At 70.1% G+C, this 678,168-nt stretch carries 672 protein-coding genes, 11 tRNA genes and 6 pseudogenes; 422 read left to right on the plus strand and 267 right to left on the minus strand.

Features of this window, described 5'->3' with window-relative positions; translation table 11 throughout:
- Positions 1-203, plus strand: a 203-nt coding sequence (locus tag AB0K15_RS00735; protein ID WP_364043743.1) for a hypothetical protein, incomplete at its 5' end; no start/stop codon positions are given.
- 309 nt (positions 204-512) lie between these two features.
- Here the strand turns inward: AB0K15_RS00735 and AB0K15_RS00740 are convergent.
- Positions 513-1,667 (minus strand): cytochrome P450, encoded by a 1,155-nt coding sequence (locus AB0K15_RS00740; protein ID WP_364043746.1) that lies wholly within the window; start codon positions 1,665-1,667, stop codon positions 513-515.
- A 178-nt stretch (positions 1,668-1,845) separates the two neighbouring features.
- On the opposite strand from AB0K15_RS00740, the gene AB0K15_RS00745 reads away from it, so the two are divergent.
- From AB0K15_RS00745 to AB0K15_RS00760, 4 genes are all read left to right on the plus strand, one after another.
- The gene (locus AB0K15_RS00745) at positions 1,846-2,721 is read left to right on the plus strand and encodes a DUF5926 family protein (RefSeq protein WP_360598695.1); all 876 of its coding nucleotides are present in this window, start codon (positions 1,846-1,848) and stop codon (positions 2,719-2,721) included.
- Positions 2,722-2,843: 122 nt separating this feature from the next.
- Positions 2,844-3,197 carry a DUF952 domain-containing protein gene (locus AB0K15_RS00750; RefSeq protein WP_364043749.1) on the plus strand — a complete coding sequence of 118 codons (354 nt, stop codon included), beginning with the start codon at positions 2,844-2,846 and terminating at the stop codon, positions 3,195-3,197.
- Positions 3,198-3,317: 120 nt separating this feature from the next.
- Entirely contained in the window at positions 3,318-3,887 is a 570-nt protein-coding gene (locus tag AB0K15_RS00755) for a SigE family RNA polymerase sigma factor (RefSeq protein WP_364043752.1), read from the plus strand.
- Positions 3,884-4,711 carry a hypothetical protein gene (locus tag AB0K15_RS00760; RefSeq protein WP_364043755.1) on the plus strand — a complete coding sequence of 276 codons (828 nt, stop codon included), beginning with the start codon at positions 3,884-3,886 and terminating at the stop codon, positions 4,709-4,711. Before AB0K15_RS00755 ends, AB0K15_RS00760 begins: the two co-directional genes overlap by 4 nt.
- Positions 4,712-4,878: 167 nt before the next feature.
- On the opposite strand, the gene AB0K15_RS00765 is transcribed toward AB0K15_RS00760, so the two are convergent.
- From AB0K15_RS00765 to AB0K15_RS00785, 5 genes are all read right to left on the minus strand, one after another.
- A complete protein-coding gene (locus AB0K15_RS00765; RefSeq protein ID WP_364043757.1) occupies positions 4,879-5,220 on the minus strand; it encodes a hypothetical protein in 342 nt (113 codons plus the stop codon).
- 165 nt (positions 5,221-5,385) lie between these two features.
- Entirely contained in the window at positions 5,386-5,787 is a 402-nt protein-coding gene (locus AB0K15_RS00770) for a hypothetical protein (protein ID WP_364043760.1), read from the minus strand.
- A gap of 739 nt (positions 5,788-6,526) precedes the next feature.
- Complete coding sequence (locus AB0K15_RS00775; RefSeq protein ID WP_364043763.1) at positions 6,527-7,078, minus strand: ferritin; 552 nt, start codon at positions 7,076-7,078, stop codon at positions 6,527-6,529.
- Positions 7,079-7,229: 151 nt separating this feature from the next.
- Positions 7,230-8,414 carry an arginine deiminase gene (locus tag AB0K15_RS00780; protein WP_364045319.1) on the minus strand — a complete coding sequence of 395 codons (1,185 nt, stop codon included), beginning with the start codon at positions 8,412-8,414 and terminating at the stop codon, positions 7,230-7,232.
- 51 nt (positions 8,415-8,465) lie between these two features.
- On the minus strand, positions 8,466-9,290 hold the full coding sequence (locus AB0K15_RS00785; RefSeq protein ID WP_364043766.1) for a CPBP family intramembrane glutamic endopeptidase: 825 nt from the start codon (positions 9,288-9,290) through the stop codon (positions 8,466-8,468).
- A gap of 22 nt (positions 9,291-9,312) precedes the next feature.
- On the opposite strand from AB0K15_RS00785, the gene AB0K15_RS00790 reads away from it, so the two are divergent.
- Positions 9,313-9,780, plus strand: a complete 468-nt coding sequence (locus tag AB0K15_RS00790; protein ID WP_364043769.1) for a PPOX class F420-dependent oxidoreductase — start codon at positions 9,313-9,315, stop codon at positions 9,778-9,780.
- 241 nt (positions 9,781-10,021) lie between these two features.
- On the opposite strand, the gene AB0K15_RS00795 is transcribed toward AB0K15_RS00790, so the two are convergent.
- On the minus strand, positions 10,022-10,822 hold the full coding sequence (locus AB0K15_RS00795) for a DUF2470 domain-containing protein (RefSeq protein WP_364043772.1): 801 nt from the start codon (positions 10,820-10,822) through the stop codon (positions 10,022-10,024).
- A 169-nt stretch (positions 10,823-10,991) separates the two neighbouring features.
- On the opposite strand from AB0K15_RS00795, the gene AB0K15_RS00800 reads away from it, so the two are divergent.
- The gene (locus tag AB0K15_RS00800) at positions 10,992-11,987 is read left to right on the plus strand and encodes a hypothetical protein (protein WP_364043775.1); all 996 of its coding nucleotides are present in this window, start codon (positions 10,992-10,994) and stop codon (positions 11,985-11,987) included.
- On the plus strand, positions 11,984-12,985 hold the full coding sequence (locus AB0K15_RS00805) for a hypothetical protein (RefSeq protein WP_364043778.1): 1,002 nt from the start codon (positions 11,984-11,986) through the stop codon (positions 12,983-12,985). Before AB0K15_RS00800 ends, AB0K15_RS00805 begins: the two co-directional genes overlap by 4 nt.
- Here AB0K15_RS00805 and AB0K15_RS00810 read toward each other — a convergent pair.
- Entirely contained in the window at positions 12,946-14,118 is a 1,173-nt protein-coding gene (locus tag AB0K15_RS00810) for a homogentisate 1,2-dioxygenase (protein ID WP_364043781.1), read from the minus strand. The genes AB0K15_RS00805 and AB0K15_RS00810 overlap by 40 nt on opposite strands.
- An 85-nt stretch (positions 14,119-14,203) precedes the next feature.
- Here AB0K15_RS00810 and AB0K15_RS00815 point away from each other — a divergent pair, with 85 nt between their 5' ends.
- From AB0K15_RS00815 to AB0K15_RS00825, 3 genes are all read left to right on the plus strand, one after another.
- Positions 14,204-15,058, plus strand: a complete 855-nt coding sequence (locus AB0K15_RS00815; RefSeq protein ID WP_364045321.1) for a hypothetical protein — start codon at positions 14,204-14,206, stop codon at positions 15,056-15,058.
- The gene (locus AB0K15_RS00820) at positions 15,055-15,693 is read left to right on the plus strand and encodes a helix-turn-helix domain-containing protein (RefSeq protein WP_360598706.1); all 639 of its coding nucleotides are present in this window, start codon (positions 15,055-15,057) and stop codon (positions 15,691-15,693) included. The genes AB0K15_RS00815 and AB0K15_RS00820 overlap by 4 nt, the downstream gene beginning before the upstream one ends.
- Positions 15,694-15,784: 91 nt before the next feature.
- A complete protein-coding gene (locus tag AB0K15_RS00825) occupies positions 15,785-16,165 on the plus strand; it encodes a DUF6188 family protein (protein ID WP_364043785.1) in 381 nt (126 codons plus the stop codon).
- On the opposite strand, the gene AB0K15_RS00830 is transcribed toward AB0K15_RS00825, so the two are convergent.
- Together AB0K15_RS00830 and AB0K15_RS00835 are read right to left on the minus strand one after the other, a co-directional pair.
- Positions 16,162-16,821, minus strand: coding sequence for a DUF998 domain-containing protein (locus AB0K15_RS00830; RefSeq protein WP_364043788.1), 660 nt, complete (start codon positions 16,819-16,821; stop codon positions 16,162-16,164). The genes AB0K15_RS00825 and AB0K15_RS00830 overlap by 4 nt on opposite strands.
- Positions 16,822-16,940: 119 nt before the next feature.
- Positions 16,941-17,549, minus strand: a complete 609-nt coding sequence (locus AB0K15_RS00835; protein WP_364043791.1) for a TMEM165/GDT1 family protein — start codon at positions 17,547-17,549, stop codon at positions 16,941-16,943.
- Between the two features lie 173 nt (positions 17,550-17,722).
- On the opposite strand from AB0K15_RS00835, the gene cutA reads away from it, so the two are divergent.
- The 5 genes from cutA to AB0K15_RS00860 all read left to right on the plus strand — a co-directional run bounded on the left by cutA (position 17,723) and on the right by AB0K15_RS00860 (position 25,337).
- Positions 17,723-18,043, plus strand: a complete 321-nt coding sequence (cutA, locus tag AB0K15_RS00840; protein WP_364043794.1) for a divalent-cation tolerance protein CutA — start codon at positions 17,723-17,725, stop codon at positions 18,041-18,043.
- A gap of 138 nt (positions 18,044-18,181) precedes the next feature.
- The gene (locus AB0K15_RS00845; protein WP_364043797.1) at positions 18,182-19,678 is read left to right on the plus strand and encodes a cytochrome ubiquinol oxidase subunit I; all 1,497 of its coding nucleotides are present in this window, start codon (positions 18,182-18,184) and stop codon (positions 19,676-19,678) included.
- Between the two features lie 117 nt (positions 19,679-19,795).
- Complete coding sequence (cydB, locus tag AB0K15_RS00850; RefSeq protein ID WP_364043800.1) at positions 19,796-20,806, plus strand: cytochrome d ubiquinol oxidase subunit II; 1,011 nt, start codon at positions 19,796-19,798, stop codon at positions 20,804-20,806.
- A gap of 44 nt (positions 20,807-20,850) precedes the next feature.
- Positions 20,851-24,141 (plus strand): thiol reductant ABC exporter subunit CydD, encoded by a 3,291-nt coding sequence (gene cydD / locus AB0K15_RS00855; RefSeq protein WP_364045323.1) that lies wholly within the window; start codon positions 20,851-20,853, stop codon positions 24,139-24,141.
- Between the two features lie 53 nt (positions 24,142-24,194).
- Positions 24,195-25,337, plus strand: a complete 1,143-nt coding sequence (locus AB0K15_RS00860; protein WP_364045325.1) for a GAF domain-containing protein — start codon at positions 24,195-24,197, stop codon at positions 25,335-25,337.
- Positions 25,338-25,761: 424 nt separating this feature from the next.
- Here the strand turns inward: AB0K15_RS00860 and AB0K15_RS00865 are convergent, their stop codons facing one another.
- Complete coding sequence (locus tag AB0K15_RS00865; protein WP_285971182.1) at positions 25,762-26,388, minus strand: response regulator transcription factor; 627 nt, start codon at positions 26,386-26,388, stop codon at positions 25,762-25,764.
- Positions 26,389-26,582: 194 nt separating this feature from the next.
- Between AB0K15_RS00865 and AB0K15_RS00870 the strand changes: the two genes are divergently transcribed.
- Positions 26,583-26,807: a hypothetical protein gene (locus AB0K15_RS00870; protein WP_364043804.1), complete on the plus strand. Its 225-nt coding sequence runs from the start codon at positions 26,583-26,585 to the stop codon at positions 26,805-26,807.
- A complete protein-coding gene (locus AB0K15_RS00875) occupies positions 26,807-26,944 on the plus strand; it encodes a hypothetical protein (RefSeq protein WP_364043807.1) in 138 nt (45 codons plus the stop codon). Before AB0K15_RS00870 ends, AB0K15_RS00875 begins: the two co-directional genes overlap by 1 nt.
- Here the strand turns inward: AB0K15_RS00875 and AB0K15_RS00880 are convergent, their stop codons facing one another.
- Positions 26,945-27,265 carry a nucleotide pyrophosphohydrolase gene (locus AB0K15_RS00880; RefSeq protein ID WP_364043810.1) on the minus strand — a complete coding sequence of 107 codons (321 nt, stop codon included), beginning with the start codon at positions 27,263-27,265 and terminating at the stop codon, positions 26,945-26,947.
- 123 nt (positions 27,266-27,388) lie between these two features.
- Here AB0K15_RS00880 and AB0K15_RS00885 point away from each other — a divergent pair, with 123 nt between their 5' ends.
- From AB0K15_RS00885 to AB0K15_RS00895, 3 genes are all read left to right on the plus strand, one after another.
- On the plus strand, positions 27,389-28,300 hold the full coding sequence (locus tag AB0K15_RS00885; RefSeq protein ID WP_364043813.1) for a nitrate- and nitrite sensing domain-containing protein: 912 nt from the start codon (positions 27,389-27,391) through the stop codon (positions 28,298-28,300).
- Positions 28,301-28,760: 460 nt separating this feature from the next.
- On the plus strand, positions 28,761-30,101 hold the full coding sequence (locus tag AB0K15_RS00890) for a hypothetical protein (RefSeq protein ID WP_364043816.1): 1,341 nt from the start codon (positions 28,761-28,763) through the stop codon (positions 30,099-30,101).
- Positions 30,102-30,251: 150 nt separating this feature from the next.
- A complete protein-coding gene (locus AB0K15_RS00895; protein ID WP_364043819.1) occupies positions 30,252-31,820 on the plus strand; it encodes a hypothetical protein in 1,569 nt (522 codons plus the stop codon).
- 268 nt (positions 31,821-32,088) lie between these two features.
- Here AB0K15_RS00895 and AB0K15_RS00900 read toward each other — a convergent pair whose 3' ends face one another.
- From AB0K15_RS00900 to AB0K15_RS00910, 3 genes are all read right to left on the minus strand, one after another.
- Positions 32,089-32,271 carry a hypothetical protein gene (locus AB0K15_RS00900; RefSeq protein ID WP_364043822.1) on the minus strand — a complete coding sequence of 61 codons (183 nt, stop codon included), beginning with the start codon at positions 32,269-32,271 and terminating at the stop codon, positions 32,089-32,091.
- Between the two features lie 206 nt (positions 32,272-32,477).
- A complete protein-coding gene (gene coaA / locus AB0K15_RS00905; protein ID WP_364043825.1) occupies positions 32,478-33,410 on the minus strand; it encodes a type I pantothenate kinase in 933 nt (310 codons plus the stop codon).
- 138 nt (positions 33,411-33,548) lie between these two features.
- The gene (locus AB0K15_RS00910; RefSeq protein ID WP_364043828.1) at positions 33,549-34,181 is read right to left on the minus strand and encodes a macro domain-containing protein; all 633 of its coding nucleotides are present in this window, start codon (positions 34,179-34,181) and stop codon (positions 33,549-33,551) included.
- A gap of 98 nt (positions 34,182-34,279) precedes the next feature.
- Between AB0K15_RS00910 and pheA the strand changes: the two genes are divergently transcribed.
- Complete coding sequence (gene pheA, locus AB0K15_RS00915) at positions 34,280-35,185, plus strand: prephenate dehydratase (protein ID WP_364043831.1); 906 nt, start codon at positions 34,280-34,282, stop codon at positions 35,183-35,185.
- Positions 35,182-35,796, plus strand: coding sequence for a histidine phosphatase family protein (locus AB0K15_RS00920; protein ID WP_364043834.1), 615 nt, complete (start codon positions 35,182-35,184; stop codon positions 35,794-35,796). Before pheA ends, AB0K15_RS00920 begins: the two co-directional genes overlap by 4 nt.
- 51 nt (positions 35,797-35,847) lie before the next feature.
- Here the strand turns inward: AB0K15_RS00920 and tenA are convergent, their stop codons facing one another.
- Positions 35,848-36,858, minus strand: a complete 1,011-nt coding sequence (gene tenA, locus AB0K15_RS00925; RefSeq protein ID WP_364043837.1) for a thiaminase II — start codon at positions 36,856-36,858, stop codon at positions 35,848-35,850.
- Between tenA and AB0K15_RS00930 the strand changes: the two genes are divergently transcribed.
- Positions 36,851-37,282, plus strand: coding sequence for a DUF4232 domain-containing protein (locus AB0K15_RS00930; protein WP_364043840.1), 432 nt, complete (start codon positions 36,851-36,853; stop codon positions 37,280-37,282). The genes tenA and AB0K15_RS00930 overlap by 8 nt on opposite strands.
- Before the next feature lie 4 nt (positions 37,283-37,286).
- Here the strand turns inward: AB0K15_RS00930 and AB0K15_RS00935 are convergent, their stop codons facing one another.
- The 3 genes from AB0K15_RS00935 to AB0K15_RS00945 all read right to left on the minus strand — a co-directional run bounded on the left by AB0K15_RS00935 (position 37,287) and on the right by AB0K15_RS00945 (position 39,272).
- Complete coding sequence (locus AB0K15_RS00935; RefSeq protein ID WP_364043843.1) at positions 37,287-37,781, minus strand: hypothetical protein; 495 nt, start codon at positions 37,779-37,781, stop codon at positions 37,287-37,289.
- 134 nt (positions 37,782-37,915) lie between these two features.
- A complete protein-coding gene (locus tag AB0K15_RS00940; protein WP_364043846.1) occupies positions 37,916-38,266 on the minus strand; it encodes a metallopeptidase family protein in 351 nt (116 codons plus the stop codon).
- 1 nt (position 38,267) lies between these two features.
- The gene (locus AB0K15_RS00945; protein ID WP_364043849.1) at positions 38,268-39,272 is read right to left on the minus strand and encodes a septum formation family protein; all 1,005 of its coding nucleotides are present in this window, start codon (positions 39,270-39,272) and stop codon (positions 38,268-38,270) included.
- A gap of 167 nt (positions 39,273-39,439) precedes the next feature.
- Between AB0K15_RS00945 and AB0K15_RS00950 the strand changes: the two genes are divergently transcribed.
- The 4 genes from AB0K15_RS00950 to AB0K15_RS00965 are packed head-to-tail and all read left to right on the plus strand — an operon-like array spanning position 39,440 to position 42,619.
- Complete coding sequence (locus tag AB0K15_RS00950) at positions 39,440-40,000, plus strand: hypothetical protein (protein WP_364045327.1); 561 nt, start codon at positions 39,440-39,442, stop codon at positions 39,998-40,000.
- Complete coding sequence (locus AB0K15_RS00955; protein ID WP_364043852.1) at positions 40,001-41,167, plus strand: glutathionylspermidine synthase family protein; 1,167 nt, start codon at positions 40,001-40,003, stop codon at positions 41,165-41,167.
- A 55-nt stretch (positions 41,168-41,222) separates the two neighbouring features.
- Positions 41,223-41,675, plus strand: a complete 453-nt coding sequence (locus AB0K15_RS00960) for a DUF350 domain-containing protein (RefSeq protein ID WP_364043855.1) — start codon at positions 41,223-41,225, stop codon at positions 41,673-41,675.
- A 38-nt stretch (positions 41,676-41,713) separates the two neighbouring features.
- On the plus strand, positions 41,714-42,619 hold the full coding sequence (locus AB0K15_RS00965; protein WP_364043858.1) for a haloalkane dehalogenase: 906 nt from the start codon (positions 41,714-41,716) through the stop codon (positions 42,617-42,619).
- A gap of 122 nt (positions 42,620-42,741) precedes the next feature.
- On the opposite strand, the gene AB0K15_RS00970 is transcribed toward AB0K15_RS00965, so the two are convergent.
- Positions 42,742-44,034, minus strand: coding sequence for an aspartate aminotransferase family protein (locus AB0K15_RS00970; protein ID WP_364043861.1), 1,293 nt, complete (start codon positions 44,032-44,034; stop codon positions 42,742-42,744).
- A gap of 166 nt (positions 44,035-44,200) precedes the next feature.
- On the opposite strand from AB0K15_RS00970, the gene serS reads away from it, so the two are divergent.
- Positions 44,201-45,469 (plus strand): serine--tRNA ligase, encoded by a 1,269-nt coding sequence (serS, locus tag AB0K15_RS00975; protein WP_364043864.1) that lies wholly within the window; start codon positions 44,201-44,203, stop codon positions 45,467-45,469.
- Positions 45,470-45,584: 115 nt separating this feature from the next.
- On the plus strand, positions 45,585-46,592 hold the full coding sequence (locus AB0K15_RS00980; protein ID WP_364043867.1) for a DUF3558 family protein: 1,008 nt from the start codon (positions 45,585-45,587) through the stop codon (positions 46,590-46,592).
- 32 nt (positions 46,593-46,624) lie between these two features.
- Here AB0K15_RS00980 and AB0K15_RS00985 read toward each other — a convergent pair whose 3' ends face one another.
- The 4 genes from AB0K15_RS00985 to AB0K15_RS01000 all read right to left on the minus strand — a co-directional run bounded on the left by AB0K15_RS00985 (position 46,625) and on the right by AB0K15_RS01000 (position 54,542).
- Positions 46,625-48,367 carry a hypothetical protein gene (locus AB0K15_RS00985; RefSeq protein WP_364043870.1) on the minus strand — a complete coding sequence of 581 codons (1,743 nt, stop codon included), beginning with the start codon at positions 48,365-48,367 and terminating at the stop codon, positions 46,625-46,627.
- A 110-nt stretch (positions 48,368-48,477) separates the two neighbouring features.
- Positions 48,478-49,662: an L-2-hydroxyglutarate oxidase gene (lhgO, locus tag AB0K15_RS00990; RefSeq protein ID WP_364043873.1), complete on the minus strand. Its 1,185-nt coding sequence runs from the start codon at positions 49,660-49,662 to the stop codon at positions 48,478-48,480.
- Between the two features lie 137 nt (positions 49,663-49,799).
- Positions 49,800-51,326 (minus strand): MFS transporter, encoded by a 1,527-nt coding sequence (locus AB0K15_RS00995; RefSeq protein WP_364043876.1) that lies wholly within the window; start codon positions 51,324-51,326, stop codon positions 49,800-49,802.
- Between the two features lie 102 nt (positions 51,327-51,428).
- Complete coding sequence (locus AB0K15_RS01000; RefSeq protein WP_364043879.1) at positions 51,429-54,542, minus strand: BTAD domain-containing putative transcriptional regulator; 3,114 nt, start codon at positions 54,540-54,542, stop codon at positions 51,429-51,431.
- 132 nt (positions 54,543-54,674) lie between these two features.
- Here AB0K15_RS01000 and AB0K15_RS01005 point away from each other — a divergent pair, with 132 nt between their 5' ends.
- The 7 genes from AB0K15_RS01005 to AB0K15_RS01035 are packed head-to-tail and all read left to right on the plus strand — an operon-like array spanning position 54,675 to position 60,621.
- A complete protein-coding gene (locus AB0K15_RS01005) occupies positions 54,675-55,820 on the plus strand; it encodes a DegT/DnrJ/EryC1/StrS family aminotransferase (RefSeq protein ID WP_364043882.1) in 1,146 nt (381 codons plus the stop codon).
- A 54-nt stretch (positions 55,821-55,874) separates the two neighbouring features.
- Positions 55,875-56,804: an NAD-dependent epimerase/dehydratase family protein gene (locus tag AB0K15_RS01010; protein ID WP_364043885.1), complete on the plus strand. Its 930-nt coding sequence runs from the start codon at positions 55,875-55,877 to the stop codon at positions 56,802-56,804.
- Positions 56,805-56,836: 32 nt separating this feature from the next.
- Positions 56,837-58,033, plus strand: a complete 1,197-nt coding sequence (locus AB0K15_RS01015; RefSeq protein ID WP_364043889.1) for a glycosyltransferase family 4 protein — start codon at positions 56,837-56,839, stop codon at positions 58,031-58,033.
- Positions 58,020-58,634 carry an acyltransferase gene (locus AB0K15_RS01020; RefSeq protein ID WP_364043892.1) on the plus strand — a complete coding sequence of 205 codons (615 nt, stop codon included), beginning with the start codon at positions 58,020-58,022 and terminating at the stop codon, positions 58,632-58,634. Before AB0K15_RS01015 ends, AB0K15_RS01020 begins: the two co-directional genes overlap by 14 nt.
- 33 nt (positions 58,635-58,667) lie before the next feature.
- Entirely contained in the window at positions 58,668-59,282 is a 615-nt protein-coding gene (locus AB0K15_RS01025) for a Uma2 family endonuclease (protein WP_364043895.1), read from the plus strand.
- Positions 59,283-59,341: 59 nt separating this feature from the next.
- Positions 59,342-59,851: a SigE family RNA polymerase sigma factor gene (locus AB0K15_RS01030; protein ID WP_220245596.1), complete on the plus strand. Its 510-nt coding sequence runs from the start codon at positions 59,342-59,344 to the stop codon at positions 59,849-59,851.
- On the plus strand, positions 59,848-60,621 hold the full coding sequence (locus AB0K15_RS01035) for a hypothetical protein (RefSeq protein ID WP_364043898.1): 774 nt from the start codon (positions 59,848-59,850) through the stop codon (positions 60,619-60,621). The genes AB0K15_RS01030 and AB0K15_RS01035 overlap by 4 nt, the downstream gene beginning before the upstream one ends.
- On the opposite strand, the gene AB0K15_RS01040 is transcribed toward AB0K15_RS01035, so the two are convergent.
- Positions 60,622-61,578, minus strand: coding sequence for a Gfo/Idh/MocA family oxidoreductase (locus tag AB0K15_RS01040; RefSeq protein WP_364043901.1), 957 nt, complete (start codon positions 61,576-61,578; stop codon positions 60,622-60,624). It abuts the gene before it with no gap.
- Positions 61,575-62,681 (minus strand): DegT/DnrJ/EryC1/StrS family aminotransferase, encoded by a 1,107-nt coding sequence (locus tag AB0K15_RS01045; protein ID WP_364043904.1) that lies wholly within the window; start codon positions 62,679-62,681, stop codon positions 61,575-61,577. The genes AB0K15_RS01040 and AB0K15_RS01045 overlap by 4 nt, the downstream gene beginning before the upstream one ends.
- A 200-nt stretch (positions 62,682-62,881) precedes the next feature.
- On the opposite strand from AB0K15_RS01045, the gene AB0K15_RS01050 reads away from it, so the two are divergent.
- From AB0K15_RS01050 to AB0K15_RS01080, 7 genes are read left to right on the plus strand one after another with little or no spacing between them, the layout of a single operon-like run.
- Entirely contained in the window at positions 62,882-63,613 is a 732-nt protein-coding gene (locus AB0K15_RS01050; RefSeq protein ID WP_364043907.1) for a UDP-N-acetylglucosamine acyltransferase, read from the plus strand.
- A gap of 13 nt (positions 63,614-63,626) precedes the next feature.
- Positions 63,627-63,896 (plus strand): acyl carrier protein, encoded by a 270-nt coding sequence (locus AB0K15_RS01055; protein ID WP_364043910.1) that lies wholly within the window; start codon positions 63,627-63,629, stop codon positions 63,894-63,896.
- Positions 63,889-64,620, plus strand: coding sequence for a glucose 1-dehydrogenase (locus AB0K15_RS01060; RefSeq protein WP_364043913.1), 732 nt, complete (start codon positions 63,889-63,891; stop codon positions 64,618-64,620). Before AB0K15_RS01055 ends, AB0K15_RS01060 begins: the two co-directional genes overlap by 8 nt.
- Positions 64,617-66,026 (plus strand): AMP-binding protein, encoded by a 1,410-nt coding sequence (locus tag AB0K15_RS01065; protein WP_364043916.1) that lies wholly within the window; start codon positions 64,617-64,619, stop codon positions 66,024-66,026. Before AB0K15_RS01060 ends, AB0K15_RS01065 begins: the two co-directional genes overlap by 4 nt.
- Positions 66,023-67,075, plus strand: a complete 1,053-nt coding sequence (locus AB0K15_RS01070) for an acyl-protein synthetase (protein WP_364043919.1) — start codon at positions 66,023-66,025, stop codon at positions 67,073-67,075. Before AB0K15_RS01065 ends, AB0K15_RS01070 begins: the two co-directional genes overlap by 4 nt.
- Positions 67,072-68,316, plus strand: a complete 1,245-nt coding sequence (locus AB0K15_RS01075) for an acyl-CoA reductase (RefSeq protein ID WP_364043922.1) — start codon at positions 67,072-67,074, stop codon at positions 68,314-68,316. Before AB0K15_RS01070 ends, AB0K15_RS01075 begins: the two co-directional genes overlap by 4 nt.
- A gap of 40 nt (positions 68,317-68,356) precedes the next feature.
- On the plus strand, positions 68,357-69,349 hold the full coding sequence (locus AB0K15_RS01080; protein WP_364043925.1) for a lysylphosphatidylglycerol synthase transmembrane domain-containing protein: 993 nt from the start codon (positions 68,357-68,359) through the stop codon (positions 69,347-69,349).
- A gap of 22 nt (positions 69,350-69,371) precedes the next feature.
- Here the strand turns inward: AB0K15_RS01080 and AB0K15_RS01085 are convergent, their stop codons facing one another.
- Entirely contained in the window at positions 69,372-71,303 is a 1,932-nt protein-coding gene (locus AB0K15_RS01085) for a DUF6541 family protein (protein WP_364043928.1), read from the minus strand.
- Positions 71,304-71,595: 292 nt separating this feature from the next.
- Here AB0K15_RS01085 and AB0K15_RS01090 point away from each other — a divergent pair, with 292 nt between their 5' ends.
- The 3 genes from AB0K15_RS01090 to AB0K15_RS01100 all read left to right on the plus strand — a co-directional run bounded on the left by AB0K15_RS01090 (position 71,596) and on the right by AB0K15_RS01100 (position 75,307).
- Positions 71,596-73,134, plus strand: a complete 1,539-nt coding sequence (locus tag AB0K15_RS01090) for a hypothetical protein (RefSeq protein WP_364045329.1) — start codon at positions 71,596-71,598, stop codon at positions 73,132-73,134.
- Entirely contained in the window at positions 73,131-74,501 is a 1,371-nt protein-coding gene (locus AB0K15_RS01095) for a hypothetical protein (RefSeq protein WP_364043931.1), read from the plus strand. The genes AB0K15_RS01090 and AB0K15_RS01095 overlap by 4 nt, the downstream gene beginning before the upstream one ends.
- A 65-nt stretch (positions 74,502-74,566) precedes the next feature.
- Positions 74,567-75,307, plus strand: coding sequence for a lysophospholipid acyltransferase family protein (locus tag AB0K15_RS01100; protein ID WP_364043934.1), 741 nt, complete (start codon positions 74,567-74,569; stop codon positions 75,305-75,307).
- A gap of 843 nt (positions 75,308-76,150) precedes the next feature.
- On the opposite strand, the gene AB0K15_RS01105 is transcribed toward AB0K15_RS01100, so the two are convergent.
- Positions 76,151-76,936, minus strand: a complete 786-nt coding sequence (locus AB0K15_RS01105; RefSeq protein ID WP_364045331.1) for an HAD family hydrolase — start codon at positions 76,934-76,936, stop codon at positions 76,151-76,153.
- Between the two features lie 93 nt (positions 76,937-77,029).
- On the opposite strand from AB0K15_RS01105, the gene AB0K15_RS01110 reads away from it, so the two are divergent.
- Positions 77,030-77,917, plus strand: a complete 888-nt coding sequence (locus tag AB0K15_RS01110) for an LLM class flavin-dependent oxidoreductase (protein ID WP_364043937.1) — start codon at positions 77,030-77,032, stop codon at positions 77,915-77,917.
- Positions 77,918-78,117: 200 nt separating this feature from the next.
- Here AB0K15_RS01110 and AB0K15_RS01115 read toward each other — a convergent pair whose 3' ends face one another.
- A complete protein-coding gene (locus AB0K15_RS01115) occupies positions 78,118-80,130 on the minus strand; it encodes a DUF6541 family protein (protein ID WP_364043940.1) in 2,013 nt (670 codons plus the stop codon).
- 88 nt (positions 80,131-80,218) lie between these two features.
- On the opposite strand from AB0K15_RS01115, the gene glf reads away from it, so the two are divergent.
- From glf to AB0K15_RS01140, 5 genes are all read left to right on the plus strand, one after another.
- Complete coding sequence (gene glf / locus AB0K15_RS01120) at positions 80,219-81,442, plus strand: UDP-galactopyranose mutase (protein WP_364043943.1); 1,224 nt, start codon at positions 80,219-80,221, stop codon at positions 81,440-81,442.
- A complete protein-coding gene (locus tag AB0K15_RS01125) occupies positions 81,435-81,995 on the plus strand; it encodes a phosphatase PAP2 family protein (protein ID WP_364043946.1) in 561 nt (186 codons plus the stop codon). The genes glf and AB0K15_RS01125 overlap by 8 nt, the downstream gene beginning before the upstream one ends.
- Positions 81,992-83,041, plus strand: a complete 1,050-nt coding sequence (locus AB0K15_RS01130; RefSeq protein ID WP_364043949.1) for a decaprenyl-phosphate phosphoribosyltransferase — start codon at positions 81,992-81,994, stop codon at positions 83,039-83,041. The genes AB0K15_RS01125 and AB0K15_RS01130 overlap by 4 nt, the downstream gene beginning before the upstream one ends.
- 129 nt (positions 83,042-83,170) lie before the next feature.
- Entirely contained in the window at positions 83,171-83,743 is a 573-nt protein-coding gene (locus tag AB0K15_RS01135; RefSeq protein WP_364043952.1) for a hypothetical protein, read from the plus strand.
- 86 nt (positions 83,744-83,829) lie between these two features.
- Complete coding sequence (locus AB0K15_RS01140; RefSeq protein ID WP_364043955.1) at positions 83,830-85,215, plus strand: hypothetical protein; 1,386 nt, start codon at positions 83,830-83,832, stop codon at positions 85,213-85,215.
- Positions 85,216-85,238: 23 nt separating this feature from the next.
- On the opposite strand, the gene AB0K15_RS01145 is transcribed toward AB0K15_RS01140, so the two are convergent.
- The 7 genes from AB0K15_RS01145 to AB0K15_RS01175 form a co-directional block, all read right to left on the minus strand.
- Positions 85,239-85,874 carry a VC0807 family protein gene (locus AB0K15_RS01145; protein ID WP_364043958.1) on the minus strand — a complete coding sequence of 212 codons (636 nt, stop codon included), beginning with the start codon at positions 85,872-85,874 and terminating at the stop codon, positions 85,239-85,241.
- A gap of 164 nt (positions 85,875-86,038) precedes the next feature.
- On the minus strand, positions 86,039-86,653 hold the full coding sequence (locus AB0K15_RS01150) for a hypothetical protein (protein ID WP_364043961.1): 615 nt from the start codon (positions 86,651-86,653) through the stop codon (positions 86,039-86,041).
- Positions 86,653-87,363: a hypothetical protein gene (locus AB0K15_RS01155; RefSeq protein WP_364043964.1), complete on the minus strand. Its 711-nt coding sequence runs from the start codon at positions 87,361-87,363 to the stop codon at positions 86,653-86,655. Before AB0K15_RS01155 ends, AB0K15_RS01150 begins: the two co-directional genes overlap by 1 nt.
- The gene (locus AB0K15_RS01160) at positions 87,360-88,850 is read right to left on the minus strand and encodes a WXG100 family type VII secretion target (RefSeq protein WP_364043967.1); all 1,491 of its coding nucleotides are present in this window, start codon (positions 88,848-88,850) and stop codon (positions 87,360-87,362) included. Before AB0K15_RS01160 ends, AB0K15_RS01155 begins: the two co-directional genes overlap by 4 nt.
- Positions 88,851-88,852: 2 nt before the next feature.
- A complete protein-coding gene (locus tag AB0K15_RS01165) occupies positions 88,853-89,347 on the minus strand; it encodes a YbaB/EbfC family nucleoid-associated protein (protein ID WP_364043970.1) in 495 nt (164 codons plus the stop codon).
- 73 nt (positions 89,348-89,420) lie between these two features.
- Positions 89,421-90,176: a decaprenylphospho-beta-D-erythro-pentofuranosid-2-ulose 2-reductase gene (locus AB0K15_RS01170; RefSeq protein WP_364043973.1), complete on the minus strand. Its 756-nt coding sequence runs from the start codon at positions 90,174-90,176 to the stop codon at positions 89,421-89,423.
- Positions 90,173-91,546, minus strand: a complete 1,374-nt coding sequence (locus AB0K15_RS01175) for an FAD-binding oxidoreductase (protein ID WP_364043976.1) — start codon at positions 91,544-91,546, stop codon at positions 90,173-90,175. The genes AB0K15_RS01170 and AB0K15_RS01175 overlap by 4 nt, the downstream gene beginning before the upstream one ends.
- Positions 91,547-91,701: 155 nt before the next feature.
- On the opposite strand from AB0K15_RS01175, the gene AB0K15_RS01180 reads away from it, so the two are divergent.
- The 3 genes from AB0K15_RS01180 to AB0K15_RS01190 all read left to right on the plus strand — a co-directional run bounded on the left by AB0K15_RS01180 (position 91,702) and on the right by AB0K15_RS01190 (position 95,205).
- Positions 91,702-92,169: a GtrA family protein gene (locus AB0K15_RS01180; protein WP_364043979.1), complete on the plus strand. Its 468-nt coding sequence runs from the start codon at positions 91,702-91,704 to the stop codon at positions 92,167-92,169.
- A 5-nt stretch (positions 92,170-92,174) separates the two neighbouring features.
- Positions 92,175-94,085, plus strand: a complete 1,911-nt coding sequence (locus AB0K15_RS01185) for a glycosyltransferase (protein ID WP_364043982.1) — start codon at positions 92,175-92,177, stop codon at positions 94,083-94,085.
- A gap of 106 nt (positions 94,086-94,191) precedes the next feature.
- Positions 94,192-95,205 (plus strand): acyl-CoA dehydrogenase family protein, encoded by a 1,014-nt coding sequence (locus AB0K15_RS01190; RefSeq protein ID WP_364043985.1) that lies wholly within the window; start codon positions 94,192-94,194, stop codon positions 95,203-95,205.
- Here AB0K15_RS01190 and AB0K15_RS01195 read toward each other — a convergent pair.
- The 6 genes from AB0K15_RS01195 to AB0K15_RS01220 all read right to left on the minus strand — a co-directional run bounded on the left by AB0K15_RS01195 (position 95,202) and on the right by AB0K15_RS01220 (position 100,093).
- Positions 95,202-96,398 (minus strand): cytochrome P450, encoded by a 1,197-nt coding sequence (locus AB0K15_RS01195; protein ID WP_364043988.1) that lies wholly within the window; start codon positions 96,396-96,398, stop codon positions 95,202-95,204. The two genes, AB0K15_RS01190 and AB0K15_RS01195, sit on opposite strands and share 4 nt — an antisense overlap.
- A 26-nt stretch (positions 96,399-96,424) precedes the next feature.
- Positions 96,425-97,240, minus strand: a complete 816-nt coding sequence (locus AB0K15_RS01200) for an ABC transporter permease (protein WP_364043991.1) — start codon at positions 97,238-97,240, stop codon at positions 96,425-96,427.
- A complete protein-coding gene (locus tag AB0K15_RS01205; RefSeq protein ID WP_364043994.1) occupies positions 97,237-98,211 on the minus strand; it encodes an ATP-binding cassette domain-containing protein in 975 nt (324 codons plus the stop codon). The genes AB0K15_RS01200 and AB0K15_RS01205 overlap by 4 nt, the downstream gene beginning before the upstream one ends.
- 27 nt (positions 98,212-98,238) lie before the next feature.
- A complete protein-coding gene (locus tag AB0K15_RS01210; RefSeq protein ID WP_364043996.1) occupies positions 98,239-99,081 on the minus strand; it encodes a DUF4097 family beta strand repeat-containing protein in 843 nt (280 codons plus the stop codon).
- A 75-nt stretch (positions 99,082-99,156) separates the two neighbouring features.
- Complete coding sequence (locus AB0K15_RS01215) at positions 99,157-99,684, minus strand: ribbon-helix-helix protein, CopG family (RefSeq protein ID WP_364043999.1); 528 nt, start codon at positions 99,682-99,684, stop codon at positions 99,157-99,159.
- A 166-nt stretch (positions 99,685-99,850) separates the two neighbouring features.
- Complete coding sequence (locus AB0K15_RS01220) at positions 99,851-100,093, minus strand: hypothetical protein (RefSeq protein WP_364044002.1); 243 nt, start codon at positions 100,091-100,093, stop codon at positions 99,851-99,853.
- 135 nt (positions 100,094-100,228) lie between these two features.
- Between AB0K15_RS01220 and AB0K15_RS01225 the strand changes: the two genes are divergently transcribed.
- Genes AB0K15_RS01225 through AB0K15_RS01235 form a run of 3 tightly spaced genes read left to right on the plus strand, consistent with a single transcriptional unit; the run spans position 100,229 to position 102,521 of the window.
- The gene (locus AB0K15_RS01225; protein ID WP_364044005.1) at positions 100,229-100,960 is read left to right on the plus strand and encodes an ESX secretion-associated protein EspG; all 732 of its coding nucleotides are present in this window, start codon (positions 100,229-100,231) and stop codon (positions 100,958-100,960) included.
- 32 nt (positions 100,961-100,992) lie between these two features.
- Entirely contained in the window at positions 100,993-101,421 is a 429-nt protein-coding gene (locus tag AB0K15_RS01230; protein WP_364044008.1) for a hypothetical protein, read from the plus strand.
- A complete protein-coding gene (locus tag AB0K15_RS01235) occupies positions 101,418-102,521 on the plus strand; it encodes a hypothetical protein (RefSeq protein WP_364044011.1) in 1,104 nt (367 codons plus the stop codon). The genes AB0K15_RS01230 and AB0K15_RS01235 overlap by 4 nt, the downstream gene beginning before the upstream one ends.
- A 54-nt stretch (positions 102,522-102,575) precedes the next feature.
- Here AB0K15_RS01235 and AB0K15_RS01240 read toward each other — a convergent pair whose 3' ends face one another.
- The 3 genes from AB0K15_RS01240 to AB0K15_RS01250 are packed head-to-tail and all read right to left on the minus strand — an operon-like array spanning position 102,576 to position 105,268.
- Positions 102,576-103,484, minus strand: coding sequence for a glycosyltransferase family 2 protein (locus tag AB0K15_RS01240; RefSeq protein WP_285974378.1), 909 nt, complete (start codon positions 103,482-103,484; stop codon positions 102,576-102,578).
- The gene (locus AB0K15_RS01245; protein ID WP_364044014.1) at positions 103,484-104,299 is read right to left on the minus strand and encodes an ABC transporter ATP-binding protein; all 816 of its coding nucleotides are present in this window, start codon (positions 104,297-104,299) and stop codon (positions 103,484-103,486) included. Before AB0K15_RS01245 ends, AB0K15_RS01240 begins: the two co-directional genes overlap by 1 nt.
- A 3-nt stretch (positions 104,300-104,302) precedes the next feature.
- Positions 104,303-105,268: an ABC transporter permease gene (locus tag AB0K15_RS01250; protein ID WP_364044017.1), complete on the minus strand. Its 966-nt coding sequence runs from the start codon at positions 105,266-105,268 to the stop codon at positions 104,303-104,305.
- 144 nt (positions 105,269-105,412) lie between these two features.
- Between AB0K15_RS01250 and AB0K15_RS01255 the strand changes: the two genes are divergently transcribed.
- The 5 genes from AB0K15_RS01255 to AB0K15_RS01275 are packed head-to-tail and all read left to right on the plus strand — an operon-like array spanning position 105,413 to position 108,565.
- Positions 105,413-106,042, plus strand: coding sequence for a hypothetical protein (locus tag AB0K15_RS01255; protein ID WP_364045332.1), 630 nt, complete (start codon positions 105,413-105,415; stop codon positions 106,040-106,042).
- A 34-nt stretch (positions 106,043-106,076) separates the two neighbouring features.
- Complete coding sequence (locus AB0K15_RS01260; RefSeq protein WP_364044020.1) at positions 106,077-106,523, plus strand: hypothetical protein; 447 nt, start codon at positions 106,077-106,079, stop codon at positions 106,521-106,523.
- Complete coding sequence (locus tag AB0K15_RS01265; RefSeq protein WP_364044023.1) at positions 106,520-106,981, plus strand: GNAT family N-acetyltransferase; 462 nt, start codon at positions 106,520-106,522, stop codon at positions 106,979-106,981. The genes AB0K15_RS01260 and AB0K15_RS01265 overlap by 4 nt, the downstream gene beginning before the upstream one ends.
- Positions 106,982-107,013: 32 nt before the next feature.
- Complete coding sequence (pseI, locus tag AB0K15_RS01270; RefSeq protein WP_364044026.1) at positions 107,014-108,063, plus strand: pseudaminic acid synthase; 1,050 nt, start codon at positions 107,014-107,016, stop codon at positions 108,061-108,063.
- 10 nt (positions 108,064-108,073) lie between these two features.
- Positions 108,074-108,565, plus strand: a complete 492-nt coding sequence (locus AB0K15_RS01275; protein ID WP_364044029.1) for a DUF4345 domain-containing protein — start codon at positions 108,074-108,076, stop codon at positions 108,563-108,565.
- Here the strand turns inward: AB0K15_RS01275 and AB0K15_RS01280 are convergent.
- Positions 108,469-109,605 (minus strand): aminotransferase class V-fold PLP-dependent enzyme, encoded by a 1,137-nt coding sequence (locus tag AB0K15_RS01280; RefSeq protein ID WP_364044032.1) that lies wholly within the window; start codon positions 109,603-109,605, stop codon positions 108,469-108,471. The genes AB0K15_RS01275 and AB0K15_RS01280 overlap by 97 nt on opposite strands.
- Positions 109,598-110,581 carry a UDP-N-acetylglucosamine 4,6-dehydratase (inverting) gene (pseB, locus tag AB0K15_RS01285; RefSeq protein WP_364044034.1) on the minus strand — a complete coding sequence of 328 codons (984 nt, stop codon included), beginning with the start codon at positions 110,579-110,581 and terminating at the stop codon, positions 109,598-109,600. Before pseB ends, AB0K15_RS01280 begins: the two co-directional genes overlap by 8 nt.
- A 62-nt stretch (positions 110,582-110,643) precedes the next feature.
- Between pseB and AB0K15_RS01290 the strand changes: the two genes are divergently transcribed.
- The 3 genes from AB0K15_RS01290 to AB0K15_RS01300 all read left to right on the plus strand — a co-directional run bounded on the left by AB0K15_RS01290 (position 110,644) and on the right by AB0K15_RS01300 (position 113,597).
- On the plus strand, positions 110,644-111,381 hold the full coding sequence (locus tag AB0K15_RS01290) for a glycosyltransferase family protein (protein ID WP_364044037.1): 738 nt from the start codon (positions 110,644-110,646) through the stop codon (positions 111,379-111,381).
- Positions 111,378-112,349, plus strand: a complete 972-nt coding sequence (locus AB0K15_RS01295; RefSeq protein WP_364044040.1) for a spore coat protein — start codon at positions 111,378-111,380, stop codon at positions 112,347-112,349. The genes AB0K15_RS01290 and AB0K15_RS01295 overlap by 4 nt, the downstream gene beginning before the upstream one ends.
- Before the next feature lie 105 nt (positions 112,350-112,454).
- On the plus strand, positions 112,455-113,597 hold the full coding sequence (locus AB0K15_RS01300; protein ID WP_364044043.1) for an epoxide hydrolase family protein: 1,143 nt from the start codon (positions 112,455-112,457) through the stop codon (positions 113,595-113,597).
- 643 nt (positions 113,598-114,240) lie between these two features.
- Here the strand turns inward: AB0K15_RS01300 and AB0K15_RS01305 are convergent.
- A complete protein-coding gene (locus tag AB0K15_RS01305) occupies positions 114,241-114,819 on the minus strand; it encodes a bacterial proteasome activator family protein (protein ID WP_364044046.1) in 579 nt (192 codons plus the stop codon).
- A 90-nt stretch (positions 114,820-114,909) separates the two neighbouring features.
- On the opposite strand from AB0K15_RS01305, the gene AB0K15_RS01310 reads away from it, so the two are divergent.
- Complete coding sequence (locus tag AB0K15_RS01310) at positions 114,910-116,109, plus strand: cysteine desulfurase-like protein (RefSeq protein WP_364044049.1); 1,200 nt, start codon at positions 114,910-114,912, stop codon at positions 116,107-116,109.
- Positions 116,110-116,136: 27 nt separating this feature from the next.
- On the opposite strand, the gene AB0K15_RS01315 is transcribed toward AB0K15_RS01310, so the two are convergent.
- Positions 116,137-117,114 (minus strand): NAD(P)H-quinone oxidoreductase, encoded by a 978-nt coding sequence (locus AB0K15_RS01315; RefSeq protein WP_364044052.1) that lies wholly within the window; start codon positions 117,112-117,114, stop codon positions 116,137-116,139.
- A gap of 83 nt (positions 117,115-117,197) precedes the next feature.
- On the opposite strand from AB0K15_RS01315, the gene AB0K15_RS01320 reads away from it, so the two are divergent.
- The gene (locus AB0K15_RS01320; protein WP_364044055.1) at positions 117,198-118,694 is read left to right on the plus strand and encodes a M28 family metallopeptidase; all 1,497 of its coding nucleotides are present in this window, start codon (positions 117,198-117,200) and stop codon (positions 118,692-118,694) included.
- Between the two features lie 164 nt (positions 118,695-118,858).
- On the opposite strand, the gene AB0K15_RS01325 is transcribed toward AB0K15_RS01320, so the two are convergent.
- Positions 118,859-119,791 (minus strand): neutral zinc metallopeptidase, encoded by a 933-nt coding sequence (locus tag AB0K15_RS01325; RefSeq protein WP_285971089.1) that lies wholly within the window; start codon positions 119,789-119,791, stop codon positions 118,859-118,861.
- 778 nt (positions 119,792-120,569) lie between these two features.
- Here AB0K15_RS01325 and AB0K15_RS01330 point away from each other — a divergent pair.
- Together AB0K15_RS01330 and AB0K15_RS01335 are read left to right on the plus strand one after the other, a co-directional pair.
- Positions 120,570-121,100, plus strand: a complete 531-nt coding sequence (locus AB0K15_RS01330; protein ID WP_364044058.1) for a MarR family transcriptional regulator — start codon at positions 120,570-120,572, stop codon at positions 121,098-121,100.
- A tRNA-Ser gene (locus AB0K15_RS01335) sits at positions 121,064-121,148 on the plus strand. The genes AB0K15_RS01330 and AB0K15_RS01335 overlap by 37 nt, the downstream gene beginning before the upstream one ends.
- 363 nt (positions 121,149-121,511) lie before the next feature.
- On the opposite strand, the gene AB0K15_RS01340 is transcribed toward AB0K15_RS01335, so the two are convergent.
- On the minus strand, positions 121,512-121,793 hold the full coding sequence (locus AB0K15_RS01340) for a DUF2277 domain-containing protein (RefSeq protein WP_220245653.1): 282 nt from the start codon (positions 121,791-121,793) through the stop codon (positions 121,512-121,514).
- Between the two features lie 68 nt (positions 121,794-121,861).
- Here AB0K15_RS01340 and AB0K15_RS01345 point away from each other — a divergent pair, with 68 nt between their 5' ends.
- Positions 121,862-122,827, plus strand: coding sequence for an Ldh family oxidoreductase (locus AB0K15_RS01345; RefSeq protein WP_364044061.1), 966 nt, complete (start codon positions 121,862-121,864; stop codon positions 122,825-122,827).
- On the opposite strand, the gene AB0K15_RS01350 is transcribed toward AB0K15_RS01345, so the two are convergent.
- The gene (locus AB0K15_RS01350; protein ID WP_285971084.1) at positions 122,824-123,051 is read right to left on the minus strand and encodes an RNA-binding S4 domain-containing protein; all 228 of its coding nucleotides are present in this window, start codon (positions 123,049-123,051) and stop codon (positions 122,824-122,826) included. The genes AB0K15_RS01345 and AB0K15_RS01350 overlap by 4 nt on opposite strands.
- 25 nt (positions 123,052-123,076) lie before the next feature.
- A complete protein-coding gene (locus AB0K15_RS01355; RefSeq protein WP_364044064.1) occupies positions 123,077-123,829 on the minus strand; it encodes a serine protease in 753 nt (250 codons plus the stop codon).
- A 68-nt stretch (positions 123,830-123,897) separates the two neighbouring features.
- Here AB0K15_RS01355 and AB0K15_RS01360 point away from each other — a divergent pair, with 68 nt between their 5' ends.
- On the plus strand, positions 123,898-124,731 hold the full coding sequence (locus tag AB0K15_RS01360; protein ID WP_364044067.1) for an SDR family NAD(P)-dependent oxidoreductase: 834 nt from the start codon (positions 123,898-123,900) through the stop codon (positions 124,729-124,731).
- Positions 124,732-124,869: 138 nt separating this feature from the next.
- Positions 124,870-125,550, plus strand: coding sequence for a hypothetical protein (locus AB0K15_RS01365; protein ID WP_364044070.1), 681 nt, complete (start codon positions 124,870-124,872; stop codon positions 125,548-125,550).
- Positions 125,551-125,648: 98 nt separating this feature from the next.
- Here AB0K15_RS01365 and AB0K15_RS01370 read toward each other — a convergent pair whose 3' ends face one another.
- The 3 genes and pseudogenes from AB0K15_RS01370 to AB0K15_RS01380 all read right to left on the minus strand — a co-directional run.
- A complete protein-coding gene (locus AB0K15_RS01370) occupies positions 125,649-126,305 on the minus strand; it encodes a response regulator (protein ID WP_364045334.1) in 657 nt (218 codons plus the stop codon).
- Positions 126,302-126,778 (minus strand): ATP-binding protein, encoded by a 477-nt coding sequence (locus AB0K15_RS01375; RefSeq protein WP_364045336.1) that lies wholly within the window; start codon positions 126,776-126,778, stop codon positions 126,302-126,304. The genes AB0K15_RS01370 and AB0K15_RS01375 overlap by 4 nt, the downstream gene beginning before the upstream one ends.
- Before the next feature lie 82 nt (positions 126,779-126,860).
- Positions 126,861-127,922 (minus strand): annotated as a pseudogene (locus AB0K15_RS01380) (sensor histidine kinase); the annotation flags it as partial.
- A 142-nt stretch (positions 127,923-128,064) separates the two neighbouring features.
- On the opposite strand from AB0K15_RS01380, the gene AB0K15_RS01385 reads away from it, so the two are divergent.
- The 4 genes from AB0K15_RS01385 (at position 128,065) to AB0K15_RS01400 (ending at position 131,763) form a co-directional block, all read left to right on the plus strand.
- Positions 128,065-128,871 carry an ABC transporter ATP-binding protein gene (locus AB0K15_RS01385; RefSeq protein WP_364044073.1) on the plus strand — a complete coding sequence of 269 codons (807 nt, stop codon included), beginning with the start codon at positions 128,065-128,067 and terminating at the stop codon, positions 128,869-128,871.
- Positions 128,861-129,742, plus strand: coding sequence for an ABC transporter permease (locus AB0K15_RS01390; protein WP_364044076.1), 882 nt, complete (start codon positions 128,861-128,863; stop codon positions 129,740-129,742). Before AB0K15_RS01385 ends, AB0K15_RS01390 begins: the two co-directional genes overlap by 11 nt.
- Complete coding sequence (locus tag AB0K15_RS01395) at positions 129,742-130,794, plus strand: ABC transporter substrate-binding protein (RefSeq protein WP_364044079.1); 1,053 nt, start codon at positions 129,742-129,744, stop codon at positions 130,792-130,794. Before AB0K15_RS01390 ends, AB0K15_RS01395 begins: the two co-directional genes overlap by 1 nt.
- A 246-nt stretch (positions 130,795-131,040) precedes the next feature.
- Positions 131,041-131,763, plus strand: a complete 723-nt coding sequence (locus AB0K15_RS01400; protein ID WP_364044082.1) for a G1 family glutamic endopeptidase — start codon at positions 131,041-131,043, stop codon at positions 131,761-131,763.
- A 39-nt stretch (positions 131,764-131,802) separates the two neighbouring features.
- Here the strand turns inward: AB0K15_RS01400 and AB0K15_RS01405 are convergent, their stop codons facing one another.
- The 4 genes from AB0K15_RS01405 to AB0K15_RS01420 are packed head-to-tail and all read right to left on the minus strand — an operon-like array spanning position 131,803 to position 136,280.
- The gene (locus AB0K15_RS01405; RefSeq protein ID WP_364044085.1) at positions 131,803-132,120 is read right to left on the minus strand and encodes an antibiotic biosynthesis monooxygenase; all 318 of its coding nucleotides are present in this window, start codon (positions 132,118-132,120) and stop codon (positions 131,803-131,805) included.
- Between the two features lie 40 nt (positions 132,121-132,160).
- Positions 132,161-132,820, minus strand: a complete 660-nt coding sequence (locus AB0K15_RS01410; protein WP_364045338.1) for a hypothetical protein — start codon at positions 132,818-132,820, stop codon at positions 132,161-132,163.
- Positions 132,821-132,877: 57 nt separating this feature from the next.
- Complete coding sequence (locus tag AB0K15_RS01415; RefSeq protein ID WP_364045340.1) at positions 132,878-133,396, minus strand: O-acetyl-ADP-ribose deacetylase; 519 nt, start codon at positions 133,394-133,396, stop codon at positions 132,878-132,880.
- 4 nt (positions 133,397-133,400) lie between these two features.
- On the minus strand, positions 133,401-136,280 hold the full coding sequence (locus AB0K15_RS01420; RefSeq protein WP_364044088.1) for an AAA family ATPase: 2,880 nt from the start codon (positions 136,278-136,280) through the stop codon (positions 133,401-133,403).
- Positions 136,281-136,726: 446 nt separating this feature from the next.
- Here AB0K15_RS01420 and AB0K15_RS01425 point away from each other — a divergent pair, with 446 nt between their 5' ends.
- On the plus strand, positions 136,727-137,830 hold the full coding sequence (locus AB0K15_RS01425; RefSeq protein ID WP_364044091.1) for a S1 family peptidase: 1,104 nt from the start codon (positions 136,727-136,729) through the stop codon (positions 137,828-137,830).
- A gap of 86 nt (positions 137,831-137,916) precedes the next feature.
- On the opposite strand, the gene AB0K15_RS01430 is transcribed toward AB0K15_RS01425, so the two are convergent.
- Together AB0K15_RS01430 and AB0K15_RS01435 are read right to left on the minus strand one after the other, a co-directional pair.
- A complete protein-coding gene (locus tag AB0K15_RS01430; protein ID WP_364044094.1) occupies positions 137,917-138,321 on the minus strand; it encodes an SsgA family sporulation/cell division regulator in 405 nt (134 codons plus the stop codon).
- Between the two features lie 265 nt (positions 138,322-138,586).
- On the minus strand, positions 138,587-139,057 hold the full coding sequence (locus tag AB0K15_RS01435) for an Lrp/AsnC family transcriptional regulator (RefSeq protein ID WP_364044097.1): 471 nt from the start codon (positions 139,055-139,057) through the stop codon (positions 138,587-138,589).
- A gap of 254 nt (positions 139,058-139,311) precedes the next feature.
- Here AB0K15_RS01435 and AB0K15_RS01440 point away from each other — a divergent pair, with 254 nt between their 5' ends.
- Positions 139,312-140,271 (plus strand): beta-ketoacyl-ACP synthase III, encoded by a 960-nt coding sequence (locus tag AB0K15_RS01440; RefSeq protein WP_364044100.1) that lies wholly within the window; start codon positions 139,312-139,314, stop codon positions 140,269-140,271.
- Here the strand turns inward: AB0K15_RS01440 and AB0K15_RS01445 are convergent.
- Positions 140,268-141,746 carry an adenylate/guanylate cyclase domain-containing protein gene (locus tag AB0K15_RS01445; protein WP_364044103.1) on the minus strand — a complete coding sequence of 493 codons (1,479 nt, stop codon included), beginning with the start codon at positions 141,744-141,746 and terminating at the stop codon, positions 140,268-140,270. The two genes, AB0K15_RS01440 and AB0K15_RS01445, sit on opposite strands and share 4 nt — an antisense overlap.
- A gap of 88 nt (positions 141,747-141,834) precedes the next feature.
- On the opposite strand from AB0K15_RS01445, the gene AB0K15_RS01450 reads away from it, so the two are divergent.
- The 3 genes from AB0K15_RS01450 to AB0K15_RS01460 all read left to right on the plus strand — a co-directional run bounded on the left by AB0K15_RS01450 (position 141,835) and on the right by AB0K15_RS01460 (position 143,856).
- Positions 141,835-142,323, plus strand: coding sequence for an FBP domain-containing protein (locus AB0K15_RS01450; protein ID WP_364044106.1), 489 nt, complete (start codon positions 141,835-141,837; stop codon positions 142,321-142,323).
- Positions 142,324-142,427: 104 nt separating this feature from the next.
- Positions 142,428-143,393, plus strand: a complete 966-nt coding sequence (locus tag AB0K15_RS01455) for an IS481 family transposase (protein WP_364044109.1) — start codon at positions 142,428-142,430, stop codon at positions 143,391-143,393.
- Positions 143,394-143,409: 16 nt separating this feature from the next.
- On the plus strand, positions 143,410-143,856 hold the full coding sequence (locus AB0K15_RS01460) for an AAA family ATPase (protein ID WP_364044112.1): 447 nt from the start codon (positions 143,410-143,412) through the stop codon (positions 143,854-143,856).
- 234 nt (positions 143,857-144,090) lie between these two features.
- Here the strand turns inward: AB0K15_RS01460 and AB0K15_RS01465 are convergent, their stop codons facing one another.
- A complete protein-coding gene (locus AB0K15_RS01465; protein ID WP_364044115.1) occupies positions 144,091-144,789 on the minus strand; it encodes an FCD domain-containing protein in 699 nt (232 codons plus the stop codon).
- Between the two features lie 26 nt (positions 144,790-144,815).
- On the opposite strand from AB0K15_RS01465, the gene AB0K15_RS01470 reads away from it, so the two are divergent.
- Positions 144,816-145,196 (plus strand): VOC family protein, encoded by a 381-nt coding sequence (locus tag AB0K15_RS01470; RefSeq protein ID WP_364044119.1) that lies wholly within the window; start codon positions 144,816-144,818, stop codon positions 145,194-145,196.
- Between the two features lie 81 nt (positions 145,197-145,277).
- Here AB0K15_RS01470 and AB0K15_RS01475 read toward each other — a convergent pair whose 3' ends face one another.
- Entirely contained in the window at positions 145,278-146,156 is an 879-nt protein-coding gene (locus tag AB0K15_RS01475; protein WP_364044122.1) for an SDR family NAD(P)-dependent oxidoreductase, read from the minus strand.
- A gap of 98 nt (positions 146,157-146,254) precedes the next feature.
- On the opposite strand from AB0K15_RS01475, the gene AB0K15_RS01480 reads away from it, so the two are divergent.
- Positions 146,255-146,899, plus strand: coding sequence for a TetR family transcriptional regulator (locus tag AB0K15_RS01480; protein ID WP_364044125.1), 645 nt, complete (start codon positions 146,255-146,257; stop codon positions 146,897-146,899).
- Here AB0K15_RS01480 and AB0K15_RS01485 read toward each other — a convergent pair.
- The 4 genes from AB0K15_RS01485 to AB0K15_RS01500 are packed head-to-tail and all read right to left on the minus strand — an operon-like array spanning position 146,896 to position 150,165.
- Positions 146,896-147,660: an ESX secretion-associated protein EspG gene (locus tag AB0K15_RS01485; RefSeq protein ID WP_364044128.1), complete on the minus strand. Its 765-nt coding sequence runs from the start codon at positions 147,658-147,660 to the stop codon at positions 146,896-146,898. The genes AB0K15_RS01480 and AB0K15_RS01485 overlap by 4 nt on opposite strands.
- An 8-nt stretch (positions 147,661-147,668) precedes the next feature.
- Complete coding sequence (locus AB0K15_RS01490; RefSeq protein ID WP_364044130.1) at positions 147,669-149,051, minus strand: hypothetical protein; 1,383 nt, start codon at positions 149,049-149,051, stop codon at positions 147,669-147,671.
- Positions 149,051-149,665 carry a DUF3558 domain-containing protein gene (locus tag AB0K15_RS01495; protein ID WP_364044133.1) on the minus strand — a complete coding sequence of 205 codons (615 nt, stop codon included), beginning with the start codon at positions 149,663-149,665 and terminating at the stop codon, positions 149,051-149,053. The genes AB0K15_RS01490 and AB0K15_RS01495 overlap by 1 nt, the downstream gene beginning before the upstream one ends.
- Complete coding sequence (locus AB0K15_RS01500) at positions 149,662-150,165, minus strand: hypothetical protein (protein WP_364044136.1); 504 nt, start codon at positions 150,163-150,165, stop codon at positions 149,662-149,664. The genes AB0K15_RS01495 and AB0K15_RS01500 overlap by 4 nt, the downstream gene beginning before the upstream one ends.
- Positions 150,166-150,993: 828 nt before the next feature.
- Here AB0K15_RS01500 and AB0K15_RS01505 point away from each other — a divergent pair.
- Complete coding sequence (locus tag AB0K15_RS01505; RefSeq protein ID WP_364044139.1) at positions 150,994-151,755, plus strand: sulfite exporter TauE/SafE family protein; 762 nt, start codon at positions 150,994-150,996, stop codon at positions 151,753-151,755.
- 64 nt (positions 151,756-151,819) lie between these two features.
- Here the strand turns inward: AB0K15_RS01505 and hisC are convergent, their stop codons facing one another.
- Entirely contained in the window at positions 151,820-152,875 is a 1,056-nt protein-coding gene (gene hisC, locus AB0K15_RS01510) for a histidinol-phosphate transaminase (protein ID WP_364044142.1), read from the minus strand.
- 104 nt (positions 152,876-152,979) lie between these two features.
- On the opposite strand from hisC, the gene AB0K15_RS01515 reads away from it, so the two are divergent.
- From AB0K15_RS01515 to AB0K15_RS01535, 5 genes are all read left to right on the plus strand, one after another.
- Entirely contained in the window at positions 152,980-153,612 is a 633-nt protein-coding gene (locus AB0K15_RS01515; protein ID WP_364044145.1) for a dienelactone hydrolase family protein, read from the plus strand.
- A 51-nt stretch (positions 153,613-153,663) separates the two neighbouring features.
- The gene (locus AB0K15_RS01520) at positions 153,664-155,655 is read left to right on the plus strand and encodes an acetoacetate--CoA ligase (RefSeq protein ID WP_364044148.1); all 1,992 of its coding nucleotides are present in this window, start codon (positions 153,664-153,666) and stop codon (positions 155,653-155,655) included.
- A gap of 42 nt (positions 155,656-155,697) precedes the next feature.
- Complete coding sequence (locus tag AB0K15_RS01525; protein ID WP_364044151.1) at positions 155,698-157,407, plus strand: phosphatidylglycerol lysyltransferase domain-containing protein; 1,710 nt, start codon at positions 155,698-155,700, stop codon at positions 157,405-157,407.
- 76 nt (positions 157,408-157,483) lie between these two features.
- Positions 157,484-157,573, plus strand: a tRNA-Ser gene (locus AB0K15_RS01530).
- A 42-nt stretch (positions 157,574-157,615) separates the two neighbouring features.
- Positions 157,616-157,689: transfer RNA gene (locus AB0K15_RS01535), tRNA-Arg, on the plus strand.
- Between the two features lie 205 nt (positions 157,690-157,894).
- On the opposite strand, the gene AB0K15_RS01540 is transcribed toward AB0K15_RS01535, so the two are convergent.
- From AB0K15_RS01540 to hxlA (AB0K15_RS01550), 3 genes are all read right to left on the minus strand, one after another.
- Positions 157,895-158,515, minus strand: a complete 621-nt coding sequence (locus AB0K15_RS01540) for a GPR1/FUN34/YaaH family transporter (RefSeq protein ID WP_364044154.1) — start codon at positions 158,513-158,515, stop codon at positions 157,895-157,897.
- A gap of 530 nt (positions 158,516-159,045) precedes the next feature.
- Positions 159,046-159,339, minus strand: a complete 294-nt coding sequence (locus tag AB0K15_RS01545) for a hypothetical protein (protein WP_364044157.1) — start codon at positions 159,337-159,339, stop codon at positions 159,046-159,048.
- 40 nt (positions 159,340-159,379) lie between these two features.
- Positions 159,380-160,090, minus strand: coding sequence for a 3-hexulose-6-phosphate synthase (hxlA, locus tag AB0K15_RS01550; protein WP_364044160.1), 711 nt, complete (start codon positions 160,088-160,090; stop codon positions 159,380-159,382).
- 469 nt (positions 160,091-160,559) lie between these two features.
- Between hxlA (AB0K15_RS01550) and pqqB the strand changes: the two genes are divergently transcribed.
- From pqqB to AB0K15_RS01595, 9 genes are all read left to right on the plus strand, one after another.
- Positions 160,560-161,462, plus strand: coding sequence for a pyrroloquinoline quinone biosynthesis protein PqqB (gene pqqB / locus AB0K15_RS01555; RefSeq protein ID WP_364044163.1), 903 nt, complete (start codon positions 160,560-160,562; stop codon positions 161,460-161,462).
- Entirely contained in the window at positions 161,459-162,154 is a 696-nt protein-coding gene (gene pqqC, locus AB0K15_RS01560; RefSeq protein ID WP_364044166.1) for a pyrroloquinoline-quinone synthase PqqC, read from the plus strand. Before pqqB ends, pqqC begins: the two co-directional genes overlap by 4 nt.
- Positions 162,154-162,429 carry a pyrroloquinoline quinone biosynthesis peptide chaperone PqqD gene (pqqD, locus tag AB0K15_RS01565; protein ID WP_220245689.1) on the plus strand — a complete coding sequence of 92 codons (276 nt, stop codon included), beginning with the start codon at positions 162,154-162,156 and terminating at the stop codon, positions 162,427-162,429. The genes pqqC and pqqD overlap by 1 nt, the downstream gene beginning before the upstream one ends.
- The gene (pqqE, locus tag AB0K15_RS01570) at positions 162,426-163,550 is read left to right on the plus strand and encodes a pyrroloquinoline quinone biosynthesis protein PqqE (protein WP_364044169.1); all 1,125 of its coding nucleotides are present in this window, start codon (positions 162,426-162,428) and stop codon (positions 163,548-163,550) included. The genes pqqD and pqqE overlap by 4 nt, the downstream gene beginning before the upstream one ends.
- 3 nt (positions 163,551-163,553) lie before the next feature.
- Positions 163,554-166,043 carry an aminopeptidase N gene (pepN, locus tag AB0K15_RS01575; RefSeq protein ID WP_364044172.1) on the plus strand — a complete coding sequence of 830 codons (2,490 nt, stop codon included), beginning with the start codon at positions 163,554-163,556 and terminating at the stop codon, positions 166,041-166,043.
- 546 nt (positions 166,044-166,589) lie between these two features.
- Entirely contained in the window at positions 166,590-167,579 is a 990-nt protein-coding gene (locus AB0K15_RS01580) for a LysR substrate-binding domain-containing protein (RefSeq protein WP_364044174.1), read from the plus strand.
- A 43-nt stretch (positions 167,580-167,622) separates the two neighbouring features.
- Positions 167,623-168,600, plus strand: a complete 978-nt coding sequence (locus AB0K15_RS01585; protein WP_364044176.1) for a class I fructose-bisphosphate aldolase — start codon at positions 167,623-167,625, stop codon at positions 168,598-168,600.
- A gap of 154 nt (positions 168,601-168,754) precedes the next feature.
- Positions 168,755-169,702, plus strand: a complete 948-nt coding sequence (locus AB0K15_RS01590) for a fructose-bisphosphatase class II family protein (RefSeq protein ID WP_364044178.1) — start codon at positions 168,755-168,757, stop codon at positions 169,700-169,702.
- Positions 169,699-170,745, plus strand: a complete 1,047-nt coding sequence (locus AB0K15_RS01595; protein WP_364044181.1) for an HAD-IIA family hydrolase — start codon at positions 169,699-169,701, stop codon at positions 170,743-170,745. The genes AB0K15_RS01590 and AB0K15_RS01595 overlap by 4 nt, the downstream gene beginning before the upstream one ends.
- Before the next feature lie 63 nt (positions 170,746-170,808).
- Here AB0K15_RS01595 and AB0K15_RS01600 read toward each other — a convergent pair whose 3' ends face one another.
- On the minus strand, positions 170,809-171,279 hold the full coding sequence (locus tag AB0K15_RS01600) for a ribose-5-phosphate isomerase (protein WP_364044184.1): 471 nt from the start codon (positions 171,277-171,279) through the stop codon (positions 170,809-170,811).
- Positions 171,280-171,620: 341 nt separating this feature from the next.
- Between AB0K15_RS01600 and AB0K15_RS01605 the strand changes: the two genes are divergently transcribed.
- From AB0K15_RS01605 to katG, 3 genes are all read left to right on the plus strand, one after another.
- Positions 171,621-171,797 (plus strand): hypothetical protein, encoded by a 177-nt coding sequence (locus tag AB0K15_RS01605; RefSeq protein WP_360608428.1) that lies wholly within the window; start codon positions 171,621-171,623, stop codon positions 171,795-171,797.
- A gap of 222 nt (positions 171,798-172,019) precedes the next feature.
- The gene (locus AB0K15_RS01610) at positions 172,020-172,574 is read left to right on the plus strand and encodes a manganese efflux pump (RefSeq protein ID WP_364044187.1); all 555 of its coding nucleotides are present in this window, start codon (positions 172,020-172,022) and stop codon (positions 172,572-172,574) included.
- A gap of 24 nt (positions 172,575-172,598) precedes the next feature.
- Positions 172,599-174,836, plus strand: coding sequence for a catalase/peroxidase HPI (katG, locus tag AB0K15_RS01615; protein WP_364044190.1), 2,238 nt, complete (start codon positions 172,599-172,601; stop codon positions 174,834-174,836).
- Between the two features lie 9 nt (positions 174,837-174,845).
- Here the strand turns inward: katG and AB0K15_RS01620 are convergent, their stop codons facing one another.
- The 4 genes from AB0K15_RS01620 to AB0K15_RS01635 all read right to left on the minus strand — a co-directional run bounded on the left by AB0K15_RS01620 (position 174,846) and on the right by AB0K15_RS01635 (position 179,087).
- A complete protein-coding gene (locus tag AB0K15_RS01620) occupies positions 174,846-175,052 on the minus strand; it encodes a recombination activating protein 1 (protein ID WP_364044193.1) in 207 nt (68 codons plus the stop codon).
- A 152-nt stretch (positions 175,053-175,204) separates the two neighbouring features.
- A complete protein-coding gene (locus AB0K15_RS01625) occupies positions 175,205-176,884 on the minus strand; it encodes a PQQ-dependent dehydrogenase, methanol/ethanol family (RefSeq protein ID WP_364044195.1) in 1,680 nt (559 codons plus the stop codon).
- A 16-nt stretch (positions 176,885-176,900) separates the two neighbouring features.
- Positions 176,901-177,356 carry an MSMEG_3727 family PQQ-associated protein gene (locus tag AB0K15_RS01630; protein ID WP_364044198.1) on the minus strand — a complete coding sequence of 152 codons (456 nt, stop codon included), beginning with the start codon at positions 177,354-177,356 and terminating at the stop codon, positions 176,901-176,903.
- 336 nt (positions 177,357-177,692) lie between these two features.
- Complete coding sequence (locus tag AB0K15_RS01635) at positions 177,693-179,087, minus strand: LytTR family transcriptional regulator DNA-binding domain-containing protein (protein ID WP_364044201.1); 1,395 nt, start codon at positions 179,085-179,087, stop codon at positions 177,693-177,695.
- Between the two features lie 669 nt (positions 179,088-179,756).
- Between AB0K15_RS01635 and AB0K15_RS01640 the strand changes: the two genes are divergently transcribed.
- Complete coding sequence (locus AB0K15_RS01640) at positions 179,757-181,196, plus strand: LytTR family transcriptional regulator DNA-binding domain-containing protein (protein WP_364044204.1); 1,440 nt, start codon at positions 179,757-179,759, stop codon at positions 181,194-181,196.
- A gap of 25 nt (positions 181,197-181,221) precedes the next feature.
- Here AB0K15_RS01640 and rpe read toward each other — a convergent pair whose 3' ends face one another.
- Positions 181,222-181,917: a ribulose-phosphate 3-epimerase gene (gene rpe, locus AB0K15_RS01645; RefSeq protein ID WP_364044207.1), complete on the minus strand. Its 696-nt coding sequence runs from the start codon at positions 181,915-181,917 to the stop codon at positions 181,222-181,224.
- A 180-nt stretch (positions 181,918-182,097) separates the two neighbouring features.
- Between rpe and hxlA (AB0K15_RS01650) the strand changes: the two genes are divergently transcribed.
- The 5 genes from hxlA (AB0K15_RS01650) (at position 182,098) to AB0K15_RS01670 (ending at position 188,047) form a co-directional block, all read left to right on the plus strand.
- Complete coding sequence (gene hxlA / locus AB0K15_RS01650) at positions 182,098-182,727, plus strand: 3-hexulose-6-phosphate synthase (RefSeq protein ID WP_364044210.1); 630 nt, start codon at positions 182,098-182,100, stop codon at positions 182,725-182,727.
- A 119-nt stretch (positions 182,728-182,846) separates the two neighbouring features.
- Positions 182,847-184,976 (plus strand): transketolase, encoded by a 2,130-nt coding sequence (gene tkt / locus AB0K15_RS01655; RefSeq protein WP_364044213.1) that lies wholly within the window; start codon positions 182,847-182,849, stop codon positions 184,974-184,976.
- 37 nt (positions 184,977-185,013) lie between these two features.
- Positions 185,014-185,601: a 6-phospho-3-hexuloisomerase gene (gene hxlB, locus AB0K15_RS01660; protein ID WP_364044216.1), complete on the plus strand. Its 588-nt coding sequence runs from the start codon at positions 185,014-185,016 to the stop codon at positions 185,599-185,601.
- 61 nt (positions 185,602-185,662) lie between these two features.
- A complete protein-coding gene (gene glpX, locus AB0K15_RS01665) occupies positions 185,663-186,631 on the plus strand; it encodes a class II fructose-bisphosphatase (protein WP_364044219.1) in 969 nt (322 codons plus the stop codon).
- 33 nt (positions 186,632-186,664) lie between these two features.
- Positions 186,665-188,047, plus strand: a complete 1,383-nt coding sequence (locus AB0K15_RS01670) for an ATP-dependent 6-phosphofructokinase (protein ID WP_364044222.1) — start codon at positions 186,665-186,667, stop codon at positions 188,045-188,047.
- 55 nt (positions 188,048-188,102) lie between these two features.
- Here AB0K15_RS01670 and AB0K15_RS01675 read toward each other — a convergent pair whose 3' ends face one another.
- The 6 genes from AB0K15_RS01675 to AB0K15_RS01700 form a co-directional block, all read right to left on the minus strand.
- Positions 188,103-188,813, minus strand: a complete 711-nt coding sequence (locus tag AB0K15_RS01675) for a flavin reductase family protein (RefSeq protein ID WP_364044225.1) — start codon at positions 188,811-188,813, stop codon at positions 188,103-188,105.
- Entirely contained in the window at positions 188,814-189,656 is an 843-nt protein-coding gene (locus AB0K15_RS01680; RefSeq protein ID WP_364044228.1) for an MBL fold metallo-hydrolase, read from the minus strand.
- A gap of 325 nt (positions 189,657-189,981) precedes the next feature.
- On the minus strand, positions 189,982-190,560 hold the full coding sequence (locus tag AB0K15_RS01685; protein ID WP_364044231.1) for a hypothetical protein: 579 nt from the start codon (positions 190,558-190,560) through the stop codon (positions 189,982-189,984).
- Between the two features lie 65 nt (positions 190,561-190,625).
- Positions 190,626-191,162 carry a sigma-70 family RNA polymerase sigma factor gene (locus tag AB0K15_RS01690; protein WP_364044234.1) on the minus strand — a complete coding sequence of 179 codons (537 nt, stop codon included), beginning with the start codon at positions 191,160-191,162 and terminating at the stop codon, positions 190,626-190,628.
- Between the two features lie 74 nt (positions 191,163-191,236).
- On the minus strand, positions 191,237-191,644 hold the full coding sequence (tsaA, locus tag AB0K15_RS01695; RefSeq protein ID WP_364044237.1) for a tRNA (N6-threonylcarbamoyladenosine(37)-N6)-methyltransferase TrmO: 408 nt from the start codon (positions 191,642-191,644) through the stop codon (positions 191,237-191,239).
- A 149-nt stretch (positions 191,645-191,793) separates the two neighbouring features.
- On the minus strand, positions 191,794-192,804 hold the full coding sequence (locus AB0K15_RS01700; RefSeq protein ID WP_364044240.1) for a carbon-nitrogen hydrolase family protein: 1,011 nt from the start codon (positions 192,802-192,804) through the stop codon (positions 191,794-191,796).
- Between the two features lie 154 nt (positions 192,805-192,958).
- Between AB0K15_RS01700 and AB0K15_RS01705 the strand changes: the two genes are divergently transcribed.
- The gene (locus tag AB0K15_RS01705) at positions 192,959-193,888 is read left to right on the plus strand and encodes a helix-turn-helix domain-containing protein (protein WP_364044243.1); all 930 of its coding nucleotides are present in this window, start codon (positions 192,959-192,961) and stop codon (positions 193,886-193,888) included.
- A gap of 4 nt (positions 193,889-193,892) precedes the next feature.
- Positions 193,893-196,145, plus strand: coding sequence for a carbamoyltransferase HypF (gene hypF, locus AB0K15_RS01710; protein WP_364044246.1), 2,253 nt, complete (start codon positions 193,893-193,895; stop codon positions 196,143-196,145).
- On the opposite strand, the gene hypB is transcribed toward hypF, so the two are convergent.
- The 16 genes from hypB to AB0K15_RS01790 form a co-directional block, all read right to left on the minus strand.
- Positions 196,075-196,737: a hydrogenase nickel incorporation protein HypB gene (hypB, locus tag AB0K15_RS01715; protein WP_364044249.1), complete on the minus strand. Its 663-nt coding sequence runs from the start codon at positions 196,735-196,737 to the stop codon at positions 196,075-196,077. The genes hypF and hypB overlap by 71 nt on opposite strands.
- A gap of 67 nt (positions 196,738-196,804) precedes the next feature.
- Positions 196,805-197,134: a hydrogenase maturation nickel metallochaperone HypA gene (locus tag AB0K15_RS01720; protein ID WP_364044252.1), complete on the minus strand. Its 330-nt coding sequence runs from the start codon at positions 197,132-197,134 to the stop codon at positions 196,805-196,807.
- Positions 197,134-198,210, minus strand: coding sequence for a hydrogenase expression/formation protein HypE (gene hypE / locus AB0K15_RS01725; RefSeq protein WP_364044254.1), 1,077 nt, complete (start codon positions 198,208-198,210; stop codon positions 197,134-197,136). Before hypE ends, AB0K15_RS01720 begins: the two co-directional genes overlap by 1 nt.
- Entirely contained in the window at positions 198,207-199,334 is a 1,128-nt protein-coding gene (hypD, locus tag AB0K15_RS01730) for a hydrogenase formation protein HypD (protein WP_364044257.1), read from the minus strand. Before hypD ends, hypE begins: the two co-directional genes overlap by 4 nt.
- 8 nt (positions 199,335-199,342) lie before the next feature.
- Positions 199,343-199,615, minus strand: a complete 273-nt coding sequence (gene hypC, locus AB0K15_RS01735) for a HypC/HybG/HupF family hydrogenase formation chaperone (RefSeq protein WP_354872855.1) — start codon at positions 199,613-199,615, stop codon at positions 199,343-199,345.
- 112 nt (positions 199,616-199,727) lie between these two features.
- On the minus strand, positions 199,728-200,228 hold the full coding sequence (locus tag AB0K15_RS01740) for a hydrogenase maturation protease (RefSeq protein ID WP_364044260.1): 501 nt from the start codon (positions 200,226-200,228) through the stop codon (positions 199,728-199,730).
- Positions 200,225-201,547 (minus strand): hypothetical protein, encoded by a 1,323-nt coding sequence (locus tag AB0K15_RS01745; protein WP_364044263.1) that lies wholly within the window; start codon positions 201,545-201,547, stop codon positions 200,225-200,227. The genes AB0K15_RS01740 and AB0K15_RS01745 overlap by 4 nt, the downstream gene beginning before the upstream one ends.
- Positions 201,544-202,182, minus strand: coding sequence for a DUF6084 family protein (locus AB0K15_RS01750; protein ID WP_364044266.1), 639 nt, complete (start codon positions 202,180-202,182; stop codon positions 201,544-201,546). Before AB0K15_RS01750 ends, AB0K15_RS01745 begins: the two co-directional genes overlap by 4 nt.
- Positions 202,175-202,792: a DUF5947 family protein gene (locus tag AB0K15_RS01755; protein ID WP_364044269.1), complete on the minus strand. Its 618-nt coding sequence runs from the start codon at positions 202,790-202,792 to the stop codon at positions 202,175-202,177. Before AB0K15_RS01755 ends, AB0K15_RS01750 begins: the two co-directional genes overlap by 8 nt.
- Positions 202,789-203,355 carry a NifU family protein gene (locus AB0K15_RS01760; protein WP_364044272.1) on the minus strand — a complete coding sequence of 189 codons (567 nt, stop codon included), beginning with the start codon at positions 203,353-203,355 and terminating at the stop codon, positions 202,789-202,791. Before AB0K15_RS01760 ends, AB0K15_RS01755 begins: the two co-directional genes overlap by 4 nt.
- Positions 203,356-203,358: 3 nt before the next feature.
- Positions 203,359-205,155 (minus strand): nickel-dependent hydrogenase large subunit, encoded by a 1,797-nt coding sequence (locus AB0K15_RS01765; protein ID WP_364044274.1) that lies wholly within the window; start codon positions 205,153-205,155, stop codon positions 203,359-203,361.
- 13 nt (positions 205,156-205,168) lie between these two features.
- On the minus strand, positions 205,169-206,218 hold the full coding sequence (locus AB0K15_RS01770) for a hydrogenase expression protein HypE (protein WP_364044277.1): 1,050 nt from the start codon (positions 206,216-206,218) through the stop codon (positions 205,169-205,171).
- Positions 206,215-206,898: an SIS domain-containing protein gene (locus AB0K15_RS01775; RefSeq protein WP_364044280.1), complete on the minus strand. Its 684-nt coding sequence runs from the start codon at positions 206,896-206,898 to the stop codon at positions 206,215-206,217. Before AB0K15_RS01775 ends, AB0K15_RS01770 begins: the two co-directional genes overlap by 4 nt.
- A gap of 19 nt (positions 206,899-206,917) precedes the next feature.
- A complete protein-coding gene (locus tag AB0K15_RS01780; RefSeq protein WP_364045342.1) occupies positions 206,918-207,106 on the minus strand; it encodes a HypC/HybG/HupF family hydrogenase formation chaperone in 189 nt (62 codons plus the stop codon).
- Positions 207,107-207,153: 47 nt separating this feature from the next.
- Positions 207,154-207,768: an SIS domain-containing protein gene (locus AB0K15_RS01785; protein ID WP_364044283.1), complete on the minus strand. Its 615-nt coding sequence runs from the start codon at positions 207,766-207,768 to the stop codon at positions 207,154-207,156.
- 427 nt (positions 207,769-208,195) lie between these two features.
- On the minus strand, positions 208,196-209,248 hold the full coding sequence (locus tag AB0K15_RS01790) for a tetratricopeptide repeat protein (RefSeq protein ID WP_364044286.1): 1,053 nt from the start codon (positions 209,246-209,248) through the stop codon (positions 208,196-208,198).
- 171 nt (positions 209,249-209,419) lie between these two features.
- Between AB0K15_RS01790 and AB0K15_RS01795 the strand changes: the two genes are divergently transcribed.
- The 3 genes from AB0K15_RS01795 (at position 209,420) to AB0K15_RS01805 (ending at position 211,637) form a co-directional block, all read left to right on the plus strand.
- Positions 209,420-210,070: an HNH endonuclease family protein gene (locus AB0K15_RS01795; RefSeq protein ID WP_364044289.1), complete on the plus strand. Its 651-nt coding sequence runs from the start codon at positions 209,420-209,422 to the stop codon at positions 210,068-210,070.
- Positions 210,071-210,114: 44 nt separating this feature from the next.
- Positions 210,115-210,777 (plus strand): alpha/beta hydrolase, encoded by a 663-nt coding sequence (locus AB0K15_RS01800; protein WP_364044292.1) that lies wholly within the window; start codon positions 210,115-210,117, stop codon positions 210,775-210,777.
- A 113-nt stretch (positions 210,778-210,890) separates the two neighbouring features.
- Positions 210,891-211,637 carry a 3D domain-containing protein gene (locus AB0K15_RS01805; RefSeq protein ID WP_364044295.1) on the plus strand — a complete coding sequence of 249 codons (747 nt, stop codon included), beginning with the start codon at positions 210,891-210,893 and terminating at the stop codon, positions 211,635-211,637.
- Positions 211,638-211,721: 84 nt separating this feature from the next.
- On the opposite strand, the gene AB0K15_RS01810 is transcribed toward AB0K15_RS01805, so the two are convergent.
- The 5 genes from AB0K15_RS01810 to AB0K15_RS01830 all read right to left on the minus strand — a co-directional run bounded on the left by AB0K15_RS01810 (position 211,722) and on the right by AB0K15_RS01830 (position 215,050).
- Positions 211,722-212,357 carry a nitroreductase family protein gene (locus tag AB0K15_RS01810; RefSeq protein ID WP_364044298.1) on the minus strand — a complete coding sequence of 212 codons (636 nt, stop codon included), beginning with the start codon at positions 212,355-212,357 and terminating at the stop codon, positions 211,722-211,724.
- Positions 212,354-213,334 carry an aldo/keto reductase gene (locus AB0K15_RS01815; RefSeq protein ID WP_364044301.1) on the minus strand — a complete coding sequence of 327 codons (981 nt, stop codon included), beginning with the start codon at positions 213,332-213,334 and terminating at the stop codon, positions 212,354-212,356. Before AB0K15_RS01815 ends, AB0K15_RS01810 begins: the two co-directional genes overlap by 4 nt.
- Before the next feature lie 39 nt (positions 213,335-213,373).
- Positions 213,374-213,796 carry an ATP-binding protein gene (locus AB0K15_RS01820; protein WP_364044304.1) on the minus strand — a complete coding sequence of 141 codons (423 nt, stop codon included), beginning with the start codon at positions 213,794-213,796 and terminating at the stop codon, positions 213,374-213,376.
- Between the two features lie 67 nt (positions 213,797-213,863).
- Positions 213,864-214,637, minus strand: coding sequence for a SigB/SigF/SigG family RNA polymerase sigma factor (locus AB0K15_RS01825; protein ID WP_364044307.1), 774 nt, complete (start codon positions 214,635-214,637; stop codon positions 213,864-213,866).
- Entirely contained in the window at positions 214,634-215,050 is a 417-nt protein-coding gene (locus AB0K15_RS01830) for an anti-sigma factor (protein WP_364044310.1), read from the minus strand. Before AB0K15_RS01830 ends, AB0K15_RS01825 begins: the two co-directional genes overlap by 4 nt.
- Positions 215,051-215,201: 151 nt before the next feature.
- Between AB0K15_RS01830 and AB0K15_RS01835 the strand changes: the two genes are divergently transcribed.
- The 3 genes from AB0K15_RS01835 (at position 215,202) to AB0K15_RS01845 (ending at position 216,964) form a co-directional block, all read left to right on the plus strand.
- Positions 215,202-215,510: a WhiB family transcriptional regulator gene (locus AB0K15_RS01835; protein WP_326567734.1), complete on the plus strand. Its 309-nt coding sequence runs from the start codon at positions 215,202-215,204 to the stop codon at positions 215,508-215,510.
- Between the two features lie 255 nt (positions 215,511-215,765).
- Positions 215,766-216,119: an STAS domain-containing protein gene (locus AB0K15_RS01840; protein WP_220245742.1), complete on the plus strand. Its 354-nt coding sequence runs from the start codon at positions 215,766-215,768 to the stop codon at positions 216,117-216,119.
- A 59-nt stretch (positions 216,120-216,178) separates the two neighbouring features.
- Positions 216,179-216,964, plus strand: coding sequence for a metal-dependent hydrolase (locus AB0K15_RS01845; RefSeq protein ID WP_364044314.1), 786 nt, complete (start codon positions 216,179-216,181; stop codon positions 216,962-216,964).
- On the opposite strand, the gene AB0K15_RS01850 is transcribed toward AB0K15_RS01845, so the two are convergent.
- Positions 216,930-217,724, minus strand: coding sequence for a nuclear transport factor 2 family protein (locus AB0K15_RS01850; protein ID WP_364044316.1), 795 nt, complete (start codon positions 217,722-217,724; stop codon positions 216,930-216,932). The two genes, AB0K15_RS01845 and AB0K15_RS01850, sit on opposite strands and share 35 nt — an antisense overlap.
- 104 nt (positions 217,725-217,828) lie before the next feature.
- On the opposite strand from AB0K15_RS01850, the gene AB0K15_RS01855 reads away from it, so the two are divergent.
- Complete coding sequence (locus AB0K15_RS01855; RefSeq protein ID WP_364044319.1) at positions 217,829-218,389, plus strand: TetR/AcrR family transcriptional regulator; 561 nt, start codon at positions 217,829-217,831, stop codon at positions 218,387-218,389.
- Here AB0K15_RS01855 and AB0K15_RS01860 read toward each other — a convergent pair.
- Complete coding sequence (locus tag AB0K15_RS01860; protein WP_364044322.1) at positions 218,370-219,614, minus strand: MFS transporter; 1,245 nt, start codon at positions 219,612-219,614, stop codon at positions 218,370-218,372. The genes AB0K15_RS01855 and AB0K15_RS01860 overlap by 20 nt on opposite strands.
- Positions 219,615-219,757: 143 nt before the next feature.
- On the opposite strand from AB0K15_RS01860, the gene AB0K15_RS01865 reads away from it, so the two are divergent.
- Complete coding sequence (locus AB0K15_RS01865; RefSeq protein ID WP_364044325.1) at positions 219,758-220,135, plus strand: hypothetical protein; 378 nt, start codon at positions 219,758-219,760, stop codon at positions 220,133-220,135.
- Positions 220,136-220,171: 36 nt separating this feature from the next.
- Positions 220,172-220,612: a hypothetical protein gene (locus AB0K15_RS01870; protein ID WP_364044328.1), complete on the plus strand. Its 441-nt coding sequence runs from the start codon at positions 220,172-220,174 to the stop codon at positions 220,610-220,612.
- On the opposite strand, the gene AB0K15_RS01875 is transcribed toward AB0K15_RS01870, so the two are convergent.
- Positions 220,609-222,237, minus strand: coding sequence for an ABC transporter permease (locus tag AB0K15_RS01875; protein ID WP_364044331.1), 1,629 nt, complete (start codon positions 222,235-222,237; stop codon positions 220,609-220,611). The genes AB0K15_RS01870 and AB0K15_RS01875 overlap by 4 nt on opposite strands.
- On the minus strand, positions 222,234-223,127 hold the full coding sequence (locus AB0K15_RS01880; protein WP_364044334.1) for an ABC transporter ATP-binding protein: 894 nt from the start codon (positions 223,125-223,127) through the stop codon (positions 222,234-222,236). The genes AB0K15_RS01875 and AB0K15_RS01880 overlap by 4 nt, the downstream gene beginning before the upstream one ends.
- 93 nt (positions 223,128-223,220) lie before the next feature.
- Here AB0K15_RS01880 and AB0K15_RS01885 point away from each other — a divergent pair, with 93 nt between their 5' ends.
- The gene (locus AB0K15_RS01885) at positions 223,221-223,709 is read left to right on the plus strand and encodes a MarR family transcriptional regulator (RefSeq protein ID WP_354872906.1); all 489 of its coding nucleotides are present in this window, start codon (positions 223,221-223,223) and stop codon (positions 223,707-223,709) included.
- Between the two features lie 4 nt (positions 223,710-223,713).
- Here AB0K15_RS01885 and AB0K15_RS01890 read toward each other — a convergent pair whose 3' ends face one another.
- Entirely contained in the window at positions 223,714-224,286 is a 573-nt protein-coding gene (locus AB0K15_RS01890) for a helix-turn-helix domain-containing protein (RefSeq protein WP_364044337.1), read from the minus strand.
- 93 nt (positions 224,287-224,379) lie between these two features.
- Here AB0K15_RS01890 and AB0K15_RS01895 point away from each other — a divergent pair, with 93 nt between their 5' ends.
- The 6 genes from AB0K15_RS01895 to AB0K15_RS01920 all read left to right on the plus strand — a co-directional run bounded on the left by AB0K15_RS01895 (position 224,380) and on the right by AB0K15_RS01920 (position 230,791).
- The gene (locus AB0K15_RS01895) at positions 224,380-225,003 is read left to right on the plus strand and encodes an NAD(P)H-binding protein (RefSeq protein WP_364044339.1); all 624 of its coding nucleotides are present in this window, start codon (positions 224,380-224,382) and stop codon (positions 225,001-225,003) included.
- Positions 225,004-225,090: 87 nt separating this feature from the next.
- Positions 225,091-225,858 (plus strand): SGNH/GDSL hydrolase family protein, encoded by a 768-nt coding sequence (locus AB0K15_RS01900; protein ID WP_364044342.1) that lies wholly within the window; start codon positions 225,091-225,093, stop codon positions 225,856-225,858.
- Positions 225,859-225,959: 101 nt separating this feature from the next.
- Positions 225,960-226,100, plus strand: coding sequence for a hypothetical protein (locus AB0K15_RS01905; RefSeq protein ID WP_364044345.1), 141 nt, complete (start codon positions 225,960-225,962; stop codon positions 226,098-226,100).
- Between the two features lie 960 nt (positions 226,101-227,060).
- Entirely contained in the window at positions 227,061-227,666 is a 606-nt protein-coding gene (locus tag AB0K15_RS01910) for a sigma-70 family RNA polymerase sigma factor (RefSeq protein WP_364044348.1), read from the plus strand.
- The gene (locus tag AB0K15_RS01915) at positions 227,663-228,145 is read left to right on the plus strand and encodes a carboxypeptidase regulatory-like domain-containing protein (RefSeq protein WP_364044351.1); all 483 of its coding nucleotides are present in this window, start codon (positions 227,663-227,665) and stop codon (positions 228,143-228,145) included. Before AB0K15_RS01910 ends, AB0K15_RS01915 begins: the two co-directional genes overlap by 4 nt.
- A gap of 159 nt (positions 228,146-228,304) precedes the next feature.
- On the plus strand, positions 228,305-230,791 hold the full coding sequence (locus AB0K15_RS01920; protein WP_364045344.1) for a CHAT domain-containing protein: 2,487 nt from the start codon (positions 228,305-228,307) through the stop codon (positions 230,789-230,791).
- Between the two features lie 4 nt (positions 230,792-230,795).
- Here AB0K15_RS01920 and AB0K15_RS01925 read toward each other — a convergent pair whose 3' ends face one another.
- Both AB0K15_RS01925 and AB0K15_RS01930 read right to left on the minus strand, forming a co-directional pair.
- Positions 230,796-231,554, minus strand: a complete 759-nt coding sequence (locus AB0K15_RS01925; protein ID WP_364044354.1) for a polysaccharide deacetylase family protein — start codon at positions 231,552-231,554, stop codon at positions 230,796-230,798.
- 69 nt (positions 231,555-231,623) lie between these two features.
- Positions 231,624-232,076, minus strand: a complete 453-nt coding sequence (locus tag AB0K15_RS01930; protein WP_364044357.1) for an SRPBCC family protein — start codon at positions 232,074-232,076, stop codon at positions 231,624-231,626.
- Between the two features lie 73 nt (positions 232,077-232,149).
- Between AB0K15_RS01930 and AB0K15_RS01935 the strand changes: the two genes are divergently transcribed.
- Positions 232,150-234,111 (plus strand): FUSC family protein, encoded by a 1,962-nt coding sequence (locus AB0K15_RS01935; RefSeq protein ID WP_364044360.1) that lies wholly within the window; start codon positions 232,150-232,152, stop codon positions 234,109-234,111.
- 7 nt (positions 234,112-234,118) lie between these two features.
- Here AB0K15_RS01935 and AB0K15_RS01940 read toward each other — a convergent pair whose 3' ends face one another.
- The 4 genes from AB0K15_RS01940 to AB0K15_RS01955 form a co-directional block, all read right to left on the minus strand.
- On the minus strand, positions 234,119-234,343 hold the full coding sequence (locus AB0K15_RS01940) for an antitoxin (RefSeq protein WP_364044363.1): 225 nt from the start codon (positions 234,341-234,343) through the stop codon (positions 234,119-234,121).
- An 81-nt stretch (positions 234,344-234,424) separates the two neighbouring features.
- Positions 234,425-235,402 carry a prephenate dehydrogenase gene (locus AB0K15_RS01945; protein ID WP_364044366.1) on the minus strand — a complete coding sequence of 326 codons (978 nt, stop codon included), beginning with the start codon at positions 235,400-235,402 and terminating at the stop codon, positions 234,425-234,427.
- A gap of 22 nt (positions 235,403-235,424) precedes the next feature.
- Positions 235,425-237,422, minus strand: coding sequence for an NADPH-dependent 2,4-dienoyl-CoA reductase (locus tag AB0K15_RS01950; protein WP_364044369.1), 1,998 nt, complete (start codon positions 237,420-237,422; stop codon positions 235,425-235,427).
- On the minus strand, positions 237,419-237,982 hold the full coding sequence (locus tag AB0K15_RS01955) for a PadR family transcriptional regulator (protein WP_364044372.1): 564 nt from the start codon (positions 237,980-237,982) through the stop codon (positions 237,419-237,421). Before AB0K15_RS01955 ends, AB0K15_RS01950 begins: the two co-directional genes overlap by 4 nt.
- Before the next feature lie 105 nt (positions 237,983-238,087).
- On the opposite strand from AB0K15_RS01955, the gene AB0K15_RS01960 reads away from it, so the two are divergent.
- Positions 238,088-239,026 (plus strand): patatin family protein, encoded by a 939-nt coding sequence (locus AB0K15_RS01960; protein WP_364044375.1) that lies wholly within the window; start codon positions 238,088-238,090, stop codon positions 239,024-239,026.
- A gap of 21 nt (positions 239,027-239,047) precedes the next feature.
- Here the strand turns inward: AB0K15_RS01960 and AB0K15_RS01965 are convergent, their stop codons facing one another.
- From AB0K15_RS01965 to AB0K15_RS01980, 4 genes are all read right to left on the minus strand, one after another.
- Complete coding sequence (locus AB0K15_RS01965) at positions 239,048-240,091, minus strand: methyltransferase (protein ID WP_364044378.1); 1,044 nt, start codon at positions 240,089-240,091, stop codon at positions 239,048-239,050.
- A 71-nt stretch (positions 240,092-240,162) separates the two neighbouring features.
- Complete coding sequence (locus tag AB0K15_RS01970; RefSeq protein WP_364044381.1) at positions 240,163-240,633, minus strand: hypothetical protein; 471 nt, start codon at positions 240,631-240,633, stop codon at positions 240,163-240,165.
- A 119-nt stretch (positions 240,634-240,752) separates the two neighbouring features.
- Positions 240,753-241,601 (minus strand): SAM-dependent methyltransferase, encoded by an 849-nt coding sequence (locus tag AB0K15_RS01975; RefSeq protein ID WP_364044383.1) that lies wholly within the window; start codon positions 241,599-241,601, stop codon positions 240,753-240,755.
- Positions 241,602-241,657: 56 nt separating this feature from the next.
- Positions 241,658-242,131: a MarR family transcriptional regulator gene (locus tag AB0K15_RS01980; protein WP_364044386.1), complete on the minus strand. Its 474-nt coding sequence runs from the start codon at positions 242,129-242,131 to the stop codon at positions 241,658-241,660.
- A gap of 164 nt (positions 242,132-242,295) precedes the next feature.
- Here AB0K15_RS01980 and AB0K15_RS01985 point away from each other — a divergent pair, with 164 nt between their 5' ends.
- Both AB0K15_RS01985 and AB0K15_RS01990 read left to right on the plus strand, forming a co-directional pair.
- Positions 242,296-243,261 (plus strand): alpha/beta hydrolase, encoded by a 966-nt coding sequence (locus AB0K15_RS01985; RefSeq protein WP_364045346.1) that lies wholly within the window; start codon positions 242,296-242,298, stop codon positions 243,259-243,261.
- Between the two features lie 152 nt (positions 243,262-243,413).
- Positions 243,414-244,625 carry an alpha/beta hydrolase-fold protein gene (locus tag AB0K15_RS01990; RefSeq protein ID WP_364044389.1) on the plus strand — a complete coding sequence of 404 codons (1,212 nt, stop codon included), beginning with the start codon at positions 243,414-243,416 and terminating at the stop codon, positions 244,623-244,625.
- Positions 244,626-244,861: 236 nt separating this feature from the next.
- Here the strand turns inward: AB0K15_RS01990 and AB0K15_RS01995 are convergent, their stop codons facing one another.
- On the minus strand, positions 244,862-245,788 hold the full coding sequence (locus AB0K15_RS01995) for a hypothetical protein (protein WP_364044392.1): 927 nt from the start codon (positions 245,786-245,788) through the stop codon (positions 244,862-244,864).
- Positions 245,789-245,973: 185 nt separating this feature from the next.
- Here AB0K15_RS01995 and AB0K15_RS02000 point away from each other — a divergent pair, with 185 nt between their 5' ends.
- The gene (locus tag AB0K15_RS02000; protein ID WP_364044395.1) at positions 245,974-246,561 is read left to right on the plus strand and encodes a DUF4383 domain-containing protein; all 588 of its coding nucleotides are present in this window, start codon (positions 245,974-245,976) and stop codon (positions 246,559-246,561) included.
- A gap of 136 nt (positions 246,562-246,697) precedes the next feature.
- Here AB0K15_RS02000 and AB0K15_RS02005 read toward each other — a convergent pair whose 3' ends face one another.
- The 5 genes from AB0K15_RS02005 to AB0K15_RS02025 all read right to left on the minus strand — a co-directional run bounded on the left by AB0K15_RS02005 (position 246,698) and on the right by AB0K15_RS02025 (position 253,154).
- On the minus strand, positions 246,698-247,660 hold the full coding sequence (locus tag AB0K15_RS02005) for an SCO0930 family lipoprotein (RefSeq protein ID WP_364044398.1): 963 nt from the start codon (positions 247,658-247,660) through the stop codon (positions 246,698-246,700).
- A gap of 127 nt (positions 247,661-247,787) precedes the next feature.
- Entirely contained in the window at positions 247,788-249,143 is a 1,356-nt protein-coding gene (gene pcaB / locus AB0K15_RS02010; RefSeq protein WP_364044401.1) for a 3-carboxy-cis,cis-muconate cycloisomerase, read from the minus strand.
- A 63-nt stretch (positions 249,144-249,206) separates the two neighbouring features.
- On the minus strand, positions 249,207-249,743 hold the full coding sequence (locus AB0K15_RS02015) for a DinB family protein (RefSeq protein WP_364044404.1): 537 nt from the start codon (positions 249,741-249,743) through the stop codon (positions 249,207-249,209).
- A 626-nt stretch (positions 249,744-250,369) separates the two neighbouring features.
- The gene (locus AB0K15_RS02020; RefSeq protein WP_364044407.1) at positions 250,370-251,929 is read right to left on the minus strand and encodes an AMP-binding protein; all 1,560 of its coding nucleotides are present in this window, start codon (positions 251,927-251,929) and stop codon (positions 250,370-250,372) included.
- 25 nt (positions 251,930-251,954) lie between these two features.
- The gene (locus tag AB0K15_RS02025) at positions 251,955-253,154 is read right to left on the minus strand and encodes an acyl-CoA dehydrogenase family protein (protein WP_364044410.1); all 1,200 of its coding nucleotides are present in this window, start codon (positions 253,152-253,154) and stop codon (positions 251,955-251,957) included.
- A 104-nt stretch (positions 253,155-253,258) separates the two neighbouring features.
- On the opposite strand from AB0K15_RS02025, the gene AB0K15_RS02030 reads away from it, so the two are divergent.
- The 4 genes from AB0K15_RS02030 to AB0K15_RS02045 all read left to right on the plus strand — a co-directional run bounded on the left by AB0K15_RS02030 (position 253,259) and on the right by AB0K15_RS02045 (position 256,647).
- Complete coding sequence (locus AB0K15_RS02030) at positions 253,259-254,296, plus strand: acyl-CoA dehydrogenase family protein (RefSeq protein ID WP_364044413.1); 1,038 nt, start codon at positions 253,259-253,261, stop codon at positions 254,294-254,296.
- A gap of 63 nt (positions 254,297-254,359) precedes the next feature.
- Positions 254,360-255,076 carry a hypothetical protein gene (locus AB0K15_RS02035; RefSeq protein WP_364044416.1) on the plus strand — a complete coding sequence of 239 codons (717 nt, stop codon included), beginning with the start codon at positions 254,360-254,362 and terminating at the stop codon, positions 255,074-255,076.
- Between the two features lie 95 nt (positions 255,077-255,171).
- Positions 255,172-255,927 (plus strand): alpha/beta fold hydrolase, encoded by a 756-nt coding sequence (locus tag AB0K15_RS02040; RefSeq protein WP_364044418.1) that lies wholly within the window; start codon positions 255,172-255,174, stop codon positions 255,925-255,927.
- A gap of 54 nt (positions 255,928-255,981) precedes the next feature.
- Positions 255,982-256,647, plus strand: coding sequence for a maleylpyruvate isomerase N-terminal domain-containing protein (locus tag AB0K15_RS02045; protein ID WP_364045348.1), 666 nt, complete (start codon positions 255,982-255,984; stop codon positions 256,645-256,647).
- On the opposite strand, the gene AB0K15_RS02050 is transcribed toward AB0K15_RS02045, so the two are convergent.
- From AB0K15_RS02050 to AB0K15_RS02075, 6 genes are read right to left on the minus strand one after another with little or no spacing between them, the layout of a single operon-like run.
- On the minus strand, positions 256,626-258,089 hold the full coding sequence (locus tag AB0K15_RS02050; protein WP_364044421.1) for a UbiD family decarboxylase: 1,464 nt from the start codon (positions 258,087-258,089) through the stop codon (positions 256,626-256,628). The two genes, AB0K15_RS02045 and AB0K15_RS02050, sit on opposite strands and share 22 nt — an antisense overlap.
- Positions 258,086-258,871, minus strand: a complete 786-nt coding sequence (locus AB0K15_RS02055) for an alpha/beta fold hydrolase (RefSeq protein WP_364044424.1) — start codon at positions 258,869-258,871, stop codon at positions 258,086-258,088. The genes AB0K15_RS02050 and AB0K15_RS02055 overlap by 4 nt, the downstream gene beginning before the upstream one ends.
- A complete protein-coding gene (locus AB0K15_RS02060; RefSeq protein WP_364044427.1) occupies positions 258,868-259,347 on the minus strand; it encodes a (2Fe-2S)-binding protein in 480 nt (159 codons plus the stop codon). The genes AB0K15_RS02055 and AB0K15_RS02060 overlap by 4 nt, the downstream gene beginning before the upstream one ends.
- Entirely contained in the window at positions 259,344-261,662 is a 2,319-nt protein-coding gene (locus tag AB0K15_RS02065) for a xanthine dehydrogenase family protein molybdopterin-binding subunit (protein WP_364044430.1), read from the minus strand. The genes AB0K15_RS02060 and AB0K15_RS02065 overlap by 4 nt, the downstream gene beginning before the upstream one ends.
- The gene (locus tag AB0K15_RS02070; RefSeq protein WP_364044433.1) at positions 261,619-262,503 is read right to left on the minus strand and encodes an FAD binding domain-containing protein; all 885 of its coding nucleotides are present in this window, start codon (positions 262,501-262,503) and stop codon (positions 261,619-261,621) included. The genes AB0K15_RS02065 and AB0K15_RS02070 overlap by 44 nt, the downstream gene beginning before the upstream one ends.
- Positions 262,500-263,102 (minus strand): SRPBCC domain-containing protein, encoded by a 603-nt coding sequence (locus AB0K15_RS02075; RefSeq protein ID WP_364044436.1) that lies wholly within the window; start codon positions 263,100-263,102, stop codon positions 262,500-262,502. Before AB0K15_RS02075 ends, AB0K15_RS02070 begins: the two co-directional genes overlap by 4 nt.
- 218 nt (positions 263,103-263,320) lie before the next feature.
- On the opposite strand from AB0K15_RS02075, the gene AB0K15_RS02080 reads away from it, so the two are divergent.
- The 3 genes from AB0K15_RS02080 to AB0K15_RS02090 all read left to right on the plus strand — a co-directional run bounded on the left by AB0K15_RS02080 (position 263,321) and on the right by AB0K15_RS02090 (position 266,948).
- Entirely contained in the window at positions 263,321-264,091 is a 771-nt protein-coding gene (locus AB0K15_RS02080; RefSeq protein ID WP_364044439.1) for an IclR family transcriptional regulator, read from the plus strand.
- Positions 264,092-264,261: 170 nt separating this feature from the next.
- Complete coding sequence (locus AB0K15_RS02085) at positions 264,262-265,596, plus strand: MFS transporter (protein WP_364044442.1); 1,335 nt, start codon at positions 264,262-264,264, stop codon at positions 265,594-265,596.
- A 41-nt stretch (positions 265,597-265,637) separates the two neighbouring features.
- Entirely contained in the window at positions 265,638-266,948 is a 1,311-nt protein-coding gene (locus tag AB0K15_RS02090; RefSeq protein WP_364044445.1) for an MFS transporter, read from the plus strand.
- A gap of 105 nt (positions 266,949-267,053) precedes the next feature.
- Here the strand turns inward: AB0K15_RS02090 and AB0K15_RS02095 are convergent, their stop codons facing one another.
- Complete coding sequence (locus AB0K15_RS02095) at positions 267,054-267,914, minus strand: methyltransferase domain-containing protein (RefSeq protein WP_364044448.1); 861 nt, start codon at positions 267,912-267,914, stop codon at positions 267,054-267,056.
- 302 nt (positions 267,915-268,216) lie between these two features.
- Between AB0K15_RS02095 and AB0K15_RS02100 the strand changes: the two genes are divergently transcribed.
- A complete protein-coding gene (locus AB0K15_RS02100) occupies positions 268,217-269,350 on the plus strand; it encodes a tryptophan dimethylallyltransferase family protein (protein WP_364044451.1) in 1,134 nt (377 codons plus the stop codon).
- A 45-nt stretch (positions 269,351-269,395) separates the two neighbouring features.
- Entirely contained in the window at positions 269,396-270,769 is a 1,374-nt protein-coding gene (locus AB0K15_RS02105; RefSeq protein WP_364044454.1) for a tryptophanase, read from the plus strand.
- Between the two features lie 70 nt (positions 270,770-270,839).
- On the opposite strand, the gene AB0K15_RS02110 is transcribed toward AB0K15_RS02105, so the two are convergent.
- The 8 genes from AB0K15_RS02110 to lanKC form a co-directional block, all read right to left on the minus strand.
- Entirely contained in the window at positions 270,840-271,430 is a 591-nt protein-coding gene (locus AB0K15_RS02110; RefSeq protein WP_364044457.1) for an ATP/GTP-binding protein, read from the minus strand.
- On the minus strand, positions 271,411-271,779 hold the full coding sequence (locus AB0K15_RS02115) for a DUF742 domain-containing protein (RefSeq protein WP_285970953.1): 369 nt from the start codon (positions 271,777-271,779) through the stop codon (positions 271,411-271,413). Before AB0K15_RS02115 ends, AB0K15_RS02110 begins: the two co-directional genes overlap by 20 nt.
- Positions 271,780-271,813: 34 nt before the next feature.
- Positions 271,814-272,239 (minus strand): roadblock/LC7 domain-containing protein, encoded by a 426-nt coding sequence (locus tag AB0K15_RS02120; protein ID WP_285970952.1) that lies wholly within the window; start codon positions 272,237-272,239, stop codon positions 271,814-271,816.
- A gap of 51 nt (positions 272,240-272,290) precedes the next feature.
- Positions 272,291-274,717: a nitrate- and nitrite sensing domain-containing protein gene (locus AB0K15_RS02125; protein ID WP_364044461.1), complete on the minus strand. Its 2,427-nt coding sequence runs from the start codon at positions 274,715-274,717 to the stop codon at positions 272,291-272,293.
- Between the two features lie 383 nt (positions 274,718-275,100).
- Positions 275,101-276,816, minus strand: coding sequence for an ABC transporter ATP-binding protein (locus AB0K15_RS02130; protein ID WP_364044464.1), 1,716 nt, complete (start codon positions 276,814-276,816; stop codon positions 275,101-275,103).
- Between the two features lie 282 nt (positions 276,817-277,098).
- Positions 277,099-278,727: an ABC transporter ATP-binding protein gene (locus tag AB0K15_RS02135; RefSeq protein ID WP_364045349.1), complete on the minus strand. Its 1,629-nt coding sequence runs from the start codon at positions 278,725-278,727 to the stop codon at positions 277,099-277,101.
- Between the two features lie 985 nt (positions 278,728-279,712).
- Positions 279,713-279,865 (minus strand): SapB/AmfS family lanthipeptide, encoded by a 153-nt coding sequence (locus AB0K15_RS02140; RefSeq protein WP_364044467.1) that lies wholly within the window; start codon positions 279,863-279,865, stop codon positions 279,713-279,715.
- A 32-nt stretch (positions 279,866-279,897) separates the two neighbouring features.
- Positions 279,898-282,444 (minus strand): class III lanthionine synthetase LanKC, encoded by a 2,547-nt coding sequence (lanKC, locus tag AB0K15_RS02145; protein WP_364044470.1) that lies wholly within the window; start codon positions 282,442-282,444, stop codon positions 279,898-279,900.
- A gap of 433 nt (positions 282,445-282,877) precedes the next feature.
- Here lanKC and AB0K15_RS02150 point away from each other — a divergent pair, with 433 nt between their 5' ends.
- The 4 genes and pseudogenes from AB0K15_RS02150 (at position 282,878) to AB0K15_RS02165 (ending at position 285,369) form a co-directional block, all read left to right on the plus strand.
- Positions 282,878-283,243: a hypothetical protein gene (locus AB0K15_RS02150; RefSeq protein ID WP_285970947.1), complete on the plus strand. Its 366-nt coding sequence runs from the start codon at positions 282,878-282,880 to the stop codon at positions 283,241-283,243.
- A 22-nt stretch (positions 283,244-283,265) separates the two neighbouring features.
- Positions 283,266-283,637, plus strand: coding sequence for a hypothetical protein (locus AB0K15_RS02155; protein WP_360602422.1), 372 nt, complete (start codon positions 283,266-283,268; stop codon positions 283,635-283,637).
- Between the two features lie 173 nt (positions 283,638-283,810).
- Positions 283,811-284,515: pseudogene (locus tag AB0K15_RS02160) on the plus strand (trypsin-like serine protease).
- A 473-nt stretch (positions 284,516-284,988) separates the two neighbouring features.
- Positions 284,989-285,369: a DUF427 domain-containing protein gene (locus AB0K15_RS02165; RefSeq protein ID WP_364044473.1), complete on the plus strand. Its 381-nt coding sequence runs from the start codon at positions 284,989-284,991 to the stop codon at positions 285,367-285,369.
- 56 nt (positions 285,370-285,425) lie between these two features.
- On the opposite strand, the gene AB0K15_RS02170 is transcribed toward AB0K15_RS02165, so the two are convergent.
- The gene (locus tag AB0K15_RS02170; RefSeq protein WP_364044476.1) at positions 285,426-288,767 is read right to left on the minus strand and encodes a phosphodiester glycosidase family protein; all 3,342 of its coding nucleotides are present in this window, start codon (positions 288,765-288,767) and stop codon (positions 285,426-285,428) included.
- A 321-nt stretch (positions 288,768-289,088) separates the two neighbouring features.
- On the opposite strand from AB0K15_RS02170, the gene AB0K15_RS02175 reads away from it, so the two are divergent.
- On the plus strand, positions 289,089-289,829 hold the full coding sequence (locus AB0K15_RS02175; RefSeq protein ID WP_364044479.1) for an SDR family oxidoreductase: 741 nt from the start codon (positions 289,089-289,091) through the stop codon (positions 289,827-289,829).
- A gap of 44 nt (positions 289,830-289,873) precedes the next feature.
- Positions 289,874-290,764, plus strand: a complete 891-nt coding sequence (locus tag AB0K15_RS02180; protein ID WP_364044482.1) for an SDR family oxidoreductase — start codon at positions 289,874-289,876, stop codon at positions 290,762-290,764.
- 61 nt (positions 290,765-290,825) lie between these two features.
- Here the strand turns inward: AB0K15_RS02180 and AB0K15_RS02185 are convergent, their stop codons facing one another.
- Positions 290,826-291,479, minus strand: coding sequence for a hypothetical protein (locus tag AB0K15_RS02185; protein WP_364044485.1), 654 nt, complete (start codon positions 291,477-291,479; stop codon positions 290,826-290,828).
- Between the two features lie 181 nt (positions 291,480-291,660).
- On the opposite strand from AB0K15_RS02185, the gene AB0K15_RS02190 reads away from it, so the two are divergent.
- From AB0K15_RS02190 to AB0K15_RS02230, 9 genes are all read left to right on the plus strand, one after another.
- Positions 291,661-292,872, plus strand: a complete 1,212-nt coding sequence (locus AB0K15_RS02190; protein WP_364044488.1) for a HupE/UreJ family protein — start codon at positions 291,661-291,663, stop codon at positions 292,870-292,872.
- A gap of 121 nt (positions 292,873-292,993) precedes the next feature.
- On the plus strand, positions 292,994-294,598 hold the full coding sequence (locus tag AB0K15_RS02195) for a metallophosphoesterase family protein (protein ID WP_364044491.1): 1,605 nt from the start codon (positions 292,994-292,996) through the stop codon (positions 294,596-294,598).
- An 88-nt stretch (positions 294,599-294,686) separates the two neighbouring features.
- Positions 294,687-295,739 (plus strand): DUF916 domain-containing protein, encoded by a 1,053-nt coding sequence (locus tag AB0K15_RS02200; RefSeq protein ID WP_364044494.1) that lies wholly within the window; start codon positions 294,687-294,689, stop codon positions 295,737-295,739.
- A gap of 167 nt (positions 295,740-295,906) precedes the next feature.
- On the plus strand, positions 295,907-296,449 hold the full coding sequence (locus AB0K15_RS02205) for an XRE family transcriptional regulator (protein ID WP_364044497.1): 543 nt from the start codon (positions 295,907-295,909) through the stop codon (positions 296,447-296,449).
- A complete protein-coding gene (locus AB0K15_RS02210) occupies positions 296,446-297,165 on the plus strand; it encodes a glutamine amidotransferase (protein ID WP_364044500.1) in 720 nt (239 codons plus the stop codon). The genes AB0K15_RS02205 and AB0K15_RS02210 overlap by 4 nt, the downstream gene beginning before the upstream one ends.
- Positions 297,166-297,283: 118 nt before the next feature.
- Positions 297,284-297,988 carry a GAF and ANTAR domain-containing protein gene (locus AB0K15_RS02215; protein ID WP_364044502.1) on the plus strand — a complete coding sequence of 235 codons (705 nt, stop codon included), beginning with the start codon at positions 297,284-297,286 and terminating at the stop codon, positions 297,986-297,988.
- Positions 297,989-298,140: 152 nt separating this feature from the next.
- Positions 298,141-298,743, plus strand: a complete 603-nt coding sequence (locus AB0K15_RS02220) for a helix-turn-helix domain-containing protein (protein WP_364044505.1) — start codon at positions 298,141-298,143, stop codon at positions 298,741-298,743.
- 100 nt (positions 298,744-298,843) lie between these two features.
- Positions 298,844-299,287 carry a nitroreductase family deazaflavin-dependent oxidoreductase gene (locus tag AB0K15_RS02225; RefSeq protein ID WP_364044508.1) on the plus strand — a complete coding sequence of 148 codons (444 nt, stop codon included), beginning with the start codon at positions 298,844-298,846 and terminating at the stop codon, positions 299,285-299,287.
- Positions 299,288-299,786: 499 nt separating this feature from the next.
- Positions 299,787-299,999 (plus strand): SAM-dependent methyltransferase, encoded by a 213-nt coding sequence (locus AB0K15_RS02230; RefSeq protein WP_364044511.1) that lies wholly within the window; start codon positions 299,787-299,789, stop codon positions 299,997-299,999.
- 689 nt (positions 300,000-300,688) lie between these two features.
- Here the strand turns inward: AB0K15_RS02230 and AB0K15_RS02235 are convergent.
- Both AB0K15_RS02235 and AB0K15_RS02240 read right to left on the minus strand, forming a co-directional pair.
- Positions 300,689-301,945 (minus strand): DUF3500 domain-containing protein, encoded by a 1,257-nt coding sequence (locus tag AB0K15_RS02235; RefSeq protein WP_364044514.1) that lies wholly within the window; start codon positions 301,943-301,945, stop codon positions 300,689-300,691.
- Between the two features lie 180 nt (positions 301,946-302,125).
- The gene (locus AB0K15_RS02240) at positions 302,126-302,770 is read right to left on the minus strand and encodes an NAD(P)H-binding protein (protein ID WP_364044517.1); all 645 of its coding nucleotides are present in this window, start codon (positions 302,768-302,770) and stop codon (positions 302,126-302,128) included.
- Positions 302,771-302,882: 112 nt separating this feature from the next.
- Here AB0K15_RS02240 and AB0K15_RS02245 point away from each other — a divergent pair, with 112 nt between their 5' ends.
- Together AB0K15_RS02245 and AB0K15_RS02250 are read left to right on the plus strand one after the other, a co-directional pair.
- Positions 302,883-303,275 (plus strand): helix-turn-helix domain-containing protein, encoded by a 393-nt coding sequence (locus AB0K15_RS02245; RefSeq protein WP_364045351.1) that lies wholly within the window; start codon positions 302,883-302,885, stop codon positions 303,273-303,275.
- Between the two features lie 30 nt (positions 303,276-303,305).
- Entirely contained in the window at positions 303,306-303,434 is a 129-nt protein-coding gene (locus tag AB0K15_RS02250; RefSeq protein WP_364044520.1) for a hypothetical protein, read from the plus strand.
- Between the two features lie 268 nt (positions 303,435-303,702).
- On the opposite strand, the gene AB0K15_RS02255 is transcribed toward AB0K15_RS02250, so the two are convergent.
- The 3 genes from AB0K15_RS02255 to AB0K15_RS02265 form a co-directional block, all read right to left on the minus strand.
- Positions 303,703-304,020: a hypothetical protein gene (locus tag AB0K15_RS02255; protein ID WP_364044523.1), complete on the minus strand. Its 318-nt coding sequence runs from the start codon at positions 304,018-304,020 to the stop codon at positions 303,703-303,705.
- A gap of 73 nt (positions 304,021-304,093) precedes the next feature.
- Positions 304,094-304,636: a TIGR03086 family metal-binding protein gene (locus AB0K15_RS02260; RefSeq protein ID WP_364044526.1), complete on the minus strand. Its 543-nt coding sequence runs from the start codon at positions 304,634-304,636 to the stop codon at positions 304,094-304,096.
- Positions 304,637-304,960: 324 nt separating this feature from the next.
- On the minus strand, positions 304,961-305,332 hold the full coding sequence (locus AB0K15_RS02265; protein ID WP_364044529.1) for a hypothetical protein: 372 nt from the start codon (positions 305,330-305,332) through the stop codon (positions 304,961-304,963).
- Positions 305,333-305,799: 467 nt separating this feature from the next.
- Here AB0K15_RS02265 and AB0K15_RS02270 point away from each other — a divergent pair, with 467 nt between their 5' ends.
- Complete coding sequence (locus tag AB0K15_RS02270) at positions 305,800-305,982, plus strand: hypothetical protein (RefSeq protein WP_364044532.1); 183 nt, start codon at positions 305,800-305,802, stop codon at positions 305,980-305,982.
- On the plus strand, positions 305,976-306,191 hold the full coding sequence (locus tag AB0K15_RS02275) for a hypothetical protein (RefSeq protein ID WP_364044535.1): 216 nt from the start codon (positions 305,976-305,978) through the stop codon (positions 306,189-306,191). The genes AB0K15_RS02270 and AB0K15_RS02275 overlap by 7 nt, the downstream gene beginning before the upstream one ends.
- A gap of 163 nt (positions 306,192-306,354) precedes the next feature.
- On the opposite strand, the gene AB0K15_RS02280 is transcribed toward AB0K15_RS02275, so the two are convergent.
- The 4 genes from AB0K15_RS02280 to AB0K15_RS02295 form a co-directional block, all read right to left on the minus strand.
- Positions 306,355-306,430, minus strand: a tRNA-Lys gene (locus AB0K15_RS02280).
- 101 nt (positions 306,431-306,531) lie between these two features.
- A complete protein-coding gene (locus AB0K15_RS02285) occupies positions 306,532-307,119 on the minus strand; it encodes a dihydrofolate reductase family protein (protein ID WP_364044538.1) in 588 nt (195 codons plus the stop codon).
- Positions 307,116-307,919: a metalloregulator ArsR/SmtB family transcription factor gene (locus AB0K15_RS02290; RefSeq protein WP_364044541.1), complete on the minus strand. Its 804-nt coding sequence runs from the start codon at positions 307,917-307,919 to the stop codon at positions 307,116-307,118. Before AB0K15_RS02290 ends, AB0K15_RS02285 begins: the two co-directional genes overlap by 4 nt.
- A 115-nt stretch (positions 307,920-308,034) precedes the next feature.
- On the minus strand, positions 308,035-308,406 hold the full coding sequence (locus AB0K15_RS02295) for a DUF5997 family protein (RefSeq protein WP_364044544.1): 372 nt from the start codon (positions 308,404-308,406) through the stop codon (positions 308,035-308,037).
- 37 nt (positions 308,407-308,443) lie between these two features.
- Here AB0K15_RS02295 and AB0K15_RS02300 point away from each other — a divergent pair, with 37 nt between their 5' ends.
- The 7 genes from AB0K15_RS02300 to AB0K15_RS02330 all read left to right on the plus strand — a co-directional run bounded on the left by AB0K15_RS02300 (position 308,444) and on the right by AB0K15_RS02330 (position 315,120).
- Positions 308,444-309,157 (plus strand): LysR family substrate-binding domain-containing protein, encoded by a 714-nt coding sequence (locus AB0K15_RS02300; RefSeq protein ID WP_364044547.1) that lies wholly within the window; start codon positions 308,444-308,446, stop codon positions 309,155-309,157.
- A gap of 149 nt (positions 309,158-309,306) precedes the next feature.
- Entirely contained in the window at positions 309,307-310,485 is a 1,179-nt protein-coding gene (locus AB0K15_RS02305; protein WP_364044550.1) for a glycosyltransferase 87 family protein, read from the plus strand.
- Between the two features lie 528 nt (positions 310,486-311,013).
- Complete coding sequence (locus tag AB0K15_RS02310) at positions 311,014-312,453, plus strand: ATP-binding protein (protein WP_364044553.1); 1,440 nt, start codon at positions 311,014-311,016, stop codon at positions 312,451-312,453.
- Between the two features lie 67 nt (positions 312,454-312,520).
- On the plus strand, positions 312,521-312,934 hold the full coding sequence (locus tag AB0K15_RS02315; RefSeq protein WP_364044556.1) for a roadblock/LC7 domain-containing protein: 414 nt from the start codon (positions 312,521-312,523) through the stop codon (positions 312,932-312,934).
- Positions 312,931-313,290: a DUF742 domain-containing protein gene (locus tag AB0K15_RS02320; RefSeq protein ID WP_285970923.1), complete on the plus strand. Its 360-nt coding sequence runs from the start codon at positions 312,931-312,933 to the stop codon at positions 313,288-313,290. The genes AB0K15_RS02315 and AB0K15_RS02320 overlap by 4 nt, the downstream gene beginning before the upstream one ends.
- Before the next feature lie 52 nt (positions 313,291-313,342).
- Positions 313,343-313,873 (plus strand): ATP/GTP-binding protein, encoded by a 531-nt coding sequence (locus tag AB0K15_RS02325; protein ID WP_364045353.1) that lies wholly within the window; start codon positions 313,343-313,345, stop codon positions 313,871-313,873.
- Positions 313,870-315,120 carry a cytochrome P450 gene (locus AB0K15_RS02330; protein ID WP_364044560.1) on the plus strand — a complete coding sequence of 417 codons (1,251 nt, stop codon included), beginning with the start codon at positions 313,870-313,872 and terminating at the stop codon, positions 315,118-315,120. Before AB0K15_RS02325 ends, AB0K15_RS02330 begins: the two co-directional genes overlap by 4 nt.
- Here AB0K15_RS02330 and AB0K15_RS02335 read toward each other — a convergent pair whose 3' ends face one another.
- The 4 genes from AB0K15_RS02335 to AB0K15_RS02350 all read right to left on the minus strand — a co-directional run bounded on the left by AB0K15_RS02335 (position 315,121) and on the right by AB0K15_RS02350 (position 318,951).
- Positions 315,121-316,335 (minus strand): cytochrome P450, encoded by a 1,215-nt coding sequence (locus tag AB0K15_RS02335; protein ID WP_364044563.1) that lies wholly within the window; start codon positions 316,333-316,335, stop codon positions 315,121-315,123.
- Positions 316,336-316,552: 217 nt separating this feature from the next.
- Positions 316,553-317,176: an isochorismatase family cysteine hydrolase gene (locus AB0K15_RS02340; protein WP_364044566.1), complete on the minus strand. Its 624-nt coding sequence runs from the start codon at positions 317,174-317,176 to the stop codon at positions 316,553-316,555.
- Positions 317,177-317,263: 87 nt separating this feature from the next.
- Complete coding sequence (locus AB0K15_RS02345; protein WP_364044569.1) at positions 317,264-317,677, minus strand: thioesterase family protein; 414 nt, start codon at positions 317,675-317,677, stop codon at positions 317,264-317,266.
- Positions 317,671-318,951, minus strand: a complete 1,281-nt coding sequence (locus tag AB0K15_RS02350; protein WP_364045355.1) for a hydroxyacid-oxoacid transhydrogenase — start codon at positions 318,949-318,951, stop codon at positions 317,671-317,673. Before AB0K15_RS02350 ends, AB0K15_RS02345 begins: the two co-directional genes overlap by 7 nt.
- Before the next feature lie 117 nt (positions 318,952-319,068).
- Between AB0K15_RS02350 and AB0K15_RS02355 the strand changes: the two genes are divergently transcribed.
- From AB0K15_RS02355 to AB0K15_RS02370, 4 genes are all read left to right on the plus strand, one after another.
- Positions 319,069-320,730, plus strand: a complete 1,662-nt coding sequence (locus AB0K15_RS02355; RefSeq protein ID WP_364045357.1) for a thiamine pyrophosphate-dependent enzyme — start codon at positions 319,069-319,071, stop codon at positions 320,728-320,730.
- Positions 320,731-321,019: 289 nt separating this feature from the next.
- Complete coding sequence (locus AB0K15_RS02360; RefSeq protein ID WP_220247900.1) at positions 321,020-321,250, plus strand: hypothetical protein; 231 nt, start codon at positions 321,020-321,022, stop codon at positions 321,248-321,250.
- 226 nt (positions 321,251-321,476) lie between these two features.
- Complete coding sequence (locus AB0K15_RS02365; protein ID WP_086855961.1) at positions 321,477-321,680, plus strand: cold-shock protein; 204 nt, start codon at positions 321,477-321,479, stop codon at positions 321,678-321,680.
- Between the two features lie 222 nt (positions 321,681-321,902).
- The gene (locus tag AB0K15_RS02370; protein WP_364044573.1) at positions 321,903-322,124 is read left to right on the plus strand and encodes a heavy-metal-associated domain-containing protein; all 222 of its coding nucleotides are present in this window, start codon (positions 321,903-321,905) and stop codon (positions 322,122-322,124) included.
- 5 nt (positions 322,125-322,129) lie between these two features.
- Here AB0K15_RS02370 and AB0K15_RS02375 read toward each other — a convergent pair whose 3' ends face one another.
- The gene (locus AB0K15_RS02375; protein ID WP_364044576.1) at positions 322,130-322,366 is read right to left on the minus strand and encodes a hypothetical protein; all 237 of its coding nucleotides are present in this window, start codon (positions 322,364-322,366) and stop codon (positions 322,130-322,132) included.
- On the minus strand, positions 322,270-322,980 hold the full coding sequence (locus AB0K15_RS02380; RefSeq protein WP_364044578.1) for an LLM class flavin-dependent oxidoreductase: 711 nt from the start codon (positions 322,978-322,980) through the stop codon (positions 322,270-322,272). Before AB0K15_RS02380 ends, AB0K15_RS02375 begins: the two co-directional genes overlap by 97 nt.
- Positions 322,981-323,236: 256 nt before the next feature.
- Between AB0K15_RS02380 and AB0K15_RS02385 the strand changes: the two genes are divergently transcribed.
- The 10 genes from AB0K15_RS02385 to AB0K15_RS02430 all read left to right on the plus strand — a co-directional run bounded on the left by AB0K15_RS02385 (position 323,237) and on the right by AB0K15_RS02430 (position 337,025).
- On the plus strand, positions 323,237-324,274 hold the full coding sequence (locus tag AB0K15_RS02385; protein ID WP_364044583.1) for an NAD(+)/NADH kinase: 1,038 nt from the start codon (positions 323,237-323,239) through the stop codon (positions 324,272-324,274).
- Positions 324,271-325,227 carry a thiamine pyrophosphate-dependent dehydrogenase E1 component subunit alpha gene (locus AB0K15_RS02390; RefSeq protein ID WP_364044586.1) on the plus strand — a complete coding sequence of 319 codons (957 nt, stop codon included), beginning with the start codon at positions 324,271-324,273 and terminating at the stop codon, positions 325,225-325,227. Before AB0K15_RS02385 ends, AB0K15_RS02390 begins: the two co-directional genes overlap by 4 nt.
- 13 nt (positions 325,228-325,240) lie before the next feature.
- Complete coding sequence (locus AB0K15_RS02395; protein WP_364044589.1) at positions 325,241-326,254, plus strand: alpha-ketoacid dehydrogenase subunit beta; 1,014 nt, start codon at positions 325,241-325,243, stop codon at positions 326,252-326,254.
- Complete coding sequence (locus AB0K15_RS02400) at positions 326,254-327,396, plus strand: acetoin dehydrogenase dihydrolipoyllysine-residue acetyltransferase subunit (protein ID WP_364044592.1); 1,143 nt, start codon at positions 326,254-326,256, stop codon at positions 327,394-327,396. Before AB0K15_RS02395 ends, AB0K15_RS02400 begins: the two co-directional genes overlap by 1 nt.
- Positions 327,397-327,717: 321 nt before the next feature.
- Complete coding sequence (locus AB0K15_RS02405) at positions 327,718-328,971, plus strand: GAF domain-containing protein (protein WP_364044595.1); 1,254 nt, start codon at positions 327,718-327,720, stop codon at positions 328,969-328,971.
- 108 nt (positions 328,972-329,079) lie between these two features.
- A complete protein-coding gene (locus AB0K15_RS02410) occupies positions 329,080-329,943 on the plus strand; it encodes a helix-turn-helix transcriptional regulator (RefSeq protein ID WP_364044598.1) in 864 nt (287 codons plus the stop codon).
- Positions 329,940-330,197, plus strand: coding sequence for a DUF397 domain-containing protein (locus AB0K15_RS02415; protein WP_364044601.1), 258 nt, complete (start codon positions 329,940-329,942; stop codon positions 330,195-330,197). The genes AB0K15_RS02410 and AB0K15_RS02415 overlap by 4 nt, the downstream gene beginning before the upstream one ends.
- Positions 330,198-330,292: 95 nt before the next feature.
- Positions 330,293-331,705, plus strand: coding sequence for a hypothetical protein (locus tag AB0K15_RS02420; RefSeq protein ID WP_364044604.1), 1,413 nt, complete (start codon positions 330,293-330,295; stop codon positions 331,703-331,705).
- Positions 331,706-331,784: 79 nt separating this feature from the next.
- Positions 331,785-332,753, plus strand: a complete 969-nt coding sequence (locus AB0K15_RS02425; RefSeq protein ID WP_364044607.1) for a glutamate ABC transporter substrate-binding protein — start codon at positions 331,785-331,787, stop codon at positions 332,751-332,753.
- Positions 332,754-334,712: 1,959 nt separating this feature from the next.
- On the plus strand, positions 334,713-337,025 hold the full coding sequence (locus AB0K15_RS02430; RefSeq protein WP_364045359.1) for a tetratricopeptide repeat protein: 2,313 nt from the start codon (positions 334,713-334,715) through the stop codon (positions 337,023-337,025).
- Between the two features lie 66 nt (positions 337,026-337,091).
- Here the strand turns inward: AB0K15_RS02430 and AB0K15_RS02435 are convergent, their stop codons facing one another.
- A complete protein-coding gene (locus AB0K15_RS02435) occupies positions 337,092-337,754 on the minus strand; it encodes a DUF4097 family beta strand repeat-containing protein (RefSeq protein ID WP_364044610.1) in 663 nt (220 codons plus the stop codon).
- A 216-nt stretch (positions 337,755-337,970) separates the two neighbouring features.
- On the opposite strand from AB0K15_RS02435, the gene AB0K15_RS02440 reads away from it, so the two are divergent.
- Complete coding sequence (locus tag AB0K15_RS02440) at positions 337,971-338,693, plus strand: helix-turn-helix domain-containing protein (RefSeq protein ID WP_364044613.1); 723 nt, start codon at positions 337,971-337,973, stop codon at positions 338,691-338,693.
- On the opposite strand, the gene AB0K15_RS02445 is transcribed toward AB0K15_RS02440, so the two are convergent.
- Positions 338,683-339,276 (minus strand): PaaI family thioesterase, encoded by a 594-nt coding sequence (locus AB0K15_RS02445; RefSeq protein ID WP_364044616.1) that lies wholly within the window; start codon positions 339,274-339,276, stop codon positions 338,683-338,685. The genes AB0K15_RS02440 and AB0K15_RS02445 overlap by 11 nt on opposite strands.
- 202 nt (positions 339,277-339,478) lie before the next feature.
- On the opposite strand from AB0K15_RS02445, the gene AB0K15_RS02450 reads away from it, so the two are divergent.
- The gene (locus tag AB0K15_RS02450; protein WP_364044619.1) at positions 339,479-340,837 is read left to right on the plus strand and encodes an MFS transporter; all 1,359 of its coding nucleotides are present in this window, start codon (positions 339,479-339,481) and stop codon (positions 340,835-340,837) included.
- A 1,102-nt stretch (positions 340,838-341,939) separates the two neighbouring features.
- Here the strand turns inward: AB0K15_RS02450 and AB0K15_RS02455 are convergent.
- The 4 genes from AB0K15_RS02455 to AB0K15_RS02470 form a co-directional block, all read right to left on the minus strand.
- Positions 341,940-342,485 carry a hypothetical protein gene (locus tag AB0K15_RS02455; RefSeq protein WP_364044622.1) on the minus strand — a complete coding sequence of 182 codons (546 nt, stop codon included), beginning with the start codon at positions 342,483-342,485 and terminating at the stop codon, positions 341,940-341,942.
- A 101-nt stretch (positions 342,486-342,586) separates the two neighbouring features.
- Positions 342,587-343,132 (minus strand): SigE family RNA polymerase sigma factor, encoded by a 546-nt coding sequence (locus AB0K15_RS02460; RefSeq protein WP_364044625.1) that lies wholly within the window; start codon positions 343,130-343,132, stop codon positions 342,587-342,589.
- 8 nt (positions 343,133-343,140) lie between these two features.
- Positions 343,141-343,422: a hypothetical protein gene (locus AB0K15_RS02465; RefSeq protein WP_364044628.1), complete on the minus strand. Its 282-nt coding sequence runs from the start codon at positions 343,420-343,422 to the stop codon at positions 343,141-343,143.
- Between the two features lie 713 nt (positions 343,423-344,135).
- On the minus strand, positions 344,136-345,350 hold the full coding sequence (locus tag AB0K15_RS02470) for an Ig-like domain-containing protein (RefSeq protein ID WP_364044631.1): 1,215 nt from the start codon (positions 345,348-345,350) through the stop codon (positions 344,136-344,138).
- 459 nt (positions 345,351-345,809) lie between these two features.
- Here AB0K15_RS02470 and AB0K15_RS02475 point away from each other — a divergent pair, with 459 nt between their 5' ends.
- A complete protein-coding gene (locus AB0K15_RS02475) occupies positions 345,810-346,013 on the plus strand; it encodes a cold-shock protein (protein WP_020669570.1) in 204 nt (67 codons plus the stop codon).
- A gap of 198 nt (positions 346,014-346,211) precedes the next feature.
- On the opposite strand, the gene AB0K15_RS02480 is transcribed toward AB0K15_RS02475, so the two are convergent.
- A complete protein-coding gene (locus AB0K15_RS02480; RefSeq protein ID WP_364044635.1) occupies positions 346,212-346,631 on the minus strand; it encodes a hypothetical protein in 420 nt (139 codons plus the stop codon).
- 485 nt (positions 346,632-347,116) lie between these two features.
- On the opposite strand from AB0K15_RS02480, the gene AB0K15_RS02485 reads away from it, so the two are divergent.
- From AB0K15_RS02485 to AB0K15_RS02500, 4 genes are all read left to right on the plus strand, one after another.
- On the plus strand, positions 347,117-347,371 hold the full coding sequence (locus AB0K15_RS02485) for a hypothetical protein (RefSeq protein ID WP_360602346.1): 255 nt from the start codon (positions 347,117-347,119) through the stop codon (positions 347,369-347,371).
- Positions 347,372-347,716: 345 nt separating this feature from the next.
- Positions 347,717-347,789: transfer RNA gene (locus AB0K15_RS02490), tRNA-Glu, on the plus strand.
- 23 nt (positions 347,790-347,812) lie between these two features.
- Positions 347,813-347,886 (plus strand) — tRNA-Asp (locus AB0K15_RS02495).
- Positions 347,887-347,917: 31 nt separating this feature from the next.
- Positions 347,918-347,991, plus strand: a tRNA-Phe gene (locus AB0K15_RS02500).
- A 209-nt stretch (positions 347,992-348,200) separates the two neighbouring features.
- Here AB0K15_RS02500 and AB0K15_RS02505 read toward each other — a convergent pair.
- Entirely contained in the window at positions 348,201-348,719 is a 519-nt protein-coding gene (locus tag AB0K15_RS02505) for a hypothetical protein (RefSeq protein ID WP_364044639.1), read from the minus strand.
- Between the two features lie 353 nt (positions 348,720-349,072).
- On the opposite strand from AB0K15_RS02505, the gene AB0K15_RS02510 reads away from it, so the two are divergent.
- The 4 genes from AB0K15_RS02510 (at position 349,073) to AB0K15_RS02525 (ending at position 351,423) form a co-directional block, all read left to right on the plus strand.
- Complete coding sequence (locus AB0K15_RS02510) at positions 349,073-349,594, plus strand: class I SAM-dependent methyltransferase (protein ID WP_364044642.1); 522 nt, start codon at positions 349,073-349,075, stop codon at positions 349,592-349,594.
- 23 nt (positions 349,595-349,617) lie between these two features.
- Positions 349,618-350,163 (plus strand): hypothetical protein, encoded by a 546-nt coding sequence (locus AB0K15_RS02515; protein WP_364044645.1) that lies wholly within the window; start codon positions 349,618-349,620, stop codon positions 350,161-350,163.
- Between the two features lie 89 nt (positions 350,164-350,252).
- A complete protein-coding gene (locus AB0K15_RS02520; RefSeq protein ID WP_364044648.1) occupies positions 350,253-350,597 on the plus strand; it encodes a YciI family protein in 345 nt (114 codons plus the stop codon).
- 34 nt (positions 350,598-350,631) lie between these two features.
- Positions 350,632-351,423 carry an arylamine N-acetyltransferase gene (locus tag AB0K15_RS02525; RefSeq protein WP_364044651.1) on the plus strand — a complete coding sequence of 264 codons (792 nt, stop codon included), beginning with the start codon at positions 350,632-350,634 and terminating at the stop codon, positions 351,421-351,423.
- Here AB0K15_RS02525 and AB0K15_RS02530 read toward each other — a convergent pair.
- Positions 351,417-353,744, minus strand: coding sequence for an EAL domain-containing protein (locus AB0K15_RS02530; RefSeq protein ID WP_364044654.1), 2,328 nt, complete (start codon positions 353,742-353,744; stop codon positions 351,417-351,419). The two genes, AB0K15_RS02525 and AB0K15_RS02530, sit on opposite strands and share 7 nt — an antisense overlap.
- Positions 353,745-353,835: 91 nt before the next feature.
- Positions 353,836-354,624: a rhomboid-like protein gene (locus tag AB0K15_RS02535; protein WP_364044657.1), complete on the minus strand. Its 789-nt coding sequence runs from the start codon at positions 354,622-354,624 to the stop codon at positions 353,836-353,838.
- 136 nt (positions 354,625-354,760) lie between these two features.
- On the opposite strand from AB0K15_RS02535, the gene AB0K15_RS02540 reads away from it, so the two are divergent.
- Positions 354,761-355,363, plus strand: coding sequence for a hypothetical protein (locus AB0K15_RS02540; protein WP_364044660.1), 603 nt, complete (start codon positions 354,761-354,763; stop codon positions 355,361-355,363).
- A gap of 92 nt (positions 355,364-355,455) precedes the next feature.
- On the opposite strand, the gene AB0K15_RS02545 is transcribed toward AB0K15_RS02540, so the two are convergent.
- On the minus strand, positions 355,456-355,773 hold the full coding sequence (locus AB0K15_RS02545) for an NIPSNAP family protein (RefSeq protein WP_364044663.1): 318 nt from the start codon (positions 355,771-355,773) through the stop codon (positions 355,456-355,458).
- The gene (locus AB0K15_RS02550; protein ID WP_364044666.1) at positions 355,770-356,888 is read right to left on the minus strand and encodes a 5-methyltetrahydropteroyltriglutamate--homocysteine S-methyltransferase; all 1,119 of its coding nucleotides are present in this window, start codon (positions 356,886-356,888) and stop codon (positions 355,770-355,772) included. Before AB0K15_RS02550 ends, AB0K15_RS02545 begins: the two co-directional genes overlap by 4 nt.
- 83 nt (positions 356,889-356,971) lie before the next feature.
- On the opposite strand from AB0K15_RS02550, the gene AB0K15_RS02555 reads away from it, so the two are divergent.
- The 9 genes from AB0K15_RS02555 to AB0K15_RS02595 all read left to right on the plus strand — a co-directional run bounded on the left by AB0K15_RS02555 (position 356,972) and on the right by AB0K15_RS02595 (position 366,374).
- Positions 356,972-358,312: a nucleobase:cation symporter-2 family protein gene (locus tag AB0K15_RS02555; RefSeq protein ID WP_364044669.1), complete on the plus strand. Its 1,341-nt coding sequence runs from the start codon at positions 356,972-356,974 to the stop codon at positions 358,310-358,312.
- 19 nt (positions 358,313-358,331) lie between these two features.
- The gene (locus AB0K15_RS02560) at positions 358,332-359,123 is read left to right on the plus strand and encodes an IclR family transcriptional regulator (protein WP_364044671.1); all 792 of its coding nucleotides are present in this window, start codon (positions 358,332-358,334) and stop codon (positions 359,121-359,123) included.
- A gap of 85 nt (positions 359,124-359,208) precedes the next feature.
- Positions 359,209-360,375 carry a cytochrome P450 gene (locus AB0K15_RS02565; protein WP_364044674.1) on the plus strand — a complete coding sequence of 389 codons (1,167 nt, stop codon included), beginning with the start codon at positions 359,209-359,211 and terminating at the stop codon, positions 360,373-360,375.
- Positions 360,376-360,380: 5 nt separating this feature from the next.
- Positions 360,381-360,704 (plus strand): 2Fe-2S iron-sulfur cluster-binding protein, encoded by a 324-nt coding sequence (locus AB0K15_RS02570; protein ID WP_364044677.1) that lies wholly within the window; start codon positions 360,381-360,383, stop codon positions 360,702-360,704.
- Positions 360,701-361,936 (plus strand): FAD-dependent oxidoreductase, encoded by a 1,236-nt coding sequence (locus tag AB0K15_RS02575; protein ID WP_364044679.1) that lies wholly within the window; start codon positions 360,701-360,703, stop codon positions 361,934-361,936. The genes AB0K15_RS02570 and AB0K15_RS02575 overlap by 4 nt, the downstream gene beginning before the upstream one ends.
- A gap of 26 nt (positions 361,937-361,962) precedes the next feature.
- On the plus strand, positions 361,963-363,138 hold the full coding sequence (locus tag AB0K15_RS02580) for a 4-hydroxybenzoate 3-monooxygenase (protein ID WP_364044682.1): 1,176 nt from the start codon (positions 361,963-361,965) through the stop codon (positions 363,136-363,138).
- Between the two features lie 769 nt (positions 363,139-363,907).
- Entirely contained in the window at positions 363,908-364,723 is an 816-nt protein-coding gene (locus tag AB0K15_RS02585) for a MerR family transcriptional regulator (protein ID WP_364044685.1), read from the plus strand.
- Positions 364,724-365,056: 333 nt separating this feature from the next.
- Positions 365,057-365,788, plus strand: a complete 732-nt coding sequence (locus tag AB0K15_RS02590) for a Clp protease N-terminal domain-containing protein (RefSeq protein ID WP_364044688.1) — start codon at positions 365,057-365,059, stop codon at positions 365,786-365,788.
- A gap of 73 nt (positions 365,789-365,861) precedes the next feature.
- Positions 365,862-366,374 (plus strand): hypothetical protein, encoded by a 513-nt coding sequence (locus AB0K15_RS02595; protein WP_364044691.1) that lies wholly within the window; start codon positions 365,862-365,864, stop codon positions 366,372-366,374.
- A gap of 45 nt (positions 366,375-366,419) precedes the next feature.
- Here AB0K15_RS02595 and gndA read toward each other — a convergent pair whose 3' ends face one another.
- Both gndA and AB0K15_RS02605 read right to left on the minus strand, forming a co-directional pair.
- The gene (gndA, locus tag AB0K15_RS02600; protein WP_364044694.1) at positions 366,420-367,856 is read right to left on the minus strand and encodes an NADP-dependent phosphogluconate dehydrogenase; all 1,437 of its coding nucleotides are present in this window, start codon (positions 367,854-367,856) and stop codon (positions 366,420-366,422) included.
- Between the two features lie 183 nt (positions 367,857-368,039).
- Positions 368,040-368,957 (minus strand): MBL fold metallo-hydrolase, encoded by a 918-nt coding sequence (locus tag AB0K15_RS02605; RefSeq protein WP_364044697.1) that lies wholly within the window; start codon positions 368,955-368,957, stop codon positions 368,040-368,042.
- 274 nt (positions 368,958-369,231) lie between these two features.
- Here AB0K15_RS02605 and AB0K15_RS02610 point away from each other — a divergent pair, with 274 nt between their 5' ends.
- On the plus strand, positions 369,232-370,089 hold the full coding sequence (locus AB0K15_RS02610) for a helix-turn-helix transcriptional regulator (protein WP_364044700.1): 858 nt from the start codon (positions 369,232-369,234) through the stop codon (positions 370,087-370,089).
- Here AB0K15_RS02610 and AB0K15_RS02615 read toward each other — a convergent pair.
- Positions 370,046-371,200 carry a glycosyltransferase gene (locus AB0K15_RS02615; RefSeq protein WP_364044703.1) on the minus strand — a complete coding sequence of 385 codons (1,155 nt, stop codon included), beginning with the start codon at positions 371,198-371,200 and terminating at the stop codon, positions 370,046-370,048. The genes AB0K15_RS02610 and AB0K15_RS02615 overlap by 44 nt on opposite strands.
- Before the next feature lie 169 nt (positions 371,201-371,369).
- Between AB0K15_RS02615 and AB0K15_RS02620 the strand changes: the two genes are divergently transcribed.
- On the plus strand, positions 371,370-372,218 hold the full coding sequence (locus AB0K15_RS02620; RefSeq protein WP_364044706.1) for an SAM-dependent methyltransferase: 849 nt from the start codon (positions 371,370-371,372) through the stop codon (positions 372,216-372,218).
- Between the two features lie 62 nt (positions 372,219-372,280).
- Here AB0K15_RS02620 and AB0K15_RS02625 read toward each other — a convergent pair whose 3' ends face one another.
- Entirely contained in the window at positions 372,281-372,535 is a 255-nt protein-coding gene (locus tag AB0K15_RS02625; protein ID WP_364044709.1) for a hypothetical protein, read from the minus strand.
- A gap of 4 nt (positions 372,536-372,539) precedes the next feature.
- The gene (locus tag AB0K15_RS02630) at positions 372,540-372,806 is read right to left on the minus strand and encodes a hypothetical protein (protein WP_364044712.1); all 267 of its coding nucleotides are present in this window, start codon (positions 372,804-372,806) and stop codon (positions 372,540-372,542) included.
- Positions 372,807-373,058: 252 nt separating this feature from the next.
- Here AB0K15_RS02630 and AB0K15_RS02635 point away from each other — a divergent pair, with 252 nt between their 5' ends.
- Positions 373,059-373,319: a DUF397 domain-containing protein gene (locus AB0K15_RS02635; protein ID WP_364044715.1), complete on the plus strand. Its 261-nt coding sequence runs from the start codon at positions 373,059-373,061 to the stop codon at positions 373,317-373,319.
- Between the two features lie 172 nt (positions 373,320-373,491).
- On the opposite strand, the gene AB0K15_RS02640 is transcribed toward AB0K15_RS02635, so the two are convergent.
- The 4 genes from AB0K15_RS02640 to AB0K15_RS02655 are packed head-to-tail and all read right to left on the minus strand — an operon-like array spanning position 373,492 to position 376,989.
- Positions 373,492-374,040, minus strand: a complete 549-nt coding sequence (locus AB0K15_RS02640; protein ID WP_364044718.1) for a hypothetical protein — start codon at positions 374,038-374,040, stop codon at positions 373,492-373,494.
- Positions 374,033-375,163 carry a hypothetical protein gene (locus AB0K15_RS02645; protein ID WP_364044721.1) on the minus strand — a complete coding sequence of 377 codons (1,131 nt, stop codon included), beginning with the start codon at positions 375,161-375,163 and terminating at the stop codon, positions 374,033-374,035. The genes AB0K15_RS02640 and AB0K15_RS02645 overlap by 8 nt, the downstream gene beginning before the upstream one ends.
- A gap of 12 nt (positions 375,164-375,175) precedes the next feature.
- The gene (locus tag AB0K15_RS02650; RefSeq protein ID WP_364044724.1) at positions 375,176-375,577 is read right to left on the minus strand and encodes a FixH family protein; all 402 of its coding nucleotides are present in this window, start codon (positions 375,575-375,577) and stop codon (positions 375,176-375,178) included.
- Positions 375,574-376,989 carry a hypothetical protein gene (locus AB0K15_RS02655; RefSeq protein WP_364044727.1) on the minus strand — a complete coding sequence of 472 codons (1,416 nt, stop codon included), beginning with the start codon at positions 376,987-376,989 and terminating at the stop codon, positions 375,574-375,576. The genes AB0K15_RS02650 and AB0K15_RS02655 overlap by 4 nt, the downstream gene beginning before the upstream one ends.
- 171 nt (positions 376,990-377,160) lie before the next feature.
- Here AB0K15_RS02655 and AB0K15_RS02660 point away from each other — a divergent pair, with 171 nt between their 5' ends.
- Both AB0K15_RS02660 and AB0K15_RS02665 read left to right on the plus strand, forming a co-directional pair.
- A complete protein-coding gene (locus AB0K15_RS02660; protein ID WP_364044730.1) occupies positions 377,161-378,180 on the plus strand; it encodes an aldo/keto reductase in 1,020 nt (339 codons plus the stop codon).
- Positions 378,181-378,193: 13 nt separating this feature from the next.
- The gene (locus AB0K15_RS02665) at positions 378,194-379,051 is read left to right on the plus strand and encodes an LLM class flavin-dependent oxidoreductase (RefSeq protein ID WP_364044733.1); all 858 of its coding nucleotides are present in this window, start codon (positions 378,194-378,196) and stop codon (positions 379,049-379,051) included.
- Between the two features lie 279 nt (positions 379,052-379,330).
- Here AB0K15_RS02665 and AB0K15_RS02670 read toward each other — a convergent pair whose 3' ends face one another.
- Entirely contained in the window at positions 379,331-380,185 is an 855-nt protein-coding gene (locus AB0K15_RS02670; protein WP_364044736.1) for an alpha/beta hydrolase, read from the minus strand.
- A 55-nt stretch (positions 380,186-380,240) separates the two neighbouring features.
- Between AB0K15_RS02670 and AB0K15_RS02675 the strand changes: the two genes are divergently transcribed.
- Positions 380,241-380,780 carry a CGNR zinc finger domain-containing protein gene (locus tag AB0K15_RS02675; RefSeq protein ID WP_364044739.1) on the plus strand — a complete coding sequence of 180 codons (540 nt, stop codon included), beginning with the start codon at positions 380,241-380,243 and terminating at the stop codon, positions 380,778-380,780.
- Position 380,781: 1 nt separating this feature from the next.
- Here the strand turns inward: AB0K15_RS02675 and AB0K15_RS02680 are convergent, their stop codons facing one another.
- From AB0K15_RS02680 to AB0K15_RS02690, 3 genes are read right to left on the minus strand one after another with little or no spacing between them, the layout of a single operon-like run.
- A complete protein-coding gene (locus AB0K15_RS02680) occupies positions 380,782-381,627 on the minus strand; it encodes an oxygenase MpaB family protein (RefSeq protein WP_364044742.1) in 846 nt (281 codons plus the stop codon).
- Position 381,628: 1 nt separating this feature from the next.
- Entirely contained in the window at positions 381,629-382,201 is a 573-nt protein-coding gene (locus AB0K15_RS02685; protein ID WP_364044745.1) for a TetR family transcriptional regulator, read from the minus strand.
- The gene (locus AB0K15_RS02690; RefSeq protein WP_364044748.1) at positions 382,168-383,556 is read right to left on the minus strand and encodes an amidase; all 1,389 of its coding nucleotides are present in this window, start codon (positions 383,554-383,556) and stop codon (positions 382,168-382,170) included. Before AB0K15_RS02690 ends, AB0K15_RS02685 begins: the two co-directional genes overlap by 34 nt.
- Positions 383,557-383,691: 135 nt before the next feature.
- Between AB0K15_RS02690 and AB0K15_RS02695 the strand changes: the two genes are divergently transcribed.
- Entirely contained in the window at positions 383,692-384,720 is a 1,029-nt protein-coding gene (locus AB0K15_RS02695; protein WP_364044751.1) for a D-cysteine desulfhydrase family protein, read from the plus strand.
- A 1-nt stretch (position 384,721) separates the two neighbouring features.
- Here AB0K15_RS02695 and AB0K15_RS02700 read toward each other — a convergent pair whose 3' ends face one another.
- Complete coding sequence (locus AB0K15_RS02700) at positions 384,722-385,399, minus strand: DUF998 domain-containing protein (RefSeq protein WP_364044754.1); 678 nt, start codon at positions 385,397-385,399, stop codon at positions 384,722-384,724.
- 60 nt (positions 385,400-385,459) lie between these two features.
- Positions 385,460-386,233, minus strand: coding sequence for a hypothetical protein (locus AB0K15_RS02705; RefSeq protein ID WP_364044757.1), 774 nt, complete (start codon positions 386,231-386,233; stop codon positions 385,460-385,462).
- An 86-nt stretch (positions 386,234-386,319) separates the two neighbouring features.
- Here AB0K15_RS02705 and AB0K15_RS02710 point away from each other — a divergent pair, with 86 nt between their 5' ends.
- Positions 386,320-386,529 carry a sigma factor-like helix-turn-helix DNA-binding protein gene (locus AB0K15_RS02710; protein ID WP_004559389.1) on the plus strand — a complete coding sequence of 70 codons (210 nt, stop codon included), beginning with the start codon at positions 386,320-386,322 and terminating at the stop codon, positions 386,527-386,529.
- Positions 386,529-387,071, plus strand: coding sequence for a Clp protease N-terminal domain-containing protein (locus AB0K15_RS02715; RefSeq protein ID WP_364044761.1), 543 nt, complete (start codon positions 386,529-386,531; stop codon positions 387,069-387,071). Before AB0K15_RS02710 ends, AB0K15_RS02715 begins: the two co-directional genes overlap by 1 nt.
- Here the strand turns inward: AB0K15_RS02715 and AB0K15_RS02720 are convergent.
- Positions 387,068-387,709 (minus strand): hypothetical protein, encoded by a 642-nt coding sequence (locus tag AB0K15_RS02720; protein WP_364044764.1) that lies wholly within the window; start codon positions 387,707-387,709, stop codon positions 387,068-387,070. The two genes, AB0K15_RS02715 and AB0K15_RS02720, sit on opposite strands and share 4 nt — an antisense overlap.
- A 61-nt stretch (positions 387,710-387,770) precedes the next feature.
- Here AB0K15_RS02720 and AB0K15_RS02725 point away from each other — a divergent pair, with 61 nt between their 5' ends.
- Positions 387,771-389,225 (plus strand): PLP-dependent aminotransferase family protein, encoded by a 1,455-nt coding sequence (locus AB0K15_RS02725; RefSeq protein WP_364044767.1) that lies wholly within the window; start codon positions 387,771-387,773, stop codon positions 389,223-389,225.
- A gap of 15 nt (positions 389,226-389,240) precedes the next feature.
- Here the strand turns inward: AB0K15_RS02725 and AB0K15_RS02730 are convergent.
- A pseudogene (locus tag AB0K15_RS02730) lies at positions 389,241-389,986 on the minus strand (SDR family oxidoreductase).
- Positions 389,987-390,083: 97 nt separating this feature from the next.
- Between AB0K15_RS02730 and AB0K15_RS02735 the strand changes: the two are divergent.
- On the plus strand, positions 390,084-390,695 hold the full coding sequence (locus AB0K15_RS02735; protein WP_364044770.1) for a TetR/AcrR family transcriptional regulator: 612 nt from the start codon (positions 390,084-390,086) through the stop codon (positions 390,693-390,695).
- Between the two features lie 485 nt (positions 390,696-391,180).
- Here AB0K15_RS02735 and AB0K15_RS02740 read toward each other — a convergent pair whose 3' ends face one another.
- On the minus strand, positions 391,181-392,539 hold the full coding sequence (locus AB0K15_RS02740; protein WP_364044773.1) for a hypothetical protein: 1,359 nt from the start codon (positions 392,537-392,539) through the stop codon (positions 391,181-391,183).
- A gap of 453 nt (positions 392,540-392,992) precedes the next feature.
- Complete coding sequence (locus AB0K15_RS02745) at positions 392,993-394,159, minus strand: pyridoxal phosphate-dependent aminotransferase (RefSeq protein WP_364044776.1); 1,167 nt, start codon at positions 394,157-394,159, stop codon at positions 392,993-392,995.
- Between the two features lie 29 nt (positions 394,160-394,188).
- Here AB0K15_RS02745 and AB0K15_RS02750 point away from each other — a divergent pair, with 29 nt between their 5' ends.
- On the plus strand, positions 394,189-395,487 hold the full coding sequence (locus AB0K15_RS02750; protein ID WP_364044779.1) for a DUF445 family protein: 1,299 nt from the start codon (positions 394,189-394,191) through the stop codon (positions 395,485-395,487).
- 252 nt (positions 395,488-395,739) lie between these two features.
- On the opposite strand, the gene AB0K15_RS02755 is transcribed toward AB0K15_RS02750, so the two are convergent.
- Positions 395,740-396,207: a CGNR zinc finger domain-containing protein gene (locus tag AB0K15_RS02755; RefSeq protein WP_364044782.1), complete on the minus strand. Its 468-nt coding sequence runs from the start codon at positions 396,205-396,207 to the stop codon at positions 395,740-395,742.
- An 86-nt stretch (positions 396,208-396,293) separates the two neighbouring features.
- On the opposite strand from AB0K15_RS02755, the gene AB0K15_RS02760 reads away from it, so the two are divergent.
- The 3 genes from AB0K15_RS02760 (at position 396,294) to AB0K15_RS02770 (ending at position 397,845) form a co-directional block, all read left to right on the plus strand.
- A complete protein-coding gene (locus AB0K15_RS02760) occupies positions 396,294-396,662 on the plus strand; it encodes a VOC family protein (protein ID WP_364044785.1) in 369 nt (122 codons plus the stop codon).
- 15 nt (positions 396,663-396,677) lie between these two features.
- The gene (locus tag AB0K15_RS02765) at positions 396,678-397,079 is read left to right on the plus strand and encodes a zf-TFIIB domain-containing protein (RefSeq protein WP_364045361.1); all 402 of its coding nucleotides are present in this window, start codon (positions 396,678-396,680) and stop codon (positions 397,077-397,079) included.
- A 163-nt stretch (positions 397,080-397,242) separates the two neighbouring features.
- Complete coding sequence (locus AB0K15_RS02770) at positions 397,243-397,845, plus strand: AAA family ATPase (RefSeq protein WP_364044788.1); 603 nt, start codon at positions 397,243-397,245, stop codon at positions 397,843-397,845.
- A 485-nt stretch (positions 397,846-398,330) separates the two neighbouring features.
- Here the strand turns inward: AB0K15_RS02770 and AB0K15_RS02775 are convergent, their stop codons facing one another.
- Positions 398,331-399,506 (minus strand): methyltransferase domain-containing protein, encoded by a 1,176-nt coding sequence (locus AB0K15_RS02775; RefSeq protein ID WP_364044791.1) that lies wholly within the window; start codon positions 399,504-399,506, stop codon positions 398,331-398,333.
- Positions 399,507-399,646: 140 nt separating this feature from the next.
- Here AB0K15_RS02775 and AB0K15_RS02780 point away from each other — a divergent pair, with 140 nt between their 5' ends.
- From AB0K15_RS02780 to AB0K15_RS02805, 6 genes are all read left to right on the plus strand, one after another.
- On the plus strand, positions 399,647-400,057 hold the full coding sequence (locus AB0K15_RS02780; protein WP_364045362.1) for a helix-turn-helix transcriptional regulator: 411 nt from the start codon (positions 399,647-399,649) through the stop codon (positions 400,055-400,057).
- A complete protein-coding gene (locus tag AB0K15_RS02785; protein ID WP_364044794.1) occupies positions 400,054-400,719 on the plus strand; it encodes a hypothetical protein in 666 nt (221 codons plus the stop codon). The genes AB0K15_RS02780 and AB0K15_RS02785 overlap by 4 nt, the downstream gene beginning before the upstream one ends.
- Positions 400,720-400,990: 271 nt before the next feature.
- Complete coding sequence (locus tag AB0K15_RS02790; protein ID WP_364044797.1) at positions 400,991-401,284, plus strand: DUF2516 family protein; 294 nt, start codon at positions 400,991-400,993, stop codon at positions 401,282-401,284.
- Positions 401,285-401,303: 19 nt separating this feature from the next.
- Positions 401,304-401,849 (plus strand): YbaK/EbsC family protein, encoded by a 546-nt coding sequence (locus tag AB0K15_RS02795; RefSeq protein ID WP_285970838.1) that lies wholly within the window; start codon positions 401,304-401,306, stop codon positions 401,847-401,849.
- Positions 401,850-401,854: 5 nt separating this feature from the next.
- A complete protein-coding gene (locus tag AB0K15_RS02800; RefSeq protein ID WP_364045364.1) occupies positions 401,855-402,853 on the plus strand; it encodes an ornithine cyclodeaminase family protein in 999 nt (332 codons plus the stop codon).
- The gene (locus tag AB0K15_RS02805) at positions 402,853-404,298 is read left to right on the plus strand and encodes an aromatic amino acid lyase (protein WP_364045366.1); all 1,446 of its coding nucleotides are present in this window, start codon (positions 402,853-402,855) and stop codon (positions 404,296-404,298) included. The genes AB0K15_RS02800 and AB0K15_RS02805 overlap by 1 nt, the downstream gene beginning before the upstream one ends.
- On the opposite strand, the gene AB0K15_RS02810 is transcribed toward AB0K15_RS02805, so the two are convergent.
- Together AB0K15_RS02810 and AB0K15_RS02815 are read right to left on the minus strand one after the other, a co-directional pair.
- Positions 404,295-405,005, minus strand: a complete 711-nt coding sequence (locus AB0K15_RS02810) for an ABC transporter permease (RefSeq protein WP_364044800.1) — start codon at positions 405,003-405,005, stop codon at positions 404,295-404,297. The two genes, AB0K15_RS02805 and AB0K15_RS02810, sit on opposite strands and share 4 nt — an antisense overlap.
- The gene (locus AB0K15_RS02815) at positions 405,002-405,700 is read right to left on the minus strand and encodes an ABC transporter permease (protein WP_364044803.1); all 699 of its coding nucleotides are present in this window, start codon (positions 405,698-405,700) and stop codon (positions 405,002-405,004) included. Before AB0K15_RS02815 ends, AB0K15_RS02810 begins: the two co-directional genes overlap by 4 nt.
- Positions 405,701-405,836: 136 nt before the next feature.
- Between AB0K15_RS02815 and AB0K15_RS02820 the strand changes: the two genes are divergently transcribed.
- The 3 genes from AB0K15_RS02820 to AB0K15_RS02830 all read left to right on the plus strand — a co-directional run bounded on the left by AB0K15_RS02820 (position 405,837) and on the right by AB0K15_RS02830 (position 408,481).
- Positions 405,837-406,763 (plus strand): ABC transporter substrate-binding protein, encoded by a 927-nt coding sequence (locus AB0K15_RS02820; RefSeq protein ID WP_364044806.1) that lies wholly within the window; start codon positions 405,837-405,839, stop codon positions 406,761-406,763.
- 153 nt (positions 406,764-406,916) lie between these two features.
- Entirely contained in the window at positions 406,917-407,351 is a 435-nt protein-coding gene (locus AB0K15_RS02825) for an SRPBCC family protein (protein ID WP_364044809.1), read from the plus strand.
- A 116-nt stretch (positions 407,352-407,467) separates the two neighbouring features.
- On the plus strand, positions 407,468-408,481 hold the full coding sequence (locus tag AB0K15_RS02830; RefSeq protein WP_364044812.1) for an NADP-dependent oxidoreductase: 1,014 nt from the start codon (positions 407,468-407,470) through the stop codon (positions 408,479-408,481).
- Here AB0K15_RS02830 and AB0K15_RS02835 read toward each other — a convergent pair.
- Together AB0K15_RS02835 and AB0K15_RS02840 are read right to left on the minus strand one after the other, a co-directional pair.
- The gene (locus AB0K15_RS02835; RefSeq protein ID WP_364044814.1) at positions 408,474-409,118 is read right to left on the minus strand and encodes a haloacid dehalogenase type II; all 645 of its coding nucleotides are present in this window, start codon (positions 409,116-409,118) and stop codon (positions 408,474-408,476) included. The two genes, AB0K15_RS02830 and AB0K15_RS02835, sit on opposite strands and share 8 nt — an antisense overlap.
- A gap of 11 nt (positions 409,119-409,129) precedes the next feature.
- Positions 409,130-409,732, minus strand: coding sequence for a TetR/AcrR family transcriptional regulator (locus AB0K15_RS02840; RefSeq protein WP_364044817.1), 603 nt, complete (start codon positions 409,730-409,732; stop codon positions 409,130-409,132).
- Positions 409,733-409,837: 105 nt separating this feature from the next.
- Here AB0K15_RS02840 and AB0K15_RS02845 point away from each other — a divergent pair, with 105 nt between their 5' ends.
- Positions 409,838-410,887 (plus strand): NAD(P)-dependent alcohol dehydrogenase, encoded by a 1,050-nt coding sequence (locus tag AB0K15_RS02845; protein WP_364044820.1) that lies wholly within the window; start codon positions 409,838-409,840, stop codon positions 410,885-410,887.
- Positions 410,888-410,908: 21 nt separating this feature from the next.
- Here AB0K15_RS02845 and purU read toward each other — a convergent pair whose 3' ends face one another.
- The 6 genes and pseudogenes from purU to AB0K15_RS02875 form a co-directional block, all read right to left on the minus strand.
- Positions 410,909-411,781 (minus strand): formyltetrahydrofolate deformylase, encoded by an 873-nt coding sequence (gene purU, locus AB0K15_RS02850; RefSeq protein WP_364044823.1) that lies wholly within the window; start codon positions 411,779-411,781, stop codon positions 410,909-410,911.
- A gap of 15 nt (positions 411,782-411,796) precedes the next feature.
- The gene (locus AB0K15_RS02855) at positions 411,797-412,174 is read right to left on the minus strand and encodes a mycothiol maleylpyruvate isomerase (RefSeq protein WP_364045368.1); all 378 of its coding nucleotides are present in this window, start codon (positions 412,172-412,174) and stop codon (positions 411,797-411,799) included.
- Positions 412,169-412,387: pseudogene (locus tag AB0K15_RS02860) on the minus strand (maleylpyruvate isomerase N-terminal domain-containing protein); the annotation flags it as partial. The pseudogene AB0K15_RS02860 and the gene AB0K15_RS02855, both read right to left, overlap by 6 nt.
- Complete coding sequence (locus AB0K15_RS02865) at positions 412,299-413,087, minus strand: VTT domain-containing protein (RefSeq protein ID WP_364044826.1); 789 nt, start codon at positions 413,085-413,087, stop codon at positions 412,299-412,301. The pseudogene AB0K15_RS02860 and the gene AB0K15_RS02865, both read right to left, overlap by 89 nt.
- A gap of 136 nt (positions 413,088-413,223) precedes the next feature.
- A complete protein-coding gene (locus tag AB0K15_RS02870; protein WP_364044829.1) occupies positions 413,224-414,024 on the minus strand; it encodes a class I SAM-dependent methyltransferase in 801 nt (266 codons plus the stop codon).
- The gene (locus tag AB0K15_RS02875; protein WP_364044831.1) at positions 414,003-414,503 is read right to left on the minus strand and encodes a DUF2505 domain-containing protein; all 501 of its coding nucleotides are present in this window, start codon (positions 414,501-414,503) and stop codon (positions 414,003-414,005) included. The genes AB0K15_RS02870 and AB0K15_RS02875 overlap by 22 nt, the downstream gene beginning before the upstream one ends.
- A gap of 25 nt (positions 414,504-414,528) precedes the next feature.
- On the opposite strand from AB0K15_RS02875, the gene AB0K15_RS02880 reads away from it, so the two are divergent.
- The 7 genes from AB0K15_RS02880 (at position 414,529) to AB0K15_RS02910 (ending at position 421,837) form a co-directional block, all read left to right on the plus strand.
- On the plus strand, positions 414,529-415,590 hold the full coding sequence (locus AB0K15_RS02880) for a UDP-N-acetylmuramate dehydrogenase (RefSeq protein WP_364044834.1): 1,062 nt from the start codon (positions 414,529-414,531) through the stop codon (positions 415,588-415,590).
- A gap of 206 nt (positions 415,591-415,796) precedes the next feature.
- Positions 415,797-416,969: an Ig-like domain-containing protein gene (locus tag AB0K15_RS02885; RefSeq protein WP_364044837.1), complete on the plus strand. Its 1,173-nt coding sequence runs from the start codon at positions 415,797-415,799 to the stop codon at positions 416,967-416,969.
- 21 nt (positions 416,970-416,990) lie between these two features.
- On the plus strand, positions 416,991-417,812 hold the full coding sequence (locus AB0K15_RS02890; protein WP_364044840.1) for an alpha/beta hydrolase: 822 nt from the start codon (positions 416,991-416,993) through the stop codon (positions 417,810-417,812).
- 22 nt (positions 417,813-417,834) lie between these two features.
- The gene (mshA, locus tag AB0K15_RS02895; protein ID WP_364044843.1) at positions 417,835-419,142 is read left to right on the plus strand and encodes a D-inositol-3-phosphate glycosyltransferase; all 1,308 of its coding nucleotides are present in this window, start codon (positions 417,835-417,837) and stop codon (positions 419,140-419,142) included.
- Positions 419,139-419,651 carry a YbjN domain-containing protein gene (locus AB0K15_RS02900; RefSeq protein ID WP_220245921.1) on the plus strand — a complete coding sequence of 171 codons (513 nt, stop codon included), beginning with the start codon at positions 419,139-419,141 and terminating at the stop codon, positions 419,649-419,651. The genes mshA and AB0K15_RS02900 overlap by 4 nt, the downstream gene beginning before the upstream one ends.
- Positions 419,652-419,716: 65 nt before the next feature.
- Entirely contained in the window at positions 419,717-420,655 is a 939-nt protein-coding gene (locus tag AB0K15_RS02905) for a DUF4349 domain-containing protein (protein ID WP_364044846.1), read from the plus strand.
- 432 nt (positions 420,656-421,087) lie between these two features.
- Positions 421,088-421,837, plus strand: coding sequence for a phosphoglyceromutase (locus AB0K15_RS02910; protein ID WP_364044849.1), 750 nt, complete (start codon positions 421,088-421,090; stop codon positions 421,835-421,837).
- A 410-nt stretch (positions 421,838-422,247) separates the two neighbouring features.
- Here AB0K15_RS02910 and AB0K15_RS02915 read toward each other — a convergent pair whose 3' ends face one another.
- Both AB0K15_RS02915 and AB0K15_RS02920 read right to left on the minus strand, forming a co-directional pair.
- Positions 422,248-423,180, minus strand: a complete 933-nt coding sequence (locus AB0K15_RS02915; RefSeq protein WP_364044852.1) for a hypothetical protein — start codon at positions 423,178-423,180, stop codon at positions 422,248-422,250.
- Entirely contained in the window at positions 423,177-423,824 is a 648-nt protein-coding gene (locus tag AB0K15_RS02920; protein WP_364044855.1) for a DNA-binding response regulator, read from the minus strand. Before AB0K15_RS02920 ends, AB0K15_RS02915 begins: the two co-directional genes overlap by 4 nt.
- Before the next feature lie 86 nt (positions 423,825-423,910).
- Here AB0K15_RS02920 and AB0K15_RS02925 point away from each other — a divergent pair, with 86 nt between their 5' ends.
- The 12 genes from AB0K15_RS02925 to AB0K15_RS02980 all read left to right on the plus strand — a co-directional run bounded on the left by AB0K15_RS02925 (position 423,911) and on the right by AB0K15_RS02980 (position 436,010).
- Positions 423,911-424,795 (plus strand): aldo/keto reductase, encoded by an 885-nt coding sequence (locus AB0K15_RS02925; RefSeq protein ID WP_364044858.1) that lies wholly within the window; start codon positions 423,911-423,913, stop codon positions 424,793-424,795.
- Between the two features lie 137 nt (positions 424,796-424,932).
- Positions 424,933-426,192, plus strand: coding sequence for an ATP-binding protein (locus AB0K15_RS02930; RefSeq protein ID WP_364044861.1), 1,260 nt, complete (start codon positions 424,933-424,935; stop codon positions 426,190-426,192).
- Entirely contained in the window at positions 426,189-426,878 is a 690-nt protein-coding gene (locus tag AB0K15_RS02935; protein WP_204091841.1) for a response regulator transcription factor, read from the plus strand. Before AB0K15_RS02930 ends, AB0K15_RS02935 begins: the two co-directional genes overlap by 4 nt.
- 196 nt (positions 426,879-427,074) lie before the next feature.
- Positions 427,075-428,058, plus strand: coding sequence for a Ppx/GppA phosphatase family protein (locus tag AB0K15_RS02940; RefSeq protein WP_364044865.1), 984 nt, complete (start codon positions 427,075-427,077; stop codon positions 428,056-428,058).
- 151 nt (positions 428,059-428,209) lie between these two features.
- A complete protein-coding gene (locus tag AB0K15_RS02945; RefSeq protein WP_364044869.1) occupies positions 428,210-429,964 on the plus strand; it encodes a hypothetical protein in 1,755 nt (584 codons plus the stop codon).
- A 375-nt stretch (positions 429,965-430,339) separates the two neighbouring features.
- On the plus strand, positions 430,340-431,155 hold the full coding sequence (locus AB0K15_RS02950; RefSeq protein WP_364044872.1) for a sugar phosphate isomerase/epimerase: 816 nt from the start codon (positions 430,340-430,342) through the stop codon (positions 431,153-431,155).
- A gap of 145 nt (positions 431,156-431,300) precedes the next feature.
- Positions 431,301-432,131 (plus strand): thioesterase family protein, encoded by an 831-nt coding sequence (locus tag AB0K15_RS02955; RefSeq protein ID WP_364044875.1) that lies wholly within the window; start codon positions 431,301-431,303, stop codon positions 432,129-432,131.
- Between the two features lie 24 nt (positions 432,132-432,155).
- A complete protein-coding gene (proC, locus tag AB0K15_RS02960) occupies positions 432,156-432,968 on the plus strand; it encodes a pyrroline-5-carboxylate reductase (protein WP_364044878.1) in 813 nt (270 codons plus the stop codon).
- 186 nt (positions 432,969-433,154) lie between these two features.
- On the plus strand, positions 433,155-433,370 hold the full coding sequence (locus AB0K15_RS02965; protein WP_037353555.1) for a helix-turn-helix domain-containing protein: 216 nt from the start codon (positions 433,155-433,157) through the stop codon (positions 433,368-433,370).
- Between the two features lie 196 nt (positions 433,371-433,566).
- On the plus strand, positions 433,567-433,668 hold the full coding sequence (locus AB0K15_RS02970) for an AURKAIP1/COX24 domain-containing protein (protein ID WP_007030867.1): 102 nt from the start codon (positions 433,567-433,569) through the stop codon (positions 433,666-433,668).
- A gap of 273 nt (positions 433,669-433,941) precedes the next feature.
- Positions 433,942-434,988 carry an NAD-dependent epimerase/dehydratase family protein gene (locus AB0K15_RS02975; protein ID WP_364044881.1) on the plus strand — a complete coding sequence of 349 codons (1,047 nt, stop codon included), beginning with the start codon at positions 433,942-433,944 and terminating at the stop codon, positions 434,986-434,988.
- Positions 434,985-436,010 (plus strand): lysophospholipid acyltransferase family protein, encoded by a 1,026-nt coding sequence (locus AB0K15_RS02980; protein WP_364044884.1) that lies wholly within the window; start codon positions 434,985-434,987, stop codon positions 436,008-436,010. Before AB0K15_RS02975 ends, AB0K15_RS02980 begins: the two co-directional genes overlap by 4 nt.
- Before the next feature lie 236 nt (positions 436,011-436,246).
- Here the strand turns inward: AB0K15_RS02980 and AB0K15_RS02985 are convergent, their stop codons facing one another.
- From AB0K15_RS02985 to AB0K15_RS02995, 3 genes are all read right to left on the minus strand, one after another.
- A complete protein-coding gene (locus AB0K15_RS02985) occupies positions 436,247-437,155 on the minus strand; it encodes an HAD-IB family hydrolase (protein WP_360597850.1) in 909 nt (302 codons plus the stop codon).
- Between the two features lie 122 nt (positions 437,156-437,277).
- Positions 437,278-438,360: a DUF5667 domain-containing protein gene (locus tag AB0K15_RS02990; protein WP_364044887.1), complete on the minus strand. Its 1,083-nt coding sequence runs from the start codon at positions 438,358-438,360 to the stop codon at positions 437,278-437,280.
- Positions 438,361-438,473: 113 nt separating this feature from the next.
- Complete coding sequence (locus AB0K15_RS02995) at positions 438,474-439,178, minus strand: sigma-70 family RNA polymerase sigma factor (protein ID WP_364044890.1); 705 nt, start codon at positions 439,176-439,178, stop codon at positions 438,474-438,476.
- Between the two features lie 287 nt (positions 439,179-439,465).
- Between AB0K15_RS02995 and AB0K15_RS03000 the strand changes: the two genes are divergently transcribed.
- The 3 genes from AB0K15_RS03000 (at position 439,466) to AB0K15_RS03010 (ending at position 442,891) form a co-directional block, all read left to right on the plus strand.
- The gene (locus tag AB0K15_RS03000; protein WP_364044893.1) at positions 439,466-440,989 is read left to right on the plus strand and encodes an AMP-binding protein; all 1,524 of its coding nucleotides are present in this window, start codon (positions 439,466-439,468) and stop codon (positions 440,987-440,989) included.
- Positions 440,990-441,006: 17 nt separating this feature from the next.
- On the plus strand, positions 441,007-441,246 hold the full coding sequence (locus AB0K15_RS03005) for a glutaredoxin family protein (RefSeq protein ID WP_364044896.1): 240 nt from the start codon (positions 441,007-441,009) through the stop codon (positions 441,244-441,246).
- A gap of 82 nt (positions 441,247-441,328) precedes the next feature.
- Positions 441,329-442,891 (plus strand): molybdopterin-dependent oxidoreductase, encoded by a 1,563-nt coding sequence (locus AB0K15_RS03010; RefSeq protein ID WP_364044899.1) that lies wholly within the window; start codon positions 441,329-441,331, stop codon positions 442,889-442,891.
- Positions 442,892-443,038: 147 nt separating this feature from the next.
- Here AB0K15_RS03010 and AB0K15_RS03015 read toward each other — a convergent pair whose 3' ends face one another.
- Entirely contained in the window at positions 443,039-443,206 is a 168-nt protein-coding gene (locus AB0K15_RS03015) for a hypothetical protein (RefSeq protein WP_364044902.1), read from the minus strand.
- Positions 443,207-443,560: 354 nt separating this feature from the next.
- The gene (locus AB0K15_RS03020; RefSeq protein ID WP_364044905.1) at positions 443,561-443,821 is read right to left on the minus strand and encodes a hypothetical protein; all 261 of its coding nucleotides are present in this window, start codon (positions 443,819-443,821) and stop codon (positions 443,561-443,563) included.
- A gap of 768 nt (positions 443,822-444,589) precedes the next feature.
- Here AB0K15_RS03020 and AB0K15_RS03025 point away from each other — a divergent pair.
- The 12 genes from AB0K15_RS03025 (at position 444,590) to AB0K15_RS03080 (ending at position 456,251) form a co-directional block, all read left to right on the plus strand.
- Positions 444,590-445,495: a redox-sensing transcriptional repressor Rex gene (locus tag AB0K15_RS03025; RefSeq protein ID WP_364044908.1), complete on the plus strand. Its 906-nt coding sequence runs from the start codon at positions 444,590-444,592 to the stop codon at positions 445,493-445,495.
- Entirely contained in the window at positions 445,492-446,808 is a 1,317-nt protein-coding gene (locus tag AB0K15_RS03030) for a glutamyl-tRNA reductase (RefSeq protein ID WP_364044911.1), read from the plus strand. The genes AB0K15_RS03025 and AB0K15_RS03030 overlap by 4 nt, the downstream gene beginning before the upstream one ends.
- A gap of 3 nt (positions 446,809-446,811) precedes the next feature.
- Complete coding sequence (gene hemC / locus AB0K15_RS03035) at positions 446,812-447,762, plus strand: hydroxymethylbilane synthase (RefSeq protein WP_364044914.1); 951 nt, start codon at positions 446,812-446,814, stop codon at positions 447,760-447,762.
- Between the two features lie 86 nt (positions 447,763-447,848).
- A complete protein-coding gene (locus tag AB0K15_RS03040) occupies positions 447,849-449,381 on the plus strand; it encodes a bifunctional uroporphyrinogen-III C-methyltransferase/uroporphyrinogen-III synthase (RefSeq protein ID WP_360597757.1) in 1,533 nt (510 codons plus the stop codon).
- 458 nt (positions 449,382-449,839) lie between these two features.
- A complete protein-coding gene (hemB, locus tag AB0K15_RS03045; RefSeq protein WP_364044919.1) occupies positions 449,840-450,811 on the plus strand; it encodes a porphobilinogen synthase in 972 nt (323 codons plus the stop codon).
- 25 nt (positions 450,812-450,836) lie between these two features.
- Entirely contained in the window at positions 450,837-451,499 is a 663-nt protein-coding gene (locus AB0K15_RS03050) for a hypothetical protein (protein WP_364044922.1), read from the plus strand.
- Positions 451,499-451,942, plus strand: a complete 444-nt coding sequence (locus tag AB0K15_RS03055; protein WP_364044925.1) for a hypothetical protein — start codon at positions 451,499-451,501, stop codon at positions 451,940-451,942. Before AB0K15_RS03050 ends, AB0K15_RS03055 begins: the two co-directional genes overlap by 1 nt.
- A gap of 32 nt (positions 451,943-451,974) precedes the next feature.
- On the plus strand, positions 451,975-452,310 hold the full coding sequence (locus AB0K15_RS03060) for a hypothetical protein (RefSeq protein ID WP_364044928.1): 336 nt from the start codon (positions 451,975-451,977) through the stop codon (positions 452,308-452,310).
- A gap of 85 nt (positions 452,311-452,395) precedes the next feature.
- Positions 452,396-453,676 (plus strand): HlyD family efflux transporter periplasmic adaptor subunit, encoded by a 1,281-nt coding sequence (locus tag AB0K15_RS03065; RefSeq protein WP_364044931.1) that lies wholly within the window; start codon positions 452,396-452,398, stop codon positions 453,674-453,676.
- The gene (locus tag AB0K15_RS03070; protein WP_364044934.1) at positions 453,673-454,377 is read left to right on the plus strand and encodes an ABC transporter ATP-binding protein; all 705 of its coding nucleotides are present in this window, start codon (positions 453,673-453,675) and stop codon (positions 454,375-454,377) included. The genes AB0K15_RS03065 and AB0K15_RS03070 overlap by 4 nt, the downstream gene beginning before the upstream one ends.
- Positions 454,374-455,576, plus strand: a complete 1,203-nt coding sequence (locus AB0K15_RS03075) for an ABC transporter permease (protein ID WP_364044937.1) — start codon at positions 454,374-454,376, stop codon at positions 455,574-455,576. The genes AB0K15_RS03070 and AB0K15_RS03075 overlap by 4 nt, the downstream gene beginning before the upstream one ends.
- A gap of 12 nt (positions 455,577-455,588) precedes the next feature.
- Positions 455,589-456,251: a DUF5666 domain-containing protein gene (locus AB0K15_RS03080; protein WP_364044940.1), complete on the plus strand. Its 663-nt coding sequence runs from the start codon at positions 455,589-455,591 to the stop codon at positions 456,249-456,251.
- Positions 456,252-456,261: 10 nt separating this feature from the next.
- Here the strand turns inward: AB0K15_RS03080 and AB0K15_RS03085 are convergent, their stop codons facing one another.
- The gene (locus tag AB0K15_RS03085) at positions 456,262-456,876 is read right to left on the minus strand and encodes a TetR/AcrR family transcriptional regulator (RefSeq protein WP_364044943.1); all 615 of its coding nucleotides are present in this window, start codon (positions 456,874-456,876) and stop codon (positions 456,262-456,264) included.
- 74 nt (positions 456,877-456,950) lie between these two features.
- On the opposite strand from AB0K15_RS03085, the gene AB0K15_RS03090 reads away from it, so the two are divergent.
- The 5 genes from AB0K15_RS03090 to AB0K15_RS03110 all read left to right on the plus strand — a co-directional run bounded on the left by AB0K15_RS03090 (position 456,951) and on the right by AB0K15_RS03110 (position 459,879).
- Complete coding sequence (locus AB0K15_RS03090; RefSeq protein WP_364044946.1) at positions 456,951-457,979, plus strand: hypothetical protein; 1,029 nt, start codon at positions 456,951-456,953, stop codon at positions 457,977-457,979.
- Between the two features lie 299 nt (positions 457,980-458,278).
- Positions 458,279-458,785: an FkbM family methyltransferase gene (locus AB0K15_RS03095; RefSeq protein ID WP_364044949.1), complete on the plus strand. Its 507-nt coding sequence runs from the start codon at positions 458,279-458,281 to the stop codon at positions 458,783-458,785.
- Positions 458,785-458,937 carry a hypothetical protein gene (locus tag AB0K15_RS03100; RefSeq protein WP_364044952.1) on the plus strand — a complete coding sequence of 51 codons (153 nt, stop codon included), beginning with the start codon at positions 458,785-458,787 and terminating at the stop codon, positions 458,935-458,937. The genes AB0K15_RS03095 and AB0K15_RS03100 overlap by 1 nt, the downstream gene beginning before the upstream one ends.
- 103 nt (positions 458,938-459,040) lie before the next feature.
- Positions 459,041-459,496, plus strand: a complete 456-nt coding sequence (locus tag AB0K15_RS03105) for an ABC-2 family transporter protein (protein WP_364044955.1) — start codon at positions 459,041-459,043, stop codon at positions 459,494-459,496.
- Entirely contained in the window at positions 459,472-459,879 is a 408-nt protein-coding gene (locus AB0K15_RS03110) for an ABC-2 family transporter protein (protein ID WP_364044959.1), read from the plus strand. Before AB0K15_RS03105 ends, AB0K15_RS03110 begins: the two co-directional genes overlap by 25 nt.
- A 33-nt stretch (positions 459,880-459,912) precedes the next feature.
- Here AB0K15_RS03110 and AB0K15_RS03115 read toward each other — a convergent pair whose 3' ends face one another.
- Positions 459,913-460,344, minus strand: coding sequence for a TspO/MBR family protein (locus AB0K15_RS03115; RefSeq protein ID WP_364045370.1), 432 nt, complete (start codon positions 460,342-460,344; stop codon positions 459,913-459,915).
- A gap of 286 nt (positions 460,345-460,630) precedes the next feature.
- Here AB0K15_RS03115 and hemL point away from each other — a divergent pair, with 286 nt between their 5' ends.
- From hemL to AB0K15_RS03150, 7 genes are all read left to right on the plus strand, one after another.
- Positions 460,631-461,935 (plus strand): glutamate-1-semialdehyde 2,1-aminomutase, encoded by a 1,305-nt coding sequence (gene hemL / locus AB0K15_RS03120; protein WP_364044962.1) that lies wholly within the window; start codon positions 460,631-460,633, stop codon positions 461,933-461,935.
- Positions 461,932-462,558 carry a histidine phosphatase family protein gene (locus AB0K15_RS03125; RefSeq protein ID WP_220245956.1) on the plus strand — a complete coding sequence of 209 codons (627 nt, stop codon included), beginning with the start codon at positions 461,932-461,934 and terminating at the stop codon, positions 462,556-462,558. Before hemL ends, AB0K15_RS03125 begins: the two co-directional genes overlap by 4 nt.
- Complete coding sequence (locus tag AB0K15_RS03130) at positions 462,555-463,133, plus strand: TlpA disulfide reductase family protein (RefSeq protein ID WP_364044966.1); 579 nt, start codon at positions 462,555-462,557, stop codon at positions 463,131-463,133. The genes AB0K15_RS03125 and AB0K15_RS03130 overlap by 4 nt, the downstream gene beginning before the upstream one ends.
- Before the next feature lie 149 nt (positions 463,134-463,282).
- The gene (locus tag AB0K15_RS03135) at positions 463,283-464,056 is read left to right on the plus strand and encodes a cytochrome c biogenesis CcdA family protein (protein ID WP_364044969.1); all 774 of its coding nucleotides are present in this window, start codon (positions 463,283-463,285) and stop codon (positions 464,054-464,056) included.
- The gene (locus AB0K15_RS03140; RefSeq protein ID WP_364044972.1) at positions 464,053-465,669 is read left to right on the plus strand and encodes a cytochrome c biogenesis protein ResB; all 1,617 of its coding nucleotides are present in this window, start codon (positions 464,053-464,055) and stop codon (positions 465,667-465,669) included. The genes AB0K15_RS03135 and AB0K15_RS03140 overlap by 4 nt, the downstream gene beginning before the upstream one ends.
- A gap of 3 nt (positions 465,670-465,672) precedes the next feature.
- Positions 465,673-466,650: a c-type cytochrome biogenesis protein CcsB gene (gene ccsB / locus AB0K15_RS03145; RefSeq protein ID WP_364044975.1), complete on the plus strand. Its 978-nt coding sequence runs from the start codon at positions 465,673-465,675 to the stop codon at positions 466,648-466,650.
- Positions 466,651-466,850: 200 nt separating this feature from the next.
- Positions 466,851-468,110, plus strand: a complete 1,260-nt coding sequence (locus tag AB0K15_RS03150; RefSeq protein WP_364045372.1) for a MinD/ParA family protein — start codon at positions 466,851-466,853, stop codon at positions 468,108-468,110.
- A 72-nt stretch (positions 468,111-468,182) separates the two neighbouring features.
- On the opposite strand, the gene AB0K15_RS03155 is transcribed toward AB0K15_RS03150, so the two are convergent.
- Positions 468,183-468,368 carry a hypothetical protein gene (locus tag AB0K15_RS03155; protein ID WP_364044978.1) on the minus strand — a complete coding sequence of 62 codons (186 nt, stop codon included), beginning with the start codon at positions 468,366-468,368 and terminating at the stop codon, positions 468,183-468,185.
- 153 nt (positions 468,369-468,521) lie between these two features.
- Positions 468,522-468,734, minus strand: coding sequence for a BldC family transcriptional regulator (locus AB0K15_RS03160; protein WP_072474890.1), 213 nt, complete (start codon positions 468,732-468,734; stop codon positions 468,522-468,524).
- Positions 468,735-469,110: 376 nt separating this feature from the next.
- Between AB0K15_RS03160 and AB0K15_RS03165 the strand changes: the two genes are divergently transcribed.
- The 3 genes from AB0K15_RS03165 to AB0K15_RS03175 are packed head-to-tail and all read left to right on the plus strand — an operon-like array spanning position 469,111 to position 470,980.
- Positions 469,111-469,584, plus strand: coding sequence for an Lrp/AsnC family transcriptional regulator (locus AB0K15_RS03165; protein WP_364044981.1), 474 nt, complete (start codon positions 469,111-469,113; stop codon positions 469,582-469,584).
- Between the two features lie 11 nt (positions 469,585-469,595).
- Complete coding sequence (locus tag AB0K15_RS03170) at positions 469,596-469,907, plus strand: DUF4229 domain-containing protein (protein ID WP_364044984.1); 312 nt, start codon at positions 469,596-469,598, stop codon at positions 469,905-469,907.
- Positions 469,904-470,980: a PLP-dependent cysteine synthase family protein gene (locus AB0K15_RS03175; protein WP_364044987.1), complete on the plus strand. Its 1,077-nt coding sequence runs from the start codon at positions 469,904-469,906 to the stop codon at positions 470,978-470,980. Before AB0K15_RS03170 ends, AB0K15_RS03175 begins: the two co-directional genes overlap by 4 nt.
- A 6-nt stretch (positions 470,981-470,986) precedes the next feature.
- Here the strand turns inward: AB0K15_RS03175 and AB0K15_RS03180 are convergent, their stop codons facing one another.
- Genes AB0K15_RS03180 through AB0K15_RS03195 form a run of 4 tightly spaced genes read right to left on the minus strand, consistent with a single transcriptional unit; the run spans position 470,987 to position 474,166 of the window.
- Positions 470,987-471,856 (minus strand): 1,4-dihydroxy-2-naphthoate polyprenyltransferase, encoded by an 870-nt coding sequence (locus AB0K15_RS03180; RefSeq protein WP_364044990.1) that lies wholly within the window; start codon positions 471,854-471,856, stop codon positions 470,987-470,989.
- 26 nt (positions 471,857-471,882) lie between these two features.
- Complete coding sequence (locus tag AB0K15_RS03185; protein ID WP_364044993.1) at positions 471,883-472,023, minus strand: hypothetical protein; 141 nt, start codon at positions 472,021-472,023, stop codon at positions 471,883-471,885.
- A 51-nt stretch (positions 472,024-472,074) separates the two neighbouring features.
- Positions 472,075-473,226 (minus strand): o-succinylbenzoate--CoA ligase, encoded by a 1,152-nt coding sequence (gene menE, locus AB0K15_RS03190; RefSeq protein WP_364044996.1) that lies wholly within the window; start codon positions 473,224-473,226, stop codon positions 472,075-472,077.
- Between the two features lie 16 nt (positions 473,227-473,242).
- The gene (locus tag AB0K15_RS03195; protein ID WP_364044999.1) at positions 473,243-474,166 is read right to left on the minus strand and encodes a 1,4-dihydroxy-2-naphthoyl-CoA synthase; all 924 of its coding nucleotides are present in this window, start codon (positions 474,164-474,166) and stop codon (positions 473,243-473,245) included.
- A gap of 96 nt (positions 474,167-474,262) precedes the next feature.
- On the opposite strand from AB0K15_RS03195, the gene menD reads away from it, so the two are divergent.
- Positions 474,263-475,939, plus strand: coding sequence for a 2-succinyl-5-enolpyruvyl-6-hydroxy-3-cyclohexene-1-carboxylic-acid synthase (menD, locus tag AB0K15_RS03200; protein WP_364045002.1), 1,677 nt, complete (start codon positions 474,263-474,265; stop codon positions 475,937-475,939).
- Positions 475,940-475,945: 6 nt separating this feature from the next.
- Here the strand turns inward: menD and AB0K15_RS03205 are convergent, their stop codons facing one another.
- Positions 475,946-476,674, minus strand: a complete 729-nt coding sequence (locus tag AB0K15_RS03205) for a phosphotransferase (protein WP_364045005.1) — start codon at positions 476,672-476,674, stop codon at positions 475,946-475,948.
- A 136-nt stretch (positions 476,675-476,810) separates the two neighbouring features.
- Here AB0K15_RS03205 and AB0K15_RS03210 point away from each other — a divergent pair, with 136 nt between their 5' ends.
- Complete coding sequence (locus AB0K15_RS03210; protein ID WP_364045008.1) at positions 476,811-478,322, plus strand: M1 family metallopeptidase; 1,512 nt, start codon at positions 476,811-476,813, stop codon at positions 478,320-478,322.
- Between the two features lie 119 nt (positions 478,323-478,441).
- Entirely contained in the window at positions 478,442-478,915 is a 474-nt protein-coding gene (locus AB0K15_RS03215; protein WP_285970760.1) for a DUF3592 domain-containing protein, read from the plus strand.
- 60 nt (positions 478,916-478,975) lie between these two features.
- Here the strand turns inward: AB0K15_RS03215 and AB0K15_RS03220 are convergent, their stop codons facing one another.
- Entirely contained in the window at positions 478,976-479,818 is an 843-nt protein-coding gene (locus AB0K15_RS03220) for an inositol monophosphatase (RefSeq protein ID WP_364045011.1), read from the minus strand.
- Positions 479,819-480,042: 224 nt separating this feature from the next.
- On the opposite strand from AB0K15_RS03220, the gene AB0K15_RS03225 reads away from it, so the two are divergent.
- From AB0K15_RS03225 to AB0K15_RS03320, 20 genes are all read left to right on the plus strand, one after another.
- Entirely contained in the window at positions 480,043-481,113 is a 1,071-nt protein-coding gene (locus tag AB0K15_RS03225) for a glycosyltransferase family 1 protein (RefSeq protein WP_364045014.1), read from the plus strand.
- 3 nt (positions 481,114-481,116) lie between these two features.
- A complete protein-coding gene (locus AB0K15_RS03230; RefSeq protein ID WP_364045016.1) occupies positions 481,117-482,220 on the plus strand; it encodes a glycosyltransferase in 1,104 nt (367 codons plus the stop codon).
- A gap of 888 nt (positions 482,221-483,108) precedes the next feature.
- Positions 483,109-483,807 (plus strand): demethylmenaquinone methyltransferase, encoded by a 699-nt coding sequence (locus AB0K15_RS03235; protein ID WP_364045019.1) that lies wholly within the window; start codon positions 483,109-483,111, stop codon positions 483,805-483,807.
- 1 nt (position 483,808) lies between these two features.
- Positions 483,809-485,101, plus strand: a complete 1,293-nt coding sequence (locus AB0K15_RS03240) for a geranylgeranyl reductase family protein (protein ID WP_364045022.1) — start codon at positions 483,809-483,811, stop codon at positions 485,099-485,101.
- 493 nt (positions 485,102-485,594) lie between these two features.
- Positions 485,595-486,011: an NADH-quinone oxidoreductase subunit A gene (locus AB0K15_RS03245; protein WP_360597848.1), complete on the plus strand. Its 417-nt coding sequence runs from the start codon at positions 485,595-485,597 to the stop codon at positions 486,009-486,011.
- A gap of 4 nt (positions 486,012-486,015) precedes the next feature.
- Positions 486,016-486,564 (plus strand): NADH-quinone oxidoreductase subunit B, encoded by a 549-nt coding sequence (locus AB0K15_RS03250; RefSeq protein WP_204091789.1) that lies wholly within the window; start codon positions 486,016-486,018, stop codon positions 486,562-486,564.
- 5 nt (positions 486,565-486,569) lie between these two features.
- Positions 486,570-487,337, plus strand: a complete 768-nt coding sequence (locus AB0K15_RS03255; protein WP_364045025.1) for an NADH-quinone oxidoreductase subunit C — start codon at positions 486,570-486,572, stop codon at positions 487,335-487,337.
- 85 nt (positions 487,338-487,422) lie between these two features.
- Positions 487,423-488,760, plus strand: a complete 1,338-nt coding sequence (locus AB0K15_RS03260; RefSeq protein ID WP_364045374.1) for an NADH-quinone oxidoreductase subunit D — start codon at positions 487,423-487,425, stop codon at positions 488,758-488,760.
- Complete coding sequence (gene nuoE, locus AB0K15_RS03265) at positions 488,757-489,620, plus strand: NADH-quinone oxidoreductase subunit NuoE (protein WP_364045028.1); 864 nt, start codon at positions 488,757-488,759, stop codon at positions 489,618-489,620. Before AB0K15_RS03260 ends, nuoE begins: the two co-directional genes overlap by 4 nt.
- Positions 489,621-490,910, plus strand: a complete 1,290-nt coding sequence (nuoF, locus tag AB0K15_RS03270) for an NADH-quinone oxidoreductase subunit NuoF (protein WP_364045031.1) — start codon at positions 489,621-489,623, stop codon at positions 490,908-490,910.
- Positions 490,907-493,396, plus strand: a complete 2,490-nt coding sequence (locus AB0K15_RS03275; RefSeq protein WP_364045034.1) for an NADH-quinone oxidoreductase subunit G — start codon at positions 490,907-490,909, stop codon at positions 493,394-493,396. The genes nuoF and AB0K15_RS03275 overlap by 4 nt, the downstream gene beginning before the upstream one ends.
- 11 nt (positions 493,397-493,407) lie before the next feature.
- Positions 493,408-494,736: an NADH-quinone oxidoreductase subunit NuoH gene (nuoH, locus tag AB0K15_RS03280; protein ID WP_364045376.1), complete on the plus strand. Its 1,329-nt coding sequence runs from the start codon at positions 493,408-493,410 to the stop codon at positions 494,734-494,736.
- Positions 494,723-495,265 (plus strand): NADH-quinone oxidoreductase subunit NuoI, encoded by a 543-nt coding sequence (gene nuoI, locus AB0K15_RS03285; protein WP_364045037.1) that lies wholly within the window; start codon positions 494,723-494,725, stop codon positions 495,263-495,265. Before nuoH ends, nuoI begins: the two co-directional genes overlap by 14 nt.
- Positions 495,262-496,137, plus strand: coding sequence for an NADH-quinone oxidoreductase subunit J (locus AB0K15_RS03290; RefSeq protein WP_364045040.1), 876 nt, complete (start codon positions 495,262-495,264; stop codon positions 496,135-496,137). The genes nuoI and AB0K15_RS03290 overlap by 4 nt, the downstream gene beginning before the upstream one ends.
- Entirely contained in the window at positions 496,134-496,433 is a 300-nt protein-coding gene (gene nuoK, locus AB0K15_RS03295; RefSeq protein WP_360597685.1) for an NADH-quinone oxidoreductase subunit NuoK, read from the plus strand. The genes AB0K15_RS03290 and nuoK overlap by 4 nt, the downstream gene beginning before the upstream one ends.
- Positions 496,434-496,443: 10 nt before the next feature.
- Positions 496,444-498,351 carry an NADH-quinone oxidoreductase subunit L gene (nuoL, locus tag AB0K15_RS03300; protein WP_364045043.1) on the plus strand — a complete coding sequence of 636 codons (1,908 nt, stop codon included), beginning with the start codon at positions 496,444-496,446 and terminating at the stop codon, positions 498,349-498,351.
- Position 498,352: 1 nt separating this feature from the next.
- Complete coding sequence (locus tag AB0K15_RS03305; RefSeq protein WP_364045046.1) at positions 498,353-499,903, plus strand: NADH-quinone oxidoreductase subunit M; 1,551 nt, start codon at positions 498,353-498,355, stop codon at positions 499,901-499,903.
- 18 nt (positions 499,904-499,921) lie between these two features.
- Complete coding sequence (gene nuoN, locus AB0K15_RS03310) at positions 499,922-501,496, plus strand: NADH-quinone oxidoreductase subunit NuoN (protein ID WP_364045377.1); 1,575 nt, start codon at positions 499,922-499,924, stop codon at positions 501,494-501,496.
- Positions 501,497-501,571: 75 nt separating this feature from the next.
- The gene (locus tag AB0K15_RS03315) at positions 501,572-502,651 is read left to right on the plus strand and encodes an AAA family ATPase (protein WP_364045049.1); all 1,080 of its coding nucleotides are present in this window, start codon (positions 501,572-501,574) and stop codon (positions 502,649-502,651) included.
- Positions 502,648-503,358, plus strand: coding sequence for an HNH endonuclease (locus AB0K15_RS03320; protein ID WP_364045052.1), 711 nt, complete (start codon positions 502,648-502,650; stop codon positions 503,356-503,358). Before AB0K15_RS03315 ends, AB0K15_RS03320 begins: the two co-directional genes overlap by 4 nt.
- A gap of 22 nt (positions 503,359-503,380) precedes the next feature.
- On the opposite strand, the gene AB0K15_RS03325 is transcribed toward AB0K15_RS03320, so the two are convergent.
- Positions 503,381-503,989: a hypothetical protein gene (locus AB0K15_RS03325; protein WP_364045055.1), complete on the minus strand. Its 609-nt coding sequence runs from the start codon at positions 503,987-503,989 to the stop codon at positions 503,381-503,383.
- Between the two features lie 441 nt (positions 503,990-504,430).
- On the opposite strand from AB0K15_RS03325, the gene AB0K15_RS03330 reads away from it, so the two are divergent.
- Entirely contained in the window at positions 504,431-505,480 is a 1,050-nt protein-coding gene (locus tag AB0K15_RS03330) for a polyprenyl synthetase family protein (RefSeq protein WP_364045379.1), read from the plus strand.
- 14 nt (positions 505,481-505,494) lie between these two features.
- Positions 505,495-506,778, plus strand: coding sequence for a hypothetical protein (locus AB0K15_RS03335; RefSeq protein WP_364045058.1), 1,284 nt, complete (start codon positions 505,495-505,497; stop codon positions 506,776-506,778).
- Between the two features lie 238 nt (positions 506,779-507,016).
- On the opposite strand, the gene AB0K15_RS03340 is transcribed toward AB0K15_RS03335, so the two are convergent.
- From AB0K15_RS03340 to AB0K15_RS03350, 3 genes are all read right to left on the minus strand, one after another.
- Complete coding sequence (locus AB0K15_RS03340; RefSeq protein ID WP_364045060.1) at positions 507,017-508,081, minus strand: 2-oxoacid:ferredoxin oxidoreductase subunit beta; 1,065 nt, start codon at positions 508,079-508,081, stop codon at positions 507,017-507,019.
- Positions 508,078-510,027 carry a 2-oxoacid:acceptor oxidoreductase subunit alpha gene (locus tag AB0K15_RS03345; RefSeq protein ID WP_364045063.1) on the minus strand — a complete coding sequence of 650 codons (1,950 nt, stop codon included), beginning with the start codon at positions 510,025-510,027 and terminating at the stop codon, positions 508,078-508,080. The genes AB0K15_RS03340 and AB0K15_RS03345 overlap by 4 nt, the downstream gene beginning before the upstream one ends.
- Positions 510,028-510,419: 392 nt before the next feature.
- Positions 510,420-510,866 (minus strand): Lrp/AsnC family transcriptional regulator, encoded by a 447-nt coding sequence (locus AB0K15_RS03350; RefSeq protein WP_220245995.1) that lies wholly within the window; start codon positions 510,864-510,866, stop codon positions 510,420-510,422.
- 74 nt (positions 510,867-510,940) lie between these two features.
- Between AB0K15_RS03350 and ddaH the strand changes: the two genes are divergently transcribed.
- The 14 genes from ddaH (at position 510,941) to AB0K15_RS03420 (ending at position 530,195) form a co-directional block, all read left to right on the plus strand.
- Positions 510,941-511,783, plus strand: coding sequence for a dimethylargininase (gene ddaH, locus AB0K15_RS03355; RefSeq protein ID WP_364045066.1), 843 nt, complete (start codon positions 510,941-510,943; stop codon positions 511,781-511,783).
- A gap of 88 nt (positions 511,784-511,871) precedes the next feature.
- Complete coding sequence (locus AB0K15_RS03360) at positions 511,872-512,522, plus strand: polysaccharide deacetylase family protein (RefSeq protein WP_364045069.1); 651 nt, start codon at positions 511,872-511,874, stop codon at positions 512,520-512,522.
- A gap of 276 nt (positions 512,523-512,798) precedes the next feature.
- Entirely contained in the window at positions 512,799-513,509 is a 711-nt protein-coding gene (locus tag AB0K15_RS03365) for a glycoside hydrolase family 75 protein (RefSeq protein WP_364045071.1), read from the plus strand.
- Positions 513,510-513,755: 246 nt separating this feature from the next.
- Positions 513,756-515,072 (plus strand): nucleotide sugar dehydrogenase, encoded by a 1,317-nt coding sequence (locus tag AB0K15_RS03370; protein ID WP_364045073.1) that lies wholly within the window; start codon positions 513,756-513,758, stop codon positions 515,070-515,072.
- Entirely contained in the window at positions 515,062-516,249 is a 1,188-nt protein-coding gene (locus tag AB0K15_RS03375; RefSeq protein ID WP_364045075.1) for a glycosyltransferase family 4 protein, read from the plus strand. Before AB0K15_RS03370 ends, AB0K15_RS03375 begins: the two co-directional genes overlap by 11 nt.
- A gap of 143 nt (positions 516,250-516,392) precedes the next feature.
- Positions 516,393-517,742 (plus strand): exopolysaccharide biosynthesis protein, encoded by a 1,350-nt coding sequence (locus AB0K15_RS03380; protein ID WP_364045077.1) that lies wholly within the window; start codon positions 516,393-516,395, stop codon positions 517,740-517,742.
- On the plus strand, positions 517,739-519,448 hold the full coding sequence (locus AB0K15_RS03385) for a Wzz/FepE/Etk N-terminal domain-containing protein (protein ID WP_364045079.1): 1,710 nt from the start codon (positions 517,739-517,741) through the stop codon (positions 519,446-519,448). The genes AB0K15_RS03380 and AB0K15_RS03385 overlap by 4 nt, the downstream gene beginning before the upstream one ends.
- 14 nt (positions 519,449-519,462) lie before the next feature.
- Positions 519,463-521,376, plus strand: coding sequence for an asparagine synthase (glutamine-hydrolyzing) (gene asnB / locus AB0K15_RS03390; RefSeq protein ID WP_364045081.1), 1,914 nt, complete (start codon positions 519,463-519,465; stop codon positions 521,374-521,376).
- A 7-nt stretch (positions 521,377-521,383) separates the two neighbouring features.
- Complete coding sequence (locus tag AB0K15_RS03395; protein WP_364045083.1) at positions 521,384-523,564, plus strand: bi-domain-containing oxidoreductase; 2,181 nt, start codon at positions 521,384-521,386, stop codon at positions 523,562-523,564.
- Complete coding sequence (locus AB0K15_RS03400; RefSeq protein WP_364045085.1) at positions 523,564-525,459, plus strand: alginate lyase family protein; 1,896 nt, start codon at positions 523,564-523,566, stop codon at positions 525,457-525,459. The genes AB0K15_RS03395 and AB0K15_RS03400 overlap by 1 nt, the downstream gene beginning before the upstream one ends.
- A gap of 20 nt (positions 525,460-525,479) precedes the next feature.
- Positions 525,480-527,003: a right-handed parallel beta-helix repeat-containing protein gene (locus AB0K15_RS03405; protein WP_364045087.1), complete on the plus strand. Its 1,524-nt coding sequence runs from the start codon at positions 525,480-525,482 to the stop codon at positions 527,001-527,003.
- 3 nt (positions 527,004-527,006) lie between these two features.
- Positions 527,007-528,251 (plus strand): O-antigen ligase family protein, encoded by a 1,245-nt coding sequence (locus AB0K15_RS03410; protein WP_364045089.1) that lies wholly within the window; start codon positions 527,007-527,009, stop codon positions 528,249-528,251.
- Entirely contained in the window at positions 528,248-529,435 is a 1,188-nt protein-coding gene (locus AB0K15_RS03415; RefSeq protein WP_364045091.1) for a glycosyltransferase, read from the plus strand. Before AB0K15_RS03410 ends, AB0K15_RS03415 begins: the two co-directional genes overlap by 4 nt.
- 118 nt (positions 529,436-529,553) lie before the next feature.
- On the plus strand, positions 529,554-530,195 hold the full coding sequence (locus AB0K15_RS03420) for a phosphatase PAP2 family protein (RefSeq protein WP_364045093.1): 642 nt from the start codon (positions 529,554-529,556) through the stop codon (positions 530,193-530,195).
- 7 nt (positions 530,196-530,202) lie between these two features.
- On the opposite strand, the gene AB0K15_RS03425 is transcribed toward AB0K15_RS03420, so the two are convergent.
- Both AB0K15_RS03425 and AB0K15_RS03430 read right to left on the minus strand, forming a co-directional pair.
- The gene (locus AB0K15_RS03425; protein WP_364045095.1) at positions 530,203-531,654 is read right to left on the minus strand and encodes a right-handed parallel beta-helix repeat-containing protein; all 1,452 of its coding nucleotides are present in this window, start codon (positions 531,652-531,654) and stop codon (positions 530,203-530,205) included.
- A 140-nt stretch (positions 531,655-531,794) separates the two neighbouring features.
- Positions 531,795-537,161: an RHS repeat-associated core domain-containing protein gene (locus tag AB0K15_RS03430; RefSeq protein ID WP_364045097.1), complete on the minus strand. Its 5,367-nt coding sequence runs from the start codon at positions 537,159-537,161 to the stop codon at positions 531,795-531,797.
- Positions 537,162-537,280: 119 nt separating this feature from the next.
- Here AB0K15_RS03430 and AB0K15_RS03435 point away from each other — a divergent pair, with 119 nt between their 5' ends.
- Positions 537,281-537,982 (plus strand): class I SAM-dependent methyltransferase, encoded by a 702-nt coding sequence (locus AB0K15_RS03435; RefSeq protein WP_364045099.1) that lies wholly within the window; start codon positions 537,281-537,283, stop codon positions 537,980-537,982.
- A 1-nt stretch (position 537,983) separates the two neighbouring features.
- On the opposite strand, the gene AB0K15_RS03440 is transcribed toward AB0K15_RS03435, so the two are convergent.
- The 13 genes and pseudogenes from AB0K15_RS03440 to AB0K15_RS03500 all read right to left on the minus strand — a co-directional run bounded on the left by AB0K15_RS03440 (position 537,984) and on the right by AB0K15_RS03500 (position 551,360).
- Complete coding sequence (locus AB0K15_RS03440; RefSeq protein WP_364045101.1) at positions 537,984-539,294, minus strand: glutamate-1-semialdehyde 2,1-aminomutase; 1,311 nt, start codon at positions 539,292-539,294, stop codon at positions 537,984-537,986.
- Between the two features lie 12 nt (positions 539,295-539,306).
- A complete protein-coding gene (rfbC, locus tag AB0K15_RS03445; protein ID WP_364045103.1) occupies positions 539,307-539,849 on the minus strand; it encodes a dTDP-4-dehydrorhamnose 3,5-epimerase in 543 nt (180 codons plus the stop codon).
- Complete coding sequence (locus AB0K15_RS03450; RefSeq protein ID WP_364045105.1) at positions 539,846-541,030, minus strand: polysaccharide pyruvyl transferase family protein; 1,185 nt, start codon at positions 541,028-541,030, stop codon at positions 539,846-539,848. Before AB0K15_RS03450 ends, rfbC begins: the two co-directional genes overlap by 4 nt.
- Complete coding sequence (locus tag AB0K15_RS03455; protein WP_364045107.1) at positions 541,027-541,980, minus strand: glycosyltransferase family A protein; 954 nt, start codon at positions 541,978-541,980, stop codon at positions 541,027-541,029. The genes AB0K15_RS03450 and AB0K15_RS03455 overlap by 4 nt, the downstream gene beginning before the upstream one ends.
- Entirely contained in the window at positions 541,977-543,323 is a 1,347-nt protein-coding gene (locus AB0K15_RS03460; protein ID WP_364045381.1) for a hypothetical protein, read from the minus strand. Before AB0K15_RS03460 ends, AB0K15_RS03455 begins: the two co-directional genes overlap by 4 nt.
- A gap of 42 nt (positions 543,324-543,365) precedes the next feature.
- Entirely contained in the window at positions 543,366-544,631 is a 1,266-nt protein-coding gene (locus AB0K15_RS03465) for a DUF4910 domain-containing protein (RefSeq protein ID WP_364045109.1), read from the minus strand.
- Positions 544,631-545,653: an SDR family oxidoreductase gene (locus AB0K15_RS03470; protein ID WP_364045111.1), complete on the minus strand. Its 1,023-nt coding sequence runs from the start codon at positions 545,651-545,653 to the stop codon at positions 544,631-544,633. Before AB0K15_RS03470 ends, AB0K15_RS03465 begins: the two co-directional genes overlap by 1 nt.
- Before the next feature lie 5 nt (positions 545,654-545,658).
- A complete protein-coding gene (locus tag AB0K15_RS03475; RefSeq protein ID WP_364045113.1) occupies positions 545,659-546,306 on the minus strand; it encodes a PIG-L family deacetylase in 648 nt (215 codons plus the stop codon).
- Positions 546,303-547,091 carry a glucose-1-phosphate cytidylyltransferase gene (locus tag AB0K15_RS03480; protein WP_364045115.1) on the minus strand — a complete coding sequence of 263 codons (789 nt, stop codon included), beginning with the start codon at positions 547,089-547,091 and terminating at the stop codon, positions 546,303-546,305. The genes AB0K15_RS03475 and AB0K15_RS03480 overlap by 4 nt, the downstream gene beginning before the upstream one ends.
- Positions 547,088-548,323 (minus strand): class I SAM-dependent methyltransferase, encoded by a 1,236-nt coding sequence (locus AB0K15_RS03485; RefSeq protein ID WP_364045117.1) that lies wholly within the window; start codon positions 548,321-548,323, stop codon positions 547,088-547,090. Before AB0K15_RS03485 ends, AB0K15_RS03480 begins: the two co-directional genes overlap by 4 nt.
- A gap of 276 nt (positions 548,324-548,599) precedes the next feature.
- Positions 548,600-549,460 (minus strand): annotated as a pseudogene (locus tag AB0K15_RS03490) (LLM class F420-dependent oxidoreductase).
- Between the two features lie 7 nt (positions 549,461-549,467).
- On the minus strand, positions 549,468-550,343 hold the full coding sequence (locus tag AB0K15_RS03495; protein ID WP_364045119.1) for an LLM class F420-dependent oxidoreductase: 876 nt from the start codon (positions 550,341-550,343) through the stop codon (positions 549,468-549,470).
- A gap of 39 nt (positions 550,344-550,382) precedes the next feature.
- Positions 550,383-551,360, minus strand: a complete 978-nt coding sequence (locus AB0K15_RS03500) for a hypothetical protein (protein ID WP_364045121.1) — start codon at positions 551,358-551,360, stop codon at positions 550,383-550,385.
- Positions 551,361-551,605: 245 nt separating this feature from the next.
- Between AB0K15_RS03500 and htpX the strand changes: the two genes are divergently transcribed.
- Positions 551,606-552,454, plus strand: a complete 849-nt coding sequence (gene htpX, locus AB0K15_RS03505) for a zinc metalloprotease HtpX (protein ID WP_364045123.1) — start codon at positions 551,606-551,608, stop codon at positions 552,452-552,454.
- 6 nt (positions 552,455-552,460) lie between these two features.
- Here the strand turns inward: htpX and rfbA are convergent, their stop codons facing one another.
- Entirely contained in the window at positions 552,461-553,342 is an 882-nt protein-coding gene (gene rfbA, locus AB0K15_RS03510; RefSeq protein WP_364045125.1) for a glucose-1-phosphate thymidylyltransferase RfbA, read from the minus strand.
- A gap of 42 nt (positions 553,343-553,384) precedes the next feature.
- Entirely contained in the window at positions 553,385-554,533 is a 1,149-nt protein-coding gene (locus AB0K15_RS03515; protein WP_364045127.1) for a sialidase family protein, read from the minus strand.
- Between the two features lie 219 nt (positions 554,534-554,752).
- On the opposite strand from AB0K15_RS03515, the gene AB0K15_RS03520 reads away from it, so the two are divergent.
- The gene (locus AB0K15_RS03520) at positions 554,753-555,439 is read left to right on the plus strand and encodes a hypothetical protein (RefSeq protein ID WP_364045129.1); all 687 of its coding nucleotides are present in this window, start codon (positions 554,753-554,755) and stop codon (positions 555,437-555,439) included.
- Here the strand turns inward: AB0K15_RS03520 and AB0K15_RS03525 are convergent.
- Positions 555,426-556,438 (minus strand): annotated as a pseudogene (locus AB0K15_RS03525) (methyltransferase). The gene AB0K15_RS03520 and the pseudogene AB0K15_RS03525 sit on opposite strands and share 14 nt — an antisense overlap.
- 287 nt (positions 556,439-556,725) lie before the next feature.
- On the opposite strand from AB0K15_RS03525, the gene AB0K15_RS03530 reads away from it, so the two are divergent.
- The gene (locus AB0K15_RS03530) at positions 556,726-557,523 is read left to right on the plus strand and encodes a helix-turn-helix transcriptional regulator (RefSeq protein WP_364045131.1); all 798 of its coding nucleotides are present in this window, start codon (positions 556,726-556,728) and stop codon (positions 557,521-557,523) included.
- Here AB0K15_RS03530 and AB0K15_RS03535 read toward each other — a convergent pair.
- On the minus strand, positions 557,514-558,005 hold the full coding sequence (locus tag AB0K15_RS03535) for a YajQ family cyclic di-GMP-binding protein (protein ID WP_364045133.1): 492 nt from the start codon (positions 558,003-558,005) through the stop codon (positions 557,514-557,516). The genes AB0K15_RS03530 and AB0K15_RS03535 overlap by 10 nt on opposite strands.
- A gap of 127 nt (positions 558,006-558,132) precedes the next feature.
- Here AB0K15_RS03535 and AB0K15_RS03540 point away from each other — a divergent pair.
- Positions 558,133-558,214 (plus strand) — tRNA-Tyr (locus AB0K15_RS03540).
- A 37-nt stretch (positions 558,215-558,251) separates the two neighbouring features.
- On the opposite strand, the gene AB0K15_RS03545 is transcribed toward AB0K15_RS03540, so the two are convergent.
- Positions 558,252-558,677 carry a TIGR03667 family PPOX class F420-dependent oxidoreductase gene (locus tag AB0K15_RS03545; protein ID WP_364045135.1) on the minus strand — a complete coding sequence of 142 codons (426 nt, stop codon included), beginning with the start codon at positions 558,675-558,677 and terminating at the stop codon, positions 558,252-558,254.
- Between the two features lie 115 nt (positions 558,678-558,792).
- Between AB0K15_RS03545 and AB0K15_RS03550 the strand changes: the two genes are divergently transcribed.
- The 4 genes from AB0K15_RS03550 (at position 558,793) to AB0K15_RS03565 (ending at position 560,710) form a co-directional block, all read left to right on the plus strand.
- Positions 558,793-559,173: a hypothetical protein gene (locus AB0K15_RS03550; RefSeq protein ID WP_364045137.1), complete on the plus strand. Its 381-nt coding sequence runs from the start codon at positions 558,793-558,795 to the stop codon at positions 559,171-559,173.
- Positions 559,174-559,201: 28 nt separating this feature from the next.
- Entirely contained in the window at positions 559,202-559,873 is a 672-nt protein-coding gene (locus AB0K15_RS03555; RefSeq protein WP_364045139.1) for a hypothetical protein, read from the plus strand.
- Positions 559,874-560,062: 189 nt separating this feature from the next.
- Positions 560,063-560,353 (plus strand): hypothetical protein, encoded by a 291-nt coding sequence (locus AB0K15_RS03560; RefSeq protein ID WP_364045141.1) that lies wholly within the window; start codon positions 560,063-560,065, stop codon positions 560,351-560,353.
- A 72-nt stretch (positions 560,354-560,425) separates the two neighbouring features.
- The gene (locus AB0K15_RS03565; protein WP_364045143.1) at positions 560,426-560,710 is read left to right on the plus strand and encodes an MSMEG_0570 family nitrogen starvation response protein; all 285 of its coding nucleotides are present in this window, start codon (positions 560,426-560,428) and stop codon (positions 560,708-560,710) included.
- Between the two features lie 45 nt (positions 560,711-560,755).
- Here AB0K15_RS03565 and lon read toward each other — a convergent pair whose 3' ends face one another.
- The 3 genes from lon to AB0K15_RS03580 all read right to left on the minus strand — a co-directional run bounded on the left by lon (position 560,756) and on the right by AB0K15_RS03580 (position 565,376).
- A complete protein-coding gene (gene lon / locus AB0K15_RS03570; protein WP_364045145.1) occupies positions 560,756-563,158 on the minus strand; it encodes an endopeptidase La in 2,403 nt (800 codons plus the stop codon).
- A 294-nt stretch (positions 563,159-563,452) separates the two neighbouring features.
- Positions 563,453-564,301, minus strand: a complete 849-nt coding sequence (locus AB0K15_RS03575; RefSeq protein WP_364045147.1) for an SAM-dependent methyltransferase — start codon at positions 564,299-564,301, stop codon at positions 563,453-563,455.
- A gap of 136 nt (positions 564,302-564,437) precedes the next feature.
- Positions 564,438-565,376 carry a GNAT family N-acetyltransferase gene (locus tag AB0K15_RS03580; protein ID WP_364045149.1) on the minus strand — a complete coding sequence of 313 codons (939 nt, stop codon included), beginning with the start codon at positions 565,374-565,376 and terminating at the stop codon, positions 564,438-564,440.
- Positions 565,377-565,628: 252 nt separating this feature from the next.
- Between AB0K15_RS03580 and AB0K15_RS03585 the strand changes: the two genes are divergently transcribed.
- The 6 genes from AB0K15_RS03585 to AB0K15_RS03610 all read left to right on the plus strand — a co-directional run bounded on the left by AB0K15_RS03585 (position 565,629) and on the right by AB0K15_RS03610 (position 569,843).
- On the plus strand, positions 565,629-568,262 hold the full coding sequence (locus AB0K15_RS03585; protein ID WP_285970697.1) for an EAL domain-containing protein: 2,634 nt from the start codon (positions 565,629-565,631) through the stop codon (positions 568,260-568,262).
- 78 nt (positions 568,263-568,340) lie between these two features.
- A tRNA-Thr gene (locus AB0K15_RS03590) sits at positions 568,341-568,413 on the plus strand.
- A 153-nt stretch (positions 568,414-568,566) separates the two neighbouring features.
- Positions 568,567-568,639 (plus strand) — tRNA-Met (locus AB0K15_RS03595).
- A gap of 49 nt (positions 568,640-568,688) precedes the next feature.
- The gene (rpmG, locus tag AB0K15_RS03600; RefSeq protein ID WP_020668467.1) at positions 568,689-568,853 is read left to right on the plus strand and encodes a 50S ribosomal protein L33; all 165 of its coding nucleotides are present in this window, start codon (positions 568,689-568,691) and stop codon (positions 568,851-568,853) included.
- A 145-nt stretch (positions 568,854-568,998) separates the two neighbouring features.
- Positions 568,999-569,448 (plus strand): MaoC family dehydratase N-terminal domain-containing protein, encoded by a 450-nt coding sequence (locus AB0K15_RS03605; RefSeq protein WP_285970696.1) that lies wholly within the window; start codon positions 568,999-569,001, stop codon positions 569,446-569,448.
- The gene (locus AB0K15_RS03610) at positions 569,445-569,843 is read left to right on the plus strand and encodes a MaoC family dehydratase (protein ID WP_364045152.1); all 399 of its coding nucleotides are present in this window, start codon (positions 569,445-569,447) and stop codon (positions 569,841-569,843) included. Before AB0K15_RS03605 ends, AB0K15_RS03610 begins: the two co-directional genes overlap by 4 nt.
- Positions 569,844-569,846: 3 nt before the next feature.
- Here AB0K15_RS03610 and AB0K15_RS03615 read toward each other — a convergent pair whose 3' ends face one another.
- Entirely contained in the window at positions 569,847-570,749 is a 903-nt protein-coding gene (locus AB0K15_RS03615; protein ID WP_364045154.1) for an SGNH/GDSL hydrolase family protein, read from the minus strand.
- 57 nt (positions 570,750-570,806) lie between these two features.
- The gene (locus AB0K15_RS03620) at positions 570,807-571,712 is read right to left on the minus strand and encodes a TIGR03619 family F420-dependent LLM class oxidoreductase (RefSeq protein WP_364045156.1); all 906 of its coding nucleotides are present in this window, start codon (positions 571,710-571,712) and stop codon (positions 570,807-570,809) included.
- A gap of 459 nt (positions 571,713-572,171) precedes the next feature.
- Between AB0K15_RS03620 and AB0K15_RS03625 the strand changes: the two genes are divergently transcribed.
- From AB0K15_RS03625 to AB0K15_RS03650, 6 genes are all read left to right on the plus strand, one after another.
- Positions 572,172-572,244 (plus strand) — tRNA-Trp (locus tag AB0K15_RS03625).
- A 32-nt stretch (positions 572,245-572,276) separates the two neighbouring features.
- Complete coding sequence (gene secE / locus AB0K15_RS03630) at positions 572,277-572,711, plus strand: preprotein translocase subunit SecE (RefSeq protein WP_360597598.1); 435 nt, start codon at positions 572,277-572,279, stop codon at positions 572,709-572,711.
- A 79-nt stretch (positions 572,712-572,790) separates the two neighbouring features.
- A complete protein-coding gene (gene nusG / locus AB0K15_RS03635; protein WP_364045158.1) occupies positions 572,791-573,669 on the plus strand; it encodes a transcription termination/antitermination protein NusG in 879 nt (292 codons plus the stop codon).
- Between the two features lie 80 nt (positions 573,670-573,749).
- On the plus strand, positions 573,750-574,184 hold the full coding sequence (rplK, locus tag AB0K15_RS03640; protein ID WP_204091731.1) for a 50S ribosomal protein L11: 435 nt from the start codon (positions 573,750-573,752) through the stop codon (positions 574,182-574,184).
- Between the two features lie 207 nt (positions 574,185-574,391).
- Positions 574,392-575,111, plus strand: coding sequence for a 50S ribosomal protein L1 (rplA, locus tag AB0K15_RS03645; RefSeq protein WP_220246051.1), 720 nt, complete (start codon positions 574,392-574,394; stop codon positions 575,109-575,111).
- 69 nt (positions 575,112-575,180) lie between these two features.
- Positions 575,181-575,993 (plus strand): alpha/beta hydrolase, encoded by an 813-nt coding sequence (locus tag AB0K15_RS03650; RefSeq protein WP_364045161.1) that lies wholly within the window; start codon positions 575,181-575,183, stop codon positions 575,991-575,993.
- Here AB0K15_RS03650 and AB0K15_RS03655 read toward each other — a convergent pair.
- Positions 575,945-577,132: a CoA transferase gene (locus AB0K15_RS03655; protein WP_364045163.1), complete on the minus strand. Its 1,188-nt coding sequence runs from the start codon at positions 577,130-577,132 to the stop codon at positions 575,945-575,947. The genes AB0K15_RS03650 and AB0K15_RS03655 overlap by 49 nt on opposite strands.
- An 82-nt stretch (positions 577,133-577,214) precedes the next feature.
- Here AB0K15_RS03655 and AB0K15_RS03660 point away from each other — a divergent pair, with 82 nt between their 5' ends.
- Complete coding sequence (locus AB0K15_RS03660) at positions 577,215-577,964, plus strand: helix-turn-helix domain-containing protein (RefSeq protein WP_364045165.1); 750 nt, start codon at positions 577,215-577,217, stop codon at positions 577,962-577,964.
- Here AB0K15_RS03660 and AB0K15_RS03665 read toward each other — a convergent pair.
- Positions 577,891-578,727: a hypothetical protein gene (locus tag AB0K15_RS03665; RefSeq protein ID WP_364045167.1), complete on the minus strand. Its 837-nt coding sequence runs from the start codon at positions 578,725-578,727 to the stop codon at positions 577,891-577,893. The genes AB0K15_RS03660 and AB0K15_RS03665 overlap by 74 nt on opposite strands.
- A gap of 623 nt (positions 578,728-579,350) precedes the next feature.
- Between AB0K15_RS03665 and rplJ the strand changes: the two genes are divergently transcribed.
- The 14 genes from rplJ to AB0K15_RS03735 all read left to right on the plus strand — a co-directional run bounded on the left by rplJ (position 579,351) and on the right by AB0K15_RS03735 (position 592,372).
- The gene (gene rplJ, locus AB0K15_RS03670; RefSeq protein WP_364045169.1) at positions 579,351-579,905 is read left to right on the plus strand and encodes a 50S ribosomal protein L10; all 555 of its coding nucleotides are present in this window, start codon (positions 579,351-579,353) and stop codon (positions 579,903-579,905) included.
- A 48-nt stretch (positions 579,906-579,953) separates the two neighbouring features.
- Positions 579,954-580,340: a 50S ribosomal protein L7/L12 gene (gene rplL / locus AB0K15_RS03675; RefSeq protein WP_364045171.1), complete on the plus strand. Its 387-nt coding sequence runs from the start codon at positions 579,954-579,956 to the stop codon at positions 580,338-580,340.
- A gap of 263 nt (positions 580,341-580,603) precedes the next feature.
- The gene (locus AB0K15_RS03680) at positions 580,604-580,738 is read left to right on the plus strand and encodes a hypothetical protein (protein WP_285970684.1); all 135 of its coding nucleotides are present in this window, start codon (positions 580,604-580,606) and stop codon (positions 580,736-580,738) included.
- Positions 580,738-581,943 carry an ATP-binding cassette domain-containing protein gene (locus AB0K15_RS03685; RefSeq protein WP_364045173.1) on the plus strand — a complete coding sequence of 402 codons (1,206 nt, stop codon included), beginning with the start codon at positions 580,738-580,740 and terminating at the stop codon, positions 581,941-581,943. Before AB0K15_RS03680 ends, AB0K15_RS03685 begins: the two co-directional genes overlap by 1 nt.
- A 41-nt stretch (positions 581,944-581,984) precedes the next feature.
- The gene (locus AB0K15_RS03690) at positions 581,985-582,737 is read left to right on the plus strand and encodes an ABC transporter permease (RefSeq protein ID WP_326838172.1); all 753 of its coding nucleotides are present in this window, start codon (positions 581,985-581,987) and stop codon (positions 582,735-582,737) included.
- Position 582,738: 1 nt separating this feature from the next.
- Complete coding sequence (locus AB0K15_RS03695; RefSeq protein ID WP_360597583.1) at positions 582,739-583,575, plus strand: ABC transporter permease; 837 nt, start codon at positions 582,739-582,741, stop codon at positions 583,573-583,575.
- Complete coding sequence (locus AB0K15_RS03700; RefSeq protein ID WP_364045176.1) at positions 583,572-584,903, plus strand: MCE family protein; 1,332 nt, start codon at positions 583,572-583,574, stop codon at positions 584,901-584,903. The genes AB0K15_RS03695 and AB0K15_RS03700 overlap by 4 nt, the downstream gene beginning before the upstream one ends.
- Entirely contained in the window at positions 584,900-585,931 is a 1,032-nt protein-coding gene (locus AB0K15_RS03705; RefSeq protein ID WP_364045178.1) for an MCE family protein, read from the plus strand. Before AB0K15_RS03700 ends, AB0K15_RS03705 begins: the two co-directional genes overlap by 4 nt.
- A complete protein-coding gene (locus AB0K15_RS03710; RefSeq protein ID WP_364045180.1) occupies positions 585,928-586,914 on the plus strand; it encodes an MCE family protein in 987 nt (328 codons plus the stop codon). The genes AB0K15_RS03705 and AB0K15_RS03710 overlap by 4 nt, the downstream gene beginning before the upstream one ends.
- The gene (locus tag AB0K15_RS03715) at positions 586,911-588,089 is read left to right on the plus strand and encodes an MCE family protein (protein WP_364045182.1); all 1,179 of its coding nucleotides are present in this window, start codon (positions 586,911-586,913) and stop codon (positions 588,087-588,089) included. The genes AB0K15_RS03710 and AB0K15_RS03715 overlap by 4 nt, the downstream gene beginning before the upstream one ends.
- A gap of 4 nt (positions 588,090-588,093) precedes the next feature.
- Positions 588,094-589,308, plus strand: a complete 1,215-nt coding sequence (locus tag AB0K15_RS03720; protein ID WP_364045184.1) for an MCE family protein — start codon at positions 588,094-588,096, stop codon at positions 589,306-589,308.
- Complete coding sequence (locus tag AB0K15_RS03725) at positions 589,308-590,573, plus strand: MlaD family protein (protein WP_364045186.1); 1,266 nt, start codon at positions 589,308-589,310, stop codon at positions 590,571-590,573. Before AB0K15_RS03720 ends, AB0K15_RS03725 begins: the two co-directional genes overlap by 1 nt.
- A 51-nt stretch (positions 590,574-590,624) precedes the next feature.
- Complete coding sequence (locus AB0K15_RS03730; protein WP_364045188.1) at positions 590,625-591,251, plus strand: hypothetical protein; 627 nt, start codon at positions 590,625-590,627, stop codon at positions 591,249-591,251.
- Between the two features lie 26 nt (positions 591,252-591,277).
- Positions 591,278-592,372: a hypothetical protein gene (locus tag AB0K15_RS03735; protein ID WP_364045190.1), complete on the plus strand. Its 1,095-nt coding sequence runs from the start codon at positions 591,278-591,280 to the stop codon at positions 592,370-592,372.
- 67 nt (positions 592,373-592,439) lie between these two features.
- Here AB0K15_RS03735 and AB0K15_RS03740 read toward each other — a convergent pair whose 3' ends face one another.
- Entirely contained in the window at positions 592,440-593,057 is a 618-nt protein-coding gene (locus tag AB0K15_RS03740) for a chorismate mutase (RefSeq protein WP_364045192.1), read from the minus strand.
- 1,332 nt (positions 593,058-594,389) lie between these two features.
- Here AB0K15_RS03740 and AB0K15_RS03745 point away from each other — a divergent pair.
- From AB0K15_RS03745 to AB0K15_RS03755, 3 genes are all read left to right on the plus strand, one after another.
- The gene (locus tag AB0K15_RS03745) at positions 594,390-597,893 is read left to right on the plus strand and encodes a DNA-directed RNA polymerase subunit beta (RefSeq protein WP_360597567.1); all 3,504 of its coding nucleotides are present in this window, start codon (positions 594,390-594,392) and stop codon (positions 597,891-597,893) included.
- Positions 597,894-597,979: 86 nt separating this feature from the next.
- Complete coding sequence (locus AB0K15_RS03750) at positions 597,980-601,891, plus strand: DNA-directed RNA polymerase subunit beta' (RefSeq protein WP_364045195.1); 3,912 nt, start codon at positions 597,980-597,982, stop codon at positions 601,889-601,891.
- 156 nt (positions 601,892-602,047) lie between these two features.
- Positions 602,048-602,686 (plus strand): zinc ribbon domain-containing protein, encoded by a 639-nt coding sequence (locus tag AB0K15_RS03755; RefSeq protein WP_364045197.1) that lies wholly within the window; start codon positions 602,048-602,050, stop codon positions 602,684-602,686.
- On the opposite strand, the gene AB0K15_RS03760 is transcribed toward AB0K15_RS03755, so the two are convergent.
- The 5 genes from AB0K15_RS03760 to AB0K15_RS03780 form a co-directional block, all read right to left on the minus strand.
- A complete protein-coding gene (locus tag AB0K15_RS03760; protein WP_364045199.1) occupies positions 602,687-604,174 on the minus strand; it encodes a hypothetical protein in 1,488 nt (495 codons plus the stop codon).
- Positions 604,175-605,332 (minus strand): hypothetical protein, encoded by a 1,158-nt coding sequence (locus AB0K15_RS03765; RefSeq protein WP_364045201.1) that lies wholly within the window; start codon positions 605,330-605,332, stop codon positions 604,175-604,177.
- Positions 605,333-605,348: 16 nt separating this feature from the next.
- Positions 605,349-605,672, minus strand: a complete 324-nt coding sequence (locus AB0K15_RS03770; protein WP_364045203.1) for a hypothetical protein — start codon at positions 605,670-605,672, stop codon at positions 605,349-605,351.
- The gene (locus tag AB0K15_RS03775; protein WP_364045205.1) at positions 605,669-606,238 is read right to left on the minus strand and encodes a YbaB/EbfC family nucleoid-associated protein; all 570 of its coding nucleotides are present in this window, start codon (positions 606,236-606,238) and stop codon (positions 605,669-605,671) included. Before AB0K15_RS03775 ends, AB0K15_RS03770 begins: the two co-directional genes overlap by 4 nt.
- 181 nt (positions 606,239-606,419) lie before the next feature.
- A complete protein-coding gene (locus tag AB0K15_RS03780) occupies positions 606,420-606,908 on the minus strand; it encodes a GNAT family N-acetyltransferase (RefSeq protein WP_364045207.1) in 489 nt (162 codons plus the stop codon).
- 141 nt (positions 606,909-607,049) lie between these two features.
- Here AB0K15_RS03780 and AB0K15_RS03785 point away from each other — a divergent pair, with 141 nt between their 5' ends.
- From AB0K15_RS03785 to AB0K15_RS03980, 40 genes are all read left to right on the plus strand, one after another.
- Positions 607,050-607,208 (plus strand): hypothetical protein, encoded by a 159-nt coding sequence (locus AB0K15_RS03785; protein ID WP_364045209.1) that lies wholly within the window; start codon positions 607,050-607,052, stop codon positions 607,206-607,208.
- A gap of 369 nt (positions 607,209-607,577) precedes the next feature.
- Positions 607,578-607,952 (plus strand): 30S ribosomal protein S12, encoded by a 375-nt coding sequence (rpsL, locus tag AB0K15_RS03790; RefSeq protein WP_003102113.1) that lies wholly within the window; start codon positions 607,578-607,580, stop codon positions 607,950-607,952.
- Positions 607,952-608,422, plus strand: a complete 471-nt coding sequence (gene rpsG / locus AB0K15_RS03795; RefSeq protein WP_007031033.1) for a 30S ribosomal protein S7 — start codon at positions 607,952-607,954, stop codon at positions 608,420-608,422. The genes rpsL and rpsG overlap by 1 nt, the downstream gene beginning before the upstream one ends.
- A 63-nt stretch (positions 608,423-608,485) precedes the next feature.
- Positions 608,486-610,585 carry an elongation factor G gene (fusA, locus tag AB0K15_RS03800; protein ID WP_364045212.1) on the plus strand — a complete coding sequence of 700 codons (2,100 nt, stop codon included), beginning with the start codon at positions 608,486-608,488 and terminating at the stop codon, positions 610,583-610,585.
- Positions 610,586-610,711: 126 nt separating this feature from the next.
- Positions 610,712-611,905 carry an elongation factor Tu gene (gene tuf / locus AB0K15_RS03805; RefSeq protein WP_360597555.1) on the plus strand — a complete coding sequence of 398 codons (1,194 nt, stop codon included), beginning with the start codon at positions 610,712-610,714 and terminating at the stop codon, positions 611,903-611,905.
- A gap of 432 nt (positions 611,906-612,337) precedes the next feature.
- Positions 612,338-612,643: a 30S ribosomal protein S10 gene (rpsJ, locus tag AB0K15_RS03810; RefSeq protein WP_003102098.1), complete on the plus strand. Its 306-nt coding sequence runs from the start codon at positions 612,338-612,340 to the stop codon at positions 612,641-612,643.
- A 31-nt stretch (positions 612,644-612,674) separates the two neighbouring features.
- Positions 612,675-613,331, plus strand: a complete 657-nt coding sequence (rplC, locus tag AB0K15_RS03815) for a 50S ribosomal protein L3 (protein WP_285970665.1) — start codon at positions 612,675-612,677, stop codon at positions 613,329-613,331.
- Positions 613,328-614,017, plus strand: a complete 690-nt coding sequence (gene rplD / locus AB0K15_RS03820; protein ID WP_364045215.1) for a 50S ribosomal protein L4 — start codon at positions 613,328-613,330, stop codon at positions 614,015-614,017. The genes rplC and rplD overlap by 4 nt, the downstream gene beginning before the upstream one ends.
- Positions 614,014-614,325 carry a 50S ribosomal protein L23 gene (gene rplW, locus AB0K15_RS03825; protein WP_220246080.1) on the plus strand — a complete coding sequence of 104 codons (312 nt, stop codon included), beginning with the start codon at positions 614,014-614,016 and terminating at the stop codon, positions 614,323-614,325. Before rplD ends, rplW begins: the two co-directional genes overlap by 4 nt.
- 15 nt (positions 614,326-614,340) lie before the next feature.
- On the plus strand, positions 614,341-615,177 hold the full coding sequence (gene rplB / locus AB0K15_RS03830; RefSeq protein ID WP_354878480.1) for a 50S ribosomal protein L2: 837 nt from the start codon (positions 614,341-614,343) through the stop codon (positions 615,175-615,177).
- Positions 615,178-615,195: 18 nt separating this feature from the next.
- Positions 615,196-615,477 carry a 30S ribosomal protein S19 gene (rpsS, locus tag AB0K15_RS03835; protein WP_153035997.1) on the plus strand — a complete coding sequence of 94 codons (282 nt, stop codon included), beginning with the start codon at positions 615,196-615,198 and terminating at the stop codon, positions 615,475-615,477.
- Positions 615,478-615,508: 31 nt separating this feature from the next.
- Complete coding sequence (gene rplV / locus AB0K15_RS03840; protein ID WP_220246082.1) at positions 615,509-615,928, plus strand: 50S ribosomal protein L22; 420 nt, start codon at positions 615,509-615,511, stop codon at positions 615,926-615,928.
- On the plus strand, positions 615,928-616,782 hold the full coding sequence (rpsC, locus tag AB0K15_RS03845) for a 30S ribosomal protein S3 (protein ID WP_326568102.1): 855 nt from the start codon (positions 615,928-615,930) through the stop codon (positions 616,780-616,782). Before rplV ends, rpsC begins: the two co-directional genes overlap by 1 nt.
- Before the next feature lie 3 nt (positions 616,783-616,785).
- Positions 616,786-617,205, plus strand: coding sequence for a 50S ribosomal protein L16 (gene rplP / locus AB0K15_RS03850; RefSeq protein ID WP_091618501.1), 420 nt, complete (start codon positions 616,786-616,788; stop codon positions 617,203-617,205).
- The gene (rpmC, locus tag AB0K15_RS03855; RefSeq protein ID WP_220246084.1) at positions 617,205-617,450 is read left to right on the plus strand and encodes a 50S ribosomal protein L29; all 246 of its coding nucleotides are present in this window, start codon (positions 617,205-617,207) and stop codon (positions 617,448-617,450) included. The genes rplP and rpmC overlap by 1 nt, the downstream gene beginning before the upstream one ends.
- On the plus strand, positions 617,447-617,731 hold the full coding sequence (rpsQ, locus tag AB0K15_RS03860) for a 30S ribosomal protein S17 (protein ID WP_360597546.1): 285 nt from the start codon (positions 617,447-617,449) through the stop codon (positions 617,729-617,731). Before rpmC ends, rpsQ begins: the two co-directional genes overlap by 4 nt.
- An 84-nt stretch (positions 617,732-617,815) precedes the next feature.
- On the plus strand, positions 617,816-618,184 hold the full coding sequence (rplN, locus tag AB0K15_RS03865) for a 50S ribosomal protein L14 (protein ID WP_004558867.1): 369 nt from the start codon (positions 617,816-617,818) through the stop codon (positions 618,182-618,184).
- Between the two features lie 3 nt (positions 618,185-618,187).
- Positions 618,188-618,502 carry a 50S ribosomal protein L24 gene (gene rplX, locus AB0K15_RS03870; protein WP_204091700.1) on the plus strand — a complete coding sequence of 105 codons (315 nt, stop codon included), beginning with the start codon at positions 618,188-618,190 and terminating at the stop codon, positions 618,500-618,502.
- A 1-nt stretch (position 618,503) separates the two neighbouring features.
- Positions 618,504-619,067 carry a 50S ribosomal protein L5 gene (rplE, locus tag AB0K15_RS03875; RefSeq protein WP_364045220.1) on the plus strand — a complete coding sequence of 188 codons (564 nt, stop codon included), beginning with the start codon at positions 618,504-618,506 and terminating at the stop codon, positions 619,065-619,067.
- Between the two features lie 4 nt (positions 619,068-619,071).
- Positions 619,072-619,257 (plus strand): type Z 30S ribosomal protein S14, encoded by a 186-nt coding sequence (locus AB0K15_RS03880; protein ID WP_326568105.1) that lies wholly within the window; start codon positions 619,072-619,074, stop codon positions 619,255-619,257.
- A 111-nt stretch (positions 619,258-619,368) separates the two neighbouring features.
- Positions 619,369-619,767 carry a 30S ribosomal protein S8 gene (gene rpsH, locus AB0K15_RS03885; RefSeq protein ID WP_220246088.1) on the plus strand — a complete coding sequence of 133 codons (399 nt, stop codon included), beginning with the start codon at positions 619,369-619,371 and terminating at the stop codon, positions 619,765-619,767.
- 16 nt (positions 619,768-619,783) lie between these two features.
- Positions 619,784-620,323 carry a 50S ribosomal protein L6 gene (gene rplF, locus AB0K15_RS03890; RefSeq protein WP_364045223.1) on the plus strand — a complete coding sequence of 180 codons (540 nt, stop codon included), beginning with the start codon at positions 619,784-619,786 and terminating at the stop codon, positions 620,321-620,323.
- Positions 620,320-620,727: a 50S ribosomal protein L18 gene (gene rplR / locus AB0K15_RS03895; RefSeq protein WP_364045225.1), complete on the plus strand. Its 408-nt coding sequence runs from the start codon at positions 620,320-620,322 to the stop codon at positions 620,725-620,727. The genes rplF and rplR overlap by 4 nt, the downstream gene beginning before the upstream one ends.
- 31 nt (positions 620,728-620,758) lie before the next feature.
- Positions 620,759-621,403 carry a 30S ribosomal protein S5 gene (gene rpsE / locus AB0K15_RS03900; RefSeq protein WP_004558874.1) on the plus strand — a complete coding sequence of 215 codons (645 nt, stop codon included), beginning with the start codon at positions 620,759-620,761 and terminating at the stop codon, positions 621,401-621,403.
- A 1-nt stretch (position 621,404) separates the two neighbouring features.
- Positions 621,405-621,590 (plus strand): 50S ribosomal protein L30, encoded by a 186-nt coding sequence (gene rpmD, locus AB0K15_RS03905; RefSeq protein WP_020643215.1) that lies wholly within the window; start codon positions 621,405-621,407, stop codon positions 621,588-621,590.
- On the plus strand, positions 621,587-622,033 hold the full coding sequence (gene rplO, locus AB0K15_RS03910) for a 50S ribosomal protein L15 (protein ID WP_360597541.1): 447 nt from the start codon (positions 621,587-621,589) through the stop codon (positions 622,031-622,033). Before rpmD ends, rplO begins: the two co-directional genes overlap by 4 nt.
- Before the next feature lie 540 nt (positions 622,034-622,573).
- Entirely contained in the window at positions 622,574-623,881 is a 1,308-nt protein-coding gene (gene secY / locus AB0K15_RS03915; protein WP_360597836.1) for a preprotein translocase subunit SecY, read from the plus strand.
- Positions 623,878-624,432: an adenylate kinase gene (locus AB0K15_RS03920; RefSeq protein WP_285970657.1), complete on the plus strand. Its 555-nt coding sequence runs from the start codon at positions 623,878-623,880 to the stop codon at positions 624,430-624,432. The genes secY and AB0K15_RS03920 overlap by 4 nt, the downstream gene beginning before the upstream one ends.
- 44 nt (positions 624,433-624,476) lie before the next feature.
- On the plus strand, positions 624,477-625,253 hold the full coding sequence (map, locus tag AB0K15_RS03925; RefSeq protein ID WP_364045228.1) for a type I methionyl aminopeptidase: 777 nt from the start codon (positions 624,477-624,479) through the stop codon (positions 625,251-625,253).
- Between the two features lie 319 nt (positions 625,254-625,572).
- On the plus strand, positions 625,573-625,794 hold the full coding sequence (infA, locus tag AB0K15_RS03930; RefSeq protein WP_004558881.1) for a translation initiation factor IF-1: 222 nt from the start codon (positions 625,573-625,575) through the stop codon (positions 625,792-625,794).
- Between the two features lie 38 nt (positions 625,795-625,832).
- Entirely contained in the window at positions 625,833-625,946 is a 114-nt protein-coding gene (gene rpmJ, locus AB0K15_RS03935) for a 50S ribosomal protein L36 (protein WP_004558882.1), read from the plus strand.
- 204 nt (positions 625,947-626,150) lie between these two features.
- Positions 626,151-626,531, plus strand: coding sequence for a 30S ribosomal protein S13 (gene rpsM, locus AB0K15_RS03940; protein WP_204091690.1), 381 nt, complete (start codon positions 626,151-626,153; stop codon positions 626,529-626,531).
- Positions 626,528-626,713 (plus strand): hypothetical protein, encoded by a 186-nt coding sequence (locus tag AB0K15_RS03945; RefSeq protein ID WP_285970654.1) that lies wholly within the window; start codon positions 626,528-626,530, stop codon positions 626,711-626,713. The genes rpsM and AB0K15_RS03945 overlap by 4 nt, the downstream gene beginning before the upstream one ends.
- A gap of 18 nt (positions 626,714-626,731) precedes the next feature.
- Positions 626,732-627,139, plus strand: a complete 408-nt coding sequence (rpsK, locus tag AB0K15_RS03950; RefSeq protein WP_004558885.1) for a 30S ribosomal protein S11 — start codon at positions 626,732-626,734, stop codon at positions 627,137-627,139.
- A 23-nt stretch (positions 627,140-627,162) separates the two neighbouring features.
- A complete protein-coding gene (rpsD, locus tag AB0K15_RS03955; protein WP_326568113.1) occupies positions 627,163-627,768 on the plus strand; it encodes a 30S ribosomal protein S4 in 606 nt (201 codons plus the stop codon).
- A 107-nt stretch (positions 627,769-627,875) separates the two neighbouring features.
- The gene (locus tag AB0K15_RS03960) at positions 627,876-628,949 is read left to right on the plus strand and encodes a DNA-directed RNA polymerase subunit alpha (protein ID WP_285970652.1); all 1,074 of its coding nucleotides are present in this window, start codon (positions 627,876-627,878) and stop codon (positions 628,947-628,949) included.
- A gap of 43 nt (positions 628,950-628,992) precedes the next feature.
- Complete coding sequence (rplQ, locus tag AB0K15_RS03965; protein ID WP_364045231.1) at positions 628,993-629,562, plus strand: 50S ribosomal protein L17; 570 nt, start codon at positions 628,993-628,995, stop codon at positions 629,560-629,562.
- Positions 629,563-629,635: 73 nt separating this feature from the next.
- Complete coding sequence (gene truA, locus AB0K15_RS03970; RefSeq protein ID WP_364045233.1) at positions 629,636-630,472, plus strand: tRNA pseudouridine(38-40) synthase TruA; 837 nt, start codon at positions 629,636-629,638, stop codon at positions 630,470-630,472.
- Between the two features lie 11 nt (positions 630,473-630,483).
- Entirely contained in the window at positions 630,484-631,122 is a 639-nt protein-coding gene (locus tag AB0K15_RS03975) for a class I SAM-dependent methyltransferase (protein ID WP_364045235.1), read from the plus strand.
- A 131-nt stretch (positions 631,123-631,253) separates the two neighbouring features.
- Entirely contained in the window at positions 631,254-631,928 is a 675-nt protein-coding gene (locus AB0K15_RS03980) for an alpha/beta fold hydrolase (protein WP_364045236.1), read from the plus strand.
- A gap of 58 nt (positions 631,929-631,986) precedes the next feature.
- On the opposite strand, the gene AB0K15_RS03985 is transcribed toward AB0K15_RS03980, so the two are convergent.
- Positions 631,987-632,706 carry a hypothetical protein gene (locus tag AB0K15_RS03985; protein WP_220246102.1) on the minus strand — a complete coding sequence of 240 codons (720 nt, stop codon included), beginning with the start codon at positions 632,704-632,706 and terminating at the stop codon, positions 631,987-631,989.
- The gene (eccE, locus tag AB0K15_RS03990) at positions 632,703-633,887 is read right to left on the minus strand and encodes a type VII secretion protein EccE (protein WP_364045383.1); all 1,185 of its coding nucleotides are present in this window, start codon (positions 633,885-633,887) and stop codon (positions 632,703-632,705) included. Before eccE ends, AB0K15_RS03985 begins: the two co-directional genes overlap by 4 nt.
- A 591-nt stretch (positions 633,888-634,478) precedes the next feature.
- Between eccE and eccB the strand changes: the two genes are divergently transcribed.
- From eccB to AB0K15_RS04005, 3 genes are read left to right on the plus strand one after another with little or no spacing between them, the layout of a single operon-like run.
- A complete protein-coding gene (gene eccB, locus AB0K15_RS03995; protein WP_364045238.1) occupies positions 634,479-636,125 on the plus strand; it encodes a type VII secretion protein EccB in 1,647 nt (548 codons plus the stop codon).
- A gap of 53 nt (positions 636,126-636,178) precedes the next feature.
- A complete protein-coding gene (locus tag AB0K15_RS04000; protein WP_364045240.1) occupies positions 636,179-636,508 on the plus strand; it encodes a hypothetical protein in 330 nt (109 codons plus the stop codon).
- Complete coding sequence (locus tag AB0K15_RS04005) at positions 636,505-637,614, plus strand: WXG100 family type VII secretion target (RefSeq protein ID WP_364045242.1); 1,110 nt, start codon at positions 636,505-636,507, stop codon at positions 637,612-637,614. The genes AB0K15_RS04000 and AB0K15_RS04005 overlap by 4 nt, the downstream gene beginning before the upstream one ends.
- Positions 637,615-637,681: 67 nt before the next feature.
- Here AB0K15_RS04005 and AB0K15_RS04010 read toward each other — a convergent pair whose 3' ends face one another.
- Both AB0K15_RS04010 and eccD read right to left on the minus strand, forming a co-directional pair.
- Positions 637,682-639,331 (minus strand): S8 family serine peptidase, encoded by a 1,650-nt coding sequence (locus tag AB0K15_RS04010; RefSeq protein ID WP_364045244.1) that lies wholly within the window; start codon positions 639,329-639,331, stop codon positions 637,682-637,684.
- Positions 639,332-639,339: 8 nt separating this feature from the next.
- Positions 639,340-640,707: a type VII secretion integral membrane protein EccD gene (gene eccD / locus AB0K15_RS04015; RefSeq protein ID WP_364045246.1), complete on the minus strand. Its 1,368-nt coding sequence runs from the start codon at positions 640,705-640,707 to the stop codon at positions 639,340-639,342.
- A gap of 404 nt (positions 640,708-641,111) precedes the next feature.
- On the opposite strand from eccD, the gene eccCa reads away from it, so the two are divergent.
- From eccCa to AB0K15_RS04040, 5 genes are all read left to right on the plus strand, one after another.
- Positions 641,112-645,122, plus strand: coding sequence for a type VII secretion protein EccCa (gene eccCa, locus AB0K15_RS04020; protein ID WP_364045248.1), 4,011 nt, complete (start codon positions 641,112-641,114; stop codon positions 645,120-645,122).
- Positions 645,123-645,180: 58 nt separating this feature from the next.
- On the plus strand, positions 645,181-647,238 hold the full coding sequence (locus AB0K15_RS04025) for a type VII secretion-associated protein (protein WP_364045250.1): 2,058 nt from the start codon (positions 645,181-645,183) through the stop codon (positions 647,236-647,238).
- 10 nt (positions 647,239-647,248) lie between these two features.
- The gene (locus AB0K15_RS04030) at positions 647,249-647,614 is read left to right on the plus strand and encodes a hypothetical protein (RefSeq protein ID WP_364045252.1); all 366 of its coding nucleotides are present in this window, start codon (positions 647,249-647,251) and stop codon (positions 647,612-647,614) included.
- Between the two features lie 245 nt (positions 647,615-647,859).
- Complete coding sequence (locus AB0K15_RS04035) at positions 647,860-648,183, plus strand: WXG100 family type VII secretion target (protein ID WP_364045254.1); 324 nt, start codon at positions 647,860-647,862, stop codon at positions 648,181-648,183.
- A gap of 58 nt (positions 648,184-648,241) precedes the next feature.
- On the plus strand, positions 648,242-648,526 hold the full coding sequence (locus AB0K15_RS04040) for a WXG100 family type VII secretion target (protein WP_364045256.1): 285 nt from the start codon (positions 648,242-648,244) through the stop codon (positions 648,524-648,526).
- Between the two features lie 123 nt (positions 648,527-648,649).
- Here AB0K15_RS04040 and AB0K15_RS04045 read toward each other — a convergent pair whose 3' ends face one another.
- Complete coding sequence (locus AB0K15_RS04045; protein ID WP_364045258.1) at positions 648,650-649,504, minus strand: DUF4333 domain-containing protein; 855 nt, start codon at positions 649,502-649,504, stop codon at positions 648,650-648,652.
- A 22-nt stretch (positions 649,505-649,526) separates the two neighbouring features.
- Positions 649,527-650,417: a hypothetical protein gene (locus AB0K15_RS04050; protein WP_364045260.1), complete on the minus strand. Its 891-nt coding sequence runs from the start codon at positions 650,415-650,417 to the stop codon at positions 649,527-649,529.
- A gap of 277 nt (positions 650,418-650,694) precedes the next feature.
- Between AB0K15_RS04050 and rplM the strand changes: the two genes are divergently transcribed.
- From rplM to AB0K15_RS04095, 9 genes are all read left to right on the plus strand, one after another.
- The gene (gene rplM / locus AB0K15_RS04055) at positions 650,695-651,147 is read left to right on the plus strand and encodes a 50S ribosomal protein L13 (RefSeq protein ID WP_220246114.1); all 453 of its coding nucleotides are present in this window, start codon (positions 650,695-650,697) and stop codon (positions 651,145-651,147) included.
- 14 nt (positions 651,148-651,161) lie between these two features.
- Entirely contained in the window at positions 651,162-651,653 is a 492-nt protein-coding gene (gene rpsI, locus AB0K15_RS04060) for a 30S ribosomal protein S9 (RefSeq protein WP_360597513.1), read from the plus strand.
- A gap of 258 nt (positions 651,654-651,911) precedes the next feature.
- Positions 651,912-653,249 (plus strand): phosphoglucosamine mutase, encoded by a 1,338-nt coding sequence (gene glmM, locus AB0K15_RS04065; protein WP_364045263.1) that lies wholly within the window; start codon positions 651,912-651,914, stop codon positions 653,247-653,249.
- Between the two features lie 85 nt (positions 653,250-653,334).
- Positions 653,335-653,772 (plus strand): hypothetical protein, encoded by a 438-nt coding sequence (locus tag AB0K15_RS04070; RefSeq protein ID WP_364045265.1) that lies wholly within the window; start codon positions 653,335-653,337, stop codon positions 653,770-653,772.
- Positions 653,773-653,803: 31 nt separating this feature from the next.
- Complete coding sequence (locus AB0K15_RS04075; RefSeq protein WP_364045267.1) at positions 653,804-654,121, plus strand: hypothetical protein; 318 nt, start codon at positions 653,804-653,806, stop codon at positions 654,119-654,121.
- A 2-nt stretch (positions 654,122-654,123) separates the two neighbouring features.
- Positions 654,124-656,439: a hypothetical protein gene (locus AB0K15_RS04080; RefSeq protein ID WP_364045269.1), complete on the plus strand. Its 2,316-nt coding sequence runs from the start codon at positions 654,124-654,126 to the stop codon at positions 656,437-656,439.
- Positions 656,440-656,590: 151 nt separating this feature from the next.
- Positions 656,591-656,854 carry a hypothetical protein gene (locus AB0K15_RS04085; RefSeq protein WP_364045271.1) on the plus strand — a complete coding sequence of 88 codons (264 nt, stop codon included), beginning with the start codon at positions 656,591-656,593 and terminating at the stop codon, positions 656,852-656,854.
- Positions 656,851-658,296 (plus strand): hypothetical protein, encoded by a 1,446-nt coding sequence (locus tag AB0K15_RS04090; RefSeq protein ID WP_364045273.1) that lies wholly within the window; start codon positions 656,851-656,853, stop codon positions 658,294-658,296. The genes AB0K15_RS04085 and AB0K15_RS04090 overlap by 4 nt, the downstream gene beginning before the upstream one ends.
- Before the next feature lie 387 nt (positions 658,297-658,683).
- Positions 658,684-659,064, plus strand: coding sequence for a hypothetical protein (locus AB0K15_RS04095; RefSeq protein ID WP_364045275.1), 381 nt, complete (start codon positions 658,684-658,686; stop codon positions 659,062-659,064).
- A gap of 362 nt (positions 659,065-659,426) precedes the next feature.
- Here the strand turns inward: AB0K15_RS04095 and AB0K15_RS04100 are convergent, their stop codons facing one another.
- Both AB0K15_RS04100 and AB0K15_RS04105 read right to left on the minus strand, forming a co-directional pair.
- Complete coding sequence (locus AB0K15_RS04100; protein WP_364045277.1) at positions 659,427-660,257, minus strand: alpha/beta hydrolase; 831 nt, start codon at positions 660,255-660,257, stop codon at positions 659,427-659,429.
- 56 nt (positions 660,258-660,313) lie between these two features.
- Positions 660,314-660,898 (minus strand): dihydrofolate reductase family protein, encoded by a 585-nt coding sequence (locus AB0K15_RS04105; RefSeq protein ID WP_364045279.1) that lies wholly within the window; start codon positions 660,896-660,898, stop codon positions 660,314-660,316.
- A gap of 218 nt (positions 660,899-661,116) precedes the next feature.
- On the opposite strand from AB0K15_RS04105, the gene glmS reads away from it, so the two are divergent.
- The 8 genes from glmS (at position 661,117) to tsaE (ending at position 670,711) form a co-directional block, all read left to right on the plus strand.
- The gene (gene glmS, locus AB0K15_RS04110; RefSeq protein WP_364045281.1) at positions 661,117-662,979 is read left to right on the plus strand and encodes a glutamine--fructose-6-phosphate transaminase (isomerizing); all 1,863 of its coding nucleotides are present in this window, start codon (positions 661,117-661,119) and stop codon (positions 662,977-662,979) included.
- Between the two features lie 15 nt (positions 662,980-662,994).
- Positions 662,995-664,467: an NAD(P)H-hydrate dehydratase gene (locus AB0K15_RS04115; protein WP_364045283.1), complete on the plus strand. Its 1,473-nt coding sequence runs from the start codon at positions 662,995-662,997 to the stop codon at positions 664,465-664,467.
- Between the two features lie 85 nt (positions 664,468-664,552).
- Positions 664,553-665,356, plus strand: a complete 804-nt coding sequence (locus AB0K15_RS04120) for a DeoR/GlpR family DNA-binding transcription regulator (RefSeq protein ID WP_364045285.1) — start codon at positions 664,553-664,555, stop codon at positions 665,354-665,356.
- Positions 665,346-666,809 carry a xylulokinase gene (gene xylB, locus AB0K15_RS04125; RefSeq protein ID WP_364045287.1) on the plus strand — a complete coding sequence of 488 codons (1,464 nt, stop codon included), beginning with the start codon at positions 665,346-665,348 and terminating at the stop codon, positions 666,807-666,809. Before AB0K15_RS04120 ends, xylB begins: the two co-directional genes overlap by 11 nt.
- Before the next feature lie 3 nt (positions 666,810-666,812).
- On the plus strand, positions 666,813-667,916 hold the full coding sequence (ugpC, locus tag AB0K15_RS04130; protein ID WP_364045290.1) for a sn-glycerol-3-phosphate ABC transporter ATP-binding protein UgpC: 1,104 nt from the start codon (positions 666,813-666,815) through the stop codon (positions 667,914-667,916).
- A gap of 130 nt (positions 667,917-668,046) precedes the next feature.
- Positions 668,047-669,165: an alanine racemase gene (alr, locus tag AB0K15_RS04135; RefSeq protein WP_364045292.1), complete on the plus strand. Its 1,119-nt coding sequence runs from the start codon at positions 668,047-668,049 to the stop codon at positions 669,163-669,165.
- Complete coding sequence (locus AB0K15_RS04140; protein ID WP_364045294.1) at positions 669,162-670,253, plus strand: alpha/beta hydrolase; 1,092 nt, start codon at positions 669,162-669,164, stop codon at positions 670,251-670,253. Before alr ends, AB0K15_RS04140 begins: the two co-directional genes overlap by 4 nt.
- On the plus strand, positions 670,238-670,711 hold the full coding sequence (gene tsaE / locus AB0K15_RS04145) for a tRNA (adenosine(37)-N6)-threonylcarbamoyltransferase complex ATPase subunit type 1 TsaE (RefSeq protein ID WP_364045296.1): 474 nt from the start codon (positions 670,238-670,240) through the stop codon (positions 670,709-670,711). The genes AB0K15_RS04140 and tsaE overlap by 16 nt, the downstream gene beginning before the upstream one ends.
- Positions 670,712-671,210: 499 nt before the next feature.
- Here the strand turns inward: tsaE and AB0K15_RS04150 are convergent, their stop codons facing one another.
- Positions 671,211-672,527 carry a carboxyl transferase domain-containing protein gene (locus tag AB0K15_RS04150; protein WP_364045298.1) on the minus strand — a complete coding sequence of 439 codons (1,317 nt, stop codon included), beginning with the start codon at positions 672,525-672,527 and terminating at the stop codon, positions 671,211-671,213.
- Positions 672,524-673,945, minus strand: a complete 1,422-nt coding sequence (locus AB0K15_RS04155; RefSeq protein WP_364045385.1) for an acyl-CoA synthetase — start codon at positions 673,943-673,945, stop codon at positions 672,524-672,526. The genes AB0K15_RS04150 and AB0K15_RS04155 overlap by 4 nt, the downstream gene beginning before the upstream one ends.
- A gap of 156 nt (positions 673,946-674,101) precedes the next feature.
- On the opposite strand from AB0K15_RS04155, the gene tsaB reads away from it, so the two are divergent.
- The 3 genes from tsaB to tsaD are packed head-to-tail and all read left to right on the plus strand — an operon-like array spanning position 674,102 to position 676,292.
- On the plus strand, positions 674,102-674,767 hold the full coding sequence (tsaB, locus tag AB0K15_RS04160; RefSeq protein WP_364045300.1) for a tRNA (adenosine(37)-N6)-threonylcarbamoyltransferase complex dimerization subunit type 1 TsaB: 666 nt from the start codon (positions 674,102-674,104) through the stop codon (positions 674,765-674,767).
- Complete coding sequence (gene rimI / locus AB0K15_RS04165) at positions 674,764-675,246, plus strand: ribosomal protein S18-alanine N-acetyltransferase (protein WP_285970619.1); 483 nt, start codon at positions 674,764-674,766, stop codon at positions 675,244-675,246. The genes tsaB and rimI overlap by 4 nt, the downstream gene beginning before the upstream one ends.
- Entirely contained in the window at positions 675,246-676,292 is a 1,047-nt protein-coding gene (gene tsaD / locus AB0K15_RS04170) for a tRNA (adenosine(37)-N6)-threonylcarbamoyltransferase complex transferase subunit TsaD (protein WP_364045303.1), read from the plus strand. Before rimI ends, tsaD begins: the two co-directional genes overlap by 1 nt.
- On the opposite strand, the gene wecB is transcribed toward tsaD, so the two are convergent.
- Entirely contained in the window at positions 676,289-677,434 is a 1,146-nt protein-coding gene (gene wecB / locus AB0K15_RS04175) for a UDP-N-acetylglucosamine 2-epimerase (non-hydrolyzing) (protein ID WP_364045387.1), read from the minus strand. The two genes, tsaD and wecB, sit on opposite strands and share 4 nt — an antisense overlap.
- Positions 677,435-678,168: the final 734 nt, after the last annotated feature.

Below are 678,168 nucleotides of genomic sequence, written 5' to 3' on the forward strand. Positions count from 1 at the left end.
GACCCAGGCCGGCCGATCACGTCCGCCAACCTGACCTGATCCAGCCCAGCCGGCCGATCCGGCTGCGCAACCAGACGAGCTTCGATCCGACCAGCCTCTGTAAGCGGCCCCGAATCGACTCGCCGGAGTTCGATGACCCGGCCGATCAGCCCAGCCGGCGGGTCAGCCCGACCCAGGCCGGCCGATCACGTCCGCCAACCTGACCTGATCCAGCCCAGCCGGCCGATCCGGCTGCGCAACCAGACGAGCTTCGATCCGACCAGCCTGCGTAAGCGGCCCCGAATCGACTCGCCGGAGTTCGATGACCCGGCCGATCAGCCCAGCCGACCGGTCAGCCCGACCCAGGCCGGCCGGCCGAGTCCACCAACCCGGCCCGGCTGCTGAGCCTGCCGATCCGGCTGAGCGACCAGAACCAGCCTCGACCTCGCCAGCCTGCTCAGCCGGCCCTCAACCGACTCGCCCGCATCCACTGGCCCGCTCGACCCGCATCGACCCGACCCCCAGGAACCCGATCACACCGTCACCGGCAACGTCCGCAACCCCCGGATCACGAACTCCGGCCGCCGCTCCGGCTCGGCCGCCAGTCGCAGCCCCGGCAGCCGCGTGGAGAGCGCCGACAGCGCGGCCGCGATTTCCACGCGCGCGAGCGGCGCCCCCACGCAGTAGTGGATCCCCATCCCGAAGCCGAGATGCGCGTTGGGCGAGCGGCCGATGTCGAGCACGTCCGGCGAATCGAACACCCGAGGATCCCGCGCCGCCGCCCCCAGCAGTGCGCCGATCTTCGTGCCGCGCGCGACCCGGTACCCGGCGATCTCCACGTCCTCGGTCGCCGTGCGCTCGAACAGCTGCAGCGGCGCGTCGAACCGGATCAGTTCTTCCACAGCCGAGTCGAGCAAACTTGGGTCCGACCCAAGTCGTTCCCACTCGGACCGATAGGTCAGCAACGCGAGCACCCCGTTGCCGATCACGTTCACCGTGGCCTCGTGCCCCGCCATCAGCAGCAGCACGGCCGTGGCCACGACCTCGTCCGGCGTGAGCTCGCTGGCCACCAGGTCGGCCACGATCCCGCCCGGCGTCCCACTTACCACCGAGCGCAGGTACGAGACGAAGTCGGCCGCGGCCTGCTCGGCGGCGTCGCGGCCGGCTTCCGGCAGGCCGAACTCGTACATCTTCACGATCGCGTTGCTCCACGCCACCAGCCGCGGCCCGTCTTCCACGGGAATGCCGAGCAGCTCCGCGATCACGGCCACCGGCAGCGGCTGCGCGAGGTGTTCCAGCAGGTCGGCGCTACCGTCGGCCTCGATCTTGCCCGCCAGTGTGTCCACCATCGACGAAGCCAGCCGTGCGACCATCGGCCGCAGCCGCTGCACGTGGCCGCGCCCGAACTCGCCCGCGATCACGCGCCGCAGCCGCGTGTGGGCCGGCGGTTCGTTCTCCAGCAACGAGTTGCGGTGCAGCAGGTTGAACGACGCGAACCGCTCGAGCGGCTGCGCGTCCGTCCAGATCCGGCCCAGCCCGCGGTGGCGCAGCACGGCGGCCGATGCGGCGTGCGAGACCGTGATCGCCAGGTCGAGCCCGTCGTGGTGGTGCACCTCGCCCTCGGCGCGCAACGCGGCGAACGCGGGGTACGGGTCGGCGAGGAAGGCGGGATCGGAAGCGTCGAACACGAGCCGACTCTACTGTGCCGATCGTTACCAATCCGACCACAGTCACGGCCGAATGGCTTCGTAGCAACGGATACGTGCCGCGCGGGGGTCGGCCTGCTTTTGGCCGGATTGGTAACCCGGGCGCCCCTCGCGGCCCCCGCTTCGATAGCGTCTGGCGTCGAGCTTTGAGGAGGCTGAAGTGGGCAAAGGCGCACGGAAGAAGGGTCCCAAGCCGGACCGCAAACCGAAGGTGCGCGACGTTTTCGTCGGGCAGCCCTTCGAAGGTCTGGCCGCGGAGCCGGAGCTGATCGCGTTGCGCGAGTTCGTGCCGTCGGCCACGGCGAAGCTCACGCTCGCCGAAGGCGGCGACGTCACCCTCGGCACCGTGCTGCCCATGGCGGCCGCGGCGTTCGTCCGCTCCGACGGGCAGCGCTACCTCGGGCTGCAGGTGCAGACGCGGTCGTCGGACATCAGCCGCGACCTCGGCCGGTCGCTGCGCTGGGTGCTCGACGCGAAGCCGGGCGACGTCCTGTCCGTGCCGGACACGACCACGCCGACCGACCCGGACGAGCACAACCGCCTGCAAGACCTGCTCGCGCCCGCCGCCGAGCTGGAGCTCACGCTCCACAGCGACTTCGGCTGGTGGCTGCCCGAGGACGCGGACGCGAGCGGCGACGTCGCGGTGTCCCTCGAGCGCGCCAACGCCGCCATCATGCCCACCGAGCGCCTCGGCGCCGGTGCGTACTGGGTGCTCGCCGGCGAGAAGGCGCACCTGCGCTGGGTCCGTCCCGAGCCGGAGAACCTGCTGCTGCAAGCGCTTGCGCGCCTGTCCGCGGCCGGCACGCTGGGCCTCGGCGAGGGCACGCGGTACGCGGGTTCGTTCCGTGCCCACGGCCTGCTCGTCCCGGTGTGGGACCTCGACCCCGAGGCGCACGCGCGGGAATGGGCCGAACCCAAGGACCAGCTCGGTGCCCGTCTCGAGGAGGCGCTGAAGTCGCTCGACGCCGAGCCGCTCAACGCCACCGAGCGCCGCGCCCGCGACGGCCTCATCGGCCGCCAGCTCACGATTCGCTGAGTGGACAACGCTGTGGAAGTTCGACGTCGAACTTCCACAGCGTTTCTCCCGGCCGAAGTCACACCCCGCTGAGCGGGTAAACCCGTACCTCGACGTGCCTTCGCGGTGGCACGATCGTTGAGGTGATCCTGCACATCAGTACCCGCGACGAGTGGGCCGCCGTGCCCGAGGCCGGCGAATACACCGCGCCTTCGCTCGCCGACATCGGGTTCATCCACTGCTCCGACCCCGGCACGGTCAGCCTGCCGGCGAACGCGCTCTACCGCGGTCGCACCGACCTCGTGCTGCTCGAGATCGACCCGACGCGGGTCGACGCGCGCGTGGTCTGGGAGGACGGCGCCCCGCCGCACCCCGACGGCATCCTCTTCCCGCACATCTACGGGCCGATCCCGCGAAACGCTGTGGTCGCGGTCCACGATTTCCCATCAGGCGCGGACGGTTCGTTGAGGCTGCCCGAGTCGCTCTCCGTGCGCTGAATCGCGGGAAATTCACGGAAAGTAGTCGCGAGAGCTGGACAACCTGCGGGGGCTGCCATGCGTGTGGGGGATGACGGGGGCGCGGTGCGCGGCGATCTCATCGGGGGAGGGGGCGATTTGGTGACGGCAGCGGCACCGGTCATCTCGGGGGGCGAACCGGCGTGGATCGCGGGCGCGCGCGTGGCGGCCGAGCCCAGGGTGTTCGCCGAGTTCGGTGACTTCGTTGCGGCCAGCCTGCCCGGCCTGCTGCGCTACGGCCACGCGCTCACCGGCAACCCGCACGACGCTGCGGACCTGGTGCAGACCGTGCTCGAGAAAATCGGCTCGCGCTGGTCCTACGTCCAGCAGAAGACGGGCGACCCGCTCGCGTACGTGCGGCGCTCGATGGCCAACGCGCACGTCAGCCGGTGGAGACGCACGCGCCGGGAGAACCTCGTCGCGGACCTGCCGGACACGAGCCCGTGCGCGCCGGACGACCCGTTCGAGCACGAGCCGCTGTGGCAGGCGCTGCGAAATCTGCCGCCGAGGCAACGCGCGGTGGTGGTGCTGCGTTACTACGAAGGACTGTCCGAGGCGGAGATCGCGGAAGCGCTCGGTGTCAGCCAGGGGACGGTGAAGAGCCAGGCCAGCAAGGCCCTCGCTTCGTTGCGGACGAAGCTGAAGCACGGAGAAGGGAGCGAAGCGGGTTGAACGTCTCCGAGGACGAGCTCGAACAACGGCTGCGCGCGCTCTTTTCCGACGACCGGCTCGGCGTCGCGGCTCCGGCCGACGCGGCTCCGGCGATCATGGCCGGTGCGCGGCGTCGTCGGCAGCGGCGGAAGGTGCTGATGTCGGCGTCCGGGGCGCTGTGCGCGCTCGCGTTGGTGTCGGGTGGGCTGGTGGTGTTCAAGTTCCAGGCGACGACCGGCACGGCCGACCTGACGGCTTCGCGGCTGACGGTGCCGAACGTGTCGGCCCCGCCACCGGTCGCGCCGGTCACTTCGGCCGCGCCGCCGGCTGCTGAAGATCCGCCCGTGGCTCCGCCGCTCGCGCCGTCCCACGTCTCGTCCGCCCCGCCGAAGCGGCATTCTGCTCCGCCGGCGACGCGGGGTGACGAGCCGACGAAGGTCACGAACGGACCGTTGCTGACGGCGGACGGTCTCGGGGCCTTGAAGCTCGGGATGACCGAGGAGCAGCTGACCGACTCGGGCCTGACGCTGACGCCGGTCAAGGAATCAGCCGGCTGCACCTACTACGACGTCGCCGGCGAGGGCGTCCCCGCCGCGACGGCCGTGGTTTCGCCCGACGCCGGCGTGGTGGTCGTGAAACCGGACGGCGCCGCCCACACCCCCGAGGGCGTCGGCGAGGGCTCGGCGAAGGAAGACGTGACCGCCGCGTACCCGGGAACATCCCAGGCCTCCGACGAGTTGGTAGCACCGACCGGCGACGAGGGCGCCTACCACTTCACCCTCGCCGACGACGGCTCCGTCTCGAGCCTCGACGTCCGCTCCGTCAACCAGACCTGCGCCGGCTGAGCCCGGCGCCGACCGAGGAACCCGGGCTATCCACAGGGGGAGAGCCCGGGTTCCTCTCTGTCCGGGCCCTTGTGGATGAGTGGGTGACTAGGTGGGCTCGACCTAACGAACTGCCAGCCGATGGCTGCCCTTGTGGTACTGGCAGGGTCCCGTATTCGGTGCGGAGTCTACGACTCGGAACGCAATCCCAGAGCACTGTGCTCCACGACGCCCGCGGGAAGATCACGCTTTCCTGAAGCCCGGCCAGTCAGCTCCCGCAGGCCAGCCCAGAGGTCGGCGGCAGGCTCGCCAAGGACGATCGCGCTGATGACCAGTTCCAGCATCAGACGGTCGCGCTCGTCGCCCATGCTCCGATAGCGCTCCCTGTCGCCTTCTACGACAGCGGAGGCGATCCTTCTCCCGCCTTCAGACACTCGGGCAAAGGACGCCTCATAGATACCGTGTCCGGTCCAGCTCCGGTGCATGAAAAGCACGTCGCCTTCGCAGAACACGTTCCACTTCTCGTCCATGTCCCGGGCTCGATATCCGCGCCGGATCCGTTCCCAGTCCTCGTCCGTCCAGACCCGGTCCGGCAGCTGAGGCACCGGCCTGGGTGTATTGATTGGTTGGAGACGCCGGAACGAGTCTCGGGTGAGCGGGGTATCGGCAGTCATGACCGTGATCCTACGGATGCCCTACGCCAAAGACGGCCGCTGATCTGCCAGAACAGGCAACTCCGTGCTTGACCCCGGGAGCGATACCAAGCGGTGCGAGCCCTTCATCGCCTTGCCGAAGCGGACGTGGCAGACGCCGAGCGAACCAAACTCGGATACGTGCGGATTCCGGCCGAAGTCGGCCAGGTCGAGCATTCGCGTCTCGGTGCGCCGCAGGCCGAAGGCGTAGGCGGTTTGGAACATCACGGCGTTGCGGATCGCCGGCAACCAGCCCGTGCGGCCGCGCCTTCGAAAGCGAACGACTCCCGTCGTTCCGCGGCGTCGAGGAACGCCTGCAACTCGTCCACGGACAGCGCACTTGCACGGATCACCCTCTGCCTGCTGGACGTGCACGGCGGTGTTCCACTCGTGCACGACCTGCACCGGGTGTGCCGAACCGTCGCTCGCACTCGGCGGCCCAGCCGTAGTTCGGGTCGGTCACGAAGTCGCAGAACGGCCGGACTGCGGTCTGGTAGTTCCGCAGCGCCGACTTCCGCAAGTACGTCACCGAGTGAGGATCGGCGAGCCACTCGTCGTCGACCATCTGAGCGCTCCACTGCCACGGGATGGCGTTGGGAACGGGGCGAAGGCGCTCACCACATTCGCCCGCCCTTGGACGGTCACGAGCCCGAGGTCTCGCGGGGCTGGTTGCTTCGCCCAGCCGTCGAGCATCGACTCGCACAGCCGGCGGTCCGGCATCAAGAGCGCGGTGCCATCGACCACGTGAAGCCGCGCCGAACCCGGCGCAACTCGCGTCGTGCGTAGTGGGATCGCGGGGTGTGCTCGACCCAGCCACTCCTGGGCGCCCCCGATGGGGTTGGCTCGACCGGCCGATTCGTGGTCGGCCCTGTGGATGACCGGGTGGGTCCGACCTAGCGAGACGACAGCCGATCGGCGCCCTTGTGGGCAGCTGGGTAGGTCGAGCCTCGTGAGTTCGAGAACGGCTGCCGACGTTGTGGATACCCGGGTAGGTCCGACCTAACGACTCTCAGGCACGCTCCCGCGTGGCCAGGAGCCCACCAACGACGGAGCCCGGGTTGTCCACAAGGGGACAACCCGGGCTCCGCGATGGCTGGCCTGACGGTGACAGCGCCCGCTGGCTGGGCCGGTTGAGCCGGCAGCCTTACAGGGCGCCGCCCGCGACGGGGGGCATGGCGGCGTCAGCGGAGGCCGTGCCGACGGACTCGCGGTGGAGGAACTTCTCGATCTCGTACACGTCGTCACCCGCGCGGCGCGCGACGGTGACCAGCGTGGACATCTGGGAGATCTCCTCGACCTGCTCCTTGAGGAACCACTGCGTGAACTGCTCGCTGATGTAGTCCTCTTCGGCGCGCGCGGCCTTGGCCAGCGCGGAGATGTCGGCGGCGACCTCCTTCTCCTGCTCCAGCGCCAGCTCGAGGAGCTGCAGCGGGGCGGAGAACTCGTTGCGGACGTCCTTCACGCCCGGCACCTCCACGTGGTGGTCGCGGTCGAGCATGTACTGCACGAGCGCCATCGCGTGGTTCCGCTCTTCCACCGACTGCTTGTAGAAGTGCTTCGCGAGCTGCGGCAGGTCCTCGTTGTCGAACCAGACCGCCAGCGCGATGTACTGCTGGGAGGCGTGGAACTCGTTGTGGATCTGCGCCTGCAGCAGTTCGTAGAACTTCGAGCGCGGTTCTTTCTTCGTGAGGGCCATGCCAATGACGGTACGACAAATCCCGATTAATTTCCACTTTGAGCTGGTGATCTCCACCCTATTAGGGTTACCATTCCTAAAGAAATCTTCCCTTATTTTGGTTAGCCTCCCCTTAACGAATTCCACTCATTTAGGGAAGGCTAACTTCGCTTTATATCGTGTCCCGTACGATCGGGCACGACATGCAGCGCGGGCCGCCGCGACCTGAACCCAGCTCGGATCCGGCGATGGCCAGGACCTCGATCCCCGCGTCGGCCAGGCGCTCGTTGGTCTCGAAGTTGCGCTCGTACCCGACGACGACTCCGGGGGCCAGCGCGAGGGTGTTGTTGCCGTCGTCCCATTGCTCGCGTTCGGCGGTCACCGGGTCGAGGCCCGTGTCGATCACGCGCAGGCGGTCGATGCCCATCGCTTCGGCGGCGGCGCTGAGGAACGGCGCCGGACCCGCGACTTTCAACCCGCCGTCGCCGGTGGGACGCACGGTGAACGCGGTGAGCGAATCGCGCGCGAGCGGGTACATCACGACGGCGTCGGCCGCGACCATCGTGCACACCGTGTCCAGGTGCATCGTCGCGCGGGTCTGCTCGATCGGCACGGCGAGCACGGTGTGCGCGAGGCCGTCGGCGAACACCGAACGCGCGAGCGACTCCGCGCCCGCCGGCGTGGTGCGCTCGCCGACGCCGATGGCCAGCACGCCCGGGGCCAGCAGCATCACGTCGCCGCCCTCGATGGGCGCGGAGTGGGCGCCGTACGCGCGCGCCGCGTGGCGGAAGCGCGGGTGGTAGGCGTAGACGAGGTCGAGCACAGCCGTTTCGCGCCGCCGCGCGGGCATGGTCAGCGACGAGATCGCCACGCGGTCGCCGATCCACGCCGACGAGTCGCGCGTGAACAGCAGGTTCGGCAGCGGGTCGACGGCGAACTCGTGCGGGTCGCGCATCATCCGCACCAGCGACGAGCCCTCCGCCGACGGCAGCTCCTCGAACGTCATGCCCGCCATGAGGACCTCGGCGAGCGTGCCCGCGTCGACGCCGCTCAGGTGCGAACGCAGCGAATCGGCGAGGTCGGCGCCGAGGCGCAGTTCATCCACAGCCGCGTGGACGCCCGCGGTGTGCGCGCGTTGGTCCTCCAGCGCCGTGCGCAGGGTGTCCGCCAGTAGGAGCACTTCGACGCCGCGCCCGCGGAGCACTTCCGCGAACGCGTCGTGCTCTTGCTGGGCCCGGTCCACCCACGGGATGGAGTCGAAGAGGAGCTGGTCGTTGTTGCGGGGCGTCAGCCTTTTGAGCTCGTTTCCCGGCCGGTGCAGGAGAACTGCACGAAGGGGTCCGACTTCGCTGTCCACCCTGGGCGGTGCCGTCACGTCGTTCACGAGGTCGAGCCTAATGAGCGCGCGTCAGGGGAGCCAGGAAAGATGGCCTTTCAGGAGCGAATAACCGACGAAAGACACCACGTCGAAAAGGGTGTGCGCGGCGACCAGCGGCCACAGCCGGTTGGTGCGCTGCCAGACGCGGCCGAACACCAGGCCCATGATGAAGTTGCCGACGAACCCGCCGAACCCCTGGTACAGGTGGTATGAGCCGCGCAGCACCGCGGCACCCACGAGCGAATTGTTCTCGCGCACGCCGAGTTGACGCAGCCGCGTGAGCAGGTAGCCGATCACGAGCACTTCTTCGGCGAACGCGTTGCCGAACGCCGAGAGCGTGAGCGCGATCGGGCGCCACCAGGTGTCGCCCAATGTGGACGGTTGCACCGCGAGGCTGAAGCCGAGGTGGTAGGAGAGGAAGTACAGGCCCAGCCCGGGAATCCCGATCACGGCGGCGAGGCCGAGGGTGATCAGTGCGTCGGACCCGGGGGAGCGGCGGTCGAGACCGATGTCGCGGATCTTGAGGCCGGCGCGCCACAGCAGGTACAGGCCGAGCACGCCCCAGCCGACGAGCTGCAGGGCGTTGAGCAGCTGCTGCAGCAGGTCGAGCAGGCTGGCCGCGGCCTGCGGGACGTTGAGCTGCACCTGTTGCTGCGCCAGCGGGACCGGGCGCAGCAGGGAGTCCACAAGGGACAGCAGGCTGCGTGCGCCGGAGAGGCCGAGTGTGATGCCGAAGACGAGCACCAGCTCGAACTTGACGGCCCGGCGCTCCTTCTCGTCCACGATCGGGGCGGGCGAATCGGGCGGAAGGGGCAGCAGCCAGGACCTGATGCCCGATCGCTCTGTCGTGCTCATGAGCGCACGCTACCTTCGAGGTATGCCTCGGACTATCGCCACCAACACGAAGGTCGACCGCGACGCGCTGGTCGAGTTCCTCAAGCCCCGCCACCACGCGATCCTGGTCACCACCCGCGCCGACGGGCGGCCGCAGCTCTCCCCTAACACGTGCGGCGTCGACGCGGAGGGCCGGATCGTGATCGCGACCTACCCGAAGCGGGCGAAGGTCGCGAACCTGCGCCGTTCGGCTGCCGTTTCGGTCTGTGTCCTGTCGGACGAGTGGAACGGCCCCTGGGTCCAGGTCGACGGCACCGCCGAGGTCATCGACCTGCCCGACTCCGTCGAGCCGCTCGTCGACTACTTCCGCAGCATCTCCGGCGAACACCCCGACTGGGACGAGTACCGCGAAGCCATGCGCAAGCAGGGCAAGAGCCTCATCCGCATCACCATCGACCGCTGGGGCCCCATCGCCACCGGCGGCTTCCCGCCGGAACTGGCGGACGACTGAGGCTCGCGCTTGCCGCGGCCAGGCCGGCTCCGCTGAGGTGGGGCCGGCCTTTGTCGTGGGTGGCCGGTTTCTGCTCGCTGGGTCGGACCCAACGAGCGATGGGTTGTCCCCGGGGACAACCCATCCCCATGGGGACAGGTGCCGGGCTGTCCCCATGGGGATGAACGCGAGCTGTCCACAGGTGGATAACTCGACAGGTCCTCGTGGGGATGGCCGACGAACCATCCCCACGAGGTGAGCGTCAGTCGGAGCGGTGCTGTTGGCGGAGAAACGGGCAGCCGACCAGCCGGCGGAGCTCGGCGGCCAGCTTGGGCGGGCTGTCGATCGACTGGGAGAACGCCAGGCGCACGTCGTGGTCGCCGGTGTCGGATTCGACGCGCAGGCGCAGGCCGTAGCGGTCGAGGCCGAGCGGCCGGATGCGGCCGTCCTGCAGGCCCGGCGGCAGGTGCTGCGCGAGCTGCTCCACGACGTCGGAGTGGTCGCTCTCCAGGTGCCGCAGCCAGTCGGCCTCGTAGCTGTGGAACGGGTCGGGCGGCGCCGCGCTGAACATGTGCGGCCGCAGCGAGTGCGTGCCCTCCGCGTCGGCCAGGACGAGGGACGCGGGGGTGAGGCGCAGGAGCGTCAGGCCGTGGCCGACGTCCAGGAGCCGCTCGTCCGGCCGCTGCTCGGCGATGGACACGGCGCGGGCGCGCGCGGAAACCGCCGAGAGCGGCCGGAGCCACCCGGTTATCCACAGCAGGCCGCGGATGGGTTCCCGCAGCTCCACCGGGGCGTGGTCGGCGAGCTCGACCATGACGGCGAGCTCGCCGCGCTGAGTCTGCCGCGACGTCCGCACCATCGGGTGCTCGTCGGGCAGAAGGATGCTGACGCTGCCGCTGTGGTGCACGTGGTGCAGCACGGGCACCACGCGCTCGGCCTCGCAATCGGCGCGCTCGACGGTCGGCATGATCGTCGCCGGTCCGTTGCGCGTCGCAATCGTCTTGGCCCGCTCGGCGGGGTTCGGCGCGGGCGGACGTCGGACGGATGTCGGGGCCTCGGTCACAGGTCACCTCCTACTTAGGTGAGCCTAACCTGAGTCCGGGCGAGAAGGGAAGACCCGATCCGTAACACGCCTCGCACGAGTGGCGAATAGTCGGTGATCCGTACCGCCACCTGGGGAGAATATGTCCGACGAAACGGATACCGTCCGTGTCTGGGAACCCGATCCGAAGATGCCCGCCGCACAGTTGAGGGTCCGCAAGATCCACAAGGCGCAGGGGACAGCCCTGCTCGGCGTCCTGTTGATCGGCGGCGGTATCGCCCTTTTCTTCGCACACGTCGGCCCCGCCGCGCCACTGCTCCTGATCTACCTGGGTCTCGCCATCGTGGTGCAGTGGGGGCGAGGTGCCGTTGCCGCACTCGGCTGGGCCCTGAAATGGCGCTGGCACACCGATCTCGCCCTCGAGCAGGTCGCCATCCCGGCGGACGGCCTCGTCGCTCGGCGCAAAACGGTCGCCGTGCGGCTCCCCGATGGCCGGTGGCTGCGCGCGAGCCCCGGCGCCGGTGTGCAGGCGCAGCTCGCCGGGCAGCGAAGCCTGTGGCTCGCGCGCAGCGGCGACCAGGCGCTGGCCATCGTGGCGGGCCACCCTTCGGCGTGGCTGGCGCGCATCCACGACGAGCCCCCGTCCGGCGCGCGCGAGCTCCGCGTGCTCTCGCGTGAACAGGTCCCGCCCTGCCAAGATCCCGTCCTCAATGCGGACCGCGATGCCCGCGTCCGCGGTGCCTGGCTGGTCGTCGTGGTGTCACTCGGCGCCTGTGCCTTCGCCGTCTGGGCCGTCCTTGAGATCCTCGCGAACCGCAGCGACGGCGGGACCGCCGCTTTTGTCCAGACGCTGGTCCTCGCCCCGATCGCGGGCGGGGCGATCATCGCCTTCCTCCACGCACTCGGCAGCGGTATCGACGCGCTCGGGCTCGCGAAGGCCCACCGAGCCGACACCTGGACCGAGCTCGCGGTGACCCGGAGCGAGGCGCAGCTGCCCGACGGCCGCACCGTCCGCATCAGACTGTCGAAACGGCCCGCGTCCCTCGCGCTCAACGTCACCGCGGCCCGAACGCTGTGGACGTTCGGCCCGGCCAAACCCGGCAACGTCCGCGTCGGGGTGCCCGGCTGCCCCGTCTCGGGCCGAGCGCGGTTGAAAATCGTCGAAGCTCGAGCAGGAGCGCAGTGAACAGCTGGCTTCCCGACCCCGCCGTCCCGGCCGCGCAGCTGCCGTTCTTCGGCTCGGTGGCGGGCACTGCCCGCCGCAGGTTCCTCAAACGTCTGGTGGCCCGCCTTGCGATCGCGGCCGGCCTGGTGGCGCTGATCGCCGCCGACGGACGCGTTGACGTCGCGGACCTCGTGCTGCTCGTGTACTACGTCGGCACGGTCCTTGCGCTCGGCGGCCGTACGCTGCGCTACAAACGGCTGTTCGACCGCATGTTCGCGACACCGTTCGAAACCGTCGACGCCACCGAGAAAACCACAGCCGGACGACGGTTCGCGATCAGGCTTGCCGACGGAGGCTGGGCGCACTTCAAGCTGGGCCGGTACGCGACCGACCTGCTTTCGCGGTGCCGGTATCTCCACGTGCTCCGGATCGGCGACCACGCGGTCGTACTCGTGCCCGGCGTCGGATGGCGCCCGGGCCGGGTCCGCGACCTGCCCCTGTCCACGGCACTCCCGCTCGCGGTCCCCGCGACGCAACCCGACCCCCGGCCGATGCGGACGCTGAGGCGGCGCAGGGCACGCTTCACCGCCGCCTGGTACGTCGGCCTCGGCGCCCTGTTCGTCTGGGCACGCCTGAGCCTGCCGCGCGGCGACCAGTCGGCGTGGGGCACGGTCGCGGGGTTCCTGGTCGCCGTCGCCGCGCTGTTCGCGGTCAGGGCGTTGCGGCGCGCGGTGCGTCGCGCGCCGGTCATCGGCGAATGGACCCAGCTCGTCGTCACGTCCGAGCCCGTCATCACCCGTACCCGCCGCAGCTTCAGCCTCGACGGCCACGCGCTTCACCCCGACGGCACCACAGCCGTCTTCCGCATCCCCAGCACGAGCCTTCTCGCCGCCCTCGACATCGCCGCCACGAGGAAGCTGTGGGTGGCCGGTCGGCGCGCCGGTCTACCCGGCCACGTCTGGACCGGCCTCGTCCGGTTTCACGCCCCCGGCCCCCTCCCAGACCACGACCACGCGTAACCCTCGTCCTCGGAAGCCGAAGCCGCCTCCCCGAGCTCCAGCGGCGCGAAGGTATCCACCATCACCGCCGTCTCGTCGAAGAACTCCGCGCCGATGGAGGCCTCCGCGGCGCCCGGTTGCGGGCCGTGGGTGAAGCCGGACGGGTGCAAGGACAGGGAGCCGATGGCGATGCCCGAGCCGCGGCGGGCCTCGTAGTTGCCGCGGACGTAGAACATGAGCTCGTCGGAGTCGACGTTCGCGTGGTTGTACGGCACGGGGATCGAGTCCTCGTGGTAGTCGACCTTGCGGGGGCAGAAGGAGCACACCACGAAGTTCGGTCCCTCGAACGTCTGGTGCACGGGCGGCGGCTGGTGCACGCGGCCGGTGATGGGCTCGAAGTCGTCGATGTTGAACGCCCACGGGTACAGGCAGCCGTCCCAGCCGACGACGTCGAAGGGGTGCGTCGCGTAGGTGTAGCGGGTCAGGCCCGCGCGGTGGCGCACGAGGACGTCGACGTCGGAACCGTCCACCAGCAGCGGCGCGACCGGTCCCCGGACGTCACGCTCGCAGTACGGCGAGTGCTCCAGGAACTGCCCCTTCGCCGACAGGTAGCGCTTCGGCGGGCCGATGTGCCCGCGCGCCTCCAGTACGTACAGGCGCACCTCGCCGTGCGGCACCACGCGGTAGGTGCACGACGTCGGGATCACCACGTAGTCGCCGTCCGAGGCCTCCAGCGCTCCGTAGATCGTCTCGAAGACAGCCGATCCGCCCTGGACGTAGAACAGCTCGTCGCCCGCCGCGTTGCGGTACAGGGGCGACGGGGCGGTGGCGACGACGAAGCCGATGGTCACGTCGGCGTTGCCGAACAGGCGCCGCCGGTCGGTCACGGCGTCGGCGGACGCGCCGAACTTCAGCTCCGGCGTCTTGAAGTGCCGCGGCTTCAACGGGTGGTTGGGCACGAGGGAGCCGCGGTCCTCGGGCACGGCCACCGCGTCGACGATCGCCGTCGGCAGGCCGCGGTGGTACAGCAGCGCCGAGTCGGCGGAGAAGCCCTCGACGCCCATCAGCTCCTCGGCGTAGAGGCCGCCGTCGGGCTTGCGGAAGGCCGTGTGCCGCTTGTGGGGGACCTCGCCTACTCGCCGGTAGAAGGGCATGGCTGACTCCTCCGGAGGTGTCCGCAGAACGAACGATTTTGTCCTGTTGTCGTACGCTACTAGCGTGTCATTCGTGTCAAGCGCTGTGGAACTCACGCCCCCCGGCCCCCGTGGAATTCCTCCCCTGTTCGCGCGGCTCGTCGACGACTCGGCGCTCTTTCCGCCCTCGGACGCGGCCATGCCCGAAGCGCTGCGAGCGCACTACGAGTCGCGGGCGGGTGAACACGCCGGTGTACTGGGCGTTTTTCTCTGCCAGGCCTCTCGGCTGCCGGAGCTGATCACCGAGTTGATCAAGATCAAGCCGAAGGAGCCGCTGCCCCTGTCACTGATCATCGACACCGGGCTCGGCGGCGTGCCCAAGGCCATCTCGATCGTCGAGTCGCGCAGCGAGCTGCTGTCGCTGCGGATGGTCGAGATGCCGGCTCCGTCGGACGTCGACGAGGTGTGGCTGGAGCGCGTCTCGGAGTTCGTGCCCGAGGACGTGATCCGCGTGGTCGAGCCGCGCCGCGGTGTCGGCTGGCTCGACGGCGTGCGCAAGGTGATCGAGCACGGCAGCTGGCCGAAGATCCGCTGCGGCGGCCCCGCGGGGGAGAACTTCCCCAGCGTCGACGAGGTGGCCGACTTCCTGTCGGTGGTCAGCGGCGCGCCCGGCGCGTCGTTCAAGGCCACCAACAGCCTGCACCGCGCCGTCCGCCACACCGATCCGGAGACGGGCTTCACGCACCACGGCTTCCTGAACCTGATCGTCGCGTCGGCCCGCTGTCTCTCGGGCGGCGACGTGCGCGAGGCGCTGGAGTCCACCGACGGCAAGGCACTGGCCGACGAGGCCCGCGCGCTGTCGGAGCCGGCCGCGAAGGCCGTGCGGGAGCTCTTCGCGTCCTACGCGGCGGCGTCGTTCGCCGAGCCGGTGGCCGACCTGGGTGAGCTCGAGCTGCTGTGAGCAGGGAGGGGTCGCTGACCCTCGACCGCGGCCTGGCACTGCTGCAGGCAGTGGCCGACGCGGGCGAGGAGGCGGCGACCATCTCCGAGTTGGCCGTGACGATCGGCGCGAGCCGCGCGGCCGTCTACCGCCTGCTGGTGCCGCTGTCCGAGCGCGGCCTGATCTGGCGGGACGGCACGAAGGTGCGCCTCGGCGTCGGCCTGCTGCGGCTGGCCGGGCAGGTGCTGCCGCAGCTGCGGGAAGCGGCGCGGCCGGTGCTGCGCGAGCTGGCGGAGAAGGTCGGGGCCACGGCGCACCTCACCGTGGCCCAGGGCGATCAGGCGCAGGCCGTGGCGGTGGTGGAGCCGTCGTGGACGAGCTACCACGTCGCGTACCGCGTGGGCAGCCGTCATCCGCTCAGCGCGGGCGCGGCGGGCCGGGCGATGTCGCTGCGGCCCGGCGGCGACGGCTGGGTCGCGTCCACGGGCGAGCTGGAGGCCGGCGCGTCCGGCGTGGCCGCGCCGGTGCGCGGCGTGCCGGGGCTGCGGGCGAGCGTCGGGGTGGTGTCTCTGGAGCCGTTGGACGCGGCCGCGGTGGGGCCGCAGGTCGTCGCGGCGGCCGGAAAGCTCACCGAGGTGCTCCGAACCGACGCGTAGTGCGGCGTGGCGTGCTGGAATAGGGTCTCGTGGAGCAGTCTCGTGGAGCAAAGGGGACGGCTTGCCGAGGAGCCGTCGCGGAGGTGTCCAGGTGAACGTTCCGAGTGAGCTCGTCGGTTGCGAGGTCCGCCGGACGTCGTTCGACTACCAGGTGCGCCTCGCGCTGGTCGACCAGCCGGATCCGGCCGACGAGCCGCGGGTGGACGCCGAGCTGGTGCTCGAGACGTCGTTCGTGCTGCGTGACGTCGAGGGCGTGAGCCACGAACTGGAGCCCGGCAGCGGTGCGGCCCTGGCGCCGGTGCTCGCGCTGTTCGGCCAGCGCGTGACCGAGGTGGCGGTGCCCGAGGAGGGCACGCTGACGGTGGTCTTCGACGGCGGAGCCGAGCTGCGCGTGGGGCCGGACCGGCAGTACGAGTCGTGGTGGCTCACCGGCCACGGCGTCGAGCCGATCCTGGTGGGCCCGGCCGCCTAGCGGCGCGCGGCCGCCAGCAGCGGTCGCACCATCGTGAGCAGCAGCGCCAGGTCCACGCAGAACAGCAGCCGCTCGAACAACCCCAGCGTCACCTCCTGCTGTGCGGGACCGGTGATCAGCTCGAAGACGAACCCGCCGAGCACGATCAGCACGCCGGCGAGGCTCGCGACGGCCAGGCCGCGGATCGTGCTGCGTCCCGGTTCCCACGGGCACTTCGGCGTGCCGCGGCGCGTGAGCAGCCACGCGGCGGCCGGCAGGGCGAGGAACGCGGTGAGCGCGGCGGCGTTGTGGAGCTGGCCGTCGAAGGTGCGGGCCTGGCCGTCGGGGTCGACGGGGACGGTCGCGCAGATCGTGAGGCCCGCGCACCACACGCCCAGCAGCGTGACGACGGCGGGCGAGCGCCGGGCCTTCACGAGCCCGGCCAGCAGCGCGACGGAACCGAGCGCCAGCGCCAGGCACATCGCGCTGAACAGCGGCGCGGCCGAGCGGCTGCCGAGGTGGCCGTAGACGTACTCCGACAGCGTCTGCCACACCGGGCTGACCTGCGCCGACAGTCGCAGGTGCAGGTCAGCCGCGATGGCCACCGCGAGCCCCATGCCGGCCAGCGCGAGCCGGCCGTGCACGGGGGACACGGCGCCAGGCGCGGCCTTCGACATGGGGGCACTCCTCGGTGGTCATGGCGAAGGGCAAGGCTCCCCGCGTCATCGCGGATTCACCTTGCCCTCATCCACTGGTTCCGGAGAGGCTACCTCGTGTTCCTGTGAAGTCGCTGTGGTCAGCCGGCTTGGAAAGCGAGCTGGACCAGGGCGAACGCGGCGAATCCGGCGAACACGAACCCCGCGACGCGCTGGATGAGCTTCGGCCGGATGCGGCTGCGGATCTTCGCGCCGATGAACACCGCGAGCCCGGCCACGGAGACCAGCGCGACGAACGCGCCGAGCCCGACCGCGAACGGGTTGCCGAGTCGCGCGACGAGTCCCGCCGTCGCGAGTTGCGAAGCGTCGCCCCACTCGGCGGCGAAGAGCACGCCGAACGAGGTCAGCGCGGAGCGCAGGAAGGACTTCGGTGCCGCACCGAGGCGTGCGGCGTCGTCGGCCGCTTCGTCGGCTTCGTTGAATCCTTCGCGCAGGAGCATGAAGGCGCCGATACCGAACATCGCGGCCACGAGCAGGGAAACCACGGTTTCCGGAAGAAGGGTGAGCACGTGGCCGAACGCCGCGGCTATAACACACTGGATAGCGAATGCCGCACACACCCCGGCGAATACCGGCCACGCGCGGAAACGCGTGGTCAGAACCAGCGTCGCGACCAGGGTCTTGTCCGGCAGTTCCACTGCCAGGACCAGGCCGAACGCGCTGATGAGAGCGATGAGTGCGGGAGACATGAGCTGGTGGACACCCCTTTCACTTCAACGATAAAGGAGGTGTTCAGAAGGCTGCAAGTTGATGGGGTTTGCGAATTGCCCCGTGAGGTTTGTTGAATAGGTTTCGCCGGGGTTCCTGAATATAGATTTCGGCGTGCCGAATTCTGTTTTGCGGATGCGGTACGGTGCGAGTCATGCCTGCTGACCACGTGGTCGTGACCACCACTGTCGACAAAGAAGCGACCGCTCGGAACATCGCCACGAGTGCCGTCGAGGCGCGGCTCGCCGCCTGCGCCCAGATTGTGGGGCCGATCACCAGCGTGTACCGCTGGGAGGGCAAGGTGCGCACCGACTCCGAGTGGCGCGTCGAGTGCAAGACGGCGGCCGACCGCGCGGGTGCGCTCGAGGAGTTCCTGAACGTGCGCCACACCTACGCCCTGCCGGAGATCGTGGTGACCCCGCTCGTCGGCGGGAGCCCGCGGTATCTGTCGTGGGTGGTGGAGCAGACCCGGTAGATCCCTTTCGGGTACACAGTGGACGGATGTGCCCGGGACACCTGACGTGGGTGTTTCCCGGGTTCAGGACGTTGGTCCCTCGTTTTTCGGGACGTGTTGAACTGGTTGGTGGCGCGCGGGCGGAGTTAGCTCGGGTACGTGGATGTCCTTGAGCTCGCGCGGTGGCAGTTCGGCATCACCACCGTGTACCACTTCCTGATGGTCCCGCTGACCATCGGACTTTCGGTGCTCGTCGCGGGGATGCAGACCGCCTGGGTGCGCACGGGCAACGAGCGCTACTTCAAGATGACCAAGTTCTGGGGGAAGCTCCTGCTGGTCAACTTCGCCATGGGCGTGGTGACCGGGATCGTGCAGGAGTTCCAGTTCGGGATGACCTGGAGCGCCTACTCCCGCTTCGTCGGCGACGTGTTCGGCGCGCCGCTGGCGATGGAGGGGCTCGTCGCGTTCTTCGTGGAGTCGACCTTCCTCGGCCTGTGGATCTTCGGCTGGGACCGGCTGCCGAAACGCGTGCACCTGGCGTGTGCGTGGGCGTTCTCCCTGGCGACGATGGCCTCGGCCTACTTCATCCTGGCCGCGAACTCCTGGATGCAGCACCCGGTGGGGGTGGAGTTCGTCGACGGCAAGCCGACGATGAACTCGATCTTCGCGGTGCTGACCAACAACACGGCGCTGGCGGCGATCCCGCACACGCTGGCCGGGGCGTTCTCGGTGGCGGCGGCGTTCCTCGTCGGGGTGGCGGGCTGGCACCTGTGGCGGCGTCGGTCGGCTTCGGACTCGGACGCCGGGGTGCACCGGGACGTCTGGCGCGCGTCGCTGCGGCTCGGTGCCTGGGTCGGGATCGCCGCGTTCGCGGTGCTGGCCATCACGGGTGACACGCAGGGCAAGCTGATGTTCCAGCAGCAGCCGATGAAGATGGCTTCGGCGGAAGCGTTGTGCCACACGGAGAAGCCGGCGAGCTTCTCGATCCTGGCGATCGGCGACGTCGCGGGGGCCAACTGCGAGGACGTGAAGACGTTCACCGTGCCGGCGCTGCTGTCGTTCCTCGCGCACAACGACTTTTCCACCGAGGTGCCGGGTGTGGAAAACCTGATCGGCCAGTACCAGGCGAAGTACGGCACCAACTACCCGAACGACCCCGACCTGGGGCCGCTGGCGGGCAAGCCGATCGACTACGTGCCCAACCTGCCGGTGACCTACTGGGGATTCCGGGCCATGATCGGCTTCGGCGCGATCGGGGCGGGGATCGGCCTGCTGGCGCTGTGGCTCACGCGCCGCGGCCGGATCCCGGGTGGGCGCTGGTTCCCGTTGCTGCTGGTCGCGGGCATCGCGACCCCGTTCATCGGCAACAGCGCCGGCTGGATCTTCACGGAGATGGGGCGTCAGCCGTTCGTGGTCGCGCCGAACCCGACGGGCGTCGAGGGCATGTGGATGTTCACGGCGCAGGCGGTGTCGCAGCTGTCGGTCGGTGAGGTGTGGACTTCGCTGATCTCGCTCACGGTGCTCTACCTGGGGTTGGGCGTGGTGGAGCTGTTCCTGATGCGCAAGTACGTCCGCGGTGGGGTCGAAGGGGTTCTGCCGCCGCCTGCTCACGGTGGGGAGGCGGGTTCGGATGACACGTTGTCGTTCGCTTACTGAGCCTTCGTTGGGGCGAACCCAGCGTGGCGGGTCGATCACCCACGAGAGTTACCCACAACTGATCTGTGGACAACTCGATGGGTTGTGGATAACTCAGGGCGATCTTGGGGATGAGTCATGACAACGCTGCAGCTGGTGTGGTTCGGGATCATCGCGCTGTTCTGGCTCGGGTACCTGTTCCTCGAGGGCTTCGACTTCGGCGTCGGGATGCTGCTGCCCGTGCTCGGGCGCGACAACACCGAGCGGCGGGTCATGGTCAACACCATCGGGCCGGTGTGGGACGGCAACGAGGTGTGGCTGATCGTCGCCGCCGGCGCCACGTTCGCGGCGTTCCCGGACTGGTATGCGACGCTGTTTTCGGGCGCCTACCTGCCGTTGCTGCTCGTGCTGCTGGCGTTGATCGGGCGCGGGGTCGCGTTCGAGTACCGCGGCAAGGTCGACTCCGAGCGCTGGCGGCGCACGTGGGACCGCGTGATCATGATCGGCTCGTGGATCCCGCCGCTGGGCGTCGGCCTGCTGCTTGCGACGACCGTGCTCGGCCTGCCGCTCGACGCGGCCGGCAACCGCGTCGGCACGCCGTTCGAGGCGATGCGGTGGGACACGTTGCTGGGCGCGCTCGCCGTGGTCGGGTTCTCGCTGGTGCACGGGGCGGCGTTCCTGGCGCTGAAGACTTCGGGTGAGTTGCGGGAGCGGGCGCGGACGCTGGCGTTGCGGCTGTTGCCGGTGGCGTTGCTGCCGCTGGTCGCGTTCCTGATCGTGGTGCAGGTGCGCGCGGGGCAGGTGTGGACGTTGGTCGCGCTTGTGGTCAGCGTGGTTGCCGCAATCGTCGCGTGGCTGCGGCTGCGCGCGGACCGCGACGGGCAGGCGTTCGCCGCGCTCGGCGTGGTGATCGCGGCCGCCGTGGTGACGATGTTCGGGGCGCTGTACCCGAACGTGCTGCCGTCGACGGGGGATCCGGCCAACTCGCTGACGATCGCGCAGGCCGCCGCGAGCCCGTACGCGCTGAAGGTGATCACGTGGGTCGCCGCGTTCGGTGCGCCGGCCGTGCTGGTCTACCAAGGTTGGACCTACTGGGTTTTCCGCAAGCGCATCGGTGTCCAGCACATTCCGGCGGTGCACGCACCGTGATCACGCTTCCCGGCCGTGCCACCCTTTCCGCCCCGAGGTCCACAGTGGACCAGGTGCGGCCGGGCAAGGGGCCGCTCGGCGCGCTCTCGGCTCTCGGGCCGGCCGCGCGCCGGGCGTTGCTCCTCGTGGCGGCGCTCTCGTTCGTCAACGCGGTTTTCCTGGTGGTGCAAGCGTTTCTCTTGGCCGACGTGCTCGCGTCCATCGTCTCCACGGGGATCGGGGGCCGCACCGCCCAGCTGGTCGCTCTGTTCGCGCTGGTCGCGGGCCGGGCGTTCACCGGCTGGGCGGTGCGGGTGGTCTCCGCGCGTGCCGCGGCGACGGCGCAACAGGACCTGCGCGCCCGCGTCGTCTCCCACAGCTTGCGGCTCGGCCCGGAGTGGCTGGCCCGCCGTGGCGACGGCTCGTTGACCGAGCTGGTCACCCGCGGGTTGGACGCTCTCGACGCCTACTTCCGCGAGTACCTGCCGGCCCTGGTGACGGCCGCGGTGGTCCCCCTCGCGGCGGGCGCGGCGATCCTGTGGATGGATTGGCCGTCGGCGGTGATCGTGCTGGTGACGGTGCCTTTGCTGCCGGTCTTCGCCATCCTGGTCGGCAAGTTCACGGCCGATCGCGTGGCCGGCGCGACCGACGCTGTGCACCGGATGTCGGGGCTGCTGCTGGAACTGGTGCGGGCTCTGCCGGTGCTGACGGCGTTCCGTCGCGCGGACGCGCAGTCGGCGACCGTGGCCCGCGTCTCGGATCGTCACCGCCGCGCGACGTTGAAGACTTTGCGGGTGGCGTTCTCGTCGGCTTTCGTGCTCGAACTGGTCGCCACGTTGTCCGTGGCGCTGGTCGCCGTGGTGATCGGCGTGCGGCTGGTGTCGGGCTCGTTGCCCCTGGCCATCGGGCTCGGCGTGCTGATCCTGGTCCCCGAGTGCTACCAGCCGTTGCGTGCCGTGGGCGCGGCCTTCCACGCCAGCGAAGACGGCGTCGAGGCGGTCCGCCGCGTCACCGACGTCCTCGCCGAGCCGGCCCCGCACTTCGGCACGCGCGTGCCGCCCCGTGGACAACTCACTGTGTCCAACCTAAGCATCGCCCGCCGCGGCGGCTTCGCCCCTGACGGCTCCTCGTTCTCCGTGCGCCGAGGCCGAACGACCTGGCTCCGGGCTCCCAGCGGTGGCGGCAAATCCACCACCCTCGCCGCCCTCCTCGGCTACCTCCCCACCTACGACGGCACCATCACCCTCGATGACGTCCCCCTGTCCTCGGTGGACATCGACCGGTGGCGCGCGGATGTCGCTTGGGTGCCGCAGTCGCCGGTGTTCAGCGGCGGAACCGTCCGGGAGGAGGTGGCGGGCTCGGCCGGCGTCGGCGAGGGGGTCGTCGGCGACGCTGATGGGGTCGAGGAGGTGCTGGCGGAGCTGGGGCTGTCGGGGTTGGGCGACCGGCCCGTCGAGCAGCTGTCGTTGGGGCAGCGGCAGCGGGTGGCCGTGGCGCGGGCGTTGCTGAAGGTGCGGGCGGGCGCGTGGCTGCTGTTGCTCGACGAGCCGACGGCCCACCTCGACGAGGTCAACGCCCGGCGCGTGATGGGCGCCGTCGAGCGGGCCGTGGCGGGTGGGGCGGCGGCGGTCATCGCGGCGCACGAGCGGTCGGCGGCGGTGGCGGTGGCGGATGAGAAGCCGTTGTCCGGCGACACTTCCGTCACGGCGGTGGGGTCCGGTCGGCCGTTGCCGTGGCGGTTCTTGCTCGACCGTCGGCTGTTTTCCGGAGCCGTGCTGGGTGCGGTTGCGCTGCTGGCGGGCGTCGCGCTGACGGCTACTTCGGGGTGGTTGATCGCGAAGGCGTCGTTGCAGCCGCCGATCTTGACGCTGACCGTCGCGGTCGTCGGCGTGCGCGCGTTCGGGCTCGGGCGTGCGGCTCTGCGCTACGCCGAACGTCTCGTCACGCACGACGCCGCGTTCCGCATCGCCGGGCGGCTGCGCGTTCGGCTGTGGGACTCGCTCGTCCGCCTCGGCCCGGCGCGCGCTCTGGCGGCCGGCGAGGGACAGCGCCGCCTGGTCACCGACATCGACACGATCCGTGACCTGCTGCCCCGCGTGGTCTCGCCGCCGGTCGTCGTCGGGCTTGTCGCCGTGGGCGCCATTGCGGTGCAGGCGATCGTCCTTCCGTCGGCCGGCCTGCTCCTCGCCGCTGCTGTGGTGGTCAGCCTCGTCGCACCTCGGCTCGCCCTCCTGGCCGAGCGCCACGCGACGGCTGCCCTCGCCGCCGGTCGCCGCGACGTCGCCGCGCGGGTCCTCGTGCTCTTCAGTTCCGCGGCCGAGCTCATCGCTTACGGCACCGCGACCGCACGTCGTCGTTCACTGCTCGCGACCGATGCCCGGTTGACCGCCGCCGCCCGCCGCCAAGCCTTCGGTGCCGGCGCGGCCGACGCTCTCATCGTCCTGGCCACCGGAGCCGCCGCCGTGGGCAGCACGCTTCTCGCCGCGCCGGCCGTCGCGTCCGGCCAGCTGGCGGGTGTCATGGCTCCACTGCTGGCGCTGGTGCCCTTGGCCCTCGCGGAAGTCCTGTCCCTGCTGCCGCCGGCCGCTACTCACTGGGACCCGCTGCGGGCTGCCCGCCTGCGCCTGGGCGACCTCGACACAGCTGCCGGATCGGAGCCGGCGCGGCTTGGCGACGGGTCCGAGCCGGCGGCCGAGCGCGACGCGGTCGAGCCGGGGCCGAGCGCCGTGCGGCTGCGTGGCGCCGACCTCGGCTGGCCCGGCGGCGAAACCGTGCTCACCGACGTCACGCTCGACATCGAGCCCGGAACCTACGTCGCCGTCGTGGGGCCGAGCGGGGCCGGGAAGTCGACGTTGGTGGCGGCGTTGCTGGGGTTCCTGGAGCCGCGCGCGGGGGAGGTCGCGGTGCCCGGGCGGGTGTCGTGGGCGCCGCAGGAGGCGATGCTGGTGTCGACGAGCGTGGCGGAGAACCTACGGCTCGCGGATCCCCGGGCGACCGACGAGGACGTCCGGCGGGTGCTCGACCTCGCGCAGCTGCCGGAGCTCGACGCGGCGACCGTTCTCGACAGCGCCGGCACCGGGCTTTCCGGTGGCCAGGCTCAGCGGGTCGCGCTGGCCCGGGCGTTGCTGGCGGCACCGAAAGCCGACCTCGTGCTGCTCGACGAGCCCACCGCGCACCTCGACGAACGGACCGCTCGCGCCCTCCGCACCACGCTGCGTGCCGAGTTGGCCGGCCGCACCGTCGTGCACGTCACCCACAACCTCGACGAGCAGCTCGATGCCGACGTCGTGCTGGAGGTCCGCGGCGGCCAGGTGCTCGAGAAGCAAGCGGTCCCCGCCGCGAGGGGTGATTGGTGACGGTCACGATTCCGGGTCCGGGCCGCAAGCACGCGCTAGGGTCGGTGTTGCTCATGGACCCGACACTTGCCGCGCGGGCGTTGTCCGCTGCCACCGAGATCACCAGCACCGCGTTGTCCGGGGACGACCCGGAGGCCGTGCTGGACACCGTCGTGATCCGCGCCGCCGAGCTGGCCGATGCCGACCTCGGCCTGGCCATGGTCAGCGCCGACGACGGGCACGTCGTGGTCGAGGCCGCCGTCGATTCCGGCGGCGCCGGCCGCGCGCTGCAGGGCCTGACCCTGCCCGCCGACTCCGCCGCCGGCCGCGTCGCGCGCGGAGGCGAGCCCGTGGTGAGCGACAACTTCGTCGTCGACCCGCGCACCGCACCCTTCGTACCCGACGAGCTGCGCGACTTCGGCCCCTTCGCCGCCGCACCATTCGGCTCCGGCGGCCGGGTCCTGGGCGCGCTCACGGTCTACCGCCTGCAGGGGCGCGAGCCGTTCTCCGCGGGGACCGTCGAGATGCTCGTGGCGTTCGCCGCACAGGCGGGCGTGGTGCTCGCACTCGCCGAGGGCGCCAACGCACGCCACCGCGTGACGCTCTACCAAGAGCGCGAACGCATCGCCCGCGAACTGCACGACGTGATCGTGCAACGCCTCTACGGCGCCGGCATGCAACTCGACCGCGTGCGCCGCAACATGCGCAAGCGCTTCGCCCAGGCCGACGGCGCGCGCCTGTCCGACGCCATCGACCAGCTCGACCAGACCATCGAGGAAATCCGCGGCACCGTGCGAGCCCTGCGCTCACCCGAGCCGCGTCACGACACCGGCACACCGACCGACCTCGCCGAGTCCGCCCGCGGCGAAGTCCGCATCGCCGGCGAACTCCTCGGCTATCCGCCGACCCTCGAGCTCTCCGGCGAGTTCGCCGACATTCCCGCCGAACGCGCCGACCACATCCGCGCGGCACTGCGCGAAGCACTGTCCAATGTGGTCCGCCATTCCGGCGCGAGCGAGACGCGCGTGTCTTTGACCCGCGACCGCGACGGCGTGAAACTCCGCGTGCGCGACAACGGATCCGGTGTGCCCCAAGGCGTCGCCACCCGGGGCCTGCGTCACCTCGCCGAACGCGCCGACACTGCCGGCGGGAAGTTCTTCATCAACTCCTCACCGAGCCTCGGCACACTCGTCGCCTTCGATCTCCCTCTGGACTAGTCGCACGTGCGCGACCGTCACCCACAGCGCGTTGATCCGGCTTCAGCCTTCACGCGTCATGTGAGCCGCTCCTTCCTCTCCGACGGGCACGTACGGCTTCCCGTTCGACATCGACCAACACCCCAGCACCGCGAGTCGCAGCTCGCTTTCACCGGGTGCTGAGTCTACCGGGAAATCGAACACCCATTCGACTCACGATGGGGTGAATCCGAAAGGTCCTTGCCGAATCCCTCGTGGCCGACCGTGATCTCATGCGCGCGAGAAACCTCCGAACGGCCTAGCTCGGTTTCCGAGCGGCGGTACCCGGCGATCACGGGAAAATCGACGTCACCGGATTTGTCGGTGGTCGCAGTCAAGGCTCAAGATCCGCGACGGGCGGGAAAACCGGGTCGTCGGGCTGGTTCGGCCGAGCAGTTTCCGGGCCTCACTTGCCGCGACGGGCGATCCAGGCGGCGGCTTGGGTGCGGCGTTGCATGCCGAGCTTGGCGAGGACCGAGGTGACGTAGTTCTTGACCGTTTTTTCGGCCAGGAAGAGGCGTTCGGCGATTTCGCGGTTGGACATGCCCTGCCCGATGAGCTCCAGGACGTCGCGCTCGCGGTCGGTCAGGGCGGCGAGGTCGTCGGTGGGCGGGTGGCGGAGTTTGTCGAGCACGCGGGCCGTCGAGACGGGGTCGAGCAGGGAGTGGCCGGCGGCGACCTCGCGGACGGCGTTGACCACGTCCTGGCCGCGCACCTGCTTGAGCAGGTAACCCGACGCGCCCGCCATGATCGCGCCGACCATGGCTTCCTCGTCGTCGAACGCGGTGAGCATGAGGCAGGCCGGCGGGTTGGGCTTGGAGCGCAGCTCGCGGCACAGGGTGATGCCGTCGCCGTCGCCGAGGCGGACGTCGACCACGGCGACGTCGGGCTCCACGTGCATCGCGACGGCCAGCGCCTCCTCGACGCCTCCGGCCTCGGCGACCACCTCGATGTCCGCCTCGTCGCCCAGCAGGTCGCGCAGGCCGCGACGGACCAGCTCGTGGTCGTCGACGAGCAGCACCTGGATCGGCATACCCCGAGGTTACGGCGTCACGTGGCCTGTCGCCGGTGCTGGTGCCGCAGGACACGTCGGCGGTTCGGCGGCGATTCACCGGATGCACCCGATCAGGTTGCCGTGGGAAATCGTTCAGAATTGATCCGTAACGGTTCCGGCGGCACGGCGATATCCACCACACGTTTCGCCGGACTCTTCGGAAGGTTTGGCTTTTGACTTTCTTTTGCCGTGTTGCCGGTACGTTCTCCCTGGTCGCGGGGATCATGGTGATCTGGGCTGCCGCGGCGCAGGCAGAACCGGGGAATCCGGTTGGCGCAATTCCGGAAACGTCGATATCCCCATCCGGTGGCTATCCGATTCCGGTCGCCGCGGGCGCGTTGATCGGGGCCGCGGCGTCCGGCGGCATGGTCCTCTCCCTGCGCCGCCGGCCGGCCTGATGCGGATCGTCGTGGTCGCGGCCTTGGCGGTGGCCGTCGCGGCTCTGCTGCTGGTCGCATTCCTGCGCCCGCCCGAGACCGTGCCGACCCAGCAGGTGGTGACGACGAGCAGGCCGTCGACGAGCCGCGCCGGCTGATCAGCGCTGTACGGGCGGGAAGCGGGTCTCGTTGCGGTCGACCTTCGCGTTGCCCACTTCGAGGAGGTCGATGTCCAGGGCGTCGGCCAGTTGGATCAGGTAGAGGAGGACGTCGGCGATTTCGTCGCGGACGTTGGTGGTCAGGGTGGGGTCGGAGCGGTAGTCGCGGGCCTCTTCGGGGGTGAGCCATTGGAAGAGGGAGATGAGTTCGCCGACTTCGCCGGAGAGGGCCATGACGAGGTTCTTCGGGTGGTGGAACGGTTCCCAGTCGCGGGCGGAGGCGAAGTCGCGCAGGCGCTGGGTGAGCGCGTCGAGAGTCACGGGGGATTGCGTACCACGACGGTCACGGTGGGCTCACGGCCGTATGGCGGACTTTCGTTGACCCTGCCTCCGCCGTTTCCCTAGCGTGGTCGGCCGGGTCGGGGAAAAGCGGAAGGAAAGGCCGTGGAGTACCTGCGCAGGCGCGTGGTCCTGATCGCGTTCGTGCCCGGTGCGGCGCTGGTGCTGGTGGCGTTGGTGATCGGGATTTTCCTGGTGCAGCAGGCGAATCACGTGCGCGGCCTGGCGGACGAGACAGCGCGGGCGTCGAACGACGTGACGCGCACCGTGGTGGGGCTGCAGGAGCGGCGGGGCAACGCGCTGCTCGCGGGCGACCGGCTGGCTGAGTACACCGGTTACACGCAGCGTATCGACGACGCGATAGCCGGCCTGCGGGAGCTCACCCGGGCGGCGCCCGATCCGGAGACGGCCTACCAGCAGAACACGGCCGTGGATCTGCTGGCGGCGACAGAAGGGTTGTACCGAGCGGATTCCCTGGCGCTGGCGGGCCTCGACGGGACCACGCGGCGGCTGTTCACGGAGGCAGTGGGCGGCTACCGGACGGCGCTCGCGAGCGCCGCCGGCAGGCTCACGCAGAGTGGCCGGGAGCGGTACGAAGCGCTCGTTCGCGGGGAGGACTGGAGCACGCTGACGCCGGTCGAGAACGCTTTCGCCGACGCGGCGCCGCTGCCGGTCGCGATGCCGGTGTGGCGCGCAGCGACGGCGGTTGCGGGGCGGGGTTTGGGGGAGCTCTTCGCGCAGCAGAACAACTTCGCGGTGCAGCTGACGATCGACCACGCTCACCGCACGCTCGGGGGCGCCCTCGCCGGTGGTGCGGCGATCGTGGTGTTCGCCGGCGTGGTGATGGCGGTGGCGGCACGGCTGGCAGATCGGCTTACGGACCCACGGCGGCTCGTTCTGGGGCGGAGCACGGTGGCGCCTCAATCCCCGGACTCCGAGCGAAGGGGGGAGCGGCGGCAACGCCCAGCGCCTCGGCACCGAGCCGCCGCAGCCCGCAGTGGCCCGGTGTCCCGCTGAGCCCCAGGCCAGGCGCGGTCCCGGGCCGACGCGTGGCATCCGTCCGTGTTGCCAGGGCAAGTGCCGATGCCACGGCAATGGCAAGAGGATGGGCAAGGGACGGCGCCGAAGCGAACCGTAGGTGGCGCGGGCCTGCGCCGTGGCGCCCGGCTACGACTTGGCCGATTCGACGCGCGGCGACGCGAACCAGCTCTCGGCGGGAACGGGGCGGGTCGTGATCGGGTCGAACCGACCGGTGGCAGGGCGGCGGGACGGGCCGCGTGGCGTCGAACAGATTCGCGGGTGGCGCAAGCCCAGGCCGGGAAACCGCCGGCCAAGGCGCCACCCCACCCCCCAACGCAGGCCCGCCAGCGTCCCCACCCGGCGAGAACCACAGGTCACCCGCGGTGCGCGGTTGGGCCGAAAAGAGCACGCAGTTGGCCCACACGCGCGGCAAAGGGCATGCGGCAGACTGGTGCGCGTGAGTGCTCCCCCGGATCTGCGGCCCTACCTGCGTACGTTGGACGCGGAAACGCTGGTGGACCTGCTGTACGCCCAGGCGCGGCGTGACCCTGAGTTACGGCATTCGCTGGAACTGCGGTGCGCCACTCAATCGGGTGAGGTGGCGGAGGCGCATCGGCTGTTGGACACGGCCGTGCAGGACGGCAATGTCGAGTACACGGCCAAGGTGGGTGCCGTGCTGGACACCCTGGAGCGGTTGCTCGACGCGGGTAGCCCGGCGGATCTGGCGCCGCTCGCGCGGCGGACCGTGGACGACATCGGTGAGGTGCTGGAGCAGTCCGGGGATCCGTCCGGTGACCTCGGGGACAAGCTGGACTTCGCCGTCGAGCTGTACGCGCGGGCGTGTGCCGCGCGGCCGCCGGACCCCGAGAAGTTGGCCGAGTGGCTGCTGGACGTGGAGTTCGACGGGCCCGGCAGGCCGACGATCGCGCTGGCGGATTTCGCGGAGGCGTTGGGGGACCAGGGACTTGAGCGGATCAAGTCTGCTGTGGACGAAATACTGACAGCCGGGCCGACGGGGTACCGCCGGGACGTCGCGGAGCGCCTGCTCGAGGAGCTCGCCGAGGTGCGCGGGGATGTCGACGCGCTCGTCGCGATCCTGTCCGCCAAGCCGCCGCGCGTGGATGTGAGCCTGAAGATCGTGCGGGTGCTGCGGGCGGCCGGGCGGCACAGCGAGGCCATCGCGCACGCGGCCCGCGCGCTCACGCCGCACAAAACGCACCAGAACCTCCCCGAACCGGAAGACGAGACGGTCGCCTTGCGGCGCAAGGAGTTCGACGAGGCGCCGGGCAACGTCACGTACACGGCGTTGCGCGAGGCGGCCGTCGAAGCGGGCGTCTGGTCGGTGCAGCGCGTCGCGGCCCTCGCGCGGCTGAGGGAGCGCGCGGCCGACAGCGAAGAAGGCGCCGAAGAGCTCGCCCGGGCGTTGCTCGCCGAGGATCGGCCCGACGAGGCGTGGCGCGCGTGCGTGCGCTTCGGTGGGTCGCTCGCGTTGCGCGTGGAGCTGGCGGCGTCGCGCGAGGTCGCGCACCCGGCCGAGACGATCCCCGTCTACCGCAGCCAGGTCGAGCAGCTCATCGAGCAGAAGGACCCGCAGGCCTACCGCGAAGCGGCGAAGCACCTGAAGAAGCTGCGCACGCTGCACAAACGCGCCGGCACGGCGGAGGAGTTCACGGGGTACCTGGCCGACCTGGTGAGCGTTCACCGGCGCAAGACGCGGCTGATCGCGGAAGTGCGCGCGGCGCGGATCGCGTTGCCGAAACCGCGTAACCTTCCGGCGTCTGACTCGTTGACCAGCTGAAACACCCCGCACGTAGCTCTTTTCCGCGACGTCGCGGTGGTCCCTCTCCGCAGCCGGCTCCCTGGCCGGTCGCGGATACCGCGCCCGGGGCCACCGCGGCCGCGCGTCCCGCGGATCCGCGCCCGCACCAGCGATGCAACGATGGTCCGCATGAGTCCGGTGAGCCGCGCCCGCAAGAAGACCCCCCAGCCCGCCACGCCCAGCGTGAACGGCCTGTTCAAGGACGTCCTCCGGGACTTCTCCGCCGTCGCCGTGGAGCCTGGTGCGTTCGACGTCGAGCTTCTCGCCTCCGAGGTGCTCGGGCAGTGGTGGGATCTCACGATCGAGGGCGAGCCCGAGGGCGGCGAGGAGCTCGGCCTGGAGCTCATCGCGTTCGCGCAGCGCAAGATCACGCCGGGCGCCGCGGCGCTGCTGGCCGCGTTGAAGGTGCTGGCCGAGACCGAGGAGGAGCGCTCGGCGGCGGCCGAGGCGCTCGCCGTGGTCCTCTCGCGTGGCATCCCCGAGCCCGAGTGGGCCGGTGAGGTCGGCCGCGTGACGGTCGGTGAGATCTGGCGGACCGGCGACGTCTACGGCGACGAGTCCTCGCTGCTGTGCACGTTCTCCCGCGGCGACGCGACGCTCGGCCTGCTGGCGCTGCTCGACTTCACCGAGCTCGGCCGCGTGCGCGACCTCGTGGTGATCGACGAGCCGCACGAGGTCCTCGCGCAGATGCGCGCACAGATCGCCGACGACGGTGAGCTCGTCGTGCTCGAGAAGGTCGAGCCGGCCGACGCGCACCGCTTGCTGCTCGACGGCATCGCCGCCACCGACGGCATGGACGAGCCCGACGTCGGCGAGGACTACACGCGCTTTCACGCCGTGGCGATGGCGTGGCTGCGGGCGCTGCCGGAGCCGTCGGCTGCTCGCGGCGTGGAGGAGTGGCCGGACGCTCGGCGCGACGGGGTCGTGGAGGAGTTCCTCGCGCAGGTGTCGTTCGCGGACGTCGAGGCGGCGAGGTCGGTGGCGCGGCTGCTGGTGGACCACGGCAACCGGACCGAGCCGGCGGATCCGCTGCGGGTCGGGCCGGAGAAGCTGGCGCGGTTCCTGGAGTCGTTGCTGGGTGGGGACTACGAGGTGGAGGACGAGGATCTCGTGCCGCCGGTCGTGCTGGCGTGGGCTTCTTGGGCTGCTGCGCGGAATGGGTTGTCGGAGGTTGCTTCGGCTGCTCTCGTCGAAGACGTGAAGGAGTACTTGGCGGAGTATCTGTCCGATGAAGATGATTCCGAAGAGGATGAGGTTTCGGATTATCTGGACGGGACGGAGTCCGCTGAAGAGGTTTTGGGGGTTGTGGAGCGGCGACGGTTCGCTGTTCCGGAGTTGTCCACGGTGATCGGCGACGAGGAGCTGACGGATTTGGATCCGTCGGATCCGGAGCAGCGGCGGATGCTGGTTATCGGTGGGCATCCGGAGTATCACGAATCGTTGGCGAATGACGAGTTCGATGGTGCTGATGGGTTGAGGCTGGCGTTGGAGACGTCGGTGGTGGATCAGCTTTGGGAAGACTCGCCGGAAGAGGTTTGGGCGGCGGCTCAGAAGCTGATCGAGAAGGGGCTGACCAGGGAAGAGGTTCTGGGGGAGCTGGTGGCTGTGCTGGAGGGGCAGCTGGAAGAGGCTGAGGATGAGGATCGGCTGGATTATGATTTGGACGGGTATCGGGAGGCGTTGACTGCGGTTGAGTGATCGCAGGCGGCTCGATCCGCTGGCGCGGATCATTGCGCTGGGAATAGCGCAGGGCACCCCGTTCTTTTAGCGTCACTACGGTCTGGACTATTTGTCAAGGCGGGAAAGAGTGCCTTGACAAATAGTCCAGACCGCGTGGAAGGCGGGGATCGAGGTGCAGGGCCGGGTCTGGGTGCACTGGTGAGCGTGTGGATCTGGTGCGGTTGTTGTGTGGGGGAAAGACTAAAGGATAAAAAAAGCCCCGGCCGTTTGGCTGGGGCTTTGTCGTTTATGCCGTTGGGGTTTGGCTGGAGACGGCGGGGACGGGGACGGCGGCGGCTGCGGTGGCGGCCTTGCGGCGGCGTTCGCGCATGGCTTCGTCCAGGTCGACCAGGAAGGTGCTGGCGGCCATGGCGACGAAGAGGGCCAGTCCGAGTACTGCGCCGACCCACGTGAGGACGATTGAGAACACCGGGGGCCTCCTTCCCAGGTCAGGATGCGAATTTCCCTTCTGTTCAGGGTCGCTTTCACGAGGCTCGCCCGGTATCGGCCAACTGGTTATGAAGCCGCCCCCCGAACTGGCCGATCGGCCGAGGTCGGGGGGCGGAGGGTGAGGACGTGGGGTTGGTGAGGGCTATGTGGGTGACGCAGCGGTGACGAAGCGGTCGAACAGAGCCGTCAGAGCTTGCGCAGGCGCACGCGGTTGATGGAGTGGTCGGCGTCCTTGCGCAGCACGAGGGTGGCGCGCGGGCGCGTCGGTTTGATGTTCTCCATGAGGTTCGGCTCGTTGATCGTGGTCCAGAGGTGGCGTGCTTCCTCGCGGGCCTCGTCGTCGTCCAGGCCGGCGAAGTGGTGGAAGTGCGAAGCCGGGTCGGAGAACGCGGTGTGGCGGAGCTTGAGGAAGCGCTCGACGTACCAGCGTTCGATGTCGTCGGTGTGCGCGTCGACGTAGATGGAGAAGTCGAACAGGTCCGACACGGTCAGGCGGGGGCCGGGCTGCAGGACGTTCAGGCCCTCGATGATGAGGATGTCCGGGCGCTCCACGACCTGTTCCTGGCCGGGCAGGATGTCGTACGCGAGGTGGGAGTACACGGGCGCCGACACGCGCTCGGCGCCGGACTTCACCTCGGTGACGAAGCGCAGCAGAGCGCGCCGGTCGTAGCTCTCGGGGAAGCCCTTGCGGTGCATGATGCCGCGGCGGGTCAGCTCGTCGCGGGAGTACAGGAACCCGTCGGTGGTCACGAGGTCCACGCGCGGATGGTCGGGCCAGCGGGCGAGCAGCGTGCGCAGGATGCGCGCCGTGGTCGACTTGCCGACCGCGACGCTGCCGGCGACGCCGATCACGTACGGCACCTTCGTGCTGACGCAGTCTTCGCCGAGGAACGTGGTGGTGGCCTCGTACAGCTGTTGCCGCGCCTTGACCTGGAGGTTGATCAGCCTCGACAGCGGCAGGTAGACGTCGGCCACCTCGGCCAGGTCGATCTGCTCGCCGAGACCCCGCAGCCGAACGAGCTCATCGGCGGTGAGGGGAAGCGGGGTCGAGCTGCGCAGCTCCCGCCACTGTTCGCGGTGAAGCTCGACGTAGGGACTGAGTTCACGGACCCGTGGCATCGCACACTCCTCGGCCGTCGCCTGCGCTGGCTCCGTACTGGGCGCCACCTTTCGAGTAACGCTCCATCAACGGTAGGGCCTACCGCGCGTGAACGCGCTGTGATGTGCTGCACGCGGTCCGAACCGTTGCCTACGCGGTCACCGAGGGTTACGGCGGCGGCCGAAGACTTCCTCCCACGCGGCGGCCACCTGGCGCGCGCACGTGGCCGGGTCGACCCCGCCGACGCCGGTGCCCAGGCCGGGCATCGCGATGGTGTCCACGACCTCGCGCACGGGCCCTTCTTCGAGCATCCCGTGCTGCCACTGCAGGAACACCGCGCGCGCCGCGAGGTACGGGTGCACGGTGTCCGCGGGCAGCCGTTCGCCGGCCTCGCGCATGGTCGGCGCGCTGATCAGCCACGCCGGCTCGGCCTCGCCCGTGGGCACGATCACGGCCTCGCCGATGGGCAGCTCTCCGCCGTACGAAGCCAAGACCGCGCTGCGCACGCTCTGTTCGACACCCGGGAACGCCCGCGCGTAGACGGCGTCGATCCCGCCGCGCATCCAGCCGTAGGAGTTCGCGGGGCTCACCACGGCCTGGGCGACGACGTCCAGCACCGAACCGCGGTGCACCCGGACCGCGGCGGCCTCGGTTTCGAGGCGGCCGAGGGCGTGGGTCCACGCGGCGGCGAGCGGTTCATCGACGGCGCACAACACGAGTTCCGGCGTCCGGGACGAAACCGGCGGGCCGATGTCCTCGCGCCCGGTGTGTGTGCCCGATTCGGCGGTCACGGTTCAAGCATGGCAAAAAAAGCCACCCGGCGTAACCGGTTGGCGTACCGGATGTCCGAGTGAAAACCGACACGTGTGTGGAAAGTAGCCTGGCGGTCGTGTTGCGGATCGCGTATTTCGGCCCTCAGGGCACGTTCACCGAACAGGCCGCCCGTGCGCTCGCGCCGGGCGAGGACCTGACTCCCTACGAGACCGTCCGGCTGGCGCTCGCGGCCGTCCGCGAAGGCGCTGCCGACGCGGCGTGCGTACCGATCGAGAACTCCGTCGAGGGCGTCGTGCCGACGACGCTCGACGGCCTCAGCGACGGAGCCCCCTTGGTCGCTGTCGCGGAGACCATCCTGCCCATCCACTTCAGCGTGCTGACGCGCCCTGGCGGCGGCGAGATCCGCACGGTCGCGAGCCACCCGCACGCGCTCGCGCAGGTGCGTGAGTGGCTCGAGGCGAACCTGCCCGGCGCGACCGTGGTGGCGTCCTCGTCCACGGCGTCGGCCGCCGTCGGCGTGGTCGAGGGCACCTACGACGCCGCCGTGTCCGCGCCGGTGGCCATCGAGCACTACGCGCTGGAGGAGCTGGCCACGGGCGTCGCCGACGTCCACGACGCCCAGACGCGCTTCCTGCTGGTCCGCCGCCCCGGTGAGCTGCCCGCGCCGACGGGCGCCGACCGCACGTCGATCGTCGCGGCGGCCGTGAACCGCACCGGCACGCTGGCCCAGCTGCTCGCCGAGCTCGCGAGCCGCGGCATCAACCTCACGCGCCTCGACGCCCGCCCGACCCGCAACAACTTCGGCGAGTACCGCTTCTTCATCGACTTCGAGGGGCACGTCGCCGAGCCGCGGATCGTCTCCGCGATGGCCGCGCTGCGCCGCCGCTGCCACCTGCGGTTCCTCGGCTCGCACCCGCGGGCCGACGAGGTGGCCGCCACCATCGAGCCCGGTGCGGGCAACCAGGATTTCGTCGATGCCCAGGCCTGGGTCGACGCCGTGTTGAAGGGAGAAGGTGCGTGAGGCTGTTCCTCGTCCGCCACGGCCAGACCGACGGCAACGTGAGGGGTGCGCTCGACACGGCGCTGCCCGGCCCACCGCTCACCGAGCTGGGGCAGGAGCAGGCGAAGGCGCTCGCGGGCCGGCTCGCCGCGGAGCCGATCGTGGCCGTGTACGCGTCGCAGGCCACGCGCGCGCAGCAGACGGCCGCGCCGCTGGCCGAGGTGCTCGGCCTCGAGGTGCAGGTGATCGAGGGCGTGAAGGAGGTCGACGCGGGCGACCTCGAAGGCGCCACCGACGCCGAGTCGATCCGGACCTACCTCGAGACGGCCAAGCGCTGGACCGAAGGCGACCTCGACGCCGCCATCCCCGGCGGCGAGTCGGGTGCCCAGGTGCGGGCCCGCATGGTCGGCGCCGCTGACGACCTGCGGGCGAAGCACGAACAGACCGACCCGGACGGCATCGTCGTGCTGGTCAGCCACGGCGGCGCGATCCGGCTCGGCGCGGAGTTCCTGGCGTCGAACGTGCCCGGCGACCTGGCGAGCAGCGCGCTCATCCCGAACACCGGGATCGTCGAACTCCTCGCAGAACCCGACGGCTGGCGCTGCCTCACCTGGGTCGATACGCCCCTCTAGCAACCACGAGGCGAGATCGGCTTGAGGCGATCTCGCGCGCCTAGGCGGAGCCTAGGCAGAAAACACAGGCCAGCCTTCCTGCCGGTAGGCGCTGTCCCAGAACATCCACTCGTACTCACACGCCCGGGTGAAAGCTGCGAGCATTTTTTCGCGCGTGGCCTCACCCGCGGCGTCGGCGGCGCGGTCGAGTGCGTCGCGGCCCTTGCGGACAGTCGCTTCGAACTCGTCGCCCGCGTACGTGTCGATCCAGGGCCGGTACGGATTGTCGGTTTCGGGCGACTGTCGCGCGAGGATTCCGGCGCCCACGCTCTGGTACACCCAGAAGCACGGCAACAGCGCCGCGAGGAGCTCGCCGTAGCTGCCCGTGTGGGCCGTGGCCAGCAGGAACGACGAGTACGCGACGCACGTCGGCGAGGTTTCGATGTCGGCCAGATCGGTCTCCGAGAGCCGGAACCACTTGAAGTAGCTCTCGTGCATCTCGCGCTCGATCACGATGGCGTCGCGCGCCGCTCCGGCCAGGAACGCGACGTCGTCGACCTCCGGCGCCTTGGCCGCGGCGGCGGCCAGCGCCCGGCCGAAGCCGACGAGGTAACGCGCGTCCTGGACCAGGTAGAACTGGAATCGCTCGCGCGACAAAGTGCCGGTCGCGAGCTCTTCGTTGAACGGGTGGACCGACATGGCGTGTTGTAGTTTCACCGTGTGTTGCCATGCCTGGTGAGAAAAGCCCGTCATGATCGCCTTCCGTCTGGTGAAGAGTTCACGATGGCGGCGCAACCCGGTGCGGAGGTCGCACGTCCACTGAACAGTGGTTACCCAGCACGGGGAGGCAAGTGAAATGGTAAGCACGAAAAAACCACGGATTCCCTTGGTCTTTCTTGCTGCACTGGGCGCGTCCGGCGCTCTGCTGCTGTCGGCGTGCGGTAGCGGAACTACGCCGACCGCGAGCAACACGCCCAGTTCCGACGCGTCGGCCAGCACGTCCGACACGTCGCCGGCACCCACGGCCAGCTCGTCCGAGTCCTCTTCGGGCAGCACGCCGGCGTCCGGCCAGCCGGTGGACAACGGCCTGTGCAAGGCCGGCGACGTCACGCTCTCCCTCGGCGAGGGCGACGCGGGCGCCGGCTCGGTCTACCGGCCGATCCTGATCAAGAACTCCAGCAGCAAGCCCTGCACGATCCAGGGCTTCCCCGGCGTCTCCTACGTGGCGGGCGACGACGGGCACCAGGTCGGCCCGGCCGCCTTCCGCGAGGGCACCAAGGGCGACGCGATCAAGCTGCAGCCGGGCCAGTCGGCCGCCGCGGACGTGCAGTTCGCGCAGGCCGCGAACTTCGACCCGGCGGTGTGCAAGCCGACTTCGGTGAAGGGCCTGCGCGTGTACCTGCCGCAGGAGACGGCGTCGAAATTCCTGCCGGACCCGGGGACCGGGTGCGCCGGGGGCAAGCTGCCAGGCTTTCAGCTCGCGGTGAAGACGGTGCGGCGGGCCTGAGTTCCTACCCCCTGGCGCAGAGTTGCTGGACGCGGATGATGTCGTCCTGTCCGGACCGGCTGTCGAAGCGGCCGGACAGGACCATCCCGTTGACGCCGGCGAGGCTTTGCGCCAACGGCTGGTACTGACCGTCGAAGGCGGCTGCGGCCTGGGCCAGTTCGTAGGCCGCGGTGATGCGGTGGGCGGCGTCGTCGGCCAGCCGCGTGAAGGCGGCGGGGTCGTAGCCGCTGGTCGTGTCGGGCAGGTGGCCGGCGCGGTTGAACGCGTCGCAGGCGGCCGCCGCATCGACGTTCGCGCCGCCGCGCTGGCCGGAGAGGCCCCACAGCAGGCCCGTCACGCAGATCCCGATGGCGAAGCCCACCGCGGCGGCCAGGACCAGGGGTCTTCGCGACTTTTCGGCCGGCTCCGGGTTGTCGGGGGTGTCGGCTTGGTCGGCGCTGTCGGTTTGGGGAGCCTGCCGGTCGTCATCCGGCAGAGGTGGGGTGTCGAGCGCAGTCATTCACGTCCTCCCGACCGCCGGGTGATGTGCCATTTCAGCACCAAAACCCGCGCCGGGCACTGCTCTCGATGGAGTAGTTCGGGTGTTGAAGCTGATTCGTCATCTGGCGCGGCCGCGCTGTGACGGCGCGGAGCTCAGCCCCAGCCCAGCTCGTGGAGGCGATCGTCGTCGAGGCCGAAGTGGTGGCCGAGTTCGTGCATGACGGTGATGAGGACCTGTTCGACGACCTCGGCCTCCGAGGAGCACATCCACAGGATCGGGCGGCGGTAGATCGAGATGCGGTCGGGCAGGACGCCGCCGTAGTCGGTGGTACGGCGGGTGAGGGCGACGCCGTGGTAGAGGCCCAGGATGGTGGGGGACTCGTCGTTGAACTCTTCGACGAGGACGACGACGTTGTCCATCGCGTCGGCGAACTTGGGTGGGACCTGGTCCAAAGCCTCGGACACGAGCTCCTCGAAGCGAGCGCGGGTCATCTCCACCGGCATGTCAGCGGGACCCGGTGGTGCTGGGCGGGGAGCTGCTCTGGCCGCCGCCGTTGTCCGAGGGCGGGCCGCCGGCGTCGGGCTGGCCGGCGTTGTCCTTGACGCTGCCGGTGACCGCGACGAAGCCGCTGCCGTCGCTGAGGGTGGCGGCGACCTTGCAGTTGACCTTGGTGGAGCCGGCGTCCCAGCTTTCCTGCTCACGCAGGTCCCAGCCGAGGATGAGCTTCTTGGCGCTGAGGTCGGCCTTGCCGGTGTAGTCGTCGGCGGCCTTGTGGCACTCGGTGTCGAGCCACTTGTCCTGCTTGTCCTGGGCCGGGTAGCCGTCCTTGAACTGCGTGGCCAGGTCGAGCGTCGCGATGATCTCGTACGAGTGGGGGCGGCTGCAGTCGATCGGGTCGCCGACGCCCTTGCCGACCAGTGCCAGGCAGGTGCCGGGCGCCCACACGGCCGACTGGTCCTGCGTCTTCGCCGGGCCGGTGGTGGGCTGCAGGCCACCACCGGGGCCGGCCCACTGGAGGCCGCAGCGGAGCTGGCGGTCGCCGTCGGCCCACTCGTCGGGGCTGGGGCGCAGCAGGTTGGTGGTGAGCTTGCCGTACGGGTCGAGCGGGTGCCCGAGGTACGGCGTGACGTCGGCGTTGCACTTCGTCTGCGCGATCTGCTGCCACTGGTCGAGGTTGGGGAACGGCGCCTCGGCGTTGTACTGCGCGCCGACGTCGGCCAGGCCCGTCACCTCGAACAGGTGCGACTGGGTGCAGGGGACCTTGCGCACGTCGGACGCGTCCGGCGCGCTCCAGGTCAGGCAGCTGCCCGGGGGCGACTGGAACGCTTCCTGCGCCGCGGCCGACAGCTTGCCCTCGCCGCCACCGGCCCCACCCGCGAACGAGTCCGTCCACGAGAACGCGACGGACAGCCCCAGTGCGATCACGGCACCCAGGAACACCCCGGCCATCACCACGCGGGTGGTCAGGGTCTGCAGTGGCGAGTGGAACCGCTCGGCGTCGGAAGACATCGATACCCATGATGCCCGCGCCGCGCGAGCCGTGCGCGTCCCGGGTCGTTAGTGTGGGAAGAGACTTCGCGGTGCCGGGGGATTACGGAGCGCAGATGACGCAGGACGACAGCAACGGGGCCCAGCCACCCCAAGAGCCGCCAACGGAGCCGACTCCGCGCGGATCGATGCGGTTCCAGGACGAGAGCACGACGCCGAAGGAGCCCTCGCTCGCCGAGCAGCGGGCCCGCCGGCAGGCGATCGCCGACCAGGAACGCCAGGAGGCCGAAGCCGCCGAGGCCGCGCGCAAGGCCGACCAGAAGGCCGCTACCAAGCGCAAGATCCTCATCGGCAGCGGTGTCACCGTCGGCCTGGCCGGCCTGGTCGCGACGTTCTACACGGTCGCCAAGCCGACCAACGAGACCGCCGTGTGCACGGACGCCAGCGGCGTGATCCAGAACGACGAGTTCTGCGACGAGAGCTACGCCACTTCGCACGGCGGATACCAGAGCGGCGGCTTCTGGATCATCCCGCTCGTGGGCGGCGGCTTCAACAGCTACCGCTACAACTACGGCGGCACCGGCACCATCGGCCAGCGCGTTGCCGGCGGCACCTTCACCGCGCCGTCGGGGAACACGAACGTCTCGACGAAGTCGGGCAAAACGGTGCAACGCGGTGGTTTCGGCATCAGTGGCAAGACGGGCACGTCCGGCGGCACGGGCGGCACCGGCAAGAGCGGGGGCTCGTAGGTGTATCGGGACAGGTCCGAGCCGAGGCGCGACTGGCAGCGGATCGTCGAGGAGCAGGGCCTCGTCTACGGCACCCCGGCGCGCGACGGCGCCGGCAAGGCGCGCCCGTACTGGGACGAGTCGGTGCACTACGTCTTCGACATGGACGAGGTCCTGTCGCTCGAAGCCGACGTCGAGCTGCTGCACTCGATGTGCCTGGAGGCCGTGGACAACGTCGTGACCACCGAGGGCTATCGGCGCTTCGGCATCCCGGAGTGGGTCTGGCCGCACATCGCCGAGTCGTGGAAGCGGCAGGACCCGCACGTCTACGGGCGCTTCGACCTGCGCTACGACGGCAAGTCGCCGGCCAAGCTGCTGGAGTACAACGCGGACACGCCCACCACGCTGCTCGAGGCGTCGGTGCTGCAGTGGCACTGGAAGACGACCGTCTTCGAGAACGACGACCAGTGGAACTCCATCCACGAGAAGCTTGTCGAGCGCTGGCGCGAGATCGGCGACAAGCTGCCGTCCAACGAGCTGCACTTCACCTGGTCCTCGGCCGATCCTTCCGGTGAGGACCACGTGACCACCGCGTACCTGCAGGAGACGGCCGCCGAGGCCGGGCTCGACACCGTGGGGCTCTCGATCGAGGAGATCGGCTGGGACCCGGTGCTCAAGCGGTTCGTGGACCTCGAAGAAGCGCAGATGTCCACGGTCGTGAAGCTCTACCCGTGGGAGTGGGTGGTCGACGAGGAGTTCGGCCGCTTCGCCGTGGAGACGATGCCGCGCACCCTGTGGGTCGAGCCGCTGTGGAAGATGCTGCTCTCGAACAAGGCACTGCTGGCCGTGCTGTGGGAGAACTACCCCGGGCACCCGAACCTGCTGCCCGCGTTCACCGACGACCCTGGCCTGCTCACGGAGTACGTGCGCAAGCCGAAACTGGGCCGCGAGGGCGCGAACGTGCAGATCGTGGCCACCGGTTACGAGACGCAGACCGACGGCGTCTACGGCGCCGAAGGCTACGTCTACCAGGCCTTCGACCCGCTGCCCGAGTTCGACGGCTACCGGCCGGCGCTCGGCGCGTGGATTGTCGGCGACTCGTCCGCGGGGCTGGGCATCCGCGAGACGAGCGGGCTGGTCACCGACGACGGTGCCGCGTTCGTCCCGCACCGCATCCCCGAGTCGTGATACAACCTCCCCGCCTGATCTGCACGGTTCGCTCTGATCGCTCTGGGAGACCCCTGTGACCACGACCCTTGCGCTGTCCGACACGTTCGGCTCCGACCTCCTGCGAGGGATCGGCGCGATCCTGTTGTACGGCGTCGTCGGCCTGCTGCTGATGTTCGCCGGCTTCTGGGCGATCGACTGGACGACCCCGGGCAAGCTCTCGCAGCTGGTGCACCGCGGGCTGCCCAACGCGGTGATCGTGACCGCGTCCGGGCTGCTGTCGATGGCGTTCATCGTGGTCGTCGCGATCTTCAACTCGGCGAGCGACCTCACCGAAGGCCTGATCACGTCGCTGGTCTACGGCCTGCTCGGCATCATCGTGCAGGTGATCGCCGTGCGGTTGCTCGAGTGGGCCACCCGCATCGACGTCGGCTCCACGATCGAGAGCGAGAAGTTCGCGCCGGCGAGCATCGTCGTCGCCGCGGCGCACCTCGCGCTGGGCCTCGTCGTGGCGGTCGGTATTTCCTGAGTGCTGCTTTGCGGTCCGGTTCCCACTAGCGTGGAACCGTGCGACTGCTCAGGACGCCGGAAGACCGGTTCGCTGACCTGCCCGAGTTCCCCTACGAGCCGCAGTACACGGAGCTCGCCGACCCCGACGGCGGCCTGATCAGAGTCGGGTACGTCGAGGCCGGCCCGGCCGACGGCCCACCCGTGCTGCTCCTGCACGGCGAGCCCAGCTGGTCGTACCTGTACCGCAAGATGCTGCCGGTTCTCGCTGCCGCGGGCCTGCGTGCGATCGCGCCCGACCTCGTCGGGTTCGGGCGGTCGGACAAGCCGGGCGACATCGTGGACCACACGTATGCGCGCCACGTGGCGTGGATGCGGGGGTTCGCCTTCGACGCGTTGGACTTGCGCGACGTGACCTTGGTCGGCCAGGACTGGGGCGGGCTGATCGGGCTGCGGCTGGTGGCGGAGAACCCTTCGCGGTTCGCCGGGGTCGTCGCGGCGAACACCGGGCTGCCGACGGGTGATCAGGACATGCCTGAGGTGTGGCATCAGTTCCGTTCGGCGGTGGAGAACGCGCAGGTGCTGGACATCGGGCGATTCATCCAGTCGGGGTGCCGTTCTGTGTTGTCCGATTCGGTGCGCGCGGCTTATGACGCGCCGTTCCCGAACGAGATGTACAAGGCCGGGCCGCGGGCCATGCCCGGCCTGGTGCCGTACCGGCCGGACAACCCGGCTTCGGACGCCAACCGGGCGGCGTGGAAGACGTTGTCCTCGCTGGACTTGCCGTTCCTCGTCGCCTTCTCCGACGGCGACCCGATCACGGGCGCGATGGGACCGATCCTGCAGCGCACCATGCCGGGTGCGGCCGGCCGCACACACCCGGTGATCGCGGGTGCGGGGCACTTCCTGCAGGAAGACGCGGGTGAGGAACTGGCGGAACAGGTCGCGCGCTTCGTCCGCGGCTGAGCCGGGCGCTGAGAGCAGTCCCCGTTTTCCACGCTACCGGCGAGGGACGACGGGTTCCGCTGCCGAGGGTGGGAAAGCGGGCAGGTTGTCCACAGCCTGCCCGCTTGTCCACAGCCCGTGGGTCAGGAAAGTGCGGCGTGCGTGGCCGCCAGCGCGTCCACCAGGATGTCCAGGCCTTCCTGTGCCTCGGCTTCCGTCAGGGTCATCGGCGGGCCCAGGCGGAGGACGTTGTTGTGCAGCCCGCCCTTGCCGATGAGGAGGCCGCGGGCGCGGGTTTCCTCCAGCATCTGCTTGGCGGCCGCCGGGTGTGGCGTCGTGGTGCCCGGCTGGACGAGTTCGATGCCGACCATCAGGCCCTTGCCACGGACCTCGCCGATCAGCGGGTTCGAAACGGCCCGCAGGCCGGACAGCAGCTGGGAACCCCGGGCCGCGCAGTTGGCCTGCAGGTCGTGGTCCTTGATGTAGTCCAGCACTGCCGTCGCGCCGGCCATGGCGACGGGGTTGCCGCCGAACGTCGAGATGGACTGGGCGTTGATGGCGTCCACCACGTCGCCGCGGCCGACGACGCCGCCGATGGCCAGGCCGTTGCCCAAGCCCTTCGCGAAGGTCATCAGGTCGGGCACGACGTCGTGGGACTGGATGCCCCAGAAGTGCGAGCCCGTGCGACCCCAGCCGGTCTGGACCTCGTCGGAGACGAACAGGATCCCGTAGGAATCCAGCACCTCCTTCATGGCCTTGAACAGGCCGTCCGGCGGCAGCGAGAAGCCGCCGACGCCCTGGATCGGCTCGGCGACCAGGCAGGCGACATCGCCGGAGGTGGCGGTTTCGAGGATGTCGACGAGGTCGGCCACGCAGGCGTCGATGTAGGCCGCGTCCGACAGGTCGCGGAACGGGCTGCGGTAGCGGTAGCCGCCGTGCACGTAGTTGACCTTCACCGGCGAAAGCGACGAAGCGGACCACCCGCGGTTGCCCGTGATGGCGATCGTGCCGAAGGAACGGCCGTGGTAGGAGTTGCGCATCGCGAGGACCTGGTTGCTGCCGCGGTACTGCGTGGCGAGCATCAGGGCGGTGTCGTTGGCCTCGCTGCCGGAGTTGGTGAAAAAGACCTTCGCGTCCGGGATGCCGGACAGCGCGGCGATCCGCTCGGCGAGCTCCACCTGCGAACGGATCAGGTACAGCGTGGACGTGTGCAGCACGCCGGTGTCGAGCTGCTTGCGCACGGCGTCGCTGATCTCGGCGACGTCGTAGCCCATGGAGTTGGTGAGCACGCCGGCGAAGAAGTCGAGGTAGGTGCGGCCGGTGGAGTCGGTGACGCGCCGGTCCTGCGCGTGGACGATCTCGATCGGCTCGTCGTAGAACAGCGCCATCCAGGACGGCAACACCGCTCGGTGCCGGGCGAGCAGCTCGTCGGTCATGTCGTTCTCCATCCGTCTCGGCCTCTTCGGAGTATGGGCAGCGCCGGAAACGGGCGACAACGATCAGACTGCACCGTCCTCGGACGAGGGCCGCACAGTTTGTCCGTGGACGGCGAAGGGCAAACCGCGTCGAGGGACCTGCTGGCCTGCGACTACCCTTTCTCCCGTGATTGACCCCAGGACTCTGCGCGAAGACCCGGAAGCCGTGCGCGCGTCGCAGCGTGCCCGTGGTGAGGACGAAGGAGTGGTCGACAAGCTGCTCGGCTTCGACTCCCGCCGCCGCTCCGCGATCGCCAACGCCGACAAGCTGCGGGCCGAGCAGAAGTCCGTGAGCAAGCTCGTCCCGAAGGCCGCCCCCGAGGAGAAGGCCGAGCTGCTCGCGCGCGCCAAGGACCTGTCCGCGCAGGTCAAGGCCGCCGAGGTCGAGCAGACGGAGGCGTCGGAGGAGTTCGACCAGCTCTTCCGCACCGTGCCGAACCTGGTGCACCCCGACGCGCCCGTCGGCGGGGAAGACGACTTCACCGTGCTCAAGACCGTCGGCGAACCCACGAAGTTCGACTTCGAGCCGCGCGACCACCTGGACCTCATGGAGGGCCTCGGCGCCGTCGACATGGAGCGCGGCGCGAAGGTGTCGGGCTCGCGGTTCTACTTCCTCAGCGGCGTCGGCGCGCAGCTGCAGCTCGGGCTGCTCAACATGGCCATCGCGCAGGCGCTGGAGAACGGCTTCACGCCGATGATCACGCCCTCGCTCGTGCGCCCGGAGATCATGGCCGGCACCGGTTTCCTCGGCGCCCACGCGTCGGAGGTCTACCGCCTGCGCGACGACGACCTGTACCTGGTGGGCACCTCGGAGGTCCCGCTGGCGGGCTTCCACGCCGACGAGATCCTCGAGCTCGGCGACGGCGCGCGCCGCTACGCCGGGTGGTCGTCGTGCTACCGCCGCGAGGCCGGCTCGTACGGCAAGGACACCCGCGGCATCATCCGCGTGCACCAGTTCGACAAGGTCGAGATGTTCGTCTACACGACGCCCGCCGAGGCCGAGGCCGAGCACCAGCGCCTGCTCGGCTGGGAAGAACAGATGCTCGCCAAGATCGAGGTGCCCTACCGCGTCATCGACACGGCCACGGGCGACCTCGGCACGTCCGCCCACCGCAAGTTCGACTGCGAGGCCTGGGTGCCCACGCAGGAGACCTATCGCGAGCTGACGTCCACGTCCAACTGCACCACGTTCCAGGCCCGCCGCCTGTCCGTGCGCTACCGCGACGACAACGGCAAGCCCCAGATCGCGGCCACCCTCAACGGGACGCTGGCCACCACGCGCTGGATCGTCGCGATCATGGAGAACCACCAGCAGGCCGACGGCTCGGTGCGCGTGCCCGAAGCCCTGCGTCCCTTCGTCGGCGGGCGCGAGGTGCTGGAGCCGAAGAAGCGCTGATCGGCGTGTTGTGCACGGCCGGGGCCCTGCGGGGTCCCGGCCGTCGTCGTTTCCGCGGACACCCGGTGCGAGCCCGGTGCGCCCGCTAGGGTTCGGGCGCGAGGAGGAAACGCCGATGGGGTTCAGGGGTGTCCGGGCGGCCGCGGCCGTGGCCGGCGTGGCCGTGGTGGTGGCCGGGTGCACGGTGCGGGTCGGGGGCGTCGCGGAGCCGGTGCCCGGGCAGGGGCCCGTGCAGCAGGTCGTGGACGCGTGTTCGCTGGTCGACCAGCAGCAGGCCGACGCGCTCGGGTATCGCGCGCCCGGCAAGGGGCAGGCGGCGAGCGAGAAGCTGCGCACGCCCGCGATGTGCCTGTGGAACAGCAAGGACGACAGCGCGGCGCTGACCATCCTCACCGTCGGCTGGTCGGTGGACCAGCCCCTGGACGACTACCTGCAGGGCGCCGTGGTGAAGGCTCCGCCCTTCGAGTCAGGCGGGTTCCAGTGGACGCGCTACGGCTCCTTCATCCCCGGCAGCTGCGACCTCTACACCACGCTCGGCCCCAAGTCCTACGCGTTCGTGAGCGTGTCCGAACCGGACGAGACCAAGGCGTGCGACGCGGCGAAGCAGGCGGTCCCGCAGGTCGCCGCGCACCTGCCGGGCGGGCAGCCCGCGCCGCGGATCACGCCGACGGCCCCGAGCAGTGCGGCGCCCCCGAGCGGGCCGCTCGTGGGGCTGGACCCGTGCTCGCTGCTGAAGCCCGAGCAGGCCGCGTCGCTGCACGTGGCGCCGCAGGGCGAGAAGCAGACCTCCAGCGTCGTGCCCAACGCGGTGTTCTGCCTGTGGGACGACACCGACGGCGACCGCGGCCAGAAGGCCTTCGAGGTCTGGCTCGGCCCCGACCTGCCGATGACGCAGTGGCCCGGCATGGACGTGCCGCCGATCTCGACCATCGACGCCAACGGTCACCACTGGTCGATCTTCGGCAACTTCAACGACTCCGGCGGCGTCAACTGCGGCGCCGGCCTGGCCGTCACGCCGACCTCGTCGATCCAGATCGTCTCCGGTTACCTCGACGACCCCTCGAAGTCCTGCGACGCCGTCAAGGCGGGAGTTCCCCTGGTGTCGGGGAACCTCCCCGCCTGACGGGTCTCGGCAGTCGTGAATGGACTGTCGCGTCAGGACACGCCGGCGGGACGGCGCGGCCCGGCCGGGGCGGTGCGCGCCACCGGAATGTCGCGCGACGCGGGGATGTTGCGCGACGCGGGGATGTTGCGCGACGCGGGGATGTTGCGCGACGCGGGGCGGACCGGGCGCTGGGGCGACAGCGCGCGGCGCGTCGGCTCCGAGACGTTGGTGTCGGCGGGCGCCACCTCGATGTTCACCGCCACCTCGTCGCCGCCGATCTCGCGGGTGATCCAGGCGCCCGACTCGACCATCACGCCCAGCGTCTTCACGTCGAGCGAGTTGATGCGCGCGCGGTACCAAGCGTCGTCGGCCAGCGCGCCCATGCGGCCCTCCAGCCGGGACTTCACGGCCAGCAGCCGCTTGTACAGCGTGTCGGCCAGGACCTGGCGGTCTTCCTTGCTGGTGAGGCCGGCGCGGATGCGGTCCTCGATGCCGCGCGGCAGGCCGTTCTCGTCGGGGATCAGCATCGTCGTCCAGGCACGCGACTTCTCGCGGTACTGCAGCTGCTGCATCAGGCCCTCGTGCGGCGCGAAGTCGGCGGCGCGGAACGCCCGCCCGGCCCAGCGGGACGCGAGGTTCGCGGCGAGCGACTGCACACTCTTCACGCCGGTGTTGAGGCCGCGGCCCGGCCAGAAGTGCAGTGAGTTGGCGGCGTCGCCGAGCAGGAACGCGTACGTGGACGGCGCGATCTGCGCGGTGAACTTCGGGTTCTGCTGCATGCCCAGCTTGAACGACGTGATGCCCACGATGTCGGCCATCGTCGCACCGAAGAACTTGACGCCGTCGGCGATGCGCGGCCACAGGAACGACAGCTTGTCCACCGACGGCTTGAACACCGAGCGGTGGCGGTCGCACACGAACTTGTCGCCGTCCGGGCGCATGGTGCAGCCGAACTTGCCGATGCACGGCACGGGGCCGTTTTCGCCGTACGCCAGTACTTCCGAGGCCTCCTCGGCGGTGAGGCGCATGTTGATGAAGCCGCCGCCGAGGGAGTTGAACAGGAATCGGTTCTGGCACACGGTGAGCGGCACGGTGTGCTCGTCGGGCACCTTCCCCTTGATGCGGATGCCGAGCACGGTCTCGTCGAGCGGCTGCCCGCCCACGGAGTAGAGGTCGCGGCTCGACGGGCCGAACGCCTCCTTGAGGTCCTCCCGCGTCTTCGAGCGGGCGCCGTCGCAGACGGCGAGCACGTCGAGGCCGTCCCAGGACTTAGGCTGCGCGTACGGCTCGGGGATGAGCTCGATGCCGTAGAAGTCCTGCGCCATCTCCAGCAGGCAGTCTTCGATCCAGCGGACCTTGATGTTGCGCGGGCGGCCGCGGTGCGTGGGAGAGTCGGGGCCGAGCGGCCACATCTCCGAGTAGTTGCCGGCGGTGAACAGGCGGCGCCGCACGAGCATCGGCAGCTGGCCCCACACGTTGCTCTGCAGCGTGACGACCTGCTCGCGGCGGTTGTTGCCCTCCGCCGTGCCCTGCCAGGCGATCCGGCCGTCGCGCCGCATCCAGCGGCGGTCGAACACGCGGATCTTGACCTTGTCGCCCAGCATCGAGCGCAACGTGCACGCGAAGATCAGCCCGACCGGGCCACCGCCGGCCACGTCGACCCGCAACGGCCGGGCCGCACCGGGGCGGGCAACCGCCTGAACCACGCGGCCCAGGTCCGCCGGGCCCTGGCCGCTGTTCGGCTTCAGGAACGTCGTGGCCGGCTCGCCGAAGTGCGAGGCGTTGTGGGTCATGGCTTCCGGGACCTCCAGCGTGATCTTCCGCGTGCGGCCAACACACGGAACGAGAGGGCCGGACGGTTCACGGAAATCTCAAAAACTTTCCGCGCCCGCGTTTGCGCTGGTTACGCGGCTACCTGGTCGGCGATGTGCTTCGCGATCTCCAGTGCGCTCGTCGCCGCGGGGCTCGGGGCGTTGAGCACGTGGACCTGGTCGCGAGCGGTCTCGATGAGGAAGTCGTCCACGAGCGAGCCGTCCGGGCGCAGCGCCTGGGCGCGCACGCCGGAGCCGTGGCGGACGATGTCGTCCTCCGTCACCGCGGGCACCAGCCGGGCGAGGCTCGCGGCGAAGCGCTTCTTCGAGAACGAGCGCAGCACCTCTTCCAGCCCGGTCGGGTACGCGTACTTGCGCGCCAGTCGCCACGCGCCCGGGAAGCGGGCGACGTCGGCGAGGTCCTTCACCGACACGTCGGCCCAGCGGTAGCCCTCGCGGCGCAGCGCGAGCACGGCGTTGGGGCCGGCGTGCACGCTGCCGTCGAGCATCCGGGTGAGGTGCACGCCCAGGAACGGCAGCGTCGGGTCGGGCACGGGGTAGATGAGGCCGCGCACGAGGTGGCGGCGCTCGGGCTTGAGCTCGTAGTACTCGCCGCGGAAGGGCACGATGCGCGCGCTCGGGGTGACGCCGGCGAGCTCGGCCACGCGGTCGGACTGCAGTCCGGCGCAGTTCACGAGCGCGTCGGCGTGGATGACCTCCGAGCCGGTGGCGACCTCCACACCACCGTGGGCGCCGGGGCGGATGCCGAGGACCTCGGTGTCGAGCCGCAGGTCCGCGTCGGCCTCGTCGAGCAGGCGCACGAGCGCGGCGCAGACGGCCGGGAAGTCGATGATGCCCGTGGACTCCACGCGCAGCGCGCCGACGCACGCCACCTCGGGCTCGTACTCACGCGCCTCGGCGGGGCTGACCTTCTTGGCCGGCACGCCGTTGGCCTCGGCGCGCTCGGCGAGGGTATTCAGGGCCGGCAGCTCCGAGTCGCTCGTGGCCACCACGAGCTTCCCGCACACCTCCACGGGCACACCGTACTGCCGCGCGAAGTCCACAATGGACCGGTTGCCGGCCACGGACATCCGCGCCTTGAACGAGCCCGGCTTGTAGTAGAGGCCGGCGTGGACCACGTTGGAGTTGTGCCCCGTCTGGTGCGCCGCCCAGCGGCTCTCCTTCTCGAGCACCGTGACGTCCTGCCCCCGCTGGGAAAGCTCCCAGGCCACGGCCAGGCCGACGATTCCGCCACCTATCACCACCACGTTGCGCACGGACGGAAAGGCTACGCGACCTGGGCGTCGGTTGCGTAGACCCAAGTGGTCTGAAGTGCGGTTTTTCACGGATCAGGTGACCCGTTGACGAAGTCCGGTCCGAAGTGGACCTCCGCCCACCTCGGACCGGGGCCTGGTCACTCCGCGGGATCTTCGAGCACCTTCGGCACTCCCCGCAGTGCGAACCACGCCACGCCCGCTACCAGCACCATCAGGCCCGCGGCGCCCAGCATCGTCACCTGCAGGCCGCCGATGAACGCGTGCTGCGCGGTGTGCAGGAGCTGCGCTCCGGGACCGGCCGGGAGCTGCGCGGACACCTGCGCGGCGCCGGCCAGCGTCTCGCGCGCCGGCTCCGGGATGTCCGCGGGCAGGCCCTGGCGGTAGAGCGAGCCGAGCACGCTGCCGAGCACCGCGATGCCCAGCGCGCCGCCGAGCTCCGTGGCCGTCTCGGAGATGGCCGACGCGGCGCCGGCGCGGTGCCGGGGGACCACACCGAGCACGGTGTCCGTCGCGACGGTGAGGATCAGCGCGAGACCGATGCCGAAGACCACCATCGTCACCACGAGGTACGCATACGCCGTGCCCACGTCCGTCCGGCTGTAGAGCCCGAACCCGATCGCCGAGGACAGGCAGCCGAGCGTGACCGTGCCGGCGCGGCCGAGCGCCTTGATCAGCACGGCGCCGAGCGTGCCGCCGATCAGGGCGCCGCCCATGCCCGGCAGGCCCGCCAGCCCCGATTTCAGGGGCGACCACCCGTTGACGAGCTGGAAGTACTGCGTGGAGATCACGCTCACGGCCAGCTGCGCGAACATGGCGAGCACGGTGGTCACGACCGTCGCGGTGAACGCGCGGTTGCGGAACAGCCGCAGGTCCATCAGCGGCTCGGCCAGCCGCGGCTGGCGCAGCACGAACGCGAGCAGGCTGCCCACGCCGAGGATCGCCGCTCCGTAGACGTCCCAGTGGTTCAGGCCCTCGTACGCGATCTCTTTGATGGTGTAAACCACGCCGAGAATGCCCACGAGCGACAGCGCGACACTGAGGCCGTCCAGCCGCCCTGGCGTGGGGTTGCGCGATTCCGGCAGCACGAAGATGCCGACCGCGATCAGCGCGACGACCACGGGCACGTTGATCAGGAACACCGAACCCCACCAGAAGTGGGTCAGCAGTGCGCCGCCGATGAGCGGGCCGAGGCCGAACCCGAGGATCGTCAGCCCGCTCGACACGCCGATCGCCGCCGTGCGCTCCTTGCCGGTGAAGGTGTTGCGCAGGATCGACAGCGTCGACGGCATGAGCGTCGCCGCGCTCGCCCCGAGCAGGATCCGCAGCACGATGAGCAGCTCCGCACTCGGCGCGTACGCCGTGGCCACCGAGACCAGTCCGAACACCGCCGCCCCGGCGAGCAACAGCTTCTTCCGCCCGATGCGGTCGCCGGTGTTGCCCGCGGTGATGAGCAGCCCGGCCAGCGCGAACCCGTACCCGTCGGCGATCCAGAGCGCCTGCGTGGTCGTCGGCTGCAGCGACTCGGACAACGCCGGGATGGCCAGGTGGAGCACCGTCAGGTCGACGGCCGTGAGGATCTGCACCAGCACGCAGACGCCGATGATGGCGGCTTTGCGCGCCGGCGTCAGTGTTCCGGGCGGGGTGGACGCTGCGGTGATGGTCATTTGGGCCTCCGTGGTTCGCTCCTGGCCCGCACGCTGCCGGGCCCCGCTGACGACCCGCGCACGAACGACGCACCACGGCTGACAGTGCGGGTCAGCGACGGTCTACGGAGCGATCCCCGCCGCCGTCAGGGCCTTCTGCACCGTCAGCTCCCGCCCACTGGCGTAGTACCCGTCGTAGCCCGGGCCCAGCAGGGCGCGGGCGCGGTCGGCCACTTCGGCGACGTCCGGCTGGCCCGCGACCTCCGTGCCGCGCGCGGCGACGGCGGCGCCGAGCAGCATGGCGGCTTCCTCGGCGTGGTCCTCCAGCAGTGCGGCGCCCGCGACGCACTCCAGGGCCGAGGCCAGCACGGTTCTGTCCTGCCACTGGTGCGCCGCCGCCACGGCTTCGCGCATGAGCGCGCGGGCTTCCGAAGCGTGGCCGGCGGCGACGGAAACCCAGCCCAGCGCGATCGTCGCCGCCCCGCGGACCGCGGCGACCGAGAAGGATCCGCTGGTGCACTCCGCCAACGCGCGTTCGGCCAGTGAACGCGCCCCCGCCAGGTCCCCGTCCCGGCGCGCCAACGCCGCCAGTCCGACGTAACCGGAAGCGCGCGTCTCCGGCATCCCCGAGCGACGGGCCAGCGCGATCACCTTCGAATAGTCCTCGCGCGCGCCCGCGACGTCGCCGCGGAGGGCGCGGCTGTCGGCGCGGCGGCAGAGCAGGTCGGCGTAGTCGTCGGCCGCACCGAGTTGCTGCATGAGGTCCATGGACTCGGTCATCGCGGCCATGGCCTCGTCCCTGCGGCCGCGCCACGTGAGCAGCTGCGACAGGTGGTCGAGCGACATCGACAGGCCCCAGCGCTCGCCGAGGGCGCGATAGCGGGACTCGCCTTCGCGCAGCTTCTTCTCGGCCTCGTCGAGGTCGCCGGTGAGCATCGCGCGCAGGCCCGTGCCCATGGGGACGAGCGCGCTGCTCCACGGGTCGCTGCCGGCCATGATGGTGCTGCGGGTGAAGAGCGTCGCCTCGTCGGCGGGCGGGCCGATCACCACGCCCAGCAGCAGGCTCAGTGTCGGATGCCTTGGCGCCCAAGATATGTCTTGCGCGTAATGCTCCACTGTGGACTGGTACGGCAGCGTCGCGTCGTGGCCCGGGGCGCCGGACATCGCATTGAGCACGCACATCAGGAACTGCTCCTCGTACCCCTCGGGAGCAACCGGGCCGCAGCGTTTCACGACTTCCAGCGACAGCATCGCGCCCTCGTAGCGCCGGCCGCGCATCCACCAGTACGTGGCCAGCGCGGCCGTCAGCCGCAACGCCGTGGGCAGGTCCGCGTCCGTCGACCAGCGCAGCGCGGCGACGAGGTTGTCGTACTCGGCGTCGAGCCGGTCGAGCCACCGAAGCTGGTCGGCGGTGCGCAGCAACGGGTCAGCTTCCTCGGCCAGCTGAAGGAAGGCCGAAGCGTGCGCGGCCTCGAACCGCGCCGTTTCGCCCGCGCCCGCGAGCTTCTCGGCGCAGAACGCGCGGATCGTCTCCAGCATGCGGTAGCGGTCGCCCGTGGTCTCGACCAGCGACTTGTCCGCCAGACCCGGCAACAGGTCGACGGTGTCCGGCACCTCGCACACCTGCTCGGCGAGACCCAGCGTCGCCCCGCCGGAGAACACCGTGAGCCGCCGCGCGAGCCGGCGTTCGTCGTCGTCCAGCAGCTCCCAGCTCCACTCCACGACACCGCGCAGCGACCGGTGCCGCGTCTCCGCCGTGCGGCTGCCGCGCGCGAGCAGGTGGAACCGGTTGTCCAGCCGGGCGGCGATCTCGCCGACGGGCAGCGTGCGCACGCGCGCCGCCGCCAGCTCCAGCGCGAGCGGCAGGCCGTCGAGCGCGGCGCAGATGTGCTGGACGTCGCCGATCGTGTCGTCGTCCACGCGGAACGCCGGGTCGCTCGCGGCCGCGCGGTCGGCGAACAACCGCACGGCCGGGAACCCCAGTGCCTCGGCCGCGGGCGTGCCCGGCGGCGGCACCGCGAGCCGCGGCACGGGCGCGAGCTGCTCACCAGTGATGCCCAGCGGCTCCCGGCTCGTCGCGAGCACGCGCAGGCCGGGACACGCGGGCAGCAGGCGCGCGAGCAGCCGCGCGGCCGCGTCGACCACGTGCTCGCAGTTGTCCAGCACCAGCAACGTCGATTGGTCGCGCAACGCCGACACCAGCCGTTCGACCGGGTCCTGCACGCCCGAACCCCGCAGCGGCGAAGCGCCTTCGCGCAGCCCCAACGCGCTGAGCACGGCCTGCCCGACGTCGTCGGCGACGTGCGGCGCCAGCTCCACGAACGCCGCCGGCGCGGCATGAGCCGACGCGACCTCCACGGCCAGCCGCGTCTTGCCCGTGCCGCCGGGACCCAGCAACGTCACCAGCCGCGCGTGCCGCAGCAGCTCACCGACCTGCCGCAGCTCGCCGTCTCGGCCGACGAAGCTGGTCAGCTGCGCGGGCAACGGCGCAGACGCGGTGGCCGGTTCACTCCGCAGTGCCGCCAGGTGCGCCTCGGCCAGCTCGGGCCCGGGGTCGGCGCCCAGCTCGTCGGCCAGCGTGCGCCGCGCGTCCTCGAAGGCGGCCAGCGCCTCGGCCGAGCGGCCCGCCGCGTGCAGCGCGCGCACGAGCTGGGTGCGCGACCGTTCGCGCAGGGGCGCGGCGACGACGGCCGCCCGCAGCTCGTCGAGCACCTCCGCCGCGCGACCGAGCGTGATCTCGGCGTCGACGCGATCTCCGGCCACGTCGGCACGCAGTTCTTCGAGACGGGTCGCCTGCGTCGCCGCGAAGGGCGCTTCGGTCACGTCGGCGAACGCCGGTCCGCGCCACAACGCCAGCGCTTCACCGAGCAGGTCGCTCGCGCGCGTGGCGTCGGCCGCCGCGAGCTCGCGCCGCCCGTCGCCGGCCAGACGCTCGAAGCGGTGCACGTCGACCTCGTCGGGCTCCACCACGAGCCGGTAACCGGCGCCCGTGAACTCCACCGGCGCCACGGTTTTCAACGCGCTGCGCAGCCGCGACACCTGTGACTGCAGCGCGTTGGCCGCACCGTCCGGCGGCTCCTCGCCGTACAGGCCGTCGATCAGCCGCTCCGCCGGCACGAACCGGCCCGCCTCCAGCGCGAGCTGCGCCAGCAGCGCCCGCACCCGGGGACCCCCGACGGCAACGGGCTCACCCGCCGCGTCCCACGCCGTGACCGCCCCCAGAACCCCGATCCGCATGCGGCAAGACTAGGCGCTCCGCGCGCCCGTTACCGGCAGCTTTCGTCCCCACGCCCGGCTCGGCGGAGTGCCTATCTACACTTCGGAGCGAGCTTGCGCAACGTCTCGTGGCGTGAGGAACAAGGAGTGGGGATGTCTGGACAACCGGCCGACCGACCGGTGCTGCTCGGGAAGCCGACGGTCGGCGAGGAGGAGCTGGCGGCGGTCGCCGAGGTGTTCCGCTCGGGCTGGCTCGCCGGCGCCGGTCCCGCGTGCCGCCGCTTCGAGGAGCGGTTCGCGCAGGCCACGGGCACCACGCACGCCCTGACCACCAGCAGCTGCGGCGCCGCGCTGTTCCTCGGCCTCAAGGTGCTGGGTGTGCAGCCGGGCGACGAGGTCATCGTCGGCGACTACACGTTCCCCGCCACCGGCCACGCCGTGCTGCAGGCCGGCGCGAAACCCGTGTTCGCCGACATCCGGCCCGACACCTTCAGCGCCGACCCGGCCGCCATCGAAGCCCTGGTCACGCCGCGCACGGTCGGCATCCTCGCCGTGGACGTGGCCGGTCTGCCCGGTGACTTCGACGAGTACCGAGCCATCGCCGACCAGCACGGCCTGTGGCTGTTCGAGGACGCCGCCTGCTCGGCCGGCGCCACCTACAAGACGCGCCCGGCCGGCAGCCTCGCCGACCTCGCCGCGTTCTCCTTCCACGGCCGCAAGGGCATCACCGCGGGCGAGGGCGGCGCGCTCGTCTCGAACCGCGAAGACCTCATCTCCCACGCGCGCAAGATGCACACCTACGGCATCGAGCCGGCCATCAGCCGCGAGGGCTCGGGCACGCTGCCGATCCCCGAGTTCCACGAGCTGGGCTGGAACTTCCGCCTGTCGGACATCCAGGCCGCCATCATGGGCGTGCAGCTCGACCGGCTGCCCGACCTGCTCGCCGCCCGTCGCGCGGTCGCCAAGCGCTACCACGAGGCGTTCGCGGATGTCGATGCGCTGACCGCGCCGGCCGAGCTGCCCGACCGCGAGCACCCGTGGCAGGCCTACCTGCTCACCGTCGCACCCGAGGTCAGCCGTGACGCGCTGGCGCTGCGCATCCGCGAGCAGGGCGTGCAGTGCAACTTCGGGACGTACGCTTCTCACCTGCAGCCGGTGTACGGCGAGCAGCAGGCACTGCCCGTCTCGGCTGACGCGTTCCGCCGGCAGCTGGCGATCCCGATGCACGCGGAGCTGACCGAAGCCGAGGTGGACCGCGTGGTGACGACCGTGCGCGAAGCCGTCAACGCCGTCAGCTGAAGTCCGAAGACCGTGACCGCCGAAGACACCGCCGACCGAGGAGAGACCGCGACCATGTCCGAGAAGAAGGTGTTCTTCACCGGCGGCGGTGGGTTCATCGCCGCGCACGTCATCCCGCTGCTGCTGGACGGCGGGTACACCGTCCGCGTCTTCGACAACATGACCCGCGGCGACCGGGCTCGCGTGAACGACTTCGTGGCCACCGGCAAGGTCGAACTGGTCGAGAAGGACGTGCGCTACGGCGGCGCCGTGCGCGAGGCCATCCGCGGCTGCTCGCACGTGATCCACTTCGCCACGGTCTCCATCAACAAGTCGATCGCCGACCCGCACGAGTCGATCGACATCAACATGACCGGCAACCACAACGTGTTCGCCGCGGCCGCCGACGAGGGTGTCGAGCGCCTGGTGTTCGCGTCCACCGCTTCGGTCTACGGCGAGCCGAAGCGCCTGCCGATGCACGAGGACGACGAGCTGCGCCCGCTCACGCCGTACTGCATCTCCAAGCGCGCCGGCGAGGACCTGCTGGGCTTTTACGAGCGCACCAAGGGCCTGTCCTGGAACGCGCTGCGCTTCTTCAACGTGTACGGCCCGGGCCAGAAGATCGAGGCCTACTACACGTCGGTGATCAACCACTTCATCCAGCGCCTGCGCGCCGGCCAGCCGCCGATCATCGACGGCCGCGGCGACCAGTCGATGGACTTCGTGCACGTGTCGGACCTGGCCCGCTCGGTCGTGGCCGCGCTGGAGTCGGAGCAGTCGAACAAGCCGATCAACATCGGTACCGGGGTGGACACGTCGATCGCCACGCTCGCGAAGATCCTCATCGAAGCCGTCGGCGTCGACGTGCAGCCGCAGTTCAACGAGCGCGACGTGCTGGTGTCGCGCCGGGCCGCGGACATCACGCGGGCGCGCGAGATGCTCGGCTGGGAGCCGACCATCTCCGTCGAAGAGGGCATGCGGGCACTGGTCAGGGACGCCGGGTGAATGCCACCGCGGGCCCAGCCCAAGGACGTGCGATGCGCATCGCGGTGGTGAACAACTTCTTCCCGCCCCGTGTGGGCGGCAGCGCCCACATGTCGGCGTCGCTCGCGGGTGAGTACGCGGCGGCCGGCCACGAGGTCCTGGCGATCACGGCGGCCTACGGCGACGCGCCGGCCGACGAGCAGCGCGACGGCTACCGCATCGTGCGGCTGCCCGCGGCGAAGATGCCGCAGCTCGGCCTGTCGATCGACTTCGACATGAGCTTCGCGTCGCTCAAGCCGGGCAACTGGCGGCGGCTGTGGCGGCTGCTGGACGAGTTCAAGCCCGACGCGGTGCACCTGCACGGCCAGTTCTTCGACCTGTCGTGGCTGGCCGGCTTCTACGCGCGGCGCCACAAGCTTCCCGTGCTGCTGACCATCCACACGCTCCTGATCAGCGAGAACAGGCTGTACTCGCGCGTGTTCCGGATACTCGACGCGGTGCTGGTCAAGCCGGTGCTGAAGTACATCCGCCCGCGCTACGTCATCCTCGACAAGCTCGGCGTGGACTACTGCGTCGAGCGCTACGGCACGAGCGACGCGAACTCCGAGTACTTCCCGATCGCCGTGGACACCGGACACTTCGAGAAGCCGGTGACCAAGGACGTGCGCGCGGAGCTCGAGCTGGGCGACGCACCGCTGATCGTGTCGCTCGGCCACGTGATCCCGCTGCGCAACCGGCTGCCGCTGATCGAATCGCTGCCCGCGATCCTCGAGCGGCACCCGGGCGTGCGCGTGGTGATCGTCGGGCGCGTCTACCACGACGCGTTCCTCAAGCGCGCCGAAGAGCTCGGCGTGGCCGAAGCCCTGGTCGTGACGGGCGCGGTGCCGAAGGAGGACGTGCCGGCGTACTTCGCGGCCGCCGACATCGTGACCCACGACCTCAACGGCGGCTGCGGCACCGCCTCGCTCGAGGCGATGCTGTCCGGCACGGCCACCATCGCGTCGGTCACGGAGGACAACTACCCGGGCATCGAGCTGCGCAACGGCGAGAACATCCTGCTGGTGCGCCCCGACGACGCCGCGGCGGTGCAGGAGACCGTGCTGTCGCTGCTCGACGACCCGGAGCTGCGCGAGCGGGTCGCGCAGCGGGAAAGCGCCATGGTCCGGGCCAATTTCGGCCTCGACGTGGTGGCCGAGGAACACCTGCGCGTGTTCACGAAAATGGTGGCGGACGACGATGTTCTTCGATGACGACCGCAGCAACCGCCTGCGGCCGATGATCCTTAACGACCTCGTTGCGCAGTACCTGAACGACGCCGAGCGGGCGGCGTTCTACGGACTGCCTTCGACGTGCCGCGTGCGCGAGCGCGTGAAGATCATCAGTCCCGAGAACCTCACCATGGGCGAGCACTGCTGGATCGGCGAAGGCGCGGCCCTCGACGCGAGCGGCGGGCTGGAGATCGGCGAGCACACCAGCATCGGCCTCAACACGCTCATCTTCACGCACTCGAGCTGGCTCGCGAACATGACGCTGCAGAACCACTCCGGCAGCGACCTCATCGAGCGCAAACCCGTGAAGATCGGCAAGGGCTGCTTCATCGGCGGCCTGGTCGTCATCATGGCCGGCGTGACGATCGGCGACTTCGCCACCGTGCAGCCCAACTCGGTGGTGGCCAAGGACGTTCCGCCGCGCACCCTGGTCGCCGGCAACCCCGCACGCGTCTTCCAGCGCTACGACGAGGAGTACATCCAGTCCGAAGTGGAACGGGTGCGCGCGGAGAACGCCCGCCGCCGCGGCCTATCGGACGACGCCTCCGGCTGGGGCTCCCCGGCGGGCGACTTCAGCGGGTAGCCTTGAGGTGACCGGTGAACGCGGACGGTAGTCTTGATCACTGTTCCGGTCACTGAAAGTGAAGGAGCTTCCACGAGCACCCTCGAGTGGCCTCACCACCTCCTGACCCTCGACGACTGGGCGGAACTTCCGGAGACCTCGGAGTTCCACGTCGAAGTCGTCGAAGGGGTTCTCGCTGTATCGCCGCGCCCGTTCTTTTTCCACCGACGTTCGATTGCGCGGATCACGTACGTGCTCGACGAGCAGCTCGCTCCAGGCTTCAGCGCGGGTAACGAAGTGGAACTGCTGCTCAACGAGGTTCCGCCCACCGTGCGCGTGCCGGACGTGCCGGTCACTTCAGCTTCCGTGGCCGACCAAAACCCGGCGCGAGTGCGTGCCGAAGATGCCCTCTTGGTCGTCGAGATCCTGTCCGAGGGCACCAAGCGCACCGACCAGGTCACCAAGCACTTCGAGTACGCCGACGCCGGCATCGAGCACTACTGGATCATCGATCTCGACGCACCCGTCAGCATGATCACCTATCGTCTTGTCGACGGCGACTACGAGAACTTCGGCGAGCACTCCGGCAAAGTCGAGCTCGACGTCGCGGGTATGCCCGTCGTGCTGGACCTGGACGCGCTCATCGCGGGTCGCGTGCAAAAGCCCTAGCGGCGGCAACCTGACGTGCACCCAGCCGTCCCGTAGACGTGGAGATCGGGGGTACGCGGGTGGCGCGCAGTGACGACGAGTTCGTCGAGTTCGTGCAGGCCTCGTCCAACCGGCTCACGCACGCGGCGTACCTGCTGACCGGCGACCGTCACCAGGCCGAGGACGCTGCCCAGACCGCCTTCACCCGCACCTACGCCGCCTGGTCGCGCGTGCGCCGCAAGGACGCCTACGCGTACGCCCGGACGGTCCTGGTCAACCACGTGATCGACGGCTGGCGCCGCCCGTTGCGTGAGTACGCGTCCGAGGAAGTGCCCGAGCGGCCGACGAGCCAGGACGTCGCGCAGGCCGTGACGCAGCGCGAGTGGCTGACGTCCGCGCTGGCGCGGCTGACGGGCCGCGAGCGGGCCGTGGTGGTGCTCAGGCACTTCTTCGACCTGCCGGAACAGGCGGTCGCCGATGAACTGGGCGTGTCGGTGGGTACCGTCAAGAGCACGAACTCGCGGGCGCTCGCGAAGCTGCGGGTGGACGCCGGGCCGGAAGATGTGCTGATCGGAGGGAGCGGGCGGTGACTGACCTCGACAAGCTGCGCTCCGCGTTGCGCGAACAGCCCGACCAGCCGTTCGCCGCGCCCGACCTGGACCGCATCATCAGCGACGGCCGGCGCATCCGGCGCCGCCGGAGGATCGCGACGGGCGCGGGAGCGGCCGCCGCGGTGGCCGCCGTCGTCGGGATCGTGTTCGGCGCCGTCGCCCTGCGTACGCCGGCCGAGCCGACGCAGGTGCCCGTCGCCGCGCCGCCGGCCCCTGTGACCAGCGGTCCGCTCGCGTCGGACGGCGTCCTGCCGACCACCTCGCCACCGCCGATGTCGGCGATCGACCAGCCGCCGACGTCGGCGACCCAACCCTACGGCGACGTCATCCACACCGGCATCAAGACCGCCGGCGGCGAGGTCGTCCTCTACGCGACCAAGATCGACGACAACGCGGCCCTGCCCGACGTCCACTTCGGCATCATGGCCGCGATCCAGACCAAGAGCGGTTACCTGTCGCTCTACGCGAGCAACGAGATCCGCGGAGCCGACCGCTCGTTCGGCTTCCACGCCACCGCGGGCGGCATCGAGGCCGCCGGCACCTGGGTCCCCGTGTACGGCTACTTCTCCGGCCCGGCCGCGAAGATCGTCAGCACCGTGCACGGCAAGCCCGTGCAGGCGCAGACGGCGTTGTGGAGCGTCGACCACCGCGTGGTCGTGTTCTGGTTCGACCAGCGCGAAGTGCCCGACCCCGCCGTACTGACCCCGCTGGTCGCGTACGGCAAGGACGGCACCCGCCTCACCAAGTGATCAGGCCGCGGCCTGCGTGAGCACCTGCGCCACCACGTGGTGCGACGGCAGGATGAGGTCGCGCTCCACGTCGGCGTCGATCTTGCCTTCGAGCAGGTCGAGGAACCGGTCCAGCTGCGTCGCCAGCGGCTCGCGCGCGGTGACCAGCTCCGGGATCTCGATCACGGTCTGCTGCCGGTAGCCGAGGCCGTCCGGCGTCACGGAATCGTGCGAAACGTGGCGGTAGATCGTCACGTCGCGGCGCAGCAGGTCGATCTCGATCAGCCGGTCCAGTTCGGACACGACCAGCGACCGCACCTTCTTCTGCCCCAGTCGCGAAGCCGACACCGTGGCCAGGCCGGTCGGGAACGACAGCACCGTCTCGATGGTGTCCTCCGCGCCTTCCACCGACGACGGGTGGAAGTACCCGGCACCCGAGGTGACGCGGGACGGCGTGGCGCCGCCGAAGAACTGGATCGCCAGGTCGACGTCGTGCACCAGCAGGTCCCACGCGACGCCGGTCTTGATGCGCGGCGCGTACGGGCCGTGGCGGCGCGCCATGAAGTGCACCGGCTCGTTGACGAGCGCCCGCGCCGTCATCACGGCCGGGTTGTAGCGCTCGAGCAGGCCGCACATCAGCGGCACGTCCTTCTGCTCCGAGAGCGTCACGATCTCCTGCGACAGCTCGAAGCTGTTGCACACGGGCTTTTCGACGAGCATCGGCTTGCCCTGGCCGAGGATCTCCTGCGCGAGGTCGTAGTGCACCTCGGTGGCCGACGCGAGCACCACGGCGTCCACATCGGACAGTGAGCCGAGCTCGGGCGTCCACTGCGTCTCGTAGCGCTCGGCGACGACGCGGCCGGCTTCCTCGCGCGGGTCGATCACGCGGACGAGGTCCGCGCGCTCGTTGGCCGCCAGCACACGGGCGTGCAGCGAACCCATGTTGCCCGTGCCGATCAGGGCGATGCGGTGGGTCATGCGCCGAGCACCTCGCGAACCGTTTCGATGATCTTGTCGAGCTGTTCGTCGGTCAGGTGCGGGTGCACCGGCAGCGAAAGCGCCTGCGCCGCGACGGCCGAGGCCACCGGGAAGTCGGTCACGTCGGCGCCCGGGATCAGCGGGTGGCCGCGGTAGCAGTCGTAGTCGAACACGATCTTGGGGTAGTAGATCCCGTTGCCGATGCCGCGCTCGGTGAGCGCGGCGGCCAGCTCGTCGCGCGAGAGCATCGCGTGCGGGCCCACAAGCACCGTGTACTGGTGCCACACGTGCTCACGGCCGGGCAGTACCTGCGGGATGTCGAGGCCCGGCGTGCCCGCCAGCCCTTCGGAGAGGCGCTTCGCGTTGGCCTGGCGGGCCGCGGTGAGCTGGTCGAGCTTCTCCAGCTGCGGGATGCCGACGGCCGCGTGCAGGTCCGTCATCCGGTAGTTGTGACCGGCCATCTCGTACTGGTAGCGGGCGCGCATGCCCTGGTTGCGCAGCACGCGCAGCTTGTCGGCCAGCACGTCGTCGTCGGTGGTGATCACGCCGCCTTCGGCGGTGGTCACGTTCTTCGTCGCGTACAGCGAGAAGCAGCCGATGCCGTACGAGCCGGCGGCGCGGCCCTCGAACGACGCGCCGACCGCCTGGGCCGAGTCCTCGATGATCCGCAGCTCGCGCTCGGCGGCGAGCGGGGCGAGCTTGCCCATGTCCGCCGTCTGGCCGTACAGGTGCACCGGCATCAGGACCTTGGTGCGGTCGGTGATGGCCGCGCCGACGGCGTCCGGGTCGATCGCGAAGTCGTCGCGCCGGATGTCGGCGAACCGCACGGTGGCGCCGGCCTCGAGGATGGCGTTCAGGGTCGCGACGAACGTGAACGGCGAGGTGATCACCTCGCCACCCGGTGCCAGGTCCAGCGCCTGCAGTGAGGCGACCAACGCGGTGGTGCCGTTGTTCACGGCGATGGCGTGCTTCGTGCCCGCGACGTGCGCGAAGGCGTCCTCGAAGCGCTTGACCATCGGCCCCTGTGCGATGGCGCCGGATCGCAGCACCTCGACGACGAGGTCTTCCGCGTCACGGACGTCGACCACGGTAATGGGGATCATCGGCAGTCTCTCTCGGCAGGCGATTTCGATGCGTCCGGTACAGTGCAGTGCGCTCAGGCCGCGAGGCCGGAGAGCCGCCGGTTCTGCGCCCGGCCGCCCTGCGTGAACGCGGGCCACACGTTACCGGGCGCCGCCGCCTGCCCCAGACCCCAGGCCGCTCGGACCCGACAGCGGCTTACGAAACGGAACGGATCACCAGCGTGGCCAACCGGATCCACCCCACCGCAGTCATCGGCGAAGGCGTCGAGCTCGGCGACGACAACGTCATCGGACCGTACACGGTGATCGTCGGCCCGACCAGGATCGGCGACGACAACTGGATCGGCCCGCACGTGACCATCGGCACGCCGGGCGAGGACCGCGGCCGGCAACACCCCGCCGGCTGGGACACCGCGCCGACCGGCGACGCGGACGCCGACGGCCACGGCGTGGTGATCGGCAGCCGCAACCGCATCCGCGAGTACGCGACCGTCCACCAGGGCACCTGGCGCACCACCACGCTCGGCAGCGACGGTTACTACCTGCGCGGCTCCCACATCGCTCACGACTGCCTGGTCGGCTCCGGCGTCACCGTCGCGTCCAACGTGATCACCGGCGGGCACTGCCACATCTGGGACGGCGCCAACCTGGGCATGGGCGCGATCCTGCACCAGAAGGTCGTGGTCGGCCCCGGGGCGATGGTCGGCATGGCCTCCGCCGTACGGCGCGAGGTGGGCGCGTTCACGATCGCCGTGGGCAACCCGGCGCGCGTCACCGGCGTGAACGTCGTGGGCCTGTCCCGCCGCGGCCTGGACGAGGCCACGATCGAGGCCCTGGGTCCGTGGCTCAAGGGCAAGGTGGGTCTCCCGGAGGATGGGCTGGTCGACCGCCTGCCCGGCGACCTCTCTACCTTGGTCAAGGCGTGGGACGCCCGCCCGCGCGACGAGCATTGAGTGCAATGGAGAAATGACTGTGTCTGACGCTCAGGCCGCGAGGCCGGTCGCCCCCAAGCTGCGCGAGGTCTTCGTAGAGGCGCTCGACCTCGACGGCGACGTGGACGTCGAGAACCTGAAGTACCGCGACATCGAGGCGTGGGACTCGGTCGGCCACATGGCGCTGGTCGCGGCGATCGAGGACGAGTTCGACGTCGAGTTCGACACCGACCAGGTCATCGACATGTCGAGCTTCAAGGTTGCCGTGGACATGGTGACCGAGCTGAAGTCGAAGAATGACTGATCTCACCGGACGCGTCGCGCTGGTGACCGGCGGTACGCGCGGGATCGGCCTGGCCACCGCGCGCGCCCTGGTCGAGGCCGGCGCCACGGTGGTACTGACCGGCCGCGACGAGGCCCGCGCGAAGGAAGCCGCGGAAGCCTCGGGTGCCGCGGCCGGCCTCGCGCTCGACGTCACCGACGCCAAGGCCGTGTCGACGGTCGTCCGCGGGGTCGCGAAGGAGCACGGCAGGCTCGATGTCGTGGTCGCCAACGCCGGGATCATGGAGGACGCGCTCCTCGGCATGATCCGCGAGGACCTGGTCGACACCACGCTGGCCACCAACGTCGCCGGCACGCTGCACACCGTGCAGGCCGCGGCGCGGGCGATGATGCGCAAGAAGACCGGCGCGATCGTGGTGCTCGCCTCGGTGGTGGGCCAGTACGGAAGCGCAGGTCAGACGGTGTACGCGGCGTCGAAGGCGGCGGTGGCCAACATCGCGCGCTCGGCCGCGAAGGAGCTCGGCCGTTCGGGCATCCGCGTGAACGCGGTGGCACCCGGCGTGATCGAGACAGACCTCACCTCGGGCCTGTCCGAGGACGCGAAGGCGGACAACGTCGCGAAGACGCCGCTGGGCCGGCTCGGGACCGCCGAGGACGTGGCGAAGGCGATCCGGTTCCTGGTGAGCGACGACGCCGCGTTCATCACCGGACAGGTGCTGGGGATCGACGGAGGCTTGGTGCTGTGACGCTGTGGGGTGCGGGTGCCCGGCTGGTCGACGCGGCCGGGGGCCGCACGCTGGCGGGCGACGAGCTGGACGCGGAGGTCGCGCGCGTCGCGGCCGCGCTCGGCGAGCTGCCGGAGGGCGTGCTGTTCGCGCGGATGTCGGTCGACCTGGCGAGTGTGCTGCGGTACCTCGGCGCCGTCGAGGCTCACCGCGCGGTGGCGCTGATCGACCCGGCGCTCGACGCCGACGTGCTCGCGGGCCTGATCACGCGGTTCCGGCCCGCCGCCGTGCTGGCCGCGCCGGACGCCCCCGCGCCCGAGGGCTACACGGCGTCCGGAGAGAACTGGGTGCGCGAGTCGGCCGACGGCGTGAAGCCGCACCCCGACCTCGCCGTGCTGCTGCCGACCAGCGGCTCGACCGGCAACCCCAAGCTCGTTCGCCTGTCGCGCAACGGTTTGCTCGCCAACGCCGAGGCGATCGCCGAAGTGCTGAAGGTCGACGCCGACGAGATCGCCCCCACCTGCCTGCCGTTGCACTACAGCTACGGCCTTTCGGTGCTGAATTCGCACCTCGTGCGCGGCGCGACCGTGGTGATCGAAGCGTCCGGCGTGCTCGGCCGCGGATTCTGGGACGCGGTGACCGAGTACGGCATCACGTCGCTGTCCGGCGTGCCGTACCACTACGAAATGTTGCGGCGCCTCAAGTTCGACCCCGCGAAGTACCCGACGTTGCGCACGCTCACGCAGGCCGGGGGCAAGCTGCGCGACGAGCTCGTGGTCGAGTTCAACGACAAGATGCGCGCGGTCGGCGGCCGGATGTACGTGATGTACGGCCAGACCGAGGCCTCGCCACGCATGACCACCGTCCCCGCCGAGCGTCTCGCCGACAAGATCGGCTCCGCCGGCCCCGCGCTGCCCGGCGGCGCGTTCTCCGTCCGCCGCGACGACGGGGTCGAGACCACGCACCCCAAGATCGTCGGTGAGGTCGTCTACCGTGGACCCAACGTGATGATGGGCTACGCCGACGACGAGGTCGGCTTGGCCGCGGGCGACGAGTGCGGCGGGCTGCTCGCCACCGGTGACCTCGGGTACCTCGACGAAGAGGGGTACCTGTTCATCACCGGGCGGCTCAAGCGCATCGGCAAGGTGTTCGGCAACCGCGTGAGCCTCGACGACCTGGAGCAGGCCGTGCGCCAGGCCGCGGTGGGCATCGACGTGGTGGCCGCCGTGCCGGCGGGCGACAAGGTCGTGCTGTTCGCCGAGCTGCCCGAGGGCGACGGCGCCAAGGCGATCTGCAAGGACGCGTCGCGCGCGTTGTCGGAGCGGCTGCACCTTCACACCAGCGGGTTCGACGTGCGGCCGATCGACACGGTGCCGCTGCTGGCCAGCGGAAAGATCGACTACCGGTCGTTGGAAGGACGGGTATGAGTGTGTTCACGCGCTCGCAGGCCGAGCGGGAGGCGCAGCTGCTTCCCGAGCTCGCGGAGCTGACCGCGCACCACCGCGCGAGCTCCGAGGGCTACGACCGGATCCTGACGTCGCTCGGAATCGCGCCGAACGCGCCGTTCACCACGATCGCGGACCTGCCGTGGCTGCCGGTGCGCATGTTCAAGACCCACGACCTCAAGTCCATTCCCGACGCCGAGGTGTTCAAGACGCTCACGTCTTCGGGCACGACCGGCGCCGGCGCGTCGCGCATCTACCTGGACAAGGACGCGGCGGGTGCGCAGACCAAGCAGCTCGGCGCGACGCTGCAGGAAGTCCTCGGCGGCGAGCGGCTGCCGATGCTGATGGTCGACACCATCGGCATCATCAAGAACCGCCGCTCGTTCTCCGCGCGTGGCGCCGGCGTGCTGGGCATGGCCAACTTCGGGCGCAAGCACACCTACGTGCTCGACGAGAACGACAAGCCCGACGTCGAGGCCGTGAAGAAGTTCCTCGCCGAGTACGGGGACAAGCCGTTCCTGATCTTCGGGTTCACGTTCATGGTGTGGCTCTACCTGTACGAGGTGGCGCGCGACCACGGGCTCGATCTCTCCAACGGCATCCTCATCCACTCCGGTGGCTGGAAGAAGCTGATCGACCGCGCCGTGGACAACACCGAGTTCCGCCGTCGGTTCAAAGAGGACACCGGCCTCACGCGGATCCACAACTACTACGGGATGATCGAGCAGATCGGCACCGTGTTCCTCGAAGGACCGTCGGGGAATTCGCTGTACTGCCCGGATTTCGCCGACGTCGTGATCCGCGACCCGGAGACGTGGCAGGAGCAGCCGGTGGGCAAGCCGGGCGTGATCGAGGTCGTCTCGACGCTGCCGCGGTCGTATCCGGGGCACGTGCTGCTGACCGAGGATCTCGGGGTCTGCAACGGCATCGACGACGGTGACTGGCCCGGCAAGCACTTCTCCGTGCTGGGGCGGCTGCCGAAGGCCGAGGCGCGCGGGTGTTCGGACACGTTCTCGGGAGCTGCCGCATGACTTCGCTGGAGCAGCGGTTCCCGATCGCGGAGCCGGTCGAGGTCGGTGCGCTGCTGGACGAGGTGCGTGCCGAGCCGCCGGGTGGCCGCCTGACCGTCGGCGACCCGCGGGTGGTCGAGTTCGTCACGAAGTTCGCGCGCAAGCTGCTGGCGCCCGCGCTGGCCCGCCGGTTCCCGGAGCTGGCCTCGCTGGGTTTCTTCCTGCGCAAGGGAGAGCTGGCGAAAGCACTGTCCACTTTGGAAACCGCGGGCGACTCGCTGCGGTTCCCGCGCGGGCTGGTGTTCCACGTGCCGCCCGCCAACGTCGACACGATCTTCGTGTACTCGTGGGCCCTTTCGGCGCTCGCGGGCAACACCAACGTGGTGCGTGTGTCGTCGCGGTCGGCCGGTGCGGCCGAGGCCGTGCTGGAAGCCCTGAACGCGGCACTCGACGACGTCTCCCCGGAGTCGGCCGCGATCATCCGCGCGACCCAGCGCATGGTCACCTACGACCGCAGCGACGAGGTCAGCGGCGCGTTGTCGCTGGCCGCCGACCTGCGCGTGATCTGGGGTGGTGACGGTTCCGTCGCCGCGCTGCGCAAGTACCCGCTGGCGCCGCACGCGCGTGACCTGACGTTCCCGGACCGCTCGTCGTTCGCCGTCGCGTCGGTGCGCGGCTGGCAGGAGGCCACGCCGGAGCAGCGGCGGGGCGCGGCCGAGGGCTTCTACAACGACTCGTACTGGTTCGACCAGGCCGCGTGCTCGTCGCCGCGGGCGGTGTTCTGGGTCGGCGACGCGGCCGGCGCGAAGGTCGCGGGCGAGGAGTTCCGGGCGCTGCTGGCGTCGGTGCTCGAGGCCAAGCAGCACGTGACCGAGCCGGCGATGGCCGTGCAGAAGCGCGTGTCGGCCTACGGCGCGGCCGTCGACGGGCTCGTGTCGGCGATCTCGTTCGACGGCAATTCGCTCGCGACGCTGGAGCTCACCGACGCCACCGTGATGCCGCGCGAGTGGCTCGGCGCGGGCACTTTCGCCAACGCGCATCTCGCCTCGTTGGGTGAACTCGTGCCGCTGGTTCTGCGCAAGGACCAGACCGTGGCCCAGTTCGGATTTTCCCGCGACGAGCTGGTGGAGTTCGTGACGGAGCTGGCCGGGCGCGGGGTCGATCGGGTGGTGCCGTTCGGTTCTGCCTTGACGTTCGCGGGCGTCTGGGACGGTTACGATCTGCTTGCCGAGTTCAGCCGTCTGGTCACGGTGCAGGCCTGACCAGCGGTGATTCTGTGCCGTGTGGTGAGGAGACTGGTCAGTGACGACCGTTCGAACGCCTGAGGAGGATTCTCCGGCTCCTTCGAGGCCGGAGAAGGCGGCGAGGTCGACCAAGGCCAAGATCCTCGACGCCGTGCGGTGGCTCGCGATCGTGCTCGTGGTGGCCTTCGCGGCCAAGGCGCTCACCGACAACTGGACCGAGTTCTGGCACACGCTGTCCGATGTGGCCTGGCAGTCGTCGGTGCTCAGCCTCGTCGCGCTGGTCCTCGCGATCATGGTGTCGACCTGGGGCTGGCAGGTCCTGGTGGACGACCTCGGCAAACCCATCGGCTACATCCGCGGCGCGCAGATCTGCCTCGTCGGCTCGCTCGGCAAGTACGTGCCGGGTTCCGTGTGGGCGTACCTGCTGCAGATGGAGCTCGGGCGCAAAGCCGGACTCGCCCGCGCCCGCATTTTCACCGGCTCGCTGATCCAGCTGGGCGTCGGCGTCGTGTCCGCGCTGGTCGTGTCCCTGCTGGCCGCGCCGGCGGTGTTCAGCAACAGCCCGCGTGCGATGTGGCTGTTCGTGCTGATCCCGGTCGGTTTGGCGCTGCTTCACCCGCGCGTGCTGACGTGGGGCACCTCGCTGGTGCTTCGCCTGCTCCGCCGCCCGCCCCTCGAACAGCCCCTGACCTGGCGCGTGGTCGTCAAGACCTTCGGCGCGTCGACCCTCGCGTGGGTCCTGCAGGGCGTCCACCTGTGGCTCCTGGCCAACTCCGTCGGCGCGCCGGGCTTCAACGGTTTCGTGCTCTGCGTCGGCGCCATGGCCGTCGCGATGACCGTCGGCACCTTCGCCTTCATCCTGCCCAGCGGCATCGGCGTCCGCGAGGTGGCCCAGATCGCCGTCCTCACGGCCAGCGGCCTCACGGTCGGCCAGGCCACCGCCTTCGCCGTGGCCTCGCGAGTCATGTTCACCGTCGCGGACCTCCTCACGGCGGGCTTCGCCGCGGGCGCCGCGTGGGCCACGAACCGCCACCCGGTCGCGGCTGCCTGACACGTCTGAAAAACCCGCCGGTTCAGCCCTTCAACCGGTAAATCACCGCGTCCGAGTTCCGGTACACCTGCTCCAAGAACGGCAATCCGGCCAGACCCACCAGCCCCGGCGACACGTACGGCGGGTTCGGCGGCGCCATCGGCCGGCCCAGGATCACCCAGTGGATGTTCAGCCGCTTCACCTCCGCACGCACGACCGGGTCCGTCGCGTAGTTCTTGAAGTGCCAGGCCAGGTACAGGGCGTCGGTCGGGGGGTCGGTGCCGTCGTCGTGGGCGGCGACGGTGCGGACGCCCGTGAGGGCATACGTCCAGACCGTGCCGTCGAAGCGGTCGTTCATCGCCCACTGGCCGGGGGCCGCGAGGCGGCCGAGCTGGACCATCGCGGCTTCCTCGTCGGGCGTGATGGTCTGGTCGTGCGGGTTGGCGGAGCGGTAGCCAGGGGCGAGGCGGTCGCCGTTGGTGGTCGCGTACAGGCCTTTCGTCACGCCCACGAAGCCCAGCAGCACCAGCACCGCCAGGATCACCGACGGCACGCGCGGCGGCAGGTGTTCGCCGAGCCACTGCTGCAGCGACGCCACACCGTGGCCGGCGATGAACGACAGCGGCACGATCGCCATCGAGATGAACCGGTACGGGTCGTCCCACCACGGCCGCGAAAACGCCATCACCAGCGGCGAGTTCGACGACGAGACCGCGGCGTACGCGAGACCGGTGATCAGCGCCGTGACGCCGATCCACCGCAGGTCGCCGAGCCGCCGGAAGAAGATGAAGCCCAGCAGCAACGCGGCGGAAAGCCACAGCTGCGGGTGCGGTTCCCAGTGCTGGAAGCCCAGCAACGCGCCGATCGCGTTGGTCGCGCGGCCCTCGCTCGGCCAGCCCAGGTACGGCAGGCTGCCGTTGGCCAGCCCGAGCGCGCCGAACAGCTGCAGCCAGGCCACCAGCACCGAGACCACCGCGATCGGCAGCAGCGCGAGCAGGTCGTGGCCGAAGCGGTGCCAGCGCCGGCCCGGGGAGAACCAGCGTTGCAGCAGCAACGGCCCGGCGAACAGGATCGCGCCGAACAGCGTCGACGAGTGGATGCACAGCAGCCCCACCGCGGCCGCGACCAGCAGGAACCCGGTGTCGGGCGCCACGCGCTCCAGGTAGCGCCGCAGCACCACGGCCGCCAGCGGCGTCAAAGCCAGCCCCAGCAGGAACGGGTACAGCGGCCCGCGGCTCATCGACTCGTAGGTGCTCATCACCGGCGCCGCGGACGCGAGCGCCACCGCGCCGGCCAGCACCGCGCGCCCGCGGAACTCGCGCACCAGCACGACCAGCGACAGCGCCAGCAGGCCGGGCAGCACCACGGTGTTCACGTCGAGCGTCAGCGGGATCGAGGTCGAGCCGGTCAGCGAGTACTGGATCGCGGCGAGCAGGTGGTACGCGTTGGGGTAGAAGGGCGGGTGGGCGTCGCCGTACCAGTTGAGCGTGCCCATGCCGAACAGGCTGCCGTCGCCCGTGGTGGCGATGTAGCGCACGCCGTTGGCCGCGTACGGCGCGTCGCCGCCCTGCGCGATCGCGCCGAGGTGGCCCATGCCGCGCACGGCGGCGTAGAACCCGAGCCCGGTCGCCAGCAGCAGGCACACGAGCACGCCCCACTGCCCGCGCGCGGACCACACCCGCGGTTCCGCCGCCGGCGGCCACCGCCGCACCGTCAGCCGGCTCAGTCCGAACGCGACGGCCACGAAAACCACAGTGGTCACGCAGAACGTCAGCGTGGTGAACGGCAGCCCCATCGCCGCCGTCCACGGACCCGCGAGGCCGCCGATCGCGTAGCTCAACAGCGGAGTGAGCCCTGCGAGCACCCAGCCGCGCAGGCCCGCCGCGAGGCCGGTCAGCACGCCGGGCAGGCCGAGCACGAGCAGCAGGACGGCGAGACTCGCCACATCGGACAGCAGCGTGGGTTCGCTCGGCAACAGACTTCCTCGGCTGTGACGGATCCGCTCGGTACCCCCGGGTGGCGGAGCGGAATCGGAGCCACAGATTAGCGGGCTCGATATACACCCGAACGGCTTATGTCCGGGAAGCGTAGTGAAGCGATTGACTGGACACTGTGAAGTGAGGGCCGGAACCGTTCGAGAACGCTGCGTATTTCGGCCAATCGCTCACCCGAAAGCGAGGTTTCGTCGCGGGGATTCACCGTTACCGCAGGTGACAACGGGGTGGCGGCCGGTGGGGACCGGCCGGGGGCTGGAGGCAGGGGGTCGCGTGGTCTACGCGGTCGTGGGGGGCTGGCTGGTGCTGGGCGCGCTCGTCGTCCTGACCTGGAGCCGGATCGCCACCGACGCCGGGTGGCGGGCGTTCGTGGTGGTGCTCGTGCTCGCGTTTTCGCTGGTGCACCAGCTGTTGTTCGCCACCGTGACCGAAGACGCGCTCGTCACCTTCCGTTATGCGCAGAACATCGCCGACGGCAACGGGCCCGTGTTCAATCCTGGTGACCGGAACGAGGGTTACGCGAATTTTCTGTGGCTCGTGGTGATCGCGTTGCCGCGCGCGGCATTCGGCGCGGATATCTCGACTTCGGCCGTTGTGCTGGGTGTTGTCGCGGCGTTGGGGTGCGTTCTCCTCGCGTACTTCCTCACCAATCGCATCGTGCGTCTCGCACTTCCGGAAGGCGCGGAGCCCCAGCCCGCGATCGGGGTCGCGGCCGCCGTGCTGACGGCCGGCGCGAGCGGCCTCGCCGTGTACGGGCCGTCGGGCACCGAGCTGCCGATGTTCGTGCTGCTGGTGCTGGCCGTGGCCTACGCGCTGGTCGCGCGCCGGTCCGTGGTGGCGGGTGTGCTCGTCGCGGGGGCGGTGATGACGCGGCCGGAAGGACTGGTGCTCGCCGTCGTCGCGGGGGTGTGGCTCGCGCTCGCCGCCGCGCGCGGCCGCCACAACTGGTGGACGCCGGCCGGGTACGTGCTGGGCGCGCTGGTGTTCCTCGTGCCCTGGACGGCTTGGCGCGTCACGTACTACCACCACTTCCTGCCCGATTCCGCCGTGCGCGTGCTCGGCCCCGACTGGCGCTACCTCGCTGATTTTTCCTTGGCGCACCTGGGTTTCCTGATGCTCGCCGTCGCCGCCGTGGTGGGGTTGCTCGCCCTGCGCACTCCCGAACGCGCGGCCGAATCGCGCTCGGCGCTGTGGCTGCTGTTCGCGTTGGCCTTGTGCTTCACGGGTTTCGTGGTCGCGCTCGACGGTGACACCGGCCCGTCGTGGCGGCTGCTCGTGCCCGTGCCGCCGCTGCTGGCCGTGGCTGCGGTGGGCGCGTACGGCGTGCTGACGGCCGCGAACCCGTCGCCGAAGCCGCGCACGGTGTCGCGGCTGGTGCCGGTCGTCGCGGCCGTGCTGACGGGGTTCGCGGTGCTCGTTTCGGTGGTGAGCCCGGACGTGCTCAAGAGCGTGCGCGCGTGGCACACGGACAGCGCGCAGCTCGCGGAGGTCGGCGACTGGCTGGCGTCGTACCTGCCGCCGGGTTCCGTGGTGAGCGCCGCCGCCCCGGGCGCCATCGCCAGCCGCGCGGGCTCTCGGCTGCTGGTGGGCACCAACCTGATGCGCGCGACGGTGGCCGTGCCCGAGGAATCCGGTTACGCCAAGAGTCAGCACTGCGCCGATGACACCCGGGCCTGGTACCGCGTCGCGACGTTCCGCCGGATCGGCACGCCGTTCTGGATTTCCGTGTACCCGCGCGCCGACGAGGCCGGCCTGCTCATCGACTACCTCGATCGAGCACCGGACTTCCAGTACGTATCGTGCCCGGGATGACGGTGGTGCGCCGGTCCGCGGCCCTCGGGCTCGGGGTCTTCGGCGTGTCCCTGGCCGCGTTGCTGGTGCGCTTCCTCGTGCCGCGCCCCGTGTCCATGTCCGACAACGGCGACGGCTTCCGCGTCCTGTGCGGCGCCGGAATCAAGTGGATCAGCAAGCCGGAGAAGGACGTCCACCTGGTGTACGACGCCACTCCCGGCGGCTGCGACCCGACGTACCAGCTGAGCCAGAGCTGGCTCGCCCGGCTGGCGGTGGCGTTCGGCGCGCACCCGGAGCTGAGCCTGGTCGTGCTCGGGGTGATTTCCTCGGTTGTCGCCGCGGCGGCGGTGGCTCTGGTGGTGGTCGGGCTGCCGTACCGGCTGCGGGTGCGGGTGCTCGTCGCCGTCGGTTTGCTGCTGGTGGTGGCGGATTCGGCGTTCTTCGGTTATTTCTCGTCGACTTTGGGCGAGGGGACGGCGTTTCTCGGTCTGCTGCTGGCCGTCGGGGGCTTGCTGCTGATGGGACGGCGGTGGCTGTGGGCCGGTGCCGTGGTGACCGTCGTCGGCGGGTTGCTGGCGGTGAACGCCAAGGTGCAGACGTTGATGGTCCTGCCGTTGCTGATCATCGCGGTGCTGCTGGTGACGCGTTCCCGATGGCTGCCGGGGATTCTCGTGGTTTTCGCGCTGGCCGGCGGGACTTGGTGGGCTCAGGCGGCGGTTACCCCGGCCGTCGCGCCTGACGGCACCGCGTCCGCGCGTCCCGGCGATGACTCGCGCGAGATCAACATGGTGAACACGGTGTTCCTGAACATCATCGACGGCCACCACGACACCGCCGCGGATCTGGCGTCTCTCGGCCTGCCACCGTCGTTCGGGCAGTACGCGGCCAACGGCTGGTGGCACCCGCATCCGGTGACGTCGGATCCGCAGTACGCGCAGTACCGGGACCGCTTGAGCCGGCGCAACGTCGTGAAGTGGTTCGCCACCCACCCGGACCGCACCCTGGGCGTGCTGAACCGCGCGGCCGGCGACCTGCTCACGGCGCGGCCCCCGTACCTGGCCTCCTTCGACGCCTCGGCCGGTTTGCCACCGGCGGCGCAGGAGTACCGGGTGCCGCTGTGGTCGGGCCTGGCGGGGCTGCTGGCGCCCCTGGGGTTGTTCGCCCTCGTGCCCGTGTGGCTCCTCGTCGGCTGGCGCGCGTGGCGCCACCGGCGGGCCGCGCTGGGTGTGGCCCTCGCGCTCCTCCTGACGACTGCGGTGGGTCAGTTCGTCGTGGCCGCTCTGGGCGATGGGATCGAGAACGTGAAGCACCAGGTCGTCGCCTTGTTCTGCACACTGGTGGCGGTGGTGCTCGGCTGGTGCCCTGCCGAGGCGAAAGTTCCCGAATGACGGGTTTCGTGCCGACGATCACTTTGAGTAGCCGCCAAAAACCTACGGTCCCGTAGCCTCGCGGTATGGCTGACTTCGTGTACCCGCCCGTGCTGGTCGCCGCGCGGACGATGTTCCGGGTGCTGGACAACCGCATCCGCATCGAGGGCGCGGAACACGTGCCGGCGCGCGGCGGGGCGGTGATCGCGTGCACGCACGTCAGCTACCTGGACTTCATCTACTGCGGCCTGGGTGCGCGGCCGGCCAAGCGGCTGGTGCGGTTCATGGCCAAGCACGAGATCTTCGCGAACCGCGTGGCGGGACCGTTGATGCGGGGAATGCACCACATTCCCGTCGACCGCTCGGCCGGCCAGGCTTCCTACGACGAGGCCGTCGCCCGGCTGCGCGCGGGCGAGGTGGTGGGCGTGTTCCCGGAGGCGACGATCAGCCGTTCCTTCACGGTGAAGGACTTGAAGACGGGCGCCGTCCGGATGGCCGCGGAGGCCGGGGTGCCCATCGTGCCGATGGCGCTGTGGGGCACCCAGCGCCTGTGGACCAAGGGCCACCCGAGAAACCTGACGCGGCGCCACGTGCCCATCTCGATCCTGCTCGGCGCCCCGATGCGCCCTGCCACCGGCGACGACTGCGAGGCGGGGACCGCCGAACTCCGCTCCCGCCTGTCGCAACTCCTCGACCGCGCCCAGACGGACTACCCGGAATCCCCGACGCCCCCCGAACGCTGGTGGCTCCCCGCCCACCTCGGCGGCACTGCACCCACCCCGGAGGCCGCCGCAGCCCTGGACGCCCGCCCCGCCATTCGGGAGTGACTTGCCAGTCCGGTTGGCAAGTCGCCATCGCGATTGGCAAACCGTCGCCTTCAACGGCAACTTGCCACCTGGTCGGCAATCCGGACGCCTGGCATGTTGCCGCTAGAGCTGGAGGTTTGCCCAACGAACGGCAACCTTCCCTCTGTCTGGCACGCCTCACCAACCCGCTGCAACCTATTCGCGAAATGGCAAGCCACCGCCCTATTGGCATGGCCGGCAACCGCGCTCACGATCGGCAAGCTCGCCGCCTGACGGCAAGTCGCCATGGCGGTTGGTAAGCAGGTGGGCGTATTGGCAGGGCTGCAGCCGCTGGCCGCGGATGGTGACTTTGCCTTTTTGCCTGGCCGGTCGCCATGGTGATCGGCAAGCTCGCGGTCGGATGGCGAGTCGGCAGGGCGGTTGGCAAGTAGGTGGGCGTATTGGCAGGGCTGCAGCCGCTGGTCGCGGATGGCGGCCTTGCCTTTTCGCCTGGCCAGTCGCCATGGTGATCGGCAAGCTCGCGGCCTGGCGGCGAGTCGGCAGGGCGGTTGGCAAGCAGGTGGACTTATTGGCAGGGCCGCAGCCGCTGGTCGCGGACGCCGACCTTGCCATTTGGACTGGCAAGTCGCCATCGCGATCGGCAAGCGCTAGCGGCGCGAGGCAAGTCGCCGCTGAGGTGGCGAGCCAGGTCCCCAGTGGCAAGCCCCGTGCCGTGGCAAGTGCGCCGGTGAGCGGCAAGCCGTCCAGGGCGGTTGGCAAGTCAGATCATCAAGTGGCAAGCCCCGGTACGAAGTGGCAGGCCGCCGCACTGAATGGCAAGTCCCGAAGTCGCCGGCACGATGCCGACCCGACTGGCAAGGCCGTCTAAAACCACCGCTCCAGCACCTGCGCCACCCCATCCTCCGCGGCCGGCCCGGTCACCTCGTCCGCCACTTCCTGTACCGCGCGGTGACCGTTCGCCATCGCGACCCCGTGCCCGGCCCACTGCAGCATCTCCACGTCGTTCGGCATGTCACCGAAGGCGATCACCCGCTCGGCCGGCACCGAAAGCCGGTCAGCCACATCCGCCAAGCCCGTCGCCTTCGTGACCCCGTGCGCCGACAGCTCGATCAGCCCGCCGGACGACGAGTAGGTGATGTCCACCGCCCCGTCCAGCACGGCCCGCGCCGCTGCCGCCATCTCCTCCGATCCCAGGCCCCGGTGGCTGATCAGCAGCTTGATCGCCGAGTGCCCCAGCACCTCGGCGCGCGGGGCCGTGCGGCCCTCGCCGTCGCCCCACGGGTTGCGGTACTCGGGCTCGATCACGAAGCTCCGCGCATCGGTGCTGATCCGCTCCGCGGCCAGCCGGCACCCGGGCAGCGCCTTGTCCAGCGCCGAAGCGAGATCGTGCAGCAACGGCGGTTCCAAGGAACCGTGCACGGCCACCACGTCCGACGAAGCGATGTCCAGCAGCACCGCGCCGTTCGCGCACACCGCGTACCCCGTCAGCTCCAGCGGTCCCGCGATCGGCGGGATCCACCGCGGCGGCCGGCCGGTGCACAGGACGAACGGGACGCCGTCGGCGCGCACCCGCCGCACGACCTCGATGGTGCGGTCGGAAACGACCTCGGTGGGGCCGAGCAGGGTGCCGTCGACGTCGGACGCGATCAAGCGGGGTTTCTCCACGCGCCCATTGTCCCCGAACCGGGCACGGGCACCGCCCGTTCGAGCGAATGTCGGTGGTTGCCGATACCGTCCACCCTCGTGCGAGCAGGCATCGTGATCCTTCCGGAAGATCGTTGGTGGGCGGCCGAGCCCAAGTGGCGGGCCGCCGAGGAGTACGGCTTCGACCACGCGTGGACCTACGACCACCTGGGCTGGAGATCCCTGGTCGACGGCCCGTGGTTCTCCGCCGTGCCCACCCTCACGGCCGCCGCCATGGTCACGTCCACCATCCGGCTGGGCACGTTCGTCGCCTCGCCCGTGGCGCGCCACCCGGTGCCGTTCGCGCGCGAGCTGATCACCCTCGACGACGTGTCCGACGGCCGCTTCGTGCTGGGCGTCGGCGCGGGCGTGGACGCGAAGAACTACGACGTGCAGGTGCTCGGCGCGCCCGACTACACGCCGAAGCAGCGCGCGGACCGCTTCACGGAGTTCGTCGAATCGCTCGACGGCCTGCTGATGACCGACCGCTTCGACTTCGAAGGCGAGTACTACCAGGCCCACGGCGCCCGCAACCTCCCCGGCACAGTGCAGCGCCCGCGGCTGCCGTTCGTCGTCGCGGCCAACGGGCCGCGCACGATGACGCTGGCCGCCCGCTTCGGCGCCGGCTGGGCCACCACCGGCCGCGGCGGCGCGACCACCGACGAGTGGTGGCAGGGCATCGCCGAGCTCAGCCGCGTGTTCGACGAGCGCCTCGACGCCGCCGGCCGCGAGCGCGACTCCGTGCACCGCTACCTGAGCCTCGACGCGGCGCCCGTCTTCTCACTGAGCAGCGTCAACGCGTTCCGCGAAGCCGTCGACCGCTCGCGCGAGCTGGGCTTCACCGACGTCATCGCGCACTGGCCGCGTTCGAGCGGCCCGTACGAGGGCCACGAATCCGTGCTGGAGCAGGTCGTGGAGAACGTGCTGCCCACGCTCAAGGACAACTAGGCCGTTCAGGTGACTTCACCCCCGCCGGGAAACCGATTTCCCGACCCGGGCGTCAAGCAGGTGAGAAGAGGGGGAGACGGCCCTTCACCGGGCCGCTCTTCTCACCAGTGAGCACCCCGGGGGTGCTGGGGAACAGGAGGTCCTCGTGGCCGCGGCCGGGGCAGCCGCGGTCACGAGGCTCCGAAAACCTCCACAAAAAATCACTTCACGATCGTGTAGATCACCGCACCGGGATTCCGGTAGTCCACGCGCAGGAAATCGCGCCCGTCCAGCCCCTGCAGCCCGGGTGCGATCGGCGTGTCCTTCCGGATCGTGCCGCTGCCCACCAGCACGTGGTGCACGTCCAGCCGCCGCACGGCGTCGCGCACGCGCGGGTCCGTGTCGTAGTCGCGGAAGTGCTGGGCCAGGTACACGGCGTCGGGCGACACGCGGCCGCCGCCGTCGTAGTGACCGGCCACCGGGTGCACGCCGGCGATCGCGTACATCCACGCGGTGCCGTCCATGCGGTCGTTGAGCACCTTCTCCTGCGCGGGAATCCCCATCGTGCCGAGGTGTTCCATGGCGGTGATCTCGTCGGCGCTCACCGGCGGGGTCACCTCGCCCTCGGGCCCGTTGTAGTACAGGTACGAGACGGCCGTCGCGTTCGCGTTGCGGTAGAACCCGCCGGTCAGCACGGCCATCGCGGCCACCACGACCACGGCCGTCACCAGGCCGAGCCGCGCCAGCACCTGCGGCCGCGAACGCACCCACGTGCCGCTGCGGGCCAGGCGCGCGATCCACCGCTGCAGCTCCGCCATGCCGTGGCCCGCGAGCAGGCACAGCGGGATCGCGGCCAGCGCCATCAGGCGGTACCGGTCGTTCCACCACGGCCGCGACAGCGACACCACCCACGGCAGGTAGCCGTAGCAGGTGACCAGCACGAAGAACCCCGAAAGCCCGATCGCCGAGAGCAGCACCCAGCGCATCCGCCGCAGCGTGAAGAACATGAGCGTGCCCAGCGCGAGCAGCACCGTCAGCCAGATCTGGGGCCGGCTGAGCACCTGCTGGAACGTCACGAGCAGCTTCAGCGCCAGCGGGATCGGCAGGTTCGAGTTCCACGAGTAGTACGGGTACGCGCCCGAGGTGAACCCGATCGCGCCCAGGATCTGCGGCGCCGCCAGCACCCCGCTGACCACCAGCACCGGCAGCATCCGCAGCACGTCGCCCAGGATCACGCGCCACGCCGGCGTCTCGGGAGCCACGCCGTCCACCCGTTTGCGCCGCAGCGACCGGTACCAGCGCTGCACCACCAGCGGCAACGCGAACAGCACCGCGCCGAACAGCGCGCTCGAGTGCGCCGCCAGCAGCCCGTCGGCCACCAGCGCCACGATCAGGCCGGTGTCCACACCCGGGCGCACCAGGAACCGCTGCAGCGCCACCACGGCCAGCGGCGTGAGCACGATGCCCAGCGCGTACGGCAGCAACCCGCTCGACACGGACTCGTACGCACCCGTCGTGGCGGCCGCCGCGACCAGCGCCGTGCAGCCCGCGTACACCGCGCGCCCGCCGAGCTGGCGGATCAACGCCACCATCGACAGCGCGAACAGGCCCGCGACCGGCATGGTGATGGCGTTGAGCGTGACCGGGACGCTCGTGCCCGAGATCTGGTAGACCAGCGCGCCGACCAGGTGGTACGCGTTCGGGTAGAACGAGCCGTCGGGGTACCAGTTGATGGTGCCCATGCCGGTGAGCGAGCCGTCGCCGGTGTCGGCGATGTAGCGGATGCCGTTCGCGTGGAAGACGGTGTCCCAGCGCTGGAAGACGGCCGTCGTGCCGCCGCGCGCCGAGAGCACCACGGCGATCGACAGGCCCACGGCCACGACCACGCACCCGGCCACGGCCCAGTGCGCCCGTTTGCTCCACTCGATCGGCGGCTCCTCGGCGCCCGGCCTGAGCCGGCCGCGGGCCAGCAGCAACCGCCGTACGCCGTACGTGAGAGCGGCCAGGCCCACGGTGCACAGGGCGGCGGAAGCGACGTTGTACGGGAGCCCGGCATCGGCCAGCCACGGGCCGGCCAGACCCGTCACGGCGTAGCTGAGCAGCGGCGCGAGGCCGACCAGCGCCCAGCCGCGCACTCCGGCGGCCCAACCCACCAGGCCGCCGGGTATCGCCAGCACGGCCAGGTAGGTGACGACCGCTACCAAGTAGCTCCCCAAGGTGTCCGGTGCAGGCATGCTTCTCACGTGTGTCGGTGCGGTACGGCCGGCGGTATGCCGAGGTCGGTTCGGGCCACGGTGTCAGGACTGCGTACCCTGGGCGCCCGTGAGCGAGCACACGAACCCCGCCAAGATTACTGAACACGAGTTCGCCGGCTACGACCTCGTCGTCGTCGGGTCCGGTTTCTTCGGGCTGACCGTCGCCGAGCGGGCCGCGGCCGAGCTCGGCAAGAAGGTTCTGGTGCTCGAGCGCCGGAGCCACCTCGGTGGCAACGCCTACTCCGAGGCCGACCCCGAGACCGGCATCGAGGTGCACAAGTACGGTGCGCACCTGTTCCACACCTCGAACAAGCGCGTGTGGGAGTACGTCAACCGCTTCACCGAGTTCACCGGCTACCAGCACCGGGTGTTCGCCAAGGTCAAGGACCAGGTCTACTCGTTCCCGATGAACCTGGGCCTGATCAACCAGTTCTTCGGCAAGTCCCACAGCCCGGACGAGGCCCGTGAGCTCATCGCCAAGCAGGCGTCCGAGTTCCAGACCGACGCCGCCGAGAACCTCGAGGAAAAGGCCATCTCGCTGGTCGGCCGTCCGCTGTACGAGGCCTTCATCCGCGGGTACACCGCGAAGCAGTGGGAGAACGACCCCAAGAACCTGGGCGCGAACATCATCACGCGCCTCCCGGTCCGCTACACGTTCGACAACCGGTACTTCAACGACACCTACGAGGGCCTGCCCGTCGACGGGTACACCGCGTGGCTCGAGAAGATGGCCGAGCACGAGAACATCGAGATCCGCCTGAACGTGGACTACTTCGACGTGCGTGACCAGATCCCGGCGGGCACCCCGACCGTGTACACCGGGCCGCTGGACCGCTACTTCGACTACTCGGCGGGCCGGTTCACCTGGCGCACCGTCGACTTCGAGTCCGAGGTCGCGCCCACCGGTGACTTCCAGGGCGCGCCGGTCGTCAACTACAACGACCAGGAAGTGCCCTACACCCGCATCATCGAGTTCCGCCACTTCCACCCGGAGCGGGACTACCCGAAGGACAAGACGGTCATCTTCCGCGAGTTCTCGCGCTTCGCGACGGAAGACGACGAGCCGTACTACCCGATCAACACGCCGGAGAACCGCGAGAAGCTCGAGGCCTACCGCGAGCTGGCCAAGGCCGAGGCGCGCGAGAAGAACGTGCTGTTCGGCGGCCGGCTGGGCACGTACAAGTACCTCGACATGCACATGGCCATCGGTTCGGCGCTGTCGATGTTCGACAACAAGATCGCGCCGCACCTCACCGACGGTGCGCCGCTCGACGGGTCGATCGATGCTTGAGCAGGTCGCGGCGCCGGTTGACGCCGGCGCTCCCGGCGCTCCGCCCGCGGGCCCGGCCACCGGCGAAGTCGCCGTGTTGTCCCAGGCCCAGCGCTTCCTGAAGAAGCCGGGCACGGTGCAGGTCGCGCGCGGGATGTCGCTGTTCGGCGAGCACAGCGCGGGCTGGTTCGCGCTCGGCCTGATCGGCGCCGCGGTGGACAAGCCCCGCCGCAAGGACTGGCTCGTCGCGTCCGCCGGCGTCGTCGGCGCGCACGCCGCCTCGATCGCGGTGAAACGCGTGGTCAGGCGGCGTCGTCCGGACCACCCGAGCGTCGAGGTTCTCGTCGGTACGCCGAGCAAGCTGAGCTTCCCGTCTTCGCACGCGACGTCCACGACGGCGGCGGCAGTGCTCTACTCGGGACTCACCGGGCGTAACCTGGTCCCCGCCCTCGTACCGCCGATGCTGGCCTCACGGCTGCTGCTCGGCGTCCACTATCCGACCGACGTACTGGCCGGTGCGGCCCTGGGAGGCCTCGTCGGTGGTCTGATCCGACGGAAGCTGAAGAGACGATGAGCGAAACGACCGACGAGCGTGCCGAGAACGCGACCGACCCGGCCGAATCCGCGAAGACGGACGAAGCCGTGAAGGTCGAGTCGGAGGAGGCTGCCGCAGACGCGGCCGCGTCCTCCGCTGCCGTTTCGGAGCCGGCGACCCCGGCCACCGCTTCGGCCGGCACGAACCCCGTGGCGCTGCTGCTGGGCGTGATCAAGACTGCGCGCCCGAAGCAGTGGGTGAAGAACGTGCTGGTGTTCGCCGCACCGTTCTTCGCGTTCTCGAAGGCGACCAACCGCACCGAGCTGGTCCTCGACGCGCTGATCGCGTTCGTGGCCTTCTCGCTGACGGCCTCGTCGGTCTACCTCATCAACGACGCCGTCGACGTCGAAGCCGACCGCGCCCACCCGACGAAGCGCAACCGGCCCATCGCGGCCGGCATCGTGCCGGTGCCGGTGGCCTACGCCGCCGCGGCCGTGTTCTTCCTGGCCGGTCTCGCGGTGTCGTTCACCGCGAGCTGGGAGCTGGCCGTGGTGCTCGGCGTGTACGAAGCCGTGCAGCTCGGGTACTGCTTCGGGCTCAAGCACCAGCCGGTGGTGGACCTCGCGATCGTCGGCTCGGGCTTCCTGATGCGCTCCATCGCCGGTGGTGTCGCCGGCGGGATCGCCATGTCGCAGTGGTTCCTGCTGGTCACGGCGTTCGGCTCGCTGTTCATGGTCGCGGGCAAGCGCTACGCCGAGATCATGCTGTTCGAACGCACGGGCGCGAAGATCCGCTCGTCGCTGAAGAAGTACTCGGCGAGTTACCTGCGGTTCGTGTGGGCGACGTCGGCGGCCATCCTGATCATGTCGTACTGCCTGTGGGCCTTCGAGATCCGGCAGGCGGAGCACGATTCGCTGTGGGCGGTCGTGTCGATGGTGCCGTTCGTGATCGCTGTGCTGCGGTATGCGGTGGACGTCGACGGCGGCAACGCCGGGGCGCCGGATGAGATCGCGTTGCGTGACCGGGTGCTGCAGGTGCTCGGGCTGGCTTGGGTCGTGACGTTGTTCTTGTCGTTCTACCTGTGAGCCGTTTTACCTGTGAACAGCGCTGGATTTTAGACAGCTGAGTATCAGGCTGCGCACAGAATTACCGGTCATCCTCGGAGGTGGGGGCGGGTAGACCGCCCGTTCCCACTTCAGCCGGAGGAGCCGAAGATGAGTGACCAGGTCCCGCCGGAGCAGTCCGGTGACGGCGGTACGCCGCAGGATGCGCCGGTGGAGAGCTCGCAGGCGGCGGGCGCTGCCGGTGGTTCCGGGGAAGATGCGCGGGTGACCGCGGAGAACCAGCAGCAGGCGGTGGGCGCCGGCGGGCAACCGGCGCCTGGGCCGCAACAGGTCCCGCCGGGACGGCAGCAGCCCGGGGCTCCACAGCCCGGAATGCCACAGCCCGGAATGCCGCAGCAGCCCTACGGTCAGCAGCCTCCGCCTGGTGCGTGGGGTGCACCGCAGCCGGCTCGCCGGCCCGGCGGGTTCCGCCGGTTCGTGGGCAACCGGGTGACCCAGCTGGTCGGCGTCGGTGTCCTGGGGTTGCTCGTCGGCGGCGGCATCGTCGGCGGTGTCATGGCTGCGACTCAGCACGACGGGCGGCCGGGGATGTCGCACTTCCGCGACGGTGGCGGCGGTGGGTACCGCGAGTTCCGTGGTGGGCCCGGGTTCGGGCAGGGTGGGCCTGGTGGCCCCGGTGGAACGGGTACCAGCAACGGAACTGGCACTGGTTACGGCATCTGATCGCGCGAACCCGTCCACGGCCGAAGGGCCGAAGCCCCGGGAGTAGGTCACAGGAAGATCACGGCGGTTGTGTACGGTGTCGCGTGATGCGAAGCGACACCGTTGTCCGGCCGGCCATCGACAGGTGGCTGCCGTTCGGTGTCGCGGCCGTGTCAGCCGCCGTGTTTCTCCTGGCCAGCCGGCATCTGGTCGACGACGCGTACGTCACGCTGTCCTACGCCCGCAACCTCGCCCTGCACGGCCACTGGGGCCTCGTCGAGCAGGGCACGGCCAATACGGCCACCTCACCGCTGCACGTGGCCACCGTGGCTGCCGTGACGGTCGTCGTGCGCGATGCGGTGATCGGGGCCGGCGTGGTCTTCGTGGCCGCGCAGGTGCTGCTCGTGACAGGACTCGGACGGCTCGCCGAAAAAACCGGTCTCCCTCGCCAGTTCGTGCTGCTCGCCTTCGCCGCGTTGCTGCTCAACCCGCTCCTCGTGTCGGCGGTCGGGCTGGAGGTGGTGCCCGCGGCGGCCGGTGCGGTGTGGGTGCTGGTGTTCGCCGTGGAACGCCGGCCGGCGGCGCTCGGGTTCGCAGTGGGGACGCTCGTGCTCGTGCGGGTTGATCTGCTCGTGGTCGCGCTGGTGGTGTTCGTGGCGCGGCCGAGGTTCTGGGAGGGCATCTGGCGGACGACGTTCGCGGCGCTTGTCGTTGCGGTGCCGTGGTTCGCGTTCAGCTGGTTCGTGCTCGGGTCGGCGGTGCCGGACACCGTCGTCTTTCAGCAGCCGACGGTGCCGTGGCTCGACTTTCCCGCCGCCACGCTGATTTCCTTTCTGCCGGTGCCGCTCGCGGTGCTCGTGGCGTTGGTTCGGCGGGACGAAACCCTTCGGCCGTTCGCCGTACTCGCGGGGGCCGGGATCGTGCACGCGGTGGTCGTCGCGTCGCCCAACCCGTGGTCGTACGCGCCCGCGATCGTTGGTGCGACGCTGTTTCTCGCGGCGTGGATCTGCGCGACACCGCACCGCGTCCTGGTGACGGCGGCGGCCGGGCTGGCGCTCGCCGCCGCGATCGGTGTGTATGTGGCGCCCGGTCTGCCACGACGGTTCGCGCCGATCACGGGCAATCTCGCGGCGACCGACGAGTACCGCGAGATCGGCCCGCAGCTGGCCACGCTGGCGAAGGGGCGTGCCGTGGAGAGTCCCGGCGAAGCGGGCGCGCTCGCGTACACGTGCGATTGTCACCTGGTCGGCGAGTTCTCCGACCGCGGCGCCGTCGATCCGGCCATCACCGAGGCGAAGCTCGGCAGCAACGAGCTCGGCCGCGCCCTGATCGAAGCCAACTTCCACCACTTCGACCACGGCGTCGCGCCCACGCCCCCGGACCTCGTGCTCGAAACGACGGCGCACGCGCCTCCCCCGACGGCGCTGGCGGCGTGGACCATCGACTCGCCTCGCGCGGGCACGCAGCACCTCTACCTGGCGCCGGCCCACTAGCCGCCGCAACACCCGCCGGCGCCTCAGCGCACGGGCGCGGGGCGCCGGATCACCGTGCTCATCGAGCCCTCGCGCACGAGCAGCACCTGCGTCACGACCTGCAGCAACACGAAGAACACGATCGACACCACCGTGTCCAGCCCGGGCACGTCGTCGACGGGCAGCGTGTACGCCATGGCGACGCTCACGCCGCTGTGCAGCAGCCCGCCGACGCCCCAGACCACGGTGAGTACCCGCCACAGGCGCCGGAACGACGGCCGCCGCTCCCACGCGTCGTCGAGCTGCTCGCCCTTGCCCGGCAACAGCGCGCGGGCGGCCTCGTAGGTGACCGGCCGGCGGCCGACGACGAGGCTCGCCAGCAGCCAGACGCCGGCGAGCGAGCTGAACCACGCGTTGCGCACCAGCAGCAGCCGCGCGTCGCCGGTGAGCAGCGTCGTCACGACGCTCACGGCGACGATCACCAGCACGTACAAGCCCATCCCGTCCACGCGCCGCCGCGTGACGGCCGTGTACAGCACGCGCAAGGCCGGCGGCAGGCCGCTCAGCAGCAGCGCCCACACGGGCACCACGCCGAACGCCCGCAGCAGGTAGTAGCCCGCGACGGGTGCGCCGACGTCGATGAGCAGGGCCAACGCGGACGAACGGAAGTCTTTACCCATACGTCCGAGTCTTCGGCGGAACGCGAGCCGGGACCATCGTCGGTCCGGCCACCCGGCATCCACCGATCGGTTGATGCCCGCTACTAGTCCGGCCAAAAGTAGGCCGACGCGCACGCAGCACGTAACCGTTGCCACGAAGCCATTCGGCCGTGACCGTGGTCGGATCAGTAGCGATCGGCACAGGAGCGGCGCGAATGGGCCCTTCGCACCTTCATCGGCGCCAGCAGGTCACGTTGGGTCAACGTGGAGCCATCGGCGAAGGTGAACCGGATCCCCGGCTCGGGTGGGAAGCTGCGACCGGGGGCCACGGCGTCGATCCGCGCCACGACGTCGGCCGGGAACTCCTCGGCCGTCACGAAGAAGTCCTTCGTGTCCGGCTCGGCCACGAACTTCGTCGGGTACACGAGCGCGAGCCGCCGATCGGTCCAGGTCAGGCGCGCGGCGCCGGCGGAGAACGCCAGGTGGTCGGCGATCCGGCCGGCCACGGCCGTGGGGGCCGGGGCTTCCACGCGGTAGGCCAGCGACGGGTCGTCGGTCCAGTCCTCGTCGGGCAGGCCGGCGGGCGTCGGCCAGCGGCCCGGCGCCGTCGTGACCTTCACCGGCTCGCGCGCCGGCGCGTACGGCAGGTGCAGTGCGCCGCCGATCCACGCGACGACGTGCCCGTGGGCCGGCGGGCAGCCCAGCAGCAGCCGTTCCTTCTTGCGCAGCCACACTTTCGCGTAGTCGCGCTCGATGATCTCGTCGACCTCGCCCGCCTGCTTCAGCTCCTGCGCGCGCATCACGCGGCTCCGTTCGTGCGCGCCAGCAGCCAGTCGAACGCTTCGGGCTCGGCCACGCCGAACCGCAGGTCGAGCCCGGAACCGTCCACAAGCGACATCCGCAGGCCCGGTTTGCGGTCGCGAGAAGCCACCGCGAACCCGGCGATCTGCTCGCGCGGCAGCGAAGCCGCCACCTCGAACTCCCGCAACGCCACCGGCTCACCCTCGCGGTTGGCTCCGTACGTCTTGCGCCGGTCCGTGACGATCTCCGCCACGTCCTTGCCGAACTTCGCCATGCCCCGCCCGAAGCCCATCGCCTTGCCCAGCAACGACTTCTCCGGTTCTTCGGCCGGTTCCGGCGCGACCACGACCCGCAACAACACCAGCCGCGCCGACGTCAGGGCCCACAACGACGCCCGCGACCCGCGCACGAGCCCCTCGGCCGCCATCCCCGTGTGGTCCCCGAACACCACGACCGCCGGCTCCGGGGCCACGGAACCACCGCTGCCACTGTCCTCACTGGACAGTGCCGCGTCCACGGCCCCACCCGCGAAGTCGGCCAGCCCGGAACCGACCTTGCGCAGCACACTCTTCGCGGGCTGCCCGGATTCGTCCAGGCCACGGACGGCGTACCCGGTCACACCGCCGTACGCGGCCCACAGCAACCGCTCGTCAGCACGCAGGTGCGGCCGCGCCTGCGTGGCGGCACCCAGGGGATCGGCGAGATTCATTCTTCGAGTGAGAACCCTCGGTCGGTCGCCTCGCGGCGCTCGTCTTCACCTTCGGTCTGAGACTGGTGGTAACCGTACTTCACGCCCTGCTCGATGCCCTGCTCGGCGATGTTGCCCGCGCTGCCCCGCCACGCGGCCTTGCCGACGCTCGACGTCCCGCTCATCCCCGCCAGCCGCAGCCCGGTCTCGGTCAGGTTGGTCGTGAGCGCGTTCGCGCCGTTCTCGCCGACCCCCAGCGCGTTGGCGAAGCGGTTGCCCGTACGCGAAGCCCCGGTGGCCGCGTCGGCCTTCGTGAGGATCTTCGCGAGCGGGTTCTTGTCGATCATGTCCGCCACGCGCTTCTCGAGGAAGTTGCCGTTGCGCAGGCCTTCCACGCGCTCCACGACCTTCTTCAACGGCCCCGTGCGCAGCTTCTGCAGGATCTTCTCGAGCTCCTCGATGAGCGGCTTCAGCTTGCCCAGCAGCTGCTTGACCTTCATCCCGAGCCGCCCGCCGGTCACCGCGACCTCGCCCGTGGTCGCCGCCCCCGCGGCGCCCACCGACGCACCCGCCGTGATCCACGACGCCGCCAGCGCCGCGAGCCACTCGATGATCAGGCCCATCACCAGCTCTTGCAGGATGTCGATCACGATCTCCACGAACGCGTCGAACAGGTCCGCCGCCAGCTCCAGGATCTGCTGCAGCCCACGCACCTCGTCCGCGAACGCCGCGGCGCCCTCGGAGAACTCGCCCATCTGCTTGCGGAACGCGTCGCCGCCCGAGCCTTCCCACGGCTCCTTCGTGAGGTCCGCGCGCTTCTGCTCGTGCTCGCCGACGCCGTCGAGCCACTGCGCCACCTGCGCCCAGCCCTGGGCGGTGCTGCGCATCTGTTCCGGATCGCCGATCGCCGGTTCCAGCACGAACTCCACGAGCGGGCTGATCACGATGCCGATGAGGAACCCGAGCCCGTTGTCCAGCAGCGACTGCCCGGGGCTCGTCACCAGCTGGATCTGCTCCATGCGTGTGTGCACGGCCGCGATCGCCACGTCGGGCGGGCTGCTCGCCTGCGAGACCTCGGTCGACGTGGAGAGCCACGAGCTGCCGTAGCCGCCGTTCTGCTCCAGGTAGCTCTTGCGGCCGGCGTCGCCCGCGTGGTTCACGTCCGACAGCGAGCCGGCGCCGCTGCCGCCGTCGGCGAGCTCCTTGCCGAGCCCGGTCACGGCGTCGGTGGTCGCGTCCTCGTGGCCCTGGTACGCCCGCGCGGCCAGCGTGGTCTTGTCGGCGATGGCCTCCAGGAACGTTTTCGCCTGGTCGGCGAGGTCCTGGCACTCCTGCAGCGAGTCGAAGTATTTGTACGCCATCAGCTCGCCGAGCGGGCCGAAGCAGTCGTCGCTCACGCGCGCCTGCTGCAGCAGCTGGGCGAGGCTGCCGAAGTGCCCGGCCGCTTCCTTCGAGCCGCTCGCGTGCGCGGTCAACGCCGCCGGCTCGATCTTGAACCCACTGGTCACGATCACTCCCGCCGAAGAATGGGACCCCCGAAGTCGTCGTCTTCGACGCCTCGCGGGTTCGTCCGGTTCCGAGTGTTCTGCGGTGGTTGGGGCATTTGCGGCGACTGCCCGGGCGCGGCCAGGGAACTGGCGGGCGGCGGCGCACTCGGCCCGAGCGGCTCGACGTGCGCGTTGAACGCCTCGCGGAACTGCTCGGCCCGCTCACCCAGCACCGGCTCGACGGTCTGGCTCAGCGCGGCCGCGGCCTGCTGCGTCGCCGAGCGGATGGCGCCGAGGATCTCCTGCTGCAACGCGGTGTGCGAGCGGCGCATGGCCTGCGGGCTCAGCTGCAGCCCCAGTACGGCACCCGACGGGGCGACGGTGACCGTCACCGAGCCGTCGGCGTTGCGGGCGTGCCCGCGCAGGTTCGCGATCTGGTCCTTGAGCTCGGCGGCCCGGGCCGCCTGCTCCTGGAACCGCTGGAGCACGGCATCGAGCCGCGCTGCCTGGTCCGGCATGGTGGAACCCCCAGAAAGGTGAAAGACCTTCGTCCACCATATGCGACGAAGGTTCCGCCTCGGGAGTTCCCGGTCAGATCGGCAGTTTCCGGAAAATCGGACGCGGCACGTGTCGCAGCACGGACATCACGAGCCGGAACTGCGCCGGCGCCCAGACCAGTTCCTTGCCGGTGCGCGCCGCGGTCACGGCGATGTCGGCCACCTGCTCTGCCGTCTGCGCCAGGGGAGCGTCCTTCAGCCCGGCGGTCATCTTCGTCTTCACGTGACCCGGGCGGACCACGGTGACCCGCACGCCGTGGTCGGCGAGCGCCTCGCCGAGGCCCAGGTAGAAGCCGTCGAAGCCGGCCTTGGTCGAGCCGTACACGAAGTTCGAGCGCCGCACGCGCTCACCGGCCACCGACGACAGCGCGATGATCGTGCCGTGGCCCTGCGTCTTGAGCTTCTCCGACAGCGCCACGCCCACCGACACGGCGGCCGCGTAGTTCACCGTCGCCAGCTCCACGGCCTTGGCGTGGTCCTGCCAGACCTCCTCGGGGTCGCCGAGCAGACCGAACGCGACCACGGCCACGTCGATGTCGCCCCCGGCGAACGCGCGGTCGAGCACCGCGGGGTGCGAGGCCGTGTCCTTCGCGTCGAAGTCCACAGTGGACACCTCGGCGCCGCGGTCCTTCAGGCGCTGCGCCGCGGCGTCGAGCCGGGGCGACGGACGCGCGGCCAGCACGACCCGCAGCGGCTTCTCCGCGAGGTACTTCTCGGCGATGGCCAGCGCGATGTCGGACGTGCCGCCGAGCAGCAGCAGGGACTGGGGGTTGCCAACGGCGTCGATCACAGTGCGAGCCTCCGGCTCATGTCAGAGGCGAAAACGCCTTCGGGGTCAACGGCGGCGCGGACCTTGCGCCACTCTTCGAGCCGCGGGTACATCTTCGCGAACGTCTCCGCCGTGGTCCGCGAGTCCTTCGCGGTGTACAGGCGGCCGCCCGCGGCGAGCACCTCGTCGTCGAGCTCGAGGCAGAACCGGCTCAGGCCGGGCTTGATCGGGAAGTCCACGCTCAGCATCCAGCCGGGCGAGGGCCACGACATCGGCGCCGGGTTGGCGTCGCCCATGCGCTTGAACACGTTGAGGAACGAGTAGTGCCCCGACGTCGCGATTCGCCGGCAGATGGCCTTGAGCTGGTCTTCGGCGCCGAACGGCACCGAGAACTGGTACTGCAGGAAGCCCTTGGAACCGTACGCGCGGTTCCACTCCGAGATCATGTCCAGCGGGTGGTAGAACTGCGTGAGGTTCTGGACCTTGCCGCGCACGCCCTTCTTGGGCACGGTCTTCTGCCACAGCTCGTTGATCAGGCCGAAGGTGAGCTTGTTGCCCAGGCCGTTGGGGAACACGTCGGGCAGCGTCGCGAGCTTCGGCGCGTCGAACTTCAGCGGTTCGCTGCGCAGCTTCGCGGGCAGCTGGTCCAGCGTGGCGAGCGAGCCGCGCGAGAACGTGGCCCGGCCGAGCCGTGAGTCCGACGAGATCAGGTCCGGGACCGACATCGAGTAGTCGTAGTTGAGGTCCGAACCGTCGGTGAACAGCGCGAGCGTCTCGTCGAGGTTCGAGGTGCGGTCGGCGTCGACGTAGAAATATGCCGACTCCGTCTTTTTCATCCGCACGGTGGCCCGCGTGATGATGCCGGTGAGGCCGATGCCGGCCACCGTCGCCCAGAACAGCTCGGCCTCGTCGCCTTCGGGCGTGAGGGTGCGGACCTTGCCGTCGGCCGTGAGCAGGTCCATCGACACCACGTGGTTGCCGAAGCTGCCGGCCGAGTGGTGGTTCTTGCCGTGGATGTCGTTGGCGATCGCGCCGCCGATCGTCACCTGGCGCGTGCCCGGCAGCACCGGCACCCACAGGCCGTGGGGGAGCGCCTCACGCATGAGCTTGTCGAGGCTCACGCCGGCGTCGAGGTCGACCAGGCCGGAGTCGGGGTCGATCGAGTGGATGCGGTCGAGCGCGGTCATGTCGACCACCAGGCCACCGGCGTTCTGCGCCGGGTCGCCGTACGAGCGGCCGAGGCCGCGCGCGATGACCCCGCGAGGGCCGGCCGAAGCAACGGCCCGCGCGATGGTCTCGACATCAGGCGTGCTCAGGACGTCGGCGACCGTCCCGGCGGTGCGGCCCCAGCCGGTGAGCGTGCGTCGCTGTGTGTCGGGTGTCTGGGTCACTCGACCAGAGTAGACACGCCCTAGGAAGCCCGGAACGTGACCCTGAAGTGCTCGCTTCTACACTTTGCGCATCAAGGCACAAGCGTCCGCGCGTCAAAGTCGACACGGACAGGGCTTCCCGAGACGACGACGCATCGAGCCGAGAAGGTATTCCAGTGGTGGCTGCAGAACCGCAGAGTGAGACGACGGTGACAACACCGGCGGGCCCCGGTCTGCTCGGTCAGCTCATCCGCTTCGGGCTGATCGGCGGGTTCTGCGCGCTGCTGGACCTGGGTACGTACTCGCTGCTCAGGGCTGTCGGCATGGACGCCGTGCCGTGGGTCGACATCGCTCGCGCGATCAGCTTCGTCGTGGGCACGACCACGGCGTTCTTCCTGAATCGCCGGTTCACCTTCGCCGGCGGCCGTCGCGATGGCGGCACGCAGGTGGGCAGCTTCGTCCTGCTCTACGCCGTGACGTTCTTCGTCGCGGTCGGGGTGAACCAGTGGATGCTGCACCTGCTCCCGGAGTCGACGTGGAAGGCCACGCTCGGCTGGGTCGTGTCACAGGCGACGGCGACCGTGATCAATTTTGTCATGCTCAAGTGGGTCGTGTTTCGTGAGCGGCCGGTAAAGGAGAACTGAGTTCGATGCCCGGTAAAGCAGCCCCGGTCGCGGAGGCGGCCCCCGAAGGCGAGACCCGGTTCGCGGAGCACGCCCCCGAAGGGAGGCTGACGGCCCAGCGCGGGTTGTACGCCGGCCCGGCGCCGATCGTCAGCAAGGACCTCTACGCCGAGCTCGAGTGGGGCTCCGCGGTGCGCGACCGCGACGCGCTCACCGTCGAACCGTCGTCGAAGGTCACCGGCAACACCTACTTCGGCCGCTTCCCGGCCAGTTACTGGCAGCGCTGGACCACGGTCACCTCGGTCACCGTGGAAGCCGTGGTCAGCGGCGACGGCCTGCTCTCGGTCGGCGCGTCCGACCTCCAGGGCGACGCCCGCGTGGTCAACGCCGAGCAGGTCTCCGGCGCCAAGGCCCGCAAGGTCACGATGACCGCGAGCCTCGACAAGTTCTACGACGGCGGCGCGCTGTGGCTCGACCTCGAGACCGAGGGCGGCCAGACGCTGCGTGTCGAGCAGGTCCGCTGGACGGTCGACGCGCCGGAGAAGATCCGCCCGACCGCGGTGACCATCTGCACGATGAACCGCGCGGACGACTGCCTGAAGAACCTGCAGGCGCTCGCCGCCGACGTGTCGTCGCTGCACACGCTCGACGCCATCTACGTCGCCGACCAGGGCACCGACCTCGTCGAGTCGCGTGACGGCTTCGAGCAGGTCGCGAAGGACCTCGGCGACAAGCTGCACTACATCAAGCAGCCCAACCTCGGCGGCGCCGGCGGCTTCACCCGCGGCCTGTACGAGGTGGCCGGCCACACCGCCACCGAGCACGCCAACGTGCTGTTCATGGACGACGACGTGCTCCTGGAGCCGGACCTCGTCGTGCGCATGACGGCGTTCTCCAACCGCGCGGCCAACCCGATCATCGTCGGCGGCCAGATGCTCAACCTGCTGCACCCGAACCAGCTGCACGTCGGCGCCGAGTACGCGCGCCTGAACACGCTGGAGCCGGGCCAGCCGGTCACGCACTCGCTGTCCACGGCCGACCTGCTGGGCGTCGACGAGGAGACCCTCAAGCCCAACCGCCAGGAGCGCCGCCTCGACGCCGGGTACAACGGCTGGTGGTCGTGCCTGATCCCCTACGAGGTCGTGAAGGCCATCGGTTACCCGATGCCGTTCTTCTTCCAGTGGGACGACGCGGAGTACTCCTACCGCGCCCGCGAGTACGGCTTCCCGACGGTGACCCTGCCGGGCGCCGGCGTGTGGCACGCGGACTTCCACTGGAAGGACTGGGACGAGTGGCACCGGTACTTCAACCTGCGCAACTCGATCATCACCGCCGCGCTGCACTCGCCGTTCAACCTGAACCTGCTTTCGCGCGTGCTGCTCGCGCAGCTGGTGCGCTACCTGCTGGGCATGCAGTACGGCCTGTCGGCCACGCTGATCAAGGCCGTCGAGGACTTCCTCGAGGGGCCAGAGGTCCTGCGTGACGGCGGTGTCGCCGCGATGAAGGAGATCCGCCGGATCCGCGAGCAGTACCCGGAGACCAAGCGGCACAAGGCCACCGACGTCCCGGGCATCGCGTCCAACGACATCGGCATCATCAACAGCGCGCCGCGGCCCAGCATGCAGCGCCTGGTGCTGATCAAGCGCGTGGTCGACCGCGTGCTCGGCCGCAGCCGCTTCGGCCTCGGCGCGGTGCCGATCGACGAGGCGCACTGGTGGCACATCGCGCTGTTCGACACGGCGGTGGTCACGGACGCTTCGCAGGAAGGCGTGCGTGTGCGCACGTACGACAAGGTGAAGATGTTCGACCTCGCCCGCCGCGGCGCTCGCGTGATCCAGCGTCTCCGCAAGGAAGGCGCGGGCGTGCAGGAGCAGTACAAGCGCGCGATGCCGGAGCTCACCTCGCGGGAGAACTGGAAGCGGCTCTACGAGCTCTGATGCTCTGAACGCTTGACCCGCCGAAAGCCACCACGGATTTCCTCCGTGGTGGCTTTCGGTGCTTTCGGGGGCTGGTTTTCGGTGGAGTTAGGGTAGCCTAACTCTCGTGTCGAACCTCGTCGCCCGAGTGCGGGCCCTCGCCGATGACGTGCTGTTCCCCGCGGCCGCGCAGGTGGACCTGCGCGGCGAGGTGCCGCGGTCGCACTTCGACGCGCTGGCCGAGGCCGGGCTCTACGGCCTCGCCGCGCCCCCCGAGGCCGGCGGCCCCGGCGCGGGCCTGGCCGAGCTCGTCGCCGTGATCGAGACGCTGGCCGGCGGGTGCCTGAGCACCACGTTCACCTGGGTCCAGCACCACGGCCTCGTCGCCGGCCTGTCCGGTTCGGCCAACGAGGCACTGCGGTCGCAGTACCTCGCCGACCTGGTCAAGGGCACCGTCCGGGCGGGTGTCGCGTACGCCGGCGTGATCCCGACCCCGCCGCGAACCCGGGCCCGGCGGGTCAGCGACGGCTTCCGCTTCGACGGGGAGGCCCCGTTCGTGAGCGGGTGGGGCGGGATCGATCTGCTGATGCTCTCGGGCCGGACCCCCGAGGACACGGTCGTCACCACCGTGGTGGCGCCGGTGGCGGGCCACGGACTTCACGCCAGTCCGCTGCGCCTGATTGCCGCACAAGGGACCTCGACCGTCCGAATCGGACTGGACGACTACTTCGTGCCCGCCGAACGCGTGCTCGCCGAGGTCTCGCACGCCGACTTCGTCGCGGGGAACACCTTCGCGTCGCGGCTCAACGGCTGCGCCCCCCTCGGCCTGGCCGAACGCTGTGCCCGCCTGCTCTCCGACCTGGGCCGGACCGAGACGGCGGCCGCCCTGCGCGCCGACCAGTCGCAGATCCGCATCCGCCTGGACTCGGGCCTCACCGACCCCGCCTCGCTCCCCGCCGCCCGCGCGGCCGGCGCCGAGCTGGCCTACCGCAGCGCGGGCGCCCTCGTGGCCGCCACGGGCAGCCGCTCCGTGCTCACCGGCGAACACGCGGGCCGGCTGGTGCGCGAGGCCACGTTCCTCCTGGTGGCCGCCAGCCGCCCGGAAATCCGCGACGGCCTGCTGGCCCTGGCCCGGCGCTAGCCCTGGTCCCAGGTGACCGGCAGGCGCTGCACGCCGTAGATGTTCTGGTGCCCGGGCCGCAGCGGCACGTCCTCCGGTGCGACGGCCAGCCGCAGCGTCGGGAACCGCCTGATCAGCGCCGGCAGTGCGACGCGCAGTTCGACCCGGGCCAGCTGCTGGCCGAGGCACTGGTGGATGCCGTGCCCGAACGTCAGGTGCCCGGGGACGCCCCGGCTGAGGTCGAGTGCGTCGGGCTCGGCGAAGCGCTGCGGATCGCGGTTGCCGGCCTGCACGGAGAAGGTGACCGACTCGCCCGCCTTGATCAGCTGCCCGTCGAGCTCGACGTCCTCCAGCGCCGCCCGCACGCCGGTGTGCGTGATGCTCAGGTACCGCAGCAGTTCCTCCACCGCCTTCTCGGCGAGGTCCGGGTCGGCACGCAACGCGTCGAGCTGCTCGGGGTGCTGGAGCAGGGCGAAAGTGCCCAGCGCCAGCATGTTCGCGGTCGTGTCGAGACCGGCCCCCAGCAGGAAGGTGGCGAGGCCGGCGAGCTCCTCGTCGGTCAGGTCGCTGGTGGTCAGCTCGCTGAGGATGTCGTCGGTCGGCTCGGCGCGTTTCGCCGGGACCAGCCGGCCGACGTACTCCTGCAGCTTGCCGTACGCGGCGAAGCGTTCCTCGGGGGCGAGGTCCACATCGGACACCGCGGCGGCGTGGCCCTGGAAGGACTCGCGGTCGGCGTAGGGCACCCCCAGCAGCTCGCAGATCATCACGGCGGGAACCGGGTGCGCGAAGGCCTGGACCAGGTCCACCACGGGACCCTGCCGGGCCATCGCGTCCAGGTGCTCGGCGGTGACCTGCTCGACGCGTTCGGTCAGCTGCCGCATCCGCCGGACGGTGAACCGGCCGGTCAGGAGCTTGCGGTAGCGGGAGTGCTCCGGGTCGTCGACGCCGGTCAGGTCGCCGGGCGCCGCGGCCGGCACCTCGATGCCTTCCAGACCGGGCATCGGGTAGTGCGCCAGTTCGTAGCGGGAGCTGAAGCGCTGGTCGGCCAGCACCGCGCGGACCTGCGCGTAGCCGGTGACAAGCCAGCCCTCGTGGCCGTCGGGGTAGGTCAGGCGGACCACCGGGTGCCGCTCGCGGATCGGGCCCAGCTCCGCGGGCGGGTCGAAGGGACAGCCGGCGGGACGGTCGGTCGGCAGCTCGGGCAGGTGTGTCATCTCGGACCTCCTTCGAACCGCAGGGCTCAGTGGGCGTATTCGCGGTTGAACAGGCGCTTCGACCACAGGTAGCCACCCAGTGCGATCACGGCGCACCACCCGAGGGCGAACCACAGGTTGCTGCCGAGCGGCTTGTCCATCAGCAGGCCGCGCAGGGTCTCGATGATCGGCGTGAACGGCTGGTACTCGGCGAACCAGCGCAGCCCGGCCGGCATGGAGTCGGTGGGCACGAAGCCGCTGCCGAGGAAGGGCAGCAGGATCAGCGGCATCGGCAGGTTGCTGGCCGTCTCGACGCTCTTGCTCACCTGGCCGAGCGCGACCGACAGCCACACGAGCGCAAACGTCACCACCAGCAGGAACCCGGCCGTCGCCAGCCACCCGCCGAGCCCCGCCGAGGGCCGGAAGCCGACCAGCAAAGCGACGCCGATGACGATGGCGAGGGTGAACGCGGCCTGGATGACGCTGCCCAGCACGTGCCCGGTCAGCACCGAGACGCGGGCGATGTGCATGGTCCGGAACCGCGCGATCACGCCTTCGGTCATGTCCATGGCGACCGAGATCGCGGTGCCCTGGACGGTGGCCGTCACGGTCATCAGGATGATCGCCGGCGCCACGTAGTTCACGTACGCCTCGCGGCCGCCGCCTCCGCCGAGTCCGGCGCCCATCGTGCCGCCGAAGACGTAGACGAACAGCAGCAGGAAGACCACGGGCATCCCGACGAGCATCAGCGTCATCGACGGGTAGCGCAACATGTGCTTGAGGTTGCGGCGCAGCATCGTCGCCGAGTCGCGCAGCGGCTGGAACTTGAGGCCGGTGGGGGCCGGCGCGGTGAGAGTGCTCATCGGGTCGTCACCTTCTCGTGGGTGGTGTTCTCGGTCGCGGGGTTGCCGGTGAGGGCGAGGAAGACGTCGTCGAGGTCGGGGGTGTGCACGGACAGCTCGTCGACCTCGATGGCCTGGTCGTCGAGCCGCCCGATGAGGGCTTTGAGCGAGCGCAGGCTGCCGTCGCTGGGCACGCGCAGGGTGAGTGAGTCGTTGTCGCGCGACGCGTCGTCGAGCGTGGTCATGGCCGTGTCGAGGCCGCGCGGGTCGGCGAAGCGCAGGCGCACGTGGCCACCGGGGATGCGGCGCTTGAGCTCGTCGGCGGTGCCCTCGGCGACGATCCGGCCGTGGTCGAGCACCGCGATGCGGTCGGCCAGCTCGTCGGCCTCGTCGAGGTACTGCGTGGTCAGGAAGATCGTGACGCCGTCGGCCACCAGGCCGCGGACGATCTGCCACATGTTGCGGCGGCTGCGCGGGTCGAGACCGGTGGTGGGCTCGTCGAGGAAGATCAGCCGCGGGCTGCCGACGAGCGTCATCGCCAGGTCGAGCCGTCGCCGCATACCGCCGGAGTACGTCGACGCCGGCTTCTTGCCCGCCTCGGTGAGGTCGAACTGCTCCAGCAGCTGCGTGGCGCGGCGGCGCCGGTCGGCCCGGCCGAGGTGGTTGAGATCCGCCATCAGCAGCAGGTTCTCCTCGCCGGTGAGCAGGTTGTCCACGGCGGAGAACTGGCCGGTGACGCCGATCGCGGCACGCACCGCGTCGGGTTCGCGGACGAGGTCGTACCCGGCCACCCGCACGTCGCCGGCATCGGCGTTGATCAGCGTGGACAGGATCTTCACGGCGGTGGTCTTGCCGGCGCCGTTCGCGCCGAGGAGTGAGAACACCGTGCCCTGTTCGACGGTGAGGTCGAGGCCGTCGAGCACGACGTGGTCGCCGTAGGACTTGCGCAGTCCGGTCGCGGCGATCGCGGGCCGGAAGTGGTTGCTGGTCATGGTTTCCCCTTCGCTGGAAAGAAAAAGTCAGGCGCGGCGGATGATCACGTCGCCGTAGGAGGTGCGGCCGCGCACCTCGACGGTCTCGTCGGCTTCCTCGGGGCGGGTCGCGTTCTCCATCAGGTTGCGCACGTGGCCGAAGCCGGTGGTCACGGAAAGCCAGGCCGCGGTGCCCTCGGCGACGCCGATTTCCAGGTCCCCCATGGAGGTTTCGAGCGTCACCGAGCCGCGCACGATCTCGCCGAGGCGGATGAGCCCGGCCGACGTCTTCGCGTCGACCCCGGCGCCCGCGCGCTCGACGGTGATGTCGCCGTTGGCCGACCGCACCCGCGCGTCGCCGCCGACGGAGGCGATCGTGGTCTCGCCGTTGGAGTTCTTGACCACCGCGGTGCCCGCGATCTCGCCGATCCGGATCTTGCCGGTGCCGGTGGAGATCTCGGCGTTGCCCGCGACGCCGTCGACGGTCACGTGACCGGCCGAAGTGGACAGGTGCAGCGGGCCGGTGCGGTCGATCCGCGCGTTGCCGGCGGAGGTCTTGAACCGGCTCTGGCCGAGGACGCCGGCGGTGCGGAAGTCGCCCGCCTGCAGCTCGGCGTTCACCGCGGACCCGGTGGGCAGCTCGATGGTCACGTCGACCGCGCGGGTCTTGCGGGAGAAGTCGAACGTGCGCTTCGGGCCGGTGATCGTGAGCGTGCCGTTGGTGTAGTCGACCCGGACCTGCTGCGCGGCCTTCACGTCGGACTCGTCGTTCTCGTCGCTCGGGCGGACGTCGACGACGGTGTCGAGCCGGTCGCTCGCGGAGATCTGCACGTCGCCGACGCTGAGGTCGACGGTGACGGAGATCGGGTCGGGGGTTTCGAATTTGGGCATGGCTGTCTCCAGAACTTGTGTCGGTGAACCGTCCCCGCAGGTCAGGGACGTGAGGTGAAGTGGTGCTGAACGGAGCTAGCGGACCCAGCCGGTGAAGCTCTGCTTCGTCCGCTTGCCGCTGCTGGGCGGCTCGACGCGCTGGTCGCGGTCGCTGCGCTGCAAGGCCGTGGCGGCCGCCCGGACGAGCCAGGCGTTGACGGAGCGCCCCTCCTTGCCCGCGGCCTCCTCGACGGCGGCCTTGAGCTGTTCGGGCAGGCGCACGTTGATGCGTGCGGCGGGACCGTCTTCGGAGATGAGCAGCTCGCTCTCCGGAGCCGAGACCGTCGTCGTGTCTTCGGCCGCGAGCTCGAGCGGCTCGGCCGGCGGCGTGGTCACGACGAACTGCGGATCGCGGCCACGCAGGCGCAGCTCCACCGAACCGGGAGCCAGGTCGCGGGTGATCTCGTCGGCGGCGGCCGACAGCGCGTCCAGCAGCGTCATCCGAATCGCCGACTCGAGCGACCCGGTCAGCCGCTCGACCAGCTCACGCGACTCCTCGCCACCGGCTTCGGCCAGCGTGGCGAACTCTCGTCCGAGGTTGCTGACGTACGTGGTCAAGTCCATGGCACAACTATGGCACACGTGTGGCACCACCGCAATGCCAAATTGGCTCATCTGTGTGCCGCGGGTGGCACGCGGCTGGCACTGAAGTGGCACGCGGATGGAAAAAAGACAGGTCAGGGCCGTTTCGACCCTGACCTGGATGTGGCACGTCCCCCAGAACGGCGGGCTAGACGGACAGCCCGAACTTCCCCTTCCGGCTCAGATCGTCGACGTACGCGGCGGCGACGTGGGCGAAGTTCACCGACACGGTGTTGCCGTCCCGCGTCTGCACGGAATGGACCCCGCCGTGCTTGAGCAGGTCGGGGATCTTCTCCTCCACGCCGGCGGATTCGTCGGCCGTGAGGGGGAAGATCAGCGGTTCCCCACCGGAGGACAGGTGCAGCACGAGCGCGGGTTTCGGATCAGCCATGGCTCCATGCCACCAGCGGTGGATCACCGGCGGCAAGCGGGTTCGCGCACAGCAGAGCACTTCACCGGTCCGGGTGCGGCGCCCACGCGGCGTCGGCTAGCGTTTCGTCGCGGAAACCCGACCTAGGGACGGACGATGCCGTACTCGTTCACGTTGTCACCCGCGGCGGTGGACCTGCTGCTGGAGCGGCAGGGTCTCGGCCGCACGCCGGCGCCGTTTTCGGTGGCGCACATCGGCATCACCGGCCAGGAGCGCGCGGGCGTGCGCGACGCCGTGCTGCGCGACCTCGACAACCGGGGCCTGGTGCACCGCGGTTACCTCGACGACGACCTGGAGCTGGCGCTCACCACGTTCACCCGCGGCCGCCTCGTCGTCACCGCGACGGCGAAGCTGGACGACGGGCCGCTCTTCGCCCGCGTCGCGTCCACCGGCGACCAGGCCGTGCTGGTGAAGCAGGACAACGGCATGTTCGTCTTCGAGCAGATCCGCCCGACCGGTCTCGTGCCGGCGCTGGTCGACCTGCTGCCGCCCGGGGCCGCGGCGCCCGGCCAGTCCGTGACGATCACGCGCCCGGCGAAGCAGCCCCGCCGCGACGGGTACGACCCGTTCGCCGCGTCGAACGCCCCGCGAAACCCGCAGCTGAGGTCCGTCGAGCGGATCTTCGAGAAGCCGCGGCTGCGGGTCGGGCAGTTCACGATCGGCGCGCAGCCGCCGCTGGTCTGGTTCGACACCGAGCTGGGTCGCTATCTGCTCAGCACCCGCGTCGCCGACGACGGGCAGCGCTGGCTCACCTACGCGCCGGCCGACAACAACCGCCTCGCCCAGCAGCTGTTCACGCAGCTGGAGGCGTATTCCGCAAACGCCTGACCGCGGCCGTTGACGTCAGTAGACTTCGGTTCATGACCTTGGTGGAGCCGGGACAGGTCGCCGGACTGGACCCGAAGGCCGTCGCCGCTGCGGCGGCCGAGACGACGAAACTCGTGAACGCCGCGAAGTCGGGCAGCTTTACCATCTCCGGTGAAGCGCTCGAGGATCTGCGCCAGGCGCTGTCCGACATGGTGACGCGCGTGGACCGGCTGACCGGCTCCACGGCCGCGCTGGACCAGGCCCCGCAGCTCGGGAGCCACCCCTACGGGCACGCGGTCGCGGCCCACGACCTCAAGGCCGCCTCGCAGGACACCGGGTCCGTCCGGTCGGTGCTGGGGCAGTTCCGCGACGTGCTGACGCAGGCCGACGAGGCCCTCGCCCGCGCCGGCGGCGTGTACCGCACCGGTGAGGACAGCGCCATCGACGCGCACGCCGCCCACAAGACGGGGGAGCTCGCATGACCGCGCCGCAGCCGGGGCTCGAGCCGTCCGACGCCGACTACCTCGGCCACACCCACGAGCAGCTCCAGCAGTTCGTGACGACGAACCTCGACCCGAAGCAGGTCGCCGACGTCTCCGCGGCCTACACCGAGGTCACGAAGGCGTTCGACGACTTCGCGACGCAGCTGACCGAGGCCGTCAACAAGTCCAAGGGCTCGTGGGAGGGCACCGCGGCCGAGAGCGCGCAGGCCTACTTCGCCACGCTCGGCTCGTGGGCCGACGCCACGGCGCAGAACGCGAAGCTCGCCGCGCAGACCGTCGACGACCAGGGCACGGCCGCGCAGAACGCGCGCAACGCGATGACCGAGCCGATCCCGTTCGACTGGACCGACGAGATGGCGCACTGGGCTTCGGCCGGCCCGTTCGACCTCGGCGACACCGTCGACCAGTCGCAGAAGAAGCAGCAGGCCAGCCAGTCGGCCCACGAGCAGGCCGCGCAGACGATGTCGGACTACGACCACTCGCTGTACTCGGCCGCGTCGAAGCAGCCGGTGTTCGCGGACCCGCCGAAGTTCGGCGCGGGCAGCGTGTCCACGGCTTCGGCCGTCCTCCCCGCGGCCTCGACCGCCACCGACCACCACGGCGGCGGTGGCGCCGACTCCGGCGGCCAGGTTTCGGCCGCGCCGAGCCAGATCACGGGCTCCGGCCACGTGCCGCCCGCCCCCAACACGGCCACCACGGCGTCGAGCTTCGAGCCTGCCGCGGGTCAGCAGCAGGCCGGTGCCGCGGGCGCTTCGGGCGCCGGCGGCATGCCCATGGGCGCGATGCCGATGGGCGGCGGCATGGGCGCCGGCGGCGGCGGCTTCGGCGCCGACGAGGAGTACCAGTCCAAGTTCAGCCGCGGCGGCAGCTTCGGCCCGGGCGAAGGCGCGGCACCCGGGGGAGCTTCGCCTGGCTTGAGCGGTGCCCCCGCTCGCGCCGGCATGGGCATGGGGATGGGTGGCGGTGCCGCTCGCTACGAAGAGGACGAAGCGGACGGCTCGCGCTTCTTCTCCCATGTGGACGAAGACGACGAGTACGGTGCCGACCTTCGTGCCGCTCCGCCGGTGATCGGGGAGTAGACCTGCGGAAAACGGGCCCTCGAACTGGTCGAGGGCCCGTTTTCCGTGAGTTCGTCAGTACCGGTAGAACTTCTCCGCCCGGCCTTGGCGCACCAGCTTCAGCCACTGCAGGAACGCCTTCGGGTCGCGCTTCACGCCCACGAAGTACAGGCCGAAGCGGATCACCTCCAGCGCGCCGATCTTGCGCATGCCCGGCTGCGACAGCAGGTAACCGCGGTTGCGGTAGGTGTAGTAGCGCTTGACCTCGTTCTCCGGGTCCTGCGCGTGGAACTTCCCGCCCAGCATGGGTTTGAACTCGTCCGAGCCGTCGGGGTGCAGGTAGGTCGTGCGCAGCGAAGTGCCGAACGGCAGCCCCGAGCGCACGAGCCGGCGGTGCAGCTCCACCTCGTCGCCGCGGAAGAACAGGCGCAGGTCCGGCACGCCCGTGACGTCCAAAGTGGACGCGCGGAACAACGCGCCGTTCATGAGCGACGCGATGCCCGGCAGGAAGTCCGTGCCCAGCTCCGCCGACGAGCGCTTCCACGTGAGCCCGCGCCGCAACGGGAACGCGAGCTTGGCCGGCGCGTTGATGTTCGCCACCACCGGCGAGATCTCCGCGAGGCCGCGCTTTTCGGCTTCTTCCAGGAGGATCTGCAGCACGTGCTCATCGGCGGGACGGCCGTCGTCGTCGGCGAGCCAGACCCACTCGGCACCCAGCGCCAGCGCGTGGAGCATGCCGAGCGCGAACCCGCCCGCGCCACCGAGGTTCCGGTGCGACGGCAGGTACGTGTACGGCAGCGGGTACGCCTCGACGACGTCCCGCGCCGACTGGTCCGGGCCGTTGTCGACCACCACGAGGTGGTCGACCGGCCGCGTCTGCGCGGCGATGATCTTCAGCGAGTCCGCGAGCAGCTCACGACGGTGGCGCGTCACCACCACGCCGACGACGGCGCCCTCGGGCAGCTGCTGGGTCTCGCTGGTCATCATTCCCCGCCGTTCTTCGTGCCCACGGGCTCGATGCCGAGCCGCTCCAGGCCTTCCTGGCTCATGTTCTCGAACGGGTCGCGGCCCTTGTAGCCGGTGAGGACCTCGCGCAGCGAACCCTGCTGCTTGAGGTGGCCCTCGTCCATCCAGATCGCGGAGTCGCACAGCTCGAAGAGGAACTCGTCGGAGTGGCTCGCGAAAACCAGGATGCCCGAGCGCTTCACCAGGTCCTTGAGGCGGTCGCGGGCCTTGTTGAGGAACGCGGCGTCGACCGCGCCGATGCCCTCGTCGAGGATGAGGATCTCGGGGTCGATCGAGGTGACGACGCCCAGCGCGAGCCGCACGCGCATACCCGTGGAGTAGGTGCGCAGCGGCATCTGCAGGTAGTCGCCGAGCTCGGTGAACTCCGCGATGTCGTCGACCCGCTTCTCCATCTCCTTGGCGGTCATGCCGAGGAACAGGCCGCGGATGATGATGTTTTCCTCGCCGGAGATCTCCGGGTCCATGCCGATGCCGAGGTCGAAGACCGGGGCGATCTTGCCGGCGATCCGGGCCGAGCCGCGGGTGGGCTCGTAGATCCCGGCGAGCAGGCGCAGCAGCGTGGACTTGCCGGCGCCGTTGTGGCCGACCAGGCCCACGCGGTCGCCTTCGCGCAGCTGCAGGGTCACGTCGTGCAGCGCCTCGATGATCGGCACCTTCTGCTCGGTGCCGATCTTGCCGCCGACCTTGCCGAGCACGCGCTTCTTCATCGACCGAGTCTTGGCGTCGAAGATCGGGAAATCGACGAACGCGTTGTGGACGTCAATGCTGACCATGTGTCACACCCAATACGAAACGCGAGAGCGGTAGTTGCGCATGACTACGAGCGCGAGCCCCCAGCCGACGATGGTGATGCCACCCACCACGACCCAGCTGGTCCATCCCACGGTCTGCCCGATCAGCGGCGCGCGCACCACCTGCATGTAGTGGTAGAGCGGGTTGGCCTTGATGAACGGCAGCGCCCAGGAAACGCTGTCGCGCGAGCCGCCCGCGAGCAGCTGGTCGACCGGCCAGACGATCGGCGTGCCGTAGAACAGCAGCTGGATCAGGGAGTTGATCACCTGCGGGATGTCGCGGAAGCGGGTGGAGATGATGCCCAGCAGCAGCGCGGCCCACCCGGCGCTGAGCGCCAGCAGGATGAAGCCTGGAATGGCGAGGAGAATGCTCCAGCTCAGGCCGGGGTGGCAGTACAGATCCGGCGCGCACGCTCCCTCGGGGTAGCCCGGCTCGGTACCCAGCGAGTACGGCTGGTCCAGCGCACTGAAGAAGATGATCAGCAGCACGACGTACACGACCATGTTGTGCGCGAGCATCAGGGTCTGGCGCCAGACGGTGCGGAGCACATAGACGCTCAGCGGCGCGGGGAGCTGCTTGATCATCCCCTCGTTCGCGATGAACGTCTCCATGCCTTCGCTCAGGCAGCCCTGGATGAAGCCCCAGATGATGAAACCCGTCGACAGGTACGGCAGGAACACCTGGATCGGCGTGTTGAACAGCTGCGAGTACAGCAAGCCCAGCCCGAGCGCGATCACGCCCTGGCTGATCGTGATCCAGAACGGACCGATCACGGACCGGCGATACCGCTGCTTGATGTCCTGCCAGCCGAGGTGGGTCCACAGCTCGCGGGCTGCGAGACCCTCCTTGATGTCGGCGATCGCCCTGGAGAACGTCTTGCGGTCCGACGCAGGTGGCATCGGCATCGAGACCTCGGGTTCGGCTACGTGAACCGTGCTGGTGGCATGCACGTGGACGAGGGTACCGATCGGAGGTCTCGTCCTCGGGACGCCCCGGCCCAGGGGGGCGTCCGACCTGTCGATGCCGCACCGAACACGCGGTGTGTCCTGGTAGTTTCTTGCCCCATGACTGCTGCTCTCGGTGCGGCGAGCCTGATGGTCGATCTCCTCGCGGCGTACGCCGATCGTCCCGACCCCAAGTCGGTCGCGGTCGTCGGCAACCAGCCCCTGGGCCCGGACCCGGCTCGGGCCAAAGCCGTGGACGACTGCGATCTCGTGATCCGCGTCAACGGTTTCGTCGTCGACGAGCCGGAAGGTCCGGAGGTGACTGGGCGCAAGGTCCACGCGGTGGTCTTCAACCGCGCCGTGCGGGCCACTCGCCACGTTTTCCGGGACTACCGCAGCAGGCTGTACTTGCTGGTGGAGCCGGGCCGGCTGCACTGGGAACCGGAGGTGCTGCCGGGCTGGTGGCCCGCCGACCTGGGGTTCGTGCCGGTGCCCAACCGCGAGGTCGTGCTGCCGCTGTCCGACGCGCTGGGCCTGCCGACGCGCACGGAGTCGACGTGGTCGACCACGGGCACGCTCGCGGCGTGGATCGCGCGCACGTCGTTCCCCGACGCGCAGCTGGTCCTGACCGGGTTCTCCTTCATCGACAACCCGAACCAGACTTCGTGGGAGCACGCCGCCGGCGATTCCTGCATCGTGGGTCCCGAGCACCAGATCGCCGCCGAGGGCAGGCTGCTGGACTCGTGGACCCGGACCGGCGACACCGTTCTGCTGCGCTGACCCAGTTTTTCCGAATCCCGAAGGAACCGTCCCCATGGCAGTCCAGAAACTTCGTTCCGGCTTCATCAACCGGATCGCCCGGCTCATCGACTTCCGCATCGAAGAGCGCATGCGTGACACGGTCCGCGACCTGAACCACCGCGTGAACGACCTCGAGCACGCGACCGCCGACCACCGGCGCCGGCTCGACGCGGCGGAGTCGGGCCTCGAGCACGCCCGCGGCGACCTGCTCTGGACGCGCGCCGAGCTCGACCGGATCATCCCGCACATCGCCGCGCAGGAGGCGCAGCTCGAGACGCTGCGGGAGTCGATGGCGCTCACGCCGCGCGCCGACAGCGCCGAGCTCGCCGAGTCGCGGTCGCTGATCGAGGAGATCCAGCGCCAGCACGCGCAGATCCGCGTCCGGCTGGCCGGCATCGCGCGGTACGAGGACCGGCTGCGCCGCCTCGAGGACAACCGCCTGGCGCCGTCGGCCCAGTGAGCGCGCTCGCGGCTCGCGAGGCCACCGAGGCCGACGCCGAGCTGCTGCTGGCCTGGCGCAACGACCCGCGCACACGGGAGGCGTCGCGGTCCACCGCCGTGATCGCGCTCGTCGACCACCTGCGGTGGCTGCGCGGTGTGCTGGCTTCGCCGGACCGGCTGCTGCTGGTCGTTTCCGACGCCGGTGGGCCCGTGGGGACCGTGCGGTTCGACCGGGAACGGCCGGGGGAGTGGGAAGTCAGCATCACGCTCGCTCCGGCGAGCCGGGGGCGGGGACTTTCCCTCGGGGTGCTCACGCTCGGCGAACGCGTGCTCATCGAGCGTGAAGACGTGCAGGCGATTCTGGCCGCCGTGCACGAGGACAACGCGGCTTCGGCGGCGTTGTTCGAGCGCGCCGGATACGTCGAGTCGGCGCCCGCCGAGGACGGCTTCCGGTGGCTGCGCAAGACTCGGGGGTGACCCGCACGCGCACCACCGGGAGGACGCCACCCATGTCCGAAGTCCGCATCGGCGCCCACACGCTCGGCCCGGACCGGCCGCCGTTCGTCATCGCCGAGATGTCCGGCAACCACAACGGCGACCTCGACCGCGCGCTCGCGATCGTCGACGCCATCGCCGACACCGGCGCGCAGGCGGTGAAGCTCCAGACCTACCGCCCCGACACGATCACGATCGACGTCGACGGCCCCGCCTTCCGCATCGGCGACGGGCATTCGTTGTGGGGCGGGGAAAACCTGTACAAGCTGTACGAAAAAGCCCACACCCCGTGGGAATGGCACGAACCCATTTTCGAGCGCGCCCGCTCGCGCGGCCTGGAGGCGTTCTCCAGCCCGTTCGACCCGACGGCGGTCGAGCTGCTGGAGTCGCTCGACGTGCCGGCGTACAAGATCGCGTCTTCGGAGATCGTCGACCTGCCGCTGATCGATCTGTGCGCTCGCACCGGCAAACCGCTCGTCATCTCGACGGGCATGGCGAGCATCGCGGAGATCGACGCGGCTGTGCAGACCGCTCGCGCCGCCGGCAACGACCAGCTCATCGTGCTCGGCTGCACCGCCAGCTACCCGGCCTCGCCGTCCGAAAGCAACCTGCGCGGCCTGCCGGTGCTCGCCGGCGTCACGGGCACGCTCGTCGGCCTGTCGGACCACACGCCGGGCATCGGCGCGCCGCTGGCCGCCGTCGCGCTGGGCGCGGTGGCGATCGAGAAGCACGTGACGCTCGCGCGCGCCGACGGTGGTGTGGACTCGGAGTTCTCACTGGAGCCGGCCGAGCTGGCCGCGCTGGTGACCGAGAGCCACCGCGCGTGGGAGGCCCTCGGCCGCCCGGTGATCGGCCCGCGCGAGAGCGAGAAGGAAGGCCTTCGCCTGCGCCGCTCGCTGTACGTCGTGGCGGATGTCCGTGCGGGCGACGAGGTGACTTCGGCGAACGTCCGGTCCATCCGCCCCGCCGGCGGCCTGGCGCCGGCCGAGATCACGAACGTCCTCGGCCGCACCTTTCGCGTGGACGCCGCAAAAGGCACGGCTTTGACCTGGGACCTGATCTAGTCTCGGCCGCATGGCACGAGCGAAGTCGCGCAAGGCGTTGCTGACCGTCCTCGGCGTCCTCGGGGCGATCCCCGTCGCCAGCGGCCTGACCGGCATCCTGGGCGGCCCCGCCCGCGCCCCGGGCGGCGCCCCCGCCGCGCCCAGCGTCGACAGCGAATACCGCTTCGTCAACACGTTCTGGACCGCGGCGGGCCTCGCGCTCTGGTGGTCGCTGCGCCACCCGGAAAAACGCGCGGCGACCACCCGCGTTGTCCTCGGCACCGCCGCCATCGGTGGGGTGCCACGGCTCATCTCGGCCCGGCGCGTGGGCGCGCCGCACCCGGTGTTCCGGGCGGCGATCGTGCTGGAGCTGGTCGTGGTGCCGTTGGTGATGGTGTGGCACGCGGTGGTGGTGCGCGGTGAGGGTCAGGCCCCGAAGAAGCTCCGCACCCCGGCCACAACCCGATCCACATCCGCGTCCGTCAACGACGGGAAGAGCGGCAGCGACAGCTCCTGCTCGTAGTACGCCTCGGCGTTCGGGCACAGGCCGCGGCGGTAGCCGAGGTCCTCGAAGACCGGGTGCCAGTAGGCGGGGATGTAGTTGACCTGCACGCCGATGCCCAGCCCGCGCAGGTGGTCGAACAGCGCGCGGCGGCGGCCGTCGAGGACGCGCAGCGGGTAGAGGTGCCAGACGGGGTCGGCGCCGGGCCGCGAGGGCGGGGTGAGGACGCCGTCGACGTCAGCCAGCAAAGCGTTGTAGCGCGCGTGGATTTCGGCGCGGCGCTTCTTGAACTCGGCCAGGCGCGTGAGCTGGCTGCTGCCCAGGGCGCACAGCACGTCGGGCAGGCGGTAGTTCAGGCCGAACTCGTGCACCTCCTGGTGCCAGCCGCCTTCGTCCGGGTAGCGCTGCTTCGTCTTGTCGCGCACCAGTCCGTGGTTGCGGAAGGCCTGGGCGCGGCCCAGCAGCTCCGGCGAAGCGGTGACGACGGCGCCGCCCTCGGCCGTGGTGAGGTTCTTGGTGGGGAAGAACGAGAACGTGGTCAGGTCGGCGAGCGAGCCGACCGGGCGGCCCTGCCAGCTGCCGCCCACGGAGTGCGCCGCGTCTTCCAGCAGGAGCGCGCCCGCGTTGTGCGCGACCTCGGCCAGCGCGTCCAGCTCGGCGGGGTGGCCGGCGTAGTCGACGGCCGCCACGACCTTCGTGCGGTCGGTCACCGCAGTCGCGGCCGCGTCGACGGAAAGGTTGCCGGTGTCCGGCTCGACGTCGGCGAAGACCACCTTCGCGCCGTGCAGCGCGGCGGTGGCGGCGGTGGCCACGAACGTCATCGGCGACGCCACGACCTCGTCACCCGGACCGATGGCAGCCGCCGCGTACGCGACATGAAGCGCCGCCGTCCCCGAAGTCACCGCGACGGCCGGCACGCCGCCCGTGTGCAGCGCCAGGTCGGCCTCGAACCGCGCGACGGCGGGACCGGTCGTGAGCCAGTCGCCGCGCAGGACGTCGGTGACGGCGGCGATGTCCTCGTCGGTGACCGACTGGCGGCCGTAGGGCAGAAAATCAGGCATACTGCTCGACCAGCTTGCGAAGTTCGTCCGCTTCGAGCCACAGGTCGTTGGTGTCCGAACGGTACGCGAACCCCTCGGGCATCGGCTTGCCGTCGGCGGGCGCCTCATAGCCCCAGCCCGCCAGGTGCGGCTGCACGACGTACCGGTCGGGCAGCTGAACGGTCCGGCGCGCGTCGTCGGGCGCGATCATCTCCTCGTGCAGCTTCTCGCCCGGGCGCACGCCCACCTCGTGCATCGGCGAACCCGGCGCGATGGCCTGCGCGAGGTCGACGAGCCGCATGCTCGGGATCCGCGGCACGTAGAGCTCACCGCCGTGCATCTGGTCGAACGAGTCCACCACGAACTGCACGGCCTGCGGCAGCGTGATCCAGAACCGCGTCATGTCCTTGTGCGTGATCGGCAGCGACTCGCCCTGCTCGGCGAGCTTGCGGAAGAACGGGATCACGCTGCCGCGCGAGCCCATCACGTTGCCGTAGCGCACCACGGAGAACCGCGTGACGTGCGCGGCCGCGTAGTGGTTGCCGCTGATGAACATCCGGTCGGCGCACAGCTTGGTGGCGCCGTAGAGGTTGATCGGGCTCGACGCCTTGTCGGTCGACAGCGCGACGACCTTCTTCACGCCGGTGTCGATCGCGGCTTCGATGACGTTCTGCGAACCCATCACGTTGGTCTGGACGAACTCGAACGGGTTGTACTCACCCGTGTCCACCTGCTTGAGCGCCGCGGCGTGCACGACGTAGTCGACGCCGTGCATGGCGCGCTCGAGGCGGCGGCGGTCGCGGACGTCGCCGATGAACCAGCGCAGCCGCGGGTCGTCGTTGAACAGCTGCCGGGCTTCGTACTGCTTGAGCTCGTCGCGGGAGAGCACGACCAGCCGGCTGGGGTTCAGCTCGGCGAGGGCGTGGGTGATGAACGCCTTGCCGAACGAGCCGGTCCCGCCGGTGAGCAGGATGCTGGAGCCATCCAGCTCGGACATCGACGACCTCCGCGGTTGGGGTTCTTGGTTCTGGCGCGTTGCCGCAGGCCATCATGTCACCCATGCGTGAAGGCCTCGGCGTCAACGCCGTGATCCAGGCCCGGTCCTCCTCGACGCGCCTGCCGGGCAAGGTGCTGCGCCCCCTGGCCGGGCGCAGTGTGCTCGGCTGGGTCGTCCGCGCGGCGGCCGCCGCCCCCGGCGTGGACCAGGTGGTGGTCGCCACCTCGGACGCGCCCGACGACGACGCCGTCGCCGCCGAAGCCGCCCGCTGCGGCGCCCTGGTCGCGCGCGGCCCGCTCGACGACGTCGTGGCTCGCTTCGGCGTGGCCCTGGCCGCCTACCCGGCCGACGCCGTGATCCGGCTCACCGCCGACTGCCCTCTGCTCGACCCCGCGTTGATCGGCCGGCTGGCGGCCGTGTGGCGCGCGGAGCCGTCGGTGGACTACGTCAGCACCACCCTCGTGCGGACGCTGCCGCGCGGCTTCGACGCGGAACTGGTGCGGGCTTCGGTGCTCGCCGAGCAGGTCGAGACTGCCGAGGGCCCGGACCGCGAGCACGTGACGTCGGCGATCTACCGGCAGCCCTCGCGCTACTCGTGCACAGGCATCGTGGTGAGCCCGGCCGCCGAGGACCTGCGCGTCACCCTCGACACCCCGGAGGACTGGGACCTTCTCGAGGCGGTTGTTTCGGTTCTCGGTGATCAGGCCGCGTCGTGGCGTTCGGTCGTTTCGCTGCTGCGCTCCCGGCCGGACCTGGTGGCGTTGAACGCGCACGTCGAGCAGAAGAAGCTCGGCCAGTGAAGCTCCTGCTCCGAGCCGACGCGTCCCCGGAGATCGGCGCGGGCCACATCGCGCGCGTCGTGGCCTACGCCGAGCGCGCCGTCGCCCGCGGCTGGGACGTCTCCTTCGCGGGCGCCACGGACAACGCGGAATGGCTGGCGTCCCGCTTCGACGCGCTCTCCGTGCCGGTTTTGCCGGTTTCGGACTGGGCTTCTCTGGCCTCGGGCTTCGATGCGGTCCTCGTGGACCACTACGCCCTGGGCGACGTGCGCGCCGAGGTCAACGCCGCGGGCGCGCTGCTGGTGTCCATCGAGGACGACACCTTCGGCCGCCGGCCCGCCGACGTCGTGGTGGACGCCGGGCTTTCGCCCGCGCCGCGCCCCGCGGACGGTTCCGGCGTGCTGCTTCGGGGCGTCGAATACACGGCGCTGCGCTCGGGGGTCCTGGCTGCTCGCGCGCGTCGTTCTGCCGGCGCTGCGCCTTCGCCCCACGTCACGGTCGTGCTGGGCGGCGGCGCCGAATGGTCGGGGACGGTCAGCCTGCTCCTCGGCGCCCTCGCCGCCACGGGGCTGCCCTTCTCCGCCGACGCTCTCGTCCGCGGCGAGCCTGCCCTGCCGGTTCTGTCGGCCGGCCAGTCCATCCGGGTCGCCGGCCCGCACCCGGGCCTGCTTGACCTCCTGGCCACCACCGACGTCGCCGTCAGCGCCACCGGGGTCACCTTCCTGGAACTCTGCTGCCTCGGCGTCCCGGCGGCGGCGGTGCAACTGGTGGACAACCAGGGGCCCGGCTACCGCGCCGCCGTGGACCTCGGCCTGGCCGTGGGCCTGGGCGACGCCGGTTCTCTGGCGGATCGGCTGCCTGAGGTGACCTCCGCGCTGGGTTCGCTGCTGTCGGACGCCGGCTTGCGGTCCTCTTTGTCCGGTGCTGCTGCGTCTACTGTGGACGGACTCGGGGCGGACCGGGTGCTGGACGTCATCGCTTCGACCTAGGGGATTCGAGGGATTTCTCAGGCGTTTTCGGCACCCGCTGGCCGTCTCCAGCGCCTGGGTGATTGAGGGCCGAACCTGTCCTCAAGGGGTTCTAGCTTTTTCGGCATGACCCTCACCCCGTTCCGCGTCCACGTCCCGCAAGCCGACCTCGACGACCTGCACGAACGGCTCGCCCGGACGCGCTGGCCGGACCAGCCCGAGGGCGTCGGGTGGGAGCTGGGGATTCCGGTGGACGAGGTGCAGGACCTGGCGGAGCACTGGCGCCTGAGGTTCGACTGGCGGGCGGCCGAGGACCGGATCAACGCGTTTCCGCAGTTCACGACCACCATCGACGGTGAGAACGTGCACTTCCTCCACGTCCGCTCGCCTGAGGAGGGGGCCACGCCGCTGCTGCTGACGCACGGCTGGCCCGGGTCGATCGTGGAGTTCCTGGACCTGATCGGACCGCTCGCCGACCCGCGCGCGTACGGCGGGGACCCCCGCGACGCGTTCCACGTGGTCGTCCCGTCGATCCCCGGCTTCGGCTTCTCCGGCCCGACGCGCGACCGCGCCTGGGGCCCGGCCCGCGGCGCTCGTGCGTGGGCTTCGCTGATGACCACCCTCGGCTACGACCACTTCGGCACCCACGGCGGCGACTGGGGCGCCCTGATCTCCCGCGAGCTCGGCGTGCAGTTCCCTGGGCGTGTGCTCGGGGTGCACGTCACGATGCTGCCCACCGCCGTCGCCCGCTCGGAGTCGGACCTGGCGGGGTTGACCGGCGCTGACCTGGCGCTGGCCGAACGGTCGTTGGCGAAGTCCCGCACCTTCCAGCACACCGGAACCGGCTACGCGATCATCCAGGCCACCAAGCCGCAAACGCTTGCGTACGGCCTCACCGACTCACCCGCCGGCCAACTCGCGTGGATCGCGGAAAAGTTCCGCTCCTTCTCCAACGCCCCCCACGACCTCATCGACCGCGACGACCTCCTCACCGACGTCGCGATCTACTGGTTCACCGGCACGGCCAACTCGTCCGCCCGCATCTACGCCGCCCTCGAAGGCCCGTGGGGCGCGCCCCTGCCCGTTTCCACGGCGCCCACAGGCGTCGCGGTCTTCCCCGACGACATCGGCCTGCCCCTACGCCCCCTCGCCGAACGCACCGACAAGATCGTCCACTGGTCCGAGTTCTCAGCCGGCGGCCACTTCCCGGCCCTCGAACAACCGGACGCGCTGATCGATGACCTTCGGAAGTTCTTCGGGAGCCTCTGAGCCGGGGCGGTGCGAAGGGCCGGTTCGCACCCGCACCGCGGCGCGAGGGGACCATTCACGACCACACGGTGGCACGATGGGACTGCCCGCGCCCGTCAGCATGAAGGGTCCACTCACGCTCGGATGCCGGTGCGGCTGGACCGTTCGCGCGGTGGCGTGAAGGGGCCGATTGAGCATGCTGGCGTGATTGGTCTCTTCGCGTTCGGTCGTCGCGGATGCCGGCGCGGCTGGACCGTTCGCGCGGTGGCGTGAAGGGGCCGATTGAGCTCGCCGGCGTGACCGGTCCCTTCGCGTTCGGTCGTCGCGGATGCCGGCGCGGCTGGACCGTTCGCGCGGTGGCGTGAAGGGGCCGATTGAGCATGCTGGCGTGATCGGTCCCTTCGCGTTCGGTCGCCGCGGTCGGACCGTTCGCGCGGGAGTGCCGGTTCGAAAGGACCGTTCGCGGTCGTCCGTGCGGTACGAGGGGACCGTTCGTGCTGTGGCGGTGGTGCGAGGGGACCGTGCACGCCGCGAGCGATGGCCCGAAGCGACCGTTCACCCCCGAAACAGCGAGAAGGGACCGTTCCCACGCCACCCAGCGTGCGAACGATCCCCTCATCACCAACGCCTCACCGCCACCGGCGAGACGTCACGACTCAAGACCTCACAGATACTGCCCGGTCCCACTGATCCCAGGTCGCTGCCCGTCAGCACCAGGCGCACCCGGCATCACCGCACCCGACGAACCGGCCGGCAGCCCCCGCCGCATCTGTTCCAGCTGGACGCGTGCCGCCATCTGCTGGGCGAACAGGGCCGTCTGGATGCCGTGGAACAGGCCCTCCAGCCAGCCCACCAGCTGGGCCTGCGCGATCCGCAGCTCGGCGTCCGACGGAGTCGATTCGTCCGTGAACGGGTGCACCAGGCGCTGCAGCTCCTCGCGCAGCTCGGGGGCCAGGGCCTCCTGCAGTTCGCGCACCGAGTTCTGGTGGATCTCGCGCACCCGGTTCCGGCTGGCGTCGTCGAGCGGTGCCGCGCGGACCTCCTCCAGGAGCTGCTTGATCATCGTCCCGATGCGCATCACCTTGGCCGGCTCTTCGACCAGCTCGCCGGCGGCTTCCTCGCCCTCGGGCGCAGCCGAGGAGACACCCCCGACCGGGATCCCGTCGGGGCCGACGACCACCACATGGGGGGTCGCCTCGGCGTCGGAAGCCTGCCGGAAGTTCGGCTCGCTCATGTGCTCCATCCCATCAGAAACGCCAGCGTCGCCTCCGAGCGTAGCCGCATGAGCCAACCCCGCGGTAACCGCTAAACCGCACGTCCGTACGGTGTCACCATGGCGTTCGACGTCGCTCGTATCCGTGGGTTGTTCCCCGCGCTGGGTGACGGCTGGATTCACTTCGACGGCGCCGCCGGAATGCTGGTCCCGGAACAGGTCGCTTCGGCCGTTTCGACGGCCATGCGTGCCCCGGTGTCCGGGCCGGGCGGAGCGTTTCCGGCCTCTCAGCGCGCGGAGAGCATTGTCACCGCGGCCCGGCGGGCAGTGGCAGATCTGGTCGGGGCGGACCCGGCCGCCGTCGTGCTCGGACCGAGCGCGCCGGTGATGCTGCGCCGCCTCGTCGACGCGCTCGCCGAGCGCTGGACGATCGGCGACGAGGTCGTGGTGTCCCGGCTCGACGAGGAAGCGAACCTCGCGCCGTGGCAGCGCGCCGCGAAGCGCGTGGGCGCGGTCGTGCGCTGGGGCGAGATCGACATCGAGACGTGCGAGCTGCCCGCGTGGCAGTACGAGAACCTCGTGTCCGCCCGCACCAAAGCCGTCACGGTCACGCTCGCGTCGGGCTCCGTCGGCACGCGCCCCGACGTCCCCACGGTCATCGAGTTCGCCAAGCGCGTCGGCGCGCTCGTGGTGGTGGACGCGACCTACGCGGCCCCCTTCGTGCCGCTCGACCTCGCCGAGCTGGGCGCCGACGTCATGGTCGTCTCCGCGCAGGCGTGGGGCGGCCCATCGGTGGGCGCGCTGGTGTTCCGCGACCCCGAGATGCTCGAACGCATCCCCTCCGCCTCGCTCGACCCGGCCGCCCGCGGCGCCGCGCGCCTCGAGCTCGGCCCCCACGCGTATCCGCTGCTCGCCGGGCTCGTCGCGTCGATCGACTACCTGGCAGGCCTCGACGACGCCGCGTCCGGCTCGCGCCGCGAACGGCTCGTGACGTCCCTCGGCTCCGCCAAGTCGTACCACGCGGGCCTGCTCGCACAGCTGTCCACGGAGCTCCGCTCGCTGCGCCACGTCATGGTGATCGGCGACGCCATGCGCCGCATCCCCGCGCTCGCGTTCGCCGTGCAGGGCAAGAAAGCGCCGGAGGTCGCGGAGTACCTGGCGTCGCAAGGCCTCTGCGCCTTCGCCGACGACGGATCGGCCGGCGTCTTCGCGTCGCTCGGCGTCGGCGAGGTGGGCGGAGCGGTGCGCATCGGGCTCGCGCACTACTCCAACGTCTTCGAGATCAACCAGCTCGTGCGTGTCCTGGAAGAGCTGCGCTGACCGGAGAAGCCAGCGCAGCCCCCGAGGTCACGACTTCGCGGTCAGCAGGATCTTCCCGAACACCGAGCCCTCTTCGAGCATTCGGTGCGCGGAAGCCGCCTCGGCCATCGGCACGACCTGGCCGATGATCGGCTTCACGGACCCGTTCTCCACCAGCGGCCACAGCCCTTCGCGCACGGACGCGACGACCTCGGCCTTCTGCTCCAGCGGACGCCACCGCAGCCCGGCCGCGAAGACGCTCGCGCGCTTGCCGAGCAGGCTGCCGATGTTCAGCTCGCCCTTGACCCCGCCCTGCATGCCGATGATCACCAGCCGGCCGTCGGCGCGCAGCGCGTCGACGTTGCGCTGCAGGTACTTCGCGCCCATGTTGTCGAGGATGACGTCGGCGCCCTTGGCCTCGGCGTGCAGGATCTCGACGAAGTCCTGTTCCTTGTAGTTGATCGTGATGTCGGCGCCGAGCTGGCGGCAGCGGTCGAGCCGCTCCGCCGAACCCGCGGTGACGGCCACGGTCGCGCCCAGCGCCTTGCCGACCTGGATCGCGTGGGTGCCGATGCCGCCCGCGCCGCCGTGGACCAGCAGCGTCTGGCCTTCGGCGAGCTTCGCGTGCATCACGACGTTGGCCCACACCGTGCACGCGACCTCCGGCAGCCCGGCCGCCGCGAGCAGCTCGACCTCGCCGGGCACAGGCAGCAGCTGGCCGGCGGGCACGACCACACGCTCGGCGTAGCCACCGCCGGCGAGCAGCGCGCACACCTCGTCGCCGACCTGCCAGCCTTCGACGCCGTCGCCCAGCTCCGCGATCGTGCCGGAGCACTCGAGGCCGATGGTCTCGCTCGACCCGGGCGGTGGCGGGTAGTTGCCCTGGCGCTGCAGCAGGTCCGCTCGGTTGACCGCGCTGGCGGCCACGTCGAGCAGCACTTCGCCGGGACCGGGGCTCGGATCGGGGACTTCGGTCCACTCGAGAACTTCGGGACCGCCGGGTTCGCGGATCGTGATCGCGTACATGCGCCCGACTGTATCCCTCACCTCGCATTCTCCGCCGAATGCCGCATTGACGTTCCGGACAACGGGCACAAAGGTGAGCAACCATGTCATCAACCCGTAAAAGACTCATCCCGCCGGTGATCCTGGCGGCCTGCGCGACCCTGGCACTGGGTACCACCCCGGCCGTGGCCGCGAAGAGCGACGATCTCGCGAAGCAGCTGACAAAGAAGGTGACCCTCGACGGCGTCAACCGCCACCTGATCGCGTTGCAACGCATCGCCGACGCCAACGGCGGCACGCGCGCGGCGAGCACCGACGGGCACAAGAAGTCCGCCGAGTACATCGCGGGCAAGCTCGAAGCCGCGGGCTTCAGCGTCACGCGGCAGGAGTTTCCCTTCACCTACAACGAAACCCTCGCCGAGGCGCTCACTGTCGACGGCGCCGGCGTGCCCGTGATCGCGATGGAGTACACCCCGTCGACGCCGGTCGGCGGCATCACCGCACAGCTCGCCGTGGTCCCCGCCGACGCCACCCCGGGGTGCGAAGCGAGTGACTACACCGGCGTGACCGGCAAGATCGTGCTGGTGCCGCGCGGCGCTTGCCCGTTCGCGCAGAAGCAGCAGGCCGCGGCCGACGCGGGGGCGATCGGCGCGCTCATCTCCAACAACGAACCCGGCCCGCTCAACGGGACACTCGGCACTCCCGCCGACGCGCGAATTCCCACCGGCGGCCTGTCTCAGGCCGACGGCCAGGCGCTCGCGGCGAAGGACGGCGCCACGGTGCAGCTGGAGCTGCGCACCTTCCAGGAAGCGCGCACCAGCTACAACGTGATCGCCGAGACGAAGACGGGCCGCAAGGACAACGTCGTGATGCTCGGGTCGCACCTCGACAGCGTCCCGGCGGGTCCCGGCATCAATGACAACGGCACGGGCTCCGCGGCCCTGCTCGAAACCGCGCTGCAGCTGGGTGCGAAGCCGAAGGTGAACAACGCCGTGCGCTTCGGCTTCTGGAGCGCGGAGGAGTTCGGGCTCGTCGGGTCCACGTACTACGTCGATTCGCTGAGCTTCGAGCAGCAGCTCGACCTCGCGCTGTACCTCAACTTCGACATGATCGGCTCGCCCAACGCCGGCTACTTCGCCTACGACGGTGACGATTCCGACCACGTCGGGGCCGGCGCGGGCCCGTACGGCTCGGCGCAGATCGAGAAGACGTTCGTCGACTACCTGACCGGCCGCGGCGTCGCCGTCGAGGGCACCGACTTCACGGGCCGCTCGGACTACGGCGAGTTCATCGCCGTCGGCATCCCGGCGGGCGGCCTCGACACGGGCGCCGAGGTGCTCAAGACCGAGGCTCAGGCCGCGAAGTGGGGCGGCACGGCGGGTATCGCGTTCGACCCGTGTTACCACCAGGCGTGCGACAACCTGGGCAACGTCGACCGCGTCGCCCTCGATCGCAACGTCGACGGCCTCGCGTGGGCGCTCGGCGTCTACGCGACCAGCACGGAGTCGGTGAACGGCGTCGCGCCGGGCAAGCCGGGCAAGGCCGCGAAGAAGCACTCCGCGCACAAGCTCGCCGCCACCGGCGAGGCTGCGGCCGCGTAGTCCCGAAGCACCCCAATGTGGCGTTCGGTGCGCTGAACGCACCGAACGCCGCATTGGGTGCGCTGAACGCACCGAACGCCGCATTGGGTGCGCTGAACGCACCGAACGCCGCATTGGGTGCGCTGAACGCAACCAACGCCGCATTGGGGTGCGTTGGGGTGTCTTCAGCCCAGGTTGTTGGTGCTGAACGTGTTGCACCGCGCCGGCTGGCCCGAGGTGAAGCCGGTGGTGAACCACTTCTCCCGCTGCGCCGACGTGCCGTGCGTGAAGCTCGACGGGTCCGCCTGCCCGCTGCCGAGCTTCGTCTGGATGTAGTCGTCGCCGATGCGCGACGCCGTGTCGAGGGCGCTGGCGATGTCGTCCTGCGTGATGTTCTGCACCAGCGGTTTGCCGGATTCCGTCGGCGTCGTCGAGGCGTGGTTGGCCCAGACGCCGGCGTAGCAGTCGGCTTGCAGCTCCAGCCGGACGGAGCCCGACGTCGGCCCGGTCCCGGTGCCGCGCTGGGACGTGCCGGTGAGGTTCTGCACGTGGTGGCCGTATTCGTGGGCCAGCACGTACGCCTCGGTGAACAGCCCGCCCTGCGCGCCGAAGCGGGTCTTGAGCTCGTCGAAGAACGAGAGGTCGATGTACACGTCGGAGTCGGCCGGGCAGTAGAACGGGCCGGTGTCCGACGTCGCGCTGCCGCAGCCCGTGCGCACGCCGCCGGTGAAGAAGCGCGTCGGCGCCTTGCGGTAGGTCTGGCCGCTGCGCGCGAACTCCTGCGACCAGTAGTCCTGCACGGAGTTGATGATCGCGACGATCGCGCAGTCGTGGTCGCGGTTCGCGTCCGCGCCGGTGTGGCACTTCTGCGAGAGCGTGGTGCTCTCCAGCTGCTGGCCCGAGCCCACGTTGTCGAGCCCCAGCCCGCTCGACGCGCTGTTGGTCCCGAGGCTCGCGCCGCCGAACTGCGAGATCAGGAAGTAGATGATCAGGCCGACCACCCCGATCCCGCCACCCCCGATCGCCACGCGGCCGCCGATGCCACCGCCGCCACCACCGCTGCCGCGGAGGTCCTGGACCTCCGAGGTGTCCAGGCCCGCGTCGTCGTCGAATTGCACAGCGGCAGCGTAACGGGCGAGCCGGACAGAAGCCTGTCTGCGGGCCGTCCCCGGCGGGACGCACTGGTGCGGCCGCGCATGGGACCGGTTTGGGCGCCGCGTGTGCTGAGCGAGGGGGGATTGCGGGGAGAAGGCGGAGGCCGCGGGGGCGAGGGCAGCCGTGCCGCGACGACCTCGGCCGGTGGTGTCGGACTAGGTGGAGCGGGCCGTACCCGACGAAGGCGGGCAGCCACCGGAGGCGACTGGAGCCGGACCCCGGACACAAGCCTGGGTGCGGCCCATGCGCTGCGGACCGCACCCAGGAACTACCGAGGTTCTTCTGTTGACGGCGGTTGGCCACCGGCCGGGCCGGCGTCCGGCGGAGCCGTCGCGGTGCCGAGGCCGCGAAGAGAGAACAACGCCAGATCGACGCCGGATGCGCGAGAAGAATGCCGAGCGCACCGTAGATGCCCACTCGTGCTGTTCACAGTCGCGACCGACCCGTATCAGGCCGTGCCGGCCGCGGGGACACAGCGGGCGGTCAACCGCGGGAATCACCTGCCATGCAACCACCTGGCCTTCCCGGTGGGAGGTCGGTCCGACGGTGCCCTGGCGGCCCGCCTGATACCCGATCAGCCCATCCGCTGACAAGAAGAATGCGCTTCTTCGGCCCAAGTCTCAACCTTTTCGTAACCCACCTTCGGGGGAAGCTTCCCGAATTTTTCACCTGACTCCTCGGTTGGGTCTCGACCTGGTGCCGGGACGCGCAGGGCACCGGCCCGCCTTCTACCCTTTTGCGATGACCGACGAGCAGGCCGTGCGCTGGCTGACCGGCGTCGAGCAGCACGCGTGGCAGATGTACATCGTCGCCTCGCTCCGGCTGCGTCAGCGCCTGCACCGCGAGCTCACCGAGGCCCACGGGGTCTCGCTCGCCGACTACGAGGTGCTCGTCTGCCTCGCGATCCACCCCGACAAGCGCGTCCGGATGTCCGAGCTCGCCTACCAGCTGGGCTCCACGAAGAGCCGGCTGTCGCACCAGATCAGCAAGCTGGAGGTCGGCGGCCTCGTCCGGCGCTGCCCCGACCCGGACGACAAGCGCGGCGTCATCACCGAGCTCACCGGCGCCGGCCAGGCCCTGCTCGACGCCGCGGCGCCCACCCACGTGCGCGGCGCCCGCGAGCACCTCATCGACCTGCTCACCCCGGCGGAACAGTCCACGGTCGGCGCGGTCTTCGGCCGCGTCCTCGAACACCTGGACGACCTGGACAACCGGCGCGATACCCTGACGGACAGGGAAGCGTGGCAGAGCGGCCGAATGCAGACGCCTTGAAAGCGTCCGTAGGGAAACCTACCGGGGGTTCAAATCCCTCCGCTTCCGCAAGTGCGCGTCGAAAAGGCCGCTGAGGGCGGCTTTTTCGTTGCGCAGCATCGTGGACGTCGACGACGCGGGCCCCGCTGGTTGCGGGTGACCGAGGCCTGCGACGGGTCGGTGGATCTGCTGTGGTCACCAGCAGCGACGGCCGGTCCAGCCTCTTGTCGCGGCCGCGCCGAACCGAACGGTCCGGTGTCGCTCGTCCACCGAGCACAGAGCGGCGGCGAAAACGGCGATCAGGGACCTTTCACACATGCCGCGGACGCCAGGGCGACAGCCGGCCGGCGCGGCTCGGAAACGCGCCTGAACCCGTGACCCCGGCAGACCCCCAGGTCGCGCCGCAAACGCCTCGAGCGTTCCCAGGCCCAGTCAGGGCTTCTTCAGTTCCTTCAAGGCCATCCGCGCCCGCACTTCCGGGCGGCGCAGCGGCGGCACGGTCGCCGGGGGCTGGCGGCGGTCGGGGAGTTCGTCCAGCAGCCGTGCGGTGATCGCCGCGATTTCCGCCACCGCCGCCTCGAACGGGTCCCGCGTGGCGTCCGAAAGCGACTGCACGCCGGTCACCTTGCGGACGTACTGGCGTGCTGCCGCTTCGATCTCTTCGGTTGTCGCGGACGGTTGGAGCCCGCGCAGCGTCGTGATGTTTCGGCACATGCGTGACAGGGTACGTCCCTTCGGGAGCCCTCATCACACTGTCGGGCCATCCTCGTTGACGCCGCCAGATGCGCTTGGGCAGTCTCGATGAAGTGCCCCTCAGACCACGTTCGCTGCGTCCCGCCCGCCCCGCCGTCGCTCAAGAAGTCCCTGAAGACACACCGATTCCCGAACAGGTCTGGCAGCGCGTGCCCGCCGATGAACTGGTCACGCTGGTTTCCTTGATCCTTGTGGCACACGATTTTCCCGACGATCGCGCGCGAATGGCCGCGGAAGCCTTGTGCCACGGTGATCTCACGGGTTCACCCGACACCGGCGTCGTGGAGCTGCTGCGAATTCACCTGCCCGCCTTGGAAACCGGTGAGGTCGCCCCGCGCGCCGAGCCGCTGATGATCGCCGACCGCGGTGCCGCCGCGCTCATCGACTACCGGCGCGCGACGGGCCTGTGGGCCGTCGGCGACGCGATGGACCTCGCCGTCACGCGGGCGGGGCGCTTCGGCGTCGGGCTGATTTCGATGCGCGGCGTCGGGCCGTTCGGCCGCGTTGGGCACCACGCCGCGCGCGCGTTGCCCCACGGGATGATCGGCCTGGTGATGGCGGCCGGCGAGGTCGGGGCGGGCCACCCGCTCGGCATGGCCGCACCCGCCGGCGCGTACCCGGAGTTCGTGCTCGACGTCGACCTCGGCGACGCCTCGCGCAACCCGCAGTTCGCGGGCTTCGCGCTGCTCGTGGACGTGCTGGCGGGCGTGCTCTCCGGCGTCGCCGACCACGAGAACGACACGGGCCTGCTCGTGCTCGCCATCGCGCCCACGACGCTGCGCAGCGCCGACGGGTTCTACCGCGCGGCCAGCGCGTTGTTCGGCAGCATGCTCGGCTGGGAAGGCGGCACGCCGATCCGCTACCCGGGCTGGCGCGAAGCCCAGTACCTCGAACAATGCCGCGCGCTGGGCGTCCCGCTCAGCGCGCCGGTGCGGCGTCAGCTCGACTCGCTGGCGCTCGGGCTGGGCCTGCCGCCGCTGACCAGCGTCGGCTAGCGCGCGAGCGTCACCCGTCCGCGGTCGCCACCGACGGCCACCACGTCGCCGTCGGAGAGCTGGCGGCCGCGGCGGGTCTCGACCTCGTCGTTCACGGTGACCTCTTCGTTCTCGATGAGGTCCTTGGCGTGGGCGCCGTCCTCGGCGAGGCCGGCCAGCTTCAGGAACTGGCCGAGCCGGATCGGTTCGCCGGTGATGGGCACGTCACGCACGGGCTCGCTCATACGCCGCATCATCCGCCATCGGCACTCACGGGCGCGAGGTGGCTTGCCGGTACAGCGCGGTGATGTCGTCGTCGAAGTAGCTGGAGTACGACACGTCGTCGGTGTCGCCGCCGGTCTCGAAGCCGCCGACCACGCCGACGACGATGCCGAGCAACGTGTGCGGGTCGGCTTCGGCCACGAACGGGCCGCCGCTGGTGCCGGTGGCGAAGCCTGCGCAGTCCACCCGCAGCTGGAAGGTGTCCTGCTTCGACGTGGTCGTGCTGCAGACGGCGGGGACGTCGGAGCCGTCGGGGTAGCCGGTGACCGTCACGGATCGCGCGAACGGACCGTCCGCACCGAGGCGGTTCGCGCCCGTCACGGCCTCGAGCGGTCCGCTCGCGCCGGCCTGGTGCGCGGTGGCGAAGCCGACGTCGAGGTCCGGGTCGGAGTCGTCCGCCCAGCCCCGCGCCACGAGCTCGTCGCCGACGTCCCAGAAGCCGAACGGGGCCACGCCGTCGTGGAAGCCGGGCGCGAAGGTGATGCCGGTGAAGTACGTGCCACCCGCACCGTCGTGGAGGCAGTGCGCGGCGGTGAGCAGCTCGTCGCCGCGGTCGCTGTGGACCACGCTCGCGGTGCAGTAGTGGGAGCCGTCGAGGAACAGCGCGCCGACGGCCGCGTTGGCGGGCCGCGCGGCCGTTTGCGCTGGTGAAGCGCGGTGTCCGGTGACGGCCACGACGGTCCCCGTCGCGCCGAGCAGCACGACCGCGCCCAGCGTGAGCACCACTCGCGCCCGCCGCATCCATCCTCCCGAAGATCGCTCTCGCCACTAGTATCCAAAACCTGGAGCACCGGACGAGGGGAGCGGCGATGAAGGAGTTCACCGACAAGGTCGCGGTCATCACCGGAGCGGGCTCGGGCATCGGCCGCGCGCTCGCGCTCGGGCTGGGCCGACGTGGCGCGCGCCTGGCACTGTCCGATGTGGACGCCGAAGGCCTGGAGAGCACGGTCGACGCGGCGAAGTCCCAGGGTGCGGACGTGCGCGGCTACTCGCTCGACGTCTCCGACCGCGCCGCCGTGCTGGCGCACGCGGACGAGGTGGCCGGCGCGTTCGGCCGGGTCAATCTCGTGGTGAACAACGCCGGTGTCGCGCTCGGTGCCACCGTGGAGGACATGACGTTCGAGGACTACGACTGGCTGATGGGGATCAACCTCGGCGGCGTCGTCAACGGGACCAAGGCGTTCCTGCCGCACCTCATCGGCTCGGGCGATGGACACCTGGTGAACATTTCGAGCGTGTTCGGATTCGTCGGAGTGCCCACTCAGAGTGCTTACAACGCGGCGAAGTTCGCCGTTCGCGGATTCACCGAGGCGTTGCGCGAAGAAATGCTCGCGGCCCGCCATCCGGTGGCCGTGAGCTGCGTGCACCCGGGCGGTATCAAGACCAACATCGCCCGCCACGCGCGCGGCGGCAGCGACGGCGACCAGGAAGCCGCGGCGGCCGGCTTCGAGAAAATTGCCCTGACCACACCGAAGAAGGCCGCCGAAACGATCATCCGCGGGGTGGAACGGCGGTCCGCCAGGATCCTCATCGGACCCGACGCGTACGTCATCGACGCCATCCCGCGCGTGCTCGGATCGGCGTATCAGCGGCCGCTCGCGACCATGGCGCGGCTCGGCTTCAAACGGATGGGGAAGAACTGAATCGCGCCCGACGTGCGGGAGTTCGCTCGGCCCTTATAGTTGCCGTCACCCAATGGAGTTGCCTTTCTGACAAACCCGTCGGAAATGCACCAGAATGCTGACGTCCATCCGAGTGCCCGTACCCCGGAGGTACCTTCCATGCTGCGCACCGCCGAGCGACGCGCGACCTCGCCCGCCGACGAGCTGCTCGACCGCACGGGCATCCTCGCGGCGAGCGTGCCGCGCGGGCGCCGCAGCCCGGAGGACACCCAGCCGATTCCCGTGGTGCCCGCCCTCCTGCCCATCGCCGGCGACGGGGCCAGCGCGACGGTGCTCGCGCCTCTCGCGCCGCGCCCGCGTGCCGTCGCCCGCCGTCGCACGCGCGGCTGGGTCGCCGGCACCGCCGCACTGGCCCTGCTCGCTCTCGGCTGGTTCGCCGGCGGTCTCTTCTCGGGCTCCTTCGCCGGGCGCACCACCGACGACGTCGCCGTGCCGACGGACCAGCACGAGCTCGTCGCGCCGGCTCCTCCGCGTCCGGCTCCGACCTCGACGCCTGCCACCCCCGCGGCGCCCCCGGCCGCCCCGGTGACCGTGTACGTCCCGGTTCCCGACCGCAAGGCCGCCACGCCCGCGAAACAGCACGTCGCCGACCGCCCCACCACCCCCCGCACCTCCGGCGGCGGCTCCGACCACCGCCCCACCTCCACCCCGGACGACGACGACCTCCGCTCCGACACGAAGGCCGGCCCGGCCAAGTCGCCGGCCGCCACGCAGCTCGACGAGTACATGTCGCAGTGGCAGCCGTGGATCGACCTGGCGGGCCGGATGTCGCATCGCTGACCACCGGTTCAGCGGCCCGGTTCAGCCCGGCTCGCCGTGCGGCCGCTGACCGGCCAGGCTGCGTTCGGCCCGGCTCGGCTCGCCAACCGCGGCGGGGGTCAGCCGATCCAGACGTACTCGTGCTCCGGGCGCCCGGTCGCCCCGTAGCGGAGGCGCATTTCCACCGCGCCCGAATCGGCCAGCGCGGTGAGGTAGCGCTGGGCCGTGGCGCGCGCCATGCCCAGCTCGCCCGCGACCTCCGCGGCCGAGAGCGGCGCACCTGACGTCCGCAGCTGCTCCGACACCAGCCGTGCCGTCGTGCTCGACTGGCCCTTCGGGGTGGTGGCGCGGTCCTGGTCGTGCAGCGCCCGGTAGGCGCGGTCGACGTCGTCCTGGGTGAAGGGGCGGTCGGTGGTCACCTGGGTGCGGAAACGGGCGTACGCGGTGAGCCGCTCGGCCAGCTGGCGCGTCGTGAAGGGCTTGATCAGGTAGTTCAGGGCGCCGGCGCGGATGGCGGCGGTGATGGACGCCGCGTCGGTCGCGGCGGAGAGGACGATGGTGTCCGTCGCGAGGTCGGGGAGCACGGACAGGCCGGGCTCGTCGGGCAGGTAGACGTCGAGCAGCACGAGGTCCGGCGTCAGCTCGCGCACGCGGGCGCGCGCTTCCGCGGCGGTGTGCGCGATGCCGGCGACGGTGAAGCCCGGCACCTCCGCGACGAACCCCGCGTGGACGCCCGCCACCCGGAAGTCGTCGTCGACGATCAACGTGCGGATCATTCCTGAGCCTCCACGAGCAGATCGGGCAGTTTCGCGACGAACAACGCGCCCGCCGCGTCGCCGCCGGCGTCGGCGAGCCAGACGTCCCCGCCGCGAGCGCGGGCCGCCTGCCGCGCGAGGGCGAGGCCCAGTCCGTGGCCGGGCGTGAGTTTCGTCGAGACACCTTCGTCGAACAGTGTGGCACGCAACGGTCCCGGCACGCCCGGTCCACTGTCCATAACGGACACGTGCAACGCCGGGCCTTCCGCGAACAGGCCGACCTCCACCGTCGCCGGCCGCCGCGGACCCATGCGGGCGGCGTGCAGGGCGTTGTCCACGAGGTTGCCGATCACGGTTCCGGTCGCGACGGGGTCGGTCACGGAGCCGCGCACGAACGAGTCGTCCGCCAGCTTCAGCTCCACACCCTTTTCCAGCCTGCTCGGATTTCGCCACCAGCAACGCCTGCAGGTACGGGTCGCGCACCGCGTCACCACCCAGCGGCGCCGAGCGCGCCGACGTCGTCTCGGTCAGCGTCTGCAGGTACTCCTCGGCCTCGGCGTGGTGCCCGAGCTGCAACAGGCCCGACAACGTGTGCAGCCGGTTCGCGAACTCGTGCCGCTGCGCGCGCAGGCCGTCGGACAGTGAACGGATGCCGTCGAGCTCACGGCTGAGCGTGTCGAGGTCGGTGCGGTCGCGGAAGGTCAGCACGGTGCCGAGGGCCCGGTCCTCCCGCTGCACCGCGCGCGAGTTCATCACCAGCACGCGGTTTCCCGCCACGGCAAGGAGATTGTCCACGGGCTGTCCCTCCACCACGGCCTTGCGCACTCGTGGTGACAGGTCCAGTTCGTCCAAAGTGGCCCCCACCGGCAGGTCGATTCCCAGCAACCGTTCGGCTTCGTCGTTGCGCACGGACACCCGGCGCGAGCTGTCCACGGCCAGCATCCCCTCGCCGATGCCGTGCAGCACGGCTTCGCGTTCGTAGAGCAGCTCGGTCAGCTCGTGGGGTTCGAGGCCGTGGGTGACGCGGCGCAGCCGGCGGTTGAGCAGCGCGGACGCGCCCGCGCCGAGCAGCAGCGCGCCCGCGGCGAAGGCCAGGGTGATCAGCAGCAGCCGATTGAAGTCCTCGGTCAGCTTGCCGACTTGGTATCCGACGCTGACCTCGCCGACCACCCGCGACCCTTGCCAGATCGGTGTCTTGCTTCGCACCGAAAGTCCGAGCGTGCCGCCGTCGAACTCGCTGATGACATCGTTGCCCGCCAGCGCTTCCACTGCCGAGGTGCTGACCTTGTCGCCGATCTCGGACGGCGTCGGGTGTGCGAGGCGGATGCCGTGGTCGTCCGTGATCACCACGAACAGGGCGCCGTTGACCCTCGACACCGCGGCCGCACGCGCCTCCAGCTCGCCACCCTGCCGTCGCGCCGTCGCACCCTGCACCACCACGGGGTCCGTCGCCACCGACTTCGCGACCGCCAGCGCCCGCTCACCGTACTGCTCGCTCAGCGTCGACCGCAGCTGCCAGCTCACCAGGGCGACGCCGAGCCCCACCACGAGCACCACCACCCCGATCTGCAACAGCAGGACCTGGCGGGTGAACCGCATGCGTTCGAACAACGCCCACTTCGGCATGCCAGGCAACATACCCCCAGCTCAGGGCCGTGCGCGAAATGAGCAAAACGTGGAGAACGAGCAGAGCGCACGCAGAACGTCGACAAGCTTCCCGGGGTCTTGATGCGCTCTTAACCTCCGTCGCAGTCCCCACCGTGACGAAGGAGTCACCACGATGGCGCCACCCCTCATCGAACTCGAACACGCGACCAAAAGGTTCCCCAGCGGCTCCGGCTCCGTGCACACCGCGGTCCGCGACCTGACCATGACCGTGCAGCCGGGCGAGTTCGTCGCGGTCGTCGGTCCCACCGGCTGCGGGAAGTCGACCACGTTGTCCCTGGTCAGTGGTCTGCAGCCCGCGTCGGCCGGAAGTGTCCGCGTGAACGGCGCCGAGGTGACGTCCATTCCGGACGGTGTCGGCTACATGTTCCAGACCGACGCCGTGATGCCGTGGCGGTCGGTGCTCGACAACGTCGCCTCCGGCCCGCGCTTCCGCGGAGTGTCCAAAGCGGACGCTCGCGAGAAGGCCCGCGACTGGATCGCCCGGGTGGGCCTCGAAGGCTTCGAGAAGTACTACCCGCACCAGCTTTCCGGCGGCATGCGCAAGCGCGTCGCCCTCGCGCAGACGCTGGTCACCGACCCGAAGATTCTGCTGATGGACGAGCCGTTCTCCGCGCTCGACGTGCAGACCCGCGCCCTCATGCAGGACGAGCTGCTGCGCCTGTGGTCCGGTTCCGGCGCTGCGGTCATCTTCGTGACGCACGACCTCGACGAGGCCATCGCCCTCGCCGACAAGGTCGTGGTCCTGACCACGAGCCCGGCCACCGTGAAGGACGTCTTCGAGATCCCGCTGGAACGCCCGCGCAAGGTCGAGGACCTGCGCCTCACCGAGGAGTTCCGCTCGATCTACTCCGACATCTGGGAATCGCTGCGCGGCGAGGTCGACAAGGCCCGCCAGAAGGGGGCGACCAGTGTCGCTTGACACCACCGCGGCACTGTCGGTGCCCGTGCTCGAAACCGAACAGGACGTGCTCGCCAAGGCCAAGCGGTCTGCCGGGCGGCGCAAGCGGAACGTGTGGCTGCTGCGGCTGGCGATCGTCGTGGTGTGGCTCGGCAGCTGGGAGCTCGCGGGCCGCTACTGGATCGACCCGTTCTTCTACTCGATGCCCTCGAAGATCTGGGAACGGCTCGTGGAGTGGTTCACGACCGGCACCGACTTCGGGTCCATCTGGTACCAGATCCTGGTGACCGTGGAGGAAGCCGTGATCGGCTTCGTGCTCGGCGCGATCGCCGGTGTGCTCTGCGGTGTGGTGCTGGGGCGCAGCCGGTACCTCGCCGAGGTGCTGGCCCCGTTCATCAAGGCCGCCAACGCTTTGCCGCGCATCGTGCTCGCGGCGCTGTTCGTGATCTGGTTCGGCCTCGGGCTGTCGTCGAAGATCGCGACCGTGTTCATCCTGGTGTTCTTCGCGGTGTTCTTCAACGCCTTCACCGGTGCTCGCGAGGTGGACCGCAACTTGATCGACAACGCGCGTATCCTGGGCGCGACGCGGTGGCAGGTGCTGAAGTCGATCGTGCTGCCGAGCGCGACGTCGTGGATCCTGTCGTCGCTGCACGTGGCGTTCGGGTTCGCGCTGATCGGCGCGGTGGTCGGGGAGTACACCGGCGCCAAGGCGGGTATGGGTTTCCTGATCTCCAACGCGCAGGGCACCTTCGACACCGCGGGTGTCTACGCCGGCATGCTGATCATCACCGTGGTCGCGCTGTTCGCGGAGTGGCTGATCGGCACCGCGGAGAACCGGCTGCTGCGGTGGCGGCCGCAGATGGCCGCGGACGACGGACGCCGGGACATCTGATGCGGCTGAAGAGGACACTCGCGGTCGCCACCGCGTTGCTCACCCTCGCCGGGGTCACGGCCTGCCGCGACTCGCGCCAGATCGACCTCGGCAACGGCGGGAAACCGCACCTGAAGATCATGATCGGCGGCATCTCCAAGGTCATCTACCTGCCGGGCCAGCTCGCGCAGCAGCTCGGTGAGTACGAGAAGCAGGGCCTCGACGTCGAGCTGTTCGACCAGCCGTCGGGCGCGAACGCCGAGACATCGTTGCTGGCCGGCGAGGTGCAGGCCGTGGTCGGGTTCTACGACCACACGATCGACCTGCAGGCCAAGGAGCAGTGCCTCACGAGCGTGGTGCAGTTCTCGAACGTGCCGGGTGAGGCCGAGATGGTCGCGTCGGCCAAGGCTTCGGGGATTCAGTCCGGAAAGGACTTCCGCGGCAAGAACCTCGGCGTGACGTCGCTGGGCTCGTCCACGGACTTCCTCACCAAGGCGCTCGCGAGCCGCGGCGGGGTGGACGGCAAGGACTACACGCCGGTCAAGGTCGGCGCCGGCCAGACGTTCATCTCGGCGCTGCAGCAGGGTTCCATCGACGCCGGCATGACCACCGACCCGACAATCGCGCAGCTCACCAACACCGGCCAGGCCAAGATCCTCTACGACATGCGCACGGTCGAGGGCACGCGCGCAGCGCTCGGCGGGCTCTACCCGGCCAGCTCGCTCTACATGAGCTGCGAGATCGTGAAGCGCTACCCGGACATCGTGCAGAAGCTGGCCAACGCGTACGTGGATTCGTTGCGGTGGCTCAAGAACCACACGGCGGAGCAGGTTGCGGACGTGATGCCGCCGTCGTTCGCGGGCGGGGACAAGGCGTTGTACGTGAAGTCGCTCAAGGACAGTCTGCCGATGTTCACCGCGGACGGACGGATGGATCCGGCCGGGGCGCAGAACGTGCTCAACGTGCTCGGTGCGTCGTCGAGCAACGTGAAGCCGAAGAAGGACAAGATCGACCTTTCGAAGACCTACACCACCCAGTTCGTGGACGCCGCGCTCACGCGCTCGGCGCGGTAGTCCACCCGTGTCCGTCCTTCCGCGCGGAGGACGGGCACACCGTGACGGCCGCCCCGCCTTCCCGGGGCGGCCGTCACGGACTTCGGTGTACAGAAGGGAAATTCGGGACATATTGGTGAAGTTTTCCCGAGATGTGAAGACCCTTCGAAAGTAGCTACCCACCCGCTCACGTGGATCCAACACTTGTTACCGGTGCGCACCGCCTGTAACACCCCGAGTCCCCATCGGTGATCAGATTGGATCCGCATGAACTCCCCCCTCTCCTCACGGACCGCGCGGGTGCTGGCCGTCACGGCGGCCGCCGCGGCGAGCATCGCGGCCGCGGCCGGCGTCGCCACGGTCAGCACGCCGTCGTTCGGCTCGTTCCACGGCCAGAGCTTCTCGGGTGGCAACTGGGGCGGCTACGTGAGCTTCGGCAGCTTCACGACCGCGACCGCCAGCTGGACGGAACCGTCGGTGACCTGCCGGTCCAGCAACGACCTGTTCGCCCCGTGGGTCGGCATCGACGGTGACGGATCGTCCACTGTGGAGCAGACGGGCGTGGCCACGGACTGCTCCAGCGGCCGCCCCGTCTACCAGGCCTGGTACGAGATGTACCCGGCTGCGCCGGTGTACTACTCGTCCTCGTCCGCTCCGGTCAGCGCCGGTGACCACATCTCCGCGACGGTCACGCGCACCGGGACGAACACCTACAGGCTGGACATCAGCGACACCACCAAGGGCTGGTCGAAGACGATCAGCAAGTCGCTGACCTCCCAGCACTCCTCGGCCGAGGCGATCATCGAGTCGCCGACGGACTCGTACCCGTCGATCTCGGGCGGGATCTCGTTCACCGGCGTGAAGTTCAACGGGCAGAGCCTCGCGTCGACCAACCCCGAAGGCCTCGACGCCGACGACCGCGGCTCCGCCACCTTCAGCCCGGGCGCCATCGGCTCGGACGGCCAGAGCTTCACGATGACGCGGCACTGACGTCGGCTCCGGTCCGCGGGGACTTCTCCGCGGACCGGGTCAGCGCGTGAAGCCGTAGGACCGCTCGACGCGCGCCACCCGCACCTCGAACTCCTCGTACCACTCCGCCCGGCCCCGGCGGCGGCTCTCGGTGTGCTCGAGGTTCTTCCGCCAGCCGGCGATGGCTTCCTCGTCCCGCCAGTACGACACGGTGATTCCGAGGCCCGACTCGTCGCGCGCCGACTCCTCGCCCAGGTACCCGTCCTGCTGCGCCGCGAGTTCCGACATCTCGAGGGCGCGCTCGGCGTAGCCGTTGTCGCCTTCGGTGCGGCGGGACGTGAAGATCACCGCGTAGTACGGGGGTTCGGGTCTCGGCATGCTCGGTGTATACCCGGCCGGGTCCGTGCCGCGCGAGTGCTTATCCCTGCAACGCCCCGACCGCCCACGCGAACACCATCACGGCGAGCAGCAGCGACACCCCGGCCTGCACCATCATCGTCAGCTTCGCCCAGATCCGCAGCGGCATGACGTCGGTGGGGCTGAAGGCCGTCGAGTTGGTGAAGGAGAGATACAGGTAGTCGGCGTAGCGCGGCTCCCAGTCCTGGCTGGTGAGCTCGGGGCTGTCCATCTGGGGGAACTGCAGGTCGGGGAACTCCGCCCGCCCCTTCGCCCGCCGCGCCGGCCCGCCGCGGTCGAACTCCCAGTACCAGAGCGAGAAGACGACGATGTTCGTCCAGTACACGATCGCGCCACTCACCAGCACCTGCGGCGCGTGCCCGCTGAACGACCCCTGCACGATCCCCAGCACCAGCCGCACCGCCGATGCCGCCGTGGTCGCGCTCACCACCGCCAGCAGCACCAGCGACACGATCCGCTCGACCCGGCTGAACTCGCCCATCCGCCCGGGGTTGATCAACAACAACGCGACGAGCAACAACACCGACACCGCGGGCAACAGCCACCACGGCCGCAACACCACCCGGTCCGGCAACGCCAACTGCAACGCGAGCGTCCCCACCACCACCCCGGCGGCCGGCCACCGCGTCTCCCCGGCGGTCGCTCTCCGCCACGCCGGCAGGGCGCCGGCTTCATGTGAGTCCACGGGGGTCACGGTAAGGCGGAGCCGGTCCGGCTGCTACAGCACCGCTTCGAACGCGGCATACGCCCGCTGGTCGAACAACACAAACCGCACGAAATCGAACGCCGACGTGTCCGCGTCCCGGACCGTCGACACCGCGATCCGCGCCGCGTCCTCGATCGGCCACCGGTACACGCCCGTCGAGATCGCCGGAAACGCCACGGTCCGCGCGCCGAGGGAGGCGGCCACCGCGAGGGAGTTGCGGTGGCAGTCCACCAGCAGCGAAGACCGGTCTTCCGAAGAAGACCAGACCGGTCCCACCGTGTGCACCACCCAGCGCGCCGGCAGCCGGCCCGCGGTGGTGGCCACGGCCTGGCCCGTGCGGAGCCCCTTGCCGTAGTGGCCGGCGCGCAGTGCCCGGCACTCGGCCAGGATCTCCGGGCCGCCCTTGCGGTGGATGGCGCCGTCGACTCCGCCGCCGCCGAGGAGGGAGGAGTTGGCGGCGTTGACGATGGCGTCGACGTGCTGTTCGGTGAGGTCGCCGAGGGTCAGTTCGATGGGTGCCACGGACACCAGCCTGTCACGAAACCGCCGCGTCTCCCGACGGGAGGTGGCGGCCGACGTCCGCCCGACCGCGCGCTCCCAGCTTGCGCAAGACCTTCGCCACGTGCTGTTCCACCGTGCGCGGCGACAAAAACAACCCGTCCGCGATCTCGCGGTTGGTGCGGCCCTCGGCGAGCATGCGGGCGACCTCGCGTTCGCGCGGGGACAGCTCGCGGCCGTAGCCGCGGCGGCCGCGTTGCGAGGGGGCCCAGGCGCCGTGCTCGCGGAGCAGGTGGTGGCAGCGGCCGGCGTCGCGCGTGGCGCCGAGGCGTTCGTACGCGCGGGCCGCGGCGGACAGCGCGTCGACGGCCGGGCGGTGGCCCGCCAGCAGCCGCAGGCAGGCGGCGCGCTCGACCATCGACGTCGCCAGGTACGGCATCGGCAGGCGCGCGTACGCGGTGGCCGCGGCGTCGAAGCCCGCGGCCGCGGCCAGGTGTTTGCCGCGGGCGCCCGTGAGCACGGCGCGGCCCGCGGACAGAGCGGCCACGGCCAGGGGCGCGTCGCGGCCCGTGATGCCGCGCGCGAACTCCTCCACGAACGCGTCGGCGTCCGACCACCGGCCCGCCCGCGTGAAGGCTTCGGCCGCCGCCGGCACCAGCGACGCCGCCCACACCCACACGCCCTTGCGGCGCGCGGCGTCCACGGCGACGTCGGCGACCGAGCACGCGCCGGCCACTTCGTCGCCCGCCAGATGCACCCCGATCTGCACCGACGCGGCCGAAAGCACCACGGGGACCGGCCCGTCAGCGGGAACCGAAGCACGCGCCAGATGTTCCGCGGCCGCCGCGAACTCGCCCCGCACGGCCGCCAACCCGCCGAGCACCAGCGAAGTCTCCATCACGATCGGTCCCAGCTCCGGGTACCGCGAGCGCACGTCTTCCGCTGCCTCCGCGAGCCCGTCCCAGTCGCCGCGGAACCACGCCAGCCGCGCGTGCGTGCCCTGGACCAGGCCGATCGCGTACAGTGCCCCCGCGTCCGAAGCGCGCCGCGCGCCCTCCTCGACGAGCCGCGCGGCCCGGTCGAGGTGCCCGGCCCACGACTGCGCGTCGGCCAGGTTGCACCACAGCCGCGCGAGCTGCACGCGCTCCGCCACGCTGTCGCCGACGTCCGGCAGCGCCTCGAACTCCGTCCACGCCGAACCGTCGCCGAGGTGCGACGCGTTGGCGATCCGGTCCACGGTCAGCGCCAGCCGCAGCTCCGGGTCCGTCAGTCCGGAGTGGACTTCCCGCGCCCGCCGCATCCAGCCTTCGTGCCACGACAGGGGAGTGAGCCCGTCGACGGGCTGTGCCAGCAGGTTGATGCCGCGCGCCGCCAGCTCCGGCCGGTCCACGAGCTCGGCGACGGCGCGCTCCACCTCCTCGCGCCCGCGTACCAGCCGCCCGATCGTGCGCACCAGCAGCATGCCGAGTGACAGCCGGATCGTTCCGCGCACGGTCGCCGGCAACGGCCGCTCCTCCAGCACTCGCTCCAGCGTCTCGATCACGTCCGGGCGGAAGCCGCGCAGCGCGACCTGGCTCAGCTTCGTGGCGAGCCGCCCGACGTCGTCCGAAGCCGGCAGCACGGCCTGCAGCAGGTCGATCGCCCGCGAGGTCTCGCCGTGGACGATGGCCTCGTCGGCGGCCGCTTCCGCGTGACGAAGCCATTTCTCCGTGCGTCCGGCCGCATACGCGTGCTGCGCCAGCAACAACGAAGGCGGCGCAGGCAACGACCCCAGCACGCGCATCGATTCGGTGTGCAGCAACGTCCGCTCCGGGCCGCTCACCGTGTCGTACACGGCCTTGCGCGCCAGCGGATGCCGGAAGCCGTAGCGGTTTTCGCCCAGCTCGGCCACCAACCCACCGGCCAGCGCGGCCAGCAAAGCCGCTCGCAGCGACTCCTCGCCGAGCCCCGCCACCTCGGCCAACGTCGCCGGCTCCGCGGGCACCGCCAGCACCGCCGCGGCCCGCGTCAGCTGCGCGGCGTCCGCGGGCAACGCGGCCAGCCGCTCCGTCACGGACTCCCGCAACGGCGCCGGCACCTCAAGGTTCTCCAGCAGCCGGTCCGACAGTCCCTCACCCGCCGGCAACGGCACGTTCCGCAAGGCCCGCAACGTTTCCTCGACCACGAACGGAATCCCGCCCGTGCATTCGTGCAGCTTCGTCGCGAACTCGTCACCCACCCGCGGCAGTTCGAGCACGTGCACGGCCATCACCCGCACCGCCTCGACGTCCAGCGGCCCGAGCGCGACGCGTGCCGTGTGGACATTCGGCGCGGCCCGCACCGGCGCGCCCAAGGGCCCCGGCCACGGCTGGGCCCCCGTGCGGTACGCGGCCACCACGGCCAGCTCCGGTGGCAGGTCGGCGGCGAGGAACCGCATCAGGTCGCACGTGCCCTCGTCGGCCCACTGCAGGTCGTCGACCAGCAGGATCGTCGGTCCACAAGCGACGAACAGCTCCCGCACGGCGCGGAACACGCGGTGCCGCTGCGCGCCCGGGTCGTCCAGCGGCTCGGGCGTCGGCGGCAGCCGGTCGGCCAGCTCGGGCAGCAGCGGCCGCAGCACACCGGCCACGGGGCTCAGCGGTCCCAGCGGACGCTCGCCCGCCGCGTGCAACGCCTCCAGCACCGGCCCGTACGGGAACGGCTCACGCAACGGCTGGCAAATGCCACGCAGCACACGTCCGCCGGCGAACTCGGGCCGTCGCGCCAGCTCGGCCAGCAGGCGCGAGCGGCCCATCCCCGGTTCACCCTCCACGAGCACGGCCGCGGGTCGGTGGACGAGTACCTCGACCACCGCGGTGAGCTCCTCGCCCCGGCCCGCGAAAGCCGTCGCCCCGGTGCGCACGGTGACCGACGTCGGACGGGGGACGGCCTGCCACATGTCGACCTCCCTGCATGCTTGTCCGTTTCGTCGGGAGCCTAAGCAGCGTTCGGCCACCCGTAAACCAGCCGACGACCTGCGTCTGGGCACCCGGCTCACACGTCTGCGTACACAGCGTCACCGGTTGGCAGACGGATCTTCGGCCCAGGATCACCATGCGTACGAAACCTCGGGCATCCCCTCGTTCCAGGGGTGCATAACACGTTCCAGCCGCTGAAAGAGCTACGCAAAGTAGTTGCCGGAATCCCTACTTATGGACGGTGCCGCGAGGGAAAATGGTGCCGATACGGCGTCTGGAGCAGGACGTTCGGCCAAGGGGATTGCGTATACCTATCCGCGCCGAGCCCTTATTGCAGTGGACTGGACCACCCTGCACGCTCTCATCCCGGGGGAAGGGATGCGCCGCGTGGCCGCACCGGTGCCGCGCGTAATCACGAGGGAGAAGCATGAAGATCTTCAGATTCCTCGGTATCGCCGCCGTCGCCGCCGCGACGGCGGGCACGATGGCCGCGGTCACGAGCCCGGTCGCGGGTGCCACCTTGTTGAACCCCGACATGGTGCCGGCGATGCAGCGCGACCTCGGTCTCACCCACGACCAGGCCCTCGCCCGGCTCGCCGCCGAGGACTCCGCCACGAAGGTGGGCCAGGCGCTGGAAACCGCGCTCGGCGACAGCTTCGGTGGCGCGAGCTACGACGCGGCCACGGGCAAGGCACGCGTCGGCGTGACCGACGCTTCACTCGTGGAGAAGGTGCGCGCGGCGGGCGCCGAGGCGCAGGTGGTGCGCTTCAGCGAGCGTCAGCTCGACTCCAGCGTGGCCAAGCTGAACGCGAGCGAGAAGGCTGCACCGCAGTCGGTCACGGCGTGGGGCGTGGACCCGGCGTCGAACCGCGTGACGATCACCGTCCTCAAGGGACAGCGGGCCGCGGCGGAGAAGTTCGCTCGCCAGTCCGGTGTGGACACTTCCTCGCTGGAGGTCACGGAGACCGCCGCCAAGCCGCAGCTGCACTACAACGTGCTCGGGGGTGACGCGTACTACATCGGCGGTTCGTCGCGCTGCTCCGTCGGCTTCTCCGTGAACGGCGGCTTCCTCACCGCGGGCCACTGCGCCGCGCTCACCGGCGCCGGCCCGCTGACCGGCTACAACCGCGTGTCCATGGGCTCGTTCTCCAGCTACCGCTTCCCGGGCAGCGACTACGCGTACGCACGGGTCAACAGCAGCTGGACCCCGGTCGGCCAGATCAACAACGGCACCCGGGTGACCGGTTCGACGGCCGCGGCCGTGGGCGCGTCCGTCTGCAAGTCGGGCTCCACCACGGGCTGGACCTGCGGCACGATCCGGGCCAAGAACCAGACCGTGCGCTACCCCGAGGGCACCGTCAGCGGCATGGTGCTCACCAACGCCCGCTCCGACCACGGTGACTCGGGCGGCTCGTTCATCTCCGGCAACCAGGCGCAGGGCCTGCTTTCCGGCGGTGACACCGTGAACACGTACTACTACCCGATCGCCAACGCCCTCTCGGCGACCGGCACGACGCTCGTGCGCGGCTGACCCGGCAAAACAGAGAAAGGGCGGCTCGAGTGCCTCCAGAGCACTCGAGCCGCCCTTCTCCGCCGCGGGATCGGCAGTTTGTGGGGTCAGACGTTGCTGATCTCCTCGATCAGCCCGTCGATGTCGAAGTTCTCGCTCTCGGTGCCGAGCGGAACCAGTTCGTAGGAGGACTCCAGGAAGTTCTCGATGTCCTCGCGCTCCAGCTCGAACGACGCGTACCCGTCGGGTGACTCGATCTCCAGCGTGAGCATGGCCGGGTCCTCGGACAGGTCGGGGCGGATGCGCACGTCGCCCAGCCCGGCCGGCTCCTCGAGTCCGGTCACGAGCAAGTCACGTGCGAACGTCCACTCGATCCACCGGCCGCGCTCGGTCCGGAACGCCACGGTGACCGCGAAGGGTTCCGCGGAGTGGTAGGACAGGCGGGACAGCACCGGCGTGGTGCTCTCGTTCAGCAACACGAACTGGGTCTGGTGTACGGCGTCGGTGTGCACGGCTGCTCCTGGTGTTTCCTCCGGTGGTTCGCGCCCTGCGAACTGGTCGGCAAGGAGATGATCAGCTTCGGCTCTCGTGACGCCGGTTCGGCGCCATTCACGCGATCGGCTGCATCCGTCCTCTGTGGCGTAACACGGACCACATACCCCTTGCGTTCGATCGCTGACCGCCCGTCACCCGATTTCGCCCGGGCGGGCAGGCGGGAGGAGACTTTCGCGCATGGTCACGGGATTGTCACGGACGGTCCGATGTAGACCGTGAAGGTCAGGCCAGGGGCAGCGTGAGCCCGACCTTCACCCGGTCCATGGCCACGCTCGTGGTGAAGTGCCGGACGTTGGGGTTGTCGAAGAACATCCGCCGGGTGAAGGCCTCGAACCCCGCCATGTCCGGACAAGTCACGATCAACACGAAATCCGCCGTGCCCGTGACGTAGTAACACTGCTGCACGCAGTCGTCGCCCAGCACCTGCCGGCGGAACGAGTCCAGCACGGCCAGGTTCTCCCGCTCCATCTCCACCATGACGACGAACGTCATCGACAGCCCGAGGGCGCCGGGGGACAGCACGGCGACCTCCTTCTCGATCACGCCCGTCTCGCGCAGCCGCTTGATGCGGCGCTGCACGGCGGCGGCCGAGAGGCCCACCTTCGCGCCGATGACCTCGGCGATCGTGCGCGAGTCGGCCTGCAGGCAGGCGAGGATGGCGAGGTCCAGCCGGTCGAGGTCGGGAGTGAGCACGCTTCAGGCTAACCGGGTGCACCGACTCGACGCCTCGTCTTTACCGAGGCTCACCCGCTGATCAAGAAGAGGTTCGCCCAATACCTCCTATCGAGCGAACGTGAAAGAGGAGGATGAGTGACGTGCGCCACAACTGACCGGTCTACCCAGGGGTAGCCCATAGAAGTGGAGCGAGCCGGCGGAACCGCCGTCCACCGGCCGGGGAGGTAGTAGCTGTGAGTCCTGTCGGGTTCCCACCTGGTCGTACCGCCGTCGTGACCGCGCTCGGTCGCGCGCTGCCCGAACGGGTCGTGACCAACGACGAGATCGCGCAGACCCTGGACACCTCCGACGAGTGGATCCGCACCCGCACCGGCATCCGCGAGCGCCGCATGGCCGCGCCCGGCGAGTCCACAGTGGATCTCGCCGTCGCCGCGGGCCGTGAAGCCCTTGGCGACAGCTCGGTCGACGCCGTGGTGCTCGCCACCTCCACCGCCGACCAGCTCTGCCCCGCCAGCGCGCCCCAGGTGGCTGCGCGGCTCGGGCTCGGCACGGCCGCCGCGTTCGACGTGAACGCCGTGTGCAGCGGCTTCGTCTACGCCCTGGCCACGGCGCAGGGCTTCATCGCCGGCGGCATCGCCAAGCGCGTGCTGGTGATCGGCGCCGACGTCTTCACCTCGCTGGTCGACCCGACGGACCGCACCACCGTGCCCATCTTCGGCGACGGTGCGGGCGCGGTCGTCCTGCGCGCCGGCGACTCGGAAGAGCCGGGCGCGATCGGCCCGTTCGACCTCCACAGCGAGGGCGAGCTGGCCGACCTGCTGTGGGTCGAGGCAGGCGGCTCGAAGCACCGCTTCTCCGAGGACCAGCGCGACCACCACCTCGTCATGCAGGGCACGGCGGTGTTCCGCCACGCGTGCGCGCGGATGGCCGAATCGTCGCGCGCCGTGCTGGAGCAGGCCGGCTGGATGGTCGGGGACGTCGACCGGTTCGTGGGCCACCAGGCGAACATCCGCATCCTGCAGGCGACGGCGAAGCACCTCGGCCTGCCCGCCGACGCCGTGGTGGCGAACATCGACCGCGTCGGCAACACGAGCGCCGCGTCGATCCCGCTGGCCCTGGCGGACGCGGTGGAGGACGGCACGCTGGTGCCCGGGCACCGGGTGCTGCTGACGGCCTTCGGGGCGGGTCTGACCTGGGGTTCGACGTTGCTGACCTGGCCGGAGCTGGGCTAGTTCGTCCAGGCCTCGGTCGCCTGTTGACGGCCGCGCAGCAGGAGCGTGCCGTGCGGCTGCCAGAACTCGCGCTCACCGCCGAGCGCGGCCTTCACGGCGCCCTCGCTGGCCAGGATGCGTGACGGCACGGACTTCGCGTGCTCAGTCAGCCGCGCGGCTTCGTTCACGGCGTCGCCGATGACGGTGTACTCGAGCCGGCTCGACGTGCCCAGCTGGCCCGCGAACACCTGCCCGCACGCGACGCCGATACCCAGGTCGAGCTCGCCGTCCGCCACCACGGCGTCGCGGATCGCGCGGGCGGCGGCCAGCGCCATGGTGGGGGCGTCGGACAGGCGCGTGGGTGCGCCGAAGATGCACAGGGCGGCGTCGCCCTGGAACTTGTTGACCAGGCCGCCGCGCGCGTCGACGGCGGAGACCACGCTGGCGAAGAAGCGGTTCAGCTTGGCCACGAGCTCCTCGGGCGGCGTGCGCGACGCGAGCGCGGTGGAGTCGACGACGTCCACGAACAGGGCCGTCACCTCGCGTACGTCGCCGGACAGCGAGGCGCCGTACTCCAGGGCGTGCCGCGCGACGTCGGTGCCGACGTGCCGGCCGAACAGGTCCCGCATCCGCTCCTGCTCACGCAGCCCGGCGGCGAGCTCGTTCACCGACGTCTGGAGCATGCCGATCTCGCTGGAGTCGTCGACGTCCACGGACACGTCGGTGGTCCCGCGCGCGATCCGGTCCAGCGCCACGCGCAGGCGGTGCAGCGGCGCGGCGACGGCGCGGGCCAGCAGCGCCGTGCCGATGGCACCCGTGGTGAGGCCGATCACGGACAGCGTGATCAGGCTCGCCGTCGGGTTGGCGCGGGTGACGTCGGGCGGCGTCGCGACCAGCAGCACGCCGACGAGCGGCACGCCGCTGGCCAGGGCCCACGTGACGATCAGCCTGGTCAGCACGGTCACGGGCAGCGAGCCGTGGGGCGGCGTCACGTCGAGTGCGATCGTCATCACCGGCCGCGCCACCCACTCCGCGGCGAGGTACATCAGGCCGACGGTGGTCAGCCCGCCGAGGCCGATCGTCAGCGCCATGCCGGACGCGTCGTCGAACGAGCCGAGCACACCGGCCAGCGTGCCCAGCGCGATCGTGCCGATGAGCCAGAGCGTGCCGCTGACCACGGCCATGTCCACGGGCAGCCGCAGCGCGCGCTTGGCCTCGTCCTCGGTCGGCGGACGGCCGATCGTGAACCACACCACGGTGCGTCGCTGCAGGTAGGCGGTCCAGAGCGTGCCCACGAGCAGGCTCACGGCCACGATCCCGCCCGCCGTCAGGCCGAGGATCCACCCGCGGTCGCCCACGTCCCCGGGCAGCCCCTGCAGGAACAGCAGCAATGCGACGACCGCCGACCCGGCGACACTCGACCCGATGCCGAGCGCGGCGAAGCCCAGACTGGTGCGCAGAACCAGCCGGAACCGCCCCGCCGTTCGCTTGCGCACGCCGCCGATCGTACGGGCTGGCGCTCCCGCCCGGCTCGGCGAGAAAAGGCGTGGCAGCTCTCGCGGCCGCGTCGCTACCGTGCTGCCCATGCAACCCCTCGACGCCGACGCGATCCGCGCCTCCTTCGTGAACTGCTCCCGCGGCGAGGCCAAGTCCGTCACCCTCCCCGCCGACGTCCCCTGGGCCACGCGCGACTTCCTCGGCTGGCGCGACCCGAAAGCCCCCGGCCGCGCCTACCTCGTGGTGCCTCACGAAGGCGGCGTCGTGGGCCTGTCCCTGCGCGCCGCGCCGCCCGCCGCCTCGCGCTTGCGCAGCAACATGTGCGCCTTCTGCTCCACCACCCACGCCACGTCCGACATCACCCTCTTCACCGGCCGCCGCGCCGGCAAGGCCGGCCGCGAGGGCAACACCCTCGGCACGTACGTCTGCGCCAACCTGTCCTGCAGCGCGTACGTCCGCGGGGAGCTCAAGCCGGACGTCCCGCAACCCGTGGAGACCCTGACCCTGGACGAGCGCGTGGCACGCATGGAGGACAAGGTGCGGCGGTTCGTGGACCGGATCCTGGAACCGCACTAGTTGTATTTGGCCAGGACGTTGGTTGCGGGTGGTCTTGGTTGACATGGGGAGAGCCTCCGGTTGGGGTGTGGTTTGTCTAGGACCCACTCCAACCGGAGGCTCTCGTGTCTCACCGTAATGCCCGGACCACGGTTGTGGGCAGGCTGCTGATCGTCCAACGTCACCGGGCGGGATGGCCGCAGGCGCATATCGCGGCCGCGATGGGGATCTCCCGTAAATGCGTGAAAACCTGGCTGGACCGATACGCCGCGGAGGGCGAGCCCGGTCTTCGCGACCGGTCCTCGCGCCCGCATTCCTCGCCGCGGCGGACCAGCGAGGAGACCGAGCGCCGGATCGTGCACCTGCGCCAGAGCCAGCGTCGTGGGCCGGACTGGCTGGGAGCCGCGCTGGGGGTGCCGACGAGGACAGTGTCGCCGGTGCTGGCCCGCAACAATATCCCGCGGTTGTCCGCGCTCGATCCGATCACCGGCGAGGTGATCCGGGCCAGCAAAACCACCGCGGTGCGCTACGAACGGGACCGGCCGGGCGAGCTGGTCCACATGGACGTGAAGAAGATCGGCCGCATTCCTGACGGCGGCGGCTGGCGAGCACACGGCCGCGCGAACCAGGAAGCCACCCGTGACCGCAGCGTCAGGATCGGGTTCGACTACGTCCACTCCCTGGTCGACGACCACAGCCGGCTGGCCTACTCCGAGATCCTCCCGGACGAGAAGGGCCCGACCTGCGGAGCGTTCTTCGCCCGAGCGATCACCTACTTCGCCGGCCACGGCATCACGCGCATCGAGCGGCTGATGACCGACAACGCCTGGGCCTACCGCTGGTCCCTGCGCCAGGTCTGCGCCAAAAACGGCATCCGGCAGAAGTTCATCAAACCCCACTGCCCCTGGCAGAACGGGAAAGTCGAGCGCCTCAACCGCACCCTGCACACCGAATGGGCCTACCGGCAGGCCTTCACCAGCAACACCGAACGCACCGCAGCCCTTGCCCCCTGGATCGAGCACTACAACACTCAACGCCGCCACAGCGCACACGGCGGACACCCACCCACCAGCCGACTGCCACCAACCTGATGGCCAAATACAACTAGTGCGGGTGCTCGTCACGGGCATGTCGGGCGTCGGCAAGAGCGCCCTGCTGGCCGAGCTCGCCGCCCGCGGCTTCGCGACCGTCGAGACGGACTACGGCCCTTATACCGAAGTGGTCGACGGGGAACGGTTGTGGCGCGAGGACGTCATGGCGGAGCTGCTGGCTTCGTCGCCTTCGCTGTTCGTTTCGGGCACGGTGCGGAACCAGGTGCGGTTGCGGGGGTTCTTTTCTCATGTGGTGCTGCTGAGCGCCCCTGCTCCCGTCCTTGTTCGCCGGCTCGCTTCGCGCACGTCGAACTCGTACGGGAAGGACCCGGGGGAACTCGCGGAGACGTTGGGGTACCTCGAAACTGTGGAACCTCTGTTGCGCGCTTCGGCCACCCTCGAGGTCGTGACGACGATTCCGGTGGCGGAGGTCGCGGACCTCGTTCTGGCGCATGTGTTGTGAGATCAGGGTTTCTGGGCAGCTCGCGCCCGTCAGACAGCCCCCGCCCTCCTAAGGGGGCGTCCCCATTCCAGTTTACCGTTGCCAGGCCCCAAAAACCGGCCGTCGCGGAATTTGTGGACAAGTGCGGCATCGAGTGGGTGAGGTGTGGACAAGTCGGGGTTCACGGTTGACGCCGGCCGCCGCTCAACGCCCCAGGTGCAGCATCCTCCGAGGCTCCCCAGCGCACGAACCGCCCTACACAGCAGTGTCGTTACCCGCCGCATAATCGTGGGCGTAGGACTTCGCATCCAGCAGATGCTTCAGCGTGATCTCCCGCGCGGCAGGTCCGTTGGAGGCCTTCAAGGCCGACAGGATCGCCCGGTGCTCGTCCACGGCCTTGCGGATCTGGCCCGGCAACCGCAGCGCGGCGCGGCGCTCCTCGCCCACCAGGGCCAGGACGGAGCGCAGGAGGTCGGCGACGTCGTCGTTGCCGGCGTTGCCCGCCATGACGCGGTGGAACTCGGCGTCGGTCGCGATGACGCGCAGCATGTCGCCCGCGGCGGCCGCGGCTTCCATTTCGGCGACGTTGTCCTCGAGCCTCTGGATCGTCCGCGGCGAGTGGCTGGTGGCGAGGCGCTCGGCCAGCGTCGGTTCGACCGTCGCGCGCAGGTCGAACAGCTTCTCCACCAGCTGTTCGTGCTCGGAGAACCAGCTGCTCAGGGGCGCTTCGGTCTGCTCGCGGACGTAGGTGCCGGAGCCGGCGCGGATCTGGACGTGGCCGATCGAGTCCAGCACCCGCAACGCCTGCCGCAGCGACCCGCGGCTGATGCCGAGCTGTTCGCACAGGGCGCGTTCCGCGGGCAGCCTGGAGCCCGGTGGGAGCTCGCCACTGTCGATCATCGCGCGCAGGCGGTCGACGGTGGCGCTCCAGACCTGTTCGGATTCGTGGGCCACCCGTCCATCCTGGCAGGTCGTGGCGGGTGGCGGAAAATGTCGGTGGTGCGTGCCACTCTGAGGACGTGACTGCGAAGTTCAAGGACCTGGCCCTCGACGCCCGGGACCACCAGAAGCTGGCCGACTGGTGGTGCGTCGCGCTGGGCTACACGCGGCGCGAGGCGGCCCGCTCGGCCGACGACCCGGTGCCGATCGTCGACGTGGCCGGCGTGGGGCCGTTGATCTGGGTCAATCCGGTGCCCGAGGCGAAGACGGTGAAGAACCGGATGCACCTCGACGTGTTCGGTGACGTGGGGGAGCTGGTGTCGTTGGGGGCGGTGCTGGTGAGGAACAAGGGCGCGGACATCGATTGGTGGGTGATGGCGGATCCGGAGGGGAATGAGTTTTGTGTGTTCGAGCCGCGGTGACGGGGCAACTCGGGGATCGAGGTGCAGGGCCGGGTCGGGGGCAAGGGGAGTTCAGGGGATCAGTCGCGAATCGAGCGATGGTCAATTGTTGACGGTCGGAAGGCTGTTTCCCCGTTGTGCGTGCCAATTCTCGCCGGAGTCCGGGTGATCCGTTGAGCGGCTCAACTCCGCCCATTTCTCGTCCACGGCCAACCGGTTGCGCCAGACTTCGCGGCCGTATTCGTACGCGTCGCTGCCCACCAGTAGCCGCAGAGGTGGCTCCGGAAGCTCCGCAACCCGAAGTACCAGGTCGGCGACAAGAGCCGGGTCGCTGGTCGCCCTGTTCTCAAAGCCCGCCATCGCGCGGGCGGAAGCGCCGACCGTCGGCTCGTACGGTGCGCTGATCGGCGGCGTCGCCATCGACGAGCCGGCCCAGTCCGTGCGCATGCCGCCCGGTTCGAGGACCGTGACCTTGATGCCGAGCGGCGCGACCTCCGCGGCAAGCGCCTCGCTGAACCCGCCGACGGCCCACTTCGCCGACTGGTAAGCCGTCATCCCCGGGCTTCCGATCCGGCCGCCCAGCGAGGAAATCTGGATGATCCGCCCGCCGCCCTGCCGGCGAAGCACCGGCACAGCGGCCTTCGTGACGTAGACCGTGCCCAGGAAATTGGTCTCCACCTGGCGTCGGAAGACGTCCAGCGTCGTGTCTTCGAGGGCCGCTCGGTCTCCCTGGCCCGCGTTGTTCACGACGACGTCGAGCCGGCCGAAGGCCCGAACACCACCGGCGACAGCGGCCTCCGCGGCGGCGGGATCGGTCACATCCAAGGCCTCGACGTGCACCTGCGACCCGAAGCGTTCCCGCAGGTCATCGAGTGAACGCGGGTCGCGGGCGGTCGCCACGACCTGGTGCCCGGCCGCGAGGGCGCGCTCCACGATCTGGCGGCCCAGGCCACGCGAAGCGCCGGTCACGAAGAAAACCACGACAACCTCCGAACTCCGATTAACGCAAGTTGATTGCGTTAATACGACCGTAGCACCCTGAGGTCGGGTAACGCATCTGACTTGCGTTAAAGTGCGGTGTGCATCGCCGAGCGCGTTCCGAGGAAGCCAAGCTGCAGCGCGCCGAGGATCTGCTGGCCGCGGCCCGCAGGCTGGCCGTCGAGCTGGGCGGGGTGCGGCACGTGACGCTCGCGGCCGTCACGGAGGCGGCGGGGCTGCACGCGTCGGCCGTGCGGCGGTACTTCGCCAGCCGCGAGGAGTTGTTCCTCGAGCTCGCCGAACGCGGCTGGGAGGAGTGGAGCGACGTCCTCACCGCCCGCCTCGCCGGCGCTCGTGCTCTGTCGCCCGGGGAGCTCGCCGAGGCGCTCAGCACGACGATCGTCACGCTCCCGCTCTTCTGCGACCTGCTCACGCACGTGTCGCTGAGCCTCGAAGGCGACGTCTCCGTCGAGCGCGCGCGGCAGTACAAGACGAGGTCCTTCAAGGCGTACGACGTGATCGTCGAGACCCTCGTCGATGCCGGAACCCTTACCGCACAACAGGTTCACGACGTCATCGCCGCCCTGCTCGGCACGACTTCGTACTTCTGGCAGCTCTCCCACCCGACGGCCACCCTCGCCGAGCTCTACCGCCAGGAACCCCGCTGGTCCCACACCGCGCTCGACTTCGAGCCCCGCCTCACGCGGCTGCTGAAAGCCACCGCGGAAGGCCTGGCCGAGCGTTAGACGAGCGCGTTCGACGCCAGGTGCAGCGCCTCGATGAGGTGTGCGCGGTGTCCGGGGTGGACGTTGATGCGCGCTTCGCCGTTGGTGTTGCCGACGAACGTCAGCACGCGGCCGCGGTCGGTGAGGTCGAGCACGGACACCGGGGTGCTGCGCGTCCGACGGCCCGCACCGTCGCGCGTCGCGACGTACAGCTGGTGCGCGGCGTCGCGGCCAGCGCGCATGAGGCGGCGGAGCTCGTCGGCTTCGTGGGACATCTCGGTCAGCGGATCGTCGGACTCGTAGTCGCGGCCCGCGTCCTCGAAGTGGGCCTTCGGCACGCTCATCGGCGCCAGCTGCGCCGGCGGGCGCGTGGGCAGCGCGTCCACCAGGTGCTCCGCGGCTTCGCGCGCCGGGATCGGGTCGAGCTGCACCACGCGGTGGTCGGTGATCAGGCGCACGGCGTCGCGACCGGACTCCGCGACGAGGATGGCGCCGTCGTCCTGGCCGTTGCGGAAATTGCTCCACGAGTACATCTCGCGCGCCGGCCGGGCGAGCACATCCAGCGTCTCGCGCCACGCCCGGGTGAGATCACCGGCGGACGTGGCCAGCCCCAGGTCGTACAACGCGTCCATCGCACGCCGGCGCAACGTCGCCTCGGCTTCGTCGGTGCGGTACGTCTGGTCCGGCCCCACGACAATCGGCGGCTCACCGAGCTCGGCGACGCTCCACGAAACCAGGAACACCGGCCGGGGCAACCGCACCGGCCTGTCGATGATCGTCATCGGTCTGCTCAGGCTCCGATGGTCGGGGGCGTCGGCGGAAGGCCGGTGTGGGGATCGAGGAGCCTGCCGTCTTCGTCGTCGAGGAGCGAGAAGGCGGAGTCGTCGTCGATGCCGTACTTGCGCTGGTGTTCGGCGTCTTCCTCGCCTTTGCCCTTGCTGCCGGCGGCGCCCATGCCACCCATCCCGGGTGAGCCTTTGGCGCCGGCCGCACCCGCTGCCGCGCCTCGACCGGCCAGCGCGCCACCGCGGCCGCCTTCTTCCCCGAACACGCCGGACCCGGCACCACCACCGAGCCGCGACCCGGTTCCGGCCCCGGCCCCTGCCCCGCGTCCGCCGAACGCCCCGGACCCACCTGCTCCGCCGGCGCCTACTCCGAAGCCGCCCGGCCCGAAACCGTCGCCACCACCCGTCGCCGACCACGATGGATTCCCACTGCCGACCGGGAACCGCTGCCCCGGCGGCTGCGTGACCCGCGGATCGTCCGGATCACTCGACGTGTGCGTGTCGTCGTCATCACCCGGCCGCCGACCAGGCCGCTCCTCATCCCGCGGCGGCCTCTGCTCCGGCGGCACCACCGGCCGCCCCGTCGGCGGCGGCAACACCGTCGGCGGCGGGATGTTCGGCGGAGGCGTCGCCGGCGGGGGTGTGGTCGGCGGCGGGGTCGTGATGTGCCGGGTGTCGACCTCGGACTGTGAGGTGGACGTCTTGTCGTCGTCGGTCGTGTTCTTGGTCGTACGCGTGAGCTTCTCGCGCTTGACCTTGCCGGGCTGGGTGATCGTGACGGTGCCGTCGAAGCCGTTCAGCTGGCCGTAGTCCGTTTTGAGGTCCTGACCGCTGTTCTGCGCCTGCTGCGCGTAGCCGTTGTAACGATCGAGGTTCTGCTGGGCGAGCAGGTTGTACTGGTTGATCTTGTCTTCGGTGTCGGTGTCCCACGGCGTCGCCACATCGATGAAATCCTTGTGCGGCGGCGTTCCCGGCATGGGTCGCAGCGCCTGCTTCATCTCGTCGAACCCGTGCGCGAGGCCGGTGAGGTTCTGCCCGTTGGTCGTGTACGTCTGCGACGCGGAGGTCGTGGCGTCAGAAAACATCCTGATCCGCGTCTGTGCGGCGTCTGCTCCGCCACCGGTCCACACGGATTCGAGTCCGGTGCTGAGGCTCTGGATGTCCGAGCTGAGCGCGTGGTGGTCGTTGGCGAGCTCTGTTGCCTTGCCCGCTCCGTCGTGCCAGCCCCCGGCGCCCTTGCTGGCGAGCACCTTCTGCACCAGCTCAGGGGCCGGCACGGCCTGATCGCCGACGTTCCCGTGCCACACGTCTTCCGCCCACTGCTCAGCATCGTTGAACCGGTCGCTGAGCCACTTCGTACCGTCGCCGACCATGTCGAGGAAGCCCATCACGCACCTGCCCTGGCACGGAGGTTGGTGACGACCATGCCGGCGACTTGAGCTGCCAGCTCACAGGGGTCGGCTTTGCCGACCTTGCCTGAACTGAGGAAGAGTGAAGTGTCGAATGACAGATCGTCCCTGATGCCGACACTCACCTGGCAAAAGTCGTTGGGGGTGTCGGAGCTGTCCGGAGCGTGGCCGACTGCGGGAAATCCCTGGATCGCCGGAAGTGGTCGCCACACCTTGGACTGAGGTTTCGTGTTCTTGTACACAGCGCTTAGTCCCTCGTGGGTCTGAGTGGCGTAGCTGACGCCCACGGCGGCATCGGCGTGCCAGTTGCACGCCGGCCCTACCGCGGAGTCATCACGCGCGCCTTGAGGTGCGGTGCCGAGGATCTCTTTGAGTTGGGCCGAGGTCAGTGCTTCCTGGCAGGGATCGCCCGACAAGGCCGACGCCGGTAGCGGGTGTTCGACCTTCGGGGCGCCACTGTGAGGCAGTGTCCCGGCGCTCGACGATGGGCTTGGCGCAGGCGGAGTAGCGACCGGAGTGCTGGAACATCCTGTGATGCCCGCGAGGGCGGCAGCTGCGAAGGCCAGCGTTTGCAATGCTCGGTTGGCCCTCACGCGAACCCCTTGTCCTGGTTGCCGGCGCCTGCGGTTTTGACGTCGCTGGCTGCCTGCTCGTCTGTGCTTTCGGTGATTCCCAGCGCCTTCTCCAGCCGGGTCACCAACTCCGAGGCGTAAGCGCGTTCACGTTCGACCTGGCTGCTGCCTTCGCTGAATGCGCCGGTGCCTTGGCCCGCGCCCACCATCAGATTGTTGTACGAGGCACTGGCGGGATCGTCAGCAGGCGGGGTCAGCTGTGTGAGCACGACCGCTTTGGCTGTCATGTCTTGCAACTGGTCCCGGACGCGCTTGGCCACGGTGAGCATGCTCTGCGCCTCTTCACGGCTGAGGCTGAAGCGTCCGCCGCCTTCGCCGGAATTGGGCATTGCACCACCACCGCCGGCACCACCACCGCCGGCAGCGCCACCGCCGGCAGCGCCACCGCCGGCGGCAGGTGCGTCGGTGATGGCGAAGTCGAGCCCGGTAAGCCAGCCTGGCTCCGAGGCAGTTTGAGCCACTGCCTTCCCCCTCTGATGACACGTCGGTCCGACTGCGGACCGTCCCCTGCGGCAACGGTAATGGACTGATCACCCTCGGGTGGGCATTTTGCCGAAGTCGGTCGAAAGGCGCCAGGTCGCTGTCGCCGATCGGGTGGACGTTGTCCATCACGTGCCGGCCTCGTGGCGGAGTTGGTGACGACCGTGTCGCCCACGCGGGTCGTCAGGTCGCAGGGGGCGGCTTTGCCGACTTTGGCCCGGCTGAGGACCAGTGACGCGTCGAACTCCAGCTCGTCGCTGATGTCGAAGCTCACCTGGCAAAGTTGTTGCATGTGTCAGAGCTCGACGTAACGTGCGCGACCGCCGGGAACCCTTGGAGAGATCGAAGTTCTCAACACAGTTTGGCCCGGGGCTTCGTGCTTGCGTAGACAGCGCTGAGGCCATCGTCCTGTTGCGTTGTGTAGCCGACTCCCACTGTCGCACGTGTATCGCTGTTGATCCAGTTGCATGCCGGGCCGAGTCCGAGGTGTCATCGCGCTTGCCCAGCGCCGTGGTTCCCGCCGCTGTGGGGGCAGCGTCTTGGGGGTTGGAGGGATGGTGGCCGGCGCGGCTGAAGGATGGCTCGAGCAACCGGCTACAGCAACTACGACCCCGCACAAGGCGAGAAGTCGCAAGAATCACGCACTGCATCCCCCTCGGATGAGCCGGCCGGGGTCGGCCAGTTACTCCTAGTTACCGAGGCGGCGAGGACAAAGCGTCACCTCCTAGGGGCCACCCCGCATTGTTCCTCCTGACACATCGCGTCGCGGGGGTGGGTGGGGGTGCTTAGGGTGCCGGGGTGGGTGCGTTATGACGTGGTGGCATGCGGTGATCATCTTCGTCGCCGGGGTGTGGGCGGGGACGATCAACGCGGTGGTCGGGTCGGGGACGTTGGTGACGTTTCCGGTGCTCGTGGCGTTGGGGTACCCGCCGATCACGGCGACGACGTCCAACGCCGTGGGCCTCGCGCCCGGCACGATCAGTGGGGCGTACGGGTACCGAGCCGAGCTGGAGGGGTACTGGCCGCAGATCGTCAAGTTCTCGATCGCGTCGTTTTTCGGGGCGATCGGGGGGACGGTGTTGCTCCTCACGCTGCCCAAGGACGCCTTCGAGACCATCGTGCCCGTGCTCGTGGGGCTGGCGGTGGTGCTGGTGATCGTGCAGCCGACGGTGTCGAAGTGGGTGCAGAAGCGCCGTGACACCAACGGCACCGAGCACAAGCCCGGGCCGCTGCTGCTCGGGTTGCTGTTCGTCATCGGCATCTACGGCGGCTACTTCACCGCCGCCCAGGGCGTGATGATGATGGCCGTGATGGGGATGCTGCTGTCCGAGCCCCTGCAACGCCTCAACGGAGTCAAGAACGTCCTCGCCGCCGTCATCAACGTCGTGGCCGGCCTCATCTACGCCGTCGTCGCCCCGGTGAGCTGGCCGGTGATCGGATTGCTGGCCGTCGGGTCGACGATCGGGGGGCAGATCGGGGCGAAGATCGGGCGCAAGCTGCCGCCGACCGTGTTGCGCGCTGTGATCGTGGTGATCGGTGTCGCGGCAGTGGTCGAACTGGTCGTGAAGTGAGTCCTGCCAACGTCCTGGCCGGGTCGGCGGAACGGATGCCGTCCCGCCGATCCGTGCCGACCCGTTAAGCCAGGAACTCCCGGGCCGCCGCGAGGAACAGGTCGTTCTCTTCCGGCGTCCCGATCGTCACGCGAGCCCCGTCGCCCGGGAACGGGCGCACGATCAGCTTCCGGTCCAGCATGTGCTCGGAGAAGGCGACCGTCCGCTCGCCCAGCGGGAACCACACGAAATTGGCCTGGGTAACCGGAATCTCGTAGCCCATCGAGACCAGCTCCGACCGCACCCGGTCGCGCTCCGAGATGATTTCGGCGCAGCGTTCCATGAGCTCGTCGGCGGCGTCGAGCGACGCCATGGCGGCGACCTGGGCGATGGCGTTCACCGAGAAAGCCACGTACACCTGGCGAAGCGCCTCCGCGATCGAAGCGCACGCCACGGCGTAGCCCACTCGCAATCCGGCCAGCCCGTACGCCTTCGAGAAAGTCCGCAGCACCGCCACGTTTTCCCTTGTGCGCGCGAATTCCACGCCGTCCGGCACGGCCGGATCGGTGACGAATTCCTTGTAGGCCTCGTCCAGCACCACCAGGACGTGGGGCGGCACGGCGTCGAGGAACCGCTCGATTTCGTCGTGCGTCAGCACGGTGCCGGTGGGGTTGTTGGGATTGCAGACGAAGATGAGCTTCGTCCGGTCGGTGATGGCCGCGAGCATGGCGTCGAGGTCCAGCCCGTGCGAGGAAGTCAGCGGCACCTTCACCGAAGTCGCGTGCGCGACCTGGGTGACGATCGGGTACGCCTCGAACGAGCGCCACGCGAACATGGCCTCGTCGCCGGGGCCGCAGACGGCCTGGATCAGCTGCTGGCACAGGGAAACCGAGCCGCAGCCGACGGCGATGTGGTCGATGGGCACGTCGAGGTCGGCGGCGAGGCGTTCGCGCAGGGCGTGGGAACCGCTGTCGGGGTAGCGGTTGACGTCGGCCATCGCTTCGGTGATGGCGGCGCGCACGCTGGGCAGCGGGCCACCGGGCACCTCGTTGCTCGCGAGCTTGATCGCGCCTTGGATCGTCCGGCCGGGGACGTACTTCGGCAACGAATCGAGGTCGGGGCGCGGTGCGAGGGACGGCATCGTCGGTACTCCTCGGGTCAAACGGGACGGCCTGGCCACCGTATCTCGCGCCGTCGGATCCACAAAGGTTCCCAATGTTCACCTGGAGGTGATTGCATGAGGCGATGACGTCGACGAGCACCGTGGATTACCAGCGTACCGACGATCGCGCCCTGCGCCTCACCTTCGCGGAGCCCGACGGCGCCATCCGGGGCGGGCTCGTTGTGCTGCACGAAGGCGACGGGATCACCGACGGCGTGGTGCTGCTCGTCGCGAGCCTCGCGAACGAAGGCTGGCTCACCGTCACGCCCCACATCGACGGCGGCGAGAAGCTCACGCAGCAGGACCTCCTCGACGCGACGGACATCACACTCGAATGGCTGCTCGAGCACGGTGTGGAGGCCGATCTGCGCGGCGTCGTCGGGTTCGACCTGGGCGGCACGGCGGCGCTCGTCGTCGCGTCGCACCGCCGGCTCGGCGCGGCGGTGAGCGTGGGCGGCCAGCGCGTGACGGAGCTGCCGCGGCTGCTCGACATCGCCGGGCACGTGACCAGCCCGTGGCTCGGCATGTACGGCGACGCCGGTGACGAGGCCGGCGGCGCCGAAGTGGAGCAGCTGCGCGAAGCGGCGGCGTCGGCGAAGGTGGCCACGAACGTCGTGCGCTACCCGGGCGCCAACCACCGCTTCGACGCCGATCCCGGCGCGGCCGAGGAAGCCTGGCAGCGCACGTTGGACTGGTTCGACGCACACCTGCGGTAAGCCTGCGGCAAGACGGTGGCCCGGCCGGTTAGCCGCAGTTAACATCGGCGGGTGACCCAGACTGCCGATGTTCCCGAAGTGCTCTGGCGACCCGACCCGAGCCGCGTGTCCGACACTCGCATCGAGGCGTTCCGCAGGTGGCTGCGGGAAGAACGCGGCGTGGAGGTCGGTGACTACGACTCCCTCTGGCGCTACTCCGTGGAACACGTGCCCGACTTCTGGGCGGCCGTCGCCGAGTTCTCCGGCGTGCGCTGGCACGAGAAGCCCCGGGAGGTGCTCTCGGGCGCGATGCCGAACGCGAAGTGGTTCGACGGCGGCACGCTGAACTACGCGGAACACGCGCTCAGCCCTGGCGTCGCGGGCGCCCCGAAGGGCGACGATGAGCTCGCCGTGATCTTCCACCGCGAAGACGGCTTCGCCGAGCAGCTCACGTACGGCGACCTTCGCGCGCAGGTCGCCGCGGCGCGCGGAGCGTTGAAGGCCCTGGGCGTCGCGAAGGGCGACCGGGTGGTGGCGCTGGCGCCGAACTGTCCGCAGACACTCGTGGCGTTCCTCGCGGCGGCGTCGCTGGGCGCGATCTGGTCTTCGTGTTCGCCGGACTTCGGCGTCCGCGCGATCTCCGACCGCTTCACGCAGATCGAGCCGAAGGTGCTCATCGCGGTCAACGGCTACGCCTACAACGGCCGAGAGTTCGACGTCACCCCCACGGTCGAGCGCTTGCGCGCCGACATCCCGTCGCTGAGCGCGACCGTTCTCGTGAAATACGTGGGTGGCGGGACCGTCGACGGCGCCCTCGACTGGAACGCGCTGCTCGCCGAGCACGCCGGCTCCGAACTGGCGTACGCGCCGGTGGAGTTCGAGCACCCGCTGTGGGTGCTGTACTCGTCCGGCACCACGGGCCTGCCGAAGGGGATCGTGCAGGGACACGGCGGGATCGTCGTCGAGCACCTCAAAGCCCTCTCGCTGCAAGCGGATCTCGGGCCGGGCGAACGGTTCTTCTGGTTCACCACCACCGGCTGGATGATGTGGAACTTCCTCATCTCGGGCCTGCTGGTGGGGTCGACGATCGTCCTCTACGACGGCAGTCCGGGCCACCCGGACCTCAACGTGCTGTGGCACCTGGCCGAACAGCACCGCATCACCTACTTCGGCACGTCGGCGCCGTTCATCCAGAGCTGCCTCAAGGCGGGGCTGGAACCGTCCGCGCGTTACGACCTGAGTGCGTTGCGCGCCTTGGGTTCCACGGGTGCGCCGTTGTCGGTCGAGGGCTTCCGGTGGATCGCCGACAAGATCGGGAAGTCAGTGCAGATCTGCTCGGTCTCCGGCGGCACGGACCTGTGCGCGGCGTTCGTGGCGGCCTCGCCCGACGTGCCGGTGTGGCTGGGCGAGCTGTCGTGCCGGGCGCTGGGTGCGGCCGTCGCGTCGTACGACGAGGCCGGCAACGCGCTGGTCGACCAAGTCGGCGAGCTGGTGATCACGGAGCCCATGCCGTCGATGCCGGTGTTCTTCTGGAACGACCCCGACGGCGCGCGGCTGCACGAGGCGTACTTCGACATGTACCCCGGCGTCTGGCGCCACGGCGACTGGATCCGCGTGACCCCGCGCGGCTCCGCCGTGATCTACGGCCGCAGCGACTCGACGCTCAACCGCGGCGGCGTGCGCATGGGCACGGCCGAGTTCTACCGCGTGGTCGAGGGCTTCGACGAGGTCGCCGATTCCCTGGTCGTGGACACCTCCGCGGCCGGCAACGACGACGGCCAGCTGCTGTGCTTCCTCGTGCCGGCGCCGGGTGTGGATCTTGCCGATGTGGAGCCGAAGCTGAGGAAGGAGCTTCGTAGCGCTCTGTCACCGCGCCACGTTCCCGACCGGTTCGTGGTGGTCGGCGAGATCCCCCGTACCTTGAACGGTAAGAAGTGTGAGGTACCGGTGAAGAAGATACTCTCCGGAGTCGCGCCGGAGAGGGCTGTGAGCAGGGACGCGTTGGCCAACCCGGCCGCGTTGGCCCCGTTCACGGAGCTCGCGGGGGAGCTCGCCGGGCGGTGACGAAGCAGGGGGAAGCATGGCTGGGCCATACGTGTTGCACGCGTGGTGACGGGAACACGCGTGCAGCACAGCTGGCAGGTGGCGGGCGTGACGACCGTCAAGGCGATCACCTGGGTGACCAGGCTCGCCGGCCTGCTGACGCTACTTTCCGTGGTGGTGCCCTCCGGCCGTAACCTGCGTGGCCACCTGGCCGAGTGGCTGGAGCTGCCTCAGGAAGCGACGGTGGCGGCGGCGACCGTGGCCGTCGTCACGGGCGTGTTGCTGATCATGCTCGCGGCCGGGCTTCGACGGCGGAAGCGGCGGGCCTGGCAGCTCGCGGTCGCCTTCGCGGTGTTGTTGACCTTGTCACACCTGGGGCTGCGGCACGTGTTCGGCGCGGGCGTGGTTTCGGTGGTGCTGCTCGTCGGGCTGATCGTGAACCGGCGCTACTTCGTCGCGGAGCCCGACCCGACGACGGGCCGCTGGCGCGCGGTGCGGGTGTTCCTGCAGCTGGTGCTGGCCGGGTTCGTGATCAATGTGGTGCTGCTTTCGGTGGCGTCCGGCCGGATGCTCGAGCCGCTGAGCTTCCCCGCTCGGCTTTCGCAGTCCGGGCTGGCGCTGGTGGGCGTGAGCGGTCCCGCCGTGTTCCACGGGCTGTGGCTGGAGGACCTGTCGGCGGCGATCGGGCTGCTGTTCAGCATCGCGGCGGTGCTTGTGTCGGCGTACTTCCTGCTGCGCTCGGCGGAGCCCGCGCCGGGGCTGTCGGACGGGGAGCTGGCGCGCTTGCAGGCCCTGCTGGCCGAGCACGGCGACCGCGACTCGCTGGGCTACTTCGCGCTGCGGCGCGACAAGTTCGCGGTGTTCTCGAAGACGGGCAAGGCGGCCGTGACGTACCGCGTGATCGCCGGCGTCGCGCTGACGTCGGCCGACCCGCTGGGCGACCACGAGGCGTGGCCGGGCGCCATCGAGGAGTACCTGGAGATCTGCAAGCGCAACGCCTGGGTGCCGGCCGCGATGGGCGCGTCCGAACTCGGGGCGACGGTGTGGGCGCGCTTCGGGCTGGAGGTGCTGGAGATCGGCGACGAGGCCATCGTCGACACGGCCGGCTTCACCCTGGACGGGCGCATCATGCGCGGCGTCCGCCAGGCGGCCTCGCGCACGCGCCGGGCGGGGTACAAGGTGCTGGTGCGGCGGTCCGAGGATCTGCGGCCGGGTGAGCTGGACGAGCTGGTGCAACTGGCCGCGGCGTGGCGGGGCACCGAGACCGAACGCGGCTTCTCGATGGCCCTGGGCCGCATGGGCGACCCCGGCGCGGTGATCGTGACGGCCGAACAGGGCGGACGCGTACGCGGCGTCCTGCAGTTCGTGCCGTGGGGCGCGCGCGGCCTGTCGCTGGACGTGATGCGGCGGGACCGGTCGGCGGACAACGGCGTGAACGAGCTGATGATCTCCGAGCTGCTGGTCTATTCGCGGGAGCACGACATCGACCACGTCTCGCTGAACTTCGCCGCGTTCCGGTCGCTGATGGAACAGGGCCAACGCATCGGCGCGGGTCCCGTGGCGCGCATCTCGGCAAAGGTCCTGCACTTCTTCTCGCGCTGGATCCAGATCGAGAGCCTGTACCGCTTCAACGCCAAGTTCCAGCCGCGGTGGGTCCCGCGGTACCTCGTGTACCCCGGCGTCCGCGAACTCCCGCGCGTCGGCGTGGCCACCTTCGAAGCCGAGGGCCTCGGCGGCCGTTCCCCCTGGTTGCGACGCTTGCTGCAACGCTGATCTTCACTTTCGGGGGGTGCCTTCGCGGGGTTTTGGGGGGTGTGTAAGCTATCTGGGCAGTGGTCGACAAGGCCCAGGAGGCTTCGCCTAGTCTGGTCTATGGCGCCGCACTGCTAATGCGGTTGGGGGTAACCCCCCCTCCCGGGTTCAAATCCCGGAGCCTCCGCTGGTGCCTGTTTCGGCAGGTGCTAGATTAACAACTGAACAAGCGCCCGTAGCTCAGCTGGATAGAGCATCTGACTACGGATCAGAAGGTCAGGGGTTCGAATCCCTTCGGGCGCACGTCTGGTTGAGACAGCAGTACCAAGAAACCCGCCGGAAACGGCGGGTTTCTTGCTGTCCGGGCGTTGTTTGTCAGCCACGGCACGCGGGACCCCGCGTACGCAGCAGACCCCGCCCGGGGCCGTGTCGGGGCGGGGTCTGCTCCGGGTGGTCCGTCGACCACCGCCGGGAGGGCGGCGAAGAGTCACGCCCGCCCGGGGTCACGTCAGGTCAGTACCGGGCGGCCCAGCGGGAGGCCCTTGCCGCCGGTGGCGGCGGACATGGCGCCGAGGTACAGGTAGACGCCGACCGCGGCGAAGACGAAGCAGACGTAGCCGCCGGCGGTGGAGGCGCCCGGGGCGTCGCCCACCGTGCCGTAGAGCACGAGGGCCACGGCGAGGTCGATCAGCACGAACAGCACGGTGAACATGGCGGGCAGCCGCAGCGTGCCGAGGGTCAGCAGGACGATCGTGATCAGCCAGGCGATCAGGAAGATGCCCTGCGTGGCGATGGCCGCGTCCGAGGTGATGCCGAACCAGTTGTGGGTCAGGCCGAGCACCAGCGCCGAGTAGCTCCACCAGAACCCGGCGAAGATGCCGAACACCGAGGCGACGGCGTTCTGGCCCAGCGACAGCGCCCACACCGCGGCGACGAACTGGCCAAGGCCCGTCGCGGGCAGGATGACGGCGATCGAGGCACCGACGGCACTGGCCGGGACGTACCCGGTCAGAACCAGGCCGAGCGCGATCGTGCCAACGATGAAGGTGGGCAGCCCGATCATGCCGGGGTCGCCCACGGGTGCGGTTTGGGCAGGGGCTTCGACTTCGGTGGCAACATCAGTGGACATCGTGTACTCCTCGTTGAGCTGCGAATGATCCTCGAGTGCGGTCGGTTCGGGTGGCGGTCCTGGATCGGCCGGCCGGGGGAGACGCCGTGATCCGGCGGGCGGGAAGGCGCGGTGTCGCCCTCCGGTTCCCGCGTCGAGCCGGGTCCGCCGGCGCCGGACAGGCACCGGCGGCTGATCGGTCGGACGTGGGTGGTGCGGTTGCATCACCGGCCTGCCGTGCCGGGCTGGGTCGCCCGATGACGCGGTGGTCCGGACCCGGCGGGCGGAGAGCGCGGTGGCAGTTCCCTTTGCGCGTCGAGCCCGGTCACCGGCACCGGGTGGACGCCGGTCGACGGTCGGCCGGACCGGGGTGGTGCCGTCGTACCGCCCGGTTTCCGGTCTTCGGCGCCGGGCACGCGCCGCCGGTGGCCGGCCGGGTGACACCGCTTGGTTCCCGGGTCGAGCCGGGTCGAGGCGGTGCGGCGGGCCGGGCTGCGGCGTGGGGACCGCCCGCGAGCGGATGGGCCGGCCCGAAACCGGGGAGAGCGGCGTTACCGGGTTCTGGGCCACAGCCCGGACAGCTCGGGGTGGTCGTCGTCGATGAGGCGGTGGGCCAGGGCGATCGCTTCTTTGGGGTCGATCTGGTCGAAGTCGGGGTGGCCGTTGGCGAGTCCCTCGAAGACGGCGGCCAGTTCGGTCGCTGCGGTGGGGGACAGGCTGGTGTCCTGGCTGCACTGCACGTAGCGCATCCGCAGCACCGAAGAGGCCTGCATCAGCAAGGCGCAGTAGGTGTCCCGCGCGACGGGTGCCCGGTCGGACCGAGCACCTGACTCTTTGCCTTTCACGCCGGCTCCTTTCTCTCGTCTGGTGTCCCGACGCGGACGGTCAGGCGGTGGCGCGCTTCTTGAGTTCCTTGGCCGCGGCACCCGGGTCGGCGGCGTTGTAGATCGCACCGCCGGCGACGGCGACGGTGGCGCCGGCGTCGCGTACGGCGCCGATGGTGTCGGCCTTGATACCGCCGGCGATGGAGAACGGGACCCCGGCCTCCCGGCCGTCCTGCAGCAGCGTGTCGATCGTGTAGCCCGGGCGGGCCTGTTCGTCGAGACCGGCGTGGATTTCCACAAAGGACACGCCCAGCTTCGAGACCTCCCGGATCCGGGCGACCCGGCCCTCGACCACGGTGATCATGTCGGCCACGACCTGCTTGCCGTACTTGCGACCCGCCGCGACCGCGCCCCGCACCGTGTCGTCATCAGCGGCGCCCATCACGGTGACCAGATCCGCGCCGGCCTCGAACGCCAGTGCCGCTTCCAGTTCTCCGGCATCGGCGGTTTTCAGGTCCACGAACACCAGCTTGCCCGGATGCGCTGCCTTGATCGCGCTCACCGCGGCGATCCCGGCCGATTTCACCAACGGTGTTCCCAGCTCCAGAATGTCCACGTGCTCAGCCACCTGATTCGCCAACGTCAACGCCGCCGGCAAATCCAGCACATCCAACGCCACCTGCAATTTCACAATCGTCTCCTCACGACCGGCCGGGCAATAACCCCCACAACAATCCCCACCCGTCGCAGGTCCAGCAACACCCCACCACATGCAAAAACACAATCCCCCGATACGCACAACAAATACCCACCTCCGCCGGAGCCGCTCGGCCGTGGTCAGGGGGTGCGACGGCCGCCGTCGATCCCGAAGCCGGCCGTCGACGGCAGACAGGAACCGTAGAACGCCAGGTCAAGGCTCGTTTCCGGTGACGGGTTCGCCGCTGCCCGCTCGTGGTGGTGCGGCGGCCGTTCGTCAGTGATTCGGTGCCGGTCGTTCGCGATTGGTTGCCAGGGCAGGCGCCGGCGAAGAAGCTGGGAAAAGACAAGCCGAGTTCAGGGCGACGTTACCAGAAAGCCGCCCTGGCCGAACCCTCGACGGGCAACGGTGCCTGATTTCTGCCGACCGTTGCCGGGGGCGAATGTGAGGGAGGACGCCATGAGGTGGCAAACGCCTTGTTCCGCGCTGCTCGAGGCGTGCCCCGACGCCGGCTCGCGCCGGTTTTGACGGATTGTTTCGCACGGTGTTCATACATTGCCTCGGAGCCGCGGCTGGTGGCGGTTATCCGCAGTGGAATTGCGCTTGCGCCGGCTGCCGAACGGCCCGGGCCAAGCCCGAAGCCGCGACGACGCACGCCGGGATCGCCGTCTCCGGAGCCGGCGACCAGTGGTTTCTGCTCAACGCGACCCCGGACGTGCACCACCAGATCGCGGCGGATCCTTCGTTGCACCCCGGTCCGGAGATCAGGAAGACGCCGGTGGCCGGTGTGTTGCTGACGGACGCGGAGTTCGACCACACGATCGGCCTGCTGATGCTGCGCGAGGGGTCTTCGCTGACGGTGTACGGGACGTACCCCGTGCTGGAGGCGCTGACCCTGTGGTTCCCGGTCCGCGAACTGCTCAGCGACTACGCGGACCTCACCTGGTCCCAGGTCGAGGTCGGCAAACCGCTGGACCTGGACGACCAGCTGCGCGTGACCCCGTTCCTCACCGGGTCCAAGGCACCGCGCTACATCGGGGAGTCCCGGCTTCGCGGCCCGTCGTCGGAGTGGGAGGTGGGCTACCGCCTGGAAGACAAGGTGACGGGTGGGATCGCGGTCTACGCGCCGACGCTGCCCCGCTGGGACGACAAGTTCGCCGAGCAGGTGGCGTCGGCCGACTGCGTCTTCGTGGACGGCACCTTCTGGACGGACGACGAAATGTCCAGCCAGGGTGCGGGAAGCCGGACCGGGCGCTCGATGGGGCACATGCCCGTCAGCGGTGACGACGGTTCGGCGCGCGCGCTGGCCGCACTTCCCGCGAAGCGAAAGATCTACACACACATCAACAACACGAACCCGATCCTCGACGAAGAGTCCCCGGAACGGCGTTGGGTGACGGACTTGGGCATCGAGGTCGGCCGAGCCGGCTTGGAGGTGGAAGTATGAACCCGTGGTCTGCCGAGGAGTTCGAGGCGCACCTGCGGTCCATCGGAGAAAAGCGGTACCACCATCTGCACCCGTTCAACGAGCGGATGCACTCGGGCACGCTGACCGAGGAGGAATTCCGGGGCTGGGTGCGGAATCGCTTCTACTACCAGATGAACCTGCCGAAGAAGGACGCGTTCATCCTGACCAAGCTCCCCGGCCGGGAGGACCGCCGTCAGTGGATCCAGCGCATCATCGACCACGACGGGCGAACCGGTGACGAGGGTGGTCTCGAGAAGTGGATTCGCCTCGGCGCGGCTGTCGGCTTGAGCCGCGAAGCGTTGTTCGACACCGACACGGTGCTGCCCGGAGTGCGCTTCGCCGTGGACGCCTATGTGGACTTCTGCCGCCAGAAGCCGTGGCTGGAGGCCGTGGCGTCGGCGCTGACCGAACTGTTCGCACCGGATCTGCTCAGCCGGCGGATCACCGACGTGCAGCACCACTACCCGTGGATCGCCTCGGAAGGCCTGGAGTACTTCCGAGCGCGGCTCACCCAGCAGCCCAAGGACATCGCGCACCTGCTCGAACTGGTGCTCACCCACGCGAAGTCGCGGGAACAGCAGGACGCGTGCGCGCGGGCCCTGGAGTTCAAGTGCGACGTCCTCTGGAGCCTGCTGGATGCCGTGGAACTCGCGTACAGCAAGAGTTCGTGATGGACGAATCCGACTTGACGGCCATCCCGAAGCTGGCGACCAAGGCGATGCTCAAGCACGACAACGTCCGTGACGTGGAGCTGCTCCTGTTGCCGGAGCGCGTCGTGCTCCTGAACAAGTCCGGGGCGGCGATCCTGGGGCTGTGCGACGGCAGCCGGACCGTGCGGCAGCTGGTCGACCAGCTGGAGCAGGATTTCGCGGCCGCCGATCTCGCGAACGACGTGATGACGTTCCTCCAGGATGCACGCGGACGGGGTTGGGTGGTGGTCTCATGACCGGCGCACCGCAGCCGTACGGCCTGCTGGCCGAAGTCACGCACCAGTGCCCGTTGCACTGCGTCTACTGCTCGAACCCGTTGGAGCTGATCGAGCGGCAGGACGAGCTGGGCACCGAGGACTGGTTGCGGGTGATCCGCGAGGCCAGCGGCCTCGGGGTTGTGCAGGTGCACTTTTCAGGCGGGGAACCCCTCGTCCGCAGCGACCTGGAGACGCTGGTCGCCGAATGCCGCCGCCTCGGCCTGTACACGAACCTGATCACCAGCGGGCTCGGGCTCACGGAGAGCCGGGCGAGGTCACTCGTCTCGGCCGGCCTCAACAGCGCGCAGCTGAGCATCCAGGGCGACGCCGCCGAGTCGACGAACCTGGTCGCGGCGAGCAAGCGGTTCGACAAGAAGGAGGCCGCCTCGCGCATCATCCGCGACGCCGGCCTGCCGTTGAACATGAACGTGGTCCTGCACCGGGCGAACCTGTCCCGCCTGGACGCGATCATCGACGTCTGCGTTTCGTGGGGCGCCGAGCGGCTGGAGCTCGCGAACGCGCAGTACTACGGCTGGGCCCTGCGCAACCGCGATCTGCTGATGCCGACCAAGGCCCAGCTCGACGACGCGGTCGGCGTCTACGAACGCCGGAAGGCCGAGCTCGGGGAGAGCATGGAGCTCCTCTGGATCCTCCCGGACTACTACGAGCCGTACCCGAAGCCGTGCATGGGCGGCTGGGCGCAGAACGCACTCACGGTCGCGCCGGACGGCACCGTGTACCCCTGCCCGGTGGCCGCGGAGATCACGACGATGACCTTCTCCTCGGTTCGCGACCACGACCTCGCGTGGATCTGGGCGAAGTCCGAGGCGTTCCAGGCCTACCGTGGAACGGAGTGGATGCCCGACCCGTGCCAGAGCTGCCCGCGCAAGGAGCTCGACTTCGGCGGCTGCCGGTGCCAGGCGTTCGCGTTGACCGGTGACGCGGCGCGCACCGATCCGGTGTGCGTGCACTCACCCGACCACCACCTGGTGCAGGACGCTCTCGTGCGCGCCAATCAGGACGAGGTCACGGCCGACGGGGAACAGCTGCGCGAAAAGCTGGTGTACCGCCGCCCGACGGTGTCGGCGCGCCGGCTCTGAGGCATGCCGTTCGATCACCGGGTCGCCTCCGGCGACAAGCTGACGGAGCACGAGGCGGCGGCGCGTTCGGCCGAGATCTTCGACGTCCACTACGCGGTGGAGCTCGACTTGACCGCCGGTGCGCGGGAGTTCGCGACTGACACGGTGGTCCGCTTCCAGGCGCGGTCCGGGGATGCGTCCGTCTTCCTCGACTTCGCGGGGCAAGTCGAGTCGGTCGAGTGCAACGGCCGTGAGCTGGGGCCGGACGCGCACGAAGGGTCGCGCGTCCGGCTGGCCTTGCGTCCGGGCGAGAACACGGTTCGCGTGGCCGGGCTCGCGGCGTACTCGCGTGCGGGCGAGGGGCTGCACCGGTTCCAGGATCCGCTGGACGGCCGGGTTTACGTGCACACGAAGTTCGAACCTTTTGCGGCGCACCGGGTTTACGCGTGCTTCGACCAGCCCGACCTGAAAGCGACGGTGGACCTGACCGTCACCGCCGACGCCGGCTGGGTCGTGATCGCCAACACCGATCCCGAGGAGACGACCCGATCCGGCGAGCGGTCGACGTGGCGTTTCGGCCGCACGCCACCGCTGCCGCCGTACTTGGCGGCGTTCGCCGGTGGCCCGTTCCGCCGGCTGCGGTCCAGCCACGACGGAGTGCCGCTGTCCCTGTACGCGCGCGGCTCGCTCATCGAGGACCTGACGAACGACGCGCCCGAGCTCTTCGCCGTGCTCGGGCGCGGGCTCGACTTCTTCCGCCGGTTGTTCGACCTGCCGTACCCGTTCACCAAGTACGACCACGTTTTCGCACCCGAGTACGCGTTCGGCGGGATGGAGCACCCAGGCTGTGTGACGCTCAACGAGCGGTTCGTGTTCCGCCACCGCGTCACGGCGGAAGCGCGGCGGCAACGGGCCGAGGTCCTGCTGCACGAGATGGCGCACATGTGGTTCGGCGACTACGTGACCATGCGCTGGTGGGACGACCTGTGGCTGAACGAGGCCTTCGCGACGATGATGGCGGTCGTCGCGCAGGCGGAAGCGACGTCGTACGGGGAAGGCTGGACCGCCTTTGCCCACCGCGCCCTGCCGGCGGCCCGGCACGCCGACCGGCTGCCCACCGCCCACGCGATCCGCGTGGAAACCGCCGACACCGACGCCGCGCGATCGAACCTCGGCCCGATCGTCTACCTACGCGGCGCGGCGGTGCTCCACGACCTCGCTTCGCGCTTGGGCTGGGACACTTTCGTCGCCGGCGTGCGGACTTTCCTGCGGACGCACGCGTGGGGCAACGCCGGCCTCGACGACTTCGTGGCCGCACTGCGGAAGGTGTCGGACGAGGACGTGGACCGGTGGGTCGAGGAGTGGCTGGTGCGGCCCGGGGTCAACACGGTCGAGGTGGTTCACGGCCAGGTGGTCCAGCTTCCCGACGTCCGGCCGCGGCACCTGAAGCTGCGGGTCGGCGCGTTCGACGAACGCGACGGCGAGCTGGTGTGGCGGTACCGCGCACACGTGTCGCTCGGGCACCGCGACGGCGTCCTTGCCGTCGCCGGATGCGCCGACCTGCTCGTGCCCAACGACGACGCGGCCGGCCACGTCAAGGTCAGGCTGGACCTGCGGTCGCGACGGACGGCTTTGCGGAGGTTGTCCACACTGGACGATCGGCGCACGCGAGCAGTCGTCTGGGGTGTGTTGTGGGACGACGTGGTCGACGCCCGCCTGCCCGCGCGCAGCTACGCGGCGGCCGTGCTCACCCACGGCGTGCTGGAGAGCGATATCGGTGTCCTGGAAACACTTGTGGAGCGAGCGGTACGGGCGGTCGAACTCTACGGCGATCCGCGCGACCGGGCCCGGGCACTCGAAGCCGTGGCGCGCCGGGTGCACGCGCAACTGGCCGCCGCCGAACCGGGCAGTGACCGTCGGCTGGTGTTCGCCCGGGCTTTCGTCGGGGTCAGCCAGGACCACGGTGTGCTGAGCGAGCTCGTGCACGGCCGAACGCCGTGGCCGGACGTGAAGGTGGACGGGGATCTGCGGTGGCGGGCCGCGATCCGCCTCGCCTCGATCGGCGGTGACCTCGACGGCCTGCTGTCCGTGGCGCAAGAAGCCGATCCGGGGGACAGCGGGCGACGGAACACCTTGACGGCTGAAGCCGCGTGTCCCACCCCCGCCGCCAAAGAGGAAGCCTGGACCCGCGTGGTCGGCGAGGGTTTCTCGCTGGCGGAACGGAAAGCCGTGATGGCGGGACTGCGGCAACCGGGACAGGAAGCGCTGCTCACCCCGTTCGTGGACCGCTACCTGCGCGTGGTGGAGAGCGGCGCCGGCGAGCCTGGGTTCGCGCTCGCGTTCGCGCGGGGGCTGTACCCGCGGTTCACGACCGACGAGCACGCCGTGCTGGCCCGCACGGATCGCTTGCTGGAGCGCGGGTTGCTGCCCGAAGACGTGCGCAAGGCCGTCCGGGAGGAGCGGGCCGAGCTGGCCATCCTGCGGGCCGCGCGGGCGTGCGACGCGGCGCGCTGACCCCGATGCGCTGACTCGGCGCGAGGTGGATGGCGCAAGGTCCCGGTGCTCTGTGCAGGCCGGAACCTTGCGCCAGCAGGAGTCCCGCTCGCGGCCGGCCGCCGCGGTGGCGAGAAAGGGAATGGAACTGTTACCGTCCGGGAGGAAAAGCAGTTGCGTCCCGAAACCCGGAACTTCGTCGCCGAACTATGGGGGCCGCGAGGAAATTGCGGCAAGCCAGGCAGAACGAATGGTCGTGAATCCAGGACGAACGGCGGCGGTCCTGCTACGAAGGGGAACAGGAGTTCCTTGACTACCGGCCGTTCGCCGTGGTGAGATTGCCGAACGGGTGCAGTTCACGGCCTCTTCGCCGCCGTCCGATTACCCCGAACGCCCGTATGTGGCGTAGTGCACACCGTTCATGTCCGCACGCCGCGCGTTCGTGTCCAACAGATTGACCACGTCAACCAGGCCCGGGCACTCTCGTGGCACACCGGGAGCCGCCGGTGTAGCCGACAACTGCTTTTCGGCGGAGCGAGAGGTGGATTCATGGTTCTTCCGTCAAAGATGCCTCAGCTCGCCGACCTCGATTTGCTGCTGTCAGTGGAAAGCTATGGCAGCGTGGGAAAGGCCGCTCAGGCGCACAGCCTTTCCCAGCCGGCCGCCAGTATCCGGATCAGCGCGATGGAACGTCGCCTGGGGCTTCGGCTGCTGGAGCGTTCTCCTACCGGTTCCAAGCTCACCGAGGAAGGGGAAATGCTGGCGAAGTACGCCCGCAACGTGATGAGTGCCGCGCGGGAGCTGCTGGAATTCGGATCGGGGGCTCCGTCCGCCGAGGCGAAACGGCTGCGGGTCGCGGGCAGCCCGGCTGTCTCCGAGCATTTGATCCCTGAATGGCTGAACCGGTCCGGGTTCTCGTTCGGCGAGGCTCGGGTGGAGGTGCAGACCGGCAGCATCGACGAGCTCCGCCGGCTGATCCGGGCGGGCCACGTCGACCTCGCGTTCATCGATGGCTGGTGCCAGGCCGGAAGTCACGTGCAGAGGCAGTTCGGCGACGACATGGTCACCCGGTACATCTGCGACGACATGCTCGCCGTGGTGGTCGGCGCGAAGCACCCGTGGGCCAGGAGGAGCCGTCCCCTGACGGTGCGCGAGCTGGCCTCGGCGCCCCTCGTCCTGCGCGAGCGCGGCTCGGGGCTGCGGGAGTTCACGGATGACCTGCTGGGAACCGACCGGACCACGCGCAGTTACGTCGAATTTCCTTCCAGCGCCGCGATCAAGCAAGCGGTCGCGACGAGCCAGCGGGTGACCGTGCTGAACGTTTCCACCGTGCGGTCCGAGCTCACGGAAGGCCGGCTGCACCTGGTGGCCGTCGACCAGGAAATGCCGGCGAAACCCATCTACGCGGCGTGGAGTGAGCGCCGGGATCTCCCGGAGTACGCGCGGGAACTGGTGGAGATCGCGGCTTCGAAAGGCAGTCCGATGCCGGTTTTCGTGCCGGGGCAGAAGGTCAAGGGAAGTCGGCTCACGGTCGCGAAAACCACCACGAAAACGTAATACGACGGTCAACGTCGGTCGATTCGCAGGAGGAGCAAGGTAGATGTCAGCACTGAACAAAATCGCGCGCACGCTCGTCTCCAACCGGCGCGGTATTCTCGCTGCCGACGAGAGCATCGGGACGATGTCCTCCCGCTTGGAGAAGGTGGGGGTCGAGCCCACCGAGGAAAGCCGCCGGGTCTACCGCGAGCTGATCGTGACGACTCCCCGGCTCGCGGAATCGATCAGCGGCGTCATTCTCGCGGACGAGACGTTCCACCAGAAAGTGGCCAACGGGCGCACCTTCCCGGAGTTCCTCGACGATCTCGGGATTCTCGCCGGGATCAAGGTCGACACCGGGGCGAAGCCGCTGGCGGGAGCGTCGGACGAGAAGATCACCGAAGGGCTCGACGGGCTGCGCGAACGAGTCGCGGACTACGTGCGAGGCGGAGCGACGTTCGCCAAGTGGCGCGCGGTGATCACGATCGGCGACAACGTGCCGTCGGAGCGTGCGGTGCACGCGAACGTGCACGCATTGGCGCGGTACGCGGGCCTCTGCCAGGAAGGCGGCCTGGTGCCGATCGTGGAACCCGAGGTGCTGATGGACGGCTCCCACTCGCTGGCGCAGTGCCGGCAGGTGACGACGTCCGTGCTGGAGGTGCTGTTCGAGGAGCTCGACCTGATGCGGGTTCAACTCGACGGCATCGTCCTCAAGCCCAACATGGTCCTGGCGGGAGCCGGCAGCTCGGAGCGGCCCTCGGTGGCCGACGTCGCCAAGGCCACAGTGGACACTTTGCGTGCGACGGTGCCGGCGTCCGTGCCGGGCATCGCCTTCCTTTCCGGTGGGCAGAGTCCGGAGCTGGCGACCCAGCACCTCGGGGCGATGCAGAAGCTCGATCCGCTTCCCTGGGAGCTCACGTACTCGTTCGGCCGGGCACTGGTCGGGCCGGCTCTGGAGGCGTGGCGGGGCGACGAGGGCAACCGGGCCGCGGCCCAGCAGGTGCTCTCCGACCGGGCCGTCGCGAACGCCGCGGCCCGCTGAGCGCTCGAGCCGGGGCGCCGCCCGCGGTACCGGCGGTCGGCGCCTCTCTGAAGAGGGCGACCGGATCGATGAGGTGGTCTGCCGATCCGGTCGCCCTCGGTTCGGTGTTCACGACAGAACACCTTCACCGACCAGTCCGAGTGGATTGAGGCTCATGAAAACCAAGGAATGGGGTACCCGCGCGGACGACCGGGCCACCGGCGTCGGCGGATCCGATCACGCCCTCGCGCTCGAACTCGTGCCGGTCACCGAAGCCGCCGCGATCGCGGCCGGCCGGTGGGTCGGGCACGGTGACGAGATCAGCGGCAAAGCCGCCGCGGTCGAGGCGATGCACCACGTGGTCGGGTCGGTGCCGATGCGCGGCGTCGTGGTCCTCGGCGAGGACGGGAAGCGGCTGGTCAAGGGTGAAGAGGTCGGCTCCGGAGCCGGACCGGTCTGCGACGTCGCGATCAACGCGGGTGACGGCGCGCTGTCCGTGGCCAGGGACGTGCCGAACGCGCTCGCGGCGGTCGTGGTGGCCGAGCGTGGGGCGCTTTACGACCCGGCGCCGGATCTCGCCATGGACAAGCTGGTCGTCGGGCCCGAGTGCGCGGGCGCCGTCGAGCTCGACCGCCCCGTGGCGGAGAACCTGCGCGCGGTCGCCGCGGCCAAGGGCGGCCGGGTGTCGGACGTCGTCGTCGCCGTGCTCAACCGGCCCTGGCACCGGGAGCTCGTGCACGAAATCCGCGACGCGGGGGCGCGGCTGCACTTGATCGAGGGCGGTGAGATCGCGGGGGCGATCGCCGTCGCTCGTCCCGAGAGCCCGGTGGACGTCATGCTGGGCACCGGGGGCGCGGCGGAGGGGGTCATCGTCGCGGCTGCCCTGTCCTGCCTGGGCGGGTCGGTGCAGGCGCGGCTGCGGTCGGAATCCGGTCTTCGCCACGAGGTTCTCCACACCGAGGACCTGGTCCGCGGCGAGCGTGTGCTGTTCTGCGCCACCGGGGTGACCGGCAGCGAGGTGCTGCGCGGGGTGCAGCAGCACGCCGGCCGGACCACGACCCAGTCCCTGGTGCTGTGCTCGGGCACGGTGCGGATCGTCACGACCGAACACCGATCCGCATGACCGCGGACCCCACGACGGCCGAGCCCCTCATCACGCGCTACCGCGGGCTGATCTGCGATCTCGACGGCGTGGTCTACCGCGGGGCGGACGCCGTGCCCCGTGCGGTGGAGACCTTGAACCGCGTGACGGCGGACGGTGTCCCGGTCGTGTTCGCGACCAACAACGCGTCGCGCCCTCCCGAAGACGTGGGGAACCACCTGCGCGGGCTGGGGATCGCCCCGCGCGGCTGGTCGGTCGTCAACAGCTCGCAGGCCGCCGCGGCACACCTGGCGCAGCGGCTGGCTCCGGGGACGCGGGTGTGCGCGGTGGGCGGGCCGGGCGTCGCCCAGGCACTCACCGAAGCCGGCTTGACGCCGGTCCGCGTCGCGGAGCTGAGCGGCAAACCGGTCGAGGCCGTCGTTCAAGGGCTGGGTCCCGACGTCACCTGGACCGAGCTCGCGGCGGTGGGCTACCTCGTCGGCACCGGAGCCACCTGGGTGGCCACGAACGCCGACCTGACGCTGCCCACGCCGTACGGAGAAGCGCCCGGCAACGGCGCACTGGTCGCCTTGGTGCAGACGGCGGTCGACGCGGCGCCCCACGTCGTCGGCAAGCCGCAGGCCGCCCTGTTCGACCTGTCCCGCTCCCGGCTCGGGACCGCTCGGCCGGACACCCTGGTGTGCGGCGACCGGCTGGAGACCGACATCGAGGGCGCCAATTCGGCCGGCCTCGACTCGCTCTTCGTGCTGAGCGGGGCGTCCCGGCTGCGGGACCTGGCCTTCGCCGGGCGAGCCGCGCGTCCGACGTACGTCGCCACGGATCTGGGCGGGCTGCTCGAGCCCGCGCTGCCGTTGCCCGCCGGCTCGCCCGAGCACCGCGTCGACCTCGGGCCGGACGCCGTCCCCCGCCTGCCGAACGGAGGTGGCACCGGCCCAGCGCTGCGGTCGGTCGTCACCACGGCGTGGGCCGCTCGCGACGCCGGTCGCGCGGTCTCCGACGACGACGGCCGGTGGGGCGAGATCGAACGACAGCTCGGAATCCTCCGGCTGGATCAGGCGCGGTGACCGGGCTGCTTCGACAGCGTTCGTGAGGGGCTGCACCGGCTCTCCCCGGCGCAGCCCCTCACGTCACTCCTGCGGCAGCGCGGGCGGTTCGCCGGTGCGCTCGTAGCCGGCCAGCAGGTCGATCCGGCGCTGGTGGCGGCCGCCCTCGAACTCGGTGGCGAGGAACGCGTCCGCGATGCGCTCGGCCTCCTCGACGGTGTGCATGCGGGCGCCGATGCCGGCCAGCTGTGCGTTGTTGTGCCGCCGGGCCAGCTTGGCCGTCTCCTCGTTCCAGGTCAGTGCGGCGCGGGCGCCGGGCACCTTGTTCGCGGCGATTTGCTCGCCGTTTCCGGAACCGCCGATCACGAGACCGAGGCTGCCTTCGTCGGCGACCACGCGCCGGGCCGCCTCGATGCAGAACGGTGGGTAGTCGTCGGTCGCGTCATAGCGCGAGGGGCCGACGTCGATCACCTCGTGGCCGAGCTCGGTGAGCCTTTCCACGAAGTGGTTCTTGAGGTCGAGTCCGGCGTGATCGGAGCCAAGGTAGATTCGCACGGGAGCAGTCTAATTCCGAATTAGCTAATCGGTGCTTCGTTATTCGCCGGCTGGGCATTTGAATGTTTGATAGGTCGATCGGCACCCGCCGGCTCGCACTCTCCCGGTCGAGGGGAGCGAGTGCTGCCCGGTGCGGGTGCGCGCAGCTCGTCACCGAGGCCAGGTGGTAGCGTTTCCGCAGGTGGGCGACGGGTGCGTCCGACCAGGTGGCCGCCGTGCCGCGTGCCGCCGGTGAGCGTGGCTCCTCCACTCGTCGGCCTCAGGGCGCCGTTCGACACCGGTTCCCGACCACTGGTTGAAGGTCGGTTGCGACAACTCTGTTAAATCGAAGATGCTCTTTCATGACCGCGAAATTTCGTGACGTTGTCCGCGAAATTGCGCGGATCACGAATGTCCGGTTTTGGCTCAGTCGCCGGGCGCAGCCAACAGCTGAGGAGGAAAACATGCAGTGGGAAACTCCGGAGTACACGGTCGTCGAGGTGTGCGCTGAGGCCACCGGCTACTTCTACCGGGGCTGACAGCCGGGCTCCACGGCCCGTGTCGCTTGATTTCTCGTAGCCGCGGCAGATGGCCGAAATCCGCGGCCGGGCTACGTCTGCGTTGCCGCAAGGCCCCGGAGCGAGTGAGACGTTCGCACCGGGGCCTTGTGTCGCACGCTGAAACCGTGCCTGCCGAGAATCGACTCTTTTGCGCAGTCTCCCTCCCCGGTGAACCCTGGTTGATCTGTTGAGGTGGTTCAGGTGTCTCTTGAATTTCTTCCGCTGATAGCGCTGGCCTTCGGCCTCAGTCTCGACAATTTCCGCTCGTCGATCGCCATCGGAACCATTCCCTTCGGCTGGCGTCGCGCGGTGCAGGTCGCCGTCGTCTTCGGAGTGTGGGACGCCGTGAGTCCGCTGCTGGGCGGGTTGATCGGGCACTTCCTGGGTGACTTCCTCGGGGACTGGGCGGACTACGTCGGGGCGGCCGCGCTCGGGTTGTACGGCGTGTACTTCATCGTCGGAGCGATCCGGCACCCGGAGCCGGCGGAGGAAGACCTGGACCACCCGTGGGTGACGCTCTTCGGCATGCCGCTTTCGCTGAGCATCGACAACTTCGTCGCCGGCGCCGGTCTGGGGATCGCGGGGTTCTCGCTCATCGTCCCCATGGTGGCCTTCGGCGCCATGACGGTGGTCATGTCGTTCGCCGGGCTCCTCGTCGGGAAGATGGCGGCCAAGGTCATCCGCGTGCGCGCCGACCTGCTCTGCGGCATCTCGCTGCTCGGCGCGGCGATCCTGCTGCCGCTGGTCTTCGACTGATCGGCGTGGCCGGGGAGGACATCCATGCCCGAGAATCCCGATACCCACGTCTACCGCACCTACGACAGGGTCCTGAGCGAGTCACAGCCGGCTCGGCGGCGCAACCACCCCACGGCGAGCGGCAACCCCAACGACTGGTGGCCGCACCGGCTCGACTTGAAGACCTTGCACCGCAACCAGCCCGCCGACAACCCGCTGGACGCGGATTTCGACTACGCCGCACAGTTCGCGACGGTGGACCTCGACGAGCTGGCGCGTGACGTCGACGAGGTGCTGACGACCTCTCAGGACTGGTGGCCCGCCGACTTCGGGCACTACGGCCCCCTCGTGCTGCGCATGGCCTGGCACGCCGCGGGTACCTACCGGGTCAGCGACGGCCGAGGCGGTGCGAGCGCCGGGATGCAACGCTTCGCCCCCTTGAACAGCTGGCCGGACAACCGAAACCTGGACAAGGCGCGCCGGCTGTTGTGGCCGGTGAAGAAGAAGTACGGGCGCAGGATCTCCTGGGCGGACCTGATGGTCTTCGCCGGCAACCGGGCTCTGGAGTCGATGGGCTTCAAGACCTTCGGGTTCGGCGGTGGCCGGACCGAGGTGTGGGAGCCCGACGAGACGTACTGGGGGCCGGAACGCAAGTGGCTGGCGGACGACCGGCACAGCGGCCGCCGTGACCTCGACGAGCCGCTGGCGGCCAGCGACATGGGACTGATCTACGTTGACCCGCAGGGCCCCGCGACCAACCCCGATCCGGTGCTCGCGGCCCGCGACATCCGCCAGACCTTCCGGCGGATGGGCCTGAACGACGAGGAGACGGTCGCGCTGATCGCCGGCGGCCACACCTTCGGCAAGACCCACGGGCTGCTGGACCCGGCCGTGCACCTCGGCCCCGACCCCGAAGCCGCGCCGCTCACCGCGTTGGGGCTGGGCTGGGCCAACGAACACGGCACCGGCAAGGGCCCGGACACCACGAGCAGCGGGCTGGAGGGGATGTGGACGCGCACGCCCGTGGCGTGGGACCACACCTTCTTCGAGACGCTGTTCGAGTACAAGTGGGAAGTCGAGCTCAGCCCGGCCGGGCTGTGGCAGTGGATCCCGGCCGACGGCCAGGGTGAGGGCACCGTGCCGGATCCGTACGACCCGGACGAGAAGCACCACCCGGTCATGCTCACCACGGACCTGTCCTTGCAGGAGGACCCGGTCTACGAGCAGATCTCCCAGCGGTTCCTGGCGCACCCGGACGAGTTCGAGGACGCGTTCGCGCGGGCCTGGTTCAAGCTGACGCACCTCGACATGGGCCCGATCCAGCGTTACCTCGGGCCGCTCGTCCCGGCCGAACGGCTGATCTGGCAGGACCCGGTGCCGGAGCCGGACCACGAGCTCGTGGACGCCGGCGACGTCGCCGCACTCAAACGCGAGCTCCTCGAATCCGGCCTGACGGTGGCGCAGCTCGTCTCCACGGCGTGGGCCTCGGCGTCGACGTACCGCGACAGCGACAAACGCGGTGGCGCGAACGGGGCGCGGCTGCGGCTCGAACCGCAGTGCGGCTGGGCGGTCAACGAGCCCGAGCAGCTCGGTGTCGTCCTGCCCGTGCTGGAGGCGATCCAGGAGCGGTTCAACGCTTCGCAGCCGTCGGGCAAGCGAATCTCGCTCGCCGACTTGATCGTGCTCGGTGGGTGCGCCGCGGTCGAACAGGCCGCCGCGGCCGGTGGCCACGTCGTCGACGTCCCGTTCCGCCCCGGACGCACCGACGCGACCCAGGACTGGACCGACGTCGAGTGGTTCGACGCGCTGGCACCCCAGGCGGACGGCTTCCGCAACTACCTCGGCGACGGCTTCCGGATGTCGCCTGAGCACCTGCTGGTGGACCGGGCGAACCTGCTGACCTTGACCGCGCCCGAGATGACCGTGCTGGTCGGCGGGTTGCGGGTGCTCGGAGCCAACCACCGGCATTCGCCGCTGGGTGCGTTCACCTCGGCGCCCGGGGCGTTGACCAACGACTTCTTCGTCAACCTGCTGGACCTGGGGACGCGGTGGGCGCCGAGGCGGAACGCGGACGTCTGGACGGTGGTCTACGAGGGTCGCGACCGGGACACCGGCGAGCTGAAGTGGATCGCAAGCCGGGTCGACCTCATCTTCGGGTCGAATTCCGAACTGAGGGCGCTCTCGGAGGTCTACGCGAGCGAGGACGCCGGCGCCAAGTTCGTGCGGGACTTCGTGTCCGCGTGGGCGAAGGTCATGGAGCTCGACCGGTTCGACCTGCGCTGACCTGCTTGCTCAGCCGCGGTACTTGTGCACGTCGCAAACGCAGTACATGAGCCGGCAGGTGAAGCACGCCGGCCTGTCGACGCACGCGATGCACGGCCCGCAGTGCACCGGCTCGGTGTGCCGCGCGAGATCGCCCGACTCGTAGGAATCCCCGCAGTTGAAGCACGGCAGACGCTCGATCTCCTCGTCCTGCCTGGTTGACGACGACTGGCTCATCGGATCGCCTTTCGTTGTGTGCCCATCACCGAGGCGTTTTCCCGGCAACGCAAAGGAACCCGTCCGGTGATCGAGGAGCCTCGATCACCGGACGGGTGGACGGGGGACCGTCGGGAAGTCACCCCGGGTCTCGCATCAGCGGCGCTTTCCGGTCACAGGGAGAACGTGATCAGCGCGGCACCGTGACCCTGGCCGGACATGCCGGGGACGATGCCTTCGAGCCAGCCACCCCAGCCGACCGGCACCGAGATGTACTGCTTGCCGTCGAGGGACCAGGTCGACGGGCTGCTGTGGTGCCCGCTGCCGCACTGGAAGCTCCAGAGCTTCTCGCCGGTCTCGGCGTGCAGCGCCATGAACTCGCCCGCCGGCGTGCCGGCGAACACCAGGTTGCCCTCGGTGCTCAGGGTCGAGGCGGCCATCGGGAAGGGGAGCCGGTAGCGCCACTTCTCTTCACCGTGGGAGTCGAACGCGCTGACCGACCCGGCCATGTTGTCGACGTCGACCTCGACGGCGGCACCCCAGTAGGGCATGCCTTCCTTGAACTCACGGCGACGGCGGGTGGCCGTGGCACCCACGTCGGCGACCGGAACGTAGAACAGGTCGTGGTTCGGGTTGTACGAGGCGTGCGTCCACTCCTTGGCGCCGGCGGGGCCGGGGTAGAAGTGGCAGGGCTCGCCTTCCTTGTCCGGGTACTTGCGCGGGGTCACCTTGCCGTCGCGGGTGATGACGCCCCAGTCGATCCGGTCGACGAACGGCGTCACGTGCTGCAGCTCGCCGTTGGTGCGGTCCAGGACGAACATGTACCCGTTCTTGTCGAAGTGGGCCAGCAGCTTCTTGCCGTCCCGCTCGAACAGGGTCATCTCCATCGTGGAGTCGTAGTCCCACAGGTCGTGCGGCGTGAACTGGTAGTGCCACTTGATCTCGCCTGTGTCGACGTCCAGCGCGACCACGCTGTCGGTGTAGAGGTTGTCCCCTTCACGGACCTCGCCGTCGAAGTCGGGAGCCGGGTTGCCGGTGCCCGCGTAGTACAGGTTCAGGTCGGGGTCGAACGTTCCGGTGACCCAGTGGTTCGCACCGCCGCGCTGCCAGGCCTCGCCGTCGGCGGGCCAGGTCTCCGAGCCAGGCTCACCCGGCTTCGGCACGGTGTAGGTGCGCCAGCGCCGCTCGCCGGTCTCCAGGTCCCAGCAGTCGATGTGCCCGCGGACGCCGTACTCGCCACCGGCGGAACCCGTGATGAGCGTGTCCTTGATGACCAGCGGAGCGATGGAAGCGCTCTCTCCCGCGCGCACGTCGCCGATGGTCTTCTGCCAGACCTTCTGACCGGTGGTGGCGTCGAGCGCCACCAGCTGGGCGTTCTGGGTCACCATGTAGACCTTGCCGTTGGCCACCGCGCAGCCGCGGTTGACGTTGGCGCAGCACAGGGTCACGTCGATCGGAATCGCGTGCTTGTAGCGCCACAGCTGCTCGCCGGTCCTGGCGTCGAGCGCCCACAGCCAGCCGTCCCAGCCGGTGACGAACATGACGCCGTCGATCATCAGCGGGCTGGCCTCGAAGGCGTAGGTCGACGTGGAGGCGATCATGCCCGTCGCACTCGCCTGGTGGATCCAGGCGACCTTGAGGTTCTTGACGTTGTCGACGTTGATCTGGTCGAGCAGGCTGTGCCGTTGGCCGTCGTAGGCGCCGTAGTACGTGAGCCAGTTCTGGGATTCGTTGCGCGCGTCGAGGATGCGCTCGTAGTTGACGCCGCGGGTCACGTCGGGCGCGCTGTGCGGCAGGTTGGAGAGCTTGTTGTGGTTGAACGCCTTGCCGGCGTCGATGTATTCGAGGGTCATGGTGAGTCCTGCCCTTCTACGGCCGCGGCTGGGCGGGTCGGTCGAGCTTGGCTTCCGGGGGCACCTCACCGGACACGACGATGGCGCCCTGCAGACCCCGGCCCTCGTCGTTGCCGGCCGGCGAGCCGTACCAGTAGCAGCCGGGACCGTCCAGCTCGAGGGTCGCGGTGCCCTTCGAGTGGTTCAGCAGGCCGATGAACTGCCTGTCGCCGTTGCTGGGCAGCAGGCAGGCGTGGGTGTTCTTGTCGTCGTTGATGATGGTCAGCTCGAGGATGCCGCCGTGCGGCATGATCAGGACCCCCGGCTCCCACGCCATCGCGTCCTCCGGGATCCGGATGGTCCCCTCCATCGTCCCGTCGGGACGCTCGGTCGCCTTGGCGATCGAACCGGTCCCGAGCACGGCACCGATGGTCGCCTTGTTCTGTCCGCTGAGCTCGGCCAGGAGATCTTCACGATCCTGAGTAGCCGTCATCGGACGTCACCTCCTCGTCAGCAAAAATGAAACTTCTGACAGATTTCGCGGAACACATCACTTGCGCGAATTCGCGTACTTTCTCGAGTGCCGCACCACAACTGCTGCTCGGCGCGGCGGTCACAGACGTTGGCCGGGCTTGAATTCCGCTTCGGCCCGAGAGCTGATTTCCTACCCTGTAACGAGATTGAACTCTACCGCCGCGCAAGAGGTTCCGATATGCGTTGCCACAGATCGGCCAGACTCCGCCGTTCTCCTGACGAGAGGTACCGTTCGTGCACTGCGCCAACGGTCTTCTGCGGCAAGGGAAAACCCGTCAGACCACGACCGGGGCCATCAGATCTCCAGCGCCCGGCGCACCGCGGGGGTGTTCCGCCGGGAAACCGGCACCATCGTTTTCGCCTGGTCGTCCATGACGAGGAACAACTCGCCCTTGTACCGGCGCTCGACTTCCCTGATGCGGCTGAGGTTCACCACGTACTGGCGGTGTACGCGCAGGAAACCGGAATCGCCGAGCTCGGTCTCGAGCTTGTCGAGGCCCGGCGAGGCGGAACGCAACCGCCCCTGGTCGGTGGACAGCCACACGTCACTGCCGTCCGATTGTGCGAACGAGACCTCGGGGAGCCGCAGCAGGACCATGCGGTTCTCGCGAGTCGCGATCATTCGGTGCGGTTGCGCGCGAAGCGGGTTGTCGCCGCCGGCCCGGGGCAACGGATCGCCTTCGGACACCCCGAACGAGACCAGGGTGCCGACCAGGTGCCCGGACAGGAACACCGGCCGGATGCTGATCGGGGTCGGTTCGCTGGAGAGCCGGGTGAAGATCTGCGTCGAGCCGACCCAGTCCCGGTTGCGGGCGGCCTGCTTGGCGGCGTACTTGGTGGCCTGGATGAACTCCGGCAGCTCCGGCTTCCACCGCACCGCGGGATCGGGCGCCGGCGTGGAGCCCGGGATGCCGAGGAGCACGCCCGCCGTGTCGTCGGCGAGCACCACCCGGCCCGCGGGGTCCACGGCCGCCAGTGCCGCGACCGGGCGTGACCGGGCGTGGTTGAAGGCGGCCATCAGTTCGGCCCCGTCGTCCTGGGCGCGCTTGCGCAGGATGCGCTGCGTCATCGTGGCGGCATTGCCGAGCCAGGTACCCGTCCCCGCGGGAGGCTCACCGCGCCAGCACGAGATGTTGAGAACCGCGACGGGTTCCCTGGTCACGACGTCGCGGACCGCCACGCCCGCGCAGGTCCAGTCGTGGAAGGCCTGGCACCAGTGCTCCGCGCCGCGGATCAGCACGGGGGTGTAGGACATCAGCGCGGTACCCATGCCGTTCGTGCCGGTGGCACCCTCGGCCCAGCAGAACCACGGCGCCAGGTTGGCGTCGGCGGCCACGCTGCGTGTCGCCTGGTCACCCCATTGGGCCAAGACCCGGCCGGAGGCGTCGGTGATGGTCACGATGCCGCCGCCGCTGCTGACCTCGCGGGCGAGCGAGGCGGCGCGAAAGCCGAGCTCGGCGATCACGACGTCGTGCTCCAGCGCGTGGTCGACCTCGGCGACGGCCACGGGGGCTTCGGTGAGGTACGGGTCGACCCGGTACTGGTCGCGGCAGCGCTGCCAGGAAATCGCTATCTCTGGCCGCACACCACGCAGGTCGTCCTCGCCTCGCACGAACCGCTCCCACGCCCCGTGTACCGTGGCGTCGCCGCAGCTGCGCGAGGTCTGGTCGAGTCGGCGTACGTGTGTCATCTGAGACCGCCTTTGGTCTGGTGCCGCCCCGGACGGCACCCCAGCGCTGGGGTGCCGATGACCGCGCGGGTGCCACCCGACGGATCGGGTCGCACCGCGTCGCTTCGCCGCCGACGCACGCTAAACTCTTCCCCGATTCGAGGGCAAGCAGAGTGTGCTGACGGTGGACGGATGCCGTACGAACGGTCGCCCGGCGGGGATTACCGGTAACCATCCGCCCATCAACGGTCGCGGTGTTCGGGCTCCGATGATCGTGATTCACGAGCGGGACAAGATCGTTTGCGGTCCACCGCCGCTTGGTTGACGGTGTTTTGCGTTGGGGCTTTCCCCAGTCTCCCTCGGTGACCAGGACGGCGAGCGGCTTTTCCCCGTTGACCAGGGAAAACCTGGGTGTCCCGCCCGGCCGTATCGGCCTATTGATGTTGTACCGCAAGGTGTTTTGGCCGTCGTGGAAGCTGCCCGTTTTGGCGGGTGTTCGGTCGAATCTATCGTTGAACCGGCGGTGTCGAGTAGGGAGTGTTATGTCTACAGCTATGTGGCTGAACGACGTGAACCTGTCTTGAAATGCTTGCGACACCGAGTTAGTTTGTAACCTCCGTCACTGCCCGGTGGTCCCCTGGGAGGGGTCCCGGCGTGCCTGGCGACAAGGAGGTCGCGATGACCGGGAGAGTGCCGCCGCTGACGATCGCGCCGAGCAGGCCGAGCGGTCGTGCCGCCGTGGCGGATGGCGCCTTGGTGACCACATCGTCAGCGCGAGAAGTCGCTCGCGCGTGGGAAAGCTTTGCCGCGGGCGAGGACATCGAAACAGGGGTCCGACCCGAGATCCTCGCTTCGTGGTACCGGTGCCGTGATCGGTACGAGGTGGACCGGAGGTTGGACGTCGCTCCGGGAGCGCTGGGTGACGACTCTCCGCGAATCGACAACGGCGTGATCTTCACGGCGCTCGGCGGTCTCGGTGCGCTGGCCGGCCAGGAAGTGGAACAGGATGGCGCCGTCGTCACCGTCACGGACGGGGACGGGCGTGTCCTGGGGGCCTGGGGCGACCCCTCCGCACTGCGGCGGGCCGAGTTGCACAACCTCGCTCCGTGGTCGTCGTGGTCGGAGGAGTGCACCGGCACGAACGGGATGGGAACCTCGTTCGAGGTGTCTGGCCCGGTCACGGTGACCGGGCCGGAGCATTGGTGCGAAGCGTTCCATCAATGGGCCTGCGCGGGCATTTCGATCCGCGACGTGGTGACCGGGGTGCCGGTCGCGTCGATCAACATCTCGCGGTGGAACGCCTCGTTGTCCAAGCTCGTGCCGTCGTGGCTGACGAAAGCCGTCACGTGCGTCGAGCAGGAGATCTACCGGCGCGCCGTCTACGAGGCGGACAAGGTGATCGCGGAGTTCAACAAGAAGTGCGCGCAGGCCAGCGGTCCCTTCATGGCGATGGACCGGGGCGGAAACGTGATCACCGCCAACGCGGCGGCCGTCGCGTTGCTCGGGCTGGCCGGCGAAACCCCCATCGTCTCAGGGGCGATCGAGCCGGCGGAACGGTGGATGCCGGATATCTCAGGACTTCCTGAGGTGGTTCGGTGGGCCAAGGAGCGGGCACAGGGCAGTACACAATGGAGCGGTTACGCGTACCTGCCGGTGAGCCCGGGCGAGGACGCGACTCCGTTGACCATGCGGCCCGTGGTCGACTCGAACCACGTGGTGGGCATGCTGTGCGTGTTCGGGGTGCAAGAAGGCGAGCCGTATGAGAGCACTGCGGAATCGGATGTCGGCCCGCTGCCTCGGCGCGTGATCGGGATGCGCAACGATCGGCTGGTCCTGCTCGCCCCGTCGGAGATCCGTTACGCCGAGGCCGACCGCAACATCGTCTGGCTGGTCACGGAACGGGGAAGGATCCAGGCGGCGACCCGTGGCCTGGAAAACGTCGAGCGGTTGCTGACGCCCTACGGGTTCAGCCGGGTGCACCGGCGTTTTCTGGTCAACCTTCGCCGGGTGGCGGAACTGGAGCGGGGCATCAAGGGTGAGCTCTTCCTGATCATGGATTCCCGCTCCCACGAGTTCGTGCCCGTTTCGCGGCGCCACGCGCCGGAGCTCCGGCGCCTGCTCGGCGTCTGAGCGAAACCGGGCCGCTCGAGGAGAATCACGGTCGCGCGCGGGCCGAAACGGCCTCCGCCCGCGCGCGCAACCCCGCCACGGCGTGTGCCGGATCGTCGGCGGCGTAGACGGCCGAGCCGGCCACGAAGCAGTCGACTCCGGCCTCGGCCGCCTGCTCGATCGTGTCGGCGTTGATGCCGCCGTCGATCTCCACGACGAGGTTCAGGTGGCCGGTGTCGACCATCCTGCGCGCCTTGCGCACCTTGTCGAGCACGTCGGCGATGAACTTCTGCCCGCCGAACCCGGGTTCCACGGACATGACCAGCAGGGTGTCGTAGTGCTTGAGCACGTCGACGTAGGGCTCCAGGGGTGTGTTCGGCTTGATCGCCAACCCCGCCTTCGATCCCGCTGCGCGCAGGTCCTTCGCGAGCTTGACCGGGTCGTCCGCGGCCTCGACGTGCACGGTCACGTTGTAGGAACCCGCTTCCGCGTAACCGATGGCCCAGTGATCCGGGTTCTCGATCATCAGGTGGCAGTCCAAGGGTAGGTCCGTGGTGGCCAGCAGCGACTGCACGACCGGCAGGCCCAGGGTCAGGTTCGGCACGAAGTGCGCGTCCATCACGTCCACGTGCAGCCAATCTGCTCCGCGCCCGGGTTTTCCTTGCACGGCAGCCACTTCGTCGGCGAGCCGGGCGAAGTCGGCGGACAGGATGGACGGTGCGATCAAGGGCTGGTTCGACACGTCGCCAAGCGTAAAGCCGCAGGGGATGGTGAGTGGGTATTTGTTGTGCGCATGGGGGATTGTGTTTTTGCATGTCGTGGGGTGTTGCCGGTTTTCGGGTGGGTGGGCAACTGTTGTGGGAGTTGTTTACCGGTCCGTCGGTCGGCGGGTTGTTCCGTCGTGGGTGATGAGGAGTCTGTTGTGCGGTTGCAGGTGGCGTTGGATGTGTTGGATCTGCCGGCGGCGTTGACGTTGGCGAATCAGGTGGCTGAGCACGTGAATATTCTGGAGTTGGGGACGCCGTTGGTGAAGGCGGCGGGGATCGGCGCGGTGAGCGCGATCAAGGCGGCTCATCCGGACAAGCTGGTGTTCGTGGACTTGAAGACCGCGGACGCGGGTGAGCTGGAGGCGGCGCTCGCGTTCGAGGCCGGCGCGGACCTGGTGACGGTGATGGGTGCGGCCGATGACGACACCGTCCGCGGTGCGGTCGCGGCCGGGCGCAAGTACGGCAAGCAGGTCGTCGCGGACATGATCACCGTGGTCGAGGGCCGGGTCGCGCGGATCCGGGAGGTCTCGAAGCTGGGCGTGTCCTTTGTGGAGATCCACGCCGGTCTGGACGAGCAGGCCCGGCCCGGCTACAGCATCGACACGCTGCTCGAAGACGGCCGCGAGGCCGGGGTGCCGTTCTCCATCGCGGGCGGGATCAAGATCGAGACCATCGGCGCGGTGCGGGACGCCGGCGCGACCGTCGCCGTCGCGGGGGGTGCGATCTACAACGCCGCCGACCCCGGCGCCGCCGCGAAGGAACTCAAAAAGCGCGCCACCGCCTGACCGAACTCACTCGCTGTGTGCCGGGCATCGGCTCGGCACACAGCGAAAAATAGCCCCGACATCACCTTTTCGAATTTGGCCTGAATGTGCCGAGTGAGAATTATCAGGAGTGCGCGTCCATGGCAGCAAACGGATCGATCTCCCGTTCCCGTGCGATCGAATCAGCCGAAGAGCTTGTTCGCTTGACCACCAAACGACTCCCCGAAGACTGGTCCGAGCTGGACCGGCGCGCGGTGGACACCGCCCGCGTGCTGGCGGCGGACGCGGTCGAGCACTGCGGGAGCGGGCACCCCGGCACGGCCATGAGTCTCGCGCCCGTCGCCTATGCGCTGTTCCAGCGGGTCATGCGGCACGACCCCGCCGACGCGCGGTGGCTCGGCCGGGACCGGTTCGTGCTGTCGGCCGGGCACTCGAGCCTCACTCTGTACATCCAGCTGTTCCTCTCCGGCTACGGCCTGGAGCTCGACGACCTGAAGGCCCTGCGCAAGTGGGGTTCGCTGACCCCGGGCCACCCCGAGTACGGGCACACCAAGGGCGTGGAGACCACCACCGGCCCGCTGGGCCAGGGCCTGGCCAACGCGGTCGGGATGGCCATGGCCGCCCGGCGAGAGCGGGGCCTGTTCGACGCGGACGCCGAGCCGGGCAAGAGCCCGTTCGACCACCAGGTCTACGTGATCGCCTCGGACGGTGACATCGAGGAGGGGGTCACCTCGGAGGCTTCGTCGCTGGCCGGAACGCAGCAGCTCGGCAACCTCACGGTGATCTACGACAGCAACGAGATCTCCATCGAGGACGACACCCGCATCGCGTTGTCCGAGGACACCGCCAAGCGTTACGAGTCCTACGGCTGGCACGTACTCACGGTCCACGGCGGGGAGGACGTGGCGGGGTTCCTGGCCGCGATCGAGCAGGCGAAGGCCGAGACCACCCGCCCCACCTTGATCGTGCTGCGCACCGTGATCGGGTACCCGGCCCCGACCAAGATGAACACCGGCAAGGCGCACGGTGCCGCGCTCGGCGCGGACGAGCTCGCCGCGGTCAAGCGCGCCGTGGGCCTGGACCCGAAGCAGAGTTTCCAGGTCGACGACGACGTGTTGCGCCACACCCGCGAGGTGGCCGAGCGCGGCCGGGCCGACCACGAGAAGTGGCAGCTCGAGTTCGACGCCTGGGCGAAGGGCAACCCGGAGCGCAAGGCGCTGCTCGACCGCATCAGCAGGCGCGCGCTGCCGGCCGGCTGGGCCGACGACCTGCCCACCTGGCAGCCCGACGCCAAGGGCGTCGCCACGCGCAAGGCGTCGGCCGCGGTGCTGGCCAAGCTCGGCGCGGTGCTGCCGGAGCTCTGGGGCGGGTCGGCGGATCTGGCCGAAAGCAACAACACCACGATCAAGGGCGCGGACTCCTTCGGCCCGGTCGAGATCTCCACCAACGCCTGGCAGGCCAATCCCTACGGCCGCACGCTGCACTTCGGCATCCGCGAGCACGCGATGGGTTCCATCCTCAACGGCATCGCGCTGCACGGCGGAACCCGCCCGTACGGTGGCACGTTCCTCATCTTCAGCGACTACATGCGCCCGGCGGTGCGCCTGGCCGCGCTGATGCGGCTGCCGGTCATCTACGTGTGGACGCACGACTCGATCGGTCTGGGTGAGGACGGTCCGACGCACCAGCCGGTCGAGCAGCTGGCGTCCCTGCGCGCCATCCCCGGGATGGCGGTGGTCCGCCCGGCCGACGCGAACGAGACCGCGTACGCCTGGAAGGCCGTGCTGGAGGACACCTCCGGTCCGGCCGGGCTGGCGCTCAGCCGCCAGGACCTGCCGACGCTGGAGGGCACGTCCGCCCAGGGGGTGGCCCGCGGCGGTTACGTCCTGGCCGAGGCGTCTTCGGGCCGGCCGGAGGTGCTGCTCGTCGGCACTGGGTCCGAGGTCCAGCTGGCCGTGGCGGCCAGGGAGGTGCTGGAGGCCGACGGAGTGCCCACCCGGGTCGTGTCGATGCCGTGCGTGGAGTGGTTCGACCGGCAGGACCGGTCGTACCGGGACAAGGTGCTGCCCCCGTCGGTGCGTGCGCGAGTGGTCGTCGAAGCGGGTACGGCGCAACCGTGGCACCGGTTCGCCGGCGACGCGGGAGAAATCGTCTCGCTGGAGCATTTCGGCGCTTCGGCCGACTTCAAGACCCTGTTCAGCCAGTTCGGCATCACCACCGAGGCCGTGGTCGAAGCGGCCCGGCGGAGCGTGCGAGCCGCGCGGCCGTGAATTCGTTGTCCTACTTGAGTTGTGGAGGAAGATCTCGGTGACGCACTCGATTTCGAAGAAGCTCGACGCCGGCCTGTTCGAGGACGCAACGCGTGCTGTCATCGGCGAAGTCGACCGGGTGAGCGGGGCGGTGCAATCCCCGTCCTGGATCCGGGCCGGCGCGTTGTTGCTCAAGGCTCCGGCCGTGTTCACGATCGGCACCGGGCGCAGCGGGCTCGCCCTGCAGATGGCCGCGATGCGGTTCATGCACCTCGGACTCCCCACCCACGTCGTCGGCGAGGTGACCGCGCCGGCGATCGGGGCGCGCGACGTCCTCGTGGCGGCGTCGGGCTCGGGGACGACGGCGCGCGTGGTGCGGGCCGCCCAGACCGCCCGTGACCAGGGCGCGGACGTGATCGCGCTGACCACGGCGGCGGAGTCGCCGCTGGCCAAGACCGCGACCGAAGTGCTCATCATCCCGGCCGCGGACAAGCAGGACTTCGACGGGGGCGCCTCGGTGCAGTACGCCGGCAGCCTGTTCGAACAGTCCGTGCTGCTCACCACCGACGCGTTGTTCCACACGCTGTGGAAGACCAGCGGGAGCCAGGCCCGCGAACTGTGGCGGCTGCACGCGAATCTCGAGTGACCGCAACGCAGGTGCCGCGATCTCACTGTCCTGATGCTACAGACGAGAAGAGGAGTTCCAGATGCAGTGTCAGAGTGAGGTCGAAGCGCGGACCTGCGTTGATATCCACACTTTGGAGGCGGCGGCGCTGGCCGCCACCTCCCGTGCCGCGGTGGCCAGCTACGCCTGGGTGGGCCGGCACGACCAGAAAGCCGCCGACGCGGCCGCGACCGCGGCCATGCGTGCGGCTCTGGCCGACGCGCCCGGGCGCGGGACCGTGGTCATCGGGGAGGGCGAAAAGGACGACGCCCCCATGCTGTTCAACGGTGAGGTCGTGGGCAACGGCCACGGCCCGGACTTCGACATCGCCGTCGATCCCCTTGAGGGAACGTCGTTCTGCGCGAAGGACCTGCCCGGCGCGCTGGCCACGATCGCGTTCGGCGAACCGGGCACGCTGTGGTCACCCGGGCCCGGGTTCTACATGGACAAGATCGTGGTGCCCGCCGCGGCGAAGGACGTCATCGATCTCGACGATCCCGCCGAGGTGACCTTGGCCAACGTCGCCAAGGCACTCGGCAAGCAGGTCGGCGAGCTGCGCGTGGTCATCATGGACAAGCCGCGGCACAAAGACCTGATCGCGCGGGTGGTGCGGGCCGGGGCGGCCGTGCAGACGCCGGCGGGCGGCGACGTCGGGGGAAGCCTCGCGGTGCTCCTGCCGACGCTCGATGTCGACCTGCTCATCGGCGTCGGCGGCACACCCGAGGGCGTGCTGACCGCCGCGGCGGTGCGGGCGCTGGGCGGCGGGATGCTGGGCCGGCTGGCTCCCCAGCGCGCCGAGGAAGCGGACGCCGTCCGCGCCGCCGGCATGTCGCTCGACCGCGTTTACGAGTGTGCCGAGCTCGTCACCGGCGACGCGTTTTTCGTCGCCACTGGCGTGAATGGCGGGCCGCTGGTCGGGCGCCCGCGGAAGGGTGACGGGACGACCATCACCGAATCGCTCCTCATTTCCCGGGGCCAGGTTCGCCACGTGACACACACCAACTTCGACTGACCTCCCGTCGACCGTCAAGATCAAGGAGACACGGTGACGTTGCATCTGGACGACCTCAGCGTTCGCCGCCTCGGCGAGTGCCGTTACGACTCGCCGTTCTCCGAGATGCTCTCCACCAAGCAGACCTCTCCGCACTACGTCGCGGAAGGCGACCGGGTCCTGCTCGAAGACACCGTTTCCATGCTCGCCGAGCACAGCCTCCCGCCCGGCGAGGTGCCGAGCTTCGAAGCCGCCGGTCCTCGGCGGAAGATCTATTTCGACCCCGGGCGCGTGACGGCCGGCATCGTCACCTGCGGGGGGTTGTGCCCCGGGCTCAACAACGTCATCCGCGGTCTCGTGCAAGAACTCGCGGTGCACTACAAGGTCAAGCGCATCCTGGGTTTCCGCAACGGTCTGCAGGGCCTGACGGAACAGCACCGCTACGACACCGTCGAGCTGACGCCTGACCGTGTTCGCGACATCCACAACGCCGGCGGCACCATCCTGGGCAGCTCGCGCGGCGGCCAGGACGCCGACGAAATGGTCGACAGCCTCGTCCTGCGCGGAGTCGACATCATGTTCGTCATCGGCGGCGACGGCGGGATGCGCGCGGCGACGTTCCTCAGCAAGGCGATCCGGGCGCGTGGCCTGGACATCGCGGTCATCGGGGTGCCGAAGACCATCGACAACGACCTGCCCTTCACCGACCAGTCCTTCGGGTTCCAGAGCGCGTTCGCGCGGGCCACCGACTTCATCTCCGCGGTGTCCGTCGAGGCCGCGGCCAGCCCGAACGGCGTCGGCATCGTGAAGCTGATGGGCCGGCACTCGGGTTTTATCGCCAGCTACGCCGCGTTGTCCGCCAACGCCGCGGACATCGTCCTGATCCCCGAGATCCCCTTCGCCCTCGGCGGAGCGGACGGCCTGCTGGCCCACGTCGAGCAGCGCGTGAGAGCCAAGGGTTTTGTCGTGATCGTCCTCGCCGAAGGCGCGGGCCAGGACCTCCTCGAAGAACACGGCCTGCCTCAGCTCAACGGCCGCGGCACCGACGCCTCGGGCAACATCAAGCTCGGCAACATCGGGGAGCTGCTCAAGGAGCGCATCACCGCACACCTCCTGTCCGTCGGCCTGCCCCCCACGATGCGCTACATCGACCCGAGCTACGCGGTCCGCAGCATCGCCGCCAACGCCTACGACGCCGTCTACTGCCTGCGACTGGCCCACGCCGCGGTGCACGCCGCCATGGCCGGCCACACCGAAGCCGCCGTCGCCCGCTGGCGGCGCCGCTTCGTACACGTCCCCCTGTCCCTGATGACCAGCCGCCGCAACCAAGTCGACCCCGACGGCGACCTGTGGATGTCGGTCCTCGAAACCACGTGCCAACCGGCCGAGTTCGGCCCGGCACCGGACCGGGGCCGGGTGCGGTCGGGGTTCTGCTGACACTTCGGGGTGGACCGCAGTGACACCTCGACCGCTCCCTGCCGCCGCTGAAACGTCAGTCCTGCACGGACCCGGAAGCCGACCACGTGGGGGAGTCCACCGCGGAGTATTCCTCGCCCTGGCCGTCGAGGCGGCGCATGCGGCCGGAGGCGCGTTCGGTGAGGACGGTGGGGTCCAGCGGGGGTACGAAGGTGTTGTCCACCACGGTGTATTCGGCGGCGAGACGGCCGATCGGGGCGAGGCCGCCGAAGTCGATGCGCCCGTTCACGTACACGTCGTCGCGGACGTAGAAGTTGACGACTTCGCCCCAGACGATGTGGTGGAGGCCGTCGGGGGCGGAGAGGATTCGGTCCACTTTGCACTCCAGTGCGACGGGCGCGTCCTTGATGCGTGGCGGTTTCACGAGGGCCGAGGCGACCTTTTCGACGCCTACCGCGTCGAACTCGTCGACGTCGGGCTCGAACTCGAAGGCGGTGCGGTGCAGGGCGAAGGCCTGGGGCAGCGTGGCCATGTTGGTGACGAACTCACCGGTGTCGCGGATGTTGACGAAGCTGTCCTTGAGGGTGACGCCGTCGGATTTCGGCTGCATGGTCAGGGAAACCTTCGGCGGTTTGCGGCCGACGCAGGTGAAGAACGACACGGGTGCGAGGTTGCCGACGCCGGACGTCGACTCCGTGCTGATCCACGCGATGGGGCGCGGGATGACGCTGCCGATGAGCAGCTTGTACGCGGACTTCGCGTCCAGGCCGGCGGATTCGATGTTCATTCATGTCCCCAACAGTGCAACGGCGCCGTACCAGACGGGGCCCGGGTTGAGCCGGTCCGGGTTGAGGCGCAGGATTTCGTCGTAGAACTCACGGGCGGTCGGTTTGCCGTCCAGCAGGCGGATCACGTCGAGCAGGTAGTCGCGCGTCCGGTCGATGGTGATCGGGTCGTCGGACAGGGCCTTGTTCTTGTGGCCGGCGACGACGGCGCGCGGCCGCAACGCGGCGATCCGATCGAGCGCCCGCAGCCATTCCTGCAGGCCGCCTGAACCGCCTTCGAGGATGTACTGGTGGATTCCGTTGTAGACGGTGTCGCCGGCGACGACGAGGCCGAGGTCCGGCACGTGCAGCACTGAGGTGGCGTCGGTGTCGGTGTGGCCGACGTCCACCGCCCGCAGGACGTGGCCTTCCAGCAGGAAACCGTCGTCGGGGATCGGCTGTGCCAGCACGGGGGACGGCGGGATGCGGCCGGGGAAGTCCAGGTCCCACATCTGCGCGCGGCCTTCGGTGGCCTGCTGGTGCATCACGCCGATCGTGCCGGGAGTCGCCCAGACTTCGGCGCCGGGAAACTGCTTGAGCAGCTCGGCGGTGCCGAACCAGTGGTCGCCGTGGCCGTGGGTGGCGAAGACGTGGCGCAGGCGCTTGCCGCTGGCCGCGACCCAGTCGGCGACCTCACGGATCTGGAAGTCGAGGAAGGGCGGATCCACGAGCACGGCGTCGTCGTCGCCGGTGATGAGCGTGGTGGACACCGGCGAGGAGATGATCGGCTCGCCCGTCGGGAGCGTCTGGCCGCGTTCGCGTCTCGCGCCGGCGGTGACCAGGACGTCGTAGGACAGGGTGGTCATGGGCTTGCCCTTTCGACATAGTCATAGGTTGTTAACCTCTGTCTGATGACAGTATGCGACGAGGGCAGCCGGTTGTTGTAGTTGAGTGATGTAGATAACTGGGCGACAGATGGAAAGAAGATAACTGGGTTTAGCTATGTTGATTGACTGGCTCCGACTGGGCCGCACGAGCGGGGTGGTTCGGGGCCAGTAGCGCGGGCGGGGCCGTGGCGGCGCCGGTTGTGGCAGGTCTGCCGCCCGGCGTGCCGCGGCAGCGCGCGGCCCGCCGGCACTCGGGACGGCGCGGCCGAGTGCCGGAGTTGCTTGTGTCGCATGAGAATGCCGGTCAGACCCCCGTCCTGACGAACTCGTGGCCCGACATGTCCTCCAGGGTCACCGCGGCGATCTCCGACGCGGGCATGCTCGCGGAGCCGTACAGGTCGGCCTCCTCGTCGGTGGCCGAGGCCGAGAACTGCCAGCCGCCGGTGAGTTGGCGGGTGCCGTCCTTGCCGAGGACGACCAGGCGGCACTGGGTGCCGTCCGGGAGGCCGCGGACGTGGGCTTCCACGCGGACCCAGCCGCGGGCCGGGGTGACGGCGGCGGAGAGATGGGTGGGGCCGGCGGAGCCGGTGAGCAGCACGGGGTCGGCCCTGGGCGCGACGGCCAGGTCCGGGTCGGGGGCCGCGGCCGGGAGCAGGGGCGGCGCGGTGGCGGTGTGGCCGAGCAGCGCGCCGAGGCCGAGCGCGGCGGCCGCCACGGCCACGGCGGCCGTGGCGGCCAGCGTTCTGCCGCGCCGGCGCGCGCCCGACGCTTCGGAGCGCACCTGCCGGAGCGTGCGTTGCAGCAGCAGGTCCGCGTCGTCGGGCGGGCCGTCGAGGAGCAGTTCGGGCGGGATCGCCTCGAGGAACTCCTGCAGCTCGCGCACTGATTCCACCTCCTTCCGGCAGTGCTCGCAGGTCAGCGCATGGGTGGGGTCGAGGGGGTCGTGGTTCACGCGGCACCCACCGGCTGCGGGCCGCCGAACGATTCGCGCAGCAGGCGCAGGGCGCGGTGGGAGCGGGACTTCACCGTGCCCGCCGGGATGCCCAGGTGCGCCGCCGCTTCCGGCACCGTGTGACCGCGCAGGTACACCTGCTCCAGCACCTCGCGGTGTTCGGGCGACAGGCCGTCGAGCGCCTCGCGCACCACGATCGAGGCGACCACCGCCGATGAGTGGTCACGCGCGATCGGCACCGTCGTCGGCGACTCGGCGACCTCCGTGGGCCGGGCGGCGCGCGCCCGGACCTTGTCGACGACGAGGTTGCGCACCACCGTGAGCAGCCACGCCCGCACGGAACCCTTGCCGTTGACCAGGCTGTCCGGGTTGCGCCACGCGCGGACCAGCGCCTCCTGCACCACGTCCTCCGCCGCCGCGCGGTCGCCGAGCAGCCGCGTGGCGTAGGCGAGCATCGCCTTGCCGTGTTCGGCGAACAACGTCCGCACGAGTGCCTCGTCGGCCACCTGCCGGCGGGCTCGCATCCCGGTCATCCGTCACCACCCTCTCGTCCGATGCTCTGAAAACGGACGCCGACCAGGGGGCGGTTCACCGATCGCGAAGATTTCTACCCGTCGTCCGGAGAACGCACCGGCTTGAGGTCCACCACGGGGGTGCCGTCGACCGCTTCGAGGTGCGAGACGAGCACGCGCAACCCGTCGACCTCGACGATCTCGACGCGATGCAGCCCGATCGGATTCGGCCGCGCGGGCGAGCGCGTGCTGAACACCCCGGCCATCGCGCGCGTCGGATCGCTACGGGGGCGCACGGACAGCACCGAGCGGTCGGCCAGGTGCAGCCAGGTGAACACGAGCACCTGCTGTCCGGCTCGCAGATCACGCAGGCCTTCGGCGAACGACGGCGAAAACACCAGCCACGCCGAAGGCGCGCCTTCATCAGGTTGTTTCGGCGCCCCGTCGAGGTCCGTCAACGAAGTTTCGACGTGGGCGATGGGCTGGAGCTCGAACGAGGTCATGCCTGCAGAAGCTACCGCCGCCAGCCGACAGCAACCGGACACGAAGCCGAAATGGACCAAGGTTGTCCACAACACGCGAACGGCTGTGGACAACCTTGGGGGCCCAGCGGCGACAGGGGATGAACGGCCACCGCCGGGGGACGAACCGGTCAGACAGCCGCCGGCTCGGCGGGGATCTCCTCGATCTGCTCAGGCGCCGGCCGCGCCTCCTCCACCGGACGACGCGGGGTGCGGTTCAGCAGCAGCCGCGTCACGTCGGGCCGCGAGTAGTGCCCGACCGGGTCCGCCGCCGCCTTCGCGAGCGGGATCGCCGAAAGATCGATGTCGGCGTACAGAATTCCTTCCTCGTCCTCCGCCAGCGGCTCGGCGAGCGGGCTGCCGTCCGGGCCGAAGATGCGTGCGAACCCGCCGCCCCGCTGCAGCAGCTGCTCCTTCATCGGGGTGTCGCAGAACAGCTCCATCCCGGCGTCGCCCACGAGCGCGCACGGAGCGATCACGAAACACTGCCCCTCCACCGCGTACATGCGCGAAGCCGACGTGTTCACCTCCGCCCCGAGCGCGTACGCCGCTCCCTTGTAGACGGAGAAGCTCGGCCACGAAGCCACGTGCACCTGCTCGTCCATGCCGTACATCGCGTACTTCGTCAGCGGCTGCAGGTGCTCCCAGCAGCACAGCGCGCCGACCCGGCCGATGCCGGCGACGTCGTGCACCACCAGGTCGGAGCCGTCGCCCTCGCCGTACACCGTGCGCTCCACGAACGTCGGCTTCAGCTTGCGGCGGGCGCCGACCAGCTCGCCGTCGGCGGAGATCGTCGCCTGCGCCATGTACAGGCTGCCGCCCGACTGCTCGGAAAAGCCCATCACCACGTTGATGCCGTGCTGCTTCGCGCCATCGAGCAGGCGCTGGAAGCGCGGGCTGTCGAGGCTGATCGAGTTCTCGTGGTAGCGGCCCACGAACTGCATGCCCCACGCGGGCGAGTCGAGCCACAGCCACCACGGGTACCCCGGGACGAACGTCTCCGGGAAGGTGATCAAACCGGCGCCGTTGCGCGAGGCCTCGGCCATGAGTGCGATCGACTTGTCGATGGTCGCGTCGGCGTCCAGCCACACCGGCTCCGCCTGCACGGCCGCTGCCTTGAAAGAGCCCGAGTAGGTGATCACGCGCTGTCCTTCCCTTTCGCCTGCCTGTCCGGCCGAAGGTAGGAGCACCCGAACCCCGTGGCTTGCCTCACAGTGCACCGGGGGTTGACGCAGAGCGCACGGCTGGTGTGTCGCGCCCGGATCAGCGCATACTTGCTGCTCAGGTGGTGGTGCGATGAGCATGGTGCTGACAACCGACACGCAGCCGGAGGCCGAACGCGTGGCCTTCTGGCACGAGGTCGTGTGCCGTTCGTTCGTGCCGCTGAACGTCGCCACTCCCGATGCCGAAGCGTTCTCCGGCTCCGTCGCCAACGACCGCCTCGGCCGCCTCCAGCTCTCCACCGTGCACGCCGCCGCGCAGCGCGTCCGCCGGACTCCGCGGCTCGTGGCGGAGGCGGGTGACGAGTTCGTGCTCCTCGGTTTGCAGACGCTCGGCCCCGGCGTGGTCACGCAGGACGGCCGCCGCGCCGTGATCCGCCCCGGTGACCTGGTGTTCTACGACGCCGCGCGCCCCTATGAGCTGTGGTTCCCCGGCGAGTTCGAGATGAAGGTCTTCATGGTGCCGCGCCGGTTCCTCGGCGTCGCCGACGCGGACCTGCACCGCGTCACGGCCACCACGCTGCGTCCCGACGCCGGCGTGCCCGCGCTCGCTTCGCCGTTCCTGGCGCGCCTGACCGTGGCCGAAGGGCCCGCGGGCGAACGGCTGGCCGCGTCGGCGTTGAACCTGCTCGAATCGTTGGTCCTCGACGGCGCCGAGACGCCCGAGCCGACGCTCCTGCTGCGGATCCGCACCTTCATCGCCGACCACCTCGGCGAGCCCGACCTGTCGCCGGCGACGATCGCGGCCGCGCACCGGATTTCCGTGCGCTACCTGCACAAGCTCTTCTCGGCCGACGGCGTGTCCGTCGTGCGCTGGATCCAGCAGCAACGGCTGGCCGAATCGCGCCGCGACCTGGGCCGCACCAGCGCGACGGTCGCCGCGATCGCCCACCGCTGGGGCTTCTCGGACGCGGCGCACTTCAGCCGTTCGTTCAAGGCGGCCTACGGGGTTTCACCCCGGGAGTGGCGGATCGCTTCCGCTCCCGGCCGGGGCGGCGCAGACTGAGCCGATGGCGCTCGGGCGCTTCGCGGTGCGGGTCGACGGGGTGGTGCAGGGCGTGGGGTTCCGGCCCTTCGTCCACGGGCTCGCGCGGCGGTTCGGGCTCGCCGGCTTCGTCGGCAACGACAGCCGTGGGGTCTTCGTCGAGGTCGAGGGCGCTTCGGACGACCTGAACGCCTTCGTGACGGCGCTGCGGGCCGAAGCACCGCCGTTGGCTGTGGTCGACGATGTGCGCGTGACCCGCGTGCCGGCCACGGGGGAGCGGGGGTTCGCGATCGTGCCCAGCCCGGCCGGCGGCGAGGCCGCGACGCTGGTGTCCGCCGACAGCGCGACCTGTGCGGACTGCCTGACTGAGCTGTGGGACCCGGGTGATCGGCGGTACCGCTACCCGTTCGTCAACTGCACCAACTGCGGACCGCGGTTCACGATCGTGCGCGGCGTGCCGTACGACCGGCCGTTGACGACCATGGCCGGGTTCGTGTTGTGCGCGGAATGCAAGCAGGAGTACGAAGATCCGACCGACCGGCGGTTCCACGCGCAGCCCGTGTGCTGTCCGGTTTGCGGACCACGGCTGGTGTTCTCGGGTGGCGGTGAGCCCATCGAGTCCACTGTGGACGCGCTCGACGCGGGTGCCGTGGTCGCGGTGAAGGGACTCGGCGGTTACCACCTGGCCGTCGACGCGGCGAACGAAACGGCCGTGGCCGCGCTGCGCGGCAGGAAACACCGCGAGGACAAGCCGTTCGCCGTGATGGTCCCCGACCTCGCGGCGGTGCGGGCGATCGCGGAGGTCGACGACGTCGCCGCGGCCGTGCTGACCGGGCACCGGCGGCCGATCGTGCTGCTCCCACGAGTCGCGGACGGACCGCTCGCCCCCTCGGTGGCGCCCGGAAACCGACGCGTCGGGGTCATGCTGCCGTACACGCCGCTGCACCACCTGCTGCTCGCCGATCTCGGCCGGCCGATCGTGCTGACCAGCGCGAACGTGTCCGACGAACCCATCGTCTACCGCGACGAAGACGCCTTCACGAGGCTGTCCGGGATCGCCGACGCGTACCTCACGCACGACCGGGCCATCCACACCCGGACCGACGACTCCGTGGCGCGGGTGTGGCGCGACCGGGTGCAGCTGCAGCGCCGTTCGCGGGGTTACGTGCCGGAGCCCGTGACGCTGCGCTCACGGCTCACCCAGCACATCCTCGGCTGCGGCGCGGAACTGAAGAACACGTTCTGCCTGGCCAAGGACACCCACGCGTTTCTCTCCCACCACATCGGTGACCTCGACAACTACGAGACGTTCAAGGCCTACGAGACCGGCATCGCGCACTTCCGCGAGCTGTTCGACATCTCGCCGACAGTCGTCGCCCACGACCTGCACCCCGAGTACCTGTCCACGAAATACGCGTTGGACCTCGAAGAAGTCGAGCTCGTCGGCGTGCAGCACCACCACGCCCACATCGCCTCCTGCCTCGCCGACAACGGCGAGGCAGGCCCCGTCCTCGGCGTCGCGTTCGACGGCACCGGCTACGGCACCGACGGCACCCTCTGGGGCGGCGAGTTCCTGAGGGCCGACCTCACCGGGTTCGACCGGCTGGCGCACCTCGCGCCTCTCCGGCTGCCCGGCGGCACCACGGCCATCCGCCAGCCCTGGCGCATGGCCGCCGCCTACCTCGACGCCGCGAACATCCGGGTGACCGCACTGCGAGCCCGCCATGAAGACCAGTGGGACCACGTTCTCCACCTCGCCCGCACCGGCCTGGCCTCCCCGCTCACGTCCAGCGCCGGCCGGCTGTTCGACGCCGTCGCCGCCGTGCTCGGCGTCCGCGACGAGATCAACTACGAGGGCCAGGCGGCCGTGGAACTGGAACAACTCGCCGACCCGGCCGAACGCGCCGCATACCGCTGCGGGCAGACCCCGACGGAACTTTCCGGTGTGGACTTGCTCCGAGCCGTGGTCGAGGACCTCGGCCAGGGCACCCCACGCCCGAAAGTCGCCGCGCGCTTCCACAACGGCGTCGCCGAAGCCGTCGCCGAAACCTGTACCCGCCTACGCGACACGACAGCGCTCACGACCGTCGCCCTGTCCGGCGGCGTCTTCCAGAATCTCCTGCTCCTGGAAAGAACCGTGGAGTCTTTGGAGCGCAACGGTTTCCGCGTCCTCACCCACGCCCGCGTGCCGACCAACGACGGCGGCATCAGCCTCGGCCAGGTCGCTGTCGCAGCCAGCCGTACCACTCATCCAGACCGTCACCCCGGGTCGCGCTGATCTCCACCACACGCGCGTCCGGATTGACGTGGCGCAGGTCGTGCAGGAACTCCGGCACCGAGAATCCCACGTACGGCAGCAGGTCGATCTTGTTGAGCAGCACCAGATCCGTCGACGCGAACATGTGCGGGTACTTCAGCGGTTTCCCCGGCCCCTCCGTCACGGACATGATCACCACGCGCGCCGCCTCGCCGAGATCGAACAACGCGGGGCACACGAGGTTCCCGACGTTCTCCACGAACAGCACCGAACCGCGCGCCGGCGCCAACGTGTCGAGCGCGCGCGACAGCATCGTCGCGTCGAGGTGGCAGCCGGCGCCCGTGTTGATCTGCACGACCGGCGCTCCCGACGCCTTGATGCGATCGGCGTCCAGCAGCGTTTCCTGGTCGCCTTCGACGACCGCGAGCGGTACTGAAGCACCCAGCGCGTGCACGGTCTGTTCCAGCAACGTCGTCTTGCCCGCGCCCGGTGAGCTCATCAGGTTGACCGCGAAGACGCCCAGCTCGGCGAGCCGCGACCGGTTGTGCCCGGCCAGGTGGTCGTTCTTGGCCAGCACGTCCTGCTCCAGAACCACCGTGTGAGCGCCCTCCACGTGCGCATGATCATCGGCGTGCGAATGAACCGAAGCCGAGTCCGAACAACCACACGTCGCACACACTTCAAACCACCTCCACGGACTTGATGCGCAGCTGCCGCCCCGCCAGCACCTCGACGTTCGCGCTGCCGCACGCGCACAGCAGGATCGGGTCGTCGATCCCGAACTCCGCCCCGCAGTCGAGGCACGCGGCCCGCCCGGGCGGCTCGTCGATCTCCAGCTCCGCGCCCTGCAACGACGTCCCCGCGCACACCACGTCGAAGCAGAACCGCACACTGTCCGGCACGACCCCGGACAGCCGCCCGATCTCCAGCCGCACGCTGCGCACGGCCTGAGACCCCAGCCGCGACACGATCGCGTCCACGACGCTCTGCGTGATCGACATCTCGTGCACTAGCAGATCCTCGGCAGCGGGTCGCCCACCAGCATGTCCACGATCCGGGTGCCGCCGAACGCGGTGTTCAGCAGCACCAGGCCCGGCGGGTCGTCGGCGACGCGGCCGATCACCGCCGCCTCCGCGCCGAGCGGGTGCGACCGCAGTGCCGCCAGCGCGTCGTCGACCTGCGCGCCGTCGACGAACGTCACGATCCGGCCTTCGCACGCCACGTACAGCGGGTCGATGCCGAGCAGCTCCGACGCACCGCGCACCTCGTCACGCACCGGTACGGCGTTCTCGTCGACGATCACCGACACCTGCGCGCCGGCGGCGACCTCGTTGAGGATCGTCGCCACGCCGCCGCGGGTCGCGTCGCGCATCGCGCGCACGCCGGGCACGGCGGCGAGCAGCCCCGCCACCAGGCTGTGCACGGGTGCGGTGTCGGACTCGATGTCGGCGTCGATGTCCAGCTCGCCGCGCGCCAGCATGATCGTGACGCCGTGGTCGCCGATCGGGCCCGACACCAGCACCGCGTCGCCCGGCCGCACCGACGAAACTCCCAGCCCCGAGCGGATCGAGACGCCGATGCCGGCCGTGTTGATGTACACGCCGTCGCCCTTGCCGCGCTGCACGACCTTCGTGTCCCCGGTGACGATCTGCACGTCGGCGGCGAGCGCGGCCGCCTTCATCGAGTCGACGATCTTCAGCAGGTCCTCGACCGGGAACCCTTCTTCGAGGATGAACCCGGCCGTGAGGTACAGCGGCCGCGAGCCGGACACGGCGAGGTCGTTGACCGTGCCGTTCACGGCCAGGTCCCCGATGTCGCCGCCGGGGAAGAACAGCGGCGACACCACGAACGAGTCTGTGGTCAGCGCCAGTTGCGCCCCGCCGATGGCGAGCGCGGCCGCGTCCTCCAGCGGCTCCAGCAGCGGGTTGCGGAACGCGTCGAGGAACACCGCCTCGATCAGCGTGTGCGTTGCCTTGCCGCCTGAGCCGTGGGACAGGGTGATGCGCTCTTCGCGCACCTTCGCGCGCCGCCGCCGGGCGCGCTCGATGCGGTCGAGCACCTGCTGCTCGCGTTCCGTGGTCGTCATGCGTGGCTCGCCTCCCGCACGCGCTTGCGGCTGAACCGGCCGAAGTTGTAGTACGCCGCGCACGCGCCTTCGGGCGAGACCATGCACGTCCCGATCGGCGTCTCCGGTGTGCACGCCGTGCCGAACACCTTGCACTCCCACGGCTTCAGCACGCCCTTGAGCACTTCACCGCACTGGCACGCCTTGGGATCCGCCACCCGCACGCCCGGCACGTCGAAGAGGCGCTCGGCGTCGAAAGCCGCGTACTTCTCGCGCACGCGCATGGCCGAGTGCGAGATGAACCCGAGGCCGCGCCACTCGAAGTACGGCCGCAGCTCCATCACCTCGTTGATCACCTTGAGCGCCACGAGGTTGCCGTCCCACGGCACCACGCGCGAGTACTGGTTTTCCACCTCGGCGCGGCCTTGGGACAGCTGCACCATCAGCAGGTAGATGGACTGCAGGATGTCCAGCGGCTCGAACCCGGCCACCACCACGGGCTTGCCGTAGTCGCGCGCGATGAACTCGTACGGCCGGCAGCCGATCACCGTCGACACGTGGCCCGGGCCGAGGAACCCGTCGAGCCGCAGGTCGGGCGAGTCGAGGATGGCCTTGATGGCGGGCACGATCGTCACGTGGTTGGCGAAGATCGAGAAGTTCGGGATGCCTTCGTCGGCCGCGCGCAGCAGCGTCATCGCGGTCGACGGCGTGGTCGTCTCGAACCCGATGGCCATGAAGACCACCTGCAGGTCGGGGTTCTGCCGGGCGATCTTCAGCGAGTCGAGCGGCGAGTACACCATCCTGATGTTGGTGCCCTCGGCGTTGGAGTCGAAGAAGTTCCCGCCCGAGCCCGGCACCCGCATCATGTCGCCGAACGAGGTCATCAGCACCCCGGGCCGGCGCGCGATGCTGATCGCGTCGTCGATGCGGCCCATCGGGATCACGCACACCGGGCAGCCAGGGCCGTGCACGAGCTCGACGCTCTCCGGCAGGTAGTCCTCGAGCCCGTGCTTGTAGATCGTGTGCGTGTGACCCCCGCACACCTCCATGAACTTGTAGTGCCTGCCGGGCTCGCACAGCGCGGTGATCTTCGCGGACAGCGCCCGCGCCTTGTCCGCGTCCCTGAACTCGTCGACGAACCGCACGGCCCCTCCTAGTCGATCCGAGATTCGAGCAAGGCGGCCATCTCGTCCTCGTACGCCTTCCCGATGCTCTCCAGGAATTCCAGCGCTGCGGCGGCCTCTTCCTCGTCTATTTTGGACAGTGCGAACCCGACGTGGATGAGGATCCACTCACCGGGAGCGGGTGGGTCGTCGGCGAGCAGGCCGATGTTGATGGCCCGCTTCACCCCGCACACCGAGACTTTCGCGAGGTCCGGACGTTCCTCGCTGATCTCGATGATCTCGCCCGGAATGCCGAGGCACACGGCTATTTCCGGCTCATGTCGACATACCGCTGCACGTCGGGCTTCACCAGCCGGGCGACCCACGCCAGCACACCGATGAGCACGATCAGCAGCACCAACCGCTTGAACATGGTCAGACCTCCGTCTTGAGAATGTCTTCGGGGAGACGCGGGGTGGTGCCCCACGCCAGTTCCTTCACCGCGCGGACGGCCACGGGCACGGCGGCCGCGACCTCCTTGCTGAGCCCGATCCCGGACTCGACCGACTTCGGCTCGCAGCCCACGATCAGCACCCGCCCCGCGTCGCCGCCGAGCAGCCGCAGCAGGCGGAACACGGCTTCGGGCTGCATGCCATGGGCGTCGATCACGGGCGCCGCGGCCATCGCGTCGACGTCGGCCTCGATCAGCGACAACGTGCCCGGCTCGACCCCGTGCGGCGTCGCGTCGAGCAGGATCGTGGTGTCGTAGCCGCCGAGCAGGTCGTAGGCCAGGTGCAGGCCGGAGACGCCGTAGTCGGCGATCTGCACCCACTCCGGCAGCTCTTCGTGTTCGAGCTGCTTGAGCACTTCGACGCCGAAGCCGTCGTCGCCGAGGAAGATGTTGCCGATCCCCGCCACCAGCACTTGCGGTCTCATGTCGGCTCCAGCTCGTCGGGGGAGAAGTAGCGGAAGCGGCCGTGGGCGTTCTGCAGGTCGGCGCCCGGGTCGTCGTCGAGCGTCACGGCCACGTGCGTGGTCCCGTCCACATCGGACAGCACCGCGCGCACGGTGGCGACGCGGCCGCTGAGGAACATGTCCTGCGCGTCGGCGCCCCGCAGGTTCGGGTGCAGCCGCACGCGCGAGCCCGCGGACACGTGGACGCCCGCGACCACGACGGCGTCGGTCTCCGGGGAGACGGACGCGTCGGCTCCGGGATCCCACCAGGGCACCTCGGGCTTCGCCGGCAGATCGGTTTCCTCGCCGGTCACCGAACGCAGGTACCGGACCGTCCCGTGGAGCCGGTCGAGCAGCTCCTGCGGCAGGTCGTCCACGCGGTCCACCAGCGCCGCCGCCCGGGGGTCCGTCGCGCGGGCCTCGCGTTTCTCCTCGTCGGTGAGCGCCATCGTGCGCAGCGTCAGGATCTCGTCGATCTCCGTGCCGTCGAAGAGCTCACCAGGGCTTTCGGGCGCGATCGACGGGTCGTCGTAGAGGATGATGGGGGACGCCAGCATCACCCCGCTTCGCGACGACCCGCCGATCAGCACCGGCCACACGCGCTCGTTGACACACGCTTCGACGGCCGGCTTCGCCCACTCGGGCGGGTCGAGCATCGAGAGGAAGTGGCCCGAGTCCACCGCCAGGATCACGTGCGCGGCGAGCAACGCCCTGCGCAGCGCCGATTCGCGGACGCCGTCCGACGGCCACGTACTCGTGTTGCGCAGGTCCAGTCGCAGCCGCGTGCCGCCGAAGGGGCCGTCGAGCGCGTCGAGGCGAGCCGTGAGCGCGCCGGTCAGCTCGCCGGAGCGGCGCACGAGCGTGCAGTGCTCGCCAACGCACTCGCGCGTTTCGGCCGGTGGAACTGAGAATGGCAGCTCCACCGGCTGCGCGAGCAGCTCGGCCACGGGGATCACGAAGTTCAGCTCGTGCTCCACGGCTTCGTCCCACGTCGTGTAGTCCTTGCCGGCCACGGTCACGGAGTCGACGAACCCGTGGCCGTCGTGCACCAGGCGTTCCTGTGCCTGCAGGAACCGCAGCGTCAGGTGCACCGACGTGTGCTTGCGCGGCTCCAGCAGGCACTCCGTGCGCGAAGTCGCGTAGTCGCCGCGCTCCTCCGACGCATACGTTGGCGGCATCAGGACACCCCACTGCCAGCGCACGCGGTTCTTCCGCGCCGACGCGCGGTACGGGTAGAGCAGGTAACCCTCGTACAGCACGGCGTCGCCGACGGCGCGGGCCTGGTCGAACACGCTGGTCACAGGCCATCACCCGCGTTCGACAGGAGGTGCTCCATCGCCGCGTCCCACGTCGGGATCGCGTGGCGCGACTTGTACCGCAGGAGCGCGTCGACGGTCTCGCGGTGCAGCTTGAGCCACGCGACGTTGGGGAAGTACTGGTTCATCAGGTCGTCCCACGCGGCGATCGGCATCCGGCACTCGGCTTCGGTGTGCCACGGCACGGGCTCGACCCAGAACCCCGGGCCGCCCTTCGCGAACACCGTGCCGCTGAACAGGAGCACGAGCGGGACCACGCCGTCGGCGAGTGCGTGGAAGTACTTGCCGGCGGCCACTTCCAGGTCGTACGTGCAGGGCACTTCCAGCTGGAACTCCGTGGTGCGCGTGAAGCTCGGCACCATCACCGCCACGGTCGCGAACTGGAACGGCCGCAGCGTCTCGCCCCAGCGTGAAGCGTCGCCGAACAGGTTCGTGAGCAGCTCCGACTCGCCGCTGCTGTAGCGGCGCCGCTGCGGTTCGATCCGCAGCTGCACCCGCAGCACCAGCGCGTGGATCGGCTGGGCGGTGAGCTCGGTGATCTTCATGCTGAACGCGAGCGTCGGCGACGCCGCGTACTTCACCGGGCGCACGTCCAGGCAGTCGAAGGTCAGCTCAGCCATCCGCGGCGACCTCTCCGCGGGCGCGAAGATCGGCGAAGAAGCGGTCGATGGCTTCGTGCGCTTCGGCGCCGCCGTCGAAGCCGCGCCAGTGCAGGCGGACGAGGCCGACGAGCTCGTAACACACGTCGATGGGCACCAGGAACGCCTCGAAGCCGACGTCGTGCTTGTTGATCAGCACCGCCTCGACGTCGGGGGCGACCGTGGCGAACTCGGGCTGCTCCTGCAGCAGTTCCGTCCACGTGTCCAGCGGCAGCAGCGACTCGGTCGCGCCGGCCGGGCTCGGGTAGAACGCCACCGCGCGCTCCTGCACCGAGTTGTAGAACAGGAACGCCATCCGCACGGGAATCCCGGCCGTCTCCCACAGCGTCGCGCCGGCCGGGAAGCGCGCGGTGTGCCGGTAGCGCGTCGGCACCGCGCGGTGGCGCTGGCCGCCGGCGCCGGTGTGCGTGAACAGCAGGTAGCAGCCGCGGCAGGTGCACATGATGGTGCGCGATTCGAGGTCGATCACGTGCCCGTGGCCGACGCCGATCGGCTCCGTGCACAGCTCACACCGTTCACCGGGCGCCGGTCGCTCGGCCGGCGTCAGGAACTTGCGCAGGCCGCCCGTCATGCCTGCTCCACGGGGACCGGGCACTCGATGGCTTCGAGCGGCAGCAGCGGACGTCCGCCCGGGCCGGTCGGCTCGGGCACCACCCCGGCCACCACCACGTCGGTGAGCTCCGGCGCGGCCTCGCGCACCACGCGTTCGATGGCCATTTTCGCCGTGACGGTCGAGGACGGGCAGCCGTCGCACGTGCCCTGCAGCTGCAGCCGCAGCACGCCCTCGGCGTCGATCTCGACGATGTCGACGTCGCCGGAGTGCGAACCCAGGTACGGTCGCACCTCGTTGAGCGCCTCGGTCACCCGGTCCAAAGTGGACTTGGGGTGCAGATCGTGGAGGACCAGCAGCCCTCGCACGTGGTCGTCGCCGGCGAGGCGCTCCAGCAGCACCTCGCCGGCGACGTCCTCTCGCAGGACGGACACGATCGTCGTCAGGCCGGCGCCGTAAAACTCGAGCAGCGTGTGGACGAGGTCCTCGGCCCTGTCCGCCACGGTGCTGCCCGCCTCCGCCGCGAGCTCACCGAGAAGCTGCTCGATTCGTTCGCCTACCTGGCCGATGTCGCGGTCCGTCATGGTTCAGAACACCTCTCCGCCGAACGCGTGGGGGGTGTGGATCCGGTCGAGCGTCTTGCCCTTGCCGGTGTACATGTGCACGCCGCAGGGCAGGCAGGGGTCGAAGCTGCGCACCGCGCGCATGATGTCGATGCCCTTGAAGTTCTCCTGCGTGTTCTCCTCGAAGATCGGTGTGTTCTGCACCGCGTCCTCGTACGGGCCCGGCGTGCCGAAGGAGTCGCGCACGCTGCCGTTCCACGGCGTCGGCGGGTACGGGTGGTAATTCGCGATCTTGCCGCCCTTGATCACCATGTGGTGCGACAGAACGCCGCGCACCGCCTCGGTGAACCCGCACGACACGCCTTCCTCGGGCACCTTGAACGGCTCCCACGTTTTCGTGTTGCCGCCGCGGACCTCAGCCAGCGCACGTTCCGCGAAGTGCAGCGCGAGGCCGGCCGCGTACGCCTGGAAGTACGTCCGCGCTCGGTTGCGCTCGATCGCGTTGCTCCACTTCGGGATCTTCCACTCGAAGCTGACCTCGGGTTTCGTGGCCGTGCGCGGCAGGTTGATCACCACGCTGTGGCCGGTGGACTTCACGTAGTCGGTGTCCACGAGGCCGGCCAGCGCCGTGACCCACAACCGGGCGATCGGTCCGCCGCCGGTGTCGAGCGCGAGGTGGTCGGTGCCGTCGAACCAGCGCGGCGACATCGTCCACGAGTACTTGTCGTCGAAGTCGCGCTTCTGCGGGCGCGGGATCGTGTGCTGGTTCCACGGGTGACGCGAGTCCACGGGGTTGCCCAGCGGGTCGTGCGTCACGAACTTGTCCATGCCCTCCCAGTCCTCGTAGAAGGACGAGCCGAGCAGGATCCGGATGCCGAGGTTGATGTCGAGCAGGCTCGTGGTGACCAGCTTGCCGTCGACGACCACGCCGGGCGTGACGAACATCTTACGGCCCCACGACTCCATGTTCTCGTAGGTGAAGTCGCAGTACTGCGGGTCGTTGAGGCTGCCCCAGCAGCCGAGCAGGATGCGCCGGCGGCCGACCTCTTCGTAGCCGGGGATGGCTTCGTAGAAGAAGTCGAACAGGTCGTCGTGCATCGGCAGGCAGCGCTTCATGAACTCGACGTAGCGCATCAGCCGGGTGAGGTAGTCGGTGAACAGCTGCACCGTCGCGATCGTCCCGACGCCGCCCGGGTACAAAGTGGACGGATGGACGTGGCGGCCTTCCATGAGGCAGAACATCTCGCGCGTGGACCGGCTGACCTGCAAGGCCTCGCGGTAGAACTCGCCCTCCAGCGGGTTGAGCGAGCGCATGATGTCGCCGATGGTCTTGTAGCCGTGGTCACGCGCGTGCGGCGCCTCGGTGCGGTTGGCCAGCTCCAGCACACCGGGGTTGGTCTCGGCCACCATCTTCTCGCAGTAGTCGACGCCGACCAGGTTCTCCTGGAAGATGTTGTGGTCGAACATGTACTCGGCGGCCTCGCCGAGGTTGATGATCCACTCGCCGAGGTGCGGCGGGCGCACGCCGTAGGCCATGTTCTGGTTGTAGACCGAGCACGTGGCGTGGTTGTCACCGCAGATCCCGCAGATGCGGCTGGTGATGAAGTGCGCGTCGCGCGGGTCCTTGCCCTTCATGAAGATGCTGTAGCCGCGGAAGACCGAGGACGTGCTGTGGCACTCCACGACCTTCTTGGCCGCCCAATCGATCTTCGTGTAGATCCCGAGGCTGCCGACGATGCGGGTGATCGGGTCCCACGCCATCTCGACGAGGTCGGTCTTGCCTTTGGTGCTGATGCCCTTGTCGCTTTCCGTTCGCGTCATGTCCCCAGTCCTTTCAGCGCCACGACGAGCGGTAGCCGGTCTCGAGCTGCTTGCCCTTGTGCCGCCACTTGGGTTCGGCGTCGGCCTTGCGTTCGGTGAACTTGCGCAGGCGCCGGATCACCGAGCCGTACGCGCCGCTCGCGAGCGAGGAGATGTGGGCGCCGGGTGGTTCGTCCATGAACGGCATGAACTTGTCCGGGAAGCCGGGCATGGTGCAGCCGATGCAGATGCCGCCGACGTTCGGGCAGCCGCCCACGCCGTTGATCCAGCCGCGCTTGGGCACGTTGCACTTCACGACCGGGCCCCAGCAGCCGAGCTTCACGAGGCACTGCGGCGAGTCGTACTCGTTCGCGAACTGGCCCTGCTCGTAGTAGCCGGCTCGATCGCACCCCTCGTGGACGGTCGCGCCGAAGAGCCATTGTGGACGGAGGTGGTCGTCGAGCGGGATCATCGGCGCGTGGCCGGCCGCCTGGTAGAGCAGGTAGGTGAGCGTCTCGGAGAAGTTGTCCGGGTGCGTCGGGCAGCCGGGGATACACACGATCGGCAGGCCGGCGCTCGACTTCCAGTCCCAGCCCAGGTAGTCGGGCACGCCCATCGCGCCCGTCGGATTGCCCTCCATGGCGTGGATCCCGCCGTACGCGGCGCAGGTGCCGGCCGCGACCACAGCCAGGGCCTTGGGTGCCAGGCGGTCGAGCCACTCGCTGGTGGTCATCGGCTGGCCGGTCGCGGGGTTGTTGCCGAAGCCGCACCAGTACCCCTCGGCCTTGATGGCCTCGTTGGGGATCGAGCCCTCGACGACCAGCACGAACGGCTCCAGCTCACCGCGGTCGGCCTTGTAGAACCACTCGATGAACGTGTCGGCGCCCTTGTCCGGACCGCACTCGAAGTCGATCAGCGGCCAGTGCACCTGGATCTTCGGCAGGCCGGGCAGCGCGCCGAGCACGATCTCCTCGATGCTCGGCTGCGTGGCGGCGGTCAGCGCGACGGAGTCGCCGTCGCAGGACAGTCCGGCGTTGATCCACAGGATGTGGATCGGCTTCTCTTCTTCTCGGGCCTGGGTCACGGCTGTTCACCCTCGAGGTCGTCGAGCGCACCGAGGGTGAGTTCCCACAGTGCGTGGTAAAGGGTCGTCTGGGCTTCTTGGATGCGGTGCACGGAAGGCGACGGCACGACGAAGAGGTGGTCGATCGTCCTCAGCTCGGCCATCTTTCCGCCGTCGTACCCGGCGATGCCGACGGTGACGAGGCCGCGGCGCGCGGCCTCGTCGAACGCGGCCAGCAGGTTTGCCGAGTTGCCGCTGGTCGACAGGCCCACGGCGATGTCGCCGCGGCGGCCGAACGCGCCGACCTGCCGGGAGAACACGACGTCGAACCCGATGTCGTTGGACAGGGCGGTGACCACCGCGATGTCGTTGGTGAGGCCGAAGGCGGGCAGGGGCCGCGCGTCGCCGTCGGGGCTCAGGAACAGGCTCGCGAGGTCCTGCGCGTCGGTGGAGCTGCCGCCGTTGCCGAAGGCCAGCAGCCGGCCGCCCCCGGCGAACGCCTTCGCGAGGTCACGTGCGCACGCAGCGAGGCGCTCGCCGTCGGCCTCGAGGACCTGGCGGCGCAGTGCGACGATCTCGCGGGCTTTCTCCACAGTGGACTGCCGGACCTGGGTCAGGACGGCATCGAGGTCGCTCGTACCCGAGTACAAGAACGGGTACAGCTCCTCCAGACCACTCGCGCCCACGGAGTCTCTTGCCATGGCCGCTCAGCTCCCTCGGCTACTCGGGCAATTCCAGACGTGCGATGGCTTCACCGGCGTGGACGAGGATTCGGTCGCCGACACTGGCTTCCACCAGTGCCACGCTCACTTCTTCCCTGCCCTGGCCGGTGTCCACGACTGCGAACCCGAGGTCCAGGAGTTCGACGACGGTCACTTCGACCGCGGTATCGGAACAGGTGATGCACACCCCGTCGTGACAGGCGGGGGCCGGTGCTCTGTCGGCGTCACGGGCGTTCACGACGCCACCTCCGGTGTGAGGACACCGGGCTGTTCGAAGAACACGTGCACGAGTTCCCACAGGACGTGGTAGGTCGTGACGTGGATTTCCTTGACCACGCGGGGGTCGTCGGAGCGCGCTTGCAGCACGTGGTCGGCTGTGATGGTGCTCGGGCCCGTCCCGCCGGTGAGCGCGATGGTGAGCATCCCCAGCTCGCCCGCGGCCTGGAGGCCGCGCCGGACGTTGGCGCAGTCGCCGTCGGACGAGATGCCGAGCGCGATGTCCACCGGCTCGGCCAGGAACTTGATCTGGTACGCGAAAATCTCGTCGAGCCCCTGCCGGCCCGCGACACTGGTGAGCGTCGCGACGTCGGCCGTCAGCGATATCGCCGGCAACGCCCGCTTCCCGACGATCACGGGGTGCACGAACTCCACGGCCACGTGCTGCGCGTCGGTGCCCGCGCCCCCGTTGCCGAACACCACGAGCTTCCCGCCGCGGTGAAACCGCCGCGCCATCCCGTGGCACGCTCCCGCCACCGCTCCGGCCTGCCCGGCCAGCTCTTCAGCCGGCGCGACGCGGCGCTCGAACAGCGCCGCCACCGCACCGGGAGAAGTACTCGGAGAGCCGACCATGGCGGCACTTCCCTGCGCTCGGTGGTGGGAGCAGTCCTCCCCACAGTAGAGCTGTGAGTTGGATCACACAATAGATCGCGCGGATGGCAGTAATTCACCCCACTGGCGGCTCACTTGATCGACGCGGAAGTGTGCGGAACCGGGTCCGGCATTTTTTCGCGACGACGTGGGGATGGTGGGGGATTTCGGTGACGTGCCGAGCGGCGGCGTTGGGGCGGAACCGGGTTCGAAGGTCTGGAGGTGTGGCTCGCGGATTCGGTGCTGAGCTGGATCGCGTTTTCATTTTTTGCCGGCTGTCCACAGGCCACCCGGGGTTGTGGACAACTGCGCGGGGGTGGCGTCGTTTTCGCAGAATTGTCGATGGTGGCCGATGAAATGGCGCGGGGACGGCCCCGAAGGCTGCGGGGACTGTGTGTCTGCGGGCCGTTCAAGCGCGATCATGCTCCCCCTGCGACTCCTCCGCCCGCGACAACCACGTATCGGCCTCCTCCACCGCCCCCCGCGCCTGCAGCATCCGCGCCAGGCTCAGCATCCCCTGCACGTCCCCGGTCTCCGCCGCCGCGCGGAAGAACCGTTCCGCCTTCGCCAGCTCGTCGCGCGCCTCCGCCAGGTGCCCGAGGTTCGTCAGGGCGGGAATGCTCCCGTGCTCGGCCGCTTTGCGGTACCAGGCCGCGGCTTCGCCCTCGTCGCCGCGGTTGCGGGCCAGGACGCCGAGGTTGGTCATCGCGGCGGCGTCGCCCGCTTCGGCCGCGTCGAGGTACCAGGCCTCGGCCTCGTCGACGTCGCCGCGGCGGTGCAGGAGCAGGCCCAGGCGGACGGTGGCCTCGACGTTGCCGGAGGTCGCGCCCTGGCGGTACCAGGATTCGGCGTCCTGGAGCTTGCCGAAGCGTTCGGACTGGCGGCCGAGCAGGCACGTGGCCGAGAGGTCGCCGTCGGCGAGGGCCTCGCGCCACCAGCGCGTGGCCTCGCTGTAGCGGCCGCGTTCGCGCATGACGATGCCGACGTCGATCATCGCGGACGTGTTGCCCGAGCTCGCGGCGCGGCGGCACCAGTCCTCGGCCTCGTCGTAGCGGCCGCGTTCGGCGAGCAGGTGCCCGAGCGCGCCCATCGCTTCGACGTCACCGGTCACGGCGGCCTCGTGGAACCAGTACTCGGCGTCCTCGACGCGGCCGCGCCGTTCGTACGCGCGCCCCAGCCCCAGCATCCCGCGTGGCTCGCCGGCGTGGGCGGCCTCGTGGTACCAGCGTTCGGCCTCGTCGAGCACGCCGCGCTCGGCCAGGAGGTTCGCCAGCGCGGTCATCGCGATGCGGTCTCCGCCGGCCGCGGCGCGGCGGAACCACGTCTCGGCCTCCGCCTGCTCGCCGCGTTCGCGCAACGCCGCTCCGAGGCGTGTCATCGCGACGACGTTGCCGCCCTCCGCGGCCTTGCGCTGCAGGTAGTCGTCGACGCGCGAGTTCCACTTCCGCAGCCGCCCGCTCATCGGCCACGCTCCCTTCCGCCTACCCCCACCCCGGTAGTCGTTCGAGGTGCCGCGGACGTGACACCGTGGTCCCGGACACGGTTCGCGCGCTGCTGAGAGTGTCGGCGCGATCACGGGCCTCGCGCCGGGCATACTGCCGCCTCCCGAACCCGTCGAGAGGATCGCGCGCGCATGGCCCGGACGTTTCCCACCCAGCGAATCCTGCTGGTCGTCGTGGTTCTCGTGGCGGCCGTCGCCGGGATCTGGTACGCCGGACACCAAAGCGGCGCCGAGCCCACGGGTGCCGCACCCGCCGACGTCACGCAGCAGCTGGCCGAGCTGAAAATCGCGCCGCGCACGTCGATGTCCGGCTACTCCCGTGACAAATTCCCGCACTGGGACAACCAGGGGCACAACTGCAACACGCGCGAGCTCGTGCTCAAGCGCGACGGCAAGGACGTCAAGGCCGGCACCGACTGCAACCCGACGTCCGGCACCTGGTTCAGCGTCTACGACGCCGAGACCTGGACCAAACCCGGCGACGTCGACATCGACCACATGGTGCCCCTCGGCCAGGCCTGGGCCAGCGGCGCTCGCGACTGGACACAGGACAAGCGCGAGCAGTTCGCCAACGACCTCACGCGCCCGCAGCTCTTCGCCGTGACGGACAACCTCAACCAGCAGAAGGGCGACAAGGCCCCCGACGAGTGGAAGCCGCCGCTGGTGTCGTTCTGGTGCACCTACGCGACGGACTGGGTGACGGTGAAGCACTTCTACGGCCTCACCATCACCACGGGGGAGAAGACGGCGCTGCAGGACATGCTGCGCCGCTGCCCCGCCTGATTCGCGAGCCGGAACTGTCGGACCCCTCGGCTACTGTCGCCGGCATGGCGACCTTCCTCCTCATCCACGGCGGTGGCGGCAGCGGCTGGGACTGGCACCTCGTCGTCGACGAGCTGCGGCGCCGCGGCCACGAAGCCGTGGCGCCGGACCTGCCGATCGGCGACCCCGAGGCCAAGCTGGCGGATTTCGCGGCCACGGCCACCGCGACGGTGGAGGGAAAGCCGGACATCGTCGTGGTCGGGCATTCCTACGGCGGATTCACCGCTGCTTTGGCCGCCGCGAGGCTGGAAAACGCGCGGTTGCTCGTCTTCCTCGCCGGCATGGTGCCGGCTCCGGGGGAAGCGCCGGGCCAGTGGTGGGGCAACGTCGGGTTCGAGAGCCCTGGCGACGGCCTCACCGAGACGGAGACGTACCTCGGCGACGTCCCACCCGAGCTGGCGGCCGAAGCGCTGAGCCGCAGCCGCGACCAGCTCAGCGCGGAGTGGGACGACCCGTGGCCCGACGCACGGCTGCCCGAGGTCCCCACGCGCGTGCTCCTCTGCCGCGACGACAAGTTCTTCTCGCCCGAGCTGCAGCGGCGCGTCGCGCGCGAACGACTGGGGTTCGAGGCCGGCGAGGTCGACGAGATCGACGGGTCCCACGGCGTCGCGTTGAGCCGTCCGGTTGAGCTGGCCGAGCGGCTCGAGCGGTATTTCGCCACGCTCTGACACCGCGGCGCCGCCAAATGGTCCAGACCTATTGACGCGCCGGCTCGACGATCCCTAACGTCGGTCTCCCGTGCACGGTTCCTCCACCCCGGTCCCCACTGGAGGTTCCGAAAGTGAAACTCAGAGCCCTCAGCGTCGCCGTGCTCGCACTCGGCGCGCTCGTCACCGTCCCCGTCGCGACGGCCAGCGCCGCGACTTTGCCCGCGTGCCAGCACTTCTACACCGGCCCGATCCCCGACCGCCCCGTCTCCGGCGGCCACGGCCCGGGCTCCCTCGTCGGCGCGGTCAACGTGAGCAACCGCCTGCCCGCGCCCACCGGCGTCAGCGGCGGCCTCGGCGGCGACGGCAAGGTCACCTTCACCTTCTCTCGCGTGCCGGGCGCTAAGGCGTACCGCGCGTTCCGCAACGGTCAGGCCCTGCAGTGGATCAGCGACTGGGGCCAGCCGGCGCTCCAGGTCACCGATGTGAGCCCCTGCCAGAACGCCAACTACCAGCTCTACGCCATGACCGCCGAGGACAACTCACCCGGCTCGCTCGGCCAGATCTCCACCGCGTACCGCGTGGGCTCGTCCGGTCGGCTGGCCCCGTACGCCCTCGCCAACGGAACCACGCTCAACTACCGCGTCACCGCCTACAACGACGTCGCCCAAACCGCACTCGGCTACCAGGCCGGCCCGGGCTTCTGCGCCGTCGACGCCCGCAGCATCCCTTGGGGCACCAGGATTTCCGTCCCAGGTTACGGCCACTGCTACGCGGCCGACATCGGCAGCTGGATCTCCGGCGACATCCTGGACGTCTGGCTGCCCGGCAACCAGGCCAACGACTGGGGCGTGCAACGGCTGACGCTCACGGTTGAATAGAACGCCGCGGAACAGAACGCCGTGGAATAGCCGTGGAGGGCACCTTGCGGGAATCCCGATTCCCGCAAGGTGCCCTTCCGGCCGTTACCAGCGATCGACGTGCAGCACTTCCGAAAGTGGTTGCCGCGCAGCAGGTTTGAAGCTGTCGCCCGTGTAGTAGGCCGTCGGCACGAGCGCTGCCTGGTGGACGGTGGACGGCAGGCCCAGGATCTCCGCCGCTTCCTTTTCGTACTGCAGGTGCAGCGTGGTCCACGCCGTGCCGAGGCCGAGGGAGCGCGCGGCCAGCATGTAGCTCCACACAGCGGGCAGTAGCGACGCCCACAGGCCCGCCTGATTGCCCTCCGGCAGCTCCGCCGAACCCGTGCCGAGGCACGGAATCAGCAGCACCGGCACTTCGCCCATGCGGTCGGCGAGGTACTCGATGCTGGAACCCACGCGCTGCTGCACAGCCGCCCGCGAGGCATTGTCGGAATACAACTTCCCGGCGAAGCCCGACGACTCGATGTACTCGTGCGTCGCGCGCCGGTAGAGGTCGCCGATCGCCGCGCGTTGCACGGGGTCGGTGACGACGACCCAGTGCCAGTGTTCGCGGTTCGAGCCGCTGGGCGCCTGCAACGCGATCGTCAGCGCTTTCTCGATCACCTCGAACGGCACCGGCCGCGCGAGGTCGAGCCGCTTGCGGACCGTCCGGGTGGTCGTGAGGAGCTCTTCCGGTGTCACCACTTGTCGTGCACCAACGGCCGGATCAGCTCGTCATACGTGGCCCGCACCCCGGCCGCCGCCTCTTCCGGCAGCGGGGCCAGCCCGGCCGCGACCGTGTTCCCGCGTGCCTGCTCCGCGTTGCGCGCACCCGGGATCACCACGGAAACCCCCAGCTGGTCCAGAATCCACCGCAACGCGAACTGCGCCAGCGTCTGCCCGTCCGGCACCAGCCCGCGCAGGCGCTCCACGGCCTCCAGCCCGACCTCGAACGGCACCCCCGAGAAGGTCTCGCCGACGTCGAAAGCCTCACCGTGCCGGTTGAAGTTGCGGTGGTCGTCGGACCCGAACGTCGTCGTGGCCGTGTAGCGCCCCGACAGCAGGCCCGACGCCAGCGGCACCCGCGCGATGATCCCGGCGCCCGTCTCCACCGCCTTCGGCAGCACGCGCTCCAGGGGCTTGAGCCGCAGGCAGTTGAGGATGATCTGCACCGACGCGACGTTCGGCCGGGCCAGCGCGGTCAGGGCCTCGTCGCACGTCTCGACGCTGACGCCGTAAGCCTTGATCCGGCCTTCGTCCACCATCCGGTCCAACGCGTCGTACACGGCGTCCGACGAGTACACGGCGGTCGGCGGGCAGTGGAGCTGGACGAGGTCCAGCGTGTCCATCCCGAGGTTGCGACGGGACCGGTCGTTCCACTCGCGGAAGTTCTTCTCGACGTAGTTCTCCGGCACCTGCTCGGCGCGGCGGCCCATCTTGGTGGCCACGAACACGTCGGCACCGCGCTCCCGGCGGAAACGGCCGACCAGCGTCTCGCTGCGGCCGTCGCCGTAGACGTCGGCGGTGTCGAAGAACGTGACGCCCTCGTCGGCCGCCGCGTGCAGCACGCCCATGGCTTCGGATTCGTCGACGGTGCCCCAGTCGGCGCCGAGCTGCCAGCACCCGAGCCCGACGGCGGACACCTCACGACCCAGCCGGGTGATCTTGCGAGTCTCCATACGAGTGATCCTAAGCGGACCCGGATCAGCGCCGGGCACTCACGCGACCGGTCCCACCGCGAACGCTGCCCAGACGTACTTCCCGCCCGCGCACGGCTCGTAACCCCACTCCTGCGACAGCACGTGGACCAGCTGCAGCCCCCGGCTGCGCGCCGCCTCCGGTGACGGCTCCTTGAGGCGCGGCACCTCCTGGCCGGCGTCGAACACGCAGACCACCAGCCGCCCCTCCGACAGCCGCAGCTCCAGCCGATCCGGCCGCTCACCGTGCTCGAACGCGTTGGTCACCAGCTCGGACGTCGCCAGCAATACGTCGTCCCGCCATTGGTCGTCCACGGCCAGCTCTTCGAGCGCGGCGCGGACAGCGTGGCGGGCGATCGCGGGCGCGGTGACGTCGTCCGGGAGCGCCAGACGCACGGTGGCGGGTGTCGTGGTGCCTCGCGTCGGCATCTTCGACGTCGTCATGGCTTCCACACCTCCCGACCTGTCCGTTACTCGCACCGGCTTACTACCCAAGCGGGGGGACCCCGAATCAGGTGCCCTCGGTGATGTCCGTCTCGACCAGTCCCGTGCGCAGTTTCTTGAGCGTCGACGCGAGCAGGCGCGAAACCTGCATCTGCGAAACGCCCACGCGGCGCGCGATGTCCGACTGGCTCATCCCCGACCCGAACCGCAGCGCGACGATCTTGCGCTCCCGCTCCGGCAGGCTCTCCAGCATGGGCCGCAGCGCCTCGCGCAGCTCCGCCTGGCTCAAGTTCGCGTCGGGCGCGCCGAAGCGCGTGTGCGCGGAGTTCTCCAGCAGGTTGTCCAGCGAAGCGCCGTAGCGGCCCTGGCCGGCGCGCAGGCCCTCGTAGACGTCCTCCATCGGCACGCCGAGGTGCTGGGCGATCTCACTCGGGCGCGGCGCGCGCGAGAGCCGCACGGTGAGCTCCTCGCGCGCGGCGGAGATGGACGCGTTGAGCTCCTTCAGCCGCCGCGGCACCCGCACCGACCAGCTGTTGTCCCTGAAGTGGTGACGCAGTTCACCCGAAATGGTGGGGACGGCGAACGCCAGGAAGTCGGTGCCCTGCGTCGGGTCGTAGCGGTCGACGGCGTGGATCAGGCCGACCGTCGCGATCTGCACCAGGTCGTCCATAGCCTCGTCGCGGTTGCGGAACTTCCGCGCGAGGTTGCGGGCGAGCTCCAGGTGCTCGCGCACGAGTCTGTCCCGGATCTCCTCGCGGCGCGGGGAGCCTTCCGGTAGCTGGGCCAGCTCGTCGAACAGCGACGCCACATCGGTCTCGCCGCCTTCGGCGGGGGTGGTCACGGGTGCGCCACCTCACTCTCCCGGACGAGCTGCACCCGGGAGAGGTACCGGCCGTCGGCCGGGGTCACTGTGCGTCGCGCCGACGTGGCCAGCGCCGTGAGCAGCTGCCAGGACAGACCGGTGTCGTCACCGTGGTCCGGGGTGTCGGCGACCACCGAAACGGTCACCTCGATGCGCCCCTCGATCCAGGAGAAGACGCAGGTCAGCTTGCCGTCGGCCGAGGACGGCAGGAGCATCGAGCACGCCTCGTCCACCGCCATCCGCAGGTCTTCCACCGCGTCGAGGTCGAAGTCCTGGCGCATCGCGATGTCCGCGACGATCGTGCGCAGCGTGGGCACCACGTGCGGGATGGCCGCCGTCCGCACCTCGATGAGCTGGGCGTCCTCCCGATCGAGCGGGGCGTTGTCCTCCACGTGCGGTCCTCTCTCCGGCTCACTCGGCCGTGTCCTGTGCTGCCCGGTCTGCTCATGCCCGGGGTGTGAGCAAACCAAACCCGGGTTTGATTCGCGCGACCGGCGGGCATGTAGCGGTCGAAGTGCTGATCCCGGGAAAGGTGGGGACGAGATGGCTGACGTGAGCCGGCTGCCCAACGTGGTCGCCGAGGAGTGGGAGTGGCAGCTGCAAGGTTCCTGCCGTGGCGCGGACAGCAGCCTGTTCTTCCACACCGACAACGAGCGTGGGTCCGCACGCGAGCGTCGTGAGTCGCGAGCCAAGGCGATCTGCCAGACCTGCCCCGTACTGGCGCAGTGCCGCAAGCACGCCATGACGGTACAGGAGCCGTACGGCATCTGGGGCGGCCTCGGCGAGATCGAGCGCCGTGAGCTGTTCATGCGGGAACGCCGCGCCGCCAAGCGCGACCCGCTGTCCGCCTGACCCAGCCCAAAACCCGCCCCCGCGTGCCCCACCGGCACGCGGGTCGCTGTGCGCGCGGCCGTTCGCCGGAATGACCGTGCCGCCGTCCGGCTCTTGCCCGCCCGCGCCGTTGTCCGGGACAGTGGCGGCCGACGCGGCGGCAGTCACCCACTGGGTTAGGGTTGGACTTTCCAGATGCCTGGAACCGTGAACGGTTGCCGCTTGAGATACAGGCGCGTACCGGCGCAGCAGCAGCGCCTGACGAGGAGAAACTGCATGCCCGCAGCCGACCAGAATGCCACCCCTCCCGGGTTCGGCATCACGCTGGACACCGAGGCCGCCGAGCCGCGGGTGGTGGTCAACGGTGAGCTCGACCTGCTCACCAGCCCGCAGCTGCAGGAAGCCCTTGCCGGGTTGATCGCGGACAAGAGCTCGCAGCGCGTGGTGGCCGACCTGACCGGGGTGACCTTCTTCGACTCCTCGGCGTTGAACGTGGTCCTGCACGCCCAGCGGCAGGCCCGTGAGCAGGACGTCGAGCTCGCGGTGGTCCCCAGCTCGGCCGTGAGCCGTGTCATCGAGCTCACGGGAGTGGCCGAACACCTGAGCGTGTCGGAGGAACCGCCCGCCTGATCCCCGATACGGTCGCGCGGACCTGAATTCCGCTCGCGACCTGGGGGAGATCCACGATGATGGGGCGCACCCACGCCCTGACCGGCTGGTGCGCGGGCCTCGCCCTCGCGCCCGCGGTCGGCGCCGGTTCCGTGCACCAGGCGGTGGTTTTCGCCGCCACCACGGCCGGCTTCGCGTTGCTCCCCGACCTCGACCACCCCGGCGCCAGCGCGTCCCGTCTCCTCGGCTGGCTGACGGGCGCGCTGTCGTGGCTCCTGCGTCGCGTTTCGTCGGCCGTGTACGCCCTGACGAAGGGCCCCCGCGACGAGAAGGTGACCGGCAAGCACCGCCACCTGTCGCACACCGTGCTCTTCGCCGCGGGCCTGGGTGCGCTCGCTTCGTGGGGGGCCTCTGCCGGCGGACCGTGGGCCGTGTTCGGCGTGATGCTCTTCGGCCTGCTGCTCGCGGAAGGCGCTCTGGGTGACTGGCTGTTGCCGGTCATCATCGGCGCGATCCTGTGGTGGTACCTCACCGCGCCGCCCGACCACGCCGCGCAGCTGCAGCAGATCTCGGGCTGGCTCGGGATCGCCGTGGCGGCAGGCTGTTTCGTCCACTGCCTCGGCGACTCGCTCACCGAGTCGGGCTGCCCGTTCCTCTTCCCGCTCCCCATCGCGGGCGAGACCTGGTACGAGATCCGGCCACCGAAGATCTTCCGGCTGCGGACGGGCAAGAAGGTGGAGACGCGGTTGGTGTTCCCGATTTTCGTGGTCGTGGGGGTGCTTCTGGTGCCCGGCGTGTGGGGTTGGACCACGTCGACGGCGGAGCGGCTGTTCAGTCCGCCGGCGGCGCAGACCGCAACGCAGTGATCCGCTTCGCCGCCGCGGCGGTGTCGGTGTAATCCCGCGTGTGGGCGATCTTGCCGTCTCGGATGGTCAGCACCATCACGTACGACGAGACGAACGCTTCGCCGCCCAACTCGCCGTGGAGGTCGAACTCCGTGACGAGCACGGACGGGTCGGTGGTTTCGTGCACGACGACGTTGTCCGCCTTGGTCATGTGGCGCACCGAGCCCGCGGCGCGGAACCGGCGACGCAGCTCCTCGCGCCCGTGGGTCAGCCGCGGCACTCCGGCCGGAGTGAAGGGCATTTCCAGCACGACGTCCTCGGCGTAGAGGTCGGCGAGGTCGTCCCAGCGGTTCTCCACGGACGCGTCCAGGAACTGCCGGAACACGGTCGCGGCACCGGTCATGGTGCGTGCCGCCGCGGTGTTGGGGAAATCGCGGTACGCCGTGATCTCTCCATTGTGGACGGTCGCAAGCCCGACCGACGACGGAAACCCGTAGCCCTCACCGGTGTGCGGGTTGCGGCCCTCGACGGTGAGCTCGGCCACGAACCCGTCGGCCAGCTCGCGGATGCCGACCCGCACGGAGTCCAGCCCGAGCGCGCGGGCGCGGACGGCGCTGTCGGCGAGTGTTGCCAGGATCGCTTCGCGGCCATCGACGCGGTGGCCCTGGAAGGGGAGTTCGTACACGGCTTCGGCGGCGAAGACGTCGGCGAGCGGCGCGGGGTCGAGCGCCCGCATGCTGCGGGCGAAGAGCTGCGAGATTTCGGACACGGTTGGGCTCATCAGGACTTCTCCAAGGAAGAATGAGGTTCAATCGGAACGGTGCACCCGGTTGCCACGATACGGAGTGAGCGTTCCGGTTGTCAACGAGATCGAGGAGGACGCCCGTGGACAAGCCAGTGCTGCGCGCCGACGCGCGCCGGAACCGGGCCCGGGTGCTGGCTGCCGCCGAGGAGGCCTTCGCGGCCGACGGACTGTCCGTGCCACTCGATGACATCGCGCGGCTCGCGGGCGTCGGGGCGGGCACCGTCTACCGGCATTTCCCCAGCAAAGAAGCGCTTTTCCAGGCGGTGGTGCTGGAGCGTCTGGAGCAGTTCGCGGCCGAGGCGCGCGAGCTCGCCGACGCCGAAGACCCGGGTGCGGCGTTCTACGACTACTTTGCGCGCGTGATCAAGCAGGCCTCCCTCAACCGCGCGATCTGCGAAGCACTGGGCGCCACCACGGGCTCCACGGACAAGGCGGAGATCGGCACGGAGTTCCGCGCGAACCTCTCCGCCCTGCTCGAACGCGCACAGGCGGCGGGTGCGGTCCGCACCGACCTCGACGGCGACGACCTGCGTGCGCTGATCGTCGGCGCCCTGGCGGTGGAGCGGTATTCGCCCGGCAGCCACCACCTCGTCCGCGTTTTGCTCGACGGCCTTCGCACGGTCACTGGGGCAGGTTCCTGAGCTTCCGCAGCGGCGACGCCAGCAGGATCGCCGTCGACAGCACCAGTCCGGCGCCGACGACGTAGAGCGTGGTGCGCATCGACGTCACCTCGGTGAGCACGCCGCCGGCCAGGCTGCCGAGGGGCGCCATGCCACGGATCAACGTCGTCGACACCGACGTCACGCGGCCCAGCAGCCGTCTCGGCGTGACGGCCTGGCGGAAGCTCACGGCGTAGACGTTGATGAGGATGATCCCGAACCCCGCGCCGAACCCACCGGCGACGTACCAGGCCAAGCCCCAGCCGGGGGTGGTGAACGCGTAGAGCAGGAACGAGCCCCCGTAGACGACGGCCGCGGCGTTCAGCGCCCGCGCCGCCCCGATTCTCGCCGCGAGCGGCCGCGCGATTGCGCCGGCGACCAGCGCTCCGGTGAGGGAAACCGTGCTGAGCACCCCGATCGCGACCGGCGAGAGCCCGAGGTCGCGGCTGAGGAACACGACGCTGATGGCCATGAACATCGACTGGAACAGGCTCGAGACGGTGCCGTGGAGCGTGATGGCCCGGACGATCCCGTCACCGAGCACGGCTTTCAGGCCTTCGGTGATCTCGTGGCGGAGGCTGCGGCCGGACCGTTCGCCGGGCGCGTCCGGCGTTTCGATGCGGCGCAGCCACAGGGCCGACCACAGGTAGGACGCGGCGTCGGCGGCCATCGCGCCCGCGTAGCCGAGGTACTGGATCACCACGCCGGCCAGGCTCGGCCCCGCGACCGCGGCGACGGAAGCGTTCGTCTGCAGCCTGGCGTTGGCCTCGGGCAGATCGGCGCGCGCTACCAGGTGCGGCACGTACGTCTGGTGCGCGACTTCGAAGAACACCCCGAGCACGCCGGCGAGCAGTACGACCGCGAAGAGCTGCCAAAGCGTGAGCACCTGCGCCACCGCCGCCACCGGGATCGACCCGATCAGCACCACCCGGCCCAGGTCGGCGGCCACCAGCACCGGCCGCTGCCGGATCCGGTCGCACCACGCGCCGACCTGCAGCCCGAGCACCAGGTAGGGCAGCGTCGCAAGCGTCCGCAGCAGCGACACCTCGACCACTGAAGCCGACAACACGGTTGTCGCCAGCAGCGGCACGGCCAGAAAGTCGATGCGGCTGCCCACCTGGCTCAGCGCGTCGGCGAGCCACAGCCGCCGGAAGTCCCTCGTCCGCAGCAGGCCACCGCGGCGGGTGGCCACCCCCTCGTTCGCCACGGGAGCCACCTTGGCAGAGGTGCTTCGAGTTCGGCAATAAACTTGAGTTTATTCGGCTCAACTTGCACCGTCTGTAACGGGGCATAAGATCAACGCGACTACTCCTCGTACCCGCGCGTCGGCTCGGCGAGGGAGGTGCCGGTTTGTCCAACACGGCTCCGACCTGGGGTTCTGTCGTCATTACGGGGCTGGCCGGCTTTGCCGTCGGCCTGCTCGTGGCGGCACTCCTCGTGGCCGGCAACTCACCGACCCGTCCGGCCGATTCGTCCGTTCCGTCGTCGCCGCCACCCGCGCAACCGGTCACGGTGACGGTGACGGGCCAGCCGCAACCCCCGGTGACCGTCACGCGATCGCAGTCCGAGCCCGCGCCGCTACCGAGCACGACGACCTCGACGGTCTCCGTGACCCGCGAGCCGCCCGCTCCGGTGTCGGGGTCGGTGTCGGGGTCCGGGTCGGGGTCGCCGACGTCGCTCGGGCCGACGTCGGCCATCGCGCCCAACGTCGCTTCATCCGAGTGGTGATGCAACCAGCGGGCCGTCGTGGCCCGTCTGGCTGACGTGCGAAGACTCCTGGCCGTCGCCGTCCTCCTGCTCGGCCTCACCGGCTGCAGCGCACCGCCGCTGATGTGCCCGGCGATCGCCGCACCCGCCGGGCTGGCCATCGACGTGCCGGCCGGGCAGTTCAGCCGAGCCGACGTGACCGCGTGCTGGGCCGCCCGCTGTACCCGGCGCGAGGTGGAGCTCCGGCAGACAACCACCTCCGGCCCCACCACCTGCACCCCCACCGCCTGCGCGGCGTCCGCCGTGCCGACCGGCGGGCGGTACGGGTTCGCCGAGCTCCCCGGACTGCCCGCCGCGCCCGTGGACGTCGAGCTCGTGTTCGACGGCGGCGCACCCCGGCGAACGACCGTCCACCCCCAGGCACCACCGGCCGGCCAGTGCGGCGAACCAGGTGTCCAGGTCCGCCTGATCGTGGGGCCCGACGGGACCGTTCGCTAACCCACGTCCCGCCGGCGCCAGCCGAAGAGCCCGGCCACCAGGCACACCACCGCGACCACCAGCAGCCACCCGATCGGCGTCGCCGTGAACGCGGCGCCCGGGAGCTTCGGCGGGTGCTGGAACGGCGAAACGTCCAGCACCGCCTGCGGCGCGTTCACCACCGGCCCGAACAGGCTGATCAGCAGCCCCAGCGCACCGGCGGCCCAGGCCAAACCCGTGAAGCGCGGCAAGAGGCCGAACAGCAGCGTGCACACCGAGACGATCACCCACGTCGCCGGTACTTGCACCAGCACGGCGGCCAGCATGTCGGCCACGGCACCGCCGACGTCCCCCGAGCGCAGCCCGTGCGAAATCCCCAGCAGCACCCCGCCGACGAGCACCAGCAGCGCCGTCCCGACGTACGCGAACACGAGGTGGCTCGCCGCCAGGCGCAGCCGGCCTACGCGGGTGGCGAGGATCGGTTCGAAGCGCACCCCTGTCTCCTCGGTGCGCATCCGCAGCGTCGCCTGCACGCCGTACAGCGCGCTGAGCATGGCGAACAGGCTCACCATCGTGGCGAGGAACGCGTCGACGATCGCATCGGAACCGCCGAGGCGCTCGAAGATCTGGCGCGTCTGCTCGGTGTCGCCGACGAGGCCGGAGATGCCGCTCGCGATGGAGCCGAACAGTGCGCCGCCGACGGCGAAGCCGATGACCCAGCCGAGCAGGGGGCCGCGTTGCAGCCGCCACGCCAGCGCGAACGGTGTGCGCAGCGAACCCTTCGCTCCCGGCGGTCCCGGACGGGGCGGCACCAGGCCGGTGCCGACGTCGCGTCGCGGCAGGAGGACGTAGCCGGCGACGCCGAGCACCAGCGTCGCGGCGACGGGCAGCAGCAGCACCCACCAGCGTTCGCCCGCGAACGGACGCACCTGCTGCGACCAGCCGATCGGTGAGAGCCAGGAGAGCCAGCGGGCGTCGGACGTCGAATCACCCGCGCCGCGCAGCAGGAAGGCGACGCCGATCACCGCGGTGCCGATGCCGTTGGCCGTGCGCGAGTACTCGGCGAGCTGCACGGCCACCGCCGCGACGCCCGTGAACACCAGGCCCGCCGACGCCGTGCCCGCGCCGAAGGCCAGCGCGCCGTCGGCCGGCAGCTTCGCGCCGATCATCGTGCCGACCTGGATCACGCCGATCAGCACACTCGCCGCGCCGGAAACGAGGACGGCGGCCGTCAGCGCCGCGTAGCGACCGACCACAGTGGACGCGAGCAGCTCCGCGCGACCCGAGTCCTCCTCGGCGCGCGTGTGGCGCGTGACCGTGAAGACGGCCATCAGCCCGATGAGCAGCGCGAGGAACCCGCCCATGCGCCACGCGATGAAGCCGCCCGCCGTCGTGAGGTCGAAGGCCGGGCCGTAGAGCAGGGAGAACGACGGGTTCGCCGCGGCGCCTGCGGTCAGCGCCGCTCGGCTGGCGGCGTCGGGGTAGAACTGGTCGTAGCTCGACACCGTGGCGGCCGGGACGATGCTGAGCAGCACGATCCAGATCGGCAGGATCACGCGGTCGCGCCGCAGCGCCAGCCGCGTGAGGTGCCAGGTGCCGACGAGCGCCGTGTTCGTGGCCGGCGCCCTCGTGAGGGTCGCGGTCATTTCCCGGCCCTCTCGGTGTAGTGGCGCAGGAAGAGCTCCTCCAATGTCGGCGGCTGGCTCACCAGGCTGCGCACGCCGACCTGCGTGAGCTGGCGCAACGCGTCGTCGAGCGAGCGCGTCTCCACGTCGAAGCGCACGCGGTTGCCGGTCACCTCGAGGTCGTGGACGTCGGCGAGCTTGGCCAGGCCGTTGGGTGGGCCGGCCAGCTCCGCGGTGATCGACGTGCGGGTGAGGTGGCGCAGCTCGGCGAGTGTGCCGGACTCGACGGTGCGGCCGTTGCGGATGATGCTCACCTTGTCGCACAAGGCTTCCACCTCCGCGAGGATGTGGCTCGACAGCAGCACGGTGCGGCCCTGCGCGCGTTCGGACTGAATGCACTCCTGGAACACCGACTCCATCAGCGGGTCGAGGCCCGAGGTCGGCTCGTCCAGGATCAGCAGGTCCACAGTGGACGCGAGGGCGGCCACGATGGCGACCTTCTGCCGGTTGCCCTTGGAGTACGTGCGGCCTTTCTTGCGCGGGTCGAGGTCGAACCGCTCGATGAGGTCCTTGCGCCGGCGCTGGTCGAGCCCGCCGCGCAGGCGTCCGAGCAGGTCGATCACCTCGCCACCCGAGAGATTGGGCCAGAGGTTGACGTCGCCGGGCACGTAGGCGAGGCGGTGGTGCAGGCTCGCCGCGTCGCGCCACGGATCGCCGTCGAGCAGCCTCACCTGGCCGGCGTCGGCGTGCAGCAGCCCGAGCAGAACCCGGACGGTGGTGGACTTCCCGGCGCCGTTCGGGCCGAGAAAGCCGTGGACTTCCCCCACGGGAACCTGGAGATCGAGGCCGTCGAGGGCCTTTGTCCGGCCGAAGGACTTGTGGAGGCCGGAGATCGAGATGGCGTTTCCCATGTTCCGGAAGCTACACTCGTTTCACGAAGTTGTGAAGTTAAGAAAATGTCTGGATATAGTGATCATGGCCTGGTCGTGCGAGAGGATGGACGGATGACGACGCAGCGAGACGAGGACGCCGTCCGCCGGTACGTCGAGAGCCTGGGCCTCGTGCTGTCGCAGATCGGGATGCAGCGCATGGCCGCCCGCGTCTTCGCGGCCCTGATGACGACCGACGAAGGTCAGCTCACGGCCGCCGATCTGGCGTCGCAGCTGTCGGTGAGCCCCGCGGCTGTTTCCGGTGCCGTGCGGTACCTGGAGCAGGTGGGGCTCGTGACGAAGGTCCGCGAGCCGGGTGAGCGCCGTGACCACTACCGGCTGTACGACGACCTCTGGTACGCCACGTTCCTCAAGCGCGACCGGTTCCTGATCATGTGGCGCGACGCGGCCGAGGAAGGCATCGACGCGCTGGGCGCGGACACGCCGGCGGGCAAGCGGCTGGCGGAGATGCAGGACTTCCTGTCGTTCGCGCTGAAAGAGATCACGAACCTCTACGACCGGTGGCACGAGGAGCGGGCGAAGCGGCGGGCCGCCGAGGCCTGACGGTTCACCGGAGCGCGGCGACCAGGGTCTTCGCCAGGCGGGCGGCAACGGCGGTGCCGCTGTCGGTGTCTTCGAAGGAGTCCAGGAAGGCCTGCTGGAAACACGCCCCGAGCAGCAGGCGCGCGGCCGCGTCGAGGTCGGTGTGGGCGGGAATGCGGCCGAGCTCGGCTTCCGCCCGCAGGTACGTCTCCACGAAGACGATCGGCTGGTCGGGGCCGTGTCCGGTGTCGAGCGCGGCGCGGTGGGTGCGTAGCAGGTCGCGCGACGAGAAGATCGAGACGGAGATCGGGAAGCTCGCGCGGTAGAACTCGAGCGCCGTGGCGGCGAGCTCGGTCAGGTTCTCCTCCAGCGACGCGTCGGCGGCGTGGCGCGTGAGGCGCTCGGCAGTGGCGCCCAGGGCGGGCAGCTCCTCGCTCAGCACGGCGAGGAACAACGCCGTCTTGTCGCGGAAATGCTTGTACAGCAAGGCTTCCGAATACCCTGCGGCCTGCGCGATGGCCTTCGTCGTCGCGTGCGCGTAGCCCTGCTCGCGCATGACCTTGGCGGCTGCGGCGACGAGGTCCTGACGGCTTCCCAACGGTGCTCCCTGAGGACGTTCTCAGCGTGGTGAGTGTTCACTCACCCTACCTGGTGAGTAAACACTCACCCCCGGGTTCGAGGAGGAGTCGCCATGAAGATCACCGTTCTCGGCGCGAGCGGGCGGATCGGCACGCTGGCCGTGCGGGAGGCGCTGGCGCGGGGCTGGCACGTGACGGCCGTGGTCCGCTCACCCGAGCGGTTGCCCGTCGCCAGCCAGCCGCGGCTGGACGTCGCGGTGCACGCGCTCGAGGACCCTTCGCTGGCCGAGTCGTTGCAGGGGCGCGACGCGATCGTGCTGGCGCTCGGGGCGCGCGACCGGCGTCCGACCACAGTGAACGCCGACGGCGCGCGGGCCGTGATCGCGGCGGCGGGGGACACGCGGTTCGTGGCGGTGAGCGCGATGGGCCTGCCGACCGAGGGGGACGGCGCGTTCACGCGGTTCGTCGTCAAGCCCATCCTGGGTGCGGTGCTGCGCAACGGTTTCGACGATCTGCGCGTGATGGAGTCGGCGATCCGGGCCAGCGAGCTGCGGTGGACGATCGTGTGTCCGCCTCGGCTCACCGACGGTCCGGCCACGGGCCGCGTGCGGTCGAGTACGCGAGGCGCTTTGCGGGGAGGCTTCAGCATTTCGCGCGCGGATGTCGCGACGTTCCTGCTCGACACGGCGGAGGATACGGCGCTGATCGGGGAAATCGTCGGGATCGCGCGCGGATGAGGGGCAGTTGTCCACAACTCGGTCTGCCTGTGGACAACTCGGCTTCGGGGGCGGGAACCGTCGGTGATCGTGTTTAAGGTCGGTGGCATGGCTCTTCTCCGGTTCTTCCTGTTCGCCGCGCTGGCCCCGGTCCTCGCGGTGCAAGCGCTGCGCGTCCGCCGCGGCACCCCGCGCCTGCCCGGCGCCGGCGGCCCCGCCGAGGGCGTCACCGGCGACGGCCCGGTGGTCCGGCTCGCCGTGCTCGGGGAGTCCACCGTGGACGGCGTCGGGGTGGCCGCGCACGCCGACGGTCTCACCGGGCAGCTCGCGAACGAGCTCGCGCGCCGAGGTCTGCGGGTGCACTGGCAGGCGGTCGGCTTGACGGGGGCCACGGCCGCGGTGGTCCGGAGTTCGCTGGTCGCGCGGCTGGCGCCGGCTGACGTCCTGGTGGTCGCGCTGGGGGTGAACGACACCCTCGAGCTGCACTCGGCCGCCCGGTTCCGGCGTGACCTGCTCGGGGTGGTCGTCGACGTGAGGCAACGGCTGGGGCCGGTGCCGGTGGTCCTGGCCGGGGTGCCGCCGATGGCGAGCTTCCCGTCGTTGCCGCGGCCGCTGCGCGACGCGCTGTCCGCGCGCTCGACGGCGCTGGACACGGCGGCGGCCGAGCTCGCACGGCTGCCGGGCGTCACGTACTCAGCGATGATGCCCGGCCTGCTGCACGAGGGCACGTTCGCCGAGGACCGCTTCCACCCGGGGCCGGTCGGGTACCGCGACTGGGCCGCGGTGTTGGCGCCCGCGGTGGCCGAGGCGGTCGCCGCGGCCCTACCGGGGGTCACGGTCGATGCGCATCCGAGGGAGCCGCGCCAGCCCATCTGACCAGCGGAGACGAAAAGTTCCCAGAAATCTTTGCGCTCCGTGTATCTGGGTGGACCCTTGTTGCGTCCTATGGGGCAGCCGAGGGAAAAAGGGAGACCCAGATGCCTGCCGAATCCAGCGAAGAGAACACGCCGACCACCGTTCCGCCGGTCCCGGTCGGCACGCCGCCCCACGGCGGCGGCACCACCACGCAGCCCGACGGTGCCCACGACCCGTACGACGACCCGGCTACCGCGAAGTAGCGAGACGGGCGGCGCCCGGGGGCCGAGGGGGCTGCCGGACGCCGTCTGCCGGGCGGGTTCGGGGGAGGGGCCGCCCGGTCGGGTCCGATGGGGAGTGGACCCGGAGCAGAGGGAGGGGAGCGCCGGCCGGTGCGGGTGCACGCCCGCGCCGGTCGGTGCACGAAGTCGCGCCGCCGGGCCGGCGCACGGGGGAGCCGGCCTGCCACGAACGCCGACGCCGGCCAGGGCCGGTCCACCAGACCGGCCCACGGAGGGATGGGGGCGGTTGCCGTCGCCGGGCCGGTGCCACGCACCGGATCGGGTGACCAACCGGGCGGAGGCCCACCTCGGCCCTCGTCCTTCTGGCCCGCCACCGCGGACCAGAAGGACAAGGGCGGGCGCACCAGGCCGGCCCGCCGAGACCGGACGACCGAGGACCGACCCGCCAGGTCGGGTCATGGACGGCTGGACCAGGGGGACGTGGCCCGGCCCGCCGGGTCGGCGCTCCGAGGGGGGATGGCCGTGGGACCGACTAACCAGGTCGGGTCATGGACGGCTGGACCAGGGGGACGTGGCCCGGCCCGCCGGGTCGGCGCTCCGAGGGGGATGGCCGTGGACCGACCCGCCAGGTCGGGTCACGAACGACCAGACCGCGGGGAAGTGAATCGGCGCACCAGGCCGGCTCACCGAGACGAGGTAACCGTGCACCGACCCACCAGGTCGGAAAGCACGAACGGACCACCGAGAACCCGACCGATCCACTGACACACAGCACCGCGACACAGCACCGCCGCAGGACCGACCCACAGCACCACCGCACCAACGACCCACCACGCCGACCCACCACACCGGCCCACCACCCGAGTAAGTGACCCGATGTATCCCAGCCCTTCCTGCCTGCTCCTTCCCCAAGAAGGCCCCCGAGACAGACCCACGACACCGCCGCCGAACGCAACGCGCCTCGCGAGCGAGGCAGATACGGTGACCGACGTGCAAACCACCGAGGTAGACCCGCCATGGGAAGGCCTGACCGGCGTCGACCTGCACGCTGCCTGCATGGAGGCGGCGCGGGCCGGTGACCGGCGGGCGATGGCGAAGCTCGTCGACGAGCTGACGCCGCTCGTCTGGCACGTCGCGCGCGCGAACGGGCTGAACCGCCAGGTCGCCGAGGACGTCGTGCAGACCGTGTGGCTCGCTCTGTTCAGCCAGCTGGAGAAGCTGCGCGATCCGCGCGCGCTGGCCGCCTGGCTGATCACCACGACGAGACGCGAAGCAGCCCACCCGTACGGGCGCCGCGTCCAGCCGGTTCCGTTGAGCGACGAGGTCGCCGAGAGCCTTGAAAGCACCCACCCCGCGCCCGAGGACGAAGCCGTTCGCGCCGACAACGACCGACGGGTCTGGCGCGCCTTCGTCCGGCTGCCCAGCCGCTGCCAGGAGCTGCTTCGTCTCACCGTTCTCGCCGGCCGCGCCGAATACCAGGCGGTGGCCGAAGCGATGCGGATGCCGCGCGGCAGCATCGGACCCACCAGGGGTCGTTGCCTCGACACGATGCGCGATCTCCTCGCAGGAGAAGGGGGTGGCCGATGAACGACATCGGCGCGCCGGGAAGTGGCAGCGCTCTGCCTGACGACGAGACGCTGCTGGCCGACCTGGGCCGTTTCCTCGACGAACTGGACCCGCCGCCGGACGATCTGGTGCAGCGGGTCCAATTCGCGCTCGAACTGGAGAACCTCGACGTCGAGGTCGCGCGGTGGGAGCGTGCCGGCGAGCTCGCCGGCGTCCGCAGCACGGCCACGGGCACGATCACGTTCACCGTCAGCGACCTGACGGTGATGATCAACCTCACCCGGATCGGCAAGCTGCACCGCATCGACGGCTGGCTCGCGCCCGCCGGCGAGTACGAGGTGGAGATGCGCGTGGCCGACGAGGGCACGTTCTCCACCGTCGCCGACGAGGGCGGCCGGTTCGTGCTCGAGAACGTGCCGTGCGGGACCACGCAGATCCTGGTGCACCTCGGTGAGGGGCCGCACCGGCGGACTGTCGTGACTCCCACGGTCGTGCTCTAGAACCCGGACGGGCGTTACGACGTGTCGCGGGAGTGTGCTCAGATAGAGCGCGTGCCTGAGCAGTCGTCAGCCCTCGATCGAGTGATCGCGGCGACGGCTGATTTCTACACCCGCGGTCGCGCCGCGGCCGCCGATCAGCGGCCGACCACGGCGACGCGGCTGTTCAGGCAGGCGCTCAACCGGCTCGCTCGCGCGCCCGAACCGGCGCCCGACGTCCTCGAGCTGCGCACCAGGGTGCTCATCAGCCTGGCCGCGGCCGAAGCGGAGGTCACGTCGACCGAGGCGGGCCTGGCGCACCTCGAGACCGCGGAAACCGTGCGGCTGCGGCTTCCGCAGGGGCCGGTGCGCGGTTCGTTGCGGCTGATCGTCAGCCTGCAGCGCGCGGTCGTGGTCATGCGCGCGGGCCGGTTCGCCGACGCGCTGGCGTTGTACGACCTGGTGCTGCCGTCTATCGAGTCCGAAGTGGACGACGGCTTCCTGCTGCTGGTGCGCACGCTGAACAACCGCGCCCTCGTCCACATGGCGATGAACAAGCCGGACGCCGCCCACGCGGACCTGAGCCGCGCGCTCACGCTCGCCGTGGAGCACGGCCACACGTTGCTCGAGGCGAAGATCCGGCAGAACCTCGGCGACCACGCGCAGCTCGTGGGCGACGTGCCCGAGGCGCTGCGGAACTACGAGGCGGCCGCTCGGCTGTTCGGCAGCGTCAGCCCGGGGTCGCTGCTCGTCGTGCGGCTCGACCAGGCCCGTGCGCTGCTCACGGCGGGGCTCGGCGAGGAAGCCGCGCGCCACCTCGACGAAGCGCTGCCTCAACTGCGGGCCAACGGGTCGGGCCAGCACATCGCCGAAGCCGAAGTCGCCCGTGCCGCCGCCGCGTTGCTGGAAGGCGACTTCGCGCTGGCACGCAAGTTCGCGTCCGCCGCGCGGCGCCGGTTCCTGCGCCGCGGCAACACGAGGTGGGCCGAGATCGCCGACCTCGCGCGGCTGCGCGCCGACGCCCACAAGATCCTCAGCACACGCGCCGCCCGGTCGACGCCGCGGCCGCCCGCCGAACTCGTGGCGCTGGCCGAACGCCTCGCCGAGCTGGGGGTGCGCGACGAGGCGGCCGTCGCGCGCCTGCTCGCCGTGCGGCTCCTGTTGCGGCGCAAGGAGATCGACCAGGCGGCGGAGGTGCTGGCCCGCGTGCCGAAGCCACGCGAGACGGCGCCGATCGACCACCGGATGCTGTTCCGGCTGTGCCGGGCCGAGCTGGCCGTGGCGACGGATCGGCCGCGTTCCGCACTCGCGCAGGCTCGCGCCGGCCTTCGTGAGCTGGGCATGATCCGCGACCGCATGGGTGGGCTCGACCTGGTGTGCGGCACCGCCGTGCACGGCGAAGAGCTCGGCCGGCTCGCGATGCAGCTCGTGCTGCGCCGCGCCCGCAACAACGCCGCCGGTGCGCGCCGGATGTTCGCGTGGCTCGAACGCACGCGCGCGCAGGTCTACCGCTACGAGCCGCTGCCCGTGATCGAAGATCCCGTGCTGTCGAACCACATCACGGAGATGCGGCACCTGCAGCGCACGATCCAGCGCGCCCGGGCCGAGGGCGAGCCCGTGAAGGCGCTGGAGCAGCGGTATTCCGCGCTGCAGCAGGAAGCGAGCCGGCTCGGCTGGTACACGAGCCCGTGGGGCCGGCCGCGGCCGGTCGCCACGCCGGACGAGGTCGTGGCGCAGCTCGGCGACCGCGTGCTCGTGAGCCTGGTGCCCTACAACGGGCAGCTGTACTCGGTGGTCGTCGACCGCGGGTCGTTCCGGCTGCTGAAGCTCGGGCCGTACCAGGACATCGTGGAGACGGCGAAGCAGCTGCACGCCGACCTCGACGCGCTGGCGCCCGACCACCTGCCCCCGATGCTCGCCGAGACGGTGGCGGCGTCCGCCGTCCGGCGCGCGGACAAGCTCGACGCGCTGATCTCCGCGTCGCTGGTCAAGACGCTCGACGACCGCGAGCTCGTGATCGTCCCGATCGGGCAGCTGTACGCGATGCCGTGGGGTGCGCTGCCGTCGCTGCGTGGCCACGCGGTGTCCATCGCGCCGTCGGCCACCGCGTGGATCACCGCCAAACGCGCCACGGACGCCGATGCCGTGCTGCTCGCCGGCGGTCCCGGCGTGCCCGGCGCGGTCGGTGAGGTGAGCAAGCTCCGCTCGGTCTACCCGGACGCCCGTCTCGTCGACGGGTCCGGCGCGACCAGCTCCGCCGTCCTCGCCGCCCTCGACGGGACACGTCTGGCCCACCTCGTCGCCCACGGTGCCCACGAGCCGGCCAACGCGTTGTTCTCCCGACTCGAACTCGTCGACGGCCCGCTGTTCGCCCACGAGACTTCACGCCTGGTGAACCCGCCCGAACGCGTCGTCCTCGCGGCCTGCGAACTGGCCATGAGCCACATCCGCCCGGGCGAAGAAGCCCTCGGCTTCGCCGGCACGTTGCTGGCCAGCGGCTCCCGCACGGTCATCGGCGCCGTCGCGCGCGTCGGCGACCGCGCGGCGGCGGACACGATGACCGACCTGCACCGGCGGCTGGCCGACGGCGTGCCACCCGCGCTGGCTCTGGCGGAGGCCATCGCCGTGGACCCGCTGCGGCGGCCGTTCGTCTGCCTCGGTGCGGGCTGAAGAACTAGGCCAGGAAGTCGGCCAGCGGCACCGGCGTCAGGCCGTCCTTTTTCGCCTGCGCCAGAAAAGCTTCGTAGTCTTCCTTGAACGTCTTGCGGAAGTGCATCAGCACGATGTCGCCGGGGCGGAGCTTGTCGCCGACCTGGAACTGGACGTGGCCGTCGTTCACCGCGGCGGACCACAGCACGGCGACCCGCATGCCGCAGAGCTGGGCGGCGTGCAGGGTGTTCTGGTCGTAGTTGCCGAACGGCGGACGGAACAGCACGGGGCGCACGCCGAGCTCGTGCTGGAAGTCGTCGGCGTCGTCGCAGATCTCCTTCTGCTGGTAGGCCAGCGGTTTGCCCTTGAGGTTCGGGTGGTCGACGGTGTGGTCGCCCAGCGTCGCACCTGTCGAGTCCAAAATGGACTTGAAGTAGGCCTCGTGGCCCTTGACGTAGCGCTGGTTCAGGAAGAGCACGGGATGCCCGCCGGACTGCTGGATCAGGCCGGGCGCCGAGGGGTCCTTGACGGCGCCGTCGTCCATGGTGATGAACACGTACGGCTTGGTGGTGGTGATCCGGCGGACCACGCCGACCTTGCCGTCGGCGATGGCGGGAGCTTTCTGTTGCACCGTGCCGAACGGGTACGGCCCGGAGGGAGGCGCCGGGTGCGCGGCGCCGGCCGCGGGGTTCGCCTGGCTGGGAGGCGGCGCGACGACCGGTGCCGGCGCGGAACAAGCCGCCACCACGAACAACCCGGCCACCACGGCACTCAGCTTCGTCACGCGCTTCACACGAAGGGAGACGTCGAGGCCGCGCCCGGAGTTGAACCGCTGTGGCCCAGCGCACCCGGGTCAGCGCCCGGAGTCGGCCGCTTTGACCAGTTGTGCCGAAAGGATCCGGATCGCGCTGCGCAACGCGGCGGCGGCGAAAGCTCCGGTTCCGGGCACGGACTCGGTGAACGAGCCCGTCCAGCGCAGGTCCGTGCCGCCCGCGGCGTTGGGGGTGAAGAACACCTCGGCCCGGTAGTCACGCACCGGCCCGGAGCCGTCGAACGTGTAGACGTGGCGCCGGTCGGGCTCGTACTCCACCGTCTTCTCCCGCAGCAGCACCGGCCACAATCCCACTTCGCGGACGGCGCCGACGCCGTTGGGATCGTCGTCACCCCGCCGCGCCCAGCGCGCCTGCACGATCAGCGGCCGGCCCCACGTCGACCACAGCGGACCCTCGGTTTCCAGGCGGAACAGGACTTCCGGCGGCGCCGTGCTGACGCGGTTGACCTCGAACGAGTACGTGCGGCCCGGCATCGTCGGTCCTCTTCCGTCTTGTTGACAGGGTGATAATTAACCTGAGACGCTCAGCGTAGGTCAAGATGGGTGCGTGAGCCGCCCCGACTTCGCCGCGCCGCACTGGCTGGTCCAGCTCCTCCGCTCGAAACCGGTCCCGGTGCCGTGGAACATGGTCGCCCGCGCGGTCGTCGCGCTCGCCACGCCGCTGGCCGTCGCGTATGCGGCCGGCGACATCGGCGTGGGCGCCCTGATCTCCACCGGCGCGCTGCCCGTCGTGCTGTCGGAGGCCGCCGGGCCGTACCGCTACCGCGCCCGCCGGCTGGGCGGCGCGACGGTCGCGGCCGCCGCCGGCTACCTCGTCGGCCTGCTCACGGGCGGGATGCCGGCGTGGTCGATCCCGGCGATCGTGGTGATCGCGGCCGTCTCCGCGTTGATCAGCGCGGCCGGCAGCAACGCGTCGGTGGCGGCGCTGCAGATGTTCGTCTTCTGCGTGCTCGGCACGGCGCAGCACGCGACGGGCCTGAAGGTCGAAGAGCTGTTCGGCTACTTCTGCCTCGGCGCGGCCTGGAGCCTGTTCGTGGCGCTGGTGACGTGGACGGTCCGTGGCACGAGCCCAGAACGCACTGCCGTCGCGCAGGTCTACATCGAGCTCGCCGCGATGCTGTCGGCCACCGACGAGCCGACGTCGCGCGTCGCCCGCAACCAGCTCACCACGGCCATGAACACCGCGTACGACCGCCTGCTCACCGCGCGCTCGTGGCTCTCGGGCCGCGACGCCGCGTACCGCCAGCTGCTGAACCAGCTCTCCGCCACCACACCGGCCGTCGAGGCGTCCGTCGCGATGGTCAACGCCGGGCACCGGCCGCCGCCCGAGGTCATCGACTACCTCACCGGAGCGGCCGCGTCCGTGCTCGCGACCCAGCCGCTGCCCGCGCCGCCGCCGATGCCCGAGGACGACCTCGATCCGGTCGAGTCCGCCCTCTACGCCGGCCTCGCCCGTATCGAGAAGGGCGACGACCGGCAGCGACGTGCGCCCGCCTCGCCGTACCAGCGTCTTCGCGAGTGGTTCGGCTCGCTCGCCTCGGGCCCGCTGACGTGGCTGGTCGCCCTGCGGCTCACGGTGTGCGTGGCGGTGGCCGAGGTCGTGGCTCTGCTGGTGCCGTTCGAACGCTCGTACTGGATCACGCTCACGGTCGGCGTGGTGCTGAAACCCGACTTCGGCTCGGTCTTCGGCCGGGCGGTGCTGCGCGGCATGGGCACGATCGCGGGCGTCGGCATCGGCGCCATCGTGCTCGCCATCGGCGCGCGCGGCTGGGTGCTGGTGGTGCTGATCGCCCTGTTCGCGGGCGGCGCCGCGATCGGGAAGGTGCGCAACTACGGCATGCTCGGCACCTTCGTGACGCCGCTGATCATCCTGCAGATGGACCTCGCCCAGACGGGCAGCTGGTCGGTCGTCCTCGCGCGGTTGCTGGACACCGTCACCGGCTGCGTGATCGTGCTGCTCATCGGCTACCTGCTCTGGCCCGGCTCCCGCCGTCCCCGGGTCGGCGGCCGGCTGGCGGACAGCTTCGACACCGTCGCGGCCTACGTCCGAGCCGCCCTCGTCCTCAACTCGACGCCCGAAGCGCGGCTGGCCCGTTCGCGCTCGCGCCGCGCAGCCTACCGCGCGCTCGCGGACCTGCGCACGGCGTTCCAGCAGGTGATCGTGGAGCCCTCACCCGCGGGCCGGCACGCCGTGGCGTGGTGGCCGGTGATCGCCGGGCTCGAACGCGTGGCGGACGCGGTCACCGAGGTCTCCGTGACGCTCGGCCGCGGCGTGCCGGCCCCGTCACCCGCGGAGATCGCGCTGGTCACCGACGCCTTGGCCGAGCTCGCGGCGGCCGTGCGCGAGCAGCGTGAGCCGGAGTCCGTGCCCCTGCCGGACAGCGCGCAGCTCGCCGGCGTCGTGGACCAGCTCGGCTCGACGTTCGACGCGGTGCGCGGTCCGGACCTCGTGGAAACCACCCCGCCGCGGCTGGTGCGCCGGTTCCTGCCCTACCACCGGCGCACCTGACCGACCACTACTGCTGCGGAGGCTGCTGCCCCTCGTCGGGCTTGCCGGTGCCGGCGAGCTTGCCGAGGAAGTCCTTGGCCTTCTCGACGCCACCGTCGATCTGCGAGTCGTGGCCGCTCGTCTTGGACTTGGCGAACCCGGCTGCCTTGTCGAGGCCCTGCTCGATCTTGTCGCTGTTGTCCCGCAGCGCCTCGGTGGCTTTGTTCTTGAGCTCGTCGAAGTTGATGCCCATGTTCGCTCCCCAATCCCGGTGTTGAGACGCTCTCATCGTCACACAACGGACGCCCCCGGCAACTCCGGCGAAATCCCTGGGTCAGTTGACTTCCCCGATGGCCACGCCGTCCTCCAGCGCGGTGATCCGGCCACCTCGTTCGCCGAGGCCGATCAGCGCTTCGCGCGCGTCCGGGGCGGACAGCGTGATGCGGACGCCTGAGCGGGCGGCGTCGTGGGCGGTGGAGTAGGCGAGGGCGCCTTCGTGGCCGGCCTTGATGGTGGCGGCCAGGCCGCCGGTGGAGGCGAGAGAGCCGCGGGCGGCGCCGAGGCGGCCGAGGGCCTCGTCGACGATGGGCAGGAGCGCGTCACGGTTGCCTTCGGTCATGGCGCGCACCAGTTCGGGGCTGGAGCCGGCCACGCGAGTGCCGTCGCGGTACGAGCCGGCGGCCAGCGACATCGCGAGCGGGCCACCCTGGGCGCCGATGGTGGCGAGGATCGCGGCGAACAGGTGGGGCAGGTGCGAGATCCGCGCGACGGTCTCGTCGTGCGAGTCGGCGGGCAGTGGCACCGCGACCGCGCCGACGTCGAGGACCAGGCGCGTCACCTCGGCCCACGCCTCGAGGTCGGTGTCCTCCTCGACGCCGACCACCCACGCCGCGCCCTCGAACAGCGAAGCGTTGCCCGCGAGCCAGCCCGACTCCGCCGTGCCCGCCATCGGGTGCCCGCCGACGTAGCGCGTGTACGGCGCGCGCCGGCGCACGGCGTCGAGCATCGGGCCCTTGACGCTCACCACGTCGGTGAGCACGCAGTGCGGCGCGTGCTGCGCGACCAGCCGCAGCAGGTTCTCGACGGCCGGCAGCGGCACGGCGAGCACGATCAGCGCCTCGGTCGACTCCGCCCGGTGCAGGGCGGCTTCCACGTCGGTGGTCACGTCGTAGCCGGCGCGGCTGGCAGCGTCGGCGTCCACTTCGGACACCGCGGCGCCCCACGTGGTCCTGCCGCCGGCGGCGCTCGCGCGCAGCAGCGACCCGCCGATGAGCCCGAGTCCGATCACGCACACATCTCGCACGGGCCTCATCCTGCCAGTGGCCGCAACCCGGCTACAGCGTGGCCGCCAGGCGCGTGCCCTGGTCGATGGCGCGTTTCGCGTCCAGCTCGGCCGCCACGTCGGCGCCGCCGATGAGGTGCACCGGGGTCGAGCCCAGCGCGTTCGCCAGGTCTCGCACGGGCTCCTGACCGGCGCAGACCACGACCGTGTCCACCTCCAGCAGCCGAGGCTTCCCGTCGACGGTGATGTGCAGCCCGGCGTCGTCCACGCGCTCGTAGGTGACGCCGGAGATCCGCTCCACGCCCTTCGCCTTCAGCGCCGCCCGGTGCACCCAGCCCGACGTCTTGCCCAGCGCCGCCCCGATCGGCGTCTTCTTGCGTTGCAGCAGGTAGACGGTCCGCGGCGACGGCTCGGGCCGCGCCACGCCGAGGCCGCCGGGGGCGAGCGCGGGATCCGTGACACCCCATTCCGCCAGCCATTCGTCGCGGGTCAAGGTCGACGACGTGAGGAACTCGCTCACGTCCACCCCGATCCCGCCGGCCCCGATCACCGCGACCCGCGACCCGGCCGCGGCACCGCCCCGCACGACGTCCACGTAGGACACCACCTTCGGGTGGTCGATCCCGTCGAGCGCCGGCACCCGCGGCACGACGCCCGTGGCCAGCACGACCTCGTCGAACCCGGTCAGATCCTCGGCCGCGGCCCGCCGTCCGAGGTGCACCTTCACGCCCGTGACCTCCAGCCGCCGCGCGTAGTAGCGGATGGTCTCGGCGAACTCCTCCTTGCCCGGGATCCGCCGCGCGATACCGAACTGGCCGCCGATCTCGTCGGCCGCCTCGAACAGCTCGACGCGGTGGCCGCGCTCGCCCAGCGCCGTCGCCACCGCGAGCCCGGCCGGCCCGGCGCCGACCACGGCGACGTGCTTCGCGCGTCGAGCCGGCGACAGCACCAGCGTCGTCTCGTGGCCGGCGCGCGGGTTGACCAGGCACGACACGGGTTTGCGGCTGAACGCGTGGTCGAGGCAGGCCTGGTTGCACGCGATGCAGGTGTTGATCTCGTCGTCGCGGCCTTCCTCCGCCTTGCGCACCCATGCCGGGTCGGCGAGGAACGGCCGCGCCAGCGACACGAGATCCGCGTCGCCGCGTGCCAGCACCTCTTCGGCGACCTGCGGCATGTTGATGCGGTTCGAGGTGACCACCGGGATCGACACGTGCGGCTTGAGCTTCCCGGTCACCCACGTGAACGCGGCGCGGGGCACGGACGTCACGATCGTCGGCACCCGCGCCTCGTGCCAGCCGATGCCGGTGTTGATGATCGTCGCGCCGGCGGCTTCGACGTCGCGGGCCAGCGCCACGACGTCGTCCCAGCTCTGCCCCCGTGCGACGAGGTCGAGCATCGAGAGCCGGTAGATGATGATGAAGTCCGGGCCCACCTTTTCGCGCGTGCGCCGCACGATCTCCACGGCGAACCGGCGCCGCTTCTCCGCCGAGCCGCCCCAGCCGTCGGTGCGCTGGTTGGTGCGCTCGGCCAGGAACTGGTTGATCAGGTAACCCTCGGAGCCCATGATCTCGACGCCGTCGTACCCGGCCTCGCGGGCGAGCGCGGCGCAGTCGGCGAACGCGCGGATCGTCCGCTGGACGCCGTAGCCGGTGAGCGCGCGCGGGCGGAACGGGTTGATCGGCGCCTTGCGGCTCGAGGCCGAGACGCTCAGCGGGTGGTAGGAGTAGCGGCCCGCGTGCAGGATCTGCAGTGCGATCTTGCCGCCGGCCTCGTGCACGGGCGCGGTGAGCTGCCGGTGCTCTTTCGCTTCCGCCGTGGTCGAAAGCTTCGAGGCGAGCGGCAGCAGCCACCCCGTGCGGTTCGGCGCGAACCCGCCCGTGACGATCAGGCCGACGCCACCGCGGGCGCGCTCGGCGTAGTACTCCGCGAGCTGCGGGAAGTGGGCCGCGCGGTCTTCGAGGCCGGTGTGCATCGAGCCCATGAGCACGCGGTTGCGCAGGGTCGTGAAGCCGAGGTCGAGGGGGTCGAGCAGGTGGGGGTAGGGCGTCATCGGGCGTCCTTCTCGGTCGGCGGCGCTGGGTTGGTTCGCAGTGCGGTGAGGACCTCGTCGAACCACTCGACCTGGCCTTCTTCGGCCCGGATGCCGCCGCGCAGCACGAGGTACTGGTGCAACGCGCGGCCGTGGAGCCCGGCGGGTGAGGGGAAGTCGCGTTTCTCGATCTGGCGGTAGGCGTCGAGACGTTCGGCGTGGGCTCGGCGATGCCGGGACAGCTCCTCGGCGACGGCTTGCTCGTCGCCGAACGACGCCCCGCGGAGCTTCACCGCCAGCTCCTGCGGCCCGGCTGACGCGTCGGGCTCCGCGAGCCACCGCCGCAGCTCGGCGCGCCCGGTTTCGCTGACGGTGTGCACCTTCTTGGCCGGCCGCCCGTCCTGCGCGACGGTCTCGACGGCCACCCAGCCGGCCTCTTCCATCCGTTTGAGCACACGGTAGATCTGCTGGTGGGTGGCGCTCCAGAACAGGCCGATGGACTTCTCGAAGCGGCGGGCGAGCTCGTAGCCCGAACCCGCGCGTTCGGACAGCGAGACGAGGATCGCGTGCTCCAGTGCCATGGCGCTCAGGGTGCTATGCAACTAGGTGCAGTGCAACCCGGTGCAACGCAGGTCACCCGGCAGGGTGGGGCAAATCGGGTCGACGAATGGCGTGAACCGGCCAGGATGGACACCGTGCACCCGGTTCTGGAACTGATCAACGAGCGGCTGGCGTCGGGCAGCGTGCCGGGGGAGCGGAGTGACGACCGCCGCCTCGTGCTCGCGATCGAAGGGGGCAGCAGCCGCGGCACGTATTCGAGCGGCATGGTCCTCGCCCTGGACGAGATGGGCGCGACGCCTGCGTTCGACGCCGTCTACGGCTCGTCGGCCGGAGCTCTGAACGCCGCGTGGCTGCTCTGCGGACGCTCCCAGACGGGCGTGCGCACCTGGTGGAACCCCACGGTGATGCGCCGGATCATCAACCCGCTCCAAGCCCTGCGCGGCAAGTCCGTGATCGACCTGGACTACCTCGTGCACCAGGTCTATTCGGTGCTGGAGCCCATGGACTTCCCGGCCATCCTCGCCAACCCCGTCACGTTCCACCCCTTGGCGACCGACGCGGAGACCGGCGAGTCCACCGACCTGCACCCGTTCATCGCCGAGGTCGACGACATCAAGACGGCCCTCGCGGCCTCGTCGTGCATGCCCGTCCTCGCCGGCCCCCCGATCGCGATGGGCGGCCGTCGCTTTGTCGACGCCGGCGTGGCGGAGCCGCTGCCCTTTCGGACCGCTCTGGCCCAAGGCGCCACGGATGTGCTGGTCCTGCGCACCCGCCGGTCGGACGAGGTGCCCGCCCCGCCGCCGCGGGTGCAGGACGTCGTCGTACCCCGGTTCCTGCGCCGCCACGCCCCGGGCACGATCAACGCCTGGCGCGAGCAGTACGCCCACGACCTCGACGACGAACGCCTGCTGCGCGAAGACCCGCGCCTGGCGAGCATCCGGCCCCCCGCCGGCTCCCCGGCCGTCGGAGCGCTGGAACGCGACCCCGCCGTCCTGCGGCGGGCGGTGGAGCTGGGCCGGGAAGCGGTGTACAGCGCGTTGGAACAGTTGAGGGAAGCTTCCTGAGGCCCAGCTCCGGCTCGTGCGTCAGATCGCGATCAGCTCCTGGATGACGTGAGCCGTGTGGGTCTGCTGCTGCGAGACCCGCTGCCAGCCGGTTTTCGCGTACAGTGCGTCGAACTCGGACAGATCACGTTCCTGACCGTTGGTCACGGCAAGCATGTTCAGGTCCAGCATCGCCGCGAGCCCGGGTTCGCCGATCGGATCGAGCACCGTCTCCACGACGAACGCCCGCGCCCCCGGTTTGGCCGAGGTCCGGCAGTTGTGCAGGATCCGGACGCAGTCGTCGTCGTCCCAGTCGTGCAGGATCATTTTCAGCAAGTACACCTCGGCTTGCGGCACCTCGACGAAGAAGTCGCCGCCCACCGCGGTGAACCGGTCCGTGAGGGCCGCGTCGCGCGCCGCCTGCTCGGCCCCGGGCACGACGTTCGGCCGGTCGAGCACGATGCCGTGCAGCTCCGGGTTGGTCCGCATCAGTGTCAGGACGAGCGCGCCGTTCGCGCCGCCGACGTCGACCGCGCTGGTCACCCCGGTCAGGTCGATCATCGGCGAGACGTCCTCGGTGATCATGCCGGTCGCGTTCGACATGGCCGCGGCGAACAGCGCGCCTTCTTCGGGATGGTCGGCGAAGTAGTCGAACGACGTGGCGCCCTCGGGCAGTCCCAAGGCCGCCGGGGCCTGGGTGCGACCGTGCCGGATGGCTTCGGGAAACTGGCTCCACGCCTGCCAGTGGAACGGCGCGCTCGTCACGAGCGCGATGTCGCGCATCGAGCCGGGAACCCCGGCCCGCAGCAGCGAGCCGAACTCCGTCACGGTGAACTTGCCGTCGGCGTAGCCGAGGACGCCGATCCCGGCAGCCGCGCGCATCAGCCGGAACGTGGCCGACGGGTCGATGTGCTCGAGGTCGGCGACCTCGGCAGACGTGGTCGCGCCGTCGGCCAAATGATCGACGATCCGCAGGTCGCAGAGGGCGCGCATCGTCTGGGACATCCACAAGCCGGTGATCATCCCGAGCATCTTGTTGGTGTTGGCGACCATTCGGGCGGGGTCGAACGGGGTTGCTTCGGTCATCTCGGCCAGGTCTCCTCGGTGGGGCTTCAACGGAGCGGACTGTGCCGACACGCAGGGCGCGCGAGTTTGGTTCAAACTCTCGCGATATTGGTGGCCCTCGACTGGACCACCAGCCGCTGCGCACCCAGCGACACCGCGAGGTACAGCAGGATCGACGCACTGCCAAGGCCCTTGGCCGGGCTGTTCGCGTCGATCACGAAGTCCAGTCCGATGTGGATGGCGATGGCGACCACCCACAGGGCCACGGTGAGCCAGGTGCCCTGGCGCCAGAGCTGGTCGTCGGCGCGCCAGAGCCGCACCGTGTAGGCGCGGACGAGGCCGAAGAGCGCCGCGACGACCAGGCTGCCGATGAGCAGCAGCACGGCGGGCGTGCCCGGCGTGCCGCCCTTGAAGAAGGACGCGAGGGACACGACGCCGAGCACGGCGAGGATGAGCAGGACGGTCGGTTTGCGGTCTTCGCGCACGAGGCGTTTCTGCGTCTGTCGCCAACACAGCCACGCCAGCACGACGAGTCCGATGAGGATGTTGACGGTGTTGCTCACGATGGTCCCCTCCAGGCAGAACTCAAGGTGAGCACCAGCTTGGCGGGCGGCGGGCCGGGAAGCGTCAAACCCAGGGTTGATCCCGGGTCGGTTTCACCCGGCCGAGGCGGCGAAAACGGTCACAGCGACGGTTTCCGCGCCACCCCGCCGATCACGCGCGACTCCGAAGGCGCCTTCGCGAACACCGTGTTGCGGTCCGGGTGCCACGCCGGCGCGTAGACGAGACCGGGCTCCAGCAGCGGCCATCCGCCGAAGAACCGGGAAAACTCCGCCATGGTCCGCAAGACGCCGGGGTTGGTCGTGGACTCGTAGTACTCCAGCAGGTCGGCCAGCGCCTGGCGTTCGTCGTCGTCGACGGGGTTCTCGTTGGTCATCTGTGAGAGCACCAGCAGCGAACCGGGCGCGACGCGTTCGCGGTAGAAGGACAGGATCCCGTCGGGGTCCTGGTCGTCCTTGATGAAGTGCAGCACCGCGTTCACGATCAGCGCGACGGGCTCGCGCACGTCGATCACGTCCGAGTCCATCACGCGCTCCCACAGCTCTTCCGGCTGCAGCAGGTCCGCGGCGATGGCCTGGTGGCGATCCTCGTCGGCGGTGTCGGCGAGCAGGATCTGCGAATGGGCGAGCGCGACCGGCTCGTTGTCGATGTAGAGCACGTGCACGTCGTTGCCGGGCCGCTCGGCGTCGGCGACCTCGTGGACGTTGCCGGCCGTCGGCAGGCCCGAGCCGATGTCCACGAACTGCCGGATCCCGGCGCGCACGCACTGGCGCACGGCGCGGCCGAGGAACTGCCGGCTGGTCATGCAGTAGTCGCCCATGAGCGGCAGCCGCGCGCGCACCTTCTCGGCGAACTCGCGGTCGATGGCCCAGTTCGTCGTGCCGCCGATGAAGTAGTCGTAGATCCGGGCCGCGGACGGCCGGTCCAGGCTGCCTTCGATGGCGCGCAGGGCTTCGTCTCGTTCGATCATCGCCGTCCTCACCGCTCGATTCGCGCCCATGCTAACCACGGTGCGCGCCAAGCGGATCAGGTCGTGGGGAGGGCGTCCCGATAGGCGTTCACGGATTCCGTCAATTGGTCCATCGAAGTGCGCAGCCGGACGATCGTGTCGAGGTCGAAGCCCAGCGCACGGCCGATGTGCGGTGGGATCCGCTCGGCCTGCTCGCGCAGCGCCTCGCCTTGGTCGGTCAGCATGATGCGCACGGAACGCTCGTCGTCGGCCTGGCGCTCGCGCGTGACGAGGCCGGCCTTTTCCAGGCGCTTCAACAGCGGTGACAACGTGCCCGAGTCGAGGTTCAGCGCGGCGCCGAGCTCCTTCACCTGCTGTGCGTCGTGCTCCCACAGCGCCAGCATCACGAGGTACTGCGGGTACGTGAGGTCGAGCGGTTCGAGCAGCGTCCGGTAGAGCGACGTGACCGCGCGCGACGCCGAGTAGAGCCCGAAGCAGAGCTGGTCGTCGAGCAGGAGCGAGCCCTTCTCGCCGAGATCCTGGCTGGTCATGGCTACCTCCTCCGCAAGGTGTAACTCTCGATGATCCCCGAAATATGCCCGAACGAGCAACTCAAGTGCCTTAGATCGCATTGGCCTCAGTTTAGTTGTGCACAATTTAGTTGCATACTATCTTTGTGGAGATCGACAACGGACACCGCCTGGAGGAGACCGAGATGACCACCGCGAACCCGCAGAACATCGCCCTCGAACCCGCCGCACAGGCGTTCTCCGAGGCCACGGCGGCGCCCCCGTTCCTGTTCGAGCTCCCGCCGGCCGAAAGCCGCAAGGTAGTGGACGGCGTGCAGGACGGCCCCGTCGAGATGCCGCCCGCCGACATCGAGGTGGTCCGGGTGCCGGGTGGTCCGAACGGTGAAGTCGAGGTCCGCGTCGTCAAGCCGCAGGGCGTGACCGGTTCCCTGCCGACCCTCGTGTACGTCCACGGTGGCGGCTGGGTTTTCGGCGGCTTCCACTCCTACCAGCGCTTGGTCCGCGAGCTCGCGGTCGGCACCGGCGCGGCCGTGCTCTTCCCCGAGTACAGCCTTTCGCCCGAGGCGCGCTACCCCGTCGCGATCGAGGAGAGCTACGCGGTCGCGAAGTGGGCTGTCGAGCACGGCGCCGAGGAGGGGCTCGACACGTCGCGCGTCGCCATCGCCGGTGACTCCGTGGGCGGGAACATGACCGCGGCCCTGACCATCATGGCCAAGCAGCGCGGCGACGTGCGTTTCCTGCAGCAGGTGCTCTTCTACCCGGTCACCGACGCGAACTTCGACACCGAGTCCTACCGCCTGTTCGCCACGGGCTACTTCCTGCAGCGCGACGACATGAAGTGGTTCTGGGACCAGTACACGACCGACGAGGCGCGGCGCGCCGAGATCACCGCGTCGCCGCTGCGCGCGTCGCTCGAAGACCTGGCCAACCTGCCGGCGGCACTCGTGATCACCGGCGAGGCCGACGCGCTTCGCGATGAAGGCGAGGCGTACGCGGCGAAGCTGCGTCAGGCGGGCGTCGCCGTGACGGCCGCGCGCTACAGCGGTGCCATCCACGGCTTCGTGATGCTCAACGCGCTGCGCGAGACCGGGGCCGCCGACGCCGCGATCAAGCAGGCGATCAGCGTCCTCCGTACCGCGTTCGAGGCCTGAAACCGCAGCTGAGACGCCCGGCGGGCTACCCTTTTGATCTTGTGACGGCGCTCACCTGATCACAACGGGGGTGGCCCGCCGAACGTTTCTTGTACAGGGGTTTGTGCAGCGGGTTCGATCTTCCGGACACGCGCCGGAGGAGGGGGTTCCCCGTGCACCTGAGCAGCATCCGGCTGGACTCACCGGTCGAAGTGATCGTGATCGGTGTGCTGGCCGTGCTCGCGGTCGTGGCCGTCCCGTGGTTCTGGGATCGGTGGCGCAAGCGCAAGCAGCTCGGGCGCAGTGCCACCGTGCTCACGGCCGTGGCGCTGGTCGTGGTGAGCGTTTCGCTGGTGGGCAACCTCATCGGCGGCTTTTTCCCCACGCTCGGCTCGTTGCTCGGCACGGGCGTGTACGCGGCCGAAAGCGTCGACGCCGAGGCCGGCGACAACGGCGCGGACCTCGACAAGATGCGCGACCTCGGCGTGGTGCACGCGCGCGAGGGCAAGGGGACCGTGCTGCACATGAAGGTCACGGGCCGGCGCACCGGGCTGGTGCGCGACGTCGCCGTGTACCTGCCGCCGCAGTACTTCCAGCCGGCCTACCGCTCGCTGAAGTTCCCGGCGATCGAGTGGATCCCGAACTACCCGTCGGGCCCCGAGGTCGCCACGAGCGGCTACCACCTGCCCGAACAGCTCGACGCGGCGATCGCCAAGCACGTGCTGCCGCCCACCGTCGTCGTGATCCCCGATCCGACCGGCGTGCCGAAGGTCGGCCACGACACCGAGTGCGTCGACGAGGTCGGCGGCACCCCCAACGACACCTACCTCTCCGCCGACGTCCGCGAGTGGGCCATCGGCCGCCTCGGCCTCAACTCGGCGCGCGGCGCCTGGACCATCGCGGGCTGGTCCTCGGGCGGCTACTGCGCCATGAACCTCGTGACGCGCCACCCGCAGTGGTTCGCGCAGGCCGTCAGCGTCAGCGGCTACGACCGCGCCCAGGTGGACTCCGAGACCGAAGACCTCTTCCACGGCCGCCGCGACATCGACGACGCCAACAACGTCCGCGTGAACGTGCGCCTGCATCCGTCCCCTGTGGACATCCTCGCGATCTCGGGGGACAAGGAGAACTACGAGAGCTTCGCCATCGACCAGATCCGCGCCGCCGCCCAAGCCCCGGTCCGCTTCTCCTCGTGGCGAATCCCGGACGCGGGGCACAACATGAACACCTTCAAGTCACAGCTGCCCGACGTCCTGGCCTGGATCGGCGCGCGCACCCCCGCGCCCTCCGCGGCCGGCCGGCCGACCGACGTCAGCGGGGGCGTACGGCCGTGGCCGCTCCCGCTGTCGGGCGCGCGGGGCGCGCTGTCGGCGACCGACGAGTGACGGTCACTGTTCTCGCGTGACGACGGTGGAGTCGCGGTGATCGCTGGTGGCCGGGCGCGTGCGCGTGGCGTGATCGTGCGGTAGCGGCAGGGCCAGCCTCCGTTTGATGGAGGAGTTCCCCGGCGCGCGTTGGGCTGCTGAACCGTCGGCCGGCCGACGTCAGCGGGGGCGTACGGCCGTGGCCGCTCCCGCCGTCGGGCGCGCGAGGCGCGCTGTCGGCGACCGACGAGTGACGGTCACATTCCCAGCAGTGGCAAGAGGTTCTTCACGACGGAAGTGATCTGCGCCGACGCGGTGCCGTAGTCGACGGACTGCGGCTGTTCCGTGAGGACGGTGACGATGAAGCGGTCGCCGGTGCCGACGACGCCCGACGTGTGGAGCATGCGGGTCGGGCGGCAGCAGGACCAGCCTTGCTTCACGCCGAAGTTGCCGGGGCCCAGGGCGTCGGGAAGGCCGAAGTACTGGCGGAACCCGTCGGCGCCGAACTCGGTGGCGCCGTGCAGGGCGGCGAGGATGGTCGTGCGTTCGGCGGCGGGGGCCTTGGTGAACAGGAACCGGTAGATCTTCGTGATGTCGTTGGCCGTGATCTCCGTGTCGCCCCAGCGGCCGGCGCTCGCGGGCGGGCGCGTTTCCGTGAGGCCCATGCGCTGGACAGCGCTTTCGACGATCTTCGTTTCCCCGTTGGCGACCCAGAGCGCGCTGGCGGTCGTGTCGTCGCTGCGGGCCAGCATTTCCTTCACCGTGCCGGCGGGCGTGCCGTTGTCCAGGGCGGACACGGCGATCATCAGCTTCACCAGCGACGCCGAGGTGTACGCCCGGTCCGCGTTCACCGACAGCACGGTGGTCCCCTTCGTGCGGTCGTAGATCACGGCGCTCACGTGGCCGCGCGGGACGAGCGCCGCCAGCGCCTGCGCGCTCGTCTTGCCGGCCTTGGCGCCGCCGGAGGTCGACGAGCTGTGAGCCGGCGCGGTCTTGCCGGACGACGTGGGCGAAGGGGTGGCCGACGGCACGGAAACGGTCGAGCTCTCCGAGTCGGCCGCGGCGATCGGTGTCGGACCGAGCGCGGTGACGACGTGCCGCGCCGGCTCCGCCACCACGACCACCAGCGCGACGAGTGCCCCCAGGCACAGCCCCACGAGGAAGAGGATGTTCACTTTGCGCATGACCGGACTTGTCCGGTCACCCGTTCGGTGTTGCCGAATCGGGGGTCATTTGTGGCATTGATCTCGAAGAAGGCCGAATCCGGTGACGCTCCGAGGCCCTGCGGGCAAGCACCGGCGTTTCACTCCGGGTGAAGACGGGGTACTTCCTCCGCGTGAGTCAGCTCACCACGGGAAGGACAGAAGTCATGGTTCATGCGCACGGAGCCCGGATCCGGGTGGAGGGTCTGCAGCCCGCGCAGGTCCTGGCCGCCCTGGTGGGCATCGCATTCCTCGCCTACGGCGTCATCGGTTTCGCGAGGACCGGCGTCGGGGACTTCACTGGCCACCACGACGCCGGCTTCTGGCGGTTCTCGGGTAATCCGATGAACAACCTGGTGCACGTCGTGACCGGCGTGATCGGCCTGCTGCTCGCGTTCGGCTCCGGCCGCGCGCGGACGTTCGGCTGGCTGCTCTTCCTCGGCTACGGCGCGCTGTTCGTGTGGGGCCTGATGATCACCGGGATGATCGCGGCCAACCCGTTCGCCGTCGCCGGCAACCCGCTGGACGTCACGACGCCGGACAACTGGCTGCACCTCGGCATCGCCGTGCTGGGTCTGGTGATCGCGATGGCTCCCGCGCGCCGCAAGGTGCGGCTGCCGGAGGAGGACGTGGAACCGGTCACGGCGGACGGTGCCCAGACGAGCGTGATCGAGCGGGTCGAGGACGACGACCACACCGGGTCCACTCGGGAGATCCAGCCCCGCGAGAACCGCGGTCCCGGTCTGGCGCACTAGATTCGCCGAACGCCCGAAGGCCCGGCAACCCCCGCGGTTGCCGGGCCTTCGGTGTGTTCGGGACTGCCGCTCCTTCCGTCGCCCGTGGCCGGTTGTCCTGACGACGCGCTGTCGGGGCGCGGCGCCGGGTCTGGAGTCAGTAGCTGTACGGGTCGCTCGAAGCGCTGGCGGCCGGGGCGCTCGTGGTCGGCTTGGCGGGCGCGGTTCCGGTGCTCGTGGTGGTGCCGGACTTGCAGCCGTTGGGCTCGATCACGAACCAGGTGCCCTTCACGCCCATGCCGTTGGCCTGGCCGGGCGCGGTGTCCTTCGAATACCGGTACAGCGGCCAGCCGCCGAGCGTGGCCTGCGTGGTGCCGTCGGCGCGCTTGACGCTGCCGAGCAGCTTGGCGTCGATGCCGTCGAGCGCGACGTCGCCCTTCGTCAGCACCGGCGGCCACAGCTTGGCGCAGTCACCGTCGCAAGTGGACTTCGAGGGTTTCTTGCTGTCCTTGGTGAACAGGTAGAGCGTGAAGCCGTCCTGGTCGACCATGGCCGCGCCGACCCCGTCGACCTCGCCGGCACTGAGCTTCACACTGTCCGAAGTGGACTTTCCGGCCTTGCTGCCCTGCGGTGTGGCCGCGAACCAGGTGCCGTTCACGCCCTGGCCGGTGGCGTCGCCGGGCGTGGTGTCCTTGGCGTAGGTGTAGAGCGGCCAGCCGTTCACGGTCACCTGCTCGGTGCCGTCGTCGCGGGTCACGCTGCCGACGAGGCTCTTGTCCACGCCGTCGAGCTGCACGTCGCCCTTCGACAGCAGCGGCGGCCACGCCTTGGCGCAGTCGTCCACGCACGCGGACTTCGGCGGTTTGGCGGTGTCCTTGTCGAAGCGGTAGAGGGTGTGACCGTCTCCGTCGGTGAGGACTTTGCCCAGCTCACCGACGTCGGTGGCCGTGAGTTTGACGGCCGTCTCGGTCGCGGCCGCGGCGTTGCCGGCCTGACCGCCCCCGGTCCCGCCGCCGGGCGCCGGCGCGGGTGGAGCGGTCGTGCCCGAGCAGGCGCTCAGCAGCGTGAGCCCTGCGGCCGCCGAGACGACGATGACGCCCGTGCGGAACCTGCGAAGCATGGAACTTCTCCTTGGGTACGTGGTCGCCGCGCCAGGCGCAGCTGCCGGTACCCCCCGCGTTCCGCGAGGAACGCTTCCCACCCTCCTACACGGGAGGTGGCGCAATGCGGTTCAGCAGAAGTCGGGATTACTTTCCGTCACCTTCGAGGGCGCGATCGACCAGTCGCCCGGCCGCGCCCGTGTACTGGGCGGGGTCGAGGAGGTCGTCGAGCTTCGCGGGGTCCAGGACGTCGGTGACCTGGGGGATCTCGGCGAGGACCGCCCGGAGCGGCCGGTTCTCGCCGACCGCCCGCTTCGACGCTTCGCCGAGCACGTCCTTCGCCCGCGCCTTGCCGAGCAACGGCGCCAGCGCGGCCGAAAGCCGTTCCGACACGATCAGGCCGTGCGTGAGGCCCACGTCCTCCCGCATCCGCTCCGCGTCCACGGCCAGGCCGCGCGCCAGCTCGACGGCTGTGTGCGCCGCCCCGCCCGTGAGGCGCAGGCATTCGCGCAGCAGCTGCCACTCGGCCTGCCACACGCCGGCGGACCGCTCGTCCTCGGCCAGCCCGGACTGCGTCACGCCCGCCGCGAGCACCGGCACCTGCAGTGCCGCCGAGCGGATCAGGGCCGACAGCACGGGGTTGCGCTTGTGCGGCATCGCCGACGAGCCGCCGCCCGTGGGCTCGGCGACCTCGCTGATCTCGGTGCGCGTGAGCACCTGGACGTCGACCGCGAACTTGCCCAGCGCCGTGGCCGTTTGCGCCAGCGCGGCGACGAGATCCGCGACGGGCGTGCGGTTCGCGTGCCAGGGCAACGCCGTGGTGGCCAGGCCGGTTTCCCCGGCGAACGCCTTGACGAGCCTCTCCGCGTAGTCCTCGGTGCCGTCGCCGTACTCGACGTACGCGGCCATCGTCCCGGCCGCACCGCCCAGCGACACGGGCAGCTCGAGGCGGCGCACCCGCTCGGCCGCGTCGAGCACGTACTGCCGCCAGCCCGCGGCCTTGAGCCCGAACGTCGTGGGCACGGCGTGGGCCGTGAGCGTCCGGCCGGGCATCACGGTGTCGCGGTGCGCGCGAGCCAGGTCGGCAAGCGCCGCCGCGGTGGCCGCCAGGTCGTCTCGCAGCAGCTCGACCGCGTTCCTCGCGACGATCATCAACGCCGTGTCGACGATGTCCTGGCTCGTCGACCCGCGGTGCACGTAGTCGGCGTGCTCTTTTCCGACGGCTGCCGTCAGCTCCTTGACCAACCCGACAACGGGGTTCGCCGTGGCGCGCGCCGTCTTCGCCAACGCCGGCACGTCGATCTCCCGCGCCACCTCGGCGGCCTTCGCGGTGATCGCCTCCGCCGCGCCCGCCGGCACGGTCCCCAGCCGCGCCTGCGCCCTCGCCAGCGCCGCCTCGGCCGCCAGCATCGCCCCTACCACGGCGTTGTCCCCGGTCACGGCCTCGACCGGCGTCCCGGCCCGCACAGGCGACAACAACCCGGAATCAGGATCGACGCTCATGCCGCCCAGCATCGCACGCAGGCCCCGCGGCGACCGCGCTCCTGTGCGGAGCCTCGCACCGGGTCAGTGGCCCACCGTGCCGTCGAGGGATTCGCGCAGCAGGTCGGCGTGGCCGTTGTGCCGCGCGTACTCCGCGATGTGGTTCACCAGCAACCACCGCAACGTGAACGGCTCACCGGTCACCAGCGACGTCCCCCGGTCCTCCAGCGACGAAGCCGCCGCGACGATCTCCCGCGACCGGGCGCACTCCGTGCGCCACAACGCCATGGCCTCGGTGACGTCCCCGTCGAGGGAGCCGAAGTCCTGGTCGGGGTCGTCGTCGGAGTAGTGGAGGAGGGGCACGTCGGCGCCGGCGAACTGCTGCTGGAACCACCAGCGTTCGACGCCCGCGAGGTGGCGCAGGATGCCGTGCAGGGAAAGCCCCGACGGCGACACGGCCTTGGTCGACAGCGCCTCCTGCCCGAGGCCCGCGCACTTCATCGCGAACGTCTCGCGGTGCCAGTCGAGGAACGCGACCAGCGTGTCCCGCTCACTGGCCAGCCTGGGGACGGCCTCTCGCGCGCCTTCGGCCACGGGCGAGAAATGCTGAGGAATCTCCATCCGCCCACGGTCTCACCCGGCACCGACAATTCCGGCTCATCGGGCACCCGTCCACGCACCGACGAGATCCGCGCGACGCCGGCCGCCCCTCAGGAAAGTAACTGAGTACATACCGCCGTACCGGAGGAACCTCCGAATTTCCCCTGGCTGGTCCGTTCCTCGCCGAGCCCACCTCACCCCAATGCGGCGTTGGTTGCGCCCACCGCACCGAACGCCACATTGGGTGCCCAGCGCACCGAACGCCACATTGGGGCATTGCCCCCCCACCCCGGCAGGGGCGACGCACTACCACCCACCGGGCGCACGGGGCCGCACTCACCGCGGGGCGCATGCAGCCAGCCCCCTCCCGGCACCCCGATCCGAAGCCTCTTTGCGGCCGGCGACGTGTTGTCAAGGCACGCTTTCCCGCCTTGACAACACGTCACCGGCCGTCAACACAATCCAGCTTCGGGGTGCACACTCAACCGCCACGCGCCCCCGCGAAGGCCCGAACGCCCTCAACGCCACCCCGCGAAGGCCCGAACGCCCTCAACGCCACCCCGCGAAGGCCCCGAAACACCCTCAACACCACCCCACGAGGCCAGGAAACAGCTCCGAACAGTTCGCCCGCACCACCGAACCGGACTTCAGCTGTGCGCGACCTCCCGCTGCCGCAGCACCTTCCGCAGGATCTTGCCCGCGGCGGACTTCGGGATGGCGTCCACGAACTCCACCTGCCGCACCTTCTTGTACGGCGCCACCCGCTCGGCCACGAACGCCTGCACCGCGGCCCCGTCCAGCTCCGGCGACCGCCGCACGATGAACGCCTTGGGTACCTCGCCCGCCTCGTCGTCGGGCACGCCGATCACGGCCGCGTCGGCGATGCCGGGGTGCGTCAGGAGCAGCGCCTCCAGCTCGGCCGGCGGGACCTGGAAACCCTTGTACTTGATCAGTTCCTTGAGCCGGTCGACCACGTGGAACACGCCGCCGGCGTCGACGGTCACGATGTCGCCGGTGTGCAGGTAGCCGTCGGAGTCGACGGTCGCGACGGTGGCGGCGGCGTTGTTGAGGTAGCCGCGCATCACGTTCGGGCCGCGCACCCACAGCTCGCCGCGTTCGGCGTCATCGCCGGTCACGGGGTCGACCACGCGGGCCTCGACGCTCGGCATCAGCAGCCCGATCGAGCCGCGGTCGACGTCGGGCCGGTCGGCGGGGATGCCGTGGGTGCAGGGGCTCGTCTCGGTGAGGCCGTAGCCCTGCAGGACCGTGACGTTCAGTCGCGCGGCCAGCTCCTCGGCGATCGCGGCGTCGAGAGGCGCGGCGGCGCTCATCACCACCTCGACGCAGCCGAGGTCGTAGTCGGTGACGAACGGGACCTTCGCCAGCGCGAGCGCGATCGGCGGCGCGATGAACAGGTGGTCCACGCGGTGCTCGGCCACGGTGGCGAGAAAACCCTTGAGGTCGAACCTCGGCATGGTCACCACGGTCGCCCGGTTGAGCAGGCTGATGTTCATGATCCCGTTCATGCCGTAGATGTGGAACAGCGGCAGCACGGCGATCGCCCGCTTGCCCGGGCGCAGCTGGATCAGCGGCTGCATCTGGCTGAGGTTCGCGACCACGTTCCGGTGCGTCAGCAGCACACCCTTCGGCAGGCCGGTGGTGCCCGACGAGTACGGCAGCACGGCGAGGTCGTCGGCCTCCGGTTCCGGCGGCGCGGCGGCGGAACCGGCGAGCAGGTCGTCGAGCGACGGCACGCCGTCGGCCGCGTCGAGCACCACGATCTCTTCGACGCGTACGCCTTCTTCTTTCACGGCGGCGCGCGCGTTGCCGAGCCCGGCGGAGGTGGTGAACAGGATCCGCGCGCCCGCGTCACGCAGCTGGTGCGCCAGCTCGGCGGGGGTGTTGAGCGGGTTGGCAGGCGACACCGCGGCGCCGGAGCGCAGCACGCCGTGGAACACCACCGGGTACTCGGCGCAGTTGGGTGCGGCCAGCACGGCGACGTCGCCCCGGCCGATGCCGCGCTCGGCCAGCGCGGCGGCCAGGCGCTCGACGGCCGTGGCGAGCTCGCCGTAGGTCAGGCACCGGCCCGAGCCGGCGTCGATGACCGCGGGGTGCGCGGCCTCCTCGGGCGTGAGCGAGCCCAGCAGCAGACCGGGCAGGGATCCGTCGGGGATGACGACGTCGGGGTACGTGCTGCGAATGGCCATCGCTCCTCCTGGGCAGGCCGCGGGTTCAGCGCGCGGGCTTCGGTTCCTTGGGCAGCCCGAGCAGCAGGTCGCCGACGATGCCGCGCTGGACCTGCGATGAGCCGGCGTAGATCGTGCCGGCGCGGGAGTTGAGGTAGACGCTGGTCCACGACGCGGTCGAGTTCGGCGCGCCGGGATCGTCGGTGTGGTACCAGTTCGGCGACGGCCGCCCCGACGGCGTGAGCGCGTCGAGTCCGAGCACGTCGAGCGCGAGCTCTGTGACCACCCGATGGTACTCGCTCCACAGCAGCTTGAAGGCCGCTGCGCGCGGCCCGGGCTCCTCGCCTTCGATCAGCTGCGCGGCCGTGCGGAGGCCGTGGCAGCGCAGCTGTTCCACCTGCACGTGGCACCACGCGACGCGCCGGCGGACGTCGGGATCGGTGTCCAGACCGCGCTCCCGGACCAGGGCGACCAGCCGGTCGAGCTCCGCGCGGAAGCGGATCGGGGCGTGCAGCGCGGTTTCGCCGCGTTCGAAGCCGAGCAGGGTCATCGCGACGGTCCAGCCGCGGTCGACGTCGCCCACCACCAGCTCGCGGTCGGTGGTGGCGTCGGTGAAAAACACCTCGTTGAAGTCGGTGCCGCCGGTGATGTTGCGGATCGGCCGGATTTCCACACCGGGCTGGTCGAGTGGGACCAGCAGCATGCTGATCCCCTTGTGCGGCGCGGCTTCCCGATCGGTGCGGGCGAGCACGAACATCCAGTTGGCCAGGTGTGCGCCCGAGGACCACAGCTTCTGGCCGTTGAGCCGCCACCGGTCGCCGTCGGGCTCGGCGCGCAGGGCGAGCGACGCGAGGTCGGACCCGGCGCCGGGCTCGGAGAAGCCCTGGGCGAACACGTACTCGCCGGAGACGATGCGCGGCAGGAATCTCATGCGCAGCTCGGGTTTCGCCCAGCGGAGCATGGTGTTGCCGAGCATGCCGATGCCGAACGCGTCGTTGTCGGAGCCGAACGGGATCCCGGCTGTGGACAGTTCTTCCACCAGCACCACGAGTTCGGCGGGGCTGAGGCCGGCGCCGCCGTATTCGACGGGCCACGCCGGCGCGACCCAGCCGCGTTCGGCCAGCGCCGCGCGGGCCCGGGTGCGGAATTCGGCGTAGGCGTCGCCATCGAGGCCGCCGATGCCGCGCCAGCCGGGTGGTACGAGGGTGGCGACGAACTCGCGGACCTGCTCGCGGAAGCTTCCCACGCGGCCTCCTGCCTGGGTGACAACTCTGTCCTGACCTCAACAGTTGCGTAGATAGACTCGATAGTCAATGCTTCGATACGGGCCTGGTTCTTCGAGGAGGCGTGATGGGTTACGCGACGACGGACGAACAGCGCGAGCTCGCCGCGTCGGTGCGGCGGATGCTGGCCGACGCCGCGCGCACGGCGCCGCTGCCGCCCGCGTGGGAAGCGGTGGGCGCGGGCCTCGACGGAGCCCTGTGGAAGACCTTCGCCGACGCCGGGCTGCTCGGGTTGGGCGTGCCCGAAGAACGCGGCGGGTCCGGCGGTGGTTTGCGGGAACTGTGTGTGGTGGCCGAGGAAGTCGGGGCCGCGCTGCCGCGGATCCCGTTCGCCGCGGCGGTTTCCGCGGTGGCCGCGCTGAGTTCTGTGCACAGTGTGGACAACTTTGTGGATGGTTCGGCCGTGGCGGTGGCGGCGTGGGAGACGTTCCCCGTGTTTCCCGGGCATCGTTCCCCGTTGCGGCTGAGCGGGTCTACTGTGGACGGAGTGCTGCGGGCGGTGCCGTTCGGGCTCGACGCGGAAGTGCTCGTGGCGGCGGTCGAGGGCCGGTTCGTGCGGATCGATCTGGACGCGGCCGGCGTGCGGCGGGAGTCGGTGGGCGCCTTCGACGTAATCGAGCCGGCCGCGGTGGTGGAGCTTTCCGGGGTGCCGGTTGCCGAGTTGCCTTCGGCTGAGGTGTCGGCCCGGGTGCTCACCGTGCTCGCGGCCGAGTTGGTCGGTACCGGGCAGCGGGCGCTCGATGGGGCGGTCGAGTACGCGAAGCAACGCCGTCAGTTCGGGCGGGCGATCGGCTCGTTCCAGGCGCTCAAGCACCTGCTCGCCGACCGGTTCGTGCAGCTCGACGCGGCCCGGTTGCTGGTCGAGTGGGCCGCGTCCACCGTGGACGCCGGTGTCGAGGCCCTGCCCGCGGCGCGCACCGCCGTGGTCGCGGCGAGCGACGCTGCCGACGCCGCGACGCGCGACGCCCTCCAGGCCCACGGCGGCATCGGCTTCACCTGGGAACACCCGGCGCACATCCACCTCAAGCACGCCCGCGCGCGCCGCCAGCTGCTCGGCTCGGCGGCACGCCAGCTCGACGCCGTGGCGGAGCACATGTTCGCCTGAAAAGCAGGTGCCTTCTTGATCCGGTTCGGGTATTTTGCCGACCCGGATCAAGGGGGAAAATTCATGCGGATTGCCGTGATCGGTGCTGTGCTGCTCGTGGCGTTGGCGGCGTGCAGCTCGGGGCCGCAGGCGAGCGCACCCGGACCCGAGGTGCTGGGGCCCGATGGCTTGCGCGGCCTCGCGCCGGGCGTCACCAAGGCGGCCACCGGCACCACGCTCGCCGCCGAGCCGATGTCGGGCTTCGACGGGTGCAAGTCCTACTCGTTCGCGGGCTCGCCGGCGCCCGAGCCGGGCGCACTCGAGGCCGAGGAGCGGGCCGTCGCCAAGGCCGACGACCTGAACCGGAAGGCCCGGGACGCCGACGCGCACGTGCTGGATCCGGGGATGCACGGTTCGGCGGCCGACTACGCGAAGTCAGCCGCCCAGTCGGCCGCGGCAGCCAAGCTGAGCGCGCAAGCCGCAGCGGCCGCAGTCGTCGTCACCGAGCTGCGCGAGGAGCGCGCGGCCGACCTCGCGGCGAGCGGCGGCGCCGTCTTCTCCGGGGAGAAGCTGTGGTCGGTCGTCGCTCCGCCGCAGGTCAAGACGCCGGAGGGCGCCGGCGCGGGCACGGCGCTCGCCGATCTGCACCGGTTGTACGACGCGAAGGGCCTGAAGCCGACGCCCGAGGGGCATTTCGCGGTGGCCGTGCCGGGGCGCCCGACGTGGACGTACGACTTCACGGCCGAAGGCGCGAAGGTCACGTACGTCGCGTTGCTCGACGCCTCATTGAAGTGCGGCTGACGGACCGTTTTCACGGTACTTCGGGACACGGCCGGTCGACTCGGTGGTGGCCTGCGTGATGTGATCGACTCCGGGTGAGTTCTGGAGGAGAGCGCGTGACGAGGTTCGAGTTCCCCGGGTCGCAGGGCACGCCGCTGGCGGCTCGACTGGAGTTGCCGGAGGGGGAGCCGAAGGCGTACGCGCTGTTCGCCCACTGCTTCACGTGCAACAAGGACGTGGTCGCGGCGACGCGGGTCGCGCGGGGGCTCACGGCGTTCGGGGTGGCCGTGCTGCGGTTCGACTTCACCGGGCTCGGCGGGTCGGAGGGCGAGTTCGCCAACACGGACTTCAGCTCGAACGTCGGCGACCTCATCGCGGCCGCGAACCACCTGCGCGAAGAGTACGAGGCGCCGCAGCTGCTGGTCGGGCACTCGCTGGGCGGGGCGGCCGTGCTGGCGGCGCGGCATGCCGTGCCCGAGGTGCGGGCCGTGGCGACGATCGCGGCGCCGGCGGATCCGCAGCACGTGGCGAAGCTGCTTGGTGACCGTCGCGAGGAGATCGAGCGGCTGGGCGAGGCCGAGGTCGTGCTGGCCGGGCGGAAGTTCTGCATCAAGAAGCAGTTCCTGGACGACATCGCGGCGCAGCCGCAGGCCGAGCGGATCCGCGGGCTGAAGGCGGCGTTGCTCGTGCTGCACTCGCCGGTCGACGCCGAGGTGGGCGTGGAGAACGCCCGCGTCATCTTCGACACCGCGCGGCACCCGAAGTCGTTCGTCGCGCTCGATGGTGCCGACCATCTGCTCTCGGGCCGCGCGGACGCCGCGTTCGCCGCGGACATCCTCGCCACCTGGGCCAAGCGCTACCTCATGCGGTGAGGTTCGGACCCCAAGCCCGGCTTATAGCAGGAACTGCCTGAGGAGAAGCTCGCGCTGCCGGCGTTCGGGAGGCCCGGCGGGTGGAGCGTCGCGCAGGTGCTGTCGCACTTGGGGAGCGCGGCGGAGATCTGCACGACGCTCGTGCGCCGAGGTGCGGAGGGGGATCTGACTCCGCCGACCGGGGACGACGCGAAGCCGGTGTGGGCGAAGTGGGACGCGATGGCGGGGCCTGAGCAGCGGGAAGCGTGGTTCGAAGCCGACCAGACCCACCGCGACGTGCTGGCCACCGTCGGCAAGAGCATCACCATCCCGTACTTCGCCGGTCCGCTGAGCCTGAGCGAGTACGCGGGATACCGGTTGTCGGAACAGGCGCTTCACGGCTGGGACATCGAGGTGGTCCTGGACCGAGGGGTGACGGTGCGCGAGAGCGAGCTGCTGTGGCAGCGAATCGACCTCGTCGTCAGCAGGTTCCACGACGCCGACACCCGAAAGCGGCTCGCGCCGCGCACGGTCACCGTGCCGGACGGCAGTTTGGAGATCACCGAGAGCGAACTGCACCTCACTGGAACCAAGGCCGAAAACCCCGGCGAAGCGCAACTCACCGGCGGCCGAGAAGCCGCCCTCCGGCTCTTCTACGGACGCAACCGCCCGGAGGACGGCCTCCAGACCGCCGGCGACACCACCCTTGACGACTTCCGTCAGCTGTTTCCTGGCTTCTGATCCAGCACGTCACGCCACTTGTCGGCCAGCGTGGCCAGGAACGCCGGGTCGCTGGAGGCCACCTTGGGGAAGGTGGCCAGGCGCTCGAAGGGGCGGCAGGCGTCGATGATGGCGCGGCTGTTGTAGGCGGGGGAACCGTCCACGTACAGCGGGTCGAGTTTGCTGCCCCACGTCTGCTTCATGACCTCGATGTCGCGTGAGGGGTCGGTGCGGGTGGACATGGCCCAGATGACCTCGTCCGGGTCGGCGGGGTCGACGTCGTCGTCCACCACGACCACGTAGCGGTTCATGTACGCCGCGGCGGGGCACTGGGCGGCGAGGTACGCGACCTGCCGCGCGTGGCCCGGGTAGCGCTGCTGCAGCGAAACCGCGATGAACAGCCGCCCGCCACCCGATTCGTGCGCCCACGCCTTCACCACACCCGGCACGCCGGTGGCGGCGAGCTCGTCGTGGATCATCGCGGACTTCATCACGGTCCGCATGTACGAGTAGTCGTGCGGCGGTTTCCCGGGTGGCGCACCCAGCAGGATCGGGTTGTCGCGGTAGTACATGCGCGTGATGTCGATGGCCAGGTTCGGCCGGCGCTTGCCGGAGTAGTACCCGGTCCACTCGCCGAACGGGCCCTCGTCCCGCTGGTGGTCCGGCCGCAGCCAGCCCTCGATGGCGATCTCGCTGCCGGCCGGGATCGGCAGCCCGGTGTCGGGGCCGAGCACCACCGGCACGCGTGAACCCAGCACCGCGCCCGCGTACTCCAGCTCGGAAACCCCGCCCGGCACCTCCGTGCCGCCGAGCACGAGCAGCAGCGGGTCGTGGCCGAACGACACCGTGACCGGAGCCCGGCCTTCCTTCTCGAACCACGCTCGCACGTTCTGGTCGCCGTGTTTGCCCGGGACCATGGCGACGGTGACGCCGCGGCCGTCGTCCTGGACCTCCATGCGGTAGCAGCCGCCGTTGTGGACGCCGGTTTCCGGGTTGGACGTCACCACGAAGCAGCCGGTGCCGATGAAGCGGCCGCCGTCGTCCGCGTGCCAGCGGGGGACGGGGAAGTCGAGGAGGTTGACCTCGGAGCCGGGCACGGAGTTGGCCAGCAGCGGCGCCTCGGTCACCGGCAGGACGGGGAAGTCCCGCGCGGTGGCCGACCACTGGGAAGGCTTGCCGCGCAGGGCGTCCACCACGCCGACGGAGTCGAGGTCCTCGCCGAGCCGCAGCGTGCGGCCCAGCCGGCGTGGCGAACCCGTGCTGCCCGTCAGGACGCGCTTGCCGCTCGCGTAGCCCTTGATGTCGTCGAACAGCAACGCGGGCGGCGGGTCCATCCGGTAGCTCAGCTCGGCGATGCCGCCCAGCTCGAGGTCCCAGTCGGCGCCCTTCACGTCGCGCAGCTCGCCGTAGCCGGCGATCGCGTCGAGGTGGGTGCGGAGGCTGAGGAGGGGTTCGTCCGTCACTGCGTGCCGCCGAAGAACGACGCCAGCGACGGCCACAGGTCCGGTCGCTCCAGGAGGCTGAGGTGCCGGGTCTTCTCCAGGACGCGCAGCTCGGCGTTGGCGATGCCCGCCGCCAGTGCCTCGGACATCGCGGGCGGGGTCGCGTAGTCCTCCTCGCCGACGACCACGAGCGTCGGAGCCTTGACGTCGCCGAGGCGGGTGCGTGCGTCCAGGCCGCCGAGTGCGCGGCAGGCCGCGCCGTGGGCGGCCGAGTCGGTCTTGAGGAAGATCTCGCAGACCCGCTCGACCTCGTCCGGGTGGCCGGTGAGGAACGGCTCGGCGAACCACCGGTCGCGCTGGAAGTCGAGCTGCTTGTCCCGGGGCACCGTCGTCGCCCGCTCGGCCCGCTCCGCCCAGACCGGCACCGCGTCGTCGCCGTAGTACGCCGTGCCGTCGGCCAGGACCAGCCGGTGCACGAGCTCCGGTCGGGTCGCCGCGAGGGCCAGCGCGGTGCTGGCGCCCATGGACAGGCCGACGACGTCGGCCGGGCCGGCGTCCGCTGCTTCCAGAACCGCCGCCGCGTCCGCCGCCATGTCGTCCACGGTGAAGTCGGAACCGTCCCAAGTGGACTCACCGTGGCCACGTGCGTCCAGTGCCAGGACCTGGGCCTTGTCCTCGAAGAACCGCGCGACCGGGTCCCAGACCGCTCCGGACAGCGCGAGCGGGTGCAGGAGCAGCAGCGGCCGGCCGGCCGAGCCCGTCCGGTGGACGTGCAGCGTGCCCTGCGGGGTTTCGACGTTCACGCGGTGGCCCTTTCGTTCCTGGCGGCCCGGCGCGTGGCCGCGGCCTTGATCGCGGCGTGGATCTCGGAGTACGTGCCGCAGCGGCAGATGTTGCCCTCCAGGTGCTCCACGACCTCTTCGTCGGTCGGCTGCGGGTTCTCGCCCAGCAGCTCGTGGGCCATCATCACGAACCCGGGAATGCAGTAGCCGCACTGCATCGCGCGGTTGGCGACGAACTCGTCCACCACCTCGTCGTCGGCCGGCAGGCCGTCGGCGGTGGTGATCTCGGCACCGTCGAAGCGCGCGGCCCGCGAGAGGCACGTCGAGACGCTCTTGCCGCCGACCAGCGCCGTGCAGGCGCCGCACGCACCGACACCGCAGCCTTCGCGCACGCTCGTGGTGCCGAACTCGCGGCGCAGCACGTCGAGCAGCAGCTCGTCGTCGGCCACGCCCAGCTTGCGGCGCAGGCCGTTGACCTTCAGCTCGATCTCCCTCACGACTGTTCCTCCAGCGCGGTCAGAATGCGTTCCGGCGTCAGCGGCAGCTGCGTGATGCGCACGCCGGTCGCGTCGCGCACGGCATTGGCGATGGCCGGCGCGAGCGGGATGATGGTGGTCTCGCCGACGCCCTTGGCGCCGAACGGACCCGTCCGATGTGGACTCTCAATGATGATCGGCGTGAGCTTGTCCGGCATGTCCTTGATGGACGGCAGCTGGTAGTCCAGCAGCGTGCCGTTCACGATCTGGCCCTCGTCGAACACCATCTGGTCGAACAGCGCGTGCCCGATGCCCATGATCGCCGCGCCGGAGAGCTGCTGCTCCACCATCGCGGGGTTGATCGCGCGGCCGACGTCGCCGGCCACGGCCAGGTGCTCGATGTGCACGCGCCCGGTCGCCGTGTCCACGGTGAGCTGCACCGCGGCCGCACCGGCGAACCAGTGCTCGGTGACCTGCGGCGACAGGCCGTTCTCGTGGTCGTACGGCTGCCACGACGTGGTGAAGTTCGCCTCCGCCGTCAGGGTCGTGCCGCGCGCCCCGAAGTGGCCGTGCAGCAGTTCCGACACGGAGACGGTTTCCTGCGTCTGCGCGCTGACGAGACCGTCGGACGTGAGCTTGATGTCCGTCGCCTCCACGCCGAAACGCTCCGCCGCCAGCTCCACGAGCTTGTCGCGCATGTTCTCCGCGGCCAGGCGCACGGCGTTGCCGGTGTGGTAGGTCGAGCGGCTGCCGGCGGTGATCGTGTCGTAGGGCGTCACGTCGGTGTCGGCCTGGATCACGCGCACGTCGCCTTCGCCGAGGCACAGCACCTCGGCCGCGATCTGCGCCATGATCGTGTCGCTGCCCTGGCCCATGTCGATGGTGCTGATCAGCAGCGACGCCGAGCCGTCCTGGTTGAGCTGCACCACCGCGTTGGAGATCGTGGGCGTGAGCACGGCCTTCACACCGACCGCGACACCGCGGCCGCGCACCAGCGTGCCCTCCTGCTTCACGAACGGCGTGCCCCACCCGATCGCCTCGGTCACGGCGTCGAGGCTGCCCAGGAAGTCGGCGCTGTGCATCGGCGTGCCGACCGGCGCGACGTCGCCCTCGCGCAGCATGTTGCGGCGGCGGAACTCCACCGGGTCCTCGCCGAGCTGCCGCGCGAGCTCGTCGGCCAGCGACTCGTGCGCCCAGGTCACCTGCGGCACGCCGAACCCGCGGAACGGCCCGGCCGACGGCTTGTTCGTGTAGACACACCGGGACCGCACTCGCACGTTTTCGATCTTGTACGGGCCCGGCGCGACGAGACCCGACTTCGCGGTGATGCGCGGGCCGACATCGGCGTACGCGCCGGTGTCGTAGCGGACGTCCGAAGTGGACGCCACGATCATGCCGTTCTCGTCCGCCGTCATGCTGCCCGCCACCGCGCAGCCGTGGCGGGTGGTGAGGAGGAACGCCTCTTCGCGGGTCGCCGTGATCTTCACGGCCATCTTCTGCGTCCACGCCAGCGCCGCCACCAACGGCTCCAGCCGGTCGTACATCTTCGCGCCGAAGCTCCCGCCCAGGGGCGCGGTGCGCACGCGGACGCGGTTCAGCGGCAGGTCGAGCAGGTCGGCCAGCGACTGGCGCACGTACGACGGCGTCTGCGTGGTGGCCAGCAGCTCCAGCCGCTCGCCCTCGCACCACGCGGCCGCGTACGGCAGCTCGATCGGCACGTGGTGCGTCGGCGGGCACCAGAAGTCGTACGACACGGTGGTACCGCTGACGCTCGACGGGTCGCCCTTGCGCAGGTTGTACTCGTAGTTCACGTTCGTGTCGCGCTTGCCGCGCAGGTGCTTCAGGTCGCCGAAGACGATCGACGGCCGCAGCTCGTCGTGCACGAACGGCGCTCCCTGCACGGCCTTGTCGACGTCGTGCACCGGCTCGAGCTCGTCGTAGGAGACCTCGATCAGCTCGGCGGCCTCCCGCGCCTGCTTGACGCCGTGGGCGATCACCGCGACGATCGGCTCGCCGACGTAGCGCACCTTGCCGTAGGCGAGGCACGGCTGGTCGGAGAACGCCGGGCCCGTCATGAGCCGGTCGCCGAACTCCGCGTACAGGTCCGCGCCGGTCACCACGGCGACCACGCCCTCGGCCGCGAGCGCGCGGCTCGTGTCGATGGCGGTGATCTTCGCGTGCGGGCGGGTGCTGCGGTGCAGGGCGACGTCGAGGCACGGCCGCACCGGCTGGTCGGCCGCATAGCGCAGTTCGCCGCGGACCTTGGCCCGGCCGTCGACGCGCGCCCAGCGCTCACCGACGGCGGCGACCGAAGATCGAGACTCGACGGTGGTCATCGCTGCCCTCCTTCCAGGAGTTGCGGACGGCTTCTTCGACGGCCACGAGGCCGAGGCGCCGCTTGTAGTCGGAACTCCCGCGCACGTCGGGAATCGGGTCGAGCAGAGGGGTCGCGGCTTCCTTCGCGGCACCGACGACGTCGTCCACGGAGGTGTCGGCCGACGCTTCGAACTGCAGGAACACCGGCACGTGGCTCAACGCGCCGAGGCCGAGCCGGACGTCGCGCTTGCCCCGCGAGCGCTCCACCACGAGCGCCGCCGCCGAAGCCGCGGGCCAGTCGTTGGCCGCGAGGCTGGAGAGCTTCGCGAAGTGCGCGCCCGCGGACTCGGGCTGGCTGGGGATCTCGATCGCCGACACGAGCTCGCCGTGCTCCAGCGCGGTCTGCTGGAAGTCGACGAAGAACTCGCGCGCCGGCACCTTGCGCGAACCGCGGCGCGAGGTGAGCTCCACGGTCGCGTCGAGCACCATCAACGCCGTCGGCGGGTCGAGCCGGTAGTCGCCGTGGGCGATGTTGCCGCCGACGCTCGCGGTGTTGCGCACGCGAGGGTTGGCCACGCGGCTGTAGACCTCGGCCGCGAGCGGGGCGACCCGGCGGACGACCGGGCTGGTTTCCATGCGCCGCAACGTGACCAGCGGGCCGACCCGCAGCCCCTTCGACGTCTCGGTGATCTCGTCGAGGCCCGGCACGCCGCCGATGTCGACCAGGTCCGTGGCGAACAGCACACCCTGCTTGAGCAGGATCTGCACGGCCGTGCCGCCGCCGTAGACCATCGTGTCCTCACCGTCGTCGAGGAGCGCGCAGGTCTCGTCGAGCGTGGTGGGGTAGTGGTAGGCGGTCATTTCTTGCCGCCGAACAGCTTCGCGAGCAGGCGGCGCCACCACGATTCCTTCGCGGGCGCGGCGTCACCGGCCGGCGTCTCGGAGACCCGCTTCTTCGGGCCTTCCCGTTTGGCGATCACGCTCGCCAGCCCGGGGTTGTCCGGCCCGGGCGGGCCCGCGGCGCAGATCTCGGCGAACGCGGCCACGAACTCCCGCTCCACCTCCTGCGAGCGGCGCCGGACGATCGACTCGCCCATGCGCCCGATCTTGCCCCAGATCGCGACGTCGAGGCTGTACTCCACTTTGGACGAAGTCTCGCCGTCGGGCTGCACGCCCAGCCGGGCGTCGATCTTGATCGAGCTGCCGAGCTTGTGGTCCTCGCCCTTCAGGAGGGCCTTGACCTCCTCGGGCTCGGTCAGCTCCGTGATCTCGGCGGAGAACCCGGCGCTGAACTTCACGTGCGCGATCTCGTTGACCAGCTTGCCGCGGTAGTGCGTGCTGTCCGAACGGACGAGCTCCGCGGCGCCGGGGATGGCGACCCGCATCGTGTCCGGGTCGAGGAAATGGGCGAAAACGCGTTTGTGGTCCGCGGGGACGACAAAGGAGGATCCTAGCTTCATATGACCACCATAGAGGACTTAGTGTCTGCTCTACAGGACGTTACTGCATCATTGGTTGCTGATCCAGCCACAGTCACGGCCGAATGACCTCGTAGCGGCGGTTACGTGCCGCAGAGGGGGTCGGCCTGCTTTTGGCCGGACCAGCAACACGGTCCTGGCGAGTCCCGAAAGGGCTCGGCTACCGTGCGCTGAAGCAGAATGGCGAGGGGTGACGGATCATGAGCGACGTTCCGGCGGTGCTGAACGCGGTGCGGCTCCTGGAGCGGATTGCCCGCGATTGGCCGGAGCCGGTGTCCTCCGGGGCGCTGATCGAGGAGCTCGGGCTCAACCGCAGTACGGCGTACAACATCCTCGGCACGCTGCAGCGAGCCGGCTGGACCGCGACGCGCGGCGACCGCGGTGGCTGGTCTATGGGGCCGCGGCTGCTGTCGATGGCCCGCGTGTCCGAGGACTGGATGACCGACATCGTGCAGCAGGAGCTCGATTCGCTGAGCCAGCGCACCGGCTTCATCGTCTTCGCGGTGCAGCGCCACGGTGCCGCCGAGTACTCCGTGCTGGCCAAGGGCGACCGGGGCAAGGGGGTGCGGATCACCGTCGGCATCGGCGACACCTTCCCCTTCTCCGCGCCCGCGATCATGCGCGCGTTCTACGCGTGGGAGGACCCGGCGAACGTCGAGCGGCTCGTGGAGCGCTACGGGCTCGAAGGTTTCACGGCTGAGACCATCACCGCGCGGGCCGCGCTGCGTGAGGAGATGGCCGCCACGCGTGAGCGCGGCTACAGCGTCAGCATCAGGGAGTTCGACCTCGGTCAGTCCGGGTTGGCGGCACCGGTGTTCGACGCTCAGCGGCGCGTCTCGATGGTCGTCTGCACGCTCGCGTTCTCTTCGGAGCTGAACGAGTCCACTGTGGATCAACATGGCGAACTGATCCGCGAATGCGGACTCAGGATCACCGACCGAACCGGAGGTGCGGTGAAAATCGCGGAATAATTCCGCATCTTCGGAAGTATTCCGACCTTGCCGGGTCGTGCGTTCCTTGACCGCTGTCGACCGGCTCGCTTAATGTGCCGCATGCGGGACTCAATGTCCTCAATAGAGGACAACCTGTCCCGCCTTTCGAATCTCGATCCGGCCCATGGCGGCCCGGAAAGGAGATGGCCGTGAGCGAAGTCGCCGTCAAGTCCACCTCGTGGACCAAGACCCTGACCCGAACCCAGTGGCGGTCACTGATCGCAGCCAACCTCGGCTGGCTGTTCGACGGCTTCGAGACCTACGCCCTGATCCTCACGGCGGCGGTGGTGCTCAAGCGGCTCGACCCCGGCGCGCCCGCGAGCCAGGTCGCCTTCCTGACCGGCGCCACGATCGCGGTGACACTGCTGGGCTGGGGCTTCGGCGGCATCCTCGGCGGCGTCTTCGCCGACTACTTCGGCCGGCGCCGGGCGTTGCTGACGTCGATGGTCCTGTACGCGACGTTCACCGGCCTCACCGCGGCGTCGTGGTCGTGGGCGTCGTTCCTCGTGCTGCGCTTCATCACCGGCTTCGCGCTCGGTTCGGAGTGGGGCACGGGCACGTCGCTGGTCGCCGAAACCTGGCCGGCCAACGCGCGGGCCAAGGCCGCGGGTCTCATGCAGTGCGGCCTCGGGCTGGGCTTCTTCATCGCGTCGGCCTGCTGGCTGTTCATCGCGCCGCTGGGCGCGGACTCGTGGCGCTACATGTTCCTGATCGGCGTGCTGCCGGCGCTGTTCGCGCTGTGGCTGCGCAAGTCCGTGCCGGAGTCCGAGAACTGGAAGAGCGCGCACAAGCGGCGCAAGGAGCTCAAGGAGCTCAAGGAACGCAAGGACCAGCAGCTCACCGAGCACGAGCAGTCGTTCACGCGGCTCACGCTGCGCCAGATCATGATCGACCCCAAGCTGCGCAAGCTGACCATCCTCGGGTCGCTCATGTCCCTGGTCACCACGCTCGGCTGGTGGGGCATCTCCACCTGGGTGCCCGCGTACGTCGCTTCGGTCGCGGCCCGCAACGGTGCTTCGGGCCAGTCGTGGGCCAGTGCGGCCGGGATGATCTACAACGCGGGCGCCATCGCCGGGTACATCTCGTTCGGCTTCATCGCCGACCGCTTCGGCCGAAAACCCGCGGTACTGCTGTTCTTCGGAGCGTCGTTGATCCTCACACCCGTGCTGTTCCTCTGGACGCACAGCCTCGGCCTGATCGTGATCGTCCTGGTGATCAACGGCTTCTTCACCCTCGGCCAGTACACCTGGATGCCGGTGTGGCTGCCCGAGTTCTACCCGACGCACCTGCGCGCGACCGGCGCCGCGTTCGTCTTCAACGCCGCGCGCTTCATCGCGTTCCTCGGCCCGCTCACCGCGGGCGCGATCATCTCGCAGCTCGGCGGGTACGGCGTGGCCGCCACCGTCGTCGGGCTCATCTACATCCTCGGCCTCGTCGTCGCCCCGTTCTGTCCCGAGACGCGCGGCCAGCAGCTCCCCGACTGACCCCTCGCTCCTCCCACTCCCCCCCCGCGAAAGGCCCCTGCATGTCGAACGTCCGCATCTCCGCCCCGACCGGCGGGGGCACCGGCGTCCATCCGGCAACCGCACGAATCCTCGTGTTCGCCTTCCTCGGCACGCTGTTCGACGGCGCCGAGCTGAACCTCGTCGGCTACCCACTGACGTACCTGTCGGAAAGCCTGCACGTGAGCACCATCCAGATCGTGCAGGTCGCGACACTGCAAGGCTTCGCCTCGATCGCGGGCGGCATCCTCGTCGGCTGGCTCGGTGACCTCTATGGCCGCCGCTGGACGTACACGGGCTCGGTGGTCGTCTTCGGGCTCGCCGCGCTGCTCGGCGGGCTGGCACCGAACTACCTGCTGTTCCTGCTCACGCGGCTGCTTGCCGGCGTCGGCATGGGTGGCCTGTTCGGACTGTCGTACTCGATGTTCGCCGAGGCGTGGAAGACGAGCAAGCGCGGCCTGATGGGCGGCTCGATCCAGTCGATGTACATCGTCGGGCAGATCGTGACCGAGGGCGTCATCTACTTCTGCATCGTCCAGTTCGGCACCGCCACCGGCTGGCGCGCGGGCTACATCGTGATCGGCGTCGTGACCTTGCTGATCGGGGTGTTCTCGGCGATCATGCTGCCGGAGTCGGACCAGTGGCGCACCTACCAGCGAGAGCTGCGGGAAGGCCGGGTGCCCGAACACCTGCGCCGCACCAAGGTTCCCGTGGTCGACCTGTTCCGCAAGGGCTACGCCGGCGGCACCATCCTGTTCATGGCCATCGCGACGGCCCTGTTCCTCACCACCAACTCGATGATCTCGTACCTGTCGACGTTCCTGATCAAGGTCGAGAAGGTGCCGCTGGGCACGGCCAGCCTGATCGTGCTGCTCAACCTCATCGTCACGGCCGTGACCTACCCGCTGGCGGGGATGCTGTCCGACGTGATCAAGCGCAAGTGGGCCATGTTCGTCGCCGGCGCGTTCGGGATCATCGGCTTCGCCTGGTTCCTCATCCTCGTCGTCACCCACAACGCGAAGATCGGCACGAACTTCTGGGGCTCGCCCACCTTCTGGGCGCTCATGATGTGCGCCGCCGCGGCCAGCGGCTTCGGCGTGCTGGGTGTCTGGATGGCCGAGTTCTTCCCGACCCGCGTGCGCTCCACGGGCTCCAACCTCAGCTACTACGCCGGCCGCGGCTTCGGCGCGGGTCTCTTCCCGCTCGTCGCGCTGTCCATCGCGGGCACGGTCCCGCTCGCCCTGGCCTTCGGCATCGTGGGCCCGGTCGCGGCGGCAGTGCTGTCCCTGGCGGCCCCGGACTCGACCGGGCGGCGGATCGAAGCCATCGAGTAGGCGTCCGTCCACTCGGCACAGTGCTTTGCCAGGTCTGTGTGGCCCGCTCGGGCTCGGGACCTGGCAAAGCACTGTTTGTGACACGGAAAGCGCCCACTCAGGCCGCTAGGCCGGCTTGGTCGCCACCAGCTTGGCCACGGAGAACACGCCGGCGGCCCGGGCCGCGTCGAGCGCGATCTTCGAGTCGTGGAACAGATCGTTGCGCGCACCTTCGTAGGTGAGCCACTTGTCGCGCTCCTCCTCGGGCGTAGAGCCCCAGCAAGGGCCGGACGGGAAGAGGTCGACCGCTTCGCGCACGTCGAACCCGGCGGAGACCAGCATGTCCCGGTACTGCTCGACGGTGGCGTGGTGCGGGATGCAGAACCCGCGGTTGACCTCGGCCATCACCGCCTCGATCTGCTCGGGGCTGCGGTGTTCGCCCCACGGGCGCTGGATCCAGTCCACGGCGGCCAGGGTGCCGCCCGGGCGCAGCACCCGGAACGCGGCGTTGAAGAACGCTTGTTTGTCCGGCAGGTGGACCACCGACTCCTGGTAGGTGATGGCCGCGAACGCGGCGTCCGGCCACGCCCCGAGCGTCCGGTACTCGGTGTCCCCGACGGAGTGGAAGAAAGCCTTGTCCGCCAAGCCACGCGATGCGGCCAGCCGCTGGGCTTTCGCCGTCAGCGCGTCGTTGTTCGAGATGCCGACGAACCGCGCGCCCGACATCTCCGCCATGTTGACCACCGCGCCGCCGACCCCGGAGCCGAAGTCGAGCACGAGGTCACCGGCGGTGATCCCGGTCGCGGCGACCAGCTGGCGCTGCATGTCCAGCGCGGCTTCCTCTGAGGACAGTCCCGCGTTGTGAGCGCGTTCGTCGCCGTGATGCCAGGCGTCCTGGGGCATCATCACGGCATAGGCGTCGATGGCTGCGTTGTAATAGCCACGCACGGTCTCTTCGACTTCGCCAGTGTTTGTCACTGAAGTCACTTCTGCACCCCTTCGGACCCGCCTGATGGCGCGGATGATGATGGCATCGGCCCCGGAACGCGTCCAGCCGCCAACCGGGCTGCGCGCCGGGCATCGACTCGCGTGTGCGCGCCCGCGTACCCGCAGTACGGCTTCGTGTCGATGCGTTGTTCAGGTGAACTCTTTGACCCCGCAAGCACACTCAGACACAGCTTTTCGTGTCCGGATCGCCCCGTCAGACGTAGCGGCGCAGTATTCCTCCGTCTAATCTATCGACGGCCCTCTTGTCTGTCCGCCAACTGGCGGTGGCAGCATTAGGCCGAATGCGCGAAGCACGAATGAACGGTGAATACGGCGTCATGGTCGGAGCGAGTGTGTCGATGGCTGATTTATCGATGTACACCCACCTCAGCGGACAACTCGAGCGGCTTTGTGAAGTAGTCGGTTTCGACGGCACGGACGGCCGTCACCTGGGCTTATTGCGTGGCCTGCTGGGCGCCCAGGGAGAAAAGAGCCTGGCGACACCACCTGAATTCCCCTCGAATGTGGCGGACGACACAACTCCCGTCGAATTCTCGCTCGCCTTCGACACCACGGGTGAATGTGTGGTGCGGGTCCTCGGCGAGACCGTCGGGTCGAGGAGTCCCCGCGAGTTCCTCGACCAGGTGGCCGGCGAATACGGCCTGGTCACCGACCGGCTCGACGCCGTCGCCGACCTGTTCCTGCCGCACGAGGAGCGGCAGGGACCGTTCACGCTGTGGTACTCGCTGATCTTCCGACCCGGTCGCGCGCCGAAGATCAAGGTCTACCTGAACCCGCAGATCAGCGGCCCGTCGATGGCCGATTCGCTGGTCAGCGAAGGGTTGCGCCGGCTGAACATCGACGAGGCGTTCGATCCCATGATCGAGCACGCGCTGCGCCGCGGCGAGCGGGACAACTTCTCGTTCTTCGCGCTCGACCTCGACGACGATCCGCTCTCGCGGGTGAAGGTGTACGTGTCGCACGAGGCCGCGGACTCGGCCGACGTCGAGATCGCGGGGGAGCTGGTGGCCGGCACCGACCCGCTGCTGATCCGTGAGTTCCTCGCCGTGCTGGGCGGCGGGAAAGGCCCGTTCGAAGACCGGCCGCTGGTCTCCAGCTATTCATTCGTGGAGGGATCAGGAGCCCGGCCGGCCAACTACAGCGTCTATCTGCCCATTCGCAGCTATGTGCCCGATGACGAAGTGGCCCGCGCTCGCGCGCACGCCGTTCTCGCGCAGTACGGCTTCGACGGGACAAAACTGGACAAAGCCCTGGCAGCGGTTTCGCAGCGCCCCCTGAGCGCCGGTGTCGGGCTGATCGCACACGTCTCTCTGAGAATGGGGGAATTCGGCTCGGGAATCACCGTGTACCTGTCGTCAGAGGCATATCAGGTTCTGCCTGCGCGAAAGAGGCCGGTCCTCGGACCGGTTTCGTGACTGCGGTAGTTTTTCACCGACACCAGACAGTGGAGGAAATACCTGATGCGGACCTTCCCGCCCTACCGCGCCCAGGTTGTCGCGGAAATCCCGGTCACCACCCGCGCCGAGCGTGAACGTGCGCTCGCCGCGGCCGGCTACAACGCGTTCAACCTGCCGGCCAACATGGTCTCGATCGACCTGCTCACGGACTCGGGAACCGGCGCGGTCTCCGCGAAGCAGGAGGCGGCGGCCGCGGCCGCGGACCGCTCCTACGCTGGGTCCGAGTCGTTCTTCCGCTTCCGCGAGGCCCTGAGCGAGCTCACGCACTACCCCCACCTCCTGCCGGTGCACCAGGGCCGTGCGGCCGAGCGCGTGCTGTTCACGAACGTGCTGGGGCCGGGCAAGATCTCGGTGAGCAACACCCACTTCGACACCACACGCGCCAACGTCGAGCTGCTCGGCGCCGAGGCCCGCGACCTGCCGTGCGCCGAGTTCGGCGACCTCGACAGCCTGGAACCGTTCAAGGGCAACATCAACCTCGACGTCCTGGAACAGCTGCTGACCGGGCCCGACGCCGGTCGCGTCGGCATGGTGCTCATCACGATCACCAACAACGGCGGCGGTGGCCAGCCCGTGTCGATGGCGAACCTGGCGGCCGCGAGCCGCCTGGCCCGCGCGCACGGTGTGCCGATCTTCCTCGACGCCGCACGGTTCGCGGAGAACGCCTGGCTCGTGGTGCAGCGCGAGGCGGGCTACGCGGGCAAGACGCCGCGCGAGGTGGCCGAGGAGGCGTTCGGCCTCGTCGACGGCTGCGTGGCCAGCCTCAAGAAGGACGGCATCTCGCCGATGGGCGCGTTCATCGGTCTGCGCGATCCCGAGCTCGCGCAGCGCTGCGAGGCGCTCCTGATCGCCACCGAGGGGTTTCGCACCTACGGCGGCCTCGGCGCCCACGATCTCGACCGCCTCGCCAAGGGCCTGCAGGAGGTGCTCGACCCGCACTACCTCGAGGCGCGGGCGGCCGAGGCCGCGCGGCTGGCACAGCTCGCGAACGACGCGGGCGTGGACATCGTGCAGCCGCCGGGCATCCACGCGCTGTACCTCAACGCCGGCCGTCTGCTGCCGCACCTGCCGGCGAGCCGCTTCCCGGGCCACTCGCTCGCGTGCGAGCTGTACCTGGCGGGCGGGATCCGTTGTGCGGAACTGGGTTCGCTCTACATCGGCGAGCTCGACGAGAACAACGAGCTGGTGACGCCGGCGCCGTTCGAGCTCGTGCGCCTGGCGCTGCCGCGCCGGACCTACTCCCGGGGCCACTACGACTACGTCGCCGAGATCCTGGGTGACATCGCGAAGAACCCGGAGAGCGTGCCGGGTTACCGGATCGTCGAGGCGCCGAAGATCCTGCGGCACTTCAACCTGACGATGGCGCCCGTCGGCTGATCTAGTCCACAGTGGAGGGTTGCTTCCGGTCGGGAGCGACCCTCCACTGTGTTCCGTGGAAGCCGGTGGTTCACGCAGGTTGCGGAACCACCGTCATCGCGTGCTTCACGAGGCGGATCAACGCGATCTTGCTCGAGTCCCGCTGCCGCGCGTCGCACATGACGATCGGCACGCGGTCGGGCACGACCAGCGCTTCGCGGATCTCGTCGGCGGTGTAGCGCGGGGCGTTGTCGAAGCAGTTCACCGCGACGATGAACGGGATCCGCCGGCGCTCGAAGAAGTCGACGGCCGCGAAGCTCGTCTCCAGGCGGCGGGTGTCCGCGAGGACGATGGTCCCGATCGCGCCGCGCGCGAGGTCGTCCCACATGAACCAGAAGCGTTCCTGGCCCGGTGTGCCGAAGAGGTACAGCACGTGGCGCGGCGAGATCGTGATCCGGCCGAAGTCGAGTGCGACCGTGGTGGTCTTCTTGCGCTCCACGCCGGACAGGTCGTCGACGCCGTTGCTCGCCTCGGTCAGCACCTCCTCGGTGGACAGCGGCGGGATTTCGCTGACCGAGCCGACCATGGTGGTCTTCCCGGCGCCGAACCCGCCGGCGATGATGATCTTGACGGGCGTCGGGACCGAGTCGGCGCCCTTGCCGTCAGAGCTTGATGAGGCCATCGAGAACCGCCTGGAGAGTTTCGTGGTCCGGCGCCTGGGCCGGCTGGTGGGACGGGGACCGCGTGATGACGAGTCCGCGTTCGATCAGGTCGCCGCACAGCACCCGGACGACCCCGAGCGGCAGCTTCACGTACACCGCGATCTCCGCGACCGACAGCGGCCGCCGGCACAGCCGGGTGATCGCCAGGTGCTCCGGACCGAGGCCGGCCGGCTCCTGTTCCGACTGCAGGGTCATCACCTGCGTCGACACGTCGAGCTGGGCGCCTTCGGACGGCGTGCGGCCGCTGGTGATCGTGTAGGGCCGAACCAGCGGGCCGGCGGCCTCGTCGTACCAGTTGTCGTCTGTCATGCCGCCTCCGCGGGAACAACCAAGTCGGCGGTGGTCACGTGGCTTCCCTGAGCATGGTGGCGGCTTCCCGCGGCGCCGAGGCGAGGTAGTCGCCGACGCGCTTGACCAGCCGGTTCATCTCGTAGGCGATCATCTCCACGTCCACATCGGCGCCGGCCAGCACCGCGAGGCACGCGCCCTGGCCGGCGGCCGACACGAAGAGGTACCCGCCCTCCATCTCGATCATGTTCTGCAGCACGGGACCCCGGTTGAACTGCCGGCTCACCCCCTTGGCGAGGCTCTGCAGGCTGGACGCGATCGCCGACAACTGGTCGGAGTCGTCCTTGCTCATCCCGCTCGACTTGCCGAGCAGCAACCCATCGGCGGACAGCACGATGGCGTTCTGCGCGCCGACGACGCGGTGGACGACATCGTCGAGGAGCCAGTTGAGGTCGGGTTTGGAGTTCCCGTACTCGTTCATGCGGAGAGACCTTGACTTTCCTGTGTGGACTTTCCTGTGTGCTGTCGCGGACTAGGCATCGTCGGTGCCGCCACGGGCGCGGCGGGTGCCCTTGTGGAACGCCAGCAGCGTCCGGGCCGTGGCTTCGCCGGTGCCCGCGATGTCGACGTCCTGGTCACCCGGGTCGTCCTGCTGCAGCTGTGCGACGAGGTTCTGCTGCGGCTGCCGCCGGGGCAGCCGGGGCCGGTCGTCGCCGACCAGCAGGCTCTGATCGGGCTCGCGGGCCGGTTCCGCGGCCGCGGCGACCGGCACCTGGACCGGCGGTTGCGGTTGCGGGGGCTCCGGCTCGCCCGGGGTGTACGCGCGAGCCGGGTACGGCCTCGGCTTGGCGTCTCGCCTCATCGGGATCTGACCGGTGAACGAGCTGGTGGATTCCATGACACGCGGTGAGTTCTCCAGTGCCGGACGCGCGGCACCGCCCACCGGCTCCAGCACCCCGGTTTGCTCACGCGGGGCTTCGGACCGGAACTCGGCGTTGCCGACGGCGTCGACCGACTCGTTGCCGGCCAGGTGTTGGGACGGGATCAGCACGGTGGCGCGCGTGCCGCCGTACCGGGACGGGTCGAACGTGACGGTGATGTCGAGCCGCGAAGCCAGGCGCGCGACCACGAACAGGCCGAGGCTGGAATCGGCCCGCAGCGCCATGGCGTCGAACTCGGGTGCGTCGGCCATCATCGCGTTGGCCCACTCGCGCACGGCTTCCTTCATGCCGAGACCCTGGTCGGACACGTCGACGACGACGCCGCGCGCGACCATGCGGCTGGTCACCTCGACCGGCGAGCCGGGCGGGGAGAACGACGTGGCGTTGTCCACGAGCTCGGCGATCAGGTGGATGGCGTCGGCCACGGCCGAGCCGACGATCGACACATCCGGCACCTGCTCCACCTGCACCCGCGAGTACTGCTCGGTCTCCGAGACAGCGGCGCGCAGGACCTCCATCAGCGACACCGGCTTGCGCCAGCGCCGGCCCGGCTGCTTGCCGCCGAGGATGATCAGGTTTTCCGTGGTACGGCGCGCGCGGGCGGCGAGGTGGTCGAGCTGGAACAGCGACGCCAGCTGGGTCGAGTTCTCCTCGCGGCTTTCCATCTCGTCGAGGATCTGCAGCTGCCGGTGCACCAGCACCTGGTTGCGGTGCGCGATACCGAGGAACACGTTGTGCACACCGCTTCGCGCCTTCGCCTCGCTCGCGGCCGCGTTGACGGCGGTCAGCTGGGCGGCGTTGAAGGCCTCCGCCACCTGGCCGATCTCGTCGCGGCCGTGGTCGAGCTGCGGGAGCTCGGCGCCGACGTCCACGGATTCGCCGTTCTTGAGCCGGTCGACGATGTTCGGCAGGCGGTTGCGCGCGAGGTCGAGCGAGTCGTTGCGCAGGCGCGCCAGCCGCGTCATCAGGGTGCGGTCGACGAGCGAGCGGGACACGCGCACGGCGATGATGATCGCGACCAGCGAGGCGATCAGGGCCGCGATACTGCCGATGATCGCGTTGCGCAGCTGCGAGTCGCCGGACTCGATGGCGGCGGCGGACACCTCGTCGCCCTGGGCGATCGTCAGCTGGGTGAGGCTGTTCGAGACCTGGCCGGTGAGGGTCAGCCAGTCCGCTGCCGTGACCGGCACCGTGTCCCGGTCCTCCGGCGTCCACGGGCCGTGCTTCACCAGTGCGCTCTCCGCGTCGGTGAGCTGTTTCCAGCCGGGGCTCGCCACGAGCGCCTGGTAGTCGTCGCGCACCGCCGGCTCGAGGAACGGCGCGATCTGGCTGACCTGCGTGCGGTAGAAGCCGGTCAGCTGCGTGAACTGCACGAAGTCGTCGGGGGCGAAGGTGCCGCTCGCGAGCGCGCTGGTCACCAGCGAGGTCTCGCGCGACATCAGGTCGGTCGCCCGGAACAGCGAGGTCGCGGAGATCGCGCCCTGCACGGCCGTCGCGTCGGGCACGATGCGGGCCTGCGTGTCGAACAGCGTCGACGCCGTGTCGAGCACGCCGTTGAAGTAGGAGTTCACCTGTGCGCGGCCGATGGTGCGGAAGTTGATCTGCGAACGCAGCACCGGCAGCTGGTCGAGCTGGGTCTTCAGCGCGGTGACCTTGTCGGCGATCTCGGCGGGCGCGCTCGAGATGGTGGACGCGAAGGCGTCCTGCATGCCCCTGAGCTTCTCGTCGGTGCCCTTCTGCAGCTGCTGGAGCTCGCCGTTCCCCGCGTTGGGGGTGTCGAGGAACTGAAGCGCGACCTGGCGCTCCTGCTGCAGTGACGACAGCGCCTGGATCGCGGGGATCGACACCTCACGCACGGAGACGGCGACGAGACGCACGTACAGGCCGTTGATGAAAAAGTACGACGAGACCGCGGCCACCAGCACCAGCAGCGTGATGCTCGGGATGAGAACGGTCCTGGTCAGCCTTTTCCGGATCGACTTGTCGTATGCCTTGCCGGACTCATCTTTGTTCTCCACGACGATTCACGAACTCCTGAGTCACAGTCGGCGAAAAGCCGGAAGCCGGCAGGGGAAGCGGACAAGACGGTGGGACCGGGGCGGCCGTCGTCACGAGTCTTCGACTCACCCTTCGTTTCACCACGGAACAGATCAGGGTCCGTTTTTTACCATGAACCGGCTCATCATGGTGCCACTGATCGGGCGCTCGACCTGCCGACGAGTGGCCCACCGTGACCCGTCACGTCGCGTGAGGAGTCGATTACCGGCATTTCTCGTGGTAATGACCCCGCAGGCAACCCCTTGGACGTGTGCTGAGCTGAACGGGTGAATGCGTAATCCGCGGAAAGGTGGTGAATCCCACTGGCCGGGTAGTCGCCGAATTGATTTGTCGACAGGGCCGGTCAGTGTCCTGTCCGGATTGGTCCGGCGGGCAGCCACGCCTGCATCAGCGCCGCGTATCGCCTTGAGTGGACCAGCAGTTCGGCGTGGCTGCCGAGCAGGGTCTCGCGCCCGTCGAGCACGAGCACGTGGCGGGCCCGCACGGCGGAGGACAGGCGGTGCGCGATCACGACCAGGGTGCCGCCGCGGTCGGTGAAGGCGCGCTCGGCGCGGGCCTCGGCGGCGGGGTCCAAAGTGGACGTCGCTTCGTCGAGGATGACGATGCGCGCCGCGCTCGCGTGGACGCGGGCGAGGGCGATGAGCTGGGCTTCGCCGCCGGAGAGGCCTTCGGCTTCGTGGCCGAGCTCGGCGTCGAGGCCGCCGAGGCGGGTGAGCAGTTCTTCGGCGCCGACGGCTCGGGCCGCGTTGCGGAGGTGCTCGTCCGACGCGGTGGGAGCGAAGAGGCCGAGGTTGTCACGCAGTGTGCCGGCGAAGACGTAGGCCTGCTGCGGGATGAGGGCGATGAGCTCGTGCCGGTTGGCGGCTTCGGCGACGGGCACACCGCCGAGCAGCACCTGCCCCGCCTGGGGCGTGAGCAGTCCGGTGAGCAGCCCGGCGAGGGTCGACTTGCCGATCCCGCTCGGGCCGACGACGGCGAGGTGGTCGCCCGGACGCAGGTCGAGGTCCAGTCCACGCACGACGGGCTCGGGCGCGGCGCCCCAGCGGAAGGTGAGGCCGCGGACTTTCAGGTCGGTGCTGCGGGCGATCTCGGTTTTCCGTGGCGCCGGCGGAACCTCGGCGGTCTCGGCCAGCCGCTTGAGCGCCACGATCAGCCTGAGCACGACGGTGCTCGCGGTGGCGGCCAGGCCGCGCAGGGCTGGTTGCATCGTCGTCGCCAGATAGACCAATGCCCCGAGCGCCGCGCCCGCCGTCAGCTCGCCCCTGGCCACCAGGCCGGGCGCGACCGCCAAGCTCGCGATCAACGGAACGAACGCCCCGAGCGAGATCACCGACGACCTCGCCGCCCCGGAATGCGCGACCCGGACGGCGGCCTCGGCCTGCTTCTCGACGGCGTCGTACACCGCCAACGCCGCCCCCGGCTCGGCCCCGCACGCCACGACGTCCCGCATCCCGCCGAGCACGGCGCCGGTGGTCTCGGCGGTCCGCTCGTCGGCGAGCACCAGCGCCCGCTGCCTACGCGCGAGCGACGGCAGCAGCGCCGTGAACACCGCGATCGCGACCGCCACGGGCACCGCCACCGGGAGCACGAGCTGCCCCGCGACGGTCACCAGGCCGGCGATCGCCGCCGCCGTCGTCACGACCATCGCGCGCGCCTGCACGAGCAGTCCCGCCGTGGCGTCCCGCACCACCTCCACATGCTGCGTGATCCTCGCGACGCCACTCGCGTCGGCGGCGTTCCGCGGCGGACTGGGGTCGTGCAGCACCCCGCGCACCACCGCCGTCACCAGCGCGTCCCGCAGCGGCTCCACCACCTGCCCCAGCTGCCGCCACACCAACCGCGACCCGAACGCCCCGGCCAGCGCCGCCACCCCGAACAACGCGACATAGCCGACACCGGCCTTCGGCGCCCCCACCGCGAACCCCCGGTCGACCGCCAGCTCGACCAACCGCCCGGAGAAGAACGCCGGTGCCCCCTCCAACGCGGAGCAAGCCAGGAGGACGAGCCCGCCGCGCCATTGGCGGAGGAGGGTCGCGCGGTAGAGGTGACTGACGGTCATCCCGCCTCCTCCGTGAACTGCTCGGACGCGTCTTCGCGTCGCCGGTTGGCCGGATTCCTGCCGCTGCGCCGGCCCTGCGGCTTCTGCTTGAGGGATGGGGTGGTGCGGAATGGGCAAGGGAGTGGTGTGCGGCAGAGGTTGTTGCCGGTCATCCCGCCGCCTTCGCGAGGTGTTCGGACGGGCCTTCGCGTCGCCGGTTGGCCGGATTCCTGCCGCTGCGCCGGCCCCGCGCCTTCTGCCGCCGGAGTGGTGCGGGTGTCGTGCGGCGGAGGTTGTTGCCGGTCATCCCGCCTCCTCCGTGAACACGGCGCGGTACCGCGGGTCCCGCCACAGGACGGCGTGCGGGGCGATGGCTCGGACGTGGCCGTCCTCGAGCCAGGCGACGGTGTCGGCGCGGGAGGCGAGGGCGGCGCGGTGGGTGACGACCACCAGGGTTCTCGCGCCGACGTCGGTGAGGACGGACTGTTCGGTGACAGTGTCGAGGCCGGCGGTGGCGTCGTCGAGGAGGAGCACGCGCGGGTTGTGCACGATGGCCCGCGCGAGGCCCACGCGCGCGGCTTCCCCGCCCGACAGCGGGGTTTCGGTGAGCGGCGTGTGGTAGCCGCGCGGCAGGCGGGTGATGACGTCGTGGATGCGGGCGGTGCGGCAGGCCGCGCGGACGGCGGTGTCGCCGGCCCAGCTGCCGTAGCCGACGGCGTCGGCCACGGTGGTGCCGAGCAGGTGCGGTCGGGCGAAGCCGTAGCCGACCACGGCGCGGAGCTCCTCGGGGCGCAGCGTGGTGAGGTCGCGGCCGTCGAGGTGGGCTTGGCCGGCGTCGGGAGTGGTGAGACCGCCGAGGAGACTGACCACAGTGGACTTGCCGGAGCCGGATTTCCCCACGATGGCGGTGAACGTGCCGCCGGGGATGGTGAGCGTGGTGGGGTGCAGGGCGCCGTGGACGGTGGCGTTGCGGAGGGTGAGCGTCCCGTTTCCGGGCAGGAGGCTGAGCTTGCCGCGTTCGGGGGTGGGGACGTCGAGCACCTCGGCGACGCGCTGGGCGCAGCTGCGGGCCCGCGAAACGGTGGTGAGCAACGGAATTTGCGTCACCAGCCCCATGCCGAGCGCGACGTAGCCGAGGGCGGCGAGCACGTCGCCGACCGTCAGCCGGTGTTCGAGCACCCCGAACCCCGCCGCGGTGAGCGCCGCCAACTCCACGGCCGGCAACAGCAACGCGGCGCGCCACACCATCTTCGCCTGCGTCCGCCACATCCCGCGCCCCGCGAGACTGAGACGCGGCAACGGTTTCAGCACGCGCTCCGCCTCCTGATCCGCGGTCCCGGACGCGGCGATCGTGGCCAATCCGGCGTTGGCGTCGAGCAGCCGCGCCGCGAGCTCGCCGGAGACGCGCTGGTAGGTGAGAACGTCGTCGGCGGTGTTCCTCAGGTGCGACCTGGCGAGGAGGAGCGCCACGGGAATGCTGCCGAGGAACACGAGCGCGAGCCGCCAGTCGAGGACCGCGAGCAGCACGACGGCCCCGACGGAGATCACCGCCGCGGACACCAGCTGCACCACGACCGGCACGATGCCGCCCGCGCCCACGGCGTCCCCGGCCATCCGGCTCACGGCGTCCCCTTCGGCGAACGGGGTTCTCGTCTTCTGGGCCAACAGCCGGTCGATCATCCTGCGCCGCAGCCACGCGCCGGCGCCACTGGTGACCCTCACGACGACCACGCCGCCGACCACATCGGCCACGATCTCGGCCCCACCGACCACGACCAGCCAGGCGACTTGCCGTAGCGCGCCTTTACCGCCGATCACGGCATCGGTGGCACTCGCCAACGCCCCGGGCAACAACAAACTCGCCCCCACCGCCACGAGCCCGACCACGACGAGCACCCCCACCCGCCACGGGTCCCGCTTGGCGACTTCCACCAAGAGCCGATCCCCGGGCGCCGTCGGTTTCGCCGCCTTCCTCGCCCTTCGCCCGCGGCGTGCCGCCGGCTGTGGCAAGTCGGCAGGCGGTTTGGCTTCTTGCCGCACGGCTCCGTCAGGTGCCGGCCGTCGTCGTGCCGCTCGGCCTTGGCGTGCCGCCGGCTGTGGCAAGTCGGCAGGCGGTTTGGCTTCTTGCCGTTCGACTTCGCGGCGTGCCGGTCGGGCGGCACGGTTTCGTCGTGCCGCCGGCTGTGGCGAGTCAGCGCGGGAATCGGCAACTTGCCGTTCGGAGGCGGTGCTTGCCGGCGGTTGAGGGGCCGGGGAGCGGCGGCGTGCCGTTGGCTGTGGCAAGGGCGAGCGGTCTGTGGCAACTTGCCAGGCCACCGGTGAACTTGCCGAAGCAGGAGGGGTGGCGCTGACGGGGCCGGTGGTGGGCACCGTGTCGACGGGATCGTCGGAAGGCGCTCCGTACCCGGGCATCTCACTCCTCGTCCAACGAGTCCAACCAGCCCAGCGAGCCAAACCGGGCCCAGCGAGCATCCAGTCCAACCAGCCCAGCGACCCCAACGACGCCAGCCCAGCGAGCCCAGCGAGCCAACGAGTCCAGTCCAACCAGCCCAGCGAGCCAACGAGTCCAGTCCAACCAGCCCAGCGAGCCAACGAGTCCAGCCCAACCAGCCCAGCGAGCCCAACGAGCCAACGAGTCCAGCCCAACCAGCCCAGCGAGCCCAACGAGCCAACGACTCCAACCAGCCCAACCTGCCGCCAACCGCCCAGCAGAACCTGCCGAACCCGGTGACCAACCCGCGCCACCGGGGCAGAATGGTGAGGCGGGAGCGGCGCACTTGGCCTGCGCCGCTCCCGCACCCGGTCCGTGACGCCCCGACGCAAGGCACCCGAGCGCACCGAGGCACCCGAGAACACCCAACCGCCGAACGAGCGTCAGAAGGTCGACAAGGATCGAAGGGTCAGTAGGTCAGCTAACTCAGTGGCAGGTCAGCAGGCTGAGCGTGCTGTGCGCGCACGACGCCAGCAGGCTCAGGTTGCTCGGCGCCCCGTGACCGTGGCCGTGGCCGCCGCGGTGGCCTTCGAGGGCTTCGGGGGCTTCCAGGGCCTGCAGGTCGAGAACCAGTTCCATGGTGATCCCTTCTCGTGTTCTTCCGCCGGCCATCAGCGGCCGGAGGTGTGGGGGGACGGCGTGGCGCCCAGGAAAGGCAGCACCTCCGTGCCGTCCAGCAGGGCCGACAGCGCGAGCAGCACGCCCGCGCTCCCGGTGTTGACGTCGGTCGACAGGCGCAGCAGCTGGTTGCCCGGGAAGGCCAGGCCGCCGCGGAACGGGACGGCGTGCCAGGCCAGGCGCGCCAGGTGCAGGTCGATGGCCGAACGAACTCGTGCCGACGGCGAAGCGTCGAACGACAGCGCCGCCATCAGCCCCGCACGTCCGTGCAGCAGCCCGGGCTGGATCACGAACTCGCCGCGGCAGGCCTCGCGCAGCGCGGGCAGGCTCGAACACGCCGACGCGGAAGGCGAAACCCGCGCGAGCTGCTCCAGCACCAGCAGGATCCCGGCGCTGCCGATCCCCGCGTAAGGCAGCGTTCGGCGCTCGCCGTCGCGGACTTGCAGGGAGCCGTCGTCCGCCGTGGCGCATTCTTCGAGGTCGCGGCGCAGCGCCTGGTCCGCGAACGACAGCCACGCGGGCTCACCGGTCCGCTCGTACAGCCGGATGAACAGCAACGCCGGCCCCGACCAGCCGCTCAACAGCCCCGCCCGCGCGAACTTCCCCGGCGGCGCGGCCGTCTCCAGCGTCTCGGCGAGCCGCACGGCGGTGGCCAGCGCCTGCCGCCCGTACTCGTTGTCGCCGCGCGAAGTCGCGAAGTGCAGCTGCGTCAAGGCGATCCCCGCGAGCCCGCCCTCGAACGCGTGGTCAGTGGTCTGGTCCACCAGGGCCCGGGATCCGGCCAGCAACGCCGAAGCCGCGTCGTGGTGGCCGAAGTGCTCGAGCACGTACGCGATCCCGTGGCTGCCGTCGAGGAACCCCGGCCGTGCGGGCGGTTCGCGGCGCACGGTGTCGAGCAGCCATTGCTCGTGATCCGGGAACCGGCCTGCCCCGGCCACGTCCAGCGCCCACAGCACGCCGGCTGCGCCGAAGCCGAAACACGCGCCGCCCACCCGGAACTGCTCGATGTCACCCGGGAACAACCGGTCCAGTCGCGACGGCGTGGCCGAAGCCAGCACACCCTCCACGATCTGCTTGCGCACGAGCGTCCAGTCGGGCCGCTCCTCGTCGAGCGCGGTGTGGGTCACGCCGACGCCCGGTGAGCCCAGCACCCGCACGAGCTCGTCCGCGTACCCGTCGGACAGCCCGAACCGTCGCTGCGCGAACTCCGCGGCACCCCGCAGCTTCGCCGGCGCCAGCTCCAGCAGCGTGGCCAACGGCAGGAACAGCCACAGCCGCAGCATCGCCAGCGCGTACCGGTCGATGTCGAACCCGTGCCGGTCGGCCGGCGCGCGGAAGCCCGGCGCGCCCAACGCCGGCCGCGAACCCGAGGCGACGTCGAACGCCATCTCGAAGTCGATCAACGAGACTGTGTCGTCGTCGGCCACCAGCACGTTCAGCGCGTGCAGGTCGCCGAACACCACCCCGCGTTCGTGCAGGTCGGCGACGATCCGCTCCACCTGAGCGAGCACCCCCAGCGCCCGGTCGCGGTACGCCAGCAGGTCGGCCTCGGCGCTGTCGCGGCGCGTGAGCGGGTAGTGCAGCGCGAGCCAGCTGCCCAGCGACGTCCCCGGCATCCGCTGCATCGCCAGGTAGTGGTGCTCCCACACGGTGAAGCGCTCGTACGCGTCCGGAACGCCCGGAACGTCCGCCAGCCGCTGCAGCACCTCGTGTTCACGCTGCAACCGGTCGACGGCGTCGACCAGCTCACGGTCCAGGCCGGCGTGGGGCCGGGCCTCCTTGAGCACGACCGGCCGGCCGTGCTCTTTGTGCTCCGCGAGGTACACGCCGCCGCCGTTGGAGAAGTGCAGGGAGCTGGTCACGCGGTAGGGGAACTGCCCCGGATCGCCGCCTTTGCGCGCCGCGAGGCTCGCGTCCAGGCACGCCGGAATCTTCACCCAATCGGGTACCGAGAAAACGGGCTCACGCCGGTCGGGGACGGGTGTACCGTCGGGTTTGCGGATCGCGAGAACTCGTGTGCCGTCGTGTTCCACCCATTGTTCGGCGAATCCGCCATAACGTACGTATAACGGCCCGGATTCGTAACGAAGGTCGCTGAGCACATAAGCGCCGTGTTCGCCACTCAGTCGCTCGGAAAGATCTTGAAGAACCCGCGCCAGTTCGCACTCGTCGAGCGGATAAAGCGTGATCAACTTGCCGCTTCCGTCGCGAGGTGCGTATTTCGAATTCCGCGCCAGGAGGATGGTCCGGGACCGCAGGTGCTTGAACGCCACGCGACGGTCCACGCAGTACTCGTGCACCGCCGCCAGCACGCGGTCCGCATTGTCCATTCCGGCCGAAACGTGGACCTTCCAGCCCTGTTCCGGCAGGTCAACGCCCTGCGGATGCAGCACGCGCCAGATGCCGCGGGTGCCCACCGTCCACATCGGTCCCGGCGCCGGCAGCCCGGCGGCGAAGTCGTCGGCGGCTGCTCCGGTTTCGCGTTGTTCGTCGAAGAACAGCGGATCCGCGAAGCAGAACGCTTCATACCGCATGTCCATGAAACCGCACCCTCCGCGTACTTCCGCACTCCCTGACGAGGAATATTCCCGCACGCCGGAGGTGCACAGGCCAATCCGCCAACCCGGGGGTTCGGCTGGGCTGATCAGGGTAGACAGAAGTGCCGCCGGAGTCCGAAACCGGGGACCCTGTGTGATTTCACGGATTACTCGACCACTCGGTCGTGGTGTAACACCCGGTGCCGCGCATTGTTCATGCAGGTCCGGCTAAGTGCGGCATAACTGTACCGTGAAATTGGCAGAATGCCATCAACGGATTCCGGTGTCCGATTTCGCCGGTCGCGTGGAGCTGGGGGAGGGGCTCAGTCCACAGCGGACCGACGGTCGTGGCGCCGGCCACGTCGGCCGCCCTCGGCGAACAGCCCCGGAAACGCGAGCGGGTACGTTGTGGCCAGCGTGGCAGAAGGAGGAACGGGTGATTCTCGGTTTCGCGGTGGCGGTGGCGGTGTGCGCACTGCTGGTCGCGCTGTGGAGCTTCGTGCAGGCCGCGCGCAAGCGCCTGCCGGACACCCCGCTGCTCGTCGCGCTCGGTGTGGTGGAGGTGCTGCTCGTCGCCCAGCTCGTGGTCGGCATCGTGCTGCTCGCGAGCGGTGAGAAGCCCGGCAGCCTCGCCACGTTCCTGGCCTACCTGATCGGCTGCCTGGTCGTGCTGCCGGTCGGCGCGGCGTGGGCGCTGGCCGAGCGGAGCCGGTCGAGCACGGTCGTGCTCGGCATCGCCTGCCTGGCCATCCCGGTGATGGTGCTGCGACTGAACGAGGTGTGGAGTGGAGCAAGCGCGTAAGACGGCCACGGGCCCGGGCCGGGTGCTGGTCGCGGTGTACGCGATCTTCGCCCTGGCCGCGACCTCGCGCGCCGGCGTCCAGATCGGCACGAAGTTCCACGAAGCGCCGCTGGCCTACGTGCTCTCGGCCTTCGCCGCCGTCGTCTACCTCCTCGCCACCTTCGCCCTCGCCAAAGGCGGCGAACGCTGGTGGCGCGTCGCGCTCGTGGCGTGCAGCGTCGAGTTCCTCGGCGTGCTGACCGTCGGCACGCTCAGCATCTTCGACCGCCAGGCCTTCCCCGACGCCACGGTGTGGTCGGTCTACGGCCAGGGCTACGTCTTCATCCCGCTCGTGCTGCCGCTGGTCGGCCTGTACTGGCTGTGGCGGACCGCGCCCAAGCGCGTCGCGGCCTGACCGGCCTCGGAAACACTACGCAGAACTGCGCGTAGCCGTCGATCCTGCGGAAAACAGGTACCCCCCGGCTACTTTCGTCGGTTCCGGCATCCGGACAAATCGCCTGATGATCAGGGCCTCTCCGAGTCCCCACCGGAACCCCGCGGCGAGATCCGCCGCAGAAACGAGCGAACATGCGTCTGCGCACGTGTTTGATGCTGCTCGCGTCGGCCGCGCTGGCCGTCGTCGGCGCCTCTCCGGCCCTCGCCTCGCCCGACCAGCCCGCGATCATCGGCGGCGGCAATGCCTCCAGTGCCCCGTGGGCCGCGCGGCTCTTCGTGAACGGCCAGCAGAACTGCACCGCCACGATCATCGCGCCGCGCTAAATCCTCACCGCGAAGCACTGCGTCGCCGAGTCCGGCACGTACACCTTCCGCATCGGCAGCCTCGACCAGACCACCGGCGGCACCACCGCCACGGCCGACTCGATCACCAAGTACCCGGGCGTCGCCGACCTGGCCATCGCGCACCTGTCCACCTCGGTCAGCGCCACGTACTCGCCCCTCGGCCGCACCGGCGACGTCGCCGTCCGCCAGACCGCCCAGGTATACGGCTGGGGCGCCACCAGCCAGTGCGGCTCGGAGATCAACTGCCAGTCGCGCCTGCTCAAGGTCGCCGACGTCCGCGTCAACTCCATCACCTGCCGCGACTACACCGGCGGCATCGCCGTCTGCGCCAACCGCGGCACGGGCATCACCGCCGGCGGCGACTCCGGCGGCCCGATGTTCGCCTCCGGCCGCCAGGTCGGCGTCGCCTCCACGAGCGATCGGTCGAACAACACCGCCTACACCAACATAACGCAGTACCGAAGCTGGATCTCGCAGGTCGCGGGCGTCTGACGGACACCCGCGACCGAAGCGACCGACCAAACCTGGGCCGGCGCCGTTCCTGCTCGCCTTGGGCCGCGTCGGGACGAACCCGCGTCGGGACGAACCCGCGCCGGGACAAACCCCCGCCCTCCCGAGGGGGGCGTCCCCGAGTCCATTCTATCGCCCGCCCCCGACAAAAACCCTGGTGAGGAGCAGGTGAGAGCCAGTTGTCCACAACCCGGCGGAGTGATTGCGGCGGCTGCGGCGCGGCCAGTTAGGCGGAACGCCATCAGCCGACCAAGGCGCACTCACCCGGCCGCGTGTGCGGATCTCGGCACGCAGGCTGCCGCTCGTGCTGAACGGTTGCCGGCATTCGACCACAGGGCACGGGCCACCCAGTGCCGCGTCGATCAGGCCGGTCTCCTGAAGGTGCGGGCCCGGGAAGGGTCCGCGGCCCTCAGCGGTTATCACTCGAGAGAAGCCGCAGCGGAACGAGGAGACCCATGTCCCAGGCAACGCAGCAGAAGATCCCCGGCCCCGACCACCCGATCACCGTCGAGGTCAACCCGGCCCGTGTGCTCGTGAAGCTGGGCGACACGGTCATCGCCGACACGACCCGCGCGCAGGTCCTGCGCGAGTCCACGTACCCGGCGGTGCAGTACATCCCGCGGGAGGACGTCGACTTCGCCGCCCTCGCGCGGACCGAGCACCACACGTACTGCCCGTACAAGGGCAACGCGTCCTACTACTCCCTGACCCCGGCCGGCGCGCAGGGTGACAACGCCGTCTGGACGTACGAGGAGCCCTACGACGCGGTGTCCCCGATCAAGGACCACCTCGCGTTCTACGCGGACCGCGTGTCGATCGAGGAACTGCCCGCCTGACCCACGAAAAAAGCCGGGCGCGCCCCAAAAAAACGGAGCGCGCCCGGCAACAGAACTCAGCGAGTCACAGTCAGCGACGCCGACCCCGTCACGCCACCGCTGGTCACCGAGATCGTCACGGTGCCCGCCCGGCGAGCGGTGATCTTGCCCGTCGTCGCGTCCACCGAAGCGACGCGAGAGTCGCTCGACGACCACACGTGCGAGGCCGGATCGGCGATCGGCATCGTGGCCGCGGGGAGGTTGTCCCCGCCGACCTCGGCGCCGGTGGCCGAAGCCACCGCCGAGGCGCCCACCTTCAAAGAGGGCACCGTCACCGCGATCGACGACAGCACCGGCTCCACCGAGAACTGCACGTCACCGCGAGCGGTGTGCAGCAGCACGAAGTGGTAGATGCCGCCCTCGTCCGAAGGCGCATACGCCGGCATGCCGAGGTCCGCGATCGTCAGCTGCGGGATGCCCCCGGCGGCCGGCGACGTCGGGTTGCCCAGCGGGTCGATGACCTGGTCGGCGAACCCGCGTGCGTGGCCGTAGAGCATCACCACGTGCTTGTCCGGGTGCGTCTGCTGGTAGCGCTGCACCAGCCGCACGTACATGCGCGCTTCCCACCGGTCGCTGAACTGGCTGTTGGCCACCGGGTGCGGGTCGTACGCCGGCATGTGCGTGGTCACCAGCACGGTCTGCGACGAAGCGTCCGTGAGCTGCTTGACCAGCCACGGATACTGCGCCTCGGCCGGCGACTGGAAGGCGTCCGACGACTGCAGGCTGCCGTGCGCGTTGTCGGTGACGATCACCTGCGCGTCGCCGGCCTGGTACTGGTAGTGCGTGGCCCCGAAGACCTGGGCGAAGTTGCCGTTCTCCGGCAGCACGCCCTGGCTGATCTCGTGGTTGCCCACCACGTCGTGGTACGGCACGCCCAGCGCGGCGATCTTCTGCTGCGCGAACTGCAGGTCGGGCACGGCGCCGTCGTCCGACATGTCACCCAGCGCCTGCACCGAAGACGGCCGCGCCTGCGAAGGCAACGTCGGGAGCCGGCCCTTGATGGTGTCCATGACGTTCGACGACGCCGAACCCGGGTCGCTCGCCACCAGGTGCGCGTCGTCGCCCAGCAGCATCGTCAAGCCCGAACGCGAGAAGTCCGCGGCGCTCTCCGAGAACTTCAGCCAAGACGGGTTCTGCGGGATCGCCTGGTACGGCGGCGTGACCAGCGGACGCGGTGAGTACAGCGCCTGCAGACCGCTCACGTTCAGCGTGCCCGACGTCGTCTGGCTCGGGTTGATCGTGAGGAAGTCGACGAAGCTGATCCGCAGCGGGAAGTTCAGCCCCGGCGGCAGCGTCGCGATGGCCAGGCGCCAGTCCTGCCACGTCACCGTGGTCGGGTACAGCGTCGTGGTGGCGCCGTCGATGCCGATGTACGACTCGGCCAGCTGGATGCCGGTGCCGTCGCCCTTCACCCACACGCCGATGCCGGTCGGGTTCTGCCCGTCGGCATTGGCGCCGGCCGTGATCGTGGCCTTCGGCGACAGCACGAGCTGCTTTACGCCGGAGCCCGCGGGCATCGTGTATGTCAGCTGCGTCGAGGCCGAAGCCGTCGAACCCGGCGGGACCACGCCCGGGGCGGCGACCATCGTGGCCGGCTGGCCCGTGGTGTTGCGCAGGTTCCACGCCGACGGGTCGCTGAAGTCGTTGAGCTCCTGCGACACGCTGCCGATGGCCACGGTCGCGGTCGCCGTGGCGCCGCCGACCTTGGCCGTCACCTTCTCCAGGCCCGAGTTCACCACGTCCGCCGTGAAGACACCGGACTTGTCGACGCTGCCGAGCGACGCGTCGCTCACCGACCACGAAGCCGCGGCGGCGGGGATCGAGACCGCGGTGCCCGACGACGTCGAGCCGGACAGCGTGAACGTCTGCGTCCCGCCGTTGTTCAGGTCCGGGTCTGTCGGGGAGATCTGCAGCGACCCGAGCCGGTCGACGACCCGCAGCGGCTGCACGGAGACCGCGATGCCCGCGTGGGCGATCAGCACCCCCGTGCCGGCGTGGCCCGCGGTGAACTGGCCGTCCTTCCACGAACCGAGCGTCGATGGCACGACCTGCACGGAAGCCTTCTCGCGCGCGGGGTTGCCGAGCGAGTCGAGGCCGAACGCGGGGACCGGCACGGTCGCGCCGGGCGCGGTGTCCACGCCCTTTCCGCCGTTGACGACCATCGTGCGCGCGAAGCCGGGGGCCTGCTCGGTCGAGTAGAGGAACAGGCCGTTGGCGACGGGCCGCTCGTGCCCGTCCGACGGGTTGTTCATCACCGAGACGGCGGGGGCACCCGGCTTGCGGGCCACCATCTCGGTGGAGCCGCCGCCGTCGAAGAGCACGGCGTCGTACGCGCCGTGGGCCACCATGTAGCCCGCGACCTGCGCCGGAGTCACGCCCAGCGCCGCACTCGCGCCGAGGCGGCCGTCGAGCGTGGCGATGATCGTGTGCTTGCCGTCCTTGCTCACGCCGACCACGGTCTCGGGGTTGACGCCGCCCGGCGGGTTGCCGGTGGGGTCGTCGTAGACCGCGCCGTCCTTGACCAGCATGGTCGAGCCGGACAACAGCTGCTTGAGGCCGCCGGTGTCGGTCGTGACCGAGACCGAGTCTCCATTGTGGACGGTGGTCGACAGCCACGTGCCGCCCGCGCCGCCGCCGAGGAGGCCGAGCTGACCCTTCGGCAGGGCCGGCGCCGCGGTGACGCCCGTCTGCACCGAGTCGACGACGAACGTGCCCGCCTTCGTCTCGTGCCCGAGCACGAGTGTGCTCGCCGGGAGAGCCGTCGCGCCGCCGAGGTCGGGGGTGATCTCGGTGATGCCGCCGGACGCGACGTCTTTGACAACGTTGACAGAAGTCAGGGGAGTGCCGGCGGCGCCGTCCGTGATCGAGCCCTTGAAGGTCTGCGGGCCGAGCACCATGGTGCCGTCGGCGCGCACGCCGAGCTGCGCGTTGAAGTTCGGGCGCGGGCTCTTGAGCAGCTTGCCGTTCGTGATCACGCCGCCGAGCGGGCGGCCGCTGGCGTTGATCTCGAAGAAGTCGCCGTTGACGCCGGCCACCGCATGGGTGCGGGCGGCCATCGAGCCGACCGTCTCGTCGGCCGGGTTGGTGATCACGTCGCCGGCTTCGACCACGCCGAGGCGCACGTTGGGGTCGGCGAGGTTCACGTCGAGCACCTGGGTCTGCTGGCGGCCGCCGACGGTGTCGTAGGTCTCGGAGTACTGGGTCACGCCGCGCGTGACGGTCACCGGCGTCGTCTTCGTCTGGTCGACGACGATGCTCCAGTTCGCGGGAGTGGCCGGCAGCCACGGCTGGGGTGCCGCGGCCTCCGCCGTTCCGGTGGCCCCGAAGGTGACCACGCTTCCCGCGAGCAGAGCGGCCACCACCGCGCTGCTTCTTCGACTGCGTTTCAAGACAGCTCCTCGTTCCGGTGCACGGAGATGTGCGCACGTCACCACAGCACCGCTCCGTGAAAACAAGATGTCCCGCCGTCGGCGCGCAGGGGTGCGGCAGGGAACGGGCGGTGCCGATCCGGGCGAAACGCCGCGTGCGTTGTGCCACACCAGGGCGGATAGCGCAAGTAACGCTGACCCGTACCCGTGTTACCCACGTCATATCGCTGATACGGGAATGCTCTAGCGCGGATACGGGTTAAGTTGTAACGTCGGTATCACCAGAACGGAACACGGATACGGAGAACGAAGATGACTGAGACCACCACCCCGCGCGTAGCGATCGTCACCGGCGGTTCGGGCGGTATCGGCGCCGCTGTCGCCAAGCGGCTGGCCGCCGACGGCATGCAGGTACTCGTGCACTACTCCGGCGGCCGGGACCGCGCCGACGCGGTCGTCGCGGAGATCACCGCGGCCGGCGGAGTGGCTACCGTGGGCAAGGCCGACATCGCCGACGAGACCGAGGTCGCGGCTCTGTTCGACGAGGCGGAGAAGCGCTACGGCGGCGTCGACGTCGTGGTGCACACCGCCGGGATCATGCCGCTGTCGCCGCTGGTCGACCTGAAGCTCGACGACCTGGACCACATCCACCGCGTCAACATCCGCGGCACGTTCGTCGTCGACCAGGAGGCCCTGCGCCGCATGCGGAAGGGTGGCGCGCTGATCAACACCTCGACCTCGGTCACGAAGCTGCAGCAGACCGGCTACAGCGCGTACGCCGCGTCGAAGGGCGCCATCGAGGCGATGACCCTGATCCTGGCGCGTGAGATGCGGGGCCGCGACATCACGGTCAACACCGTGTCGCCCGGCCCGACCGAGACGCCGCTGTTCACCGAAGGCAAGTCGCAGGAACTGATGGACCGCATCGCGTCGCAGGTGCCGGCGGAGCGCCTCGGCCAGCCCGAGGACATCGCCGAGGTCGTCGCCTTCCTCGCCGGCCCGGGCCGCTGGGTCAACGGCCAGAACATCTTCGCCAACGGCGGAGCCATCTGAGCCACCCCCGTCCCGGGCAACTGCTGCTTCGAAGGAGAACTCCCATGTCCCAGACCATCGTCATCACCGGTGCTTCCAGTGGCTTCGGCGCCCTCACCGCCCGCGCGCTGGCCTCCCAGGGCCACACCGTCTACGCCGGCATGCGCGAGACGATCGGCCGCAACGCCCCGCAGGTCCAGGCCGTCGCCGACTACTCGGCCGAACACGGCGTCGACCTGCGCGCCATCGAGCTGGACGTGAACTCGCAGGACTCCATCGACGCGGCTGTCGCGCGGATCGAGGCCGACAGAGGCACCATCGACGTGCTGATCCACAACGCCGGCCACATGGTCACCGGCCCGGCCGAGGCCTTCACGCCGGAGCAGCTCGCCGAGCTCTACGACGTGAACGTGCTCAGCACCCAGCGCGTCAACCGCGCCGTGCTGCCGGGCATGCGCCGCCGTGGCGAGGGCCTGGTGGTGTGGGTCTCCAGCTCCAGCGTCAAGGGCGGCACTCCGCCCTACCTCGCGCCGTACTTCGCCGCGAAGGCCGGCATGGACGCCCTCGCGGTCAGCTACTCCACCGAGCTGACCCGGTGGGGCATCGAGACGTCGATCGTGGTCCCCGGTGCGTTCACCTCGGGCACCAACCACTTCGCCCACTCGGGCCGCCCGGCCGACGACGCCGTGGTCGCCGACTACGAGACCAAGTACGCCGGCCTGATGGAGCAGGTCTCGGGCAAGCTCGCCGCCCTCGAGCCGGCCGACGCCGACGTCTCCTCGGTCGCCGCCGAGATCGCCCGCATCGTCGCCCTGCCCCGCGGCGAACGTCCCTACCGCGTGATCATCGACCCGTCCGACGACGGTTCGGCCGAGGTCTCGGCGGTCGCCGACCGCATCCACCGCGAGTTTTACGAGCGCATCGACCTTCCGGATCTGCTCACGATCCGGAAGTGATCCGGCCGGGAGGGACCGAGCCCGAGGGAGGGGAGCCCCGGCTGCCCTCCCTTCTCCGTGTCTACTTCAGCCGGATGACGATCCCCGTGAGTCCACTCAGGACGCTCGCCACTCCGGCCCGCACGGCTGCCGCCGCCCGGGCCGGCGTGAAGGATGCCGGGTCGTCACCCGTAGCGGTGGTGAGTCCGGAGCCACGGAAGGTGGCGCCCGCCCAGTTGGCCGCGGTGACGTTGACGGTCGGTTCCGCGATTTCCGCGCCGAGCACGAGGAACTGCCGGTTGAGGTGGCTGGCGGTGACCACGGTGATCGCGTCGACGAGCTCGCTGCCGGCCGTGATGATGAGGTCGGGGGCGAGGTTCATGGCGTCGACGATGCTGTCGGTGTGGTGGAGGGGATCGTTGGCCGTGACGACCTTGAGGCTCACCTTCTCCTGCGAGGCCCAGTCTTTGACCGCGCCGACCAGGGTCTTCGTCTGCGGGTCGTCGCCGGCGGTCAGGAGCACCACGCGGTAGCCCGGCGCCGGGTGCACGGCGTCCCACGAGCCCGGCCGGGGCGTGATGGTCGCCTCCGGAGTCGGTGGCGTACTGGTGAAGCCCTGGCCGAGCACCCCGACCGCGGTGGGCGCGGGGTGTGGTCCCGACCAGTCGTCGGTGGCGCCGCATCCGCTCAGCAGCACTGCCGTCAGTGCACCGACGACCACGAATCGTGAACGCAAGCCGGATCGTCCTTTCGGGGCAGTGGTGCGCAGGTCGGTGTCCTTCCTACCCGATCGCCACCCGTTTCCGGTGCGCCGCTTTCTTCTGTCGGAATCCGGTCGCTGCATGTTCGCCCGCTCTCTGCCGTTTGTTCGCCTGGGCCCAGCAAAGTGCGGGCGAGCAACCGGAAAGAGGAAGTCCATGCCCCGCCCCCGCAGACGTTTCGCCCGCCTGGCAGTGGTTTTCGCATTCGCCTCGCTGGCGGTTATTCTCGGTACCTCCACCGCCTCGGCGCACGGGTTCACCTCGGTCGTCTACGCCGAGGTCACCTCACCCGGGTCCGGGCAAGTGCGCGCGGAGCTGGGGCTCGAATACGACCTGCTGGTCGTGTCGGCCGCTGATTACGAGCACGACGACCCGCTGTTCGAGCAGAGCACTGCCGCGTTCGACGCGAAAGATTCCGCCGCACAGGCGAAAGCGCTCGACGATCACGCGGCCACGGTGCTCAAGTACGTGACGGAACGCTTCCACGTGAGCACGGAAAGTCCCTGCACGCCAACGAAAGACGGCGGTTTCCGCATGGAGCAGCGGGAAGGTGTGCCCTACGCGCTGCTCGACCTCGACTACCGCTGCGGCAGCGCCGCTGCCCACGAGGTGCGCAGCGCGCTGTTCCCCGACGCCGAGGGTTACGTCCGCGACACCAAGACCGTCGTCACCTACGACCTCGACCTGACCTCGGGCAGTGCCGCGCTCGACGCGCACCAGTCGTCGTTCTCGACGCAGCAGTCGTTCGGCGAGCGGTTCTGGGAGTTCTTCCGGCTCGGCGCGGAGCACCTGCTCACTGGTCTCGACCACATCCTCTTCCTGCTCGCGCTCATCGCCGGCTCCCGGCGCCTGCGTGAGATCGTGCTGGCGGCGACCACGTTCACGCTGGCCCACTCCGTCACCTTCGTGCTGGCGGCGCTCGGCCTGGTCACGGTGCCCGCCGCGATCATCGAGCCTCTCATCGCCCTCTCGATCGCCGTGGTCGCGGCCTGGCCGCTGTGGCGGCTGTGGCGGCGCAAGGTCAACGGCGTCGAGGACGACCTCACCGGCGAAGGCCACTTCAGCCTCGACCGCACCGGGTGGATCCGGCTCGCCGTGGTGTTCTGCTTCGGGCTCTGCCACGGCCTCGGGTTCGCTTCGGCCCTGGGGATCGACACGGCGTGGTCTTGGACACTCCTGTGGTCGCTGCTCGTGTTCAACGTCGGCATCGAGACGGTGCAGCTGGCGATCATCGCGATCGTTTTCCCACTTCTCGTGCTGATCCGCCGCCGCGCGACCTTCGCTCCACAGTGGACGACCGGGGTCATCGCCGCGGCCGTGTCCGTGATGGGGCTCACGTGGTTCGTCGAGCGCATCGCGGCGGGCTGACCACGTAATTCCTGGGTGGTCCACCCGTCCTTCCGGCGAAGTTCACCTAACGCACACCATGGGCGGAAACGCTACTAATCGGTCTTCCCGACCCATTGACCCGAAAGGGAAAGCACATCCGATGAAACCTTCCAGATCCGGGCGGAACCTCGCCTTCGGCATCGCGACGGTGGGCGTGAGCCTCATGCTGGCGTTCGGCACGGGCTCGGCGACCGCCGCCACGTGGACGCCGACCCCGCCGGCCAAGGCGAACACCATCGTCCTCGGTGTCGGCGCCAAGGAATCGCAGCGCGTGTTGTCCTGGTACACCGACACCAACGCCGACCAGACGGTCGAACTGGTGCCGACCAACTGGCTCAACCACGGCAAGTTCCCCACCAACGCCAAGAAGTTCTCGGCGGTCATCGGCAGCAACGCCGTCAACGGTGGGTTCAACGCGCACGCCACGCTCGACGGCTTGCAGCAGAACACGGCGTACTCCTACCGCATCGGCAACGATGACGGCTGGTCGCCGACGTACTCCTTCAAGACGCAGTCCTTCAAGGGCGACTTCGACTTCCTGTTCTACGGTGACCCGCAGATCGGTTCGTCGGGCGACGTCGCGAAGGACGGGGCCGGCTGGGCCGACACCCTGAACGTGTCGCTGGCCGCCAACCCGAAGGCCGAGCTCCTCGTGTCGGGTGGCGACCAGGTCGAGACCGCCAACACCGAGGCCGACTGGGACGCGTTCCTCGGCTCGGACAAGCTGCGCCAGTACCCGTGGGCCGCCACCATCGGCAACCACGACGTCGGCGGCAAGGCCTACGAGCAGCACTTCTGGACGCCGAACACCGACCGTTCGACGCCGTTCTACAACGGCTCGCAGAACACGAACTCCGGTGGCGACTACTGGTACACCTACAAGGGTGTGCTGTTCATCGACCTGAACAGCAACGCCTACGCCAACAACGCGGACGAGGCGCACATCGCCTACGTCACCGACGTGATCAAGAAGCACGGCAAGGACGCCAAGTACACGGTGCTCGTGTACCACCACTCCATCTACTCGCCGGCCGACCACGCCAACGACGGTGACAACCAGCTGCGCCGCCAGGACTTCCCGACGGCGTTCTCGAACCTGGGTGTCGACCTGGTCCTGCAGGGCCACGACCACAGCTACTCGCGCAGCTACGTGATCAAGAACGGCAAGAAGGCCAACCCGGCCGAGCAGCCCGGCGCCACTTCGGTGGTCCAGGGCCCGGGTGGTGTCGTCTACGTGACGGCGAACTCCGCGTCGGGGTCGAAGTACTACGACCTCACCGACCCGGACACCACGAAGGACCCGAACTACGGTGCCGACCCGCTCAACCCGGACAACCACTGGGCCAACTCGGTCGAGAACCAGGAGCACGTGCGCACGTACGTGAAGGTCCAGGTGCGCGACGACAAGCTCGAGGTCCAGGAAGTCCGCAGCGGCACCTGTGCCGCTCCGAACGCCGCCGTCGAGCGCGGCAACGTCAAGTGGTGCGGTCCGCACGAGGGCGCTTCGCCCGCGGGCAAGGTCGGTTCCGTGATCGACCAGGTCGTCATCCACACCAAGGGTGACAACGGCCACGGCAACGACGGCCACAACGGCGGTGGCAGCAGCAACGGCGGCCACGGCAACGACGGTCACGGTCACGACGGTCCGTGCTGGGTCAGCCAGACCCTCGGCAAGCTCGGCTCCACGCTCACCGCGTTGAGCTGACTCGCCTGATCCACCAGGCAGGGGCGGGTGCTCGCCGGCGCCCGCCCCTGCCGCCCCTCCGTTCTGCCCACCTGCCCGAGGACTGCACATGCGTTCCACGCTCACCCGCGCGCTCGCCGCGGTGCTGCTCGCCGCCGGGTTCGCCGCCACCACGGCGATGCCCGCCGCCGCCCAGGACACCGCTTCCCAGGACACGGTGCCCTGGGCCGTCAGCACCGCGGACAACGAGTTCGGCGCCGATCGCGTCAACTACGGCTACACCGCCGAGGCGGGGGAGCAGGTGCACGACGGCCTCAAGGTCGTCAACAACGGCACCGCGCCGCTGGAGCTGGCCGTGTACACCGCGGACGCGTTCACCCGGCCCGACGGGCAGGTCGACCTCCTCGCGCGCGACAAGAAGTCGGTCGGCGTCGGTGCGTGGGCGCGCGCGGCGAGCGACCACCTGAAGCTGGGACCCGGCGAATCGGCCGACGTGCCTTTCACGATCGCCGTCCCGGCCGGCACCAAGGCCGGTGACTTCCTGGGCGGCATCGTCACGTCGGTGCAGCAGGGCACCGTCGAACGCCGCCTCGGCATCCGCATCCGCCTGCGCGTGGGCGGTGACCTGACGCCGGCGCTGTCCGTCGAGGACGCGCACGTCGACTACTCGGGCACGGCGAACCCGTTCGACACGGGTGACGCCACGCTGTCCTACACCCTGCGCAACACCGGCAACGCGATCACCGCCGCCCGCCAGAGCGCCTCGGTCTCCAGCTTGTTCGGCGCCTGGAGCGCCCCGGCCGCCGCGATCGCGGACTCGCCGCAGCTGCTGCCGGGGGAGACCTGGCACGTTTCGGTGCCCGTCCACGGCGTGGTTCCCTCGGTGCGGGTGGCCGCCGACGTCTCGATCACACCGCTGCTCACCGACGCGTCCGGCTCCGTCGCGCCGCTCGCCGTGGTGACGGAGCCGGCCGGCGGCTGGGCCGTTCCGTGGACGTTGCTCGTCGTGCTGGTGTTGCTGGTGCTCGTTGTCGTTCTTGTGGTTCGGCGGCTGCGCAAGCGCCGGGCGGCCTCGGCGGAAGGAAGCCCGGCTGCGGTTCCCTTCGCGGAGTCCGAGACCGCGGCGGCCGAACCTGCCGAGTCCGAAACCGCCGTGTCCTAGGGGCTCGGGCAGCGGCGTGATGTCGCACGACGAGGCGGGCATGCGCAACGAGCCGCCGTCGTCGTCGCCCCAGCGCTCGATCACGACGGCCATGACCATGACACAAGGTTTCCTATTGGCAACTATGTATCATGATGAGACGATGGCCAGGTGAGAGGCTGCGACACGTGAGGACCCTGCGGATGCTGCGCCAGGAACGCGGCTGGACGCTCGACGAGCTCGCCCGCCGCACGGGCCTCACCAAGTCGTACCTGTCCAAAGTGGAGCGAGGCAACAGCACGCCCTCGATCGCCGTGGCGATCGGCCTCGCGGAGGCCCTGGGCGTCGACGTCACCCAGCTCTTCGGCGACGCACGGGACAGCGCCAACCTCGAGGTCCGCCGCACCGGCGCCGCCGCGGATCCGACTGTCCCCGACTCCGGTTCGAGCTTCGTGCACCTCGCCGGCGGCGTGGTCGGCAAGCAGATGCTGCCGTTCCTCATCCACCCGCCGACCGACGAGGTCGAGTGCCTCTACCGCGCCCACTCCGGCGACGAGCTCATCCTGGTGCGCTCCGGTGAGATCGAGATGCGCTTCCCGGACCGCACGGAACGCCTGGCCGCCGGCGACTCGGTGTACTTCCGCGGCGGGATTCCCCACTACGTCAAGTCGATCAGTCCCGAGCCCGCCGAGGTGCTCGTGGTGATCGCGGCCCCGGAGGAGCAAGCGTGACCAAGCGCGCGTCGGCGGTCCGGCACGTGGCGTTCGAGGACCTCGGTGTCCTCGAACCGCTGTTGCTCGCCCGCGGCTACACCGTCGACTACCTCGAAGCCGGCGTCGACCCGATCACGCCGGAGCTGCTGTCCACCCCGGACGTCGTGGTCGTCCTCGGCGGCCCCCTCGGCGTCGGCGACACCGGGTCGTACCCGTTCCTGTCGGCCGAGCTCGCCTCGATCACCGCGCGGCTCTCGACCGGCCGCCCCACCCTGGGCATCTGCCTCGGCGCCCAGCTCATCGCCACCGCCCTCGACGCCGACGTCACGCCGACCGGCAAGAAGGAAATCGGCTACGCCCCGCTCGCGCTGACCCCCGCCGGCCGGGATTCGATTTTGTCCCCTTTGGACGGTGTCCCCGTCCTCCACTGGCACGGCGACCAGTTCGCCAGCCCCGCCGGCTCGACGACCCTGGCCGAAACCCCCGGCTTCCCCCACCAGGCCTTCAGTCCTGCCCCGGGCACCCTCGCTCTCCAGTTCCACCTCGAAGCCGACCACACGCGCCTCGAACCGTGGCTCATCGGCCACACCTTCGAACTCACCACCGCGGGCGTCGACCCCCGCACCCTCCGCACCGACGCGACCACCCACGGCCCATCTCTGGCCCACGCGGCGCACACGGTCTTCACGACGTGGCTCGACGAAGCCGAAGAGGTACTCGCCGGCCCTGCGTGACCAGGTAAAATCGCGAAAGTTCCGTTGGGATCCCAGCGGCTTCACGGAGGCCGGCGGGAACGGAACCCCGCCTGCACGGGCACGACAGGAGACAGGCGGAGTGGATGAGGAGACGAAGATGTCGGAAGAGCTCGACGAGCTCGCCGAGGCCATGCACGGCCTCACCCGCGCCCTCGAGGACGACGAGCAGGGAACCGCGCTCTTGGAGGTGATCTGCGCCGAAGCCGTGCGCGCCGTGCCGGGCGCCGACATGGCGAGCGTGACCGTGATCCGCTCGGGCAAGGGCGAGACGGCCGCGACCACCGACTCGCGCGCCACCCAGGTCGACGCCGCGCAGTACGCCGCCGGCGAAGGCCCCTGCCTGCAGGCCGCCGACACAGGCGAGATCGTCCGCCTGTCGCTGCCCGCCGCGGACTACCGCTGGCCGGAGTTCACCGACGTCGCCAAGGAACTCGGACTCGGCAGCTACCTGGCAGCCCCCCTGCGCATCGACGAGGACCTCTCCGGCGCGCTCAACCTCTTCGGCTTCGGCGACCACGGCTTCCGCGAGCTCGACAGCCAGCTGCTCAAGGTCTACATCACCATGGTCGCCTTCGGCCTGCGCACGCACGCCCGCTACCGCGCCGCTCGCAGCCGCGCCGAACAGCTCGACCACGCGATGCGCTCGCGCGCCGTCATCGAGCAGGCCAAGGGCATGCTCATGGCCATCCACCGCATCGACGCGGACGAAGCGATGGAACGCCTGATCACCGAGTCGCAGACGACCAACACCAAACTCCGCGACATCGCGGTCCGCTTCGTCACGACGGTGTCCGACCGCTGAGTCACCGCGCCGCGGCCGCCGGCGAAACCGGTACCGCGGTCGACGGGACCGTCCACAGTAGCCAAGCCGCGGTCGTCCCCGGCCGGCTCCGAACGCGTGGGGATCTCGCGACGTCCACCCTGCGGTGATCTGCGACGGGTAGCGTGCCGCTCGTGGAACCCATCGCGATCCCCCTGGGCGGCCCGCGCGAGGAGCGCGCCGACGCGGCCCGCAACCGCGCGCACCTGATCGAGGTCGCACGCGCGATGGTCGCCGAGCTCGGCGCCGACAAGGTCACGATGGACGGCCTCGCTGAGCGCGCCGGCCTGGGCAAGGGCACCGTCTTCCGCCGCTTCGGCACGCGGGCGGGCATCTTCCTCGCGCTGCTCGACGTGGAGGAGACGGCCTTCCAGGAGCAGATCCTCAACGGCGCGCCCCCGCTGGGCCCGGGGGCGCCGGCCGTCGAACGCCTCGTCGCCTTCGGCCACGCGCGCATGGAGTTCCTCATCGAACGCACGGCGCTGGCCCGCGCGGCGCTCGACCCGGGGCAGCCCGTCCCGGTCGCGGCGAGCCCGTCGCTGTTCCACGTGCAGATGCTGCTGCGTGAGGCCTGCCCCGACGTCCCGGAGATCCACGCGCTGGCCCTGCAGCTGACGGCCGCGCTCGAAGGCCCGCTCCTGCTCTACTTGCGCGCCTCGGACGGCACCGCCCCCGCCACGATGCCGCGGGACCTCGCGGCCGGCTGGAAAACCCTGGTCGAACGCGTCTGCGGCTGATCTTCGCCGTGAGTGTCGCCGCGATCACGCCCGGCGCTCGAAGCGGGGTATAGTCCGCTTATGGATCTCAGGATGAGGCCCCGACACGAAAGGTGCGGACATGCCGCTGACCGGCGAATACGAGCCGAGCCCCTTCGATTTCAGCCGTGACCAGGCGGAGCTGATCGAGTCCTCCGGTGGCCGGGAGGGCACCGCCCACCCCACCGGCGAACGTGTCGTCCTGCTCACGTCCGTGGGTGCCAAGACCGGGAAGCTCCGCAAGACCCCGCTGATGCGCGTCGAGCACAACGGCGAGTACGCCGTGGTCGCCTCGCTCGGCGGCGCGCCGAAGAATCCGGTCTGGTACTACAACGTCGTCGCGAACTCCCACGTCGAGCTCCAGGACGGCCCGGTCAAGAAGGACTACGAGGCCCGCGAAGTCCACGACGCCGAGTACGCCACCTGGTTCGACCGCGCCGTCGAGGCGTGGCCCGACTACGCCGACTACCAGACCAAGACCACCCGCAAGATGCCGATCTTCGTCCTCAGCCCGATCGAGGCCTAACTCCCTCGACGCCGCGGTGAGCCCGAGTCCCTGGCCCGCCGCGGCGTCTTGCGTTCGATGGCCGGAACTGCCCGTCGCACGGCACGTTCTGGACCCATCGCCCGGGCATCGGCGGCGGTGGGAACCCACGCGCCCGCGATCAGCGCCGGCTCGTGGAGTGTGTTGGGAGTGCCTTCGATGTCCTCAGCGTTGCCCAGCGCGGCGTCCCCCGCTGCCGCCCGGAAGCGGTGGTGGGGGCTGAAGCGTGGCCGTTCTGTGCTGGACGCCACCGGGGTTGGGCTCCTCGGGACGTGGATACAGCTCCCATCACTGGGAGTCGCGAGCGGCAACGTCGCCGACTGACCGCGTGTAGGACGGGAGGAACACGCGTGACCCTCACCCGTACGGCCCCACCCTTCAGAACCGGATCGGCGCTCAGGCTGGTGGCCGCCGATCCGGTGTCCTGACCCTTACGGCAGCCCGCGACGGGCGTTCCACCCGGGCCGCGTACGGTCGCGCGTTGCTGGACGACAACGACCGCACGCGCTACCTCGAAGCCGACTTCTTCGGACCCGAGAGCATTCTCGACGACGACCTCGTGCGCGCGCACCTGGACTGGGACCGGCCGATCGCCGTCCTGTTCGTCGCGACCCTGCACCACCACAAGGGTGAGCGCGGCCGGCCGGCCGAGGTCACGGCCGAGTTCGTGAAGCGACTGCCCTCCGGCTCGTAAGTCGTCATCTCCCACGTCGTCGACACTGTTCCGCGAGACCGAGCTCATCGCGCCCGGGCCCGGCCGCACTCCGGAGATCGTGCCGCTGATCGATTGGTGGCCGGACGGCCCCTTCCTCACAGAACCCAACATCGCACAGCGGATCATGGTCGGCGCAGTGGCCCGCAAACCCTGAACCGCGGCGCGTCGCGGTTCACCATCGGTGCGGTGAGGTAGCTGAGACCTGACCTCGCGTGCCTCGGGGTTGTGTAGCCGATGAACACTGGAACGCGCCGTTGCCGAACAGTACGAACACAACGTGGGCGCCTTTGCCTGGGAGCGGCCAGCGCGATAGAGCCTGTTGAAGCCAGTTTCGCCGCACCAAATCCCATCGTGACGGTCAGGGAGTGTGGCGATGAGGCTGGACAGCGCTTGCCGATCATGCGGGATACGGGCCGGCCATCGAGCGACAGATGGAGGAGAAGCCGACACTGTGGGCAGCCCGAAGCCGTCAGGCTGCGACGGCACGTTCAGGCTCGCCCGGATCGTGAACGGCTTCTCGGGCGGCGGGGCCTGGCCGTTCGCTTCGGCTTGCTGCTGCGCGGTCCGGGTCGGCTGCTGGTGTTGGCCTTGCGCGGTGCGGGTCGCTTGCTCGGCCTTGCTCCAGATGTCGATGGCTGAACGACAAGCCGAGGTCGGATGAGTGGTCGTCAGCGTCCGATGCGTTGCTGCGAATGGTGGCGGGCGAGGTGTTGGCGCAAGAGGTCGTGTCCGTAGTCGCCGCCGTTGGGAGTGCGCACGATGGTGTGGACGTGGAACGGTTCGGGCTGGTCGTTGTCGAGGAAGACGCCTTGGTGGCAGTCGTATTCGATCAGGACGACGGGGCTGTGGACGCGGTAGTAGAAGGCGTCATCGTCGCCGCTTCCGCCGATCCAGGCGATGTGCGTTTCGTCGAGGTGCTGCACGATGCTTTCCATGAACGCGCTGGCTGGACCGTCCGGGAGTCGCTGCGCGTAGGTCTGCACCAATCGGAGCAGCGACTCCCGTTGCCGGTGGGAGAGTCCGCTGGCCGGTAGCCCCGCGTAGGGGATGACGCGGTTGTCTTGGGCGGCGCCACCCAGGGTCCTGCCGTTGACCGGGTCGGCGAGTTCGGCGGGCAGGTCCTGCACCCGGATCGATGTGTGGAGAACGGCCTGACGTGCCTGTTCAGGGTGCAAGCTGCGCCGCAGGTCGAGTCCGGCCGCCCGCTGCTCATCGAACAGGCGCAGGCCCTTGTGGGTACCGCGGTCGGCCTCGGTGGGCTCGGCGCCGATGAAAGTCGGGGTGAGGACCATTTGCCGGCCGATGATGAAGCAGTGCACGTCGAGGTGGTGGCCCCACAGTTGCCATCCCCACGGCTCCGTTGTCGACGGGATGCCGAACACTGCGAAGGAATAACCGTACTCGGTGAGAGTGTCGTGGTACTGGTCGATCAGCTCGCCGAGTGCGGCGTTGAGTTTCATGGCCGTTCGAGCGTCGGAGAAGCCGGTGGCGGACAAGGATGCCTCGAGGATCGCGAGCGCGCGCTCGCGATGCGCGGGCTCGAGGTCCTCCAGGCGCAGGCCGTGCGGATCCCAGTTCGGAAAGGCATTGACCCACATACGCCATTCGTTCGCGTCGGTGGCGAATTGGACGTCTCTGCGCTGCGCGGGAGTGAGGCACTCGAGGAAGGCGGTCGCCGCCTTGCTCGCGGGCTCAGGGTTCCAGCCAGTGTCCTGGAGAGCGAACAGATCGGGTATGACGTGCCCGTCCGTCGTGATGCCGACCAGCGGCTCCTTGGCCCTCTCGAGCACGGGCGGGAACAACTCCTGCACGACGGCCTGGAGATCCGGAGGAAAGGCCGTGAGATCCACTCGGGCGTTCTGGATCGGCAGCCCAAGGACGGGTCCGAATCCCCGGTAGTGCGTCTTTTCATATTCATCATCCATGATGGAGCATGCCTTCCTTACGCTCAGGCGTCAGTCGGTCAGGCGGGGCAGAGAGGGCTGTGGTTGAGCGCTCGAACACGTCACGATCAATCCCCAGAAGGTTCATTCAGATTGCCCGCGGTGCCCCCGTAATCACACGCTTCGAGCGCCCGACAGCGCACTGAATCTCGCTGGATCACCTCAGTGACCGAGGTTGACGTGTGCCCTGTGGTGGTCGCCTTTCTCGATCAGGTCGACGAAGCCGAGGGCGTAGTCCGCGGCGGAGATCGCGCCGCCGTCGGACTGGACCGCGACGTCGTCGCCGAGCCGGTAACGGCCGAGTCGTTCGCCGGGCATCCGTGCGCCGAACCTGAGCGCAGGGCTGACAAAGACCCAGTCGAGTGTCGTGGGTGTGGCCGGAAAGTCCTCGAGGATGAGCGCCGCCCCGGCGCGGATCTCGTTGTGAAGCTCGGCGGGGATACGGCTGAGGTCAGCGACGAAGCGATCCGCCCCGGGTGCGGGGCGCAGTGACGAGGCGCCGCCGACGACGTACAGGGGAACGCCTTCGGTGTCGGCCAGACACGCGATGGTGCGGTAGACCTCGCGGAAGATGTGGGCCAGTGGGCCACGTGGGGCGAGTGCGCCCACGACGATGTCCGCGCCCTCAATGGCTGCAGAAAGCGTTGCTGCGTTCGTGGCGTCACTTTGGACATAGCTCACGTTCGGGATTGGCGTGCCGGGGAGAGAACGGCTCAGCGCAGTGACCCGGTGACCCCGGGCAGCGGCCTCCGTGACGATGGCCGAACCGGCGTAGCCAGTGCCGCCGATGACGGTAATGCGAGACACGAGGTGCCTTTCTGCGAGACGAGTGGCGTCGTACGACGCGCTGCGGTTACCGTATGAGCGCAACTCTCCAACGGGAAGAAGGCACTTTGTGGTAACCCACCCGGCCGCATCGGTGCTCCACGGCAGCCCGTACCGCGCGGACTGCCCGACTCGCCACATCCTGGACCGCATCGGTGACCGTTGGACGGTGCTCATCGTGGGCGCCCTCTGGGACGGTGACGCTCGCTTCTCAGAGTTGCTCCGACGCATTGAGGGCATCTCGCAGAAGATGCTCACCCAGACTCTCCGCGGGCTCGAACGGGACGGGCTCGTGCGCCGCACCGTCCACCCGGAGGTTCCGGTCCGCGTCGAGTACGCGCTCACCGAGGCGGGCCGCACGCTGCGCGAGCCACTGCGCGCACTACAGGAATGGGCGATCGTGCACCTCGGCGAGGTGTCAGCGTCGCAGGAAGCCTACGACCACGCGAAACGACCTCCTCCTGTCTCCACGGATCGCGACAAGTAACACCGCGAAATCTCGGCGCTACCCAGCTGGTTGGCGAAGTACCGCGAGGGCGGGCCGGACGCGTTGCGGGCCAAGCCCTTTCCGGGTCGGCCACCGAAGCTGACGAGCGCGCAGATCGCGCGACTGTATGCCTTGATCGTGGGCCACGGCCCTCGATGACTGTGCTTCGCGTTCGCGGCGTGGCTCGCCCGGACAGTACCGCGCGGGCGCTGTTTCCGCGTCAACCGCGTCGGCGGCGAGTGGCTTTGTCCGGCTGGTTGAGTTCAATCACCTGCACGCCCTCAGCCGCCAAGTGCCGAGCCGGCGCGGCGCGATAAGAGCCAGTGCATTCCAACCCGGCTCGCCGTCGCCGGGCCGGTGGAGGCGGTCAGAACTGCGATGATGCCCTGTTCGCGACAAGGCCCCTATCGGGACACGCCCCGCCGGTTCAGAGGCAGCAAGCGCCGCCCTGGATCATGGTCGCCATATCTACAGCAAGGCACCGCGGCCGGTTGTCACACGGGGCAAACCATACCCGGGGCGGCACTCGATCATTCTCACAGCTGTCGCAGACGAGATGCAGATCCAGCTCCGCCGGCGTGTTCTTGTCGATCGTTTTCGGAAAACGCCGGAACTCCTGGTGTCGGTGGCATCGCTGATGTTGGCCGATCACCTGGCCCGTGGCGATGTCCAGCGCGGCGAACAGGCTCGTGGTGCCGTAGCGGACACAGTCGTGGGTACGACGTTCGGAAACCCCGGGCAGCATCGGCGCGCTCCGGTCCAGCCCCTACATCCGCGACTTCTCGTCCATCGCCAATACCACCGCCTTGTCCGGCGGATCAGGTGGTGACCGTTCGGCCGAGGAGAGCCGCCAGACGGTCGATCGCAGGGGCGTCGTCCGCTACCGGTCGTGAATCCTTGAACCGGCGCAGCTGCGGCGGGAGTGTCGGTCCCAGTGCTCGGGCGAACTCGATCGCCCGGTTCGTCACGGTCTCGTCGAACGACGGCGTGACGCCGATCGCTCGGGCCAGGTCCCAGCCGTGCGCGAGGTGTTCGGTGATCAGGATGTTCAGCGATGTCAGACCCGAAATGTCGCCAAGCCGGTCCGGCACAGTGCGTTGCAGAGCACCATCCGCCTGGAAGGCCGCGATCAGCGCCGCCACGCTCGACCGGTAGTCGGATATCGGTGGAACGGTCTGCCCGGTGAGGTTGGACTGGAAGGTCCGCTGGAGATCGAGCAGGTGATCGACCAGGGCCCGCACGTCCCAGTCGTCGCAGGGTGTGCGTGCCGACCACTGCTGTTCCCGCAGGGAGTCGATGAGCCGTCCCACTTCGTCGAGAACGTTCGCGAGATCCGTCACCCGGTCGGCATCGGCGTCCACTGTGTCTGCTGAATCCATACCCAGAGCCTCCTATCAACGGCAGTGTGTAAAACTTCCGAATTATTGTTGGATCGCTGTTGGAAATCGTGTGAATTCGGTGCCGGGCGGTGGACAACCTACTGGCCGACGAACTCGGCCAACCTCGGAGGCGGGCTTGACCTGTCCGGCCGGAGGCGATCGTGGCGGCCGTAACGGTGGATGACCTATCCCGGAACAGGCTTAGGTCGAAGAACTCGGCGATCGCAAGGCGGCCCGCGTCGTTCGGGTGGACGCCATCGCCGGAGACCGGTTCGGCAGCCGGTCGCCGCGTCGAACTCGCCGCCGTCACGGATCCAGTGGTTCACCTGCAGGCTTGCCGAAGTCGACGGGATGGGTGACGTTGTGCCAGGCCGCCGAGGCGATGTCGGTGATTCCCTCGTGGTCGGGGTTGCCTGGATCACCCACCGCGAGAACCAGGTTCCATGCTCCCTCGCCCAAGCCCTTGGCCGCATTCCAGGCTCCCTCGCCGAAGTCGGCTAAGAATCCACCCACGTCGTCGAGCCAGTCTGATGCCGTAGGTGCTCCACCGGCCTCGTCAGAGATTGTCGCGACTGCCCGGTCGCCCACCTCGGTCAGCTGTTGCCGTGCGCGATTGAGAACGTCTCGGGCAGCCTGTCGGGTGGGTTCGCCCGGGTCGGAGAACGGCGCGACTGTCACCTAGCAGCTCGTCGACTGGCACGACTGGGCCGATCACCCTGGCCGGGCCGCGGGCCAGATCCTCGGCGGCGTGTTCATCGGCGGCGTGGCAGGCAAAGCGCTCAGGGGTGCCCGCGCAGGCGAGAAACCGGACACGCCCGGGGAACGGCCCGGAGGGGCTCCGGCGGTGAAGGCGACCTTGTCGGAATACTTCGACGGAGGCAGTCCGCCGAAGGTGTCCGACCTGCAGCGCTACGCGGATGCCCAGGGCTGGACGAAGGAGCAGACATCGACCGGCCCGGAAAAGTACGTCGACGACAACGGCATCGTCCGCATGACACTCAAACAGGGAAGCACACGAACACCTGGCAGCGAAACCTGCACGTCGAGCTGCGCAACGCGGACGGCGTCCGCACCGACCCGTCAGGGAACCCTGTCACGAGGAAGAGCCCCGGCAACCACACACCGATCACGTGGGATCAGTGAGCATGAAGAACTACATCGACTTCGCCAACCTCGCCCAGGTGTACCTGGAGGACAGCTACGTCCTGGCGATCAACGAACGCCCGGACGCCGTGGCGTTCACCCTCGACCTCGTGCTGACCCAGGGCACGCCCGCTACCACGCGCCGCCGCCTGACGAGCAGTACTGCTACGCCGACGCTGTGCTGACGATCGGCGGCGCGGCGAGGATCGACTGGATCACCCGCTCGGGCCGGACCTACCGTGATGCTGCGGGCGAAGAGGACCTCGGCAACATCGACAGCCTCGAATACCGCGACGGCTACTACGACATCACCGGCGACTGGGGTCACGTCCGCGTTCACACCGTGGCCGCCCCGCAGCTGACCTTCAGCCCGGAGGCATCCGATGCGACGTAGCTCCGGACAGGTTCTGTTCCAAGGGGCGGCGGCGAGCCCGGTAGTGTCCTCGAGCAGCTTTGTCGACGTAAAGCCGCATCGCGAGGGTGACACGACGCCACACGACCAGATCAGGTCAGTCCGCGTTCAACGTAGGGGAATCAGCTGGTTGACCTGCGGAAAGTGGTGGGCCGCCAGGGGCTCGAACCCTGGACCCGAAGATTAAAAGTCTCCTGCTCTACCAACTGAGCTAGCGGCCCGCGGGCTCAGTTTAGCGGGCGCCCGCCGTCTCATCAGCAGGGTGGGCCTTGATCCTCGTCACCTCGTCGGCGGGGCCGGGGATTCCACAATGGACAGGGCCTCACCGGGCCCGGTCGTAGACCATGGCCGTCTCGCCGAGGTCGCCGGCTTCGTGCAGGGACAGTGTCCACTTCGTGGCGGGCAGGCCGTCGTCGAAGAGGCGTTCGCCGCCGCCCGCGATTTCGGGGGTGATCATGAGGTAGAGGCGGTCCAGGAGGTCGGCTTTGAGGAGTGCCTTGATCACGGTGGTGCTGTTGTTGACCAGGATGTCGCCCTCGCCTCTGGTCTTCAGTTCGGTGATGACGTCGACCGCGGGGGCGTTGGCGATCCGGGCGTGGGGCCACGGCGCCTCGGTGAGCGTGGTCGACAGGACGACCTTCTCCGTGTCCACCAGCCACTTCGCGTAGCTTCGGTCGCGGGGGTCGGCGTCCTCGTTGTCGATGACGGTCGGCCAGAAGCCCAGGAAGCCTTCGGCATTGAGGCGGCCGAGGACGGCCGTGGTGGCGCCGTCGTGCAGGCGGGCGAGGTGGTTGCGGGCGACCTCCGTCGTGGCGTACGGGACGATCGCGGCGAGATCGCCGGGGCCGCCGGGGCCGTTGTAGCGGCCGTCGAGGGTGATGCTGATGTTGGCGCAAACCGTGCGGGTCATTTCTCTGCTCCCTGAGAGTCGGTCTTGATGGTGTCCATGAGGTTGTCGAGGACCTGGCCCCAGCCGGTCGCGATGCCGGCGATGTGCGGCGCCGCCTCGACGGTCGTGTCGGTGATGCGCAGCCCGAGCCGCAGGTGGGTGCCTTCGGCGACTTCGTCGAGCTCCAGGTCGTACTCGGTCGTGAACGACGCTTCGCCCAGCACGGCCAGGTCGAACACGAGCCGCTCGTTCTCGGTCGCCGCCTGCACGTGGCCCTCGGACCGGTAGCTGGCCTCGGCGTCGCGGAACTCGACCACTGCCGCGCCACACGGCACCGGGTCGAGCACGACCTCCACCACCGAGAACGACGACGGCGCCCACCAGCCGGCCAGCTTCTCCGGCTCGACCCAGTACCGCCACACCACGTCCGGCGGCGCGGGCACCAGGCGCTCGAACGAGAACTCCCGCCCGTCCGCCCACTGCTCCCGATCCGCGGCCGCCGTCTCGGTCTCGACGGCCGCCCGGTACCGCTCGAGCACGTCCCGCTCACCGGCGTGCGCCTCGACCTTGCCGAGGATGATCTCCAGCCGATCCGCGAACGCCCTCAACGGCACGGCGTCGATCGCGTACACCCGCCTCTGCCCGAGTGGCGTCACGGACACCACCCCGACCTTCGCGAGCGCCTGCAGGTGCTTCGTCGTCTGCGGCTGACGCAGCCCCGTGAGCTCCGCGAGCTCCCCCACGGACCTCGGCCGCCCCGCCAGCAACTCGACGATGCGCCACCGCGCCCCGTCACCCAACGCCGCTGCGATCTCGTTCATGAAGCGAAGTATTCCCCAACAGGAATATTCCTGTCAAGGAATATGCGAGAACAGACCTCTGACCTGCGCGTTCACCAAGAAAATCAAACGGCAGAAGCCCGCGGAGGCCGAAGACTCAGCCTTCCGATCCCTTCACCCTCGCCGCCTCCCGGCGCACCTCGGCCTGCGTGGCCCGCTCCCGCTCCAGCCACTCCGGCCCCGCGGTCTTGATCTCCTCGATCTGCGCCGTCGTCAGTGGTTCGGTGAGCCCCGCCCGCGACAGGCCGCCGATGGAGATCCCCAGCTTCGCCGCCACCACCGGGCGCGGGTGGGGGCCGTTGCGCCGCAGGTCGCGGAGCCATTCGGGCGGGTCGGTCTGCAGGGCGTTGAGCTCGTCGCGCGACACGGCGCCCTCCTGGAACGACGAAGGGGTCGCCTCCAGGTACACGCCGAGCTTCTTCGCGGCGGTGGCGGGCTTCATCGTCTGAGGGGTCTTGCGCGAGGTCATGGGGCCCAGGGTAACCACCGTCGGTAACCTGGCCTGCGTGACCGGCCCGGACGCACCGCCCTCGTTCACGCTCGGCTACGTCCCGGGCGTGACGCCCGGTAAGTGGGTCCGCACCTGGCAGGAGCGCCTGCCGAAGGTTCCGCTGGTCCTCAACACGGTCAACCCCCACGAAGCGACCCAGAAGATCCACGACCGCGAAGTCGACGCCGCACTCCTGCGCCTGCCGATCGACCGCACCGGGCTGCACGCGATCCCGCTCTACGTCGAGACCACGGTGGTCGTCGTGCCGAAGGACCACGTCGTCGCGGCCGCCGACGAGGTCACGCTCCAAGACCTCGCCGACGAGCTCTTCCTCCACCCCCACGACGACACCCTCGACTGGCCCCACCCACCCGGCAAGCTCGCCGAGCACCGGCCGGACACCACCGCCGACGCGATCGAGCTCGTCGCCGCCGGCGTCGGGCTGCTCGTGGTGCCCCAGTCGCTCGCCCGGCTGCACCATCGCCGCGACCTCACCTACCGGCCCCTCGCCGACGTCCCGGAATCCCAGGTCGCGCTGTCCTGGCTCGAGGACGAGACGACGGACCTGATGGAGCAGTTCATCGGCATCGTCCGCGGCCGCACCGTCAACAGCACCCGCGGCAAGGCACCGGAACCGAAGCCGAAAGCCAAGGCCCAACCGAAAACCCAAGCCAAAACCAAGAAACCCCAGCATCCCCCCAAACGCGGCAAACCCCGCCGCCGCGGCTGACCGCACCTCGGCCATTCGGCCGAACCTCGCGCCACAACCCAAGCCGAACGGCCAACCCGCCCCGGCCGTTCAGATGATCAACAAAAACGTCGTTCCCAGCAGGCTCGGACTCCGGATCAAGCACACCGGAGCACGAGGTGACTGGGGACATGCTGCAAGACCAATCCACGAAGCGAAAACTGCTCATCGCGGCCGCCGCGACGGTGATCGTCGGGGGAGTGCTCGCCATCGTCGGCAGCTTCGGCGCCGTCGACCTGCAGGTCTACCGTTTCGGAGCCGACGCGGTCCTCCACCGCGGCGACCTCTACGGACAGCTCCCCGCCACCACCTCCGGTTTCCCCCTGCCCTTCATCTACCCACCGTTCGCGGCCGTCGTCTTCACGGTCATGACGGTCCCGCCGCTCGCCGTCTCGGCCGTGCTGATGGACCTCGTCTCCGTCGCCGCGCTCTGGGGCACCCTCTACGCGACCGTCCGCCGCCTGAAGCCGACCTGGCAGGCCGCGCTCCCCGCCACCGCGCTCACCGTCGTCGCGCTGGCCTTCGAACCCGTCCGCTCCACGCTCTCCTTCGGACAGATCAACCTCGTCCTCATGGCCCTCGTCGCCGTCGACATCCTCATGCCCCACCCGCGCTGGCCGCGCGGCATCGGCGTCGGCATCGCGGCCGCCATCAAGGTCACGCCCGCGGGCTTCCTCCTGTTCTTCTTGCTCACCAAGGACTTCCGCTCCGCCCGCAACGCCCTGATCGCCGGCGCCGCCGCCACCGGTCTCGGTTTCCTGGTCGCCCCGGCCGCCTCCGCGAAGTACTTCTTCGGCGGCGGCCTCATCGGCGCGGCCGGCCTCAGCGGCTCGCCCTACGCCACCAACCAGACCATCGAAGGCGCTCTCCACCGCCTCAACCTGCCGCCGCTGGCGTACGACGTGCTGTGGCTGGGCCTCTCCGCCTTCGTCATCGCGGCCGCCGTGGTCGTGATGCGCCGGGTGGACCCGCCGCTCGCCTTCGTGGTGAATGCGACGGCCGTTCTCGTCCTTTCGCCGATTTCCTGGTCGCACCACTGGGTCTGGGTCGCCCCGGCGCTGGTCATCCTGGCCGCCCGCGTCCGTACCACTCGCCAAGGCGCGGCCCTCGCCGCCGGCGCGCTCGTGTTCATCGCCGCACCCCACGCGTTCCTGCCGAACAGCGACCTGCGCGAACTCGCATGGACGCCTGGGCAACACGTCGTCGGCGACTCCTACCTCCTGCTCGCCCTCGGCTTCCTCACCTGGCTGCTGGTCGTCACGCAACCGGCCTCGGTCCGCCTCGAAGAACCGGCACTCGCCGCCCGCTGAGACCCCGCGGGACGCATTTCCCCACTCACCGAACAGAATTCATAATCGCGACCGCCAAATCAGAACAATTCCCCTCCCTGTCGAGTGACCGCGCCAAACAATCGGTCACCCCGCTGCGGGGCCCCTGGGGCTGAGCCGGTGAACGTGCTGCTCTGTTCGGGGGAATTGCCGCGCGCAACGCCCAGGCCGCGCGAAAGGTCCCGCGGCGCCCCTTGATCACACGCAGCGTCACATCAGGAAACGCGAAGAGTGGCGACCGGCCGGAAATCCCTCGTCAAACCCCTGCCGCAAGGCCCTATTAGCACCCCGCCAGGGCACTGGTGCTCGCAGCCTGGATGTGATGGCGCTAATATCCGGGTCCCGTCATCCAGGCATGGGGTGCGGCAGCACCATCGGCGGGAAGCGAAAACCGCGCTTTTGCCGAAAGCCGCGAGCCAGCGAAGAGCCCGAACAACGAGCCAGAACAACAAGCGAGACCACCAACCCGGCGCACGGCCTGCCACCAACCGGACGCGAGGACTTGAAGCCATGTCGGAACAACTGCCCGCCCGCCACGCGCAGCAGCGCGGGCGCGCCGTCCCGGCCGCGGTCGCGGTCCCGGTGACGGCGGTCGTCGCCGGTGCGCTGTGGGCGTGGGTGACGTTGGAGGTGCCCGAGCAGAACCGGGTGCTCGTCGCGGTCGTCGCGGCCGTCACCTGGGTCGCCCTCGTCATCGCCGTCTACCTCGCCACACGCGGGTCGTCGGCGCTCACGGAGGCCGAGGAGCGCGCTCGCCACGCCGAGCACCGGGCGGAAGTCGAGGCGCGGCAGATGGTGGCCGTGAACCTCGAGCTCTCCATGATGGTCGACCAGATCCTGCCGGCCGTGGTCAACCGCCTGCGTGACGGCACGAGCGCTGCCGACGTCTACAACTCCACGCAGCTGCCGGAAGACCCGTTCCAGAACCGGATCATGCGCCTGTTCATCGACGAGGTCGCCCAGGGCGAACGCCGCCGCGCCGCCGCCACGGCCGCGTGCGCGAACGCCGCCGGCCGCGTGCAGGCGCTGTCCACCAGCATCCTCGCCGACCTGCGCGAGATGGAGAACCACTGCCCCGAGGACATGCTCGGCGAAGTGCTCAAGGTCGACCACAGCACCGCCCAGGCCGGCCGCCTCGCCGACTCCATCGCGGTGCTCACGGGCGCGCGCTCGGGCCGCCGCTGGGCGAAGCCGATCCGCATGGAGAGCATCCTGCGCGGCGCCATGGGCCGCATCGGCGCGTACACGCGGGTCCGCATCCACTCGACCAGCGGCAGCGCCATCGCCGGGTACGCCGCCGAAGACGTGATGCACGCGCTGGCCGAGCTGATGGACAACGCCACCAAGTTCTCCGCGCCCTCCGAAGAGGTCCACGTCTACGTCGAGGACCTGCACAACGGCGCCGTGATCACCATCGAAGACGGCGGCCTCGGCATGAAGCCGCAGGCGCTCATGCGAGCCGAGATCGCCGTGGCGCAGAACGAAAAGCTCGACCTCACCACGATCTCCGGCACGCGCCTCGGCCTCGCCGTCGTCGGCCAGCTCGCCCGCAAGCACCAGCTGCACGTGTTCTTCCGCCCGTCCTCGCGCGGCGGCACGGGCGTGGTCCTGCGCATCCCCAACCACCTGATCACGCAGCCGCGCACGGACCCGTTCTCGGACCCCGAACCGCGCCGCGAGGTGCTGGTCAGCGCCGTGCGCACCGAGGAACGCGAGTCCACCCGCGGCACCCTGGAACCCGTGCTCAGCGAGTCGGGCGGCCTGCCGAAGCGCCCGCGCGGGCAGACGCTCGCCGCGTCGCGCCAGCCGGCACCGAGCCCCGGCCCGCGGCCGACCAACCGCAGCCACGGCGACAGCGGCGCCCGGTTCGGGGCCTTCCAGCAGAGCCGCACCCGCAGGGTCGCCACCAGTCCGGCCGAGTCGCAGGCGGACGCCGATGACAACGACTGAGCCCCTGCCGCACCGGAACCCCCAGATTGGAGTGAGGGGGCGCGCGTTTCCCGCCCCCGGATCCTCGATGACCCAGAACTCGAACCTCGAATGGCTCCTGGAGAACCTCGTCGGCAACACGCCGGGAGCCGTCCACGCGCTGGTGCTGTCGAAGGACGGCCTCAAGCTCTGCCACACCGCCGGTCTCACCGTCGACAAGGCCGACCAGCTGGCCGCGATCGCCGCCGGGGTGCAAGCGCTCTCGCACGGCGCGTCGGCCGAGTTCGGTGACGGCAGCGGCGGCATCCGCAACTCGATGACCGAGTTCCACGGCGGCATCCTGTTCATCGTCGAGGCCGGCATCGGCGCGCACCTCGCGGTGATCGCCGCCGAAGACGCCGACGTCGGCCTGATCGGCCACAACATGGACGAGCTGGTCGAGCAGATCGGCTCGTTCCTGACCGCGGCTCCGCGCTACGCGCAGGCCGGTCCGACGGCATGATCCGCCGCGCTGTCGAGGAAGAGGACCCCGACCGCCTCTACACGCTCACCGGCGGGCGCAGCCGCACGGAAGACCTCGAGCTCGACCTCGTCACGATCATCGTCGCCGAGTCGGCGCCGTCGGCCGGGATGCAGTCCGAGCACGTGCGGATCCTGCGGATCACCCTGCACCCGACGTCGGTCGTCGAGCTCTCCTCGGAGCTCTCGTTGCCGGTGAGCGTCGTGAAGATCCTGGTCACGGATCTGCTCGACAGCGGCAAGGTCTCGGCCCGCCACCCCTCTTCGGCGCTGCAGCGCGCGTCCATCCCCGACTCCGAATTCCTCAAGAAGGTGCTCGTTGGACTCCGCAATCTCTGAACGCACCCCTCGCGCCCCGCTGGCCGCCACCGCCGCCGACGGGCTGAAGATCGTGATCGTCGGGGGCTTCGGCGTCGGCAAGACCACGATGGTCCGGTCGGTCAGCGAGATCCGGCCGCTGAGCACCGAGGAGACGATGACGCAGGCCGGCGTCGGCATCGACAAGGGCCTGCAGGGCAAGACCACGACCACGGTCGCGTTCGACTTCGGCCGCATCAGCCTCGACGAGCGCATGGTGCTGTACTTGTTCGGCGCGCCCGGCCAGGAGCGCTTCTGGTTCCTGTGGGACCGGCTGTTCTCGGGCACGCTCGGCGCGGTGGTCCTCGTGGACACCCGGCGCCTGGCCGACTCGTGGTACGCGATCGACCGGCTGGAGCACCACGGCACTCCGTTCATCGTGGCGCGCAACAACTTCGAGCCGCCGGTCCACGATCTCGGCCAGGTCCGCGACGCGCTCGACCTCTCGCCCGAAGTGCCTCTGATCGACTGCGACGCGCGCCGCCGCGACTCGTCCAAGCAGGTGCTGATCTCGCTCGTCGACCACCTCTACTCGTTGTCCACCGCCCGGGAGAACCAGCCGTGACCGAACACCGGCCTGAAGTGTCCACAGAGGACTTCGTCAAGCTCTACGGCGCGCAGTTCCAGGAAGATCCGGCCACGCTGTACGGCCGGATCCGTCAGGAGTACGGCGGTGTCGCGCCGGTGCTGCTCGACGGCGACGTCCCCGCGTGGCTGGTCTGCGGCTACCGCGAGGTGCATCAGGTCACCAGCGACTCCCAGCTGTTCGCCCGCGACACGCGCCGCTGGAACCAGTGGGAGAACGTGCCGGCCGACTGGCCGCTGCTGCCCTACGTGGCGCACAACCCGTCGGTGATGTTCACCGAGGCCCTCGAGCACCGCCGCCGCGCCGGCGCGATCGGCGACGCACTGTCCTCAGTGGACCAGTTCGACCTGCGCGCGCACTGCGAGCAGATCGCCGACCGGCTGATCGACACGTTCGCCGGCACCGGTGAAGCCGACCTCATCACGCAGTTCGCGATGCAGATCCCCTTGCTGGCCATCGCGAAGATGTACGGCATGCCCGAGGCCGAGACCCCGGCGCTGGTGCGCGATGTCGCGATCTCCCTCGACGTCGGCCCCGACGCGATCCCGGCGTACGGCCGCGTGCAGGAGGCCATGGGCCGGCTGCTGGCGCTCAAGCACCGGCAGCCCGGCCACGACGTTCCCTCGCACATGGCCCAGAACCCCGCGGGGCTCACCGACGCCGAGATCGTGCAGGACCTGCTGGTGGTCACGGCCGCCGCGCAGCAGCCGACGGCGAACTGGATCGGCAACACCATCCGGCTGATGCTCACCGACGACCGCTTCGCGATGACGCTCTCGGGCGGGCGCGGCAGTGTCGGCGAGGCCCTCAACGAGGTCCTCTGGCACGACACGCCCACCCAGAACTTCATCGGTCGCTTCGCCACGCGCGACACGCAGCTCGGCGGCCGCCGCATCCGCACCGGTGACCTGCTCGTGCTCGGTCTCGCCGCCGCGAACGCCGACCCGCACGTGCGTCCCGACCTCGCCGGCGGCGCCGTCGGGAACCACGCGCACATGTCGTTCGGCCACGGCGAACACGGCTGCCCGCACCCCGCACCCGAGGTCGCGGAGGTCATCGCCCGCACGACCGTCGAGGTGCTGCTCGACCGGCTGCCCGACCTGTCGCTGGCGGTGCCGGACGAGTCGCTCAAGTGGCAGCGGTCGATGTGGATGCGCGGGCTGGAGTCGCTGCCCGTCACCTTCACGCCGACCTACGTCGCGAGCCACGCCGCCAGCTGGGGCTGATCAGTTGGGGCTGAACCGCACCGGCAACGCCGACGGCCCGCGCGTGAACACCCCCGCTTCGTGGGTGTCCGCGTTGTCGGCGAGCCGCACGTTCGGCATCGCTTCGAGCAACTGCGCCACGCCGACCTCGATCTCCGTCTTCGCCAGCAGCGCGCCGACGCAGAAGTGCCGGCCCAGCGCGAACGACAGGTGGTTGGCGGCCGCGGAGAACGCCGTCTCCGTCGGGAGGTCCGTGCGGAAGATGTCGAACTCGTTCGGCTTCTCGAACCGGCGCGGGTCGCGGTTGGCCGCGCCGATCAGGCAGGTCACGGTGCTGCCGGCCGGCACGCGCTCGCCCGCGATCTCGATGTCCTCGGCGGGCTGGCGCATGATCATGTGCACCGGCGGCGTGTAGCGCAGCGTCTCCGCGAACGCCTTCGGGATCAGCCCGTGGTCGGCCTGCACGGCTTCCAGCTGCGCCGGGTTTTCCAGCAGGTTCTTGAACACACTGGCGATCGCCTTGTCGGTGGTCTCCCCACCGGCGGCGAGCAGCAGGCTGCAGAACGCCTTGATGTCCTCGTCGCTCATCCGCGTGCCGTCGACCTCGGCCGAGCACAGCGTGGAAAGCAGGTCGTCACCGAGGTTTTCGCGGCGGGCGCGGATGATCGGGATGAGGTATTCCGCGAGCTCCTCGCGCGTGCGCACGCCGGCCGCGGCCACGTCGGGGTCCTGGCTGAGGTTGCCGAGGAACCCGATGATCGCGGTGTACCAGCGCTGGAACCGCTCGTCGTCACTCTGGTCCAGACCAAGCATGTCCACGATCACGTTGATCGGGAAGTGGCGCGCGTAGTCCTGCACCAGGTCGGCTTCGCCGCGGCCGCGGAAGCCGTCGATGAGCTGACGGGAGTTCCGCTCGATCACGGGCCGGAACTTCTGCTCGAGCTCGTTGCCGCGGAACGCCGGCACCACCAGCGCCCGGCGGATCGAGTGCTCGCGCCCGCTCATCTGCAGGATCGTGCGCCCGTGCGCGGGTTCCAGCTGCCAGCTGTAGTTGTCCGTGGTGAACACCGGCTCTCGAAACGCTCTGGCGACGTCGTCGTAGCGGGAGACGATGTAGCTCTGCATACCTTCATGCCAGACGATGGGCTCGTCTTCCAACATGATGTCGTACGCGGAATACGGGTCGGCGGCGAATTCTGCGGAAAGGATGTCCGGCGCGTGACGTGCCGTGGTCATGGAGCTCCCTCGCTCTGGCGGTGGAGTAACCACGGTATCGACGGACGTTGCGTGTGCGGGGAAAATTCAGACCATTGGAGCAGACCACTGCTCCAGGTGGATTACCGACCGAACGCCGTTCCGTGTCGGCGCGTAGCGATCGGCGCCCGCGGTTCACTCGCTAGAGTTTTTCCGGTCAGCGGGATTACCGGCTCGGGAACCGCCGGATCGAACGCCCTCAGCTCCTCGGCGCGATCGAATCCCAGGTACCGAGCAGCTGGTCGGCGTCCATCACCGCGCCGAAGTACTTGTCGATGTTCGCCAGCGCCGCGTCGTGCTCGGCTTGGGTGAAAGCCGCGCAGCAGTCGCCCATGAACGCGATGTGGTAATCGAGCATGTAACCGTGCCGCGCGGTCGATTCGACGCAGACGTTCGTGCTGACGCCGGCCATCACCAGCGTCTCGGCCCTCAGCGTGCGCAGCACCGAATCCAGCCGGGTGTTCACGAATCCGCTGTACCGGTGCTTCAACACGACGGTTTCCCCTGGCAGCGGCGCCACCTCGAACGGTTCCGCGCCCCACGTCCCCGCCCGGCACACCACGCCCGAACGGCCGCCGGACCGCGCGGTCAACGCAGCCGAGTCGGTCGCCTTCTCGTGCGCCGTCTGCACGAACACGACCGGCACGCCGTGCGCCCGAGCACCGGCCAGCAGCGCCTGAAGCCGGGGGACCATCTCCTTGGCCGCGCTCACGTCCTCGCCGCGCCGGGCACACGCGCCGTCGGGATGGCAGTAGTCGTTCTGCACGTCCACCACCACGACAGCCGCCTTGGCGGGGTTCAGCTTTTCCTCGTCGAATCGCACAGTCGCCACCTCGGTCGAGCCACTCCGGGAGCCGGAACCTACCGGCCGGACCACAGCCCCACCAGGAGGGTTTCCACTGGCTGAAAGTCAATCGGCCGCGACCAGCTCCGCCAGCGCTTCCCGCAGCTTCCCCGTCACCTCGACCGGCCGCCGCGACTCCCGGTCCACGAACACGTGCACGAACTGTCCCTCCGCCACCAGCACCTCGGCGGCGGTGTACATCCCGATCTCGTACCGCACGCTCGACCGCCCTAGGTGCGCCACCCGCAGCCCGACCCGCACCGACCCCGGGAACGACACCGAAGCGTGGTACTGGCACCGCGACTCCACGCACAGCCCGATCACCTCGCCGGCTTCGATGTCCAGCCCGCCGCGGTCGATCAGCCACGTGTTGATCACCGTGTCCATCAACGAGTAGTGCACCACGTTGTTCACGTGGCCGTAGACGTCGTTGTCCTTCCACCGCAACGGAACCGTCTGCCAGAACGGATAACTCACCACAGCTGCACCGAGGCCCGCAGGATCCCGGCCAAGTCGTCTTCGGAAGCCTCCCGCGGCGCCGTCGCCAGCAACCGCTGCTGCTTCAGCGTCCCGGAGACCAGGGAGTCCACATCGGACTCCGCATACCCCACCGCGCCGATGCCGGCGGGAATCCCGATCTCCCGCATGAGGTTCACCAGCACCGCCGGCAGGTGGTCCTCGAAGTCCCCGGCCCACTCGAAGTCCGGCGCCAGCAACCGCGCCACCCGCAGGTGCCGCTCCGGCGCGGCGGAGAACGTGAACCGGAACGCCTCCGGCGCCGTCAGCGACACCGCCATCCCGTGCGGCACCATCGCCTCGTCGCCCGGGTAACCGTCCGGGTGGAACTCCCGCACCTGCCCCGCGATCGGGTACGCGTTCGCGTGCGGGATGTGCACCCCGGCGTTGCCGAACCCCAGCCCCGCGAACGTCGCGGCCAGGGCCATCGCCTCGCGCGCCTCCAGGTCCGAGCCATCGCGCACTGCCCGGGGCAACGCCCACGACAGCAACGACAGCGACTTCTCCGCGAACATGTCCGCCAACGGGTTCGACCCGCAGTACGGCACCCGCTGCTCGGGCTTCTTCCGGTCGAACGACGTGTACGGCTTCGCGGTGTAGCTCTCCGCCGCGTGACAGAGGATGTCCATCCCGGACGCCGCCGTCACCCCGGCCGGCTGCGTCACCGTCAGCCGCGGGTCCACGACCGCCAGCGTCGGCCGCAGCCGCAGGTGGCTGATCCCGCTCTTCACCCGCAGTGACAACACATCGAGCACACACACCGTCGTGCTCTCCGACCCGGTCCCCGTCGTGGTCGGCACGGCCACGAGCGGCTTCAACGGGTTCGACGGCGCCCGTCCGCCGCCCACCGGCGCGTTGACGTAGTCCATCAGCGAGCCCTCGTTGGACGTCAGCAGGTTCGCCGCCTTCGCCGTGTCGATGCTCGACCCGCCACCCACGGCCACGAACGCGTCGTACGGCCCGGACCCGCGCGCGAAGTCCACGGCCTTCTGCATGCTCACGTCCGTCGGCTCCACGTGGACGCCGTCGAAGACCTCCGTCGCGATCCCGTACGACTCGATCCCCGCGGCGATCCGCGCCGGCCACCCCGTCTCGGCGACGGTCGGATCCGTGACCACGAGTACCCGGCGAACGCCGTACTGCGTGAGGTCGTAACCGATCTCGTCGCTGGATCCCGTGCCGTACTTCAACGCGGGCGCGCCGTAGGTGAAAACGGTTTCATGCTCGGTGAACGTCAAGGCCCCGGTCCTCGCTTCCTGCCAGCGGGCGGTCAAAGCGGACATTCGCCCCATTTTCGCGGTCATTCCCCGAAGATCACTTGACTGCGGTGAACCGTGCCGCCCTAAGCTCTCCTCATTAGATACCAAGTAGGAGCGACCGTCGCCCAGACGGCCGTGCGCATCCTGACCGAGGCCCAAGTCCGCCGGGTGTACGCGGTCGTCGGCGAAGCATTCCTCGAGCTGCTCGACGCGTTGCAGCGCGAGCGCGAAGTGACACTCGTCTCCGCGCGCCACGATTCGGGCGCCGCGTTCATGGCCGAAGCCGAGGGCAAGCTCACCGAGCGCCCCGCCGTGCTGCTCGCGAGCCGCGGTCCGGGCGCCGCGAACCTCGCCATCGGTGTGCAGACGGCCTATCAGGACGAGACCCCGATGGTCGTCCTCCTCGAGACGCCGGCGCTCGACCGCACGATCACCGGCGAGCTGCCGACCTCGGACCTCACGGCGATGTTCGAGTCCATCGCGAAGTGGTGCATCCGCGCCGAAGACCCCGACGCGGTGCCGGGCCTGCTCGCCGAAGCGCTCACGCGCTGTCGCGAAGGCCGTCCGGGACCGGTCGTGCTCGGCGTGCCCAGCGATGCCTGGGGAGTGCCGTACGACTCGGCCAAGCCGGCGGCGAAGGTGCGCCCGCCGGCCACGGGCACGCTGGGCCGTTCGGCCGAAGCCGTCGCCGGGCTCGTCGACGAGGCCCGCTACCCGGTGGTCATCGTCGGCGGCCGCGCGCGTTCGGCGCGTGACGAGCTGATCGCCGTCGCCGACGAGCTCGCCCTGCCCGTGTACAACGCCTTCCGCCGCCAGGACGCCTTCCCCGAAACGCACGCGCGCTACGCCGGCCACCTCGGTCTCGGCATCCCGGCGCGCCAGCTCGACGCCCTCGAGCGCGCCGACCTCGTGCTCGCCCTCGGCACCCAGCTCGACGAGGTGACCACTCAGGGTTACCGGTACCCGACGTCGCAGCAGACGCTCGTGCTGGTCGGCACCGGTATCGACGAGCAGCGCCGCCGCGGCCTCACCTTCCGCGTCGACTCCGAGGTGGAGCCGTTCCTGCGTGAGCTGCGCTCGATCGCGGCCCCGCGCACGCGCCGCGCGTCGGCCGCCAACGCCGCCGTGCACACCTTCATGACCCCGCCCGACACGAGCGGCAACACGCGCGTGCACCCCGTCGACGTGATTCGTGCCTTGCGCAAGCTCGCGCCCGAGGACACGATCGTGACAAGTGACGCGGGCAACTTCGCGCAGTTCATGCACCGCTACTGGTGCTTCACCGCTCCGCGCAGCCAGCTCGGCCCGAGCAATGCGGCCATGGGCTACGCCGTGCCCGCCGCGATCGCGGCCAAGCTCGCCGAACCGCGCCGCGCCGTCGTCGCGATGGTCGGCGACGCCGGCACCCTCATGACGGGCCAGGAGATCGAGACCGCGGTCCGCTACCGCGCGCCCGTGATGGTGGTCGTGTTTCAGAACGGCGTCCACGGGGCATTGGCCATGCACCAGGCCCGCGCCCACGGACGGCTCTCGGGCGTCACGATTCCGCTCACGGACTTCGCGTCGTGGGCGCGCGGGCTCGGCGCCGCCGGGTACACGGTGGACGATCGCGAAGAGCTCGAGGCGATCGTCGCGAGTGCGTTGGTGCGCCAGCGTCCGTGTGTGATCGATGTGAGGACGGACCCGGACGTCGTAACGCCGGATGTCCGCTTGAGCACTCTGCTGAGCGCGGTTCGCCCGCAATCACCCGGGCAGTGATTTTTCTCCGGCGCGCAACAGGAAACGCCGGGAAAGTTCAGTGGCCGCAGGGGGGTGGCTCCGGTAGCCTGACGGTGTTCCCAGGGGTTCGCGGGAGAACCGGGATCCGGCAGACTCACTTGCACAGTCACATCGGGACGTGCCACGCACACGGATCAGCTTCCGTGACGCGAGGGTTACCGATTCAGTGGTCTGGTCCGGACGGGAACAGCCGGTTTCTGTCGGTGCCGGATGACATCATCACGGCATCGCCCGCTGGGACGCGGGTGGGAACGAGGGGAGTTTCACCATGGCCGACGAAAAGACCACGGTTTCGCGTGGTTCGTCAGCCCGCACCGCCGCGGCGCGCGCCGCCGGGGCGCGCACGGCGACAGAGCAGGTCCGCGAGACCTCGGGTGTCGTGCCGGTGCTGTTCAGCGCCGTCGCGGAGGCCCACGACGTGGCCGTCGTGGTCGGCGACCAGGACGCCGGCTGGCGTTCGCCGTTCGGGGGCGGTCTGCGTCCGGCGAGTGGCGAATAGCTCATCCCGGCCCGGCTCACCCCTGTTCGCGAGGGTGAGCCCGGGTGGCTCGGGTTGTCCGCGTGCCACGAGCTGTGCTTTACTTTCGATGGTCTCGATTTTTGTGAGTCACGCTCGCAGATTTCAGCGGGCGTAGTGTCTCCTCACTCGAGGAAGCAAACCGCCCGGGTTTGACTCGGGATGCTGATGTGGCTTCCCGTTTGGTGTTATGTATGGAGATATTTTAATGACTCAGGGCACTGTGAAGTGGTTCAACTCCGAGAAGGGGTTCGGCTTCATCACCCCCGACAACGGTGGCGGCGACGTCTTCGTTCACTACAGCGAGATCCAGGGTAGCGGCTTCAAGAGCCTCGAAGAGAACGCTCGCGTGGAGTTCGAGATCGGCCAGGGCCAGAAGGGCCCGCAGGCCACGTCGGTCACCGTCATCTGACCTAGACCTTCGAGAAGGGGCCGTCACCCGCGCTACGGGTGGCGGCCCTTTTCGTCTGTCAACGCTGTCGTTGTCAGTGCTGTCGTGTTTCGCCGCTCTTGGCTGTCCGGCCGCACACCGTCCCACGATCTGGTTTCCCTTGCCGGACAACGACTTCCGTGCCTCCCGGCCACCCCGCCATCACCCGATCGTGTCCGACGTGGACCTCGTAGGCTGCGCGCCATGATCGAGAACGGCTACACCGTCTCCGGAATGTCCTGCGGCCACTGTGCACAGTCCGTCACCGAGGAAATCACCGAACTTCCGGGCGTCGAAAGCGTCGAGGTCGACGTCGAAACCGGCCGCGTCGTCGTGCGCAGCGCCGAGGAGCTCACCGAGGACGCCGTCCGCGGTGCCGTCGAAGAAGCGGGTTACACCTACGAAGGCACCGCGGCGCTCGTCTAGCGGGATCAGAACACTGAGTCCCCGAGCCGCTTGATGTCGTCCACGTCGTCGGTGTCCGGGTTGAAGATCAGCTCGTCCACCCCGGGATCGGTGTACGACGAGATAGTCGCCTTCAGCGCTTCGGGCGTCCCGCACACGCCGGACATCACGAGGTCGGCGAACTCACCCGAGCCGGCGTAGTAGTTGCCGACGTTCGCCCGGCCCTGGTCGGGGTCGCCGAGGGAGAAGTAGGCGAGCGCCACCAGGTGGGGCTCGCCGGTGCGGCCGGCGTCCTTCCATGCCGCGCGTGCCTGCTCGAAGTGCCCGGCCACGAACTGTGCCGGGCCGAGGTGCCGACGTAACCCTGGCCCCACTTGGCCATACGCTTGAACGACGTCGGCGCGATGCCGCCGAAGACCATCGGCACCTCGCGGGTCCCGGCCGGCACCCCGGGGTTGTCGCCGCCGCCGACGGGCTGCCCTGCCCACACCGAACGGTATGTCTCGGGGTCGCGGTCGATGCGGGCCCCGAGCCCCTTGGGGCCGAGACCGTCGACGACGAAGTCGTCCGGGCGGAGTCCAATCCCGAAGCCGGCGGTCAGCCGGCCACCGGATACGCCGTCGATCGCGGCGAGTTCCTTCGCGAGCAGCGGAGCCGGCCACACCGTCGCCAGCATCACTCCGCTCATCAGCCCGATCGACTTGGTCGCGCCAGCGGCCGCGGCCAGTGCCACCGTGTCCATCACGCCGGGGTAGGCGATCCGGCCCACGGTGCCCAGTGAAGAGAATCCTGCCGCCTCGGCCTGCGCCGCCCACGCGGGGATGACCTGCGGGCGGACGTCGCGCACCTGGTTCGGGATTCCGATACCGATCTTCATAACTTGCTGCTTTATGGGGAGGGGATTGCTCGGTGATCTAACCGGTTCGCCATGTTCAGCGGAGTAACTCACCCGATCGGTGCGCGGCCATGCTGCACTCTGTGTCTCTTCGTCACCTACCGTGCATAGCGGATTCCTCCGGCCGAAGGACTGGGCCGTCCGGGTGAGCAATCGAGCTGCAACCCTCCGCAACCCTTCCCCTATCCGGCTTGACACGGTCTGCTGAACCGGCACAAGCAGGACAAGGAGATCTGTGGTGGGCCCAGGTGTGGCGGGCATCGTTGCCAACCCGGCGTCGGGGCGGGACATCCGGCGGCTGGTGGCGCAGGCGTCCGTGTTCCCGACGGCCGAGAAGGCCAACATGGTCCAGCGCGTGCTGGCCTCGCTGGCCATCACGGGCGTGAGGAGAACGCTCGTTTCCACCGACCTCGGTGGCATTTCCGCGGCCGTTCTCCGGCAGCTCGGGCGTCATCCGCTGCCGGGCGTCGAGTTCTGCGACAAAGACCCGCTCACGGGCAGCGCGCAGGACACGATCAACGCCGTGCGCCGCATGGTCGACGCGGGCGCCGGCGTGATCGTCTGCCTCGGCGGCGACGGCACGGCCCGGGTCGCCGCGAAGGCGTGCGGCGAGGTGCCGCTGCTCGCGCTGTCGACCGGAACCAACAACGCCTTCCCGCAGATGCGCGAAGCGACCGTCGCAGGTCTCGCCGCCGGCTTCATCGCGAGCGGTCAGATCGACCCCGACCTGGTCACCCATCGCGTCAGCAAGCTCGAAGTCGTCACCAAGGCGCGGCGCGAGATCGCCCTGGTGGACGTCGCCGTGACCCTGAGCAAGCACGTCGGTGCGAAGGCGCTGTGGGATCCCGCGTCGCTCACCGAGCTCTACTGCACCTTCGCCGAGCCCGACGGCATCGGCCTGTCCAGCATCGCGGGCCAGCTCTGCCCGAGCCCGCGGTCCAGCGCCGACGGCGTCGCCCTCAAGCTCGGGCCCGTCGGCGTCACCCCGCACGTGGTCCACGCGCCCATCGCCCCCGGCCTGGTGAAGGCCGTCGGCGTGCGCGGCTGGGGCGTGCTCCAGCAGGGCATGCGCGTGGACCTCGCCGCGGGCGGTGGCGTGATCGCCGTCGACGGAGAACGCGAGCTTGAACTGAAGCCAGGGGAGAGCGCGTACGTCGAGCTCCGGTCCGACGGGCCGTGGTGCGTCGACGTCCGCGAGGTGATGGCCGAAGCGGCCAGACGGGGGTTGTTGCGCACCACGTCCGCGAACGAACCGAAAAAGGAGCGTCGACGATGACGGAAACCTTGCTGGAGGCTTATCGCACCATGCGCACGATCCGCGCGTTCGAGGAACGCGTGCACGAGGAGTTCGCCACCGGCGACATCCCCGGCTTCGTCCACCTCTACGCCGGCGAGGAGGCCTCGGCCGCCGGCGTCTGCCGCCACCTCGACCGCCGCGACACCATCGCCAGTACTCACCGCGGCCATGGCCACTGCATCGCCAAGGGCGTGGACGTGAAGGCCATGATGGCCGAGATCTACGGCCGCACCACGGGATCTTGCCACGGCAAGGGCGGCTCGATGCACATCGCCGACCTGTCGAAGGGCATGCTCGGCGCCAACGGCATCGTCGGTGGCGGCCCGCCGCTGATCTGCGGCACCGCGCTCGCCGCGAAGCAGCAGGGGACCGGTGGCGTCGGCGTCGCCTTCTTCGGCGACGGCGCCAGCAACCAGGGCACCACGCTCGAAGCCCTCAACCTCGCGTCCGTCTGGAACCTGCCCGCGCTCTTCGTCGCCGAGAACAACGGCTACGCCGAAGCCACGTCCAGCACCTGGTCGGTGGCCTCGGACAACATCGCCGACCGCGCCGCGGGCTTCGGCATGCCGGGGGTGATCGTCGACGGCTACGACTTCTTCGCCGTCACCGAAGCCGCCGGCGAGGCCATCGACCGCGCCCGCAACGGTGGCGGCCCGACGCTGCTGGAAGTCAAGTTCACGCGCTACTTCGGCCACTTCGAAGGCGACCAGCAGAGCTACCGTGCCGACGAGGTGGCCCACGCCCGCGAAAACCTCGACTGCCTCAAGCGCTTCCGCACGCGCGTGGTCGAAAGCGGCGAGCTGTCCGCGGAAAGCCTCGACGAGGTCGACACCGAAGTCGCGAAACTCGTCGAAGAAGCCGTGGCGGAAGCCAAAGCCGCACCCAAACCCACCCGAGCCGACCTGGAGACCGACGTCTACGTCTCGTACTGAAGGGACCGCGAGCATGGCACGCACGATCAGCTACCGCGAAGCGATCAACGAGGCCCTCGCGCAGGAGATGCAGCGCGACGAGTCGGTGATCGTGATGGGCGAGGACAACGCCGGCGGCGCGGGCAGCCCCGGCGACGACGACGCGTGGGGCGGCGTTCTCGGTGTCACCAAGGGACTTTTCCACCGTTTCCCCGGCCGTGTGCTCGACACGCCGATCTCCGAGTCGGCCTTCATCGGCGCGGCGATCGGCGCCGCGACGGCCGGCCAGCGGCCGGTGGCCGAGCTGATGTTCATCGACTTCATGGGCGTCTGCTTCGACCAGATCTTCAACCAGGCGGCCAAGTTCCGCTACATGTTCGGCGGCAACGCGCGCACGCCCGTGGTGATCCGCACGATGTACGGCGCGGGTCTGCGGGCCGCCGCCCAGCATTCCCAGTGCCTGTACCCGATTTTCACGCACATCCCGGGCCTCAAGGTCGTGGTGCCCTCCAGCCCGTACGAGGCCAAGGGCCTGCTCATCCAGTCCATTCGCGACGACGACCCCGTGATCTTCTGCGAGCACAAGGCCCTCTACGACACCACGGGTGAAGTCCCCGAAGACAGCTACACCATCCCGTTCGGCGAAGCCAATGTCCTGCGCGACGGCGGCGACATCACCATCGTCGCCATCGGCCGCATGGTCGGCGTCGCCGAGGAAGCCGCGCACGAGCTGTTCGAAAGCGGCATCGAGGCCGAGGTGATCGACCCGCGCACGACCAGTCCCCTCGACACCGAGACGATCCTCGAAAGCGTCGAGAACACGGGCCGGCTCGTGATCGTCGACGAGGCTTCCCCGCGCTGCAACCTCGCGACGGACATCTCCGCGCTCGTCGCGAAGGAGGGCTTCGGGTCGCTGCGCGCGCCGATCGAGATGGTCACGCCGCCGCACACGCCCGTGCCTTTCTCCGACGCGCTCGAAGACCTCTACGTCCCGGGCCCCCAGCAGGTGGTCAACGCGGCGAAAGCCGTGGTGGGCTGGACGCGCTGATGGCCGACATCCAGCGCGTCACCATGCCCAAGTGGGGCTTGTCGATGAAGACGGGCCGGATCACCGACTGGCTCGCGGCCGAAGGCGACGACATCACCGAGGGTGACGACCTCGTCGACATCGACACCGACAAGATCACCGGCACGCTGGAGTCCCCGGGCTCCGGCGTGCTGCGCCGGGTGATCGCGCCGGCGGGGGAGGACGTGCCCGTCGGCGCCACGATCGCCCTGGTCGCGCCCGCCTCCGTCGCCGACGCCGAGGTCGACGATGCCGCCGAAACCGCGTTGCGGGAGCTGGCCGAAGGCGTGGTCGAGGAGGCGGCGGGACCGGTCACCGGCACCGTCGAGGTCGACGGCCGCACCCTCAGCTATGCCACGCTCGGTGAGCAGGGTGACCCGAACGGTGAGGTCGTCGTCCTCGTCCACGGCTACGGCGGCGACAAGAACTCCTGGCTCTTCGTCCAGGAGCCCCTCGCCGACGGCCGCACCGTCCACGCCCTCGACCTCCCCGGTCACGGCGAGTCGACCAAGGACGTCGGTGACGGCTCGCTCACCACCCTCGCCAACGCCGTCCTCGGCTTCCTGGAAACACTCAACGTCACGAAGGCGCACCTCGTCGGCCACTCGCTCGGCGGCGCGGTGGTCGTGGCCGCCGCCGCGGCGCAACCCGCGAAGGTCTCTTCGCTCACGCTGGTGGCCCCGGCCGGCTTCGGCGACCGCATCAACGCGGGGTACCTGCGCGGCTTCGCCACCGCCAAGTCGAGGAGAGAGCTGAAGCCCCACCTCAGCGCCCTCTTCGCCGACCCGGACCTGGTCACCCGCCGCCTCGCCGACGACCTCCTCAAGTACAAACGCCTCGACGGCGTCGACCGGGTCCTGGAGAAACTCCTCGGCACCCTGCTCGAAGACGACGACACGCCGGCCCTCCACCTCGCCCCGCTCCTGGCTCGGTACGAAGGCCCGGTCACCGTGGTCTGGGGCAGCGAGGACGCCGTGCTCCCGGCCGAGAACGCCACCGGTCTCCCGGACGTCCACCCCGTCGAAAACGCGGGCCACCTGGTCCACTTGGAAAAACCGTCGGCCGTGGTCGAAGCCGTGGTCGAGGTTGTCGGGGCAGCGACGGAGCGATCGTCACGGCCGTGATCGGCCCTCGACCGTCCGTCTGATCGAGCCCTGATCGCCCCTGGATCGGCCCTGGATCGACGCCGTTACGCCCTTGATCGACTCTGTCGGCGAAGTCACCGCCCCTTCCGATCACGGCCCGACCACCGGCACACTGACGCCGGAAGCCGGGTGAGGACCACCCCAATGTGGCGTTGGGTGCGCCGAGCGCAACGAACGCGGCGTTCGGTGGGTTGGGAGCGCCCCGATGCGGCGTTGGTTGCGTTGGGCGCACCCAATGTGGCGTTCGGTGCGCTGGGTGCTACGAACGCCACATTGGGGGAGTCGGACGAGGAGCGGTGGTTGGGCCAGCAGCACCTCGAGGCAGCGTTGCCGGTCGGGGTCGACCCCCGACGGCACGCGCGCGCCCTCGCCCGGGTCCACGAAGCCGCCATCGCCGGCGAAGCGCTGCCCAGCGCGCCGCGCTCGGTGATCAGCGAGTCCTGGTCACGCGTGCGGCAGCTCGGCATCGACCCGGACCGCGGCGCGTCCTCGCCGGTCCTCGACGCCGCCGAACTCGAAGAACGCCGCCGCGAAAGCGGCCTCGCGCCGTTGCTGCCGCTGCTGCGCGGTGGCTTGCTCAGCCTGGCCGAGCAGGCCGCGCACATCATGGTGATCGTCGATGCCGCCGGCCACGTCCTCTGGCGCGACGGTTCCGTCCCGGTCCGCCGCCGGGCCGACCGGCTCGGGTTCGTGGAAGGCGTCGACTGGCAGGAGGAAGCCGTCGGCACCAACGCCATCGGCACGGCGCTCGTGGCTCGGCGGCCGGTGCAGGTCTACTCCGCCGAGCACTACGTCCGCGCCCAGCACGACTGGACCTGTGCCGCCGCCCCGCTGCACGATCCCCGCGACGGCCGGCTCCTCGGCGTCGTCGACCTCTCCGGCCCCGCCTCGACGGTCCACGCCACCACCCTCGCCCTCGTCGACGCCGTCGGCCGCCTCGCCGAGTCCCAGCTGCGTACCTCACACCTGACCGACCTCGAACGCCTGCGCGGTATCGCGGTTCCCTTGCTGACCAAGGTTTCCGGCCGCGCGCTGGTCACGGATCCGCACGGCTGGATCGCCACCACCACACCCACCGCCACCGGCCTCGCGCCCGCCGGCCGGCTGCCGCTGCCCGCGTCCGCGGGGCCTGGTCCACTGTGGCTGCCCGCCCACGGCCACTGCGTGGTCGAACCACTGCCCGGCGGCTGGCTCATCCGCTTGGTCGACTCCGACGCTGCTCCGCCGTCCAGAGTTTCGCTGGACCTGCGGACCCCTGGCGAACCGGTGCTCACGGTTCACGGCGCCACGGCCGAATGGACCCACCGCGTCTCCCCGCGTCACGCACAGCTCCTGTACGCCCTCGCCGCTCACCGAAACGGCTGCAGCGCTTCACAATTGTCGTCCGTGTTGTTCGGCGACGCGACGCGCACGGTCACCGTCCGCGCCGAGGTTTCGCGGCTGCGGCGGATCGTCGGCGGGATCATCGTCGGGCGGCCGTACCGGTTCGCCGACAACCTCGAAGTCGTCGTGCACGGACCTGACGGATCTGACGGATCTGCTGTGGCGGGCTAGTTTTGGCCTGCGAAGCAGTGGCACGCGCGGGTTGCCCCGCGTACGCGCAACCACCATTGGTGTGAGTGATCTTTCTTGCCCGCGTGGCAAGCGGCGATGGTGTGCACCATGACCAAGCGAACATCGGTGCGGCAGCGCCGGGTCTCCGCGGAGCTGCGGACGCTGCGCATGGCGGCGGGCATGACGTGCAAAGAGGTTTCCGACGGCCTCGGCTTCTCGGAGAGCAAGATCAGCCGCATGGAGACGGGCGACCGCGGCCTCTATGCCGACGACGTCTCCGCCATCCTCGGCTTCTTGCGCGCACCGCAGGACAAACGCCAAGAGCTGTTGAAGTTGTTGCGCGAGGGCGAAGAGCGCAACTGGCACGAGATCCACGGCAAGTTGCCCGCGGACTGGAAGCAGTTGATCCGCTTCGAGGAACAGGCTCATGCGATCAAGAACTACGAACCGCTGGTGATTCCAGGACTCGCGCAAACGCCGGAGTATGCCCGCGCGCTCATGCGGGGCATCGACAAGCGGCTTCCAGAACCGGAGCTGGAAAAACTGGTTGCCGCTAGGTTGAGCCGGCAGGTAGTGCTGAGCCGGAACGATGGACCGAGTGTTCACCTCTTGATCGAAGAGGGTGTCCTCCACCGGAGGGTCGGCAACGACGAGATCATGAGCGAGCAGCTTGAGGGCCTGCTCAGGATGGGCAACCGATCGAAGGTCACCATCCAAGTTGTGCCCTTCACAGCCGGTACTCACCCTGGCCTAGAAGGACCTCTGGTTCTGCTGGACTTTGTGGATGAGCCCTCGCTGGCTCACACCGAATCGCGCGGGACCAGCAGCTACCTCGAAGATGAGATCCCGGTGGCGCGCACGAAAATCGCCTGGCAGGAGCTGGTTGCAATGGCCTTGGCACCTGAAGACTCCGCTAGGCTTATTGCCGCGTTGATCGGCAATCTCACCCCAACCGAGGAGCCCGAACCATGATCGGCATCGATCCCGTCCAGGCCACCTGGCGGAAGAGTTCCTACAGCACCACGCAGTCCAACTGCGTGGAGGTTGGGGCCTGGAGCAAGAGCTCCTACAGTTCCACCCAGGCGAACTGCGTCGAGGTGACCGCCACCCCGTCGATCGAGATCGGTGTGCGCGACACGAAGGACCGTGGCGCGGGTCACCTCACCGTTTCGGCTGAAGCCTGGACCGCGTTCTTGGCGGCTGCTGCTTCCCCTGTCGGGCGCTGACCGAGATCACGTGCTGGTGACACCTTCCGGGTGAGGTTCGCCCGGCTCTCCGCGACCGGCTACCTTCTGCGGGTGGCGTACGGGGAGGATCGGGGATGACCAGCACGGTGACGCGGCCGGAGACGTCTGCGGGCACTGGCGGTACGGGTGCTTCCGCGCCCCCGCCTGAGGATCCGGAAGGCCGCAGCGGCATCGCTGGCCTGCTGGAGCTGCCGGGCCAGGCGGTGCGCGCGATCGTGAAATCGGCGGCGACCACGCCGGGCCGGCTTTCGGTGATCGCGGTGGGCTTGGTGTTGCTGTCGCTGGTGGCGGGGCTCGTGGGCACGCTGTCGGCGCAGGACAAAGACGACACCATCTCCGGCCTGATCAGCTACCGCGAACCGCTCGCGGCGGCGGCGCAGCAGGTGTTCCGCTCGCTGTCCGACGCGGATGCGACGGCGGCGACCACGTTCCTGTCGGTGGGCACCGAGCCGCCGGAGCTTCGCAAGAAGTACGAGCAGGACATCGCGGAGGCGGGTTCGGCGCTGGCGAAGGCCGCGTCGGACACCACTGATGTGGGTGACGCCGCTCACCAGGTGGACATCCTGAACCAGAAGATCCCCGTGTACACCGGGATCGTCGAGACGGCTCGCGCGAACAACCGTCAGGGCTTCCCCTCGGGTGCTTCGTACCTTCGCGAGGCTTCGCAGCTGATGCGGTCGACGATCCTGCCCGCGGCCGAAGCGCTGTACCGCGCGGACACCGACAAGCTTTCCGCCGAGCAGGACGACAGCACCGGGTTCCCGTGGGCGGCCGTCGCGCTGTTGCTCGCGCTGGTGGCGGCGCTTGTCGTCACGCAGGTGTACCTCACGCGCAAGACCAACCGCGTGGTCAACATCGGCCTGCTGGTGGCGACGGCGTGCATCGTGCTGTCGATGCTGTGGGGCGCGGTGGCGCTCGTCGTGCAGGGCAGCCTGGTGGGCGCGGGCAAGACCGACGGCAGCTCGCAGGTCGACGTGCTCGCCCGCGCGCGCATCGCCGCCCTGCAGGCCCGCGCCGACGAGACGCTGACCCTGGTCGCCCGCGGTGACGGCGCCACCTACGAACAGCAGTTCATCAAGCTCGCCGAGCAGCTGGTGGGCGCCGACGGCCAAGGCGGCCTGCTCGGCCAGGCCCGCGATCTCGCCGCCGGCACCCCCGGCCAGCAGAAGATCGAGGCCGCCGAGGAAGCCGCCCGCGAGTGGTCGCTGGCCCACCTGGAGGTCCGCAAGCTCGACGACTCCGGTCAGTACCAGCAGGCCGTCGACTTCGCGACGTCCGTCAGCCAGGGCAGCGCCGCGGCCGCCTTCGCCCGCCTCGACGCCAACCTGCAGGACGCCATCGAGGTCTGCCGCCAGGAGTTCCTGGACGACACCCAGGCCGGCGACAACGCGTTGACGGCCTTGGCCCCCGGCGTGGCCGCCCTCGCGGTTCTCGCGGCCGGCGGTGTGACGGTCGGCGTCCGCGAACGCCTCCGGGAGTACCGGTGATCCTGGCCGACGGCGTGAGACGGAGATCGACGGCCGCAGGCACCGTGACCTGCGGACGGCGGAGACTGAGGGAGTACCGGTGATTCGGTCGCGTCACTTGTTCCGGGCGGCCGCATTGGCGGTGGTCGCGGTATTGGCCTCCGCGTGCGGCTCGGCACCCCAGCCGGTCGACCTGGCCCCGGTGAGTGACGCGGCCTGGCCGATGCCCGCGGACGTCGGCGGCCCCGACGCCTCCGCCGGTGGCTCGTCCGACAACAGCTGCGACCCGACGGCCAGCCTCTCGCCCGCCGGCGCCTCCGTCAGCTCGCCTTCGGTGGCAAAGATCAAGGCCCGCGGCAAGCTCATCGCGGGTGTCGACCAGACGACGTACCTGTTCGGCTTCCGGAATCCCAAAACGGGCAACCTCGAGGGATTCGACATCGACATGGTCAACCAGATCGCCGCCGCGATCTTCGGCTCCGCCGAGGGCCACGTGCAGTTCCGGGCGATCGCGTCGTCGCAACGCGAGCAGGTGCTGAAGGACCACCAGGTCGACATCGTCGTCCGCACCTACTCGATCACGTGCGCGCGCCTGAAGGACGTGGCCTTCTCGTCGGTGTACTACGTAGCCGGCCAGAAGATCCTTGTGCCCAAGGCCTCCAACGCCGAATCCCTGTCCGACCTCAAGGGCAAACGCGTCTGCGCCACCAAGCAGTCGACCTCGCTCGCCAAGATCGCCACCGACCCGGCCCGCCCCACCGCCGTCTCGGTCGACAACTGGTCCGACTGCCTCATCATGCTCCAGCAACACCAGGTCGACGCCGTCTCCACCGACGACACCATCCTCGCGGGCATGGCCGCCCAAGACCCCACCGTGAAGGTCTCCGGCGCCCCGATGACCACGGAGAACTACGGCATCGGCATCCCCAAGGACCAACCGGACCTCGTCCGCTACGTCAACTCGGTCCTCGAAACCACCCGCACCAACGGCACGTGGGCCGCCAGCTACCAGAAATGGGTGGGCGCCCGCCTCGGCCCGGCCACGCCACCGCAGCCGAAGTACAAGTAGCCCGATCGAGTGGCCCGCCCTCACCCGAGCCGCCCCTCACGGCGCACCCGGCACGACGGGACCTCTCGCGCCGCACCAAGTCGGCGCGAATGGACCCCTCGCGCCGGCTTCGCAGGGCGAAGGGGCTGTTCGGACCACCACCGGCGCGCGACCGGACTTGTCGCACCATCTCCGGCGCGCGACTGGCCCTGTCGCACCGCGACCGGCGTGCGAGCGGTCCTGTCGCACCACTTCCGGCGTGCGACTGGACCTGCTGCCCCGCCGCTGGCGCGCGACTGGCCCTATCGCACCGCGACCGGCGTGCGACTGGACTTATCGCACGACGTCCGGCACGCGACTGGCCCTGTCGCACGACGTCCGGCACGCGACTGGCCCTGTCGCACCACCTCCGGCGCGCGAGTGGTCCTGTTGCATCGCCGCTGCTGCGCGATTGGACGTGTCGCACCACCTCCGGTGCGCGAGTGGTTCTGTCGCACCACCTCCGGCGCGCGAGTGGTCCTGTTGCATCGCCGCTGCTGCGCCTGCCGCGACTGGACCTGCGGCACCACAACCGGCGCGCGACTGGACCTGCGGCACCACAACCGGCGCGCGACTGGACCGGTCGCAACCGCCGCTGTCGCGAGTGGTCCAGTCGCGCCGGGGTCCCAGCTCCACGGGCGGTTCCGTCGGCCAAGCGACGGCGCTCGGCAGGTCCCTTCGCTCGGACCCGGGTAGTCCGATCGAGTGGCCCTTGCTTGATCAGCGGCTTCCTGAGGCGTCCGGACCCCCGCGCCGTGGTGCCCGACTAGGATCAATGAGGGACTTTTTCCGCGGGGATCTCGGGAGGTAGTTGTGTCGGAGGAGCCGCGCCGTCCTCGGCACGCCGCGCCGGACGAGAACGCGGGCGCCGAGACGCCCTCGTGGACTCCGCCGCCGCCGGTCCGGTGGGACACGCCGGAGCCGTCGGTGTCCGGCCGCCTCGACCCGGGTGCTCGGCCGGACCCCGAGTCGCCGACCGTGATCAACACTCCGGTCTACCGCCCGCAGACCCCGGCGCAAGGCGCGCAGCACCCGGGGCAGCCGTACCAAGGTGGCCCGGGCCAGCCGCAGGGCCAGCCGCCCCAGGGTGGTCCCGGCCAAGGTCAGCCTGGTTCAGGCCAGCAGATGCCGGGCCAGCCGCAGGGCGCTCCCGGCCAGCAGGGCCCAGGCCAACAGGGTCCTGGCCAGCAGGGCCAACAGAGCCAGCAGCTCCAGCCCGGCTACCCCCAGCCGCCCTACGGCCAGCAGCCCCCGTCGCAAAACCAGCCCTACCCGCCGCACCCGCAATCCCCGCAGTCCCAATCCCGCGCCTACCCGCAGACGCCCGGCTACCCGCCCCCGTCCCACACAGGCCAGCAACGCCACCCCGCCCGCCCCGGCACCCAGGGCCAGCCCTACCCCGGCTCCCCGTACGCGCCCGGCCGCCCGGCTCCGGAACAGCCCAACCGCGTCGCCGAGCCCGGCTCGAACCCCGGCACCGCGTCCCAGCCCGGCCGTCCGGCCGACCCGGGCACCGCTTCGCAGCCCAACCGCGCCGCCGACCCGAGCGCAGCCGGCACCCCGAACCAGGGCCCTTCCTCGCAGCCCAACCGCGCCCCCGAGTCCGCGATCCCCTGGAAGCAAGTCCAGCCAGGAACCCACGCGCCCGAAAGCTCCGCGCAGCAGACGTCCGACTCCGGAAACCGCAGCAGCGAAGCCACCGACCCGAACCAGAGCACCTTCACCGGGCGCCAGCCGTCCGAGCAGGCCAACCGCGTAGCCGAACCGACCGCGACCGACGACCCGGCCCAGCACCAAGACCCCGCCCACCACGAAGACCCGGCCCGCGCGGAAAACCCCGAAGCCAAGCCAGAAGACCCCACCCGCCCCCCGGGCGACCTGGCTCCGGTCATCCTCCCGCAGTCGCAGCAGCCGGTCGCCCCCGTCGACCCGGCCGCGCCGATGCCCACCAGCGTGCTGGCCAACCCGAGCCCCGGCACGCAGAGCATCATGCCGCCGTCGCCGCGTCTCCAGCCGCAGGAATCCCTGCCGGACCCGGGCACGGACAGCGTCGTCGCCGCGAGCGGCAGCGAAGGCCACGGCACCGGCACCCGCAGCGAAGGCGGTTCCCAGGGCAGCGGCACCGGCTCGTTCCCCGGCACGTCCCGGCGCACCGGCTCCCGCACCTCCAGCCGACGCTCCCGCCGCGGCCGTCTCGGCGCCGGACTCATCGACGTCCCGCCCGTGCCCTACCGCGACCCCGCGACGGCCGTGCTCGCGAACCCGGTCGTCTCCGAGGAAAAGCGCTTCTGCGGCAACTGCAGCGCGAAGGTCGGCCGGGCCAAGGACGGAAAACCCGCCACCCCCGAAGGCAAGTGCGACAACTGCGGCACACCGTTCTCGTTCCTGCCGAAGCTGCAGCCCCACGAGCTCGTCGGCGGCCAGTACGAAGTCCTCGGCGCCCTCGCCTACGGCGGCCTCGGCTGGATTTACCTCGCGCAGGACCACAACGTCTCCGACCGCTGGGTCGTCCTCAAGGGCTTGATCGACACGGGCGACGCGACCGCGATGGCCGCCGCCGCCAACGAGATGCGGTTCCTCGCCGAGGTCGAGCACCCGAACATCGTCAAGATCCACAACTTCGTGCAGCACCCGGACGCGCAGACCGGCACATCCGTCGGCTACATCGTGATGGAGTACGTCGGCGGCCAGTCGCTGCGCCAGCTCGCCCTGCAGCACCACCGGGAGAGCAAGCGGCCCGAGCCGTTGCCGATCGGGCAGGTCATCGCGTACGGCCTCGAGATCCTTCCCGCGCTCGGCTACCTCCACAGCCAGGGCCTGCTCTACTGCGACCTCAAGCCCGACAACGTCATCCAGACCCACGAGCAGCTCAAGCTGATCGACCTGGGTGCCGTCCGGCGCCTCGACGACTACGAGAGCCCGCTGTTCTTCACCACCGGCTACAGCGCGCCCGAGCTGGCGACGCAGGGTGCGTCGATTTCGAGCGACCTCTACACCGTCGGCCGCACGCTCGCCGTGCTGAGCTTCGAGTTCCAGGGCTACACCACGAAGTTCAAGTCGACGCTGCCCGGCCCCGACGCCGTGCCGCTGTTCGCGCTTTTCGGTTCGTACTACCGCTTCCTCAAGCGCGCGACGCACGTCGACCCCGACCGTCGCTTCCTCGCCGCCGAGGACATGGCCGACCAGCTCACGGGTGTGCTGCGCGAGATCATGGCGCTCGGCACGGGCAAACCGCGGCCCGCCGCGTCGACGGTCTTCGGGCCGGAGAGCCGGGCGTTCGGCGTGCACCTCGTGGTTCCCGAAGCCGGCACGAGCGTGCCGCTGCCCGAGCCCGCCGAGGTCGTCGCCGGTCTGCCGATCCCGCAGGTCGACACCGACGACCCCGCGGCCGGCGTCCTGGCGACCACCACCGCGCTCGACCCGCGCGAAGCCATCGAAGCCCTCGCCGGCGCGCCGCGCGAGTCCATCGAGGTCCGCCTGCGCATCGTGCGCGCACGCATTGAGCTCGGTGAGTTCGTGGAAGCCCAGCGCCAGCTCCAAGCGGCCCAGTACCTGGCCATCCGCAACGGTTTCCCGCACGACTGGCGCATCGACTGGTACCGCGGCCTCATCGAGCTGGCGGGCGCCCGCCCGCGCGTCGCACACGTCGCCTTCGAAGCCGTGTACGACGACCTCCCCGGCGAAATCGCCCCCAAGCTGGCGCTCGCCGTCAGCGCCGAGGGCGTCGGCGACTACTTCGGCGCCGCGCGCTACTACGAGCTCGTCTGGCGCACCGACCGGACCTACGTGAGCGCCGCCTTCGGCCTCGCCCGCGTCTACCTCGCCCAGGGCGCCCGCGCCAGCGCCGTCGAAGTGCTGGAGATGGTCCCCGCCACCTCCACGCACTACATCGACGCCCAGGTCGCCGCCATCAAGATCAAAACCCAGTCCGGCGCCGCCTCGGAGCAGTCCCGCATCTCCGAACAGGACCTCCTCGACGCCTCCCTGCGCCTCGAACGCCTCAACCTCGACGCCGAACGCCGAACCCGCCTGTCCGCCGAAGTCCTCGAAGCCGCGTACGACTGGCTTCGCGCGCCCTCCGCGCCGTCTCCGGCCGAGACCTCGAAGGTCCTCGGGTACGCGCTGGAGGAGCGAGACGTGCGGTTCGGGCTGGAGCGCTGCTACCGCACGCTGGCTCGACTGGCGGGAAGCACGGAGGACCGGGTCGCCCTGGTGGACCGCGCCAACTCGATCCGGCCGCGGACGTTCACGTAGGCCTGCGCGGAGTCGTGAGTGCGGAGGCCGGCCAGAACCGGCATCCGCACTCATCGTCCCTCGCCCTCACAGGCTGCGCGCGTTGATGTCCCCGTACTCCGTCGTCGCTTCGATGGTCAGCGTGGCCTCGCCGGAGTTCTGCAGGGAGTTGCGGACCCGCCCGTAGGACGTCCCCGCGTCCAATGAAGCCGAGACGCCCGGGGTGGCGCCCACCGAGACGTCCCCGGCCGACGTCCGCAGCACGACCGACCCGCGCACGGCCTCCGCGATGTCGATGTTCCCCTTGCCCGTGGTGATCGAAGCCGGGCCGTTGAGCCGGCCGACGGAGACGTCACCGGCCTGAGTGGACAGTCGCAGGCCGGCCGCCTCGTCGACCTTGATCGCGCCGTGCGAGCCCTCGAACGTGACCTCGCCCAGCCGGCCCACGCCGCGGAAGTCGGCGCTCGCGGCCGAGGCGGAGACGCGGGAGTCGGCGGGCAGCTGCACGGTGACCTCGATCGATCCCGAGGCGCCGAGCATCTGGTTCTTCGCCGTGGCCTCGATTCGCAGCACGCCTTCCGCGAACGAGACCGTGGTCTGCTCCGCGACCTTCACGTCGCGGGCCTTCGAAGCATCGACCGGCCGGACCTCGACCGCGGTGTCGGCGCGGTCCGCGGCGATGAACTGAACGCGCCCCGCGGGGATGGTGACGAAGGCGGAGATCGGGGCGGTGGTGGTGAACTTCTGCATCGGGATCAGCTCCTGTGCTCGTTGTTTCTGATACGAGAAACGCTACGTTGCGTTCAAGAACCAGGCAACAAGTTCGTTGCACTATAATGGCAAAACCCCAGTTCAGAGCCCGACAATCATTGCAATGGGACAAAATCTAACGCAACAGCACCGTTGCAATGAACTGAAACAAAACGCTACGCTGAAGGCCCGGAAACCACCACGAGGGAGAACCCGATGCCCGGCGGCCGCCTCACCCAGCAGGAACGTCAGCAGATCGCGCTGGGCCTCGCCGACAGCCTCGCCTACGCGGAGATCGCCCGGCGCCTCGACCGACCCACGTCGACCATCACCCGCGAGGTCATGCGCAACGGTGGCCCCACGGCGTACCGCGCCGACCTGGCCCACCACGCCACGGCACACCGCACCCGCCGCCGGAAGAAAGCAGCGGCACCCCCGCGGCAAGCAGCGCCGCAAGCCCATGGGCGCGACGCCGAAGCCGTCCGCGAGTACGAGGAGACGTTCACCGTCCTCCTCATGCAATCCGGCCTCCCTCGGATGGCCGCCCGCGTCCTGACCTGCCTCTACATCAGCGACGACGGCAGCGTCACCGCCGCCGAGCTCGTCCGCCACCTGCAGGTCAGCCCGGCGTCGGTCTCCAAGGCCGTCTCACTTCTCGACGGCCTGGGCCTGCTCAGCAGGGAACGCGACGAGCGCCGCCGCGAGCGCTACTTCGCCGACAACGACGTCTGGTACCAGTCCGTCCTGGCCGGCGCGAGGGCCAATGCGCAGCTCGCCGAGACCGCGAGGCAGGGCGTCGCGATCCTCGGCCGCGACACCCCGGCGGCCGCGCGCCTGGAGAACATCGCCCGGTTTGTCGGCTTCGTCGGCGAGAGCATCGCCCGCGCCGCGGAGCAGGCCCGCGAAATCCTGTACGCGAAACCCGAGGTCAGGGATTGATCTCCCACTCCTGACCGTCCCGCGCGCGCCGTTGCTTCTCGCGTGCGTCGGCCAGCTTCTGCAGCGCCGCCGAGTCACCGTGCGTCGTGAAGTGCTCGAACCCGACCGCCACGAACAGGGCGCGCGCGGTCACGGCGACCGGGCCGTCGGGCGCATCGAGGTGCCCATCAGCGGAAACGTAGATCTTGCGCCCCGCTGTGCCGTCCAGGCGGGTCTCGATGTGCAGCGTCGAGCCGACGGGCACGGGCCGGCGGAAGTCCGTCTCGAGCTTGCCGGTCACGGCCGGGCGCCGCAGCAGGTTGCCGACCGCGCTGCCCAGGGCCTCGTCGAACGCGCACGCCAGCAGCCCGCCGTGCGCGAGGCCGGGCGCGCCCTGGTGGGCGGGCGTCACGGTGAACATCGAGCGCACCGTGTGCCCCTCGCCGACGACCGATCGCAGGCGCAGGCCCGCATCCACCTCGTCGCCGCAGCCGAAACACTCGTCGAAATGCACGCCGAGCTCGGTGCCGGGAGCGGGAGCCTTCGGGTGCACGGCAGGTGGCTCCACGGACACCGGCGGCCACGGTCCAGAAACACGACTCATGCGCTGACGTTAACCCGCGAGTAGCCGTTCGCGGTACGCGGCCTGACGTGCGGCGCGCGTTTTCCTCAGCGCACAGTAGTCGGAAAATTCCGTACGGTAGAACTTTCCCGACTCACGCTGCCGATCAATCCCAGCCGGACAACACTCGGGAAATGAGCTGCATCGGAGCTACTGGGTCGCGTACGAGGAGGTCGTCGCGGGGATGAGCGAGGCAACGGCGAAAAAACCGGACGTGGACCAGAGAACCGTCAAACGGGCAGTCCTCGCGTCGGCGATGGGTAACGCCACCGAGTGGTACGACTACGGCGTCTTCACCTCGGGCGCCATCGCCACGAGCATCGGCACGGTCTTCTTCCCCGGCGAGGGCAACGCGGTGCTGAAGTCGCTCGCGCTGGTGGCGGTCGGGTTCATCGTGCGGCCGTTCGGCGGGGCGTTCTTCGGCCCGCTGGGCGACAAACTGGGGCGGCAGAAGGTCCTCGCGATCACCATTCTGCTGATGTCGGGCTGTACCTTCCTGGTCGGCGTGCTGCCGACGTACGCGGGCCCGTACAGCATGGGTATCGCGGCACCGATCGCGATCTTGTTGCTGCGCTTGATCCAGGGCTTCTCCACGGGCGGTGAGTACGGCGGCGCGGCGACGTTCATCGCCGAGTACGCGCCGACGAAACGCCGTGGTTTCTTCGGGTCGTTCCTGGAACTGGGCACTTTGAGCGGCTACGTGCTGGGCAACGTCGTCGTGCTCGCGGTCACGCTTTCCCTGCCGGCCGACCAGGTCGAGGCGTGGGCGTGGCGGATCCCGTTCTTCGTCGCGCTGCCGCTGGGCCTCATCGGTCTGTACCTGCGGTCGAAGCTCGAGGACACGCCGGAGTTCAAGCGGCTCGAGGCTTCGGGCAACAAGCCGAAGAAGGCGCCGCTGAAGGAGACCTTCACCCGCAACTGGCGGATGATCCTGAACCTGATCGGCATCGTGCTGCTGCTGAACATCGCGGACTACATGCTGCTCACGACCATGCCGACGTACTTCACGGATACGTTGAAGATCAACGACAACACATCCACGTTGATCATCATCGGCGTGGAGCTCGTGCAGGCCGCGATCATCCTGCCGCTGGGCGCTTTGTCCGACCGCATCGGGCGAAAACCGTTGCTGATCACCGCCGCGATCGGGTTCCTGGTGCTGAGCTGGCCGAGCATCAAGCTGATGCAGTCGGGCAGCCTCCTGTGGCTGATCGTCGGGTTCGGCATCGTCGCGTTCCTGCTGGTGCTGATGCTGGCCGTGATCGGCTCGACGTTCCCGGCGATGTTCCCGACCCGCGTGCGCTACGGCTCGTTCGCGATCGGCTACAACGTCTCGACGTCGCTGTTCGGTGGTACCTGTGGTGTCGTCGTGACGGCCCTGATCCAGGGCACGGGCAACAACGACTGGCCGGCGTACTACCTGATGATCGCCGCCGTGATCGCGCTGGTGCCGATCTTCAAGATCCCGGAGACTTCGCAGGTGCCGATCGAGCAGATCGACACCGCGGACACGGGTGGCAAGCTCGCGGGTGCTACTCGCTGAGGTTCTTTGCATCGCGGCCCGTCCCCCTGTGTGGTGGGGGACGGGCCGCTCTTGCTTCTTGCTGTGTCTTGCTTCGTCTACTGTGGACAGCTCGGGGGCTGCTCCGCTCAGCGAACCTCGGCAACCTCGACCGGGCGAGGAGCAGCGAAACGCTTGCGCGCCCACGTCGCCAGCCCACCGGCGACCACAACAGCTACTACGGTTTCGATCATGAGTGCGGCGAACACCATTTTTGCTTCCTCCTCGAGTTCTCGGGCCGGCTCGCTCTTCGTTCGACCGGCTGAGCAACAATCCTCGGCGGCCTTCGTCGACCGCCACAGGAAACATCGCCACGAGGCGCCCGGATATTTCGCCGAAAACCCACCTCGCCGGGGTGACGTCGGCCACCCTCGCCGTGGGGCCGTAACTGTGGTCTGAACAGGGGATTCTTGCCTCACTGAGTGAGAGGCCCGGGCCACCGCCACCGCATGATCAGTCCGCGCCCGACGGCTCGAATGGTCCAGTCGTGCGGCTGCGGCGGTTTGATCGGTCCTCCCGTCGCGCCGACGTGGTTCGACCGGTCCCCTCGCGGCGCGCCCGACGGCTCGAATGGTCCAGTCATGCGGCGGCGGTTCGATCGGTCCGTTCGTGCGGCGGTGGCGGCTCCATCGGTCCAGTCGCGCGCCCGCGGCCCGACTGGTCCGTTCGTACAACAGGCACGGCGGGTCCACTCGCGGCGCTGATGCGGTTCGAAAGGTCCAGTCGCGTGGTGGTCGTGGCTCGACCGGTCCATTCGCACCTGCCCTCGGGCCCAGGTCCGTTGGCGCTGAGGGACCTGCACGACTGGCCCCCTCGCGCAGCGGCGGCGGCTCGATTGGTCCAGTCGTGCGGCGGCGGCGGTTCGATCGGTCCGTTCGTGCGGAGGCGGCGGCTCCATTGGTCCAGTCGCACGCTGGCGGTTCGACCCGCCCATTCGCCGCGGCAGCCGCGGTGCGACCGGTCCGTTCGCGTGACACGCGCGGCACGACTGGTCCGCTCGCACCGCGGCGGCGGGTTGAGCGGTCCGTTCGCGCGACATGCGCGGCTCGACCGGTCCACTCGCGCGGCGGGCGGCGGCCGCGCCTCAGCGAGTCGTGGCGATCGGCGGTGCGATTGCGTGCGTGGGGATCGTGGTGGCCGGCGGGGGCAGGCGGGCGGGTGTGCGGGGGATCGACGGCACGGACTCCGGCGGCTCGCCCGGCGCCTGGACTGGCGAGCGGGACGGCGTCGGGTCGTCGGCCGGTGCGGTTGTGTCCGCGGTGGGTGGGGCGGTGGGCAGGGAGCTCGACGGGGGAGGCGTCGGCGCGACGGTCGACAAGCCGGGGCCGGCGGGCTGGACGGGCGTCGGCGGGCCGTGGTGGCCGGCGGCGAAGCTCACGGCCAGCCCGGCCACGACGAGGACCGCCGCGGTGGCCACGGAGCTGCCCGCCACGGCCAGGCGCTTGCGGCGGCGCCGGATGCGGGCGCCGTCGGTGATGACGTCGGCGGCGGAGAGGGTGAGGGGCGGGCCGTCCGGGAGGGTGGAGAACAGGGCGCGGACGTCGGAGGTCGGGTCTGGGGCGGAGCTGGGATCCGTGCCTGGCTCGGAGGCGCGAGCGGAGCCGGAGCCCGAGTCGAAGTCGCGATTCAAGCTTGAGTCGAAGTCGCGGCCAGAGCCAGAGCCAGAGCCAGAGCCTCCCGACCCACGCCCAAAGCCGTCAGCACCACCAAAATCACGCTTCACCAGAACAGTCACCTCCCTCCAGGAACAGCCACAGCCGCGAAGTGCGGCCCCAGCCGGTTGCGCAAATTGGCCAGGCCGCGGGCGGCCTGGCTCTTCACCGTGCCGGTGCTGCAGCCGAGGGCGGCGGCCGTCTCGTCGACGGACAGGTCCTCGAAGTACCGCAGCACCAGCACGGCGCGTTGACGGGGCGCCAGCACGGCGAGGGCCTGGCGCACCAGCATGTCGTGTTCGGTTTCGGCGTCCGAGGTGGGGACGTCGGGCGGAGCGTCGGTCAGGCGCTCCCGCTTCCAGCGGCTGCGGCGGTTCTCGGCGAGGAACGTGCGCAGCACGATCTTGCGCGCGTACGCGTCCAGGCTGTCGTGCCGCGACAGGCGCGGCCACGCGAGGTACAGCTTCAGCAGCGCCGCCTGCGTGAGGTCTTCGGCGCGGTGCCAGTCGCCGCACAGCAGGTATGCCGTGGCCCGGAGGCTGTGCGCGCGCTCGCCGAAGTACCGGGCGAACTCGCCGTCCCACGGCGAGCTCGGCCCGGACACCGGACGGAAGCGGGAGATCACCTGCGCGATCAGCCCCAGATGTCCGGCAGGTTCAGGTCGCCGGTCGGCCCCGCGGGGATCGCCGTGGGCACGCGCACGCCACCCGGAGCCTGCGCCGGCACGCGCGTCGGGACCGCGGACGGCGGCGCCACCTCGGTCGGACGCTGCGTCGTCGCCATCGGCGGCGCCTCGGCGGGCGCGGTCGGCTGCGCCGTCGGCGGCGCCGGCTGCGCGAACGCCACCGCCCCACCCGTCAGGGCACCCCCGGCCAGCAGCAACGCACCGACACTCAACGCGAAACGAATACGCAAAACAGCTCCTCAGCTCACGAGCACCCCGGTCGGCGGCGCCTCTTCTGCCCCTAGTCATGCCGCCGGCGCCGCACCGGGTTGCATCGAGTTCGCCAAGTTTTTCCCGCACCCCACACCGTCGTTCGCGCCCGGCCCACCACCCCGCAAACGCCCAGCACCCTCACCGACGCCCGACCAAGCCGGACGCCCGCACCGCCCCCTGACGCTGCTGTCGCGCCGGGCACCGTGGTCGACCGCGGCCGGGCATCGACGTGTAGCCAAGCCGGACGTTCACGCCGACCGCTGCTGTCGCGCCGGGCGCCATGGTCGTCCGCGCCCTCATTGACGCCCGACCAAGCCGGACGCCCGCACCGCCCCCTGACGCTGCTGTCGCGCCGGGCACCGTGATCGATCGCGCCAGGCGTCGTCGCCCGGCCGAGCGCCCGCACTGTTCGCCGCTCTCCCGCCGGGCACCGTGGTGGACCCGCGGCCAGGCACCGACGTGCGGCCAAGCCCGGCACCCACCTGCCCACCCCCACCCTCTGTCTTGCCAACACCGCAATCGACAGCCGCCCAACACCGGCTGCCTGAGAACTCGGCCGCGGGTCCGCCCCACGCCAGGGCAGAAGGCCCGGAACCCAACCGCAAACGCTTGCGCCCCCACCAGTCACCCCACCAACGACAAACGGCCGGAGGCACAGAGCCCCCGGCCGCTCACCGCGCAACAACAAACCTCACAGCGCGGACAACTTGCTCCACGAAGCCCAGTCGTAAGTCCAGTCGCTGTAGTCGCCGTCCTTCGACGTGAGGGTCTGGGTGCTGCCGGTGATCTCGACCGGGTCGCCCGGCAGGACGCTGTCGTAGTAGATCTTCGCGTTGGCGGGCGACAGGTTGAGGCAGCCGTGCGAGATGTTCTTCTTGCCCTGCGCCCAGATGGACCCTGCGAGGCCGTGGATGAACTCGCCGTTGTTGGAGATGCGGACGGCCCACGGGACGTTCACGTCGGTGTAGCCGTAGCGCGGGTTGCTCATCGAGTACGTCGCGTGCTTCGACATCACCACGTGCACGCCGCTGTGGGTGACGCGGCCCGGGTCGGAGTCGAGGCCGTAGCTGACCGGGAAGTCCATCACCTGCTTGCCGTCGCGGATGACCTGCATGCGGTGCTGCGTGGTGCTGCCCTTGACGATCTGCGAGCGCCCGATCTTGAAGCTCGCGGAGAGGTCCTGGCGCCCGTACGTGCCGTTCCCCATGGAGACGCCGTAGATGTTCGCGTTGACCTTCACCTCGGTGCCCGGCGCGAAGTACTCCTTCGGCCGCCAGTGCACGGAGGTGTCGCCGTTGAGCCAGGCCCACGAGCCCTCGGTCTTCGGCGTGGTCTCCACCGACAGCGCCTTCTCCACCGACGCCTTGTCCTTCACAGCGCTCGGAAACGTCAGCGCGATCGGCATCGCGATGCCGTATGTCTGGCCGTCGCCGACGTTCAGGCTGCCCGCCATCTGCCGGCGCGGCTTCACGGTGGTGAAGGCGCCGCTGATCTGCACAGGCTTGCCGTCGCTGCCGGTCGCCTGGCCGGACCACGTGTACGTCTTGCTGTAGCCGAGGTCCTCGGTCGTGCTCCAGCTCTTCTTGTCCGCGGACGGCTGGCCCTGCACCTGCTTGCCGTCCGGGTTCGTCAGCGTGACGGAGTCGAGCGTGCCGTCCGCGACGGTCACCTTCACCGGATCACCCGGTGCCACGTCCTTGGCGTTCGCGGCGGGCGCGAGCGTGATGCTGGCCGGCTTGGCGACGGGCGCGGCCTTCGTCGGGCCCCCGCCCGTGTTGCCGCTGGCGCTCACGGTGGCCGGATCGCTGGTGCACGCACCGAGCGTGAGCGCGGCGACGACCCCCAGAACCGCGATGCCCGCTCTCCGGCGCGCCTGCGTCGCGATAGCGATGTGTCGGATGGTCACACCGATCCCCAATCTCCCCTGGACAACCCCAACCACCCAGACGTCCCGAAGCGCCCGAACGTTGATCTACCGAGTAGTGACCAATGTCACATCAACTCTTGCGAAGCTCACGTACGGGGTCCAGACGACTCCGGGGCGTGCACGGTGAGGTCCGGTGCGGCCGTGCTCGATCAGCGTAACCGGCACTCCCGACAGCGCTCCGTAGGCGGCGATACGACGTTCCGGTGACGTGCGAGTCTGTGAACCGATCCGCGAGATCACAGGCTTCAGATTTGGCCAGATCCCGGTAGGCTGCTGAGCAGGCCGTCGTTTTGCGTGTTCGTGGCTTCACACTCGCGGAACTTCTGACGCGAGCCGTGGGGCCCGACAGCTCTTCGCTCGACTCGTTGGAACCGCCCGGGACGGCCGGGGTGCCGCTTCGGTGGCATTCGAAGCGGATCTGTTACGAGGAGTACAGCGGTGGCGCAAGGCACTGTGAAGTGGTTCAACGCGGAGAAGGGCTTCGGCTTCATCGCTCAGGACGGCGGTGAGGGTGACGTGTTCGTGCACTACTCGGAGATCGACGGGCGCGGCTTCCGCACCCTCGAAGAGAACCAGCGAGTGGAGTTCGAGGTCGGCCAGGGCCAGAAGGGCCCGCAGGCCCAGAAGGTCCGCCCGATCTGAGACAGGCCCAACGCGTTTTCTCAGGCCTGAGTAAGGAACTCCCGGCGAGTCGCTTGCCGGGAGTTTCTTTTTGTTGTTGTGTGACACCGTTTTGTTGACACAGCGTGATTTTACTGACGCAGCGTGACTTCCGGTCACGGAAAAGCCCCCGGCGCTGGTGCACCGGGGGCTTTCTCGTCTGCGTTCGTTGCGCTTCGGTCAGCGGGGGAGAAGCGGTTCGTCGAAGGAACCCTGGGGGAAGCTGAACTCGTCGGTCATGGCGTCGGAGTGCCGGCGATCCTGCGCCGACGCGGCCTGGCCCTCCCAGGAGAGGCGCTCCAGGATCCACTCCATCGCCAGCGCCTGCGGGGAGATGTCGCGCTCGTTGGCGATCTCCTTGAGCTGCTGGCTCGCGATGAGGTTCATGCGCAGCTGGTAGACCTGCGCTTCGCCGAAGCGCTTGCCGGTCCCGGTGCTTTCGGGGTCGGAGTCCGGAGCGAGAGCCGCGAGGTAGCTGGTGAGCTCCTTGTCCTCGACGACTTCTTCGCCCGCCGGCTTGGCGGCGTTGCGGTGCCGTCCGGACGAGACGGCCTTGAGGTTCGTACGGCTGCCGAGGCGGCCGAGTGAGGGAAGAGGCACCCGAACACGATAACGGTTGGGTCTCGGCAAACAAACGACTGTGAGACACGACACAAGCAATTAGGTCGCTCATTGAGCCTATTCGATCACCTGATCAGCCCAGCGGTAAACGCTGTTCAATGACCGTCTGTGGATGTGCTGTTCACGCGTTGCGCAAGGCGTGTTTCACCAGGTCGGCACGCGAAAGTGCGGAAATGGAGAGACCCCCGCGCCAGGGGGAGGAACGCGGGGGTCGGAGGGGATCTCCACAGGCGCTGACCGGGGGTGTGTCAGCACCATCGATTGTTGCACGAGTTCGGGGGTTGGGCGAGTGGAACCCGTGAGAAATCCACACTCCGGTTCACATTCACGATCTTGTGAATGTGTTCGGCGATTGCGCAGGGTTGTGCGGAGAGTGTTCCGAGGTTCACTCTCCGGGGGGCTGCCTGCGGCGCTTCGCTCTGGTTAGCCTCGCGGCCAGTTGTTCAGAACCGGGCGGAGGGGCCATGAGCGGGTCTGTGGAAGTTCGACAGTTCCTCCTTCGGTACGAAGGTGCCGATGGCGGAAGCACGTCGCTGACCGGCGGCGGCGTGCCGGCACAACGCGGGGCCACCGACGGCCAACGCGTCTCCGACGACCAGGTGCGGCGCGCCCGCCTGGCGGTCGCCAACGGCGCACTGGGGGTCGAGGACTGCGCCCAGCTGTTGGAGATGCTGGGACTCGATCTCGACGAGGGCGGACAGGCGCCGGTTCAGCGCTGAGGTCTGCCGTCGGCTGAGGTTCGGCGTCGCTCGGCGGTCGGTGCGGGCTGTCGTGTGACTTGTTGACGGTTCCCGAGGTGTCTTGGTGTCCGAGGTGTCTCGGTGTCTCGGTGTCTCGGGCCGGGTTGATCGCTTCGCTTGCTTCGGGGCTTGATCGACGCCTCGCGGCGCCGACGTCCGCCGCGATCGTCTCGTCGGCCCGGAGGAGTACTGTTGTTGCAGGTCATGAGCTTGCCGGAGAGTTAGTCACCCCCCGGTGTAAAGCGGTGGGGGCGTGCCCTATGCTTGTAATCGCTCCCGGGGGAACCTGAGAGCGCGGTCGGTCGGTTCGCCGAAACCGGCTGGGCTCCCATCGTTCAGTGGCCTAGGACTCCGCCCTTTCAAGGCGGCAACGCGGGTTCGAATCCCGTTGGGAGTACGCAGTACACGCAGTACCAGTAAGGCCCTGTGGCGCAGTTGGTTAGCGCGTCGCCCTGTCACGGCGAAGGTCGCGGGTTCGAGTCCCGTCAGGGTCGCAAGATCGTTCGGCTCCCAGCCGGCGTTCCCGGCCAGGTAGCTCAGTTGGTACGAGCGTCCGCCTGAAAAGCGGAAGGTCGCCGGTTCGACCCCGGCCCTGGCCACGCTCGAAGAAGCCGTCTTGACTCAGGTCAGGGCGGCTTTCTTGTTTTCCAGGGCGGACTTGGCGCGAGTGGCGCCGACGCCGGGGCGACGATTGCCGGCATGGTCGCGGGGACGCCGCGGTGGAGGCGGCTCGTGCGGCCTCCACCGCGACGTCTCCGATGATCGTGCTAGTTGCTGTGTTTCGGTTCGGCCCCCGGTGCCGTGGTGATCACAACCGGTCGGCGAGGGTTTTCGCCAGCGTGGTGTAGCCGGCGCGGAACCCGTCGTTGCGCGGAGCGGCCAAGGAGAGGTGGGCGACACGGGTCACGCCGTGGCTCGGCTCGATGACCGCGATGTCGGTGCCGTTGCCCTTGCTGAGGCAGTAGATCGCGGCTTCACCGAGCGGCTGCGCTTTGTCAGCGCACTCCTGTTCGGCGACTTGCAGCAGTGTCTTCTGCGCAACCATCGTCGGGGTCTCGGCGATCTCGAGGGCTGCCAGAAGGGAACCGTGGTCGTCGGCGCGGTGGTACTTGCAGGTGTAGACGGTGAGCCCGCCCTGGGCTGACGGGATTTGTTCGCTGCTGTCGTAAATGTTCGGGTCGCTGAACGCCTTTGCGATCTCCGCCGAGTCCAGAAACGGACACGCCGCCGTCAGCTTGGCCGGCGACACTGCCGGCACGAACGGCGGCGGGGGAGGGCTGGCGCTCGTGGTGGGCGCAGGACTGCTGCTGGAGGCCGGCGCTGCCACCACGGCTCCGTTGCCACCGTTCGAGCACCCTGCGGCAGCCGCCGCCACGAAGGCGGCGGCGATGAATCTTCGAGACAAACGCATGCACCGAATCCTGCCGGACTTTCCCGGAATTCCCGCTCGCGGAGATCCACTTGTGATCACGCGGAGTGGCCTGTTTGCCGAATATTCTTGCTGTGCGTGAAAAACCATGCGGGCTGAGGAGCAACGCGCGTTCTTCGAAAGCCTGGCTCAGAGAACCGCGCAAGGTGTAGCGCGTCTCCGTGGCGAACACTGCTGGCAGGATGCCGAACGTGACGCAAGACCTGTGGGACGCGCACGCCGCGGAGTTCGACGAGTAGCCCCATCACGGGTTGCGCGACCCCGTCGTGCGCGAGGCGTGGCGGGAGCTTCTGCTGTCGTTGCTGCCGAAGGCGCCGGCGTCCGTGGTTGATCTGGGTTGTGGGACGGGAAGTCTCGCCGTGTTGCTGGCCGAGGCCGGCGACGGGGTGTGTGGGGTGGATCTGTCCCGGCGAATGCTGGCGCTCGCCGAGGAAAAGGCGGCGGCTGAGGTCCGCGTCGAGTTTTGCCAGGGAGACGCGGCGGATCCGCCTTGCCCCATAAAGGCATTCGACGTGGTCCTCGTCCGGCACGTGCTGTGGGCGATGCCCGATCCCGCCGCCGCGGTGGCGCGTTGGGTCGAGCTGCTGAGGCCCGGCGGGCGGCTCGTGCTGATCGAGGGTCGCTGGTCCACCGGGGCCGGGCTGACCGCGGCGGAATGCGAGGCGTTGGTGCGAAGCGATCGGCAAGAGGCGCACGTCAGGAAACTCGACGACCCGGCGTTGTGGGGCGCGGAGATCGAAGACGAGCGCTACGCGGTGGTGAGCCGAGCCTGAAAGTGCTGGCTACGATCGCCCACGTGTGGGGGGTGGTGCGTAAGTCGAGGCTGCTCGTGGTCGGTTTGGTGCTCGTGTGTGCCGGCTGTGGGGCGGGGCGGCACCGGTTCGAGGAGACGATCGATCCGTGCGTGGTGCTCGAAGGTGACGTTGTCGCGCCCGTGACGGTCGGCCTGCACCACGAGGGGTCGTGGCCCGACGAGAGCAAGGCTGTGTCCAAGGCTGATTACGAATCCACCGCGTGCGACGTCATCTACGCCCGCCAGGTCGGCTACACGGTGGAGCGTTCGAACACCCGTACGCTCCACCTCGACATCCGGCGGTTCAACGGCGAAGACGCCTTCTCCGACGCCGGCCGCCGGTTCGGCGCGCCCTGGGACGACAAGGTCGCCGGGCCCTGGGATCACGCGACCATCCAAGACGGCCAAGCCAACGCCGTGTTCGACAATCTGGCCATCCACCTTGAGATCTCCGACGTCTCCAACGTCTCACTCGGCCTGAACACGGTCGCGGTGACCGCCGGCCTGCTGGGAGCCGTGGTGAATCGGCTGAAGGCCCACTTCGGCTGATTGGAAAAAACTTCTCGCAGTCATGTCCGGACCACCACCCCGGCTCCGACCACCCGGTGAAACCAACACCGGACCGAAGGAGCCCACCCATGAAGTACCTCCTCACCATGAACATGACCCCCGCCCTCTGGGAGGCCCTCCCCGACAGCGCGAAGCAGGAGGTGTACGACGGCCACGGCGCCTTCATGAAGGACAACGCCGCCGAGATCGTCGGCACGAAGGCGCTGGCCGAGCCGGGGGAGAGCACCACCGTGCGGGTCCGTGACGGCAAGGCACAGGAAGAAAGCGGCCTCCTCAACGGCAGCGACACCTTCTTCTGCGGCTACTACGTCGTCGACGTCCCCACGAAGACCCGGGCGATCGAGCTCGCCGCGCAGATTCCGGACGCCAAGCACACCGCGGTCGAGGTGCGGCCGGTGGTGCACGAGGCTTGACCTGCACCGCGGTCGAGGTTGCACGCTGATCACCATGTGGAACATCGACGCGGTGGACGTCGACGCGTATCTCGAGCGGGTCGGGCGCCCGCGCCGACCGCCGTCAGCCGAAGGGCTGCGGGAGTTGACGCGGGCGCACGTCGAGACGATTCCGTTCGAGAACGTGGACGTCGTGCTCGGGCGGCATCGGGGGATCGGGCTGGACGTGGTCGGCGAGAAGCTGATCACGCGACGAAGAGGCGGGTACTGCTACGAGCAGGCCGGCCTCTTCGCGGCCGTCGCGGAACGGCTCGGGTACGACGTGCAGCGGACGGTCTCGCGGGTTCAGCCCGATCGGGACGGGCCGTACACGCACATGACGTTGATCATCACCGCGGACAACACGCCGTACCTCGTCGACGTCGGGTTCGGGTCCGGGATGCTCGTGCCGATGCCGTTCGAGGACGGCGCGGTCGTGGACCAGGGCGGGTGGCCGCACCGCCTCATCCGCCGGGACGACTGGTGGGTCTTCCAGAAACAGGACCGAGGCGGCTGGGAAGACCTCCACGAGCTGCTCCCGCAGGTCCACAGCCGGCCCGTGGACTACGAGGTCTACCACCACTACATCTCCACCCACCCGAAGTCGGTGTTCTTCGGGCGGCTGATCCTCATGCGCCTGGAGGACGGCCGGCTGCGCCGCATGATCGGGCGGGAGCTCACCGAGTCCCGGCCCGGCGTGGCGGACGTGACGAGGACGATCGCGCCCGAGGGGCTGGAGAGGACGTTGGCAGACCTGGACATCGTGCTCACCGACGAAGAACTCGACGCACTGCTGAAGCTCTACTGAGCGAACAGCTCCGCGGCAGGCAGCGGCCGGCCCAGGTGGTAACCCTGGGCCTGGTCGCAGCCGAGCTGACGCAGCAGCGCCAGCTCCTCTGCCGTCTCCACGCCCTCGGCCACCACCGTCAGCCCGACCGCGTGGGCCATCGCGATGATGCTCGCGACGATCGCGGCGGCGTCGCGGGAATCGGCGATGCCGGTGATGAACGAGCGGTCGATCTTCAGCGTGTCCAGCGTCATGCGGCGCAGCTGCGCCAACGAAGAGTAGCCCGTGCCGAAGTCGTCGATCGCGAGGAGCACACCGAGGGAACGCAGTGCTGCCAGTACTTCCCCGGCGGCGACCTCGTCGCGCATCAGCGCACTCTCCGTCACCTCCAGGCACAACGCGGACGGTGGCAGACCCGTCGTCGCCAGGGCGTCGCGCACTGCCGGCAGCAGCTGCGGGTCTTCCAGCTGGCGCACGGACAAATTCACCTTCAACGACAGGTCCAGACCGCGTGACGCGCGCAGCGAAGCCACCTCACGCGTGGTGTCGCGCAGCACGAACTTGCCGATCTCGTTGATCAGCTCGCTTTCCTCGGCCAGCGGGATGAACTCCGCCGGTGAGATCGCGCCGTGGCCGGGATGGGTCCAGCGCAGCAACGCTTCCACGCCCACCATCTCGCCGGTGTGGAGGTCGACCACGGGCTGGTACGCGGGCCACAGCTGTCCACTGTGGACGGCATCACGCAGGTCCTGCTCCATGCGCAGCCGCCGTTGCATGCGCTCGCGCAGGGCGACGTCGAAGAACTCGAACCGCCCGCGGCCGAGCGCTTTCGCTTGGTACATCGCGACATCCGCGTCGCGCAGCAGGTCTTCTGCGCTGCGCTGGTCGCCCGCCGCGACGAGGACGATGCCGATGCTCGCGTCCACGTGGAGCTGGCGCCCGTGCACGGAAATGGGCTCCGCCAGCACCGAACGCAGGTGCGCCGCGAGCGAGCGCACCTCGGCATCGGCCGTGGCCCCGGCCGTGACGACCACGAACTCGTCACCCCCGAAGCGGCCCACCACGTCGACCGCGGCCGTGGCGCGGCGCAGGCGTTCGCCGACGATCCGCAGCACCTGGTCGCCGACGGAGTGGCCGAGGGAATCATTGATGATCTTGAACTTGTCGAGGTCGAGGAACAGCACCGTGGTGGGGCTGACGCGGTCGCGGCGATCGAGCCGGTCGAGCACGAGCGTGCGGTTGGCCAGGCGTGTCAACGGGTCGTGGGTCGCGTCGTGGGCCAGGCGGGCGCTGATCGCGCGCCGCTCCGTGATGTCGGTGAACGACGTGACCACGGAGACGCCGGCCGGGTCGTCCGGGTTGAGCAGCCGCGACGTCAGCGCCACCCACACGTCACGGCCGTCGGCGCGGCGCAGGCGCAGGACCAGGCCGTTGTGCGTGATCCCGGTGCGGCGCGTGGAGATCGACGGCAGCTCGTGCTCGGCCAGCCGGTGCCCGGACTCGTCGAAGAGCACGAGTGACGAGCACGGCACACCGATCAGCTCGTCGGCCGGCACGCCGAGGATCCGGCTCGCGGCCGGGTTCACCGACTCGATCAGGCCTTTCGGCCCCACGACCAGCACACCTTCGTCGAGCGCGGCGACCACCGTGCGGTAGTGCTGCTCCGCTCGGCGGCGCGCGGTCTCGTCAGCGCAGACGAGCACGTGGCCGTCATTCATCTCAGCTGCGGTAACGCGGATCGAGAGCGGAGCCCCTTCGCGATGGTGGTGCGTCTGCCGCACCACGCCTCCCGCGAGCTGGATCGCCGCGGGATCGGGATCAACGCCGAGCACCTCGCGCGCCGGGCGGCCGACGGCTTCCCCGGCGGGCCACCCGTACACGGTCTCGGCCGCGGGGTTCCAGCTCGTGACGATGCCGTCCGCGGTCACCGCCACGATCGCGTCGCTCACCTGCGACACCAGCGCGGCCTGTGCGGCCGCGGCCCGGCGGCCGGCGACGTCGCGGATCACGACCTGGATCGCCGACGTGGCGTCGTCGCCGGTGCGCAGCGACACCGTCTCGACGGCGAACGTGCTGCCGTCCACCCGTTTCACGACCGTTTCGACCGGTTCGCCCCCGGGTGCTTCGCCGCGATCCCGATCGGCCACCACGAAGTCGGTGACCGGCCGGCCCACGACCTCGGCGGCGGACTGCGCGCCGAAGAGATCGAGCGCCGCGGGGTTGGCGTAGGTGATCACGCCGCTTTCGTGCACGCAGGTGGCGTCGGCGCTCAGCTCCACGAGCCGCCGGTAGCGTTCGGCCAGCTCCGCGAGCTGCGCCTTGGCTAGGGCGTCGGCCTCCATAGTGCGTCCGGTCCCCCTGTGTCGGCGTGTGGCCCGTCGATTACACCACCAAGGGATCTGTCGTGTATATGCGCCGGGGAACCTTCGTATATCACGTGCCGTCGGGCCCGGCTCTGCGAATTTCCTCGGTGTCGGGCCCGGCGGACGCCGATTCACGCCGGGCGCGAAGCCGTGGGCCCCAGTAGAAGAGGCCGAAGTGCGCCGCGCACGCGTGGCCGAGCACGGTGACGACGGAATCGAGGCTGCCGGGCGAATCGGACACCCAGACCACGGCGATGAACAGCTCCATCACCACCAGCGCGGTGATGCGCGGCCGGCCGCGCAGCAGGAACACGAGCGCGCCCGCCGTGGTGAAGAAGCCGTAGCTCACGCCGATGTCGAGCCAGCGGCTCGCGGTCGTCGGCAGCACTCCGCCGCTGATCAGCAGCATCACGGGCACTTCCGTGGCGAGTGTGGCCAGCACGTGGCCGCTGAAGAAGACGATCGCCGTGCGGCCTGGTCCGAACCGGCGTTCGAGCGGGGCGAGCGCGATGGTGAAGATGATCGCGTAGGCGAGCCAGCCGCCGTCTTCGAGCCACAGCGCGCTGCTGAGCAGGGAGACGAGCGGGCGGCGCCAGAGGTTGTGGGCGTCGGTGCTCGAAAGCTGCAGCAGCTTCGCCGTGACGACCGGGTCGGCGAAGCGCAGCACGAGCGTGGTGCCGAGCAGGACGATCAGGTAACCGAACGTGAACGGTGTAGACCGCGGGGTCGGCAGCGTCCGCGCGAAGCTGCGGCCCACTGCGCGCCAGGTCAGCGTCACCCGGGTGGGCGCGGCCTCGCCGACGAGCCGGTGGGTCCACCAGTCTCGGAGGGTGACCGGCTGTCGGGCTCGCAGCAGCATTACTCCAGGCTCTCCGGGCATCCTGGGAGTTTCGCTAAGGGCAGCTGTGAAAGCGCTGTGATTCTCACCCGCTAGAGTGACGCACACTGCGTAGAACTTTCTGTCATTATTCACCCGTTCGGTGGCCCGGTGCGGTATGAATGGACCACTCCTGGTGAAAGGCCCGCTGGTGGACGAAGAGGTTTCGGTCGCCGAGCTACTCGTGCGCGAAGGTTGGGGCGAACGTCTGCCGCCGCCTTCGCGCTCGCGCTGGCGCATGGTCGCTGTGATGGTGGCCGTGGTGGTGGGGTGTGGCGCCGCGGCGATCCTGGTGTCGTTCGGCACCACGGCCAACGACGAGGCCACGCGCCTCACCGAGATGAAGGTCATCGAGATGCCCGACCGCACCGACGGTGCGGGTGGCGTCTCGGAGTCGAACCCACCGCCGGCCACGATCGCGGGGTCCGGCGAGGGGCAGGACTCCGACTCGTCGAGCGACGACGAGACCACCGAGGCCAGTGCCCCGAAGATCACGTCGATCATCGACCCGCTCAATCCGCGCGGCGGTGGCGAGCCCGGCACGACGTCGAGCAGCGACTCCAGCACCGCGAGCAGCGGCTCCGACTCGCCGACCTCGCCCACCGGCATGCCGCCCGGTTCGGGTGGCCCCTCGTCGGACAACCAGCCTCCGCCGCCTCCGCCCCCGTCGACCACGACGAAGCCCAACCGGCCGTGTGTCCTGGGCATCCTCTGCATCTGAGTTCGGCTGCCCGGAAACCCAGCTGGGCATCCCGATGACGAGGGAAGTGTTGCGGCGCGCGGAATCCGACGCGCACCGCAACCGCTCGTGGATCAGCTCTCGTCGTCCGGCATCAGCGGCCGCATGAAGCTGCGGCGGTACCGCACGACGCAGCCCGACTCGTCGCGGATGCGGTCGGCCGCGATGAAGTCCGGGTCGACGCCGAAGAGCCCGCGGTACTGCTCGTACGCGGCGAGGCTCTCGAAGCTGAACAACGCCCTCGCCTCGTCACTCGCGCCCTCCGCGGGCAGGAAGTAGCCGTGGTGCACGCCGCCCTCGCGCGTGACCAGGCGCATCCACGCCTGCGCGAACCGTTCGAACTCGGTGATCTTCGCGGGATCGATGACGTAGTCGACCACGCAGGTGATCACCGGCCCCACACCCGTTCGGCGGTCGCGACGATGAGCTCGAGCTTGCGCAGCTGGTCGTCCGTGGTGAGCTCGTTGCCCTCCTCGGTGGAGGAAAAGCCGCACTGCGGCGAGAGGCACAGCTGATCGATGTCGACGAAGCGCGAGGCTTCCTCGATGCGGCGCACCAACGTGTCCGCGTCTTCCAGCTCGGGGCGTTTCGTGGTCACCAAGCCGAGCACCACGCGCTTGCCCGGCGGGACGAACCGCAGCGGCTCGAAGCCGCCGGAGCGTTCGTCGTCGAACTCCAGGAAGAAGCCGTCGACGCCGAGCTCGCCGAAGAGGGCCTCGGCCACGAACTCGTAGCTGCCCGAAGCCGCCCACGACGAGCGGAAGTTGCCGCGGCACAGGTGGGTCGTCACGCTCATGCCCTCGGTCCGGCCGCGCAGCGCCGCGTTGATCTGCTGGATGTTGCGCAGGTGCAAGGTGTCCGGGTCGCCGCCCATGCGCGCGACGAGCTCACGCTGCGCCGGGTCGTTCAGGTACGCGAGGCTGGTGTCGTCGAGCTGCAGGTACGTACAGCCGAGCTCGCCCATCGCCGTCAGCTGCGCCGCGTACGCCGTGGCCAGGTCGGCGAAGAACTCCTCCAGGTCCGGGTACACGGTCTCGCTCACCGCCGCCCGGCCGCCGCGGTAGTAGATCATGCTCGGCGACGGGATGGTGAGCTTCGGCGTGATCCCGGAGTCCACGTGGGACTTCAGGAACGAGAAGTGCTCGGCGAAGATCGGCTGGTCCAGCCGCACGCGGCCGTCGACCTGCAGGCCGGGCGGGCTGAACTCGAGATCGCCCGCGAGGTTGTGGAACTTCACGTGCAGGCGCTCGTCGCTCTGCGAGATGCCGCCGAGCGAGTAGATGAAGTCCATGTGCCACGACGCGCGGCGGAACTCGCCGTCGGTGGCCGAGGACAGGCCGGCGACCTTCTGCATCTTGATCACGTCGCGGATCGCGTCGTCTTCGACGGCCTTCAGCTGTTCGGCGGTGATCTCACCCGCGGTGTGCCAACGGCGGGCGTCGCGCAGAACCGGCGGCCGCAGCAGGCTTCCGACGTGGTCGGCGCGGAAGGGGGGACGCGGAGTCATGCCTCGCATCGTCACACACAAACCGGCGGTATGCGTCGTGAGAAGATGCGCGATCGGATCCGCGTGAAAGGGGCTGCCCCCCCATGACCAAACACCCGGTCGACCAAGGTCTGCCCGCCGGGCGGCTGCTCCTGCTCGGTCTGCAGCACATGGCGATCATGTACGCGGGATCGGTGGCCGTGCCGCTGATCGTCGGCAGCGCGCTGAAGCTCGACGCGGCGACGATCGCGTTGCTGGTCAACGCCGACCTCTTCGTGGCCGGCATCGCCACGCTGGTCCAGTCCATCGGCATCGGCAAGCTCGTCGGCGTGCGGCTGCCGGTGGTCGCGGGTGCGACGTTCACCGTGGTCAACCCGATGATCCTGATCGCCTCCCAGTACGGCCTCACCGCGGTGTACGGGTCGATGATCGCCTCGGGTGTGTTCGGGCTGCTGCTGGCGCGGCCGTTCGCGAAGATGATCCGGTTTTTCCCGCCGCTGGTTTCGGGCACGTTGCTGCTGGTCATCGGTATCTCGCTGCTCGGCCCGGGCGCGGCGATGATCGCCGGCCACGACACGGAGGCACCCGACTACGCCACCCCGTCGCACCTCGGCATCGCCCTCGGCGTGGTGGCGCTGATCGTGCTGCTCACGCGGGTGCTGCGCGGGTTCGTCGCGCAGATCGCGCCGCTGGTGGCGCTCGCCGTCGGGCTCATCGTGGCGATTCCCCTTGGCCTGACCCAGTTCGGTGGTGTGGGGCAGGCGAGCTGGTTCGGGCTCGCGGCACCGCTGCACTTCGGCGCGCCGACGTTCCCGATCGCCGCCGTGCTGTCGATGTGCGTGGTCATGCTGGTGACGTTCACCGAGTCCACCGCCGACATCATCGCCGTCGGCGAGATCGCGGGCCGCCCGGCCACCGGCGCGGACGTCGCCCGCGGCCTCGCCACCGACGGCCTGTCGGCCATCCTCGGCGGCTTCATGAACTCCTTCCCCGACACCGCGTTCGCCCAGAACGTGGGCCTCGTCCAGATGACGCGCGTGCGCAGTCGCTGGGTCGTCGCGGTGACGGGCGGCCTGCTCGTGGTGATGGGCCTGGTGCCGAAGGTCGGCGCCGCCATCGCCTCGATCCCCGAACCGGTCGTCGGCGGCGTCGCGGTGATCATGTTCGCGATGGTCGCCGCGGTGGGCGTGCAGAACCTCAAGAAGGTCGAGTTCTCCGGCAACCACAACACGTTCATCGTCGCGGTGTCCCTCGGCGTCGGCCTCCTGCCCGCCTTCGCCACCGATCGCTTCGGCACGTCGATCTTCTTCCAGCACTTCCCCGCGTGGCTCCAGACCATCTGCGGCAGCCCGATCACGCTGGCGTCGATCCTTGCGTTCCTGCTGAACCTGCTGTTCAACCACCTGGGGGCCCGCAAGGATCCGGATCTGCTGTCGGCGCCGTAGGGGTGCTTGACTGATACCCATGCGGCACAACGCGCAGCGGCCACCGTCGGTCGTGGAGCGGGTGTTGGACGTGCTGGGCGCGTTCACGTCCGAGCGACCGGTGTTGACGCTGTCCGAGCTCAGCCGGCGGGCCGGGCTGCCGTTGTCGACGACGCACCGGCTCGCGGGTGAGCTCGTGCGGCGCGGGGCGTTGCAGCGCGACGAGCAGGGGCACTTCCGCGTGGGGCTGTGGCTGTGGGAGGTGGCGTCGCTCGCGCCGCACGGGGCGCAGCTGCGGGAGAGCGCGATGCCGTTCCTCGAGGACCTCTACGAAGCCACGCACCAGAACGTGCAGCTCGCCGTGCTCGACGGGGCCGAGGTCGTGTACCTCGAACGCCTCTCCGGTCGCCGCGCGGTGAACGTGATCTCGCGCGTCGGCGGACGGCTGCCGTTGCACGCGACGGGGGTGGGGCTCGTGCTGCTGGCGCACGCGCCGGCCGAGGTGCAGGAGCAGGTGCTCGCGCTGCCGCTCAAGCGGTACACCGGGAAGACGATCCGCTCGGCCGAGCAGCTGCGGCGGGTGCTGGCCGACGTCCGCCGCAACGGCTACGCGGTGAGTGACGGCCAGATCGAGCTGCCCGCGCTCTCCGTCGCGGCGGCGGTGCGCGGCGCGTCGGACACGGTGGTCGCGTCGATCTCCGTCGTCGTGCCGGCCGAGGGAACGGACCCATTGACGCTGGTCCCGGCCGTGCGGGCGGCGGCGCGCGGTATTTCACGGACGCTCGGCGCCACGCTGCGGCTTTCCGAAGACGCGCATCGCGAGACACACTGAAGCTTCCACTCAATGGAAGGCCTGCTGCGGTCAAGCACCGTCAACCAGCACCCTGAGGGCCATCCCGACGAGGTGAGGAGGCCCGGTGATCACGCTCGACGACGATCCGTTCGCCGACGAAATCCTCGTCGACCCCGTGCCGCTGCACCGCCGGCTGCGCGACGCCGGTCCCGTCGTGCGCCTCGGCCGTTACGACGTGTGGGCGATGGCCCGCGCCGACGAGGTCACGCAGGCGTTGAACGATCCCGAGACGTTCTGCTCGTCCGCCGGTGTCGGGCTCAGCGACTTCCGCAAGGAGACGCCGTGGCGCCCGCCGAGCCTGCTGCTCGAGGCCGACGCGCCGGAGCACGACCGGGCCCGCCGCACCGTGACGAGCGTGCTCACGCCGAAGGTCGTGAAGACGTACCGGGACACCTTCGCGCGTGAAGCGGAGAAGCTCGTGGCCACGCTGGTCGAGCGCGGCGAGTTCGACGCCGTCGCCGACTTCGCGGAGGCCTTCCCGCTCAAGGTGTTCCCCGACGCCGTCGGCCTGCCCGCCGAAGGCCGTGAGCACCTGCTGCCGTACGGCGCGATGGTCTTCAACGGCTTCGGCCCCCGCAACCACCTCTTCACCGAGGCCATGGCGCGCGGCGCCGTGGCCCGCGAGTGGATCGCCGAGCACTGCCGCGCCGAGAACCTGGCGCCGGGCGGGCTCGGCGCGCGGATCCACGAAGCCGCTTCGGAGTTCACCGACGAAGAGCGCGCGCTGCTCGTGCGCTCCTTCCTGAGCGCCGGTGTCGACACGACCGTCCACGCGCTGGGCAACGCCGTGTTGTGCTTCGCGTCGTATCCCGACCAGTGGGCCCGCCTGCGCGAGAAGCCGGAACGCTCGCGCGCGGCGTTCGAGGAGGTCGTGCGGTTCACGTCGCCGGTGCAGACGTTCTTCCGCACCACCACGCGCGAGGTCGAGATCGGCGGCGAGCGGATCCCGGCGGGGGAGAAGGTGCTGCTGTTCCTGGCCGCCGCCAACCGCGACCCGCGGCGCTGGCCCGACGCCGACACGTTCGACATCACGCGCCGCGCGGCAGGGCACGTCGGGTTCGGCTCGGGTGTCCACGCGTGCGTCGGCCAGATGTTCGCGCGGCTGGAAGGCGAGGTGCTGCTCGCGGAGCTGGCCCGGCGCGTCACGACGATCGAGCTCGCCGGCGAGCCGCGGCCCCAGCTGTCCAACACGCTGCGCGGTCTCGCGTCGCTGCCGGTGCGGGTCCGGTGAGCGGGATGCCGAAGGTCACCTACGTGCAGCCCGACGGGACCTCTCGCACCGTCGACGCCACGGTCGGTCACTCCCTGATGCGGGTGGCGATCGACCACGGCGTCGACGGGATCGTGGCCGAATGCGGCGGTAACGCCATGTGTGCGACCTGTCACGTCTACGTGGACCCGGCGCGCCTCGACGATCTTGGGCCCTTGTGCTCAGATGAAGAGGAGATGTTGGACTGCACGGCCAGCCCGAGGGCGGCCACCAGCAGGCTGTCCTGCCAGCTACCGGTGACCGAGGACCTCGACGGTCTGGTCCTGCGCTTGCCGGAGGAGCAGTTATGACCACAGGATCCTCGCCCGAGACCGTGCTTGTCGCCGGCGGCGGCCAGAGCGGCTTCCAGGCCGCGGCTTCGTTGCGGGACAAGGGTTTCACCGGGCGGGTGGTCCTGGTCGGCGACGAGCCGGGCGTGCCGTACCAGCGGCCGCCGCTGTCGAAGGCCTACCTCAAGGGCACGGCGGGTGAGGAGCAGCTGCGGCTGCGGCCGGAGGACTTCTTCGCGGAGAAGGGGATCGAGCTCGTGCCGGGGCGAGTGGCTTCGGTGGATCGGGCCGCTTCGCGGGTGGTGCTCGAGTCGGGTGAGGAGCTGGCGTACGACCACCTGGTGCTCGCGACCGGCGCGCGGAACCGGGTGCTGCCGGTGCCCGGTGCGGATCTCGACGGCGTGCTGATGCTGCGGACGCGGGAAGACGCGGATCGGCTGCGCGCTTCGCTGGAAGCGGCTTCGAACGTCGTGGTCATCGGCGGCGGTTTCATCGGGCTCGAGTTCGCTTCGCACGCCGGGCGGCCCGTGACGGTCGTCGAGGCGCAGGACCGGCTGCTGGCGCGGGTGGCGTCGCCGGAGGTGTCGGCGTTTTTCAAGGAGCTGCACGAAAAGGCCGGGCACACGGTGCTGCTCGGAACAGGTGTTACGGCGCTGCACGGCGATGGGCACGTCTCGTCGGTCGAGCTGGCCGATGGTTCGTGGTTGCCTGCTGACCTGGTCGTGGTCGCGGTCGGCGTGGTGCCGGAGACGACGCTCGCTTCGGACGCCGGGCTGACGGTGACCAACGGTGTGGTCGTCGACGAGCACCTGCGCACGGAGGACCCGAAGATCTTCGCGATCGGCGACTGCGCCAACTTCCCGTGCGTCCACGCGGGCGCGGCGACGCGGCTGGAGTCGGTGCAGAACGCCGTTGACCAGGCGCGATGCGTCGCCGCGGCGATCACCGGTGACGCCGCGCCGTACGACAGCCTGCCGTGGTTCTGGACCGATCAGACGGGCGCGAAGCTGCAGATCGTCGGCATCCTCGCGAACGCGGACCAGACCGTGGTGACCGGTGACCGCGCCGAGGGGCGGTTCTCGGTGCTGTCGTTCCGCGACGGTGTGCTGATCGCCGTCGAGTCCGTGAACCGCCCGCCCGACCACATCGCCGCGCGCCGGCTGTTCACGGCGGAGCTGCGCCCGTCGTACGCCGACCTCGAAGCCAGCTCGTTCGATTTGAAAGCCCATGTGAAGTCGCGTTCCGCGGCTTGACGTTCATCAGTACGGAGGTACCCCCGTTGCGCACCCAGGTCGCTGTGATCGGCGCCGGCCCGGCCGGTCTGCTGCTGTCGTACCTGCTCCACTCCGAAGGCGTGGACGCCGTCGTGCTGGAGGCGCGCGACCGCGAGTATGTGCGGCAACGCGTGCGCGCGGGGGTCTGCGAACAACCGACGGTCGAGCTGCTGACGGAGATCGGCCTCGGCGACCGCCTGGCCCGGGAAGGCTTGCCGCACGAGGGTTTTTCGCTGCGGTTCGACGGCCAGGACCACCGGATCGCGCTGACCGAGCTCACGGGGCGGTCGATCACGGTGTACGGGCAGCAGGAGATCGTGAAGGACCTCGTGGACGCGCATGAGCGGCAGGGGTTGCCGTTGGAGTTCGAGGTTTCGGACGTCGCGGTGTCTGATGTGGACACTTCTCGTCCGGTGGTCCGGTACCGGGACGCTGCCGGTGTTTCGCAGGTTATCGAATGTGACGCCGTTGTCGGCTGCGACGGTTTCCACGGTGTCTCTCGTCCGTCCATTCCGGACGGTGTGTTGCAGTTCTTCGAGCGGGAATACCCGTTCGCGTGGCTGGGTGTGCTGGCGCAGACGCCGCCTTCGCACGAGGAGCTGATCTACACGCATCACCCGCGTGGCTTCGCGTTGCACAGCATGCGTTCGCCCGAAATCACGCGCCTCTACCTGCAGGTCGACCCCGGTGAGGACCTCGCGGCCTGGTCCGACGACCGCATCTGGTCCGAGCTGTCCACGCGCCTGGCGGTCGACGGCGAGTTCACCCTGCGCGAAGGCCCGATCCTCGACAAGGGCATCACGCCCATGCGAAGCTTCGTCGCCGAACCCATGCGCCACGGCCGCCTCTTCCTGGCCGGCGACGCCGCCCACATCGTGCCGCCCACCGGCGCCAAGGGCATGAACCTCGCCGTCGCGGACGTCCGCGTGCTCTCCCGCGCCTTGGTCTCGCTGCTCAAGGGCGACCCCACCCTGGCCGACGCCTACTCCGACACCTGCCTCCGCCGCGTCTGGCGCGCCGAACACTTCTCCTGGTTCATGACGACCATGCTCCACATCGACCCGGGCGCCGACGCCTTCGCCCGCCGCCTGCAACTGTCCCAACTCCGCTACACCGCCTCCTCACGCGCCGCGGCGACGAGCGTGGCGGAGAACTATGTGGGGTTGCCGTTCGGCGTTTGATGCTTCGGCTTACGCCGGGGTGCGTGAGTGGACCTTTCGTGCGGTGGTGAGGGTGCGAGGGGACCTTTCGTGCCGTGCTGAGGTCGCGAGGGGACCTTTCGTGCCGTGCTGAGGTCGCGAGGGGACCCGTCGTGCCGTGCTGAGGTGCGGTTGGGACCGGTGGTGCCGCGTCGCCGGGGCTACGAGTCTTTCGTGCTGGGCGGCGGTACGAGTGGACCTTTCGTGCTGCAGAGCGGTCGCCAGGGGACCTTTCGCGCCGCGTGGGTGGCACGAGCTGTCCTCTCGTGCTGTGTGGCAGTCGCGACGGGACCTTTCGCGCGCCGGTGGGTGCGCGAGTGGACCGTTCGGACCGAGGTCGGTGGCGAGTGGACCGCTCGCCCAATGGTGCTGCCGCGACTGGACCTCTCAGGCTGTGTTGTGTTCGCGAGGAGACCTTTCGCGCTGCTGCGGCGGCACGAGTGGACCTCTGGTGTCCCGCAGGCGGCACAAGCGGACCTTTCGCGCTGAGCGGAGGGCGCGGACGGACCGTCGCGTGGTGCCGTTGCGACTGGACTGTCCCGCCCGCCGCGGATGCCGCGAGTGGGCCTTTCGTGCGGTGGATTATGCGCGAGCGGACCTTTCGTCGCGGTGCTGCCGGCGCGAGTGGACCGTTCGAACCAGACCCCGCACGTGAGCGGACCACCGGCCTCCGACTCCTCACCCGATTGCGAACCCACCACGAAGCGCGCTTGACTCTGACACCGTGTGAGACCCGAACGTAGGTGGTGTCATGTTCAGCATCGGAGAGTTCGCCAAGGTCGGCCGCGTGTCCGTGCGGATGTTGCGGCACTACGACGCGCTCGGGCTGTTGAGGCCGGCGCGGGTGGATCCGCACAGTGGGTACCGCTACTACGCGGCGGACCAGCTCGCGCGGCTCAACCGCATCCTGGCGTTGAGTGATCTCGGCATCGGGCTCAAGCAGGTCGCCGAGGTGCTCGACGAGCGGCCCAGCGCGGAGCAGCTGCGCGGGATGCTCAGGTTGCGCCGGGGGGAGCTGGCGGAGCGGGTCGCGGCGGAGACGGCGCGGCTGGCGCGCGTCGAGGCGAGGCTCCGGTTGATCGAAGTGGAGGACGCCATGTCCGAAGTGGACGTTGTGGTCAAGCCGGTCGAGGGTGCTCGTGTTGTTGCGGTCGGGGGGATTGCCGAGTCGTTCGAGTACGAAGACATCGGGCCCGTCGTCGGCGGGCTGTGTGCGAGCCTGGCCGAACGGATGGAGCGCGCGAGCCTGAAGTTCGCCGGGCCGGCCATCGCCTGGTACGAGCCGGCCGACGATCGGGTGCACGTGCAGGCCTGCGCGCCCTACGTCGGGTCGCCCGAGGGTGCCGGGCTGGACGAGGTGGAGCTGCCGGCCCTCGCCCACGCCGCGACGCTCGTCCACCGCGGCACGATGGCCACCATCGCCGAGTCGTACCAGGCCCTCGCGCGCTGGATCGACGACAACGGCTACCGCGCCGAAGCGGGCCACGCGCGTGAGGTCTACCTGCACACCGACGGCGACGAGACGGGCTGGGTGACCGAGCTGCAGATCCCGGTCTCGGCCGCCTGACGAACGCGGCTGGGCCGGCACGCCCGGCCCGGCCCGCGCGGCCGAATCGCCGCGGTTGCGGCCGGTGACCCGGCCGTGCCGAGGGCGACCGGCAGGGCCGACGCAGCCGGAACGGTGAGCGATCCGGCCGCGCCGAAGTCGCCGACCTGCCGGGCCCTCGCGACCCGGCAACCACCGGCCAGGACCAGTCTCCTGCCGATCCAGGCTGTGATCCGACCAACCTCGACCAACCGACAAGTCGACCCCATCCCCAAACCCATCCCCAAACCCATCCCCAAACCCTTCGTCAACCCAAGGTTGACGACACCGAGTCGTCAACCTACAGTTGACGGCATGACCTACCCAGTGAAGCTCGACGACCTCATCAGCGCCATCAAGGCGAACAACGACAAGGACGCCCTCGCGCAGCTGTCCGACGCCGTGTACATGGGTGAGCACCTCGGGGAGCTCGCCGACCACCTCATCGGGCACTTCGTCGACCAGGCGCGGCGAAGTGGCGCCTCCTGGACCGAAATCGGCACGAGCATGGGCGTCTCGAAGCAGGCGGCCCAGAAGAGGTTCGTGCCGAAGGTCGATCCGGGGGGTGATCCGGGCGGGATGATCGAGCGTCTGTACGGCCGCTACAACGACCGCGCGCGGCACGTCGTCGTGGCGGCGCAGCAGGCGGCGAAGGACGCGAAGAGCCCGGGCATCGACACCGTGCACCTGGTGCTCGGGCTGCTCACCGAACCGGCCGCGCTGGCCGCTGGGATCCTGGTGTTCCAGGGCGCCAGCCTGGACGCCGTGAAGGAAGCGGCGGAGGCGCGGTTGCCCGAGCCCGTCGACCCAGTGCCGGACCCGATGCCGTTCACCGCGGCGGGCAAGAAGACGCTCGAGCTGACCCTGCGCGAAGGCCTGCGCCTGGGCCACAACTACATCGGCACCGAGCACATCCTGCTGGCGATCCTGGAGCAGGGCGAAGGCGCCGGCTACGAGGTGCTCGCCGGGCTGGGCATCAAGAAGGAACCGGCGGAGGCGAAGATCCGCGAAGCCCTGGCCGAGATCCTGGCGGCGCGAGGGCAGTGAGGTACGTGGTGCCGGCGGTCGTCGTCGCTTTGCTTCTGGTGGCGGCGACCGCCTGACCCCTAGGCTGGCCCGCATGGCCGACCGGTTCATGGAGGAGTTCCGCCGGGCGTTCGAAGACGCCCAGGGCGACGGCCCTCCCGCCATCCAGAGCTTTGAAATCGTCGAAGACAACGACGAAACCCTCGCCGCCGAAGCCGGCCGCCTGCTGGAGCCGATTGTGCAACAGCTCGCGCTGCTCGGTCCGCAAGGCTGGGAGTGGTTCTCCGCCGAGTTCTCCTTCACCGTCTCCGCCGAGATCGCGCTCCTGCGTTTCTTCGCCGGCAACCAGCACCAGGACGTCTACGTTCCCGAGCCCATCACCGCGATGCTGCGCAACCAGCGCCACGTCGCCGCGCGGATGTCCGCCGGCCCGTGGTGGCGCCTGATCCTGAGCGTGCTCAACAGTGGCCAGCTCAGCGTCACCTACGACTACGGCGATGAACCGTTCCCGCAGCACCAGCTCCTGCCGCCGCAGCACTACCGCGACGACCTCGAGACCTACCGCCGCCCGCAGGTCCCGCCCTGGCTCAGCGAATACACGCGATGAAAAAGAGGCCCCCGCCGAAACCGGCGGGGGCCCCTTCGCAAAAGATCAGGCACCGACCTCGTCACGGGAATCCGTGGCCCACAGCGTGTGGAACGAACCCTCGCGGTCGACGCGCCGGTACGTGTGCGCACCGAAGAAGTCACGCTGACCCTGCACCAGCGCGGCCGGCAGGCGGTCGGCGCGCAGGCCGTCGTAGTACGCCAGCGCGGTGGAGAAGCCCGGCGTCGGGATGCCCAGCTGCACCGCGGTGGAGATGACCGAACGCCACGAGTCCTGCGCGTCCTCGACGGCCTTGCGGAACGCGCCCGCGGTCAGCAGCGTCGGCAGAGCCGGGTCCTCGGCGTAGGCCGCGGTGATGTCGTTCAGGAACTTCGCGCGAATGATGCAGCCCCCGCGCCAGATCGACGCGACAGCGCCCAGGTCGATGTCCCAGCCGTACTCCGTGGCGCCGGCCTGGATCTGGTTGAAGCCCTGCGCGTACGCGACGACCTTCGACGCGTACAGCGCCTGCTCGACGTCGTCGGCGAAGGTCTCCAGCGCAGCGCCCTTCAGCGGCGTACGCGCCGGCCCCGCCAGCCCGCGGGCGGCGGCGCGAAGCGGCTTCGAGCCCGAAAGCGAACGCGCGAACACGGCCTCGGCGATGCCGCTGATCGGCACGCCCAGGTCGAGCCCGATCTGCACGGTCCAGCGGCCCGTGCCCTTCTGCTCCGCCGCGTCCTCGACGATGTCGACGAACGGCTTGCCCGAACCGTCGACGTGCTTGAGCACCTCGGCGGTGATCTCGATGAGGTACGACTCGAGCCGGCCGGTGTTCCACGTCGAGAACACGTCGGCGGTCTCCGCGGGCGAGTAGCCGGCGGCGCCGCGCAGCAGGTCGAACGACTCGGCGATCAGCTGCATGTCGGCGTATTCGATGCCGTTGTGGACCATCTTCACGAAGTGGCCCGCGCCGTCCGCGCCGATGTGCGTGCAGCACGGCGCGCCGTCGACCTTGGCCGAGATGTCCTCGAACAGCGGGCCGAGCGACTCGTACGACTCCTTCGAGCCGCCGGGCATGATGCTCGGGCCGTTGAGCGCGCCCTCCTCACCGCCGGACACGCCCGTGCCGACGAAGTGCAGCCCACGCTCCCGCAGCGCGGCCTCGCGCCGGCGGGTGTCCGCGAAGTGCGCGTTGCCGGCGTCGACGATCACGTCGCCCGGCTCCAGCAGCGGTGCGAACTCCTCGATCACGGCGTCGGTGGGCCCACCGGCCTGCACCATGATCACGATCTGCCGCGGCCGCTCCAGCGCGTCGACGAACTCCTGCGCGGAGTACGCCGGGATGAAGTCGCCCTCGTCGCCGAACTGCTCGACGAGCGTGCGCGTCCGCGCCTCGGAGCGGTTGTGCAGGGCGACCGTGTGCCCGTGCCGGGCCAGGTTGCGGGCCAGGTTGCGGCCCATGACCGCCAAGCCGGTTACCCCGATGCTCGCCTTCTTGCTCATCCGAACCCTTTCCGAAGTCTCTTCTCGCTGCGAGCCTAGCGTCGTTCGGGCCGCGGCGAACCTGCGAGAACATTCACCGGGAGTTCGGGAATGACCCGTACCCGGCGGTTGTCGTCGGGGGCACGGTCTGTGCCCACTCGGTTCCTGGGGGCGAGGCTACGGCGCAGCTGCTCGCGGCGAACCTCAGGAGAAGCAGCGGATCGGCGCACCGTTGTAGGCGACCATGTCGGTGATCGCGGCGACCAGGTCGATCGGCGCGCCCCACTCCGCGCCGTCCAGTTCGGCGTACGCGCGGTGCAGGTTGCCGGCCAGCCGTTCCTGTTCGGACAGGTCCGAAAAGGTCCCGAGATCGGTCTCCTTCGCCAGCTGCAACGGGGAAAGCCCCGCGGCCTTGCCGCGTTCGGCCGTCTCCTGGACGAACTTCAGGTACGCGTCGACGACGTCCACCGTCTCCAGTCCACACGGGCCGCCGTGGCCGGGCAGGATCAGTGCGGGCTCAAGCTCGCGGATCACGTCGAGGGCGGCGCGCCAGCCGGCGATCGAGCCCATCAGCGCGAACGGGCTGCCGCCGTGGAAAACCAGGTCACCCGCGAACAGCACGCGCTGCTCGGGCAGCCAGGCGAGCACGTCGTTGGTGGTGTGGGCGGCGTGCCCGGGGTGCACGAGCTCGATCGCGGTGTCGCCCGCGTGGACGGTCAGCCGGTCGTCGAACACGACGTCGGGCGCGCGCAGCTCCAGGTGGCCCCAGTCGTTGCCGACGAGCGCGCCCTCGTAGGTCTCGATGCCGGCGGCGAGCATCGCGTCGCGCGTCTTGCGCTGGCCGATGATCGTCGCGGCGCCGACGAGGTAGTTGCCGTTGGTGTGGTCGGAGTGGTGGTGGGTGTTCACGAGTGTCGTGACGGGTCCCGTCGTGGCCTCCGCGGCGGCCAGCAGGGCGCGCGTGCGCCGCTCGGTGGCGCACGTGTCGATGAGGACGGTGTGGTCTCCTGCGGACACGAAGCCACAGTTGTTGATGAACCAGGAACCGTCGGGCTGGACGTAGCCGAAGACACCGTCTGCGAGGCGCTCGACCTTCGCGGCGCCGGGGGAGCGATCGATCACGCCCGCCACTATGCCGCAGAACCGACTGGCGCAGTACCGGGCGCCGGAGTAGTCCGGATGGAGCAGTGGCGGTGTCCGAAAGGCGCTATCTGGCCTGGTCCAGGCGAGTGGCACCCAGGGTGACTGGCTTTTCGGATCATTTCCTGGAACGCTGCGCGGTGTCATCATCGAACCCCGTTGGGTAAAGGCACTAACCTGGGTGGTTCGAACGTTCGCGCGTCGGCAGTGGTCGAGAGACCGCTACGGCGGTTAGTGGTCCGGGAGAGCAAGGCTGATGGCGAGCACCGTCACCTCGCGCCGGAAGCAGCTCGGAAACGAGCTCCGGCATGCTCGAAACGCCGCGCGGATGACACAGCAGCAGGTCGCCGAAGTTCTCGGCTGCACCCAGGGCAAGGTCAACAAGATCGAGTCCGGAGCAGTGGGGGTCAAGCTCGGAGATGTGCGATCGATGCTGAACGCGTTCGGGATCAACGGCGAAGAAGCCGACACCCTGATGAACCTGGCCCGCGCCGCCGCCGGCCAGCGCGGCCACTGGTCGGGCTACCGGTCGGTGGTGCCCCACTGGTTCCGCACCTTCACCGACCTCGAGCCGGCCGCCGCGGAGATCCTCACCTGGCACGGTGAGCGCATCCCGGGCCCGCTGCAGTCCGAGCACTACATGCTCAAGCAGTTCACGGAGGCGGGTGCGACCGACGTCACGTCGCTGGTGCGCAACCGGCTCGACCGCAAGGCCGTGTTCGACCAGCAGCAGCCGCCGTACTACCGGTTCATCGTGAGCGAGGGCGCGCTGCGCCGCGCTCCCGGCGGGACCGCGCCGGCCGTGATGCTGGACCAGGTCGAGCACATGCTGGCGCTCGATCGCTACCCCCGCGTGTACGTGCACGTGCTGCCTTTCGGCGCGAAGCTCGCCGCGGTGCCCAACGACTTCACGATCATGCGCTTCCCCGACCGCACGCGGGACTTCGTCTACATCGAACACTCCGCCGGCGGGCTCTACCTCGACGACGTCAAGGACTTCAACATCTTCGTCGACTCGTGGGACCGCCTGCGCGGTGCGGCACTGGAGCGCGGCGAGACGCGGCAGTTCCTCAAAGAGCTCGCCGAGGGCTACCGGGCGCAGATGTCGCAGTGATTTCCAGCAGCGGCACGGTTTCTTCCGCGCCGGGTTGGCTGTTGATCTCCTCCTGCACGCGCTGAGCCGCCTCGCGCCACCGCGGTTCGGTGAGCAGCCGCACGGCTGTCTCGTGGATTTCCTCCGGTGTCGCGGGTTCCGGGTCGAGCGCGACGCCGGTGCCGAGCCTCGTGGTCTGGCGCGCGTTGCCGGGTTGGTCGGCGCCCATGGCGAGCACGAGCGACGGCAGACCGTGGGCCAGCGCGCCCAGCACACTGCCGGACCCGCCGTGGGACACCACGAGGTCGATCGACGGCAGCAGCTCGGCCTGGGGCACGAAGCGTTCGACGCGGACGTGCGCCGGTTGCGGCCCGAAGACGGCGGGGTCGAGCTGGGTGCCGACGGTGGTGGTCACGTTCGCGGTCAGCCGCGCGAGCCCCGCGAGCGTGCGTTCGAAGAGGTCGCCCGACGCGGTGTTGAAGTCCGTGCCCAGGGTGAAGTACACGCCGGGCGGCTCGTGTCGCGGCCGGGGCGGGATCGGGTCGCCCTGGCGGAACGAGAACGTGCCGGGCGGCACCGGCGAGGCCGGGTCGCGGATCGACGGCGGGAACGGCGACAGCACGAGCTGGCCCTCCAGCATCGTCAGCTCCGGGTCCGCCGGCAGGCCGTGCCCGGAGCGCAGCTCGTGCAGGGGTTCGGCCACGAGGTCCTTGCGCAGCAACGTTCCCGCGGCCAGCACGAGGACGTTCACGCACGGCACGCCCAGCCGTTCGGCGGCGATCGCGGCGCCGAAATCGACCTCGTCCCGGATCACGACGTCGGGCCGCCAGTCGCGGATGATCTCCAGCAACGCGGCGGCGCGCTCACGGCCCGCGCGGCGGGCGAAGAGCTCCTGGATCTCCCAGTCGTCGCGCGCCGGGTCGACGGGCGGCAAGGGCTCGCGCTTCGGTGCGGCTCGCGCGCGGGGCGCGCTCGTGGCCAGCGCCGTGAACCCCGCGCGCTCGATCGCCGGCCCGTGGCTGCCCGCGCCGGCCACGGCGACGGTGTGCCCGCGCGCCGCGGCCGCCCGCGCGACGGGCGCCATCGGGTCGAAGTGGCCCCGTCCGCCGACGAAGGTGAAGAGGAAGCGCATTCCCGGCAAAGTAGTGGTTGACAACGGGGCTGGTCGCGTCGTTTTCCTGGGCTTCCGCCACAGCAAGCCCCGATCGGGTGTCACTCGATCGGGGGTCGGCTGCGGGACGCGCCGGGAGATCGGCAGACTGGTCCGCACCAGCACACCGCGGGTCGGAAAGGGACAGCTGATGACACAGGTACCGGATCCCGAAGCCCCGGAGGGCATCGACCTCGAGCGGCCCAACGCGGCCCGCATCTACGACTGGTTCCTCGGCGGCACGGCCAACTGGGCCATCGACCGCGAGTTCGGCGAACGCGCGGTCCAGACCTTCCCCATGATCAAGACCATCGCGAGGTCCGGGCGGGAGCTGCTCGGCCGCACCGTGCGCTACATGGCGCGCAACGGCATCGACCAGTACCTCGACCTCGGCTCCGGGGTGCCGACGGCGGGCAACGTGCACCAGATCGCCACATCGGAGAACCCCAACGCGCGGTGCGTGTACGTGGACAACGAGCCCGTGGCCGTCGCCCACTCGCAGATCCTGCTGGAGCGGGAGGGCGTCGCCGACCGACACGCGGTGCTGCAGGGCGACCTGCGTTACCCGGGTGACATCTGGCCGCGTGCGCTCGACACCGGCGTGCTGGACCCGAAGCGCCCGATCGGGTTGATCATGTCCGGCGTCCTGTACTTCATCGGCCGCGAGGAGGGGGCGCACGAGATGGTGCGCAAGTACCTCTCGCTGGTGCCCTCGGGCTCGTTCTTCATGGCCTCGCACATCACGCTCGACGGCGTGCCGGAGTCCGACGGGGACAGCCGCGAGTCGATCCACGAGCAGTACAAGCAGTCGAGCACGCCGATCCACTTCCGCTCGCGCGCGGAGTTCGCGGAGTTCTTCGACGATCTGGAGCTCGTGGACCCCGGTGTGGTCTGGGTTTCGGAGTGGCGGCCGGAGGAGGGCGAGTCGCGCAACAGCGACCGCATGGCCGCCGACCCGTCGTTCAGCGGCGGCATCTGCGCTGTGGGACGGAAGCCGTAACGACGAAAGCGCGCCCCGGGAGGGTGGCCCGGGGCGCGCTGGTTCGGTGGTCTGTGTCGCGCTTACGCGCGGGACGGGCCCAGCCCGTGGACGAGCGGTGCGAGGTCGACGCGCGCCTCCAGCGGCCTCGTGGCGCGGACCAGGTCCGGCTGGCGCGGGGCGGGCACGTCGAGGTCGGTGTCCCAGGTGACCGGGCTGCGCAGCGGCGCCTGGATCAGGCTGAAGCCGAAGCGGTTGCGCAGCTCGTGGTTGATCCCACGCCGGCCGTGAGTGTGTTCATCCTCACGGCGGAAGAGCGTGGTGAGCCGGACGGCCATGAGATCACACCCCCAGTTCCGATAGCGGTGACCGGGGCAGATCCGCTCCGGCCAGACCGAGGCAGCTTTCGCACGGCATACCCACGCCCGGCGCCAGCCACTCGACGTGCGTCCGGGGAAGTGTTTCCCCGCACCGCGCGAGCACCACAGGAGAAGAACCGGCTGCGTCCACCTCGAACACGTGCACGACGCGGCGGGATTCGCCGGCCCTGCCGGGAGCGAGCCTGCCCGTCATGAGCACGTTCGCCGTCATGCTGTCCTGGATGATCACGCGGTCCCTCCCCCCGAGGTCGGCGACGGTTCGTGGACTCCGCTGGTGGGTTGGGCCGAATGCAGCAAGCCATTCACCCACCATCGGCGCCCCGATCGATGCGATTAATCCTACTCCTGGAATAATCTTCATGTCGAGATCGGGCCGAGTTGATCACCCGCTTGGCCCTGCGGTTTGCTCCGTAGTGACAGAAAGAAGCCGGGGACGTGCGTGGCGACCGCACGCCCTGCAGGAGGCTCGGAGGTACGACCCATGACGGATTATCCGTCGCTCCAGGATTACGACCCGAACAAGGCCGAGGGGCTGTTCGAGGACGCTGCCTGGGAGAAGTCGTTCGCCAGTGAGCCCAACGGCGGCAGCTGCGTCGAGGTCAACCTGGGCCGTTCCGACCTCGTCGGCGTCCGCGACACGAAGCTCGCGTCCAGCCCGGTCTTCGTGTTCGACCGGGGCGAGTGGGAGGCCTTCCTGGTCGCGGTGAAGGCCGGGCAGTTCGACCTGCCGCCCGGTGCTTGAGGCGGGTTCGCGATTCACGCCGGAACCCGCATGCGGGCCTCGCCGTGAGGCTTTCACCAACTATCACTCGAACGAGTGATTCTCGCTGACCCAGGGTGGTTGCCCGGCCGAAAGCACCCCCATGTGGCGTTCGGTGCGTTGAACGCCACATAGGAGTGCTCGGGGCAGTGGGTCAGGCGGTGGCCGGCACCTCGCCACCCCGCAGCCGTTCGCGGGTCCGGCGCCAGGCGATGACCACGAGCACGACAAGGCCGATCAACGGCAGGCTGCTGATCGCCCAGCTCAACCCCATCGGCGGTCCCGGCTGGGCCAGCACGGGCAGGCTCTTCAGCTCGCCCGTGCCCTGGCCCTGGGGGCCGTTGATCGTGAAGCGGAACGCCCACGTGCCCTCCGTCGGCAGGGCGCGGATGTCCAGCCCCCAGACGTCGCGCTTGCGCGGGTGGCGCGCCAGCGGCTGTGGCCGTGGGAACGCGGTCGCGGACGGGTTGTGCAGGGCGAGCGTGCCCGTTTTGGTGCCGATGCCGCCGTCGGGGATGAAAGTGAAGTCGAGCGACTGCATCGCCCGCAGTGGCCACGTCGAGAAGCCGACGGTGAGGCCGTAGGGCCCGGCTTGCACGCGCTCCGTATGGACGATGTTCACCGGCTCGTACGCGTTGGCCGGCAGGGCGGTGGCGAGCAGCAGGCCGATGACCGCACCCAGCGCCAGCAGGGTCTTACGCATGGGTCTGCACCTCCGAAGCCGGGGCGAGCAGGCGGAGCATGCCACCGAAGCGCCAGCCCGCGAAGCCGCCCGCCGAACCCAGCACGCCGGCGGCGAGGCCGGTCGCGAGAACCGCCGTGAGGTCACCGACGTGACCGGAGTAGACCAAGCCGCGCTGCACCAGCAGGGTTGCGCCGACCAGGAGCCCGGCCAGCCCGCCCGCGAGCACGGACACGCGGCCCAGCTGCCAGCTCCGCCGTCGGGCGAGGAGCAGGTAGGCCTCGACCAACGCGGCCACCGGCAGGAGCGCCATCGGCATCAGCGCGGGCATGTCCGGCACGCCGCTCACGTAGTCGCGAACCGGCAGCCCCACGAGGTCGGCGTACGCGCGCGCGGCCCACGGTGAGAACCACCAGAAGACGGCCTGGATCACGGCCAGGATCGCCGCTGTCGCCACGGCGCCGCCCGGCCGGCGCAGGAACCCGGCGCCGGCGAACACGAGCAGCACGGACAACAGCGTCGACCCCACCGACGTCGCCTCCACCGGGTCGAGGTCCACCTGCTGCAGTCCCAGTGCCGTCACCGCGCTGAACGCGATGAGCACGGCCAGCGAGCCGAACACCCCGATCCGTCCCCAGCTGTGCTCCCGCGCGGCGGCGAAGACCATCGTGGTGCCGATGATCGACAGCGTCACCGAGAGCAGCAGCCCGATGTGCGGCGGCGAGTCGATCACGGCGTCGAAGCCGTACAGCCCGTGCCACCACTGGTCCCACAGCCCGTAGAGCAGGAACAACGCGGCGCCGACGCCGGACACGAGGTAGCCCGCCGGCGCCGCGAACGTCCGGCCGAACACCCCGATCGCGCGCCCGCCGATGCGCGGGTCGACCGGCCGCCCGGCGCGCTGCGCGGCCGTGGTCAGCAGCACCACGGCCAGGCTCGCGAGCCCGACGATCGCGCTGCCCGAGTACAGGAACAGGTGCGGCAACGTGAAGAACGTGTCCGGGCCGACGTCGTCGTGCCACTGCACGTCCCAGGTGAGCCCGACCATCGAGATCATCGACCCCGCGAGCACTGTGCACGCGGGTGCCATCCCCGGCCTTCTCGTCGCGGTGACCACCCGGGCCCCCGACGCGGTGAGATCCATCCCCGGCCCTCCTTACTGGTTGACCAACACGGGAAACACGACTTGGCCGGTGCCCGCCGGCCCACGCAGGGAGACCGTGATCTCCCACTGGCCCGCCATCGGCAGGCCGACTTCGGCGGCGCGGAAGTGCCCCGGCCCGTCGGCGGTCGCCGGCACGGGCGTGATGGCGTGGCCCATCTGCGGCATCACCGGCTCCACCGTCACGCCGTCGACGGCGGGACCGGTCACCGCGAACGCGAACGTGTTGCCCCCGACGCGTGGCGCGTCGGACGACAGCTGCACGGTGTACGGACCGGTCGTCGACTTCAGCACGGTGGGACCGCTCGGCCCGCCGCCGAGGAGCAGCCAGCCGGCGACGACGGCGGCCACCACCACGACGACGCCGATCAGCACCACCGGACGGTTCGTTTTCATGGGCCCCCTCCGGGAACAGCCGGCACGTCGAGCGCCACCGGCACGGTCAGCACGGACCAGCCGCGCTCGGCCTGCAGCCACAGCCGGTAGCGGCCGGGCGCGGGAAACGTGTACGTGAAGGGCACATCGGGCCCGTACGCGGCGACGGTCTCGTCCGGCACGCCCGTGAGACCCGGTACGTACGGCGGCATCGCGTGCGCGTGGGCCCAAGCCGGCGCGGTGGCGGCCGCGGCGCCGACGCCGTTCGCCGACGGCAGCGGCCCGACGACGATCAGGTGGCCCAGCATGCCCAGCCACGGCTGGAGGTCGCCGGTGGGGAAGTGCGCGGTGACGGTGACCGGCGTGCCGGCTTGCACAGCCGTGGTGGTGACGTCGATCGGTACTCCGTCGACGACGCGTTTTCCCGGCCCTGCGGGGACTTCGGCGGGGTTGCCGGTGACGCCGTTGAAGTCCACAGTGGACCGGGACAGCTGAACGCCACCGCCGCGTCGCTCGAGTTCCGCGGCGACCGCGTAGGTTCCGGATTCCGGTGGGGCGAAGTCGACGCGGTATTCGCCGGGTGCCACTCGCACCGGGTGCAGGTGCCACAACCGGCCCGAGGGCGAGATGGCGATGAGGTGCACCAAGGCGTCGTCGTGGATCACGAGGTCGTCGGCGGGCCGGCCGGTGGACCCGTCGGTGAAGTGGAGGTCGAGGGATTTTCCCTGCGTGCCAAGGGTCAGATTCACCGGCGGCCGCGAGTAGTCCGTGACGGGCAGGCGCGAGAGTGCGTACGGATCGGTGACGTTGTCGACGGTCGCGTCCAGCTGCGCACCCGGCGCGGGCGGCGGGGGAGTGCCGGTGGACAGCAGTGCGCCGGTGACCGCGACGGCCAGCGCCGCGACCATCCCGCCCGCCGGCAGCAGTGCGTAGGCGGTCCGGCGCGACCGCACGGCCACGACCAGGGCGATCAGCAGAAACGTCCCTGCCGCAACGAAACCGCCGTATGCCGCCTTCTCCCACGGCGGCACCACGCGCGCCGGCACGACGAACGGAATGGTCGCGGTGGTCGTCCCGTCGTTCAGCCGCAGTTCCCACGGTCCGGCGTGGTCGACGCCGACCGTGCCGGAGTACAGCCCGGGCGTCGCGCCGAGCACGACGTCGCCGCGGGAGACCACGACGCCGTCGGCGGCCGCCGCCAGGTGCAGCGGGCCGGGCGCGGTGCCGGTGTGTGTGGCGATGTCGACGTGCAGGTCGCCCGGTGTCACGTCGATCCGCCGGATGATCACGGTCAGCTCGCGGGCGCCGAGGGTCTGCGCCACCTGGATGTCCGTGCCGACCGGCGCCCCGTCGGCGCGCGCCGTGCCGCCGCCGAGCGCGATCCCCAGCGCGCACAGCACCATCAGCAGCGCCGATCTCTTCGTGGTCCCCATCACGGGAAAACGTAACGAGGTCACGGCAGCCGAATCGTCACGGAAGCGGGGGAAGATCCATCCCCGGTTCGGGGGATGCGGACCCTGAGGCGCCCGTCTCCTTGCGAACCGGAACATCGCTCCGTATGGTTAACGGAGCAACGTTCCGTTTGCTCTTCGGAGGACCATTCCATGCAATACCGCACCTTGGGCCGCACCGGTGTGCAGATCAGCGCGCTCTCGCTCGGCGCCATGAACTTCGGCGCGATCGGCCGCACCACGCAGGACGACGCCACGGCCCTCGTCGATGTCGCGCTCGAAGGCGGCATCAACGTCGTCGACACGGCCGACATGTACGGCGCCGGCGAGTCGGAGGTGCTGGTCGGCAAGGCCATCGCCGGCCGCCGCGACGACCTCGTGCTCGCCACGAAGGCCGCCATGCCGATGGGCGACGAGCGCAACCATCGCGGTAGCTCGCGGCGCTGGCTCGTCACCGAGCTCGACAACAGCCTGCGCCGGCTCGGGGTCGACCACGTCGACCTGTACCAGGTCCACCGCTGGGACCCGTCGACCAGCGATGAGGAGACGCTTTCCGCGCTCACGGACCTGCAGCGCGCCGGGAAGATCCGCTACTTCGGCTCGTCGACGTTCCCGGCGTACAAGATCGTGCAGGCGCAGTGGGCCGCGCGCGAGCGCCACTTGGGCCGCTTCGTCACCGAGCAGCCCAGCTACTCGATTCTGCAACGCGGCATCGAAGCCGACGTGCTGCCGATGACCGAGGAGTACGGCCTGGGCGTGCTGGCGTGGAGCCCGCTCGCGTCGGGCTGGTTGTCGGGCGCCGTCCGCGAGGGGCGCGAGATCACCACGAGCCGCTCGAAGGTCCTGCCGCAGCGGTTCGACCTGGCGCTGCCCGCCAACCGGGCTCGCCTCGAAGCCGTGGAGCGCCTGGCGAAGGTCGCGGCCGACGCCGGTCTCACGCTGATCCAGCTCGCGCTCGGCTTCGTGACCGCCCACCCGGCTGTGACCAGCGCGATCATCGGCCCGCGCACGCTGGAGCACCTGCGGTCGCACCTCGCGGCCGCCGACACCGTGCTGTCCGCCGACGTGCTGGACGCGATCGACGAGATCGTCGCGCCCGGTGTGGACCTGGCCGCGCACGAGAAGTTCGACACCCCGCCCGCCCTGCTCGATCCCGCATTGCGTCGCCGCTGAAAGGACCCTCCCCATGTCACCTCGGTTCGGCATCATGACCGCCCCTATGCAGGTGGACTACGACGACCTCGTGCGCGTCTGGCGCGAAGCCGACGCGCTGCCGGAGATCGAGCACGCCTGGCTCTTCGACCACCTCATGCCCATCGCCGGCGACCCCGACGGCCCGATTTTCGAAGGCTGGACCCTGCTCTCGGCCCTCGCCGCGCAGACTTCACGCTTGCGTCTCGGCCTCATGGTCACCAGCAACCGCTTCCGCCCGCCCGCCGTGCTGGCCAAGATCGCCACGACCGTCGACGTGGTTTCCGCCGGCCGCCTGGACTTCGGCATCGGCGTCGGCTCACGCCCGAGCCATCCGCTGGCGAGGCGCGAGTACGAAGCCCACGGCCTGCCCTTCCACGAGACCGCGCACGCGGTCCAGGCCCTCGCCGAAGCCTGCACGATCATCCGTCGCTTGTGGACGGACACCGCGCCCTTCGACTTCGCCGGCGAAACCACCCGGCTCAAGGGCGCGTTCGGCAACCCCAAGCCTGTGCAGCGCCCCCACCCCCCGATCGTCATCGGTGGCCGCGCGTCCGCGACCCTCCGCGTAGCCGCCGCCCACGCCGACCTCTGGAACATCCCGGGCGGCGACCTCGCCGACTGCGTCAGCCGTAGCGCGCTCCTGGACCGCTATTGCGCGGACCTCGGCCGCGACCCGGCGGAGATCACGCGCTCGATCCACCTGCAGGCGTCGTACGAGGACCCCGGCCTCACCCGCAAGGCCATCGCCGAGGCGGTCGGCGCCGGCTTCGAACACGTGGTCCTCGGGCTGCCCGCGCCGTTTCCCGAGGGCGTCGCGCAGTGGGTGGTCGACGAGCTGATCAAGGGCTGACCGAGGACCCACGCCACGGCGGTGACCTCGCAGGAGTGGTGCGCCCGGTGGTCGACGAGCTGGTCAACGACCTGCCCGCGAACTCGCGCTGCTGCGTCGCCGCCTCGGATTCCTTCGACTGGGAAACGACCGCAGTCCGGGCTAGCGCCTCAACGCCGAGGTCGGGTGAGGCGTTCACAGGCAGCGCTGCCCGCGCCGTTTCCCGAGGGCGTCGCGCGGTGGGTGGTCGACGAGCTGATCAAGGGCTGACCGAGGACCCACGCGGGTGCTGATCAACGCCTAACCCAAGAACTCCCGCAAGTGCGACACCACCGCCTCCGGCTGTTCCTCCGGCAGGAAGTGGCCGCAGTCCTGGAGGCCGACGCCGGTGACGTTGTCGGCGTAGTCGCGCCAGAGGTCGAGTGTCGGGAGTGTGCCGAGGAGGCCGGACTGGCCCCACATCGCGAGCAGGGGCTGGGTGAGGCGCTTGCCCGCGGCGAAGTCGGCGTCGTCGAGGGTGGCGTCGTCCGGGAAGGAGGCGCGGTAGTCGTCGAAGCCGGCGCGCAGGGCGCCCGGGGCGGAGAACGCGCGGACGTACTCGTCGACGTCCTCGGCGGGCAGGCCCTGGCGCTGGAACGTCCAGCGCTCGAAGAAGTAGCCGAGGTACGCGGCGATGTTGCTGCCCGCCAGTAGTTCCGGCAGGTCGGGCTGCAGGTGGAACAGCCAGTGCCAGTAGCCCTTCGCCACATCGGAATCCAGCCGCTTCCACATCTCGCGCGTCGGCGCGATGTCGAGGACGGCCAGGCGCTCGACCTGCTCGGGCCGGTCCAGCGCCCAGCGGTGCCCGACGCGGCCACCGCGGTCGTGCCCGACGACGGCCAGCCGGTCGAACCCCAGCTGCTCGGCGAGCTGGGCGAGGTCGGCGGCCATCGTGCGCTTGTCGTAGCCGCCGCGCGGTTTGTCGGTGCGGCCGTAACCGCGCAGGTCGGGTGCGATCACGGTGTGGGTTTCGGCGAGCGGGCCCGCCACGCGGTGCCAGCAATGCGACGTCTGCGGCCAGCCGTGCAGCAGGAACACGGGCGGGCCGTCGCCGCCGCGCAGGTAGTGCATCCGGAGGTCGCCGACCTGGGCCATCGAGGGTTCTAACCGGATCATGGGGTTAGACGCTACCGGAGGCGGCTAACCGGTGGCAAGGGTTAGAATGAGCCGCATGGAGTGGGTCTTCGACGGCGGCCGGCCGTGTCTCGACCTCGTCAACACGCTGCGCAACCGTCACCAGGCCGAGGGGTTCGAGCTGCTGACGACGCCCGAAGCCCTCGCCGAGTGGCTCTCGCTCGCCGGTCTCGCCGAGGGCCAGGCGCCCGTCACGGCGGAGGACCTCGAAACGGCGAAATGGCTCAGGGAAGCGGTGAACCGGCTGGTCACGACCCCGCCGAAACAGCAGGACGTCGAGCTCGTCAACAAGGCCGTCGAGGAGCCGCTGCCCAACGCACGCCTGCGGTTGTCGGGCGGTGAGCTCCACAAAGCGGCACCAGCTCCGCGCAACCCGGTCGCCGCCGCCTTCGCGTTGATCGCCACCGACGTGATCGAGCTGGTGACGAGCCCGGTGGACGTCCGCGTCTGCGCTGCCGAAGACTGTGGCCTGCGCTTCGCGGACGCATCACCGCGGAGGACCCGCCAGTGGTGCTCGATGTCCCGCTGCGGCAACCGCGCCAAGGCCCGGGCCCACTACGCCCGCACCCGCGGCTGAGTCAGGGGATCAGCCGATACGCCCACGGGTGCGCCCGCAGCCACACGTTCAGCTTGCCGATCCACCGCATGTGCGCCGTCCGCAACGGTGCGGGCACCAGCCGGCCGACAATCCGCACCACGCGGCAGAACCGCGCGAACCGCAGTTGATCCCGAGAAGTCCACTGTAGACCGAGCTGCTCCCGCAATGCCGAGGGCAACGTCGCCCGGATCAGGAACAGCTGCCCCGATGCCTGCGCGTCCCGGAGCCGGGGCCACCACCGGTCCGGCAGCCACCGCACGGGTTTCGGCACGGTGTGGATGGTCTCGAACAACGTCGTCATCGTCTCGTTCGGCCGGAACGACGCGACCATCTCGTCGCAGTACCGCTCGAACGAGGCCCAGTCCGGCGGCAGATCCCGCTCCCGCACCCCGAGCACCCGGCCGACGTCGCACATCTGCGCGTAGTACTCGTCGAGCTCGACAGGACTCAACGGGCGCCCGAAAAACCGTTGCACATCAACGGGAACCTTCACCAGCGTCGCATGCACCCACGCGTATGCCGCCGGATCCAGCCCGCTGTACCGCCGCCCGTCGGCGACCCCGGTGAACGTCCGATGCAGCTCCCGCAACCGCGAAGCCTCGAACCGCGCCCCGGCCGCGCCGCCGTACACGTAGATCGACAGCGAAGCCCCCGTGCGCATCAACCGCGTCCACGGGTCCTCGGTGTAGTTCGAGTGGTCCCGCACCCCGGCCGCGACCACGGGGTGCGCCACCTGCAACACGAGAACCTGCCCGGCGAGCAGCACGTCGCGGAAGTCGCCGAAGTACCGCCAGGCCGCGGTGCCCCGCACCACCGGCGGCGCCACGTCAGGCCCCGCGCAGCAGCATCATGAGTGGTTCGGCGGCCGGGACGTCGGTGCCCGTCGACAGCCGGCGCAGCTGAAGCCCGGCGATGAGCGCGACGACGGGGCCGGCCACCCGCGCGGGATCGGGCACGCCGAGGGCGCGCAGAATCGTCGTGGCCAGATCGTCGTACGCGGCGAAGCAGCGCGCGGACGCTTCGTGCAGCCCGGGATCGCGGGCGGCTTGCAGGTAGAGCTCGTGGGGCGCGAGGTCGTCGGTGCCGAACGGCAGCTGCTCGATCACGTGCTCCACCACGGCCGCGGCCTGCTCCAGGCTGAGGCCGTCAGCGCTATGCGCGTCGGCGATCGCGGCGAGCTTCGCCGTCTCCTCCTCGGCGAACAGCAGCATCGCCTCGCGCAGCAACTCCGTCTGGCTGGGGAAGTGGTAGGTCAGCGTGCCGAGCGAGACGCCGGCGGCGGCCACGATGCGCCGGTTGGTCAGCCCGCCGACGCCTTGCTCGCCGACGACCTCGAGCGTCGCCCGCAGGATCGCGTCGCGGGTGTTCACCACACCCTTGCGGGCCGGCGCAGGTGCCACCGTCGGACCTCTTCCAGTTGCGCGGCAACGGAGATCAGCCGCTCCTCGGCGTGCGACGGGCCCAGCAGCTGGGCGCCCAGGGGCAGCCCGTCCGCCGTCTGTCCGGCCGGGACGTTGATCCCCGGCCAGCCCAGCACGTTCCACGGCCAAGCGTAGGGGCACGCGGCGATCATCGTCTGGTCGGTGCGCCAGCCGGTGAGGCCGTCGAACGCGCCGGTCTTCGGCGGCGGCGTCGCGGTGGTCGGGGTGAGCAGCACGTCGACGCGGCCGAACACGGAGCCGATGCGGCGCTGCACCGCGGGTTCGAGCGCGCGGGCGATTTTCAACGCGCCGGCGAGCACGGTGCCCTGCTGCGCGTTGCCGCGGGTGCGCGGGTCGAGCTTGGCCTTTTCAGGCACACGAGCGGCCCAGTCGCGCACGCCGGTGAGCGAGCGTGGCAGGAAGGTGAGGCCGATGAGCCCGTAGTCCGGATCGATCTCGACGATCTCGTGGCCCAGGTTCGCGAGCGCCTCCGCGGTGTCGCGCACGGCCGCCTCGACCACCGGGTCGAGGCTGGTTTTCGTTGCGGTGAACGGAATCCTGGTCGACAGCCCGATGCGCAGGCGGCCGGGTTCCCGCCGGGCGGCTGCGCGGAAGGAGCTGTCGGCGCCCGTGGTGACGTCGAGCAGGGTCGCCGCGTCGGCGACGGTCCGGGCGAGCGGCCCGAGCACGGTGAGCCCGTGGAACAGCTCCCCGCCCGCCGGCACGCGTCCGCGCTGCGTCTTGATGCCGACGAGCCCCGTCCACGCCGCCGGGATGCGCACCGACCCGGCGCCGTCCGAGCCGAGCGCCGCCGCGACCACCCCGCCGGCCACCGCGGCCGCCGAGCCGCCGGAAGACCCGCCGGGCGTGTGGTCGGGGTGCCAGGGGTTGCGCGTGACCCCGAACGCCGGACCCTCCGTGAACGGCCATTGTCCTAGCTCAGGCGTGTTCGTCTTGCCGATGATCACGGCGCCGGCCCGCTTGAGCAGCTCCACGGCCGGCGCGTCGGCTGTCGCGTCGGGGAAGTCGCCCGCGCAGCCGAACGCCGTCGGCAGGCCCGCGAGGTCCACGTCGTCCTTGATCGCGACGGGCACACCCAGCAACGGCGTCCGGTCACCTCGCGCCCGTCGTCGATCGGCTTCCTCGGCCTCGGCGAGGGCTTCCTCGTCGCGGATCCGGCGGAACGCGTTGAGCACGGCCTGGCTCGCGTGCGCTTCTTCCAGGGCCGCGGCCGTGAGCGCCGCGGAGGTCGTTTCGCCTGCTTCGAGCGCTGCCACCTGATCGGCGACGGTCGTGAACGCGACTGCGCTGATCTCAGAAGCCCTGACGGTCATCGGGCCACCCCCGAGGTTTTCGTTCGTTCGAACGAACGTTACCACCGGACTGTGATTCCGGCTCCCTGGTTCGACAGCCGCCCCGCCCGAGGCCGACGATTACCCCGAGACCCGCCCCAGCCCCACGGAGGATCGATGACGTTCGACTTCGACCGGTTTCCCGTTTTCGACGCGTTCCCGCGGGCGGGGCTCGGCACCGGGCCGACGCCGCTGCTGGCGGCACCGCGGCTGGGCGAGGCGCTGGGACTGCCGCGGCTGATGCTCAAGCGCGACGACGTGCACCCGCTCGGCGTCGGGGGTAACAAGCTGCGCAAACTCGACTTCCACCTCGGCGCCGCGCTCGCGGCCGGCGCCGACACGGTGATCACCTTCGGCGCGCTGCAGACCAACCACGGACGCCAGACCGCGGCCGCGTGCGCGCGGCTCGGGCTGCGCTGCGAGCTGGTTCTCACCGCGAAGGTCCCGCGCGAGGGCGAGGCCTACGAGCACTCCGGCAACATCCCGCTCGACCTGCTCTTCGGCGCCCGCTTGCACATCTGCGCCACCGTCGAGGAAGCCGAGCGCACCTACGAAGAGCTGCTCGCGTCGGCCGACTACGAGGGCCGCAAGGTCTTCACCGTCCCCGTCGGCGGGTCGGACGCGCTCGGCACCCTCGGCTACGTCGCCGCGACCCACGAGCTCGCGCAGCAGCTCTCGGCGCTCGGGATCGACAGCGCGCGCGTCGTCGCGCCCCACGCGAGTGGCGGCACCTCCGCCGGCCTCGCGCTCGGCACGGCGATGCTTGGCAACCTCGGCGCCGATTTCGCCTGCGTGAGCCACCCGCTCGACGAGGCGACCGACAACCTCACGCACCTCGTCACCTCGGCCGCGCAGCTGCTCGGCGTCGACACGCCGTCGCTGGACCACGTGCGGATGAGCGACTCCACCATGGGCGAGGGCTACGGCATCCCGGCGCCCTCGACGTGGGGCGCGCTGCGGCTGTTCGGCCGGACCGAAGGCGTGGTGCTGGACCCGGTCTACTCCGGCAAGGCCGCCGCCGCGCTCGTCGAATGGGCGGCCGACGGCCGGTTCGACCCGGAGGAGACGGTGGTGTTCGTGCACACCGGCGGCCTGCCCGGGCTGTACGGCTACGCGCCGGAGTTCGTCGCCGCGATGAAGGAGTGAGTCAGTCCCGCGCGGTGGCCGGTCGCAGCTCGGCCGCCGCGCGGGTGGCGTCGACCCGCACCGCCACGCGGATCAGGCCCAGCAGCAGCACGACGTCGGCGACGAGCATCAGCCGTTGCGTGGCCCCGACCGGCAGCAGTTCGGTGACGGTGTGGACCGGCAGCCCGGCTTCGTCCAGGCGGGCGAACAGGAAACTCACGCCGAACACCACCAGGACGGCCACCCCGAGCCGCAGCCACCGCGCCACGAGCGCGCGTTCGGCCGTGCCGCGCAACGGTTCCAGCAACGTCAGCGCCGCGGCCGGCAAGCTCGCGAACGCCACCACGCACGAGTACAGGTGGATCTCCCCGCTCGTCAGGTCCGGGTGCGGCGGGTAGCTCGCCGGGAACACCGCCGCCGTCGCCAACCCCAAGGCCCACAACGAAAGCAGCACCCGCGTGGTCCGTGGCAGCGGCACGCCGCCGGCGGCCAGGCAACCGAGCACAGCCAGCGAACCGACGGCGAGCGCCAGCACGCTCGCGCTCAGCAGGCCCGGGTCGGTGGTGGTGTAGCTGGACAACGTGTCGTGGATCGGGTCGCGCGAGCTGATCACGTGCATCAGGGTGATCGTGAACAGCCCCCACCCGATCGCCACCAGTGCGCCCGTCCGCCAGATCCGCAGCCCCCGTGAAATCCCCATGGTCCCCAGCGTTGCGGGGCCGGCGCGATCCGTGATCCGGGATCACCCTGAATTCGACCCCTATTCGCCTGCGCCGGCGAACTCCGCGAGGACCAGCGCCTGGTCGTCGTGACGCTTCGCGCGCGGCCAGCGTGAACCGTCGGGATCCTGCTTTTCCGCGGTTCGCACGGCGTCCAGCACGGCGTTCGGCCCGTTCGCCCGGGCGAGCCGCAGGACGTCGGGCCAGCCGAAGAGGCCGTAGTCGTCGACCCCGGTCGACACGCCGTCGGTGGCGAGCAGCACGGCGTCGACCTCGGGGCGGGGCCACGAGCGCCGCACGGCCTTCGACGCCGCGGCGGGGTCGGCCTCGGCGACCCAGAAGCCGCCCTCGGCGTTGCGGCGGCGGCGGACGTCGGCGCCGGTCTGCAGCAGGCCGCCTTCGCGCAGGGAGACCAGGCGGTCGTCGGCCACGACGTCCACCCCGAACTGTCCGAACGCGACAACCGGACTGTCCGCCAGCACAAGGGATTCGACCTCGGCCGCGTCCCAGCGCAGGATCGAAACGGTGCTCGACGGCGAGTGCCCGGGCTCCAGCCCGTGCTCGGCCGCCACGTCGGCGATGGACGACGCGAGCGCGACGGCGAGGTCCTCCTTCGGGCTTTCTCTCAGCTCGTCCGCCAGCCGGCGCACGAGCAGGTCCGCGTACCAGCCGCCAGGCGGCAGGTCCGGACTCGGTGACGTGGCGCCGTCCAGCAGCAGCACGGCGTTGTCCAGCACCACGACGTGGTCCTCGCTCGCGCGAGGCAGGCCGTCCGCGCCTACTCCCGCGCGCTCCGCGATCGCGATCTCGGGCATCACCCGATGCTAACCCGAACGCCTGACCGGGACCGGCCTGTCAACTTCGGTTGACACGCGTGATGGTGTCAACCTAGATTGACACCATGACCGAAGCAACAGATCTGGCCGCGAGGGCAGGCGACCGTGACCCCCGAGTGGGGCTTCGCGCGGTCGCGGCGCTTCGTCGGCTCCTGGAACAACTCGAGGCCGTGCAGGTGCGCAGCGCCCGCGTGCACGGCTGGTCCTGGCAGGAGATCGCCGCCGAGCTAGGGGTCAGCCGGCAGGCCGTCCACAAGAAGTACGGGAGGCACTGATGTTCGAACGGTTCACGCTCGACGCGCGGCTGGCTGTGGTCGAGGCCCAGATCGTGGCACGCGAAGCCGGCGCGCGGCAGATCGAGCTCACCGACGTGCTGGCCGGGCTTGCGCGCACCGAGAACGGCGCCGGCCTGCGGCTGCTGCAGGAGCTCGGCGTGTCGCGCGAAGACGTGCTCGCGGAGCTCGACCGCATCCGGCGGCGCGGCGGGATCAGCGACGCCGACGTCGCGGCGCTGACGGAGTTCGGCATCGACGTGGAGCAGATCGTCGAGCGCATCGAGGAGACCCACGGCCCGGGCGCGCTCGCCGGCGGCGGCAGACGCGCGAAACGCGGCCACATCCCGTTCGCGGCCGACGCGAAGCGCACGATGGAGCTCAGCCTGCGCGAAGCCGTGAAGCTGGGCGACAAGCACCTCGGGCAGGAGCACCTGCTGCTCGCGCTGGTGCAGCAGAAGGGCCCGGTGCCGGACCTGCTGGCCGCCCACGGCGTCGACTACGTGTCGGTGCGCCGCCTGGTCGCGCAACAGGAGGCCGGCTAGTGCTGCTGCTCTTCGCGGCGCCCGGTCCGCCACGTGACCAGCGGCAACAGGGCCTGCGTGAGCGGTCCGATCGTGAGCGCGTAGAGCACGGTTCCCACACCGAAGGTGCCGCCGAGCAGCCAGCCGACGGCGAGCACGGTCACTTCGATCCCGGTGCGCACCAGCCGCACCGACCAGCCGGTGCGCGCGGTGAGCCCGGTCATCAGCCCGTCGCGCGGGCCGGGTCCGAGCCGGGTCCCGACGTAGACGGCGGTGGCCACTGCGTTGAGCACGACGCCGCCGACGAGCAGCAGGATCTGCAGCGCGAGCGCGTGCTGGTCGGGCAGTACCGCGCGGACGGCGTCGACGGTCACGGAGATCACCACGACGTTGGCCACGGTGCCGATGCCGGGCCGCTGGCGTAGCGGGATCCACAGCAGCAGCACGAACACCGACGCGATGGCCGTGATCGTGCCGAAGCTCAGGCCGGTGAGCTTGGTGAGGCCTTCGTGGAGCACGTCCCACGGGTCGAGGCCCAGGTGGGCGCGGGTGAGCATGGCCATGCTGGCGCCGTAGAGCGCGAGGCCGGCCAGGAGCTGGGCACCACGGCGGACGGGTGCCCGGCGGACGCTGAGGGGACTGAGGTCGACAACTGCCACTTCTCCACTATCAGCGACAAGTGGACTGGTAATCCATGGCCAATGTCGGATAATTGGTCTTATGACCTCGCATCTTCCGCTGGGTAGCCGCGTTTCCGGCACTCGATTGGCCGTGTTGCTGGGGGAGTGGCGCCGCCGTGGCTCCCGACAGGGCGCGGCGGATCTGGCCGCGGCCGTCGAGCTGCAGGTGCTCGACGGCCAGCTCCCCCTCGGCACCCGGCTGCCCGCGGAGCGCGAGCTCGCCGATGCGCTCGGCGTCAGCCGCACCCTCATCGGCGCGGCGCTGGACCGGCTGCGCTCCACCGGTGTCGTGGCCAGCCGCCGTGGCGCCGGTTCGTGGATCTCCGGGGCCGGTCATCGTTCGGCCGCGCCGGCCCAGCACGAGCGCGACGGCCTGATCGACCTGGCGCGGGCGGCGCCGCCCGCGTTGCCGGGTCTGATCAACGCCGTCGACGCCGCGCGGCGCGACCTCGTGGAGCACCTGAGCGGCAACGGTTACCTCACCGGCGGTCTGCCGCTGCTGCGCGAGCGGATCGCCGAGCGCTACACCGCGCGTGGCCTGCCGACGACGCCGGACCAGGTGATGCTGACGGCCGGCGCGTACTCGGCCTTCGTGCTGTGCCTGCGCATGCTGGCCGGCCCCGGCGACCGCGTGCTGGTGGAGCAGCCGACGTACCCGAACGCGATCGACGCCGTGCGCGCCGCCCACGCGTTGCCCGTGCCGGTGGCGCTCGACCCCGTGCACGGCTGGGACCTCACCGGCATCGAGGCGGCATTGCGCCAGGCGTCGCCGCGGTTCGGCTACCTCGTGGTCGACTTCCAGAACCCGACGGGTCTGCGCCTCGACGCCGCCGGCCGCGAACGCCTCGGTGGTCTCCTCGCGCGCTCGCGCACGCCCGTCGTGGTCGACGAATCGTTGGTGGAGCTGGATTACGAGGGCGATCCGCTCGTCGCGCCGCCACCGCTGGCCGCGTTCGCGGGGGACTTGGCGCTGACGGTCGGCTCGGCCGCGAAGTCGCAGTGGGGCGGGTTGCGGCTGGGCTGGATCCGCGCGTCGGCCGAGCTGCTCGACCGGCTGCTGTCGTCGCGCTTCGCCGTGGACCTGGGGGCGCCGGTGTTCGACCAGCTGGTGCTCGCTTCGCTCTTGGCGCCCGACGGTTACGCGGCGCTGGCCCAGCGGCGAGTGGATTTCCGGCTGCAGCGCGATGCCCTGATCGACGCCGTGCACGCCTACTGTCCTGAGTGGACGTTCGAGGTGCCCGCCGGCGGCTTGTCGCTGTGGTGCCGCCTACCGGAACCGATGAGCACGCGCCTCGCCGTCTCGGCGGCGAACCACGGCGTGCAGCTGGCGCCCGCGTCGCGCTTCGGCGTGCACGGCGGCCTCGAACGCTGGCTGCGCCTGCCCTTCGGCCTGCCGCCCGACCAGCTGCTCGAGGCCGTGCGGCGGCTGAGCCTGGCCGTCGAGTCGGTGCGCGGCTACGCGGACGTGCCGGCGGCGAACGTGCCGGTGACCTGAGGTTCTTGGCCGTATTCAGATCTGCGTGAAGCCGCCGTCGACGTTCAGGTTCGAGCCAGTGACGAAGCTGCTCCGGCGCGACGCCAGGAACAGCACGGCGTCGGCGATCTCGTCGGTGCTTCCCATGCGGCCCAAAGGAACCAGGGCGGAGAAGAACTCCTTGAACTGCTCGGGCTGCTCCGGATTGCTGAACGCGCCGCGGATGCCGGGCGTCTCGATCGGACCGGGCGCGATGGCGTTGACGCGGATCCGGCGGTGTTTGAGCTCGTTGGCCCACGTGCGCGCGAACGAGCGCACCGCGGCCTTGCTCGCCGCGTAGACGCCCGCGCCCTCGTCGCCCTTGACCGCCGCGGTGGAGCCGGGGAGGATCACGGACGCGCCGTCGTTGAGCAGGGGCAACGCTTTCTGCACGGTGAGCAGCGCGCCTTTGACGTTGATCGCGAACGTGCTGTCGAAGTCCTCTTCCTTCACCTGCTCCAGCGTCCCGGGCACGCCGCCGCCGGCGTTGGCGAACAGCACGTCGATGCGCCGCCGCTGGGTGCGTACCTCGTCGTAGAGCCGATCCACGTCGGCGGCTTTCGAGACGTCGCTCTGCACGCCCGTCGCGTTCCCGATCGACGCCACTGCCGCGTCGAGCTCGGGTTGCGCCTGCCCGTGATGAACACGTACGCGCCTTCCGCGGCCAGCCGTTGCGCCGCCGTGAGGCCGATGCCGGTCGTGCCGCCCGTGATCACTGCCGTCTTGCCGTCGAACTCGCCCACAGCCTCGTACCCTTCGCTTATTTATGTACCGATCGGTTCTTATTGGAGGCTGGCACAGTTGTGTACCGATCGGTACGGAACAGGTAGGCTGGTTCCCGTGGAAACCTCGAAGCGCCACGTCGGCCGCCCGCGCGCCTTCGACGCGGACGTCGCCCTCGACCGCGCCATTGAGGTCTTCTGGAACCAGGGCTACGAGGGCGCGTCGCTCACTGACCTGACCGCCGCGATGGGTATCACGCGCACGAGCATGTACGCGGCGTTCGGAAACAAAGCGGACTTGTACGCGCTCGCCCTCGACCGCTACCTCCACCGCGACCTGACGTACGCCTACGACGCCCTCGCGGCCCCCACCGCCCACGCCGTGGCCTCGCGCTACCTCCACGCCTGCGCCGATGCGGTCACCACGCCCGGCCGGCCGCCGGGCTGCTTCACGGTCCAAAGTGGTCTCGTGTCCGCACCCGAGAACTCCGACATCAGCGCCGCCGTCGCCCGCGCCCGCCGGGCCGGTGAAGAGGCCCTGCTCACCCGCTTCCGTCGCGCGGTCACCGACGGCGACCTGTCGGCCTCCGACAACCCCGACGACCTCGCCCGCTACGTCATGACCGTCGGCGAGGGCCTCGCCGTCCACGCCGTCGCGGGCGCTTCGCGGGCGGACCTGCAGCGGGTGGTGGACGTGGCGATGAAGGCAGTCCCGCTTCCTCGGGCCTGACGGGATTTTTCGCGCCACAAACGATAAACAGCCGGTGCGCCGGATGTTCCAACCACTCCAGGGATGGTGGTGGTCGCATCCGGCGCACCGGCTGTTCGTCACCCGCTCCGTTCAGAGCGGGCGCCGCGGCGGCTTCCCGGCACAGCCCCTCGACGTGCCGGGAAGCGCCGACGGCTCAGGCGGGCTTCGGTTGGCGCAGGTTCCCGCTCGGCGCGGTGAGCGGGAACCTCCGGAGCACGCCCGTTGTGGGTCCCGGCGCCGCGGGGGCAGCGCGGCGCCGGGACCAGGACCCGATCCGGCCGGGCGCGGTCGGCCGATCGGGAAGGCTGGTCGTACGCATGGATCGCCCCTTGTGGAATGGACACGTGGAAATGACACGTGGAATGAGTGGTGCGAAAGGGCGAGCCAGGCGCAGCGAACGGGCGCGCGCTCCAAGAAGTTGATCTTGGTTTGGACGTGGCTCTCCCCGGTGGACCGGGTGCCGGTCAGTCCGGGGAGGTGGTGGGCAGGGCTGCGTCCCTGCCCACGCCGTCGACCTCGTGGTCGCGGCTGACGCCGATCAGCTTGAGCTGCGTGGTGGTCACGCTGTCCCCGACGACCGCGAACGGCTGCCGGGCGCCGCCCGGGCCGTCGTGGCCCGGGTTGGCGGTGGTGGTCGGTGCGACGGGCGCGCTGGGCGCCGCGGGCAGGCCACCGCCGCCCCCACTGCCGCCGCCACCTGTGACGCCGACGTGGGAGTTGTCGTTGTTCGTGTGCTGCGCGCCCGTGCCGCGTTGCTGCACGGGAATCAGGTGCACGACGCTCGGGTCGTGCACCAGCGCGGCCGCCTTGGGCACGGTCACCGGCGCCGGCTGAGGCACGACCACCGGAACCACGGCGCTCACCACTTCACCGGGCTGGGCCGTCAGCTCGGGCACGATCGCCGTGACCCCGCCGCTCACCGTCCCACCCGAGAACACCGGCCCGAGCACATCCCCGATCGGGATCAACGGCGGCGCGTCATCCCCGCCCGGCACCGTCGTGGCCGGCGGCAACACGGTTTCCCCGACGTCACCCACCGTCCCGACCACACCGGTGATCGAGTGCAGCGTGGTGTCGACCATCCCGAGGACACCGCCGAGCAGTCCGCCCAGCAGATCGCCGTGCGGCTGCGGCGCCTCGACGCCGGTGGCCTGGCCGGCGTTGTCGCTCGGCGTCGCGGCTTGATCGGCGACAGTGCTGTTGCCGGAAGTGCTGTTGCCGGAAGTGCTGTTGCCGGAAGTGCCCGTCGCGGCCGTCTGGTCGGAGCCGGCGCTGCTGCCCGAGGTTCCCGGGGCGCTGCTCTCGTCCGACCCGTTCGGCGTGGTCGCTTGGTCCGAACCCGTTCTGCCGCCCGAAGTCCCGGCCGTGCTGCTCTCGTCCGACTCGTTCGCGGCAGTGGCCTGGTCCGAACCGGCGCTGCCACCCGAAATGTCGGCATTCTCATCGGAACCAGTGCTCACGGCCTGGCCCGAATCGGTACCACCACGGGAAGTTCTGCCCTGGTCGGAGCCATCGCTCGACGACCAGCCCGCGGCATGCCCCGAGCCGCCGGCCGCATCCGTGTGGCCGGCCGAGTCCCGAGTGGACGCAGCCCGCCGACCGTCCGCGTGGTGATGGGCCCGGTGCGCCTCGCCGTGCCGGTCGGGCGCCGTCACGACCGTGCTGCCGGAGGCGTCCCCGACGTGCGGCTGCTCCGCGGCTTCGGCCCCGGCGCCGGCGACCAGCGCCCCCAGCAGCCACCCGGCCACCGTCAGCCCACCGGCCAACGCGATCCGCGCCGCCGGCCTCGCCAGCGGGGCCGCCCAGGGCCGGGGCCTGCGCATACCGGTGCTCGAAACGGGGTCAGGACCAGCAACGGAAGGAGGTGCGTCGGTGCGCGCGGCTGCCATGTCGCTCACGCCACCACCACCGTCCGCGCCTGAAGCTCATGCGGCTGCCGCACAAGACTGATCCAACTGGGGTTCTTCTCCGGCCAGGTCGCAGTTCCCCCGGGGCTGCACTCTTTCTAGCACCGGTCGCGAGTGTTTCATCTTCCCTGCGTTCGATCCACCCCGTAAGGCGGAACGGACTTACCGGCTCCGGTGTCCGATCGACCGGAGTTGATCACGCAGCGTGCGCCCGGTTGGCCACTCTGCGGCCATCCGGGCGGACCCGCGCACGGCCGTTGACCTGATGTTTCACCCCGAAAACATACTCTCGGTATCGCACCACTGACACACCGTCGACGAATCTGGAGCGTAACCGCCTCGCAACTGGTGATTCGGTAACCGCAGTGGTCAGACGAGTTGGCGCAAGCGCCCGACGGCCTCGTCGATGACTTCGTTCCGCTTGCAGAAGGCGAAACGCAGCAGGTGTTTCCACTCGTCCGGGTGATCTGTGAACACCTTCACGGGCACGGCCGCGACGCCGACGCGTTCGGGCAGCTCCCACGCCAGCTCGGCGGCGTCGGTGAACCCGAGTGGACGGACGTCGGCAGTCACGAAGTACGTGCCGCTGCTGGGCCGGACGGCGAAGCCCGCGTCCGTGAGCCCCGCCGACAGCCGGTCGCGCTTGTCCTGCAGGCTCGTCCGCAGCTCCTCGACCCACGGCAGCTCGTGGTCCAGCGCGTACGCGACAGCCGGCTGCAGCGGCCCGCCCGAGACGAACGTGATGAACTGCTTCGCCGCCTTCACCGCGGCCACGAGCTCGGGCGTCGAGCAGACCCAGCCGATCTTCCAGCCGGTGCAGTTGAACGTCTTGCCGGCGCTGGAGATCGACACCGTCCGCTCGCGCATGCCCGGCAGCGTGGCGAGCGGGATGTGGGCCGCGTCGTCGAACACGAGGTGCTCGTAGACCTCGTCGGTCACCGCGATGAGGTCGTGCTCCACGCACAGCGCCGCCACGGCCTCCAGCTGCGCACGCGAGAACACCGTGCCAGTCGGGTTGTGCGGCGAGTTCAGCAGCACCGCGCGGGTGCGCGGCGTGATGGCGTCGCGCAGGGCGTCGAGGTCGAGCTCGAGGCGGCCGTCCTCGGTCTCGACCAGGCCGATCACGCGCCGCTGGGCGCCGGCCATCGCGACGGCCGCCGCGTAGGAGTCGTAGTACGGCTCGACCACGATCACCTCGTCGCCGGCCTCGGTCAACGCGATGAGCGCGGCCGTGATGGCCTCGGTCGCACCCGCCGTGACCAGGACTTCCGTGTCCGGGTCGTACTCGGTGCCGTAGCGCAGCCGGTGCCGCACGATGGCAGCGCGCAGCTCGGGCCGGCCGGGGCCCGGTGGGTACTGGTTGTCGCCGCCGAACAGGGAGTTCTTCGCCGCTTCGAGCATGCCGGCGGGCCCGTCGGTGTCGGGAAAACCCTGGCCGAGGTTCACGGCGCCGTGCTTCACGGCGAGCGCCGTCATCTCGGCGAAGATCGTCGCGGTGAAGGGGCGGAGGCGGGGGACGAGAGCTGGTTCACGCACGAAAACGCATCCTCACGGACAATGGCGTCGTGGAGCAACTCACCCCAGCCAAGGTCACGCCCGCAGACCCGCCCGGTGGCGCCGCCGGTGAAGCGGAAAAACGGCGCGGCTTGCGGAGGATGAAGCAGGTCGCGCTGTCCTTCCTCCTCGGCGCCACGGTCGTCTTCCTGCTCACGAGCTGGGCGGAGTCGGCCGGCTGGCCCGCGTGGGTCGGCTACGTGAAGGCGGCCGCCGAGGCCGGCATGGTCGGCGCGCTCGCCGACTGGTTCGCCGTCACCGCGCTGTTCCGCCACCCGCTGGGCCTGCGGATCCCGCACACGGCGATCATCCCGAACAAGAAAGACCAGCTCGGCAACAGTCTGGGCGACTTCGTCGGCTCGAACTTCCTGTCCGAGGACGTGATCCGCGACAAGCTCAAGCGCGTCGAGATCTCGCGTCGCCTCGGCGGGTGGCTCTCGCAGCCGGAGAACGCGGAGCGCGTGACGTCGGAGCTGGCCACGGTCGTGCGCGGCGCCGTGACGGTGCTGCGCGACGAGGACGTGCAGGCGATCATGGAACAGGCCGTGGTCAAGCGGATCGTCGACCGGCCGTGGGGCCCGCCGCTGGGCAAGATCCTCGAGGGCGTGTTCGAGGACGGCGCGCACCACAAGCTCGTGGACCTGATGTGCGACCGCGCGTACGAGTGGGTGCGCGACAACCACCAAGCCATGCTGCGGGTCGTCTCCGACCGCGCGCCGAGCTGGTCGCCGAAGTTCGTCGACGAGATGCTGGCCGACAAGGTCTACGGCGAGGTGCTGTCGTTCGCGTGGGCCGTGAAGACCGACGTGAACCATCCGATGCGCCTGGCGCTGGACAAGTTCCTCGGCGAGTTCGCGCAGGACCTGCAGAACGACCCGAAGACCATGGAGCGAGCCGAGCAGGTCAAGGGTCAGATCGTGCACCACGACGAGGTGCAGAAGCTGATCGGCAACGCGTGGGCCACGGCGAAGGAGATGCTGCTCAACGCGGCCGAGGACCCGTCGAGCGAGCTGCGCCGGCGGGTGCGCGCGGGCCTGCAGTCACTGGGCGAGCGGCTGATCACGGACGACGGGCTGGCGTCGAAGGTGGACAGCTGGGTCGAGGGCGCGGCGGCGTACCTGGTGAAGAATTACTCGAAGGAGATCACCACGATCATCACCGACACCGTCGAGCGCTGGGACGCCGAGGAGACGTCGCGGAAGATCGAGCTGCAGGTCGGGCGCGACCTCCAGTTCATCCGCATCAACGGCACGGTGGTGGGCGCGTTGGCCGGTCTGGTGATCTACACGGTGGCGCAGTTGCTGTTCTGACCTGGGCTTTTTTCGTTTTTGTCGGGATTCGTCACGGTTTTGAGGTGGCCGGAGCGTGGCTGCTCGTGCGCAGCCGGTGTCTATACCACACGCGGGGGACCTTCAAACCAGTTGTCCACAGGAAGCTGAGTTATCCCCCGGGTTATCCACAACTTTTCACGGATCTGGCCTAACGCCCATCCACAAGGTGTGGGGATCCGGTGCGTCTGCACGTGCATATCTGGTGGCTGTAAGCGAGTTGTCCACAGGCTCTCAGTTGTGCACACCCGTCGCGCGGGCGCGCCAGGTCCGGGCCTTCTCGCGGTTGCCGCAGACGCGCATGGAGCACCACGTGCGCGAGCGGTTGCGGGACTCGTCGTAGAAGGCTTCGAGGCAGTCGTCGGCGGGGCAGATCTTGAGCCGGACCCAGTCGCCGCGGATGGAGAGCCGGGTGGCGGCGACCAGCACCGCGGAGACGGCGGTGGCCCCCAGGAGCTGCGGGCCTTGGTCGTTCAGCGAGAACGTCAGCGGGACTTCGAGCTGTTCCAGGGGGATTCGCGGATCCCCGACGGCGGCGCGCAGCGCGTCGCGGATGGCGCGGGCTTCGTCCGCGTTGCTCGGGGAGACGCCGCGTTCGGCTGACCAGCGTTGCCACAGCCCGGGGTCGTCCAGCAGGTCCTCGCCGCGCTCGATGTCGACGGTGTTGAGGAAGTCCACCACCAGGGTCGCGTCGGTGTGCACGCAACCAGTGTACGAGCGAGAGTGGTTGCTTCGTCGGCTGATAACTCCCATACTCCGAATACTGGTTACTGGAGGGAGTCACGATCATGGGTGCCGTTCCGACGTTCGGCTCGACCGTCTTCGACTGCCCGGACCCCGTCGCGCTCGCCGGCTTCTACCGCGCGGTGCTCGACTGGCCCGAGCCCGCGGTGCACGCGGACGGCTCCTGGGCCCGGCTCGTCAACCCGACCGGCGGCGCTCGTCTGGAGTTCCAGCAGGTGGCGGACTACCGCGCGCCCGAGTGGCCCTCGGCTGCGCAGCCCCAGCAGGCGCACCTCGACCTGGACGTGGACGACCTGGAAGCCGCACACGCCCGCGTGCTCTCCCTGGGCGCCAAGCTGCTCGACGACTCGCCTTCGACCTTCCGCGTCTACGCCGATCCGGTGGGTCATCCGTTCTGCCTGTGCGCCTGCTGACGCACCGGGTGGAATCTGCGTAGTGTCGGATGCGTGATTTGTCCGAAGTGTCAGAACCGGATGCGGACCGTCGACAAGAACGGCATCCGCATCGAACAGTGCGAGGCGTGCCGGGGGATCTTCTTGGACCACGGTGAGCTGGAGCAGATCGTCGGGGCCGAGAGCTCGTACTACGGCGCGGCGCAGCCCCCACCGCGCTACGCCCGGGCCGACTCGCCACGCCCGTACCGGGGCGGGCACGGGGACTCGCCCCGGCCCTACCGGGGCGGCGGGCACTCGGACTCGCCGCGGCCCTATGGAGGCGGCGGGTACTCGGACTCGCCCCGGCCGTACGGCGGACACCGCGGCTATGGGGACTCACCTCGCCCGTATGGCGGCCACCGCAAGCGCAGCTTCCTCGAGAACCTGTTCGACTGAGTTGTCCTCCGTCGATCCGGTGCTCGGGTCAGACTCGGCGCCGGCCTCGGGTCGGGTGCCTGCTCTTGGTCCGGTGCTTGGCCAGGACTCGGCGCCGTCCCCTTTGGCGGCGTCTGCCTTGGGCCGGTCATCTGCGTCGGGCGCGGTACCTGCGCTTGATCCGATGCCCGCCCTCGACCTGCGGATTTGTCCCGCGTGCGGCGATCGTGCCGACCGGCCGCGGGCCGAGGGTGCGGTGCTGGCGTGCGTCCTCTGTGGACATCGGTGGCCGTTCCGGCGGCTGCCGCTGTTCGCGCTCACGGGCCCAAGCGGCGCGGGCAAGTCCACCGTCGGCCCGGCGCTGGCCGCGCGGCTGGCTGGGGACGCGGTGGTGCTGGAACAGGACGTCCTGTGGACCGGCGCCCTCCGCGACGACATCCCGGCCTTCCGCGCGACCTGGCTCCGCATGGCGGCGATGCTGCACCAGAACGGCCGGCCGGTCGTCCTCTGTGGCACCGTTGCCCCGCAGGAAATCGAGCCCCTACCGGAGCGCACCTTCTTCTCCGACGTGCACTACCTGGCCCTCGTCGCCGACGACCCGGCCCTCCGCAAACGCTTGCGCGCCCGCCCCGCCTGGCGCGAATGGGACGAGCCGCGCATCGACGAGATGCTCGAGTTCAACCAGTGGATCCGCACGCAGGTCCCGCACCTCGACACCACCGCCACCCCGCTCGATGACGTGGTCACCCAGGTGGAGAAGTGGGTTAGGTCGAACCTGGCCGGCTAGCTGTCCAGCCGGGATGGGCCAGGTCGGGCCTGACTGCCGGGCGCAGTCGGCGGAGGCGGGTAGGTCGAACCCACTCCGCGATACGCCTGCGCGCGGGCCGCCGCTCGCAGGCTGGACCTTACCGAGTGGTGCACCGGGGGGCGCTGCGGACCGGGCCGAACCCAACGGGCCGCCCTCGATCACGAAGCCGATTGGGGTCGAACGCGGCGACGATCACGAAGCCCGTTGGGGTCGAACGCGGCGACTTGTCCACCGGCGCGCCAAGGTCAGCCAGGCCAGCTGAGTAGTCCACAGGCGGCCGCGAGTTTGGGCTGAACCCAGCGACTTGTCCCCAGTGTGCTCGCTGGTTGGGCTGAACCCAGCGACTTGTCCCCAGTGTGCTCGCTGGTTGGGCTGAACCCAGCGACTTGTCCCCACCGCGCCCGCTGGTTGGGGCAGGCCCAGCGTCTCATCCACAGCACACAACAAAACCCCTTCAACCCGACCTACCCCAACTCCCACCGAAGCCCATCCGGCTCGTCCAGCCAGAACTCCTGCCGCGAGCCGTCCACGGTCAGGCCGAAGCGGTCGCGCTCCGGGCGGCCCAGGGAGGTCCACAGGACGAGGGCGCGCTCGGCGAGGTCCCAGAGGCCGCGGGGGCCGCCTTGGGCGATTTCGACGGTGTCGCCGTGGGTGCGGCAGCGGGCCCACGAGCCGTCGGGGTGGGTGAGGGCGAAGGGGCCCGCATGGGGGTCGCCCGAGGAGATCGCGTCGGTCGAGCCGTCGGGGAGTTCGCGGACCGGGTGGACGCCCGGGAGTTCCAAGGACGCGAAGAACTCGAACTTCAAGCGCGGCTTCAGCAGCAAATCGACCGGCAGGCGGGTGGGGCGCCAATCCGACGCGGCGGGCGCGGGCAGGGCGGCCGGAGCCGGCAGGCGGTGGGCGCGCAGGGGCATGAAACGGCCGTCGCGAGCCAGAACCCGGCCGTGGCCCGTCGCGCCCGGGCCGGCGACGAGGCGAACCAGCCCCGCGCCCAAAGGGCGGTTCAACGTCGTCACCACGAGACCGCCCGGCACGGTCTGCTCGAGCCAGGCCGGCGGTATCGAGGAAACCGATGCCGTGCACAACACCCGATCGAACAGGACCCCCGCCGGAAACCCCAGCGCCCCGTCCCCGACCTCGCACGCCGGCGCGTACCCCGCCTCCTGCAGGTGCCCGCGCGCGGCCGAAAGCAGCCCCGCGTCGACGTCCATAGTGGACACCGAACCGGAACCGCAGCGATGGCTGAGCAACGCCGCGTTGTACCCGGTCCCGGTGCCGATCTCCAGCACTCGCTGCCCGTCGGCCACGCGCAGCTCTTCGAGCATGATCGCCATGATCGCGGGCATGCTCGAAGAACTCGTCGGCACTCCGTCGATCGGCCCCTCGCGCCGCGCCTTCTCCCACCGGGACGAATCGTCGTCGAGCTGCGTCACCAGCACGTCGGGGGAGTAGACCCGCTCCAGCCACCCGGGATCGTCCCGGTCGACAGCCGCCCAGCCCTGGTCGACGCGCGTGAAGAACCGCGGCAGGAACACGTGGCGCGGCACGCTGCGAAAGGCCTCGACCCACTTCGGGTCGTGCAGCACATCCTCGTCGATCAGGTGCTTGACCAGCCTGCGGCGCAACCGCTGAGTCGCCATGGGGACCACCGTAGCCGGGTGAGCGGAACCACACCCGATGGTGCAAGCAGAGTGCTTGCAATAGCTAGCACGTCCGCGTACGGTCGGAAGTGTCGCGAGGAGGTGACCGGATGACAGAACCCGGCGGGACGCCAAACCCGATGGAGAAGGTCGCGGACATCGCCTCCGACATCGGCGAGTACATCCGCCAGCAGCGGAGTTCGGCGAAGATTTCGTTGCGCCAGTTGTCGAAGCTCGCCGGCGTGTCCAATCCGTACCTGAGCCAGATCGAGCGCGGGGTCCGCAAACCCAGCGCGGAGATCCTGCAGCAGATCGCCAAAGGTCTGCGGATTTCGGCCGAAGCGCTTTACGTGCAGGCAGGAATCCTCGACGTGCCCACGGGCGGCCCGGTCGGTGACGCGATTCGCGCCGACACCGTGCTGACCGAGCGGCAGAAGCAGGTTCTGCTCGACGTCTACGAGTCCTTCCGGCGGGAGAACGCCGCCGGCACGCCCGCTGAGCCACCGGCAACCACCAAGACCATCCACGACACCACAGAGGAGTCGGCATGACCACGCCCAAGACCGAGGACGTCCGCAAGGTCGTCAGCACCGCCATCGACCAGGTCCGCACCCCGCTGCTCGCCGCGCTCGGCGCCGGCAACCTCGCGAGCCAGGCCGTGACCGACGCCGTCGCGAAGGCCCGCAAGAGCGGCGAGACCGCCCGCAAGAACCTCGAAGAGCTGCCCACCGACGTCGAGAGCCTCCGCGGCAAGCTCGACCCGGCCGAGCTGCGCAAGGTCATCGACGAGTACACCGAGGCCGCGCTCAAGCTCTACAACAAGCTGGCCGAGTCCGGCGAGCAGACCTGGGACAAGCTCTCGGCGCAGCCGCAGGTGAAGAAGGCCCTCGACCAGCTCGAGGACGCGCTGACCACCGCGCAGGAGCGCGTGGACGGCCTGGCCGGCGAGACCCGCGAGCGCGTCGACGGCGTGCTGGCCAAGGTCACCAAGCGCACCCGCTCCGTCGGCGAGAAGGCCGCCCGCAAGGTGACCGAGGTCGCCGACGAGACCGCCGAGGCCGTCGAGGACCTGGGCGACGACCTCGCCCACGAGACCCGCTCGGTGGCCCGCAAGGCCGCCAACCGCACGGCGCCGAAGACCGCTTCGCCCGCCCGCCGCACCACCACGACGGTCGCGAAGAAGCCGGCAGCCGCGCCGAAGACCGAGAAGTAAGACCGAGAACGACACCAGCCCGCTCCCCGGCGCCGCACCGAAAGGTCCGCCGCCGGGGAGCGGGCTTCTCGCGGTTCGGGGCACCACGACCCGGGGCCGGCGGAGAACGCGTGAAGCGATCCGTTCGCCGCCCGCCACCCCAACCGGAACCACCGGACCGAACGCAAGACCCTCGCCAGGACAGAGAACTAGGTCACACCGCCCTGCCGACCAGCGCCGGTGAAGTGCCGGGCCACAGGCAGGTTGGGTGGTTTGCCGTAAGCTGGCGTGCGTGCTGGTTGCCGATTGGATACTTCAGGTCATCCACTGGGGCAGCGCCTTGGTCGGGCTTTTCGCCTTCGTTCACGCGCTGCTGCAGCGCTCCGACGCGTACCAGGCGGCCGACCGCAGGACCAAGCCGATCTGGTTGCTGATCACCGGCGGCGCGACGCTCGCGATGGTCCTGTTCGAGGTCCAGGGTGCCGGGTTCATCTTCTGGGTGCCCGCGATGGCCGCCGCGCTCGTGTACCTGGTGGATGTGCGGCCGCGGCTCATCGAGGTGCAGCGGGGCAACCGCAACTGGTAGCCGCGTAGATTCTCTTGATGTGACCACCTGGACCATCGCCGGGAGCCTCACGGTCGTCCCCGCGCCCACCCGTACCGACCTGCTCGCCGAACCCGTCGCGAAGGCGCTCGCCGCCCTCGCGGAGCCCGACGCGGTCGGCGTCACGGAGATCGATCCCGAACTCGCCGACACGGCGGCCTTCTGCGAGACCTACGGCTCGCCCCTCGACGCGTCGGCCAACTGCGTCGTCGTCGCCGGCAAGCGCGCCGGCGAAGTGCGCTTCGCGGCGGCCCTCGTGCTCGCCACCACGCGCGCCGACGTGAACGGCGTGATCAAGCGCCGCCTCGACGTGCGCAAGGCGTCGTTCGCACCCATGGACGAAGCCGTCTCCCTCACCGGCATGGAGTACGGCGGCATCACGCCCGTCGGCCTGCCCGCCGAGTGGCCGATCCTCATCGACGCCCGCGTGGCCGCCGCGCCGGAGCTCGTGATCGGCAGCGGCATCCGTGGCAGCAAGCTCCTCATCTCCGGCGCCGCCCTGCAGACGCTGCCCGGCGCCGAGGTCATCGAGGACCTCGCGCGTTGACTTCCGTGTGGCTCCGCTACCTGACCGGCGCCGACATCGACAGCCTCGGCACCACCGACGCCGACATAGTGGGCGCCGTCGAGGACGTGCTGGCCGACCACGGCCGCGGCGACGTCGTGTTCGAGCCGCGCACGCACCTCGTGCCGGACAACGGCGGCAAGGGCCACTTCAACATCCTGCGCGGCCACCTCTCGGCCAAGCAGGTCAGCGGCGTGAAGGTGGTCGGCGACTTCGTCGGCAACTTCGAACGCGGCCTGCCCAGCGAGATGGCCCTGATCCTGCTGCTCGACCCCGAGACGGGCATGCCGCGCGCGATCGTCGACGGCACCATGATCACCGAGGCCCGCACGGGCGCGATGACGGCCGTCGGCGCGAAGCACCTGGCGCGGCCGGGTTCGAAGGTGCTCGGCCACGTCGGTGCGCGTGGCACCGCGTGGTGGAACGTGGTGCTGCTCGACTCGCTCTTCGACTTCGACGAGATCCGCGTGACCAGCAAACGCCCCGAATCGCGGGAGGGTTTCGCGCAGCGGCTGAGCGAGCACTTGGGCAAACAGGTCCGCGTCTGCGAAACCGCCGCCGAAACGCTCGACGGCGCCGACGTGCTCGTGGAAGCCTCCCGGCTGACCGAGCCGGAAGCGTTGGTGCGCAAGGAGTTCCTGCGACCCGGTGCGTTCCTCGTGCCCTACGGCACCATCAGCGCCCTCGAGCTCACGCTGCTCGACGCCGTGGACAAGGTCGTGGTCGACAACTGGCGCGAGTCGCAGTCGGGCAACCCCCGCTTCGGCGCGCTGCGGCCCCACCTCAACGCCGGACTGCTCACCGAAGCCGGCGTGCACGCCGAGATCGGCGACGTCGTCGCGGGCAACCGCCCCGGCCGCGAGAGCGACGACGAGCGCATCCTCTTCTGGCACCGCGGACTGTCCACAACGGACGTCGCTGTCGCGCACATGATCCTGCAGCGCGCGGAAGCGGCGGACGTCGGCACGATGCTGCCGTACCGGTGATCGTCCGCGAGCCCGCCGACGTCCTCGCGTCCGGCAGCGAGCCGGGGGAGCCCCTCGAACTGCACCCGGACCTGCTCAGGCGCGTCAAAGAGAACCGCGCCGCGATGCTGGCCGTGCTCGACGCCGCCGACGGCCCGGTCTACGGCGTCAACACCGGCATGGGGCGCCTCGCCGGCCTCAAGCTCACCGCCGCCCAGCAGGCCGAACACCAGCACAACCTGCTGGTCGGCCGCGCGGTCGGCGGCCCGCCGTGGCTGTCGGCGGAGCTCACGCGCGCGCTCCTGCTCATGCGCCTGCGTGGCTTCCTCCGGCTCGACGCCGCCGTGAGCCCGGAGCTCGTGATGTTCCTCGCCGACCGCCTCAACGACGGTTTCCTCCCCGCCGTCCCCCGCGACGGCCTCGGCAGCGCCGGCGAGATCATCCCGCTGGCGCACGCGTTCCAGACGTTCACCGGCCTCGGTTCCGTGCTGGAGGACGGCGTCCTCACGCCGGCTGCGACCGCGCTGGCACGGCGAGGCGTCGAGCCGCTGAAGCTCGGCCCCAAGGAAGGCGCGAGCCTCATCCAGGGCTCCCCGCTGGCGCAGGCCTACGCGTGGACGCTCTCCGGCCGGGTCCAGCAGCTGGTCGACCTGCAGACGCTGTGCGCCGCCATCGCCGTGGACGTGCTCGGCGCGCCGCGCGAGGTGTACCGCTACCCGGTGACGAACCGGCTTGCCCAAGCCGTGCTGTCCGAAGTGCTGTCCCTCACGAGCGGCTCCTCCGCACGCCCGGTGGTGCAGGCACCGGTTTCGGTGCGGGTCGGCCCGCGAGTGATCGGCTTCGTGGCCCAGGTGCGCGCCGATCTCTTCGAAACGCTCAGGGAAACCTGGCAGACACCCGACGATTCCCCGTCCTTTGTAGACGGCAAGCTCGTGCCGACGACCGGTTACCACGCCGCGGAGCTGGGGCTGCGCATGGACGCGGTGAAGGCCGCGCTCGTGCACGCCGGTGAGATCTCCGTGCAGCGCCTGCACCGGCTCCTCGACCCGCAGTTCAGCGGCCTGCCCGCGCAGCTGGCCGTGGATCCCGGGCCGCAGGCGGGCCTGACGCCGCTGCACAAGCGCGCGGTCGGCGAGCTGCACTCGCTGCGGCGGCTGGCGGCGCCGGCCACGCCGGGTTCGCTCGACACTTCGGCGGGCCAGGAGGACGTGCAGGCCTTCGCCTGGGCCGCCGGCCACGAGCTGGCGGTGGCCGTGGACCACGTCTTCGCCATCACCGCGTGCGAGCTGATCGCCGGTGCGCAGGCCCGCCACCTCGGCGAAGGCCCCGGCAGTCCCGGGCTCCGCGCGATCTACGAATGGATCGCCGCGCGGGTGCCGCCGGTGCTGGTCGACCGGCCGCTGGGCCCTGACGTCGAACGGCTCGTGGCCGCCTGCCGCGAGGCGTACTTCAACGACCTCGGCTAGTCGCGCCGAGCCGTCTGCAGCGCGACACCCTTCGGCGTCGCCCAGCGCGTGAGCAGCGCGAAGAGCCCTTCGCACAGCAGGGCCAGGATGATCACGGCCAGACCGCCGCCGAAGATCTCGCCGTAGCCCTGGGCGCCTTCGGCGAAGCCGTCGACGATGTAGCGGCCGAGGCCACCGCCGTCGTTCACGATGGCGCCGATCGCGACCGTGGCCACCAGCTGCAGGAACGCCACGCGCGCGCCCGCCACGATCACGGGCGAGGCCAGCGGCAGCTCCAGCTTCAGCATGATCTGCCACTCGCGGTAGCCGGTACCGCGCGCCGCGTCGATGGTTTCCTGCTCCAGCTGCACGACGCCGGCGTAGGTGTTGGTGAACAGCGGCGGCAGGGCCAGCCCGACGAGCGCGAGCAGCAGCGGCCAGAAGTCCGTGTCGGCGCCCCAGCGGCTGGCCAGGAACCAGAACAGGATGATCAGCCCGAAGCTCGGGATCGCGCGCCCGATGTTCACGGCGCTGCTCGCGAGGAACGCGCCGCGGCGGTAGTGCGCGAGCCACAGCGCGAGCGGAATCGTGAGCACGGCCGCGACCACCAGCGACAGCGCGGAGAACCACAGGTGCTCCACCGTCCGGTATGGCACCCCCGCCGGGTCGGTCCAGCTCCACCGGTTCGGCGCCGAGAGCCACTCGCCCAGCTGCGTGAAGACGTTCATCGCGCCCGCACCTTCCGCACCCACGGCGCCAGCGCGCGCTCGCTCAGCCACAACAACAGGTCGACGACCACCGCGAGCACCACCGACAGCACCACGCCGACGATGATCGGGCTCGGGTTCGGCGTGGTCGTCTGGATGCCGGCGCGGATGAAGTACCCGAGCCCGCCCATGCCGAGCAGCGACGTCACGGTGACCAGGCCGATCGTGGTCACGGCGGCCACGCGCAGGCCCGCGATCACCACGGGCAGCGCCAGCGGCAGCTCCACCTGCCACAGCAACCGGCCGCGCGTGAAGCCCATGCCGATCGCGGCCTCGCGCACCTCGGCGGGCACCTGCTGCACGCCCGTGACGATGTTGCGGATCAGGATCAGGAGCGTGTACGTCGCCAACGGGATCACCGCCGTGGTGAACGTGAGCCCGAAGAACGGCACCAGCAGCGCGAACGCCCCCAGGCTCGGGATCACGTACAGGGCACCCGCCGTGCCCAGCACCAGCGGGTAGAACCAGCGGTAGCGCAGGCAGAGCGTGGCCAGCGCCAGCGACACCACCAGGCCGATGCCCAGGGCCGTGGCCGTGAGGGCGATGTGTTCACCGAGGCGCTGGCCGATGGCGTCGGCGTTGCGCTCGACCCACCGCCACTCGAAGATCGGCCGGCTGCTCTCGGTGAGCAGCGGAGTGACCGCGGACGCATGCACCACGGAAGGTTACCCCGTTCGAGCGCCGTGATTCCGGTTGTTGAGATTCGATGCCGGTGATTCCCGGTATGTGGTTTCTGTCGTGGCTCACGGTTAGGGTCCAATCCTCTGTTCGTGACACGAGGAGTGTGGGGACGTGCGCTGGACCCGGAACATCCGAGCGGCCGCGTTGGTGGCGGTGGCCGCGCTCGGCCTGACCGCGTGCGGGGGTGGGGGCTCCGACAGTGGCCAGCCCGCCGCGCAGAGCAAGGGCGGGGCGCCGATCGTCGTCGCGTCGTTCAACTTCACCGACAGTCAGATCCTGGCGGAGATCTACGCGGGCGCGCTCGAGGCCAAGGGCTACCCCGTCACGCGCAAGCTGAACCTGGGTTCGCGGGAGCTGATCTACCCGTCGCTCAAGTCGGGTGAGCTGCAGTTCCTGCCCGAGTACCAGGGCGCGGCGATCACGACCGGCTTCGGCAAGGACGCGGTGAAGACGGCCGACGGTGAGCACCAGCAGCTCGCGGACCTGTTCGCGCCGGACGGCATCGCGCTGCTGAACTACGCGGCGGCCGAGGACAAGAACACCTACATCATGAAGGCCGACCTGGCGAAGGCCAACGGCATCACGAGCATCAGCGACCTCAAGAAGCTGCCGAAGGTCGTCATGGCCGGGCCGCCGGAGTGCGAGTCGCGGCTGCCTTGCTACAAGGGCTTCACCGACGTCTACAAGCTGACGAACACCTCGTTCCAGACCGTGCAGGAAGCCGGGCCGCGCGTGCAGCAGCTCAACTCCGGTGCGGCGACCGTGATCCCGGTCGACTCGGTGAGCCCGCTGGTCGGCGACCCGCAGTACGTGACGCTCAAGGACGACCTGCAGATCGTGCCGACGGAGAACGTGGTGCCCGCGGTGAACAAGAAGGTGCTCGACGAGCGCGGCGCGGATTTCGCGGCTGTGGTCAACGCCGTTTCGGCGAAGCTGACCACCGACGGCATGCGCGAGCTGAACAAGCGCGTGGACTCCGACGGTGACCCGGCTGCCGATGTCGCAAAGGACTGGCTGACGCAGCAGGGCCTCGCCTGAGTGTTCTCAGGCGCGAAACGGGCCGTCCGGGACTTTCCGGGCGGCCCGTTTTTCGTGTGACCCTCGGCGGGAAACCCCTGGTGACGCGGTGCGCGATCGGGTGGTGTGCGAAGGTGGCGCGTGAGGGGTTCTGCCAGTACTGCGAGGAGCGAGATGGGTAAGGTCACGGCCACCGCGGAGCGCATGATCGACGCGCCGGTGGACAGGGTGCGCGAGCTGGTCGCCGACTACGCCGAGACCCGGCCGAAGCTGCTCACCGAGCACTACCGCGACTACGAGGTCACCGAGGGCGGCGTGGGCGCGGGCACCAAGGCGAGCTGGAAGCTGCAGGCCACGTCGAAGCGCGTGCGCGACGTCGCCGCGACCGTGACCGAGCCGTCGCCGGGCACCCTCGTGGAGACCGACGCGAACTCCAGCATGGTCACGACCTGGACCGTTTCGCCTTCGGGCTCGGCCAGCGTCGTGCGGATCCAGACGAGCTGGGACGGCGCCGGTGGTGTCGGCGGCTTCTTCGAGAAGACCTTCGCGCCCGGCGGGCTGAAGAAGATCTACGACGGCGTGCTCGGCAAGCTCGAGGAGATCGTGTAGCGCTTGCCACACGGCCGGGCATAATCGGAATGATCGCCCCGGTTGGCTCGTTGGGGCGGGTGTATGCGGGGCGATGGCCCCGGTTCGACCCAGTCTCTACGATTTGGAGTTCAGTGGTGAACGCATCGACCCAGGCGACCGAGATCCGGCTCGCGTCCCGTCCGCACGGCGTCCCGACGTCGGCCAACTTCGACATCGTCGACACCGAAATCCCGGCGCCGGCCGACGGCCAGCTCTTGGTGCGCAACGTGTTCATGAGCGTCGACCCGGCCATGCGCGGCCGGATGAACGACGCGAAGTCCTACGCGCCGCCCTTCGCGGTCGGCGAGCCGATGGGCGGCGGCGCGGTCGGCGAGGTCGTGAAGTCCACTGTGGATGGATTCAAGCCGGGTGACCACGTGCTGCACCAGCTCGGCTGGCGCACCCACGCCGTGGTCGACGCGACGAAGGTCGTGAAGGTCGATGGTTCCGTCGCGCCGCTTTCGACGTACCTGGGCGTGCTCGGCATGCCGGGCCTCACCGCGTACGCCGGGCTCCTGGTCACGGCGGAGTTCAAGCCGGGCGACACGGTGTTCGTCTCCGGCGCGGCCGGCGCGGTGGGTTCGCTCGTCGGCCAGCTGGCGAAGCTCAAGGGCGCCAAGCGCGTGATCGGCAGCGCGGGTTCGGCGGAGAAGGTGCGCCACCTCGTCGAGGACCTCGGCTTCGACGCCGCCTTCAACTACAAGGACGGCCCCGTCGCCCAGCAGCTGGCCGCCGCCGCGCCCGAGGGCATCGACGTGTACTTCGACAACGTCGGCGGCGAGCACCTCGAAGCCGCCATCGCGTCGATGAACCTGCACGGGCGCATCACCGTGTGCGGCATGATCTCGCAGTACAACGCCACCGAGGCGACGCCCGCGCCGCGCAACCTGGTGCAAATCATCGCCAAGCGCCTGACGATCCGCGGCATGCTCGTGCTCGACCACTGGCACCTGCAGCAGCAGTTCGTGTCCGAGGTGGCGCCCCTGGTGGCCTCCGGCGAGATCAAGTACTCGGAGACCATTGTGGACGGCATCCGCAACGCCCCGGACGCCTTCCTGGGCCTGCTCAGCGGCGCGAACACCGGCAAGATGCTGGTGCGGCTCAGCTGATCTCGGCGGCCAGCTCGGGCAGGCTCGTCGCCGTGTAGGTGGCGGGCCGGCCCGGAAGGGTTCGCTGCCCGGTTCTCGCTATCAACGCCGTCTCCATACCGACCGCCTCGGCGCCCGCCAGATCCCACCCGTGCGCGGCGATCATCACGGCTTTCGTTGTGCGGTAGGCGTTCAGCACCTGCCGGTACGGCTCGGGCGCGGGCTTGAGCCGGCTCACCTGCTGCGCCGAGAAGATCCGGTCGAACCTCTTCGCGAGCCCCGCGTTCTGCAACTGCGCCTCCGCTGTGGCGAGCGGCGAGTTCGTCAACGCGACGACTTGGTGGCCGGCTCGCTTGAGTGTTCGGAGGGCTTCGTCGACATCGGCGTGCGCGGGCAGGGACCGCAGCCCGTCGCCGATCCTGGCCAGGTCGTTGTCCGTGAGCTCACGGCCGTACCGGTCCGCGGTGTCCACGGCGGCCAGCCCGGCGATCTCCGCGAAGTCCCGGTACTCGCCGGCCGCCGTCACGGCCAACGCCGTGTGCACCACCAGCGCGAACCACTCCTGCCGTGCCGTGGGGCTCCCCGTGAGCTCGCGGAACAGCGGATCGAGCGCCCGGAGGTCGAGCAGTGTCTCGTTCACGTCGAACACGCAGAGCATGCGCACTCACCTCACTGCGTCCGGTAAGCCTCGATCACGATCCGCGCCGCCCGCGTCGACTTCGCCACCACCTGATCCGCCGAGTAGCCCATGCGGGGCGATACCCCGTCCAGGTACAGCGCGCCGTAGCCGTGGGACTGGGCGTTGAGTTGTTCGAGCAGTTCGAGGGCCTCCGCGTGGCCGTCGGTGACGGCGAGGCTGAGGGTGAGGAACGTGTCGAACAGGGCCCGGCGCTGGTCGTGCATCTCGGTGTACTCGGGGTTGGCCAGGCCGTCGGCGAAGAGGACCGCGTAGCCGAGGCGCGTGTCGATGAAGAAGCGCGTGTAGGTGCCCAGCGTGTTGGCCAGGCGGGTGACCGGGTCGGGCTCCTCGGTGATGACCTTGTCGACCAGGTCGCGTAGCCGGGAGGCGGCCGCGGCGGCGACGGCGGCCAGCAGGCTCGACCGGTCGGGGAAGTGGCGGTACGGCGCGGCGGCGGAGACGTTCGCGCGCTTCGCGACCTGGGCGACGGAGAACCCCTCCAGTCCCTGCTCGGCGATCAGGTCGAGGGACACGCGCACGAGCTCGGCGCGCAGGTCGCCGTGGTGGTACTTGCCGCCCATGTCGTGGATCACACCCGATCTCGGTCGCGCGGATGTAAGACCCCTCTTACTATAGAAGATGTAAGAGGGGGCTTACATGGTCCGGGCGGCCGAGCCCGGAATCGTCTGGAGGATTTCATGACCACCACCACGCCCGCCATCGCCGCACCGGCCGCGGGGCAGCCGCTCGCGCCGACGACGATCGTGCGCCGTGACCTGCGTCCGGACGACGTGCTGATCGACGTCGCGTTCGCCGGCATCTGCCACAGCGACATCCACCAGGCCAACGAGGACTGGGGCACCGCGATCTTCCCGATGGTGCCCGGCCACGAGATCGCCGGCGTCGTCGCCGCGGTCGGCTCGGGCGTCACCAAGTACCAGGTCGGCGACCGCGTCGGCGTCGGCTGCATGGTCGACTCGTGCGGCGAGTGCGAGTACTGCCTGGCCGGCGTCGAGCAGTCCTGCCTGAAAGGCAACGTGCCGACCTACAACGGCGTCGGCTACGACGGCGAGAACACCTACGGCGGGTACAGCCGCCAGGTCGTCGTGAAGGACCACTTCGTCTGCCGGGTGCCGGAAGGTCTGGGCCTCGACATCGCCGCGCCGCTGCTGTGCGCGGGCATCACCACGTACTCGCCGCTGCGCCAGTGGAACGTCGGGCCGGGCAAGAAGGTCGCGGTCGTCGGCCTCGGTGGGCTCGGCCACCTGGGCGTGAAGCTCGCCGTGGCGATGGGTGCCGAGGTGACCGTGCTCAGCCAGAGCCTGAAGAAGCAGGAAGACGGCCTCAAGCTCGGCGCGAAGGACTACTACGCCACCGGCGACGAGGCCACGTTCGACGTCCTGCGCGGGCGCTTCGACGTCATCCTCAACACCGTTTCGGCCAAGCTGCCGATCGACGCCTACCTCAGCCTGCTGCGCGTGGGTGGCGCGATGGTGAACGTCGGCGCGCCCGGCGAACCCCTGTCGTACAACGCTTTCTCGCTGCTGGGCGGCAACAAGATCCTCGCCGGCTCGGGCATCGGCGGCATGCGCGAGACGCAGGAGATGCTCGACTTCTGCGCCGAGCACGGCATCGGCGCCGAGATCGAGACGATCACCGCCGAGCAGGTCAACACCGCCTACGAGCGCGTGGAGAACAGCGACGTGCGCTACCGCTTCGTGATCGACGCGTCGACGATCGGCGCCTGATCGCCGCCGCGCGGCCTGCGCTCAGAACACCATCGTCCGGTTGCCGTGCACCAGCACGCGGCCCTCGAGGTGCCAGCGCAGGCCGCGCGCCAGCGTCACCTTCTCGATGTCGCGGCCCTTGCGCACGAGGTCGTCGACGGAGTCGCCGTGGTCCACGCGGATCACGTCCTGCTCGATGATCGGGCCGGCGTCGAGGTCGGCCGTCACGTAGTGGCAGGTCGCGCCGATCAGCTTCACGCCGCGCACGTGCGCCTGGTGGTAGGGCCGCGCGCCGATGAACGACGGCAGGAAGCTGTGGTGGATGTTGATCGCCCGCCCGGCCCACTCGTCGCACAGGTCGGCCGGCAGCACCTGCATGAACCGCGCCAGCACCACGGCGTGGGGGTCGTAGTCGTTGACGAGCTTGCGCACCTGGGCGAACGCCTCGGCCTTCCCGTCGGCCGGGAAAGGCACGTGGTAGAACGGGATCCCGTGCGCCCGCGTGATGTCCGCGAGCGACGCGTGGTTGCCGATCACCGCCGCGATGTCCACGTCCAGCTCCCCGGACGCGACGCGGCCCAGCAGGTCGTACAGGCAGTGCCCGGCCTTCGAGACGAGCACGACCGCGCGCGGCCGCTCACCCGTGTCGCGCACCTGCCAGCTCGACTCGGCCGACAGCTCCTCCGCGACGGCGGCGAACCGCGCCCGCAACCCGTCGGCGTCGAACGGCAGCGACCCGGCCAGCACGACCTGGCGCGTGAAGAACCAGCCCGAGTCCGGGTCGGTGTGGTACGCCGCCTCCACGATCATCCCGCCGTGGTCGGCGAGGAAGCCCGAGATGCGGGCGATGATGCCGGTGCGGTCGGGGCAGCCGAAGGTGAGCACGTAACGCTGGGGATCAGGCACGCCCGCCATTCTCGCTGGTGCTGGTCAGGGCGCCGCGAGGGGCTCGGTGAGTGCGACGTGGCCCACCATCCGGGCGGTGTTCGGGCGGCCCCAGAGGGCGCGGTAGACGTCGTCGGGTGAGCCGGTGATGGTGAGGTCCGCGGGGCCGTCGCCCAGGGCCGGTACCTCGCCGGAGCGCAGCACCACCGTCCACTCGCGGTCGCCGGCTTCGATCCGCACGACGCCGTCCTGCTGAGCGGCCCGGCGGGGAACGAAGAACGTCAGGAACTCGTCGATGCCGTCGACCGCGAACGCGTCCGCGTACCGCGTGGCCGGCGGCTCGGGCAGCGCGCTCTCCGCGTCCAGCCGGTGGATGGCCGTCTCGTGCGCCAGGCGCCGGGCCCAGCGGCCGACCGTCAGCAGCCCGCCACCGGGAAACGGCGACCGCACCGGGGTGTCGGCAGGCAGGCGGAGGGCTTCGCGCACGGCGAGGCGCTGGCCGTCCCAGCGGCCGAGCGCGTCGGCCCAGTCGGTGGGCTGCGGCGGGTCAGCGGGTCGGTCCGTGATCGCCGCGACCGTGGACGAGAGCCCCGTCGCCAGGTGCGTCACCAGGTCGTGCATCGTCCACTTCGGACAGTTGCGGAGGCGCGCCGACGGGCCCGCTGTCAGCGCGGCCGCCTTCAGCCGGTCCGCGTGGATGTCGATCGCCTCGGTCAGGTGCATCGGTAGACCGTAGCCGTCGCAGGCGAAGGCGCCGTCCGAACTCGATGAGGGTGACCAGGCCGAGCCCGAGCAGGAACGACAGAAGCAGGCCCTTCACCGGCTCGTCGGCGAACGTCGCGCCGCCGACCAGGCCGATGAGCACGCTGTAGACCGACCACACGGCGGCGCCGCACGCGTCGAGCGGCATGAAGCGGCGCAGCGGGTAGCCGAGGCTGCCCGTCGCCAGCGCGCTCGCCACGCGGCCGCCCGGCAGGTAGCGCGCGGCGACGATCAGCAACGGTGCCTGCCGCCGCACCTGCTCACGTGCCCATTCGTAACGCTGCCGTCCCGACGGCCCGCGCTGCAGCCGCGCGATCGCCCGCGGTCCGGCCGCGCGGCCCACCGCGTAGCCGAGGCAGTCGCCCGCCCACGCCCCGGTCGCCGCGACGAGCGCCAGCAGCGCCAGCCGCCCCGGGTTGGGCCCGAAGAGGACCGCGACCGTCACCACGGTCGTCTCGCTGGGCATGAACGGCAGCAGCGCGTCCAGGCCCGCGACGGCGAACACGAGCACCCAGAGCCACGGCGACCCCAGTGCGCCGCGCAGCAGGTCGGTGACGTGTTGAAGCAGTTCCACCTGCCTATCGTGATCACCGCAGGTCACCACCGGGTGACACCGCGGGGGTGGGCCGGTGAACAGGTGGGATTCGTACCCGGACGACGCATTCGTACCCGCACTGATCAGCCCAGTCCGGCACTCTCCGTAGCCGAGTTCAGAGCGGGTTCACGCTTTCCCACGGCACCGTCAGCTCGCCGAGCCGCCAGCGCTCCGGCCGGCCGAGCAACGGCCAGCCCCGGGCTTGCAGCATCCCCACCGCCGACACCCACCGCGCCCGCACCCCGAACGACCGGTGCGGCGCCGCGGCGGCCCAGCAGTCGTCCAAAGCGGACAGCAACGCGTGTACCGGCTCGCCGGGAACGTTGCGGTGGATGAGAACCTTGGGCAGTCGTTCGGCCACAATGGACGGACGCTCCAGCTCCGCGAGCCGCATCGACACCGTCAGCGACAGCGGACCGGCCGCGCCCACGACGACCCACGACGCCAGCCGCCCGATCTTGTCGCAGGTGCCCTCGACGATGAGCCCCTCGTCGGGCATCGCGTCGAGCATCACCTTCCACGCGCCGGCGACCTCGTGCTCGGCGTACTGGCGCAGCACGTTGAACGCCCGCACCACCACCGGCCGCGCGCCGGCCAGCTCGAAGCCACCGCGGCGGAAGTCCAGCCACGGAGGGTCAGCGGCGCGGCGCGCGAACGCCACTCGCTCCGGATCGATCTCCAGCCCGAGCACGCGGACGTCGGTGCGGACCCGGCGTAGCCGGCGCAGGAGCTCGACGGTCGTCACGGGTGACGCGCCGTAGCCGAGATCGACCACGAGGGGGTCCGGTGTTCGCCGCACCAGCCGCGTCACCGCGGGGTCGCTCGCGAGCCAGCGATCGACCCTGCGTAACCGATTGGGATTGGTGGTGCCCCGCGTCGGGGCGCCCACCGGGCTCAGGCGTGCTCGGCCAGCCACGACGTGGTGAAGTCGGCTTCGCGGGCCAGGAGGTTCGTCACCTGCTGGGCCACGAACTCCTCGATCTTCCCGCCGAACAGCGGGATCCGCACCGTCACCTCGCCGGACGTCCGGAACTCCACACGCTCGCCGCGCGGCGTCAGGAAGGTCTGCGCGCCGATCTCGCCCGGCACGCCGCTCACGCTGACGTCGACCTTGCCCGTGTACGCGTCGCCGGAGCGCTGCCACACCTGCTTGCGGTGCACGACGATGTCGCCCCGGTGCAAGGCCTGCACGGCCTGGGGCAGGCGCTGCGCGGCGATGCCGTGCTGCAGTTCGTAGCGCACGGTGTCGCCGTCGACGGCATGTGAAAGGAGCGCGGCGTTGTCGCCGCCCAGCTCCTTCAGGCGCGCCCGCAGCGCGTCCTCACCGGACACGGCGGCCAGCACGGCCGCGAGTCCGGCGGAGAACTCGGCACGGTGCTCGATCCGGGATCCCATGGGCCGGACAGTACCGTTAGGCAGCGTGAACCCCGTCGAAACGCCCGCGCCACCGCGCCTCGCCGAGTACACGACGCTGCGCCTCGGAGGGCCCGCGCGCCGGTTCGTGCGGGCCACGACCAGCGACGATCTCGTCGCCGCCGTGCGCGAGGCCGACGCCGCCGGCGAACGCGTGCTGCTGCTCGGCGGCGGTTCGAACCTCGTGGTCGCCGACAGCGGTTTCCCCGGCACGCTCATCCAGGTCGCGAACACCGGCTGGACGCGCGACGGCGATGTGGTCGAGGCCGCCGCCGGGCAGGAGTGGGACGCGTTCGTGGCCGGGCTCGTCGAGGCGGGGATCGGCGGGCTCGAATGCCTGTCCGGCATCCCGGGTTCCGTCGGCGCGACGCCGATCCAGAACGTCGGCGCGTACGGCTGCGAGGTCGCGGAGTCCATCGTCTCCCTCGAGCTCTACGACCGCGCCGCGCGCGAGGTGCGCACGGTCAAGGCCGACGAACTCGGCTTCGCCTACCGCACCAGCGTGCTGAAGGGCACCGACAGCGGCGTGGTGCTCAGCGTCCGCTTCCGCGTCGACCCGGCCGGCGAGTCCGCGCCCATCCGCTACGCCGAGCTCGCGCGCACGCTCGGTGTCGAGATCGGCGCGAAAGTCCCCGCCGCCGCCGCGCGCGCAGCGGTGCTGGGCCTGCGCCGCGGCAAGGGCATGGTCCTCGACGCGGCCGACCACGACACGTGGAGCGCCGGCTCGTTCTTCACGAACCCGATCGTCCCTTCGCCCGAGGTCGAGCCTGTGCTCGCGCGCATCACGGCTGTCGTCGGGCTCGATGTCGCCGTCCCCCAGTACCCGGCCGACGGCGGCGTGAAGCTCTCCGCCGCCTGGCTCATCGAGCGCGCCGGCTTCGCCAAGGGCCACCCGGGGCCCGGCGGCCGCGCTTCGCTCTCGACCAAACACACCCTCGCCCTCACCAACCGCGGCACCGCCACGACCACCGACCTGCTCACCCTGGCCCGCGAAGTCCGCGACGGCGTCCAGTCCCGCTTCGGTGTGACGCTGCACCCGGAACCGCTGCTGATCGCCTGCTCGCTCTGACCGTCCCGACCGTGCGCTGAACCGGTGACAAGCCCGTCACCAGCAGCCGAAGCCGGGAACCGCCGCCCCGATGAAACGTCTTGTCGACAGCCGCCCGGGGGACAGGGAATGGGTGAACCCGGCCGCGGCAGGTAACGTCGAGGCGCTCACCGGCGCTGACAGCGTGGAAGCATCCGCCGGTGTGGGGGAACGGGAGGTTCACGGGGATGGAACGGCGCACGGTGTTCAAGGCGGTGCTCGCCGCGGGGGCGGGGGCGCTCGCGGCCGCGTGTTCGACCACCACGAACGGCACGGCGTTGCCGCTCGGCGGGAGAGGGGAGGACGGCGGCAAGCCGGTGGATCCGGTGGCGAAAATCACCGCCACGCCGGCCGTGAACGCGAAGGACGCGGACGTCCGCGAGCCCGTGGTCGTCAAGGTGACCGACGGCAAGCTCAGCGACGTGAAGGTGACCAACTCCGACGGCGACGCCGTCAAGGGCGACCTCGCGGCCGACGGCCTGACCTGGAAGAGCTCCGAATCCCTCGGCTACGGCAAGACCTACACCTACGCCGCCAAGGCCACCGGCACGGACAACCGCCCCGTGGAGCTCAAGGGTTCCTTCGCGACGGTCAAGCCGGCCAAGCAGCTGCGCGCCACGCTGAACCCGGCCGACGACGCCCACGTGGGTGTCGCGATGCCGATCAGCGTGAAGTTCAAGGAAGCGCCGAAGGACCGCGCGGCCGTGGAGAAGGCGCTGAAGGTGAAGACCGACGTCGAGGGCTCGTGGGGCTGGCTCTCGCCCACGCAGGTGGACTGGCGGCCGAAGGAGTACTGGCCGGAGAACACGACCGTGGAGGTCGAGGCCAATCTCTACGGCGTCGACCTCGGTGGCGGCGCCTACGGCAAGGCCGACGTCACGACGAAGTTCAAGATCGGCCGCAACCAGGTCGTGAAGGTAAACACCCCCGACCACGTGATGAAGGTCTACCGAGGCGGCTCCGAGTACAAGAGCTACCCGTGCGCCAACGGCCTCGACTCCGATGTGAATCGCAACACGCCCAACGGCACGTTCATCGTGATGTCGAAGGAGCCCACGGCGGTGTTCGACAACGCCCGCTACGGCTACACGAACGTCAACAAGAAGTGGGCCTGCCGCATCTCCAACCACGGCGAGTACATCCACGAGAACCAGGACAACGCCGCCAACATCGGCAAGACCAACAACTCCCACGGCTGCGTCAACCTGCTGGAAGCCGACGCGAAGGACTACTTCGACTCCGCGCTCATCGGCGACCCGGTGGAGGTGACCGGCTCGCAGCTGTCCAGCCCCACCGGCTCCGACGTCAAGGACTGGTTCTACGACTGGTCCACCTGGAAGACGCTGTCGGCGGCCAAGTGAAGTCTGCTACGAACTGACGTCGTGAACACCGAAGTGGTCGGTACCTCCGGCGTGCGCATCGCGTTGCGTGTCGAGGGTGCCCAGAACTCGCGTCCGATCGTCTTCGTGCACGGCTGGGCCCAGTCGTCGCGCGCGTGGGCGGCCCAGCTGGCCGACCCGGCGCTCACGGAGCGGTTCCGCCTGGTGGCGATGGACCTGCGGGGCCACGGTGCGTCCGACGTCCCGGCGGCCGGCTACGACGACCCGCGCCAGTGGGCCGACGACCTCGCCGCCGTGCTCGCTTTCGCCGGCCCCGACGCGATCGTCGTGGGCTGGTCCTACGGCGGGCTCGTGATCACCGACTACCTGCGGGTGCACGGAACCGCACGGCTGGCCGGGATCGTGCTCGTCGGGGCCATCACGGAGATCGGCCGCGGCCGCGAAGGCGGTAAGACCGGATCGGTCATGCGGGCCGCGCTGCCCGCGGCGCTCTCGGACGATCCCGAGGTCGCCGTGCCGGCGTTGGTCGAGTTCAGCCGGGCCCAGGCGAACGCCTCGGTGCCCGGGACGTTCGCGCAAGCCCTGCTCGGGATGACGTTGGCGGTGCCGCCTGCCGTGCGCGCGGCGCTGTTCAAGCGCGACGTGGAGAGCTCGGAAGTGCTGGCCGGGATCGACAAACCGGTGCTGGTCGTGCACGGCACGGCCGACCGTGTGGTCGATCCCTCAGCAGCGGAATATTCGGCCGGGAAGATTCCGGGGGCCGTTCTGCGTTGGTTCGTTGATGCGGGGCATCTGCCGTTCGTCGAGGACGCGGGGGAGTTCAACTCCGCGCTGCGGCGGTTCTCCGGGGAAACAGCCGAGTAGCGCACACAGGAGTAGTGACCAGGTGACCATCTCCTCTCTGTCGGGGTTCCGCGCGGCGCCGCGTCGTATCGCGGTGCTGTCCGTGCACACTTCGCCGCTCGAACAGCCGGGCACCGGCGACGCGGGCGGCATGAACGTGTACGTGCGCGAGACCGCCACCGAGATGGCGCGCCGCGGCGTGGAGGTCGAGGTGTTCACGCGCGCGACCTCGTCGGACCAGCCGCCGCTGGCCGAGCTGGCGCCGGGCGTGACCGTTCGCCACGTGCAGGCCGGCCCGTTCGAGCCGCTGGGCCGCGACGAGCTGCCCGCCCAGCTGTGCGCGTTCACCTCCGGCGTGCTGCGCGCCGAGGCCTTCCACGAGCCCGGCTACTACGACCTCATCCACTCGCACTACTGGCTCTCGGGTCAGGTCGGCTGGCTCGCGCGCGACCGCTGGGGCGTGCCGCTGGTCCACACCGCGCACACGCTGGCGAAGGTCAAGAACTCGCTGCTCGCCGACGGCGACAAGCCCGAGCCCCGCACGCGCGTGATGGGCGAGGAGCAGGTGGTGACCGAGGCCGACTGCCTTGTCGCGAACACGCAGGTCGAGGCGCGCCAGCTCGTGGACCTCTACGGTGCCGACCCGCACGCGGTGCACGCCGTGCCGCCCGGTGTCGACCTCGACCGCTTCACGCCCGGTTCGCAGGCGCTGGCCCGCGACGCGTTCAGGCTGCCGCGGGACGCCGTGGTGCTCGCGTTCGCGGGCCGGATCCAGCCGTTGAAGGCGCCGGACGTGCTGCTGCGCGCGGCCGCCGAGCTGCTCACCCAGCGCCCGGAGCTGCGCTCGAAGCTCGTGGTGCTCGTGGTCGGGGGACCGTCGGGCACCGGGCTGGAGCAGCCGCAGGCGCTCAAGGAGCTGGCGTGGACGCTGGGCATCCAGGAGCAGGTGCGGTTCCTGCCGCCGCAGCCGGGGCAGAAACTGGTGAACGTCTTCCGCGCAGCCGACGTGGTCGCGGTGCCGAGCTACAACGAGTCGTTCGGGCTCGTGGCGCTGGAGGCACAGGCCTGCGGCACGCCCGTGGTGGCCGCCGAGGTCGGCGGGCTGCCGGTCGCGGTGCCGCACGGCGTGTCCGGGCTGCTCGTGCCTTCGCACACGGCCACCGACTGGGCCGACGCGCTGGCGGCCGTCGCGCTGCGTCCGGAACGCCGGCGTGAGCTCGGCGCCAACGCCGTGCTGCACGCCCACCGCTTCTCCTGGAGCCGCACCACGGACTCGTTGCTGGAGATCTATGCTCAGGCGACCAAGGCGTTCCGCGGAGCGCTCGAAGCGCGGGCGGAGGTGGCCGTGTGAGCCTGGACGCGACGATCAAGTCCACTTTGGACGCTGCCGAGCTCAAGTACGACCGGCGTGGCGAAGGAAAGTACTTCGTGACGTTGCCGGGCACCAAGAAGCTCCAGACCAACTGCTGGCTCGTGGACGGCGACCACGCGTTCTCGGTGGAGGCGTTCGTGTGCCGCCGCCCAGACGAGGCGCACGAGCAGGTGTACCGCTTTCTGTTGCAGCGCAACGCCCGGCTCTACGGCGTGCACTACACAGTGGACAGTATCGGCGACATCTACCTCGTCGGGCGCTTCGGCAAGGAGACGGTGACCGACGCCGAGCTGGACAAGATCCTCGGGCAGGTGCTCGAAGCCGCCGACGGCGACTTCAACACGTTGCTGGAGATCGGGTTCGCGTCGTCGATCAAGCGCGAGTGGGACTGGCGCGTGTCGCGCGGCGAGTCGCTGGCGAACCTCCAGGCGTTCAAGCACCTCGTGGCGCCCGAGAAGCCGCACGAGCCGGGCTTGACCGAGTCGTGACTCGGGCCGTGCAACGCCTCTGACGTCGGGGTCCGTCCGTCTGCCACCCGAGTGGAGGAGGACGGATGAGAACTCGATGGAGATGGGTGCCGGCCGGCGCCGCAGTGCTGGTGGTGCTGGCGGGGTGCACGGCGAACGAGCCGAGCTCGACGGAGGCCGACACCGGCGTGGCGGCCGGGCGCGCGGCCGCGCCCCAGCAGGCGCTGCCTCAGCAGGGGGTGGCGCAACCCGGTGTGCCGCAGCAGGGCCTGACCACGAAGGGACCGGTGCCGCCGGCGGTCGGGGCCGTGGGGACCACCGACCGCAAGCTCGCCCGGAGCGCGCGACTGGACCTCTCGACCCCGAAGCTCGACGACGTCGTCTCACGGGCGCGGGTGATCGCGACCGGAGCCGGCGGGTACACGGGCCAGGAGAGCACGCTGGAGTCGTCCGCGACCCTGAGCCTCGCCGTGCCCGCCGAAAAGCTCGACGGGGTGCTCGACCAGCTGGCCGGGCTCGGCAAGGTCACCAAGCGGGAGCTGAGCTCCCAGGACGTCACCGCCCAGGTGGTCGACGTGGACGCGCGCCTGGCGACGCAGCGCGCGAGCGTCGATCGGATCCGGGCGTTGCTGGCGAAGGCGACGTCGATCTCGGAGATCGCGAGTGTGGAGAGTGAGCTCACCACCCGCGAAGCCGCGCTCGAGTCACTCGAACAGCAGCAGAAGGCGCTCGCGGGGAGCGTCGCGATGGCGACGGTGGCACTGTCCGTGACCGCCGAGGCCGTGACCGGTCCCGGGCAGACATCCGATGATTTGCCCGGCTTTCTCGCGGGGCTTGCCGGTGGCTGGAACGCGTTCCTGACCTTCGGCGGCGGTTTCCTGACGGCGCTGGGGGCGATCGCGCCGTTCGCCGTGGTGCTCGGGATCCCGGCCGGAGCGGTGTGGTGGTGGGTGCGCAAGCGGCGCCGTTCGCGGCCGGTCGGTGACTCGGCTGTCCCTGCCGGACCTGTCGGACCTGCGGGGTAACGGGAAAGGCGGGACGGCTCGAGGGAGGGGGGAGTCGCGATCTCGAGCCGCCCCGCTGAAGTTCCCGCCGATCAAGGACCCGGTGACGAGGGGGATGCCAACGGGGCCGGCGGGCCGCGGCTCGGCAGGGGGGAGACGAGCCGCGGTCATAGCCCGCCGTCAGCCGGGGAGTGCGTGGAATCCGGCTGAGCGGGACATGCCAAACCTGTCAGATGTCCACCTGTAATCACAAGACTACTCGTTACTCCATTCGAGTGAACTTCGCCGAGTGGGATAACAGCGCGCAGCACATTGCACCCTTTTCGCGGCTTGTTGGCGGGCTGACTTCTGTTCGGGTGAAGGTGTTACTGTGGGGTAACACACTCTCCGTAGAACATCGTTCAAGGGGGCTCACCAGTCACGAACCTGGTCCGCTCTGGCAGGCTGTGGGCCATGGCCGAACTTGGGACGCTGGTGCTGCTGCGTCACGGACAGAGCACGTGGAACGCGGAAAACCTGTTCACCGGATGGGTGGACGTGCCGCTTTCGGAGACGGGTGAGCGCGAGGCTCGCCAGGGTGGCCAGCTGCTGGCCGAGGCGGGGCTGCTGCCCGACGTGGTGCACACGTCGCTGCTGCGCCGCGCGATCGGCACGGCGAACATCGCCCTCGACGCCGCCGACCGGCACTGGATCCCCGTGAAGCGCGACTGGCGGCTCAACGAGCGCCACTACGGTGCGCTGCAGGGCAAGAACAAGAAGCAGACGCTGGAGGAGTTCGGCGAGGAGCAGTTCATGCTCTGGCGCCGCTCCTACGACACCCCGCCGCCCGCCATCGACCCGGCCGACGAGTTCAGCCAGGCCGGCGACCCGCGCTACGCCGACCTCGGCGACAACGCGCCCCTGACCGAATGCCTCAAGGACGTCGTCGAGCGCCTCCTGCCGTACTGGGAGTCCGCGATCGTCCCCGACCTGCGCGCGGGCAAGACCGTGCTGGTCGCCGCGCACGGCAACTCCCTGCGCGCGCTCGTCAAGCACCTCGACGGCATCTCCGACGCGGACATCGCCGCCCTCAACATCCCCACCGGCATCCCCCTGCGCTACGACCTCACGGACGACCTGCAGCCCATCAAGCCGGGCGGCCTGTACCTCGACCCGGAGGCGGCGGAGGAAGCCGCTGCCGCGGTGGCGAACCAGGGTCGCTGAGCCGCACCGAGTCACGGACGAAGGGCCACTGCGCGAGCTGCGTGGTGGCCCTTCGGCTTTAGCCAGCGGCCCCGCGGGGTGAGCAGCCGTGCGGGCATGGGCTTGAGGTTGAGCGACCTGCGCCCGCCGCTGAGCCGGCCAGAACTCGGCGGTGGTTTGGTCCCCAGGTGAATGGAACGGGGTCGCGCCGTCGGGCCGCGATGCCATCCTGCGACAGGCCTGGGAAGTCACTGAACCACGGGGCGTGGTGCCGAGCTGGTGCTGAGCTGCGGAGGCCAAGGCCGCGGAGCCGACCGGCATCCTGGCCGGACGGCGCGGCTGGTGCGAGACCGGGGCGGCGAGCTCCCTTCACGGACGAAGGGCCACTGCGCGAGCTGCGCGGTGGCCCTTCGGCTTTCCAGGAACCAGCCTCAAGCCCCGTTCACCGGGTCGATCGCCGACACCTTCCAGCCGCCGTCGGGTTGGCGGGCCAGGGTGAGGCGGACGGGGATGGTGCGGTCCTGCGGGCCGCCCTGTTGCTGGGTCGAGACGACGGCGTCGAGGAGCACCGTGGCGGTCTTGCCGTCCGCGGAGGCCGACGACACGGCGGCCGCGGACTGGGGGTTGAACGTGGCCTTGGCGCCGCTGTTTTTCATGCTGTCGACAGTGGTCTGGCGGGTCGCGCGGAACTGCGTGAGGAGCGGGTCGACGGCGACGCTCTCGTAGCCGTCGTACACGGCGTCGGCGTTCTGGGCGTCGACAGTCAGCAGCACGGAGCCGGCGTGGCGGGCGGCGGTGAGGGCGGAGTCGCGGGTGACGGCGGGCCGTGGGGCGCCCGGGTCGGCCGTCGGGCCGAGGGTGCCGCGCGGGTTGAGGTTCAGGTCGCTGACGCGCCAGTGGTCGCCGGCCGGGGCGGCGGTGACGAGGACGACCGCGAGGGCCGCGTTGGTTTTGCCGTCGGGGGTCTGGCTCTGCTGCTTGATCGCGGCGAGCACCGTGGCCCCGCGCGGCGACAGCGTGGCGACGCCCGAGTCGACGACGTGCGTCTGCGTCTTCACCGGAGTGGTCTTGATCTGCGCGAAGGTCTGGTCGAACTGCGTGCGGGCGTTGCCGGTGAAGTACTCCTGCTCGTTTTTCGCCACCGCGGCCGTGTCCGTGGAGTCGAAGCTGAACACGGTCTCCATGGCCTTCTTGATCCCAGCGGACGCGTCGCTGGTGGCCTTCGCGTCCACGTAGGCCAGGTTGGCGGGCTGCGGCGGGACCACGGCCTTCCCGTCCACCGCTGAGCTGCACCCGGCAGCGAACAGGCCGAACAGAGCGAACGGGCCGAGCAGGGCCACCGACACCACGACACCACGCCTCACAGCAGACCGGCCTCCTTCGCGCGCGCCCCGGCCTGGAACCGCGACGTCGCCCCCAACGCTGCCATCAGCTCCGCGACGTAGCGCCGGTAGGTCCGCAGGCCGACGCCCATCGTGCGCGCCGCGGTCTCGTCGGTGCAGCCGGACAGCAGCAAATCCAGCAGCCGCGGCGTGTGCTGGCGCAGCTCCGCGTAGCGCGTTTCGAACGCCGCCAGATCCGTCGACGACCGCCACGCGGCCTCGAACAGCGACGAGATCCCGTTGACGAGGTCGGGTCGCGAAAGGACGGTGTAGCTGCGCCCGTCCGGCGTGACCTCGGCGGCGAGGATCGCGAGGCGCCCGTCGAGGATGATCGTCTCGTTGATCTCGCGTTCGCTGATGCGGATCTGCGCGCCGAGCGAACGCAGCAGGCGCAGGTGCTCGACGCCGGCCGCGTTCAGCAGCACGCTCGGCAGGTAGATCTTGCGCGCCCGCCGGCCCTGCAGGTCCGGGACCGGCTGCACGCCGGTGCCCGGGCGCGAAGCCGCCCAGGTATAGAGGGTGTTCGCGGCGCACGCGATGTCCGTGGCGCTGCCGAACAGGTGGGCGGTGCGGTCGAACAGCTCGCGTTCGCCGCGCACGGTCACGACGTCGTCGACTCGAGTCACGCACCCCAGTGTCCCCCCGATGCGATCCAGTGGCAGCTTCCTGCCAATCCGGGCGACGCGAAAGCCACGGAGCCACGCTGGAAGTCATGACCCAGACAGCACTTCCCGCCGCAGCCGCCGGCACGTGGCGGCTCGGTTCCCTGACCGTCAACCGCCTCGGTTTCGGCGCCATGCGGCTCGTCCCGTTCACGGGCGGCACCGGCGCCGACCGCGAGCGCGCCCTCACCGTCCTGCGCCGCGCGCTCGAGCTCGGCGTGAACCACATCGACACCGCGGCGTTCTATTTCACGCCGGAGTTCTCCGCCAACGAGATGATCAACTCGGCGCTCTCGCCTTATGCCGACGACCTGGTTCTGACCACGAAGGTCGGCCCCGGTCGCGACCCGTCCGGCGAGTTCCTGCCCTTCGCGCGGCCCGACCAGCTGCGCGGCCAGGTCGAGGAGAACCTGCGCCAGCTCGCGCGCGACCACCTCGACGTGGTCAACCTGCGGATCGGCACGGGCCTCGGCCGTGGCACGGGGTCCATCGCCGAGCACTTCGGCGCCCTGGCCGAGCTGCGCGCGGCCGGCCTCATCCGCGAGCTGGGCATCTCCAACGTCGGCCCGGAGCACCTCACGGAGGCGCTCGCGATCGCGCCCGTGGTGTGCGTGCAGAACCAGTACGGCCTCACCGCCGTCCGCGAAGACGACGAGCTGCTGCGCCTCTGCGGTGAACACGGCGTGGCGTTCGTGCCGTGGTTCGCCGTCGCGAGTGGACAAGCGGACGAAACCGGCGTGGAAGAGCGCGTGGCGGCCGTCGCGAAGCGCCACGACGCCACATCGGCCCAGGTCCGTCTCGCGTGGACACTCGCCCAAGGCGAGCACGTGCTCGCGATCCCGGGCACGGGCAACCCGGACCATCTGGCACAGAACGTCGCCGCCGCGCAGCTGCGCCTGACAGCCGACGATCTTGCCGAGCTCGACGGAGCGTGAACATCCTGCGGGAAGGTCTCGGGAGGGTGAACAGGGCCTGACACCAGGGCGAACATGTCGCCCGTAGGTGTCACGCGCCTCACGACCGGGCTTCCAAGACTGGTCCGAAAGGCTACCGGGATGCTTACGATTCCTTTGTGACCACGCCAGTTGCCCTGATCTCGGCCATCGGCGCTCTTGTCGTCGGCGCGGTCGTCGGGTTCCTCATCGCCCGGGCGCGGGCCCGGAAGGAGACGGCACGGCCGGTGGGACCGACCGTGGCGGAGCTCCTCGAACGGCTGATCCGGTCGTCCCGGAGCGGCGTTGTCGTCCTCAACCGCTTCGGTGACCTCGTGCTGCACAACCCGAGGGCCTACGAGCTCGGCCTGGTTCGGGTGAACCAGGCCGACCCGCGGGCCCGTGCCGCCGCCGAGCAGGTGGTGGAGACCGACGAGCCGATGGAGATCGACCTGTCGCCGCTCGAGAACCGCGGGCGGCGCCAGCCGGAGGCGGTGCTCGGCGAGGTCCGTCCGCTCGGCGACGGCTTCACCGTGGTCGAGGCCGTGGACCACTCCGAGGCCATCCGCCTGGAGGCCGTGCGGCGCGACTTCGTGGCCAACGTGAGCCACGAGCTCAAGACCCCGGTCGGCGCGATCGCGCTGCTCACCGAGGCCGTGCTCGACGCCGCCGACGACGTGGACGAGGTTCGCCGCTTCGGCAGCAAGATCCTCCGCGAGTCGACCCGGCTGGGCACGCTGGTGACCGAGCTGATCGCGCTTTCGCGCCTGCAGGGCGCCGAACGGCTGCCGGACCTCAACGTCGTCGAGGTCGACGCCGTGGTGCGGGAGGCGCTCGGCCGGACAACGTTGTCAGCGGAGTCGGCGGAGATCACCATCACCACCGATGCGGCCAGCGGCCTGCTCATCGAGGGCGACCGGACGCTGCTGGTCACGGCCCTGTCGAACCTGCTGGAGAACGCCGTCGCTTACTCGTCGCCGGGCAGCCCGGTGTCGATCTCGCGCCGGCTGGCCGACGGCATGGTCGAGATCGCCGTGACCGACCGCGGCATCGGCATCGCCGAGGACGAGCAGCAGCGCGTGTTCGAGCGCTTCTACCGCGCGGACAAGGCCCGCTCCCGCGCCACCGGCGGCACGGGGCTGGGCCTGGCGATCGTGAAGCACGTCGCGGCCAACCACGGCGGTTCGGTGGGCCTGTGGAGCAGACCTGGCACCGGATCCACGTTCACGCTGCGGATCCCCGCGCACGTCAGCCCCGAGCCCGGCGGCGACGGCGCGCGCGGCAAGCAGCAGACCCAGCCCGCCACCGTGGTGCGGCAGGACAAGACCCCCGAGCGGACACCCCGGCTCGTGGCAACCGGGCAGGAGCTCTCCGGCCCAGACCATGGAGGAAACCTGTGACGAGGGTTCTCATTGTCGAGGACGAAGAGTCCTTCGCCGACCCGCTCGCCTTCCTGTTGCGCAAGGAGGGCTTCACGGCCGCGGTGGCCGGGACGGGACAGCAGGCGCTCGAGGAGTTCGACCGCAACGGTGCCGACATCGTGCTGCTCGACCTCATGCTCCCGGGCATGAGCGGCACGGACGTGTGCAAGCAGCTGCGCCAGCGTTCCGCCGTGCCGGTGATCATGGTGACGGCGCGCGACAGCGAGATCGACAAGGTCGTGGGCCTCGAGCTGGGCGCCGACGACTACGTGACGAAGCCCTACTCGGCCCGGGAGCTCATCGCGCGCGTGCGCGCGGTGCTGCGCCGCGGCGGCGAGCCGGGCGCGGAGGGGGAGCTGGCGCCGCTGGTGCTCTCGGCCGGGCCGGTGCGGATGGACGTCGAGCGCCACGTCGTGACCGTGGACGGCGCCGAGGTTTCGCTGCCGCTCAAGGAGTTCGACCTGCTGGAGTACCTGCTGCGCAACGTGGGCCGCGTGCTCACCCGCGGCCAGCTGATCGACCGTGTGTGGGGCGCCGACTACGTCGGGGACACCAAGACCCTCGACGTCCACGTGAAGCGCCTGCGCTCGAAGATCGAGCCCGACCCGGGCTCGCCGCGCCACCTCGTGACGGTGCGCGGCCTCGGGTACAAGTTCGAGACGTGAGCCGGCGGTAGGGAAAACACCGGAGCACGGCCGGGGTGGCGGGGTTTTTTCTTGCCGCTCCGGCCGTTTTCGGTCCTGGGGAAACGCTTCATTTTTCACCCTGTGCGGGCGTCCGGGTACGCAGAGTCGAGCCCGGACCGAGTGGTGTTGGTTACAGTTTCGAGACCTGGCTGTGGGACCGGTACGCTGGATCCTCGTGCGCCTAGGGGTACTCGACGTCGGGTCCAACACCGTCCACCTGCTGGTGGTCGACGCCCATCGTGGTGCGCACCCGACGCCCATGCACTCGGAGAAGGCCGTGTTGCGCCTCGCCGAGCAGATCACGCGAACCGGAGACCTCAGCCGCGCGGGCTCCGACCAGCTGGTGCGGGCCGTGGAGTCGGCGCGCGCTTCTGCGGTCCGGCTCGGGTGCGAAGACGTGATGGCGTTCGCGACGTCGGCCGTGCGCGAAGCCAAGAACTCGCCGAAGGTGCTGGCCAGAGTCGCGGAGGAGACCGGCGTCGAGCTGAAGGTGCTCTCCGGCGTCGACGAGGCGCGCCTGACCTTCCTCGCCGTGCGGCGGTGGTTCGGCTGGTCGGCCGGCCAGGTGCTGGTGCTCGACATCGGCGGCGGCTCGCTGGAGGTCGCGATGGGCCGCGACGAGGAACCCGTGCTCGCGGAGTCGCTGCCGCTGGGAGCCGGGCGCACCACGCGCACGCGCTTCCGCCACGACCCGCCCACGCGCTCGGAGGTCGTGGCGGTCTCGGCGTGGCTGGAGGACGAGCTCAGCGGGCTCGCGAAGAAGGTCGCGAAATGGGGTGAACCCGATCGGGTGGTGGCGACGTCGAAGACGTTCCGTTCCCTGGCCAGGCTCACCGGCGCGGCCCCCTCGGCGGCCGGTCCGCGCGTGCGCCGTACGCTCACGGACACCGCGTTGCGCCAGCTCATCGCCTTCATCTCGCGCATGCCCGCAGCGGACCTCGCGCAACTCGAGGGGGTCAGCTCGAGCCGGTCGCACCAGCTCGTGGCGGGTGCTCTGGTGGCGCAAGCCGCCATGCGGGCGCTCTCTCTCGAAGAACTCGAGATCTGCCCATGGGCACTGCGAGAGGGTGTCATCCTGCGACGGCTGGACCATTCCAACGGCGCGGACGAAACTGGGGCCGCCCTCACCGGCGTTTCGGCGAACGGGGAGGACCGGTGACAGCAGCGGACTGGACTTCGGTGACGGAAAACAGGCACGGTGAAGAGGTGACGGACATGCACAGCACGGTGTTCAGCGCGCGCGGCGCCGCCTGCGTCCGGCCGCCGGGACGTGCCGTGGCCAACCCCGAGCGCGCTTTGGACAGCACGGTATGACCGACGAGAACGGCGCCCCGCCCCAGAAGACCGTGGCCGAACTGCTCGCCCAGCACGGGCAGCAGGTCGAGGGCTCACGGCGGCGCAGGCGTCGCGCAGCGGAAGACGACGAAGCCCCGGAGCAGCCGCCGGAGGGCGGCCGTCGCGCCGCGGGCGTGAGCGACACCGCGCCGCAGGCGATCATCGACCGCGTGACCAGCGACGGCGGCACTCCGCCGCCGCCTTCGCGTTCGGCGGGTGGCCGTCGTCGTTCGGACGGGCCGGCGGCCCCCGCGCCGCGGACCGTGCCGCAGGAGTCGGGGCCGCTGCAGCGTCCGCCTGCTGCTCCTCCCGTGCCGCCTGCCGGGCCGCAAGGTCCTGCGGGCCCGGGTGGCCCTGGGGGTCCTGTCGGCCCGCCGACGCGGTCGGTCCGGCCGGTCAACGGGCAGCAGGATTCCGGGTTCGTTCGTCAGCCTCCGCCCGAGTCGGGCCAGTTCGCCCGGCCGCAGGAGTCCGGCCAGTTCGTGCGGCCGCAGGAGACCGGGTACACGCGCCCGCCCGCGCCGCCGCAGGAGTCGGGTCAGTTCGTGCGGCCGCAGGAGTCGGCGCAGCTGCCGGTTCCGCCGGCGCCGTCGCCCGAGTCGAGCCAGTTCGTGCGTCCGCCGGCCCCGCCGCAGGAGTCCGGCCAGATGCCGGTGCCGCCGCGGGGACGTCCGACGCGTCAGCAGCCGGTGCCGCCGCCGGGTGCGGAAGAGACCCGCAACCAGGTGCCGCCGGTCCGTCGCCGTCCCGGCCCGCCGCCCGCGCCGGGCGGCACGCTCGCGTCGCGGCTCGACGGTCTCGACGGAACGCCCGACGCCGACGTGCCCGAGCCGCCCATGGCCAGTGGCGCGTTCCCGACGGGCGCGCCGCAGCGTCCGCGCCGCGCGCCGGCTCGCCGTCCCGCGCCGCAGCAGGACCCGCACACGGAGCAGTTCGACGCCGTGGCCGGGGTCGAGCCGGAGGCGCCCGAGGTGGCTCCCGGTCCCGGTCCGGCTGGTCCTGGCCCGGGTGGTCCGCCCGCTCAGCCGCCGGGCTTGGCGGGCTGGCGCAAACGTCGTCAGCAGGAACAGCTCGAGGACACCGAGATCGGCGTGATGCCGGTCGTCCCGGGCGAGTCCGCCGACGCCTACGCCGACGAGGACTACGCGGCCGACGACTACGCCGAGCCGTACGCCCCCGAGGGCGACTACGACGGCGGCCCGCCCACCATGGCCGCCCCCGCCGACTTCGACGCCGGTCCGCCCACCGCGGGCTACCCGGCGCCCATGCCGTTCGCCCCGGGCGGCGGCCCCGTCGACGACGACCTGTCCGAGTACGAGCGCGAGTTCGCCCAACCGGGCTCCCCGGACTTCGACGGCGACGACTACGGCTACGACCAACACGGCGACTACGAGGACGACTACGACGACGTCGCCCCCGAAGAACCCGTCGCCGCGCCCGCGGCCGCCGAGCCGGCCGTCGACGGCTCCCCGGGCAAACAGTGGCTCACCCTCGCGGGCCAACTGGCCCTCGGCGTCGTCGGCGGCGCCGCCGTGTGGCTCGGCTTCAACTGGCTCTGGGTCAACCTCGCGCCGGCCGCCCTCGTCGGCGCCCTGCTGGTGATCGTGGCGCTGGTGTGGATCGTCCGCAAGATCCGCCGCGCGGAAGACCTGCAGACCACGCTGCTGGCCATCCTGGTCGGCCTGGTGGTGACGGTGTCGCCTGCCGCCCTGTTGCTGGTGGGGCGCTAGACGCTTATCGCGCAGGAACTCCCGGCCCCCCGCTTCGACGGGCCGGGAGTTCCTGCGTTACAGCCCGCTTCGGCCCCCACCAACCGCAGCTGCCTACCGACCCCACCCCTGCACCCAGGCCGCGTCCACCCACGCAACCGCCGCCTACCCACCCAACGAAACCTGCACCCAGACCCGCCCCGCACCCCGATCCGAAGCCTCCTTGCGGCCGGCGACCTTGTGTCAAGGCACGCTTTCCCGCCTTGACACAAGGTCACCGGCGGTCAACACAATCCAGCTTCGGGGTGCTCTCTCAACGCACGTCGCCCCGCGAGGACCCGGCTTTCAACCGCGCACACTTCCCACCCCAACCACGCCCACCCCAGGCAGGGCAGGATGTCCCCCGTGAGCGCGCCTGAGAACCCGATCCCCGTGGGCCTGAGCACTGCGTCGGTGTGGCCCCTGCGGGCCGGGGCGGCGTTCGAGCTCGCGGCGGAGCTCGGGTACGACGGGGTCGAGGTCATGGTGTGGGCGGACCCCATCAGCCAGGACGTCGCGGCGGTGCGGCGGTGGTCGAAGCGCACGAATGTGCCGATCCTGTCGATCCACTCGCCGTCGTTGTTGATCACGCAACGGGTCTGGTCGCCGGATCCCGAGATCCGGCTGCGGAAGTCCGTGGAGGCCGCGCAGGAACTGGGGGCGCGGACGGTTGTCGTGCACCCGCCGTTCCGGTGGCAGCGGCGGTACGGGGACGCGTTCGGGGACCTCGTCGACGAGCTGGAGGAGAAATCCGGCATCGAGGTCGCCGTGGAGAACATGTTCAAGGTGCGCCCGCCGGGTGGGTCGCGGAACGCGCGGGTGTCGGCGTTCCGGCCGTCGATCGATCCCACGGACGTGGGGTTCCGGCACTACACGCTTGATCTTTCCCACAGCGCCGCCGCGCAGATGGACGCGCTCGCGCTGGCCGAGCGGATGGGGAAAGGTCTGAGCCACGTCCACCTGGCCGACGGCACCGGCGTGCCCAAGGACGAGCACCTCATCCCGGGCCACGGGGGTCAGCCGTGCGCCGAACTGCTGGAAAAGCTGGTCAGCGACGGCTTCGCCGGTCAGGTCGTGCTCGAGGTCAACACCCGCCACGCCGTCACCACCGCCGAGCGCGCCCGCGCGCTCGCGGAGGCGCTGCTGTTCGCCCGGTTGCACCTCGGACAGTGACCAGGTCGTTAGCATGATCGGCTGTCCGGGCGGTCCCGGGCCCCGGGACACCCTCATCCGGCTCATCGACACGTAAAGTGCCGACCGTGAACTCGTTGCGATCGTTGACTTTCTTCGCCACACGCACCGCCGTGGCCGGCCGTTCGTGAGCCGGGCCGAATACACGGCGACGGCGTTCGACGCGGCCAGCGCGGTCCGCTCCCTCGGGGACGGGACCTTCACGGCCACGCTGAGAGCGGAATGGGCGATCGCGAACCACCCCCACGGCGGGTTCCTCCTGGCCCTGCTGGCCAAGGCCGCGACTGCCGTGCTCGGCGAACGTGGCGAACCCACGGCCGAACCACTCGTGGTCAGCGCCGAGTTCCTGCACGCACCGGCCCTGGGCCCGGTGCTGCTGCGCACCGACGTCCGCAAGGTCGGCCGCCGCGCGTCGGTGGTCGGGGTGCGGTTGGAGCAGCGCGGGCGCAGCTGCGTGGAGGCGCGCGTGACGACCGGGCGGCTGCCGATGCGCCGGCCGGAGTGGAGCGACGTGCCGCAGCTGCCGGCCGAACCACCTTCGGGCGCGGTGCCGCTCGGTGCCGAAACCTCCGAGGGCTTGTTCAATCTCTCCGCCAGCTGCGAGGTCCGCGTGGACCCGGCCACGGCGGGCTACCTCGCCGGGCGCGCCGGTGACCCGCCGCGGCTGAAGTTGTGGGTACGTCCGCGAGACGGGATCGGCGACGTCTACTTCGCACTCCTCGCGGGCGATCTCAACCCGCCCGTGGTGGCCAACCTCGGCCGCGTCGGCTGGGCGCCCACGGTGCAGCTCACGGCGTTCCTGCGCACGCGCCCGGCCCCCGGCTGGCTGCGCATCCTGGTGGAATCGCGTTCGGTGCACGAGGCCTGGTTCGACTCCGACGCCACGGTGGTCGACTCCCAGGGCCGCCTCGTCGCGCAGGCGCGCCAGCTCGCGCTCGCCCCGGCACCAGGAGCCTGACGCCCGTTTGGCACGCTGAGAACCATGAGTGTGATTGCGGTACTGGGCGCGGGAAAGATCGGCGAAGCCCTCCTGTCGGGGCTGCTGCACGGGGGCCACGCGCCCGGCGACCTGCTCTTCACCGAGCGCTACGAGGGCCGCGTCCGCGAGCTCGAGGAGCGCTACCCGGGTATGCGCGCGGCCACCGTCGAGGACGCCGCCAAGCGCGCCGACGTGCTCGTGGTCGCCGTGAAGCCGCAGGACATCGAGCCGGTGCTGGCGGAGCTGGCGCCGCTGCTCGGGGAGGGTTCGCTGGTCGTCTCGCTGTGCGCGGGGCTGCCGACTTCGCTGTACGAGCGGCGCCTGGCCGAGGGCGTGCCCGTGGTCCGCGTGATGCCGAACACGCCGATGCTGGTCGGCGAGGCCATGAGCGCGATGTCGCCCGGCCGCTACGCCACCGCCGAACACCTCGCCACGGTCCACGAGCTGCTCTCGCACGTCGGCCAGGTCGTCGAGGTACCCGAATCGCAGCAGGACGCCGTCACGGCCCTCTCAGGCTCGGGACCGGCCTACTTCTTCTACCTGGTCGAGGCGATGATCGACGCCGGGATCCTGCTCGGCCTCCCGCGCGCGCTCGCGGGGCAGCTGATCATCCAGTCGGCCGTGGGCGCCGCGAAGATGCTCGCCGAGGGCAAGGACCACCCCGTGCTGCTGCGCGAGGCCGTCACCTCGCCCGCCGGCACCACCATCAACGCGATCCGCGAGCTCGAGAAGCACGGTGTCCGGGCGGCTCTGCTGGACGCGATCGAGGCCGCGCGCGACCGTTCGGAAGAGCTCGGCCGCGCCCACGAGGACTGACAAAACCGGCAAACCAGACCTGAGAGGGTTATCCGTGCGGCGAAAACCCGCAGGTAGGGGCCCATCCCGGTGACAGCCGTCGCACTAGTCCCACGTGTCCCGCTACCCTCTGGGAGAGCACGTGCGTGTCGATACCACAGGTGGGGAAGCCTCGTGGCGCGACACGTGTCGAAGGACGCGGTAATCATGTCGCCGAACAAGAAGGAGGATTTGCCCGCGGTAGGGCAGGTCCAGTTTTTGACAGTCGCCGAGGTGGCCACGCTGATGCGGGTCTCGAAGATGACCGTGTACCGGCTGGTGCACTCGGGTGAGCTCCCCGCCGTGCGGGTGGGCAAGTCGTTCCGGGTGCCTGAAAAAGCTGTGCACGAGTACCTGCAAGGTGCCTACTTCGACGTCGGATAGCAGCTCAGTGCGGCGCGCCGCTCCGTTGAGGGCGGCGGTTTGGCGGGGTCTGGGCGGTCGCCGGGCATGCGCTAGCCATGCCCGCCGACCGGCCCGCGTCAGGACGCGGGTAACCTGGTAGACCGCTCGTGCCTGTGCGCTCCACCCGTTGGACGCTGCGCCGGGCAGCGTGACCGACGACAACTGAGGAGCGCCCATGGGTTCCGTGATCAAGAAGCGCCGCAAGCGCATGTCCAAGAAGAAGCACCGCAAGTTGCTTCGCCGTACGCGAGTGCAGCGTCGTAAGGCCGGCAAGTGAGCCAGCCTCGCAGCTGATGTGCCGTGGCCCGTCCAGTCTCTGGACGGGCCACGTCCATGTGGTGGGCCTTCTCCCCCGATCGAGTGAGGTGTGAGCCGCAATTCTCGGGTGGAGTTGTAAATACGAAGTAAGACCTGGTCAGAGCACCCCCCGGCGCCGGTAACATCGGTGGTGCGTCCGCGCGATGCTTTCAATGAGTGCAGGCTCGTGCACTTCGGGTGATCGTCCACCCCTTCACGCCCAGCCGAACAGCCCAGCCGCACAGGGAGTCCCATGCCGTCGAACATCGTGCTCGTCACCGGGGTCGCCGGAGACCTGGGCGGGAAGCTGCTCGCCCGCCTCGGCACCAACTCCGCCTTCGAGCGCGTGATCGGCGTCGACACCGCGCCGCCCGCGAAAGACGTCCTGCAGCGGATGGGCCGCGCCGAGTTCGTGCGCGCCGACATCCGCAACCCGCTGATCGCCAAGGTCATCAGCAGCGCCGGCGTCGACACGGTGGTGCACACGGCGTGCCTGGCCCACCCGGCCGGCCCGAGCCGCCGCTCCGCCGTCAAGGAACTGAACGTCATCGGCACGATGCGGCTGCTGGCGGCCTGCCAGAGCTCGCCGAAGGTGCGCAAGCTCGTGGTCAAGTCCACTGCGGCCGTTTACGGCGCGGGGGCGCGTTCGCAGGCCGTGTTCACCGAGGACTCGGAGCTGATCCCGGCATCGTCCAGCGGCTACGCGAAGGACGCCGTGGAGATGGAGGGTTACGTGCGCGGCCTCGCCCGCCGCCGGCCCGACATCACCGTCACGCTCGCGCGCTTCGCCAACATCATCGGGCCCGAGGTCGACACGGTGCTCTCGCGCTACTTCGCGCTGCCGGTCGTGCCCACCGTCTTCGGCTACGACGCGCGCCTGCAGCTGCTGCACGCGTCCGACGCGCTGGGCGTGCTGGAGCAGGCCGTGCTGCAGGACAAGCCGGGCGTGTTCAACGTCGCGTCGGAAGGGGTGATCGGGCTGTCCCAGGCGATCCGCCGGGCCGGCCGCGTGGGGCTGCCGATGCCGAGCGCCGTGGTGCCGTCCGTGGGCAAGGTCCTGCGGGGCGCGCGCGTGGTCGACTTCTCGGCCGACCAGGTCCGCTTGCTGAACTTCGGGCGGGTCGTGGACATCACGAAGCTCAAGAAGGAGTTCGGTTACCAGCCTCGCTTCACCACGCGCGAGGCGTTCGACGACTACACCGCGGGTCGCGGCCTGCGCCCGGTGTTCGACGGCGCCCGGCTGGCCTCGGTGGCCGGCAGGGTCGTCGTGGCCGCCGCGACCGGGCAGGCCGGCCGATGAGCCCCGTGCCCGGAAGTGAGGCGCACACCGTGAACACAGCCGAGGCTCAGGTGATCCCGCTGCACGGCCCGGGTCGGGTTTCGCAGCCGGCCGCGCCGCCGTCGTCCTCGCCCTCGGTGGAGCCTTCTTCGGACGCGCCGGTGGTGGCTTTCCCGGCCGCCCCGCCGTCTCCCGCCGAGCCGGACCCGGTGCCGGAGTCCGTGCGGTCGGCGCTGGCTTTCCTGCGGAACCGGCTGACGGGCGACTACACCGTCGACGAGTTCGGCTTCGACGCCGAGCTCACCGAGACCCTCGTGCTGCCGCCGCTGCGCGCGCTGTACGAGAAGTGGTTCCGCGTCGACACCTTCGGCGTCGAGAACCTCCCGACGGCCGGCGGCGCGCTTCTCGTGTCGAATCACTCGGGCACGTTGCCGCTCGACGCGTTGATGACCGCCGTCGCCGTCCACGACGAGACGGGCGGACGCCACCTGCGTGGCCTCGGCGCCGACCTGGTGTTCAAGATGCCGCTGGTGGGCTCGTTCGCGCGCAAGTCGGGCCAGACACTGGCCTGCAACGCCGACGCCGAACGGTTGCTGAGCGGCGGCGAGCTCGTCGGCGTGTGGCCGGAGGGCTTCAAGGGCATCGGCAAGCCGTTCTCCGCGCGCTACAAGCTGCAACGCTTCGGCCGCGGCGGCTTCGTCTCCGCCGCCATGCGCGCGGGCGTGCCGATCATCCCCGTGTCCGTCGTCGGCGCGGAGGAGACGTACCCGAAACTCGGCGACATCCGCCTGCTCGCGCGGCTGCTGGGCCTGCCGTACTTCCCGGTCACGCCGTTCTTCCCGCTGTTCGGCGCCCTCGGCGCCGTCCCGCTGCCCACGAAGTGGACCATCGAGTTCGGCGAACCCATCCGCACCGACGATTTCACCCCGGACGCCGTCGACGACCCGATGCTGGTCTTCACCCTGACCGACCAGGTGCGGGAATCCATTCAGCAGTCCCTGTACCGCCGCCTCGCCCAGCGCAAGAACATCTTCCGCGGCTGAGGCAGCGTCAGCCCGCCCTGCGCTGACGTCAGCGGCGCCGGTAAGCGATTCCCGCCGCGACGGTTCCGGCAACGGACACCCGGAGTGCGGCACGGCGTTCGCCGGAGTGGATTCGGCTCCGCGGGCAGCGAAAGCCACGTGCCGAAGCGCGGCGGCTCGAAACCTGGCCGGGCTGGTGGTGGCCGGCGCGCGTTGAATGCGCCGACGGTTGCTGGGGCGCCGATCGCGCACTGACGTCAGCGGCGGCGGTAAGCCATCCCCGCCGCAACGGCGCCCGCCAGCGCGCCCGCGCCCAGGACCGACGGGACGCCGATCTTCGCCGCCTTGCGGCCCGTGCGGAAGTCGCGGATCTCCCAGCCGCGGGCGCGGGCCACGTCGCGCAGGCCGGAGTCCGGGTTGATGGCCACGGCGGTGCCGACGACGGACAGCATGGGGACGTCGTTCTGCGAGTCGGAGTACGCAGTGCAGCGCTTGAGGTTCAGACCTTCGCGCGAGGCGAGCGCGCGGACGGCGTGGGCCTTCGCGCGGCCGTGGAGCAGGTCGCCGACCAGGCGGCCGGTGTAGACGCCGTCCTTGGTTTCGGCGACGGTGCCGAGGGCGCCGGTCAGGCCCAGGCGCCGGGAGATGATCGCGGCGAGCTCGATGGGCGTGGCCGTCACGAGCCACACGCGCTGGCCCGCGTCGAGGTGCATCTGGGCGAGCGCGCGGGTGCCGGACCAGATCTTGTCGGCCATGAGCTCGTCGTAGATCTCTTCGCTGATGCTGGTGAGTTCCTCGACGGTGCGACCGGCCACAAAGGACAGTGCGCGTTCGCGGTGGGACTTGATGTCCTCCTTGTTCTCGCGCCCGCCCAGGCGGAACTTCACCTGCTGCCACACGAAACCGGCGAGGTCGGCGGAGGTGAAGAACTTGCGCGCCGCGAGGCCGCGCGCGAAGTAGAAGATCGACGCGCCCATCATCATCGTGTTGTCCACGTCGAAGAACGCGGCCGCGGTCAGGTCCGGCGGGGCCGGGGGCACGGCGGGCTCGGCGTTCGCCGTGATCTGAGCGGCCTCGGCCGACGCCTCGCCCGCGAGCGTGGCGAGCCGTTCGAGCTCCTGACTCTTATCCTTGCCACGCCAAGCTGACACGCACACCGCCTCCACGTTCGGGCACGTCCCGGCGGCCGGGAACGGCCGGGTCCTGACGCACAGCGTAGCGACCACGCGACTCACCCGTTCCAGGTGTGGTGAGGGCCTCGATCAGGGGTTGCCGAAGCGCGGAGTGATCACCCGATGACGATCGGCGGAAGGCCCGGCAGCAGCGGCGGGATCGAGATCAACGGCGGCGGTGGGCTGGTCGTCGGCAGCCTCGGCGTGGTCGGCGCGGTGATCGGCGGCGAGAACACCGGCGGGGGAGCCGTGGCGCTGCCGCCGGATGTCGGCGTCGGGGTGCTCGACACGGCCAGGTTCGGCGGCGCCGACGTTTCGGTCGCCGGCGGCACCCCGCTTTCGGTCGGTGTAGGGGTGGGACCGGGGGACGAAGGAGAAGCCGGCGCCGACGCACCAGGACGCGTGGGCTGCTGCGTACACGCGCCCCGCGCCGGAAGCAGGCCCAGCTCGTCGGAGCTGCCGGTGGTGATCTCGTAGCAGTTCAGCCGCGACGCCAGCGCCGACGTCCGCTGCTGCACCCGCGTGAGCAGCCCGCGCGCCCCGGTCAGGTCCGCCCGCGCGGACGTCGGGATCCGCGGCTGCTCGGCCGCCAGCAGCCGCGCCTGCTCCTTTGTCCACGTCTCGAGGTCCGCGAGCTGTGTCCGCCCGCTGCCGCCCGTCGCCAGTGCCGTCAGCGCCGTGACGCCCGCGCGGACGTCGCTGCCGAAGTCACCGAGAGCCGTCCGGTACGCCGACGGCGAGGCGTCCGTCATCAGCCCCAGCTCGCTCACGCGGTCCGCCGCGAACTCCAGGTGCTTGCGCGCCTTGGCCTCGTCGCCGAACGTCAGCCCCAGCGACGTCTCCTCGCCCGCGCGCTTCACGCTGTACAGCGCGTCGCCCGGCATGGCGTTGCGCGAAAGCAGCAGGGTCAGCCCCGCCAGCCCCAGCACGAGCGCGATGCCGGCCGCCACCAGATCGGCCACCCGCGGCTTCCAGCGCCGCCGGACGACCGGCTCGCCGAGCCGTCCCTCGATCTCCGCCCGGATGCGCTCGCGCGTTTCGAGGTCCGGTGCGCCCGCCTCACCCAGCGAGCGCAGGGCGGCGACCACGGCCAGCTCGTCGGCGAACTCGCCGTCGCGCTCCACGGGCGACGGGTCCAGAGCGCGATCGAACCGCTCGTTCTCGGCTCGATCCCGCGAAAACCACCCGGGCACGCCCACGGTGCTGCTCCGTCTCCACAAAACTCCACAAGCCCCGGCCCTGACAGCCGGTCTGCGTGGAGAAACGATTAAGAGGACGGAGAAGTTACGGTTGCGCCGGGACGTGAAAAAAGTCAGCGCAGCCCGGTGGGCAGCAATTGGGCCAGACGGCGGACAGCGCGGTGCTGCAACGCCTTGATCGCGCCCTCGTTGCGGTGCATCACCTGGGCCGTCTCCGCGACCGACAGCCCCTGCAGGAACCGCAGCACGATGCACTCGCGCTGGTCCTCGCCCAGCTCGGCAACGCAGCGCAGCAGCTCCGCGCGCGTGGCGCCCGCGATGGCCTGCTGCTCCGGCCCGGCCTGGGCGGCGGGCCCGACGGCCGAAACCGGCGCCGCGCCGGGCTCACTCACCTCGTCGGTCACGACCTCCAGGCGGAAGCGGCTCGACTTCACGTGGTCGAGGATCAGGTTCCGGGCGATCGTGACGAACCAGGCGCCGACGTCACGGCCCTGGTAGCTCACCGACGTGATCCGGCGCAGTGCACGCAGGAACGTCTCACTCGTGACGTCCTCGGCCAGCTCCCGGTCGCCGAGCCGGAACAGCGCGTAGCGGTAGACGACGTCGACATACCGGTCGTAGAGCTTCCCGAACGCCGAGGAGTCGCCCTCCTGCGCTTCGCGCACGAGATCCCACGCCTCGATCTTGGCGGTTTCGGCGGGGTCCGGAGCCGGCGCGGCCTCGGTGGGGCGGGTCAGCGGGACGGCCGCGGGGCGTCCGAACGCACGTTCGGCGAACATCACGACGGGGCCGCGGTTCGCGGTGGTCGGCAGGGTCACAGGGCGGCACCTCCTGCGGTCCGAAGGCCGGCCGGGCGGCCCTCGCGATGGGCAGTGCCCCTGTCCTCCACACGAGCAGGGAGGGGCCGCGCTGCGTGTTCCACGACCGCGTAAACGGCGCAGACCAGCAAGTTCGTCACGGTGACTCCCTTTCTCGCGTCACCCGGCAGTGATCAACGCCACCCGGCGACGCAGTGCAGCATACGTGTAGTTACCGCGAAGTAGGTAGAGGTCCCGCGGTACCGGAGGTGCGACGATCGCGCGGCATCCCCGTTACGGGTGACAAGATGACAAAAGGGCTACAGCAGGAAGGGGGCCCGGTGGAGGGTGTCGAGCAGCTGCTCACCAAGGCGGCGGCCAGATGGGCGGACGAAACGGCCATCACCGAGACCGGCACGGGGGCCACGCTCACCTGGCGGGAGCTCGACGAGGCGGCCCACGCGCAGGCGCGGCGGCTGGTGGAAGCCGGCGTGGAGCCGGGCGACCGGGTCGTGCTGCGGCTGCCGACGTCGGCCGATTTCGCCGTCGCCCTGTACGGCGTGCTGCGCGCCGGCGCGATCGCGGTGCCGCTGTCTCCGCAAGCGCCCGCCCCGGAGCTCGAACAGCTGCTGACGCACTGCGACCCGCGGTTCGTGATCCAGCGCGACGACGTGGACGACGCCGAGCTGCCCGAAGCCCTCACGGCGTTGTCCCCGCGCGGCGAGGTCGGGGGCGACCCCGTGGACCTCGGCCGCGGCGGCGAGGACATCGCGGTGATCTCCTACACCTCCGGCACCACCGGCCCGCCGCGGGGCGTGCTGCTCTCGCACCGCGCGCTGCTGGCGAACCTCGAGCAGCTCAGCCGGGTCGAGGGGGTGCTGGTGCACGAGGACCGCGTGCTCGTGACCATCCCGCTCTTCCACGTCTACGGCCTCGGGCCCGGCCTGCTGCAGGCCACGTCCGTCGGCGCGACGCTGGTGCTCTCCGAGCGCTTCGAGCCGGCGAAGACGCTGGAAGACTGCGCCGAGTACCGCGTCACGTCGATCGCCGGCGTGCCGACCATGTACACGGAGTTCGCCGACCTCGGCGCCGAGGAGCTGGCGCGCGGGCTCGCGACCGTGCGGATGCTGACCTCGGGCGCCGCGCCGCTGCACCCGCGCGTGCTGGCGGCGATCCGCGAGGCCACCGGCCACGACGTCTACGAGGGCTACGGCCTCACCGAATGCGCGCCCGTGGTCACGTCGACGCTGGTCACGGGCTATCCGAAGCCCGGCTCGGTCGGGCGGCCGCTGCCCGGCATCGAGCTGCGGCTGGTGGACAGCGACGGCACCGAGGAGGGCGTGCCGCTCGACCCGGACGACGTCGCCGACGTCTTCGAGTCCGGCGGCGACACCGGCCTGGTGTCGATCCGCGGCGCGAACCTGTTCTCGGGCTACTGGCCCGACGGCGCGCACGGCCCCGACGCCGAGGGCTGGTTCCGCACCGGCGACGTCGGTTACCTCGACCTCGACGGCGACCTGCACCTGGTCGACCGCGCCAACGACCTGATCATCGTGAACGGCTTCAACGTCTATCCCCACGAGGTCGAGGACGTGATCTCGCGGCTGCCGGGCGTGGCGGAGGTCGCGGTGGTCGGGGTCGTCGACGAGCGCAGCGGCGAGGCCGTGAAGGCCGTGGTGGTGCCGGCCGAGGGCGCGGCGCTATCGGAGCAGCAGGTGAGCGACCAGTGCGCGGCGAACCTGGCCGGGTACAAGGTGCCGCACCTCGTGGAGTTCGCGGAGAACCTGCCGCATTCGGCCACCGGCAAGCTGCGGCGGCTCAAGCTGCGCTGACGCGGTTCTAGACTGCGGTGGTGCATCAGGTGACGGTGATGACGCGCGCCGGCTGCCACCTCTGCGAGGTGGCCGAGGCCGAGGTCGCGCGGATCTGTGGCGAGCTCGACGTGCCGTGGGAGCTCGCGGACGTCGACAGTGACGCCGAGTGGCGAGCCGAGTACGGCGACCAGGTTCCGGTGATCCTCATCGACGGTGCGGAACACGGGTACTGGCGGGTGGAGGAAGAGCGGTTCCGCCGGGCGTTGAGCGGCTAGTTCCGCCGGATAGTCCGATGCGGTAATCAAGTCGTAAGGCTTCCCGGCGGTATCGGGGCCCGAGCCCGCCGAAGATGGTGGGGTGAGCGCGTTGAAAGAAGCCCCGCAGGTCGTGAACCCCCCGGAGTCGCGGCGGCTGTCGTTGCCGATCGCTTCGTTGATCGGGCTGGCGGCCTTGGTCACCGCATTGGGCGTGGGGCACCTCATCGCCGGCTTCGTCGGTTACAACGCGTCGCCGTTCGTGGCCGTCGCCGACTTCGTGATCGCGCACAGCCCGCACGCCGTGGTGGTGTGGGCGGAGCAGACGCTCGGCACGGCGGACAAGACCGTGCTGAAGATCGGCCTCGCCGTGGTGCTGGTGCTGTTCGCGGTGCTGGCCGGGCAGGTTTCGCGCCGGACGCCGCGCGGCGGCCAGATCGTGGTGGTGCTGCTGGGCATCGCCGGTGTCGCGGCCGTCTACGAGCGCACCGACGTCGGGCAGCTCGCGCTGCTGGCGCCCGTGGTGTCGCTGGCGGCTTCGGCGTTCGTGTTCACCTGGCTGCACCACTACGCGCTGCCGCCGGCGTTCGACGAGGGCCGTCCGCCGAAGGGGCCGACGCGGCGGCAGGTCCTGTCGCGCGGGATCGGCGTGGCGGCGGGCGCGGGGGTCGCGGCCGTCGCCGGGCAGGCGATCTCGAGCACGGGTAGCGCCGACTCCTCGCGGGAGGCGGTGGGACCGCTCGTCGCCGCGCGCAAGGCCCCGCCGCTGCCGCCGGACGCCGATTTCCAGAAGCTGGGTTCGCCGCCGTTCATCACGCCGAACTCGGACTTCTACCGCATCGACACGGCGTTCGTGGTGCCGCAGGTGCGCACCGACGAGTGGAACCTGAAGATCCACGGCCTCGTCAACCGCGAGGTTTCGTTCTCCTACAACGACATCCGCTCGCGGCCGCTCGTCGAGCGCGAGGTCACGCTGACGTGCGTCTCGAACGAGGTCGGCGGGGACCTGATCTCCACGGCCAAGTTCATCGGCGTGGACCTCGTCGACCTGCTCGACGCGGCCGGCGTGCAACCGGGCGCGGAACAGATGTACGCGACGAGCATCGACGGCTTCACCTGCAGCACCCCGGCCAAGATCGCCCTCGACCCGACGCGCGGCGCCATGCTCGCCATCGGCATGAACGGCGAGCCCCTGCCCGTCGAACACGGTTTCCCCGCGCGCATCGTCATCCCCGGCCTTTACGGCTACGTCTCCGCGACGAAGTGGGTCACCAGCCTCGAGTTCGCCAAGTGGGACGACCGCCAGTCCTACTGGCTGCAGCGCGGCTGGGCCGAACAGGCGCCCATCAAGACCGAGTCGCGCATCGACACGGCGAAGGTGATCTCGGGCAAGCTCCGCGTCGCCGGCACGGCGTGGGCCCAGCACATCGGCATCGCGAAGGTCGAGGTGCGCGTGGACCAGGGCCCGTGGCAGCCGACCACCTTGTCGACCGAGGTCAACAAGGACACCTGGCGCATGTGGTGGACCGACCTGACCGTGCCGTCGGGCAGCCACACCGTGACGGTGCGCGCGACCGACCAGTCGGGCTACACGCAGACGGAGCAGGCCGCGGACCCCGTGCCGGACGGGGCGTCGGGCTGGCACTCGGTGATGGTCAACGCCTGACGCCGGGGTCAGCCGAGCCGTGTGCGCGTGAGCAGCGCGCCGAGCTGCTCCAGCGCGGGCTCCACGCGGTTGAGGTCGAACCGCCCTTCGTCCCAGACGAGGACCTCGATCGCCGTCAACGCGAAACGGTCGCGGGTGGGCGGTGAGTCAGGCCTGCGCTTCGGCGGTGAGGCTCGTGGCGTCGTCTTCGACCACGAACCGCCGATCGAAGTCAGGGTTACCGGTCGCGTTCCCGCCCACGCCCAGCCGTCCCGCGACGACGCCCGCAACCCCGCGGCGCCGCACGGTGAGCACCGGCGCGCCGGCGACCTTCACGGCGTACACCTGCAGGTACAGCCACTCGGCGCTGCGCTGCTGTCGACGTCGGAATGCCCGACGACCTCGCTGTACTCGAACGAGGTGAACTGGCGCCCGCCACGGTTCCCGCACACCGCGTGCCGTGCCCGCGGCCGTCGTCCCCGCCCGAAGGGACAGCCGTGGCACCGCCCCAGCAACTGGGCGCCCGTTCCCGGTAGGTCCACCCCCGCTCGCGCGCCCCGGCGGCGATGGCCGTGGTCCGGCGCCGGTCCGCGTAGGTACCAAAGCCCGTGACCGCCGACGACAAGCGCCAGGACGACGTACCAGCACCAGCGCCCGGCCAACGCTGGCCCACCTCCACGTTCACGGGCTTCAGCCCGGCAGCTTGTCCACGATCCGCCCCGCGACCTTGTCCGTGAGGTCGCACGCCTTCGTGTGCAGGGCGGACGGCGTGTTCGGGCCGAGGAGCATCGAGACCGAGGACAGCTGGTCCGGGTCGTCGTCGACGAGCGCCACGTCGACGACGCAGCCGCGGCCGTTGGCGACTTCCGTCTGGGCCGCCGGGCCGCCGTCGATCGTCAGCGAGGTGCCGCCGCGGGCCGACGGGAGGCCGCGCGAAACGGTGGTGAGCACGTGGTTCGCGCTGCTGTACTGGTATTGCGAGCCGCTTGCCGCGGGGGTGGTGACCGGCGAGCGACGAGCCCGGAGAGGTTCGCGGTGGAGATGAGCCCGCACGCGGAACCCGCACCGAGCCGCTTTGTCGTGTGGCTGCTTGAGGCACACGCGGTGGCCGAGACGGCGAGGCCGACGACAAGCGCGGCAGCAAGAGCCCTCACCGGCCGTGGACCCCGCTCAACAACGGCACCAGCTCCGCCAGATCCGCCACCGCGGGTTCCACCCGCCGGGTGTCGAACCGGCCGACGTCCCAGGTTTCGGCCATGTCGGGACCCCGCGGAAGGGGCGGAGCCAGTCCTGCATGGCGGGCGTGACCGGGCCGTGGGTGACCCAGTTGCGGTCGAACGACTCGTCGCCGGTGCCGGCGCGGGTGAAGCCCAGGTCGCGGGCGAGCCGGCCGAGGGCGTCGCGCGGGGCGGCGTGGACCTCGGGCGCGGTTCCCGTGGCCGACGACCTCGCGGTACTCGAACGATCAGCCTGAACAACCTCTGAAACGCGGGCCGGGCGCGGATGATCTTGCCCGGCCGCCCCCGATGTCCGCCGCCACCTGCTCCGCCGTCACCTGATCGGGCGCCGGTGTGGGTCGCGTCATGTCGATGACCAGTGACTTTGTGCGCGCGTTCACAAGTGGACTACCGTAGGGAGTCGTCCCGCAAAGGCCCGGCATTGAACCGGACTGCCGTCGCGGGGTCAAGAGATGCGACCCAATCTTGAGGAGTGGCCGGCGTGGTGACACAGCGGGGGAGGCGCAGCGGTGCCGAACCGCCCGCTGAACCACCCCGCCGGGCCGCGAAGGGCAACGGCCGCGCCCGGCGGGCAACGCCTGATGCCGACAATGCGCCCACGGCGGAGATGCCCGCGGTCGACAGCGCCGTCGAGACGGCCGTCCGCGCCAAGCAGATCCCCGAAGCGGCCGTCGCGCGCCTCGCCGTCTACCTCCGGGTCCTGTCCGGCATGGCCGAGCAGGGCGCGACCACCGTCTCCAGCGAAGAGCTCTCCGCGTCCGCGGGCGTGAACTCCGCCAAGCTGCGCAAGGACCTCTCCTACCTCGGCTCGTACGGCACGCGGGGCGTCGGCTACGAGGTGCAGGTGCTGGTCAGCCAGATCGAACGCATCCTCGGCCTCACCCGCCAGCACCGCGTCGCCGTGGTCGGGATCGGTAACCTCGGCCACGCGCTGGCCAACTACGGCGGGTTCCCCGGCCGCGGTTTCCCCGTCGAGGCGCTGTTCGACCTCGACCCCGACCTCATCGGGGTTCCCGTAGGGGGATTACCGGTCTCGCACCTGGACGAAATCCCGCGCGTCTGCTCCGAACGGCAGATTTCCATCGGGATCATCGCCACACCTCCTACCGCTGCGCAGTCCGTGTGCGACAGGCTGGTAGCGGGCGGCGTCCAGTGCATACTGAACTTCGCGCCGGTGGTGCTCCAGGTACCGGCGCACATCGAGGTCCGCAAGGTCGACCTGGCGGTCGAACTGCAGATCCTCTCGTTCCACGTGGCTCGCCGTGCCGATGACGCCCTGGCAATTCAGGGGAATACCGGGTTACCCGACGCCGGCCTGCCGATCGACAATGGCAGTAACGGCAACGGACAGGCAGACGGCGGTCTTGGAATGGTGGTGCGCGGATGAGCGTGTTGGCGGTCGGGCTCTCCCACCGAAGTGCGGAGCTGACCACGCTCGAACGGGCCGCCGTGCCCGCCGAAGAGGTCACCAAGGTCCTGCACGAGCTGCAGCAGGCCGAGCACGTGAGCGAGGCCATGCTGGTCTCCACGTGCAACCGCATCGAGGTCTACGCGGTGGTCGAGACGTTCCACGGCGGCGTCAACGACGTCTCCGACGTGCTCGCCCGCCAGGCCGGCATGGAGCCGGCCGAGCTCTACGACAACCTCTACGTGCACTACGCCGGCGCGGCCGTCGAGCACCTGTTCTCCGTGACGTCGGGCCTCGACTCGATGGTCGTCGGCGAGACGCAGATCCTCGGCCAGGTCCGCTCGGCCTACGCCACCGCGCGTGAGGCCGGCACCGTCGGGCGCACGCTGCACGAGCTGATCCAGACGACGCTGCGCGTCGGCAAGCGCGTGCACTCCGAGACCGGTCTCGACCAGCTGGGCGCGTCCGTGGTGTCCGAGGCGCTGGCCGCCGCGGGCGACCTCCTGGGCAAGCACGCCCTGATCGTCGGCGCCGGCTCGATGGGCGCGCTGACCGCGTCGCACCTGCGCAAGGCCGGCATCGGCGAGATCACCGTGGCCAACCGCACCGAGGCCAAGGCCGCGCGCCTGGCCGAGAAGACCGCGGTCGAGGGCGTGCCCGCGCGCGCCGTGCCGCTGTCCGAGCTGGCCGACGCCGTGGCGAAGGCCGACGTCGTCGTGTCGTGCACCGGCGCGCAGGACGCCGTGTTCCTGGCCGAGCACGTGCCCGCCCGCGCGGGCCGCCCGCTCGTGGTGTGCGACCTCGGCCTGCCGAAGGACGTAGACGCGGGCGTGGCCGACCTGGCCGACGTGACCGTCGTCGACCTCGAGACGATCCAGCGCCACATGCGCGACGCCGGTGCCCCGACCACCGAACGCCAGACGATCAAGGCCAACGGCATCGTGCTCGACGAGGTGCGCGACTACCTCGCCGGCCAGCGCAGCGCCGAGGTCACGCCCACCGTCACCGCGCTGCGCCGCCGCGCGGCCGAGGTGGTCGACGCCGAGCTGCTGCGTCTGGACAACCGCCTCCCGGACCTCGACATGCAGGTCCGCGAAGAAGTCGGCCGCACGGTTCGCCGTGTCGTCGACAAACTGCTGCACGCGCCCACAGTGCGGGTGAAGCAGCTGGCCGCCGAGACGGCCGACACCGACTACGCCAACGCGTTGCGCGAGCTGTTCTGCCTCGACCCGCAGGCCCCCGCGGCTGTGGCGAGCCCCACCGCCGTGCCGCCAGACATCGAGAAGAAGTAAGCAGTGGACAGAGTGATTCGCATCGGGACGCGCGGCAGCAAGCTCGCCGTCGCGCAGACCGAGACCGTGGCCGACAAGATCCGCGCCACCGGCGCCGAGGTCGAGATCGTCCGCGTCACCACCCCCGGCGACGTCTCCAGCAAGCCGATCCCGCAGATCGGCGTCGGAGTGTTCACCTCGGCGCTGCGGGAAGCCTTGCTGCGCAAGGAAATCGACGTCATCGTCCACTCGTACAAGGACCTGCCCACGGCACCGGCGGCCGGTATCGTGCTCGCCGCCGTGCCGCCGCGCGAGGACCCGCGCGACGCGTTGATCGCCCGCGACGGGCTCACGCTGGGTGAGCTCCCGCCGGGTTCGAAGGTCGGCACGGGGGCGCCGCGGCGCACCTCGCAGCTGCGCGCACTGGGCCTCGGTTTGGAAATCGTGCCGATCCGAGGCAATATCGATACCCGCATGCGCAAGGTGACCGACGGCGAGCTCGATGCCGTGGTGCTCGCGCGTGCCGGACTGGCCCGGATCGGTCTGGTGGGGGCGATCACCGAGACCCTCGACCCGATCCAGATGCTGCCCGCTCCCGCGCAGGGGGCGCTGGCGGTGGAGTGCCGGGCCGAAGACGTGGACGTGGAGCACCTGCTCGCGTCCAGTTTGGACGACGAGGGTACGCGGGCCGCGGTGACGGCCGAGCGTTCCCTGCTGGCCGCGCTCGAGGCGGGGTGCAGCGCACCCGTGGGTGCGCTCGCCGAGATCGTCGAGGACCTCGACTCCGAGGGCGCGGTCGTGGAACGGATCTCGCTGCGCGGCACCGCGGCCGTCGAGGGCGAGAACGGCGCGGTCGACATGCTGCGGGCTTCCGCACTCGCCGACTTCGCCGAGGCGGAGCAGCTCGGCCGGACGTTGGCCGCCGAGCTCCTCGACCTGGGTGCCGGCGCACTGCTGTCCGGCCCCGCCCAGTGACGCACCCCGCACCGCACCCGAACGACCAGCACCACACACCTGCGGCCGATGACGTACCCGGCCGCCTGACAGGAGAAACGCCAGAGATGACCCCCGCTCGCAAGACCGCTGGGCGCGTCGCCTTCGTGGGCTCGGGCCCCGGTGACGCCGGGCTGCTCACAGTCCGCGCCCAGGAGCTGCTCGCCAAGGCCGAGGTCGTGGTGACCGATCCCGACGTGCCCGCCGCCGTCCTAGCCTTCGCCGCCCCCGGCGCCGAGGTCCGGCCCGCCGTCGGTGAGCCCGCCGACGTGTCGAAGGACCTGACCACCGAGGCCAAGGCCGGGCGGCTCGTGCTGCGCCTGGTCGCCGGCGACCCGCTGACCACCCCCGCCGTGGTGAACGAGGTGCAGGCCGTGGCCCGCACCTCCGCCGTGTTCGAGGTGATCCCGGGCGTTTCCCCCGGCGCCGCGGTGCCGGCCTACGCCGGTGTCGCGCTGGGCGGCACCCACACCGAGGTCGACGTCCGCGGTGAGGTCGACTGGGCGGCGCTCGCCGCGCAGCCCGGCCCGCTCGTGCTGCACGCCACCTCGGCGCACCTGGCCGAAGCCGCGAGCCGGCTCACGGAGAAGGGCATGCCGCCGTCCACGCCCGTCGCCGTGACGGCCAACGGCACCATCAACACCCAGCGCACCCTCGACTCCACGCTCGCCACCCTCGGCAACGACGCGGGCGAGCTCGTCGGCCCGCTGATCGTGACCGTCGGCCAGGCCGCCGGGCAGCGCTCGAAGCTGTCGTGGTGGGAGTCGCGCGCGCTCTACGGCTGGAAGGTCCTGGTGCCGCGCACCAAGGAGCAGGCCGGCGAGATGGCCGACCGCCTCCGCAGCCACGGCGCGACCTCGCACGAGGTGCCCACGATCTCCGTCGAGCCGCCCCGCAGCCCGGCGCAGATGGAGCGCTCGGTGAAGGGCCTCGTCGACGGCCGCTACCAGTGGATCGTCTTCACCTCCACCAACGCGGTGCGCGCGGTGTGGGAGAAGTTCGAGGAGTTCGGCCTCGACGCCCGCGCGTTCTCCGGCGTGAAGATCGCCTGCGTCGGCGCCTCGACGGCCGCCAAGGTCCGCTCGTTCGGCATCATCCCCGAGCTGATCCCGTCGGGCGAGCAGTCGTCCGAAGGCCTGCTCGCCGAGTTCCCGCCGTACGACGACGTGCTCGACCCCGTGGACCGCGTCCTGCTGCCGCGCGCCGACATCGCCACCGAGACCCTTTCGGCCGGCCTGCGCGACCGCGGCTGGGAAATCGACGACGTCACGGCCTACCGCACGGTCCGCGCCGCCCCGCCGCCAGCCGAGACCCGCGAGATGATCAAGACCGGCGGCTTCGACGCGGTCTGCTTCACCTCGTCCTCGACGGTGCGCAACCTGGTCGGCATCGCCGGCAAGCCGCACACGCGCACCCTGGTCGCGTGCATCGGCCCGAAGACCGCGGAAACCGCCGTGGAGTTCGGCCTGCGCGTCGACGTCCAGCCGGAGAAGGCCGACGTGCCCCACCTGGTGGACGCCCTGGCCGAGCACGCCGCCCGGCTCCGCGCGGAGGGCGCCCTGCCGCCGCCGCGCAAGGCGAAGCGGGCGCGTCGCAGCTGACGGGTTTGGTCCGGGAAGGGCCCTTGTCCGGGTTTCCGGGGAGGGGCCTTTTTCGTGTCCGGTGGTTTCCGGTTCGCGCTCGTCCGCGGTCGAATCGCGACGCAGATTCGGAAGTTTTGGGCACGATGCGGGTGCGCTGGTTCTTGCTTCTCCGGCGGGAGTCGAGGCAGCGTTGGCGCCTCGGCGCAGTGGGCGCTTGTCATCGCGCCCATCGGCTCGCCCCTGGGGCCCAGGCGTGCTGATCTCAGGCTGACCGATGCGCTGGACATCGAGCCGGTCGCCCGGCAGCGCACGGCCGTGCACACGCGAGCACGCTCGCCGAAGAGACAGCCTGGCGCCGGAGCGCGCGAAAAGCCGGCCTTTTTCGTGTCCGGTGGTTTCCAGACACCTTGTCAGAACGTGGTTTTTCCCGAGGGCAGCCGAAATGCGCGGCGAGCAGCGGGAGTACCGTGGTTGGCGTGTTCCCTGAGCATCGACCCCGCAGGCTCCGTACCACGCCGGCCATGCGCAGGCTGGTCGGTGAAACGACGCTTCGCCCGCGTCAGCTGATTCTGCCCATGTTCGTGGCCGAGGGTATCGACGCGCCGCGGCCGATTGCGAGCATGCCGGGGGTTGTGCAGCACACCCGGGACACGCTGCGGAAGGCCGCGGTCGACGCCGTGAACGCCGGCGTGGGTGGGCTGATGCTGTTCGGCGTGCCGGAGACGCGGGACGCCGAGGGGTCCGGCGCGGTCGACGAGAACGGCATCCTCAACGTGGCGCTGCGGGACCTGCGCGCGGAGCTCGGGGACGCGACCGTCCTGATGGCCGACACGTGCCTCGACGAGTTCACCGACCACGGCCACTGCGGCGTTCTGGACGCGGACGGCGCGGTGGACAACGACGCGACCCTGCGCGTGTACGCGGAAATGGCCGTGGCGCAAGCGGAAGCGGGCGCGCACGTGCTCGGGCCCAGCGGCATGATGGACGGCCAGGTCGGCGTCATCCGCCGCGCGCTCGACGAGGTGGGCCACAGCGACAAGGCCATCCTCGCCTACTCGGCCAAGTACGCCAGCGCGTTCTACGGCCCGTTCCGCGAGGCCGTCGACTCGCAGCTCAAGGGCGACCGCAAGACCTACCAGCAGGACCTGGGCAACGCGCGCGAAGCGCTGCGCGAGATCGAGCTGGACCTCGGCGAGGGCGCCGACATGATCATGGTCAAGCCGGCACTGTCCTATTTGGACGTCATCAAGGCGGCGGCGGACATCTCGCCGGTTCCGGTGGCGGCGTACAACATCTCCGGCGAGTATGCGATGGTCGAGGCCGCCGCGGCCAACGGCTGGCTGGAGCGCGAGCGCACGATCCTGGAGGTGCTCACGTCGATCCGCCGCGCGGGCGCCGACCTGATCCTCACGTACTGGGCCACCGAGGCCGCCGCCTGGCTCGACTGAGCCCGCACTGGGCTAGAGTCCACGAGTGGCCGAGAAGGACGACAACACCGCCGAACCCGCGGGGCTGACCAGCGAGAACCTCGCGAAGCCGGAGCCTGCCCCCAACGATGCCGAGCAGGCCGGGCCGACCGAGCACGTCGAGCAAGCCGGGCAGGTCGAGGAGCAGGCGAAAGAGCTCCCGTCCGGCTTCCCGAAGGCGCCGCCCGTGGCGTCGTACCCGGGGTACATGCAGAACGCCGAGGAGCCGGCGAAAGCCAAGGCTCCGGGCACGGTGCAGGCCGCGTTCGTCCTCACGATCGTCGCGTCCGTGGTGCTGCTCATCGGCCAGGTCGTCACGATCTTCTTCAAGCAGCAGCTCGTCGACCAGGCCGTCAAGGCGACGCCGCCGGGCCGCAAGCTCGACATGGCGCAGCTCGAGTCCAACGCCACCGCGCTGGTGTGGGCGCTGTTCGTCGGCGCGCTCTGCTTCAGCATCATCATGGTGCTGTTCGCCTACAAGGCCCGCGAAGGCACGCGCTCGGCCCGGACCGTGGTCGCGATGCTGGCGCTGCTGGGCCTGGTGTTCCAGCTCGGGCTCGTGCGCAGCGTGTTCTCGGTGGTGTCGTCGCTGCTGCTGGTGATCCTGGTGATCCTGCTGTTCCTGCCGAGCAACAGGGACTTCTTCCCGAAGGTCGGCAAGAACCTGTAATGGACCGCACGCTCTACTCCGAACCGGGCGTCGGCTGGCGCTCGCTGGTCTGGGGGCCGCTGTTCGCGGCGCTCGGCGCGGTGGCGGAGCTGGCGACCGGCGGCCCGGTGCACTGGATCCCGTGGCTGCTGATCGCGGTCGCGCTCTGCGGGCTCACCGTCCCGTGGGTCTACGCGCGCCGGCGGTTCCTCTCGCTGGAGGTGACCACGCAGGCGTTGCGCCAGGGCCGGGAAAGGGTCGAGGCGAAGCGGATCGCGGACGTCGCCGACGTCGGCACCCCCGTCGGCGCGCGCGTGCTCGGTGGCGGCTGGAGCGTGCCGAACAAGTACGACGAGCTGCCCGTGAAGCTCGACGACGGCACGGTCGTGCTCGCGTGGGCCCGGGACGTCGAGGCCCTCAAGGCGGCGCTCACCCGGCTGGTCGAGGCGAACGAGGCGAAATGACGCAGGGCGAGAAACCTGAGAGGCTTGATCCCGTGATCGACCTTCCCCAGCCGACCGGCGCCGACCTGTGGCCCGGCGATTCGGCCAAGGCGGCGCGGCTCAACCAGCCGTGGCGCGCGTTCGTGGCACTCGGCGAGCTGGTCGTGGCCGCGGTCGTGCTGTGGCTGGCGTTCGTGCTGTGGCACGCGGGTGTCGTCACGGTCGTCACCACCGCCGGCGACGGCGCCCAGCTGGCGTCGCAGCGGTACTTCGGCGGCCACATCGCGGGGGCGCTCGCGCTCGGCGCGCTGTGCGCCGTGCTCGTGGTGGACGCGGTTCGTCAGCTGCTGCTCGCGGTGAGTGCGCGGCACCGCCGGAAGAAGCGCTGAGTCCGCAACTCGAGGCGCCACATCCACAGCTGGCCCACAGGGAACCAACAGCTGACTGCTAAGCAGCGCCACCAGTGTTGCGCCCATGACGCGGCTGCGTACCCGGACATGGGTCATCAACGGGGTGCTGGTCGTACTGCTCGGCGGTGCGGCTTTCGGGATCTACCAAGCATTCACGCCGGCGGGCAACACCGCCCAGGCACAGACCCGCACCACTGCGGTGCGCCTCGGCGACGTGACCGAAACGGTCTCCGCCGCGGGCACCCTCTCGAGCGGCTACACCGGCGCCGCCAACTTCACCACCTCCGGCAAGGTCACGAGCATCGACGTGAAGGTCGGCGACGTGGTGAGCGCGGGGCAGAAGCTCGCCACGATCGACTCGACGCAGGCCGAGAAACAGCTGCAGGTGGCCAAGGACAACCTTGCCGTGGCAGAGGACAACCTCGCCACGGGTGAGGACACCTCGACCACTTCGGGCTCCGGCGCCGGCCAGGGACAGGGCCAGCAGCAGAGCCAGGAGTCCGTCACCTCGCTGCAGGCCAAAGTGGACCAGGCGCAGCTCGACGTCGACACGGCCCAGTCGGCCGTCGACGCGACGGTGCTCACCGCGCCGGGTGCCGGCACCGTCACGGCGGTCAACGGCACCGTCGGGCAGCAGGCCGGCAGCGGCGGGTCGGGGAGCTCCGCGGGCAGCGGCAGCTCCGGCGGGAACGGCGGGAACGGCGGCAACAGCCAGGGCTCGTCCGCGAGCTCGTCGAGCAGCTCGTCGGGCAGTGGGTTCATCGAGATCACGGATATGACCAACCTGCTCGTGGACACCTCGGTCGCCGAGATCGACGTGAGCAAGGTGAGGGCGGGCCAGAAGGCCACCGTCACGCTCAACGCCTCGCCCGACCAGCCGATCCAGGCGTCGGTGTCGAAGGTCGACCTCACGCCGACAACCAGCGGAAACGTCGTCTCCTACGGTGCGCAGCTCACGCTCACCAACCCGCCGTCGGGGCTGCGGCCCGGGCAGTCGGCGAGCGTCGTGATCACCGTCGCGGAGGCCGACAACGTGCTGAGCGTGCCGGCGGCCGCGGTCACCACGGCGGGCACGACGAACGTCGTCACGATCCAGGAGAACGGCCGGAACGTGCCCCAGCAGGTACAGATCGGTGTGCGCGGTGAGTCCACTGTGGAGATCAAGTCGGGCCTGACCGAAGGCGAGAACGTGGTGCTCACGGCGGCGTCGCCGACCACGACCACCGGCGGCGCGGGTCAGCGTGGCGCCGGCGCCGGTGGGTTCGGCGGCTTCGGCGGAACCGGTGGCGCCGGCGGCGGCTTCCGCGGTGGCCAGGGTGGCTTCGGTGGCGGGGGACGCGGATGAAACCCGTGATCGCGGTCTCCGGGCTGCGCAAGACCTATGGCGACGGCGAGACGGCCGTCCACGCGCTGCGCGGCGTCGATCTCGTGGTGCGGCCGGGGGAGTACGTGGCCATCATGGGCGCGTCCGGCTCCGGCAAGTCGACGCTGCTGAACATGCTGGGCTGCCTTGACGTGCCGACGTCGGGCAAGTACCTGCTCGACGGCTTCAGCGTCGCGGACCTCAACGAACGCCAGCTCGCCTTGCTGCGCAACCGGAAGATCGGGTTCATCTTCCAGTCGTTCAACCTCGTGCCGCGTACCAGCGCTTTGTCCAATGTGGAACTTCCTCTCGTCTACAGTGGACTGCGCCGGTCCGCGCGACGGGAACGGGCGCTGGCCGCACTGGAGATGGTGGGGCTGACCGAGCGCGCCAAGCACCTGCCGAGTGAGCTTTCCGGTGGGCAGCAGCAGCGCGTCGCCGTCGCGCGGGCGCTGGTGACCGGGCCCGCGCTGCTGCTCGCCGACGAGCCCACCGGCAACCTCGACCGTGCCAGCACGGAAGACGTGCTGGGCGTGTTCGACCGGCTCAACGCCCTGGGCCGCACCATCGTCGTGATCACGCACGAGGACGAGGTCGCCGAGCACGCGCACCGCGTCGTGCGCGTCAGCGACGGGCGGATCGTGGCCGACGAGCTCAACCGCAGTGTCGGAGTGGTCGCGTGAACGTGTTCGAGGTGCTGCGCTTCGCCGTGCGTGGCCTCACCGCCAACAAGCTGCGCTCGACGCTCACCACGCTCGGCATCACCATCGGTGTCGCGTCGGTGATCCTTTTGGTCGCGGTCGGCAACGGGGCTTCCGCCGCCATCGCCGCCAGCATCCAGGGCCTGGGCACCGACGTGGTCAACGTGTCGCCGTCGCGTGGCGGCGGACAGGGCAGCGAGGCGCGGCCGCTGACCGTGCAGGACGCCCACGCGCTCGTGGACCCGGTCGGCGCGCCCGACGTGAAGGCCGCTTCGCCGGTGGTGAACACCAGCGCGACGGCCACCTACGGGCAGACGTCGTACGACATCTCCAGCGTCGCGGGCACCGAGCCGGCCTACTTCACCACCACCAACCGCCAGATCGCCGACGGCGCGCTGTTCACCACCGAGGACGTGACGCAGGCGCGCAAGGTCGTGGTCCTGGGCCCGACCACGGCGCAGGCCCTGTTCGGCACCGCGGAGCCGGTGGGCAAGAACGTGCTGCTCAACAGCATCCAGTTCACCGTCGTCGGTGTGCTGCAGGCCAAGGGCAGCACCGGTCTCCAGAACGCGGACGACGTCGCGATCGCCCCGATCAGCGCGGTGCAGAACTCGCTCGCGGGCTACGGCAATCTGAGCCAGATCGCCGTGCAGGCCACGTCGGCCGACTCCGTGTCGCTCGCGCAGGCCGAGATCACCGCGATCCTCAACGCGCGCCACGGCATCCGCCTCGGCGGCACGCCCGACTACCAGATCCAGAACTCCGAGCAGCTGCTGGCGACGCGCACGTCGGCCACGCAGACGTTCACCGTGCTGCTGGGCGCGGTCGCGGCGATTTCCTTGCTGGTGGGCGGAATCGGCGTCACGAACATCATGCTGGTGACCGTGACCGAGCGGATCCGCGAGATCGGCATCCGCAAGGCGATCGGCGCGCCGCGCTCGGCGATCCTCGGCCAGTTCCTAGCGGAGGCGACGATGCTGAGCCTGTTCGGCGGGTTCCTCGGCGTGGTGATCGGCGTGGTCGGCAGCCAGTTCAGCTTCGCGGGCATCACCCCGGTGGTGGTGCCGTCGTCGATCGTGCTGGCCTTCGCGGTGTCGGCGCTGATCGGTCTCTTCTTCGGCAGTTTCCCGGCGAACCGGGCCTCGCGCCTGCGCCCGATCGACGCCCTCCGGCACGAGTAGGAGCCTTCGCACATGTCTTCGTCCACCCAGTCGCCCGGGTTGGGAAACCCCGTCCCCGACGAGCCGACGACCGAGTTCCTGCCGGTGACGGCGCCGTTGGCTGCTTCTCCGTCCCCAGAGGAGATCGTGGCCTCTCCGGCGGTCGACGGTGATCTGAACCAGGAGATGAAGCGGGTCGCCACGCCGTTCGGCAAACCGACGTTCGTGCTGGCCGGTCTGCTGGTCATCGCCCTGTCCTTCGCCGGCGGCGCCTGGACGCACGCGGCCTTCGGCTCCGGTTCCGGCGGTGGCGGCGGTGCCGCGGCCGCCCGCACCGGCGGCCAGCAGGGTGGCGCCCGCGGCGGCTTCGGCGGGCGCGGCACGGGCGCCGGCCAAGGCACGGGCACCGGCGCCGCCCAACAGGGCCAGGGCTCCGGCGGCTTCACCGGCGCCCGCGGCGGCGCGGGCCGCGGCACCGTCGGCACGGTCGAAAAGGTCGACGGCACCACCGTCACCCTGAAAACCCTGCAGGGCACCGACGTCACCGTGTCCACTTCGGACTCCACGACCGTCGGCCTCACCCAGCCGGGCAAGCTGTCCGACCTCAAACCCGGCGCCACCGTCACGGTCCAGGGCCGCCCCGGCTCCGACGGCACCGTCGCGGCGCAGGCGATCGTGCAGCAGCCGGCCCGCTGACCTTGCCGCGCTACGACCCGCTGTCGGCCGCCGGTCTGGCCTGAGCGGCGGTCAACGCCGGCACCAGCGGAGCGAGGGCCGACCGCAGCAAGTCCGGCAGGGAGCCCGACACCACGACAAAACCCGAGGTCACGGGCTGGGCCCACTGTTCGAGTGCGATCCGCACCGCCGCGGCGACCGCGGCCGCCAGCACGCGCGCGGTGGGCCCGTCCGGCACCCGCTCGGCCAGCACTTCGGTCAGCGGCGGTTCGAGGGCGGTCGCGGAGCGCGCGTACGCGGTGCGCAACGCGGGGCTCGTCGTGATGAGCAGCAGCGCTTCGCGGGCCTCCTCGCCGGGCTCCGTGTACTGCGTGACCACGGCCTCCACCACCGCGTCCGCCAAGCCGGCCGGAGAAGCGCGGACGGCGGCCGCGACTCGCGATTCACGATCGCTGGTCACGGCGAAGACGATCGCTTCCTCGCGGCTCGAGAAGTAGTTGTTGTACGTCCGCGGAGATACCCCGGCGGCTTCCGCGATGTCGTCGACCCGCACGTTCTCCGGCCCATGCTCGACTGCCAGCCGCAGCGCGGCCGAGCTCAACGCCGTGCGGGTGGCTTGTTTCTTGCGTTCACGCAGACCGGTCACCAGCCCAGTAAAGCCGAAAACCTGCGGATACGCAATCTTGCGTACGCGCAACTTTACGAGCTAGTCTCGCCGCCATGAGAGCCAACGGCATTGCCTACGACACCGGTTTCCTGCAGGACGGCGCCACGTCCTGGGACGACTTCGACGCGGACGTCGTCCGGCGCGAGCTCGAGATCATCCGCGACGACCTGCACTGCACCGCCGTCCAGCTCGTCGGGGGCGTCCCCGAGCGGCTGGAGATCGCCGGCCGGCTCGCGGCCGAGCTGGGCCTGGAGGTGTGGTTCTCACCGTACCCGCTGGACCTGACCGTCGACGAGCTGTACGAACTGTTCACCGACTGCGCCGAACGCGCCGAGCGGATCCGGCGCACCGGGGCGGCGGTCGTGTTCGTCGCCGGAGCCGAGCTGTCCGTGATGGTCCGGGGTTTCGCCGACGGCGCCACGCTGGAGCACCGCCTCGGCTGGCTGCTCGGCGACCCGGCCGATCGGCCCGCGCGCCTGGCGCAGGCGAGCGAACGGCTCAACGACTTCTTCCGCGAAGCCGTGCCCGCGATCCGCAAGACCTTCGGCGGCAAGGTGACCTACGCGGCCATCCAGTTCGAACGCGTCGACTGGGACCTGTTCGACTTCACGACGCTGGAGCTGATCCGCTCGGCCGCCGTCGCCGACGTGTTCCGCGAAGGTGTGCGGACGTTGACCCGGCAGGACAAACCCGTGGTCATCACCGGGTTCGGCACGGCCACCTGGCGCGGCGCCGGTGACGTCGCGCCGCGCAGTATGGAGATCGTCGAGAACGACGAGCGCGGCCGGCCGATCCGGCTGAACGACGTCTACGAACGCGACGAGCCCGGCCAGGCGCGGTACCTGACCGAGCTGCTGGAGATCTTCGAAGAAGAAGGTGTGGACGGCGCTTTCGTCTACCTCTTCGCCCTGCGCACGCACCCGCACCGCCCCGACGGCGATCCGCGCGACGACCTCGATCTCGCGGGCGGCGGCATCGTCAAGGTGCTGGAAGGCCGCAGCGGCACGACGTACCCGGGACTGCCGTGGGAGCCCAAGGCGGCTTTCCACGCCGTCGCCGAGCGTTACCGCATCCAGGACTAGGTACCCGGCCGGGTGCCGCCTTGACCGGCGGTACCCGGTTCCGTGTCCGATCGTGCACGCATCCCCCTGAGGGTGGCAATTCCCTTGGTCTTCCTTGCTCGCGGCGTGTCACGCGTGGATTACTGGAGAGAGGCCGGTGTCCCATGACGGGAGCGTTCCAGTGAATTTCCGGGTCCAGGAAAGGAAAATTCTGGCACCCGGGCACGGTCGAGGAACTCGACGCACTGTTCCTCGACCTGGTTTCCCTGCTGCGGCCTCGAATTTTCGTCGAAGCCGGCGCGTTCGAGGCAAATCCTTATGTGCACCGGAAGTTCACATCCGCCACGGACTTCGCCGTGTGCGGTGTGGACTACCGCCACCAGGCGCTGGCGGGTGACCCCGGCGAGGTCACGTTCCTCGTGATCACCGACAGCGCCAGCCTCGCCGACGACCGCGTCGAGGGCTGCAACTCCCTCCTGCGCCGCACAGGCGACGGCTGGCTCGGCGACGTCGCGGTCGCGACGCTCGATCGCGAATTCGCCGCTGCACCAGGGCCGTTCGCGTGGTGGATGGACGTCGAAGGGGCCACGGAGCAGGTCCTCACCGGCGCGGGAACCTTCCTCGACCGGTGTGACCTGCTCAAGATCGAGGTCGAGCAAACCCCGTTCTGGCAGGACCAATGGCTGGCCGCGGACGTCGTGAAGAAACTCGGGAGCGGCCTGGAACCCTTCGCCCGCGACACCCAGACCGAAGACCAGCACAACGTCCTCTTCGCCAGGAAGCGCTTTCTTCCTGCGGACTTCGACCCGGCGAAGGGACTTGCGTGATGTTCCCCCGCCGCCTTCTTGACCTCGAATCCCGGCTCGACTCGCGAAACCTCGACTGGTACGTCGAAAACCTCGACAACCCGGTCATGGACTACTGGCGGGTCGAGCGCCCCGGCCGCTTCGTGCGGGACGCCGAGACCGGCGCCCCGTGACCGACCGCATCACCATCGCCGAGTTCTTTCGCCGCACCGGCGTGGCCGAGCTGTTCGAGAACTCCGCCGGCATCACCGCCGTGCAGGCGGCCGTGATCAACCCGTGGGGGTTCGTCGGGTTCCAGTTCGGCGAAGGCCTGCTCATCGACCTGCAGTACCACCGCCCGGTGCGCGAAGCCGTGGTCCTCGACGGCGAAGAGGTCAAACTCCCGTCGTACTACGCACCCAGCGCACCACGACCCTCGCCGGCTGGACGCGACTCGAGGTGCTCGTGCTCATCGGCACGTTCGAGCTGCTCAGCGGCGTCAAGACGACGTTCGTCGACCCGAACCTCGCCGGCTTCCCGACGCGCGGTGTGCGCGAGGGCCGGCTCGACCACCACCTGCTGCAGCCGGCGCCCAGCATGTTCCTCGTCAGCTTCGCCACGGCCGCGCCGCTCGCCGCCGTGCAGATCCTGCTGGGCCTCGGCGTGGTTTCGCCGGCGCGGGCGAGCTGCCGCAGTTCCCGGGTGCCGGTGCGTTCTTGGGGTGGGCCGTGCTCGTGGCCGCCGCGACGGTGACGACGTGGGCGGTCGGCATGCTCTTCGCGAGCCTCGCGTTCTGGGCGCCGAAACTCGACCTGCACAGCCTGTTCGGCAACGTCTGGCAGCTCGCCCGCTATCCCGCCGACGTCTACGCCCGGCCGCTGCGGCGCGTGTTCACCTACGTGCTGCCGCTCGCCGTGGTCGCCTCGGCGCCCGCCCGCGTCCTCGCCCGCCCGGCCGACGCGCTGCTCGTGCTCGGCGCGCTGGTCACCACGGCTGCCGCGGTGCTCGTCTGGCGCACCGGACTGCGCCGCTACACGGGCGCGAGCAGCTGGTTTCCCGCGTATGATCGCCGCGCACGCCGAAGATGTCCGCGGGCCGGTCCGAGGACGGCGCCGCCTGGACCGCCGAGACGTTGAGCGGCGCCGGCGCGCACGTCTTCACGGCGCGAGCTAGTTGAGGTTCTCGTTGAGCGCGATGATCGCCACGTTCAGCGCCGTCGCGTAGACGATCCAGAAGAAGTACGGCAGCAGCAGCACCGCGGCCAGGCGTGAGCGGCGGTAGAAGAGCCCGATCGTCATCAGCGTGGTGAAGCCGAGCAGGATGATGTCCACGCAGGCCAGCCGCGTGGAGCCGCCCGCGAAGAACAGCGGGGTCCACAGCAGGTTGAACAGCAGGCTGACGCCGTACATGGCGAAGCCCTGCGTCTCGCCGTCCGTGCGCCAGTAGACCCAGCCGGCGAACGCGAGCAGCACGTACAGGAGTGTCCACACGGGACCGAACAGCTGCGCGGGAGGTGCCCAGTCCGGCAGGACGAGCCGCGCATACGTCTCGGGCGCCGACGTGGCCGCGAGCGAGCCGACGATGGCCACCACGGCGACCATCACGAAGAACACCACGAGCACGACCCAGGGGTTGCGCCTGTGCGTGGGCGTGGTCACGTTGCCCTCCCCGTTCCCGGCGGCCCGGCGGCACCTGCTGAACCGCCGGTGATCGGCAGGTTACCAATCCGACCAAAGGGAGGCGGGGACCAAACGGACGTTTACCCGGTTCGCAGCCGTCCCCGCCGTGGCCGTGGTCGGATTGGGAACAGCAGCACAGTGGAGGACCAGGGCCCGCGCGCGCGACGTCGCCCACCGGCTGGGCTCGGGGATTTGCGAGACTGGACGGGTGAGCACTGGCACCGAGCAGTCCAAGGTTTGGTTCGAACGCGCGAAGGCGGCCGTCCCGGGCGGGGTGAACTCGCCGGTGCGGGCGTTCAACTCGGTCGGCGGCACCCCGCGTTTCATGGTCCGCGGCGAGGGCCCCCACCTGTGGGACGCCGACGGCAACCGCTACGTCGACCTCGTCTCTTCCTGGGGCCCGATGATCCTCGGGCACGCCCACCCGCAGGTGGTCGAGGCCGCGCGCGCGGCCGCCACGAGCGGGCTGTCGTTCGGCACGCCGACGATCGGCGAGGTCGAGCTGGCCGAGGAGATCATCGGCCGCGTCGAGCCCGTCGAGCAGGTGCGCCTGGTCAACTCCGGCACCGAGGCGACGATGAGCGCGATCCGCCTCGCCCGCGGGTTCACCGGCCGCGCGAAGATCGTGAAGTTCGCCGGGTGTTACCACGGTCACGTCGACGCGCTGCTGGCCCAGGCCGGCTCCGGCGTCGCCACGCTCGGGCTGCCGACCTCGCCCGGCGTCACGGGCGCGCAGGCGGCCGACACGATCGTGCTGCCCTACAACGACCTCGACGCCGTGCGGAAGTCCTTTGTGGAGAACGAGGGCGAGATTGCCGCGGTGATCACCGAGGCCGCCGCCGGCAACATGGGCGCGATCGCCCCGGATGCCGGGTTCAACGCGGGCCTCGCGGAGATCGCCCACGAGCACGGGGCGCTGCTGATCATGGACGAGGTCATGACGGGCTTCCGCGTCTCGCGCGCGGGCTGGTTCGGCCTCGAAGGCGTGGCCGGCGACCTCTACACGTTCGGCAAGGTCATGTCGGGTGGGCTGCCGGCCGCCGCGTTCGGCGGTCGCGCCGACGTGATGGCCAAGCTCGCGCCGGGCGGTCCCGTCTACCAGGCCGGCACGCTGTCGGGGAACCCCGTCGCCGTCGCCGCGGGCCTCGCGACGCTGCGCGCAGCCGACGACGCCGTGTACGCGGCGCTCGACGCCAACGCGAAGCGGCTCGGCGGGCTCTTCGACGCGGCGCTGACCGAAGCGGGCGTCACGCACAACGTGCAGTACGCCGGCAACCTCGTGAGCGTCTTCTTCGGTGACGGCGCCGTCCGCGACTACGCGGGCGCACAGGCCACGGAGACCTGGCGCTTCCCGGCCTTCTTCCACGCGTTGCTCGACGCCGGCGTGTACGCGCCACCGAGTGCATACGAGGCGTGGTTCGTCAACGCCGCGATGGACGACGAAGCGTTCGGCGTGATCGAGGCGGCCCTCCCGGCCGCCGCCCGCGCCGCGGCCCAGGCGGTCAAGCCGTGACCACTGTCGTCCACCTCCTGCGCCACGGCGAAGTCCACAATCCCGACAAGATCCTCTACGGCCGGCTGCCGAACTTCCGGCTGTCCGACCGCGGGCAGCGTCAGGCGCTCACCGTCGCGGAAGCCGTGGCGGGCCACGACCTCGCGCACGTCGTCGCGTCGCCGCTGCAGCGCGCCCAGGAGACGGCGGCGCCGATCGCGGCCGCTCACCGCCTCGACATCGCGACCGACGAGGGCCTGATCGAAGCGGGCAACGTCTTCGAGGGCCAGCGCGTGGCCGTCGGCGACGGGGCGCTGCGCCAGCCCAAGGCGTGGCCGCACCTGGTCAACCCGTTCCGCCCGTCGTGGGGCGAGCCGTACGTGGAGATCGCGCACCGGATGCTCGGCGCGGTGTACCGCGCCCGCGAGCAGGCCGAGGGGCGTGAGGCGCTGTGCGTGTCGCACCAGCTGCCGATCTGGACGCTGCGCCGGTTCCTCGAGGCCAAGCGCCTGTGGCACGACCCGCGCAACCGTCAGTGCTCGCTGGCCTCGCTGACGTCGCTGGTCTTCGACGGCGAGGCCCTCGTGGACATCGTCTACAGCGAGCCTGCGGGCACCACCGATCCGAAGGTGACGGGCGCATGAAGCGGGCGATCGGCGCGCTGCTGGCCGCCGCGCTGCTGGTGGCCGGCTGCTCCACGGGCAAGGACGCCGTCGTCTCCGGCGGCACGTTCAGCTTCGTGTCGCCGGGCGGCCAGGTCGACATCAAGTACCCGATCGCGCAGCGCCAGACCGCGCCCACGCTGGCCGGCGACGACCTCATGAACGAGGGCAAGCAGCTCTCCATCGCCGACTTCCCCGGCCAGGTCCTGGTGATCAACCTGTGGGGCCAGTGGTGCGGCCCGTGCCGCGCGGAGGCCCCGGAGCTGGAGACCGCGAGCAAGGAGATGGCCCCGCTCGGCGCGAAGCTCATCGGCCTCGACGTCCGCGACCCGGCCCGCTCGGTCGCCCAGGACTTCGTGCGCGACCGCGGCATCACGTACCCGTCCATCTGGGACGCTTCGGGCCGCGTGCTGCTGAGCCTCGAGGGCTACCCCCGCAACTTGATCCCGTCGACCATCGTGCTCGACAAGCAGCACCGTGTCGCCGCGATCTTCCTGCGGGACGTCCTGGCGTCCGACCTGATGCCGACGGTGAAGGGCCTGCTGGCCGAGAAGTAGCCCGCCCGCCCACTCGGTGATCGGCGCCGCCGGATCCGTCCGGCCGCGCCGGTCACGAGTGGGACCTTGGTCCTGTTCGGGTTGTGGCGTACGTCCTGTGAGCTGCCCCCGCCCGTCTCACGCGAAGCTCACTGCCTACTCTCAAGTGCGTGAACTCCGTGTCCGAGCTGGCGATCTCCGGACCGCTGCTGCTCGCCGCGGGCGTGGCGTTGCTGGCCGGCGCGATCTCGTTCGCGTCGCCCTGCGTGGTGCCGCTGGTGCCCGGGTACCTGGCGTACCTGGCGGCGCTGGTGGGAGCCGACGCGCCGGCGGTGAGTGCCGACGAGGAACGCAAGAAGGGCCGCTACGCCGTGCTCGGCGCCGCGGGTCTGTTCGTGCTCGGGTTCACCGTCGTGTTCGTCGCGACGCTCGGCACGCTCGTCTGGCTCGCGGACACGTTGCTGATCAACCAGGACCTGCTGCAGCGCATCGGTGGTGTGCTCACCATCGCAATGGCGCTGGTGTTCCTCGGCTGGATCCCGGGCCTGCAGCGAGAGGTCCGCTCGCACCGCGTGCCGGGCGGCGGGATCTGGGGCGCGCCGCTGCTGGGTGCCGTGTTCGGCCTCGGCTGGACGCCATGCATCGGCCCGACGCTGTCGGCCGTCACCAGCCTCGCGAGCGCCACGGGTGGCGCGGCCGCGCGCGGCTACCTGCTGGTGCTCGTCTACTGCCTGGGCCTCGGCCTGCCGTTCCTGCTGATCGCGCTCGGCGCCCGCTGGGCCGTGCGCGCCACCGACTGGCTGCGCCGCAACGGCCGCCGCGTGCAGTTCATCGGCGGCGGGCTGCTGATGGTCGTCGGCATCCTGCTCGTCACCGGACTCTGGGGAGACGTCATGGGCTGGCTCCGCAACTCCGTCGCCTCGAACCTGGTGCTGCCACTGTGACCACCACCGAAGCCCCACCCGCCAGCCCGCAGCGCCCCTACCAGCCGTCTGCCGGCAAGCAGCTGCTCGCCTTCCTGCGCAACACCTGGCGCGGCCTCACGTCGATGCGCACCGCGCTCGTGCTGCTGTTCCTGCTGGCGCTCGCCGCGCTGCCCGGCGCCCTGCTGCCGCAGAACCGGCTCAACGCGGCCAAAGTCGACGACTACATCACCAGCCACGGCTGGTGGGGCACCCTGCTCGACAAGCTGCAGTTCTACGACGTCTACTCCAGCGTCTGGTTCTCGGCGATCTACCTGCTGCTGATGGTCTCGCTCGTCGGCTGCCTCACCCCGCGCAGCTGGGACTACGTCAAGCAGATGCGCGCGAAGCCCGTGCTGACGCCGCGCAACCTCGCGCGCATGCCGCACCACCGCCTCGCCCGCACCTCGCGCACGCCCGAGTCGATCCGCGAAGACGTGCGCAAGCAGCTGTCCGGCTGGCGCAAGATCGAGCGGGACGAGGGAGACACTGCCGAGGGCGGCTTCTCCATCTCCGCCGAACGCGGCTACCTGCGCGAGACCGGCAACCTGCTCTTCCACTTCGGCATGCTCGGCCTGATCATCTTCTTCGCCCTCGGCAAGCTCTACAGCTACGAGGGCCAGGTCATCGTGCAGGCCGACGGCAGTCAGTTCTGCAACTCCGGCATCTACAACTACGACTCGTTCGAAGCCGGCCTGCGCATCGACGGCACCGACCTCGACGCGTTCTGCGTGAAGGTCAACGACTTCACCGCGCGCTACACGCCCAGCGGCGAGGCCGACTACTACCACTCGAACATCCAGTTCCAGTCGGGCGACGACCTCAAGACCAACACCTGGCGCCCTTTCAACCTCCAGGTCAACGACCCGCTGCGCACAGCGGGCGACCGCGTCTACCTGCTGGGCAACGGCTACTCGCCCCAGTTCACCGTGACGTTCCCGAACGGTGAGCAGCGCACGCAGAACACGCAGTGGCGGCCCACCGACACGACCACGATGCTCTCGCAGGGCGCCACCAAGTTCGACCAGCCGGGCATCACCGACGAGATCCAGCGGCGCACCAAGCAGCTCGCGATCACCGGGGTGCTCGCGCCGACGTCGTTCGTCCACGGCGGGATCCTCACCTCCACCGCGCCCGAGCTGAACAACCCGATGGTCGCCGTCGACGTGCTGCGCGGCGACCTCGGCCTCGACGCCGGTCGCGGGCAGTCGGTGTTCGAGGTCGACCAGGACCGCGTGGCCGACGGGCGCCTCAAGCGCGTCGCGCGCCAGAACCTGGCCGTCGGCCAGTCGGTGACGCTCGACGACGGCACCAAGGTCCGCTTCGACGGCGTGAACAAGTGGGTGAACCTCCAGATCTCCCACGACCCCACGCAGGTGTACGTGCTCGGCTTCGCGATCGTGATGTTCGTGGGGCTGGGCGGATCGCTGCTGGTCAAGCGGCGGCGGGTGTGGGTGCGGGTGCGCCCGGGTGACGACGGACACGCGGGTACCGTGATCGAGGTCGCCGGGCTGGCGCGCACCGACCAGGCGGGGTACGGCGAAGAGTTCCAGCGGATCAGCGAACGGCTGGTCACGGGCCGGAAAGGCAGCTGAGGCATGCAGATCAACGAGACGTTGTCGCAGTACAGCGACTGGTTCTACACCACCACGGTGGCGATCTACGTCCTCGCGCTCCTGCTCTCGCTGTTCGAGCAGGCCTTCGGCGCGAAGGGCCGCCAGGCCCACGCGCGCAGCGCGCAGAAGTCGCTGGTCGGCGCCGGCGGGCCGGTGATCGAGGACGCCGACAACCCGGCGGAGCCCGAGGCCCCGCGCGAGGTCGGCCGTCCTGAGCGCATCGGCCGCATGGGTGCTTCGCTGCTCGTGCTGGGTGCGCTGCTGCAGCTCACCGCGATCGTGCTGCGCGGCCTCGCCGTGCATCGCGCGCCGTGGGGCAACATGTACGAGTACGGCATGGCGGTCACCTTCATCACGGTGGTCGCGTGGCTGATCGTGATCCGGAAGTTCCCGGTGCGCCACCTCACGGGCTTCCTGCTGCTGCCCGTCGTGATCCTGATGTTCATCAACGGCACGCTGCTCTACACCGTGGCCGCGCCGGTGGTGCCCGCGCTGCAGTCGTACTGGCTCTACATCCACGTGTCGGCCGCGATCATCGGCTCCGGCGTGTTCCTGGTGCCCGGCGTGGCGAGCGTGCTCTACCTCTTCCGCACCGCGTATGACCGCAACCCGGCCAAGTTCTCCGGCTTCGGCCCGAAGCTCCCGGCCGCCGACGTGCTCGACCGCATCGCCTACCGCGCCACGATCGTGGCGTTCCCCATCTTCACCTTCGGCGTGCTGTGCGGCGCGGTGTGGGCCGAGGCCGCGTGGGGCCGGTTCTGGGGCTGGGACCCGAAGGAGACCGTCGCGTTCATCGCGTGGGTCGTCTACGCCGCCTACCTGCACTCCCGCGCCACCGCGGGCTGGCGCGGCATGCGCGCGGCCGTGATCAACATCGTCGGTTTCGCGGTGACGATCTTCAACCTGTTCTTCGTCAACCTGGTGACCGCCGGACTGCACTCGTACGCAGGGGTGAACTGACCGGGGGTCCACGCGGTTCGTAACACTCCACCCGACTACCGTCGATACCTGAGGATCCAGCAGGCGGTGCGATCGGGAGGTTGGCAGCGGTGACCGGACCCAGCGAAGAGGCGGCCACCCGGGCGGAGTCCGGCGGTGTTCCAGGGCAGCCCGAGCAGGCTCAGGCACAGCCCGAACCCGTTTCGGAACCGGCGGCCGAACTGTTCTCCGACGAACGCACGGACTCGACGCCGCACCCGGCCGCGGACGCCTATGAGGCCCAGCCGACTCAGGTCGTGGCCTCGCCCAACCCGAACTCGGGCCCGCACGCCGTGCCGGGTCAGCCCGTCGCTCAGGCGGGTCAGCCGGCGCAGCCTGCTCAGCCGGCGCAGCCCGGCCAGGTTCCGGCCGGCTACGCGCAGCAGCAGTACGACCAGAACCTGCCGCCGCTGCAGCCGCAGCAGCAGTACCCGCCCGCGGGTTACCCGCAGCAGCAACCGCCGTCGCAGCAGCAGCCTTCGGGCCTGCCGCAGCCGGGCGGCCGGCACTCGGCCGTGCCCGACGACCTGACCACCGCGCACCTGGTGAAGCAGGCCAAGCGCACGCCGCAGTCGGGCTGGCGCAAGGCGCTATACCTGGGCACGGGCAAGCTGCTCAACCCCGGCGAGAGCCCGGCCGACACGCGCCGGCGCGAGCTGATCGCGCGCGTGAACCAGCCGCTGCGCGGGTGCTACAAGATCGCGATGCTCTCGCTGAAGGGCGGCGTCGGCAAGACCACCACCACGACGACGCTGGGCTCGACCTTCGCGTCGCTGCGCGGCGACCGCGTGGTGGCGGTGGACGCGAACCCCGACCGCGGCACGTTGTCGCAGAAGATCGCGATCGAGACCACGGCGACCGTGCGGCACCTGCTGCGTGATGCCGAGAAGATCACCCGGTACAGCGATGTCCGCTCGTACACCTCGCAGGGCTCCAGCCGGCTCGAGATCCTCGCCAGCGAGCAGGACCCGGCCGTGTCGGAGGCCTTCTCCGAGACCGACTACCGGCGCACAGTCAACCTGCTGGAGCACTTCTACAACATCGTGCTCACCGACTGCGGCACCGGCTTGATGCACTCGGCGATGAAGGGTGTGCTCGACGTCGCCGACTCGCTCGTGGTCGTCTCGTCGGGCTCGGTCGACGGCGCGCGCAGCGCCTCGGCCACGCTCGACTGGCTCGAGGCCCACGGCTACGGCGACCTGGTGAAGCGCTCGGTCGTGGTCATCAACTCCGTGCGCCCGAAGGGCAGCTCGGTCGACCTCGACAAGCTCTCGGCCCACTTCGGCGCGAAGGTCCGCGCCGTGTGCCGCATCCCGTTCGACGCGCACCTCGAGGAGGGCGCGGAGATCGAGCTGGAACGCCTCGGGGGTGACACGCGCCTGGCGCTGCTGGAGCTGGCGGCGACGGTGGCAGACGGCTTCGGGGCGCAGCAGTACCGCTGAGCCTGGTTTCGTAAAGCGTTGCGAAAGCGCCCCAGCCACACGTGCTGGGGCGCTTTTACGTCCTGCCCGGGGTCAGACGTCCGGGTCGTCGGTGGGTCGCTTGCGCTGCTGTTCGCCGAGCTTGCGCAAGAAGTCGGGGTCGTCGTCGGGCGCGAGGGTGGGCCGCCGATCGGGCACGCCGATGCGTTGCGCCCCGAAGGCCCGCCACAACAGAACGGCGATGGTGATGGCGCCCACCGCTGCGAGCAGAGCGATCATGCCCGGTCCTTCCGTCGTGCAAGGCCTTGCCGGTGTCCCAGGTTAGCCGCAAATCCGCGAACCGGCCCGAACCCGGGTACGACGAAGGGTCGTGACCGGTAAGAGGTGCGGGAAGTCACCTCTTACCACTCACGACCCTCTCGTCGCGGTGGTTCAGGCCTTGCGGGCCGGTTCGCTCGCGTCGGTGGTGAGCTCGGCGAGGAGCTCGTTCACCTCGGACTCACGGAACCTGCGGTGCCCACCCGGGGTCCGGATCGAGCCGATCCGGCCGGCCGTGGCCCACCGGGTCACCGTCTTCGGGTCCACCCGGAACAAGGCGGCCACCTCACCCGGGGTGAGCAACCTTCCGCCCATCGTCGCGGTCATTTTCCGCCTCCTTAACGACCTACTTGCTATACCGGAGGCATCGGGCCTTTCGCCCGTCGCGCCGGGGTAGCCAACGCGGCAATCGTGGCACTTCACCCGTCGGGTACTCGAACGGTTGTCCTTGAGTAAAGAGCCCTTAAAGTGCAAAAGGGACATAACCTCTGGCGGCCTCCCGCGTGTGAAGTCCTTGTTCAAATGGCTCTGACCTGGAGGTTTTCTTCTGCGGAGCGGCGACCTCAGGTAAAGACACGCCAAAGGGGCATCGCGGGCCATAGCGGACCATCGGCGTCGTTGTGACGCAGTAGACACTCTGTCTGTCGATGGGGGCGGCTTACCTTCCCTGCGGTCCGCGGGGGCCGCGCAGCATAATGAGCCGGTGGATCAGCTGGACCGGAAGATCATCGCGGCGTTGCGGGTCAACGGCCGGGCCACCTACGCCGACCTCGGCCGCTCCGTCGGTTTGTCGGCCTCGTCCGTGCACGAGCGCGTGGGCAAGCTCGAGGCCGCGGGGGTGATCACCGGCTACCACGCGATGGTGGACCCGGGCACCGTCGGCCTGGGTGTGACGGCGCTGGTGGGCATCCACCCGACCGACACCGCCACCGACGAGGACGTGGCCGCGGCGCTCGGCGAGCTGCCCGAGGTGGAGAGCTGCTACGCCGTGGCCGGCGACGAGGCGTTCGTGGTGAAGGTGCGCGTGTCCACCGTCGACGAGCTGGAGCACACGCTCGGGCGGCTGCGGCGCATCCCGGGCGTCGGGCGCACCAACACGACGGTGGTGCTGTCGACGCGCTTCGAGGGCCGTCCGAACAACGCGGGCCTGGAAGAAGAGGCCGAGAACAAGGCGTAGCCTCCCTTGATGTGAGCGAATCGCCGGAACACGAATCGCCGGAACACCTGCCCCGGGACCTGACGCTGTACCTGGTCGCGCGTTTCGCGCTGGTGGCCGTGGTCGCCTGGGTGCTGTCGCTGGTCGGGGTGCCGCTGCTGGTGTCCCTCCTCATCGGGCTCGTCGTGGGCCTGCCGCTGGGTCTGCTGCTCTTCCGCAAGCTCAACGCACGCGTGACGGCCGGGCTGGCCAAGCGCAACGAGTCGCGGGCCCGCGCGCGGGCCGCCCTGCGCGCCCAGCTGCGCGGCGACGTCCCCGCCAACCCGGGCGACGAGGCCGCGTGAGCAGGCTCCACAACCGCGCCTGGGTGCGCGAGGCCGTCCGCATCATCGAGGCCGACGCGAACCGCAGCGCCGACACGCACCTGCACGTGTTCCCGCTGCCCCAGGAGTGGGGCGTCGACCTGTACCTGAAGGACGAGTCCGTGCACCCCACGGGCTCGCTCAAGCACCGGCTGGCCCGGTCGCTGCTGCTCTACGGCCTGGTCAACGGTCAGATCGGTCCCGACACCACGCTCATCGAGGCTTCCAGTGGCTCGACGGCGGTGTCCGAGGCGTACTTCGCGCGGATGCTGGGGCTGAAGTTCGTCACCGTGGTGCCGCGGCGGACGAGCAAGGAGAAGATCGCCCTCATCGAGTTCTACGGCGGCGAGTGCCACTACGTCGACCGGGCGCCGGACATGTATCCGGAGGCGGAGCGGCTCGCGGCCGAGTGCGGTGGGCATTACCTCGACCAGTTCACCTACGCCGAGCGTGCGACGGACTGGCGGGGGAACAACAACATCGCGGAGTCGGTGTTCGCGCAGATGCGGGCGGAGCGGCATCCGGTGCCGTCGTGGATCGTCGTCGGAGCCGGCACGGGTGGGACGAGCGCGACGTTCGGGCGGTATGTGCGGTACAAGCGGCACACGACGAAGGTTGCCGTGGTCGACCCGGAGAACTCGTCGTTTTTCGGTGCTTGGGAGACCGGGGCGCTGGACTACGCGACGGGCATGCCGTCTCGGATCGAGGGGATCGGGCGGCCGAGGGTGGAGCCGTCGTTCGTCCCTGGGGTGATCGATGAGATGTTCTCGGTGCCGGATGCCGGGTCGCTGGCGGCGATCCGGTTGTTGAGGGACCACACGGGGCATTGGGCCGGTGGGTCCACGGGGACCAATTTGTACGGCGCGTTCACCCTCATCTCGCGGATGATCGCCGAAGGCCAGGCCGGGTCTGTCGTGACTTTGCTGTGCGACGGCGGCGATCGGTACGCGAACACGTACTACTCGGATGAATGGCTGGCCGAGCAGGACATCGACATCGCGCCGTACCGGGCGAAGTTCGACGAGTTCTTGCTGACCGGGCGGTTCGAGGCCTGACCTCGGTCAGAACGACAACGCCACGGCGCTGAGGACGGCCCAGGCGAGCATGGCCAAGCCCGTGTCGCGCAGTGCCGGGATGAGGTCGCGGCCCGTTTTGCCGCCGCCGACGGCGCGGACGGACTTGAGCAGCATGGGGGCCGTGATCAGGGCGATGAGCTGAAGTGGGTGCCAGATGCCGAGGACCACGGTGAGCACGTAGGGCACGGTCACCAGCGCCAGGTACAAGCGGCGGGTGCCCTTGTCGCCGAGGCGGGTGGCGAGGGTGCGTTTGCCGGACTCGATGTCGGTGGGGATGTCGCGGAGGTTGTTGGCCGTGAGCACCGCTGTGGAGAAGGTGCCGACGGCGACGGCGCAGGCCAGGCCGGCCCAGCTGACACGCCCGGCCTGCACGTAGACGGTGCCCAGGACGCCGGCGAGGCCGAAGAACACGAAGACGGCGATCTCGCCGAAGCCGTAGTAGCCGTAGGGCTTCTTGCCCCCCGTGTAGAACCACGCGCCGAGGATGCAGACGCCGCCCATGATCAGCAGCCACCAGAAGCCGGTGAGGGCCACGAGCAGCAGACCCAGCACGCCGGCCAGGCCGAGGCACACCAGCGCCGCCGCGAGGACGGCCTTCGGGGCGGCGGTGCCGGAGCCCACGAGGCGCAGGGGGCCGACGCGGTTCTCGTCGGTGCCGCGGACGCCGTCGGAGTAGTCGTTGGCGTAGTTCACGCCGATGATCAGAGCGAGCGCGACCAGCAGCGCGAGCACCGAACGCCACCACGAGAACGCGTCCAGCGCGATCGCCGCCCCGACGCCCGCGACCACCGGCGCGATCGCGTTGGGCAGCGTCCGCGGGCGGGCGCCTTCGATCCACTCACTCACTGTTGCCATGGTCGTTATTCAACGCCATGCGATCTTCACCCGATCTCCGAACCCGTGACCTGCCACGTGAGGGTCCCGCTGGTGTTCGGCTCGTCGGCCGACGCGGCACCCGCGCCGATGAGCAGCCCGACCGCCACAGCCGCGACCGCGACGGCCGCCTTCGTCCACCTCGTCATACCCCGAGGCAACCGTGATCACTGGCACCCTGTCAACGATCCGGCGGGATTTCACGCCGTCCGGAGGTCGAACAGGGCTTTGACGGCGGCCCGGTCGATCTTCCCCGGGCCCCGCAGCGGCAGCTCATCCGCGAACTCGACCCGCTTCGGCGCGGCCGCGGCGCCCAGCTCCTCCCGGGCGACGGCCTTGATCGTCTCGGGCGCGACCGGTCCCTCCGCGACGACCAGCGCGACCACCGTCTCACCCCACTGCGGGTCCGGGACGCCGACCACGCAGGCATCGCGAACGCCGGCGATCGATCCGAGCACCTTCTCCACCGACGCCGCCGACACCTTCACTCCACCGGTGTTGATCACGTCGTCGGCGCGCCCGAGTACCTCGACGCGTCCGTCGGCCAGCAGCCGGCCGCGATCGGACGTGCGGAACCAGCCGTCCCGGAACGACTCCGTGGTCAGCTCCGGCGCGAGCCGGTAACCGTGGGCCAGCACCGGTCCGGAGATCCGCAGGCGCTCGTCCGCGTCCGGCTCCACGCGCACCCCGTCGAGCGGCACCCCGTCGTAGACGCAGCCACTCGCGGTCTCGCTCATGCCGTACGCGGGAACGATCCGCACGCCGGCCTCTACCGCCCGCGTACGCAGCTTCGCCGACGTCGCGGCCGCCCCGAGCACGATCCCGTCGAACGCGCGGGCCGCGGACAGCCCGGCCCCGCCGTCGTCGAGCAGCCGGACGAGCTGGGTCGGCACCAGCGCCGTGTACCTCGGCCCGTCCTCGGCCAGCACGGGCGCGGCGGCCGCGGCGAACTCGTCCGGCCGGAAGCCCGTGCCGGTCAGGAAGGCGGGTTTCGTGCCCGCCAGCCGCGCGCGGACCAGCACCTGCAGGCCGCCGATGTAGTGCGCCGGCGTGGCGAGCAGCCAGTGGCCCGCCCCGCCGAGCCGCGCGTGCGTGGCGGTGGCCGACGAGACCAGCGCACCCGGCGAGAGCAGCACGCCCTTCGGTGCGCCCGTCGACCCGGACGTGGCGATGATCACGGCCGTGTCCGGTTCGACCGGCGTGCCCGGCGCCATCGCCTCGAGCACGCCGGGCGCCGCGGGGTCGGCACTCGAAAGCGGCAGCACGGCCTCGCCGCCGTCCAGTGCCGCTGCCACGGCCGTGTCCAGGGTGGACACCGCTTCGGCGCTCCCGTCGAGCCACACCACACGCACAAGGTCTCCTGGTGGATCAGTAGTAGTACGGGACGTCGGACCAATCCGGGTCCCGCTTCTGCAGGAACGCGTCGCGGCCTTCCACGGCTTCGTCCTGCATGTACGCGAGCCGTGTGGTCTCGCCGGCGAAGAGCTGCTGGCCGACGAGGCCGTCGTCGATCGCGTTGAACGCGTACTTCAGCATGCGCTGCGCCGTCGGGGACTTGCCGACGATGGCCCAGCCCCACTCCAGCGCCACCTTTTCGAGGTCGAGGTGGGGGACGACCTCGTTCACCGCGCCCATGTGGTGCATCTGCTCGGCGGTGTAGTCCCGGCCGAGGAAGAAGATCTCGCGCGCGAACTTCTGCCCGACTTGGCGGGCGAGGTAGGCGGAGCCGTAGCCGGCGTCGAACGAGCCGACGTCGGCGTCGGTCTGCTTGAACCGCGCGTGCTCGGCGGAAGCCAGCGTGAGATCGCACACGACGTGCAGCGAGTGCCCGCCGCCGGCGGCCCAGCCCGGCACGACCGCGACCACCGGTTTCGGCATGAACCGGATCAAGCGCTGCACCTCGAGGATGTGCAGCCGGCCGGCACGCGCGGGGTCGACCGTGTCGGAGGTCTCCCCGCTCGCGTACTGATACCCGGAGCGTCCGCGAATACGCTGGTCACCGCCGGAACAGAACGCCCAGCCGCCGTCCTTGGGCGACGGCCCGTTGCCGGTGAGCAGGACGCAGCCGACGTCGGAGCTCATCCGGGCGTGGTCGAGGGCGCGGTAGAGCTCGTCGACCGTGTGCGGGCGGAAGGCGTTGCGGACCTCCGGACGGTCGAACGCGACGCGGACCACCCGTTTGCCGGAGCGGCTCTCGGTGGAGCGGTGGTAGGTGATGTCGGTGAAGGCGAAACCTTCGACCTCGGTCCACGCGGCGGGGTCGAACAGCTCGGAAACTCGGGCGTCATCCACGTTTGGGAGAATAGGACCTGTGGACATCTCTGCTGTGCCTGATGCCGCCTCCGCGGGAGGTAGTGCGTCGGTGGGCGACCTACCCGGAGCCTGCCGGTGAACCCCTCCACCGCGCAGGCCAGGGTCATCGTCGACGAACTGGTCCGCAACACCGTGTCCCACGTCGTCCTGTGCCCGGGCTCGCGTAACGCGCCGCTCTCGATCGCGCTCTTCGACGCGGCCGCGGCCGGCCGGCTGAAGCTCCACGTGCGCATCGACGAGCGCGGCGCCGCGTTCCTCGCCCTCGGCATCGCCGCCCGCACGGGCCGGCCGTCGGCGGTGGTCTGCACCTCCGGCACGGCGGCCGCGAACTTCCACCCGGCCGTGCTCGAGGCCGACCGCGCGGGCGTGCCGCTGATCGTGCTCACGGCCGACCGCCCGCCCGAGCTGCGCTCCGCCGGCGCCAGCCAGGTGATCGACCAGTACCAGCTGTACGGCGACGCCGTGCGCTACTTCGACGAGCTGGCCGTCGCCGAGCGGCGCGCCGGCCAGAACTCCTACTGGCGCAGCCAGATCTGCCGCGCGTGGAACGCCGCCTACGGCGAGTGGCGCAGCGGCCCGGTGCACCTGAACATCCCGTTCCGTGAGCCGCTGGTGCCGGACCTCGACGAGGACGGCGAGTGGTACGAGTCCACCGAAGGCCGTGCCGACGGCGAGCGCTGGACCGAGCTGCCCGACTTCGGTGCCCTGCCATCGTTCGTGGTGCCCTCGGCCCGCCACGGCCTCGTGATCGCGTGCGACACCGGCGTGCAGGCGGCCAGCGAGTGGGCCGAGCAGCACGGCTGGCCGGTGGTTTCGGAAACCGGTGGTCTGGGCTTGTCCGGATCCACGGCCATCTCCTCGGGCGCGTGGCTGCTGGGCGTCGAGGAGTTCATCTCGCACCACAAGCCGGAGCAGGTCCTGTGCCTCGGCCGGCCGACGGTGTTCCGGCAGGTCCAGAAGGTCCTCTCGGACCCCGCGGTGGAGGTGCTGCTGGTCCGCCCGGACTCCGACTGGCCCGCGCCGGCGCACAACGTCCGCCAGGTCGGCCAGTGGTTCGCCGAGCCGACGAAACCCGCCGACCCGGAGTGGCTCGCCGGCTGGCAACGCGCCGACGCGGCTGCTGCGGCCGCCGTTTCTCACGCGCTGGCCGAGGAGCCGTGGCCGAGCGGGTTGAGCGTCGCGTCGGAGCTGGTGGACGCGCTGCCGCAGGGCGCTCTCCTGGTGGTGGGTTCCTCGAACCCGACCCGCGATGTCGCGTTGGCCGGGACCTTGCGTCCGGACGTGCTGGTCCACCGCAACCGCGGCGTCGCGGGCATCGACGGCACGGTCTCCACGGCCATCGGTGCCGCCACCGTGCACCGCGCGCCCTCGTACGCCTTGCTGGGTGACCTCACGTTCTTGCACGACGCTTCCGGCCTGCTGACCGGCCCCGCCGAGCAACGGCCGGACCTCACCATCGTCGTCCTCAACGACGACGGCGGCGGGATCTTCTCGCTGCTGGAACAGGGCGCGCCCGAGCACGCGGACAGCTTCGAGCGAGTGTTCGGCACTCCCCACGGCGCCGACCTGGGCGCGTTGTGCGCGGGCTACCGCGTGCCGCACGTCGTGGCCACGTCGGTGCCGGAGTTCCGCGCCGCGTTGAAGCCCGCGCCCGGCCTGCGGGTCGTGGAGGTGCGCGTGGACCGCTCCCGTCACCGCGACCTGCACGCCCGCCTGCGCAAGGCCGTGGCCGCGGCCGTCGGCAACGGCTGACGTGGTTCAGCCCAGCGCCGTTCGCCACGCGTCCTGGTGGGCGTCGAGGTAGCCCGCGGTCGCGAGCCAGTACGGGCCGTCCTCACGCCAGATGCGTGCCCACGGCTGCGTGCCGGCGTTCGCGCGCAGGAAGTCGTGCATCGCCCGCGCGCGGCGGCCGAGCGTGGCCGGGAGCTCGGCTCGGTGGCGCTCGTCGAGGCCGTAGCCGCCGGTGAAGGCGCGCAGGCGGGCGGCGGATTCCGCGACCGGCCGGCCGGCGCGCAGGTCCGCCGCGGTCTGCGCGGTGTAGGCGAGATCCCACACCGCCGACGCCGGCGCGGTGCAGTCCCAGTCGATCAGCACCCACCCGCGTTCGGCGCGCACGATGTTCCACGGCGCGATGTCGTTGTGGCACACGAGTTCTTCGCGGTCCGGCGGGATGAGCCGCTGCCACGCCGCGTCCGGCGGTGGTGCGAAACCGGCCAGCGCCTGGTGCAGCTCGGCCAGCGTCCGGCCGAGGGACTGCAGGTCGCCGGGGGAGTACGGGCCGCCCACCTCGCCCGGCACGAACTCCAGCACCTGCCGGCCGCGCTCGTCGCGCCTGAGCGGCTTCGGCGCCGCGCGGAACCCCATCGACCTCAGGTGCGCCAGCACCGCGTCCACGGCGTCGGTCCACGGTCCCGCCGGGCGCCGCACCGTGGCGCCGACGCGGACGACGCCGCTCGTCACATTCCCGGCCAGTGGTTCTTCCGTCACACGATCGAGAATCGCCACGTCGTCAAGTGATTACCTCTCGCAGTCTCAGCGGGTAAGAACCTCCCAACGGACGTACCTCGCAACTCGAACCCTGGCTACGTTCGAGCGCGTTGATCACCGTCTGGGAGGAAACGCCATGCGTGGAAGAGGTCGGGCCGGGCTCGGGTTGGTCGCGGCAGGAGTGGTGTCGGTGCTGGTCGCGGGGGTGGCGTCGGCCGCGCCGCAGCCGGGGGCGCCGGGGGTGGGTGATCCGTACTACCCCAACGCCGGCAATGGCGGCACCGACGTCCTGCACTACGACATCCGCCTGACCTACCAGCCGGACACCGACCGGCTGGCGGGCACGACGACCCTGCTGCTCACCGCGACGCAGGACCTGTCGCGGTTCGACCTGGACTTCGCGCTGAAGGCGAAGAGCGTGCTGGTCGGCAACGAGGCCGCGACCTTCGCCAACCAGAACGGCAACGGCGAGCTCGTGATCACGCCCGCGCACCCGTTGCTCAAGGGGCAGACCACCACCGTCGTGGTGGCGTACGACGACACGCCGTCCACCGAAGCCGTCGACGGGCTGCACGGCTGGAAGCACGGCGCGTTCGGCGCGCTGGGCGTCGACGAGCCCCAGAGCGCGCAGTGGTGGTTCCCGTCCAACGACCACCCCACCGACAAGGCCACCTACGACGTCTCGATCGAGGCGCCCGACGGGAACGCCGCCATCACGAACGGGACCCTCGTGCGCAAGACCCAGTCGCGCGCCGGCTGGACGCGGTGGAACTGGCGCAGCACGAAGCCGCAGGCCACGTACCTGACGTCGTTCGTCGTCGGCAAGTACGAGGTGAACCAGTCGACGACGCCGGACGGCAAGCCGTTCATCACCGCCTACGGCTCCGACCTCGGCGACTCGCTCTACGCGGCCAAGGCGAGTGTCGAGCGGACGCCGGAGATCGACGCGTTCCTGGCCACGCAGTTCGGGCCGTTCCCGTTCGAGGCCGAGGGCGGCGTGGTCACCAGCGGCATCACGTTTTCGCTCGAGAACCAGACGCGGCCCACGTACGGGTTGAAGAACTTCCTCAACGGCTCCAACACCACCCTCATCGCCCACGAGAACGCCCACCAGTGGTTCGGTGACAACGTCTCGCTCGGCAAGTGGAGCGACATCTGGCTCAACGAGGGCTTCGCGTCCTACGCCGAGTACCTCTGGTCCGAGCACGAGGGCGAGGGCACCACGGCCGAGCTCGCGCAGTACGCCTACGACTCCTACACCGCCGACGACGCGTTCTGGCAGGTCCTGCCCGGCGACCCGGGCGAGGAGAACCAGTTCGACGGCGCCGTCTACGACCGCGGCGCGATGGCCCTGCAGGCCCTGCGCACCACCGTCGGCGACGACGCGTTCTTCGCCATCCTGCAGAAGTGGCAGGCCACCAAGGCCGGTGGCCACGGCGTGATCCCGGAGTTCGAGGCGCTGGCCGAGCAGGTGTCGGGCAAGCCGCTGCAGGCGTTGTTCCAGACTTGGCTGTTCACCAAGGGCAAGCCGGCGGTCGGCCCGAACGGCGCTTCGACTGCTCGGGCCGCTCGCGCTCTGGTCAAGCCGAAGTCCTATGACCAGATCCGGGCCAACCACCGCATGCTCGCCGCCGCGGGGGAACGGTGAGGCTCTACTGTGCCGATCGTGACCAATCCGACCACAGGCACGGCCGAATGGCTTCGTAGCAGCGGTTACGTGCCGAGTGGGGGTCGGCCTACTTTTGGCCGGATTGGTAACCTCGCGACGTGACGGTCAGGCGTGAGCGGGCGAGGCGCATCGGGTGGTTCGCCGTCCTCGGTGTCGCCTCGCTCCTCACCGTGATGTGCGTGAGCCTGCTCTTCGCGGCGATCCGCAACGACAACGCCATCGAGTCCCACCTCGGCACGGCCACGGCCACCGTCGAGTCCGTGAACTTCGACCGCACGATCATCCAGTTCCAGAGCCCGGACGGCATCGTCCACAGCCCGGCCAACGGCGTCCTCTACCCGTCCGGCCTCCTGGCGGGCCAGCTCGTGGCCATCGAGTACGACGTCACCAACCCCGACCGCACCGCCCGCGTCGCCGGCCGCACCGCGACGCTCACCCTCCTGCCCCTGGGCACCACGATCCTGTTCACCTGGCTGGTCGCCGGTCCACTGATGTGGTGGCTGCGCCGCCTGATCAAGCGTGACCGTGCTGCTCGGGCGGCTACCGAGGTGCCGGAAGTCCCGGTCGCCTGACCCGCACGGCTCACGTTGCGAGGGGCCGCCGCCGGCGAGTACCGGCGTCGCCGCTCAGGGTCAGGTCGTGGCGACCGTCGCCGTCTCCTGCCACCAGCTCAGGACCTCGTCCGCGACGCCCGGGGCGGCCACCAGCAGCCCGTCCGTCGGCAGCGTCGTGTCTTCGCCGTGCTTGTCCAGCACCACCGCGCCGGCCTCGATGGCGAGGGCGACGGAACCCGCGACGTCCCATTCGTGGTAGCTGTGCAGCACCGCGGCGGCCGCGTGGCCGAGCGCGACCTGCGCGATCGACAGCGCGGCCGAGCCCAGCACGCGCACGCCCGCGTGGGCGGCCGCGGCGCGCTCGATGAAGCCGCCCATCCCCGGCCACGGCCCCTTGCGCGCGAGTTCGGTGCAGACGATGGCGCCGGCCGTCACGCGGCGGTCGACGAGCCGGATGGGCATGCCGTTGGCGCGGGCGCCGCGGCCGCGGGCGGCGGCGTAGATCTGCGCGCGGTACGGGTCGGCGACCACCCCCACCACCGGCCCGGAGGTGTCGATCAACGCGAGGCTGTAGGCGCACCACGGCACACCCGCGACGTAGTTGGCGGTGCCGTCGACGGAGTCCACGACCCAGCGGTACTCGGCCACGTCGGCGCCGTGGTCGGCGCCGAACTCGTGGCCGACCACGGGGATGCCGGGGAACTCGGCCGTCAGCACCCGGCGGGTGTGGCGCTCGAGGATGCGGTCGGTGTCGGTGACCCAGTCGAACGGGGAGTCCAGGGTCGAGGGGTGGGCTCCGCGGCCCGCCGTCGCGGTGATCACGTCGGTGGCGTCGTTGGCCAGCCGGCCAGCCACCTCGAGAGCCCTCGAGAGCAGCCCCGGCTCCACGGGCTGCGACGGCCTGGAGGACAAGAGGGTCATGCCTGCTTAGTCTGGGCCGTCCTGGTTTCCGGGACACGACCTTGAGGTGACATGTCGTGGCGAATCTGTCAACGGACTGTATTCGGGCCCCGACGCTTCGGAGTGTTCGAACACCGTTGGCCCATCGGTCACGAAGGATTGGCCCAGGTCGCGCACGCCGGTGCGACAGTGGCCGGGTGCGAGTCGCCATAGTCACCGAAAGTTTCCTGCCCCAGGTGAACGGCGTGACGAACTCCGTGCTGCGGGTCGTCGAGCACCTGGTCGACCGCGCCAACGACGTGCTCGTGGTGGCGCCGGGACCGGGGCCCGAGTCCTACCGCGGCGCACCGGTCGTCCGCATCCCCGCGCTGGACGTGCCCGGCGTGCACTCCCTGCCGATCGGCCTGCCGACGCGCACCGTGCTCACGGCGCTCAGCGGTTTCCGCCCGGACGTGGTGCACCTGGCCTCACCCTTCGTGGTGGGCGCCCGCGGCCTGGCGGCGGCGCGGCGCCTGCGGGTGCCGTCGATCGCCGTCTACCAGACCGACATCGCGGGCTTCGCCACGTCGTACGGCTTCGGCATCGGCGCCCGCGCCGCCTGGCGCTGGGTGCGCCGCGTGCACTCGCGAGCCGACCGGACGCTGGCGCCGTCTTCCGACTCCGTCGAGCAGCTGCGGCTGCACGGCGTGCCCCGCGTGCACCGCTGGGCGCGCGGCGTGGACATCGACCGCTTCTCGCCTGCGCACGCCGACCCCACGCTGAGGGCCGAGCTGGCGCCCCACGGCGAGCTGCTCGTCGGGTTCGTCGGCCGGCTGGCGCCGGAGAAGGAGGTCGACCGGCTGGTGTCGCTGGCCGGCGTGCCCGGCATCCGCGTGGTCGTGGTCGGCGACGGCCCCGAGCTGCCCGCCCTGCGCGAACGCCTCCCCGGCGCCGCCTTCCTCGGCGCGAAGTACGGCGACGAGCTGTCGGTGGCCTACGCGAGCCTCGACGTGTTCGTCCACACGGGACCGCACGAGACGTTCTGCCAGGCCGTCCAGGAAGCCATGGCCTCCGGACTGCCGGTGCTCGCCCCCGACGCGGGCGGCCCGAAGGACCTCGTCCTGCCCGGCCGCACGGGGTACCTGCTGCCCGCCGACCGCGACGAGTTCGGCCGCGCCCTCGTTCAGAAGATCGACGACCTGCGCGACGAGGCCCTGCGGGCGCGGCTGGGGGAGAAGGCCCGCAAGGTCGTGCTGGGGCGGACGTGGCCCGCGGTGTGCCGGGAGCTGGTGGGGCACTACGAGGCCGTGCAGGACCGGGCCGCGCGCGCGGCCTGAGCGATGCACATCGTCCAGCTGGCGAACTTCTACGGGCCGCGCTCGGGAGGGCTGCGGACCGCCCTGCACCACCTCGGTGCGGGCTATGTCGCCAGCGGGCACCGCGTGACCCTCGTCGTGCCGGGCACCCGGTACGCCGTGGAGACGCTGCCCACGGGCGTGCGGCGGTACTCGCTGCCGGCGCCGCGGATCCCCGGGACGGGCGGGTACCGGGCCGTCGATCCGCACCGGGTGCGGTCCGTCCTGCGGCGGCTGTCGCCGGATCGCCTGGAGGTCTCGGACCGGCTGACACTGCGCGGCATGGGCACGTGGGCGCGTCGCAACGGCGTGCCGAGCACGGTGATTTCCCACGAGCGCCTCGACCGGCTGCTGGAGCAGTTCCTTCTGCCCCGGCCGGTCGCGCGCGGTGTCGCCGACGTCGCCAACCGCCGCATGGCCGCCAGCTACGACACGGTCGTCTGCACCACGGCCTTCGCCCGCGCCGAGTTCGACCGGATCGCCGCGCCCAACGTCCGCCGGGTCCCCCTGGGCGTCGACCTGGCGACCTTCGCGCCGTCGATGCGCTCGGACTCGTGGCGGCATTCCCTGGCCGGCGGCGCGGATACGCTTTTGGTCCACTGTGGACGATTGTCTCCCGAGAAACACGCTGAGCGCAGCGTGGATACCGTGGCCGAGCTGACGGAGTCCGGCGCCCGCGTGCGCCTGGTGATCGCCGGCGACGGGCCTCGAAGACGCGCGCTGGAACGCCGCGCCCGCGGCCTCCCCGTGACGTTCCTGGGATTCCTCTCCGGCCGCGACGAGGTCGCCCGCTTGCTGGCCACCGCCGACGTCTCGCTCGCCCCCGGCCCGCACGAGACGTTCGGCCTGGCCGCCCTCGAAGCCCTCGCCTCCGGCACCCCCGTGGTGGTCTCCGCGTCGTCCGCCCTGCGCGAGATCGTCCGCCCCGGCTGCGGCGCCGCCGTCGACGACCACGCCCCCGCCTTCGCCACCGCCGTCACCGGCCTCCTGGACAGCCCCGAAGACCTCCGCCGCGCCGCCGCCCGGGCGCGTGCGGAGGAATTCGCGTGGCCCGAGTCGGTCCGGGGGATGCTCGCTGCCCTCGGGTGACGGTGGTGGGGGTGGATCCGCCGGGGGCGGCTCGGAGCAGAGCAGTCAGCTCGGACCAGTCCGCTGGGATTGACCTGGATTCTGGACGAGCTCCGGTTTCGCGACTGGTCGCTCCGCGCCACGCTGCGGCCGCGACTGGTCCCTTCGCGCCACGCTGCGGCCGCGAGTGGACCGTTCGCGCCACTCGCGCGGCACGAGACGACCGTTCACGCCATCGTCGCGGCACGAGGGGACCGCTCGCGCCGGTTGCCCGGTACGACTGGACTTTTCGCACTGGTGGCTGGGCGCGGCGGGACCTTTCGCGCCGTGCCGTGGGCGCGAGGTGGCCACTGGCGTCGGGGGCGGGTGCGGGTGGACGGTTCGCGCCATGCCGTGGGCACGAGGGGACCGCTCGCGCCGGTTGCTCGGTACGACTGGACTTTTCGCACTGGTGGCTGGGCACGGCGGGACCTTTCGCGCCGTGCCGTGGGCGCGAGGTGGCCACTGGCGTCGGGGGCGGGTGCGGGTGCGGGTGGACGGTTCGCGCCGGGCCGCGAGCACGAGGTGACCACTCGTGCCGTGCGCAGGTGCGCGAAGGGACGGTTTGCGCGATGCGGTGAGCGCGAGGGGACGGTTCGTGCCGGCTGCGGGGTGCGAGTGGTCCGATCGTGAGCGGTGCCCTCGCGCCAACTCCGGCTGTGCGAGTGGATCGTTCGTGCCGCGGGGGAGCGCGCGAGGGGACCGTTCGCGCTGCGTTGGCGGCGCGAGTGGACCGTTCGCGCCATCGCGGAGCTGCGCCCCACCCCCACCGCCGCGACCCCGGCCCACCCACCCACGCCGCCACCCACCTGACCAGCGCCTCAACCACCCTCAACGGCCGAGCCGTCCGTGAGTGTCTAGATTCGAGGCATGCCCCGCGCAAGCCTGGACAAGGATCCGCACGAAGTCGCCGCCATGTTCGATGGTGTGGCGTCCGGTTACGACCGGGCGAACTCGTTCATGACGTTCGGGTTCGACCGGCGGTGGAGGACCACCACGGCGCGGGTGCTGGAGGCCAAGCCGGGTGAAACGGTGCTCGACCTGGCGGCCGGCACCGGCGTCTCGACGGTCGAGTACGCGCGCAGCGGCGCGTACTGCGTGGCCGCCGACTTCTCGCTCGGCATGCTGCGGGCGGGGCTGCGCCGGAAGCTTCCGATGGTCGCGGCGGACGCCTTGCACCTGCCGTTCGCCGACGGCTCGTTCGACGCTGTCACGATCTCGCTCGCGTTGAGGAACTTCGTCGACACCAAGGCCGCGCTCACGGAAATACTCCGTGTCGTCAAGCCGGGTGGCCGGCTGGTCATCTGTGAGGTGTCGACGCCCACGTTCGCGCCCATCCGGTTCTTCTACCGGCGCTTCATCCTGAAGCTGCTCACGTGGGTCGGCAGCCGCTCGTCGACGAACCCCGAGGCCTACTCCTACCTGGCCGAATCCATGCTCGCGTGGCCCGACCAGCGGGCGCTCGGCGAAATCATCGCGAGCGCGGGGTGGACCGAGGTCGAGTGGCTGAACCTCACATTCGGCGTCGTCGCCATTCACCGCGCCAAGAAGCCCTCCGTAGACTCGTGACATGACGATCTCCCGCCGCAGCCCGGACCACGACGCCGAAGTGATCGTGGTCGGCGCCGGACCGGCCGGTTCGACCGCGGCCACGTACCTCGCGCGCGCGGGTGTCGACGTGCTGCTGCTGGAGAAGACCGCCTTCCCGCGCGAAAAGGTCTGCGGCGACGGCCTCACGCCCCGCGGCGTGAAGCAGCTGATCGACCTGGGCATCGACACGAGCGAAGAAAACGGCTGGGTCCGCAACCGCGGCCTGCGGATCCTCACCGGCGACCTCACGCTCGAGCTCGACTGGCCCGACCTCACCAGCTACCCGCCCTACGGCGTCGCCCGCACGCGCCAGGACTTCGACGACCTGCTGGCCAAGACCGCGGTCAAGGCCGGCGCGCGCCTGTACGAACGCACCACCGTCACCAACGCCATCACCAGCACCAGCGGCCGCGTGATCGGCGTCGAGGCGAAGGTCGGCCCGGAGAAGACGCCGGTGAGCTACCGCGCGCCGCTTGTGCTGGCGTGCGACGGGGTGTCCGCGCGGCTCGCGCTGAGCGTCGGTATCGAGAAGAACGAGAAGCGCCCCATGGGCGTCGCCGTGCGCCGCTACTACAAGAGCCCGCGCCACGACGACCCGTTCATCGAGGGCCACCTCGAGCTGTGGGACCGCTCGGACCCGCGCAACCCCAAGCTCCTGCCGGGCTACGGCTGGGCGTTCCCGCTCGGCGACGGCACCGTGAACGTCGGGCTCGGCATGCTCTCGACGTCCGCCTCCTTCCGCAACACCGACTACCGCGCGCTCCTGCGCCAGTGGCTCGACGGCACGCCCGAGGAATGGGGCTACCGCGAGGAGAACGCCATCGGCAAGGTCGGCGGCGCCGGCCTCCCCATGGGCTTCAACCGCACCCCGCACTACCGCGACGGCCTCCTGCTGCTCGGCGACGCCGGCGGCATGGTGAGCCCGTTCAACGGCGAAGGCATCTCCGCCGCGATGGAGTCGGCGCAGCTCGCGTCGGAGGTCGTCGTGCAGGCGCTCGCCCGTCGTGAAGGCCCTTCGCGCGAGCGCGCGCTGCAGGGTTACCCGCGCGCCGTCGGCGAGCTGATGGGCGGCTACTACCGCCTCGGCAACGTCTTCGCGAAGCTCATCGGCAACCCGAAGGTCATGCACGTGTGCACCAAGTACGGCCTGCGGATCAACAAGATCCTTCCGTTGGTGTACAAGGGTCTTTCCGGCTGCTACGACGCCAAGGGCGGCGACGGCGTCGACCGCCTCATCGCGGCCCTCGCGCGGGTCACGCCGACTCCTCGCTGACCGAGCCGACTACCCCCAGCGACCGACCCGGACGATCCCGCACCGCTCGCTGCCGTCCCACGAGCCGGTGCGCCGATACCCGGCTGGAGCAATGGTTGCCTGGCCGGTCAGGTGGGATACGTCACAAGATCACGTCCGGATTGTCCCCGGCTAGGCCGGTAATCAACCCCTTATCCGCTGGTCCCGCGAGTGTGACCAGCGCTGCACCGTTCTGGCCGGGCGGTCAAGTTAGGTAAGCCTTATACCACGGCCCCTAGAGACGGCTGTGTGAGTCGCGTCCTACACTCCCCCCATGCTTGTGAATCGCTTCACATCCACGACGAGTGGCTTGTGAACTATTTCACAAGCACCCCTCGGCCCGGCCACGGGCCGTAAGGGTGCCCTGACCCTCGGCGGTGTGACCCAGCTCCCTTAGGGTGCCGACGAGGAAGCGGACCACCACCCGAGAAGCAACCCGCAGCGGCGCGGAAAGGATGGCGAAGACCCCGTGCTGATGTTGCCCGTGCTGGCGCAGGCCGACCCCAGTGGAGCTGCGGCCGCGCCTGGCCTGAAGGTGTACCTGCCGCTCGTCCTGTTGTTCGTGCTGGCGCTCGCGTTCGCCACTCTGTCGGTGTTGCTGGGCCCGCTCGTCGGCCCCAGCCGCTACAACAAGGCGAAGCTCTCGGCCTACGAATGCGGGATCGAGCCTTCGCCGCAGCCGCTCGTCGGCGGCGGCCGGATGCCGGTGGCGTACTACATCACGGCGATGCTCTTCATCCTGTTCGACATCGAGATGGTGTTCCTCTACCCGTTCGCCGTGAACGCGAACGCGCTCGGTGTGTTCGGCCTGGTGGAGATCGTGCTGTTCATCGTTACGGTCGGGTTCGCGTACGCCTACGTGTGGCGGCGCGGCGGCCTGGATTGGAACTGAAGCCATGGGCCTCGAAGAGAAACTCCCCAACGGCATCCTGCTGGCCAGCCTCGAGGGCCTGGTCAACTGGGCGCGCAAGAACTCCCTGTGGCCCGCCACCTTCGGGCTCGCGTGCTGCGCGATCGAGATGATGACGGTCGGCGGTTCCCGCTACGACATCGCGCGCTTCGGCATGGAGCGCTTCTCCGCCACCCCGCGCCAGGCCGACCTGATGATCGTGGCCGGCCGCGTGACGCAGAAGATGGCGCCCGTCCTTCGCCAGATCTACGACCAGATGGCCGAGCCGCGCTGGGTGCTCGCGATGGGCGTCTGCGCCTCGTCGGGCGGCATGTTCAACAACTACGCCGTGGTGCAGGGCGTCGACCACGTGGTGCCGGTCGACATGTACCTCCCCGGCTGCCCGCCGCGCCCGGAGATGCTGCTCGACGCGATCCTCAAGCTGCACGCCAAGATCCAGGACGAGCCGATCAACGCCCGCCGCGCCGCCATCCGCGCGGCCAGCGGCGCGCGCACCGAGCTGATCCCCTCGTCGATCAAGTACGCGAAGAAGTGAGCCCGGTGGCCGAAAATCCCGAAACCCCCGAAACCGGTGGCGAGCAGTCCAGCGCCGAGCGCCCCGAAGCCGGTCTCGAGCCGCAGGGCACGACGCCCGCGGCTCCCGCGGAGCCCGTTGTCGCCGGCCGCGCCCGCAAGGGCATGTTCGGCGTCACCGGCAGCGGTGACACCTCCGGTTACGGCGGCGTGCGCCTGCCCGCCTACAGCCCGCCTCCGGCCGAGCGCCCGTACGGCGGCTGGTTCGACGAGTTCGCCGACGAGTTCTACGCGGCCTTGGCGGACAACAAGGTTCCGGCCGCGGCGATCCTGCAGACCACGGTCCACCGCGACGAGATCACCTTCTACGTCGACCGCGAGCACCTCCTCGAGGTCGCCCGCGTGCTGCGCGACGACGCCGGCCTGCGCTTCGAGCTGCTCAGCTCGGTGTCCGGCGTGGACTACGGCGTGGACGTGCCGCAGCGGCTGCACTCCGTGTACCACTTCACGTCGATGACGTACCGGCGCCGCATCCGCCTCGAGGTCACCCTCGACGTGGACGACGCGCACGTGCCCTCGCTCGTCGGTCTCTACCCGACGGCCGACTGGCAGGAGCGCGAAACCTGGGACATGTTCGGCATCGTCTACGACGGTCACCCGGCGCTGACCCGCATCCTCATGCCGGACGACTGGGACGGCCACCCCCAGCGCAAGGACTACCCGCTCGGCGGGATCCCGGTCGAATACAAGGGCGCGGAAATCCCGCCGCCGGACCAGCGGAGGTCGTACTCGTGACCACCAACGGTCTGTGTCGTCGGGCGCGGAAATCCCGACCCTGTCAACACCAGCGGAGGTCGTACTCGTGACTACCAGCGAGAACATGTCCGAGATCATCGACGGCGAAGACGAAGCCTTCGAGTACGCCGACTCGCGTGACACCACCGAAGGCCGCGTCTACACGGTCTCCGGCGGCGACTGGGACGACGTCGTCTCCGACGCGCAGCACGACGAGCGCATGGTCATCAACATGGGCCCGCAGCACCCGTCGACCCACGGCGTGCTCCGGCTCGTGCTGGAGATGGAGGGCGAGACCGTCACGCAGCTGCGGTCGGTCATCGGCTATCTCCACACCGGCATCGAGAAGAACTGCGAGTTCCGCACCTGGACCCAGGGCGTCACGTTCGTGACGCGCATGGACTACCTGGCGCCGCTGTCCACGGAGATGGCCTACTGCCTCGGTGTGGAGAAGCTGCTGGGCATCAAGGCCCCGCCGCGCGCGGAGCTGCTTCGCGTGATGCTGCTGGAGATCAACCGCATCGGCTCGCACCTGGTCTACATCGCCACCGGCGGCATGGAGCTCGGCGCCACCACGGCGATGACGCTCGGCTTCCGCGAGCGCGAAGAGGTGCTGCACCTTCTGGAGCACCTCACCGGCCTGCGCATGAACCACGCGTTCATCCGCCCCGGCGGCCTCGCGCAGGACATGCCGGCCGACTTCCAGGAGAAGGTCTCCGCGTTCGTCAAGGTGATGGACAGCCGCCTTCCCTTGTACGACAAGCTCTTCACCGGTCAGCCGATCTGGCGCAACCGGCTCAAGGGCGTGGGGGTCCTGCCGGTCGACGCGTGCCTCGCGCTCGGGGTCACCGGCCCGATCCTGCGTTCCGCGGGCCTGCCGTGGGACCTGCGCAAGACCGAGCCCTATTCGCGCTACGACGAGATCGAGTTCGACGTCCCGACCTCGACCGACGCCGACTGCTGGGCGCGCTACCTCATCCGCGTCGAGGAGATGCACCAGAGCCTGCGCATCATCAAGCAGGTCCTGAAGATGCTCGAGCCGGGCCCGGTCATGGTGGAGGACAAGAAGATCGCGTGGCCCGCGCAGCTTTCGATCGGCAGCGACGGCATGGGCAACTCGCTCGAGCACGTCAAGAAGATCATGGGCCAGTCGATGGAGTCGCTGATCCACCACTTCAAGCTCGTCACCGAGGGCTTCCACGTGCCGGCCGGCCAGGTGTACACGCCGGTCGAGTCGCCGCGCGGTGAGCTCGGGGCGCACCTGGTGTCCGACGGCGGCACCCGGCCGCTGCGCGTGCACGTGCGCGAACCGAGTTTCGTGAACCTGCAGTCGATGCCCGCGATGGCCGAGGGCGGGCTGGTGGCCGACGTGATCGCCGCGGTCGCGTCGATCGACCCGGTGATGGGGGGAGTGGACCGATGACGTACTCGACGGCAGTTCCGGAGCCGGGGCCGCACGACGCCAAGACGACGCACGCCGCGGCGGGCCCCGACACCGACGTGGTCGGCATCGCGCCCGACCCGGCCGCGGCCGAGGGCATCCTGGCGGACAACCCGCCCGTGGATCCGTTCGAAGAGGACACGCACACGCGGGCGAAGGAGATCATCGCCCGCTACCCGGTGGCGCGTTCGGCGCTGCTGCCGATGCTGCACCTCGTGCAGTCGGTGCAGGGGTACGTGAGCCAGGAGGGAATTTCCTTCTGCGCCAAGCACCTCGACCTCTCCGACGCCGAGGTCAGCGCGGTCGCGACGTTCTACACCATGTACAAGCGCCGCCCGTGCGGCGAGCACCTGGTGAGCGTCTGCACGAACACGCTGTGCGCGGCCATGGGCGGCGAGGCGATCTACAAGAAGCTCCAGACGCACCTCGGTTCCGAGGACGCGCCGCTGGGCCAGGAGGAAACGGCGGGCACGCCGAACGAGCCGGGCTCGATCACACTGGAGCACGCCGAGTGCCTCGCGGCCTGCGACCTCGCCCCGGTCATCCAGGTCAACTACGAGTACTTCGACAACCAGACGCCGGAGAAGGCGGTGGCGCTGGTCGACGCGCTGCAGGCGGGCAAGAAGCCGGCCCCCACGCGCGGCGCGCCGCTCACCGACTTCAAGGGTGCGGAGCTGCAGCTGGCCGGGTTCTGGCCGGAGGACGAACAGACTTACCGCGGGGACGTCGACGGGCCGTCGCAGGCCGTCGAAACCCTGCGGGGCGCGCAGATCGCGGCCGAGCGCGGCTGGACCGCGCCGGCGACGCAGGACGTTCCGCTGCCTGAGTTGGAGAAGAAGTAGATGCCTGATCCCATCACTCCAGTCCTCACCAAGCGCTGGCTGTCGCCGAACTCCTGGCGCATCGAGACCTACGAGCAGCTCGAGGGCTACACCGCGGCGCGCAAGGCGCTGGCCGGCACGCCCGAGCAGCTGGTGCAGGTCGTCAAGGCCTCCGGCCTGCGCGGCCGCGGCGGCGCGGGGTTCCCGGCCGGCGTGAAGTGGTCGTTCATGCCGCCGAACTTCGACAAGCCGCACTACCTGGTGATCAACGCCGACGAGGGCGAGCCGGGCACGTGCAAGGACATCCCGCTGATGATGGCCGACCCGCACTCGCTCATCGAGGGCTGCATCATCGCCTCGTACGCGATGCGCTCGAACCACTGCTTCATCTACGTGCGCGGTGAGGCCCTGCACTGCATCCGCCGGCTCAACGCGGCCGCGCGTGAGGCCTACGCCAAGGGTTACCTCGGCAAGAACATCTTCGGCACCGGTTACGACCTCGAGCTGACCGTGCACGCCGGCGCCGGCGCGTACATCTGCGGCGAGGAGACGGCGCTGCTCGACTCGCTCGAGGGCCGCCGCGGCCAGCCCCGCCTCAAGCCGCCGTTCCCCGCGGCCGCCGGCCTCTACGCCGCACCGACCACGGTGAACAACGTCGAGACCATCGCGAGCGCGCCGTTCATCATCAACGCGGGTTCCGACTGGTTCCGCGAGATGGGCCGCGAGAAGTCGCCCGGCCCGAAGATCTACTCGATCTCCGGCCACGTCGAGAAGCCCGGCCAGTACGAGTGCCCGCTCGGCACCACGCTGCGCGAGCTGCTGGAGCTCGCGGGTGGCATGAAGGACGGCATCCCGTTGAAGTTCTGGACGCCGGGTGGTTCCTCCACGCCGATGTTCACCGCGGAGCACCTCGACGTGCCGCTCGACTTCGAGGGCGCGGCCGAGGCCGGCTCGATGCTCGGCACCACCGCGGTGCAGGTCTTCAACGAGACCGTGTCCGTGCCGTGGGCCGTGATGAAGTGGACCGAGTTCTACGAGCACGAGTCCTGCGGCAAGTGCACGCCGTGCCGCGAAGGCACGTACTGGCTCGCGCAGATCCTGGAGCGCATGGTCGAGGGCCACGGCACCGCCGAGGACATCGACACGCTGCTGGACGTCTGCGACAACATCCTCGGCCGCTCGTTCTGCGCCCTGGGTGACGGCGCGGTGTCGCCGATCCAGAGCGGGATCAAGTACTTCCGCCAGGAGTTCCTCGACCTGTGCGAGAAGAACAAGGCCGCCCAGCCCGAACTGGTGGGAGCCCAGGCATGACGATCGCCGCTGAGACAAACACAGGCAAGCCGGCCCCTGAGTCGAACAAAGCAGAGACTCCCGTCCCCGAGGGCCACGTCAAGCTCACGATCGATGGCGAAGAGGTCATCGCGCCCAAAGGCGAGCTGCTGATCCGCACGGCCGAGCGGCTCGGCACGGTCATCCCGCGCTTCTGCGACCACCCGCTGCTCGACCCGGCCGGCGCCTGCCGGCAGTGCCTCGTCGAGGTGGAGATGGGCGGCCGGCCGATGCCGAAGCCGCAGGCTTCCTGCACGATGACGGTCGCCGACGGCATGGTCGTGAAGACGCAGCTCACCTCGCCGGTCGCCGACAAGGCGCAGCAGGGCGTGATGGAGCTGCTGCTCATCAACCACCCGCTCGACTGCCCGATCTGCGACAAGGGCGGTGAGTGCCCGCTGCAGAACCAGGCGCTGGCGCACGGCCGCACCGAGTCGCGGTTCGTGGACACCAAGCGCACGTTCCCGAAGCCGCTGCCGATCTCCACGCAGGTGCTGCTGGACCGTGAGCGCTGCGTGCTCTGCCAGCGCTGCACGCGGTTCTCCGCGCAGGTGGCGGGCGACCCGTTCATCGAGCTCCTCGAACGCGGCGCCCACCAGCAGATCGGCACCGCCGAGACGGCCGACGTGCTGGACCTGGCCTCGCGCACCACGAGCGGCCAGCCGTTCCAGAGCTACTTCTCCGGCAACGTCATCCAGATCTGCCCGGTCGGTGCGCTCACGAGCGCCGCCTACCGGTTCCGGTCGCGCCCGTTCGACCTGGTGTCCTCGCCGAGCGTGTGCGAGCACTGCTCCTCGGGCTGCGCCGAGCGCACCGACTTCCGCCGCGGCAAGGTGCAGCGCAAGCTCGCGGGCGACGACCCCGAGGTCAACGAAGAGTGGCTGTGCGACAAGGGCCGCTTCGGGTTCCGCTACGTGCAGGCCGACGACCGCATCCGCCGCCCGCTGGTCCGCAACGAGGCCGGCGTGCTGGAGGAGTCCTCCTGGACCGACGCGCTGCGTGCCGCGGCCGCCGGGCTGGCGAAGGCCCGTGACGGCAAGGGCGTCGGGGTGCTCACCGGTGGCCGGCTGACCGTCGAGGACGCCTACGCGTACTCGAAGTTCGCCCGGCTCGGCTTGCGCACCAACGACATCGACTTCCGCGCCCGCGCGCACTCGGCCGAGGAGCTGGCGTTCCTCACCTCGTCGGTCGTGGCCACCACGCCGGAGACCGGCGTGACCTTCGGCGAGATCGAGCGGGCCCGCACGGTCCTGTGCGTGGCCTTCGAGCCCGAGGACGAGGCGCCAATCGTGTTCCTGCGGCTGCGCAAGGCGGCCCGCAAGAACCGCACCCGTGTCGTCCACTTGGGACAGTGGACCACCTCGTCGGTGCGCAAGACCTTCGGTGAGCTGCTGGCCTGCGTGCCGGGTGGCGAAGCCGCCGCGGTCGACGGCATCGCGCAGCACGCGCCGGACCTCGACTCCGCGCTCAGCGGCGGGGGTGCGGTGATCCTCGTCGGCGAGCGTGCCGCCGAGGTCCCCGGCCTGTTCTCCTCGCTGCGGGCGCTGGTCGAGCGCACGGGCGCGCGGCTCGCGTGGATCCCGCGCCGGGCAGGCGAGCGCGGCGCGCTGGCCGCCGGCTGCGTGCCGACGCTGCTGCCGGGCGGGCGCTCGATCACCGACGACGCGGCTCGCGCCGAGGTCGAAAAGCACTGGGGCGCCGAGCTTCCGGTGCGGCCGGGCCGCGACACCACCGGCATCCTGGAAGCCGCTTCGGGCGGCGACCTCGACGGCCTGGTCGTCGGCGGGCTCGACCCCAACGACCTGCCCGACCCGGACCTGGCCCGGCGCGCGCTCGACAACGCGGGCTTCGTGGTCAGCCTGGAACTGCGGGCGAGCGAGGTCACCGAGCGCGCCGACGTGGTCCTGCCGATCGCGCCGTCGGTCGAGAAGGCGGGCAGCTACCTCAACTGGGAAGGCCGCCGCCGCGATTTCGACATCACGGTGGAAGGCACCGGTGCCCTCTCCGACGGCCGGGTGCTCGACACCCTCGCCGTCGAGATGGACGTGGACCTGTTCACGCAGACGCCGGCCGCCGCGGCGGGCGACTTCGCCAAGCTCGGCCAGGGCACCACGAACTGGGGCCACATCGCCACCGGGGCGCAGCCCGCGCCGGTGCCGGGCGCCGGCCAGGCCGTGCTCGCCACCTGGCGGCAGCTGATCGACAACGGCTCGCTGCAGGACGACGAACCGCACCTCAAGGGCACGCAGCGCAAGCCCGTGGCCCGGCTCTCGGCGAAGACCGCCGAAGACGTGGGCGCCACGGTTCGCGTGTCCACCGAGCGCGGCTCGATCACGCTGCCCGTCGAGGTCGCCGACCTGCCCGACGGGGTCGTGTGGCTCCCGGGCAACTCCGACGGCTCCGCCGTCCGCGCCGCACTGGCCGCGGGCCACGGCGCGCTGGTGCAGATCTCCGGAGGTGAACAGTGAGCCCGCAGCTCATGCCGTTCCTGGCGCAGGTGCCGGATGCCGCAGAACGCGCTCGCCTGCTCGCGGACGACCCGTGGTGGCTGGTCCTGTTCAAGGCGGTCATCATCCTGCTGATCGGCCCGATCCTCACGATCTTCCTGATCGTGTGGGAGCGCAAGGCGGTCGGCCGGATGCAGAACCGGCCGGGCCCGAACCGCGTCGGTCCCAACGGATACCTGCAGTCGCTGGCCGACGCGATCAAGCTCCCGTTCAAGGAGCAGATCATCCCGGACACGGCCGACCGCAAGGTGTACTTCCTCGCACCGGTGCTGGCCGCGGTCCCCGCGCTGATCGCGCTGTCGGCCATCCCGTTCGGCCCGGTCGTCTCGATCTTCGGCCAGACGACCACGCTGCAGCTGGTCGACCTGCCGGTCGGCGTGCTGGTGATCCTCGCGTGCTCGTCGATCGGCGTGTACGGCATCGTGCTCGCCGGCTGGTCCTCGGGCTCGCCGTACCCGCTGCTCGGCGGGCTCCGCTCGGCCGCGCAGGTGATCTCCTACGAGATCGCGATGGGTCTCTCGATCGTCGCGGTGATCCTCTACTCCGGGTCGCTGCAGACGTCCGAGATCGTCGAGGCGCAGGCCCACGGCTGGTACTTCTACATGCTCATCCCGAGCTTCGTGATCTACCTGATCTCGATGGTCGGCGAGACGAACCGCGCGCCGTTCGACCTCCCGGAGGCCGAGTCGGAGCTGGTCGGCGGCTTCCACACCGAGTACAGCTCGATGAAGTTCGCCATGTTCTTCCTCGCCGAATACGTGAACATGGTGATCGTCTCGGCGTTCTGCACCACGCTGTTCCTCGGCGGCTGGCGATTCCCGTTCGTCGGCGACGACTCGCCGCTGAACCAGAACTGGTGGCCGATGCTCTGGTTCTTCGTGAAGCTGTTCGTGCTGCTGTTCTGCTTCATCTGGCTGCGCGGCACGCTGCCGCGGCTGCGGTACGACCAGTTCATGCGCCTGGGCTGGAAGGTCCTGGTGCCGATCAACCTGGTCTGGATCCTCGTGGTCGTCGCGATCAAGACCATCCAGTGGAGCTGGCCGCAGATCCTCGTCGGCGTCGGCATCGTGCTGGTGGTGCTCGTGCTGATCAGCCTGGCGGTGCCGAACAAGAAGCTGCCGGAAGGCGACTACGTCGACCTCACGGGCGGCGGGTTCCCCGTGCCCCCGCTGGACCTGAAGGTCCCCGAGAGCACTCCGCGCCAGAAGGCGCTGGCCAAGGCGGAGGCGAGGGCGGCCCGGCGCAAGCCGGCGGCCGTCGGCACCGCAGCACAGGAAGGGGCAGAAGATGGCGGCAACTGACTTCCTGAATCCCATCAAGGGTTTCGGCGTCACCTTCGCGATGATGTTCAAGAAGGTCGCCACCGAGGAGTACCCGGAGGCCGGTGCCCCGGCCGCGCCGCGGTATCACGGCCGCCACCAGCTCAACCGCCACCCGGACGGGCTCGAGAAGTGCGTCGGCTGCGAGCTGTGCGCCTGGGCCTGCCCGGCCGACGCGATCTTCGTCGAGGGCGGCAACAACACCGAGGAGGAGCGCTACTCCCCGGGTGAGCGGTACGGCGCGGACTACCAGATCAACTACCTGCGCTGCATCGGCTGCGGGTTGTGCATCGAGGCCTGCCCCACGCGGTCCCTGACGATGATCAACTTCTACGAGCTCGCCGACGACGACCGCCAGCGGCTCATCTACACCAAGGAAGACCTGCTCGCCCCGCTGCTGCCCGGCATGGAGCAGCCGCCGCACCCGATGCGCCTTGGCGACAACGAGCAGGACTACTACGTCAACGGCCCCGAGCTGGCCAAGGCGCAGCAGCAGGAGGCCAAGCAATGATCACGGCCCTTCTGGCGCAGGCGCCGCCCCCCGCGTCGACCTCGGTGTCGGTGGGCGAGGCGATCGCGTTCTGGATCCTCGGCCCGCTCGCGCTGCTCGGCGCGCTCGGGATGATCTTCTCGCGCAACGCCGTGCACTCGGCCCTGTGGCTGGTGCTCACGATGCTGAGCCTGGGCGCGCTCTACATGACGCAGTCGGCGCCGTTCCTCGGGTTCACGCAGATCATCGTCTACACCGGCGCGATCATGATGCTGTTCCTCTTCGTGCTGATGCTGGTCGGCCGCGAGAGCTCCGACTCCGTGGTCGAGGTGCTGCGCGGACAGCGGCTGGCCGCGACGGTCCTCGGCATCGGGCTCGCCGCGCTGATCTCCGCCGGCGTCTTCCGCTCGCTGGTGAACGTGACCCCGGCCCCGACGCTCGACCCGTACGCCGCCAACGGCGGTGGCGCGGGCGGCCTCGGGCGGATCATCTTCACGCAGTACCTCTTCCCGTTCGAGCTCACGTCGGCGCTGCTCATCACCGCCGCACTCGGCGCGATGGTGCTGGCGTTCACCGACCGCCACAAGAAGGGCGGCAAGCTCCCGCAGCGCGAGCTCGTGAAGCTGCGCTTCCGCGGCGAGCACGACCGCCCGTCGCCGCTGCCCGGCCCGGGTGTGTTCGCCACGGCCAACTCGGTCGCGGTGCCGGCCCTGCTGCCCGACGGTTCGATCGCGCCGGAGTCGCTCTCGGCGATCATCGAGTCCACCTCGGCGCTGCAGCTCATGCGCGAGCGCAAGCTCATCGCCGACGAGGGCCCGAAGCCCGACGCCCACGCGCTGGTCGGTGGCGACAGCGTTGCCGCGGGCACTGACGAAGAAGGGGAAGGAAAGTGACCCCGAGCTACTACCTGCTGTTGTCGGCGTTGCTGTTTTCCATCGGCGCCGTGGGCGTCCTGGTCCGCCGCAACGCGATCGTCGTGTTCATGTGCGTCGAGCTGATGCTCAACGCGGTGAACCTCAGCCTGGTCACGTTCGCCCGCATCAACGGCGGGCTCGACGGTCAGGTGATGGCGTTCTTCGTGATGGTGGTGGCCGCCGCCGAAGTCGTGGTCGGCCTGGCGATCATCATGTCGATCTTCCGCACCCGGCGCTCGGCCTCGGTCGACGACACCAACCTGCTGAAGTACTGAGAGGGCTAGTGTGACCGCATCATCGTGGCTGCTGGTGGCCCTTCCGGCCCTCGGAGCCCTGATCCTCCTGCTCGCCGGGAAACGGGCGAAGGCCTGGGGGCACCTGCTCGGCACCGCCACCGTCGTCCTGGCTTTCGTCTACGCCGTGATCCTCTTCTTCTCGACGGCGGGCAACGCGACCGAGAACGTCAACCTGTACTCGTGGATCCCCGCGGGTCAGCTGCAGGTGGACTTCGGGCTGCGCATCGACGCGCTGTCGCTGACGTTCGTCCTGCTGATCACCGGCGTCGGCATGCTGATCCACTTCTACTCGATCGGCTACATGGCCGACGACGAGGGCCGGTACCGCTTCTTCGCGTACCTGAACCTCTTCGTCGCCTCGATGCTGATCCTGGTGCTGGGCAACAGCTTCGTGACGCTGTACCTCGGCTGGGAAGGCGTGGGTCTCGCGTCCTACCTGCTCATCGGCTGGTACCAGAACCGCCCGTCCGCGGCCACCGCCGCGAAGAAGGCGTTCCTGATGAACCGCGTCGGTGACGTCGGGCTCGCGCTGGCGATCTTCCTGATGTTCAAGTACACGGGCTCCACCGGCTACACCCAGGTCTTCGACGGCCTGACCAACGGCCAGATCCCGCCGGCCGCGATCACCGCGATCGCGATCCTGCTGCTGCTGGGCGCCTGCGGTAAGTCGGGCCAGTTCCCGCTGCAGGCCTGGTTGCCCGACGCGATGGAGGGCCCGACCCCGGTCTCGGCCCTGATCCACGCGGCAACGATGGTCACCGCCGGCGTCTACCTGGTCGCCCGTTCCAACGTGATCTTCTCCGCGACGCCGGACGGCCGGCTGGTGGTCACGCTCGTCGGCGCGGTCACGCTGCTGATCGGGTGCATCGTCGGCTGTGCCTACGACGACATCAAGAAGGTGCTCGCCTACTCCACCGTCAGCCAGATCGGTTACATGATGCTGGCGGTCGGCCTCGGGCCGGGCATCTACGCGCTGGGCATCATGCACCTCGTGGCCCACGGCTTCTTCAAGGCCGGGCTCTTCCTCGGGGCCGGTTCGGTCATGCACGGCATGAACGACGAGGTCGACATGCGCAAGTTCGGCGGCCTGGCCAAGAAGATGCCGATCACCTTCGTCACCTTCGGCCTCGGTTACCTCGCGCTGATCGGTTTCCCGTTCCTCGCGGGCTACTACACGAAGGACGCGATCATCGAGGCGGCGTTCGGCCAGGAAGGCTGGCGCGGCTGGGTCTTCGGCCTCGCGGGCATCATCGGCGCCGGGCTCACCGCGTTCTACATGACGCGCCTGATGATGATGACCTTCTTCGGCAAGTCGCGCTGGAAGGAGATCAAGAGCTCCGACGGCCGCGACTTCCACCCGCACGAGTCCAAGCCGATCATGTGGATCCCGATGGCGATCCTGGCGATCGGCTCGGTCGGCTCCGGTGCGTTCTTCGCCATCGGCGACCGGTTCGAAAACTGGCTGGCCCCGACCGTCGGCGCGTACCACGAAGCCGAGCACGCCCCGATCTCCGCCGCCGCGATCCCGTGGCTGACCCTCGCGCTCGCCCTGATCGGCGCACTGCTCGCGGTCTGGATCTTCCGGCCCGGCCGGGACATCCCGGTCGAGCGTCCGCAGCGCGTCTCCTGGGTCGTCCGGGCGGCTCGCAACGACCTGTACGGCAACGCCCTCAACGAGACGCTGGTCGCCCGCCCGGGCACCTGGCTCGCGCGGGCGCTGGTGTACGTCGACAACCGCGGGGTCGACGGGGCGGTCAACGGCCTCGCCGCGGCCCTCGGCGGCGGGTCCGGCCGGCTCAGGCGGCTGCAGACCGGTTTCGTCCGGTCGTACGCGCTGTCCATGCTCGGCGGCACGTTCCTGCTTCTGGCGGCCCTTCTGCTGGTGAGGTTCTCCTGACATGACTTGGCTCCTGGCGCTCATCCTGCTGCCGCTGGTCGGCTCGCTGGTGCTGGCGTTCCTCAAGGGGAACGACCGGGCCGCGATCGCGACCGCGCTCGTCGTGTCCATTGTGGAGTTCCTGCTGATCATCCCGTTCTGGGCGAGCTACTCGCCTTCGGGAGCGCGGATCCAGCAGGCCACCTCGATGGACTGGATCCCCACCTTCGGCATCCACATCTCGTTCGGCACCGACGGCATCTCGCTGATCATGATCGCGGTGATCGCCCTGCTCGTGCCGATCGTCGTGGGCGCGCTCGGGCTCACCGACAAGCTCCCGGCCGGCCGCAGCGCCGGCGGGTTCCTGTCGCTGATCCTGCTGCAGGAGGCGATCACGATCGGCGTCTTCGCGGCGACCGACGTGTTCCTCTTCTACGTGCTGTTCGAGATCATGCTGATCCCGATGTACTTCCTGATCGGCGGCTACGGCGGCGCGAACCGGCAGTACGCGGCCGTGAAGTTCTTCCTCTACTCGTTCCTCGGCGGCCTGATCATGCTGGCCTCGGCGATCGGCGCGTACTCGCTGGCGTCGGACAAGCTGGGCCACGGCACGTTCGACTGGGCCACGCTGGTCACGGTCGTGCGCGACGCGCCGACGGGCACGCAGATCTGGCTCTTCCTCGGCTTCTTCCTCGCGTTCGCGATCAAGGCGCCACTGGTGCCGTTCCACACGTGGCTCCCGGATGCCGCGGGACAGGCCCCGATCGGCGTCGCGGTGCTGCTGGTGGGTGTGCTGGACAAGGTCGGCACGTTCGGCTTCCTGCGCTACTGCCTGCCGATGTTCCCCGAGGCGAGCAAGGCGCTGGCGCCACTGGTGCTGGTGCTCTCGGTGATCGGCGTGATCTACGGTTCGATCCTCGCGGCCGGGCAGTCGGACATGAAGCGGTTCATCGCCTACGTCTCGATCGCCCACTTCGGCTTCATCTCGCTGGGCATCTTCGCTTTCAACGAGCAGGCGATGATCGGCTCCGTGTCGTACATGCTGAACCACAGCCTCTCGACCGGGATGCTCATCGTCGTGGTCGGCCTGATCGTGATGCGCGGCGGGTCCACGCGGATCTCCGACTACGGCGGCATGGCGAAGGTGACCCCGCTGCTCGGCGGGATGCTGCTGATCGCCGGTCTGTCCGCGCTGTCGCTGCCGGGCACCAACTCGTTCGTGAGCGAGTTCCTCGTGCTCATCGGCTCGTTCGTGACCCAGCCGGTGTACACGATCATCGCGACGGTCGGCATGGTGCTCGCCGCGGCGTACGTGCTGTGGCTCTACCAGCGGATCATGCAGGGCCCGGTGCGCGGTGACGCGCTCATCGGCGTGGGCGGCGGCCCGGGCACGGCGATCGCGCCGGAGCTCGGGGCCAAGAAGGCCATCAAGGACCTCGGCGGGCGGGAGATCGCGATCCTGGCCCCGATGGTCATCCTGATCATCGGCCTGGGTTTCTACCCCAAGCCGGTGCTCGACACGATCACCCCGTCGGTGCAGGCGACGCTGTCTGCCGTGCAGGGAGGCAAGTAAACCGTGCTCGACAGTCTCATTGAGCCTGTTCTCTCCCAGGCTCCGTCGACCCAGGTGGCGACACCTTCGGTCGACTACGCGGCCGTGCTGCCGTTGCTGATCATCTTCGGCGTCGCGTGCGTCAGCGTGCTGGTGGAGGCGTTCGCGCCGAAGGCCTCCCGCTGGCACGCGCAGGTCTTCGTGACCGTGATCGCGATCCTCGCGTCCGGGGTCTCGCTGATCATGTACGCCACCAAGACGGCGCCGAAGGCGGGCGTGACCACGTTCGCCGGTGCGATCTCGGTGGACCAGCCGTCGTTGTTCCTCTGGGGCACGCTCCTCCTGCTGGGGCTCGGCGCGGTGTTCCTCATCGCCGACCGCAAGGTGGAGCCCGGCGGCGCGTTCGTGGCGCAGGCCGCGATCAGCCCCGGCACCGTGCAGGACCGGGCGCAGGCGGTCGGGACGGTGACGTCGCAGACCGAGGTCTTCCCGCTCACGCTCTTCGCGCTCGGCGGCATGATGGCCTTCACCGCGGCCAACGACCTGCTGACGATGTTCATCGCGCTCGAGGTGCTGAGCCTCCCGCTGTACCTCATGTGCGGTCTGGCCCGGCGGCGCCGGCTCATCTCGCAGGAGTCGGCGGTCAAGTACTTCCTGCTCGGCGCGTTCTCCTCGGCGTTCTTCCTCTACGGCCTCGCATTGCTCTACGGCTACGCGAACTCCGTGAAGCTCGCCGACATCGCCAACGCCGCGGCCGGCTCGGACCGCTCCGACACGCTGCTGTTCGCGGGCCTCGGCCTGCTGGTGGTCGGTCTGCTGTTCAAGGGCTCGGTCGGCCCGTTCCACACCTGGACGCCGGACGTCTACCAGGGCGCGCCGACTCCGGTCACGGGCTTCATGGCGGCGTGCACGAAGGTCGCCGCGTTCGGCGCCATCCTGCGCGTGCTGTCGGTCGCGTTCTCTTCCACGAGCTGGGAGTGGCGCGGGGTGCTGTGGGCCGTGGCGATCATCTCGATGGCGATCGGCGCGATCCTCGGCCTCACGCAGACCGACGTGAAGCGCATGATCGCGTACTCCTCGATCGCCCACGCGGGCTTCCTGCTCGTCGGCGCGATCGCGATGACCGAGGACGGCCTGTCGAGCACGCTGTTCTACCTGCTGGCCTACGGCTTCACCACGCTGGCGGCGTTCGGCGTGATCAGCTTGGTGCGCGATGCCGGCGGTGAGGCCACACACCTGTCGGCGTGGGCGGGGCTGGCGAAACGCTCGCCGGTGCTGGCCGGGGTGTTCACGTTCCTGCTGCTGGCGTTGGCCGGCATCCCGCTGACCAGCGGGTTCGTCGGCAAGTTCGTGGTGTTCTCCGCGGCGTTGTCCGACGGCATGGCGCCGCTGGTGGTCGTCGCGCTGGTGTTCAGCGCGGTGGCCGCGTTCTTCTACCTGCGGGTGATCGTGCTGATGTACTTCTCCGAGCCGGCGGCCGACGGCCCGACCGTCGCCATCCCTGGCGGCTTCACCACGGCGGCCATCACGCTCGGCGTGGTGGTGACGCTGGTGCTGGGCCTGGTGCCGTCGTTCGCCCTGTCCTGGGCGAGCTCGGGTGGTTTCGCTTCGTAGGTTGTGCTTCGCGAGGAGGCCGCCACGGATTTCCGTGGCGGCCTTCTGCTTGTCCGGGCCGATAAGCTTTTGAATATGCACATCGAGCGGGTGCGGATCACGGACGTCCTGGGGTTCCGCGGTGCCCGCACGGTGGACCTGAAGCTGCCGGGGCCGGGCTGGACCGTGCTGGCCGGGCGCAACGGGTCGGGCAAGACGACGTTCCTGCGGGCGCTGGCGCAGGCCCTTGTGCAGCCGCCGTTCGCCGAGGGCCTGGTCGACGAGGGCAGCTCGATCGACGTCGACGTGGTGGGCGAGGGGCCCGCGTTCTGCGCCGGCTACGGCCCGTTCCGGCGGCTGGCCGGGGGTGCGCCGGAGGCGCAGTCGCTGATGCGCGGGGAGTTCGCGCGCGTGGCGAGCCTGTTCAGCGAAGACGCTTCGCTGGCCGAGGGAGTGGCGTGGCTGATCAACCAGCACCTGCGCGCGCTGGAGGGCAAGGCGGGCGCGCGGGAGCTGAAGGACTCCGTGCTCGCGCTGCTGGGCGACGGGCTGCTGCCCGACGGCTACCGCGTGCACGACGTCGACTCCGACGGCCTGTGGGTCTCCTACCGCGGCGACCGGTTCCCGCTGCGCGAGATGAGCGACGGGTACCGGACGGTCACGGCGCTGGTCGTCGACCTGGTGCGGCAGCTGGCGGACGCGGGCCTGGGCATCGACGCGTCCGGCGTGGTGCTGATCGACGAGGTCGACGCGCACCTGCACGTGTCGTGGCAGAAACGCATCGGGCCGTGGCTGAAGGCGCACTTCCCGCGGATCCAGTTCGTGGTGAGCACGCACAGCCCGTATGTGTGCCAGGCCGCCGATCCCGGTGGCTTGATCCGGCTGCCGGGGCCGGACGAGCAGGAGCCACCGCGCGTGGTGTCGGACGAGCTGTACCAGCGCGTGGTCTACGGCAGTGGCGACGACGCCGTCCTGTCGGACCTGTTCGGGCTCGACAGCCCGTACTCGCCGCGGGCCGTGGAGCTGCGTGAGCACCTCGCCGAGCTGGAGCTGCTCGTGGCCACGGGCCAGGCGGACGCCAACGGCGTGCGCGAGTGGGAGCAGCTGCGCGACCGCCTGAGCAGCTCACCGCCCAGCCGTGTCGACGACGTCACGCGCCACTTCGACGAACGGTGATCGCGCTGCGCCGGGTGGCGCTGCCGGCCGCGGTCGCTCTCGAGCTCGCGCGGCTCACCTCGCGGATTACTTCCGGTGACAGCAAAACCGCGCGTCGCTTGTGGACTTCCGCGCGGGGCGCCCGCCGCTCGATCCGCACGCACCTGGCCGCGATGGCCTCGGGCCGCGGCTACTGCATGTACTGCGGTGACGGGCTGGGGTCCACTGTGGACCACTTCGAACCGGTCGCGCGGGCCCCGCGCCGCGTGTTCGACTGGCTCAACCACCTGCTGGCGTGCGAGTACTGCAACAGCCACCACAAGCGCGACCGGTTCCCGGTGGACGTCTCCGGACAGCCGTTGCTGATCGACCCGACGGCCGAGGACCCGCTGGACCACCTGTTCCTGGTGCTGTCCATCGGCACCTATCGCGCGCTGACCGACAAGGGCCGCGCGACGATCGAGGTCTGCGGCCTCAACCGCCCCCTGCTGGAACGCGGGCGCGCAGCGGCCGTGGACCAGGTGGCCGCTCTGGTGTTCCACTGGCGGAACGGCGACGCCGACACCCGCCGCCGCGCCATCTGGACCCTGCGCGACCAGCCGCACGCCGACGTCCTGCACGCCATGCTCCGCCAGGCGTTGTTGCCGGGCGCGCCCCGCATTTTCTCGGACGCCTCTCTGCTCGACCTGCTCCGCGACGCCGACCTGCGCGCTGAACTGCTGGCTTAGCGCCGCGGAGCCGAGGCCGAAATTACGGCGTGGGGGAGCAGGCCGTGCGACCGACGGTGACCGACCCTGTGATGCCCGAAGCAGGCAGGAAGTCGATGCGCAGCATGGTCAAGCTGATGCTGCCGTCGCCGGGGAGAGTCTGGGTGTTGAACACCGCGTTGGCCAGCACGGTGCCCCCGGCCTTCGTGATGGGCTTCGTGTAGCCCGCCGGCACGGGGGAGGGCAGGCCGGTGATGCCGGCCAGGCCGCTGAACGTCCAGTTGGCGCTCGTCTGGCGCTGTACGGCGTCGCACGTGACGGTGTAGCTCGACAGCCGGATGCGCGGGCCGCCGGCGCTGACGAGCGCCGACAGTTCGAAGTTCTTGCCGGTGGCCGTGGACTTGGTGCTGGTGGTGTCGTTGTCGGGGTCGACCACCGTCGTCGTGCAGGACGACGTGCCGCCGCCCCAGCTCAGGCCCGTCTTGCTCAGCAAGCCCGCCGACGCGCTCGTCGGCCCCTCCACCGCGCACGGCGCCAGCGACGGCACGGTCACCGTGGTCGAGCCCTTCGTGAAGCTCGCCTCGCCGAGGTCGGCCACCCCCGCCGGCGTGTCCGCCCACGCCGGCGCACCCGCGAGCACGCTCCCGGCCACCAGCAACGCACCGACGAGCCCTGCCCGCCTGACGTTCGTGTTACCGATCCGGCCAAATGTAGGTCGACCCCGGCGCGGCAGGTAACCGCTGCTACGAAGCCATTCGGCCGTGACTGTGGCCGGATTGGTAACGATCGGCACAGTACGCATGCTTTTCCTCCTCCTGCTGCCGGGGAGCTTGTCGGGACCGGCGGCTCTCCCACTGAGTGAATATCCGCGCGCCCGTTTCGCCCGTTGCGCTGCCGGGCGTTGATCACTCGTCCGTGCTGGAGGATCAACCCGTTCGGGGTCCGGCCTTGACTTCTGGGACCGGGTTGCCCTCCGGTGTCATGTTCGTCACCGTTTCCCCTGGACAGCGGGTAAACGGCGTACCAGGGGTAGCCACTACTCTGAAAGCCGGATAACCCGACCGGCGCATGAGAGAGCGGAGCCGACGTGTCTGTGTCTTCACCACCCCCGGGGGCGGGAGCCGCCGCTGCACGGGATGGCGCTGTCGAGGACCTGCGCGCGACCGTCGGGCTGCAGATCGAGGACGAGAAGCTGCTGAGGGCGATCGCCGGCGGGCTGGCGGACGTCGAGGCGATGCTGCGGGACGTCGTGAAGAGCGATGTGCAGGCAGTGCACGACGCGGCGTTGCACCTGGTCGAGGCGGGGGGCAAACGTTTTCGTCCCCTGTTCACGCTGCTGTCGGCGCAGTTCGGGCCCCGCCAGGGTGACCACGTGCTCATCGCGGCCGCCGCGGTGGAGCTGGTGCACCTGGCGACGCTGTACCACGACGACGTGATGGACGAGGCGACCATGCGGCGCGGCGCGGAGAGCGTCAACGCGCGCTGGGACAACACCGTCGCGATCCTGACCGGCGACTTCCTCTTCGCCCACGCCTCGCGCCTGGTCGCCGACCTGGGGACGGACGCGGCGCGCATCATCGCCGAGACGTTCGGCGAGCTCGTGACCGGCCAGATGCGCGAGACGGTCGGCCCCGGCCCCGGTGACGACCCCGTGGAGCACTACCTCACCGTCATCGCGCAGAAGACCGGCTCGCTGATCGCGACGTCCGGGCGCTTCGGCGGCATGATGTCCGGCGCTCCCGAGGAGTACATCCAGGCGCTGCGCCGGTTCGGCGAGATCATCGGCACGGCGTTCCAGATCTCCGACGACATCATCGACATCGCGTCGCCGTCCGACGAGCTGGGCAAGGCGCAGGGCACCGACCTGCGCGAAGGCGTGCGCACGCTGCCCATGCTCTACGCGCTGGCCGACCCGGACACCGACCCGCGGCTCGTGGAGCTGCTGGCGGGCCCGATCGCCGAGGACGAGGTGGTCGCGGAGGCGCTGGAGCTGCTGCGCCGCTCCAGCGGACTCGAACGCGCGCGCGTCACCCTTTCCGACTACGCTTCGCGAGCACGTGCCGAGCTCGCAGCGCTGCCCGCTTCCCCTGCGCGAGACGCTTGCGAGTCGGTGGCCGACTACCTGGTCGCGCGGACGCATTAAAAGGGGCAGAGAAGATGTCCATTTTCGGACAAGTCTGGCTGTGGAGCCTGTTGGCGTTCTTCGTCGGCGCGCTCGTGGCCTGGTTGGTCCTCGTGTTGCCTGCGCGCAAGCGCATCCGTGAGCTGGAAGACGCGCTGGCGTCCGCGCACACCGAGAACGCACGCACCCCGGCCAACGCGGCCGCGCTGGCCGCGTCCAGCCGGACGTCGGTGCTGCCGCCCGTCGACGCTCCCGAAGCGCCGGAACCGGTGGGGTCGCCGGTCTTCACGTCCGAGCTCGCGGAGCCCGACGGCGAGCCGGCGTGGACACGCGACCAGCGCGAGCACGCGCCGACCGAGCTGATCGTCGCGGCGCCGCCCGCCGGGTTCGACCCGGAGGCGGAGTACGACGCCGAGTACCGCACCGCGCCGGAACCGGACGCTTCACCCGAAGCGGACGAGTCGGTCCCGGCGTCCTCCGTGGACAGTGGTGACGTCTACCGCGCGGCCGCGACGGAGTACCTCAGCCCGGTCTCTCGCGAACCGGACAGCGGTCACCACCACGCCGTCGATTCAGCGGACGAGGACCACGGCAGCGGCTACCACCGCGCGGTGGAACCGTTCGAGAGCACGCTGGAGCCCTCGTCGTTCGAGAGCCGGCTGGACCCGCCCATCGTGCCCGACGAGCCGGTGTCGCTCTTCCAGCCCGCAGCGGAACAGTCCGAATCGGACTGGTTCTCGAAGGAACTGCCGGAGCGCTCGCCCTTCGAGGACGCGCCGGGCGGCGACTATCTCGACGAGCCGGAGTCCACTGAGCACCTGACGCCGGCGCCGGCCATGGCCCAGCAGACGGCCGTGGCGGACGAGCCCGAAGAGTCCACAGAGGAACCCCTGGAGCCCGGCGGCCTGCCGAAGCGCCAGCCCCGCGAGTCCCCGCGCGGCGGCTTCGACCCGCCGCGGCCGATCCAGCCGTCGATGCGCCCGGTCGAACGCCGCGAGCCGGACCTCACGGGCGCGCACAGCGGTTCGCTGTTCGAGCCGTCGGTCCAGCCCAACCAGGTCGCCGCCATGGCCGCGCCCGAACCGCCCCCGGCCCGCGACACCGGCGAGGACTCCGTGCCGCCCGGCCCCTTCGGCCCCGGCTCCGCCATGCCCCGCCCCGGTGGCGGCCGCCCGTCGGACGCCTTCACGGTCAAGGCGAGCGTCACCGCTTTGCGGTACTGCACCGAGGAATCGCCGCAGTTCCCGCGCATGGTGGCCGAAGTCTGGTTCCGCACGTCGGCCGACGCCGAACGAGTGGGTTTCCGGCCGCTTTCCTAATTGCCTGCGGCTTCGCCGGAGCAACCAGGAAAGCTGTTTTTTTGGCGTCGGCTCCGCCGCCGCGTGCGAGATCGCCCTTGAGCCGGCTCCTTCCCACCCGACACGGCCGGCCCCGGGGGCCGACCACATCGGGCGGGAAGAAACCGGCGCGATCTCGCGGTGTGGCTGAGTTCCATACCCAGCAACGAAAAAGGCCTCCCCGCCACGAAGCGGGGAGGCCTTTTTCGATAGCCGAGGCCTAAACCACAGTCCAGGTGTCCTTGCCGCGCAGCAGGCCCTGCAGGTCGGGCTTGCGGGCCGCGCGGGCCTCTTCCACCTGGGCCCGGGCGCCGTCGTCGTAGGTGGGGCGCTCGACCTGGCGCAGGATGCCCGTGGGGACGTGCGTCAGGTTCTGGTCGCCCAGGCGGGTCAGCGCGAAGGCGTACGACGTGTCGGCGATGGTCGGGTCGTGGACGACCAGCTTCTCCTCGCCGATGTCGCTCACCTTGGCGATGTCCAGGCCACCCCACTCGCCGCGGCGGACGCCGAACTCGCCCTGCGCGCCGAAGCGCATCGGCTCACCCGCCTTCAGCGGGATGAGCCGGGACGCGGCCTCGTCCTTGTCCTTCAGGACGTCGAAGGCGCCGTCGTTGAAGATGGGGCAGTTCTGGTAGATCTCGACGATCGCCGAGCCGCGGTGGCGGGCCGCCGCCTCCAGCACCTCGGTGAGGCCCTTGCGGTCGGAGTCCAGCGCGCGGCCCACGAACGACGCCTCGGCGCCGATCGCCAGCGACAGCGGGTTGAACGGCGTGTCCACCGAACCCATAGGGGTCGACTTGGTGACCATGCCCTGGCCCGAGGTCGGCGAGTACTGGCCCTTGGTCAGGCCGTAGATCCGGTTGTTGAACAGCAGGATCTTGATGTTCACGTTGCGGCGCAGCGCGTGGATCAGGTGGTTGCCGCCGATGGACAGCGCGTCGCCGTCGCCGGTGACGACCCACACCGACAGGTCCGGGCGCGTGGTGGCCAGGCCGGTCGCGATCGACGGCGCGCGGCCGTGGATCGAGTGCATGCCGTAGGTGTTGAGGTAGTACGGGAAGCGCGACGAGCAGCCGATGCCCGAGATGAACACGATGTTCTCGCGCTTGAGGCCCAGCGTCGGCAGGAACGACTGCACGGCGTTGAGCACCACGTAGTCACCGCAGCCGGGGCACCAGCGCACTTCCTGGTCGGACTTGTAGTCCTTGGCCTTCTGTGGTTCGTCGGTGGTGGGAACGAGGTCCAGACCACCGAGCTGCGGCAGTCCGAGGTCGATGGCGGTCACTTGACGCCCTCCGGAACGGTGCTGGTGATGATGTCGGCGAACACGTCCTGCAGCTCTTCGGCCTTGAACGGCAGCCCCGCCACCTTGGTGTACGAGTGCACGTCGACCAGGAACTTCCCGCGCAGCAGCAGCGCGAGCTGGCCCAGGTTCATCTCCGGCACCACGACCTTGTCGTAGGACCGGAGCACCTCGCCCAGGTTCGCGGGCAGCGGGTTGAGGTGGCGCAGGTGCGCCTGCGCGATCGGCATGCCCAGCTTCCGCACGCGCCGGCAGGCCGCGCCGATCGGGCCGTAGGACGAGCCCCAGCCGAGCGCGAGCACGCGCGCCTTGCCGCCCGACGGGTCGTCGACCGCCAGGTCGGGCACGTCGATGCCGTCGATCTTGGCCTGGCGCAGCCGCACCATCTTGTCGTGGTTGTCGGGTTCGTAGGAGATGTGCCCGGTCCGGTCGGCCTTCTCGAGGCCGCCGATGCGGTGCTGCAGCGCCGGCGTGCCCGGCACGGCCCACTCGCGCGCCAGCGTCTCCGGGTCGCGCACGTAGGGCCAGAACTCGCCGGAGCCGTTGTCGGAGTTGGGTTCCGTGGCGAACTCGACGCGCAGATCCGGCAGGTCCTCGACGTCGGGGACGAGCCAGGGCTCGGAGCCGTTGGCGATCGCGCCGTCGGACAGCAGCAGCACCGGCGTGCGGTACTTCAGCGCGATCCGCGTGGCCTCCAGGGCCGCGTCGAAGCAGTCGGCAGGCGACAGCGGCGCGATGATCGGCACGGGCGATTCGCCGTTGCGGCCGAACATCGCCTGCAGCAGGTCGGCCTGCTCCGTCTTGGTCGGCAGACCCGTGGACGGGCCGCCGCGCTGCACGTCGATGACCACGAGCGGCAGCTCCGTCATCACGCCGAGCCCGATGGTCTCCGACTTCAGCGCGATACCCGGGCCGGACGTCGAGGTCACGCCCAGCGCGCCACCGTACGAAGCGCCCAGCGCCGCGCCGATGCCGGCGATCTCGTCCTCGGCCTGGAACGTGATGATGCCGAAGTTCTTGTGCTTGGACAGCTCGTGGAGGATGTCCGACGCCGGGGTGATCGGGTAGGTGCCCAGCAGGATCTGCAGCCCGGACTGCTGCCCGGCCGCCACGATCCCGTACGCGAGCGCCGTGTTGCCGGTGATCTGCCGGTAGGTGCCCTGGTCGAGCTTCGCCGGCGCGACCTCGAACGTCGTCGCGAACGACTCGGTGGTCTCGCCGTAGTTCCAGCCCGCGCGGAAGGCGAGGATGTTGGCCTCGGCGATGTCCGGCTTCTTCGCGAACTTCTCGCGCAGGAACCGCTCCGTGCCCTCGGTCGGCCGGTGGTACATCCACGACAGCAGTCCGAGCGCGAACATGTTCTTGCACCGCTCGGCGTCCTTCTTGCCGAGGCCGGTGTCGGCGAGCGCGCCCTGCGTCAGGGTCGACATGGCGACCCGGTGGACCTGGAAGGCCGACAGCGTCTCGTCGTCGAGCGGGTCGTTGTCGTACCCGACTTTCACGAGGTTGCGCTTGGAGAACTCGTCGGTGTTGAGGATGATCGTGCCGCCCTGCGGGACGTCGCGCAGGTTCGCCTTCAGCGCCGCGGGGTTCATGGCCACCAGCACGTCGGGCCGGTCGCCGGGCGTGAGGATGTCGTAGTCGGCGAAGTGCACCTGGAACGACGAGACACCCGGGATCGTGCCTTGTGGTGCGCGGATCTCGGCGGGGAAGTTCGGCATCGTCGACAGGTCGTTGCCGAAGGCCGCGGCCTCGGACGTGAACCGGTCGCCCGTCAGCTGCATGCCGTCGCCCGAGTCACCGGCGAACCGGATGACCACCCGGTCGAGTTTGCTGACTTCGGTCGACCTCGAGCTGGTCAAGGAAGCGCTGCTGTGACCGTTGCCGGCCGCCGTGCTTCCCGGACCACCGTTCGCACTCGTGCTCATGGGTCAGGGAATCCCTCTCTCCCGACGTGCTGCGACCCCGGGTCGGCCCCCGGGGAACGCCCGCCCGGCGATGTCGGCTGGATCACCAGGCCTCCCCCGAGGTTACTCGTCGAGGACTCGGGAGTTCCCGAAGTGTGGGGTACCCGGAGTGGAGGCCTTCATCCCGTCACCGGCGGCGGGCGCCCTTTGTTACCTGTAACCGATGGTAACGGGATTTTCGGGGGAACCGCAGTGACGCACGTCTCCCACCGATGGGCCACACAAACCGGATTTCCCGGTCTGTGGCATGGACGATGCCACTGAATGGACTGGTCCCGCACCCGTGTCCCGCCATGTGGATGAGTTCATGCGAGTTCCCGATGAACCTCGGGGCGGGCGTCCGGCCCATCCGGTCAGCTCTGCGGGTTCGGCGGCCGTTCCAGCAGTCGCGACAGGACGACCGTGGAAACGGTGCGGTCGATGATCTCCAGCCCGCGCAGCCGCTCGAGCGCCGTCTCGAGGTGGTGGATGTCGGCGGCGCGCAGGTGCACGATCGCGTCGGCCGCGCCCGAGACCGTGTACGCGGCCACGACCTCCGGCAGTGGTTCAAGCCTTGCGCGGATGCGGGCGGGCGTGACGTTGCCCTGGCAGTGCACCTCCACGAAGGCCTCGGTGCCCCAGCCGAGCGCCTCCGGGTCGACGACCGCCGTGAAGCCGCGCAGCACGCCCGTTTCCAGCAGCCGGTCGACGCGGCGCTTGACCGCCGGGGCGGACAACCCGACGACTTTGCCGATCTCGGCGTAGCTGGACCGCGCGTTGGCCACCAGGCAGGAAACGATTCGCTGGTCGATGGTGTTCACACGCAATGTTTAGCAGGTATGTGCGCATCGAACAGCGATTGATTGCGTGGTTAGGCCGACCTTACCCTTCAACCATGCAGGCAGAGTCTGTGCAGCGCGTGCCCACCACCCGCCGTTACCTCATGTGCCCGCCGCGGTTCTTCGCGGTGGACTACGTGATCAACCCCTGGATGGACCCGACCAAGCCGGTGAGCGCCGACGTCGCGGTGGCGCAGTGGACCGAGCTGCGCGACACCTACCGCCGTCTCGGCCACACCGTCGAGGAGATCGAGCCTCAGCCGGGCCTGCCCGACATGGTGTTCGCGGCGAACTCCGGCACCGTCGTGGACGGGCGGGTGCTCGGGTCGCGCTTCCGGGCGCCGCAGCGCGCGGCCGAGGCCGAGCACTTCCGCCGCTGGTTCGTGGAGCACGGCTACCGCGACCTGACCATGCCGGAGCGCATCAACGAGGCCGAGGGCGACTTCGCCTGGACGGGCAAGCTGCTGCTCGCCGGCACCGGCTTCCGCACCGACCCGGCCGCGCACGCGGAGGCGCAGGAGGTGCTCGGCGTGCCCGTGGTGTCGCTGAGCCTGATCGACCCGCGTTACTACCACCTCGACACGGCGCTGTTCGTGCTCACCGAGGCATCGGACACCGCCGCGGCGCAGATCGCCTACTACCCGGAGGCCTTCTCACCCGGCTCGCAGCGCGTGTTGCGACGGCTGTTCCCCGACGCCGTGGTCGCCACGGCCGCCGACGCCGAGTGCTTCGGCCTCAACGGCGTCTCCGACGGGCGCAACGTCGTGCTGCCCCTGGAGGCGGTCGGGCTGGGTGCGCAGCTGGCGGAGCGGGGCTACGAGCCCGTCTACCTGGACATTTCCGAACTGCGGAAGGCCGGCGGCGGGCCGAAGTGCTGCACTTTGGAGATTCGCAAATAACTTTGTGTAGATAGTGTAACTACTCCATTTGCCAATTCGATTAATCGAGATGCAGGAGGTCCGACGCTCCGAACCGGGACGAGGTGCGATGGTCAACTTCACCGTGCACGGCATCGGCAGACCCCAGCGCGCGCTCGATCCGGGCGAAGACGAGCGCTGGATCACGGTGGAGCAGTTCGACACCTTGCTGGACGTCGTCGCGAAGTGCCCTGAATCGCGGCTGACCTTCGACGACGGCAACATCTCGGACGTCGAAGTCGCCTTGCCGCGGCTTGTGCAGCGAGGGCTGCGCGGGGAGTTCTTCCCGCTCGCCGGCCGGGTCGGGTCGCGGGGGTTCGTGGATCGGGCCGGGTTGCGTTCGCTCGTTGCCGCCGGGATGGATGTCGGCTCGCACGGCTGGGACCGGTTCGGCGCGCGGCGCTTCGAGGAGCGCGTGCTGCGGCGCGAGCTGGACGCGGCGCCGCGGTTGCTGGGGGAGCTGAGCGGACGCGCGGTGTGCCGCTATTCGTTGTCCGGCCGCCGCGTCGACCGGCGGGTGCTCGGCCGGCTGCGGGCCGCCGGGGCAACGCGCGTGTACGCCGGCTCGGGTCCGGGCAGTTCGACCGTTCGCGGCGGGGAGTGGTTGCAGCACCGCGTCGAGGTGCGCCACGACCTCGACCGCGAGTGGGCCGAGGGTGTGGTGGTGGGTCGTTACGGGCACCGCTGGCCGGGCCGGCTGACCGGCTTGCTGGCTTTCTAGACCTCACCTCGAGCGCACCGCCTCAAGGAGGCGTTCGGTGCGTTCGGTGCCACCGCCGCCGCACTGGGGTGTTCCGGTCGGCGGGAAGCCGGGTGGGGAGTTTTCCCAGCTCCGGGTGCCGGTAGCTGGGGTTTCGTCAAGTCCGCCGTACTGGTGGGAAAACCACTGACGGCCGAGCTCTTGTCACCGTGCGCGCCTGGGTGCATCCTGTGCGCTACGCCGCACCAGTAAAGAAACTTTCCTAACTAACAGTCTCCTGACTGACAGGGAGCCTCGATGAGGAAGCTGATCCTGTTCGCAGCCATGGCGGTCGCCGCCGCGGTGATGCCGGCGGCGGTGGCGTCGGCCTCGGCCACGCCGGCGGGTCCGGACCACGCCCAGGTCGCCGCGGCACCGGCCGCGGGCCCGACGGCGGCGCAGCTGCTGGCGAAGACCAACAGCTGCAACCAGATCTCGGACGGCAAGTACAAGACCGACGAGGACGCGGGCTCCAAGACCGTCGCCGTGTGCGACGCCAACGGGGCCGTGTTCTGGAAGGCCGACATGGACATCGACTGCGACGGGCAGCGCACGTCGCAGTGCAACGAGGACACCGACTGCTGTTTCCAGGACGACACCGCGTTCCACCAGAGCGACGGCCGGCCGCTGAATGCCGCGACGTTGCCCTACATCGTCGTGCCGAGCTCCAGCGGCACGTGGAACTACTCGTCGTCCGGGCTCAAGGGTGGCGGTTCGTGCGCGGTGATCTACAACGGAAAAGTCGAATACACCGTCATCGGTGACACCGGGCCGACCGGGATCATCGGCGAGGCTTCGTATGCGACCGCCAAGGACCTCGGCATCAATCCCGACCCGTCCAACGGTGGCACCGACTCCGGCGTGACCTACATCTGCTTCAAGAACTCGAAGGTCTCGCCGATCGAGAACCACGGCACGGCCACGAGCACCGGGCAGAACCTGGCCGGCACGTTCGTGAACAACAACTGAACCTGACGGACAACGGCGCCGGGGAAGCTTTGCCGAGCTTCCCCGGCGTTTCGTCGCTTCTTGGCCGAAATGGCGCTACGGCAACGGAAAATGTTGTCGAGACCACTACGCCGAGCTGAAACACAGCCGAAAAAGCGCACAATCGATACGCAAATCCGGTTGCCATTTCTCCGCCGACCTGAACGGGTAACGAACTGCGTCCGCGCGCCGACCAAGGGATCAGCGAATGCGGGCGGAGGTTCAAGCGTGAGGATCAGTGTCTTCGGGCTGGGGTACGTGGGGTGTGTGTCCGCGGCCTGTCTGGCGGGGAACGGGCACGAGGTCGTCGGGGTCGACGTGAACCCGGTGAAGGTCGACCTGGTGACGCGCGGCAACGCGCCGGTGGTCGAGGAGCGCATCGGTGAGCTGACGGCCGAGGTCGTGGCGTCGGGGGCGCTGCGCGCGACCACCGACGTGGCCGAGGCGGTGGCGGCGACCGACGTGTCGCTGGTCTGCGTGGGCACGCCTTCCGCGCCCAACGGCAGCCTGTCCACCGAGTACCTCGAACGCGTGGCCGACGAGATCGGCGAAGCGTTGGCGCAGAAGGAAACTCGGCACACGGTGGTGTTCCGCAGCACGATGCTGCCGGGCACCTGCCTCGACCTGCTGGTGCCGATCCTGGAGAAGTCCAGCGGCCGCACCGCGGGCGTCGACTTCGGCGTGGCGGTGAACCCCGAGTTCCTGCGCGAGGGCACCAGCGTCCGCGACTTCTTCGACCCGCCCAAGACCGTGATCGGCGAGCTCGACACGGCCAGCGGCGACATCGTGGCCGAGCTCTACACGGGCCTGCCCGGCGATGTCTTCCGCGTGCCGATCCCGGTGGCGGAGATGACCAAGTACGCCGACAACGCCTTCCACGGCTTGAAGATCGGCTTCGCCAACGAGCTCGGCGCCGTGTGCCGCGCGCTCGGGCTCGACTCGCACAAGGTGATGGACGTCTTCCTCGCCGACCGCAAGCTCAACGTGAGCCCCGCGTACCTGCGCCCGGGCTTCGCGTTCGGCGGTTCTTGCCTGCCGAAGGATCTGCGTGGCCTGGTCTACGCCGCGCGCCGCGCCGACGTGTCGGTGCCGATCCTCGAGCACGTGCTGCCGTCGAACGAAGATCACCTGCAGCGCGCGTTCGACCTCGTCGCGCGCACCGGCAAGCGCAAGGTGGGCCTGTTCGGCCTGTCGTTCAAGCCGGGCACCGACGACCTGCGCGAGAGCCCGCTCGTCGAGCTGGCCGAGCGGCTGCTGGGCAAGGGCTTCGACCTCAAGATCTACGACGCCAACGTGAGCCTTTCGCGCCTGATGGGCGCCAACCGCGAGTACATCGAGAGCCGGCTGCCGCACCTTGGCCAGTTGCTCGCGGGCTCGGTCGAAGAGGTGCTGGAGCACGCCGAGGTGTGCCTCGTCGGCACCGCCGACCCGGCCGTGCTGGCCGCTCTTCCCCACGGCGGCGAGCAGACGCTCGTCGACCTCGTCCGCCTCCCCGACGCCGAGGTGCGCCGGGCCGAAGAGGGATACGTCGGCCTTGCCTGGTGACAAGAAGAAAGCCCTGATCCTGGTCGAGAACCTCTCGGTCCCGTTCGACCGCCGCGTGTGGCAGGAGTGCCAGACGCTGCGGGACGCCGGCTGGGAGGTGCACGTGATCTGCCCGCAGGGCACGAAACGCGACACCGAACCCGAAGCCGTCATCGACGAGGTGCGCATCCACCGCTACCCGCTCACGGCGGCGACCGGCGGTCCCGCGGGGTACCTGCAGGAGTACGGCTCCGCGGTCTGGCACACCTTCCGGCTGGCCCGCAAGGTCGGCCCGGTCGACGTGGTGCACGCCTGCAACCCGCCGGACCTGCTGTTCCTCGTGGCGCGGATGCTCAAGCGCCAGGGCGCGAAGTTCGTCTTCGACCAGCACGACCTCGTGCCGGAGCTGTACCTGTCGCGCTTCGACCGCGGCCAGGACCTGCTCTACCGCGGCGTCTGCGCGCTCGAGCGCTCCACCTACCGCGCGGCCGACGTCGTGATCGCCACCAACGAGAGCTACCGCCAGGTCGCCCTCATCCGCGGCGGCAAGCGGCCCGAGGACGTGTTCGTGGTCCGCAGCGCGCCCGTGGTCGAGCGCTTCCACGAGGTGCCGGCGGAGCCGGAGCTCAAACGCGGCAAACCGCACCTGCTCTGCTACCTCGGCGTGATGGGGCCGCAGGACGGCGTCGACTACGCGTTGCGCGCGCTGGCTTCCCTGCGTGACGAGATCGGCCGCGACGACTGGCACGCCGTGTTCGTGGGCGCCGGCGACGCGTTCGACGACGTGGTGGCGCTGTCGAAGGAGCTGGGCCTGGCCGACCAGGTCGAGTTCACCGGCCGCGTGTCCGACGCCGACCTGCTGCGCTACCTGTCCGCGGCCGACGTGTGCCTTTCGCCCGATCCGCTCAACCCGCTCAACGACGTGTCGACCATGAACAAGATCATGGAGTACATGGCGATGAGCAAGCCCATCGTCTCGTTCGAGCTGCGCGAGGCCCGCGTGTCCGCGGGGGACGCCGCGCTCTACGCGCCGGCCAACGACGTGACCGAGTTCGCGAAGCTCGTCGCCGTGCTGCTCGACGACCCGCAGATGCGCGTCCGGATGGGCGAACTCGGCAAGGCGCGGGTCAGCGGCCCGTTGGCCTGGGCGAACTCGCAGAAAGCGCTGCTCGCCGCGTACGAGCGGGCTGTGCGCTGAGCCCGCGTGCTTGATCGCGGTTTGAACAAGGTTCGTGCGTTCGGTGTAACCAACGCCTCCAGCACGACGACGGGGTCAGTGACCGGTACGCCACTTTCGGAGGGGAGACCCCGGTTTTGAGTGACGACACGGTACGACTTTCGATGGTGGGACAGGTTCTGCGCAGACGCTGGAGGGCGCTGCTGATCCTGGTGGTCGTGGGGGCGGGCGTCGGCGCGGGGGCTTCTGTCGTGCTTTCGCCCGGGTACGAGACCACGGCGAGCGTGCTGCTGCAGGGCCCGCGCCAGGCCGACGAGCTGCTGACGCAGGCCCAGGTGGCCACCAGCTCGGTGGTCCTGGACCGCGCGGCCGCGGCGCTCGGCATGCGTGAGGCCGGTCCGGACCTCCAGAAGAAGGTCACGGCCTCGGTGGCGCAGGGCAACGTCGTGGCGATCACCGCGTCGGGCGACAGCCCGGAGCACGCGCAGCAGCTGGCCGATCAGGTGGCCAAGGAGTTCGTGAAGTACTCCACGCAGCTGCTGGCGAACTCGGCCGACACGTCGGCGCAGCTCGCGCAGGAGCAGCGGGAGGCGCTGCGCCAGCAGGTGGCGCAGACCAACCAGCGCATCCTCGACCTCTCGCGTTCGGTCACGGACGGCCAGACGGTGGAGGGCGTGCAGGTCCGCACGGAGCTGCAGGGCCTGCGCACCTCGCTGGAGCAGGCGATGAACAACCTCAACGCGGCCGACGCGGCCACGGGCGCCGGGAACATGGTCGTGATGGGGCCGTCGGAGAAGCCGACCTCGCAAGCGGCGCCCACGCTGCCGCAGCTCGCCGGGGGCGGCGCGATCCTGTTCTTCCTCATCGGTCTGCTCAGCTACCTCTTCGGCGCCCGCAGCGACCGCCGGCCGCGCAGCGAGACGGAGATCGGCTCCGCGCTGGGCGCGCCGGTGCTGGCGAGCGTCGACGTGCCGGAGACGGGTGAGCCCGAGCGCACCGCCGGCTTCCGGGGTGTGCTGAGCCGGATCACGGGTAGCGACAAGCCGTGGAACCTGCCGGAGGTGCCGGCTTCGGCCGACGAGTCCAGCCGCGAGGTGCGGTACCGCCGGGTGTTCGCCCGGCTGGGCACCGACCGCGACGGCGTGCTGCGGCTGCTCGTGCTCGTCGCCGCCGGTGACAGCGCGGCGCGGCGCGCGGCGACGCAGTTCGCGAAGGTCGCCGAGACGGAGCGGGTGCGGGTGCAGCTGACGGTCGCGGAGGTCACCGTGGGCTCCGGCGTGCAGCCGACCGTGCCCGACGGCACCGCCGGGGTGCTCGTGGTGCTCTCGGTCGGCAGCCGCAGCGCGTGGGAGCTCGTGGCGATCGCCGAAGCGTGCGCCGACGCGGGCCACGAGGTGCTCGGCGCCGTGCTCACGCGTCAGGTCCGTGTCACCGGGAAACCGCGCAGAGAACCCGCCTCGGCGGATCCACCCCAGGTCCCGGTGGACCGTGACGTGATGGCAGGTTCGTCGTGACCGGTTCGCAGAGTTCCTCGCCGCCGCTGATCGACTTCCAGCGGCTCATCGTCGCCGTGCGCCGGCACCGCCGGCTGTGGGTCACCTTCGCGTTGCTGGGCCTCGTGCTCGGCGGCGCGGTGGCCGTGCTGCTGCCGGCCCCGCCGACCGCGGTCACCAAGATCATCGTGATCCACCCCGACGACTCGCCGACCGACAGCGGCACGCTGATGCGCACCGACGTCGCCGTGCTGGAGACCGCGCAGATCGCGTCGGCCGCGCTGCAGAAGGTGCACAGCACCGAGGCGACCGAAGACTTCCTGAAGGACTACACCGGCCTCGGCCTCACCAACAACGTCATGCAGGTGACGGTCACGGCCAAGACCAAGGAAGACGCCGTCGCCAAGGCCCAGGCGCTGGCCGACGTCTTCATCGACGACCACGTGAAGCGCAACCAGGCCGCCGCGACCGCGCAGGCCAAGGCGCTGCTCGACCAGCGCACGCAGGCGCAGCAGCAGCTGGCGCAGATCGACTCGCAGGCCGCCACCGAGGCGGACAAGGGCAGCCGGGCCAACGCCGGCACGCTGGAGCAGCTGTACACCCAGCGCGCGGACCTCGTGTCGAAGATCGCCGACCTGCAGAACCAGGCGCAGCAGGCGGGCATCGGCACACCGCAGGTGGCCGCGGGCACGCAGATCGTGGACGCGCCGGCGATCCAGAAGGTGTCGTTCCTCAAGACCACCGCCACCAACGGGGCCATCGGCTTCGCGCTGGGGCTCGCCCTCGGGCTGGCCCTGGCGATGGTCACCGCGCTCGTGCGCGACCGGCCGGTGCTGCGGCGTGAGGTCTCCGAGCACCTCGGTGCGTCGGTGATCGCGCAGCTGCCGTCGAGGCTGCGCGGCCCGAAGCGGTTGTGGGCCAAGTCGAAGCCGGTGGTCGAGCGCAAGCGCGTGGCCGTGACGCTGGTGCGGGCGGCCAGGGCCGAACGTGGGCCGCTTTCGTTGCTGGAGCTCGGTGCGCCTGGCGTGGCCGCGGAGCTCGCGGTGGACATGGCGGCGGAGCTGGCCGAGGACGGGCCGGTCGTGGTGATCGACGACCTGCCGGGCCACGACGCGAAGCGGCTGACCGTGGCCGGCGACGTGAAGGTGGTCGAGGTCGGGGACCCGTCGATCAAGCGCGCGGTCTACCGGCTCGGCGTGGGCACGGTCGCGCCGGGCACGGCGTGGACGGACCTGGAGTACCTCGGCACGGAGACGGTGCTGGTCGTGCGCTCGGGACACGCGAACACGCTGTGGCTGCACACCGTGGCCCGGCAGCTCGCCGACTGCGGCATCCCGATCCTGGGTGTGGTGCTCGTCGATCCGGACCCGAAGGACCAGACCGACGGGACGCTGTGGGACGGCCTGCACACCGCGTTGCGCGGGCGCGCGTCCGTGGTGGCGGCGAAGCAGATCGAGAAGCCGCCGCGGAAGTTCGTCGAGCAGGAGCCGGAGAAGCCGATCGACTGGCCCGTCGAGCATGACAGCGAGACGACTGTCGAGGCTTCGGTCGTCAAGCCGGTCATGCCGGTGGAGAAGAAGGACCACCTCGAAGCGCCGACGCGCCGGCTGAGCCCGGTGCCGCGCAAGCCCGAGGAGCGCGCGCCGGAACAGCGCAAGCCCGAGCCCGGCAACTCCGAGATGCCGACCAAGAAGTTCGCGCCCGTCCAGTCCGGTCCGGAAAGCTAGAGAGGGTCACGCACATGTGCGGCATCGCAGGTGCCTACCACTGGCCGGACGGCGGCCCGCTCACCGATCGGCTCACGAAGTGCCTCGCGCACCGCGGGCCCGACGGTTCGGGTCGGTACGACCACCGGGCCGGCGCCGGGGAAGTCCACTTCGGACACCGCAGGCTGTCGATCGTGGACCTGTCCGAGACGGGTGCGCAGCCGATGGTGGCCGAGGGGCTCGCGCTGACGTACAACGGCGAGCTCTACAACGCGCCCGAGCTGCGCGCGGAGCTGGAGGGCAAGGGCGTGCGGTTCCGCGGCACGTCCGACACCGAGGTGCTGCTGCGCGCGTGGCGCGAGTGGGGGGTCGATTGCCTGCCGCGCCTGCGCGGGATGTTCGCGTTCGGCGTCTTCGACGAGCGCACCGGTGAGCTCACGCTGGTGCGCGACCAGCTGGGTATCAAGCCGCTGTTCTTCGTGCGGCGGGGCGGTGGCGTCGCGTTCTCCTCGGAGCTCAAGGCGCTGGCCACCGAGCTCGGCGGCACGCTGGAAGTCGACAAAGCGGCACTCATCGCGTCGCTGCTGTACTACTGGGTGCCCGACAGCCGCTGCGCGTACCGCGAGGTCGAGAAGCTGCAGCCCGGCACGTGGGTGCGCTTCCGTCCCGACGGCACGAGCGAGCGCGGCGCGTACTGGTCGCTGCGCCGGGTCGCCGAGGAAGGCGAGGCCTATCGCGGTGACGTCGACCTCCACCAGGTGATCGCCGACTCCACGAGCAAGCACCTGCTCTCCGACGTCCCGGTCGCCACGTTCCTCTCCGGCGGCCTGGACTCCAGTTACCTCACCGCCCTGGCCGCGCGCCGGCAGCCCGGGATCTCCGCGTACACCATCGGTTTCCGCGCCGAGGACGCCAAGTTCGAGGCGATGCCGGACGACCTGAAGTACGCCCGGATCGTCGCCAAGCAGTTCGGCGTGGACCTGCACGAGATCGAGATCGCGCCGCAGGTGCTCGACCTGTTGCCGCGCATGACCTACCACCTGGACGAGCCCATCGGCGATCCAGCGGCCATCAACTCGTTCCTCATCTGCTCGGCCGCGCGCGAGGCCGGCGTGAAGGTGATGCTGTCCGGGATGGGCGCCGACGAGATGTTCGCCGGCTACCGCAAGCACTACGCGAACCAGCTCGCCCTGCGCTACCAACGCGTGCCCGGTCTGGTGCGCAAGCCGATCGAGACCGTCGTGGACCGCCTGCCGGTCGCGTCCGCCAGCCGCGGCTACCGCACGGTGCGCTTCGCCAAGCGGTTCCTGTCGTTCGCGGAGCTGCCGGAGGAGACGGCGTTCCGGCGCAGCTACACGATGTACGACCGCGGCGAGCTGCTCGACCTCGTGAACCCGGACCTGGCCGCCGACGTCGACGACGTGCTCACCGAGCACGCCGACACCTACCACGACCAGCACCTGCGCGACTACGTCAACCGCATGTGCCTGGCCGACACGCGGATGTTCCTGCCCGGCCTGAACCTCACCTACACCGACCGCTCGACGATGGCCGCCTCCACCGAGGTGCGCACGCCGTTCGTCGACGTCGAGGTGGTCAAGGCGGCGTTCCGGGTGCCCGGCAACAAGAAGATCGTCGGCCGTCAGGGCAAGGCGGCGCTCAAGGAAGCCGCGCTGGCGATCCTGCCGAAGGAGATCGTCTACCGCCCGAAGGGTCTCTTCAGTGCCCCGCTGCGGGCGTGGATGAGCCGCGACCTGGCCCCGCTGGTGCAGGAGGTCGTGAACGAGGGCGTGCTCGTCGAATCCGGGTTCCTGCAACGCGAAGCGCTGCAGAAGCTCGTGGCCGAGGACGCCGCCGGGCAGCAGGACCGCGCGAAGCACCTCTGGCACGTGCTGACCCTCGAGTACTGGTACCGCGCCGCTTCTTCCACCGCGATTTCGAGCAGCTAGGAGTGCTGTGAAGCAGGTAGTGCAGAACTACAAGAGCGGGGAGCTGGCCCTCCTCGACGTCCCCGTGCCGGCGTGCAAGCCGGGCGGCGTGCTCGTGCGCACGGTGTACTCGTTGATCTCGACCGGCACCGAGATGATGAAGGTGTCCGAGGCGAGCATGTCGATGATCGGCAAGGCGCGCTCGCGACCGGACCAGGTCGCCAAGGTGATGCAGAGCGTCGCCACCAACGGCCTCGCCGCCACCTACCGCAAGGTCACCAGCAAGCTCGACTCCTACACGCCGCTGGGCTACTCGCTGGCCGGTGTGGTCGTCGAGGTCGGCGCGGGGATCGACGACGTCGCGGTGGGCGATGTCGTGGCGTGCGCGGGCAACGAGCACGCGCTGCACTCCGAGCTCAACTGGGTGCCCAAGAACCTCTACGCGCGGGTGCCGGCCGGTCTCGAACCGCGGCACGCGGCGTTCGGCACGGTCGGCTCGATCGCGATGCAGGGCGTGCGCCGCGGTGAGCCGCAGCTCGGCGACCTGGCTCTGGTGATCGGCCTCGGCCTGATCGGGCAGCTCGTGGTCCAGCTGCTGGTCGCGTCCGGCGTCCGGGTGGTCGGGGTGGACCCGGACCCGTCCCGATGCGAGCTGGCCGAGCAGCTCGGCGCGCTGACCTGCGCACACCCGGCGTCGGACACGATCGAGAGCGCCGTCGTGGAGCTGTCGGGTGGCCACGGCGTGGACCAGGTGTACCTGGCCGCGGGCGGCGCCTCGAACGACCCGGTGGAGCTGGCCGCGCGGCTCGCGCGCGACCGCGGCCGCGTGGTCGACATCGGCAAGATCTCGCTCAACCTGCCGTGGAACGCCTACTACGAGAAGGAGCTCGACGTCCGCTTCTCGCGTTCGTACGGGCCGGGCCGCTACGACCCGGAGTACGAGCTCGAGGGCCGCGACTACCCGATCGGTTACGTGCGCTGGACCGAGCGCCGCAACATCGAGTGCTTCCTCGACCTGGCCGCGCGCGACAAGCTCGACGTCGAACCGCTGATCACGCACACCGCCGACTTCTCGACGGCCGTGGAGACGTACAAGTCGCTGCAGGACGGCGAGCTCAAGGCCGTCGCGGTGCTGTTCCAGTACCCGGCCGGGCCGGAGGGCGAAGCCGGGCCGGTGGTGTCGTCGGTCGCGCCGCCCGCCGCGTTGACCACGCGAGCGACCCCGCGCGGACGGCTGCGTGTGGGGTTCGTGGGCGCCGGCAACTACGCGTCGTCGATGCTGCTGCCGCATCTGGTTGAGCAGGACCGCGTGGCACTGTCCGAAGTGGTCACCACCTCGGCGCTCTCGGGCGCCAACGCGAAGCGCAAGTTCGGGTTCGCTCGCGCCACCACGGACCTCGACGCGTTGCTCGCCGACGAGTCCGTGGACACCCTGTTCGTGGTCACGCGCCACAGCTCTCACGCGGAGCTCACGCGGCGCGCGCTGCTCGCGGGCAAGGCCGTGTTCGTGGAGAAGCCGCTGGCGCTTTCGGAGAAGGAGCTGCGCGGGATCGTCGAGGCCATTGAGGAATCGGGCAACAACCGGCTGCAGGTGGGCTTCAACCGCCGGTTCGCGCCGCTGCTCAACGAGGCCAAGGTGCAGTTCGGTCCCCGGTTGGGCCCGGCGTCGGTGCGCTACCTCGTGAACGCGGGCCGCCTGGAGTCCAACAGCTGGTACAACCAAGCCGACTCCGAGGGCTCCCGGTTCGTCGGTGAGGGCGGGCACTTCATCGACACGGTGAGCTGGTTCCTCGGCAGCGACCCGATCTCGGTCTACGCCACCGCGACCCCGGGCAACGACGACCTGCAGGTGCTGCTGCGCTACGCCGACGGCTCGACCGCGGCCATCAGCTACGTGACCAGCGGCTCCACGTCGTTCCAGAAGGAGACGCTGGAGGTGCTCGCCGACGGCAAGGTGCTGAAGTTCGACGACTTCGCCCGCGCCTCGGTGTACGGCAAGAAGCGCTGGGCCAGCTCGCGCATCCCGAAGGGCCGCGACAAGGGCCAGAAGGCCGAGATCGAGGCGTTCGTGACCGCGCTGACCACCGGTGTCGCGATGCCGATCGGCGTCGAGTCGCTGGTGAACACCACGCTGGCCACGCTCGCCGTCAACCGCAGCCTGGAGACCGGCGCGCCGGTGCGCCTGGAGCCGAAAGAGGTGCTCGGCTGATGGATCCCGCCTGGTACCTGCGAAGACTTTCGGCCATGAGCCCGGCCGAGGTCGCCGGGCGCGCCACGGATGTGCTGCGCAAGCAGCAGTGGCGCGGGGTCGCGAAGCAGAAGGCCACGTGGCTGTCGCACCGCGTGTTCGCCCGGCCGGCGGGCGTCGACGGTGTGTCGGCCGAGGCGCGCGCCGAGCTGCTGGCCACGGCCGAGCGGCTGATGGACGGCCACGCCGAGTACTTCGGCGTGGAGCGCGCCGACCTCGTGACGCCGGATTGGTCGTTCGACCCGAAGACCGGCCGCCGCGCACCCGCCGACGCGTACTCGTTCGACATCGCCTACCGCAGCGAGGACACGGTCGGCGACATCAAGCAGATCTGGGAGCCCTCGCGCCACCAGCACCTCACCGTGTTGGCCGCCGCGTACGCGCTGACCGGCGAAGACCGCTACGCCCACCGCGTGGCCGACCACCTGAAGTCCTGGTGGGCGGCCAACCCGCCGATGCGCGGTGTGCACTGGGTGAGCGGGATCGAGTTCGGCATCCGGCTCCTGTCGTGGGTGTGGGTCCGCCGGCTGCTCGACGGCTGGTCCGGCGCGTCCGGCCTGTTCGAGGACAACCCCGAGGCACTGCACCAGATCTGGCACCACCAGCGCTGGCTGGCGGCGTTCCCGAGCCGGGGTTCGTCCGCGAACAACCACGTGATCGCCGAGGACGCCGGGCAGCTGGCGGCCGCGTGCGCGTTCGACTGGTTCCCCGAGTCGCCCGCCTGGCGCGACGCGGCACTGAAGTCGCTGGACACGCAGCTGCAGGCCAACACGTTCGCGTCCGGCCTCAACCGTGAGCTGGCCACGGAGTACCACGGCCTGGTGCTGGAGCTGGGCCTCGCGGCCGCGCTGGAGGCCGGCCCGCTCGTGCCGACCTCGACCTGGCTGGTGCTCCGGCGGATGTGTGACGCACTGGCGTCCATTGTGGACTCGCAGTTGCGGCCGCCGCGCCAGGGCGACGCCGACGACGGCTACGGCCTGATCGTCGACGGCACCGGCACCAGCCGCTGGGCCTCGCTGCTCGCCACCGGCGACGCGTTGTTCGGCCGGCAGGAGTGGTGGCCGAAGGTGCCGGGCGGCGACGTCCGGACCGCGCTGTTCGCTTCGCTCGGCAGCGCCCCCGAACTCGCCGATCCGCGCCCGCCGAGGCGGATCGACGACCTCTTCGACGCCGGCATGACGATCCTGCGCACTCCGGCCGACGAGGCGGGGGAGATCTGGGTCCGCTGCGACGGCGGCCCCCACGGCTTCCTCGCCATCGCCGCCCACGCGCACGCCGACGCGCTCTCGCTGGAGGTCCGCCACGACGGCGTCGACATCCTCGCCGACCCGGGCACCTACTGCTACCACGGCGAACCCGAGTGGCGCTCCTACTTCCGCTCGACGCTCGGCCACAACACGTTGCAGCTCGGCGACACCGACTCCTCGGCGTCCGGCGGGCCGTTCCTGTGGACCCGGCACGCGCAGACCCGCACGCTCGCAGTCGGCCCGGTGCGCTGGCGCGCCGAGCACGACGGGTACTCGCCCGCCGTGCACCGCCGCTGCGTCGAGCTGGAGGACCGGACGCTGACGATCCTCGACGAGGTCGACGGCGACCGGACGCTGCCGGCGAAGCTGGCCTTCCACCTCGGCCCGCTCGTCGAGGTCACCCTCGACGGCAGCGCGGCGCGGCTGAGCTGGCCCGGCCACACGGCGACGTTGGCGCTGCCGCCGGCGTTGACCTGGACCGCGCACCGCGGCGAGACGAGCCCGCCGCTCGGCTGGTATTCCGCCGGCTTCGGCCGGCGCGAACCGTCGACCACGCTGATCGGCGTCGGCCCGGCCGCGGAACCCTTGACCACCACGTTGAGTTTTTAAAGATCGAAAGGATCCACCCGGTGCGATCGACCAGCAGGCTTGTGCTGTTCCTGGGTCTGCTGTGCCCGCTCGTCCTGGCCGGGTGCACGAGCGCGCCCGACGACGACGCCGCTTCGAGCCAGGCCGCGGCGACGTCGGCGGCGCCGTCCGGGCCGGTGGCGGCGGTGTGCGACAAGACGCCGCCCGGTCCCGCCACCGCACCCGCGGGGGCGGCGGCCGTGGCGGTGACCGACGACTTCGCCGCGAAGGTCCGTGACGCCCCGGCCGGCACCACGTTCTGGCTCGCGCCGGGCAGCCACCACCTCGGTGACGACCGGTTCGACCAGGTCCAGCCCAAGGACGGCGACGTCCTCATCGGCGGCCCGGGCGCGGTGCTCGACGGCCGCAAGCTCAACCAGTACGCGTTCACCGGCCATGCCAAGAACGTGAAGATCACCAACCTCACCGTGCAGAACTTCGTCGCCCCGCGCGACGAGGGCGTGGTGAACCACGACTCCGGCGACGGCTGGGTCATCCAGCACACCACCCTGCAGGACAACGACGGCGCGGCCCTGATGGCCGGCAACAAGCAGCAGGTGCTCGACAACTGCCTGCGCCGCAACGGCCAGTACGGCATGAACGCCTTCTCCGCCGGCGACGACATCACCGGGCTGGTGGTGCGCGGCAACGAGATCACCGGCAACAACACCGGTGACTGGGAGAAGAAGATCGACGGCTGCGGCTGCACCGGCGGCATCAAGTTCTGGGCCGTCAACGGAGCCGACGTGGTCGGCAACTGGGTGCACGACAACCGCGGCACCGGCCTGTGGGCCGACACGAACGACAACGACTTTCTCATCGAGGGCAACCTCATCGAGAACAACGACAGCGCGGCGATCATCTACGAGACCAGCTACAACGCCGTGATCCGCAACAACACGATCCGGCGCAACAACCTCGTCGACGGCCGCGACTACGCCGACCGCGGCGACTCGTTCCCGACCGCGACGATCTACATCTCCGAGTCCGGTGGCGAACCGCGGGTGAAGGCGCGCACGTCGAAGCTCGAGATCTACGGCAACGTGTTCGAGAACAACTGGAACGGCATCACCCTGTGGGAGAACGCCGACCGCTTCTGCAACAGCCCGGCCAACACCTCCAGCGGCGTCTGCACGAAGCTCCAGCCCGACACGGCCAAGTGCGCGGCGCCGGCGATCGCGCAGAAACCGCTGTACGACGACTGCCGCTGGAAGACCCAGCGCGTGGACGTGCACAACAACCGGTTCTCGCTGGTGCCCTCGGCGATCGGCTGCGAGGAGACGTGCGGGCGCATGGGCCTGCTGTCGAACTTCGGCACCTACCCGGACTGGTCGCCGTACAAGGGTGACGTGGTGCAGAACGCGATCACCTTCAAGCAGGGCAACACCTGGCACGACAACGCGTACGTGGGGCCGTGGACGTTCATCGCCACCGACATGAGCCACGTCCTCGGCATCGGCGAGTGGGAGGGCGCGCCCTACAACCAGGACGCGCGCACGACGTACGAGCGCGGCGGGGGTGGCTGACCCATGGCCCTACTGACCGGCATCCGGCAGCCGACGGCGGCGGAGACGGGCGAGCCGACGCCGAAGCTCGTCGGCGCCGCTTGGGCGCTGCTGATCCTCAACACGCTCGGTTCGACCGGCGCGGAGACCGTGATCCCGCTGCCGCGCGCGGTGAGCCAGCTCGTGACCATGGGCGCGCTGATGACGGCGTTCGTGATCGCGCTGGCGCTGAACCCGCGGCTGAAGATCCGGCCGAGCGCGTACCTGCTGCTGCTGACGTTGCTGCTGGTCACGAGCACCGTCGCGAGCCTGCACCTGGAAGCCGGGTTCGGGTCGCTGTTCCGGTGTTTCCGCTTCGGGGTGTTCCTCGCGACGCTGTGGCTGCTCACGCGGTGGTGGAACGGCGGGTTCACGTTCGTGCGCCACCACATCAAGATGTTCGGCGCCGTGCTGGTGTCGGTGGCGATCGGGCTCGTGATCGCGCCGGGCAAGGCCATGCCGGAGAGCTACGGCGGCCGGCTCGCCGGCGCGGTGTGGCCGCTGACGCCCCCGCAGGTCGGGCAGTACGCGGCCGTGATCGCGGGCCTGGCGGCGCTGCTGTGGCTGGGCAAGCGCACGACGATGGCGAGCGCGTTGATCGTGATCGTGCCCTCGCTCGGGCTGCTCCTGCTCTCGCACACGCGCACGGCGACGCTCGGTCTCGTGGCCGGCCTGGTGGTCGCGCTGCTCTCGCTGGCCATGACGAACGCCCGCGCGCGCAAGGTGTTCACCACGTTCGTGCTGGTGGCCGGCTTCTCCGTGGTGGTGCTCGGCGGCCTGCTGCAGGCGTGGTTCCTGCGCGGGCAGAGCGAGGAGAACTTCTCCAGCCTCACCGGCCGCGCGAAGGTGTGGGACGCGCTGCTGGCCGCGCCGCGCACGGTCAACGAGTACATCTTCGGCGTCGGGCTCACCGACAAGTCCTACGACGGCCTGCCGATCGACAACAGCTGGCTCGCCGTGTACCACGAGCAGGGGTTCACCGGCATTGCGATCGTCGCGGCGTTCCTGCTGGTGCTGGTCGCCGTGGCGGTGCTGCGGCCGCCGTCGCTGGCGCGCGCGTGCGCGATCTTCCTGATCACGTACTGCATTTCCGCGTCCTACACCGAGGCCGGGCTCGGTGACGCGTCGCCGTACCTGCTGCACCTGGCGCTGGCCGCGTCGCTGCTGGCGCAGGGCACGGTGCGGGCCGCTTCCGACGAAGAGTTCATTCCGAAGGGGCAGCCCGCATGAAGGTGCTCGTGGTCCACAACCGCTACCGCTCGGAGCAGCCGAGCGGGGAGAACAACGTCGTCGACGCGGAGACGGCTTTGCTCGCCGCCGGCGGCGTTCGCGTGTCGTTGTTCGAGCGGCAGAGTGACGACATCGCGGCGATGTCGTTGCCGCGCAAGGCGTTGGTGCCGGTGCGGGTGCCGTGGAACCCGTCGGCGCGAGCCGAGCTGACGGCTCGGCTCCAGGTCGAACGGCCGGACGTGGTGCACATCCACAACACGTTCCCGCTGTTGTCGCCCTCGGTGCTGGCGGCGTGCGCGGACGCGCGCGTGCCGGTCGTGGCGACGCTGCACAACTACGGCCTGGTCTGCCCGCCCGGCACGCTCTACCGCGACGGGCGGATCTGCACGGACTGCGTCGGCGGCGCGCCCGTTCCCGCGGTTCGGCACGGGTGTTACCGGGGTTCCACCGCGGCGACGGTGCCGATGGCCGCGAACCTCCTGCTGAACCGCTCACGGTGGCACACCGGCGTGACGCGCTTCTTCTGCATCTCCGACGCCCAGCGGCGATTGCTGGTGGACGCGGGGATGCCGGCTTCGCGGATGACGGTGAAGCACAACTTCGTGACCGACCCGGGTGTTCGGCGGGCTTCCGACGGTTCCCACGTGCTGTTCCTCGGCCGGCTGACGGAGGAGAAGGGTGTGCCGCTGCTGATGGCGGCGTGGGACCGACTCGGTGGGTCGCTGGGACTGCCACTGGTGATCGCGGGCACCGGGCCGCTTTCGGATGACGTGGCGACGTGGGCCGCTTCGCGCTCGGACGTCTCCTACGTCGGCCTGCAGGACAAGGCTTCGTGCCAGGCGTTGACCGCTTCGGCGGCGGCGGTGGTGGCCCCTTCGGCGTGGCTGGAGGCGTTCGGGCTCGTCGTGGTCGAGGCGATGGCCGCCGGCGTCCCCACCGTCGCACCCGCGCACGGCGCCTTCGAGGAACTGATCTCCGACGGCGTCACCGGCGTCCTCCACGAGCCCGGCTCCGCTTCGGCACTGGCCGACGCCCTCCGCGACGTCCTCGCCGACCCCGAACGCAACCGCAAGATGGGTGACGCCGCCCGCCAGCGCTACGACGAGGACTTCACTCCGTCCGTGGGGTTCCGCCGGTTGGTCGAGGGCTACGAAGCCGCGATCGCCGCCCACCGCACCGCTTGACGCCGAAGTGACGGCGATTCGGGTTCGATGGGAGTGCCGGCGGTGGTCGGCTCGACGGGTTCGCGGGTGAGAGGGCGTTCGGCTCGATGAAGAATCCCCAGTTGCTGAGATCCGCTCGATGAGATCCGCCGTCCGGGCGGCGCCGCCCGCGTTGCCGGTCTCCGTGCGCACGCCGGTGTTGGTCGTCGCCGGCCTCGGTCTGGTCGTGCTGGTGGTGCTGGCGGTCCTGTTCACGGGGGAGTCACAGCCCACCGGGTTCGACGCGCCGCTCCTGCCCGGCCCGGACCTGCTGCCGGATCCCTGGTGGTACTTCGCCACCGCCGTCGATTTCGTCGGCGAACCGGTGGGCTCGGTGATCGTGATCGTGCTCATCACCGCCGCTGCGCTCCTCGCCCGCCGCCCCCGCACGGCCGTGCTCACGCTGGTCGGCTGCGGGCTCACGGTCGCCGTGACATCGCTGCTCAAGCCCGTCACCGGGCGCACCATCCACGGCCACTACCTGTCCTACCCGAGCGGCCACACCGCGTTCGCGACCGCGCTGGCCCTGATCGGCGCGTTCGTGCTGGCCGATCGCCTGCGCCGCCCCGCCGCCCTCACGTGGACGCTCGCCCTCGCGCTCGTCTGCGGCGCGGTGATGGCCTGGGCCGAAGTCGGCCTCGGCGCGCACTACCCGACGGACACCATCGGCGGCTTCGCGGCGGCGCTCGCCATCATCCCGGCCACGGCGTTCGCCATCGACCGCGTCGCCGCGCGGCTGTAGCGTCCGGTCAGAACTTGCTGCCCTGATCCTGCCCGTACGGCCCCGCCTGCCACTGCTCCGGCGTCAGCACCCGGCTGGTGTCGTGGGCGACGAACATCCACGGCCCCGAGTACGTGTTGTCGCTGAAGTGGTTGTTCTGGCCGAAGGTGATGGCCTGCTGCACCACGTCGCCCTTGTACGGGGACCAGTCGGGGTAGCTGCCGTAGTTGGACAGCACCGCCATGCGGCCGCAGAACTGCGTGCAGCCCAGGTGCGCCGGGTCGAAGGTGAACGTGTTGTCGTGCACCGTCACGTTCTGCGTCTTCCAGCGGCAGTCGTCGTACAGCGGCTTCTGCGCGATGCCCGGCGCGCTGCACTGGGCCTTCGTGGCGAACGGCGTGCAGTAGCCCGTGGACGTGTTGGCCGGGCTGTTGCAGAAGCGGTCGGCGTTCTCCCACAGCGCGACGCCGCCCCAGTTGTCCTCGAAGGTGTTGCCGCCGATGTCGATCTGGTGCGTGCGCGCGCCGAGGCGGGGTTCGCCGCCGGACTCGGAGAGGTAGATCGTGGCGACGGGGAAGTTGTCACCCTTGGCGGCGCGGGCGCGGCCGGCGACGAGGCCGTTGCGGCGGAAAACATTGTCGCTGACGGTGAGGTTGTGGCTGATCTCGTAGAACAGCGCCTCGGCGTCGTTGTCCTCGATCACGTTGTCCTGCACGAGGAAGTCGTTGTCGTTCGTGTCGGCCCACAGGCCGGGACCGTGGTTGCCGTGGACCCAGTTGCCGGTGATGTCGGCACCGTTCACGGCCCAGAACTTCACCCCGCCGCTGCAGCCGCAGCCGGGCGACTTGGTCTCCCAGTCGTCGGTGTTGTTGCCGGTGATCTCGTTGTCCTCCAGCACGAGCCCGGTGATGCCGTCGCCGGCGCGGTAGGCGTTCATGCCGTACTGGCCGTTGTCCTTCAGGCAGCTGCGCCGGACTTCCTGCCGGTCGCCTGCCATCAACGCGGCGCCGCGGTTGTCCTCGATGGTGCTGTCCTCGATGACCCAGTGCGTTCCGGAGTCGTGGTTCACCACGCCCTGGTCCTGCGGCGCGGCGAAGCCCCGCACGGTGAGGCCGCGGATCGTCACGTCCTTGGCCTGGCCGGTGAACGCGGCCTGGTTGACGCCGCGGCCGTCCAGGATCGCCCCCGGCGCACCGAGGTAGGTGTCGCCGTCCTTGGGCTGGACCTGGCCGAACGGGTCGGTGCCGAGCGTGTGCGTGCCGGGCTTGAGCCAGAACGTGGTCCCCGCCGGGCTGGCCGACGTGCGTTGCGCGAGCTCGCTGTCGTGCGCCGGATCCACCACCACGGCCCCGGACGGCGCCGACGCGTACTCCGTCACCGTCTTGCCGCACACCGCGGCGGGCCCGGCCGAGGCCGTCGCTCCGGAAAGTCCGCTCGCCAGCACTACGAGCCCCACCACGACGGCCACGGATCTACCCATGGCCCAACGCTACGGTCCGCCGGCACCCCCGTAACTTCCCTGATGGGGTTCGCCGACTGCCCCGACGAGTGAATCCCCCTTGTCCGACAACACATTTCCGCGAAGTTGTGCACTTGGTGGATCATTTCCGAAGTGGACGATCAGCTCAGGTCCGTCGAATCGTCGATCCGCTGGAACGAGCCTCCCGGGCCGTCGCCCTTCACCTGCGGCACGCCGAGCAGGTCGCCGATCCCCGCCGACCTCGGCGGCAGGTCGACGCCGCCGACCTTGACCGGTGAGGCACCGTTCCACGTGTGCGGTTTGCCGTGCGCCTCGCCGATCTCCATCACGTACTTGCCCGGGTTGGCCGCCTGGTGGTGCTGCACGGACTCGGCGCCGTAGGAGTTGAACATCGCGTGGCGCTGGAACAGCCCCGCGCCACCGTCGAGGTCACGCCGCGCCGGGTTGCCGCCGATGCCGATCACGTCGACGCCCTCCTTCTTCGCCGACTCGATCACCTGGCCCACCAGCTTGCCGTTCGGGCTGGAATCGAGGTACTTCTTCAGGTCCGGGTGCATTTCGCTGCCGGGCGGGGAGTTGAGGTAGTCCTTGACCATGCCGTTGTGCGCGTCGTCGCGCAGGCTCTCCAAGTAGACCTTGTTGACGCCGTTCTGCTTGAGGTCGCCCATGTTGTCGCGCATCATCTCGAGGCCCGGGTGCTTGCCGTCGTGCTTGCCGCCGACGACCACGCCGTCGTACTTGTCCAGCAGCGAGCCGGTGGCCTCGTGCTTGTCCATGACGGGGCGCAGCCGGTCGTCCACTTCCTGATCGCGGTCGGCGTCGCGGTGGTCCTGCTTGTTGTTCTCGGCCACCTGGTTCGCCGTGTGCTGGTCGCGGCGGTCCTGCTGCTCCCAGAAGTTCCTCGTGTTCGGGTCGTTGCGGCCCAGCGCCTCGACGGCCTGGCGGTCTTTGGACACCGGGTCGACGAGACCTTCGCCGCGCGCGTGCTCGTGCAGCTTCCCGCCGAGCCCGCGGTTGTTCTCCAGCATCGTCTGGGCGTCACCGTTGAGCGTCAGGCGCTGCTTGTGCGGGTTCGGCACCCCGGCCGTTTGCGCGATGTCGTTGAACTTCTGCTCGTCGCGGATCTTGTTCGGCGTCCGGCCCGCTTTGCCCGACTTGCGTGGTCCGCGCAGGTTCAGCGAAGGCCCGTCCGGCGTGCTGTGCGCCTGGTCGAACGACAGCTTGCACGGCGCCAGCCCGAGCGGGTCCGTCCAGCCGAGGGGGTCGGCGACGTAGGCGTACGGGTTGGTCGCCGGGCTCAGCCCCGACGGGTCGGGGCTGAGGTAGCGCGCCGCGTTCGGGTCGTAGTAACGGTGGAAGTTGTAGTGCAGGCCGGTTTCGTCGTCGTGGTACTGCCCGGCGAAGCGCAGCGGCGTGGGCATCGGGCCGGTGGCGGCGCCCCACGCGGTGAGCGTGCCGTGCCAGACCAGGCCCTGTTCGGCGTCGACCAGCTCGGTCGGCGCGCCGGCGAGGTCGGTGACGACGCCGCGGAGGCTGTGGTCGCGCCATTCGCCGTCGGCCTGGCGCAGCACGCGTTCGGTCTGGGTGAGCACGCGGCCGCTGCCGGGTTCGGTGTGCCAGACCAGGGCGCGCACGCCGTCGGTGACCTGCTCGGCGAGCTGCTCACCGTCCCACGTGAACTCGGTGCGGGTGCGCAGGGTGCCGGTGGCGTCGAGGAGCTCCTTCGCGACGCGGCGGCCGAGCGCGTCGTAGCGGTAGCGCCAGTGGTGGCCGGCGGGGGTGTGCACCGCGACGAGCCGCTCGTGACCGTCCCACTCGTACCGCCATTCGTTGCCGTCGGCGGTGCGCCGCAGCACGAGCTTTCCGTCGGGGTCGTACTCGTAGGTGGCGGTGTCGTCGCGCTTGAGCAGGCTGCCGGCGTACACGCGGTTTCCCGGCTGCACGAGGTTGCCTGCCGCGTCGTAGCCGTAGGTCTCGCGGCTCGCCGGGCCTTCGACGGCCAGCGGACGGCCGATCGGGTCCAGCCGCAGCTGCCGCCGCCCGGTCAGCGCGTCGTCGACGGCGGTCACGGTGTCGTCGTGGCGGTAGTGCAGCGAGCGCTGCTGCAACGCGCGGCCGTTCACGAGGGTCTGCGTGACGAGCCGGTCGCGCGCGTCCCACGCCTGGCGCAGCCGCACGTTCCCCAGCCGCCGCTCGACCTCACGGCCTTCGAGATCACGCACGGAGGTGAGCTCACGGCCCGCGGTGCGCAGGGCGATCGGCCGGCCCGCCGCGTCGTGGCGCCATTCGGCGTGGGCGCCGGTCGGCGTCGTGCGCGAGGTGCGGCGGCCCGAAGCGTCGAAAGCGGACGACAGCACGCGGCCGTTCACCGACTCCTCGACCAGGCGGCCGGCCGGGTCGTAGGTGCGGCGCAGGTCCGTGTCCTGGTTGACGGCCCGGACGAGCCGGCCGGCGGGGTCGTACTCGTAGGTGGCGACGGCACCGTCGGCGTCCAGCCGCATGATGCGGCCCACCGCGTCGTAGCCGAAGCGCAGCACGCGGCCGCCGGCCGAGGTCTGCTCGACCAGCCGGCCCGCGGCGTCGTAGCGGAAGGTGCGGCGGCGGCCGTCGTAGTCGGTGTCGGCCGCCAGCCGGCCGGCGGCGTCGTACTCGTAGCGCCACTGCGCGCCCAGCTCGTTGCGCACGCCCGTGACGCGGGTTTCGGTGTCGTAGCTCAGTTCCACGCGCGAGCCGTCGACCGCGGTCACGGCGACGGGCCGGTCGAACCCGGCGTAGTCCGTGCGCGAGACGGTGGTGGCTTCGCGGGTTTCGCGGAGGTTGCCTTCGCCGTCGTGGCGGTAGGACACGCTCGTGCCGTCGGGTCGCGTGACGCTCAGCCGCTCGCCCTCCACGGTCCACGCGGTGCGCGTGACGGCGCCCTGCGCGGTGGTTTCGGCCGCGGGGCGGCCGAAACGGTCGAACGCCGTGCGCTGCGTCGCGCCGACGGCGTCGGTCACCGCGACCGGCAGGCCCGCCGCGTCGTACTCGTAGCGCGTCACCTCGCCGAGCGGACCGGTCACGGTGGCGGGCAGTCCCGGCCGCGCGTACTCGAAGCGTGTGCGGGCGCCGAGCGGGTCGACGGCTGCCGCGACGTCACCGTCCTCTGTGTACTCCCGCAGCCACACCGCGCCGTCGGCTTCGACGACCCTCACCGGGCGGTGCTCGTCGTCGTACTCGGCGATGGTGCGGGAGCCGTCGGCGGCGACGATCTCCACGAGGTCGCCGGCCTCGTCGTAGTGGTTGCGGGTGGTGGCGCCGAGCGCGTCGGTGCTCGAGAGCAGCCGGTCGCGGTCGTCCCACTCCATGCGCGTGGTGAAGCCGAGCGGGTCGGTCACCGCGATGACCTGGAACGCGTCGTTGAGGTCGAACACGGTGGTGGCGCCCAGCGAGTCGACGGCCGTGGTGCGGCGCGGCTCGTAGGCCAGGCTGTAGCGCAGGTCGCCATCGCGGCCTTCGGCGCGTACGCAACGGCCCTGCGCGTCGTAGGAGTAGCGGTACCACATGCCGTTGCGGTCTTCCCAGCTCGCGAGCCGGCCCTCGGCGTCGTAGCCGAAGTGCAGCGGCAGGTCCGAGGAGTTGCGGACCTCGGCCAGGTTCGCCCGCTCGTCGTAGGCGTAGCGCACGAGGACCACCGGCGCGCCGCCGCTGAGCAGCGTCAGCTCCGTGACTCGGCCGCCGTCGGTGGTCACGCCGACGTGGTGGCCCGCCGAGTGCGTGAGGTCGGTCAGCGTGCCCGCGTCGTCGTAGGACAGGCGGAAGTGCTGGTCGCCGGCCATCGTGGTCACCGTGACCAGGCGCCCGGTCGCGCCGGAGAACAGCAGCGCGCGGCCGCGGTCGGGCTGGGTGAGCACGTAGGAACCGTCGATGGCGCGCGTCAGCGGCCACGCCGGGCCGGTCATCGGCAGCACCTCGCCGCCGACGACGGGCTTCGGGTACTCGAGGAAGGTGCCGTCTTCGGCCGCGAAGTGCACGGTGTCGCCGTCGGCTTCGAGGCGCTGGTCGAGCGTCGAGGCCCACGACGCGCCGAAGGCCCGACCGATCCGGTAGGACGACAGGTGCGTGCGCGAGAGGACCAGCGGCAGCGCCGCGTCCAGCCGGACGTCCTCCTGCGTGAGCATGACCCGGCCCGTGGAGACGTCGATCGGGTCACCGCAGGCGAGCCGGTCGGCCGTCGGGGTGTCGTTCGAGCGCGGGGTGGTGTTGGCGTCCTTGACGGAGCTCTGCGCCGACGTGGTGTCCTTGCCGCCGCTCTTGCCGGCGCTGCCTCCGCCGCCGCCGAGACCGCGGTCGGCCGGCGGCGCGTCCAGCGGCGGCGGGTCGCTCTTGGCCGGATCGGTCTTCGCCGGCGGCGGGCTGCTCTTGGTCGGTGGCGGGGTGTCCCCGGCGCTCGACGCGCGGGTCGTGTCGTCGCCCGCCTTGCCCCCGGGCGGCGTGTAGTCCGTGCCCGAGCCGGTGTAGCCGGACCCGCCCGAGCCGCCGTCGTCGGCGCCCTTGGAAGCCGGCGGCGGGGTGTAGTCCTTGGGACTGCCCTCGTAACCGGAGGCATGGATGCCGTCGTCGGCGCCCTTCGAGGCGGGCGGCGGGGTGTAGTCCTTCGGCGCACCCTCATACCCGGAGGCCTTCGTGCCCCCGCCGCCGGTGCCACCCGACTTGACCGGCGGCGCGTCCGGCGTGCCGCTGAGGTCTTTCGGCTTCGGCGGCGCCGAGATCTTGCCGCCCTTGAGCCCCTTCAGCGCCTTGCCCGCGTCCTCGAACAGCGTCCCCGCCTTCTTCAGCAGCGGGATCAACGCCTTCAGCGCCTTGATCAGCTTCGTCGTGACGTCGGTGATCTTCGACGCGGTCTTGGCGACCGCGTTCACGACCTGCGGCACCACCCACGTCAACCCGATCCCGAGCGTGAACACCACCTGCAACGCCCAGCTGATCATGTGCCCGACCAAGTCGGCGATGATGTCGCGCACCAGCGCCCGCACCGCGCCGACGACTTCGCCGGCCGTCTTCACACCGCTGGCCGCGCCCTCGGTGCCCTTCTGCGCACTCCCCAGCAGTGTCGCCAGATCCTGGCTGCGCCGGCGGTACGCGTCCGCCGCGGCGCCCGTCCAGGACTGCAGGTCCGCCTGCACCATGTCCTGCAGGTCCGACGCGACGGCCTCCAGTTCGCCCGCGACGTTCTTCCAGGTCTCCGACTGCGCTGCGATCTGGTCCGCGTTGCCGGTCAGCCCGGTGAGCGCCTCCTTGAGCGGCCCGACGTGCTCCATCAGCCACCCGACGCCGGCCGCGAGGATCGCGCCGAACGGGTCCATGGCCATCGACAGCGCGTCCAGCGCCGTCCCGACCGCCCCCATCGCCACCGACGCCCAGTCGCCGGTCTCGATCGCCGTCTTCAGGTCGTTGGCGTCTTCCAGCAGCGTGATGCCCGAATACGCCTTCGTCGAGTCCTGTGTCGGCGCGATCAAGGGATTGCTCATGAATGAGACACGGTGCCAGAAACTTCTCCGGTTCACTTCGCGTTCAACCGAGATCTCGATCACTGCGGCCGCGGAAAACCACGTGACACCGGTCCGGCCCGGCAGCGAGGCTGTCGCCCGTGCCCGACGACTTCACGCTCTCCCGCCGCTGCGCCATGCGGTGGAACGCCCCGCTCGACGAACCCCACGCCGCCCTGCTGCTCGACCGCCTCGACGTCACCGACGGCACGGTCGTCGACCTGGGCGCCGGCTGGGGTGAGCTGCTGATCCGCGCGGTCGACGGCACCTCGGCGCGAGGCATCGCCGTGGACACCGACGAGGTGGCGATCGAACGCGGCCGCCGCGCGGCGAAGGAACGCGGCGCCCAGGTCGAGTTCGTCGAGCAGGACGCCGCCGCCTGGCAGGGCCGCGCCGACCGCGCGCTCTGCATCGGCGCGGCCCACGCCTTCGGCGGCACCCGCCAGGCCCTGGCCGCCCTCGCCGGCGTCACCGACCACCTGCTCTACGGCGACGCCTGCTGGCCGGCCGAACCCACACCCGCCGCCCACGAAATCTTCGGCGACGAAGTCCTCCCGCTGCCCGACCTCCTCGAAGCCTGCCGCGACACGGGCTGGCGCGTGCTCCACCTGAGCACCGCCGGCCGGCGCGAGTGGGACGACTTCGAGTCCACCTCCCGCGCCGGCCGGCTGCGGTGGGTGCTGGCGAACCCCGACGACCCTCGCGCCGCCGAGACGCGCGAGTGGCTCGACACCCGCGAGCGCGAGTACGTCACCGCGTACCGGGGTGTGCTGGGCTTCGCCTACCTGGTGCTCGTCAAGTAGCTCAGGCCTTGCGGCGGAACACCGGCTTCACCGGCCGCCCGCCGAGCCACGGCGACGGATCGCCCGCGTCCAGTGCCTTGCGGTAGACCACACACGCCCCGGCCACGACCTCCACGGTGCGGTCGATGTCGGCGTCGGTCAGGGCCGCGCTGACCACGAACGAAGGCCCCAGCACGCCGCCCGTCACGAGCTGGCGCAGGAACAATGTGCGGTAGTCCTGCGAGGGCGCGCCGGACGCGTCGAGCGTGCCGAAGACCAGGTTGCTGTCCCGGCCGCGCACCACCACGTGGTCGGCCACGCCGTGCGACGACGCCACTTCGCGGACGCCGGCGGCCAGCCGCGCGCCCAGTGCGTGCAGCCGCGCGGTGACGTCCTCGGCCTCGTACGTGTCCATCACGGCCATCGCCGCGGCGAGCGAGTGCGTCTCGGCGCCGTGGGTGGTGGACAGGAGGAACACGCGGTCGCGCGGGTCACGCAGGCCGCCGAGCTCCATGAACTCGCGGCGGCCCGCCAGCGCCGACACGGCGAAGCCGTTGCCGAGCGCCTTGCCGAACGTCGAGAGATCCGGTGTGACGCCGAACAGTCCCTGCGCGCCGTGCTCGGACAAGCGGAAGCCGGTGATCATCTCGTCGAAGACCAGCAGCGCGCCGTAGCGGTGGGCGAGGTCGCGCAGGCCCGCGAGATAGCCGGAGGGCGGGTCCTGCTGCGTCGCGGCTTCGAGGATCAGGCACGCGATCTGCCCGTCGTGCTGCTGCAGCAAGGCCTCGGTGGCCGCGAGGTCGCCGTACGGGAACCGCACCGTCAGGTCCGTGATCTCACCGGGGATGCCGGCCGCCATGGCCGTGGTGCCGATGAACCAGTCGTCGGTGGAGAAGAACGCGTGATCGGCGCACAACGCGACCATCGGCCGGCCCGTCACGGCACGCGCGAGCCGCACGGCGGCGGTCGTCGCGTCGGAGCCGTTCTTCGTGAACTTGACCATGTCCGCGGTCGGCACGTTCTCGAGGAACCGCTCCGCGGCCTCGGCCTCCACAATGGACGGACGCGCGAAGTTGCTGCCCCGTTCGATCTCGCGGCGCACGGCTTCGGTCACGCGCGGATGCGCGTGGCCGAGGCTCACCGACCGCAGGCCCGAGCCGTACTCCACGTACTCGTTGCCGTCGACGTCCCACACGTGCGCGCCGCGGCCGTGGGAGATCACGGGCGCGAGGTGCTCGGGGTACTGGTCCTCACCCTTGGCGTAGGTGTGCGCGCCGCCGGGGATCACCCGGTGCAGCCGCTCGTTCGCGGCACGGGAGCGGGGCAGGTCCATTGTGGTCACCTTCTAGGTCTGCAGCGCCTCAGCCAGCGAGGGCGCGGTCTTGTCGCGTTCGGACATCAGCGTGGGCGGCAGCGGCCACGGAATGGCGAGGGCGGGATCGTTGTAGGCGATACTGACGTCTTCGTCCGGATTGTGCACGCGATCGATGCGATACGAGACGTCAGCGATGTCGGAAAGTGCCTGAAACCCGTGCGCGCACCCGGCGGGGATGTAAATGCTCACCTGGGTGTCGCCGGAAAGCCGGAACGTCTCCATGGCCCGGAAAGTGGGCGACTCCGGCCGCAGGTCCACGACCACGTCGAACACCTCGCCGAACGAGCAGCGCACCAGTTTCGCCTCGCCGGCGCCCGAGCGCAGGTGCATCGCCCGCACGACGCCCCGCACCGACCGCGACACGCTGTCCTGCACGAACGCGTCCGGGTCGATGCCGACGGACCGCGCGACGTCCGCGTCGAACGTGCGCGAGAAGAACCCGCGCTCGTCGCGGTGCGGGGTCGGCTGGAAGAGGATCAGGCCGGAGATCGCCGGCACGGGAATGGCTTTCATCGGGCCTCCGAAACGGGGAACAGCGTGGACGACAGCACGGCGAACTGGGATTTCAGACGTTGCTTGTTGTCCTCGTTGCGCTCGTCAAGCTTCGCTTTCAGCTCCGAAGCGCGGCTTTCCAGCTCCTCGAACTGCGCGATCAGCCGCGGCACGTCCACCGACCGCGCCTCCTGGCAGAACTCGCCGAGGCCCATTTCCGCCATCAGCACGTCATTCTTCTTCGCGTAGCCGATCGCGACGGTCGGTTTCCCGGCTTTCAGCGCGCACAGCACGTTGTGGTACCGCGTGGCCACGACCGTGCCCACGCCGGCCATCGCGGTCATCAGCTCGCCCAGCGACCCCGGCGGCTCGGCCGTGACCAGGGGCGAGTCCACCGTGGCCACGATCTCGTCCACCACGACGAGGTCGGCCCGGTCGCCGATGAACAGCCGCACGGGCCGCCGGTCGGCCACCAGGTACCGCACGAACTCCGTCAGGGAATCCACATAGGACCGGTAGATCTCCTCGCCCCGGGAGCGGTCCTCGTTCCCGCCGTAGTAGGCCATCACCCCGACCCCCACGGCCCGGGGATCTTCCTCGGCCACCGGCGTCGGCAACGCGAACGCCAGATCCGGGTACACCCCGTCACCCGCCGTCCGCACCCCCATGCCCGCCATCGCCGAGCGCGACAGCTCGTCGCGGTAGGACCGGTACGCGGCGAGCTGCGCCGCCTGCCGCACCAGGAACCGCGTGGCCGGCATGGTGATCCGGTCGGCGCCCACGCTGACGAGCGCCACCTTCGTGCCGAACAGCCGCCCCAGCAGCGAAAGCAGGAACAACGCGTAGGGGAAACCCCACGGCCGCAACGGGAGCGTCGCCTCCAGCACGCCCATGCCCGGCACGATCACCACGTTCTGGCGGCGTACCCAGAGCGCTGTGCGCACCACGTCGACGAGCTTGCCCAGCGCCTTCGTCGCGATCGCGCGCACGCCGGCCGCCGTGCGGTACTCGTCGGAGTACCAGTTCAGCCGCGCCGCGGGCACGCCGTAGCGGGCCTGCACGACCTCCGGTCCGCCGCAGAACGCCGTCACGGCGGCGTCCGGGTGTTCCGCGCGCAGGAAACCGAGCACGGCTTCCAGCGACCCGTCATTGCCGAGGTTACCCGAGCCCAGGAGCCCGAACACACCGACGCGTGTGGTCACGAAACCCGCCGCTCGCGGCCGGCCACGACCAGGTCGACGGTCATCGACAGCTCGTCGGCGGCCACCGGCGCGCGGTCCTCCACCCGCTCCCCGCCGCCGCCCGGGCGGGCCCGGCTCGTGAACCACCCGACCAGCGCGAGGTAGCACGCCCGGCGCTCGCGCGAGGACAGCGGCGCCTTGCGGATGCCGTGCACGTAACCCCACACGTACTCGGCCAGCAGCCGCGCCGTCGGGTTCGTGATCGGGTTGCCGCGCTTCGGGTCGAGGTTGGCGCACCGCGAGCGCTTGCTCGGGTTCGCGCGCTCGGCGCGGTCCGGGTGGTCGCGGCGGAAGTACAGCAGCTCCGGCACCTGGTGGAACGGCCCGTGCAGCGCCAGCTCGGCCACGTAGGTGCGGTCGGCGTGGTGGTAGCTGTCCATCGGCGTGACGCGGCGCAGCACGTCGGTGCGCATCACGCCGTAGAAGTCGTCGCCGCCGGGTTCGAACAGCAGGCTCTTGAACCGCGTCGACGGCCGGGGCGCGTCGGTCTTGTGCACGTAGTCCAGCGGCACGGTCACGGCGCCGTTCTCGTCGATGATCGCCTGGTGCGAGTGCGCCACGATGACCTCGGGCCGCTCGTCGAGCACCGCGATGCACTTGGCCAGCAGCTCGCGCCCGTAGAGGTCGTCGTGCGAGGCCCACTTGAACAGCTCGCCGCGCGCCATGTCGAGCAGCACGTTGTGGTTGGGCGTCGCGCCGATGTTGCGGGCCTGGCGCACGTAGCGGATGCGCGAGTCCTTCCGCGCGTACTGGCGGCAGATCTCTTCGGTGCCGTCGGCCGACGCGTTGTCGGAGATGACCAGTTCGAAGTCCTCGTACGTCTGGCCGAGCAACGCGTCGAGCGCCTCGCCCAGGAACTCCTCGCCGTTGTACACGGGCAGACCGATGGTCAGCCGGGGAACCGTGCTCATCCCGTTCTCATTTCTGTCATTCCGTCTGACGCCGAATGAAGCTCTTCATGGCTGAACGAACCCGACACCGGGTGGAACTCGAGGGAGTGCTCGCCGGTGCGCGGCGCCGGCGTGGCGGGCACGTTCTCGGCGATGGCGAAGTGGTCGCGCAGCGCGATCCGCAGCTGCCACCACCACACGGCCGAACCGGTGATCGTCGCGATCGCGACGCCCCACTCCGACCCGGCGGCACCACCGATCGCCGCCCCGATGAGGCCGAACACGACGTAGAACACCGAAGCGATCAGCTGTGAACGCAGGCTGCGCTTCGCCGTGCCCAGCGCGCGCAGACCCGCCGTCGCACCCGTCGTGAAGCTCGCGCCGACCACGGCGAACGTGACCGGCAGGATCAGCAGCGACGACGTGTCCCACAGCGAACCGAGCACGAACCGGCCGGCCTCGGCCGGGATGAGCAGCAGCAACCCGAGGCCCCACGCCAGCGCGGCCGCGGCCTGCACGCCACCGAGGACCACGCAGAAGTGCCACAGCCGGTGGGGCGAGCGCTGCAGCACCCGCGCGCCCTCCGCCACCGTGACCAGCGAAAGCCCCATCAGCAACGCGAGGAACGGCCCGAGCAGCTGCTCCGCACCGCGCACCGTGCCGACCGCGGCGAGGCCGGCGACCGCACCCAGCCCGTACGCGCGCAGCTGCGAAGACCCGCTGTTGCTCACGTTCTCCAGCAGGTAGCGCACGCCCAGCTCGCGGTGGTCGCGCAGCCACGCACGCACTCCGCCCAGCCGCGGCAGCACGCTCGTCTGCACCCATCCGAACGCCGCCGCGACGCCGGCCGAACAACCCCAGGCCAGCAGGAACGCGACCACGGTGCCGTAGCGCGCACCGATCACCAGCGCCGGGAACAGCGCGACGGCCTGGATGCCGTCGTTCACGAACGCCTTCTGCCCGGTGCCCGCGGCGAAGAAGCCGAACCGCCACGAGTCCTGCACCAGCAGGAACGGCAGCACCACCCCGAGCGCCACGAACGCGCCGCCGAGCGACCCGCCCACGATCAGTCCGAAAAGGACGCTCACCACGCCGCTCGCGACACCCACGAGCAGCGCCGTGCCCACGGCCTGGCCGAGCGCCTCGCGCCAGCGCGCCTTGGGAACCCCGGAGAACCGCACCATCAGCGGGTCGGTGGCCAGGCCGCGCGAGACGTTGAGGATCACGCCGTAGGTGACCCACGCGATGCTGAACAGGCCGAACGCCGCCGCACCCAGCGATCGCGCGACGTAGAGGCCCACCACGAAGTTGGTCAGACTCGACACGGCCTGGTCGCCCAGGCCCCAGCTCAGCCGCCCCGCCATGGCGCGGACGGCCCGCGAACGCAGGATCGGAGGCACTCGGCCTCACTCCTTGAGCAGGCCGGCGACCTGCAGGGCCTGGGCCGCGGTGGCCACGGCGCCGAACGGCAGGTCCGCGCGTGCGGCGATGTCGAGGAGGCTGTGCTCGCCGTCGGAGTAGGACAGCACCCACAGCATCGCCAGCTGCGCTTCCTTGGCGTCGCTGCGGCCGCCGAGCGAGTCGTACAGCCCGCGCTTGCCGAGCTGCGGCTCGCCGTAGGGGCTGAGGTTCACGTAGCGGCGGTTGCGCTCCAGCACCGAGAACGCCGTCTGCAGCGTGTCGAGTGTGTCCTCCATGGCCTCCGGCGAAACGAAGGCCGGGTTGTCGGCCGACGTGTGGTACTCGGGGTAACCGGCGTATGGCGTGCGCGTCAAGGACCCGACGCCGAGGTTGAAGCCGGGGGAGCAGAACTGCCGCTCGTCGTAGCCGTACGGCGAGAATTCGCGGATCTCGTTCGGCTTGTCCTTGAGCACGTAGGCCATGACGCGGTCGATGTCCGCGTCACCGCGGCGGCTGCGCTTGTACGTGAGCGAGCCGCGGTCGCCCGCGCAGGCCAGCACGACGCCGTGCTTCACGCGGTCGACGTGCTCGGCGTTGCGCGCGAGCCAGGTGATCGCGCCGATCGTGCCCGGCATGAACAGGAAGCGGTACGTGAAGTGCGGCTTCTCGACGGCCAGCCCCTGCGCCAGCGACACGGCCACCGCGATGCCCGCGAGGTTGTCGTTGGCCAGCGACGGGTGGCAGACGTGGCACGACACGATCACCTCGTCGCCGACCTCGCCGGGCACGACGTGCTCGCCGTACGTGAGCGAGCCGTCGGCCAGCGTCGAGTCGATCTTCACGTGGTAATCGCCCTCGGGCAACGCGTCGAGCACGTCCTGCGCGACGCAGAAACCCCAGGTGGGCGAGTAGTAGCTGGTGCGGTAGGGGACCCAGGAGGGGCTTTCGGGCAGCGTGTGCAGGCGCCCGCGCAGCTCGGCGAGGCTCATCGTCTCGTCCACCGGCACGCTGTAGCCGACCACGTGCAGGTTCGACTCGCGGAAGTCGATCACGCGCCGGCCGGAGGCATCCGCCACGTACGCGTCGCGGACGTTCCACTCCTGCGGCACGGTCCAGTCCAGCACCTGCGTGCCGGTGGGCACCTCGTGCACCTTCAGGTCCAGGTGCTCACCGACGATCGCCAGCGTCTGCCGGACGCCGTCCCCCGTGATGCTGCGGCAGAGCGGGTACAGCCGCTCCACCAGCGCGTGCATCTCGCCCCCCGTGAGCATCAGCGCTGCCGCAGCGTGTCGTCGACGGCTCCCGCGGCCTGGCGGTCGGACAGCCAGTTGAGCCGCGTGAAGCGACGCTCGAACTGCTCCTTGGTGAGCTCGTAGGCGCGGTAGGCGTCGATCAGCTGCAGCGCGCCGTCCTTCACACCCCACTCGCACTCGAAGCCCGGGACGGCCTCGCGGAAGCGCGAGAAGTCCACGCGGTACGACCGCGGGTCGGCGCCGGCCTCACCGGTGATGCGCAGCTTGGAGCCGGGCACGGCTTCCACGACCTCTTGCGCGATCTCCGCCACCGTCACGTTGTTGCGCTCGGTGCCGATGTTGAACGCCTTGTTGTGCACGGCCTCGCGCGGCGCGTCGAGCGCGGCGGTGAAGGCGCGGGCGATGTCGCGCGCGTGGACCAGGGGGCGCCACGGCGTGCCGTCCGACAGCACCAGCACCTCGCCCGAGAGGTAGGCGTGGCCGACCAGGTTGTTGAGCACGATGTCGGCACGCAGCCGCGGCGAGAAGCCGAACGCGGTCGCGTTGCGCATGTACACCGGGGTGAAGCCGTCATCCGCGAGCTTCGAGACCTCGTCCTCCACCCGCACCTTCGACTCCGCGTACGGCGTCACCGGTCGCAGCGGTGCGTCCTCGTCGACCAGGCCGCCGCCGCCCGAGGCGCCGTAGACCGAGCAGGTGGACGCGTAGAGGTAGCGGCCGACACCGGCGTCCTTGGCCAGCTCCGCCAGCCGGACCGACGCGTGGTGGTTGATGTCGTAGGTGAGCTCCGGCGCGAGCGAGCCCAGCGGGTCGTTCGACAGCGCGGCCAGGTGGATCACCGCGTCGAAGCCCTCGAGGTGCTCGGGCCGCACGTCGCGCAGGTCGACGGTGATCGACGGCAGGTCCTTCGGCGCCGGGCCCAGCAGGCAGCCTGCGAAGAGCCCGGAGTCGAGGCCGACGACGTCGTGCCCGGCTTCGGTGAGCACCGGCGCCATCACCGTGCCGAGATATCCCGTGTGCCCGGTCAGCAACACCCGCATGTCAGTCAGCCCCTCAGGTCGAGAACGAGTTTGTTCACTTCGAACGCTTCCGCGTACCGCTGCTGGCACTCGATGCCGCGGATGCGGGCGAGGCCCAGGAAGGCCTCGCGGTCGTACCAGGGGCGGTGCCGCTGGGAGGCGTAGTGCTCCTGCAGCAGCCGCACCTTCTGCTCGGCCACTTCGTCGGCGAGCGGTACGTACGCGGGGAGGCGGCCGAGGTCGCCGTCCCACTTCACGATCTCGTAGCCCAGCGCCAGGTACCCGCGGTAGACCGTGGGCACCAGCTGCGCGAGGCCGCGGTGGTCCTGGTGCGCGTCGACCGTGCGCGGTGCGAAGACCACGTCCGGGTCGGTGCGCTGTTTGAGGTCTTCCAGCGCGTTCTTGGCCTCGTCCCAGTGCGCCGGGAGGCGGCCGTCGGGGAGCTTCAGCACCGTGACGTCGAGGTCGCCGCCCGGGCAGAACGCGGCGAGCGCCGCCCGTTCCTCGGCCTCGCGTTCGGTGCCGCCGCCCGACAGCACCAGCGCGTCGACGCGGAGGCCGGGCCGCTGCTCGCAGAGCGTGAGCAGCGTCCCGCCGGCGCCGATGGCGATGTCGTCGCAATGCGCACCCAGCACCACGACGCTGCCCAGCTGCTGCGGAAGCAGGTTGATCACGCGTGCACCCGGTCCCGTTCCCACAGCGCCCACGGCCGGTCGCCGCGGGTGTAGCCCTCGTCGAGTGCGAAGCGTTCCTTCACGGTGTCGGTCGGCTTCCAGAACCCGCGATACGGGTAGGCCAGGAGCCGGCCGCGCTTGGCGAGCTCGCCGCAGCCGTCGGCGACGAGGTCGCCGTTCTCCGGGATGTGGTCGAAGATCTCCTGGCGCAGCACGAAGTACCCGCCGTTCTCCCACAGCGGCATGTCGCTGACGGGGGTGATCGAGCCGATGAGCCCGCCCTCGTCCATCTCCACGCAGTGGAACGACGACTGCGGCGGCACGACCATCATCGACGCGCCGGCGTCGGTCTGCTCGAAGCGCTCGACCATCTTGTCCAGCGGCGCGTCGGTGAGCACGTCGGCGTAGTTGGCGAGGAACATCTCGTCGCCGTCGAGGTACTCGCGCACGCGGCGCAGGCGCTCGCCGATCGGCGACTCGATGCCGGTCTGCACGAACGAGATGGTCCAGTCGGAGATGTCGGTGGAGAGCAGCTCCGGCTTGCCGTCGCGGAGCACGAAGTCGTTGGACGTCGTCTCCTTGTAGTTGAGGAAGAACTCCTTGATGTGGTGGGCGCCGTAGCCCAGGCACAGCACGAACTCGGTGTGGCCGAAGTGCGCGTAGTAGCGCATCACGTGCCAGATGAGCGGTCTCGGGCCGACCATCGCCATCGGCTTGGGCACGTCGGAGGCGTCTCCGTTGCGCATCCGCATCCCGTAGCCGCCGCAGAACAGGACTACCTTCACTTGTTCACCTCGACGATCTCGAGACGGGGGATCGGGAACACGAGCCGCCCGCCCCAGTCGTCTACATAGGACAGCTGTTCGGTGAGTTCCTTCCTGAGGTTCCAAGGAAGGACGAGGACGTAGTCCGGCTTGTCGGCCGCGATGCGCTCGGGCTCGAGGATCGGCACCCGCGTGCCCGGCGTGTAGCGGCCGTGCTTGTACGGGTTGCGGTCGACGGTGTAGGCGAGCACGTCGGGGCGGATGCCGCAGTGGTTCAGCAGCGTGTTGCCCTTGCCGGGTGCGCCGTAGCCCACCACGGTCTTGCCCTCCTTGGCCGCCTTGACCAGGAACTCCAGCAGGTCGAGGCGCACCCGCGTGACGCGCTCGGCGAACTCGGTGTAGCCGGAGAGCTCGTGCAGGCCCGCGGCCTTCTCGCGCTCCAGCACGTCGACCATCCGCGCGCTCGGCTCGCCGGCGACCTCCATGGGCCGCGCCCACAGGCGGATCGAGCCGCCGTGCGTGGGCAGCAGCTCGACGTCCACAACGGACAGTCCCCCGACCGCGAGTGCCCGGCGCGCGGATTCCACGGTGTAGTACTGGAAGTGCTCGTGGTAGATCGTGTCGTACTGGTTCTCGCTGATCAGCGTGAGCAGGTGCTGCACCTCGATGCTGACCCACCCGTCGTCGGCCACCAGGGCGCGCAGGCCGTGGGTGAAGCCGATGATGTCGGGGATGTGCGCGTACACGTTGTTCGCCGCGACGAGGTCCGCCGGCCCGTGTTCCTCACGGACGTCGCGCCCCGTCTCGGGGCTGAGGAACGCCGTCTTCGTCGGCACGCCCTTGTCGCGCGCCGCCTGCCCGACGTTCACCGACGGCTCGACGCCCAGGCACCGGATGCCGCGCTCGACGACGTGCTGCAGCAGGTAACCGTCGTTGCTCGCCACCTCGACCACGAACGAGTCGGGCCCCAGGCCGAGCCGCTCGGCCGATTCGGTGACGTACTGGCGTGCGTGCTCGACCCACGACGTCGAGTACGACGAGAAGTACGCGTAGTCGGTGAACGTGTCCTCGGGAGTGATCAGCGGCGGGATCTGCGCCAGCCAGCACTCCGTGCAGACCTGCAGGTGCAGCGGGTAGGTGTTCTCGGGCTCGGCCAGCTGTTCCGCGGTCAGGAACCGCTCACACGGCGGGGTCGCTCCGAGATCGACGACACTCACCAGAGCTGTCGAACCGCAGAGTCGGCATGTGGTCATCAACGGGCTCCTCGGCTCGCGGCTTGCGTGCTAGACACGTCGATGACCAGCGGGGGGTCGTTACAGCGAGCGTGTGAGGGGCGGACCACCGTTTTCCGAATGAGATGTGCTCGGCCCGGTTCGCAGCGCTTTTCCCGGCTTGTTCTCCTGGTGGGAGAGGGGGATTGGCGTGGTTTCACTTTGCCGGGCGCCATGCGCGGAGAGTAACTCCGCGCCGGGGCGCGTGGGTTTTTCCCGCACCCCGGCGCGGGCTTGTGATTGTGTTGCGGGGGTGGTCTAGAGCTTCTCCGCCGCAGGGATCACGTCGGTGCCGAGCTTCTCGATCACCCGCGGGTCGGGCACGCCCGGGACCCATCCCATGGTGGCGTCGATGCCGAGGTCGGCGAGCTTCCCCAGCTCGTCGAGGAGCTGTCCGGTCTTCTCGCCGTTCTCACCGATGTCGAGCCACAGCGCGATGTTTTTGGTGATCTCGTCGTAGTCGCGGCCGACGGCGGCGCAGTGCTGCTTGAGCACGTCGAGCTTGTGCGGCAGGTCCGGGCCGGGGAAGAGGTTGCACATGTCGGCGTACTGCGCGACGAGCCGCAGCGTCTTCTTCTCGCCGCTGCCGCCGATGAGGATCGGCGGGTGGGGGCGTTGCAGGGACTGCGGCGAGTTGAGCAGGCGCTCGGCCTTGAAGTGCTTGCCGGAGAACGCGGCGTCGCCGTCGGCCCACATCTGCAGGACGTAGTGGAGGGCGTCCTCCAGCTGCTCGAAGCGCTCTTTGAGCGGCGGGAAGGGGAGGCCGAGGCCCTTCGTTTCCTCTTCGTTCCAGCCGGCGCCGATGCCGAGGATCGCGCGGCCGCCGGAGAGCACGTCGAGGGTCGTGACGGCCTTCGCGAGCAGGCCCGGGTGCCGGTAGATCACGCCGCTGACCAGCGTGAGCAGCTTGACCCGCGACGTGTGCACGGCGAGGAACCCCAGCGTCGTGTACGCCTCCAGCATTTCGCGCTCGGGCGGGCCGTAGCGCGAGATCTGGAAGAAGTGGTCCATCACCGACAGGTACTCGAACCCGGCCTCGTCCACGGCTTCGGCCACCGTGGCGAGGTCGGGCCCGAGTACCGCCGGGCCGTTCGGTCAGGTCAGCTGGGGGAGGTGCAATCGAGTTTCATGTGAGCTTCTCGATCGCCGGGATGACGTCCTTGGCGAACTTCTCGATCACCGACACATCCGGCAACGCCGGGATGCTGCCGATCGCCGCGTGGAAGCCCAGGCCGTGCAGACGCTCCAGCTCCGCCACGAGCTCGCCCGTCTTCTCTCCGTTCGGGCCGATGTCGAGGGTGTGGTAGACGGTCTTGGTGATCTCGTCGTAGTCGCGGCCCTCGTTCTCGCAGTGCTGCTTCAGCACGTCGAGCTTGTGCGCCACGTCGGGCGTGTTGAAGATGTTGCACGCGTCGCCGTACTTGGCGACGAAGCGCAACGTCTTCTTTTCGCCGCCGCCGCCGATCATGATCGGGGGGTGGGGGCGCGTGAGCGGCTGCGGCGAGTTCAGCAGGCGCTCGGCCTCGAAGTGCTTGCTGGAGAACGCGGCGTCGCCCTCGTCCCACATCTGCAGGATGTACTGCAGGTTCTCCTCGAGCAGCTCGAAGCGCTCGGCGGTGGACGGGAACGGGAAGCCGAGGCCCTTTGACTCCTCCTCGTTCCAGCCGGCGCCGATGCCGAGCACCGCGCGGCCGCTGGAGAGCACGTCGAGGGTCGTGATGGCCTTCGCGAGCAGGCCCGGGTGGCGGTAGATCACGCCGGTGATCACCGTGAGCAGCTTCGCGCGCTCGGTGTGCGCCGCGAGGAAGCCCAGCGCCGTGTAGGCCTCGAGCATCTCGTTCTCACTCGGTCCGACGCCGCGGATCTGGAAGAAGTGGTCCATCACCGCCAGGTACTCGAAGCCGGCCTGGTCGGCCGAGCGTGCGACGGAGGCCAGGTCGGAGCCGAGCTGCGACGGACCTCCCGGCCAGGTGAAGTTGGGGAGCTGCAGTCCGAGTTTCATAAAACCGAACGTATACCTGGAGTTACACCAGCTGCGGTGTCAGAAATTGCGGATGACGGAAACGGTTCCATGCAAGGGATCCGTCACGTAAACAGCGCGCGAGCGCTGGTCGACGGCCACGTCGCCGGGGTTCACGCCGAGGCTCAGCTCGCCCGTCAGCACGCCGGCTTTGCCGTCCACGCGGGACAGTCCGTTCTGGCCGCCGTTGGTGTAAATGGTCTCGGTTCCTTGGTGCACCGCGATCGCGGAAGCTTCGCTGCGCAGCAGCACCGTCTTGGTCTGCTTGCGGGTCACCGCATCCACAATGGACATGTGGTGGATCGCCGAGTTGGCCACGAACACGGTGCCGCTCGCCTCGTGCACCACGACACCCGTGGGCGAGGCCCCGACGCCGGCGCTGCTCGTGAACTTGCCGGCGTCGATGTCGTACACCTCGACCGAGTCGGTGGTGGGGCTCGTGCAGTAGGCGATCCGCCGCCCGGTGTCGAGCGCGATCTCCGCGAGGCTCGGCTTCGGCGCGGCCACGATCCGCTGCGTGGTGAGGCTCAGGGTGTCGAGGACGGCGAGCGTCCCCTTGGTGCCGCTCACCGCGTAGACAGTGTTCGCCGCCGAGTCCACCGCGAGCGACGAGGCGCCGGCACCCGCGCCGACGACGCTCAACGTCTGGTGGCTCAACGCGTCGAGCGCGATCACGGTGCCGCCCGGCGGGTTGGCCACGTACACGCGGTTGGCGGCCGAGTCCACGGCGACGTCACTGGGCTTGCCGCCGACGGTGATGATCGTGGTCACACGCCCCGCGGCCGGGTCGATCACCGCGACGGAGCCGGAATTCGAGTCGGTCACGTACACCAGCCCCGTGACCGGATTCACCGCGACGGCCGTGAGCGCCCCGCCGACGTCGACGACACTCACCTGCTCGGCCCACGCGGTGCCGGCCAGCGCGGGCAGGCAAACACCGGCCACACCCGCCGTGGCCAGGGCGAACAGCCCTCGTCGGCTCAGTCCGGGACCGTGCATCGCCCACCTCCGCCGAGGATGATCACCGGGGAAAATTCTCCCGACCCTGCTGTGCTGATCGTTACCAGTCCGACCACAGTCATGGCGGGAACGGTTACGACTCACGGTAACCGTCCAGGGGGGAGCCCGCCTACTTTTGGCCGGATCGGTAACCAGCCGGTGGATCATGTGAAGGAACTTCGGGTCGCCCGATCGCGTTGTTTCCGATGAGTAATCACCCCTGAGAGCGGACGGAGGCGAGCCGCGTGCACAAGCACCAGAACGGGCTGAAGACGGCGTTGCTGCTCGGTCTGCTGTCGGCGATCATCATCGCGATCAGCGGCCTCTTCGGCCGCGGCGCCCTGATCATCGGCCTGCTCGTGGCGCTCGGGGTCAACGCGTTCGCGTACTTCAACTCCGAGAAGCTCGCCCTGCGCGCGATGCGCGCGCGGCCCGTGTCGGAGGTCGAGCAGCCCGCGATGTACCGGATCGTGCGCGAGCTCGCCACCACCGCACGCCAGCCGATGCCCGCGCTCTACCTCAGCCCGACGGTCGCGCCCAACGCGTTCGCCACCGGCCGCAGCCCGCAGCACGCCGCCGTGTGCTGCACCACGGGCATCCTCGACCTGCTCAACGAGCGAGAGCTGCGCGCCGTCCTGGGCCACGAGCTCTCGCACGTCTACAACCGGGACATTTTGATCTCCTGCGTCGCCGGCGCGCTCGCCAGCGTGATCAGCGTCCTCGCCAACCTGGCCTTCTTCTTCGGCGGCAACAGCCGCGACGGCAACCCGTTCGTGTCCCTGCTGCTCGTCCTCGTCGGCCCCATCGCGGCGTCGGTGATCAAGCTCGCCGTCAGCCGCTCCCGCGAGTACCAGGCGGATGCCTCGGGCGCCGAGCTCACGGGCGACCCGCTCGCCCTGGCCTCGGCTCTGCGCAAGCTGGAAAGCGGCACACGCGCGGCGCCTCTGGCCCCCGAGCCGGCGGTGGTCTCGCAGTCGCACCTGATGATCGCCAACCCGTTCCGCCCGGGCGAGGGACTGTCGAAGCTGTTCTCCACGCACCCGCCGATCGAGGACCGCATCCGCCGCCTGGAAGCCATGGCGCGGGGCTTCTGAGGTTCGCTAGGCGGTCGCACCCAACGACTGCGCCACGCTCATCACGTAGTCCCCGTATCCCGACTTCGCCAGCTTCGTCCCCAGCGCATAACACTCGTCCGCGCTGATGAAGCCCATCCTGGCCGCGATCTCCTCCAGGCAGGCGATGCGCACCCCGGTGCGGTGTTCCAGCACCTGCACGAACTGCCCGGCCTCGAGCAGCGAGTCGTGCGTGCCCGTGTCGAGCCAGGCGAAGCCGCGGCTGAGCTCGATGAGGGTGGCACGGCCTTCGCGCAGGTAGGTGAGGTTGACGTCCGTGATCTCCAGCTCGCCGCGGTGCGACGGCTTCAGCGCGCGCGAGATGTCGACGACCCCGTTGTCGTAGAAGTACAGCCCGGTGATCGCGTTGTTGGACCGAGCCTTGACCGGCTTCTCCTCGATCGACACCAGCCTGCCGGACCCGTCGATCTCGCCGACGCCGTAGCGCTCGGGGTCTTTGACGCGGTACCCGAAGAGCACGCAGCCGTCGAGGTCGATCGACGCGTCCTGCAGGGTGCGCGAGAAACCCTGGCCGTAGAAGATGTTGTCGCCCAGCACGAGGGCCACGGAGTCGTCGCCCACGAAGTCGGCGCCGATGACGAAGGCCTCGGCCAGGCCGTTGGGGCTGGGCTGCTCGGCGAAGCTGAACGACAGCCCGAACTGGCTGCCGTCACCCAGCAGGCGCCGGAAGTTCGGCAGGTCACCGGGCGTGGAGATCACCAGGATCTCGCGGATCCCCGCCAGCATGAGCACCGAGATCGGGTAGTAGATCATCGGCTTGTCGTAGACCGGCAGCAGCTGCTTCGACACGGCCTGCGTGATCGGGTGCAGGCGCGTCCCGCTGCCCCCCGCCAGCACGATGCCCTTCATCCGTCTCCTCACTCGTGGCGTTCACCGTTCCGAGTGAGTGTGTCAGCCCATCGGACCTTTGCCGAAGTAGGCCTTGCAGCCGAGGTTGTACTCGGTGGCGATCTCCAGCACGTTCTTGCCGCCGTCCACCGGCAGCAGCGTGGACGAGTAGTTGGGGCAGAAGTTGTTGTAGATGCCGGTGATGAGGATGGGGGCGGGCAGCGGGTACCAGTTGCCGGCGCCGAGGTTGTCGTTGGCGAGCAGGGTCTGGCCGTTGCCGGCGACCGGCGTGCCCTTGGCGTTGGTGTAGATCTGCCCGACCATCACGAGCCGCACGCCGTTCGGCCCGCCGGGGAAGAGCGTGACGGTCTGCGCGTGCTGGAAGTAGTTGCCGCTGGCGGTGTTCACGCGCGTGCCCGGATCGGCTGGATTGCCCCAGTTCGCGCCGTCCGCGGAGATCTTGTAGTACGGGTCGCAGTAGCGGTCGCCGTAGTTGCAGATCTCGTAGCTGAACCAGTACCGGCCGTCGGGCAGGCGCCGGATGATCGGCATGCCAGGGCGGACGCGGTCGGGCGGGATGGCCAGCGTGAGCTGCTTGGTGCCCCAGTGGATCCCGTCGGTGGACGCGACGCGGTTGAGCACCTGCGCGTACTTCGGGGCTTGCGTCTCGTCCGCGTAGTGCAGCCAGAGCGTGCCGCCGGCGTCGACGGTGAACTCGGGCTCCCAGATGCCGTCGTGGTTGTGCGAGATCGCGGCCTCGGACAGGTACGTCCAGCGCTTCCCGCCGTCGGAGCTGGCCCAGACCTTGATGCCGATGCGCCGCTGGGCGCCCGCGTCCTGCCGGTAGCTCGCGGCCCACAGCACGGTGCCCGCGCGCAGCCGGCCGACGCGCTGGGGCAGCTCGTAGAGGGTGCCGCAGCATTCGCCGAGCTTGCCGTCGGGATCGCGGATCTCGCCGATCTTGTGGAAGCTCGCGCCCTCGTCGGTGCTTTCCATGATGGGCGTGAACTTGCCGCCTCCGTCCTCACTCGTGAGCGACGCGAGGATGTGGCCCTTGCCGAACGGCGAGTACTGCAGCCGGATCAGCCGCGCGTACGAGCCGTACCCCGGCACCAGCTGCTGCTTGTCGACCACGGCCGACGCGGGCGTGAGCCCGGCGGCCACCACCACCAGTGACGTGAGGAAGGCGATCACGGGTGTCCAACGGCGCATCGGCGAACCTCTCTCACGGGCGGGGGCCGCGCGATTACACCACGCAACCGCGTCCGTTCCGGCCCGCTTTGCGGCGCTTCCGCAGGTCAGCGCTGGGACTCCACCCGGTCGAGGGGTTTGACCTGCTCGATCGGGTGTCAGGTGGAGGTAACGGATCGTCAAAGGGTGACGAAAGATCACGTAAGAGCCGCGCGGCGGCTCGCGAGGGGGGAATGTCTGATGACGCGCGTCCGCGGGCGTGTTGCGGTGCTGCTGCTCGCGGGCCTGGTCACGGCCTCGTGCAGCGTCCAGCCGTCGGGTCGCGGGGTGCTCCTGGGCTCGCCGGGCCTCGACGCGCCGTCGTCCAGCTCGGTGCCGCCGCCCCCGCCTCCACGTCGGCTGGAAGCCCCGACGGAAACCCACACCGGCAAGGGTGACGCCACGGTCCGGTTGTCGTGGCCCACCGACGTCCCCGGCTACCTCACCTTCGACTGCCCGCACTGCGACGCCAACATCTTCGTCCACACCGACGGCGACGAGAACTCGCTCATCAACGCCATCGGCGCGTACCACGGCACGGTCTGGTTCAACGTCGTCGAAGGCCGCGACCCCTCCCACACCCTCACGATCACCGCGGACTCCTCGTGGACCGCCACCCTCACCGACCACCACACCCTGCCCACCGTCACGGCGGGCAAGCCCTACGCCGGCAAGGGCGACGCCGTGCTGGTGATCCCCGCGGGCGTCAGCCACGCGACCTTCAAGACCGGCTCGCGGGGCAACTCCGCCGTCTGGGTCCAGGGTGGCGGCACCATGGACCTGGCGGTCAACGAGATCGGCGCCACCACGGCGGACTTCCCGGTGCCGGGCCCGACCCTGGTGGAGGTCCAGGCGTACGAGGGCCAGTGGACGTTCACGGCGTCGTGACGAGCTCCAGCACCGAGTAACCGCCGCCGACCGGATACGTCTTCTCGCGACGCCAGCCCGACGCGGCGAACAGGGCGTCGTACTCGTCGAGGTCGCGTTCCATGCCGTCGGTGACGTTGAGCATGTTCATGTCCACGCGCGTCGCGAAGTCCGGCGTGCCGAGCTCGCCGATCACCGTCTCGACAACCAGCAGCCGCCCGCCTTCGGTCACGGCGGCGCGGCAGTTGCGCAGGATCGTGAGCCAGTGTTCGTCGGTCCAGTCGTGGAGGATCATCTTCAGCAGGTACAGGTCCGCGTGCGGGACCTCGACGAAGAAGTCACCCGCGATCGCGGCGAAGCGGCCGGCCAGCCCACGCCGCTCGGTCTCCTTGCGGGCGCCCGGGACGACGTGCGGCAGGTCGAGCACCAGCCCCTCCAGCTGGGGTTGGCGGCCATCAGACCGAGCACGAAGTCGCCGTCGGCGCCGCCCGCGTCGAGCACGGTCGTCACGCCGGTCGTGTCCACCGCAGCCACCGCGCCCTGGGCGACCAAACCGGACAGATCTCCCATCGCGCGGGAGAACAACGCGGCTTCCTCGGAGTTTTCCGGTTGCGCGAAGTAGCCGAACAGGTCCGTGCCGAGCACCTCGCGCGCCTTCGACCCGCCCGCGCGTACGGCGTCGGGCAGCCGTTCCCACGACTGCCAGTGCGCGTGCTCGTTCTGCACCAGCACGAGCGACCGCATCGAGCCGGGCACGCCCGTGCGCAGCAGCTCGCCCAGCGGCGTCGACGCGAATCGGCGCTCGCCCTCGTAGGGGAGCACCCCGAGCGACGACGCGGCGCGCATCAGCCGGTACGTCGTGCGCGGGTCACTGCCCTCACGCTCCGCGACCTGCTCGGCCGTGGCGGGACCGTCGGCGAGGTGGTCGGCGATGTTGAGCGCCGCCGTGGCGCGCAGCGTCTGGGCGACCCAGCCGCCGGTGAGCAGGTTGAGCATCTGTGCTGCCGGGGCCACGGTCATGGCGGGTCCTTCCGTGCCGGGCCCGCCGGACTCCCCGGCGGCGCTCCGCCTCACGCTAGAAACGCAGGGGCGCCCCGCGACTGGACGTGGACGCCGTCTCCGTTGAACCTCAGCGCCGTGTTCGTCCGTGGTGGAGGTGTGGAGACGCGTCGGAAGTACTCCGTGGACGTGACGGTGCCCGCGCACGCGCGTGACTGGCCCGACGTGCTGCGCCAGGGCTGGGACGCCCAGGCCGGGCGGGTGATCCCCCGCCGCCCGCGAAACCTGTCGGCACCGGCGACTACCGCGTGCGCATCCGCCACGCCAAAGTGGACGACGCCGTCATCGAGCGCCTCTACAGCGAATCCGTCGCCGGCGGCACCGGTGGTGAGTTCAACCACCTCAACAACCGCGTCGTGCTCCACGTCGTCCGCCGCGGCGAGTGGCGGTTCACCGGCCCGCGCCGCACTTCCACGACCGTCGCGGGTGGCCAGTTCGTGGTGCGCCTCAACGATCCCTCGTGGACGTTCGAGGTCGAGCCGCGCACGAGCGCGACCGTCCTGCAGCTGCCCGTCGAGCAGCTGCGCACCCACCTGGCCGACCGGCACGTGATCGGCAACGCGGCGACGGCCGAGGTCCGCCTGCTATTGGCCCAGACCCGCGCCGTCGAGGCCACCGTCGACACCCTCACCCCGGCCGGCCTCATCGCCGCGCGCGCGTCCTTGGTGGAACTGGCGAAGGGCGTCATCCTCGGCAGCACCGACTGCGCCGACTCCCAGCTGGCCCCCGCCCTGGCCCAGGCCGCCCGCGACCTCGCCGACGCCCTGCTCCCGGACGCGGACCTCTCGCCGGCCGTGCTGGCCCGCCACCTGAACGTCCCGGTCCGCACCCTCCACCGCGCCTTCGCCGGCTCCGACGAGTCCGCCGCGGCCTACGTCCGGCGCCGCCGCCTGGAACGCGCCCGCGCCGACCTGGCCACGGGCCGCGCCACCGTCTCGGAAGCCGCGGCCCGCTGGCAGTTCTCGGACAGCAGCCACCTGATCCGCGCCTTCAAATCCCGCTACGGCCAGACCCCGACGGAGTTCGTCAGGTCGGCTCAGCGGTAGTTCGTGAACTGCAACGCGATCTCGAAGTCCTTGCCCTTCAGCAAGGCGATCACGTCCTGCAGCTGGTCCTTCTTCTTGCCCGACACCCGAAGCTGGTCACCCTGGATCTGCGCCTGGACGCCCTTCGGGCCCTCGTCGCGGATGAACTTGGCGATCTGCTTCGCCTTGTCCGACGCGATGCCCTGCAGGATCTTGCCGCCGATCTTGTAGATCTTGCCGGACAGCGCGGGCTCGCCGGCTTCGAACGCCTTCAGCGAGATGTTGCGCTTGATCAGCTTCTCCTTGAAGACCTCCACGGCGGCGAGCGCGCGCTCCTCGGTCTCCGACTCGATGGTGAGCGCTTCTTCGCCGGACCAGTTGATGCTCGTGCCCGTGCCGCGGAAGTCGAACCGGGTGCCCAGCTCCTTGCTCGCCTGGTTCAGCGCGTTGTCGACCTCCTGGCGGTCGACCTTGCTCACCACGTCGAAAGAGGGATCCGCCACGTGTTCTCACACCTCGTACTCGCTCGTCAGGGGCCACCAGCCTAGCCCCTGTCACCTGGTGGGGTCCCCGGTTGATCGGCGCGTCGGACCGTTGGGTATCCTTCTACGCGGCCGGTCACCCGGCCATGGCAGGTTACCCAAGCGGCCAAAGGGATCTGACTGTAAATCAGACGGCTCAGCCTTCGGGGGTTCGAATCCCTCACCTGCCACACCAGCCCCCACGAAGACTCGTGGGGGTTTGTTGTTTCACGAGGTGCTCAGCTTCGTCGGCGTCACCACCACCGCGACGGAGAACAGCTCGGCGAACCGCTCAGGCGTGTCGAACAGGGCCGCGATGCGTTCGGTGTACTTGGCCAGGTAAGCGGGGTTCCGGTCGGCCGGCGGGGCCGTCGCGGGTGTGGCCAGGCCTTCGATCCGCACGACGTTGCGGCCGATGTCGGTGACGTCCAGCACCAGGCTGACCTTCGGGTTGGTGGCGATGTTGCGCAGCTTCCGCGTACCGGGGCGGCTGTAGAGCAGGAAGGTCCCGTCGTCGCGCGTGAGGAACCACACGGGCACGGTGACCGGCTGCCCGTCCGGCCGCACGGTGGTGAGCCACGCCATCAGGTTGTGTTCCAGCCGCGCCTCGACCCGTTCGCGGTCGGCGGGTGGCAGGTGCGTCGTGAGTTCCACAGTGGTCCTTCCCCAGTAGGTACGCCGCGAGGCTAGCGACGAGGTCCGACAATTTCGGGTGATCAAAGGCCCGACCAGGGGATTCACACCCGGGTGTGGTGGCAGACTTCCGGACATGGGCGAGGTCATCGGGTTCCACCCGTTCCGCAGCAGCTTCCCCGCACCGCCGCCGGGCTGGCACGACGCCCACGCCGGCGCCCTCGACGAGTTCGACCACCTCATGATCTACGTGTGCCGCGCGGCGGTGCCGTCCGACGTGGACGTCGAGGACCCGACGTACGAGGCCTGGGACGACTGGGACGTCCAAGCCCTCATCGACGCCCTCGGCGGCCAGGCGCGGCTCGACGAGCTCCTCCTCGACACCGCCACCGCGCCCGCCCTGCTCGCGCGCCTGCCGGAGACGCTGGAGCGCCACCGCCAGGTCGTGATCGACATCGACATCTACTACGCCCTCACCAAGCTCGGCTCCATGCTCGGCCGCGTCGAGGCGACGTAAGCTCGTCCCCGAACTGGGGAGAGGCGCCGTGAGTTTCGATCTCGCCGTGTGGTTCGCGCCCGTGGTCATGAGTGCAGCCGACGCGAAGCGCAAGGCCGACCAGCTCTACGAAAGCGAGCCCGGCGACATCCGGCACCCGCAGGTCGCCGCGTTCTACTGCGAGGTCACGGCGCGGTACCCCGAACTCGTCGACGCCATCGAGTCCGGCGACCTCGAAAAGGCACCCTGGTCCGCCGGTCTCAGCCGTTATGAAGACGCCGTCGTCATGCCCATCTCCTGGTCCTTCGCCGACGCCGTGACGCGGTTCGTGCTGGATTTGGCCCGTCGCCACGGCCTGGTTGCGTGCAACCCGCAGACCGCCGCCGTCCACAACCCGGCCGCCTTTTCGCTGACCGCGTGCGACGGTTCCCACCTCGAAAACCCCGACCCCGCCGCCATCCGCGCCGCCCTGCAGCGCCTCTCCGCCGCCAACTGGTACGCCGTCCTCGAATGCGGCGACTCCTACGTCCAGGTCGGCCAAGGCAAGTCCGCGGGCGCCGTCGACAGCCTGTACGCCCTCGAACACCGCGACGGCTCCCCGGACCGCCACTGCCGCACCGACGTCCCCTCCCTCGACGACGTCACCACGGCCTTCATCCCCTTCGCCACCCACGACGACACCTGGCGCACCCACTTCGAGTGGCGCAAGCTCGACTTCTGATGGCGTACGTCCTGGAAGCCGTCATCGCCACGGCCGCAGTCCTTCGCGGACTCCCCGGCGACCCGGTGATCGTCTCGCTCGGACAGGGCCTTTCGCTCGTCCCGGTCACCGGGGGACTACGCGTCCTCCGTCGCCGACCCCGAAGCCCCCGAGCTCGCGCCGTTCCTGGAATTCCCTCGCGGTTTCGAAGTGGCCCTGGTCCGCTGCTCGCTGGCCGGCCCCATCGCCTACGTCGAGGTGGAACTCTTCGGCGGCGACGGCCCGAGCACCGCCCAGGTGTGGGAAGCGGGAGCCGTCGTCTTCGGCCCGATCCACGTCTCCGAGGACGAACTCGTCAACCCGCCCGAGGGTTCGCCGGCTTCCCAGGCCCTCCGCCGCCTGGGCGTCGACGCCGGATCCCACCACGACGAGTTCGACGCCGTCGGCCTCGGCCGCCACCGGTTCACCGAGCAGTGGCTTCCCCGCGGGCTGTTGCCCTGATCACACCCCGCCTTCGCGCAACAACGGCGAAACGTGCGTGGTGTCCACTCGACGCAACATCGAGGAGGACCCATGCCCGAGGTCGTGTTCCGAGTGCGCTGGCCGGATTCCTCGGTGCAGCGGTGCTATTCACCGTCCACTGTGGTCGAACAGCACTTCGCCGCGGGGGAGGCGTACCCGGTCGCGGAGTTCGTCGAGCGTTCGCGGGCGGCGTTGACGCTCGCGTCGGAGCGGGTGCTCGCGCAGTTCGGGTTCCCGTGTTCGCGGGCCGCGGCGCAGCTGGCCGACATCGAGCGGCGCGCGGAAACCTTCCGGGGCGAAGGAGAACAGGTCGTCGTGGAGGGCTTCGAACAGTGAAAAGCCCCCGTTCCCAACGGAAACGGGGGCCATTCACGCGAAGACTCACGCAGCCTGCGGAACCTCCGAGGAAGCGGGCGTCAACGCCAGCTCCAGCACCTCACGGACGTTCGCCACAGCGTGCACATCCAGCTGCGACAACACCTCCGCCGGCACGTCGTCGAGGTCCGGTTCGTTGCGCTGCGGGATGATCACCGTCTTCATCCCCGCCCGGTGCGCGGCGAGCAGCTTCTGCTTCACCCCGCCGATCGGCAGCACGCGTCCGGTCAGCGAGACCTCGCCGGTCATCGCCACATCGGCGCGCACGACCCGGCCGGACAGCAGCGACGCCAGAGCCGTCGTCATGGTGACGCCGGCCGAGGGGCCGTCCTTCGGCACCGCGCCCGCGGGGACGTGGACGTGGATGCCGCGGTCCTTCAGGTCGCCGACGGGCAGTTCGAGCTCCGCGCCGTGCGAGCGCAGGTACGAGAGCGCGATCTGCACCGACTCCTTCATCACGTCACCGAGCTGGCCGGTGAGCTGAAGGCCCGTCGAGCCGCTTTCCGGGTCGGCCAGCGACGCCTCGATGTAGAGCACATCGCCGCCCGCGCCGGTCACGGCCAGGCCCGTCGCGACGCCCGGGATGGACGTGCGCTGGGTCGAGGTCGGCAGCGAGGACTCCGGCACGTGGCGCGGGCGGCCCAGGTAGGTCTCCAGGTCGGCCGCGTCCAGGGAGACCGGCAGTGCGGCCTCGTCCAGAGCCACCTTCGTCGCGATCTTGCGCAACAGCTTGGCGATCGTCCGGTTCGCGTCGCGCACGCCCGCCTCGCGGGTGTACTCGGCGGCGATCCGGCTGAACGCCGCGTCGGTGATCACCACGTCGCCGGTCGTGAGGCCGGCGCGCTCCAGCTCGCGCGGTAGCAGGTGGTCACGGGCGATCGTCACCTTCTCGTGCTCGGTGTAGCCGTCGAGCGTGACGAGCTCCATGCGGTCGAGCAGCGGGCCGGGGATGGTCTCCAGCGCGTTGGCCGTCGCGAGGAACACGACGTCGGACAGGTCGAGCTCCACCTCGAGGTAGTGGTCGCGGAACGTGTGGTTCTGCTCCGGGTCCAGCACCTCCAACAGCGCGGCCGTCGGGTCGCCGCGGTAGTCGGCGCCGACCTTGTCGATCTCGTCGAGCAGCACGACCGGGTTCATCGAGCCGGCCTCCTTGATGGCCCGGACGATGCGGCCCGGCAGCGCGCCGACGTACGTCCGGCGGTGCCCGCGGATCTCCGCCTCGTCCCGGATGCCACCGAGGGCGACGCGCACGAACTTGCGCCCCATGGCCTTCGCCACGGACTCACCCAGCGACGTCTTGCCGACCCCGGGAGGGCCCGCGAGGGCGAGCACGGCACCCGAACGACGTCCGCCGACCGGGCCGAGCCCCGACTCCGCGCGACGCTTGCGCACGGCCAAGTACTCGATGATGCGTTCCTTGACGTCGTCGAGGCCCGCGTGGTCCGCGTCGAGCACGGCGCGCGCGGCGGCGATGTCGTAGACGTCCTCGGTGCGTTCGTTCCACGGCAGTTCGAGGACGGTGTCGAGCCACGTCCGGATCCAGCCGCCCTCGGGCGACTGCTCGGAGGTGCGCTCCAGCTTGTCGACCTCGGCCAGCGCGGCCTTCTTGACGTTGTCGGGCAGGTCGGCGGCCTCGACGCGGGCGCGGTAGTCGTCGTCCTCGGCGGTGCCGTCGAGCTCACCGAGCTCCTTGCGGATCGCCTCGAGCTGGCGGCGCAGCAGGAATTCCTTCTGCTGCTTGTCCATGCCCTCCTGGACGTCCTTGCGGATGGTGTCGGTCACCTCGAGCTCGGCGAGGTACTCCTTGCTCCACTCCATGGCCTTCTCGAGCCGCTTGCTCACGTCGAGCGTGGTCAGCAGTTCGAGCTTCTGCTCCGTGGCCAGGTACGGCGCGTTGCCGGCCAGGTCGGCGACCGCGGAGGGCTCTTCGACCTGCTGGACGGCGTCGATCATCTGCCAGCCACCGCGCTGCTGGAGCAGCGAGATGACCACGGCCTTGTACTCCGACGCGAGCTGCGTGGAGCGGTCGTCGGTGAACTCGGCGGCCTCGTCGGCGTGGACCCAGCGCGCGGCGCCGGGACCGTCCGCGATGCGGCCCACCACGGCGCGGCCGGTGCCGCGCAGCAGAACGGCGGCCTTGCCGCCGGGAACCCGGCCGATGCGCTCGACGGTGGCGACCGTGCCGATCTCGGCGTACTCGCCGTGGACGCGGGGGACGATCAGCACTTCGGCCTTGGTGGCCGCGCCGGAGCGGATGCCGGGGAACGACGCCGTCGCGGGCGTCTTGGCCTGAGCGGACTCCACTGCGCCCCGGGTCTCGGCGTCGGTGAGGTCGAGCGGGACCACCATGCCCGGCAGCACGACGTCGTCATCGAGCGGGAGAACGGGCAGGAGGCGGGGATCTGACATGTGCACTCCTCGATTAGTTGAGTCTGCCTTGCTCAACTATCCGTGGGGCGGGTTTGTTTCCCGCGGAGTGTTCGCTGGCAGCGATCAGGCTTACGCGCTGGTCAGGGCACCGTGGGCCCGGTCACGGCTTCTCCGCGACGCCGCTCGGGGCACGGCTTCTGGCGGCCGCGAGCCGCAGAACTCACCGCCCCGCCCGGATCTCCCGGCCGAGGCGGTAACCACCGAGGTGCCAGTCGTAGACGCGCGCGGCCGACGGCTTCTCGACGTCCACCCCAGCCGGCGCGTCCGGCTCGGTCACGGCTTCTCCGCGACCCCGCACCACGCGAACGGCCGCGCCTCCGCCTCCACCGCGTTCAGCTCACGCTCCGGCCGCCAGTCCGGCAGGTGCACGATGCCCGGCTCGAGCAACGGCCAGCCGCCGAAGAACGGCGCGATGTCGTCGCGGTCGCGCATCCAGACGGGGTTGCTGGTCTTGCGGTACTGCTCCACGAACCAGCGCAGGCCTTCGAGCGCCGGGCCGTCGCCGTCGCCCTCGCTCATCTGCGAGATGGACAGCCAGCTGCCCGGCGCGAGCGCGTCGCGGTAGGCCTTGACGAGGCCCTCGGGGTCGTCGTCCGGGCCGACGAAGTGCAGCACCGCCATCATCAGCAGGCACACCGGCCGGGAGAAGTCGATGAACTCGCGCGTGGTCGGCGAGCGCAGCACGGCCGTCGGGTCGCGCAGGTCGGCCTGCAGGATGCCGGCCCAGTCGGTGGCGGCTTCCTCTTCGAGGATCAACGTCGCGTGGGCCACGGCCACGGGCTCGTAGTCCACGTACAACACGGTGGCGCGGTCGTCGTCGTCCAGCTCGGCGTCGATGACCTCGTGGACGTTGCCGGCCGTCGGCACCCCCGAGCCGAGGTCGATGAACTGCCGGATCCCCGCCTTGAGTGCGGCGCGCACCGTGCGGTTCATGAACTCGCGGTTCTGCTTCGCGCCCGGCCGCACGAGCGGCCACTGCTGCTCCACGCGCCGGCCGAACTCGCGGTCGACGGCCCAGTTCTGCGTGCCACCGAGGTACCAGTCGTAGATCCGCGCCGCCGAGGGCTTCTCGGTGTCCACGCCCTCGGGCGCCTTCGGCGCGGACGCCGGCTGCTCGCTCACGTCGGAACTCCCCTCGTCGCGGAAGGCCAAGCCTAGCGAGCACCGACGATGATCTCCCTCCGGCCGAGCAGCATCACCACGCCGACGCCGGCGACCCGGTGGACGAGCCCCCACTCGTCCACCACCACGCCACGAATCAGCGGACCGCCGGCCGCCGCTGCCACCCCGTCCACAACGGCCGATACCCCTGCGCGTACCAAAACGGCGTCGACCGCGGGTTCAGCACCGCCGTGTGCAGCAGCACGACATCAGCCCCGGCCTCGTCGAACACCTGGTGCGCATGGGCCGCCAGCGCCGTACCCACACCGGCCGACCGCGCAGCCTCCGCGACCGCCAGCGAAGACAGGTAGCCGATCCGCGAAGCGGCCACGCGGTGCTTGATCCACGCCGTCTCGTCGGGCATCTGCAGCACGGCCAGGCCGAGCGCCTGCCCGTACAGCTCGGCGATCCACACCTGCGGCTCCGGGCGCTCCAGCAACCTCAGCAGCTCCTTGCCGACGAGCTCGTCGATGCCGGGCCGCACCGTGACGCGGCCGAACTGCGCGTCGTAGCGCTGGAGCTCGAGCATGAGGTGCACGGCGGTGTCGAGGTCGTCCGGCGTGGCGTGCCGGATGCAGACGCCGGGGGTCGTCGTGGGGCCCGAGGCGGCCATGCGCTGGGCCGGGCGGACGGCGATCACGCCGACGGGGGCGAAGCCGTGGCGCAGCATTTCGGTCACGCCGGCGGTGTCACGGCTGGGCCGGGAGACCACGGCGGAGCACTCGGGATCCCCCGGACGGGCGATGGTCGACACGTGTTCATCCCATCGAGTGAGCAACGCGTCGAGGCCGGCGGCGGGGTCCGGACCGGCGAGCTGGACCTCGAGCCGGTGCTCGGTCAGGGCCCGCCAGATGGACTGGGCGCTGTCGGGGCCGAGCTCGGTGCTGGTGGCCAGACCGGCGGCCGTCGTGTCTCCTACCTGCGCCGACAGGAGAGTGGCGTCGTCGTGGACTTCGAACGGAAGGGGCGCGGGGAGCAGCGCGTCCACCGTGGCGATCCGCGCCGCGTGCCCGGTGGCTGTCACGTCGTTGTGCATGTACTTCATTGTCGCCCCGCAGGACTCGGCAGAACCCCTGAACACACCCCGGGCCGCCGAATCAGGCACGAACGGGGAGTTTCACTCCTTGGTCCACGCAGGTCAGCGCCACAAGCCCATTGTTAACCCTGGGGTGATCTCCTACTGTCTCGAAAGGGACACGGGTACGCCCTCCGGGGTACGGTATGGCCCTTGTCCACACCTGACGTCACTGACGAGCGCGACCGGTGGGCAGCCGGGAAGGAAGGTCGGATGCCGGACAGCAACGGCAGGCCTGATGCCGCCCCAGCGGCGAAACAGGCCAAGGGGGGCGCCGTTTCCGGGACCTTCACCGAGGCCCGCACGGACGAACGCCGGTTCCGCATATACACCTTCGCCGTTCTCGGCCTGGGGCTGATCACCGCGTTCGCGGTCGGTTCCTGGTTGCCCTTTCACGGCTCGGCCAAGCTCTGGTGGATCGGACCAGTGCTGGCACTCGCGTTCCTGCTCGCCGAACAGCTGGGCATCAACGTCGACGTCCGAAGCGGCATTTCGTGGACGATCTCGTTCACAGAAATTCCGCTGGTAATCGGTTTCTTCGTCGCTCCGTTCGAGGTCGTGCTGGCCGCGCACCTGGTCGCGGGCATCGGCACGCTGCTGGCCCGCAAGGTCGCCGGACGCGTCCTCTACAACGCGGGCGCGTTCCTGCTCGAGATCACCGGCGCGTTCGCCGTCGCGGGGCTCGTGAAGCAGGCCGTGGGCGGCGGCGAGGCCATGCCGTGGGTCGCCGCGCTGGCGGGCACGCTCACCGCGCCGCTGGTCAGCACGCTGCTGGCGCTGGCCGCCGTGCGCGTGCTGCGCCGCCGCATGCGCGTGAGCACCGCGATCCGCCTCACCGGCCGCATCCTCGTGGTGGGCTTCGTGAACGCGTCGGTGGGCCTGAGCGGCTACCTCGTGATCGCGAACACCCCGCAGGCTTGGCCGTTGGTCCTGGCGGTGTTCCTCGGGCTGACCGCGCTGTACTGGGCCTACTCCGACCTGCTGCGCGAGCAGCGGGACATGGAGGCGCTGTCCGACGTCAGCCTCATGGTCGCCCGCTCGGGCCAGCAGGCCGCCGCGCGACCGGCCGGGCGCGCCGACGAGCTCGTGGGCGGCGTCGACGTGCGCGAGTGGGCCACGATCGCCGAGCGCATCAAGGACCAGCTGGCCGCCGGCCGCGTCGTGCTGCGGCTGCGCCTGGAGGCCAAGGACACCATGCGCGTGGTCGTGGCCGGCGACGAGCTGCCGCCCGTCGACCCGAACGCCGACGACCCGCTGCAGCGCCTGCCCGGCGCCCACGTGCGCCACTTCCGCATCACCGAGGCCAACCCCGACGTCCGCGCGGCGCTGCTCAACCGCGGCGCGCAGGAGGCGCTCGTGGTGCCGCTGCGCAGCGCCAACCAGCTGCTCGGCGTCGTCGAGGCCCACGACCGGCTCTCCCGCTGGCGCGGCTTCGGCAAGTACGACGTGCAGCTGCTCGGCACGATGGCCAGCCACCTCGCGACGTCGCTCGACAACCGGCGCCTGCTCGCGACCCTGCGCCACGACGCCTACCACGACCCGCTCACCGGCCATCTCAACCGGCCGGGCTTCCAGCAGGTCGCCAAGGAGCCGCTGCGTGACTTCGCCAACGCCGTGGTGCTGCGCATCGACCTCGACGTCTTCTCGACCGTCAGCGACGCGCTGGGCTACTCGTGGGCCGACCGCATGGTGATCGCCGCCGGCCGCCGCATCCGCGACGCCCTGGGCCCGGACGTGCCGCTCGCCCGCCTGGAGGGCGCGTCGTTCGCCGCCCTGCTCGTGGGCTGCACACCGGAGAACGCCCACGCCGCGGCTGAACGCCTGCGCGTGCAGCTTTCGGCGCCCTACCCCGTCGACCGGCTTTCGGTCGAGGCCAACGCGATGATCGGCTACGCGACCACCTCCACCGAGGACGGCGGCGAGCCCGTGGACGTCGACGGCCTGCTGCAGCGCGCCGACGTCGCCGTCCGCGCCACCCGCGGCGGCGAAGAGGTGCGCGGCTATGTGCCGAGCATGGGCCAGATCTTCCTGCGCCGCTTCCAGATGGTGACGCAGTTCCGGCAGTCGCTGGAGGACGGGCACGTGTCCGTGCACTACCAGCCGAAGATCACACTGCCGAACCGCCAGGTGCAGGGCGTCGAGGCGCTCGTGCGCTGGGTGCACCCGGAGTTCGGCCGGCTCGGCCCGGACGAGTTCGTGCCCGCCATCGAGGCGGCCGGCCTGATCGGCGTACTGACGTCCTTCGTGCTCGAGGCCTCGCTCAAGCGCGTGCGCAAGTGGCTCGACGAGGGCCTGCGCATCTCCGCGGCCGTGAACCTCTCCGTGCGCAACCTGGCCGACGAGGACTTCCCGGCGAAGGTCCAGCGCGAGCTGGAACGCTACGACGTGCCGCCCGAGCTGCTCACGTTCGAGCTCACCGAGTCCGGCGTGATGTCCGACCCGCAGAAGGCCCTGCCGATCCTGCGGGAGCTGCACTCGCTCGGCATCGTGCTGGCCGTGGACGACTTCGGCACGGGCTACTCGTCACTCGCGTACTTGCGGCAGCTGCCGGTGGACCAGGTGAAGATCGACAAGAGCTTCGTGCTCGGCATGGGCACCGACCTCGGCGACCTCGCCGTGGTGCGCTCGATCGTCGAACTCGGTCACTCGCTGGGCCTCACGGTGGTCGCCGAGGGCGTCGAGGAGGACGTCGCGCGCGACCAGCTCGAAGCGATGGGGTGTGACGTCGCCCAGGGGTACCTGATCTCGCGGCCGCTGCCCGAGGACCGCCTGGAGGCCTGGCTGCAGGCTCGCACGGCGCGGTCGCCGGGCCGGCACTCGGAGACGGTCTTGACCCTGCTGACCTGAGGTTTTGTGCAAAGGGGACCCCTCGTGCACGGCCGGGTGAACCCCCTTGCTAATCTTTCCAAGTCCTCACAGAGGCAGGCCCCTTTAGCTCAGTCGGCAGAGCGTCTCCATGGTAAGGAGAAGGTCTACGGTTCGATTCCGTAAAGGGGCTCGCGAGTGGCCGAGCTATGCTTGCGGAAAACGCAAGCCTGGCTCGCTTCGCTGCGTCCATCTGGGGGTTGGCCCCCAGGCCCCCGTCAGGGCGGGCTTTGCCCCCCTGGACCCCCGCAAGTGGGGGTAAGTATCGTGGGTGGGCGTGAGTTAGGGCGGTGTAGCTCAGTTGGCAGAGCAAGCGGCTCATAATCGCTGTGTCGCCGGTTCAAGTCCGGCCACCGCTACGCGGTAACGACGGGGCTGGCCCCCGGATCTGAGAGAGAAGGAAACGCTGTGGCTGCCACCGACGTGCGACCCAAGATCACGCTGGCGTGCGAGGAGTGCAAGCACCGCAACTACATCACCAAGAAGAACCGGCGCAACGACCCGGACCGCTTGGAGATGAAGAAGTTCTGCCCGAACTGCGGTACGCACCGGACTCACAAAGAGACCCGCTGACGTTAGCGGTTCTCGTCCAGCTTCGAACAGCCGTCCCGGCCTTGCGCCGGGGCGGCTTTTCGCTGTTCAGGGCCAGTTTCAGGCCGGCTGAGGGCAGGTCCGGGGACCTCTCGGACAACCGGCTCGGGTCGGCTAGCCTCAGCGGGTGCCTTTGGACCAGTCGTTCGCCGGGCGGAGCTACCCGCCCGCCGGAAAGTACGCGGTGAGCCGCGAGAAGATCCTCGAGTTCGCCGAGGCGATCGGGGACCCCAACCCGATCTACCGCGACCCGGAGGCGGCCCGCGCGGCCGGTTTCCCGGACGTGGTCGCGCCCCCGACGTTCCTCACGCTCCTGAACCTGCCCAAGGTCAACGGGATCGTGGCAGACCCGGAGCTCGGGCTCGACTACTCGCGCATGGTCCACGGCGACCAGGGCTTCACCTACGAGCGCCCCGTGCACGCGGGCGACGTGCTGGAGATCGGCGCGACCATCGAGAACATCATGGCCCGCGCCGGCAATGACTTCATCAACGTCAGCGCCCGGATCACCGACGCCGACGGCAAGCTGGTCTGCACCACCCGCGCGCAGCTCGTGGTGCGAGGGGAGGACGCGTGAACGTCGGCGACGAACTGCCCTCGCTGCAGGTGCGCGTCACGCGCGAGCAGCTGGTCCGCTACGCGGGCGCCGCGCTGGACTTCAACCCGATCCACTGGAACGAGCGCTTCGCCAAGGAAGTCGGCCTGCCCGACGTGATCGCCCACGGCATGCTCACCATGGCTCTGGCCGGCCGTGTCGTCACCGACTGGCTCGGCGACCCCTCGCGCCTGCTGGACTTCAGCGCCCGCTTCACCCGCCCCGTCGCGGTCCCCGACGACGCCGAGGGCGCCCTCGTCGAACTGGCGGGCAAGGTCGGCGCGATCTCGGAAGACGGCGTCGCCCGCCTGGACCTGGTCGTGAAGTTCGACGGCAAGACCGTGCTGGGCAAGCCGCAGGCGCTCGTGCGCGCCTGACGCTCAGCTCACCACCGACTCGACGGCCGCCGCCATCCCCGCTTCACCCCGCGCGTTGGGGTGCAGCGGGGCTGCGGCCGACGTCGGCACCAGGCCCTCCACCCAGCGCGTGCCCGAGCCCGTGCACACGTCGTGGCCCTTGCTCGGCCCGGCCGTGTCGGCGTAGCCCGCGTTGTGGGTCTTGGCCTGCTCTTCGAGCACGTCGTTGAGGTGCTTCAGCGAGTCACGCAGGTACGCGACATCGCCGGACCCGATGGGGATCGCGGGCCAGCAGCCATCACCGTCGGGCAGCACGGTGGGGTAGCCGACCACGACCACGCGGGCCTTCGGGGCCTGGGCGTGGATCTTGTCGAGCACCGCGCCGAGCTTGGCCGCCACGGCGTCGATGCGGTCGGAGAGCTGGTCGTGCCCGCCCGCGGTGAGGCGGTCGTGGCAGGGCGCGCCGTCGCGGTGCGAGGTGGCGCAGCCGGGCGCCAGCGCGATGAACCCGACGTCGTTGCCCCCGATGCCCAGGGTTACGAGCGTGGTCGCCGACGTCACCGAGTCCAGCTGCGGCGGGTTCGTGCCGTCGTGGGTCGACTGGGAGCCCGCGAGGTCCGCTGTGGTGGCGCCGCTGCAGCTGACGTCCACGAACTGCGCCGGCTTGATCTTCGCGGCCACCAGGTGCGGGTAGTTGTTGTCCGAACGGTCACAGCCCGCGGGCGTGCCCGCCGCCTTCCCCGTGCGCGGCGCGGAGGTGTACGAGTCGCCGAGCGCCACGTAGCGGCCTGTGCCGCCCCCGGTGCCGGCGCCGGCCGGCGGCTCGGTCGACGACCCGTGCTTCGACTTGTAGTACCCGACCCCGAGCAGCGCGACCACGACCACCAGGATCAGCAACCCGCATCCGCCGCTCTTCTTCGCCGCCACCTGATCGTTTCTACCGGTCCGCGACCCCGCGTGACGACGGGTATCCGGGTGAGACCCCTACCGGTCCACGGCGGTGCGCAGCCGGCCGGCCAGCTCCAGCGCGTGGTCGACGCCGTCGGCGATGTAGTGCAGGTCCACGAACGCCTCGGTGAAGCCCTCGTCGGCGGCACCCTTCAGCGCCGACGCAAGGTCGGCCACCGTCACCACGGGCGTGCCCGCACGCGGGTTGACGCGCAGCGGGCGCCGCAGCGTCGCCGGGTCGCGGCCGGCTTCGGTGGCCGCGTCCGCGATCACCGACCACATCCGGTGCAGGTACTGCGGGGGCAGCAGTGTCGGGAGCCAGCCGTCGGCGCTCGTGCCGACGCGGCGCAGGGCGCGTTCGGACATCCCGCCGAGCAGGATCGGCGGGTGCGGGTTCTGCGCGGGCCGCAGCCCGACGTGCGACTCGGGGATCTGCCAGCGCTCGCCGTCGTGGCCCGCGGGCTCGGCGGTCCAGAGCGTGCGCAGGACCTGGATCAGCTCGTCGAGGCGCGCGCCGCGCCCGGCCCACGGCGCGCCGGCGGCGGTGTACTCGTCGCGCAGCCAGCCGAGGCCGAACCCGGCGTCGAGGCGGCCGCCGGAGAGCAGGTCGAGCGACGTGAGCGTCCGGGCGAGCAGCACGGGCGCGTAGACGGGCGCCGAGAGCGTGCTCATGCCCAGCCGCACGGTCTTCGTGGCGCCGGCGGCGGCGGTCAGCGCGACGAACGGGTCGACGAAGTGGATGAACTCCGGCGGGTACGGCCGCTCCGGCGTTCCGCCTCCCGGGTACAGGTCCGAGGGCTCGAGCGGGGTGAGCACGCGGTCACCGACCCACAGCGAAGCGTAGCCGAGCTCCTCGGCCGCGGCGGCGAATCCGGCGATGGCAGTGGGGTCGGCAAGCTTGCCGTACTGCGGCAGGGCGAGTCCGAGTCGCAACGCGGTCACCGGGCCTCCTCGGGGACGAATTTCCTTGCGGGACAACGAAGATCACGCGCCGGACCGGCGACCTCCGTGGAGATCACCGGATTCTCGGGCGGAGTGCCGGATTTTCCTCGGTGCGGCAAGGTTTTCCGGCGGCGTCCGAAGTGCTCCGCGAGTGCGGGATGAACGACCGTGGAATCCGCGTCGACCACCGCGCGGAGGGTTGTTTCCCGATTAATCGCGGACGGGCGCATGCGGTCATCCTGGCACGGCCCGACGGCGCTTGCCGGTCACGTTCCCGGCGCCCTGGAGCAGGGGGCCGGGGGGTCGGTGCGAGGGCGCCCGACTAACGAGGGGGGCGCGGTTGCGGACCTCGATCCGGCTTGCCGTAGACTTCGGAACTCGGAACGCACTACGGTCATCCCCGCCGGATGGTGGGGACGATGGAATGCGTCCTCCGGAGCCTGGGCGACCAGGTTCCACAGGGGTGTAGCTCAATTGGCAGAGCAGCGGTCTCCAAAACCGCAGGTTGCAGGTTCAAGTCCTGTCACCCCTGCGTACGGGTACTGGTGGAGCGGAGGAGTGGTCGTGAGCGACAGCGACGCCAGCGGCGAGCACGAGCAGGACGCGTCGGGCGAGAAGCCCGGGGTCGAGTCCCGCCCGGCGACCGCCGCGGCTCGGCGCGAGCGCCGCGCTTCCGCCCGCCCGTCCGGCAAGTCCGAGGCGCGTTCGGGCGGCACGCGGCCGTCCGGCAAGGCGGGCGACAAGGTCGCGAAGCCCGCCGACGCCAAGGGCGCGCCGACCCCGAAGCGGGACCAGAAGCCGAAGAAGGCGTCGGTCTTCGCGCGGATCATGCGGTTCGTCCGTGAGGTCTGGGCGGAGCTGCGCAAGGTCATCTGGCCCAACCGCAAGCAGATGGTCACCTACACCGCGGTCGTGCTGGTGTTCGTGGTGTTCATGGTGGCCCTCGTGAGCGGCCTCGACCTGGCCTTCAAGCAGGTCATCGGGCTGGTCTTCGGCTGACGCCGAAGGGGCGCGCCACCGTGCGCCGCGCGGGCCGGCCTGCCCGGGCCCGGCAAGTGATCAACTGAGAGGACGGAACGTGACCTCCGACAACGGCACAGGAGCCGGTCGCGACCTGACCGAGCTTTCCGACGAGCAGGTGCACGCGGCACTCGGCGACGAGGAGTCCGCTCACCTCGAGCCCGTCGAGGTGCCCGACGCCGGCGAAGAGGTCGACGCAGCCGTCGAAGACAGCGCTGACGAGAGCGCCGACGACGAAGCCGACACCGAGGCTGACGACAGCGAAGCCGCCGCCGTGGCCGACGAAGCCGCCGACTCCGAGCCGGCCGCCGAGTCCGACGACCCCGTCGCCGCGCTGCGCGCCGAGCTGATGGCCGCGCCGGGCGAGTGGTACGTCGTGCACAGCTACGCCGGGTACGAGAACAAGGTCAAGACCAACCTCGAGACCCGCACCACGACGCTGGACGTCGAGGACTACATCTTCCAGATCGAGGTTCCGACCGAAGAGGTCACCGAGATCAAGAACGGCCAGCGCAAGCAGGTGCAGCGCAAGGTGCTGCCCGGCTACATCCTGGTCCGGATGGACCTGAACGACGCCTCGTGGAGCGCGGTGCGCAACACGCCGGGCGTCACCGGGTTCGTCGGCGCGACCTCGCGCCCGTCGCCGCTCACCGTGGACGAGGTGCTGAAGTTCCTCGCGCCGCAGGTCGAGAAGGAAGCCCCGGCGAAGGCCGGCAAGGGCGAAGCTGCCGCGGCGTCCGCGCCGTCCGGTGGCGGCGCTGTCGAGGTCGACTTCGAGGTCGGCGAGTCGGTCACCGTCATGGACGGTCCGTTCGCCACGCTGCCCGCGACGATCTCCGAGGTCAACGTCGACGGACAGAAGCTGAAGGTCCTGGTGTCGATCTTCGGCCGGGAGACCCCGGTCGAGCTCTCGTTCACCCAGGTCTCCAAGATCTGACGGTCGGGAATACCGACCGGCAGTCCCCGCGTACTGGCAGGTGTGCGGGGGACTCACGTCAGTAAGAAGGACACAAGGTAATGCCACCCAAGAAGAAGAAGCTTGCGGCGATCATCAAGCTGCAGATCAAGGCGGGCCAGGCCAACCCGGCCCCGCCGGTCGGCCCGGCGCTGGGCCAGCACGGCGTCAACATCATGGAGTTCTGCAAGGCCTACAACGCCGCGACCGAGTCGCAGCGCGGGGACGTCGTCCCGGTCGAGATCTCCGTGTACGAAGACCGGTCGTTCGACTTCAAGCTGAAGACGCCGCCGGCCGCCAAGCTGCTGCTCAAGGCCGCGGGCGTGGAGAAGGGCTCCGGCGAGCCGCACAAGACCAAGGTCGCCAAGGTCACCTGGGACCAGGTCCGCGAGATCGCCAAGACCAAGGAGACCGACCTCAACGCCCACGACATCGACCAGGCGGCGAAGATCATTGCCGGCACCGCCCGCTCCATGGGCATCACGGTCGAGGGCTGATTTTCTCCTGAGCACCACCGCGAGATCGCGCCGGTTTCTGGACTGAGCGATTTCGATCGGCCCCAAGGGCCGAGCGAAATCGGGAGGGAAGAAATCGGCTCAGGGCGATCTCGCCGCCTCGACGGAGTCGAGGCAATCGACACCGTGGGAGAGCCAGTGCTGGCTCTGACACCACACTGATCCGTTTTCGAAGTTAAGGACAGAAGCATGACCAAGCACAGCAAGGCTTACCGCCAGGCTGCGGAGCTCATCGACAAGGAGCGTCTCTACGCCCCTCTCGAGGCCGCGAAGCTGGCGAAGGAGACCTCCAAGACCAAGATGGACGCGACCGTCGAGGTCGCGATGCGTCTCGGCGTGGACCCGCGCAAGGCCGACCAGATGGTCCGCGGCACCGTGAACCTGCCGCACGGTACCGGTAAGACCGCTCGCGTCATCGTCTTCGCCGTCGGCGACAAGGCCGCCGAGGCCGAGGCCGCCGGCGCGGACGCGGTCGGCACGGACGAGCTGATCGAGCGCATCCAGGGTGGCTGGCTCGACTTCGACGCCGCCATCGCGACGCCGGACCAGATGGCCAAGGTGGGCCGCATCGCCCGCATCCTCGGCCCGCGTGGCCTGATGCCGAACCCGAAGACCGGCACGGTGACCCCTGCGGTCACGAAGGCCGTGCAGGACATCAAGGGCGGGAAGATCAACTTCCGCGTCGACAAGCAAGCCAACCTGCACCTGGTGATCGGCAAGGCGTCGTTCGACACCGAGAAGCTGGTGGAGAACTACGCGGCCGCGCTGGACGAGATCCTGCGCGCCAAGCCGTCGTCGGCCAAGGGCCGCTACGTCAAGAAGATCACCTTCACCACCACGATGGGCCCGGGCATCCCGGTCGACCCGCTGCGGACGCGCAACCTCCTCAGCGAGGACGCGGCCGTCTGAGTCGCACATCACGCGAAAGGGCGGTCACGCAATGTGCGTGACCGCCCTTTTTTCGTGTCTCATGGAGCCATGCCGACGACGACGTTCACCGCTCCCGACGGGCTCCGCCTGAGCTACACGGTGTGGGAAGGCGACGGCCGGCACCGTCGCCCGGTCGTGCTGCAACACGGCTTCGCCGCGGACGCCCACGTGAACTGGGTCGGTACCGGTGTCGTCCGCACCCTGCTCGAGGCGGGGTTCACCGTCATCGGCCTCGACGCCCGCGGCCACGGCGCGTCGGACAAACCCCACGACCCGGCCTGCTACGGCCAGGACGTGATGGCCCGCGACGTGTCCGCCCTGCTCGACGAGCTGGGCCTCGACGAGGTCTCCCTCGCCGGCTACTCGATGGGCGCCATCGTCGCCCTCCTCGTGGCCACCACGGACAAGCGCGTGCGCTGCCTGGCCACTGGCGGCGTCGGCGCGGGCATCATCGACTTCGGCGGCGTCGACACGCGCGTGGTCGAGCCCGAACAGCTCGCCGACGGCCTCCTCGCCGACGACCACGCCGACGTCCCCGCCCAGGTCCGCCCCTTCCGCCGCCTCGCCCGCCGCACCGGTGGCGACGTCGACGCCCTGGCCGCCGTCCTGCGCGCCTCGCGCCGCACGTCCATCCCGCTGACCGAGATCACCGTCCCCACCCTGATCCTCGCCGGCGAACGCGACCTGCTCGCGGCCCAGCCCGAGCGCCTCGCCATCGGCATCGCGGGCGCCCGCCTGGTCCGCGTCCCGGGCGACCACATGACGGCCGTCGCGGACCCCGCGTTCGCCCTGGCCCTGGCCGACTTCTTCGCCTACTCGGACACGGGGGAGACGAGGTTCGCGATCTCCTCGCCGGCGTAGCCGAGCTCCGCGAGCAGCTCGCTCGTGTGCTCACCGCGCGCGGGCGTGTGCCGGCGGACTGACGCCGGCGTGTCCGAGAGGATCATCGGCGGCCCGACCTGGCGGTACGTGCCTTCCGCCGGGTGCTCGGCGAGCGAGACGAGGCCGCTGCCCGTGTAGTACGGGTCGGTCTCCACGTCTTCCAGCTCCAGCACCGGCGCGAACGGGATGGACAGCTCGGCGCAGATCTTCTGCCACTCCGCCGTGGTCTTCTCGATCGACAGCTTGCCGATCTCGTCGTACAGCTCGCCGTAGTGCTTCGCACGGCTCGCGGGGTCGCCGAACCGCGGGTCCGTGGCGAGATCTTCGCGTCCGGCCGCGCGGAAGAAGTCGGCGATGTTCTTCTCGGTGTAGGGCAGGACGCAGGCCCAGCCGTCGGCCGTGCGCACGGCCTGGTGGCCCTCGGTCATCGACCGGTTGAAGCCCATCGGCCCGATCGCGGGCTCGAACGTGTGACCGGCGAGGTGCTCGACGAGGTTGAACGCCAGCATCGTGTCGGCCATCGGCACCTCCACGCGCTGGCCGCGGCCGGTGGTGCGTTGGTGCACCACCGCGGCGAGCACGGAGTAGACGATGGTGAGCGCGCACAGCTTGTCGGCGAGGATCGTCGGCACGTAGGTGGGCGTGCCGGTCGCGCGGCGCATCAGGTCGACCATGCCGGAGGACGCCTGCACGATCTCGTCGTAGGCGGCGAGGCCCGCGCGGTCGGAGTCGGTGCGGAAGCCCTGCGCGTTGCAGTAGACGAGCCGCGGGTTGAGCTCCGCGAGCCGCTCGTAGTCCAGGCCGAGGCGCCGCAGCGCACCGGGGCGCATGTTGGTGACCAGCACGTCGGCGGTCTTCACCAGGCGCAGGAAGGCCTCGTGGCCGGCGGCCGTCTTGAGGTCGAGCTCGACGCTGCGCTTGTTGCGGTTGACGTTGAGCGCGAGCGCGCCCATGCCGTCGTGGCGCTGGGGATGGGTCCGGCGGGTGCTGTCGCCCGCAGGGGACTCGACCTTGACGACGTCGGCCCCGAGGTCGCCCATGATCTGGGTGGCGTAGGGGCCCATGACCACCGACGACAGGTCGATCACGCGGATGCCGTGCAGGGCGCCTTCGGACACTTCGTGCCTCCTCGATCGATGACCTCCCCCTTTAAGTTAGGTAGGCTAAGTAATTTACGCAATGTGATACTGTGTTACCTATATGGGTAACCGACAGCATCACCGCACCGTCGATCGCGTCGCCGCGATCCTGGAGGCGGTCGCGAACAGCGCTTCGGGGCTGACGCTCACGCAGCTCGCGGCGCGGCTCGATGCGCCCGTGTCGTCGGTGCAGAAGCTGGTGAACGGCCTGGCCGCCGTCGGGTACCTCGACGAGCAGGAGCGGCACTTCGTGCTCGGCCCGGCGCCGCACGTGCTCACGGTGCGCTCCGGCCGCGTGCCGGTGCGGTCGGTGTCGCACGAGTCGCTGGCCGAGCTGAGCGCGGCCGCCGGGTGCGCGGCACTGCTCGCGGTGCAGGTGGGCGACAACGCGGTGTACGTCGACTGGGCCGGCACCGATGAACCGTTCGACTACGCGCTCTCCCGGTCCCTTCGCTCCGCGCTCCCGCGTACGGCGGCGGGGCGCGTGCTGCTCGCTTCACTGCCGGAAGCCGACCGCCGCGCGGTGGTGGCGCAGGAGCCCGACACCCGCACGGGCGTCGACCTGCTCGCGGAGGCGGCGGAGATCCGCGCGCGGGGCTACGCCGTGGTCGACTCCGGGCACGCCATGGAGACGATGGCCGCGGTGGCCGTGCCCGTCACGGAGTCGGGGCGCGTGGTGGCGGCCGCGGCGCTGGCCGCACCGTCCGAAGTGGTCGCCGCGCGGCTGCCCAAGCTGGTCAGCTTGTTGGGGGAGTGGAGCTCGAAGCTGACGGCGGCCCGCACTTCTCCGGACCCGGCGAGTGCCCCGTGATCAGCCACTGACCTTTGTCTACTTGGGACACGGTGAAGACGCCGAGCGCCGGACCGCCGGAAATGGTGTAGTCGCACGAGTCGATGGTCACCACGCCTGCGGGCGGGGCGCCGGAGACGTACGAGGGCAGTGATTCGGCGTAGTCGTTCTCGTTGGTGACCTGCGCGTGCAGCTTCTCGACGGCCACCTTGCAGTCGGGCTGGCCCACGTCCTGGGCGAACTTGGTCTGGACGGGCTCATCGAACCGGCCGCACGCGTCTTCGACCAGGCCCTGCGCGATGTTGTGGTAGACGAAGCGGACGGCTTCGTACGGGTTCGTCGAGAAGATGTGGTTCGTGTGGTACGTCCCGCCGCCCTCGGCCGCGATCTGGGCGGAGGACTTGCCGTCGTCACTGGGGAAGTAGTGGCGGTAGGCCCACGTGGCCGCGATCCCGAGGATCACCAGCACGATCACCCAGCCCAGGATCTTCCCGCCGAGGCGCTTGAGCCAGCGGGGGACCGGGCGGCGACGGCGGGGTTCCTCGTACGGCGCCAACGCTCCCGGCGGGCCCGGGGGCACGGGTGGCTGCCAGCCCGGCTGGGTCTGCGGCTGGCGGGAGCCCGCGGGGACGAGGCCGGCGTCGGGCATCGGGGCGGGTTGGTTGCCTTGCTGGGCCTGGGTGAAGCGCAGGTAGTCCTGGAACTGCTGGAACTGGCGGAACTGCTCGAGCTGCGCGGCATCCAGCTGTGGCTCGCTCGGGGCGGGCTGGGACGGCTGGGGCAACGCGGGGAGGTGTGGTGAGGACCCCGCGGCGGGCGGTTGCGAACCCGGCGGCAGGCCGTTCGGCACCGGGAACCCTTGCGCCGGAGTCGGGTCGTTCGGTGCGGACGCGGACGGCTGCGACCCCGGCGGCAACCCGTGCTGAGGCGCCGGCGGCTGCTGCGAGCCTGGCCAACCGTCGGAACCAGACTGCCCCGATGGCTGCGGCAACCCGCCCGCAACCGGTTGCGTGCCGTCGGCAGGTCGGGGGCCGGGGCCGGTGGGGTTGTCCGGCTGTCCGTGATCACGCTGCTCCGCCACGTCACCAATGATGCCCGCTCGGCGGCGAATCCCCGAGTCCGGGCGGCTTGTCGCTGGTCAGGCAGGGGGGTGGGCGAAAGCCCGGAAAGCCCTCACGTATAGTTGATGACGGTTCTACCGAAGACCGCTGGTTTTCCGGGTGCTCCACGGCACTCGGAACGAAGGTCCCGCGAGATGAGCGGGCGGCCCGCGCAGGAGGAACGAGGTTCGGCTTCCCTCGGGGAAATGCCGTGTGACGCCCCGTGCTGACTGCGCGTGGGCGTTTTTTCGTCTCAGAGGGCTCTCGAAGGACCAGTGGAATCCACTAGCCAAGAGAGGAGGCGACCATGGCGAAGCCCGACAAGGTGGCGGCCGTCGCCGAGATCGCGGAGAGCTTCCGCAGCAGCTCGGCCACCGTCGTTACCCAGTACACCGGCCTCTCCGTGTCCCAGCTGTCTCAGCTGCGCCGCGCTCTCGGCACCAGTGCCAAGTACCGGGTCGCGAAGAACACCCTCGTGAAGCGTGCCGCCGAGGACGCCGGCGTCCAGGGTCTGGACGACCTGTTCGTCGGTGCCACCGCGATCGCCTTCGTCGAAGGTGAGCCGGTCGACGCCGCGAAGGCGCTTCGCGACTTCGCGAAGGACAACAACGCGCTTGTCATCAAGGGCGGCTACATGGACGGCAAAGCGCTGTCCGTGGACGAGATCACCAAGATCGCCGATCTCGACAGCCGTGAGGTCCTGCTCTCCAAGGCAGCGGGCGCGTTCAAGGCGAAGCTGTCCCAGGCCGCCGCGCTGTTCCAGGCGCCGGCGTCCCAGGTCGCCCGCCTGGCTGCCGCGCTGCAGGAAAAGCAGGGCGACGCCGCCGGTACCGAAGCAGCCGAAGCACCCGCCGAGAGCTGATCACCCCCACCCCGAACGTCGAGTTCGTTTTTCTGAGAGGAAGCCATCATGGCGAAGCTGAGCACCGCCGAGCTGATCGACGCCTTCAAGGAGCTCACCCTTCTTGAGCTGTCGGACTTCGTGAAGGAGTTCGAGACCACCTTCGACGTCACCGCCGCCGCCCCGGCCGCTGTCGTCACCGCCGGCCCGGTCGGCGCCGCCCCGGCCGCCGCCGAGGAGCAGGACGAGTTCGACGTCGTCCTCGAGTCCGCCGGTGACAAGAAGATCCAGGTCATCAAGGTCGTCCGCGAGGTCGTCTCGGGCCTGGGCCTGAAGGAGGCCAAGGAGCTGGTCGAGGCCGCTCCCAAGGCCCTCCTGGAGAAGGTCGACAAGGAGGCCGCCGAGGCCGCCAAGGAGAAGCTCGAGGCCGCCGGCGCCAAGATCACCATCAAGTGATCCCGGGCGCGCAAGCGCCTACCGCACCACCTCGTGAAGGGGCGGGCATCCACTCGGATGCCCGCCCCTTTCTCGTTCACCGGCTCGGCGACCGACTGATCACCGCTCGTGTCCGATTCGCCCGGTCGGACCAGCCGTAACCCGATCGTTGGGCCATCTGGATCTGCGCCACTGGGTGACGTGCACTACCGTGCTGCCAGCGGTCACCGGACAAGGCCACGAACGGGTGAGGTGCTCACCGGCCTCACCAGGGCGGAAAACTGGTGAGTAACCTGTTCGCACTCAGCTCGTTGCACCTGGTTGACGCGGAGATCGCGGCGCGCATCGGCGCGGGCTCCGCTGCCAGTTGCGGCGGGGCGGCGGTGCGCGACGACGCGGAACAGCTCCTGGAGGTGTGATGGGCGCCGAGGTGGTCATCGAAGGTCTGACGAAGTCCTTCGGCAGGCAGACCATCTGGCGGGACGTGACGCTGACGCTGCCCCCGGGTGAAGTGTCCGCGATGCTCGGCCCGTCGGGAACCGGCAAGTCGGTGTTCCTCAAGTCCATGATCGGCCTGCTGAAGCCCGACAAGGGTCGCTGCGTGATCAACGGCGTGGACATCGTCACGTGCTCCGAGCACAAGCTCTACGAGATCCGCAAGCTCTTCGGTGTCCTGTTCCAGGACGGTGCGCTGTTCGGGTCGATGAACCTCTACGACAACGTCGCCTTCCCCTTGCGCGAGCACACCAAGAAGTCCGAGTCCGAGATCCGCCGCATCGTCGGTGAGAAGCTGGAGATGACGGGCCTGGCCGGCGCGGACAAGAAGCTGCCCGGCGAGATCTCCGGCGGTATGCGCAAGCGCGCGGGTCTCGCGCGGGCGCTGGTGCTCGACCCGCAGATCATCCTGGTCGACGAGCCGGACTCCGGTCTGGACCCCGTGCGCACCGCGTACATCTCGCAGCTGCTCATCGACCTGAACACCCAGATCGACGCGACGATCCTCATCGTCTCCCACAACATCAACCTCGCGCGCACCGTGCCCGACAACCTGGGCATGCTGTTCCGCAAGGAGCTCGTGATGTTCGGCCCCCGCGAGGTGCTGCTCACGAGCGACGAGCCCGTGGTCGAGCAGTTCCTCAACGGCCGCAAGCGCGGCCCCATCGGCATGTCCGAGGAGAAGGACACCGCCACGATGGCGCGCGAGGAGGCCGAAGCCGCCGCGGGGCACTCCGACGGCTCGCCCGACGAGGACGTCCGCGGCGTCGTCCCGCAGATGCAGCCCAGCCCCGGCCTGCCCGAGCGCGCGGGCGCCCGCCGCCGGATGGACCGCGTGATGCGGATCCTCCACACGCTCCCGCAGGCCGCACAGGAGGGCATCATCGAGTCCCTCAGCCCGGAGGAGCAGCGGCACTACAACGTGCACGCCGCCCACGCGCCGGCCCGCCGGCCCGGGCCCGAGGACACGCAGCAGATCCCGCGGATCTCCGACCGCGGCCCCGTGCCGAACCAGCACCAGGGCCAGCTGCCCGCCGACCAAGTCGCCCGGATCCCCGGCGGCTCCAGCCCGCAAGGGCCAGGCGGCGGCTACTTCGGCCCCGGCGGCAACGGGCCGGGTGGCGCGTGAGCTCGAACGCAGCACCGGCGAGGAAAATCCCCGGGCACGGCATGCTCCGCGAGACCGGGAACCTGTTCGCCCTCGGTCTCGACATCATCCGCGGCATCTTCCAGCGTCCGTTCCAGCTGCGGGAGTTCATCCAGCAGGCGTGGTTCGTCGCCAGCGTCACGATCCTGCCGACGGCGCTCGTCGCGATCCCGTTCGGTGCGGTCATCTCGCTGCAGTTCGGCGCGCTCGCCCGCCAGCTCGGCGCGCAGTCCTACACCGGCGCCGGCTCCGTGCTCGCCACGGTGCAGCAGGCCAGCCCGCTCGTCACCGCACTGCTGGTCGCCGGCGCGGGCGGCAGCGCGGTCTGTGCCGACATCGGCGCCCGCACCATCCGCGAGGAGATCGACGCGATGGAGGTGCTGGGCGTCTCCGCGGTCCAGCGCCTGATCGTGCCGCGCACGCTCGCGATGATGCTCGTCGCGCTCCTGCTCAACGGCATGGTCAGCGTGATCGGCGTGCTCGGCGGTTACTTCTTCAACGTCGTCCTCCAGGGCGGCACCCCGGGCGCCTACCTGGCGAGCTTCTCCGCGCTGGCGCAGCTGCCCGACCTCTGGGTCGGTGAGCTCAAGGCCTTGATCTTCGGCTTCATCGCCGCGGTCGTGGCCGCCTACCGGGGTCTGCACCCCAGCGGCGGCCCGAAGGGCGTGGGCGACGCGGTGAACCAGTCGGTGGTCATCACGTTCCTGCTGCTCTTCGTCGTGAACTTCGTGATCACGCTGATCTACCTGCAGATCGTGCCCGGAAAGCTGGACTGACATGACGTTCATCTCGGGTGCCAAGCGCGTCGCCCACCGTCCGCTGGAGACCCTGGACACCCTGGGCGACCAGATGTCCTTCTACGGCCGCGCACTGCTGTGGACTCCGCGCACGCTGCGCCGCTACATGAAGGAAGTCCTGCGCCTGCTCGCCGAGGTGAGCTTCGGCTCCGGCTCGCTCGCGGTCATCGGCGGCACGGTCGGCGTGATGGTCGGCCTCACGCTCTTCACCGGTGTCCTCGTGGGCCTGCAGGGCTACTCGGCCCTGAACTCCATCGGCACCTCGGCGTTCACCGGCTTCCTCACCGCGTTCTTCAACACCCGAGAGATCGCGCCGCTCGTCGCGGGCCTGGCCCTGTCGGCCACGGTCGGCGCCGGCTTCACCGCGCAGCTGGGCGCCATGCGGATCTCCGAGGAGATCGACGCGCTGGAAGTCATGGGTGTGCCGAGCCTGCCGTACCTGGTGACCACGCGGATCATCGCCGGGTTCGTGGCCGTGATCCCGCTCTACATCATCGGCCTGCTGAGCTCGTACCTCGCGTCGCGGCTGGTGGTCATCTACATCTACGGCCAGTCAGCGGGTACCTACGACCACTACTTCGATCTTTTCCTACCACCGCAAGACGTTCTGTACTCGTTCATCAAGGTGCTGATCTTCAGCGTCTTGATCATTCTTTCGCACTGCTACTTCGGCTACCGCGCCTCCGGTGGGCCGGCCGGTGTGGGCGTGGCGGTGGGCCGCGCGGTGCGCCTTTCCATCGTCACGGTTTCGATCGTGAACTTCTTCATCGGTTTCGCCATCTGGGGGACCGACGTCACGGTGAGGATTGCGGGATGATCACACTACGGCGCAGGCTCTTGGGCCTGCTGCTCGTGGCGCTGCTCGTGGGAGGTGTGGCCCTGAGCATCGCCTTGTACGACAAGGCGTTCACGAAGTTCGTGACGGTGAAGCTCGAGGCCGACAGCATCGGCAACCAGCTGCTGGAGCAGTCGGACGTGAAGGTGCGCGGCCTGATCGTGGGGTCGGTCAAGACCATCACCGCCACCAGCGACGGGGCCGAGCTCACACTGGACCTCCAGCCGGACTACGTGAAGCTGATCCCGGAGAACGTCTCCGCGCGCTTCCTGCCCAAGACGCTCTTCGGCGAGCGCTACGTCTCGCTCGAGATCCCGAAGAACCCATCGGCCAAGACGCTCGCCGACGGCGACGTGATCCCGCAGGACCGCACCTCGGGCGCGATCGAGCTGGAGCAGGCGCTGCAGCACCTGCTGCCGGTGCTCCAGGCGGTGCAGCCGCAGAAGCTGTCGAGCACGCTCACCGCGATCTCCACCGCGCTGCAGGGCCGCGGCAAGCCGCTCGGCGAGACGCTCTCGCAGCTGGGCGACTACATCGGCAAACTGAACCCGCACGAGCCGCAGCTGCAGCACAACCTCAAGGCGCTGGCGGACTTCTCCGACAACCTGAGCGCGTCGGCGCCGGACCTGGTGCAGAGCCTCGACAACCTGAGCACGACCACCCGCACCGTGGTGGACGAGCAGCAGAACCTGGCGAGCCTCTACCGCAACCTGACCGCGGCTTCGCAGGACGTGCAGTCGTTCCTGGAAGCCAACTCCCAGAACATCATCAGCCTCGCCGACACCGCGCGGCCCACGGCCGAGCTGCTCGCCAAGTACGCGCCGGAGTACCCGTGCGTGATCGGGCAGATGTCGAAGCTCGTGCCGGTGGTCGACAAGGCACTGGGCAAGGGTACGAACGAGCCCGGCCTGCACGCGACGATCGAGGTGGTCGTGAACCGCGGTCCCTACAAGCCGGGTCAGGACGAGCCGCGGTTCGAGGACAAGCGCGGCCCGCGCTGCTACGACCTCAAGAACCTGCCGAACCCGTTCCCGCAGGAGCCGCCGGACGGCGCGTTCAAGGACGGCACCACCCACACGACGTCGCCCAACTCGCACAGCACCGGCGTGAACCCGGGCAACTTCCTCGCCGACGCCGCGGGCCTCGGCGGCGGCACGAGCGGCGGGGACCCGGCGTACTCGGGCGCGGAGAACGACTTCCTCGGTCAACTCGTGTCCCCGCAGGTCGGGATGCCGGAAGGTGACTTCCCCGGGTGGGGCTCGCTGCTCGTCGGCCCGCTCTACCGGGGTGCGGAGGTGACGGTGAAGTGAGGGGACTGGCCGCACCGCTGATCAAGCTGTCGATCTTCGTGGTGATCACCGTGCTGTTCACCGCCGTGCTCGGGATCAGCATCGCGAACATCAACACCACCAGCACCAAGGACTACTCGGCGCGCTTCACCGACGCGACGCTGCTGCTCAACGGCGACGACGTCCGCATCGCCGGCGTCCGCGTGGGCACGGTGAAGGACGTGAAGATCGTCGACAAGCGCCAGGCGCAGGTCGACTTCGAGGTCGACGCCGGACGGCAGCTGCCGGCGGGTGTCACCGCGCAGATCAAGTTCCGCAACCTCGTCGGCCAGCGCTACCTCTCGCTCGGCGAAGGCAGCGACACCTCCGGCAAGACGCTGCCCCCGGGCGGCACGATCCCGCTCGAGCGCACCACGCCCGCGCTGGACCTGACCGAGCTGTTCAACGGGTTCAAGCCGCTGTTCACCGCGCTGAACCCCGACGACGTCAACAAGCTCTCCTACGAGGTCATCCAGGTCCTGCAGGGCGAGGGCGGCACCGTCGAGAGCTTGTTGTCGCACACCGCTTCGCTGGCCACCACGATCGCCGACAAAGACAAGGTGATCGGCGAGGTGATCGACAACCTCAACTCGGTGCTCGACACGGTCAACGCGCACACGCCGCAGCTGAGCGACCTGATCGTGAAACTGCAGCAGCTGGTGTCCGGCCTGGCCGCCGACCGCAAGCCGATCGGCGACGCGATCGACAGCCTCGGCAACCTGGCCCAGACCACCGCCGGCCTGCTCGGCGACGCGCGCCAGCCGCTGAAGGACGACATCAGCGCGCTGGGCGACCTGACCACGAAGCTGAACAAGAACGAGCCGACGCTGGAGCACTTCATCCAGTTCCTGCCCCAGAAGGTGAGCGCGCTGACCCGCACCGCCGACTACGGCTCCTGGTTCAACTTCTACGCCTGCTCGCTCAAGGGCAGTGTTTCCCTGCCGCCGCTGATCAACCAGCCGCTCGACGTGCCGCTGTTGCCGTCCAACCGGGAGAGGTGCAGCGGATGAAGTCCTTCCAGAAGCGCAACCCCGTCCCGATCGCCCTGGTCGGGCTCGCGGTCCTCGTGCTCGGCTTCGTCGCCGCGCTCAACTCCGACGACCTGCCGGTGATCGGCGGCGGCACGACCTACAGCGCCGAGTTCTCCGAGGCCGCCGGGCTCACGACCGACAACGACGTGCGCATCGCCGGCGTGAAGGTCGGCAAGGTCTCCGAGATCAAGCTCGACGGCGCCAGCGTCAAGGTGTCGTTCAAGGTCAAGGACGCCTGGCTCGGCGACAAGACCTCGGCCGCGATCAAGATCAAGACGCTGCTGGGCCAGAAGTACCTGTCCCTGGACCCGCAGGGTGTCGGCACGCTCAACCCGGACCAGCCGATCCCGCGCGACCGCACGATGTCGCCCTACGACGTGCTCGACGCGTTCCGCGGCCTTTCGCAGACCGTCGACGACATCAACACCGACCAGCTCGCGAAGAGCTTCGACACCATCACGCAGACCTTCGCCAACACCCCCGAGGACGTGAAGGGCGCGCTCTCGGGCCTGTCGAAGCTCTCGGACACCATCGCCTCGCGCGACGCCCAGCTGTCGAACCTGCTGGCCAACACCCGCGAGGTGTCGCAGACGCTGGTCGACCGCGACGCCGAGGTCCAGAAGCTGATCACCGACGGCAACCAGCTGCTCGACGAGATCTCCAAGCGCGAGCAGGCCATCACCGCGCTGCTCGACGGCTCCAAGGAACTCGCGACGCAGCTGCAGGGCCTCGTCGACGACAACGACAAGCAGCTCGACCCCGTGCTCACGCAGCTGGACCAGCTGACGTCGATGCTGCAGCGCAACCAGGACTCGCTCGCGCAGGGCATCGCCAAGTTCGCCCCGTTCGTGCGCGTGTTCACCAACACCATCGGCACCGGGCACTGGTTCGACAACTACATCTGCGGCCTGGTGCTGCCCTCGGTCGGCCCGCTCAACCAAGAGGGGTGCTACACGAAATGAGTGACACCCGGTTCGGCCAGTCGCTCCTGCGCGGCGCGTCCATCGCCGTCGTGCTCGCCCTCGTGGTCGCGGGCGGCATCTGGTGGACGCTCAAGGACGCGGGGCGCAACCACCTCACCGCGTACTTTTCCGGCGCCGTCGGCCTCTACGAGGGCAACAGCGTGCGGATGCTCGGCGTCGACCTCGGCACGGTCACCAAGGTCCAGCCCATGGGCAACCAGGTGCGCGTGGACTTCGAGTACGACCGATCGGTGCCGGTGCCCGCCGACGCGAAGGCGCTGATCGTCTCGCCGTCGCTGGTCAGCGACCGCTACATCCAGCTCGCGCCCGCGTACACCGGCGGCCCGAAGATCTCCGACGGCGCCGTGATCCCGCTCAACCGCACCGAAGTCCCGCTCGAGGTCGACCAGCTCGCCGCGAGCCTCGCGAAGGTGAGCGAGACCCTCGGCCCCAACGGCGCCAACAAGAACGGCTCGCTCTCGGACCTGCTCAACACCGTCGCGAAGAACGTGGACGGCAACGGCCAGGCCCTGCACGACACGATCGCCAAGCTCGGCCAGGCGTCCGGCACGCTCGCCGGCAACAAGGACGACCTGTTCCAGACCGTGCAGAACCTCGGCCAGTTCTCGCAGACGCTGGTCAACAGCGACAGCCAGGTGCGCCAGTTCGAGAGCCAGCTCGCCGACGTGAGCGGGTACCTGGCGGGGGAGAAGGACGACCTCGCCGCCACCGTGCAGCAGCTGAGCACCACGCTGCAGTCGGTGCAGGGCTTCATCGAGCAGAACCGCGGCCGGCTCAAGTCCAATGTGGACAAGCTGGCCAGTGTCACCAAGGTGCTCGTGGACCAGCGCAGCGCGCTCGCCGAGATCCTCGACGTGGCGCCGGTGGCGCTGTCGAACCTCGTGAACGTCTACAACGGCTCCTCGGGCACGCTCGACGCGCGGCCGAACCTCAACGAGCTCACCCAGCCGCCGCTGGTGATGGTCTGCAACCTGCTCAAGCAGACGCCCGACGCGCTCAAGCTGCTCGGCGACACGTGCGGCTCGATCGCCGGTGTCGTCGACGGCCTCGTGCCGCTGCCCTCGACGGCGCAGGTGGTGCAGGCCATGTCCAACGGCCAGCTGCCACCACTGCCGCTCCCGCTCGCGGGCCAGGTCTACGGGACGGGGAGCTGAGCCGATGAAGCGCCTCAGGAAGTTCGCCGCCGCCGGCGCCGTCACCACGGTGTCCGCGCTGCTGCTGTCCGGCTGTGGGTTCACCGGCATCTACGACGTGCCGCTGCCCGGTGGCGCCGATCTCGGCAGCCACCCGTACAAGGTCAAGGTGCAGTTCGCCGACGTGCTGGACCTCGTGCCGCAGGCCGGCGTGAAGGTCAACGAGGTGCCCGTCGGCCAGGTCGAATCCGTGGGGCTCACCCCCGACGGCTGGCACGCCGAGGTCACCGTGGAGATCAACGGCGACGTGAAGCTGCCGGCCAACGCGCTGGCCAACGTGAAGCAGTCGAGCCTGCTCGGCGAGAAGTACGTGGAGCTCTCCTCGCCCGGTGACGGCCAGGCGCAGGGCACGCTCGCGAACAACGCCACGATCCCGCTCGCGCGCACCGGCCGCGACGTCGAGGTCGAAGAGGTGCTCGGCGCGTTGTCGCTGCTGCTGAACGGCGGTGGCGTCGAGCAGCTCAACACCATCACCAAGGAGCTGAACAACGCGACGTCGGGCAAGGAGCCCGACATCAAGGCGTTGCTGGACAACGCCAACGAGCTCGTGACCAACCTCGACGAGCAGTCGCGCAACATCACCCGCGCGCTCGACGGGCTCGACCGGCTCTCGATGACGCTCAGGGACCAGAAGGACAAGCTGGTGGGCGCCGTCGACAACCTGGGCCCCGGCATCGGTGTGCTGGAGCAGCAGCGCGGCCAGCTCGTGACCATGCTCAACGCGCTGAACAACCTCTCCGGTGTCGCCACCGACACGGTGAACAAGAGCAAGGCGGACCTCGTGGCCGACCTCAAGGCGCTCACGCCGACGCTGCAGAAGCTCGGCGAGGCGGGCAACGACCTGCCGCAGGCGCTGCAGATCCTGCTGACCTTTCCGTTCACCGACCAGGCCTACGACGACGTGAAGGGCGACTACTTCAACCTCTTCGCGAAGGTCGACCTGAACCTCAAGGACATCATCGACAACCTGGGCCGCAGCCGGGACAACCCGCTGTCGAACCTGCTGCCGGTGCCGGGCCTTACCGGTGGCACGCAGGGCGACCAGCCGCCGCTGCTACCGCTCGGGGGCCAGTCGGGGTCGAACGCGAAGCCGAACTCCAGTGGTGGCCAGGGCGGTGGCCAGCCGTCGCAGGGCGGGCTGTCCGGGCTCTTCGGGATCCTCTCGGGAGGTGCGGGCTGATGTTGCTGCGCAAGACGAAGTTCCAGCTCGTGGCCTTCGCGATCATTTCGATCGTGGCGCTCGTCTACGCCCTGATCCGCTTCGCCGGCCTCGGCTCGGTGTTCGGCAGCAGCGGCTACACGGTGAAACTCGAGCTCAACGAGTCGGGTGGCATCTTCACCAACGCCGAGGTGACCTACCGCGGCTTCAACATCGGGCGCGTCGGCCAGCTGCGGCTCACGCAGACCGGCCTGGAGGCCGACCTCGTCATCGACCCGTCGGCGCCGCAGGTGCCCGCGGACCTCGACGCCGTGGTCGCCAACCGCTCGGCCGTGGGCGAGCAGTACGTGGACCTGCGGCCGAAGAACGACAAGGGTCCGTACCTCGCGGGCGGCTCGGTGATCCCGGCGGCGAAGACGACCGTGCCGGTCAGCACCGACCGGCTGCTGTCCGACCTCGACTCGCTGGCGGCCTCGGTGCCCACCGACTCGCTGCGCACGGTCGTGGACGAGTCCTACGACGCGTTCCGCGGCACCGGCGGTGACCTGCAGCAGCTGCTCGACACCGCGCAGAGCTTCACGGCCACGGCCCAGCAGTACCTGCCGCAGACCGTGCAGCTGCTCGACGCCGGCGGCCAGGCGCTGGACACGCAGAACCACGAGGCGTCGAACTTCGCGGACTTCTCCAAGAACCTCAACGAGCTCACCGGCACGCTGAAGAACTCCGACGGTGACCTGCGCAAGCTCATCGGCATCACGCCGCAGGTCGCGGCGCAGATCGACCAGGTCGTCAACGAGACCGGGCCGGGCCTGGGCGCGCTCACGGCGAACCTGCTGACCACGGCCAACGTCACCGTGACCCGCCTCGACGGCATCGAGCAGGGCCTGGTGACCTACCCGGCGCTGGCCGGCGCGGCCTCGAGCGTGGCGCCGGGCGACGGCACCGCCCACCTCGGGCTCGTGCTGAACCTGTTCAACCCGCCGGCCTGCACGAAGGGCTACCTGCCCTACAGCCAATACCGCACAGGGGCCGACACGTCGCCCCGACCGGCCGACGACAATGTGTACTGTGCCGAGCCCAAGGGCAGCCCGATCAACGTCCGCGGCTCGCAGAACGCGCCGTACGGCGGGGCCCCGGTCGCGCCGTCGCAGGCCGACGTGGACGCCAACGCCGGCCGTCCGGCCCAGGAGCTGCAGGACATGCGCGACGCCGCCGTGCCGGGCGTAGCCGGAAGCCCGGGTGTCTCGTTGAACAGCCTGGGAGCGCTGCTCGGCCTCGCCGGTTGAGGTGGTCGGCGCTGACGAGGATTTGATGACCGTTACCTACCCTGGAGTGATATGAGTTCCGAACAGGCCGCCGCCGAGGAAGAGGTGACCTCGTCGCCGCCGGAGGCCCCGGCTTCCGCTTCGGAGACCGCGTCGGCCGCCTCGTCGGCCAAGCGGTCCCTGCCGGGCTCGCCGCGCGTGTGGCTCTTCGGCGCCGGGGCGTTCGCGCTCGCCGCCTTCGTGGTCGCGGTGGTCTTCGGAATCATGTGGTGGGTCGCGGGCACGGGGGAGAACGCGGCACTGGCGCAGTCGCGTGACGACGTCGTGAAGGCGGGCGCCAACGCCGTGAAGGCCTACACCGAGGTGGACTACCAGAACCTCGACGCCGTCTTCGCCCGCCAGAAGGCCGTGTCCGACGACGACATGGCCAAGCAGATCGACCAGCTGAAGCCCACCTACGGCAAGGCGCTGACCGACGCGAAGACGAAGGTCACCACGACCGTGCAGGACATCGCGGTCGAGGAGCTCGACGACCACGAGGGCAAGGCCAGCTTCCTGGCCGCCATCACCACCGACGTCACCCAGGGCGCGCAGAGCTCCTCGAAGGCGCTGCGCCTGGAGGTCTCGATGACCCGCGTCGGGAACGACTGGAAGCTGTCCGGCATCGACAACGTCCCCCTCGTCGCCTCCGGCCAGTAGCTTCACCGCAGAACGGAGTTCTCCTAGTGCCCCCCTCCCGCCGCCAGCCGCCCCGCAGCAGCACCCCGCCGGCCCGCCGGCCGAGGGTCGCCGGGCTGCGCAAGCCGTCGAGCGCGGACGCGGCACCTGCGTCCACCGACGAGCGGCCGACCGCCGCGCCCGCTCCCGCCGCCAAGCCGCGCCCGCGTCCGGTGCCGCGGACCGGCCCGCTGACCAGCGCGGACCCGTCCGAGGTCACGCAGGAGATCCGGTTCCCGAAGAGCGCGGGGATCTCGCGGTCGCGGGGGCTGGCCACGGAGGACACTTCGGACGCTTCCGACGCTTCTGACGTGGCCACCGCGGCCGAGGACGAAGCGGTGGTCGACGCCCTCACCGGCGAGGCCGTGGACACCGAAGCTCCTGGGGAAACCGACGAACCTGTCCGCACGGCTCCCCGCCGCAAGCGCCGGGACTCGGGCCGCGCGAAGCCCGTGGACGTCGACGAGGCCGAGCAGGAGGCCGCCGGCGCTCCTGTCGTGCCGCCGCCGTGGGCGAAGCAGCCGCGCCGGGACCGCACGGTCGCGCTGACCGTCGTGCTGCTCGTGGTGGGCCTGGTGTTCGCCGCGGGCGCGGTGTTCTTCAAGCTCGGCTACGACGACGCCGCCGACTCCACCAGCAACACGGCGCTGCTGGACGTCGCGAAGACCGCGCAGGTCAAGGACCAGGTCTCCAAGGCCACCGAGGCGCTGTTCTCCTACGACTACAACAACATCAAGAAGACCGAGGACGCCGCCAACGGCCTGCTCGCCAACGACAGCGTCAAGGCCAAGTACAACTCGCTCATGGGCGAGGTGAAGCGCCTCGCTCCGCAGCAGAAGATGGTGGTGACCTGCAAGGTCACGCGCAGCGCCGTGATCATGCTCAACGGCGACCTCGCGCGCGTGATGGTGTTCGTGGACCAGACCTCCACGCGCGCCGACACCAAGCAGACCACCGCCGGCTCGGCCCAGCTGCACGTCGACGCGCAGCTGCAGGGTGACACGTGGAAGATCACCGACCTCGACACGTACAAGGCCCCGCCGCCGCCCGCGGCCAACGCGCCGGCCTCGTCGGCCCCGGCTTCGCCGCCGCCGTCGAAGTAAGGTCCAAGCAGAAGGCCCGGTGCCCGCCTTGAGCGGGTGCCGGGCCTCTTGCTTTGCGGTCGGGCCCTCAGCAGAGCGACTGCAGGGCCGTGCGCAGCGCGGTGCGGTGCAGCTCGTCGAGGTGGTCGACGACGTCGGCCGAGATCTGTGCCTCGAGCACGTCCACGCGGCAGGGGGCGCCGGGCTCGCGGACGTCGTTCGTGGCCACCAGCTCGGTCAGCAGTGACGTCGTGAGCTCGTCCAGCTCGGCGCGGATCTCGGTGAGGTCCGGGCGCGTCGTGGGCGCCTGCCCGGGGTGCGCGGTCCAGCGGTCGAACAGCCCCCGCTGCACGACCTTGCTGGCGGTGATCTGGTCGGAGAAGAACGCGGCCGTGCGCTCGGGGTCCAGCCCGAGCGCGAACGCGCGCGTGCGCACCGCGGCCAGCTCCTGCTCCTCCCGCGCCGGATCGTCGATGGGCTTGTCGGTGCCGAACTTCGACGCGGCCACGCGATCACCCACCCGCAGCCGCTCGACCACCAGGTCGGTGAGCGGCCCGAGCCGGCCGAACGCGTGGCCCGCGGCGCCGGTGGTGTCTGTGACGGTCTTTTCGGATGCGGCCATGGCCTGAGTGCCTCCGACGGTGAGTACGGCCAGCGCGACGGTGAGGACCACGGCGGAGCGGCGAGCGGTCCCGTTCCCGACCATGAACCCTCCGTCGTGAGCCGGCGACCAGGATCGGATCCGATTTTAGCGGTGGGGAATTTACGAAACCCGGACAATCTCGCCGGGTGGACACGCAATCGCGCCGATGCCGGATTTGTCTGCCCGGACGTACCGCGGATCTCGGCCCCACGGGTCACGCGAGCCGGCCGGTGGCCTGCGGGCAAGCGCCGAGCTCCCCGTGGCGCGCCGAGTTGCCCACGGCCGGCCAAACTGCCGGTGACCCAAGGCGCCCGAACGTCCTTCAGCCGGGCACCACACCCGGCCCGCAGGTCACGGACCGGTTCACCCGGACCCGCCGTGAGGAGGCTGTCGCCGGCTCTCGGCGGGGCGCTGTGCGTGGTCTCGTAGGTCGCGGACCGGTTCCGTCGGATGCGGCATGAGCGGGCTGTCGCCGGCTCTCGGCGGGGCGCTGTGCGTGGTCCCGCAGGTCGCGGACCGGTTCCGTTGGATGCGGCATGAGGGGGCTGCCCCGGCCCTCGGCGGGACGCTGCGCGTGGTCTCGCAGGCCACGGACCGGCTCAGTCGGATGCGGCATGAGGGGGCTGCCGCCGGCTCTCGGCGGGGCGCTGCGCGCGGTCCCGCAGGTCGCGGCCTATCTCCTCGAGCCGCCACGAGCAACCCGCCACGAGGATCCCGGCGGCCCTTCATCCGGGAATCACACCCGGCCCCACGGGTCACGGAACACCACTGTGCCTGCCACCCGCCCTCAGCCGCTCACCGCACCCGGGCTCCGCAGGCTGTGGACCAGCCCACCCGGCCCGCCACAACCAGCCCGCGACGGGCCCTCGTCCGCGACCTCACACCTCACCCTGGGCCGACTGGACCACTCACCCCACAACCCCGATTCGTGACGCAGAACACCGTTTAAACCCGCACCCAACCCGCCCCTCGACCGCGATTCCCCAGGTACCGGCGGGTAAGCGGGATGATCATCCCGCTTGTCACCCTCCGCATGCCCCGATCGACGCTGCGCCAACCGGTCGGACCCCCGAGTGGCATCTTGACTCGAAGGCGTCGTGGGTTCAGGCTTACTGCCAACGGTCACGGCCGGGAGCGCGAACCTTGCGGGAGGGACGCAGAACCCGGGCAGGCCGGAGGCATTGCTACAACGCCGCGAGGCAGGCTGGGCCCCATCGGGAGCGCCCCCTGGACAGACCGCGTCGTTCGGGCTAGACTGCCTCTTTGCGCTGCCCTCTTTCAGGCTGCCCGGAGCCGGTAGTTAGGATAGTGGGCACACGGCACCCCTGACAGTCCGCGACGGCACCTGTTGCCATTGCGGCTGCTCACCGCTCATTGTCCCCGGAAGGACGCATCTTGGCAGTCTCTCCCGCGAACCAGGCCACTGCTGCGACCACCTCGGCTGTATCCCGCTCGGAGTCCACGGGTATCCCCGGCGCGCCCAAGCGGGTCTCCTTCGCAAAGATTCGCGAGCCCCTTAACACCCCCAACCTGCTGGACGTGCAGCTCCAGTCGTTCCAGTGGTTCACCGGCGACGAGGCGTGGTTCGAGCGCCGCGTCAACGAAGGTGACGAGAACCCGGTCGGCGGCCTGGAGGAGGTCCTCAACGAGATCTCCCCGATCGAGGACTTCTCCGGTTCCATGTCGCTGTCCTTCTCCGCCCCGCGCTTCGACGAGGTCAAGGCCTCGATCGAGGAGTGCAAGGACAAGGACATGACCTACGCGGCCCCGCTGTTCGTCACGGCGGAGTTCGTCAACAACAACACCGGTGAGATCAAGAGCCAGACGGTCTTCCTCGGCGACTTCCCGGTGATGACGGACAAGGGCACCTTCATCATCAACGGCACGGAGCGGGTCGTCGTGTCCCAGCTCGTGCGTTCTCCGGGCGTGTACTTCGACAGCAGTGTCGACAAGACGACCGACAAGGACGTCTTCAGCGTGCGCGTCATCCCGAGCCGCGGTGCGTGGCTCGAGTTCGACGTCGACAAGCGCGACACCGTCGGCGTGCGCATCGACCGCAAGCGCCGCCAGCCGGTCACCGTGCTGCTGAAGGCGTTGGGCTGGACCACCGAGGCGATCCGCGAGCGCTTCTCCTTCTCGGAGACGCTGCTGGCCACCCTCGAGAAGGACCACACCGCCGGCACCGACGAGGCGCTGCTCGACATCTACCGCAAGCTCCGTCCGGGCGAGCCGCCCACGAAGGAGAGCGCGCAGACGCTGCTGGAGAACCTGTTCTTCAAGCCGAAGCGCTACGACCTGGCCAAGGTCGGCCGCTACAAGGTCAACAAGAAGCTCGGTCTCGACACCCCGTACGACACCGGCACGCTGACCGAAGAGGACATCGTCTCGGCCATCGAGTACCTGGTCCGGCTCCACGCCGGCGAGGACAAGATGACCAGCGTGTCGAACGTCGAGGTGCCGGTCGAGACCGACGACATCGACCACTTCGGCAACCGCCGCCTGCGCACGGTGGGCGAGCTGATCCAGAACCAGATCCGGGTCGGCCTCTCCCGCACCGAGCGCGTCGTGCGCGAGCGCATGACCACGCAGGACGTCGAAGCGATCACGCCGCAGACCCTGATCAACATCCGCCCGATCGGCGCGGCGATCAAGGAGTTCTTCGGCACCTCGCAGCTGTCGCAGTTCATGGACCAGAACAACCCGCTGTCGGGCCTGACCCACAAGCGCCGCCTCTCGGCGCTGGGCCCCGGCGGTCTGTCCCGTGAGCGCGCCGGCATGGAGGTCCGTGACGTCCACCCGTCGCACTACGGCCGCATGTGCCCGATCGAGACGCCGGAAGGCCCGAACATCGGCCTGATCGGTTCGCTCTGCTCCTACGCGCGGGTCAACCCGTTCGGTTTCATCGAGACGCCGTACCGCAAGGTCGTCGAGGGCCAGGTCACCGACCAGGTCGACTACCTCACGGCCGACGAGGAAGACCGCTTCGTCAAGGCGCAGGCCAACGCGCCGATCACCGACGACGGCCACTTCGTCGAGAGCAAGGTCCTGGGTCGCCGCAAGGGCGGCGAGGTCGAGCTGATCGACCCGCTCGAGATCGACTACATGGACGTGTCGCCGCGGCAGATGGTCTCCGTCGCCACCGCGATGATCCCGTTCCTGGAGCACGACGACGCGAACCGCGCGCTGATGGGCGCGAACATGCAGCGCCAGGCCGTGCCGCTGCTGCGCAACCAGGCCCCGTACGTGGGCACGGGTGTGGAGCTGCGTGCTGCGGTCGACGCCGGTGACGTCCTCGTGGCCGAGCAGGCCGGCGTGGTCGAGGAGCTGTCCGCGGACATCATCACGATCATGCACGACGACGGCACGCGGAAGAGCTACGGACTGTACAAGTTCCGCCGCTCCAACCACGGCACGTGCTTCAACCACCGCCCGATCGTCGACGAGGGTGACCGCGTCGAGAAGGGCCAGGTCATCGCCGACGGCCCGTCCACCGAGAACGGTGAGATGGCGCTGGGCAAGAACCTGCTCGTGGCGGTCATGCCGTGGGAGGGCCACAACTACGAGGACGCGATCATCCTCTCCGAGCGTCTGGTGCAGGACGACGTGCTCACGTCGATCCACATCGAGGAGCACGAGATCGACGCCCGCGACACCAAGCTGGGCGCCGAGGAGATCACCCGGGACATCCCGAACGTCTCCGAGGAGGTGCTCGCCGACCTCGACGAGCGCGGCATCATCCGCATCGGTGCCGAGGTCCGCGACGGCGACATCCTGGTCGGCAAGGTCACGCCGAAGGGCGAGACCGAGCTGACGCCGGAAGAGCGCCTGCTGCGCGCGATCTTCGGTGAGAAGGCCCGCGAAGTCCGCGACACCTCGCTGAAGGTGCCGCACGGCGAGACCGGCAAGGTCATCGGCATCCGCGTGTTCTCGCGCGAGGACGACGACGAGCTGCCCCCGGGCGTCAACGAGCTGGTCCGCGTCTACGTGGCCCAGAAGCGCAAGATCCAGCCGGGCGACAAGCTCGCCGGCCGCCACGGCAACAAGGGCGTCATCGGCAAGATCCTGCCCGCCGAGGACATGCCCTTCATGGAGGACGGCACGCCGGTCGACATCATCCTGAACACCCACGGTGTTCCGCGACGGATGAACATCGGCCAGATCCTCGAGCTGCACCTGGGCTGGCTGGCGTCGCAGGGCTGGACGATCGAGGGCAACCCGGAGTGGGCGAAGAACCTCTCCGAGGAGCTCTACGACGTCGCGCCGAACACGAACACCGCCACCCCGGTGTTCGACGGCGCGAAGGAAGAGGAGCTCACCGGGCTGCTGGGCTCGACCAAGCCGAACCGCGACGGCGAGCGCATGGTCAAGGAGAACGGCAAGGCCACGCTGTTCGACGGCCGCTCCGGCGAGCCGTACCCGTACCCGGTGTCCGTCGGCTACATGTACATCCTGAAGCTGCACCACCTGGTCGACGACAAGATCCACGCCCGCTCCACCGGCCCGTACTCGATGATCACGCAGCAGCCGCTGGGTGGTAAGGCGCAGTTCGGTGGCCAGCGCTTCGGTGAGATGGAGTGCTGGGCGATGCAGGCGTACGGCGCTGCCTACACGCTGCAGGAGCTGCTCACGATCAAGTCGGACGACGTGGTCGGCCGCGTGAAGGTGTACGAGGCCATCGTCAAGGGGGAGAACATCCCCGAGCCGGGTATCCCGGAGTCGTTCAAGGTGCTCCTGAAGGAGCTCCAGTCGCTGTGCCTGAACGTCGAGGTGCTCTCCAGCGACGGTGCGGCCATCGAGATGCGCGACTCCGACGACGAGGACCTCGAGCGCGCCGCGGCCAACCTCGGCATCAACCTGTCCCGCAACGAGTCGCCCAGCGTGGACGACGTCGTGCACTGACCGGTGTCGAGCGGGGACCTGCCTCCCGTGGGTCCCCGCTCCACCGCCGACCCCTCTAGCCGAAACAACCCCAAGGGGACATAGACGTGCTGGACGTCAATTTCTTCGATGAGCTCCGCATTGGTCTCGCCACGGCTGACGACATCCGTCAGTGGTCGTACGGCGAGGTCAAGAAGCCGGAGACCATCAACTACCGGACGCTCAAGCCCGAGAAGGACGGCCTCTTCTGCGAGAAGATCTTCGGCCCGACCCGGGACTGGGAGTGCTACTGCGGCAAGTACAAGCGCGTCCGCTTCAAGGGCATCATCTGTGAGCGCTGCGGCGTCGAGGTGACCCGCGCCAAGGTGCGCCGTGAGCGGATGGGCCACATCGAGCTGGCCGCGCCCGTCACCCACATCTGGTACTTCAAGGGTGTTCCCTCCCGCCTGGGCTACCTGCTGGACCTGGCGCCGAAGGACCTCGAGAAGATCATCTACTTCGCGGCCTACGTCATCACGGGCGTGAACGCGGAGCTGCGCCACAACGACCTGCCGACCCTCGAGAACGAGATCGGCGTCGAGCGCAAGAACCTCGAGACGAAGCGTGACGCGGACATCGAGGCTCGCGCGCAGAAGCTGGAAGCCGACCTGGCCGAGCTGGAGGCGGAGGGCGCCAAGTCCGACGTGCGCCGCAAGGTCAAGGAAGGCGGCGAGCGCGAGATGCGTCAGCTGCGCGACCGCGCCGGCCGCGAGCTCGACCGCCTCGAGGAGGTCTGGACGACCTTTACGAAGCTCGACGCGCGTCAGCTGATCGCCGACGAGCTGCTGTACCGCGAGCTCGTCGACCGCTACGGCGAGTACTTCACCGGCGGCATGGGCGCGGAGGCCATCCAGAAGCTGGCCACCGAGTTCGACGTCGCCGCCGAGGCCGACAGCCTGCGCGACACCATCCGCAACGGCAAGGGCCAGAAGAAGCTGCGCGCGCTCAAGCGCCTCAAGGTCGTGGCCGCCTTCCAGGCGACCGGCAACGACCCGCGCGGCATGGTGCTCGACGCCGTGCCGGTCATCCCGCCGGACCTGCGCCCGATGGTGCAGCTCGACGGTGGCCGCTTCGCGACGTCGGACCTGAACGACCTGTACCGCCGCGTGATCAACCGCAACAACCGCCTCAAGCGGCTCATCGACCTCGGCGCGCCCGAGATCATCGTGAACAACGAGAAGCGGATGCTGCAGGAGGCCGTCGACGCGCTGTTCGACAACGGCCGCCGCGGCCGTCCCGTCACCGGCCCGGGCAACCGGCCGCTGAAGTCGCTGTCCGACCTGCTCAAGGGCAAGCAGGGCCGGTTCCGCCAGAACCTGCTCGGCAAGCGCGTGGACTACTCGGGCCGTTCGGTCATCATCGTCGGCCCGCAGCTGAAGCTGCACCAGTGCGGTCTGCCGAAGGACATGGCGCTGGAGCTGTTCAAGCCGTTCGTCATGAAGCGGCTGGTCGACCTGAACCACGCGCAGAACATCAAGTCCGCCAAGCGGATGGTGGAGCGCTCGCGCCCGCAGGTGTGGGACGTGCTCGAAGAGGTCATCACCGGCCACCCGGTGATGCTGAACCGCGCACCGACCCTGCACCGCCTCGGCATCCAGGCCTTCGAGCCGCAGCTGGTGGAAGGCAAGGCCATCCAGCTGCACCCGCTGGTCTGTGAGGCGTTCAACGCGGACTTCGACGGTGACCAGATGGCGGTGCACCTGCCGCTGTCGGCCGAGGCCCAGGCCGAGGCCCGCATCCTGATGCTGTCGGCGAACAACATCCTGTCGCCGGCGTCGGGCCGTCCGCTCGCCATGCCGCGTCTGGACATGGTCACGGGTCTGTTCCACCTGACCCGCCTCAACGAGAAGGCCGAGGGTGCGGGCAACGCCTACTCCTCGCCGGCCGAGGCGATCATGGCGTTCGACCGCAAGGCGCTGAGCCTGCACGCCCCCATCAAGATCCGCGTCACGGACCGCCAGCCGGCCAAGGCCGACGAAGCGCGTCTCGCGGAGAACGGCTGGGAGCCGGGCAAGACGTGGCTGGCCGAGACGACCCTGGGCCGCGTGCTGTTCAACGACCTGCTGCCGGCGGACTACCCGTTCGTGAACGAGCCGATGCCGAAGAAGCGTCAGGCCGCGATCGTGAACGACCTCGCCGAGCGTTACTCGATGACGCAGGTGGCGCAGACGCTGGACAAGCTCAAGGACGCCGGTTTCTACTGGGCGACCCGCTCGGGCGTCACGGTGGCCATTTCCGACGTGCTCGTGCCGGAGGGCAAGAAGGCCATCCTCGACGAGTACGAGGGCAAGGCCGACCAGGTCGAGAAGCGGTACCAGCGTGGTCAGCTGTCCCACACCGAGCGCAACAACGAGCTCGTCAAGGTGTGGACGCAGGCCACCGAAGAGGTCCACAAGATCATGGAGACGGCGCTGCCGGACGACAACCCGATCGCCATGATCGTGAAGTCGGGCGCGGCGGGCAACATGACGCAGGTCCGGTCGCTGGCCGGTATGCGTGGCCTGGTGTCGAACCCGAAGGGTGAGTACATCCCGCGTCCGATCAAGGCCAACTTCCGTGAAGGCCTGTCGGTGGCGGAGTACTTCATCGCGACGCACGGTGCCCGGAAGGGTCTGGCGGACACGGCTCTCCGTACCGCCGACTCGGGTTACCTGACCCGTCGTCTGGTGGACGTCTCGCAGGACGTCATCGTCCGCGAGATCGACTGCGGCACCACCCGCGGTATCTCCATGGTCGTCGGCGAGGACGTCGGCGACGGCAAGGTGATCCGCGACCAGCACGTGGAGACCAGCGTGTACGCGCGGAACCTCGCGACGGACGCGGTGGACGCCAAGGGCAACGTCGTGCTCAACGCGGGCGACGACGTGGGCGACCCGGCCATCGAGAAGCTGCTCTCCAGCGGCATCTCGAAGGTCAAGGTCCGCTCGGTCCTGACCTGCGAGTCGGCGGTCGGTGTGTGCGCGACCTGCTACGGCCGCTCGATGGCGACGGGCCAGCTCGTCGACGTCGGCGAGGCCGTCGGCATCGTCGCCGCCCAGTCGATCGGTGAGCCGGGTACGCAGCTGACGATGCGTACGTTCCACCAGGGTGGTGTCGCCGGTGACGACATCACGACCGGTCTGCCCCGTGTCACGGAGCTCTTCGAGGCTCGCGTGCCGAAGGGCAAGGCGCCGATCGCGGACGTCGACGGCCGCGTGCGGATCGAGGAGAGCGAGCGGTTCTGGAAGATCACCCTGATCCCGGACGACGGGTCGGAGGAGATCGTCTTCGACAAGCTGTCCAAGCGGCAGCGGCTCGCCAACACCCCGAACGGCCCGCTGGGCGACGGCGACCACGTCGCGGTCGGTCAGCAGCTGCTCGAGGGCACGCCCGACCCGCACGAGGTGCTCCGCGTGATGGGCCCGCGTGAGGCGCAGATGCACCTCACCGACGAGGTCCAGAAGGTGTACCGCGCGCAGGGTGTGTCGATCCACGACAAGCACATCGAGGTCATCGTGCGGCAGATGCTGCGCCGCGTGACGATCATCGACTCCGGTGCCACGGACTTCCTGCCGGGCGAGCTGCCCGAGCGGACCAAGTTCGAGGCGACGAACCGCGCCGCGGTCGCCGAGGGTGGCGAGCCGGCTTCGGGCCGCCCGGTGCTGATGGGCATCACGAAGGCCTCGCTGACCACGGACTCGTGGCTGTCGGCGGCCTCGTTCCAGGAGACCACGCGCGTCCTGACCGACGCGGCCATCAACGGCCGCTCGGACAAGCTCGTGGGCCTCAAGGAGAACGTGATCATCGGTAAGTTGATCCCGGCCGGTACCGGCATCAACAAGTACCGGAACATCCAGGTTCAGCCGACCGAGGAGGCCCGGGTCGCGGCTTACGCGATCCCGTCCTACGACGACGGTTACTACACCCCGGACGTGTTCGGTTCGGGCACCGGTGCCGCTGTTCCGCTGGACGACTACGACTTCGGTCGCGACTTCCGCTGATCGTTTGAGTAGCTGAGAAGGCCCCTGTCCCGGTTTCCGGGGCGGGGGCCTTCTTCTTTCCGGCGCGTCAGCTGAGATGAATGCGTTGGGTAGTCGCATTGTTGTCGGCACTTCTACGGTCCTGGTGCAGGGGGGAGCGCGCCTACGTTGACAGCCGTGGCTGACGTCGTGCCGTTCACGGACAACTTCTCGGATATCTCCAACACCCAGGGCTACCAGTTCGAGTTCCGCTGTGAACGCTGCGGGAACGGCTACCGGTCGGCCTTTCAGCGCGACGCGGTCGAAACGGGTCGCGGCGTCCTGCGCGCGGTGGGCTCGTTCTTCGGCGGCAAGCTGCAGGACCTGAGCTACTCGGCCGACCAGTGGCGCTACGACCGCGCCACGAACTCCGCCGCGAAGGACCGCGCGCTCGCGGCCGCGGTCAAGGAGATCTCGCCGAGCTTCCGCCAGTGCCGGGGCTGCAGCGACTGGATGTGCGCGGACCAGTGCTGGAACACCGAGATCGGGCAGTGCCTGCGCTGCTCGCCGAGCGTCGCGGAGGAGATCTCACGCGCCCAGGCTTCAGCACAGCGCGACCAGATCTGGGATCGCGCCCGCGACCGTGACTGGACCGGCGACCTCGACCTGGACACTCGCGCCCATCTGGCCTGCCCGAGCTGCGGCGTCAAAGCCGAGGGCGGCAAGTTCTGCGCCGCCTGCGGCTCGTCGCTGGCGCCCACCGTCCACTGCACCGAATGCGGCAAGCCCGCCACCGCCGGCGCCGTCTTCTGCGGCGACTGCGGCACCCGCCTGTGACTACGTGACGGTGGCTTCCTGGGCCTTGCGCAGCTTCCTGACGCGCCGGGGCGGCCTCGGCCGGTAAGTGGCCTTGGCGAGCAGCACGCCCGCCAGGAGGGGCAGCAGGGCGAAGAGCAGGGTGACCACCGCGGCGAGACTGCTCTCGAAGATCGGGTGCCACCACAGTGGGCCGATCTCCACGTCGACCACAGCGCCCTTGGCGGGCAGCGTGTCGATCCATTCGGTCGATACGTCGTGGGCCTCACCGTCGAGGACGTAGGTGCCGCGGACCCAGTCGTTGCTACCGGTGCAGCTGGAGCGGCAGCTGCCGGCGAAGCCTCTGTGAGCCTCGAGGACGGAAAGCTGGGTTTGGGGCGCCACGTTGACCAGCGCCGACAGGGAATTGACGATCGGCAGCAGGCCCATCACCGCCAGGCTGAGCGCGATGACCGTGCGTGTGGTCAGCGAGACCGAGGTGACCGGTTGCCGGTCCGCGGCCTCGCGGAAGCGGTTCACCGGCGTGCGCACGGCACCGCCGCGGCCGCCGTTCCAGGCGAGGTAGCTCGTGTCCGAGCCGGCGGTCACCGAAGCGAACCCGCGGTCACCGCCCCAGACCTCCCACACCGGAGGCGGAATCGTTGCGGCCAGCATCGCGAGCCGACGTGAGTTGCCGAACATGCGGTCCTCGGTCAGCCCGCCCGACTCGCTGGTCCACACGGCGTCGCCGTGGAAGGCCACCGCGTGCACGCGGAACCACAGGTCACCGATGAGCAGCGCGCGGACCTCTTCGGTGAGCACGGCGGCGGCGAACTCGGGGTCCGACGTGGTCACCGAGAACCGGCGGTCGAACTCGGCGTCGACCTCGAAGCTGTCGAGACCCGTGTCGGGCCGCAGCCAGCCGAAGGCGTTGCGGGTGATCCGGGCGTCTTCCAGCGGGGTGAAGTACTCCGGTTCGAACGCCCCGGTCTTCGGCGAGATCGTCAGGGCAGGCACGGCGGGGATCCGCAGCTCGACCGCCGAGTGGATCGAGTCGATCTGTTCGGCGACCTTGGCGACCTCGGCGAACCGCTCGTCCTCACGGCGTGGCGTGGTCGAGTACTCGATACCCAGCACCCGGTGGCCCCGCTGATCGAACTCGACCGTCGTGCGCACCGGGTCGGGGTCCGGGTGGTCCAGCGGCACGCCGCGGCCGAGGTGGGGCAGGACGCCGAACGTCTGGTGCCCGGTCGAGGCCGTGCGCGCGATCCACGTGCGCTGCCGCCAGCCCCGCCATGCCACCAGCGCGGCGAAGGCCACCGGGAACACGATCCACAGCAGCTGTGGGACGTTGCTGCCGGTGCCGGCGGAGAGCCAGTACAGCGACGTCTCGGAGAACGCCACACCGCACAGTGCGTAACACACCGTCGCGGCCACGCCGCTGCGCCGCTCCAGCCGGCTCGCCAGCCACAGCAGAACGAACCCCAGCGCGTAGCCGCCGACGATGAACCACGGCTCGAACAAGTCCATCTACTGGTCCATGTCCAGGTTCTCGCGGGTGTCCTCTTCGGAGTGGTAACCGGCCGCGTCGCTGCCGCCGCGCGACTTCAGGATGTCGCGGGTGTTGTCGACCGCCTTGTTGACGAAGTCGAAGCCGGCCTTGCCGCTGTAGGCCGAGCCCTTGTCGAGGTCGCCGAGCTTCACACCGGTCACCTGCTTGAGGACTTCTTCGCCACCGGCCTTGACCGACTCCTTGAGCGCCTCGACCGTCGCCATGCCGCGGGAGTTCGTCGCCGAGGCGATCGCGCCGGTGGCGGCCTTCTCCATCCCCGGCGTCATGCCGGGCGCGCCCGACGGGGTGAGCTTGCGGCCCTGCTTGATCAGGTCGTCGGTCCACTTCGCGAGGAAGGTCATGAACTTCTGCAGGAGCTCGCCCAGCTTGCCCAGCTTCGAGGTGATCCTGGTGAACGCACTGGCCGCCTTGGCGATCGAGGCCGTCATCGCCGCGGCGACCGACGAACCGAGACTCACGATCGACGCGGCCAGCGCCGGCAGCCAGATGTAGATCAGCCAGCTGACCAGCTCGCTGATGATCGCCTTCACGACCTCTTCGATGACGGTCATGACCATCGACCACATCTGGAGCGTCTCGCCGACCCCGCCCGTGGTCGAGCCGATGCCCTTGATGCCCTCGGAGAACTGGTCCAGCGAACTGCGGGCCGCGTTGCCGCCGTCGCCCTGCCAGGTCCGGAGCTCCTCCTTGCCCTTCTTGGCGAAGTCGTCGCCGAGCTTCACGAAGCCCACGCCGATCTCGCTGAAGTTGCCGGCCGCCTCCTTGAGCGCGGGGCCGTCGCCCGTCACGAAGTGCAGCGCGTCCTGCAGCGGCGAGATCAGCTCCAGGAGCATGTTCAGGCCGTTGCTGACCAGCCAGCCGACGGGGTCGAGCGCGAAGCTCGCCACGTCCACCGCTGCGCCGGCGACGAAGCCCGCGCCGTCCTGGAGCATCTGCCCGGTGGCCGCCGCGAACTCGCCGGCGTCGTCGGCTTCGCTGAAGCCCTTGATGCCTCGTTCGACGCCCTCGACCCCTTTGCCGATGATCGGCGCCTTCTTCGCGGCTTCGTTGGCGTCGTGGGCGAAACCCTCGCCCTCGTGCTCCAGCTTGACGCCGTCGGCGATGCTGTCGGCCATTTCGATCTCCCCCTGCTCAGAGCGGTCCGTCGATGTTCGCCTTGAACTTGCCGAAGGTCATGACGGTGTCCTTCTCGTGGCCGTCGTAGATCTCCGCGGCCTGGTTCATCTTCGTGCTCAGCGTGTCGACGCCGGTTTTCATCAGTTCGAGCATCTGGCGGAGGTCTTCGAGCTTGCTCGTGTACGTCTGCTTCACCGCCAGCCCGATCAGTCCCCACGACTTGTCCGTGACGTCGGCCTGGCTGACCAGGTTGCCGAACTTCGCCGCCTCGTCCTTGTAGTGCGGCAACGTGCCGGAGGCGTAGTTCTTCAGGATCTGGGGGTCTACGTCGTGGCTCATCGGTCCTCCTCGTGGTCCCACAGGCGCCGGACGCCGTCGTCGGCGGGGCGGGCCGGGGGAGGCGGCGGCGGGGCCGCGGCCGGGGGCTCGTCGCGGCGCAGGATGTCGCCGTGTTCGAGGTCCTCGTCCGTGAGCCGGCGCGGGGCCGGCTGCGCCTCTGCCGCTTTGGACTTCAGCTCTTCCGCCGTGGTTCCCATGGCTTCGGCCTGGGCCTCGAGGACCTGGCCGGACACGTCGAGGCCGAAGGCGGCGCCCACGTGCGCGTCGACGATGCCGGCCTGCTTGACGGCCGCGTCGGCGACGGCGCGGTGCAGGGTGGAGAGGATGGTGGTGGCCAGCTGCTGCGGCTGCTGGCGCAGGGCCTCGGCCGTGAGGCGGATGTCCTTCACCGAGCCGCCCGGGCCCGCGACGACGGTCACGGCGCGGTCGGGCGACATCGCCGTCGCCTCGAGCGCGACCACGTCGTTCTGCAGGTCACCGACCTTCGCGAAGTTCGCCTCGGCCTGCTTGATCTTGCTCTGGAACTTCTCGAACTCGGCGACGAGACGATCCATCTCAGCCGACACGGCGGCCCCCTCACGTGCACGACGGGTGTGCGGACGTGCGGATTATGCCGGTTCTGTCGCGTTCGCGCTGCTGAGTCGTGAATCTTTTCCCGGAAGAGCGACGGCGCCACACCGGCGCCTGATCGCCCTCGACAGTCCTTTGCAGACGGTGGAAATCCGGTGTGGACGGTGTGGAACCTTTTCACCCGAGCGTTTTCGAGAACCAGTGCTCCGCGTACTTGTCGTCGTTGAACGGCTCGACCTCTGTGTACCCGGTCCGCGCGTACAGCGCCCGGGCCTCGACGAGGTCGCGGCGGGTGTCGAGCCGCAGCGTCTCGGCGCCCAGCGACCGTGCCGCGGCCTCGGCCGCCGCGACGAGGCGCGCGCCACCGCCCTGGCCGCGGTGGGCCGGGCGCACGTACACCTTCGTGAGCTCGTTCAGCCCCGGCCGCACCACCCGCGTGCCGGCGCAGCCGGCCACGGTGCCGTCGGGCAGGCGGGCGACGAGGAACGCGCCGGTCGGCGGCTCGAGGTCGGCGCTCGGTGCCTCGGCCAGGGCCTGGTCGACCTCCACTTCCGTCGCTGGGCGCCCCCAGTAGCGGGTCGCGATGTCGGTGAGGTACTCGCGCAGGATCGCGCGCGAGTCGGGATGGTCGACAGGAGTCGGCGTGATGGTCCAGGTCGTGGTCACGAGATCATGGTCGGCCGCGTGTCCACTGGTTAACGCGCAAGTCGATCACGTCGGGAAAGCGACGTTCGATCCCCGTGTGTCACCCGTTCGTGGAAATGGGTAGCGTGCGAGCCGCAGGGAAACCGACTTGAGGAGTGCGTCATGGACGGCAACGGCACCGCCGACCGGCCTGAAGAGGGGCAGAACGACACCAAGGGGAGCCACGCCGCGCCTGAGGGGGCCGGCGTCCACCCGCTGATCGACCTGTCGCGCGACCCCCACCCGGGGCGGCCCGACCACGCGAAGCCGGACGAGGAATAGCGGCGACGTCCGTCACGTTCTGAATGACGGGAACCGTTTGGTGGGATGCAGCGCGGCTCTGGCCGCAGGGCCCCCATCTGGGGTTACGATGGGCGGTCACCGTCACTTCGGACCCCCCGCCCGGACCGCCCGTCAGGTGGCCGGGTATCTTTGGAGACCGTGCCCGGCAGGCGTCGGGCCGCTCCGCGTGCCGTACGGCATGAGCGGGGTGCTCGCGCACCCGGTTCACCGGCCTCGTCCACGTGGGGTTCCGACGGAAAACCCCTCCGGGAAGTTACCGGTCGCGAGACCGTGACACGGGCCGACACGCCCGACCGCGGGGGCCGGTGAAGACACGAAGAAGCAAGATCGCGACAGAAAGCTGGTCCATTGCCCACGATCCAGCAGCTGGTCCGCAAGGGCCGCCAGGACAAGGCTGCCAAGCAGAAGACCGCGGCCCTCAAGGGGAGCCCGCAGCGTCGTGGCGTGTGCACCCGCGTGTACACCACGACCCCGAAGAAGCCGAACTCGGCGCTGCGCAAGGTTGCGCGTGTGAAGCTGACGAGCGGCATCGAGGTCACGGCGTACATCCCCGGTGAGGGCCACAACCTGCAGGAGCACTCGATGGTGCTCGTGCGCGGTGGCCGGGTGAAGGACCTGCCGGGCGTTCGCTACAAGATCATCCGCGGTTCGCTCGACACCCAGGGTGTGAAGAACCGCAAGCAGGCGCGCAGCCGCTACGGCGCGAAGAAGGAGAAGAGCTAATGCCCCGCAAGGGTCCGGCCCCGAAGCGGCCTCTGATCTCCGACCCGGTCTACGCCTCCCCGCTGGTCACCCAGCTGGTGAACAAGGTGCTGAAGGACGGGAAGCGGTCGCTGGCCGAGCGCATCGTGTACGGCGCGCTGGAAGGCGCTCGCGAGAAGACCGGCACCGACCCGGTCGTCACGCTGAAGCGCGCGCTCGACAACGTGAAGCCCACCATCGAGGTGAAGAGCCGCCGTGTCGGTGGCGCCACCTACCAGGTGCCGATCGAGGTCAAGCCCGGCCGCTCCACCACGCTGGCCCTGCGCTGGCTGGTCTCCTTCTCGCAGGCTCGCCGCGAGAAGACCATGATCGAGCGGCTGCAGAACGAGCTGCTCGACGCGAGCAACGGTCTTGGCGCCAGCGTCAAGCGCCGTGAAGACACGCACAAGATGGCCGAGTCCAACAAGGCCTTCGCGCACTACCGCTGGTGATGACCGCCCGGCTGCCGATCCAAGCCATGCCGGGCCCCACGCTCGAGACAGGGGAACACTCTCGTGGCACGTGAAGTGCTGACCGACCTGAACAAGGTCCGCAACATCGGGATCATGGCGCACATCGACGCCGGTAAGACCACCACCACCGAGCGGATCCTGTTCTACACCGGGATCAACTACAAGATCGGCGAAGTCCACGACGGCGCCGCCACCATGGACTGGATGGAGGAGGAGCAGAAGCGGGGTATCACCATCACCTCGGCTGCCACCACCACGTTCTGGGCCGATCACCAGATCAACATCATCGACACCCCCGGGCACGTCGACTTCACCGTCGAGGTGGAGCGCTCGCTCCGCGTGCTGGACGGCGCCGTGGCCGTCTTCGACGGCAAGGAAGGTGTCGAGCCGCAGTCCGAGCAGGTCTGGCGGCAGGCGGACAAGTACGAAGTTCCGCGCATCTGCTTCGTCAACAAGATGGACAAGCTGGGCGCCGACTTCTACTTCACCGTGCGCACCATCGAGGAGCGCCTCGGTGCCCGGCCGCTGGTCATCCAGCTGCCGATCGGCGCCGAGAACGACTTCGAGGGCGTCGTCGACCTGGTCCGCATGAAGGCGCTGACCTGGCGCGGCGAAGTGAGCAAGGGCGAGGACTACTCGGTCGAGGAGATCCCGGCCGAGCTGGCCGACCGTGCCGCCGAGTACCGCGAGAAGCTCGTCGAGGCCGTCGCCGAGACCGACGACGCCATGATGGAGAAGTTCCTCGAGGGCGAGCAGCTCACGGAAGCCGAGATCAAGGCCGGCATCCGCAAGCTCACGGTCGCGCGCGAGGCGTACCCGGTGCTCACCGGCTCCGCGTTCAAGAACAAGGGCGTGCAGCCGATGCTGGACGCGGTCATCGACTACCTGCCGTCCCCGCTGGACGTGCCGGCCGTCGAGGGCACGCTGCCGGACGGGGAGACCCCGGTCCTGCGCAAGCCGTCGGTCGACGAGCCGTTCTCCGCGCTTGCCTTCAAGATCGCCGCGCACCCGTTCTTCGGCAAGCTGACCTACATCCGGGTCTACTCGGGCAAGGTCTCCGCGGGCACCCAGGTCGTCAACGCGACCAAGGAGCGCAAGGAGCGCATCGGGAAGCTCTTCCAGATGCACTCCAACAAGGAGAACCCGGTCGAGGAGGCCCAGGCCGGCCACATCTACGCGGTCATCGGCCTGAAGGACACCACGACCGGTGACACGCTGGCCGACCCGCAGAACCCGGTCGTCCTCGAGTCGATGACCTTCCCGGATCCCGTTATCCGCGTGGCCATCGAGCCGAAGACGAAGGCCGACCAGGAGAAGCTGTCGCTCGCGATCCAGAAGCTGGCCGAGGAAGACCCCACCTTCCAGGTCCAGCTCGACGAGGACACGGGCCAGACGATCATCGCGGGCATGGGCGAGCTGCACCTCGAGGTGCTGGTGAACCGCATGAAGTCCGACTACAAGGTCGAGGCGAACATCGGTAAGCCGCAGGTCGCCTACCGCGAGACGATCAAGCGGACCGTCGACAAGCTCGACTACGTGCACAAGAAGCAGACCGGTGGCTCCGGCCAGTTCGCGAAGGTCATCGTGAAGCTGGAGCCGCTCGAGACGACCGACGGTGCACTCTACGAGTTCGACAACAAGGTCTCGGGTGGCCGCGTGCCGCGGGAGTACATCCCGTCGGTCGACGCGGGCGCGCAGGACGCCATGCAGTACGGCGTGCTGGCCGGGTACCCGCTCGTCGGGTTGAAGTTCACCTTGTTGGATGGCGCGTACCACGAGGTCGACTCTTCGGAGATGGCGTTCAAGATCGCCGGTTCCATGGCGATGAAGGAAGCCGCGAAGAAGGCCGGCCCGGTCATCCTCGAACCGCTGATGGCCGTCGAGGTCACGACTCCCGAGGACTACATGGGTGACGTGATCGGTGACCTCAACTCCCGCCGTGGCCAGATCCAGGCCATGGAGGAGCGCGCCGGTACCCGTGTCGTGAAGGCACTGGTGCCGCTGTCGGAGATGTTCGGTTACGTCGGCGACCTGCGGTCTCGCACCCAGGGTCGCGCGAACTACTCCATGGTGTTCGACTCCTACGCCGAGGTTCCCGCGAACGTCGCGAAGGAAATCATCGCGAAGGCGACGGGGGAGTAGTTCCCCTTCGCTCGCGGGCATAAGGAACACTCCTGAACGTCCGCAGCACAGACTAGAAACCATCCCCGGTCGGCAGCCACGCCGGCCGGGGAGCACAAAGCGAAATCAGTCCAGGAGGACATTCCAGTGGCGAAGGCGAAGTTCGAGCGGAGCAAGCCGCACGTCAACATCGGGACCATCGGTCACGTCGACCACGGCAAGACCACGCTGACCGCGGCGATCACCAAGGTTCTGCACGACAAGTACCCGGAGCTCAACGAGTCGCGTGCGTTCGACCAGATCGACAACGCGCCCGAAGAGCGCCAGCGCGGTATTACGATCAACATCTCGCACGTCGAGTACCAGACCGAGAAGCGTCACTACGCGCACGTCGACGCCCCCGGTCACGCGGACTACATCAAGAACATGATCACCGGTGCCGCCCAGATGGACGGCGCGATCCTGGTCGTGGCCGCCACCGACGGCCCGATGCCGCAGACCCGCGAGCACGTGCTGCTCGCCCGCCAGGTCGGCGTGCCCTACATCGTGGTCGCGCTGAACAAGGCCGACATGGTCGACGACGAGGAGATCCTGGAGCTCGTCGAGCTCGAGGTTCGCGAGCTGCTGTCCTCGCAGGAGTTCCCGGGCGACGACGCGCCGGTCGTGCGCGTGTCGGGCCTGAAGGCTCTCGAGGGCGACGCCAAGTGGGCCGAGGCTGTCCTCGAGCTCATGACCGCCGTCGACGACAACGTGCCGGACCCGGTGCGTGAGCTCGACAAGCCGTTCCTCATGCCGATCGAGGACGTCTTCACCATCACCGGCCGCGGCACCGTGGTGACCGGTCGTGTGGAGCGTGGCGTGGTCAACGTCAACGAAGAGGTCGAGATCGTCGGCATCAAGGAGAAGTCGCAGAAGACGACTGTCACCGGTGTCGAGATGTTCCGCAAGCTGCTCGACTCGGGCCAGGCGGGCGACAACGTCGGCCTCCTGCTCCGCGGCATCAAGCGCGAGGACGTCGAGCGCGGCCAGGTCGTCGTGAAGCCGGGCACCACCACCCCGCACACCGACTTCGAGGGCCGGGTCTACATCCTGTCGAAGGACGAGGGTGGCCGTCACACCCCGTTCTTCAACAACTACCGCCCGCAGTTCTACTTCCGTACGACCGACGTGACCGGCGTCGTTACCCTCCCCGAGGGCACCGAGATGGTCATGCCGGGCGACAACACGGACATCTCGGTCCAGCTGATCCAGCCGGTCGCGATGGACGAGAACCTGCGCTTCGCGATTCGCGAGGGCGGCCGCACCGTGGGTGCGGGTCAGGTCACCAAGATCATCAAGTGATTTCGACGCCCTCGACCGGGTCACTACACCCCCCGGTCGAGGGCGTCAACTCACGTGTGCGACACTATTCAGGTTGCTCGTCCCGGGGCGGCCGAATCCCAGAGTTGTGCGAATGACTCACGGGGTTCCGGCCGCCCCTGTACGAGTGGCCACGGTCCGTCCAGCTCTTCCTTCGGGGTGAGGCTAGCGGGCAAAGGCCAACCAGCCGGCAATGCTGTTCCCGGGGTATCCGAGGGACGGCGTGGCGGGCTCGCGGCCTCCTCACGTTGAGGAAGACCAGGCAGGACGATCCCACGGGATCCGTCTGTGCGTCGGGCGCGACACGCCCGACCGCGTGGACCGGGGACAGGGCCGTTGAACTGCTGAAACCGGGGCTCAGGCCCGGGTTGACGAGACAAGCGGCACGAGACGACGAAGGAACGAGCAGCCACCATGGCGGGACAGAAGATCCGCATCCGGCTCAAGGCCTACGACCACGAGGCGATCGACACCTCGGCGCGCAAGATCGTGGAGACGGTCACGCGCACCGGCGCCCGTGTTGTCGGGCCGGTGCCGCTGCCCACCGAGAAGAACGTTTACTGCGTCATCCGCTCGCCGCACAAGTACAAGGACTCGCGCGAGCACTTCGAGATGCGCACGCACAAGCGTCTGATCGACATCCTCGACCCGACGCCGAAGACGGTCGACGCGCTCATGCGCATCGACCTGCCGGCGAGCGTCGACGTCAACATCCAGTAGCGGCTGGCGAGCGGCGGAGAGTAAGAGACTCATGTCTGACAGGCAGATGAAGGGCATCCTGGGCACCAAGCTCGGCATGACCCAGGTCTTCGACGAGCAGAACCGGGTTGTCCCGGTCACCGTCGTGAAGGCCGGTCCGAACGTGGTCACCCAGGTTCGGACCCAGGACAAGGACGGCTACGTGGCCGTGCAGCTGGCGTTCGGTGCGGTCGACCCGCGCCGGGTGAACAAGCCGCGCACCGGCCACTTCGACAAGGCGGGCGTGACGCCGCGGCGCTTCCTCGCCGAGCTGCGTACCACGGACGCGGACACCTACGAGGTCGGTCAGGAGATCACCGCCGAGGTGTTCGCCGCCGGCGCCGAGGTCGACGTGACCGGTACCAGCAAGGGCAAGGGCTACGCCGGTGTCATGAAGCGCCACGGCTTCAAGGGCCAGGGCGCGAGCCACGGTGCCCAGGCCGTGCACCGCAAGCCGGGTTCCATCGGTGGCTGCGCCACCCCCGGCCGCGTCTTCAAGGGCCTGCGCATGGCGGGTCGTATGGGCTCGGACCGGGTCACCACGCAGGGCCTCACCGTGCACGCCGTGCGTGCCGAGGACGGCCTGCTGCTGATCAAGGGCGCCGTGCCCGGTCCCAAGGGCGGCCTGCTGTTCGTGCGCAGCGCCGCGAAGGGTGGTAACTCCGAATGACAAGCGTCGAGCTGAAGACCCCGGCCGGTAAAGCCGACGGCACCGTGGACCTCCCCGAGGAGATCTTCGACGTGCAGGCCAATGTCGCGCTGATGCACCAGGTGGTGGTGGCCCAGCTGGCCGCCGCGCGCCAGGGCACGCACGACACGAAGACCCGTGGTGAGGTCTCCGGTGGCGGCAAGAAGCCGTACCGGCAGAAGGGCACCGGTCGTGCCCGCCAGGGTTCGACCCGCGCGCCGCAGTTCGCCGGCGGTGGCGTCGTCCACGGCCCCACGCCGCGTGACTACACCCAGCGCACCCCCAAGAAGATGAAGGCCGCCGCTCTGCGTGGCGCCCTCTCGGACCGGGCCCGCGCCGGCCAGTTGCACGTCGTCACCGAACTGGTCTCCGGCGAGAAGCCGTCGACCAAGGCCGCCAAGACCGCGATCGCCGCCGTGACGCAGGCGAAGCGCGTTCTCGTGGTGCTGCACCGGGACGACGAGCTGTCCTGGGTTTCGCTGCGGAACCTGCCCGAGGTGCACATCCTCTGGGCGGACCAGCTCAACACCTACGACGTGCTGGTCAACGACGACGTCGTGTTCACCAAGTCCGCGTACGACGCGTTCGTCGCAGGCCCCGTCCGTGGCAAGGCCGTCAAGGCCTCCGCGCGGTCGGGCGAAGTTTCGGAAGGGAGTGACGAGAAGTGAGCTCGGTCGCCATTCCGGACCACCGCGACATCCTGCTCGCGCCGGTCATCTCCGAGAAGTCCTACGGGCTGCTCGAGGACCACAAGTACACGTTCATCGTCCGCCCGGACGCCAACAAGACCCAGATCAAGATCGCGGTCGAGAAGGTGTTCGGTGTCAAGGTGGTCAGCGTCAACACGGCCAACCGTCAGGGCAAGCGGAAGCGGACTCGCGCGGGCTTCGGCAAGCGCAAGGACACCAAGCGCGCCATCGTGACTCTTTCGCCCGAGAGCAAGGCGATCGAGATCTTCGGCGGACCCACCGCGTAAAGGACTGAGCTGACAATGGGCATCCGCAAGTACAAGCCGACGACCCCGGGTCGTCGCGGTTCGAGCGTCTCGGACTTCGCCGAGATCACGCGCTCCACGCCGGAGAAGTCGCTGCTGCGTCCGCTGAGCGGTTCGGGCGGTCGTAACTCGTCGGGCAAGATCACCACCCGGCACAAGGGTGGTGGCCACAAGCGCGCCTACCGCGTCATCGACTTCCGTCGTAACGACAAGGACGGCGTGCCGGCCAAGGTCGCGCACATCGAGTACGACCCCAACCGCACCGCGCGCATCGCGCTGCTGCACTACGCCGACGGCGAGAAGCGCTACATCATCGCGCCGGACAAGCTGAAGCAGGGCGACACCGTCGAGAACGGCCCTCGCGCCGACATCAAGCCGGGCAACAACCTGCCGCTGCGCAACATCCCGGTCGGCACCGTGGTCCACGCGATCGAGCTCCGCCCCGGTGGCGGCGCGAAGATGGCGCGTTCCGCCGGCGCCAAGGTGCAGCTGGTGGCCAAGGACGGGCCGTACGCCCAGCTCCGGCTGCCCTCGGGCGAGATCCGCAACGTCGACGTGCGCAACCGCGCGACCGTCGGCGAGGTGGGCAACTCCGAGCACGCCAACATCAACTGGGGCAAGGCGGGTCGTAACCGCTGGCGCGGCAAGCGCCCCACCGTCCGTGGTGTCGTCATGAACCCGGTCGACCACCCGCACGGTGGTGGTGAGGGCAAGACCTCCGGTGGTCGCCACCCGGTCAACCCGAACGGCAAGCCCGAGGGTCGCACCCGCCGCCGCAAGGCGAGCGACGCGATGATCGTCCGCCGCCGTCGCACCGGCAAGAACAAGCGCTGAGCAGGGAGGTAGAAGAACATGCCACGCAGCCTTAAGAAGGGGCCCTTCGTGGACGACCACCTGCTCAAGAAGGTGGACGCGCTCAACGAGGCCAACAAGAAGACCGTGATCAAGACCTGGTCGCGTCGCTCGACGATCATCCCGGATTTCCTGGGTCACACGATCGCCGTGCACGACGGCCGCAAGCACGTCCCGGTGTTCGTCACCGAGGCCATGGTGGGTCACAAGCTCGGGGAGTTCGCCCCGACTCGGACCTTCAAGGGTCACATCAAGGACGACCGCAAGTCGCGCCGCCGCTGAGCGGGCACGAAACAAGACAAGGGAAGTAGCGATGAACGCCCAGAACGACGCGACGGTCGAGGCTCTGCCTACGGCTTACGCGCGGGCTCGCTTCGTCCGGGACTCGCCGACCAAGGTGCGCCGGGTGATCGAGCTCATCAAGGGACGTAGCGCCGCCGACGCCTTGGCCGTGCTCCGGTTCGCCCCGCAGGCGGCCAGCGAGCCGGTCGCGAAGGTGCTCGCCAGCGCCGTGGCCAACGCCGAGAACAACCTTCAGCTTGACCCGGAGACGCTCTGGGTCAAGAACGCGTACGCCGACGAGGGCCCGACCCTCAAGCGCATCCGCCCGCGGGCCCAGGGCCGCGCGTACCGGATCCGCAAGCGGACGAGCCACATCACCGTCGAGGTGGAGTCGCGTCCGAAGGCCGACGTGAAGAAGGCTCAGAGCAAGAAGAAGGCAGGTGGCCGGTAGTGGGCCAGAAGATCAACCCGCACGGCTTCCGCCTGGGTATCACCACGGACTGGAAGTCGCGCTGGTACGCCGACAAGCAGTACTCGGAGTACGTGGCCGAGGACGTGAAGATCCGCAAGCTGCTGTCCACGGGCATGGAGCGCGCCGGCATCTCCAAGGTCGAGATCGAGCGCACCCGTGACCGTGTCCGCGTCGACATCCACACCGCCCGGCCGGGCATCGTCATCGGCCGTCGCGGCGCGGAGGCCGACCGGATCCGTGGCGCGCTGGAGAAGCTGACCGCCAAGCAGGTCCAGCTGAACATCCTCGAGGTCAAGAACCCCGAGGCCGACGCGCAGCTCGTCGCGCAGGGTGTCGCGGAGCAACTGAGCAACCGCGTGGCGTTCCGCCGCGCGATGCGCAAGGCGATCCAGACCTCCATGCGCTCGCCGCAGGTCAAGGGCATTCGCGTGCAGTGCGGCGGTCGTCTCGGCGGTGCCGAGATGTCCCGCTCCGAGCACTACCGCGACGGCCGGGTCCCGCTGCACACGCTGCGCGCCGACATCGACTACGGCTTCTTCGAGGCCAAGACGACGTTCGGTCGCATCGGCGTGAAGGTGTGGATCTACAAGGGTGAGCTGGTCGGTGGCCTCAAGGCCCGCGAGGCGCGCGACGCCGCCGCGGCTGCCGAGCGGGCCCCGCGCCGCGACCGTGGCGACCGTCCCTCCCGTCCGCGCCGTTCGGGCGCCTCGGGCACGACGGCCACCTCGACCGAAGCCGGCCGCGCTGCCGCCGCCGCGAAGAACGAAGACGCGGCACCCGTGGCGACCGAAGCGGCCCCGGCTGCCGAGACCGCAGAAAAGACGGAGGGCTGAGACGTGCTCATCCCGCGCAGGGTCAAGCACCGGAAGCAGCACTCCCCGAAGCGCCACGGCGCCGCCAAGGGCGGTACGAAGGTCAGCTTCGGCGAGTTCGGCATCCAGGCGCTTGAGCACAGCTACGTGACGAACCGGCAGATCGAGTCCGCTCGTATCGCCATGACCCGTCACATCAAGCGTGGCGGCAAGGTGTGGACGACGATCTACCCGGACCGCCCGCTGACCAAGAAGCCGGCCGAAACCCGCATGGGTTCCGGTAAGGGTTCGCCCGAGTGGTGGATCGCCAACGTGAAGCCGGGTCGCGTGATGTTCGAGATCTCGTTCCCGAACGAGGAGACCGCCCGTGAGGCGCTCCGTCGCGCGATCCACAAGCTGCCCATGAAGTGCCGCATCGTGACCCGTGAAGGTGGTGAGTTCTGATGGCCAACGGCGCCGCCCAGGCTTCGGAGCTTCGTGAGCTCACCGCGGAAGAGCTCGTGCTGCGTCTGAAGGAATACAAGGAGGAGCTCTTCAACCTCCGCTTCCAGATGGCGACCGGGCAGCTGGACAACAACCGTCGGCTGCGCACCGTCCGCACGGACATCGCGCGGATCTACACGGTCATGCGCGAGCGGGAGCTCGGGCTTTCCGTGGCCCCCGACAGCGAGAGTGAAGGTGCCGCATGAGCGAGCCCACCACCGAGACCGAGAAGGTCGTGCGCAACTACCGCAAGGTGCGCGAGGGCTACGTCGTCTCGGACAAGATGGACAAGACGATCGTGGTCGAGCTCGAAGACCGCAAGAAGCACCCGCGCTACTCGAAGGTTCTGCGCAGCACCACCAAGGTCAAGGTGCACGACGAGAACAACGAGGCGGGCGTGGGCGACCGGGTCACCCTGATGGAGACCCGGCCGCTGTCGGCGACGAAGCGCTGGCGCCTCGTGCAGGTCGTGGAGAAGGCCAAGTAAGCAGGGCTCTTCGGAGTCCTTGGTTCCGCAAGGCTCGCGCTGTGAGACAACACGCGAGAACCGGCGCGACATACAGGAGTTGACGTGATCCAGCAGGAGTCGCGGCTTCGGGTTGCCGACAACACCGGTGCGAAGGAGATCCTTTGCATCCGTGTTCTCGGTGGCTCCGGGCGGCGCTACGCGGGTATCGGCGACATCATCGTCGCCACCGTGAAGGACGCCATCCCGGCTGCCGGGGTGAAGAAGGGCGACGTCGTCAAGGCGGTCATCGTCCGCACGGTGAAGGAACGCCGGCGTCCGGACGGTTCCTACATCCGCTTCGACGAGAACGCCGCTGTGCTCATCAAGAACGACAACGAGCCCCGTGGCACCCGCATCTTCGGCCCGGTGGGCCGCGAGCTGCGCGACCGAAAGTTCATGAAGATCATTTCGCTCGCGCCGGAGGTGTTGTAAGCCATGAAGGTGAAGAAGGGCGACACGGTCGTCGTCATCGCCGGCAAGGACAAGGGCGCCAAGGGCAAGGTCATCCAGGCCTACCCGGAGCGGGACCGCGTGCTGGTCGAGGGCGTGAACCGGATCAAGAAGCACACCCGGATCACCCAGACCCAGCGTGGTGCGCAGTCCGGTGGCATCGTGACCCAGGAAGCGCCCATCCACGTGTCGAACGTGATGGTCGTGGACTCGGACGGCAAGCCGACCCGCGTGGGCTACCGCATCGGCGAGGACGGCAAGAAGGTCCGGGTCTCGCGCCGGAACGGCAAGGACATCTGACATGACCACCGCAGAGAAGATCGTGCCGCGTCTGAAGACCCGGTACCGCGAAGAGATCAAGGGCGAGCTCCAGAAGGAGTTCTCCATCGCCAACGTGCACCAGATTCCCGGCGTCGTGAAGGTCGTCGTGAACATGGGTGTGGGCGACGCGGCCCGCGACAGCAAGCTCATCGAGGGTGCTGTCCGCGACCTGTCGCTGATCACCGGCCAGAAGCCGGAGGTCCGCAAGGCCCGCAAGTCCATCGCGCAGTTCAAGCTGCGTGAGGGTCAGCCGATCGGTGCGCGCGTGACGCTGCGCGGCGACCGGATGTGGGAGTTCCTGGACCGGCTGCTCACCATCGCGCTGCCCCGTATCCGCGACTTCCGCGGTCTGTCCGGCAAGCAGTTCGACGGTAACGGCAACTACACGTTCGGTCTCAACGAGCAGTCGATGTTCCACGAGATCGACCCCGACGCCATCGACCGTCCGCGCGGCATGGACGTCACGGTCGTCACCACCGCCACCACCGACGACGAGGGCCGGGCGCTGCTGCGCAAGCTCGGCTTCCCGTTCAAGGAGAACTGAGCCGATGGCCAAGAAAGCGCTGGTCCACAAGGCCGCCAAGAAGCCGAAGTTCGCCGTGCGGGGTTACACCCGCTGCAACCGTTGTGGTCGGCCGCACTCGGTGTACCGCAAGTTCGGGCTCTGCCGGATCTGCCTCCGGGAGATGGCGCACGCGGGCGAGCTGCCCGGCGTCCACAAGTCCAGCTGGTAAGAGGCTCGAAACTATTTCCCAGTTCGCCACAGGCCCCGCCCGCTGTGTTCTCCGGGACAACCCGGACGCAGACAGGGCGGGGAACCAGGCGAGAAAGGTTGACAGGTCACCATGACGATGACCGACCCCATCGCAGACTTCTTGACGCGTCTGCGTAACGCGAACTCGGCGTACCACGACGAGGTCGTGCTTCCCCACTCGAAGATCAAGGCGAACATCGCCGAGATCCTCAAGCGCGAGGGCTACATCGCGGGCTACCGCGACGAGCCGGGCGAGAAGCACAAGAACCTGATCGTGGAGCTGAAGTACGGCCCCAACCGCGAGCGCAGCATCGCCGGCCTCCGGCGCGTGTCGAAGCCGGGTCTGCGGGTGTACGCAAAATCGACCGAACTGCCGTCCGTGCTGGGTGGCCTCGGCGTCGCGATCATCTCGACGTCCGGCGGCCTGCAGACCGACCGTCAGGCCAAGCGCAACAACGTGGGCGGCGAAGTCCTCGCCTACGTCTGGTAAGGAAGGGGGCACAGACATGTCACGCATCGGAAAGCTGCCGGTCGCCGTCCCCTCCGGGGTCGAGGTGACCATCAACGGTCAGCACATTCAGGTCAAGGGGCCCAAGGGCACCCTGGAGCACACCGTCGCGGAGCCCATCGTCGTCGAGCGCGGTGACGAAGGCGCTCTGCTGGTGAAGCGTCCGGACGACGAGCGCACGAGCCGTGCCCTGCACGGTCTCACCCGTACCCTGGTGAACAACCTCGTGGTGGGTGTGACCCAGGGCTACGAGAAGAAGATGGAAATCCACGGCGTCGGTTACCGCGTGCAGGCCAAGGGCTCGGACCTCGAGTTCGCCCTCGGCTACAGCCACCCGGTGAAGATCGAGGCCCCGGAGGGCATCACCTTCAAGGTGGAGACCCCCACCCGATTCTCGGTGTCGGGCATCGACAAGCAGAAGGTCGGCCAGATCGCCGCGGTCATCCGCAAGCTGCGCCGTCCCGACCCGTACAAGGGCAAGGGCCTGCGCTACGAGGGTGAGAAGATCCGCCGCAAGGTCGGAAAGACGGGTAAGTGATCATGAGCGACACGACTACGACGAAGCGCAAGCCGGTCGGCAAGGACATCTCGACCCGCCGCCGCGTCGCGAAGGCCCGTCGGCACTTCCGCCTGCGCAAGAAGGTCAGCGGCACGCCGGTTCGTCCGCGGCTGGTCGTCAAGCGGTCCTCGCGGCACATCGCCGTGCAGGTGATCGACGACCTCGCCGGCCACACCCTGGCGTCGGCGTCCACCCTCGAGGCGGACGTCCGCGCGGCCGACGGCGACAAGAAGGCCAAGGCCGCGAAGGTCGGCGAACTCGTCGCCTCGCGCGCCAAGGCGGCCGGGATCTCGGCTGTGGTGTTCGACCGTGGCGGCAACGCCTACCACGGCCGCATCGCCGCGCTCGCCGACGCCGCCCGTGAGGCGGGGTTGGAATTCTGATGCAGATGCTCGTCAATGGAAGGAAAGCCTGATGCCGGGACGTACGCGGCAATTCGGCGGCGGCCAGGGCGGACCGGGCGGTCAGGGCGGCAACGACCGCGGTGACCGTCGCGACCGCCGGGACCGGCGCGACAGCGGCCGTGGCGGGGCGGCCCAGGACAAGACCCCGCACCTCGAGAAGGTCGTGACGATCAACCGCGTCGCGAAGGTCGTGAAGGGTGGTCGTCGCTTCAGCTTCACCGCCCTCGTCGTCGTCGGCGACGGTGACGGCCAGGTCGGCGTCGGCTACGGCAAGGCCAAGGAAGTTCCCGCGGCCATCGCCAAGGGCGTCGAGGAAGCGAAGAAGAACTTCTTCCGCGTGCCTCGCGTCGGCGGCACCATTCCCCACCCGATCCAGGGCGAGGAAGCCGCCGGTGTCGTGCTGCTGCGTCCGGCTTCGGCCGGTACCGGTGTCATCGCCGGTGGCCCGGTGCGCGCGGTGCTGGAGTGCGCGGGTGTCCACGACGTGCTGTCGAAGTCGCTCGGCTCCGACAACGCCATCAACATCGTGCACGCGACCGTCGCGGCCCTGAAGGGTCTGCAGCGTCCCGAAGAGGTCGCGGCCCGCCGCGGTCTCCCGCTCGAGGACGTCGCTCCGGCCCGGATGCTGCGCCAGCGCGCGGGCCAGGGGGTCTGACATGACTCAGCTCAAGGTCACCCAGGTCAAGAGCAAGATCGGCACGAAGCACGCTCACCGCGAGTCGCTGCGCACCCTCGGGCTGCGCAAGATCCGCCAGAGCGTCGTGCGTGAAGACACCCCCCAGGTGCGCGGCCTGATCCACACCGTCCGCCACCTGGTGGAGGTCGAGGAGGTCCAGGCATGACGGCCATCAAGATCCACCACCTGCGTCCGGCTCCGGGCGCCAAGCGCGACAAGATCCGCGTGGGCCGTGGTGAAGGTTCCAAGGGCAAGACGGCCGGCCGCGGTACGAAGGGCACCAAGGCCCGCAAGAACGTGCCCGCCGGCTTCGAGGGTGGGCAGATGCCCATCCACATGCGGCTGCCGAAGCTGCGTGGCTTCAAGAACCGCTTCCGCACCGAGTACCAGCCGGTGAACGTGGGCGACATCGCCCGCGTGTTCCCGGACGGCGGCAAGATCGGCGTCGAGGAGCTGGTTGCGGGCGGTCTCGTCCGCAAGGGCAGCCTCGTGAAGGTCCTCGGCAACGGCGACGTCAACGGCGTGAAGCTGGACGTCACCGCGGACGGTTTCTCCGGCTCTGCCAAGGAGAAGCTCGAAGCTGCCGGTGGTTCCGCCACCGCCAACTGAGGCAACTGAAGCACCTGCACCACGACTCGGGCCCATCCAGCGCACAGCTGGGTGGGCCCGAGTCGTGGTGTGGGCCGGTCCACAGGCGCTGTCCGCGCGCGGTGAGCGTCGCCGCGAAGAGCGGGCCGGAGGCGTCCGCTGAGGGCCACTGAGGACGTTGCGGCCGGCCGTGCGGTACTCGAGCCCCGCGGCCCGAACCCGTTGCCCCGCAACGAAGCAACCCTCGCCGCATCCGTGCGTCCACCGTGTAGCGGCCACCGGGACACCTACCGAAGACCGGGGCCGAACAGGTGATCATTTCGCCTGCGAACGGTCCAACCTGCGGCATCGCCCCAGGCCCCTCCGGCCCGGCTGAGACGGAAAACGCACACGCGCTGCGGACACGCCCTGTGAAGCTGTTAGAGTCGGCGACACGCTTCGGGACCACTGTGCCCTGAGGCGTTCCTGGCTTGCCTGCCAGTGAGCTGTGTTCCCGCCGGCCTCGTGCCGGCCAAGCCGATCGTCGGTAGGACAGCCGACGACGCCGAGGAGGTCCCCCGCGTGCTCAGCGCCTTCCGCTCGGCTCTCGCGACGCCGGATCTACGCAAGAAGATCCTGTTCACGCTAGCCATCGTCGCGGTCTACCGGATCGGTGCCGCCATCCCGGCCCCGGGGATCTCGTTCTCCGCCGTGCAGGCCTGTAGCTCTCAGGCCGACCAGCAGGGCGTCTACCAGCTGCTGAACCTGTTCAGCGGTGGTGCGCTGCTCCAGCTGTCGCTGTTCTCGACCGGCATCATGCCGTACATCACGGCGAGCATCATCATCCAGCTGCTGACCGTGGTGATCCCGCGGTTCGAGGAGCTGAAGAAGGAAGGCCAGGCCGGCCAGAACAAGCTCACGCAGTACACCCGGTACCTCACGATCGCCCTGGCGATCCTGCAGGCCACCGGCGTTGTCGCGCTGGCCGACCGCGGCACCCTTTTCCAGGGCTGCCAGCAGCAGATCATCCCGGACAACAGCGTCTACTCGCTGGCGCTGATCGTCTGCACCATGACCGCGGGCACCGCCGTCATGATGTGGCTGGGCGAGCTCATCACCGAGCGCGGCGTCGGCAACGGCATGTCGGTCCTGATTTTCCTGAACATCGCGGCCCGCATCCCCACCGAGGGCGCCAACATCATGAGCAACGGCGGCGCGGTCGCCCTGGTCATGATCTGCGTGTTCGGTTTGGTGATCATCGCGAGCGTCATCTTCGTTGAGCAGGGGCAGCGCCGGATCCCGGTGCAGTACGCCAAGCGCATGATCGGCCGCCGCATGTACGGCGGCACGTCGACCTACCTGCCGATCAAGGTGAACCAGGCCGGTGTCATCCCGGTCATCTTCGCGTCGTCGCTGCTGTACCTGCCGCAGCTGCTCAGCCAGCTCATCGGTGACCCGAACAGCAACTCCGGCTGGCAGGCCTTCATCCAGAACTACCTGGTCAACCAGAGCAGCTGGGTGCACATCCTGCTGTACTTCGCGTTGATCATCTTCTTCACGTACTTCTACATCACGATCACGTTCAACGTCGACGAGCGTGCGGACGAGATGAAGAAGTTCGGTGGCTTCATCCCGGGCATCCGCCCGGGCCGTCCTACCGCCGAATACCTGAGCTACGTCCTCGGCCGGATCACCCTGCCGGGCTCGCTGTACCTGGGCATCATCGCGATCCTCCCGAACTTCTTCCTGTCCCTCACCGGCAGCGGGAACAACCAGAACTTCCCGTTCGGTGGCACGGCTGTGCTGATCATGGTGGGTGTCGGCCTCGACACCGTGAAGCAGATCGAAAGCCAGCTGATGCAGCGCAACTACGAAGGGTTCTTGAAGTGACGCGAGTGGTTCTCGTCGGCCCGCCCGGCGCGGGTAAAGGTACGCAGGCGGTGGCCCTGTCGGAGCAGCTGCGGGTTCCGCACATCTCGACGGGCGACCTGTTCCGCGCACACGTCGGCCAGGAGACACCGCTCGGCCAGGAGGCCAAGCGCTACCTCGACTCGGGTGAGCTCGTCCCCGACTCGGTGACCAACGAGATGGTCCGCGAGCGGCTCGCCGAGCCTGACGCGAAGGCCGGCTTCCTGCTCGACGGTTTCCCCCGCAACACGAAGCAGGCCGAGGTCCTCGGCGAGATGCTGAAGGAAGCCGACTGCGCGCTCGAGTCGGTGATCCAGCTGCAGGTGCCCGAGGACGTGGTCGTGTCCAGGCTGATGGCCCGTGGCCGCGCCGACGACACCGAAGAGGTCATCCGCCGCCGTCAGCAGATCTACTGGTCCGAGACGGCCCCGCTGCTGGAGTACTACGCCGACATCCTGGTGGCTGTCGACGGCGTGGGCGACGTGCAGGAGATCTCGGACCGCGTGCTGGAAGCGCTGCGCGACCGCACGTGAATCTCGGAGGGTTGCGTGTTCTGCAAGTGCTCCGCCGTGGGCGCATGATCGAGATCAAGACGCCGGGCGAGCTGCAGGCGATGCGGGCGGCCGGGCTGGTCGTCGCGAAGACACTGGCCGCCGTGCGCGAGCGTGCGCGGGTCGGTGTCAGCACCGCCGAGCTCGACGAACTGGCCGAGCAGACGATCCGCGACGCGGGGGCCGTGCCGTCCTTCAAGGGCTACCACGGCTTCCCGGCGTCGATCTGCGCGTCGGTGAACGAGCAGATCGTCCACGGCATCCCGTCGAGCCGGCAGGTGCTGGCCGACGGTGACCTGATCTCGGTCGACTGCGGCGCCATCCTCGACGGCTGGCACGGTGACTCCGCCGTGACGCTCGCGATCGGCGCTGTCAGCGAGAAGGACCTCGCGCTGTCCGCCGCCACGGAGAAGTCCATGTGGGCCGGCATCGAGGCCGTGCACGCGGGCGGCCGGCTCACCGACATCTCGTTCGCCGTGCAGACCGCGGCCGAGAAGGCGGGCCGCGACAACGGCGTCGAGTACGGGATGATCCTCGAGTACGGCGGCCATGGCATCGGCCGCCAGATGCACATGGACCCGTTCCTGCCCAACGTCGGCAAGCCCGGCAAGGGCCCGCGGCTCAAGGTCGGCATGGCGCTCGCGATCGAGCCCATGCTCACCGGGGGCGGCGGCGAGACCGTGGAGCTCGAGGATGGCTGGACCGTGGTCACGGCCGACGGCTCCCGCGCCTCGCACTGGGAGCACACCGTCGCCATCACCGAGGACGGTCCCTGGGTGCTCACCGCGCCCGAAAACGACTGACGCCGCCGCTCACCCGGCCGGCAAAGTTCACCTGACCAGGCGATTCTCGCAGGTTGGGCTCTTTTCAGGCATACTGGAACCCTGGCGCCCCAGCGCCGGCTTGTAGCACAGTTACCCCCCGTTTGGGGGTCGCGACACGAGTTGCGTACACTGTCAAGTCGGCGTACTCATCGCGCCGGTTCCTGCGCGCTCGTGAACTCTCGCGAACACTCGGAGTCGGGGTGGAGTGTGCCGGAGCAGCACCCCAGTAAGCAAGGGACTCGAGCTCAAACCGATCACGCTGTGTGCATCAAGCGTGCATTCAGGGATTGCGGAGGACATGGCTAAGAAAGACGGGGCCATCGAGGTCGAAGGCCGCGTGGTCGAGCCGCTCCCCAACGCGATGTTCCGCGTCGAGTTGGAGAACGGCCACAAAGTTCTTGCCCACATCAGCGGCAAGATGCGGCAGCACTACATCCGCATCCTGCCCGAGGACAGGGTCGTCGTGGAGCTTTCGCCCTACGACTTGTCTCGTGGTCGCATCGTCTACCGCTACAAGTGATCACGAAGAGCTGAGAAGAAGCAGGAGAGTCGACAGACGTGAAGGTCCAGCCGAGCGTCAAGAAGATCTGCGACAAGTGCAAGGTGATCCGCCGCCACGGCCGGATCATGGTGATCTGCGAGAACCTGCGTCACAAGCAGCGTCAGGGCTGAGCACCGCACTCCAGCAGAGCGGATTGACGGCTACACACCCTCCCCGCACCTGCCGGGCCGCGTGAGCGGTCCGGTTCACCCCCGGACTTCAGGCCGGGGCCGGGACACCCGCAGCGCAAGCCGCGGGCACGACAGGCGAGTCGGTTCCGGAACCGGACGGGGAGAAGACCTGAAGACGAAATCGAAGAAGGAGCTACAGCGCCCATGGCACGACTCGCTGGCGTAGACCTCCCCCGCGAAAAGCGGTTGGAGATCGCGCTGACCTACATCTACGGCATCGGCCGTACCCGCTCGAAGCAGATGATCGCTGCTGCCGAGCTCAACGCGGACACCCGCGTGAAGGACCTCAGCGATGAGGACCTCATCAAGCTTCGTGACTACATCGACGAGAACTTCAAGGTCGAGGGTGACCTGCGTCGCGAGGTGAACGCCGACATCCGTCGCAAGATCGAGATCGGCACCTACCAGGGCCTGCGCTGGCGTCGTGGTCTGCCCGTCCGCGGTCAGCGGACCAAGACCAACGCCCGCACCCGCAAGGGTCCGAAGAAGACGGTCGCCGGCAAGAAGAAGGCTGGCAAGAAGTGAGCGTCAAGGGCAAGAAGGTCGTGCAGATGGGCGGCGGGAACCGTCGCGGCACGGCTTGTGTCTCGCCCAAGGCGCTCTACGCCCGCCCGATGGCGCTGCGGAACCTGTACACCGATGCCGGATCGATCATCCGACGGGGTCAGGCCGAAGCGGTTGCCGCTCACCAAGAGAACGCGCGCTAACAGGAGAACCCTCAGAACATGCCACCGAAGTCTCGTACTGCGGCGGGGGCCAAGAAGGTCCGCCGCAAGGAAAAGAAGAACGTCGCGCACGGTCACGCGCACATCAAGAGCACGTTCAACAACACCATCGTCTCGATCACGGACCCCACGGGCGCTGTGATCGCGTGGGCGTCGAGTGGTCACGTGGGCTTCAAGGGCTCGCGCAAGTCCACGCCGTTCGCCGCGCAGATGGCCGCCGAGAACGCCGCCCGCAAGGCTGCCGAGCACGGCATGAAGAAGGTCGACGTCTTCGTGAAGGGCCCGGGTTCGGGCCGCGAGACGGCGATCCGCTCGCTGCAGGCCGCCGGTCTCGAGGTCGGCACCATCCAGGACGTGACCCCGCAGCCTCACAACGGCTGCCGCCCGCCCAAGCGGCGCCGGGTCTGAGGAACGGGGAGGAGTAAGAAGAAATGGCTCGTTACACCGGCCCCGCGACGCGTATTTCGCGTCGCCTCAAGGTTGACCTCATCGGCGGCGACCAGGCTTTCGAGCGTCGCCCCTACCCGCCGGGCCAGCACGGCCGCGGGCGCATCAAGGAGTCCGAGTACCTCCTGCAGTCGCAGGAGAAGCAGAAGGCTCGCTACACCTACGGCGTTCTCGAGCGCCAGTTCGTCCGGTACTACAAGGAAGCCGTGCGGCGTCCGGGCAAGACCGGTGAGAACCTGCTGCAGATCCTCGAGTCCCGGCTGGACAACGTGATCTACCGCGCCGGCATCGCCCGCACGCGCCGCCAGGCGCGCCAGCTGGTGAGCCACGGCCACTTCCTGGTCAACGGCGTCAAGGTCAACGTCCCGTCGTTCCAGGTCTCCAAGTGGGACATCATCGACGTGCGGCCGAAGTCGTTCTCGATGCTGCCCTTCGTGGTGGCGAAGGAGTCCTTCGGCGAGCGCCCCATCCCGGCGTGGCTGCAGGTCGTCCAGTCCAACCTCCGCGTGCTGGTCCACCAGCTGCCGGAGCGTGCGCAGATCGACGTTCCGGTTCAGGAACAGCTGATCGTCGAGCTTTACTCGAAGTAATTCAGCTTCCGGGCTGAGTTACGGGCGGCGGCGCAACAGGTGCGCCGCCGCCGCGCCATCCCTTCGACGTCATATGGCGGGCGTCGTCTGGAAAGGAACCAGAAGAAATGCTGATTTCCCAGCGGCCGGCTCTCGGCGAAGAGACGGTCAACGAGACCCGCTCCCGGTTCACCATCGAACCGCTGGAGCCCGGCTTCGGCTACACGCTCGGCAACTCGCTGCGGCGCACGCTGCTGTCGTCCATTCCGGGCGCGGCCGTGACGAGCATCCGCATCGACGGCGTGCTGCACGAGTTCACCACCGTTCCCGGGGTGAAGGAAGACGTCACCGACATCATCCTGAACCTCAAGGAGCTCGTGGTGTCCTCGGAAGAGGACGAGCCGGTCACCATGTACCTGCGCAAGCAGGGCCCCGGTGAGGTCACGGCTGCCGACATCGTGCCCCCGGCCGGCGTCACCGTGCACAACCCGGACCTCCACATCGCGGCCCTGAACGGCAAGGGCAAGCTCGAGATCGAACTCGTCGTCGAGCGCGGCCGCGGTTACGTTCCGGCCCTGCAGAACAAGCAGGCCGGCGCCGAGATCGGCCGCATTCCGGTCGACTCGATCTACTCGCCGGTGCTGAAGGTGACGTACAAGGTCGAGGCCACTCGTGTCGAGCAGCGCACCGACTTCGACAAGCTGATCCTGGACGTCGAGACCAAGCCGTCGATCACGCCGCGCGACGCGGTCGCCTCGGCGGGCAAGACGCTGGTGGAGCTGTTCGGTCTCGCTCGCGAGCTGAACGTCGACGCCGAGGGCATCGAGATCGGCCCGTCGCCGCAGGAAGCGGACACCATCGCCGCCTACGCGATGCCGATCGAGGACCTGGACCTCACCGTCCGGTCGTACAACTGCCTCAAGCGCGAAGGCATCCACACGGTGGGCGAGCTCGTCTCGCGCAGCGAGGCGGACCTGCTCGACATCCGCAACTTCGGTGCGAAGTCGATCGACGAGGTCAAGCTGAAGCTGGTCGGTCTTGGCCTGGCGCTCAAGGACAGCCCGCCCGGGTTCGACCCGACCGCGGCTGCCTCCAGCTACGACGGTGAGGGCTGGTCGGGAAGCGTCGCCGGCATCGGCGGCGGGATTTCGGACGAGGGCCACGACGATGGCCAGGACTACGCAGAGACGGAGCAGCTGTAAGGCCGCGTAGGCCTGGAGCTGTGCAGCTGAACTAGGAGAACCAATGCCCACCCCTACCAAGGGAGCCCGGCTCGGCGGGTCGTCCGCGCACGAGCGGCTGATCCTGGCCAACCTGGCCACGCAGCTGTTCGAGCACGGCAAGATCACCACGACCGAGGCGAAGGCCCGCCGGGTGCGCCCGCTGGCCGAGAAGCTGATCACCAAGGCGAAGCGGGGCGACCTGCACAACCGTCGCCAGGTGCAGAAGGTCGTGCGTGACAAGGACGTCGTGCACAAGCTCTTCGCCGAGATCGGTCCGCACTTCGCGGAGCGCGCCGGCGGTTACACCCGCATCACCAAGACGATGCCGCGCAAGGGCGACAACGCCGCCATGGCCGTCATCGAGCTGGTCGCGGAGAAGACCGTGACGTCGGAAGCCGAGCGGGCTCGCAAGACGAAGTTCGCGAAGGACGAGAAGCAGGCCGAGGCCGCCGTGGTCGAGGAGACCACGTCGGAAGAAGCCGTCGCCGAGGCTCCGGCCGAGGAGACCACCGAGGCCCCGGCTTCGGAGGAGGCTTCGGCTTCGTCGGACTCGGACGAGGCCGCTGACGACGCGGACGCCAAGAAGGACTGAAGTCCTGACGGCACCGTCGACACCGGACGAGCCCGCCACTCCCTCCGGGGAGGGCGGGCTCGTTCGTCTGCGCTTGGACGTTTCCTACGACGGCACGGACTTCTCGGGCTGGGCCCGCCAGCCCGGCCGGCGCACCGTGCAGGCCGAGCTGGAAGCGGCCCTGCAGCGCCAGCCTCCGGGCGCGTCCGTGCCCAAGTCCGTGGTCGTCGCGGGGCGCACGGACGCCGGCGTGCACGCGACCGGTCAGGTCGTGCACGTCGACGTCGTCCCGCTGGCGCCCGGCGCTGCCGGCCGTGTGCCCGTTGACGCGCACGGCATCCCGGACCTGACGCGCATGACGGGCCGCTGGAACAAGCTGATGCCCGCCGACGTGCGCGTGCTCCGCGCCCGCGTCGCCCCTGCGGGCTTCGACGCCCGCTTCTCGGCCATCCGCCGCCACTACCGCTACCGCGTATCGGACGCGCCCTGGGGCGTCGATCCGCTGCGCCGCAACGACACCCTCGCCTGGGGCCGTCCACTGTCGACGGACGCCATGAACGAGGCCGCCGCGGCCCTGCTCGGCCTGCAGGACTTCGCGGCCTACTGCAAGCAGCGCGAGGGCGGCACCACGATCCGTGAGCTGCAGCAGCTGGAGTGGACCCGGCTCGACGAGCACCTGCTGGAAGTCCGCGTCTCCGCCGACGCCTTCTGCCACTCGATGGTCCGCAGCCTCGTCGGCGTCCTGCTGATGGTCGGCGACGGCCGCCGCCCTCGCTCCTGGCCCGCCGAGGTCCTCTCCAGCGGCACGCGGGACAGCGCCGTCGCCCCGGCCCACGGCCTCACGCTCACCGCCGTGGACTACCCGCCGGACGCGGAACTCGCCGCGCGCGCCGAGCAGACGCGCAACGTCCGCTCCGCCGAGGACCTGTAGCTTCTCTCCGCGTGGGAGACGAGGCGGAGCACCAGCACCGGACCAGGGCGGCCTACGACGGCGTCGTCGAGCTGTACGCGGCGCTCTTCGCCGACCGGCAGCTGGAGACGATGCCGTTCACGCGGACCATGGTCCGCACCTTCGCCGAACTGGTTGCCGCGACCGGCAACTCGCACGTGGCCGACATCGGCTGCGGCCCCGGCCACATCACCGCTTTCCTGAGTGACCAGGGGCTGGCCGCTCGCGGGCTCGACCTGTCGCCGGGCATGGTCGAGCACGCCCGGAAGTCCTTCCCGGCGCTGCGCTTCGACGAGGCCCGGACCGAAGCCCTTCCGCTCGAGGACGGCTCCCTCGGCGGCGTGGTCGCCCACTACTCGCTGATCCACACCCCGCCGGCGGAAGTGCCCGCGTTGCTCGCGGAGCTGACGCGCGTGCTGGCCCCGGGCGGGCTGGCCCTGGTCTCGTTCTTCGCGACCGACGGCCCGGAGCCGGTCCGCTTCGACCACAAGGTCGCGCCCGCCTACAGCTGGCCGGTCGACCGCTTCGCCGGGCTGCTGACCGCCGCCGGCCTCGCCGAGTCCGCCCGGCTCGTCCACGACCCGCGGTCCGAGCGGGGTTTCCTCGACGCACACGTGCTTTCGCGCCGCTAGCGGGCTCGCGGCGGCCGGAGCCGAACTTGGCGGCGAACGGGCATCACGGGGCGGCTTGCCGGTGGTGAGCCACGCTGCGGGCGTGATGACCTGGTGTGGTCCTCGATCGCGAGCCGAGAAGGAGATTTGCCATGACGACGTTCGTCCTCGTGCCCGGTGCGTGGCACGGTTCCTGGACGTTCGAGTCGGTCGTCCCGCTGCTGGAGCGGGCCGGGCACACCGTCCACGCGCTGACCCTGACGGGATTGCGGCCCGACGATGACGACGTGACGGTGGCGAGCGCCAACCTCGACACCCACGCCGACGACGTCGTGAGCCTCCTGGATCGCGCCAGCATCACCGAAGCGACGCTCGTCGGCCACAGCTACGGCGGGATGGTGATCTCCGCCGCGGCCGACCGCGCGGGCGGGCGAGTGTCCCGGCTGGTTCATCTCGACGCCTACGTGCCGCGCGACGGCGACTCGTGCTGGTCGTTGACCACCGAGGCGTACCGGCAGTCGTTCGTGGCCGGTGCGGCCGGCACGGGCCACGCCGTCAGTCCGCCGTACCGCGCCCCACACGGCGGCGATCCCCGCCGCCGTCCCCACCCCCTCGCCTCGCTGGTGCAGACGATCCGGCTCACCGGCGCCGTCGATCGCGTGCCCCGGCGCGATTTCGTCTACTGCTCCGGCTGGGAAGACAGCACCCCCTTCGCCGGACTCCGCGCCCGGCTCCGAGCCGATCCGGGCTGGCGCGTCCACGACCTCCCCACCGCCCACAACGCGATGCGGGAGGCGCCGGGTGCCGTCGCCGAGTTCCTGACCTGAACACAGCGAAGGCCTCCTCGAACGCGTCGAGGAGGCCTTCACCACAAGCGAAACCGGCTCAGTCGCCCCGGCGCACCGGGCCGAGCAGCTGCTGTTCCTTCTGCGTCGTCACCAGGCGCAGCGGCCGCCACAGGTTGCGGCCCAGGGCCACGACCTGGTCGTCCTTGAGCGTGGTCAGCTGACGCATCATCTGCGGCGGCAGGCGCCAGATGCGGGCCGCCAGTTCGGCCTGTCCGGCGGGCAGGCGCTGCATCAGCACGAGGTCCGCGGCGTTGGCCGTCGCGCCGGCCTGCGGGTGCAGGTACGGCAGGACGTAGACGGTCGTCTGCCACGGCGAGCGCGGCGGGAAGAGGTCCTGCGGGGTCGGGCCGCCGTCGGTGACCACGAGCAGCGGCGCGTCCTCCGACGGGCGCGGAAGCTCGACCGGCGACAGGCGCCGGATCTGCACCAGGGGCGACGGCCGCCCGTCGCGGTTGCCGGCGGCCTGGGAGAGCACCTGCCAGGCCGCGGGACGCCCGGTGGCCACAACCACCCACGCGCCCACCGCCATCGCGCGCAGCGCCACCTGACGGGCCAGGTACAGCCCGCCCACGAGCACGATGCGCGTCGGCGTGGAGCGCAGGGCGGAGATGGTGAGCGGTTCGCCCTTCAGGCCCGAGCCGAGGACGATGCCGCCGCGGTCGCCCGAGGGGCTGATCGCGTCGAGCATCGCGGGGTCGACCGTGAACTCCGGGGCCACGCCGGGGTTCTGCCCGGCGTCGCGAAGGCGGGTGCTCATGCCGTACCTCCGATCGGCAGGGTGGCGGCGAACGCCGAGATCTGCAGGCCGCGCAACGGCGTCAGGTCGACGTCGAGGCGCTCCGAAATGGACTTGAGTCGCTGGTCGGCGGCCTCGAGCTCACGCGGGTTGCGGGCGCTCACGCGCACCACGCCGCGCAGGCCGATCCGGCCTTCGTCCGCCGCGGGGGAAATCGACATGGCGACCGTGGCCGACAGCGCGCGCACGCTCGTGAGCGCGTCGAGGCTGCCGGTGATCTTGCCCTTGGGCCAGCTCGTGATCGCGTAGCTGGAGTGCCCGATGCCGGCCGCCGTGACGCCCGTCCAGCTCTCCTGCAGCGTGACCTTCGTCGACGACCCCGCCACGGCCGTGAGCTCCGCGGCGGAGATGCTGGCGCGCAGCAACTCGTCCGGGTCCAGCGGCCGCGTCGGCACGCCCTGCGACTCCAGCGCGTTGCGCACGCGCGACAGCGCACCGATCAGCGCACGGTGGGCGCCGACGACGCCGCCACCGCGTTCCCGGATCGCCTCCGGGCAGCGGCGCGGGTCGAGACGGATCGCGATCCACGTGGTGCGCCGGGCCGCCGCGGGCAGCGGGCCGAGCACCTCCATGTACGAGCTGAGCGCCGGCGAGTCCGACGGCAGCGCCGCGGAACCCGGGTAGCTGTGCCAGATCATCTGGATGGAGTCGAGCACCACACCGCGGTCCTCGAGGCACGGCGCGAGCGCCGACAGCGGCAGGCTCGGCGCGCCGCCGGCCTGGGTGATCAGTGCGGGCGTCGGCTCCACGAGGAGCACCGCCGTCCACGTGCCGTCGTTCCAGGCGAGGCCGACCTGCTGGCGCTCGTGGTCGACGCCGTGCGCCACCACGAGATCGGGCACGGCCAGGCGCAGCAGGTTCACGCGCGCGTCGTCCGGGCCCGTCACGGTGGTGTTCTCCGCGGCCAGCTCTTCGAGGCTGCTGGGCGGCGGCGGGGTCGCGACGCGGTCGTGCGAACGGAAGCGGTAGCGCAGTGTCAGGCCGAGCCACTGGGTGAACCAGCGCCCGCCCCAGCGCAGGAACGCGAAGATGAGGAACACGGCCGCGACGCCGATGGCGATGTACTTCAGCTGCTCCATGTTGATGGCGAGCAGCACGAGTCCGATCGCGACACCCACCTCGAGGAGCACGAGGTTCGCCACGGGCAGCGGGCCGAGGTTGATGCCGCCGGACCGCTGACGCGAGGGCGGCGCCAAGCGCGTCGCGGTCGCGGTGCCACCGCCCTGCGGCGAGCCACCGGGACCGGGGCCGTCAGGGCCGGAACCGCCGGAGCCGGGTCCCCCAGGTCCACCGGGCCCGCCAGGTCCCCCCGGACCTCCGGGGCCGCCGGGTCCCCCCGGGCCGCCAGGTCCACCGGGGCCGCCCGGGCCGCCGCCACGGGGGCCGGGTCCACCGGGGCCGCCAGGTCCACCGGGTCCACGCGGAACTCCGCCGGGGCCGCCAGGACCGCCCGGCACGCCACCAGGTCCGCCCGGTCCGCCTGCTCTGCCCGGCCGCTGCGGCGGGCCCGGAGGACGTCCTCCGGGCGGCGGTGGCCCGGGGGGCCCTGGCGGACGTGGAGGCGTGGTGACGGACATCCGCGCGTTCTCTTCCCCTCGTGAGTGCTACGTTCCCGGAAAGCCGGTCCCGAGGTGTCCGACCCTAGCTTGAGTTGGTAGAAACCCCACACCAGACGGTCCCCGTACGGCTATCCTGCGGAACCGTACCGCGACGGGGAGGACTGTAGGTCGAGAATGCCATCAACACCCACGACTAAGAGTCAGGTTCAGGCCTACAAGTTCGTCATGCGCCGGATGCAGTCGGCGCTCGTCCGCCGCGACGCGGTGATGCTCCACGACCCGATGCGGACACACTCGCGGGCGACCGTCGTCGGGGTGATCCTCGGCGTGCTCGGCGCGGTCGTTTTCGTGTTGATCGCCCTGCTCAGCCCCGCTCCGTCGGTGCCCGCGTCGGGCGGCATCGTGATCGGTGAGCAGTCCGGCACCGTTTACGTGGTCACGGGAAATCCGCAGAAACTGATTCCGACGTTCAACCTCGCTTCCGCGCGCCTGATCCTGCTCGCGCAGTCGCAGCAGCAGACGCAAGGCGCACAAGGCGGAGCGCAGCCCGCCGCGGCTAATGCGGCGCCGGCCGCGGCGGTGATTCCGACCGTCGTCTCCGATGAACAGCTCAAGAACATTCCGCGGGAGAAGCTGACCGGCATTCCCGATGGGCCACAACTTCTGCCCGACACGACCCAGCGCATTTCGCCCAACTGGGCGGTCTGCGACCAGGTGGAGCTCGACACCCGGCTGCCGCTACCCGACAGCGTGAACCGCACCGACACGACCGTGATCGGTGGCGTGGCGAACGTCGGCACGGAGCTCGACCGGGGCCAGGCTCTGCTCGGCCGCGCGGACGACGGCAAGACCTACCTGATCTACCGCCTGGCGGCCACGCAGGCGCGGCCCGACGCCAACACCGTGCGCGCCGAGGTCGACCTCGGCGACAACGACCCGGTACGGGCGGCGCTGCAGCTGCCGGCCAAGGCGCGCAAGGCTTCCCAGGCGTTCCTCAACGCGATCCCCGACGTCGGCAAGCTGGTGCCGCCGGTCGTCCCGGGCGCCGGTGAGACGCCGCCGCAGGACTTCGACGGCCTCACCGTCGGCGACGTGTTCTCCACGAGCCCGTCGGGTGCGCCGACGGATTTCTGGCTGATCACCCGGGACGGCATCCAGAAGGTGTCGTCCGCGGTCGCCGACATCGTGCGTGTGGCGAAGAACGGCGGCGGGAGCAAGATCACCGACCTCGGTCTGGAGAAGATCAACAACGTCCGCCGGCTGCAGCCCACCGACAGCGGGTTCGTGAAGGTCGACAACTACCCCGAACAGACCCCGACCGTGCTCGACGCCACGCAGGGCTCGCCGGTGGCGTGCCTCGGCTGGTCGTTCGACGTCAACAAGAAGACGGCCCACACCTCGGTGTACGTGAGCAAGGGCCTGCCGGCCGAGACGACGAACGCCGACGGCTCGAGCAAGGTCCAGAGCATCAGCACCACCGGCCCGAACGGCCTGCCGATCACCGGCTTCTACATGCCGCCGGGCTTCGGCGCCGTGGTGCAGTCGGCCACCGAGTCGAGCGCGACGTTCTTCAAGGGCCCGATCCAGCTGATCAGCGACCGCGGCCTCCGCTACGGCGTGCCGGACCAGGCGACGGCCGCGGCGCTCGGCCTGACCGACGCGCTGCCGGCGCCGGAGTCGATCATCGGCCTGCTGCCCACGGGTTCGTCGCTGAACACGCAGAACGTGATGAAGCAGTTCGACTCCGTGCCGATCGACCCGAACGCCGGCTCGTTCCAGTCGCCGGCCAACCAGCAGGCGGGGCAACCGGCGGGGAACTGAAGCGGGTTCGCGTCCGTCACACTCGAAGACAGTCGGGTGAGCGGAGGGATGTCGTGGCAGCGGGGAACAACGCGCTGAACATCGACGGTGAAGTCGTCGGCGGCTACGCGGCCAAGGTCGCGCTGGCTGCCGACGAGCTGGACACGGCCGCGGGCGGCGTCGGTGCGGGAGCGACCACGGCCGAGGCGTACGGCGAGCTCGGTGGCCGCCTCGGTTTGGACCAGTCGTACGCGCGGGCGTCCGGGGCGTTGCGCCGGCAGCTGCAGGCGGGCGCGGCCGCGCTGCGGTCGGCCGCGGAGGCGCTGGACCAGCTCACCGCCGGCCACGCGCAGCGTGACGCCGACGCGGCGGAGCAGATCAAGCGTGCCGGGGGGCTGTCGTGACGGAGCCGTCGCTGACGTTCGTGTCCGAGCTCGCCGGTGAGCTCGGCGTGACCGACCCCGTCGAGACGTACTACCGGCCGCTCGTCGGCCGCTGGACCGAGCTCGACGAGGAAGCCCAACGCCTGCGCGCCGCGGCGAAGACGGCCGGCGGCGTTTCCGCCGACCTGGCCGACGAGCTGGGCCGGCTCGACGCGTCGTGGTCCGGTGAGGACGCCGACGCGTTTGTCACCTACCTGGGCGAAATCCGGTCCGCGAGCGAAGGCGTCGAGGACGCGCTCGACGAACTGGCCGGCGCACTGGAGGAGCTGTCCGGATCCCTGCGCAAGATCGTCGGCGACGCCACCGACGTGCTCGTGGACTCGGCCGACCTGCTGTCGGAGTCGGCGATGCTGCCGGTCGGCGGCGTCAGCCGCTCGCGCACGCAGCTGCGCGAGACCGAGCAGTCGGTGAAGTCGCTCTACGACGCGGCGGAAGACGTGCTGCAGCACTTCGCGCAGCTGTGCAACGGCGTGGACGCGCCGGCGGGGGAGCAGTCGAGCATCGCGGTGCGGCAGCACTACCCGCAGGAGCAGTTCCGGCTGCACGAAAGCGATTCCGCGCCGGCACCGCAGCACTCGGCGGTCACCGCGGCGCCGTCCGCATCGGAGGAGCCGACGCACGACGGCGCGGCTCAGCAGGCCGCAACCCACACCGGCGCGGACGCCGCGACCGCACCGGCCCACGCCGGCGCCACGGCCCCGTCGGCCGACGACTCCGTTTCGGCGTCCGCGGCCGAGGAACCCCACCAGGGCAAGGAAACCGGCGCCGACCCTCGTCTCACGCAGGGACAGGCGGGCGTGCCGCCGGTCGGGCCGGAAGGCCTCGCCCCGGCGCCCGCCCCAGCCGCCCAGAACGAGTCCGGCGGCATGTCGATGATGCCCATGATGCCGATGGGCGGCATGGGCATGGGCGGCGGCGGAATGGGCGGCGGTGGCGGCTCGCGCCAGGCCAAGAACCGCACGCCCGCCAAGCCTTCCGAGCTTCTCGGCGATCCCGCGCCGGTCACGCCACCCGTGATCGGGGAGGACCCTCAGAAGCCCGCCAAGGCCAAGAAACCCCAGCACTGACCGGAAGGGGCCGCCCACCGCTTTTCCGCGGTGTACGGCCCCTTCAGCGTCTTCGGACGGATACTGCTCAGCTCGGCGGGCCGGTCGGGCGGTTGCGCCGGATCGTGTGCATCACGAACAGCGTGATCAGCAGTGCCACGACGCCGCCGCCGGTGCCGGCCAGCGCGACGATCATCGGCGTCGAGCTCATCGAGTCGGCCGGCGGCAGCTTCGCCGTCTGCACCACGGGCTTCGGTGCCGCGAGGATGCCGACGTCGTTGGGCAGGTTCGCGGTGAGCGCGGCCACCGGGTCGATCACGCCGTAGCCCACGAAGTCGTCGCGCCCGCCCGGGGCGGCCGGGTGCTGCGCGGTGGCCTCGATGCGCTGGATCACCTGGCGGGCCGTGAGCTGCGGATACATCTGGCGCACGAGCGCGGCCACCCCGGCCACGTACGGCGAGGCGAAGCTCGTGCCCTGGATCGGCGACTGCTGGGTGCCCTCGATGGTCAGGTTGGCCAGGCCCGTCGAGCCCTCGGCCGGGTCGAGCGACACGATGTCGGTGCCCGGCGCGGCGACGCCGACCCACGGCCCGTGCACGCTGAACGACGCGACGCCGCCGGTTTCGTCGATCGCGCCGACCGACAGCACGTCGTCGGCGAACCACGGCGGCGTGACGATCGAGCGCGGCTTGTTCGGGTCGGCCTGGTCGTTCTGCGGGCAGTCGTCGGAGACGTTGCCGGCGGCGGCGACGACCACCACGTTGTGGTCGGCCGCGAACTTCACCGCGGCCTGCACCTGCTGTTCGCCCGCCTGGATGCTGCCAGCCCCGTCGGCTGCGCGGCAGTGGTCCACCGACATGTTGATCACGCTGGCTTCGCCCCGTTCGGCGATGCCGTGGATGATCTCGGCCAGCGTCTTCAGCGTGCCCGCGGTGCCTTCCTTCTGCAGCTGCCGGGTGTCACCCTTGTCGTCCTGCTGGGGAGCGGTCCCGCCGACCTCGCCGCCACCACCGCCGGTGCCGGGCAGCTGACCGCCGTTCTGGCCACCGGGCGGGGTGCTGCCGTTCTGGTTGCCAGGCGGAGTGCCGGTGCCGCCACTGGGCTGCCCGGTGTTGTTCGAGGCGTTCTGATCGACCGCGTAGTTCGAGCTCAGCTGTCGGTACGAACGGATCGTGGCGTCGGGTGCGACCCCGATGAAGCCGACCTTCGGGTCCTGCGGGTTGCCCGCGATGATGCCGGCGACCTCGGTGCCGTGGCCGTCGCAGTCCTGCAGGCCGGGCTGAGCGCCGTTGTCGGGCGTCGCGACGTAGTCACCGCCGCTTTCGACCCGGCCCTGGAACCACGGGTGCGGGGTGACGCCGGTGTCGACCACGGCGACGGTGATGCCCCCGCCGACCGTGCCCTTGGCCGAGCGCACGATCTGCTGGGCCTTGTCCAGCTGCAGGTAGCTCTGGCCCCACGGGATCGTGTTGATCTCGATGTTCTGCCCGAGGCTGCGCTTCACGCACTCGGTCTTCTTCTGGTAGGGCTGGTCGGGTTTGCGCTCGTCGGGCGGCAGCGCGCTCTCGTCCACCTGTGGTGGCGTCGCCCACGTGCCCGCGGCGTCGGAGCCCTGCTGGGCCGACGCGGGCGAGACGAGCGCGAACGGCGACAGCACCCCGAGCCCGGCCGCGAGCAGGACGACACCCGTGCGGCCACCGATCCTGAGCCGCCGGACGAACGGACGTCGCGCGCGCATCTGCTGCCTCACTTGAGGTTCAGGTGGCGCAGCGTCGTGTAGAGGTCCATCACGCCGAGCGCGAGCGGCAGCACGACCGCGATGCAGATCGCCTCGAGGATCTCCACGGTGCGCCGCAGCGGCGGCGAGAAGCGCTGGTTCGGGAAGATCACGCCGACCACGAGCGAGCCCGCGGCGACCACGATCAGGGCGCCGAACACGTACAGCAGCCGGTATTCCGCCGTGGTGGCGAAGAGCCAGCCGACGAGGATGCCGGCCGCGGACACCATGCCGGTGGTCAGCAGCGCGATCGCCTGGGCGCCGTTGGCGTACGCGCGGGCGCGCAGCAGCAGCACGAGCGTGGCGACCACGCCGAGGATGATCCCGAAGTAGCCCGGCGCCGTCGCGGCGAGCACGGCGGAGACGGCCGTGGTGGCGCCGCAGCCGATCATCAGGCCGGTCATGTAGTCGTGGGCGACCGCGGTGCGCTGCTCGATGGCCTGGTAGTCCGGGAAACCGGAGTCTTCCTTCAGCTCCTCTGCGGTGCTGGGCACGTGCGGCAGCGGGAGCTTCGCGAGCCAGATCGTGGCGCGCGGCAGGATCGAGATGCAGGCGAGCGAAACGGCGACCGCACCGGCGCCCACGCCCGCCGTGGTGGCGCTGGGCACGAGCATGGCGACGAGGAACGCGATCGCGCCGAACGCGCCGGCCGTGGCCGCGGCGATGAACACGCGGATGCCGGCGCCGATGATCAGGATGCAGACCGCCGAGACGATGAGCACGAGCACCGCGCCCAGCAAAAGGTTCGCGCGCACCGAAAGGCCGGGCACGATGTAGAAGCCGCTCACGAACGCCAGCGGCAGGCCGCCCGCGGCCGCGATCAGCACGCCCGTGGCTTCGGCCTGGTAGGCCTTCGCGAGCGTCGCGCCGACCGCCACGCAGGCGATCGCGCCGAGGCCGCCGGCGATGGCCGCGCCGAGCGCGCTGCCGCCGTAGAGCGAGCCGCTCATGAACAGCGCCAGCGCGGAGATGAACAGCGCGAGGCCGCCGGCGACGTGGCCGAAGCGGCGTGCCGTCTCCTTGGTCCACGGGCGGAAGCTGTCGGGCGTCGACTCGGCGATGGCGTCGACCACGTCGTCGTACAGCGGCGGCGGCGGGTTCTCGTTGCGCTTGCGCAGCTGCAGCAGTTCGCCGTCCACGACGCCGAGGGACGCCAGCGTGCGGCTCGGGTCGAGCGGGGCGTCGCCGAGCTTGGCCAGCGCCCAGCCGCCGTGGCGCGCACCGCCGTCGGGCGAGGTCTCCTTGGCCATCTCCAGCAGCATCGGCAGCAGGTCGGCCACCGCGACGTCGGCCGGAAGCGCGACGTCGATCCGGGTGTTCGGCGCGACCACCGTCACCCTGCTGAATACCGTCGTGCCCGTTGCCACTAGATGCCCCCGCTCTGAAGAGTCAGCTCCCGGGGGAACTTATACCGAACCCCGGGGCCGGGATCATCGACTGTCCGAAAATCCCTGGCGAAAGTACACCGGCCGGACGACGGACGGGCCGCGCGACCAGGTGGGATCGGTCGATTCGGGTCCTCGCTGTCGGTGGTGGGTCGTACACTCCGGTGATCAGAGGAAACGGGTTCGCGGGCGAGATGCCGGACGTGCCGGTATCCGTCGGTATCCGATGAGGGGGCAAGCGCGGTGCACTTGCGGGCGTTGGCCGGATTTCCCCGGCGACGTTCGATAGGTTGTCACGCGCGCCCGAGCGCGGGAGCCGGCCGGCAATCGTCGAGTTGGAATAGAGGGGTCCTTCGATGAGCACGCTTCAGTTCAAGAAGTCGCCGCGGCTGGCGGCGCCGCGCCCGCCGGGCGGCGAGGTGCACCTCGAGCCCCCACCCGAAGTACCCCGCACGATCCCGGGCAACATCGTCGCGAAGGCGATTCCGGGCGTCATGATCTTCGCGTCGCTCGGGATGATGGTCTTCATGTTCACGGCGGGTGGGAAGAACCCGACCACGATCATGATGAGCGGCATGATGCTGATGGGCACCGTCGGCATGCTCGCCGGCGGTGGCGGCCGGGGCGGTGGCCAGAAGAAGGCCGAGATGGACGAGGACCGCAAGGACTACCTGCGGTACCTGGGCCAGATGCGCGACCGCGCCCGCGAGGCGATGGTCGACCAGCGCGCCGCGCTCGAGTGGGTGCACCCCGACCCGCAGTCGCTGTGGTCGCTCGCGGCCAGCCGCCGCATGTGGGAACGCCGGCAGAACGACCAGGACTTCCTGCACCTGCGCGTCGGCCGCAGCTCCCACCGCCTCGCCACGCGGCTCGTGCCGCCGCAGACCGGCCCGGTCGACGAGCTGGAGCCGATCGCCACCCTCGCGCTGCGCCGGTTCGTGCGCGCGCACTCGATCGTGCCCGACCTGCCCACGCAGATCACCCTGCGCGGGTTCGCCGCCGTGAGCATGCAGGGCGAGCGTTCGCTCACGCGTGGCCTCACCCGCGCGATGCTCGCGCAGCTGGTCACCTTCCACAGCCCCGATGACGTGATGATCGCGATCGCCACCGCGGGCCGCGCGAAGGAGGAGTGGGAGTGGGCGAAGTGGCTCCCGCACGTCCAGCACCCCACGATGTCCGACGGCATCGGCCAGCTCCGCATGATGGCCGGCTCGCTGGCCCAGATCGAGCAGTGGCTCGACGAGGAGCTGCGCGACCGGCAGCGGTTCTCCCGCAACGCCACGCCCGCGCCCGACCAGCCGCACGTCGTGATCGTGATCGACGACGCCGAGGTCACGCGTGAAGAGCAGATCATCCTGGAGGAGGGCCTGGTCGGCGTCACGCTGGTCGACCTGTCCGACACCCTCGGGAACCTGTCGGCCCGCCGCGGCCTGCGGCTCGTGGTCGAGCCCGACCGCCTCGGCGCGCGCAGCGCCGGCGGCGTCGAGTGGTTCGGCCGGCCGGACACGCTGTCGGTGGTCGAGGCCGAGGCGCTCGCCCGCCTGATCGCGCCGTACCGCGTCGGCGGTGGCGGCGGCACGGAGGCGTCGGACGACGAGCCGTTGCTGTCCAACCCCACGCTGCTGGAGCTGCTCGGTATCCCGGGCGACCCGATGACGTTCGACGTGCAGGGCGCCTGGCGCCCGCGGCCCGTGCGCGACCGCTACCGCGTGCCGTTCGGTGTCGGCGAGTACGGCCAGGCCGTCGAGCTGGACATCAAGGAAGCGGCGATGGAGGGCATGGGCCCCCACGGCCTGTGCATCGGGGCGACCGGTTCCGGTAAGTCTGAGTTCCTCCGCACGCTGGTGCTGGGCCTGCTCGCCACGCACTCGAGCACGTCGCTCAACATGATCCTCGTCGACTTCAAGGGTGGTGCGACGTTCCTCGGCCTGGACAAGGCCCCGCACGTCGCCGCCACGATCACCAACCTCGCGGGCGACCTCACCCTGGTCGACCGCATGAAGGACGCCATCGCGGGTGAGGTGTCCCGGCGCCAGGAAGTGCTGGCGAAGGGCAACTACAAGAACGTGTGGGACTACGAGAAGGCGCGCGAGAACGGCGCCGACCTCGACCCGCTGCCCGCGCTGTTCATCTGCATCGACGAGTTCTCCGAGATGCTGACGGCGAAGCCGGACTTCATCGACATCTTCCTCCAGATCGGCCGCGTCGGCCGGTCGCTGCAGATGCACATGCTGCTCGCGTCGCAGCGGCTGGAGGAGGGCAAGCTGCGCGGTCTGGACACCTACCTGTCCTACCGGATCGGCCTGAAGACCTTCTCGGCCGCGGAGTCGCGCGCCGCGATCGGCGTGCCGGACGCGTTCGAGCTGCCGTCGATCCCGGGTTCGGGCTACCTCAAGTACGACACCTCCACGATGGTGCGGTTCAAGGCGTCGTACGTGTCGGGCCCGTACCGGCCCGCCGGGATCAAGGCGGCCGGGCCGGTGGCCACGGTCGTGCGCGCGGACAAGCGCCCGCAGCTGTTCGTGCCCGACTTCGTCGAGCTGCCGCCCGAGCCGGAGCCGCAGTTCGAGCCGGTCGAAGAGGTGGCGAAGCCGAAGGAGTCGGAGGAGGCCACCGAACCGAGCGAGCTCGAGGTGATGGTCGACCGGTTCATCGGCCAGGGCCCGCCCGCGCACGAGGTGTGGCTGCCGCCGTTGGACGAGTCCAACTCGCTCGACACGATGCTGCCGAACCTCAACCCCACCGACGACCGCGGCCTGTCCCCGGTCGGGTTCTTCGGCAACGGCCGGCTGCAGGTGCCGCTGGGCATCGTCGACCGGCCGTTCGAGCAGCGGCGCGACCTGCTGTGGGCCGACTTCTCCGGTGCCGCCGGGCACGCGGTGATCGCCGGCGGTCCGCAGGCCGGCAAGTCGACCATGCTCCGCACGCTGATCATGTCGATGGCGCTCACGCACACGCCCGAGGAAGTGCAGTTCTACTGCCTCGACCTCGGTGGTGGCACGCTCGCCGGTATCGCGGACCTCCCGCACGTCGGCGGGGTGGCCGTGGCCCGGCGCGAGCCGGACAAGGCCCGCCGGATCGTGGCCGAGCTGACCACGCTCATGACCGAGCGCGAAGGCCGGTTCGGCGCGATGGGCATCGACTCGATGACCGAGTTCCGCAACCGCAAGCGCCGCGGCGAGATCCCCGCCGAGCAGGACCCGTTCGGCGACGCGTTCCTGATCGTGGACAACTGGCGCGCCATCCGCGACGACTTCGACGAACTCGAGGCGTCGATCACGCGGCTGGCCACGCAGGGTCTGTCGTACGGCATCCACGTGGTCATCTCCGCCAACCGGTGGGCCGACCTGCGCCCGGCGATCAAGGACATGCTGGGCACGCGGTTCGAGCTGCGCCTGGGTGACCCGACCGAGTCGGACATCGACCGCCGCGTCGCGGTCAACGTCCCGGCCGGGCGCCCCGGCCGTGGTCTGACCCGCGACAAGCTGCACATGCTCACGGGCCTGCCGCGCATCGACGGCTCCAGCGACGCCGAGTCGCTGGCCGCGGGTGTGGCCGACGCCGTCGCGAAGATCCGCGGCGCCTGGCGCGGCCGCACCGCACCGCAGGTCCGCCTGCTGCCGGAGATGATCACCTACGACGAAGTCCTCAAGATCGACTCCAAGCGCAACACGAAGCTGGTGCCCTTCGGCGTCAACGAGGACGACCTCTCGCCGGTCTACCTCGACTTCGACGCCGAGCCGCACTTCTTCGCGTTCGCCGACGGCGAGTCGGGCAAGACGAACCTGCTGCGCCAGATCGGCCGGGGGATCGCCGAGCGCTACTCGCCGCAGGAGGGTGTGATCCTCCTGGTCGACTACCGGCGCACGATGCTCGGCTTCCTCGAGGGCGACTCGCTGCTCGGGTACGCCGTGTCGTCGAACCAGCTGGAGAGCATGGTCAAGGACGTGCACGGGTCGATGACCCGGCGCCTGCCCGGCCCGGACGTCACACAGGACCAGCTGCGGAACCGGTCGTGGTGGACCGGACCGGAGCTGTTCATCCTGGTCGACGACTACGACCTGGTGGCCACGCAGACGTCCAACCCGCTCAAGCCGCTGGCGGACTTCCTCGCCCAGGCGAAGGACGTCGGCCTGCACCTGATCATCGTGCGCCGCACCGGTGGTGCGTCGAGGGCCTCCTACGACCCGGTCATCGGCAAGCTGAAGGAGATCGCGGCGCCGGGCATGGTCATGAACGGCTCGAAGGACGAGGGCGTGCTGATCGGCAACATCCGGCCCGCCGCGATGCCGCCGGGCCGGGGCGTGATGCTCAGCCGCAAGAACGGCAGGCAGCTCGTGCAGGTGTCGTGGATCCAGCCCGACTGATTGTGGTGGCCGGCCACGATGTGCGCGGCCGGTGCCCGGGCGACGGCAGGAGTGACGGGTGACGGTGCGGGTCGCGGTGGACTTCGGGACCACCAGCACCTGCGTCGTCGCCTCCGTCAACGGCCGCGAGCCGCAGGTCGTGGTGATCGACGGCCAGCCGTTGATGTCGTCGGCGGTCTTCGCGGCCGCCGACGGCACGCTGTTCGTCGGCCAGGAGGCCGAGCGGCAGGCGGCCGTCGACCCGTCGCGCTACGAACCCAACCCGAAGCGGCGCATCGACGAGGGTGATCTGCTGCTCGGCGACTCCGTGCTGCGGGTCACCGACGTCATCCATGCCGTGCTGGGCCGGGCGGTGGCCGAGGCGCGCCGCATCGCGGGCGAAGCCGAGGTCGACCTCCTCGTGCTCACGCACCCCGCCGACTGGGGTGCGATCCGCACCCGTCTGCTGCGCCAGGCCGCGGGCCGGCTGGCGCGCGAGGTCGCGCTGGTGCCGGAACCCGTGGCCGCGGCCGTGTACCACGCGGCCACCTTCGCGCCCGTCGCGCAGCCGGACGGCCGGACCGTGGAGTTCAGCGGCCGGCCCGGCGACGCGCTCGCGGTGCTCGATCTCGGGGGCGGCACGGTCGACGTCAGCGTCGTGCAGCGGCTGCCCGAGCCCGGGCGCGGGCCGGGCACTCGTGGTGGGTTCCAGGTGCTCGCCACCCGCGGCGACCCGAGCTTCGGCGGCGCGGACATCGACCAGGCCCTGCTGGAGCACATCGGCTCGCTGGTGTCGGGAGCCGATCAGGACGCGTGGCAGCAGCTGGTCACGGGCCGCGAGCTCGCCGACCGGCGCCGTCGCCGGGTGCTGCGCCAGGACGTGCGCGGCGCGAAGGAGACGTTGTCGCGCCACACTTACACCGACGTGCCGATGCCGCCGCCGTTCGCCGACGCGCACGTGACGCGCGAGGATCTCGAGAAGCTCATCGCGGCGCCGCTCGGGCGCACGGTGGAGCTGACCAGCGCGGCGATCGCCGACGCCGGGCTGCGGCCGAAGCAGCTCACCGCGATCTTCCTCGTCGGCGGTTCGAGCCGGATCCCGATGATCTCCCGCCTGGTCCACGAGCGCACCGGCGTGGTGCCCACGAGCCTCGACCAGCCGGAGACGGTGGTGGCGCGCGGCGCGCTGCGGGCGGTGCTGGTGGATCCCGACCGCACGGGCGCGCTGCCCGGCGCCTCGGTGGCGCGCCTGGCCGGTGCTCCCGGCGGCGTTCGGGCGGCCGAGCAGCGCACCGACGTCGTGCGTCCCGGCGAGCTGTCGCGACCGGGCGACCCGCAGGCCGACGGTGACGGCCGCACCGAGCTGTTGTCGCGGCCCGCTGCGCCGCGGGTTCAGCCAAGGCCCCCGTTGGTGCCGCAATCCGTGCCCCAGCCGCCGTCCGGGCCGATGCCGGCGGCGCGGCCGACGCCGGGCCGGGGCTTCGCGGGACCTCCTCCCGGTGGGGCGCGGCCCGCCCAGCCGGGTGGTCCGGGCCGACCGCCGGGACAGCCGTGGCCGCCCGAGACCGGAGCCACCGGCAAGCGCGCCGGCCGGAAGCGGCTGTGGGGGATCATCGCGGTCGTGGCGGTGGTCGTGGTCGCCGCCGCGGTGGTGTTGTTCGTGGTCAACCAGGGCAATGGCGACAATCCGGCGCAGCTGCAGGGCAAGACGTTCGTCCAGTACGACTTCAGCGTCAGCGCGCCCCAGGACTGGGTCCAGACCTCCGACCAGGTGGCCGAGCGCCAGGTGATCCTGCACCCGCAGGACGCGGCCGCCGGCAACGACCTCGTGGTCGCCCAGGAGTTCGTGATGGACTACGACGCGACGGCCGACCGCGCGCAGCTCGTGAACTCTTTGCAAGCGCAGGCGGCCCGGGACCCGAACTACAGCGCCTTCGACCCGAACCTGACGTACGGTGGCCGCACCGTGATCGGGTACCACCAGCGCAAGAGCGACCAGCTCACCGTGAACTGGTACGTGGTGGTGCAGGGGAAGATCCGGGTGCACGTGGGGTGCCAGCACGAAGCCCCCGCGTTGCGGCAACGCGTCGACACGGCCTGCGAGCAGATCGTGCGGACGCTGAAGATCACCAGCTGAAGGAGTGCCCGTGCCGTCGGAACCCGAGTCCGCCGTGGCGGCTTTCACCCGCGCGGGGCAGGACGCCGTCACGCACGCGCGCCGGGTCGCCGGCACCGCGCTCGCCCGCAACGTCCGCCACCGCGAGGACAACCGGGAACTGATGAAGGCCTATGCCCGCCACCGCCTCGCCGGCGGCGGTGCCGTCGAGCCGACTCCCCGGGTGCTGCGCGGTGCCGCCGCCCGGTTCCGCGCGGCGTGCGGACTGCCGATGCCGCACCTGCCGACGGAGGCCGAATTGGTCCGGTCCGAGCCCGAAGTTCCGTCGCCGGCCGCACGAACGAGTGATGAGGAAGAGGACTTTTCGCAGTTGCGAATCATGAGCCGGGAACCGTGAATCTCGTTCATTCCGGCTGTGCGTGTGCTAACTGCCCAGTAGGCCAAGGGTTTTGCGACTTCTCCCGGCGGCGTCGCGCGCCGGCTCGGCGGCGCCGGTTCCCTCGAGTGGCGTTCACGCAAGCAACTACTTGGGAAATCTCGCACCAAGGGTGAACCGAACCTGGCACTGTCTTCGTCGTAGGGGTGTACGGCGGAAACAGGACGCCGATACGCACGATCAATGAAACGAAGGGGGTAGTTCCCATGGCGGCTGGCGGCTTTGAAGGAACTCCGGAAGAGTTCACCAACGCTGAGAACCAGGTCACCGACGTTCGCGTCGCGATGGACCAGCGGCTCTCCACGCTGCAGGGCGAGATCGAAGCCACTCGCGCGGGCTGGGACGGCGAAGCGGCTCAGGCGTTCAACAACGTCATGCAGCGCTTCGACGAGTCGGGCAAGAAGCTGAACCAGGCGCTCCAGCGCATTGCGGACCTGCTGCAGGAAGCCGGCTCCAAGTACCAGCGCACTGAAGCCGAGCAGAACGAAATCGTGAGCAGCTTCAACAAGGGCTTCGGCGTCCTCGGCTGAGCCGAGCGTCAACGTTCAGTTCATCCATTCCACACCCCGACTTTGACAGGAGTACGACATGGCACGCATCCTCGTTGACCCGGCCACGATCCACCGGGCGGCTGACGACTGCAACGCGACCACCAAGGACCTGAAGTCCTCGTTCGACCGGCTCAAGGAAGACCTGAGCAAGCTCACGAACACCTGGACCGGTGCGGCCAAGGACAACTACATGAAGGCCCAGGCCGACTGGGACAACAGCTTCAACGACCTGACCCAGCTGCTGGCGCAGATCGCCATCGCGCTGCCGGAGATCGCCGACGGTTACACCAAGACCGACAAGGACGTCGAGAACCTCTTCTGATTCTCGGGTTCCGGCGAAACCACGGCGGGCTCCGCACTTCGGTGCGGGCCCGCCGTTTTCGTGTGCGGGGCAAGGGGAATCGCCGCGTCCCTTGTGGACTGGAACGGCGCCCCCCCCCGGTGCTCAGTGCGGCGCGCCGACCTCGTACTCGGGCTTGTCGTTGAGCACCCGGACCGTGACCTTGCGCGGCTGCCCGCCGAGCTGCAGCGTGCAGTCGAAGGTGGTGCCGTTCTGGGTGGACTCACCCGAGGGGCAGGCCACGTTCGTCACATCGGGCTCGCCGTAGTTCTCGGCGAGCACACGGGAAACGCCGTCCTGCAACGACTTCTGGTCGAGCGTGTCCCCTTGGAACGCGCCGAGCAGCCACGCCGCGCCGCCGCCGATGACCACCACGGCCACGGCCGCGCCCGCGATCACCCACGGCCGCTTCGAACGCGGGGCCTTCTTCACGGCTTCGGCGGAAAACGCGCCGAGCCCGCCGTACGTCGTCGGCTGGAACCCGCCGCCGAACGCCGTGCCCTGCTGCTGTGGCGGCACGCCCGGCACCTGCTGCGCCTGCTGTCCGGTGGAGTAGGGCTGCTGCTGCGGACCGCCGGCCGGGTTCGCGTACGGCTGCGGCCCGCTCGCCGGATACTGCTGCGGGGCGGCGCCGGGGTGCGGCTGCGCTCCGGTTCCGGGGTTCGCGTACTGCTGCGGGCCGGCGTACTGCTGCCCACCGGTGTTCGGGTACTGCGCCGGCGTTCCCTGCGACCACGGGTTTTGCTGCGGGTTGTGCGGTTGCTGCCACGCACCCTGCTGCGCCCCGCCCTGCTGCCACTGGCTCGGGTACTGGGCTTCCTGCCCGCCGGGACCGCCGGCCGCGGGCACCGCGGGTGCCGCGGGTGCCGCGGGTGCCGCGGGTGCCGCGGGTGCCGCGGGCGCCGCGGGGGGTTGCCACCACTGCTGTGGTTGCCGGTGCTGCTCGGGCGGCTGGGTCATCGGAGGTCACCTCGGGTGCTCATCAGTTGCCCTGCAGCTGGGCGAGCCGGTTGTAGAAGTCCTGTTTCGCGGCGTCGTCCGGCAGTGCGGTGATCTGGCTCGCGTCCGGCAGCTTCGGCAGGTCCTGCGCGGTCGCCTTGCCGGTGAAGCGGAAGTCGTAGTTGAGCTCGATGTTGTGCCCGTCGCCGGAGAACTTGGCGGCCATCACGAACTCGGTCAGCGAACCGTCCGGCTTGAGCTTGATCGTGGTGGGGATCACGGACTTGTTCAGCTGCGGCCCCACCTCCTTGAGCAGCGAGTCCGGCAGCAGTTCCACGCGCTTGTCGAGGAACTGCGAGAAGGGGACGTTCACGGTCAGCTCCGCCGAGCCGTCGGCCGAGCTCTTCGCGCCGCGCACGGCCTTCTTGTCGGCCTTGTACGAGTCGTCCACGGCGTCGGCCATCTTGCAGGCCGTGAGCACTCCGCCCCACGCGCACGGCTGGATCAGGCCGGCCTCCGGCTTCGGCATCGACACCCACGCCGTCGGCTCGAGTGACTTGTACGTGGGGCCGAGGTAGACGTACTCGAGCGTCCCGTCGGCGGGGGTGAACGTGTCGATGATCTCGTCGGGGTTCTTCTGCGACCGGTTGTGGACCACGCGGCTCTCGGGGCTGCCGGTGCGGGCGGAGGTGATCACGCTGTGGATCCACTTGTCGTCGAACTTGAAGTACGCGTCGGCGGAGTTGGTGACGTCGCGCGCGTCGAGGATGGAGTTCTCGAGCTTCGACATCGCCTTCTCGAACTTGGCGCCGACGTAGGCCGAGGCCTGGTCGCCGTTGGGCAGCGCGGTGCCGGCGCGGGCTTGCCCGCACGCGGTCGCGAGCACCAGCACGGCGCCCAGGGCGAGCGCCGCCCGGCTTGCCCGTTTCGTCATCGCTTTCCCCCGGGTGTTCTGCTGTCCGCGCGGATCGTCTCATCTTGGCTTGTCCCGCGCGCCCGCGTGGGTGGTTCGGCGAGGTCGGCGGGTACGATCGGGGCGCGGTCCGAAGAGTTCGGTCACCGGAGGTATCGGTTGCCGGGCACTCCTGTTGCACCCCCGCTGCACGGGTCACGTGAGCAGGGGCGTATCTTCATATGTCGTTGTGCGTTGCGGCGCGTCAGCGCTAGGCCCGCACAGAACCCACACGCAATGTTGACGACGAGGTAGACCCTTGCCCACGTACAGCCCCAAGCCCGGCGACGTCACTCGTGCCTGGCACGTGATCGACGCCGAGGATGTCGTGCTCGGCCGGCTCGCGACCGAGGTCGCCACGCTGCTGCGCGGCAAGCACAAGCCGACTTATGCCCCGCACGTGGACACCGGCGACTTCGTCGTCATCGTCAACGCCGAGAAGGTCGCGCTCACCGGTAACAAGCGCGACCAGAAGTTCGCGTACCGCCACAGTGGCTACCCCGGTGGTCTGCGCAAGCGTTCCTTCGGCGAGCTGCTCGACACCAAGCCCGAGCACCTTGTCGAAAAGGTCGTGAAGGGCATGCTGCCGAAGAACAAGCTCGGCCGCGCCATGGCCAAGAAGCTGAAGGTGTACGCCGGCCCGCAGCACCCGCACGCCGCGCAGCAGCCGCAGGCGCGCGAGATCACCAAGATCGCGCAGGTCGCGCAGTGAGTGAGGAACAGTCTGTGACCAGCACCGAGACCGAGGTCGTCGCCTCGACCGAGACCCCCGAGGGCGAGGCCGTCGCCACCAGCGAGACGCCCGCCGCCCCGCGTCCGTCGCGCGCCGCGGGTGGCAACGCCCAGACCGTCGGCCGTCGCAAGGAGGCCGTGGTCCGCGTCCGCGTCGTCCCCGGCACCGGTGAGTTCAAGCTCAACGGCCGCAGCCTCGCGGAGTACTTCCCGAACAAGGTGCACCAGCAGCTCATCCGTGAGCCGCTCGTCACGGTCGACAAGCCGGACTCGTTCGACATCTTCGCCAACCTCCACGGCGGCGGCATCTCGGGCCAGGCCGGCGCGCTGCGTCTCGCCATCGCCCGCGCCCTGGTCGAGGTCGACGCCGACGACCGCCCGGCCCTCAAGAAGGCCGGCTTCCTGACCCGTGACGCGCGCGCCACGGAGCGGAAGAAGTACGGCCTCAAGAAGGCCCGTAAGGCTCCGCAGTACAGCAAGCGCTGATTCGTGTGGGGGTTTCGTACCCCCGTGTCCCTGCGAAGGGGCAACCTCGGGAGCGCCCATCCGTCCATCGGATGGGCGCTCTCGTGCTTTCCGAGTGCTGTCTGAACGTGTTCTCTGGGACCTCAGGCGTCCCATCTGCCCCACAGTGATGCATTTCGCGCGCGGTCCGCGACATTCCTGGGGTGGGGGCAGGGGCCCGGCCGGGTCGCAGCCGCCGCTAGGTTGTCGTGGTCGATTTGGACCTAGGAGGTCGTGGAGATGGCCCGACTGTTCGGCACCGACGGGGTACGAGGCCTGGCCAACGCCGAGCTGACCCCCGAGCTGGCGCTTTCGCTCGCGGCCAGTGCCGCGCGTGTGCTCGCCGCGCACGACCGTTCGCACCGCCCGGTGGCCGTCGTCGGCCGCGACCCGCGCGCCAGTGGCGAGATGCTGGAGGCCGCCGTGGTGGCGGGCCTCGCGTCCGCCGGTGCCGACGTGCTGCGTCTGGGCGTGCTGCCGACGCCCGCCGTCGCGTACCTCGTGGGTGCGCTGGAGGCCGATCTGGGCGTGATGATCTCGGCCTCGCACAACCCCATGCCGGACAACGGCATCAAGCTCTTCGCCGCGGGCGGGCACAAGCTCCCCGACAGCATCGAGGACGAGATCGAAGCCGGCCTGGGCGGCGCTGACGTCGTCCGCCCGACGGGCTCGGGCGTCGGGCGCGTCTCCGACGTCTCCGACGCGCTCGACCTGTACGTCGACCACCTAATCTCGGCCACCCCGCACCGCCTCGACGGCCTCAAGGTCGTGGTGGACTGCGCCAACGGCGCGTCCGCCGTCGCCGCCCCCGAGGCCTACCGCCGCGCCGGCGCCGAGGTCGTCGCCCTCCACGCGGAGCCCGACGGCATCAACATCAACGAGCACTGCGGTTCGAACCACCCCGACCTGCTCCGCGCCGCCGTCGTCGAGCACGGCGCCGACCTGGGCATCGCCCACGACGGCGACGCCGACCGCTGCGTCGCCGTGGACGCCTCGGGCGAGCTCGTGGACGGCGACCAGATCATGGCCGTGCTGGCCCTCGCACTCGCCGAGGACGGCGAGCTGGTGAAGGACACGCTCGTCGCCACCGTGATGAGCAACCTGGGCCTGCACCTCGCGATGAAGGCTCACGGCATCACGGTCGTCACCACGTCCGTCGGCGACCGCTACGTGCTCGAAGAACTGCGCGCCTCCGGCCTCGCCCTCGGCGGCGAACAGTCGGGCCACGTGGTTCTCCCCGCCCACGCCACCACCGGCGACGGCCTGCTGACCGCCCTGCGCCTCATGTCCCGCATGGCCGCCACCGGCAAGAAGCTCGCCGAGCTCGCCTCCGTGATGAACCGCCTGCCCCAGGTCCTCGTCAACGTCCCCGTCGCGGACAAGGCGGCCGTCGCCGACTCCTCCGAAGTCCGCGACGCCGTCGGCGAGGTCGAAGCCGAACTCGGCGAAGAGGGCCGCGTCCTCCTGCGCCCCTCGGGCACCGAACAGCTCGTCCGCGTCATGGTCGAGGCCCCAGCCCACGCCACGGCCCAGGCCGCGGCGGACCGGCTGGCCGGAGTGGTGTCCGCGGTCTCCTGATCGTCCCGATTTCGGTGAACGTCCTGCGCCTTCGGTGACCCCGGAGGTACATTCCGCATGCAGTGCGGACCGACGGGGGAGTGGGATGGACGGGCAGGAGGGGCTGAGTCCTCAGTTCGCCAGAAGCCTGGTGGCGATGGAGGAGGTCCGGGCCCAATACCGGGCCGATCACGAGCGCGCGCTGGCCGACGACGAGACGCGTCAGGCGGAGTTCGCCAAGCTCGTCGAGGAGAATCGCGCCCGAAGCGAGCAGCTGCGCGCGGAGCGTGAGGTCGCCGGAACCGAGAGCGATCCCGCCGCGTCGAAGGACGCGGAGCTGGCCGCCAAACGGGCGGCGGAGAACGCCGAAGACGGCGCGATCTTCCAGTTCGAGGACGAGACCGCGGTGGAAGCGCCGCCGGAGCCGGTGGTGCCCGCGTTCCGGCCGCCACCGCCAGAGGCCCCGGCCCGCCCGGCCGCACGGCACCGCGCGTCGGAGGTCGACGACGACTTCTCGGCCACGAACTGGGTCGACGACCACTGAGGCAGCTGTTCCGCACGAGGGGAGAAGTGCGTTGGCCGGATTCAACATCGAACCGGATCAGGTGAAGAACGTCGCGAACGAGGTGTCCTCGATGGCGACGTCGTTCGACGAGATGAAGACCTACACCGCGCAGTCACAGCTGACGCCCGCGCACTTCGGCAAGATCCCCGGCCTCTCCGAAGCGGCCGGCGCGTACGTCGCCAAGGCCCAGGCGCTCGGCGATTCCGCCACGAAGGGCGGCGCGTTCCTCAAGGACTACGCCACGCGGCTCAACCAATCGGCGACTCTGCACTCGGAGAACGAGCAGGAGAGCGCCTGGGGCATCACCGACGCGGGCAGGGAGGCCTGACCGTGACTCCGCCTCCCGCCATCGGCCGCCTCGGCGACACCATCATCGCTCCGCTGCAGCCCCCGGCCGACGTCCACCTGGACGACACGTCCGACAACATGCTGAAGTCGCTCACCGGCTTCCACGACAAGATGACCGGCAAGCTCGGCGGCCTCTACGCGCGGTGGATCGGTCATCCTTCGCGGAACCTCGCGTTCCAGTTCGCGGCGCCGTACGGCCAGGGCGATGAGGAGAACCGGCTGCTCGGCGAGCTGGGCGGCTTCGGCTTCGGCTATTTCTGGGGTGCGCAAGGCCGAGCGGCCAACCTCGGCAAGGCGGCCAAAGCCGCGCAGGACGCGAGCGGCCAGGTCAAGCAGGATCTGTCCGCGGCTTGGCAGGGCAAGGCCGCGGATTCCGCCGGCGAGAAGATGGACGATCTGAACAAGGTTCTCGGCGACTACAGCGGCACGGTCAACGGGTTCAGCCAGTTGCTGCAGAACCTGTGGCACACGGTTCGGCCGCCGATCGCCGACTTGGCGAAGCTTCCCGACACGCCAGGCAGAGCGCCGAAGACCTTCCTGGATGCCCACAACCCTGACGACTGCGACGGCCTGTCGATGTTCATCGACCGGCTCGACGAGGCCATCAAATGGGGCCGTGACAAGGGGGATGACGACAGCATCGCGGCCCTTTGGGGTAATCCGCGAAGCGGGTCAGAGGTCGCAAGAAGCCAGGAACATGGAACTGGGCCGATCGCGCCGCAGGACATTCGGCACATGTCGGTGGACCTCGACACGGACTACGACTCCAAGTGGTCCGACATGCTCTGCAGCCAGATGGATGAGTACAGCGCGCAGTACTCGAACGCCATGAACGACTATCGGCAGGCGATCCGCAACGCGCACACCGCCGCGACCAACGCGTTGCGGGCGTTCTCGGATGGTCTGAATGTGCCGACGGACCCGTTCGGCTCGCTGCACCTCGGCGCGTCTCCGGACACCGGTGGTGGCACCAAGACCAGCAGCTCGGGCGGCCACAGCAGCAGTCCCGGCGGGCCGTCTTCGGGCGGTGGTGGCGGCAGCATGACTCCGCCACCGGCCACCCCGACCCCGACGCCGGCGGTGACCGCGCCGGCGGCGGCGGATCCGAACCTCAACCCCGTCACGCACCAGCCGCTCGAGGTGGACCCGTCGACGGGCCAGCCGTACCCGATCGACCCGAAGACGGGCGAGGCGATCAAGTCCGACGCGACGGAGCCCGAGACGGTGACCGTCGAGCAGGGCGACAACAAGATCTCCATGTCCGAGCCGGACGACCACGGGAAGATGGGCCTCACCGTCGACGACGGGACCGGGCAGGAGAAGCAGTACCAGCTCGACTTCGGCGACGATCCCGCGCCGGCCCAGGGCGGCGGCGCCGACTTCGGCCCGCAGGGACATGACGGCGCGCAGGACGCGCCGGGCCGGCCCGACGCCGGTCGGCACCAGGCTCCGCAGCCCGACGGCGCGCCCACCCCGGCCGGCACCGCGATGTCTGGCCAGGTCTACCAGCCGGGTCCCGACGGCAAGATCCACATCGACGACGGGAACCTCAAGATCACCGCCGAGCGGCCCGAGGGCGCGGACGGTCCCACGGTGGTGACCGTCGACGACGGTTCCGGCCGGCCGACGAAGTACACCCTCGGCGACGACGGCGACCTCCACCCCGCTACCGCGGACGGGCAGCTCGCCGGGAACCTCGCACAGCCTGTGGCGGCTCAGCACACCGTCGGGATGCCGGACCAGACCAGTCCGATCGACCACGCCACCCCGGTCAGCCACGGTGCATCGGACCAGGCCGGCCCCGTCGATCATTCCGGCGCGGTCGATCACTCCGGCGCCCACGACACGACGGACGCCGGGGCGCCGACCGGTCGTCACCATGCCGCGCCGGACGTCGGGATGCCGGCCGACTCGGTCGATGTGCGGGCCGCGTCGGTCGATCAGCCGAGCGTGGACGACTCGACGACCGCCCAGTCGCTCACCGATCCCACGGACAGCCACAGCGGCCTCGGCCCCGGGTTCGACGACGGTCTCGGCGAAACCTCCGAACCGGCCGACTGGCAGGGCGGTGGTGGCGCCACCGCGCCGACCTCCGGCGACCTCGGCACGGCCCCGACCACGACCGACCAGCAAGGACAGCCCATGGCCATGATGGGCGGCGGCATGATGGGTGGTGGTGGGCTCGGCAGTACCGGCGGTGACCAGGAGCGCGGGTCGAACCCGTACCGATCCGGCCTGTTCGAGTCGACACCGAGCGGCCGCCGGATCAGCGGCTCGTTGCTCGACGACGAGAACTGAGCGCTTTGTCGACTCAAGCCTCCTGACTCGCTAGATTTCCGGTGCACGGAACCGGCACCGGGCACCGTCGGCGTGCGTCGGAGTGGGTGCGGGGCGGCGGAGTGAGGGGGTGGCCATGCCGGAGTGCAGCCACCGGGCGGACGCTGAGGCGATGCGGGCCGCGAAGGGTGCGATCGAGGCGGCGGCCGGGCGGGTGCCCGGGGTGGCGTCGCAGGTCGCCGAGGCGGATTTCGGGCGGGGGCACGGCGGGGCGTTTGCCGCGTACCGCAACGGGTTCGCCGCGCTGAGTGACGCCGTCCAGGCTTACGCCGGTGAGCTCGCGAGGTTCGGCAGCAGCGTCGACGTGGCGGCGGGGCGGTACGCGTCCATCGAGGGCGAGCACGTCGACACCGCCCGGAACACGGCGAACCGATGACCGACGCGCTGCGTGGCCCCGAGCCCGGCGGCGCCGGGATGGCGACGTCCGACGAGGTGCTCGCGCTCGCCGCGCCGGCGCTGGATTTCTTCGCGCTGTGGGTAGCGGTCTGGAACACGTTCGCGGCCACGAAGATCGACGTGGAGCACGACATCCGGCTGCGGTTCCAGGACAGTGCCGGCCTCGACTTCCGCAAGTTCCTCGCCGACGCCGACGCGCTGGCCCACACGCGCGGCACCCTCCAGTCCGCCCACACCGACGCGACCACCGCCACCACCACCCTCTTCCGCGACTGGCAAAGCCCCGCCGCGACGGTCGCTCAGAGTGCCTACAACCGCCTCCGTCCGGACGACTTGCTCGACCACCTCGCCGGCGCCGCCCAGCTCATCCCCGAGACGATGACCCACGTCTTCATCGCCCTGAAGACCAAGGTGGACGAAGCGCTGAAGCTCCGCACCGACTCGATCGCGGGCGCGCCTTTGCCGGTGGCGCAACGGATTGCCACGCTGGCCCAAGGCGGCGCCGTCTCGAAGGACGAGCTGCTCGACCTCGCCCACTGGCTCGACTCCGCCAGCCCCGGCAACGACCTCCACCACCGTCTGGGCGACTGCGACCCCGGCGACCACGACTACGCCACCCGCGCTGCCCGCCAATGGCTGACCGGTCCTTTCACGACCGAGTTCAGCAGCCGCTATGCTGCGTTCCAGGGCCTGTGTGCGACGGCCACCTCCACCATCGATGGTCATTTCCGTGCCCTGGTGGGATTTCTGGCTGGCCCGGATGGTGTGTCCACAGTGGACTCATTGGTGGGTTCCCGCACTCCCGCCGCGGACCTATCGACTCCCGCGCTGGGCCTCCCCGTCGGCTCACCGGCTCCCGGTCTCGGCCTCCCCGTGGACTCACCAACTCCTGCCGCGGGTCTCCCCACGGGCTCGCCGACTCCCGCGCTGGGCGTCCCCACGGGGTCGCCGGGCCCCGGCCTCTCTGCGGACTCACCGACTCCCGGCCCGGGCGCCCCTGTGGACTCACCGACTCCGGCGCTGGGCCTCCCCGTGGTCCCGTCCGACTTCGACCCGTCATCAGGCTCGACCTCGGGCGACCTGCACGTCCCGGACGACAGCACCACGGCCTCGGCCTCCCTGTCCGACCTCGGTGCCCACATCGTCGACCCGCCCCAAGACCAGCACCCCTCCGCAGAACTCGGCACGGCCCCCGGCGGCGACGTCACCTTCGACCCCCTCGGCCCCGGCCCCGACTCCCTCCCCGACGGTATGAACGGCTTCGGCGCCCTGTCCCTCCCCGGCCTGAGCGGCCTCGGCGCCGCTCCCAGCGACCCAGCCCGCCCCGCCGCCCGCCTCGGCACGGACGTCTTCGACACCCGCGGCTCGGCCGGCCGCATCAGCGGCTCCCTCGACGACGGGCCCGGCGTTGACCGCCGCTGACCCGCCCACCCCACACCGGCACTCAAGTGCGGCCGACCAGCCTGCGCGGTGGCCCTCGGGCCGGGCCGGTCAGGCTGGACTGCGGTTCTGGGGCGTGGCTGACCATCGCGGCCGGCGGATCTCGAGCACAGCAGCCCAGCCCGCCTCGCGCATCTCAACTGCGACCGACCAGCTCGGGCCGCGGGCTCTTGGCGCGGCCGACCAGCCTGGACTGCGGAATTCGAGCACCGCCACCCGGCCCGCCTCACGACGCACAACCGCCGCGGCCCAGTCAGCCAAACGCCTGGGGCCGACCGCCGCCTGCCGACTTCCCGGCCGGACCCTCACCCCTCCCGGCCGGCGCATCTTGACCGCCGCTCACCAGCCCACAGGACGGCGGACCCGACCTTGACCGCCGCCGACCGACTCGCCGCCGCCCGTGCGGCTCAGGACGCCGCCACGCGCGAGCACCAGGAGCAACGTGCCCTTCGCGACCGTCACGTCACTTCGGCCACGTCCGCCGCCGCGGAGTCCCTCCACCGCGACGCCGCCACCCACGGCCGCTACCTCACCCGCGCCCAGGACCTCCAGCGCCGCCACCGCGAAGCCGGCGGCTGGCTCACCGAAAAAACCATGACCGACCGCACAGAAACCATCGACCTCACCCCACCGGCCGACCCACAGCCCGACGAGCCCACCCCGCCCACCCCGCCCACCCCGGGCCACCCCACCCGCCCAGGCCGCTTCGACGACCACGACTTTTCGAACAACACCTGGATGCTCGACTGACCCACTCGGCCGCCGTGTGAAGGCACGAACGGTCCCTTCAGGCTCCGCGCCACGCGCCGTCACCAATCGCCCCGGCGCGGCCTCGCGGCCTTTGGCCGGCGCGATGAACGTCCCCTTCACGCGGCCACCGCTTCGCGACTGGTCCCTTCGCGAGGGGGACACCAGCTCGATCAGCGACAGCCAACCCTCGACCCGGCGCCGGTCCACTCACTCACCGCGGCGAGTGCGCGACACGTCCCGTCGTGCAGCAGCGAGGCACCGAGCGGTCCCGCGGCCGGCTCCGGCAAGCCAGCCCGAGAGCTGCCCCTACCCGCCAACCAGGGCGATGAAGGTCCCCTTCACCCCAACCCGGTCACCGACCGTCAGGCAGCCGGCTCTTCCGTCAGCTCGATCGGCGCCCGCTTCACGTCCGCGTCCAGCAGCGGCAGATACCGATCCGTGCCCGTCAGATGCGTGAGGAAAAACGCCGTGAACAACGCCCGCGTCAGCTGCTGTGTGCGCCGGTGGGGTTTGCCGTGGAGGAGGAGCTGGCTCCAGTGGCGCCCCTCTGTCACGCCGAGGTGAGAAGACTTCCCCAACGTGCGCAGCTGAACGGGTCCAGCCCAAGCCGCGGCGATGGCTTCCGCGTGGCCGACGGCCGGTGCGACCAGGTCTTCCTCCGCCGCGAGGTGCAGGCCGGGGGCGGTGATGAGCTGGGCGGCGGCCGAGGCGGAGGGCAGCGTCTGGGCGGCGGTGATCGTCGCGACGGCGCGGACACGCGGGCGCACCGAATCGTCGGCCGCGGCGGCCTGGGCGGCGGCGAGGACGGCGGAGCCGCCGCCGGTGGAGTGGCCGGCGAGGCCGAGTTTGGCGGGGTCGACGCTGATGCCGTCGGGGCCGAGGCGGACGGTGGTGACCACGTCGAGCGTCGTCAGCAGGTCGCTGGCCAGCAGGCGGTACGACGGCAGCGGCCCGCCCTGCGTCGCGGGCGCGGCGGCGACCACGCCCCAGCTCGCGAGGTGATGCAGCAGGTGCCGGTACCGCGACGCGGGCTGCAGCCACCCGTGCCCGAACGCGATGGCCGGCAGCCCCAGCCCTTGGCGCGGCGTGAACACGACCCCCGGCAGCCCGACCAGGGCCAGGTTGCCGCGCAGGACCTCGTGGGGCCCCGGGTGTGACAGCTCCGCGAGCAGTTGCTTGGGCTTGCTGGCCATGCGCGTGACCTTACTGCCCGCACCCGGCCCCGGCCCGCCCGCCGCTCCGGGCCAGGTCACGCGCGCTCGTAGTACGCGATCAGCACGCCCTTCGTGGTCGCGACGCTGCGGGTGAGCCTGAACTCGGTCAGCGGCGCCGAGCCGTCGAACAGCCGCGCGCCGGTGCCGAGCGTCAGCGGGTGGATCAGCAGCGTGTAGCGGTCGACCAGGCCGGCCGCGTGCAGGCTGCCCACGAGCGCGGCGCTGCCGACGATGGACAGGTCCGCGCCCGGCTCGGCCTTCAGCCGCGCGACGGTCTGAGTGGCGTCGCCGGGCAGGAGGATCGAGTTCTGCCACGCGTCGGCGTTCTCGAGAGTGGTCGACGCCACGTACTTGGTGGCGGCGTCCAGGTGCGCGGTGAACGGGTTGCCGTCCTGGCGCCCCGACCACGCCCCGATGAAGTCCTCCCACGTGCGGCGCCCGAAAAGCATGTCGCCGGCCTGGTTCATCCCCCTGGCCATCTCCTGGCCCAGGACGTCGTCCTGGTACCTCGCGCCCCAGCCCCCGTGCGGGAACCCGCCGCGGGTGTCCTCGTCGGGCCGCCCGGGCCCCTGCACGACCCCGTCGAGGGTGAGGTTCATGGTGACGCTGATCGAACGCATTCCTGTTCTCCTCTCGGCTGCTTTCGCCCCTACACGAGCGGCGGCACCCCGATTCGACACCGCGGCGGAAAACCCCCGGAACCTCACCGATCACGGGCTCACCCCGACTCGCCCCACTCCCCACCGTGATCACCCGATCTCCCCTGGCCAGGAGGGTTGAAAAGCCCCGGGAAGGTACCGGAGTAGGGGACTGGACATCCCTCGTTAGGCTTGTTCGCGTGTGTGGAATCGTGGGATATGTCGGACACCGGCCGGCGCTGGATGTGGTCCTCGGTGGCCTGCGGCGGATGGAGTACCGCGGCTACGACTCGGCCGGGGTGGCGGTGCTCGACGGCGCCGGCGCGCTGAGGGTCGAGCGCAAGGCAGGGCGGCTCGCCAACCTGGAGGCGCAGCTCGACACCGTGGGCAGGGACGGCTTCACCGGCACCGCCGGCATGGGCCACACCCGCTGGGCGACGCACGGCGCGCCCGTCGATCGGAACTCGCACCCGCACCGCGACGCCTCGAAGAAGGTCGCCGTGGTGCACAACGGCATCATCGAGAACTTCGCCGCCCTGCGCGCGGAGCTCGAGGCCGACGGCGTGGAGATGGCGAGCGACACCGACACCGAGACCGCCGCGCACCTGGTGGCCCGGGCGTACAACACCGGCGACACGCAGGGCGACTTCGCCGCCAGCGTCGCGGCCGTGTGCCGGCGGCTGGAGGGCGCGTTCACGCTGGTCGTGACGCACGCCGACCAGCCGGACACCATCGTGGCCGCGCGCCGCTCCTCGCCGCTGGTGGTCGGGGTCGGCGAGGGTGAGACGTTCGTCGCGTCCGACGTCGCCGCGTTCATCGAGCACACGCGCGAGGCCGTGGAGCTGGGTCAGGACCAGCTGGTGGTCATCACCCGCGACGGCTACGAGGTCACCGACTTCCACGGCGACGCCGCGCAGGCCAAGCCGTTCACCGTCGACTGGGACCTGTCCGCCGCCGAGAAGGGCGGCCACGAGTACTTCATGCTCAAGGAGATCGACGAGCAGCCCGAGGCATTGGCCAACACGCTGCGCGGCCACTTCGAGGCCGGCCGGATCATCCTCGACGAGCAGCGCATCTCCGACCAGGACCTGCGTGACGTCGACAAGGTCTTCGTCGTCGCCTGCGGTTCCGCCTACCACTCGGGCCTGGTCGCCAAGTACGCCATCGAGCACTGGACGCGCCTGCCCGTCGAGGTCGAGCTGGCCAGCGAGTTCCGCTACCGCGACCCGGTGCTCGACCGCGACACGCTCGTCGTCGCCGTGTCGCAGTCCGGCGAGACGGCCGACACGCTGGAAGCCGTCCGCCACGCCCGGGAGCAGAAGGCCCGCGTGCTCGCCGTCTGCAACACCAACGGCGCGCAGATCCCGCGTGAGTCCGACGCCGTGCTCTACACGCACGCCGGCCCCGAGATCGGGGTCGCGTCGACGAAGGCGTTCCTCGCGCAGATCGCCGCCAACTACCTCGTGGGCCTGGCGCTCGCGCAGGCGCGCGGCACCAAGTACCCCGACGAGGTCGCCCGCGAGTTCGCCGAGCTGGAGGCCATGCCGGCCGCCGTGCAGAAGGTGCTGTCCACTGTGGACCAGGTCCGGGACCTCGGCCGCCGGATCTCCGACTCCAAGGCGGTGCTGTTCCTCGGCCGCCACGTCGGGTTCCCGGTCGCCCTGGAAGGCGCGCTGAAGCTCAAGGAGCTCGCCTACATGCACGCCGAGGGCTTCGCCGCCGGCGAGCTCAAGCACGGCCCGATCGCGCTGGTCGAGGAAGGCCTGCCGATCGTCGTCGTCATGCCCTCGCCCAAGGGCCGCGCGGTGCTGCACTCCAAGCTGGTCTCCAACATCAGCGAGATCCAGGCCCGCGGCGCCCGCACCATCGTGATCGCCGAGGAGGGCGACGAGGCAGTGCGGCCGTTCGCCGACGAGCTGATCGAGATCCCCGCCGTGCCGACGCTGCTGCAGCCGCTGGTGTCCACCGTGCCGCTGCAGGTGCTGGCCGCGGAGATCGCCCGCGCCCGCGGGTACGACGTCGACAAGCCGCGTAACCTGGCGAAGTCCGTGACCGTCGAGTAATGCGGAGGGCCCGCCGTGCAGGGAATCTGGACCACGGAACGGATTCGCGAGGCGGAGGGCAAGCTGTTCGCCGTCACACCCGACGGTGAGCTGATGCGCCGGGCGTCGTTCGGCTTGGCCACGCACCTCGCGGGGTTCCTGGCCGAACGCACCGGCGGCGTCGCCGGGCGGCGGGTCGTGCTGCTCGTCGGCTCCGGCGACAACGGTGGTGACGCCCTGTGGGCCGGCGCGTTCCTGCGTCGCCGCAGCGTGGCCGTCACGGCCGTGCTGCTGAAGCCGGAGAAGGCGCACGCCCGGGGATTGGCCGCCCTGCGCAAAGCCGGCGGCCGCGTGGTGTCCGTCGAGGACAGTCCACAGTGGATCAGCAAGGCCGACGTGGTGGTCGACGGGATCGTCGGCATCTCCGGCAAAGGCCCGCTGCGCCCGGACGCCGCCCAGCTCGTCGACAAGGTCCGGGCGCCCATCGTCGCCGTCGACCTCCCCAGCGGTGTCGACCCGGACACCGGCGCCGTCGACGGCCCCCACGTCACCGCCGCGCTCACCGTCACCTTCGGGGCACCCAAACCCGTCCACGCGCTCGCTCCCCAGCAGTGCGGCGACGTCGTGCTCGTCGACATCGGCCTGCGTCCCGAGCTCGGCGAGCCCGACCTGCACCGCCTCGAGCTCTCCGACCTCGCCGACCTCTGGCCCGTTCCCGGCGCGGGCGACGACAAGTACACCCAGGGCGTCGTCGGCATCGCCGCCGGCTCCGCGACCTACCCGGGCGCGGCTGTGCTCGCGTCGGGCTCCGCCGTGCACGCCACCGCCGGCATGGTCCGCTACGCCGGCCCGGCCGCCGACGTGGTCCGGAGCCGCTGGCCCGAGATCGTCGCCACGGGCTCGGTCACCGACGCCGGCCGCGTGCAGGCCTGGGTCGTCGGCCCGGGCATCGGCACCGGCTCCGAAGGCCGCGAAGTGCTGCGCCACATCCTCGGCCAGGGCGTGCCCGTGTGCGCCGACGCAGACGCCACCACGATCATCGCCCAGCACCCCGACGTCCTCGACGCCCGCGACCCCGACACCCCGCTCGTGCTCACGCCCCACGCCGGCGAGTACGAGCGCCTCATGGGCACCCGCCCCGGCGCCGACCGCGTCAAGGCCGCTCGCGACGCCGCCAGGAAGTACGACGCCGTCGTCCTCCTCAAAGGCCACTGCACCGTGATCGCCGCGCCGGACGGCCGCGTCGCCGTCAACACCCCGCGCGGCTCCTGGCTCGCGACGGCCGGCTCCGGCGACGTCCTCACCGGCCTCATCGGATCGCTGCTCGCCGCCGGCCTCGACCCGTGGCTGGCCGCCGCCGCGGGCGCGCAGGTGCACTCGCTCGCCGGGGCGCTGGCCGCGGACGGCGTGCCGACCTCCGCGTCCGGCCTGGTCGAAGCCATCCCCGGAGCGCTGAAGCTCGTCCGCGGGACCAGCGACGTAGAAGTTATCGAGTTACCCGTTAACTAACGCGATAAAATCTGGTAAGAACGACGTGTGAGCACTGGTGCCCCCGTTCAGGTGACCCTCAACCGGGTCGACGGTGAGGTGCGCCGTGCCTAGGACCCGCCCGTCGGACGCGGCCGTTGAGCAGCGGCGGCAGGAGATCCTCGACCACGTCATCGAGCACGGTGAGGCGCGCATCGACGACCTCACCGCCCGGTTCGGCGTGAGTCTCATGACGATGCACCGCGACCTCGACGACCTGGCCGACCGCCGTCTCCTGCGCAAGCTGCGCGGCAAGGTCGAGGCCTACCCGGCACTCACGATGGAGACCGCCAGCCGCTTCACGCTGCACTCCGCCGAGAAGGAAGCCCTCGCCGAGGCCGCGATCAAGCACGTCGAACCCGGCCAGACGGTGTTCGTCGACGACTCCACCACGCTGTTCCCGTTGGTCGAGCGCCTCGCGGACCTCGACGGCCTCACCGTGATCACCAACTCGCTGCGCGCCGCCAGGCTGCTGGGCGACGGCGTGACCGTCGTCGTCGCCGGCGGCCGCTACCACGCGGAATACGACTCCTGCTCCGGTCCCGACGTGCTGGCGCTGCTGGAGCGCACCCGCGCCGACATCGCGTTCGTGTCCGTGAGCGCCGTCGCCGTCGGCCGGCTTTTCCACCCCGTGCAGGACTACGCCGAGCTCAAGAAGGCCGTGCTGCGCGCTGCGAACCGCAACGTGCTCGTGGTCGACCACTCCAAGTTCGGCCGCACCGCGACCTTCGCTCATGGCGACGTCGGCGACTACGACCTGCTGATCACCAGCGAGTTCACGCCGACCGAGGAGATCGAGGCCGCGCTCAACGCCGGCACGGCCGTGGAGACCGTCGAGCACGTCGAGGAGGGGCAGCCTTATGACAGCTGAGCTGGTGGCCGGGATCGACTCGTCGACCCAGTCGACGAAGGTCGTGGTCTGCGACGCGCGCACGGGCGCAGTCGTGCGCACCGGCCGTGCGCCGCATCCCGATGGCACCGAAGTCGACCCCGCAGCCTGGTGGCAGGCCTTCGGCGAGGCCACCGACGGTCTGCTCGACGGCGTGAAGGCCCTCGGCATCGGCGGCCAGCAGCACGGCATGGTCACGATCGACGAGGCGGGCGAGGTGGTTCGCCCCGCTTTGCTCTGGAACGACACGCGCTCCGCGCAGGCCGCCCAGGACCTCACCGAGGAACTGGGCGGCGCCGGTGTCTGGGCCAAGTCCGTGGGCTCCGTGCCGGTCGCGAGCTTCACCGTCACCAAGCTGCGCTGGCTCGCCGAGCACGAGCCGGCCAACGCCGACCGCGTCGCGCGTGTGCTGCTGCCGCACGACTGGCTCACCTGGCGCCTGCTCGGCAAGCCCGAGCAGGCCGTGACCGATCGCGGCGACGCGTCCGGCACCGGCTACTTCTCGCCGACGGAGAACGCCTACCGCGTCGACGTCCTGGCCCACGCGTTCGGCGGCCGCACGCCCGAGCTGCCGACCGTGCTCGGCCCGGCCGACGTCGCCGGACATACAGCGGGCCACACGGGGTTCGATCTTCCAGACGGACTGCTCGTCTCCGCCGGCACCGGCGACAACATGGCTGCCGCGCTGGCGCTGGAGCTCGCGCCCGGCGACGCGGTGATCTCCCTCGGCACCAGCGGCACCGTCTTCGGCGTGACCGAGACGGGTTCGGCCGACGCGAGCGGCCTGGTCGCCGGGTTCGCCGACGCCACCGGTCGCTTCCTGCCACTCACCGCCGCCCTCAACGCCGCCCGCGTGCTCACCGCGGGCGCGACGATGCTCGGCGTCGACCTCGCCGAGTTCGACCGCCTCGCACTCGCCGCCGAGACCGGCGCCGGTGGGCTCACGCTGCTGCCCTACCTCGACGGCGAACGCACCCCGAACCTGCCCGACGCGACGGGCTCGCTGCACGGTCTGACCAGGGCGAACATGACGCCCGAGAACCTGGCCCGCGCCACCGTCGAGGGCATGCTGTGCGGCCTGGCCGCCGGCCTCGACGCCGTGCGCGCGCAGGGCATGGACGTCCGCCGCGTGCTGCTCATCGGCGGCGGCGCGCAGTCGGCGGCCGTGCGGGCCGTGGCGCCGATCGTGCTCGGCGTGCCCGTGGTGATCCCCGACACGGGCGAGTACGTCGCCCTCGGTGCCGCGCGCCAGGCCGCCTGGGCGCTGGCCGGCACCGCCGAACCACCCGCGTGGGTGGCCGAAGGACCTGGAAACCGGCTCGTGCTGGACGAGCCGGCCGAGGCGCAACGCGCCGTGGGCAAGGAGATCCAGCGACGCCACCTCGAAGTGCGGGAAGCCGCGCACGGGGTTCCCGCGAAATTCGGAGAGGACTGACCGATGGCCACCATCACCTACGACAAGGCGACCCGGCGCTACCCCGGCACCGAGCGGCCCGCCGTCGACGCACTCGAGCTCGAGATCTCCGACGGCGAGTTCCTCGTGCTGGTCGGCCCGTCGGGTTCAGGCAAGTCGACCGCGCTGCGCATGCTCGCGGGCCTGGAGGACGTCGACGAGGGCTCGATCTGGATCGGCGACCGCGACGTGACGCAGCTGCCGCCGCGTTCGCGCGACATCGCGATGGTGTTCCAGAACTACGCGCTGTACCCGCACATGACCGTCGCGCAGAACATGGGCTTCGCGCTGAAGATCGCGGGCCGTCCGGCGTCGGAGATCAAGCAGAAGGTGCTCGAGGCCGCGAAGCTGCTCGACATCGAGCAGTACCTCGACCGCAAGCCGAAGGCGCTCTCCGGTGGCCAGCGTCAGCGTGTCGCCATGGGCCGCGCGATCGTGCGTGAGCCGCAGGTGTTCCTCATGGACGAGCCGCTGTCCAACCTGGACGCGAAGCTGCGTGTCTCCACCCGTACGCAGATCGCCGCGCTGCAGCGCCGCCTCGGTGTCACCACCGTGTACGTGACCCACGACCAGGTCGAGGCCATGACGATGGGCGACCGCGTGGCGGTGCTGTCCGACGGTCTGCTGCAGCAGTGCGACACCCCCCGCGCGCTCTACGACCACCCGGCCAACGTGTTCGTCGCCGGCTTCATCGGCTCGCCGGCCATGAACCTCGTCTCGGCGAAGCTCACCGCCGAGGGCGCCGAGATCGGTGGCGCGAGCGTGCCGCTGGCGGCGTCGATCCGCTCGGCCGCAGACGGCGACACCGTGACGCTGGGCTTCCGCCCCGAGTCGCTCGAAGCCACCACCGACACCAACGGCACGCTGCCCATCAAGGTGGACCTGGTCGAGGAGCTGGGCTCCGACGCGTTCGTCTACGGCAAGCTCTCCGGCGGCGCGGGTGACCTGGCCGCCGAGGGCGCGTCGAAGAACGTCGTCGTGCGCGTGGACCCGCGCCAGACGCCGTCGATGGGCGACACCCTGCACCTGCGGATCCGTCCCGACGAGCTGCACGTGTTCTCCGGCACCACCGGGCTGCGCCTGCCCTGACTCACCCGCATGGGAAACTGGCGGTCGTTATCAATCCGACCAGAAGTAGGCGGGTACGCAACTGGAGGTTATCGTCTTCGGTAACCGTTCCCGCCGTGGCTGAAGTCGGATTGGTAACAATCAACACAGTATGACTGCCAGTTTCCCTCGCGCGGAGGTCGTGATCGACCTCGACGCCGTGCGCCACAACGTCGCCCTGCTGTCCGGCCGCGCCGCCGGCTCGGCCGTGATGGCCGTGGTCAAGGCGGACGCGTATGGCCACGGCGCGGTCCCCGTGGCGCGGGCCGCGGTGGAGGCCGGCGCCACCTGGCTGGGCACGTGCTCGCTCGGAGAGGCGCTGGACCTGCGGAGCGCCGGGCTGTCGGTGCGGTTGTTCAGCTGGCTCGACGTGCCGGAGGTCGACTTCGGGCCCGGCATTCTCGCCGACATCGACCTGGGCGTGAGCTCGGTCGACGAGCTGCGGCGGATCGCTTCGGCGGCGCAGCAGGTGGGGCGCCGCGCTCGAGTGCACCTCAAGATCGACACGGGCTTGTCTCGCAACGGGTGCCAGCCAGCCGACTGGCCCGAGCTGGTCGCGGCGGCCGCGGCTTCGTCCGACGTGGACGTGGTCGCCGTCTGGTCGCACCTCGCGTGCGCCGACGAGCCGGGCCACCCGTCGATCGACATCCAGGCCAAGCGCTTCGCCGACGCGTACGACACCGCGCGCGCCGCCGGGCTGGACCCGCTGCGGCACCTCGCGAACTCCGCGGCCGTGCTGACGCGGCCCGACCTGCACTTCGACCTCGTGCGGCCCGGCATCGCGATGTACGGGCTGAACCCCGTGCCGCAGCACGAAGACCTCCGGCCGGCGATGACGTTCCGCGCGGCCGTGGCGCTCACGAAACGCCTGCCCGCCGGAGAGTCCGTCTCCTATGGACACACGTGGACGGCCGAGCAGGACACCACCGTGGCCCTCGTGCCGGCGGGATACGCCGACGGGGTGCCGCGGTCGTTGTCGGGCCGCATGGACGTGTGGCTGGGCGGGCGGCGCCGGGCCGTCGTCGGGCGCGTGTGCATGGACCAGCTCGTGGTCGACTGCGGTGACGACACCCCGGCCGTCGGCGAAGAGGTGGTGCTCTTCAGCACGGGTTCGAGTGGCGAGCCGACCGCGCGCGAATGGGCCGACAAGCTGGGCACGATCGACTACGAGATCGTCACGTCGATGTACCGCCCGCGCGTGCGGCGGCGGTACCTGGGGGAGCGGCCGTGAGCCCTTCGGCTCGGTTGTGGGCCATCGTCGGCGGTCTCGGCGCGGTGGCCACGGGTACGGCCGCCGCGGCCGTCGTCGCGGCGCAGCAACGCAGGCAGAGTGAGGACCAGTACGTGGACGAGCAGCTGGGCGAGCTGAAGCCCGACCGCACGTCCACGGTCGCGGCCGAGGACGGCACGCCGCTGTCGGTGGAGGAGATCGACCCCGAGGACAGCGGCGAGCCCGAGCTGACGCTGGTCGGCGTGCACGGGTTCGCGTTGTCACGCAAGTCTTGGCACTTCCAGCGCCGCGCCATCGCCTCGCTGCGCCTGCCGCGCGTGCGGCAGGTGTACTACGACCACCGCAGCCACGGCCTGTCCGGCGCGGCGACGGCCGAGACCAGCACCATCGAACAGCTGGCGCACGACCTCGACAGCGTGCTGCGCGCGATGGTGCCCGAGGGGCCGATCGTCCTCGTGGGACATTCCATGGGCGGCATGGTGATCATGGAACTGGCCGCGGAGAACCCTTCGCTGTTCGAGGATCGCGTGTGCGGGGTCGCGTTCATCGCGACGGCCGCGGGCGAGGTGGGCGCGCGCGGGCTGCCGCGTTCGCTGCTGTCGAAGTACAACCCGTTGACGCGCGGCGTCGGCAACCTCGCGGGCTGGCAGCCGGGGCTGGTGGAGTTCGTCCGCGCGGCGGGCGGGCAGCTGGAGCGGCAAGCCGTGCGGCGCCTGGCGTTCGGCAGCCGCGACGTCTCGCCGCGGCTGGTGGACTTCATGATTTCGATGCTCGCGGTGACGCCCGTGCGGGGCCTGGTGAACTTCGTCGACACGCTCGGCAGCCACAACCGCTACGCCGCCCTGGCGGGTCTCAAGCACACCCAGGTCCTCGTGATCGGCGGTGACTCGGACCGGTTCACGCCGTTCTCGCACGCCGAGCGCATCGCGGCCGAGCTGCCCGAGGCCGAGCTCGTGCGCGTGCGCGGCGCGGGCCACATGGTGCAGCTCGAACAGCCCGACCTCGTCACGGGCCGGCTCATCGATCTTCTGCAGCGCTGTTCCGGAAGCGCCGCACCCAACCGGCGGAACTGGTGGTGGACACGGTGACGTTCCTTCTCGCGACCCCCGACGACACGATGGCCTTCGGCCGGTCACTGGGCGCGTCCCTGCGTGCGGGCGACCTGGTGCTCCTGGCGGGCCCCCTGGGCGCCGGCAAGACCACGCTCACGCGCGGCATCGCCGACGGCCTGGGCGTCGGCGGGCGCGTCAGCTCACCGACGTTCGTGCTGGCCCGCGTCCACGCCGCGGGTTCTCTCGGCGTGCCCCTGATCCACGTCGACGCCTACCGGCTGGGCGGCGACCTCGCCCAGCTCGACGACCTGGACCTCGACACGGACCTGGAACGCTCGGCCGTCGTGGTGGAGTGGGGCGAGGGCTCGGCGGAACGCCTGTCCACCGACTACCTGGTCGTGCGGATGTCCCGCCGGGACGATGACGTGCGCGAGGTTTCGCTCGAACCGCACGGCTCGTGGGCCTCTCGGATGGCGGCGCTGCCGTCGGCTTAGACCTGGCCCATCCGCCACGCACGGCGGCCTTCGCGCCACGCATCCCGGCGACAGCCCCGCGCCGGCCGCCTCTCCCACGGCAAGCTGCCCACCCCTGTGGCAACCCGCGGCTCTTTGCCGCAAGCCTCGGTGCGGTTTGGCAAGTCCCGCCGTCGGATGGCATCTTGCCGCCGTCTCGGCGGGCCTGTTGCGCGATGGGTGACTTGCCCTGGCAAGCTGCCCACCCCTGTGGCAACGCGGTCCGGTACGGCAAGTCTCGTTGAGGTTAGGCAAGGTGCGCCGGTGACCGGCAGCTTGCCGTTGCCGATAGCAAGTCGGCCGGGCGGCTGGCGGCTGTGCTCGGCGGGCTGCCTACCGTTGTGGCATTCGCTGGCTACGTGTGGCATGCGCGGGCGACGGGTGGCAGTTTGTCGGCACACGTGGCAAGAACGCCGGCGGCTGGCAACTCGGTGGCGGCAACTCGGTGGGTGGCCGGCTCTGGTCGGCCGTCGGCACCGTCTCAGGCCTCGACGATCCCCCTCGCCAAGCCGAGTTCGACGAGATCCTGCGGCCGCAACCGCAGCTGGTCGGCCGTGGCCGGAACTTCCGTCATCGGGCGCTTGAGGATCGCGGCCGCGGCCTCCGGCGAAGTGACCGAGAAATAAGCATCCGGAGCGATCCACGTGTTGTCCGGCGCCGCGAAGGCCAGTGCGCCGCCGGAGCCGCCCTCGCCGATGACCAGGGTGGTGACCGGCACGGTCGCGGTGGCGATCGCTTCGAACAGTGATGCGATGGCCGGCCCGGCGCCGCCCTCTTCGGCGGAGGCGTCGTTGGCGGCGCCGGGGGTGTCGACGAGCGTTAGGACCGGGATGCCGAGCCGCGAGGCCAGGTGGACGAGGCGCGCAGCGGTGCGGAAGCCCGCCGGGCGCGTCGCGGTGCCGCACTGGGCGGCGAAAGCGAGCGCGCGGCCGTCGCGCCAGCCGAAGCCGCACAGCACGCCGTCGTCGACGGCGCCGGTGCGGTCGCCGCGGAGGGTTTCGTGCCAGTCGAAGTACGCGTCCACGTACTCGGCCGCGCGGGCGCGCCGGGAGGATCGCGCGGCGCGGACGGCGTCCCAGCCGGTCGTGGGCAACGGCACGTCACGCAGAGCCGCCGGAGGAGGGGCCGGCGCAGAAGACCGCGAAGTCAGCAGCCGCAGCCACCGTTCGAGAACCGCCCCCAAGGAAGAAGGCGAAACCAGCTGGTCGACCTGCCCCCACTCGTACTTCGCCTCGACCGTGTAGGCCTCCGAAGGCGACGTCGCCGGCCGCACGCGCGAGCCCGCGAACCCCACCTGCGCCAGCGGCAGCCCCAGGACCACATCGGCGCTCGCGCCCAGCGTCGCCCACCCGCCGCCCGTGGTCGGGTCGCGCAGCACGGAGATCTGCGCGACGCCGTCCGCCCGTGCCGCCGCCGAAGCGCGCGCGATCCGCTGCAGCTGGGACAACGCGCGCATGCCGTGCTGCATGCGGCTGCCGCCCGTCGCGATCAACGCCACCACCGGCAGTTTCCGCGACCGCGCCAAGGAAAACGCGGCCTCCACGCGGTCACCGGTCCGTCGCCCGATCGACCCGCCGAGGAACCCGAACTCCCACACCACCAGCACCGCGGGCGTCGCACCCACCAGAGCCTCGCCGACGACCACGGACTCCGTCTCGCCCGTCCGCGCCGCGGCCTTCGCGTAGGCCTCGCGGTAGCCGGGCCAGCCGAGGGGGTCGTCCCCGGAACCGTCCACATCGGACAGCTCGGTGAACCCCGTCGACACCTGGGCGATGACCTCGCGGGCCGAGGGCCTCACCCCAGCGCTCGCTTCAGGATCTTGCCCATGTCGTTGCGCGGCAACGCATCCAAGTACCGCACGACCCGGGGCCGCTTGTGCGGCGCCAGCAGTTTCGCCACGTGGTCCGCCAGTTCCGAAGCAGACGGCGGCGGACCGGCGGGCACCACCCACGCCACGATCCGCTCACCGAGATCGTCGTCCGGCTCACCGGTCACGGCCGCCTCGGCGACGCCCGGGTGCTCCAGCAGCGCGTTCTCGATCTCCCCGGCGCCGATCTTGTACCCGCCGCTCTTGATGAGATCGGTGGCCTTGCGCCCGACGATCTTCACGTACCCGTCGGCGGCGCGCGTCGCCATGTCGCCCGTGCGGAACCAGCCGTCGGCGAGGGCGGCGGCCGTCGCGTCGGGGCGGTTGAGGTACTCGGTGAACAGGTTCGGCCCGCGCACGTGGATCTCACCGACGGTCTCGAGTTCGTTTATTTCTCCGCCCGCCTCATCGACCAGCCGCAGCTCGACGCCCGCCAGCGGCACGCCGACCGTGCCCGGCTTGCGCTCGCCGTCGGCGCGGACGCTGGTGTTCATCAGCGTCTCGGTCATCCCGTAGCGCTCCACGACCTGCTGCCCGGTCGCCGCCGTGATGCGCTGGTGGTCGTGCACGGGCAGCGCCGCCGACCCCGACACCAGCAGCCGCGCGCCGCGCAGGGCCGAGGCCAGCTCGGCGTCGTCGGCCACCGTCTCCGCGATCCGGTGGTACATCGTCGGAACGCCGAACATCATCGTCGCGCCGCTGGTCAGCGCCTTCGCGACGCCCTCGGTCGAGAACCGCCCGAGGTGCCGCACCGAGCCACCACGGCGCAGCGGGCCGAGGATGCCGAGGATCAGCCCGTGCACGTGGAACAGCGGCAGCCCGTGCACCAGCACGTCGTCGCCGGTCCACGCCCACGCGTCCTCCAGCGCGTCCAGCGTGGACGAGATCGCCCGGCGGGGGAGCACCACGCCCTTGGGCGGGCCGGTCGTGCCGGAGGTGTAGACGATGAACGCGGGCGCCTCGGCGTCCGGCTCGTCGGTGGGCACCGAGCCCGACCCGGTGAGCGGGATGTCCCGGCGGTCGAGCTCGGCGAGCCCCTCGGGCAGCGCGGCACCGGCCTCCGCCAGCACCAGCGCCGGCTCGCTGTCGGCCAGGATGTGGGTCAGCTCGCGTTCACCGATCTTCGGGTTCAGCGGCACCACGGGCACCCCGGCGAGCAGCGCGGCGACCACGGCGACGCTGGTGTGCAGCGTCGGCGTCGCCCACACCGCGACCCGGCCGGCGGGCAGCTCGCTCGCCAGGGAACCGGCGACCGCGCCCAGCTCGGCGTAGGTGAGCGCCTGCTCACCGAAGCGCAACGCCTCCCGGGGAGAGCCGGCGGTGATCGCGGGGAACAGCGGATCGGGCACGGTGAGGACCTCCTGCGGCGCGGCGTCGGCGGGCGTCTCACCGGCACCGTACCGCGCCGTGACCTCGGCCACCTGCGACGCGATTCACACGGTTGCGGGGTTGCCCCTTCGGCCCGCCAGCCTGTCACTCTCGGACTGGACGTAAGCTGGGAAACCGTGCTGGTACTGGCGATCGACACCTCGACCCCGGCCGTGACCGCGGGCATCGTCGCCGTGGACGAGTCGGAACTGACCACCCGGGCCGACCGCGTCACGGTCGACCCGCGAGCCCACGGCGAGCTCATCACGCCCCACGCCCTCGCGGCGGCCGAGGCAGCGGGCGTGACCCTGCGCGACCTCGACGCGATCGTGTGCGGCGTCGGCCCCGGCCCGTTCACGGGCCTGCGCGCAGGCATGGCCACGGCCGCGGCGTACGGCCACGCGCTCGGCATCCCCGTCTACCCCGTCGGCAGCCTCGACGCGATCGCCGCCGAGGTGGTGCGCACCGACAAGCCGTTCCTCGTGCTCACCGACGCCCGTCGTCGCGAGGTGTACTGGGCCGAGTACGACGCGGCCGGCACGCGCGTGAGCGGCCCCCACGTGCAGCGGCCCGCCGAGGTGGAGACCACTTCGCGCGTCGCCGCCGGTGACGGTGCGCTGCAGTACGCCGACGCGATCGGCGTGGTGCCCATCGAACCGCGGTTCCCGTCGCCCGCCGGGCTGGTCCGCGTCGCGCGCGAAGCGCTGCTCGCCGGCGCGACGCCCGAGCCGCTGACGCCGCTGTACCTGCGCCGCCCCGACGCCGTCGAGCCCACCGGTCGCAAGAGGGTGACGTCGCCATGAAGCTCGACCGCCTGCGCCGCAGTGACACGAAGCGCTGCGCGGAGATCGAGCAGGTGCTCTTCCCCGGCGACGACCCGTGGAGCGCCCGCGCGTTCCACTCCGAGCTCGACCAGGGCCATTTCTACCTGGCCGCGCGCACCGACGACGGCACCGAGCTGCTCGGCTACGGCGGCCTCGCCGTGGTCGGCCGCCGCGGCGAGTACGAGGCGGAGATCCACACCATCGGCGTGGTGCCCGAGGCGCAGGGCCAGGGCATCGGCAAGGCTCTGCTGCGCGCTCTCCTGGAGCGCGCCGACGAGGTGTCGGCGCCCGTGTTCCTCGAGGTGCGCACCGACAACGACACGGCCGTCGGCCTGTACGAACGGCACGGTTTCGAGAAGCTCGGCATCCGGAAGCGCTACTACCAGCCTTCCGGCGCCGACGCGTTCACCATGGCCCGCCCGGCGCGGACCCCGGCACGAGATGAGGTGGCCGGCTGATGTCGCGCGTCATCATGGGTATCGAGAGCTCCTGTGACGAGACCGGCGTCGGTCTCGTCCGCCTGCACGACGACGGCGCGGTGGAACTGCTCGCTGACGAGGTCGCCTCCAGCGTCGAGCAGCACGCGCGCTTCGGCGGCGTGGTGCCCGAGGTCGCCAGCCGCGCGCACCTCGAGGCGATGGTGCCCACGGCCGAGCGCGCGTTCGCGACGGCCGGGCTGAAGCTGTCCGATGTGGACGCCATCGCGGTGACGGCCGGGCCCGGCCTCGCCGGCGCGTTGCTGGTCGGGGTGTCGGCGGCGAAGGCCTACGCGTCGGCGCTCGACGTGCCGCTCTACGGCGTGAACCACCTGGCCGGGCACATCGCCGTGGACACGCTGCAGCACGGTCCGTTGCCCTCGCCGGTGCTCGCGCTGCTCGTGTCCGGCGGGCACACGCAGCTGCTGCGGGTGGACGACATCGCGTCGAAGATCACCGAGATCGGGTCCACTGTGGACGACGCCGCCGGTGAGGCCTACGACAAGGTCGCCCGCGTGCTGGATCTGCCGTACCCGGGTGGGCCGCCGATCGACAAGGCGGCCCGGCTGGGCAACGGCTCCGCCATCGCGTTCCCGCGCGGCATGACCGGTCCGCGCGACGCGAAGTTCGACTTCTCGTTCTCGGGCTTGAAGACCGCTGTGGCCCGGTGGGTGGAGAACGTCGAACGCGACGGTGGCGAGGTGCCGGTGAACGACGTCGCGGCTTCGTTCCAGGAAGCCGTGGCGGATGTGCTGACCGCGAAGGCCGTGAAGGCGGCTCAAGAGCAGGGGATCGGCACCATGGTGATCTCCGGCGGTGTCGCGGCCAACTCGCGGCTGTCGGAGCTGGCGGCCGAACGCTGCGCCGCGGCGGGCATCGAGCTGCGCGTGCCGCGGCCCCGGTTGTGCACGGACAACGGCGCGATGATCGCGGCGCTCGGCGCCCACGTGGTCGCGGCCGGGCGGCCGACGGCACCGTGGGAGTTCTCGGCGACCCCGGGGCTTTCGGTCGAGATCGTGTCGCTCTAGGAGCGGGCCTGCTCCAGCGCGGTTTTCACGCCGAGCAGGCGCTCGATCGCGGTGGCGGCCTTCTCGGCGGCGTGGCCGTCGCCGTAGGGGTTCGGCGTCTGCGCGGGGCACAGGCTCCCGGCCAGCAGCCGGGTCGCGGTGCCGGTGATCTTCTCCGGATCCGTGCCCACCAGCCACGCGCACCCGGCGTCGACGGCCTCGGCGCGTTCCGTGACTTCGCGCAGCACCAGCACGGGCGTGCCGAACGTCGGCGCCTCCTCCTGGATGCCACCGGAGTCCGTGAGCACGAGCGACGCCAGCCGCAGCGCGCGCACGAGGTCGGGGTACTCGAGCGGCTCGGTGATCGTCACGCGCTCGACGCCGCCGAGCGTCGCGGTCACCTGCGCCCGCACCGCGGGATTGGGGTGGACGGGGAACAGCACCTGCACGTCCGGATGGGCCTCGACGATCTGCCGCACGGCGCTCAGGGTCTGGTCCAGCGGCTCACCCCAGGACTCCCGGCGGTGCGACGTCACCAGCACCAGCCGCTCCCCGGCCTCCGCGATCTCCATCTCCAGCAACGCCAGCGCCGGATCGTGCGCGGGCAGATCGCGCGCCGTGATCGCCAGCACCGCGTCGACGACCGTGTTCCCGGTCAGCACGATCTTTTCTTCGGCCACGCCCTCCGCGCGCAACGCCTTCGCCGCCGCCTCGGTCGGCGCCAGGTGCAACGCCGCGATCCGCGCCACCATCTGCCGCGTGCCTTCCTCGGGGAACGGCGCGGCGAGGTCGTTCGTCCGCAGCCCGGCCTCCAGGTGCACCACCGGAATCCCCAGCCAGAACGCCGCGAGCGCCCCCGCCAGCCCCGTCGTCGTGTCCCCCTGGACCACCACCGCCGCCGGCATGAGGCTCCGCAACTGCGCGTCCAACGCCGGCAACAGCCCGCTCACCAGCTCGGCCTGCGTCCCGCTCACCCGCGCCGGCACGTCCAGCCACGCGTCCACACCCAGCCCGAACGGCACCAGCGCCTGCTCCACCATCCCCTGGTGCTGGCCACTGTGCACCAACACGGGGCGCACCCCGTCGCGCCCCTCGAGCGCCACAACCAGCGGCGCCAGCTTCACCGCTTCCGGCCGCGTGCCGGCCAGCAACATCACGTCCACGTGTTCCACACTTTCGAGTGTCCCGGAAACCCCGGCCCACCGACGTTCGAGCGAACGGCCGGGTCTTTCACCGCGCCCCCACGCGCGAGCCGCCGCGGCTGCGGCTGCCGGTGGCGTGGCGGGGTCTGGTGCTGTTCGGTTGTGCGTTCTGGTTCCGCGCGCCCGGGGGCTCCGCGGGGTCGCGCTGCGTCCACGCCGTTTGCGAGGACTGCGCGGGTGGTTTGGGGAAGTTCCTCAGGTTCGTCTCCGCGTTGGGTGACCGGCGGGTGCCGGTCGCGCGAGTCCTGCCGGTTGTCCGCGCCGACGCTGTTTGCGGCGACTGCGCCGGTGGTTGTCGAGGTGGTTCCCCAAGTTCGTCTGCGCCCCGGGCGTCCGGCGGGTGCCGGACGCCTGCACTGGTGCCCGTCGTGCGGCGCCGCTTGATGGCGGCCGCAGTGGTAGCCGTTGCCGTCACGTGCGCCCCGTAGTTGTGGTCGTCGGTTCGTGCTGTCACAAGCCCCCGCGCGGGTGGCGCCGGTTCTCCGCACAGCCGACCAGCGCCTGACGCACGTTGATGGTCGCCGCGGCGGCCGTGTCGACTGTCGCTTGTGGCCGGTCGCCTTCTCCATGCTCTTCGGTCTGTGAAATGGCGCCGGGGGGGCCGCGGGGGGCGGGGCGCCCCGCGCGCCCCGGGAACCATGGGGGCCCGCGCGGGGCCCGGGGGCCCACGGCCCCCGACACCCCCGCCGCCCCCC

This window comes from Amycolatopsis sp. NPDC049253 (assembly GCF_040678995.1).
Lineage (GTDB): Bacteria > Actinomycetota > Actinomycetes > Mycobacteriales > Pseudonocardiaceae > Amycolatopsis.

Coding starts and splice junctions, on each gene's coding strand:
- AB0K15_RS03185 (WP_364044993.1), bottom strand. CDS start 472,023: ATGACGAGGTGGACGAAGGCGGCCGTCGCGGTCGCGGCTGTGGCGGTC.
- AB0K15_RS00800 (WP_364043775.1), top strand. CDS start 10,992: ATGCCCGCCGCACAGTTGAGGGTCCGCAAGATCCACAAGGCGCAGGGG.
- AB0K15_RS02305 (WP_364044550.1), top strand. CDS start 309,307: ATGCTGCAAGACCAATCCACGAAGCGAAAACTGCTCATCGCGGCCGCC.
- AB0K15_RS01370 (WP_364045334.1), bottom strand. CDS start 126,305: ATGATCCGCACGTTGATCGTCGACGACGACTTCCGGGTGGCGGGCGTC.
- ccsB (WP_364044975.1), top strand. CDS start 465,673: ATGCAGATCAACGAGACGTTGTCGCAGTACAGCGACTGGTTCTACACC.
- AB0K15_RS01125 (WP_364043946.1), top strand. CDS start 81,435: ATGCTTGAGCAGGTCGCGGCGCCGGTTGACGCCGGCGCTCCCGGCGCT.
- AB0K15_RS02875 (WP_364044831.1), bottom strand. CDS start 414,503: ATGGGATCCCGGATCGAGCACCGTGCCGAGTTCTCCGCCGGACTCGCG.
- AB0K15_RS01485 (WP_364044128.1), bottom strand. CDS start 147,660: ATGACGATCATCGACAGGCCGGTGCGGTTGCCCCGGCCGGTGTTCCTG.
- AB0K15_RS03090 (WP_364044946.1), top strand. CDS start 456,951: ATGAGAGCCAACGGCATTGCCTACGACACCGGTTTCCTGCAGGACGGC.
- AB0K15_RS03220 (WP_364045011.1), bottom strand. CDS start 479,818: ATGACCCTCTTGTCCTCCAGGCCGTCGCAGCCCGTGGAGCCGGGGCTG.
- AB0K15_RS01675 (WP_364044225.1), bottom strand. CDS start 188,813: ATGAACATCGAATCCGCCGGCCTGGACGCGAAGTCCGCGTACAAGCTG.
- rpsG (WP_007031033.1), top strand. CDS start 607,952: ATGCCCCGCAAGGGTCCGGCCCCGAAGCGGCCTCTGATCTCCGACCCG.
- AB0K15_RS01400 (WP_364044082.1), top strand. CDS start 131,041: ATGAACTCCCCCCTCTCCTCACGGACCGCGCGGGTGCTGGCCGTCACG.
- AB0K15_RS02970 (WP_007030867.1), top strand. CDS start 433,567: ATGGGTTCCGTGATCAAGAAGCGCCGCAAGCGCATGTCCAAGAAGAAG.
- AB0K15_RS01490 (WP_364044130.1), bottom strand. CDS start 149,051: ATGGGCTTCCTCGACATGGTCGGCGACGGTACGAAGTGGCTCAGCGAC.
- AB0K15_RS01235 (WP_364044011.1), top strand. CDS start 101,418: ATGACCGCGCCGCAGCCGGGGCTCGAGCCGTCCGACGCCGACTACCTC.
- AB0K15_RS01405 (WP_364044085.1), bottom strand. CDS start 132,120: ATGCCGAGACCCGAACCCCCGTACTACGCGGTGATCTTCACGTCCCGC.
- AB0K15_RS03000 (WP_364044893.1), top strand. CDS start 439,466: ATGACAAAAGGGCTACAGCAGGAAGGGGGCCCGGTGGAGGGTGTCGAG.
- AB0K15_RS02335 (WP_364044563.1), bottom strand. CDS start 316,335: ATGACCACGGCACGTCACGCGCCGGACATCCTTTCCGCAGAATTCGCC.
- coaA (WP_364043825.1), bottom strand. CDS start 33,410: ATGCCACGGGTCCGTGAACTCAGTCCCTACGTCGAGCTTCACCGCGAA.
- AB0K15_RS01095 (WP_364043931.1), top strand. CDS start 73,131: ATGACGGTGGTGCGCCGGTCCGCGGCCCTCGGGCTCGGGGTCTTCGGC.
- rfbA (WP_364045125.1), bottom strand. CDS start 553,342: ATGAAGGGCATCGTGCTGGCGGGGGGCAGCGGGACGCGCCTGCACCCG.
- AB0K15_RS02640 (WP_364044718.1), bottom strand. CDS start 374,040: ATGCGTAAGACCCTGCTGGCGCTGGGTGCGGTCATCGGCCTGCTGCTC.
- AB0K15_RS03180 (WP_364044990.1), bottom strand. CDS start 471,856: ATGGCAACAGTGAGTGAGTGGATCGAAGGCGCCCGCCCGCGGACGCTG.
- AB0K15_RS02070 (WP_364044433.1), bottom strand. CDS start 262,503: ATGACCGCCTACCACTACCCCACCACGCTCGACGAGACCTGCGCGCTC.
- AB0K15_RS01395 (WP_364044079.1), top strand. CDS start 129,742: ATGCGGCTGAAGAGGACACTCGCGGTCGCCACCGCGTTGCTCACCCTC.
- AB0K15_RS01305 (WP_364044046.1), bottom strand. CDS start 114,819: ATGGAGCACATGAGCGAGCCGAACTTCCGGCAGGCTTCCGACGCCGAG.
- AB0K15_RS02585 (WP_364044685.1), top strand. CDS start 363,908: ATGTTCAGCATCGGAGAGTTCGCCAAGGTCGGCCGCGTGTCCGTGCGG.
- AB0K15_RS01425 (WP_364044091.1), top strand. CDS start 136,727: ATGAAGATCTTCAGATTCCTCGGTATCGCCGCCGTCGCCGCCGCGACG.
- AB0K15_RS01310 (WP_364044049.1), top strand. CDS start 114,910: ATGGCGTTCGACGTCGCTCGTATCCGTGGGTTGTTCCCCGCGCTGGGT.
- AB0K15_RS00865 (WP_285971182.1), bottom strand. CDS start 26,388: ATGCCGATCCAGGTGCTGCTCGTCGACGACCACGAGCTGGTCCGTCGC.
- AB0K15_RS00810 (WP_364043781.1), bottom strand. CDS start 14,118: ATGCCCTTCTACCGGCGAGTAGGCGAGGTCCCCCACAAGCGGCACACG.
- AB0K15_RS03440 (WP_364045101.1), bottom strand. CDS start 539,294: ATGGACCTGCCCCGCTCCCGTGCCGCGAACGAGCGGCTGCACCGGGTG.
- AB0K15_RS00790 (WP_364043769.1), top strand. CDS start 9,313: ATGCCTCGGACTATCGCCACCAACACGAAGGTCGACCGCGACGCGCTG.
- AB0K15_RS03785 (WP_364045209.1), top strand. CDS start 607,050: ATGGACGGCAACGGCACCGCCGACCGGCCTGAAGAGGGGCAGAACGAC.
- AB0K15_RS03160 (WP_072474890.1), bottom strand. CDS start 468,734: ATGACCGCGACGATGGGCGGAAGGTTGCTCACCCCGGGTGAGGTGGCC.
- AB0K15_RS02080 (WP_364044439.1), top strand. CDS start 263,321: ATGAGCGACGTTCCGGCGGTGCTGAACGCGGTGCGGCTCCTGGAGCGG.
- AB0K15_RS02785 (WP_364044794.1), top strand. CDS start 400,054: ATGACCACGCCCAAGACCGAGGACGTCCGCAAGGTCGTCAGCACCGCC.
- AB0K15_RS03210 (WP_364045008.1), top strand. CDS start 476,811: ATGCGTGGAAGAGGTCGGGCCGGGCTCGGGTTGGTCGCGGCAGGAGTG.
- AB0K15_RS02810 (WP_364044800.1), bottom strand. CDS start 405,005: ATGAACGTCTTCACGCAGCTGGGCGAGTGGCTCTCGGCGCCGAACCGG.
- AB0K15_RS02000 (WP_364044395.1), top strand. CDS start 245,974: ATGGTTCATGCGCACGGAGCCCGGATCCGGGTGGAGGGTCTGCAGCCC.
- AB0K15_RS02550 (WP_364044666.1), bottom strand. CDS start 356,888: ATGACTCCGCGTCCCCCCTTCCGCGCCGACCACGTCGGAAGCCTGCTG.
- rplE (WP_364045220.1), top strand. CDS start 618,504: ATGACCACCGCAGAGAAGATCGTGCCGCGTCTGAAGACCCGGTACCGC.
- AB0K15_RS02770 (WP_364044788.1), top strand. CDS start 397,243: ATGCCCGCCCTCGACCTGCGGATTTGTCCCGCGTGCGGCGATCGTGCC.
- AB0K15_RS02710 (WP_004559389.1), top strand. CDS start 386,320: ATGACCGAAGCAACAGATCTGGCCGCGAGGGCAGGCGACCGTGACCCC.
- AB0K15_RS01630 (WP_364044198.1), bottom strand. CDS start 177,356: ATGACGGCTACTCAGGATCGTGAAGATCTCCTGGCCGAGCTCAGCGGA.
- AB0K15_RS02415 (WP_364044601.1), top strand. CDS start 329,940: ATGATCGGCATCGATCCCGTCCAGGCCACCTGGCGGAAGAGTTCCTAC.
- AB0K15_RS02825 (WP_364044809.1), top strand. CDS start 406,917: ATGGGTAAGGTCACGGCCACCGCGGAGCGCATGATCGACGCGCCGGTG.
- AB0K15_RS02670 (WP_364044736.1), bottom strand. CDS start 380,185: ATGATCCGGTTAGAACCCTCGATGGCCCAGGTCGGCGACCTCCGGATG.
- AB0K15_RS03515 (WP_364045127.1), bottom strand. CDS start 554,533: ATGCGCCGTTGGACACCCGTGATCGCCTTCCTCACGTCACTGGTGGTG.
- AB0K15_RS01505 (WP_364044139.1), top strand. CDS start 150,994: ATGACGTGGTGGCATGCGGTGATCATCTTCGTCGCCGGGGTGTGGGCG.
- AB0K15_RS01385 (WP_364044073.1), top strand. CDS start 128,065: ATGGCGCCACCCCTCATCGAACTCGAACACGCGACCAAAAGGTTCCCC.
- AB0K15_RS01585 (WP_364044176.1), top strand. CDS start 167,623: ATGTCAGCACTGAACAAAATCGCGCGCACGCTCGTCTCCAACCGGCGC.
- AB0K15_RS02610 (WP_364044700.1), top strand. CDS start 369,232: ATGGCGAGCACCGTCACCTCGCGCCGGAAGCAGCTCGGAAACGAGCTC.
- AB0K15_RS02925 (WP_364044858.1), top strand. CDS start 423,911: ATGACCCAGACAGCACTTCCCGCCGCAGCCGCCGGCACGTGGCGGCTC.
- AB0K15_RS01260 (WP_364044020.1), top strand. CDS start 106,077: ATGGCAGTCCAGAAACTTCGTTCCGGCTTCATCAACCGGATCGCCCGG.
- AB0K15_RS03715 (WP_364045182.1), top strand. CDS start 586,911: ATGAGTGACACCCGGTTCGGCCAGTCGCTCCTGCGCGGCGCGTCCATC.
- AB0K15_RS03100 (WP_364044952.1), top strand. CDS start 458,785: ATGTTCCCCCGCCGCCTTCTTGACCTCGAATCCCGGCTCGACTCGCGA.
- AB0K15_RS03725 (WP_364045186.1), top strand. CDS start 589,308: ATGTTGCTGCGCAAGACGAAGTTCCAGCTCGTGGCCTTCGCGATCATT.
- AB0K15_RS02560 (WP_364044671.1), top strand. CDS start 358,332: ATGCGGCACAACGCGCAGCGGCCACCGTCGGTCGTGGAGCGGGTGTTG.
- AB0K15_RS00980 (WP_364043867.1), top strand. CDS start 45,585: ATGGGGTTCAGGGGTGTCCGGGCGGCCGCGGCCGTGGCCGGCGTGGCC.
- AB0K15_RS03710 (WP_364045180.1), top strand. CDS start 585,928: ATGAAGTCCTTCCAGAAGCGCAACCCCGTCCCGATCGCCCTGGTCGGG.
- AB0K15_RS02650 (WP_364044724.1), bottom strand. CDS start 375,577: ATGAAAACGAACCGTCCGGTGGTGCTGATCGGCGTCGTCGTGGTGGTG.
- rpsQ (WP_360597546.1), top strand. CDS start 617,447: ATGAGCGAGCCCACCACCGAGACCGAGAAGGTCGTGCGCAACTACCGC.
- AB0K15_RS02950 (WP_364044872.1), top strand. CDS start 430,340: ATGTCCCCCGTGAGCGCGCCTGAGAACCCGATCCCCGTGGGCCTGAGC.
- gndA (WP_364044694.1), bottom strand. CDS start 367,856: ATGAGCAAGAAGGCGAGCATCGGGGTAACCGGCTTGGCGGTCATGGGC.
- AB0K15_RS00835 (WP_364043791.1), bottom strand. CDS start 17,549: ATGTCTCCCGCACTCATCGCTCTCATCAGCGCGTTCGGCCTGGTCCTG.
- AB0K15_RS03420 (WP_364045093.1), top strand. CDS start 529,554: ATGAGATCCGCCGTCCGGGCGGCGCCGCCCGCGTTGCCGGTCTCCGTG.
- AB0K15_RS03550 (WP_364045137.1), top strand. CDS start 558,793: ATGGGCGAGGTCATCGGGTTCCACCCGTTCCGCAGCAGCTTCCCCGCA.
- AB0K15_RS01775 (WP_364044280.1), bottom strand. CDS start 206,898: ATGGCAAGAGACTCCGTGGGCGCGAGTGGTCTGGAGGAGCTGTACCCG.
- AB0K15_RS04045 (WP_364045258.1), bottom strand. CDS start 649,504: ATGACCCAGCCGCCCGAGCAGCACCGGCAACCACAGCAGTGGTGGCAA.
- AB0K15_RS03760 (WP_364045199.1), bottom strand. CDS start 604,174: ATGGACTTGTTCGAGCCGTGGTTCATCGTCGGCGGCTACGCGCTGGGG.
- AB0K15_RS01980 (WP_364044386.1), bottom strand. CDS start 242,131: ATGACCAGCCAGGATCTCGGCGAGAAGGGCTCGCTCCTGCTCGACGAC.
- AB0K15_RS01590 (WP_364044178.1), top strand. CDS start 168,755: ATGAAAACCAAGGAATGGGGTACCCGCGCGGACGACCGGGCCACCGGC.
- AB0K15_RS01255 (WP_364045332.1), top strand. CDS start 105,413: ATGGTCGATCTCCTCGCGGCGTACGCCGATCGTCCCGACCCCAAGTCG.
- AB0K15_RS00940 (WP_364043846.1), bottom strand. CDS start 38,266: ATGCCGGTGGAGATGACCCGCGCTCGCTTCGAGGAGCTCGTGTCCGAG.
- AB0K15_RS02130 (WP_364044464.1), bottom strand. CDS start 276,816: ATGACCGTCAGTCACCTCTACCGCGCGACCCTCCTCCGCCAATGGCGC.
- infA (WP_004558881.1), top strand. CDS start 625,573: ATGGCTAAGAAAGACGGGGCCATCGAGGTCGAAGGCCGCGTGGTCGAG.
- AB0K15_RS02705 (WP_364044757.1), bottom strand. CDS start 386,233: ATGCCCGAGATCGCGATCGCGGAGCGCGCGGGAGTAGGCGCGGACGGC.
- rimI (WP_285970619.1), top strand. CDS start 674,764: ATGAAGCTCGACCGCCTGCGCCGCAGTGACACGAAGCGCTGCGCGGAG.
- cydB (WP_364043800.1), top strand. CDS start 19,796: ATGACAACGCTGCAGCTGGTGTGGTTCGGGATCATCGCGCTGTTCTGG.
- AB0K15_RS03065 (WP_364044931.1), top strand. CDS start 452,396: ATGACGCGGCTGCGTACCCGGACATGGGTCATCAACGGGGTGCTGGTC.
- AB0K15_RS01140 (WP_364043955.1), top strand. CDS start 83,830: ATGCGAAGCGACACCGTTGTCCGGCCGGCCATCGACAGGTGGCTGCCG.
- AB0K15_RS01155 (WP_364043964.1), bottom strand. CDS start 87,363: ATGAATCTCGCCGATCCCCTGGGTGCCGCCACGCAGGCGCGGCCGCAC.
- AB0K15_RS02525 (WP_364044651.1), top strand. CDS start 350,632: ATGTGGAACATCGACGCGGTGGACGTCGACGCGTATCTCGAGCGGGTC.
- AB0K15_RS03565 (WP_364045143.1), top strand. CDS start 560,426: ATGCCCGAGGTCGTGTTCCGAGTGCGCTGGCCGGATTCCTCGGTGCAG.
- AB0K15_RS03130 (WP_364044966.1), top strand. CDS start 462,555: ATGAAGCGGGCGATCGGCGCGCTGCTGGCCGCCGCGCTGCTGGTGGCC.
- AB0K15_RS04035 (WP_364045254.1), top strand. CDS start 647,860: ATGGCGGCTGGCGGCTTTGAAGGAACTCCGGAAGAGTTCACCAACGCT.
- AB0K15_RS02200 (WP_364044494.1), top strand. CDS start 294,687: ATGCGTTCCACGCTCACCCGCGCGCTCGCCGCGGTGCTGCTCGCCGCC.
- AB0K15_RS02440 (WP_364044613.1), top strand. CDS start 337,971: ATGCCCGGCGGCCGCCTCACCCAGCAGGAACGTCAGCAGATCGCGCTG.
- AB0K15_RS02980 (WP_364044884.1), top strand. CDS start 434,985: ATGAGCCCCGTGCCCGGAAGTGAGGCGCACACCGTGAACACAGCCGAG.
- AB0K15_RS01240 (WP_285974378.1), bottom strand. CDS start 103,484: ATGACCAGCGAGACCCAGCAGCTGCCCGAGGGCGCCGTCGTCGGCGTG.
- AB0K15_RS02370 (WP_364044573.1), top strand. CDS start 321,903: ATGATCGAGAACGGCTACACCGTCTCCGGAATGTCCTGCGGCCACTGT.
- AB0K15_RS01075 (WP_364043922.1), top strand. CDS start 67,072: ATGACTTCGCTGGAGCAGCGGTTCCCGATCGCGGAGCCGGTCGAGGTC.
- AB0K15_RS02595 (WP_364044691.1), top strand. CDS start 365,862: ATGGCCGACCGGTTCATGGAGGAGTTCCGCCGGGCGTTCGAAGACGCC.
- rfbC (WP_364045103.1), bottom strand. CDS start 539,849: ATGAAAGCCATTCCCGTGCCGGCGATCTCCGGCCTGATCCTCTTCCAG.
- eccCa (WP_364045248.1), top strand. CDS start 641,112: ATGAGCACGCTTCAGTTCAAGAAGTCGCCGCGGCTGGCGGCGCCGCGC.
- AB0K15_RS01820 (WP_364044304.1), bottom strand. CDS start 213,796: ATGACGACGTCGAAGATGCCGACGCGAGGCACCACGACACCCGCCACC.
- AB0K15_RS03230 (WP_364045016.1), top strand. CDS start 481,117: ATGCACATCGTCCAGCTGGCGAACTTCTACGGGCCGCGCTCGGGAGGG.
- AB0K15_RS02400 (WP_364044592.1), top strand. CDS start 326,254: ATGGCCGACATCCAGCGCGTCACCATGCCCAAGTGGGGCTTGTCGATG.
- AB0K15_RS03585 (WP_285970697.1), top strand. CDS start 565,629: ATGCCGGACAGCAACGGCAGGCCTGATGCCGCCCCAGCGGCGAAACAG.
- AB0K15_RS02725 (WP_364044767.1), top strand. CDS start 387,771: ATGACCTCGCATCTTCCGCTGGGTAGCCGCGTTTCCGGCACTCGATTG.
- AB0K15_RS03245 (WP_360597848.1), top strand. CDS start 485,595: ATGTTGCCCGTGCTGGCGCAGGCCGACCCCAGTGGAGCTGCGGCCGCG.
- AB0K15_RS03155 (WP_364044978.1), bottom strand. CDS start 468,368: ATGATCGCTCTGCTCGCAGCGGTGGGCGCCATCACCATCGCCGTTCTG.
- AB0K15_RS02535 (WP_364044657.1), bottom strand. CDS start 354,624: ATGCTGCTGCGAGCCCGACAGCCGGTCACCCTCCGAGACTGGTGGACC.
- AB0K15_RS04010 (WP_364045244.1), bottom strand. CDS start 639,331: ATGCGCGCGCGACGTCCGTTCGTCCGGCGGCTCAGGATCGGTGGCCGC.
- AB0K15_RS01620 (WP_364044193.1), bottom strand. CDS start 175,052: ATGAGCCAGTCGTCGTCAACCAGGCAGGACGAGGAGATCGAGCGTCTG.
- rpsD (WP_326568113.1), top strand. CDS start 627,163: ATGGCTCGTTACACCGGCCCCGCGACGCGTATTTCGCGTCGCCTCAAG.
- AB0K15_RS03380 (WP_364045077.1), top strand. CDS start 516,393: ATGGTGGGACAGGTTCTGCGCAGACGCTGGAGGGCGCTGCTGATCCTG.
- alr (WP_364045292.1), top strand. CDS start 668,047: ATGACTGCCAGTTTCCCTCGCGCGGAGGTCGTGATCGACCTCGACGCC.
- AB0K15_RS01515 (WP_364044145.1), top strand. CDS start 152,980: ATGACGTCGACGAGCACCGTGGATTACCAGCGTACCGACGATCGCGCC.
- AB0K15_RS02075 (WP_364044436.1), bottom strand. CDS start 263,102: ATGAAGCTAGGATCCTCCTTTGTCGTCCCCGCGGACCACAAACGCGTT.
- pepN (WP_364044172.1), top strand. CDS start 163,554: ATGCCGTTCGATCACCGGGTCGCCTCCGGCGACAAGCTGACGGAGCAC.
- AB0K15_RS02005 (WP_364044398.1), bottom strand. CDS start 247,660: ATGCTTCGCAGGTTCCGCACGGGCGTCATCGTCGTCTCGGCGGCCGCA.
- AB0K15_RS02575 (WP_364044679.1), top strand. CDS start 360,701: ATGACCACAGGATCCTCGCCCGAGACCGTGCTTGTCGCCGGCGGCGGC.
- pcaB (WP_364044401.1), bottom strand. CDS start 249,143: ATGAGCGTCGATCCTGATTCCGGGTTGTTGTCGCCTGTGCGGGCCGGG.
- AB0K15_RS02655 (WP_364044727.1), bottom strand. CDS start 376,989: ATGGGGACCACGAAGAGATCGGCGCTGCTGATGGTGCTGTGCGCGCTG.
- AB0K15_RS03430 (WP_364045097.1), bottom strand. CDS start 537,161: ATGAGCAATCCCTTGATCGCGCCGACACAGGACTCGACGAAGGCGTAT.
- AB0K15_RS03030 (WP_364044911.1), top strand. CDS start 445,492: ATGAGCGTGTTGGCGGTCGGGCTCTCCCACCGAAGTGCGGAGCTGACC.
- AB0K15_RS02140 (WP_364044467.1), bottom strand. CDS start 279,865: ATGGAACTGGTTCTCGACCTGCAGGCCCTGGAAGCCCCCGAAGCCCTC.
- AB0K15_RS01245 (WP_364044014.1), bottom strand. CDS start 104,299: ATGGTCAGCATTGACGTCCACAACGCGTTCGTCGATTTCCCGATCTTC.
- hypF (WP_364044246.1), top strand. CDS start 193,893: ATGGCGCTCGGGCGCTTCGCGGTGCGGGTCGACGGGGTGGTGCAGGGC.
- AB0K15_RS01835 (WP_326567734.1), top strand. CDS start 215,202: ATGGCTGACGTGAGCCGGCTGCCCAACGTGGTCGCCGAGGAGTGGGAG.
- AB0K15_RS02445 (WP_364044616.1), bottom strand. CDS start 339,276: ATGAGTCGTGTTTCTGGACCGTGGCCGCCGGTGTCCGTGGAGCCACCT.
- AB0K15_RS03275 (WP_364045034.1), top strand. CDS start 490,907: ATGACGATCGCCGCTGAGACAAACACAGGCAAGCCGGCCCCTGAGTCG.
- AB0K15_RS01625 (WP_364044195.1), bottom strand. CDS start 176,884: ATGACCCTCGAATACATCGACGCCGGCAAGGCGTTCAACCACAACAAG.
- AB0K15_RS04050 (WP_364045260.1), bottom strand. CDS start 650,417: ATGACGAAACGGGCAAGCCGGGCGGCGCTCGCCCTGGGCGCCGTGCTG.
- AB0K15_RS02360 (WP_220247900.1), top strand. CDS start 321,020: ATGGCCGACGAAAAGACCACGGTTTCGCGTGGTTCGTCAGCCCGCACC.
- AB0K15_RS02845 (WP_364044820.1), top strand. CDS start 409,838: ATGACCACCACCACGCCCGCCATCGCCGCACCGGCCGCGGGGCAGCCG.
- AB0K15_RS03650 (WP_364045161.1), top strand. CDS start 575,181: ATGCCGACGACGACGTTCACCGCTCCCGACGGGCTCCGCCTGAGCTAC.
- AB0K15_RS01995 (WP_364044392.1), bottom strand. CDS start 245,788: ATGCGCAAAGTGAACATCCTCTTCCTCGTGGGGCTGTGCCTGGGGGCA.
- rplC (WP_285970665.1), top strand. CDS start 612,675: ATGTCTGACAGGCAGATGAAGGGCATCCTGGGCACCAAGCTCGGCATG.
- AB0K15_RS01750 (WP_364044266.1), bottom strand. CDS start 202,182: ATGGCTGAGCTGACCTTCGACTGCCTGGACGTGCGCCCGGTGAAGTAC.
- rpmD (WP_020643215.1), top strand. CDS start 621,405: ATGACTCAGCTCAAGGTCACCCAGGTCAAGAGCAAGATCGGCACGAAG.
- ddaH (WP_364045066.1), top strand. CDS start 510,941: ATGCAGGCAGAGTCTGTGCAGCGCGTGCCCACCACCCGCCGTTACCTC.
- AB0K15_RS03690 (WP_326838172.1), top strand. CDS start 581,985: ATGCTCCGCGAGACCGGGAACCTGTTCGCCCTCGGTCTCGACATCATC.
- AB0K15_RS01015 (WP_364043889.1), top strand. CDS start 56,837: ATGCGCATCGCGGTGGTGAACAACTTCTTCCCGCCCCGTGTGGGCGGC.
- nuoE (WP_364045028.1), top strand. CDS start 488,757: ATGACGTACTCGACGGCAGTTCCGGAGCCGGGGCCGCACGACGCCAAG.
- AB0K15_RS01300 (WP_364044043.1), top strand. CDS start 112,455: ATGACCCTCACCCCGTTCCGCGTCCACGTCCCGCAAGCCGACCTCGAC.
- AB0K15_RS01740 (WP_364044260.1), bottom strand. CDS start 200,228: ATGAGACCGCAAGTGCTGGTGGCGGGGATCGGCAACATCTTCCTCGGC.
- AB0K15_RS02165 (WP_364044473.1), top strand. CDS start 284,989: ATGTCCCAGGCAACGCAGCAGAAGATCCCCGGCCCCGACCACCCGATC.
- rpsJ (WP_003102098.1), top strand. CDS start 612,338: ATGGCGGGACAGAAGATCCGCATCCGGCTCAAGGCCTACGACCACGAG.
- AB0K15_RS02590 (WP_364044688.1), top strand. CDS start 365,057: ATGACCTACCCAGTGAAGCTCGACGACCTCATCAGCGCCATCAAGGCG.
- rplL (WP_364045171.1), top strand. CDS start 579,954: ATGGCGAAGCTGAGCACCGCCGAGCTGATCGACGCCTTCAAGGAGCTC.
- AB0K15_RS01350 (WP_285971084.1), bottom strand. CDS start 123,051: ATGAGCGAGCCCGTGCGTGACGTGCCCATCACCGGCGAACCGATCCGG.
- map (WP_364045228.1), top strand. CDS start 624,477: ATGATCGAGATCAAGACGCCGGGCGAGCTGCAGGCGATGCGGGCGGCC.
- AB0K15_RS03485 (WP_364045117.1), bottom strand. CDS start 548,323: ATGACCACATGCCGACTCTGCGGTTCGACAGCTCTGGTGAGTGTCGTC.
- AB0K15_RS02620 (WP_364044706.1), top strand. CDS start 371,370: ATGACACAGGTACCGGATCCCGAAGCCCCGGAGGGCATCGACCTCGAG.
- AB0K15_RS00995 (WP_364043876.1), bottom strand. CDS start 51,326: ATGACCATCACCGCAGCGTCCACCCCGCCCGGAACACTGACGCCGGCG.
- ugpC (WP_364045290.1), top strand. CDS start 666,813: ATGGCCACCATCACCTACGACAAGGCGACCCGGCGCTACCCCGGCACC.
- AB0K15_RS01340 (WP_220245653.1), bottom strand. CDS start 121,793: ATGTGCCGAAACATCACGACGCTGCGCGGGCTCCAACCGTCCGCGACA.
- AB0K15_RS03425 (WP_364045095.1), bottom strand. CDS start 531,654: ATGGGTAGATCCGTGGCCGTCGTGGTGGGGCTCGTAGTGCTGGCGAGC.
- AB0K15_RS02965 (WP_037353555.1), top strand. CDS start 433,155: ATGTCGCCGAACAAGAAGGAGGATTTGCCCGCGGTAGGGCAGGTCCAG.
- AB0K15_RS02255 (WP_364044523.1), bottom strand. CDS start 304,020: ATGCTGCCCGGGGTTTCCGAACGTCGTACCCACGACTGTGTCCGCTAC.
- AB0K15_RS01355 (WP_364044064.1), bottom strand. CDS start 123,829: ATGCGGCGGGCGCGAGTGGTGCTCACGCTGGGCGCGGTCGTGCTGCTC.
- rpsK (WP_004558885.1), top strand. CDS start 626,732: ATGCCACCGAAGTCTCGTACTGCGGCGGGGGCCAAGAAGGTCCGCCGC.
- AB0K15_RS02645 (WP_364044721.1), bottom strand. CDS start 375,163: ATGGATCTCACCGCGTCGGGGGCCCGGGTGGTCACCGCGACGAGAAGG.
- AB0K15_RS02665 (WP_364044733.1), top strand. CDS start 378,194: ATGTCACCTCGGTTCGGCATCATGACCGCCCCTATGCAGGTGGACTAC.
- AB0K15_RS01705 (WP_364044243.1), top strand. CDS start 192,959: ATGAGCATGGTGCTGACAACCGACACGCAGCCGGAGGCCGAACGCGTG.
- tsaA (WP_364044237.1), bottom strand. CDS start 191,644: ATGACCTCGTTCGAGCTCCAGCCCATCGCCCACGTCGAAACTTCGTTG.
- AB0K15_RS01840 (WP_220245742.1), top strand. CDS start 215,766: ATGCCCGCAGCCGACCAGAATGCCACCCCTCCCGGGTTCGGCATCACG.
- AB0K15_RS02450 (WP_364044619.1), top strand. CDS start 339,479: ATGAGCGAGGCAACGGCGAAAAAACCGGACGTGGACCAGAGAACCGTC.
- AB0K15_RS02115 (WP_285970953.1), bottom strand. CDS start 271,779: ATGACAGACGACAACTGGTACGACGAGGCCGCCGGCCCGCTGGTTCGG.
- AB0K15_RS01215 (WP_364043999.1), bottom strand. CDS start 99,684: ATGGACTTGACCACGTACGTCAGCAACCTCGGACGAGAGTTCGCCACG.
- AB0K15_RS03700 (WP_364045176.1), top strand. CDS start 583,572: ATGATCACACTACGGCGCAGGCTCTTGGGCCTGCTGCTCGTGGCGCTG.
- AB0K15_RS01420 (WP_364044088.1), bottom strand. CDS start 136,280: ATGTGGCAGGCCGTCCCCCGTCCGACGTCGGTCACCGTGCGCACCGGG.
- AB0K15_RS02910 (WP_364044849.1), top strand. CDS start 421,088: ATGGCCGAACTTGGGACGCTGGTGCTGCTGCGTCACGGACAGAGCACG.
- AB0K15_RS01450 (WP_364044106.1), top strand. CDS start 141,835: ATGCAACCCCTCGACGCCGACGCGATCCGCGCCTCCTTCGTGAACTGC.
- AB0K15_RS02635 (WP_364044715.1), top strand. CDS start 373,059: ATGACGGATTATCCGTCGCTCCAGGATTACGACCCGAACAAGGCCGAG.
- rplO (WP_360597541.1), top strand. CDS start 621,587: ATGACGGCCATCAAGATCCACCACCTGCGTCCGGCTCCGGGCGCCAAG.
- AB0K15_RS02175 (WP_364044479.1), top strand. CDS start 289,089: ATGACTGAGACCACCACCCCGCGCGTAGCGATCGTCACCGGCGGTTCG.
- AB0K15_RS02530 (WP_364044654.1), bottom strand. CDS start 353,744: ATGGAGGCCGACGCCCTAGCCAAGGCGCAGCTCGCGGAGCTGGCCGAA.
- AB0K15_RS01955 (WP_364044372.1), bottom strand. CDS start 237,982: ATGGCACTGGAGCACGCGATCCTCGTCTCGCTGTCCGAACGCGCGGGT.
- AB0K15_RS02215 (WP_364044502.1), top strand. CDS start 297,284: ATGTCGGAAGAGCTCGACGAGCTCGCCGAGGCCATGCACGGCCTCACC.
- AB0K15_RS02435 (WP_364044610.1), bottom strand. CDS start 337,754: ATGCAGAAGTTCACCACCACCGCCCCGATCTCCGCCTTCGTCACCATC.
- AB0K15_RS02760 (WP_364044785.1), top strand. CDS start 396,294: ATGGGTGCCGTTCCGACGTTCGGCTCGACCGTCTTCGACTGCCCGGAC.
- AB0K15_RS03040 (WP_360597757.1), top strand. CDS start 447,849: ATGACCCCCGCTCGCAAGACCGCTGGGCGCGTCGCCTTCGTGGGCTCG.
- AB0K15_RS00860 (WP_364045325.1), top strand. CDS start 24,195: ATGGACCCGACACTTGCCGCGCGGGCGTTGTCCGCTGCCACCGAGATC.
- AB0K15_RS01210 (WP_364043996.1), bottom strand. CDS start 99,081: ATGCCCAAATTCGAAACCCCCGACCCGATCTCCGTCACCGTCGACCTC.
- proC (WP_364044878.1), top strand. CDS start 432,156: ATGAGTGTGATTGCGGTACTGGGCGCGGGAAAGATCGGCGAAGCCCTC.
- nuoF (WP_364045031.1), top strand. CDS start 489,621: ATGCCTGATCCCATCACTCCAGTCCTCACCAAGCGCTGGCTGTCGCCG.
- AB0K15_RS03235 (WP_364045019.1), top strand. CDS start 483,109: ATGCCCCGCGCAAGCCTGGACAAGGATCCGCACGAAGTCGCCGCCATG.
- AB0K15_RS00875 (WP_364043807.1), top strand. CDS start 26,807: ATGCGGATCGTCGTGGTCGCGGCCTTGGCGGTGGCCGTCGCGGCTCTG.
- AB0K15_RS03335 (WP_364045058.1), top strand. CDS start 505,495: ATGTCCATTTTCGGACAAGTCTGGCTGTGGAGCCTGTTGGCGTTCTTC.
- AB0K15_RS01275 (WP_364044029.1), top strand. CDS start 108,074: ATGGCACGAGCGAAGTCGCGCAAGGCGTTGCTGACCGTCCTCGGCGTC.
- AB0K15_RS02905 (WP_364044846.1), top strand. CDS start 419,717: ATGAGAACTCGATGGAGATGGGTGCCGGCCGGCGCCGCAGTGCTGGTG.
- AB0K15_RS03345 (WP_364045063.1), bottom strand. CDS start 510,027: ATGAGCACGAGTGCGAACGGTGGTCCGGGAAGCACGGCGGCCGGCAAC.
- AB0K15_RS00985 (WP_364043870.1), bottom strand. CDS start 48,367: ATGACCCACAACGCCTCGCACTTCGGCGAGCCGGCCACGACGTTCCTG.
- pqqC (WP_364044166.1), top strand. CDS start 161,459: ATGAACCCGTGGTCTGCCGAGGAGTTCGAGGCGCACCTGCGGTCCATC.
- AB0K15_RS02430 (WP_364045359.1), top strand. CDS start 334,713: ATGCCCACCAGCGTGCTGGCCAACCCGAGCCCCGGCACGCAGAGCATC.
- AB0K15_RS01690 (WP_364044234.1), bottom strand. CDS start 191,162: ATGACCGGGATGCGAGCCCGCCGGCAGGTGGCCGACGAGGCACTCGTG.
- AB0K15_RS02485 (WP_360602346.1), top strand. CDS start 347,117: ATGAGCGGGTCTGTGGAAGTTCGACAGTTCCTCCTTCGGTACGAAGGT.
- AB0K15_RS01885 (WP_354872906.1), top strand. CDS start 223,221: ATGACGACGCAGCGAGACGAGGACGCCGTCCGCCGGTACGTCGAGAGC.
- AB0K15_RS03960 (WP_285970652.1), top strand. CDS start 627,876: ATGCTGATTTCCCAGCGGCCGGCTCTCGGCGAAGAGACGGTCAACGAG.
- AB0K15_RS03410 (WP_364045089.1), top strand. CDS start 527,007: ATGGCCCTACTGACCGGCATCCGGCAGCCGACGGCGGCGGAGACGGGC.
- rplB (WP_354878480.1), top strand. CDS start 614,341: ATGGGCATCCGCAAGTACAAGCCGACGACCCCGGGTCGTCGCGGTTCG.
- AB0K15_RS02945 (WP_364044869.1), top strand. CDS start 428,210: ATGACCGACGAGAACGGCGCCCCGCCCCAGAAGACCGTGGCCGAACTG.
- AB0K15_RS02015 (WP_364044404.1), bottom strand. CDS start 249,743: ATGGAGATTCCTCAGCATTTCTCGCCCGTGGCCGAAGGCGCGCGAGAG.
- AB0K15_RS03070 (WP_364044934.1), top strand. CDS start 453,673: ATGAAACCCGTGATCGCGGTCTCCGGGCTGCGCAAGACCTATGGCGAC.
- AB0K15_RS01765 (WP_364044274.1), bottom strand. CDS start 205,155: ATGACGCGAACGGAAAGCGACAAGGGCATCAGCACCAAAGGCAAGACC.
- AB0K15_RS01540 (WP_364044154.1), bottom strand. CDS start 158,515: ATGTCCACTGATGTTGCCACCGAAGTCGAAGCCCCTGCCCAAACCGCA.
- AB0K15_RS01900 (WP_364044342.1), top strand. CDS start 225,091: ATGGCTCTTCTCCGGTTCTTCCTGTTCGCCGCGCTGGCCCCGGTCCTC.
- rpmC (WP_220246084.1), top strand. CDS start 617,205: ATGGCCAACGGCGCCGCCCAGGCTTCGGAGCTTCGTGAGCTCACCGCG.
- AB0K15_RS03470 (WP_364045111.1), bottom strand. CDS start 545,653: ATGCGGGTGTTGCTGACCGGGCACACGGGATATCTCGGCACGGTGATG.
- AB0K15_RS01150 (WP_364043961.1), bottom strand. CDS start 86,653: ATGCGCGCGCAGGAGCTGAAGCAGGCGGGCGAGGTCGACGAGATCATC.
- lanKC (WP_364044470.1), bottom strand. CDS start 282,444: ATGGACATGCGGTATGAAGCGTTCTGCTTCGCGGATCCGCTGTTCTTC.
- AB0K15_RS03080 (WP_364044940.1), top strand. CDS start 455,589: ATGTCTTCGTCCACCCAGTCGCCCGGGTTGGGAAACCCCGTCCCCGAC.
- AB0K15_RS01055 (WP_364043910.1), top strand. CDS start 63,627: ATGACTGTGTCTGACGCTCAGGCCGCGAGGCCGGTCGCCCCCAAGCTG.
- AB0K15_RS01850 (WP_364044316.1), bottom strand. CDS start 217,724: ATGAGCCCAACCGTGTCCGAAATCTCGCAGCTCTTCGCCCGCAGCATG.
- AB0K15_RS01045 (WP_364043904.1), bottom strand. CDS start 62,681: ATGATCCCCATTACCGTGGTCGACGTCCGTGACGCGGAAGACCTCGTC.
- AB0K15_RS02180 (WP_364044482.1), top strand. CDS start 289,874: ATGTCCCAGACCATCGTCATCACCGGTGCTTCCAGTGGCTTCGGCGCC.
- AB0K15_RS01130 (WP_364043949.1), top strand. CDS start 81,992: ATGAGCGAAACGACCGACGAGCGTGCCGAGAACGCGACCGACCCGGCC.
- AB0K15_RS03765 (WP_364045201.1), bottom strand. CDS start 605,332: ATGGCCGACAGCATCGCCGACGGCGTCAAGCTGGAGCACGAGGGCGAG.
- eccB (WP_364045238.1), top strand. CDS start 634,479: ATGCCATCAACACCCACGACTAAGAGTCAGGTTCAGGCCTACAAGTTC.
- AB0K15_RS01965 (WP_364044378.1), bottom strand. CDS start 240,091: ATGACCGAAGCAACCCCGTTCGACCCCGCCCGAATGGTCGCCAACACC.
- rplD (WP_364045215.1), top strand. CDS start 613,328: ATGACAAGCGTCGAGCTGAAGACCCCGGCCGGTAAAGCCGACGGCACC.
- rplK (WP_204091731.1), top strand. CDS start 573,750: ATGCCACCCAAGAAGAAGAAGCTTGCGGCGATCATCAAGCTGCAGATC.
- AB0K15_RS03980 (WP_364045236.1), top strand. CDS start 631,254: ATGACGACGTTCGTCCTCGTGCCCGGTGCGTGGCACGGTTCCTGGACG.
- AB0K15_RS01005 (WP_364043882.1), top strand. CDS start 54,675: ATGTCTGGACAACCGGCCGACCGACCGGTGCTGCTCGGGAAGCCGACG.
- AB0K15_RS01145 (WP_364043958.1), bottom strand. CDS start 85,874: ATGGGTAAAGACTTCCGTTCGTCCGCGTTGGCCCTGCTCATCGACGTC.
- AB0K15_RS01755 (WP_364044269.1), bottom strand. CDS start 202,792: ATGACGGGCGGCCTGCGCAAGTTCCTGACGCCGGCCGAGCGACCGGCG.
- AB0K15_RS01115 (WP_364043940.1), bottom strand. CDS start 80,130: ATGCCTGCACCGGACACCTTGGGGAGCTACTTGGTAGCGGTCGTCACC.
- xylB (WP_364045287.1), top strand. CDS start 665,346: ATGACAGCTGAGCTGGTGGCCGGGATCGACTCGTCGACCCAGTCGACG.
- AB0K15_RS03360 (WP_364045069.1), top strand. CDS start 511,872: ATGGTCAACTTCACCGTGCACGGCATCGGCAGACCCCAGCGCGCGCTC.
- AB0K15_RS00945 (WP_364043849.1), bottom strand. CDS start 39,272: ATGTCTTCCGACGCCGAGCGGTTCCACTCGCCACTGCAGACCCTGACC.
- AB0K15_RS02700 (WP_364044754.1), bottom strand. CDS start 385,399: ATGGGGATTTCACGGGGGCTGCGGATCTGGCGGACGGGCGCACTGGTG.
- AB0K15_RS01010 (WP_364043885.1), top strand. CDS start 55,875: ATGTCCGAGAAGAAGGTGTTCTTCACCGGCGGCGGTGGGTTCATCGCC.
- AB0K15_RS03315 (WP_364045049.1), top strand. CDS start 501,572: ATGCACATCGAGCGGGTGCGGATCACGGACGTCCTGGGGTTCCGCGGT.
- AB0K15_RS01635 (WP_364044201.1), bottom strand. CDS start 179,087: ATGACACACGTACGCCGACTCGACCAGACCTCGCGCAGCTGCGGCGAC.
- AB0K15_RS03115 (WP_364045370.1), bottom strand. CDS start 460,344: ATGGTCGCCGTGGTGGCCATCGTCGGCTCGCTCGCGGCCACGTCGGCG.
- AB0K15_RS01785 (WP_364044283.1), bottom strand. CDS start 207,768: ATGGTCGGCTCTCCGAGTACTTCTCCCGGTGCGGTGGCGGCGCTGTTC.
- AB0K15_RS04105 (WP_364045279.1), bottom strand. CDS start 660,898: ATGCGTTCGATCAGCGTCACCATGAACCTCACCCTCGACGGGGTCGTG.
- AB0K15_RS03880 (WP_326568105.1), top strand. CDS start 619,072: ATGGCCAAGAAAGCGCTGGTCCACAAGGCCGCCAAGAAGCCGAAGTTC.
- AB0K15_RS02225 (WP_364044508.1), top strand. CDS start 298,844: ATGCCGCTGACCGGCGAATACGAGCCGAGCCCCTTCGATTTCAGCCGT.
- hxlA (WP_364044160.1), bottom strand. CDS start 160,090: ATGTGGTGGGGTGTTGCTGGACCTGCGACGGGTGGGGATTGTTGTGGG.
- rplX (WP_204091700.1), top strand. CDS start 618,188: ATGAAGGTGAAGAAGGGCGACACGGTCGTCGTCATCGCCGGCAAGGAC.
- AB0K15_RS01815 (WP_364044301.1), bottom strand. CDS start 213,334: ATGGAGACTCGCAAGATCACCCGGCTGGGTCGTGAGGTGTCCGCCGTC.
- AB0K15_RS03695 (WP_360597583.1), top strand. CDS start 582,739: ATGACGTTCATCTCGGGTGCCAAGCGCGTCGCCCACCGTCCGCTGGAG.
- AB0K15_RS01800 (WP_364044292.1), top strand. CDS start 210,115: ATGGCGACCTTCCTCCTCATCCACGGCGGTGGCGGCAGCGGCTGGGAC.
- AB0K15_RS01950 (WP_364044369.1), bottom strand. CDS start 237,422: ATGACGCCCTACCCCCACCTGCTCGACCCCCTCGACCTCGGCTTCACG.
- AB0K15_RS02615 (WP_364044703.1), bottom strand. CDS start 371,200: ATGCGCTTCCTCTTCACCTTCGTCGGCGGACGGGGCCACTTCGACCCG.
- rpsM (WP_204091690.1), top strand. CDS start 626,151: ATGGCACGACTCGCTGGCGTAGACCTCCCCCGCGAAAAGCGGTTGGAG.
- AB0K15_RS01185 (WP_364043982.1), top strand. CDS start 92,175: ATGCCCGGTAAAGCAGCCCCGGTCGCGGAGGCGGCCCCCGAAGGCGAG.
- pqqE (WP_364044169.1), top strand. CDS start 162,426: ATGACCGGCGCACCGCAGCCGTACGGCCTGCTGGCCGAAGTCACGCAC.
- AB0K15_RS02320 (WP_285970923.1), top strand. CDS start 312,931: ATGATCCGCCGCGCTGTCGAGGAAGAGGACCCCGACCGCCTCTACACG.
- AB0K15_RS04040 (WP_364045256.1), top strand. CDS start 648,242: ATGGCACGCATCCTCGTTGACCCGGCCACGATCCACCGGGCGGCTGAC.
- AB0K15_RS02235 (WP_364044514.1), bottom strand. CDS start 301,945: ATGGATGATGAATATGAAAAGACGCACTACCGGGGATTCGGACCCGTC.
- AB0K15_RS02295 (WP_364044544.1), bottom strand. CDS start 308,406: ATGACCTCGCGCAAGACCCCTCAGACGATGAAGCCCGCCACCGCCGCG.
- AB0K15_RS01795 (WP_364044289.1), top strand. CDS start 209,420: ATGGCCCGGACGTTTCCCACCCAGCGAATCCTGCTGGTCGTCGTGGTT.
- AB0K15_RS02030 (WP_364044413.1), top strand. CDS start 253,259: ATGGGTTACGCGACGACGGACGAACAGCGCGAGCTCGCCGCGTCGGTG.
- AB0K15_RS01930 (WP_364044357.1), bottom strand. CDS start 232,076: ATGCCGGGCCGCACGTACTCGTTCGAGGTCAACCGCGTCAGCACGGCG.
- AB0K15_RS02740 (WP_364044773.1), bottom strand. CDS start 392,539: ATGCGCAGGCCCCGGCCCTGGGCGGCCCCGCTGGCGAGGCCGGCGGCG.
- AB0K15_RS03495 (WP_364045119.1), bottom strand. CDS start 550,343: ATGAAACTCGGACTGCAGCTCCCCAACTTCACCTGGCCGGGAGGTCCG.
- AB0K15_RS02190 (WP_364044488.1), top strand. CDS start 291,661: ATGCCCCGCCCCCGCAGACGTTTCGCCCGCCTGGCAGTGGTTTTCGCA.
- AB0K15_RS02775 (WP_364044791.1), bottom strand. CDS start 399,506: ATGGCGACTCAGCGGTTGCGCCGCAGGCTGGTCAAGCACCTGATCGAC.
- rplA (WP_220246051.1), top strand. CDS start 574,392: ATGACCAAGCACAGCAAGGCTTACCGCCAGGCTGCGGAGCTCATCGAC.
- pqqD (WP_220245689.1), top strand. CDS start 162,154: ATGGACGAATCCGACTTGACGGCCATCCCGAAGCTGGCGACCAAGGCG.
- AB0K15_RS02555 (WP_364044669.1), top strand. CDS start 356,972: ATGACCAAACACCCGGTCGACCAAGGTCTGCCCGCCGGGCGGCTGCTC.
- rplV (WP_220246082.1), top strand. CDS start 615,509: ATGAACGCCCAGAACGACGCGACGGTCGAGGCTCTGCCTACGGCTTAC.
- AB0K15_RS00895 (WP_364043819.1), top strand. CDS start 30,252: ATGAGTCCGGTGAGCCGCGCCCGCAAGAAGACCCCCCAGCCCGCCACG.
- nuoI (WP_364045037.1), top strand. CDS start 494,723: ATGGCGGCAACTGACTTCCTGAATCCCATCAAGGGTTTCGGCGTCACC.
- AB0K15_RS01945 (WP_364044366.1), bottom strand. CDS start 235,402: ATGAGGCCCGTGCGAGATGTGTGCGTGATCGGACTCGGGCTCATCGGC.
- AB0K15_RS04070 (WP_364045265.1), top strand. CDS start 653,335: ATGGACGGGCAGGAGGGGCTGAGTCCTCAGTTCGCCAGAAGCCTGGTG.
- AB0K15_RS00935 (WP_364043843.1), bottom strand. CDS start 37,781: ATGACTGCGCTCGACACCCCACCTCTGCCGGATGACGACCGGCAGGCT.
- AB0K15_RS03500 (WP_364045121.1), bottom strand. CDS start 551,360: ATGCACGGTCCCGGACTGAGCCGACGAGGGCTGTTCGCCCTGGCCACG.
- AB0K15_RS01280 (WP_364044032.1), bottom strand. CDS start 109,605: ATGCCTGATTTTCTGCCCTACGGCCGCCAGTCGGTCACCGACGAGGAC.
- AB0K15_RS01135 (WP_364043952.1), top strand. CDS start 83,171: ATGAGTGACCAGGTCCCGCCGGAGCAGTCCGGTGACGGCGGTACGCCG.
- AB0K15_RS03400 (WP_364045085.1), top strand. CDS start 523,564: ATGGATCCCGCCTGGTACCTGCGAAGACTTTCGGCCATGAGCCCGGCC.
- AB0K15_RS00785 (WP_364043766.1), bottom strand. CDS start 9,290: ATGAGCACGACAGAGCGATCGGGCATCAGGTCCTGGCTGCTGCCCCTT.
- AB0K15_RS02270 (WP_364044532.1), top strand. CDS start 305,800: ATGAAGAACTACATCGACTTCGCCAACCTCGCCCAGGTGTACCTGGAG.
- AB0K15_RS02625 (WP_364044709.1), bottom strand. CDS start 372,535: ATGGCCGTCCGGCTCACCACGCTCTTCCGCCGTGAGGATGAACACACT.
- AB0K15_RS01290 (WP_364044037.1), top strand. CDS start 110,644: ATGCGTGAAGGCCTCGGCGTCAACGCCGTGATCCAGGCCCGGTCCTCC.
- AB0K15_RS01975 (WP_364044383.1), bottom strand. CDS start 241,601: ATGATCGAACGAGACGAAGCCCTGCGCGCCATCGAAGGCAGCCTGGAC.
- AB0K15_RS03985 (WP_220246102.1), bottom strand. CDS start 632,706: ATGAGCACCCGCCTTCGCGACGCCGGGCAGAACCCCGGCGTGGCCCCG.
- AB0K15_RS02290 (WP_364044541.1), bottom strand. CDS start 307,919: ATGAACGAGATCGCAGCGGCGTTGGGTGACGGGGCGCGGTGGCGCATC.
- AB0K15_RS03685 (WP_364045173.1), top strand. CDS start 580,738: ATGGGCGCCGAGGTGGTCATCGAAGGTCTGACGAAGTCCTTCGGCAGG.
- AB0K15_RS00970 (WP_364043861.1), bottom strand. CDS start 44,034: ATGACCGACGAGCTGCTCGCCCGGCACCGAGCGGTGTTGCCGTCCTGG.
- rpsS (WP_153035997.1), top strand. CDS start 615,196: ATGCCACGCAGCCTTAAGAAGGGGCCCTTCGTGGACGACCACCTGCTC.
- AB0K15_RS04090 (WP_364045273.1), top strand. CDS start 656,851: ATGACCGACGCGCTGCGTGGCCCCGAGCCCGGCGGCGCCGGGATGGCG.
- glpX (WP_364044219.1), top strand. CDS start 185,663: ATGCAGTGTCAGAGTGAGGTCGAAGCGCGGACCTGCGTTGATATCCAC.
- AB0K15_RS01315 (WP_364044052.1), bottom strand. CDS start 117,114: ATGTACGCGATCACGATCCGCGAACCCGGCGGTCCCGAAGTTCTCGAG.
- AB0K15_RS03250 (WP_204091789.1), top strand. CDS start 486,016: ATGGGCCTCGAAGAGAAACTCCCCAACGGCATCCTGCTGGCCAGCCTC.
- AB0K15_RS02315 (WP_364044556.1), top strand. CDS start 312,521: ATGACCCAGAACTCGAACCTCGAATGGCTCCTGGAGAACCTCGTCGGC.
- AB0K15_RS01040 (WP_364043901.1), bottom strand. CDS start 61,578: ATGACCCACCGCATCGCCCTGATCGGCACGGGCAACATGGGTTCGCTG.
- AB0K15_RS04085 (WP_364045271.1), top strand. CDS start 656,591: ATGCGGGCCGCGAAGGGTGCGATCGAGGCGGCGGCCGGGCGGGTGCCC.
- AB0K15_RS02410 (WP_364044598.1), top strand. CDS start 329,080: ATGACCAAGCGAACATCGGTGCGGCAGCGCCGGGTCTCCGCGGAGCTG.
- AB0K15_RS01230 (WP_364044008.1), top strand. CDS start 100,993: ATGACCTTGGTGGAGCCGGGACAGGTCGCCGGACTGGACCCGAAGGCC.
- AB0K15_RS02020 (WP_364044407.1), bottom strand. CDS start 251,929: ATGGCCATTCGCAGCACGTACCCCGACGTCGTCATCCCCGACGGATCC.
- AB0K15_RS03415 (WP_364045091.1), top strand. CDS start 528,248: ATGAAGGTGCTCGTGGTCCACAACCGCTACCGCTCGGAGCAGCCGAGC.
- AB0K15_RS02285 (WP_364044538.1), bottom strand. CDS start 307,119: ATGACCCGCACGGTTTGCGCCAACATCAGCATCACCCTCGACGGCCGC.
- AB0K15_RS01680 (WP_364044228.1), bottom strand. CDS start 189,656: ATGACCACCCTGTCCTACGACGTCCTGGTCACCGCCGGCGCGAGACGC.
- AB0K15_RS01845 (WP_364044314.1), top strand. CDS start 216,179: ATGGGGCGCACCCACGCCCTGACCGGCTGGTGCGCGGGCCTCGCCCTC.
- AB0K15_RS02120 (WP_285970952.1), bottom strand. CDS start 272,239: ATGAACGAGTACGGGAACTCCAAACCCGACCTCAACTGGCTCCTCGAC.
- AB0K15_RS03240 (WP_364045022.1), top strand. CDS start 483,809: ATGACGATCTCCCGCCGCAGCCCGGACCACGACGCCGAAGTGATCGTG.
- AB0K15_RS02110 (WP_364044457.1), bottom strand. CDS start 271,430: ATGGCCTCATCAAGCTCTGACGGCAAGGGCGCCGACTCGGTCCCGACG.
- AB0K15_RS01595 (WP_364044181.1), top strand. CDS start 169,699: ATGACCGCGGACCCCACGACGGCCGAGCCCCTCATCACGCGCTACCGC.
- AB0K15_RS02100 (WP_364044451.1), top strand. CDS start 268,217: ATGCGCGAAGCACGAATGAACGGTGAATACGGCGTCATGGTCGGAGCG.
- AB0K15_RS02975 (WP_364044881.1), top strand. CDS start 433,942: ATGCCGTCGAACATCGTGCTCGTCACCGGGGTCGCCGGAGACCTGGGC.
- AB0K15_RS02885 (WP_364044837.1), top strand. CDS start 415,797: ATGGAACGGCGCACGGTGTTCAAGGCGGTGCTCGCCGCGGGGGCGGGG.
- AB0K15_RS01320 (WP_364044055.1), top strand. CDS start 117,198: ATGTCATCAACCCGTAAAAGACTCATCCCGCCGGTGATCCTGGCGGCC.
- AB0K15_RS03055 (WP_364044925.1), top strand. CDS start 451,499: ATGGACCGCACGCTCTACTCCGAACCGGGCGTCGGCTGGCGCTCGCTG.
- AB0K15_RS03460 (WP_364045381.1), bottom strand. CDS start 543,323: ATGGCGGGGCGGCTGAGCTGGGGCCTGGGCGACCAGGCCGTGTCGAGT.
- AB0K15_RS02195 (WP_364044491.1), top strand. CDS start 292,994: ATGAAACCTTCCAGATCCGGGCGGAACCTCGCCTTCGGCATCGCGACG.
- AB0K15_RS02065 (WP_364044430.1), bottom strand. CDS start 261,662: ATGACCACCGTCGAGTCTCGATCTTCGGTCGCCGCCGTCGGTGAGCGC.
- AB0K15_RS03520 (WP_364045129.1), top strand. CDS start 554,753: ATGACGCGCGTCCGCGGGCGTGTTGCGGTGCTGCTGCTCGCGGGCCTG.
- AB0K15_RS03580 (WP_364045149.1), bottom strand. CDS start 565,376: ATGCACAACGACGTGACAGCCACCGGGCACGCGGCGCGGATCGCCACG.
- AB0K15_RS00775 (WP_364043763.1), bottom strand. CDS start 7,078: ATGGCCCTCACGAAGAAAGAACCGCGCTCGAAGTTCTACGAACTGCTG.
- AB0K15_RS01605 (WP_360608428.1), top strand. CDS start 171,621: ATGACCGCGAAATTTCGTGACGTTGTCCGCGAAATTGCGCGGATCACG.
- AB0K15_RS01960 (WP_364044375.1), top strand. CDS start 238,088: ATGGACACCGTGCACCCGGTTCTGGAACTGATCAACGAGCGGCTGGCG.
- AB0K15_RS01200 (WP_364043991.1), bottom strand. CDS start 97,240: ATGAGCACTCTCACCGCGCCGGCCCCCACCGGCCTCAAGTTCCAGCCG.
- AB0K15_RS01985 (WP_364045346.1), top strand. CDS start 242,296: ATGACCACCGCGAACCCGCAGAACATCGCCCTCGAACCCGCCGCACAG.
- AB0K15_RS01940 (WP_364044363.1), bottom strand. CDS start 234,343: ATGGGCATCAACTTCGACGAGCTCAAGAACAAAGCCACCGAGGCGCTG.
- AB0K15_RS03770 (WP_364045203.1), bottom strand. CDS start 605,672: ATGAGCCACGACGTAGACCCCCAGATCCTGAAGAACTACGCCTCCGGC.
- AB0K15_RS01060 (WP_364043913.1), top strand. CDS start 63,889: ATGACTGATCTCACCGGACGCGTCGCGCTGGTGACCGGCGGTACGCGC.
- AB0K15_RS03660 (WP_364045165.1), top strand. CDS start 577,215: ATGGGTAACCGACAGCATCACCGCACCGTCGATCGCGTCGCCGCGATC.
- AB0K15_RS04100 (WP_364045277.1), bottom strand. CDS start 660,257: ATGGCCAGCAAGCCCAAGCAACTGCTCGCGGAGCTGTCACACCCGGGG.
- AB0K15_RS03720 (WP_364045184.1), top strand. CDS start 588,094: ATGAAGCGCCTCAGGAAGTTCGCCGCCGCCGGCGCCGTCACCACGGTG.
- AB0K15_RS03730 (WP_364045188.1), top strand. CDS start 590,625: ATGAGTTCCGAACAGGCCGCCGCCGAGGAAGAGGTGACCTCGTCGCCG.
- AB0K15_RS02695 (WP_364044751.1), top strand. CDS start 383,692: ATGACGTTCGACTTCGACCGGTTTCCCGTTTTCGACGCGTTCCCGCGG.
- AB0K15_RS03455 (WP_364045107.1), bottom strand. CDS start 541,980: ATGAGCACGGTTCCCCGGCTGACCATCGGTCTGCCCGTGTACAACGGC.
- AB0K15_RS02675 (WP_364044739.1), top strand. CDS start 380,241: ATGGAGTGGGTCTTCGACGGCGGCCGGCCGTGTCTCGACCTCGTCAAC.
- tkt (WP_364044213.1), top strand. CDS start 182,847: ATGGCAGCAAACGGATCGATCTCCCGTTCCCGTGCGATCGAATCAGCC.
- AB0K15_RS02310 (WP_364044553.1), top strand. CDS start 311,014: ATGTCGGAACAACTGCCCGCCCGCCACGCGCAGCAGCGCGGGCGCGCC.
- AB0K15_RS01220 (WP_364044002.1), bottom strand. CDS start 100,093: ATGGCTGATCCGAAACCCGCGCTCGTGCTGCACCTGTCCTCCGGTGGG.
- AB0K15_RS03365 (WP_364045071.1), top strand. CDS start 512,799: ATGAGGAAGCTGATCCTGTTCGCAGCCATGGCGGTCGCCGCCGCGGTG.
- AB0K15_RS03260 (WP_364045374.1), top strand. CDS start 487,423: ATGTCCGAGATCATCGACGGCGAAGACGAAGCCTTCGAGTACGCCGAC.
- AB0K15_RS02395 (WP_364044589.1), top strand. CDS start 325,241: ATGGCACGCACGATCAGCTACCGCGAAGCGATCAACGAGGCCCTCGCG.
- purU (WP_364044823.1), bottom strand. CDS start 411,781: ATGGCGGGCGTGCCTGATCCCCAGCGTTACGTGCTCACCTTCGGCTGC.
- AB0K15_RS02690 (WP_364044748.1), bottom strand. CDS start 383,556: ATGACCGTCAGGGCTTCTGAGATCAGCGCAGTCGCGTTCACGACCGTC.
- AB0K15_RS01020 (WP_364043892.1), top strand. CDS start 58,020: ATGTTCTTCGATGACGACCGCAGCAACCGCCTGCGGCCGATGATCCTT.
- AB0K15_RS02090 (WP_364044445.1), top strand. CDS start 265,638: ATGTCGAACGTCCGCATCTCCGCCCCGACCGGCGGGGGCACCGGCGTC.
- AB0K15_RS01100 (WP_364043934.1), top strand. CDS start 74,567: ATGGCTGACTTCGTGTACCCGCCCGTGCTGGTCGCCGCGCGGACGATG.
- AB0K15_RS02390 (WP_364044586.1), top strand. CDS start 324,271: ATGACGGAAACCTTGCTGGAGGCTTATCGCACCATGCGCACGATCCGC.
- AB0K15_RS01880 (WP_364044334.1), bottom strand. CDS start 223,127: ATGGGAAACGCCATCTCGATCTCCGGCCTCCACAAGTCCTTCGGCCGG.
- rplQ (WP_364045231.1), top strand. CDS start 628,993: ATGCCCACCCCTACCAAGGGAGCCCGGCTCGGCGGGTCGTCCGCGCAC.
- AB0K15_RS01225 (WP_364044005.1), top strand. CDS start 100,229: ATGCCGTACTCGTTCACGTTGTCACCCGCGGCGGTGGACCTGCTGCTG.
- AB0K15_RS00830 (WP_364043788.1), bottom strand. CDS start 16,821: ATGTCGAAGGCCGCGCCTGGCGCCGTGTCCCCCGTGCACGGCCGGCTC.
- AB0K15_RS02420 (WP_364044604.1), top strand. CDS start 330,293: ATGACCAGCACGGTGACGCGGCCGGAGACGTCTGCGGGCACTGGCGGT.
- AB0K15_RS02365 (WP_086855961.1), top strand. CDS start 321,477: ATGACTCAGGGCACTGTGAAGTGGTTCAACTCCGAGAAGGGGTTCGGC.
- AB0K15_RS01330 (WP_364044058.1), top strand. CDS start 120,570: ATGACCGACGAGCAGGCCGTGCGCTGGCTGACCGGCGTCGAGCAGCAC.
- glmM (WP_364045263.1), top strand. CDS start 651,912: ATGGCCCGACTGTTCGGCACCGACGGGGTACGAGGCCTGGCCAACGCC.
- AB0K15_RS03465 (WP_364045109.1), bottom strand. CDS start 544,631: ATGCTCACGGGGGGCGAGATGCACGCGCTGGTGGAGCGGCTGTACCCG.
- rplJ (WP_364045169.1), top strand. CDS start 579,351: ATGGCGAAGCCCGACAAGGTGGCGGCCGTCGCCGAGATCGCGGAGAGC.
- rpsH (WP_220246088.1), top strand. CDS start 619,369: ATGACGATGACCGACCCCATCGCAGACTTCTTGACGCGTCTGCGTAAC.
- cutA (WP_364043794.1), top strand. CDS start 17,723: ATGCCTGCTGACCACGTGGTCGTGACCACCACTGTCGACAAAGAAGCG.
- AB0K15_RS02380 (WP_364044578.1), bottom strand. CDS start 322,980: ATGAAGATCGGTATCGGAATCCCGAACCAGGTGCGCGACGTCCGCCCG.
- AB0K15_RS01345 (WP_364044061.1), top strand. CDS start 121,862: ATGCGCTTGGGCAGTCTCGATGAAGTGCCCCTCAGACCACGTTCGCTG.
- AB0K15_RS02660 (WP_364044730.1), top strand. CDS start 377,161: ATGCAATACCGCACCTTGGGCCGCACCGGTGTGCAGATCAGCGCGCTC.
- AB0K15_RS01070 (WP_364043919.1), top strand. CDS start 66,023: ATGAGTGTGTTCACGCGCTCGCAGGCCGAGCGGGAGGCGCAGCTGCTT.
- AB0K15_RS01205 (WP_364043994.1), bottom strand. CDS start 98,211: ATGACCAGCAACCACTTCCGGCCCGCGATCGCCGCGACCGGACTGCGC.
- AB0K15_RS01760 (WP_364044272.1), bottom strand. CDS start 203,355: ATGACGGACCGCGACATCGGCCAGGTAGGCGAACGAATCGAGCAGCTT.
- AB0K15_RS02035 (WP_364044416.1), top strand. CDS start 254,360: ATGCGGATTGCCGTGATCGGTGCTGTGCTGCTCGTGGCGTTGGCGGCG.
- AB0K15_RS01000 (WP_364043879.1), bottom strand. CDS start 54,542: ATGCGGATCGGGGTTCTGGGGGCGGTCACGGCGTGGGACGCGGCGGGT.
- AB0K15_RS03290 (WP_364045040.1), top strand. CDS start 495,262: ATGATCACGGCCCTTCTGGCGCAGGCGCCGCCCCCCGCGTCGACCTCG.
- pseI (WP_364044026.1), top strand. CDS start 107,014: ATGTCCGAAGTCCGCATCGGCGCCCACACGCTCGGCCCGGACCGGCCG.
- AB0K15_RS02780 (WP_364045362.1), top strand. CDS start 399,647: ATGGAGAAGGTCGCGGACATCGCCTCCGACATCGGCGAGTACATCCGC.
- AB0K15_RS00950 (WP_364045327.1), top strand. CDS start 39,440: ATGCGGTTCCAGGACGAGAGCACGACGCCGAAGGAGCCCTCGCTCGCC.
- AB0K15_RS01195 (WP_364043988.1), bottom strand. CDS start 96,398: ATGACACACCTGCCCGAGCTGCCGACCGACCGTCCCGCCGGCTGTCCC.
- AB0K15_RS02540 (WP_364044660.1), top strand. CDS start 354,761: ATGAATGGACCACTCCTGGTGAAAGGCCCGCTGGTGGACGAAGAGGTT.
- hypE (WP_364044254.1), bottom strand. CDS start 198,210: ATGACGACCACGGAACGCGAGCAGCAGGTGCTCGACCGCATCGAGCGC.
- AB0K15_RS01360 (WP_364044067.1), top strand. CDS start 123,898: ATGAAGGAGTTCACCGACAAGGTCGCGGTCATCACCGGAGCGGGCTCG.
- AB0K15_RS02570 (WP_364044677.1), top strand. CDS start 360,381: ATGCCGAAGGTCACCTACGTGCAGCCCGACGGGACCTCTCGCACCGTC.
- rpsE (WP_004558874.1), top strand. CDS start 620,759: ATGCCGGGACGTACGCGGCAATTCGGCGGCGGCCAGGGCGGACCGGGC.
- AB0K15_RS03305 (WP_364045046.1), top strand. CDS start 498,353: ATGACTTGGCTCCTGGCGCTCATCCTGCTGCCGCTGGTCGGCTCGCTG.
- asnB (WP_364045081.1), top strand. CDS start 519,463: ATGTGCGGCATCGCAGGTGCCTACCACTGGCCGGACGGCGGCCCGCTC.
- AB0K15_RS01875 (WP_364044331.1), bottom strand. CDS start 222,237: ATGACCGCGACCCTCACGAGGGCGCCGGCCACGAACACGGCGCTCGTC.
- AB0K15_RS01915 (WP_364044351.1), top strand. CDS start 227,663: ATGAACGACATCGGCGCGCCGGGAAGTGGCAGCGCTCTGCCTGACGAC.
- AB0K15_RS02715 (WP_364044761.1), top strand. CDS start 386,529: ATGTTCGAACGGTTCACGCTCGACGCGCGGCTGGCTGTGGTCGAGGCC.
- nuoH (WP_364045376.1), top strand. CDS start 493,408: ATGCCGTTCCTGGCGCAGGTGCCGGATGCCGCAGAACGCGCTCGCCTG.
- AB0K15_RS01790 (WP_364044286.1), bottom strand. CDS start 209,248: ATGAGCGGGCGGCTGCGGAAGTGGAACTCGCGCGTCGACGACTACCTG.
- AB0K15_RS02520 (WP_364044648.1), top strand. CDS start 350,253: ATGAAGTACCTCCTCACCATGAACATGACCCCCGCCCTCTGGGAGGCC.
- AB0K15_RS03740 (WP_364045192.1), bottom strand. CDS start 593,057: ATGGTCGGGAACGGGACCGCTCGCCGCTCCGCCGTGGTCCTCACCGTC.
- AB0K15_RS01580 (WP_364044174.1), top strand. CDS start 166,590: ATGCCTCAGCTCGCCGACCTCGATTTGCTGCTGTCAGTGGAAAGCTAT.
- AB0K15_RS02835 (WP_364044814.1), bottom strand. CDS start 409,118: ATGCTCTGCGTGTTCGACGTGAACGAGACACTGCTCGACCTCCGGGCG.
- AB0K15_RS00765 (WP_364043757.1), bottom strand. CDS start 5,220: ATGGACGAGAAGTGGAACGTGTTCTGCGAAGGCGACGTGCTTTTCATG.
- hisC (WP_364044142.1), bottom strand. CDS start 152,875: ATGCCGTCCCTCGCACCGCGCCCCGACCTCGATTCGTTGCCGAAGTAC.
- AB0K15_RS01895 (WP_364044339.1), top strand. CDS start 224,380: ATGAAGATCACCGTTCTCGGCGCGAGCGGGCGGATCGGCACGCTGGCC.
- rplF (WP_364045223.1), top strand. CDS start 619,784: ATGTCACGCATCGGAAAGCTGCCGGTCGCCGTCCCCTCCGGGGTCGAG.
- pseB (WP_364044034.1), bottom strand. CDS start 110,581: ATGTCCGAGCTGGATGGCTCCAGCATCCTGCTCACCGGCGGGACCGGC.
- tsaD (WP_364045303.1), top strand. CDS start 675,246: ATGTCGCGCGTCATCATGGGTATCGAGAGCTCCTGTGACGAGACCGGC.
- AB0K15_RS02105 (WP_364044454.1), top strand. CDS start 269,396: ATGCGGACCTTCCCGCCCTACCGCGCCCAGGTTGTCGCGGAAATCCCG.
- lon (WP_364045145.1), bottom strand. CDS start 563,158: ATGTCAGATCCCCGCCTCCTGCCCGTTCTCCCGCTCGATGACGACGTC.
- AB0K15_RS01165 (WP_364043970.1), bottom strand. CDS start 89,347: ATGCCGGACCAGGCAGCGCGGCTCGATGCCGTGCTCCAGCGGTTCCAG.
- AB0K15_RS01905 (WP_364044345.1), top strand. CDS start 225,960: ATGCCTGCCGAATCCAGCGAAGAGAACACGCCGACCACCGTTCCGCCG.
- AB0K15_RS01365 (WP_364044070.1), top strand. CDS start 124,870: ATGCTGCGCACCGCCGAGCGACGCGCGACCTCGCCCGCCGACGAGCTG.
- katG (WP_364044190.1), top strand. CDS start 172,599: ATGCCCGAGAATCCCGATACCCACGTCTACCGCACCTACGACAGGGTC.